This window comes from Methylosinus sp. is20ea, assembly GCF_059718135.1.
The window spans coordinates 737372-1636267 of the sequence record NZ_AP046088.1 but is presented as its reverse complement, the minus strand read 5'-3'; the positions used below and the strand labels follow the sequence as shown (position 1 = coordinate 1636267).

Annotated in this window: 824 protein-coding genes, 6 tRNA genes, 2 other RNA genes and 2 pseudogenes (2 of these 834 only partly in view); 382 read left to right on the top strand and 452 right to left on the bottom strand. The window is 66.1% G+C overall.

Going from position 1 to position 898896, the window contains the following annotated elements; genetic code table 11:
* The 10 genes from AC6IY7_RS07445 to AC6IY7_RS07400 form a co-directional block, all read right to left on the bottom strand.
* Positions 1 to 1039: the 5' portion of a tetratricopeptide repeat protein gene (locus tag AC6IY7_RS07445; RefSeq protein WP_497782426.1), read on the bottom strand. The gene continues 305 nt to the left of window position 1, outside the view; the window shows 1039 of its 1344 coding nt (coding positions 1-1039); its start codon is at positions 1037 to 1039; the stop codon falls past the left edge of the window.
* Positions 1040 to 1308: 269 nt separating this feature from the next.
* On the bottom strand, positions 1309 to 3945 hold the full coding sequence (gene tssH, locus AC6IY7_RS07440) for a type VI secretion system ATPase TssH (protein WP_497782425.1): 2637 nt from the start codon (positions 3943 to 3945) through the stop codon (positions 1309 to 1311).
* Positions 3942 to 5171: a type VI secretion system baseplate subunit TssG gene (gene tssG, locus AC6IY7_RS07435; protein ID WP_497782424.1), complete on the bottom strand. Its 1230-nt coding sequence runs from the start codon at positions 5169 to 5171 to the stop codon at positions 3942 to 3944. The genes tssH and tssG overlap by 4 nt, the downstream gene beginning before the upstream one ends.
* On the bottom strand, positions 5168 to 7135 hold the full coding sequence (tssF, locus tag AC6IY7_RS07430) for a type VI secretion system baseplate subunit TssF (protein ID WP_497782423.1): 1968 nt from the start codon (positions 7133 to 7135) through the stop codon (positions 5168 to 5170). Before tssF ends, tssG begins: the two co-directional genes overlap by 4 nt.
* Before the next feature lie 3 nt (positions 7136 to 7138).
* A complete protein-coding gene (locus AC6IY7_RS07425) occupies positions 7139 to 7714 on the bottom strand; it encodes a type VI secretion system baseplate subunit TssE (RefSeq protein WP_497782422.1) in 576 nt (191 codons plus the stop codon).
* Positions 7715 to 7817: 103 nt separating this feature from the next.
* Complete coding sequence (locus AC6IY7_RS07420) at positions 7818 to 8300, bottom strand: Hcp family type VI secretion system effector (protein ID WP_497782421.1); 483 nt, start codon at positions 8298 to 8300, stop codon at positions 7818 to 7820.
* A gap of 71 nt (positions 8301 to 8371) precedes the next feature.
* Entirely contained in the window at positions 8372 to 9880 is a 1509-nt protein-coding gene (gene tssC, locus AC6IY7_RS07415) for a type VI secretion system contractile sheath large subunit (protein ID WP_497782420.1), read from the bottom strand.
* A gap of 12 nt (positions 9881 to 9892) precedes the next feature.
* Positions 9893 to 10432 carry a type VI secretion system contractile sheath small subunit gene (gene tssB / locus AC6IY7_RS07410; RefSeq protein ID WP_497782419.1) on the bottom strand — a complete coding sequence of 180 codons (540 nt, stop codon included), beginning with the start codon at positions 10430 to 10432 and terminating at the stop codon, positions 9893 to 9895.
* A gap of 180 nt (positions 10433 to 10612) precedes the next feature.
* A complete protein-coding gene (locus AC6IY7_RS07405; RefSeq protein WP_497782418.1) occupies positions 10613 to 12160 on the bottom strand; it encodes a type VI secretion system protein TssA in 1548 nt (515 codons plus the stop codon).
* 6 nt (positions 12161 to 12166) lie between these two features.
* A complete protein-coding gene (locus AC6IY7_RS07400) occupies positions 12167 to 12709 on the bottom strand; it encodes an OmpA family protein (RefSeq protein WP_497782417.1) in 543 nt (180 codons plus the stop codon).
* A 108-nt stretch (positions 12710 to 12817) separates the two neighbouring features.
* Here AC6IY7_RS07400 and AC6IY7_RS07395 point away from each other — a divergent pair, with 108 nt between their 5' ends.
* The 13 genes from AC6IY7_RS07395 to AC6IY7_RS07335 all read left to right on the top strand — a co-directional run bounded on the left by AC6IY7_RS07395 (position 12818) and on the right by AC6IY7_RS07335 (position 33540).
* Positions 12818 to 14650 carry a type VI secretion system Vgr family protein gene (locus tag AC6IY7_RS07395; protein ID WP_497782416.1) on the top strand — a complete coding sequence of 611 codons (1833 nt, stop codon included), beginning with the start codon at positions 12818 to 12820 and terminating at the stop codon, positions 14648 to 14650.
* A gap of 11 nt (positions 14651 to 14661) precedes the next feature.
* Positions 14662 to 15228, top strand: a complete 567-nt coding sequence (locus AC6IY7_RS07390) for a DUF6931 family protein (protein ID WP_497782415.1) — start codon at positions 14662 to 14664, stop codon at positions 15226 to 15228.
* Between the two features lie 46 nt (positions 15229 to 15274).
* Positions 15275 to 16678, top strand: coding sequence for a type VI secretion system-associated FHA domain protein TagH (gene tagH / locus AC6IY7_RS07385; protein ID WP_497782414.1), 1404 nt, complete (start codon positions 15275 to 15277; stop codon positions 16676 to 16678).
* 18 nt (positions 16679 to 16696) lie between these two features.
* Positions 16697 to 18037, top strand: coding sequence for a type VI secretion system baseplate subunit TssK (tssK, locus tag AC6IY7_RS07380; protein WP_497782413.1), 1341 nt, complete (start codon positions 16697 to 16699; stop codon positions 18035 to 18037).
* Positions 18034 to 19548 carry a type IVB secretion system protein IcmH/DotU gene (icmH, locus tag AC6IY7_RS07375; protein ID WP_497782412.1) on the top strand — a complete coding sequence of 505 codons (1515 nt, stop codon included), beginning with the start codon at positions 18034 to 18036 and terminating at the stop codon, positions 19546 to 19548. Before tssK ends, icmH begins: the two co-directional genes overlap by 4 nt.
* A gap of 12 nt (positions 19549 to 19560) precedes the next feature.
* Positions 19561 to 23112, top strand: a complete 3552-nt coding sequence (gene tssM / locus AC6IY7_RS07370) for a type VI secretion system membrane subunit TssM (protein ID WP_497782411.1) — start codon at positions 19561 to 19563, stop codon at positions 23110 to 23112.
* Between the two features lie 11 nt (positions 23113 to 23123).
* Complete coding sequence (tagF, locus tag AC6IY7_RS07365) at positions 23124 to 23825, top strand: type VI secretion system-associated protein TagF (RefSeq protein ID WP_497782410.1); 702 nt, start codon at positions 23124 to 23126, stop codon at positions 23823 to 23825.
* Positions 23822 to 24616 carry a PP2C family protein-serine/threonine phosphatase gene (locus AC6IY7_RS07360; protein ID WP_497782409.1) on the top strand — a complete coding sequence of 265 codons (795 nt, stop codon included), beginning with the start codon at positions 23822 to 23824 and terminating at the stop codon, positions 24614 to 24616. Before tagF ends, AC6IY7_RS07360 begins: the two co-directional genes overlap by 4 nt.
* Before the next feature lie 91 nt (positions 24617 to 24707).
* Positions 24708 to 26525, top strand: coding sequence for a serine/threonine-protein kinase (locus AC6IY7_RS07355; protein ID WP_497782408.1), 1818 nt, complete (start codon positions 24708 to 24710; stop codon positions 26523 to 26525).
* A gap of 673 nt (positions 26526 to 27198) precedes the next feature.
* Positions 27199 to 28959 (top strand): NHL repeat-containing protein, encoded by a 1761-nt coding sequence (locus AC6IY7_RS07350; RefSeq protein WP_497782407.1) that lies wholly within the window; start codon positions 27199 to 27201, stop codon positions 28957 to 28959.
* Positions 28960 to 28966: 7 nt separating this feature from the next.
* Positions 28967 to 30367, top strand: coding sequence for a hypothetical protein (locus AC6IY7_RS07345; protein WP_497782406.1), 1401 nt, complete (start codon positions 28967 to 28969; stop codon positions 30365 to 30367).
* A complete protein-coding gene (locus tag AC6IY7_RS07340) occupies positions 30367 to 30588 on the top strand; it encodes a hypothetical protein (RefSeq protein WP_497782405.1) in 222 nt (73 codons plus the stop codon). Before AC6IY7_RS07345 ends, AC6IY7_RS07340 begins: the two co-directional genes overlap by 1 nt.
* 141 nt (positions 30589 to 30729) lie before the next feature.
* A complete protein-coding gene (locus AC6IY7_RS07335; RefSeq protein WP_497782404.1) occupies positions 30730 to 33540 on the top strand; it encodes a caspase family protein in 2811 nt (936 codons plus the stop codon).
* Positions 33541 to 33558: 18 nt separating this feature from the next.
* Here AC6IY7_RS07335 and AC6IY7_RS07330 read toward each other — a convergent pair whose 3' ends face one another.
* A complete protein-coding gene (locus AC6IY7_RS07330; RefSeq protein ID WP_497782403.1) occupies positions 33559 to 35025 on the bottom strand; it encodes a methyltransferase regulatory domain-containing protein in 1467 nt (488 codons plus the stop codon).
* Between the two features lie 205 nt (positions 35026 to 35230).
* A complete protein-coding gene (locus AC6IY7_RS07325) occupies positions 35231 to 36865 on the bottom strand; it encodes an FMN-binding glutamate synthase family protein (RefSeq protein WP_497782402.1) in 1635 nt (544 codons plus the stop codon).
* 403 nt (positions 36866 to 37268) lie between these two features.
* Here AC6IY7_RS07325 and AC6IY7_RS07320 point away from each other — a divergent pair, with 403 nt between their 5' ends.
* The gene (locus tag AC6IY7_RS07320; RefSeq protein WP_497782401.1) at positions 37269 to 38900 is read left to right on the top strand and encodes a caspase family protein; all 1632 of its coding nucleotides are present in this window, start codon (positions 37269 to 37271) and stop codon (positions 38898 to 38900) included.
* A gap of 10 nt (positions 38901 to 38910) precedes the next feature.
* Positions 38911 to 39558: a DUF4384 domain-containing protein gene (locus tag AC6IY7_RS07315; protein WP_497782400.1), complete on the top strand. Its 648-nt coding sequence runs from the start codon at positions 38911 to 38913 to the stop codon at positions 39556 to 39558.
* Between the two features lie 33 nt (positions 39559 to 39591).
* On the opposite strand, the gene AC6IY7_RS07310 is transcribed toward AC6IY7_RS07315, so the two are convergent.
* Complete coding sequence (locus AC6IY7_RS07310) at positions 39592 to 40089, bottom strand: PAAR domain-containing protein (RefSeq protein WP_497782399.1); 498 nt, start codon at positions 40087 to 40089, stop codon at positions 39592 to 39594.
* Between the two features lie 162 nt (positions 40090 to 40251).
* Between AC6IY7_RS07310 and AC6IY7_RS07305 the strand changes: the two genes are divergently transcribed.
* Together AC6IY7_RS07305 and AC6IY7_RS07300 are read left to right on the top strand one after the other, a co-directional pair.
* Entirely contained in the window at positions 40252 to 41385 is a 1134-nt protein-coding gene (locus AC6IY7_RS07305; protein ID WP_497782398.1) for a DUF4424 family protein, read from the top strand.
* A 228-nt stretch (positions 41386 to 41613) separates the two neighbouring features.
* Entirely contained in the window at positions 41614 to 42018 is a 405-nt protein-coding gene (locus AC6IY7_RS07300; RefSeq protein ID WP_497782397.1) for a hypothetical protein, read from the top strand.
* A 137-nt stretch (positions 42019 to 42155) separates the two neighbouring features.
* On the opposite strand, the gene AC6IY7_RS07295 is transcribed toward AC6IY7_RS07300, so the two are convergent.
* Positions 42156 to 44009 carry an alkaline phosphatase family protein gene (locus AC6IY7_RS07295; RefSeq protein ID WP_497782396.1) on the bottom strand — a complete coding sequence of 618 codons (1854 nt, stop codon included), beginning with the start codon at positions 44007 to 44009 and terminating at the stop codon, positions 42156 to 42158.
* A gap of 401 nt (positions 44010 to 44410) precedes the next feature.
* Here AC6IY7_RS07295 and AC6IY7_RS07290 point away from each other — a divergent pair, with 401 nt between their 5' ends.
* Together AC6IY7_RS07290 and AC6IY7_RS07285 are read left to right on the top strand one after the other, a co-directional pair.
* Positions 44411 to 45223 (top strand): amino acid kinase family protein, encoded by an 813-nt coding sequence (locus AC6IY7_RS07290; protein ID WP_497782804.1) that lies wholly within the window; start codon positions 44411 to 44413, stop codon positions 45221 to 45223.
* Positions 45224 to 45232: 9 nt separating this feature from the next.
* A complete protein-coding gene (locus tag AC6IY7_RS07285; RefSeq protein ID WP_497782395.1) occupies positions 45233 to 46066 on the top strand; it encodes an amino acid kinase family protein in 834 nt (277 codons plus the stop codon).
* 465 nt (positions 46067 to 46531) lie between these two features.
* On the opposite strand, the gene AC6IY7_RS07280 is transcribed toward AC6IY7_RS07285, so the two are convergent.
* The 3 genes from AC6IY7_RS07280 to AC6IY7_RS07270 form a co-directional block, all read right to left on the bottom strand.
* The gene (locus AC6IY7_RS07280) at positions 46532 to 46939 is read right to left on the bottom strand and encodes a hypothetical protein (protein WP_497782394.1); all 408 of its coding nucleotides are present in this window, start codon (positions 46937 to 46939) and stop codon (positions 46532 to 46534) included.
* A gap of 152 nt (positions 46940 to 47091) precedes the next feature.
* The gene (locus tag AC6IY7_RS07275; RefSeq protein ID WP_497782393.1) at positions 47092 to 48537 is read right to left on the bottom strand and encodes an MDR family MFS transporter; all 1446 of its coding nucleotides are present in this window, start codon (positions 48535 to 48537) and stop codon (positions 47092 to 47094) included.
* Complete coding sequence (locus tag AC6IY7_RS07270; RefSeq protein ID WP_497782802.1) at positions 48534 to 49679, bottom strand: cobalt-precorrin-5B (C(1))-methyltransferase; 1146 nt, start codon at positions 49677 to 49679, stop codon at positions 48534 to 48536. Before AC6IY7_RS07270 ends, AC6IY7_RS07275 begins: the two co-directional genes overlap by 4 nt.
* A 95-nt stretch (positions 49680 to 49774) precedes the next feature.
* On the opposite strand from AC6IY7_RS07270, the gene AC6IY7_RS07265 reads away from it, so the two are divergent.
* The 5 genes from AC6IY7_RS07265 (at position 49775) to AC6IY7_RS07245 (ending at position 53343) form a co-directional block, all read left to right on the top strand.
* Positions 49775 to 50326 carry a YbhB/YbcL family Raf kinase inhibitor-like protein gene (locus tag AC6IY7_RS07265; protein ID WP_497782392.1) on the top strand — a complete coding sequence of 184 codons (552 nt, stop codon included), beginning with the start codon at positions 49775 to 49777 and terminating at the stop codon, positions 50324 to 50326.
* A 3-nt stretch (positions 50327 to 50329) separates the two neighbouring features.
* A complete protein-coding gene (gene cbiB / locus AC6IY7_RS07260) occupies positions 50330 to 51307 on the top strand; it encodes an adenosylcobinamide-phosphate synthase CbiB (RefSeq protein ID WP_497782391.1) in 978 nt (325 codons plus the stop codon).
* 165 nt (positions 51308 to 51472) lie between these two features.
* Complete coding sequence (locus AC6IY7_RS07255) at positions 51473 to 52750, top strand: polyhydroxyalkanoate depolymerase (RefSeq protein ID WP_497782390.1); 1278 nt, start codon at positions 51473 to 51475, stop codon at positions 52748 to 52750.
* Between the two features lie 33 nt (positions 52751 to 52783).
* Positions 52784 to 53059 carry a type II toxin-antitoxin system ParD family antitoxin gene (locus AC6IY7_RS07250; protein ID WP_497782389.1) on the top strand — a complete coding sequence of 92 codons (276 nt, stop codon included), beginning with the start codon at positions 52784 to 52786 and terminating at the stop codon, positions 53057 to 53059.
* Complete coding sequence (locus tag AC6IY7_RS07245) at positions 53056 to 53343, top strand: type II toxin-antitoxin system RelE/ParE family toxin (protein ID WP_497782388.1); 288 nt, start codon at positions 53056 to 53058, stop codon at positions 53341 to 53343. The genes AC6IY7_RS07250 and AC6IY7_RS07245 overlap by 4 nt, the downstream gene beginning before the upstream one ends.
* Positions 53344 to 53359: 16 nt before the next feature.
* Here AC6IY7_RS07245 and AC6IY7_RS07240 read toward each other — a convergent pair whose 3' ends face one another.
* On the bottom strand, positions 53360 to 54406 hold the full coding sequence (locus AC6IY7_RS07240) for a WcbI family polysaccharide biosynthesis putative acetyltransferase (RefSeq protein WP_497782387.1): 1047 nt from the start codon (positions 54404 to 54406) through the stop codon (positions 53360 to 53362).
* Between the two features lie 216 nt (positions 54407 to 54622).
* Between AC6IY7_RS07240 and AC6IY7_RS07235 the strand changes: the two genes are divergently transcribed.
* From AC6IY7_RS07235 to AC6IY7_RS07225, 3 genes are all read left to right on the top strand, one after another.
* A complete protein-coding gene (locus AC6IY7_RS07235; protein WP_497782386.1) occupies positions 54623 to 55684 on the top strand; it encodes a GSCFA domain-containing protein in 1062 nt (353 codons plus the stop codon).
* A 165-nt stretch (positions 55685 to 55849) separates the two neighbouring features.
* Positions 55850 to 56278: a DUF1772 domain-containing protein gene (locus AC6IY7_RS07230; protein ID WP_497782385.1), complete on the top strand. Its 429-nt coding sequence runs from the start codon at positions 55850 to 55852 to the stop codon at positions 56276 to 56278.
* A gap of 83 nt (positions 56279 to 56361) precedes the next feature.
* On the top strand, positions 56362 to 56814 hold the full coding sequence (locus AC6IY7_RS07225) for a DUF2147 domain-containing protein (RefSeq protein WP_497782384.1): 453 nt from the start codon (positions 56362 to 56364) through the stop codon (positions 56812 to 56814).
* A gap of 108 nt (positions 56815 to 56922) precedes the next feature.
* On the opposite strand, the gene AC6IY7_RS07220 is transcribed toward AC6IY7_RS07225, so the two are convergent.
* The 3 genes from AC6IY7_RS07220 to AC6IY7_RS07210 all read right to left on the bottom strand — a co-directional run bounded on the left by AC6IY7_RS07220 (position 56923) and on the right by AC6IY7_RS07210 (position 60444).
* Positions 56923 to 58863, bottom strand: a complete 1941-nt coding sequence (locus AC6IY7_RS07220; protein WP_497782383.1) for an acyltransferase family protein — start codon at positions 58861 to 58863, stop codon at positions 56923 to 56925.
* A gap of 185 nt (positions 58864 to 59048) precedes the next feature.
* Positions 59049 to 59930 (bottom strand): anti-sigma factor family protein, encoded by an 882-nt coding sequence (locus AC6IY7_RS07215; protein WP_497782382.1) that lies wholly within the window; start codon positions 59928 to 59930, stop codon positions 59049 to 59051.
* 13 nt (positions 59931 to 59943) lie between these two features.
* Positions 59944 to 60444: a sigma factor-like helix-turn-helix DNA-binding protein gene (locus AC6IY7_RS07210; RefSeq protein ID WP_497782381.1), complete on the bottom strand. Its 501-nt coding sequence runs from the start codon at positions 60442 to 60444 to the stop codon at positions 59944 to 59946.
* Positions 60445 to 60750: 306 nt separating this feature from the next.
* Between AC6IY7_RS07210 and fabI the strand changes: the two genes are divergently transcribed.
* From fabI to AC6IY7_RS07195, 3 genes are all read left to right on the top strand, one after another.
* The gene (gene fabI / locus AC6IY7_RS07205; RefSeq protein WP_497782380.1) at positions 60751 to 61629 is read left to right on the top strand and encodes an enoyl-ACP reductase FabI; all 879 of its coding nucleotides are present in this window, start codon (positions 60751 to 60753) and stop codon (positions 61627 to 61629) included.
* Positions 61630 to 62022: 393 nt separating this feature from the next.
* On the top strand, positions 62023 to 62304 hold the full coding sequence (locus AC6IY7_RS07200) for a type II toxin-antitoxin system RelB/DinJ family antitoxin (protein ID WP_497782379.1): 282 nt from the start codon (positions 62023 to 62025) through the stop codon (positions 62302 to 62304).
* Positions 62273 to 62608: a type II toxin-antitoxin system YafQ family toxin gene (locus AC6IY7_RS07195; RefSeq protein ID WP_497782378.1), complete on the top strand. Its 336-nt coding sequence runs from the start codon at positions 62273 to 62275 to the stop codon at positions 62606 to 62608. Before AC6IY7_RS07200 ends, AC6IY7_RS07195 begins: the two co-directional genes overlap by 32 nt.
* 71 nt (positions 62609 to 62679) lie before the next feature.
* Here AC6IY7_RS07195 and AC6IY7_RS07190 read toward each other — a convergent pair whose 3' ends face one another.
* On the bottom strand, positions 62680 to 64290 hold the full coding sequence (locus AC6IY7_RS07190) for a L,D-transpeptidase family protein (protein ID WP_497782377.1): 1611 nt from the start codon (positions 64288 to 64290) through the stop codon (positions 62680 to 62682).
* A gap of 345 nt (positions 64291 to 64635) precedes the next feature.
* Here AC6IY7_RS07190 and AC6IY7_RS07185 point away from each other — a divergent pair, with 345 nt between their 5' ends.
* The 5 genes from AC6IY7_RS07185 (at position 64636) to AC6IY7_RS07165 (ending at position 68551) form a co-directional block, all read left to right on the top strand.
* Positions 64636 to 65727: a linear amide C-N hydrolase gene (locus AC6IY7_RS07185; RefSeq protein WP_497782801.1), complete on the top strand. Its 1092-nt coding sequence runs from the start codon at positions 64636 to 64638 to the stop codon at positions 65725 to 65727.
* A 194-nt stretch (positions 65728 to 65921) separates the two neighbouring features.
* Positions 65922 to 66006: transfer RNA gene (locus AC6IY7_RS07180), tRNA-Leu, on the top strand.
* Positions 66007 to 66347: 341 nt separating this feature from the next.
* Positions 66348 to 67097: a class I SAM-dependent methyltransferase gene (locus AC6IY7_RS07175; protein ID WP_497782376.1), complete on the top strand. Its 750-nt coding sequence runs from the start codon at positions 66348 to 66350 to the stop codon at positions 67095 to 67097.
* Between the two features lie 49 nt (positions 67098 to 67146).
* On the top strand, positions 67147 to 68214 hold the full coding sequence (locus tag AC6IY7_RS07170) for an SGNH/GDSL hydrolase family protein (protein ID WP_497782375.1): 1068 nt from the start codon (positions 67147 to 67149) through the stop codon (positions 68212 to 68214).
* Positions 68215 to 68323: 109 nt separating this feature from the next.
* Complete coding sequence (locus tag AC6IY7_RS07165) at positions 68324 to 68551, top strand: hypothetical protein (RefSeq protein WP_497782374.1); 228 nt, start codon at positions 68324 to 68326, stop codon at positions 68549 to 68551.
* 7 nt (positions 68552 to 68558) lie between these two features.
* Here the strand turns inward: AC6IY7_RS07165 and AC6IY7_RS07160 are convergent, their stop codons facing one another.
* The gene (locus tag AC6IY7_RS07160) at positions 68559 to 68960 is read right to left on the bottom strand and encodes an Hpt domain-containing protein (protein ID WP_497782373.1); all 402 of its coding nucleotides are present in this window, start codon (positions 68958 to 68960) and stop codon (positions 68559 to 68561) included.
* 374 nt (positions 68961 to 69334) lie between these two features.
* On the opposite strand from AC6IY7_RS07160, the gene AC6IY7_RS07155 reads away from it, so the two are divergent.
* Both AC6IY7_RS07155 and AC6IY7_RS07150 read left to right on the top strand, forming a co-directional pair.
* On the top strand, positions 69335 to 77401 hold the full coding sequence (locus AC6IY7_RS07155; protein ID WP_497782372.1) for an apolipoprotein A-IV repeat region-like domain-containing protein: 8067 nt from the start codon (positions 69335 to 69337) through the stop codon (positions 77399 to 77401).
* A 330-nt stretch (positions 77402 to 77731) separates the two neighbouring features.
* Complete coding sequence (locus AC6IY7_RS07150) at positions 77732 to 78739, top strand: TorF family putative porin (protein ID WP_497782371.1); 1008 nt, start codon at positions 77732 to 77734, stop codon at positions 78737 to 78739.
* Positions 78740 to 78810: 71 nt separating this feature from the next.
* Here the strand turns inward: AC6IY7_RS07150 and AC6IY7_RS07145 are convergent, their stop codons facing one another.
* The 3 genes from AC6IY7_RS07145 to AC6IY7_RS07135 all read right to left on the bottom strand — a co-directional run bounded on the left by AC6IY7_RS07145 (position 78811) and on the right by AC6IY7_RS07135 (position 83253).
* Positions 78811 to 79743, bottom strand: a complete 933-nt coding sequence (locus AC6IY7_RS07145) for an RgsD C-terminal domain-containing protein (protein WP_497782370.1) — start codon at positions 79741 to 79743, stop codon at positions 78811 to 78813.
* A gap of 173 nt (positions 79744 to 79916) precedes the next feature.
* On the bottom strand, positions 79917 to 82412 hold the full coding sequence (locus tag AC6IY7_RS07140) for a YfhO family protein (RefSeq protein ID WP_497782369.1): 2496 nt from the start codon (positions 82410 to 82412) through the stop codon (positions 79917 to 79919).
* A 145-nt stretch (positions 82413 to 82557) separates the two neighbouring features.
* On the bottom strand, positions 82558 to 83253 hold the full coding sequence (locus tag AC6IY7_RS07135) for an aldolase/citrate lyase family protein (protein ID WP_497782368.1): 696 nt from the start codon (positions 83251 to 83253) through the stop codon (positions 82558 to 82560).
* A 213-nt stretch (positions 83254 to 83466) separates the two neighbouring features.
* Between AC6IY7_RS07135 and AC6IY7_RS07130 the strand changes: the two genes are divergently transcribed.
* A complete protein-coding gene (locus AC6IY7_RS07130; protein WP_497782367.1) occupies positions 83467 to 84663 on the top strand; it encodes a DUF2336 domain-containing protein in 1197 nt (398 codons plus the stop codon).
* Positions 84664 to 84731: 68 nt separating this feature from the next.
* Here the strand turns inward: AC6IY7_RS07130 and AC6IY7_RS07125 are convergent, their stop codons facing one another.
* The gene (locus tag AC6IY7_RS07125) at positions 84732 to 85523 is read right to left on the bottom strand and encodes an NAD kinase (protein ID WP_497782366.1); all 792 of its coding nucleotides are present in this window, start codon (positions 85521 to 85523) and stop codon (positions 84732 to 84734) included.
* Positions 85524 to 85681: 158 nt separating this feature from the next.
* On the bottom strand, positions 85682 to 87307 hold the full coding sequence (locus AC6IY7_RS07120) for an inorganic phosphate transporter (RefSeq protein WP_497782365.1): 1626 nt from the start codon (positions 87305 to 87307) through the stop codon (positions 85682 to 85684).
* A gap of 319 nt (positions 87308 to 87626) precedes the next feature.
* On the opposite strand from AC6IY7_RS07120, the gene AC6IY7_RS07115 reads away from it, so the two are divergent.
* From AC6IY7_RS07115 to AC6IY7_RS07105, 3 genes are read left to right on the top strand one after another with little or no spacing between them, the layout of a single operon-like run.
* Positions 87627 to 89021 (top strand): putative sulfate exporter family transporter, encoded by a 1395-nt coding sequence (locus tag AC6IY7_RS07115; RefSeq protein WP_497782364.1) that lies wholly within the window; start codon positions 87627 to 87629, stop codon positions 89019 to 89021.
* An 18-nt stretch (positions 89022 to 89039) separates the two neighbouring features.
* A complete protein-coding gene (locus AC6IY7_RS07110; RefSeq protein WP_497782363.1) occupies positions 89040 to 89189 on the top strand; it encodes a hypothetical protein in 150 nt (49 codons plus the stop codon).
* A 33-nt stretch (positions 89190 to 89222) separates the two neighbouring features.
* Complete coding sequence (locus tag AC6IY7_RS07105) at positions 89223 to 89456, top strand: hypothetical protein (protein WP_497782362.1); 234 nt, start codon at positions 89223 to 89225, stop codon at positions 89454 to 89456.
* Between the two features lie 118 nt (positions 89457 to 89574).
* On the opposite strand, the gene AC6IY7_RS07100 is transcribed toward AC6IY7_RS07105, so the two are convergent.
* Entirely contained in the window at positions 89575 to 90879 is a 1305-nt protein-coding gene (locus AC6IY7_RS07100; protein ID WP_497782361.1) for a UDP-glucose dehydrogenase family protein, read from the bottom strand.
* 111 nt (positions 90880 to 90990) lie between these two features.
* The gene (locus AC6IY7_RS07095) at positions 90991 to 93270 is read right to left on the bottom strand and encodes an NADP-dependent malic enzyme (RefSeq protein ID WP_497782360.1); all 2280 of its coding nucleotides are present in this window, start codon (positions 93268 to 93270) and stop codon (positions 90991 to 90993) included.
* 213 nt (positions 93271 to 93483) lie between these two features.
* Between AC6IY7_RS07095 and AC6IY7_RS07090 the strand changes: the two genes are divergently transcribed.
* The 3 genes from AC6IY7_RS07090 (at position 93484) to mutS (ending at position 98661) form a co-directional block, all read left to right on the top strand.
* Entirely contained in the window at positions 93484 to 94404 is a 921-nt protein-coding gene (locus AC6IY7_RS07090; RefSeq protein ID WP_497782359.1) for a glucosamine inositolphosphorylceramide transferase family protein, read from the top strand.
* Positions 94405 to 94460: 56 nt separating this feature from the next.
* Positions 94461 to 95297 (top strand): GNAT family N-acetyltransferase, encoded by an 837-nt coding sequence (locus AC6IY7_RS07085; protein ID WP_497782800.1) that lies wholly within the window; start codon positions 94461 to 94463, stop codon positions 95295 to 95297.
* 724 nt (positions 95298 to 96021) lie between these two features.
* On the top strand, positions 96022 to 98661 hold the full coding sequence (mutS, locus tag AC6IY7_RS07080; RefSeq protein ID WP_497782799.1) for a DNA mismatch repair protein MutS: 2640 nt from the start codon (positions 96022 to 96024) through the stop codon (positions 98659 to 98661).
* 94 nt (positions 98662 to 98755) lie between these two features.
* Here the strand turns inward: mutS and AC6IY7_RS07075 are convergent, their stop codons facing one another.
* Both AC6IY7_RS07075 and AC6IY7_RS07070 read right to left on the bottom strand, forming a co-directional pair.
* Positions 98756 to 99043 (bottom strand): hypothetical protein, encoded by a 288-nt coding sequence (locus tag AC6IY7_RS07075; protein ID WP_497782358.1) that lies wholly within the window; start codon positions 99041 to 99043, stop codon positions 98756 to 98758.
* Between the two features lie 111 nt (positions 99044 to 99154).
* On the bottom strand, positions 99155 to 99433 hold the full coding sequence (locus AC6IY7_RS07070) for a TonB-dependent receptor plug domain-containing protein (protein WP_497782357.1): 279 nt from the start codon (positions 99431 to 99433) through the stop codon (positions 99155 to 99157).
* A 511-nt stretch (positions 99434 to 99944) separates the two neighbouring features.
* Here AC6IY7_RS07070 and AC6IY7_RS07065 point away from each other — a divergent pair.
* Both AC6IY7_RS07065 and AC6IY7_RS07060 read left to right on the top strand, forming a co-directional pair.
* On the top strand, positions 99945 to 101726 hold the full coding sequence (locus tag AC6IY7_RS07065) for an acyl-CoA dehydrogenase family protein (RefSeq protein WP_497782356.1): 1782 nt from the start codon (positions 99945 to 99947) through the stop codon (positions 101724 to 101726).
* 23 nt (positions 101727 to 101749) lie between these two features.
* On the top strand, positions 101750 to 102571 hold the full coding sequence (locus AC6IY7_RS07060) for an enoyl-CoA hydratase-related protein (RefSeq protein WP_497782355.1): 822 nt from the start codon (positions 101750 to 101752) through the stop codon (positions 102569 to 102571).
* Here the strand turns inward: AC6IY7_RS07060 and AC6IY7_RS07055 are convergent.
* Positions 102547 to 103041, bottom strand: a complete 495-nt coding sequence (locus AC6IY7_RS07055; protein WP_497782354.1) for a hypothetical protein — start codon at positions 103039 to 103041, stop codon at positions 102547 to 102549. The genes AC6IY7_RS07060 and AC6IY7_RS07055 overlap by 25 nt on opposite strands.
* A 140-nt stretch (positions 103042 to 103181) precedes the next feature.
* Here AC6IY7_RS07055 and AC6IY7_RS07050 point away from each other — a divergent pair, with 140 nt between their 5' ends.
* Together AC6IY7_RS07050 and AC6IY7_RS07045 are read left to right on the top strand one after the other, a co-directional pair.
* A complete protein-coding gene (locus tag AC6IY7_RS07050; RefSeq protein WP_497782353.1) occupies positions 103182 to 103889 on the top strand; it encodes an SOS response-associated peptidase in 708 nt (235 codons plus the stop codon).
* 112 nt (positions 103890 to 104001) lie between these two features.
* On the top strand, positions 104002 to 104946 hold the full coding sequence (locus tag AC6IY7_RS07045) for a peptidoglycan-binding domain-containing protein (RefSeq protein ID WP_497782352.1): 945 nt from the start codon (positions 104002 to 104004) through the stop codon (positions 104944 to 104946).
* A gap of 299 nt (positions 104947 to 105245) precedes the next feature.
* Here AC6IY7_RS07045 and AC6IY7_RS07040 read toward each other — a convergent pair whose 3' ends face one another.
* Both AC6IY7_RS07040 and AC6IY7_RS07035 read right to left on the bottom strand, forming a co-directional pair.
* On the bottom strand, positions 105246 to 107060 hold the full coding sequence (locus tag AC6IY7_RS07040) for an aminopeptidase P family protein (RefSeq protein WP_497782351.1): 1815 nt from the start codon (positions 107058 to 107060) through the stop codon (positions 105246 to 105248).
* A gap of 98 nt (positions 107061 to 107158) precedes the next feature.
* Positions 107159 to 107668: a GNAT family N-acetyltransferase gene (locus tag AC6IY7_RS07035; RefSeq protein ID WP_497782350.1), complete on the bottom strand. Its 510-nt coding sequence runs from the start codon at positions 107666 to 107668 to the stop codon at positions 107159 to 107161.
* Between the two features lie 106 nt (positions 107669 to 107774).
* On the opposite strand from AC6IY7_RS07035, the gene AC6IY7_RS07030 reads away from it, so the two are divergent.
* Complete coding sequence (locus AC6IY7_RS07030; RefSeq protein WP_497782349.1) at positions 107775 to 108002, top strand: hypothetical protein; 228 nt, start codon at positions 107775 to 107777, stop codon at positions 108000 to 108002.
* 159 nt (positions 108003 to 108161) lie between these two features.
* Here AC6IY7_RS07030 and AC6IY7_RS07025 read toward each other — a convergent pair whose 3' ends face one another.
* Both AC6IY7_RS07025 and AC6IY7_RS07020 read right to left on the bottom strand, forming a co-directional pair.
* Complete coding sequence (locus AC6IY7_RS07025; protein WP_497782348.1) at positions 108162 to 109112, bottom strand: 50S ribosomal protein L11 methyltransferase; 951 nt, start codon at positions 109110 to 109112, stop codon at positions 108162 to 108164.
* A 188-nt stretch (positions 109113 to 109300) separates the two neighbouring features.
* On the bottom strand, positions 109301 to 109540 hold the full coding sequence (locus AC6IY7_RS07020) for an FmdB family zinc ribbon protein (protein ID WP_497782798.1): 240 nt from the start codon (positions 109538 to 109540) through the stop codon (positions 109301 to 109303).
* Between the two features lie 173 nt (positions 109541 to 109713).
* Here AC6IY7_RS07020 and AC6IY7_RS07015 point away from each other — a divergent pair, with 173 nt between their 5' ends.
* Positions 109714 to 110937 carry a GNAT family N-acetyltransferase gene (locus AC6IY7_RS07015; RefSeq protein ID WP_497782347.1) on the top strand — a complete coding sequence of 408 codons (1224 nt, stop codon included), beginning with the start codon at positions 109714 to 109716 and terminating at the stop codon, positions 110935 to 110937.
* Between the two features lie 21 nt (positions 110938 to 110958).
* Here the strand turns inward: AC6IY7_RS07015 and AC6IY7_RS07010 are convergent, their stop codons facing one another.
* Entirely contained in the window at positions 110959 to 111126 is a 168-nt protein-coding gene (locus tag AC6IY7_RS07010) for a hypothetical protein (RefSeq protein ID WP_497782346.1), read from the bottom strand.
* Between the two features lie 209 nt (positions 111127 to 111335).
* On the opposite strand from AC6IY7_RS07010, the gene AC6IY7_RS07005 reads away from it, so the two are divergent.
* Positions 111336 to 111650, top strand: a complete 315-nt coding sequence (locus tag AC6IY7_RS07005; RefSeq protein ID WP_497782345.1) for a hypothetical protein — start codon at positions 111336 to 111338, stop codon at positions 111648 to 111650.
* A 137-nt stretch (positions 111651 to 111787) separates the two neighbouring features.
* Here AC6IY7_RS07005 and truA read toward each other — a convergent pair whose 3' ends face one another.
* From truA to def, 3 genes are read right to left on the bottom strand one after another with little or no spacing between them, the layout of a single operon-like run.
* Positions 111788 to 112591: a tRNA pseudouridine(38-40) synthase TruA gene (gene truA / locus AC6IY7_RS07000; protein WP_497782344.1), complete on the bottom strand. Its 804-nt coding sequence runs from the start codon at positions 112589 to 112591 to the stop codon at positions 111788 to 111790.
* 2 nt (positions 112592 to 112593) lie between these two features.
* Positions 112594 to 113523, bottom strand: coding sequence for a methionyl-tRNA formyltransferase (gene fmt, locus AC6IY7_RS06995; protein WP_497782797.1), 930 nt, complete (start codon positions 113521 to 113523; stop codon positions 112594 to 112596).
* An 8-nt stretch (positions 113524 to 113531) separates the two neighbouring features.
* On the bottom strand, positions 113532 to 114068 hold the full coding sequence (gene def / locus AC6IY7_RS06990) for a peptide deformylase (protein WP_497782343.1): 537 nt from the start codon (positions 114066 to 114068) through the stop codon (positions 113532 to 113534).
* A gap of 326 nt (positions 114069 to 114394) precedes the next feature.
* On the opposite strand from def, the gene AC6IY7_RS06985 reads away from it, so the two are divergent.
* From AC6IY7_RS06985 to AC6IY7_RS06975, 3 genes are all read left to right on the top strand, one after another.
* Positions 114395 to 114955: a LemA family protein gene (locus AC6IY7_RS06985; RefSeq protein ID WP_497782342.1), complete on the top strand. Its 561-nt coding sequence runs from the start codon at positions 114395 to 114397 to the stop codon at positions 114953 to 114955.
* Between the two features lie 74 nt (positions 114956 to 115029).
* Complete coding sequence (locus AC6IY7_RS06980) at positions 115030 to 115497, top strand: endonuclease domain-containing protein (protein WP_497782341.1); 468 nt, start codon at positions 115030 to 115032, stop codon at positions 115495 to 115497.
* Between the two features lie 4 nt (positions 115498 to 115501).
* Positions 115502 to 116617, top strand: a complete 1116-nt coding sequence (locus AC6IY7_RS06975; protein ID WP_497782340.1) for a M48 family metallopeptidase — start codon at positions 115502 to 115504, stop codon at positions 116615 to 116617.
* Between the two features lie 41 nt (positions 116618 to 116658).
* Here AC6IY7_RS06975 and AC6IY7_RS06970 read toward each other — a convergent pair whose 3' ends face one another.
* Genes AC6IY7_RS06970 through AC6IY7_RS06960 form a run of 3 tightly spaced genes read right to left on the bottom strand, consistent with a single transcriptional unit; the run spans position 116659 to position 119090 of the window.
* Positions 116659 to 117525 carry an alpha/beta hydrolase gene (locus AC6IY7_RS06970; RefSeq protein WP_497782339.1) on the bottom strand — a complete coding sequence of 289 codons (867 nt, stop codon included), beginning with the start codon at positions 117523 to 117525 and terminating at the stop codon, positions 116659 to 116661.
* Between the two features lie 6 nt (positions 117526 to 117531).
* A complete protein-coding gene (locus AC6IY7_RS06965; RefSeq protein ID WP_497782338.1) occupies positions 117532 to 118449 on the bottom strand; it encodes a tetratricopeptide repeat protein in 918 nt (305 codons plus the stop codon).
* A complete protein-coding gene (locus tag AC6IY7_RS06960) occupies positions 118446 to 119090 on the bottom strand; it encodes a thiamine phosphate synthase (protein ID WP_497782337.1) in 645 nt (214 codons plus the stop codon). The genes AC6IY7_RS06965 and AC6IY7_RS06960 overlap by 4 nt, the downstream gene beginning before the upstream one ends.
* Before the next feature lie 123 nt (positions 119091 to 119213).
* On the opposite strand from AC6IY7_RS06960, the gene AC6IY7_RS06955 reads away from it, so the two are divergent.
* Positions 119214 to 119900: a response regulator gene (locus AC6IY7_RS06955; protein WP_497782336.1), complete on the top strand. Its 687-nt coding sequence runs from the start codon at positions 119214 to 119216 to the stop codon at positions 119898 to 119900.
* Positions 119901 to 119910: 10 nt separating this feature from the next.
* On the opposite strand, the gene AC6IY7_RS06950 is transcribed toward AC6IY7_RS06955, so the two are convergent.
* Positions 119911 to 120174, bottom strand: coding sequence for a hypothetical protein (locus tag AC6IY7_RS06950; RefSeq protein ID WP_497782335.1), 264 nt, complete (start codon positions 120172 to 120174; stop codon positions 119911 to 119913).
* 112 nt (positions 120175 to 120286) lie between these two features.
* On the bottom strand, positions 120287 to 120583 hold the full coding sequence (locus tag AC6IY7_RS06945) for a hypothetical protein (RefSeq protein WP_497782334.1): 297 nt from the start codon (positions 120581 to 120583) through the stop codon (positions 120287 to 120289).
* Positions 120584 to 120879: 296 nt separating this feature from the next.
* Here AC6IY7_RS06945 and AC6IY7_RS06940 point away from each other — a divergent pair, with 296 nt between their 5' ends.
* On the top strand, positions 120880 to 121266 hold the full coding sequence (locus tag AC6IY7_RS06940) for a hypothetical protein (protein ID WP_497782333.1): 387 nt from the start codon (positions 120880 to 120882) through the stop codon (positions 121264 to 121266).
* Between the two features lie 12 nt (positions 121267 to 121278).
* Here AC6IY7_RS06940 and AC6IY7_RS06935 read toward each other — a convergent pair whose 3' ends face one another.
* The 12 genes from AC6IY7_RS06935 to cydP all read right to left on the bottom strand — a co-directional run bounded on the left by AC6IY7_RS06935 (position 121279) and on the right by cydP (position 130205).
* Positions 121279 to 121605, bottom strand: a complete 327-nt coding sequence (locus tag AC6IY7_RS06935; RefSeq protein ID WP_497782332.1) for a hypothetical protein — start codon at positions 121603 to 121605, stop codon at positions 121279 to 121281.
* A 7-nt stretch (positions 121606 to 121612) separates the two neighbouring features.
* Positions 121613 to 123049 carry a Do family serine endopeptidase gene (locus tag AC6IY7_RS06930; RefSeq protein ID WP_497782331.1) on the bottom strand — a complete coding sequence of 479 codons (1437 nt, stop codon included), beginning with the start codon at positions 123047 to 123049 and terminating at the stop codon, positions 121613 to 121615.
* A 92-nt stretch (positions 123050 to 123141) separates the two neighbouring features.
* Entirely contained in the window at positions 123142 to 123819 is a 678-nt protein-coding gene (locus AC6IY7_RS06925; protein ID WP_497782330.1) for a polyamine aminopropyltransferase, read from the bottom strand.
* Positions 123816 to 124229, bottom strand: a complete 414-nt coding sequence (locus tag AC6IY7_RS06920; protein WP_497782329.1) for a DUF4260 domain-containing protein — start codon at positions 124227 to 124229, stop codon at positions 123816 to 123818. Before AC6IY7_RS06920 ends, AC6IY7_RS06925 begins: the two co-directional genes overlap by 4 nt.
* Before the next feature lie 4 nt (positions 124230 to 124233).
* Positions 124234 to 124647: a 50S ribosomal protein L17 gene (gene rplQ / locus AC6IY7_RS06915; protein ID WP_497782328.1), complete on the bottom strand. Its 414-nt coding sequence runs from the start codon at positions 124645 to 124647 to the stop codon at positions 124234 to 124236.
* Positions 124648 to 124765: 118 nt separating this feature from the next.
* Positions 124766 to 125785 carry a DNA-directed RNA polymerase subunit alpha gene (locus AC6IY7_RS06910; RefSeq protein ID WP_196407793.1) on the bottom strand — a complete coding sequence of 340 codons (1020 nt, stop codon included), beginning with the start codon at positions 125783 to 125785 and terminating at the stop codon, positions 124766 to 124768.
* Positions 125786 to 125872: 87 nt separating this feature from the next.
* Complete coding sequence (gene rpsK, locus AC6IY7_RS06905) at positions 125873 to 126262, bottom strand: 30S ribosomal protein S11 (protein WP_018267194.1); 390 nt, start codon at positions 126260 to 126262, stop codon at positions 125873 to 125875.
* A gap of 126 nt (positions 126263 to 126388) precedes the next feature.
* On the bottom strand, positions 126389 to 126757 hold the full coding sequence (gene rpsM, locus AC6IY7_RS06900) for a 30S ribosomal protein S13 (RefSeq protein WP_497782327.1): 369 nt from the start codon (positions 126755 to 126757) through the stop codon (positions 126389 to 126391).
* Between the two features lie 198 nt (positions 126758 to 126955).
* The gene (gene cydX / locus AC6IY7_RS06895) at positions 126956 to 127057 is read right to left on the bottom strand and encodes a cytochrome bd-I oxidase subunit CydX (protein WP_196407791.1); all 102 of its coding nucleotides are present in this window, start codon (positions 127055 to 127057) and stop codon (positions 126956 to 126958) included.
* Between the two features lie 54 nt (positions 127058 to 127111).
* Positions 127112 to 128251: a cytochrome d ubiquinol oxidase subunit II gene (gene cydB / locus AC6IY7_RS06890; protein ID WP_497782326.1), complete on the bottom strand. Its 1140-nt coding sequence runs from the start codon at positions 128249 to 128251 to the stop codon at positions 127112 to 127114.
* A 199-nt stretch (positions 128252 to 128450) separates the two neighbouring features.
* On the bottom strand, positions 128451 to 130013 hold the full coding sequence (locus tag AC6IY7_RS06885; protein WP_497782796.1) for a cytochrome ubiquinol oxidase subunit I: 1563 nt from the start codon (positions 130011 to 130013) through the stop codon (positions 128451 to 128453).
* 21 nt (positions 130014 to 130034) lie between these two features.
* Complete coding sequence (gene cydP / locus AC6IY7_RS06880; protein ID WP_497782325.1) at positions 130035 to 130205, bottom strand: cytochrome oxidase putative small subunit CydP; 171 nt, start codon at positions 130203 to 130205, stop codon at positions 130035 to 130037.
* 310 nt (positions 130206 to 130515) lie between these two features.
* Here cydP and AC6IY7_RS06875 point away from each other — a divergent pair.
* A tRNA-Asp gene (locus AC6IY7_RS06875) sits at positions 130516 to 130592 on the top strand.
* 181 nt (positions 130593 to 130773) lie between these two features.
* Positions 130774 to 131046, top strand: a complete 273-nt coding sequence (locus AC6IY7_RS06870) for a DUF1640 domain-containing protein (protein WP_497782324.1) — start codon at positions 130774 to 130776, stop codon at positions 131044 to 131046.
* A gap of 20 nt (positions 131047 to 131066) precedes the next feature.
* Here the strand turns inward: AC6IY7_RS06870 and AC6IY7_RS06865 are convergent, their stop codons facing one another.
* From AC6IY7_RS06865 to AC6IY7_RS06850, 4 genes are read right to left on the bottom strand one after another with little or no spacing between them, the layout of a single operon-like run.
* Positions 131067 to 131921, bottom strand: coding sequence for an alpha/beta hydrolase family protein (locus AC6IY7_RS06865; protein ID WP_497782323.1), 855 nt, complete (start codon positions 131919 to 131921; stop codon positions 131067 to 131069).
* 4 nt (positions 131922 to 131925) lie between these two features.
* A complete protein-coding gene (locus tag AC6IY7_RS06860) occupies positions 131926 to 133077 on the bottom strand; it encodes a fatty acid desaturase family protein (RefSeq protein ID WP_497782322.1) in 1152 nt (383 codons plus the stop codon).
* A gap of 28 nt (positions 133078 to 133105) precedes the next feature.
* Entirely contained in the window at positions 133106 to 134365 is a 1260-nt protein-coding gene (locus AC6IY7_RS06855; RefSeq protein WP_497782321.1) for a class I SAM-dependent methyltransferase, read from the bottom strand.
* On the bottom strand, positions 134358 to 134504 hold the full coding sequence (locus tag AC6IY7_RS06850; protein ID WP_497782320.1) for a hypothetical protein: 147 nt from the start codon (positions 134502 to 134504) through the stop codon (positions 134358 to 134360). The genes AC6IY7_RS06855 and AC6IY7_RS06850 overlap by 8 nt, the downstream gene beginning before the upstream one ends.
* A gap of 284 nt (positions 134505 to 134788) precedes the next feature.
* Here AC6IY7_RS06850 and AC6IY7_RS06845 point away from each other — a divergent pair, with 284 nt between their 5' ends.
* Positions 134789 to 135715, top strand: a complete 927-nt coding sequence (locus AC6IY7_RS06845; RefSeq protein WP_497782319.1) for an alpha/beta fold hydrolase — start codon at positions 134789 to 134791, stop codon at positions 135713 to 135715.
* 177 nt (positions 135716 to 135892) lie between these two features.
* Here the strand turns inward: AC6IY7_RS06845 and AC6IY7_RS06840 are convergent, their stop codons facing one another.
* The 4 genes from AC6IY7_RS06840 to AC6IY7_RS06825 all read right to left on the bottom strand — a co-directional run bounded on the left by AC6IY7_RS06840 (position 135893) and on the right by AC6IY7_RS06825 (position 140701).
* A complete protein-coding gene (locus tag AC6IY7_RS06840; RefSeq protein ID WP_497782318.1) occupies positions 135893 to 137716 on the bottom strand; it encodes a patatin-like phospholipase family protein in 1824 nt (607 codons plus the stop codon).
* A 108-nt stretch (positions 137717 to 137824) separates the two neighbouring features.
* Complete coding sequence (locus tag AC6IY7_RS06835) at positions 137825 to 138712, bottom strand: aldo/keto reductase family protein (protein ID WP_497782317.1); 888 nt, start codon at positions 138710 to 138712, stop codon at positions 137825 to 137827.
* Positions 138713 to 138731: 19 nt separating this feature from the next.
* Positions 138732 to 139883 carry an FIST signal transduction protein gene (locus tag AC6IY7_RS06830; protein ID WP_497782316.1) on the bottom strand — a complete coding sequence of 384 codons (1152 nt, stop codon included), beginning with the start codon at positions 139881 to 139883 and terminating at the stop codon, positions 138732 to 138734.
* Positions 139884 to 140011: 128 nt separating this feature from the next.
* Positions 140012 to 140701 (bottom strand): Crp/Fnr family transcriptional regulator, encoded by a 690-nt coding sequence (locus AC6IY7_RS06825; protein WP_497782315.1) that lies wholly within the window; start codon positions 140699 to 140701, stop codon positions 140012 to 140014.
* 49 nt (positions 140702 to 140750) lie between these two features.
* Here AC6IY7_RS06825 and AC6IY7_RS06820 point away from each other — a divergent pair, with 49 nt between their 5' ends.
* Positions 140751 to 142466 (top strand): adenylate/guanylate cyclase domain-containing protein, encoded by a 1716-nt coding sequence (locus AC6IY7_RS06820; RefSeq protein WP_497782314.1) that lies wholly within the window; start codon positions 140751 to 140753, stop codon positions 142464 to 142466.
* A 40-nt stretch (positions 142467 to 142506) separates the two neighbouring features.
* Here the strand turns inward: AC6IY7_RS06820 and AC6IY7_RS06815 are convergent, their stop codons facing one another.
* Complete coding sequence (locus tag AC6IY7_RS06815; RefSeq protein ID WP_497782313.1) at positions 142507 to 142668, bottom strand: hypothetical protein; 162 nt, start codon at positions 142666 to 142668, stop codon at positions 142507 to 142509.
* A gap of 260 nt (positions 142669 to 142928) precedes the next feature.
* Between AC6IY7_RS06815 and AC6IY7_RS06810 the strand changes: the two genes are divergently transcribed.
* Positions 142929 to 144188 (top strand): NupC/NupG family nucleoside CNT transporter, encoded by a 1260-nt coding sequence (locus AC6IY7_RS06810; protein WP_497782312.1) that lies wholly within the window; start codon positions 142929 to 142931, stop codon positions 144186 to 144188.
* Positions 144189 to 144206: 18 nt separating this feature from the next.
* Here the strand turns inward: AC6IY7_RS06810 and AC6IY7_RS06805 are convergent, their stop codons facing one another.
* Both AC6IY7_RS06805 and AC6IY7_RS06800 read right to left on the bottom strand, forming a co-directional pair.
* On the bottom strand, positions 144207 to 144479 hold the full coding sequence (locus AC6IY7_RS06805) for a hypothetical protein (protein WP_497782311.1): 273 nt from the start codon (positions 144477 to 144479) through the stop codon (positions 144207 to 144209).
* Positions 144480 to 144521: 42 nt separating this feature from the next.
* Entirely contained in the window at positions 144522 to 144887 is a 366-nt protein-coding gene (locus tag AC6IY7_RS06800; protein ID WP_497782310.1) for a PepSY domain-containing protein, read from the bottom strand.
* Here AC6IY7_RS06800 and AC6IY7_RS06795 point away from each other — a divergent pair.
* The 20 genes and pseudogenes from AC6IY7_RS06795 to AC6IY7_RS06700 all read left to right on the top strand — a co-directional run.
* Positions 144872 to 145143, top strand: a pseudogene (locus AC6IY7_RS06795) (efflux RND transporter permease subunit); the annotation flags it as partial. The gene AC6IY7_RS06800 and the pseudogene AC6IY7_RS06795 sit on opposite strands and share 16 nt — an antisense overlap.
* Before the next feature lie 465 nt (positions 145144 to 145608).
* Positions 145609 to 147489: a phage tail sheath family protein gene (locus tag AC6IY7_RS06790; protein WP_497782309.1), complete on the top strand. Its 1881-nt coding sequence runs from the start codon at positions 145609 to 145611 to the stop codon at positions 147487 to 147489.
* Positions 147490 to 147505: 16 nt separating this feature from the next.
* Positions 147506 to 148024 (top strand): phage tail protein, encoded by a 519-nt coding sequence (locus AC6IY7_RS06785; RefSeq protein ID WP_497782308.1) that lies wholly within the window; start codon positions 147506 to 147508, stop codon positions 148022 to 148024.
* A 19-nt stretch (positions 148025 to 148043) separates the two neighbouring features.
* Positions 148044 to 148778: a hypothetical protein gene (locus tag AC6IY7_RS06780; protein ID WP_497782307.1), complete on the top strand. Its 735-nt coding sequence runs from the start codon at positions 148044 to 148046 to the stop codon at positions 148776 to 148778.
* The gene (locus tag AC6IY7_RS06775) at positions 148775 to 149569 is read left to right on the top strand and encodes a hypothetical protein (RefSeq protein WP_497782306.1); all 795 of its coding nucleotides are present in this window, start codon (positions 148775 to 148777) and stop codon (positions 149567 to 149569) included. The genes AC6IY7_RS06780 and AC6IY7_RS06775 overlap by 4 nt, the downstream gene beginning before the upstream one ends.
* Before the next feature lie 2 nt (positions 149570 to 149571).
* Entirely contained in the window at positions 149572 to 150738 is a 1167-nt protein-coding gene (locus AC6IY7_RS06770) for a Pvc16 family protein (RefSeq protein WP_497782305.1), read from the top strand.
* On the top strand, positions 150735 to 152837 hold the full coding sequence (locus AC6IY7_RS06765) for an AAA family ATPase (protein WP_497782304.1): 2103 nt from the start codon (positions 150735 to 150737) through the stop codon (positions 152835 to 152837). Before AC6IY7_RS06770 ends, AC6IY7_RS06765 begins: the two co-directional genes overlap by 4 nt.
* A complete protein-coding gene (locus AC6IY7_RS06760) occupies positions 152834 to 153088 on the top strand; it encodes a hypothetical protein (RefSeq protein ID WP_497782303.1) in 255 nt (84 codons plus the stop codon). The genes AC6IY7_RS06765 and AC6IY7_RS06760 overlap by 4 nt, the downstream gene beginning before the upstream one ends.
* The gene (locus AC6IY7_RS06755) at positions 153085 to 153753 is read left to right on the top strand and encodes a hypothetical protein (RefSeq protein ID WP_497782302.1); all 669 of its coding nucleotides are present in this window, start codon (positions 153085 to 153087) and stop codon (positions 153751 to 153753) included. Before AC6IY7_RS06760 ends, AC6IY7_RS06755 begins: the two co-directional genes overlap by 4 nt.
* 13 nt (positions 153754 to 153766) lie before the next feature.
* Complete coding sequence (locus AC6IY7_RS06750; RefSeq protein WP_497782301.1) at positions 153767 to 154039, top strand: hypothetical protein; 273 nt, start codon at positions 153767 to 153769, stop codon at positions 154037 to 154039.
* A gap of 4 nt (positions 154040 to 154043) precedes the next feature.
* Positions 154044 to 155189: a hypothetical protein gene (locus AC6IY7_RS06745; protein ID WP_497782300.1), complete on the top strand. Its 1146-nt coding sequence runs from the start codon at positions 154044 to 154046 to the stop codon at positions 155187 to 155189.
* Positions 155190 to 155191: 2 nt separating this feature from the next.
* A complete protein-coding gene (locus AC6IY7_RS06740) occupies positions 155192 to 155785 on the top strand; it encodes a phage baseplate assembly protein V (protein ID WP_497782299.1) in 594 nt (197 codons plus the stop codon).
* On the top strand, positions 155782 to 156108 hold the full coding sequence (locus AC6IY7_RS06735) for a hypothetical protein (protein ID WP_497782298.1): 327 nt from the start codon (positions 155782 to 155784) through the stop codon (positions 156106 to 156108). Before AC6IY7_RS06740 ends, AC6IY7_RS06735 begins: the two co-directional genes overlap by 4 nt.
* A gap of 16 nt (positions 156109 to 156124) precedes the next feature.
* Positions 156125 to 156511 (top strand): GPW/gp25 family protein, encoded by a 387-nt coding sequence (locus AC6IY7_RS06730; protein ID WP_497782297.1) that lies wholly within the window; start codon positions 156125 to 156127, stop codon positions 156509 to 156511.
* A gap of 8 nt (positions 156512 to 156519) precedes the next feature.
* Positions 156520 to 159060: a baseplate J/gp47 family protein gene (locus tag AC6IY7_RS06725; protein WP_497782296.1), complete on the top strand. Its 2541-nt coding sequence runs from the start codon at positions 156520 to 156522 to the stop codon at positions 159058 to 159060.
* 10 nt (positions 159061 to 159070) lie between these two features.
* Complete coding sequence (locus AC6IY7_RS06720; RefSeq protein WP_497782295.1) at positions 159071 to 161728, top strand: baseplate J/gp47 family protein; 2658 nt, start codon at positions 159071 to 159073, stop codon at positions 161726 to 161728.
* Entirely contained in the window at positions 161725 to 164049 is a 2325-nt protein-coding gene (locus AC6IY7_RS06715; protein WP_497782294.1) for a phage tail protein, read from the top strand. The genes AC6IY7_RS06720 and AC6IY7_RS06715 overlap by 4 nt, the downstream gene beginning before the upstream one ends.
* Before the next feature lie 13 nt (positions 164050 to 164062).
* Positions 164063 to 168664 carry a hypothetical protein gene (locus tag AC6IY7_RS06710; RefSeq protein WP_497782293.1) on the top strand — a complete coding sequence of 1534 codons (4602 nt, stop codon included), beginning with the start codon at positions 164063 to 164065 and terminating at the stop codon, positions 168662 to 168664.
* A 32-nt stretch (positions 168665 to 168696) separates the two neighbouring features.
* Positions 168697 to 169941: an eCIS core domain-containing protein gene (locus tag AC6IY7_RS06705; protein ID WP_497782292.1), complete on the top strand. Its 1245-nt coding sequence runs from the start codon at positions 168697 to 168699 to the stop codon at positions 169939 to 169941.
* 250 nt (positions 169942 to 170191) lie between these two features.
* The gene (locus AC6IY7_RS06700) at positions 170192 to 171583 is read left to right on the top strand and encodes a sensor histidine kinase (RefSeq protein ID WP_497782291.1); all 1392 of its coding nucleotides are present in this window, start codon (positions 170192 to 170194) and stop codon (positions 171581 to 171583) included.
* Positions 171584 to 172174: 591 nt separating this feature from the next.
* Here the strand turns inward: AC6IY7_RS06700 and AC6IY7_RS06695 are convergent.
* Positions 172175 to 173455, bottom strand: a complete 1281-nt coding sequence (locus AC6IY7_RS06695; RefSeq protein ID WP_497782290.1) for a M16 family metallopeptidase — start codon at positions 173453 to 173455, stop codon at positions 172175 to 172177.
* A 17-nt stretch (positions 173456 to 173472) separates the two neighbouring features.
* Entirely contained in the window at positions 173473 to 174864 is a 1392-nt protein-coding gene (locus tag AC6IY7_RS06690) for a M16 family metallopeptidase (protein WP_497782289.1), read from the bottom strand.
* A gap of 401 nt (positions 174865 to 175265) precedes the next feature.
* Between AC6IY7_RS06690 and AC6IY7_RS06685 the strand changes: the two genes are divergently transcribed.
* Entirely contained in the window at positions 175266 to 176006 is a 741-nt protein-coding gene (locus AC6IY7_RS06685) for a carbonic anhydrase (RefSeq protein ID WP_497782288.1), read from the top strand.
* 24 nt (positions 176007 to 176030) lie between these two features.
* Here the strand turns inward: AC6IY7_RS06685 and AC6IY7_RS06680 are convergent, their stop codons facing one another.
* From AC6IY7_RS06680 to AC6IY7_RS06645, 8 genes are all read right to left on the bottom strand, one after another.
* On the bottom strand, positions 176031 to 176651 hold the full coding sequence (locus AC6IY7_RS06680; protein ID WP_497782287.1) for a hypothetical protein: 621 nt from the start codon (positions 176649 to 176651) through the stop codon (positions 176031 to 176033).
* Between the two features lie 134 nt (positions 176652 to 176785).
* On the bottom strand, positions 176786 to 177343 hold the full coding sequence (gene lspA / locus AC6IY7_RS06675; RefSeq protein WP_497782286.1) for a signal peptidase II: 558 nt from the start codon (positions 177341 to 177343) through the stop codon (positions 176786 to 176788).
* A 15-nt stretch (positions 177344 to 177358) separates the two neighbouring features.
* Positions 177359 to 178654 (bottom strand): TldD/PmbA family protein, encoded by a 1296-nt coding sequence (locus AC6IY7_RS06670; RefSeq protein WP_497782285.1) that lies wholly within the window; start codon positions 178652 to 178654, stop codon positions 177359 to 177361.
* Entirely contained in the window at positions 178651 to 180027 is a 1377-nt protein-coding gene (locus tag AC6IY7_RS06665) for a TldD/PmbA family protein (protein ID WP_497782284.1), read from the bottom strand. Before AC6IY7_RS06665 ends, AC6IY7_RS06670 begins: the two co-directional genes overlap by 4 nt.
* A 326-nt stretch (positions 180028 to 180353) precedes the next feature.
* A complete protein-coding gene (locus AC6IY7_RS06660) occupies positions 180354 to 184121 on the bottom strand; it encodes a translocation/assembly module TamB domain-containing protein (RefSeq protein WP_497782283.1) in 3768 nt (1255 codons plus the stop codon).
* On the bottom strand, positions 184121 to 186058 hold the full coding sequence (locus AC6IY7_RS06655) for an autotransporter assembly complex protein TamA (RefSeq protein WP_497782282.1): 1938 nt from the start codon (positions 186056 to 186058) through the stop codon (positions 184121 to 184123). Before AC6IY7_RS06655 ends, AC6IY7_RS06660 begins: the two co-directional genes overlap by 1 nt.
* A gap of 217 nt (positions 186059 to 186275) precedes the next feature.
* A complete protein-coding gene (locus AC6IY7_RS06650) occupies positions 186276 to 187079 on the bottom strand; it encodes an ABC transporter ATP-binding protein (protein ID WP_497782281.1) in 804 nt (267 codons plus the stop codon).
* On the bottom strand, positions 187072 to 188037 hold the full coding sequence (locus AC6IY7_RS06645; RefSeq protein WP_497782795.1) for a FecCD family ABC transporter permease: 966 nt from the start codon (positions 188035 to 188037) through the stop codon (positions 187072 to 187074). The genes AC6IY7_RS06650 and AC6IY7_RS06645 overlap by 8 nt, the downstream gene beginning before the upstream one ends.
* Before the next feature lie 417 nt (positions 188038 to 188454).
* Between AC6IY7_RS06645 and AC6IY7_RS06640 the strand changes: the two genes are divergently transcribed.
* Both AC6IY7_RS06640 and AC6IY7_RS06635 read left to right on the top strand, forming a co-directional pair.
* The gene (locus AC6IY7_RS06640) at positions 188455 to 189045 is read left to right on the top strand and encodes a hypothetical protein (RefSeq protein WP_497782280.1); all 591 of its coding nucleotides are present in this window, start codon (positions 188455 to 188457) and stop codon (positions 189043 to 189045) included.
* Between the two features lies 1 nt (position 189046).
* Positions 189047 to 190171, top strand: coding sequence for a TroA family protein (locus AC6IY7_RS06635; protein WP_497782279.1), 1125 nt, complete (start codon positions 189047 to 189049; stop codon positions 190169 to 190171).
* A 157-nt stretch (positions 190172 to 190328) separates the two neighbouring features.
* On the opposite strand, the gene AC6IY7_RS06630 is transcribed toward AC6IY7_RS06635, so the two are convergent.
* The 6 genes from AC6IY7_RS06630 to AC6IY7_RS06605 all read right to left on the bottom strand — a co-directional run bounded on the left by AC6IY7_RS06630 (position 190329) and on the right by AC6IY7_RS06605 (position 197185).
* Entirely contained in the window at positions 190329 to 192665 is a 2337-nt protein-coding gene (locus AC6IY7_RS06630) for a TonB-dependent receptor (protein ID WP_497782278.1), read from the bottom strand.
* Between the two features lie 170 nt (positions 192666 to 192835).
* Positions 192836 to 193543, bottom strand: coding sequence for a hypothetical protein (locus AC6IY7_RS06625; protein ID WP_497782277.1), 708 nt, complete (start codon positions 193541 to 193543; stop codon positions 192836 to 192838).
* On the bottom strand, positions 193543 to 194274 hold the full coding sequence (locus tag AC6IY7_RS06620) for a hypothetical protein (RefSeq protein WP_497782276.1): 732 nt from the start codon (positions 194272 to 194274) through the stop codon (positions 193543 to 193545). The genes AC6IY7_RS06625 and AC6IY7_RS06620 overlap by 1 nt, the downstream gene beginning before the upstream one ends.
* Entirely contained in the window at positions 194275 to 195087 is an 813-nt protein-coding gene (locus tag AC6IY7_RS06615) for an ABC transporter ATP-binding protein (protein ID WP_497782275.1), read from the bottom strand.
* Positions 195088 to 195124: 37 nt separating this feature from the next.
* The gene (locus tag AC6IY7_RS06610) at positions 195125 to 196123 is read right to left on the bottom strand and encodes a FecCD family ABC transporter permease (RefSeq protein ID WP_497782274.1); all 999 of its coding nucleotides are present in this window, start codon (positions 196121 to 196123) and stop codon (positions 195125 to 195127) included.
* A 12-nt stretch (positions 196124 to 196135) separates the two neighbouring features.
* Positions 196136 to 197185 (bottom strand): ABC transporter substrate-binding protein, encoded by a 1050-nt coding sequence (locus AC6IY7_RS06605; RefSeq protein WP_497782273.1) that lies wholly within the window; start codon positions 197183 to 197185, stop codon positions 196136 to 196138.
* A 377-nt stretch (positions 197186 to 197562) separates the two neighbouring features.
* On the opposite strand from AC6IY7_RS06605, the gene fdhF reads away from it, so the two are divergent.
* From fdhF to AC6IY7_RS06580, 5 genes are all read left to right on the top strand, one after another.
* On the top strand, positions 197563 to 200436 hold the full coding sequence (fdhF, locus tag AC6IY7_RS06600) for a formate dehydrogenase subunit alpha (protein ID WP_497782272.1): 2874 nt from the start codon (positions 197563 to 197565) through the stop codon (positions 200434 to 200436).
* Positions 200437 to 201082: 646 nt separating this feature from the next.
* Positions 201083 to 202594, top strand: a complete 1512-nt coding sequence (locus AC6IY7_RS06595) for a sugar transferase (protein ID WP_497782271.1) — start codon at positions 201083 to 201085, stop codon at positions 202592 to 202594.
* Between the two features lie 28 nt (positions 202595 to 202622).
* On the top strand, positions 202623 to 202880 hold the full coding sequence (locus tag AC6IY7_RS06590) for a hypothetical protein (RefSeq protein ID WP_497782270.1): 258 nt from the start codon (positions 202623 to 202625) through the stop codon (positions 202878 to 202880).
* Complete coding sequence (locus AC6IY7_RS06585) at positions 202870 to 203889, top strand: enoyl-CoA hydratase/isomerase family protein (protein WP_497782269.1); 1020 nt, start codon at positions 202870 to 202872, stop codon at positions 203887 to 203889. Before AC6IY7_RS06590 ends, AC6IY7_RS06585 begins: the two co-directional genes overlap by 11 nt.
* Positions 203890 to 203983: 94 nt before the next feature.
* On the top strand, positions 203984 to 204841 hold the full coding sequence (locus AC6IY7_RS06580) for a nitroreductase family protein (protein ID WP_497782268.1): 858 nt from the start codon (positions 203984 to 203986) through the stop codon (positions 204839 to 204841).
* 11 nt (positions 204842 to 204852) lie between these two features.
* On the opposite strand, the gene AC6IY7_RS06575 is transcribed toward AC6IY7_RS06580, so the two are convergent.
* From AC6IY7_RS06575 to AC6IY7_RS06550, 6 genes are all read right to left on the bottom strand, one after another.
* Positions 204853 to 205677: an ABC transporter permease gene (locus AC6IY7_RS06575; RefSeq protein ID WP_497782267.1), complete on the bottom strand. Its 825-nt coding sequence runs from the start codon at positions 205675 to 205677 to the stop codon at positions 204853 to 204855.
* Complete coding sequence (locus AC6IY7_RS06570) at positions 205674 to 206426, bottom strand: ABC transporter ATP-binding protein (protein ID WP_497782266.1); 753 nt, start codon at positions 206424 to 206426, stop codon at positions 205674 to 205676. Before AC6IY7_RS06570 ends, AC6IY7_RS06575 begins: the two co-directional genes overlap by 4 nt.
* Positions 206423 to 207430 (bottom strand): YVTN family beta-propeller repeat protein, encoded by a 1008-nt coding sequence (locus AC6IY7_RS06565; RefSeq protein ID WP_497782265.1) that lies wholly within the window; start codon positions 207428 to 207430, stop codon positions 206423 to 206425. The genes AC6IY7_RS06570 and AC6IY7_RS06565 overlap by 4 nt, the downstream gene beginning before the upstream one ends.
* Positions 207431 to 207504: 74 nt before the next feature.
* Positions 207505 to 208689: an ABC transporter substrate-binding protein gene (locus AC6IY7_RS06560; protein ID WP_497782264.1), complete on the bottom strand. Its 1185-nt coding sequence runs from the start codon at positions 208687 to 208689 to the stop codon at positions 207505 to 207507.
* A gap of 28 nt (positions 208690 to 208717) precedes the next feature.
* On the bottom strand, positions 208718 to 209122 hold the full coding sequence (gene lanM, locus AC6IY7_RS06555; RefSeq protein WP_497782263.1) for a lanmodulin LanM: 405 nt from the start codon (positions 209120 to 209122) through the stop codon (positions 208718 to 208720).
* A 116-nt stretch (positions 209123 to 209238) separates the two neighbouring features.
* The gene (locus tag AC6IY7_RS06550; RefSeq protein ID WP_497782262.1) at positions 209239 to 210627 is read right to left on the bottom strand and encodes an ATP-binding protein; all 1389 of its coding nucleotides are present in this window, start codon (positions 210625 to 210627) and stop codon (positions 209239 to 209241) included.
* Positions 210628 to 210731: 104 nt separating this feature from the next.
* Between AC6IY7_RS06550 and AC6IY7_RS06545 the strand changes: the two genes are divergently transcribed.
* Positions 210732 to 211364: a response regulator transcription factor gene (locus tag AC6IY7_RS06545; protein ID WP_497782261.1), complete on the top strand. Its 633-nt coding sequence runs from the start codon at positions 210732 to 210734 to the stop codon at positions 211362 to 211364.
* A gap of 218 nt (positions 211365 to 211582) precedes the next feature.
* On the opposite strand, the gene AC6IY7_RS06540 is transcribed toward AC6IY7_RS06545, so the two are convergent.
* Positions 211583 to 212203 (bottom strand): response regulator transcription factor, encoded by a 621-nt coding sequence (locus tag AC6IY7_RS06540; RefSeq protein ID WP_497782260.1) that lies wholly within the window; start codon positions 212201 to 212203, stop codon positions 211583 to 211585.
* A 112-nt stretch (positions 212204 to 212315) separates the two neighbouring features.
* Here AC6IY7_RS06540 and AC6IY7_RS06535 point away from each other — a divergent pair, with 112 nt between their 5' ends.
* Both AC6IY7_RS06535 and hemA read left to right on the top strand, forming a co-directional pair.
* Complete coding sequence (locus tag AC6IY7_RS06535) at positions 212316 to 213647, top strand: histidine kinase (RefSeq protein WP_497782259.1); 1332 nt, start codon at positions 212316 to 212318, stop codon at positions 213645 to 213647.
* A 230-nt stretch (positions 213648 to 213877) separates the two neighbouring features.
* A complete protein-coding gene (gene hemA / locus AC6IY7_RS06530; RefSeq protein WP_497782258.1) occupies positions 213878 to 215164 on the top strand; it encodes a 5-aminolevulinate synthase in 1287 nt (428 codons plus the stop codon).
* Between the two features lie 220 nt (positions 215165 to 215384).
* On the opposite strand, the gene purC is transcribed toward hemA, so the two are convergent.
* A complete protein-coding gene (purC, locus tag AC6IY7_RS06525) occupies positions 215385 to 216179 on the bottom strand; it encodes a phosphoribosylaminoimidazolesuccinocarboxamide synthase (RefSeq protein WP_018267133.1) in 795 nt (264 codons plus the stop codon).
* Between the two features lie 302 nt (positions 216180 to 216481).
* On the opposite strand from purC, the gene AC6IY7_RS06520 reads away from it, so the two are divergent.
* The 3 genes from AC6IY7_RS06520 (at position 216482) to AC6IY7_RS06510 (ending at position 218203) form a co-directional block, all read left to right on the top strand.
* Positions 216482 to 216799, top strand: coding sequence for a DUF1476 domain-containing protein (locus AC6IY7_RS06520; RefSeq protein ID WP_497782257.1), 318 nt, complete (start codon positions 216482 to 216484; stop codon positions 216797 to 216799).
* A 59-nt stretch (positions 216800 to 216858) separates the two neighbouring features.
* Positions 216859 to 217854 carry a tyrosine recombinase XerC gene (locus AC6IY7_RS06515; protein ID WP_497782256.1) on the top strand — a complete coding sequence of 332 codons (996 nt, stop codon included), beginning with the start codon at positions 216859 to 216861 and terminating at the stop codon, positions 217852 to 217854.
* Between the two features lie 214 nt (positions 217855 to 218068).
* Positions 218069 to 218203 (top strand): hypothetical protein, encoded by a 135-nt coding sequence (locus tag AC6IY7_RS06510; protein ID WP_497782255.1) that lies wholly within the window; start codon positions 218069 to 218071, stop codon positions 218201 to 218203.
* A gap of 85 nt (positions 218204 to 218288) precedes the next feature.
* On the opposite strand, the gene AC6IY7_RS06505 is transcribed toward AC6IY7_RS06510, so the two are convergent.
* Positions 218289 to 218858 carry a hypothetical protein gene (locus AC6IY7_RS06505; RefSeq protein ID WP_497782254.1) on the bottom strand — a complete coding sequence of 190 codons (570 nt, stop codon included), beginning with the start codon at positions 218856 to 218858 and terminating at the stop codon, positions 218289 to 218291.
* Between the two features lie 154 nt (positions 218859 to 219012).
* On the opposite strand from AC6IY7_RS06505, the gene AC6IY7_RS06500 reads away from it, so the two are divergent.
* Both AC6IY7_RS06500 and AC6IY7_RS06495 read left to right on the top strand, forming a co-directional pair.
* Positions 219013 to 219504, top strand: a complete 492-nt coding sequence (locus AC6IY7_RS06500) for a GlcG/HbpS family heme-binding protein (protein ID WP_497782253.1) — start codon at positions 219013 to 219015, stop codon at positions 219502 to 219504.
* A 182-nt stretch (positions 219505 to 219686) separates the two neighbouring features.
* A complete protein-coding gene (locus AC6IY7_RS06495) occupies positions 219687 to 219956 on the top strand; it encodes an usg protein (protein WP_196407738.1) in 270 nt (89 codons plus the stop codon).
* Between the two features lie 91 nt (positions 219957 to 220047).
* Here the strand turns inward: AC6IY7_RS06495 and lpdA are convergent, their stop codons facing one another.
* Positions 220048 to 221460, bottom strand: a complete 1413-nt coding sequence (gene lpdA, locus AC6IY7_RS06490; protein ID WP_497782252.1) for a dihydrolipoyl dehydrogenase — start codon at positions 221458 to 221460, stop codon at positions 220048 to 220050.
* 152 nt (positions 221461 to 221612) lie between these two features.
* The gene (locus tag AC6IY7_RS06485) at positions 221613 to 222821 is read right to left on the bottom strand and encodes a glycosyltransferase family 4 protein (RefSeq protein WP_497782251.1); all 1209 of its coding nucleotides are present in this window, start codon (positions 222819 to 222821) and stop codon (positions 221613 to 221615) included.
* A 180-nt stretch (positions 222822 to 223001) separates the two neighbouring features.
* Here AC6IY7_RS06485 and AC6IY7_RS06480 point away from each other — a divergent pair, with 180 nt between their 5' ends.
* The 12 genes from AC6IY7_RS06480 to AC6IY7_RS06425 all read left to right on the top strand — a co-directional run bounded on the left by AC6IY7_RS06480 (position 223002) and on the right by AC6IY7_RS06425 (position 238250).
* Positions 223002 to 223799 (top strand): alpha/beta hydrolase, encoded by a 798-nt coding sequence (locus AC6IY7_RS06480; protein WP_497782250.1) that lies wholly within the window; start codon positions 223002 to 223004, stop codon positions 223797 to 223799.
* A 343-nt stretch (positions 223800 to 224142) separates the two neighbouring features.
* Entirely contained in the window at positions 224143 to 224931 is a 789-nt protein-coding gene (bcsS, locus tag AC6IY7_RS06475) for a cellulose biosynthesis protein BcsS (protein ID WP_497782249.1), read from the top strand.
* 59 nt (positions 224932 to 224990) lie between these two features.
* Complete coding sequence (bcsA, locus tag AC6IY7_RS06470) at positions 224991 to 227315, top strand: UDP-forming cellulose synthase catalytic subunit (RefSeq protein ID WP_497782248.1); 2325 nt, start codon at positions 224991 to 224993, stop codon at positions 227313 to 227315.
* A gap of 61 nt (positions 227316 to 227376) precedes the next feature.
* On the top strand, positions 227377 to 230046 hold the full coding sequence (locus AC6IY7_RS06465; RefSeq protein WP_497782247.1) for a cellulose biosynthesis cyclic di-GMP-binding regulatory protein BcsB: 2670 nt from the start codon (positions 227377 to 227379) through the stop codon (positions 230044 to 230046).
* Positions 230043 to 231179 carry a family 8 glycosyl hydrolase gene (locus AC6IY7_RS06460; protein ID WP_497782246.1) on the top strand — a complete coding sequence of 379 codons (1137 nt, stop codon included), beginning with the start codon at positions 230043 to 230045 and terminating at the stop codon, positions 231177 to 231179. The genes AC6IY7_RS06465 and AC6IY7_RS06460 overlap by 4 nt, the downstream gene beginning before the upstream one ends.
* Entirely contained in the window at positions 231164 to 233269 is a 2106-nt protein-coding gene (locus AC6IY7_RS06455) for a hypothetical protein (protein WP_497782245.1), read from the top strand. Before AC6IY7_RS06460 ends, AC6IY7_RS06455 begins: the two co-directional genes overlap by 16 nt.
* 19 nt (positions 233270 to 233288) lie before the next feature.
* Positions 233289 to 234263, top strand: a complete 975-nt coding sequence (bcsN, locus tag AC6IY7_RS06450; RefSeq protein ID WP_497782244.1) for a cellulose biosynthesis protein BcsN — start codon at positions 233289 to 233291, stop codon at positions 234261 to 234263.
* Positions 234264 to 234388: 125 nt separating this feature from the next.
* A complete protein-coding gene (metX, locus tag AC6IY7_RS06445) occupies positions 234389 to 235561 on the top strand; it encodes a homoserine O-acetyltransferase MetX (protein ID WP_497782794.1) in 1173 nt (390 codons plus the stop codon).
* Positions 235558 to 236259, top strand: coding sequence for a methionine biosynthesis protein MetW (gene metW / locus AC6IY7_RS06440; RefSeq protein WP_497782243.1), 702 nt, complete (start codon positions 235558 to 235560; stop codon positions 236257 to 236259). Before metX ends, metW begins: the two co-directional genes overlap by 4 nt.
* 313 nt (positions 236260 to 236572) lie before the next feature.
* Complete coding sequence (locus tag AC6IY7_RS06435; protein ID WP_497782242.1) at positions 236573 to 237274, top strand: Crp/Fnr family transcriptional regulator; 702 nt, start codon at positions 236573 to 236575, stop codon at positions 237272 to 237274.
* Between the two features lie 95 nt (positions 237275 to 237369).
* The gene (locus AC6IY7_RS06430; protein WP_497782241.1) at positions 237370 to 237849 is read left to right on the top strand and encodes a hypothetical protein; all 480 of its coding nucleotides are present in this window, start codon (positions 237370 to 237372) and stop codon (positions 237847 to 237849) included.
* 17 nt (positions 237850 to 237866) lie between these two features.
* Complete coding sequence (locus AC6IY7_RS06425; RefSeq protein WP_497782240.1) at positions 237867 to 238250, top strand: DUF1636 family protein; 384 nt, start codon at positions 237867 to 237869, stop codon at positions 238248 to 238250.
* Positions 238251 to 238328: 78 nt separating this feature from the next.
* Here AC6IY7_RS06425 and ppa read toward each other — a convergent pair whose 3' ends face one another.
* The 4 genes from ppa to AC6IY7_RS06405 form a co-directional block, all read right to left on the bottom strand.
* A complete protein-coding gene (ppa, locus tag AC6IY7_RS06420; protein WP_497782239.1) occupies positions 238329 to 238862 on the bottom strand; it encodes an inorganic diphosphatase in 534 nt (177 codons plus the stop codon).
* 24 nt (positions 238863 to 238886) lie between these two features.
* Positions 238887 to 239408, bottom strand: a complete 522-nt coding sequence (locus AC6IY7_RS06415) for a GNAT family N-acetyltransferase (RefSeq protein WP_497782238.1) — start codon at positions 239406 to 239408, stop codon at positions 238887 to 238889.
* Between the two features lie 117 nt (positions 239409 to 239525).
* The gene (gene uppP / locus AC6IY7_RS06410) at positions 239526 to 240398 is read right to left on the bottom strand and encodes an undecaprenyl-diphosphatase UppP (protein ID WP_497782237.1); all 873 of its coding nucleotides are present in this window, start codon (positions 240396 to 240398) and stop codon (positions 239526 to 239528) included.
* Positions 240399 to 240648: 250 nt separating this feature from the next.
* On the bottom strand, positions 240649 to 241638 hold the full coding sequence (locus AC6IY7_RS06405; RefSeq protein WP_497782236.1) for an NAD-dependent epimerase/dehydratase family protein: 990 nt from the start codon (positions 241636 to 241638) through the stop codon (positions 240649 to 240651).
* 208 nt (positions 241639 to 241846) lie between these two features.
* On the opposite strand from AC6IY7_RS06405, the gene ettA reads away from it, so the two are divergent.
* Positions 241847 to 243499, top strand: a complete 1653-nt coding sequence (ettA, locus tag AC6IY7_RS06400) for an energy-dependent translational throttle protein EttA (RefSeq protein ID WP_497782235.1) — start codon at positions 241847 to 241849, stop codon at positions 243497 to 243499.
* A gap of 350 nt (positions 243500 to 243849) precedes the next feature.
* Here the strand turns inward: ettA and AC6IY7_RS06395 are convergent, their stop codons facing one another.
* The gene (locus AC6IY7_RS06395) at positions 243850 to 244824 is read right to left on the bottom strand and encodes a LysR family transcriptional regulator (protein ID WP_497782234.1); all 975 of its coding nucleotides are present in this window, start codon (positions 244822 to 244824) and stop codon (positions 243850 to 243852) included.
* A gap of 207 nt (positions 244825 to 245031) precedes the next feature.
* On the opposite strand from AC6IY7_RS06395, the gene amoC (AC6IY7_RS06390) reads away from it, so the two are divergent.
* The 6 genes from amoC (AC6IY7_RS06390) (at position 245032) to AC6IY7_RS06365 (ending at position 248823) form a co-directional block, all read left to right on the top strand.
* A complete protein-coding gene (amoC, locus tag AC6IY7_RS06390; protein WP_497782233.1) occupies positions 245032 to 245808 on the top strand; it encodes a bacterial ammonia monooxygenase, subunit AmoC in 777 nt (258 codons plus the stop codon).
* A gap of 415 nt (positions 245809 to 246223) precedes the next feature.
* Complete coding sequence (locus AC6IY7_RS06385) at positions 246224 to 246559, top strand: AtpZ/AtpI family protein (RefSeq protein ID WP_497782232.1); 336 nt, start codon at positions 246224 to 246226, stop codon at positions 246557 to 246559.
* 66 nt (positions 246560 to 246625) lie between these two features.
* On the top strand, positions 246626 to 247366 hold the full coding sequence (locus AC6IY7_RS06380) for a F0F1 ATP synthase subunit A (RefSeq protein WP_497782231.1): 741 nt from the start codon (positions 246626 to 246628) through the stop codon (positions 247364 to 247366).
* A gap of 52 nt (positions 247367 to 247418) precedes the next feature.
* Positions 247419 to 247646, top strand: a complete 228-nt coding sequence (locus AC6IY7_RS06375) for a F0F1 ATP synthase subunit C (protein ID WP_159728953.1) — start codon at positions 247419 to 247421, stop codon at positions 247644 to 247646.
* A gap of 77 nt (positions 247647 to 247723) precedes the next feature.
* Entirely contained in the window at positions 247724 to 248332 is a 609-nt protein-coding gene (locus AC6IY7_RS06370) for a F0F1 ATP synthase subunit B family protein (RefSeq protein ID WP_497782230.1), read from the top strand.
* 14 nt (positions 248333 to 248346) lie between these two features.
* Positions 248347 to 248823 carry a F0F1 ATP synthase subunit B family protein gene (locus tag AC6IY7_RS06365; protein WP_497782229.1) on the top strand — a complete coding sequence of 159 codons (477 nt, stop codon included), beginning with the start codon at positions 248347 to 248349 and terminating at the stop codon, positions 248821 to 248823.
* Between the two features lie 206 nt (positions 248824 to 249029).
* Here the strand turns inward: AC6IY7_RS06365 and AC6IY7_RS06360 are convergent, their stop codons facing one another.
* Both AC6IY7_RS06360 and AC6IY7_RS06355 read right to left on the bottom strand, forming a co-directional pair.
* Positions 249030 to 249668: a GNAT family N-acetyltransferase gene (locus AC6IY7_RS06360; protein WP_497782228.1), complete on the bottom strand. Its 639-nt coding sequence runs from the start codon at positions 249666 to 249668 to the stop codon at positions 249030 to 249032.
* A gap of 119 nt (positions 249669 to 249787) precedes the next feature.
* Positions 249788 to 250930 carry a type III PLP-dependent enzyme gene (locus tag AC6IY7_RS06355; RefSeq protein WP_497782227.1) on the bottom strand — a complete coding sequence of 381 codons (1143 nt, stop codon included), beginning with the start codon at positions 250928 to 250930 and terminating at the stop codon, positions 249788 to 249790.
* A 761-nt stretch (positions 250931 to 251691) separates the two neighbouring features.
* Here AC6IY7_RS06355 and AC6IY7_RS06350 point away from each other — a divergent pair.
* Complete coding sequence (locus AC6IY7_RS06350; RefSeq protein WP_497782226.1) at positions 251692 to 253254, top strand: OpgD/OpgG family glucan biosynthesis protein; 1563 nt, start codon at positions 251692 to 251694, stop codon at positions 253252 to 253254.
* Positions 253255 to 253334: 80 nt separating this feature from the next.
* On the opposite strand, the gene dinB is transcribed toward AC6IY7_RS06350, so the two are convergent.
* Entirely contained in the window at positions 253335 to 254408 is a 1074-nt protein-coding gene (gene dinB, locus AC6IY7_RS06345) for a DNA polymerase IV (protein ID WP_497782225.1), read from the bottom strand.
* Between the two features lie 211 nt (positions 254409 to 254619).
* Here dinB and AC6IY7_RS06340 point away from each other — a divergent pair, with 211 nt between their 5' ends.
* The 3 genes from AC6IY7_RS06340 to AC6IY7_RS06330 all read left to right on the top strand — a co-directional run bounded on the left by AC6IY7_RS06340 (position 254620) and on the right by AC6IY7_RS06330 (position 259239).
* Positions 254620 to 256848, top strand: coding sequence for a sensor domain-containing diguanylate cyclase (locus AC6IY7_RS06340; RefSeq protein WP_497782224.1), 2229 nt, complete (start codon positions 254620 to 254622; stop codon positions 256846 to 256848).
* A gap of 136 nt (positions 256849 to 256984) precedes the next feature.
* Positions 256985 to 257746, top strand: a complete 762-nt coding sequence (locus AC6IY7_RS06335; protein ID WP_497782223.1) for an ATP-binding cassette domain-containing protein — start codon at positions 256985 to 256987, stop codon at positions 257744 to 257746.
* On the top strand, positions 257743 to 259239 hold the full coding sequence (locus tag AC6IY7_RS06330; RefSeq protein WP_497782222.1) for an ABC transporter permease/substrate-binding protein: 1497 nt from the start codon (positions 257743 to 257745) through the stop codon (positions 259237 to 259239). The genes AC6IY7_RS06335 and AC6IY7_RS06330 overlap by 4 nt, the downstream gene beginning before the upstream one ends.
* Positions 259240 to 259469: 230 nt before the next feature.
* On the opposite strand, the gene era is transcribed toward AC6IY7_RS06330, so the two are convergent.
* From era to rpoZ, 7 genes are all read right to left on the bottom strand, one after another.
* Positions 259470 to 260369 carry a GTPase Era gene (gene era / locus AC6IY7_RS06325; protein ID WP_497782221.1) on the bottom strand — a complete coding sequence of 300 codons (900 nt, stop codon included), beginning with the start codon at positions 260367 to 260369 and terminating at the stop codon, positions 259470 to 259472.
* Between the two features lie 181 nt (positions 260370 to 260550).
* On the bottom strand, positions 260551 to 261252 hold the full coding sequence (gene rnc / locus AC6IY7_RS06320) for a ribonuclease III (RefSeq protein ID WP_497782220.1): 702 nt from the start codon (positions 261250 to 261252) through the stop codon (positions 260551 to 260553).
* Between the two features lie 26 nt (positions 261253 to 261278).
* The gene (lepB, locus tag AC6IY7_RS06315; protein WP_497782219.1) at positions 261279 to 262070 is read right to left on the bottom strand and encodes a signal peptidase I; all 792 of its coding nucleotides are present in this window, start codon (positions 262068 to 262070) and stop codon (positions 261279 to 261281) included.
* Positions 262071 to 262193: 123 nt separating this feature from the next.
* A complete protein-coding gene (acpS, locus tag AC6IY7_RS06310) occupies positions 262194 to 262589 on the bottom strand; it encodes a holo-ACP synthase (protein ID WP_497782218.1) in 396 nt (131 codons plus the stop codon).
* Positions 262586 to 263338, bottom strand: coding sequence for a pyridoxine 5'-phosphate synthase (locus tag AC6IY7_RS06305; RefSeq protein WP_497782217.1), 753 nt, complete (start codon positions 263336 to 263338; stop codon positions 262586 to 262588). The genes acpS and AC6IY7_RS06305 overlap by 4 nt, the downstream gene beginning before the upstream one ends.
* A 28-nt stretch (positions 263339 to 263366) precedes the next feature.
* The gene (locus AC6IY7_RS06300) at positions 263367 to 265577 is read right to left on the bottom strand and encodes a RelA/SpoT family protein (RefSeq protein ID WP_497782216.1); all 2211 of its coding nucleotides are present in this window, start codon (positions 265575 to 265577) and stop codon (positions 263367 to 263369) included.
* A 197-nt stretch (positions 265578 to 265774) separates the two neighbouring features.
* On the bottom strand, positions 265775 to 266161 hold the full coding sequence (gene rpoZ, locus AC6IY7_RS06295; RefSeq protein WP_497782215.1) for a DNA-directed RNA polymerase subunit omega: 387 nt from the start codon (positions 266159 to 266161) through the stop codon (positions 265775 to 265777).
* A 460-nt stretch (positions 266162 to 266621) separates the two neighbouring features.
* Here rpoZ and AC6IY7_RS06290 point away from each other — a divergent pair, with 460 nt between their 5' ends.
* Together AC6IY7_RS06290 and AC6IY7_RS06285 are read left to right on the top strand one after the other, a co-directional pair.
* Positions 266622 to 267236 (top strand): LabA-like NYN domain-containing protein, encoded by a 615-nt coding sequence (locus AC6IY7_RS06290; RefSeq protein WP_036293925.1) that lies wholly within the window; start codon positions 266622 to 266624, stop codon positions 267234 to 267236.
* Positions 267223 to 267912, top strand: a complete 690-nt coding sequence (locus AC6IY7_RS06285) for a uracil-DNA glycosylase (RefSeq protein WP_497782793.1) — start codon at positions 267223 to 267225, stop codon at positions 267910 to 267912. The genes AC6IY7_RS06290 and AC6IY7_RS06285 overlap by 14 nt, the downstream gene beginning before the upstream one ends.
* Positions 267913 to 267923: 11 nt before the next feature.
* Here AC6IY7_RS06285 and smpB read toward each other — a convergent pair whose 3' ends face one another.
* Both smpB and dapA read right to left on the bottom strand, forming a co-directional pair.
* Positions 267924 to 268400: an SsrA-binding protein SmpB gene (gene smpB / locus AC6IY7_RS06280; RefSeq protein WP_497782214.1), complete on the bottom strand. Its 477-nt coding sequence runs from the start codon at positions 268398 to 268400 to the stop codon at positions 267924 to 267926.
* Positions 268401 to 268423: 23 nt separating this feature from the next.
* A complete protein-coding gene (dapA, locus tag AC6IY7_RS06275) occupies positions 268424 to 269317 on the bottom strand; it encodes a 4-hydroxy-tetrahydrodipicolinate synthase (RefSeq protein ID WP_497782213.1) in 894 nt (297 codons plus the stop codon).
* A 315-nt stretch (positions 269318 to 269632) separates the two neighbouring features.
* Between dapA and AC6IY7_RS06270 the strand changes: the two genes are divergently transcribed.
* The 9 genes from AC6IY7_RS06270 to AC6IY7_RS06230 all read left to right on the top strand — a co-directional run bounded on the left by AC6IY7_RS06270 (position 269633) and on the right by AC6IY7_RS06230 (position 282141).
* Positions 269633 to 271912: a lytic transglycosylase domain-containing protein gene (locus AC6IY7_RS06270; protein ID WP_497782212.1), complete on the top strand. Its 2280-nt coding sequence runs from the start codon at positions 269633 to 269635 to the stop codon at positions 271910 to 271912.
* Between the two features lie 83 nt (positions 271913 to 271995).
* Entirely contained in the window at positions 271996 to 272298 is a 303-nt protein-coding gene (locus AC6IY7_RS06265) for a hypothetical protein (protein ID WP_497782211.1), read from the top strand.
* Between the two features lie 245 nt (positions 272299 to 272543).
* Positions 272544 to 275651: an isoleucine--tRNA ligase gene (gene ileS, locus AC6IY7_RS06260; protein WP_497782210.1), complete on the top strand. Its 3108-nt coding sequence runs from the start codon at positions 272544 to 272546 to the stop codon at positions 275649 to 275651.
* Between the two features lie 234 nt (positions 275652 to 275885).
* Entirely contained in the window at positions 275886 to 277325 is a 1440-nt protein-coding gene (locus AC6IY7_RS06255; RefSeq protein ID WP_497782209.1) for a lipopolysaccharide biosynthesis protein, read from the top strand.
* Positions 277326 to 277388: 63 nt separating this feature from the next.
* Positions 277389 to 278093: a rhomboid family intramembrane serine protease gene (locus AC6IY7_RS06250; RefSeq protein ID WP_497782208.1), complete on the top strand. Its 705-nt coding sequence runs from the start codon at positions 277389 to 277391 to the stop codon at positions 278091 to 278093.
* 16 nt (positions 278094 to 278109) lie between these two features.
* A complete protein-coding gene (locus AC6IY7_RS06245; protein WP_497782207.1) occupies positions 278110 to 278883 on the top strand; it encodes a hypothetical protein in 774 nt (257 codons plus the stop codon).
* A 305-nt stretch (positions 278884 to 279188) separates the two neighbouring features.
* Positions 279189 to 279935, top strand: a complete 747-nt coding sequence (locus tag AC6IY7_RS06240) for an electron transfer flavoprotein subunit beta/FixA family protein (protein WP_497782206.1) — start codon at positions 279189 to 279191, stop codon at positions 279933 to 279935.
* On the top strand, positions 279936 to 280880 hold the full coding sequence (locus AC6IY7_RS06235; protein ID WP_497782205.1) for an electron transfer flavoprotein subunit alpha/FixB family protein: 945 nt from the start codon (positions 279936 to 279938) through the stop codon (positions 280878 to 280880).
* 379 nt (positions 280881 to 281259) lie between these two features.
* Positions 281260 to 282141, top strand: coding sequence for a 3-hydroxybutyryl-CoA dehydrogenase (locus AC6IY7_RS06230; protein ID WP_497782204.1), 882 nt, complete (start codon positions 281260 to 281262; stop codon positions 282139 to 282141).
* Positions 282142 to 282355: 214 nt separating this feature from the next.
* Here AC6IY7_RS06230 and msrQ read toward each other — a convergent pair whose 3' ends face one another.
* From msrQ to AC6IY7_RS06210, 4 genes are all read right to left on the bottom strand, one after another.
* Positions 282356 to 282982, bottom strand: a complete 627-nt coding sequence (gene msrQ / locus AC6IY7_RS06225) for a protein-methionine-sulfoxide reductase heme-binding subunit MsrQ (protein WP_497782203.1) — start codon at positions 282980 to 282982, stop codon at positions 282356 to 282358.
* A complete protein-coding gene (gene msrP / locus AC6IY7_RS06220) occupies positions 282982 to 283917 on the bottom strand; it encodes a protein-methionine-sulfoxide reductase catalytic subunit MsrP (RefSeq protein WP_497782202.1) in 936 nt (311 codons plus the stop codon). Before msrP ends, msrQ begins: the two co-directional genes overlap by 1 nt.
* A gap of 102 nt (positions 283918 to 284019) precedes the next feature.
* Positions 284020 to 284910: an RNA polymerase sigma factor RpoH gene (gene rpoH / locus AC6IY7_RS06215; RefSeq protein ID WP_497782201.1), complete on the bottom strand. Its 891-nt coding sequence runs from the start codon at positions 284908 to 284910 to the stop codon at positions 284020 to 284022.
* 231 nt (positions 284911 to 285141) lie between these two features.
* Positions 285142 to 286131 carry a zinc-dependent alcohol dehydrogenase family protein gene (locus AC6IY7_RS06210; protein ID WP_497782200.1) on the bottom strand — a complete coding sequence of 330 codons (990 nt, stop codon included), beginning with the start codon at positions 286129 to 286131 and terminating at the stop codon, positions 285142 to 285144.
* Between the two features lie 99 nt (positions 286132 to 286230).
* Between AC6IY7_RS06210 and AC6IY7_RS06205 the strand changes: the two genes are divergently transcribed.
* Positions 286231 to 287091 carry a LysR family transcriptional regulator gene (locus AC6IY7_RS06205; protein ID WP_497782199.1) on the top strand — a complete coding sequence of 287 codons (861 nt, stop codon included), beginning with the start codon at positions 286231 to 286233 and terminating at the stop codon, positions 287089 to 287091.
* A 4-nt stretch (positions 287092 to 287095) separates the two neighbouring features.
* On the opposite strand, the gene AC6IY7_RS06200 is transcribed toward AC6IY7_RS06205, so the two are convergent.
* The gene (locus AC6IY7_RS06200) at positions 287096 to 287515 is read right to left on the bottom strand and encodes a DUF2267 domain-containing protein (RefSeq protein ID WP_497782198.1); all 420 of its coding nucleotides are present in this window, start codon (positions 287513 to 287515) and stop codon (positions 287096 to 287098) included.
* 17 nt (positions 287516 to 287532) lie between these two features.
* On the bottom strand, positions 287533 to 288513 hold the full coding sequence (locus tag AC6IY7_RS06195) for an RluA family pseudouridine synthase (RefSeq protein WP_497782792.1): 981 nt from the start codon (positions 288511 to 288513) through the stop codon (positions 287533 to 287535).
* Between the two features lie 153 nt (positions 288514 to 288666).
* Between AC6IY7_RS06195 and AC6IY7_RS06190 the strand changes: the two genes are divergently transcribed.
* The 4 genes from AC6IY7_RS06190 (at position 288667) to tolR (ending at position 292117) form a co-directional block, all read left to right on the top strand.
* Complete coding sequence (locus AC6IY7_RS06190; protein WP_497782791.1) at positions 288667 to 289902, top strand: BaiN/RdsA family NAD(P)/FAD-dependent oxidoreductase; 1236 nt, start codon at positions 288667 to 288669, stop codon at positions 289900 to 289902.
* A 193-nt stretch (positions 289903 to 290095) separates the two neighbouring features.
* A complete protein-coding gene (locus AC6IY7_RS06185) occupies positions 290096 to 290821 on the top strand; it encodes an energy transducer TonB (RefSeq protein WP_497782197.1) in 726 nt (241 codons plus the stop codon).
* Between the two features lie 122 nt (positions 290822 to 290943).
* Positions 290944 to 291687: a MotA/TolQ/ExbB proton channel family protein gene (locus tag AC6IY7_RS06180; protein WP_497782196.1), complete on the top strand. Its 744-nt coding sequence runs from the start codon at positions 290944 to 290946 to the stop codon at positions 291685 to 291687.
* Positions 291668 to 292117 (top strand): protein TolR, encoded by a 450-nt coding sequence (gene tolR / locus AC6IY7_RS06175; RefSeq protein WP_497782195.1) that lies wholly within the window; start codon positions 291668 to 291670, stop codon positions 292115 to 292117. Before AC6IY7_RS06180 ends, tolR begins: the two co-directional genes overlap by 20 nt.
* A gap of 274 nt (positions 292118 to 292391) precedes the next feature.
* Here tolR and recR read toward each other — a convergent pair whose 3' ends face one another.
* The 6 genes from recR to AC6IY7_RS06145 form a co-directional block, all read right to left on the bottom strand.
* Positions 292392 to 292997 carry a recombination mediator RecR gene (recR, locus tag AC6IY7_RS06170; protein WP_497782194.1) on the bottom strand — a complete coding sequence of 202 codons (606 nt, stop codon included), beginning with the start codon at positions 292995 to 292997 and terminating at the stop codon, positions 292392 to 292394.
* Positions 292998 to 293075: 78 nt separating this feature from the next.
* Positions 293076 to 293399 carry a YbaB/EbfC family nucleoid-associated protein gene (locus AC6IY7_RS06165; RefSeq protein ID WP_497782193.1) on the bottom strand — a complete coding sequence of 108 codons (324 nt, stop codon included), beginning with the start codon at positions 293397 to 293399 and terminating at the stop codon, positions 293076 to 293078.
* A 26-nt stretch (positions 293400 to 293425) separates the two neighbouring features.
* Positions 293426 to 295258, bottom strand: a complete 1833-nt coding sequence (locus tag AC6IY7_RS06160) for a DNA polymerase III subunit gamma/tau (RefSeq protein WP_497782192.1) — start codon at positions 295256 to 295258, stop codon at positions 293426 to 293428.
* Positions 295259 to 295314: 56 nt separating this feature from the next.
* An RNA gene (ffs, locus tag AC6IY7_RS06155) (signal recognition particle sRNA small type) lies at positions 295315 to 295412 on the bottom strand.
* 253 nt (positions 295413 to 295665) lie between these two features.
* Positions 295666 to 296094 (bottom strand): phasin family protein, encoded by a 429-nt coding sequence (locus tag AC6IY7_RS06150; protein WP_497782191.1) that lies wholly within the window; start codon positions 296092 to 296094, stop codon positions 295666 to 295668.
* A gap of 146 nt (positions 296095 to 296240) precedes the next feature.
* Entirely contained in the window at positions 296241 to 298187 is a 1947-nt protein-coding gene (locus AC6IY7_RS06145) for a potassium transporter Kup (RefSeq protein ID WP_497782190.1), read from the bottom strand.
* A 482-nt stretch (positions 298188 to 298669) separates the two neighbouring features.
* Here AC6IY7_RS06145 and AC6IY7_RS06140 point away from each other — a divergent pair, with 482 nt between their 5' ends.
* From AC6IY7_RS06140 to AC6IY7_RS06120, 5 genes are all read left to right on the top strand, one after another.
* Positions 298670 to 299836 carry a glycosyltransferase gene (locus AC6IY7_RS06140; RefSeq protein ID WP_497782189.1) on the top strand — a complete coding sequence of 389 codons (1167 nt, stop codon included), beginning with the start codon at positions 298670 to 298672 and terminating at the stop codon, positions 299834 to 299836.
* Positions 299837 to 299893: 57 nt separating this feature from the next.
* A complete protein-coding gene (hpnC, locus tag AC6IY7_RS06135) occupies positions 299894 to 300772 on the top strand; it encodes a squalene synthase HpnC (RefSeq protein WP_497782188.1) in 879 nt (292 codons plus the stop codon).
* The gene (gene hpnD / locus AC6IY7_RS06130; RefSeq protein WP_497782187.1) at positions 300769 to 301632 is read left to right on the top strand and encodes a presqualene diphosphate synthase HpnD; all 864 of its coding nucleotides are present in this window, start codon (positions 300769 to 300771) and stop codon (positions 301630 to 301632) included. Before hpnC ends, hpnD begins: the two co-directional genes overlap by 4 nt.
* Complete coding sequence (hpnE, locus tag AC6IY7_RS06125; RefSeq protein WP_497782186.1) at positions 301629 to 302873, top strand: hydroxysqualene dehydroxylase HpnE; 1245 nt, start codon at positions 301629 to 301631, stop codon at positions 302871 to 302873. Before hpnD ends, hpnE begins: the two co-directional genes overlap by 4 nt.
* A 115-nt stretch (positions 302874 to 302988) precedes the next feature.
* Positions 302989 to 303489, top strand: a complete 501-nt coding sequence (locus AC6IY7_RS06120) for a hypothetical protein (protein WP_497782185.1) — start codon at positions 302989 to 302991, stop codon at positions 303487 to 303489.
* A 17-nt stretch (positions 303490 to 303506) separates the two neighbouring features.
* Here AC6IY7_RS06120 and phoB read toward each other — a convergent pair whose 3' ends face one another.
* From phoB to AC6IY7_RS06065, 11 genes are all read right to left on the bottom strand, one after another.
* Entirely contained in the window at positions 303507 to 304250 is a 744-nt protein-coding gene (gene phoB, locus AC6IY7_RS06115) for a phosphate regulon transcriptional regulator PhoB (protein ID WP_497782184.1), read from the bottom strand.
* Positions 304247 to 304972 carry a phosphate signaling complex protein PhoU gene (gene phoU, locus AC6IY7_RS06110; RefSeq protein ID WP_497782183.1) on the bottom strand — a complete coding sequence of 242 codons (726 nt, stop codon included), beginning with the start codon at positions 304970 to 304972 and terminating at the stop codon, positions 304247 to 304249. The genes phoB and phoU overlap by 4 nt, the downstream gene beginning before the upstream one ends.
* A gap of 29 nt (positions 304973 to 305001) precedes the next feature.
* Positions 305002 to 305787 carry a phosphate ABC transporter ATP-binding protein PstB gene (gene pstB / locus AC6IY7_RS06105; RefSeq protein WP_497782182.1) on the bottom strand — a complete coding sequence of 262 codons (786 nt, stop codon included), beginning with the start codon at positions 305785 to 305787 and terminating at the stop codon, positions 305002 to 305004.
* The gene (gene pstA / locus AC6IY7_RS06100; protein ID WP_497782181.1) at positions 305784 to 306623 is read right to left on the bottom strand and encodes a phosphate ABC transporter permease PstA; all 840 of its coding nucleotides are present in this window, start codon (positions 306621 to 306623) and stop codon (positions 305784 to 305786) included. The genes pstB and pstA overlap by 4 nt, the downstream gene beginning before the upstream one ends.
* 3 nt (positions 306624 to 306626) lie before the next feature.
* Positions 306627 to 307547, bottom strand: coding sequence for a phosphate ABC transporter permease subunit PstC (pstC, locus tag AC6IY7_RS06095; RefSeq protein WP_497782790.1), 921 nt, complete (start codon positions 307545 to 307547; stop codon positions 306627 to 306629).
* Between the two features lie 333 nt (positions 307548 to 307880).
* A complete protein-coding gene (gene pstS / locus AC6IY7_RS06090; RefSeq protein WP_497782180.1) occupies positions 307881 to 308933 on the bottom strand; it encodes a phosphate ABC transporter substrate-binding protein PstS in 1053 nt (350 codons plus the stop codon).
* Between the two features lie 158 nt (positions 308934 to 309091).
* Positions 309092 to 310150: an ATP-binding protein gene (locus tag AC6IY7_RS06085; RefSeq protein WP_497782179.1), complete on the bottom strand. Its 1059-nt coding sequence runs from the start codon at positions 310148 to 310150 to the stop codon at positions 309092 to 309094.
* A 118-nt stretch (positions 310151 to 310268) separates the two neighbouring features.
* Entirely contained in the window at positions 310269 to 311465 is a 1197-nt protein-coding gene (locus AC6IY7_RS06080) for a lysylphosphatidylglycerol synthase domain-containing protein (protein ID WP_497782178.1), read from the bottom strand.
* A gap of 165 nt (positions 311466 to 311630) precedes the next feature.
* Positions 311631 to 313223, bottom strand: a complete 1593-nt coding sequence (locus tag AC6IY7_RS06075; RefSeq protein ID WP_497782177.1) for a Y-family DNA polymerase — start codon at positions 313221 to 313223, stop codon at positions 311631 to 311633.
* Positions 313135 to 313950, bottom strand: a complete 816-nt coding sequence (locus tag AC6IY7_RS06070; protein ID WP_497782176.1) for an ImuA family protein — start codon at positions 313948 to 313950, stop codon at positions 313135 to 313137. Before AC6IY7_RS06070 ends, AC6IY7_RS06075 begins: the two co-directional genes overlap by 89 nt.
* Before the next feature lie 178 nt (positions 313951 to 314128).
* Positions 314129 to 314686, bottom strand: a complete 558-nt coding sequence (locus tag AC6IY7_RS06065) for a GNAT family N-acetyltransferase (RefSeq protein WP_497782175.1) — start codon at positions 314684 to 314686, stop codon at positions 314129 to 314131.
* A gap of 62 nt (positions 314687 to 314748) precedes the next feature.
* Between AC6IY7_RS06065 and AC6IY7_RS06060 the strand changes: the two genes are divergently transcribed.
* Positions 314749 to 315306, top strand: a complete 558-nt coding sequence (locus AC6IY7_RS06060; RefSeq protein WP_497782174.1) for a helix-turn-helix domain-containing protein — start codon at positions 314749 to 314751, stop codon at positions 315304 to 315306.
* Between the two features lie 177 nt (positions 315307 to 315483).
* Here the strand turns inward: AC6IY7_RS06060 and AC6IY7_RS06055 are convergent, their stop codons facing one another.
* The gene (locus AC6IY7_RS06055; RefSeq protein WP_018267040.1) at positions 315484 to 315672 is read right to left on the bottom strand and encodes a 4Fe-4S dicluster domain-containing protein; all 189 of its coding nucleotides are present in this window, start codon (positions 315670 to 315672) and stop codon (positions 315484 to 315486) included.
* 287 nt (positions 315673 to 315959) lie between these two features.
* Between AC6IY7_RS06055 and AC6IY7_RS06050 the strand changes: the two genes are divergently transcribed.
* Positions 315960 to 317255 (top strand): O-acetylhomoserine aminocarboxypropyltransferase/cysteine synthase family protein, encoded by a 1296-nt coding sequence (locus AC6IY7_RS06050; RefSeq protein WP_497782173.1) that lies wholly within the window; start codon positions 315960 to 315962, stop codon positions 317253 to 317255.
* A gap of 332 nt (positions 317256 to 317587) precedes the next feature.
* Here the strand turns inward: AC6IY7_RS06050 and smc are convergent, their stop codons facing one another.
* A complete protein-coding gene (gene smc / locus AC6IY7_RS06045; protein WP_497782172.1) occupies positions 317588 to 321046 on the bottom strand; it encodes a chromosome segregation protein SMC in 3459 nt (1152 codons plus the stop codon).
* A gap of 240 nt (positions 321047 to 321286) precedes the next feature.
* The gene (locus tag AC6IY7_RS06040) at positions 321287 to 323044 is read right to left on the bottom strand and encodes a glucan ABC transporter ATP-binding protein/ permease (RefSeq protein WP_497782171.1); all 1758 of its coding nucleotides are present in this window, start codon (positions 323042 to 323044) and stop codon (positions 321287 to 321289) included.
* 273 nt (positions 323045 to 323317) lie between these two features.
* Between AC6IY7_RS06040 and AC6IY7_RS06035 the strand changes: the two genes are divergently transcribed.
* The 3 genes from AC6IY7_RS06035 to AC6IY7_RS06025 all read left to right on the top strand — a co-directional run bounded on the left by AC6IY7_RS06035 (position 323318) and on the right by AC6IY7_RS06025 (position 324300).
* Positions 323318 to 323527: a cold-shock protein gene (locus AC6IY7_RS06035; RefSeq protein WP_497782170.1), complete on the top strand. Its 210-nt coding sequence runs from the start codon at positions 323318 to 323320 to the stop codon at positions 323525 to 323527.
* Between the two features lie 144 nt (positions 323528 to 323671).
* On the top strand, positions 323672 to 323911 hold the full coding sequence (locus tag AC6IY7_RS06030; protein WP_331935592.1) for a hypothetical protein: 240 nt from the start codon (positions 323672 to 323674) through the stop codon (positions 323909 to 323911).
* 116 nt (positions 323912 to 324027) lie between these two features.
* Positions 324028 to 324300, top strand: a complete 273-nt coding sequence (locus AC6IY7_RS06025) for a hypothetical protein (protein ID WP_497782169.1) — start codon at positions 324028 to 324030, stop codon at positions 324298 to 324300.
* Positions 324301 to 324616: 316 nt separating this feature from the next.
* Here the strand turns inward: AC6IY7_RS06025 and AC6IY7_RS06020 are convergent.
* Positions 324617 to 324765: pseudogene (locus AC6IY7_RS06020) on the bottom strand (transposase); the annotation flags it as partial.
* Between the two features lie 109 nt (positions 324766 to 324874).
* On the opposite strand from AC6IY7_RS06020, the gene AC6IY7_RS06015 reads away from it, so the two are divergent.
* Complete coding sequence (locus tag AC6IY7_RS06015; RefSeq protein WP_497782168.1) at positions 324875 to 326641, top strand: hypothetical protein; 1767 nt, start codon at positions 324875 to 324877, stop codon at positions 326639 to 326641.
* Positions 326642 to 326698: 57 nt separating this feature from the next.
* A complete protein-coding gene (gene lipB, locus AC6IY7_RS06010) occupies positions 326699 to 327427 on the top strand; it encodes a lipoyl(octanoyl) transferase LipB (protein ID WP_497782167.1) in 729 nt (242 codons plus the stop codon).
* A 9-nt stretch (positions 327428 to 327436) separates the two neighbouring features.
* Here lipB and AC6IY7_RS06005 read toward each other — a convergent pair whose 3' ends face one another.
* From AC6IY7_RS06005 to cutA, 4 genes are all read right to left on the bottom strand, one after another.
* The gene (locus tag AC6IY7_RS06005) at positions 327437 to 327934 is read right to left on the bottom strand and encodes an RNA pyrophosphohydrolase (RefSeq protein ID WP_497782166.1); all 498 of its coding nucleotides are present in this window, start codon (positions 327932 to 327934) and stop codon (positions 327437 to 327439) included.
* On the bottom strand, positions 327931 to 329124 hold the full coding sequence (locus AC6IY7_RS06000) for a divergent polysaccharide deacetylase family protein (protein ID WP_497782165.1): 1194 nt from the start codon (positions 329122 to 329124) through the stop codon (positions 327931 to 327933). Before AC6IY7_RS06000 ends, AC6IY7_RS06005 begins: the two co-directional genes overlap by 4 nt.
* A 95-nt stretch (positions 329125 to 329219) precedes the next feature.
* Positions 329220 to 334829 carry a beta strand repeat-containing protein gene (locus AC6IY7_RS05995; protein ID WP_497782164.1) on the bottom strand — a complete coding sequence of 1870 codons (5610 nt, stop codon included), beginning with the start codon at positions 334827 to 334829 and terminating at the stop codon, positions 329220 to 329222.
* 113 nt (positions 334830 to 334942) lie between these two features.
* Complete coding sequence (cutA, locus tag AC6IY7_RS05990) at positions 334943 to 335287, bottom strand: divalent cation tolerance protein CutA (protein ID WP_497782163.1); 345 nt, start codon at positions 335285 to 335287, stop codon at positions 334943 to 334945.
* A 122-nt stretch (positions 335288 to 335409) separates the two neighbouring features.
* Between cutA and AC6IY7_RS05985 the strand changes: the two genes are divergently transcribed.
* The 6 genes from AC6IY7_RS05985 to AC6IY7_RS05960 all read left to right on the top strand — a co-directional run bounded on the left by AC6IY7_RS05985 (position 335410) and on the right by AC6IY7_RS05960 (position 339510).
* Entirely contained in the window at positions 335410 to 335742 is a 333-nt protein-coding gene (locus tag AC6IY7_RS05985) for a monooxygenase system ferredoxin subunit (RefSeq protein ID WP_196407652.1), read from the top strand.
* A gap of 228 nt (positions 335743 to 335970) precedes the next feature.
* The gene (locus AC6IY7_RS05980; RefSeq protein WP_497782162.1) at positions 335971 to 336642 is read left to right on the top strand and encodes a hypothetical protein; all 672 of its coding nucleotides are present in this window, start codon (positions 335971 to 335973) and stop codon (positions 336640 to 336642) included.
* 269 nt (positions 336643 to 336911) lie between these two features.
* Complete coding sequence (lepA, locus tag AC6IY7_RS05975) at positions 336912 to 338717, top strand: translation elongation factor 4 (RefSeq protein ID WP_497782161.1); 1806 nt, start codon at positions 336912 to 336914, stop codon at positions 338715 to 338717.
* A gap of 57 nt (positions 338718 to 338774) precedes the next feature.
* Positions 338775 to 339065, top strand: coding sequence for a type II toxin-antitoxin system HicA family toxin (locus AC6IY7_RS05970; RefSeq protein ID WP_497782160.1), 291 nt, complete (start codon positions 338775 to 338777; stop codon positions 339063 to 339065).
* Complete coding sequence (locus tag AC6IY7_RS05965; protein WP_497782159.1) at positions 339005 to 339259, top strand: type II toxin-antitoxin system Phd/YefM family antitoxin; 255 nt, start codon at positions 339005 to 339007, stop codon at positions 339257 to 339259. The genes AC6IY7_RS05970 and AC6IY7_RS05965 overlap by 61 nt, the downstream gene beginning before the upstream one ends.
* On the top strand, positions 339256 to 339510 hold the full coding sequence (locus tag AC6IY7_RS05960; protein WP_497782158.1) for a Txe/YoeB family addiction module toxin: 255 nt from the start codon (positions 339256 to 339258) through the stop codon (positions 339508 to 339510). The genes AC6IY7_RS05965 and AC6IY7_RS05960 overlap by 4 nt, the downstream gene beginning before the upstream one ends.
* 112 nt (positions 339511 to 339622) lie before the next feature.
* On the opposite strand, the gene AC6IY7_RS05955 is transcribed toward AC6IY7_RS05960, so the two are convergent.
* The 3 genes from AC6IY7_RS05955 to AC6IY7_RS05945 form a co-directional block, all read right to left on the bottom strand.
* On the bottom strand, positions 339623 to 340414 hold the full coding sequence (locus AC6IY7_RS05955; protein WP_497782157.1) for an HvfC/BufC family peptide modification chaperone: 792 nt from the start codon (positions 340412 to 340414) through the stop codon (positions 339623 to 339625).
* The gene (gene bufB / locus AC6IY7_RS05950; protein ID WP_497782156.1) at positions 340411 to 341256 is read right to left on the bottom strand and encodes an MNIO family bufferin maturase; all 846 of its coding nucleotides are present in this window, start codon (positions 341254 to 341256) and stop codon (positions 340411 to 340413) included. The genes AC6IY7_RS05955 and bufB overlap by 4 nt, the downstream gene beginning before the upstream one ends.
* A gap of 86 nt (positions 341257 to 341342) precedes the next feature.
* Positions 341343 to 341573, bottom strand: a complete 231-nt coding sequence (locus AC6IY7_RS05945) for a hypothetical protein (protein WP_497782155.1) — start codon at positions 341571 to 341573, stop codon at positions 341343 to 341345.
* 219 nt (positions 341574 to 341792) lie between these two features.
* On the opposite strand from AC6IY7_RS05945, the gene AC6IY7_RS05940 reads away from it, so the two are divergent.
* The gene (locus tag AC6IY7_RS05940; protein WP_497782154.1) at positions 341793 to 342245 is read left to right on the top strand and encodes a hypothetical protein; all 453 of its coding nucleotides are present in this window, start codon (positions 341793 to 341795) and stop codon (positions 342243 to 342245) included.
* A 113-nt stretch (positions 342246 to 342358) separates the two neighbouring features.
* Here the strand turns inward: AC6IY7_RS05940 and AC6IY7_RS05935 are convergent, their stop codons facing one another.
* From AC6IY7_RS05935 to moaA, 3 genes are all read right to left on the bottom strand, one after another.
* Positions 342359 to 343234, bottom strand: coding sequence for an NAD(P)-dependent oxidoreductase (locus AC6IY7_RS05935; RefSeq protein ID WP_497782153.1), 876 nt, complete (start codon positions 343232 to 343234; stop codon positions 342359 to 342361).
* Positions 343235 to 343298: 64 nt separating this feature from the next.
* Positions 343299 to 344084 (bottom strand): transporter substrate-binding domain-containing protein, encoded by a 786-nt coding sequence (locus tag AC6IY7_RS05930; RefSeq protein WP_497782152.1) that lies wholly within the window; start codon positions 344082 to 344084, stop codon positions 343299 to 343301.
* Entirely contained in the window at positions 344081 to 345121 is a 1041-nt protein-coding gene (moaA, locus tag AC6IY7_RS05925) for a GTP 3',8-cyclase MoaA (protein ID WP_497782151.1), read from the bottom strand. The genes AC6IY7_RS05930 and moaA overlap by 4 nt, the downstream gene beginning before the upstream one ends.
* 142 nt (positions 345122 to 345263) lie before the next feature.
* On the opposite strand from moaA, the gene AC6IY7_RS05920 reads away from it, so the two are divergent.
* Positions 345264 to 345641 carry a gamma-butyrobetaine hydroxylase family protein gene (locus tag AC6IY7_RS05920; protein ID WP_497782150.1) on the top strand — a complete coding sequence of 126 codons (378 nt, stop codon included), beginning with the start codon at positions 345264 to 345266 and terminating at the stop codon, positions 345639 to 345641.
* Positions 345642 to 345729: 88 nt separating this feature from the next.
* On the opposite strand, the gene AC6IY7_RS05915 is transcribed toward AC6IY7_RS05920, so the two are convergent.
* The 3 genes from AC6IY7_RS05915 to AC6IY7_RS05905 all read right to left on the bottom strand — a co-directional run bounded on the left by AC6IY7_RS05915 (position 345730) and on the right by AC6IY7_RS05905 (position 348869).
* Positions 345730 to 346308, bottom strand: a complete 579-nt coding sequence (locus AC6IY7_RS05915; RefSeq protein WP_497782149.1) for a L,D-transpeptidase — start codon at positions 346306 to 346308, stop codon at positions 345730 to 345732.
* Positions 346309 to 346542: 234 nt separating this feature from the next.
* Positions 346543 to 346956, bottom strand: coding sequence for a Ros/MucR family transcriptional regulator (locus AC6IY7_RS05910; protein ID WP_497782148.1), 414 nt, complete (start codon positions 346954 to 346956; stop codon positions 346543 to 346545).
* 383 nt (positions 346957 to 347339) lie between these two features.
* Positions 347340 to 348869, bottom strand: a complete 1530-nt coding sequence (locus AC6IY7_RS05905; protein ID WP_497782147.1) for an FAD-dependent oxidoreductase — start codon at positions 348867 to 348869, stop codon at positions 347340 to 347342.
* A gap of 224 nt (positions 348870 to 349093) precedes the next feature.
* On the opposite strand from AC6IY7_RS05905, the gene AC6IY7_RS05900 reads away from it, so the two are divergent.
* Positions 349094 to 349582: a CDP-archaeol synthase gene (locus tag AC6IY7_RS05900; protein ID WP_497782146.1), complete on the top strand. Its 489-nt coding sequence runs from the start codon at positions 349094 to 349096 to the stop codon at positions 349580 to 349582.
* A 111-nt stretch (positions 349583 to 349693) separates the two neighbouring features.
* Positions 349694 to 350572, top strand: coding sequence for a c-type cytochrome (locus tag AC6IY7_RS05895; protein WP_497782145.1), 879 nt, complete (start codon positions 349694 to 349696; stop codon positions 350570 to 350572).
* Here AC6IY7_RS05895 and AC6IY7_RS05890 read toward each other — a convergent pair.
* Positions 350569 to 351393, bottom strand: coding sequence for a trypsin-like serine peptidase (locus tag AC6IY7_RS05890; RefSeq protein ID WP_497782144.1), 825 nt, complete (start codon positions 351391 to 351393; stop codon positions 350569 to 350571). The genes AC6IY7_RS05895 and AC6IY7_RS05890 overlap by 4 nt on opposite strands.
* Positions 351394 to 351570: 177 nt before the next feature.
* Positions 351571 to 352530 (bottom strand): metallophosphoesterase, encoded by a 960-nt coding sequence (locus tag AC6IY7_RS05885; RefSeq protein ID WP_497782143.1) that lies wholly within the window; start codon positions 352528 to 352530, stop codon positions 351571 to 351573.
* Positions 352531 to 352777: 247 nt separating this feature from the next.
* On the opposite strand from AC6IY7_RS05885, the gene AC6IY7_RS05880 reads away from it, so the two are divergent.
* Together AC6IY7_RS05880 and AC6IY7_RS05875 are read left to right on the top strand one after the other, a co-directional pair.
* Positions 352778 to 353299, top strand: coding sequence for an Hsp20/alpha crystallin family protein (locus tag AC6IY7_RS05880; RefSeq protein WP_497782142.1), 522 nt, complete (start codon positions 352778 to 352780; stop codon positions 353297 to 353299).
* A gap of 10 nt (positions 353300 to 353309) precedes the next feature.
* A complete protein-coding gene (locus AC6IY7_RS05875) occupies positions 353310 to 354311 on the top strand; it encodes an endonuclease/exonuclease/phosphatase family protein (protein WP_497782141.1) in 1002 nt (333 codons plus the stop codon).
* A 22-nt stretch (positions 354312 to 354333) separates the two neighbouring features.
* On the opposite strand, the gene AC6IY7_RS05870 is transcribed toward AC6IY7_RS05875, so the two are convergent.
* Both AC6IY7_RS05870 and AC6IY7_RS05865 read right to left on the bottom strand, forming a co-directional pair.
* The gene (locus AC6IY7_RS05870) at positions 354334 to 354735 is read right to left on the bottom strand and encodes a DUF3775 domain-containing protein (protein ID WP_497782140.1); all 402 of its coding nucleotides are present in this window, start codon (positions 354733 to 354735) and stop codon (positions 354334 to 354336) included.
* 3 nt (positions 354736 to 354738) lie between these two features.
* Positions 354739 to 355350 (bottom strand): nicotinamidase, encoded by a 612-nt coding sequence (locus AC6IY7_RS05865; RefSeq protein WP_497782139.1) that lies wholly within the window; start codon positions 355348 to 355350, stop codon positions 354739 to 354741.
* A 26-nt stretch (positions 355351 to 355376) separates the two neighbouring features.
* Here AC6IY7_RS05865 and AC6IY7_RS05860 point away from each other — a divergent pair, with 26 nt between their 5' ends.
* Positions 355377 to 356411 (top strand): hypothetical protein, encoded by a 1035-nt coding sequence (locus AC6IY7_RS05860; protein WP_497782138.1) that lies wholly within the window; start codon positions 355377 to 355379, stop codon positions 356409 to 356411.
* Here the strand turns inward: AC6IY7_RS05860 and AC6IY7_RS05855 are convergent.
* Genes AC6IY7_RS05855 through AC6IY7_RS05845 form a run of 3 tightly spaced genes read right to left on the bottom strand, consistent with a single transcriptional unit; the run spans position 356395 to position 359967 of the window.
* The gene (locus AC6IY7_RS05855) at positions 356395 to 357771 is read right to left on the bottom strand and encodes a nicotinate phosphoribosyltransferase (protein WP_497782137.1); all 1377 of its coding nucleotides are present in this window, start codon (positions 357769 to 357771) and stop codon (positions 356395 to 356397) included. The two genes, AC6IY7_RS05860 and AC6IY7_RS05855, sit on opposite strands and share 17 nt — an antisense overlap.
* The gene (locus AC6IY7_RS05850) at positions 357768 to 359285 is read right to left on the bottom strand and encodes a ribose-phosphate diphosphokinase (RefSeq protein ID WP_497782136.1); all 1518 of its coding nucleotides are present in this window, start codon (positions 359283 to 359285) and stop codon (positions 357768 to 357770) included. The genes AC6IY7_RS05855 and AC6IY7_RS05850 overlap by 4 nt, the downstream gene beginning before the upstream one ends.
* A gap of 31 nt (positions 359286 to 359316) precedes the next feature.
* Positions 359317 to 359967: a dienelactone hydrolase family protein gene (locus tag AC6IY7_RS05845; protein WP_497782135.1), complete on the bottom strand. Its 651-nt coding sequence runs from the start codon at positions 359965 to 359967 to the stop codon at positions 359317 to 359319.
* Positions 359968 to 360098: 131 nt separating this feature from the next.
* Here AC6IY7_RS05845 and AC6IY7_RS05840 point away from each other — a divergent pair, with 131 nt between their 5' ends.
* The 4 genes from AC6IY7_RS05840 to AC6IY7_RS05825 all read left to right on the top strand — a co-directional run bounded on the left by AC6IY7_RS05840 (position 360099) and on the right by AC6IY7_RS05825 (position 363047).
* A complete protein-coding gene (locus AC6IY7_RS05840) occupies positions 360099 to 360665 on the top strand; it encodes a cold shock domain-containing protein (protein WP_497782134.1) in 567 nt (188 codons plus the stop codon).
* A 90-nt stretch (positions 360666 to 360755) separates the two neighbouring features.
* Entirely contained in the window at positions 360756 to 361403 is a 648-nt protein-coding gene (locus AC6IY7_RS05835) for a phosphoribosyltransferase (protein ID WP_497782789.1), read from the top strand.
* Positions 361404 to 361416: 13 nt separating this feature from the next.
* Positions 361417 to 362532 carry an alanine dehydrogenase gene (gene ald / locus AC6IY7_RS05830; RefSeq protein ID WP_497782133.1) on the top strand — a complete coding sequence of 372 codons (1116 nt, stop codon included), beginning with the start codon at positions 361417 to 361419 and terminating at the stop codon, positions 362530 to 362532.
* A gap of 53 nt (positions 362533 to 362585) precedes the next feature.
* On the top strand, positions 362586 to 363047 hold the full coding sequence (locus AC6IY7_RS05825) for a YbhB/YbcL family Raf kinase inhibitor-like protein (RefSeq protein WP_497782132.1): 462 nt from the start codon (positions 362586 to 362588) through the stop codon (positions 363045 to 363047).
* A 40-nt stretch (positions 363048 to 363087) separates the two neighbouring features.
* Here the strand turns inward: AC6IY7_RS05825 and AC6IY7_RS05820 are convergent, their stop codons facing one another.
* The 7 genes from AC6IY7_RS05820 to AC6IY7_RS05790 form a co-directional block, all read right to left on the bottom strand.
* Entirely contained in the window at positions 363088 to 363672 is a 585-nt protein-coding gene (locus AC6IY7_RS05820) for an LptA/OstA family protein (protein WP_497782131.1), read from the bottom strand.
* Entirely contained in the window at positions 363669 to 364382 is a 714-nt protein-coding gene (gene lptC / locus AC6IY7_RS05815) for an LPS export ABC transporter periplasmic protein LptC (protein WP_497782130.1), read from the bottom strand. Before lptC ends, AC6IY7_RS05820 begins: the two co-directional genes overlap by 4 nt.
* 83 nt (positions 364383 to 364465) lie before the next feature.
* On the bottom strand, positions 364466 to 365080 hold the full coding sequence (locus tag AC6IY7_RS05810; RefSeq protein WP_497782129.1) for a ribonuclease D: 615 nt from the start codon (positions 365078 to 365080) through the stop codon (positions 364466 to 364468).
* 184 nt (positions 365081 to 365264) lie between these two features.
* Positions 365265 to 365654 carry a helix-turn-helix domain-containing protein gene (locus tag AC6IY7_RS05805; RefSeq protein ID WP_497782128.1) on the bottom strand — a complete coding sequence of 130 codons (390 nt, stop codon included), beginning with the start codon at positions 365652 to 365654 and terminating at the stop codon, positions 365265 to 365267.
* Between the two features lie 5 nt (positions 365655 to 365659).
* Positions 365660 to 365911 (bottom strand): type II toxin-antitoxin system RelE family toxin, encoded by a 252-nt coding sequence (locus AC6IY7_RS05800; protein ID WP_497782127.1) that lies wholly within the window; start codon positions 365909 to 365911, stop codon positions 365660 to 365662.
* Between the two features lie 58 nt (positions 365912 to 365969).
* On the bottom strand, positions 365970 to 366443 hold the full coding sequence (locus AC6IY7_RS05795; protein ID WP_497782126.1) for a CYTH domain-containing protein: 474 nt from the start codon (positions 366441 to 366443) through the stop codon (positions 365970 to 365972).
* 16 nt (positions 366444 to 366459) lie between these two features.
* Complete coding sequence (locus AC6IY7_RS05790; RefSeq protein WP_497782125.1) at positions 366460 to 367053, bottom strand: hypothetical protein; 594 nt, start codon at positions 367051 to 367053, stop codon at positions 366460 to 366462.
* A 268-nt stretch (positions 367054 to 367321) separates the two neighbouring features.
* Between AC6IY7_RS05790 and AC6IY7_RS05785 the strand changes: the two genes are divergently transcribed.
* Entirely contained in the window at positions 367322 to 369547 is a 2226-nt protein-coding gene (locus AC6IY7_RS05785) for a tetratricopeptide repeat protein (protein WP_497782124.1), read from the top strand.
* A 107-nt stretch (positions 369548 to 369654) separates the two neighbouring features.
* A complete protein-coding gene (gene ftsH, locus AC6IY7_RS05780) occupies positions 369655 to 371544 on the top strand; it encodes an ATP-dependent zinc metalloprotease FtsH (protein WP_497782123.1) in 1890 nt (629 codons plus the stop codon).
* Here the strand turns inward: ftsH and AC6IY7_RS05775 are convergent.
* Complete coding sequence (locus AC6IY7_RS05775; RefSeq protein ID WP_497782122.1) at positions 371514 to 371795, bottom strand: HigA family addiction module antitoxin; 282 nt, start codon at positions 371793 to 371795, stop codon at positions 371514 to 371516. The two genes, ftsH and AC6IY7_RS05775, sit on opposite strands and share 31 nt — an antisense overlap.
* 254 nt (positions 371796 to 372049) lie before the next feature.
* On the opposite strand from AC6IY7_RS05775, the gene AC6IY7_RS05770 reads away from it, so the two are divergent.
* Positions 372050 to 372247 (top strand): type II toxin-antitoxin system HicA family toxin, encoded by a 198-nt coding sequence (locus tag AC6IY7_RS05770; RefSeq protein WP_497782121.1) that lies wholly within the window; start codon positions 372050 to 372052, stop codon positions 372245 to 372247.
* On the opposite strand, the gene AC6IY7_RS05765 is transcribed toward AC6IY7_RS05770, so the two are convergent.
* From AC6IY7_RS05765 to AC6IY7_RS05755, 3 genes are all read right to left on the bottom strand, one after another.
* A complete protein-coding gene (locus AC6IY7_RS05765) occupies positions 372248 to 372544 on the bottom strand; it encodes a type II toxin-antitoxin system HicB family antitoxin (protein WP_497782120.1) in 297 nt (98 codons plus the stop codon).
* 124 nt (positions 372545 to 372668) lie between these two features.
* Entirely contained in the window at positions 372669 to 373781 is a 1113-nt protein-coding gene (gene leuB, locus AC6IY7_RS05760) for a 3-isopropylmalate dehydrogenase (RefSeq protein WP_497782119.1), read from the bottom strand.
* Between the two features lie 52 nt (positions 373782 to 373833).
* Positions 373834 to 373959: a hypothetical protein gene (locus AC6IY7_RS05755; RefSeq protein WP_497782118.1), complete on the bottom strand. Its 126-nt coding sequence runs from the start codon at positions 373957 to 373959 to the stop codon at positions 373834 to 373836.
* 176 nt (positions 373960 to 374135) lie between these two features.
* On the opposite strand from AC6IY7_RS05755, the gene AC6IY7_RS05750 reads away from it, so the two are divergent.
* The 3 genes from AC6IY7_RS05750 (at position 374136) to pyrG (ending at position 377018) form a co-directional block, all read left to right on the top strand.
* A complete protein-coding gene (locus AC6IY7_RS05750) occupies positions 374136 to 374603 on the top strand; it encodes a hypothetical protein (protein WP_497782117.1) in 468 nt (155 codons plus the stop codon).
* Between the two features lie 116 nt (positions 374604 to 374719).
* The gene (gene secG / locus AC6IY7_RS05745) at positions 374720 to 375265 is read left to right on the top strand and encodes a preprotein translocase subunit SecG (protein ID WP_497782116.1); all 546 of its coding nucleotides are present in this window, start codon (positions 374720 to 374722) and stop codon (positions 375263 to 375265) included.
* Positions 375266 to 375389: 124 nt separating this feature from the next.
* The gene (gene pyrG / locus AC6IY7_RS05740) at positions 375390 to 377018 is read left to right on the top strand and encodes a CTP synthase (RefSeq protein ID WP_497782115.1); all 1629 of its coding nucleotides are present in this window, start codon (positions 375390 to 375392) and stop codon (positions 377016 to 377018) included.
* Between the two features lie 92 nt (positions 377019 to 377110).
* On the opposite strand, the gene AC6IY7_RS05735 is transcribed toward pyrG, so the two are convergent.
* The gene (locus AC6IY7_RS05735) at positions 377111 to 377623 is read right to left on the bottom strand and encodes a hypothetical protein (protein ID WP_497782114.1); all 513 of its coding nucleotides are present in this window, start codon (positions 377621 to 377623) and stop codon (positions 377111 to 377113) included.
* A gap of 208 nt (positions 377624 to 377831) precedes the next feature.
* Here AC6IY7_RS05735 and AC6IY7_RS05730 point away from each other — a divergent pair, with 208 nt between their 5' ends.
* Both AC6IY7_RS05730 and AC6IY7_RS05725 read left to right on the top strand, forming a co-directional pair.
* Positions 377832 to 379238 carry a sensor histidine kinase gene (locus AC6IY7_RS05730; protein WP_497782113.1) on the top strand — a complete coding sequence of 469 codons (1407 nt, stop codon included), beginning with the start codon at positions 377832 to 377834 and terminating at the stop codon, positions 379236 to 379238.
* Entirely contained in the window at positions 379235 to 379888 is a 654-nt protein-coding gene (locus AC6IY7_RS05725; RefSeq protein WP_497782112.1) for a response regulator, read from the top strand. Before AC6IY7_RS05730 ends, AC6IY7_RS05725 begins: the two co-directional genes overlap by 4 nt.
* 91 nt (positions 379889 to 379979) lie before the next feature.
* On the opposite strand, the gene AC6IY7_RS05720 is transcribed toward AC6IY7_RS05725, so the two are convergent.
* Both AC6IY7_RS05720 and AC6IY7_RS05715 read right to left on the bottom strand, forming a co-directional pair.
* On the bottom strand, positions 379980 to 380636 hold the full coding sequence (locus tag AC6IY7_RS05720; protein WP_497782111.1) for a DsbA family protein: 657 nt from the start codon (positions 380634 to 380636) through the stop codon (positions 379980 to 379982).
* Positions 380637 to 380925: 289 nt separating this feature from the next.
* Positions 380926 to 381573: a uracil-DNA glycosylase family protein gene (locus tag AC6IY7_RS05715; protein ID WP_497782110.1), complete on the bottom strand. Its 648-nt coding sequence runs from the start codon at positions 381571 to 381573 to the stop codon at positions 380926 to 380928.
* Between the two features lie 207 nt (positions 381574 to 381780).
* Between AC6IY7_RS05715 and AC6IY7_RS05710 the strand changes: the two genes are divergently transcribed.
* A complete protein-coding gene (locus tag AC6IY7_RS05710; RefSeq protein ID WP_497782109.1) occupies positions 381781 to 383334 on the top strand; it encodes a sensor histidine kinase in 1554 nt (517 codons plus the stop codon).
* Positions 383335 to 383405: 71 nt separating this feature from the next.
* Positions 383406 to 384125 (top strand): 7-cyano-7-deazaguanine synthase QueC, encoded by a 720-nt coding sequence (gene queC, locus AC6IY7_RS05705; protein WP_497782108.1) that lies wholly within the window; start codon positions 383406 to 383408, stop codon positions 384123 to 384125.
* A gap of 60 nt (positions 384126 to 384185) precedes the next feature.
* Here the strand turns inward: queC and AC6IY7_RS05700 are convergent, their stop codons facing one another.
* From AC6IY7_RS05700 to AC6IY7_RS05690, 3 genes are read right to left on the bottom strand one after another with little or no spacing between them, the layout of a single operon-like run.
* Complete coding sequence (locus AC6IY7_RS05700) at positions 384186 to 384527, bottom strand: DUF1491 family protein (protein ID WP_497782107.1); 342 nt, start codon at positions 384525 to 384527, stop codon at positions 384186 to 384188.
* Between the two features lie 45 nt (positions 384528 to 384572).
* A complete protein-coding gene (locus tag AC6IY7_RS05695) occupies positions 384573 to 385295 on the bottom strand; it encodes a peptidoglycan-binding domain-containing protein (protein WP_497782106.1) in 723 nt (240 codons plus the stop codon).
* Positions 385288 to 387084 (bottom strand): sensor histidine kinase, encoded by a 1797-nt coding sequence (locus AC6IY7_RS05690; RefSeq protein ID WP_497782105.1) that lies wholly within the window; start codon positions 387082 to 387084, stop codon positions 385288 to 385290. The genes AC6IY7_RS05695 and AC6IY7_RS05690 overlap by 8 nt, the downstream gene beginning before the upstream one ends.
* A gap of 290 nt (positions 387085 to 387374) precedes the next feature.
* Between AC6IY7_RS05690 and AC6IY7_RS05685 the strand changes: the two genes are divergently transcribed.
* From AC6IY7_RS05685 to AC6IY7_RS05665, 5 genes are all read left to right on the top strand, one after another.
* Positions 387375 to 387725, top strand: a complete 351-nt coding sequence (locus tag AC6IY7_RS05685; protein WP_497782104.1) for a hypothetical protein — start codon at positions 387375 to 387377, stop codon at positions 387723 to 387725.
* A gap of 81 nt (positions 387726 to 387806) precedes the next feature.
* On the top strand, positions 387807 to 388229 hold the full coding sequence (locus tag AC6IY7_RS05680) for a SufE family protein (protein WP_497782788.1): 423 nt from the start codon (positions 387807 to 387809) through the stop codon (positions 388227 to 388229).
* Positions 388230 to 388427: 198 nt separating this feature from the next.
* A complete protein-coding gene (locus tag AC6IY7_RS05675; protein ID WP_497782103.1) occupies positions 388428 to 389414 on the top strand; it encodes an ABC transporter substrate-binding protein in 987 nt (328 codons plus the stop codon).
* A complete protein-coding gene (locus AC6IY7_RS05670) occupies positions 389411 to 390166 on the top strand; it encodes an ABC transporter permease (protein WP_497782102.1) in 756 nt (251 codons plus the stop codon). Before AC6IY7_RS05675 ends, AC6IY7_RS05670 begins: the two co-directional genes overlap by 4 nt.
* Entirely contained in the window at positions 390117 to 390854 is a 738-nt protein-coding gene (locus AC6IY7_RS05665; RefSeq protein ID WP_497782101.1) for an ABC transporter ATP-binding protein, read from the top strand. Before AC6IY7_RS05670 ends, AC6IY7_RS05665 begins: the two co-directional genes overlap by 50 nt.
* A gap of 203 nt (positions 390855 to 391057) precedes the next feature.
* On the opposite strand, the gene AC6IY7_RS05660 is transcribed toward AC6IY7_RS05665, so the two are convergent.
* The 5 genes from AC6IY7_RS05660 to dapD all read right to left on the bottom strand — a co-directional run bounded on the left by AC6IY7_RS05660 (position 391058) and on the right by dapD (position 395309).
* Positions 391058 to 391606, bottom strand: coding sequence for an RBBP9/YdeN family alpha/beta hydrolase (locus AC6IY7_RS05660; protein ID WP_497782100.1), 549 nt, complete (start codon positions 391604 to 391606; stop codon positions 391058 to 391060).
* A gap of 110 nt (positions 391607 to 391716) precedes the next feature.
* On the bottom strand, positions 391717 to 393417 hold the full coding sequence (locus tag AC6IY7_RS05655; protein ID WP_497782099.1) for a lysine--tRNA ligase: 1701 nt from the start codon (positions 393415 to 393417) through the stop codon (positions 391717 to 391719).
* An 84-nt stretch (positions 393418 to 393501) separates the two neighbouring features.
* The gene (locus tag AC6IY7_RS05650) at positions 393502 to 393864 is read right to left on the bottom strand and encodes a GIY-YIG nuclease family protein (RefSeq protein ID WP_497782098.1); all 363 of its coding nucleotides are present in this window, start codon (positions 393862 to 393864) and stop codon (positions 393502 to 393504) included.
* A gap of 108 nt (positions 393865 to 393972) precedes the next feature.
* Entirely contained in the window at positions 393973 to 394452 is a 480-nt protein-coding gene (locus AC6IY7_RS05645) for a hypothetical protein (protein ID WP_497782097.1), read from the bottom strand.
* Positions 394452 to 395309: a 2,3,4,5-tetrahydropyridine-2,6-dicarboxylate N-succinyltransferase gene (gene dapD, locus AC6IY7_RS05640; RefSeq protein ID WP_497782096.1), complete on the bottom strand. Its 858-nt coding sequence runs from the start codon at positions 395307 to 395309 to the stop codon at positions 394452 to 394454. Before dapD ends, AC6IY7_RS05645 begins: the two co-directional genes overlap by 1 nt.
* Positions 395310 to 395568: 259 nt before the next feature.
* Between dapD and AC6IY7_RS05635 the strand changes: the two genes are divergently transcribed.
* Positions 395569 to 396240, top strand: a complete 672-nt coding sequence (locus tag AC6IY7_RS05635; protein WP_497782095.1) for a pentapeptide repeat-containing protein — start codon at positions 395569 to 395571, stop codon at positions 396238 to 396240.
* Here the strand turns inward: AC6IY7_RS05635 and AC6IY7_RS05630 are convergent.
* The 9 genes from AC6IY7_RS05630 to rpmH all read right to left on the bottom strand — a co-directional run bounded on the left by AC6IY7_RS05630 (position 396237) and on the right by rpmH (position 405595).
* Positions 396237 to 397766, bottom strand: a complete 1530-nt coding sequence (locus AC6IY7_RS05630) for a PepSY domain-containing protein (protein WP_497782094.1) — start codon at positions 397764 to 397766, stop codon at positions 396237 to 396239. The two genes, AC6IY7_RS05635 and AC6IY7_RS05630, sit on opposite strands and share 4 nt — an antisense overlap.
* Positions 397767 to 397778: 12 nt before the next feature.
* On the bottom strand, positions 397779 to 400052 hold the full coding sequence (locus AC6IY7_RS05625) for a TonB-dependent receptor (RefSeq protein ID WP_497782093.1): 2274 nt from the start codon (positions 400050 to 400052) through the stop codon (positions 397779 to 397781).
* Positions 400053 to 400136: 84 nt separating this feature from the next.
* Entirely contained in the window at positions 400137 to 400514 is a 378-nt protein-coding gene (locus AC6IY7_RS05620) for a hypothetical protein (protein ID WP_497782092.1), read from the bottom strand.
* Between the two features lie 142 nt (positions 400515 to 400656).
* Entirely contained in the window at positions 400657 to 401382 is a 726-nt protein-coding gene (locus AC6IY7_RS05615) for a pyrimidine 5'-nucleotidase (RefSeq protein WP_497782091.1), read from the bottom strand.
* A gap of 98 nt (positions 401383 to 401480) precedes the next feature.
* Entirely contained in the window at positions 401481 to 402365 is an 885-nt protein-coding gene (gene argB / locus AC6IY7_RS05610; RefSeq protein ID WP_497782090.1) for an acetylglutamate kinase, read from the bottom strand.
* A 58-nt stretch (positions 402366 to 402423) separates the two neighbouring features.
* On the bottom strand, positions 402424 to 403086 hold the full coding sequence (gene yihA / locus AC6IY7_RS05605) for a ribosome biogenesis GTP-binding protein YihA/YsxC (protein ID WP_497782089.1): 663 nt from the start codon (positions 403084 to 403086) through the stop codon (positions 402424 to 402426).
* A gap of 76 nt (positions 403087 to 403162) precedes the next feature.
* On the bottom strand, positions 403163 to 405004 hold the full coding sequence (gene yidC / locus AC6IY7_RS05600) for a membrane protein insertase YidC (RefSeq protein ID WP_497782088.1): 1842 nt from the start codon (positions 405002 to 405004) through the stop codon (positions 403163 to 403165).
* The gene (rnpA, locus tag AC6IY7_RS05595) at positions 405001 to 405423 is read right to left on the bottom strand and encodes a ribonuclease P protein component (protein ID WP_497782087.1); all 423 of its coding nucleotides are present in this window, start codon (positions 405421 to 405423) and stop codon (positions 405001 to 405003) included. Before rnpA ends, yidC begins: the two co-directional genes overlap by 4 nt.
* A gap of 37 nt (positions 405424 to 405460) precedes the next feature.
* Positions 405461 to 405595 carry a 50S ribosomal protein L34 gene (rpmH, locus tag AC6IY7_RS05590; RefSeq protein ID WP_024878470.1) on the bottom strand — a complete coding sequence of 45 codons (135 nt, stop codon included), beginning with the start codon at positions 405593 to 405595 and terminating at the stop codon, positions 405461 to 405463.
* A gap of 613 nt (positions 405596 to 406208) precedes the next feature.
* Here rpmH and ctrA point away from each other — a divergent pair.
* Positions 406209 to 406910 carry a response regulator transcription factor CtrA gene (ctrA, locus tag AC6IY7_RS05585; protein ID WP_196407590.1) on the top strand — a complete coding sequence of 234 codons (702 nt, stop codon included), beginning with the start codon at positions 406209 to 406211 and terminating at the stop codon, positions 406908 to 406910.
* 118 nt (positions 406911 to 407028) lie between these two features.
* Here the strand turns inward: ctrA and AC6IY7_RS05580 are convergent, their stop codons facing one another.
* From AC6IY7_RS05580 to AC6IY7_RS05535, 10 genes are all read right to left on the bottom strand, one after another.
* On the bottom strand, positions 407029 to 407943 hold the full coding sequence (locus AC6IY7_RS05580) for a CheR family methyltransferase (RefSeq protein ID WP_497782086.1): 915 nt from the start codon (positions 407941 to 407943) through the stop codon (positions 407029 to 407031).
* Between the two features lie 56 nt (positions 407944 to 407999).
* The gene (locus tag AC6IY7_RS05575) at positions 408000 to 408365 is read right to left on the bottom strand and encodes a response regulator (RefSeq protein WP_497782085.1); all 366 of its coding nucleotides are present in this window, start codon (positions 408363 to 408365) and stop codon (positions 408000 to 408002) included.
* The gene (locus AC6IY7_RS05570) at positions 408362 to 408898 is read right to left on the bottom strand and encodes a chemotaxis protein CheW (RefSeq protein WP_497782084.1); all 537 of its coding nucleotides are present in this window, start codon (positions 408896 to 408898) and stop codon (positions 408362 to 408364) included. The genes AC6IY7_RS05575 and AC6IY7_RS05570 overlap by 4 nt, the downstream gene beginning before the upstream one ends.
* Positions 408895 to 411522 carry a hybrid sensor histidine kinase/response regulator gene (locus tag AC6IY7_RS05565; protein WP_497782083.1) on the bottom strand — a complete coding sequence of 876 codons (2628 nt, stop codon included), beginning with the start codon at positions 411520 to 411522 and terminating at the stop codon, positions 408895 to 408897. The genes AC6IY7_RS05570 and AC6IY7_RS05565 overlap by 4 nt, the downstream gene beginning before the upstream one ends.
* Positions 411523 to 411626: 104 nt before the next feature.
* Complete coding sequence (chpT, locus tag AC6IY7_RS05560) at positions 411627 to 412328, bottom strand: histidine phosphotransferase ChpT (protein WP_497782082.1); 702 nt, start codon at positions 412326 to 412328, stop codon at positions 411627 to 411629.
* Between the two features lie 171 nt (positions 412329 to 412499).
* A complete protein-coding gene (locus AC6IY7_RS05555) occupies positions 412500 to 414629 on the bottom strand; it encodes a TonB-dependent receptor plug domain-containing protein (protein ID WP_497782081.1) in 2130 nt (709 codons plus the stop codon).
* A gap of 382 nt (positions 414630 to 415011) precedes the next feature.
* A complete protein-coding gene (locus tag AC6IY7_RS05550) occupies positions 415012 to 416331 on the bottom strand; it encodes a di-heme oxidoreductase family protein (RefSeq protein ID WP_497782080.1) in 1320 nt (439 codons plus the stop codon).
* Entirely contained in the window at positions 416328 to 417710 is a 1383-nt protein-coding gene (locus AC6IY7_RS05545; RefSeq protein WP_497782079.1) for an ABC transporter substrate-binding protein, read from the bottom strand. The genes AC6IY7_RS05550 and AC6IY7_RS05545 overlap by 4 nt, the downstream gene beginning before the upstream one ends.
* Positions 417711 to 417783: 73 nt before the next feature.
* Positions 417784 to 418575: a TOBE domain-containing protein gene (locus AC6IY7_RS05540; protein WP_497782078.1), complete on the bottom strand. Its 792-nt coding sequence runs from the start codon at positions 418573 to 418575 to the stop codon at positions 417784 to 417786.
* A 74-nt stretch (positions 418576 to 418649) separates the two neighbouring features.
* The gene (locus AC6IY7_RS05535) at positions 418650 to 419555 is read right to left on the bottom strand and encodes an N-acetylmuramic acid 6-phosphate etherase (protein WP_497782077.1); all 906 of its coding nucleotides are present in this window, start codon (positions 419553 to 419555) and stop codon (positions 418650 to 418652) included.
* A 154-nt stretch (positions 419556 to 419709) separates the two neighbouring features.
* Here AC6IY7_RS05535 and AC6IY7_RS05530 point away from each other — a divergent pair, with 154 nt between their 5' ends.
* Positions 419710 to 420741: an SIS domain-containing protein gene (locus tag AC6IY7_RS05530; protein ID WP_497782076.1), complete on the top strand. Its 1032-nt coding sequence runs from the start codon at positions 419710 to 419712 to the stop codon at positions 420739 to 420741.
* A gap of 17 nt (positions 420742 to 420758) precedes the next feature.
* Positions 420759 to 421898: an N-acetylglucosamine-6-phosphate deacetylase gene (nagA, locus tag AC6IY7_RS05525; protein ID WP_497782075.1), complete on the top strand. Its 1140-nt coding sequence runs from the start codon at positions 420759 to 420761 to the stop codon at positions 421896 to 421898.
* Between the two features lie 52 nt (positions 421899 to 421950).
* Here the strand turns inward: nagA and AC6IY7_RS05520 are convergent, their stop codons facing one another.
* Positions 421951 to 422961 carry a glycoside hydrolase family 3 N-terminal domain-containing protein gene (locus tag AC6IY7_RS05520; protein ID WP_497782074.1) on the bottom strand — a complete coding sequence of 337 codons (1011 nt, stop codon included), beginning with the start codon at positions 422959 to 422961 and terminating at the stop codon, positions 421951 to 421953.
* A 132-nt stretch (positions 422962 to 423093) separates the two neighbouring features.
* On the opposite strand from AC6IY7_RS05520, the gene AC6IY7_RS05515 reads away from it, so the two are divergent.
* Positions 423094 to 424026, top strand: coding sequence for a DMT family transporter (locus tag AC6IY7_RS05515; protein ID WP_497782073.1), 933 nt, complete (start codon positions 423094 to 423096; stop codon positions 424024 to 424026).
* 3 nt (positions 424027 to 424029) lie between these two features.
* On the opposite strand, the gene AC6IY7_RS05510 is transcribed toward AC6IY7_RS05515, so the two are convergent.
* Positions 424030 to 425640 (bottom strand): hypothetical protein, encoded by a 1611-nt coding sequence (locus AC6IY7_RS05510; RefSeq protein WP_497782072.1) that lies wholly within the window; start codon positions 425638 to 425640, stop codon positions 424030 to 424032.
* Between the two features lie 160 nt (positions 425641 to 425800).
* Between AC6IY7_RS05510 and AC6IY7_RS05505 the strand changes: the two genes are divergently transcribed.
* Positions 425801 to 426007 carry a DUF3008 family protein gene (locus AC6IY7_RS05505; RefSeq protein ID WP_497782071.1) on the top strand — a complete coding sequence of 69 codons (207 nt, stop codon included), beginning with the start codon at positions 425801 to 425803 and terminating at the stop codon, positions 426005 to 426007.
* A 22-nt stretch (positions 426008 to 426029) separates the two neighbouring features.
* A complete protein-coding gene (locus tag AC6IY7_RS05500; RefSeq protein ID WP_497782070.1) occupies positions 426030 to 426431 on the top strand; it encodes a four-helix bundle copper-binding protein in 402 nt (133 codons plus the stop codon).
* A gap of 220 nt (positions 426432 to 426651) precedes the next feature.
* Here the strand turns inward: AC6IY7_RS05500 and AC6IY7_RS05495 are convergent, their stop codons facing one another.
* Entirely contained in the window at positions 426652 to 427293 is a 642-nt protein-coding gene (locus tag AC6IY7_RS05495) for a TetR/AcrR family transcriptional regulator (RefSeq protein WP_497782069.1), read from the bottom strand.
* 170 nt (positions 427294 to 427463) lie between these two features.
* On the opposite strand from AC6IY7_RS05495, the gene AC6IY7_RS05490 reads away from it, so the two are divergent.
* The 3 genes from AC6IY7_RS05490 to AC6IY7_RS05480 are packed head-to-tail and all read left to right on the top strand — an operon-like array spanning position 427464 to position 433431.
* Complete coding sequence (locus AC6IY7_RS05490) at positions 427464 to 429125, top strand: efflux transporter outer membrane subunit (RefSeq protein WP_497782068.1); 1662 nt, start codon at positions 427464 to 427466, stop codon at positions 429123 to 429125.
* On the top strand, positions 429115 to 430296 hold the full coding sequence (locus AC6IY7_RS05485; protein WP_497782067.1) for an efflux RND transporter periplasmic adaptor subunit: 1182 nt from the start codon (positions 429115 to 429117) through the stop codon (positions 430294 to 430296). Before AC6IY7_RS05490 ends, AC6IY7_RS05485 begins: the two co-directional genes overlap by 11 nt.
* 15 nt (positions 430297 to 430311) lie before the next feature.
* A complete protein-coding gene (locus AC6IY7_RS05480) occupies positions 430312 to 433431 on the top strand; it encodes an efflux RND transporter permease subunit (RefSeq protein WP_497782066.1) in 3120 nt (1039 codons plus the stop codon).
* Positions 433432 to 433492: 61 nt separating this feature from the next.
* Here AC6IY7_RS05480 and AC6IY7_RS05475 read toward each other — a convergent pair whose 3' ends face one another.
* The 22 genes from AC6IY7_RS05475 to AC6IY7_RS05370 form a co-directional block, all read right to left on the bottom strand.
* Entirely contained in the window at positions 433493 to 434884 is a 1392-nt protein-coding gene (locus AC6IY7_RS05475; RefSeq protein WP_497782065.1) for a sensor histidine kinase, read from the bottom strand.
* Positions 434871 to 436373 (bottom strand): sigma-54-dependent transcriptional regulator, encoded by a 1503-nt coding sequence (locus AC6IY7_RS05470; RefSeq protein WP_497782064.1) that lies wholly within the window; start codon positions 436371 to 436373, stop codon positions 434871 to 434873. The genes AC6IY7_RS05475 and AC6IY7_RS05470 overlap by 14 nt, the downstream gene beginning before the upstream one ends.
* 13 nt (positions 436374 to 436386) lie before the next feature.
* A complete protein-coding gene (gene hypE, locus AC6IY7_RS05465) occupies positions 436387 to 437436 on the bottom strand; it encodes a hydrogenase expression/formation protein HypE (RefSeq protein ID WP_497782063.1) in 1050 nt (349 codons plus the stop codon).
* Entirely contained in the window at positions 437433 to 438575 is a 1143-nt protein-coding gene (gene hypD, locus AC6IY7_RS05460) for a hydrogenase formation protein HypD (RefSeq protein WP_497782062.1), read from the bottom strand. Before hypD ends, hypE begins: the two co-directional genes overlap by 4 nt.
* Entirely contained in the window at positions 438572 to 438802 is a 231-nt protein-coding gene (locus tag AC6IY7_RS05455) for a HypC/HybG/HupF family hydrogenase formation chaperone (RefSeq protein WP_497782061.1), read from the bottom strand. Before AC6IY7_RS05455 ends, hypD begins: the two co-directional genes overlap by 4 nt.
* Positions 438803 to 438807: 5 nt before the next feature.
* On the bottom strand, positions 438808 to 441099 hold the full coding sequence (hypF, locus tag AC6IY7_RS05450) for a carbamoyltransferase HypF (RefSeq protein ID WP_497782060.1): 2292 nt from the start codon (positions 441097 to 441099) through the stop codon (positions 438808 to 438810).
* A 13-nt stretch (positions 441100 to 441112) separates the two neighbouring features.
* Entirely contained in the window at positions 441113 to 442081 is a 969-nt protein-coding gene (gene hypB, locus AC6IY7_RS05445) for a hydrogenase nickel incorporation protein HypB (RefSeq protein WP_497782059.1), read from the bottom strand.
* Positions 442081 to 442422, bottom strand: a complete 342-nt coding sequence (hypA, locus tag AC6IY7_RS05440; RefSeq protein WP_497782058.1) for a hydrogenase maturation nickel metallochaperone HypA — start codon at positions 442420 to 442422, stop codon at positions 442081 to 442083. Before hypA ends, hypB begins: the two co-directional genes overlap by 1 nt.
* Positions 442415 to 443482: a nickel-dependent hydrogenase large subunit gene (locus AC6IY7_RS05435; protein WP_497782057.1), complete on the bottom strand. Its 1068-nt coding sequence runs from the start codon at positions 443480 to 443482 to the stop codon at positions 442415 to 442417. The genes hypA and AC6IY7_RS05435 overlap by 8 nt, the downstream gene beginning before the upstream one ends.
* Positions 443479 to 443988, bottom strand: coding sequence for a [NiFe]-hydrogenase assembly chaperone HybE (gene hybE, locus AC6IY7_RS05430; RefSeq protein ID WP_497782056.1), 510 nt, complete (start codon positions 443986 to 443988; stop codon positions 443479 to 443481). The genes AC6IY7_RS05435 and hybE overlap by 4 nt, the downstream gene beginning before the upstream one ends.
* Complete coding sequence (locus tag AC6IY7_RS05425; protein WP_497782055.1) at positions 443976 to 444173, bottom strand: rubredoxin; 198 nt, start codon at positions 444171 to 444173, stop codon at positions 443976 to 443978. Before AC6IY7_RS05425 ends, hybE begins: the two co-directional genes overlap by 13 nt.
* On the bottom strand, positions 444170 to 445024 hold the full coding sequence (locus AC6IY7_RS05420) for a hydrogenase expression/formation protein (RefSeq protein ID WP_497782054.1): 855 nt from the start codon (positions 445022 to 445024) through the stop codon (positions 444170 to 444172). The genes AC6IY7_RS05425 and AC6IY7_RS05420 overlap by 4 nt, the downstream gene beginning before the upstream one ends.
* A complete protein-coding gene (locus AC6IY7_RS05415) occupies positions 445021 to 445485 on the bottom strand; it encodes a thioredoxin domain-containing protein (RefSeq protein WP_497782053.1) in 465 nt (154 codons plus the stop codon). Before AC6IY7_RS05415 ends, AC6IY7_RS05420 begins: the two co-directional genes overlap by 4 nt.
* Before the next feature lie 182 nt (positions 445486 to 445667).
* Entirely contained in the window at positions 445668 to 445961 is a 294-nt protein-coding gene (locus tag AC6IY7_RS05410) for a HypC/HybG/HupF family hydrogenase formation chaperone (protein ID WP_497782052.1), read from the bottom strand.
* Between the two features lie 13 nt (positions 445962 to 445974).
* Complete coding sequence (locus AC6IY7_RS05405) at positions 445975 to 446241, bottom strand: hypothetical protein (protein ID WP_497782051.1); 267 nt, start codon at positions 446239 to 446241, stop codon at positions 445975 to 445977.
* Positions 446238 to 446819: a HyaD/HybD family hydrogenase maturation endopeptidase gene (locus tag AC6IY7_RS05400; RefSeq protein WP_497782050.1), complete on the bottom strand. Its 582-nt coding sequence runs from the start codon at positions 446817 to 446819 to the stop codon at positions 446238 to 446240. Before AC6IY7_RS05400 ends, AC6IY7_RS05405 begins: the two co-directional genes overlap by 4 nt.
* 74 nt (positions 446820 to 446893) lie before the next feature.
* On the bottom strand, positions 446894 to 447619 hold the full coding sequence (gene cybH, locus AC6IY7_RS05395) for a Ni/Fe-hydrogenase, b-type cytochrome subunit (RefSeq protein WP_497782049.1): 726 nt from the start codon (positions 447617 to 447619) through the stop codon (positions 446894 to 446896).
* Between the two features lie 12 nt (positions 447620 to 447631).
* Complete coding sequence (locus AC6IY7_RS05390) at positions 447632 to 449422, bottom strand: nickel-dependent hydrogenase large subunit (protein WP_497782048.1); 1791 nt, start codon at positions 449420 to 449422, stop codon at positions 447632 to 447634.
* A gap of 205 nt (positions 449423 to 449627) precedes the next feature.
* Positions 449628 to 450701, bottom strand: coding sequence for a hydrogenase small subunit (locus AC6IY7_RS05385; RefSeq protein ID WP_497782047.1), 1074 nt, complete (start codon positions 450699 to 450701; stop codon positions 449628 to 449630).
* Between the two features lie 191 nt (positions 450702 to 450892).
* A complete protein-coding gene (locus AC6IY7_RS05380) occupies positions 450893 to 452338 on the bottom strand; it encodes a nickel-dependent hydrogenase large subunit (protein ID WP_497782046.1) in 1446 nt (481 codons plus the stop codon).
* Entirely contained in the window at positions 452335 to 453351 is a 1017-nt protein-coding gene (locus AC6IY7_RS05375) for an NADH-quinone oxidoreductase subunit B family protein (RefSeq protein ID WP_497782045.1), read from the bottom strand. The genes AC6IY7_RS05380 and AC6IY7_RS05375 overlap by 4 nt, the downstream gene beginning before the upstream one ends.
* Before the next feature lie 43 nt (positions 453352 to 453394).
* Positions 453395 to 455683, bottom strand: coding sequence for a carbohydrate porin (locus AC6IY7_RS05370; RefSeq protein ID WP_497782044.1), 2289 nt, complete (start codon positions 455681 to 455683; stop codon positions 453395 to 453397).
* Between the two features lie 979 nt (positions 455684 to 456662).
* Between AC6IY7_RS05370 and AC6IY7_RS05365 the strand changes: the two genes are divergently transcribed.
* From AC6IY7_RS05365 to AC6IY7_RS05340, 6 genes are all read left to right on the top strand, one after another.
* Positions 456663 to 458078: a circularly permuted type 2 ATP-grasp protein gene (locus tag AC6IY7_RS05365; protein ID WP_497782787.1), complete on the top strand. Its 1416-nt coding sequence runs from the start codon at positions 456663 to 456665 to the stop codon at positions 458076 to 458078.
* A gap of 105 nt (positions 458079 to 458183) precedes the next feature.
* Positions 458184 to 459125, top strand: a complete 942-nt coding sequence (locus AC6IY7_RS05360) for an alpha-E domain-containing protein (RefSeq protein WP_497782043.1) — start codon at positions 458184 to 458186, stop codon at positions 459123 to 459125.
* 123 nt (positions 459126 to 459248) lie between these two features.
* Positions 459249 to 460070, top strand: coding sequence for a transglutaminase family protein (locus AC6IY7_RS05355; RefSeq protein WP_497782042.1), 822 nt, complete (start codon positions 459249 to 459251; stop codon positions 460068 to 460070).
* A 150-nt stretch (positions 460071 to 460220) separates the two neighbouring features.
* Positions 460221 to 460305, top strand: a tRNA-Tyr gene (locus tag AC6IY7_RS05350).
* Positions 460306 to 460362: 57 nt separating this feature from the next.
* Positions 460363 to 461127, top strand: coding sequence for a hypothetical protein (locus AC6IY7_RS05345; protein ID WP_497782041.1), 765 nt, complete (start codon positions 460363 to 460365; stop codon positions 461125 to 461127).
* Complete coding sequence (locus AC6IY7_RS05340) at positions 461124 to 461543, top strand: PIN-like domain-containing protein (RefSeq protein WP_497782040.1); 420 nt, start codon at positions 461124 to 461126, stop codon at positions 461541 to 461543. The genes AC6IY7_RS05345 and AC6IY7_RS05340 overlap by 4 nt, the downstream gene beginning before the upstream one ends.
* 20 nt (positions 461544 to 461563) lie before the next feature.
* Here AC6IY7_RS05340 and AC6IY7_RS05335 read toward each other — a convergent pair whose 3' ends face one another.
* Positions 461564 to 464044, bottom strand: a complete 2481-nt coding sequence (locus tag AC6IY7_RS05335; protein WP_497782039.1) for a putative bifunctional diguanylate cyclase/phosphodiesterase — start codon at positions 464042 to 464044, stop codon at positions 461564 to 461566.
* Between the two features lie 272 nt (positions 464045 to 464316).
* Between AC6IY7_RS05335 and cobT (AC6IY7_RS05330) the strand changes: the two genes are divergently transcribed.
* The gene (cobT, locus tag AC6IY7_RS05330; protein ID WP_497782038.1) at positions 464317 to 466230 is read left to right on the top strand and encodes a cobaltochelatase subunit CobT; all 1914 of its coding nucleotides are present in this window, start codon (positions 464317 to 464319) and stop codon (positions 466228 to 466230) included.
* Between the two features lie 581 nt (positions 466231 to 466811).
* Here cobT (AC6IY7_RS05330) and rpmB read toward each other — a convergent pair.
* Positions 466812 to 467105 carry a 50S ribosomal protein L28 gene (gene rpmB, locus AC6IY7_RS05325; protein ID WP_497782037.1) on the bottom strand — a complete coding sequence of 98 codons (294 nt, stop codon included), beginning with the start codon at positions 467103 to 467105 and terminating at the stop codon, positions 466812 to 466814.
* Positions 467106 to 467284: 179 nt separating this feature from the next.
* Positions 467285 to 467692, bottom strand: a complete 408-nt coding sequence (locus tag AC6IY7_RS05320; RefSeq protein WP_497782036.1) for a nuclear transport factor 2 family protein — start codon at positions 467690 to 467692, stop codon at positions 467285 to 467287.
* Between the two features lie 154 nt (positions 467693 to 467846).
* Between AC6IY7_RS05320 and AC6IY7_RS05315 the strand changes: the two genes are divergently transcribed.
* The 4 genes from AC6IY7_RS05315 to AC6IY7_RS05300 all read left to right on the top strand — a co-directional run bounded on the left by AC6IY7_RS05315 (position 467847) and on the right by AC6IY7_RS05300 (position 471157).
* Positions 467847 to 468137, top strand: a complete 291-nt coding sequence (locus tag AC6IY7_RS05315; protein ID WP_497782035.1) for a hypothetical protein — start codon at positions 467847 to 467849, stop codon at positions 468135 to 468137.
* A gap of 244 nt (positions 468138 to 468381) precedes the next feature.
* The gene (locus AC6IY7_RS05310; protein ID WP_497782034.1) at positions 468382 to 469272 is read left to right on the top strand and encodes an NAD(P)-dependent methylenetetrahydromethanopterin dehydrogenase; all 891 of its coding nucleotides are present in this window, start codon (positions 468382 to 468384) and stop codon (positions 469270 to 469272) included.
* 168 nt (positions 469273 to 469440) lie between these two features.
* Entirely contained in the window at positions 469441 to 469950 is a 510-nt protein-coding gene (gene fae / locus AC6IY7_RS05305) for a formaldehyde-activating enzyme (RefSeq protein ID WP_497782033.1), read from the top strand.
* Positions 469951 to 470113: 163 nt separating this feature from the next.
* Positions 470114 to 471157, top strand: coding sequence for a hydantoinase/oxoprolinase family protein (locus tag AC6IY7_RS05300; protein ID WP_497782032.1), 1044 nt, complete (start codon positions 470114 to 470116; stop codon positions 471155 to 471157).
* Between the two features lie 125 nt (positions 471158 to 471282).
* Here the strand turns inward: AC6IY7_RS05300 and AC6IY7_RS05295 are convergent, their stop codons facing one another.
* From AC6IY7_RS05295 to AC6IY7_RS05265, 7 genes are all read right to left on the bottom strand, one after another.
* Positions 471283 to 472872 (bottom strand): ATP-binding protein, encoded by a 1590-nt coding sequence (locus AC6IY7_RS05295; RefSeq protein ID WP_497782031.1) that lies wholly within the window; start codon positions 472870 to 472872, stop codon positions 471283 to 471285.
* A gap of 215 nt (positions 472873 to 473087) precedes the next feature.
* The gene (locus AC6IY7_RS05290; protein ID WP_497782030.1) at positions 473088 to 473654 is read right to left on the bottom strand and encodes a DUF4337 family protein; all 567 of its coding nucleotides are present in this window, start codon (positions 473652 to 473654) and stop codon (positions 473088 to 473090) included.
* Positions 473655 to 473741: 87 nt separating this feature from the next.
* On the bottom strand, positions 473742 to 474311 hold the full coding sequence (locus AC6IY7_RS05285) for a DUF447 domain-containing protein (RefSeq protein WP_497782029.1): 570 nt from the start codon (positions 474309 to 474311) through the stop codon (positions 473742 to 473744).
* 115 nt (positions 474312 to 474426) lie between these two features.
* Positions 474427 to 475824 carry a DUF6513 domain-containing protein gene (locus AC6IY7_RS05280; protein WP_497782028.1) on the bottom strand — a complete coding sequence of 466 codons (1398 nt, stop codon included), beginning with the start codon at positions 475822 to 475824 and terminating at the stop codon, positions 474427 to 474429.
* The gene (locus tag AC6IY7_RS05275) at positions 475817 to 476386 is read right to left on the bottom strand and encodes a flavoprotein (RefSeq protein ID WP_497782027.1); all 570 of its coding nucleotides are present in this window, start codon (positions 476384 to 476386) and stop codon (positions 475817 to 475819) included. The genes AC6IY7_RS05280 and AC6IY7_RS05275 overlap by 8 nt, the downstream gene beginning before the upstream one ends.
* Positions 476383 to 477225, bottom strand: a complete 843-nt coding sequence (locus AC6IY7_RS05270) for an aspartate kinase (RefSeq protein ID WP_497782026.1) — start codon at positions 477223 to 477225, stop codon at positions 476383 to 476385. The genes AC6IY7_RS05275 and AC6IY7_RS05270 overlap by 4 nt, the downstream gene beginning before the upstream one ends.
* On the bottom strand, positions 477203 to 478384 hold the full coding sequence (locus AC6IY7_RS05265) for a (5-formylfuran-3-yl)methyl phosphate synthase (RefSeq protein ID WP_497782025.1): 1182 nt from the start codon (positions 478382 to 478384) through the stop codon (positions 477203 to 477205). Before AC6IY7_RS05265 ends, AC6IY7_RS05270 begins: the two co-directional genes overlap by 23 nt.
* A 162-nt stretch (positions 478385 to 478546) precedes the next feature.
* On the opposite strand from AC6IY7_RS05265, the gene AC6IY7_RS05260 reads away from it, so the two are divergent.
* On the top strand, positions 478547 to 479230 hold the full coding sequence (locus AC6IY7_RS05260) for a type 1 glutamine amidotransferase domain-containing protein (RefSeq protein WP_497782024.1): 684 nt from the start codon (positions 478547 to 478549) through the stop codon (positions 479228 to 479230).
* Position 479231: 1 nt separating this feature from the next.
* On the opposite strand, the gene AC6IY7_RS05255 is transcribed toward AC6IY7_RS05260, so the two are convergent.
* The 7 genes from AC6IY7_RS05255 to AC6IY7_RS05225 all read right to left on the bottom strand — a co-directional run bounded on the left by AC6IY7_RS05255 (position 479232) and on the right by AC6IY7_RS05225 (position 484989).
* Positions 479232 to 480539: a bifunctional folylpolyglutamate synthase/dihydrofolate synthase gene (locus tag AC6IY7_RS05255; RefSeq protein ID WP_497782023.1), complete on the bottom strand. Its 1308-nt coding sequence runs from the start codon at positions 480537 to 480539 to the stop codon at positions 479232 to 479234.
* Positions 480540 to 480556: 17 nt separating this feature from the next.
* Entirely contained in the window at positions 480557 to 481417 is an 861-nt protein-coding gene (accD, locus tag AC6IY7_RS05250) for an acetyl-CoA carboxylase, carboxyltransferase subunit beta (RefSeq protein ID WP_497782022.1), read from the bottom strand.
* On the bottom strand, positions 481414 to 482325 hold the full coding sequence (gene trpA / locus AC6IY7_RS05245) for a tryptophan synthase subunit alpha (RefSeq protein ID WP_497782021.1): 912 nt from the start codon (positions 482323 to 482325) through the stop codon (positions 481414 to 481416). The genes accD and trpA overlap by 4 nt, the downstream gene beginning before the upstream one ends.
* 53 nt (positions 482326 to 482378) lie before the next feature.
* A complete protein-coding gene (locus AC6IY7_RS05240) occupies positions 482379 to 482711 on the bottom strand; it encodes a type II toxin-antitoxin system PemK/MazF family toxin (RefSeq protein ID WP_142863866.1) in 333 nt (110 codons plus the stop codon).
* Positions 482711 to 482962 (bottom strand): AbrB/MazE/SpoVT family DNA-binding domain-containing protein, encoded by a 252-nt coding sequence (locus tag AC6IY7_RS05235; protein ID WP_497782020.1) that lies wholly within the window; start codon positions 482960 to 482962, stop codon positions 482711 to 482713. The genes AC6IY7_RS05240 and AC6IY7_RS05235 overlap by 1 nt, the downstream gene beginning before the upstream one ends.
* A 58-nt stretch (positions 482963 to 483020) precedes the next feature.
* Entirely contained in the window at positions 483021 to 484268 is a 1248-nt protein-coding gene (trpB, locus tag AC6IY7_RS05230) for a tryptophan synthase subunit beta (protein ID WP_497782019.1), read from the bottom strand.
* Positions 484269 to 484341: 73 nt separating this feature from the next.
* A complete protein-coding gene (locus AC6IY7_RS05225) occupies positions 484342 to 484989 on the bottom strand; it encodes a phosphoribosylanthranilate isomerase (protein ID WP_497782018.1) in 648 nt (215 codons plus the stop codon).
* A 227-nt stretch (positions 484990 to 485216) separates the two neighbouring features.
* Between AC6IY7_RS05225 and hpnH the strand changes: the two genes are divergently transcribed.
* Positions 485217 to 486368 (top strand): adenosyl-hopene transferase HpnH, encoded by a 1152-nt coding sequence (hpnH, locus tag AC6IY7_RS05220; protein WP_497782017.1) that lies wholly within the window; start codon positions 485217 to 485219, stop codon positions 486366 to 486368.
* On the opposite strand, the gene AC6IY7_RS05215 is transcribed toward hpnH, so the two are convergent.
* From AC6IY7_RS05215 to AC6IY7_RS05200, 4 genes are all read right to left on the bottom strand, one after another.
* The gene (locus tag AC6IY7_RS05215; protein WP_497782016.1) at positions 486309 to 487019 is read right to left on the bottom strand and encodes a phosphorylase; all 711 of its coding nucleotides are present in this window, start codon (positions 487017 to 487019) and stop codon (positions 486309 to 486311) included. The two genes, hpnH and AC6IY7_RS05215, sit on opposite strands and share 60 nt — an antisense overlap.
* Positions 487020 to 487026: 7 nt before the next feature.
* Positions 487027 to 488985 carry a squalene--hopene cyclase gene (gene shc, locus AC6IY7_RS05210; protein WP_497782015.1) on the bottom strand — a complete coding sequence of 653 codons (1959 nt, stop codon included), beginning with the start codon at positions 488983 to 488985 and terminating at the stop codon, positions 487027 to 487029.
* Positions 488986 to 489052: 67 nt separating this feature from the next.
* Positions 489053 to 489355: a helix-turn-helix domain-containing protein gene (locus tag AC6IY7_RS05205; RefSeq protein WP_497782014.1), complete on the bottom strand. Its 303-nt coding sequence runs from the start codon at positions 489353 to 489355 to the stop codon at positions 489053 to 489055.
* Positions 489356 to 489367: 12 nt separating this feature from the next.
* A complete protein-coding gene (locus tag AC6IY7_RS05200; RefSeq protein ID WP_497782013.1) occupies positions 489368 to 489499 on the bottom strand; it encodes a hypothetical protein in 132 nt (43 codons plus the stop codon).
* 207 nt (positions 489500 to 489706) lie between these two features.
* On the opposite strand from AC6IY7_RS05200, the gene AC6IY7_RS05195 reads away from it, so the two are divergent.
* From AC6IY7_RS05195 to AC6IY7_RS05185, 3 genes are all read left to right on the top strand, one after another.
* Complete coding sequence (locus tag AC6IY7_RS05195) at positions 489707 to 490078, top strand: Rieske (2Fe-2S) protein (RefSeq protein ID WP_497782012.1); 372 nt, start codon at positions 489707 to 489709, stop codon at positions 490076 to 490078.
* A 92-nt stretch (positions 490079 to 490170) separates the two neighbouring features.
* Complete coding sequence (locus tag AC6IY7_RS05190) at positions 490171 to 490923, top strand: hypothetical protein (protein WP_497782011.1); 753 nt, start codon at positions 490171 to 490173, stop codon at positions 490921 to 490923.
* A gap of 98 nt (positions 490924 to 491021) precedes the next feature.
* Positions 491022 to 491897: a translation factor GTPase family protein gene (locus AC6IY7_RS05185; protein ID WP_497782010.1), complete on the top strand. Its 876-nt coding sequence runs from the start codon at positions 491022 to 491024 to the stop codon at positions 491895 to 491897.
* A gap of 45 nt (positions 491898 to 491942) precedes the next feature.
* Here AC6IY7_RS05185 and rpsD read toward each other — a convergent pair whose 3' ends face one another.
* The 3 genes from rpsD to AC6IY7_RS05170 form a co-directional block, all read right to left on the bottom strand.
* Complete coding sequence (gene rpsD / locus AC6IY7_RS05180; protein WP_024878548.1) at positions 491943 to 492560, bottom strand: 30S ribosomal protein S4; 618 nt, start codon at positions 492558 to 492560, stop codon at positions 491943 to 491945.
* A 316-nt stretch (positions 492561 to 492876) separates the two neighbouring features.
* Entirely contained in the window at positions 492877 to 493248 is a 372-nt protein-coding gene (locus AC6IY7_RS05175; protein WP_497782009.1) for a hypothetical protein, read from the bottom strand.
* Positions 493249 to 493388: 140 nt separating this feature from the next.
* Positions 493389 to 494240 (bottom strand): hypothetical protein, encoded by an 852-nt coding sequence (locus AC6IY7_RS05170; RefSeq protein ID WP_497782008.1) that lies wholly within the window; start codon positions 494238 to 494240, stop codon positions 493389 to 493391.
* A gap of 306 nt (positions 494241 to 494546) precedes the next feature.
* Between AC6IY7_RS05170 and AC6IY7_RS05165 the strand changes: the two genes are divergently transcribed.
* Positions 494547 to 494852, top strand: a complete 306-nt coding sequence (locus AC6IY7_RS05165) for a hypothetical protein (RefSeq protein WP_497782007.1) — start codon at positions 494547 to 494549, stop codon at positions 494850 to 494852.
* A 10-nt stretch (positions 494853 to 494862) separates the two neighbouring features.
* Here AC6IY7_RS05165 and AC6IY7_RS05160 read toward each other — a convergent pair whose 3' ends face one another.
* Positions 494863 to 495108, bottom strand: coding sequence for a hypothetical protein (locus AC6IY7_RS05160; protein ID WP_497782006.1), 246 nt, complete (start codon positions 495106 to 495108; stop codon positions 494863 to 494865).
* A 224-nt stretch (positions 495109 to 495332) separates the two neighbouring features.
* Here AC6IY7_RS05160 and AC6IY7_RS05155 point away from each other — a divergent pair, with 224 nt between their 5' ends.
* The 3 genes from AC6IY7_RS05155 (at position 495333) to AC6IY7_RS05145 (ending at position 500358) form a co-directional block, all read left to right on the top strand.
* Positions 495333 to 495809: a MarR family winged helix-turn-helix transcriptional regulator gene (locus AC6IY7_RS05155; protein ID WP_497782005.1), complete on the top strand. Its 477-nt coding sequence runs from the start codon at positions 495333 to 495335 to the stop codon at positions 495807 to 495809.
* An 86-nt stretch (positions 495810 to 495895) separates the two neighbouring features.
* Positions 495896 to 499084: an efflux RND transporter permease subunit gene (locus tag AC6IY7_RS05150; protein ID WP_497782004.1), complete on the top strand. Its 3189-nt coding sequence runs from the start codon at positions 495896 to 495898 to the stop codon at positions 499082 to 499084.
* Entirely contained in the window at positions 499081 to 500358 is a 1278-nt protein-coding gene (locus AC6IY7_RS05145) for an efflux RND transporter periplasmic adaptor subunit (RefSeq protein ID WP_497782003.1), read from the top strand. The genes AC6IY7_RS05150 and AC6IY7_RS05145 overlap by 4 nt, the downstream gene beginning before the upstream one ends.
* A 66-nt stretch (positions 500359 to 500424) precedes the next feature.
* Here the strand turns inward: AC6IY7_RS05145 and AC6IY7_RS05140 are convergent, their stop codons facing one another.
* From AC6IY7_RS05140 to AC6IY7_RS05115, 6 genes are all read right to left on the bottom strand, one after another.
* Positions 500425 to 500673, bottom strand: coding sequence for an exodeoxyribonuclease VII small subunit (locus AC6IY7_RS05140; protein WP_497782002.1), 249 nt, complete (start codon positions 500671 to 500673; stop codon positions 500425 to 500427).
* A gap of 52 nt (positions 500674 to 500725) precedes the next feature.
* Positions 500726 to 502081 (bottom strand): cytochrome P450, encoded by a 1356-nt coding sequence (locus tag AC6IY7_RS05135; RefSeq protein WP_497782001.1) that lies wholly within the window; start codon positions 502079 to 502081, stop codon positions 500726 to 500728.
* Between the two features lie 22 nt (positions 502082 to 502103).
* Entirely contained in the window at positions 502104 to 503735 is a 1632-nt protein-coding gene (locus AC6IY7_RS05130; protein WP_497782000.1) for a Dyp-type peroxidase, read from the bottom strand.
* A 9-nt stretch (positions 503736 to 503744) separates the two neighbouring features.
* Complete coding sequence (locus tag AC6IY7_RS05125; protein ID WP_497781999.1) at positions 503745 to 504728, bottom strand: hypothetical protein; 984 nt, start codon at positions 504726 to 504728, stop codon at positions 503745 to 503747.
* Positions 504729 to 504770: 42 nt separating this feature from the next.
* On the bottom strand, positions 504771 to 505436 hold the full coding sequence (locus AC6IY7_RS05120) for a hypothetical protein (RefSeq protein WP_497781998.1): 666 nt from the start codon (positions 505434 to 505436) through the stop codon (positions 504771 to 504773).
* Positions 505437 to 505538: 102 nt separating this feature from the next.
* Entirely contained in the window at positions 505539 to 506942 is a 1404-nt protein-coding gene (locus AC6IY7_RS05115) for a cation diffusion facilitator family transporter (protein ID WP_497781997.1), read from the bottom strand.
* A gap of 169 nt (positions 506943 to 507111) precedes the next feature.
* Between AC6IY7_RS05115 and AC6IY7_RS05110 the strand changes: the two genes are divergently transcribed.
* Positions 507112 to 507651, top strand: a complete 540-nt coding sequence (locus AC6IY7_RS05110) for a TlpA family protein disulfide reductase (protein ID WP_497781996.1) — start codon at positions 507112 to 507114, stop codon at positions 507649 to 507651.
* A 4-nt stretch (positions 507652 to 507655) separates the two neighbouring features.
* Here AC6IY7_RS05110 and AC6IY7_RS05105 read toward each other — a convergent pair whose 3' ends face one another.
* The 15 genes from AC6IY7_RS05105 to AC6IY7_RS05035 all read right to left on the bottom strand — a co-directional run bounded on the left by AC6IY7_RS05105 (position 507656) and on the right by AC6IY7_RS05035 (position 523580).
* Positions 507656 to 508234 carry a cob(I)yrinic acid a,c-diamide adenosyltransferase gene (locus tag AC6IY7_RS05105; protein ID WP_497781995.1) on the bottom strand — a complete coding sequence of 193 codons (579 nt, stop codon included), beginning with the start codon at positions 508232 to 508234 and terminating at the stop codon, positions 507656 to 507658.
* Between the two features lie 44 nt (positions 508235 to 508278).
* Positions 508279 to 508470 (bottom strand): twin transmembrane helix small protein, encoded by a 192-nt coding sequence (locus AC6IY7_RS05100; protein WP_497781994.1) that lies wholly within the window; start codon positions 508468 to 508470, stop codon positions 508279 to 508281.
* Positions 508471 to 508648: 178 nt separating this feature from the next.
* The gene (locus AC6IY7_RS05095) at positions 508649 to 510370 is read right to left on the bottom strand and encodes a hypothetical protein (protein ID WP_497781993.1); all 1722 of its coding nucleotides are present in this window, start codon (positions 510368 to 510370) and stop codon (positions 508649 to 508651) included.
* A gap of 244 nt (positions 510371 to 510614) precedes the next feature.
* Entirely contained in the window at positions 510615 to 513086 is a 2472-nt protein-coding gene (locus tag AC6IY7_RS05090) for a TIGR02302 family protein (RefSeq protein WP_497781992.1), read from the bottom strand.
* 127 nt (positions 513087 to 513213) lie between these two features.
* Positions 513214 to 514389, bottom strand: coding sequence for an MFS transporter (locus AC6IY7_RS05085; RefSeq protein ID WP_497781991.1), 1176 nt, complete (start codon positions 514387 to 514389; stop codon positions 513214 to 513216).
* Positions 514386 to 514544, bottom strand: a complete 159-nt coding sequence (gene ccoS, locus AC6IY7_RS05080) for a cbb3-type cytochrome oxidase assembly protein CcoS (RefSeq protein ID WP_497781990.1) — start codon at positions 514542 to 514544, stop codon at positions 514386 to 514388. Before ccoS ends, AC6IY7_RS05085 begins: the two co-directional genes overlap by 4 nt.
* The gene (locus AC6IY7_RS05075; RefSeq protein ID WP_497781989.1) at positions 514541 to 516751 is read right to left on the bottom strand and encodes a heavy metal translocating P-type ATPase; all 2211 of its coding nucleotides are present in this window, start codon (positions 516749 to 516751) and stop codon (positions 514541 to 514543) included. The genes ccoS and AC6IY7_RS05075 overlap by 4 nt, the downstream gene beginning before the upstream one ends.
* Positions 516752 to 516760: 9 nt before the next feature.
* Positions 516761 to 517267, bottom strand: coding sequence for a FixH family protein (locus tag AC6IY7_RS05070; RefSeq protein ID WP_497781988.1), 507 nt, complete (start codon positions 517265 to 517267; stop codon positions 516761 to 516763).
* Positions 517268 to 517277: 10 nt separating this feature from the next.
* Positions 517278 to 518726 (bottom strand): cytochrome c oxidase accessory protein CcoG, encoded by a 1449-nt coding sequence (gene ccoG, locus AC6IY7_RS05065; protein ID WP_497781987.1) that lies wholly within the window; start codon positions 518724 to 518726, stop codon positions 517278 to 517280.
* Between the two features lie 11 nt (positions 518727 to 518737).
* Entirely contained in the window at positions 518738 to 519625 is an 888-nt protein-coding gene (gene ccoP, locus AC6IY7_RS05060; RefSeq protein WP_497781986.1) for a cytochrome-c oxidase, cbb3-type subunit III, read from the bottom strand.
* A gap of 4 nt (positions 519626 to 519629) precedes the next feature.
* Positions 519630 to 519782, bottom strand: a complete 153-nt coding sequence (locus AC6IY7_RS05055) for a cbb3-type cytochrome c oxidase subunit 3 (protein ID WP_497781985.1) — start codon at positions 519780 to 519782, stop codon at positions 519630 to 519632.
* 3 nt (positions 519783 to 519785) lie between these two features.
* Entirely contained in the window at positions 519786 to 520544 is a 759-nt protein-coding gene (ccoO, locus tag AC6IY7_RS05050; protein WP_497781983.1) for a cytochrome-c oxidase, cbb3-type subunit II, read from the bottom strand.
* Between the two features lie 13 nt (positions 520545 to 520557).
* Positions 520558 to 522213, bottom strand: a complete 1656-nt coding sequence (gene ccoN, locus AC6IY7_RS05045; RefSeq protein WP_497781981.1) for a cytochrome-c oxidase, cbb3-type subunit I — start codon at positions 522211 to 522213, stop codon at positions 520558 to 520560.
* Between the two features lie 344 nt (positions 522214 to 522557).
* Entirely contained in the window at positions 522558 to 523028 is a 471-nt protein-coding gene (locus tag AC6IY7_RS05040; protein ID WP_497781979.1) for an SH3 domain-containing protein, read from the bottom strand.
* Between the two features lie 162 nt (positions 523029 to 523190).
* A complete protein-coding gene (locus AC6IY7_RS05035; protein WP_497781978.1) occupies positions 523191 to 523580 on the bottom strand; it encodes an SH3 domain-containing protein in 390 nt (129 codons plus the stop codon).
* A 386-nt stretch (positions 523581 to 523966) separates the two neighbouring features.
* On the opposite strand from AC6IY7_RS05035, the gene AC6IY7_RS05030 reads away from it, so the two are divergent.
* The 4 genes from AC6IY7_RS05030 (at position 523967) to AC6IY7_RS05015 (ending at position 538762) form a co-directional block, all read left to right on the top strand.
* Positions 523967 to 529123, top strand: coding sequence for a hypothetical protein (locus tag AC6IY7_RS05030; RefSeq protein WP_497781977.1), 5157 nt, complete (start codon positions 523967 to 523969; stop codon positions 529121 to 529123).
* A gap of 206 nt (positions 529124 to 529329) precedes the next feature.
* On the top strand, positions 529330 to 535176 hold the full coding sequence (locus AC6IY7_RS05025) for an alpha-2-macroglobulin (protein ID WP_497781975.1): 5847 nt from the start codon (positions 529330 to 529332) through the stop codon (positions 535174 to 535176).
* A 203-nt stretch (positions 535177 to 535379) separates the two neighbouring features.
* Positions 535380 to 537524 carry a transglycosylase domain-containing protein gene (locus AC6IY7_RS05020; protein ID WP_497781973.1) on the top strand — a complete coding sequence of 715 codons (2145 nt, stop codon included), beginning with the start codon at positions 535380 to 535382 and terminating at the stop codon, positions 537522 to 537524.
* Between the two features lie 119 nt (positions 537525 to 537643).
* Positions 537644 to 538762 carry a Rieske 2Fe-2S domain-containing protein gene (locus tag AC6IY7_RS05015; protein WP_497781971.1) on the top strand — a complete coding sequence of 373 codons (1119 nt, stop codon included), beginning with the start codon at positions 537644 to 537646 and terminating at the stop codon, positions 538760 to 538762.
* 93 nt (positions 538763 to 538855) lie between these two features.
* Here the strand turns inward: AC6IY7_RS05015 and AC6IY7_RS05010 are convergent, their stop codons facing one another.
* The 6 genes from AC6IY7_RS05010 to AC6IY7_RS04985 form a co-directional block, all read right to left on the bottom strand.
* Complete coding sequence (locus tag AC6IY7_RS05010) at positions 538856 to 539866, bottom strand: hypothetical protein (RefSeq protein WP_497781969.1); 1011 nt, start codon at positions 539864 to 539866, stop codon at positions 538856 to 538858.
* A 130-nt stretch (positions 539867 to 539996) separates the two neighbouring features.
* Positions 539997 to 541055 (bottom strand): lipocalin-like domain-containing protein, encoded by a 1059-nt coding sequence (locus tag AC6IY7_RS05005; RefSeq protein ID WP_497781968.1) that lies wholly within the window; start codon positions 541053 to 541055, stop codon positions 539997 to 539999.
* Complete coding sequence (locus AC6IY7_RS05000) at positions 541045 to 543525, bottom strand: ABC transporter permease (RefSeq protein ID WP_497781966.1); 2481 nt, start codon at positions 543523 to 543525, stop codon at positions 541045 to 541047. The genes AC6IY7_RS05005 and AC6IY7_RS05000 overlap by 11 nt, the downstream gene beginning before the upstream one ends.
* Complete coding sequence (locus AC6IY7_RS04995) at positions 543522 to 544181, bottom strand: ABC transporter ATP-binding protein (protein WP_497782786.1); 660 nt, start codon at positions 544179 to 544181, stop codon at positions 543522 to 543524. The genes AC6IY7_RS05000 and AC6IY7_RS04995 overlap by 4 nt, the downstream gene beginning before the upstream one ends.
* Positions 544182 to 544245: 64 nt before the next feature.
* On the bottom strand, positions 544246 to 545241 hold the full coding sequence (locus tag AC6IY7_RS04990) for a cell envelope integrity TolA family protein (RefSeq protein ID WP_497781965.1): 996 nt from the start codon (positions 545239 to 545241) through the stop codon (positions 544246 to 544248).
* A gap of 287 nt (positions 545242 to 545528) precedes the next feature.
* A complete protein-coding gene (locus AC6IY7_RS04985; protein WP_497781963.1) occupies positions 545529 to 546029 on the bottom strand; it encodes a winged helix-turn-helix transcriptional regulator in 501 nt (166 codons plus the stop codon).
* 80 nt (positions 546030 to 546109) lie between these two features.
* Here AC6IY7_RS04985 and AC6IY7_RS04980 point away from each other — a divergent pair, with 80 nt between their 5' ends.
* Complete coding sequence (locus AC6IY7_RS04980; RefSeq protein WP_497781961.1) at positions 546110 to 546616, top strand: PaaI family thioesterase; 507 nt, start codon at positions 546110 to 546112, stop codon at positions 546614 to 546616.
* A 31-nt stretch (positions 546617 to 546647) separates the two neighbouring features.
* Here the strand turns inward: AC6IY7_RS04980 and AC6IY7_RS04975 are convergent, their stop codons facing one another.
* The 9 genes from AC6IY7_RS04975 to AC6IY7_RS04935 all read right to left on the bottom strand — a co-directional run bounded on the left by AC6IY7_RS04975 (position 546648) and on the right by AC6IY7_RS04935 (position 555140).
* Positions 546648 to 547742 (bottom strand): hypothetical protein, encoded by a 1095-nt coding sequence (locus tag AC6IY7_RS04975; RefSeq protein ID WP_497781959.1) that lies wholly within the window; start codon positions 547740 to 547742, stop codon positions 546648 to 546650.
* Positions 547743 to 547932: 190 nt separating this feature from the next.
* A complete protein-coding gene (locus AC6IY7_RS04970) occupies positions 547933 to 548742 on the bottom strand; it encodes a class I SAM-dependent methyltransferase (protein WP_497781957.1) in 810 nt (269 codons plus the stop codon).
* A 94-nt stretch (positions 548743 to 548836) separates the two neighbouring features.
* Entirely contained in the window at positions 548837 to 550111 is a 1275-nt protein-coding gene (gene purD, locus AC6IY7_RS04965; protein WP_497781956.1) for a phosphoribosylamine--glycine ligase, read from the bottom strand.
* 66 nt (positions 550112 to 550177) lie between these two features.
* Complete coding sequence (kdpC, locus tag AC6IY7_RS04960) at positions 550178 to 550795, bottom strand: potassium-transporting ATPase subunit KdpC (RefSeq protein ID WP_497781955.1); 618 nt, start codon at positions 550793 to 550795, stop codon at positions 550178 to 550180.
* A gap of 11 nt (positions 550796 to 550806) precedes the next feature.
* Positions 550807 to 552918 (bottom strand): potassium-transporting ATPase subunit KdpB, encoded by a 2112-nt coding sequence (kdpB, locus tag AC6IY7_RS04955; protein WP_497781953.1) that lies wholly within the window; start codon positions 552916 to 552918, stop codon positions 550807 to 550809.
* A 14-nt stretch (positions 552919 to 552932) separates the two neighbouring features.
* On the bottom strand, positions 552933 to 554642 hold the full coding sequence (gene kdpA, locus AC6IY7_RS04950; RefSeq protein ID WP_497781951.1) for a potassium-transporting ATPase subunit KdpA: 1710 nt from the start codon (positions 554640 to 554642) through the stop codon (positions 552933 to 552935).
* A 34-nt stretch (positions 554643 to 554676) separates the two neighbouring features.
* Positions 554677 to 554763: a K(+)-transporting ATPase subunit F gene (kdpF, locus tag AC6IY7_RS04945; RefSeq protein WP_497782785.1), complete on the bottom strand. Its 87-nt coding sequence runs from the start codon at positions 554761 to 554763 to the stop codon at positions 554677 to 554679.
* A gap of 12 nt (positions 554764 to 554775) precedes the next feature.
* On the bottom strand, positions 554776 to 554910 hold the full coding sequence (locus tag AC6IY7_RS04940) for a hypothetical protein (protein ID WP_497781950.1): 135 nt from the start codon (positions 554908 to 554910) through the stop codon (positions 554776 to 554778).
* Positions 554907 to 555140, bottom strand: a complete 234-nt coding sequence (locus AC6IY7_RS04935; protein ID WP_497781949.1) for a hypothetical protein — start codon at positions 555138 to 555140, stop codon at positions 554907 to 554909. Before AC6IY7_RS04935 ends, AC6IY7_RS04940 begins: the two co-directional genes overlap by 4 nt.
* Positions 555141 to 555339: 199 nt before the next feature.
* Between AC6IY7_RS04935 and AC6IY7_RS04930 the strand changes: the two genes are divergently transcribed.
* From AC6IY7_RS04930 to AC6IY7_RS04920, 3 genes are all read left to right on the top strand, one after another.
* Positions 555340 to 558042, top strand: coding sequence for a DUF4118 domain-containing protein (locus AC6IY7_RS04930; protein WP_497781948.1), 2703 nt, complete (start codon positions 555340 to 555342; stop codon positions 558040 to 558042).
* 161 nt (positions 558043 to 558203) lie between these two features.
* Positions 558204 to 558530 carry a hypothetical protein gene (locus AC6IY7_RS04925; RefSeq protein ID WP_497781946.1) on the top strand — a complete coding sequence of 109 codons (327 nt, stop codon included), beginning with the start codon at positions 558204 to 558206 and terminating at the stop codon, positions 558528 to 558530.
* Between the two features lie 176 nt (positions 558531 to 558706).
* Entirely contained in the window at positions 558707 to 559027 is a 321-nt protein-coding gene (locus AC6IY7_RS04920; protein WP_497781945.1) for a hypothetical protein, read from the top strand.
* Positions 559028 to 559046: 19 nt separating this feature from the next.
* Here AC6IY7_RS04920 and AC6IY7_RS04915 read toward each other — a convergent pair whose 3' ends face one another.
* From AC6IY7_RS04915 to nth, 4 genes are all read right to left on the bottom strand, one after another.
* Positions 559047 to 560279, bottom strand: coding sequence for a hypothetical protein (locus tag AC6IY7_RS04915; protein WP_497781944.1), 1233 nt, complete (start codon positions 560277 to 560279; stop codon positions 559047 to 559049).
* Between the two features lie 119 nt (positions 560280 to 560398).
* Positions 560399 to 561511, bottom strand: coding sequence for a tRNA epoxyqueuosine(34) reductase QueG (gene queG / locus AC6IY7_RS04910; protein WP_497782784.1), 1113 nt, complete (start codon positions 561509 to 561511; stop codon positions 560399 to 560401).
* Positions 561512 to 561525: 14 nt separating this feature from the next.
* Positions 561526 to 562218: a glutathione S-transferase family protein gene (locus tag AC6IY7_RS04905; protein WP_497781942.1), complete on the bottom strand. Its 693-nt coding sequence runs from the start codon at positions 562216 to 562218 to the stop codon at positions 561526 to 561528.
* Positions 562219 to 562683: 465 nt separating this feature from the next.
* Entirely contained in the window at positions 562684 to 563373 is a 690-nt protein-coding gene (gene nth / locus AC6IY7_RS04900; RefSeq protein ID WP_497781940.1) for an endonuclease III, read from the bottom strand.
* Positions 563374 to 563417: 44 nt separating this feature from the next.
* Between nth and AC6IY7_RS04895 the strand changes: the two genes are divergently transcribed.
* Genes AC6IY7_RS04895 through AC6IY7_RS04885 form a run of 3 tightly spaced genes read left to right on the top strand, consistent with a single transcriptional unit; the run spans position 563418 to position 565248 of the window.
* A complete protein-coding gene (locus AC6IY7_RS04895; RefSeq protein WP_497781939.1) occupies positions 563418 to 563930 on the top strand; it encodes a DUF2244 domain-containing protein in 513 nt (170 codons plus the stop codon).
* A 47-nt stretch (positions 563931 to 563977) separates the two neighbouring features.
* A complete protein-coding gene (locus AC6IY7_RS04890) occupies positions 563978 to 564955 on the top strand; it encodes a methylated-DNA--[protein]-cysteine S-methyltransferase (RefSeq protein ID WP_497781938.1) in 978 nt (325 codons plus the stop codon).
* A complete protein-coding gene (locus tag AC6IY7_RS04885; protein ID WP_497781937.1) occupies positions 564952 to 565248 on the top strand; it encodes a DUF1640 domain-containing protein in 297 nt (98 codons plus the stop codon). Before AC6IY7_RS04890 ends, AC6IY7_RS04885 begins: the two co-directional genes overlap by 4 nt.
* A 10-nt stretch (positions 565249 to 565258) precedes the next feature.
* On the opposite strand, the gene AC6IY7_RS04880 is transcribed toward AC6IY7_RS04885, so the two are convergent.
* A complete protein-coding gene (locus tag AC6IY7_RS04880; protein ID WP_497781936.1) occupies positions 565259 to 565912 on the bottom strand; it encodes a DedA family protein in 654 nt (217 codons plus the stop codon).
* Positions 565913 to 566003: 91 nt separating this feature from the next.
* Positions 566004 to 566513: a hypothetical protein gene (locus AC6IY7_RS04875; RefSeq protein WP_497781934.1), complete on the bottom strand. Its 510-nt coding sequence runs from the start codon at positions 566511 to 566513 to the stop codon at positions 566004 to 566006.
* A 324-nt stretch (positions 566514 to 566837) separates the two neighbouring features.
* Between AC6IY7_RS04875 and AC6IY7_RS04870 the strand changes: the two genes are divergently transcribed.
* The gene (locus tag AC6IY7_RS04870) at positions 566838 to 567125 is read left to right on the top strand and encodes a hypothetical protein (protein ID WP_497781932.1); all 288 of its coding nucleotides are present in this window, start codon (positions 566838 to 566840) and stop codon (positions 567123 to 567125) included.
* A gap of 79 nt (positions 567126 to 567204) precedes the next feature.
* On the opposite strand, the gene AC6IY7_RS04865 is transcribed toward AC6IY7_RS04870, so the two are convergent.
* The 9 genes from AC6IY7_RS04865 to AC6IY7_RS04825 form a co-directional block, all read right to left on the bottom strand.
* Complete coding sequence (locus AC6IY7_RS04865; protein ID WP_497781931.1) at positions 567205 to 567645, bottom strand: VOC family protein; 441 nt, start codon at positions 567643 to 567645, stop codon at positions 567205 to 567207.
* A gap of 141 nt (positions 567646 to 567786) precedes the next feature.
* A complete protein-coding gene (locus AC6IY7_RS04860; RefSeq protein ID WP_497781930.1) occupies positions 567787 to 567981 on the bottom strand; it encodes a hypothetical protein in 195 nt (64 codons plus the stop codon).
* 234 nt (positions 567982 to 568215) lie between these two features.
* Positions 568216 to 569112: a radical SAM protein gene (locus AC6IY7_RS04855; RefSeq protein ID WP_497781928.1), complete on the bottom strand. Its 897-nt coding sequence runs from the start codon at positions 569110 to 569112 to the stop codon at positions 568216 to 568218.
* 56 nt (positions 569113 to 569168) lie between these two features.
* The gene (locus AC6IY7_RS04850; RefSeq protein WP_497781927.1) at positions 569169 to 570023 is read right to left on the bottom strand and encodes an energy transducer TonB; all 855 of its coding nucleotides are present in this window, start codon (positions 570021 to 570023) and stop codon (positions 569169 to 569171) included.
* Complete coding sequence (locus AC6IY7_RS04845) at positions 570020 to 570469, bottom strand: ExbD/TolR family protein (RefSeq protein ID WP_497781925.1); 450 nt, start codon at positions 570467 to 570469, stop codon at positions 570020 to 570022. The genes AC6IY7_RS04850 and AC6IY7_RS04845 overlap by 4 nt, the downstream gene beginning before the upstream one ends.
* Complete coding sequence (locus tag AC6IY7_RS04840; protein ID WP_497781923.1) at positions 570470 to 571117, bottom strand: MotA/TolQ/ExbB proton channel family protein; 648 nt, start codon at positions 571115 to 571117, stop codon at positions 570470 to 570472.
* A 137-nt stretch (positions 571118 to 571254) separates the two neighbouring features.
* Positions 571255 to 573720, bottom strand: coding sequence for a TonB-dependent receptor (locus AC6IY7_RS04835; RefSeq protein ID WP_497781922.1), 2466 nt, complete (start codon positions 573718 to 573720; stop codon positions 571255 to 571257).
* 112 nt (positions 573721 to 573832) lie between these two features.
* Complete coding sequence (locus AC6IY7_RS04830) at positions 573833 to 575938, bottom strand: diguanylate cyclase (protein ID WP_497781920.1); 2106 nt, start codon at positions 575936 to 575938, stop codon at positions 573833 to 573835.
* A 226-nt stretch (positions 575939 to 576164) separates the two neighbouring features.
* The gene (locus AC6IY7_RS04825) at positions 576165 to 578024 is read right to left on the bottom strand and encodes a putative bifunctional diguanylate cyclase/phosphodiesterase (protein ID WP_497781919.1); all 1860 of its coding nucleotides are present in this window, start codon (positions 578022 to 578024) and stop codon (positions 576165 to 576167) included.
* 478 nt (positions 578025 to 578502) lie between these two features.
* On the opposite strand from AC6IY7_RS04825, the gene AC6IY7_RS04820 reads away from it, so the two are divergent.
* The gene (locus tag AC6IY7_RS04820; protein ID WP_497781918.1) at positions 578503 to 579015 is read left to right on the top strand and encodes a hypothetical protein; all 513 of its coding nucleotides are present in this window, start codon (positions 578503 to 578505) and stop codon (positions 579013 to 579015) included.
* A 46-nt stretch (positions 579016 to 579061) separates the two neighbouring features.
* On the opposite strand, the gene AC6IY7_RS04815 is transcribed toward AC6IY7_RS04820, so the two are convergent.
* Both AC6IY7_RS04815 and AC6IY7_RS04810 read right to left on the bottom strand, forming a co-directional pair.
* The gene (locus AC6IY7_RS04815) at positions 579062 to 579445 is read right to left on the bottom strand and encodes a cell division protein ZapA (RefSeq protein ID WP_497781916.1); all 384 of its coding nucleotides are present in this window, start codon (positions 579443 to 579445) and stop codon (positions 579062 to 579064) included.
* Positions 579446 to 579454: 9 nt separating this feature from the next.
* Positions 579455 to 579748, bottom strand: coding sequence for a DUF4164 family protein (locus tag AC6IY7_RS04810; RefSeq protein WP_497781915.1), 294 nt, complete (start codon positions 579746 to 579748; stop codon positions 579455 to 579457).
* 366 nt (positions 579749 to 580114) lie between these two features.
* Between AC6IY7_RS04810 and gap the strand changes: the two genes are divergently transcribed.
* Together gap and AC6IY7_RS04800 are read left to right on the top strand one after the other, a co-directional pair.
* Positions 580115 to 581122 (top strand): type I glyceraldehyde-3-phosphate dehydrogenase, encoded by a 1008-nt coding sequence (gene gap, locus AC6IY7_RS04805; RefSeq protein ID WP_497781914.1) that lies wholly within the window; start codon positions 580115 to 580117, stop codon positions 581120 to 581122.
* A 36-nt stretch (positions 581123 to 581158) separates the two neighbouring features.
* Positions 581159 to 582352, top strand: a complete 1194-nt coding sequence (locus AC6IY7_RS04800) for a phosphoglycerate kinase (protein WP_497781913.1) — start codon at positions 581159 to 581161, stop codon at positions 582350 to 582352.
* Positions 582353 to 582365: 13 nt separating this feature from the next.
* Here AC6IY7_RS04800 and AC6IY7_RS04795 read toward each other — a convergent pair whose 3' ends face one another.
* The 9 genes from AC6IY7_RS04795 to AC6IY7_RS04755 all read right to left on the bottom strand — a co-directional run bounded on the left by AC6IY7_RS04795 (position 582366) and on the right by AC6IY7_RS04755 (position 594785).
* Positions 582366 to 585050 carry a molybdopterin-dependent oxidoreductase gene (locus AC6IY7_RS04795; RefSeq protein ID WP_497781912.1) on the bottom strand — a complete coding sequence of 895 codons (2685 nt, stop codon included), beginning with the start codon at positions 585048 to 585050 and terminating at the stop codon, positions 582366 to 582368.
* A complete protein-coding gene (locus AC6IY7_RS04790) occupies positions 585050 to 586675 on the bottom strand; it encodes a sulfite reductase subunit alpha (RefSeq protein WP_497782783.1) in 1626 nt (541 codons plus the stop codon). The genes AC6IY7_RS04795 and AC6IY7_RS04790 overlap by 1 nt, the downstream gene beginning before the upstream one ends.
* Complete coding sequence (locus AC6IY7_RS04785) at positions 586675 to 588426, bottom strand: NirA family protein (protein ID WP_497782782.1); 1752 nt, start codon at positions 588424 to 588426, stop codon at positions 586675 to 586677. Before AC6IY7_RS04785 ends, AC6IY7_RS04790 begins: the two co-directional genes overlap by 1 nt.
* A 2-nt stretch (positions 588427 to 588428) precedes the next feature.
* The gene (locus AC6IY7_RS04780) at positions 588429 to 589643 is read right to left on the bottom strand and encodes an NAD(P)/FAD-dependent oxidoreductase (protein ID WP_497781911.1); all 1215 of its coding nucleotides are present in this window, start codon (positions 589641 to 589643) and stop codon (positions 588429 to 588431) included.
* A gap of 12 nt (positions 589644 to 589655) precedes the next feature.
* Entirely contained in the window at positions 589656 to 590447 is a 792-nt protein-coding gene (locus tag AC6IY7_RS04775; protein ID WP_497781910.1) for an ABC transporter ATP-binding protein, read from the bottom strand.
* A 13-nt stretch (positions 590448 to 590460) separates the two neighbouring features.
* The gene (gene ntrB, locus AC6IY7_RS04770) at positions 590461 to 591357 is read right to left on the bottom strand and encodes a nitrate ABC transporter permease (protein ID WP_497781909.1); all 897 of its coding nucleotides are present in this window, start codon (positions 591355 to 591357) and stop codon (positions 590461 to 590463) included.
* A 14-nt stretch (positions 591358 to 591371) separates the two neighbouring features.
* Positions 591372 to 592667 (bottom strand): CmpA/NrtA family ABC transporter substrate-binding protein, encoded by a 1296-nt coding sequence (locus AC6IY7_RS04765; protein ID WP_497781907.1) that lies wholly within the window; start codon positions 592665 to 592667, stop codon positions 591372 to 591374.
* Positions 592668 to 593046: 379 nt separating this feature from the next.
* On the bottom strand, positions 593047 to 594216 hold the full coding sequence (locus AC6IY7_RS04760; RefSeq protein WP_497781905.1) for a CmpA/NrtA family ABC transporter substrate-binding protein: 1170 nt from the start codon (positions 594214 to 594216) through the stop codon (positions 593047 to 593049).
* Complete coding sequence (locus AC6IY7_RS04755) at positions 594213 to 594785, bottom strand: ANTAR domain-containing response regulator (protein WP_497781904.1); 573 nt, start codon at positions 594783 to 594785, stop codon at positions 594213 to 594215. The genes AC6IY7_RS04760 and AC6IY7_RS04755 overlap by 4 nt, the downstream gene beginning before the upstream one ends.
* A 634-nt stretch (positions 594786 to 595419) precedes the next feature.
* Between AC6IY7_RS04755 and AC6IY7_RS04750 the strand changes: the two genes are divergently transcribed.
* Positions 595420 to 595719 carry a DUF6156 family protein gene (locus tag AC6IY7_RS04750; RefSeq protein ID WP_196407444.1) on the top strand — a complete coding sequence of 100 codons (300 nt, stop codon included), beginning with the start codon at positions 595420 to 595422 and terminating at the stop codon, positions 595717 to 595719.
* Positions 595720 to 596019: 300 nt separating this feature from the next.
* Here AC6IY7_RS04750 and purB read toward each other — a convergent pair whose 3' ends face one another.
* Positions 596020 to 597327 (bottom strand): adenylosuccinate lyase, encoded by a 1308-nt coding sequence (gene purB, locus AC6IY7_RS04745; RefSeq protein WP_497781903.1) that lies wholly within the window; start codon positions 597325 to 597327, stop codon positions 596020 to 596022.
* 452 nt (positions 597328 to 597779) lie between these two features.
* On the opposite strand from purB, the gene AC6IY7_RS04740 reads away from it, so the two are divergent.
* Positions 597780 to 599030 (top strand): FAD-binding oxidoreductase, encoded by a 1251-nt coding sequence (locus AC6IY7_RS04740; protein WP_497781902.1) that lies wholly within the window; start codon positions 597780 to 597782, stop codon positions 599028 to 599030.
* Positions 599031 to 599169: 139 nt separating this feature from the next.
* Positions 599170 to 599490 (top strand): hypothetical protein, encoded by a 321-nt coding sequence (locus tag AC6IY7_RS04735; protein ID WP_497781901.1) that lies wholly within the window; start codon positions 599170 to 599172, stop codon positions 599488 to 599490.
* A gap of 93 nt (positions 599491 to 599583) precedes the next feature.
* Here the strand turns inward: AC6IY7_RS04735 and AC6IY7_RS04730 are convergent, their stop codons facing one another.
* The gene (locus tag AC6IY7_RS04730; RefSeq protein WP_497781900.1) at positions 599584 to 600099 is read right to left on the bottom strand and encodes a DUF721 domain-containing protein; all 516 of its coding nucleotides are present in this window, start codon (positions 600097 to 600099) and stop codon (positions 599584 to 599586) included.
* 50 nt (positions 600100 to 600149) lie between these two features.
* Between AC6IY7_RS04730 and mutY the strand changes: the two genes are divergently transcribed.
* Complete coding sequence (gene mutY / locus AC6IY7_RS04725; protein ID WP_497781899.1) at positions 600150 to 601247, top strand: A/G-specific adenine glycosylase; 1098 nt, start codon at positions 600150 to 600152, stop codon at positions 601245 to 601247.
* A gap of 22 nt (positions 601248 to 601269) precedes the next feature.
* Positions 601270 to 601533, top strand: a complete 264-nt coding sequence (locus AC6IY7_RS04720; RefSeq protein WP_497781898.1) for an Imm74 family immunity protein — start codon at positions 601270 to 601272, stop codon at positions 601531 to 601533.
* Positions 601534 to 601806: 273 nt separating this feature from the next.
* On the opposite strand, the gene AC6IY7_RS04715 is transcribed toward AC6IY7_RS04720, so the two are convergent.
* Positions 601807 to 601880, bottom strand: a tRNA-Gln gene (locus tag AC6IY7_RS04715).
* A gap of 280 nt (positions 601881 to 602160) precedes the next feature.
* Between AC6IY7_RS04715 and AC6IY7_RS04710 the strand changes: the two genes are divergently transcribed.
* A complete protein-coding gene (locus AC6IY7_RS04710; RefSeq protein ID WP_497782781.1) occupies positions 602161 to 603282 on the top strand; it encodes a Ppx/GppA phosphatase family protein in 1122 nt (373 codons plus the stop codon).
* Positions 603283 to 603388: 106 nt separating this feature from the next.
* Here AC6IY7_RS04710 and AC6IY7_RS04705 read toward each other — a convergent pair whose 3' ends face one another.
* The 3 genes from AC6IY7_RS04705 to AC6IY7_RS04695 form a co-directional block, all read right to left on the bottom strand.
* Positions 603389 to 605059, bottom strand: coding sequence for a porin (locus tag AC6IY7_RS04705; protein WP_497781897.1), 1671 nt, complete (start codon positions 605057 to 605059; stop codon positions 603389 to 603391).
* A 240-nt stretch (positions 605060 to 605299) separates the two neighbouring features.
* A complete protein-coding gene (locus AC6IY7_RS04700) occupies positions 605300 to 606961 on the bottom strand; it encodes an OprO/OprP family phosphate-selective porin (protein ID WP_497781896.1) in 1662 nt (553 codons plus the stop codon).
* Positions 606962 to 607187: 226 nt separating this feature from the next.
* A complete protein-coding gene (locus AC6IY7_RS04695) occupies positions 607188 to 608849 on the bottom strand; it encodes an OprO/OprP family phosphate-selective porin (RefSeq protein WP_497781895.1) in 1662 nt (553 codons plus the stop codon).
* A 635-nt stretch (positions 608850 to 609484) separates the two neighbouring features.
* Between AC6IY7_RS04695 and AC6IY7_RS04690 the strand changes: the two genes are divergently transcribed.
* From AC6IY7_RS04690 to AC6IY7_RS04680, 3 genes are all read left to right on the top strand, one after another.
* Positions 609485 to 611143, top strand: a complete 1659-nt coding sequence (locus AC6IY7_RS04690) for an OprO/OprP family phosphate-selective porin (protein WP_497781894.1) — start codon at positions 609485 to 609487, stop codon at positions 611141 to 611143.
* Between the two features lie 188 nt (positions 611144 to 611331).
* Entirely contained in the window at positions 611332 to 612981 is a 1650-nt protein-coding gene (locus tag AC6IY7_RS04685; protein ID WP_497781893.1) for an OprO/OprP family phosphate-selective porin, read from the top strand.
* 145 nt (positions 612982 to 613126) lie between these two features.
* Complete coding sequence (locus AC6IY7_RS04680; RefSeq protein ID WP_497781892.1) at positions 613127 to 613354, top strand: DUF2093 domain-containing protein; 228 nt, start codon at positions 613127 to 613129, stop codon at positions 613352 to 613354.
* A gap of 45 nt (positions 613355 to 613399) precedes the next feature.
* Here AC6IY7_RS04680 and lpxK read toward each other — a convergent pair whose 3' ends face one another.
* From lpxK to AC6IY7_RS04660, 4 genes are all read right to left on the bottom strand, one after another.
* Positions 613400 to 614428 carry a tetraacyldisaccharide 4'-kinase gene (gene lpxK / locus AC6IY7_RS04675; protein WP_497781891.1) on the bottom strand — a complete coding sequence of 343 codons (1029 nt, stop codon included), beginning with the start codon at positions 614426 to 614428 and terminating at the stop codon, positions 613400 to 613402.
* A 21-nt stretch (positions 614429 to 614449) separates the two neighbouring features.
* Positions 614450 to 615727 carry a 3-deoxy-D-manno-octulosonic acid transferase gene (locus AC6IY7_RS04670; RefSeq protein ID WP_497781889.1) on the bottom strand — a complete coding sequence of 426 codons (1278 nt, stop codon included), beginning with the start codon at positions 615725 to 615727 and terminating at the stop codon, positions 614450 to 614452.
* Positions 615728 to 615860: 133 nt separating this feature from the next.
* Entirely contained in the window at positions 615861 to 616109 is a 249-nt protein-coding gene (locus AC6IY7_RS04665) for a DUF4170 domain-containing protein (RefSeq protein WP_497781888.1), read from the bottom strand.
* Positions 616106 to 616954 (bottom strand): 3'(2'),5'-bisphosphate nucleotidase CysQ, encoded by an 849-nt coding sequence (locus tag AC6IY7_RS04660; protein WP_497781887.1) that lies wholly within the window; start codon positions 616952 to 616954, stop codon positions 616106 to 616108. The genes AC6IY7_RS04665 and AC6IY7_RS04660 overlap by 4 nt, the downstream gene beginning before the upstream one ends.
* Before the next feature lie 242 nt (positions 616955 to 617196).
* On the opposite strand from AC6IY7_RS04660, the gene AC6IY7_RS04655 reads away from it, so the two are divergent.
* On the top strand, positions 617197 to 617730 hold the full coding sequence (locus AC6IY7_RS04655; RefSeq protein ID WP_497781886.1) for a DUF6101 family protein: 534 nt from the start codon (positions 617197 to 617199) through the stop codon (positions 617728 to 617730).
* Here the strand turns inward: AC6IY7_RS04655 and ubiA are convergent.
* Entirely contained in the window at positions 617721 to 618674 is a 954-nt protein-coding gene (gene ubiA / locus AC6IY7_RS04650) for a 4-hydroxybenzoate octaprenyltransferase (RefSeq protein WP_497781885.1), read from the bottom strand. The genes AC6IY7_RS04655 and ubiA overlap by 10 nt on opposite strands.
* Positions 618671 to 619087 carry a hypothetical protein gene (locus AC6IY7_RS04645; RefSeq protein WP_497781884.1) on the bottom strand — a complete coding sequence of 139 codons (417 nt, stop codon included), beginning with the start codon at positions 619085 to 619087 and terminating at the stop codon, positions 618671 to 618673. The genes ubiA and AC6IY7_RS04645 overlap by 4 nt, the downstream gene beginning before the upstream one ends.
* A gap of 196 nt (positions 619088 to 619283) precedes the next feature.
* On the opposite strand from AC6IY7_RS04645, the gene AC6IY7_RS04640 reads away from it, so the two are divergent.
* Positions 619284 to 620030 (top strand): 16S rRNA (uracil(1498)-N(3))-methyltransferase, encoded by a 747-nt coding sequence (locus AC6IY7_RS04640; RefSeq protein WP_497781883.1) that lies wholly within the window; start codon positions 619284 to 619286, stop codon positions 620028 to 620030.
* A gap of 197 nt (positions 620031 to 620227) precedes the next feature.
* Complete coding sequence (locus tag AC6IY7_RS04635) at positions 620228 to 620542, top strand: hypothetical protein (protein ID WP_497781882.1); 315 nt, start codon at positions 620228 to 620230, stop codon at positions 620540 to 620542.
* Positions 620543 to 620583: 41 nt separating this feature from the next.
* Here the strand turns inward: AC6IY7_RS04635 and AC6IY7_RS04630 are convergent, their stop codons facing one another.
* Positions 620584 to 621957 carry a glutamate--cysteine ligase gene (locus tag AC6IY7_RS04630; RefSeq protein ID WP_497781881.1) on the bottom strand — a complete coding sequence of 458 codons (1374 nt, stop codon included), beginning with the start codon at positions 621955 to 621957 and terminating at the stop codon, positions 620584 to 620586.
* Positions 621958 to 622350: 393 nt separating this feature from the next.
* Here AC6IY7_RS04630 and AC6IY7_RS04625 point away from each other — a divergent pair, with 393 nt between their 5' ends.
* Positions 622351 to 622518: a Flp family type IVb pilin gene (locus tag AC6IY7_RS04625; RefSeq protein WP_497781880.1), complete on the top strand. Its 168-nt coding sequence runs from the start codon at positions 622351 to 622353 to the stop codon at positions 622516 to 622518.
* A 9-nt stretch (positions 622519 to 622527) separates the two neighbouring features.
* Here the strand turns inward: AC6IY7_RS04625 and AC6IY7_RS04620 are convergent, their stop codons facing one another.
* Entirely contained in the window at positions 622528 to 623217 is a 690-nt protein-coding gene (locus tag AC6IY7_RS04620) for a DUF937 domain-containing protein (RefSeq protein ID WP_497781879.1), read from the bottom strand.
* Positions 623218 to 623407: 190 nt separating this feature from the next.
* Between AC6IY7_RS04620 and ispH the strand changes: the two genes are divergently transcribed.
* From ispH to rnhA, 3 genes are read left to right on the top strand one after another with little or no spacing between them, the layout of a single operon-like run.
* The gene (gene ispH / locus AC6IY7_RS04615) at positions 623408 to 624379 is read left to right on the top strand and encodes a 4-hydroxy-3-methylbut-2-enyl diphosphate reductase (protein WP_497781877.1); all 972 of its coding nucleotides are present in this window, start codon (positions 623408 to 623410) and stop codon (positions 624377 to 624379) included.
* 48 nt (positions 624380 to 624427) lie between these two features.
* Positions 624428 to 625393, top strand: a complete 966-nt coding sequence (gene thrB / locus AC6IY7_RS04610) for a homoserine kinase (protein ID WP_497781876.1) — start codon at positions 624428 to 624430, stop codon at positions 625391 to 625393.
* Positions 625390 to 625845 (top strand): ribonuclease HI, encoded by a 456-nt coding sequence (gene rnhA, locus AC6IY7_RS04605; RefSeq protein WP_497781875.1) that lies wholly within the window; start codon positions 625390 to 625392, stop codon positions 625843 to 625845. Before thrB ends, rnhA begins: the two co-directional genes overlap by 4 nt.
* A gap of 186 nt (positions 625846 to 626031) precedes the next feature.
* Here the strand turns inward: rnhA and AC6IY7_RS04600 are convergent, their stop codons facing one another.
* Entirely contained in the window at positions 626032 to 626886 is an 855-nt protein-coding gene (locus AC6IY7_RS04600) for a protein-disulfide reductase DsbD domain-containing protein (RefSeq protein ID WP_497781873.1), read from the bottom strand.
* A 263-nt stretch (positions 626887 to 627149) separates the two neighbouring features.
* Between AC6IY7_RS04600 and AC6IY7_RS04595 the strand changes: the two genes are divergently transcribed.
* Positions 627150 to 627707: a YqgE/AlgH family protein gene (locus AC6IY7_RS04595; RefSeq protein ID WP_497782780.1), complete on the top strand. Its 558-nt coding sequence runs from the start codon at positions 627150 to 627152 to the stop codon at positions 627705 to 627707.
* Positions 627708 to 627711: 4 nt separating this feature from the next.
* Here the strand turns inward: AC6IY7_RS04595 and AC6IY7_RS04590 are convergent, their stop codons facing one another.
* Genes AC6IY7_RS04590 through AC6IY7_RS04555 form a run of 8 tightly spaced genes read right to left on the bottom strand, consistent with a single transcriptional unit; the run spans position 627712 to position 634843 of the window.
* Entirely contained in the window at positions 627712 to 629154 is a 1443-nt protein-coding gene (locus AC6IY7_RS04590) for an outer membrane protein (protein WP_497781872.1), read from the bottom strand.
* A 51-nt stretch (positions 629155 to 629205) separates the two neighbouring features.
* On the bottom strand, positions 629206 to 630510 hold the full coding sequence (locus AC6IY7_RS04585; RefSeq protein WP_497781871.1) for a glycosyltransferase family 2 protein: 1305 nt from the start codon (positions 630508 to 630510) through the stop codon (positions 629206 to 629208).
* A gap of 6 nt (positions 630511 to 630516) precedes the next feature.
* Complete coding sequence (locus AC6IY7_RS04580; protein WP_497781870.1) at positions 630517 to 631698, bottom strand: glycosyltransferase; 1182 nt, start codon at positions 631696 to 631698, stop codon at positions 630517 to 630519.
* Positions 631695 to 632492 (bottom strand): SDR family NAD(P)-dependent oxidoreductase, encoded by a 798-nt coding sequence (locus AC6IY7_RS04575; protein WP_497781868.1) that lies wholly within the window; start codon positions 632490 to 632492, stop codon positions 631695 to 631697. Before AC6IY7_RS04575 ends, AC6IY7_RS04580 begins: the two co-directional genes overlap by 4 nt.
* The gene (locus tag AC6IY7_RS04570; RefSeq protein WP_497781867.1) at positions 632489 to 632908 is read right to left on the bottom strand and encodes a MaoC family dehydratase; all 420 of its coding nucleotides are present in this window, start codon (positions 632906 to 632908) and stop codon (positions 632489 to 632491) included. The genes AC6IY7_RS04575 and AC6IY7_RS04570 overlap by 4 nt, the downstream gene beginning before the upstream one ends.
* The gene (locus tag AC6IY7_RS04565) at positions 632905 to 633321 is read right to left on the bottom strand and encodes a hypothetical protein (RefSeq protein ID WP_497781866.1); all 417 of its coding nucleotides are present in this window, start codon (positions 633319 to 633321) and stop codon (positions 632905 to 632907) included. The genes AC6IY7_RS04570 and AC6IY7_RS04565 overlap by 4 nt, the downstream gene beginning before the upstream one ends.
* Positions 633322 to 634566 carry a beta-ketoacyl-[acyl-carrier-protein] synthase family protein gene (locus AC6IY7_RS04560; RefSeq protein ID WP_497781864.1) on the bottom strand — a complete coding sequence of 415 codons (1245 nt, stop codon included), beginning with the start codon at positions 634564 to 634566 and terminating at the stop codon, positions 633322 to 633324.
* 1 nt (position 634567) lies between these two features.
* A complete protein-coding gene (locus AC6IY7_RS04555) occupies positions 634568 to 634843 on the bottom strand; it encodes an acyl carrier protein (RefSeq protein ID WP_497781863.1) in 276 nt (91 codons plus the stop codon).
* Positions 634844 to 635034: 191 nt separating this feature from the next.
* Here AC6IY7_RS04555 and AC6IY7_RS04550 point away from each other — a divergent pair, with 191 nt between their 5' ends.
* From AC6IY7_RS04550 to AC6IY7_RS04540, 3 genes are all read left to right on the top strand, one after another.
* Positions 635035 to 636891: a methylmalonyl-CoA mutase family protein gene (locus tag AC6IY7_RS04550; protein WP_497781861.1), complete on the top strand. Its 1857-nt coding sequence runs from the start codon at positions 635035 to 635037 to the stop codon at positions 636889 to 636891.
* Positions 636891 to 637319, top strand: coding sequence for a hypothetical protein (locus AC6IY7_RS04545; protein ID WP_497781860.1), 429 nt, complete (start codon positions 636891 to 636893; stop codon positions 637317 to 637319). Before AC6IY7_RS04550 ends, AC6IY7_RS04545 begins: the two co-directional genes overlap by 1 nt.
* A gap of 151 nt (positions 637320 to 637470) precedes the next feature.
* Complete coding sequence (locus AC6IY7_RS04540) at positions 637471 to 640140, top strand: class I SAM-dependent methyltransferase (RefSeq protein ID WP_497781859.1); 2670 nt, start codon at positions 637471 to 637473, stop codon at positions 640138 to 640140.
* A 203-nt stretch (positions 640141 to 640343) separates the two neighbouring features.
* Here AC6IY7_RS04540 and AC6IY7_RS04535 read toward each other — a convergent pair whose 3' ends face one another.
* Positions 640344 to 641666 carry a L,D-transpeptidase family protein gene (locus tag AC6IY7_RS04535; RefSeq protein WP_497781857.1) on the bottom strand — a complete coding sequence of 441 codons (1323 nt, stop codon included), beginning with the start codon at positions 641664 to 641666 and terminating at the stop codon, positions 640344 to 640346.
* A 259-nt stretch (positions 641667 to 641925) separates the two neighbouring features.
* Between AC6IY7_RS04535 and AC6IY7_RS04530 the strand changes: the two genes are divergently transcribed.
* The 5 genes from AC6IY7_RS04530 (at position 641926) to AC6IY7_RS04510 (ending at position 647031) form a co-directional block, all read left to right on the top strand.
* Positions 641926 to 642444 (top strand): sigma-70 family RNA polymerase sigma factor, encoded by a 519-nt coding sequence (locus AC6IY7_RS04530; protein WP_497782779.1) that lies wholly within the window; start codon positions 641926 to 641928, stop codon positions 642442 to 642444.
* Entirely contained in the window at positions 642441 to 643079 is a 639-nt protein-coding gene (locus AC6IY7_RS04525; protein ID WP_497781856.1) for an NrsF family protein, read from the top strand. The genes AC6IY7_RS04530 and AC6IY7_RS04525 overlap by 4 nt, the downstream gene beginning before the upstream one ends.
* Positions 643073 to 643813 (top strand): TlyA family RNA methyltransferase, encoded by a 741-nt coding sequence (locus tag AC6IY7_RS04520; protein WP_497781855.1) that lies wholly within the window; start codon positions 643073 to 643075, stop codon positions 643811 to 643813. Before AC6IY7_RS04525 ends, AC6IY7_RS04520 begins: the two co-directional genes overlap by 7 nt.
* On the top strand, positions 643810 to 645078 hold the full coding sequence (locus tag AC6IY7_RS04515) for a class I SAM-dependent RNA methyltransferase (RefSeq protein ID WP_497781854.1): 1269 nt from the start codon (positions 643810 to 643812) through the stop codon (positions 645076 to 645078). Before AC6IY7_RS04520 ends, AC6IY7_RS04515 begins: the two co-directional genes overlap by 4 nt.
* Positions 645079 to 645696: 618 nt before the next feature.
* On the top strand, positions 645697 to 647031 hold the full coding sequence (locus AC6IY7_RS04510) for an FAD-binding oxidoreductase (RefSeq protein ID WP_497781853.1): 1335 nt from the start codon (positions 645697 to 645699) through the stop codon (positions 647029 to 647031).
* Here the strand turns inward: AC6IY7_RS04510 and AC6IY7_RS04505 are convergent.
* Together AC6IY7_RS04505 and AC6IY7_RS04500 are read right to left on the bottom strand one after the other, a co-directional pair.
* A complete protein-coding gene (locus AC6IY7_RS04505) occupies positions 647009 to 647671 on the bottom strand; it encodes a hypothetical protein (RefSeq protein ID WP_497781852.1) in 663 nt (220 codons plus the stop codon). The genes AC6IY7_RS04510 and AC6IY7_RS04505 overlap by 23 nt on opposite strands.
* Positions 647672 to 647867: 196 nt before the next feature.
* Positions 647868 to 648401, bottom strand: coding sequence for an invasion associated locus B family protein (locus AC6IY7_RS04500; protein WP_497781851.1), 534 nt, complete (start codon positions 648399 to 648401; stop codon positions 647868 to 647870).
* Positions 648402 to 648746: 345 nt separating this feature from the next.
* On the opposite strand from AC6IY7_RS04500, the gene coxB reads away from it, so the two are divergent.
* From coxB to AC6IY7_RS04445, 11 genes are all read left to right on the top strand, one after another.
* Positions 648747 to 649625 carry a cytochrome c oxidase subunit II gene (gene coxB / locus AC6IY7_RS04495; RefSeq protein WP_497781850.1) on the top strand — a complete coding sequence of 293 codons (879 nt, stop codon included), beginning with the start codon at positions 648747 to 648749 and terminating at the stop codon, positions 649623 to 649625.
* Between the two features lie 54 nt (positions 649626 to 649679).
* The gene (gene ctaD / locus AC6IY7_RS04490) at positions 649680 to 651347 is read left to right on the top strand and encodes a cytochrome c oxidase subunit I (RefSeq protein WP_497781849.1); all 1668 of its coding nucleotides are present in this window, start codon (positions 649680 to 649682) and stop codon (positions 651345 to 651347) included.
* Positions 651348 to 651450: 103 nt separating this feature from the next.
* A complete protein-coding gene (locus tag AC6IY7_RS04485) occupies positions 651451 to 652389 on the top strand; it encodes a heme o synthase (RefSeq protein ID WP_497781848.1) in 939 nt (312 codons plus the stop codon).
* A gap of 12 nt (positions 652390 to 652401) precedes the next feature.
* On the top strand, positions 652402 to 652587 hold the full coding sequence (locus tag AC6IY7_RS04480; RefSeq protein ID WP_497781847.1) for a cytochrome c oxidase system small membrane protein: 186 nt from the start codon (positions 652402 to 652404) through the stop codon (positions 652585 to 652587).
* A gap of 7 nt (positions 652588 to 652594) precedes the next feature.
* A complete protein-coding gene (locus tag AC6IY7_RS04475; protein WP_497781846.1) occupies positions 652595 to 653185 on the top strand; it encodes a cytochrome c oxidase assembly protein in 591 nt (196 codons plus the stop codon).
* A gap of 125 nt (positions 653186 to 653310) precedes the next feature.
* Positions 653311 to 654174 carry a cytochrome c oxidase subunit 3 gene (locus AC6IY7_RS04470; protein WP_497781845.1) on the top strand — a complete coding sequence of 288 codons (864 nt, stop codon included), beginning with the start codon at positions 653311 to 653313 and terminating at the stop codon, positions 654172 to 654174.
* Between the two features lie 105 nt (positions 654175 to 654279).
* Positions 654280 to 654660 (top strand): DUF983 domain-containing protein, encoded by a 381-nt coding sequence (locus AC6IY7_RS04465; RefSeq protein WP_497781843.1) that lies wholly within the window; start codon positions 654280 to 654282, stop codon positions 654658 to 654660.
* Entirely contained in the window at positions 654650 to 655378 is a 729-nt protein-coding gene (locus AC6IY7_RS04460) for an SURF1 family protein (RefSeq protein WP_497781841.1), read from the top strand. The genes AC6IY7_RS04465 and AC6IY7_RS04460 overlap by 11 nt, the downstream gene beginning before the upstream one ends.
* Before the next feature lie 105 nt (positions 655379 to 655483).
* A complete protein-coding gene (gene thrC, locus AC6IY7_RS04455; RefSeq protein WP_497781840.1) occupies positions 655484 to 656896 on the top strand; it encodes a threonine synthase in 1413 nt (470 codons plus the stop codon).
* Between the two features lie 10 nt (positions 656897 to 656906).
* On the top strand, positions 656907 to 657506 hold the full coding sequence (locus tag AC6IY7_RS04450) for a GNAT family N-acetyltransferase (protein WP_497781839.1): 600 nt from the start codon (positions 656907 to 656909) through the stop codon (positions 657504 to 657506).
* A gap of 154 nt (positions 657507 to 657660) precedes the next feature.
* Positions 657661 to 658440 (top strand): WecB/TagA/CpsF family glycosyltransferase, encoded by a 780-nt coding sequence (locus AC6IY7_RS04445; protein WP_497781838.1) that lies wholly within the window; start codon positions 657661 to 657663, stop codon positions 658438 to 658440.
* A gap of 325 nt (positions 658441 to 658765) precedes the next feature.
* Here AC6IY7_RS04445 and hisG read toward each other — a convergent pair whose 3' ends face one another.
* From hisG to AC6IY7_RS04415, 6 genes are all read right to left on the bottom strand, one after another.
* Positions 658766 to 659743, bottom strand: coding sequence for an ATP phosphoribosyltransferase (hisG, locus tag AC6IY7_RS04440; RefSeq protein ID WP_497781836.1), 978 nt, complete (start codon positions 659741 to 659743; stop codon positions 658766 to 658768).
* On the bottom strand, positions 659740 to 660879 hold the full coding sequence (locus tag AC6IY7_RS04435) for an ATP phosphoribosyltransferase regulatory subunit (RefSeq protein ID WP_497781835.1): 1140 nt from the start codon (positions 660877 to 660879) through the stop codon (positions 659740 to 659742). The genes hisG and AC6IY7_RS04435 overlap by 4 nt, the downstream gene beginning before the upstream one ends.
* A gap of 93 nt (positions 660880 to 660972) precedes the next feature.
* Positions 660973 to 661542 carry a hypothetical protein gene (locus tag AC6IY7_RS04430; RefSeq protein ID WP_497781834.1) on the bottom strand — a complete coding sequence of 190 codons (570 nt, stop codon included), beginning with the start codon at positions 661540 to 661542 and terminating at the stop codon, positions 660973 to 660975.
* Between the two features lie 226 nt (positions 661543 to 661768).
* Positions 661769 to 663913: a polyribonucleotide nucleotidyltransferase gene (gene pnp, locus AC6IY7_RS04425; protein ID WP_497781833.1), complete on the bottom strand. Its 2145-nt coding sequence runs from the start codon at positions 663911 to 663913 to the stop codon at positions 661769 to 661771.
* Positions 663914 to 664291: 378 nt separating this feature from the next.
* A complete protein-coding gene (gene rpsO / locus AC6IY7_RS04420; protein WP_497781832.1) occupies positions 664292 to 664561 on the bottom strand; it encodes a 30S ribosomal protein S15 in 270 nt (89 codons plus the stop codon).
* 359 nt (positions 664562 to 664920) lie between these two features.
* A complete protein-coding gene (locus AC6IY7_RS04415; protein ID WP_497781831.1) occupies positions 664921 to 666696 on the bottom strand; it encodes a symporter-like protein in 1776 nt (591 codons plus the stop codon).
* A 130-nt stretch (positions 666697 to 666826) separates the two neighbouring features.
* On the opposite strand from AC6IY7_RS04415, the gene glpE reads away from it, so the two are divergent.
* The gene (gene glpE, locus AC6IY7_RS04410; protein ID WP_497781830.1) at positions 666827 to 667624 is read left to right on the top strand and encodes a thiosulfate sulfurtransferase GlpE; all 798 of its coding nucleotides are present in this window, start codon (positions 666827 to 666829) and stop codon (positions 667622 to 667624) included.
* Between the two features lie 15 nt (positions 667625 to 667639).
* On the opposite strand, the gene cobT (AC6IY7_RS04405) is transcribed toward glpE, so the two are convergent.
* The 3 genes from cobT (AC6IY7_RS04405) to AC6IY7_RS04395 all read right to left on the bottom strand — a co-directional run bounded on the left by cobT (AC6IY7_RS04405) (position 667640) and on the right by AC6IY7_RS04395 (position 670518).
* Entirely contained in the window at positions 667640 to 668659 is a 1020-nt protein-coding gene (cobT, locus tag AC6IY7_RS04405; protein ID WP_497781829.1) for a nicotinate-nucleotide--dimethylbenzimidazole phosphoribosyltransferase, read from the bottom strand.
* Between the two features lie 378 nt (positions 668660 to 669037).
* Complete coding sequence (locus AC6IY7_RS04400; RefSeq protein WP_497781828.1) at positions 669038 to 669973, bottom strand: S1 family serine peptidase; 936 nt, start codon at positions 669971 to 669973, stop codon at positions 669038 to 669040.
* Between the two features lie 143 nt (positions 669974 to 670116).
* Complete coding sequence (locus tag AC6IY7_RS04395; protein WP_497781827.1) at positions 670117 to 670518, bottom strand: GFA family protein; 402 nt, start codon at positions 670516 to 670518, stop codon at positions 670117 to 670119.
* 388 nt (positions 670519 to 670906) lie between these two features.
* On the opposite strand from AC6IY7_RS04395, the gene AC6IY7_RS04390 reads away from it, so the two are divergent.
* Positions 670907 to 671536, top strand: coding sequence for a PadR family transcriptional regulator (locus AC6IY7_RS04390; RefSeq protein WP_497781825.1), 630 nt, complete (start codon positions 670907 to 670909; stop codon positions 671534 to 671536).
* A 56-nt stretch (positions 671537 to 671592) separates the two neighbouring features.
* On the opposite strand, the gene glmS is transcribed toward AC6IY7_RS04390, so the two are convergent.
* Positions 671593 to 673419: a glutamine--fructose-6-phosphate transaminase (isomerizing) gene (gene glmS / locus AC6IY7_RS04385; RefSeq protein ID WP_497781824.1), complete on the bottom strand. Its 1827-nt coding sequence runs from the start codon at positions 673417 to 673419 to the stop codon at positions 671593 to 671595.
* Positions 673420 to 673740: 321 nt separating this feature from the next.
* Positions 673741 to 675099, bottom strand: a complete 1359-nt coding sequence (gene glmU, locus AC6IY7_RS04380) for a bifunctional UDP-N-acetylglucosamine diphosphorylase/glucosamine-1-phosphate N-acetyltransferase GlmU (protein WP_497781823.1) — start codon at positions 675097 to 675099, stop codon at positions 673741 to 673743.
* Between the two features lie 264 nt (positions 675100 to 675363).
* Between glmU and AC6IY7_RS04375 the strand changes: the two genes are divergently transcribed.
* Positions 675364 to 676899, top strand: a complete 1536-nt coding sequence (locus tag AC6IY7_RS04375) for an OpgD/OpgG family glucan biosynthesis protein (protein ID WP_497781822.1) — start codon at positions 675364 to 675366, stop codon at positions 676897 to 676899.
* On the top strand, positions 676887 to 679127 hold the full coding sequence (mdoH, locus tag AC6IY7_RS04370) for a glucans biosynthesis glucosyltransferase MdoH (protein ID WP_497781821.1): 2241 nt from the start codon (positions 676887 to 676889) through the stop codon (positions 679125 to 679127). Before AC6IY7_RS04375 ends, mdoH begins: the two co-directional genes overlap by 13 nt.
* Before the next feature lie 90 nt (positions 679128 to 679217).
* Here mdoH and AC6IY7_RS04365 read toward each other — a convergent pair whose 3' ends face one another.
* The gene (locus AC6IY7_RS04365; protein ID WP_497781820.1) at positions 679218 to 680462 is read right to left on the bottom strand and encodes a glycosyltransferase family 4 protein; all 1245 of its coding nucleotides are present in this window, start codon (positions 680460 to 680462) and stop codon (positions 679218 to 679220) included.
* Positions 680463 to 681083: 621 nt separating this feature from the next.
* Here AC6IY7_RS04365 and AC6IY7_RS04360 point away from each other — a divergent pair.
* Positions 681084 to 681542 (top strand): FKBP-type peptidyl-prolyl cis-trans isomerase, encoded by a 459-nt coding sequence (locus AC6IY7_RS04360; protein WP_497781818.1) that lies wholly within the window; start codon positions 681084 to 681086, stop codon positions 681540 to 681542.
* Positions 681543 to 681653: 111 nt separating this feature from the next.
* On the opposite strand, the gene ahpF is transcribed toward AC6IY7_RS04360, so the two are convergent.
* Together ahpF and ahpC are read right to left on the bottom strand one after the other, a co-directional pair.
* Entirely contained in the window at positions 681654 to 683207 is a 1554-nt protein-coding gene (gene ahpF, locus AC6IY7_RS04355) for an alkyl hydroperoxide reductase subunit F (protein WP_497781817.1), read from the bottom strand.
* A 352-nt stretch (positions 683208 to 683559) separates the two neighbouring features.
* A complete protein-coding gene (gene ahpC / locus AC6IY7_RS04350; RefSeq protein WP_497781816.1) occupies positions 683560 to 684123 on the bottom strand; it encodes an alkyl hydroperoxide reductase subunit C in 564 nt (187 codons plus the stop codon).
* Positions 684124 to 684269: 146 nt separating this feature from the next.
* On the opposite strand from ahpC, the gene AC6IY7_RS04345 reads away from it, so the two are divergent.
* A complete protein-coding gene (locus AC6IY7_RS04345) occupies positions 684270 to 685256 on the top strand; it encodes a hydrogen peroxide-inducible genes activator (RefSeq protein ID WP_497781815.1) in 987 nt (328 codons plus the stop codon).
* Between the two features lie 70 nt (positions 685257 to 685326).
* On the opposite strand, the gene AC6IY7_RS04340 is transcribed toward AC6IY7_RS04345, so the two are convergent.
* The 4 genes from AC6IY7_RS04340 to AC6IY7_RS04325 all read right to left on the bottom strand — a co-directional run bounded on the left by AC6IY7_RS04340 (position 685327) and on the right by AC6IY7_RS04325 (position 689235).
* A complete protein-coding gene (locus AC6IY7_RS04340) occupies positions 685327 to 686319 on the bottom strand; it encodes a threonine ammonia-lyase (protein ID WP_497781814.1) in 993 nt (330 codons plus the stop codon).
* Between the two features lies 1 nt (position 686320).
* Positions 686321 to 687115: an enoyl-CoA hydratase gene (locus tag AC6IY7_RS04335; RefSeq protein WP_497781812.1), complete on the bottom strand. Its 795-nt coding sequence runs from the start codon at positions 687113 to 687115 to the stop codon at positions 686321 to 686323.
* Positions 687112 to 688503, bottom strand: coding sequence for a DUF2252 domain-containing protein (locus AC6IY7_RS04330; RefSeq protein ID WP_497781811.1), 1392 nt, complete (start codon positions 688501 to 688503; stop codon positions 687112 to 687114). Before AC6IY7_RS04330 ends, AC6IY7_RS04335 begins: the two co-directional genes overlap by 4 nt.
* A gap of 117 nt (positions 688504 to 688620) precedes the next feature.
* Positions 688621 to 689235 carry a hypothetical protein gene (locus tag AC6IY7_RS04325; RefSeq protein ID WP_497781810.1) on the bottom strand — a complete coding sequence of 205 codons (615 nt, stop codon included), beginning with the start codon at positions 689233 to 689235 and terminating at the stop codon, positions 688621 to 688623.
* 145 nt (positions 689236 to 689380) lie between these two features.
* Here AC6IY7_RS04325 and AC6IY7_RS04320 point away from each other — a divergent pair, with 145 nt between their 5' ends.
* The 3 genes from AC6IY7_RS04320 (at position 689381) to AC6IY7_RS04310 (ending at position 691072) form a co-directional block, all read left to right on the top strand.
* On the top strand, positions 689381 to 689836 hold the full coding sequence (locus AC6IY7_RS04320) for a MarR family winged helix-turn-helix transcriptional regulator (RefSeq protein ID WP_497781809.1): 456 nt from the start codon (positions 689381 to 689383) through the stop codon (positions 689834 to 689836).
* 77 nt (positions 689837 to 689913) lie between these two features.
* Positions 689914 to 690318: a DUF1398 domain-containing protein gene (locus AC6IY7_RS04315; protein WP_497781808.1), complete on the top strand. Its 405-nt coding sequence runs from the start codon at positions 689914 to 689916 to the stop codon at positions 690316 to 690318.
* Positions 690319 to 690358: 40 nt separating this feature from the next.
* Positions 690359 to 691072: a HisA/HisF-related TIM barrel protein gene (locus AC6IY7_RS04310; RefSeq protein ID WP_497781807.1), complete on the top strand. Its 714-nt coding sequence runs from the start codon at positions 690359 to 690361 to the stop codon at positions 691070 to 691072.
* 59 nt (positions 691073 to 691131) lie between these two features.
* Here the strand turns inward: AC6IY7_RS04310 and fae (AC6IY7_RS04305) are convergent, their stop codons facing one another.
* The 5 genes from fae (AC6IY7_RS04305) to mch form a co-directional block, all read right to left on the bottom strand.
* Entirely contained in the window at positions 691132 to 691698 is a 567-nt protein-coding gene (gene fae / locus AC6IY7_RS04305; protein WP_497781805.1) for a formaldehyde-activating enzyme, read from the bottom strand.
* A 258-nt stretch (positions 691699 to 691956) separates the two neighbouring features.
* On the bottom strand, positions 691957 to 692466 hold the full coding sequence (fae, locus tag AC6IY7_RS04300; protein WP_018266692.1) for a formaldehyde-activating enzyme: 510 nt from the start codon (positions 692464 to 692466) through the stop codon (positions 691957 to 691959).
* 138 nt (positions 692467 to 692604) lie between these two features.
* The gene (locus AC6IY7_RS04295) at positions 692605 to 693474 is read right to left on the bottom strand and encodes a triphosphoribosyl-dephospho-CoA synthase (protein WP_497781803.1); all 870 of its coding nucleotides are present in this window, start codon (positions 693472 to 693474) and stop codon (positions 692605 to 692607) included.
* Positions 693467 to 694402, bottom strand: a complete 936-nt coding sequence (locus AC6IY7_RS04290) for a RimK family alpha-L-glutamate ligase (RefSeq protein ID WP_497781802.1) — start codon at positions 694400 to 694402, stop codon at positions 693467 to 693469. Before AC6IY7_RS04290 ends, AC6IY7_RS04295 begins: the two co-directional genes overlap by 8 nt.
* A complete protein-coding gene (mch, locus tag AC6IY7_RS04285) occupies positions 694395 to 695372 on the bottom strand; it encodes a methenyltetrahydromethanopterin cyclohydrolase (protein WP_497781800.1) in 978 nt (325 codons plus the stop codon). The genes AC6IY7_RS04290 and mch overlap by 8 nt, the downstream gene beginning before the upstream one ends.
* A 210-nt stretch (positions 695373 to 695582) precedes the next feature.
* Here mch and AC6IY7_RS04280 point away from each other — a divergent pair, with 210 nt between their 5' ends.
* Positions 695583 to 695777, top strand: a complete 195-nt coding sequence (locus tag AC6IY7_RS04280; protein WP_497781799.1) for a hypothetical protein — start codon at positions 695583 to 695585, stop codon at positions 695775 to 695777.
* Between the two features lie 121 nt (positions 695778 to 695898).
* On the opposite strand, the gene AC6IY7_RS04275 is transcribed toward AC6IY7_RS04280, so the two are convergent.
* Entirely contained in the window at positions 695899 to 696516 is a 618-nt protein-coding gene (locus AC6IY7_RS04275) for an FMN-dependent NADH-azoreductase (protein WP_497781798.1), read from the bottom strand.
* A 92-nt stretch (positions 696517 to 696608) separates the two neighbouring features.
* Between AC6IY7_RS04275 and AC6IY7_RS04270 the strand changes: the two genes are divergently transcribed.
* A complete protein-coding gene (locus AC6IY7_RS04270) occupies positions 696609 to 696986 on the top strand; it encodes a winged helix-turn-helix transcriptional regulator (protein ID WP_497781796.1) in 378 nt (125 codons plus the stop codon).
* Between the two features lie 475 nt (positions 696987 to 697461).
* Complete coding sequence (locus AC6IY7_RS04265) at positions 697462 to 699750, top strand: hypothetical protein (RefSeq protein ID WP_497781794.1); 2289 nt, start codon at positions 697462 to 697464, stop codon at positions 699748 to 699750.
* Between the two features lie 30 nt (positions 699751 to 699780).
* Here AC6IY7_RS04265 and hemH read toward each other — a convergent pair whose 3' ends face one another.
* The 4 genes from hemH to AC6IY7_RS04245 all read right to left on the bottom strand — a co-directional run bounded on the left by hemH (position 699781) and on the right by AC6IY7_RS04245 (position 702487).
* Positions 699781 to 700785: a ferrochelatase gene (gene hemH / locus AC6IY7_RS04260; RefSeq protein ID WP_497781792.1), complete on the bottom strand. Its 1005-nt coding sequence runs from the start codon at positions 700783 to 700785 to the stop codon at positions 699781 to 699783.
* Positions 700782 to 701597, bottom strand: a complete 816-nt coding sequence (gene panB / locus AC6IY7_RS04255) for a 3-methyl-2-oxobutanoate hydroxymethyltransferase (protein ID WP_497781790.1) — start codon at positions 701595 to 701597, stop codon at positions 700782 to 700784. The genes hemH and panB overlap by 4 nt, the downstream gene beginning before the upstream one ends.
* 109 nt (positions 701598 to 701706) lie before the next feature.
* Positions 701707 to 701832, bottom strand: a complete 126-nt coding sequence (locus AC6IY7_RS04250) for a hypothetical protein (protein ID WP_497781788.1) — start codon at positions 701830 to 701832, stop codon at positions 701707 to 701709.
* Positions 701833 to 701914: 82 nt separating this feature from the next.
* Positions 701915 to 702487 (bottom strand): L,D-transpeptidase, encoded by a 573-nt coding sequence (locus tag AC6IY7_RS04245; protein WP_497781786.1) that lies wholly within the window; start codon positions 702485 to 702487, stop codon positions 701915 to 701917.
* Between the two features lie 298 nt (positions 702488 to 702785).
* Between AC6IY7_RS04245 and rpsF the strand changes: the two genes are divergently transcribed.
* From rpsF to AC6IY7_RS04225, 4 genes are all read left to right on the top strand, one after another.
* A complete protein-coding gene (rpsF, locus tag AC6IY7_RS04240) occupies positions 702786 to 703253 on the top strand; it encodes a 30S ribosomal protein S6 (protein ID WP_497781784.1) in 468 nt (155 codons plus the stop codon).
* Positions 703253 to 703489: a 30S ribosomal protein S18 gene (rpsR, locus tag AC6IY7_RS04235; RefSeq protein WP_018266677.1), complete on the top strand. Its 237-nt coding sequence runs from the start codon at positions 703253 to 703255 to the stop codon at positions 703487 to 703489. Before rpsF ends, rpsR begins: the two co-directional genes overlap by 1 nt.
* A gap of 166 nt (positions 703490 to 703655) precedes the next feature.
* Positions 703656 to 704054 (top strand): hypothetical protein, encoded by a 399-nt coding sequence (locus AC6IY7_RS04230; protein WP_497781781.1) that lies wholly within the window; start codon positions 703656 to 703658, stop codon positions 704052 to 704054.
* A gap of 226 nt (positions 704055 to 704280) precedes the next feature.
* The gene (locus tag AC6IY7_RS04225) at positions 704281 to 705348 is read left to right on the top strand and encodes a sensor histidine kinase (protein WP_497781779.1); all 1068 of its coding nucleotides are present in this window, start codon (positions 704281 to 704283) and stop codon (positions 705346 to 705348) included.
* Positions 705349 to 705354: 6 nt separating this feature from the next.
* Here the strand turns inward: AC6IY7_RS04225 and AC6IY7_RS04220 are convergent, their stop codons facing one another.
* Together AC6IY7_RS04220 and AC6IY7_RS04215 are read right to left on the bottom strand one after the other, a co-directional pair.
* Positions 705355 to 706221, bottom strand: a complete 867-nt coding sequence (locus tag AC6IY7_RS04220; protein WP_497781777.1) for an ATP-binding protein — start codon at positions 706219 to 706221, stop codon at positions 705355 to 705357.
* A 272-nt stretch (positions 706222 to 706493) separates the two neighbouring features.
* The gene (locus AC6IY7_RS04215; protein WP_497781775.1) at positions 706494 to 710714 is read right to left on the bottom strand and encodes a hypothetical protein; all 4221 of its coding nucleotides are present in this window, start codon (positions 710712 to 710714) and stop codon (positions 706494 to 706496) included.
* Between the two features lie 407 nt (positions 710715 to 711121).
* On the opposite strand from AC6IY7_RS04215, the gene AC6IY7_RS04210 reads away from it, so the two are divergent.
* The 8 genes from AC6IY7_RS04210 (at position 711122) to AC6IY7_RS04175 (ending at position 721329) form a co-directional block, all read left to right on the top strand.
* Entirely contained in the window at positions 711122 to 712915 is a 1794-nt protein-coding gene (locus tag AC6IY7_RS04210; protein WP_497781774.1) for an acyl-CoA dehydrogenase C-terminal domain-containing protein, read from the top strand.
* A gap of 92 nt (positions 712916 to 713007) precedes the next feature.
* Positions 713008 to 714216, top strand: coding sequence for an acetyl-CoA C-acetyltransferase (locus tag AC6IY7_RS04205; RefSeq protein WP_497781773.1), 1209 nt, complete (start codon positions 713008 to 713010; stop codon positions 714214 to 714216).
* Positions 714217 to 714241: 25 nt separating this feature from the next.
* Complete coding sequence (locus tag AC6IY7_RS04200) at positions 714242 to 716449, top strand: 3-hydroxyacyl-CoA dehydrogenase NAD-binding domain-containing protein (protein WP_497781771.1); 2208 nt, start codon at positions 714242 to 714244, stop codon at positions 716447 to 716449.
* Positions 716449 to 717495: an aldo/keto reductase gene (locus AC6IY7_RS04195; RefSeq protein ID WP_497781770.1), complete on the top strand. Its 1047-nt coding sequence runs from the start codon at positions 716449 to 716451 to the stop codon at positions 717493 to 717495. The genes AC6IY7_RS04200 and AC6IY7_RS04195 overlap by 1 nt, the downstream gene beginning before the upstream one ends.
* Positions 717496 to 717671: 176 nt before the next feature.
* Complete coding sequence (gene lgt, locus AC6IY7_RS04190) at positions 717672 to 718493, top strand: prolipoprotein diacylglyceryl transferase (protein WP_497781768.1); 822 nt, start codon at positions 717672 to 717674, stop codon at positions 718491 to 718493.
* On the top strand, positions 718490 to 719572 hold the full coding sequence (locus AC6IY7_RS04185; protein ID WP_497781767.1) for a class I SAM-dependent methyltransferase: 1083 nt from the start codon (positions 718490 to 718492) through the stop codon (positions 719570 to 719572). Before lgt ends, AC6IY7_RS04185 begins: the two co-directional genes overlap by 4 nt.
* Positions 719569 to 720366: a peptidoglycan editing factor PgeF gene (gene pgeF, locus AC6IY7_RS04180; RefSeq protein ID WP_497781766.1), complete on the top strand. Its 798-nt coding sequence runs from the start codon at positions 719569 to 719571 to the stop codon at positions 720364 to 720366. Before AC6IY7_RS04185 ends, pgeF begins: the two co-directional genes overlap by 4 nt.
* 219 nt (positions 720367 to 720585) lie before the next feature.
* The gene (locus AC6IY7_RS04175) at positions 720586 to 721329 is read left to right on the top strand and encodes a hypothetical protein (protein WP_497781765.1); all 744 of its coding nucleotides are present in this window, start codon (positions 720586 to 720588) and stop codon (positions 721327 to 721329) included.
* Between the two features lie 19 nt (positions 721330 to 721348).
* On the opposite strand, the gene carA is transcribed toward AC6IY7_RS04175, so the two are convergent.
* Positions 721349 to 722539, bottom strand: a complete 1191-nt coding sequence (gene carA, locus AC6IY7_RS04170) for a glutamine-hydrolyzing carbamoyl-phosphate synthase small subunit (protein WP_497781763.1) — start codon at positions 722537 to 722539, stop codon at positions 721349 to 721351.
* 91 nt (positions 722540 to 722630) lie between these two features.
* Here carA and AC6IY7_RS04165 point away from each other — a divergent pair, with 91 nt between their 5' ends.
* Complete coding sequence (locus AC6IY7_RS04165) at positions 722631 to 723080, top strand: GatB/YqeY domain-containing protein (RefSeq protein ID WP_497781762.1); 450 nt, start codon at positions 722631 to 722633, stop codon at positions 723078 to 723080.
* A gap of 203 nt (positions 723081 to 723283) precedes the next feature.
* On the opposite strand, the gene metH is transcribed toward AC6IY7_RS04165, so the two are convergent.
* From metH to AC6IY7_RS04150, 3 genes are read right to left on the bottom strand one after another with little or no spacing between them, the layout of a single operon-like run.
* The gene (metH, locus tag AC6IY7_RS04160; RefSeq protein WP_497781761.1) at positions 723284 to 727006 is read right to left on the bottom strand and encodes a methionine synthase; all 3723 of its coding nucleotides are present in this window, start codon (positions 727004 to 727006) and stop codon (positions 723284 to 723286) included.
* Entirely contained in the window at positions 727003 to 727899 is an 897-nt protein-coding gene (gene metF / locus AC6IY7_RS04155; RefSeq protein ID WP_497781759.1) for a methylenetetrahydrofolate reductase [NAD(P)H], read from the bottom strand. The genes metH and metF overlap by 4 nt, the downstream gene beginning before the upstream one ends.
* A complete protein-coding gene (locus AC6IY7_RS04150; protein ID WP_497781757.1) occupies positions 727899 to 728912 on the bottom strand; it encodes an ArsR/SmtB family transcription factor in 1014 nt (337 codons plus the stop codon). The genes metF and AC6IY7_RS04150 overlap by 1 nt, the downstream gene beginning before the upstream one ends.
* Before the next feature lie 143 nt (positions 728913 to 729055).
* Here AC6IY7_RS04150 and AC6IY7_RS04145 point away from each other — a divergent pair, with 143 nt between their 5' ends.
* Positions 729056 to 729394 (top strand): hypothetical protein, encoded by a 339-nt coding sequence (locus tag AC6IY7_RS04145; RefSeq protein ID WP_497781756.1) that lies wholly within the window; start codon positions 729056 to 729058, stop codon positions 729392 to 729394.
* A gap of 114 nt (positions 729395 to 729508) precedes the next feature.
* Here the strand turns inward: AC6IY7_RS04145 and AC6IY7_RS04140 are convergent, their stop codons facing one another.
* Positions 729509 to 731131, bottom strand: a complete 1623-nt coding sequence (locus AC6IY7_RS04140; protein WP_497781754.1) for a hypothetical protein — start codon at positions 731129 to 731131, stop codon at positions 729509 to 729511.
* A gap of 502 nt (positions 731132 to 731633) precedes the next feature.
* Here AC6IY7_RS04140 and AC6IY7_RS04135 point away from each other — a divergent pair.
* From AC6IY7_RS04135 to AC6IY7_RS04125, 3 genes are read left to right on the top strand one after another with little or no spacing between them, the layout of a single operon-like run.
* Positions 731634 to 734969: a transglutaminase family protein gene (locus tag AC6IY7_RS04135; RefSeq protein ID WP_497781753.1), complete on the top strand. Its 3336-nt coding sequence runs from the start codon at positions 731634 to 731636 to the stop codon at positions 734967 to 734969.
* Positions 734959 to 737478, top strand: a complete 2520-nt coding sequence (locus tag AC6IY7_RS04130; protein WP_497781752.1) for a circularly permuted type 2 ATP-grasp protein — start codon at positions 734959 to 734961, stop codon at positions 737476 to 737478. The genes AC6IY7_RS04135 and AC6IY7_RS04130 overlap by 11 nt, the downstream gene beginning before the upstream one ends.
* Positions 737475 to 738362, top strand: coding sequence for a transglutaminase family protein (locus tag AC6IY7_RS04125; RefSeq protein WP_497781751.1), 888 nt, complete (start codon positions 737475 to 737477; stop codon positions 738360 to 738362). The genes AC6IY7_RS04130 and AC6IY7_RS04125 overlap by 4 nt, the downstream gene beginning before the upstream one ends.
* Here AC6IY7_RS04125 and AC6IY7_RS04120 read toward each other — a convergent pair.
* Positions 738337 to 738867, bottom strand: coding sequence for a restriction endonuclease (locus AC6IY7_RS04120; RefSeq protein WP_497781750.1), 531 nt, complete (start codon positions 738865 to 738867; stop codon positions 738337 to 738339). The two genes, AC6IY7_RS04125 and AC6IY7_RS04120, sit on opposite strands and share 26 nt — an antisense overlap.
* 367 nt (positions 738868 to 739234) lie before the next feature.
* On the opposite strand from AC6IY7_RS04120, the gene AC6IY7_RS04115 reads away from it, so the two are divergent.
* Positions 739235 to 740224: a bifunctional riboflavin kinase/FAD synthetase gene (locus tag AC6IY7_RS04115; RefSeq protein ID WP_497781748.1), complete on the top strand. Its 990-nt coding sequence runs from the start codon at positions 739235 to 739237 to the stop codon at positions 740222 to 740224.
* Positions 740225 to 740330: 106 nt separating this feature from the next.
* Here AC6IY7_RS04115 and AC6IY7_RS04110 read toward each other — a convergent pair whose 3' ends face one another.
* Both AC6IY7_RS04110 and AC6IY7_RS04105 read right to left on the bottom strand, forming a co-directional pair.
* Positions 740331 to 740618 (bottom strand): hypothetical protein, encoded by a 288-nt coding sequence (locus tag AC6IY7_RS04110; protein WP_497782778.1) that lies wholly within the window; start codon positions 740616 to 740618, stop codon positions 740331 to 740333.
* 69 nt (positions 740619 to 740687) lie between these two features.
* Positions 740688 to 741026, bottom strand: a complete 339-nt coding sequence (locus AC6IY7_RS04105) for a hypothetical protein (RefSeq protein ID WP_497781746.1) — start codon at positions 741024 to 741026, stop codon at positions 740688 to 740690.
* A 240-nt stretch (positions 741027 to 741266) separates the two neighbouring features.
* On the opposite strand from AC6IY7_RS04105, the gene AC6IY7_RS04100 reads away from it, so the two are divergent.
* The 3 genes from AC6IY7_RS04100 to AC6IY7_RS04090 all read left to right on the top strand — a co-directional run bounded on the left by AC6IY7_RS04100 (position 741267) and on the right by AC6IY7_RS04090 (position 743247).
* Positions 741267 to 741611 carry a DUF952 domain-containing protein gene (locus tag AC6IY7_RS04100; protein ID WP_497781745.1) on the top strand — a complete coding sequence of 115 codons (345 nt, stop codon included), beginning with the start codon at positions 741267 to 741269 and terminating at the stop codon, positions 741609 to 741611.
* Positions 741608 to 742669, top strand: coding sequence for a quinone-dependent dihydroorotate dehydrogenase (locus AC6IY7_RS04095; RefSeq protein ID WP_497781744.1), 1062 nt, complete (start codon positions 741608 to 741610; stop codon positions 742667 to 742669). The genes AC6IY7_RS04100 and AC6IY7_RS04095 overlap by 4 nt, the downstream gene beginning before the upstream one ends.
* Before the next feature lie 149 nt (positions 742670 to 742818).
* Entirely contained in the window at positions 742819 to 743247 is a 429-nt protein-coding gene (locus AC6IY7_RS04090; protein ID WP_497781742.1) for a DUF1810 domain-containing protein, read from the top strand.
* Here the strand turns inward: AC6IY7_RS04090 and AC6IY7_RS04085 are convergent.
* Positions 743241 to 744278, bottom strand: a complete 1038-nt coding sequence (locus AC6IY7_RS04085) for an AMP-dependent synthetase (protein ID WP_497781740.1) — start codon at positions 744276 to 744278, stop codon at positions 743241 to 743243. The genes AC6IY7_RS04090 and AC6IY7_RS04085 overlap by 7 nt on opposite strands.
* Positions 744275 to 746095, bottom strand: coding sequence for an extracellular solute-binding protein (locus tag AC6IY7_RS04080; protein WP_497781739.1), 1821 nt, complete (start codon positions 746093 to 746095; stop codon positions 744275 to 744277). The genes AC6IY7_RS04085 and AC6IY7_RS04080 overlap by 4 nt, the downstream gene beginning before the upstream one ends.
* Positions 746096 to 746405: 310 nt before the next feature.
* On the opposite strand from AC6IY7_RS04080, the gene AC6IY7_RS04075 reads away from it, so the two are divergent.
* Positions 746406 to 747125, top strand: coding sequence for an invasion associated locus B family protein (locus AC6IY7_RS04075; protein WP_497781738.1), 720 nt, complete (start codon positions 746406 to 746408; stop codon positions 747123 to 747125).
* A gap of 60 nt (positions 747126 to 747185) precedes the next feature.
* On the opposite strand, the gene hspQ is transcribed toward AC6IY7_RS04075, so the two are convergent.
* Complete coding sequence (hspQ, locus tag AC6IY7_RS04070; RefSeq protein ID WP_497781737.1) at positions 747186 to 747518, bottom strand: heat shock protein HspQ; 333 nt, start codon at positions 747516 to 747518, stop codon at positions 747186 to 747188.
* A 105-nt stretch (positions 747519 to 747623) separates the two neighbouring features.
* Positions 747624 to 748667 carry an HpcH/HpaI aldolase/citrate lyase family protein gene (locus AC6IY7_RS04065; protein ID WP_497781736.1) on the bottom strand — a complete coding sequence of 348 codons (1044 nt, stop codon included), beginning with the start codon at positions 748665 to 748667 and terminating at the stop codon, positions 747624 to 747626.
* 527 nt (positions 748668 to 749194) lie between these two features.
* Here AC6IY7_RS04065 and rpsL point away from each other — a divergent pair.
* The 27 genes from rpsL to AC6IY7_RS03930 all read left to right on the top strand — a co-directional run bounded on the left by rpsL (position 749195) and on the right by AC6IY7_RS03930 (position 765571).
* Positions 749195 to 749566, top strand: a complete 372-nt coding sequence (gene rpsL / locus AC6IY7_RS04060; protein ID WP_003610013.1) for a 30S ribosomal protein S12 — start codon at positions 749195 to 749197, stop codon at positions 749564 to 749566.
* Between the two features lie 12 nt (positions 749567 to 749578).
* Positions 749579 to 750049, top strand: coding sequence for a 30S ribosomal protein S7 (gene rpsG / locus AC6IY7_RS04055; RefSeq protein ID WP_497781735.1), 471 nt, complete (start codon positions 749579 to 749581; stop codon positions 750047 to 750049).
* A gap of 35 nt (positions 750050 to 750084) precedes the next feature.
* Positions 750085 to 752160, top strand: a complete 2076-nt coding sequence (fusA, locus tag AC6IY7_RS04050; RefSeq protein ID WP_497781734.1) for an elongation factor G — start codon at positions 750085 to 750087, stop codon at positions 752158 to 752160.
* A gap of 43 nt (positions 752161 to 752203) precedes the next feature.
* Positions 752204 to 753394: an elongation factor Tu gene (gene tuf, locus AC6IY7_RS04045; RefSeq protein WP_497780675.1), complete on the top strand. Its 1191-nt coding sequence runs from the start codon at positions 752204 to 752206 to the stop codon at positions 753392 to 753394.
* A 111-nt stretch (positions 753395 to 753505) separates the two neighbouring features.
* Positions 753506 to 753814, top strand: a complete 309-nt coding sequence (gene rpsJ / locus AC6IY7_RS04040) for a 30S ribosomal protein S10 (RefSeq protein WP_003613511.1) — start codon at positions 753506 to 753508, stop codon at positions 753812 to 753814.
* 62 nt (positions 753815 to 753876) lie between these two features.
* Entirely contained in the window at positions 753877 to 754590 is a 714-nt protein-coding gene (gene rplC / locus AC6IY7_RS04035; protein ID WP_497781733.1) for a 50S ribosomal protein L3, read from the top strand.
* Between the two features lie 6 nt (positions 754591 to 754596).
* Positions 754597 to 755217, top strand: a complete 621-nt coding sequence (gene rplD / locus AC6IY7_RS04030) for a 50S ribosomal protein L4 (RefSeq protein ID WP_497782777.1) — start codon at positions 754597 to 754599, stop codon at positions 755215 to 755217.
* Positions 755214 to 755510, top strand: coding sequence for a 50S ribosomal protein L23 (locus tag AC6IY7_RS04025; RefSeq protein ID WP_331937096.1), 297 nt, complete (start codon positions 755214 to 755216; stop codon positions 755508 to 755510). Before rplD ends, AC6IY7_RS04025 begins: the two co-directional genes overlap by 4 nt.
* A 21-nt stretch (positions 755511 to 755531) precedes the next feature.
* Complete coding sequence (rplB, locus tag AC6IY7_RS04020) at positions 755532 to 756371, top strand: 50S ribosomal protein L2 (protein WP_497781732.1); 840 nt, start codon at positions 755532 to 755534, stop codon at positions 756369 to 756371.
* A 3-nt stretch (positions 756372 to 756374) separates the two neighbouring features.
* Positions 756375 to 756653 (top strand): 30S ribosomal protein S19, encoded by a 279-nt coding sequence (gene rpsS / locus AC6IY7_RS04015; RefSeq protein WP_497781730.1) that lies wholly within the window; start codon positions 756375 to 756377, stop codon positions 756651 to 756653.
* A 4-nt stretch (positions 756654 to 756657) separates the two neighbouring features.
* Positions 756658 to 757044, top strand: coding sequence for a 50S ribosomal protein L22 (rplV, locus tag AC6IY7_RS04010; RefSeq protein WP_018266635.1), 387 nt, complete (start codon positions 756658 to 756660; stop codon positions 757042 to 757044).
* Between the two features lie 12 nt (positions 757045 to 757056).
* Complete coding sequence (rpsC, locus tag AC6IY7_RS04005; protein WP_024881006.1) at positions 757057 to 757800, top strand: 30S ribosomal protein S3; 744 nt, start codon at positions 757057 to 757059, stop codon at positions 757798 to 757800.
* Between the two features lie 18 nt (positions 757801 to 757818).
* The gene (gene rplP, locus AC6IY7_RS04000; protein WP_018266633.1) at positions 757819 to 758232 is read left to right on the top strand and encodes a 50S ribosomal protein L16; all 414 of its coding nucleotides are present in this window, start codon (positions 757819 to 757821) and stop codon (positions 758230 to 758232) included.
* An 11-nt stretch (positions 758233 to 758243) separates the two neighbouring features.
* On the top strand, positions 758244 to 758459 hold the full coding sequence (gene rpmC, locus AC6IY7_RS03995; RefSeq protein WP_108918351.1) for a 50S ribosomal protein L29: 216 nt from the start codon (positions 758244 to 758246) through the stop codon (positions 758457 to 758459).
* A 10-nt stretch (positions 758460 to 758469) separates the two neighbouring features.
* Positions 758470 to 758712, top strand: coding sequence for a 30S ribosomal protein S17 (gene rpsQ, locus AC6IY7_RS03990; RefSeq protein ID WP_196407307.1), 243 nt, complete (start codon positions 758470 to 758472; stop codon positions 758710 to 758712).
* A gap of 89 nt (positions 758713 to 758801) precedes the next feature.
* Positions 758802 to 759170 carry a 50S ribosomal protein L14 gene (gene rplN / locus AC6IY7_RS03985; RefSeq protein WP_018266630.1) on the top strand — a complete coding sequence of 123 codons (369 nt, stop codon included), beginning with the start codon at positions 758802 to 758804 and terminating at the stop codon, positions 759168 to 759170.
* Positions 759170 to 759487, top strand: coding sequence for a 50S ribosomal protein L24 (gene rplX / locus AC6IY7_RS03980; RefSeq protein ID WP_497781728.1), 318 nt, complete (start codon positions 759170 to 759172; stop codon positions 759485 to 759487). Before rplN ends, rplX begins: the two co-directional genes overlap by 1 nt.
* A complete protein-coding gene (gene rplE, locus AC6IY7_RS03975) occupies positions 759480 to 760178 on the top strand; it encodes a 50S ribosomal protein L5 (protein ID WP_497781727.1) in 699 nt (232 codons plus the stop codon). Before rplX ends, rplE begins: the two co-directional genes overlap by 8 nt.
* Before the next feature lie 41 nt (positions 760179 to 760219).
* Positions 760220 to 760525, top strand: coding sequence for a 30S ribosomal protein S14 (rpsN, locus tag AC6IY7_RS03970; protein WP_497781726.1), 306 nt, complete (start codon positions 760220 to 760222; stop codon positions 760523 to 760525).
* A gap of 13 nt (positions 760526 to 760538) precedes the next feature.
* Complete coding sequence (rpsH, locus tag AC6IY7_RS03965) at positions 760539 to 760937, top strand: 30S ribosomal protein S8 (RefSeq protein WP_196407304.1); 399 nt, start codon at positions 760539 to 760541, stop codon at positions 760935 to 760937.
* Positions 760938 to 760972: 35 nt separating this feature from the next.
* Positions 760973 to 761506, top strand: a complete 534-nt coding sequence (gene rplF / locus AC6IY7_RS03960) for a 50S ribosomal protein L6 (protein ID WP_497781725.1) — start codon at positions 760973 to 760975, stop codon at positions 761504 to 761506.
* 11 nt (positions 761507 to 761517) lie between these two features.
* Positions 761518 to 761880 carry a 50S ribosomal protein L18 gene (rplR, locus tag AC6IY7_RS03955; protein ID WP_497781723.1) on the top strand — a complete coding sequence of 121 codons (363 nt, stop codon included), beginning with the start codon at positions 761518 to 761520 and terminating at the stop codon, positions 761878 to 761880.
* Between the two features lie 191 nt (positions 761881 to 762071).
* Positions 762072 to 762644: a 30S ribosomal protein S5 gene (gene rpsE, locus AC6IY7_RS03950; RefSeq protein WP_018266623.1), complete on the top strand. Its 573-nt coding sequence runs from the start codon at positions 762072 to 762074 to the stop codon at positions 762642 to 762644.
* A 14-nt stretch (positions 762645 to 762658) separates the two neighbouring features.
* Positions 762659 to 762847 carry a 50S ribosomal protein L30 gene (gene rpmD / locus AC6IY7_RS03945; RefSeq protein ID WP_497781722.1) on the top strand — a complete coding sequence of 63 codons (189 nt, stop codon included), beginning with the start codon at positions 762659 to 762661 and terminating at the stop codon, positions 762845 to 762847.
* Between the two features lie 14 nt (positions 762848 to 762861).
* The gene (gene rplO / locus AC6IY7_RS03940; RefSeq protein ID WP_497782776.1) at positions 762862 to 763344 is read left to right on the top strand and encodes a 50S ribosomal protein L15; all 483 of its coding nucleotides are present in this window, start codon (positions 762862 to 762864) and stop codon (positions 763342 to 763344) included.
* Positions 763345 to 763658: 314 nt separating this feature from the next.
* Positions 763659 to 764993, top strand: coding sequence for a preprotein translocase subunit SecY (gene secY / locus AC6IY7_RS03935; RefSeq protein WP_497781721.1), 1335 nt, complete (start codon positions 763659 to 763661; stop codon positions 764991 to 764993).
* Complete coding sequence (locus tag AC6IY7_RS03930) at positions 764990 to 765571, top strand: adenylate kinase (protein ID WP_497781720.1); 582 nt, start codon at positions 764990 to 764992, stop codon at positions 765569 to 765571. The genes secY and AC6IY7_RS03930 overlap by 4 nt, the downstream gene beginning before the upstream one ends.
* A gap of 274 nt (positions 765572 to 765845) precedes the next feature.
* Here the strand turns inward: AC6IY7_RS03930 and AC6IY7_RS03925 are convergent, their stop codons facing one another.
* Positions 765846 to 767144 (bottom strand): metallophosphoesterase family protein, encoded by a 1299-nt coding sequence (locus AC6IY7_RS03925; RefSeq protein WP_497781719.1) that lies wholly within the window; start codon positions 767142 to 767144, stop codon positions 765846 to 765848.
* A gap of 119 nt (positions 767145 to 767263) precedes the next feature.
* On the opposite strand from AC6IY7_RS03925, the gene AC6IY7_RS03920 reads away from it, so the two are divergent.
* Positions 767264 to 767554: a YMGG-like glycine zipper-containing protein gene (locus AC6IY7_RS03920; protein WP_497781718.1), complete on the top strand. Its 291-nt coding sequence runs from the start codon at positions 767264 to 767266 to the stop codon at positions 767552 to 767554.
* A gap of 65 nt (positions 767555 to 767619) precedes the next feature.
* Here the strand turns inward: AC6IY7_RS03920 and AC6IY7_RS03915 are convergent, their stop codons facing one another.
* Entirely contained in the window at positions 767620 to 768324 is a 705-nt protein-coding gene (locus AC6IY7_RS03915) for an acid phosphatase (protein ID WP_497781717.1), read from the bottom strand.
* 134 nt (positions 768325 to 768458) lie between these two features.
* Complete coding sequence (locus AC6IY7_RS03910; RefSeq protein ID WP_497781716.1) at positions 768459 to 769337, bottom strand: AraC family transcriptional regulator; 879 nt, start codon at positions 769335 to 769337, stop codon at positions 768459 to 768461.
* A 236-nt stretch (positions 769338 to 769573) separates the two neighbouring features.
* Here AC6IY7_RS03910 and AC6IY7_RS03905 point away from each other — a divergent pair, with 236 nt between their 5' ends.
* Entirely contained in the window at positions 769574 to 770329 is a 756-nt protein-coding gene (locus AC6IY7_RS03905; protein WP_497781715.1) for a haloacid dehalogenase type II, read from the top strand.
* Positions 770330 to 770341: 12 nt separating this feature from the next.
* Here the strand turns inward: AC6IY7_RS03905 and AC6IY7_RS03900 are convergent, their stop codons facing one another.
* Positions 770342 to 771310 carry a beta-ribofuranosylaminobenzene 5'-phosphate synthase family protein gene (locus tag AC6IY7_RS03900; RefSeq protein WP_497781713.1) on the bottom strand — a complete coding sequence of 323 codons (969 nt, stop codon included), beginning with the start codon at positions 771308 to 771310 and terminating at the stop codon, positions 770342 to 770344.
* A 226-nt stretch (positions 771311 to 771536) separates the two neighbouring features.
* Between AC6IY7_RS03900 and AC6IY7_RS03895 the strand changes: the two genes are divergently transcribed.
* From AC6IY7_RS03895 to AC6IY7_RS03840, 12 genes are all read left to right on the top strand, one after another.
* The gene (locus AC6IY7_RS03895) at positions 771537 to 771911 is read left to right on the top strand and encodes a 4a-hydroxytetrahydrobiopterin dehydratase (RefSeq protein ID WP_497781712.1); all 375 of its coding nucleotides are present in this window, start codon (positions 771537 to 771539) and stop codon (positions 771909 to 771911) included.
* 94 nt (positions 771912 to 772005) lie between these two features.
* The gene (folP, locus tag AC6IY7_RS03890) at positions 772006 to 772782 is read left to right on the top strand and encodes a dihydropteroate synthase (protein ID WP_497782775.1); all 777 of its coding nucleotides are present in this window, start codon (positions 772006 to 772008) and stop codon (positions 772780 to 772782) included.
* Positions 772779 to 773288, top strand: coding sequence for a 2-amino-4-hydroxy-6-hydroxymethyldihydropteridine diphosphokinase (folK, locus tag AC6IY7_RS03885; RefSeq protein WP_497781711.1), 510 nt, complete (start codon positions 772779 to 772781; stop codon positions 773286 to 773288). The genes folP and folK overlap by 4 nt, the downstream gene beginning before the upstream one ends.
* A 570-nt stretch (positions 773289 to 773858) precedes the next feature.
* Entirely contained in the window at positions 773859 to 774629 is a 771-nt protein-coding gene (amoC, locus tag AC6IY7_RS03880; RefSeq protein ID WP_497780824.1) for a bacterial ammonia monooxygenase, subunit AmoC, read from the top strand.
* A gap of 260 nt (positions 774630 to 774889) precedes the next feature.
* On the top strand, positions 774890 to 775648 hold the full coding sequence (amoA, locus tag AC6IY7_RS03875; protein ID WP_497780823.1) for a bacterial ammonia monooxygenase, subunit AmoA: 759 nt from the start codon (positions 774890 to 774892) through the stop codon (positions 775646 to 775648).
* A 161-nt stretch (positions 775649 to 775809) separates the two neighbouring features.
* Complete coding sequence (gene amoB / locus AC6IY7_RS03870; RefSeq protein ID WP_497780822.1) at positions 775810 to 777105, top strand: bacterial ammonia monooxygenase, subunit AmoB; 1296 nt, start codon at positions 775810 to 775812, stop codon at positions 777103 to 777105.
* 180 nt (positions 777106 to 777285) lie between these two features.
* A complete protein-coding gene (locus AC6IY7_RS03865) occupies positions 777286 to 777864 on the top strand; it encodes a hypothetical protein (protein WP_497781710.1) in 579 nt (192 codons plus the stop codon).
* A 140-nt stretch (positions 777865 to 778004) separates the two neighbouring features.
* Positions 778005 to 779033 (top strand): sulfate ABC transporter substrate-binding protein, encoded by a 1029-nt coding sequence (locus tag AC6IY7_RS03860; protein WP_497781709.1) that lies wholly within the window; start codon positions 778005 to 778007, stop codon positions 779031 to 779033.
* Positions 779034 to 779048: 15 nt separating this feature from the next.
* Positions 779049 to 779915, top strand: coding sequence for a sulfate ABC transporter permease subunit CysT (gene cysT / locus AC6IY7_RS03855; RefSeq protein ID WP_497781708.1), 867 nt, complete (start codon positions 779049 to 779051; stop codon positions 779913 to 779915).
* Positions 779916 to 779946: 31 nt separating this feature from the next.
* Positions 779947 to 780825 (top strand): sulfate ABC transporter permease subunit CysW, encoded by an 879-nt coding sequence (gene cysW / locus AC6IY7_RS03850; protein WP_497781707.1) that lies wholly within the window; start codon positions 779947 to 779949, stop codon positions 780823 to 780825.
* Between the two features lie 13 nt (positions 780826 to 780838).
* The gene (locus AC6IY7_RS03845; RefSeq protein ID WP_497782774.1) at positions 780839 to 781921 is read left to right on the top strand and encodes a sulfate/molybdate ABC transporter ATP-binding protein; all 1083 of its coding nucleotides are present in this window, start codon (positions 780839 to 780841) and stop codon (positions 781919 to 781921) included.
* Between the two features lie 21 nt (positions 781922 to 781942).
* A complete protein-coding gene (locus tag AC6IY7_RS03840) occupies positions 781943 to 782314 on the top strand; it encodes a VOC family protein (protein WP_497781706.1) in 372 nt (123 codons plus the stop codon).
* Positions 782315 to 782372: 58 nt separating this feature from the next.
* Here the strand turns inward: AC6IY7_RS03840 and AC6IY7_RS03835 are convergent, their stop codons facing one another.
* Positions 782373 to 783002 (bottom strand): hypothetical protein, encoded by a 630-nt coding sequence (locus tag AC6IY7_RS03835; RefSeq protein WP_497781705.1) that lies wholly within the window; start codon positions 783000 to 783002, stop codon positions 782373 to 782375.
* A 196-nt stretch (positions 783003 to 783198) separates the two neighbouring features.
* Here AC6IY7_RS03835 and AC6IY7_RS03830 point away from each other — a divergent pair, with 196 nt between their 5' ends.
* Positions 783199 to 784557, top strand: a complete 1359-nt coding sequence (locus AC6IY7_RS03830; protein WP_497781704.1) for an O-linked N-acetylglucosamine transferase, SPINDLY family protein — start codon at positions 783199 to 783201, stop codon at positions 784555 to 784557.
* Between the two features lie 192 nt (positions 784558 to 784749).
* On the opposite strand, the gene AC6IY7_RS03825 is transcribed toward AC6IY7_RS03830, so the two are convergent.
* The 8 genes from AC6IY7_RS03825 to rimP form a co-directional block, all read right to left on the bottom strand.
* Complete coding sequence (locus tag AC6IY7_RS03825; RefSeq protein ID WP_497781703.1) at positions 784750 to 786183, bottom strand: homospermidine synthase; 1434 nt, start codon at positions 786181 to 786183, stop codon at positions 784750 to 784752.
* A 291-nt stretch (positions 786184 to 786474) separates the two neighbouring features.
* On the bottom strand, positions 786475 to 787290 hold the full coding sequence (gene murI / locus AC6IY7_RS03820) for a glutamate racemase (protein WP_497781702.1): 816 nt from the start codon (positions 787288 to 787290) through the stop codon (positions 786475 to 786477).
* A gap of 482 nt (positions 787291 to 787772) precedes the next feature.
* A complete protein-coding gene (truB, locus tag AC6IY7_RS03815; RefSeq protein WP_497781701.1) occupies positions 787773 to 788672 on the bottom strand; it encodes a tRNA pseudouridine(55) synthase TruB in 900 nt (299 codons plus the stop codon).
* Positions 788669 to 789097: a 30S ribosome-binding factor RbfA gene (rbfA, locus tag AC6IY7_RS03810; RefSeq protein ID WP_497781700.1), complete on the bottom strand. Its 429-nt coding sequence runs from the start codon at positions 789095 to 789097 to the stop codon at positions 788669 to 788671. The genes truB and rbfA overlap by 4 nt, the downstream gene beginning before the upstream one ends.
* Before the next feature lie 119 nt (positions 789098 to 789216).
* Positions 789217 to 791916: a translation initiation factor IF-2 gene (gene infB / locus AC6IY7_RS03805; protein ID WP_497781699.1), complete on the bottom strand. Its 2700-nt coding sequence runs from the start codon at positions 791914 to 791916 to the stop codon at positions 789217 to 789219.
* Positions 791909 to 792625: an RNA-binding protein gene (locus AC6IY7_RS03800; protein WP_497782773.1), complete on the bottom strand. Its 717-nt coding sequence runs from the start codon at positions 792623 to 792625 to the stop codon at positions 791909 to 791911. Before AC6IY7_RS03800 ends, infB begins: the two co-directional genes overlap by 8 nt.
* Before the next feature lie 20 nt (positions 792626 to 792645).
* The gene (gene nusA, locus AC6IY7_RS03795) at positions 792646 to 794334 is read right to left on the bottom strand and encodes a transcription termination factor NusA (RefSeq protein WP_497781698.1); all 1689 of its coding nucleotides are present in this window, start codon (positions 794332 to 794334) and stop codon (positions 792646 to 792648) included.
* 33 nt (positions 794335 to 794367) lie between these two features.
* The gene (gene rimP, locus AC6IY7_RS03790; protein WP_497781697.1) at positions 794368 to 795156 is read right to left on the bottom strand and encodes a ribosome maturation factor RimP; all 789 of its coding nucleotides are present in this window, start codon (positions 795154 to 795156) and stop codon (positions 794368 to 794370) included.
* Positions 795157 to 795479: 323 nt separating this feature from the next.
* On the opposite strand from rimP, the gene AC6IY7_RS03785 reads away from it, so the two are divergent.
* Positions 795480 to 796778, top strand: a complete 1299-nt coding sequence (locus tag AC6IY7_RS03785; RefSeq protein WP_497781696.1) for a DUF1835 domain-containing protein — start codon at positions 795480 to 795482, stop codon at positions 796776 to 796778.
* 4 nt (positions 796779 to 796782) lie between these two features.
* Here the strand turns inward: AC6IY7_RS03785 and mutT are convergent, their stop codons facing one another.
* The 12 genes from mutT to AC6IY7_RS03725 form a co-directional block, all read right to left on the bottom strand.
* On the bottom strand, positions 796783 to 797184 hold the full coding sequence (mutT, locus tag AC6IY7_RS03780) for an 8-oxo-dGTP diphosphatase MutT (RefSeq protein WP_497781694.1): 402 nt from the start codon (positions 797182 to 797184) through the stop codon (positions 796783 to 796785).
* A gap of 12 nt (positions 797185 to 797196) precedes the next feature.
* A complete protein-coding gene (locus AC6IY7_RS03775) occupies positions 797197 to 797709 on the bottom strand; it encodes a carboxypeptidase regulatory-like domain-containing protein (RefSeq protein ID WP_497781693.1) in 513 nt (170 codons plus the stop codon).
* 75 nt (positions 797710 to 797784) lie between these two features.
* On the bottom strand, positions 797785 to 798180 hold the full coding sequence (locus AC6IY7_RS03770) for a hypothetical protein (RefSeq protein ID WP_497781692.1): 396 nt from the start codon (positions 798178 to 798180) through the stop codon (positions 797785 to 797787).
* An 85-nt stretch (positions 798181 to 798265) separates the two neighbouring features.
* On the bottom strand, positions 798266 to 798964 hold the full coding sequence (locus tag AC6IY7_RS03765) for an HAD family hydrolase (protein WP_497781691.1): 699 nt from the start codon (positions 798962 to 798964) through the stop codon (positions 798266 to 798268).
* Between the two features lie 148 nt (positions 798965 to 799112).
* Positions 799113 to 800360 (bottom strand): bifunctional glutamate N-acetyltransferase/amino-acid acetyltransferase ArgJ, encoded by a 1248-nt coding sequence (gene argJ, locus AC6IY7_RS03760; protein ID WP_497781690.1) that lies wholly within the window; start codon positions 800358 to 800360, stop codon positions 799113 to 799115.
* Positions 800361 to 800488: 128 nt separating this feature from the next.
* Entirely contained in the window at positions 800489 to 801373 is an 885-nt protein-coding gene (locus AC6IY7_RS03755; protein ID WP_497781689.1) for a peptidylprolyl isomerase, read from the bottom strand.
* A 161-nt stretch (positions 801374 to 801534) separates the two neighbouring features.
* Positions 801535 to 804471, bottom strand: coding sequence for a bifunctional [glutamine synthetase] adenylyltransferase/[glutamine synthetase]-adenylyl-L-tyrosine phosphorylase (locus AC6IY7_RS03750; RefSeq protein ID WP_497781688.1), 2937 nt, complete (start codon positions 804469 to 804471; stop codon positions 801535 to 801537).
* Positions 804472 to 804612: 141 nt separating this feature from the next.
* The gene (locus AC6IY7_RS03745) at positions 804613 to 805203 is read right to left on the bottom strand and encodes a 5-formyltetrahydrofolate cyclo-ligase (RefSeq protein ID WP_497781687.1); all 591 of its coding nucleotides are present in this window, start codon (positions 805201 to 805203) and stop codon (positions 804613 to 804615) included.
* 30 nt (positions 805204 to 805233) lie between these two features.
* Positions 805234 to 805390: non-coding RNA, 6S RNA (gene ssrS / locus AC6IY7_RS03740), on the bottom strand.
* Between the two features lie 84 nt (positions 805391 to 805474).
* On the bottom strand, positions 805475 to 806215 hold the full coding sequence (locus AC6IY7_RS03735) for a class I SAM-dependent methyltransferase (RefSeq protein ID WP_497781686.1): 741 nt from the start codon (positions 806213 to 806215) through the stop codon (positions 805475 to 805477).
* Positions 806212 to 807444 carry a tRNA 2-thiouridine(34) synthase MnmA gene (mnmA, locus tag AC6IY7_RS03730; RefSeq protein WP_497781685.1) on the bottom strand — a complete coding sequence of 411 codons (1233 nt, stop codon included), beginning with the start codon at positions 807442 to 807444 and terminating at the stop codon, positions 806212 to 806214. Before mnmA ends, AC6IY7_RS03735 begins: the two co-directional genes overlap by 4 nt.
* A gap of 182 nt (positions 807445 to 807626) precedes the next feature.
* Entirely contained in the window at positions 807627 to 808343 is a 717-nt protein-coding gene (locus AC6IY7_RS03725; RefSeq protein WP_497781684.1) for a GNAT family N-acetyltransferase, read from the bottom strand.
* A gap of 167 nt (positions 808344 to 808510) precedes the next feature.
* Between AC6IY7_RS03725 and AC6IY7_RS03720 the strand changes: the two genes are divergently transcribed.
* The 3 genes from AC6IY7_RS03720 to AC6IY7_RS03710 all read left to right on the top strand — a co-directional run bounded on the left by AC6IY7_RS03720 (position 808511) and on the right by AC6IY7_RS03710 (position 811325).
* The gene (locus AC6IY7_RS03720) at positions 808511 to 808723 is read left to right on the top strand and encodes a hypothetical protein (RefSeq protein ID WP_497781683.1); all 213 of its coding nucleotides are present in this window, start codon (positions 808511 to 808513) and stop codon (positions 808721 to 808723) included.
* 123 nt (positions 808724 to 808846) lie between these two features.
* Positions 808847 to 809788, top strand: a complete 942-nt coding sequence (locus AC6IY7_RS03715; RefSeq protein ID WP_497781681.1) for a ribose-phosphate pyrophosphokinase — start codon at positions 808847 to 808849, stop codon at positions 809786 to 809788.
* A gap of 28 nt (positions 809789 to 809816) precedes the next feature.
* Positions 809817 to 811325, top strand: coding sequence for an acetate--CoA ligase (locus AC6IY7_RS03710; protein WP_497781679.1), 1509 nt, complete (start codon positions 809817 to 809819; stop codon positions 811323 to 811325).
* 236 nt (positions 811326 to 811561) lie between these two features.
* Here the strand turns inward: AC6IY7_RS03710 and AC6IY7_RS03705 are convergent, their stop codons facing one another.
* The 3 genes from AC6IY7_RS03705 to hemN all read right to left on the bottom strand — a co-directional run bounded on the left by AC6IY7_RS03705 (position 811562) and on the right by hemN (position 814476).
* Positions 811562 to 812056: a bactofilin family protein gene (locus AC6IY7_RS03705; RefSeq protein WP_497781678.1), complete on the bottom strand. Its 495-nt coding sequence runs from the start codon at positions 812054 to 812056 to the stop codon at positions 811562 to 811564.
* Between the two features lie 42 nt (positions 812057 to 812098).
* Entirely contained in the window at positions 812099 to 812839 is a 741-nt protein-coding gene (locus AC6IY7_RS03700; protein WP_497781677.1) for a P-loop NTPase family protein, read from the bottom strand.
* A 290-nt stretch (positions 812840 to 813129) separates the two neighbouring features.
* The gene (hemN, locus tag AC6IY7_RS03695; RefSeq protein ID WP_497781675.1) at positions 813130 to 814476 is read right to left on the bottom strand and encodes an oxygen-independent coproporphyrinogen III oxidase; all 1347 of its coding nucleotides are present in this window, start codon (positions 814474 to 814476) and stop codon (positions 813130 to 813132) included.
* Between the two features lie 207 nt (positions 814477 to 814683).
* Between hemN and AC6IY7_RS03690 the strand changes: the two genes are divergently transcribed.
* Positions 814684 to 816483 carry a methyl-accepting chemotaxis protein gene (locus tag AC6IY7_RS03690; RefSeq protein ID WP_497781674.1) on the top strand — a complete coding sequence of 600 codons (1800 nt, stop codon included), beginning with the start codon at positions 814684 to 814686 and terminating at the stop codon, positions 816481 to 816483.
* A gap of 131 nt (positions 816484 to 816614) precedes the next feature.
* Positions 816615 to 816995 (top strand): AprI/Inh family metalloprotease inhibitor, encoded by a 381-nt coding sequence (locus AC6IY7_RS03685; RefSeq protein ID WP_497781673.1) that lies wholly within the window; start codon positions 816615 to 816617, stop codon positions 816993 to 816995.
* Positions 816996 to 817141: 146 nt separating this feature from the next.
* Here AC6IY7_RS03685 and AC6IY7_RS03680 read toward each other — a convergent pair whose 3' ends face one another.
* The 3 genes from AC6IY7_RS03680 to AC6IY7_RS03670 form a co-directional block, all read right to left on the bottom strand.
* Positions 817142 to 817528, bottom strand: coding sequence for a hypothetical protein (locus AC6IY7_RS03680; protein WP_497781671.1), 387 nt, complete (start codon positions 817526 to 817528; stop codon positions 817142 to 817144).
* A 141-nt stretch (positions 817529 to 817669) separates the two neighbouring features.
* Entirely contained in the window at positions 817670 to 818401 is a 732-nt protein-coding gene (locus AC6IY7_RS03675; RefSeq protein WP_497781670.1) for an arginyltransferase, read from the bottom strand.
* Between the two features lie 120 nt (positions 818402 to 818521).
* Positions 818522 to 818986 carry an RDD family protein gene (locus AC6IY7_RS03670; protein WP_497781669.1) on the bottom strand — a complete coding sequence of 155 codons (465 nt, stop codon included), beginning with the start codon at positions 818984 to 818986 and terminating at the stop codon, positions 818522 to 818524.
* A 258-nt stretch (positions 818987 to 819244) separates the two neighbouring features.
* On the opposite strand from AC6IY7_RS03670, the gene AC6IY7_RS03665 reads away from it, so the two are divergent.
* Together AC6IY7_RS03665 and AC6IY7_RS03660 are read left to right on the top strand one after the other, a co-directional pair.
* Positions 819245 to 819505, top strand: coding sequence for a DUF2312 domain-containing protein (locus AC6IY7_RS03665; RefSeq protein ID WP_497782772.1), 261 nt, complete (start codon positions 819245 to 819247; stop codon positions 819503 to 819505).
* 139 nt (positions 819506 to 819644) lie between these two features.
* Entirely contained in the window at positions 819645 to 821288 is a 1644-nt protein-coding gene (locus tag AC6IY7_RS03660; protein WP_497781668.1) for an outer membrane beta-barrel protein, read from the top strand.
* Here AC6IY7_RS03660 and AC6IY7_RS03655 read toward each other — a convergent pair.
* Positions 821260 to 822513 carry an O-antigen ligase family protein gene (locus tag AC6IY7_RS03655; protein WP_497781667.1) on the bottom strand — a complete coding sequence of 418 codons (1254 nt, stop codon included), beginning with the start codon at positions 822511 to 822513 and terminating at the stop codon, positions 821260 to 821262. The genes AC6IY7_RS03660 and AC6IY7_RS03655 overlap by 29 nt on opposite strands.
* A gap of 314 nt (positions 822514 to 822827) precedes the next feature.
* Here AC6IY7_RS03655 and mgtA point away from each other — a divergent pair, with 314 nt between their 5' ends.
* The gene (gene mgtA, locus AC6IY7_RS03650; protein WP_497781666.1) at positions 822828 to 825437 is read left to right on the top strand and encodes a magnesium-translocating P-type ATPase; all 2610 of its coding nucleotides are present in this window, start codon (positions 822828 to 822830) and stop codon (positions 825435 to 825437) included.
* 226 nt (positions 825438 to 825663) lie between these two features.
* On the top strand, positions 825664 to 827208 hold the full coding sequence (locus AC6IY7_RS03645; RefSeq protein WP_497781665.1) for a bifunctional aminoglycoside phosphotransferase/ATP-binding protein: 1545 nt from the start codon (positions 825664 to 825666) through the stop codon (positions 827206 to 827208).
* Positions 827209 to 827285: 77 nt separating this feature from the next.
* Here the strand turns inward: AC6IY7_RS03645 and AC6IY7_RS03640 are convergent, their stop codons facing one another.
* Together AC6IY7_RS03640 and AC6IY7_RS03635 are read right to left on the bottom strand one after the other, a co-directional pair.
* Complete coding sequence (locus AC6IY7_RS03640) at positions 827286 to 828269, bottom strand: zinc-dependent alcohol dehydrogenase family protein (RefSeq protein WP_497782771.1); 984 nt, start codon at positions 828267 to 828269, stop codon at positions 827286 to 827288.
* Positions 828270 to 828280: 11 nt separating this feature from the next.
* Positions 828281 to 828742 carry a GNAT family N-acetyltransferase gene (locus tag AC6IY7_RS03635; protein ID WP_497781664.1) on the bottom strand — a complete coding sequence of 154 codons (462 nt, stop codon included), beginning with the start codon at positions 828740 to 828742 and terminating at the stop codon, positions 828281 to 828283.
* Between AC6IY7_RS03635 and AC6IY7_RS03630 the strand changes: the two genes are divergently transcribed.
* Positions 828741 to 829736 (top strand): polysaccharide deacetylase family protein, encoded by a 996-nt coding sequence (locus AC6IY7_RS03630; RefSeq protein WP_497781662.1) that lies wholly within the window; start codon positions 828741 to 828743, stop codon positions 829734 to 829736. The genes AC6IY7_RS03635 and AC6IY7_RS03630 overlap by 2 nt on opposite strands.
* A gap of 14 nt (positions 829737 to 829750) precedes the next feature.
* On the opposite strand, the gene AC6IY7_RS03625 is transcribed toward AC6IY7_RS03630, so the two are convergent.
* Positions 829751 to 830050, bottom strand: coding sequence for a type II toxin-antitoxin system RelE/ParE family toxin (locus AC6IY7_RS03625; RefSeq protein WP_497781661.1), 300 nt, complete (start codon positions 830048 to 830050; stop codon positions 829751 to 829753).
* 6 nt (positions 830051 to 830056) lie between these two features.
* Entirely contained in the window at positions 830057 to 830323 is a 267-nt protein-coding gene (locus tag AC6IY7_RS03620) for a type II toxin-antitoxin system ParD family antitoxin (RefSeq protein WP_497781660.1), read from the bottom strand.
* A 616-nt stretch (positions 830324 to 830939) separates the two neighbouring features.
* Here AC6IY7_RS03620 and secA point away from each other — a divergent pair.
* From secA to AC6IY7_RS03575, 9 genes are all read left to right on the top strand, one after another.
* A complete protein-coding gene (gene secA, locus AC6IY7_RS03615; RefSeq protein WP_497781659.1) occupies positions 830940 to 833753 on the top strand; it encodes a preprotein translocase subunit SecA in 2814 nt (937 codons plus the stop codon).
* Between the two features lie 76 nt (positions 833754 to 833829).
* Entirely contained in the window at positions 833830 to 835050 is a 1221-nt protein-coding gene (locus AC6IY7_RS03610; RefSeq protein WP_497781658.1) for a 6-phosphofructokinase, read from the top strand.
* Between the two features lie 313 nt (positions 835051 to 835363).
* Positions 835364 to 836629 carry an ATP-dependent Clp protease ATP-binding subunit ClpX gene (gene clpX, locus AC6IY7_RS03605; RefSeq protein WP_159728472.1) on the top strand — a complete coding sequence of 422 codons (1266 nt, stop codon included), beginning with the start codon at positions 835364 to 835366 and terminating at the stop codon, positions 836627 to 836629.
* Positions 836630 to 836934: 305 nt separating this feature from the next.
* Positions 836935 to 839361 (top strand): endopeptidase La, encoded by a 2427-nt coding sequence (gene lon, locus AC6IY7_RS03600; RefSeq protein WP_497781656.1) that lies wholly within the window; start codon positions 836935 to 836937, stop codon positions 839359 to 839361.
* Between the two features lie 288 nt (positions 839362 to 839649).
* A complete protein-coding gene (locus AC6IY7_RS03595) occupies positions 839650 to 839934 on the top strand; it encodes an HU family DNA-binding protein (protein ID WP_497781655.1) in 285 nt (94 codons plus the stop codon).
* Positions 839935 to 840114: 180 nt separating this feature from the next.
* A tRNA-Val gene (locus AC6IY7_RS03590) sits at positions 840115 to 840190 on the top strand.
* A 112-nt stretch (positions 840191 to 840302) separates the two neighbouring features.
* Positions 840303 to 840959: a COG3904 family protein gene (locus tag AC6IY7_RS03585; protein WP_497781654.1), complete on the top strand. Its 657-nt coding sequence runs from the start codon at positions 840303 to 840305 to the stop codon at positions 840957 to 840959.
* Between the two features lie 58 nt (positions 840960 to 841017).
* Positions 841018 to 842553: an acyl-CoA carboxylase subunit beta gene (locus AC6IY7_RS03580; protein ID WP_497781653.1), complete on the top strand. Its 1536-nt coding sequence runs from the start codon at positions 841018 to 841020 to the stop codon at positions 842551 to 842553.
* 485 nt (positions 842554 to 843038) lie between these two features.
* The gene (locus AC6IY7_RS03575) at positions 843039 to 843389 is read left to right on the top strand and encodes a RidA family protein (protein WP_497781652.1); all 351 of its coding nucleotides are present in this window, start codon (positions 843039 to 843041) and stop codon (positions 843387 to 843389) included.
* A 140-nt stretch (positions 843390 to 843529) separates the two neighbouring features.
* Here the strand turns inward: AC6IY7_RS03575 and AC6IY7_RS03570 are convergent, their stop codons facing one another.
* On the bottom strand, positions 843530 to 844300 hold the full coding sequence (locus tag AC6IY7_RS03570) for a HesA/MoeB/ThiF family protein (protein ID WP_497781651.1): 771 nt from the start codon (positions 844298 to 844300) through the stop codon (positions 843530 to 843532).
* Between the two features lie 205 nt (positions 844301 to 844505).
* Between AC6IY7_RS03570 and AC6IY7_RS03565 the strand changes: the two genes are divergently transcribed.
* Positions 844506 to 845369 (top strand): hypothetical protein, encoded by an 864-nt coding sequence (locus AC6IY7_RS03565; RefSeq protein ID WP_497781650.1) that lies wholly within the window; start codon positions 844506 to 844508, stop codon positions 845367 to 845369.
* Here AC6IY7_RS03565 and AC6IY7_RS03560 read toward each other — a convergent pair.
* Both AC6IY7_RS03560 and AC6IY7_RS03555 read right to left on the bottom strand, forming a co-directional pair.
* Positions 845319 to 846413, bottom strand: a complete 1095-nt coding sequence (locus AC6IY7_RS03560; protein ID WP_497781649.1) for a glycosyltransferase family 4 protein — start codon at positions 846411 to 846413, stop codon at positions 845319 to 845321. The two genes, AC6IY7_RS03565 and AC6IY7_RS03560, sit on opposite strands and share 51 nt — an antisense overlap.
* Complete coding sequence (locus tag AC6IY7_RS03555; RefSeq protein WP_497781647.1) at positions 846413 to 847258, bottom strand: UDP-2,3-diacylglucosamine diphosphatase; 846 nt, start codon at positions 847256 to 847258, stop codon at positions 846413 to 846415. Before AC6IY7_RS03555 ends, AC6IY7_RS03560 begins: the two co-directional genes overlap by 1 nt.
* A gap of 165 nt (positions 847259 to 847423) precedes the next feature.
* Between AC6IY7_RS03555 and AC6IY7_RS03550 the strand changes: the two genes are divergently transcribed.
* Together AC6IY7_RS03550 and AC6IY7_RS03545 are read left to right on the top strand one after the other, a co-directional pair.
* Positions 847424 to 848041: a helix-turn-helix domain-containing protein gene (locus tag AC6IY7_RS03550; RefSeq protein WP_497781646.1), complete on the top strand. Its 618-nt coding sequence runs from the start codon at positions 847424 to 847426 to the stop codon at positions 848039 to 848041.
* Between the two features lie 4 nt (positions 848042 to 848045).
* Positions 848046 to 849299, top strand: coding sequence for an MFS transporter (locus AC6IY7_RS03545; RefSeq protein ID WP_497781645.1), 1254 nt, complete (start codon positions 848046 to 848048; stop codon positions 849297 to 849299).
* 129 nt (positions 849300 to 849428) lie between these two features.
* On the opposite strand, the gene bfr is transcribed toward AC6IY7_RS03545, so the two are convergent.
* Positions 849429 to 849905, bottom strand: coding sequence for a bacterioferritin (bfr, locus tag AC6IY7_RS03540; protein ID WP_497781644.1), 477 nt, complete (start codon positions 849903 to 849905; stop codon positions 849429 to 849431).
* 34 nt (positions 849906 to 849939) lie between these two features.
* Positions 849940 to 850176, bottom strand: a complete 237-nt coding sequence (locus AC6IY7_RS03535) for a (2Fe-2S)-binding protein (protein WP_497781643.1) — start codon at positions 850174 to 850176, stop codon at positions 849940 to 849942.
* 297 nt (positions 850177 to 850473) lie between these two features.
* Between AC6IY7_RS03535 and AC6IY7_RS03530 the strand changes: the two genes are divergently transcribed.
* Together AC6IY7_RS03530 and AC6IY7_RS03525 are read left to right on the top strand one after the other, a co-directional pair.
* Positions 850474 to 851358, top strand: coding sequence for an alpha/beta fold hydrolase (locus AC6IY7_RS03530; protein WP_497781642.1), 885 nt, complete (start codon positions 850474 to 850476; stop codon positions 851356 to 851358).
* On the top strand, positions 851355 to 852212 hold the full coding sequence (locus tag AC6IY7_RS03525; protein ID WP_497781641.1) for a patatin-like phospholipase family protein: 858 nt from the start codon (positions 851355 to 851357) through the stop codon (positions 852210 to 852212). The genes AC6IY7_RS03530 and AC6IY7_RS03525 overlap by 4 nt, the downstream gene beginning before the upstream one ends.
* Here the strand turns inward: AC6IY7_RS03525 and AC6IY7_RS03520 are convergent.
* Positions 852197 to 852637, bottom strand: coding sequence for a nucleoside deaminase (locus tag AC6IY7_RS03520; protein ID WP_497781640.1), 441 nt, complete (start codon positions 852635 to 852637; stop codon positions 852197 to 852199). The two genes, AC6IY7_RS03525 and AC6IY7_RS03520, sit on opposite strands and share 16 nt — an antisense overlap.
* Positions 852638 to 852875: 238 nt before the next feature.
* Here AC6IY7_RS03520 and AC6IY7_RS03515 point away from each other — a divergent pair, with 238 nt between their 5' ends.
* Positions 852876 to 853262: a type II toxin-antitoxin system RelE/ParE family toxin gene (locus AC6IY7_RS03515; RefSeq protein WP_497781639.1), complete on the top strand. Its 387-nt coding sequence runs from the start codon at positions 852876 to 852878 to the stop codon at positions 853260 to 853262.
* Positions 853240 to 853587 (top strand): helix-turn-helix domain-containing protein, encoded by a 348-nt coding sequence (locus tag AC6IY7_RS03510; RefSeq protein ID WP_497781638.1) that lies wholly within the window; start codon positions 853240 to 853242, stop codon positions 853585 to 853587. Before AC6IY7_RS03515 ends, AC6IY7_RS03510 begins: the two co-directional genes overlap by 23 nt.
* Before the next feature lie 41 nt (positions 853588 to 853628).
* On the opposite strand, the gene AC6IY7_RS03505 is transcribed toward AC6IY7_RS03510, so the two are convergent.
* On the bottom strand, positions 853629 to 854930 hold the full coding sequence (locus AC6IY7_RS03505) for a UDP-N-acetylglucosamine 1-carboxyvinyltransferase (RefSeq protein ID WP_497781637.1): 1302 nt from the start codon (positions 854928 to 854930) through the stop codon (positions 853629 to 853631).
* Positions 854931 to 855112: 182 nt separating this feature from the next.
* On the opposite strand from AC6IY7_RS03505, the gene AC6IY7_RS03500 reads away from it, so the two are divergent.
* From AC6IY7_RS03500 to AC6IY7_RS03490, 3 genes are all read left to right on the top strand, one after another.
* On the top strand, positions 855113 to 857437 hold the full coding sequence (locus tag AC6IY7_RS03500; RefSeq protein ID WP_497781635.1) for a pseudouridine synthase: 2325 nt from the start codon (positions 855113 to 855115) through the stop codon (positions 857435 to 857437).
* Positions 857438 to 857440: 3 nt separating this feature from the next.
* Positions 857441 to 857995: a 16S rRNA (guanine(966)-N(2))-methyltransferase RsmD gene (rsmD, locus tag AC6IY7_RS03495; RefSeq protein WP_497781634.1), complete on the top strand. Its 555-nt coding sequence runs from the start codon at positions 857441 to 857443 to the stop codon at positions 857993 to 857995.
* A 248-nt stretch (positions 857996 to 858243) separates the two neighbouring features.
* Positions 858244 to 858456, top strand: a complete 213-nt coding sequence (locus tag AC6IY7_RS03490; RefSeq protein ID WP_497781633.1) for a hypothetical protein — start codon at positions 858244 to 858246, stop codon at positions 858454 to 858456.
* A 28-nt stretch (positions 858457 to 858484) separates the two neighbouring features.
* Here AC6IY7_RS03490 and AC6IY7_RS03485 read toward each other — a convergent pair whose 3' ends face one another.
* From AC6IY7_RS03485 to AC6IY7_RS03465, 5 genes are all read right to left on the bottom strand, one after another.
* The gene (locus AC6IY7_RS03485; protein WP_497781632.1) at positions 858485 to 859102 is read right to left on the bottom strand and encodes a DUF1134 domain-containing protein; all 618 of its coding nucleotides are present in this window, start codon (positions 859100 to 859102) and stop codon (positions 858485 to 858487) included.
* A 118-nt stretch (positions 859103 to 859220) separates the two neighbouring features.
* Entirely contained in the window at positions 859221 to 860045 is an 825-nt protein-coding gene (cysQ, locus tag AC6IY7_RS03480; RefSeq protein ID WP_497781631.1) for a 3'(2'),5'-bisphosphate nucleotidase CysQ, read from the bottom strand.
* A gap of 3 nt (positions 860046 to 860048) precedes the next feature.
* On the bottom strand, positions 860049 to 860336 hold the full coding sequence (locus AC6IY7_RS03475; RefSeq protein WP_497781630.1) for an acylphosphatase: 288 nt from the start codon (positions 860334 to 860336) through the stop codon (positions 860049 to 860051).
* The gene (gene panC / locus AC6IY7_RS03470; RefSeq protein ID WP_497781629.1) at positions 860333 to 861202 is read right to left on the bottom strand and encodes a pantoate--beta-alanine ligase; all 870 of its coding nucleotides are present in this window, start codon (positions 861200 to 861202) and stop codon (positions 860333 to 860335) included. Before panC ends, AC6IY7_RS03475 begins: the two co-directional genes overlap by 4 nt.
* Positions 861199 to 861648, bottom strand: coding sequence for a gamma-glutamylcyclotransferase family protein (locus AC6IY7_RS03465; RefSeq protein WP_497781628.1), 450 nt, complete (start codon positions 861646 to 861648; stop codon positions 861199 to 861201). The genes panC and AC6IY7_RS03465 overlap by 4 nt, the downstream gene beginning before the upstream one ends.
* 484 nt (positions 861649 to 862132) lie before the next feature.
* On the opposite strand from AC6IY7_RS03465, the gene AC6IY7_RS03460 reads away from it, so the two are divergent.
* Positions 862133 to 862222: transfer RNA gene (locus AC6IY7_RS03460), tRNA-Ser, on the top strand.
* A gap of 144 nt (positions 862223 to 862366) precedes the next feature.
* On the opposite strand, the gene AC6IY7_RS03455 is transcribed toward AC6IY7_RS03460, so the two are convergent.
* A complete protein-coding gene (locus tag AC6IY7_RS03455) occupies positions 862367 to 862918 on the bottom strand; it encodes a hypothetical protein (protein WP_497781627.1) in 552 nt (183 codons plus the stop codon).
* Positions 862919 to 863472: 554 nt separating this feature from the next.
* Here AC6IY7_RS03455 and AC6IY7_RS03450 point away from each other — a divergent pair.
* Positions 863473 to 864951, top strand: a complete 1479-nt coding sequence (locus AC6IY7_RS03450; RefSeq protein WP_497781626.1) for a hypothetical protein — start codon at positions 863473 to 863475, stop codon at positions 864949 to 864951.
* A gap of 50 nt (positions 864952 to 865001) precedes the next feature.
* On the opposite strand, the gene AC6IY7_RS03445 is transcribed toward AC6IY7_RS03450, so the two are convergent.
* A complete protein-coding gene (locus tag AC6IY7_RS03445; RefSeq protein WP_497781625.1) occupies positions 865002 to 865163 on the bottom strand; it encodes a hypothetical protein in 162 nt (53 codons plus the stop codon).
* Positions 865164 to 865387: 224 nt separating this feature from the next.
* On the opposite strand from AC6IY7_RS03445, the gene AC6IY7_RS03440 reads away from it, so the two are divergent.
* Positions 865388 to 865717 carry a hypothetical protein gene (locus AC6IY7_RS03440; RefSeq protein ID WP_497781624.1) on the top strand — a complete coding sequence of 110 codons (330 nt, stop codon included), beginning with the start codon at positions 865388 to 865390 and terminating at the stop codon, positions 865715 to 865717.
* A 26-nt stretch (positions 865718 to 865743) separates the two neighbouring features.
* Here the strand turns inward: AC6IY7_RS03440 and AC6IY7_RS03435 are convergent, their stop codons facing one another.
* The 15 genes from AC6IY7_RS03435 to AC6IY7_RS03365 form a co-directional block, all read right to left on the bottom strand.
* Positions 865744 to 866082, bottom strand: a complete 339-nt coding sequence (locus AC6IY7_RS03435) for a hypothetical protein (RefSeq protein WP_497781623.1) — start codon at positions 866080 to 866082, stop codon at positions 865744 to 865746.
* Between the two features lie 90 nt (positions 866083 to 866172).
* Complete coding sequence (locus AC6IY7_RS03430) at positions 866173 to 866475, bottom strand: hypothetical protein (protein WP_497781622.1); 303 nt, start codon at positions 866473 to 866475, stop codon at positions 866173 to 866175.
* Between the two features lie 180 nt (positions 866476 to 866655).
* Positions 866656 to 866775 (bottom strand): hypothetical protein, encoded by a 120-nt coding sequence (locus AC6IY7_RS03425; RefSeq protein ID WP_497782770.1) that lies wholly within the window; start codon positions 866773 to 866775, stop codon positions 866656 to 866658.
* A gap of 715 nt (positions 866776 to 867490) precedes the next feature.
* Positions 867491 to 870061 (bottom strand): hypothetical protein, encoded by a 2571-nt coding sequence (locus AC6IY7_RS03420; protein ID WP_497781621.1) that lies wholly within the window; start codon positions 870059 to 870061, stop codon positions 867491 to 867493.
* 324 nt (positions 870062 to 870385) lie between these two features.
* Positions 870386 to 871300, bottom strand: coding sequence for a hypothetical protein (locus AC6IY7_RS03415; RefSeq protein ID WP_497781620.1), 915 nt, complete (start codon positions 871298 to 871300; stop codon positions 870386 to 870388).
* Complete coding sequence (locus AC6IY7_RS03410) at positions 871215 to 872855, bottom strand: hypothetical protein (RefSeq protein ID WP_497781619.1); 1641 nt, start codon at positions 872853 to 872855, stop codon at positions 871215 to 871217. Before AC6IY7_RS03410 ends, AC6IY7_RS03415 begins: the two co-directional genes overlap by 86 nt.
* Complete coding sequence (locus AC6IY7_RS03405; RefSeq protein WP_497781618.1) at positions 872800 to 873900, bottom strand: hypothetical protein; 1101 nt, start codon at positions 873898 to 873900, stop codon at positions 872800 to 872802. Before AC6IY7_RS03405 ends, AC6IY7_RS03410 begins: the two co-directional genes overlap by 56 nt.
* Positions 873887 to 874447, bottom strand: a complete 561-nt coding sequence (locus tag AC6IY7_RS03400; protein WP_497781617.1) for a terminase small subunit — start codon at positions 874445 to 874447, stop codon at positions 873887 to 873889. Before AC6IY7_RS03400 ends, AC6IY7_RS03405 begins: the two co-directional genes overlap by 14 nt.
* A gap of 207 nt (positions 874448 to 874654) precedes the next feature.
* Positions 874655 to 876907, bottom strand: a complete 2253-nt coding sequence (locus AC6IY7_RS03395) for an AAA family ATPase (protein WP_497781616.1) — start codon at positions 876905 to 876907, stop codon at positions 874655 to 874657.
* Positions 876908 to 876918: 11 nt separating this feature from the next.
* On the bottom strand, positions 876919 to 877254 hold the full coding sequence (locus tag AC6IY7_RS03390) for a hypothetical protein (RefSeq protein ID WP_497781615.1): 336 nt from the start codon (positions 877252 to 877254) through the stop codon (positions 876919 to 876921).
* A gap of 65 nt (positions 877255 to 877319) precedes the next feature.
* Positions 877320 to 877550 (bottom strand): helix-turn-helix domain-containing protein, encoded by a 231-nt coding sequence (locus tag AC6IY7_RS03385; RefSeq protein ID WP_497782769.1) that lies wholly within the window; start codon positions 877548 to 877550, stop codon positions 877320 to 877322.
* Between the two features lie 136 nt (positions 877551 to 877686).
* Positions 877687 to 878583, bottom strand: coding sequence for a hypothetical protein (locus AC6IY7_RS03380; protein WP_497781614.1), 897 nt, complete (start codon positions 878581 to 878583; stop codon positions 877687 to 877689).
* A gap of 100 nt (positions 878584 to 878683) precedes the next feature.
* Positions 878684 to 878947: a pyocin activator PrtN family protein gene (locus AC6IY7_RS03375; protein WP_497781613.1), complete on the bottom strand. Its 264-nt coding sequence runs from the start codon at positions 878945 to 878947 to the stop codon at positions 878684 to 878686.
* The gene (locus AC6IY7_RS03370; RefSeq protein ID WP_497781612.1) at positions 878944 to 879315 is read right to left on the bottom strand and encodes a hypothetical protein; all 372 of its coding nucleotides are present in this window, start codon (positions 879313 to 879315) and stop codon (positions 878944 to 878946) included. The genes AC6IY7_RS03375 and AC6IY7_RS03370 overlap by 4 nt, the downstream gene beginning before the upstream one ends.
* A 71-nt stretch (positions 879316 to 879386) precedes the next feature.
* The gene (locus AC6IY7_RS03365) at positions 879387 to 880619 is read right to left on the bottom strand and encodes a tyrosine-type recombinase/integrase (RefSeq protein WP_497781611.1); all 1233 of its coding nucleotides are present in this window, start codon (positions 880617 to 880619) and stop codon (positions 879387 to 879389) included.
* A gap of 125 nt (positions 880620 to 880744) precedes the next feature.
* Here AC6IY7_RS03365 and AC6IY7_RS03360 point away from each other — a divergent pair, with 125 nt between their 5' ends.
* Positions 880745 to 881962 (top strand): hypothetical protein, encoded by a 1218-nt coding sequence (locus tag AC6IY7_RS03360; protein ID WP_497781610.1) that lies wholly within the window; start codon positions 880745 to 880747, stop codon positions 881960 to 881962.
* Between the two features lie 25 nt (positions 881963 to 881987).
* Here AC6IY7_RS03360 and AC6IY7_RS03355 read toward each other — a convergent pair whose 3' ends face one another.
* On the bottom strand, positions 881988 to 882959 hold the full coding sequence (locus AC6IY7_RS03355) for a GlxA family transcriptional regulator (RefSeq protein ID WP_497782768.1): 972 nt from the start codon (positions 882957 to 882959) through the stop codon (positions 881988 to 881990).
* Between the two features lie 97 nt (positions 882960 to 883056).
* Here AC6IY7_RS03355 and AC6IY7_RS03350 point away from each other — a divergent pair, with 97 nt between their 5' ends.
* The 5 genes from AC6IY7_RS03350 (at position 883057) to AC6IY7_RS03330 (ending at position 889388) form a co-directional block, all read left to right on the top strand.
* Positions 883057 to 883725: a DJ-1/PfpI family protein gene (locus AC6IY7_RS03350; protein WP_497781609.1), complete on the top strand. Its 669-nt coding sequence runs from the start codon at positions 883057 to 883059 to the stop codon at positions 883723 to 883725.
* A 142-nt stretch (positions 883726 to 883867) separates the two neighbouring features.
* On the top strand, positions 883868 to 884482 hold the full coding sequence (locus AC6IY7_RS03345; RefSeq protein ID WP_497781608.1) for a 2OG-Fe(II) oxygenase: 615 nt from the start codon (positions 883868 to 883870) through the stop codon (positions 884480 to 884482).
* A 231-nt stretch (positions 884483 to 884713) separates the two neighbouring features.
* Positions 884714 to 885994, top strand: a complete 1281-nt coding sequence (locus tag AC6IY7_RS03340) for a T6SS phospholipase effector Tle1-like catalytic domain-containing protein (protein ID WP_497781607.1) — start codon at positions 884714 to 884716, stop codon at positions 885992 to 885994.
* Between the two features lie 132 nt (positions 885995 to 886126).
* A complete protein-coding gene (parE, locus tag AC6IY7_RS03335; protein WP_497781606.1) occupies positions 886127 to 888145 on the top strand; it encodes a DNA topoisomerase IV subunit B in 2019 nt (672 codons plus the stop codon).
* 220 nt (positions 888146 to 888365) lie between these two features.
* Positions 888366 to 889388: a sensor histidine kinase gene (locus AC6IY7_RS03330; RefSeq protein WP_497781605.1), complete on the top strand. Its 1023-nt coding sequence runs from the start codon at positions 888366 to 888368 to the stop codon at positions 889386 to 889388.
* 184 nt (positions 889389 to 889572) lie between these two features.
* Here AC6IY7_RS03330 and dapE read toward each other — a convergent pair whose 3' ends face one another.
* Both dapE and AC6IY7_RS03320 read right to left on the bottom strand, forming a co-directional pair.
* Positions 889573 to 890730, bottom strand: coding sequence for a succinyl-diaminopimelate desuccinylase (gene dapE, locus AC6IY7_RS03325; protein ID WP_497781603.1), 1158 nt, complete (start codon positions 890728 to 890730; stop codon positions 889573 to 889575).
* An 84-nt stretch (positions 890731 to 890814) separates the two neighbouring features.
* Positions 890815 to 891720, bottom strand: coding sequence for a methyltransferase domain-containing protein (locus tag AC6IY7_RS03320; protein ID WP_497781602.1), 906 nt, complete (start codon positions 891718 to 891720; stop codon positions 890815 to 890817).
* A 173-nt stretch (positions 891721 to 891893) separates the two neighbouring features.
* On the opposite strand from AC6IY7_RS03320, the gene AC6IY7_RS03315 reads away from it, so the two are divergent.
* Positions 891894 to 892139 (top strand): hypothetical protein, encoded by a 246-nt coding sequence (locus AC6IY7_RS03315; RefSeq protein WP_497781601.1) that lies wholly within the window; start codon positions 891894 to 891896, stop codon positions 892137 to 892139.
* Positions 892140 to 892289: 150 nt separating this feature from the next.
* On the opposite strand, the gene AC6IY7_RS03310 is transcribed toward AC6IY7_RS03315, so the two are convergent.
* Positions 892290 to 892925 carry an HdeD family acid-resistance protein gene (locus tag AC6IY7_RS03310; RefSeq protein ID WP_497781600.1) on the bottom strand — a complete coding sequence of 212 codons (636 nt, stop codon included), beginning with the start codon at positions 892923 to 892925 and terminating at the stop codon, positions 892290 to 892292.
* Between the two features lie 273 nt (positions 892926 to 893198).
* Between AC6IY7_RS03310 and AC6IY7_RS03305 the strand changes: the two genes are divergently transcribed.
* Positions 893199 to 895142 (top strand): putative bifunctional diguanylate cyclase/phosphodiesterase, encoded by a 1944-nt coding sequence (locus AC6IY7_RS03305; RefSeq protein ID WP_497781599.1) that lies wholly within the window; start codon positions 893199 to 893201, stop codon positions 895140 to 895142.
* A gap of 64 nt (positions 895143 to 895206) precedes the next feature.
* Here the strand turns inward: AC6IY7_RS03305 and AC6IY7_RS03300 are convergent, their stop codons facing one another.
* Positions 895207 to 895587: a hypothetical protein gene (locus AC6IY7_RS03300; protein ID WP_497781598.1), complete on the bottom strand. Its 381-nt coding sequence runs from the start codon at positions 895585 to 895587 to the stop codon at positions 895207 to 895209.
* Positions 895588 to 895653: 66 nt separating this feature from the next.
* On the opposite strand from AC6IY7_RS03300, the gene AC6IY7_RS03295 reads away from it, so the two are divergent.
* Entirely contained in the window at positions 895654 to 896667 is a 1014-nt protein-coding gene (locus tag AC6IY7_RS03295) for a WD40 repeat domain-containing protein (RefSeq protein WP_497781596.1), read from the top strand.
* A gap of 121 nt (positions 896668 to 896788) precedes the next feature.
* The gene (thiD, locus tag AC6IY7_RS03290) at positions 896789 to 897598 is read left to right on the top strand and encodes a bifunctional hydroxymethylpyrimidine kinase/phosphomethylpyrimidine kinase (protein WP_497781595.1); all 810 of its coding nucleotides are present in this window, start codon (positions 896789 to 896791) and stop codon (positions 897596 to 897598) included.
* Between the two features lie 13 nt (positions 897599 to 897611).
* On the opposite strand, the gene AC6IY7_RS03285 is transcribed toward thiD, so the two are convergent.
* Complete coding sequence (locus tag AC6IY7_RS03285; protein WP_497781594.1) at positions 897612 to 898046, bottom strand: RrF2 family transcriptional regulator; 435 nt, start codon at positions 898044 to 898046, stop codon at positions 897612 to 897614.
* A 498-nt stretch (positions 898047 to 898544) separates the two neighbouring features.
* Here AC6IY7_RS03285 and AC6IY7_RS03280 point away from each other — a divergent pair, with 498 nt between their 5' ends.
* Positions 898545 to 898896 carry the beginning of a histidine phosphatase family protein gene (locus tag AC6IY7_RS03280; protein WP_497781593.1) on the top strand. It continues 743 nt past the right edge of the window, so the window shows 352 of its 1095 coding nt (coding positions 1-352); the start codon lies at positions 898545 to 898547; its stop codon lies beyond the right edge, outside the window.

The window sequence follows — 898896 nt, the reverse complement described above, 5'->3', positions numbered from 1 at the left end:
GGTCCGACGCCTGCGCCGCGACATAGGCCGCTGCGCGCGAGAAGGCGCCGCGCCCTTCCAGTCGCACATTGTCGAAAATGCGCAGGCTGACGCCGAGCGAGCCGGTGAACACGTCGCCGCTCGCGATCGTCGCCACCGTTTGCGTATCGCTTCCGGGCGCGGAGCCCGAATTGACCCAGAGCCGCGTCCATTCGAAACCGGGCTCGAGCGTGAGCCGGTTCCCGAACGTCTGGCGCAGGCCGACGCCGGCGCCGCCGGTGTTGAGATAATTCAGATTGCCGACGAGCGAAGCGGAGCCGGCGACATAGGGCTTCACCGTGAGGCCGGGCGCGATCTCCGGCAGCGCGAAGCGGGGTCCGACCGAGAGCGAGAACAAGGCGACATTATATTGCGACAGCGAGAATTGCTGCGTCGCATAGGCCATCCCGCGCGTTTCGAGCATGTCGCCGCGCTGAGTCTGGAAATCATAATCATGCGCGATCTGCGCCTGCTCGAATGTGTTGGCGTCGGACTGGCGGCCCGTCACGCCGCCGAACGACTGCACGCCGCCGACGTCGAAGAGGCCGCTCGACGGAAGATAGGCGGCGTTGGATTGCGTCCGCACGCCGATTTGCAGGCTTCCCGAGAATCGGCTGGCCTGCGTCTGTCTCTCTATATCGGGAAGCTGCGCCTCGATCTGCGCTTTTTGCGCGGGATCGAGATCGGACGATTTCAACGCCGCGCGAAGATTGGACACGGCGCTCTGCGCGGCGCCGATCCGCGCATAGAGAAACCCGAGCTCCTTGCGCGCCAGGCCGAGGCCGGGATTGTACATGAGCAAACGCTCGAGCGCGCCGATCGCGGCTTCGTCATGCAGCTCGGTCGCGAGCCGAATATAGGTGAAAGTCTGCTCGTAATCGGTCGGATGCGTGCGGACATGAGCCGCCAGACGCTCCAATTCGGATTGCGGCGCCGGGGGCTCCGATTGTGCGAACGCGGTGGCCTTCCCGAGCAGGACGCAAGCCAGCAGAGCCAATGCGCTGATTTGTCTGTCTCTCACGAACTCTCGTCCCTGACGCGCACGTCTCACTGATGGCTGTTATGTGTTCAAATAGTTTCTCAATTGCGTCGATTTTAGGGCAACGGAGTCTCGATCCCGACCTGGAGCGTTGTCGGGCGTGGCGCGGATTCGTCGGATCGCATTCGAGAGCGACGCGGACCGAATTTAAGCGCGCGGCCGACGTTTTGCGCCGAGAAATGCGCTCCCACGCCATTGGAGGGAAAACTTCCTCGCCCGACAAAATGCCTGCCGGGCGAATCCGACGACGCTCACCCCCACTCATATCCGAAGGCGCCGTCCGCCACCGTCACCCGCGCCTCGCGCAATTCCTCCTTCGCCAGCGAGCGTTTCAAAAATTCGCGCGAGAGCGAGGGCAGCAGCGTGTTGGTGATGATGTTGTCGATGATGCGCCCGCCCGAATCCGGATCATTGCATTGCGCGACGATGTGATCGACCACGGCGTCGTCATAGACGAAAGCCGCCTTGTGATTCTCCTCGATGCGCTTGCCGATGCGATTCAATTGCAGCCGCACTATGCCGGACAGCATATCCGGCGACAGCGGGAAATAGGGAATGACGACGATGCGCCCGAGCAGCGCCGGCGGAAACACGCGTTGCAGCTCCGGCCGCAGCGCGGCGGCGAGCGCTTCGGGATCGTCGTGATAAGCGGGATCGGCGCCGAGCTCCATGATGAGATCGGTGCCGACATTGGAAGTGAGGATGATAAGCGTGTTCTTGAAGTCGATGCGCCGCCCCGAACCATCTTCCATTTGTCCCTTGTCGAAGACTTGGAAGAAAATCTCATGCACGTCGGGATGCGCTTTCTCGATCTCGTCGAGCAGCACGACGCTGTAAGGCTTGCGCCGCACGGCCTCGGTGAGCCGGCCGCCCTCGCCATAACCGACATAGCCGGGAGGCGCGCCCTTCAGCGTCGAGACGGTGTGCGCCTCCTGAAACTCCGACATGTTGATGGTAATGATATTCTGCTCGCCGCCATAGATGGCTTCGGCGAGCGCCAGCGCCGTCTCGGTCTTGCCGACGCCGGACGGGCCGCACAGCATGAAGACGCCGATCGGCTTATTGGGATTGTCGAGCCGCGCGCGATTGGTCTCGATGCGCTTGGAGATCATCGCGAGACCATGGCTCTGGCCGACGACGCGCTTGTTCAATATCTCCGGCAGGCGGAGGATGTTCTCGATCTCATCCTTGACCATGCGCCCGACCGGAATGCCGGTCCAATCGGAGACGACGGCGGCCACCGCCTGCTCGTCGACATGAGGATAAATAGCGCGCGTCTCGGGATCGAGCGCGGACAATGCGCCGAGCTTTTCCCCGAGCTTGGCGCGCTCGCTCTCCTGCGCGTCTTCATCCGGCGTCTGGGCGAGAATCTCGCGCAGCGACCGCACCTCGTCGACGATGGATTTCTCTTGGCTCCAAGCGCTCTCGAGCAGGCCGAGCCTGTCCTTCGCCGCCGCTATCGCATCGTCGATCTCATTCACCCGCGCGCGCGTGTCCGCGCCGAGATCGCGATCGGCGAGCAGCGACGCCTTCTCCTGCGTGAGATGGTCGATCTCGACGCGCTTGTCGGCGATGGCGGCGGGCGTCGTCGATTGGCTGATGGCGACGCGGGCGCTCGCCGTGTCGAGCAGGCTCACCGCCTTGTCCGGCAATTGCCGCGCCGGAATATAGCGCTGCGATAATGTGACGGCGGCGGTGACGGCGGCGTCGGAGATGCGCACGCCATGGTGCTTTTCCATCGGCGCGAGAATGCCGCGCAGCATTGCGGCGGCGCGCGCGGCGTCCGGCTCGTCGATCTGGATCGGCTGGAAGCGCCGCGTCAGCGCCGGGTCCTTCTCGAAATATTGCCGATATTCGCTCCAGGTGGTCGCGGCTATGGTGCGCAGCGTTCCGCGCGCGAGCGCCGGCTTCAGCAGATTGGCGGCGTCGCCCGTGCCGGCGGCGCCGCCGGCGCCGATCAGCGTATGCGCCTCGTCGATGAAGAGAATGATCGGCTTGGGCGATTTCTGCACTTCGTCGATGACGGAGCGCAGCCGTTGCTCGAACTCGCCCTTCATCGAGGCGCCGGCCTGCAGCAGCCCGACATCGAGCGCGCGCAGAGTGACGCCGCGCAAGGGCGGCGGCACGTCGCCGGAGACGATCGCCTGCGCGAAACCTTCCACAACCGCCGTCTTGCCGACGCCCGCCTCGCCGGTGAGAATCGGATTATTCTGCCGGCGGCGCATCAGCACATCGACGATTTTTCTTATCTCCTCGTCGCGGCCCAATATGCGGTCCATTTCGCCGGAGCGCGCTCGCGCGGTCAAATCCTGCGAGAAGCGATCGAGCGCAGTCTGGCCGCGCGTCTCGCCCGCGGCGCCGCCGCCGTTCGCCGGCGCGAGGCCGCTGCCGTCGATGGGGCGCAGATTCTCCTCGTCCGAGCGCGAGAGAATCTTCTTGTGCTCGTCGAGCAGCGCATCGACGGCGATCTTGCCGAATTCGCGCGAGACCGCGAGCAGCGCAGTGCGCAGCCTTTCGGTCTTCAGCACGCCGACGAGCACATGGCCGGTGCGAATCTGCGCCTCGGCGAAGAAGAGCGTGGAATAGTGCCAGCCGCGGTCGAGCGCCTCGATCACCGCGCCGGAATAATAGGGCGTCTCGGTCTGGCTCGGCGTCAGGCCATCGATGGCGCGCTCCACATCGATGAGCAGCTTGGCGCGATCGAGATTGAAATGATCGGCGACGATATCGACGTCGGAGCCGGTCTTCTCGAGCATGTGCAGCAGCCAATGGGCGAGCTCCACATAGCGATTGCCGAGGCTTTTCGCTTGGCGATGCGCTTTGGCGATCGTCTCGAATCCGACGAGATTGAGCTTGCCGGTGACTGTCTCGAGTCCAATGTCGGTCATGATTTGATCGCCTCCGCCTCGCGTCTGGCTGTTTCGCGCTCGCGCCTTTTGCGCTCCGCCGGTTGGAAGCGCGCGTCGGCTCGATAGCCGTCTTTCTTCGATGCGCCCTCGTCGACGAGCCAGCTCGTCCAGCCGAGACGCGCGCCGCCGGCCGGCCCCGCGGCGGAGCCGGATGTGAGCCGGATCGGCTCGACGCAGCGCGCCGGCACGGCGAGCTCGACATCCCAATCGAGCTCGTCGCCGACATAGAAGAACAAAATATCGACCAGCCGGTCGCAATCGTCGCCGATCGGCAGGAACTTCCGATATTGCGCCATATCGGCGACGAACAGGCGGATGCGGATCTTGTCCTGCACGCTGAACGACGCAGCGCCGACGAGAAAATCCGTTCCGAGCGTGCTGTTGCGTCCGCCGAGGATGGAGCGCTCCGTCTCGTCGAATTCGAGCCATGAGCCGATGAACTCGTCGATTTCGGTCTCGACGCGAAGCATGCCGCGGATCGCCTGCCGCAGGCGCGAGGCGGATTTGACTTGGCAGCCGAGCAGTCCCGCATAGAGCCCGACGCCTTCCGGTATGAAGGTCTCGCGACGCTCGCCGCCATGCTTTGCCGGCGTGGTCTCGAAAGCTCGCGTGGTGTCGAAGGCTTGCGAGCCGACGCCGACCATGGAGGTCACATAGGCGCCGAAGCGATCATATTCCGGTCGGTCGGCCTGCACGATGGGACGCGAATCGGCCCAAACGCGGAAGAACAATTGGATGAAGCGATTGTTGAAGAGATCGAGGAAATGGACGAAGGACGGATCCTCGGCCTGCACGAAGGCGTAGGCTTCTTCCGTCAAATGATAGGGCAGCGGCCCCTGCGGGCCGAGCAGGCCGAGAAAGGCCGAGACGATATGCACGCGATCCGCCGGCGTCTCCGCTCGCGCGAGCCTCTCGGCGGGAGGAAGCGGCCTGTTCCAGCGCGGCGTGATCTCGCGCAGCGTCGATCCGGGAAAGGCCATCCAGGCCTCCTGGCCGAAGGAGACCGCGACCTCTTTCGCGAATTCCTCCGTGCGCAGGCGCACGACCTCGTCGCGCCGTGTGGCGCTGTCGCCGATGCGCGGGCGCGGATGCGCGAAGACGCTGTCGCCGTCGAGCCGCTCGCCGAGGCTGCGCTCGACGCGGCGCATCATGTCGAGAAAGTCGAAGCGCCAGGGCTCGCGCTTCATTCTTTCGAAATAGCTCAAAGCGCCCTCCGCGCGCCGAGCCGCGCCGGCCAACGCATGATCTCGCCGCGCTCATTCGTTCGCAGGACGAGCTGCGTGAAATGGTTGAAGGCGGCGTATTCGCAATAGAAGCGGTCGAGAATCGCGCCGAGCAGAAAAGCGCCGGTTCCCTCGAAGGCCTTCTCGTCCAGAGTGACGGTGACCTCCGTGCCGCGCGCCGGACCGACGCCGCCGCCGCAACGAATGCGCCTGACCACCGGCCGGCTCTCCACCGACAGCACGCCGCGCACGCGCCTTTCGCCGGCGGCGTCATTGGGCTCGGTGAAGGTCGTCAATATTTCGCGCAGCGCGCGCGCATTGTCGCCCGCCTCGCGTTCGGTGAGGCCGAGATGGTTGAGGCTCAGCATATTGATGAGCCGCCAGGAGACGGTTCCCGTATGCGAGGTCTCGGCGCGGCGTCGCTGATAGGAGACGATGGGCTCGCCGGGTCGCGTCGGGCCGGCGACGCAGACGAGATCGAGCTCGACATCGTCGGTGAGACGAAAATCCACGCGGTTCTGCCCGATCGGCAAATGCTCGGGCAAATGCCGGTTCGAGCACAAGGCGCGCACGCTCAACTCGATGACGCCGGCGGTCTCCTCCGACAAGGAGCCGGTGTCGCTCAGCGAGATGAAGAGATCCGTGCCGAAATAATCGCCTGCCGGCCCATAGCGCTTCTCCTCGATGGTTCGCCGGCGCGGCGCGCGACGAATCGTGTATTGCAACGCATTCTTCTCGCGCAGATCGGTCGAGGAGGCGTAGAGCGGCCGCACCGGGCGCTTCTCGGCGCTGCCGGGAAAATGCGCGAAGACGTCGACGAGCCGATGCGGCTCATAATCGAGATAGCGGCTCTTGTCGGGAACGATGTGATATTCGTGCTGATTGGCTTTGATGGAAACGCGGTCGGTCGCCATCTCGAAGAGATTGACCGCCGGCGCCGCATAGAGCGCGAACATGTCCTTCTGCACGCTGGCGGCGAGCGCGGTGTTGACCTCGTCGAAGCCGAAGACGATGTCGATCACGCGTGCGGGCAGGCGGCTCGTCACTTTCGCGCGGTCGAGCGCGAGCTCGAAGCCCAGGAACTTTCGCGAGAACATGAAATATTCATGCAGCAGGTCGAAGCCGCGGAAGATGCGGTCGTCGCGCGGCAGCAGCGATTCCTCTTCGTCCATGCCGAGCTGGCGGAGACAATCCTTCGGCGCCTCGATCACCGTCGCGTCGTTGTTGGCGTCGACATAGCGGAACCACACGCCCGTGCAATGGCCGAAGATCTGCTCGTAGATCGCATTGGCGTGCGCCTCCGCGCCGGCGAGATAGAAGGGCAGCTCGGTCGCCTTATTGTCGCTGAACAATGACCAGGGCTGGGGAGGCGCGGCCTTCTCGCGCGCGTCATCGGCGGGTTCCGACGTCGCGGCGACGACGAGCGTGATGCGCATGCCCGCGATCGTCTCGCGACGCACATTGATCTTGAGCGGCTGCAGTGCGGCGGCGCTCGTGTAATATTCCGCGGATTTTATGTAGAAGGGCCAGAGCCGGATCGGCGCGGTCAGCGTATAGCGGCAGGCGATCTCCTTATCGGCCTCGACATAGGTCGCGTCGATCTGCGAGCCGCGCGGGAACAAGCGCCCATCTGCGAGCGCCGAGTCGCCATATTGCGGCAGCGCTTTCACCAGCAGGGCGGAGGGCGTCGGCGCGAGATAATGCGGAACCAGCTGCTCCAGGAGATTATTGGCGAATTCCGGAAACTCGTGCTTGATCTTCAATTGCACGCGCGCCGCCAGAAAGGCCGCGCCTTCCAAGAGGCCGGCGGCCATCGGATCGGCGCGGTCGCGGATGAGCCCGCCGAGGCGTTTGGCGATCTCGGGATATTCTTCCGCGAATTCGGCGGCGTGCTCATAGAAGAGATCGAGCTCGCGATTATAGAGATCGAGAAATTCGCGGTTCATCGATCAGCGCCGCGTGAAATGCAGCTTGCCCGTCGTTTCCTCGAATTTGGCGACGAATTCGATCGGGACGTTCAGCGGTTGGCAGAGGAGATGACCGTCGACGATATAGCGGATCTCTTGAAGCGCCTCGGGCGAGCGGTCGCGCGTCACGCGCACGGTTCCGGGAATGAGGCGCGGCTCATATTGCTTCAGCACGGCGATGATCTCGCCGTCGAGATCGCGGGCCTCCAATTCGTCCATCGTGCGATTGGCGAGATCGGGGAAGCCGTAATTGAGAATGGAGCCGCGCACGCGCGGAAAGGATTCGAGATCGACGGTCGAATCCATCGCGACATGATTCATCAGCGCGGCGACGTCGTGCTCGACCTCGGTCTTCAGCTCCTGCTCGTTGATCGGGGCGCGCTGCGGCCGCGTCTTGCGCTCCGGCTCCGGCGCTGCGCCGTCGCGGGCGAGAGCCTGCCGCCGCGCCGTCTCGCGCGCCTGCTCGCGGCGGTCGCGATGCGCGGCGCGAAACACATGCATGAGGGGCGGGCTGAGCCGGTCGGCCGGCTGGACGCTTGTCGTCGACGCGAAGGTCATGGAGCTTTTCCCGCGCGGCGTCCCGGATCGGCGCGCCGACCGGCGCGCAAAGCGCTGTGCGGTCGGCGGCCTCGTCGCGCGACGGCCGCCGACACGTCATCCATCAGAACGACTTGTTTTCCTTCACATCGTAACCGCCGCTGATGCTCGGGTCGAGCGAGCCGTCGGCCTTTTGCGGGCTGTATTCGAGCTTCACCTTGGTGAAGTTGAGCGTGAAGCTCTCCGTCGGCACCGCGCCGCTGTGGCCGTCGCTGTGGAAGGAGGTGATGAACACGTCGTTGAGCGTGATCTTGAGATATTCCTGCTGGCCGCCGCCGGCTTTGCGGACGGTGATCAGCGTCTCCTCGAAATGCTTTCCTTCGGCGGCGAATTTCAGCAGATTGGGCGAGGATTTGTCGACCGATTTGGTGAAATGGAGATCCTGGAAATCCGCCTTGCCGGCGCCGGCGCCGCCGCCGTGAGACGACGTGCCCTGATTGGTCACGCCGAATCCATAGCTCATGATCTCGATCTCGCCCTTGTGCTTGGAGTCGGTGGACTCGCCTTCGACCTTGGGGCTGAACTTGATGAAAATATCGGTAGCCATTGTCTATATCCTTATGATCCGGTTCGAATGATCGATGCGTGAAACCGCGAAAGGCGTTCCTCGCATCGTCCCTATTTGATCGGGAGACGAGACACGAGGCGCATTCCGATATTCATGCCTTCGAGTTGATAATGTGGCCGCAACTCGAATGTCGCGGAATAATATCCTGGATTTTCCTCATTCGGGACGATGGTGATCTTCGCGCCGGCGAGAGGCTTCTTGCGTTTGACCTCGTCGGACGAATTGGTCGGGTCGCCGTCGACATATTGGACGATCCAATTCTGCAACCATCTCTGCAGCTCCTCCTTCTCCTTGGTGGAGCCAATCTTATCGCGCACCATGACCTTCAAATAATGTGCGAAGCGACACACTGCGAACATATAGGGGAGCCGCGCCGCCAGATTGCTGGAGGCGGTGGCGTCCGGATCATTGTTGTATTCCTTGGGGCGCGCCAGCGATTGCGCGCCGATGAACACCGCGCGGTCGGTGTTCTTGCGGTGGATGAGCGGCATCAGGCCCGCTTTGGCCAGCTCCGCCTCGCGGCGGTCGCTGATGGCGATCTCCGTCGGGCATTTCAGATCGACGCCGCCATCGTCGGTCGGGAAAGTATGGGTCGGCAGATCCTCGACCTCGCCGCCCGATTCGACGCCGCGAATGCGCGAGCACCAGCCGTGCTCCTTGAAGGCGCGGGTGATGTTCGCCGCCATCGCATAGGCGGAATTCATCCAGGCGTAATTCTCGCCCTTGTGGCCGTCGGTGTCCTCCTCGAAGCCGAACTCCTCGACCGGCTCGGACGCGGCTCCATAGGGCAGACGCGCCAGCACGCGCGGCAGCGTCAGGCCGAGATATTTGGCGTCTTCCGAATCGCGCAGGCTCTTCCAGGCCGCATATTCCGGCGTGTCGAACACTTTGCCGATGTCGCGCGGATTGGACAGCTCGTTCCAGCTGTCCATGCGCATCAGGCTCGGATCGGCGGCGGAGATGAAGGGCGCATGGGCGGCCGCCGCGATCTTGCAGAGATCACGCAGCAGCTGCACATCGGTCGGATGATGGCTGAAATAATAGTCGCCGACGAGCGCGCCATAGGGCTGGCCGCCGAGCTGTCCATATTCCTCTTCATAGACTTTCTTGAAGAGCTCGCTCTGGTCCCATTTGGCCTTGGGATAATCTTTGAGGTGCTGATAGAGCTCGGTCTTGGAGATGTTCAGCACGCGGATTTTCAGCGTGGCGTCGGTCTCCGAGCTATAGACGAGGTGATGCAGCCCCCGCCAAGCGCTCTCGATCTTCTGGAACTCCTCGGCGTGGATGATCTCGTTGAGCTGCGCCGTCAGCTTCTCGTCGATCGAGGCGATCAGCCGCTCGATCGTGTCGAGCACATCGTCCTTGATCACGGCGTCCGTGTTGGACAAGGCCTGATCGACGAAGATGGAGATGGCGTCCTGGACGCGGGCGTTCTGCTCCCGCGCCGCAGATTCTTCTTTCGGCGGCTTGAAGCTCTGCTTCAGCGATTGGAGAAATTCGTCGAGTTCGCCGCCGGTCGCGGAGACGGCGGCTTCGGTCTGGGAGAGCTCTGTCGTCATTTCGCGCCTCGATTATTTGTCGCCGGAATGCGTCGCGGCGAGAAATTCCTTCAACGCCTCCATCTTCTGCGGGTCTTTCAGCAGAGTCCGCAATTGCTGGTTGGCGGCGTCCTTGCCGTCCATATAGACGCGCAGATTGGCGAGCTTCTGCCGCGCTTCGAGCAGCTCGGCGAGAATCGGCACCTGCTTGGCGACGGCGGCGGGACTGAAATCGGCCATGCTCTTGAAATCGAGCTTCACGCTCAATTTCTCGCCCGATTGCTCGGTCAGTTTGTTTTCGACATGGAAGCTGACGCCCGGCCGAACGCCGTGCTCCGAGCTCATGCGCTCGTCGAAATTGTCCATGTCGAATTCGACGAACTTGCGGCTCGCCGCCGTTCCCTTGTCGAAGTCTTCCTTGCCGTGCCCGGGCGAATTGCCGGACAGATCGGCCAGCACGCCCATCACGAACGGAAGCTCGACCTTCTCATCGGCGGTCGGATCGACATATTCGATTTGGACTCGCGGGGGCCGATTGCGCGCGATGAACTTTTGCCCACTCATCTTCGCCATGTACAATAATCCCAGTTAAGCGACTTCATCAATTCGCGATAGAGAAACCGAGCGTTCGTGTTCTGTCAAGCCATTGGACAGGGCGCGTTCGCTCTCGCGCGTCGCGCGATCGTCGGAGCTTTCTTCGGACCGCGTTGAATCGAGGCACGGTCGAGCCGCCTCATGGCGATTTTACGACGATCAATAGGCATTCTCGCGTTCGAACACGGCTCCGAGCACCGCTATGAAGTCCTTGTCGGCGAGCGCGCGCGCGCGATCGATCAGGCAGGGAATGGGGCTCGACGGCTCGGCGAGACGAAAATAGCGCGCGATATCGTCGAGCAGCAGCAAGGCCTGCGCGCGCGTCGTCGCCGCAAAGCTCGGCGCGGCGGCTTCGTATTCCTCGATCTCCTCGTATTCGATTTCCTCGAGCTCGGGCTCCGCGACGACGAGCGGCGCGGGCGCCTCGACCGGCGGCGGATCGGCTCCGATCGTCTCCTCGGGGCTCGCGTCCGCCGGCGCGATCGCTTCCTCCGCGATCGGCGTCTCGTCTTCGATCGGCGCCTCCACGATCGGCTCCCGCGCTTCGATCGGCGCGGGCCGCTCCACGCGGCGGCGCGTCTTGCGCGGCGTTTGGCGCTCGTCGAAATATTCCGCGCGGGTCGGCGTCATCTCGCCGAGCGGCGCGACGGCGAGCTTGAAGGGTTGCTCGCCGCCGATCGCGAATTGCGCATAGGCGTGCCGATCGGGCAGCAGGGCGGCGAGCACCTCGATGAATGTCCTGCCTTGCAGTCCGATCGCCTGCGCGACGAGCGGGAGCGCGGGATTGGAGGGCTCGTAGAGGCAGAAATAGTCTTTCGCCGCCTCCAGCGCGCGACGCGCGTGAGCGGCGCAGGCGATGGCCCCGCGCGGGGCGTCGAGGCCGCTCTCGCCCTCCTCTCCCTCTTGCGGCTCGGGGGCGGTCGGGTCGGGAAAGGCGAGCGAGAAGAAGGCCAGCACGCCGCCGACGACCTTCAGCAACTGGCCGAATTCCGGCGTTTCCGCGCCGCTCGTGTGCTCGGCGAAGCGCGCGCGAATCGTCTTCAGCGCCGCTTCGAGACGCCGAAAGCTCGCGCGCGTCGCGCCGACGGTTTCCTCGCCGGCGTCGGCGAGGGCGCGCGCGATCTGCTCTTGCGTCATCGCCGCTATGCGGCCGCCGGCGGGCTTCTCGGAGCCCTCGCCGCCTTCGGTCGCTTTCTCCTGCTCGGCGAGCACGGTGGAGCGGTAGGCGATATTGCCCTTGCGGCGATCGGAGTGGAGGGTGACGAATTGCAGCGAGATCGTCACGACAGAGGCGTCGAGCTCGTCGAGAATATCGGCGCGCGCCTTCACCGAGCCGTCGCGGGGCCGCGGATGCACCGCCTCCCAATGGCGCTCCAGCAGCGTCGCCATGGCTGCGACCGTGTCGACGAACTCGTCGAGGTTGCGCTTGAGTATCGCTAGACGCCCCAGAAAAACCATGAGGCGCAGATCGCGTGTGCGCTTCATCACATCGGCGAGCATCGCCGGAATATATTCTGTGGCCTCTCGGAATTCATTGGCGGTCGGATCGAAGGGTCGACCGTCGGTAAAGAAGGTGTCGGGAAGTTGAAACGGCGCGAAGGCGAAGAAATTCATGAAGGCGGCGTCGCCGCTCTCGTCGAGATCGGGGCCGCAGGGGTCCGTTTCCGTGACCGGCGACGACAACAGCGCGGGATCGACGATCGCCATGGCCGCTCAATCCGCCGCGCGCGTTTCGACGCGGCGATTGGCCGGATCGAGCGGATCATTCACCTTCGGCCGCGTCTTTCCATAGCCCTGCGCGTCGAGGCGGGCCGGATCGACGCCCGCCGAAACCAGATAGTTGCGCACCGACTCGGCGCGTCTTTGCGAGAGGCGCCGATTCATCTCGTCGCGCCCGCGCCCGTCAGTGTGCCCATCGACGTGGAAACGCCGCGCGGCGAGCGCGGGATCGCGCAGCGCCTTGGCGAATTCGTCCAAATTCTTGCGCGCGCCGGCGGTCAGCCGTTCGGAGCCGAGCTCGAATGTCACTTCGAGGTCGAAGGCCTCGTCCTGCGCGGCTTTCGGCGCATCGGCGCCGCAATCCGTCGCTGCGCCGATGCAGATGGATCGCGCCGCGCCGAAGGAGGGCTCGGAAGCGAAACGCCGAACGATATCCGTTGCGGAATAGGCCGGCGCGTCATCGGCTCGGCACTTTGTCCACGAGAGGGACGCGGCAGCGAGCGACAGAAGCAATGCGAGATGAGCCTTGCGTCGCAATATGTCGTCCCCATCACAAAAATACCTCTCGACACTATTTTTGCCGTTACGTATCGTCAAGGGCTTGCCCGTTTGGCTTTCTAGGTTGTTTCGAGATTCGGACACACGATGGCTGATTTTTTGAGTCAGGAAGGCCGCATCGCGGTCCTGTCCACTCCTTTGGGAAAGGACAGACTGGCGATCACGGCGTTGGACGCGACCGAAGGGTTGAGCGAGCTCTTCGAGTTTCGAGTCGAGGCCGTGAGCGTCGACGGGAACATCGATTTCGATCAATTGCTCGGGCGCGAATGCACTGTCGCCTTCACGCTGCTCGACCGGCCGAAGCGCTTTTTCAGCGGGATCGTGGCGGAGGCGCAGGCGATCGGCTCCTATGAGGACCTCTTCGTCTATCGTTTCGTTCTGCGGCCGGCCTTCTGGCTGCTGACGCGCGCCACCAATTGCCGGATCTTTCATCGCAAGACGGCGATGACGATCGTCACCGACGTGCTCGGCGAGCGCAATGTCTCGATCGAGGATGCGACCAAGCGCAGCTATCCCGAGCTCGACTATTGCGTGCAATATCGAGAGACGGATTTCGATTTCGTCTCGCGTCTCATGGAGCAGCACGGAATCTATTACTACTTCAAGCATTCGGACGGCGCGCACAAGCTCGTTTTGGCGGATTCGCGCTCGTCGCACGAGCCGATCGCGGGCGGGGCCTCCATCGCCTTCGCCAATGCGCTCGCCGGACTGACGCAACAGGAGCAGGGGCTGTTCTCCTGGTCGTCGGAGCGCCGTTTCCGCACCGGCAAGATCGAATTGCGGGACTATGCGTTTCGCGAGCCGGGCGCCAATCTCAAGACCAACGCCCAGGGCTCCGAGCGCTACGCGAAGGCGACGACCTACGAATATTACGACTATCCCGGCAAATATGAGAAGACGAGCGACGGCCGGCTCTATGCGGACGCCCGGCTGGAGGCCGAGCAGGCGATCGACTATCGCCGCTACGGCTCGGGCCAGGCCGCCAATCTCTTTCCCGGCGGGCTCGCCGCGCTCGGCCGCCATCCGACGCAGGCGGAGAACAAGCAATATCTCGTCATCCGCTGCTCGCATCATTTCGCCGACGAGGCGTTTCGCTCCTCCGGCGTCGTCGATGGGCAGCCCTATCACGGCAATTACGAGCTGCAGCCGGCGGACCGCGTTTTCCGCGCGCCCATCGTGACGCCGCGGCCGCTCGTCCATGGGCCGCAGACCGCCAAGGTGGTCGCGCGCGGCAAGGACGCCGACAGCGAGGAGATCGACACCGATCCCGACGGCCACGGGATGATCAAGGTGCGCTTCCATTGGGACCGCGAGGACAAGCGCTCCTGCTGGATGCGCGTCGCGCAGCTCTGGTCCGGACCCGGCTGGGGCGCGCAATTCATTCCGCGCATCGGCATGGAGGTGGTCGTCGAATTTCTCGAGGGCGATCCCGACAAGCCCATCGTCGTCGGCGCCGTTTATAATGGCGGCAATAAATTCCCCTACAAGCTGCCGGAAAACAACACGCAGTCGGGGATCAAATCCGATTCCTCGAAGGGCCATGGCGGCTACAATGAATTCATGTTCGAGGACAAGAAGAGCTCCGAGAAGATCCGCATGCACGCCGAGAAGGATCATCAGGTGGTGATCCGCAATTCGCAGACCGTCGAGATCGGCGAGGCTTTCTCGGGCGGCGGCGCCTCGCGCAAGACGACTCTGAAGCAGGGCGGCGACGAGCTGACGCTGCAATCGGGCTCGCGCGCGACGACGATTCATGGCGGCAAGGATGCGACGACCGTCGATCAGAGCATAAAGATCGAATCGCTCGGCGACACCATCACGCTGCAAACGGGCGCGAGCTCGATCAAGCTCACGCCGAGCAAGATCGAGATCAGCTCGACGATCATCGCTTTGTCGGCGACCAAGATCGACTTGAACTGAAGGGGGCGTTTTTGACCGCGTCGAGCAAGATCCGCTTCGCCACGGTGCGAGACCTCTACGCCGCCTTTCCCACTGCGGAGGTCGACGTCGGGGTGGAGAGCTGCGACGAGCCCTCCGCCGCTTTCGTCTCCCGCTTGACGAAAGAGGGAGAGCGGCGCGCGGCTCTGTCCTATTGCGCCTATCTGCTCGCACGGCGCGAGGCGGTGTGGTGGGCCGCGCGCTGCGTGCGCCAGACCGCACCGGACGACGCCGTCTCGCTGCGCTGCCTGCAGGCGGCGGACGAATGGGTCACGGAGCCGAGCGAGGCGCGGCGGCGACGCGCGCTCGACGAGGCGACGCAGGCGCGAAAATCGCTCGCGGCGGCCTGGGTCGCCCAGGCGGCGGGATGGTCGGGAGGCAATGTCTCGTCCAATCCGGCCCAGTTTATCGAGCCGCCGCCGCAGGCGACGGCGCAGGCGGCGCGCGGCGCCGTGCTGATCGCTGTCGGCGCGCTGTCGGCCGATCGCCGCGACGCCGCGCAGGTCGAATGGATCGAGGCGGCGCTGCGCTGCGCCGTCGGCGATATCGGCCGGTCGTGAGGCTGCGAGGCGCGGGCGAGTCGCGCGCGGGGGGAGCCATCGGGGAATGCGCCTGACATTGACCATCGAGAATTTCAGCCGGCGGCCGGACGGCGGCCCGCTGACCTATGTCGCGGAGGGCCGCCGCAGCGTCGACATCGGCCGCAATCAGCATCTCGACTGGTGCCTGCCGGACGAAAACCATTTCATCTCGGGACGCCATTGCGAGATCGCCCCGCGCGACGGCTGCTATTATCTCACCGACGTCTCGATGAACGGGACTTTCGTCAATCATCCCGAAACGCGCGTCCAGTCCCCCTATCGGCTGCGCGACGGCGATCGCCTCTATATCGGCGAATATGTGGTCGTCGTGCATGTGGAGGGCGACGCGCCCGCGCTCGAGACCGCTGCGGTCTCGGCGACGCCGCCGGCGCCGTCCTATGATGATTTCTGGAGCTCTTCGGAGCCGGCGCCGCCGCCGATTGATCCGCGATCGCTCGATCCGCGTCGACTCGATCCGACGCCGCATGTCGATTGGATCGATCATGTCGCCGACGCGCCGACGCCGATGACGCCGACGCCGCGGCGCCCGTCCACGGAGCCCGCGGGCGAACCGGCTTCGATTTGGGGCCTCGCGCCTGCGCCGCCCGAGGCCGCTCCGCTCGTCGCGCCTGCGCCGCCCGCCTCCGACGATATATGGGGCGCGTCGCCGCCTCCTTCCGCGCCGCCGATGCGTGAGACAATGTCCACGCCGGTGGTGGACTGGGCGCCGCCTCCTCCTTCGGCGCCTCCCGCCCCGCCATCGATCGCCGTCGCGCCCGCTCCGCCGCCGCGCGTCGCTGTCGTGCCGCCGGCGCCCGCTCCCGCCGCGCCGGGGGTGGACGGCGCCTATTCCGAGTTTCTGGCGAGCTTTGCGCGCGCGCTCGGATTGCCGGAGCAGCCTTTCGCGGGCGCGACGCCGGCGCAATTGGGCGAGCAGCTCGGCGCGCTGACGCGCCTCATCGCCGAGGAGACGCGGCAATTGCTACGCGCCCGCGCCGAGGCCAAGCGGCTCACGCGCAGCGCCAGCCATACGATCATCGAGGCGCAGGGCAACAACCCGCTGAAATTCGCGCCGACGACGGAAGAGGCGCTGCGCATCGTCCTCGGGGCGCCGCGGCCGGGCTATCTCTCCGCCGGTCCCGCCTTCGCCCAGGCCTTCGTCGATGTGAAGGCGCATGAGCTGCGCACCTACGCCGCCATGCAGGAGGCGGTGCGCATGTTGAGCGACAGTCTCGATCCGGCGAGCCTCGAGAAAGCGCAGGGCAAGGATTCAGGCATCGCCTCGCTCGTCGGCTCGCGCAAGGCGCGCCTCTGGGACCGCTATGTCGAGCGCTGGACGGCGATGAGCCCGCGCTCCGGCGACAAGCTCGCCGACGCCTTCATGCGCAATTTCGCCGACTGCTACGACCGGGCCGACGCCCGGAAATAAAAATAACAGGGGGAGCAAATGTCTTGGCGCAGCAAGGTCGTGTGGAGCGAAGGATTGTTCCTGCGCCCGCACCACTTCCAGCAGGGCGACCGCTATCTCGAATGGGCGACGACGGCCCGCACGCGCCATCTCGCGCCCTTCTCCTGGGGCTTCTCCCGCCTCGACATCGACCATGGCCTCGCGCAGCGCGGCAAATTCGGGCTCGAGGCCGCCTGGGGCGTGATGCAGGACGGCACGCCCTTCCAGCTCGAGGGCAAGGAGGAATTGCCCGAGCCTCTGCCGATCGACGACAAGATCGCCAATCGCATCGTCTGGCTCGCCTTTCCCGAGGCCTCGCCCAACACGCGCGAGGTGGCGCGGCGCGACAGCGTCTCGGCCAGCCGCTATTTCCACGCCTCCGAGACTTTCATCGACTCCACTTCCGAGCTGCGCAGCGAGGAGGAGATAGAGGTCGCGCATCCGCGGATGGAGCTGCATCTCGAGAGCGAGCGCAAGCGCGGCTACAACAACCTCCCCGTCGCGCGCATCGTGAAGCTCGAGAATGGCGCGATCCTGCTCGATCCGGAATTCGCGCCCACAGTGCTCGTCTGCCGCGCGCATGACGTCGTCGTCGGCTGGCTCAATCGCGTCATCGGCTGGATCGAGAACAAGCTCGACGCCATCGCCCGCTACGCCGCCGATCCCACCGCCGGCGGCGGCCTCCAAAATCGCGATTATCTGCTGCTGCAGACGCTCAATCGCGCGATACCGGCGCTCCAGCATTTCGAGCATACGGCCAATCATCTGCATCCCGAGCGGCTCTATGTGTTTCTCGTCTCGCTCGCCGGGGAGCTCGCCACCTTCTGCGCCAGCGACCGCCGCGCGCCGAGCTATCGCGCCTACGATCACGACAATCTGAAGAGCACTTTCGAGCCGGTGCTGCGCGATCTGCAGGACTTCCTCAGCAAGGACGCCGATCATCGCGCCATTCGCCTCGAGCTGCAGCAGCTCGCGCCCAACGCGTTCAAATCGCCGATCAAGGATCGCTCGCTGTTCCAGAACGCCTCCTTCTATCTCGAGGTCGCCTCGCGTCGCCCGCTCACCGAGATTCAGATGCAGTTTCCCAATCTGCTGAAGATCGGTCCCGACACGCGCATGAACGAGATCGTGCATTACAATCTCCCCGGCGTGCCGATCGTGCATCGGCCTTCGCCGCCGCCGCAGATTCGGCTACTCGGCGACCATGTGTATTTCTACATCGACAAGAAGAGTCCGCTCTGGGCCGATTTCAGCGTCGCCGCCGCGATCGGCCTGCATTTCTCCGGCGATTGGCCGGACCTCGAGCTCGAGCTCTGGGCCATTCGGGAGGATAAGAGATGAGCGACAAGGACAATCCTTTCGGTCCTCCGGGCGGCGACCGCACCGTGTTCCAGCCCAATCCCGGCGGACGCCGTCCGCCTCCGCGCCCCGCTGCGCCGCCCCCGCCCGCTCCGCCGACGCCCGGCTACACGCCGCAGACGGCGCCCGCCTATGCGCCGCAGCCCGATTTCGGCGCGCCGCGCCCGGCCGAGCATCCTTACGGCCAATTCGCGCCCTCGCCTTTCGAGACCGCGAGCGCGCCACGCGCGCCGGCGCCCGACGCCTGGGTGACGGGACGCGGGCAGCAGCAGGCGGCCGCGCCCTTGCAGCGCGCCGAGGATTTGGATTTCGACGCGCTCGTCGCGCAGCATCCCAATCCCATATTGCGCGCCGCCGGCCCGCTGCTGCATCTGCTGGGGCGGCTGCGCGTCGCCGCGCTCAGCGCCGATCTCGAGAGCCTGCTCGAGCAGGTCGCCGCCGCCGTCGCCTTTTTCGACAAGGATATTCGCAGCGCCGGCGTCACGCCGGAGCAGGCCAATGTCGCCAAATATCTCATTTGCTCGACGGCCGACGACATCGTCCAGAACATACCGACCGACGATCGCCATTTGTGGACGCGCTACAGCATGACCTCGCGCTTCTTCGGCGAGCGTCTCGGCGGCGTGAATTTCTTCAAGCAGCTCGAATGGCTGCAGCGCGATCCGGGCGCCAATTTCGACGTGCTGGAATTGCAGCATGTCTGCCTCGCGCTCGGCTTTCAAGGCCAATATCGCGCCGCCGAGGGCGGCCCCAATCAGCTGCAATATATCCAGCGCAATCTCTATGAGCTGCTGCGCCGCGTGCGGCCGAAGCAAGTGCTCGATCTCTCGCCGCGCTGGAAGGGCCAGGCGCTGCCGCTCGGCCGCAAAGGCTTCGTTTTGCCCGTATGGGCGACCGCCGCAGTGGCGGCGCTCTTGCTCTTCGGCGTCTTCATCGGCCTGCGCGCAAAGCTCGGCGGAATCGGCGAATCCGTCGCCGCAGAGATCGAGACGCTTCACCCTTCCACCAAGATCGCGCTGCAGGAGCGGCTCAATCTGCCGCGCGTGGAGCCGCCGCCGAAACCTTCCGTGCAATGCAAGCGCATCGGCGAGCAAGTGGGCGACGGCGTGAGCGTCACCTGCAATGGCAAATGGGTGCAGATCAAAGTCGGCGACGCGGTTCTGTTCCAATCCGGCAAGGCGGCGGTGCTGCCGCAATTCTCGCCCATCGCCGAGCGCATCGCGCGCGCCATAGACGGCGAGACCGGGCCGATCAAAGTGATCGGCCACACCGACAATCAACCTTTGAGCCCGCTCAATCCCTTCCGCGACAATCAGCGTCTGTCCGAGGAGCGCGCGCGCGCCGTCGCTTCGCTGTTGCGGCCGCTGCTCAAGGATGCGTCGCGCGTCACCGAGGCCGGCCGCGGCCCATCCGAGCCGATCGCCGACAACGCCAATGAAGCCGGACGGCGCCTCAATCGGCGCGTCGAAGTGCTGATCAGCCGCATAGACTGAGGATTTTTCCCAATGTCCGACAAGTCCGGCGTCAAGGGCGACATCGTCCGCATCATTCTGCTCGGCCTCGGCCTCGCGTCGATCTCGAGCATCGTCTATCTCGCCGGGCCCTTCATCGCCTTCGGCGGCTGGCGCCCGCTCGAGAATGAGATCGTCCGCGAGATCGTCATCGTCGTCATCATCGCGCTCGCGGCCTCGGTCGCCGGCTTCGCCTTCTGGCGGCGGCGCAAGAACGCCAAATCCTTGGCCGATGGCGTCGCCGACGCGGCGGCCGACGAGGACGATTCCATCGTGCTCGGCGAGCGCATGAAGGACGCGCTCGCCACTTTGAAGAAATCCGCCAATGGCGGCGCCACCTATCTCTATGATCTGCCCTGGTATGTGATCATCGGCCCACCCGGCGCCGGCAAGACGACCGCGCTGGTCAATTCGGGCCTGCGTTTTCCACTGTCCGGCGGCGCGACGCCGGAGGCGGTCGCCGGCGCCGGCGGCACGCGCTATTGCGACTGGTGGTTCGCAGAGGACGCCGTCTTCATCGACACGGCGGGCCGCTACACGACGCAGGATTCGGATGCGACGCTCGACAAGCGCAGCTGGTTCTCCTTCCTCGATCTCATGAAGAAGCACCGCCCGCGCCAGCCCATCAATGGCGTGCTGGTGGCGATCAGCATTCAGGATTTGTTGCTGATGCCGCGCGAGGAGCGCGCCGCCCATGCGCGCGCCATTCGCGCCCGCCTCTTGGAGCTGCACGAGCGCCTGAAGGTGGATTTTCCAGTTTACGCCGTCTTCACCAAGGCCGATCTCGTCGCCGGCTTCACCGAATTTTTCGCCAATCTCGACAATGACAAATTGCAGAGCGTCTTCGGCGCGACTTTCCAGACCGCCGACAAGAAGCTCAATCTGGTCGCCGATATTCCGCGCGAGTTCGACGCACTGATCGAGCGCTTGAATCAGAACATGCTCGACCGCCTGCAGGAGGAGCCCAATCCCGCCAATCGCGCGGCGCTCTATGGCTTCCCCGCGCAAATGGCGGCGCTCAAGCGCCCGGTGCATGATTTCCTCAACGCGATCTTCGAGCCGACGCGCTATCACTCCAACGCCAATCTGCGCGGCTTCTATTTCACCTCCGGCACGCAGGAGGGCACGCCGATCGATCAGCTCATCAATGCGCTGGTCAAGAATTTCGGCGCGCGCGACGTCGGCGGGATCGGCTTCCGGGGTTTGGGCAAGAGCTTCTTCCTCTATGATCTCGTGGAGAAGGTCGTCATCGGCGAGGCCGCTTGGGTGTCGACCGATCTGCGCGCGGTGCGGCGCGCCTTTTTCCTGAAGACCGCGGCCTTCGCGTTCGTCGCGCTCATCAGCGCGGGCGCCTGCTTCGCGATGTGGAGGAGTTATGCCGCCAATGCCGAATTGACCGCGACCGCGCAGACGCTGGCGCGCGAATATGCGGCGGACGCCGCCTATCCGCTGACGCGGCAAATGATCGTCGAGGATCGCGACTACGGCAAGATTCTCGGCCTGTTGCAGAAGCTGCGCGACGCGCCGACGGGCTACGCCCATCGCAACGATCCCGAAACCTTCTTCGAAGGTCTGGGGCTCGGCCAGCGGCCACGGCTCGTCGCGGCGTCGACGGCCTCCTATCGCCTCGCGCTCGAGCGTCTGTTGCGGCCGCGTCTCCTGTTCCGCCTCGAGGAATTGCTCGAGGAGCATCGCGACGATCCGGGCTTCATCTATGAGGCGCTGAAGGTCTATCTGATGCTCGGCCATGCGCGCACGCCCGTCGATCGCGAGGTGATTCTCGCATGGGAGCGGCGCGACTGGCGCGACAATCTCTTCCGCGGTCCCTTGGCCGACAACGCCAAGGCGCTGGAGCAGCATCTCGACGCCATGCTCGAGCTCGACAATGGCGAGCTGCTCGTCCATCCCAATCAGACGCTCATCGACGAGAGCCAAAAGACGCTCGCGCGCTTGAAGCTCTCCGAGCGCGCCTATGAGCTGCTGAAATCGGAAGCGCGCACGCTCGACATCGCCGATTGGACCGCGCCCGGCGCCGGCGGTCTTCTCTTCGATCAATTGTTCGAGGAGGCGAGCGGCAAGGATCTCGACACGATCCGCGTGCCCGGCTTCTACACTTACGAGGGTTTCCGGCGCGCCTTTCTGCGCGGACTTCCCGGCATCTCCGATCGCGTGCGCAATGAGCGCTGGGTGCTGGGCCGCCCCGGCGAGGAGGAGACGCTCGGCGATCAATATCGCGCGCTCGGCAATGATCTGCTGGCGCTCTACGGCCGCGATTTCGACGCCGCCTGGCGCGGCGCGCTCTCCCGGCTGAAGATGAAGCGCCTCAACGCCGACAAGCCGCAATATAAGGCGCTCGGCGCCGCGACCGCCTCCAACTCGCCCTTGAAGGCGCTGTTCGAATCTGTCGTCGAGGAGACCTCTCTCACCAAGGAGCGCAAGCTGCGCAAGGAGGCGCCGGCCAAGGAAGGCGCCGCCGCGCCGCAGATCGCTTTGAGCGATCTCTTCCCCGGTCGCGGCGACCGTCCGCCGGGCGAGGAGATCGAGAAGCGCTTCGTCCCCTTCCAGATCTGGCTCGACGGCTCGGGACCGCGCAAGCCGATCGACGAGCTGCTCGCCGAGCTGAACGACATAAAGGACAATCTCGTCGTCGGCGCCACTCTGCCGGAGAATTCGCCGCAGGCGAATGCGGCGCTCGCCATGCAGCTCAAAAAATTCCGCGGCACGGCGGATCGGCTGCCCGAGCCCTTCCGCCCCATGCTGACCGGCGCGGCAGGTGATTTCGATCGCGCCGTGCTCGATTCGGAATTGATCCGGCTGACCGGCGCCTTTCGCGAGCAGGTCGCGACCTCCTGCCAGCAATTGACGCCCGGGCGCTATCCTTTCGTCAAAGGCGCGGCCAGCGAGATCGGCCTCGCCGAATTCGGCCGGCTGTTCGGGCCGAATGGGATACTCGACAGCTTCTTCAAACAGTCGCTCGCCAAATATGTCGACACGGCGAAGACGCCCTGGAGCTTCCGGCCGGAATATCCGTTGACCGCGCGCCTTTCGGCGGCCAGCCTGCGCGAGTTCCAGCGCGCCGCGCAGATACGCGACGCCTTCTTCCCGTCGGGCGGCAACATGCCCAATCTCGCGCTCACCGTCTTTCCGCCGCCGCTCAGCGGCGCGGGCCGCACGGCGAAATTCGAGGTGAACGGCCAGGAGGCGACTTCCGTCGCCGGAACCTCGGTGACGCCGCGCGCGATCCAATGGCCCGGCGCCGGCGGCGGCCGCGCGGCGGTGAGCCTCGCCACCGAACTCGCGCCGAGCCAGACCGCCGCGGCGGACGGCTCGGCGCCGGCGGCGGCGCCCATAGTGCTCGAGCGTTTCGGCGGCTGGGCGCTGTTCCGCCTGCTCGACGCCGCCGGCCGCTCCTATGCCGGCGAGCGGTTGAATGCGACCTTCTCGCTCGGCAAGCAGACGCTGAGCTTCGGCTTCCAGGCGGGCTCCACATTGAAGCCGCTCACCCTGCCGGCGCTGACGGAGTTCCACTGCCCGACGCAATTGTGAGGGACGAAAGGATGCGGCGCGGATTGTTCGGCAAGTTGCAGGCCAAGCGCGATTTCGTGTCCCAGGGCGCGCCGCGCGGCTTTCTGTCCGCTTTCGAGCCCTGGATTCAGGGCGGCGTCGCCTCCAGCCGGGCGCAGCTCGGCGCCGATTGGCAGGCCGCCTATCTCACCGCGCCCATCTGGCGCTTCTGGCTCGGGCCGCAGCTCTGCGCCGGCGCGACGGCGATCGGCGCCTTCATGCCCTCCATGGATGGCGTCGGCCGCTATTTTCCGCTCAGCGTCGCAATGTTCGCCGAGGAGGGCGAGAGTCTGCCGCCGCCGGAGGCGGATCCGCAGGAGGGCTGGTTCGCGGCGATAGAGGATTTCCTGCTCTCGACGCTGGAGCCGGGCCTCGCCTTCGAAGCGTCGCTCGAAGCGTTGGAGGCGTTGCCGGCGCCGGTGCCCGGCCTCGCGGAGACGCGCCTGCTGACGCCGGCCGCCGCCGCGGCGCGCGTCGGCGAGGCGGGTTTCGGCGAGGCTTGCCGCCTCGCGCGCGAGGCGCTCGCCCGCGCCCGCGCGGTCGCCGACCAGAGCTTCTGGTGGACGCAGGGCGGCGAGGGTTTTGCGCGCGTCGCGCTGGCGTCGACCGGCCTGCCCGATCCGGCGATCTTCTCCGCCATGATCACCGGCCGCTTCGCGCTCGAAGCGCCCGCCGGCGAGGCGCGAGCGCCATGACCGACATTCGCCCCATGCGCGCCTTCGCGCTCTCCGACAAGGGCAGGGTGCGCGCGGAGAATGAGGATAATTTCCTGTCCAAGCCGCAGACCGGCCTTTTCGCGGTGGCGGACGGCATGGGCGGCCATGCGGCGGGCGCGACGGCGAGCGCGGTGGTCGTCGACAGCCTCAGCCGCGTCGCCCCGCAGGGCGTGGCGGCGGAGCTACGCCGCCAATGCGAGGCGGCCTTGCAAGGCGCGCATCGCGATATCCAGCGCCAGGCGGCACTGCGCGGCGTCGCGACAATGGGATCGACAATCGTCATGCTGCTGACCTTCGACCGCTATTACGCCTGTCTGTGGGCCGGCGACAGCCGCGCCTATCTGCTGCGCGGCGGCGATATCCTGCAGATCACCATCGATCACACCGAGGCCGAGCAGCTGCTCGCCGATGGCGTGCTCACCCCGGAGGAGGCGCGCAACTGGCCGCGCCGCAATGTCATCACCCGCGCGGTCGGTGCCGGCGAGACGCTGGCGCTCGATTTCGTCAATGGCGAGCTGTTCGAGGGCGACATGTTCGTGCTCTGCTCGGACGGGCTCACCGGCCATCTCTCGGCGGCGGAGATCGCCGGCCTCGCCAGCGGCCGCGCGCCGGAGGAGGCCTGCCGCGCGCTGATCGATCTGGCGCTGGCGCGCGGCGGAACCGACAATGTCACCGTGCTCGTCGCCGCCTATCGGCAGCAGCAGGAGCGGCAGCCGACCCGCTTGCGTCCGGCGCGCGAGGAGTCCAGAGAGACGACGAGGCCGCGTTGAAGAAATTCGCGCGGACGATCTATCATTCATTCTCATGCGTACGGTTCGCCGCGCCAGATCGTATGAGACTGGGATTTTATAGAGCGATACAATGTCTTACCCGCCGGATGTCCATTCGATCCACGGCGCCCTGCCACCCGGCACGCGGCTCAACGCCAATTACGAGATCGACGCCTTTCTGAAGGCGGGCGGCATGGGCGATGTCTATCGCGGCCACGAGATAGAGACCGGCGACACGGTCGCCATAAAGCTCATTCGCGACCAGCTCGCCGGCGACGAGGCCGTGCTGGCCATGTTCCGCAATGAGGCGCTGGCGCTGCGCCGTATCCATCACGAAGCGATCGTGCGCTATTTCGGCTTCACTCTGGAGCCGCAGCTCCGCCGGCACTATCTCGCCATGGAGTTCGTCGAGGGCCAGCCGCTCTCCGACCTCTTGGACCGCGGCCCGCTGCCGGCGCCGCAGGTTCTGGCGCTGATGCGCCGCATCGCCGCCGGCCTGCAGGCCGCGCATGAGCAGAATGTCGTCCATCGCGACGTCTCGCCGGACAATATCATCGTGCCGGAGACCGGCATCGCCCGCTCGCGCATCATCGATTTCGGCATAGCGCGTTCGCTGCGGGTCGGCGACAGCACGGTGATCGGCTCTGGATTCGCCGGCAAATACAAATATGTCTCGCCGGAGCAGCTCGGCCTCTTCGGCGGCGATGTGCGCGCGGCCTCCGATATCTACAGTCTCGGCCTCGTGCTCGCGGCCTGCCTCCTCGGCAAGCCGCTGCCGATGGATGGCACGCAGGTGGAGGTGATCGAGCGCCGCCGCGTTCTTCCCGATCTCTCGGCGATCGATCCGATGATGCGGCCGATCATCGCCGCAATGCTGCAACCGGACCCCGAGGCGCGGCCGCGCAGCATGGCCGAGCTCGCCGCCTGGGCGCCCGACGCCGACGAGCGCGGCTCCACCGTCTTCGCGCCGCGTGGGCCGCGCGCGACATCTCCCACGCCCGCCCCGGTTCCGCCGCCGATTCCGGTCCCGATCGAATCGGCTCCTCTCGCGCCGCCGAAACCCGTCTCGCCGCCGAAGGCGGAAAAGCCGCGGCGTGTCGGCGTTCTCGTCGGCTCTCTCCTCGGCGTCGTCGCGCTCGCCGCCGCGGGCTTCGGCGGCTGGCGCTATCTTCATCACGATGCGCCGGCGACGACGACCGAAGTCCAGACCACCACGACGACGGACGTCTCCGCCGCCGAACCGCCGCCGCCCCTCGTCGATCCGCCGCAAAAGCCCGCCGAGACGCGGCCCGATCCTTTCGTGCGCCTGCGCGAATACGCCCGTGATTTCGACGGCGGCGATTGTTTTCTGGCCGTCGTCGGCGAGATTTCCGCCGGCGAGGCGCAGATCGAGGGCTATGGCCGCGGCCGCGAGCCCTTCGACGCGCTCGACAAATCCTTCCGGGACGCCATGGGCGTTCCGGCTGCGATCGGCGTGCGCAAAGTGACGGCGCCGCAATGTCCGGCGCTCGGCTTCGCCAAGAAATTCATGGGCGTGCGCGAGCCGCCGCGTTTCGATGTCGCGCGCACGCAATTGCAGCGCAGCGGCGACAAGCTCGAGGGCGCTATCGAGACGCGCGCCGAACATGTGCGTTTTCTCATAGTCGACGACGACGGACTGGTGAATGATCTCACCGCTCGGCTCGGACAGGAGCCGGGGCGGCGCGACTTCGCCATGGAGCTGCGCGCGACCCGGCCCGGTCCGGTGCTGCTGGTGGCGATCGTCGGCGCGACGCCCATCTCCATCGCCAGCGCGGCCCGCGCGGCGACGGCTAGGGACGTGTTCGCAAAGCTCGCCGAGGAGCTCGCCGATGCGTCGCCGCCGCCCGCGGTGGCGCTGAAATATGTGTCGCTGGTCTCGGGGCGCTGAGCGCCGCCGGGACGAGCGAAGGATAGGCCCGAGATTTTTTTGCCTCGGAGTTTGGAATTTGCATTTTCCGGCGCCGCGCCGGGCGGAGGATCTCATGACGCGATCGATGATAGGGATTTTCGATCGATCGTTTCGCGCGGCCCTCGCCGCCTTCTTTCTCCCCGCGAGCGGGGAGACGGTGAGGATGAGGGGCCGGGGCGTTTTCCGCTGCGCTTCACGCTCCGAGCCACTCACCCTTTCTCTCTCCCCGCGGGCGGGGAGAGGGGGACATGCGCCGGCCGATCGGTCGTGCGACGAACATTCCTCGAAGAGGCGTTTTCACCTCTCCCTCGCCCCCGCGACGTCATGGCCGGGCTTGTCCCGGCCATCCACGCCAGGACGCCGAGGCGTCTCGAAAGCTTGGCGTGACGCCGAAGCTCCGGTGGGGCGTCCGCCGTGTGACGGATCCGTCGATAGCGGGCGCTTTCCTTTGGTTTCTCAGCTGCTTGGCGTGGATGGCCGGGACAAGCCCGGCTATGACGGCTGCAGCGTTTCGCGATGTGCGAATCCGATAGCCCTCGAGGGGGGAGGTCGAGCGCCGCAGGCGATTGGGTGGGGGCGTCTTTGCCGAGTCTTTGCCGTGCGACCCCACCCCGGATGGCTTCGCCATCCGCCCCTCCCCCTGAAGGGGAGGGTGATCACGCCCCTTCTGGCCTTGGCGACGCTCGCTCTGCTGCACGGAAGCGCGCTCGCGGAGGATGCGCTCGTCCGCAGCTTCCGCCAGGGCGGTGACGTCGCTTCCGTCGGCGTGGTCGAGGCCGGCGCGGATACGGAGATCGAGGGCCCGCAGGCGATCTATTCCGGCGCGGAAGGCGAGATCTATCTGCTCGACCAGGTGAATGGCCGCGTGCTGCGCTTCGATCCGCGCAAGCCCGCCGAGGCGACCCGCTCGCTCGAATTGCCGGGCGACCTGCGGCCGACCGACATCGTCGTCGCCAAGGACACGATCTATGTGTGGGACGAAGGTCCGCGCGCCTTGCAGGCGACGGGGCCGGAGGATGCGCAGACGCGCAGCCTCGCGGTGACGCGCTCGGTCGCCGCGCCGGACGAGGCGACGCTCTCCGCCTTCGCGCAGACCGGCTCGCAGGAGATCGGCGACGATGCGGGGGGCGCCCGCGGGCTCACCGACGGCAAGCCCATGCGGTCGCGCCAGACGATCGCCTCGCATGGCCGCGGGCAGGTGGTCGCCGATGTGAACGCGCTCGACAAAAAGGGCGTCTCCATCTCCCTTCAGATCAAGGATGGCGCGGCGCTCGCCAGACTGAAAATGCAGGTGCGCAGCCGCATCGGCTCGGTGGAGCTGCTGGACATCGACCAGCGCGGCCGCATTTTCGTGCTCGGCGAGAATGTGCCGACCGACGCGACCGACCAGCCCTCGACCTTCGTCGCGCGCTACGCCTCCAATGGCGCGCTCGAGGGCGTCTATGAGCTGCCGCTCGACAAGCAAATGGCGCTGTCGCGACGCTTCGTCACCGTCTCGGCGGAGGGCGACGTCTATTTCCTGCGCACGCGCAAGGGCTCGGTCGATCTGCTCGGCGTCGGCTTCCGCCCGATGAAGAATGGGCAGGTCATCGATCTCGCGCCGCCCGCTCCGGCGATTCCCTCTTATGCGCTGACCGATTTCGGCAAGCGCAAGGGGGCCACGGCGGCGATGCGTCCGCTCGATCGCGCCCAGGTCATCCAGACTGCGCTGCAATTCGCCAATGTGCGCTGGCGCGTCAATGCGGGCGCCTATGGGCCCGATCCCGACCGCGGCTGCAGCGGCTTCGCGCGCATAAGGCGACCCGGCTATCTGCACGGCAAGATGGGGCAGGAGGTGGTGGGCATTCCCTATTGCTGGGGCTGCCATGGCGCGCTGCCGCGCATAGCGGCGGAGATCGGCGCCGGCCGTCTCGCCGGCAATGTCTGCACCCGCAATGATCCGCGTCCGGATGTCGCCGGCGTCGATTGCTCGGCCTTCGTCAGCGCCTCCTGGGGCCTCGCGACGCATTTCACGACAATGGCCATTCCGGCGATCTCGCGCGAATTGAGCAATCCTTGGGACCTTCTGCCCGGCGACGCGCTCAACAAGCCGGGCTCGCATGTGATGCTGTTCGTGCGCTTCACGCCCGATCGCCGCGCCGAGGTGATCGAATCCTCGACCGGCGGCTGCAATGGCAAAGTGTGCCGTAACATCTATCCGCTCGGCTCGCTGCTGGCGCGCGGCTATCGCCCGGTGCGCTTCCGCGGCCTCGCCAATGACATGAGCGCGCCGACGCCGGTCGCCGCCGTCGCCACCGCGACGCCCATGGGCAAGACCAAACCGGAGACTGGGCCGGAGGCTCTCGACCAGAACGGCGCCGAGACGCCCGCGCACGCCAAGCCGAAAGGCGCCGCCAGGACGCAGGCGCGGTGAGCGCGACATGATCCTGCGGCTGCGAGCCGGCGCGGAGACGCTGATCCTCGGTCCGCGCGCGGCGTTCGCATCCTTCGCGGCGCGCGCCGGCGGCGCCTTGGCGAGCGAATATGAGGTGCGCCGCCGGCTGCGCATCGCGCTCGCCGATCCCGAGGGCGCCGACGCCTTGCGCCGCGCCTTCGGGCGCTGGCGGGAGGAGGGCGCGCGCATTCGCGAGGCGGACGATCGCGCTCTGATCGACCGCATCGCGCGGATGAGCCGCAATGGGACGCTCGCGGCCTTCGTCGTCGCGGATCGCTCCGAGCGGCTCGCCGGCATGGGCCTGAAAGAGCGCATCGCGACGACGCTGAGGCTCGTCCCCAACCATCTGACCGGAGCGACGAAGCAGGAATTCGCCGCGCTCGTCGAGCCGAAGGCGCTCGCGACCACTGTCGAGGTGCTGGCGGTCTGGGCGGTCTCCCATGCTTTCGGGGCGGGAGAGGCGATCGACGCCGTGCTTCTCGCCGTCGGGCTCTATTTCGGCGGCCCGCAGCTGTGGCGAGGTCTCCAGGCGCTGTTCCATGCGCTCGAGCTGATGGGGACGGCGTCGAGCCGCGCGCAGCTCGATGAAGCGGCGTCGATTTTCGCCGATGGCGTGGCCAAGCTCGGCGTCGTCGTGCTGATCGCCGCGCTCACCCATGGCGCCGCGAAGAAAGCCGGGCGCTGGACGGAAAAAAAGCTGAGCCTGCGCAACACGCCGCCGGAGAAGGCGCCGAAGCCGGAGAGATATGAGTCGAAGCCGAGCAAGCCGACGGCCGACGAGCCGAAGCTGCTGCAGCCCGGACTGACCGAGCAGCTCGGCCGCATGTATGAGAAGGCGCCGGCCGCAAAGGCGGAGATCGACGCCATCGCCGCGGAAATCGCCGAGAAGACCGGCGGCTCTGTCGCGCAGGCGCCGCTCAAGGACGCGGCCCGCGCGCGCGCCAAGATCATCGAGGACTATCAAGGAGATGCAACGCGCATCAAGGATATTGCGCGCAATACGATCGTCGTCGAGAAAGAGAATTTCGACGCTGCGGTGGCGCTGCTGAAGGAGAAGGGCGCCAAATGCAAAGTCATCGACGCGGAATCCAATGCGCTCGGTTACAGCGGCGCCAATACGGTGTTGAAGACAGAATCGGGGATCATGGCGGAGATACAAGTCAATACGCCCGAAATGATCTACGCCAAGGAGACGCCCGAGATCGCAAGGCGGATTTTGGGCGAGGACAAATATGCGGAAATCGCCAACGCCGCGAAAATGGAAGGCGGGCGCGGGCATGTCCTGTATGAGGAATACCGCGTTCTGTCGAGCGGCGACGCGAGAGCCGCAGAAATAGAGGCCGAGAGCAGAGCCTATTACGACGCTATTCGGCGAGGAGGAAAGTGATGGGGCTTTCGAAAGCGGATTTTCGCGACCGCGACATCTATGTCGACTATCCGTTCGAGGATGTCATGTTTCGATTCGATCACAAGACGAACGGCTTCTATCAGAAATTCTACGGCGCCGCGCAGGAGGCGGTCGTGCCGCAGGACAATAAGCTGCTCACCGACGCCATTCTCTATGGAGAGGAGATCGACGCCGGCGTCTATAGAGCGGGGAAAAAATGATCCGCGCGCCGGCCGAGATGTGCGCCAACTCACATCGCCGCCGTTCCCTCCTCTGATATTCGTTGCGACGATGAGAAGCGGGATGGTAGCGTGCGCCGATTGGGTCGCTGCCATTTCATCCGACCACGGCGTTCGACGAAAATGACAACCTATTGGAGATCATTCGTCTTTGCCTTCGCGAGCCTCGTTCTCGCGGCCGTCGTCGCGTCTCCCGCCTGCGCCGAGCGGCGCGTCGCTCTCGTGCTCGGCAACGCCGAATATGACCATATCGCCCGGCTCAAAAATCCGGTCAATGACGCCAGGGACGTCGCCGAGACGTTGGCGAAGGATCTCGGCTTCGAGGTGATCTCGCTCGTCAACGCCCGCAAGGACCAGCTCGACGGCGCGCTCGCCGATTTCTCGCGCAAGGCCGCCGGCGCCGATGTCGCTCTGTTCTATTACGCCGGCCATGGCGTTCAGAACGAGGGCAAGAATTATCTCCTGCCCACCGACATCGCCGTGAAGGACGTCGCCGACGTCGAGTTCAAGGCGCTGGACATGGACCGCGTGCGCCTCGCGCTCTCCAAATCCGCCGGCGTCAACATTCTCATCCTCGACGCCTGCCGCAACAATCCGTTCGACAGTCTCCTCACCGCCTCACGCTCGATGGACGGCGGCATGCTGCCGCGCGGGCTCGAGCGGATGAGCGTCGCAGTGAACAAGGGCGCCAAGGGCATTCTCGTCGCCTATGCCGCCGCGCCGCATGAGGTGGCGCTGGACGGCGCCGGTCGCAACAGCCCCTTCGCCGAGGCGCTGCTCAAGAATCTGAAAGCGCCGGAGGTGGAGATTCGCCGCCTGTTCAATCTCGTCAGCGACGATGTCGCGCGCACGACCAAGGGCAGGCAGTCGCCGGAAATCTCCAGCCGCATCTATGGCGATTTCTATTTCCTGAGCCCGGACGAGATGGCCGAGCGCGCGTGGCAGAAGGCCTCCAAGACGCAGGACCCCGCCGATTTCCGGGCCGTTCTCACGCTCTATCCGACCTCGCCCCGCGCCCGCGACGCGCAGCTGCGGCTCGATCTCTTCGAGAGCGTGCAGCGCTGCAACGCCGAGCAGAAGGAGCTGGACGCGATCGGCCCCAATGATCTTCCGCGCCTGCGCGCCGCCGCCGGGCGCTTCTCCTGCGACGCCGCGCGCAAGGGCGCCGAAGCGCTCGTCGCCAAGGCCGAGGAGAAAGAGCGTCGCGAGCTGGCGAGCTGCGAGGCCGACAATAAATCCCTCGGCGCGCTGCGCGAGGACGACCTCGCCGGCCTGCGCGCCGCCGCTGCGAGAATGACCTGCCCCGACGCGCGTCGGCGCGCCGGCGATCGCGTCGCTTCTCTCGAGGAGAAGGAGCGTCGCGAGCGGGACATCTGCAACGCCGATCTCGCATCGCTGCGCTCCGTCGCGCGGGACGATCTTCCGGGCCTGCGCGCAGTCGCCGGACGGCTGGCCTGCCGCGCGGCGATCGAGGAGGCGAGGCCCCTCGTGGCGGCGCTGGAGGCCAAAGAGCGTCGCGAGCGCGAGACCTGCGAGGCCGAGCGCAAGGCTTTCGCCGCCGTCGATCCGAGCGATCTTCCCGGCATGCGCGCCGCCGTCGGCCGCATGACTTGCGCCGCCGCGCTGGAAGGCGCGCGTTTCGTGCTCGCGCGTCTCGAGGAGAAAGAGCGCCGCGAGCGCGATATTTGCGACGCCGATCGCAAGGCGCTGGGCGCCGCCGGCGTGAGCGATGTCGCCGCGCTGAAATCCGCCGCCGCCAAAATGCGCTGCGAGGCGGTGCGCAACGACGCCAATCTTCGGGTCGCCGAGCTGGAGAGCAAGGCGATCCGCGTCGAAGGGCAGAGCTGCGACGCCGAGCGCAAATCCGTCGCCGGAATGGGCGGCGACCTCGCCCGGCTGCGCGCCGCTTCGCTCGGCATGAAATGCGACGCCGCGCGCGAGGACGCCAAAGCCCGCCTCGCCAAGCTCGAGGAGCAGGAGACGCTGGCGCGCCAGACCTGCGACGCCGAGCGCAAGTCGCTGCAGTCCAAGGCCGACGATCTCATCGCTCTGCGCGCCGCCGTGCTGGCGACGACCTGCGAGGATGCGCGCAAGGACGGCAAGGCGCTGGCGGCCGAGCTCGAGAAGAAGCAGCGCCTCGCCAAGGAGAGCTGCGACGCCGATCGCAAGGCCTCGGAGGCGAAATCCGGCGATCTCGCCGGCCTGCGCGCCGCTCTCGACGGCATGAGCTGCGACGCGGCCCGCGTCGAGACCCGCCGCAAGATCGCCGAGCTGGAAGGCGCCTGCGCCGCCGATCGCAAGAGCGTCGCCGACGTCGATGCGACGAGCTTCGACGCGCAGCAGAAATTGGGCGCGCTGCGCGGCCGCAAATTCTCCTGCGCCGATGCGCGCGGCGATCTCGACAAGGCCGTCGCCGCCGTCGAGATGCGCGTGCGCGCGGCGCAGACGCAATTGAAGACGCTCGGCTGCTATGCGGCCGCCGCCAATGGCAAGCTCGACGAGCCGACCAAGGCCGCCGTCGCCGCTTATGCGAGCAAGAAGGGCGAAGCCGCGCCGAGCCGGCTGACGGATGAATTCGTCGCCGGGCTGCAGGGCCAGACCGAGACCGTCTGCGTGCAGCAGTCCGCGCCTGTCGCCGCCAAGCCCGTGGAAGCGCCCGTCAAGGACGCGAGCCGGGAAGAGGCCGCTCCGACCAGCAAGCCGGCCAAGCACAATGCTCGTCGCCATGACGAGGAGGACGAGCGGCCGGCGCGGAGCAGCAAGCGCCATCAGATCGTGGAGCCGGTCGCCCCGCGTCACATGCGCGAGCGGGCCCCGGTCGAGCGGCCGGCGCAGATCGCCCGTCCGGCGCGTGCGGCCCCGCCGGTCCAGGCCGCTGCGCCCGCCCCGGTGGCGGCGAAGCCCCTCTCCTGGTCGCATAATCCGGGCTTCTGAAACCGCGCCGCCGAGCGCTCAGTCGGCGGGACTGCGGGTCAGCCCCCAGAGCGCGAAGGTCGCCAGCGCCGCCTCCACTTTCGCGCGCGTGTCGCCCGTCCCCGACGCGCTCCCGGCCATTGCGTCGACGAGCGCGTCGATCGTCCGCGTTCCATCGAGAAGCGCGAGAAAGCGGCGCGTGTCGTCGCCTTCCAGCGACACTTGCGAATGCCGATAGCTCGTCACCGAGCCGAGGCCGAGCCGCGCCTGGGCGCGCGCCAGCGGATTGGCGAAAGGCGTTTCGCCGGCGTCGCGGCCGACAGGAAAAGGCTCCGTCGCCAGCCGCGCCATATTGCCGGCGTAGAGCCGCAGCAACGCCGCCCGCGCCGGCGCCTCGGCGGCGATCTCGTCTATGGCGAGCGCGCGCGGATAGGCCGCGCCGAGCCGCCGCATGGCCGCGGCGAAAGCCGGATCGCGCGTCGAGACCTCGCCGCGGCCCGCGGTCTTGAAGGCGAATTCGCCTTCGCCGACGCTGGCGTCGACGAAAGGCTCGAGCGGCGCCTCGAGATAGAGGCCGGAGAGACGCTCCGGCGCAAAGCGTCGCTCCAGCGGAGCGCCGGCGCGGCAGAACAGGCTGCGGCGAAAAAAGCGCGTCTCGACGAAATCGAGCGTCTGCTCATAGGCGATCTGATCGCCGCCGGTTAGCGGCAGCGCCTTGCTCCACAGCTCGCTGTCCCACAGCGCATGGGCGACGAGCGAGGGATCATTGTCGCAAAGATAATCGAGCCCCTGCGCGCGCGCCTTCCCGACGACGTCGGAGAAGAGCTGCGGATCATAGATTTCGCCGAGCTCGTCATGAAAGATGAGCCCGTCCGGCCGGCCGAGCCAATCGCGCGCCTCGAGCTCCAGCGCCTTGCGAAAGGCGTTGTCGCTCGTCGACCATTGCTCGGCGTAGAAGGCCGCCGACGCGCGCGCCGCGGCGATCTTGCGCTCCGGCTCCTCTATTCCGGCGACGGCGGAAAGCAGCAGGTCGCGCACGCCCTGACGCAGGCGGCATCCCGGCAGCGCATTATAGCTGATCATGGCGACGCCGCGCGGCGACAGCAGCCGGCCGCACAACGCCAGCAGCGCGTCTTGCACAGTCTTCGGCGCCCAGGCGTAGACGCCATGCGCGATGATATAATCGAAGGAGCCCGCCGGCGCGTCGAAATCGCGCAGATCGGCGCATTCGAGCCGCAGATTGCCGACGCGAGCCGCGGCGATCAGCTCGCGGCCTGCGGCGACGGCGCGCTCGGAGAGATCGACGCCGACGAATTGCGAATGCGGCGCGCCGATCGCCATGCTCGCGAGATTGACGCCGTCGCCGGCGCCGATCTCGAGCACGTTGCAGTCCTGGAAGGGCGCGGCGGCGCGCCCCATCAATTGCGCGAGAGCGCCGAGCTGCGTCGGATGCGTCCAATGGCGGACGGCGTAAGGATAGTCTTGCTCGTCATAGACATTGCTCATGGGAATGCGCTCGCAATAATGGCGTCGGCCCGCGACCTATCGATCTTCGATCTATGCCGCCGATCCTCGATGAATTCCCGCGCTCTGGCAAGGCGCGCCGCTCAGGCGGCAGGGCTCCGAATCCAAATTGACAAAACCCAAGCAGCCGCGTCATGGCAGCGACAAGTGCGGCCATGATGCTTGAAACCCTGATCGAGCAGGCGCGTCAGGCCGTCACGAGCTGCGCGGGCCGAAAAGTGTCGGCGCGCGCGCGGCGCCATGCGGCGGCGAAGCGCGCGTCTATGTCGCCGGCGAGAAAAGCGCCCGGCGCCGGCGCCGGATAGAGATCGGCGAAGCTCGCCGCTTCATGAGGGGAGATGCGGCGGCAGAAATGCTCGGGCGCGAATTGGCTCGGATGATCGAGGCCCGCCGCGGCGGCGAGCTCGGCGAGGGCGATGAGCGTCGCGCGATGGAAATTGCGCACGCGCTCCGCCTTGTCCGAGACCACCAGCGCGCGGGCGCGCGAAGAATCTTGCGTGGCGACGCCGGTCGGACAGCGATCCGTATGGCAGGACAGAGATTGAATGCAGCCGAGCGCGAACATGAAGCCGCGCCCGCTATTGCACCAATCCGCGCCGAGCGCGAGAGCGCGCGCCATGTCGAAGCCGGTGGCGATCTTGCCGGCGGCGCCGATGCGGATCGTCTCGCGCAGGCCGACGCCGATCAGAGCGTGATGAACGAAAACGAGGCCGTCGCGCATCGGCATGCCGATGTGATCCATGAATTCGAGCGGCGCCGAGCCCGTCCCGCCCTCCTTGCCGTCGACGACGATGAAATCGGGATGCAGGCCCGTCTCCAGCATCGCCTTGCAGATGGCGAGGAACTCCCAGGGCTGGCCGACACAGAGCTTGAAGCCGACCGGCTTGCCGCCGGAGAGCGCGCGCAGCCGCGCCAGAAATTGCAGCAATTCGATCGGCGTCGAAAAGGCCGAATGCGCCGCCGGCGACACGCAATCCTCGCCCATGGGCACGCCGCGAATGCGCGCGATCTCCGCGCTCACTTTCGCGGCCGGCAGCACGCCGCCATGGCCGGGCTTGGCGCCCTGGCTCAATTTCACCTCGATCATCTTGATCTGATCGCTCGCGGCGATAGCGGCGAATGTCTCGGGGTCGAAAGCGCCCGCGCGCGTGCGGCAGCCGAAATAGCCGGAGGCGATCTGCCAGACGATGTCGCCGCCGCTCTCCTGATGATAGGGGCTGAAGCCGCCTTCGCCCGTGTCCTGCGCGAACTCGCCCTTGCGCGCGCCGAGATTGAGCGCGCGTATGGCGTTGCGGCTCAAGGCGCCGAAGCTCATCGCCGAAACATTCAGCAGCGAGATGTCATAAGGGAGCGCGCAGCTCGCGGCGCCGACGCGCGTGCGGAAATGCTCATGCGAGACGGGCTGCGTCGCGATCGAGTGACGCAGCCATTCGAAGCCTTCCTCATAGACGTCGATCTCCGTGCCGAAAGGTCGCTTGTCTATGTTCATCTTGGCGCGCTGATAGACGATGGCGCGTTTGTCGCGGCTGAACGGACGGCCGTCCTTATTGTCCTCGAAGAAATATTGCCGCAGCTCCGGCCTTATGTCCTCGAGCAGAAAACGCAGATGCGCGGAGATGGGATAGGCGCGCAATATCGCATGCTCGCGCTGAAAGAGATCATGCGCTCCGATCAGGCAGAGGGCGCCGAAGGCGAGCGTCGCGAGGAAGAAGAGGCTCGACCAATCGCCCTTCGCCGCGATGGCGCAGGCGAGAAAGCCGGCGACGCTGAGGGTGAGCGCGACGAAGCGCGGCGTGAAGGGGAGAATGAGCAGGCGCAGCATGGTCGAATTCTCCTCCGGGAATATGACAGGCGCGCCGCGCCTCGGCGGCTTTTCCGGGGCGGCCGGGCGAATGCGTCGAGAGTTTTCATATCCGATGTCTTTTTGCAACGATCACGCTCGGTCCTCGAGGGCTCCGAACTCGCGTTGACGAGCGGCCGTCTTTCAATCGTCATGGCCGCGACAAGCGCGGGCAAGACGCGGCTGCATAGGATTTGCTAACCTGGATTGGGAGCCCTGGCGGGCTCCTGCGCGGCTTGCGGGCGCTGCACGGCGAATGATAGTCTCGCCTCGCTTGTTCGGGCCTTTTCGTCATTCGAGATCTGTCGCGCGCATGATCGCTTTTCCTGTTCTTTCGGCGGCTTTTCCGCGGCGCGTCCGCGCGGCGCTCGCGATTTCATGCGCAATGCTCGCTCTTCCTGCTTTCGCTGTCGCGCAGGAGACGCGCGCCATCGTCATCGGCGTCGATCGCTATGAGCATGCGCCGCCTCTGCGCGGCGCCGTGGCGGATGCGCGCGATCTCGAGGCTGTTCTGCGCGGGCGCGGCGCGCGCGATGTCGTGACGCTCATCGACGAGGCTGCGGAGCGCGCCGCCATATTGCGTGCGCTCGACGCGATGCTCGCGCGGACGCAGAAAGGCGACACGATCTTCTTGACCATCGCCGGCTATGGCGCGCTGGAGCCGCGACAGGAAAAAGGCGCGCAGACTGACGAAGCCGTCTTCCCGCTGCCGAAATTCGATCCGCAGGACAAGCGCAAGAGCGGCGAGAAAATCCTGCGCGCGGAGCTCGATCGCTATATCGAATCTTTCGAGAAGAAAGGCGCGCGGGTCGTCCTCGTCGTCGACGCCTCCTTCGGCGGCGGCCTCGCTCGCGCGGTCGATCCGCGCGCGCAGCGGCTCGTCTATCGCTCGCTGAGCGATCGGCCGCTTCCCGATCGGCTCGCGCTCGTCGCGCCGCGCGATTTTACGCGCTCGGTGGTCCTCGCCGCGGCCGACGCGCAATCGAAGGCGCCCGAGGTGGACATTCCCGGCGCCGGCTTTCGCGGCGCGCTGAGCTATTGCGTGGCGCGCGCGCTCGAGGGCGTGGCCGACGCCGATGGCGATGGGCGCGTCACGACGCAAGAGCTCATCGCCTATGTGCGGCAATTCACCTATCAGCTCAGCGACCAGCGGCAGAACATCGTCGCCCTTCATCCGCGCGGGCTCGACGCGTCGAAGGATGTGATCGCGCAGCTCGCGGCGCCGCTCGGCCGCGGCGTCGGCGTGCAGGCGGTCGGCGCGCCGCCGGGCGGCGAGGAGGAGGACGCCGCTCCGGGCGGCAGGCTGACGATCACCCCGCTGACGCCCAAATCCATGGCGATCGGGCCGGGCCAGAGCCTGCCGCCGGCAAAGCCCGCCGCTTTGCCGCCGCGGCCCAAGGAGCCGATCCGCGTGGCCGTGCGGGGCGCCGCGGCGGAGCGCGGAATGGGAGCGGGCGCGCATGCGCCTTTCGTCCTGGTCGGCGCCGATGCGGCGGCCGATATCGTCTGGGACGCGGCGAGTCGCGACGCGCTCGCTGGCGGCGACGTGCTCGCGCATAATGTCGACGCGCATGAGCTCGACGTTCTCATCGACCGCGCGGCGACGGTGCGCTGGCTGAAGCTCGTCGCCGGCAAAGGGCCGCTGCCGATGCGCGTCTCGCCGGAGGGGCTGCATCGCAAGGGCCAGCGCGTCGAGATCGTCATCGGCGGGGTGGCCGGCCGCAATCTCCTGCTGTTCGACCTCACCGGCGACGGCGTGCTGCAATTGCTCTATCCGCTGCCCACGGACCCGCCCGTCGTGCAATCGTCGGAGTACCGGCTGACGGTCGTCGCGGGCGAGCCCTTCGGCGCCGATCAGATCGTCGCCATCGCCTCGACGCGGGCCATGCCGCAACTCGAGACGGCGCTGCGCCAGCTCGATCGCTTGCGCGATCCCGCCAAGGTCGTCGACATTATCTCGCAATTCGCCAATGGCGACGCGCAGCTCGGCGCCGTCGGCATTTTCACGACCCGCTGAGGAGGGAGCGATGCGGCGTCTTTGTCTCGGCTTGCTCTGCTGCGTTTCCGGCGCCGTCCTCGCCGAGCCGCAGGACGCGACCCGCTCGGTGCGCATTCTCGACGAGGCGCCCGCGGAGGCGCCGGCTCCGCAGACGCCAGCGCCGGCGATTCCGAAGCCGCCGGGCAAAGGCGCCGGCTCTGGCGTGCGGATCGAGGTGCTGCCGCAGGAGGAATTCGCGCTCGGCGCGCCGATGAGCTTTCGCGTGACGGCGGAGAAATCCGGCTATGTCATTCTGGTCGATGTCGACGCGCAGGGAAGGCTGGCGCAGATCTTTCCCAATATGGTGACGCTGGCCGATCCCGCGGGCGTCGACGAGAAAGCCAATTTCCTGAAAGCCGGCCAGTCGATGACGCTGCCGGAGGCGGGCGGCAAGGCGGCCTATCGCTTCGTCGCCTCGCCGCCGACGGGCGTCGGCATGGTGGTCGCGATATTGAGCGACACGCCGTTGCAGATCGTCGATCTGCCGGATGTGCCGGCGGCGCTCGCCGGCCAGGCGGAGGCGGTCGATTTCGTGAAGGATTCGACGCGCATGCTGCAGATTCTGCCGGCCGAGGGCGAGCGTCCGACGCGCGCGCCCAAATGGTCCTTCGCGACGAAATTCTACGGGATCAAGTGACGCGCGAGTGGGGCCTTCCGGCTCTTTCGAACGTTAGCCGCCGATGAACACGGTCGGCAGGCCCATGGTGATCTTGTTCGGCGGGCCGACGGCCTCGACGATCGTGTCGCCCTGCCGGCAGGCGGGCAGGCCGTTGATGAAGACGCTGGTGGAGCCGTCCACCACCACGCCCGGCCCATGCGGCGGAATCGGCAGAGGCGTCGCGCAGATGTGAATGTCGGCGCCGCCGGCCGCCCCGCTGATCATCGATCCCATGCTGGCCGCCGCCGCGGCTTTGGTCGCCTCCTCGGCGGCTTTGGCGGCGGGCGCGCCCGGCGTGCCGGCGGCGGCGAGCGTCGCCGCCTCCGCGACCTGGATCGTCGTGTCGGAAACCGATTTCGCGGATTGGATCGCCGCCGCGGCCGCGCCGCCGACGCCGCGCCAGGCCGGCAATTGGCCGATGAACACATTGAAGCTGCCGGGGCCGGGCGTCAGCACCGGCGGCAGAGGATGCGCCACGGGATCGGTCACGCGCGCCGCAGGCCGGCCCATATGTCTCCTCCTCCGATGATCTCGAACAACGACTGTCAGCCTATTGCATAAGCCATCGAGGTCAACCGCGCTGTGCGCGCGCCCATATCGCTTTCGCGCGGGAGACGATATTCTCGCCGCCATTGCAGGCGTCGCGCGACGCGCAACGAAAGGCGGCTTTCGATGAGTCTTCTCTTCCCCTGGAGCGCCCGTTTGGCGGCGGCGGTTCTGGCGCTCGGCTTTTGTGGGGCGCGGGCGGAGGAAACGCTTCAGGAGCTCGTCCATCGCGGGCCGGAACTCGCCGGGCTGGAGGCGACCGGGCTGATCGTCGAGACGATGGAGCTCGCGCTCGGGCCGCAGAACAGCTCGCTCAAATATCGGATCGTCAATCCGACGGCGGCGCCGGTGCGAGCCACTGTGACCTTCCCGCTTCCCGAGATCGATTTTTCCGATCCCGATGCGGCATGGTCCATTCCGGGCGCGGACCCGGTGAATTATGTCGGCCTCGCCGCGACCATCGATCAAAAGCCGGCCCCGCTCTCCGTCTCGCAGAGCGCCGTCGTCGAGGGCAAGGATGTGACCGCGGCGCTGCGGCGCAGCGGCCTGCCGCTCGTTCCGGTCGGCCTGTTTCACGACAAGCTCGCCGGCCTGACCGCGGATGCCCGCGCGCGCCTCGTCAAGGACGGGCTCATCGGCGAGAATGGGACCGATCCGGCGGGAAACCCCATATATTCGCCGCGCTGGTCGGTTCGTGGCGCGGCGTCGCGGGCGCTGGAGCTCGCGCCCGGGCAAGCCGTCCTCGTGGACTATCGTTTTCGCTCTAGCCTTGGTCTCGCGCGCGACAGCGTGCTGCGCGAGCCGCTGCGCTCCTCCAAGGAGCTCGCATCGGAGGTGGAGCGCCGCCGCGCCGATTATTGCCTCGATCGCAGCTTTCTGGCGGGCGTCGACAAGATCGTCTCCACGGCCGCGGCGCGTCGCGCGGCGACGCAGGAGGCCGTCATTCCCGCCGCGGAGGGCGCCGCGCCGGAGGCCGCCGCGACCGACGCCGCGAAAAAACAGCCGGCGATCCGTATGTTCCCGGAGGCCAATGTCGCCGAGCTGCAGGAGCGCCGCATCTCCTTCGATCTCGGGGCCGGCGCGCCGACGGCGCCGGTGCGCCAGTTCCGCCTCGTCGTGGACAAGGGAAAGCCGACCCGCCTCGTGAGCTTCTGTCTCGTCGATCTGAAGAAAATCTCCCCCACCGCCTTCGAGATGCGGGCCGCCGATTTTCGCCCCACGGGCGTGCTGCGCGTGCTCCTCCTCGGCCCGAAGGACTGAGCGGGGCGGCCCGTGCTGGCCAAGACCCCGTGCTGGCCAAGACCGCCCAAATCGTCTACTGTGCCGGGCATCGAGAGTGTGAACGCTTTTGCGAGAGCGTGAACGCTTTTGAAAGAGCTTTGGCGTCGTAATATCGGCGCGGATTTCAGCGCGTGTGGTTTATCGGATTTCGACGGCCGGGGCGGGGAACGCCCGAGGCGACGACTTCAACGACGAAAGGATGAGGCCATGCGGCTTGCTGCGGCGATCTTCGCCACTTGCTGTTCTTTTTCCGCGCTGGCGCTCGAATCGCCCGCCGCGACGCCCGCGGACATGACCCTTGCCCCCGCCGCCGTCGCCCAGCTCGATGTCGGCGCTTCCGAGCCCGTCGGCCCGGTCGTCGAGACCGCTCCGCTTCCTCCCATCGTGGAGCGCACGCTCGTCACGCGGCCGACGCCCGTCGCCCACCACAAGATTCGCCATATCGTCCGGCGGCCGGGCGCGCTCGCGCATCATTCGTATCCGCCGCGCCGCCGCATCGAGGCGCGCACGCCGATCCTTCCGACGCCGGTGGCGGAGGCGCTGCGTCCCGCGCCGCGGCGTTGCGAAGTAATCACCTGCCCCCGTTTCGTGCTGGTGGGCGTCGGCTTCTGAGCACAGACGCGGTTTCCCTCGTCGACTGACACGGCCGCGCCCCGAGAGGCGCGGCCTTTTTCATTTTGCTCGCGAGAACGAATGAAAAAAGGCCGCATCCCTCGGATGCGGCCTTGTTCTCGCGCTTCGCTTTCGCGTCAGCGATCGCGGTGGTGATGATCGTGATCGTGATCGTGATCGTCGTCGTCATCGCGATCGTGATCGGAGAAGACGAAGAGATTCACGAGATCGCCGATCGCCGGCCGATTGGCGGGAATATAGGGATTCTCGTGCGAGGGGATCGGGTTCGGCAGATTGTCGCGGCTCAGATGCGAGACCGTCGGCAGCTTCCAGTTCCGCTCGATGAATTTCAGCAGCGAGACATGGTCGTAATAAGTGTGGTCGACATAGCCCTTCTTGGCGTAGGGCGAGACCACGACGAGCGGAATGCGCGTGCCGTCGCCGAAGAAGTCGACCGGCTGAATATAGCCCGAGTCGTAATAGCCGCCGCCTTCGTCCGTGGTGATGAAGATCGCGGTCGAGCCCCACTCCGAGGAGCCCTGCACGCGCGCGATCACCGTCTTCAGGAACTGCTCATAGAGATGGCTGGTCGAATCCGCCGGATGCGCGGCGAAGGCCTCGAAGGGACGCACGAAGGACACGGCGGGCAGCGTTCCGTCGGTCAGATCCTTCAGGAAGGCGCCGTAGTTCTGCAGCTTGGCGTATTCGCCCGTCGTCATCACCTGGAGATAGCCGGTGAGCGGATCGCAAATGCCGCAATAGGAGTGGAACGGCTGGCCGCCCGAAACGGGGAAGTTCACGCCGTCGACCGAATTGGCGAAGACGGTCGGATCGTCGCCGCGGTCGGCGCTGTAATATTTCCACGACACGCCATGCGCCTTCAGCACGTCGACGATGGTCGAGGCCTTCTGCGGCGGCAGGGTGAATTGCGTCGCGCCGAGCGTGCGCGTCGACGACGGCGTCTGGTTCCAATACATGTTGTAGTTGTTGACGAGATAATAATGTCCCGGCGCGCATTTGCGCTCATAGGCTCCATGGCTGCGCAGCTGCTGATCCACTGCCGCGACGCCCGGCTGCGACAGATCGTGGCAGTTGACATAGGAGCCGCCGCCATAACCGTCCTGCGTATAATAATTATTCGTGCCGCTGACCGGATCGGGGTTTTCGATCTGATTGGTCGGAGGCGTCGCCAGCGAGCCGTCGAGGCTCGTCGGATCGGTGTAGAAGGCCGCATGGCCGGTGACGAGCGCCTGGAAATTGGCGCCCGTGCCGCCCATTACCGCCTGATGATAATTGTCGCTGATCGCGAAGCTGTCGGCGAGCGATTTGAAATAGGGCGCGTCGCCGGTCTGCGCGACGCCGTGCGAATCCGTATAGGCGTTCATATTGAAGAAGCCCATGGAGATCGCGCCCTCCTTGGGATCGAAGCCGGCGGGCGGATTGCCGTTGGAGCCCGTGCCGATCGTCTTCTCGACCCAGACGAATTTGTCGAGCTTGCCGCCGTCCCACTGCTGCCACATCTGGAAGAAGCGATGCACGGGATCGCCGGTATAGGCGGCGTAGGGCACATATTTGCTGATCTGATAGGGCCCATTGGGCAGATCGGTCGGGAAGCGCGTATCCGGAACGCCCTGGGGCACGCCCGCCGCATAAGTGGTGTAGGGCTGCGGCAGCGTGGCGTAGGCGCCGGTCGAAGGCGTCACGACGTCATAATGATAGAGATCGGAGCCGATGTTCTGCGCGGCCTTGGCGAAATGCGCGCCCGGCGCGCCGTCGGCCTGGATGATGCCCTTGCTCAGCAGATTGTCGACGCTCTGGCCGGCGACAGGCTGATAGCCGCCGAACAGATTGTCGAAGGTGCGGTTCTCGCCGACGATGATGACGACATGCTTGATCGGCGTGCGCGTCGCCGGATCGGCATTCGCGGTCGCGATCGCCGTGAGCGCCGTCGTCGCGAGGCAAGCGGTTTTCAAAAGCAAACGAATTTTCATGGTCGCCCTCGAGTTCGTAAAGATAAAGAACCTCGACCTAATGCGGCGGAGTCTCGCTCGTTGCGAGCGTCGCCGTGAGCGAAGCTAGGGACGCCCGATCTCAGCGTGATGGCGGCCGAATGAAGCTCTCGTGACCACGACGAATCCCTCGCTCTCGTGGCGCGCCGATGCGACAGGGCGCGCGCCTGTGTCGCATCCTTGACGACGCCGATCGCGCGACTAGCTGAAGCGATTGAATTGCGCGTTTCTCGCTGTTTTTTCCGGCCGAGTGAAAGAAGCGCATTTTTGGCGCGCGTTTGCGTCGAACGCGCGCCGTTTTCGCATATTGCGAGCGAGTCCCACGAGTTGTACGCAGACCAACGACCACGGATCGATCAGGCGAAATGACGAAAGGCGTCCTAATGGCCAATACGACAGCGGAGCTCGAGGCGCTCCTCATGCAGCGATCGTTGACCGACGCGGATCTTCTCGCCGCGACGGAGACGGCGAGCGACTTTCGCATTCTGCCGGATGCGACGGTGATCAAGATCGGCGGCCAGAGCGTCATCGATCGCGGCCGCGCGGCGGTCTATCCGCTGGTGGAGGAGATCGTCGCCGCGCGCAAGCTCCACAAGATGCTGATCGGCACGGGCGCGGGCACGCGGGCGCGGCACCTCTACTCCATCGCGGCGGGGCTCGGCCTGCCGGCGGGCGTGCTGTCGCAGCTCGGCGCCTCGGTCGCCGATCAGAACGCCGCCATGCTGGGGCAGCTTCTCGCCAAGCACGGCATCTCCGCGGTGGACGGCGCCGGGCTTTCGGCGGTGCCGCTCTATCTCGCCGAGGTGAACGCCGTCGTGTTCAGCGGCATGCCGCCTTATAATTTGTGGATGCGTCCCGCGGCCGAGGGCGTCATTCCGCCCTATCGCACCGACGCCGGCTGCTTCCTCGTCGCCGAGCAATTCGGCTGCAAGGCGATGATCTTCGTCAAGGACGAGCAGGGCCTGTTCACCGCCAATCCCAAGACCGACAAAAGCGCGAAATTCATCCCGAAGATTTCCATCGATGAGATGAAGGCCAAGGGGCTGCATGATTCGATCCTCGAATTTCCGCTGCTCGATCTCATGAAATCGGCGCGTCATATCCGCGAGGTGCAGGTCGTCAACGGCCTCGTCCCCGGCAATCTGACCCGCGCTCTGGCCGGCGAGCATGTCGGCACCATCATCACCGCGAGCTGAGATTTCATCATGACCAAGACCGACAGCATCAAGCACGTCGCCTCGCCGCTCGCGCGCCAGACTCTGCTGGACGGCGCGCTCACGCGTCCCGTCGCCGGCCGTCGCCCGATCCGCCTCCTGCCCTGGCTGCAGGTGGTGAAGATCGGCGGCCGCTCCATCATGGATCGCGGCGCCGAGGCGATCCTTCCGATCGTCGACGAGATCCGCAAGCTCCTGCCCGAGCATCGTCTGCTCATTCTCACCGGCGCCGGCGTGCGCGCCCGCCATGTCTATGGCGTCGGCCTCGATCTCGGCCTGCCGGTGGGCTCGCTGGCGCCATTGGCGGCGAGCGAGGCCGGGCAGAACGGCCATATGCTGGCTTCGCTGCTCGCGCCGGAGGGCGTCTCCTACGTCGAGCATCCGACGATCGCCACGCAGCTGGCGATTCATCTGACCGCGACCCGCGCGGTGGTGGGCAGCGCCTTTCCGCCCTATCACCACCATGAGTTTCCCGGCTCGCGCATTCCGCCGCATCGGGGCGACACGGGCGCCTTTCTGCTCGCCGACGCCTATGGCGCCGCCGGCCTCACCATCGTCGAGGATGTGGACGGCGTCTACACGGCCGATCCCAAGGCTCCCGGCGGCGAGAAGGCGCAGCTCATCCGCGAGACGAGCGCCGCCGAGCTCGCCGAGCAGAAGGGCCCGCTGCCCTTCGATCGCGCAATGCTGGAGGTGATGGCGACGGCGCGGCATATCGAGCGCGTGCAGATCGTCAATGGGCTCGTTCCGGGCCGGCTCACCGCGGCGCTGCGCGGCGAGCATGTGGGCACGCTCGTGCATACGGGCGCGCAGCGGAACAGCTGAGAAGAACAGCGGCCGAGGGGCGCGGAGGCGCCTTTCGGCCTTTTGCCCGAGCCGCGCCGAGTGGGCGCTTATGAACGTACGAAGAAGGTAGTGTCGAGCATCTGCGAGGCGACGTCGCTATTCCGACGGAATGGAACGCGCTCCGACTCTCGTCGCGCTGCGACCGATCCGTCCATTGAGCTCGCGACATACGCATGACGGGTAAGAGACGAACGGCGGTTTTCGCGGCTGCGTTCACTGTCGGGCTGTGAGAGAGGCCAGAACGATCGGGTGAAGGTTTCCTCATCCTGAGGAGCCCGCGCAGCGGGCGTCTCGAAGGACGAGGAAGCCTTCATGCGCCGCCTTCTGGACTCGCCATCGTGCTTCGAGACGGCTCCTGCGGAGCCTCCTCAGCATGAGGGCGAGGGTGGCTGCCCTTCACCCGATTGCCCTATGAGAGCGGCCCTTATGAGTTGCATCGAGTGTTTAGGCGAGCCATGTCAGTTTGGCATCGTGAGCTGCGACATAGATAAATGCATTCCAGGCCCTGACGAATATCCAGCTGACAAAGCAGCCCACGGGCGCGGAAGGTAATGCCGGAGATGGCGGCGTGGCAAGCGTCTCGACCGCGCCGATGTCGATCACGACTTCGCCTTTAGCGTCATACGGGTAGCCAGTGCATGGCGGCTCGCAGACCCAAAAAAACAAACCTGACAGAGACACTTCTGCTTGCTTGTATGCTTCACGATCAGCAGCCGAGGACGCATCGCCGTCGGCCATCCAGATTTCAAGTGAAAGCTCCACCTTGCGGTTTACATAGTCAATCGTGACGACCTTCAACACTGAGTCGTGAAATCCGTTCGGTAGCGAAGCAGCAAGGTCATCAAGGGTCATAGCTGTAAGTCTGCCACAGGGCAGCAAAGCCGCACAGGGCTATTTTAATTGCCCGTGAACTCTTTGAACGGCCGCCAGGCGCCCTGATTTTCAATGGATAGCGGCGGCAAAAGTCGTCCAGCGCGTTCAGGCTCAAAAAGCGCAACTCCCCCTCACCCCTCCCCGTGCAAATTCCTCTCCTCCATCCGCGCGAGGAAGACGAAGCATACGGCGATGAAGATCGCGCCCACCAGAAACGCCGTGCGGAACGTCTCGCGCAGCGCTTCGACATCGGCGCCCGTGGCCGCTTCCGCCGCCAGCGCATTATGGCCGTCGCCGATGACGATCGCGCCGAAGACCGCGACGATCAGCGCGGCGCCGAGCTGCCGGAAGAATTGCATCACCGCCGTCGCCGTGCCGAGATTATGCCCCGGCGCCGCGCTCTGCACGCAGACCGTCGTCACCGGCAGCATGGTTCCGACGCCGAGCCCGACGATCGCGAGCAGCGCGTCCAGCGCGGCGAGCGGCAGATCGGCGAGAAATTGCCGCGCCGCGAGCAGCGAGACGAAGGCCAAAGCGAGGGCGGCGAGCGGCGCCGCTTTGTAGTGGCGCACGCGGCTCAGCAGTCGGCCGGAGATCGTCGCGCCCGTCACCGTCGCCACGGTGAGCGGGATCAGCGCGAGGCCGGACTGGTCGGCCGTGAGGCGCAGCGCGCCCTCGAAATAGATCGGCATGAACATGGTCAGCGCGACGAAAGTGCCGAGGCCGAAGCCGCCGGAGAGAATGGCGTTGCGAATGACGCCGTCGGCGAGCACGGCGAGCGGGATGAGCGGCTCCTCGGCCGTCTTGGTGCGCCAGGCGAAGATCGCCCAGCCGATGAGCGCCGTGGCGAACAGGCTCAGAACCGGCGCCGAGCCCCAGGGATAGCGCACGCCGCCCCATGAGAGCGCCAGCAGCGAGGCGACCGAGGCGGTGACGAGCAGCGCCGCGCCGGAAAGATCGACGCGATGCGGATGGCGGCGCAGCGGCAGCCGCGCCAGCTTGAAATAAGTCATGAAGAAAGCGGCGAGGCCGAGCGGCACATTGATCCAGAAGATCAGCGACCAATGCAGATATTCGGCGAAGACGCCGCCGAGGATCGGCCCGCCGACGCTGGCGCCGGCGAAGACGACCGAAAAATAGGTGAGCGCGCGGCCGCGCTCGCGCACGCTGACGAGATCGGCGACGATGGTCTGCGCCAGAGCGATGAGCCCGCCGCCGCCCATGCCCTGCACGGCGCGTGCGATCGCGAGCGTGGTGATGTTCGGCGACAATGCGCAGGCGATGGAGCCCAGCACGAAAGTGAAAATTCCGATGAGCAGCATCACGCGCACGCCATGGATATCGGCGAGCTTGCCATAGAGCGGCGTCACCGCGGTGGCGGCGACGAGATAGGCGGTGACGATCCACGGCAGATGCGCGAAATCGCCGAGGTCCTGGCCGATCGTCGGCAGAGCGGTGGCGACGATCGTCTGGTCGAGCGCCGAGAGCAGCATGGCGAGGCCGAGCCCCACCATGATCATCAGAATTTCGCCTCTGCTCAGATCGGCGCGGGAAAATCCCGTGGCGGGCTTGTTCACTCGGTTTCGTCCTCTGCACGAATCGCCGGCCGGAAGCAGGAGCGCGCGAGTATGGCGCCGTCGCGACCGACGACGATGATCTCGAGCTCCGTCGCGCGATTGCCGAGAGCGCGGGCGGCGGTATCGAAGGCTCGTCGCGCGATCGGGGAAGCAAGGTCCAGTCCTGCCGCGCTCGCGATGGCCAGCGCCTCGAGCGCGCTATTGGCGTTTCGAATCGCCGCGCCCGTCGCCTCGTCTGCGCCCGCCGCGCGGGCTGTCGCCGCGAGATCGCCGAGATCGACCGAGGAGCGGCCGGAATGGAGATCGAGCCGCCCTTGCGCGAGCTTGGTCAGCTTGGCGAAGCCGCCGGCGATCGTCACCCGCGGAACCGTGTGGGTGCGCAAATATTTGAGCAGCCCGCCGGCGAAATCGCCCATCTCGATCAGCGCCTCCTCCTTCAGACCGTAGAGCTTGCGCACGGCCTCTTCCGAGGTGGAGCCGGTGGAGCCGGCGATATGGTCGAGGCCGCAGGCGAGGGCGACATCGATCCCGCGATGGATGGTGTCGATCCAGGCGGAGCAGGAATAGGGCACGACGATTCCCGTCGTGCCGAGAATGGAGAGCCCGCCGATGATGCCGAGCCTCCCGTTGAGCGTCGAGCGGGCGAGCTCCTCGCCCCGATCGACGGAGATTTCGACTGTCGCGTCCGGCGTCACGCCCAGTTCCGCCGCGGCCTCCTCGATCGTCTGCCGCATCATGGCGCGGGGGACGGGGTTGATGGCCGGCTCGCCCGGCGGCAGCGGCAGGCCGGGGCGCGTCACCATGCCGACGCCGGGCCCGGCCGCAAAGCCGACGCCCGTCCCCGGCGGCGCGCGGCGCACTCGGGCGCGGATCAGCGCGCCATGGGTGACGTCGGGATCATCGCCCGCGTCCTTCACCACGCCGGCCTCGGCATAGTCTTCACCGCGCGTAAAATTCGCCAGAGCGAAGGCGACGCGCGTCCCGCCCGGCAGGCCGATCTCCACCGGATCGGGCGGGTCGCGGCCGGAGACGAGCGCGGCGAAGGCCGCCCGCGTCGCCGCCGTGGCGCAGGCGCCCGTGGTCCAGCCGCGGCGCAGCGGCGGCTTTTTCGGCGTGTCCGGGCTTTGCGACGCGTCTGTCATGGGCGACACATAAACCGCATTCTCTCCTCGCGACACTGCGCGCGAGTTGGACTAGAAGAAGCCTCCTCATCGAAGGAGCGAGACAGGGAGCCGAAATGACGCGCAATCTTCTCAATTCCCGGATTTTCCTCGCGCCGGCGGAGGCCGCGGGCGGCGGTTTTTCGCTCACGAGCCCCGATATCGCCGAGGGCGCGGCCATCGACCGCAAATTCGTTTTCAACGGCTTCGGCGGGACGGGCGACAATGTCTCGCCGGAGCTGCGCTGGAGCGAGCCGCCCGCCGGAACCAAGAGCTTCGCGCTCTTTTGCCATGATCCCGATGCGCCGACCGGCGGCGCGGGCTTTTGGCATTGGCTGGTCATCGATATCCCCGCCGACGCGCGCGGGCTGAAGCAGGGCGCGGGAACGCCGGACGGCGCCGGCTTGCCTTCGGGCGCAAAGCAAATTCGCAGCGATTACGGCTTTGTCCATTGGGGCGGCCCGTGTCCGCCGGTCGGCGATCCGCCGCATCGCTATGTCTTCACAATCTATGCGCTCGGCGTCGAGAAGGTGGAGGCGCCCGATGGCGCGACGGCCTCGCTGGTCGGCTTCATCGTCAATCAGAACGTCCTCGCCAAGGCGAGCCTCACCGGCCTCTTCGGCCGCTGAATTTTGCTCGACGCCCTTGCGGATCATCTCGCGCTGGCCGCGCTCGGTCTTTCGATCGAGGCGGCGATCGGCTATCCGCAATGGCTCTTTTCCGCCATCGGCCATCCGGTCACCTGGATCGGCGCGCTGATCGCATGGCTCGATCGCCGCCTCAATCGCGACGGCGCGCCGCCTCTTCTGCGCCGTCTCGTGGGCGTCGGCGCGATTCTCGTGATCGTCTCGATCGCGCTGGCCGTAGGCGTGCTGTTGCAGCGGGCCTGTCTCGCTTTGCCTTTCGGCATCGTTCCGCTCGCTGTGCTGACGTCGAGCCTCTATGCGCAGCGCAGCCTCTATTCGCATGTGAGGGATGTGGCGGATGCGCTCGACCAATCGCTGGAGCGCGGCCGCGCCAGCGTGGGAAAAATCGTCGGCCGTGATGTGTCGCGTCTCGACGAGGCGGGCGTGAGCCGGGCGGCGATCGAAAGTCTGGCCGAGAATTTCTCGGACGGGGTGATCGGCCCCGCCCTCGCCACGGCCTTGTTCGGCCTGCCCGGAGCGCTCATATACAAGGCCTCTAATACGGCCGACAGCATGATAGGCCATAGGACGATGCGATATGAAGCGTTCGGTTGGGCGAGCGCCCGGCTGGACGATCTCCTCAATCTCTCGGCGGCGCGCCTCTCCGCGCTATTCGTCGCGGCAGGCGCCGCGATGACGGGAGCCTCCTTCCGGGCCGCGCTCTCGACCTGCAGCCGCGACGCGCGCGCGCATGCCTCGCCCAACGCCGGCTGGCCGGAGGCGGCGATGGCCGGCGCGCTGGGGCTGCGCCTCGGCGGGCCGCGCGCCTATGGATCGCATGAGGTCGACGGCGCCTGGCTCGGCTCGGGGCGCGCCGAAGCGACGCCGGCCGATATTCGGCGCGCTTTGCGGATTTTCCGATGCGCTGCGGCGACGGCAATCTGCGTTTTCGCGGGCGTCGCTCTAGCACTGCTCAGTAAATAGGCGATTTAGCTGGTCCTTAGGCGTAAGGAGTGAAAAATTTTCGGCGCCTCGCGTAAAACAACATCAGATTTCATTTCCCGTGACATTGACTATGCTATAATTTCTTTTTTGTGCGCTGCAACAAAGCTCGAATGAGCTGCGACGCATGAATAGGAGCGCGGAGAGATGGATCGGTTGTCGTACCAGTTCTATGAGATGATGCATCTGGCGTTCGCCCCGGCGCGGGCGATGTCGGACGCCACGCTCACGACCTTCAAGAACCCGTTCAATCCCTTCTCGCACACATCCGTAGGGCGCAGCGTCGCAGCGGCGGCCGAATTGTTCGAGCGCATGACGCGTCGCTATGGCAAGCCCGTCTTCGGCCTTCCCGAGACGCTGATCGACGGCGTCGCGACGCCCATTATCGAGGAGGTCGTCTGGGAGCGCCCCTTCTGCCGGCTGCTGCATTTCCGCCGCGCTTTTGTGGGAGCCGCGCTCCATGGCGTCGAGCCTCGCCAGTCCAAGCTGCTGATCGTCGCGCCAATGTCCGGCCATTACGCCACGCTGCTGCGCGGCACGGTCGAGGCTTTTCTGCCGAGCCATGACGTCTACATCACCGATTGGAGCGACGCCCGCGCGGTGCCGACCGAGAAAGGCGTCTTCGGCCTCGACGATTATGTCGATTATCTCGTCGACGCTCTGCGCCTCTTGTCGAAGCGCGACGACGGCGTGCCGCTGCATACGCTCGGCGTCTGTCAGGCGTCGGTGCCGCTGATCTGCGCCGTCGCGGCGCTGGATGGCGAGGGCGGCGTAGACGCGCCCGAATCCATGGTGCTGATGGGCGGCCCCATCGATCCGCGCCGCAGCCCGACGGCGGTCAATCGCCTCGCGGTGGAGCGCGGCGTCGACTGGTTCCATCGCAATTGCATCCATAGCGTGCCCTTTCCCCATGCGGGCCTCGGGCGCAAGGTCTATCCGGGCTTTCTGCAGCTCTCGGGCTTCATGGCGATGAATCTCGAGAAGCATGTCGCCGCCCATTTCGACATGTTCAACCATCTCGTCGAGGGCGACGGCGATTCGGCCGAGAAGCATCGCGATTTCTACGACGAATATCTCGCCGTCATGGACCTCGCGGGGGAGTTCTATCTCGAGACGGTCGAGAAAGTGTTCATCCGCCACGAGATTCCGCAGGGCCTGCTGCGCCATCGCGGCGAGATCATCGATCTTGCGGCGGTCCAGCGCACCGCGCTGATGACGGTGGAAGGCGAGAAGGACGACATCTCCGGCGTCGGCCAGACTTACGCCGCGCAAGAGCTGTGCATGAACATTCCCGAGGCCCGCAAGCAGCATTATCTGCAAGAGGGCGTCGGCCATTACGGCGTGTTCAACGGTTCGCGCTTTCGCCGCGACATCGTCCCGCGCATCCGCGATTTCTTCACGCGGGTGGAGACGAGGCCGTCCTGAACGAAGCGAGAGCGAATTATCGAGGGGCGTGAAATGGCCGATCTCAGAGAGATCAGCGTCACTCTTTCTTCGGAGGCGGTCGCCACGATCGAGGAAGCGATCGAAGCCGGAGAATATGCTTCGGCGAGCGAAGTGGTGCGCGACGCGCTGCGGGATTGGCGAGAGCGCCGCGCCTTGGTCTCGCTCAGTCCCGAGGAATTGCGCCAATTATGGCGGGAGGGGCTGGAGAGTGGCGAGCCCGTCGAAGCGCGGCCGGTCTTCGAACGGCTGCTCGACAAGTTTCGCAATATGGCTTCCGGCGGACGGTGACGCGCCTTCTCGTCAAGCCGCGCGCCGCCCTCGATCTCGAGCAGATCGGCGAAGTGATCGCATCGCATAGCCCGGCGGCCGCGCTGAGAGTCCTCACGCGGCTTCAGAAGGCCTCCGAACTATTGTCCGAACGGCCGAAGCTCGGCATGGCTCGACCGGACATCGCGCCGAATCTTCGCTATTTTCCTGCCGGGACCTATTTGATCCTCTATCGCGAGATCGAGGACGGCGTCGAAATCGTCCGCTATGTCCACGGGCGCCGAAAGTTGCAGGATCTGATCTGATCCACGCTCCGGCGCACTATGCCGGCAACAGCCCCTTGCGCAAATTCTCCCCCGCCAGCGTGATGATGCGACCGACGGCGGCGGGATCGGCGAGCCAGGCCTCTATGCGCGGATGGGTGAGCTGCGCCGGCGTGCAGCGGCGATAGACCTTGTAGCACTCGGAAAGATAGTACGGCAGCGTGACGAACTCGCCGACCTCGCTCGAGAGATGATAATTCTCGAGCTTGAAAGTGTAGCTGCCCTGCACGCCATACCATTCGCCGATCGGCGGATAGATGGGAAAAATCTCCGCGCGTCCGAGATCGTCGATCGCATAATAGTCGATGTTGATCGCCGGCGTCGGCAGGCCGACGCGCGCAAAGAGCTTCTTGGCGAGATCGAAGAGCACGAAGGGCTTGGGGTGCACGAGCGAATACATGAACACGCCGCGCCGCGACCAATTGGCGATCTCGGGCGAGAGGTCCATATCATATTTGCTCTTGCTCGCCTCGACCAGCTCCGTCACCGCATCGTTCCACACGTCGAAATAGCCGAGCGCCTCATAGACATTGCGGTTGAACAGCGCATGCGCCTCCTCGACCGAGAGGCCGCGGCGGAAGGCGAAGACGGCGAGCGCCGAATGATAGGGGCCGACCGGGCCGATCGTCGGCGCATGGCCGCGCGTCGCGTCGAGCAGGTAGACGAGATCGGGATGAAAGGCGGCGAAGGTGATCGCCGGAAACATGATCACTCTGTCGAGCAGCGCGCACAGCTCCGCCGAGCCGCCGCCGCGCACATGCCCGGGCAGAAACTCATGGCTGAACACATAGTCGTAAGTGGCGAGCGTTTTCGCCAGCAGCTTCATATCGGCGAGCGTCTTGCCGATCGCCGAGAAATGCGAGACGCGCGCGCTCGGATCGAGCAGCTTCATCGCATAGGCGACGCCGAAAGCCTGGCAATTGCCGATGACGGCGACGCTCGGCCCGGTGAGGCGCGGGCCCTTCGAATAGAAGGGCGCGAGCCGCGGCGCCACGAGGTGATTGTACCAGGAGCGGATGATCTGTCGGTCGATCTGAGACAACATGCGCGCGTGATGCCGTTGTGTCGCGGCCCGAAATCAAGTCGGCGCCGTAGGATGACAAGCGCCCGGTCGCCGTCTATGCTCCCGGACGCATCGATGAGGCCGCCGCATTCATCCCGATCCGGCGCGCCGTTCTCGCCTTTGCGAAGGCGGACCGCGCGTCTTCGATGAACCGGCTCGACGAGCCCTGCGGCCGGCGGCTTTCCAGGAGACCGACAATTGGCGGAACATCCCTATAGCTCCCTACCCGACCATCGCTTCTGGCGCAAGGCGGTGACGCAGACGCCGCCCTTCGCGATCGACCCCATTCTCTCCACGCCGTTCAAAATCTCTCTGAAAGACAGAGTGGCGACCGGCGGGAGCTGTTTCGCGCAAGAAATCGCTCAGAAACTAAAGGCGAGCGGCTACCACTATTATCTCGCCGAGCAGCCGCCGGAGGGCATGTCCGCCGCCGAGGCGGAGCGGCGCAATTATTCGATGTATTCCTGCCGCTACGGCAATCTCTACACCACGACGGCGCTGCTCCAGCTGTTCGACCGCGCCTATGGCGCCTTCAAGCCCGAGCTCGTGCATTGGGTGCGGCAGGAGGACGGCCGCATCGTCGATCCGTTCCGCCCGAGCATAGAGCCGGACGGCTATGAGTCGATCGACGACATGCTGGCCGAGCGCGAGCGGCATTTTGCCGCCGTGCGCAAAATGTTCGAGACGCTCGACGTCTTCGTCTTCACTTTCGGCCATACCGAATCCTGGCGCTGCCATGACGGCGCGGTGCTGCAGCAGGCGCCGGGCGTCGCCGGCGGCGTCTGGGACCCGTCGGTCTTCGCCTTCCACAATATGACAGTGTCGGAGGTGGTGCGCGACTTCCTCGCCTCCGTCGATCGCATCCGTTCCGTCAATGCGAATGCGCGCATCATTCTCACCGTCTCGCCGGTCGGCATCATCGCCACCTATGAGGATCGCCATGTGCTCGAGGCCAATTCGGCGATCAAGGCGATTTTGCGCGCCGCGGCCGACGAGGTGGTGCGGGCGCGGCCCAACATCGCCTATTTCCCGTCTTATGACGTCGCCACGGCGCCGCCCAATGTCGCGCGTTTCTACCGGGAGGATGTGCGGCGCATAAATTCCTTCGGCATCGGCCAGACGATGCGCCTGTTCTTCGACCATTTCACCGAGCGCGAGACGCAGACGGCCAAGATCGAGCCGCTGAAATTCGACGTGGCGGCGGAGGCGGAGAGCAATTCCCGCATCGTCTGCGACGAAGAGGCGATCGAAACCGCCTGACCCGCACGAGCTCCGACCACGAGCTCCGACTTGGCGGCGCGGATCGCGAAACGATCCGCGCTCCCTGAGGAGACGAGCGGATGGGCCGTGAAAGCGAGGTCCTTCGTTTTCTGAAACTAGAGCTTATATATCAACCGTCGCAGTTCGAACGGAGAATGACGCCTCATGGTCACGGGCTCGCTCGCTCTCGCCGCCGCCGGCGCCTTCACGGGGGCGTCTCTCTACGTCAATCTGGTCGAGCAGCCCGCGCGGCTGAAGCTCGACGACAAAGCGCTCGTCGAGGAATGGGAGACCTCGGACCATCGCGGATTCGCGCTGCTCGCCGGGCTCTCGCTCGCTTCGGCGATTCTCGGCTTCATCGACTACAAGACCTCGGACGATTCGCGCTGGCTCGCCGGCGCGGCGACGATCATCGCCGCTTGGCCCTTCATGTTCTACGCGGTGGCGCCGCTCAATAACCGCATTCTCGCGCTGATCGGCGCCGAGGACCGCGCCGATGCGCGCAAGGCGATCGTGCTCTGGGGCGCTCTGGAGCAGGCGCTCACCGCGCTCGGCGCGCTGGCGGTGGCCCTCTTCGTCTTCGCGAGCGGCTGAGATGGCGAGCGGCTGAGACGGCGGCCGAAGATTCGACAAGATGATCGTCGATCCTCCTTCTCCAATGCAGAAGGAGGATCGACATGACGCGCTCTTTCGCCCTCGATGTTCTCGCGCCATCGGCCTGCGCGCTTCTGGCGGCGGCGACGCTGGCCTCGGGCCCGGCCGCCGGCGCCTCGTCCAATGATCCGCGCGGCGTCTGGCTGCGGCCGGAAGGCGGCGTGCAGTTCAGCTTCTATGATTGCGAGGCCGGCAAGCTCTGCGCCAAGGTCGTCGCCGCGCAAAACGCCGAGGATCGCTCATCCATCGGCGCGGTGATCCTGCGCGGCGCCAGGCAGACCGGGCCCAATGAATGGGCCGGACAGCTCTTCAATGTCGAGGACGGCAAGACCTATGACGGCTTCATCACCGTCAAGAGCCCGACGCGATTGACGCTGAAAGGGTGCCTCTGGGGCATGCTGTGCAGCGATGAGACCTGGACGCGCGTCTCCGCGCCGCCGGCCGCGCACGCCATGGTCGACGCCGATCTGCGTTAGCGTTTCCAGCCGAAGTGGACGCCGGTTCGGCGTTGGAAACGCGTCGAAATAAAAGCCGAGAGTCTTTTTCGTGTTTCATGAAACAGGGAAAGACTCTCGGTCTTCGCGTCAAATCTCGTTGGAATAGACGCGGATCGATTTGATCTCGAAGCGTGCCGGCATCGCGCTCTTGTCGATGGGTCCGCCCCAGGAGCCGCCGAGCGCGAGATTGATGCGAATGCGCATCGGCTTTCGCAGCGGATCGTCGGGACCGCGCGGCGTCACGGCGAGCACTTGCCGGCCGTCGATCGAGACGGCGATGATCTCGGCGCTCCAATCCAGCCGATAGCGGTGCCATTGCGTGGAGAGCGCCGGCACATTGGTCTCGGCCGACCAATTGGTCAGCTCCTCCAGCGTCGGCCCGGCATGGACGCTGGTGAAGGCGATGTCGGGCTGCTTGCCGACCGCCTCCAGAATGTCGATCTCGCGATAGGGCGCGCCATCCTCGCCGCCGAGCATCCAGATCGCCGGCCAGGTGCCGGCGCCTTTCGGCGCGCGCGCGACGATCTCGACGGAGCCATAGCGCATGGAGCGCCGCGACACGATGCTGCCGGAGGTGAATTCGGCGCAGAGCGTCGAGCGCGTCCAATCGCTGGAGGCGCGGTCGTAGCGCGGGTTCACGACGCCTTCCGCGCGGCCTTCCAGCACCAGCGCGCCATTGGCGACGAAGACATTCGACTGCCGATAATATTGCTCCTCACGATTGCGGATGAGGCCGATCTCATAGGACCAGAAATTCTCGTCCAGCGCGGCGGCGCGCGAAAAATCCTCCTCATGGACGAGACGGGTGGCCGCGGGCGCCGCGCGCTTCGTCTCGGCGGCGAGGCTTTTGCCGGCGAAAGCGAAGGCCGTGACGCCGAGCGCGCAGAACAGCAGCGCAGCCGCGTCCGCGCGCCGGTCGAGGCGCGTCGAGACGAGAGGGAGCGAGGGCGCGGCGGCGACAGCGGCTCGTCGCGGCGCGCGCCGCAGCAGGCGGCGACGCAGAAAGGCGAGCAAGGGCTTTTCGATGAAGAGATGGGTGAGAACGCCCGCGGCGATGGAGAGCGACAGCGTGGAGACGACCGCGGCCATGCCGATGAGCGGCTGATCGACCGGAAGATGCAGCGCCCGCGCCGCGACGCGCGCGAGCGTCAACACCAGCGGATGCGCGAGATAGATCGAATAGGAGGCGTCGCCGAGCAGCATCAGCATGGGCGAGCGCGGCAGCCGCCCATGCGCCTCGTTCGACAGCAGGCCGAGCAGAAGCGCAGCCGAGGCGATCCCCGTCTGGACGCGCGTGAAATCATCGGCGTCGAACATCACGACGATGACGAAGCTTCCGCCGCCGATGAGCATGGCCGCATAGCGCGGCGCGATCTTCGCCATTTTCTTCTGCAGGAAGAGATAGCCGACCGCCGCGCCGATGACGAATTCGAGGATGATCGGATTGCAATAGATATGCGGAAAGGGATCGACCGGCAGAAAGGCGAGATAATAGGCCGCCGCCGCCGAGAACAGAAAAGCCAGCGTCACCAGCCGCAGGCGGATGGACGGAAGGACGAGCAGCGCCGCGAAGACGATGTAGAAATAGATCTCGTAATTGAGCGTCCATCCCAGCTTGAAAAAGGGCGTGTAATTGCTTTCGAGCGGATTGAAGTGGGGGATGAACAGCAGCGACAGCGCGACATGGTCGAATGTCACGAGATTATGCAGCATGGCCGCCGGCCAGACGAGGCAGACGGCGAGGATCGCGAGCGTGAACAGCCAGTAGAGCGGCGCGACGCGGATGAGACGGCGCGCCAAAAATTCGCCCGGCGTGGTCGGCCGCTGCGCGGTGACGACCATCATGATGAAGCCGCTGATCACGAAGAACAGATCGACTCCGGCCGCGCCGAAGGCGCGCGGCGTCGGCCAGTAGAATTGCTCGGTGTAGACTCCGGTATGGCTGAAGACGACGAGAATCGCCGCGGCCGCCCGCAAATATTGGACGGCGCGGATTTCCTCGCTCCCGTTCACGCTGCTGTCGGACAACGCCGCTCCTTTCGACACATTTCGACGTCGCGGCCGCGGGGGCCACGGATATGCTGTGCCAATCGGGGACGCCCCCGACGGCTCGTGCGATCGGTTGAAGGAAACATGCCAAGCGGCCGGAGCGGAATCTGGACCGCGAGTCTTCAGGCTCGCTTCATCTGCGCGCCGCGAGCGGGATCGACGCGTCAGCGAATCGCTTGCGCGGCGGCGCTCTCGGCCGCGGCCTGCGCCGTTTCGGCGGCGAGCGGGCCGATGAGGATGAAGGCGAAGCCCGCCGCCCGCCACTCCACCGCGGCGAGGCCGGGCGCGGTCTTGGGCGGGGCGGCCGAAGGATGCTCGCCGCCGGCGCGCTCGAAATAGAGAGCGGCGCGCGCGCCGCCGCCGGAGGATTGGTAGATCAACAGCCCGGCCGGGGCGAGAACGCCCGGAATCAGCCGGCCGCCGATGAGCTCGAGGCCGGCTCCGGTCAGATCGGGCAGGCGTCCGAAGCCGGCGCGCTCGCCGAGCCAGAGCGAGAGCTCGCCTTTGCGGTCGGCGCCGATCTCCACCGGCCGCGCATCCTGCGCGAAGGTCTGATAGGCGAGCTGGGCGTGGGCGACGAGGCCCGGCGGCTCGATGATCACACGCTGCGCGGGGGCGGGCGGCGAGGCGGGGCCGGTGAAGGCGAGCAGCGCCGCTCCCGCCACCACGGCGCCGGCGAGCAGCGTCAGCAGCGACATGACGATGGCCGGCCGGCGCGGGAGCTTGCGGCTCGTGTCCGACCGCCGCATGGCCCGCAGCGAAGCGCCCTTGCTGGGGCTGAAGCGCGCCCAATTGACGCCGGAGCCGAAGCTGCGGGTGAGGCTCGTCACCGAGGCGGTCCGCAGCCCGGCGGGCACGGGCTCCTTCACCGTCTGCGCGAAGGCCGCGCGCAGCGCCGCATTCTGACGCCGCCAGCCCTCGACCAGCGCGGCGTCCTCGGCGTGGCTGTGCAGATGGTCCTCTATGCGCCGGCGATTTTCGGCGTCGAGCTCGCCGTCGACGAAAGCGTGCAGCTCGGATTCGTCGACATGCTCGCGGGGGCTCATCTTCGCCGGCTCGCTATTTCACGACGCGCAAATGCGGCCCGGGCCGTCGGCCGGCTTCGGCCCCCGGCGAGGGGTGGCGGTCCAGCGCGGTCAGCGCCGAGCGGGCGCGCATCAGCCGCATCAGCGCCACCGGACGATCGGTGCGGGTGATGCGCGCGACCTCGTCGTAAGTGAATCCCTCGAGCACGACGAGCAGAAGCGTCTCTCTCTCCTCGAAGGGAAGATCGGCGAGCCGATGCATGATCGCCGGCTGGCGCAGCGAGGGTCGGTGCGGCGCGGCGGCGCGCAGCCGACGTTGCGCGGCGTGGGTCAGAGTGGCGTAGAGGTCGACGCGCAGGTCGAGCACGGCGCCGGGGGAATCTTGTCTCGATTCGTCGGCCGTGGTCTGCAGCGCGCTCTGGACGAGCTCGTCGGCGAGATCATTGACCGCGCCGGAAAGCAGCGCGCGGGCGTAGCGACGCAGGCCCGGCGTGAGCCTTTCCAAGGTCTCGTCGAAATCCTCCGCCTGTCCCATCGCTCGGCCCGTCTCGCGCGGCCCTTACGCCTCGTCCGCGCGGCGCTGGTTCTGTTTCTTCCCGGACGGATATTATGCCAGTCCGGCGCGATTGACTATCTCCGCGCCCTGAGATTTATGTGTTTTTGTATGTCGGGCCGCATGCGCGGCCGGAGACGCCTCCGGTCGGTCGGACCGCTCCAAATACCCAGCTCGCGCGCCAAGCTCACGCGAAAGCCGCGCGCGTTTTGCGCAGCCCTCCAACGGCGTTGCCGACAGGCGGCGGAACCCCGCCTCTCGATCGCAGATTTATGGACCTTTGCTCCCATGTCGCAACCGGAACCGACGTCGAACGGCAATATTTTCAGCGGCGTTCTCGCCGGCAAGCGTGGCCTCGTGCTGGGCGTCGCCAATAACAAGTCGATCGCCTGGGGCATCGCCAAGGCCGCGGCCGACGCCGGCGCGCAGCTCGCCCTCACCTTCCAGGTCGAGGCGCTGGAAAAGCGCGTTCGCCCGCTCGCCGCGGAGATCGGCGCGACGGTGGTCGGCCGCTGCGACGTCTCCGAGCCGGAGACGATCGACGCCGTCTTCGCCGAGGTCGAGAAGATGTGGGGCAGAATCGACTTCGTCGTCCATTGCCTCGCCTTCTCGGACAAGGATCAGCTCGACGGCCGCTATGTCGACACGACGGCGGAGAATTTCACGCAATCGCTGCTGATCTCCTGCTTCTCCTTCACGGCGGTCGCCCAGCGCGCCGAGAAGCTGATGACCGAGGGCGGCTCGCTGCTCACGCTCACTTATTACGGCGCCGAGAAATGGATGCCGCATTACAATGTGATGGGCGTCGCCAAGGCCGCGCTGGAGGCGTCGGTGCGCTATCTCGCCGCCGATCTCGGCGAGAAGAATATTCGTGTCAACGCCATTTCCGCCGGGCCGATCAAGACTTTGGCGGCGTCGGGCATCGGCGACTTCCGCTATATTCTGCGCTGGAACGAATATAATGCGCCGCTGCGCCGCGTGGTGACGATCGAGGAAGTGGGCGAGACGGCGGTCTATCTGCTCTCGCCCATGGCGCGCGGCGTCACCGGCGAGGTGCTGCATGTCGACGCCGGCTATCATGTGGTGGGCATGATGAATCCGGGCGCCGCGCCGAAAATGGCCTCGCTGCTGGCCCTGCTGCCGCAGCATACGACCGAGACGAAATAGTCTTCATTCGGTAACGGCCGTCGTTCCCGACGCGCGCGAAATCGCGCGTTCGGGAATGCGCAGGCTATGCGCGAAAGCCTCGAGTCGTGGCGCGGGAGTCCCCGCAGGGCTGCGAATCCAGGTTGACAAACCCTACACAGCCACGTCATGCCCGCGCTTGTCGCGGGCATCCACGCCAGGACATTGCAACACGCGGGGAGACGAAGCGGCGTTGTGCCGCTCATGTTCTCAGCTTTCCGTGTCGTCGCGGCGTGGATGGCCGCGACGAGCGCGGCCATGACGCTGCAACACGTCTGCTCGTTAACCCGAATTCGGAGCCCAGGGAATTCCCCCACGCCAGTTGATAACGTATCTCAATTGAGATACGTTATCGGGCGAATAGGGGGTAGACACATGGCTGCGCGCACTTCCATGCTGCATGTCCGAGTGGACGATGAAACCAAGGCGCAAGCGACGGCTGCGCTCAGCGCCATGGGCTTGTCCGTCTCCGACGCCGTGCGGCTGTTCTTGCGTCGAGTCGTGGCGGAGCAAGCCTTCCCGCTGGAACTCAAGGCGCCCAACGCCGAAACGCGTTCCGCCATGGCGGAGGCCGAAGAAATAGCCCGGACTCGCCGCGGCCGCTTCGCCACCGCCGGCGAATTGTTTGCCGATCTTGAAAAAGTCCGCGGCGAGTAAGAGAGCGCAACTGCCTCGCGCGGCAGATTATGCAAAGTCGTTCCGGAAAGATTGGGAACGACTGTCGCGCTCCGGTCGGTTCGATATGAACCGGCTCAAAGAGGCCATGTTGCTGCTGATCGCCAATAGCGCCCCACTCGGACCGGAGTGGCGCGACCATCCGTTGAAAGGCGAATGGAAGGGCTACCGAGAATGCCACATCGGTGGCGATTTCCTGCTGGCCCATAAGGTGGACGATAGCGACGAGGCCGGCCTCGTCGTGTTCATTCGCGCCGGCGCGCATGCCGACCTTTTCGACGAGTAGCCGGTCGCGTCCTCGGCGCGTCCACTGATGCTCCATAATTTAGCGTCGCGAAACGCTCGAGGAGCCGCCCCTCAGCGGAACTTCACCGTGAGATCGGTGCCGACGGCGCCGGTCTCCGAGCTCGGCCCCTGATCGGAGACGATGATCGAGCCGCCGAGCCAAAGACGGTCGGCGATCTTCTGGCGCACCTCCTCGGAGAGCTCGATGCGATCCAGAGCGTCGGCGGCGCTGGAGGCGGGGCCCATGGGCGCTGCGCTGCGCTCCTCCACCATGCCCTTCTTTTTATGGGTGGCGCGCGCCTCCGCGATGCGCGGCGGCATGGAGAGAGCCGACCATTTGAGCGCGCCGTCCTCGCCCGTCGCCGTGGCGATATAGAGATGCGAGCCGAGCGGGCGCTCCGGCTCGCGGATCGTCGCCGGCGCCTCGAAGATCGGCGTCAGCCCCTGGCGCACATAGATGCGCTGATTCTTCTTGCTCACCAGAATGGAGATCGGCGCGGTCCGCAATTGCGCGTCCTTATCCGCCTTGGCCGCGGCGGCCGAGGCTTCCGCCGCCTCGCGGGAGCGGCGCGCGGCGTCGACAAATTCGGCGTCGCTCGCATTGTAGGCGGTCCTGGCCGCCTCGAGCCGCGTCTTGGCTTCGGCGAGGGTGGCGTCGGCCTTCGTCCTCGCCGCTTCGGCCGGGCTCGCGCCATCGTTGGTGGGCAGTTCCGGCTTTGCGGTCGCGACATCCTGCCGCTTGGCGGCGGCGCTCTCCGCCGCCTTGGCGGCGGTTTCGGCCTTGGCGCGTGCGACGACCTCGGCCGCTTCGGCGGATTTCAGCTCGGCCGAGGCGCGCGCTGCCTCCTGCCGCTTGGCGTTCAGCGCGAGCGAGGCTTCGGTCGCCGCTTTGGAGGCGGCCGCCGCATCGGCCGCGGCCTTGGTTTTCAGCTGCTCGGCGTAGCGCCGCGGATTGAGCAGCGGAGCGGAGCCGCCATCGGCGAAGCCGTCGCGCAGCCCCGTATCGGCGAGCGTCGCCGCCGAGGCCTCCGTGGGCGAGCGCATCAGCGGCGCGGGCAGCGCCGGATGCGAGATTTCCGTCGGCGAGAGATCATAGGGCGCGATGACGACGCGCTCGCCGATGCGCGTCATGCCCCAGAGCTTCTGCGCGAAGGCGCCCGGCAGGCGGATGCAGCCGTGCGAGGCCGGATGGCCGGTCACATGGCCCGTGTGCATGGCGACGCCGGACCAGGTGACGCGCTGCATGAAGGGCATGGGCGCGCCGGAATAGAGATTGGAGCGGTGGAAGCGCTCGCGGCCGAGAATGGTGAACATGCCCTCCGGCGTCGGATGGCCGGGCACGCCGGTGGAGATCGTCGAGCGGTCGACGAGGCCATTGTGATTATAGATGGAGATGTGCTGGCCGCCGAGCGACACCACGGCGAAGAGCGGCCGGGCGAGGCTCACAGTCTCGCTCGGCTTGGCGTCGGCGGCGGATTTTGCCCGCTTGCCATGCCCCTTGCGCGGCGCCCTCGGGGCGTCGGCGTCGGAAGCGGAATAGCCCAGCGCCGCGGCGGGCCTCGCCTCCAGAACGACGACGGCGGCGGCGAGGACGGCGGCGGCGGAGACGCCGGCGGTGCAGACCGCGGAAAAGGCGCGAACGCAGACCCTGCGGCTGCGCGCTACAGCAGCGACTTCCGACATGACGCGAAAACTCCCGACACACACGAACACGTTGCTCGACCAGATAACGCTCCCATCCGATCTGGACAGAGCGTCACCCTCGCCTGCATTGCTCTTATTGGTTAACGATCGGCTGACATCTATGCGCCGGCGCACTTTACGAAGAATTGCATCGCTTTTTCCGCGTTCGCGCCACAATGCCTCGAGGCCGTTCGCGTCTTTGGTCCGCCCCGCGTGCGCCGCCCCCGGATCGAGCCTTATTTGTCGATGTGGATTCTTCGGAAGCGGAAAATCCCGGGAGAGCATGATTCTGGAAGAGCGGGATTCGGGGAGAGGAAAATCGTGGCGACCTCGTTTCGTAACGCGCTGGGGCGGCTGGCGGCGCTGCCGCTGGCTCTCGCGCTCGCGCTCGCGCCGGCCGGGGCCTGTACGAGCTTTCTGCTGAAGGCCGCCGACGGCTCGCCCGTCTATGGCCGCACATTGGAGTTCGGCTTTCCGCTCGAATCGGAGGCGATCGTCATTCCGCGCCATTACGCCGCGCGGGCGACGGGGCCGGAGGGCAAGCCCAGTTGGGGCTGGAAGTCCCGCTATGCGATCGCCGGGCTCAACGCCTTCGGCCTGCCGGTCGTCGTCGACGGGCTGAACGAAAAAGGCCTCGCCGGCGGCATTCTCTATTTTCCGGGCTTCGCCGGCTATGCCGATCCCGCGACCGCCGATCCCAATTCCGCCGATTACCGCCATGCGCTCGCGCCCTGGGATTTCCTCACCTGGGCGCTGGGCAATTTCGCCAGCGTCGCCGAGCTGCGCGCCGCGCTCGACACGATCGCCATCGTCGATCTCGTCCAGCCGACGCTCGGCATCACGCCGCCCTTCCACTATGCGCTGCACGACGCCAGCGGCGCCTCGCTCGTCGTCGAGCCGATCGGCGGCCGGCTGAAGGTCTATGACAATCCGCTCGGCGTGATGACCAACGCCCCGTCCTTCGACTGGCATATGACCAATCTGCGCAATTATGTGAAGCTCTCGCCGGTCGACGCTCCGCCGCTGAAAATCGCCGGCGAGTCATTCGCCCCGCTCGGCGCGGGCTCCGGCCTGCTCGGCGTTCCCGGCGATCCGACCCCGCCCTCGCGCTTCGTGCGCGCGGTGGGCCTCACCCTCTCCGCCGAGCCGCAGAAGAACGCCGCCGAGACGGTGCGCCTCGCCGAGCATATTCTCAATAATTTCGACATTCCGATGGGGCTGGTGCGCGTTTCGCCGCAGGAGACGTCGCGCTTCGAATACACGCAATGGTCGTCGATCGCCGATCTCTCCGGGCGTGTCTATTATGTGAAGAGCTATGATAATCAATCGCTGCGCAGCATCGATCTGACGAAGCTCGAGCTCGAAGGCCGCAGCGTGCGGGCGGCCCCGCTGCGACCTTCCTCGAGGGCGGCTCCGGTCGAATTTCCCCGACATTGAGGCCCGGCCGGCGTTCGTCGCTGCGTCGGCGAACGCCGGCTAAAAGATTTCCGAGAAAGCCGGATTTATCGAAAAACCGATCCCCGCTTTTTGTAAAATCCGGCCCGGGACGTCGAGAACGCCTTGTCACGGGTGAGGCTTTTTGTTAGACGGGCCGCCTGCCGGAGCTTCGGTCTCGATCGAGGCGCCCCGGAGCGGTCGTGGCGGAATTGGTAGACGCGCTAGCTTGAGGTGCTAGTTGGGCAACCAGTGGAGGTTCGAGTCCTCTCGACCGCACCAAGTCTCGAGGCCTCGAGGCTCCTTATCGGTCGGCTATCGGCGCGGCGCTCGGCCGCGGATCGACGTCGGCGAAAGCCTCCCCCCCCCCGATCGGAAGACCAGCGCTGTCGTCGCCCCATCTGGTCCGAGCCGGATGGAAAATGCGCCCGGCCGGCAAAGATCGGGACGAATTCCCGCGTCCGCCGCAGCTTCTATTGTAGAACCTCGAGCGTCGACGCCGAATGAGAGAAGCGGCGGTCGGTCGATAGAGAGCATGGAATCGAAAAATGTCGGGTCGCGTATTCAATTGGGACAGGTTCGCGAAAATTTTTCAGCGAAAGGAGCCGACATTCGATCGTTACGTGGACGCGCTTCCGACGCATCAGAACGCCATAGACGCGATCGAAGGTTGGAGCACCGCTTTTCCCGAGGCCTATAATGTGAAGGCCGGCATTGTTCCGACCTTTTATGACGCGCGAATCTTCTGGGCCATCGAATGTTTCGGCTCGCTCGAGGGTCGCGAGGTGCTGGAGCTCGGCCCGCTCGAGGCCGGCCACACCTATATGCTGGAGAGCGCCGGCGCGGTGGTCGACGCGGTGGAGGCAAATCAGCTCGCCTTCATGCGCTGCCTCGTCGCCAAGGAAATCTTCCGCTTGCAGAAGGCGCGCTTCTGGCTCGGCGATTTCGTCAAATGGCTGGAGCATACCGACAAGAGCTATGATCTGATCGTCGCCTCCGGCGTGCTGTATCATCAGCACGATCCTCTGCGCCTGCTCGAGCTCATCGCGCAGCGCGCCTCGGCGGTGTTCATCTGGACGCATGTCGTGTCGGATGCGATGCCGCTCTCCGATCCGCGGCGCAGCGTCATGTCGAATCTTCCCGAGGAGCATTCCTTTCACGGCGTCACCGTGCGGGCCTATCCCAGAAGCTATATCAAGGCGGAGGCCAATCCGGCCTTTTGCGGCGGCATGCGCGACGATCATCGTTGGCTCGACAAGGACGATCTGCTCGCGGCGCTGCGGGCGCTCGGCTTCGACGATATTCGCACCACCCATGACGATCCGGACCATTTCTTCGGGCCGGCCATATCGATCTTCGCGCGCAAATCATAGTGGTCTGCCTCACGCGAGCCGATAGCAAGAGGCGGGGCGGGAAGGCGATATGAGAGTGCTGCTGCTCGGCGGCTCCAACGCCGGCGTCTATTTCGGCTGGGCCTCCCAATTGAAGGGGCTCATGTCGGAACATGAGATCACCAATATGTTTCTCGGCGCCGTCGGCTCGCTCTATGGCCTCGCGCGCCTTCAGGAGGCGGAGCGGCGCGAGCAGGCGCCGCCCGATCTCGTCGTTTTCGAATATGCGCTCAACGACATTATCCTGCTCGATGCGGGCTTTGCGACCACGGCCCTGGTTCACGACGCGCTCGCCAGCGTCGCGCAGCATTGCGCGGAGCGCGGCGTCCCGCTGCTTTTCTTGTGTCTTCGTCCGCGTCCGACCGGACGCGCGCGCATCTACTCCTGCGTGAGGCGCATCGAGCGCGTCTATCACGGCGTCGCGAAAGCGCATGGAATGGCGCGCTGCGTGACGCTGGAGACGATCTTCGGCGGCGAGCGTTCCGAGGATTTCGTGGACGCCCATCATCTGACTTCCGAGGCGTCGCTGCGCTGCGCGCAAGTGGTGGCGAAGATCATTTCCCGCGGCGAAATCCCGGTTCCGAGGGCCAGCCGGTTGCACACGCCCATGTTCGATTATGTTCCGGCGACGGCGGCCGAGCCGCAGGGCCGCTGCCGCAGCCTGGACATCACAGCGACGGTTTTCTCCGGGACTTTTCTCGAGATCGCCCGGCCCGGCTCCAGCCGCTGGCCCGGCCGCGGCCGGCTCGCCGGGCTGATGCTGCGCTCGACGGAGACGAGCGGGATATTTCGCATCGCGGCCGGCGGGCGGGCCTTCGCCCGGACGGCGCAATCGAGCATGCGCGAGATCGTGCCCAATCTCATCCTTCTGCATTATTGCCGGTGGCGGCCCTGGGCGGAATTCGATCTCGAGGTCGCAATGCCCGACGAAGAGAGCGCCCTGGCCGGCCTGCCTCAGGACAAGGCGCTGCTGCCGGCGGAGCCGCAGGCGCCCTTCTCCGAGCAGACGCTGCAGATCGCCGGAGTCATGTTCTGGCGTCCGTCCTTCTGGCGGCGCTGGCTGGGGTTTTTCCTGCTCCGTTTCAGCCGCTGGCAGTAGAGCTCTCGCTAGACCAGGGGCTTCTAGGGGCCTCGGCCAAGCGGCGACCACAATTGGACGGCAGTGTCCGCCGCGCTGACGCGTTGAACCAGAGAGGGTCCTGCCATTCATGTCCGACGAGACGAGTGATCACACGGTCGATCTGAGCGACCCTTCCGAATATGAGGACATCGTCTCTCAGCGCGCCATCGCCTTCTGCCACCTCGCAAAAGTCGCCGATTCCGTCCGCGACGAGCAGGTCAAGGAGCAGTGCCTCATCATGCTGCGCAAGCTCAACGCCAGCATAAGGGCGCCCTCGACCGCCGAAGTGCGCTCGATCGATGGCGGACAGATCTGACGCGAGCTCAGCGACGCTCGAGCCGGGCGAAGACTGCTTGCCGGGCGAAGATCGCTTGACGCGCCTCGGCGAGGCGCGCCTCGAGCCGAGCCTGCGAGTCTCGAGCTCCCGTGTCTCGAGCCTCGGCCAGGGCGGATTCATAGTCTTCTGCCGCATCGCCGAGCGCGAAGGCGCCGATGGCGCGCGCCGCGCCTTTGAGCGTGTGGACGAGATCGAGTCGCGCCTTGTCGGAGGCGGCCGCCGCCAGCTTTCCGCAAAATTCCGCCGCCTGGGCGTCGAACAGCTCCAGGAGCTCGGCTTCGAGCGCAACGTCGCCCATCGTCTGCCGCGAAAGATAGGCCCAGTCGATCGCCGGTTCTCCCGCTTCGGGCGCCGCTTTCTCGGCTCGAGGGTTCTCACCATCCGTCATTCTACGTCTCCGATCCGCGCCTGCGGGAAAAGCCGCGCTTTTCCTGTGGATTGCGCCCCACCCGCGCGAGCGGCGCCGGCGATTGCGCTCGCGGCGCCGAATCGGGCGTCGTATTCTCATTCGAATCAATTCTATGTAAGCATTGCTCGCGGTTTCCGGCCCAGCTCCAGATGGCCCGTTTCGTTCCGCTCGAGGTTGAACGCGAAGCATCTTCCTCCAGTCGCGTTAACGACGATTTCGATTGCCGGCGAGGCCCGGTTTCATTTGCGCGCCGACGGCGGTAATATTTGGTTAATCTTTTCTGCTCGATGTGAACGGCAAAGTAAGGTGAGCGGCGTCATAAAGCGGAACCATGACCGCTCGGAGAGGTGACGATGGCGAAATCGGGCAAGCCCCAGGACGCGGCTATCGCTGCGCTGTCGGCGGTCGAAGAGGCGTTGAATCTGGGCGTGGAGCCCGCCGCCGAGGCCGTGACGGAAGCGGGTGAGAAAGCCGCGTCGCCGGCCGATGCGGGCGCCAAGCCTGCCGATAAGGCCGAAGGCAAGGGTCAGGCCAAGACGGCCCCGGGCTTCAACTTCAGCCTGCCCTCGTCACGTCGACAAGATGCGCGCGAGAGCGCTCGGGAGAGCGCCCGTCCGGCCGAGGGCTCCGCCTCGCCGCCGGCCCGTGGCGCCGCCGCCAAGCCGCCCGTCGCCCCGGCCGGCGCGCCGGCCAATGACGATCGGCAGACGATCGGCGAGCTGCGCGCGGCGCTGCAGGTGCGTCCCAACACCGCCATTCTCGGCTACACGTTCCTGTCCATCGCCGCCTGGGCGATGCTGTGGACCTTGTTCGTGTATTTCAACCAGGGCGAGATTCTCGATCGCGAGAACGGCTCCTTCCTCGCGCCCAAGCCGGTGCTGACGCTGCTCGCTCTTTTGGCGCCGATCGTTTTCATCTTCGTGACCGGCGTGATGGCGCGGCGCGCCCATGAGATGAAGCAGGTCGCCAATTCCATGGCCGAGGTGGCGATCCGCCTCATCGAGCCGGAGACCATCGCCACCGAGCAGATGGTGACGCTCTCGCAGGCAATCCGCCGCGAAGCCGCGTCCATGGGCGACGGCATAGAGCGCGCGCTGGCGCGGGCCAGCGAGCTCGAGATCATCGTGCGCACCGAGGTCTCCAATCTCGAGCGCTCCTATTCCGAGAACGAGCGCCGCATTCGCGTGCTCATCGACGAGCTGACGCGCGAGCGCGAGGCGATTCTCGTCAACGCCGACAACGCCCGCACGGCGCTGCTCGGCGCGCGCGAGTCGCTGTCGGCGGAGCTGCAAACGAGCTCCTCCCATCTCGCCGAGACGGTGAGCGAGGCCGGCGGCCGCGTGACCGCCGCGCTCGGCTCCAAGGGCGAGGAGATTCGTCTGGCGCTGGAGCGCGTCGGCGACGGCTTCAACTCCACGCTCTCGACGCGCGGGGAAGACATGGTGCAGCGCCTCTCCGTCGCCGGGGAGACGATCGCCGCCAGCCTCAATCTGGCCTCCGAGGAGGTCACCCGCCGCTTCTCCGACGGCATAGCCGAGGCGGACCGCCGTCTGCTGGAGCGCGGCGAAGCGCTCGCGGGCGATTTCGAGTCGCGCGGCGTCTCCGTCGTCGAGCGGCTCGACTCCATCGGCGGCCATCTCGTCCAGGCGGTCGGCGACCGCGGCGACAGTTTCGTCGATCGTCTCGCCGAGACCAGCGGGCGCGTCGACGAGGCGATCGAGACGCATGGCGGCGCCATCGAGCGCTCGCTGCTGATCGCCTCCGAAAATCTCGCCGCCCAGCTCGCCGACAAGGTGGCGGCGACGGAATCGGCCTTCCAGACCGCCGGCGACCGCGTCGCCGAGCTGCTCGAGGAAACGCGCGAGCGCGCCCGCGGCGAGCTCGAGGCGCATGGGACGGGCCTGCACGAGCGTTTCGCGCAGACTCTGGCCGAAAGCGCCGGCGCTTTCACCGAGCAAGCCGACGCTCTGCACGAGCGTTTCGCCGCCGTCGCCGGAGAGGCGATCGCGGCCATCGCTTCGCATGGCGACCGCGTCACCGAGACGCTGGCCGATCGGCTCGGCGCCTTCGAGGAGACGGTGATCGTCCATGGCGGCGAGATCGCGACGCGTTTCGCGGAGCAGAGCGAGCAGATCAGCGCAGTGTTAACGCAGGGTGTCGCGGAATTCGAGCAGAGCGTCGCTCGGCGCAGCGCCGAGGCGACGGCGCATCTCGCCGAAGAAGGCGCGCGTCTCGGTCAAACGGTGGCGGAGGGCCTCGCAGCCTTCGAGGAGCGCGTGACGGGCCACAGCGAAGAGGTCGCGGCGCGTTTGTCGACGCAGGGCGAGGAGATCGGCGCGGCGGTGGCCGCGGGTCTCTCGGCCTTCGAGGAGCGCGTGACCGGCCACAGCGAGGAGGCGACGGCGCGTCTCTCGGCGCAGGGCGAGACGATCGGCGCGACAGTGGCCGCCGGCCTCGCGGTCTTCGAGGAGCGTGTCGCGGGCCGCAGCGAGGAAGTGGCGGCGCGCCTCGTGCTGCATGGCGACGCCATCGGCTCGGCGGTGACGGAAGGTCTGGCGGCCTTCGAGGATCGCGTCCTCGGCCACAGCGAAGAGGTGGCGACGCGTCTCTCGGCGCAGGGCGAGGAGATCGGCGCGGCGGTGGCCGCTGGCCTCGCGGCTTTCGAGGAGCGTGTCGCGGGCCGCAGCGAAGAGGCGGCGACGCGACTTTCGACGCAGGGCGAGACGATCGGTTCCGCCGTGGCCGCGGGTCTCGCAGCCTTCGAGGAGCGCGTCACCGGCCACAGCGAGGAAGTGGCGGCGCGCCTCGTGCTGCATGGCGACGCGATCGGCTCGGCGGTGGCGGAAGGTCTGGCGGCCTTCGAGGATCGCGTCCTCGGCCACAGCGAAGAGGTGGCGACGCGTCTCTCGACGCAGGGCGAGGACATCGGCGCGGCAGTGGCCGCGGGCCTCGCGGCTTTCGAGGAGCGTGTCGCGGGCCGCAGCGAAGAGGCGGCGACGCGACTTTCGACGCAGGGCGAGACGATCGGTTCCGCCGTGGCTGCGGGTCTCGCGGCCTTCGAGGAGCGTGTCACCGGCCACAGCGAGGATGTGGCGGCGCGTCTCGTGCTGCATGGCGATGCGATCGGCTCGGCGGTGGCGGAAGGTCTGGCGGCTTTCGAGGAGCGCGTCATCGGCCACAGCGAGGATGTCGCCATTCGCCTCGTGTCGCATGGCGACACGATCGGCGCCGCCGTCACCGAGGGTCTGGCGGCCTTCGAGGAGCGGGTCGCCGGCCAGAGCGAGGATGTCGCGGCCCGGCTCGCGGCCCATGCGGACGCCATTGGGACGGCGGTCGCCGAAGGTTTCGCCTCTTTCGAGGAGCGCGTCGCCGGACAGGGCGTCGCGGCGGCCGAGCGCCTCATCGAGGAAGGCGCGCGCATCGGCCTGTCGGTTTCGGAGGGCGTCGCGGCTTTCGAGGCGCGCGTCATCGGCCACAGCGAGGTGGTGGCGGATCGTCTCGTCGCCCATGGCGACGCCATCGGCGCGGCGGTTTCGGAAGGCCTCGCGGCCTTCGAGGAGCGGGTGACCGGCCATAGCGCCGAAGTGACGGATCGTCTCGTCGCCCATGCGGATGCGATCGGCTCCACTGTGTCCGAGAGCCTCGCCGCTTTCGAGGAGCGCGTGGTCGGCCAGGGCGAGCAGGCGGCGGAACGCCTCGTCGCTCATGGCGATTCGATCGGCGTCGCCGTGGCCGAGGGCCTCGCCGCCTTCGAGTCGCGCATCGTCGGACATGGCGAGGATGTGGCGCAGCGCCTCGTCGCGCATGGCGACACGATCGGCGGCATCGTCACCGAAGGACTCGCCAAATTCGAGACGCGCGTGCTCGGCCAGAGCGACGAGGCCGCGGCGCGGCTCTCCGCCCATGGCGAAGCGCTGGGCCTCGCCGTGGCGGAAGGCATCGCCGCCTTTGAGGATCGCCTCGCGCAGCAGCACGAGGCGACATTGTCGAGCCTCGAGGAGCAGAGCGAGCGCGCGACAGCGGCCGTCGCCGGCGGGCTCGAGGCCTTCCGCGAGCAGGTCGTCCAGCAGAGCGAGGAGACCGCGTCTCGGTTCCTGCAGCAGGGCGAGCGGGTCGGCGCGGCCATTGCCGAAGGGCTCGCCTCTTTCGAGGAGCGCATCGCCGGCCGCAGCGACGAGACCGTGCTGCGGCTCGTCGAGCGTGGCGACGAGATCGGCGCCTTTCTGTCGCAGGGGCTCGCGGCCTTCGAGGAGACCGTCGTGCGCCATGGCGACGAGGTCGCGACGCGCGTCACCGAGCAGTCGGACCGCATCGCCTCGGTGCTGTCCGAGCGGCTCACCGCTTTCGAGGATCAGGTCGCGCGGCAGAGCGGCGACGTCGTCGCCCGCGTCACCGAGCAGGCCGAATGGGTCGATGGCGTGCTGGTCAATCGGCTGGACGCGCTGGAGGAAGCCACGGCGCAAGTGTCGCGCACGCTGGAGGAGACGCAGAGCCGCGCCGAGACGGCCTTCGCCGTCGGCGGCGCCGAGCTGCGCGCCGGCCTCACCCAGGGCGTCGCCGAAGTCGCGACGACGCTCGCCGAGCAATCGGCGTCGCTGCAGCAGCGTTTCGCCGCCACGGCGAGCGAGGCGGCTCTCGCCATCGCCACCCAGGGCGAACGCATAGAGGAGGCGCTCGCCTTCCGCATCGCCGCTTTCGAGGCGATGGCGATCGACCAGGGCGGCGCGCTGGTGGCCGCGCTCGCCGCGAGCGGCGACGGGCTTTCGCGCGACGTCGGCGAGCAGCTGGCGGCTTTCGACGAGACCTTGCGCACGCATAGCGGCCTGCTCGCCGCGCAGATCGGCGAGCATTCGCAGCAGCTCGCGGCGGAGCTCTCCGACCGTCTGGCGGCGGTCGACTCGGCCATCGTCAACGAGGGCGCCGCATTGGTGGCGGCGATCGCCGCAAACGGCGAGGGTTTTACGCGCGACGTCGGCGAGCAGCTGGCGGCATTCGACGAGGCGCTGCGCAATCGCGGCGGCGAGCTCACGGCGCAGATCGGCGAGCATTCGCAGCAGCTCGCGGCGGAGCTCTCCGATCGTCTGGCGGCGGTCGATTCGACCATCGTCAACGAGGGCGCGGCTCTGGTGGCGGCGCTCGCCGCCAATGGCGAGGGTTTTACGCGCGACGTGGGCGAGCAGCTGGCGGCATTCGACGAGGCGCTGCGCAATCGCGGCGGCGAGCTCACGGCGCAGATCGGCGAGCATTCGCAGCAGCTCGCGGCGGAGCTCTCCGACCGCATGGCGGCGGTCGACTCGACCATCGTCAACGAAGGCGCCGCGCTGGTGGCGGCGCTCGCCGCCAATGGCGAGGGCTTCAGCCGCGACGTCGGCGAGCAGCTCGCGGCTTTCGACGAGGCGCTGCGCAATCGCGGCAATCTGCTCGCCGCGCAGATTGGCGAACATTCCGAGCAGCTCGCCGCGGCGCTCGCCGAGCGGCTTGCGGCGGTCGACACGACGATCATCGATCAGGGCGGCGCGCTGGTCGCGGCGCTGGCGGCGAGCGGCGACGGCGTCGCGCGCGGCGTCGAGGATCAGCTCGCGGCCTTCGACGAAAGGCTGCGCTATCACGGCGGCGAGCTCGCGGCGCAGATCGGCGAACGCTCGCAGCAGCTCGCGGCGGCGCTCGCCGAGGGGCTGTCGGCGGTGGATACGTCGATCGTCGATCGGGGCGGCGCGCTGGTCGCGGCGCTGGCGGCGAGCGGCGACGGCGTCACGCGCGGCGTCGAGGATCAGCTCGCGGCTTTCGACGAGCGGCTGCGCCATCAGGGCGGCCAGATCGCCGCGCAGATCGGCGAACATGCGCAGCAGCTCGCGACGACTTTGGCGGAGCGTCTGGCGGCGGTCGATTCGGCCATCGTCCAGGAGGGTGGCGCGCTGGCCGATCGTCTGGCGGAGCGCGCCGACGAGATCGCGGCGCGCATCGGCGATCAATCGCAGCGCCTGTCGGAGGATGTCGGCGAGCGGCTCGCGGCCATCGACAAGACGATTTCCGGCGACGGCACGGCGCTGGTCGAATTGCTCGGCGCCCGCGCCGAGGAGATCGCCGCGGTCATGTCCTCGAAGATCGAGAGCTTCGAGACCGTGTCCAACGCCCGCACGCGTCAGGCCGCCGACCGCATCGACGCGCTCGTCGGCCGCGTCGATTCCGGGCTCGAATCGGCGGGCAAGGCGTTCCAGGACACGCTCGCCCGCCACGCCGTCGAAGTGGCGCGCGCGATGGGCGAGGGCGGCCGCGAGGTCATTCGCTCGCTCGACGAGAAGGTCAAGGATATCGATGCGGTGCTGCTCGCCCGCTCGACCCAGCTCACCGAGACGCTCTCCTCCAAGGCGGAGGAGATCAACGCCACGCTCGGCGGCCGCGCGGAAGAGATCGCCGGCACGCTGGACGGCCGCATCGGCGTCTTCGAGAACAATGTCGTCGGCCGCCTGGACGCGGTCTCCGGCGAGATCGGCGAACGCAGCCGCGTCGTCGTCGAGACGATCAACGCCCGCATCGAGGAGATCAACGCGACGCTGGCCTCGGCGCGGCGCGATCTCGACACTACGCTGCACGCCCGCACCGGCGATCTCGGCCAGGCGCTCACCGAGCGCGTCGGCGAGATCAGCTCGACGCTCGAGCAGCGGCTCACCCAGATCCACGCCACGCTCGGCGACCGCGGCGGCGAGGTGACGCGTGAGCTCGCCAATGTCGGCGAGCTGGTGGCCCATGCGATCGAGAGCCGCGGCTCGACCATCGTGCAGCATCTCGGCGAGAAGCGCGTCGAGCTGGCGGCGGCGATCGACCAGTCCACTCAGGAACTCAAGCAGGCGCTCACCGACGGCGCCGAAGGCTCCGTGCGGGCGCTGCTCGACGTCAATGAGAAGCTGCGCTCCGAGCTGCCCGAGGTGCTCGATCGGCTCGGCGCGACCAATTCCTCGCTGCAGACGATCATTTCGGCGGCCGGCGGCAATCTCGCCAATCTCGACAGAGAGCTCGGCGGCAAGCTGCGCGAGTTCCAGGGCGCGATCGAGACGGTCGGACAACATATCGCGCAGATCGGCGAAGTGTCGGGCGGCGTGATGCGCGACGCCGGCTCGGTCGTCGGCGCGATGGAGACGCATCAGCAGAGCCTGACGCAGAGCGCCGAGCGGCTGGCGCAGAGCCAGTCCGAGCTGGACGCCGCGCTCGATGCGCGCCGCCGCTCGCTGGAGAGCCTGGTGCTGCTCGTCGAGGACAAGCGCAAGGACTTCGAGGAGACCGTCGCCGCCTTCTCCGGCCTCGTCGAGGAGAATTTCCGCCGCGTCGAGCAGCGCGCTCGCGATGTCGGCGGCTTCATCGCCCAGGCGACGACCGAGACGGCCGAGCTCGTCGACGAGCGTTTCGGCGCCGTGCGCGAGGCCGCGTCGCGGGAGCGCGAGGAGACCGCCGCGGCGCTGCGTTCGGCCTATGAGCAGGCCAATGACGAGCTGGCGGATATTTTCGGCCGGGCGACGGAGAAATTCGCCGCCGCCGCGACCGAGATCCGCGGCATGTCGTTGCAGATCCAGAGCGAGCTCGAGCAGACGCGCGCCGAAGTGCGTCGCGGCGCCACCGAATTGCCGCGCGAGACGGCCGAGCAGGCCGCCGCGCTGCGCCGCGTGGTCGGCGAGCAGGTGAAGGCGCTCAACGAGCTGACCGACATCGTCGCGCGCTCGGGCCGCGCCTATGACATAGCGGAGCCCGCCCCCGCGCCGGCCGCTCCGCCGCGCCGCAGCTTCGAGGCCCCGCCGCCGGCCGCCGCCGCGCCGGCTCCGCCGCCCCCCGCGCCGCCGGTCGCTCCCCCCGCGCCGCGCGCGCCCGAGCCGAGCTGGACGAGCCGCGCCCCGCGGGAGGAGCCGCAACGCGTCGTGCGGCCGATGCAGCCTCCGCCGCCGCCCCCGCCGCCGGCTCCCCCGGGGCGGACGCCGGCCGCCGCCACCGAGGACGGCTGGCTCACCGATCTATTGGCGCGCGCCTCGCGAGACGAAGCGCCCGCCGCGCCCGCGCCGCGCGCCAACACCACGGCCGGCCGAGCCAAGGCGGCCGGCGCGCTGGACAATCTCACGCTCGATATCGCCCGCATGGTCGACCATGGCGCGGTGAGCGAATTCTGGGATCGCTTCCAGCGCGGCGAGAAAGGCAAGTTCAGCCGTCGGCTCTACACGGCCCAGGGCCAGCAGACCTATGAGGAGATCCGCCGTCGCTACCGCGTCGATCCGGACTTCCACGCCACCGTCGATCATTATGTCCAGGAGTTCGAGCGGCTCGTCGCCGAGACCAGCCGCAATGATCGCGAGGGCGCGCTGACGCGCGGCTATCTCGTCTCCGACGCCGGCAAGGTCTACACCATGCTCGGTCACGCGGCGGGCCGTTTCGAATGACGCTCCCCCGCCCTCGGCGCCGAAAAAACCGGCGCCGAGGGCGAGCCATAGCGCCGTGATCGGTATCTCGTAATCCGTAATCCATGTCTGGTTTCGGCTTGGTCGCTCCACGGCCCGCGCCGCCATGGCTTATCTCGTGTCAAATCGACAAAATTTGTCGGCTTCCGTACGCAAATGTGACATTTTCGCCACTCCTGTACCAGAAAACGCGTCGAAATCCCGAATCTGCTCGAGACGTACGCATTTGCTTCCCTGTTCCGCTTGAGTGCCTACGGGCTTTGTCGCAACAATTGCGACGAGGTTGATTCCAGTATCGGGGAGCCTAAGACTATGAAATCCGCTCTGTTTGCCGGCGTCGCCGCGCTCGCGCTCTTCGCGCCCGCCGCCTATGCCGCCGAAGAAAAGAAGCCTGAAGAGAAGCCGCTGATCGCTTGGCCGGAGCCGAATCTCGACGTCCTCGACGCCGGCTTCGACTACGCCTATGGCGCGAAATTCATGTCGGACTACATTGTCCGCGGCATTTCCAACAGCGCCCACCGCCCGGCCGGCAGCGTCTATGAGGAGCTGCGCTACGGCTGGTTCTACACGGGCCTCGCCGCAACCAATGTGACGCTGCCCACGAGCCCGCTCGCCGAGATCGACATCACCGCCGGCATCCGCCCCGTCTGGGGTCCGCTGACGCTGGACTTCGGCGCGATCTACTACGCCTATCCGAGCAACCACCAGCAGTGGTTCATCGGCGGCGCGATCCCGGTCACGACCTTCAAGAACTCTTACACCGCCCTGCCTACCACGGCTTTCGACCCGAGCTATGTCGAGATCTACTTCAAGCCGAGCTGGGCGGTGAACGACTATCTGACGCTCGGCGGCCAGGTCGCCTATGATCCGAACTGGAACAATTATAGCGCCCACGCGCTCTATTCCGAGATCAACGCCAAGGTCGTCCCCTTCGCCAACACCGATTATTCGGGGCTGTCGCTCTCGGGCGCCTTCGGCCATTACTACATCGGCAATTCGAGCCCGGCCTATGGCGGCAGCTATATCGATCCGGACTACGCCTTCCTGGCGACCGGCATTCTGGGCACCAAGGGCTTCAAATTCGCCAGCTACAACACTTGGAACGTCGGCGCGTCCTATAATTGGAACGTGGTGACGCTCGACCTGCGCTACTACGACTCCAATCTGACCCGCGCGGGCTGCTTCCTCAACACCTCCGACCCGGCGGGCAATTTCGTGGCCTCGGTGAACACCATCACCGGCCAGAGCTCGTCGAGCTGGTGCGGCGCGCGCTTCGTCGCCTCGCTGTCCATCGACTTCAGCTCGGCGACCTTCAAGTAAGGCCGTCGAACTCTTTCGACTTCATCCTTCGAGAAACGGACCCGTGGCCACGCGGGTCCGTTTTTTGTCCGTCATTGCGTGAGGATTTCGACGTCGCGATCCTGGGTCGAGGTCACTTTGAACGTCGTCTGGAAGGTCTTGCCTTCGCGGCGGGCGATGGCGACATATTCGCCCTCGGCCAGCACCAGCGACGGAAAGGCGCCGATCAATTCGCGGATCACGTCGCCGCCCGGGGTCAGCACGGAGAAGGAGGTGTTGGCCAGCGCCTCGCCGCCCGGCGCCTTGACCAGCTTCAGCGTCATCGTCGCGGCGCGGTGCCGCAGAGTGGCCTCGATGATTTTGCCGGCCGGCACGCGCAGATCGGCGGTGACGACGGAATTGGTCGTGTTGTTGTCGCCCTGCGATCCCTGGCTCGCGTCGAGCAGCGTCGAGACGACGTGATAGGCGCCCTCGGGCAGGCAGACGATCTCGCCCGATCTGGCGTTGGCGAGCACCAGCTTCGCCTCGGAATTTCCCCGCTCCGGCACATAGATGGAGATCGCCAGACGCTGCGCCGGAAGCTGCGCGTCGCCGAGCGTGTCGACGAGCTTCAGCCCGCCGGCGTTCAGCACCAGCTTCTCGCTGACATTGAGCCCGTCGATGACGACGCGCCGCGTCGCCCCGGCGAGGCCGAAGGCGGCGTGGACGATATAGACGCCATCCGGCAATGGCCGGGAGAAGCTCGCCTCGCGCGATTCCGCGACCAGCTTGCGGGCGCCGTCCGGCTGCGCGGCGTCCTCGAAAATCCGCCAGACGAGGCCGCTGCGGATCGCGCCCGCATCATTTGGCGTCAGCACTGCGGAGAGGCGCAACGTGGAGCCGGCGACCGGCTTTTCCTCTTCCACGGGGGCGGCGGCGGGCTTGGCCGCGCGGCTCTTCTGCTGGGCGGGCGGGGCGGTCTGCGCCGCGGCGCAGCCGGCTCCGGCGACGAGGATCGCAAAGGTGACGAGGATTTGTGACTTCATGCGCCGCATCAGAGGGGCGGGCGCGAACGCCCGAATTTCGAGGATCTGGAGTCTTTCCCTGTTTCATGGAAACAGGGAAAGACTCCAGACTTTTGTTTTGACGCGTTTCCGACGCCGAACCGGCGTCTGCTTCGGCTGGAAACGCTCTATTCTCACGTCCGCCGTCCGCCCTGTCACTCCTCCCGATGGTCGAGCAGAGTGGAGGCGGCGGAGGCGAGATTGGCGAGGGAAAACGGCCGAAATAGGAATTCGACCCGGTGGCGCCCCTTCGTCGTCGGCACGCCGCGGAACAGAATATTGGCTTTGACGATCGGCGCCGGCGCGCCGTCCACGAGCGCTTCCCAGCCCGGATAATAGAGATCGTGGAGCACGAGCAGCCCGTCCCGATCCGATTCGACATCGACGAGAATGCGCTCGCTCTCATAGGAGACGATCGTCGCTCTGGCCTCCGCTCCGCCGGCTCGCGCGGGATCGGCCAAAGCGGGATCGGCAAGTGCGGGATCAGCAAGCGCGGGATCGAGCCGCGGCAAATCCGCCTGATCGACGAGCGCCGCGCGCGTCCCGTCGAAATCGGGAATGTCGTCCTCGGCGATGGCGGCGTCGGAATCGACGCCGGCGATCTGCGTGGCGAAATAGGCGCGCGGCGCGGCGCGGCCGAGCTTGTAGACATAGATCTGGTCGGAGACGAAGATCGGCAGAGCATTGGGGCGCGGCATATGCCGCGGCATGCGCGCCAGCGGGCGGCCGAGCACGAGATAATCGAGGCCGAGCAAGCGCGCGAGCTTGCATCTATAGCCGCGGAACGTGCCGGGATAATGCCGCAGATTGGGATCGACGGCATTGTCGCCCGGCCCCACGGCCCGCTCATAATCGGCGATGCGCAGGGGATTGTAGCCGAGCGTGTCCTCGAGGCCGAGAATCATGGAGGCGTTCTGCCAGCCGCCCGGCAGGCCGAGAATTTCGACGCGCGGGCGTTCGCCCTTGGCGGCGCGCTCGGAAATGTCCTTGCGCAGGGCCGCTATGGCGCCGCGTTCCTGAGGCGAGGCCTCGTCGAGGATGGAATAGCGCGTCGCCGGCTCGGCGTTCAGCGGATCGGCGGCGTTGCGCCACAAGAGCTCGCCGGCCGTCGCGGCGACGAGGAGGATGGCGACGATCCCGCGCTTGTCGAATCTATCGCCGATGGCGAGCGTCGCCGCCACCGCGCCCGCCGTCGCCAGCGCCGCCGCCACGGCGACCAGCGCCTCCTTGCCATGGCCATTGGCGAAGGAGAAGCCGAGCCCGCCGATGATGAGCGCGAGCGTGACGCCCACCGCCGCGGCGGAAAGGCCATGGGCGAGCGCGCGCGGCATTTTCTGAAAGGGCCGCGGCGCGCCGTGAGCGACATAGCGATGCAGAAGATAGGCGGCGCTGAGCGCGAAGCCGGCGTTGAGCACGAAGGCGGCGTCGGCCGGCCGGCGATAGAGCGACACGCCGGGGAAGAAATCGTAGATCGGCGCGAACAGCGGCGTCCAGCGGCCGAGCGTGTAGATCAGCGCGGCGGCGAGCATGTAATGGACGAAGCGCATCTCCTTGGCGAAGATGCGCCCGCCCGCGAGCCCGTGCCAGAAGCCCAGAACGACGGGCGCGGCGCCGATGAAGAGATAGTCTATGGCGCGATCGGTCCAGTCCGGCGCGACCATGGTGTCATAGCCAGGGCCCCAATAATCATAGCTCTTGTCGAGCGAGCCGAATATGTCCGGCGCGAGCAGAGTGGCGAGATTGACCGGCGCGAGCGAGCCGGCCGCCGCGACCCCGAAGGCGATGCCCGGCCGGTTGGAGGTCGCCAGAAATTGCAGGGTGAGCAGCACCGGCGCGGCGAGAATCGCCCCGCCCGTCGCCGCGGCGGCCAGCAGAGCCGGCGAGCGGCCGAGCAGATAGTCGAGCGGCCGGCGCGAGACGGCGGCGGCGTAGAGCACGCGGGCGATGAGCACGAGGCAGAAGAGATAGGCGACCTGATCGCGTCCCAGCGCCATCAGGCTGGCGAGAATTCCGAAGCCGACGCCATAGAGAAGGCGCGGGCGCTCCAGCATGATTTCCAGCGTCAGCAGCGCGAGCGGGAAGAAGCTGTAGGAGATGATCATCCCCGTATGCTGAAGGCGCGAGGCGGCGACCCCGCCCAGCATGAAGATCAGCCCGGCGAGCACGGAGGCCGATGGGATGAAGCCGCGCCGCGCGCAGAGCCCCAATACGCCCGCGCCGCCCATCAGCAGATGCGCGAGCACGAAGAGATCGAATTGCTGCATCGTCGCCGCGGGCCGCAGCAGCGCGAAGAGAAAGAATGTGGGCGTGAAGATCAGCGATTGCGGATCGGCGACGGAGGGGTGGCCGGCGAAATGATAGGGATTCCAGAGCGGCACCTCGCCCCGGCCCAGCGCCTCGCCGAGGAAGCGGAACATGGGATAGAAATGGTTCTTCGAGTCCCAGGGCACCACCGCGCCGCTGGCGATCCAGAGGCCCGCCGCGAGCGCCATGAAAAGGGAGATGGCGCCGAAGGCGGCCAGCGCGTCGCGGCGCGTCCAGACATGGGCGTGGGCGCCGTCGGGTCCGGCGAGCGCCCGTCGCGTCTCGACGAGCGCGAGCGGGGTTTCCTCGGCGGCCAATGCGCCGAGCGGGCGGTCGCTGATGGACATGTTCGAACCTGTCTCGACTGTCGCGAGCCGCCCTTCGGCGCGCGCCCGCTGGCGGCGCCGCGCGACGGCCGCTCGCCATATGCGCGGGACGCCTAAATTGATTTCGTCTTCATGAACTCATGATGAACGTTTGGGCGCCGCCTGTTTATAGCGCAGGCCGCGCCGCGGCGAAAGTCTGGTTTATCGGTGGGATTTGTGCGCCATCCAGGGCCAGCTTGGCCGCAAAGCCGTCGCGCCTTGCGGCCCGACATTCCGCGAGAAAGCCGGGTGCGTCGGCGAGATCGGCGAAAGGCAGGTCTATGGCCGCGACGCCCGCCGCGGCGGCGCCCAGCAGCAGGCCCGCGCGCGCCATAGCGAAGGGCGATGCGGGGCTCGTCGATGCGAGGCTCTCCGGCTCCGCCCCCAGCGCCCGGCGCAGCGGCTCGACATCGAAGGCGAGCGCCTCGAGGCGCGCGGAGGCGCCGCCATAGTCGCCGAGCGCGAAAATCGCGGCCGGAGTCTGCGTCGCCAGAGCGATGATGCGCGTGGCGCCGTCCGGGCGGCCGCATTCGGCCTCCTGCACGGCGAGCTTGGCGGCGAGATGCTGCACGCTCGCCCCGCCGCAGGCCTTGGGCAGAAAGACGCCATCCGCGCCCGCCGCGACGACGGCCGCGAGATCGGCGTCGATCGCCGCGCTGGCGAGCGGCGCGACGCGCGCATAGAGGCGCAGTCCCGGCGGGCGCGGCAGCCGCAGCAGCGCGGCGGATGGGTCGCCGAGATCGAGGACGAGCGCGTCGGCGCCGCTCGCGAGAGCGGCGGCGAAGGCCGCCTCGCCTGGCGCGAGGAGAAGAAACGACCGCATCTTCGACACATCCGCCATTCGCCGCCGTGATCTTAAGCGGGCATTTACCATAAATCGCGATTCTGCCCAGGATCGCGTCAAGTCCGGTCGAGCACTTAGAGCGCTTCCAGCCGAAGTGGACGCCGGTTCGGCGTTGGAAACGCGTAAAAAACAAAAGCACAGAGTCTTTTCATGGAAACATGAAAAGACTCCAGGGCGGAGCCCAGAGCGCCGATGATCGTGAGAAATTTTCTGCAATGGGCGCAAACCGCGCCGACGGCCCTCAGAGTGGAAGGCGCTGGCGCTCTGGCGCGCGCCTATCTGGTGAGCGATCTCGACGCGGCGATGAAGCGCGAGGCGGAGACGGCGCTCGCGGTTCTGCTCGACGATCCCTCGCCGCTGGTGCGCCGCGCGATGGCCAAGGTCTTCGCCGGCGCGCCCAATGCGCCGCATTGCATCGTCTCGGCGCTGGCCAATGATCAATCGGACATAGCGGCGATGGTGCTGTCGCGCTCGCCGCTGCTCAGCGAGAGCGAGCTGATCGATTGCGCGGCGGTCGGCGACGTCTTCTCGCAGAGCGCCATAGCGCTGCGCGCCCATGTGCCGACCGGCCTCGCCTCGGCGATCGCCGAGATCGGCGCCTGCGAGGCGTTGATCTCGCTCGCCGTCAATCCGGGCGCCGAGCTGCCGGCCTTCGCCATGCGCCGCATGATCGAGCGCTTCGGCGACGATGCGCAATTGCGCGAGGCGCTGCTCGCCCGGCCTTTCCTGCCGGCGGCGGTGCGCGTCGATCTCGTCGAGGCGACGGCGGAATGCCTCGCCTCCTTCGTGCTGGATCGCGATTGGCTGTCGCCCGAGCGCACCCGCCGCATCATGCAGGAGGCGCGCGACAAGGCCAATATCGTCATCGCCGCCTCGGCCGACGATTCCGAGGGCCGCCGAGGCGTGCGCATGTTGGTCGGCCATTTGCGCCGCAAGGCGCGGCTGACGCCGAGCCTCGCGCTGCGGGCGCTGCTCTCCGGCAATCGCGCACTGTTCGAGGCGACGCTGGCCGAATTGTCGGGCCTCGACGAGGACAAGGTCGCGGGGCTCACGCGCGATTTCGACGGCGCGGGTTTTGCGGCGCTCTATGCGCGGGCGGGGATGCCGGCAAATCTTCTGCCGGCCTATCGCGCCGCGCTGGAGGCGCAGCGGGCCTTTGGTTATGCGGGAGCGCCGTCCGGCGCGCGTCTGTCGCTCGCCATGGTGCAGCGCGTGCTGACCTCCTGCGACGGGATCAATGGCGGCGAGCTCGATCGGCTGATGGCGCTGCTGCGCCGCTTCGAGGCCGAGGCGCTGCGCGAGGACGCGCGCGAGGCGGCCGCGGCGCTCACCAGCGAGCCGCTCGTCGATATGGCGGCGCTGGAAGCGCAACTGCTCGTGGCGGCGTGAGGGGGCGGCCCTCTACGATGCGAGCCTTAGAGGCTCGCTCCATGTCCACAGGCTCAGTCCACAGGCTCTCAATAGCCGAATTGCTCGCGCAATATGCGTTCTTCGAGCGAATGTCCGGCGTCGTGCAGCAGCATGAGATCGGTCCCGTGATCCATCTCGATATCGACCTGTAGCGCGTCGCGGAATTCATCGTGATCGGCGACGACGGAGACGGGGCGCTTCTCCGCCTCCAGCACTTCCAGCCGCACTTTGGCGACGTCCGGCAGCAGCGCGCCGCGCCAGCGCCGTGGGCGGAAGGCGGAGATGGGCGTCAGCGCCATCAGCGGCGCGTCGAGCGGCAGAATAGGGCCGTTGGCCGAGAGATTATAGGCGGTGGAGCCGGCCGGCGTCGCCACCAGCACGCCATCGGTGATGAGCTCTGGCAGGCGCTCCTTGCCATTCACCAATATGCGCAGCTTGGCGATCTGCGAGCTCTGACGCAGCAGCGAGACTTCATTGATCGCATGGGCGGCGAATTCGTCGCCATGCGTGTTGACGGCGCGCATCAGCAGCGGATGGATGATCGAGGGCTTGGATTCGGCGATGCGCTTGCGCAGCCCGCTCTCGCGATATTCATTCATCAGAAAGCCGACGGAGCCGCGGTTCATTCCGTAGATCGGCTTGCCGGCGCCCATGAAGCGATGCAGCGTGCGCAGCATCAGCCCGTCGCCGCCGAGCGCGACGATGCAATCGGCCTCCTCGGGCGGAACCTCGCCATATTTGGCGACGAGCCGCGTCCGCGCCTCATCGGCCTCCGGCGTGCCGGAGGACAGAAAGGCGAGTCTCTTGAGATGATTCGGCGTTTCGCCGGACGCGGACATGGATCGACCTGGCTCGGCGGGGCCGCGCTCGCGGCGGCGGGGGCCGAACTCCATACACCCGGCGAAGTCGGAAGGAAACGGGCGCGGGCCTCATGGTTTTCCGCTCCTCCCTGCGACGCTCCTCCCGGCGACGTATGGCCGGGAGGAGCGGCGTTTCGTCACATGATCTGGCGCAGCAGGAAGTAGAGCGACGCCGACAGCGTGATGGCGGCGGGAAGCGTGAGCACCCAGGCCATCAGCAGCTTCTGGATCGTCGCCATTTGCACGCCGGCGCCGTTCGCCGCCATCGTGCCGGCGACGCCCGAGGAGAGCACATGCGTGGTCGAGACCGGCAGGCCGTACATGTCGGCGGCGGCGATCGTGCCCATGGCGACGAGCTCCGCGGAGGCGCCCTGGCCATAGGTGAGATGCTGCTTGCCAATCTTCTCGCCGACGGTGACGACGATGCGCTTCCAGCCGATCATGGTGCCGAGGCCGAGCGCGATGGCGACGGCGATCTTCACCCATAGCGGGATGAATTTCGTCGCCTGATCGATCTGCTCCTTATAGTCCTTCAGCACTTTCTTGTCGGAGTCGGTCAGTTCCGCCGCCTTGTCCTTGGCGAGGAAGCGCAGCGCCTCCGACACGAGATAAATGTCGTTACGCGTGTTGCCCACCGCGGCGAAGGGGATTTTCGCGATCGAGCCATAACCCTCGATCTGCTGGGAGATGTCGCGGATCAGCACGGCGAGCGAGGGATAGGTGCCCTCGTTGATCTGATGCTGGGCGACATAATTGGTCACCGCCGGGCGCGGATCGCCGAGGACATTATAGCCCGCGGCCTTGGTTTCGACGACCTTCGAGGCCGCATGGGAAGCGGTCGAGAAGCTCGCCAGATGGCTCGCCGGCAGCGCGCGGTTCAGCGCATAAGAGGTGGGCACCGTGCCGATGAGGATCAGCATGATGAGGCCCATGCCCTTCTGGCCATCGTTGGAGCCGTGCGCGAAGGAGACGCCGGTGCAGGTCAGCACCAGCAGGCTGCGAATCCACCACGGGGGAGCCGCCTGGCCCTTGGGCTCGCTATAGAGCTCGGGCTTGCGCACGAGGAATTTCAGCGCCAGCAGCAGCAGCGCCGCGGAGACGAAGCCGACGACCGGCGACGCCAGCAGCGCATAGCCGATGTCGGTGGCCTTGCCCCAATCGACGCCGGAGGTTCCATCACGACCGCGCATGAGGGCGTTGGCGATGCCGACGCCGATGATCGAGCCGATCAGCGTGTGCGAGGAGGAGGCCGGCAGGCCGAGCCACCAGGTGCCGAGGTTCCACATGATCGCCGCGATGAGCAGAGCGAACACCATGGCGAAACCGGCTTGCGAGCCGACCTGCAGAATGAGCTCCACGGGCAGCAGCGAGACGATGCCGAAGGCGACCGCGCCAGTCGAGAACAGCACGCCGAGGAAATTGAAGAAGCCCGACCACACGACGGCGATCGGCGCCGGCATGGAGTGGGTGTAGATCACCGTCGCCACGGCGTTGGCCGTGTCGTGGAAGCCGTTCACGAATTCGAAGCCGAGCGCGATGAGCAGCGCGACGCCGAGCAGGATGAAGGGGAGATAATTGGTGACCGGCGCGCCGGACTCCTGAATATCCTTGTAGATGCTCCAGGCCGTGAAGGCGAGACCGAGCGCGACGATCGCGAGGAAGACGAGAATCGCGCGTATGTCGAGTGGGTGATCGAGCTTGGGCTTCGGACTATGCGCGTCGGCGCCCGACGGCAGTTCGACGCTCGAGGCAACGGATGTCATTCGTTTCTCCCGCAACTGAAAGGCGAGAATATTCAACAATTGGAGGCGACAGCCGTGTGACGCCCACGCTTGTCGCCGGCCCTGAGCAGAAATTCATCGTCCGGTCCGCGCCCGGGAGCGAGTTCATCCTCCCGGGCGATGTTCTTTCAAAAGAACATTCCATTTGACATAACGAACGATTCCCATGAGCCTATAGGCTCCGAAAGAGGCGCGCGGCGCGTCCCGCGGAAATTTCGATATGGGTGCGGAAATGTCGGACATTGCATTGTCTTCCGCCGAAAAGCGGCCATTTCGTCTGACCGAGGACGGATCATCCGTCGTGGTCGGTCTCCTTTTCTTCGCCTTGGCGCTCGCCGGCGTCGCCGGTCTCGATCTGCTCGGTTGGGCGGCGACGACCTCCGTCTGGGTCGATCCCGCAAAGGCGCTCTCGGCAGTGTCGAAGAGCTATGCGGAACTCAATGGCGCGTTCGCTCTGGTCGCGACCTTTTTCGCTCTGCTCGCCACTTTGAGCGCGGCGGTCTGGGCGACGGGCGGCGATGTGAAACGTTTCGCGCTCGCCTTCGTCATCGTCTTCGTCATCGCCTATGCGAGCTGGTTCATCGGCTCCTACGCGCATCTCGCGGCGGTGACGCCGGCCGATTACGCCAAATTCGGCATAGATTGGTCGCTGAAGCTCACCAATGAGGGCGGCTTCGTCGTCGCTCTGCTCGCCGGCCTCGTCATCGCCAATTTGTTTCCGAAATTCGCCGAATGGCTGAAGGAGGCGATCAGGCCGGAACTCTATATCAAGATCGCCATCGTCATTCTCGGCGGCTTCGTCGCGGCGACGGCTGCCAGCAAGCTGACGCTCGCGTCGTCGCTGCTGCTGCGCGGCGTCGCGGCGATCATCGAGGCCTATCTCATCTATTGGGCGGTGGTTTATTTCGTCGCGCGCAAATATTTCGGCTTCTCGCGCGAATGGGCGGCGCCGCTCGCCTCGGGAATCTCGATCTGCGGCGTCTCGGCGGCGATCGCGACCGGCGGCGCCATTCGCGCGCGGCCGCAGATTCCGGTCATCGTCTCCTCGCTCGTGGTCATTTTCGCGGTGGTGGAAGTGCTGGTCCTTCCCTTCTTCGCGCAGACTTTCCTCTCGCATGAGCCGCTCGTCGCGGCGGCCTGGCTCGGCCTCGCGGTGAAGACCGATGGCGCCGCCATCGCCGCCGGCGGCATAGCCGAAGGGCTGCTGCTCTCCCAGGCCGCGGCCGAGGGCGTGAAATACGAGGCCGGCTGGATTCTCTCGACGACGACGACGGTGAAAGTCTTCATCGACGTGTTCATCGGCATATGGGCCTTCGTGCTCGCCTATATTTGGACCAATCACATCGATCGCGAGAAGGGCGAGCGCGCCAAGCTCTCCGAGATCTGGGAGCGCTTTCCGAAATTCATCCTCGGATTCATTGTCACTTTCGCTATCGTTCTCGCCTTGGCGCTCGGCGGCGGGCTCACGCAGCGACTGACGCCGGCGCTCGCCGAGGCCAACACCTTCCGCGTCATCTTCTTCATCCTTACCTTCTTCTCGATCGGCGTGCTCTCGAACTTCCGCAAGCTGTGGGATGACGGCGTCGCGCGCTTGGCCGCGGTCTATCTCGTGAGCCTGTTCGGTTTCGTGATCTGGGTGGGACTGCTCATTTCCTGGATTTTCTTCGCGGGCGTGAAACCGCCGCTGGCCGGCTGATCGAGAGGAGGAGCTATCATGACCGAACCGACGATCGAGGACGAAGCCGCGCAGCGCTTCAACGAACCGCTGCTGCCGATCGAAAAGAAACTGATCGGCTGGAGTCTCGGAATCGGCGTCGCGGCGCTCGTCGCCCTCGCCGCGCTCAATCACTTCGTTCCGCTCTGAGCGGATTCCACGCCTGAGAAGAGGAGGCCGAAAATGTCAGACGCCTATATCATCGAGCTCGGCGAGGAAGCGGTCGGCGTAATCGCCCGCGACGCCAACGGCTATCGCTTCTATGCGGCGAAACAATCGTTCCGCCCGCTGGAAGGACGTCTGTTCCATTCGGCCGAAAATGCGCGCAATGCGGCGCTCGAATTGCGCCGCGAAGCGCCGCCGATGCTCTCGGCGTTGACATCTCTCGGCCTTTCCGAGCGGCGCGGTCGCGCGTGATCCGCGCTTTGCGGAGTGAAATCGCAGCCGCGTTTTGGAGTCCCGGTCGGGCCTTCGGCCCGACCGGGAACGACAAGGGTTTTCGTCGCGAGGGTTTTCGTCGCGAGGAGCGCGGCGACTATTCGCGGCCGACGCTCAGATAGGTGAAGCCGCGTTTGCGAATGTCGGCGGCGCGATAAATGTTGCGCAGATCGACGATCACCGGCGTCTTCAGCAGCGATTTGACGCGGTCGAAGTCGAGCGCGCGGAACGCGTCCCATTCGGTGACGATGACCAGAGCGTCGGCGCCTTCCGCCGTCGCATAGGGGTCGTCGCAGAAGGTCACTTCCGGCATCAGCGGCTTCGCCTGGCTCATGCTCTCGGGATCATAGGCGTAGACCTTGGCGCCGTCGCCGGCGAGCGAGGCCACGATGGCGAGCGAAGGCGCGTCGCGCATGTCATCGGTGTTGGGCTTGAAGGCGAGGCCGAGCAGGCCGATCTTCTTGCCGCGCACCGAGCCGCCCAGCGCCGCGATCACCTTGCGGGCCATGGCGCGCTTGCGCGAATCATTCACCGCGACGACCGTCTCGACGATGCGCAGCGGCGCGCTGTAATCTTGGCCGGTCTTCAGCAGAGCGAGCGTGTCCTTGGGGAAGCAGGAGCCGCCATAGCCCGGCCCCGCGTGCAAAAATTTGCCGCCGATGCGCTTGTCGAGGCCGATGCCGCGCGCGACGTCCTGAACATCGGCGCCGACCTTCTCGCAGAGATCGGCGATCTCGTTGATGAAGGTGATCTTGGTGGCGAGAAAAGCGTTGGCCGCATATTTGGTGAGCTCGGAGGTGCGGCGGCCGACGAAGACCAGCGGCGGCTCGTTGAGGCTGAGCGGCCGATAGATTTCCGCCATCACCTCGCGCGCGCGCTCGTCCTCTATGCCGATGACGACGCGGTCGGGACGCTTGAAATCCTCGATCGCCGCGCCTTCGCGCAGAAACTCCGGATTGGAGACGACGGCGAAATCCGCTTTCGGGTTGGCCTCGCGGATGAGGCGCTCGACCTCGTCGCCCGTGCCGACCGGAACGGTGGACTTGTTGACGATGACGGTGAAGCGGTCCAGCGCCCGGCCGATCGTCTCGGCGGCGGCGTAGACATAGGAGAGGTCCGCATGGCCGTCGCCGCGGCGCGAGGGCGTGCCCACCGCGATGAAGACGGCGTCGGCGCCGCGCACGGCGGGGCCGAGATCGGTGGTGAAGAACAGGCGATTTTGTCGCACATTGGTGGCCACGAGCTCGTCGAGGCCGGGCTCGTAGATGGGGATTTCGCCGCGCAGCAGCCGCTCGATCTTGGAAGCGTCGCTGTCGACGCAGGTCACGACATGGCCGAAATCGGCGAAGCAGGCGCCGGATACGAGGCCGACATAGCCCGATCCAATCATCGTAATGTTCATCGTCTCTGGTCTCTCGTTCGGTCCAAAGGATTGTCAATGCAACGAATTTATTTCGTCGCCATGACAAAATCGCAGTTCCGGGCGTCGGTGTCGCCCGCGGGTCGGCCGGTTCTAACCCCCGACCCCGAAGGCGGCCAAAGCGGCCATATTGACGATATCGGCGTCGGTCGCGCCCAATTGAACGATTTGGATCGGCTTGTCGAGCCCGACGATCAATGGACCCAGCACCGTCGCCCCGCCCAGCTCCTGCAGCATTTTGGTGGAGATGGACGCCGAGTGAAAGGCCGGCATGATCAGCACATTGGCGGTGTCGCTGAGGCGCGAGAACGGGTAGGCCGCCATGGCATGTCGGCTGAGCGCCACGTCGGCCGCCATCTCGCCCTCATATTCGAAATCGACGCGCCGCGAATCGAGCACGCGCACCGCGTCATGGACGCGGGCCGTGCGCTCGCCCGGCGGATAGCCGAAGGTCGAGAAGGCCAGCATGGCGACGCGCGGCTCGAGGCCGATGCGCCGCGCGACGCCCGCCGCCTCGATCGCTATGTCGGCGAGATCGGCGGCCTCGGGCATTTCGGTGATCGCGGTGTCGGCGACGACGACGATGCGCCCATGCGCCAGCACCAGCGAGGCGCCGATGAGCCTGTGCCCGGGCTTCTGATCGACGACATGGCGCACATCCTCCAGCGCATTGGAGAAATTGCGGGTGACGCCGGTCACCATCGCGTCGGCGTCGCCCTGCGCCACCATGGCCGCGGCGAAATGATTGCGGTCGGTGTTGATGAGGCGCTGACAGTCGCGGAACAGAAAGCCCTTGCGCTGCAGGCGCTCGAACAGAAATTGCGCATAGACGCCATTGCGCGAGGAGAGCTTGGCGTTATGCACCTCGATCTGATCGCCGAGCTCCAATCCGGCGTTGCGCGCCGTTTCCGCCACGCGCTCCTCGCGGCCGACGAGGATCGGCCGCCCCAGCCCCTGCGCGACAAAGGAGAGCGCGGCGCGAATGACCTGCTCCTCCTCGCCCTCGGCGAAGACGACGCGCTTGGGATCGCGCCGCACGCGATCATAGATCGTATGCATGAGGCCGGCGATCGGATCGCGCCGCGCCGAGAGCTCGGCGCGATAGGCGTTCATATCGACGATGGGATGCCGCGCGACGCCGGAATCCATCGCCGCCCGCGCCACCGCCGGCGGCACGATGGAAATGAGCCGCGGATCGAAGGGCGCGGGGATGAGATAGTCGCGGCCGAAACGCGGTCGTGCGCCCTGATAGGCGTTGGCGACCTCATCCGGCACATCCTCGCGCGCGAGCTCGGCGAGGGCTTGCGCTGCGGCGATCTTCATTTCCATATTGATGGTCTTGGCGCGCACGTCGAGCGCGCCGCGGAAGATGTAAGGGAAGCCGAGGACATTGTTGATCTGGTTCGGATAGTCCGAGCGCCCCGTGGCGACGATGGCGTCCGGCCGCGCGGCGAGCGCTTCCTCCGGCGTGATCTCGGGGTCTGGATTCGCCATTGCGAAAATGATCGGATCGGGCGCCATCGTCTTCAGCATATCGGGCGTCAGCGCGCCTTTCACGGAGAGGCCGAAGAAAATGTCGGCGCCGTCCAGCGCCTCGGCGAGGGTGCGCGCGCTGGTGTCGACCGCATGCGCGCTCTTCCACTGATTCATGCCTTCGACGCGGCCGCGATAGACGACGCCCTTGGTGTCGCAGAGCGTGACATTCTGCGCCGCGAAGCCCATGGCCTTGGCGAGATCGAGACAGGCGATGCCCGCGGCTCCCGCGCCATTGCAGACGAGCCGCGTGTCCTTGATGTCGCGGCCGGTGAGATGCAGCGCGTTGAGCAGGCCCGCGGTGGAGATGATCGCCGTGCCGTGCTGATCATCGTGGAAGACGGGAATGTCCATCAATTCGCGCAGGCGCTCCTCGATGATGAAACATTCCGGCGCTTTGATATCCTCGAGATTTATGCCGCCGAAGGAGGGGCCGAGATAGCGCACGGCGGCGATGAAGGCCTCGACCTCCTGCGTGTCGATCTCGAGGTCGATGGAGTCGATATCGGCGAAGCGCTTGAACAGCGTCGCCTTGCCTTCCATCACCGGCTTGGCGGCGAGGGCGCCGAGATTGCCGAGGCCGAGGACGGCCGTGCCATTGGTGATGACGGCGACGAGATTGCCTTTGACTGTGTAGTCATAGGCCAGCGAGGGGTCGGCGGCGATCGCCAGCACGGGGGCGGCGACGCCGGGCGAATAGGCGAGCGACAGATCGCGCTGCGTCGCCATGGGTTTGGTGGGCACGACGGCAATTTTGCCGGGGCGACCGCGTGAGTGGTAGAGCAGAGCCTCCTTGTCGGTGAAGACAGGACGTTCGCGTTTTTGAGGCATGTCGGCCATGTCCTTGTTCTTCCTCCTCCGAGTTGTCGGGGATCCTGACAATGTTTCGGTTCGAATTGCGGCGGCTTCGCGTCGGATTTCGGATGAACGCGACCTCGCAATCGATCCCAGTGGCTGGCCGTGAGGCGTGTGGGATGCCCCGCACTGGATTTTGCCAGAATGAGATGGCATATTGTTTAATTGATTGTATATATATACGAAAAGGGTTTTCGCATGATCGCTTCTGGATTTCTGGAACGTTTATTCAAGAAGCGTGCATTGTGGACCATCGCTTTGTATATTATCGACAATAAAAGAGACATTTTTGGATTAGATAAACTCGAGCCGTTCGCATTCGTTGGCGAGCGAGGCGTCAGAGTGTCGAGAAAATATCAATCGACTGTCGCAGACCCGTTTCTATTCGATCATGAAGGCAAGGTATATCTTTTTTATGAAGTAAAAACTGATTTCGATATTGGAGAAATACATGCGAAATCAATTGATTCTGAGGGCCATGTCGCAGATTATGGTTCGATTATAAAAGAAGATTTTCATATGTCGTATCCTCAGGTGTTCGATCATGGCGGTCGAATTTGGATGATTCCCGAAACGGCGGCCAGCGGCAAGGTATGGCTATATGGTTGCAACAAATTTCCAGACAAATGGGAACGAAAGCAAATATTAATCGACGAAGAAATCGTTGACGCTTCTGTCATAATAAATAATGATGGTATTTACCTTCTCGGCACCGACAGGGCTGGTTCTTTAAGACTATTTCATGCAGGCGACCTCAATGAATGCTTTGTAGATACCGGAGTCGTCGTCACGAATGACAAGAGTATTTCGAGAAACGCCGGGCGTCCATTGTCGATCGACGGAAATTTGTATCGCTTCGCTCAAAACTGTAAAAACGCATATGGTGAATGTATACATGTTCTCAACATAGAAAAAATAGATAAAAAAGAATTTTCAGAGGAGCTTGTCGTTGATGGATTGTTTAAAAATAAGCCTGAATGGATGGCGCTTGGATACCATCATATAAGCTTAGCGCCTATCAATGACAAATACATCGTTGCCATAGATGGAATGAGGCCGGATAAATTTATAAATACTATGACACTCGCTTATTTTAAGCTGTTCGGAGCAAATTCATGAACGATATTTCATTTCGAGAAATTTTTATCGAAGACGAATTGTGCTTACAAGAGCGTATATCTGTATTAATCTCAGAGGAGCTTGGTGGGAAGCGTGATTTTGATACTATAAAACGCGCCATTAATTACGAGTCAGGGGGCACAAAAATTGTTGGTGCGTTTCATAGAGATGAGTTAGTAAGCATAAATATTTTTATCGGCATGGAGTTCTATTTTAATGACACGATCGTGCTTGGATATCAATCCGCATTCAGCGCTACGAGCGGAGCGCACCGAGGGAAAGGCTTCTGGCCGAAGCTTATGAATTTTAGTGACATGTATCTCTCGGATCATGGCGCCTCTTTTATATTTGGATATCCTAATAATGTTTCATACCCTATTTTTGTAAAAAAACTCGGATTCACGTCAATTAATATGTATAAATTCAAGATATTATGCCTGCCTATGTCGGGGCGCTTCAATTTTGATATCGAGAGGGCAAGTAAAATTAAAAATAATTCAAAAGGCGTTTTGCGACCGAGCTCCGCCAAAAATATCTCATGGAAGCGGCAGGCAAATGATATTGATGTCATAGAGACCTATTCATTCAAAGAATCTTTAGCCTGGGGAAAAAAACGAACTACGAACATTCGTGGAATAAAATTTAAGTTCTTAGATATTGGCGGTATCGATCTTAGAAATCCAGAAGATATTCAAAGTCTAATAGAGTTATCTGCAAAATCATCAGGTGTAAAATTCGTGTATATGTCTGTCAACGAGGAAAACGAGTGCTTTCCATTTTTTAGATTGCGACATTCCGGATTTTCTCCAGTAATTATAAAATCACTCACTGCTTCTTTAGATCCCGCCGATTACCGGCTGAATTTTTTCGGGGGTATGTGCGATACCTATTAGAGCGCTTTCTGCTCGCACGGAATCGTTCGAGCGATCAGAATTTACTCTATAGCGTTTCCAGCCGAAGCGGACGCCGGTTCGGCGCCGGAAACGCGTCAAAAAGAAACAGGGAAAGACTCTCGGGTCAGGACCCAACCGCTTATGGAAAACCGCTTCTCGCCATTTTTCGATCGCAACCGGAACGGCGTCGCGCGAATGTTCCTCCGCCGGAAGGATGTCCACCGCGTCGCGACCAGATACGATCGCAACGCCGCGAACGTCCTCGCCACCATTTGCATCGTCGTCATCGTCGGCTATTGGTTATGAGTCCGGCCCCTGGTTTCCACTTTCTCTTCACCGAAAAGCGCGCCATTTTGCGCCTCGCACGTCAATAGAGAGAAGCGGACACTATGATGAACGCGATCTATTGGGACCCTCTGATTCCCAATGCTGGAAGAACAATTAGACTGGTTTGCGAGGCGTCCTGGAGACCGAGGCGGGGCCGGCTCGACGGCGGCAGATTCGACTTTGGGATCATGCCGCGGAGGTTCCGCGGCGTCGACGAAGGCTGTGCGCGGTGAAACTCGTCGTCGGCGAGGCGCGCGAGGAGCTGCTGGCCGTCTTTCGACGAAGACCCATGCCCATGGCGCTTTGAGCTTCTCGGCCTTTATGTCTATGTGAGCGCGAAGACGCGAACAGCGCCGAGGACGAGACTTTGCAGCCGCCGCCCGCCCGCCCCACGCCGATGATGGCGCAATATATAGAGATCAAATCGGCCAATCCCGATTGCCTGCTCTTCTATCGCATGGGCGATTTCTACGAGCTGTTCTTCGAGGACGCCGAGACCGCCTCGCGCGCGCTCGGCATCATGCTGACGAAGCGCGGCAAGCACCTCGGCGAAGACATTCCCATGTGCGGCGTGCCGGTGGAGCGCGCCGATGATTATCTGCAAAAGCTCATCTCGCTCGGCCATCGAGTCGCCGTCTGCGAGCAGATGGAGAACCCCGCCGAAGCGCGCAAGCGCGGCAATAAATCCGTCGTCAAACGCGACGTCGTGCGTCTCGTCACGCCCGGCACTATCACCGAGGAGCAGCTTCTCGATCCCGGCCGTCCCAATGCTTTCGTCGCGCTGGCGCGGCTGCGCGCGGGCGACGGAGGCTGGCGCTACGGCCTCGCCTGCGTCGATATCTCGACCGGCGCCTTCGATGTCGCCGAGGTCGGCGAGGCGGAACTCGTGGGCGAATTGGCGCGGCTCGAGCCGCGCGAGATCGTCGCAGTCGAGGCGCTCTGCGCCGATGCGGGGCTCACCTCGCAGCTCGCCCATCTCGACGCGCCACTGACGCCGTTCGGCCGCGACGCCGGCGGCGGCGAGAGCGCGGCGCGGCGGCTCAAGGATTTCTTCGCCGTCGCGACGCTCGAGGGATTCGGCGCGCTCGGCGAGGCGGAGATCGCGGCGGCGGCCGCGGCCATCCTCTATGTCGAGCGCACGCAAAAGGGAAAACGTCCGGCGCTGCGGCGGCCCTCGAGCCTGCGCCGCAGCGCGACGCTGGAGATAGACGCGGCGACGCGCGTGAACCTCGAGTTGACGCGCACGCTGAAGGGCGAGCGCGACGGCTCGCTGCTGGCGACGATCGACATGACCGCGACGCCCGCCGGCGCGCGCCTGCTCGCCGAGCGCATCGCCGCGCCTGCGACAGAGCCGGCGCTGATCGCGCAGCGGCTCGACGCCGTCTCCTTCTTCGTCACGGAGCCGGAGCTGCGCGCGCGGCTGCGCGCCATTCTCGCCCGCGCGCCGGATGTGGCGCGGGCGCTCTCGCGTCTGTCGCTCCAGCGCGGGGGCCCACGCGATCTCGGCAATATTCGCGCGGCGCTCGTCGCGGCGCGGGAGATCGTCGCTCTCTTTTCCACACGCGAGGCGGCGGCGCTGGTCGCGCAGGAGATCGCCGAGCTCGCCGTCTGCGACGGCGAATTGGAGCACGCCATAGCAGCGCGGCTCGCGGCCGATCCGCCGCTCGACAAGCGCGCCGGAAATTTCATCGCGCCAGGCTTCGACGCCGAGCTGGACGAGGCGCGCGCGCTGCGCGACGAGAGCCGCCGCGTCATCGCCTCACTGCAGCAGCGCTATGTCGAGCTGGCCGAGACCAAGCAGCTCAAGATCAAGCACAATAATTTTCTCGGCTTCTTCATCGAGGTTCCGCAGGCGCAGGGCGAGAAGCTGCTGCGTCCGCCTTTCGACACTGTGTTCACCCATCGCCAGACAATGCAGGACGCCATGCGCTTCTCGACGCGCGATCTGGCGGAGCTGGAGGCGAAGATCGCCTCCGCCGCCGATCGCGCGCAGGAGCGCGAGCTGGCGCTGTTCGAGGAATTGGCGGGCGCGGTTCTCGCGCGCGCGCAAGAGCTGCAAAGATTGGCGCAAGCATTCGCCGCGCTCGATGTCTTCGCGGCGCTCGGCGCGCTGGCGGCAAAGCGCGATTGGACGCGCCCGCATGTCGATTCCTCGCTCGATTTCGAGATCGTCGGCGGGCGTCATCCCGTCGTCGAGGCGTCGCTGGAAGCGCAGGGAAAACTCTTCGCGGCCAATGATTGCGATCTCGGCGACGCGCGCGCGGGCAAGATCGCCGTCGTCACCGGGCCGAACATGGCCGGCAAATCCACCTATCTGCGGCAGAATGCGCTCATCGCCATTCTCGCTCAGGCGGGCTCTTTCGTTCCGGCGAGGAGCGCGCGGCTCGGCGCCGTCGATCGCTTGTTCTCGCGCGTCGGCGCGGCGGATGATCTGGCGCGCGGGCGCTCCACCTTCATGGTGGAGATGGTGGAGACGGCGGCCATATTGAATTGCGCCGGCCCGCGCTCGCTGGTCATTCTCGACGAGATCGGGCGCGGCACGGCGACATTCGACGGGCTCTCCATCGCCTGGGCGACGATCGAGCATCTGCACGAGGTCAATCGCGCGCGCGCGCTGTTCGCGACGCATTTCCACGAGCTGACGCAATTGACGAAGCGCATGGGACGGCTCGTCAATCTCACCATGAAGGTGAAGGACCACGCCGGCGAGGTGGTGTTTCTGCACGAGGTGGCGAAGGGCGCGGCCGATCGCTCCTATGGCGTGCATGTCGCCGAGCTCGCGGGGCTTCCGGCGAGCGTGGTGGCGCGGGCGCATGCGATTCTCGCGGAGCTGGAGGCCGCGGATCGGCGCGTGCCGGTGACCAGGCTCATCGACGATCTGCCGCTCTTCGCGCATGTCGCGGCTCATATCACGACCTGCGCGCCGCCGAAGGACGAATTGCGTGAGGCGTTGGCGGCGATCGATCCCGACGCGCTCACGCCGCGAGAGGCGCTCGCCGCGCTCTATGAGCTGAAGGCGAAGGCCGGCGGGCGCTGAGCGCGCGTCTCGTGGTCTGCTTCATCGAAGCTGAAGGGAGACATGCGTTTCCAACGCCGAATCGGCGCCCGCTTCCGCCGGAGTCGCTCTAGTCTCACGCATAGGCGGCGTAGGCGGCGTTCGCCTGCGACGTGGTCGAGGCGCTGTCGAGCTTCGCGCCGCCGAGCGTGAGATCGCGCAGGCTGGCGAGCAGCGCGTCGATCTGGGCGTAAGGGTCCTGCCCCGTTCCCGTGTCGGTTTCCGAAGCGTCGACATCCGCGGCGCGGGGGGCGGCCTGCGTGTTCTGCGTATTGCTCGCGGCGACCTCGGGAGACGTCGGCCGCCGCTCGACGCTCGATACTGCGGGGACGTTGTAAGAGAGGCTGGAAAGGGCCAGTGACAAGACCATGCTCCCGTCTGTCGGTTTTTCGAGACGAGAAACGTCTTAGACGACGGGATTTAACGTCCGTAGCGGAAGGTCTACGCAATTTTACCTATTCGTGGCCTCGCGCCGTCAGCGGCCGATCACCTGCACGCCGGGCGCAAAGCGCAGCGCCTCGCCCACCGTGGTCGCCTGAATGTCGTCCATGAATTTGCGCGACACGATGGTCACGTTGCCGGGGACGTCCATCACATGGCGTTTCTCGCCGCCGGGGGTGGTGACATAGGGGACGTAATAGCCGTCTTCCGCGGGTGGGGCGGGGGCGCGTTTCGCCTTTTGAGACGAGGCGGCGAGCGCGGTCGTCGAGATCAGCGCCAAAGCGACGCCGGCCAGAATTCGAACAAGGCGCATGATGATTTCTCCTCGCGGTCGTTCGAGACGCTCGCGCATTTCTATCATGAACGCCGGACTCTCCGAAGAGCTCTGCCGCACGGAGGATCGCTTTGCGCCGCCGGTCCGCTCCCCGGTCGCGCCCGACAGGCGATGGCCGTCATTGTCGGTTTGGCTCGCCTGGAAAAAATTATGGCTCGGGCGACGCGTCGGCGCGATCGTGTCGCGAGTGGCGGGGCTCGGCCACAGGTCGCGGCGACGCGGCCCGAGCTCCAATGGGTGCTCGACGAGCGATCTCGCGCCGTCGAGGCGGAGGCCGGGCGCGCCGAAAGCGAGCTTGCGTGAGCGCTGGTCTCGGATCCGCTCTCCCGCGAACCGGCGCGGCGCCGCTCAGGGCCGCGGTCGTCTCTCGGCGGATCGGGCGACGCAGGCGCCGAGCCGGCGGGCCGAAACGCGTCCTTCGTCGTCGCGTCGGTGGAATAGCGCTGCGGCGGCGCTAGAATGAGAAAGCGATTCTTTTTGGAGCCCCCTCATGCCCTATCGCGCGCCTCTCGACGATCTGCTCTTCGCCATGCGGCGGGCGGCGGGCGAGGCGGCGTTCGCGCCGGGCGGGCTCTATGCCGATCTCGATGCGGCCACCGCCGCCGCGACGCTCGGGGAGGCGGCCAAATTCGCCGAGAGCGCGCTGCTGCCGCTCGACCCGATCGGCGACCGCGCCGCCGTGACGTTCTCGGCCGGCGCGGTGGCGACCGCGCCGGGCTGGCGCGAGGCCTATGCGCTCTGGGTCGAGGGCGGCTGGAACGCGCTCGCCGCGCCGCCCGAGCATGGCGGCATGGGCTTGCCGCTGCTGCTCGCCGCCGCCTGCACGGAGATATGGAACGCCGCCAATATCTCTTTCGCGCTGTGCCCGCTGCTCGGCCAGGGCGCGATAGAGGCGATGGAGTTCCATGCGAGCGAGGCGCTGAAATCCGCCTATCTGCCGAAGATGATCTCCGGCGAATGGACGGCGACGATGAATCTCACCGAGCCGCAGGCCGGCTCCGATCTCGCCCATTTGCGCATGCGCGCCGAGCGCGCCGGCGACGGCTCCTATCGTCTGTTCGGGCAGAAGATCTTCATCACCTATGGCGAGCACGATCTTTCCGAGAATATCGTCCATATGGTGCTGGCGCGGCTTCCCGACGCGCCCGCCGGCACGCGCGGAATTTCCCTGTTTCTGGCGCCGAAATTCCTGCCGGGGCCGGACGGCGGTCCCGGCGCGCGCAATGATGTCCGCTGCGTCGGCGTCGAGCATAAGCTCGGCGTCCATGGCTCGCCGACCTGCACAATGTCCTATGGCGAGGCCGGCGGCGCGGTCGCATTTCTCGTCGGCGCCGAGAATGAGGGGCTCGCCTGCATGTTCACCATGATGAACAATGCGCGGCTCTCGGTCGGGCTGCAGGGCGTCGGCCTCGCCGAGCGGGCGACGCAGACGGCGCTCGCCTATGCCCGCGAGCGCCGCCAGGGCCGCTCCGCTCGGCGCGATCCGGCGCCGATCGTCGAGCATCCAGACGTCGCCCGCATGTTGATGACGATGAAGGCGAAGACCGCCGCGGCGCGGGCGATCTGCTATCTCACGGCGGCGGCGATGGATCGCGCCCGGCGGCTCGAGGGCGCGGCGGCCGCGGCGGCGCAGGAGCGCGCCGGCCTGCTGACGCCGCTCGCCAAGGCCTATTCCACCGATATAGGAGTCGAGGTCGCCTCGCTCGGCGTGCAGGTCCATGGCGGCATGGGCTTCATAGAGGAGACCGGCGCCGCGCGATTGCTGCGCGATGTGCGCATCACGCCCATCTATGAGGGGACCAACGGCATTCAGGCCATCGATCTCGTCACCCGCAAGCTGCGCCTCTCCAAAGGCGCGGCCATGTGGCGGGAGATCGACGACATGCGCGACGACATAGACGCGCTGGCCGCGAGCAATGAGGCCGTCTTCGTCAATATCGCGCATCGCGCCGCGGCGGCGGTCGACGCGCTCGAGCGGGCGACCGATTTTCTGTCCGCCGCCGTCGATCCGCGTGGGCCGGAGGCGCTCGCCGGAGCGACGCCCTATCTGCGGCTGTTCGCGCTCGCGCGCGGCGTCACTCTGCTCGGAGCGGGCGCGCTCGCCTCGCATCGCGCGGCCGCCGCCGAGCCGGCGACGCAAAACAGAATCGTCACGGCGCGTTTCTTCGCCGATAATATCGCCGTGGCGGCGGAGGGGCTGGAGCGCGCCGTCGTCGACGGCGGCGAGTCCATCATCGCCGGACTGGCGCTGCTGTCGTCCGGCGGGGATTGAAACCAGCGGCGGAGCCCCGAGAGATGAAAGAGACGTTCATGCAGAATCGCGAGCCGAATCGCGAGATCGTCGTGCGCCGGGACGGTCCCGTCATGCGGATCGTCATCGATCGGCCAGCCAAGCGCAATGCGCTCGACAAGCCCATGTACGAGGCGATGATCGCCGCCTTCGCCCAGGCCGATGCGGATGAGGATATTCGCGCGATCGTGCTCGCCAGCTCGGGCGACGATTTCACTGCCGGCAACGACCTCGAGGATTTCCGGCGTCCGCTGGACAATCTGCAGGAGTTCCCGGCGCTGCGTTTCGTCCGCGCGCTGGCGGCGCTGCAGACGCCCATCGTCGCCGCCGTCGTCGGCGACGCGGTCGGCGTCGGCGTGACCATGCTGTTCCATTGCGATCTCGTCTACGCCTCGCATGGCGCGCGCTTCAAAATGCCTTTCGTCGATCTCGGCGTCATTCCGGAGGCGGCCTCGACGCTGCTGATCCCGCAGCGCATCGGCCTCGTGAAAGCGACCGAATTCATGCTGCTGTGCGAGAGCTTCGGGGCCAGCGAGGCGCTGCGCCTCGGCGTCGTCAACGCCGTCGCCGGCTTCGACGAGGTGGAGGGGATGGCGGTCGACGCGGCCCGTCGGCTCGCCGCCAAGCCGCGCGCCGCCCTCGCCGCGACGCGGCGGCTGCTGCGGGGCGATGCGGCGGCCGTCGCCGCGCGGCTCGAGGAGGAGGCGGCGCTATTCGCGGCGGCGCTGACGATGCGGGAGACGCGCGCCCGGCTCGAGGCTTTTTTCGCGGGCGTGAAGGAGAGCGAGAGCGGCTCGCTGATTCAGTCGTCGGACAATCGGGCGTAGTTCACCAGACGCGACGCCTTCAGCAATATGGCGCGCATTTTTTCGCCGGCGCGCGCGCAGGTCCCGGCGAGGCGGTCGAAATTCTGCGGAGCGCCGGAGCGATATTGCAGGCGAACCGCGGCGACGCTGGCGACGGCGATCGTGTCGAGCTCGGCGACATAGGCTTCGAAGCGGCGCTTGAAGTCCGGGCTCACCCTTTCATAGGCGGCGAGCGCGGAGTGCCGGCCGGGAAGCTGCGATCGCTCGAAATATTCCTTATAGGTCACCGGGCGCCAGGCCAGCAGATCGTCGATGAGCTCGGGCATGTGCGGGAGCTGCTCCAGCATCATGACGAGCTCGTTGAACAGATTGAGATAGTCATTGGCCAGTCCGGAGACCGGACTGATCAGCGGCTTGGTCGAGGAAAAAGGATTCGGCGCCCGATTGCCGTCGACTTGATCGAGCGTTGCGAATTGCGCGTCAGCCGTCATAGGAAATCCCGATATGTTGGGTTCCACTATGGGCGCCAATTGATAAGAATCTCTTTCCGCGTCTCATCGGCGATCGCGGGAATGTGCGGGATTTCCGCGGCTTCGCGGCGCCGAGAGAAGAGGAGGATCATAAGCGGATCATGTGCGGGAGATACGCCATCACCCTGCCGCCGCAGGCGGCGCGCGATTATTTCGGCTATGTCGACCAGCCGAATTTTCCGCCGCGCTACAATGTGGCGCCGACCCAGCCCGTCCCCATCGTGCGGCAGGAGCGCGATCCGCGCGGCGGCGAGGCGCGGCGGTTCCAGCTCGTCCGCTGGGGCTTTCTGCCCGGCTTCGTGAAAGATCCGGCGCGCTTTCCGCTCATTATCAACGCCCGCGCCGAGGGCGCGCCGGAAAAGCCCAGCTTTCGCGCCGCGATGAAGCGGCGCCGCTGTCTCTTCATCGCCGACGCTTATTACGAGTGGCGACGCGAGGGGGGTAAGTCCCGCGCGCGGGCGAGCCGGCCCTATCTCTTCCGCCACGCCGACGCCACGCCGCTGGCGCTCGCCGGCCTCTATGAGACATGGATCGGCAGCGACGGCAGCGAGCTCGACACCGCCTGCATCCTCACCGTCTCCGCCAATGGCGCGACGGTCGCCGTTCACGATCGCATGCCGGCGATTCTCGCGCCGAAGGATTTCGATCTCTGGTTGAGCCTCGACGAATATGCAGCCGAGGCGGCATGGCGCCTGCTCGTCTCGGCGCCCGACGACGCGCTCGAATTTTTCGAGATCGGCGCGGACGTCAATAAGGCGGCCAATGACGGACCCTGGATTCAACAGCCTCGCGCCGACCTGCTCGCCTGAGCGACCCAGAGGGCGACGCGGGCGAAAAACGCCTTGGCGGCTCGCCGGCGGGTGATATGACTCTCGGCCGTCGCTCGTTTCGACGTGAGATTTTCTCGAAGGGAGTTTTGGAATGCGTATAGGCATGCGCGCCGCCGCTGCGGCGCTCGCGATCGTTCTGACTTCGTCCGTCGGCTCGGCGAGTCTGGCCGGCCCCTATAATCCGGTTACGCATGCGGCGCAGTCGAAACTCGCCGCGCAGGGCTTCGATCCGGGAACGCTCGACGGCGTTGTCGGGGCGAAGACGACGGCGGCGATCACCGGCTTCCAGCAGAAATCGGGCCTGCCGCAGAATGGCGCGCTCGATCCCGCGACGCTCGATAAGCTCGGGGTCGGCGTCTCGACGTCGAAGCCGGTCGCTGATTGGATCGCTGTTCCGACCCAGGAGGAGATCGACAAGCTCGTCGCCGCCAAGAATAGTCCGGCCCAGCCCTACAGCAATTATGCGCCCAACGCCGCGGGCGCGGGCCTGTCGCTGCCGGGCGCGGCGATCCTCGCGGCGATGAACCAGAGCGCCGACATTTACGGCAGCCGCCGCGCCGGCGAGCCCAAGCACACGGATCAAGGCTATCAATATACGGCCGATTGCCTGAAGACGAATTACTCGCCGACCGACTGGTCGGACATTGCGATTCATTATTATTGCCAGATGTCGAAGCCGCGCGCCTGCTACACTTATGCGCTTTCCGGCAAGTCGACGCCCGCGGGATTCAAATATCAGCGTCCGGCCGCCTATCGAGGCTGCGCGGCGGGCAGACTGAAGGAGGCCGCCGATTTCGTTGCCTTCGTGCCGAAGACGCAGTCGCTGATCTTCCAATATGTGATGTTCGGCCAGACGCACGCTTTCGATCACGAGCAGGAGCAGACGATCATCAACGCCTTCTACGGCGTCAAAAATCCCGCCGACAAGGCCGAATGCAACGCCAAGCGCCCCCGCCGCACCGAGGATCCGAACGACGGCACGCATTGCCTCGTGAGCAAGATCCTATTGCCGCGCCTCGCCGGCAAGGGCGATTGAGGCATGGCGGGAGGCGGGCGAAGGCCCCCTCCCTCACCCTCCCCCGCTACGCGGGAGAGGGGGCGGCAAACGCTTCGCGAAATCCCGATGAAACGCGGAATCTTCTCCCTCTCCCGCGAAGCGGGGGAGGGCTGGGGAGGGGGCCTTTCGCGACGACTAGAGTCTTTCCCTGTTTCATGGAAACAGGGAAAGACTCTATGCTTTTGTTTTGACGCGTTTCCAACGCCGAACCGGCGTCCACTTCGGCTGGAACCGCTATAGCCGCCCGCACGCCAACTATCGGAACGCCGCGCCCTGCGTCACAGCCGTCGCGTCGCCTGCGTGAGCCATTTGCGCGTCTTGGCGTCGAGATGCGGCGACAATTCCGCCCGCACCCGCGCGTGATAGGCGTTGAGCCAGCGCGTCTCCTCGAGGCTCAAGAGCTTCGGCTCGACGAGCGCGAGATCGAAGGGCGCGAGGGTGAGTGTCTCGAAGCCGAGCATCTCGCGCTCGGCGCCTTCGATCTCGCGCTTCTCCACCACGATCAGATTCTCGAGGCGAATGCCATATTCGCCGGCGCGATAATAGCCCGGCTCGTCGGAGAGGATCATGCCCGGCTGCAAGGGCGTCGAGCCGAGCTTCGAGATGCGCTGCGGCCCCTCGTGCACAGAGAGATAGGCGCCGACGCCATGGCCTGTGCCATGGTCGAAGTCGAGCCCCGCCTCCCACAGGCTGCGGCGCGCGAAAGCGTCGAGCTGCGCGCCGCTGACGCCGACCGGAAACACCGCGCGGGCGACGCCGATATGGCCCTGCAGCACGCGCGTGAAATGCTCGCGCAATTGCTTCGACGGCCGGCCGACGCCGATGGTGCGCGTCACATCCGTGGTGCCGTCGAGATATTGCGCGCCGGAATCGACGAGATAGCAGCCGCGCGCAATGCGCAGATCGCTCGCCTCGGTCACGCGGTAATGCGGAATGGCGGCGTGCGGGCCGAAGGCGGAGATGGTCGGAAAGGAGAGATCGCGCAGCTCGCCATTCTCGCGGCGGAAGGTCTCCAGCGCCTGAGCGGCGGAGATCTCCGTGAGTCTGCCTTTGGGCGCGGTCTCGGCGAACCAGGCGAGGAAGCGCGTCAGCGCGACGCCGTCGCGTAAATGCGCGGCGCGCGCGCCATCCAGCTCTATGTCGTTCTTGACCGCCTTCAGCAGCGCGATCGGGTCCTCGCCGAGCTTTTGGCGTCCGCCCGCCGCGCGGAAGAGCTCGACGAGCTTCGCCGGCGCGGTCGCCGAATCGAACAAAATCGTCATTCCCCGCGCGCCGGCGGCGGAGAGATCGTCGACGACCTCCGCCGCCTCGCCTATGTCGGCGAGGCCCTCGAGGCTGGCCCGCGTCTTTGCCGAGAGCTTTGCGGGATCGACATAGAGAAGCGGCCGGCCCTCCTTCGGCAGAAGCGCGAAGCCGAGCGCGATGGGCGTATGCGCGACATCGGCGCCGCGCAAATTGAAGAGCCAGGCCAGCGCATGCGGATCGGAGACGAGCAGCGCATCGGCCTCGCCCAGCGCCTTGCGCACGCGCGCGATCTTGGTCTTGGCGGCGACGCCCGCGAGCCGCGGCGGATAGAGCGAGATGGCGCCGCAGGGCGGCTCGGGGCGGTCGCTCCACACCGCATCGATCGGGTTGTCGTCGAGCGCGACCAGCGTGACGCCCTTGGCCTCCAGCGCCTTGGCGTAACGCTCGATCTGCGCCGGCGTATGCACCCAAGGATCGTAGCCGATGCGCGCGCCTGCCTTCGCCTTTTCGGCGAGCCAGCGCGCGGGTGACGTCTGCGCTATGTCGAAGACGGCGACGCGCTTCGTGTCGACCTGCTCGGGCGCCTGCAGCGTATAGCGGCCGTCGACGAAGAGCGCCGCTCTGTCGGCGAGCACGACGACGACGCCGGCCGAGCCGGTGAAGCCGGTGAGCCAGGCGAGGCGCTCCGCCGATTTCGGCACATATTCGTTCTGATGCTCGTCGGCGCGGGGCGCGATGAAGCCATCGACTTTACGGCGCGCGAGCTCTGCGCGCAGGGCCGCGAGGCGCTCCGCGCTGTCCTGCGCGCTGGCGTCGTCGGCGAAGCTCTGGAATCTGCTCTCGAACATATCTCGAACCTATGCCCTTCCCCGCTGTGCGGCAATATGGCGGCCAGAGCATGTTCCTTAAAAAGCGCGAAGCGGTTTTCGGAAAAGAACATGCGAATTCAAATAGCGCTGGAGGCGAGCCGCAACGCCATCAGCGCTTCGTCGAGATAGAGGCCGTCCGCGGTCTTCACGGACGCGGGCTCGACTCCATAGATTATAAACCCCCAACGCTCGTAGAAACGCAGCGCTCTCACATTGTCGCGCATCACGGTCAGCGTGACGATCTCGTACGCGCCGCGCGCATGCTCCATCAGCGCGGCCATCAGCGCGTCGGCGCCGCCTTCGCCTCTGTGTCGCTCGCGCAGATACATTCCCCACAGCAGCGCTTTGTGCTTCGTCTTTGCGCCGGCGAAACCCGCGAGCCCTGCGACGCCGACCAGCGTCGCGCCCTCGAAGGCGCCGACGACGAAATCGCGCGCCAGCCGCGCCGCGACCTCCTGCGTCGCAAGATGCGCCTCGTCCTCCGGCGCGAAGCGGAACTCGCGCTCGTGCAGGCGGAATCCCTCTTGCCGCAGAGCGTGGAACTCCGCCGCATCGGCGGGCGTGAGCCGGCGAATCGTCAGCGCCATGGTCGCGGTTTCGTCCTCTCGAGTCGGGCTTCGCGAAGCAAGGCGCGCGCCGATTTCGGATCGAAACGGCTTTCGGCGGCTCGCGGCGCGCGCTAGATTAGCGGCGATGACCAAACTTCTCGACGAGGCCGTCGCGGCTGCGCGCAATCTCCCGGCGGCTATGCAGGACGATCTCGCGCGCGTCATCATAGCGCGCGCCGGAGGCGAGCCCGCTCTCATTCGATTGAGCGCGGAAGAAGAAGCGTCTTTCGACGCCTCTTTCGCCGAGGCGGAGCGCGGCGAATTTGCGACCGAGGAGCAAATCCGCGCCATTTGGTCGAAGCACGGGCTGTGACGCTGCGTTTCACGCTTCGCGCCGCGGCCGAGCTCGAGCGTGTTCTCGTCTAAATCGACAAGCATTTTCCGCCAAGCCGGGCAACGCGGAAATCATCGTCCACGGCGTTCGCCACGGCGCGCATGACCCCGGTTCCATGCCGATGTGACGTCGTCCTTCTCAGTCGTCGTCTTCGTCGTCGTCGAGCAAACGCCAATCCGGCCGCGCTGCGGCGCCGCCGCTGCGCAGCAGCAGCGTCGCCCAGCCGTCGATGTCGCGGCGCTTCGCCAGCGTGAAACCCTGGGCGCGATAGGCCGAGAGCACGCCCGCCACATCGCGCGCCAGCAGGCCCGAGAGCACGAGCTCGGCCCCCGGAGCGGCGACTGCAGCGATCTTGGGCGCGAGCAGGCGCAAGGGCTTGGCGAGAATATTGGCGAAGATCAGATCATATCGCCCCGGCGCGAGCGCGGGATGGCGCACGCCCACGGCGACGACCGGCCGCACCAGTCCGCCGACGCCGTTGAAGCGGGCGTTGACCCCCGCGGTCTCCACCGCGACAGGATCGATATCGCCGCAGGCGATCGGCTGGCGCAGCAGGCGCGCGGCGGCGATGGCGAGCACGCCGGTGCCGGTTCCGACATCGAGCACATTTTGCGGGCGCCGCTGCTTGCAAATTTCAGCGAGCGTCAACAGGCAGCCGAGCGTGGTGCCATGATGCCCAGTGCCGAAGGCGAGCGCCGCCTCTATCTCAATGCCTATGTCGCTCGCGCCCACACGGCCGCGGTCGTGCGAGCCATGGACGAGGAAGCGGCCGGCGCGCACGGGCCGCAGCCCCTCGAGCGAGGCGCCGACCCAATCCTTCTGCGAAATCTCGAAAAAGCGCGCCGAGGCGGCGGCTTCGGCGCCCGCCGCGGCCTCGATCAGCGCGCGGATCTGCGCCTCGTCCGGCGGATCGCCGAAATAGACCTCGACGGCCCAGCTTTTTTCGTCCGGTTCCTCGAAAGCCGTGGCCGCGGTCTCGGCGGGATCGAAGGTCTCGACGATGAGATCGGCGATGGCGCGCGCGGTTTTTTCGTCGGAGACGAGGCGCAAGCCGTGGCTCGCGCCATTGGGGGGAAGTCCTTCCAGCATAGGCGCGCTTAGCACGCCCGCGCCGCGCCGTCACCCGGCGCGCGCTTCGACGCGCCAACAGGCTGCGGAAAAGCGCGCCTCGCGCACCTCGACATGAGGGTCGTACGCCTGTTTCGCGGCCTCGTCGATTTGCGCGCGCGTCTCCTCGTTGGCGAGACGCCGCGCGCGAAGACGCCGAAGGCGCGCTGTCAGCCCTTCGGCTTGGCTTGAATTTCCTGCTTGCTGAAATTGGAGAGATCGCCCTCTGCAGCGGCCGCCCTGCGCCAGGATTTGGCGATGGCCGGATATTTGATCTCGACGCAGATCTTGGCGACTCGCTGCTGCAATTTCTCGCTGCCGCAGGACGGGCAGACCGGCGTGTCCGAACCGCGGACCAGCAGTTCGCACTCCGCATGACAATCTTCGCATTCATAGGAGTAGAGCGGCATGCTGTTCCTCTCGTCCATTCCTCTCGTCGGCGGGCCGCTCAGGCGGCGCCTATTTTTAAAGCAATAACTGTGCCGGCGCGACGTGACCACCGCCGCGGCGCCGGCGAAAAATCCGATTGGAACGCCTTTCGCTACGCATAGAGTGTGAAGCTCTCTCCAAAACCGCGGGCGCCATGTCTTCCGATCATTCGACGTCCTCCACTCGTCTGACGGCCCGTTTCATCCCCTCGCTCGAGCAGGTCGACGCGGCGGCCTGGGACGCGCTCGCCAATCCTTGCGGGCTCACGGCCGAGGAGGCCGGCGGCGAGCGCTTCAATCCCTTCATCTCAAGCGCCTTTCTGCTGGCGCTCGAGCAGTCGAGATCGGTCGGCGCGCGCACCGGCTGGACGCCGCTCTACACGATTTTGGAGGACGCCGAGGGCAGGCTCGTCGCCGCCGCGCCCTCTTATGTGAAGACGCACAGCATGGGCGAATATGTCTTCGATTTCGGCTGGGCGCAGGCCTATGAGAACGCCGGCGGGCGCTATTATCCCAAGGTGCAGGTCGCGGTTCCCTTCACGCCGGCGACGGGGCGGCGTCTGCTCGTTGCCCGCGACGCGCCGGAGGGCGCGCTGCCCGGGCTCGTCCATGCGTTGCGCGCGCTGCGCCAGGCGGCGGAGGCCTCCTCCATCCATGTCACCTTCGCGACAGAGGGCGAGGTCGGGGCGCTGGCGGCCGAGGGCTTCGCGCCCCGCGCCGGCGAGCAATTCCATTTCTTCAACGAGAACTATCGCGATTTCGACGATTTTCTCGCCGCGCTCTCCTCGCGCAAGCGCAAGACGATCAAGCGCGAGCGGCGCGACGCGCTGGGCGACGATCTCGCGATCGACGTCCTCACCGGCGCCGACATAAAGCCCGCGCATTGGGACAAATTCTTCGCTTTCTATATGGACACGGGCGCGCGCAAATGGGGCCGGCCCTATCTGACGCGCGACTTTTTCGACCGCATCGGCGCGACGATGGCCGAGCGCATTCTCCTGGTCATGGCGCGGCGGGACGGGGACCATATCGCCGGGGCGATCAATTTTCTGGGCGACGACGCGATCTACGGCCGCAATTGGGGCGCGCTCGAGGAGCGGCCCTTTCTGCATTTCGAGGTCTGCTATTATCAGGCGATCGAATACGCCATCCGCCATGGATACAAGCGCGTGGAGGCCGGCGCCCAGGGCGAGCACAAGCTCGCGCGCGGCTATCGGCCCGTCGCCACACATTCGGCGCATGATTTCGCCGATCCCAGGCTGCGGACCGCGATCGTCGAATTTCTGTCGCGCGAGAAAGTGGCGGTCGACGAATCCATCGCCGATTACGAGGCGAGCCTGCCCTTCCGCCGCGCCGAGGCCGGCGGGGACGATCACTGACGGCTTTGCGGCGCGAGGGGATCAGGGCGAATCGGGCGACGGCCGCTTCTTCGGCTCCGGCCGGCTCCCGTCCTCGCGCGGCGATTGCGCGTTCGACTTGCGCCGGCGCAGATTGGCTTTGAGCGCGGCCGCCAGCGCCGTGGCGTTCTTCTTGGCCGGAGCGGGGGGCTTCTTGCCGTTTTCGGTCATTTCGGGGCTCTGATCGGCGACGCCGTCATGCGGCTCTGGGTCGGGAGCGGGCGCTCGAGCGCTTTCCGATCGAGCGGAATCGTTCGATCGATCAGAATTCGCTCCAACGAACGAAAACTAGAGCGCTCTAGGCGGCACGAAACTTGCTGACTTTTTCTGCGCGGCCCGGGGGTGGCCGCGAGTTCAATCCAGCACGAGTGGCGACGACGATGCAAACGACTTTCATCAGAAATACCGACGATGGCCACAAAGTCGAAGTCGTTGGTCCTTATGTCTGCGTCGACGGAAAGCCGGTCGCCGACCGGGTCGTCGAGGTCAAGGACCATCCCAATCGCTTTGCGATCCTGCACACGCTTCCCAATGCCGCCTTCATGGCCGGCCCGGTCGTTCTGACCGCCGAGGAGGCTTCGGTCGTGCGTGGCGCGCTGCTGATGGCCAAGCCCTCGCCGACCGATCCGGTCGCGATCAACGAGCAGCTCCGCCATGCGGTCAACGCCCGCAACCGCGAGTCCGGCATCGAGTAATCGCTTCGAATTACGGGCGCAGGCCCCCTCCCCCGCTATCGCGGGAGAGGGGGCAGATTCGGCGCTTCATCGAAGCTTCGCGAGACGTCGCAGACCCCCTCTCCCGCGATAGCGGGGGAGGGAGGGGGCGTCGGGGCTCAATAATCGACGGCGACGAGATAGAGCCCATGCGGCGGGGCGACCTGCCCGCAGCGGGTTCGGTCCTTTGCCTCGAGGGCGGCGCGCAGATCGTCGGCGCTCCATCGGCCGGAGCCGACATGCTCCAGCGAGCCGGCGAGCGAGCGCACCTGATTATGCAGGAATGAGCGCGCGCAGGTGACGATCTCTATGATGTCGTCCATGCGCCGCACGTCGAGCCGCTCCAGCGTTCGCACCGGCGAATTGGCCTGACATTCCGTCGAGCGAAAGGTCGTGAAGTCGTGGCGGCCGACGAGCGCCTGCGCGGCCTCGTGCATCGCCTCCGCATCGATGCGGCGCTTCACATGCCAGGCGCGGCCGCGTTGCAGCGTCAGCGGCGCGCGGCGATTGTCGATCACATAGCGATAATGCCGGCGGATCGCCGAGAAGCGCGCCTCGAAACTCTGCGCGACGCGGCGAGTCTCCAGCACGGCGATCGGGTCGGGCCGCAAATGGGCGTTGAGCGCATCGCGCAGCCGGTCCTCGCGCCAGTCGCGCGTCAGATCGACGTGGCCGACCTGTCCCAGCGCATGCACGCCGGCGTCGGTGCGCCCGGCCCCATGCACGACGCGCCGCTCGCCATGCTCGAGCGCCGCGACCGCCTCCTCGAGCCGCTGCTGCACGGAGGCGCCATTGGCCTGCCGCTGCCAGCCGACGAAGGGCGAGCCGTCATATTCGATGGTCAGCGCGTAGCGGTAGGCGGCGCGCCCTTCGCCCTCCGCTTCGGGGGGAGGCGAAGAGCCCGCCTCGAATGTGGTCGCCATTTTTACGTCGCCAGAGTCATGCCGGGGGCGAGCGGTCGGCCGCGCAAAAAATCGGCGATCGCCATCGGCGCCTTGCCGCCGCGCTGCACCTCCACCAGCCGCAGCGCGCCCTCGCCGCAGGCGACGAGTCCCTTGTCGTCGAGCGCCGCGCCGGGCGCGCCCGCGCCTGCTTCGAGCTTCGTGCGCAGCACTTTCACGCGCTCGAGCCCATGGCCGAGATCGCTCTCGAAAAAGGCGCCGGGAAAGGGTGAGAGGCCGCGCACGAGATTGTGAATCTCGTGCGCCGGGCGGCGCCAATCGATGCGGCTCTCGCTCTTGTCGATCTTCTGCGCGTAAGTGACGCCCGCCTCGGCCTGCGGCGCGAAGGAGAGCGCGCCGGCCGCGAGATCGCGCAGCGATCTCGTCATCAGCTCGGCGCCCGCGGCGGCGAGCGCGTCGTGCAACTCGCCCGTCGTCATATCCTCGCCGATCGAAACGCGCGCGGTCGCGGCGACGGGGCCGGTGTCGAGGCCTGCCTCCATTTTCATCACCATCACGCCGGTCTCGGCGTCGCCGGCCATGACCGCGCGCTGGATCGGCGCCGCGCCGCGCCAGCGCGGCAGCAGCGAACCGTGCAGATTGAGGCAGCCCAAACGCGGCGCATCCAGCGCCGCCTGCGGCAGAATGAGCCCATAGGCCGCGACCACCGCCACATCGGCGCCGAGCGCGGCGAAAGCGCGGATCGTCTCCTCGCTCTTGAAGCTCTTGGGCGTGAAGACGGGAATCGACAGTTTTTCGGCCAGCCGATGCACGGGCGAGAGCTTCAGCTCCATGCCGCGGCCGGCCGGCGCCGGCGCGCGCGTGTAGACCGCCACGACCTCGTGACCCTCGGCGACGATTTTCTCGAGCAGCGGCGCGGCGAAATCGGGCGTGCCCATGAAGACGACGCGCATGCTCCCGATCACGCCTCGACCTTATCCGTGACGGGAGCGGCGCGGGCGGCGGCCTTAGCGAATTTCTTCACCACGCGGTCGCGCTTCAGCCGCGAGAGATGGTCGATGAACAGCCCGCCCTCGAGGTGGTCGATCTCGTGCTGGAGCACGGTGGCGAGCAATCCGTCGGCCTCGATCTCCTGCGTCGCGCCGGCGCGGTCGAGATAGCGCACGCGCACGCGCGCCGGGCGCTGCACATCCTCGAAATAATCGGGAACGGAGAGGCAGCCCTCCTGATAGACGAAGAGCTCCTCGGACGCCCAGACGATCTGAGGATTGATGACGAACAACGGATTCTTCGGCTCGTCGCCGCGCGTGGCGTCGGCGACGACGATGCGCTTGGGAACCGCGATCTGGATCGCCGCGAGGCCGACGCCGGGGGCTTCGTACATGGTCTCGAGCATATCGTCGAGCAGCTGCTGGAGCTCGCCGTCGAAGGTCGTGACGGGGTCGGAAACGAGCCGCAGCCGCGGATCGGGCAGGGTGATGATGGGACGAATGGCCATTTGCTTGCTTTCGCGCCTGGACTTTCTGGCGGTCTCGACCGTCGAGATAGGGATGCGCCCGGTCTCCGTCAAATGGACGCCGGCGCGGGTTTGATGCAGATTATATTCCGCTTCCGCGCGCAATGTAAGAGATCGGGGGTCGCGACAGGATGGTCGGCCGAAGCTTTCCTCACCCTGAGGAGGGCGAGGGGCGTTGTTTCTCGATGGTCGCTTGCTTCCCCGCAGGCGGGGCTGTGCGCCGGCGCACTTTCGCGCGTCGTGAAAGCCGGCTACGACTTCGGCCGTCCGCCGTTGGCGCGCGACGCGAAAAATCGTGGAGCCCGATCATGACCGCTCTCATCCTTCTCGGCGTATTGGTTCTCGCCGTCCTCTGGCTCGTCGGCTCCTACAACGGCCTGGTGACGCTGCGGCAGCGCTGCCGCCAGGCGTTCTCGGACATAGACGTCCAGCTCAAGCAGCGTCACGACCTCATCCCCAATCTGGTGGAGACGGTGAAGGGCTACGCCGCCCATGAGCGCGGCACGCTCGAGGAAGTGGTCGCCGCCCGCAACAAGGCGGTGGCCGCGCAGGGCCCGCAGGCGCAGGGCGCCGCCGAGAGCGCGCTCAATGGCGTGCTCGGCCGGCTCTTCGCCCTCGCCGAGCATTATCCGGATCTCAAAGCCAATCAGAACTTCCAGCAGCTGCAGAGCGAATTGTCCGACGTGGAGAACAAGATCGCGGCGTCGCGGCGTTTCTTCAACAACGCCTCGGCCGAATACAACGCCGCCCGCGAGAGCGTCCCGGCGGCGTTCTATGCGGCGTCATTCGGCTTCTCGCCGCAGGAGTTCTTCAATCTCGAGGAAGGCGAGCGCAAAGCCGTCCAGGAGACTCCCAAGGTCCAATTCTAAAGGGAAGTTTTCTCCTTCTCCCCTCGCGGGAGAAGGTGGCCCCGCGCAGCGGGGTCGGATGAGGGGGCGCCGCGATGACAATCCCGCAAGAGGTGATGCTGCGTCTGGCGCGCGAGCAGCGCGCCGACGCCGTGAACGCTGAGGCGATAATGTGGCGCGCCCTGCGTGGACGCCGTCTCGGCGGTTTCAAATTCCGCCGTCAGGTTCCCATCGGCCGCTACATCGTCGATTTCGTTTGTTTCGAGGCGCGGCTGATCGTGGAGATCGATGGGCCGTCCCATGACGCGGATTTGCAGCACAAGCGGGATGTAGCTCGCGATCAATGGCTCGAGCAGCAAGGCTTTCGCATCATGCGCCTCCCGAATGATCTCGTGATCGGCTCGCCTGAATTGGCGACGCAGCGCATCACGCGCGCCTTGCGAGATTGCGCGGCTCCCCCCTCATCCGACCCGGCCAAAGCCCGTCGCTCGACGGGCGTCCTCACGGACGCCCTATGGCCGGGCCACCTTCTCCCGCAAGGGGAGAAGGGGAAAACGCGTTAGCCCCATGTTTCACGCCTACGGCCTCTACACCCATATTCAGGCGAACCGGCTGCGCTCGCTGCTGCTGCTCGCGGGATTCGTCATGCTGCTGCTGGCGCTGATGTTCGCTGTCGCGCTTCTCTATGAGGCGGCGCAGGATGGAACGCTGCCGCAGATCACGGCGCGCGCGCTGCGTGATCTCGAGCATGGCTGGCCGATCGCCTTCGCCGCGGCCGGGCTGTGGTTCGTGATCGCCTATTTCTTCCATCAAAAGCTCATCGACGCCGCCACCGGCGCCGCCGATGTCGCGCGCGAGGACGCCCCGCGCCTCTATAATCTGCTCGAGAATCTCTGCATCTCGCGCGGCATTCCCATGCCCTCGCTGAAGATTATCGAGGATGGCGCGCTCAACGCCTATGCCTCCGGCGTGAGGGAGGCCCATTACGCCGTCACCGTCACGCGCGGCCTAATGGAGACGCTGGACGATGTCGAGATCGAGGCCGTGCTCGGCCATGAGCTGACCCATATTCGCAATCGCGACGTTCAGCTCATGGTGGTCGCCGCCATTTTCGCGGGGATATTCGCTTTCGTCGGCGATCTCGTCTTCCGCAATTGGGGCTTCCGCTTTTCGCCCAAGCGCGCGACCGAGGAGGGGCGCGATCGCGGCGGGGCGAGCGGCGCGGGAATCGCCATCGTCATCGCTCTGGCGATCATCGCATTGAGCTGGGGGCTCTCTGTGCTGATCCGCTTCGCCATCTCGCGCTCGCGCGAATTTCTCGCCGACGCCGGCTCGGTGGAGCTCACCAAAAATCCGGATGCGATGATCTCGGCGCTGCGCAAGATCGAGGCGAACGCCATCATTCCCGACATGCCCTCGCGCATGGGCGCTTTTTTCATCGAGAGCCCGGCGCGCAAGGCGCGCGCTCTATTCTCGACGCATCCTTCCGTCGATGATCGCGTCGCGGCGCTGGTGCGCTATGCGGGCGGCCGCGACATGCCGAAGCTGGAGCCGCCGCCGGCGCCGATCGAGGATCATGGACCGTGGGAGGCCGCGCCGGCCCCGCCGCCAGGCGCGCCCGGCTTTCTGCCGAGCGACGGCCGCAGCCCGCTCGATCCGCCGTCGCATGGGCCCTGGGGTTAGAGGCCTCTGTTTCGAACCGGCGTCCACTTCGGTTGGAAAGGCTAGCCTGTCGCGAAGCGGGCCAGAAACTCGGCCGCCTCCCGCAGTGATCGGCGCGCCTCGGGCATGAAGGCGGCGCCCAATTGCCAGCCATGCGGCACGACCGGGAAAATCGTCAATTCGACGGGTGTTCCCGCCGCCGTGGCGCGCTCGGCGAGGCGGCGCGAATCGTCGAGCAGCAGCTCGTCCTCGCCCACATGGATGAGAAGCGGCGGCAGGCCGGAGAGATCGTCGAACAGCGGCGAGGCGTCCTTGTCTCGGACGCTCGCCTCGCCGAGATATTGCCGCGCGGCGAGCCGCAGCGCGCGCCGCGTGAAGATCGGGTCCTTCCCCTCATTGGCGCGCGCCGAGGCGCCGCCGGCGGAAAGATCGGTCCAGGGCGAGAACAGCGCCGCGGCGCGCGGGAGCGGCAGGCCGCGCGCGCGCAGCCGCAGCATCAGCGACAAGGCGAGGCCGCCGCCGGCCGAATCTCCGGCGATCACCAGCGGGCCGCGCGCGGCGAGACCTTCATAGGCGGCCGCCACATCGTCGAGCGCGGCGGGAAATCGGTGTTCCTGCGCCAGCCGATAGGTGGGGGTGAAAACGTCGAAGCCGGCCTTTGCGAAATAGCGCGCGGTCGATCGGTAGAGGCGCGGCGCGCCGGCCATGAAGGCCCCGCCATGCAGATAGAGCAGCGTCGCCTCGGCCGATCGCGCCCGGATCCACTCGCCGGGAATTTCGGGGTCGGCCTCGGCGGCGCCGGCCGGCGGCCAGGGCCAGCGCAGATTCAGCGCCTGCGCCGCCGCCTCGCCGCCCGCCTCGCCGTTGACGCGCGGGCGCAAATAGCGGCGCAGATAGGCGCGCGCAAGACGCGCCGAAAGGCTCGCCATGGCGCCCTATTTCGCAGCCGCTGGAGGAGGGGGCGTCGCGGGCTTTTCAGCTGCGGTCTTTTCCGCCGGCGGGATCGTCGCTTCCAGCAGCGCGTCGAGCTTGTCGTCGAAGAGCCCGGAGGCCTTGGCGCGGCTGTTCCAGAGCATGGCCTCGGAATGGTTCTTCTCGACGCCGAGCCCTTCGGCCAGCAATCGCGCCAGCCGGTTCTGCGCCACGACATTGCCGGCCGCGGCCGCCTGCCGCAGCAGCTTCACCGCATGGGTCCGGTCGCGGGCGACGCCGGCGCCGTTGAATTCCATAATGGCGAATTCGACCATGGCCGCCGTATGGCCCGCCTCGGAGCCCTTGCGGAGCCATTTCGCCGCCTCGGCCGGATCGGCGGCAACGCCGCGCCCATTCTTGTAGAGCAGCGCCAGCGCATAGGCGGCGTCGGAATCGTCGAGCAGCGCGGCGCGGCGGAAATAGGCGATGGCGCGGGCGAAATCGGGCTCCTTGCCGTCATTCTCGAGCGCGATCTCGCCGAGCAGCTCGAGCGCCGCCGGATGGTCCTGCGCCTTCTCGAGATAGGCGCGGGCGAGCGCATGATCCTTCAGCGTGTCGCGGCCGGTGAGCGCCGCTGCGCCGAAGAAATAGGCCGCGTCCCTGCCGCCGGCGTCGGCGGCGCGGCGGAACCATTGCATCGCCTTGGCCCGGTCGGGCGCGACGCCCTGCCCGTCGAGATAGAGCCGGCCGATCAAGGTCAGAGCGGCGGCGTCCTTCGGGTTGGCGGCGAGGCGCTTCTCGGCCTCGCCCCTGGCCGCGACATAATCGCCGCGCTGATAGGCGCCGAAGGCGAGATCGGGCCCCGGCGGCGTCGGCTCGGCGGCGACGGCCGCGCCGGCGAGCAGGCAGAGCGCGAGCGCGAGGCGAAGCCGCGTTGTCATCGCGCCGCCTCCGCCGCGAGCCGCGCGGCGTCGCGAACGGCTTCGGCGGGGCCGCGCGGATCGTCCCAGACCGCCTCGGCCAGAAGGACGAATTCGGCGCCCGCCGCCGAGAGCGGGCCGATTTCCGCGAGGCTGTGCGCCCAGGCGACGCAGGGCGTGTTGAAAATCTCCGCCCACCAGGCGACGCGCTCCGCGGTCCAATCGAGCGTAAGCGGCTCGCCCTCTTCGCCGATATCGCCGAAGAGGAGATAATCCGCGCCCGCCTCGCCGGCGCGCATCGCCTCGTCCCGCGTGGCGAGGCCGCCGACGCCGACGATGAAATCCGGCGAAAGCCGCTTTATCGCCGCGGCGAGACGTTTGTCGTCGAAGGCAAGATGCAGCCCGTCTGCGCCGCAACGCGACACGAACTCCGGCTCGCCCTCGATCAGCAGAGCGACGCCGGCGGGCTGGGCTATGCCGGCGACGGCGCGGATGGCGCGCTCGGCCACCGGCGGCGGCATAGTCTCGAGGCGCAGCAGCAGGCTGGCGACCTCGGCGGCTGCGAGCGCGGCCGCGAGGCGCAGCAGAAAGGGCTCGACCTCGGCGAGGCGCGGCGTCGCGAGGTAGAGGCGGGCGAAATCTTCGGGCAGATCTTCCGACATGGGCTCTTCTTCTACGATTCGGCGGCGGCCGATTCAATTCGGCGCGAATCCGCGCCGTTGTATGGCGCCGCGAAGCGGATTATGCGACTGCGCAGGTAGGAACGGCATGAGCGGCGGAACGGCATGAGCGGCCCTCGCATATTGATCGTCGACGACGAGCCGCAAATGCTGCGCGTGCTGCGGCCGGCGCTGGCGGCGAGCGGCTATGAGACGCTCGAGGCCGCGACCGGGCGCGAGGCGCTGAAGGCGATCGCCGCAAGAGCGCCGGATGCGGTCCTGCTCGATCTCGGCCTGCCGGATATGGACGGCAAGGAGGTTCTCCGCCAGGCGCGGGCCTTCTCGCAGGCGCCGATCCTGATTCTTTCGGCGCGCGATCGCGAGGCCGAGAAGATCGCCGCGCTCGACGCCGGCGCCGACGACTATGTGGAAAAACCCTTTTCGATCGGCGAATTATTGGCGCGGCTGCGGGCGGCGCTGCGCCATGGGGCGAAAGGCGCGGCCGAGACGGGCGAGATCGAGAGCGGCGGATTGCGCGTCGATCTTTCGCGGCGGCTGGTGACCAAGAACGGCGTGGCCGTGAAGCTGACGCCCAAGGAATATGAGCTGCTGGCGACGCTCGCGCGTCACGCGGACCGCCTGCTCACCCATCGCCAGATTCTGACGGCGGTCTGGGGGCCGGCGCATGGCGAGGACACGCAATATTTGCGGGTCTTCATCGGCCAGCTGCGCGCCAAGATCGAGGAGGACGCCGCGGCGCCCGCGATCATTCTGACGGAGCCGGGGGTCGGCTATCGTTTCGTGAGGCTGTGACGGCGCGCGTTCAGCGCGCCTTGCGGCAGACGATTCGGATCGCCTGTCCGGTCGCGAGACCCTCGCTCGACTCGACCGGGACGAAGCGGCAGCGGCCCTCGGCGTGCTCGGCGACGGCGAAAACGGCCGACTCGGCGACAGGCGCGGCGCTGCGTGAAAGAAGCGCCTTGCCGCCCGCCAGAGCGACGGTCGCGCCCAGAATGACGAAAGCGATTTTGATCGCGGAGGCGGTCTCGACGGGGCGCGAAGCGAATTCGGAAACGGCGAAGGTCATTGGTCTCTTCCTTTAAAAGCTCGTGTCGCGGGCGGCGCCCTGCGAATGATGCGAGTCTTAAGGGAGCGGCGCGCCCCTGTTTGTGCGCGGGGGCACAGAGGGAGCCGGCCGATCAATAGGCTTTGCGGCAGACCCAGCGGGTGACCTGGCCGCGCACGCCATAACCCTCGTCGATCTCGACGTTGACGCGGCGGCAGACGCTCTGCGTGGCTTCGGCGCCGGCGAAAGTCGCGGGCTCGGCGATGGCGGCGACAGCCTCGGTCGGGGCGAGTGGGGCGGCGACGCTCTGCGCCATGAAGGCCTTGGCGCCGGCGAGCGCGACGGTCGCTCCGAGAAGGACGAACGCCATGCGCATGGCGGCGGCGGTCTGGACAGGGCGCGAAGCGAATTCGGTAACGGCGAAAGTCATTGTCTCTACTCCCCCAGCGTCCGGGCTTCATGCCCGGCCAACGATGCTGTTTCTAAGGGAGCGGCGCCCACGTGTTTGTGCTTAGGCGCACAGGGCCGCGAAGGAGGTGATTTCGACCTCGGCCACTCGGAGCCCTGGCGCGAAGGCGGCGATATTGACTTGGCGATCGCCGGCTGCTTCCCTTTCATCGTTCTTTTCGATGACGGGCTCGTTGTTCAAAGATGAAATGCGCGAAAATCTTAGCGATTTGCGTCGCTTTGTCGGCGCCGGCCACATCTGCGGCCGGAGAGGAGATCATGGTTCTCGGCCCGCGTCAGTTCGAAGCGGACCGCAGCGGCGCGGGAGCCGTGCTCTGCGCTTGGTCGATCTATCTTTCGGTCCAGAATTATATGAGGTCCTGCGGCGTGGCCCGGAGCCCGGCGGATGACGCGATCGACGAAGCGATTGTCGCGATCGACGACTTCGTTCTCGCCAATTCCTCGCTCCATCCGACGCGCGCGGCGCTCGAAGCTTTCAAGCGCCGCGTCGCGGAATCGGATGCGAGGCGCAAATCCGGCGATCGGACGATCTGCGAAAACCGCGATCTCGAGCATTTGCGCGGCGTCGCGCCGCAGGCGTTGCGCGAATCGGTGAAAAAGTTGCTCGCCGTCCCGCGCGAGCCGGTCATGAATCCCTGCCTCTGAGCGTCAGAAAAATCAGCGGCTGTCGGACGGCGGGATCGGATCGCCTGCGCCCCAGACCGGCGAGCGATCGCCGTCGAAAGGCGCGAGATTGAGACAATACCGGGCGATGATAGCGCCATCGCCCTGAATGACGACATGTTTGATGGAATGCACCGTATATCGCCGGGGGGCCTCGGCCGAGCCCGAAGGATCGTTCGGGTCGAGGCGCGGCCAGCCTTCGTCGTCGAAGCGCTCTCCGACCGAGACGGTCGGAAAGGGGCTCGCCGCATGGAAGATCGCGACCGGACGATGCTCGCCCGATATGTCGCAGAGCTCCAACCGATATTCGATACGGTCCATGCTCTCGTCAGCCGCCGACCACCGTGGTGATCACCTGCCCCTCGCGGGCGAGCGTGATCTTCCAATAATAATGGCGGTTGATCGTCGCCCGCTCGAGGTCGCGCGTCGTGGCGATCTTCTCGTCATTGATCACCAGAATCACATCGCCTTTCTGTAGGTTCAGCTGCGCGGCGACCGATTGCGGGTCGATCTCCGCCACGACGACGCCATTGGCCGCGCCCTGCACGGAGAATTCCTCGAGCACGGCGGGCGAGATGTTGACGACGGTCGCGCCGGCGAAAGGCGAGGGGCCCTTCACCTTGACCGCATCGCGCGCGGGAATCTCTGGAGCGGCCGCGAGCTTCAGAGGCACGGCGATGGTCTTGCCGGAGCGCAGCACGCCCAGCGTCGCCTGCCCGCCGAGCGGCTTGGTGGCGAGGCGATAGCCGACCGCCTCCGGATCATCGGCAGATTGGCCGTCGACGGAGACGATGACGTCGCCGCGCTTCAAGCCGGCGTCGAGCGCCGGGCCCTTGGGATAGAGATCGGCGATCAGCGCGCCGGCCGGGCGCTCCAGCCCCAGGCCGTCGGAAATCTCCTTGGAGAGATTCTGCAGCGTCGCCCCCAGCCAGGGGCGCTTGACTTGCTTGCCGCCGCCCTTGGCCGCCGCCACGACGATCTTGACCATATTGACGGGGATCGCGAAGCCGATGCCGACCGAGCCGCCGGATTTGGAGAAGATCGCCGAGTTGATGCCGACGACGCGCCCGCTCATATCCACCAGCGGCCCGCCGGAATTGCCGGGATTGATGGAGGCGTCGGTCTGGATGAAGAAGCCGTAATCGGAAATGCCGACCTGCGTGCGCGCCAGCGCCGAGACGATGCCCTGCGTCACCGTCTGGCCGACGCCGAAGGGATTGCCGATGGCGAGCGCGAGATCGCCGACCTCGAGCGCATCCGAATCGCCGAGCTCCATCGTCGGATAATTGGCGGTCTCGGTCAGCTTCAGAACGGCGAGATCGGTGCGCGGGTCGCGCAGCAGGATTTTCGCCGGTATCTCGCGCTTGTCGGAAAGGGAGACCTTCACGTCGGTCATGCCCTCGATGACGTGATTATTGGTGACGACGAGGCCCGAGGCGTCCACGATGACGCCGGAGCCGAGCGATTGCGCGGTCGGCCCGCGCGGGCCGCCGCCGCCCTCGCCGAAGAAGCGGCGGAAGATCGGATCGTCGAAAAAGGGATTGGCGGGCCGCTGCTCGACGCGCGTCGCAAAGACATTCACCACGGCGGGCGCCGCCTTTTTGACAATGGGCGCGAAGGACAAGACGACATCGGCGCGCGATTGCGGCAGCGCGCGCTCCGCCTGGGGCGCCAGCGCGACCTGCGCGCGCGCGGCGGGCGCCGCGGCGGCGACGAGCGCGAGAAGGGTGAGAGCCGCAATGAATTGGCGCCGAAGAAAAAGCATCGCTCGTCCTCTGGAGGTGAGATTCGTTTGGGCATATTAGCCCGAAAAGCGTCAGACTCGTGGAATTCGCATGGGCGCGTAGGGGTGGCCGTTCAATCCCGCGCTCGGGCCAGATAGATGGTGTGGCGCGGATCGCCGGCGCCGCCGCGCGCGGCGACCTCGCTCGCCCGGAAGGAGAAGCGAGTCTCCTCGAGACGTTCCTCGAAGCGCGGCGAGGGATCGGCCGACCAGACCGCGAGCACGCCCGCGGCGGCGAGCGCGCGCCGCATCTTGCGCAGGCCGCGCGCCGAGAACAGCGCCGAGTTGATGTCGCAGAGCACCGCCTCCGGCCCATTGTCGATGTCGAGGAGGATGGCGTCATAGGCGCCCTCGGCGGCCTCCATCACAGCGGCGACATCGGCTTGGCGCAGCGCGACGCGGACGTCCTCGAGCGGGCGGCCGGCGAGCGGCGCCAGCGGACCGCGGTTCCAGGCGATGATCTCGGGAAGCAGCTCGGCCACGGTGATGCGCGCGTCCTTCGGCGCGGCGTCGAGCGCGGCGCGCAGCGTGAAGCCCATGCCGAGTCCGCCGATCAGAATGCGCGGCGCTTCGGGGCGGGTCTCCTCGAGCGCGAGCCGCGCCAGCGCCTCCTCGGAGCGATGGGCGCGGTTGGACATGAGATCATAGCCGTTGCAGCGGATCTCGAAGATTCCGCCGCGCTGGCGCAGCAGCAGCTCGTCGCCCGCCGCGGTGCGCGCGCGGGCGAGCTCGTCCCAGGGCTCGAGGATCATTTCGCCGCGTCCGACGCCGGCGGACGCCCGACGCGGCCGAGGTGAGTGTCGCCGAAGGCGGTTCCATATTTCAGGCCGAAGCCGAGCATTCGGTCGAGGCCGATATGCGAAAGATGGATGAGCGCGATGGAGATCATCAGCCCCTGGCCGAGATAGACGCCGGCGCCGAGCACGGCGAAGGGGATGATCGTCGTATGGGCGGTATTATAGGCGATGGCGCCGATGCGCGGGCCGGCGAGATAGAAGGCCATCGACAGATCGGGAAAAAGGAACAGCCAGGCGAGAAGGCGCCAATCCGCGCCGAGGCCGAAATAAGCGAAAAGGGCGGCCGCCATCAGCGCCGCCCCCTCGAGCCTCAATAGAATTTTCGGCCAACCGAGAACGCTTCCGCTCGCGGGGCTGGAGAGCATCGGCTTACGCCGCCTCTTCCTGAGTCTGGACGGGGCCGGAATCCTGGCCCTTGGCGTCCACGTCGCGGTCGACGAATTCGATGACGGCGAGCGGGGCGTTGTCGCCGTAGCGGAAGCCCGCCTTCAGCACGCGCGTGTAGCCGCCGTTGCGCTCCTTGTAGCGCGGGCCGAGCACGTCGAAGAGCTTTCTGACGAGATCGACGTCCTTCAAGCGGGAGATGGCCTGACGGCGCGCATGCAGATCGCCGCGCTTGCCGAGCGTCACCAGCTTCTCGACCACCGGGCGAAGATCCTTCGCCTTGGGGAGGGTGGTGACGATCTGCTCATGCTTGATGAGCGCCTGGGCGAGATTGGCGAACATCGCCTTGCGATGCTCATGGGTGCGGCCGAAGCGGCGCTTCTTGTTACGATGATACATTGTGGCGGTCTCCGTTTTTCTGCGGCCGCCGTGCCAAGGAACGGCCGTCGTGATGAGCGAGTAGGGAGTAGCGAGTAGAAAATTCTATTCGCTACTCGCTATTTCGCTATTCGCTCGCTCAATAATGCTCTTCGAATCTCTTGGCGAGATCGTCGATGTTCTCCGGCGGCCAGCCGGGCACTTCCATGCCCAGGTGCAGGCCCATTTGCGCCAGCACTTCCTTGATCTCGTTCAAGGACTTGCGGCCGAAGTTCGGCGTGCGGAGCATTTCCGCCTCCGACTTCTGGATCAGATCGCCGATATAGACGATATTGTCGTTCTTCAGGCAGTTGGCCGAGCGCACCGAGAGCTCGAGCTCGTCCACCTTCTTCAGCAGCGCCGGGTTGAAGGCGAGCTGCGGGATGGACGGAGCGGCCTCCTCGCGGCGCGGCTCCTCGAAATTCACGAAGACCGAGAGCTGGTCCTGCAGAATGCGCGCCGCATAGGCGAGCGAATCCTCCGGCGAGATGGCGCCATTGGTCTCGATCGTCAGCGTCAGCTTGTCCTTGTCGAGCTCCTGGCCCTCGCGGGTGTTCTCGACGCGATAGCTCACCTTCTTGACCGGCGAATAGAGGCTGTCGATCGGGATGAGGCCGATCGGCGCATCCTCGGCGCGGTTGCGGTCGGCCGGGACATAGCCCTTGCCGGTCGCGATGGTGAATTCGACGCGGAACTCGGCGCCCTCGTCCAGCGTGCAGATGACGAGATCGGGATTGAGGATCTGCAGATCGCCGGAGGTCTGGATGTCGCCCGCGGTGACGGGCCCCGGACCCAGCTTCTTCAGCGTCAGGCGCTTCACGCCCTCGCCAGCGTATTTGATCGCGATGTCCTTGATGTTGAGGACGATGTCGGTCACGTCCTCACGCACGCCGGGGATCGACGAGAATTCGTGCAGCACGCCGTCGATGTGGATGGAGGTGATCGCCGCGCCCTGCAGGGAGGAGAGCAGGATGCGACGCAGCGCATTGCCGAGCGTCAGGCCGAAGCCGCGCTCGAGCGGCGAAGCCACGGCGACGGCGATGCGGCGCGGATCGTCGCCCGCCGTCACCTCGAGCTTGCTGGGCTTGATGAGTTCCTGCCAGTTCTTCTGGATGCTCACTGTGGCGCCTTTCCTTCAGCTCTCGGCCGGGTTCCGCGCGCCCGGCGCGAGACCCCGTCGCAATTCGTCCCGATGAAATAGGTCTCGTCAGACGCGGCGGCGCTTGCGCGGGCGGCAGCCATTGTGCGGAATGGGCGTCACGTCGCGAATCGAGGTTACGGTGAAGCCCGCGGCCTGCAGCGCGCGCAGCGCCGATTCACGGCCGGAGCCCGGCCCGGAGACCTCGACCTCGAGGGTGCGCACGCCATGCTCGCCCGCCTTGCGGGCCGCGTCCTCGGCGGCCATCTGCGCGGCGTAGGGCGTCGATTTGCGCGAGCCCTTGAAGCCCATCGTGCCCGCCGACGACCAGGACACGGTGTTGCCCTGCGCGTCGGTAATGGTGATCATCGTATTGTTGAACGTCGAATTCACATGCGCGACGCCGGAAACGATGTTCTTGCGCTCCCTACGGCGAACGCGGGTGGTCTCTTTGGCCATGGTCTCTTTCTCGTCCTTCGAACGCGCCCGTAATGCCGGGCGCTAGGGCTCGATGCGGGCGGAAGCAATCCTCGCTCCCTGCCCAGGTGATCGTCGCGAAGCGCTTCGCGACACGTAAGACGGAGCTTACTTCTTCTTGCCGGCGATCGGCTTCGCCTTGCCCTTGCGGGTGCGGGCGTTGGTGTGCGTGCGCTGGCCGCGGACGGGAAGCTGGCGGCGATGGCGCAGGCCGCGATAGCAGCCGAGGTCCATCAGACGCTTGATGTTGATCGCCACCTCGCGGCGCAGGTCGCCTTCGACCAGATAATCGCGGTCGATCGTCTCGCGGATCTGCAGCACTTCGGCGTCGGTCAGCTGGGCGACGCGGCGCTCCGGCGGGATGTTCACCTTCTCCACGATCTCCTGAGCGTTCTTCGCTCCGATTCCGTGGATATACTGCAGGGCGATCACGACGCGCTTGTTGGTCGGAATGTTGACGCCGGCGATACGGGCCATCTTCTCGTCTCTCCATTTGGGGCGAACGGGCGTTCGCCGCTGTCTGCGCCCGCGTCCGGTGGAGGCCGGCCCATGCGGGCTTTTTATACGACGACGGCTCCGTTCCCGCTGAGGAACGGAGCGCGTTGCCGAAGTGGTGAAGGTGGGGTTCCTAGGCGAAAGCCGTCGACCCGTCAAGGCGCCCATGCCGGCGGTCGATCACTTTTCCTCGCTATATTCCTCGAGCTCCAGCCACATGGCGTTGATGACGCCGAAAGCGCAGGCGAGGCCGACGCCGAGAATCCAGGAAAAATACCACATGGCGATCTCCTTTGCGCGATAGGGGAAATTGCGTGCCGATACGGGAAGCTGCGGTCAGTAGGGAAATTCGTCCTTGTCGGCGACGCCCGTCTCCGTCACCGGCCCGCGCAGCGCGTGATAGATCCAGGCCGTATAGGCGAGCACGATGGGCAGGAAGACGATGACCACCGCCAGCATCAGCGTCAATGTGCGCTGGCTCGAGGAAGCGTCCCATAGGGTGAGGCTGTGGTTGGGGTCGAGCGAGGAGGGGAGCAGGAAGGGAAACAGCGTGAAGCCCGCCGTGGCGACGACCCCGGCCGTCGCCAGGCTGGAGCCGATGAAAGCGACGAGCGGCGCCGAGAGGGCGAGGGCCAGCACGGCGACCAGCACGCCGAAATAGGCGGCGGCGGGCGCGGCCAGCGTCCACGGCCGGGCCTCATAGGCGGCCCGCCAGGCGCCCGCCTCATGCGCGACGGTCTTGCCGAGTGGATTGGACGGGCCGGCGGGATCGACCGCGCTGGTCAGCACATAGCCGTCGATATTCTCCGATCCCCAATAGCCGGCATAGGTGAAGGCGGCCAGCAGCACGATCGCCGCGAGCCAGCCGGCGAGCTTGGCGTGAAAGGCGACCGGGCCTTCCGTCTTGCCGGCGAGCCATGTCGCCCCTTGCAGCGTGATCATGGCGAGGCTGACGAGGCCGGCGAGCAGAGCGAAGGGGCTGAGCAGGCCGAAGAGATTGCCCTCATAGACGACGTTCAGCTGATCGTCGAAGCGGAAGGGGGCGCCGAGCAACACATTGCCGAAGGCGACCCCGAACAGAAGCGCCGGGACGAAGCCGGAGACGAAGAAGATCCAGTCCCAGGCGCGCCGCCAGCCGAGCGTCTCGACCTTGCTGCGATAGGTGATCGCGACCGGCCGCAGAATGAGGCCGAGCAGCACGAGGAACATCGCCAGATAGAAGCCGGAGAAGGAGACGGCGTAGAGCGCCGGAAAGGCGGCGAAGATCGCGCCGCCGCCGAGGATCAGCCAGACCTGATTGCCTTCCCACACCGGGCCGATGGCGTTGAGCGTCTGCCGGCGCTCGGCGTCGGTGCGGGCGACGAAGGGATGCAGCACGGCGGCGCCGAGGTCGAAGCCGTCGAATATCGCAAATCCGATGAGCAGCGTTCCGAGCAGGGCCCACCAGACCAGCCGCAGGATTCCATAATCGATCATGTCGAAATCTCCTCGATGAGGATTTCATGCCGGGACGATGGGAAGCCGGCGCCGACCATCCCCGCTCGAAGGCCCCCTCCCCGACCCTCCCCCGCGACGCGGGAGAGGGGGGCGGCGACGTTTCGCGAAGCTTCGATGAAGCGCCGAACTGCTCCCTCTCCCGCGAAGCGGGGGAGGGTCGGGGAGGGGGCCAGACGCGTCACGCGACGAGGAAGGGCCGCTCCGGCGCATCTTGCGGGAAGCTTTCGATCGTCGGGCCGAGCCGGATATATTTGAGCATGAGCCACACTTCGACGATCGCCAGCGCGGTGTAGAACAGCACGAAGCCGCCGAGACTGAGCAGAACATTATAGGCCGGCACATTGGAGGCGCCGAGGAAGGTCGGCAGCACGCTGTCGATGATCCAGGGCTGGCGGCCATATTCGGCGACGATCCAGCCGAGCTCGGCGGCGATCCACGGCAGCGGCAGGCTGTAGAAGGCGAGCTTCAGCAGCCAGGGATTTTGTCTCAGGCGCCGGCGGCTCGCCACCAAGAAGGCCGCGGCGAACAGGAAGATGAAATAAAAGCCCAGCGCCACCATGATGCGGAACGACCAGAACAGCACCGGCACATTGGGGATGGTGGTGAGCGCCGCCTCATGGACCTGCGCGTCGGTGGCGTTCTCTATGTCGGGCCGGATCTGCTTCAGCAGCAGCGAATGGCCGAGGTCCTTGAAGGCCGGCTCGAGCTCGGCGGGGATGGGCGCGCTCGGCCCGTCGGGACGCGCGGCGAGCCATTCATAGGCCGGCATTCCGGCGCGGATGCGCGTCTCCGATTTGGCGACGAGCGATTTTATGCCCTCCACCGGCGTATCCAGCGAGCGCGTCGCGATGAGGCCGAGGAGGTAAGGCGCCTCGAGCTTCAAATGCGTCGTCTGCTCCTTCACGTCCGGAATTCCGAATATGGTGAAGGAGGCCGGCGGCGGCTCCGTCTCCCACATGGCCTCGATCGCCGCGATCTTCATTTTCTGGTTGAAGCTCGCCGTATAGCCGCTCTCGTCGCCGAGCACGACGACGGAGAGCGCCGAGGCGAGGCCGAAGCTCGCCGCCACGTTGGCGGAGCGCCGTGCGATCTCGCGATGCTGGCGGTCAAAGAGCAGATAATAGGCCGAGATGGAGAGCACGAACATCGCGCCGGTCACATAGCCGGCGCTGACGGTGTGCACGAATTTCGACTGCGCGACGGGGTTGAAGAACACTTCCGTGAAGGAGGTGAGCTCCATGCGCAAGGTCTGCGGATTGAACTGCGCCCCGACCGGATTGAGCATCCAGCTGTTGGCGATGAGAATCCACAGCGCCGAGAAATTGGCGCCGAGCGCGACGAGCCAGGTGACGGCGAGATGCGCCACCTTGCTCAGCCGGTTCCAGCCGAAGAAGAACAGGCCGACGAAAGAGGCCTCGAGGAAGAAGGCCATCAGCCCTTCGATCGCCAGCGGCGCGCCGAAAATATCGCCGACATAATGGGAGTAGTAGGACCAGTTGGTTCCGAACTGGAACTCCATGGTGATGCCGGTGGCGACGCCCATCGCGAAATTAATGCCGAACAGCACGCCCCAGAATTTGACCGCATCGCGCCAGATGGTGCGGCCAGTCATCACGAAGACGCTCTCCATTATGGCGAGGATGAGCGACAGGCCGAGCGTCAACGGCACGAAGAGGAAGTGATAGAGGGCGGTCAACGCGAATTGCAGTCTTGAAAGCGTCACCACGTCGAGCTCGAACATCATGCGCTCCTGAAAGAGGAATCAGCCCCGGTCCCGCGCAAACAGCTTTTCCGCGACGGCGGCCGGCGAGATCTGCGGCCGCTTGGAGGCGTCGAAGCACAGGAAGTAGAGCAGGGCGAGGGCCGCGGTCTTGAGAGCGAGGATAGCGGCGATCTCTCGCCAGAGCCGATGCGTCGCCGGAATGGCCGACATGAGCGTCCCCCCGCCCGAAGCGCCGGGCCTGCGGGGACACTAGCCCCTAACGGCTTCGGCTTCATGACCGAGAAAGTCCTGACGGCCCGTACGTGATCGCCGAAGGCCCCGGTCACGCTATATGGAGCACAGAGCGGGGCCGATTCGAAAGGCTCGAATGGCCGCTGCGCGGTTTTGTCGCCGCGGCCGGCGGGCGGGAAACCGCGGGGAGCGGGGCCTCGGCCGAGTCTCTAGCCAAGTTTCTTGACTTTGGCCGGCGTGTGCCTTATTCGGCGCCTCTCGCTAGCGCGATGCGTTGCGCAGTGCTTGCGGGGGAGTAGCTCAGTTGGTTAGAGCGCCGGCCTGTCACGCCGGAGGTCGCGGGTTCGAGCCCCGTCTCTCTCGCCAGATAAATCAGTCGTTTGCATCGCTTTGACGCCTCGTTTTCAGAGGACTGCGTCCGGCTGCTGGTCTGAAATTCACGATTTCGTTCCACTTGCGCCCGTTCCCGCGGACGGCGTCGTCGGCGCGCATGACTGGACGCGAAAGCGGAGCCACGCCATATTGAGGGCGTCCAAAGGGAAATGCCGTGACAGCCGTCGCCTTCGACACTCTGAAGAAGCTCGAGGCCGCAGGCGTGGCCAAGGCGACCGCGGAGGCGTTCGCAGAAGCGACGGGCCAGGAACTCGTCACCAAATCCGATCTCGCCGCCAGCAAAGCGGAGCTGAAAGCCGACATTGCCGCGGTTCGGGCGGAGCTTCGCGAAGTCGAGCTGCGCATGACGGTGAAGCTCGGAGGGCTGATCGTCGCCGCGGTCGGCGTCCTCCTCGCCGTGATCCGCTATTTGCCGGCCGGACATTGACGCAGCGCGCCGCGCGCCGCTCAGCTCTCCATCAACCAGCGCGCGCAATCGTCCCAATAGGGGCGGCCGGGGTCGCGGAAAAAACCGAAATGCCCGATCGCTTTCGCCTCGGGGCGAATCGCCATGGGCTCGATTCTGGCGCGCCGGTAGCGACGCATCAGCGCGTCGACCGCCGGTTTCGGCGCCATCCAATCGTCCTCGATGGCCAAGGCCCGAATCGCTCCCGTGAAGCCCTCGAAACATCCCGGAAAAGGCCGCCCCGCCGCGTCGACGAAATAGTCCGGGCTGCGGCACCAGCGCGCCCATTCGAGCGCCGCCTCCTTCGGCAGGTCTTCGCCGAGCCCGAGGCGCGCCGCCGGAAAATAGCCGAGCAGAGCGGCCGGGATCGGCAAGAGCGCGTTCCAGAGCAGCCAGAGCGCATATTTGCGCGGCGCCGGCCATAGCCGCCAATCGCCGATCTGCGTGCTGATCGCCAGCATGGCGCGAATGCGATGATTATTCTCGGCGAGCCCGACCATCTGGCCGCCGACGCTATGGGCGACGACGCGCAAGGGCGCATCGGGCGCCAGCGCGAGCGCGTGATCCAGAGCGCCGGCGAGATCCTGCTCGCCCCAGGCGCGCAGGCCGCCGTGCGGCGTTCCGAATTGGCGCGAGGCGCCGACGCCGCGATAATCGAAAGTGAGAACCGCGGCGCCGCGCGCGGCGAGAAAGCGCGCGAGGCGCTCGTAGAATTTCTGCTTCACAGCGATCGCGCCGGCGATGACGACGACGGGCCCTTCGCCGCCGGGCGGCGAAAACAGCGTCGCCGCGAGAGACGCTCCGTCTCTCGCGGCGATGGTCACCGAACTCACATTGCCGTCGCCGGCGTGGCTCATGCGCTCATGCTTTCCCCATCGCCGTCTCGCCAGTCGGCTCGGCGAGCGGCGCCTCGGCTTCGCGGTGGATTCTGCTCTGCTGCTGATAATGAGCGGCGAGCGGCAGGTTTTCAACCGCGGGGAACTCCTCCTCGATCTTCTTCGGCTCGAAGAGGGTGACGACGGATTTCCAGGTGGCGATCCCCCAGCCTTGCGAGCGATAGGGATAGCCGTGCTCCTCGCAGAACCGGCGCAGCATGGGCGCGAGCTGCGGATAGTGACGCGGGCTGATCCAGGGGAAGAGGTGATGCTCGATCTGGAAATCGACGCCGCCGCACAGCAGCCGGCCGATCGGACCCGTCTCGAAATTCACCGCGGTCGCCGTCTGCAGCATCAGATAATTGTCGCGCGTCGCATCCTTCGTCACCTGGATCGCTTCTTCCGGATAATGCGCCGGAGCGAAGAGGGCGAACATGACATAAGACATCATGAACATCTGCACGACGAAGAACAGCGCGACATTGGCGAAGCCGAAAATAGCGATCGGGATGACGATCCACACGATCCAATGTCCGATCATGCAGGAAAGATCGATCCAGCTCTGCCGGTTGCGGCGCTCGTCGTCCTTCAGCTCGCGGATGAGGAAGCGCCAGCCCTTGAAGGCGACCCCGAAAGAATTGCCGAGCAGAACGATGGGGAAGAAATAGCCCTGATGCTCGAACCACCATCGGACGAGGCCGCTGGCCTTCTTCAGATCGCGGTCGTTGAGCGTGAACACCGGCGCCAGATCGGCGTCGTCGTCCACGCCGATCACGTTCGGATTGGGATGATGCACGACGACATGCTTATGACGCCAGTAATTGCCCGACACTCCGAGAAAGAACGGAAAGTCGAAATACATGATGAACTCATTGACCCATGGCGTGTTGCTGATCGCATGATGCGAGGCGGTGTGGCCATTGGTCGACATGCCCATGCAGCCATAGGCGACGAGGATCATGCCGATCGCCTTGACGATGAGCATGTCCGAGACGATGACGAGCGAGACGCCCGTCGCCGTCAAGGCGATGAACAGCAGCCATTCGGCAATGCCGATCGCCGTCAGCTTGCGGCCGTATCCTGCGCGACGGACCTGTTCCCGCAGACGCGCGAAATCCTGATTTGCTTCCCTAGACATATGCACCCCCGAAAAACGAAAATTCGTCTCAGACGCGCTGCAGGCGATACGGCGCGTGAAAATCCTTGGTGAAGAGGAGCTGATAGAGCGCCTGGTCTCCCGCCATCGCAGAAGCGACGCCGCAGCTGAGGTAATATTCCCACATGCGCTTGAAGACCGTGTCGTAGCGCACAGGATCGAGCGTTCCGCAATTGGCGCGGAAGGCCTCCAGCCAGCGGCGCAGGGTCACGGCGTAATGGCGCGCCATATTCTCGACGTCGAGAATGGCGAGGCTGTTGTTCTCGAGCTCCGTCGTCATGGCCGAGAGTTTCGGCGTGTCGGAGCCGGGGAAGACATATTTCTGGATGAAGGGATCGTGGCGATTGATCGCCGTGTTGCAGCCGATGACATGCACGAGGCCGCGGCCCGTCGGCGCGAGCAGACGCTCGATGGCGCCGAAATAGGCCGAATAATCTTTGGCCCGCACATGCTCCAGCATGCCGACGCTGACGATGCGGTCGAAGGAGCCTTCGATCTCGCGATAATCGCCGAGGATGAAGCGGACGCGATCGGAGACGCCGTATTTCTCGGCGTTTTCCTGCGCGCGCGCATGATGCGCGACGCTATTGGTGACGCCGACGCCGCGCGCGCCGAAATTCAGCGCAGCGTGAATCAGCATGCCGCCCTTGCCGCAGCCGATATCGAGCAGCGACTGGCCCGGCTCGATCTCGAGCTTGCGGCAAATGCGATCGAGCTTGCGCTGCTGCAGCAGATCGGCGTCATCGTCCTGCGAATGCGCATAGCCGCAGGAATAGACCTGGTAGCGGTCGAGCAGAAAAGCGTCGAACACGTCTTCGCCGATGTCGTAATGACGGCGGACATTGGTCGCAGGGCTCGAGAGGCGATTGCTCGCGAGCATGCCGGCATAGCGGAAGAGGAAGCTCCAATCGGAGCGCAGCTTCTTATGCAGGCCGGCGCGGCACAGCATGGTGAGGCAATCGACGAGGCGGCCGTCCTCGACCTCGAAATCCTGCGCCATGAAGGCTTCGCCCATGCCGAGATTGCCGAAGGCGAGCACGCGGCTGAAGAAATCCTCGCGCAGGACGCGCAGCACGATCGGCGCCTCGTCGCCGGCGCCGAAGCGATGATCGACGCCATTGTAGCGCACGATCAGCGTTCCGCGATGGAGATGACGCGACAGCATTTCGAAGAAAGCGTCTTTCGGCCGACGCGCTCCCAGCATCTGCGCGATGGAAATTTGTCCGCGCGACGTCTTCGCGTCGAAATCATGCGCGGTGTGTTCAGGCATCAATCTCGCATTCGTCATTCTGACTCTCCAAATGATGTTGCGCGCTTCCAAAAAGAATTTCCGCGCTCACTCGCGCCGGAAACGACACGCGAAACCTTTCGCGCACCTGCGCCATCTGCGCTGCGCCCTTGTTCTTCATGCCGTTCGCCTTGCTGCGCGGAGACGCTGCACGACAACATTGTGACAATATTTGTCACATTATTTCTGCATGTTGACAAGCTGCTCAGCTTGCGCTCGCATTCCATTCGTCGTTTCTTGTGGGCGACGTCCGGCTCGAGCCTGTCCCGAAGTGTTAGAGAGGAGCCGGATGAAATTGTGTGCGCCGCCACACAGGGCGCGTCGGTGCGCCCGCTCTATAGAAATCCGGCGCGAGCGCGATTGCCGCGCGCATCGATTTCAAAGGGCGGCGAGGAGACGGAAAAAATGGACGCAATCGAAATGTCGCGCTGGTTGTGGGCGGATCGGCGCGCGCGCGCCGCTCGCAGCGAGGCGGGGCCCACGCTCAATGGCGCGACCGGCCGTTTCATCGAGACGCGCGGCGCGACCTTGCGCACGCTCATCGCGCCGCAAAAGAGCGGCGCTGGAGATAAAACCCTGGTGATCGTGCCCGATCCGCCCAATGTCATCGAGCAATATCTGCCGATCATCGACGAAATGTCGAACCACGCGCGCGTCATTTGCGTGGAGACGCCCGGCTTCGGCCAGTCCTTCGTGAAATCGGGCTTTCGCTTCGACGTCCCGAGCTATTGCGAGGTCTTCGACGAATTCTTCGCGCAGCTCGACATAAGAGACGCTGTGCTGGACATGGCCTGTCTCGGCGGCTTCGCCGGAGTGGCCTTCTCGGCGGCGCGGCCGGATCGCGTGCGCCATTTGATGCTGCAACAGACCGTGTCGATCTCGCAGGCGCAGAAATGGGCGGCGGGAACCGATCGCATGAATTTGATTCGGCGGCCCTATGTCGGGCAGATGTTCATGCGCGCGCTCGATCACGTGGTGACGCGCCATTGGTATAAGGTCGCCCTGCCGCCGGCGACCGCGGCTCTCGCGCCGAGGCTCGCCGAGGAGGCGATCGCCGGCCTCGATCGCGGCGGCTGCTTTTGCCTCTGCAACGCCTATCAGGCCTTGATGGCGACGCCGGAGAAGCCCTATGTCGCAAGTCCGCGCAAGGTGACGATCGTCTGGGGCGACAGCGATCCGACGCATAATCTCGTGGCGACGATCGGGGATTCGCTGAAGGCGTTTCTGCCGGAGGCGGAATTCGTGCTCTTCGAGAATTGCGGGCATTTTCCCATGCTGGAAAATCCGCAGCGCTATCTGCCCATGCTGCGCGCGGCGCTGGACGCAGCGTGAGGCGGTTGCTTTCCCCCTCTCCCCGCGAGCGGGGTGAGGGCCGGGGTGTGGGGCTCGGGGCGTTGGTCAGACGCCGAAAATGCTCCAGGCCCCTCATCCTCACCTTCTCCCCGCGAGCGGGGAGAAGGAAGGCGGCGAGCGCCGCGTGACGCGATCACCCTGAGGAGGCTCGCGCGTTCAGCTCGGCTGCGACAGGCGGCGCATCTCGGCGAGGGCGGGATTTCCTTCCGCCTCCAGCCGCGCGATCGTCTCCAGGCCCCATTTATAGGAAAATTCCGCGACCTCGCGGTGCTTGTCCCAGGTCATGAAGCTCGCGCCGGGACAGACGGGCGGCTGCACGGTGAGGTCGAACGCGCCGGCGAACTCCGGCTTCTCGCGAATATTGCTGAACACCGCCTGTTGAATGACGCTGGCGAGCGAGGGGCAATCGGGCAAAGGCTTGCGGCGCAGCGGATTGAGCATGGACGCCAGCAATTCATTGCGGCCGGGCAGCGATCGATAGTCGAAATCATAGAGCCGCGGGTCGGAGTTTCGCAGATCGACGACCACATTGGGGCCGTTCTTCAGCGAATGCATCGGCGCGATCGGCGCATTGTCGGAGACCGCGCCGTCGACGAGCATATGCCCGTCCTCGTCGAAGAAGGGCGGCAGCACGCCAGGGATGGCGCAGGAGGCGCGGACCGCCTGCCATGTCGGGCCGGAGCGAATGACGCGCATGGAATAGGTGGAGAGATCGGTCGCTATGGCGAAGCTCGGGCGCCACAAATCCTCGAAAGCGATGGCGCCGTAGGACTTCGCCAAGGCCGCCTCCAGAATGGTGTGGTCGAGCAGCCCGAACTTCGGCAGAGTGAGGCGCTTCAGCGCGGCGTCCTGCACGAAGATTTCGTGAATGGCGGCCTCCACCTCCTCCGGGCTTTTCAATTGCGCGAAGGCCACCGCCATGCCGGAGCCGATGCTGCTGCCGCCGAAAATATCGAAGACGACGCCCGCCTCCTGAAAGGCTTTGACGATTCCGATATGGGCGAGGCCGAGCGCGCCGCCGGCGCCGGCGACGAAGCCGATCGCCTGGCCGGTGAGAAAGCGGGCGAAGCAATCGAAATCCGCGCCGGAATCCAGGGCGATGTGATGCAGCATGAAGACTTCGCGCTCGCGCAGCCAGGGCGCCGAAGGATCGGCGTCCTGCGTCCGATGCGGACAGAGCTTGACGATACGCCGATGACTCGCGGGAAAGAGCGTGAAGGCGAAATTCTCGATCGGATTGAGCGCCTGCGACCCGCCATTCACGGCCATGATCAGCAGATCGGCCGAATGCAGGACTGCGCGGGTCCATTCGTTCAATTCGCCGTCGGCGACGCAGACGACGAAATCATTCTCCTGCTCCAGCGCGCCGAGCCAATCCGCGACGGCGTAGCGATCGTAGTCGCTGTTCGAAAAATGCGCGCGGGCGTCGGCGGAATCGCGCACGCAGCCGCGCGCGCGCGCGTTGATCGCCCGCAGCAGGCGCGCGCTGAAGCCGTCCGGAATGGACCCGCCGCCCGCGGCGATCAGCGCGATCACGCGCACGCGGCTGCTCTGGCGGAAATTGCGCCGGGTGATCTCGCCGAGCCGGGCGAGGCGCTTGGCCAGCGAGCGGGTGACGGCGCGCTGCATATCGGGGAATTGCGCGACGAGCGCGTCGAATTGCGCGCGGTCGATCTCCAGAACCTCGGAATCGCGCATGGCGATCACGCTGGTGCTGCGCGGCTCGTCGGTGAAGAAGCCCATTTCGCCGATGAGCTGGTCCTTGCCGATCTCGGCGACGATCTCGCCATTGGCGGCGTTGGTCACGCCGAACTGGCCGAAATTGACGATATAGAGCGTCTCCGACGGAGCGCCTCTCTCGATCAGCGCCTCGCCGCGCGCGATTCGGCGAATCCGCACGCCGGCCTTGATCTTGTTGCGATCCTCATCGTCGAGGTCCTGCCAGAAGCTCTGATCTTCCGGTACGAGCGTCTTCGCCATGGAAATGCGTTGGCCCCGGTGCGGTTCGTCGCGCCCCGCCGCGCGACCAAGCGGGGCGCATGATCATCGGCCGGGCGCGAGAATGCAAGGGCGGTTTCTAGCGACCGCTCACGCCGGCGCGACTTCCAGCAGCGCGTCGAGGACCGCGCATTGCTCCTCGCGCAGGCGAAAGTCGAAAATCGCCAAATCCTGGCGCATGTGATCTTCCGAGGACGTGCCGGTCAGGCACAGAATGTCCCGCTGGGTCAGAAAGCGGAAGAACAGCTGGGCCGGGCTTCGCCGATATTCGTCGGCCAGAGCGACGAGCTCCGGCCTCGCCAAAAGCTCCGGATTGGCGGTCAGGGTCCAAAAGCTCTCATAGAGAACGCCGTGGTCCCGGCAGAAGGCGCGCAGCTCCCGATCATAGGAGGTCTTGGCGTAGAAGCGATTCTGGATCACGGCGGGCTTGATCCTCGCATTCGTCCACAGGGTCTCCAGCCGGGACGGCTCATAGCAATTGCTGACGCCCAATTGGCGCACGCCGCCTTGCTCCTGGAGGGCCTCCATCGCCCGCCACGCCTCCAGAGTGTCGCTGTCCTTAGGATAGGGGGAGTGGAGGACCAATCCGTCGAGATGATCGACGCCCAGATTGCGCAGAGACACCTGAAACGACTGCCGCACCTGCTCCGCTATGGGGGCTTCGGCGTCATAGGGGATGTTCTCGGGGTCTTGCCCGCCGAAGGGTGTGAATTTGGTCTGTAGATAGAGGTCCGAGCGCGCGAGGCCTGCGCCGAGCGCCGCGGCCAGCCCTTCGCCCACTCCGGCCTCATTGTAATGCTTGGGCTGGCAGGCGGTGTCGATCCCCCGAAAGCCCGCGCGCAGAGCCAGCTCCACCAGAGACGCGGTGCGCTCCTTCTTCCAGGCCGTGCCATAGATGATGCGGGGCATGACCACCCCTTGGGCGGAGACGATTTTGCTCGGATCGTCTCGTCTCGGCTCCGCCGGCTCTGGCGTCATTTTGGCGCTGTCCTCGTCGTCAGGCTCCGGCGAAAACCGTCAGCACCCCAGTATAGCCGTAGAGATGATGCCGGGCGATCTCCCCGCCGGCGAAAAAGCCGATCAGCGGCGTCGTCCCGCCCAGCGCCTGATGAACCATGCGGAATTCCGCATTGGGCTCGCCGAAATGCGGTCCGCCGCGTCCCGAGCAGCTGATATAGAGGGCGCCCCTCATGCCGCCGGCGGCCTCCGCCTGGGCGCGCACCTCCGCGACGATGCGCAGCAGATCATGCTTGGCCGCCTCCGCATTGCGCTTGCAGAAGGCGAGCCGCATGCCGGCCTCGAGCTGCTCGGCGATCATCAGCAGCCCGCCCTTGCGGCCGACCCCGACGATATGGCGCACTTCCGTATTCGTGCCGAATTGCCCCGGCCGGGCGGAGACATCCTCGCCGGTGGCGACGAGCCCGGCCAGAGTCTGGGCCAGCTCCTGGCGCAGCTCCACGTCGCCGACGTCGGGCGAGAGGCCGATATCCTCGAACACGCAGTCGAGGGCGCGTTTCTCGTCGAGAGTCACGAGATAATTGCCTTGCGCGCGCGTGACCGTGCGCAGCGGCCCGATCGGCTGGCAGCCCTGGGTGACGCGTGAGAACACTGTCGCCTGCGGGCCGAAGGCCACGCCGGAAAGGCCGCCCGGCAGAACCTCGTCCGCAAAGCACAGCGCCTGATTGCGCGCCGAGGACAGGCCGCCGAACAAATAGCCAGTGGTGAGCTTCGCGCTCGCGGCTTCGAGCTTGGCCTGCAGATCGGGGGTTCCGCCGCTGGCGTGGACCAGAGCCGTGAAAGGCTCGAAGCCCTTTGCGGCGCCTTCCAGCCGCTCGGGAGCGGAAAACAGCTCGAAGGAGCCGGCGGGCAGGTCCGCCAGCATGATCGCGATGCCCGGCGCGTCGAAATATTCCACCGCCTCGGCGCCGACGCCGACCCCGACCGTTCCCACCCAATGGACGCCGGGCAAATGCTCGCGCAGCGCGGATATGATGCTTCCCGCCGCCTGGGTGTGATGGTCGGTGACATAGCACCAGCCGAGATTGGGCGCGGGAGCGTCCCCCCGCTGGCGCTCGGCCTGCTCGAGGCAGGAGGCCAGGGCGCTTTTCCAATCGGCGTCGCCGGCATGGGCGTAAATGAACTTGCTCATCGTCTCGTCCTCAGAACCGACGACATCCCATTCCGACGTCGCTGAGCGGTTAGCAACGAGCGTGCCGCGCGACGCCGGGCCCGCTCTCGGGCCGGGGAAGGGGGCTTCCCGCGACGTCGAGGAGGCTTCTACCGCGCGCCCTCGACGGAGGCCGACAGCTCGGCGAGATCGAGCAAAACGAAGGCGCCGCGGCGGCGTTCGAGCAGGCCCGCCCGCTCCATCCGGTTCAGCTCGCGTGTGACCGCCTCGCGATGCGTGCTGACGCGCGCGGCGATCTCCGCATGCGTCGGGACGGGCGAGATCACGCCGCGATTCTCGCCGCCGGCGTCGCTGCGCGCCAGCCGCAGCAATTCCGCATGAATGCGCCCACGCACGTCGAGATTGGTGAATTCATTGACGCGCGTCGTGAGACGGCGCACCTCGGACGTCAGCGTCTCGAGCACTTTGTCGCAGACATTCGGATAGCGATGAATGACCTCGCGGAACGTGGTGGGGCTCATGCGGGCGATGATCGTATCGGTTATCGCATGGATCGCCGCCGAGCGCGGCTTGCCGTCGAGCGCGGAGAGCTCGCCGAAGAACTCGCCCTCCTTGATGACGCGCAGCATCAGATCCTTGCCGGCGACGCTCTGGATCGACACGCGCACGTCGCCATAGGCCACGAAATAAATATCGGCGCTGTCGTCCTTATAATTGAGTATGCACTCCTTCTCCTGCGCGCGGCGCCACACGCAACGCGCGTCGAGCTGCGCGATCTCCGCCTCGGGCAGCGAGCGAAACAAACTAACGCGTGCAAGAGTCTGGTTTTTCCGTATCATGCGCCGCGTTCCTGAAAATTCGCCATTCTACCGTTCCGAAGGATGATCCATGTCGGTTTCGAGTGTCAACTTCGATCTCGAGCGCAAGACGCGGCTCATCACCGGCCTCATACTCTTCACTTATGCGACCTGCCATTTCATCTCTCACGCGACCGGGCTGCTCTTTCTCGACAACCTCCAGGCGATCGGCCACGACGTCATTCTCGTTCCCTGGCGCACGAGCTTCGGCGTCGTCCTGCTGCTGACATGCTTCACGATTCATATGTCGCTCGGCCTTTATGCGCTCTATCGCCGACGGCATTTGCGCATGCCGGCGATAGAGGCCTGGCAGCTCTGTCTCGGCCTCACCATTCCGCTGCTGCTCGCGCCCCATGTCACCGACACGCGCGTCGCCGTGCTCGCCTTCGGATTGGAGGATTCCTACTTTCGCATCCTCTATCACTTTTGGATCACCGATCCGACGATCGGCCTGCCGCGGCAATTTCTGCTGATGGTGTTCATCTGGACGCATGGCTGCATCGGCATTCACATGTGGCTGCGCTATCGCGACTGGTATCGGCGGCGTCAGACGCTGTTTCTGCTGCTGGCCCTCGCCGTGCCGGCGCTCGCCATCGCCGGCCTGCTCAACTCCGGTTGGGAGCTCATTCTGCGCGCCTATATGGACGAGAGCGTCATCGAGGCGCATGGGCCGCCGGCGAAGGGCTCGCCGCATGCGCAGGTTCCGGCGATGCTCGCCGCGATCATCCTCGATCTGCAGGTCGGCTATCTCGTGCTTCTCGCGGCCGTTCTGCTGCTGCGCACCCTTCGCAATCTTCGCGAACGTCTGTTCGACACGGTGCGCATCGATTATCGCGACGGGCGCAGCGTCCGCGCGCCCGTCGGCTTTTCCGTGCTGGAGGCCAGCCGCTTCGAGGGCATTCCGCACGCCTCCGTCTGCGGAGGGCGCGCGCGCTGCTCCACCTGCCGCATTCGCGTGCTCTATGGCGAGGCGGATCTGCCGCCGCCGAGCCCCGCGGAGCTCGCGACATTGCGGCGCATCGGCGCGCCGGAGGGCGTGCGCCTCGCCTGTCAGACGCGGCCGTGCTGCGATCTCGGCGTCTATCCCATGCTGCCGGCGGACAGCCCGCTCGACGGCTTGCGCGTGCTGCTCGATCAGGGCCGCGAGATTTTCGTGACGGCGATGTTCGTCGATCTGCGCGATTCGACCAAGCTCGCCGCCAACCGCCTTCCCTATGACGCGATCTATATCGTCGACGCCTATATTCGCGCGACGACAAACGCCATTTTGGCGGAGGGCGGACATGTGACGAGCGTCGCCGGCGACGGCGTCATGAGCCTGTTTCGTCTCGATGGCGACGCCGGCGAGGGCGCCCGCGCCGCATTGCGCGCGGCGCGGGGCGTCTGGCGCGCGATCCGGCGCGTCAGCCGCGAATTCGCTCATGATCTCGACGCGCCGCTCGCCTTCGGCGTCGGATTGCACAGCGGTCTCTCCATCGTCGGGGCGGTCGGCTCCTCGGATCGGCAGTCGCTGCAATTTCTCGGCGACACCGGCAATATAGCCGCGCGCCTCGAGGCGTTGACGAAGGAGATGAATTGCGTGGCGCTCGTCTCCGCGCAGACCTGCGCCGCCGCGGAGCTGCGGCCGCCGCACGCCGTCGTCGAGGCGCCGATCCGCGGCCGTGACGAATCGCTGCCCGCCTTTCCGTTTCAGCGGCTCGGCGATTTCGAGCGCTGGCTGGCGAGCGGCGAGCGGGCCGCGGTCTGATCCCCGACCTGCGTCGGCCTGGCGACGCAGGTCGGCGCGATCAATAGGTTTCCGGGCAAGCGACCTCTGTTCCGTCGGCGTTCGCGCAGGTGCAGCCGCCGAGCGACAGCGCCGCGGCGCTAAGAGCGAGGCCCAAAATCAGCGTGAGGGCTTTCGCGCGCAGATTCGTCAAAAATCGAAAAGCGGAAAGGTCGAGTTTCATTGTCGTTCCCCCTATTGGTCGGATGAAGTCGTCGTGTTCGCCGGGCGTCGCCGACGTCGCTGTTCTCGCCCGGAGCGCGGCTCGAAGATGTGGCGAAAGCCACGAGTCACGGCGATGCGTCGGTCGACGGCCTGCTCCCCGCGCCTGGACCCCGAATTTGCATCGCTCTGGCGCGCCGGACGAGCGCATAGGGCCTCGTCCGGCAAAATCGGGCTGTCGCCGAGATATGCTCGGCGAAGCCCTCGGAGATCCAAGGCGCCATGGCGGATATCGCTCGATCGCTGCTCGCTTTCCTCTGCTTCCTTCTCCTCGCCTTCGCGGTCAGCGACGATCGGCGGCGCATTCCCTGGCGCGTCGTGCTCGGCGGACTGGCGCTGCAATTGGCCGTGGCGCTGGTCCTCGCGCATTTTCCGCCGGCCAGACAGGCGGTGATGCTCGCCAATGACGCCGCCAACGCGCTCCAGACGGCGACCGAGGCGGGGTCGGGCTTCGTTTTCGGCTATCTCGGCGGCGGCCCGACGCCCTTCGAGGAGAAGACGCCGGGCGCCGGCTTCATTCTCGCCTTCAGGGCGCTGCCCATGGTGCTGACCGTATCGGCGCTGGCCTCGCTGCTCTTCTATTGGGGCGTCTTGCAGCGTATCGCCGGCGGCTTCGCCTTTTTATTGCGGCGCTCCATGGGCCTTTCCGGCGCGCTGGCGCTCGGCGCGGCGGTTCACATCTTCGTCGGCATGATCGAGGCGCCGCTGCTGATCCGCCCCTATCTCGCGCGCATGCAGCGCGGCGAGCTGTTCGCGCTGATGAGCTGCGGAATGGCCGGCGTCGCCGGCACGGTCATGGTCATTTATGCGGGTTTCGTCGCGCCCTTCCTGCCGGACGCGCTCGGCCATATCCTCATCGCCTCGGTGATCGCGACGCCGGCGGCGATCGCCGTCGCCGCGGTGATGTCGCCCTGGGACATCTATAAAGACAATTCCGAAGCGCAACTCGCCGTCGAAAATCCGCCGACTGGGGCGTTCGACGCCATCGTCAAGGGCGTCGCCGACGGCGTCGGGCCGCTGGTCGGCATCATCAGCGTGCTGCTGACGACGATCGCGCTGGTGACGCTGGTCAATATGGCGCTCGCGCATCTGCCGCAGATCGGCGGCGAGACGCCGAGCCTGCAGCTCGCTTTCGCCTATGCCTTCCGTCCGGTCGTCTGGCTGATCGGCGTCCCCTGGAGCGAGACGCCAGCGGCCGCTTTGCTGATGGCGACGAAGACGGTGGTCAATGAATTCGTCGCCTATCGCGATATGAGCGCGCTAGGCGCCGAGGCGCTGTCGCCGCGGAGCCGGCTGATCCTCACCTATGCGCTGTGCGGCTTCGCCAATTTCGGCAGCATGGGCATTCTCGTCGGCGGGCTGAATGTGATGCTGCCGGGCCGGCGCGCGGAGGTCACGCGTCTCGGCCTGCGCTCCATTCTGTCCGGCACGCTCGCCACCTGCATGAGCGCCACAGTCGCCGGGCTGCTCTTCGGCGGCTGAGGAAGGCGGCGGCCGCCGTCAGAAGCAGCCCTGGGCCTTCAGCTGCACGAGCCAGGCGCCGCATTCCGATCCGCCGCGGCGATGCTCGCGCGGGCCGCGGCCCCATTCGTCCTCATATTCGTGATGGCGCCGCTCCCTGCCGCGCTCACGACGCACGCATTCGTTGTAATTATTCTGCATCGCGAGACACAGCGGCACATTGGGCCCGGCCCAGGCCGCTTTCGGGGCGAAGCCGCCCGAAAGCGAGAGGACCGCCGCCAGAATCAGGGAGAGAAGAGAGACGCGCGTCATTCCTCGAAACCTTTCTGTTGGAGGCAAGTCTAACAGATTCGGTCACGCCGAAACAGCGCGGCGGCGGCGCTGCTGCCGCCAGCGGATGAAGCCGGTGACATAGAGAAAGGCGGGCGCGAGGCCGGCGAGGACGATGACGGCCTGGCCGCCGACGCCGAAGGCCTCGCCCGAATGGAGCGGCGGCAGCCATTCGAGGAGGCGCTCGCCGGCGCTGAAGGCGCTGCGATCCTCGGTGAAGAGAATCTGTCCGCTGAACTGGTCGATCGTCACCCTATTGCGGCCATTGGCGTGATTGGGCTCCTCCGACGCGCGCATGGAGACGACATAGACGCCCTTCTCATTCGTGTTCCAGTGGTCTTGCCGCCTTCGGAAAATATGATCGTTACGTGTATACACGCGACGCCGCATTGCTCGCCGCCAAGGAGCGCTTCCGTCCCATTCTGATGACGATTCTCGCGGCCATGTTCGGCGCTTGCCGCTCGCTTTCGCCGCCGGCATAGGCGCGGATCTGCGCCCGCCGCTCGGCATCACCATCGTCGGCGGCCTGCTGCTCAGCCAGATTCTCACGCTCTACACGACGCCGGTGATCTATCTGCTGATGAGCAAGGCGCGCATGCCGCGCCGCAGCGCCGCCCTTCCCGGCGCGCTGACGCCGTCACGATAGAACAACGCCATTCTCGTCGGCGCGGCGACGCTTTCGCCGGCCGCCTGCGCGCATGGAAATTCGCTCAGCGAACGATCCGCGTCTCACCCTCATGCATCGAAATGTCGCGAAGCGAAACTATGCTCTGCGCGTGATGGCGAATGATTGCGACGTGATTCTTCTTGACCTCGTGAAGCAAGGGTGAGACCTTTCTAAAAGTTGAGTGAAACGGAGTTCATAGACGTTTTTCAAAGGGCGACGCGAGGGCGCGCCCTGTCATCGGCCGAGTCGGGGCATGGGCTCGCGACTCTTCGCATGTGAAACAAAATCGAAACGCGGCCGACGCCGATTGCGCCGGCGTATAGCGTCATGTCTGTCGCCGATTTGCGGAGACGAGACGGCGATGACGCTCATGCTGGTTTTTCTATGCGCCACGGCTCGCCGAGGGCGCACGCCGATGTCGTGTGTTCGAAGGAGGCGATTTCGATGGCGCAGCTTTCTTATCCGGGCGTTTATATTGTCGAGAAATCCAGCGGCGTGCATACGATCGCGGGCGTCGCCACATCGATCGCCGCCTTCGTCGGCTTCACGCGCAAGGGCGAGCCCGACCGCGCGATCTCCATCACCAGCTTCTCGGATTTCGAGCGTCTCTATGGCGGGCTCGATCGCGACAGCCCGGCGTCCTACGCCGTGCGGCAGTTCTTCCTCAATGGCGGCTCGCTCGCCTATGTCGTGCGCGTCGCGACAGGCTTTGCGACGACCGGCTGGACGCTTTCCGACGTCGCGCCCGCGCCCGTTCTCGACATAAGAGCGGCCAGTCCCGGGCGCTGGGGCAATGATCTTCGCGTCAGCGTGCAGACGACGGGCGTGCGCAATGCGGATGCGGATTTCAATCTCGTCGTGCGGCAATTGCAGAGCGACGGCGTCACGCTCGTCGATGTCGAGACGCATCGCAATCTGAGTCTCGACTCCAGATCGTCGCAATATGTCGAGTCGGTGGTCGATAACGCCTCCGCCTATATTCGCGTGAAGCGTCGCGCCGGGCTCGCCTTCGCGCAGGCGGGCGCGGCGGTGAGCGGGGCGCCGACATTCCCGCTCAATCCGAGCGACACAACGATCGGCGGCGTCGTCGACGGGGTGACGCCTTTTCTGCTCGCGCTCGCAGGCGCGCCCTTCGCCGATATCGCTGCGCTCGTCACCGCGGCGACGGCGGCGATCGCCGCCGTGCCCGGCCTTTCGGCGCTTCTCGCCGCTTCGGATTCGGGCGCCGACGGCGCGGCCGGAACCGGCCATTTGAAGCTCGCATCGCTGACGGCGGGCGAATCCTCGAGCGTGGTGATCGCCGGCGGCGCCTTCGGCGGCCTCGCCGCGAGCGTGAGGCTCGGCCTCGCCAATGGAGGGCGCGAATTCACCGGCGCCGCGGCGCATCGTCCGGCCGCCGTCGCCAATGTCGCGCCGTCGACGGCCGGCGTCGACGGCTCCAAGGGCGGCCCGACCGATCTCATCGGCAATGAGAGCGCCAAGACCGGCATTTATGCGCTGCTCGATGTCGATCTCTTCAATCTTCTGCTGCTTCCCGAGACCTTCGACATGACGGCGGGCCAGGAGCTCGCGGTGATCGCCGCGGGCGTCGCGCTCTGCGAGAAGCGGCGCGCCTTCTACATCGTGGACGCGCCCTCCAATCGCACGCTGGCCAATATCGGAAGCTGGGGCGCGACGACGTCGCGTAACGCCGCGAGCTATTTTCCGCCGCTGCGCATACAGGACCCACTCGATGGGCTGCGTCCGCGCGCCATGGCGCCGTCGGGCACGCTCGCCGGCGTCTATGCGCGCACCGATGCGCAGCGCGGCGTGTGGAAGGCGCCGGCCGGCGTCGAGGCGACATTGAACGGCGTGCTCGATCTCACACTGCCGATCAATGATACGGAGAACGGCCAGATCAATCCGCTCGGCGTCAATGTGCTGCGCAATTTCCCGGTCTATGGCCGCGTCGCCTGGGGCGCGCGCACCATGCGCGGCGCCGATGCGCAGGCCGACGAATATAAATATATTCCCATTCGCCGCCTCGCGCTGTTCCTCGAGGAGAGCCTCTATCGCGGCACGCAATGGATCGTCTTCGAGCCGAATGACGAACCCTTATGGGCGCAGATCAGGCTCAATCTCAATGCTTTCATGAATGGGCTGTTCCGCCAGGGCGCCTTTCAGGGGACGACGCCCGCCGACGCCTATTTCGTGAAGTGCGACAAGGAGACCACGACGCAGGCGGATCGCAATCTCGGCGTCGTGAACATCGTCGTGGGTTTCGCGCCGCTGAAGCCGGCCGAATTCGTCGTGATCACCATACAGCAGATCGCCGGCGATCTGTGACGAGGGGGATTCGGACATGGCGCAGTTCACCGTCAACACTCACCGCTTCGACCCCTATAAAAACTTCAAGTTCCGCGTGAAATGGGACGGCCGCTATGTGCTCGGCGTGAGCAAGGTGGGCGCGCTGAAGCGCAGCACCGAGGTCGTCGAGTTCCGCGAGGGCGGCGATCCCTCCACCTCGCGCAAATCGCCGGGCCGCACGAAATACGAGGCGATAACGCTGGAGCGCGGCGTCACCCATGATCTCGAATTCGAGGCCTGGGCGAATAAGGTCTGGCATGTGAACGCCGGCTTGGGCGCGGAAGCGAGCCTGAAGGACTTTCGCAAGGACCTCATCATCGAGGTCTATAATGAGGCGGGCCAATTGGCGCTCGCCTATAAGGTGTTCCGCGCCTGGGTGTCGGAATATCAGGCGCTGCCGGATCTCGACGCCAACGCCAATGCGATCGCCATTCAGACGATCAAATTGGAGAATGAGGGCTGGGAACGCGATTCCGTCGTCGTCGAGCCGAGCGAACCCTCGCTCGCCGGCTGACGCGAGAAAGGCCGCCGACATGGATGTCACGGCGACGATGGCGATGCGCGAAGCCTTTGGCGCGGCGAGCGATCTCGATCTCGATTTCGCCGCTCCGCGTCCACGGCTCGTCGCGGCTCTGCTCGCCGGCTCTGGCGATGCGGAGGCCTGGCGCCGGCGCCCGGTGGGAGAGCGTATCGTCGCTCTCTTGCGTTTCTGTCGGGCGCATCTCGAGACGAATGAATTGGAGCTCGCCGCGCGCTGCGGGAGCGCCGAATGCGGCGAGACGTTCGGCTTTGCGCTTCCGATCGACGAATTGGCGGCTCTGCCGGCGCTGCGGGAGCCTTTTCGCGTGACCTTGCCGGAGGGACGCGCGGTGACGCTGCGCGCTCCGCTCGGCGTCGATCTCGAGCGCTGGCGCGCGGCGCGTCCCGCCTCGCGCGAAGAGGCGGCGCGCATCATGCTCGCCGATCTCGTCGTCGAAGGCCGCGCGGAGCCGCAGGATGAAGCGGCGATCGCCGAGGCGATGAGCGCCGCCGATCCGCTGACGGCGCTGACGGTCGCCGCGGCCTGTCCGGCCTGCGGCCGCGAGCAGAGCGTGGCGGTCGATATCGAGGGTCTCGCGCTCGCGCATTTCGCGCGGCGCCGGCAGACGCTGCTTCGCGATATCCATCGGCTCGCTGCGCATTACGGTTGGACGGAGGCGCACTGTCTCGCCGTGCCGCCGGCCCGCCGCGCCGCCTATCTGGCGTTGATCGAAGGAGAGGCGCCATGAGCCTCTATTTCGACGGCTTGATGCGATCGAGCGGCCTACCTCTGGGCGAGGCTCCGGTCGTCGGCCCGCTCGCTCGTCGCCCGGAGCCTCTCGCGCTCGAGGAGGCTTTGCCGGAACAGCCGGCGGCCCGCCCCGTTCCGGTGATCCCGTCCGCGGCGCCCTCGCCGCGCGGATGGATCGAAGCGCCGCCCGCGGACGTCTCGCATCCGATCGCGGCCACGACGAGGCCCGTCTCGGCCGCGGCGGCGGCGCCGGTCGCGGGTGCCGCGGCGGCTCTGTCGCCCTCCGTCATCACGCCATTGGCGGAGCCCGCCGTCGCGATGTCGGCGGAGGCGGGCATAGTGGCGCCGGCCCTCGCTCCCACCCTCTCGCAGGAGCATGTGCTGCAGAGCGTCATGCGCTGGATCGCCGCCGTCCCCGACGAGCGAGACGCAGAGGTCGAGGAAGCGCCCTCGCGCGCTCACGCGCCATCGCCCCTAGCGTCGGCGGCGCCCGCCAAAGCCCTCGTCTTCGCCGCCAGCCCGCCCGCGCCCGACGCCGAGGCCGGTCTCGATCGGCCTGTTTCGGCGTATGAAATCACCGCAGTCGAGCCGGCGATCCCGGCCCTCGCTTTCGCCGAGGCGCCGCGGCCGCCGCGCGCGGGCTTCGAGCTGTCGATCGGCGCCATTCATATCGAGATCGAAGCGCCTCCGCCGCCCGCTCTTCGCGTCGCCGAGCGCGCGCCGGCTCCCGCCCCGCGTCCGGCGCCGGAGCGCAGCGGGCTCTGGCGTCGCTCCTTGCGTGGGTTCTGACCATGGCGCTCGCGGACTCCGGCAGAGCGATCGGCGCGGCGACGAGGCTGTTGCGCGACCATCTGGTCCGACGCGGCTTCGACGTTTCGGTCGGCCGTCCGGAGGAGGCGGCGGCGACCGACGCCAACGACAAGCTCAATCTCTTCCTCTATGAGGTCGCGCTCGACGCCTCCATGCGCAATCTCTCGACGCGGCCCGGCGATCCGCCGCCGCTCTGGTTCGCGCTGCGCTATCTCATCACCGCCTTCGACGCGGGCGAGCGCAGCGATTCGGCCGCAGCCCATGAGCTGCTCGGCCGCGGCGCCTCGGCGCTCGCCGAGCTCGCCTTTCTGCGCCTCGACCCGTCCGTCGATCCGCTGGTGCGGCTCGCGCTCGAGAATAATCCCGAGCCGATAAAGCTCAGCTTCGACGAGGCCAGCGTCGAGCTCTTGTCGAAGATCATGCAGGGGAGCGAGGAGCATTATCGGCTCTCGCTGGCCTTTCAGCTGCGGCCGATCATGATCGTCCCGCCCGTGACGCCGCGCGGAACGCTGCTCGTCGGCGTCGATTATACGACGACTCCGCGCAGGATCATCGGGCCGGACGGCGTGAAGATCGAGACGCTTCCCTCGCTCGGCCCGGCGCTGTCGAGCGTGGAGCCGGATCGTTTCGAGGCCGGCGCGCTCATCACGTTGCGCGGCGACGATCTGCTCGGCGCCGATCTCGAGGTCGTGCTCGGCGATGTGGCGCTCGCCATTCTCGAGCGCGCGCCCGATCGCATCGTCGCGCGCGTCGAGGGCAGCCCCGGAACGCCCATCGCCGATGGCGCCGCGCTCTCGGCCGGCGAGCTGCCGCTCACCATCCGCAAGCGCTTGTCGCCGACGCGCGCGCGCAGCAGCAACATGCTCATCACGCGCCTGTCGCCGAGCGTCGGCGGCGCCTCCGTCGTCGCCGGAACGCTGACGATCACGGGCCTGCTGCTCGGAACGGAAGCGGATGACGTCTCCGTGCTGCTCTATCGGCCGGACGATGGCGCGACACTGCGCGTCTTCGAGGCGCCGGTCTCGGCCGCAGATCAAAAGAGCCTGGCCATCGCCAACGCCGCCGTGGGAACGCCGGCCGGGACCTATCGCGTCATCTTGCGCGTAAACGGTCAGCAGGCGCTGGCGAGCCCGACGGTGACGCTATGAATGCGGCCTCGCTCCGCGACGTCGCCGAGCCGGTCGGCTTCACGCCGGGACTGCGCGGCCGCGACCTCTGCGCGCGCTATTGGATGAGCCAGGTGACGCTCCGACTGCGGCGCGAAATCTGCTGGCTCTGGCGCCGCGCGCCGCAGGAGGAGCGCGTCGACGCGCTGCCGCCGCGTGTCGAGCGCTCGCTCGCCGCGCTCGATCTGCTGCGCTATGAGCGCGACAAGCGCCGTTTCTTCGGCGAAGATCCGACCGCCCGCTTTCTCACCGAGCGCATCGAAGCCGCCCCCGCGCCGATGGAGGCGCCGGCGCGGGGCTCCTTCGGCTGGGCGGCGGAACGGCTCGCCCTCGCGCCGGCGGAGCGCTTCCTGCTGGCGCTCGCTCTGCTGCCGGCGGTCGATGGCGCCGCGGGGCCAGTGCTCGCCGCCTGTCTCGACGATCCGGCCCGCACGGCGCCCACTCTCGCGCTGGCGCAGCGCCTATGGGACGAGCCCGAGGCGCTGCTCGCTTGTCTCGATCCGGCGCATCGCTTGTTCGCGCACGGACTCCTCGCGGCGAATGCGCAGGTGGGCGCGGTGGAATGGGACCGCCCGCTCGGCGTCCCGGCGCTGGTCGCGCGCGAGCTGCTGGCGCCGGGCGAGGACGCGCCGGGCCTGCGCATCGTCGCGCCGGAGCCGCTTCCCGCCGGCCTCGCCCCGGGCGCGCGGGCGCGGGTCACGGCGGCGCTCGCCGGCGACCGGCGGACGCTGGTCCCGCTCTACGGCGCGCCGGGCGCCGCGCTCGCCGGCGCCGCCGCCGCATTGGCGCGCGACGCCGGCGCGACTCTGGCGCGACCGGATGTCGCCCTGACGCGCGACGATCTCGCCCAGGCGATGACGACGGCGTGGCTGCGCGGCCATGCGCTCTATGTCGACGCCGGCCTGCTCTCCGACCCCGCGCACGAGACGCTCGCGCCGCCGCCGCTCCCAGCGCTGCCGCTGGCCATGCTGATCGGCGTCGCGCGTCGCGACACGCTGCGCAGCCTCGCGGATGCGACGCCGCCGATCGAAATTCCCGCACTCTCCTACGACGAGCGCCTCGCCGCCTGGCGCGCGGCGATCGACGATCCCGCGCTCGCGCCCAGCCTGCCGGAGACGGCGCGCCGCTTCCGCTACGAGCGGCCGGCCATCGCCCGCGTCGGCGCGGAGCTCGCGCGGCTCGGCCACGCTGGGCGCGAGCGCGACCTCTTCGAGGCGGCGCGCGCCGATCTCGATCTCGGCGGATTGGCGCAGAAAGTCCCGCCGCGCTTCTCGCGCAAGGAGCTGATGCTCGCGCCGGCGCGCGAGCGGCAGATCGACGAGATCGTGCGGGCGATGCGCAATCTCACCCGCGCCCATCACGAATGGGGAACCGCCCGCGCCTGGAGCGAGAGCGGCCTCGCCGTGCTGTTTTCCGGGCCGCCCGGCTGCGGCAAGACGATGGCGGCCGAAGTCATCGCGGCGGAGTCGTCGCTGCCGCTCTATCGCATCGATCTGTCGCAGGTCGTCGACAAATATATCGGCGAGACCGAGAAGAATCTGCGTCGATTGTTCGACGCCGCGGACGCCGCCGACATCGTGCTCTTCTTCGACGAGGCGGATGCGCTGTTCGGCAAGCGCAGCGAAGTGAAGGATTCGCACGATCGCTACGCCAATCTCGAGATCGGCTATCTGCTCGAGCGCATGGAGCGTTTCAAGGGCCTCGCCATTCTCGCCACCAATCGCCGCAAGGATCTGGACGAGGCCTTTTTGCGACGCCTGCGCTTCGTCGTCGAGTTCACGCAGCCCGCCGCCGAGGAGCGGCTGCGCATATGGCGCGCGGTCATTCCGGACGGCGTCGATGCGAGCGGGCTCGATCTCGAATTTCTGGCGCAGCGCTTTCCGCTGGCGGGCGGGCACATACGCTCGATCGTCTTTCAGGCGTTGCTGCAATGCGCCGAGCCCGGCGCGGCCAAGGCGCTCGACATGCCGGCGGTGATCCGCGCCGTGCAACGCGAATACGACAAGCTCGAGCGCGCTAGCAGCCTGGAGCAATATGGCCCCTACGCCGCTCTGGCGGCTGCGGAGAGGACGCAGAAATGACGCGCCGCGTGACGATCGATCGGCTGGAGCTGAAACTCCGCGGCGTCGCGCCGCGGACCGCGGAAGCGGCCGCGCGTCTGCTCGGCGGCGAGATCGCGCGCGCTCTGCGCGAGGCCGGCGTCGAGGGACGCGGCGCGATCGGCGGGCTCGACGCCGGACGCATCGATACGCCGCCGCGCGCCGACGCCGCGACTCTGGCGCAGCAGATCGGCGCGCGCATCGCGAGGCGGATCGGGGAGGGGCGGTCATGACGCGGCTGCGCGGCGCGCTCGTCGAATATGGGGCCGGCCTCGTCGGGCCGATCCCCAATGTGGTGATTTTCCAGTTCAATCCCGAGCAATTGTCGCGCTCGCTGGAGATACCGCAGCGCCCTACCGGCCCGACGCGCCGCGAGCAGACGCAGGCCGGCGAGAAGACATTCGAGCGCATCACGCTGAAGGCGCAATTTTCCGCCGCCGATATGCTGGCCGAAGGCAAAGCGCTCGCCGAGCTCTTCGGCATAGGCCCACAGCTCGCCGCGCTCGAGAAAATGGCGCAGCCCAGCGGCGCGCTCGCGGGGCTGATCGGCGCCGCGATCGACGCCATAGGCGCCGCGCTCGGCGGCGGCGACGACGACGCTCCGGCGCAACCCATACCGCGCGAAAAATATCCGCGCATTTTGTTCATCTGGGGTCTCACCCGCGTGCTGCCGGTGACGATCGATCAATTGAGCATCTCCGAGATCCAGCATGATTCCGCGCTCAATCCGCTGCGCGCGGAAGTCGACATTACGATGAGCGTCATCTCCGTCGACCAGTGCTCCGACGACACGCTCGCCAAGGGCGCGCTGGATTTCTCGACAATGGCCAAGGAGGCGCAGGCGATCGCCAATCTCGCCAACACGGCCGACCAGATCGTCGAGCTCATTCCGCTCTGAAGGAGTCTTGCGCATGTTCCTCCCCAATTCGCGCTACGCCGCCGTCGCGACGGTGGAGACCACGGCCTCGACGGGCGAGAGAATCGTCGCGCTGAAATTGCGTCGCCTCGCGGCGGCGGTCGGCGAGCCGCATGTCGTCGCGGGCGGCGACCGGCTCGATCTCATCGCGCAATCGGTCAATGGCGACGCCACGCAATTCTGGCATGTCGCCGACGCCAACGCCGCGCTCGACGCGAGCACGCTCGTCGCGACCGTCGGCGACACGCTGCTCGTTCCGAAGGGCTGAGGCGATGAGCGAGCCGCGCTTTCGAGTCTGGTTCGGCGATACGGCCGCCTCGGCCGATGTGTTGCGGCGCATAGAGCGCATAGAGGTCGTCCAGGAAATGGACGCCATATGGGAGGCGCGCATCGAGATGGCGCTCTGCCTCGACGAGAAAGGCGTGTGGCTGCATTGGCCGGGCGCGACGAGCGAGCCTTTCTCGCGCATTCGCGTCGAGATCGACATAGGCGACGGGCGCTTCGTTCCGCTCATCGACGGACCGCTCGTCTCCATCGACGGCGCGCTCGACGCCGAGCCCGGCCGCAGCGTCGCGTCCATGATCGTGCGCGACGACAGCGCCTTTCTCGATCGCGACGAAGATGTGGAGCCGCCTTTCGAGCATCGCAGCGACAGCGATATAGCGGAGGAATTGTTCCGCCGCTTCGCGCAGATTCGCGATACGCGCGTCGAGCGCACACAGGCGACGCCGCAAACGACGACGCGGCGCGGCACAGTGCTGCAATTCCTGCGCACGCTGGCGAGTCGCAACGACCGTCACGCCTATGTGCTGCCCGGCGCGACGCCCGGCGCCGCCATCGGCTGCTTCCTCGCCGATCCCGCCGGCCCCGAGGATCTGCCGCCGCTGCGGCTGCTCGGCGCGGATCGCAATCTCGCCGACGCGCGCATCGTCGAAAATCCGCATGGCGCCGAACGCACCGCCGCGCGCGTGCTGAGTCTGGATGATCGCGGCGTCGTCACTTTCGAGACCAGCGCCGCCGATCTCGGGCTGATGCGCGATCTTCCGGCGCGTCCGGTCGATCTGACGCCGCGCCGCCTGCTGCCGCCCGCCGACAATCTGCGCGCCGATCCGAGCGCCGCGGCGAGCGGGCGGGCGCGCCGCGCCGGCTATGTCTACACGCTGACCAGCGAGCTCGCGCCGGGCTGCTATGGCGCCGTGCTCGCGCCCTATCGAAAGCTGCGCGTCGACGCCGGCGCGACGCCCTATAGCGGCGCCTATCTGCTCACGCGCGTGACGCATCGCATCACGCCATCCGTCTATTCGCAGCACATTGAAGCCAAGACCGACTCGCTCACCCGCGTCTCGGGCGCGCAGGTCGCCGAGGCCGCGGGCGGCGCATTGCAGCTGTCCGTTTCCGCCAGCGTGGAGATTTTCTGACGATGTCCGATCTCATGATGTCCGATCTCATGGAGCAGACGCTCGAGCGCCTCGTCGAACGCGCCGGGACCAGCTTTTATGGCAAATATCGCGGGACCGTCACCGATGTCGACGATCCCGACAATCGCGGCCGCATCCGCGCCAGCGTCCCCGCCATTCTCGGCGATCATCCCTGCGGCTGGGCCATGCCCGCCGCGCCTTTCGCCGGCGACGGCCATGGATTCCTCATGCTGCCGAAAATCGACTCCGGCGTGTGGATCGAGTTCGAAGCCGGTCAATTGGACAATCCCATTTGGAGCGGCGGCTGGTGGGGCGCGGGCGAGCGTCCGCAGCCGGAGGGCGAGAAACTGCGCGTCATCGTCTCGGAGGCGGGCCATAAAATCGTCTTCGACGACGAGGGGCGCGAATTGCGCATCGTCCATGGCGACGGGGCGGAGATCAAAATGACGTCCGACGCGATCACGCTTTCCGTCGGCGGCTGCGCGATCGAGATCGGCGCGACGAAAATCTCCATCAACAATGGCATGATCGAAATCGGCCTCGGCGGCGTCGGCCTCGTCAAAGGCGCCATGGCTTTCGGAGTTCCGCCGACATGATCCCGCTTCTCACAACCACGAGCGTCGTGGCCTGCCCGCATGGCGGCCAGGCGCTGCTCGCCACCTCCAACACCGAGGCGATGGTCGACGGCGCCTATGCGCTGCTGCTCACCGACGAGCATCCGATCATCGGTTGCCCCTTCGCGCCGGTCGCGCCATCGCCCTGCGTCAAAATTCGATGGATCACCGGCGCGACGATGACATCGCTGCGTGGCGTTCCCTTCCTACTGCAGACGAGCGTCGGCCTCTGCCTCAACGCCGCGGAGGCGCCGCAGGGGCCGGCGCTGGTGCTGCAGACGCAACGCCGCGCCATGGGCGTGTGACGGAGAGGAAACGGATATGGCTCTGTCGAACGGCCGTCATCTCGCCTTCCCCTTCCGCATCGGACCGGACGGCCGCACGGCGGCGCCCGCGGACGACACCGCGCAATTGCGCGACGAAGTGCTGCAATTGCTGCTGACCAGCCCCGGCGAGCGGCTGTTTCAGCCGGAGATCGGCGGCGGCGTGCGCAAGCTCGTTTTCGAGCCGGCCTCGGAGACGCTTCGCGGCGTCGTCAATGCGCGCATCGCCAATGCGCTGGCGCGCTGGCTCGGCCATCGGCTGACGGTGCAGCAGATCGAGGTGAGATGGGACAGCGCCGGCGCGACGCTGGAGGTCGACATCGGTTATCGCGCCGCCGGCAGCCCGGATGTGCGCGTGCTGCGCTTCCAGCGCAGCGCGTCATAGGAGGCGGCATGGGCGCGATCAACTCTTTCGATATGATCGACGACCGCGCCGACGCGCTGGCCGCTGCGGGGCTCGACGGCCTGCGCCTCGCTCTGGTGTCGCTGCCGGCGGGGCCCTCGCCCGATCACGCCGACATAGAGCTGCATTTCTACACCGGCCTGCATCTGCCGGCGATCCTCGCCTTCATCGGCGCCGACGCCGCGCGCGCGCGGCAGACGTTCCGCATCAGCGGCGGGTCGCGCATTCTCGCCGGCGCGCTCGCGGGCCAGACGCAGACCGTCGCCGTCTCCACCATAGACGCGCGCCGATTGTCGCTGCGCGTCGCGCCGGTCGGCGATTATTCGACCTATCGCATGGCGCTCGTTTGGGATGCGAGCGCGATCGATCCTTTCTTCGCCGAGATCGGCTTCAAATTCCGGCCCGGCTGCTTCACCAACGACTGCGCGCCGAAATTGCCCGGCCGTCCGGCCGCGCCCGGCCCGGACATCGACTATCTCGCGCGCGATTTCGATTCCTTCCGTCATACGCTGATGGTCGCCATGGCGGCGCGCGTTCCCGGATGGAAGAGCACGAGCGAGGTCGATCTCGATCAGACTCTCATCAGCCTGCTGGCGGCGACGGGCGACGAGCTCGCCGATCATCAGGACCGCGTGATGGCGGAGGCGACGCTGGCCACGGCGCGCAAGCGCGTGTCGCTCGCCCGCCATGCCCGCCTCGTCGATTATCACATAGACGAGGGCCAGCAGGCGAGCGCATGGCTGTGCCTCGATGTGGCCGGAGGCGTCGCGCCTTTCTCGCTCGGCGATCAGGAGCTCGTCGCCTATACGGGCGCCGATCCGACGCTCGCGGACACGGTGTTCTTCGCCAGCCGGCAGGGGCGTCTGCCGGCGGAACAGCGGCAGCGTCTCGATCCGGCGCTAAATCGCCTGCGTTTGCACACATGGCGCGACGCGCGTCCGGCGCTGGCGGCGGGAAGCGTCGAGGCGGATATCGCGCCCTTCGGCGGCCTCGTTTCGCAGGCGGATGCGGATGCGCTGCGCGATCTCGTGCGCAATGGCCTGTGGCGCGAGATGATCGTCGCCGAGGTGTTGAATCCGCTGACCGGCGGTGGCGCCGGCGCGCGGCGCGCCAAGCGGCAATTGCTGCGCTTTCTCGCGGGCGAGGCGGCGGCGCAAACAGTGTTCGATCCGGTGGCCGCGACCTGGCTCGTGCGTGTGAGATGGCGCGACGAGGATGCGCTGCGCGCCGATTACAGCTTCACCACCTTCTGCCCTGGTCCGCCGCCAAAGCGCGTGACCGATGTGTCGATCTTCTACGGCAATGCGCTGCCGGTTCACGAAGGCCGGCCGATGACGGCGCATTTCTACGAGCCGGCGAGCGCATTGCCCTCGGACAGCCAGACGGAAAAGCACCTCTATTTCCAGCGGCGCGGGCGCCGGGCGGAGGATTGGGTGCTCGCGCCTCTGCCGGATGAGGGCCCGCTCGCTTATCTGCCGTCGCGGCCGGGCGCGGGGCCGGGCGAGGAGCCGTCGCGCTCGACGTTGCTCGTCGCCGTCGACGCACCCGGCGCGCCGCGCGAAATATGGCGCGAGGTGGAGACGCTCGTTCACAGCGACGACACGGTGGAGAACGGCTCCTGCTTCATGACGGAGATCGACGAGCGCGGCCGCGCGACGCTGCGCTTCGGCGACGGCGTGAATGGGCGATTGCTTCCGGATGCGGCGATCGTCCATGCGCAATATCAGATCGGCCGCGGCGCCGGCGGCAATATCGGCGCGGACCAGTTGCTCTCTTTCCTTCCGCTCACAGGCGCGCTCGGCGGCGCGGTGACGGGAATCGCCAATCCCTTCGACGTGACCGACGGACGCGATCCGGAGCCGGTCGAGCGCCTGCGCCGCTTCGCGCCCGAGGCGTTTCGCGCGCGGCAGGCGCGGGCGGTGACGCTCGCCGATTATGTCGCGCGCGTGGAGGAAGTTCCCGGCGTCTCGCGCGCCGTCGCCCGCTACGCCTGGACGGGAAGCTGGCGCACGGTGCGGATCGCGCTCGATCCGAAAGGCTTCGTGGCGATCGGCGACGAAGCGTCGGATGCGCTATGGGAGGCTCTGCGCCGCGCGGCGGCGGATCATCTCGAATCCGTGCGCCTCATCGGCGAGGACATGGAATTGCGGCCGCCGCGCTATGTCCCGCTCGACGTGAGCGTCGTCGTCTGCGCGCATCCCGACTATTGGCGCGAGGATCTGCGCTTCGTGCTCGAGCAGGAATTCTCCGACGGCTGGACGTCCGACGGGCGCCCCGGCTTCTTCCATCCCGATCAATGGACCTTCGGCCAGGCGCTGCATCGCGCCATGATCGAAGGCCGCATTCATCGCATCGCCGGCGTCGAGCATATCGTGCGCATCGTCATGAAGCGCTTCTCGGCGCCGCAGCCGGGCGCGCCGAACGGCGAGGTCCTGGAGCTCGCTTTCGACGAGACGCTGCTCGTCGCCAATGATCCCGACCATCTCGAGCGCGGCTTCATCCGCTTCGAGATGCAGGGCGGCGGCGGTTAGGGAGGCGCGCATGGTCTGCGATCCGCTCATCGACGATCCTTTCCGCTTCCCGCGGCCGATCGACAATCGGCCGGGCCTGCCGCGCATCGCCTATCGCATCGGCCGTTACGCCGATTTCGTCGAGGCGATGACGCGCGGGATCGACGCGGCGCCGGAGCTTTCCGCCTTCACCCATCGCGCGGCCGATGATCCGGCCATAGCGCTGCTGCAGGGCGCGGCGATCGTCTGCGACATATTGAGCTTCTATCAGGAGCATTACGCCAATGAGGCGTTTCTGCGCACGGCGGCGTGGCGGGAGAGCGTCGCCGGCCTCGTGCGGCTCACCGGCTATCGTCTCGCGCCGGGCCTCGGCGGACGCGCGACCCTCGCCATGGAGGCGCGCGGCGCGGCGCCGCTCGTCCTGCGGCAGGGCTTTCCGGTCAAGCTCGAATTGCAGGGCGCGAGCGCGCCCGCCGATTTCGAGACCGACGGAGAGCTGACGGTCTTTCCGCATCTCGGCCGGTTCGATCTCTATTCCCCGCGCCACTACGAGAGCGTCGTCGCGGAGAATGCGACGCGCTTCGAGATCGCCGCCGTCGACGGCGCCGCCGACAGCCGCAGCCTCGCCGCCTTCGAGGTGAAAGTCGGCGACAGATTGCTCTTGCAGCCGCCCGAGCCGTCCTATGCTTTCACCGGCTCGGCCGTCGTTCCGCAGCAGGAGCCGCAACTGGTCAAAGTGAAGAGCGTGAAGCATGTGCTCGACCGGCTGATCGTCGAAACGGATGCGCCGCTCGCGCAAGCCTTCGCGGCGCCGGCGACGGCCTATCGCATCGGCCGCTCCTTCCGCCATTTCGGCCATGACGCGCCGCCGCAGACGACATCGACGATCGTCGGCGGCTCCGGCAAGATCACCGGCTCCCGGCAGTCGGACACGGGCTTCGATCGCCATGTGAGCGCCGGCCATGTCTGCTCGCTGTCGAGCGCCTCTACACCTCTGCCCGCGACGCTCTGGCCGCTCGACCGGCCCGTCGATGATCTTGCGCCCGGCGCGCGCGTCATCGTCGAATGCCGCATCGGCGCCGATGTCGATGCGGCGCGCGTTCCGCTCTCGGTCACGCGCCGCATCGTCGCCGCGCATAAGGGCTCGCTCGGCTTCGGCAATCTGAATGGCGCGAGCGCAAAGCTCACATTGGACGCGCCGCTCATTCGCATCGACATGTCGCCGCGTCCCGTCTGCGACATACGCGATGTGAATATCTACGAAGTCACGAGCCCGCCGCTGACGATTCGTCCACTCTCCGCTCCGCCGACCGAGGCTTTCGTCGATGGAACGCGCGCGCTCTATTTTTATGGCGTGGCGGCGGAGGCGCGCGCGCTCGCGGGCCGGCGGCTGTTCCTCTCCCATGCCGACGGCCGCAGCGTCGTGCTCGTCAACACCAATGAGCCGGATGATTTTTCCGCCGCGCCCTCTGCGCCGCCGCGCCGCTGGGCGCTCTCCTTCGACCGCGCGCCCGCACCTTTCGGCCGCGCGGATTTCGACGATGAGACGCCCATTGTGACCGTCTTCGGCAATCTGGTCGACGCCTCGCAAGGCAAGAGCGAGCCGCAGGCCGTTCTCGGCAATGGCGACGCGCGGGCGATCTGGCAGACCTTCCCGCTGCCCAAGGCGCCATTGACCTATTTCCTCGCGTCCGATTCGACGCCGCCGCAGGCGCCGCAGCTCGATATTTTCGTCGGCGGCCGAGCGTGGACGCGCGTCGACAGCTTCTATGGCCATGGGCCGAAGGAGACGATCTATATTCTGCGCGAGGACGAAGAAGGCCGCAGCTTCGTGCAATTCGGCGACGGCGAGACGGGCGCGCGCCTGCCCTCCGGATTGAAGAATGTCATCGCCGCCTATCGCAGCGGCTCCGGCGCGCATGGCGCGATCGCGCCCGGCAAATCGCCGACGGCGCCCGAGCGTCCGCCCGGCTTCGACAAGGTCTCGCTCGTCGGCGTCGTGTCCGGCGGCGCCGATCCGGAGAGCGGCGACAAGGCGCGCGAGGCCGCGCCCGGCAAGGCGCAGAGCCTCGGGCGGCTGGTGAGCGTGCAGGACTACGAGACCGAGCTCTTGTCCATCCCCGGCGTCATCCGCGCCGCCGCCGCCTTCGATCTCCACGCCGGCGCCCCGGCCATGCTGCTGCGCGTGCTGGTGCAAGCCGGCCGCGAGGCGGAATTCGCCGCCATTCGCGACGCCATTCTCTCCGCCCATCGCAAACGCGGCGCGGATCGCTTTCCGCTCGTCGTGCGCCAGGCGCTGCCGCGCTTCGTCCATGTCGATCTGAATTACGCGCTCGATCCGAGCTATCGGCGCGCGGATGTCGAAGCGGGCCTGCGCGCCGCCTTCGGCCTCGCCGGCGATGCGGCGAACGAAGCCGCGGGACTTTTCGGCCTTCGCGCGCGAAAGCTCGGCGATCCCGAATATGCGAGCCGCATCGAGGGTCGCATGCAGACTGTCGCGGGCGTGCTCTGGTGCGCGATCGTCGGCCTCGGCCGCTTCGCCGCCGGCGTCGTCGATCCGGCGACGCTGCTGCTTCCGACGCATCGCCGCGCCGCCGCGCGGCTGCCCTGCGGCGCGCTCGAAATTCTGCGGCTCGATGCGCGCCATCTGACGCTGACGTCCGTCGCCGATGCAGGAGCGCGCGCATGAGCGAGGAAAAAACGAAGCTCTTCGACCGCCTGCCGGAAATCCATCGCACGCGCGATATGGAGCAGTCGCCGCCGGGGCAATTGCGCGCCTTTCTCGATGCGCTCGAAATTCCCTTCGATGCGCTGCAAGAGGCGATCGCGCAGCTCTATGAAGACCTCTTCATCGACACATGCGAGGATTGGGTCGTCCCCTATATCGGCGATCTGCTCGGCGTCTCACATCTCGACGGCGATCCGCGCACGCTACGCGCCGATGTCGCCGACACGATCGCCCTGCGTCGCCGCAAGGGAACGCTCGGCGCGATCGAGCGTCTCGCCGCCGATCTCACCTTCTGGTCGGCGCGCGCCGTCGAGATGCGCGAAGCTCTCGGCTGGACGCAGCACATGAATCATCAGCGTCCCGACGCCGGCGGCAGGCCGCCGCTCGCCGATCCCGCGCGCACCCGCTTCGCGCCGCCGCGCGGCGGCTTCGCCTCGATCCGCGATCCGGCCATGCTGGCGCTCATCGGCACGCCCTTCGATCCCTTCGCCTATGCCGCGGATGTGAAGCCGCCGCCAGCGGGGGCGCGTGCGGTGAATCTGCCCGATCTCGCCGTCTTTCTGTGGCGGCTCGCGGCCTATCGCCTGCCGCGCATTCTGCCGCTCGCCAAAGGCCGCGCCGATCGCGGCGCGCCGCCTTCCGGCGAGGCGCGCTTCGTGCTGCGCTTTGATCTGCATCAGCTCGATCAGCCCGTGCGTTTGTTCAACACCGGGCGGCCGGGCTTTCTGCGCGGCGATGGCGCGATCTCGCCGCTCACGCAGCCGGACGACGTCCCCGGTCCCATGCTCGACGCGCGGTTGACCAGCGGGGCGCCGGCCGGCCATCCAGAAGCCTATGCGCGCATCGATTTCTACGACGCTTCGACCGCTCCGCCCTCCGGCTTCGACATTGGCGATGTCGGGCTGCAATTGTTCATGCCCTCGACGCTCGCGGCGCTGCTGCCCGCCGGCTGGGCGTGGCGCTGGCGCGGCGACAATCTCTGCGCCTTCGAGACGGGTCTGCGCCGTCCCGTCGCCAGCGGCGAGATCGTCGTCGATCCCGACATAGGCCGTCTCCTCATCGGCCTCGACACGGCCGCGCAGGCCGACGCGCTGATGGCGCCGAACGGCGCCGGCTTCGTCTCGCGTATGTTCGCGGCTTTCGCCTATGGCGCGGTGGGGCCGGTCGGCGCGCATCCCGTCTCGCGCGGCGCCCTGGCGACGGCGGGCGCGGAGCTGCGCCGCGTCGGCGACATCGCCGGCGGGCTGACGCTGCAGGCGGCGCTCGCCGGCCTCGACAGCGCGACGACGCCGATCATCGTGCAGATCGAGGACAGCCTCACCCATGCGCTCGATCTCGCGGCCATCGCCGGAACCACGATCGACGGCGGCCTGTCCTTGCGTCTCGCGGGCTCGCTGACGATCCGCGCCGCCGACGGCCATCGGCCGATCCTGCGGCTGGCGACGCCGCTCGCCTTTCGTCCCGTGGCGGCGAGCGCGGCCGGGCTGGGCGATCCCGTGGTGCGGCTGGAAGGCCTCTATCTCGCGCCCGACGCCGCTTTTCCGGCGGGCGCGGCGCTGATCTCGCGCGCGGCCGTCGCGCGGCTGGAGGTCGCCGGCTGCACGCTCGCGCCCGGCGGCCATTCTCTGCGCAATGGCGCGCGCGCGCCGGCCCAAACGGCGTTGCGGCTCGCCAATGGCTATGGTTTCGCAAATCCCGCCGAGGAGGCCGCCTTCGCGCCGACGCCCGACATCATTCTCCAGCGCAGCATCGCCGGCGCGCTCGCCATCGACGATCGCTATCGGCTGGACATCGAGGATTCGATCGTCGACGCGGCCGGCGCCGCGACGCCGGCGATCGGCGCGGCCACAAATCCGGCGACGGGCTGGGGCGCGGCGCTCGCCTTCTCGGGCCTCACCTGTTTCGGCGCCGCGCGCGTTTCGTCCGTCGGCGGCTCGGGCGCGATCTTCACGGGGCGTTTCGAGGTCCTCGACAATCAGCATGGCTGCGTCAAATGGTCGGCCTTCGCCGGCGATCCGCTCGATCGCCCGCCGCCCAATCATTTTTGCGTGCGCGCCAGCGAGGCGCGCATCGTCTTCACGTCGCGGCGCTTCGGCGACGGCGCCTATGCGCAGCTCGCGCGCGAGACCGATCATCGCGTGCTGACGCTCGGCCCGCGCGACGACGCCATGGGCGCCTTCGGCTTTGCGCTCGAGGCGCATAAATTCGCCAATCTGACTATTCGTCTGCGTGAATTTATGCCCGCCGGCGTGCGGGCGCTCGTCGTCCCTGTGCTCGAGTGAAAAGGGAATTGCCGTGAAGGGTGACTTCTCCGTTCTCCATTTCGATCCGCTCGAAAACGAGCGTGGCGTCGCCGAGCCGCGCGACGGCGCATTGCGCAATATGGGCGCGGTGCTGTTCCAGCAGGGACGCGTCATGACCGACGCCGACCACACCGAAAGCGAGCTCTTGGATCTCGCCTGGCGCGAGCAGGCGGCGCGCGACATTATCGGCGCCGGCGTCTGCGCGGTTCCGGCGGAGGCGCCCGATTCTTTCAAAATCGTCTCGGCCAATGCGACCAGCGGGGAGACGATCGTCTCGCTGCTGCCGGGCCGCTGCTGGGCGGACGGACTGCTCACGCGCCTCGCCGGCGATGCGCCGAACCCGAGCGCGCCGGTGACGCGGCGCGCGACCTATCTCGGCCCGCCGATCGCGTCGCCCATGCCGACGACCGGCGAGATCGGCGACGGCGTGCGCGACGCCGTGGTGCTGGAAGTCCGCATCGATTCGCTGCACGCGTTTCAATATGCCGAGCGCCTGCTGGAGCCGGCGCTCGGCGGCCCCGACACCAGCGAGCGCGCCTTCCTCGACTGGCGGCTGCGGCTATTGCGGCTCGCGGACGGCGAGAGCTGCGCGACCATAGGAACAAAGCTGCGCGACGATCCCGCCACGAAAGGCCGGCTCGAGGTCACGCTCGCGCCAAAGGTCGCGATCGTCGGCGATTGCCCCGTCGTCGGCGGAGGCGGCTACACGGGCTTCGAGCATGCGCTCTATCGCATAGAGATCGCCGATGTGCGGCCGGGTGATCCGGCGCGATTCAAATGGAGCAGATGGAACGGCTCGCTCGTCGGCTCCGGCGTCTTCGACGCGACGGTCACGCCCCATCGCGTGACGATCGAGGCCGGCCGCGCGGCGATCGTCACTTGCGGCGAGACGGATTTCTACCTCGAGGCGCTGGCCTATGACGCGCTCGACGGCGGCTGGAGCGTGATCTACGCCGCGCGCGCGACATTGAACGCGGATCATGACATAGAGCTCGCGGCGCCGCCGCTCTTCGGCGCCTTTCCCGCGACGACCGACTCCGTCTTCTTCCGCCTGTGGAACGGCGTCGCCGACATCGCCTCCTTCACCGACGCCGCCGATCCGGTGGAGCTGCGCGACGGCGTGAGGCTCGCTTTCGACGCGCCGGCGCCGGGCAAATATCGGCCGGGCGATTATTGGACCTTCGATGTGCGCGCGGGCGAGATCGCCAATCCGCAGACGCTGATCGACCATGCGCCGCCGCAGGGCTCGGTGACGCATCGCGTCGCGCTCGCCGAGATCGAATGGACGGGCCGGCGCGACACGACGATCTCCGGCGCGATCGAGGATTGCCGCAAGCGCTTTCGTCCGCTCGTGAATCAGAAGCTCTGCTGCACGTTTCTCATCGGCGACGGCGTGACCAGCTTCGGCGATTTCAACTCGCTCGAGGAAGCGGCCGCGCATCTGCCGGCGACGGGCGGCGAATTATGCCTGCTGCCCGGCGCGCATCGCGCCAATCTTCGTCTCGAGGGCAAGCGCCATGTGAAGATTCACGGCTGCAAATGGCGCACGCTCGTGCTGCCGCGCGAGACTGCGCCGCAGGCGCCCATAGTGACCATCGTCGATTGTCTCGGCGTCGAGATCGAAGGGCTCGACCTCGTCACTTTCGACGGCGTCGCCGTGCTGGCGCAGAGCACGGGCGAGGGCGTCTGCGCCGATCTGCGCATTCACGACAATCGCATCTTCGCGCGCGCCAACGCCATTCGCGTCGAGGGGGCGCGCGAGCTCGTCATCGCCCGCAATCGGCTGCATCTGCTCGATACGACGGACGGGCTGGCGACGCTGTCGCTGCTCGCCGAGGATGCGCTCGTCGAGCGCAATGTGCTCGCGCTGCTGCCCTTCACGGAGCCGCCGCGCGGCGGCGGCGGCAATGATCCGCCCGGCGATCCCGCCGACCCCTGCGCCAGGACGCCGATGCTCTATCGCTATCCGGCGCAAGTGTTGAAATATGTCGTCGCCGCCTGGATTTTTCCCATCGCGCAGCTCGCGCCGAAGCAGCCTTATCGCGCCTTGGGCGGCGTCCATTTGCGGGCGGGCTGCGAGCGCGTGCGCCTCGTCGAGAATCGCATCGCCGGCGGCGCGGGCAATGGCGTGACGCTCGGCGGCGATCTCGATCCCGTCGTCACCACCGCCGACGCCGAGACCAAGGACGCGCCGACGATCAATGTGAATGAAACGGGCTATGTCGTCGCGCTGGCGCAGGACGAGTCGGGGCGTCCGATCACGGATGTCGACATATGGCTCGAAGGCGACGACACCGCCGCCGACCGCAGCGACGCGCGCGGCATGGTCGCCGTCAAGACTGCCCCCGGCCGGCGCCGCGTCGCCGCTTCGCCGCCCTATGAGGTGGCGCGCATCGCCGAGACGCGCGATTCGGGACGGCCGATGGAGGTGATCACGCTGACGACGAAAGCCTCGGTCGCGCGCGGGCTGCGGGGATTTCTGCACGAGATCGCCATAGAGGGGAACGATATTTCGGCGATGGGGCTCTCCGGCATAGGCTTCGCGACGCGCGCCGGCGCCAGGCTCGCGAGCAAGAAGCCCGTCATTCCCGCTAATGACCCCAAAGGCGCGTTGCTCGCCCAGATCGATCTCGCCATCGCCGAGCTCGCGGCGACGCCTCTGCTGCGCGCCAGCGATCCGGTGCGCGATCTCGTCATTCGCGGCAATCGCATCCACGGCAATCTGCGCAATCCTTTCACCGAGGCGATGCTCGCCGAGGCGCAGGACATCGGCCGCGGCGGCGTCTCGCTCGGCGTCGTCGACGCGCTCGTGCTCGCCGACAATCATATCGACGACAATGGGCCGGACGCCGCCGATCCGGTCTGCGGCGTTTTCGTCGGCTATGGGAATAATCTCGAGGTCACCGGCAATTCGCTCTCCGGCAATGGCGCGCCGTCCAGCGATTATGAGCGCAAGCGCCGCGCCGGGCTGCGCGGCGGAGTCTATGTGCGCTTCGCCGGCGCGCTCACCTCTTCGCTCTCGACCTCCTCGGGTCGCGAGGCGGCGTTGCGCGTGCTCGACAATCGCATCGATCAGCCGGCGGGCCGCGCGCTGACCGCTTTCGCCTTCGGTCCGGTCACTATCGCCGACAATCATTTCAACAGCATCTACACGGGCCTCTTCGGCTTCATCGACGCGGTGTTCGGCGTCATGCTGCTCGTCAATCTCGGCGGCGCGCATCGCCTGCTGGCGCGCCGCTTCCAGAATTATCTCGCGCGCGGCAAGGAGTTCGCCGGCGTCGCCGAACGCGCGCTGCCGGGCGGCGAGACGATCGTCGACGGCAATTATCTGCGGCTCGATCCGCTCAATCGTTCGATCGTCTCGCATGCCGTGCTGGCGCTGGACGATATCGGCTATGCGACCAACACCTCTTCCGTCTATCGCTCCGATCCGTTCTTCGCCAACGCCGTTCTCGTCGCGGACACGCTGCGGGCCACGGGCGCGCGTCTGCGCGAGGACGCCACGACGACGCTCTCCATGCTCAGCCAGGCGCTGCGCGCCAATGTGACGGCGCTGAACCAGGGCGATCATTGCATTATCGCGCGGCCCGGCGTCATTCTCGGCAATCCGCTGCCGACCGTCGCCGAGGGCAATCAGATCCTCGATCCGCGCATATGCGGCCGTCTCGCCGAGCCACAGGGCCTGCTCGCCTTCGCCATCTCCGTGCTGCGCGCGCAGGCGGAGGGGCTCGGCGGGACGCTCGACGAAAAGGCCTTCACCGGCGCCGAGATCGTCGGCCTCGGGCAGAGCGCCGTGGCCAAAGTGACCGCGACGATCGCGGCGGCGCAGACGGCCGCCATGCACGGCATGCAGACGGAGGCGGCGCGACTCGCCGAAATCCACGGCGCCGATTATCCGGCGGCGACGCTCTTGCGCGCGCGCGCCGAGGCCGGCCTCGCGCAAAAGCGGCTGATGACGCAGGGCGCCGAGGCGTTCGGCGTCGCGCCGGTCGTCGCGCCGGACGGCGGCGCGGCGATCTCGGGCCGTGTCGTGGACGATCGCGGGCTCGGCCTGCGCGATCTCACCGTGGAGCTCGTCCGCCGCGACGCCACGATCGCGGAGACGCTCGGCCGCACCGACGCCGCGGGCGTCTTCGTCGCGCGCTTCGAGAAGGATCAGGCGGCCATTCTGGCCCGCGAGCCGACGCTGTTCCTGCGCGTGCGCGACGCCAGGGGCGAGGAGCTGCTGCTCGACAAGGAGCAGATTCGCATCGCCGCCGACGCGGCCGCGCAATTGACGCTCGAGGTTCCGCTCGCGGTCGCGCCGCTCGCTGTCATTCAGACGGCGACGCCCATTTATACGCGAGCGAGCGGGGCGACGCAGGCCAATGCGCCGCCGACATCGGCGACCACGGCGCCGGCCGCCGGCGCGCGCACGCCGCTCGCCAAGCTCGACATTGACGCGGCGTCGCAGGAGCGGCTGCGCGTCGCGGGCGTCGCCGATGTCGAGTCGATCCTCGCGCTCGACCCCGCCAAGCTCGCCGACATCGTCGGCGGAAAGGCGCCGGCCGAGACGATCGTCGCACGGGCCAGGGCGCTGCTCGCGACGAGATGAGAGCGCCGACGTTCGGCAGGAAGGAGAGCAAAATGCATGCGAGGCTCAGCAAGACCACGCCGGACCGCGCCGCGGCGACCCGGCCCCGCGCGGCCGCGCGGCCGTCGCGCGGCGGGGAGTTGCTGCAACGCAAGAGCGGCTGCGCCTGCGGCGGCGGCTGCCCGCGTTGCCGAGCGGCGAGCGCCGGCTTGACGATCGGCGCGCCGAACGACCGCTATGAGCAGGAGGCCGATCGCGTGGCGGAGCGAGTCATGCGCGCGGAGAGCGTCGACGCCGCCGTGACGCCGGCGCCGTCCGAGCCGCAGCGCAAATGCGCCGCCTGCGATGCGCCGGGCGAATCTTCCTCGAGCGTGCAGGATGCGTTGCGCGCGCCCGGGCGCGCGCTTCCGACGAGCGCGCGCTCTTTCTTCGAGCCGCTGTTCGGCCGTGATTTCTCGAAGGTGAGGATTCATGCCGACGCGGCCGCGGCGCAGTCGGCGCGCGATATCGGCGCGCACGCCTATACGGTCGGGCGCGACGTCGTCTTCGCCGAAGGCCGTTTCGCGCCGGAGACGAGCGCAGGGCGGCGGCTGCTCGCCCATGAGCTCACCCATGTCGCGCAGCAGAGCGAGGGCGGCGAGAGACGCATTTCCCGAGAGCCGGAGGAGGAGCCGGCGTCGGAAACCCAGACCGAGACCGAAACCGATGCGCCGCGATCGCTGGAGGCGGCGCCGGGCGAGACGGCGACGGGCGAGACGTCGGCGGGGGAGACGGCGACGGAATTGGGCGAGAAGCCCGCCGCCGACGAGGCCGATCCCTGCTCCTATAAGGGAAAAGCCGTCAAGGATCGGGAAATCCATCTCAATCTCGCGATTCCCGCGGTGCGCGTGTTCCAGCGCGGCTCGTCCCACGTCCAATTCGACAATATCATCATCGGCCCGAACACGAGCCAGCTCGCGCGGCAGAACGGCTGGTGCCACATGTATCCGGTGCAGGGACATCAGCGTCTGACATCAAAAAAAGGGCTCGTCAATTTCGTCAATTATTGCGGAAACTTCGGGTTTCACAGCAATTTTTGGAACAAGGGCGGCGTGATCTCGCGCATTCCCGGAAGCCAGTCGCACGGCTGCGCGCGATTGCACGACGCCGACGCCAAATCGACCGCGAGCGATGAATCGAACAAGTTTTTCAATCTCGTGCAGGATGGCGATTGCGTGCGCCTGTATCATCGCGGCTTCTGGCGCACGCCGAGCTTCAAGCCCTGCAAATCAGACGGAGATTGCAGCCTCGACGAATGAGAGCGCTCGGGATGATCTTGAAATTCGCGCGTGAAATTTCGGTCGGGCGGCGTTCGCAAATTGCCGGCTCCGCATATGTTTTTCGCCGTCGATCGGGGTTTTTGAGATCAGCCGGTCGCGCGTGCTCGATGGACGGATTGCCAAAACAAATGTTCTGGGCCAGTCTTGCGCCCCCGCATTTGATGATTGTCGGAAAGCGCTTGTGCCGAGTACCAGGCTTTTTTGGGGGGTCGCAGGAGCGCCGCGCCGAATGAGCGCAACCGTCGTCGCCGGGCTCCGGGCCCTTTCCGCTCCCTATGCCCGATGCCGCGAATTCGCCGCGCGGAGACCTGTCGGATTCGGCGCGACGCTCGCGGCCTTCGGCGCGCTGGCGCGTTTCGGTCTGGAGGCGTCGTTCGGAGAGCAATTCTCTTCCGCGTCCTTCTATGTCGCCGCGCAATTCGCCGCTCTGGTCGGCGGCCTCGCAGCCGTGGTTTCGGCGGCGCTCGCCTCGGGGCTGCTCGCACGGTTTTTCTTCGAGCCATTCGACGCCGCCGCCTGGGTCGGTCTCGCCGTCGGGCTCGCTCTCGCCGTGCTGACGGCCGTGGTGATCGACGCGCTGCGCGCCCGTCCCCGCGACGAGACGCTCGCCGATCGCTTCGCAAGCGACGCAGCCTGTCTGCGCGCGCTATGGGAAGGCGGGCTGGTCGGCGCCTTCCGTTGGAGCAGCTGCGGCGCCGTCACCGACGCCAATGACGAATTTCTCCGAATGGTCGGTTATGGTCGCGACGATCTCGCCGCCGGCCGGATCGATTGGCGGGAGGCGGCGCGGCTCCGATCGCCCGGCGCGAGCGGCGCCGGCTTCGTCGAGACGGAGTTCGCGCGCAAGGACGGCGGGCGCACGCGGCTGCGCCTCCTCTTCGTCCCGCTCGACGAGAGATGCGCGCGCGGAGTCGCTTTCGCGCAGGGCCTCGACGACGCGCCGGAACCGTGCCGCCATGCGGAGCGACTGCGGGCGCTCGAACGCGAGGCCGTCGGCTTCGCTCACGATATCAATCAGCCGCTCACCGCGGCCACCGCCTATCTTCAGGCCGCGCGTCGCCAGGCGACGCTCGGCGGCGCGCCGCGATCGGAGGATCAGCTGGCCGCGATGGACCGCGCCGGCGCGCAATTATATCGCGCCGCGCGGCTCGTCGGCGAATGGCGCGAGCTTTTCGCTCACGACGATAACGAGATCGCGCTGCACGAGCTGATTCGCGACGCATGGGCGACCGTCCGCCGCGGCGCCGGAGAGACCGTTCACGTCGAGCTGCGCTTGGCGGCGGAGCGCGATCTCGTGATCGGCGATCGGTCGCAGATCGAGCAGGACTTGGTCGATCTCTTGCGCAGCGCCGTCGAGACGGCGAACGCCTCGCTCCACCCCGGGCTGATCCTCGCGACATCGACGAGCGGCGGGAAGATCGTCGTCGAAATCCGCGACGCGGGCGTCACGCCTCTGGCGTCGGCCGTGTCGCGGCGCGCCGAGGAGATCGCCGCGACGGAGCCGGCGACGTCGCGCGCCATCGTCGAGGGTCCTGGCGGCTGCGGCCGCTCGGAGGCGCGCGACGCCGGCCATGCGGCGTTCAAACTCGCTTTGCCTCTGGTCGTCGAGACCTGTGGATAGCGGGACTCACGCGGCGCAGTAGCTGGCGTGTCACAGCGAAATGAGCAAAATTATCGGCCCGCTGATGAAGCGGTAACGGAGGCGTAACCTATGGCTGCGTCCAAGCATTTCTCTGCCATTGCGCAAGCCAATGAAAGTAAAAGCGCTCGCAGGACAGGTTAGTATTAGTACCAAGCACTATCACTAAAAGTAATTCTCCTATAGTATAATTACTAGTGTTACCTGCGAGCCACAGGCGTCGTCTTTCTAGCGCAGACCTATATTAGGTTGTTTCCTTTACGATCGAGGCGGGCTAAAGAAGAGAAGTAGTCGATCGATAGTGGATAAATTATTCCCCGACGGAATTTGCAACGGCGCAGGGGTTCGGCGTCAGCCGAACCCCTTTTTTCATGACGATCCGTCGGGCGCCGCAGGTTGCGGCGCCCGTTTTCTTTTGCAGAAGATCGCTGAATTTCAGAGAAAAAGACCGCTGGCGCGCGGCCGCGGCGGTTTAGAGTGCTTCCAGCCTAGGTGGACGCCGGTTCGGCGTTGAAAGAGCGAGCCTCTAAGGCTCGCTCTTTCAAAACCCTTCAGTTCCGATGAAGCAGACCGCTAGAGTCCCTGCGGCCGCCCGGCGATCGACACCAGCAGCTCGCCATTGCCGAGCAGGCGTTTGGCCACGCGCCGCGCATCGTCGAGCGTCACCGCGTCGATCCGGCCATTGCGCTCGTCGAGATAGGAGGGCGAGAATCCGTCGAGCTGGAGATTGACCAACTGGCCGGCGATCTTCGTCGATGTGTCGAAGCGCAGCGCATAGGAGCCGGTCAGATATTTTTTCGCCTTGTCGAGCTCGTCCTCGCTCGGGCCCTCATTGGCGAGATCGGCGAATTGGCTCTGGATCACCTCCAGCGATTCGCGGGCGCGCTCGTTCTTCGTTGCCGCGCCGCCGACCAGCATGGCGCATTTGTCATATTCGTTGAGATGCGAATAGACCGAATAGGCGAGGCCGCGCTTCTCGCGCACCTCGTTGAAGAGCCGCGCCGTGAACACGCCGCCGCCGAGGATATGGTTGATGACCACGGCGCCGAAATAATCGGGATCATGGCGCTGCATGCCGGGTCGGCCGAAGCGGATCGCCGATTGCGGCACGTCGAGATCGATGATGCGGCGCTCGCCGAGCGCGTGAATGTCGATCTCGGCGACGGGGGTGAGACGGCTCTGCGCCGGCAGCGCGCCGAAGGTGGAGTCGAGCTTGGCGGCGAGCGTCGCCGCGTCTATGGCGCCGACGACGGCGATCTCGAGATCGCTGCGCGCCAGCAGGCGGGTCCGCAGCGCGTCGAGATCGTCGCGCGTCAGGCCGTCGAGGCTCTCCACGTCGCCGCGCGCCGGCCGGCCATAGGGATGGTCGGGGAAGGCGGCCTCGCGGAAGGCCCTGGCGACCATCGCGTCCGGATCATTGGCGTCGCGCTTCAGCCCGGCGGCGATCTGGCCGCGCACGCGGTCGATCGCCTGTTGCTCGAGCCGCGGCTCGCAGAGCGCGACGCGCAGCAGCTCGAAGGCCTCGTCGCTGTTGCGGGCGAGCGTCTGCATATGGCCGGAGATCGCGTCCCGGTCGCAGCCGAATCCGAGCCGAATCGCCAGATCCTCGACGGCGAGGTGGAAGGCGCGCGCGTCATAGGGACCGGCGCCCTCGTCGAGCAGTCCGGCGAGCAGAGTCGCGAGGCCGGCCTTGCCGGCCGGGTCCTGGGAGGCGCCGCCGCGCATGGCGAATTCGAGCGCGACGAGCGGAACGGCGTAGCTCTCGACGAGCCAGGCTTCGATCCCGCCGGGCGTGACGACGCGCTGAATGGTCTCGGCGCGGCTGCGGGCAGGCGCGATGGCGTGGGCTGTCATTGAAATTCGCTCCGATGTCAGGCGGCGAGCTCGGCTTCGTCTTCGCCTTCGAGGAAACCGGTGACGGCCCGGCGCTTCTGCAGCCATTTGCGGGCGGCGGCGGCTATGTCTTCGGCGCTCACCGCGTCGATGCGCTCCGGCCAGGCGGCGACGTCCTCGACCGCGAGGCCGGTGGCGAGCGATTCGCCATACCAGCGGGCGAGCGACACCTGGCTGTCCTGCGCATAGACCGCATCGGCGACGAGCCGGTTCTTGGCGCGCTTCAGATCGGCCTCGGCGATCTCGGCCGCGGCGAATTTGTCGAGCGCCGCGTCGATCGCGGCGTCGAGCTGCTCCAGCGAGACGCCGGGGCCGGGCGTGGCGAAGATCCAGAAGCGCGTGTCGTCCAGCGCCGAGCCCATGTAATAGGCGCCGGCGTTGACCGCGACCTTCTGCTCCACGACGAGCGAATCATAGAGCACGCTCGACGGCCCGCCGCCCAGCACATGGGCGAGAACCTCGAGCGTCTCGGCCGCGCCGGGCGCGCCGGTCGTATAGGAGGGCACGAGGAAGACGCGCTCATGCGTCGGCTGCTCGACCTTCTCGTCGGCGAGCGTCACCAGCCGATGGGCGCGCGGCTCCGGCTCGCGCGGGCGGCGGCGGCTCGGCGCGTCGTCGCTGGCGGGGATGCGGCCATAGGTCTTCTCGGCGAGGTCGCGCACCGTCTCGAAATCGACGTCGCCGGCGACGATGAGGATGGCGTTCTCGGGCGTGTAGAAGCGATGATAATAATGGAGCGCGTCCTCGCGGCCGAGCGTCTCGATCTCATGGCCCCAGCCGATGATCGGCGTTCCATAGGGATGGTGCGGGAACAGCGCCGCCTGCACCGCCTCGTCGAGCTGGGCGGAGGGGTCGTTCTCGGTGCGCATGCGGCGCTCCTCGAGCACCACCTCGCGCTCCGGCCCCACCACCTCGTCGGAGAGGACGAGATTGGTCATGCGGTCGGCCTCGAACTCCATCAGCGTGCCGAGATGCTCCTTGCCGATGCGCTGGAAATAGGCGGTGTAGTCATAGCTGGTGAAGGCGTTCTCCTGGCCGCCGAGCTCGGAGACGAGATTGGAGAACTCGCCCTGCGGATGGGCATGCGTGCCCTTGAACATCAGATGTTCGAGAAAATGCGCGATTCCCGACTTGCCGAGCGGGTCGTCGGCGGAGCCGTTGCGATACCAGATCATATGGGTGACGACCGGCGCGCGGCGGTCGGCGATGACGACGATCTCTAGCCCGTTGGCGAGGCGCGAATGGACGACTCCGGCGGCGGCGTTCTCGCTCTTGGCGGTTCCGGCGCGCGCGGCGTCGGTTTTGGCGGCGGCGGAGCTGGCGGCATGATCGGCCGCGATCGCCTCGGCCCCCGGCTGTGTCATCGGCATAATGATCTTTCCTCGCTATAGCGCGTTCGACCGCGTCCGGCGCCCGGGCGCGCGCCGGCCAAGAGAATTCGGCGCCAGTTCGTCCCCCGGGGTCTCGCCCGTACGCTTCGACGCGAGCATTCGATCTATATAAGCATGAAAGCGTGGCCTGTCAGGCGCCGCGAAAGCTCGGCCCAGGGCGCCCAGGGCTCCGAATCCCGGTTAACAGTTCCTACACAATCGTGTCATGGCCGCGCTTGCCGTCGACAAGCGCGGCCATGACGCTTGAAAGGTGTCGGCTCGTCAGCCCGAGTTCGGAGCCCTGCCTCGGCGCCTGGAGCGTTGCCGCGGCCGCGGCTCGCAGGCATTATCCAGCGATCCGAATCGTCGGCGCGAAACCCGAGCGCCGCATGGGGGATCGCATGGCTTTCACGAGACGTTCTTTTCTGGCCGGCCTCGCCGCCTGTCCGCTCTGCGCCGCGGCGGCGCGCTCCGAGAGCGCGCATTGGACCTATGACGATCCGCAGCATTGGGGCGCGCATGACGAGGCGGCCAAGGCCTGCTCGCTCGGCGCCGAGCAATCGCCGATCGACCTCACCGATGCGGTGAAGGCCGACGCTCGCCCGCCCAAGCTCGGCTGGAAGCCGCAAGCTTACGAGATCGTCAATAATGGCCATACGATCCAGGCCAACGCCGCCGCCGGGGGTGGCGTCGCCGAGCTCGACGGCCGCAAATTCGAGTTGAAGCAATTCCATTTCCACACGCCGAGCGAGCATGCCCTCGGCGGCAAGCGCACGGCCATGGAGGCGCATTTCGTCCATGCCGGCGACAATGGCGATCTATTGGTGGTCGGCGCTTTCCTCGTCGCGGGCCGGGCGAACAAGGCTTTTTCGGCGTTGATGGCCGCCGCGCCGAAGGAGGAGGGCAAGGCCGCGCTGAAGGCGCCTCTCGACGCCTCCGCTCTGCTGCCCAAGGGAAAGAAATTCTTTCGCTACGAGGGCTCGCTGACGACGCCGCCCTGCTCGGAAGTGGTGCATTGGAACGTCTTCGCCGAGCCTGTGGCCGTCGCCCAGGCCGACATAGACGCCTTCAAGACGCTGTTCCCGATGAACGCCCGCCCGCTGCAGCCGACGCATCGCCGCATCCTGCTGAGCGGCGGCTGAGGAGCGGGGTTCAGGCTCGGCGGCTCAGGAGCCGCCGAAAAGCTTGCCGATCATCCCCACGGGATTGGTCCAGCCGGGCTTTTCCTCTTCTTCCTTGGCGCCCTTGCCGCCCGCGACCTTCTGGCGATAGGCCTGCGGCGGCTCCGTCAGATAGGAGCGCGTCGAGGACTCGCCGGCGCCGCGGGTCTTGGTGGCGCTGGCGCCGGGCTCGTCGGCGTCGGTGGTGATCGTGCAATGGCCGTCCGAGGCCGTGACCAGACATTTGCGCGGGCCGTCGTGCTCGCCATTCTTCGAGCCGGCGACATTGGGATTTTCGTTGAGGCCGGGCTGGCGCGCCGGCGCCTGGGCGCCCTTGCGGCGCGCGATCTCCTGATCGACCGGCCAGGAGGCGGGGCGCTCGGTCTCCGCCTGCGGCGAGGGAAGCCCCTGACGATTGGGCGGCACGACGAGCTTGGGATGCTCGCGGAAGACGATCTTCTGATTTTCCTCGTCGTCGGAATAGACGCCAATGAAGCCGAGGACCGATGTGACCGTCGATTTGTCGTCATAGGCCGCGGCCGGCGCGACTCCCGCGCCGCCGAGAAGGACGAGCGCGAGCCCGCAACACGCCGGCGCCCGATGCAGAGAGGCTGTCGCCCGTTTCATCGCCCAGATCTCCTCCCATGGACGCGGCCCCCTTGCCGAAGCGCGCGCAATTCCCAGAGCCGCATTGTTACGGCCCGCTTATTGGCATTTTAGAGGCGCGCGGCCCTCCGGGCCAGCCGAAATCGACGCGAGATCTAGCTGGCCGCCGGGGTGGGCCGCGCGGCGCCGGCGCGAAAGCTCTCCAGCAGCAGCAGAACGACCCCGAGAAAAATCGCCGCATCGGCGACATTGAACACGTAATTGGCCAGCGGCCCCACCGGCAAGGCCGTGTGAAAGAAGAAGAAATCCGCCACCGCCCCGCGCGTGAGCCGGTCCGCGACATTGCCGAGCGCGCCGCCTACGACGAGGCCGAGCGCCGCCGCCGTCAGCCGTCTCGGGGCGCGCCACAGCCAATAGGCGAGGCAGCCGACGATCGACAGTTGGAACGCCACCAGCAGCGCGCGCGTCGCCTCGGTCTGCGAGGAGAGCAGAGAATAGGAGACCCCGAAATTCCACGACAGCACGAGGTCGAGAAAAGAGGTGAGGCGAATCGGCTGGCGCTGCCCGATGTCGAAGACATGCAGCATCCAGAATTTATGCGCTTGGTCGAGCGCCAGGGCGGCCGCCACCGCCGCGAGGCCGAAGGCGCGAGGGCTGGAAAATCCGGGGCCGGAAAACCAGGGGCGATAGACCAATAAACTCCCTCCAGCCATCGGCGGCGCCGGGCCTCATTTCGACGAAATGGTCACGCCCGAGGCGGCGACGAATGGATAGACGCAATCGCCGAAATTCACGACCTCTTTCGAGACAGCGTGGATATCTTGCAGCAATTGTTGGAAGTTCCCGCTCACCATGGTCTCGCTCGAGGCGTGTCTCACCTCGCCGTCCTCGATATAGAACGAGTTTTTGGCGATTCCAGAAAAATCCAGATTGTCATTGGGCGCGCCGCCCGAGAAGCGGGAGAACAGAATTCCGCGCTTCACCCCGGCGATCATATCGGCGAGGCTCGTCTCCCCCGGCCGCACGCGGCTGTTGCGCACGCCCGCCGTCTGCGCCATGCCGAGCTTGCGCGAGAAGAAATAACCGATGAGGAAATCCTTCAGCACGCCATCCTCTATGATCGGCAGATCGCGTGTCGGCACGCCGAAATCGTCGAAATCCGAACCCTCCGAGAAATCCGCGGAGCGCGGGGCGTTGTCGAGCGAGAACAATGGACTGGCGATGCGCTCGCCGCGCTTGTCCTTGAACGGCGAGGAGCCGGCGAGCAGCGCCGGGCCGGAGAGCGCGCCGGCGATGGAGGGCAGCAGCCCGGTGAGGCAATGCGGCGTGACGATCACATCGCCGACGAATTTTCCCGCGACAGGCCGGCGCTCCAGCGAGCGCTCGCATTCGGCCATCAGCCGCCCGACCCCGGCGGCGTCATAGAGCGAGGCGAAGGGCGAAAAAGCGCTCCCGCCCGCGGCGTTGAAAGATGTGGTGAGCGGCCCGTCCTTGGCCATGAACATGGCGCGATAACCGTGGCGGCCACGCCGCTCGCGCTGGCGCAGGCCGCCCGAATTGGCGAATTCGGTCTCCTGTTCCGTAAACGTATAGAGACTGTCGCGCAGCCGCAGCAGCGGATGGCGCGAGGGCAGGCTCTCCAGAAACTCATCGACCTGCGCGCGCATGGCGGCGCGATCCGGCTCGGTGGGGCCGTGATCGCCGGGCGGCAGCGAAGGCGCCTCGGCGATGTCGTTGGCGGGATCGGCGACGCCCGCTTCGGCCGCCGTGGCTGCGGCGGCGATCGCCGCCTCGACCTCCTCCGGCCGGCGGCCGTTGAGCGTTGCGCCGCCGCGCTTGCCGTCGCGAAACAGGGTGATCGTCGTCGTCTCATTCTCGGTGGAGCGGACAAGATCGACGCTGCGATGATCGAATTCGATCTCGAAATAGCGCGTGCGGCTGCTCAGCGCCTGCGCCGCAGTGGCGCCGGCCGCTTTCGCTCGCGCGAGAATCTGGTCGAGAAAATCATCCGAAGCGGCGCTCATCCGCGTCCTCCCAGAGTGACGCGGCATTTGATCGAAGGGCCGCCCATGCCGACGGCGATCGGCTGCTTCTTGCCGCACCAGCCGCCGCCCGCCGCCCAGCGGAAATCATCGCCGACATGGGTGACGCTCTTCAGCATGTCGAAGGCGACGCCGGAGATCGTCGTGTCGCGAATGGCGCGGCCGAGCTTGCCGTCGCGAATCTCATAGCCGCAATTGACGCCGAACATGAATTCGCTGGTGGCGTCCGCCTGGCCATTGGTGGAGCGCTTCAGATAATAGCCGCGCTCGATCGCACCGATCATGTCGGAGAGCTTGTCGTTTCCCTTGGCGATGAAGGTGTTGCGCATGCGCACCAGCGGCTCGTCCTGGAAGGAGAAGGCGCGCGCGTTGCCGGCGGGCTCCGCGTCCAGCATTTGCGCGGTGCGTTTATTGTGCAGAAAGTTTTTCAGCACGCCATTCTCGATGATGGCGACGTCGCGGCAGGGCGTGCCTTCGTCATCGACATGAATGGCGAAGGAGGATTTGCCATCCGGCCCGCGTCCGCCATAATCGCCGAGCGTGATCTTCTCGCTCGCCACCAGCTCGCCGAGATGATCGCCGGCGACCGAGCCCGCGAGCACGAGATCGGCCTCGCAAGTATGGCCGATCGCCTCATGGGCGAGAATGCCGGCGAGCGCTGCGTCGAGCACGACATCGTGATCGCCGGCCTCGCATTGGCCGCCCTCGGCCTTGCGCCGCAAATTCTCGTGCAGCTCCTCGAGCCAGGGCGCGAGCGTCGCCTCGTCGAAGGATTGATCCTCGATCTCGCCGAAGCCGCCGAGAATGTCATAGAGCTCGACGATTCCGTCATTGGCGGCGACGCTCATCGAGACGACGAGCGCCGCGCGCGGCACGAAGGAATAGGTCGCGGCGCCGTCGCTATTGGCGAGAATCTTCTCGCTCGCATGGCTGGACAGAGCGATATCGACATTGACGAGGCCCGGATAACGCGCGCGGATCGCCTCGTCGAGCCGCCGCACAATGTCGACGCGCTGCTCTGCCGAGAGCGGCGCGCGCTTGCTGCGATAATCATAGCTTCCGCTTCCGGCGGCGGTGGAGAGCGCGCCGCTCGCGGCGTGACCGCCGGCGAATTCGGCATTGTCCTTGGCGGTGGCGATGACGGCGGAAAGGCTCGTCTCGTCATCGGCCGGCGCGGCGGCGAAGCCGAAGGCGCCGTTGCGATAGAGCCGCGCCGAGACGCCGCTGTCGCGCGAGCGTCCATTGGCGAGCAGCACGCCTTTGCGCATCATGATGCGGGAGGAATGATTGGCGTGCCAGCGTAATTCCCCATAGGCGGGCAATTGCGCCGCGCGCGCGACGAGCCGGTCGAGCATATTCGCGGCCTTTCGGGTGAAATGAGCTTCTGGCGGCAATATAGCGGAACGAGTCGGTGAGCGAAATGACGACCTATCGGCCGCCGCGGCGATCGAGTGAAGTTCTCCTCATCCTGAGGAGGGCCCGAAGGGCCCGTCTCGAAGGACGAGGAGAGCTTCATGCGCCGCCTCGGAAATCGCCCTCGGAAATCGCCCTCGAAAGACCGCGCGTGACGCGCTTCCCTCTCCTTCGTCCTTCGAGACGGCCTCTGCGAGGCCTCCTCAGGATGAAGGAGAGGAAGGCGCTTCGTCGATACGCCGCGTGTCGGCGAGCGATTGCGGCGCCGTCAATATTCCCATTCGACGCCGACGCCGAGCGAGGATTTGCCGTCGACCTTGGTTTCGCCCTTCACGCGGACATTCTTGGTGACGTCCACGCCGACGCTGACGGCGGTCTGCTCCGGCTTGGCGCCTGTGCGCACGCCGACGCTGATATTGTCGGAAATATAGCGCGAGGCGCCGACTGTCGGCCCGCTGGAGCCGCCGGCCTCGAGATCGAGCGAATCGACGCCGAGCGCCTTGCGCATTTTCTCGAATGCGTCGACGCCGGTTCCGGCGCCGGAGAATTGCGCCAGAGCGGTGGCGAGCTGCACCGCCTGAAAGGCCGACAGCGAGCCCGACGCTTTGGCGAAGAGCAGGCGCGAGAGAACCTCGTCCTGCGGCAGCTCCGGCGAGGAGGAGAAGGTGAAGCTCGGCAGCGAGGCCGGCCCGGAGACGCCGATTTTCGCGGTGACGTCGCTGGCCGTCGTCTCGGCGGTGAAATCGAGCTGCGGCGTCAATCCGCCGGCGAAGGTCAATTTGCCGCGCGTGATGTCGATGCGCTGCGTCAGCAATTGCAGCTTGCCGCGGCGCAGATCGAAAGCGCCGTTGACGACGGGCTTTTGAACCGCGCCGCTCAGTTTCAATTCGCCGCCGAATTCCGCGTCTATGCCGCGGCCGCGCACGAAAATGCGATTGGGCGCGGCGATGGTGAGGTCGATCGCCGCGTCGAAGGGCGAACGCTTGGCCGCGCGCGCTTTCTCCTTGGCTTCCAGCGCCAACATTTGCTTGGCGAAATCGCGCGGCGAAATATGGACCGCGCCGCGCGGCGCCTGGAAGGAGGCGGGCAGCCGATCGGGAACATTCACCTCCATCGTCGTCAGCGTCACGCGGCCGGAGACTTTCGGCGAACGTGCGAGCGGGCCGCCTATGTCGAGGTCGAGATCGGCGGTGGCGGAGACGAGATCGCTGCTGACGAGCTGCGCATTTTTGGCCTTGATGCGAATGGCGCCGGGCATTCCGGCTTGCGGCTCGATGGCGATCTGGCCGGTCGCGGCGATCTGCCCGCCATTCTTGGTGAGCGCGGTCAATCGCGTGATCGCGATCTCGCGGCCATGTCCGTCGAGCTTGGCGTCTATATGGTCGAGATAGACGCCGTTCAGCGGATCGGAGAAGGAGCCGTTGGCGAGCGTGACGCCGCCCTCGATCGCCGGCGCCGAGACGGAGCCGGCGATGCGCAGATCGACATTGGCCTTGCCGCGCAGGCTCTGGCCATTGGTGGCGAGCGCCGTGTCGGCGAGCTTGGCGTCGGCCTCGCCTTTGACCTTCAGATCGAGCGCGCCGGTTGTGTCGATCGGCGCCGAGCCCGTGATGGCGAAACGCCCGCCGGAGCCGAGCGCAATGTCGGCGTCGAGGCTGGTGCGCGCGCCGGCGAGCGCTCCATGCGCGGCGAGATCCAGCGGCGGCAGGCCATTGCTGCGCAATTGCGGCGCGGAGAGCTTGGCGATCTTTAGCTTCCAATCGCCGTTCGGCGCTTTCTTGTCGCCGGTGATGCGCGCTTCCGCGTCCAGCGCGCCGTCGAGCGAGAGGCTCGCATCGGCGATGGAAGCGATGGAGAGCGGAATGGCGCGGGCTCTCGCGGTGAGATCGAGCCGCTCGCCGATCGTTCCGTCTATGTCGAGCCGGCCGGCGCCGAGCGCGAGAGCGATTCCTTTCAGCTCCACGACGCCGGCGCCCAGCGTGACGCTCGCCGGGCCGGTCAGGGCGATGCGCTTGCCGGCGCGTTGCGCGGACAGCGATTGAATGTCGAGCCGCGTCCGCTCGCCCGGCGTCAGCGTGGAGCGGCTGGCGATTGCGAAACCTTCCGCATCGACGGAGAGGTCGAGAGAGGTGGCGGCGCCGGCGGGCGCGGCGAGAAGGCGCGCCTTGGAAATCACCTTGCCGGCGATGCGCGCCGATTCCACCGCGACGCTTCCATCGAGCGCGGGACGGCGGCGCAGATCATGGCCGGAGAGTTTCGCGCTCAGCCTTTCGATGGCGGCGTCGGCGGCGCGAATGCGCGTCCCCTGCGCTTCGATCGTCACATTCTGCGCGCCCTGCTCCGCGTCGAGGGATATGTCCGCCTGCAGCGCGCCGGAGAGCTTGCGCAGGGCCAGCGCCGAGAGATCGTCGAGATCGGGCGCGGCGAGCGAGAGGCGCCCGCTGGCGAGGCCTTGCGCATCGAGCATGACGGCGCCGTGGAGCGTCGCGCGGCCGATCGCGAGATCGAGATTGTCGAGCCTCCAGCCGGCCTCCTTGCGCGCGTTCAATTTTCCGCGCGCCGGGGCGCCGTCAATGGCGCCGTCCAGCGTCGCGGTCGCGACGAGCGCGCCGGTGAGATCGCGCGCGGAGCCATAGAGCGCGAGCTTTTGGATCGCATGGCCGTCGAGGCGGGCGTCTTCGAGCCGCGCGTCGAAATCGGCGTTCGGCCTGTCGGCCGAGCCCATCGCCTTCACGGAGATTTCGGCGCGGCCGGAGAGCCGCGGATCGGCCGGGCGCAGATCGGCGATGTCGATCTTCGCGCCGACGTCGAGGGCTTCGCGCATCGCCGCGCCGTCGATCTTGGCGGAGAGATGTTCGCCGCGCAGCGACAGGCCTTCGAAGCGCAGACCGCCGCCGGGAAGCGAGGCGACCGCGCCGCCGAGCGCGAGGCGGCGGCCGAGCAGTCTTTCGAGCGCGGGCGCGCCGAGCGGCGGAGCGGCGAGCGTTCCGCTCAGCGTCGCGGTCATCCGCTCGTCTTTCGGAACGCCCTTCAGCGCTATGGCGAGATCGAGCGGGCGCGGCGCGTCGCTCGACGCCGTCGCGCTGCGGATGGCGATGTCGCCGGCAAGCGCGCCATCGTCGCGCAAACTCGCTGCGCCGGCGAGCTGCGTGGTCCCTTCGAAGAGCGCTGCGGCGGCGCCGGGCAGCAGCGGGGCGAGACGGCTCGCGAGATCGAATTCGAGCCGCCGCGCCGCGCCATTGCGCGTCAAATGGGCCCGGCCCTCGGCGCCGATCTTCTCGCCCGCTTTCGCGGCGAGATGGGCGGCGAAATCGTCGAGCCGTCCTTCGCCGGTCAAAGCGATATCGACAGGCGGCAGGCCGGGCAGCGCAGCGAGGCGGGCGATGGCGCCGCCCTCGGGCTCCTGCGCCGTGACGGAAAGGGCGATCTTGCCCCCGTCCGCCGCTATATCGGCTTTCGCGGCGATGGAGCCGGGCGCGTCCAGCCGGCGAATGTCCAAGGCGAGGCGCGCGCCATTGTCGAGCGCGGCGTCGCCGCTCGCGGTGAATTTCGCCGCGGCGCCGAGAACCGGCTCGGCGAGCGAGAGCGAATCCAGCGCCAGCCGGCCGAGGCGGATGCGCATGGGAAGATTCGGGAGCGCAAAGCCGCCGCCGCTCTTGGACGTTTCCGCCGCCGCCGCCGCGCGCGCGGGCGCCGGACGGCGCGCTATGTCGATCGCGCCTATGGCGAGCGTCTCGACATCGACACGCAGAGAGAAGAGCGCGGAGGGCGACCAGTCGATGGCGATCCGGTCGATCTTCGCAAAGACGCCGTCCCGATCGGCGATGGAAATGTCGCGCAGCAGCGGATGCGCCGACAAAGGGTCCTCGAAGGCGCCGATGTCGATTTTCAGATCGGGCGAGGAGGCGGCGCGCGAGACGAGATCGGCGAGGACGCTCTTGCCCTCGCGCGCCTGCATGCGCAGCGCGAGCGCGCCCGCGACGCCGAGCAGCAGCAGAGCGCCGAAGGCATAAGCGAGAATGCGGCGAAAGCGCATCAGAACGACTCCCCGACGCCGATGAAGATCGCGAATTTGTTCTCGCCGGGACGCCGGCCGAGCGGCGTCGCCACATCGAGGCGGACGGGGCCGATCCCTGTGTAATAGCGCAGGCCTATGCCGACAGAAGAACGCATGGACGACTGGAAGTCGGGAAATGGCGCGGAGAAGGCCGAGCCGATATCGTAGAAGGGAACCACGCCGATCTCGCGCGTCACTTTTATGCGCGCCTCGGCCGAGCCCTCGAGCAGGCTGCGTCCGCCGACCGGAAAGCCGAGGCCGGCGTCCGGGCTCAGCGAGCGATAGCGATAGCCGCGCACCGAGCCGCCGCCGCCGGCGAAGAAGCGATGGCTCGCTGGAATATCCGCTATGCTCGCGCCGACGATCGAGCCCGCGGCCATGCGGCCGGCGAGCACATACCAGCCGTCCTCGTCCAGCGCCTGATAGAAGGAGATCTGCGTCTTCGATTGCACCATGCCGACGCTGTCGCCGAAGGCTTTCACATAGGGCGTGACATTGGCGACGGCGCGAAAGCCGCTGGTCGGCGCGAGAAGATCATTGGTTCCGTCGTAACTGGCCGAGAGCGGGACGCCGAGCAGCGAATAGTCGTGCGGGCCGAAGGCGTCGAATGTGTGCCCGCGCTCGAATTCGAGGCCTGCCTGCACAGAGGCGGAATCGCTGAAGCGATGGCGGATCGCGGCGGAGGCGGCGCCGTAATAGGCCCAGTAATAATCGGTCTTCTCGCGCACGACGCCGGCGTCGAGGAGCAGATCGTCGCGCGAGCCGAACAGCGCCGGCTTCACGAAGCTCGCCTTGGCGCGGCCGATGACGTCGTCGAGGCGAATGGAGGAGAGGCCGTGATAGGTCGCCGAGCTGCCGAAGGGCGCGAGGCCGCCCTCGACATCGAAACGCAGCCTTTCGGCGCCGCCGAAGAGATTGCGGTCGGTCCAATAGGCGCGCAGGCCCGGCCCGTCGACATTGGAGAAAAAGGCGTCCGCGCCCACCGCATGGCGCTTGCGCTCGCTTGTCTGCACGAAGATCGGCAGATCGCCATTGGCGTCGAGCTTTTCGCCGTCCTCGACCTTCACCGAGCCGACGGCCTCCAGCCGGCCGACGGATTTGCGCAGATCGGCGAGCTTCTGCGGACTATAGGGCTCGCCCTGTTCCAGATAGATGAAGGAGCGAAGCACCTCCGGGTCTATGCCGGGCGAGCCGCTCGCCGTCACCTTGCCGATTCCCGCGCGCGGGCCGGGGTCGATCGTCACGACCACATCCATCGCCGTTTCGGGATGCAGAATGGTCGGCTTCGCCGCGACGACCTTGGCGAGCGGATAGGAATTGGCGCGCAGCGCGTCGATCCAGGCGGTCTGCATGGATTGCAGGGCGGCGGCGCGCGCCGGCTCATCCTTGTCGCGCTCCAGCGATTTTTTGGAGAGCAGCGCTTCGTCGAGCGGCTTGCCGCTGCGGGCGTCGAGAAGCGCGACATTGCGCAAATGGAACAGCGGGCCGGGCACGATCTCTATGCGGATCGGCGCGAGCGCCTGGCCGCGCAGCCGCTCGGCCGCGGCCGCCGCGACATCGGCGCCATGCCCGTCCGGGCGCACCGGCACGCCGACGATCGTCGCCTTTATCTCCGCGTCATAATAGCCGCTCGCCCACAGCGCCTCGGCGAGGCGCGGGAAATCGGCGACGACGCGCCGCGCGAGGCCTGCGCCGGTGGGCGGCGCCTGCAGGCGCAGCCGCCATGTGTTGGAGACGTCCTGGAGATTGCGGGCGAGGCCCTCCGCCTCGTCGAGGCCGGCGAATTCGATTGTGTAGGGCAGGGCGTCGCGGCTCGGCTCGGGCGTCTCCTCGGCGGAGCCGAAGAGGCCGAACAGATCGAACGCGCGGGCGGGAGTGGCCGCATCCTGCCCGCAGCACGCCAGGAGCGCAGTCATGCCCGCGAGTCGCACGCCAAGGAGTCGCACGCGCAGGAATCGTACGTCCAGGAAACGCACGCTCAGGAAACGCTTCACATATTTCACTTCGACAACGACCCGAGCCAAGGATGCCCGCACCATAAGCGGAGCCCTGCAAGCGGTCCATCGCGTTAAGCTTAACGATACAACCTATGGTTAAGGATATCTTACTCTTCTCGGGCGTGTGACGTTCGCGTCACACCGCTCTCTCGATCCCAGGCTCGCGGGCCGCCTGCCGCCGCGCGGGAGCGAGCACCGGAGCGATCGTCTCGAGGTTTCGCCCCTCATGGTCGAAGGCGAGGCGCTTCAGTGGCGCGCCATAGAGCGCGCGCAGATTCTCCTCGGTCAGCAGCGCATTCGCCGGGCCGACGAGATAATCGCCGTGGCCGCGCATCAGCAGCACATCGTCGGCGACGGCCAGCGCATGATGGGGATGATGCGTCGTCATCACCACTGTCAGGCCGTCGTCGCGCGTCAGCGCGGCGATGCGCTCCAGCACCAGCGCCTGATTCTCGAGATCGAGCGCCGAGGTCGGCTCGTCGAGCACGAGAATATCGGCCTCGGCGACGAGCGCGCGTGCGAAAATGACGAGCTGGCGCTGGCCGCCGGAGAGCGCGTGGAACGGGCGCTCGGCGTAAGCGGCCATGCCGAAGCGGTCGAGCGCCGCCAGCGCCGCCTCCTCATCCGCGCGCGAGGGCTGCGCGAACAGGCCGATTTTGCGCGCGCGTCCCATCAGCGCCATGTCGAGCACAGTATAGTCGAAGCTCACCTCGAAGAGCTGTGGCACGAAGGCCACGCGCCCTTTCACCTCGAGGGCGCCCTCGCAGGGCTTCAGCGCGCCGATGACGAGATGCAGCAGAGTGGTCTTGCCGCGCCCATTGGGGCCGAGCAGAGCGAACACGCCGCCGCGCGCGATCTCCGCCTCGCAATGGCGCAGCGCCCAGACCTCCGGCGAATAGAAAAAGCCGAGATCGCGAAGAGAAATGGCTGTTTCACTCACGCATCCAGCCTTTCGATTGCGTCTTCCAGAACAGGAACGCGAAGATCGGCGCGCCCACCGCGCTCGTCAGCAGGCCGATCGGAATCTCCTGCTCGGTGAGGCTGCGCGCGATATCGTCCATGGCGAGGAGATAGAGGCCGCCGAGCGCCGCCGCCGTCGGCAACAGGCGCGTATGCTCCGGCCCGACCAGCATGCGCGCGAGATGCGGCACGATGAGCCCGACCCAGCCGACGCCGCCGGAGACGGAGACCTGCGCCGCAACAATCAGCGCGACGAGTCCCATCAGCCCCCAGCGCAGAGCGTCGACATCGAGGCCGAGCGCCTTTGCGTCGGTCTCGCCGAGCGAGAGGAGATTTATGCGCCAGCGCAGCGCCAGCAGCATCGTCCCTGCGAAAAGCGTCACGCCGGCGACGATCGCCACTTTCTCATAGGTCGCGCCGGCGAAGCTGCCGAGCAGCCAATAGACGATGGAGGGCAGCTTCACCATCGGATCGGCGAGCGTCTGCAATAGACCGACCAGCGAGCCGCAGAAGCCGCCGATGATGACGCCCGAGAGCACGAGAGCGAGCGCGCCGCCGCGTCCCGCGAGCCGGGCCAGCGCGAAAGCGGCGGCAAGCGCGGCGAGACCGGAGCCGAAGGCGAGGCCGACGACGCCGAGCGGCGGCCAGGAGAGCATGATCGCCGCGACGCCGCCGAGCGACGCGCCGGAGGAGACGCCGGCGATCTCCGGCCCGACGAGCGGATTGCGAAAGACGCCCTGCATGGCCGCGCCCGACATCGCGAGCCCTATGCCGCAGAGCGTGACGAGAAGAATGCGCGGCATGCGCACGATCTCGACCACGACCCAGGGCGCGTTCTCATAGTCGCCGACGGCGTTGATCGGGAAAGTGGTGAAGACGATATGCGCCACCTGCGCGAAGGGAACGGGATAGCGCCCCAGCGTCAGCGAGAACAGCATCAGCAGAAACAGCAGGGCATAGAGCAGGATCGGAAGGCTCTCGATGAAGGGCCTGCGAGCCGGTCCCGAATCGACTCCGACGGCGAAAGCCAATGTCTCCCTCCCTCATCCGCGTTATGCAGGTGAGATATATTGCATGGGCTCGCTACGGTGCAAAAGCCGATTCTTGTGGCGCCGATGGCGTTTTCTTCTGTTTTGACGGCCTTTTGCGGTCCGAATGCGAGCGTGGCGACAGCGGGCGCGACGCGCCGGACGCACGCGCATCTCAGCAAAGGGCCCGCTCTCTCCCGGTTTTGCGAGCAAAGCGCCTCGTCGGAAAGCGGAACAGCAATTATTTGTTTCTGGACAAATGATTATCCGATTGCAAACAAATAAAAAAACGTTGACAGCGCCGCGTCTCGCTCACTCGATCTCATCATGTCGACGCTCGAGGTCGTGGGCGCGCTCGGCATGGCGCTCGGCGTGCGCCTCTTCGTCGCCGCGAGCACGCTCGCCGATCTGCCTGCGCTGAATGATCGCCTGGATCGTCTGCCGCAAAATCCGAGCGGCTGGCGCTATCTCTGCCCGTTCTTCTATTTCGGCTGGGGCGTGCGGCATGAAGACGAGCGCGTCGACGAGACGACGCGCTCGGCGCGTGGCGCGCTTCTCTGCCCCGAGGGACGATGCGCGAGGAGCTGGCGATCCGAGCGCGAATGGATCGAGCGCATTCGGTCGGGGACAGCGGAGCCGCGCGAAGTCGATCTCGTCATCAATGTCGACGACGACAATATCGATGCGCTCGAGAGCATGAGCTGCGAGGCGATCGGCGCCGACTACCGCGCGCGCACGTGCGCCGCCTATGCCGCTATTCCCTCGCTCGCGGAATTATGCGATCGCTATGGCTGTCGCGACGGGACGAAAATCTATCCGCTCGAGCGCGGCATAGAGATGAAATGGCTCGATCGCCACCTCTTGGAGCATCCGACCGATTTCGAACGCCAGCTCACCCATCTGCAAATGGGAAATTAGAATGCGCCATTCGCGATCGAGAGGCCGTGACGGCCGCGTGCAAAACGCCGGCTTCGCCGTCGCTTGCGGGCTCGCTCTCGTCATCGGACTGCTCGCGCCGAAGGTCCGGCCGAAAGCCACGAGCGCTTCGACGACGCCCTATGTCGACATGCTCGGCCGCGCGCATGATTTTTCCGCGCCGCCGCGCCGCATGGTCTTCACGGCCAATATTCTGCCGGCCTATCTCTCGTCGACGCAGAGCCTCGACGCAGTGGTCGGCGCGAGCGAGCTCGGCCGGTCGTCGATGAGCTCGGGCCGTCTCGATCGAATATTTCCGCAGGTGAATCGGCTCGCCCGGGTCGGCGGCTTCGACATTCCGAATTTCGAAGAGACGATGAAGCTGTCGCCGGACGCCGTGCTCGGCTGGGCGATGCAGCTGCGCCTGTTCGAAAATTCGGCCTTCGATTTCGTCGGCTTCCAGATCGGCTTTCCGCTCATGCCGACCGAAATCCTTCTCTGGCGTAAATTGGTCGAGTTTTGCGGTGATTCGACGATCGTCGGCCCCACTCTCACGCGTTATGACGCCGATATGGCGGCGATCGTGGCGAGCCTGCGCGATGTCGAGCAGCCGGTGAGCATCCTCGCGGTCGTGGCCAATTCCACGAAAAGCTGGGTCGGGGGATCGAAATATTATCTCAATGAGCGGCTCGATCTCGCGCGCGGCGTCAATGTCGCGCGCGTCGGCGCGGCGACCGCGACGTTCTCGCTCGAGCAGCTCGCGCTCTTCGATCCGGACGTCATTTTGCTGCAAGCCTTTCCGTCGCCGCTCGAGCCGAGCGTTTTCCTCGACGATCCCGCCTGGCGGCTGCTCCGCGCGGTTCGCGCCGGCAGAGTCTATCGCATGCCGGATTTTCCGCTCTTCCTCGCTCCGGTGTTCGATCCGCTGCTGGTGCGATGGCTGGCCGAGGTCCTGCACCCGCGCGTCGACGCGGGCGATATGCGCGCCGCGCTGCGCCGCGCCTATCGAGACACATTTCACTATGAGCTCGACGATCGGGACATTGACGAGCTGATCGCCGTCGAGGCCAATCGACGCTCCTTCGGCTATCGCCGCTTCGAATCGGAGCGGCGCGCTTCCGCAAAGTGAAGAGGCCGCGAAGGGCTTTCGGCCTTTTTTCAGAGCGTTTCCAGTCGAAGTGGACGCCGGTTCGGCGTTGGAAACGCGTCAAAAGCAAAAGCTCTCGCTTTCTTTCATTGGAGCGAATTCTGATCGATCGAACGATTCCGTTCGATCGGAAAGCGCTCTAGAATTTGAATCCGACCTTCGCCAGCACGGTGCGCGGCGCGCCGGGGAAGTAGATGCCATTGCTCGACGTCTGCTGATAATAGCCGCTGCTGATCTGGCCGATATAGGCGGTGTCGAACATATTCATGCAGGTGACGCTGGCGGTGATCGTTCCCCAGTCGATCTTGTGCTCATATTTCACGGTGAGATCGAATGTCGAATAGCCGGCCAGCGGCTGATAGCCGGATGTGTCGCCGGCGCGCGAGCCGACGATGTGCAACACCGGCGTGATGGTGAATTGCTCTATGCGCAGATCGCCGCCGATCGTCGAAACAAAATAGGGCACATCCGGCAATTGCTTGCCCTTCACGCGCGTCGAATAATAGATCGTCGATGAGGCGCCGGGCAGGATCGGCAGGTCTTCGACGAATTCGGCGCGCTGATAGCCGAGCGAAGCGAAGAGATCGACGCTTTCGAGCGGCGAATAGCGCACGACCGCCTGCGCGCCGTAATTCTGGCTCTCGCCGACATTCGCGCCATATTGCGTGCCGACGCCCGGATCATAGGAAACGAGCTTATTATGGTTGCGCGAGTAATAGACCGTCGGCTCCACATAGCCGGAGCCATAGGCGCCGGAGAAGGACCAGCGCAGGCCGAGATCGAGCAGAGTCGAGGTTTCCGGCTTGATCGAGCGCCACAGCTGATCGGCGGTGATGCCCTTGGCGAGGAAGGTCGCCGCATTCTGCTGGAACACAGGCCACGCGTCATAGCCCGGCCCGCCATAGCCGCCGCCGCCGCTGAATTTCAGCAATAGATCGTCGGTCAGCCGATAGCTGAGCGCGCCAAAGGGCAGGAAGGTGCCGATGGTGAAGGGCGACACGCTGCGATTGGCGATGACGCCCTGGGACAGCGACAGCGCCGTGTCATAGGAGACATCGCCTATGCCGGTCGTATTATAGGCGTCTATGCCGGCCATGCGCTCCCAAATATAGCGCGCGCCGGCCTCCACATGCAGCGGTCCGAAATCATGGCTCGCGAGGCCATAGGCGGAATCGAATGTGTGCGACGCGGTCTGCTTGGAGAGGATCGCCCAGCTCGGGCTGGTGAGGCCGCCGCCCGCATTGGGGGCGAAGGTCTCCCAGGCCGTCGGCGGTCCGGGAAGATTCTGCACGCCATGCCAGAAGCCGAGCTTGGCGTCCGTGTCCAGCACGCGCGTCTGCAGCTCGCTCACCACGCCCCACATATCGTGGTCGATGATCCATTTGCGGATGCGGCCATTGGCCTGTCCGTCGAGATAATAGCCGTCCTCGCGGAAATAATAGGGCTTGACCGTCAAGTGCGTCGTCTCGTCGACCTTGACGGTGATCTCGGAGAGCGCCGTCCAGGAATCGAAATGCTGCAGATTATAGCCGTAGTAATTGACCTGGGAGGCCGTCGTCGGACCCGGATAGGCCGCGAAATCGAAGCGGCGGTAGGCGCCGAGATTGCTCGCCTGCTGGTAATTGAGGCCGGCGTAGCTGTGCTCGTCGAAGCTGCTCTTGGCGACGAAGAGTTTCGCCTCCAGCCAGTCGACGGGCTTGGTGTCTATGCCGACGGCGAAACCCGATTTGCCCTGCGGGTCCTTGCCGGAGCCGCGCCATTTGTCGGCGTCGGTGAATGAGCCGGAGACGAAAGCCTTGGTCGTGCCGTTCAAAATCTCGCCCGTGTCGATGCGGGCGAAAGTGCGCAGAAAGGAGAAGGAGCCGACGCTCTGCGAAATTTCGCCGCCGAATTTCTCCGCGGGCCAGCGCAGGCGGCTGTCGAAATTGCCGCCGACGGTGAAATAGGAGTTCACATCGGAGGGCATGGGGCCCTGACGCAGCACGATCTTGCTCAGATTTTCATTGTCGATGAGCCAGGTGGCGCCGGGGCCGGGATTGATGCCGGAGAGCGGCAGCCCCTCCACCGTGCCGATGCTGTTGCCATGCTGGCTGACCTCGCCGCGGATGCGAATTCCCTTATTGCCGCCCGGCATATTGGCGAGGCCATAAGGATCGATCGCCGGCGCGTCGACGGAGGGCAGCCAGGAGACGCCGCGAATGGGATTGGAGCCGCCGCCGCCGCTGGCGAGATCGAGCCCGCGGGCGTCCGCGGCATAGGCGGTGGAGCTATCGGACGCCGAGCCGATGACGCCGCTGTCGGGCTTTTTCTTCGGCGCGGCCGGCTCCGCCCCGATGGAGATTTCCGGCAGAGGCGTGAAGGTCTCGGCGATCGCGCTATCGGCGACGGCGAGCAATGCGACGAAAGACGCGCCGCCGAGGAGAAGGGAGGAGCCGCGTCGAGAGGAGCCGCGTCTCTTGCGCGCAAACATCGTCATGTCGTCAGCCTTTCGCCGTCCCGGGCCGACGCCCCGCTCGGCCGCCGCTCGATTCGTGATGTAAGCCAGTTACCTAAATAGACGCGCTTCAGGCGGCAAGTCTATTCTGACGGCAAATCGACGCATATCACGTCACAACTCGTGATATAGAAGGCATGTAATCGTCGCGATCAGCGAAATTTCTTCGCCGTCTCGACGCTCGCCGTCGTCCACATTCCTTCGCCGATGCGGCGCAAAGGCAGGACGGCGCGCCCGGCGACGAGCCGGGGCCGCAGCCAGCCATGCGTGTCGACCCAATCTTCGGGCGCCGGCGCCTGGGCGTCCGTCTCCAGGGAGACGAGAAACATGCCCTGCGCCCTGAGCTCGCGAGCCTGCACGGCGCGCTCGAAACGGCGCAGGCCGCCGAATTCGACCCAGCGGCCCGACCATCCGCGCGCCGTCAGCCCCACTGCGGCGGCCGCGCCGACGAGGCCGCGGCGCGCGCGCAAGCCGGTCGCGCGCAGCCCGATGAGCGAGGGCTCGATCTCGTCGCCGCGGATTTCGCGACGGCTCGCCTCGCGGCCGAAGTCGATCAGCCGTTCCGCCTCTTCGCCCACGACGACGACGCCGGGGGCGCTCGATGGCGCGGCATGCGCTTCGACATAGGCGGCGGCGAGCTGGAAGAGAGCGTCGAGCGCGTCCGTTCGCTCGGTCTCGACGACGAGGCAGGAGGCCTTGTTGTTCGTCGTCGCCGCGACGCCGGAAAACAGCATATGGCCGACCGAGCCGATGAAGCGCGCCTCGCCGTCCAGCGTGTCGCCGAATTCGCGCGCCAGCCGCGCCGTGCTCGCCGCCCAGCCGGCCCCGTCGGTGTCGTCTATGCCGATGAGAATGCGCATCAGTCGGCGACCTCCGCATCGCGCGGCCGCTTGCCGAGGGCGATGAGACGTCCGTCCTTCTCCTCGACCGGCGCGACGGCGCGCCCGCCCCACAGCCGCGGCGACAGCCAGCCGCCGGTATGGATCAGCGCTCGCGGGTCGAGCTCGCGGGCGTGCTTGTCGATCGCCACCGCCTCTATGCCGGCTTCCGCGAGCGCCGCGACGGAGATCGGATCGGGGAGGCGGCGCAGCCGGCCATATTCCAAGAATCGGCCGGACCAGCCATAGGCGGAGAGGCCGACCGCCGCCAGCGCGCCGATGATTCCGTCATTCGTGCCGCCGAGTCCGAGTAGCTCCACTCCGGCGCGCGCGGCGACCGTTCTCGCATGATCCTGTGTCTCGATTTCATGCGTGCAGGAGAGGCCGAACTCGATCACTTCGGAGAGGTCGTCGCTGTCCCGCGCGACGCAGAGGCCGGGGTCGGAGCCCTCGCTGGCGAGCTCGGCGATATGCGCGATCGCGCGGGCGGTGAGCGCGGGGATCAGCGCTGCATCCTCTATCTCCACCACGGCGCAGGCCGGGCTGTTGTGGGAGGTGAAGGGAATGCGCGGATCGATCAGCAATTGATGCCGCAGCGCGCCCCAGAGCCGCGCGCCCTCGGGAAGCTTGCGCTCGAACATCCGCACCAGCCGCCCGGTGCCGATCTTCGCGCCGGCGACGTCGGTGTCGTCGAAACCCATATAGAGCTTCATCTATCGGGCCTCGCTGTCTTGTCGCGCGACGATGGGCGCGAGCCGCCGGGCGCCGAAAGGATCATCGAAGACCTCCACCTCGACGCCATAGAGGCGCCGCATCCGCTCCGCCGTCACCACTTGCTGCGGCGGCCCGTCGGCCTCTATGCGGCCCTCGTGCAGAATAGCGATGCGCGTCGCGATCTGCATCGCATGTTCGGGATGATGTGTGCTGACCAGCACGCCATGTCCCTCGGCGCAAAGATCGGACAAATGCCGCATCAGGCGCAGCTGATAGCCATAGTCGAGGCCCGTCGCCGGCTCGTCCATCACCAAGAGGCGCGCGCCTTGCGCCAGCGCGCGGGCGATGAGGGTGAGCTGCCGCTCGCCGCCGGAAATCTCCGTATAGGGGCGGTCGATCAGCCGCTCTATGCCGAGCCGCGCGATGATGGATTCGACAATCTCGCGATCTTCCGCGCGGGGCGCGCGCAAAAGCCCTGTCTCCGGCAGACGGCCGAGCATGACCACCTCGCGCACCGTATAGGGAAAGGGCGTGACATGGCCCTGCGGCACATAGGCGACGCGCCTGGCGATCTCACGCCGCGAAAAGGAGGAGAGCGGCGCGCCGTCGAGCCGCACTTCGCCGCGCTTCGCCGAGAGAAAGCCGAGCAGCAGGCGGAACAAAGTGCTTTTTCCGGCGCCATTGGCGCCGAGCAGGGCGAGAATTTCCCCGGCGCCGAAGCCGAGCGTCACGCCCCCCAGCACGCTTCGTTTTCCGCGCGAAAAATGCAGGTCGAGGCCTTGGAGCTGGGTTCGAGGAGAGGGTTCTCTCACGGCGCGCTTCCTCTCCGGCGCTCCATCGCCGCCCGCCTCACGCCCAGGCCCTCCGCGCCCGGCCGAGGACGAGGATGAAGACCGGAATGCCGAGCAATTCGGTGACGACGCCGATCGGAATCTCCGCGCGGGTGATGTTTCGCGCCACACAATCGGCGGCGATGAGGAAGCTCGCGCCGAGCAGGGCGCTCGCCGGCAGCAGCTTGCTGTTGGTCGGCCCGATGGCGAGCCGCGCCACATGCGGCACGACCAGCCCCACCCAGCCGATCATGCCGGCGAGTGAGACCGAGAGCGAGGAGACCAGAGTTGCCGTGGCGATGACGCCATAGCGCGTCGCATGCACCGGCACGCCGAGCGAGCGCGCCTCGTCGTCGCCCATGGAGAGCGCGTCGAGCGCCCGGCCGGCGAGCGTCAGCGCGCCGACGCCCAAGAGGATCGCCGGCGCCGCGGCCTTCAGCTGCTTCAGATCGACGGCGCCGAGGCTCCCCATCATCCAATAGACGATCGCCGGCAGTTGGTCATAAGGATCGGCGGCATATTTCACGAGCGACAGCGCCGAGGCGAAAAGCGCGCCGGAGATCATGCCGCCGAGCACCAGCGTGACCATGGAGGCGGCGCCGAAGAGATTGGCGATGAGAACACCGACGCCGACGGCGACGAGCCCCATGGCGAAGGCGGAGATTTGCACGGTGAGAATATCGCCGGAGAGCAGAATGCCGAGCGCCGCGCCGAAGCCGGCCCCTCCCAGCACGCCGAGAATGCCCGGCGACACCAGCGGATTGCGGAACACCGCCTGAAACGACGCGCCCGAGGCCGAGAGCGCCGCGCCGATGAGCCCCGCCGCCAGCACGCGCGGCAGGCGGATCTCGACGATGAGATTGCGCAGCAGATCGAAACGCTCCGGCGGCAGATCGACGAGGCCGAGGCAGGCGCCGAGAAAGCCGAGAATATCGCTCGGCGCGAGCGGATAGCGCCCGACCGACAAGGCGACGAGAACGACCGCGAGCAGGAGGAATGGCAGGAGGGCGAGGCGCATCGAACGAGCCGCTCACTCCATGATGCGTGAGAAATCGGCGTCGGAAATATCGACGCCGAGGAAGAGCCGGTAGAATTTCTTCGTCTCGGCCTTCACATCGAGCGGAAAGCGCGCCGGATAGAAGAGATTGGCGAGCCATTGAACGCCGAGCGCGCGCATATAGCTCGGCGGGCGATCGAGCCAGTTGAAGGGCGCATGGGGCACGTCCACGATGCGGCCATTCTTCACCGCCTCCACATTGCGCCAGAGCTCGCTGCCCTTGGCCAGCGCGACGAAACCCTTGTTTTGCGTCAGTATCAGCGAAGGCTTCAGCGCGACGATCTGCTCGACGCTGATCTTCTCCATGCCGACATGCGAGGTCTGCTTGCAATGATAGATATTGTCGCCGCCGGCGATGAGGATCGGCTCGGTGTGGAAGCTCTTGTCGCAATCGGTCGCGAGCCCGTCCGGCGATTCGGCGTAATAGACGCGCAGCCTCTCGGCCGGCGGAATATCGGCGGCAGCCTTGCGCACGCGGGCCAGCGCGTCGCGAATATAGGCGGCCATCTCATTCGCCTGCGCCTCGCGGCCGAACACGCGGCCGAGAAAGGCGAAGGCCTCCGCGTAATCGTCGAGCGTGTCGAGCTTCAGGAAAATCACCGGAACTTTGATCTTGGCGAAGCTCGCCTCGACCTGTGTCTTCTCCTGATAGAAGCCGAGCCAGGCGATCACGAGATCCGGGCGCATCGCCGCGATCTCTTCGAGATTGAGCTGGCGGCCCATGCCCGCATTGCTGCCGAGGACGGGCAGATCGAGCGCCTCCTTGCGATAGAGGGATTTCTCGTCGCCGCGCATCGGCACATTGATGCCGATGAGCCGCTCCGGCGCTATGGCGTAGAGCGTCACCGCGACCGGAGGCGCCGCGCCGAAAACGCGGCGAGGGTCGGCCGGGATGACGATTTTGCGGCCGGCCATGTCGGTGATCTCGCGCGTCTCCGCGCGCGCGGGTCCAGCGCCGAGCGCGAGCAGCGCCAGCAGGGCGCAGAGGAAGCGGTTCCGGGCGAAGCGATGCGTCGAGGGCATGGACGAGGCCTTTCGACCTTCGGCGATGGCGGGAAGACGCAGACGATATGTATGCATCTTATATAGATAGCGACCATAGAGACCGAAGGCTGCGCCGCGCAAGGCCAAATTCTAGCCTCGGCTATCCTTTTCGACGCGGCGCGGCTGTTCGGCAGATCGGCGGAAAAGAGCGAGCCTGGGCTATCCTCTTTCGTATCGATATATTCGGCACATATGTTTCTGAACGGCGGCGGCCATTCCCGCGTATCGGCGGCGTCCTGACGAGATTATAGGCTTCGCCTATCGATCGACGATTTGCAGATATTGACAAAACCTCGCCGCCATTCGTTATGTAAACAAACTACAGTCATTCCTTCCGGCCCGCGGGGACCAGAAACATGAGCCTCATCAAGGAAATCGACTATGGCACGCCGGCTTCCCGCTCGGAAAAGGAAGTCACTCTGACGATCGACGGAACGGAAATCACCGTCCCCGAGGGCACGTCGATCATGCGCGCGGCGATGCAGATCGGCGTCGAGATCCCCAAGCTCTGCGCCTCGGACAATCTCCACTCTTTCGGCTCCTGTCGCCTCTGCCTCATCGAGATCGAGGGGCGCGGCAATCTCTCCGCCTCCTGCACGACGCCGGTCATGCCGGGCATTGCAGTGAAGACCTATTCGCCGCGGCTCGACACCATCCGCCGCGGCATAATGGAGCTCTATATCTCCGATCACCCTCTCGATTGCTTGACTTGCGCCGCCAATGGCGATTGCGAGTTGCAGTCCATGGCCGGCGCGGTGAGCCTGCGCGAGGTGCGTTATGGCGGCGGCCGCAACCATGTGAAGGCCCGCCTCGAAGGGCGCCGCAACGAGGATTGGAAGCCCAAGGACAAATCCAATCCTTATTTCACCTATGATCCCGCCAAATGCATCGTCTGCAATCGCTGCGTGCGCGCCTGCCAAGAAGTGCAGGGCGCCTTCGCGCTGACGATCGAAGGCCGCGGCTTCGACAGCCGTGTCTCGCCCGGCGCCGGCGAGGCCTTCATGGAATCCGAATGCGTCTCCTGCGGCGCCTGTGTGCAGGCCTGCCCCACGGCGACTCTCACCGAGAATTCCGTCGTGGCCATCGGCCAGCCGGAGCATTCCGCCGTCACCACTTGCGCCTATTGCGGCGTCGGCTGCGCCTTCAAGGCGGAGATGCGCGGCGAGGAGATCGTGCGCATGGTGCCGTGGAAGGACGGCAAGGCCAATCACGGCCATAGTTGCATCAAGGGCCGTTTCGCCTATGGCTATGCGCTACATCGCGACCGCGTGACCAGCCCGATGATCCGCGAGAAGATCACCGACCCTTGGCGCGAAGTGTCCTGGGAGGAGGCGATCTCCCACGCCGCCTCCGAGTTCAAGCGCATTCAGGCGAAATACGGCCGGCTCGCGGTGGGCGGCATCACCTCCTCGCGCTGCACCAGCGAGGAGACCTTCCTCGTGCAAAAGCTCATTCGTAGCGGCTTCGGCAATAATAATGTCGACACTTGCGCGCGCGTCTGCCATTCGCCGACGGGCTACGGCCTCAGCCAAGCCTTCGGCACCTCCGCCGGCACGCAGGATTTCGACTCGGTCGCCGAGGCCGATGTCATTCTCATCATCGGCTGCAATCCGACCGATGCGCATCCGGTCGTCGGCTCGCAGATCAAGCGGCGTATTCGCGAGGGCGCCAAGCTCATCGTCGTCGATCCGCGCCGCACGGAACTGGTGCGCTCGCCCCACATCAGCGCGGCCTTCCATCTTCCGCTGCGGCCGGGCACCAATGTCGCCATCGTCACCGCGCTCGCCCATGTAGTGGTGAAAGAGGGGCTCGTGAACGAGGCCTTCGTGCGCGAGCGTTGCGATTGGGACGAATATTTGGAATGGGCCGCCTTCGTCGGCGAGGAGAGCAACAGCCCCGAGGCGGTGGAGAAGTTCACCGGCGTTCCGGCGCATCTCGTGCGTGGCGCGGCGCGTCTCTACGCCACTGGCGGCAACGCCACCATTTATTACGGCCTCGGCGTCACCGAGCACAGCCAGGGCTCGACCACTGTGATGGCCATAGCCAATCTCGCAATGGCGACCGGCAATCTCGGTCGCCCCGGCGTCGGCGTGAACCCTCTGCGCGGGCAGAACAATGTGCAGGGCTCCTGCGACATGGGCTCCTTCCCGCATGAGTTCCCCGGCTATCGCCATGTCTCCGACGACAATGTGCGCAAGCTGTTCGAGGAGGCCTGGGGCGTGCCGCTGGACGGCGAGCCGGGCCTGCGCATTCCCAATATGTTCGACGCCGCCGTCGATGGCGTGTTCAAGGGCCTCTATGTGCAGGGCGAGGATATTCTGCAATCGGACCCGGACATCAAGCATGTCTCCGCCGGTCTCGGCGCGCTGGAGTGTCTCGTGGTGCAGGATCTCTTCCTCAATGAGACGGCCAATTACGCGCATGTCTTTTTGCCCGGCGCGAGCTTCCTCGAGAAGGACGGCGTCTTCATCAACGCCGAGCGGCGCATTCAGCGCGTGCGCCGCGTGATGAGCCCCAAGGCGCGCTACGCGGATTGGGAGGCGACGCAGCTCTTCGCCAATGCGCTCGGCTGCAATTGGAGCTACACGCATCCGAGCGAGATCATGGACGAGATCGCCAAGCTCACGCCCTCCTTCGCCCATGTCTCCTACGCCAAGCTCGACGAGGTGGGCTCGGTGCAATGGCCCTGCAATGATCTGTCGCCGGAAGGCATGCCGATCATGCACATCGACAAATTCGCGCGCGGCAAGGGCAAGTTCGTCATCACCGAATATGTGCCGACGGAGGAGCGTACCGGGCCGCGCTTCCCGCTGCTGCTGACTACGGGGCGCATACTCTCCCAATATAATGTCGGCGCGCAGACCCGCCGCACCGAGAACAGCCAATGGCATCCCGAGGATGTGCTGGAGCTCCATCCGCATGACGCCGAGGTGCGCGGCGTGCGCGAGGGCGATTGGGTGCGCGTGCAGAGCCGCGCCGGCGAGACGACGCTGCATGCCAAGATCACCGATCGCGTCGCGCCCGGCGTCGTCTACACGACCTTTCACCATCCTCTGTGCCAGACCAATGTCGTCACCACCGACAATTCCGATTGGGCGACCAATTGCCCGGAATATAAGGTGACGGCGGTGCAGGTCTCGCCTTCCAACGGTCCTACCGAATGGCAGGAGCGCTATCGCGAAATGTCGGAGAAGAGCCGACAGATCGTCGCCGTCGAGGAGGCGCGCTAGCGCGCTTCCAGCCGAATTGGACGCCGGTTCGGCGTTGGAAACGCGTCGAAACAAACGCCTGGAGTCTTTCCATGTTTCATTGAAACACGGAAAGACTCCAGTGGTCTGCTTCATCGGAACTGAAGGGTTTTAGAAAGAGCGAGCCTTTAGGCTCGCTTCTCGAGACACGTCAATTCATCTGACGCAGACCACTTGTGCGTGTTTCGATCGAGCGAACAGCGGCGATTGCGCGCTTCGCCGAGGGTCCGGCGACTTATCCACAAATTAGCCCCGTGCGGCGACGCACGCCTTCGCGCCGGCCGCTTTTGCGGCTCAGGCCGCGCTGCGTATCTCGTCGATCATCATGGCGCGCTTTGCGATTCGATCGCTCGTCCGATGATCTCTCCCGCTCCGCGCGTCCCCCCGTCGCGGCTTCGCGAGAGCGCGTTATGACGCCGTCGCGACCGCGTTCCGTCACGCGCGTCCGTCATTGGACTTAGACGCCAGCCCGGAGTGACTTTTCGTAAAATGCGGGCCAGTTTCCGGTTGCGATCGGAGAATTTGCGCCATGCGATTGGCTTCGCCTGCATCGAGAGACCGAATTCGTTTTCGAATCGAGGCCGCCGATCTTCTGTCTGCGATCGCTGCGCCTTTTGTCGCTCTCGCATTGCGTGATCCCGTCTTGCTCGATCCTGGCGCGTTTCCTTCGGACATTCCGGCGTCCTATCAATACGCCTTCATCTCGACCGGTTGCGCCGTCCTCATGATGCTGTGCTTCCGGCTGAGCGATCGCATGGGGCAGTTCTTCTCCGTGCGCGACGCCTTCGCCGTCTGCGGCGCCTCGGCGGGCGCCGTCGCTTCCAGCGCCGCGATTCTCTTCGCTCTCACGCGCTTCGAGGGCGTGCCGCGCTCGACCCCGCTGATCTACGGGCTCGTGCTGAGCGCCTCGATGATCGCGATACGCATGGCGACGCGCCTGCTTCACAAGGATCTCGGGCGCAAGCACGGGCTCGACTCCCGGGCGAGCGAGGCCGATCTGCGACGCGTCATCGTGGTCGGCGTCGATCGCTTCGCCTCGGCCGCGATCAAATTGACCGATTACCTGCGGCCCCGCAAAACGCAGATCGTCGCCGCGCTCGATGCGAGGCCGTATCTCGTCGGTCGAAAGATCGCCGGCGTCTCGATCGTCGGCGATCCTTTGGACATCGGCTCGATCATCGACGAATATGCGGTCCATGGCGTCTATGTCGATGAGGTTTGGCTCGTCGAAGACAGGACGCTTCTGGCCCCCGGGCTGCTCGGGCAGCTCGGCGCGCAATGCGCGGCGCGCGGCGTGGCGATCGTCGGCATAACGGAAGCCTTGAATTTCATCGCTTCGCCGCCGACCTCCTCGGTCGCGGGCGCGGTGATCGACGCGGCGGAAAAATTCGAGGCGCCCGACTACTTCAAGTCGAAGCGTCTGATCGATCTATGCGCGGCGAGCCTTTTGAGCGTCGCGACTCTCCCTCTCGCGCTCTGCGTCGCCTATGTTGTCTTTCTCGATGTCGGCGCGCCTGTGCTGTTCTGGCAGCAACGAATCGGGAAGAACGGCAAGAAATTCCTGCTCTACAAATTCCGCACCTATCGCGCTCCCTTCGACGAGAACGGCCGGCCGGCGCCGGAGGACCAGCGTCTCTCGAGAGTCGGACGCATCATCCGCGCGACCCGCCTCGACGAGCTTCCGCAGCTCTATAATGTGATCGTCGGTCACATGTCGCTCATTGGTCCGCGGCCCCTATTGCCGCACGATCAACCCGATGATCCGGGCCCGCGTCTCAGCGTGCGTCCGGGCCTCACCGGATGGGCGCAGATCAATGGCGGAACAGTCGTTTCGCCGGAGGAAAAAAACGCGCTCGATCTCTGGTACATCAGGCACGCCGGCCTGAGGCTCGATCTCGAGATCGTCATCGGCACGCTGCTGGTGGCTCTGGCGGGGGAAAAGCTGAACGGTCACGCCGTCGACCTCGCGGTCCGCTGGTATCGAGACGAATTCGACGCGGCTGGACGCGAAGCTGCGCGAGGCGATGAAGCGCCGCGCGACCGTCATCGGCGCGAAGGAGCCTCCGACCAGACCGCTCGGCGTCGGAAGCTCGGCGCCGTGCAAATCGATTACCCATATCGCGCGGTCGAACCCGGTTGAGTCGATCGTCCGACGAATTTTGGACGATATGGGCTTGCTGCATGGCGCGAAACGATCGCGCGACGGATGGCGAGGCCGATCCGCAGCATTCCATCTGTTCTTCATCCGATCGAGCGTCATCGGCCACATTTTTTCTCTGGGTCGTCGAACCGGGCTTTGCGCCGTCACGGGCAGGATTTTGACGCGCGCTGCGCGTGGCGCGCGGGTCGCCATTGCTCCGCTTATTCAGTCGGCGCTCGAAGCGAGCAAGAGATTTCACGAGCAGGAGATTTCAGATGCAGCATGACGTCAATTTTCAGGACGAGGCGAAGCGCGCATTGCTCGGGCTCGTCGATGTCACAGGCTTGCGCTACAGGGCCGGCGACGGGACGCTTCGCATAACGATATCGGACCCGCCCAATCACAATGCTCTGACCCGGGCGGCGATGGACAGTCTCTATGAAACGCTTTGCCGCTTTCGCGAGCTGCCTTTCGATCGGCTGACGCTCGAGTTCGATACGGCGTCCGGCTCGGTCGCCTGCGCCGGTCTCAATCTGAAGGATTTCGAAGCGGCGGCGCGGCAATTGCGCTCCGGGGAGGATTTGCTGGGGACGGACAGCTATTTCGTTCGAGCGGTCTCTGCTCTGCGCAGATTGAGCCGCATCATTCCCACATCGGCTTTCGTCGACGGACATCTCGTCGGCGCGGGCGTCGAGCTGGCTCTGAGCTGCCGTGAGGTCGCCTGCATGCGATCGGACAGCAAAATTCTGCTGCCGCATCTGCGGATCGGCGTTCCCTATCATACGTCCGGGCTCTGCCATATGGCCGGCGTCATCGGATGGGACGTGATGTCGCGAGCGATGGTGACGGATGCGATTCCGGTGCTTCTGGCTCAGGTCCTCGCCGATCGCGGGAGGATCGAAAGCTTGTCGCCGGCCGAGCGCATCGCCGACGCGAAAATCGCGCTCGATCGCATGGCCGCCGTCTTTCAGGGCCGGGCGGCGCAAATCGGCGACGCGTTTTTCGCCGTGGAGGATCGTACCGGCAAGACCCGAAACATCGCCGAAGCGCATCTGATCCAGATCATGTCGCATCTATTCTTCGGCGACGACATGGATGCGCTGCCGCTGGCGTTGCAGGAGATCATCGATGCGCCGCGCGTGCGCGCATCGTCAGGCGCGGACAGCCGGCTGGCCGAATCGCTCGCGGCTCATCGCAAAAAGCCGAAGCGTCTCAACCATCATTTCTCGAAAGCTATCGACGCTTCCGAGGAGCCGGGCGATTTTGATCGCATCCTGTCCACCACACCGAATTAACGGCTGCCGACCCGCGCATCGGAGCGCGATGCGCGGCGGCTTTATGCGAACCAGCGATAGTCAGCGGCGTCTGCCGGAATGCAGGAGCAACCGCATGGAAAAGATAGGCCTCGAACAAGGATTGCGCGAGCGGAGAGCCGTCAGGCATTACAGCGACGCGCCTGTCGACGACGATCTGCTCGCGGAGGTTATCGAGCTCGCGTCATGGGCTCCTTCGCCAGGCAATACTCAGGGCTGGAAAGTGATCGCGCTCGGCGATGAAGCCTCGAAGGATGTGATCGCGCGCTTCGAGCTGGCGGGATGGGAATCGGTCTTTCCCGTGCTGGAGCAGGTGCTCCGCAACGACGCCGCCGAGCGCTCGGCCATCGCGCCGGACGGCGATGCGGATGATAGGAGGCCGGCGACCGCGGATGAATGGAGCCGGCGCGTGATCTCCATGTATCAGCGGCATTTCGAGGTGAAAGGCGCGCCGAGGCTGCTGTTCGTCTATCACACCGTCGACCGAAGGAGATACGCGAATCTCGTGCGTCTGTCGCTGTCGGCGCTGATACGACGCGCAATTCGAAAGCCTTCGCCTCTCGAAGGGTTGCGCTGCTTGTTTTCGTCGCTGCGAAACGTGCCTGTGCTCGTGCGCGTGAATGCGTTGACGCGAACATTCGGTCTGGCCAATTTCACTTACGCCCTCACTCTCGCCGCCGCCTCGCGTGGCCTGGCGACTTGCATTCAATCCAACTATCTCAACGTTCAACACGATCTTCGGCATTATCTCGGCCTGGGCGCCGATGTCGATATCGTCGCCTCCCTATTGATCGGCTATCAGGCGGCCGACGCCCTGCCGGCGCCGGAGATGTTCCGCACGCGCAAGCCGGTCGCGGTCGATTGGATCGATGTCACTCCCGGCTTCGTGGCGCCGTCGCGACGCGACGAGAAGATCTGTGAAACTGTCGAGTGAGGCGGGGCGGCTCAGCCGCCCTTGCGCGTCAGCATGCCCTTGGCCGGATCATAGGCGATGAGCGCGCCGGCGGAGAAGAACGTCGTGTAGCCGGCGACGGCGGCGAGCGAGTCCCAGGAGATTTTCTCATAAAAGGCGAAGCGGATCAGCTCCACCGCATGGGTGAAGGGATTGACGAGGCAAATCCAGTAGAGGACGGGGCTCGACTCCTGCACGCGCCACAGAGGATAGAGCGCGGAAGAGGCGAAAAACATAGGGAAGATAACGAAATTCATCACGCCGGCGAAATTCTCGAGCTGCTTGATCGCCGAGGAGAGCAGCATGCCGAGCGCGCCGAACATCAGCCCCGCGAGGACGAGCGCCGGCAGCACGGTGAGATAGCCGAGCGGCGTCGGCGGCTCGATCTCCCAGAAATAGGCGATGATCAGATAGGCGTAGACCTGCAATATCGACACGGCGACGCCGGCGAAGAGCTTTGCGCCGAGCAGGAACCAGCGCGGGAAGGGCGAGACCAGCAGCGTGCGCATATTGCCCATCTCCCGGTCATAGACCATGGAGAGCGAGGATTGCATGCCGTTGAAGAGCTGGATCATCGCCATCAGGCCGGGCGTGATATAGACATCATAGAGCACATAGGTCTCATAGGGCGGGATGATGGAGACGCCGAGCACCTGGCGAAAGCCCGCCGCGAAGATGAAGAGCCACACCAGCGGGCGCACCAGAGCGGAGACGAAGCGCTCGCGCTGATGCAGAAAGCGCAGCGCCTCGCGCCAGACAACGCCGGCGAGGCAAATGGCGTATTGGCGCGCGGTGAAGCCGCTCGTCTCGCTGGTCATGCCGCGTCTCGCGCCTTCGCGCCGGTCAGGCGCTCGAAGGCGGCACCGATAGTCTGCGCGCCGGTCGCGGCCATTATGCTCGCTGCTGTGTCGGCCGCCAGCACCTTGCCCTGATGCAGCACGACGACATCATTGGTCGGCTCCACCTCGTCGATGAGATGCGTCGTCCACAGCACGGCGAGGTTTCGCTCGGCGACGAGCGCGCGCACCTGCGCGAGAATATCGGCGCGCGCCTTTATGTCGAGGCCGACGGTCGGTTCGTCGAGCAGCAGCAGAAGCGGCTCATGCAGCAGCGCGCGCAAAATTTCGACGCGGCGCATCTGTCCGCCGGAGAGATCGCGCGCCTTGTCCTTGGCGCGATCGGCGAGGCCGGAACGCTCCAGCGCCGCCTCGCCGCGACGCTTCGCCTCGGCGGGGCCGATGCCGTGCAGCGCGGCGTGATAGACGAAATTCTGCATCACGCTCAATTCGAGATCGAGCGTGCGCGCCTGGAAGACGACGCCGAGCCGGCGCAGCGCCTCGCCGCTCTCGCGCGCGACATCATGGCCGAAGATCTCGATCTTTCCCTCGCGCGCGGCGTAGAGGCGGGTGATCAGCGAGAAGAGCGTGCTCTTGCCCGCGCCATTGAGGCCGAGCAGCACGGTGAAGCTTCCCGCCGCGACGGAAAAGCTCACATCGTCGAGAGCGCGCCGCGCGCCATAGGAATGGCCGATATGCGCGATGTCGAGAGCGGGCGGCTCGACGCTCATTTCGTCGCGACCGCTATGCCCCAGGGGAAGGCGCCGACAGGAATGGACTTCAGCACCTTCAGGCTGGCGACGTCGATGATGGAGACGTCATTGGAGACGCCATTGGCGGTCAGGAGATATTTCTCGTCCGGCGTGAAGGCGAGATGCCAGACGCGCTGGCCGACGAGCAGATATTTCTCGATTTTCTTCGTCGCCGTGTCGATGACGGCGACGCGATTGGCCGGGCCGAGCGCGACGAAAGCGCGCTTGCCGTCGCCGGTGAAGGAGACGCCGATCGGCTGGATCGCCTCCTTGGAGAGGCCCGGAATCTCGAAGCGGATTTTCTGCGTCACCTTATGGCTCTGCGGATCGATGACGGCGACGGTGCCGCCGATCTCCGACGACACCCACAGCTCGGAGGCGTCCGGCTTGAAGGCGGCGAAGCGCGGGCGCGCGTCGACGAGCACATTGGCGATGATCTGCTTCGTCTGCGTGTCGATGAGATGCGCCATATTGGTGGTCTCGGACGTATTGACGAGAATGCGTCCGTCCGGGCTCACCGCCATGCCTTCCGGCTCGACGCCGACAGGCACGTCGCCGATCTGTCGCTTCGACTTGGTGTCGATCAATGTGACGAGATTGTCGTTCTCGTTGGACACATAGATGGTCTTGCCGTCCGGGCTCAATATCATCAGCTCGGGATCGGGACCGGAGGGCAGATTGCCGGTGATCTTCAGCGTCTTGGTGTCGAGCACTTGAATCGTGTCGTCGTCGCCGGCGCAGATATAGAGCTCGGAATTGTCCTTGGAGATTTCGACGCCGCGCGGCCGGCGCCCGACCTTCACGGTCTTGATCGCCTCCATCTTCTCAGTGTCGATGATGGTGATGCTGTTGCCCTTCTCATTGCTGACATAGGCGGTGAAGGCCTGCGCCGGAGCAGCGAGGAGAAGAGCCGCGACCGCAGCCGAGCAGAACACGCGCTCGGATGAGGGGGAGCCGCAGCGCTGTCCTGAACGGGCCCTCATCCGACCCGGCTGCGCCGGGCCACCTTCTCCCGTAAACGGGAGAAGGAGTCGCGCACGGAGATTTTTGATCATCGTCATTGCAGCCTGCATTTGGTTTCGGGCTTGTCGACGCCCAATGTGTCGAGCTCGGAGGTCTGGTGCAGGAAGCCCTCCTGCGGCGACACCGAAACAATCATGCGGCCGTCGCCGAGCAGAATAGGCTGACGCAGCTGCCGATTCCAGGGCCGCAGCGACAGACGCACGCCCTTGAACGCCGCAATGGTGAAATCCGAGCCGAGGAGAAAGTCGCGCAGCGCCTTCGGATCGGCGGAGCCGGAGCGCGTCGCCGCCTCGCCGATCATGCGCGCGGCGATCCAGGCCTGATGATCGCGGGCGTTCATGCCGCGATGGAACTGCTTGCGGAAACGATTTTGCAGCTGCACCGCGCCCCATTGCTCGTGCGAGGCGTCCCAGCTCGTCGGCGCGAGGCCGGCCGAGCCCGCCACCGGCCGGGGATCGAAACTGCGATAGGGCAGATAATTGGCGAACACATCGCTCTCATCGGCGGCGATCAACACGTCATAGCTCGCGCCCTGCGTCAGCGGCGGGATCAGCCGCTGCGTCTGCACGCTGCCCGAATCGGAGCGGCGCCCGCCCTCCGTGTCCACATAGATGCGCTCGTCGACGATCTTCGCGCCGAATTTCTTGGCGCTGGCGCGATAGGCCTTGGCGAGAAGCTCGTCCTGAGGATGCGAGCCCTTGACGAGGAGCCAGCGGCGCCATTGCTTCCAGACGAGATATTGCGCGAGCCCGTCGGTCAGCATGGAGCGCGTCGGCGCGACATGGACGACATTGGCGCGGCAATCCTCCTCACGCAGCGAATCATCGGTCGCGCTCACATTGAAGAGCAGCGCATCGCGCGATTTCAGCGCGTCGGCGACGCGGAGAAGATCGGCGGCGGGAAGATCGACGAGAATAGCGATCGCGCCGTCGTCGACGAGCTTTTGCGCGGCGGCGACTGCGTCTTCGTCGCTCGCGAGCTTCGTGTCGACGGCCTCATAGCTCTGGCCGGTGAAGCGTCCGGTCGTATTGTCGTCGGCGACGCCGATCAGCGCGCCGGCGAGCGTGTCGTCCTCGGCCGGCAGATCGAGGATCGACAGGGTCTCGCTCGAATGCGGCTGGCGCAGCACGCCGAATTTCACCCGCAGCGGCTCGGCCGCGGCGGGAAGGATAGAGAGCAGAGCGGCGATCGCAACGCCGATGACGCAACTCTTCATCATGACGTGTGACGGCCGCTCCTTCCTTAGCTCAGCGAATCAGCTTCAGCAGCGCCTTGCCCGCCTTGGATTTCAGCTCCTTGGCGTCGAGCGTGCCTTCGTCGTCCTTGTCCGCCGCTTTGAACAGCTTGGCGACGAGGGCGAGATATTCCTCTTTCGTGAGCGTTTTGTCATCGTCCGGATCGGCGGCGGCGAATTCTTTCTTGCCGATGCGCGCGCCGATCTCCTTGCGGTCGACGGTGCCGTCATTGTCCTTCTCGAGCTTGTCGAAGACGGCCGCGGCGGCCTTGCTCACCTCGGCGAGATCGAGCGTGCCGTCATTGTCCGTGTCGAAGCTCTTGATCGGCGAGGGCGCGGCGAAAACAGGTTGCGCGACAATGGCGGACGCGAGGCTCAGTCCCGCGCCGAGGGCGATCACATGAAATTTAGAAATCATATCTTGCCTCCTTTTCTCGTTCAGCATCGTGCAGAGTCGGCAAACCAACTGTCCGATTCTCCCAATATAGGCGGAGGCGGCCGATCGCACAAAGCGCGCGGGCGAGCGCGGCTCCGCTACAGATCGTCGCCCTCCCGCTCCTCGACCTCGGGTAGGGGCAGCAGGACCTCTATCCGCGTCCCGCCGTCCGGCCGGGGCTCCATGCGCATGAGGCCGCCGAGCGCATGGACGCGCTCGCTCATGCCGATGAGGCCGAGGCCGAATCTGTGCTCCTCCGGCAGCCCGACGCCATCGTCCTCCACGACGACGCGCAGCGCTTCGGTCCCGCCGGCTTCGGCGAGCTCCGGCGGCGCCTCGACGAATTCGAGCCGCGCCTCGGCGTTGGCGGCGCGAGAGTGCCGGAAAATATTGGTGAGCGCCTCCTGCACGACGCGATAGGCGGTGAGCGCGATCTTCTCGTCGAGGCAGAAGAGATCATGGGCGATGCGCAGCGAAAGCCGCACATCGGCGCGGCTGCCGGTCCAGGAGGCGACGAGGCCGCGCAACGCCGTCTCCAGGCCGAGCTCGCTCATGGGCGGCGGACGTAGCCGCTCCAGCATGCGGCGCAGCAGCGTCTGCAGCGCCTGTCCGGCGGCGTCGATATTGGCGCAGGTCCGCCGCAGCAGATCGTGATCGGGAAAATTGCCCGAAGTGGAGGCGGCGAGCGTCGCCGCGCCGGCGCGGATGGAGAAGAGGCAGGGGCCGGCCTCGTCATGCAGATCGCGCGCTATGTCGCGGCGCTCGGAGTCCTGCACGGCGAACAGTCGGTCGATGAGCGAGTGATTCTCGTCCTGCACGCGGTCGAGCGTCGCGGCGAGCGAGTTGAGCTTATGCGAGATATGCTGGAATTCCGAGGCGCCGCGCAGATCGAGACGCACCTCCTTCTCGCCCGCCTCGAGCCGCGCCAATCCGCGTCCGAGCGAGTCGAAAGGCGAGAGCGTGCGGCGCAGCAGCTCGAGCACCAGAGCCAGCATCAGCAAAGTGACGGCGAGGCTGATCGCGCCGAGCCACAGAAGGTCGGACCAGATTTCGGCGAGCTCGTCGACCGGATTGGAGATGATGGCGATATTGCCATATTGCACGTCGCCGATGCGCGCCGGGATGATGTCGACCTTGGGCGCGGGCGCGACGAGGCTCACGAACCAATCGGGCACGCCGGTCTGCATTTCGGCGCGCAATTTCGAGTCGAAGCTCGGCGCAATGTCGTCATTGGGCAGGATCTCGATCTCGATGTGGCGCAGATTGCGCAGATTCTCGAAGAGCCGCCGCAGCGATGGAATAGGGTCCCTGGTCTCCTGCAGGCTGGCGAGCGCCGTCTCGACGAGCTCATGCGACAAATGCTCTATGCTGTCCGCCTCGGCGCGCACGCGCGGTCCGGCATGGCCGATCATGATGGCCACATTGACCGCCAGCATGGCGGTGAGCACGACGGCGATGAGCCAGCCGAGCCGGGCCTTCAACGACATGGTTCGCTCCCGTTTTGGTCCTGCGCCGGCGCGCCGGCCGGTGATTGACAAACAAGATTTTGTCTTCCCATAGTAATCTTGCTCCAGAACAGTGGCTATGCCCGATGCGCGTGCTGATCGTCGACGACCATCCCATGGTGATTGCCGGATGCCGCGGCATGTTGTCCGGCCAATCGGACATAGAAGTGCTGGAGGCGCGCGACGCCGACGCCGCGCTGGAAGCGCATGCCTCAGCGCAGCCGGACGTCATCGTGCTCGACATCAATCTGCCGGGGCTTTCGGGTTTCGAGCTGCTGCGCCGTATGCTCAAGCGCAAGCCGGACACGAAGGCGATCGTCTTCACCATGAATGACGATCCGGTCTTCGCCGCGCGCTCCATCGAGCATGGCGCCAAGGGCTATCTCGCCAAGAGCGAGGACCCGGCGCTGTTCGTGAAGGCGGTGCGCATGGTCGCCGCCGGCGAGCGCTATCTCTCCAATCAAGTGGCGCAGAAGCTCGCTTTTTTCGATCAAAAATACGGCGCCAATCCGCTCGAGGGCCTCAACGGCCGCGAGCTGGAGATTTTGCGCCTGCTCGCCGAGGGCAAGGGCATGGCGGAGATCGCGCATATCATGCGCGTGTCCTACAAGACAGTGGCGAACAGCTGCTCGCTGCTGAAGCGCAAGCTCGGCGCCCGCTCGCGCGCGGATTTGATCCGCATCGCCGTCGAGAACAGACTGGCCAAGGAATTGGTCTGACTCTCCGTGCGCGCTCCTTCTCCCGCTCGCGGGAGAAGGTGACCCTCGCGTCAGCGAGGGTCGGATGAGGGCGCCGCGTGTTCAGAATGTCGATTATGCTCGGGAAATTTCGGACGTCACGCTCGGGACATTTTAGAAAGCGAGCGCGTTCGAGCCCTCATCCGTCGCGCATTCGCGCGACACCTTCTCCCGCGAGCGGGAGAAGGAAGAAACGCCCCTCACGCCAACCGCTGCTCGATCGCGATGCGCACCAGATCCATCGGCGTGCGCGCGCCGAGCTTGCGCTTCAGCAGCGAGCATGTGTTGGCGATCGTCTTGTAGGAGACATGCACCGCATCGGCGATCTCGGTCATGCTCGAGCCCTTGCCGAGCATGCGCAATATCTCCAGCTCGCGCGTGCTCAGCTCCGCCAGAGGATTGGCGAGCGCCGCGGTCTTGTCGAAGGCGAGGCGATTGGCGAGCCGCGGCATCAGGAACACGCCGCCGGCGGCGACCTCGCGCACGGCTCTCAGCAGCAGAAAAGGATCGTCGTTCTTCGTCACATAGCCGCGCGCGCCGGCCTCGATCGCCCGCGCGGCGAAGATCGGATCGTCATTCATGGAAAAAATGACGATGCGCGCCTCGGCGTCGTGACGCAGCATGCGGCGCGTCAGCTCGAAGCCCGAGGCGCCGGGGAGGTTGATGTCCACGACGGAGACGTCCGGCCGCCATTCGACGAAAATGGCGAGCGCCGCTTCGGCGTCGCCGGCGTCGCGCGCTTCTATGTCGCCCTCGCCGGAGAGCATGGAAGCGCAGCCGGAGACGATGATCGGATGATCGTCGACGATCAGGACACGCATCTCATCGCTCGTGACGCCTCGTTTTCAGGACGCTTCGTTGCAAAGCGCCGGAACGGATTGACCGGGCGCTACCCTTACGTAAAGTCGCCGCGCATTGCAAAGGCGGGTCCCCATGCTGAAAGGATTGTCGTTGCGCGCCCGGCTGCTGGCGCTGCTCGGCGCGACGCTCGCGGCCGGCCTCGCTCTCGGCGTCGGGCTCTTGATGCTGCACGCCGCCTCGCGCGTGCGCGCCGAATCGGAGAGCACCGCCCGCCTCGCCCGCGAATTCGTGGCGACGACGCTGGCCAGCGTCGAGGAGAGCGATGATCCTCTTCCCGCTCTGCGCGGCCGCCTCGCCGATGTCGAGCGGCTGCGGCACATTCACATTTTCATGGCGGGCTCGGATGAGGAGAGGGCGCTGGCCGGGGGTGGCCGGCGCGCGCCCTCCTGGTTCGCGGCGCTGGTGGCCGGCCCGCCCAGCGTGACGCGCATCGCCCTCGATGGCCGCGGCCGCCTGCGCGGGGGGCTGGCGCTCGCCGCCGATCCCGGCGACGAGATCGACGAGATCTGGGAGGAGGTCGGCATGCTGGCGCTGGGCGCCGCGGCCCTGGCGCTGGCCGGCTTCGGCGTCGTGTCGGTCGTCGTCGCGCGCGCGCTCGCGCCCGTCTCGACGCTGGTCGAGGCGCTGCAGCGGCTCGAGCGCGGCGACCGCAGCGTGCGCATGGTCGCCGGCGACGCGCCGGAATTCGTCGCCATCGCCAGCGGAGTCGATGCGCTGGCGGAGACGCTCGCGCGCTTCGACGCGGAAAATCGCGCGCTGGTCGAGCGCATCATCCATGTCCAGGACGAGGAGCGGCGCGACATCGCCCGCGATCTGCATGACGAGATCGGCCCTTTTCTCTTCAGCATCCGCGCCGGGCTCGGCGCGCTGGCCCGCAAGCTCGAGGGCGCGCGTCGGGAAGATTGCCTGACTATCGACGGGCAGCTCGGCGCGCTGCAGCAGGTCAATCGGCGCATTCTCGGACGCTTGCGGCCGGCGGCTCTGGACGAGATGGGCCTCGACGGCGCGCTGCAGGCGCTCGCCCAGGGCTGGCGCGATCTCGATCCGAAGGTCGCCGTCGGGCTGCATGTCGCGGAGGCGGGGAAGCCGCTCGACGAGTCGATCGCGCTCACCGCCTATCGCATCGTCCAGGAAGGCCTGACCAATGTGTTCCGCCATGCGAGCGCCTCGCAGGTCGATGTGACGGTGGAGCGCATTTTTTCGGGCGGCAAAAGCGAATTGCGCGTCGCCGTGCGCGACGACGGCGCCGGCGTCGCGAATGGCGTGCGCGAAGGCATCGGCTTGCGCGGCATGAGCGAACGCGTCGCCGCGCTCGGCGGCCGGCTGACATTCGACTCCGCATCTCCGCGCGGCGCGCTGCTCGAGGCGAGATTGCCGCTCGAGACTTTGTGCGATGCAAAATAGATTTTGGTCCCGAAACGGGAAATTCTTTCACGCTCACGCTCGCGGAGAGAAAAGGATTCATGGCCTTTTCATGACTTCGTCTCGGCGCGACGATCTGCCTCTCGCCAAGCCTCTTCAGATGGTTTATGTAGCAAAACGCACAAAGCGGGAGCAGCGCGGTCAGAGCGCGCGGCGATCTCGCGAGGGGCGAAGCGTATCCGTCCCCCTATCGCGGCATAAAGGGTCGTCACATGGACTATCGGCGCTTTTTCGAGACGGCAGTCACTCGTCTCCAGGAGGAACGTCGGTACCGGGTCTTCGCCCATCTCGAACGCTGCGTCGAAACGTTCCCACAAGCGGTCTGGCATCGCGACGACGGTTCCACCCGCGATGTGACGGTGTGGTGCTCCAATGATTATCTCGGCATGGGTCAGCACCCGGAGGTGATCGCCGCAATGGTGGAGACCGCTTCGCGCGTCGGCGCCGGCGCCGGCGGCACGCGCAACATCTCCGGCACCAGCCATGCGATCGTGGAGCTCGAGAGCGAGCTCGCCGACCTCCACGGAAAGGAGGCCGCGCTCGTCTTCACTTCCGGCTGGATCTCCAATCTCGCGGCCATTTCGACGATCGCCGATCTCTTGCCCGATTGCGTCATTCTCTCCGACGCCTCCAACCACAATTCCATGATCGAGGGCGTCAGGCGCTCGCGCGCCGAGCGCAAGATCTTCCGCCACAATGATCTCGCCCATCTCGAGGAGCTGCTCGTCGAGGCCGGAAATCGGCCCAAACTCATCGTCTTCGAGAGCCTCTATTCGATGAATGGCAATATCGCCCCGGTCGCCGAGATCGCCGCGCTCGCCGAGCGTCATGGCGCAATGACCTATATCGACGAGGTCCACGCCGTCGGCATGTATGGCGCGCGCGGCGGCGGCATCTGCGAGCGCGAGGGCGTGATGCATCGCATCGACGTCATCGAGGGCACGCTGGCCAAGGGCTTCGGCACGCTGGGCGGCTATGTGGCGGGCGACCGCGTCGTGATCGACGCCATTCGCAGCTATGCGGCCTCCTTCATCTTCACCACCGCCCTGCCGCCGGCCGTGGCCGCCGCGGCGACGGCCGCCGTTCGCGTGTTGAAGACACGCTCCGATCTGCGCGCCGCCCATCAGCGCGCCTCGCATATCACCAAACATGCGTTGGCCGCGGCCGGCCTGCCGGTGCTGGAGAATGGCTCGCATATCGTGCCGGTGATGGTGCGCGAAGCCGAGCTGTGCAAGGCGGCGAGCGACATGCTGCTCGAGCGCCACGACATCTACATTCAGCCGATCAACTATCCGACCGTCGCGCGCGGATCGGAGCGTCTGCGCATCACGCCGACGCCGCGCCATACGCCGGAGCATATCGTCGCTCTGGTCGAGGCGGTGGTCGATGTGTGGCACACGCTGGGCATCCCCTTCGTGGAGCCGCCACAGCATCTGCATGTCGATGTGGAGAGCCGCGAGCGCTGTACCTATCCCGAGATCAAGCTCGCCGCGCAGTGAGCGGCCGTGACTCGGATAGATCGAGATTCAGGAAGGCGCGCGTTTCCTTCTCCCGCCTGCGGGAGAAGGTGGCCCCGCGAAGCGGGGTCGGATGAGGGCGCCTGACGATTTCCGGGAAAGATTCGGCCTCGCGCGGCGCGAGCCCTCATCCGACCCTCGCTGACGCGAGGGCCACCTTCTCCCACGAGTGGGAGAAGGATTCGCGCCGAATGATTCCGCTTTACTGCACCAGCTTGGGCTGGCTCGGGCGGGGCGTTTCGTTCTCTTGCAGAATGCCGAGACGGCGCGCCACTTCCGTATAGGCCTCGACGAGGCCGCCCATGTCGCGGCGGAAGCGGTCCTTGTCCAGCTTGTCGTTGGACTTGATGTCCCACAGCCGGCAGGAGTCGGGAGAAATCTCGTCGGCGACGACGATGCGCATCATGTCGCCTTCCCACAGCCGCCCGCACTCCATCTTGAAGTCGACGAGGCGGATGCCGACGCCGAGGAAGAGGCCGGAGAGGAAATCATTGACGCGAATGGCCAAGGCCATGATGTCGTCGATCTCCTGCGGGCTCGCCCAGCCGAAGGCGGTGATGTGCTCTTCCGAGACCATCGGGTCGTCGAGCGCGTCGTTCTTGTAGTAGAATTCGATGATGGAGCGGGGCAGCTGCGTGCCTTCCTCCATGCCGAGGCGCTTGGACAGCGAGCCGGCTGCGACATTGCGCACCACGATCTCGAGCGGAACGATCTCGACCTCGCGAATCAGCTGCTCGCGCATGTTCAACCTGCGGATGAAATGCGTCGGCACGCCAATGTCGTTGAGGTGCTGGAAGACGAATTCCGAGATGCGATTGTTGAGGACGCCCTTCCCGTCGATGACTTCGTGCTTCTTGGCGTTGAACGCGGTGGCGTCGTCCTTGAAATGCTGGATCAACGTCCCGGGCTCCGGGCCCTCATAGAGGACCTTGGCCTTGCCTTCGTAGATGCGGCGGCGGCGATTCATCGGGATCAACCGGGGCTTGAGAAAATCCATTGACGGGCCCGTGGCTCCTCGGTTCGGCTCCGGAAACGACCGCCGCCCCGACCAGAGCGCGAGCTCGGGAGAAGGGACGTCCGTCCGAAGCGGCGTTCGCAATAGCCGCGGATGGAACCGGGTCCTATCCTGTTCCAGCGGCCGTTACAACCCGCGACGCCAGACTAACCGAATCGAGGGGCGGACACAACTTGACTGAAATTCTCGTTAATTGCGTGAACGTCATTGGATTTTAGATCGAATCGCCTACATCCAGAAATGGGCCTGATCAGCGCGGGCCGACAAAGCATCCGAGGGTTGCCATGAGCACATTCGACAACCGGGAAGAATCATTCGAGAAGCGCTATGTCCATGAGCAGGAGCTCCAGTTCCGCGCCGAGGCGCGGCGAAACAAGCTTTTCGGCCTTTGGGCCGCGGAAAAACTCGGCAAAACAGGCCCGGAGGCCGAGGCCTACGCCGAGGCGCTGGTGACGGCCGAGGCCTCCGCCAATGCGGACGAGTTGGTCTTATCCAAAGTGAGGGCCGATTTCACCGCCGCCGGCGTCGACCAGTCCGACCATCAGCTTCGCCGCACCCTCGACGAATTGCTGGAAAAAGCGAAGGCCGAGGCGAAGGGCTGAGCCTCGCGGGCGGGCCTGCTTTACCCTTCCTTTATCCGCGGGCGTCACCACTTATCGCCATGCGCGATTCCCCAAGAGCCGCAACCAAGCGATCGGGCGCCGCCTTTTTGGCGGCGCCCGATGTCGTGGCGGAGGCCGGAGCCTGGCTCGACCATCTCGCCGGCGAGCGGCGCGCCTCCCGCCACACGCTCGACGCCTATGCGCGCGACGCGCGGTTTTTCCTGGGCTTTCTCGCCGAGAATCGCGGCGCCCCGGCCGACGCCGCCACATTGAGCGCGCTCACTCCCGCCGACATACGCGCCTTCATGGCGCGCCGCCGCGCGGAGGGGCTCGAGAATCGCTCGCTGCTGCGGGCGCTGGCCGCCGTGCGCTCACTCATGCGTTTCCTCGAGAAAAAGGGCCTCGCCAAGACCGATGTCTTCGGCGCCGTCCGCGCGCCCAAAAAGCCGCACAGCCTGCCCAAGGCGCTGAGCGTCGCCGACGCCCGCGACCTCACCGACGCCAGGACCCGCGCCGGCGAAGCGCGCGAGCCCTGGATCCTCGCCCGCGACGCCGCCGCTCTGGCGCTGCTCTATGGCGCGGGATTGCGCATTTCCGAGGCGCTGTCGATCAAGCGCGACCGCGCGCCGATCGGCGCCGTCGATCGCGTCTCCATCACCGGCAAGGGTGGCAAGACCCGCGTCGTTCCGGTCATCGAGCCGGTTCGCCGCGCGCTGGAGGAATATATCGCGCTGTGCCCCTATCACCTCGGCGGCGGCCCTTTGTTCGTCGGCGCGCGAGGCGGCCCGCTCTCACCGCGCATATTGCAGCTCGCCGTGGAGCGCATGCGCGGCGCGCTGGGCCTGCCGGCGAGCGCCACGCCCCATGCGCTGCGCCATTCCTTCGCGACGCATCTGCTCGGCCGCGGCGGCGATCTGCGCAGCATACAGGAGCTGCTCGGCCACGCCTCGCTCTCGACGACGCAGATCTATGCCGCGGTCGATAAGACGCGGCTGCTCGAGGCCTGGCGCTCGGCGCATCCGCGCGGCGCCCGCGGTCCCGCCAAATCGATTTGATTTTGCTTAGAATTCAATCGATCTCGTCAAGCGCTCCGTCGCCGAAATATTGATTTCCGACGAGGTCTCGCTTTTTCTTTTTTCCGCCCTTCCTTCCTTGCGAGCCTGCCGGTTTTCTCGCTTCGTGCGATCGCGCACGCACGTGATTTTCCGGCTCAGGCAGGTTGACGGCGTCCGTTGCGGGGACGGGCGCCGGCGATCGGTGGAGGGGAAAATGGGTCAGACGCCGAGGCTGTCGCTGCTCGGAGCGGTTCTCGTCATGGCTTTCGCCTATGGCATATGGATCATCGTCACCTCGGGACAGGCGGCTTCGGCCGACGCCTGCCTCGGCTATGCGCTCTGCCGCTAGCGTTTCCAGCCGAAGTGGACGCCGGTTCGGCGTCGGAAACGCGGCGACATGAAAAGACTCTGAGCGGCGGAGCGGACGGCCCTCGTCAGGCCGCGCCGCGGCGGCGCACGAGGGCGCGCAACAGGGCGAGCTTGCGCAGGAACAGCGAGCGGCCTTCCTCGCCCAGAGCGCGGGAAAGTCGCGCCTTCACGAAATCCTTCGCCTCGCGAATCCGTTGCTTGAACGGCTCGACGCGCGCATGCGCCCAGCGGCTCACGCGCAGCGTGGTCTCATAGAGCTTCGCGAACCAGCCGATCTGCAGCAGTTTTTCGCGGCTCGCGTCGAAGAGGAAGGATGTGACGCCGAGCGCCAGCGTCTTGGCGGCGAGGATCACCGAGATCCCGGCGATCACATGGCCATGCGCTATGGCCGCGACCGCGAGCAGCTTCAACGGAAAAATCGTGATCGCCGGCAGGGCGAAGACGGCGAGCGTCGCCATCGGCGAAAGGTCGGCGATGAAGCCGCGCAGCCGCGTCTCCAGCTCCTTCAGCCCGAGCGCGCTCGCCAGCCGGACGAGCGCGATTTTCACATTGTCCCACAGCCAGCTCTCGACGAGGAAGAGTATCGCCAGCGTGAACCAGAAGGCGCGAATGAGGCGCCGGCCGAATGCTTCCATTTGGTGTCTCGTAACCTCTCGCAGCCGCCGCAGGAGTCGATCACTCTCCCGCCACGAAAGCAAGCGGCGCCGCCCAATCGCGCGGCGCGCGCCTTGACGAAAGCCGAAGCGCATATTCTAATATAGTAGTTCTATAGACAATGGAGACAAACAAATGCGCTTCGTCATGGCCGCCGCCGCGCTCGGCGCCCTCTTCCTCTCCGTCCCTGCGGCCTTTTCGGCGGAGGGCGACACCAAAGGCGTGAAGCAGAAGTTTTCACTCACACTGGACGGCGCCAAGAAAGCGGCCGCCGCCGCCGAGGCGGAGGCTCTCAAGAACGGCTGGAATGTCGTGATCGCCATCGTCGACGACGGCGGCAATCTTCTCTATCTCCAGCGCCTCGACGGCACGCAGGCCTCGTCGTCCGAGACCGCCACGCGCAAGGCCCGCACCTCGGCGCTGTTCAAGCGGCCGACCAAGGCGCTCGAGGACGCTGTCGCCGGCGGCCGCGTCGCGCTGCTGAGCCTGCCCAATGTCACCCCGCTCGAGGGCGGCGTCCCGCTCGTCTATAAGGGCGAGATCATCGGCGCGATCGGCGTTTCCGGCGCTACGTCGCAGCAGGACGCGCAGGTCGCCAAGATCGGCGCCGACACACTCGTGCAGTAAGGCGGATTACTCGAGGAACAACGTCCGCGCTCCCCGATGTTCGGAGCGCGGACGCCACAGCGATCAGCACTCACTCGCTTCTGCTGCTAGCATATTGTTTTTAAAAGTTTATTCGGCATTCTCCTTGCATCTTGATCGCAGTCGAACCTATCGTTCTCACGCGATCGAAGAGGAGGCGTCGAATGGCGTCGCGCGAATTTCGCCGCATGCTGGAAGGCTATGGGCTGACGACGGCAAATATTTTCTACCGTCTGCCCGATCATCCCGCGATCATGCAGTCCTACATCTGGCAGGACTACGATCTGCAGCCCGAATTTCCGCAATTGCGCAAATTCCTGGATTTCTGGCAGAGGAGTCTCGATGGGCGGCTCCACTCGGTGCAAGTGGCGCATAGCGGCCTCATTCGCCCGGCGGAAATCTCGCTGGTGGGCGAGGAGTTCCGTCTGCACTGAGATTCGCAGCTCGAATCCTTCTCCCACAAGTGGGAGAAGGGGACGCGAACTTTTTTTAGCCGAAGCAGGCGCCGCGAGGGGCGCTGGCCGCTCACAAATGGATCGAGCGCTTGGCGACGCCGAGCGCCGCTTCCTTGATCGCCTCCGACAAGGTCGGATGCGCGTGACAGGTGCGGGCCAGATCCTCGGCCGCGCCGGAGAACTCCATCAGCACGCCGCCCTCGGCGATCAATTCGCCGGCGTCCGAGCCCAGAATATGCACGCCGATCACGCGGTCGGTGGCGGCGTCGGCCAGCACTTTGACGAAACCCTCCGTCTGCCGATTGGCGCGCGCGCGGCCATTGGCCGAGAAGGGGAATTTGCCGACATTATAGGCGACGCCCGCCGATTTCGCCTCCTCCTCGGTCATGCCGACCCAGGCGACCTCGGGCATCGTATAGACCACAGAGGGAATGACCCCGTAATTCACATGCCCCGCCTGGCCGGCGAGGATTTCCGCCACGGCGACGCCCTCCTCCTCGGCCTTATGGGCCAGCATGGCGCCGCGCACCACATCGCCGATGGCGAAAATTCCCGGCACATTCGTGCGGAAATGCTCGTCGATGACGACGCGCCCGCGCTCGGTGGCGACGGCGGTCTCCTCGAGGCCGAGGCCCGCCGTATAGGGAATGCGGCCGGTGGCGATCAGCACGGCGTCCGCGACGATCGGGGTGCCGCCGCCGCCCTTGGTGGAGGCGTAGGCGACCGAGACGCCCTCCGCGGTCTTCTCGATCTTGGTGACCTTGGCGGCGAGATGGAAGGCGAAGCCCTGCTTCTCCAGAATCTTCTGGAAGCGCGTCGCGATCTCGGCGTCGGCGCCCGGCAATATGCGGTCGAGATATTCGATGACCGTCACCTGCGCGCCGAGCCGGCGCCAGACCGAGCCCAGCTCGAGGCCGATGACGCCGGCGCCGACGACGACGAGATGCTTGGGCGCGGAGTCGAGCTCGAGCGCCCCGGTCGAAGAGAGAATCGTCTTCTCGTCGAAGGCGATCTCCTTGCCGTCCACGTCGCGCAGCGGCGCGACCGCCGAGCCCGTCGCGATCACGATATTTTGTGTTTCGAGAATCTGCGTCCCGCCATTCTCGTCGGTCACCTCGACGCGTCCGGCGCCGAGAATGCGGCCGACGCCATGATATGAATCGATCTTGTTCTTCTTGAACAGAAAGGCGACGCCGCCGACATTGGCGGCGACCGTATCGGCCTTGTGCTTCATCATCGTCTTCAGATCGAGGCGCGGCGGATCGACGATCACGCCGAGATCGGCGAGGCCATGGGCCGCCTCGTCGAACATATGCGAGGCGTGCAGCAGCGCCTTGGAGGGGATGCAGCCGACATTGCCGCAAGTGCCGCCATGGGTGGCGCGCTTCTCGACGACGGCGGTCTTGAGGCCGAGCTGCGCGGCCCGGATCGCGCAGACATAGCCGCCCGGCCCCGTGCCGATGACGATGAGATCATAAGCCATCCGCCAACTCCCTTTGTCGCACCGCGATCGATCGCCAGATATCTTTTATCGAAGGAGAATATCCGCTTCGCAGGGCGAAGGTCGAAACATTTCTTTCGCATCTGCTCGAGAGCCGCGCGTCGTGGGCCTGCCACGGGCGCGTCATGGGCGCGTCATGGGCCTGCCGAGAGCAGACGCTCATAGGCGTCGAGCGTCGCGCCGCACATGCGCTCGACGGAAAAATGCGTCTGCACATGCAGCCGCGCGCGGTTCGTCAACCCCTCCCGCGCGGAGGGGCGCAGCTCCAGCGCCTCGCGAATCGCGCGCGCCAGCGCGGCCGCATCGCCGGCCGGAGCGCGCCAGCCGGTCGCATCCGCGGCGTCGACCTGCGGCGAGGCGAGCACGGTCTCCACGGCGGCGCCGAGATCGGAGACGATCACCGGCGCGCCCATCGCCTGCGCCTCTATGGCGATGCGGCCGAAGGCTTCCGGCGTCGTCGAGGGCGCGACGGCGACGGCGGCGGCGAGATAGGCGGCCGGCATATCGGCGCAATAGCCGGGCGTGCGCACGATTCCCGCGAGACCGGCGCGCGCGATATGGGCATCGACATTGGCGCGAAAGGCCGCATTGGGCGCGTCGCCGACGCAGACGAAGCGCACATCGCAGAGACCCTCGCCGACGAGTTGCTTCGCCGCCTCGACGAGCACGAGATGGCCCTTGCGCGCCGAGAGCCGCGCCGGCAGCAGCACGACTCGCTCATGCCGCGCGACGCCCCAGGAGGCGCGCACGCGCTCGACGCGCGCCGGTTCGACGGCGGAGGGCGAGAAGGCGCGCAGATCGAGCCCGCGCGCGATCACGACGATGCGCCGCTCGGCCTGCGGATAGAGCGCGGCGACATGGCAGGCGGTGAAATGCGAATTGGCGATGACGAGATCGCCCGCCGCCATGATCGAATTATAGCGCTGCTTGATGGGCGAGGCGCCGCCATAGATGCTGTGGAAAGTGGTGACGAAACGCGCGCCCGCTCGGCGTGCGGCGTAATGGCCGACCCAGGCGCAGGCCCGCGAGCGCGCATGGACGATATCCACCACCTCCTCGCGCAAGATGCGCGCGAGGCGGAAGGAGTTCAGCGCCATCGACAGCGGATTCTTCGTCGCGGCGGGGAAAGGCAGCCAGACCCCGCCCTTGGCCTGCAGCTCGCTGACCATGCGGCCGCCCTCGGAGGCGACGAGCGCGCGCGCGCCGGCCAAATGCAACGCCTCGGCGATGTCGATCGTCGCGCGTTCGGCGCCGCCGGACTGGAGATCGGGCACGATCTGCAAAATCGTCCGACCCGCGAGCGGGCGGCTGGTCGAGGGGAAGCCGTGGAAATTCTCTAGCATGGAGCCGATCTGCCCAGTAAACGAGATCGTCGTCGTGGTCGAGAGGCGAGGGGGCCTTCTTCGCCTCAGAAATGGGCCGGCAATATGGCCCCTTTGGTCCGCAGATCGGACCATGTTATTGAGCAGCCGAGAAATTTTTATTCATTGGAGCGTCGGCGCGCCCGCGCCGCGGAGGAGTGGATGGCTGTGGACGGCGTCGAGGAGGGATTGAGCTTCGTCGATCTCGCCCTCGCGGGGCAGGAGCCCTGGCGCATCGCCCGCCGCTTTCGCGCCGCGCGCGGGCCGGGGGCGGAGCGCCCCGGCGTCATGTTGCTCGGCGGCTTCAAATCCGACATGCTGGGCGCCAAGGCCTCGCATCTCGACGCCTGGGCGGAACGTGAGGGGCGCGCTTTCCTGCGTTTCGATTATTCCGGCCATGGCGAATCGAGCGGACGCTTCGAGGATGGAACGATCGGCGATTGGCTCGCGCAGAGCCTCGCCGTCTTCGACGCTTCGACGCGCGGCCCGCAGATTCTCGTCGGCAGCTCGATGGGCGGCTGGCTCGCTCTGCTGATGGCGCGCCGCCTCGCCGAAACTGGCCGCCGCTTGCACGGCCTCGTGCTGATCGCGCCCGCCGTCGATTTCACGCAAGAGCTTTTGTGGAAGAACGCCGACGAAAACATTCGCCGCGCGATTCTCGAAGAGGGCGCATGGCTGCGCCCCTCGCCCTATGCGCCGGAGCCGACGCCGATCACGCGCAGGCTCATCGAGGAAGGACGCGCGCATCTCATGCTCGGCGACCTCATTCGCGTCGACGCGCCCGTGCATATATTGCAGGGGATGCGCGACGAGGACGTGCCCTATCGCCATGCGCTGCGGCTCATGGATTGCCTGGCGAGCGATCCCGTCGTGCTGACGCTGGTGATGGAAGGCGACCATCGCCTCTCGCGCGACGCGGACCTCGACCATCTCACGGCCACGATCGAGGCGCTCGGCTAGAGCGCTTTCCGATCGAACGGAATCGTTCGATCGATCAGAATTCGCTCCAACGAAAGAAAGCTAGACCACTATCCGATCCAATCGGATCGGATAGTGGTCTAAGTCGCGCTCCAGCTCCGCCGCAGCAATGCTCGAAGCTTTGCAGTACCGTGTGTTAGGCATAACGGCTGCTTTCCGAAGCGCTAAAGGATTCAATAAAGATTGTCCCATTAACCTCCATTCTTAAGGAAGCGCCATGTCAGGCGCTCTTGATCGAGAGACGCGAATGCTATCGCGGATAGTCCCGCGCGCGTCACCTGATCGGGCCTGGGAATGAAGAGTCATGATGCTCTCGAAAAAGGCTATGCCGCTGGTATTGTGCGCGGCAATGTGGTCGACGGCGCGCGCCGCCGACTGGTATACGGGCGCTCCCGCAGAGGAGACGCCGCCCCCTCCTGCTACGCCTCAGCCGACCGTCTCCATCGATCTTTCTGTCGATGGCACGTCGCGCAGCTCCATCGCCGGCGCCGCCATCGGCAAGATCGCGCCTTTCGGCTCGCTCGCGGAGAGCGGCCCGCGCATTCGCGTCTCGACCGTCATCGGCAAATACGCCTATGACGCGAGCGATCTTCCCGTCTTCATCCCCGTCGGCGCGGCTTTCATTCCGAGCAATTCCGGCTATGGGCGCGTGCATGGAACGCTCGAGGACGGCTCCTTCATGGTCGGCTACGAGGTCGTCACCAATCAGGGCGGCGTCGCTGTCTATGTCGGCCCGGATGTGATGAATCACAGCCTGTCGCCTTTCGATCCGGGGAATCAGGTGCGCGGCGTTTCCGTCGGCGCCAAGGTCGGAGTCGAGGCCTTCACGCGGCCGACCGACTCCACCATGCTGGCGCTCATCGCCTATTATTCGACGGTTCACAATTCTTACTACACGCGGCTGAAATTCGGCGTCGAGCTCGCCGATTATGTCTATGTCGGCCCGGAGGCGCTGGCGCTCGGCGATGATTATTTCGCGCAATGGCGCGTCGGCGCGCATGTCACCGGATTGAAATTCGGCGCGCTGCAGATCGGCGTCTCCAGCGGCTATCTGCGCGATCGCGTGCGCGGCAGCGGCGCCTATGGAATTCTCGACACGCATATCGCTTTCTGATTCCACGGCCGATTTTTCCGGCCGGCCAGTTTCATTCGTCCTTTATCGAAGGCGTCGCCATGTCGACCTTGCGCTTTCTCGCTTTTCTCCTGTTCGGCGCCGTCGCCGTCGCTCTCGCCACGCAGCCGGTCAGCGTGCAGGCGCAGCTCGTCACCAGTCTCGCCGTCATCTTCCTGCTCGCGGCGCTGTGGAAATTCGCGCGCGGCCCGGAATCGCGCCAGCTGTTCATCGCGCTCGCGCTGTTCGTGGTGCTGCGCTATGTCTATTGGCGCGTCACCTCCACTCTGCCGCCGCTCTCCGATCCGGTCGGCCTCACCTGCGGCTCCATATTGCTCGCCGCCGAGCTCTATTGCGTGGCGATGCTGTTCCTCACGCTCGTCGTCAACGCCGAGCCGCTGACGCGCGAGCCGGCGCCGCAGATCGAGGACGAGGCGCTGCCGGTCGTCGACGTGCTGGTGCCGAGCTATGACGAGGACGCCGCCATTCTCGCGACGACTCTCGCGGCGGCGAAATCCATGGATTATCCCGCCGATCGTCTGAATGTCTTCCTGCTCGACGACGGCGGCACGGATCAAAAATGCGCGCATCCCGATCCGCAGATCGCCGAGCGCGCCCGCGCGCGCCGCGCCGCTCTGCAAGAGCTCTGCGATGCGCTCGGCTGCTATTATCTCACGAGAGAGCGTAACGAGCACGCCAAGGCCGGCAATCTCAACGCCGCGCTCGAGCATGTCTGCGGCGATATCGTCGTCGTGCTGGACGCCGATCACGCGCCCTTCCGCTCCTTCCTGCGCGAGACGATCGGCTATTTCTTCGAGGATGATCGGCTCTTTCTGGTGCAGACGCCGCATGTCTTCCTCAATCCCGATCCGATCGAGCAGAATCTGCGCACCTTCCGCCGCATGCCCTCCGAGAACGAGATGTTCTATGGCGTCACGCAGCGTGGGCTCGACAAATGGAACGCCGCCTTCTTCTGCGGCTCGGCTGCGCTGCTGCGCCGCGCCGCGCTGGATGAGGCCGGCGGCTTCTCCGGCGTCTCCGTCACCGAGGATTGCGAGACGGCGCTGGAGCTGCATGCGCGCGGCTGGACCAGCGTCTATGTCGACAAGCCGCTCGTCGCTGGATTGCAGCCGGAGACTTTCGCCGCCTTCATCGGCCAGCGCGTGCGCTGGTGTCAGGGCATGCTGCAAATCTTCCTGCTGCGCAATCCGCTGCTGAAGCACGGCCTCGAGCCCTTGCAGCGGCTCGGCTATCTGTCGAGCATGAGCTTCTGGTTCTTTCCCTTCCCGCGTCTCGTCTTCATGCTGGCGCCGCTCGCCTTCATCCTCTTCGACGTGAAGATCTTCGTCTCCAACATAGAAGAGGCGATCGCCTATACCGCGACCTATGTCGTCGTGAATGCGATGCTGCAGAATTATCTCTTCGGCAAGGTGCGCTGGCCCTGGGTGTCGGAACTCTATGAATATTGCCAGGGCGTGTTCCTGTCCAAGGCGATCGTCTCGGTCTTTCTGCGGCCGCGCAGCCCGTCCTTCGAGGTGACCGCCAAAGGCTCGGCGCCGACGCAGGATCGCCTCTCCGAATTCGCCTGGCCCTTCTTCGCCATCTATGGATTGCTCGCGCTCGCCGCCGTCGTCGCCGTCTATCGTTGCGTCGCCGAGCCGGGCGTGCGCCAGCTGATGTTCTTCGTCGGCCTGTGGAACATGTTCAATCTCGTCACCGCCGGCGTCGCGCTCGGCGCCGTGGCGGAGCGTCGCCGTCGCGAGACGCATCCCCATCTTGCCGTAGAGCGTCGCGGGGCGCTGACTCTCGGCGAGGCGCATATTCGCGTCGCCATAGAGGAGGTCTCGGCCGGCGGCTGCCGCCTGCGCGCCGCGACAGACGCCGACGCCGAGGCGCTCGCCGCCGCGAAGCTCTCGGAGGGGCGTCTCTTCATCGACTCCTGCGTCGACGCCGCGCGCCGCCCGAGCCTCGCCGCGCGCATCGTGAGCGTCGCGCCGGACGGACGCCGCGCCGTCGCCTTCGCGCTTTCGCAGCCGCAGGATTATCTCGCGCTCGCCGATCTCATGTATGGCGACGCCTCCGCGCTCGAGCGCTTCCTCGCCGCGCGCCGCAAGCACAAGGGCATTGTCGCCGGCACGGTGCAGTTTCTCTGGTGGGGCGCGATCGAGCCTTTGCGCGCCTTCGCCTATCTGCGCCCGCGCGCCGGCGATCCCTCGCTGCGCGAGCCGCCGCCCTTCGCCGATCTCTCCACCCTCATCGGCCGTCGCCAGCCGCGTCTGCGAGCGCCGGCGCAGGAAAGAGTCCCGGCGCAGGAAAGCAGTTCGACGCAGGAGAGAAGGCCGCCCGCCATAGAGCGCAAGCGCTCCTCCACCGATGAGAAAATCTGATCCTCTCGCTCGCAAGACATTCTCGAAAAACAAGACATTCTCGAAAAAAATGAGTGCCAAGATGCAGTTCCGAGTCCTCGCCGCTCTGCTCGCGACCACGACGGCGCTGACGCCGATCGCGGCCTTTGCCCAGGCGATCTTCACGACGGCGCCGCAAGAGCAGCTGTTCCGTTTGAAATTCGACAGGCCGAGGCCGTCCGTCTCCGGCCTCCAGCCGATCGTCCCCGCGCATTTCGCCGCACGCGCGCCGTCTCGCGAGGTCGCCGCCGTCGAGATTCCCGCGACGCCCGCCGCCGTCCCGGCGCACGCGCCATCGCCTGCGCCCGTAGCGGCTCCTCCACTGGCGCCGCGGCCGCCCATCGCCGGCGCGATGCTGCGGCATCTCACCAATAATATTCAGGGCTATCGCCTCGCCGGCGAGATCGGCGCCTCGGAATGGCCGATCTATGTCACCGAGGCGCAGGCGTCGCGTCGGCTGCAATTTCGCGTCGGCTATCTCGCCGCCGTGTCGGTGATGCCGGAAGCCTCGGCGCTGACGCTGACGATCAATGATCAGACGATCGGCGACACGCCGATCCGCGCGGTGCAGGAGGTCGAGACCATCGTCTTCGACATTCCGCCGGGCGTGATGCGGCCGGGCTTCAACTCGGTGCGGCTCTCGACGAGCCAGCGCCATCGCGTCGATTGCTCGCTCGAGGCCACTTACGAATTGTGGACGCAGATCGATCCGACCGAGACGGGCCTCGTGCTGCCGGAGGACGACGCCGGAGTCGCCAGCCTCGCCGATCTCGGCGCGCTGCCGCCGGACGAGCAGGGCGCGCTGCCGATCCGCGCCGTGCTCGGCGCCAATGCGCGCCCCTTCGAGATCGAGCGCATGTTGCGCGCGGCGCAGGCGATCTCGCTGGCCGGGCGTTTCGAGCAGCCCGTCGTCGACGCGGGCCCCGCGGCCGGCGGGCGCTATGGCGCCAATCTCTTCGTCGGCGCGGTCGCCGAGCTCGCCGGCAGAGTCGATCTCTCGCGCGCCGGCCCGATCGACGAGCCGCGCGCTTTCGTGCTGCCGGCGGCGCCCGGACGGCGCGCCAGCATCGTCGTGACGGGCGCGACCTCGGCGCAGGTCGACGAGGCGATCCGCCGCCTGCTCGTCTCGCCGGCGCCCAAGGGCTCGCCGCAGGGATTGCGCGCCACCGCCGCTTTTCCCGGCTATCGGCTCGATGGCGGCCGCAAGGTGAAGCTGCGCGATCTCGGCGTCGCCAGCGAGGAGTTCACCGGCCATCTCTATCGCGCCGCCTTCAACATCGTCATGCCGCCGGATTTCTATGCGGCGGATTACGGCAATGCGCTGCTGCGCCTCGCCGGCGGCTATGCGGCCGGGCTCGACTCCAATGCGCAGATCGTCGTCAAGGTCGACGAGCGCACGGCGGTCAGCCTCAATCTCTTGAAAGCCTCGGGCGAGGTGTTCCGCGACAATCCGCTGCCGCTGCCGCTCGGCTTTCTCAAGCCAGGCCTCAATCGCATCGAGATCGAGGCGCATGTGCCGACGAGCCAGGACGCCGATTGCGATCCGCTCGCCTCGCTGCGCGCGGCCAAGCGCTTCCTGTTCCTCGACGAGACGGAGATCGAGCTGCCGCCGATCGCGCGCATCGCGCGAATGCCCGATCTGGCGGTGACGGCGAGTGGCGGTTTCCCTTACGCCGGCTCCAAAGGGCGGCCGAAGCTCTATATGCCCTCGCTCGATTCCGACGCGGTCGGCGCGGCGGCGACGATCGTCGCGCATTTCGCCATCGCCGCCGGCAAGCCGATCGATTTCGAGATCGTCGATACGCCGCCGGGCGAGGGCCAGGGGCCGACGCTCGCCGTGGCGCCGCTCGATTCGTTCGACGCCGCGCTGCTGCAGCGTCTCGACATGCCGGCGGACATGCTGCGCGAGGCCTGGGGTCCGCATCTGACCGCCGATCGCCGCAAGGCCTCGGAGAAGCGTCTCTCGCAGCTCGAGATCGCCGCGCGCAATCGCTTCGTGTTGCAGCGCAATTTCCCCATGGCCTGCTACGCGCCGCGCATGATGCTCGACAAGACGATCACCGCCCAGGCCATGCCCGCGACCGCGGCGCCGGCCGGCGAGCCGGAGCGCCTCGATTTCGCGCCCGTCGGCTCGGTGCGGCGAAGCATAGAGCGCGGCGAGGGCGAGCAGGATCTGCTCGAGGCCTGGCGCGACGATCTGCGCCGCGAGGGGCGCTGGGGCTATGGCGTCGTCGAGCGGCTGCGCGTCGCGGGCGCCTGGAGCGCCGCGCGCGTCGCCGATGCGGCGCAATGGTTGCGCGCCGGCTTCGAGGCGGAGGCGGCCGACCGCGCCGCCACGCAGCACGCCTCGCTGGCGATGAGCCAGACGATCACCGGCGACACGGCCAAGGACGTCTGGACCATCGTCACCGCGCCCAACGCCGCGACGCTGGCGGAAGCCTCCGCCTGTCTCGTCGATCCGCGCGTCACGCGCCGCGTGCAGGGCCAGCTGGCCATGCTCGACATGACCAATGCTTCCATTGCGGCGACCGCGGCCGACAGTCCGCGCTTCATCGTCACGCGTCCGCTTTCTTTCGGCAATCTCAGGCTCATCGCCGCCGGCTGGATGTCGCTGCATCCCGGCGTCTATGTCGGCCTCGCCATTCTCGCCGCGGCGCTCTTCGCCGCTTCGACGCGCTGGCTGACGCGCAATATCGGAAGGAGCTCGCGATGAGAATTCTGTCCCTCGCGGCCCTCGCCGCTCTCGGCCTCGCGGTCGCCTCGGCGCCGACGGCGCCGCGCGCGGAGCCTCTCGCCGAGATCGCCGCGGCGATCGGCGTCCCGCTCTCGCTCGACGCGCATAAGATGAAGCTCGGCGGCGCGCTCAAGGCGCCCGACGCCTGGACAGCCTATAAGAAGCGCTTCATCGCCGAGCAGGGCCGCGTCATCGACACGGCCAATGATCAGGTCAGCCATAGCGAGGGGCAGGGCTACGCCATGCTGCTCGCCGTCGCCGCCAATGATCGCGCAACCTTCGATCGCCTATGGGGCTGGACGCGCGCCAATCTCATGGTGCGCAACGACGAGCTCGTCGCCTGGCGCTTCGATCCGCAGCATCGACCCGCCGTCGGCGATATGAACAATGCTTCGGACGGCGATCTGCTGATCGCTTGGGCGCTGGCGGAAGCGGCCGATCATTGGGACGATCTGCCTTATCGCATGGCGGGGCGGCGCATCGCCGTGGAGCTGTCGCGCAAAGTGGTGCTGTTCAAGACGAAGATCGGCGCGCTGCTGCTGCCGGCGGTCGCCGGCTTCAACGCCTCGGACCGCTCCGACGGACCGGTGGTCAATCTCTCCTATTACGTCTTCCCGGCCTTTGCGCGGCTGGACAGCGTCGCGCCGGAGGTGGATTGGGCGGGCCTCACTCAGACGGGCCTCGATCTGCTCGAGGCGACGCGGCCGACGCCGCAGGCCCTGCCCGCCGATTGGGTCGCGCTCGAAGGCTGGCGGGCGCGGCCGGCCGAAGGCTTCGCGCCGGAGTTCGCCTATAACGCCGTGCGCATCCCGCTCTATCTCGCCTGGGCGGGCGTCGGCGAGCGCGCCCAATACGCGCCTTTCCTCGCCTGGGCGCAGCGCGCCAAGGCGGCGCCGCCGATCGTCGACGTCTTGACCGGCAATGACGTCGGCCAGTTCGGCGGGGCGGGCATCGCCTCGATCGCCGCGCTGGTCGGCTGCGTCGTCGACGGCGCCAAGCTGCCCGCAGACTTCGCCGCTCCCAAGGCCGATGAAGACTATTACCCCGCCACTCTGCATCTGTTGGCGCTGCTCGCGGCGCAAATGAGGTATCCGTCGTGTCTCACCAATTGAGAGCCCTCCTCGTCGCGGCCTGCGCCGTCTCTCTCTCGGCGGTCCCTTTCGCGCTCCGCGCTCAAGGCGCCGCGCCGCAATCCATCCTCGTCGCGCCGGCCCGCGCCGACGCTCCATCCGCCGAGCGCGAGAAGCCCGACGATCTCGCTCTGCGCTATTACGCGGCGCTCGATCAGCGCGCGCGCGTTCGCGCCGAATTCTCGCGGCTGCGCCGTCTCTATCCCAATTTCGAGCCGCCGGCCGATCTCTACGGTCCGCGCCGCGGCGACATAGACGAGGCGGGGCTTTGGGAGCTCTTCTCGGCCGACAAGCTCGACGAATTGCACGAGACGATCGCGGCGCGCCGCAAGGACATGCCCGGCTGGCGCCCCTCCGAGGATCTGTTGCGCAAGCTCGAGCAAAAGGAGCAGCGCAATACGATCTTCGCCTTCTGGCGCGAGGGGCGCTGGCTCGACATCGCCTCCTTCGCGCGCGACAGCCGCTATTTCGCGGCCAACGCCGATGTCGAGGCGCAATGGGCGATCGCCGAGGCCTTCGCGCGCACCGGCCAGATCAATGAGGCCGCCGACGTCTATAAGGCGATCTTCGCCTCCAACGAGGACAAGCATCTGCGCCTCGCCACCATGCAGAAGGCGATGGCCACGCTGCATATGAGCGATGTCGAGGCGCTGCTCGTCGAGGCGCGCAAGACCTCCAAAGGGCCGGATGACGAATTCGTCCCCGTCGCCATAGACATCACCCGCGCGCGCATCGTCGCCGTGCTGCGCGACGAGCGCAAGGACGAGATTTCCGCCGACGAGCTGCAGCGCTTCGAGAGCTTCGCCAGACTGACGCGCGCGCCGCAGCAGCTCGGCCTCGTCGCCTGGCTGCAATATAAGCGCCGCGATTTCCGCGCCGCGCTCGAATCCTTCAAGGCGGCGATCGAGAATGGCGGCGACGCGATGATCGCGCATGGCCTCGCCCATACGCTGCGCGCGCTCGATCTGCGGCGCGAGGCGGAGGAGGTCTCCTACGCCTGGCGCGCGCCGCTGGTGAACAATGGCATCCTTTTTCTCGACCTGCTCGAGCGCGATCTCACGCAGGAGACGCCGGCCTATGTCGAGCCGGCGCGGCTCGCCCGCTATGCGGCGGTGACGATCGAATCGGCCTCGGGCGAGGGCGCGCAGGGCCTCGGCTGGTACGCCTATAATTCCTGCCAGTTCGACGTCGCGCGTTTCTGGTTCGAGCGCGCGGTCGCCTGGTTCCCGAAAGAGGCGACCGTCTATGGCTATGTGCTGACGCTCAAGCGCTTGCGCAAGGACAAGGAGGCGCTGGAGCTCATCAACCGCTATGACGGCCTGTTTCCGAAGGTCGTCGAGCTGTTGTTCGCGGATGATTATTATCATCCGCCCTTCCCTTGCGACTCGCGCGTCGCCGCCAAGGCGCATGGGCCGGCGGTGAAAATGGCCGGCTATATCGTCCCGGGGCCGGCGGGCCCGGCGCTCGCGGCGGAGCGCGATCGGCTACGCGTCGAGGTCGAGAAGAAGGAGACGACGACGCCGGACGCCGCCAAGCTGGCCGCGCAGACGCAGGATCGCGACCGCGTGCTGAAAGCTGTGCGCGGCAAATTCCCGATCGCCGTCACGGCGGAAAATCCGCTGCGCTTCGCGCCTTTGTCCTCGGTCGTCGCCGCGCGCTCGGCCTTCGCGCCGCCGGCGCCGATCGCGGTCGCCGCGCCCGTCGGCCTGCGGCCGGAGCCGGCGCCCGGCAAGGCGCCGCTGGTGGCGCGGCGCGTGCCGGGCGTCGGCCCGATGCCGTCCGAGCGCTATGGGTTCATTCTCTCGCCGGGTTGGAACGCCGTCGATCTCGCGACTTGGCCGCCGGCCTCCGAGCAGGTCGCGCCGCTCGGCACGCAATGGGCCAATCAGGAGGCCGATCCGGCCTGGATCGGCCAGCAGAAGGCCGACGCCGCCACCAAGCTCTCGGCCAGCGCGGCCGAGCATGTCGCGACCGCCATGGCGCCCCGCAACCGTTACGGCGCCGCGCCGCCGCCGCCGGACCTCGCCGCTATGCTCTCCCTCCCGTCGGCCAAGCAGAGCCAGACCCGTTGATCCTTTCGGAGATTGCGTCATGAGACATTTTTCGAGACATTCGCCGCCGCTGCTGATTTTGGCGCTCGGCCTCTCCGCCTGCTCGACCATGCCGACGCGCGGCGTTCTCGCCGTCGATCCGACGCCGACCGGCGCCACCGCCGGCCCGCCGGCGGCGCAGGGCGTCGAGGCGCGCAGCGGCGCCGCCTCCATTCTGGCGCTGCCCGCCGAGGCGCGCGTGCGCGGCGGCCTCGAGGAGCGCCGCTACGCCAATGGCTGGCGCCAGAGCGTCGCGCTCGACCGCGCTTTGATGGGCAAGGGCTGGAACGAGCTGACGATCGACATGCGCGTGGCCCCGGCGGGGAGCGGCCGCGAGGGCGAGATCCCGATGGGCAGGCCGACCGAGGAGGGGGTGCGTCAGGAGCTGGCGATGCGCTTCCCGACGACGCGCATGCGTATCCTCGCCAAGCCGCTGCGCAATGAGCTCGGCCCCTTCGGCCTCGCTGTGGGGCCGGGGCCGGAAGGGACGCGCTGCGCCTTCGCCTGGCAATGGGTCGACGATCTGCGCGCCGTCGCCCGCCCCGAGGCCGCCGCCACGACGATCGTCCGCGGCGACGAGATCCCGGCCTCGATCCGGTTGCGCCTGTGCCGCAAGGGCGTCGCCGAGCAGCAGCTCGCCGATTGGTTCTCGCGGCTGCGCGCCACCGAGGCCGCCAATGTGGAGCGCGTCGTCGAAGCCGCGCGCAACGGCGTCGACGCTCCGGCCCCGACGCCCGCCGCCGGCGACCGGCTCGCGGCGCCGGGAACGGTGGCGAGCATCGCCGCTCCGACGAAGCGGCCGTTCGCCCATAAGGTCAGGGCGCGGCCCGCCCATCGCCACGAGGAGACGACGACCGAGGTTCGTCGCTATAGCGAGCCGGCGAGGCCCATAGAGGCCCGCGCGGCCTCGGTCCGCCTCGATCCGGCGCTGCCGCCCCAGGCGTTCGCCGGGCCGCCCAAGCCAACGGCGCGGTGAGGGTCGATCGCCCAGGACCCTGACGCCCGAGGCCTTGACACTCTCCCCTCGGCCGTCGATGCTGCCGAACAAAATGTTCGGCATATCGAACAGGAGAGAAGAATTTGGCCAATGCGCTTCCTGCCATAGAGACGTTGTCCTCTTCGGACCCGCTCAATGGGCGCATCGTCGAGTTCCCGCTGGACCAGCCGCTCCTCACCGACGGAGGCGGCTGCGTCGCGCCTTTGACGATCGCCTATCAGACCTATGGCGAATTGAACGCCCAGCGCTCCAACGCCATTTTGCTATGCCATGCGCTGACCGGCGACCAGCACGCCGCCAATGTGCATCCGCTGACCGGCAAGCCGGGCTGGTGGGATGTGATGGTCGGTCCCGGCAAGCCCTTCGACACGGAGCGATTTTTCATCGTCAGCTCCAATGTCGTCGGCGGTTGCCTCGGCACATCGGGTCCGTCCTCGATCAATCCCGCGACCGGCCGCGCCTATGGGCTCGATTTTCCGGTCGTCACCATTCACGACATGGTGCGCGCCCAGGCGATGCTGATCGATCATCTGGGCATAGACACGCTGTTCTGCGTCGCCGGCGGCTCGATGGGCGGCATGCAGGTTCTGCAATGGGCGGCGAGTTATCCCGAGCGCGTGTTCTCGGCCATGCCGATCGCCACCGCGCCCAAGCATTCGTCGCAGAATATCGCGTTTCACGAGGTCGGCCGTCAGGCGGTGATGGCCGATCCCGACTGGCGCGGCGGGCGCTATCTCGAATATGGGATAAGGCCGGAGAAAGGCCTCGCCGTCGCGCGCATGGCCGCGCATATCACCTATCTCTCGGAGCCGGCGCTGCAACGCAAATTCGGCCGCAAGCTGCAGGACCGCGCCGCGCCCACCTTCTCCTTCGACGCCGATTTCCAGATCGAGAATTATCTGCGTCATCAGGGCATGGCCTTCGTCGACCGTTTCGACGCCAATTCCTATCTCTATGTCACGCGCGCCTGCGATTACTTCGATCTCGCGGCCGATTACGGCGGCTCGCTGGCGCAGGCGTTCAAGGGAACCAAGACGCGTTTTTGCGTCGTCTCCTTCAACACCGATTGGCTCTATCCGACCTCCGCCTCGCGCGCCATCATGCATGCGCTCAACGCCGGCGGCGCCTCGGTCTCCTTCGTCGAGATCGACAGCGACAAGGGCCATGACGCGTTTCTCGTCTATGAGCCGGATTTCATCGCGACGACGCGCGGCTTTCTCGAAGCCGCCGCGGCGGCGCGCGGCCTGCCGCGGGTCTCGGGAGGTTCGAGCCGATGAACGCCCCCTCCTTTCCGCAGAGCGAGCAGGCGCGTCCGCAGAGCGCGCAGGCGCGCTCGGTCCGCCTCGATCTCGCCGCCGTCGCGGCGATGGTCGCGCCCGGCAGCCGCGTGCTCGACGTCGGCTGCGGCGATGGCGCGCTGCTGCAATTGCTGGCCGAGACCAAGCAGGTCGACGGACGCGGCGTGGAATTGTCGCAGCGCGGCGTCAATGATTGCGTCGCCAAGGGCCTGTCGGTCATTCAAGGCGACGCCGACACCGATCTGCGCGACTATCCGACCGACGGATTCGACTATGTGATTCTCTCGCAGACCTTGCAGGCGACGCATCACCCGCGGCAGGTGCTCGTCGACATGCTGCGCATCGGCCGGCGGGCGATCGTGTCCTTCCCCAATTTCGGCCATTGGAAAGTGCGCCTGTCGCTGCTGGCCAAAGGCCGCATGCCGCAGACCACCACTCTGGCGCACGCCTGGTACGACACGCCCAACATACATCTCTGCACGATCAGGGATTTCGTCGATCTCGTGGAAGCGCTGGGGGCGCATATAGAGCGCGGCGCCGCGCTCGATCACGCTGGCGCGCCGATCCGCGTGAACGCGCCCTGGTGGGTGTGGAACCTGTTCGGCGCGCAGGCGATCTTCCTGCTCGAGCGCGATCCGCCGAAAAAAATATCGTCTTTTGCTGCGAAAAATACTTAGGCGATTGAATTCGGCGGCGCTCGGCGGCTGCGTAATACTGCGGAGGCGACGAGCGCGCATTCGCCGCCGCGCCGCCGCGAGATTTACGAAAGATATGGAAATTCAAGGCCGAGCGCTGCTTTTCGCCTGCGCTCGAGCGTGTCTTAGACGCGCCTCGTGCGACCTCCTGTCCGGGAGCGACGGCTTTCCCAAGGGGAAGCTTCGCGATAGATTGCCCGCAATGACCGACGGACACGCGCCGATTTGCGCAAAAATCGTCGGCGACCGCGGGAGCGCGCTAATGTTGGAGCCGCCGTCTCTTCGGGACGTGCCGATGTTCGCGACTGTCGATGCGCAGTCGATGCAACGGTTGACGCGCGACGCGAAATTAGAACAATTCGAAGATGGACAGACGATTTTTCGTCAGGGCGATCGCGCGCTCTATGTGGCGATCGTGCTCGACGGCTTCGTGAAATTGACGCGCACCGCCTCCTGCGGCGACGAGACTCTCATCAATATCTGCAATATCGGCGAAAGCCTCTACGAGGCGCTGACGCCGGACGGCGAGAGCTATCGCATCGGCGCGGAAGCGGTCGGACATGCGCATGTGATGAAGCTGTCCGCGCCGCGATTTCGTTACATGCTGCGCGAATCTCCCTCGCTCGCGATGGCGGTGATCGAAGAGGCGTCGCGCAAATTGAACGGGCTCATCGGCGAGATCGAATCGCTCAAGGGGCAGACCGCCGAGCAGCGGCTCGCGCGTTTCCTCTTGTCGCTGTGCCCGCCGAACGCCGAATCCTGCTGCCTGCGGCTGCCCTATGACAAGCGGCTCATCGCCGCGCGGCTCGGCGTGAAGCAGGAGACGCTGTCGCGCGCTTTCGCCAAGCTGCGTGAGATCGGCGTGCGCACGGAGACGCGGGACGTCACCATCGAGAATGTCGCGCGCCTCTCCAGCGAATGCTGCGGCGGCGAGCGCGAGCCCGGTCTGCCCTCCGAGCGCCGCGATCTGATCGAGAGCCGCGGCGCGCTCGCCTGAGCCTCCAGCCGCCCGCGCGCTCGCCTTAATTTCGGCCTCGCATGACGCGATTCTCCGCCGCTCGCGCGCGACGCGCGGACGAAGGGGAATTACGCATGAAACGGATTTTTTCGACGGCCATTTTCATTCTCGCGGCCAATGGCGCCGCGCTCGCCGGCGCCACGACGGATGGAGCCGGCGCATTGTCCCTGGCGGCGCTGGCCGGCAAGCATTCGCCGGCGGTCAAGCCGGCCGAGAAGGCGGCGCTCGCCAAGCTCGCCGACGGCCATGCCACGATCCCTTTCCCCAAGGGCAAGACCATCGAGGTCGTCGTCGATGCGATCAGCTGCCGTTCGAGCAATGTGGACATCACGCAGCACGCATGCGAATTGACCTTCGGCGAGAAGAAGGCGCAAGTCGCCGGCCGCCTCGCCCATGAGATATTCGCGACGCTGCTCGAGGTCGGCGTTCCGCCGGACGGCGCCGCCGGAACGATTTATGCTGCGGTCTCGGCTCTCGACTGCACGGTCGATCCGGGCGAGATCGCGCAAAAGGCCGGCGGCGGTGCGCAGTGCAAATACGAGCCGCCGAAGTGAGCGGCCGAGGAGGTCAGTTGAGCCAGCCGGAAACGACGGTCCAGACAACAGTTTATGTGTGCACTGTTTGCCGCGGCAAGGACGATCCCGAAGCGCGTCCCGGCCAGGCGCTGCTGGAGGCGTTCGACGCGCGTCTGACCCCGGAGGATCGCGCGATCGTCGCGGCCGAGCCGGTGGAATGTCTCGGCGTCTGCTCGCGCCCCTGCACAGTCGCCATCGCCGCGCGCGGCAAATGGACCTATGTGCTGGGCGATTTCGACAATGCTGTCCATGTCGACGATCTCGTCGAAGCGGCGCGTCGCTATACGGCCTCGGAGAATGGCCTCGTGCCGAAGAAGGATCGGCCCGAGGCCATGCGCAAGGGCGTCGTGTCGCGCACGCCGCCGGCGCCGAGGGGGTGAGTGAGTAGCGAATAGCGAGATAGCGAATAGCGAGTAGCAAAAACTATTCGCTACTCGCTACTCGCTACTCGCTGTCTTCTACTCGCCCTTCTTCGCGCGCTCGATCGCCTCATTGATGATCTTGCGCGCCGCCTCGGCGTCGCCCCAGCCGGCCGCCTCGACCCATTTGCCGGGCTCGAGGTCCTTGTAATGGGCGAAGAAATGCTCGATCTGCCGCGTCGTGATCTCGGGCAGATCGGTGTAGGTCTGCACCTTGTCGTAGCGCTTGGTCAGCTTGGGCGCCGGCACGGCGATGATCTTCTCGTCGCCGCCGGCCTCGTCGCGCATATAGAGGACGCCGATCGGGCGCACCGCGATGAGCGCGCCGGGCGCGATCGGCCGCGTATTGGCGACCAGCACATCGCAGGGGTCGCCATCCTCCGACAGAGTGTGGGGAATGAAGCCGTAATTGCCGGGATAGCGCATGGACGTATAGAGGAAACGGTCGACGACGAGTGTTCCCGAGGCTTTGTCCAGCTCATATTTGATCGGCTCGCCGCCGAGCGGCACCTCGATCACGACATTGACTTCGAATGGAGGATTGGCGCCGATTTCAATGGCGTCGAGACGCATTTCATAACTCCTGGAGGGGGTAGTTCAGCGGACTGGCGCGGAGACGAATCCGAAGGCGACGCGCGTCAGCATGTCGTCGCCGAAGCGCTCTTCCGCGCGGCGTATGGTCAGGCCGCCGAGCCGGCGATAGAAGGCGAGCGCCTTGTCATTGTCGGCCAAGGCCCAGACCACGGTGGAGAGATAGCCGTGCTCGGCGAGCTCCTGCCTGGCGGCGTTGAACAGGCGTCGGCCGAAGCCGAGGCCCTGATATTCCGGCAGCAGGTATATCTCGAAAATCTCGCCCGAGTAAGGCATGGAGGGGACGCGATTGCGTCCATAGGTGACATAGCCGACGACTTCCCGTCCGAATTCCAGGACGAGAATGCCGCTGCCGCGCACGATCGCCCGCGCCCACCATTGCGGCCCGCGACGCGCGATCATGCGCTCGAGCTCGCCGCCCGGAATGACGCCGCGATAGGCGTCCCGCCAGGAGGCGTCGTGCACATGGGTGATCGCCTCGGCGTCGCCGGGTCCAGCGTGGCGAATGAGGGTGGCGGTCTCGACCATGGCCCCGATGTTAGGTCTCGAGGGCCTGTTTGGGCAAGAGCCGGGCGCCGACAAAGCGAACAAAAATAAAAGATCGCGGCGCCGAAACGGGGAGATCGGCGCCTGCCCCCTTTGGCCTCAAGACAATAGGCCGGTGGTCCAGCCGACGAGCAGAACCACGCCGATGAAGGCGCGGTAGGCGACGAAGGGCCAAGTCGAGAATCGCTCCAGAAAGCGCATCAGCCCCCAGATCGCGGCGAAGGCCGAAATGGAGGCGACCACGAGGCCGACGGCCAGCACCGACCAGCCATGCGCGTCGAGTTGCGCCTTATGCAATTCGTAGAGCTCTTTCAGGCCGGCGAGGGTGATCGCCGGCAGGCCGAGCAGGAAGGAGAATTGCGCCGCCTGCTCGCGCTTGAGGTCCAAGAACAGCGCCGCGGTCAAGGTCGAGCCGGAGCGCGAGACGCCCGGCACCAGCGCGCCCACCTGGGCGAAGCCGACGACCAGCGCGTCCTTCAGGCTCACATGCTCCAGCGTGCGGGAGTGGTTGCAATAGAGCTCGGCGATGGCGAGCAGCGCCGCCATGACGAGGCAGGAGATGCCGATGACCGGCAGGGTCCGCAGCGGCGAGCCGCAGGCGTTGAGCACGCCCGAGAGCGCGATTCCGGCGAGGCCGATCGGTATCGTCGCGAGGACGATCCAGACGACGAAGCGGAAATACCAGTCGCTGAAATCGCGCCTGGCGAGGGCGCGAACGGAGCCGAAGGCGATCTCGCGAATATCCTTCCAGAAATAGCTGACCACCGCAGCGAGCGCGGCGAGCTGCATGGCGGCCGAGAAGGCCGAGCCGGGGTCCTTCCAGCCGAGCAGCGCCGGCACGATGCGCATATGGGCGGTGGAGGAGATGGGGAGGAGCTCGGTGATGCCCTGCACGACGCCGAGCGCCGCCACTTTCGCATAGCCGAGCTCGACGAAGCCGGTGTCGAGACCTGAAGTGCAAGCCAAGGCCATGAAGCGCTCTCCGAAACGAGGCCCGCGGCCGCGCCCTCGGGGCGAATCGCCCCCCGCGCGGCGGTTATGGCCTTGTCTCAGACAGATGGTTAACGATCAACCTAGGACGCGAGCGAGCCGTCGAAAGAAGTCGCTCTCGGCCTCTGTGCGGCCGAGCGCCAGGGCTCGCCCGGCGCGTCGGCGTTGCGTCACAGGATTTCGGCGGGCGCCGGCCGCGGGCTCGTCGTCGCTCGCGCGGGGTCCGGCCCGATCACCGGCCGTAATAATCGCGATACCAGTCGACAAAGGCCGAGACGCCGTCCTCGACCGAAGTCTGCGGCCGATAGGAGGTGAGGCGCTCCAGCAGCGAGCAATCGGCGAAAGTGCGGGGCGCGTCGCCCTTCTGCATGTCGAGATAATTGCGGATCGCCGTCTTGCCCAGCTTGCGTTCGATCGCCTCGACGAAATCGAGTAGCCCCACAGGCTCGCCGCGCCCGATATTGACGATGCGGAAGGGAGCCACCGGCGAGACGGAGTCATCGGCGCCGATCTCCGGCGCGCGGTCCAGCAGGCGCGAGATCGCCTCGACGAGATCGCCGACATAGGTGAAATCACGCTGCATCTTGCCGTGATTGTAGATGTCGATCGGCTGCCCCTTCTCGATCGCGTCGACGAATTTGAACAGCGCCATATCCGGCCGGCCCCAGGGGCCGTAGACGGTGAAGAAGCGGAACATGGTCGTCGGAATGCGCCACAGATGCGCATAGGAATGCGCCATCGCCTCATTGGCTTTTTTCGTCGCCGCATAGAGCGTCAGCGGAAAATCGGCGCGCTCGCTCTCGAGGAAGGGAACATTCTGATTGCCGCCATAGACGGAGCTGGTCGAGGCCATCAGCAGATGGCGAACCGCGCGGGCGCGGGCGATCTCCAGCACATTGAAGCCGCCGACGAGATTGGCGTCGACATAGGCGCGCGGATTCTCGAGGCTGTAGCGAACGCCCGCCTGCGCGGCCAGATGGACGATGATCTCGGGCTCCGCCGTCTCCACCGCGCGGGTCAGCGCCGCCATATCCTCGAGCATGGCGATATGGGCGCGAAAGCCGGGAAAACGCGCGAGCTCGGCGTGGCGCGCCTGTTTCAGCGTCACGTCGTAATAGGGGGTCAGGCCGTCATAGCCGTCGACCTCGTAGCCGAGCTCGAGCAGGCGCTTTGCGAGATGGAAGCCGATGAAACCGGCCGTGCCGGTCACGAAGACGCGCATGCGACCGCTCCTGGAGCGCTTTCCGATAATCGTTCGATCGATCGGATCGGATAGCGCTCCTAGCGGGGGCGCGAGCCGTCCCGCCCCCTCTTGCGGAAAAGGCGCGCCGCTGTCAACTTTCGCGGCCTGACGAAACGCTTTTCACTTGGCCGCAAAAGGCGCTAAACATCGCGCCGAGCCTTTTATCCTCGAGCGGAACCGATCACCCATGGCGCGGCAGTTCATCTATCATATGAAGGGTCTGACCAAGACCTATCCGGGCGGCAAGAAGGTCCTCGACAACGTCCACCTCTCCTTCTACCCGGACGCGAAGATCGGCGTGCTCGGCGTCAACGGCGCCGGCAAATCGACGCTGCTTCGCATCATGGCCGGCATGGACAAGGAGTACACCGGCGAGGGCTTCGTCGCCGAGGGCGCCCGTGTCGGCTATCTGCCGCAGGAGCCGCAGCTCGATCCCGAGCTCGACGTGCGCGGCAATGTGATGCTCGGCGTCGCCGATAAGAAGGCCGTGCTCGACCGCTACAATGATCTCGCGGTGAATTACTCCGACGAGACCGCCGACGAGATGACCCGCCTGCAGGACGAGATCGAGGCCAAGGGCCTCTGGGATCTCGACAGCCAGGTCGATCAGGCCATGGAGGCGCTCGGCTGCGCGGCCGACGACGCCGACGTCGCCAAGCTCTCGGGCGGCGAGCGGCGCCGCGTGGCGCTCTGCCGCCTGCTGCTCGAGCAGCCGGAGATGCTGCTGCTCGACGAGCCGACCAACCATCTCGACGCCGAGACGGTGAACTGGCTCGAGGGCCATTTGCGCAATTATCCGGGCGCGATACTGATCGTCACCCATGACCGCTACTTCCTGGACAATGTGACGGGCTGGATTCTCGAGCTCGATCGCGGCCGCGGCATTCCCTACGAGGGCAATTACTCGACCTGGCTGAGGCAGAAGCAGAAGCGCCTCGCCCAGGAGAGCAGCGAGGACAAGGCCCGCCAGCGCGCCCTCGAGATGGAGAGCGAGTGGATCGCCTCCTCGCCCAAGGCGCGGCAGGCCAAGTCCAAGGCGCGCATTCAGCGCTATGAGGATCTCGTCGCCAAGCAGAACGAGAAGGCGCCGACGACCGCGCAGATCGTCATTCCGGTGGCCGAGCGCCTCGGCGACAATGTCATCGCCTTCGATCATTTGTCGAAGGGCTTCGCCGATCGTCTCCTGATCGACGATCTCTCCTTCAAGCTGCCGCCGGGCGGCATCGTCGGCGTGATCGGCCCGAACGGCGCCGGCAAGACGACCTTGTTCCGCATGATCACCGGCCAGGAGACGCCGGACAATGGCTCCATCACCGTCGGCGAGAGCGTGCAGCTCGGCTATGTCGATCAGTCGCGCGACGCGCTCGACGACAAGAAGACCGTCTGGGAAGAGATTTCCGCCGGCAATGACATCATCTATCTCGGCAAGCGCGAGATCAATTCGCGCGCCTATTGCGGCGCCTTCAACTTCAAGGGCTCCGATCAGCAGAAGAAGGTCGGCGGCCTCTCGGGCGGCGAGCGCAACCGCGTGCATCTCGCCAAAATATTGAAGCAGGGCGCCAATGTTCTGCTGCTCGACGAGCCGACCAATGATCTCGACGTCGACACGCTGCGCGCGCTGGAAGAGGCGCTCGACGATTTCGCCGGCTGCGCCGTGGTGATCTCGCATGATCGCTTCTTCCTCGACCGCATAGCGACGCATATTCTCGCCTTCGAGGGCGAGTCCCACGTCGAATGGTTCGAGGGCAATTTCGCCGATTACGAGGAGGACAAGAAGCGTCGCCTCGGCCTCGACAGCGTGGTTCCGCATCGGCTGAAATATAAGAAATTCTCGCGCTGAGCAGGGCGCGCCGCGCCCCCTCCCCGGCCCTCTCCCACGCAGCGGGCTATCGAACGCACATATCCTCGCCCCCACGACGTCTTGGCCGGGCTTGTCCCGGCCATCCACGCCAACACGCCGCGGCTTCTCGGATGGTTGGCGTGATGTCGAAGTTCCGGCGACCTCTCCGGGCCCTGCCACAAACCCGCCCGACGCAAGCCGAAATCCGTCTATTTCCTCAAATTTCTCAGCTGCTTGGCGTGGGTGGCCGGGACAAGCCCGGCCATGACGGCCGCTGGGTGTGAATCCGATAGCGCAAAGAGGGAGAGGGTGCGGGAGGGGGCTTTTCCGAATGTCCGAAGCGTGTGATCTCACGCCGGCTCTCGGCCCTTCGCCCGCGCCGGCCGCGGCGCTTCCTCGACCGGCGGCTCCACGACGCCACGGCAAATCTCGACGATCTCCCGCCGCAGCCAGGCGTGCGCCGGCTCGCGGTCTTGCAGCGAGTGCCAGACCATCAGCAGATCATAGGTCGGGAACTCGATCGGTATCTCCAAAATCTTTAGCGGCGCCAGACGCACGAAATGCTCGGCGATGCGCAGCGGCAGCGAGAAGACGAGATCGGTGCTCGCCAATATCCACGGCGCGGAGAGAAAATTCGGCACGACCAGCGCGACCTTGCGCGCGAGGCCGCGCTGCTCCAGCCAATCGTCGATGATCCCGGTGCCGGCCTCGCGGCGCGACATCAGCATATGCTTGGCCGCGACGAATTGCTCGAGGGTCGGCTCGTCGCTCGGAAAATCCGGATGGTCCGAACGCACCAGCGAGACGATGCGGTCGGTGTAGAGCCGCTCGCGCCGCACATAGGGCGTCGAATCCAAAATCACATCGAAGCCGATGACGAGATCGACATCGCCGGCGTCGGCCGCCTCGCGCAGCGAGCCCGACGTCTGCACGAGATGAATCTCCACATTGGGCGCCTGGCGGCTCACCGATTTCATCAGCGGCGGCAGCAGGCAGAATTCGACATAATCATTCGTCGCAATGGTGAAGCGCCGCTGCGTCGTCGCCGGCGAAAACGCTTTCGAGCCGCGGATCACCTGCTCGACCTCGTTCAATATCGCCGCGACCGGCTCGACGAGGGCGAGGGCGCGCTGGGTCGGCTTCATGCCCTGCGGCGTCTTCACCAGCACCGGATCATCGAGCTGCTGCCGCAAGCGTTGCAGCACATGGCTCATCGCCGATTGGGTGATGAACATCTTCTGCGCCGCGCGCGACACATTGCGCTCCTCCATCAAAAAATCGAAGGCGACGAGAAGATTGAGATCGAAGTTCCGCAGCTCGGTCATATGTCCGCCCTTCGTCCCTCGCGCGCCCCTCGCGCGAAACGAGGATCGCGCCTGAAGATGACGCCAGAACGGCGCCCGCCACGCCACTGAATTTTTTAGATAGTGCGATGAAAACAATGCATTTTACGTGAAGTCGAGACGGACCTTACCTCTCCTGACGGCCGCGCGGAAGAGCGCGCGGACGCAAGACGAAAAAAGGAGAGAAACATGAGCCTCACGACGGAGACGGCCGGCAAGGCCGGCGTCGCAGACGACACGGATGTGATCGTCGATATGAAGCCGTTCTGGATCGGCGCCGCGGCGCTCTGCACATTCTACCTGATCGTGCGCATTTATGAGCAGATTTTCGGCTGGCGCGCCGGCCTCGATTCCTTCGCGCCGGAGTTCCAGACCTATTGGCTGTCGATCCTGTGGACCGAGATCCCGCTGGAGCTCGTCGCCGGCCTTGGCCTCGCCGGCTATTTGTGGAAGACGCGCACCCGCGACATGTCCGCGGTGACGCCGCGGCAGGAATTCCGCGCGCTCGTCGACAATCTCAAATGGCTGACGATCTACGCCATCGCCATCTATTGGGGCGCGAGCTTCTTCACCGAGCAGGACGGCACCTGGCATATGACGGTGATCCGCGACACCGATTTCACCCCGTCGCATATCATCGAATTCTACATGAGCTATCCGATCTACTCGATCATGGCGGTGGGCGCCTTTTTTCACGCCAAGACGCGCATCCCCTATTTCGCCAAGGGCTATTCGCTGGCCTATCTGATCGTCGCGGTCGGCCCCTTCATGATCATTCCCAATGTCGGCCTCAATGAATGGGGCCACACCTTCTGGTTCATGGAGGAGCTCTTCGTCGCGCCGCTGCATTGGGGATTCGTCTTCTTCGGCTGGATGGCGCTCGGCGTGTTCGGCGTCGTGCTGCAGCTCTTGATGCGCATCAAGGCGCTGCTCGGCGAGGATGGCGTGAAGGCGATCATCGACTGACGCGCCCTCCCGCGCCTGCTCCTCTGGCGGCTGGCGCGGGGCGGCTTGCCGGCTCCGTCATGCTCCCGGGGACCCGTGAAAGCGAGCCGTCCATCGCGACGCCCGAAGGGGCGAGCGAGGGGCGGCTTTCGCGCGTCGCCGCCGTCGCGGCATCTCGCAACCGCGAAAACGAGACTGCGCAAGAATTGGACAATCGTGAAAAACCCCTGGTTTTCCGTGCGATTCGCGGCGGCGGCTGCGGCTTGACACGAATGGACGCCGCCCATATGTTGCGCGCGGCTCGAACGACTTGGCCGCCCGGCCCATATCGCGTCGCGTCGAAATCCCTTCCGTCGCCCCTGTCCGGGCGTTTCTTCGGCGATCATCTATGCTGCTCGCGCGCGCTTCATGAGCTTTTGCGCGAGGGGGAGAGCCGATGAAAACGGACAAGAACGAGAGCGACGACGAGCTGCGCGCGAGGCTGGAGAGGCTCCAGGCCGCGCTCGGCAAGCAGGAAGCGGAGCGACGCGCCGAGACAGACGGGGGTTTGCCGGTCGGCGGGTCGTTCGGAAAGGCGTTGAGCGCGGGCTTCACCGTGCTGTCCGAATTCGTGGCGGCGATCCTCGTCGGCGCGCTGATCGGCTGGCAGGCGGATCTCTGGTTGGGCGCCAAGCCGTGGCTGCTGATCCTGTTCCTGGGGCTCGGCGTCGCCGCGGGCTTCTACAATGTGTTTCGCTTCGCCGCGTCGAAAAACGCGCGAGGCGGCGGATGAAACGGGCGGCCCGACTTCCTCGGCGCCGCGGAGATGAAGGGCCGGGCGCGCCGTCCGGATCGAGCGATGAATCCTATCGAGCAGTTCGAGCTCCAACGCATTGCGCCTTACTTCATCAACGGCGTCGACGTCTCCTTCACCAATTCCGCGCTCTATATGCTGCTCGCGGCGTCGGGAGCCATAATCCTCACCCTGTTCACGACGTCCAAGCGCGCGCTGGTGCCGGGACGCGGGCAGGCGCTCGCCGAAGTTCTCTATGAGTTCGTCGCCAATACGGTGCGCCAGACGGCGGGCAAGGAAGGGATGCGCTTCTTCCCCTTCGTCTTCACGCTGTTCACCTTCATTCTGGTGTCGAATCTGATCGGCCTCGTCCCCTACACCTTCTCGCTGTCGAGCCAGATCGTCGTCACTTTCGCCTTCGCGGCCTTCGTCATCACACTGGTGATCCTCTACGGGCTCTATCGCAACGGCCTCGGCTTTCTGAAGCTGTTCGTGCCGCATGGCGTTCCGGCGCCGGTGCTGGTCGTGCTGATCCCGATCGAGATCATCTCCTTCCTTTCGCGCCCGGTGTCGCTCTCCGTTCGTCTCTTCGCGAACATCCTCGCCGGCCACATCACGCTCGCCGTCTTCGGCGGCTTCGTGGTGATGCTGCTCGGCGCCGGCGCCTGGGCCGCGCTCGCGCCCATTCCGATCCTCGCGGTCGTGGCGATGTATGCGCTGGAGCTGCTGGTCAATTGTCTTCAGGCGTTCGTCTTCGCCGTCCTCACTTGCGTCTATCTCAATGACGCGATCCACCCGGGCCACTGATAAACATCCAACAATAAATAGTCGCCCACATAGCTAAGAGCAGGAGTTACCTATGGCTGATGCTTCCTCCTTCCAACTGATCGGCGCGGGCCTCGCCGCGATCGGCACGGGCGCCGCCGCTATCGGCGTTGGTCTGATCTTCGGCAATTTCGTCAATGGCGCGCTGCGCAATCCGTCGGCCGCGGCCGGCCAGTTCACCAACGCCATCATCGGCGCGGCGCTCGCCGAAGGCCTCGGCATCTTCGCGTTTCTGATCGCGATCCTGCTCTATCTGAAGTGATCCGTTTCGAAGGCCCGGGCCAAAGCGCTCCGGGCCTTCGTCGCATTTGAGCGCACTCGAGAGGTTTCGGAGCCGTCATGGCGAATATCGTTCTCGCCGCCGCCGAGGAAGCGGTGCCGCACGCCGCGCAAGGCGCGACGCATGAGTCCGCGGGCCATGGGACCGTCGAGCACGGGACGGAGCACCGCGGCGGGGGCGACTTTCCGCCCTTCGACACGAATAATTTCGTACCGCAGCTCGTCTGGCTGGCGCTGATCTTCGGCGTCCTCTACGTCCTCATGTCGCGCATCGCGCTGCCGCGCATCGGCTCGATCCTGAGCGAGCGCGAGAGCCGCATCGAGAGCGACCTCTTCGCCTCTCGCGAGCTGCAGGGGAAGGCGCAGGCCGCCGCCGCCGAGCATGACGAGACGCTGCGCGCCACCAAGGCGCAGGCGCAGGAGATCGGCCGCGCCGCGCAGCAGCAGGCCGCCGCCGAGACGGCCTCGCGTCGCGCGGCGGAGGAAGCCGCCTTCGCCAAGAAGGTCGCGGAGGCCGAGGCGCAGATCCTCGCCGCCAAATCCGAGGCGCTGTCGCATGTCGAGCAGATCGCCACCGAGGCGGCCGGCTCCATCCTCGAGAAGCTGACCGGCGCCCGCCTCGCCGCTGAGACGCTGCAGAGCGAATTCCGCACCATCAAGGCGAGCTGAGCAGGGGATTGGCCATGCATTACGACGCGGAACTTTTCGTCGCCATCGGCTTCGGCATTTTCCTCTGCGTGCTCCTCTATGTGGGCGCGCATAAGAAGCTCGGCGCCGCGCTCGACGCGCGTGTGAATCGGATCAAGGGCGAGCTGGCCGAGGCCGAGCGCCTGCGCAGCGAGGCGGAGAGCCTGCTCGCCTCCTTCGAGAAGAAGCGTGAGGACGCCGAGACCGAGGCCAAGGCGATCGTCGCCCAGGCCAAGAGCGAGGCCGAGCTGCTGGCCGCCGAGGCGCGCCAGCGCCTCGAGGATTATGTGACCCGCCGCACCAAGCAGGTCGAGGACAAGATCGCCCAGGCCGAGGCGCAGGCCGCCGCCGAAGTGCGCGCCAGCGCCGCCGACGCCGCCGTGAAGGTCGCCGAGGCCGTGCTGCGCAAGGGCGTCGCCGGAACCGATTTCGTCTCCGCCGGCATTGCGGATGTGAAGTCGCTGGCGCACTGACGCATCGCTTCATCGACGGACAAAACAAAAGGCCCGAAGTCATGCGACTTCGGGCCTTTTGTTTTGTCGGCCCCTCGTCGCCATTGGGAGGAGCGTAGCGACGAAGCGATCCAGCAGCGCTCGTGCGCCTCCGGATCGCTTCGCTCCGCCCGAGATGACGGGAGGGGCTTTCGGTCTTGTCGAATCAGTGGCGAAAGGGCTTCGCGTCAGGCCGCGCGCGCCAGCACCGGGGAAGTGGAGCGGAGCGCCTTCGACGCGCGCGCGCCGGCGCCCGAGATGCGGCCCTGCGCGCCCTCGAGCGCGCCCTTCGAAAGCTCGAGGCCGAGGAAACGCTCACGCTCCACCGGCCCCGGCATGATCAGCGCATCCGTGAAGCGCCGCTCGAAGCCGAAGCGCGCATAATAGGGCGCGTCGCCGACCAGCAGCACCGCGCGATGATTGCGGGCCGCGGCGCGGCAGAGGCCTTCCTCGATCATGGCGGCGCCGAGCCCCAGCGAACGATAGTCGCGCGCGACCGCCAGCGGACCGAGCAGCAGCGCCGGACGGCCCGCCCCCGCGAAGATCGGCCACAGGCGCATGGTCGCCACGACGCGATCCTCGTCCTTGGCGACGAGCGCGAGGCCGCGCGCCGGCATGCGCCCTTCACGAAGACGCTCGCAGGTCTTCAGAAAGCGCGCCGGGCCGAAGGAGGCGTCGAGCAACGCTTCGCGCGCCGCGACATCATCCGGCGATTCGTCGAGGATATCGAAGGCCGGACCGCGAGCCTTCAGGCTCGCCGCCGCAATCTCGGGAGCGAGCGCGAAGGCTCGCGGCGCAGGCTGATGACAAGAGAATTCAAAGGCCATCTCTTCCCCCATTCGAGGACGGACGACCCTCGCGCCTGGCGCGCATGAGCGCGCCCGCCGAACGGGACTGTGACGATAGGGCGGATCGAAATGCGAGGGGGAGCCCCCTCACAGGCGCGTCAGATGACGAAGGATTCGAGCGGCGGGAAGCCGTTGAAGCCCACCGACGAATAGGTCGTCGTATAGGCGCCCGTCCCCTCGATCAGCACTTTCGAGCCGATCTCCAGGCTGATGGGAAGGAGGTAGGGCTCCTTCTCATACAGCACGTCGACCGAATCGCAGCTCGGCCCGGCGATGACGCAAGGCGCGGTCGCGGAGCCGTCCGCCTGGGTGCGGATCGGATAGCGAATCATCTCGTCGGTCGTCTCGGCGAGGCCATTGAATTTGCCGATGTCGAGATAGACCCAGCGGACCTCGTCCTCCTGCGACTTCTTCGACACCAGCACGACCTCGGCCTCGATCACGCCGGCGTTGCCGACCATGCCGCGGCCGGGCTCGATGATCGTCTCGGGAATGCGATTGCCGAAATGCTTCGACAGCGCCCGGAAGATCGCTTGCCCATAGGCCTTCACGGCCGGCACATTCTTGAGATAGCGGGTCGGAAATCCGCCGCCGAGATTGACCATCTGCAGCTGAATGCCGCGCTCGGCGAGATCGCGGAAGATCGCCGAGGCGGATTTCAGCGCGCCGTCCCACATGTTCGGATTGCCCTGCTGCGAGCCGACATGGAAGGAGACGCCATAGGCGGAAAGCCCCAGCGAAAAGGCGTGCTCGAGGACGCGCGGCGCCATCTCCGGCGCGCAGCCGAATTTGCGCGACAGCGGCCATTCGGCGCCGCTGCCGTCGCAGAGAATGCGGCAGAAGACCTTGGAGCCGGGCGCGGAGCGGGCGATCTTCTCGACCTCCGCCTCGCAATCGACCGCGAAGAGGCGCACGCCTAGCGCATAGGCGCGGGCGATGTCACGCTCCTTCTTGATCGTATTGCCGAAGCTCACGCGATCGGGTGACGCGCCGGCGGCGAGCGCCTGCTCGATCTCCACCACCGAGGCGGTGTCGAAGCAGGAGCCGAGCGTGGCGAGAAGCGACAGCACCTCCGGCGCCGGATTGGCCTTCACCGCATAGAACACGCGCGTGTCCGGCAGCGCCTTGGCGAAGCTCGTGTAATTGTCGCGCACGACCTCGAGGTCGACGACGAGGCAGGGACCCGCGTCACGTCCGGCGCGACGGCGGGCCTCCAAAAATTCGCGAATACGATCGGTCATTTGCGGCATCCCCAACGAAGTCGCGGCGCGAAAGCCGCGGAGTGGCCAAGGGCTTCGATCGGACGCAGACCGCCGTTTGCGCAGGCGCGGTGGAGGCGCGCTGCACATCGACACGACTGCGTTCCATGACCGTCACGGCTCCGCTGGAGGCGAAGCGCGAGACGGTCGGGTGATGCGCCGTCGGCTAGACGAGGCGCGGACGCGCATGTCCAGACGGACATGGAATCCGAGTCGAATAGCCATCGCTTGGAAGGGGATTTATCCCTTTCCGCACGCCCGGCAAGAAAGACAAGCCTCTTCGGTACGCCGACCTTTGGAGGGTCGACAGAGACGAAAAAGCCCGGTCCGTCGTTGCTTTAAGTCGCGATCCCTCGCTCAGGCGAGGTTCGCCGGTTTCGCCTCCGGCTGCCGGTTTTATTCCGATGGTTGACCGGCCTCTTGTCCGGATCCCCATCGACCGACACACGACCACAGGCACGTGCGAAAGTGGGCGAGAACGTAAATACGCGCTTTCGCCGGCTCTGCAAGGGCTTTTTCGCCATGCCGCGCATTTTGTCGCCATTGCGCCCATTTTGCGCGCCGTGACGGGAGAGGGGCGGGCGTCTTGCGGGCGGCGGCAAAGCCGGATAGGCAGAAGCACGGACGGGGCCGGCGGCGGCGGGCCGCGCGCCGAGGCCGGGTCCGGCGTCCCCAAGAACGCCCGATTCGTCTGCGATCCGAAGACGGGCTCCGCCCGTCGCATTTTCCGGAAACCGACTGAAATGATCGACATCACACGCCGCCGGCTCCTCGGCGCGATGGTCGCGGCGGGCGCGCAGGCCGCGCCGCTCGGACGCGCCGTGGCGCAGTCCATCCAAAACGGGCTAGGGCCGCGATTCGGGCTCGAGGATGTGGCGCGCCGCGCCCGCGACCTCGCCGGCGCGCCGTTCGAGGCGGCGCCGCCGCAGCTGCCGGAGGAATTGGCGAAGCTCGACTTCGACTCCTATCGCGACCTCCGCTTCCGTCCCGAAAAGGCGCTGTTCTCCAACATCCCCGGCTCCTTCCGCCTGCACGCCTTCCATCTGGGATTTCTCTACAAGCGTCCGGTGACGGTGAACACGATCCGTGACGGCATACCGACGCCCATTCCCTATTCGGCGTCGCTGTTCGACTCGGGCCGCAACAAATTCGAGAAGACGCTGCCGATCAACATCGGCTTCGCCGGCTTCCGCCTGCATTTCCCGCTCAACGACCCGCATGTTCACGACGAGGTGATCTCCTTCCTCGGCGCGAGCTATTTCCGCTTTCTCGGCCGCGGCCAGCGCTATGGCCTCTCGGCGCGCGCGCTCTGCGTCGACTGCGGCGACAATACGGAAGTCTTCCCCTTCTTCCGCGAATTCTGGATCGAGACGCCGCAGCCGGGGAGCAATCGCATCACCATCTATGCGCTGCTCGACGGCGAGGCGGCGACGGGCGCCTATCGCTTCGATCTCACGACCGGGCAGGAGAGCACGATCGATGTGCAGGCGACCTTGTTCCCGCGTCGCAAGGCGAAATTCGGCCTCGCGCCGCTCACCTCCATGTATCTCACCGGCGAGAACGACCGCCGCATGCGCGACGGCTTCCGCACCGAGCTGCATGATTCGGACGGCCTGCTCGTCTATGGCGAGTCGAAGGAATGGCTCTGGCGTCCGCTCGCCAACGCGCCCATCGCGCGGCTCACCTCCTTCTCCGATTCCAATATTCGCGGCTTCGGGCTCATGCAGCGCGACCGCAATTTCGAGACCTATCAGGACATAGATCTCGCCTATGAGCGCCGGCCGAGCTATTTCATCGAGCCGCAGAACGCCTGGGGCGAGGGGGCGGTCGAGCTGCTCGAGCTGCCGACGCTCGACGAGACCAACGACAATATCGTCGCCGCCTGGGTCGGCGCGCAGCCGCCGGAAATCGGCAAGCCCTACTCCTACGCCTATCGCATCACCTCGCTGCTCGATCTGCCGCGCCTCTCGCCCAATGGCCGCGCGGCGAATACTTTCGAGACGGGCGCGCGCGCGCTCGGCTCCGGCGAGCCGATGACGCCCGGCGCGCATCGCTTCATCGTCGATTTCGCCGGCGGCGAGCTGCCCTTCTACGCCAATGACCCCTCGCAGGTGGAGGTCGTCGCCTCGGCGGCGAATGGCGTCGTCATCCGCTCGAGCGTCGCCGCCAATCCGCATATAGACGGCATACGCGTGATGTTCGACGTCGTCGTGAAATCCGGACAGACGGCGGATATTCGCGCCTTCCTCAAGGCCGGCTCGCAGACTTTGACCGAGACCTGGACCTATCCCTGGACCGCGCCGTGAGGGCGAATAGGGAGTAGCGAATAGGGAGTAGGGAGTAGGGAGTAGGGCGTCTATTCGCTACTCGCTACTCGCTACTCGCCTCACACGGCGAGGCTGAGCTGCGGATCGGCGCTCGCATCCGCGGGAGCGAGCGAGGAGAGCGTGACGCCGAGCAGGCGCACGCCCTTCGGCGAGGGAAACAGCGGATGCAGCAAGGCGCGCGCCGCCGCCTCCAGCGCGGCGCGGGAGGCGATCGGCGCCGCGCAGGTGCTGCGGCGCGTGATCTGCTGAAAATCCGCATATTTGACTTTGAGCGTCACCGTGCGCCCGCTGATGCGCGCGCTCTCGCAATGCGAGGAGACGCGCGCGGCGATGGGCGCGAGCGCGGCGACGGCCTCGTCGAGCGCGAAGAGATCGTGGGCGAAAGTGACCTCGGCGCCGATCGATTTGCGAATGCGGTCCGGCCGCACCGGGCGCTCGTCGACGCCGCGCGCAATTCCATAATAATAGCTCCCCGATTTGCCGAAGTGTTTCTGCAGAAAGGGCAGCGTCTTGCCGCGCAGATCGAGCCCGGTCTCTATGCCGAGCGCGTTCATCTTCTTCGTCGTCGCCGGCCCGACGCCATGGAATTTGCCGATCGGCAGAGCGGCGACGAAATCGGCGCCCATATTCGGCGTGACGACGAAGAGCCCGTCCGGCTTGTTCTGATCCGAGGCGAGCTTCGCCAGAAATTTATTATAGGAGACGCCGGCCGAGGCGGTCAGCTGCGTCTCCTCGCGAATGCGCGCTCTGATCTCTTCCGCTATGCGCGTCGCCGAGGCGATGCGCTTGCGATTTTCGGTGACGTCGAGATAGGCCTCGTCGAGCGAGAGCGGCTCGACCAGCGGCGTATAGTCGAAGAAGATCGCGCGAATTCGCCGCGAAACGTCGCGATAGACGTCGAAGCGCGGCGGAACGAAGACGAGATCGGGACAGCGACGTATGGCGGTGACGGAGGGCATGGCCGAGCGCACGCCGAAGGCGCGCGCCTCATAGCTCGCCGCCACCACGACGCCGCGCTCGCGCGGCGAGCCGACCGCGACGGGCCGGCCGCGCAATCGCGGATCGTCGCGCTGCTCCACCGACGCATAGAAAGCGTCCATGTCGACGTGGATGATCTTGCGTTGCGACGCCATGTTGCGATTGCGGCGAGTTGCGAGCGGCGCCCTAGCGAGAGAGGCGTCGAGCGGAATGTCTCGGGACCGCAGAGTCTCACGTCGATCCGCCGGATTCAATAACGAGGCGCCGCCTCCGTCGTCCGCCGAGCCTTGACGATCCCGCCGCCTCGCCAATCTGTCCACAATGGCGCGCGCCCGCGCGTCGCATGGGAGCGTCGGCGCGAGCAAAATGCGGGAGACCTTATCGGCGATTTTCGAGGCGCAGCTCGATTTCATTTTCTTTTTCTATGGCTTGGCCTTTCTGCTGCTCGGCGCGATCTGCTTCGCCGTGGCCGGAGACGGCCCGCGCCGCGCGGGCTGGGTCACGCTCGGCCTGTTCGGCTATGCGCATGGCGCGGTCGAATGGCTCGATCTGCTCGCGCTCATCACCGGCGACGGCTTCGCTTTCGCGCTTGCGCGCAAAGCGTTGATGACCATCTCTTTTCTCCTATTGCTCGAATTCGGACGATCGGCGGCGGCAGGGCTCGGCGGCGGCGGGATCGGCCGATGGATCCACATTCCGCTCGCGCTCATCGTCGCCGCGGTCGCAGCCATCGCCGGCCCCGCCTCGGCCGCGGCGGTCGCGCGCTATCTGATCGGCTTTCCCGCCGCTCTCGGCGCGGCTCTCGTCTTCGTCGCCGGCGCCCGCGTGCTCACGCCCGTCGCGCGCCGCTACGCCTATCTCGCCGCCGCCGGCTTCGCGCTCTACGCCTTTTGCGCCGGGCTCGTCGTCGCGCCGGCGCCGTTCTGGCCGGCGAACGCGCTCAACAAAGACAGTTTCGCGGCGGCGACCGGCGTTCCGATCCAGCTGCTGCGCGGCCTGCTCGCCTGCGCCATCGCGTTTTCGGTGTGGTCTATCCGCCAGCATCAGCTGGCGCTCGAGCTCTCGTCCCGCCGCTTCGCCGATTATCTGCGCCGGCAGTTCGTCTGGACAGCGGCGGCTCTGGCGGCGATTTTGCTCTGCGGCTGGGCGCTCACCGATTTTCTCGGCGTGATCTATCAGCGCAATATTCAGACGGAGACGCGCAGCGATCTCGATCTGCTCGCCAGCCGCTTCGTCGGCGAGACCGTCGCGCTCTCCGCGATGACGACGACGCTCGCCGGCGCGCCCTCGGTGCGGCCGGCGCCCGGCGGCGAGGCGCCGCGAGCCGATGACGCGGCTCGCGCGGCTCTACAGCTTCATGTCGACGCCTCCGGCGCGGCGACGGGGCTGCTGCTCGACGCATCCGGCCGCGTCGTCCTCGCCGCCGCCGCCTCGGGCGAAAAGACGCCGATCGACGACGATCATGCGGCGCGGCCCCCGTTTCGCGAGGCGATCGGCGGCGTCGCGAGCCGCTGCCTGATCTATGACGCCTCCGATCGCGACGTCATCTTTCATGCGAGCGCTCCCATTCGCGACGCCGGCGGGGGCGTCGTCGGCGTCGCCGTCCTCGCCAAGCCGCTTCTCGCCCTGCGCGCCGATCTGCGCCGCTTCGACCGGCGCTATTTTCTTCTCGACGCCGATGGCGTGGTGGCGATGACCAATCGCGACGCCGATATGTCGCGGCCCATGTGGCCGCTCTCGCCAGAGCGGCTGCGCGACGCCGAGCGCCGCTATGGCGCGCTCGACGATCGGCCTCTGCTCGATCATGAGCTGGCCGAATCCAATTGGGTCGCGCTCGAGGGCGAGCAGGGCTATATCCGCCGCCGCTTCATCGACACGGGCGGCTGGTCGGTGGCGATCGCGACGCCGACGCGCGAGATTTTCGCCTCGCGCGTGCTCGGCATCATCGTCACTCTGCTGGTGACGATGATGACGCTGATCTATCTCATCGGCCAGGAGCGCCGGCTGCAGGACGGCATACAGATGGAGAAGCGCCTGCGCCTGCAGGAGCTGGCGCGCGATCTCGGCCAGCAGGCGGTCACCGATCGGCTCACCGGCCTCTTCAACCGGCTGAAATTCGATCAGGCGCTGGCGAGCGAGATGCTGCGCGCGCAGCGCTATGGCGCGCCGCTCTCGCTCGTGCTCTTCGACGTCGACAATTTCAAATCCATCAATGACGCCTATGGGCATCAGATCGGCGACCGCGCGCTCGTCGCCCTCGCCGAGGCGACGGCCGGGCTCGTGCGCGGCTCGGATATTCTGGCGCGCTGGGGCGGCGAGGAATTCGCGCTGCTGACCCCGGGGACCGACGGGGCCGCGGCGCTGCGCACGGCCGAGAAATTGCGCGCCGCCATAGAGGCGCTCGACCTCGAAGGACTCGGCGGCGTCGAAGGACTCGGCGTCACTTGCAGCTTCGGCGTCACGCAATTCTCGCAGGACGACAGCGCCGAGGATTTCGTCGGCCGCGCCGATGAGGCGCTCTATCTCGCCAAGATCCGCGGCCGCAATCGCGTCGAGATGGTCTCGCGCTCGCCGGCCTCGGGCGGCCGGGCGTGAACGATCTCAGCCGACCGTCTGGAAAGCGAGCATGAACGTCGCCGGCGTCTCCTCCGCCACCTCGGCGTCTTCCTCTTGGAACCTCGGCCGCCTGCGCCAGTTGAGAGGCGTTAGCCCTCGACGCCGCGGCGCGGTCATGATCCGATTGGAGCACGTCAGCAAAATCTTCGGCGGCGCGCGCGTCGTCGACGACGTCACGCTGACGATAGAGCCCGCGCGCACGACGGCGCTGATCGGCCCGTCCGGCTCCGGCAAATCCACGCTGCTTTCCATGATCGTCGGCCTCGAGACGCCGGATGACGGCGAGATCGAGGTCGCGAGCCATTTGCTGACGCCGCTCTCGGCGGAGAAGCTCAGGCGGCTGATGGGCTATGTCATTCAGGACGGCGGCCTCTTCCCGCATCTTTCCGCGCGCCGCAACATAGAGCTGATGGCATGCGAGATGGGCTGGCCCGCGGAACGCCGCGCGGCGCGGCTCGAGGAGCTGCTTCGCCTCACGCGCTTTCCGGCAGAGGCGCAGGATCGTTACCCGGCCGAGCTCTCCGGCGGCCAGAAGCAACGCGTGGCGCTGATGCGCGCGCTCATGCTCGATCCGGAAATATTGCTGATGGACGAGCCCTTGGGCGCGCTCGATCCGCTGATCCGCGCCGATCTGCAGGATGATCTCGCCGATATTTTCGCGCGACTCGCAAAGACCGTCGTCATCGTCACCCATGATCTCGCCGAGGCCGGATTCTTCGCCGAACGAATCGTTCTGATGAATCACGGCCGCATCGTGCAGCAGGGACGCTTCGCCGATTTCGTCGAGCGTCCGGCGGAGGAATTCGTCACGCGCTTCGTGCGCGCCAGCGCGCGGCGTCTCGCCGATCTTCCGCTCCCGCCGGATGGCGCGCGATGACGCGCGTTCTGCGCATCATGCTCGCGCTGCTTTTTCTTTCCGCCTGCGTGCGCGATGCGGAAACGGGCGTGCGCATAGGCTCCAAGACTTTCACCGAATCGGTCATTCTCTCCGATATCGTCGCCGATCTCGTCGCGGCCTCGGGCGCGCGCGCGATCCGCCGACCGGCGCTCGGCGGCACGCGGCTCGTCTGGAATGCGCTGCTCTCCGGCGAGATCGACGCCTATCCCGAATATACCGGCACGTTGCGGCAGGAGATTCTCGCCGAGCTGCGGCTTTCCAACGATCGCGAGATCGCGGATGCGCTGGGCGAGCTCGGGCTGCGCATGAGCCTGCCGCTCGGCTTCGGCAATGGCTATGCGCTCGGCATGCGGCGCGACAAGGCCGAGGCGCTCGGCGTCAGGACGATCTCCGATCTCGCGCAGCATCCCTCGCTCGTCTTCGGCTTGAGCGAGGAATTGCTCGCCCGCGCCGACGGCTGGCCGGCGCTGCGCGCGGCCTATGGGCTTTCCGACGAGGAGGTCCGCGGGCTCGATCACGACATCGCCTATAAGGGGCTTCTCGACGGCGCCATCGATGTCGTCGATCTCTACACCACCGATCCGCAAGTCGCCGACGGCCGCATTCTCGTGCTCGCCGACGACCGCAAGCTCTTTTCGGAAAATCGCGCCATTCTGCTCTATCGTGCCGATCTCGAGCAGCGCGCGCCGAAAGCGGTCGCCGCCATGCTGCGGCTCGAGGGGCGGATAGACGCGGCCCGAATGATCGCGATGAATGTCGCGGTGAAGACCGGCCTGCGAAGCGAGCGCGAGGCGGCGGCGAATTTCGTTTCCGCGCAATTCGGCGTCGAGGCGCCGGCGCCGTCGCAGGGGCTCGTCGAGCGCGTGCTGAGGCGCACGCAGGAGCATCTCTTTCTGGTCGGCGTCTCGCTGGCCGCGGCGATCCTCGTCGCTGTGCCGCTCGGCGTGGCGGCCGCCAAGCGGCCGGCGCTCGGCCATGCGATTCTCGGCGTCGCCAGCGTGCTGCAGACCATTCCGTCGCTGGCGCTGCTCGTTTTCATGATTCCGCTGCTGGGCATTGGCGCGCCGCCGGCGATCGCCGCGCTCTTCCTCTACAGCCTGCTGCCGATCGTGCGGAATGTCGCGACCGGCCTCGCGAGCATTCCGCGCGCCATCGGCGATTCGGCGATCGCCATCGGGCTGACGCCCTGGCGCCGGCTGCTGCTCGTCGAATTGCCCATGGCTTCGCCGGCCATTCTCGCGGGGCTGAAGACGGCGGCGGTCATCAATGTCGGCACGGCGACGCTGGGCGCGCTCATCGGCGCTGGCGGCTATGGCCAGCCGATCTTCACCGGCGTGCGCCTCGATAATTTCGCGTTGATCCTCGAGGGAGCGATACCGGCGGCGCTCATGGCGCTCGCCGCTCAGGGGCTGTTCGATGCGATCGAGCCGTGGGTGGTGCCGCGGGGGTTGCGGTTGAAGGCGAGCGGGTGATCTTTTCGCGCAACGCCGGCCGTTCCTTCTCCCGCCTGCGGGAGAAGGTGGCCCTCGCGCAAGCGAGGGTCGGATGAGGGCGCGTCGTAATTTTGCGCGCGCTATGGCGCGAAGCTTTCTAAACTCTCTGGAGCGGCGAGACCCCTCATCCGACCTCGCTTCGCGAGGCCACCTTCTCCCGCAAGGGGAGAAGGGGTCGCGCGTAACTTAAAAAGGGGCCAAAGTCGGCATCACTCCTTCGGAAAATCCAGCCGCATCTCGCGGTAGCGTTCGGGGTCGTCGGCCCAGTTCTCGCGCACCTTCACGAACAAGAAGAGATGCACCTTCTGCTCGGCGGCTTCCGCGATCTCGCGGCGCGCGGCCTGGCCGATCGCCTTGATCGTGCGGCCGCCTTCGCCGATGACGATCTTCTTCTGCCCGTCGCGGGTGACATAGATCGTCTGCTCTATGCGCGCCGAGCCGTCCTTCTGATTTTCCCAGGATTCCGTCTCGACAGTGGACTGATACGGCAATTCGTCATGCAGCCGCTCGAAGATTTTTTCGCGCGTGATCTCGGCGGCGAGAATCCGCAAGGGCGCGTCGGAGAGCTGGTCTTCCGGATAGAGCCAGGGAGAGGGCTGCATCAGCGCGCCGAGCTTGGCCTTCAGATCGGCGACGCCGTCGCCATTGAGCGCCGAGATCATATAGGTCTCGATGAAATCCGCCTTCGCCGTGAGCGCGGCCGTGAGCGCCAGCAGCGAGTCGCGCGGCACCAGATCGATCTTGTTGAGCGCCAGAATTTTCGGCGCGGAGAGCGCGGCGAGCTTGGCGACGATCTCCTCCACCTCGGCGACGAGGCCGCGGCGCGCGTCGACGAGCAGCACGATCGCGTCGGCGTCGCCGGCGCCGGCGATGGCGCTCGCCACCATGGCGCGGTCGAGCCGGCGCTTGGGCGCGAAAATGCCGGGCGTGTCGACCAATATGATCTGCGCTTCCCCTTCGAGCGCTATGCCGCGCACGAGGGCGCGGGTCGTCTGCGCCTTGCGCGAGACGATCGACACTTTGGCGCCGACGAGCTGGTTCAGCAGCGTCGACTTGCCGGCGTTGGGCGCGCCGACCAGAGCGACGAAGCCGCAGCTTGTTTCTGTCACGAATATGCGCCTTTCGATGCGAGGCAGAAGCTTTTGTCAAAACCAGCGCCCTCACCCTGAGGAGCCGGCGAAGCCGGCGTCTCGAAGGGGCCGGACCGCGCGCGCTGGAGCATCCTTCGAGGCTTTTTGCGGTCCGCAAAAAGCGCCTCAGAATGAGGGGATCGGAGTTGCATGCGGTTCATCAGCCGTCTTCCCGCTCTATGCCTTCGCGATCGAGAAAGGCCTGGGCGGCGGATTGCTCGGCGGCGCGCTTGGAGGCGCCGGCGCCTTCCGCTGCGACAAAACCTTCCACATCGACCGCCACCTCGAAGAAGGGCGCGTGATCCGGCCCGCTGCGCGCGGCGAGGCGGTAGCGCGGCGTCGCCAGCCGGCGCGCCTGCGCCCATTCCTGCAGCGCGGTCTTGGCGTCGCGGAGCCTTCGCCCCGGCGCGAGCATGCGTTCGACGAAGGCCGCGCGCACCACGGCCTCGGCCGCATGCGGACCGCCGTCGAGATAGACCGCGCCGATGATCGCCTCGCACATATCGCCCAATATGGCGCGTTTCTTCCGCCCGCCCGTCTGCGCCTCGCCGTCGCCGAGCCGCATGAAGGGGCCGACGCCCCAGCGCTCGGCGACTTCGGCGCAGGATTCCTTGCGGACGAGATCGGCGAGCCGCCGCGACAATTCGCCCTCGCTCTCCTGCGGGAAATTCTCATAGAGCATATGGGCGACGACGACGCCGAGCACACGATCGCCGAGAAACTCCAGCCGCTCATAGGAGTCCGGCCGCGCCGCGGAGGCGCTGACATGGGTCAGCGCATGCTCCAGCAGGCGACGGTTGACGAAGCCATGGCCGACGCTCGCCTCGAGCGCGGCGAGGTCCTCCCGAGCGAGAGCTCCCATTTCCGTCCGCTTTATGCCGAGCGGCGTCAATGCGCGGGCTTGAACAGCCGATCCCACCTGACCGTCCATGGCCAGCGCCAGAAGGCCAGAGCATATTCGTCTTTCTGCACCGAGAAGAAGATGATCTCGGCGCGGCCCACGAGATTTTCGAAGGGCACATAGCCGACGCCGCCTTCTTCCTGCGCGAAGCGCGAGTCGGTCGAATTGTCGCGATTGTCGCCCATCATGAAATAATTGTTCGGCGGCACCACGAAGAGCTCGGTGTTGTCCTTATAGCCGTGGTCGCCCTCGATCTCGATGATCGTATGGGCGACGCCGCCGGGCAGCGTCTCGGTATAGGTCGGCACCTCCGCCTCGCGTCCGTCGCGGCCCTCGTGCTTCTCCTTGGGCTTGACCGCGCGCGGCACGATCTCGCCATTGATATAGAGCCGTCCCTCGATCATCTGGATGCGGTCGCCGGGCAGGCCGATGACGCGCTTGATGTAATCGGTCTCATTGTCGCGCGGCAGCTTGAACACCACCACATCGCCGCGCTTGGGCTGCGAGCCGAGCACGCGGCCGGAGAAGAGATCGGCCCGCCAGTCGAGATAAGGCACGGAGGGCAGCGAATAATTCGAATAGCCGTAAGCGTATTTCGAGACGAATACATAATCGCCGATCAGCAATGTCGGGATCATCGAGCCCGAGGGAATGTTGAAGGGCTGAAACAGCAGCGTGCGAATGACGAGCGCAATGACCAGCGCCTGGACGATCACCTTGATCGTCTCGAGCAAACCACCTTCGTCGCGCCGTTCGGCGACCGAGACGTTCCTGCTCAAACCGCGTCACTCCCTTTTGGCCGAAGCCGCGTTCGGTCGTCTTGGATCAATTTGCGAGCGAGCCTGAAGGCTCGCGGTCGCCGGGCTGCGGACCGCGAGCCTTCAGGCTCGTCTGCTCGTCTATCACGTCAGCGCCTCTATGAGAACCTGGGCCTGCGCGAGCGGATATTCGTCGGTCAATGTGAGGTGAATGATGACTTTCACGCCTTCCGGCGCGATCTCGGCCAGCCGCGCGGCGGCGGCGCCGGTCAGCTCGACCGTGGGCTTGCCCGAGGGCAGATTCACCACCCCCATGGTTTTCCAGGTGATTCCATCGCTCATGCCGGTGCCGAGCGCCTTGGCGCAGGCCTCTTTGGCGGCGAAACGCTTGGCGTAGGAGGCCGCGCGGGCGGCGCGGCCTTCCGATTTCTCGCGTTCTATATCGGTGAAGCAGCGGCGGATGAAACGCTCGCCATAGCGCTCGAGCGCCTGCTCGATGCGGCGTATGTCGCAGAGATCGCTGCCGAAGCCGATGATCATGCGGCGCCCGCGCCCTCGTCGATCGCGCGGCGCATCATGCGGATCGATTCGGCGAGGCCGACGAACACCGCCTCGCCGATGAGGAAATGGCCGATGTTCAATTCGACGATCTGCGGCAGAGCGGCGATGCGCCGCGCCGTCGCATAGTCGAGCCCATGGCCGGCGTGGCACTCGAGCCCGCGCTCCGCCGTATGGGCCGCGGCGGCGACGATGCGGGCGAACTCGCGCTCTGCGGCCTCATAGTCTCCCACTTCGACGGCGTGGCACCATGCGCCTGTATGCAGCTCGACGACCGGCGCGCGAATAGAGTCGGCGGCGTCGATCGCCTCGGCGCCCGGCTCGATGAACAGAGAGACGCGAATGCCGGCCCGGTTCAACTCGTCGACGAAGGGGACGAGATGGTTATGGCCGCCGATGACGTCGAGCCCGCCCTCCGTGGTGCGCTCCGTGCGACGTTCGGGCACGAGGCAGACGGCGTGCGGCTTCGTCTTCAGCGCGATATCGAGCATTTGCTCGGTCGCGGCCATCTCGAAATTCAGCGGTTTGGAGATCTCGGCCTTGAGGCGCGCCATATCCTCGTCGCGAATATGGCGGCGATCCTCGCGCAAATGCGCCGTTATGCCGTCGGCGCCGGCCTCGATCGCGAGCAGAGCGGCGCGCACGGGATCGGGCCCCTGGCCTCCGCGGGCGTTACGTATCGTCGCGACGTGATCGACATTCACGCCGAGGCGGATGCGGCGAGCATTCATCTTTCCTCACCTCGAGCCTTGTTTGGCCTCACCCAATCACGCGCTCGACCTTGCTGACCAGAGCGCTGGCCCGCAGCCGGGCGACGATGTCGTTCAAATGCTTCAGATCGACGACTTCGAGATCGAATCGCATCTCACGAAAGTCGGGAGAATGAATGGCGAAGGCGACATTGTCGATATTGGCTCCCGTCTCGCCGATCAGCGTCGCCAGCCCGCCGAGCGTTCCCGGCTCGTTGATCGCCGTCACCACGAGCCGGGCCGGAAACAGCTCCCGGCTCTCCGGATCGATGTCCCAGCGCACGTCGAGCCAGCGGTCGGGCTGATCGTCGAAGGCGGTGAGCGCCGGCGATTGAATCGGATAGATGGTGATGCCCTCGCCCGGCGTCAGTATGCCGACGATGCGGTCGCCCGGCACGGCGCCGCCCTCCGGCGCGAAGCGCACCGGCACGTCGCCGCGCAGGCCGCGGATCGGAATGGCGCTCGCCTGATCGGCGACGCCCGGCGCCTTGAACACCACATTGACATTGGACTTCATGCCGAACCAGCCGGCCTCGCCCGGCTCGAGCCGCATCTGTTGCGCGGGCTTGCGCTCCTCGCTGAAGTCCGGATAGACGGATTTCACCACATCGCCCGAATAGATCTCGCCGCGGCCGACGGCGGCGAACGCATCCTCCAGCGAGGCGCGGGCGAGCCGTGGCAGCGCGGCCTTGAGCTTCTCGTCCGAGACCGCTCGGCCGGCGCGCTCGAAGGCGCGGGTCACGATCTGCCGACCGAGACCGGCATATTGCATGCGCACGGCCTCACGCGTCGCGCGGCGAATGGCGGAGCGCGCCTTGCCGGTGACGACGAGCGACTCCCAGGCCGCCGGCGGCACATGGCCCTCGGCGCGGATGATCTCCACCTCGTCGCCATTCTGCAATTGCGACAGAACCGGGGCGATGCGTCCGTTGATCTTGGCGCCGACCGCGGAGTCGCCGACGCGCGTATGCACCGCATAGGCGAAATCGATCGGCGTCGCGCCGCGCGGCAAGGCGATGAGGCCGCCCTTCGGCGTGAAGCAGAACACCTGGTCCTGGAACAATTCGAGCCGCGTATGCTCCAGAAACTCTTCCGGACTGTCTCCATGGGCGAGCAGCTCCAGCGTATCCTGCAGCCATTTGAAGGCGCGGCTCTCCTTGGCGAGATCCTCTTTGCCCTCGATGCTCGACGAATCCTTGTAGAGCGCATGGGCGGCGATGCCGAAACGCGCGATCTCGTGCATGGCGGCGGTGCGGATCTGCAATTCCACGCGCTGATGGCCGGGGCCGATCACAGTGGTGTGGAGAGAGCGATAATCATTCTGCTTGGGCGTCGAAATATAGTCCTTGAAGCGCCCGGGAACGCTCGGCCATTTGGTGTGCACGATGCCGAGGGCGCGATAGCAATCCTCGACATCGTCGACGATGATGCGAAAGCCGAATATGTCGGAGAGCTGCTCGAAGGCGATCGATTTGCGCTCCATCTTGCGCCAGACGGAGAAGGGCGTCTTCTGCCGCCCGGTGACCGCCGCATGAATGCCGCGATCGGCGAACTCCTGCGTCAGCTCCTTCTCGATCTTCTTGATGATGCGGCCGTTCTTGGCGCGCAGATCGTGCAGGCGCGATTCGATCGCCTGATAGGCCTCCGGCGTCAGATGGCGGAAGGCGAGGCCCTCCAGCTCCTCGCGCAGCCGCTGCATGCCCATGCGGCCGGCGAGCGGCGCGTAGATGTCGAGCGTCTCCTGCGCGATGCGCGCGCGCTTTTCCGGCGGCACGAAATGCAGCGTGCGCATATTGTGCAGCCGATCCGCGAGCTTGACCAGAAGCACGCGCACATCCTCGGCGACGGCGAGCAGCAGCTTGCGGAAATTCTCGCCCTGAGCGGCTTTTTTGGAAACGAGGTCGAGCTTCTCGATCTTGGTCAGCCCGTCGACCAGCTTGCCGATCTGCGGCCCGAACAGGCGATTGATCTCGTCGAGCGTGGAGCTCGTGTCCTCGACCGTGTCATGCAGCACGGCGGCGACGATGGTGGCGTCGTCGAGCTTGAGGTCGGTGAGGATGGCCGCCACTTCGAGCGGATGGGAGAAATAAGGGTCGCCGGAGGCGCGGGTCTGCTGCCCATGCGCCTTCATGGCGTAGACATAGGCCCGGTTCAGCAGATCCTCGTCGACCTGCGGGTTGTATTTGCGCACCCGCTCGACGAGTTCATATTGGCGCATCATCGGCGTCGACCAACGATCTGGTTGCGCGGATCGTCGGGGGCGTCGCGGAACTCACGGGGAAGATCGGACGGGAGACGGCGCGAGGGCCCGAAGCCGGCCGACGGCCGCATTCGCGCCGGATTGTAGAGCACCTCGCGGCCGGCCTCTAGCGATTTCGGCGGCCGCCCCTCGCGGGGGCGGCGCGACTTGCCGGCGAATTACTCGCCTTCGTCCTCGACCTCGGCCGGCGGCACCAGACCTTCGAGGCCGCGGAGGAGATCCTCCTCCGTCATGCGGTCGAATTGCGCGTCGCCGCCGTCGGAATCCGGCGCGGCGGCGGCGAGCGCGGGCACGGTCTCGGTCTCGGGCTCGTCGACCTCGACATGGCGCTGCAGCGAATGGATGAAGTCTTCCTTGAGATCGTCCGGCGACAGCGCGGTCTCGGCGATCTCGCGAAGCGCGACGACGGGATTCTTGTCCTTGTCGCGCTCCACCAGGATCGACTGGCCGGAGGAGATCAGCCGCGCGCGATGCGCCGCGAGGAGAACCAGATCGAAGCGGTTCTCGATCTTGTCGATGCAGTCTTCGACGGTGACGCGCGCCATGTCGTGCGGACTCCTCTAGCTTTCGAGCGAGCCGCCTGCTACACCAATTCCTTGCCGCTGGCAATGCGCGGCCGCTGGCAATGCGTGCGATGGGACGCCGCTCGCCCGAGAGCCGAAGGCCGCGCCCGATCACGCCGACGGTAGGCCAAGATCTGTTGCTGTAGTATTTCTGAGACGGATTTTTCGCCTACCCCCCTTGACGACCGTCGATACATGGTCGATTTACGACCTTAACGAAGGGCGTGACTGTAATGTGACCAAGGCTGTTCGCGGATGGCGCGCCTGTTTGCGACGCGTACGCTAGAGGCGACGTGGCGCGGGCGGAAGCGACGGCGCGCGCGAAGAGCGTCACTGTAGACGCGAAGAGCGTCACTGTAGAGATGCGTGCTGCCAGTAGGGTCGACAGCGCGTTCGGCAAGCGGCGGCCCCTCGATTACTGGACCCGACAAGCGAGACCTAGATGGCAGACCCGGAACGAATTGCCTTATTCATTGATGGCGCCAACCTCTATGCGACAGCCAAATCGCTCGGTTTCGACATCGACTATAAGCGGCTGCTGCGCGAGTTCCAGGGCAAGGGCCGGCTGATTCGCGCCTTCTATTACACGGCGCTGATCGAGGATCAGGAATATTCGTCGATCCGTCCGCTGATCGATTGGCTCGACTACAATGGCTACGCCGTCGTGACCAAGCCGACCAAAGAGTTCGTCGATTCGCTCGGCCGCCGCAAGGTCAAGGGCAATATGGACATAGAGCTCGCCGTCGACGCGATGGAGATGGCGGAGCATATCGACCATATGGTGCTGTTCTCCGGCGACGGCGACTTCCGCTCGCTGGTCGAGGCGGTGCAGCGCAAGGGCGTGCGCGTCTCGGTGATCTCGACGATCACCACCCAGCCGCCGATGATCGCCGACGAACTTCGCCGTCAGGCCGACGAATTCGTCGATCTCATCCATCTCGTCGGCAAGATCGGCCGCGATCCGGGCGAGCGCGCCGAGCGCATGCAGCGCTTCCAGGAGCGCCGGCCGCAGCCGGTGACGCCGGGCGGCGCGCCCGACGACGATCACGAGGCTTGATCGGCCATCGAAAACAGCTATTTGCGCGGACGAGCCCGGCCATGATTGCCCGCTCTGTCCGCGCCTCGTCGTTTATCGGCGTGAGCTGCGGGAGAGCCATCCCGATTGGCATAATGCGCCCGTCGCCGATTTCGGGCCTCTCGATGCGCGTCTGCTGGTGGTCGGCCTCGCGCCGGGACGCATGGGCGCCAATCGCACCAGCCGCCCTTTCACCGGCGATGACGCGGGCCGTCTCCTCTACGCCACTCTCGCGGAATTCGGCTTTTCGAGCGGCGTCTATGACGCCCGCGCCGACGATGGCGTCGCCCTCGTCGATTGCCGCATCACCAATGTCCTGCGCTGCGTTCCGCCCGGCAATAAGCCGCTCCCGGCCGAGCTTTCGGCCTGCCGCCCCTTCTTCGTCGCGACGCTCCGCCACCTGAAACGGCCGCGACTTATCGTCGCACTCGGCCGCATCGCCCATGAGGGCGTGCTGCGCGGCTTGGCGCTGAAGCCCGGCGGATTCCCCTTCGCCCATGGGCGCGAGCATGAGATCGCCGCCAATACTACGACGTCGTCGATTATTCTTATCGACAGCTATCATTGCTCGCGGCTCAACACGAACACGGGCGCGCTGACGCCGCAAATGTTTCGGGCGATCTTCGCGCGGGCGCGGGAGATTTTGAACGAGAGCTGATCCCGCGCGCCTCAGCCGCGGTCGCGCAGCAGCCGGCTCTTCTCGCGACCCCAATCGCGCTTCTTCTCGACCTCGCGCTTGTCGTGCAGCTTCTTGCCGCGCCCCAGCGCGATCTGCAGCTTGGCGCGGCCGCGCTCGTTGAAATAGAGCTTCATCGGCACGATGGTCATGCCCTCGCGCTCGACGCCCTGCGCCAGCTTGGCGAGCTCGCGCTGCTTCAACAGCAGCTTGCGCAGCCTTTTGGGCTCGTGATTGAAGCGATTGCCGGAGAGATATTGGGGGATAGTGGCGTTGACGAGCCACGCCTCGCCCTTGCGGTCGACATGGGCATAGCTCTCGGCGATGGTCGCCTTGCCGGTGCGCAGCGACTTCACCTCCGTGCCCGTCAGCGACAGGCCGGCCTCGAAGGTCTCGCCGATCTCATAATCATAGCGTGCGCGCCGATTGTCGGCGACGACCTTGAAATTGGGGTTTTCCTTCTCGGCCACGGTTTTGAGGTCCTGCGTTCGGCTCAGGCGTCCAGCACGCCCGCCGAGACGAGGGCGTCGCGAATCGCCTTCTTCGTCGGCTCGGAGGAGGGAACGAGCGGCAGGCGGACCTCTTCCCGCGCGCGGCCGAGCAGCGAGAGGCCGTATTTGGCCCCGGTCACGCCGGCCTCGAGGAAAATCGCCTGCTGCAGCGCGGTGAGGCGGTCCTGCAGCGCCAGCGCCGTCTTGAAATCCCCGGCGAGCGCGGCGGTCTGCAGATCGGCGCAGAGCCTCGGCGCGACATTGGAGACGACGGAGATGACGCCGATCGCGCCGACGGCGACGCTCGCCAGAGCGAGAATGTCGTCGCCGGAGAATTGCACGAACTCCGGCCCGATGGCGGCGCGCTGCTGGAGAATGCGGCCGACATTGCCGGTCGCGTCCTTGACGCCGACGATGGTCTTCAGCTCGGCGAGCCGGGCGAGCGTGGCGACGCTCATATCGACCACCGAGCGCGGCGGGATGTTGTAGACGATGATCGGAATGGAGATCGCCTCCGCCACAGCGGCGAAATGCTGGTAGAGGCCTTCCTGATTCGGCTTATTGTAATAGGGCGTGACGACGAGCACGCCGTCGGCGCCCGCCTCCTGCGCATGGCGGGCGAGCTCGACCGCCTCGCGCGTGTTGTTGGAGCCCGCGCCGGCGATGACGGGGACGCGGCCGGCGGCCTGCCGGATCACGGTCTCGACGACGGCGCGGTGCTCTTCATGGCTCAAAGTCGGGCTCTCGCCCGTCGTGCCCACGGGAACCAGGCCCTGCGTCCCGCTCTCGATCTGCCAGTCGACGAGCGCGCGCAGAGCCGCGTGGTCGACCGCGCCATCGGCGAAAGGCGTGACCAGAGCCGTGTAAGATCCTCGGAAGACTGCCTTGTCGTTCATATGCCGTCGCTTTCGCTGCGCCACGCGGGCGCCGTAATCGCCGCGCTTACTGACTGGGACTGGTACGGAGAATTTATCGGCCTTTCCCCCGCGGCGGCCGATCCGCTTCGGAGCTCGGCGCCTGTCATAGCCTCTGGGCGTTTAGGTGAAAAGGGTTCGCGACCTCCCTGCGAGCGGAATCGCCGAATAGCTCGAGCGACGGGTCGACGCGGAGAAGAAAATTCGAAAATCCCGAGGCTTATCGATTTGGTTGACAGTTCCGCAACGAAATGACCGCAGGCTGGATGACGTTGTGTGTCCGGGAGCGTGAGGCTGATGACGAATCGCAAGAGGGGCGCCGCGCGCCTCGTTCTTCTCGTCGCCGCCCTGGGCGTGGCGGCGGCTCTCTATCCGGCGACGCAGCGCCGCATCCCCGACCGCGACAGCGATGATCCGCCGGCCCCGGCCGCCGCCTCTTCGCCGCAGGAGCCCTCTTCGCCACAGGAGTCCTGGCGGCCGCGCGATTCGGCGCGTGAGGCGCTGCATGATTTTCTCGGTCCCGGCGACGGCGCCGCCCCGCCGGACCCGCGCGCGGCGAGCATGCTGCGCCGGCCGGCGGCGGGCGACGCCGCCTCCAAGCTGCTCTCCTACGCCCCGGCCGATGGCGGGCTCGATTTCGACGCGCAGGCGCCGCAGCCGCCGGAGGCGGCGGTTCTGCTCGGCCCGGATTACGAGGCTTTCGGCCGCGCGCTCGCCGCCTTCAAATCCGGCGATTTCGCCGCCGGCGATCAGGCGCTCGTCGGCGTCGAGGCGCCGCTCGCCCGCGCCGCCGCGCAATGGGCCGGCCTGCGCCAGCATCCGCGCGAGGCCGGTTTCGCGCGGCTGTCGAAATTCCTCGCCGAGCATCCGAGCTGGCCGGCCTCCGCCTGGCTGCGCCAGCGCGTCGAGGAGGCGCTCTATGGCGACAAGCACCCCGATCGGCTGATCGTCGATTATTTCGCCGAGCGGCCGCCCAAGACGCCGGCCGGCCGGCTGGCGCTCGCCCGCGTCATGGCGCGCCGCGGCGAGCCGCTGGAGGTCGCGGCGCTGATCAAGCCCATGTGGCGCGAGGATGATTTCAACGAGCCGCTGGAGCAGGCGGCGAAGAAGGAATTCGCCGACTATCTCGACGCCGCCGATCACAAATATCGCGCCGACCGGCTGCTCTACGCCGAGAAGATCGGGCCCGCCCTGCGTATTGCCGCCCATGCCGGCAAGGATACGCTCGATCTCGCCCGCGCCCGCGCGCTGGCGATCAATGAGAGCGCTTCGGAAAAGACGTTCTCCGCTCTGCCGGCCGAAGCGCAGAAGGACCCCGGCCTCCTGTTCGCGCGCATTCATATGCTGCGCCATCAAAAGAAGCTCGTGGAGGCGGCGGCGCTGCTGCGCACGGCGCCGCGCGATCCGCGCCTCATCGTCGATGGCGACGCCTGGTGGGTGGAGCGGCGGCTCATCTCCCGCAAGCTGATGGATATCGGCCAATTCGCGCAGGCCTATGAGCTCTGCGCGCAGCATTCGGCGCGCTCGCTCTCCTATCGCGTCGAAGCGGAGTTCCACGCCGGCTGGATCGCGCTGCGTTTCCTGAGCGATCCCGCCAAGGCGCAGCGCCATTTCGAGGAGATCGCCCGCATCGCCGAGACGCCGATCCAGAAATCGCGCGGCGCCTATTGGCTCGCCCGCGCCGAGGAGGCGGCCGGCGCGGCGGAGGCGGCGCGCGCGTCCTATGAGAACGCCGCGCTGCAATCGACGACCTTCTATGGCCAGCTCGCCCGCGCCAAGCTCGGCGCTTTCGACTCGCCGCTGCGCCCGACGCCCGAGCCCGCCCGCGGCGACGCCCGCGACGAATCGGTGCGCGCGGTGGAGCTGTTCTTCGCCGCCGGCGAGAAGGAGATCGCCGCGCAGCTCGCCGCCGACGCCGCCAGGATATTGGTCGGCGAGGCGCAGCTCTCGGCGCTGGCCGATGTGGCGCAGCGCCGCCGCGAGGCGAAGATTTCGCTCACCCTCGGCAAGCTCGCCTCCTATCGCGGCATCGCCATAGACGATGCGGCTTTTCCGTCTTTCGGCATTCCCACTTTCGCGGCGCTGCCTCGTTCGGCCTCGCGAGCGATCGTCTACGCCATAGCGCGGCAGGAGAGCGCCTTCGATCCCAAGGCGGTCTCCAGCGCCGGCGCCATGGGGCTGATGCAGATGATCGCCTCCACCGCGCGCCACACCGCGCAGCAGACGGGCGTCGTCGGCTTCGATCTGAAGCGCATGCTCGACGAGCCGGCCTTCAATGCGCGGCTCGGCGCGGCGCATCTCGGCATGCTGCTCGACGAGCACAAGGGCTCCTACATACTCGCCTTCGCCGCCTATAACGCCGGCGGAAAGAGGGTGAAGGAGTGGATCGACGCCTATGGCGATCCGCGCAAGACGGAGGTCGATCCGATCGATTGGGTGGAGCGCATTCCGATCAGCGAGACACGCAATTATGTGCAGCGGGTGATCGAGAATCTGACCGTCTATCGCGCCCGCTTCGGCGACCGCGAGACGCGCGCGCCGCAGGGCGATCTGTGGCGGATGCACGCGGCGAATTGAGGGGCGGCGATTTCGCCTCTCGCTTCATTGGCGCGGGCGCGGCGAGCCCTTATATTGAAGCCGCCACAGACTGGAGACGTCCCGTGTCGCAGAAGCACGATATCGACAGACCGGCCGAGATCGAGATCCTCCCGCCCGATCGCGAGAGCGGACCGCGCCTGCGCTCGCGCGCGCGCATTTGGATCGGCGGGACCGAGGGCGTGAAGGTCATCAAGGTCGGGCCCATCGGCGCCGCCCTGCTGACGCTCGCCGGCGCGGTGGCGCTGGCGATGGGCCTCATCTTCTTCGCCAGCGCTTTTCTGGTGCTGCTGCCCGTCGCTCTGGTGATCGGCGCGATCGCCTATCTGACCGGCGCCGCGGGCAATCCCTTCCGCCGCATTCCCTGACCGCGGATCGGCCGCGCCCGGCGTCCAGATTCCGGGCTTTGCGGAGGCGGCCGGCGCTGGTAGATAGGGCCATGGTCCTGCGCCGCAGCATTCGAATTATTTGCCCGGCCCGCGCTCGAGCCTGAGAGGTTCGCGCGGCGACCGGGTTCTCGCGCCTCGTTCGGCGCCCCTTCCGCCTGTTTTCCCTCGAGTTTCGCGCTCCGCCCATCCGAGGCGCCGCCGCGACCGCAATGGTTTCCGACGAGATGAACGACAAAACCCGAGACAAAGGCCGCGACGACAAAGGCCCCGATTTCTCCAAGAGCCTCTATCTGCCGCAGACGGATTTTCCGATGCGCGCCGGCTTGCCGCAGCGCGAGCCGGAAATCCTCGCGCGCTGGGAGGAGATCGGCCTCTACGCCAAGCTGCGCGCGGCCGCCGAGGGACGGCCGAAATTCGTGCTGCATGACGGCCCGCCCTACGCCAATGGCAATATCCATATCGGCCATGCGCTGAACAAGATCCTCAAGGATCTCGTCACCCGCAGCCGGCAAATGGCCGGCAAGGACAGCAATTACGTCCCCGGCTGGGACTGCCACGGCCTGCCGATCGAATGGAAGATCGAGGAGGAGAATTACCGCTCCAAGGGCAAGAAGAAGCCGGATTTCGCCGATCCGGCGGCGATCGTCGCCTTCCGCCAGGAGTGCCGCGCCTATGCGGGGCATTGGCTCTCCGTGCAGCGCGAGGAGTTCAAGCGCCTCGGCGTCACCGGCGACTGGGCCAATCCCTACGCCACGATGAATTTCCCCGCCGAGGCGCATATCGCCCGCGAGCTGATGAAATTCGCCGAGAATGGGCTGCTGTACCGCGGATCGAAGCCGGTGATGTGGAGCGTCGTCGAGAAGACCGCGCTCGCCGAGGCGGAGGTGGAGTACGAGGATCATGTCAGCGACACGGTGCATGTCGCCTTTCCGGTGAAGGACGGGCCGGGCGCCGTCGTCATCTGGACGACGACTCCCTGGACGCTGCCGGGCAATCGCGCCATCTCTTATTCGCACAAGATCGCCTATGGCCTCTATCGCGTGACCGCGGCTCCCGAGAATAATTGGGCGAAGGTCGGCGCGACCTATGTGCTCGCCGACAAGCTCGGCGAAGATGTATTCAAAGCGGCGAAGGTGGAAGGCTTCGAGCGTTTGCGCGACGTTCCGGCGCAGGAGCTGTCGAGCTTTGTCGCGTCGCATCCGCTCAGCGCTTTGGGCTATGATTTCAAAGTGCCCCTCCTCGACGGCGACCATGTCACCGACGACACCGGAACGGGCTTCGTCCATACGGCGCCCGGCCATGGCCGCGAGGACTTCGATATTTGGATGGCGAGCGGGCGTATGCTCGCCGAGCGCGGCATCGATGCGCGCATTCCTTATACGGTCGACGCCGACGGCTTCTATACCGATGAAGCGCCGGGCTTTCCCGGCAAGCGCGTGCTCACCGAGAAGGGCGACAAGGGCGACGCCAATGAGGCGGTGATTCAAGCGCTGGTCGCGGCGGGCAATCTCGTCGCGCGCGGGCGGCTGAAGCATCAATATCCGCATTCGTGGCGGTCGAAGAAGCCGGTCATCTTCCGCAACACGCCGCAATGGTTCATCGCGCTCGACAAGAAATTCTCTCATTCGAACCCTCACCCTGAGGAGGCGCGAAGCGCCGTCTCGAAGGGCGAGGGGGCGCCCCGCGGCCCATCCTTCGAGACGCCGGCTGCGCCGGCTCCTCAGGATGAGGGGTTGGGGTCGACACGAGATGAGGGGGCTGGCGGGAATGCGCCCACCTTGCGCGATATCGCGCTCGATGAAATCTCCCGCACGCAATGGGTTCCCGCCGCCGGCGAGAATCGCATTCGCGGCATGATCGCCAATCGTCCCGATTGGGTGGTCTCGCGTCAGCGCGCCTGGGGCGTGCCGATCGCCGTCTTCGTGAAGAAGGGCGGCCACGACATTCTCGTCGATGCGCGCGTCAACGCCCGCATCGTGGACGCCTTCGAGAAGGAGGGCGCCGACGCCTGGTACGAGGAAGGCGCGGCGACGCGTTTCCTTTCGCCCGACTACGACCCTGCCGATTACGAGAAGATCGACGATGTTCTCGATGTGTGGTTCGACTCGGGCTCGACGCATTCCTTCACGCTCGAGGACCCGGCGCATTTCCCCGGCCTCGCTGGCATCAAACGCAAGCGCGACGGCGGCGCCGACGAGGTGCTCTATCTCGAGGGCTCGGATCAGCATCGCGGCTGGTTCCATTCCTCGCTGCTGGAATCCTGCGGCACGCGCGGCCGCGCGCCCTATGACATCGTGCTGACGCATGGCTTCACGCTCGACGAGCACGGCCATAAAATGTCGAAGTCGAAAGGCAATGTCGTCGCGCCGCAAAAGGTCATCGCCGACGCCGGCGCCGACATATTGCGCCTGTGGGTGGCGAGCGTCGATTACAGCGACGATCAGCGCATCGGGCCGGAAATCCTCAAAAGCGTCACCGATAATTACCGCAAGCTGCGCAACACCATCCGCTGGATGCTCGGCACGCTCGCGCATTATCGCACCGAGGAGCGCGTCGCCTATGCCGATCTGCCGGAGCTGGAACGCCTCGTGCTGCATCGTCTGTCGGAGCTCGGCGAGGAGGTCGCTGCGGCCTATGCGGAGTTCGATTACAAGAAGGTCGTCGCGCTGCTGACGCCCTTCCTGACCAGCGATCTCTCGGCCTTCTATTTCGACATTCGCAAGGACGCGCTCTATTGCGATCCGCCGTCGAGCGTGAAGCGCAAGGCGGCGCTGACCGTGGTGGAGGAAGTGTTCCGCGCGGTGACTTTGTGGCTCGCGCCCATCCTCGCCTTCACGGCGGAGGAATCGTGGCTGTCGCGCTACGCCGACGCCGTCTCCGTGCATCTCGAGACGTTCGTCGATTTACCGGCCGGCTGGCGCGACGAGGCGCTCGCTGCGAAGTGGGAAAAGCTGCGCGCGCTTCGCTCCGTCGTCACCGGGGCGCTGGAGATCGAGCGCGCGCAAAAGCGCATCGGCTCCTCGCTCGAGGCGGCGCCGCTCGTTCATGTGGCGGACGCCGATCTGCGCGCGGCGCTGGAGGGCGTGGACTTCGCCGAAATCTGCATCGTGTCGGATATAGCGATCGATGCGGGCGAGGGGCCGGCTGATGCGTTCCGTCTTCCCGAGGTCGTCGGCGTGGCGGTGGTTCCGCGGCGGGCGGAGGGCGTCAAATGCGCGCGCTCCTGGAGATATTTCGATCCCGCGACGGCCGAGCCAGACTTCCCCGGCGTCACCCCCCGCGACGCGCAAGCGCTGCGGGAGCTGACGGCGGCGGGCAAATGGTCGGCGTAAGGGTTTCTTCGTCCCTGGGTCGCTAGCCTCGATCTGCGTGCGCGCTCCTTCTCCCACTCGTGGGAGAAGGTGGCCTCGCGAAGCGAGGTCGGATGAGGGTCCGCGCCGCGCACTGATCCGCCAGTTCGAGTAGCTGCCGTCGCCCTCATCCGACCCGGCTACGCCGGGCCACCTTCTCCCGCAGAGCGGGAGAAGGGATCGCGCACCTAGAGTTCGCTCGGGAGACGTCGTAAATTGAAGGTTCTCGCCGCCTTCCTCGCCAACACAGTCGCAAACTTCCTCATCGGCCTGCTCGTGGCGAAATTCCTCGGGCCGGAGGAATATGGCCGTTTCGCGCTGGCTTTCGCGATCGGCGTCGTCATTCAGACGGGCGCTTTCGATTGGATGCGCCTCTCGGCGACGCGCTTTTATTCGACGCGCGTGCGCGAGGCCGAGCCGGCCATACGCTCGACGCTCGATTTCGCCTATCTCGCGACCACGGCGGCGCTCATCCTCTGCGGCGGCCTCTTCCTCTTCGTCGCGTCGCCCTTCGCGCTCGGCGACACTCTCATCGCGCTGGCGCTGGCGACGGCGGCGATCAATGGGCTCTTCGACTATTCCACCGCGCTGCTGCGCGCGCGCTTCGAGGACAAAAGCTATAGCCGCGTCGTTCTCGCCAAGAATATTCTGGCCCTCGCGCTCACCGGCGGCGGCGCCTTTATTTTCCACTCGGCGGGAATGGCGATCGCCGGCAGCCTCGCCAGCCTGTTCGGCGCCGTGCTCACCGCGCGCGCCTCGCTGACGGACCCCGGCGCCTCGCCGCGCGGCGCGCGCATGGCGACGGCGCGCACGCTCGTCGCCTATAGCGCGCCCATCGTCGCGGCGAACATGCTCTATCAATCGGTGCCGCTGGCGGCGCGGGCGCTCGTCACCGCCTATTACGGCTTCGCCGAGACGGGGCAGTTCTCGCTCGCCTATGATCTCGGCATTCGCGCCATTTTCGCCATGGGCTCGGCGCTGGATGTGCTGCTGTTCCAGATCGCCGTCGCCGCCCATGAGCGGCATGGGGCGCAGAAGGGCAAGGAGCAGATCGCCCGCAATATGACGATCGTCGCCGCCTTCCTGCTGCCCGCCTGCGCCGGCATCTGGCTGACCATGCCCTCGATCGAGGCGCTGATCGTGCCGGCGCAATTTCGCGGGCCCTTCGGCCATTATCTCGATCTTCTGCTGCCCGGCCTCTTCGCCATGGGGCTGATTCAATTCGCGGTCAATCCGGTGTTCCAGATCGAGAAGAAGACCGCCCCGCTCATCGGCGCGGCCTCGGTCGCGGTGGTCTCGGGCCTCGTCCTCGCCTTTCTCATCCCGCGCGGCGCGGACGCCTCCAGCCTGGCGCTCGCCCAATGCGGCGCCTATGTGGCGGCGCTCGTCGCGCTGGTTCTCTTCGCCGCGCGCACCTCGCCGCAATGGCCGCGCGGGCGCGATATATTCGGCGCGCTGGCGGCGACGGGGGCGATGGTTCTGGCGCTGCGTCCGCTCGCCGGCCTCGAGCCCGGAATTCTCGCCCTGCTCCTGCAGGTGGGCGTCGGCGGCGCGGTCTATTGCGCAGCGGTTCTCGCCTTGGACATCGCCGGGCTGCGCGGCCTCGCCCTCTCCTGGGCGGGCCCCATATTGGCCAGAGCTCGGGCCGCGCTATAAACTCCTGGCCGAGCGAGTATCGCTCGGGCGATAAAGGGCGGCGGCCGGGGGAGAATAATCGCGATGGTGCTGCCGCTTCACGACGACGCGCCGCTCAAATATGTGCGGCGGCCCTATGTCAATTGGGCGCTCATCGCGATCAATATCATCGTCTTCGTCGCCGTGTTCAGCGAATTCTTCGGCGATCCGCTCACCGTGGTGCGCGGCTTCGGCCTCATACCGGCGGTGCTGTTCGGCCGCGCCGAGCTCGCCCCCTGGATCGTCACCCCCGGACCCGAGTGGACGCTGCTGACCAGCCTCTTTTTCCATTCCGGGCTCGGCCATCTGGCGGGAAACATGATTTTTCTCTATGTCTTCGGCGATAATGTCGAGGACGCCATGGGGTCCGCCGGCTATCTGCTCTTCTATCTGCTCTGCGGCGTCTCGGCCGCCATGCTGTTCGCTGTGGGCGCGCCGCTCACCCTTACGCCGCTCGTCGGCGCCTCGGGCGCGATCTCCGGCGTCTGCGCCGCCTTCATCCTGCTCTATCCGCGCTCGACCATCTTCGGCCTCGTCGCCGGCATCATCCCGATCCATGCGCCGGCCTCGCTCTTCGTCGGCACCTGGATTCTCTTTCAGCTATTCAACGCCTTGACCGACGATCAGGGCCAGGTCGGCTGGTGGGCCCATATCGGCGGCATTCTGGCGGGCCTCATTCTGACGCCGCTGTTCAAGCGGCGCGACGTGCGCTGGTTCGGCCCGCGACCCTTCGAGGGGCCGTGGGGGTGACGCCGGGACGCTCGTCATGATGACCCGGCCGACCCTCATATTGATGACCGCGACCGTCGATCCCGGCGATTATGCGGCCGATATCGCGCGCCGCGACCTGGAGGTCAGAAAGGCCGACTATCGCGACGCATTGCGATTTTTCATGAGCCTGGAGGACCCGCGTATCTCGGGAGTCGTGTTCTGCGAGAATTCCGGCGCCGATCTCTCCTTCCTGGAGGCGGATGCGCTGCGCCGCGAAACGCAGCGGCCGCTCGAGATCATCGGCTTTTGCGGCAATCATCGGCCGAGCGGCCTTCATTACGGCTATTCGGAGCTCGGAATCGTCGATCACGCCTGCCGGAGCAGCCGATTGCTCGCCCGAGGCGACCGCTTTTTCAAAGTGACCGGCCGGCTGACCTTCGAGCGGATTTCCGCGCTGATGGATCATCTGCCCGATGACTGCCGCTTCGGCGCCGATTTCCGCCGCGCCTATTCCAGAGAGGGCGGGGCGCCGATGCGGGCGCGCACCGAATTAATGTTCTTTCGCAAGGATTTCTATCTCGAGCATATTTTCGAGCGGCGCGGCGTCATGATCGAGCCGCCCCTCGTCTTCGAAGAATTCGTCGTGCGAGTGATTTTGCCTCTCCGCAGCCGGGGGGGCGAGGGCGGCCTGATGCTGCGATGGCCGATCGAATGCGGAGCCTCCGGCTACGCCGCCGGCGACAATTCCGACTATGATTCCGGCCCTGTTCGCGCAAAACGCCGGATTCGCGCCCTCGCGCGCCGGGTGATCCCATGGCTCTGGATTTGATCGGCCAGTGTCCCGGCGACGGCTCGGGCTCCGATCGAGCGGGCCGAAGGGGAGCTTCGGCGGGAACCGCGCGGGCGGGCGCGAGTGTGGGCGGGCGAGTATGGGCGGGCGCGAGTGTGGGTTTGACAGGGCGGCGAGCCGACGTTACCAGAACGGCTTCCGAGCATTCCGCGCAGGCCTCGCGCCGCGCGGCGCTAATTCGTTCTCGACGCGGCGCTCGAAAAAGCCGATCGGGGCCATTCGGCCAAAGGGCGCGATTTTTCGAAACAATCGAGACGAAGGTCAATCTCGCCGGGAGTTGCGCGATGAAGGTTCTCGTGCCCGTGAAACGGGTGGTCGACTATAATGTCAAGATCAGGGTCAAGCCGGACGGTTCGGGCGTCGACGTCGCCAATGTGAAATTTTCGATGAATCCTTTCGACGAGATCGCCGTCGAGGAGGCTATTCGCTTGAGAGAGGCCGGCAAGGCGACGGAAGTCGTGCTCGTCACCATCGGCCCGGCCAAGGCGGACGAGACTTTGCGGTCCGGCATGGCCATCGGCGCCGACCGCGGCATTCACGTCAAGACCGACGAGCTGGTCGAGCCGCTGGCGGTCGCCAAGATTCTCGCCAAGATCGTCGCCGAGGAGGCTCCTGGCCTCGTCATTCTCGGCAAGCAGGCGATCGACGACGACAGCAATCAGACCGGCCAGATGCTCGCCGCTCTGCTCGGCTGGGGCCAGGGCACTTTCGCCTCCAAGGTGGAGATCGGCGACGGCTCCGTGGATGTGACGCGCGAGGTCGACGGCGGCCTGCAGACGGTAACGCTGAAGCTGCCGGCCGTGGTGACGACGGATCTGCGCCTCAACGAGCCGCGCTACGCCAGCCTGCCGAATATCATCAAGGCGAAGAAGAAAGAGGTCGCGGCCAAGACCCCGGCCGATTACGGCGTCGACATCACGCCGCGCCTCGAAGTGTTGAAGACGGCCGAGCCGCCAGCCCGCAAGGCCGGCATAAAGGTCGGCTCGGTGCCCGAATTGCTGGAAAAGCTCAAGACTGCGGGAGTTCTGTAAATGACGGCGCTCATCGTCGCGGAAGTCACGGAATCCGCGCTCGCCCCCTCCACCGCCAAGGCGCTGACGGCGGCGCTGCAGATCGGCGGCGGCGTTCATATTCTCGTCGCGGGCGAAAACGTCGGCCCGGCGGCCGAGGCCGCGGCCAAGCTCTCGGGCGTCGAGAAAGTGCTGGTCGCCGACAATGCGGCCTATGGCCATCATCTGGCCGAGCCGCTGGCGGCGCTGATCGTCGGCCTCGCCGGCCCCTATGACGCGATCCTCGCGCCTTCGACCTCCAACTCGAAGAATGTGCTGCCGCGCGTCGCCGCTCTGCTCGATGTGGCGCAGGTGTCGGACGTCATCAAGATTATCTCCGCCGACACGTTCGAGCGGCCGATCTACGCCGGCAACGCCATTCAGACCGTGCGGTCCAAGGACGCCAAAAAGGTCATCACCGTGCGCACCGCCTCCTTCACGGCGACGGGCGAGGGCGGCTCGGCGGCGATCGAGGCGATCGGCGCCGGCTCCGATCCGGCGGTGTCGAGCTTCAAGAGCGAGGCGCTGGCCAAATCCGAGCGGCCGGAGCTGACGGCGGCCAAGATCATCGTCTCGGGCGGCCGCGGCCTCGCCAGCGCGGAGAATTTCAAGGAATATATCGAGCCTGTCGCGACCCGCCTCGGCGCGGCAATCGGCGCCTCGCGCGCGGCGGTCGACGCCGGCTACGCCCCCAACGATCTGCAGGTCGGCCAGACCGGCAAGGTGGTGGCGCCGGACCTCTATGTCGCCATCGGCATATCGGGCGCGATCCAGCATCTGGCCGGCATGAAGGACTCCAAGGTCATCGTGGCGATCAACAAGGACGAGGAGGCGCCGATCTTCCAGGTCGCCGATTATGGCCTGGTGGCGGATCTCTTCCCGAGCTTGAAGGAGCTCGACGCGGAGCTGGCCAAGGCCGGCCGCTGAGGTGTGGCTCGGCTTTCGCGGCCCTTGCCGAGGGAGCCACAAAGCCGTCATGGCCGGGCTCGTCCCGGCCATCCACGCCTGAGCGCTGCTGATTGTTGCAGAATTGCGCGTGGCGCCACAGTCGCGGCGAAAGTCTTCATGACCTCGCTCCGCGACGACGCCCGCAAATGCGAAAATCGAGAAATCCGCAGATCGCCGGCGCTTTCGGGCGATGTCTCCGTCGCTCGGCGTGGAAGGCCGGGACGAGCCCGGCCATGACGGCCTCGGCGGCTTTCGAAGCGTGGTTTCGCTGCGGTGCGAAACGGCGGTTTTCACAAAGGCCGAACGCGCGCTATACTGAATTGGAAGCGCTCCGCTTCTCGCTGGTGGTGTTCGAAAGATGGGCTCTGAAATTCGCAAGATCGGCATTGTCGGCGCCGGGCAGATGGGCAAGGGCATCGCTCAGGTCTGCGCGGTCGCGGGTTTCGATGTGGCGCTCAACGACCTGTCGGAGAGCCGCATCACCGCCGGCATAGACGATATAACGGCGCATCTCGGCAAGGCCGTGGAGCGCGGCCAGTTCGACGAGGAGGCCCGCAAGGCCGCCGTCGCGCGCATCCGGCCGGCCAAGGATTACGCCGATTTCGCGGATAGCGACCTCGTCATCGAGGCCGCCACCGAGAATGAGGAGGTCAAGCGCGGCATCCTCACCGAGCTCGGCCCCAAGCTGCGCCCCGGGGCCTTCATCGGCACCAACACCTCCTCCATCTCCATCACCCGCCTCGCCGCGGTGACGGGGCGGCCGGAGCAGTTCATCGGCATTCATTTCATGAATCCGGTGCCGAAGATGCAGCTGGTCGAGGTGATTCGCGGCATCGCCACCGAGGACAAGACCTTCGAGGCGGCCAAGCAGTTCATCGGCGAGCTCGGCAAGACAGTCACGGTGTCGGAGGATTTTCCGGCCTTCATCGTCAATCGCATTCTGCTGCCGATGATCAATGAGGCGATCTACACGCTCTATGAGGGCGTGGGCTCGGTGGAGGCGATCGACACCGCCATGCGGCTCGGCGCCAATCATCCGATGGGCCCGCTGCAGCTCGCCGATTTCATCGGGCTCGACGTGTGCCTCTCGGTGATGCAGGTGCTGCACGAGGGGCTCGCCGATTCGAAATATCGGCCCTGTCCGCTGCTGGTGAAATATGTCGAGGCCGGCTGGCTCGGCCGCAAGACGCAGCGCGGCTTCTACGATTATCGCAGCGGCACGCCGGTCCCGACGCGCTGAGGATAAGCGGCGAGGCGACGCCTCAGGGATCCGAACCCAAGTAGATACAACCACGTCATGCCCGCGCTCGTCGCGGGCATCCACGCCGAGACATTGCGACGTGCTTGGAGAAGAGGCGGCGCGGTTCCGCTCATATTTTAAGCTTTCCGAGGCGTCGCGGCGTGGATGGCCGCGAGCGCGGCCATGACGCTGGAAACATCGCGACGCCGACCGATCAGGACGCCGGTGCGGTTCGCCTGCGGCGCGGCGCCGCTGGAATCGCCCGCACGGCCAATAGCGCGAATGTCGCGGCGGCGTAGAGCAGGGGCTCCGCCGGCCAGGATTTCACGATCAGCAGAAAATGCGCCGCCGCCAACAAAGCGGCGACATAGACGAGCCGATGCAGCCGCGCCCAGGCCTTAGCCCCGAGGCGACGAATCGCGGCGTTATTGGAGGTCGCGGCCAGCGGGACGAGGATGACAAAAGCCGCCATGCCGATCGTCACATAAGGCCGCTTCAAAATGTCGCGGCCTATGGCCGGCCAGTCGAAGCCATGGTCGAGCGCGACATAGGCGGCAAGATGCAGCGCCGCATAATAGAAGGCGAGCAGCCCCAGCGCGCGGCGATAGCGCAAGAGATCGACGCCCGCCGCGCGGCGCAGCGGCGAGATCGCGAGGCAGAGCAGCAGAAAGCGCAGCGACCAGAGCCCGAGCTCCTGCTCCAGCGCCTTGATCGGCTCCGGCCCCAGCCGATCCATGACGCCGAGAGAAAAGGTCCAGACCGCCGGGACGAAGCCGATGACATAGACCGCGAGCTTGGGAACGCGCCAATGCGCCGGCAGGGAAACGAACGTGGCGCGCATCAAAAATACCGCTCGAGGTCCATGCCGCCATAGAGCGAGGCGACCTGATCCGCATAGCCATTGTACATCAGCGTCGGCCGCCGTTTGGCGAAGAGGCCGCCCTCGCCGATCCGCCGCTCCGTCGCCTGGCTCCAGCGCGGATGGTCGACATTGGGATTGACGTTGGAATAGAAGCCGTATTCGCGCGGATTTTGAATGTTCCAGGAGGTCTTGGGCTGCGTCTCCGAGAATGAGATGCGCACGATCGATTTGATGCCCTTGAAGCCATATTTCCACGGAACGACGAGCCGCAGCGGCGCGCCATTCTGGTTCGGCAGCGTCTCGCCATAGAGGCCGATGGCGAGAATGGCGAGCGGATGCAGCGCCTCGTCGAGCCGCAGCCCCTCGACATAGGGCCAAGGCAGAAGCTGCAGCAGGCCTTTCTGGCCGGGCATCTCCTCCGGCCGCACCAGAGTCTCGAAGGCGACATATTTGGCGGAGCCCAGAGGCTGGGCGCGCTTCACGATCTCGGAGAGCTGCACGCCGATCCAGGGAATGACCATGGACCAGCCCTCGACGCAGCGCATGCGATAGACGCGCTCCTCGAGCGCGAGCGGCTTGATGAGGTCCTCGAGAAGGTAGTCGGCGGGCTCGGCGACGAGACCGTCGATCCGCACCTTCCAGGGCGTGGTGGTCAGCGTGTGGGCGTTGTCGGCGGGGTCGCTCTTGCGGCCGCCGAACTCGTAGAAATTATTATAGGCGAGCACATCCGTCCGCGGCGTCTTCGGCTCGTGGGTCGAGAAGCGGCTCTCGGCGGCCGCGAGCGGCTTCGCCTGCGCCGCGCCTGCGAACGCCATGGCCGCGCCGAAGCCGGCGAGAAACTCGCGCCGTCGCAGATAGACGGAGCGCGGCGTGATCTCGGATGGGGCGATATCGGGCGAATGACGGATCAGCATTTGCGCCTCGGGCAAAAAGAAAGAGCGGCCGGCCCGAATGGACCCGCCGCTCCTATTTCGTGAGCCGGCGCGAGAGCGTTACGGCCGCTCCCGGCTTCGGCGTCAGAGCGAGGCCGCGGGCAGCGCCTCGAGCCGCGCAATGCCGGCGCGCACCGCGGACTGCACCTTCTCGAAGGCGCGGACCTCGATCTGCCGCACGCGCTCGCGGGAGACGCCGAACTCCTCCGACAAATCCTCGAGCGTGACGGGATCGTCGGAGAGGCGGCGCGCCTCGAAGATGCGGCGCTCGCGCGGATTGAGAACCGTCAGCGCGCCACGCAGCGCGTCGAGCCGATTATTGCTCTCCTCCTGACGCAGGAGCAAATGCTCTTGATCGGTGGAAGTATCGTCGACGAGCCAATCCTGCCATTCGCCTTCGCCCTCCTCGCGCAGGGGCGCGTTCAGCGAGGCGTCGCCGGCCATGCGGCGATTCATCTCGATGACATCCTGCTTCGAGACGCCGAGACGGGTGGCGATATTCTCGACATGCTCGGGCGTGAGATCGCCCTCCTCGAAGGCCGAGATGCGGCTCTTGGCCTTGCGGAGATTGAAGAACAGCTTCTTCTGGCTCGCCGTGGTGCCCATTTTCACGAGCGACCATGAGCGCAATATGTATTCCTGGATCGAGGCGCGGATCCACCACATGGCGTAGGTGGCCAGCCGAAAGCCGCGGTCCGGCTCGAAGCGCTTGACGGCCTGCATGAGGCCGACATTGCCCTCCGACACGATCTCGCCGATCGGCAGTCCGTAGCCGCGATAGCCCATGGCGATCTTGGCGACGAGCCGAAGGTGGGACGTGACGAGCTTCTGCGCGGCTTTCGGGTCCTCGTGCTCGCGCCAGCGCTTTGCGAGCATATATTCTTCCTGCGGCTCCAGCATGGGGAACCGGCGGATCTCGGCGAGGTACCGCGCGAGGCCGCTTTCACCGGAGACGATGGGCAGGGCGTTCGCCATTTTCACCTCCTGACGGGCCCCCGAATACGGCGAGCCCGTAATGCGCGACCGCAAGCGCCGGCCGCAACGCCTCAATATAGACCGATCCGAGCATGGCCGAAAGATGGCTCGGCGCTAAGTGCCAAATGACGGCCGGGTTAAATTTCTGTAATGTGCGTAGGGGCTTCGGCAATTCGCATTCGCCCAACTAGGGCGGCGCGCGCGCTCGTCACGCGCATCGCCTGCGCCCGATCAGACCGTTACGACGATCTTGCCGACCTGCTCATTCGACTCGAGATAGCGATGCGCTTCGACGATTCTCTCGAGCGGAAAGCTGCGCGCGATGATCGGCCGAAGGCGCCCCGCCGCCAGTCCGTCGAGCACGAAGCGGACTCCGCGCTCGCGCTTTTGCGGATCGCGCGTCACCGAAAACAAGGTGTAGCCGCGCAGCGTGAGCTGCTTGCGAATGGCCGCGAACAAGGGAAAAGGCGTCGGCGCGCCGGACAGCGCGCCATAGAGGAAGATGGTTCCACCGATCGCAGCCGCTTCCGCGAGCGCTTCGACGCCGGGCCCGCCGATCGGATCGAAGAGAAGACGCGCGCCTTCGCCTTCGGTGATGCGCTGCGTCTTTTCAATGAGGTCTTCGCTTTGCGTCACGACGACATGGCGCGCGCCGGCTTTCTCCAACGCCTCGCGCTTGGCCTTGGTGCGGGTGACGGCGATCGGCGTCGCGCCGGCGGCGTTCACGATCTGAATAGCGGCGAGGCCGACGCTGCTCGAAGCCGCGGTGACGATGACCGTGTCGCCGGGCGCGACGCCACCGATCTCGACCAGCGCGCCATAGGCGGTGAGATATTGCATCCAGATCGCGGCCGCCTCGCTCCAGGAGAGTGAGCCCGGATGCTTCACCACCGCATGAGCGGGGACGATGGCGGCGTCGCCATAGACGCCATACTCCGTCATCGAGAAAGCCGGCATGGTGCTCACGGCGTCGCCGATGGAAAAGCCCGTCACGCCTTCGCCGATCGCCTCGATCTCGCCCGAGGCCTCATAGCCGAGCCGCGAAGGCAGGCTCGCCGTTTCGATATAGGCGCCCGAGCGGAACATGGATTCGGCGCGATTGAGGCCGATCGCCCGGACGCGCAGGCGAATCTCGCCGGCTTTCGGGGCTCCGAGCGCCATTTCGTCGATCTGCAGAACATCCGGGCCGCCGAGACGATGAAAGCGAACGATGCGCGACATTTGCGGGTCTCCTCATTGGAAATATCGGTCGATCCTAGCGTTGGGCGAACGGTGCGAAAATTCCGCGATCGCTCACAGGAAACGTGCGATAATTCGCCGATGGATTGGGAAGACCTGCGCTTTTTTCTGGTTCTGTCGCGCTGCGGCTCGCTGTCGGCGGCCGCGCGCGAGCTCGGCGTCGATCATGCGACGGTCGGCCGGCGCATCGCCGCTCTGGAGGCGTCGCTGGGGCTGCGGCTGATCGACCGCCTGCCGCGCAGCCGGCCGCTCACGGAGGACGGCGCCGCCATCGCCGCGGCGGCCGAGCGCATGGAGGCGCTGGCCGAGGAAGTGCTGCGGCGCTCGCGCGGGGCCTCGCTGACCCTGTCGGGCGCCGTGCGCGTCAGCCTTCCGCCGGTTCTGGCGACGCTCTGCGTCGCGCCGCGGATCGAGACGCTGCGCCGGCTCCATCCGCAGTTGAAGCTCGTGCTGCTCGCCTCGCCGACCTTTGCGGCGCTCGAGCGCGGCGAGGCCGATATAGCGATCCGCATGAGCCGGCCGGAGGAGCCGGACGCCGTCGCGCGGCGGGTCGGAGCCATGCGATTTCGTCTCTACGCCAGCCAGGATTTGGCGGCGCGGCCGGCGGAGCAATGGGAGTTCGTCGGCTTCGACGAATCGCTCGGCCATCTGGGGCAGCAGCTCTGGCTGCGCAAGGTCGCGGGCGCGAGGCGGATCGTCTTCGAGGCCAATGATCTCTTCGCCCAGCAGGCCGCCGCTCGCGCCGGAGCGGGCGCGGCGGTTCTGCCGAGCTTCATGGGCGACGAGGACGCGGCTCTCGTGAGCCTGCCGATCGAGCCCGAGCCGCCGAAACGGGATCTGTGGCTGATCGCCTATCCTGATCTGCGCCGCTCGCCCGCGGTGCGCGCCGTCATGGATTTTCTGGCCGAATGCATCGGCGCCGAGCCGCGTCTGCGGCCTTGAATCGTCAGCCGCGCCAGAAGTCCGCGGCTCCGGGGGGAAGCGTCGCCAGAAGGCGATCGAATTCCGCTCCGTCGAGGCAGGCGCGCAGGGCGTAGGCGACATCTGCGATGGCGCTGTCGGGCGAGAAATTATGGTCCAGCCGCAGCGACCTGACCTCCTCGAGCAGAGCCGATCGGGACGAAAAGGCGCGCGGCTCCTCCTGCGTGTCCCAATCGGCGACGAATATCGCCCGCAACACGGGCGGAAGCACGCCGGCGAAGCGGATCGCATCGCGCATCTCGAGGCGGCGGCGGAATGTCAGCAGGACGCTCTGGGCTGTCGTATAGGCCTGGTTGCGCGTCGTCAGGCCCGAGCGCTCGATGACGAGTCGCAAGAAGCGTTCGAACTCCTCCGACGCGTGCTGATAGTCCATCGGAATGGGCATGGCCGTCTCCGCCCCGTTCAATTTCCTACGAGCGCTTTCTGCAGAGCGGCGAGGTCGGCCGGCAGCTCGCTCTCGAACATCAGCTCTTCGCGCGTCACCGGATGCGTGAAGCCGAGCGTCGCCGCATGCAGCGCCTGCCTCCCCAGCGCCTCGACGGCGGCGCGGGCGGCGGACGAGAGCAGAGCGGTCTTGGTCTTGAAGCCGGCGCCATAGGTCGCGTCGCCGATCAGCGGATGGCCGATATGCGCCATATGCACGCGAATCTGATGCGTGCGGCCGGTCTCCAGCCGGCAGGCGACGAGCGAGGCGGGTCCGAGATGCTCGACCAGCTCCCAATGCGTCACCGCCTCGCGGCCGCGCTCCTGCGGCACGACGGCCATTTTCTCGCGCTGGGTCGAGTGGCGGCCGATGGGCGCCTCGATCACGCCATGGCCGCGCTCCGGCGCGCCCCAGACGAAGGCGAGATATTCGCGCACCAGATGCAGCTTGCGGCCGTGATCCTCGAACAGGCGTGAGAGCCCTTTGTGCGCGGCGTCGGTCTTGGCGACGACGAGCAGGCCGGAGGTGTCCTTGTCGATGCGATGCACGATGCCGGGCTTTTTGACGCCGCCAATGCCGGAGAGGCTGGCGCCGCAATGGGCGATGAGGGCGTTCACCAGCGTCCCGGTCTCATGGCCATGGGCGGGATGCACGACGAGGCCGGCCGGCTTGTCGACGACGAGCAGATGCGCATCCTCGAACACGACAGTCAGCGGAATATTTTCCGCCTGCGGCTCGGCGGGCTCGGGCGGCGGCACGGCGAGCGCGATGGCGTCGCCGGCGGCGAGGCGACGGCTGGCGTCGCGCACGGTCGCGGCGCCGATGGCGAGCCGTCCGTCCTCGATCAGCGCCTTGAGCCGCGTGCGGGAAAGATGCGCGGCGACGAGCTCCGGCCGCTCGGCGAGGAAACGGTCCAGCCGCGAGCCCGCCGCCTCGGGCGGAACCTCGAAGGAGAACATGAGGTCCTCGTCCTCGTCGATAAGCTCGCTCGCGTCGATCAGCTCTCTTTTGTCGATCTCCGGGGCCGGGGCGTGCTCGCGCATAAATTTCCTTCTCATGCTGTCGGCGTGCTAACCAGCGCGCCTGTCCTCGATCCGCATCGGAGCCGCGCCATCCCGCCCGCCCCTCGCTCGCCGAGCTGCGCCATCGTCGGCGGCGGGCCGGCCGGCCTCTTCGCCGCGGACCTGCTCTCGCGCCAGGGCGCGAGCGTGACCGTCTATGAGCGCAAGCCGAGCGTCGCCCGCAAATTTTTGATGGCGGGGCGCGGCGGCCTCAATATCACGCATAGCGAGCCGCTCGATAAATTTGTCGCCCGCTATGGCGCGGCGGCCGAGCCTCTGGCGGCGATCATCGGCGCTTTTCCGCCCGAGCGGCTGCGCGCCTTTTGCGCCGAATTCGGCGAGGAGACTTTCGTCGGCTCGAGCGGGCGCGTCTTTCCCAAGAGCTTCAAAACCTCGCCCCTGTTGCGCGGGCTGCTCGCACGCCTCGCCGCAAATGGCGTCCGCATCGAGACGCGCTGTCGTTTCGACGGCTTTTCGGAGAGCGGCGAATTGCTGATCGCCGATGCGAGCGGCGCGCGGCGCATCATTTCCGCCGACGCCACCATATTGGCGCTCGGCGGCGCCTCCTGGCCGCGGCTCGGCGCCGATGGCGGCTGGGTCGATCTGCTCGCGGCGAAGGGCGTCGCGATCGAGCCGCTCGCGCCCGCCAATTGCGCGGCGATCGTCGAATGGCCGGAAGGATTCGCCGACGCCTTCGAAGGCGCGGCGCTGAAGACGATCGCCTTGCGCCTCGGCGAGGAGCGCGTCTTCGGCGACATCGTCGTCACGCGGAGCGGCCTCGAAGGCGGCCCGGTCTATGCGCTCTCTTCTGGCCTCAGACGCAAAGTCGCGCGCGAGGGCGCCGCGACTCTGCATATCGATCTGCGTCCGAGCAGCCCGGTCGAGGCGCTGGCGCAAAAGCTCGCGCGTCCGCGCGCAAAGCAATCGCTCGCGACCTTTCTGCGCAAGACGCTGCGGCTGTCGAAACAGGAAATCGCTCTGCTGCGCCTCTCCGCGCCTCTGCCGGACGATCCCGGCGCGCTCGCGTCGCGCGTGAAAAATCTGCCCATCGCGGTGGTCGCCACGGCGGGGCTCGAGCGCGCGATTTCCAGCGCCGGCGGCGTGCGTTTCGACCAGCTCGACGATGATCTGATGCTGAAGACGCTGCCCGGCGTCTTCGTCGCCGGCGAGATGCTGGATTTCGACGCGCCGACCGGCGGCTATCTGCTGCAGGCGGCTTTTTCGAGCGGCTTTATGGCGGCCCGCGGCGCGTCGCGGCGACTCGGCCTCGGGGACTGTCTCGCCTGACCGGGCGGGGACTGCCTCGCCGGAACGGGAATGGACGACCTCTCTAAATCGGTCGGCGCAGCACATTGGTCCTTCTGGGCCGAGCTTCCAGGCGAAATTCCCCCAATCGCTAAAAGCCGCAATTAAACCCATTGCGTCTATAGGAATTATAATCTTTAATAGAGAATAATGTTTCGCACGAGGGGGTCATTCCATGACGGCTGCGGCTGCAGAGGCGCTCATTGGCGCGCAGGAACCGATCGCGACGACGGGGGAATTCCGCAACACTCAATCTCTCCTGCTGCCCGGCGGCGGCCGCCCGAATTATCCGGTGCGCCTCGCCGCCGTACTCGCCTATGCGTTGCTTCTCACGGCCGCGGTGAATCTCTCCCTGCCGCATACGGAGCCGACCGTCGAGGAGCCACTAGAGTTGGTCGTCGTTCCCAATCCGGCGGTCGACCAGCCGCCGCCGGAGGAGATTCCGCAACCCGAGGAGCTCGACGACACGCCGCCGCCGCCCGAGGCGATCGAGCCTGTCGCCCCGATCGAGCCGCCGAAGCCGCCGGCGCCCAAGCCCGTTCCCAAAGTGGTGGAGAAGAAGCCGCCGACGCCGCGTCCCGCCGTGGCGCGCACCGACGCCGCTCCGACGCAGAGCGCCAACGCCAACGCCAATGCGCAGCAATCCATCGCGGCCAATCAATTCTTGTCCTGCATGCAGCGTTCGGCGAGAAGCGCCGCGCCCGACTCGCCCATTCCCAAGCACGGCCGCGTCGCCTATCGCGCGACCTTCGGCGCCAATGGCGGGATGACCGGCTTCAGCATCGTGTCCTCCTCCGGCAATCCCACGCTCGACGCCATAGCGACGCGCGTCGGCTCGCGCTGCGGATCGCTGCCGGCGATCGGACGCGTCTTCGCGATCAGCGGCGGCGTCGTCTTCTAGAGTCTTGACGCGTTTCCAACGCCGAACCGGCATCCACTTCGGCTGGAAACGCTCTAGCGAAATTCGCGGCGACGCGCCTCGCCGCATCCTGTCTCTCTGGTCGACAAAGGACGAAAACCAAGATGAGTGATCCAGCAATCGGCGCGGCTTCGGCCGCGGTCGCCCACGCCCTCTCACCGGTCGAGCTGTTTGTGCAGGCGGATTCGATCGTCAAGACCGTCATCATCCTGCTGCTGCTCGCCTCGGCCTGGGGTTGGGGCGTGATCGCCGAGAAGCTCATTCGCCTGTCGCTGTTGCATCGCCGCGCCAGCGCGCTCATCGAGAGCGTCCAGAGCGATCTTCCGGTGACGGAAGTGGCGCCCGCCTTCCTCGCCGCGCCGGCGAGCGATCCGCTGGCGCAGGTCTACAAGGCCGCGGTGGAGGAATATCAGCGCTCCTCCGATCTCGTCGCCAGCGAGTCGCAGCGCGACGCTCTGCAGGAGCGCATCCATCGCGTCTCCGTGCTGGCGAGCGCCTCGGCCCTCGATCAGCTCCAGCAGCGTCTGCCGGCGCTCGCCACCATCGGCGCCGTCGCGCCCTTCGTCGGCCTGTTCGGCACGGTCTGGGGCATTATGAACTCCTTCCAGGGCATCGCCGCCTCCAACAATACGAGCCTCGCCGTGGTCGCGCCGGGCATCGCCGAGGCGCTGTTCGCGACGGCGCTCGGCCTCGTGGCCGCTATTCCGGCCGTCATTTTCTACAACCGCATCAGCGGCGACATCGGGGCCTATGGCAAGCGCCTGACCGCCTTCATCGGCGTCTTCGAGGTCGAGCTGTCCCGTCATCTGTCGCGCAAGGGAGAGCGTCATGGCCTTCGCGTTGCGTAAGCACGATTCGGAATTCGATTCTCAGCCGATCGCCGACATCAATGTCACGCCGCTCGTCGATGTGATGCTCGTCCTGCTCATCGTCTTCATGGTCGCCGCGCCGCTGATGACGTCGGGCATTCCCGTCGATCTGCCCAAGGTGCAAGCCAAGCAGCTCAACGACCAGAAGCCGCCGATCGTCGTCAGCGTCGACGCCGGGGGCGGGTTCTTCGTCGACAAGCGCGAGGTGCCGGCCGACGGATTGCTCGCCGCACTGAGCGACGGCAGCGACAACAATAAGGATCGCCGCATCCATGTGCGCGCCGACAAAGCCGTGCCCTATGGGCGCGTCGTCGAAGCCATGGGCGCGATCAATTCAGCCGGCTACTCGAAAGTGGCGCTGGTCTCCGAGGCGCCGACCGGCGGAGCGAAACCCGCTTCGGCGCCGTGATACGAACCCCCGTTCGCTCCGCTCGCGGCGATCGGATTCACACATTGCGAAACGCTGCAGCCGTCATGGCCGGGCTTGTCCCAGCCATGACGGCGCGGGGGCGAGGATGCGTGCAACGCTGACCTAATTCGAGCCTGCCCCGACTTTTACCATCCTCGACGCTTTTGCATCCTCGACTTGGCCCGACTACGGGTCGTCGGCGCAACACCTCCCCAGGCGCGCCGGCGACCCGGTTTTTCTTTGCGGGCGAGATGCGAGGCTCGTTCGCTTCTTTTCAGAACGCCGTGCGGCGCTCGAGCGCCGCGGCGAGCGTGCCTTCGTCGAGATAATCGAGCTCGCCGCCGACGGGCACGCCATGGGCGAGGCGCGTCGTCTTGACGCCGAGCGGCGCCAGAAGATCGGCGAGATAATGCGCCGTCGTCTGGCCGTCGACAGTGGCGTTCACCGCTATGATCGCCTCGCGCACGCCGCCGTCGGCGATGCGCTGCACCAGATTCGCGATGTTCAGCTCGTTCGGCCCGACGCCGTCGAGCGGCGACAGCACGCCGCCGAGCACATGATAGCGCGCGGCGAGCAGGCCGGCGCGCTCCAGCGCCCAGAGATCGGCCACCGTCTCGACGATGACCAGAATGCCGGCGTCGCGCCGCTCGTCGCGACAGATCGCGCAAGGATCGCTGGTGTCGATATTGCCGCAGGTCTTGCAGGTGAGAATGCGCTCATGGGCGACGCGCATGGCTTCGCCGAGCGGGCCCAGCAATTCCTCGCGCTTGCGGATGAGATGCAGCACGGCGCGTCGCGCCGAACGCGGCCCGAGGCCGGGCAGCCGCGCCAGCAATTGCACGAGGCGCTCGATCTCGGGTCCGGCGATGCGTTCGGCCAATGGGGAAAGCCTGGTGAGTGGCGAATAGCGAGTAGCGAGTAGCGAATAGGTCTACTCGCTATTCGCTACTCGCTCCAATCAGAACGGCAGCTTCAGCCCCGGCGGCAATTGCAGCCCGCCGGTCACCGCCTTCATCTTCTCGGCGAGCGTCTCCTCCGCCTTGGCGCGCGCCTGCGCATGGGCGGTGACGATCAGATCCTCGACAATATCGCTCTCCTCCGGCTTCAGCAGGCTCGGATCGATCGCGACGCGCTGCAGCGCGCCCTTGGCGGTCATCGTTACTTTCACCAGCCCGCCGCCGGCCTCGCCTTCGACGAGAGTCTGGTCGAGCTCGCCCTGCAGCTCGGCCATTTTCGATTGCATGGCTTGCGCCTGCTTCATCAGTCCCATGAAGTCGAGCATGTTTTAACTCCTCGCGCGTCGACGCCTCACGCGTCGTCCGGCTCCTCGTCGTCATAAGCCAATTCGGCGCCGGCCGTCGCGACCTGCTCCGTCTCCTTGCCGCGCACGGCGACGATCTCCGCGCCGGGAAACCGCGCCAATATGCTGGCGACGAGCGGATCGGCCTCGATCCCGGAGCGCTTCTCGCTCTCGCGGGCCTCGGCCTCCTCGCGCAGCGTCGGCGCGCCGCCGGAGGCGAGCGCCACCAGCCAGCGCGTCCCGGTCCAGTCCTGCAGCTTCTGCATCAAGAGCTGCGGAAGCCGCGTCGAGCCGCCCGGCGCGAGCTCGAACTCGATGCGCCCCTGCTCGAAGCGCACGAGGCGCACTTCCGATTCGAGCGCGATCTTCAATTGTATGTCGCGCTTCTCGCTCGCCAGGGCCACGAGGGCGCGGAAATCGGCGATTTTCACGCCCGGCGGGGGCGGGGAGAGGTCCGGCTCGCGGCGCGGGGCGGCCGCCGCGCGCGGCGCGCCGGCGGACGGCGCCGCCCGAGGGACCGGCGCCAGAGCAACGGGAGGCCGCTCGGCGGGAGCAGCCGCCGGAGCCGCGCCCGGCGCGGGACGGGGCGCCCCGCTTTGGCCGAAGCCGAGCCGCCGCAGCGCCTCCTCCGGCGAGGGCATGTCGGCGGCGTGGGTGAGGCGCACCAGCACCATATCGGCGCTGGCGAGCGGCCGCGGCGAGCCGCGCAGCTCATCGACGCCCTTCATCAGAATTTGCCAGGCGCGGGTCAGCACGGAGATGGACAGCGTTCCCGCCGCCGCGGCGCCGCGGCGGCGCTCCTCCTCGGTCAGCGCCGTGGATTGCCCGGCGTCGGGCGCGAGCTTCAGCCGCGTGACGAGATGGGTGAATTCGGCGAGCTCCAGCAGCACCTGCGCCGGATCGGCGCCGCCGTCATATTGATCTTGCAGCAGAGCGAGCGCCGTGGCGATGTCGCCCTTCATCGCCGCCTCGAAGAGATCGATGACGCGCGATTTGTCGGCGACGCCGAGCATCAGCCGCAGATCCTGCGCGGCAATCGCGCCGCCGCCCGCGGCGCCATGGGCGATGGCCTGATCGAGCAGCGACAGCGCGTCGCGCGCCGAGCCCTCGGCGGCGCGGGCGACCATGGCCAGCGCCTCGTCCTCGATCGTCACGCCCTCGAGATCGCAGATCTTGCGCAAATGCGCCGCGAGCAGGCCGGCGTCTATGCGGCGCAGATCGAAGCGCTGGCAGCGCGAGCGCACGGTGACGGGAACCTTGTCGATCTCCGTCGTCGCGAAGATGAATTTCACATGCTCCGGCGGCTCTTCCAGCGTCTTCAGCAGGCCGTTGAAGGCGGCCTTGGAGAGCATGTGCACTTCGTCGATGATATAGACTTTGACGCGCGCCATCACCGGGCGATAGCGGGCGTTCTCGATGATCTCGCGAATGTCGTCGATGCCGGTGTGCGAGGCGGCGTCCATCTCCAGCACATCGGGATGGCGCGAATCGATGATCGCCTGACAATGCGCGCCGAGCGCGCTCATATGGATCGTCGGGCGGTCCACGGCGGGGCGGCCGCCCTCGGCGGGCAGCTCGTAATTGAAGGCGCGGGCGAGGATGCGGGCGGTCGTCGTCTTGCCGACGCCGCGCACGCCGGTCAGCAGATAGGCCTGATGGATGCGGTTCAGCTCGAAGGCGTTCTCGAGCGTGCGCACCATCGGCTCCTGGCCGATGAGGTCGGCGAAGCCGGAGGGGCGATATTTGCGCGCCAGCACGCGATAGACGGCCTGCCCGTCGCGCTTGCCTTGCGGCTCGGCGGGAAACAGGGCGTCGGATGGCGCAGAATGCTCGTCGTCCATCTCGTCGCCCGGAGGAAGGTCCGCCCTTTGGTTAGCGCCGGGGCGGCGGCGCGAAAAGTGGGAGGCTGGACGAAGACCCGCCCGGAACTCGTTAGGGCTGCTTCCTTCCGGACCTGACCCGGTTGGCGAGTGGAGCGTCCACCGCCAACCTCCCGCGCCCTATGTGGCAAAACTCGCGCGCCGGCGCAAGGGCGAGATCGCAGGGTCGCTGAAGGCCGAGGCCGAGGCGCGCGACTCCTTCTCCCCTCGTGGGAGAAGGTGGCCCTCGCGTCAGCGAGGGTCGGATGAGGGGGCGCCGCGCTGCAAAAAACTCTATCCCGAGAACCGCGGCAGCCCTCATCCGACCCCGCTTCGCGGGGCCACCTTCTCCCGCAAGGGGAGAAGGGGCGCAGCGTCCTGTTTTCCGCCTAATTCTGCTTGTCCGCGTCCCGCGCCTTGGCGGCCAATTTCTCGGTCTGCTCGCCAATGTCGGCGACGATTTTGCTGGTCGCCTCGGTCGCGGCCTTCGTCGCCTGCTCGCTCGCCGTCTGGGCGGAGACGAAAGCCTCCTTGGCGAGATTGGAGCACAGCTCGCCGACGCGCGTCGCGCGGGCGAAAAAATCGCCATAGGCGTTGCGGTAGAATTCCGACTGCAATTGCACGATGTCGTCGATCTTCTGCACGCGCAGCAGCTTGTCGAAATAGGCGCGGCCATTGTCGAGCGACGCCTTGGAATAATCGGTCGCCTCCGCCGCGATCGCGCGCAGGCCCTTGGCCGTCGAGCTGCTCGCCGTGTTGAAGGCGTCGAGCTGATGTTTGCCGAGATCGCGAAACTCGTCGAAATTCAGATTGGCCATAGGACATCCTCCCGCCGGTCGCCGCACGGGGGAAGGCGGCGCCCTCCGACGCTACGCGCGCGACTTCGCTCGCGAACGAGATTTTCGGGAATGAGCGCCCGAAGGGAAATAAGGGAAACCACGTAGACCTGCGCTCGCGCCCGCGCTCAGATCGTGAGCTGAGCGCCGAGCTCGACCACGCGATCGGTCGGGATGGAGAAGAAGTCGGTGGCGTTGGCCGATTGCTTGGTCAGAGCGACATAGAGCCGGTCCTGCCAGGCCGGCATTTCCGAGGCCGGGCTCTCCTTGATCGAGCGCCGGCCGAGGAAGAAAGAGGTGGTCATAATGTCGTATTTGACGCCCGCCTTGCGCATGGCGGCGAGCGCCGCCGGCACGCGCGGACTTTCCATATAGCCGTAATGCAGCGTCGCACGGGTGAAGTCGTGCGACAGTTTCTCGATCTCGAAGCGCTTTTCCGGCGGCACGCGCGGCGTGTCCTCCGTGTTCACGCAAATGACCAGCACGCGCTCGTGCAGCACCTTATTGTGCTTGAGATTGTGCAGCAGCGCGGTGGGCGCGACATTGGGGTCGCTGGTCAAGAAGATCGCCGTGCCCGGCACGCGCGTCGGCTTGGATTTTTCCAGCATGGCGATGAGATCGCTGATCGGGATCGAATCGCGATGTGTCTTCTCGGCGAGCAGCGCGGTGCCGCGCACCCAGGTCCACATCACCACCATGGAGCAGCCGCCGAGCAGCAGCGGCGCCCAGCCGCCCTCGACCACTTTCATCAGATTGGCGGCGAGGAAGGCGAGATCGACCACGAGAAAGGCGAGGATGAACAGCGCCGCCGCCCATAGCGGCCAGCGCCATTTGCGCCACACCACGATGAAGGCGAGCGCTGTCGTCGTCACCATCGTGCCGGTGACGGCGATGCCATAGGCCGAGGCCAGCGCGCTCGAGCTCTTGAATGTGGTGACCAGCACCAGCACGCCGATCAGCAGCAGCCGATTGACGCGGCCGATATAGATCTGCCCCTCCTGCGTCGCGGAGGTATGGGTGATCTCGAGACGCGGCAGCAGGCCGAGCTGAATCGCCTGGCGCACGATCGAGAAGGCGCCGGTGATGACCGCCTGGCTGGCGATGACCGTCGCCAGCGTCGAGAGGATGACGAGCGGCAGCAGCGCCCAGTCCGGGGCGAGCAGGAAGAAGGGGTTCTCGATCGCCTTGGGATCGGCGAGGATCAGCGCGCCCTGGCCGAGATAATTGAGGAACAAGGCCGGCAGCACGAAGAATATCCAGGCGATCTGGATCGGCGCGCGGCCGAAATGGCCCATATCGGCGTAGAGCGCCTCCGCGCCGGTGACGACGAGGAAGACCGAGCCGAGCACGGCGAAGCCGATCCAGCCGTGATGCATCAGGAAGACGAAGCCGCGGCGCGGATCGAAGGCGTGCAAGACCTGCGGCGCGTCGCCGATATGCGCGGCGCCGAGCACCGCCATTACGACGAAGAAGATCGCCATCACCGGGCCGAACAGCGCGGCGACGCGGGCCGTGCCATGGCTCTGGCCCCAGAACAGCGAGACGAGAATCGCCACCGTGATGGGGAAGACGAATTCGCCGAATTTCGGATTGACGATCTCGAGGCCCTCGACCGCCGAGAGCACGGAGATCGCCGGGGTGATGATGGCGTCGCCCGAGAACAGCGCCGCGCCGGCGACGCCGAGCAGGAAGACCGGCGTCGCACGCCGCCCCAGCGCATTCTGCGCCAGCGCCATCAGCGAGAGAATGCCGCCCTCGCCGCGATTGTCGGCGCGCATCAGGAAGAACACATATTTCGCCGTGACCGTGAAGATCAGCGCGAAAATGAGCAGCGAGATCGTCCCGATGACGACATCCTCGCCGAGGCCGCCCGATTTGGCGTGGGCGAGCGACTCGCGCAGCGCATAGAGCGGGCTGGTGCCGATGTCGCCATAGACGACGCCGATCGAGCCGACGATGAGCGCCGCCATATTCGGCGCGCGCTCCGCATGGGCGGCCGGCGGCGGTGTCGCCGGACCTTCCGTGTCGCATCGAGAGGAAGAGCCCGCCGCGTCACGCGCCACTTTGGGATCCATGAAAATTTCCTCGAAAGACACCGGATGCGCGGCGCGCCGATCGGTCCTCGCTACGCTCGGGCCCGACCGCGCCGGCGCGGCGATATACGCCTGTTCCAGATAGAAGAGAAGCCGTCGCAGTCATTTCCGGGGAAAATCGCGTCGTCGCCGGGACTTGGAGCCGCGTCTCCCGACGCGCTCGCCGCCCGACCAATCAGGCGAAGGTGAGAGAAGGCGCGCCACCCGCCCCTTCAGGGGGAGGGTCGGCGGCGAAGCCGTCCGGGGCGGGGATTACCGAGGAAGACTCGGCGGAATCACCCCCTCCCGAACGCCTTCGGCGCTCGACCTCCCCCAACGAGGGGGAGGTGGAAACGCCTCTCATCCGGCGCCTCGTCTCATTCACCCGATCACTCTGCGCCCGCTGGCCTCGCGGCCGCGGCGATGCTATGGCCGAGCCTCCGTCACATCGTCCCGGGCGCTCCCCGCGACGCGAGCGCGAGAAGATGGTCGCGATTGTCCTCGGAGGCGCCGGCCTCGTCATATGGCTCTATCTGCTCATCGGCCACGGCGGCTTCTGGCGCCTCGCCGAGCATGACCGCCGTTTCGCCCCCGCGGGCGCGGCCGTTCCGCCGGGAACGCGCGTCGTCGCCGTCATTCCCGCGCGCGACGAGGCCGATGTCGTCGCGGCGGCGCTGCGCTCGCTGTTCCGCCAGCAATTCTCCGGGCGGCTCGAGATCGTGCTCGTCGACGACGAGAGCTCCGACGGCACGGCGGAGGTCGCGCGCGCCTGCGCCGGCGAGGAAGGGGCGCAGGATCGGCTCACCGTGCTCCAGGGCCGCCCCGAGCAGGGCTGGACCGGCAAGCTCGCGGCCATGGACCGCGGCTTCGCCCATGTCCTCTCCTGCGGCGCGCGCTCCTGCGGCGTCTCGCCCGATTTCGTGCTGTTCTGCGACGCCGACATCGCCTTTGCGCCCGGCCTCGTCGAGCGTCTCGTCGCCGGCGCGGCGGCGCGGGGAACCGTGCTCGCCTCGCTCATGGTCAAGCTGCGCTGCGAGAGCCTCGCCGAGCGCTGGTTCGTGCCGGCTTTCGTTTTTTTCTTCCAGATGCTCTATCCGTTCTCGCGCGTGAATGATCCCAAAAGCCCGGTCGCGGCGGCGGCGGGCGGGGTGATGCTGGTCCGCCCCGCGGCGCTCGAGGAGGCCGGCGGGCTGCAGCAGATCCGCGGCGCGCTGATCGACGATTGCGCGCTCGGCAAGCTCTTGAAGAAGCAGGGGCCGATATGGCTCGGCCTCACCGACGACGCCTTCAGCCTGCGGCCCTATCCGCATTTGCGCGACATAGAGCAGATGGTCACGCGCTCGGCCTATGCGCAATTGCGCTATTCGCCTTGGCGGCTCGCCGGCGCGGTGGCTGGAATGGTCGTCGTCTATCTGGCGCCGCCCATACTCGCCTTCACGGCGCCGGAGCCGGCCGCCTATCTCGCCCTCGTCGCCTATTTCCTGATGGCGCAGTCCTATATGCCGTCTCTGCGATTCTACGGACGCAATCGGCTCGGCGCCTTCGCCTTGCCCGCGGTCGCCGCCTGCTATACGTGGTTCACCATACTGTCCGCCTGGCGGCATGGACGCGGGCGCGGCGGCGCCTGGAAGGGCCGCTATCAGGCCCCCTGACACGAGCAGGCCCGTAGACACGAGCAGGCCTGTAGACACGAGGATGAGCGAGTTCACATGAGCGACATCGCCGCCGCCGGATCGGGGAAGGGCCATAAGGACGAGAATTTTCCCGTCGCCTCTCTCTTCGCGCCGCGCCACCGCGCGGCCGTGCTGGCCTTTTACGATTTCGTGCGCGCGGCGGACGATATCTCCGACCATATGACGCTCCCGGGCGAGCAGAAGATCGCCATGCTGGACCGCATGGAGGCGGCGTTGCTGGGCGCGGGCGAGGATATTCCCGTCGCAGCCAAGCTCCGCGCGGAACTCGACGCCCGCGGCCTCGAGCCCCGCCATGCGCAGGATCTGCTGATCGCCTTCCGCCGCGACGTGACGCAATTGCGCTATCGCGATTGGGACGATCTCATCGACTACTGCCGCTATTCGGCGATGCCGGTCGGCCGCTTCGTGCTCGACGTCCATGGCGAGGATCGCGCGACGTGCTGGGGGCCGAATGACGCGCTCTGCGCAGCGTTGCAGATCATCAATCACCTTCAGGACTGCGCGAAGGATTATCGCGGCCTCGATCGCGTCTATCTGCCGCAGGATGCGCTCGCCGCCCATGGCACGAGCGTCGAGATGCTGTCCGCCGAGCGCGCCTCGCCGCAGCTCGCCGCAAGCTTGCGCGCGCTGGCCGAGCGCACGCAGGAGCTGCTGAGAGAGAGCGCGCCATTCGCCGATCTCATCGCCGATACGCGGCTCGCCATGGAAGTGGGCGCGATTCAGCGCCTCGCCGAGACGCTGACGGCGCGCCTTCTCGTCGCCGATCCGTTGAGCGAGAAAGTTCACGCCGCCAAGGGCGCGTTCCTGCGCACGGCGCTCGTCGGGGCCGGAACGGTGCTGTTGCGCCGGTTGCTGTGGCCGCGCGCCGCCTCCGCCGCGAGCGTCGCGCGATGAGCATGGAGACGATCGCTCCCGAGGCGCCGCGGGTCGCCGCGAAAAGCTCCTTCTATCTCGCCATGCGCATCCTCGAGCCCGAGCGGCGCGACGCCATGTATGCGATCTACGGCTTCTGCCGCGCCGTCGACGACATAGCGGACGAAGAGGGCGACCGCGCCCTTCGCCTTTCCCAGCTCGATGATTGGCGGCGCGATCTCGACGCGCTCTACGCCGGCCGCACGCATCAGCGTTGCGCCGATCTGGCGCGGCCGGTGCGCCGCTTCGGTCTCGAGCGCGGCGATTTCGAGGCGGTCATCGATGGCATGGCCATGGATGTGGTCGAGGATATTCGCGCGCCGGAATGGGATCGGCTCGACCTCTATTGCGATCATGTCGCGAGCGCCGTGGGGCGGCTCTCCGTGCGCGTTTTCGGCCTCGCCGACGAGGCGGATAGCGCCCGCGGCGCGCTGCCGACCAAAGCGCGCATGCTCGCCTATCACATGGGCCGCGCCTTGCAGCTCACCAATATTCTGCGCGATCTCGACGAGGACGAGGCGCGTGGGCGCCTCTATCTGCCCCGCGAGGCGCTGGAGGCGGCCGGCGTCACGAATTTCGCGCGTGGCGCGGTGTTGACGCATCCGGGCCTGCCTGATGTCTGCGCGGCGGTGGCCGAGCGCGCGCGCAAGCATTATGCGGAATCGGAGCTTCTCATGCGCGTCTCGCCGCAGCGCGCGGTGAAGGCGCCTTATCTGATGGCGACAGCCTATCGCTCCGTTCTCGATCGTCTGGTGGCGCGCGGCTTTGCGCCGCCGCGCGAGCCCGTCTCCGCCTCGCGGACGAAAGTCCTGCTGGCCCTGCTCAGATTCGCGCTGACGTGACCGGAACCACGCATATTGTCGGCGCGGGTCTCGCCGGCCTCTCCTGCGCCATTCGCCTGACCGACGAGGGCCGCGGCGTCGCGCTCTATGAAGCCGCGCGCATGGCGGGCGGGCGCTGCCGCTCCTATTATGATTCCAGCCTCGATCTCACCATAGACAATGGCAATCATCTTCTGCTCTCCGGCAATGCCGCCGCGCTGGATTATGCGCGACGCATCGGCTCGGTCGGCGAGTTGGTGGGGCCGAAGGAGTGCGCCTTCGATTTTCTCGACACGCGCGACGGAACGCGCTGGCGCATGAGGCCCAATTCCTCGCGCCTGCCCTGGTGGATTTTCGTGCGCGATCGCCGCGTCCCCGGCACGTCGCCCGGCGATTATCTCGGCGCGATCGGCATTCTCCTTGCCAAAAAGGGCGCGACGATCGGCGAGGCGATGAATTGCTCCGGCGCGCTCTATGAGCGGCTGTGGGGTCCGGTTCTGCTCTCCGCGCTCAATACGGAGCCGCGCGAGTCCTCCGCCGCTCTCGCCGCCGCCGTGCTGCGCGAGACGCTCGCCGCCGGCGGCGCCGCCTGTCGTCCGCTGGTCGCGCGGCGCGGGCTCGGGACAGCTTTCATCGAGCCGGCGCTGACGAGGCTCGCCGCGCGTGGCGCCGGTCCGCGTTTCGCTGCACGGCTGAGGGGAATCGAGTTTGCCGATGAGCGCGCCGTGGCGCTCGATTTCGGCGATGAGAAAATCGCGCTCGGCGAGAATGATCGGGTCGCGCTCGCGGTTCCGCCCTGGGCGGCGCAGGAGCTGCTGCCGGGGCTCGTGGCGCCGGATGATTTCCGCGGCATCGTCAATGCGCATTTCAAGATCGCGCCGCCGCCCGGCCAGCCGGCGCTGCTCGGCATGATCGGCTCGCTCACCGAATGGCTGTTCGCTTTCGAGGACCGCCTCTCGGTGACGATCAGCGGCGCCGATCGGCTGATAGACGAGCCGCGCGAGAGCCTCGCCGAGCGCATATGGGCCGAGGTCGCCGCCGCCACCGGCCTGCCGGCCGCGCTGCCGCAATGGCAGATCGTGAAGGAGAAGCGCGCCACCTTCGCCGCGACGCCGGCGCAGCAGGAGCGCCGCCCCGGCGCTGTGACGCGCTGGCGCAATCTCTTCCTCGCCGGCGATTGGACCGCGACGGGCCTGCCGGCGACGATCGAAGGGGCGATAAGGTCGGGTTATCGCGCAGCGGAGCTGGCGGGGCGCTCGTAGAAGGGCTTCCGTGTCCCGGCCTTTGGCGCGCAGCGATGCCGGGTGCGCGAGGAGCTTTTCACCTCATTCAATTGACGCGTATTCAACATGTCATTGATTAAAAGGAGACTCAACGATGGAGCTCGTTGAACGCAGACTCGCGGAAATTCACATTTGTTTGGCGCGCGAGAAGGCGCTTCACCTGTTTGCGTTTGCGAGTTCTGTTTTTCCGAGCGAATGGTCAAAACCGTATATTGAACAAATAATCATTGAGGTTTTTGAGTTCGCTTTCCATGCGCGAAGGGTCAATGAGCTTTGTGGACTTTACGGCACAAAATTTCCAAGTGCAGGACGACTGCTGATTGAGCTTTCGGAGCATCCGGAAGGAGTTTTGGAGGAAAATTATTGGGATGCCCTCAACTACTTGGTTCATACCCGTCGTTTTATTTTCGGAAATGTTCACCACGATCATAGAAGAGTTTTTTTAGACAACGATACGAACCTCTGCCCCACATATCTGCGCATTACGACGGATAGGAAAGAGGAAAAACTCATCAGCATATTTGGGATCGTAGAGTGCTTCCTGTCGACTGCGATACCTGAGATAAAGAAGAGATTTCCGGAACTTCAATTCTGACGGCCTTTGGGAAGAGCCTAGCTCCTCCCAAAGGTCTCGTCGAAGGAATAGCCGGTGCCGCGCACGGTGCGGATCGGGTCTTTCTCGCGGCCGCGGATGATCGCCTTGCGCAGACGCCCGACATGCACGTCGACGGTGCGCTCGTCGATCTCCGCCGAGAGCCCCCACACGCTGTCCAGCAATTGCGCGCGCGAGAAGACGCGGCCGGGCTTTTCCATCAGATATTCGAGCAGGCGGAATTCCGTCGGCCCGAGATGAATCTCGCGCCCGCCGCGCTTCACGCGCCGCGTCTCGCGGTCGAGGTCTATGTCGCCGGCGACGAGCCGCGTCGCCACGCGCTCCGGCCGCGCGCGGCGCAGCAGAGCGTGAACGCGCGCCATCAGCTCCGGCGTCGAGAAGGGCTTCACCACATAATCATCGGCCCCGACGGAGAGGCCGCGCACCCGCTCGTTCTCGTCGCCGCGCGCGGTGAGCATGATGATCGGCATGGTGCGCGTGTCGTCGCGGGCGCGCAGCCGCCGGCAGATCTCCAGCCCCGAGACGCCGGGCAGCATCCAGTCGAGAATGACGAGATCGGGCACGGATTCGGCGAGGCGGATTTCCGCCTCGTCGCCGCGCTCCACATGCTCGACCTGGAAGCCCTCGGATTCGAGATTATAGGCGAGCAGCAGCGCGAGCGCCGCCTCGTCCTCGACGACGAGAATGCGCGGCGCGCGGTCGTGCGGCGCATCGCGCGGCGTTGCGACGCGTATCTCGTTCATTGCGTGGGCTCATCCGTTGCCGCGCTGGCGCCGAGGATCGTCGACTTTCCCTTCGGACGGTCGGTCGGCATCGCCTCGCCAGTGACGAGATAGACGATCGTTTCGGCGATATTGGTCGTATGATCGCCGATGCGCTCTATGTTCTTCGAGCAGAACAGCAGATGCGTGCAGAAGGAGATGTTGCGCGGGTCCTCCATCATGAAGGTCAGGAGATCGCGGAACACCGAATCTTCGAGCGCGTCGAGCTCGCTGTCGTTCGTCCAGACGGCGCGGGCGCGTTCGACATCGCGCTGGGCGTAGGCGTCGAGCACGTCCTTCAATTGCATGGCCGCCACTTCGGCCATGGTCTTCAGCCCGATGATGGCGCGGGGCACGCGCGCCTCGGAGAGGATTTTCACCGTGCGCTTGGCGATGCTCTTGGCGAGATCGCCGACGCGCTCGAGATCGGCGGCGATGCGCATCGCGGCGATGCATTCGCGCAGATCGATGGCCAGCGGCTGCCGCCGCGCGATGGTGAGGATGGCGTTCTCCTCTATCTCGCGCTGCAGCGCGTCGAGGCGCTGATCGGTGGCGACGACGCGATGGGCGAGCTCAATGTCGAAATTGGCGAGCGCATCCATGGCTTCGGCGAGCATTTTTTCGGCGATGCCCCCCATCTCGGCGATTCGGCGGCCGAGCACTTCGAGGTCGCGGTCATAGGAGCTGACGATATGTTCGCTCATGTCTCATATTCCTCGTGCGCGTAGCGCGCTCAGCCGAAGCGGCCGGTGATATAGTCCTGCGTCTTTTTGTTCTGCGGCGCGGTGAACAGATTGTTCGTCTCGCCGAATTCGACGAGATCGCCGAGATACATGAAGGCGGTGAAATCGGAGACGCGCGCCGCCTGCTGCATATTGTGGGTGACGATGGCGATCGTGTAGCGCTCCGACAATTCGTCGATGAGCTCCTCGATCTTCGCCGTCGAGATCGGGTCCAGCGCCGAGCAGGGCTCGTCGAACAGGATCACCTCCGGCTGAATGGCGACGGTGCGGGCGATGCACAGGCGCTGCTGCTGGCCGCCCGAGAGGCCGAGGCCGCTCGTATTCAGCTTGTCGCGCACCTCGTCCCACAACGCCGCGCCACGCAGCGCCGCCTCGACGCGCCCGTCGAGCTCGCTGCGCGAGAGCTTCTCGTAGAGGCGTATGCCGAAGGCGATATTGTCGTAGATCGACATGGGGAAGGGCGTCGGCTTCTGAAACACCATGCCGACGCGCGAGCGCAGCAGGTTGAGGTCGATGCGCGAATCCAGAATATTCTCGCCGTCGAGCAGCACCTCGCCCTCGGCGCGCTGCCGCGGATAGAGGTCGTACATGCGGTTCAATATGCGCAGCAGAGTCGATTTGCCGCAGCCAGACGGGCCGATGAAGGCCGTCACCTTATTGGTGTAGAGCGGCAGCGAGATCGATTTCAGCGCGCGCGACTGGCCGTAATAAAAGTCCAGATCACGAACCGAGACCTTGGTTGGAATAGTGGCTTCGACAACCGGCATGGCGGTCATTGTTGTTTTCCCTGGCTGCTGAGCGCACGCGCGGTGATGGAGAGCAGAAGGACGGCGATGGTGACGAGCAGAGCGCCGGTCCAGGCGAGCTGCTGCCAATCCTTGTAGGGCGAGAGCGCGAATTGGAAGATGACGACGGGCAGGCTGGAGACCGGCGCATTGAGATCCGTGCTCCAGAACTGATTGTTCAGCGAGGTGAACAGCAGGGGCGCGGTCTCGCCGGAGACGCGCGCGATGGCCAGCAGCACGCCGGTGATGATGCCCGATTTCGCCGCGCGATAGGCGACGCGCAGCAGCATATGCGAGCGCGGCAGGCCGAGCGCCGCCGCCGCCTCGCGCAGCGGGCTCGGCACCAGCAGCAGCATGTCCTCCGTGGTGCGCACCACGACGGGCACGACCAGCACGGCGAGCGCCAGAGCGCCGGCGATGCCGGAGAAATGCCCGACCTGCGCCACCACCACCGTATAGACGAAGAGGCCGATGACGATGGAGGGCGCGCTGAGCAGAATGTCGTTGATGAAGCGCACGACCATGCTGAGCTTCGAATAGCGGCCATATTCGGCCATATAGGTGCCGGCGAGCATTCCGAGCGGCGTGCCGAGCAGCACGCCGATCGTCGTCATCACCAGCGAGCCGGCGATGGCGTTGAGCAGGCCGCCGGTGGAGCCGGGCGGCGGCGTCATCTCGGTGAAGACGGCCGGCGTGAGGCCGCGCGCGCCCTCATAGATCAGCGCGCCGAGGATCAGCACCAGCCAAGCGAGGCCGAAGACCGTGCCGGTCCAGCACAGCGTCGTGGCGAGCGCGTTGGTGCGGCGGCGGGAGGCGGAGATGGACAAGGGTCAGGCTCCCGATTTCTGCTCGATGCGCATCAGCATGAAGCGCGCCGCCGCCAGCACGAAGAAGGTGATGACGAAGAGGATGAGGCCGAGCTCGATCAGCGCGGAGGTGTAGAGATCGCCGACCGCCTCGGTGAATTCATTGGCGATCGTCGCCGAGATGGTCGTGCCGGGCGCGAGCAGCGAGCTCGACACCTTATGCGCGTTGCCGATGACGAAGGTCACGGCCATCGTCTCGCCGAGCGCGCGGCCGAGGCCGAGCATCACGCCGCCGATGACGCCGACGCGCGTATAGGGGATCACCACATAGCGCATGACTTCCCAGGTCGTGCAGCCTATGCCCGAGGCCGCCTCCTTCAGCATCGGCGGCACGGTGTCGAACACGTCCCGCGAGATGGAGGTGATGAAGGGCAGCACCATGATCGCCAGGATGAAGCCCGCCGTCAGCATGCCGATGCCATAGGGCGGGCCGGCGAACAGGTTCGACAGCACGGGAATGTCGCCGGTGAGGGAGATCAGCGCCGGCTGCACATGCTGCTGCAGGAAGGGCGCGAGCACGAACAGGCCCCAAATGCCGTAGATGATCGACGGAATGCCGGCGAGCAGCTCTATGGCGACGCCGATCGGGCGGCGCAGCGCATGGGGGCAGAGCTCGGTGAGGAAAATGGCGATGCCGAGCCCGAGCGGCACGGCGATGATCATGGCGATGGCCGATGTCACCACAGTTCCGTAGATGGGCGCGACCGCGCCGAATTTCTCGGTGACCGGATTCCAGGACTCGGTCGTCAGAAAACCGAAGCCGAAGGCCTTGATGGCCGGCAGCGAGCCATAGATCAGCGAGAAGATCACGCCGCCGAGGATCAGCAGCACGAGAATCGCCGAGGCGCGCGTCAGATTGTGGAAGAAGAAGTCGAACAGGGCCATGCGGCCGAGAACTTTCCCGCGGTCGACTTCGGCGGCGCGGGGCTGCGCTTCTACGATTGCTAGGTCCGACACGCTATTGTCTCTCGTTTGGCGGGTGAAGCCGGCTTCCATCGCGCGCTCCCGAAGGCGGATTTTTCATCTGAGGTCATAGCGCAGGTCTTTGGTGAACTCACTGCGCCGTGGGGGCGCCGCGTCGAAAGGAAGCGGGCGGAGTTCGTCCTCGGGCGGTCGTTTCGCGGCATTTAGCCATCCGTGGCTCTCATGCGTCTCGCGTCGAGGGGCGCCGGCGAAATATTCCATCGGGAATTTCGCCGGCGCGTATCGACGATGCGCTTAGTTGATCGACGCCAGCGGCTTGCCGCTCGCATCCTTCACATTGGCGGTCCAGCTCTTCTTGATCAGAGTCACGACATTGGCCGGCAGCGGGATATAGTCGAGCTCCTCGGCCGCCTTATTCCCCTTGGCGAAGGCCCAGCTGAAGAATTTCAGCGCCTCGCCGGCCGCGGCCGTGTCCTGCGGCGCCTTGGGCAGCAGGATGAAGGTGGCGGCGGTGATCGGCCAGGACTGCGCGCCCGGCTGGTCGGTGAGGATCTGATAGAAGCCCGGCGCGTTGGCCCAATCGGCGTTGGAGGCCGCGGCCTGGAAGGTCGGCGTCGTCGGGGCGACGGTCTTGCCGTCCTTGTTGACGAGCTTGGTGAAGTTCAGCTTGTTCTGCTTGGCATAGGCGTATTCGACATAGCCGATGGCGCCCTTGGTGTTGGCGACATTGTTGGCGACGCCCTCATTGCCCTTGGCGCCGATGCCGACCGGCCATTCGACCGAGGCGTTCTCGCCGACCTTGGACTTCCAGTCCGCGCTGACCTTGGACAAATAATTGGTGAAGTTGAAGGTGGTGCCCGATCCGTCCGAACGATGCACGACGGCGATCGCGGCCGACGGCAGCTTGGCCTTCGGGTTCAGCTTCTTGATCGCGGCGTCGTCCCAGCTCTTGATCTCGCCGAGGAAGATGGCGCCGAGCGTCTTGCCGTCGAGGACGAGATCGCCGGAGGCGACGCCATCCAGATTGATGACCGGCACGATGCCGCCGATCACCTGCGGCCATTGGGTGAGGCCGGCGGCCTCCAGCTCCTCGGCCTTCAGCGGCTGGTCGGAGGCGCCGAAAGTGACCGTGCGGGCCTTGATCTGCTTGATGCCGCCGCCGGAGCCGATCGACTGATAATTGAGGCCGTTGCCGGTCTCTTTCTTATAGGTGTCCGCCCATTTGGCGTAGATCGGATAGGGGAAGGTGGCGCCGGCGCCGGAGATATCGATCGCGAAGGCGGCGCCGGCCGTCGCCACGGCCAGGCTCGTCGCCAGTGCGACTCGATGAAGAACTTTGGAGATCATGTTCGGTCTCTTTCGAACTCGAGGTTCACTGTGTCGGCGCGCGTTCAGCGCCCCAGCGACGCGCACCCTAGAGCCGCGCGACGAGGGTTTTACGACAGTCGAGTGACTGTCACATGACAAATCATCTAATTGAATATATTAGCTAATTTAACGCATCGTCAGGCATTCTCGGCTTTTTCCGGGTCGATCAAGGGCAGAAACACCCGAAATGTGGCGCCTTTCCCCGGCGCGGAATCTATGGCGAGACGGCCGCGGTGGCGAGCCACGATGTGCTTGACAATGGCCAGGCCGAGGCCGGTGCCGCCCTTGGCCCGGCTCTTGCCGGCGTCGACGCGATAGAAGCGCTCGGTGAGGCGCGGCAGATGTTCGGGCGGGATGCCGGGGCCGTGGTCGCGCACCGAGAAGACGGCGGAGGCGCCGAGCGGGGAGAGCGAGATCTCGACCGGCCCGGCCCCGTATTTGATGGCGTTCTCGATGAGATTTTCGGCGACGCGGGCGAGCTCGTCGCGGTCGCCGGGGGCGACGACCTGCCCGACGATGTCGAGCTTCAGCTCTATGCCGCCATCCTCCGCCATGGGCGCGAGCGTGTCGACGATATGGGCGACCAGAATGCCGAGATCGACCGGCGTGTCCGGGCGCAGATGCAGATGCTGCTCGATGCGCGAGAGCGAGAGCAGATCGTCGACGAGCCGCGACATGCGCTGCGCCTGGTCGCGCATGATGGAGAGGAAGCGGTCGCGCGCCTTGGCGTCATCGTGGGCGGGGCCGAGCAGCGTCTCCACGAAGCCGAGCAGCGAGGCGAGCGGCGTGCGCAGCTCATGGCTGGCGTTGGCGACGAAGTCGACGCGCATGCGCTCGACGCGCCGCGATTCGGTCAAGTCGCGCAGGCTCACCACGGCGGCGTTCTCATAGCCTTCGAGGCGCAGCGGCGCGATATGCACCTCGAACCAGCATTCCACCGGCAGGCGCTCGAGCCAGATGACCTTTTCCGGCTGGGCGCCGCGCAGCACGCGATCCAGCGCGTCGAGCACATCGGGCGAGCGCAGGCTGCGCGCCAGCGGGTCATTGGGGCGCAGGGACGGCAGCACGGAGCGCGCCGAGCGATTGGCGGCGACGATGCGCGCCTCCGAATCGATGACGAAGACCGCCTCCGGCAGCGCGTCGATGACCAGGCCGAGCAGAGCTTCGCCCTGATAGCGTCTGCGTAGATCGGGCATGGTCCCCTCGGTCGGAGTTAAACGCGGTCGAAAGCGAGCCTGAGGGCTCGCGGTCCGGGGCGCGCATTGGACCGCGAGCCTTCAGGCTCGCATCGGAAACGAGTGGTTGGAAGCCGGATCACTCTCTCGCCTCCAATATACGCGCGATCGTCTCGCGCAGGCTGTTCCAGCGCCGCGAGCCTTCGTCCGCCCCGAGAAGCGCGAGCGCGAATATGAAGGGCAGGAAATAATAGATGACGCGGAACAGCAGCAGCGAGGCGAGCAGGCTCTCCTGCGAATGGGAGGGCAGCGCGTTCAGCATCGTCGCCTCGAAAACGCCAATGCCGCCCGGCGCATGGCTGATGACGCCGAGAATGCAGGCGAAGACATAGACGGAGACGAAAGTCGCGAAGTCGAGATTCACATCCTGCGGCAAGATTGCATAGAGCGCGGCCGCCGCGCAGCAGAGATCGGCGACGCCGAGCATCGTCTGGCCGACGGTGGGCGCGAGCCCCGGCAGCTCGAAGAAATGCCCGCGCAGCCGCACACGGCGCGGGCGCAGCGAGACCCACACGACATAATAGCCGACGCCGGCGCAGATCATGAGGCCGAGCGCGAAATTGAGAAAGGCCGGCAATTTGTCGATCGCGCCGATCTCGCCGGCGCGCGCCATGAGGCCGACGCCGACGACCGAGGTCATGCCGAGCCAGAAGGTCACGCCCGCGATGACGGTGATATTGGCGACCTGCACGGCGGTGACGCCGACGCGCGCATAGATCCAATAGCGGACCGCGGCGGCGGTGACGACCGGAAAGCCGAGATTGAAGGAGAAGGCGTAGCTCGCGAAAGAGGCGAGCGCGGCGACGCGATAGCGCACGCGCAGCCGCAATTGGCGCAGCGCCAGCGCGTCATAGCCGGTGAGCGCGACGTAAGAGAGCGCGGTGAGCAGCAAAGCGGCGAAAATCTGCTCCGCGCTCATCGCCGCTATGGCGGCGCGGACGTCGGAGAATTTGACGCTCGAGATCGCGCTCGCCAGAGCAAAGCCCGCCAGCGCGAAGACGGCGAGGCTGGCGATTCCGCCGAGCGCCTTGCCGAGGCTCGGCGCGATATAGCGGCGGGCCGTCGAAAGGAGATCGAGGCCGGCTGCGCCCTGGTCCGGATTCGGCTTTTCGTCGGTGGGCGCGGCGACGCCCGTCTCGGTGAGATCGCTGTCTGGCCGCTTCAATTTCTCTTTTTCCTCGAGGCGTCTTCGAAAATGCGCAGAATAAGCCTCTTCGATACGACGTCGGGCGGCGGAGTTCAAAGGCGACCGACGGGCCTCGCGGCGTCCGTTCATAGGATTTTCGGGTCCCTGTTGCACGCGCCTTCCAGGCGCTCGCCCCTCGAAGGGGCGGCGGACGCTCGTTCACCGGAACGTCGAAAGAAAACGTCGCGGGGAAAGCATGGTTCGGTTTCGCCCCGAAGCGTGACAATAAGATGACGCGCCGGCGGGAACAGGCCATCAGAACAGGCCATGCACGAACCAGCGCGGCTGCGCGCTCTCGCGGCCGAGCAGTCCCTCGCGAAACAGCCAGAAACGGCAGCCTTCGCGGTCCTCCACGTAGAAATAGTCGCGGGTCGCGGCGTCCGCGGGCGCGCTCCACCATTGCGGCGCGATGCGCTCTGGCCCCTCATATGTCGCGAGCTCGTGCAGGAGCCGCCGCCAGCGAAAGCGCAGCGGAGGCCCGTCGGGCGTGAGCGCCACGGCCTCGATCGGCTCCGGCCGCTCGAACAGCCGCGAAGGCCGCGCCGGCGCGCCGCCTTCGCGGAGATGAGTGGGCGCCGCGGCCGCTTCCATCGCCGCGGCGGGGGCGGGGGCGGAGGCTGGTCGAAGCGCCACGGCGAGCTCTGGAATATGCGAGGCCTGCGGATAGACTCGCAGCACGCGACGGGGGCCGAGCCGCGCGCCGAGCCGGTCGACGAGATCGTCGAGGCTCGCGCGGCTTTCCTCTTCCCGACCGGCCAGATCGATTTTTCCGAGCCCGAGATATTCCTGCGGCGCGTCGCACAGCTCGACCCGCGCCGCGCCGAGCCGCAGCACGTCATAGCCATAGCCGGTGTCGAGCCCTTCCTCCGCCAGCACGGCGAGGCGCTCGCGCAGCAGCAGGGCGATCGTCTCGGGGTCGCGCAGCGGCCGGCTGGTCCCCGTCTCTATATGCGCGACCGCGCCGTCGACGCGGTAGAAGACCGCTTCGAGCTCCCGCGCGCCGACGCCATGGCGCTCGAGCAGCAGGCACAACTCGCGGGCGAGGCCGGCCAGCGTGCGCTCTATGTCCTCCTGCCGCGTGAGCCCCTCGGGAAAGCGGCGCTCGGCCATGAAATCCGGGGCCTCGAAGCGCGGCGAGATCGGCTCGCGACTGCGGCAGGCGATGGCGTCGAGCTGCGCCATGGCCTTTGTCCCGAGTCTTGCTGCGAGCGGCGCGCGCGGCCGCGCCAGCAGGTCGCCCAGGCTGCGCAGCCCGGCGCGGTCGAGCCTGTGGCGCGCCGTCTCGTCGAGAGCGAGCGCGGCGACGGGCAAGCGCGCGGCGATCGCCTCCAGCTCCGCCTGCGTCGCCCCCTCCGGCACATGGCGCAGGCGGGAGAAGCGCGCCAGCGCCCGCGCCAGCGCCGGGCCGGGCGCGATCGCCCCTCGGGCCGCGAAACCCTGGGCGGCGAGGCGGCGCTCGACCTCCGCCAGCAGCGCGGTCTCGCCGCCGAAGAGATGCGCCGCGCCGGTGACATCCATGAGGAGTCCGTCCGGCGGATCGGTCGCGGCGAGCGGCGTGAAGCGGCGGCACCAATCGGCGATCCGCCCGAGCAGATCGGCGTCGGCTCGGGGGTCGGCTTCCGCCAGCCGCAGAGCGGGGCGCATGGCGCGGGCGTCGGCGACCGTCATGCCGGGGACGAGCCCGGCCGCCTCGGCGCGCGCGTCGACGACGGTCAGCCGCTCGGCGCCGCCGAGCTTGGCCCAGACGGCGAAGGGCGCCTCAGGCGAGGGCGCGTTTTTGCGCGCGAGCCGGTCGGTCGGAAGGCGCGGCAGAAACAGGGCGAGGCAACGTATGGAAAGGCGCCCCATGGAACTCGGCCTCCTCATGGTCGAAGACGATGTCGCGCCATGCCTGCGGGTCGAAGGCGCCGACGATGCCGCGCGCCTTGACGACGCGCAGGCGAAAAGCGGGCGGGCCGGGCAGGGGCCGCGGCGCGCCCTCGGCCCGCGGCGGCGGCGCGCAGGCGGCGATCTCGAAGCGCGTCTCGGCGGCGCTGGCGAGTCTTTGCGCGGCGCCGGCCGCGCGTGGCAGCAGCAGCAGGCCGGCGCTCCCGTTGCGGCGGGCGGCGAGGGCCAGCCGCCGCGAGGCGGTGAGGTCGTAGGCGCCGGCCTCGGCCCAGCTCTCGGCCCAGCTCTCGGCGATGACGACGGCGGCGCCGCTTTTCAGCGCCTCCTCCATGGCCCAGAGCGTCTCGCGCGGGCGGCGGGTGCGCGCCAGCACCAGCCGCTCCGGCGGCAGGCCCGCCGCCTGCAGGCCGCGCCCATAGGGCAGGCCGAGCTCGCGCGCCGCCATATCCTCGGCGATCCAGACGATCCCGCCCTGCGGTCGCAGGCGCAAACGGCGCAGCGCGAGGGCGAAGGCGAAGCCGGCCGCCGCCGCCGCGTCGGTCGGCCGCGCCGGCAGCGCCTCGCTGAGGCCGCCGCCGCGGCCGGGATCGAACAGGCGCGACAGCCCGTCGTCCCGCAGGCTCGGCGTCGGAACGGCCGTGGGCGCCGCGCCGCCCGCCGTCTCCAGCGCGGCGATCCGACGACGCAAAAAAACAATGCGTTCCGATGAGCCGCTGCGCGACATCGGGTCCCCGATCTCCAGAGTGTTGCCTATTTGTTCTCAGACTGACTCCGCTGTGGGGGAGAGTCAAGCGGGGGTGTTTCCAGTTTCTCCCGATGGGCCGACCGGGAATAGCGGCCGGGGCTCGGCGGGGTCGCGCGTCCCGCTATCCGAAGTCCCGCTCGTCGAGCGCCAGCCGGGGAAAGGGCGTGAGCGGCTTTTCGGGCGTGTGATCGGAAAGCGTCATGCCCATGGACAGCACGTCGCGCCATGCCTCGAATTTGAATCCGACCTCGCGATAGACGCCGATCTCTCTCATCCCCAATGAGCGATGGAGGCCGATGCTGGCCTCGTTCGGCAGAGTGATCATGGCGAACAGACCATGGACGCCCTGGCGCTTCAAAAGCCCGAAAAGCATTTCATAGAGTCGTCTCGCGATGCGCTTCCGATGGTAATCGGGGTGGAGATAGACGGTCGCCTCGGCGGACCAGTCATAGGCCGCCCGGCCGCTGTATCGGCCCGCATAGACATAGCCCGCGATCCTTTCGCCATCCTCCGCGACGAGCCAAGGATACATCGCCATGCAGGCCTCTATGCGCCGCGACATTTCTTCCGTGTCGGGAGGCGTGGTCTCGAAGGAGACCGCCGTTTCGCGCACATAGGGCGCGTAGATGGACGCTATGGCGGCGGCGTCCTCCGGGCGGGCGGGTCTGATCGTCGGCATTGTGAAACGCCTCGGCTTGATCGGTCATGTCGTCAACTATATAATACGATATGTCCAATATAATGGAAAGTGTCGATCGAGCTCTCGCCAACCGCGTCCGCGAAGAACGAGAGGGCCGCCGCTGGTCGCTCGCGGAGCTCGCGGCGCGTTCCAGCGTCTCCAAGGCGATGCTGAGCAAGATCGAACGCGTCGAAGCGAGCCCGACGGCGAATACTCTGGCCCGGGTCGCCGCGGCCTTCGGCCTGACGCTGGCCGAATTGCTGAATTTCGAGCGGGCGGCGCCTCCTGCGCGTCTGCTGCGCGCCGACGGCCAGCCGATCTGGCGCGACCCGGAGACGGATTACCTGCGCAGGCAGATTTTCGTCGATCCGGGAGTGGATTTCGAATTGGTCGAGATCACTTTGCCGGCCGGCCGGAGCGTATTCTTCCCGGCGAGCGCCTATAAGGACCGCCGGCATGTCGTCTGGATTTTGGAGGGAGAGCTGCGTCTGCGGGAGGGCGACGAAGACCATCTCCTGTCCGTCGGCGACCGCCTTCGATTCGGCGAGCCGCAGGACGTGACCTATCTGAACGCCGCTTCCGAGCCGTGCCGTTATCTCGTGGCGGTCCTGCGGAGATAGGAGGCTTCGCCGAATGGCGAGAGCGTCACTCGATGGGCCGGGCCGTTCGCAATGCGGCGCTGAAGGCGGTGGCGCGCTAGCGTGCCAAGCCGCAGAAAATAAACACGCTTCCGCCTCTCCCCGGGGAAATTCCGCCGGGGAGGGCTGCTCGCGTCGACGAATGTGTCGCGTCTGGCGTCACGCAGGGACGCAAGTGTCGGGAACCGGACAAACCTCGGCGCAATGCGGAGACTCGCCGTCGCATTCCGTGCACTTCTTGGGGTCGATGATATAGGTGTCGCCCTTCATGCGAATGGCGGCGGTGGGACAGTCGAACTCACAAGCTCCGCAAACCGTGCATTGCGAAGCGATGATCTTCAAGGCCATTATGCTCTCCCCGATTGTGCTGGGGCGCGGCTCCCGTGGAAAGGCGCCGCGCGTCTCGACGCGACAGATGGGGGTAAGCAAGAATCGTTTCAATTTACCCGCGGCGGGTGCGGGCCGCTTCCGCTCGCGGCGGATCGTCGCGCCGACGCAGGGCGGCGACGGTTCGAAACCCCACATTGCTCGTAGACTAATAATCCGGTTTAATCCGCCGAGAATCTGCGCCCCGAGAATGCGTGAATGCGCGCCCCACGAACGCGCCGATGCGCGATAAAAGAACGAGGACGGAAATGCCTGTCGACACCAAGCATCCCGAGACCCTGGCCCTCCACGCCGGCTGGCGTTCCGATCCGGCGACCGGCGCCGTCGCGCCGCCCATCTATCAGACGACCTCCTATCAGTTCCGCGATTCGCAGCATGCGGCCGATCTCTTCGCGCTGAAGGAGCTCGGCAATATCTACACGCGCATCGGCAATCCGACGACCTCCATCCTCGAGGAGCGTCTCGCCGCGCTCGAGGGCGGCGTCGCGGCGCTCGCTCTTTCCTCGGGACAGGCGGCTTCGGCCTTTGCGCTGCAGAATCTGGCGCGCGCCGGCGACAATGTCGTCGCCTCCACCGATCTCTATGGCGGCACCTGGAATCTCTTCGCCAACACGCTGAAGGACCAGGGCCTCGAGGTGCGCTTCGTCGATCCGAGCGATCCGGAGAATTTTCGACGCGCCACCGATGATCGCACGCGCGCCTATTACGCCGAGACTCTGCCCAATCCCAAGCTCACCGTCTTCCCCATTGCGGAAGTGGCGGCGATCGGCCGCGAATATGGCATTCCGCTCATCGCCGACAACACCGCGGCGCCGCTATTGGTGAAGCCGCTCGAGCATGGCGCGGCGATCGTCGTCTATTCGACGACCAAATATATCGGCGGCCATGGCACGTCGATCGGCGGCGCCATCATCGACGGCGGTAATTGCGATTGGGAGAAATTTCCCGAGCGTCAGCCTGCGCTCAACACGCCGGATGCGAGCTATCACGGCGCGGTCTGGGTGGAGGCGGTCAAGCCTCTCGGCCCCGTCGCCTATATCATCAAGGCGCGCACGACATTGCTGCGCGATCTCGGCTCAGCGCCTTCGCCCTTCAATTCTTTCCTCACGCTGCAGGGCGTCGAGACGCTGCCGCTGCGCATCGAGCGGCATGTCGCCAATGCGCAGGCGGTCGCGGATTTTCTTTCGACGCGCTTCGAGGTCACGAAAGTCATTCATCCCTCGCGCCAGAGCGGCGCGGAGCGCGAGCGCGCCGACAAATATCTGAAGGGCAAATATGGCGCGCTGGTCGGTTTCGAGCTCGCCGGCGGCCTCGAGGCGGGGCGCAATTTCATCGATGCGCTGAAGCTCTTCTATCATGTCGCCAATATCGGCGATGCGCGCAGCCTCGCCATTCATCCGGCGACGACGACGCATTCGCAGCTGTCGCCGGAAGCGCAGCTCGCGACCGGCGTGACGCCCGGCTATGTGCGCCTCGCCATCGGCATAGAGCATATCGACGATATTCTCGCCGATCTGGATCAGGCGCTGAAGGCGGCGAGCTGACGCGCGGGAAATTGTGAAAGAGGGCGTGGAATCGCCCCCTCCCCGGCCCTCCCGCGAATAGCGCTATCGGATTCACACATCGCGAGACATCGGCCGTCATGGCCGGGCTTGTCCCGGCCATCCACGCCAAGCAGATGGAGAAGCCAAAGGAAAGCGCCCGCCATCGACGGATTCGTCCCCCGGCTGGCGCCGCCTGAGCTGCGGCGTCACGCCAAACTTCTATGACGCCGCGGCGCACGTTGGCGTGGATGGCCGGGACAAGCCCGGCCAGGACGTCGTGGGGACGAGGAGGATATGTGCGTTCGATAGGGGGGAGAGGGCCTCCCGCGTCCTCAGACCGCCTGCGCGTATCTCTCGGCCTGCTCGAGATCGACGGAGACGAGCTGCGAAATGCCGCGCTCGGCCTGGGTCACACCGAACAGACGATCCATGCGCGCCATCGTGATGGGATTATGCGTGATGGCGACGAAACGCGTGTCGGTCTTCTTGCGCATGTCCTCGAGCAGATCGCAGAAGCGCTCGACATTGTAATCGTCGAGCGGCGCGTCCACCTCGTCGAGCACGCAGATCGGCGACGGATTGGTGAGGAAGACCGCGAAGATCAGCGACATTGCGGTCAGCGCCTGCTCGCCGCCGGAGAGCAGCGTCATCGTCTGCGGCTTCTTGCCCGGCGGGCGCGCGAGAATGTCGAGGCCGGCCTCCAGCGGATCGTCACTCTCGATGAGCTGCAATTCCGCCGTGCCGCCGCCGAACAGCAGGCTGAACAAATCCTTGAAATGCGCGTTCACCTGCTCGAAGGCGACGAGCAGGCGCTCGCGGCCTTCCTTGTTGAGGCTGGCGATGGCGCCGCGCAATTTCTTGATCGCCTCGGCGAGATCCTCGCGCTCGGCGATCATCTTGTCGCGCTGCGTCTCGATCTCGCCGAGCTCCTCCTCGGCGCGCAGATTCACCGCGCCCAATCTTTCGCGATCCGTCTTCAGCCCTTCCAGCTTGCGCTCTATGTCGGGGATGGAGGGCAGCTGCGTCTCCTCGCCGGTGACGCCGGCGAGCTCGGCGAGCGAATGGTCCTCGCTCTCCAATTCCATGGCGATGGCGTGCTCGACGTCGGCCGAGCGGCGGCGCGCGGCTTCGAGCTGCGCCTCGCCGCGGGCTTTCTCCTCGCGCGCGGCGCTCATCGCCTCCAGCGCCATGCGGGCGGCGCGATCGGATTCCGCCTGCGCGGTCTCGCCTGTGGCGCGCGCATCGGCGGCGGCGCGGCGGGCGGCCTCCGCCTCCTCGATCGCCGAGAGAAGATTGCGGCGCTGAAGCAGGAAAGTCTCGGGCGAATCGGCGATGCGCTCCTGCTCCTCGCGCGAATCCTCGAGCCGGCGCTCCAATTCCGATATGCGGTCCTGCGCGCGGTCGCGTCGCTCCATCCAGGAGGCGTTCTCGCGCAGGATCGCCGATTTGCGCGCGGCGCGCGTCTCGGCCTGATGGCGCAGCGAGGTCAGCGCGGCGCGCGCTTCGCCGGCCTGGGCGCGCTCGGCGGCGGCGCGGGAACGCACATTCTCCACCGCGCCGGCGAGCGAGGCGGGCTCGTCCAGAGCGTCCAGCGCATGGGCGGCGCTCTCGCGCTTCATCGCCGCCTCGTCGCGATTGGCGAGGATTTGCGCCTTGGCCTCCTCGAGCGCCGAAAGACGCTGGGCGATCTGGCCGAGCCGGCGCTCGGCCACGACATGGCGCTCGCGCGCTTCCTCGAGCGCTGCGCGGGAGCGGCGTTGCCCCTCGCGGGCGGCGCTTTCGGCGAGGGCGGCGGCGCGGGCCTGCTCCTGCGCCGTCTGCGCCTCGTCGGCGAGCGCGTCGGCGGCCTCGCGCGCCGCGGCGGCCTCGAGACGCAGGTCGGCGAGGCGGTTCTTCTCGGCCAAACGGCGGGCGGCCGGCGTCGGCGCCTCGGCGGCCTGGGTGAATCCGTCCCAGCGCCAGAGGTCGCCCTCCTTGGAGACGAGGCGCTGGCCGGGCTTCAGCATCGTGCGCAATGCTGCGCCCTCGCTGCGCAGCACGACGCCGATCTGCGCGAGGCGCCGGGCCAGCGCCGGCGGCGCCTGCACCATCTCGGCGAGCGTGCGCACGCCCGGCGGCAGAGCGGGGTCGTCGGCGCCGGAGGTGAGCGCCCAATGGGCCGGGGCGGAGGGCTCGATGGAGGCGTCGAGATCGTCGCCGAGCGCGGCGCCGAGCGCGGTCTCATAGCCCTTTTCGACGCTGACGCTCTCGACGATCGGCGCCCAGAGATCGCCGCCGCCCGATTCGAGCAGCTTTTCCAGCGTGCGCGCCTCGGTCTCGAGACGTCCGGCGCGCTTCTCGGCCTCGGCCAGCGGCTGGCGCGACAGGCTCTCCGCCTCGCGCGCCTCGATCGCCGCTTCCTCGGCCATCAGCGCGGTCTCGTCGGCCTCGCGGGCGGCTTCGCTGGCCATTTCCAGCGATTCGGCGAGGCGCTCCACCTCCTCCACCGCGCCGCCCTGGCCGGCGATCAGCGCGAATTCCGTCTCGACGCGGGTCAGCTCGGCCTCGAAGCGGGAGACGCGCTGCGTCTCCTCGCGCAGCGCCGCCTCCAGCGCGCCGCGCTTGGCGTTGACGCCGGCCAGCGATTGCTGCGCCTCGGAGAGCTCGGCCTCGGTGCGGGCGAGCGCCTCCTCGATTTCGGCGAGACGCTCGCGCGCTTCCGTTTCGCGCTCGGCGCCGATGGCGTCCTGCTCGGCCAGCTCGCCGCGCTCGTCCTCGAGCCGCTGCGTCACCTCGGCGGCGTCGTCGATCAGCGCGCGCTCGCGCTCGACGTCTCGCGCGAATTGCTCGGCGTGGCGGGTCAGCTCGGCGATGCGCTCCTTGGCGCGCTTCTCCTCGCCGTCCAGCGCGTCGCGGGCGACGATCAGCCTATGCAGCGTGGCGCCGGCCTCGGCCTCCTTGTCGCGCAGCTTGGGCAGCTCGAAGGCGGCGATCGCCTGCAATCGCGCGGCCTCGGCCTGCTGCAACGTGCGCGCCTCGACGAGCTTCGTATCCTCTTCCAGCTTGCGTTCGGCGAGCTTCAGCTGCTCGCTCGCCTGCCGATGCGCGATAAACGCCGCGAGCGCCTCGTTCTTGCGGATTTCCGCCGCGACGGCGCGATAGCGCTGCGCCTGCCGGGCCTGGCGGCGCAGGCTCTCGGTCTGGCCGTCGACCTGTTTCAACACATCCTCGAGGCGGGTGAGATTATCGGCGGCCGCGGTCAGCCGCAGCTCGGCCTCGTGCCGGCGGGAGTGGAGACCGGCGACGCCGGCGGCGTCCTCCAAAATGCGGCGGCGCGCCTGCGGCTTGGCCGAGATGATCTCGCCGATCTGCCCCTGGCGCACCAGCGCCGGCGAGCGCGCGCCGGTGGCGGCGTCGGCGAAGAGCAGCTGCACATCCTTGGCGCGCACCTCGCGGCCATTGATCCTATAGGTAGAGCCCGCCTCGCGCTCGATGCGGCGGGTGACTTCCAAGGTCTCGGCGTCGTTGAAGGCGGCGGGGGCGGTGCGGGAGCTATTGTCCAGCACGAGGCCGACCTCGGCGACATTGCGGGCCGGGCGCGAGCCGCCGCCGGAGAAGATGACGTCGTCCATCCCCGAGCCGCGCATGTTTTTGTAGGAACTCTCGCCCATGACCCAGCGCAGGGCCTCGACGAGATTGGACTTGCCGCAGCCATTCGGCCCGACGACTCCGGTCAGGCCCGGTTCGATCAGGAAATCTGTGGCCTCGCAGAAGCTCTTGAAGCCGAGAAGTCGGAGCCGCTGGAATTTCATGGGGCAAGAGCGCCACAAAATAGCGGGGAAGGCAAGAACGGGGGCGCGATATGTTGTGGAGGCGGGGCCTCCCGGCGAGCGATCGGGTGAAGGTTTCCTCATCCTGAGGAGCGGCCGCAGGCCGCGTCTCGAAGGACGAGGAAACCATCAGCGCCGCCTTCTGGAGCTCGCCCTCGTGCTTCGAGACGGCCGCTTCGCGGCCTCCTCAGCATGAGGGCGAGGGTGGGGAGAGGGAGGCGATCACGCCCCCGCGGTGATGAACTGCGCCTTCGCGAGCTCGGCGAACAGCCCGCCTTTGGCCACCAGTCCGTCGAAGGTCCCGCTCTCGACGATCGCGCCGCGATCCAGCACCAGAATGCGGTCCGCATGGCGCACTGTCGCCAGACGATGGGCGATGATGAAAGTGGTGCGGCCCGCGGTCGCCGCCTCCAGCGCCTTCTGCAATTGCCGTTCGGTGGTGGCGTCCAGCGCGCTGGTCGCCTCGTCGAAAATCATGATCGGCGGGTCTTTCAGCAGCGCGCGGGCGATGGAGAGACGCTGCCGCTCGCCGCCCGACAGCGTGCGGCCGCGCTCGCCCACCAAAGTCGAAAGCCCGTCGCTCTGGCGCGCCACGAGATCGCGCGCCTGCGCCAGCTCCACGGCGCGGGCGATCTCTTCTTCGTTCGCATCCGGCTTGCCGACGCGCAGATTTTCCTCGATCGAGCGCGCGAACAGCATGGGCTCCTGAAACACCACGCCGATGTTGCGGCGAAGCGAGGTCAGCGTCATGTCGCGAATGTCGATTCCGTCGATCGTCACCCGGCCCTGCGCCGGATCGAAGACGCGATGCAACAGGCCGAGCGTCGTCGATTTGCCGGAGCCCGTCGCGCCGACCAGCGCGATGGTCTCACCCGGCCGCGCCGAGAAGGAGACGTCGCGCAGCGCCAGCCGCTCGCCGCCATAGGAGAAGCTCACATTTTCGAAGGCGACGGCGCCTTCGAGCCGGCCCATGTCGCGCGCATCCTGGCGATCGGCGACCGTCGGGCGCGTGTCGAGGATGGAGAAGAATTCGGCGATCTTGGGCGCGAGCAGAAACAGCACGTTGAGAAAGCCGACCATTTGCTCGAGCCGCCCGATGAGCATTGTGGCGAAGCTCATGAAGGCGACGATCTCGCCGATGGAGGCGAGGCCCTGCAGATGCAGCCATGCGCCGAGCAGGAAGATGACGAGCAAAGTGAGCGTCGCCGAGGCGCGGCTCGCCACCGCCGCCAGCGCCCACCAGGAGAGCACCGGAATTTGCGCGGCGAGCAATTCGTCGATGATGCGGCGCAGCGCGCTGGTCTCGCTCTGCACGCGCGTAAAACTCTGCACCACGGCGATATTGCCGAGCGCGTCGGACGCGCGCTCGGCGAGCGAGGAGTGATGTCCCTCCACTTTGCTCTGCAACTCCTGCGTCCGGCGCAGGACGAATGAGGTGAGCGCGCCGAATATCGTGACCAGCGCGATGAGCGGCAGGGCGAGCCGCCAATTGACGAAGAGCGTCGCCGGCAGCAGCACGAAGAGCGCGACGAAAGAGGCGCAATTCTCGCGGAAGAAGGAGAGCCACAGCCCCGCCATTCCGGAGGCGCCCTCGAGCATCACCTTCAGCAGCCGGCCGGAATGCGCGCCGGCGTGAAAGCTCGACGGCAGATCGAGGACATGCTCGAAATAGGCGGCCATCACCGCGAGCCGGCTCCTATGCGCGAGCCGGTCGGCGTGCAGCGCCACCAGCACGGAGGCCGCGATGGAAAAGAGGCCGAAGCCGGACCAGGCCGCGAGCAGCGGCGCGAGATCGCTCCAGGCGAGCGTCTGCCCGGCCGCCTGCGCCTTGGTGAGCACGTCGATGACGCGGCCGAACAGCATGGGCTCGGCGAATTGCGCGATGGCCACGGCGAGATTGGCGGCGACGAGGATCGCCGCGAGGCGCTTTTCGGGCTTCAGCTGCGCCAGGACGCGGAGATAGACGACGAGGACGGACATGAGGGAACTAAATGGGAGAGGCGATAGCGCCGTCTACAGCGGGCGCGGCGGGCAGGCAAGGCGAGGCGGAGGCTTTGCGGGATTTTCCGCGGCCACGCTTGTATTGTGGGTCCATACGCACCAAATAACCTCTAATCGAGTTTCGGCCGGACGAATCCTGCTTTCGCGTCCCTTTGGCGCCCCGGGCAATATGACTTCCTCTCCAGAACATCGATCATGTGTGGCGTCGCGTCTCGCGAACGCCCAATCACTCGTTCTTCGAAAGGACCAGTCATGCAGAACGGCACCGTAAAATGGTTCAACGCCCAAAAGGGCTTCGGCTTCATTCAGCCGGAGGCCGGTGGGGCCGATGTCTTCGTTCATATCAGCGCGGTCGAGCGCGCGGGCCTGCCCGGCTTGGCCGAAGGCCAGAAGCTCTCCTATCAGATCGTCGTCGACTCGCGCAGCGGCAAATCTTCGGCCGATCAGCTGGCCGCCGCCTGATCCTTCTGGCGATCGGGCCCCGCTCGCCGACCGCGGATGTACCGGCGGCGAGCGCGGGGCCCTGTCCCCGATAGAGGCGCGTCGTTCCTTCGGGATCGGCGCGTCGCACTCCATTTGAAACGGCCGACTCCGAAAGGGCCGACAATGAGCGCGCATTCGAATGAGCTCTCCCGCCATCAGCGGCTTCGCAAAGAGGCGCCGACGCATAAGTTTCGTCTCGGCGCGCAAATCTATCACCGGATCGGGGCGAGGTCGGAAAAGGAAACTTTTCGGATCACGCGCCTGCTGCCGGACAGCGGGGCGGGATTCCAATATGTCATCAAAGGAGACCGGGACGGTCTCGAACGTGTCGTGACGGAAGCGGGAATGGAATTCGCCTGGTAATTTCTCGCTCTAAATAAGGTTGCGCGTTGCTCGCGTCGTCTCGTCCACATGCGCCGCAGCGCGGAGCCGTGATCGAATTTCGCGCCGAATAGCGTGGACGATAGGGAGAGAAAGCGATGAGCGAGTTCGATTACGCGATGGAAGCGGGGCTGTTCTCGTCCAAAATTTTCGCCAAGCGGACGAGATCCTACCAGAACTCCATCGAATTCCGGCGTTTCGCCCAAGCCGCGGAGGCGATTCGCTACGTCGTTGAGGACATGCCTCCCGCTCTGCTGGGCAGTTGCTCGCTCGAGGTGGCGGAGACGACCTATACGGGCGCGGCCATTCGCGGACTTTACGAGAGCGCGGAATTTCCGCTGCCGCGGCGGGAAGGGTCTGCGAAAAAATAGCGGCGACGCGATGGGGGGCTTGCGGCTCTTCCTCGCCGCTGCGGGCAGTGAATGATGACGTTGATCCAGCGCTTGTCGTCGCGCTCTGCCCCGCGTTCGATCGGCAGGAATGGCGCGATCTTTCAGCGCGACTCATCGGCGCCCTCTCGGGAGCCGATGAGTTACATCGCGTTGTTCATGCCACCATGGGTCTCGACTCTGAGCCCAACGGCCGTCCGCCCCGAATGCAGGGGCTCGATGGGCGGAAAATGAGAGCAGGCCGGCGCGACGGAGCAGGCCGTCTCGCGGCGCTGAACGGGGAACGCGCATCAGCGTCCACTTCGCGCAAATGCGCCGTGCGCTTCGGGCGCCCTTTCTCGCAGGCGGGGTCAATGGCGCGAACAGCGCCTACCCGTCGTCGGTCAGATCGCTCGGATAACGCAATTTGCTAAGGTCGAAGCGACCCCGATTTTCGTTGCTCCCCATTGCGACCTCCGGCAGAATCAGGTCGCTCTGATAAACTTGCACCCCCCTCATCCGACCCAATCTCCTCGCGGATAGGCTTTAAGTGCCGCCTTGCAAAATGGAGGTCTATATGCTCGAAAATATTCGATTGGTAATTTGGGATCTAGATGACACCTTCTGGCGCGGGACAGTTTCGGAAGGTAGATATGAATATGTTCAAGACCACCATGAAATAATTGTACAATTGGCCAGCCGTGGCATAATTAGTTCGATATGCTCGCGCAATAACAAAGACGAAGTCGAAGGCATCCTGAAGGGTCGGGGCATTTGGGACTTTTTTGTTTTCCCCTCGATGGATTGGAGCGCGATCGGCGGGCGTATCAAAGCGATCGTCGAGGCATCCCAATTGCGCCCTGCCACCATTCTGTTCATTGACGACGACCCGATGAACCTTGCCGAGGCCGAAAGATGGGCGCCGGGCATTCAGGTGGCCGATCCATCAATAATTTCGAGCATTTCCACATCGCCACTATTCCAGGGTAAGGATGATAGTTCATTATCTCGCCTCGAGAAATACAAAATTCTCGAGAAAAGAGCAAAAGATAAAAATACTGCATCCGACATGAGAGATTTTTTATGTAAAAGTGGAATAAGAGTCATTATCGATCACGACATCGAGAATAATATCGATCTAGCAATAGACTTAATAAACGATACTGATCGTCTGAATTTTACAAAGAGGCGCCTCCACGAGGATCGGGATGCCGCAAAGAAAGAGTTGCGTAACCTCATCGGGGGCCATTGGATTCAGTCTGGGCTAATTCGTGTTGTAGATAATTATGGCGATTATGGCTTTATCGGTATTTATGTGCATCGGACGGACATAGAAGGACCATCATCGCTTTTACATTACTGTTTTTCTTGTCTTGCATTGGGTATGCAGGTGGAGACTTGGCTATATCAACGGCTCCGGCGGCCCTACATAGAGATTCAGGGAGACGTATTGACTGATATCACAGATTCAAGTGCTGAAATTGACTGGATACAGCAGCAGGACGGGGTGGAGTCGAACTATATAAATGGTAATGAAATTAGAGATAAGACAAACATAAGATTTTTTGTGAGAGGCGGGTGCGAAACACAGGTAGTCGCACATTATCTCGGTCTCATCGCAGATAATATTGTAACAGAATTCACGACAATCCGAGATGGAATGCACATTCGCTGCGACTCTTCACAAATGCTAAGGATATCAGTAAAAGGGCCAACCGACCTTGAGCTTGAGAGTCTAAAATCTCTCGGCTATACGGAGGCTGATTTCAATACGGCGCTCAAGAAAGGCAACGGAGACTCGGAGGTATGGTTGTTCTCCATGGCGGCCGACATTCTATTTATGAACTATAGACATCGGACGCTCGGCTTCAGAGTTCCGCTCGGCGGGCCTATTGGCGAACGGGACCTCACCAAATGCGATCTACATCAGGTGAGCGAACGCCTTGGGACGCACCCGTTTGTTTCGGCGATTGCCGAAGTGCAGAAAAACTACGATTTTGATGACTTGACATCTGCCGAAGCGTTCTGCGAGGCGATGGGGAGTGCTCTGAAAGAACTACCTAAGGGGTCGCGCGCGTTTATCCTCGCGCCATCAGAGTATGTCCTCACGCTCGACGGAACGCTGCAGAACCTTACCAACATTGCGGACTTCAATCGCGAAATCGCGATTCGCCTAAAGAGCTTCGATGGCGTTTCGCTGCTGCCCATGGACGGTTACGTGCATAGTGACGAAGAGCGGGTTGTCTGTGACCCGATTCACTTTGCACGCCAAGTGTATTTCCGCATATTCGAAGACGTGCGCGATAGAACGATCAATGGACGCCAACCGACGGCATCGTCTTGACGGCGCTCGGATTCATCGTCCTAATTTGAGATGATGCTTCGCCGGGCTACCTGAACCATGATCACTCCGCTCCATCGCGACGATTGCGCCGTCTCTCTGCTTCCGCGGCCCGGCTCGCCAGCGGTGGAATGGGTCGTCGCCTCCGGGCTCGTTCCCTATGAAGCGGCCGTTGCGCAGATGGAGGCCTTGGTCGAGCGCATCGCCGACGGGGCTGCGGCCGAGCGCGTCTGGCTCATCGAGCACCCGCCCGTCTACACCGCCGGAACCTCGGCCAAGGAGGCCGATCTCCTGGAGGCGCGCTTTCCCGTGCATCGCACAGGACGCGGCGGGCAATTCACCTATCACGGCCCCGGTCAGCGCGTCGCCTATGTGATGCTGGACTTGACGCGCCGCAAACGCGATTTGCGCGCCTATGTGTCGGCGCTGGAGGCCTGGCTCATCACAACGCTCGCCGCGTTCGGCGTCGTCGGCGAGCGGCGCGAAGATCGCGTCGGTGTATGGACGCGCCGTCCGGACAAGCAAGCGGGACTTCTCGGCGAGCCGGCCGAGGACAAGATCGCGGCGATCGGCGTGCGCGTGCGGCGCTGGACGACCTTCCATGGTCTGGCGCTCAATGTCGCGCCCGATCTCACGCATTTTTCCGGCATAGCGCCCTGCGGCGTGCGTGAGGCGCATCTCAGCGTCACCAGCCTCGCCGATCTCGGCAAGGGTTCGGATATGGCGGCTGTCGACGCCGCGCTGCGCCGCGCCTTCGAGCCCATTTTCGGCGCGACGATCGCGCTCTGAGCCGGGGCCTCAGCTTCCGGCGAGATGCGCGAAATCGCGCACCACACACTCATAGACCTCGCGCTTGAACGGCACGATCAGCTCGGGCAGCAGCGCCGCCCGCTCCCAGCGCCAGGAGTCGAATTCCGGCTCGTGGCGGCCGCCGTCCGGGCGCTCTATGTCGATCTCCGCCTCATCGCCCTCGAAGCGAAACGCGAACCATTTCTGCGTCTGGCCGCGATATTTGCCTTTCCAGCGCTTCGTCGCCGTGGGCGGCAGATCATAGCTGTACCAATCCTGCGCCTCTCCGAGCACGGTGACGCTGGTCACATTCGTCTCCTCGCGCAATTCGCGCAGCGCCGCGGCGAGCGGCTCCTCGCCCTCGTCTATGCCGCCTTGCGGCATCTGCCATTCATGGTCGATCACGTCCGGATCGGCGCGCTTGGCGAAGCGCCGGCCGAGAAAGACGAGCCCCTGCCGGTTGAGCAGCATGACGCCGGCGCAGGGTCTGTAGATCGCGTCGCTCATTTCCATTGTCCGGCTCGCGCCTCTTTGTCCTCGACCCGCGACACGAGCGCGCTCAGCGGGACGAGCGCTATTCCCTTGCGCTCCAGCTCGCGCGCGAAACGCGCGAGCCGCGTCATCGCGGCCGGCAGCGCGCCGGCGACGAGGATCGCCTGGCCGTTGCGGCGGGCGAGCGCCTCGATCTGCGTCAAGGCCTTCTCCACCGCCTCGCCCGAGGCGCCCGCCTCGATCGCCACATCCGCGCGCGCCGCCGTCAGAGCGACGCGCGGCGCGAGCGACGAGACGAGCGAACGCGGCGAGGTGCCGTCGTCGAGATAGAGCAGTCCGCGCCCGGCGATGTCGGTCAGCGTGGGCGTGAGCGCCGTCTCGTCGGCGGTGAATTGCGCGCCGAGGAAATTCACAATGCCGATATAGCCGGAAAAGCGGCTCATCAGCCAGCGCAGATCCTCGAGCCCGGCGCCGCGCGTCGTCAGCAGCGTATGCGGCCCGGGATTTTCACGCGGATAATCATAGGGCTCCATTGGCGCTTGCAGCAAAATCTCATGGCCGCGCTCGCGCGCTCTCGTCGCGACGCTCTCGGGATCGGCGCCATAGGGCGCGAGCGCCAGCGTGACCGCGCCGGGCAATTCGTCGATCGCGCTCGCCGAAAGCCGCGCATCGAGCCCGACGCCGCCGACGACCAGCGCGATGCGCGGCGCGCCGGCGGGCAGACGCGCGCTGATCGTCGCGGGACGCGCATAGACTTCCATCGGCTTCGCGCCATCGGCGCCGATCTTGGGCAGCCGGCCCTTCTCGACGAGCCTTTTGTCCGGCGCGGGCGCCAGCGCCGCATGCTGTTCGTCGAGCCTTATGATGAGCGCGCCCGGCGGCTCGCCGCCGCCGCCGCGCGTGACCTTCACGCCCGAGCGGCGCTCTATGTCGGCGATCTCATCCGCGCGCTTGTCGGGCTCGGCGACGGAGGCATGTTCCGCCGGGGCGCTCGCCGGCGCCGGCGGCTCGACGATCTCTATGCGCGCAATGGCGACGGGCTGGCCGGCGTGAGGATCGCGCGTCGCCAGCGAAAGCGCCGCGAGACATGCGCCGCCGAGCAGCGCGGCCGTGAAGATCGTTGCGGCCCGTCCGCGCGCGCGCGGCGCCCGACGCGGCTCCCGCGGCTCGCTCGAGCCCAGCGGCTCGTTCAATTCGTCGGTCATGGCCCGCGCGCGGCTCCCTTTTGCGAACGCGCGAATCGCGGCGCGTTTCGATCATTGTGAAATGGCGTCGCCCCGCCGTCGAGCGGCGCGTCGCCTCACGAGACGGCCTGCGCCAGCGCCGCCTGCTGCTCGGTGGTCATGCCGGCGATCTGCTGCGTGGTGAAGGCGGCGATCTGATTGCCGTTCAACGCCAACAGCTCCGTCGTCGTCAACGCCGCGATGGCGGTTGCGGTCAGCGCGCCGACCTGCGTCGTCGTGAGGCCGGTGAGCTGGCGCGCGTTGAAGGCGGAGATGACGGAGCCGTCGAGATTGGCGAGCTGCTGCGTCGTGAGCGCGGCGATCTGCGTCGAGGTCAGCGCGTTGAATTGCGTCGCGGAGAGCGCGCCGAGCTCGGTGGTGGTGAGATTGACGACCTGCGTCGTCGCCAGCGCGGAGATCTGCGCGGTGGTGAGCGCGCCGACCTGCGTCGTCGTCAATGCGCGCAATTGCGGACGCAGCAGGCCGCCGAGCTGCGCATCGGTCAGCGCCGCGATTTCCGTCGTGGTCACGGCCTGCATTTGCGACGTCGTCAGCGCCGCGAATTGCGTGGCTTGCAGCCCCGAGAATTGCGTCGTCGTCAGGCTGGCGATCTGCGCGGCAGAGAGGCCGGAGATTCCATCCGAGGAGACGGCGCCGATCTGCGCCGCGTCGAATGCGGCGAGCTGCGTCGTGGTGAGCGAGGCGGCTTGCGACGCGGTCAGCCCGCCGAGCTCGGTCGCGGAGAGCAGTCCGATCAGCGTCGAGGTGAGGCTCGAGAACTGTGTCGAGGTCAGCGCCGCAATGGCGGAGGCCGAGAGACTTGAAAATTGCGTCGAGGTGAGCGAAGCGATCTCTGTGGTGCTGAGGCCGGCGACCGCGGTCGGCGACAGGGCGGCGATCTGATCCGCCGAGAGCGCCGCCGATTGCGTGTCCGCCAGCGCGGCGATCTGCGTCTGGCTCAGGCCGGCGACGCCGGTCGTCGAGAGATAGGATATTTGCGCCGCGCTCAACGCCGTGAGCCGATCCGTGCCCAGCGAGGCGACTTGCGTCGAGGTCAATCCATAGATTTCCAGCGGGGTGAGCGTCTTCAGCTGCGTGGTGGTGAGGGCGGAAAATTGCGTGGCGGAGAGCGCGCCGATCTCCGTCGAGGTGAAGCTCTGTAATTGCGTCGTGGTGAGCGCGGCGAGCTCCGTCGTCGTCAGTCCGCCGACGCCGGTCGTCGACAGAGCCGCGATCTGTGCGGCCGTCAGCGCCGAAAATTGCGTCGCGGCGAGGCCGCCGACCTGCGTCTGCGTCAATCCGCCGACGCCGGTCGTCGAGAGCGAGGCGATCTGCGTCGCATTCAGCAAGCCGAGCTGCGTCGCCGTGAGCGCCGCCACTTGCGTCGCGGCGAGGCCGCCGATCTGCGTGCCGGTGAGCAGGCCGATCTGCGCCGAGGTGAGCGCCAGCACCTGCGTCGTCGTCAGCGCCGCCATTCCGGTCGAGGAGAAGCTGCGGAACTGCGTCGTCGTCAGCGCGCCGATTTCGTCGCTGCTCAGCCCTGCGATCGCTGTCGTGGAGAGAGCGGCGATCTGCGTCGAGGTGACGCTGGCGAGCTGCGTCGTCGTCAGCAGTCCGATCTGCGCGGCGGTGAGGCCGCCGATCGCCGTGCTGGTCAGATATTTGATCGCCGTCGTCGAGAGCGCGCCGAGCCGCGTCGAATCGAGCTGCGATATTTCGGTGGAGGTCAGGCCGCGCGCCTGCGTCGCGGTGAGCGCGCCGACTTGCGTCGTGCTCAGCGACGCGAGCTGCGCGCTGGTCAGCGCCGCGATCTGCGTCGCTGCCAGCGCGCCGAATTGCGTCGCGTTCAGCGCCTGCAACTGCGTCGTCGTCAGCCCACTGACCGCCGAAGTGGAGAGCGCGGCGATCTGCGTGGCGGCGAGCGCGTCGAATTGCGTGGCGGCGAGCGCCGTCGCCTGCGTCTGCGTGAGGCCCTGCAGCTCGATCGTGGTGAGGGCCGCGATCTGCGTCGTCGCCAGCGCGGCGAGCTCGGTGGTGGTCAGCGCGCCGACGAGCGCCGCGGTGAGGCCGCGCAGCTGCGTCGTGGTCAGCGCCTGCAATTCGGTGAGCGTCAGTCCGGCGATCGCGGTGGTCGACAATCCAGAGAGCTGCGTCGAGGTCAGACGCGCCAGCTGATCGAGGCCGAAGGCGGAAATCTGCGTCGCGCTGAGCGCGCCGGTCTGCGTCGTCGTCAGCGCGCCGATCTGCGTCGTGCTGAGCGCGGCGATCTCGGTGGCGGTGAGCGCTGCGACCGCAGTGGTGGTGAGCGCTGCGATCTGCGTGCCTGCGAGCGCGCCGAGCTGCGTCGTCGACAGCGCCGCCGCTTGCGCGTCGGTGAGGCCGGAGAGCTCGGTCGTCGTCATGGCGGCGAGCTGCGTCGTCGTGAGCGCGCCCAATTGGCCGAGCGTCAGCGCGCCGAGCTGACGGCTGGTGAAGCCGCGCAGCTGAGTCGTGGCGAGCGCGCCGATGACGCTGGTCGAGAGGCTCGCGACAGCGTCCGAGGAGAGGCCCGCGATCTGCGTCGCGGCGAGAGCGGCGATCTGCGTCGCGGTCAAGGCCGCGAGCTGCGTGTCGACGAGCACGCTCATCTGCGCCGTGGTGAGAGCGGCGAGCTGCGTCGTGGTGAGCGAGGCGATATCGCTCGTCGACAATCCGCCGACGCCCGTCGTCGACAGAGCGGCGAGCTGCGACTTCTGCAAGGCCGCGAGCTGCGTGACGGAGAAAGCGGCGATCTGCGCATCCGACATGGCGCGCATCTGCGTCGAAGTGAGCGCGGCGACCTGCGTCGTCGCCAAAGCGGCGACATCGGCCGTCGACATGGAGGCGACCGCCGTGGTGGCGAGCGCGGCGATCTGCGTCGTGACCAGCGTCGCCAGCTGCGTCGTCGTCAGCGCCGCGATCTGCGCCGCGCCGAGGCCCGACATTGCGGCGGCCGAGAGCGCGCCGATCTGCGTCGCGCTCAGCGCCGCGATCTGCGCGTCGGACAGCACAGCGGTCAGCAGCGCGCCGATCGCGCCGATCTGCGTCGTCGTCAGAGCGGCGACGGCGGTGGAGGTGAGCGCGCCGAAGCCGCTTGTCGAGAGCGCGGCGACCTGCGTCGAGGTGAGCGCGCCGAGCTGCGCGGCCGAGAGCGCGCCGACCTGCGTGTCGGCGAGCGCCTTGACCTGAGTCGAGGTCATGGCGGCGACCTGCGTCGTCGACAGCTCGGCGATCTGGCTCTGCCACAAGCCGCCGATCGCGACGGCCGAGAGCGCGGCGATCTGCGTCGTCGCGAGCGTGTCGATCTGCGTGAGCGTGAGCGCGGCGAGCTGCGTCGAGGTCAGCGCGGCCGTGTCGATTGTCGTCAAGGCGCCGAGCTGCGTCGTGCTCAATGTCGCGATCTGCCAATCGGCGAGCGCGCGCGTCTGCGCGGCCGTCAGCGCGCCGATCTGCGTGGTGGCGAGCGCGGCGATCTGCGCGCTGGTGAGGCCGGTGACGGCCGTCGAGGTGAGCGCGGCGATCTGCGTCGTGGCGAAGGCCGAAAGCTGCGTCGTCGTCAGCGCGGCGACCTGCGTGTCGGCGAGCCCGGCGAAGGCGCGCGTGGGCATGGCGGAAAATTGCGCAGCGCTCAGCGCCGCGATCTGGGTGGTCTCGAGCGAGTTGAGCTCGGTCGCGTTGAGACCGGCGAGCTGCGTCGTCGTCAGCCCGGCGATCTGCGTCGCGCCGAAGGCGTCGAATTGCGTCGTCGTCAGCGCGGCGATCTGCGCCGAGGTGATCGCGGAGAGCTGGCTGGTGGAGAGATTGGCGAAAGCGGCGGAGCCGAGGCCGGCGATTTGCGCGGCGGAGAGCTGCGAGATCGTCAGCGCTTGAATCTCGCTCGTCGTCATATCGTCGAGCTGCGTGGTCGTGAGCCCGCGCGCCTGCGTCGAGGTAAGCGCCGAGAGCTGCGTCAGCGTCAGCCTGTCGATGGTGTCGGCGGAAAGCCCGGCGATCTGCGACGAGGCGAGGGCGGCGGCCTGCGTCGTCGTGAGGCTCTGCAGCTCGGTCGTGGTCAGCAGATTGAGGAAAGTGGTGGAGAGCGCCGACATTTGCGTCGAGGCGAGCGCGGCGACCTGCGTGCTGCTCAATCGTCCGTCGCTGGTCGAGACGAGCGCGGCGACTTGCGCGGCGGTGAGATTGCCGATCGCGAGCGACTGGATCGCCGTCGTCGTCATCGCGGCGAGCTGCGTCGTCGTCAGGCCGCGCGCCTGCGTCGTGGCGAGCGCGGAAAGCTGCGTCGTCGTCAGATTGTCGACCTGCGTCGTCGTCATGCCGGCGATCTGCGCGGCGGTGAGCCAATTGACCTGCGTCGTCGTCAGGCTCGCGACGAGCGTCGCGGGCAAAGCGTTCAGCAGCGTCGTCGTCAGCGCGCGAATCTGCGTCGAGGAGAGAGCTGAAAATTGCGTGGAGGAGAGATCGCCGAAAGTGGTCGCATCCATCGCGGAAAATTGCGCGGCCGAGAATTCGGCGACGTCGAGAGATTGCAGCCCCGTCGTCGAGAGATCGGCGAGCTGCGTCGCCGTCAGTCCGCGCGTCTGCGTCGTCGTGAGCGCGACGAGGCGCGTCGTCGTCAGATTGGCGAGGGTCGTATCGGAGAGGCCGGCGATCTGCGCGGCGGAGAGGCCCGCGAATTGCGTCGCGGTGAGCGCGCCGAGGCGCGTCGTCGAAAGGGCGTTGAGCGTCGTCGTGGACAGAGCGGCGATCTGCGTCGACGCCAGCGCCGCGACTTGCGTATCCGACAGATTTGCGAAAGCGGCGCCGAGTCCGGCGAGCTGCGCATTGGACAGATTGCCGACCGAGAGCGCCTGGATCTCGGTCGAGGTCATCGCCGTGAGCTGGGTCGTGGCGAGGCCGCGCGTCTGCGTCAATGACAGCGAGGCGAGCTGCGTCGTGGTGAATTCGCCGAGGTCGGTCGTCGTCAACGCCGCGATCTGCGTCGCGGCGACGCCGGCGATCTGCGACGTCGTCAGCGCCTGAACCGCCGTCTGCGAGAGGCTGTCGAAGGCCGTCGTCGTCAGCGAGCCGATCTGCGTCGACGAGAGCGAGGAGAGCTGCGCCGTGGTGAGATTGCCGACGTCGGTCTCGTTCAGCGCTCGCGCTTGCGCTGCGCTCAGATTGCTCACCTGGAGCGCGATGATCTGATCGAGGCTCAGCGCGTCGAGCTGGGTCGCGGTGAGGCCGCGCACCTGAGTCGAGGAGAGGCTGGCGATCTGCGTTGTCGTGAAGCGTGAGAGCTCGGTCGTCGACAGAGTCGCGATCTGCGCGGCGGTCAGCGCCTGCAGGCGCGTCGTCGTCAGGCTGCCGATCTCGGTGGTGTCGAGCGCATCGAGCTCGGTGCTGGTGAGCGCCGAGAGCTGCGTCGTGGTGAAGGATTCGAAGTCGCTCGAGGCGAGCGACTGAAATTGCGACAGATCGAGTCCGGCGATGGCCGATTTCGACAGGGACGCGACCTGCGTCGTTACCAGCGCCTGCAGCGTGGTCGTCTGCAGAGAGTTGATCTGCGTGGCCGTCAGCACGGCGACCTGTGTCGTGTCGAAAGCCTCTATGTCGGAGGTTTCGAGCTGACTCATGATGGTCGTCGGGAGACGGGCGATCTGTGCGGTCGTGAGCGACGAGTAGATCGACGTCATGACAGGCCCCGCTCCGCGCTTGCTTTCCCGAGCCGGCGGACGCGCGGCGGCGCGGCGGCGGCCAGCGTGACGATCTTTGCCTGTCGTGGCTTGCGTGAAGCTGGGCGGGGCCTTCAGCGGCCGGCGGCGTCGCGCGTCGTGGCGCGCGCGGCCCAGTCGAGATAGGTGGGATCGCCGGCGGAAACGTCGAGGCGCAGGATTTCCGGAACCTCATAAGAATGCGCGGCGCGAATGGCGGCGGCGAGTGCGTCGTAATCGGCGGCGCGGGCCTTCGACTGCACGAGGAACTCCGGCTCCGCGCGGGTCTCGCCGTCCCACACGTAGAAGCTGCGGATCGGGAAAATCTGGACGCAGGCGGCGAGCTTGGCGGCGAGAAGGGCGCGGGCGATCCGCTCGGCGCCCGCCTCGCTGTCGATCGTCGTCTGGACGACGCAGAATTTCGGCTCTTTTCCGCTCACGGCGGGACTATGGGCGCGCCCCGGGGCGAAATCAACGCGGCCGGCGGGCGGCTCGGCGCTTTTCTTGCTGGGGCTTCGCGAGCGGCGGCGGAGCGCCGGCCGACATCCGGAGAGCTGAGGACATGTTCACCAGGGTCTGCAAGGAAGACACGGTTTTCGAAGGCGAAATGCGGCTCGTCATCGCCGATTCCCATGTCATCATCCTGGCTTGGGCCTTCGGCGGGGAGATCAAGGCCTTCCAGGGCGTGTGCCCGCACACCAATGCGCCGCTGGAGACCGCCGATTTCGACGGGGAGGTCTTGACCTGCCCGCTCCATAATTGGACATGGGATCTGCGCACCGGCGATCCGATCCATCCCCAGGAAAGCCGGCTCGCCGAATATCCGGTCAAGATCGAGGACGGCGTCATCTATCTCGACACGGATGGCGTCACGCCCCTCCTGGCCGAGCGCTGAGCGCGGCGGCGGGGGCTCGATCGGCCTCGTATTCGTCCCGAACGAGGTGAGTTCACAAGCGGTTGATCTCATTGCGCCGAGCGCTAGGTGCGGTTCGGCGCGCGCAGATCGACGAGATCGGCCGTGAGCGGGCGCGAACATATGGAGACGATTCTGCTTTTGCCGAATCGTCAAAATTCTTTATGTTCCGCGCCGGATGCGTCTCTAGGCCACGAAGAGAGGTAGGAGATGAACCTGTCCGAACAGCCCCCCGTCCCCGAGGAGGCGTCGAACGGCGTCGAAGCCGCGAGCCTGGACGCGCAACTCGAGGCGATCAAGGCGGAGCGCGATCGTCACGCCTCCGACAAGATCGAGCTCATCACCAAGGCGAGCGCTCTGTCGAAAGAGCTCGACGCCGCGCATGCGCAGCTCACCGCCGCGGCGGAGGAGAAGGACAAGGCGGTCTCGGCCGTCGTCGCCGAACGCGACGGCGCGTCCGCGCATCGCGATCGGCTGAGCGCCGAGCTCGACGCTCTGCGCGTGGAGCTCGGCTCCGCCCATGGCGCGAAGGAGAAGGCCGCCGCGCTCGCCGCGCAGGCGGGTTCCGAGATCGCCTATCTGAAGGAGAGGCTCGCCGCCGCCGGCTCGCCCGACCCGCTCGTCGTATTCGCCGATTACGCGCGCGAGAAGACGATTGCCGCCGTGGCCTGGACGCGCGCCAAAATCCCCGAGGGTCATGCGGCGCTGCCCTGGTTCGACCGTTTCATCGAGGCGGCGACGACCGTCGGCAGGCTGACCGGGAGCTTTTTGCGCTGGCTCGCCCCGCGCATCGTCGAGGCCTATGCCTGGGCGAAGCCCCGCGTATTGGAGCTCTACGCCAAGGCGAAGAGCGAGATCGAGACGCGCTTGAAGCAGAGCTGATCGCTTCCCTCCAACGCATTTCGGAAGGCGCGCGCCCCCCGGGGCGCGCGCCGTTTTCATGAGAGGAAGACCTCGTTTCATGAGAGGGAGACCTCGCGCGAGCCGGGGGCCGCCCAATCTCCGCAGGAGCGCAGGCGCGCGGGCGACGGGAAAACCCGGACCATGGCGGCGTCTCATGTCTGGTGGAGCGCGGGCGGGGAGGGAGCAGAGCGCGGCCGCTCCCGTCAAATCCGCTTCCCTTCCCACCCCGGCGCTGCTATCCCCGCCGCATGACGACGCGCAAAATCGACAATATCCGCAATTTCTCCATCGTCGCGCATATCGACCACGGCAAATCCACGCTCGCCGATCGGCTGATCCAGGCGACGGGGACCGTCGCCGCGCGCGATATGGTCGAGCAGGTGCTCGATTCGATGGATATCGAGCGCGAGCGCGGCATCACCATCAAGGCGCAGACGGTGCGCCTCGACTATAAGGCCGCGGACGGCAAGGATTACGTCCTGAACCTCATGGACACGCCCGGCCATGTCGACTTCGCCTATGAGGTCTCGCGCTCGCTGAAGGCCTGCGAAGGCTCGCTGCTCGTCGTCGACGCCAGCCAGGGCGTCGAGGCGCAGACGCTCGCCAATGTCTATCAGGCGCTCGACGCCGGTCACGAGATCGTGCCGGTTCTCAATAAGATCGACCTGCCGGCGGCCGAGCCCGACCGCATCCGGCAACAGATCGAGGACGTCATCGGCCTCGACGCCTCCAACGCCGTGCTCATTTCCGCCAAGACCGGCATCGGCATTCCCGATGTGCTGGAGGCGATTGTCACCCGCCTGCCGCCGCCCCAGGGCGATGAGGGGGCGCCGCTCAAGGCCATGCTCGTCGATTCTTGGTATGACGCCTATCTCGGCGTCGTCGTGCTGGTGCGCGTCATCGACGGGCGGATGCGCAAGGGGCAGAAGATTCTCATGATGGGCACAAACGCCCATTACGAGGTCGACAAGATCGGCGTGTTCAAGCCGAAGATGCAGGATGTCGCCTCGCTCGGTCCGGGCGAGGTCGGCTTCATCACCGCGCAGATCAAGCAGGTCGCCGATACACGCGTCGGCGACACCATCACCGAGGACAAGAAGCAATGCGACGCGCCGCTGCCGGGCTTCAAGCCGGCGCAGCCGGTGGTGTTCTGCGGCCTCTTCCCGGTGGACGCCGCGGATTTCGAGGATTTGCGCGCCGCCATCGGCAAGCTGCGCCTCAATGACGCGAGCTTTTCCTACGAGATGGAGACCTCCGCCGCGCTCGGCTTCGGCTTCCGCTGCGGCTTTCTGGGGCTGCTGCATCTCGAGATCATTCAGGAGCGCCTACGCCGCGAGTTCGATCTCGATCTCATCGCGACGGCGCCTTCGGTCGTCTATAAGCTCAAGCTGACCAATGGCGAGGAGATCGAGCTGCACAATCCGGCCGACATGCCGGATGTGGTGAAGATCGACGAAATCCTCGAGCCCTGGATCCGCGCAACGATCATGACGCCGGACGATTATCTCGGCGCCGTGCTGAAGCTCTGTCAGGATCGGCGCGGCGTGCAGGCCGATCTCAATTATGTCGGCAAGCGCGCCATGGCGGTCTATGACCTGCCGCTCAACGAAGTGGTGTTCGATTTCTACGATCGCTTGAAGTCGATCTCCAAGGGCTACGCCAGCTTCGATTATCACATCACCGATTATCGCGTCGGCGATCTCGTCAAGATGAGCATTCTGGTGAACGCCGAGCCGGTGGACGCGCTCTCCATGCTGGTGCATCGCACGCGCGCCGATTCGCGCGGCCGGCAAATGTGCGAGAAGCTCAAGGAGCTGATCCCGCCGCATATGTTCCAAGTGCCGATTCAGGCGGCGATCGGCGGCAAGATCATCGCCCGCGAGACGGTGCGCGCCTTCCGCAAGGATGTGACGGCCAAGTGCTATGGCGGCGACGCGACCCGCAAGCGCAAGCTTCTCGAGAAGCAGAAGGAAGGCAAGAAGAAGATGCGCCAGTTCGGCCGCGTGGAGATTCCGCAGGAGGCGTTTATCGCGGCGCTGAAGATGGAGGATTGAGGCGCGATCACGCGCCCTATCTTGGGAAGAGTCCGTCAACCTGCTACAATTCGTCCTATGCTGAAAACCTTGGCCTATCCTCTCACCATCTTTCAGCGGCAAAAGGGCAGTCATGCGACCTTTCGCCATCCAGAAACCAAACGCACGACCGTCGTGCCTCCATGGTGGCGACGTGAAGCGGCCGCTTCTGAAAATGATCCTTATTCAGGCCGGGCTGACGGAAGACGACTTTTCGAAATTGTTGTGAGGGGCTTGCGGCGGTACGCAATCACGTACATGCTCCCCCCATGCGCACCACCTCATACAGTGATCTTCGCAAGAATCTCGCGGCCACGCTCGACCGCGTGACCGAGGATCACGAGCCCGTGGTCATCACCCGTGACCGCGGCAAGCCGGCCGCCGTGCTCATCTCTCTCGAAGATTTCGCCTCCTATGAGGAGACCGCGCATCTCTCGAGGAGCCCGCGCAACGCCGAGCGTTTGCGTGCGGCGATCGACGAGCTCGACGCCGGCGAGGGCAAAGAGCGCAAGCTCTCGGAATGAAGCGCGTCTTCGCGGAGCAGGCCTGGGACGACTACCTCTATTGGCAGGCGCAGGACGCAAAAATTCTCGAACGGCTGAACGCGCTCATCAGGGAATGCCAGCGCACGCCATTTGCGGGCGCGGGAAAGCCGGAGCCTCTACGCGGCGATCTGCGCGGCTGGTGGTCCCGGCGCATCACGCTCGAGCATAGGCTCGTCTATCGCGTCGAGGGCGAGAGCCTGCTCATCGCGCAGTGCAGATATCATTATTGAAGTCGGGCGAGTTCCGTTTTCCGGGCGTGAAGCTGCATTGGCCCTCATCCGACCCTCGCTGACGCGAGGGCCGCCTTCTCCCGGAACGGGAGAAGGATTTCGCGCCGAGCGTTCACTCCTCCTCGCGCACCTCCGCGCCCACCACCAGCCCTTCCTGGAACCAGCCGGCGAGCATTTGCGCGAGACGCTCGGGCGAGGCGTCGTCCAAATCGCGGAAGGCCGCCATCTGGCAGATGTCGCCGAAAGCGTGGCCCTCCATAGCCAACGACAGCGCCAGAAATTCGTCCGCCTCCAATTCGCAATGCACGGAGTCGAGATCGGCCCGCCACACAGCGGCATGGCCTCGCCCCTCGTCGCGCGGAGGCAGCTCCTGCTGCTCCATCGCCGCCTCATGCGTCGCGATCGTGCCGGCCTCGAGCTCCAGCAGAATGAGGCTCGGGTGAAAGGCGAAGGAGAGGCGTGGCCATTGTTCCGGCGTGAAGGCGCCGAGCGCGTCGATCGCCAGCGGCTCGGCGTCGGGCGCATCGAAAGCGTCGGTGAGCGCGCGCTCGAACATTGCGAGGTCGATCGCCCGCGCATTGTCGCGCCACTCGGCGCTCTCACGCAGAAAATCGGGAAGCCGCGTCGTGTACCAGCGGGCGTTGCGCTGGCGCGAGGGCTGCGCGGCGATATAGGCGTCGGCGAGCGCGTCGAAGGCCTCCTCGCCGATGAGCGCGCGCAGCGCGGGAAAGTCGGCGGCGAGGAATTCCGCGAGCCGCGCGCGATAGGCGTTCACATAGACGCCGAACAAAGTGGTGCGATCGGCCTGGCCCGAATTCTTGACCGATTCGAGAATGCGCGCGCCATCCTCCGCGCCCGCGAGCACGCCGGTCTGGAACATCGCCTGCAGATCGGCGAGCTTCATGCCGCGCTCCGCGCGCCTTCGGCGTCTATGCGCGCGGCGATCTCGCGCATATGGCCGAGCTCGGTCAGCAATTCGTCGAAGGGCGGAAAATTATCGTCGCGCTCGATCATCGTGGAGACGTCGCCGAAGCGCCGCCGCGCGCGCTCATAGAGCGCCCACACCTCGTCGCAGACCGGCTGGTCGTGCGTGTCGATGCGATGCGTGCCATTGTCCGTATGGCCGGCCATATGGAATTGCGCGACGCGCTCCGGATCGATGGCGTCGATGAATTCATTCGGATCGAAGCCGTGATTGAAGCCGGAGACGAAGACATTATTGACGTCGAGCAGCAGCAGGCAGTCGGCGCGGCGCGCGAGCTCGTCGACGAAAGCCCATTCGCTCATCTCGGATTCGCGAAAGGCGACATAAGTGGAAGCGTTCTCGACGACGAGCCGGCGGCCGAGGAAATCCTGCACGCGCATCACGCGCTCGGCGACATGGGCGAGCGCTTCCTGCGTATAGGGAATGGGCAGCAGATCATGCAGCGTGACGCCATGCACGCCGGTCCAGGCGAGATGGTCGGAGACAAAGGCGGGCTCTATGCGCTCGGCGAGAGCTTTCAACGCGCGCAGATAGTCGAAATCGAGCGGATCGGTCGAGGCGAGCGACATTGCGACGCCATGCATGACGATCGGATAATCGGCGCGCACGCGCTCCAGCATGGCGGTCGGGCGGCCGCCGCCGATCATGTAATTTTCCGAGATGATCTCGAACCAGTCGACGGCCGGGCGCGTCGCGAGAATTTCGTCGTAATAGATCGGTCTCAGTCCGAGGCCATGTCCCAACGGGGCGGGTCTGCTCATCTCTCGCGCTCCACCTCTTGCTTCGCGTCGCCCCCGCCGCGAGAATCGATCGCGTCGAGAACGGCGCGATCGACAGCTTCGATCCCTCAACGGCCGTGGCACGAGCCCTTGGCGCCGCAAGACGCCTTATGTCCCTTATTGTGCTTGCAGACGCCCTTTTTGGTCATGCACTTCGTCTTGCCGCCGCACTGACCTTTTTCCATATTGCAGACGTGTTTGGAATGCTTGGCGGAGGCCTGCGTCGAAACGCCGCCGGCGAGCGCCAGAGCGATCGCCGCCGCGGCGATGGTCGAGCCCGAAACGATCTTGGTTTTCATTTTTCTTCTCCCATTTTCGCTCTCCGCCCGCAGGCGAAAAGCGCAACCTGGGCCTCCCCAGGCCCGTCGCGACCATAACACTCGCGGAATGATTTGAAAGGCTGCATCCTTTTCCGTTTCGCCCGCCGTTGCGGGCGTGGTTGACAGTTCAGCTGCAGCTTTCCATTCTTCCTTTCGCCGCCCGGCGGGGACGGAGATGGTCGAGTGAGGAGATTGGTTATGTCGCATGGTGGAAAAATCATTTTGATCGGCGCGGCTTTCGCCTGCGGCTTTACGGCGCTTCTCGCCTCGCCCGCGCAGCCCCGCGCCCAGGAGGAGCCGCTCTACGAGCCGCTCGTCGATCGCGACGCCCGCGGCTTCAAGGAGCCGAAATACGCCAAGGATCTCGCCTTCTGCCGCAATCGCGCTCTGCCGCAGGAGCGCGCGGCGCGCGCCGGCGCGAGCCAGGCGGCGGGCGGCGCCGCTCTGGCGACAGCCGGCAATATCGCCCGCTACGTGCCCGTGCCGGGCTGGGGCGCGGCGCAAGGCCTGTGGGCGGGCGGCAGCGCGGCGGAGGCCGTCGGCTCGGCCGCGGCCGGCCAAGGCGCGATGACGGCGGAGCAGGCGATGCAGGACTATGTTCTCGTCGTCAACGCCTGTCTCGAGCGCCGCGGCTATCTGCTGCTGCGCTAGAGCGTTTCCAGCCGAGGACACTGGTTCGGCGTTGGAAACGCGTTGAAACAAAAGCCGAGAGTCTTTCCCTGTTTCAATGAAACACGGAAAGACTCTCGTGCGATCCGAACGCTCTATTTGCGCAGCCTCGCGATGAGGCTCGACGTGTCCCAGCGTCGGCCTCCCATGCCCTCCACTTCCGCATAGAATTGGTCGACCAGCGCGGCGACCGGCAGGCTCGCGCCATTGCGGCGGGCCTCGGCGAAACAGATGCCGAGGTCCTTGCGCATCCATTCGACGGCGAAGCCGAAATCATAGTCGCCGGCGAGCATGGTCTTGTGGCGGTTCTCCATCTGCCAGGATTGCGCCGCGCCATTCTTGATGAGGTCGACGACCGCCGCGCCGTCGAGCCCGGCGCGGGTCGCGAAATCCAGCGCCTCGGCGAGGCCCTGCACGAGGCCGGCGATGCAGATCTGATTGACCATTTTGGTGAGCTGGCCGGCCCCCGGCGGCCCCATCAGCCGGCAGGCGCGCGCATAGGCCGCGACGACCGGCTCGGCGCGCGCGAAATCCGCCGCGTCGCCGCCGCACATCACCGTCAGCGCGCCATTCTCCGCGCCCGACTGCCCGCCGGAGACCGGCGCGTCGAGAAAGCCGAAGCCGCCCGCCCTCGCGCGCGCATGGAGCTCGCGCGCGACCTCCGCCGAGGCGGTGGTGTGATCGACGAAGACGGCGCCGGCTTTCAGCGAATGGAAGGCGCCGTCCGCGCCGATGGTGACCTGGCGCAGATCATCGTCATTGCCGACGCAGGCGAAGACGAAATCGGCGCCCTCGGCGGCGCGGCGCGGCGTCGGCGCGCTCTTGGCGGAAAATTGCGCCGCGAAACGCTCGGCCTTCTCGGCGGTGCGGTTGTAGACGACGACCTCGTGTCCGCCGCGCGCGACGAGATGGCCGGCCATCGGATAGCCCATCACGCCCAATCCGATGAAGGCGACTTTGAGATCGGTCATAGCTCGGTCCTCTGCGGGTGAATCGCTCGGCGGGGAAAGCAAGGCCGAGGCCGGCGGCCCGACGCTAGCGTATGTCGAAATCGAAATATTTGGCGCGGATCGTTCGATAGCTCCCGTCGGCGACGATCGCCTCGATCGCCGCGTCGATCGCGCGCTTTAGCGCGGCGTCGCCCTTGCGCAAGCCTATGCCGAAACCGCCGCCGAAATAGGCGGCGTCCTGCGGCAGATCGGCGACGATGCGGCAGCAGCGCCCCTCTTTGCGCTCGCGCAGAAAATCGACGGCGGCGAGCTTGTCCTCGGCGACCACGTCGACGCGGCCTTCGGCGAGGTCCAGCATGGCCGCTTCGAGCGTGGCGTAGCGCTGGATTTCGCTCTCCTTGAATTTGTCCTCCGCATAGGCTTGCTGCGGCCCGTCGGCGACGACGCCGATGCGCGCGCCCTGCATCGCCTTCGGCTCGGCGCTGGCGAGCGCCGACTGCCGCTGCGCGATCAGCGCAGACGGCCTATGCGCATAGGGCTTGGAGAAGTCGATTTTGCGCAGCCGCTCCTCATCGATCTCCATGGCGGAGACGACGAGGTTGTATTGCCGGTTCTCGAGGCCGGAGACGAGGCTCTCCCACTCCTGGGTGACGAAGACGCAATCGGCGTCGATCCGCCGGCAGATCTCGCGCGTCAGATCGATCTCGAAACCGGCGAGCTGATTATTGGCGTCGAGATAGTTGAAGGGCGGCCGCGCGCCTTCGCTGGCGACGCGCAGGCGCAAGGGTTCGGCGGCGGCCGGAGCGAGAAGGAGGGCGAAGGTCGCCGCGGCGGCGGCGAGGCGCCGGATCATCGCGAGGCGCCGGATCATCCCCCGGTCGTGCTCATATGCCGCGCGACGGCCGGCGCTCGCGTGGCGCGGTCGATGATGAAATCATGCCCCTTGGGCTTGCGGGCGATCGCCTCGTCTATGGCCGCATGGAGCGAGGCGTCGCTGGCGTCGGCGCGCAGCGGCGCGCGCAGATCGGCGGCGTCCTCCTGGCCGAGGCACATGAACAGAGTGCCGGTGCAGGTGACGCGCACGCGATTGCAGGATTCGCAGAAATTATGCGAGAGCGGCGTGATGAAGCCGACGCGCCCGCCGGTCTCGGCGACGCGCATATAGCGGGCCGGGCCGCCGCTGCGATAGTCGATCTCCTCGAGCGTGAAGCGCTCGGCGAGCCGGTCGCGCACATGGGTGAGCGGGATGTATTGATCGACGCGCTCGCCGCCGTCGATCTCGCCGAGCGGCATCACCTCGATGAAGGTCATATCCATGCCGCGCTCATGGGCGAAGCGCGTCAGCGTGACGAACTCGTCCTCGTTCACATCCTTCAGCGCAACGGCGTTGAGCTTCACCTCGAGGCCGGCGCGCAGCGCCGCATCGACGCCCGCCAGCACGCGCTCATGGTCGCCGGTGCGCGTCAATTGTCGGAAACGCTCCGCATCGAGCGTATCGAGCGAGACATTGACGCGCTTGACGCCGCAATCGGCGAGCGCCGCAGCGAAGCGCTCGAGCTGCGAGCCATTGGTGGTCAGCGTCAGCTCCTCGAGCCGGCCGGAGACGAGATGGCGCGAGAGGCGCTCGAACAGCGAGAGAATATCGCGCCGCATCAAGGGCTCGCCGCCGGTGATGCGCAGCTTGCGCGTGCCGCGCTCGACGAAGGCCGTGCACAGCCGGTCGAGCTCCTCGAGCGTCAGCAGATCGCGGCGGGGCAAAAATTGCATGTGCTCGGACATGCAGTAGACGCAGCGGAAATCGCAACGATCCGTCACCGAGACGCGCAGGTAGGAAATGGCCCGTCCGAACGGGTCGAGGAGCGGCGCGGGGGCCGTCGGATCATAGGCGATTTTCGGATGCGGATTCATACAGTCGACCGTTTGCGGCGTCCCGTCCGGCGTATAGGGTCCCGAGAGGGTTCAGCCTATATATTGACGGAATGGCCGCGCGTGAAGCCCCAAGAGACGAGCGAAGAGGGGTGGCGGGCGACGAGCGGATCGGGAGAGGGAAATGGCCGACGCGGATATTTGGCCGAGCGAGATACGCCTCATGGACGAGGGGCGGAAGCTCAGGGTGAGCTTCGAGAATGGGGCGAGCTATGATCTTTCGGCCGAGCATCTGAGGGTGCGCAGCCCCTCGGCCGAGGTGCAGGGCCATTCGCCGGAGGAGCGCAAGACCGTGGGCGGCAAGCGCAATGTGGCCATAATCGGCGTGGCGCCGGTCGGCCATTACGCCGTGCGGCTCGATTTCGACGATCTGCACAACACCGGCATCTACACCTGGCCCTATCTCCATGAGCTCGGCGTCGGCGGCGAGGCGGATTTCAACGCCTATCTCGGCGAGCTCGCCGAAAAGGGCCTGGATCGCGATCGTCCAGGCGAACGATAAACGGGCGAACGATAGGCTGGCGAACGATAAAAAAAGCGCGCCGAGCCCGTTTCGGGCGCTCGGCGCGCGTTTTTCGGGTGGTCGAGGATCAGCGCGTCACGATGACCCGCGCGCCGACGCGCACGCGCTCATAGAGATCGACGACATCCTCATTGGTCATGCGGATGCAGCCGGAGGACACCGCCTGGCCGATGGTCTCGGGCTCGTTGGAGCCGTGGATGCGGTAGAGCGAGCCGCCGAGATACATGGCGCGCGCGCCGAGCGGATTGGTGAGCCCGCCCTGCATGTGGCGCGGCAGGTCGGGACGGCGGCGCAGCATTTGCGGCGGCGGGGTCCAGGCCGGCCATTCGCGCTTGCTGGAGACAAAGCGCGTGCCGGTCCATTCGAAGCCGGGCCGGCCGACGCCGACGCCATAGCGGATCGCCTGATTATTGCCGAGCACGTAATAGAGCCGGCGTTCATTGGTCGAGACGATGATGGTGCCGGGCGAATAGCCGCCCGGATAGGACACGATCTCGCGAGCGACGGCGGTCGCCTGCGGCCGGACGTCGACCGGCTGTCCACGCGGACTCAAATCGAACAATCCGGCCAAGCCCCCTGTTTCGTACGCAGACCCGGCCGAGCAACTCATGAATAAAATGCACAGAGCAACTGCGATACGCCGCATGAGCTTCCCCCATTCGCATCAGTGACAACAATCGAGCGGCCGCGGTCGCTGGAGCGACCGCGTTGCGAAGCCGGATGTCTGGTCCGGCGTCGTTTCCTCGCACGCCTTCGCTCGATGCGAAAGCGCGCGGAATGATCATTAAAAAATTTTCGACGCGACGAAGCGGCTGCGGTGCGGCCGGCGGCCTAGGGGCGCGCCGGGCTCACGGCGCGCGCGCTTCGCGGATCGTCGAGGTCAGCGGGCGGCGCCGCGGCGGCGACGCTGCTGGCCGAGGCCCATTTGCTTGGCGAGCGTGGAGCGCGCCTTGGCGTAATTGGGGGCGACCATCGGATAATCGGCCGCGAGACCCCACTTCTCGCGGTATTCTTCCGGCGAGAGACCATATTGCGTGCGCAAATGGCGCTTGAGGGACTTGAACTTCTTGCCATCCTCCAAGCAGATGATGAAATCGTTGGTCACCGACTTGCGCACCGAAATGGCGGGCTTAGGCGCTTCGACCGGCTCGACGGCCACGCCGGAGCCGACACGCATGAGCGCGCCATAGACTTCGTTGATGAGACCCGGAAGATCGCCGGCCGGAACCGAATTGTTGCTCACATAGGCGGAAACGATGTCTGCCGCGAGTTCGATGTTGTTGGACGATGTCATCTCTTCACTCTTCACTTTCTCGTTTCGGCGCCGGAATTCCTTACGGGGCGGCGCGGCCGAAGGGGCGGAGCTCGGCATATTCGGGGGCGAGCAAGTCTGCGCCGTATCGGCCGCAAAAACATTGTCGGGTATACATCAATGCTCTACCCCCCGCAACTAAATCGTAACGAAGTTCCACTAAATCTGGGCATAAATATTTGCTGCGACTGCTACGTAGAACTACGGGCCGAAATCGAGCGGCCGCCGACGCCTGTGTTTGACTTGGGCCGCCCGGGGGCCGGCGACGACATGAAAGGAACTGGCCGCCGATCGGCAGAAGAACGCGCCGAACTCATGCCTCCTTTCGAAGTGGAATGCAGCGTCCGCGCGCAGACTATGCTCGCTCAACCGCTGGTCGACGCTTCGAACTCCACTTCGGCGCGCAGATTGTCCAGGTCGCGGCCGATCGTCGCCACAGCCATTCTGTGATCGCGGCAGAAATAGGTCACGGCGCAATCTTTTTTCTCGAGGCTGCCGGCGATCTCGATGCGATCCCAGGCGCGGGCGTGTCCCACATAAGAAATCGTCATGTCGTAATGCCGGCTCCAGAAGAAGGGCTGCGCCTCGAAACGCTCCTTCGCGCCGAGAATGTTGCGCGCCGCCGTCTGGCCCTGGCGCTCGGCGGTGACGAAATGCTCGATCCTGATCCGCTCGCCGCTGTGGCGATCCGGCCAGCGGGCTATGTCGCCGGCGGCGAAGACGCCGGGCGCGCTGGTTTCCAGATATTCGTCGACGAGCACGCCGCGATCCATCGCGAGCCCGGCTTCCCAGGCGAGTGTCGAGAGCGGGCGAACGCCGATGCCGACGACGACGAGATCGGCGCCGACCGTCGTTCCGCTCACGAGCGCGACATGATCCTCGCCGATCGAGGCGACGCTCTCGCCGAGATGGAAGACGACGCCATGCGCCTCATGCTCCGCGCGCACGAGCCGTCCGATGTCTTCGCCCAGCGTTTTCTGCATGGGCGTCGCGTCGGGCGCGATGACATGGACCTCGAGTCCGCGCTCGCGCAGCGCGGCCGCCGCCTCGAGGCCGATGAAGCTCGCCCCGATCACCGCGACGCGCGACGCGCGCGCTGCGGCGGCGATGATCGCGCGGCTATCGGCGAGGCTGCGCAGATAATGGACATGCAGGAGGTCGGCGCCCGGAATTTGGAGGCGAACCGGCTCTGCGCCTGTCGCCAGCAGAAGCGCGTCATAGCGCAGCGGCTCGCCATGCTCGAGGCAGACGAGGCGCGCGCCGGGATCGATGGCGCGCACGCGCGTTGCGAGCAGCAGCTCGATGCGCCGATCCTCGTAATAGTCGCGCGGCCGTAGCGGCAGCCACTCCTCCGGCGCCGAGCCCGCGAGATAGTCCTTCGACAGATTGGGCCGGTCATAGGGCGCGGCGGCGTCGGCGCTGACGAGGATGAGCGAGCCTAAATAGCCGGCTTCCCGCAGCTGATGGACCGCGGCGAGGCCGGCCGCGCCGCCGCCGATGACGATGACGCGTCCGAGCGTCGGCGGAACGCTCGCGCGCTCGCGCCGGGCGGGATCGATCTTGTCTGTCGCGAACAGAAGATCGCCGCGCCTTTCCGTGCGCCAGCAGGGGATGGGATCGAGCGCCGGCGCCCGCAGCGCCCGTCCGTCGCGCAGGCTGAAGCAGGCGTGGTGCCAGGGACAACGGATCGTGTCGGCGACGACGAGGCCTTCGCCGAGCGGGCCCTGATAATGGGTGCAGAAGGCGCCGATCGCGAAGAATTCGTCGCCGTGGCGGATCAGCAGCGCCGGCTCGGCGCCGACACGGCCGGCAAGGACGGCGCCGTCGGCCATATCGGCGAAAGTGACGCCGAGCGAGAAATCGGGGCCCTCGGCCGCCGTTGCGTCCTCGCCCATGATTCGCCTCGAAGGATTCCTGAACGCGCCGCGCCGGGCGCAGCAAATTATCTAGATCGACGCGCTGGCGCCGACAAGGCCAGGACGCGCGAAACCTCTCCGCCGCGCTCGCCGGCGCCGCGCGGACAATGCGCGCGGACAATGAAAGAGCGGACGACGAAAAAGCGTCCCCTATATGGCGAAGGAGCCATGAGCCCTGGCGTGACGGGCGAGGATGCGACGCCATGGATGGAGCCCAGATCTTCCGACTGCTGTTTCTGCTGATCGTCGCCAATGGCGCACCCATTCTGGGCAAGCGGCTGCTCGGCGCGGCCTTCGCCCGCCCGGTCGACGGCGGCGCGCGCTTTCTCGACGGACGGCCGCTGCTGGGCGAGTCGAAAACCTGGCGCGGGCTGGTTCTCGCCATCCTCGCCGCCGCGCTCTGCGCGCCGCTCGTCGGGCTGCCGGCTTCGCTCGGCGCGCGGCTCGGGGCCTTTGCGATGGCGGGCGATCTCTTCTCGAGCTTCGTCAAGCGCCGGCTGGGCCTCGCCGCCAGCAGCCGCGCGCCCGGCCTCGATCAGATTCCCGAAGCGCTGGTTCCGCTTCTCGCCGTCGCCGCCCCTGCGGCGCTCGGCGCGGCGGAAATCGTCATCGTCACGGCGCTGTTCTTTTTCGGCTCGCAAGCGCTCTCGCGGCTGATGTTCGACCTGCGCGTGCGCGAGCGCCCATTTTGAGGTCGCGCGTCCGGCGGGACAAATCGGCTATGGATTCGAGACTTTTTTGCAATGAAGCGCGCGAGGGCGCCGCCTATGGTGGCGCAGAATTCTCGACCTATCGGATAGACTGTGTCCAGCGCCTCTGCTTCATCCCGCCGCCCGCTGCGGCTCGCCCTTCTGCCGCTCTGCCTCACCTTCGCCGCGCCGGCGGCGGCCGCGGATTTGGAGTGCGGCCGCTATCTCGTCGAGGCGCTGACCGCCTGCGACAATTGCCACACGCCGCGCGGCCCCGAGGGCTATCTGCGCGACAAGCGCTTCTCCGGCGGCTCGCAGACCTTCAATGGCGCAAATTACAGCGTGCGCGGGCCGAATATCTCGTCGGACGCCGCGACGGGAATAGGGGCGTGGAGCGACGACCGGCTGACGGCGGCGATCGCCGCCGGCGTCGGGCCCGAGGGACGGCTCGCGCCGGCCATGCCGTCCGAATATTACCGCATACTGACTGCGCGCGATCTCGAGGCGGTCATCGCCTTTCTGCGCGCGGCGCCGCCGGTCGAGGCCGTGCGGCCCGTCCAGCGCCGCGACGGCGAGCAGATCGCCGAGACCTTCCCCGGCGCCGAGGCCCCATTCGAGGAGAAGGATCTCGCCGATCCGCTGCGACGCGGCTTTTATGTCGCGACGCTGGCGCGCTGCATGGAATGCCACAGCGGCGAGACCAATGGCGCGCTCGACCATAAAGAGAAGCTCGGCGCCGGCGGCAAGCTGTTCCGCACGCCGGCGGGAACGACGGTCGGCGCCAATATCACGCCGCATGAGACGGCGGGGATCGGCGCCTGGAGCGCCGATGAGATCAAGGCCGCCATCACCAAGGGCGTCGGCCGCGACGGCAGGCCGCTGAAGCCGACCATGGCCAATCTGTCGAAGGCGCATTTCTCGAAAATGACGCCCGAAGATTTGGACGCGCTCGTCGCCTGGCTGCGCGCCATCCCGCCGCGCGAGGGGCGCTAGCGCGCGTCCGCCCGAAGATTCTGCCGTATGGCGTCCAGCAATTCGCCCTCGAACAGCAGCGCCATGCCGAAATGGCGCTCCATGTCGAAATCGCGGCGCGAATTCATGTCGAGCGAGGCGCTGTGCATGGCGATGAGCCGTCCGTCATCGCCGAAAATCCCCGAGCCCGAGCCGCCATAGCCATCGTTGCAATCATGCCGCGCGCGGCGGATGCCGTCCTCCGTGGGCGCGTCGATCTGCCGGATCTGGCAGTCCTCTATGCTCGTCGCACGGCGGAAATTGGAGTGGCCGGCCGGCGACACCATCACGACGCGCAGGCTCGCGACGCCCGTCGGCAGCGCCGGCCCGTCGGGGATCGGCTGCGGCGCTATGTCGGCGTCGACGCGGTCGCGCAGACGCGCCAGCGCCCAATCATCGGTGATGTTCAGCGCCTTGGCGTCGCGTGCGAAGCCGAAGCGCAGGCTCTCCGGCTCGAAAGCGTATTCCTTTTCGCCGATGCCGAACGTGCAATCGTCGATGGGATGCGTCGGCCGCAGCTTGCGGTCGACGAAATTATGCGCGTTGAGGACGACGAGGCCGCGGTCGCCGATCAGCCAGGCCGCGGCGGCGCGCTCCGGGACGCCTTCCTCCGTGCGGCACATCAGCACGCCGGCCCCCGGATAGCGGCGAAAATCCTCCTCCGCCATGAAGCGCCGCCCCTCGCGCGGGTAGAGCGCCGCCAAGGCCACGGCGGCGCTGGCCGCGAGAAGCAGGAGCGAGCCGATCGCCGTCCGGAAGCCTCGAACGCCCGCGCCCGCCCGTCGCTCGCCGCTTCGCATCATCCGCCCTTTCCTTCACGCCGCCGTCATAGTCTAGAGTCTTTCCCTGTTTCATGGAAACAGGGAAAGACTCTATGCTTTTGTTTTGACGCGTTTCCAACGCCGAACCGGCGTCCACTTCGGCTGGAAACGCTATAGGGGGTCGCGAAGCTCGGCCAGATGCGCGGCCGATTTCGGCCATCACCCCGCCAGCAGCCGATGCAGAGTGATCTCCGGCGGGCAGTTGAAACGCACCGGCAGCACGGAGGAGCCCGCGCCGACCGAGGTGTAGCCCTGCATGTCGTGATAGCGCCAGGCGCCGGCGCCGAAAGCGCGCGGCAGCACCGAGTCGAGCGTGAGCGCGAAGCCGCCGGGCAGGCAGATCTGCCCGCCATGCGTATGGCCGGCGAGCAGCGCGTCGAAGCCGGCATGCGCCGCCTGACGAAAAATCTCCGGCGTATGCGAGAGGAGAATTGAGAATTCGCCTTGGGGAATCCCTTCGCCGGCTTTCGCTATATTGTCGACCCGGAAGTAATGCGCGTCGTCGACGCCGGCGACATGGATGCGCGCGCCCTCGCGAAGGATCGTCTCGCATTCATTGAGCAGCACGCGCATTCCCATCTGCTCGAGGCGCGGCGTCATCAATATCGTGTCGTGATTGCCGAGCACGGCGAGGATCGGCGCGCGCAAGACATCGCGCAGCGCGGCCATGCCGGCGAGCGCCGCCTCATGCGGCCCATGCGTCGCGCCGCGATAATCGCCGGTCAGCACGCAGAGATCGTATGACAGTTCCGCAATGAGCGCGCGCATGCGCGCCATCGCCTGGGGACACATGTCGACATGCAGATCGCTCAAGTGGAGAATGGTGAAACCGTCGAAGGCGCGCGGCAGCCGGGCGCTGACGATGCGGTTCTCGCGCAGCACGACCCTCTCGGCATTGGCGAGACCGCGGCGGTAGAGCCCCATGGCGACGAGCGCGGCGCGGATCAGCAGCGGCGAGGCGGCGAGATTTTCCGGATGGAAGAAATTGAGCCCCTGGCCGAAGATCTGCGCCTCATGGTCGCGCTCTATGCCGAGCCGCTGGCGCGCATGCAGCCGCCCGAGCCGCGCCTCGAGCGCGCGCATGATGTCGTCTTCGGTCATCGTCGGTTCGTTCGACATGTCGCAGCGCTCCGCCCATGATCATATAAACGGCTGCGACAATTTGCCTATGCGTGCTCGCGCTGTGAAACGCTTTCGCTTTCGATCGCCTTTCCAGCGGGTTCCGCCGCATCGCGCGCTTCCGGCGGCGTCGCGGGCCAAACGCGCCCGATTGCTTTTTCACTCGGCGCTCCTACGTCACAGGCGTCGTGCGAGCGCGGCGCATGCGCCGCGCCGGTCGCCGGGACACGGATATCAGGAGGCGAAAATGGCGGAAGCGCAGACCCGAGTTCCCGTGAAAGAATCGAAGGAGACCTTGCCGAACTATGGCTTGTTCGACTGGCATCCTCTGGAGACGCTGCGGCGGCAGATCGATCGCCTGTTCGAGGACGCGCCGTTCCAAAAGGGCGCGACGCCCGATCTCGAGCCCTTCGGCCGCTTCGCTGTCGGCTGGGCGGCGACGCCCGCGGTCGATCTCGTCGAGAAGGACAAGGAATATCAGATCACCGCCGAGCTTCCCGGCATAGACGAGAAGAATGTCGAGGTGAAGCTCTCCAATGGCTCGCTCATCATCAGCGGCGAGAAGAAGGAGCAGCGCGAGGAGAAGGACAAGGGCTATTTCCTCTCCGAGCGCCGCTATGGCTCCTTCCGTCGCGCCTTCCGCGTGCCGGAGAATGTCGAGGCCGACAAGATCGACGCAACATTCACCAAAGGCGTGCTGACCGTGCGTCTGCCGAAATCGGCGCAGGCGCAGAAGGCCGAGAAGAGCATCGACATCAAGGCCGCGTGACGCGGCTTTCATGAGCTTCCCTCTCCCGTTTGGTTCGGGAGAGGGCGCGCGCGACGGGTTTTCTCGAATGGCGGGCCGATTTCGCCTCGCGACTTTCAACATAGAGAATTTGGACTGGTCGCCATCGGCGCAGGACGAATTCGCGCGGCGGCTCGCCGTGCTGCGTCCGCAGCTCGCCGCGATCGACGCCGATATTCTCTGCCTTCAGGAAGTCGACGCGCAGCACGAGACGGCGCATGCGCCGCGCCGCTTCGTCGCGCTCGATCGCCTCGTCGAAGGCGGCAGCTATGCGCATTTCTTCCGCGCCGCCACGCTGCGCCCGGGCGGCGACGCGCCGGCCGACATTCACAATCTTGCGATCCTCTCGCGCTGGCCCATCGTCGAGCGCCGCCAGCTCTATCACGACATCGTCCCGCCCTGGCGCTGGACGCCGCCCACGGAAAAAGGCGCGTCCGCGCAGCCGATCGACGTCGCTTTCGATCGCCCCATTCTCTATGCGCGCATTGCTCTTCCCGAAGGCGCGCCGTTGCATGTGTTGAATCTGCATTTGCGCGCGCCGCGCGCCGTGCCTCTACCCGGCGAGAGCAAATCGAGCCGCGCTTACGCGGAAGGACAATGGCTCGCCGCGCAAAAGCGCGAGGGGCAGGCGCTCGAGGCGCGGCTCTTCGTTGACCGGCTGTTCGACGCAGAGCGCGAGCCGCTGATCGCCGTCTGCGGCGATTTCAACAGTGAAGCCTATGACGCGCCGGCGCGCATATTATGGGGCGCGGATGACCCATGCGGGCCGCGCGGCCTGGCTTCGCTCGCGACGCGCGTCGAAGAGGGGACGCGCTTCACCGTAATTCACGCCGGCAGAAAGACGCTCATCGATCAGATTATGGCCTCGCCCGCGCTCGCGGCGCGATGCGAGGCGGCGACGATCATGAACCAAGGCCTCGCCGACGAGGCGACGGCGCCGGACCCGATCCTCGGCTCCCTGCATGCGCCGCTCGTCGCGACATTCCGCTCATGACGAGAGTCTTTTCCTGGAAACGCTATTGGCGATCGTCCTCGAAGCCTTCGCAGCTCTCGTCGAATTCGTCGAGCCCCGCCTCGAGATAGCTCGCGAGCAACGGAATGCCGATGAGATATTTCGACGTCGGGCCCTTGTGCCGCTCCTTCGCCTGAATGACGGCGGAATCCCAATCCTCGGCGGTGAAATCGCCGCGCCCCACCCAGACCAGCGCCACCAGCTCCGCCTGCTCGTCTTCATCCATCGCATCGATGAATTCGACGAGCTCGCGCCGATTTGGCGACCAGCCTTCTTCGGTGAGCACGCTCACGAATTTGTCATCCGAAGGATTGGAGGCGTCGGGCCGCATTCCTTCGTCCTCGGCCTCCAGCTCTCGCGCTTTGACGATGACGAAACAAACTTTGTCGGTATTGATCTCTGGCATGGCTCACGTCCTCGCGATGTGATCGACATCATATGGGGAGCAGGAGGGCTCGATCACCCTCACCCCCGCGGCGCGCATGTCCGCGCGCGCGTTTTCTCCGCCCTCGGGCGTGACCGGACGCGTGGCCGCGCGCAACACATGCGTCTCGAAGCCGAGACGCGCGGCGTCGATCGCGCTCGCCTTGACGCAGAAATCCTCGGCGAGCCCGACGACGAAAACGCGATCTATGGCGCGACGGCGCAGCTCCTCGGCGAGGCTCGTGCTGTCGAAATCGGAATATTGCTCGCGCTCCGCGCGCTTGGCCTTGGAGACGAACAGCGCGCCGGGCGGAAGACGCAGGGCCGGATGAAACTCGGCGCCTCTGGTGCCGCGCACGCAATGCTGCGGCCAATCGCCGCCCTGCGCGGCAAAGCTCATATGGTCCGGCGGATGCCAGTCGCGCGAGACCACGATCTGCGTTCCGGATCGGCGCGCTTCGTCGATGAGATCATTGACGACCGGAAGAATCTCCTCGGCGCGCGGAACCGCGAGCTTTCCGCCTGCGAAAAAGTCGAGCTGCAGATCGACGATCAGCACAGCGTCGGTCGAGCGCAGCCCTATCTTATTTCTCGTCATCGCGACCTCCTCCAACGAAGCCGCACATGCCTCCGGAGCGCAACAAAGCAACGTCCGATCGCCCGTCGCACGCCGACGAGCTGGAGCGTCTCGTCGAGCCTTCGGCCTATCCGCATGCGCCCGCGCGCGTCGATGTCGTCGAGACACATATGTCGCATGTGTTCATCGCGGGAGACCGCGTCTATAAAATGAAGAAGCCTGTGCGCTTCGCTTTCCTCGATTTCTCGACGCCCGGCGCGCGCGAGGCCGACTGCCGCGCCGAGCTGCGCCTCAACCGAAGGCTCGCGCCGGAGGTCTATCTCGATGTGGTTCCGCTGACGTTCGCGGATGGAGAATTGTCGATCGGCGGAAAGGGCGAGATCGTCGACTGGCTCGTCGAGATGAAGCGTCTGCCCGCCGAGCTCACGCTCGATCGGCTGCTCGCCGAAGGAAATCTCGATGCGCGACGGATCGAGGCGCTCGCCGCGCGGCTCGGCGCTTTCTACGCGAGCGCCGCGCGCTCCGCCATTTCCGCGCAGGATTATGTCGCGCGCTTCTTTCGTGAACAGGCGGAAAATCGCCGCGTCATCGCGATGCGTGATTTCGCGCTCGACCATCGCCATGCGCAGGCCTTGCTCGATCGCCTCGAGCGGCGGCTCGTCGCGCAGACGCCGGCGCTCGAGACGCGCGTGCGCGACGGGCGCATCGTCGACGGACATGGCGACTTGAGACCCGAGCATATCTGCTTCGGCGAGCCGCTGGCGATTTTCGATTGTCTCGAATTCAACGATGAGTTGCGCCAGGTCGATCCTTTCGACGAGCTCGCCTTTCTCGCTCTCGAATGCGAATTGCTCGGCGCGCCGCAGACCGGCGCGGCGATCGTCGCCGCCACCGCGCGGCGTCTCGGCGAGGCGCCGCCGCCCGCGCTGTTCGCGCTCTATGGCGCCTGCCGCGCGGTTCTGCGCGCGCGTCTTTGTCTCGCTCATCTGCTCGACCCCGCGCCGCGTCGGCGCGAAAAATGGGAGCCGCTCGCGCGCCATTATCTCTCGCTCGCGCGAGAGCGCCTCACGAACATCGGCTGAGGCGCGGCCGTGTCGCCGGCGGCCGCGCCTCGCGCGCGAGAGACGCCTCCACTTTGCGCTCATAGTCCGCGAGCCCTACGCTGATCGTCACCGGATAGGGCGAGGCGCAGGGCGCGAGGCTCCGCACATCGGCGGGCAGCGCCGCCATCGCCGCGCGCGCATGGTCGCGAATGTCGGGAAGGCTCGGGCGCCGCTCCATGATTTCGCCGTCGCGCATCACGGGCTCGAGCAGCGGCACGCCGGAATAGCGCTCCTCCTCGCGCGCGATCACGTCGCGCACGGCGACGCCGTCGTGGAATTGACGGAAGATCTGCTTGCGGCCGGGCAGAGTGCGCTTGCCGGGGGAGAGCTTCATGCGTCCCTCGCCGGCGAATTCGACGAGCTTATAGGCGATGTCGAGCGCCGGCGCGTCGGTCGAGGCCGCCATTTCCGTGCCGACGCCGAATGTGTCGATCGGCGCGCCGGAAGATGCGAGATGATCGATACGCGCTTCGTCGAGGCCGCCGCTGGCGACGATCTCGACCCGAGCGAGGCCGCCTTCGTCCAACAGGCGCCGCGCTTGCCGCGCAAGCGCGTCGAGATCGCCGGAGTCGAGCCTGATCGCATGGACGTCGAAATCCGCGCCCATCTCATGCGCCAGCGCGACGACTTTGCGCACGCCTTCCAGCGCGTCATAAGTGTCGACGAGCAGCGTCGTGCGCGGAAAGATGCGGGCATAGGCTTCGAGGGCGTCGGCTTCGCAAGGGCAGGCCTCGACGAAGCTGTGCGCCATCGTGCCGGCGACGGGAATGTCATGCGCGCGGCCGGCGGCGAGATCGGAGGTCGCGGCGACGCCGGCGATATAAAAGGCGCGCGCGCCTTTCACCGCGGCGTCGAAGCCCTGCGCGCGCCGCGCGCCGAAATCGACGATCGCGCGGCCGCGCGCGGCGAAGACCATGCGCGCCGCCTTGGAGGCGAGGATCGTCTGCAGGCCGATCTGATTGAGGATCAGCGTCTCGACGATCTGCGCCTCGCCGATCGGCGCGGTGACTTCGAGAATGGACTCATTGGCGAAGAAGGGCGTGCCCTCCGGCAGAGCGCGAATGTCGCCGGTGAAGCGAAAATGCGCGAGCCAATTGAGGAAGTCCTCGGGGAAGGAGCCGAGCGAGGACAGATAGCGCAAATCCTCCTCGTCATAGCGAAGCGCCGTCAGCTCCTTCAGCACATCGGCGAGGCCGCAGGCGATGAGGAAATTGCGCGCTTGCGGCAGGCGGCGCACGAAGAGGCCGAAGGTGGCGCGGCGCTCGGCCACGCCGAGCTCGAAATAGGCGCGCAGCATGGCGATCTCATAGAGATCGACGAAAAGGGCGGATGCGGTCATGGGGCGCCTCTCGGGCCAGTCTCGAGCAATTCGTCGATGGAGCCGCCGCTGGCGAGACGCGCGATCGCCTCGGCGAGCAGCGTCTCGACGCCGAGCGTGACGAGGCGTCCGCGCAGACGCTGCGTGATCGCCTCGCTCGAGGCGACCGTGTCGGTGACGATGATCTCCTCGATCGGCGCCTCGCGCAGCGTCGCTTCGGCGTCGCGCGCGAAGAGGCCATGCGTCGCGGCGAGGAATATGCGCGTCGCGCCATGCGCGCGGCAGGCGCGCGCGGCGCGCGCCATCGTGCCGCCGCTGCTGATGAGATCGTCGAGAATGACGACGGCGCGGCCATCCACATCGCCAGCGAAGATTTCGCCGGTGATCTCGCCCATGCTGCGATGCTTGTCCATGAAACCCTTGGCCACCGGCCGCGCGAGAATCGTCTCGAGGCGCTGGCGAAACAGCTCGGCGCGCTTCTCGCCGCCGAGATCGGGCGAGACGACGGCGACCGGATCGGCGCCGAGCCGATGCGCGAGATAGCGCGCGAACAAAGCCTGCGCGTCGAGCGCGACGCTCTCTATGCGAAAGGCGTTCTCGAAAGCCGCGACATTATGCGCGTCGATCGTGACAATGCGATGCGCGCCGACGCTCTCGAGCAATTGCGCGACATAGCGCGTCGCGACAGGGTCCAGCGGCTTGGTGCGGCGATCCTTGCGCGCATAGCAGAGATAGGGCGCGACGGCGGTGACGCGCGCCGCGCCGGCGTCGCGCAAGGCGCCGATGAAGAAGAGCAGGCGAATGAGCTTGTCGGCGCCGCTGTCGCCCGCCTCGCCCGCGAGGCTGGAGATCACATAGACATCCTTGCCGCGCACGCCGACGAGCGGCCGGACCTTGCGCTCATCGTCCTCGAAGCGCCGCTCCTCATGCGGCGCGAGCGCGAGGCCCAATTCGCGCGCGACGCGTTCGCCGAGCGCGCGGCTGGAGCCGAGCGCGAACAAGACGATATGCTCGTCGCCCTGCGGCGGAGCTTCGCGCGCCGGCGCCGGCGTTTCGAAGCGCTGAATGTTCATCGCGCCGAGCACGGCGCCGAGAGCGCCGTCGGCGAGCGCCAGCGGCGCGGCGAGAAGCTCGACGCCGGCGCGGTCGCGGCCCTTTTCGACGAGGGTGAACTCGACGAGCGCCGGCTCGCCGATGCGCAGGGCTTCGTCGAAGAGGCGGCGCAGCCGCACGGCGCCGCGGCGGTTCGGCGCTTCGCTCAAGCGCGCGCCCTCCGCTACGGCGCCGAGCAGAGGGGCGAGGGCCTTGGCGCCGATGACGATCTCATAATCGCGCGCCTCCGGCACGGCGCGAAAGGCGAAGCCGGAATGACGAAGATCGGCGACGACGTCGGCGAAAGTGGGCGCGACGCCGCGGCGCGTCGTCCGCCAATGGTCGAGCGCATGCTTCGTCTCGGCGCCGATCGGCTGCGGCGCGAGATCGAGGCGCTCGAAGAGACGTTTCAGATAAGGTCGGGTCTCGGCCAGGGTCGTCATGAGCGCCTCTTTGCGGACGCGGGGCCCGCGTTCAGCTCCGGTCGCGTCGCGCCAGCTTCTCGGCGAACCATGCCGCCGCCAGCTCGACGACCTGCTCGAGAGCGCCCGGCTCCTCGAATAAATGTGTCGCTCCAGCCACGATGTCGAGGCGCGCGTCGGCGAGACGTCTCGCCGCCATGCGATTGAGATTAAGAACGTCGAAATCGAGGCCGCCGACGATGAGCAATGTCGGCGCGCGCACATGGTCGAGCGCGTCGCCGGCGAGATCGGGCCGGCCGCCGCGCGAGACGATCGTTCGCACATTTTGCGGCCGCTCCGCCGCCGCGACGAGAGCGGCGGCCGCGCCCGTGCTCGCGCCGAAGAGGCCGATGCTCAAATGGCCGATCGTCGGCTCGGCCGCGGCCCAGTCGATCGCCTCGACGACGCGCTCGGCGAGCAGCGGAATGTCGAAGACATTGCGGCGCTCCTGCGCTTCGTCGTCGGTCAGAAGGTCCATGAGCAATGTCGCGAGGCGCCGCTCGCGCAGCGCGGCGGCGACGCGGCCATTGCGCGGGCTGAATCGCGAGGAACCCGCGCCATGCGCGAAGATCACCAGTCCGCGCGCGGTCCGCGGAACGGCGAGCGCGCCGCAAAGGTGGCTCGGTCCGACGGCGACCTCCGATTCTGCGACTGGCGTCGTCATGGCTCGTCCTTCGGCTGGTCCTTTGCTCGTCGCCGCGCGCCCGCGATTCGCCCGTCGACACGCCCTATCTATCTATCGCGCCGTCGGACGATCGAGGGTGAAATTCGCGTCACATGAACGGAGGCTCCATCATGCAGACGACGCCGGAAATCGACTTTCAGGGCATGGAGGCTTCGCCGCAGGCGCAGGCGCGCATCTCGCGCCATATAGACGAGCTCGAGACGCGCTTCGGCCGCGTCACCGCCTGCCGCGTCGTCGTCAAGGCGCCGAGCGCGCGCCATCAGAGCGGCGGGCAATATGAGATCAATATTCGCCTCGCTCTGCCGGATGGGCGCGAGGCGGTCGTCGAGCGCACGCCGCCGGAGGACGAGCGCTATCAGGATTTCGACTTCGCGCTCAATGACGCGTTCAAGCGCGTGCGGCGGCGGCTGCAGGATCAGGTCCACCGCCTCGAGGGACATGTGAAGCAACATGCGGAGCCCGCGATCGGCGTGGTGCGGCGGCTGATGCGCGAGGACGGCTATGGATTCCTCGAAGGCGAGGATGGGCTCGAACTCTATTTTCACCGCAATAGCGTCGAAGGCGCGGGGTTCGCGGCGCTCGAGAGCGGCGATCGCGTGCGCTATGTGCCTGAAAGCGGGGAGAAAGGCCCGCAGGCGAGCGCGGTGCGGCCGCTCGGCGAGCGGGCCCCGTCGTGAGCGCCGTCCCTCGCATTCGCGCGGCGTCCGCCTATATCGAAAGCGTCGTGCATCCGCGCCGGAGCAGGATCGCCATGTTTCGTGACTGTCATGCCGTTTCGTGACCGAGACGACGCCGGTCGCCGTCTCGCCGAGGCGCTGGTCGCGCATGTCGGCGAGGCGGCGGTCGTCTATGCGCTGCCGCGGGGCGGCGTTCCCGTCGCCGCGCATATCGCCGAGCTGTTGAGCGCGCCGCTCGATCTCGTGCTGGTGCGCAAGATCGGCGTGCCCTACCAGCCCGAGCTCGCCATGGGCGCGCTGGCCGACGGCGGCGCTCCGATCATCGTCCGCAACGAGGATGTGATCGAGGCGGCGGAGGTGAGGGAGTCCGTCTTCCAGGCCGTCTGCGCGCGCGAGCGGGCGGAGATCGAGCGGCGGCGCGAGCTCTATCTCGGCGGCAGGGCGCGGCCCGATCCCGCCGGCAAGCTCGCCATTGTGGTGGACGATGGCGTCGCCACCGGCGCGACGACGCGCGCGGCGCTGCGCGCCGTCAGAGCGCTGCGTCCGGCAAAGCTCGTCCTCGCTGTTCCAGTCGCGCCGACCGACGCGCTCGAGCTGTTGCGCCATGAGGCCGATGAGGTCGTCTGCCTCGAGCATTATCGCGACTTTGGCGCGATCGGCTTTTTCTACGAGAATTTTCGCCAGATCGACGACGAGGAGGTGATCATCATCCTCGATCGCTTCTCGCCGCGATCGTGACCGGAGGCTCCCGATGCGCGTCGGCGCGCCAAGCGAAGTCAAGGACAACGAGTTTCGTGTCGGGCTGACGCCGGCCGGCGTCTATGAGCTCGTGCAGCGCGGCCATTTCGTGATGGTGCAGAGCGGCGCTGGCGTCGGCGCGGGGCTTTCCGACGGCGATTATCGAACCGCGGGCGCGGCGATCGTCGAAGGGCCGGACGAGATTTATTCCTCCGCCGAGCTCGTCGTGAAGGTGAAGGAGCCGCGGCCGCAGGAACGCGAGCGATTGCGGCCGGGCCAGATCCTCTTCGCCTATCTGCATCTCGCCGCCGATCGCGCGCAGGCGCTGGAGCTGATGCGCTCCGGCGCGATCTGCATCGCTTATGAGACGGTGTCCTCGCCCTTCGGCGGCCTTCCGCTGCTCGCGCCAATGTCGGAGATCGCCGGGCGTCTCGCGCCGCAGGCGGGCGCGCGATGCCTGGAAAAATCCATGGGCGGGCGCGGCGTGCTGCTCTCCGGCGCGCCGGGCGTGCCTCCGGCCGAGGTGGTGATCCTCGGCGCGGGAACGGTGGGGACGCAGGCGGCGATGATCGCGCTCGGCATGGGCGCGAGCGTCATCGTCGCCGATCGCGGCGCCGAGCCGCTGCGCCGCCTTTCCGCGCGCTTCGGCAGCGCGGTGCGCACGATCTTCTCGACTCCGACAGCGATCGCCGAGCTTCTCCGCCGCGCCGATCTCGTCATCGGCGCCGCGCTGGTTCCGGGGGCCGCGGCGCCCAAGCTCATCAGCCGCGGCATGCTCGCCGGCATGAAGCCGGGCGCGGTCATCGTCGATGTGGCGATCGATCAGGGCGGCTGCTGCGAGACCTCGCGGCCGACGACGCATTCCGATCCCGCCTATGTCGTCGACGGCGTCGTGCATTATTGCGTGACCAATATGCCGGGCGCGGTGCCGCGCACCTCCACTTTCGCTCTCGCCAGCGCGACGCTGCCTTTCGTGCTGGCGCTCGCCGACAAAGGGCTCGGCGCTCTGCGCGACGATCCGCATCTTTTAGCCGGCCTCACGGTGGCGCGCGGCGAGATCGTCAACGCATCCGTCGCTACGGCGCTTGGCCTCGCTTTCGCGCCCGCGGAGAAGTTCTCGAAAGTCTGAAGTTCTCGAAAATCTGAAGCTCGAAAATCTGAAGCTCGATGAGGAGCGTCACGATGCGGCTGCAATCGCCAGCCTTCGCCAATGGCGAGGAGATTCCCCGCAAATACACCTGCGATGGCGCCAATGTCTCGCCGCCGCTGCGCTGGAGCGAGGCGCCCTCGCATACGAAGAGCTTCGTCCTGCTCTGCGACGATCCGGACGCGCCGGCGGGCGTCTGGCGTCACTGGGCGGTCTATGATCTCTCCCGCGACGCCACCGGGCTGCCGGAAGGCGCAGGACGGCCGGGGCCGCAACGCGGCTTCTTGCAGGGGATCAATGATTTCGGCGGCTCGGGCTATGGCGGGCCGTGCCCGCCGCCGCGCCATGGCGTGCATCGCTATCGCTTTCGCCTGATGGCGCTCTCGACCTCCACGCTTCCCGTCTCGCGCAAGGAGCCGAGCTGTCTCGAGGTGGAGCGCGCCGCGAGCGAGGTCTTGTTCGAAGAGGCGATCCTCGTCGGGACTTACAAGCGTTGAGCGATTTTTCGCAAGCGTTGAGCGACCTTTCGCGCGGCGCTCAATCGGCGCGGCGCTCTGTGGTCGGAGCCGGCTCTTTTTTCTCTTTCTTCTCGCCCTTGGCCTCGCCGGGCGTGAAGACGCTGCGCACGCGCTGGCCGGGCTTCTCGAGCACGGTCGCCTGGCCGGTGGCGGTGTCGTAGATGAGCTTCTCGCCCTTCACGACGCTGTCGCCCTGGATCAGGGTCACATTGCCGGTGAGATAGACCTTGTTCTCGCTGCGGTCGTAGCTGCCGCGGTCGCCGGTCCCGATCTGATCCTTGGAGACCAGCGTCACCGGCCCTTCGGCGTCTATGTGGCGGACGCGGTCGCTGCCGCCATTGCCGTCCTGACCCTGCTGAGCCTTGTCCAGAAAGAGGATGAGGCGCGAGGCCTTCAGCGTCGAGGGGCCGTTCACGACGACGACGCTGCCCGAATAGACGAGCTTCTGCTCCTTGTCGAAATAATCGAGTTTGCCCGCGTCTATGTCGACCGGGTCCTTGGCGCTGGCGCCGGGGAGGATGCCGCCGGAGCGCCCTTTGGCGGCGACCGGCGCCGCGGCCACAAGCGCGGCCATGGCGAGGGGCAGGAAATGAATGAGCTTCATGGAGACGATCCTTCCGCCGCGCCGTCGTCCTCGTCGCCGGGCAGCGTCGTATGCACCGCGCCAGAAAAAGTCGCGCGCCGCTCGTTCTGCGAGAACTCCACCGAATTCGAGGTCACGACCGATTTGTCCAGCGTCAGCCTGGTGGGCTGGTCCGAGGTGACGAGATTGCCGCGAAAATCGATCACGGCCGCCTCGCTGCGCAGGTCGTAATGCTTGCCGTCGAAGATGCGGGCGCCGCCGGAGAGGTTGGCGCGGTCGTTCTTGGCGTCATAGAGGCCTTTTTCCGCCGTCAGCACGACATTGGACTCGTTGTCGCTCTGGAAATGCACCTCGAGCTGCTCGAGCTCGAACACATCGGGCTTGGCGATATCCTGTATGCCGGTGCGCGCGCGCAGCTCATAGGGGCGGCCATCCTTGCGATAGCCGACGAGCTTGGGGCTTTCTATGGTGATGCGCGTGCCCTGCGTGGCGATGCGCGAGAAGCGCAGATCGGCCGGCAGAAAGCGCAGCGAATGGAAGGCGACGCCCACGGCCACGGCGGCGAGAATGGCGCCGCTGCCCCACAGTAGCCAGCGCCTCAGCCGGGCGACGCGCAGCGAATGGCGCCGCGCCTGCGGAATGGCGTCGCGTCGCGGCGCGATGAAGGAGGCGAGCCGATCGCGTCTATCGGTCGGCGGAAAGGCGTCGTTCATCCCATTCCTGCTCGCCATTCCTGCTCGCCATCCCTGCGCGAGAACGCCCGCGAGACAACGCCGGCCGCATGGCGAATTCGAGGCGTCACGAATTCGAGCCGTCATTCATGCGAGAAAATATCGGTCTCCGGCCAGCCCGCGAGATCGAGGCGGGCGCGCGTCGGCAGAAAGTCGAAGCAGCGGGCGGCGAGATCGGCGCGACCCTCGCGGGCGAGCATGACGTCGAGCTTCTCGCGCAGCGCGTGGAGATAGAGCACGTCCGAGGCCGCATAGGCGAGCTGCGCGTCCGAGAGCGTCGCCGCGCCCCAGTCTGAGGATTGCTGCTGCTTGGAGATTTCCACGGCGAGCAATTCGCGCACGAGATCCTTGAGCCCGTGGCGGTCGGTATAGGTGCGGATGAGCTTGGAGGCGATCTTGGTGCAATAGACGGGCTCCGCCATCACGCCGAAGGTCTTGGCCATGACGGCGATGTCGAAACGCGCGAAATGGAACAGCTTCAGCACTTTCGGATCGGCGAGCAGGCGCGTGAGATTGGGGGCCTGCGTCTGCCCGGGCGCGATGCGAACGAGATCGGCGTCGCCGTTCCCGCCCGAGAGCTGGACGAGGCAGAGCCGATCGCGATGCGGATTGAGGCCGAGCGTTTCCGTATCGATGGCGACGACGGGGCCGAGATCGGCGCCGTCCGGCAGATCGCCCGAATGCACGCGGATGGTCATGGGGGTGTGATTCGCTTTCTCGAGAGCCTTCTCATGTTTCATGGAAAACATGAACAGGCTCTATGTTTTTGTTTTGACGTGTTTCCAACGCCGAACCGGCGGCCACTTCGGCTGGAAACGCTCCAGGGACAGCGACCTTTAGCCGATTTCCGGGGGCTTTGTCGAAAGGAGGGCGCGGACCGCCTCAGGACGTGAGCCATGCGGGATCGACTTGCAGCGCCTCGGCGATGAGAGCGAGCGTTTCCGGCGTTCCCTTGCGGCGGCCGGATTCGAGATCGCTGATGTAGCCTTGTCCGAGATCGGCGTCATGCGCGAGTTGCAACTGCGTCATGTCGCGCCAATTGCGCAGCGCCTTCAAGAGACTGTCGCCGCGCAGCAGAGCGGCGCTCACCTCCGGCGGAAGGCGCTCGTCGCGCCCGGCCGCGAGTTCCGCCTTGCGCTCGTCATAGATTGCGATGTCCGCCGCATCCTCTTCCGCCTCGGCTGCGGCGGCGACGAGGGCGTCATAATCGGCGCGGGGAATGACGACCAACTCCTCGCCCGCCGGCGTCGTGATGATTTGAATTTTCGGCATGGACGTCAATTTCTCCGGTAAGTCGCCATCTCACGCTTGCCGATATGGATGGCGAGGATCGTCGCTCCATCATCGTCGAAAATCACGCGATACCGCCCGATACGCATGCGAAAGCCGTCGCGGCCCGCGAGATTCTTCACGTCGCCGAGTCCAGTCGTCGCATAGATCGCCAGAGCTTCGGTTACGGCTGTTCTCGCATCCTCGGGAAGGCCATCCAGTTCCTTGGCGGCCTTGTGCGTGAGGATGATCAGCTTCATGAGAGCGATAATATCGCTCTAACCGCTCAAATCGGCAAGCGATAATATCGCAGACCCTCTACGGCGCATCCCAATAGCCGAACGGCCGCTTCGACAATTCCGAGTTGAAATAGCGGGGATCGCCCGAGACTTCGCGGCCGAGCCAGCCGGGGCGGTCGAAAGGCTCCTCTTCCGACCCCAACTCGATCTCGGCGATGATGAGCCCGTCATTCTCGCCCTGGAACACGTCGACGGTCCAAATATGGCCGCCGCACACCTCCTCATAGCGCGTCTTCTCGATGAGCGGGCGCTCGCATAGGCGGTCGAGCATGATCTCCGCATCCTCGACCGGAATGGGATATTCGAATTCCGAGCGGGTGACGTTGGAGGTGCGTCCCTTGATCGTCAGAAAAGCGGCGCCGCCGGCGATGCGCACCCGCACCACGCGATCCTCGACGCGCGAGAGATAGCCCTGGCGAAAGGCCACGCCATCGTTGCGCGGCCGCCACAGCTCGCGCGTCACCAGAAACTTCCGCTCGATCTCCACGCCCATTCCATCCTCCTCGCGATCAGCTCGCCAAAGCTGCGGCGCGTTCGACGCCTTTGGGAAAATTCACATTGAGCCGCGGATCGGCGTCGAGCGCGCGCAGCGCTTGCGTGAGGCGCCGCTCGTCCTCGCTCTCCAGCGCGACGCTCTCCATCGGCGCGGCGCCGATCTGCAGTCGCACGAATTCCGCCGCGCAATCGTGAAAGGAAAAGCGCAGGCGCGACTTTCGCACGGCCACGGGGCGCAGGGCGGGGCAGGGCGCGACGATCTCCTCGAGAAAGCGCGCCTCGTCGTAGCTGGCGTGACCCGGACCGTTCAGCGGCAGCGCCAAGGCCGCGGCGGCGGCGGCGAGGCGTTCCGCCGACAGCGGGAAAGCCGAGCAAAAGGCCGGCGCCCATAATTCGAGGCCGTCGTCGACGCGCAGCAGGCGCTTGACCTCGAGCGCCTGGTCGCGAATCTTCGCCGAATGCGGCGTCAGCGCGTTGAGCAGATAGATTTCGTCGCTGCGGCGCGGCAGGCTCGTCGGCGAGCCGAGCTTGGCCTCCAGCGCCGCGAGATCGGCGCCGAAGATGCGCCATTCCCATCGCGGCGTCGCATTCGGCTCGAGCGCGCCCATTGGACCTCACACTCTCACGGCGAGCGCCGCCGGCGGAATGACTACCGGGGCTTGCGTCGGACGGCGCCTTATGGCGCGACGAAAAGCGTCTTCGCCTCGCGCCGTCGCCAATGACATGTAGCGCGGCGGCGGCCGAAGAGGATGCGTATTCGTTCGCCTTTCAGAAACACGGCGAACAAGCTGGCGCAATATCTGGGTCCGAGATAGAGCACAGTCGACGACCCGGCCCGATTCGGGCGCGGCCGACGCGGGACCATTCGCGACGCTCATGACCGATGTTACGCCGGACTCCGCCTTTCGAGAGGCGCGCGCACGCCATGAGGCGGGCGCGATCGACGAAGCGGCTGCGCTCTATCGCGGCGTTCTCGCATCCTATCCACGGCACGCCGACAGCTTGCATTTGCTCGGCCTGCTCGAGGTCGAGCGCGGCGCGGCGCAGACGGGGCTCGAATTGATCGGCGAGGCGATGTCGATCGCGCCCGGTCAGGCGATTCATCACAACAGCCGCGCGCTCGCGTTTCGCGCGCTCGGGCGCCTCGACGAGGCGGTGGAGGATTATCGCGCCGCAGTGGCGCTGCGTCCCGGCTCCGGCGAGCTGCGCTGCAATCTCGCGATCGCGCTGACCGAGCTCGGCCGCAGCGCGGAGGCGGCGGCGCATTATGCGACAGCCGCCGAATGCGCGCCGGACCGGCCGGAAATCTGGTACAATCTCGCCAATGCGCTGGCCGAGATCGGGCCCGCCGCGCAGGCTGAGGCGGCCTTTTTGCGCGCCATAGAGCTGGAGCCGCGGCTGGTCGAGGCGCAAGCCAATTTCGGCCGTTGGCTGATGCGCCGCGGACGCTGGAGCGACGCCGCGGCGCGCCTCACCATCGCGGTGCGGCTCGCCCCGGGAAGCGCCGCCTATTGGAACAATCTCGCCGTCGTGCTGCAGGAGCTCGGCCGTCATTCCGAGGCGATCGTCTGCTATGAGAGCGCGCTCGCGCTGGAGCCCAATCGCGCCGACGCGCATTACAATCTCGGTTGCCTGCTGCATGTCAGGGGACGCACGGATGACGCCGTCGCCCGTCATCTCGCGGCGATCGCGGCCGATCCGCGGCACGGCGGCGCGCGTATCGCGCTCTGCATGGCGGAGCTGCCGATCCTCTATGACACGCAGGACGAGATCGCGCTGCGCCGCGCGCGCTACGCGCGAGCGCTCGAAAATCTCGCCGATTCTTCGCAGGATGCGGAAATCGCGGCCGCGCTGGCGCCGGCGATCGGCGCGACGCAGCCCTTCTTCCTGCCCTATCAGGGCGAGGACGATCGCCGATTGCAGACGCGCTACGGCGAATTCGCCTGCCGCGTTCTGGCGCAGACGCGTCCCGCCGTCCCGCTGGCCGCGCCGCCGGCGGCCGGCGAGCGCATAAGAATCGGCATAGTGAGCGGCTTCTTCTGCCGCCACACGGTGTTCCGCCTCTTTCTCGAGAGCTGGATCACGCGGCTCGATCGCGCGCGCTTCGAGGTGACCGGCTTCCATACGGGCAAGACGCAGGACGCCGACACGATTCGCTCCGCGCAATGTTGCGAGCATTTTCCGCTCGAGCCTTCGACGCCGGAGGGCTGGCGCGAGGCCATCGTCGCCGCGGCTCCGCATGTGCTGCTCTATCCCGAGGTCGGCATGGACCCCGTGTCCGGCTGGCTGGCGGCGCAGCGCCTCGCTCCGATCCAATGCATGGCCTGGGGCCAGCCGGAGACGAGCGGAATGCCGACGATAGACTTTTTCTTGTCGAGCGAGCTGATGGAGCCGGAAGGCGCCGCGCGCTTCTATACGGAGCGGCTGGCGCCGATGCCCAATCTCGGCCTGCACTACACGGCGGAGACGCTCGCCCTGCAGCCGCTCGACCGCACGCTCTTGGGCGCCGAGCCCAATGTCCCGATCTTCTTCTCGGGACAGGCGCTCTACAAATATCTGCCCTGCTACGATGTCGTCTTCCCGCGCATCGCCGCCATGCTGGGGCCCTGCAAATTTCTCTTCATCGCCTTCGCCAAGAGCGAGGAGGTGACGGCGGTGTTTCGCGCGCGGCTGCAGCGGGTCTTCGCGGCGGCCGGGCTTTCCGCCGAGGATCATTGCGTGATCCTGCCGCAAATGCCGCAGGAGCTGTTCATCGCGGCCGCCGCCGCCTCCGACGTCATTCTCGACACGCCCGGCTGGTCGGGCGGCCGCTCGACGCTCGATCTGCTCGGCGCCGACCGCCCCATTGTGACGCTGCCGGGCGACTTCATGCGCGGGCGCCATACGGCCGCGATTCTGCGCCGCATCGGCTGCGAGGAGACGATCGCCGCCTCGCTGGACCATTATGTCGAGATCGCCGTGCGCCTGGGGCGCGACCGCGCCGCGCGCGCGGCGCTCGCCGGCTACGTCGCCGCGAACAAGCACAGAGCCTTCGAGGACATGGATTATATTCACGCGCTCGAGGAATTTCTGGAGGCGGCGGCGCGCAGCCGGCCGGTCTGAGGTCTCGGCCGTTTCTCGGATTGGATAAGCTCGCGGCGGCGCCTATATTTGAACGGCCGCGGCGCGCAAGCGTCGGCGCATGACCTCCCGCGACGACGAGGGCCGCCATGGAGAAGCCGACGAAAGACAAGGCTTGGTCTTTCAATATCGCCTATTTTCTTCTGGCCCTCGTCGGCGTTCTCGTCCTGCAGCAGATGTGGACGGTCTACCGGCAGACCGAGGTCGTTCCCTATAGCGAGTTCCAGGCCCTCTTGCGTGACAGCAAGATCGCCTCGGTCGAGGTCGGGAGCGACATATTGCGCGCCACGCTGAAGGAGCCCATGTCGGACGGGCGCAAGCAGCTCGTCGCGGTGCGCGTGCCGACCGATGTCGCCGCCGAGCTCGAGGCGGCCAAGGTCAAATATTCCGGAATCGTCGAAAACACATGGGTCTCGACGCTGCTCTCCTGGGTCTTGCCGATCGCTTTGTTCTTCCTCGTCTGGAGCTTTTTGTCGCGCCGCATGACGCAGGGCTTGGGCTCGGTCATGCAGATCGGCCAGAGCCGCGCCAAAATCTTCGTCGAGACGGATGTGAAGGTCGGCTTCGCCGATGTCGCCGGCGTCGACGAGGCCAAGGAGGAATTGCAGGAGATCGTCGCCTTTCTGAAGGACCCCAAGACCTATGGGCGCCTCGGCGCGCGCATCCCCAAAGGCATTCTTCTCGTCGGCCCGCCCGGCACCGGCAAGACTTTGCTCGCCCGCGCGGTGGCGGGCGAGGCGGGCGTGCCCTTCTTCTCCATCACCGGCTCGGAATTCGTGGAGATGTTCGTCGGCGTCGGCGCCGCGCGGGTGCGCGATCTCTTCGCGCAAGCGCGCGCTTCCGCGCCCTGCATCATCTTCATCGACGAATTGGATGCGCTCGGCCGCGCGCGCGGCATCTCGGGCCTTTCCGGCGGCCATGACGAGAAGGAGCAGACGCTCAATCAATTGCTCGCCGAATTGGACGGTTTCGATCCCTCCTCCGGCGTCGTGCTGCTCGCCGCCACCAATCGGCCCGAGGTGCTCGATCCGGCGCTGCTGCGCGCCGGCCGCTTCGACCGGCAGATCTCCGTCGATCGGCCGGACAAGATCGGCCGCGTCGCGATACTGAAAGTGCATCTGAAGAAGATCACGCTCGGCGCCGATGTCGACCCGAGCGAGATCGCGGCGATGACGCCGGGCTTCACCGGCGCCGATCTCGCCAATCTCGTCAATGAGGCGGCGACTCTGGCGACGCGCCGGCGCGCGGCCTCGGTGACGCTGGACGATTTCACCTCGGCGATCGAGCGTGTGATCGCCGGGCCGGAGAAACGCAATCGGCTGCTGCATCCGCGCGAGCGGCGCATCGTCGCCTATCACGAGATGGGCCATGCGATCGTCGCCATGGCGCTGCCGGATATGGACCCGATCAAGAAAGTCTCGATCATTCCGCGCGGCATGGGCGCGCTCGGCTATACGATGCAAATGCCGACCGAGGACCGCTATCTGATGACGCGCACGGAGCTGATAAACCGCATGACGGTTCTGCTCGGCGGCCGCGCGGCGGAGATGAATGTGTTCCACGAGGCGACCACCGGCGCCGCCGACGATCTTCAGCGCGCCACCGAAATGGCCCGGTCGATGGCGACGCGCTATGGCATGGAGCCCTCGGTCGGGCAGGCCTCCTATATCGCCGAGCGGCCGCGCTATCTCGACATCGGCGATCTCGGCCAGCGCTCGCAGGCGAGCGAGGAGACGAGCGCGCGCATCGACCGCGCCGTGCGGGAACTGGTGGACGACGCCTTCTTGCGCGCGACCGGGATTTTGAAGGCGTGCGCGAGCATTCATGAGGAGACGGCGAAGCGGCTGCTCGATGCGGAGACGTTCACGGAAGAGGAGCTGGAGCCGATAAGGGATGAGGTGAAGGCGCGAATGGGCGCCGACGCGTCGGCGTCAGTCGACGGAGACGGTCAGGCCGCGCGCGTCGGCAGGCCGGAATAATCGTTCTCGGCCTCGGCCTTCGATAGATCGCGGGCCGCCTGCAGATTGAGCCAGAAGCGCGGGTCGGTTCCAAAATAGCGGCCGAGCCGGATGGCCGTGTCCGCCGAGACGTCGCGGCGTCCACGCATGATGTCGCTGATCCGATTGCCCGGCACGCCCAGCGTTTCTGCGAGCGCGCGGGCGGAAAGGCCGAGGGGCTTCATGAACTCCTCGGCGAGGATCTCGCCCGGATGGGACTTGATTCTGATCATCTGAGGTTTTCTCCTGCGTCGATCTCGCCCCAATCCGATTCGCGCGCGGTAGTGCATGGCTCATTATCAATTGCGCAGGATGAAGATTGACGAAAGGGAACGTAACATTTCATGCGCAAAGTGCATAAGCTAGTGATATTGCTTTGTAATGAATATAGCGGCCGATGACGAATCGCGCTCGGAGGTTCTTTTTTCGGGCGGCGCAATTGACAAAGGCTGGTCAGTCGTATGCTCCAGAACCTACTGGAGATGTCATGATGCTCACCAACAGCCGCGATATCATCCGCCGCCTGGAGCGTGAAGGCTGGCGGCTGGTGCGCATCAATGGATCGCATCATCACTTTGCGAAGGACGGCCGACGCAATCTCGTGACGGTTCCGCATCCTAGGTCCGATATTCCGTTCGGCACGGCGCGGAATATCTACAAGCAGGCTGGCTGGGCAAAGGAGTAATCAGGCCGCCTGCTGCGTCGATCGGGCGTGCGGCGGCGGCAGGGCTATGATGAGAACGGCGTCGGCGAAGCTCTCCGCCCATTCCGGGTCGCCCTTTATCTCGGACAAATCGCGGGTCGGCGGGATCGGAAGGCCTTCCTCGATCATCCCCTCGGTCCAGCCTTCCAACGCCTCCGTCGCCATGGCGAACAGATCATCGAGCTCGTCGGCGGCCGAGAAGCAGCCGGGCGCGTCGGGAAAGCTCACGCCATAGGCGCTGTCGCCTTCCTGATGGATGATGGCGATATAGGGTTTCATGCGACGCTCATTCTCATAGACGAGCAATCATAGCGCATTTCATTCATATTGCCATGAGGGACGAGGCGAGCGGCGCGGCCGACGCCCGACGGCTCCGCGAACGAAGCCGTCGCGCTCGGATCGCTCACCCCAGCGTCTTCTTCAGCTCGGCCAGAATCGCATCGCCCATCTGGCTCGTCGAGACGGGCTTGTCGTTCGGCCCGGCGATATCGGCGGTGCGCAGGCCGGCGGCCAGCACATCGGCGATCGCTCTGTCGATCGCATCGGCGACCGGGATTAGCGCGAAGGAATAGCGCAGCGCCATCACCAAAGAGCCGATCATGGCGATCGGATTGGCGAGCGCCTTGCCGGCGATGTCCGGCGCGGAGCCGTGGCACGGCTCATAGAGCGCCTTGCGCTTGCCGGTCGCCGCGTCTTCCCCGCCGAGCGAGGCGGAGGGCAGCATGCCGAGCGAGCCGGTCAGCATGGAGGCGACGTCCGACAGAAGATCGCCGAAGAGATTGTCGGTGACGATGACGTCGAACTGCTTGGGCCGGCGCACCAGCTGCATGCCGAGCGCATCGGCGAGCATATGCTCGAGCTGCACGTCGGCATATTCGCGGGCGTGCAGGGCGGTCACCACCTCGCGCCACAAGAGGCCGGATTTCATCACATTGGCCTTCTCGGACGATGTGACCTTGTTGGAGCGCTTGCGGGCGAGCTCGAAGGCGATGCGGGCGATGCGCTCGATCTCATAGGTCTCATAGACCTGCGTGTCGACGCCGCGCTTCTGGCCATTGCCGAGATCGGTGATCTCCTTGGGCTCGCCGAAATAGACGCCGCCGGTCAATTCGCGCACGATCATAATGTCGAGGCCGTCGACGAGATCGGGCTTGAGCGAGGAGGCGTCCACCAGCGCCGGATAGCAGATGGCGGGCCGCAGATTGGCGAAGAGGCCCAAATCCTTGCGCAGGCGCAGCAGGCCCGCCTCCGGGCGCACGTCATAAGGAACGCCGTCCCATTTCGGCCCGCCGACGGCGGCGAGCAGCACGGCGTCGGCGCTCTTGGCGAGGGCCATGTCGGATTCGCTGATCGCCTGGCCGTGGGCGTCATAGGCGGAGCCGCCGACGAGGCCCTTCTCCGTCTCGAAAGAGGCGACGCCGGCCGCGCTCAGAAAGGCGATGAGCTTCTCGGCCTCGGCCATGATTTCCGGGCCGATGCCGTCGCCGGGCAACAGAAGAAGCTTGTAGGCGGCCATGAAATCCTCTCTCTATGACTGATTCTGTGAGGCCTCGCCGACGAATGCCCGCTCAGACACTCTCGAGAAGCAGGATTTTGTCGAAAAAGCCGGTTCCTACTTTTTCGAAATCCTGCTCAGGGTTCGCGCCGTCAATAAGGCGCGCGCCGCCGCAAGGCAACAAGGTGGCAAAATCCATCGTGATGCGACAATCTGTCCGAATCGGCGCGCTTGCCGGGAGCGCGGCGGCCGTGCAGCCTGTGATCGGAGCCCCATAAGGAGCCCGCTTCGCGTCCCTCGTGCTTCGTGGCGCCCAACCATGATGCACGAATGTCGCGACGGATAAAAAACGACAAAAAAGAGGAGACGCGTTTCATGTCGAAATCGAAGATCGTCGCGGCCGCTTTGCTCGTGACCGCGCTCACCGCCGGCCGCGCCGAGGCCTTCTGCCTGTTCTCCTGCGATCCGACCGCCGACAACGCCCGCTCGGTGTTCGAGAACAGGCTGAAAAAGAAGTTCGATCCGGACGTCAAGGTGGTCAAATTCGAGGTGTCGCGCTTCTGGCAGCTGGACGTCGAGGGCGCCGGCCACAAAGCCGTCGAATTCTATTTCACCGGCACGGCGGAATTCCCCAAGGGCGCCAATCTCGACTGCAAGCCGGACGAGGCCGGGGCGGTCAAGGACGGCTGCTCGGCCAGCAAATATTATTCGACGACCGTCTCCAATCAGGAGATCAAGGGCCGCCAATATATCGAGCCCGGCGCCTCGATCGAGTTCAAGGACGAGACGCGCTTCGATCAGGCTCCCGGCGGCTGGAAAGGCCAGGACGGCAATTCCTACTGACCCGACATCGCGTCCGCCCCTTCCCTAGGCCCGCGCAATTGGTGTAGAAGGCCCGCGACAAGAAAATGCGCGGGCCGCGGGGCGGGCGGGACCGAAGCGCCGGGAGACAGCGGTTCATGCAGCAGGTTATCATCGTCATCCACCTGATGGTGGTGGTCGCTCTCGTCGTGCTGATTCTCTATCAGAAGTCGGAGGGCGGCGCGCTCGGCATCGGCGGCGGCGGCGGCCTGTTCACGGGCCGCGGCCAGGCCAACGCCATCACCCGCGCCACCGGAATTCTCGGCGCGATCTTCTTCTTGACGAGCATCGCGCTCACCGTTCTCCCGGCCTGGGAGCGCGGCAGCGAGGGGGTCGATCCCGGCAAGCTGGAGCTCAAGGAGCTGCCGCCGGCCGGCGCGCCGGCGACGGCGCCGGGCGCCGCCGCTCCGGCCCCCGCGGAGAAGAAAGAGAGCATCTTCGACCAGCTGCAGCGCGCCCAGCAGCAGCGCCAGGGCGCGACGCCGCCGGCCGCCGAGCAGCCGGCCGTCCCGGCCGAGGCCGCTCCCGCGACTCCGCCGGCGGCCGAAGGCGCGAAAGAGCCCGAAGTGAAGGCGCCTGAAGTGAAGGCGCTGGAGTGGAAAGCTCCCGCGGGCGCCGACACGGCTCCGGCCGAGCGGAAATAAGGCGCAGGCGGCCGAAAGGCCGCCTCCCGCAGCTTCGGCGCGAGAGAACGCGCCGGTGGAATTCCGCCGGCCGACGAAAAAAGTCTTTTCCGAATCGATCCCGAGGCGATAAGCGTAAGGCCCCATGGCGCGGTACATCTTCATCACCGGCGGTGTGGTCTCCTCACTCGGCAAGGGCTTGGCGTCGGCGGTGCTCGGAGCATTGCTTCAGGCGCGCGGCTACACCGTGAGGCTACGCAAGCTCGATCCCTATCTCAACGTCGATCCGGGGACGATGAGTCCCTATCAGCACGGCGAGGTCTTCGTGACCGACGACGGCGCCGAGACGGATCTCGACCTCGGCCATTATGAGCGCTTCACCGGGCGTCCTGCCTGCCGGCGCGACAATGTGACGACCGGGCGCATCTATCAGGACATCATCGCCAAGGAGCGGCGCGGCGACTATCTCGGCGCGACGATCCAGGTCATCCCCCATGTCACCAACGCCATCAAGGACTTCGTCCTCGAGGGCAATGACCATGTCGATTTCGCGCTGATCGAGATCGGCGGCACCGTCGGCGACATAGAGGGCCAGCCCTTCTTCGAGGCGATTCGCCAGCTCGGAAACGAGCTGCCGGAGAAGCACTGCATCTATATCCATCTGACGCTGCTGCCCTTCATCCCCAGCGCCGGCGAGTTGAAGACCAAGCCGACGCAGCATTCGGTGAAGGAGCTACGCTCGATCGGCATTCAGCCCGATATTCTGCTCTGCCGCACCGACCGCGAGATCCCGCGCGAGGAGCGCCGCAAGCTCGGCCTCTTCTGTAATGTCCGCGAGAGCGCGGTGATCGAGGCGCGCGACGCCGCCCATATCTATGACGTGCCGCGCGCCTATCACGCGGCCGGGCTCGACGCGCAGGTGCTCGCCGCCTTCGGCATAGACCCGGCGCCCAAGCCCGATATGAGCCGCTGGAATGCGGTGACGCAGCGCGTCAACAATCCCGAGGGCGAGGTGACGATCGCCGTCGTCGGCAAATATACAGGCATGAAGGACGCCTATAAGAGCCTCATCGAGGCGCTCGCGCATGGCGGCATCGCCAATCGCGTGAAGGTCCATCTCGACTGGATCGAATCGGAAGTGTTCGAGAGTTCCGATCCGGCGGCGCATCTCGAGCATGTGCACGGCATTCTCGTGCCCGGCGGCTTCGGCCAGCGCGGCGCGGAGGGCAAGATTCTCGCGGCGCGCTTCGCCCGCGAGCGCAAGGTCCCCTATTTCGGCATTTGCTTCGGCATGCAGATGGCGGTCATAGAGGCGGCGCGCGCGCTCGCCGGCATAGAGAAAGCCAATTCGACCGAATTCGGCCCCTGCGAGGAGCCCGTCGTCGGCCTGATGACCGAATGGCTGCGCGGCAATGCGCTGGAGCAGCGCTCTGTGAGCGGCGACCTCGGCGGCACCATGCGGCTCGGCGCCTATCCCGCGCATTTGAAGCCCGGCTCGCGCATCGCCTCCATCTATGGACGCTGCGATATCTCGGAGCGCCACCGCCATCGCTATGAGGTGAACGACGCCTATCGCGAGCGGCTGGAGGCGCACGGCCTCTCCTTCGCCGGCTCCTCGCCGGATGGCGTGCTGCCGGAGACGGTCGAGATTCCCGACCATCCCTGGTTCATCGGCGTGCAATATCACCCGGAGCTGAAGTCGCGGCCCTTCGAGCCGCATCCGCTGTTCGCCAGCTTCATCGAGGCGGCGAAGGCGCAGAGCCGGCTGGTGTGATCTCGCGTAGGCAAGAGCGAGCCTCTAAGGCTCGCGGTCCAAGGAACGCTTTGGACCGCGAGCCTTAGAGGCTCGCTTTGTCGCACTTGGGATTACTCCGCTCGCTCGAGGCTCCGAGCGATCGTCGGCGCCGCCGCCGCTTCGCCGGCGCGCCACGCCGCTCGCGCGGCGAGGAAGCCTGCCGCCAGAAACCCCACAGTCGTCAGAGTAAAGCTCACGGCCGCGATCAGCGGAAAATGCGGCTCGACCGGCGCAATCGTCGCCGGATCGATCTTCGGCGTCAGCGCCCGCAGCGCGAAGGAGAGCGGATTGTTGAAGGCGCCGAAGCAGCTCGCGGCGATCACCCAGAGCGGCGGCCGAATCGCATATTGGCGAAACAGCAGCGCGAACAAAAACAGGAACTGCGCCATCATCAGATAGTCGATATGGGCGCGGATGAGATCGTCGCGCCGGGCGATCGCTCTGGCGAGCGCGCCGTCGGGAAAGAACAAGCTCACGCCCAAGATCCAGGCGATCGCGAGCGCGATTCCCAGCAGCAGCGCCGCAAAGCCGAGAAGAAAAGCGGTTCGCGACGGCAGGCGCGCGCCGATTGCATTGGGTTTCATCGTCCGATCTCCGAAAGGGCCCGCATCGGGCCGAGGCGCGATCCTGCCCGCTTCCGGCTTTCGACCAAAGGGCGCGCGGGCCTGCGCCGCGCCGGGCATTTTGCCCGATCTCGCCGGGCGAAGGCGGCAGGCGAGACGGATCGCATTGGCCTCTCAGGCGATTCCTGCTTTACTCGGCGGTGCTGGGACGGGCCGGGAGCAGACCGCGATGCAATTGATCATGCGCCTCATCATGCGGCTCGTCGCCATTGTGGCGCTGTGTCTCGCGCTCACCATCGGCTGGGTGATGAACGACGCCAATCGCGCCATCCGCTCCGAGACGCAGGCCTCGGCCGAGCGCGTCGCGCATGAGCTCGAGAACCTTTTCTGGCGCGAGATTCTGTGGCGCGGCAGCATGCGGCGCGACAACATATTGCCCATTCCCAATTGGGAATCGTTGGCCACTTTGAAGCTGGTCTCCCCCGGCGTCTGCATCACGGTCGCGCCGGGCTCCGAGGCGCCGCGCGTGCTGTGCAGCCAGATGGATGGCGTCGGCGTCGAGGCGCCGCAATGGTTCGCCCGCGCCTTCGATCTTCTGTTCGGCGCGCCGGCGCCCATTTCCCGGCCGCTCACCGTGCGCCAGCCGGAGACCGGCTCCGTTGTCGCGCGCGCCGATTCGGCAGCGGCCGTGCGTCAGGCCTGGCGCGAGATCTCCATCGTCGCCGGCGTCGCCGCCTCCATGGCGGTCGGCGTCTGCCTGCTCGCCGCGCTGGCCATTTTCCATGCGCTGGCGCCGACGCAGACGATTGTCGACGGGCTGCGCCGGCTCGAGAACGGCAATTATCGCCACCGCATCAAATCCTTCACCAGCAGCGAGTTCGGCCTCATCGCCCGCGCCGCCAATGATCTCGCCGAGCGGCTGGCGCAGACGACGGCCGAGCGCGTCGCCCTGACGAAACGTCTGTTCGAGGTGCAGGAGGAGGAGCGCCGGGCTCTGGCGCGCGATCTCCACGACGAATTCGGCCAATGCCTCACTGCCACCTCCGCCTTCGCCGCGGCGATCGAGGCGGGGGCCGTGGACCGGCCCGATCTCGCCGCCGACGCCCGCTCGATCGGCAAGGTGGCGCGGCGCATGACGATGACCTTGCGCGAGGCGCTGGCGCGGCTGCGCTCGCAGGACCTCGAGGAGCTGGGCCTCGAGGCCTGTCTGGTGCAGCTCGTCGCCGGCTGGAACGCGCAGACGGCGCCCCGCGCGGTCGTGCATCTCGATCTGATGGGCGATCTCGCCGGCGTGCCGCCCGCGGTCTCGACCAGCGTCTTCCGCATCGCCCAGGAGTGCCTCACCAACGCCATGCGCCATGGGCGGCCGAGCGAGGTGTTTCTGCGGGTGGAGCGGCTCGCCTCCAATGACGGCTTCGTCGCCCTCACCGTGGAGGACGACGGCGAGGGCGATCCGACGCGCATCGACTTTTCCGCCGGCCATGGCCTGCTCGGAATGCGCGAGCGCGTCTCGGCTTTCGGCGGCAGCCTCTCGATCGGCCGCGCCGGGCGCGGCGTCTGCGTCGCGGCGCGCATACCGCTGGCGCCCGCCAATTGCAACGCCGGCGGCCTCGGCCTGTTCGGGCGGGCGGCGTGAGCGGCGTCTGCGTCCTGCTCGTCGACGATCATCCGATCGTGCGCGAGGGCTATCGCCGCCTGTTCGAGCGCCAGCCGGGCTTTCGCGTCGTCGGCGAGGCCGACAGCGCGGCCTCGGCCTATCAGGCCTATCGCAAATTCTCGCCGGACGTCGTGGTGATGGATTTGCAGCTCGCCGGCGGCGCCGGCGGGCTGGAGGCGGTGCGCCACATCAGGCAATGGGACAAGCGCGCGCGCATTCTCGTCGTCACCATGCATGATGCGGCGGCCTATGCGCTGAAGGCCTTCGAGGCCGGCGCCAGCGGTTTCGTCACCAAGGGCGGCGAGGCGGCGGAGTTGGTTCGCGCCGTGGAGACGGTCGCCCGCGGCGGCCGCGCGCTCGGCGACGACATAGCGCGGGAGATCGCGGCGGAGCGCCTCGCCGAGGGCCGCTCGCCGCTCGACGATCTCGGCCCGCGCGAGACGGAAATTCTACGCCTCGTCGCGTCCGGCGCCACGACGGAAGAGATCGCCGGGGCGCTCCACCTCAGCGCCAAGACGGTGCAGAATTATCATTATCAGATCAAATCGAAGGTCGGCGCGCGCACCGACGCGCATCTGGTCTGGCTCGCCATCGGCGCCGGGCTCGTCGGCGCCGAGAAATCGCTGTGATCGGAAAGCGAGCCTGAAGTCTCGCGGTCCAAGGGCGGGATCGGACCGCGAGCCTCGAGGCTCGCCCGGCGCAGTCTTGCGCAGATGGGCTTTACGACTTCGTCTTCTCGGTCAGAATTTTCTCGAGGTCGGCCTCGGGAATCTCGCCGCTGTATCTGTCGCCATTGATGAAGAAGGTCGGCGTCGAATTAATGCCGAATTTCTCCGCCGCGCGGTCGCGCACCTTGCTCACATTCTCGAAGAGCTGCTGATCCTTCAGCGTCGCCTCGAACTTCTCCTGTCCGACGCCGGTCTGCTTCAGCACATTGGCGAGGCCGTCGAGCGGCTTGTCGACGAAGGCCCAGTTCTTCTGCTGGGCGAACAGGAGATCGACGACCGCGTCGCGCTTGTCGCCGGCGTTGCGCGCCAGCATGAAGGCCGCCGTCGCCAGCGGGTCGAGCGGGAACTCGCGCAGAATGAACTTCACCTTGCCCGTGTCGATGAAGTTCTTCTTCAGCGTCGGAAACACGTCCTTGTGGAAGGCGGCGCAATGGCTGCAGGTCATGGAGGCGTATTCGACGATGGTGATGGGCGCGTCGGCCTTGCCCTCGACGATATCGGGCAGAGCATTGGGCCCCATCAGCTCCTCGACCGGCACTTTTCCGCTCGGCGCCTTCTGGGCGAAGGCGGGCGCGGCGAAGGCGAGGACGGCGGAAGCCGCCGCGGCGAGCGCGGCGCGACGGGAGAAACGAAGGTCGAGGCTTTGCATGGACGCTCCATAGGGTCGCGAAACGGGCGGACCATAGAGCATTTTCCCGTCGCGGGGAATCGGATGAGAGAGAGGTTTCAGGCCGGTCGGGCGAAGGTTTCCTCATCCTGAGGAGCCCGCATAGCGGGCGTCTCGAAGGACGAGGAAACCGTCTGCGCCGCCTTCTGGAGCTCGCCCCCGTGCTTTTAAGACGGCTCCTTCGGAGCCTCCTCGGCATGAGGGCGAGGGTGATTGCCCTTCACCGGAGCGCTATGAGAGAGCTTTCCGGCGCCGAAGACGCGGCCCCTGATCATGGCTGCGCAAGCCGCTCCACCTCCGCCCGCACCACCGGCAAAAGCTCCTCCGCGAACCAGGGATTGCGTTTCAGCCAGCCCGTATTGCGCCAGGAGGGATGCGGCAGCGGGATGATCTTCGGCGAAAGCGCCGAAAATTCCCGCCAGCGGCCGACCGTCTCGGCGACGCTCGCGCTGGGCGCCAGAGCCACGCCGAGACGGCGCAGATGATAGGCCTGCGCATATTTGCCGACGGCGAGAATCGTCTCCACCTGCGGCAGAGCCGCAAACAGCGGGTCATGCCAATGCGGCGCGCATTCGCGGCGCGGCGGCCGGTCGCCGCCCTGCGCGTCATAGCCGGGAAAGCAGAAGCTCATGGCCGCGACGCCGATGCGGGAGACGTCGTAGAAAGTCTCGCGGTCGACGCCCATCCACGCGCGTAGCCGGTCGCCGGACGGGTCGTCGAAGGGAAGCCCCGAGCGATGCACGCGCATTCCGGGCGCCTGGCCGGCGATCAGCAGCCGCGCTCGCGGCGAAACCCGCACCACCGGGCGCGGCTCATGCGGGAGCGGCGCGCCCTCCGGCCGCTCGACGCAGATGCGGCAGGCGCCAATGCCGGAAACGAGCGCGGCGAGAGCGGCTTCGCTCGCGGTGGAAAAGGTCACTTTTGCGCTCCCTTACGGGATTGATCCATAGAATTCGACAAATGTCGTGAGTCCCCCGTTAACGTTTCCGCCCCATTATCAGTGACGCTCGACCTGACGCCTAGATTGCAGAGACGATTTTCGGCTTCTGGTAAGGGTCGTGACGGCGTTTCCCGTGTGGGGCCGTCGTTCGCATGCGAACATCGTTGCTTTCGGGTTCAGCGTATCATGAATGACATAACCGCCGAGATGATCGAGCGCGGCCGGGGCAAGGACCCGCGCGTCGTCGCCGAGCGTCGCCGTCGCAGCGCCAAGGTGCGCGAGGCGCGCGAACGACTCACCACCTCGGACACCGGCCATCGCGGCTGCGACGTCGGCCTGTTGCGCGCCTACGCCTCCGCGCGAATCCATTCCGCCATTCCCGCGACCGCGCTCATCGCCATGGTGGCGACGCTCACCCGCTATTGGATGGAGGGCGAGGTCGACATCATCTGGACCGTGCTCGCCTTCTCGAGCCTGCTGCTCTGCTACGGCCTCGCCAAAAAGCTCGAGCGCCTCGCGGACGACGAGATCAATGTCGTCGGCTGGCGCAGCAAATTCGTCGTCGCGGAATTTCTGCACGGCCTCGTCTGGGCGGCGATGGCGCTGCTGCTGCTGCAGGCGAGCGACCCCAACGCCAAGGCTTTCGTCACCGCCATGCTGATGCTGGCGGCGGCCTTCAACACGATGGTCACGGCGACGATCCCCTTCGCCGTCTATGCGACGATCACGCCCATCTCGCTCGCCATCGTCGCCTGCCTGCGCATAGACGGCGTCGAGGATACGAGCCTCTCTCTGCTGGCGCTGGTCGGCGCGGCGCAGGTCTTTTTCGTGGTGCTCGCCAAGCGCTTCCATCATGTGACGCGCGAGAGTCTGTTCTTCCGTATCGAGAAGGACGATCTCATCGGCGAGCTCGAGCAGGCCAAGGCCAATTCCGACGAGGCGCGCCGCCGCGCGGAGGAGGCCAATCTCGCCAAATCGCGCTTCCTCGCCACGATGAGCCACGAGCTGCGCACGCCGCTCAACGCCATTCTCGGCTTCTCGGAAGTGCTGAAGAACGAGCTGTTCGGCGTCCATGCGGTGGCTGCGTACAAGGATTATTCCAACGACATTCACTGCAGCGGCCAGCATCTGCTGATGCTGATCAACGAAATCCTCGATCTCTCGCGCGTCGAGGCCGGCCGTTACGAGCTGAAGGAGGAGAGCGTCTCGCTCGCCGGCGTCATCGAGGACTGCCGCCATCTCCTGACCATTCGTGCGCAAAAGCGCGGCATAGAGATGATCGAGGTCAAGGAGCCGGATCTCCCGCGTATCTGGGCGGATGAGCGGGCGGTGCGGCAGATCATGCTCAATCTCCTGACCAACGCCATCAAATTCACGCCGCAGGGCGGGCAGGTGACGCTGAAGATCGGCTGGACCAGCGCCGGCGGCCAATATGTTGCGATCAAGGACACGGGTCCGGGCATTCCCGAGGAGGAGATCGCCGTCGTCATGTCCTCCTTCGGCCGCGGCACGCTGGCGCAGAAGAATGCGGAGGAGGGCACCGGCCTCGGCCTGCCCATCGTCAAGGGCCTCGTCGACCTGCATGGCGGAATGTTCAAGCTGAAGTCGAGGGTGCGCGAGGGCACGGAGGCGATCGTCGTCTTCCCGCCGGAGCGTGTGATGAACGCGCTGCCGAAATTCGAAGAAGAGGAGGAGACGTCGCATTATGTCGGCGAGCGGCGGCGGAATGCGGCGGCGTGAGGGGGACGCTGGCGGGGGCGCTCGGAAAAGCGATATAATCTGCGATCCGTCTCTTCCTTCGGCGTCCGTGAATGACCGACACGATTTCCCCTAGCGCTGCCGACGCCGCCCTCGTCCTCTTCTCTGGCGGACAGGATTCCGCCACCTGTCTCGCCTTCGCGCTCTCGCGTTTTGCGCGCGTCGAGACGGTGGGCTTCGATTACGGGCAGCGCCATCGCATCGAGCTCGCGCAGCGCGGGAAAATCCGAGAGGGGCTGGCGCGCATCTCGCCGCTCTGGGGCGAGCGGCTCGGCGAGGACCACACCATTTCCATCGAGGCGCTGGGCGCCATGTCCGACACGGCGCTCACGCGCGAGGCGGAGATCGCCTTCGACGCCTGCGGCCTGCCCAACACTTTCGTGCCGGGGCGCAATATTCTCTTTCTCACTTTCGCGGCGGCGCTCGCCTATCGGCGCGGGATCGGCCATCTCGTCGGCGGTATGTGCGAGACGGATTATTCCGGCTATCCCGATTGCCGCGACGCGACAATTCGCGCGGTCGAGACGGCTTTGACGCTCGGCATGGATCGGCCGCTCGAGATCGACACGCCGCTGATGTGGATCGACAAGGCCGCGACCTGGAAGCTCGCCGAGAAATTGGGCGGCGAGCCCTTGGTGCGGCTGATCGTCGAGGAGAGCCACACCTGCTATCTCGGCGAGCGCGGGACGCGCTTCGACTGGGGCTATGGCTGCGGCGAATGTCCGGCTTGCCGCCTGCGCGCCGCCGGCTGGGAGAAATATCGCGCGGCTTAGAGCAGGTTCCCGAAAAGTGCGAAGCGGTTTTCGGAAAAGAACCCGCGAACTCGAATAGCTCTAGGCCGCGAGATCGACGAAGCTTCTTCCGTCGCGATCCTCGATCTCGACCAGCCAGAGATCGGAATCGAAGGCGATCTCCTTGCGCGCACGCTCCTCGGCCTCGAGCGGCGTCACCCATTCCTCCGCATGCAGCCGGGCGAAGAGGCGATCGACGCCGTCGGGAAGGTCGAAGCTCTGCGGCGCCGGCCCGAGCAGCGCGGCGCGGCCATCCAGCCTATCGATCTTGACGAAGATCGAGCCGGCCTCCTCGGAGCCGCGACGGCGCAGCATGGCGACGGCGCCGGCCGTTTCGACGCGGCGGATCAGAGCGGAGATGAAAAAGTCGGAACGTAGACGCATGAATTCTTTTCAGCCGTTCGAAGCGGTCCGCGCAAGCGCTTTCGGTCAATGCGCGGCGAGGCTCGCATTCCCCTGCAGCTTGCGCAGCAGCTTTTGCGTCACCTCTCCGGTGACGGGGAGGTGGTTGTCGCGCTCGAATTTCTCGATCGCCTGCTTGGTCGCGCCGCCCATCTTGCCGTCGGCATGCAGCGCAAAGCCGAGCTTGGCGAGAGCGCGCTGCGCGGTCAGCACATTCTTGTCGGCGTCCTCGGCCTTCGGCGTCTCCTTATGCGGCCCCTTGCCGAGCAGCGCGCCGATCGCGTCGCGCTTCTCGGCGTGCGCGGGCTCTGGGTTGGCCGCCGCGGTCTTGGCCGTCACGGGCTTGGCCGCCGCGAGCTTGGCCATGACCGCGGCAAGCGGGGCGGGCGCGGGCTGCGCCGCTTGGAGCTGCGCCGCTTGGGGCTGGGCCGGCGTCGCCGCGGCTTGTGGGCGCGCGGGCGGCAGCGGCGCTTGCGTCTCGACCTCGGGGCGCGGCGCTGGCGCGAAGGAGCGGAACAGCGGCGCCGGATGGCGCCCGTCCTGGAAGTAGAGCGCGTTCAAGGGCACGCCGATCGCGGTCGCGCCGGCGAGGCAGAGGAAGACGATTCCGCGCCGACGTCCGCCGAACAGCTTCGTCAGCGCGCCTTTTTTGGCCTTGGCCTTGCCGCCGCGGCCGCGCCGCTGCGTCTCGCCGCGATCCTCGTCGCGGAGCAGGAAATCGTGATTGGTGGCGGCGAGGGCTTCACGCAATTTTCTTCACCCTGTCTTCGGCGGCCTCGAGCTCGTCGGCGGGACGAATGACGCCGCGGCGGGCGATCGTCTCGATCCTGGCGAGAGCGGGGGCCTTGTTCTGAAAGGGACGGCAATCGAGCGGCAGGCGCACGGTGACGCTGGTGCCGCAGCGCGGCGCGCTCTCGACGGCGATGGTTCCGCCATGCAGGCCGACGAGGCCGCGCACCACGGAGAGGCCGAGGCCGGTGCCCTCATAGGCGCGATCATGACAGGCGCTGGCCTGGAAGAAAGGATCGCCGAGCCGGCCGAGATCAGAGGCGGAAATGCCGATGCCGCTGTCGCTGACCGCGAGGGCGAGGCAATTGCCGTCGGGATAGAGGCGGATGCGCACGCGGCCATTGGCCGGCGTGAACTTCACCGCATTGGAGAGGAGGTTGATGATGATCTGCTTGCAGGCGCGCTTGTCGCCGACGATCTCCTCGAGCCGGTCGGGATAATCGCGCGTCATCGTCACATGGCCCTGCTCGGCCTTGAGCTGCATCATGCTCACGCATTGCTCGACGAGCTCGGGCAGGGAGAAGGGCTCGGGCGAAATCTGCATCGATCCCGATTCGATCTTCGACATGTCGAGGATGGTGTTGACGACAGCGAGCAGATGCTGGCCCGAATTGCGAATGATCTCGGCATATTCGCGGCGCTTGGCCGGATCGACCGGCGCGAGCTGCTCGCTCGCCAGCATTTCCGAGAAGCCGATGATGGCGTTGAGCGGCGTGCGCAGCTCATGGCTGACATTGGCGAGGAAGCGCGTCTTGCTGGCGGCGGCCATCTCGCTCTCGCGGCGCGCCGCCTCGATCGTCTCGGCGGCGTGGCGCTCGGAGGTCACATCGCGCAGAATGCAGACGACGCAAGCCGAGTGGGCGTCCTCGGCGGCCTCCACCAGGCTGCTGCGCGCCTCGAAGAAGTGGAACACCGGCTCGTTGAACTCGCCGATCTCGTTGCGCGCATGGCCGATGCGCAGCCGCAGCGTCGCCCGCATCGACTCGCGGGTGGCGATGGCGTCGGAGACGAGCTTGAGAAAGGCCGGCCGATCGGCGACATGGACGCGCTGAAAAAAGCCGCGCCCCATCAATTCGCGCGCGTCGAGCCCATAGGCCTTGGCCGCGTCGCCGACGACGGAGGAGACCGCGCCGCCCTCGTCGAAGCCGATGACGAGATCGCCGGCCGCCTCGGAGACGAGCCGCAGATCGCGGGCGTTGCGCGCCTCCGCGCGCGCGCGGACCGTCTCGACCCGGGCGGCGCCGCGGGCGAGCAGAACGACATAGAGGACGAGCGGCGTCGCGAGCAGCGTCTCGAAAAAGCCGCCGCCGGCGGCCGCGGTCAAAGCGGCGGCGGCGAGCACGGCGAGCGACGCCGATGCGACCGCCGAGACCAGCGCGAGGTCGCAGGCGAAGGTCGCCTCGATGAGGGCCAGCGCTCCGAAAGGCGCCGCCGCGCCGGCGTGGTCGCCGGTGAAGAGGCAGGCCGCCGCGAGCGCGAGCCAGCCGAAGGCGGCGATGGATTGCGCGGTTTTCAGATCGTCGAGGCGCAGCAGAGCGACGACCGACAGCAATGGCAATTGCGCCAGCGCGAAGATCGCGCTCTCACTGAGCGTCGGCGCGCCATTGACGACGATCCACAGCGGCGCGGCGATGAGCACGCCGGCGGAAAGGATCAGATGCGACAGAAGGAAGGCTTCGCGCCGCGCGCGCTCCATCGAATCGACCGCGCGTCCGGATTGCGCCAGACGCTCGACCCATTCGCTCGACATAGCCGCCCAAGGCGCCGTTGGCTTACGCAAAATCACGCTCCCGATTGCGGACAATGTGACAAACCGGTCTTAAGTGACTGCTAAACCGACCACAGAAATGGAAGAAATCCGTTTTGGCGCGGCGCCGAAAGCGGCTTATGGTTTGCGACTTCTTAGCTCTGCGGCCGCGTTTGCGCCTGCGGCGCGCGCGCATCTTCGCCAGCGGCCGCATTTACGAAGCGGTAAGGCGCGGGGGCGATCGTTTGTCTCGCGCACGGCGGGGGGCTCGTCGGCGAAGCGAGGCGGCGTCCGTGGGATTTCTCTTCAAGACATTGTTTTTTTTGAGCGTCGTTTTTCTCGTCATCATGCGTGACGCGGAGCAGCGTCCCGCGCCGCGCGAGCGTGCCGCGGCGGCGCGCGCTTCCGCGACAGCTCCGGCCAAGTCGCAAGCCGCATCCGCCAAGCCCGAGCCCTCGCCGGTCGCGGCGGCGCGCGGCGTCCTCTCCGAGCTCGCCGACGAGGCCGTCGGCAAAATCACCGCCGTCGCGCGCGACCATTGTCTGGCGCATCCTATGGAATGCCTGCAGGCCGCGGAGAAAATCGGCCGGGCGACGGCGGTCGAGCCGCCGCGGCGGCCCGCCGGCCTCGGCGCGGCGCCGTGATTGCATCGCTGCCGGCGATTGCGCCAAAACGGACAGTGGCCATATAACTGTCGGTAGGCGTCTCCAGTGGGCGAGCGGACAATGGTGATAGACGAGATCATCGGCAATTTCGAAATGCTCGACGAGTGGGAGGATCGATATCGATATCTCATCGAGCTCGGCCGCACTCTGGAGCCTTTGCCGGACGAAGCCCACACCGAGGAGAACAAGGTGCGCGGCTGCGCGAGCCAGGTCTGGCTCGAGAGCAAGGTGATTCGGGAGGGCCGCGGCGCGCCGATTCTGTCGCTGCGCGGCGACAGCGACGCGCATATCGTTCGCGGCCTGGTGGCGCTGATCCTGGCGCTCTATTCCGGCCGGCCGGCGGACGAGATCGCCGGCCTCGACGCCATGCCGATCTTCACCGAGCTCGGCCTCGCCCAGCATCTGACGCCCCAGCGCACCAATGGCGTTCGCTCCATGGTCGAGCGCATCAAGAACGAGGCTCGCGCCGCTCTGGCGGCGTGACGCGCGGGCCCCCACCCCAACCCTCCCCCGCCATGCGGGAGAGAGAGCGGACTCGGCCTTTCGTTCAGAATTTCGCGCGACGCCGATCGTTTGCGTCCCCCTCTCCTGCGCAGCGGGGGAGGGTCGGGGAGGGGGCCTTCCCGGCGATTTGTGCTATCCTGCCTCGTGAGGAAATGAACGAATGAGGCGGGACTCATTTTGCGACCGATCTTCCAGAAACTCCTCCTTTCGGCGCTGATCGCGCTTGTCGCCGTCGCGCCTGCGCGGGCGGCCGATCGTCTGCGTCTCGCGCTGCAAAAGACCGGCTCCGGCGTCTGGGAGATCGCCGTCATCACCGCTTTCGGCCTGGATAAGCAAGCCGGGCTCGAGCTCGCCGTGACCGAGCTCGCCAATACCGACGCCGCCAAGATCGCCATTCAGAGCAGTTCGGCCGATATCGTCGTCTCCGACTGGCTGTGGGTCGCTCGCCAGCGCGCCGAGGGCGCGACGCTCACCTTCTATCCGCATTCGACCGCCATAGGCGCGCTCATGGCGCGGGATCGTTCGGTACGGAACATCGCCGATCTCGCGGGGAAGAAAATCGGCGTCGCCGGCGGGCCGCTCGACAAGAGCTGGCTGATGCTGCGCGCCTATGCGCAGCGCTCTGGGATCGATCTCGAGAAGGCGGCGACGATCGTCTATGGCGCGCCGCCGCTGATCGCCGAAAAGGCCGCCGAGGGCGAGCTCGACGCCGCGCTCGAATTCTGGAATTTCGCCGCCGATCTCGAGGCGCGCGGGCTCTCTCGCGTCCTTGATCTTCGCCGAGTGGAGACGGCGCTCGGCGCCAAGGGCGCGCCCGTCGTCACCGGCTATGTGTTCGACGAGGGCTTCGCCGCGAAGAACGCCGAGGCGCTGACGCGCTTCTTCGCCATGATCGACAAGGCCAGACATTTGATCGCGACCTCCGACGCCGCCTGGCGCGTCGCCCTGCAGCGCATTACGACCAAGGACCCTGCCGTGCTCGCGCTCTACCGCAAGAGCTATGCGGAAGGCATTCCCGCCCGCAGCGTCGCGGAGGAGCGGGTGGATGCGGCCACGCTCTACGCCACTCTCGCCGAGATCGGCGGCCCGGCGCTGGTCGGTCGCGCGAAGGCATTGCCCGCAGGAACCTTCTACGAGGCCGCCCCGGCGAGCGCGGCGCGGTGATTCGTCTTTTCTCGCTGCTGCTGCTGCTGGCGCTCTGGCAGGGCGCGGCGCTTTTCGCCGATCCACGCCGCCTGCCGGGGCCCGTCCCCGTTTTCGAGGCGATGGCGCATGAGGCCGAAACCGGCGCTCTGTTCACCAATCTCGGCGCGACGCTCGCGCGCGTCGCGGCCTCCTTTCTGCTGGCCATGAGTCTGGGCGCCGCGCTCGGCTACGCCATGGGCCGGCGGCGGGCGCTGGATCGGCTGTTCGATCCCTGGCTGGTCATTCTCCTCAATCTGCCGGCGCTGGTGGTCATTGTGCTGGCCTATCTGTGGGCCGGCCTCACTGAGGCCGCCGCCATCGGCGCGGTGGCGCTGAACAAGCTGCCCAACGCCATTGTCGTGATGCGCGAAGGCGCCCGCGCGCTCGACCACGAGCTGGACGAGATGGCCGAGGTCTTCCGCCTGCGCCCGGCGGCGCGGTTGCGGCATATCGTCCTGCCGCAGCTCGCGCCCTATATCGCCGCGGCGACGCGCTCGGGGCTCTCGTTGGTGTGGAAGATCGTGCTGGTGGTGGAGCTGATCGGCCGCTCCAATGGCGTCGGCTTCGAGATCAATATGGCGTTTCAGCTTTTCGACGTGCGTTTGCTGCTCGCCTATGCGATTCCCTTCGTCCTGCTGATGCTCGCCGTCGAAACTCTCCTGGTGCAGCCCTTTGAACGACATGTCTCGCGATGGCGCCGCCGCCCTGCTCGAGGTCAGGGTCTCGCATAAGGACTATCTCTCCGGCGGCGGCCGGCCGCAGCGCGCGCTCGAAAATCTCGGCTTCTCTCTCCCCGTCGGCCGCGCCGGCGCGGTCGTCGGTCCGTCGGGCTGCGGCAAGACGACATTGCTGCGCATCATCGCCGGGCTCGACACGGAATTTTCCGGCGAGGTGACGCTTCCCGCCGGCGGGCGGCTCGGCATGGTGTTTCAGGAGCCGCGCCTTTTGCCCTGGCGCAGCGTCGTCGACAATCTGCGCATCGCCGCGCCGCAGGCGAGCGAGGAGGCGCTCGCCGCGCTGATCGCCGCGCTCGAGCTCGAGGAGCATGCGCAGCATTTTCCCGGCGAATTATCGCTCGGTCTCGCGCGCCGCGTCGCGCTCGCGCGGGCGCTGGCGATCGAGCCGGATCTGCTGCTGCTGGACGAGCCTTTCGTCTCGCTCGACGATGCGCTGGCGCGCGATCTGCGCGCGCGCATCGCCGCGCTCATCGACGAGCGTCATGTGACGACGCTGATCGTCACCCATGATCTGCGCGAGGCGATCGAGCTCGCCGATGTGATTTTTCTTCTGTCGCCGCGCCCGGCGCGCGTCGGCGCGACGCTCGATGTGGCGACGCCGCGCCGGCTGATGACGAGAGAGGCCGCCGATGCGCTGGAGGCGCGGGCGCGCAAGGAGATAGAGGCGATGCGCGGGAGGTGAGGCCCCCTCCCCAGCCCTTGCGCTATCGGCTTTACACATAGCGAGACACTGCGGCCATGACGTCGTGGGGGCGAGGTGGATGCGCGCATCCGATAGCCCGCTGCGCGCGAGAGGGGTAGGTTTCGCGCTTCATCGAAGTTTCGCGCAACAATTGCCGCCTTCCCTCTCCCGCGAAAGCGGGGGAGGGTGAGGGAGGGGGCGCGCTACAACTTCGATAGAAAGGCCGCAAAACGCAGCGAGCCTTCCGGCCAAGGCCCATGGCCGCTATCGGCGTTGATGTGCCCGGCTGCGCCGGCGTCGACCAGTTCCGCCCCTATGTCCTGCGCCAATGCGCGCGAGAAGCCGGCCTCCGCATAAGGGTCGTCCGAGCTGGCGACGAGAAGCGCGGGAAAGCGCAGCCGCTGGCGCGGAATGGGGAGAAAGGCGCGATCGATCGCGGTCAGCTCTCCGATCGCCTGCTCCGATGGCGGCGCGACGAGAAAGGCGCCGGCGATGTTCTTGCCCCCACGCGCGGCGAGATGCAGCGCCGCTATGCCGCCGAGCGAATGCGTGACCAGCACCACGGGGCGCGTCGCCGCGGCGATCTCGCGGTCTATGGTCTCGATCCATTCGGGAAAGCGCGGCGCGTCGAAATCCGCCTGCGCCACGCAGCGCGCGGTGGAGAGCTTCTTCGCCCAGCGCGTCTGCCAGTGCTCGAGGCCGGAGCCGCCGAGCCCTGGCAGGATCAGAATATCCGCATCCGCTGCGCGCATGTTTCCTCCGACAATTCCACTCCCTCATCCTGAGGCGCTTTTTGCGGAACGCAAAAAGCCTCGAAGGATGCTCCAGAGGGCGACCCTTCGAGACGGCCCTGCGGGCCTCCTCAGGGTGAGGGGGCTGTGCTCGAGACGCCGAGCAATTCCTCGTTCAGCGCTTTGGCGATGAGGCCGCGCGTCTCGTCAACGCCGAAGAGCGCGACGAAGGAGCCGAAGCGCGGGCCGCGGCTCTCGCCGAGCAGAACCTCATAGAGCATGTTGAAGAAATCATTCGACACGCCCGGCCGTTCCGGCGTCGCGCCTTTCGCCTTCAAATCCTGATATCGCGGCACGGCGCGCGCGACATCATAGAGCGCGGTCTGAATATCCTCGGCGCTGGCGTCCTTCGGCAGCGAGGCGAGTGTCTGCGACAAAGTCGTCAGCACGCCGCGCTCCGCTTCGTCGGCGGCGCGATATTTTTTCGCCGGCCGCACGAAATCGCGGAAATAGGCGACCGCATAGCCGACGAGCTTATCCAGACGCGGATGATTCTGCGGCGACACATTCGGCGCATAGCGTCGCAGAAAGCCCCACAGCACCGAGGAATCCTCGGCATTGGCGACGGTCGCGAGATTGAGCAGCATGGAGAAGGAGATCGTTGTTCCTTTGGCGTCGCCGTCATGGGCGAGCGTCTCCGGCGCCGGCGGCGCGCCGAAATGAATGTGCCACGCCGGATTGCCGAGCCGCTCCTTCCACGCCTGTCGCTGATAGGCCTCGAGGAAGGAGAGGTAATCATCGACATTGCGCGGAATGACGTCGAAATAGAGCTTCTTGGCCGCGCTCGGCTTTTGAAACATGAATTGCGCGAGGCTCTCGGGGCTGGCGTAGGTCAGCCACTCCTCGATGGTGAGGCCATTGCCCTTGGACTTGGAAATCTTCTGGCCCTTCTCGTCGAGGAAGAGCTCGTAATTGAAACCCTCCGGCGGACGGCCGCCGAGCGCGCGCACGATCGCCGAGGACAACTTCACCGAGTCGATGAGGTCCTTGCCGGCCATTTCGTAATCGACGGAGAGCGCATACCAGCGCATCGCCCAATCGGGCTTCCATTGCAGCTTGCAGTGGCCGCCGGTGACGGGCGTGACGAAGGCTTCGCCGCTCTCGGGATCGCGCCAGGAGATCGTCCCCGCCGCCGCATCGATGGAATCGAGCGGAACCTGCATGACGATTCCCGTATGCGGGTGAACCGGCAGGAAGGGGGAATATGTCGCCGCGCGCTCCTCGCGGAACGTCGGCAGCATGATCTTCATCACCTCCTCATAGCGCGCCAGCATATGCAGCAGCGCCGCGTCGAAACGGCCGGAGGTGTAATATTCCGTCGAGGAGGCGAATTCATATTTGAAACCGAAGGCGTCGAGAAAGGCGCGCAGCCGCGCGTTGTTGTGCGCGCCGAAGCTCTCATGCGTGCCGAACGGGTCCGGCACCTTGGTCAGCGGCTTGCCGAGATGGGCGCGGACCAGCTCCTTATTGGGGATGTTGTCGGGCACTTTGCGCAGCCCGTCCATATCGTCCGAGAAGGCGAGCAGGCGCGTCTCGATCTTTCCCTCGGTCAGCACCTCGAAGGCGTGGCGCACCATGGAGGTGCGCGCCACCTCGCCGAAAGTGCCGATATGCGGCAGGCCGGAGGGGCCATAGCCGGTCTCGAACAGCACTTTGGTCTGGCCGGTCTCGGCCACGCGTTTGACGAGCTTGCGCGCCTCTTCGAACGGCCAGGCCGGCGAGACGCGGGCGGCTTCGAGGAGATCGGCGGGCAAGGGCTCGGACGTGGGCATGATGCGGCTTTTGTTGCGGTTGCGAAGAGGGGCGCACACTATGGGCGCCGGGCGGAGGCGTCAACGCGTGGGGCGGCGCGGGGCCTATCGATCGCGCAATCTTCCAGTCCCCTCACCCTGAGGAGCCTGCGCAGCAGGCGTCTCGAAGGGCGAGGGGCCGCCACAATCCCGACGTTCCGTCTTCCCGCGGCGAGCGGCCAAACCAGGAAGGGCGTCGAGATCGCCGCGCGTCAGCGCTTCCTTCTTGGCCCGGCTCCAGCCCTTGATCCGCCGTTCTGTCGCGATGGCTTCCGTCAGCCGCTCGAAATGCGCCGACCAGAGAAGGCGAACCGGCCGGCGCGTCGCCGTGAACCCTTCATGGATTCCCTGATTGTGCTCGCTGACGCGTTCGTCGACGTCTTTGCGTGTCAGGCCAGTGTAATAGGCGCCGTCGGCACAGAGCAGCATGTAGACGGTCGCCCCTTCGATCGGCATCGCAGCCCACGTGCTTCGAGACGGCCGCTTCGCGGCCTCCTCAGCATGAGGGTTGCTTATTGTTGCTGCAAGGTGAAACCGTCACTTCCCGCCCTCTCTCACCCCCAGCTCATACCCCGTCCACAGCGCGATCGCCGCGAGCGCGACGTCGACGAGCGCCACTGGCCAATAGGGCATCACCTCAGCGACGCGCGGCTGCAGCCAGTGCGTCGCGCCCGCCACCAGAAGGGCGAAGGGAAGCAGGCCGGCGAAGACGAGCGGCGCCGGACGGCCCAGCGCGCGGAAGCGCTTGGCCGAGAGGTTGACGAAGCTCACCGCGATCAGCAGCACGGCGAGCGAATAGAACGCGAGATAGGCGTAGGCGACCACCGTCTGCCAGACGAAGAACGGGTCCTTCGACAGATCGTGATCCGTATAGGGGAAGAGCGCCAGCCAGATCAGCGTCAGCGGGACGAGGACCGCCAGCAGGCCCGCGACGCCGCAGCGCCAGCCGGCGCGGTCGAGGCTTCCCTCCTCGGTGCGATAGAGGAAGCTCAAGCGCTCGCGCGAGGGCAGCTCCATCAGTCCCTCAGCAGCTCGTTGATCGCCGTCTTGCCGCGCGTCTGCGCGTCCACCGTCTTGACGATGACGGCGCAATAGAGCGACGGGCCGGCCGAGCCGTCCGGCAGCGGCTTGCCCGGCAGATTGCCCGACACCACGACCGAATAGGGCGGCACATAGCCGATGTGGATCTGGCCGGTGGCGCGGTCGATCACCTTGGTCGAGGCGCCGATGAACACGCCCATGGAAATCACCGAGCCCTGGCCGACGACGACGCCCTCGACGATCTCCGAGCGCGCGCCGATGAAGCAATCGTCCTCGATGATGGTGGGACCGGCCTGCAGCGGCTCCAGCACGCCGCCAATGCCGACGCCGCCGGAAAGATGCACATTCTTGCCGATCTGCGCGCAGGAGCCGACCGTGGCCCAAGTGTCGACCATGGTCCCCGCGTCCACATAGGCGCCGAGATTGACGAAGGAGGGCATGAGTATGACGCCCGGCGCGACAAAGGCCGAGTGGCGCACGATCGCGCCCGGCACGGAGCGAAAGCCCGCGGCCTTATGCTCGGCCGCGCTCCAGCCGGCGAATTTGGAGGGGACTTTGTCCCACCAGCTCGCGCCGCCCGGCCCGCCCTCGATCACGCTCATATCGTTGAGGCGGAAGGAGAGAAGCACAGCCTTCTTCAGCCATTGATTGACCTTCCAGGAGCCGGCTCCGGTCGCGCCCTCGATCTTCTCGGCGACGCGCAGCTTGCCCGAATCGAGCAGACGCAGCGCGCTCTCGACCGCGTGGCGAATGTCGCCCTGCGTGGAGGCGTCGATATTGGCCCTGTCTTCGAAGGCGGTGGTGATGAGGTTCTCGAGACCAGTGTGCGGCATGAAATCGTCTAGCTCCGAGACGGCGCGGGCAGGCGGCCCGTGGGAAGGGTCAGGGCTATAGGCGGCAAGGCCGCCGCCCTGTCAATCGCGGAAATAGGGGCCGATCGCCGCGCCGGCGGCGGGACGTCTTTCCCGCCCGCGGCGCATTCTTTCCCGCGGCCGCGGGGGCGTGGCGGGGGTAGGGTCCGCCGCCGTCGCCACAGAAGCGACGCAGAGCGAGGGAGCCTTCATCATGTCCTCGGCCCGAGCGAGACGCCTCTTGGCCGCCGTCCTCCTGATTCTCGCGCCGCTGACGGCGGCGGCGGCGGACCGAAGCCGCGCCGATATAGAGAGACTGATCGCCGCCTCCGCCGGAGGGTCGGCAGCGCTCACCGATCTCGACCTTTCCGGCCTCGATCTCTCCGGCCTCGATCTGCGGCGCGCCGATCTCTTCGCCACGCGGCTCGCCGGGGCGAAGCTCGTCGGCGCGCGGCTTGGCGAGGCCAATCTCACCCGCGCCGATCTGCGCGAGGCGAATCTGTCGGGCGCCGATCTTTCGGGCGCGATCCTCTATGCCGCCATTCTCGACGAGGCGGATTTTTCCGGCGCCGATCTGACCCGCGCCCGCATCATCGGCGGCGGCCGCGGCGCGCGCTTCGTGAAGGCGAGACTAGTGGAGGCCGATCTCGGCGCCGATCCCGCCAATCAGGGCATGGTCCCGGTGCGCGCCGATCTCTCCGCCGCGATCTTCGACGGCGCCGATCTGACCGGCGCCAATCTCACCCATGCGGTTTTGACCTCGGCGCGCTTTTCCGGCGCCAGCCTGCGCAATGCGCGGCTCGATCACGCCAAGCTCGGCGACGCCGATCTCTCCGGCGCCGACATCGCCGGCGCGAGCTTCCACGGCGCCGATCTCGATGGCGCGCGGCTGCCGGCGGGCGTCGCGCGTTAGGCCCTGCGCGGGACCGCCAGAGCGGGCGCCCTGCGCTCGCCGAGCTTGCGTTTCAGCCGTCGCCAGCCGATGACGATTCCGGTGACGCTGAGCGCAAAGCCCGCGCCATTGAGCGCCAACATGAGCGCGTCCCACAAAGGCCGCGCCGCGAGCAGCGCCGGCGCGTCCCAGCTGTGCAGAAAGGCGAACAGCCAGCGGCTCGTGCGGCGCCCGGAATCGAGCTTGCCGAGCACGGCGCCTGTATGCGGGTCGATATGCGCCCAGGTTCCGGCGTCGTCGTTGAATTCCAAGCGCAGCACAGGGAGGCGTTTGTCGACGTCGCCATGCATCGTGTGCGGCGCGCGTGCGAAATAATAGAAGTCATAAGTCTCCATCACCCTCGCCGCCGTGACTTTCGCGCCGGGGACGAGCCGCGCGCCGAGCCGCTTCAATTCCTCGAGCGGCAGCATGAATGCGGGCGCAGCGTCGGCCTCTGCACGCAAGATTCGCGTCGCGCCGCCGGCGCCGAAGCCGACATAATAGCCGGCGCCGTCGATGACGCGCAGCTCGAGCTCGCGCGCCGAGAATCCATCATCGGCGAATTTTGTCAGCGCTTCGGCGATGGAAAGACGGAAGCGCTCGGGCGCGAGCGCGCCGCCATAATAGGCTTTGGCGTCGAAGGCCGATTTCGTCTCGAAGATTTTCCAAGGGTTCATCGACATCATGCCGCTGAACACGAAAGTGACCGCCGTCGCGCCGCCGATGAGGCCGACGATATGGTGCCATTTCATCATGCCTTCGCGATAGGGCGTGCGCGCGCCGGTCTTATAGGGCGCGCGAAAGCGCCAGCGCATCACTCCGACAGCGAGGCCGGTGACGGCGAGCACGGTTCCGATGAGCGAGGAATAGACGACGATATCGTGCCAATAGGCCTCGAACCAGCCGCCACGGAGCGGATAGAGCCAATGGATCCAGGCGCCGGCCCAGTTCCAGAGGCGCTCCGTCCGCGTCGCGTCGCGGACCACTTCTCCGGTGATGGAGGAGACATAGAGCAAGGTGGACTCCGCATCGGACATGTAGACGAGATGCAATGGGCGCAGACCGTCGAGCGCCTTGGAATGCGTCCATTGATCCTCGTCGACGATGCCGTCATAGCGCGCCTCGCCGCCGAGGAAGGCGCGCGCCGAAGCGACGGCGTCGTCCTCGAAGATGCTGGTCACACGCGCGCCGTCGCCCGCGCGAATGGCGGTCCATTTCGGCGCGCCCTCGCGCGCGCGGCGCGCGACGATGAAAGTCGACGCGCCGGCGATGCTGGTGAGGCGGACGGATTGCGGCGCGCCGCTCTCTCCCGCAGCGTCGAAAGCGCGGGAAAGAGCGACGCAGCAGCGCGCCGGATCGAGCGGCGGCAGCGCCGCCAGCCGCTCCGATGGCAGCAGCTTCGGATAGCCGACATACATCATGACGACGCCCGAGAAGAACCACATGGCCATGAAGAGACAGAGCCCGATCCCGAGCCAGCGATGAGCGAGATAGAGATATCTCTTCATGTCAGCCTCCCTTTAAAAGGTCATCTTCAGCGACAATTCGACCGTGCGCGGCTGGCCGAGCCGCAACAGCGGCGTCGAGCCGCCCCATTCCGCATAGGCCGCGTCGGTGACGTTCTTCACCATGGCGGTCAGCTTGGCATTGGGCATTATGCGCCAGGAGAGGCCCATGTCGAAGACCGTATAGGCCGGCATGCGCATGGTGTTGGCGTTGTCCGCGAAACGATCGCCGACGAAGCGCGTCGCGAAGGTCGCCTGCCAATCGGGCAGGAAATCCCAAGTGATCCAGCCATTGGCGATCCAGCGCGCCATATTGGTCGGCCGATTGCCCGCGCGCGACACGCGCACAGTGGCGCCGGCGATCGTCGCCGCCTCCTCGAAGGTCTCGAATTTTGGATTGATCCAGGCGGCGTTGCCCTGCACGCTGAGATTATCCAGCAGCTGCACGCCGACATTGGCTTCTATGCCGTTCGACGATTGCTTGCCGACATTGATGACATTGTTCGGGTTGGCGGGATCGGAAGTCGTGAGATTGTTGCGCTCGATGAAATAGCCCGCGAGAGTCGCCGAGCCTTTGCCGTTCCAGAAATCGAGCTTCGTTCCCGCCTCGATCTGCCAGCCGGTGGTGAGATCGAAATTGCGCACGCCGCCGGCGTTGTTGGTGAGCAGAATGCCGGACGGCGGATCGGCCGCCGTGCTGTAGGAGACATAGACATTGGCCTCCTTGGTCACATCGTACATCAGCGCGGCGCGCCAGGTGATCGGCTCATAGCCCTTGCCGAAATAGGCCGGATCGCCGAAAGGATTGGACGCGCTCGGCGCGGTCGGAACGCGAAAGTTGAAGCGCTCGAGGCTGATCTTCTCCCAGCGCAGCCCGGTGACGAGATGCAGCCGCTCGGTCAGCGACAGGCGATTCTCGGCGAAGAGCGCGAGCGTGTAGAGCTTGCTGCGCGCGCCGCCCACATAGCTCGTCGCCGATGGATTGTCCTGATAGAGCTTATAGGCCTGATAGCCGTAAGGGTCGACGGAATCGACGATCTGGCTCGATGATTCGAGGCTCGGATTGCGGGTCTGCTCGTTGACCGAATAATCAATGCCGGCGATCGTCTTCGATTTGACGCCGAAGATTGTCGTCTCATTCGTCGCCTCCAGCCGGTCGCCGATGAGGCTCTGAATATGGCGCGTCGCCAGCGACGAGCTGCGATCGAGCAGCGTGTTCGTCGCATTGTAGCGATAGGATTCGACGTCCTGATATTGCCGGTCGGCGCGATAGAGATAGAAGGTGTTTTTGAAACTCGTCTCTTCGTCGAGCTTGTATTCCGCAATGTCGCGCGCCCACAGCACCTGCTGGTCGAAGACCGGCTTCAGGCTGTTGTAGTTCTTGAAGCGCACGCCGGGATCGAATTTGAGATCGAGCGCCGGCAGGCCGAAGGTTCCCCAGGCGATCGTGCCCGCGCCGCCGAGCGGACGCGGAACCGGCGTGCCCCAATAGGCGTCGCGCTGCTCGCTCTGAAACTCCACCGCGACCGTGTTGGAGAGGCCGGGCGCGATATCGGTCAGCCAGGAAATGGAGCCGGCGCCGGAATTGTGATTGGAATCCTCGACCCAGCCCTGCGAGCCTTTGTAGCTCAGATCGAATTGCAGCCAATTATTCTCGTCGAGCTGCTTGTTGAAGCCATAGGAGGCGCGGCGATTGAACCACATGCCGCCCATCAGCAGCGCCTCGTTGCGCTCCTCGCCGCGCGTGGCGACCTTGCTGACGTAATTCACCGCGCCGCCGACGGCGCCCTGGCCGTAGAGATAGGAGGAGGCGCCGCCGAGAAGCTCGATGCGGTCGTAGAGCCAGCTGTCGACGGGGCGGCCGGCGATGGCGTCATATTGCACGGTGATGCCGTTGAACATCTGTGTCACCGACGACGCGCCGAAGCCGCGCAGGCTGATCGAGCCGGCCGAGCCCGGCGGATCAGAGGCGATGACGCCGGGCATGCGCTGAATGACTTCCTGAGTCGTCTGCGCGCCGCGCGCCTCGATCGTCGCGCGATCGACGATGGAGACGGAGGAGGGCGTCTCGCGCGGCGTCAGGCCGAGGCGGCTGCCGGTCTGCGAGGTGACATCGAGCTGCAGCTTGCCATTCGGTGGTTGCAATTTCCCGCGCGAGGGACCGGCGGCGGGGCGCTGCTCGCCGGAAATGTCGATCGTCGGCAGCGTTTCCTGCGCGACGGCGGATGAGAAGGCGACGAAGGATAATGCGCCGGCGGATGCGCCGCGCATGAGAATATTGCGAAACATGGTGAGGACTCCTGCCGCGACGCGTCTGACGCGCGCGCGATTCCGAGAAAGATGAGCGGACCGAAGACCGCGATTCGTTTCGGATCAGGAGAGAGCGGGCGGGGCGCGCGACGACCAGCTGCTGGCCCAGCCTATAGGCGTGGTGGGATCGGCGACGTCGGCGCTATGCGGCGGAAGGCTCGAATGCGGATCGGGCGGCGGTGAAAGGACGACGACGCACCAGAGGGCCGCGAGGGTCAGCGCCGCGCCGCGCGCGCCGAGCGCGCAGAACATGCATTGTTCGCAGGACGAGTGGCCGCCATGCGGAAGCTCGGCGTCGTTCCGCCCGCTGCAGAACTCGGGCGCGGTCGTCTGAATTTCGCTCCAGCCGGCGGCGGCGCGCGTCTGTTCCGCGAGCGTCGGACCAGCGGCGACGATGAAACCCTGCAGCGCGAGAAAGCAGGCGAGCGCGCGCGCGATCATGCTCGCTCCGAAACGCCTATGTGCTCTCGCCCGCATCATGGGGTATTCAAGAGAGACTGCGCTCTACAGTCAAGGCGGCGGTAGAAAGAAGCCTATACCGTTGCCAAAATGTTACAATCCGATCGACAGCGGATCGACTGTCTCACTTTGTCGCGATCAGCCCTTCCAAAAACCCCGCGAGATCATTGGTCGCGAAATCCACATGCGGCTCGCGTCCATGGGCGATCTCCCAGGACTCGCGCTTCTCCTCATGGCCGGCTTCCGGCGTCACCAGCACGGTCGTCATGCCGCGCGCATGTGGAAAGATCAGATTGCGCGCTATGTCCTCGAACAGCGCCGAACGCTTCGGCTCTACGCCATGGCGCTCGAAGAAGCGCTCATAGGCGCCCTCATGCGGCTTGGCGATGAAATCGGCCGCGACGATATCGAAGACATCCTCGAAAATATGATCTATGGCGAGCTGCTTCGCCGTGTCGAGCGCATGCTCGCGCGAGCCATTGGTGAGGATGAGCTTACGGCCCGGCAGCGCCGCGATCGCCGCCGCCAGCGAATGATTCGGCAGCAGCGACGAGCGGTCGACGTCATGGACGAATTTCAAAAAGGTTTCGGCGTCGACGCCATGCTCGGTCATCAGCCCGCGCAGCGTCGTGCCATATTGCTTGTAATAATGCTTCTGCAACGCGCGCGACGACATTCCGTCGAGCCCGAACAGGCGGATCATGAACAAAGTGATCCGATGATCGATCTTCGGCCAGAGATCAGACGACGCCGGATAGAGCGTGTTGTCGAGATCGAAGACCCATGTGTCGACATGGGCGAAGCGATTGGCGATGGTCAGCAGGCGCGGCTGATCGGCGGGCTCTGTCATCGCGCGCGCCGCCTCGTCATCGCGCGCGGAGCGACGCGATCGGGGCCGCGGCGCGGCTCCCAGATCGCTTCGTCGCCACGCTCTTCGCTGTCAATCCGTCACCTCGTGATCAGCGTGCCCGCGCCATGATCGGTCAGCAGCTCGATCAGCACGGCGTGCGGCAGCTTGCCGTCGAGGATCACGACGCCCTCGACGCCGCGCTCGATCGCATACATGCAGGTCTCGACCTTGGGGATCATGCCGCCGGTGATGGTTCCGTCGGCGACGAGGCCCGGAATATCGGAGACTTTCAGCTCCTTGATGAGCTGCTTGTTCTTGTCGAGCACGCCGGGAACGTCGGTGAGGAACAGAAGGCGCTTGGCGCCGAGCGCGCCGGCGATGGCGCCGGCGAAAGTGTCGGCGTTGATGTTGTAGGTCTCGCTGTCGAGGCCCTGCGCGACGGGCGCGAGCACGGGGATCAGCTCGCGGCCGAGCAGCTGATCGAGCACTGTGGTGTCGACCTTGGACACCTCGCCGACGAAGCCGAGATCGATCGCCTTGCCGTCCTCGTGATTGGGGCGCGAGAGCTTCTCGGCCGTCACCATGCGGCCATCCTTGCCGCAGAGGCCGATGGCGCGGCCGCCCTCGGAATTGATGAAGCCGACGATCTGCTTGTTGATATAGCCGGCGAGCACCATCTCGACGATTTCCATCGTCGCCTTGTCGGTGACGCGCAGCCCATCGGCGAATTCGGATTTTATGCCGAGCTTGCCGAGCATGGCGCCGATCTGCGGGCCGCCGCCATGCACAACGACGGGGTTCACGCCCGATTGCTCGAGCAGCACCATGTCGCGGGAGAAGTCGCGCGCGACCGTGTCGTCGCCCATGGCGTGGCCGCCATATTTCACCACGACGGTCGCCTCGTCATAGCGCAGCATATGCGGCAGCGCCTGCATCAGAATACGGGCTTGCTGGAGCGCGTTGTCGGCCGAGTCCTCGGTCATGGGTCCGCCTCTGCTGGGATGAAGCTCGGCCCTGTTAGAAAGGACGAGGCTGCAATATTCAAGCGTTTCGTTCGGCCAGCAGCCGCGCGATCCCGGCTCGAAGCTCAGCGACGCCATCGCCCGTGCGGGAGGAGGTGACGGCGAGGCGCGGGAAGGCGGCCGGGCGCTTGGCCAGCGCGGCCTCCACGGCGGCGACGGCGGCCTCGCGCTCGGAGACTTTCAGCTCGTCGTGCTTGGTCAGCACGATCTGATAGGAGACGGCGGCGCGGTCGAGCAAATCGAACATCTGCTCGTCGAGATCCTTCACGCCGCGGCGGCTGTCGATGAGCACGAAGACGCGGATCAGCGAGGCGCGGCCGCGCAGAAACTCCTCCATCAACCGCGTCCAATTGGCGATCTTCTCTTTGCCGACGGCGGCGTAGCCATAGCCGGGCATGTCGACGAGACGCAGCGGCTCCTCGCCCGGCGCGGCGCCCAGCGCGAAGAAATTGAGCTGCTGCGTGCGCCCCGGCGTGTTGGAGACGCGCGCCAGCGCCTTGCGCCCGGTGAGGGCGTTGAGAAGCGAGGATTTGCCGACATTGGAGCGGCCGGCGAAGGCGATCTCCGGCGGCCCGATCGGCGGCAGATCGCCGGATTTCGCGCTGGCGAATATAAAATCGCACGGGCCGGCGAAGAGCAGCCGGCCCGGCTCGATGAAGTCCTCGTCGCTGGCTTCGGTCAAAGCGCGATCCCGGAGTGGGCTCGCGGCGTGGTCACGCGCCGCGAGGTCACTTGCCGCGAGGTCACTTGCCGCGTGGTCATGTGGGCTTTTTGAAGGAGAATGTCTTCTTCATATTGTCCCACAGCTCGAACTTCACGCCCGCGCGCTTCATGATGATCCATTGCTGGGTGACCGAGAGCACATTGTTCCAGGTCCAGTAGATCACGAGGCCGGAGGCGAAGCTGCCGAGCGAGAAAGTGAAGATCACCGGCATCCAGGCGAAAGCCATTTTCTGGATTTCGTCGGTCGGCTCCGGATTCATCTTCATCTGCGCCCACATGGAGACGCCCATGATGAGCGGCCAGACGCCGAGCCACAGAAACGAGCCGAAGACCGGAATCTGAGTCGGGTCGAAGGGGATGAGCCCGAAGAGGTTGAAGATATTGGTCGGGTCCGGCGCCGAGAGGTCCTTGATCCAGCCATAGAAGGGCGCGTGGCGCATCTCGATGGTGATGACCAGCACCTTATAGAGCGAGAAGAACACCGGAATCTGCAGCAGAGCGGGCAGGCAGCCGCCGGCCGGATTGACCTTCTCGCGGCGGAACAGCTCCATCTGCTCGCGGCTCATCGCCTGCTTGTCGCTGCCGTATTTTTCTTTCAGCGCCGCGATCTTGGGCTGAATTTCCTTCATCTTGGCCACCGCCAGATAGCTCTTGTTGGCGAGCGGCAGGAAGGCGATCTTGACGAGCACGGTGACAGCGAGAATGGCGAGGCCGAAATTGCCGAGCACATGGAACAGGCTGTCGATGATGCGGAACATCGGCCGGGTGAGGAAGTAGAACCATCCCCAATCGATGAGTCGGTCGAACAGCTTGATGCCCTGGCCCTCATAGGCGTCGAGCGTGTCGACGACCTTGGCGCCGGCGAAAATGCGCGAGGCGACCGAGCCGGAGGCGCCCGGCGCGACGGTCAGCGGCGCCTCGACCGTATCGGCCTGATAGGCCTTGGTCGTTCCGGCGCCCGAGGCCGAGAAGCGCGCCACCAGCGTCCTGTCCTGCTGCGGCACCAGCACGGCGGCCCAATATTTCTCCGTGAAGCCGAGCCAGCCGCCCGTCGCCTCGAAGGATTTGGCGCCATGCGGCTCTTTCTCGATCTTCTCGAATTTCAGCTCCTGCAGGCCGGCCTCGCCGAGCACGCCGACGAAGCCCTCGTGCAGCGCGGCGTAGCCGGCGCTCTGCAGCGCGCCGATGCGCGACACGCGCAGATAGGGATAGACGGTCACGGCGCCCTGGCCGTGATTCTCGACGCTGTCCGCGACCGAGAACATATATTGGTCGTCGACCGAGATCTGGCGCTTGAAGACGAGGCCCTGGCCATTGTCGAAGGAGAGCGTCACCGGCTGGCCGGGAGCGAGCGAATCGTGGTCGGCGCTCCACAGCGTCTCGCTCGTCGGCAGGGCCGGCGGGGCCGAATCCTTGTCGGAGGCGAGGAAGCCCGATTCGGCGTAATAGGGTTGCGGCGCGCCCTCCGGGGAGAGCAGCACGATGATCGGGCTCTTTGGGTCGACCGTCTCGTGGTAGTTTTTCAGCGAGACGTCGTCGATGCGCCCGCCCTTCAGCGAGATCGAGCCGGAGATGGAGGGCGTGTCGATGGAGACGCGCTTGCTCTCGGCGAGCGCGGCCTCGCGCGTCTTCTGCGCGGGCTTGGCCGTTGCGACGACCTGCTGCGGCTGCGTCTGCCGGGCGGCCGCGGGCGGGGCCTGATTGGCGGCGGGCTGCGCTGCCGGCTTGGGCTGCGCGCCGGGTTTCGGCTGCTGCGCGAGCTGCGCCTCTTTCTGCTGCCGGTCCAGCTTGGGGAAGGCGTAGAAATAATCCCAGCCGGCGATCAGCAGCATCGACAGGCCGGCCGCGATGAGGACATTCTTCGTATACTCGTTCATGACGCCTGCGGCCTGTCTTTCGAGTTGCGATGGTGGCGCCGGGGCTTGTCGCCGGGCCCGAGCTTCGTCAGTCCGTCCACGATCTGCGCCGTCAATTCCGGAAAGGGCGCCGTCAATGCGTCGGGCCGGGCGACGAAGACATAATCATAGCCCTGGAGACCGGACGCGCCGCTGAGCCGCAGCGCCTCCTTGAGGCGGCGCCGAATGCGATTGCGGCCGACGGCGCCGGCGGTCTTTTTCGTCACGGTGAAGCCGAAGCGCGGCGCATCCGTATCGCCGCCTTCTCGCGCCGCCGCCTGCAGCTTGAAGGCGCGCGCGCCGCGGCTCAGCCCGCTCGCGGCGGCGCGCAGGAACTCACGCCGTTTCCGCAAGCGCTGCGGCTTCGTCTTCCTGGTCGCGGCGGGATTTTTCTCGCTCATGCCTCCCGCCCTCGTCTGGCCGAGAAGCCGGCGAAAATCAGGCGGACAGGCGCTTGCGTCCGCGGGCGCGGCGCGCCGCGAGGACATTGCGGCCGCCGACGGTCGCCATGCGGGCGCGAAATCCATGGCGGCGCTTGCGCACCAATTTGCTGGGTTGATAAGTTCGCTTCACTTGGGGTCTCCGCTCGCTCAGGTCGCCGATTCGAGAGCCGTTCTCGCTTGCGCCGACGGCTCGTCATCGGCCGGCCGCCGCCACGGCCCTCGATCTTTCGTTCAGGTCTCGTCGGGCGTTTCATCGCCCCGCGGCCGCCTCGTTCCGCCTTTTTTGCGGGCGCACAAGCCCCCGCACGAAACGCGTCTTTTCCGACGCCGCGCGGGCATATAGGAGAAAGCCCGCGCATAAGTCAATCGCGAGTCGATCGCGCGGCGCAGCGTGATCGGCGGGCGGGCGCGGCAGGGCTTTCGCGAAGCTTTCGCCGCGGAGTTTGCGTAGCGCCGCGCGGCTTCGCAGCGGGGCGAGCGGCTTGTATAAACGATGACGCCGGTCGATTCGTCCCCCTCGAGAGACGCTGTTCCCGGCTCGCCGCGGCCCTTAGCCGTCGACGATTAAGGTTCTGGTTTGCCGCCGGGCCGAAGGTCAGGGTTTGTTAACCATTACCGCTTAGCGTTTCGACAAATAGATATAGATCTTGGCGGGCGGCCGACGAAGCGCGGCGCATCGTCGACGCTCGGGCGGCGCGACGGCGTCCGGGGGAAGATTTGGTGGAGCTGGGTGGGGACCGAAAATGCGCGTTTTACTGATAGAGGATGACAGCGCGACCGCTCAAAGCATCGAGCTCATGCTCAAATCCGAGAATTTCAACGTCTATACGACGGACCTCGGCGAAGAGGGCATAGATCTCGGAAAGCTCTACGATTACGACATCATCCTGCTCGATTTGAATCTGCCCGACATGTCCGGCTACGAGGTGCTGCGCACCTTGCGCGTCGCCAAGGTCAAGACGCCGATTCTGATCCTGTCCGGCCTCGCCGGCATAGAGGACAAGGTGAAGGGTCTGGGCTTCGGCGCTGACGATTATCTGACGAAACCCTTCCACAAGGACGAGCTGGTGGCGCGCATTCACGCCATTGTTCGCCGCTCGAAGGGCCACGCCCAATCGGTCATCACGACCGGCGACCTCGTCGTCAATCTGGACCAGAAGACGGTGGAGGTCTCGGGCGCGCGCGTGCATCTGACCGGCAAGGAATATCAGATGCTCGAGCTGCTCTCGCTGCGCAAGGGCACGACGCTCACCAAGGAGATGTTCCTCAATCATCTCTATGGCGGGATGGACGAGCCGGAGCTCAAGATCATCGACGTGTTCATCTGCAAGCTGCGCAAGAAGCTCGCCAACGCCAGCGACGGCCGCAACTACATCGAGACGGTATGGGGCCGCGGCTATGTGCTGCGCGAGCCGAGCGAGGCGGACGAGCGCATCACCGCCTGAGGCGGACAGCGCGAGACCAGCGACATCTCATGCGAAGGGGCCCGATTCGGGCCCCTTCGCATGTCGTCGGTCTCGCGTCTTCTGGTCGAGGGCCGCATCGGGCGCGCCCCTTTGTTCCTCACGCGCCGTTCGCCATACGCCGTCGCGGCGCGGAGCGGCGCGGCAGAATTCGGCAATCCCCGGAGGCGGAGGGCGCGAAGCGCTCGTCGAATTCCATCGTCTCCGCCGCTCCGCCGATCAGAAAGCCGTTTTCCGCGAGGACGCCGAAGAGGCGCGCCAGCACATCGCGCTTCACCTCGGGCTCGAAATACATGAGCACATTGCGGCAAAAGATCACGTCGAACGGCCCGGCGTCGCGAAGCTCGTCGAGCAGATTGACCTTGGCGAAGGCGACGCGCGCCCGCAGCGCGTCGCAGACGCGCCAATTTCCCTTATAGGGTTGGAGATGGCGCAGCAGTCGCGCGGCGGTGAGGCCGCGCTGCGCCTCGAACTGGCTATAGACGCCGCGGCGCGCCGTCGCGAGAGCGGCCTCGGAAATATCCGTCGCCGATATTTCGACAGTCCAATCCTCGAGGTCCAGCTCCGATTCCTCCAGCGCCATGGCGATGGAATAGGGCTCCTGACCGGTCGAGCAGGCGGCCGACCAGATGCGCAGGCGGCGCGTCTGCGCCCGCCGCGCCATGAGATCGGGCAGCCATTCCTGCTTCAGCTTCTCGAAGGGGACGCGGTCGCGGAAAAAGGACGTCTCATGATTCGTCATCGCGTCGACGACGCGCTGCAGCAGCGCCTCGTCCTCGCGCCTTTCGATGAGGCGCATGAGCTCGGCGAGATCGAGACAACCATGCGCGCGCATGATCGGCTCGAGCCGGCTCTGGGCGAAATAGAGCTTGTCCGCGTCGAGCGAGATTCCGGCGAGCGAGCCGATCAGGCGGCGCAGCCGCGCGAAGGCGAGGCTCATCGCCGGCCCCCCCGCGGCGGCCGTCACGCGCGCCGCGCCGGATCGAAAATGGCGAGCCGTCGCTGTTTTCCGCATTGCGCCGTCGCTCGAAAGAGCGCCCCTCGCTGCCGCCGCCGCCGCCGGCGCGCGTTTCAGATGACGCCTATGTCCTGGAGCTTGGAGCGCACGACATGCTGGTCGAACGGCTTCATGATATATTCGTCGGCGCCGGCGTCCATCGCCTGCGCGATATAGCTCGCCTCGTTCTCTGTGGTGCAGAACACCACTTTCGGCCCGGCGCCGCCCGGCATCTTGCGCAGCGCGCGCAGGAATTCGAAGCCGTCCATCTCCGGCATGTTCCAGTCGAGCAGGATCGCATCCGGCATCGCCAGCTCGCAGGCGACGAGCGCCTTGCGGCCGTTCTCCGCCTCCACTGTGGCGAACTGCATCCCTTCGAGAATGCGGCGTGCGACCTTCCGAATGACCGCGGAATCGTCCACGACCAGAATCTGCTTCATATGTCTCCTCCTCGGGGTGCGTCTCTCATATGTCCGCCGCTCTCGCCCGTTCTCGACAGGCGCCTCAGCAGCGCGGCGATGTCGAGGATCGGCAGGAAGTCGTCCTCGAGGCGGTAGCAGGCGTTGGTGGTCTCGACGAATTGCTGTTTGACATGGGTCGGGCAGGCGATGAGGTCGTCTTCGTCGCAGGTGACGACGTCGCCGGTCTCGTCGATGAGCAGCGCATAGCGTTCGCCATTGTGCTCGATGCAGACGGCGAGCGTCGAATCGGGGCGTCCGCCGTCGTCGATCTCGAGGCAGCGGTCGAGCCGCAGCGCTGTGACGATGCGGCCGCGCAGATTGGCGAGGCCGGCGATCTCGCGCGGGGCGAGCGGAACCGGCGTCACCTGGTCGATATGGAAGATCGTCTTCACGCATTCGACCGGCAGGCCGAAGGTCTGCCCGCGCACCTTTATAGTGAAGTTGCGCGTCTGCTGCTTCGGCGCTTCGCCTTGCCGGCGCCGGCCGTTCGCGTCGCGTTGCGGCTGCGTCATGCGGCGAGCTCCGACATGATGCGCAATTCGAGATCGCGCGGCGCGGTGTCCGCCTTGTCGAGCAGGCGGCCGACGCATTCGATCAGCGCGCGCCGATCGAATTTGCCGGTGACGGCGGCTATGCCGCAGGCCTTGGCGGCGGCGAGCACGCTGGGCGCGGCCTGGGCGGCGAGCGCCACCACCGGCAGCTCGGCGAGGCCCGGCAGCGCATGCAGCGCGCGCGCGAAATTATAGCCGTCCATCTCCGGCATATCCGTATCCGTCACCACCACTTCGACGGAGAGCCCCTTGCGCAGGAAGGACAGAGCCTCCGGCGCCGAGGCCGCGGTCGTCACGTCATAGCCCGCGGAGCCGAGGATCGGCGCCAGCATGTCGCGGAAGAAGGCCTTGTCGTCGACGAGCAGAATGCGGTGCCGCTTGTTGACGCCGCGCGCCAAAGCGGCGGGGCAGGCGATGCGCATGAAATAAGTGGCGTCGAGGAATTCGACGATCTCGCCGCCGAGCTGGATCGAGCCGAGGATATGCGGCGAGTTGCTCTCCCTCTGCAGGTCGAGAATTTCGTCGGTGACGTCGACGATGTCCTCGATCAGCAGGCCCATGGACTGACCCGCCCCCGACAGCACGAGAATCGGGCAGGAGGGCCGGTCGAGCGACATGTCCGCGGTCGCCGGAATGATCGGCAGCAGGCTGTCGCGATAGGCCATGACGAAGGCCCCGTCCGAGGCGATCAGCCGCTCGCGCGGCACGTCCTCTATGCGCAGCACGAGCGACAGAGGCAGCGCCTTCAGCGGGCCCGGGCCCGCTTTGACGAGAATGATGCGGGTCTTCTCCGCGCGCGGGACGAAGACTTCCGGCGTCGCCGCTTCGGCGGGCCACTCGGCGAGCCGCTGCATCCCGGCGTGCTCGAGCAGCGCCGCAGGATCGAGAATGAGCACCACCGACCCGTCGCCGAGGATCGTCTGGCCCGAGAAGACGCCGAGACGCGCCACCGCGCTCACCAGCGGCTCGATGACCACCTCCTGCACATCGGCGATCATCTCGACCAAAAGGCCGAAACGCGCGCTGCCGACGCGCAGCACGACGACGAAGCCGTCGCGCGTCTCCTCCTCCTCCGACGCCGCCGGGCGGCCGAGGCCGAGCGTCGCGGCGAGGTCGAGCAGCGGCAGCACGTCATTGCGCAAGCGCAGCACAGGAGCGGCGTGAATATATTGGATCATGTGCTCGAAACCGCGGCCGACGCCGACCAGCTCGACGACGGTCATCTGCGGTATGGCGAAGCGCGAGCCGTTGCTCGACAGAATCAGCGCCGGCGTGATGGCGAGCGTCAGCGGAATGCGCAGCGCCACGGCGGCGCCCTTGCCATAGCGCGAGGTCAGCGAGACGGAGCCGCCGATCGACTGGATGTTCTCGCGCACCACATCCATGCCGACGCCGCGGCCGGACACTTTGGTGACGCCGTCCGCGGTCGAGAAGCCCGGCGCGAAGACGAATTCGAACAGCTCGCTGTCGGTGAATTTGGAAATATCGGGCTCGGAGAGAAGCCCGACGGCCATGGCTTTGGCGTGGATGCGCGCGACATCGAGCCCGCGGCCGTCGTCGGCGATGTCGATGATGATCTGGCCGGCGTCATAGGCCGCGCGCACGGTGATGACGCCCGTCTCGTTCTTGCCGAGGCGGGCGCGCTCGGCGGGCGGCTCGATTCCGTGATCGGCGCAATTGCGGATGATATGGGTCAGCGGCGCGCGAATGAGCTCGATCACCTGCCGGTCGAGCTCCGTGTCGGAGCCTTCCGTCGTGACGACGATCTTCTTGCCGAGATCATGGGCGAGATCGCGCACCTGCCGCGGCAGCGTCGAGAACAGCCGTCCGACCGGCTGCATGCGCGCGCTCATCACCGCATCCTGCAGGTCGCTGGTGATGTTGGAGAGCGTCTGCACCGTGCTGGTCATGGCCTCGTCGCCGCCGCCCCCGGCGCCCGACAATTCGAGCAGCCGATTGCGGGTGGAGACGAGCTCGGAGACGATGCCCATCAGCCGATCGAGCACATTGACCGAGACGCGCACCGTTTCGCCGATATGGGCGACGCCGGCGGGATTGGCCTCGCCCGGCGCCGGCTGGGCGGCGCGCGAGGCGGACGCAGCCGCGAGCGGGGCGGCGATGTCCGTTTCCGCGACATCGGCGGGCTGCGGCTCGGCCTCGCCGAGGCGGGCGCGGCGCGTCGCCTCCTCCAGAGCGATGACGAGCTCCCCGTCGTCGCCCGGAGGCTCGTCCTCTGAGCGGCCCATTTCGGCGAGAATATCCTTCAGCCGGTCCACGGCGGCGAAGATCAACGTGACATGCGAGGCGCTCATCGGCGCGCCGTCGCGCAGCGCGCCGATGAGCGCCTCGGTCGAATGAGTCAGCCGGCCGACGCGCGGCAGCTTCAGAAAACCGCTGGTGCCTTTGATCGTGTGGATATGCCGGAACAGGCTGGCGATGAGCGACTGATCGCCGGGGTCCTTCTCGAGACAGACGAGCTCCATCGTCGCCGAGTCGATGTGCTCGGCGGTCTCGACGAGGAAATCATTGAGGAGCTCGTCCATGGCGTCGTTAATCTCGGGCCGCTCGCGCGGCGTCGACGCCATTCTTGACGCATTCTGGTTAAGAGAACCGAAATTCCCGCGCTCGAGGTCGGGCCGCCGCGATGATCATCGGGAAAATTCTCTCGGAATCGGAGCGCTTCTTCCCCTCAGGCCCCGATCGCCGTCTGCGCTTCGATTTCCTGCGCTTCGATCTTCTGCGCCACGGGCGCTGCGGCCGGCCGGGCCGTGATCGTCACATGTTCCGGCTGGGCGGAGATCGCGACATCGAGCTCGCTCGCCTGCGCGACGAGGCCGGCGTAATAGGCCTGAATGGAGCGCGCGTCGACGATGTCCTCCGGCTCGCCGGCCAGCAGCCCCGGAATCGCCGCGGCGATGCGGGCGTTGACGCCTTTGGCGTCGATGGTGAAGGCGATCTCGTCGCCGGAGCCGGTCGAAGCGACGGAGATCACGCCGCCGCGCGGAATCGCCGCATCGGCGATCAGGCAGAGATTGAGCAGCAGCTTCACCTTGTTCTTCGACATCAGCACGCGCGGCACGCTCCATTCGAGCTTGGTGCGCTCGTCGGCGAGCAGCTGGCGCGTCACATGCTCGGCGTCGCCGGTGTCGATCTCGGCGCCCTTGGAGCCTGCGGCGCCGAAGGCGAGCCGGCAGAATTGCAGCCGTGCGGAGGCTTCCGCCGCGCTCGATTTGATGAGCGCCAGCGCATGGCCGCGCATCTCGGCGTCCTTCTCCTCTTCGAGCACCTCGAGCCCGTTGACGATCGCGCCGACCGGCGAGATCACGTCATGGCAGACACGGGAGGAGAGCAGCGCGGCGAGATCGAGGGAGTCGAGCGCGAATTTGGTCATGAGGCCATCCGAAGGAGCCGCCGGCGCGCCGCGAGGCGGCTCCGGCCGAAGCGAGAACGTCGGCAAAACGAATCACCAGCGTCCCTTTGCCCCATTGGTAGCCGCGACGGGCCCGCTTGCAAAGCGTCGCCGAGGGACGCCGCATGGGGAGCGGCGTCCCTCGAGAAAGCCTCAGAACGTCGCCTTGGCGCTCAAAAAGAAGCTCCGCCCCGCCTCCGGATAGCCGTCGGTGAAGGTGTAGGCGGTGTCGAACATATTGCGCACGCCGCCTTCGAGCTTCAGATTCGGGTGAATCTGATATTCCGCCGTGAAATTGGTCATGAAATAGGCGCCGGTTCGATAATAGATCGTCCCCGCCGTGTTCGAGGTCCAGCGATTGCCGGCCATTTCGATATTGGGCGTCAGCGTCAGCCCCTCGAGCGGCCGCCATCCGGCATAGAGGAACATTTTGCCGTCCGGCACGCCCGTCGGCTGGAAGTTGAGGATATAGGGAGCGTAGACCGAGCGGCGCATCAAGGTGAGATTGCCGCCGAGCGAGAGCTCGTCCGCGACGCGATAATCGACCGAGATCTCGCCGCCCCAGAAGCTGGCGTCGCCGACATTCTGGCTCTGCGTGACGCCGGAGCCATAGGCGGGCGCCGGCACGGATTGGATCAGATTGCGCACGATGGAGTGGAAGGCGTCCAATTGAATGCGGCTGCCCGGCGCGAATTCGCTCGCCCAGCCGAGATCGAAATTGATCGCGCGCTCGGGCATGAGGCCCGCATTGGAGGTGGCGCCGCCGAAACGCGAGCTGAAACGCTCGAAGATGGTCGGGAAGCGCTCGCGGTCGGAGACGTTGAAATAAACCTTGTCGGTGTCGCTGTAGCGCCAGATCGCCGCGCCTTGGAAGTTGGGCGCCTGCGTGTCCCTCAGCCGATAGCCGATGACGCCCGAGCCGAAGACGAAATCCTCCGCCTTGCGCAAATGCCGCCAGTCATAGGCGAAGCCGCCGACGAGGTCGATGTCCTTGGTCGGATGATAGGTGTTCTCGAGCGCGATCGAATACGTGTCTTCCTGCGTGTAGACGAGAGGCTGAGTGTAGCAGATCACATTGATCACGCAGCCCGCCGAATTATTGGCGACATTCAAGCCATAATATTCCTGCCAGGTGGCGTGCTGGTCGAAGCGATAATGGCCTGCGACTTTCAGCGTGTCGACCTCGCCGAAGTCATGCCCGGCCTCTATGTCGCCGCCGAGCGCATAGTCCTGATAATAGCTGCGGAAGGCTTTGGCGCTCGACTGATAGGCGAGGAAAGGGTCGTTGTAGGAGAAGAGGTCGTTGTCGAACTTGCTCCAATAGGCTTTGGTCTTCACATAGGACGAATCGCCGATCTTGGTGTTCGACAGGAAATAGAGATTCTGCACGCGCCAATAGGGCCAGCGCCAGTATCGCTGGCTGGAGAGGCCGTCGGTGATGTGGAAGGGCGCGCCCTTCTTGCCGTCCTGACGGATGAAGCTCAGCGAATATTCGTCGGTGGCGTTGGGCGTCACGCCGGCCTTGGCGTTGAGGCTCCAATCATAGGTCGCCGAATTGCCGCGGAAGCCGTCGCCCTGATTATTGGTCGGCGTGTAGCTCTCCGGCAGCATCCAGCCGCGCAGATCGCGCCAGGCGCCGCTGACCTGCAGATAATAATTCTCCTGCTTGGTTCCGAGCAGGCCATAGGTCTTTATGCCCTCATAGCTGCCGTCGCGGCCGAATTCGAGGCCGGTGCGCACCTCGCCCTCTATCTCCTTCGTCGGCTTGCGCGAGACGAGATTGATCTGGCCGCCCATGCCGCCCGGCCCGTCGAGCACGGAGACATAGCCCTTGGCGATCTGCACGGAGGCGACGTCCGGCGTCAGGAAGCGCGCGAAATCGAGACGATTATCGGCCGGCAGATAGACGCGCACGCCATCGACGGTGAGCGGAACCTGCCAGCGGTCGAAGCCGCGCACATAGATGTTCTGCTCATTGCGCGTGCCGCCGGTCGAGTTGCTGACGACGCCGGCGGCGAGATTGACGGCGCGGTCGAGCGAATCGCGCTGGAAGGTCTCGTTCTGGCGATTGCTGATCGTGACGCCGCCATAGGAATCCGTCTGCTGCGCCGGCGCCGGGGCGTCGTCCTTCTTCTTCTCGGGCGGCGCGCTCTTGCGTTCCGCGCCGACGTGAATCTCGCCGAGATCGAAAGGTTGCGGCTGCTCTGCGGCGAGCGCCGCGGCGCTTCCCATCAGCGCGGCGACGCTGGCGGCGCCCAAGGGCGCGAGTTTGCTGGATTTCATGGTTCTTCCCCCGATTACCCACATTGTCCCGACGCCCCCTCCCCAGCTCTCCCCCGCTTCGCGGGAGAGGGGGCAGATTCCGTGCTTCATCGAAATTTCGCGATGCGCCGGCCGTCTCCCTCTCCCGCAAAGCGGGCTATCGAATGCCCGCATCGTCCTCCTCCCCGCGACGTCATGGCCGGGCTTGTCCCGGCCATCCACGCCAACACGCCGAGGCGTCTCGAGAAGTTCGGCGTGACGCCGAAGCTCCGGCGGAGCCCGACATGGGATGAAATCCGTCGATGGCGGGCGCTTTCCTTTAGTTTCTCAGCTGCTTGGCGTGGATGGCCGGGACAAGCCCGGCCATGACGGCCGCAGCGTCTCGTGATGTGGGCGGTCGCCATTAGAGCGACCCTAAAAATGCGAGCAGCGCCTCGCGCTCCGCGCGAGTCAGGCCGCGAAACCGCTGCGCCGCGGACTCCGCTTCTCCGGCGTGCCAGAGGATCGCCTCCGCGACGCTGCGGGCGCGGCCGTCATGGAGGAAATCCGCGGGCGTTCCATAGCGGCCGGCGAGGCCGAGGCCCCATAGCGGCGGCGTGCGCCAGTCGCGCGGACCGGCCTCGAAATCCTCGCGCCCGTCGGCGAGGCCTTCGCCCATGTCGTGCAGCAGAAGATCGCTGTAGGGATGAATCTCTGTCCCGCTGAGCCAGGGTGCGAAACCAACCGGGCCGAGCTTCATCGTCTCGCGATGGCAGGCGGCGCAGCCGATGTCGTGGAACAGCGCCTCGCCGCGTGTGACGCGCGCGTCGTCGAGATTGCGCCGGGCCGGCACGGCGACGCCGCGCATATAGGCGAGCGAGGCTTCGAGCCGCGCATAGGAGAGCTCGATCTGCGATCCCGCCGCGGCGCGGCATTCCTTCTCGACCTCGGTGCAATTGGGCTCTGGGAAGAGATAGGAGGAGATGCCGATGTCCTCGGCGAAGGCGTTGGCGATCTGCTGGCGCAGATCGGGCTGATTGGCCTTGAGGCCGAAGCGGCCGAGCGCCATGCGGCCGGCCGCCATGTCATAGACATGGTTGGGCCGGCCGCGGCTCTGGCCCACCGCATAGCTCGCTATCTCCGCGTCCGGCACGGCCTCGAGCAGGCCGAGGCCGAAGACCGGCGGCGCATTGCGCAGCGAAATCCGTACATTGTCGCCGAGCGGCCCATAGGCGAGATCGCGAAAGGAGAGGCGCGGGCGGCGCAAGGAGACGGTCTCGCCATCGGCGAGACGCGTCTCGATCTCGTCGAATTCGACGATCGCGCGGCCCTCGCCGGCGACGCCCGGATTGCCCTCCGGATTGAGCTGCCCGCCATAGGCCGGATGGGGCAAAGGGCCGCCATGGGCGTCGCGGCCGGGAAGGCCGAGCCGCACCACCATGGCGCGGGCGATCCCATTCTCCGGGTCCGGCGCCGGGCCGCGACCATTCTTCACATGGCAGGCGATGCAGGACAGCCGATTATAGAGCGGGCCGAGCCCGGTGATCTCGCTCTGGTCCTGCGAGGGGCCGATCACCCAGGCCTGGCGGAACAGCGCGCTTCCCTGCCGAAAGGCGCGCAAAAAGCTCTCGTCCAGCCCGGCGAGCGGCCGGGAGAAGGCGTCGCCATCGAGCTTGGCGTTTTCATAGGGCGCGCCGGCGGACAGAAAGATCAGCGCCAATGGAAGGAGAAGCCGCCGCCTCACAGGCGCTGCTCGGCGGAAGCGACGAGGCTCAGCGCCTCGGCTCGGGCCGATGAAGTTTCTGCACGCCAACGGGCGGCGAGGTCGCCGTCCTTCAACTCGCGGCTGGAAAAGCGATCGAGAAAAGCGGAATCATTCGCTTGCGCCACGGAAACGGGCGTGAAGCCGGCGAGCCGGCGCGCCTTGGCGACGGCGGCGCTTCCGGTGGCGTCGGGGGCGGCGGCGAGCCGCGTCTCGGCGGCGTGAATGGCGCGCCACAGGCGCTGCGTCTCGGCGTGGCGCTCGGCGATGGCGAGATCGAACAGCACGCTGACGAGGCCCGGCCGACGGCGGCCGATCTCGGCGTCATAAGGGTAGAAGGTTCCCGGCGGCAGAGCGAAGGGGTCGACGACCGCCGCCGGCTTGTCGGCATAGGAGTCGGGCCGCGCCGGATGACGGCTGCTGTCGGCCTCCATCATCAGCTTCTGGCCCTTGGTCGAAAGCGTGAAATCGACGAATGCCCTGGCCGCATCGAAACGGCGCGTCGCCGCCGTGATGGCGATATGGGCCGGCAGAAAGGCGGTCTTCTCAGGATAGACGAAGGCGATGGATTCGCCATTGGCCAGCGCGTTGAAGGCGAAGAAATCGATCGTCAGGCCGAGCGCCGCGCGCCCTTCCTTGACCGTCGCGGTCGGGCCGGCGCCGGAGCCGAGCAGCTCCGCGCCGCCGGCGATCTCGCCGAGCAGCGCCCAGCCGCGCTCCCAGCCCTCCGATTGCAGGATGATGTCGTAGAGCGCCGGGGAGAAGCCGACCTTGGCGGGAATCGGCATGACGATGCGCCCGGCATAGGCGGGGGAGGCGAGGTCGCTCCAGCTCTTGGGCGGCTTCAGCCCATCGCGCGCGAGCGCCGCAGGGTCCACGACGATTCCATAGCCGGCGACGTCATAGGCCTCGAACAGCCCATTCGGGTCCGACAGGATTTGCCCGCCGAGCCGGCCCGGCAGCGCCGCCCGGTCGACCGAGAATTTCTGGAAAGCGCCGCGGTCGCGCAATATAGGGAAGTTTCCGAGAGCGGGGGCCCAATAGACGTCGGCGCCGCCCTGGTCCTTCTCGCTCAGCAGGGCGAGCGCGTCGCGCGACTGCTTCCAGACGAATTGGACGTGAACGCCCGGATGGAGCTTCTCGAACTCGGATTCGTAACGCGTCGTCAGCTCTTCCGGGAAGCTGGTGACGACGACGAGGCGCTCATCCGCCGCCCGCGCGGGCCTGCCGAGCAGGGCGACGCCGAGCGCAGAAGGGATGGCCGCGACGACGCTGCGGCGGCTGGGGCGGAGGGTGATCCGATTCGTTATGTTGCAGTGATACATAATGAAAACATAAAAGCGCCGCCGCGGCCGTGTCAATCGACACGAGCGCTCATTTTCTCGGCGGGAGGCCCGCCGATTGATCGTTCTTCAAGCAATATGGAATTCGAGGTCAGTCGACCGCGAGAATGACGTCGGTCGGGCTGAAGCTCGCGACGGCGCGCTCGCCTTCGGCGATACCGAGGTCTTCCGCCGTCTGGCGCGGGACGACGGCGTGCATCGTCTTGCCCGCGCCTATGTCGAGCAGCACCTCGCTATTGCGCTCCGCGTCGATTCGTCGCCGCACCACGCCCGCGAATTGATTGCGCGTCCCGGCCGGGACATGATCGACCGGCGTGAGATGGACGAAGGAGGATTTGATCAGCGCCAGCGTCTTGCGCCCCGGCTCGAGGCCGAGCTCGACCGCCGAATCATTTGTGACGATGGCGTGAATGATGGTCTCCGGCGAGACGCGCAGCGTCACCTCGACGTCGACCGGCCATTTCTTCACCGACACGACTTCCGTCTGGAATACATTGCGCGCCGAAATTTTGACGCCCACGCTCCAGAGCAGAAAATCGTCCTGATCCTCGAGCCCCTCCTCGGCGATGAGCGAGGAGATGCGCGACATCCGCTCCTCCAGCCGGTGGAAGGTGGCGATGAGCCGACGGCCCTCCGGCGTCACCTCGGCGCCGCCGCCCGAGCGGCCGCCGGCCTTGGTGACGAAGGCGGGGTTGGGCAGCAGATTATTGATGGCGTTCACCGCGTCCCAGGCGGTCTTGTAGCTGAAGCCGACGACCTTTGCGGCCTTGGTGATGCTGCCGTATTCCGCCACGGCCTCCAGCAGCTTGATGCGGTCTCGCCCGACGAGAAAGCGCCCTTCGCGGCGCAGAGCCAGCAGCGCGTCGATCTTGTTGACTGTCATGCTCTCGCGATTCCTCTTTGGCGAGTATTTATACGTCAGGGTGACGAAGACGCATTAAAAATCGGGCCCGCCGGTTAGAAAGATCGAGATTGCGTCCCGGCGGCGAGCGCCTCCACCGCGCGGCGCAAATGCCCGCGCGAGCAGTCGAGCGCCGCCTGCGCCTCGCCGAGCCCATGGCCCTCCAGCAGAAGATAGGCCAGTTTGACGCTGCCGTCTGCGCGCGCGAGCGCCGCGTCGATCTCGGCGCTCGCGCGGCCGGTGAGCCGCGCGAGGATGCGCTCGCTGCGCCGCACGAGCTTTTTGTTGGAGGCCTGCACGTCCACCATCAGCCCCTCATAGACTCTGCCCTGCAGAATCATCACCAGCGACGACAGCATCAGCAGCGCGATGCGTTGCGCCGTGCCGGCCTTCATCCGCGTCGAGCCGGCGATCGCTTCCGATCCCGTGTCGAGAAACACCGCATGTTCCGCCTGCGTGAGCAGCGGCGCGTCGCGATTATTGGCGACGCCGATCGTCAGCGCGCCGCGTCGCCCCGCTTCGCGCAGGCAGGCGAGGGTGAAAGGAGTCGTGCCGCTCGCGGCGACGGCGATGACGACATCGGCCTCGCCGATCGCGTGGCGGCGCATCAGCTCGGCGCCGAGGCCCGACTCGTCCTCCGCGCCTTCGACGGCTTTCAGCAGCGCGTCGTCGCCGCCCGCCATCAGCAGCAGCAGCCGTTCCTGCGGCCAGCTGAAGGTCGGCGTCAGCTCGGCGCCGTCCTGCACGGCGAGCCGGCCGGAGGTTCCGGCGCCGACATAGACGATGCGTCCGCCGCGCGCCAAGCGCTGCACGACGGCGAGCGCCGCCGCCTCCATCGCAGGGCGTGCCGCGCGAACGGCGGCGACGGCGGCGAATTGTCCTTCGATCATCGCGTCGAGAATCTCGCGCGGCTCCCATGCGTCGATCGTCGTGTAGCGTGGGCTCGGACGTTCCGTTTCCATTTACGCGCCTCCTCGTCGCTAGAGTTCGGCCCTCGCGGCGAAAATCGCAAGCGAGGACGCAGCCGCGTAAGGGATTTCGCGCTCGCTCGCAGCGCGCTCTTGTGACATAAGGGCGCGGGCGGGGGGCGACGATAGAGCTGCAGCAGAGCCGCCGATGATCAAGCATGACAATCAAATGGCGATCGAAGCGCGCGAGGCGCCCCATGCGGTCGCGCGGCAGCAGGAGCAGATCGCAGCGCGTCTCGCGCCGCTCGTCGCGCGCCTGCGCAATGTGTCTCCCCGCGTCGTCGTCACTTGCGCGCGCGGCAGCTCCGCTCACGCGGCCGCATTCGCCAAGCATCTCATCGAGCGCGGCCTCGGCCTGCCGGTCGCCGCCGCCGCGCCGAATATAACGAGCGTCTATGGCGGCGCGCTGCGGCTCGACGGCCAGTTTTTCCTGGCGATCTCGCAATCTGGCGGCAGCAATGATCTCATCGAGCAGGCCGCCGCCGCGCGCCGCAGCGGCGCCGTCACCGCTTGCCTCGTCAATGAGACCGAGAGCGATCTCGCCGCGCAATGCGAATTCGTCCTGCCCATGGCGGCGGGGCCGGAATTCGCCGTGCCGGCGACGAAGACTTTCATCGCCTCTCTCGCCGCGCTGGCGCGTCTCGTCGCGCTATGGTCGCAGGATCGCGCGCTCGATGACGCGTTGGCGCGCCTGCCGGAGCGGCTCGCGCGCGCGGCCGAGCTCGACTGGTCGCGATTGGTCGACGCTTTTTCGCGCGCCGAGAGTCTCGTGGCCATAGGGCGCGGACCGACGCTCGCCATTGCGCGCGAAGCGGCGTTGAAGCTGAAGGAAACCGCCAATCTCCACGCTGAAGCGTTCAGCTCGGCGGAATTCATGCATGGGCCCGTGTCGCTCGTCTCGCCGCTCTATCCGATTTTAATGTTCACGCCGACCGACGAGGCGGCGATCGGCATGCGACGCCTCGCCGATGATCTGCGCGGCAAAGGCGCGGCGCTGTTCACCACCGATCGCGAGGATGAGACGCGCAGCCGCCTGCCGACGCTCGCGCCGGATCATCCCGAGACGGATGCGATCTGCCTCATTCAGAGCTTCTATGCGATGGCGGCGCAGCTCGCCGCGGCGCGCGGCGTCGACGTCGATCGCCCGCGGCATTTGCAGAAGGTGACGCGCACGCGATGAGCGAGGAGCAGCGCCGAATGATCGCCGCCGATGTCGTCTTCGACGGCGAGTCGGCGCATCGCGACTGCGCCGTGGTGATCGAGGGCGAAGACATCGTCTCGCTCATTCTGCGCCGCGAGATTCCGCGCGGCGCGAGCGTCGTCGAGCTGCCGAAGGGCGTCTGGCTCGCGCCGGGCTTCATCGACATTCAGGTGAATGGCGGCGGCGATATTCTGTTCAACGACGAGCCGACGCCGGAGGCGATCGCGACGATTCTTCACGCGCATCGCAAATTCGGCACGACCTCGCTGCTGCCGACGCTCATCACCGATACGGATGAGAAAATGATCGCGGCCAAGAGCGCCGTGACGAAGATCATGCCGCAGGCGCCCGGCGTGCTCGGCGTGCATTTCGAAGGGCCGTTCATCTCGCGGGAGCGGCTCGGCGTGCATCGCGCCGATCTTTGCCGCGCGCCGGAGCCGCATCATATCGAATTGCTCGCGCCGCCGCCGGGGGGCGTCTCGCTCGTCACGCTCGCGCCGGAGGAGGCGCCGCCGGGCTTTGTTTCAGAGCTCGTCGCTGGCGGCTGCAAGCTCGCGCTCGGCCATTCCATGGCGAATTATGCGCAGACGCGCGCGGCGATGAGCGAGGGGCTGACCGGCTTCACCCATCTCTTCAACGCCATGCGTCCGCTCGCCAGCCGCGAGCCGGGGCCGATCGCCGCCGCGCTCGAATCTCCGTCCGCCTATTATGGCCTCATCGTCGATGGCGAGCATGTCGATCCGGCCATGCTGCGTCTCGCTCTGCGCGCCGGCCTCGGCCATCCCATGCTCGTCACCGACGCCATGCCGCCGGTCGGCGGAAGCGCCAAGGCGTTCGTGCTACAGGGCCGCGAGATTTTCGTGGAGGACGGGCGCTGCGTGACGGCGGATGGAACGCTCGCCGGCGCGGCGCTGGATATGGCGAGCGCCGTGCGCAATTGTGTCTCGCTGCTCGATGTCCCGCTCGAGCGCGCGCTCGTTTTCGCCTCGACCAATCCGGCGAATTTTCTCGGACTTGGAAAGAGGCTCGGCCGGCTCGTCGCCGGCTATCGCGCCGATATGACGGCCTTCGATCCACAGAGCATTCGCATCGTCGCGACCTGGGTCGCGGGCGAGCGCTCCGCCGAGGAGTGGTGACGCGCGTGATGCGAGCCTTAGAGGCTCGCATTCGATCCGCATGCGCTTCGCGTCACGCCTTCAGGCGCCGGATGCGCTCGATCGCGGCGTGCGCTTTGTCGCACATCGTCGCGTCCTTTTCGCAGGCTTCGAGCAGAGCCTGCGCATAGCGCGCGGCGTCTTCCTGCTCGTCCTTCATATTATTGCCGATGAGGATGAAATCTGCGCCGGCGCGCAAGGCGCGCAGCGAGGCTTCGCCCGTCGTCATCAGCTTCTGCACGCCCTGCATCTGCAGATCGTCGGTCAATATGACGGCGTCCGGCGCCCATTCGCGCAATTTGCGCACGGCGACGGCGGAGAGACAGCAGGGCGTGTCCTTCTCCCATTGATTCACCACGCCATGGCTGAACAGAACCATGGGCACGCGCGGCGCCAGCGTCTCGAAGATCTTTACTTGCGTGTCGGTGAGGCAGTCGGAAAGATCCATCACATGATCATGCGGATTGACCTTGGCGCCGCCGGTGCCGGGAAAATGCTTGAGGCAGAGCTTCACGCCTGTCGAGCGGGCGACCTCGACGAGCGCCGCGACGCAATCTTCGACGATCTGCGGATCGGCGGAAAAGCTGCGCTGCGCCGAGCCTATGTCGGGACTGTCGGGATCGATGTCGAGATCGACGACGGGCGCGAGATCGGCGTCTATGCCGAGATCGCGCAATTCGAGATAGGCGGGCCGCAGGATCTCCAGCCGTTCGATCGCCGTCAGCCGGCCGAATTGGCGCGCGCTCGGCAGCGGGCGGAAGCCGCGCTCCTCCTTCAGTCGGCGCACCTTGCCGCCCTCCTGATCGATGAAGATCAGCGGGCGCGAGGGAAGCGCATGGATCTCTGCGCAGAGCGCCTTCACCTGAGCCGGATCGAAGATATTGCGCTCATATTTGCGGTCGATGCAGTCGTAGTCGAAGAGGATGACGCCGCCGAGGCCATGGTCGCGCGCGAAATCGTGCATCCAGGGCGGAACATGCGGCGTGCGGAAGCCGAGCAGGAAGAGCTCGCCAATGGGCAGAGAGGTCGACAGGGACGAAGACATTGGCGTGAGATGGCGCGGCGCGCGGCGCGGTCAAACGCAGCCGCGGCGAAATTGCGGCGAAGAGGAGAAGCTCGCGCTTTCGTCCGCGCTCGATTATGAGTGGCGAAGTTTCGAGTGGCGAAGGGATGACTGATGAGCGAGGGGATCGTCGAAGGCGCTCCGCAGACGACGCGATACGCTACGGGGGCGGTGTTCGGCGTCAGCGCCGTCATCGTCTGGGCGACATGGATCGCGGTCACGCGGCTCGGCGTGACGACCACGCTCTCGGTCTATGATCTCACAATGCTGCGCTTCGGCGCGGCGGGCGTGCTGCTGTTTCCCGTCGTGCTGCGCAAGGGCCTCGCGCTCGAGCGGCTCGGCCCGCTGCGGCTCCTCATTCTCGTCTGCAGCGCCGGCGCGCCTTATGTGCTCGTCGCCGCGAGCGGCCTCAAGCTCGCGCCGGTCGCTCATGCGGGGGCGCTGCTGCCGGGCTCCATGCCGCTCTTCGTCGCGCTGCTCTCCTGGCTTTTGACCAGAGAGCGCTTCACCGCGAGCCGCTTGATCGGCTATGCGCTCATCGCTTTGGGCGGCGCGACGATCGCAGGGCCCGGCGCCTTGTCGCTCGGCGAGACGCAGATCGGCCATATTCTGCTTTTGAGCGCGGCCTTCATCTGGGCCGGCTATGCGATCGTGCTGCGCGCCTCCGGGCTCGATTCTCTGCATGCGGCGGCGCTGGTCTCGACCGGCTCGCTCATTCTCTATGGGCCGCTCTATCTCGCTTTTCACGGCCTGCATGGGATGGACGCGCCATTGCGCGACATTGTGATCCAGACCTTGTTCCAGGGCGTGATGGTCTCGATCGTCGCACTGTTTCTCTTTGGCAAGGGCATAGAGATTCTCGGCGCTTCGGCCGGCGCGGCCTTCTCGGCTCTGGTGCCGCCCATGGCGGCGCTGATCGCCATTCCGATCCTCGGGGAAATCCCTTCGCTCATCGAGCAGGCGGCGCTTCTCGCCGTCTCGCTCGGCGTCTATCTCGCGAGCGGCGGCAAGCTGCCGGGCGCGTGGCGGCGCGTTCGGCGCGGCTGAGAGTCAGTCCTTCTTCACCAATCCGGCGGCGACCGCGCCGAGCACGCCCGCCGCGAACCAGGCGAAAGCGATCTCGGCCCACATCACGCGGCGGACGCCGAGTCCCGTGTCGCTCCATTGGAAGGACGAATAGTGGATATGGCCATCGGCGCCGGTCGTCGCGCCCGTCGGCTCGATCACGACGGGCGCCCATTCCTTGCGTTGCTGCAGATCGACGAAGGGAAAGAGCAGATCGGCGGAGAAGCTCAGCGCCGAAAAGCCGTAGCTCTTCGCCGGTCCGGCGTAGCATCCGGGCTTCGTCTCCGTGGCGTGGGGATCGCAGTCCAGCGCGGCGACAGGGTTTTGCAGAACGGTCTTCGCCGGGGCGATCGCGCCATTTTCGAAGGCGTGCTGATAGACGCCGGCGCATGACAGCCACACGCCCAATATGACGACGAGCGCGCCGCCGGGACGATAGCCATAGCCCAACAGGCCCCCGAACAAGAGGTGCGGGAGCCGGAGAAATTTGCCGATCTTGCCGGCGCGGCGCAGCCGCGTCTGCTTCTCGATGGCGATGCGGCGCGCATCCTCGGGGCGCCCCATCTCGCGCAGCACTTTGATGACCTGCTCCCAGGGCTGCGGGCGGAAGTCGGCGGCGAGATGCCGCTCGATCTGATGGACGAGAATATTCCTGCGATTCTTGAAGTCTGTCGGCGTGTCCGAGAAGCGCCGAAAGACGAGGCCGTCGAGCATGAGATTGGGCGTCGGCGGCTCACCGTCGCGCGGGTGGCGCAGCGTCAGCCGTCCGATATCCGTCTCGTCCTGGAGCTTGTCGATCGTGGCGCCCCGCAGATCGAGCTTGCCGACGACCCAATAGACGCCGCGCAGAGCGAGCGTGTCGGCGATCTCCGCGCCGGCGAAATTGAGGGCGTCGCGACGGTCGTCGTCGTTCTCGGCGGGCTCTTCGGACGCATAAAAATTCCCATTGTTGCAATAGACCGATCCGCCGATCTTCGAGCCGGTCAGGAACACGCCGCCGCGCGCGGTGAAAGGTCGTTTGTGCGGGTCGGTCGGTTCGTTGACGCCGGAGAGGAAGCAATCGGCGAGCTTCGCCCGAAATATCTCCAGCGCATTGCCTTTCGGATTGATGAAGGCGCCGCCGCTGCAGTCGAGCGCGCCGCCGATCTCCGCTCCCGAGAGCACGACGACGCCTTCGCTCAGAAAGCCGTTGGCGAGCGTGAGCACGCCGCGCACCTTCACGAGCTCGCCATCGAGGCCCGCGATGCGGCTGCCTCTCAGGCTGAGCGTCAGAAGGCTCGCGTCGCTGATGTCCACCTTGCCGGCGATCCAGCAATTTTCGAGCTCGATCGGCCATTTGACGTCGCTGGCGGAGAGGTCGAGATCGCCGACGATATAGGCTCCGCGCAGACGCACGCCTTTATGGGTCGGCTTGCGTCGCTCGTCGCCGCCGCGGATGAGAAAGGACAGGAATTCCGCACGAATGCAGTCGTCGTCGGCCGGAGCCGCGGAGGAGGGGCGCTCGGAGAGCTCGTCGCGATGATCGCCGCTGAGGCATTGCGAGAGGAGGAGCCGCTCCCGACGCCTCAAAGCGGCGTCGTCTGAAATCTGAAACATCGCGTAGACCCGAGATCGTCAAAAAAATGCGACGCCATTCTTAGCGCCGCATAGCCGGACGGCCAAGCGGATTCTGGCGCTTTGCCGGGACGGGCCGCCGGAACGACTCGGCGCGTGCGGAGTTATCCGTCGCCGTCGAAGATCACGATGGGAGAAGGCGATGCCCGCGAAATCGAAGGCTCAGCAAATGGCCGCCGGCGCTGCGCTCGCGGCCAAGCGCGGCGAGATTCCAAAGAGCGCGCTCGAGGGAGCCTCGCGCTCGATGCTCGAATCGATGACCGAGAAGCAGCTCGAAGAATTCGCCGCGACGAAGCGCAAGGGCAAGCCCGAGCACGTCACTAAGCCCGAGCGCGCCGCAAAGCCCTGAACAAAATCCGGAAGGACGTCTCATGCATGTCGAAGCCATAATCGCCAGCCATCCGCAGACGCGCGGCCGCGCCGACGCCGCGCTCGTCGAATGCGTCACCGCCTGTTTCGATTGCGCTCAGGCCTGCGCCGCTTGCGCCGACGCCTGCCTCTGCGAGGAGAATGTCGCCGAGCTCCGCCGCTGCATCAGGCTCGATCAGGATTGCGCGGACCTATGCCTGGCGACGGGCGCCATCGCCTCGCGTCGCAGCGCGACGGATGAGACGGCGATGCGCGCCGTTCTGCAGGCCTGCGTCGATATGTGTCGCGCCTGCGAGAAAGAATGCCGCCGCCACGCCAAGCATCACGAGCACTGCCGCATCTGCGCGGAAGTCTGCAAGGAATGCGAAGGCGCCTGCCGTCGCGCCATGGGCCCGGCGCATTAGAGCGTTTCCAGCCGAAGTGGACGCCGGTTCGGCGTTGGAAACGCGTCAAAACGAAAGACTCTAGCGACGGTGGGAGGTCCCCTCCCTCACACTCCCGCTATCGCGGGAGAGGGCGGCGAACCTTGCGCGAAATCTCGACGACGCGAGGAATCTTCCCCCTCTCCCGCGAAGCGGGGGAGGGTTGGGGGGGAGGGTTGGGGAGGGGGCGTTGCGCCCCGCCTCAGACGTCCGTCCCATAGGCCTTCAAAAATACCGCGAGGCCGGACTCCATCACCCGCTCATATTCGGCTTCGCTGCGCAACTCCAATCCCAGCGCGACGCGCATGGGCAGGTCCGAGACGGTGAGATGCAGCAATTGCTCCGCCGCCATATGGGCGTCGTCGAAGGCGAGCAGCTCTCTCGCCTTCGCCTCGTCGAGAGAGGCGGCGACGAAGTCGAGGACATTCTTCTTACCGCTGTTGAAATAGAGGTGGCAGAGCTCCGGGTAGCGCCAACGCTCGCTCGAAACGGCTTGAAAAAAGGCGGACCATTCCTTGGTCAAGAAACGCGCGACGAAATGCGCGCACAGCTCGCGCAGCGCCTGCTCGGCTCCGAGATCGAAATCGGGCGCGGGCACGGCGGCGCATTTCTGGCTGCATTCGATCTCGATGAGATTGCGAAACAGCGTCTCTTTGCTCGGGAAATAGGCGTAGAGCGTCGCCTTCGACACACCCGCCGCCCGCGCGATCGCGTCCATGGACGTCTCAGCGAAGCCCTGCTCCAGAAATTGCGTCCGCGCCGCCGAGAGGATCTGACATTCCTTTCGGTTCGGGACATGGTCCGCGGCCGGCTCCGTCGTCGGCGTGTCCACTTCTTCGGTCATATCGTTCGGTCCACCCGCGTCATCCTAGTTCCTCCGCCCGCTGCGGGTCTTGTTCTCAGCCTTCGCGCCCCGAATCCATCCCCGGGAAAAACTGAACCGTTCAGTTTTAGCATTGACACTCGGCCCTTGCATTAATATTAAAACTGAACGGTTCAGTTTTCGAGAGGGTCATGCCGAAATTTTCGCGAAGCCGCGTCCTCCAAGCGAAAACTGCGCCTTGTCGGGGACGTGGGCGGACCGCCGCGCGCGGCGCAGCCACGCTCGCCGCCGCCACAATTGCGGCATTGGGGCTTTCCGCTTGCGCGGTCGGGCCGGATTTCGTTCCGCCTCCGGGGCCGGCGGGGGCCGGCTATGGCAAGATCGGAGCCTCCACCCTATCCGCGGCGGCCGCCGGCGGCTCCGCGCAGCGTTTCGCCCAGGGCCGCGATGTGCCCGGCGAATGGTGGAAGCTGTTCCGCTCCAAGCAGATATCGGCGCTGGTCGCCGAGGCGGTGGCGAATCATCCCGACATATCGGCGGCCGAGGCGGCGCTGCGGCAGGCGCGCGAGATGATCGAAGCCGATTCGGCCACCTTCCTGCCGCAGGCGACGCTCGGCGACAGCTTTACGCGCCAGCAGGTGACGACAGCGCAATACGGCAGTCTCGCCTCCTCGAGCTCGTCGTCGTCCTCTTCCTCCAGCTCGGCCTCGACCTTCGTCTACGGGCTGCACAACGCCAATGTCTCGGTCTCCTTCGCGCCGGACGTCTTCGGCAAGTCCTGGCGCACTTTGGAGAGCGACACGGCCGCCGCCGAGCAGAAGCGCTTCCAGCTCGAGGCGACCTATCTGGCGCTGACCGCCAATGTCGTCACCGCGGCGATCACCGACGCCTCCTACGCCTCGCAGATCAAGGTGACGCGCGATCTCATCGCCGCCTATCGCCAGCAGCTCGATCTCCTGGAAAAGCGCTTCGAGCTCGGCGCCGTCAGCCAGGCCGACGTGCTCTCCGAGCGCGCGCAGCTGGCGCAGGCGCAGGCGACGTTGCCGCCGCTCGAGAAGGCGCGCGCGCAGACGCGCAATCTGCTGATGGCCTATCTCGGCCGTTTCCCCAACGCCGACAAAGGCGAGGCGGTCGATCTCTCCGGCCTGCGCCTGCCCGGCGAATTGCCGGTCAGCCTGCCCTCGACGCTGGTGCGCCAGCGGCCGGATATTCTCGCCTCCGAGAATCAGCTGCATCAGGCGAGCGCGGAGATCGGCGTGGCGACGGCGAATATGCTGCCGCAATTCTCGCTCAGCGCGACAGGCGGCGCTCAGGCGACGAATTTCACGACGCTCTTCTCGCCGCAGACATTGGTCTACACGCTCGCCGCGCAAGCCTCGGCCAAGGCCTTCGACGCCGGCTCGCTGTTCCACACGCGCGAGGCGAAGGTCGCCGCCTTCGAGCAAGCGGCGTCGCAATATCGCTCCACGGTCATCTCCGCCTTCCAGAATGTCGCCGACTCTCTGCAGGCGGTGAAGTTCGACGCCGGCACTTTGCGCGCGCAGGTCGCGGCGGAGAAGGCGGCGGCCGAGAGCCTCGAGATCGCCCGCGCGCAATATCGCGCCGGCTCGACGACCTATTCGATCGTGCTCAACGCCGAGCAGACTCTGCTCAATGCCCGTCTCGCCCGCGTGAAGGCGCAGGCGGCGCGCTTCGCCGATACGGCGGCGCTGCTGCAATCGCTCGGCGGCGGCTGGTGGAACCGCATCGACGAGACGCCGGCCTCGCAGGCCAAGCCCACAGATATAATCGCTACATCGCCGATCGCCGCGGCGATCAGAGCCCAGGCGGAGGACGCTCGAGATGGTCGCTAGAACTTTGCTGCAGGATCGTTTTGGACCATTGGCGAAGCCGATGGCGATCATGCTCGCGATCGTCGCTCTCGTCTTTGGCGGACTCTATGGCTTCAACGCCTTCCGCAATGTGATGATCAAGGGCTTCCTCGCCTCCCTGGCCAATCCGCCGCAGACCGTGTCGGCGACGACGGCGGCCTATCAGGAATGGCGGCCGAAGCTCACCGCCGTGGGCACGTTCCGCGCCGTCAACGGCGCCGATCTCGCGCTCGAGGCGTCGGGCATTGTCGAGAAGATTCACTTCCAATCCGGCCAGGAAGTGACGGAAGGCCAGCTCCTGCTCGAATTGCGCAAGGACACCGATCTCGCCAAGCTCGCCTCGCAAAAGGCGGCCGCCGAGCTCGCCGGCATAAATCTGCGCCGCGATCAGGCGCAATTGAAGATTCACGCCGCGAGCCAGGCGACCGTCGACACCGATCTCGCCAATCTCAAGAGCGCGGAGGCGGAAGTCGCGCAGCAGGAGGCGGTCATCGCGCAGAAGACATTGCGCGCGCCCTTCACCGGGCGTCTCGGCATTCGCGCCGTCGATCTCGGCCAATATATCGGGGCCGGCGCCGTCATCGTGACGCTGCAGGCGCTCGATCCGATCTATCTCGATTTCACTCTGCCGCAGCAGGCGCTGAACGGCATAGAGGTCGGCCAGTCGATCGGCGCGAGCGTCGACGCCTTCGCCGGACAGCCCTTCACCGGCAAGATCGTCGCGATCAACTCCAAGGTCGATCAGGCGAGCCGTAATGTGCAGGTGCGCGCCAGCCTCGCCAACGCCGACCGCAAGCTCAAGCCGGGCATGTTCGCCGCGATCGACATAGTGACCGGAAAGCCCGAGCGCCTGATCACTCTGCCGCAGACCGCGATCGTCTATGCGCCTTTCGGCAATTCCGTGTTTCTCGTGCAGAAGAGCGGAGCGGAAGGCGGCAAGGGCGCGCCGGCGGGCTCCGGCCTCGTCGCGCAGCAGACTTTCGTGCGCCTCGGCGCGACGCGCGGCGACGAGGTCGCAGTGCTGGAAGGCGTCGCGGAAGGCGCGAGCGTCGTCACCGCCGGACAAGTGAAGCTCAGAAACGGCGCGCCGCTGAATATTTCCGACACGCCGCAGCCGCCGGTCGACGCCAATCCCAAGCCCGTGGATCAGTGAACGGAGACCTCGACAATGCGTTTCACCGACATTTTCGTGCGTCGCCCGGTGCTCGCCTCGGTGGTGAGCCTCTTGATCCTGGTGCTGGGCCTGCGCTCGCTCTTCACTCTGCCGACGCTGCAATATCCGCGCACGCAGAACGCCGTGGTCACGGTGACGACCTCCTACTTCGGCGCCGATCCGGCGACCGTCGCCGGCTTCGTCACCACGCCGCTGGAGAACGCCATCGCGCAGGCGAATGGCATCGACTATCTCTCCTCGACGAGCCAGGTCGGCACGAGCACGATCACCGCCAATCTGCGGCTCAACTATGATTCCGGCAAGGCGCTGACCGAGATCAGCACCAAGATCGACTCGGTGCTCAATCAGCTGCCCAACGCCGTGCAGCGGCCGATCATCACGGTGAAGATCGGCCAGACGACCGACGCCATGTATATCGGCTTCAATAGCGATATTCTGACGTCGAGCCAGGTCACCGATTATCTGATCCGCGTCGTGCAGCCGCGCCTGCAATCCGTGCCCGGCGTGCAGACGGCCGAGCTCATCGGCGGCAAGACTTTCGCCCTGAGGGCATGGCTCGATCCGGTCAAGCTCGCCGCCTATGGCCTCACCGCGAGCGAGCTCAGCGCCGCGCTGCAGGGCAATGACTATATCGCGGGTCTCGGCTCGACGAAGGGCGAGATGGTGCAGGTGACGCTCACCGCGGCGACCTCGATGCACTCGCTCGAGGAGTTCCGCAATCTCGTCGTCAAGCAGGTGAACGGCGCCAATGTGAAGCTGCGCGACGTCGCCAATGTGACGCTCGGCTCCGAGGATTACGAATCCTCGGTGGCGTTCAACGGCAAGAAGGCCGTCTATATCGGCATACTCGTCGCGCCCAACGCCAATCTCCTCGACGTCGTCAAAGGCGTCAAGGAGGCCTATCCGGACATTCTGAAATCACTGCCGCAGGGGCTGAACAGCGACATCGTCTATGACACGACCGATTTCGTGAACAGCTCGATCGACGAGGTGATCCACACGCTGATCGAGGCGATTCTCATCGTCACCGGCGTCGTGTTCATGTTCCTCGGCTCTTGGCGCTCGGTGGTGATTCCGATCGTCGCGATTCCGCTGTCGCTCATCGGCACATTCACCATTCTGCTGGCGCTCGGCTTCTCGATCAATCTGCTGACGCTGCTGGCGCTCGTGCTGGCGATCGGCCTCGTCGTCGACGACGCCATCATCGTCGTCGAGAACGTCAATCGCCATCTCGCCGAAGGCCTGAAGCCATTCGACGCCGCTCTGCAGGCGGCGCGCGAGCTCGCCGGGCCGATCATCGCCATGACCATCGTGCTGATCGCCGTCTATGTGCCGATCGGCTTTCAGGGCGGTCTCACCGGCGCGCTCTTCGTCGAATTCGCCTTCACTCTGGCGGGAGCCGTGACGGTCTCCGCCGTCATCGCGCTGACGCTGTCGCCGGTGAGCTGCGCGCTGGTGTTGAAAGCGCCGCAGCCCGGCCATGAGACGTTGGAGACGAAAATCGTCGAATTCATCGACGCCAAGATGGAATGGGTCAAGGATCGCTATCACCATTTGTTGGAGCGCTCCCTGCATTTCGTGCCGGTGACGCTCACTTTCGGCGTCCTCGTGCTGGTGAGCATCTATTGGCTCTATTCCAATTCGAAGAACGAGCTCGCGCCCAATGAGGATCAGGGCGTCGTCTTCGCGCAATCGACCTCCGCGCCCAACGCCACGCTGCAACAGAAGCTCTACTATGGCGATCAGGTGTATAAGACCTTCGCCAAGCATCCGGAGATGACGAGCTCCTTCCAGATCGTCACGCCCGGCCTTATCTTCGGCGGCGTCGTCCTCACGGCGGCCGACAAGCGCAAGATCAGCGCCGAGCAGCTTCAGCAGACGCTCCAGCAGGAGCTCGCGCAGGCGGTGCCGGGACAGCGTCTCGTCACCTTCCAGCCGCAGCCGCTGCCGGGCTCGAATGGTCTGCCGATTCAATTCGTGGTGCAGAGCACCGACACATTCGAGAAGATCAACGGCATTTCCCGCGACGTCCTGTCCAAGGCGCTGGCGACGGGCAAGTTCATGTTTCTCGACACCGATCTGAAGATCGACCAGCCGCAGATGTCGCTCGTCATCGATCGAGAGAAGACGGCGCAGCTCGGTCTCAGAATGGTCGACGTCGGCGGCGCGCTCACCACGGGATTGAGCGGCGGCTACACGCAATATTTCGGTTTGGACGGGCGCTCGTACAAGGTCATTCCGCAGATGGCGCAGCAGTTCCGGCTCAATCCGGATCAGATCTTGAATTATTACATCAAGACTGCCGACGGCTCTTCCGTGCCGCTGTCGACGGTGGCGAGGTTCGAGACCCAGGTCGTTCCGGAATCGCTCAATCACTTCCAGCAGATCAACTCCTTCACCATCTCCGGAGTGGCTGCGCCGGGCGTCATCGCCGGCGAGGCGCTGGAGACATTGAAGGAGGTCGCCGCGCAGACGCTGCCGCCGTCCTACACGATCGACTACGCCGGCGCGTCGCGACAGTTCGTGCAGGAGTCGAGCGGATTCGCGACGACCTTCGGCTTCGCGCTGATCATCATCTTCCTGGCGCTCTCGGCGCAATTCGAGAGCTTCCGCGATCCGCTCATCATTCTCGTCTCCGTGCCCATGTCGATCGCCGGCGCGCTCGTCTTCATCATGTTGGGCTTCGGCGGCGCGAGCATCAACATCTACACGCAAGTGGGTCTGGTGACGCTGATGGGCCTCATCAGCAAGCATGGCATTCTCATCGTCGAATTCGCCAATGAGCAGCAGCACCTCGGCAAGACGAAATATGAGGCGATTCTCGAGGCGACCTCGATTCGCCTTCGCCCGATCCTGATGACGACGGCGGCGATGGTGCTCGGCGTCGTGCCGCTGATCACGGCGAGCGGCGCAGGCGCGGCCTCGCGTTACAATATGGGCCTCGTCATCGCCTCGGGCCTCTCGATCGGCACGTTGTTCACGCTGTTCGTGCTGCCGGCGGTTTATCTGGTGCTCGCCGCCGACCATTCGAAGATGCGTGAAGCGAGCGCTGTCGATTTCGATGACGAGCATGACGCTCGCGCCAAGAAGACGATTCGCGTCGTCGCCTCGTGAGGCGACGACAAATGCGAGCCGAAGACTCGCGGCCCTCCGCCCCCCTTCGGGCCGCGGGTCTTCAGGTTCGCAGGTCGCGCGTCTCGGCTTCCGCCGCGCGCGGCAGCCGCAGCGTGAAACGTGCGCCGCCTTCGGGCGGCGTGTCGTATTCGATCGAGCCGCCATGCTCATGGGCGATCGAATAGCTGATCCATAATCCGAGCCCCGTGCCTTCGCCGACCGCCTTGGTGGTGAAGAAGGGCTCGAAGATACGGCTGCGCAGCGCCTCCGGCACGCCTTTGCCATTGTCCTCGACGATCACGATCGCGCAATCGCCTTCGCCACGCGCGGTGATGGAGACGATCGGCTGCTTCGCCTCGCGCACGGCGTCGAGCGCATTGTCGATGAGATTGACCAGCACCGAATGAATCTGTCCACTCTGGCCGGAGGCGTAGAGCTCGGGCTCGAGATCGGCGACGATGCGCGCTTTGGCCTTCTTGCTACGCGAGGCCCATTGCGCGGCGGTCTCCACCACTTTCGACAATGAAACCGCCTCGCGCGGCGCCTTTGTGCTGAAGGAGAGGCGGCGCAAATTCTTGACGATCTCGCTGATGCGCACAGCGCCTTCCAGCGTGCCGTCGATCAGCGGCTCGAGGTCGGCGAGAATGGCGTCTATGCCGCTCGCACGGCGCAGCTTCTCACGCTCCTTCGCGCTCGCGCCCGCATGGATCGCCTCGAGATAGGCGGCGATCGCCTTGCGATAGCGGTCGAGCGTATGAATATTGCCATAGACGAAGCTGATCGGATTATTGAGCTCATGCGCGACGCCGGCGACGAGCCGGCCGAGGCTCGCCATCTTCTCCTGCTCGACGAGGCGCGATTGCGCCTGCTGCAGATCGACATGGGCGCGATGCAGCGCCTCATAGGCGCGGCGCAATTCGCCGATCGGCCGGCCGGTGAAAACGGCGCCGGCGCGCCGTCCGTCCGAGTCGAACAGAGGCGAGCAATTGATCGCCATCAGATCGGAAGGGCCGTTGCGGGTGCGAAAGCGCAATTCGGCGCTGGTCGGATCGCGCGCCTGACCGGCGACGATGGCGGCGGCGCGCGCTACGTCCTCCTCGACGAAGAGCGCGGCGACGGAAGCGCCTTTCAGCTCGGCCTCGCCACGGCCGGCGAGCTCCTCGAAAGCGGGATTGACCTGCAATATCGCGCCGCGCTCGTCGCAGACGACCAGCACGTCGGAGACGGAAGCGATGACGCTCTGAATGAAATTGCGCGCGGCCTCGAGCTCGCCGTTCTTGCGCTCGAGATCGGCCTCATAGCCGATGAGGTCCGCATAGACCTCGTCCATCTTCTTGATGACCTCGAGCCAGACCGACTCGCCGCCCTCCGACAGCGCGATCTCCTCCTTGCCGGCGACCAGCGCGATGAGATCGCCATGCTTGGCGTAGGATTTGACGTCAGCTTTCGTCATCGACGACGCGCGAGATGTCATAGCGGGCGATCTTGCTGCGCAATCCGACGCGCGACAGACCGAGCTCGTCGGCGACATGGCTGATATTGCGTCCATTGCGCTCGAGCGATTCCTTGATCAGCGCGCATTCCAGCATCTCGACGCGCTCCTTGAGCGTGAAGCGGCCCTGCTGCTCCTCGGGCGTCGTCGCAATGCGGCCGTGATCCGCGATCGCCGCCGACAAGAGCCCGGGCGGAAGATTGGCGTCGCCGTCGCTCAGCACCACCATGCGCTGGATCTCATTGTGCAACTCGCGCACGTTTCCGGGCCAAGCATAGCGCTCCATCAGCCGCAGCGTCTCCGGCTCGAAGCCGGGCACGCGGCGATTGAAGGTCTGGTTCACGCTGACGAGTATGCGCGCCGCTATGATGGCGATGTCGCAGCGCCGCTCGCCGAGCGTCGGCAGATGGATCGGAAATGTGGCGAGGCGATAATAGAGGTCGCGGCGAAAACGCCCCGCCTCCACATCGGCGACGATGTTGCGATTGGTGGCGGCGATGACGCGAACGTCGACGCGCCGCGGCCGTTGCGCGCCGAGCGGACGAATCTCGCCCTCCTGCAGCACGCGCAGCAGCTTCACTTGAAAGGAGGGAGAGGTGTCGCCGATCTCGTCCAGAAAGATCGAGCCGCCATCGGCGACCTCGAACAGGCCGACGCGATCCTGATAGGCGCCGGTGAATGCGCCCTTCTTGCAGCCGAACAATTCGCTCTCGAGCAATTCGTCCGGCAGCGCGCCGCAATTTTCGACGACGAAAGTCTTCTCGCCGCGCGCCGAGCCATGATGAATGGCGCGCGCGAGCAGCTCCTTGCCGGTGCCGGATGCGCCGGTGATCAGCACGGAAATATCATATTCCGCCGCGCGGCGGGCGAGCGCGATCGCCGCGCGCATCGGGCTCTCCGGCGCATGGACGATGCGGCCGAACTCGAACATGCTCCGCTCCGCGCGTCGCCTGTCGCTGGCGAGACGCTGCAGCCGTTCGTTCGAGGGCTTGGCCTCGAGCGGCGGGGCCGCGCCGCCCTCCTTCTGGCAAGCGTAGAGCTGCGCCGCCGCGCGCACCGATTGCACGAGCCGGTCCGGGTCCCAGGGCTTGGTCACATATTGGAAAATGCCGGCTTCGTTGACGCCGGCGATAATGTCTTCCGCATCCGTATAGCCGGAGATGATCATGCGCACAGGCTCCGGCCAATTCTCGCGCACGCGCGTCAAAAATTCGACGCCGCTCTCGCCCGGCATGCGCTGGTCGCAGAGAATGACCTGAACGAGATCGCCGGCGAGCACCGCCTCCGCCTCGGCGGCGTTGCTCGCGCAGACGATCTGAAACTCGCCGCCGAGCACGCGGCGCAGCGATTCGAGCGAGCGCTTCTCGTCGTCGACGATCAGCACTGTCGCTCCGCTGGCGATCGGCGTCGCCTCGCCCTCCATTTCGCTGCGGTCCTCGCGCTTGTTCATCTCGACGCCTCACTCAGCAGATGCGGGGCAATTGCTCGCCGGAGAGCCAGTCGATGACGCGTCCGCCGCCGAAAGCGGTCGTCATCTGCACGAAACAATGCTCATCGGCGACGATCTCGCCGATGCGCGCCGCCTGCGCGCCCAGCGGATGCGCGCGCATCGCCGCGAGCAGCGCATCCGCGGCCTCGCGCGCGACAATGGCGAGCAGCTTGCCCTCATTGGCGACATGCAGCGGATCGAGCCCCAGCAATTCGCAGGCGGCGGCGACCTGCGGCGCCACGGGAATGGCCCTCTCCTCTATGCGCACGCCGACGCGCGACTGATGCGCGATCTCGTTGAGCGTCGCCGCGACGCCGCCGCGTGTCGGATCGCGCATCAGGCGAATGGCGGCGCCGGCCGTCTCCACCATCGACGCGACGAGCTCGTGCAGCGCGGCCGTGTCGGACAGCACCTGCGTCTCGAAGGAGAGATTCTCGCGCTTCGACATCACCGCGACGCCATGATCGCCGATGGAGCCCGAGAGCAGCACGACATCGCCCGGCCGCGCCTTGTCGCCGGAGAGCTCGAGCCCCGCCGGAACAATGCCGACGCAGGTCGTCGAGATGAAGACGCCATCGGCTTTGCCGCGCTCGACCACTTTGGTGTCGCCGGTGACGATGGCGACGCCCGCCGCGCGCGACGCCTCGCCCATGCTCTGCGCGATTCGCTTCAGCTCGGCGAGCGGAAAGCCTTCCTCGATGATGAAGCTCGCCGACATATGCAGCGGCCGCGCGCCCGCCATGGCGATATCGTTGATCGTGCCATGCACGGCGAGCTTGCCTATGTCGCCGCCGGGGAAAAACAGCGGCGAGACGACATAACCGTCCGTCGTCATCGCCATGCGCCCGGCCGGAATGTCGAAGATCGCCTGGTCATTGCCGGCGGAGAGCCATGCATTGTCGAAGGCCGCATGAAAAATCTCTCCGATGAGCCGCGCCATGGCGCGGCCGCCCGAGCCATGCGAGAGCTCGACGCGGCCATTGCGGAGATCGAGCTTGCGGCCGAGGGGCTCGTGCTTGTTCATGACGCTATCCGCGCTTCGCTTCGCCGGGTTTCATATTGCCGGAATCTTCCATAAGCCCAATAGGCTGCGCAAGAGCCTTCCGAAGACACCATGCAGGAGCCCATCGGCGTCTCCGGCGTGCAGGCGACGCCGAATAGTTTGCAGTCCTGCGGACGTTTCTGGCCGCGCAATATCGCGCCGCATTCGCAGGCCGGATTGTCGCGCGCCGGTTGCGTCACCATCGAAAAACGCTTTTCGGCGTCGAACTCGGCGTAAGCTTCGCGCAGCTTTAGCGCGCTCTGCGGAATCTCGCCGAGGCCGCGCCATTCGAAAGACTCACGCAGCTCGAAAATCTCCGCCATCTCGTCGATCGCCTTGGCGTTTCCAGTCTCCGTCACGGCGCGGCGATATTGATTCTCGATCTCGCAGCGACCCTCGTCGATCTGCCGCACCAGCATCAAAATAGCCTGGAGCACATCGAGCGGCTCGAAGCCGGCGATGACGACCGGCTTGCGATAGTCGGTCGCAAAACGCCGATAGGGCGCCGAGCCGATGACGGTCGAGACATGCGCCGGGCCGACGAAACCCTCGATCTCGACGCCATCCTTCGTGTCGAGAATGGCCTGCATCGCCGCGGGCGTCAGCACGTGATTGCAGAAGATGGAGAAGTTGGCGAGGCGCTTCTTCTGCGCGAGGCGAATGGCGAGCGCGGTCGGCGGCGTCGTGGTCTCGAAGCCGATGGCGAAGAAGACGACTTGCCGCTCCGGCTCCTTCTCGGCGATGGCGATGGCGTCGAGCGTCGAATAGACCATGCGAATATCGGCGCCGTCGGCTTTGGCCTTCATCAGGCTGGAGCCGCCGGAGGCCGGCACGCGCATCAGATCGGCATAGGTGCAGAGCGTGACCTCTTTGCGCGCGGCGAGGCGGATGGCGTCGTCTATGCGCCCCATCGGCAGCACGCAGACGGGGCAGCCCGGGCCATGAATGAGGCGGATATTCTGTGGCAGCAGATCTTCTATGCCATAGCGCGAGATCGCATGCGTATGGCCGCCGCAGAACTCCATCAAGCGATATTGGCGATCGCCCTGCGTCTCTTCCTTTATCCGCCGCGCGATGGCGCGGGCGAGCTCGCCGTCGCGATATTCGTCGACATGCTTCATGGCGCAGCTCCGAGCTCGGCGGCCTCGCGCAGCAGAGCGAGCGTCGCCATCGCCTCGTCCTCGTCGATCTTGGCGAGCGCATAGCCGACATGCAGCACGACATAATCGCCGATCGTCAGATCGTCGACCAGCGCTATCGAAACGATCTTGCCGACGCCATCGACGCTGACACGCGCCATTTGATCGGGCAGCAGCTCCTCCACGCGGGCGGGTATGGCGAGACACATGAGCTTCAGGCCTTTCTCTGTCGCGCGATATGGGCTTGTCCCAGCGAGAGTCCGCCGTCATTCGTCGGCGCCTTGCGCGCGAGCAGCGCTTCGATCCCCAATTCGCCGAGGCGCGCGACGAGGCCTTCGGCGAGAATTCTGTTCATCATGCAGCCGCCGCCGAGCGCGACGCGGCTCTCGTTTCGTGCGCGCGCGGCGTCGCCGATCCATTGCGCGAGCGCTTCGATCAGCGTTCCGTGAAACAGCTCGGAGCCTTGCGTTGCGGAAAGGCCGCGCTTCAGCAGCGCGGCGAAGAGCTTCGTCAAGTCGAGAACGCCAGCCTCGCTCGTGTAGCCATTGGCGAGCGCGCGCGGGCTCGCGCACAGAGCCTCGAGCTCCATCGCCGCCTGCCCCTCATATTGCTGATCCCGTCGCAGGCCGAGCAGCGCCGCGGCGGCGTCGAACATGCGGCCGAGACTCGTCGTTCGCGCGACATTGGGCGCGCTCGCCAGCATGGCGACCTTGCCGGCGAGCTCGACGCCGGGAAATCGATCGAAGACGTCTCCGCAGCGATCCTGCGCGGCCAGCGCGGCGACGCCCATGCGCCAGGGCTCGCGCGCGGCGCGGTCGCCGCCGGGCAGCGGCAGAGGCGCGAGATGGCCGAGCCGGCGCCAATGGCCTGCGTCCAGCAGCATCAGCTCGCCGCCCCAGGCGCCGCCGTCGTCGCCATAGCCATAGCCGTCGAGCGCTGCGCCGAGGATCGGGCCGACGAGTCCATGCTCGGCGGTGATAGCGGCGATATGGGCGGCATGATGTTGCACGCGCAGGATCGGAAGCCCCGTCTCCTCCGCATAGCGCGTCGAGGCGAGATCGGGATGAAGATCGCAGGCGACGATCTGCGGCTTCACCTCGAGAACATCGAGCATGCGCGCGATGGTCTCGCGATAGAAATCGATGGTCGCGCGATCGTCGAGCGAGCCGATATGGGTCGAGACGAAGGCTTCGCGTCCGCGCGTGACGGTGATGGTGGTTTTGAGATGCGCGCCGAGCGCCAGAGTGTCAGGCCCGTCTTCCGCGAGCGCGATCGGCTCCGGCACGAAGCCGCGCGCGCGACGCAGAAAGGCGGGCGCGCCGGCGATGATGGACATCACGCTGTCGTCGGCGCGGGCGACGATGGCGCGATCATGGCCGATGATGAGATCGGCGATGGAGGCGAGCTTCTCGCATGCCAGCGCGTCGTCGACGATCAGCGGCTCGCCGCTCGGATTGGCGCTGGTCGCGACGAGCGCGAGATCCCGCGCGTCCGCGCCGGCGGCGACATGGAAGAGAAGGTGATGCAGCGGCGCATAGGGCAGCAGCAGGCCGATGCGCGACAGGCCGGGCGCGACCGAGGGCGCGAAATCGTCGCGCTTTTCCACGACGACGATCGGCCGCGCGATCGATCGCAGCAGGCGCAGCTCTTCTGCGCCGAACTGGCCGGCGCGCATCGCGGAGGCCGCATCGGCGACCATCACGGCGAAAGGCTTGGCGTCGCGGCCCTTGCGGCGGCGCAGCTCCGCGACGGCCGTCTCGTTGCGCGCGTCGCAGAGAAGATGAAAGCCGCCGATTCCTTTGAGCGCGACAATGCGGCCGCTCTGGATCGCTGTGACGATCTCCTGGACGATGGCGGCGTGATGCGAGCCTGAAGGCTCGCGGTCCATTGCGGCGTCTGGACCGCGAGCCTTCAGGCTCGCCTCTTCCGGCCACAAACGGATGAGTCGCGGCCCGCATTTCGGGCAGGCGATCGGCTGCGCGTGAAAGCGCCGGTTCGTCGGATCGGCATAGTCGCGCGCGCAATCCCCGCACATTGCGAAAGGCGCCATGGAGGTCTGCGCGCGATCATAGGGCAGGCGCCGCGTCAGCGTGTAGCGCGGCCCGCAATGCGTGCAATTGACGAAAGGATAGAGATAAAACCGACTCCGCGGATCGAAGAGATCCTCGAGGCAATCGTCGCAGACGGCGGCGTCGGGCGTGATGCGCGTTCGCGTGCGGCCGTCGCGGCTCGGCTCGATCGAGAATGTCGCGTCGCGCCGCAGCGCTATGGTCTCGCATTCGAGACTGTCGATGCGCGCGAGCGGCGGCGGTTCGCGCCGCAGCGCCGCGACGAAATCCTCGACGCGCGCGCCTTCCACTTCCATCAGCACGCCTTGCGAATCATTGCGCACGAAGCCGCCGAGCGCATAGCGATCCGCGAGCGAATGCACGAAAGGCCGGAAGCCGACGCCCTGCACGGCGCCGGTCACGCGCAGCCTCAGCCTCGTCGCCTCGCTCGACGGCATGCGTCTGCTCTCCTCACTTGGCCGCGGCGGTCTGCGCGTGTCTCGACGCCAGCCGCGCGGCGCGCGCCTCGATCCAGGCATAGAAGGCCGCCATGCCATCGCCGGTGCGCGCCGAGACGACCAATGTCTGCAGGTCTGGATTGACCTTCAGCGCATTGGCGAGGCAGCGCCCGACGTCGAACTCCACATGCGGCAGCAGATCGGATTTGTTCAGCAGCATCAGATCGGAGGCGGCGAACATTTCCGGATATTTGAGCGGCTTGTCCTCGCCCTCCGTCACCGAGAGCACGACGACCTTATGCGCCTCGCCGAGATCGAAGGCGGCCGGGCAGACGAGATTGCCGACATTCTCGATGAAGAGCAGCGAGGAGGGCGCCACCGGCAGCTCGGTCAGCGCATGCGAGACCATATGCGCGTCGAGATGGCAGCCCTTGCCGGTGTTGATTTGCAAGGCCGGAACGCCGGTCGCGCGAATGCGCTCGGCGTCGTTCGACGTCTGCTGATCGCCTTCGATGACGGAGATCGGGAAACGATCCTTCAGATCCGAGATGGCGCGCACGAGCAGCTGCGTTTTACCCGAGCCGGGGCTCGAGACGAAGTTGAGCGCGAACACGCCCGATTGCGCGAACCGCACCCGATTCTCGCGGGCGTGATCGTTGTTCTTGGAGAGAATGTCGCGCTCTATGCGAACGATGCGCTCCTGGCTGAGGCCAGGCACATGCACGCCCGCGGGACCGGAGCCATAATCGTGACGATGGCCGTGATCGTCATGCGCATGGTCATGGCGGTGATCATGCGCGTGAGAATCATGCGCGTGAGAATGGTCGTGATCGTGCGGATGTGGGTGATCATGATGATGATCGTGATCATGGTGGTGATCGTGGTCATGACCGTGGTCGTGAGCGTGGCCATGCGCATGATCGTGGTTGTGCTCTGGTTTTCCTTCGATGCTGGAAGTTCCGCAGCCGCAGACCGTGCACATTAGTCGACCTCCAATTCCTGCACCCGCATATCCTCGCCACCCGTGACCTGGACGTGATATCGGCCGCATTCCGGGCAAGGACCAAATCTTTCTTCGACGGCGACCGTCTTCGCGCAATCGAGGCACCAGCCTTCGCCGGGAATCCGCAAAATGTCGAGTCGCGCGCCTTCGACGATTCCGCCTCGCGCCACCGCCTCGAAGCAGAAGCGGATCGCCTCCGGCTCCACATGGCTCAGCGCGCCGATCTCGAGCCGCACCACGCGCACGCGGGAAAAACCCTGCTTGCGGCTCTCTTCCTCGATAATCTCGATGATGCTCTCGGTCAGCGCCATCTCATGCATGGGCGGCCTCCCGGACCTCGATGCGAAAGGCGACGCAGGGGTCGAACAGGCCGGCGAGCCTCGTGATCGTCTTCGCCGCTCCCGCGCGCGGTATCCGCGCGCCGAGCAGAGCGGCGACGAAAGGGCCGGCGGGATGAAAATTCCATTCGGTCGGCGCAACGATCGCATAGTCTTCGATCCTGTCGTCCGGGGTGAGCCGCGCCCAATGATATAGGTCTCCGCGCGATGTTTCGACGGCGCAATAGGCTTCGCGCGCGGCGATAGCGGCGCTGCGGGACATATCTTCCGCGCGGCCCGATTCGAGCCGCTCCAACAATTGCGCGAGATCGATCATGCGGGCGCGAAAGCGCGCGCAGAGCGCGCCGCGCGACAATTCGGTCTCGCGCCAATGGCGCGCGAAGGCGCCTGTTTCCGGCGCCCGGCCGGCGATGCTCGGCGCGGCGGCGAAGCTTTCCCCTTGCGCTCTAATCCCTTCGAGCACGGAGGCGTCGTCCTGCGGACGCAGCGCGTCGGGCGCGGTCGCGGCGATGACGGGGCCGCGCTCCAGCTCTCGCCACAATCCGCCGAAGGGCGTGGCCGCGGGGGCGGCGCTCGCCGGATCGCGCGGCAGTCCGAGCGTCGCCGTCTCGGCGCGCAGCCGCGCGACGAGCCCGCGGCGGTCGGCGGAGCCTCCGGCGGCGAGCTCGCGCGTCAGCGCCAGAATCTCCCGCAAGGCCGCGGGCGGAACCGCGTCTTCCGCCATGGTCGCCAGCGCCCGCAATGTCTCGGCGAGGCGCTCGCAATCGAGCGCGACGAGATTTAGCGGCGCGGCGTCGGGCTTCGTTCCGCGCGCCGCGGCGAGGGCGCAGGAGGCCGCGAAAGCATGCGAGAGTCCGCACAAGGAGAAGAGACGTCCGGCGAGCGGCGGAATTTCGGCGGCCGGGCGGCCCAGGAATAAGCGCGTGAGACGCATGGGCCGGCTCGATCGCACGCGCACCGAGCAGACGCGATCGTCGGCGAGCTCGGCGATGATGGAGATCGCGCCCGGCCCGAGCCCTCCGAGATCGGTCTGGACATTCATGGCGCGGCCTCGTCGTCGGCGTGACGCCGGCCTCCGAACAGCGCGCGCCGATCGAGCGCGCTCGCGGGCTCCGGCTCGCGCTTGGGCGCCTCGTTCAGCGCCGGATCGAGCAGAGCGTCGAGCGCCGCTCGCGCCGCGGTCTGCGCCGCCTCGTGATCGGCGAAATCATCCATGGGCGAGAACAAGGAGCAAGCGGCGATTCGCCCGAAGCCGGCGATCTCGCTCACATTGAAATCGACGTCGCCGGCGGGAAAGCGCAGCTTCAGCGTCGCGGGATCGGGAAAGGGCGCTTCTGCGTCCTCGCGCGGCGCGGTGACGACGAGATTGGCGAACCAGGGCGTGACCATCACGCCGAGCGCATAAGGGCCGAAGTCGCGAAAGCCGATCGCCTCCACCTCGAGCGCCTCATTGCAGACGCCGGAATCGCGCATCGTCGTCTCATGGACGCGGCGATAGAAATCCGCGAGCGTCTCGCCTCTCGCAGCGGCGTCGCTCAAGTGTCGCACCTCAAGAATTTCTCGCGTGGCGCGTCGCATTCGGGGCAGCGCCAGTCGGCGGGAAGATCGGCGAAGGCGACGCCGGGCGGCACCTGCCAGACGGGATCGCCCTCGGCCGGGTCATAGACGCGCCAGCAGACGCCGCATTCCATGCGGGCGTCGGGCGCGATGTCGGGAGGGGCTTCGTCGCTCATGTGAAATAGGCCTCGTGAATCTCGCGCAGACGCTCGGCCGAATCGTGGAAGTCCTCATCGGCGGCGCAGGCCGCGGCGGGCGTGTCGCCGATCTCCAGAGTGTCGAGGATGATCGTGCCCATGGCGTTGAAGAATTGCACCGACCACACATTGCGCGCGCCGGTCGCGGTGATCTTGGCGGAGCCATAGCCGCGCGAGATCAGCTGCACCGGGCCATTGCCCAGCGTCTGCTGCAAATGCTCCATGTCGATCTCCGACACGGGCAGCAGCGAGAAATTGATGACATGCGAGGGATCGCCGGGCGCGTGCCCGCGCATGCGCGCGTCGATCTCGGCGAGCATGGGCATGACATTCATCGCGCCTTCGGGCTCCGCGCCGATCGCGATCCGCTCCGCGGTGATGGCGGCGGCGCGTTCGACGACATGGGGGATGGCGGCGATCTCGATATAGTCGGCCGTGAGCCGTCCTTCGGCGTCGCCGAAGCGCACGCGCCACAGGCCCGCCATGGAGGCCTCTTGAATCTGCGCGGTGACGCCGTCGGGAAGGGCGGCGACGCCGCTCACCTCGCCCGCGCCGAGGACCTGGGCGAGCAATGCGCGCTCTTTCTCCTCGTAATCGGTGATGTCGAACAGAACGCCGGGCGCGTCGGCGCGCTGCGCCTGGAGGGCGTCGGCGAGCTGCGGCAGCAGCGCGGCCGTACGTGGGCATTCGGCGACGGACTGCTCGCCGCTCGCCGTCGCCAGAAAGGCGATGACGCTGCGCTTGGCCTCCGCCTCGGCGTCATAGCCGATCGGCATCACCGTCATCGCATCGTCGGAGCCTTCCGGCGAGATCCAGAATCCGGCTTTCATGAGCTCGTTTCCCCTTCCGTGCGAGAACTCGTTTCCCCTGCCGTGAAGGTGATGCGCACGCGCGGCTCCTTCGCGGGCGGCGTCTGCAATTGCAGCAGCGCGTCGATCCGCGAACGATATTCCGCCCAGTCATAGACTTTCGGCAGCACGCCGAGCGTGTCGCGCCCATAGGTGACGACGAGGCTCGGATAGACGCAGACGCTGAAGCGCGCCTCCAGCGCCTTCTCGGCGGCGGGCGCGACAATAGCGCCGCGCAGCCTTCCGGCGAAGGCTTCGATCAACTGTGGAAAGATGATCGCCACATCATGGGTCTCGCTGCGCTGCTGCGGATCGCCGCCGAAGAAGAGCAGCGTATGCGCGGCTCGTCCTTGCGACGGCGCGAGAAAGGCGTCGATATTGGTCTCGTCCAGCAGAGCGACGCCGGTCTTCTCGCTCAGCGCCAGCTGCAACGACCCGGACATCCGATCCTCCCTTTTTGTTTTGTTTTCGCTAGAGGCCGCAATCGGCATGCCATGGGCGGCGCGCCGCTGGCGCCAAGCTAGACGACTGAGTCGAAAGAAGGTTTCCAGATGCAGTCAGCGCATCGGCGCGGACGGGCCGGAAAGTTACTTTCCATTTTGCGGCGGAGCTTTCCAGCGACTGTCTATTTTCTCAGAAATTCCGGCAGCTGTGGCTCGCGGTCGAGGAGATCGGCGAAGAGGTGATCGACATTCTCGCCGGCGAGGGCTTTTTCCACCGCGTCGAGCGCGTCATCGATCTGCGCGGCCTCGAGCGGGTCCAGGACGCGGACGGCCGAGTCGATATGCACCAGCACTTTCGTCCCGGCGGGCTGCGCGCCGACGAGCGCCATGGACACGGGACGTCGCTCGCCCCGTCGCTCGCACAGCGCTCCGAAGGCGTCGCCTTCGATCACCATCATGGGAAAGCCGATGCACATGGGTCGCGGCCCCTCAACGCCGAGACGATGCGCGCCGAGACGACGTGCGCCGAGACGACATGCGCCAAGACGACATGCGCCAAGGCTTGAACCAATAGGCGGTGGCGACGACCATCGCGCCCCAGGCCAGCGACATGGCCATGGTCAGGAGATGGTCCGGCTCGGTGAAGGCGTGGACGATGTCATAGGCGAGATCGTCCGGATGCAGGCCGGGATGCGCCATCGCCGTCGCCGGAAGCAGCCAGGCGGCGGCCAAGGCCGCGAATCGGATTGCTTTCATGGTCTCGTCTCCTCATCGGCGGCGCCGAGGCGCCTCTCATAAGCATTTTGGTCGAGGTCATGCGCCAGCAGACGCGGGGGCGTCTCCGCGCTTCCGGCTCGCGGGCGGAGCTCGACGCCCCATTCTACGAGCGTTTCGACCGCCGCGGCCAGCGCCGGCTCGATCGCGGCGGCGACCGGCGCCGTCAGCGGGCCGCCCCAGTCCTCGAGGTCCTGCGGCTGGCAGCCGATCAGCGCGAGGCGCGAGGGATAGCGGCCGAGCAGATCGGCCGCGGAGAGCACCTCCTGGAAGCCGGTCTGATGCAGGCTCATCTTCTTCGCGCCCATGAAGCGCGGCACTTCTGCGTCGCGCACGATGCGCAAGGTCGCGGGCTCGAGCCCGTAATCGATGGCGTCGAAGACGAGGAGCTGGTCGCAGGCCTCGACGAATTGCACCAGATAGAGCCCCTGTGTGCCGCCGTCGAGGATGGTGACGTCGCCGCTCGTCTCATAGCGCGCATGGAACTCCTCCACCGCGCGCACGCCGAAGCCTTCATCGGCCCAGAGAATATTGCCTATGCCGAGAATGAGAGTGCGCATCGCGTCTCCTCAGTCACTTCTCACCGCCATAGCGGCGAAGCGGCGTCGAGCCGCGTCGCCGCCACGCAATGGCGTCACTTGTCGGCTTCGTCGCGGAACACGCGCTCGCCGGAGATCATCGAGGAGATGAGGCTCTGGCGGGAGACGATGTCCTCGCGGACGGCAGTGTAGATGTGGATGATGACGAAGAGCACGACGCCCCACATGGCGAGATGATGCCAAGTGTGGACATCCTGGCTGTTCGGCCAGATCGCGAACACCCAGCCGAACAGCTTGTATTGCCAGCTGTCGCGGCCGGCGCCCTCGGAGTAGAGCGCGAAGCCCGTCACCACCAGAAAGGCCAGGTTGAGCATGAAGAGATGCATCACCAGATGGCCGAGCGGATTATGGCCGATGTATTTCTTCGGCTGCTTCACCAGGAAGGAATACCAGCCCGCCTCATAGAGCACGCCCGATAGCCATTGGCGGTCCCACACCGGCAGATAGAAAATCTGCTTGGCGTGCTCATTGCCGACAAAGGCCCAATAGATGCGCAGCAGCAGCGCCACGGTGAGCACATAGCCGGCCGAGAAATGGGCGAAGCGAATATAGCCCATCAGGAATTGCGAGCTCGCTTCGCCGGGCGTCGAAGGCAATGGCGAGGCGATGAAATAGCCCGTCGTCGCCAGCACGACGATCGCCGCCGCATTGATCCAGTGCCAGAGCCGCACCGGCGCCTCATAGACATAGACGCTCTGCAGCTCGGCGGCTTTTTCGCCGTGAGCGTCGAGCACGCCATGGATTTGCGTCGCCTCGGTCATGACCTCGCCTCCTCAGCGAACCGTGACTTGTGTCATCTCCTGCCCGTCCTCGCTCATCACATGAGTCGAGCAGGCGAGGCAGGGGTCGAAGGAATGGATCGTGCGCAGAATCTCGAGCGGCTTCTGTGGATCGGCGAGCGGCGTGTCCATCAGCGAGGCCTCGAAGGCGCCGATATTGCCCTTGGGATCGCGCGGGCTGCCGTTCCATGTGGTCGGCACGACGCACTGGTAATTCTCGATCTTGCCGTCCTTCACCTTGATCCAATGGGCGAGCGCGCCGCGCGGCGCCTCGGTGAAGCCGAAGCCCTTGGCCTCCTTCGGCCAGGCCTGCGGGTTCCATTTGTCGATATTGGCGGTGGAGGAATCGCCGGCCTTGATGTTGGCGATCAGCTTGTTCTGGAAATGCTCCATCTTGCGCACGGCCCATTGCGCTTCCAGCGCGCGCGCCGCCGTGCGGCCGAGCGTCGAGAACAGCGCCGTCACCGGCACGCCGAGCTTCCTCAGGAACTCGTCGGTCGGCTCCTTGAACTCCGCCTTGCCCTGGGCGTAGCCGACGATATAGCGCGCCAGCGGCCCCACCTCGACGGCGTTGCCGCGCCAGCGCGGCGCCTTGATCCAGGAATATTTGCCGGCTTCGTCCAGCTCCTGAATATTGGTCGGCGTGCCCTTGGCGGCCGGGCCGAGCTTGTAATTGGGCTCGGTGATGCCGTCCCAGGGATGCAGCCCTTTGGATTCGTCCGGATATTTGTACCAGGAATGGGTGACGAACTCCTGGATCTGCTCCGGATCGGTGTGATCGACGGGGAAAATCTCTTTCAGATTGCCGTTGAGGATCACGCCGCGCGGCAGGCCGAGATTGCCGGGGGAAAAGTCGTTGGCGTGCTCGGGAATATCGCCATAGGCCATGACATTCTTGCCCGAGAGGCCGCCGCCATAGAGCCAGTCCTTGTAGAAGGAGCCGATCGCCAGCACATCCGGCACATAGACCTTCTCGACGAATTCGATCGACTGCTGAATGATCGAGGTGACGTCGTTGAGGCGCTCCATATTGATCGCGCCGACCGCGCCATTGCCGTCGACATTGATGGCGCAGGGCACGCCGCCGACGAGCCAGTTGGGATGCGGATTCTTGCCGCCGAAGATCGTCTGGACCTTCACGATCTCCTTCTGGAAATCGAGCGCCTCGAGATAATGCGCGACCGCCATCAGATTGGCCTCGGGCGGCAGCTTATAAGCGGCATGGCCCCAATAGCCGTTCTTGAACGGGCCGAGCTGTCCCGATTCGACGAATTTCCTCAGACGAATTTGCAGATCCTTGAAATAGCCGGGCGAGGAGAGCGGCCAATCGGAGATGGACTGCGCCAGCGCCGAGGTCGCCTTGGGATCGGCGGAGAGCGCCGAGACCACATCGACCCAATCGAGCGCATGCAGATGATAGAAATGCACGAGATGATCGTGCACCTGCAGCGCCAGCTGCATCATATTGCGGATGGAGTTGGCGTTCTCGGGAATGTTGATGCCGAGCGCGTTCTCCACCGCGCGCACCGAGGTGAGCGCATGCGTGCCGGTGCAGACGCCGCAGATGCGCTGTGTGAAGGCCCAAGCGTCGCGCGGATCGCGGCCTTTGAGAATGACCTCGATGCCGCGCCACATGGTGCCGGTCGAGACCGCGTTGCGGATCACATTGTTCTTGTCGACATTGACCTCGACGCGCAGATGACCCTCGATGCGCGTGACCGGATCGACGACGATGCGCTTGCCGGAATTGTCGAGATTGAAGCCGTTCGGCGTCTGAATGCCCATGATCGCGTTTCCTCGGCGGCGTTTGCTTCTTGTGTTCAGGGTATTGGGCGAAGGCTCCCTCATCCTGAGGAGCGGCCGTAGGCCGCGTCTCGAAGGACGAGGAAGCCGTCACGCGCGCCCTCTGGAGCTCTCGCCCTCGTGCTTTTAAGACGGCTCCTGCGGAGCCTCCTCAGCATGAGGGCGAGGGGGCGCGCGCTTTTGCTCCTCACCCTTCGTGCTTGGTCGTGATGCGCTTTACCGCGGTGACGCCCGCATGGACGGCGACGGCGCCGCCGACGACGGCCGCGGCCGCGAGGCCCACTTCGTCGGCGTTATGCTCTATGCCGAATTGCTGGATCTTCGTCAGCCGGTCGTAGAAGGAGCCCTTGTCCCAGAAATCCTCCTCCGAGCAGCCGATGCAGCCATGGCCGGATTGGATGGGGAAGGAGACGCCGCCGTTCCAGCGCACGGTGGAGCAGGCGTTATAGGTGGTCGGACCCTTGCAGCCCATTTTGTAGAGGCAATGGCCCTTGCGCGCCGCCTCGTCGTCCCATTCCTCGACGAATTGGCCGGCGTCGAAATGCGGGCGGCGATAGCATTTGTCGTGGATGCGCTGCGAGTAGAACATTTTCGGCCGGCCCTGCCGGTCGAGCTCCGGCAGTCTGCCGAAAGTGGTGATGAAGGTGACGACGCCGGTCATCACCTCGGCGATGGGCGGGCAGCCCGGAACCTTGATGATCGGCTTGTCCTTGATGACCTTGTCGATCGGCGTCGCCTGCGTCGGATTGGGCTTGGCCGCCTGCACGCAGCCCCAGGAGGCGCAGGCGCCCCAGGCGATGATCGCCATGGCGTCCTCGGCCATCCATTTCAGCTTCTCGACGAAGGGCTTGCCGCCGTCGATGCAGAACATGCCGCCCTCATTCAGCGGCGGATTGCCCTCGACGGCCAGAATATACTGGCCCTTGTACTTTTCCTTCGTCTCCTCGAGGATCGCCTCGGCCTGATGTCCGGCCGCCGCCATGATCGTGTCGTCATAGTCGAGCGAGATCATCGACAGCACGACGTCTTTTGCCAGCGGATGCGCCGAGCGGATGAAGCTCTCGGAGCAGCAGGTGCATTCGAGCCCATGCATCCAGATCACCGGAATGCGCGGCTTGGTCTCCAGCGCCTGCGCCATTTGCGTCGCCGCAGTCTGACCGAGGCCGAGGCTCGCCGCGGTGAGCGAGCAGAATTTGGTGAAGCTGCGGCGCGTGACGCCCTGACGGCGAATGACGTCGTAGAAGGTTTCGATGGCGGCCATTTCCTTCCCCACCCTTGTGCAATGCGGCATTCGCGCGAAGGCGCCGCTTGGGGAAAGAACGGCAAGATGCGGGCCAGCGCGGGGGTAAGGAGAATCTTTCCAGGCTGTCAGGCGATTGCCGAAAATCTCTTCGCTCGCGGAGGGCGCTACAAGGAGAAGCGGCTTTCCAGTCGCGGAAAGAGTCTAGACAGTCAATGCGCCGTGCAGACCATGCAGGGGTCGAAGGAGCGCACGATATGCTGCACTGCGACATTGGTCGCGCCGTCTTCGCCCACGCAAAGGCCCGCCAGCGCCTGCTCCAATGGGCCGGGAATGCCGGCGGCGTCGCGCGGCGAGAAATTCCAGGTCGTCGGCGCGATGATCTGATAGCGCGCGATCTGGCCGTCGCGGAACGTCGCCCAATGGCCGAGCGTCCCGCGCGCCGCCTCGACGAATCCGACGAAGGCTCCGTCGGCGAGCGGCGCGTCGGCGACGCAATAGGGCTCGCTCGGCGCCAGCGCGCGGGTCCAATCCTCCATCGCCTCGGTGAGCAGCGCGATCTCCAGGACGCGCGCGACGATGCGGGCGAGGACTGTGGAGCCGCCGCCGCGCGCCAGCAGATCGCGGATCAGCGGATTGCCGGCGACCGCCTGACGCGCCAGCGCGCCCACCTCCACCGCGCGGCCCTCGAGCCGCGGCGCCTTGGCGAAACTATAGGCCCCCTCGCGGTGAATGTCGGGAAGCGTGTCGGAAAGGGCGGGATCGGCGGCGGTGTCGCGCATATAGGCGTGCGAGACATCCTCCTGGATATGATCTAGCGGCGGCTCGCGCAGCCCGCCCGTTTTCGTGTCGAGGAGGCCGGCGGCGAAGCGATGGCCGTCTGTGCCGAGATAGGCGCCGGCCGAGAGCAGCAGGCCGGGGCCGCGTCCCATCTCCTCGAGGCGTAGATCGCGCGCGATGCGCAGAAAGGCGGAAAAATCGCCGGCGGCGCTTTCGGCGAAGCGACCGAGCTCTTCGACGGTGGACAGGGCGGTCACGGCCTCCAGCGGCGCGGCGAAGAGCGTGCGCTCGAGAAAGCCGCGAAAATCCGCGAGCAGGGCGCGCAGCCGCATCTCATCGCCCAGCGCCAGCGCCCGCGTCACGCCGCCGGCGCGGAAGGCGAGGCTGTGCGGCCATTTGCCGGCGATCAGCCCCATTGTCTCGAGCAGGCGCGCGCGCGCCGGCAGCGCCTCGCGCAGCGCCGCGCCGGAGACGGCCTTGAAGCGCGCCTCCGCGGCGCTATGCCAGGGCCGGCCGGCATAGGCGGCGCGGGCGAAATCCGGCATGAAGAACACGTAGAAATGCGTCAGATGATCGGCGATATTTTCCGCCGCATGGGCGATATTGGTGGCGAGCAGGCCATTGGACGCGGGCGCGAGGCCCTCGGCCGCGCGCAGCACCGCGGCCGCCGCCAGAGATTGCGAGACCGAGCATATGCCGCAGATGCGCGGGGCGATCGCCAGCGCGTCGGCGGCCGGGCGGCCGAGCAGCAATTGCTCGAAGCCGCGATAGAGCGAGGCCGAGACGCGCGCCTCGCGCACCACGCCATTCTCGACGTCGAGCGTCACCTCGAGATCGCCCTCGACGCGATTGAACGGCCCGACGACGATGCGGCTCATGGCTTCTTCTTTTCAACGCCCGGCGTCGGCGCCTGGGCGACGCGGTCGCTGCGGGCGTTCTCGCGCACGCGCTTGGGCGTCGCCGATTTGGAGAGGGCGGCGAGCGCGACGAACCAGGCCTTGGGCATGTCGAGCGGCAGGCCGACCGGAATGCCGCCGATCTTGGGCGTGCGATGGAAGCCGCGCGTCGCCTCGAAGCCCGGCGAGGTGCAGGCGATGCAGGTCGAGCCCGCCTGCGTGCAGGAGCCGCCGCCGTTCCAGGCGCGCTGATTGCAGTCGCCGACCGCCTGCGTCGCCTTGCAGCCCAAATGCTCCATCAGGCAGCCGCGCTCGGAGAAATCCTCGGCGCTGGCCTTGAACTCGTAGAATTCATTGCGGCTGCAGCCGTGATGGGCGAGATGGTCGGCGAAAATGCGCGGCCGGCCGTAATCATCCATATCGGCCTGCGTGAAACGGCCGAGCGAGAGCGCCAGCAGCGTCTCCATGATCCAGCCTGGATGCGGCGCGCAGCCGGAGACATTGACGACCGGCAGCCCTTTGACCGAGCGATAATCCGGCCCCAGCGCCCCGCCCATATCGACGCCGGAATATTGCAGCCCGCTGGCGTCGGTGGGGTCTGGCGCGCCGGCCGGAACGCCGCCGAAAGCGGCGCAGCTTCCCACCGCCACGCAATAATCGGCGCGCGGCGCCAGAGCGCGAGCCCAATCCAGCATGCTGCGTCCGGTGCCGGAGAGCTTGTTGAAGAGACCCGTGCCCTCCGGGCCATGGAGGATAGAGCCTTCTATGCAGAGCGCGCCGAGCCTCTCCTCGCCGCGCTCGACGCGGGCGAGAATGGCGCGGGCTTCCTCGCCCGTCTCCTCGCTGACGCTCGGATGCCAGAGAAGGCGAATGCCGAAGCCGCGCAGCTCCTCGAACCAGCCGGAAGCGCCGCGCTCCAGCGCCGCCATGGTGCAGCCGCCGCAGCTGCCGGCCTGCAGCCAGAGCAGAGTGAAATCGTCGCGCGCCTTCGTCATCTCGCGCCGATTGTAGAACAATCGGCGAGGACGCCCAAATCTTTCAAAATTGCGCGTGCAGCCGCAGGCCGAAAATATTGATCGGCCCGCGCGCGGCATTATGCGCGGGATTGCCGATGAGCTGATAGTCGAGCGTCAGCTCCACCCCGTCGCGCACATTGTATTTGTAATAGGTCTCCAGCACTTTTTCGCCAGCGTAGGAGATCGCGCCGTCGCCGATATAGACGCTGGTTCCGCCGAGCCCGAAATAGCTCACGCGCGGGCCGGCGAGACCGGAGAACACTGTGGCGCCGCCGATCTCGTCCTTGTCGCGGCCCCAGAGCGCGCCCGATGCGGTGAAGCCTGTCGAGAGCGAGCGGTCTATGTCGGTGTAGTCGACCGTCTCGAAGCGTCCGTCGCACATGCTGGCGCGCAGGAAGAAGCCGACCTCCTTGGAGAGTTGCTGCTGCACATTGATGCCGCCGCCGACCTTGACATTGCGCTTGCGCACCCAGGGATTGTTCACATCCGGCGGAAAATTGCCGGTCAGGAAGGCGAAGTTCACAATGTCCTGCACCTTGGCGAGATTGCCATTGTCGCCATAGGCCAGAAATTTGATCACGCCCGGCTGATCGAAGAGGTCGTAGCGCGCCTCGAATTCGACGACGCCCATGAATTGGCGGCCGATCTGTGGCTCGATGTAAGGACCGTTCGGAATTTCCGAGAGCTGGAACAAGCCGCCGCGCGCGCTCCACCAATCTTGCTTCCACTCCAGCGCGGCGCCATAGGTGTAGCCCCAGGAATCGGCGGCGTAGTCGAAGGCGCCGAGCGTGTTCACGCCGAAATTCAGGAAGCCCGTCGTCGGATCATGGGCGTATTTATTGTCGTCGAAAATATCCGGCACGCCGAACTTGCCGATGGTCAGGATCAGCCGATCCTTGGCGACCTTGCCCGAGAGCTGGTTCTGCGTCGATTCCAGCACTTCGTTGAAGGAGCCCGTGTCGGGATCGTCGACTTTCTCGCCGCCATTGAGCCCGATGATCTGGCGCAGGAAATAGCGCTGGAAGCGCATATAGGGCGCGGCGCGTCCCACTTTCGCGACGGCGCCGTTCACATAAGAGGCGGCGCCGACGGAATTGGCGAGGCCATAGCCCAGGTCGACCTCGGGATTGAGATAGACGGCGGCGCCCTGCCACAGCCGCAGGCCCATGAAGAGATTGCTGGTCGAGCCGGCGTCGGCGAGCCCTTTGGGCGGGAAGCTGTGCGAGCCGGAATAGAGCGCGGGGTATTTGGGATAGCCCTGCAGGACCGCGGTCGTCTGGCCGTGAAAGCTGTAGATCTCGCCATCGTTCTTCGACTTGTCGTCCTTGTCGTCCTTTTTATCCTTTTTTTCCTTGTCTTTGCCCTTCTTCTTATCTTTGCCCTTCTTCTTCTTGTCGTCGTCCTTGCCCGCGTCGCCGTCCTCACGCTCGCCGTTCGAGCCGCCGTTGCTCGCGTCGGACTTTTTGTCCTCGTCGCTCTTGCCTTCGTCGCTCTTGCCCTGCTCGTCGTCCGTGCGCGCTTCCTCCTGCGGATCGAAACGATAATTCAGGCCGAGACGCAGAACATGCGCCTCGCTGCGCTGGCGCGCGGCGAATTGGAACGAGAAATTATTGTCGTAGACGCGGTTCTGCAATTGCTGGTTCAGATAGAGATATTCGAGCCGCGCCGACAAATGGTCGTCGAGCGCATGCTCGACGCCGGCGCCGACGGCGTATTTCATGCGCGAGGATTTCGAGACCGGCGCGAAGAAGAGGCCGAGCGGCCCCGCGTCATAGAAGACGAGATTGGACGCGCCGCGCCCGCCGCCGGCCACGACGCCGCCGCTGGCGAAAACCAGCGTGCGGTCGAAGGCGTAGCCGAGCCGGGCGCGAATGCTGGCGAAATAATCGCCGTTCTCGTCCGAGGTGAGCCCATAGGCCGTGATCCCGAGCGGCCGATAGGCGGCGGGCGCCGGAAAGAGTCCGGTGGAGGCGCGGCGCAGGCCGAGAAAGTTCAGATCGGTCTCGAGCCCATAGACCCAGGGGCCATGCTGCCAGTCATAGCCGATCTGCGCGCCGAAGCTCGCCCCGGTGCGATCGCGATTCGGCGCGGCGAGATCGAAGGCGCGGCTGGTGAAGCCGCTGCCCGCTTCCAGCGTTCCGCCGCTCGCTATGGGCAGGCCGCCGCCGGCGTTCAATCCGATATGGAGCCCTGCCCAGGTGAAGGCGGGCGGGACATTGGGGTTCGACGGCTTGTCGGCGGCCGCCGACCGGCTCGCGCAGGAGGTCGCGAGGGTCAGCGCCACCAGAGTGGCGAGGCAATTTGGCTTCATCGGCTCGTGGTCGGTCTCTTACGTGATTCGCATTCTGGCAGAGTTTCTTGTCGCACGCGCGAAAGGAGAAAACGTACGAGCCGGATCGTTACAGTTCAGCGGCATGAAACTTTGATGACGCGGGTGGGCCGCGTCAGATGGATCGACGTGTCTCGAGAAGCAAGCCTCTAAGGCTCGCTTCTCGAAACGACGGCCATCCGCTGTTGCTCCGCATTCCCGATCGCTCGCTTCGCGCGCGCCGGGAATGATGCGCATCGTGTCGGGCCGATGGCGTCGCGCGCCGTGAGGCGCGCGACGAGAGGGGCGGGCGTCGCCGGCGACTCTGCGCCTCCTCGTCCTCGCCGCGGCCGACGTCTTCGGCGACCGGGGCCCAGACGCAGACGGGCCGGCGGGAGGCGGGGTCGATCGTCCAGGCGGCGGCGGGCCTGCGGCGTCCGATGACGCGCAGATCCCGAAGGTCCGCCGGCGCGGCGACCGCGACGATTGCGCCGCCGCGACGCGCCGAGCGCGTGCGGAGGGACGGATAGGGGCGGGGGAAAATGATCATCGCTCTCGTCCTTCTGGCCGTTGTCGCGGCCGAAGGCGTGAGCGGCGAACGCGCCTCAGGCTCGGGCGACGCCTCTCACGCGGTCCTCGCGGCCGCGGGTTTTTGTCGAGTGAGGCGCGGCGCATGCAGACGAAGCTGCAGCGACGGCGCCGAGGCTGGTACTGCCCATGAGTCCTTCGCAAGGGTGGATGAGTCGTGCGACCGAAAATCGCGCCGACGGTTTTGCTTCTGATCTGCGGCGCATGGCTTGTCAACGATTATCGGATTAGAAGACAGAATGAGCGGGACGAGCTGTCGGCGACGCTTTCGTCATTTGGCTCGCTTCTTGCCACGCCTTGCAGCAAAGGCGCACCGTCCAGCGCGAGCGGTCGTTCGCCGAGAACCCCGAGGGAGAGCGAGAACGTGCTTTCGAAGGTGGCGCAATTCGACGAAATGGGCGGCGTCGACGGGCTGATCCGCCTGCCATACGAAAAGCTTTCCAAATGGCTGGCTTCGGTCGAGCCGGAGTTTCTGGCCTCGCGCCGGGCGCAGGCCGAATTGCTGTTTCGGCGCATCGGCATCACCTTCGCCGTCTACGGCTCGCAGGAGGCGACCGAGCGGCTCATCCCCTTCGACATTCTGCCGCGCATCATCGCCCGCGCCGAATGGGCTCAGCTCGAGAAGGGCCTGATTCAACGTGTGAAGGCGTTGAACCTGTTCCTGGCCGATCTCTATGGTCCCGGCGAAATATTGAAAGCGGGCGTCGTTCCGTCCGAGCTCGTCTATCGCAATCCCGCCTTCCGGCCGGAGATGGCGGGGCGCCGCGTGCCGCATGATATTTTCGTGCATATCGCCGGCATCGACATCATCCGCACCGACGATGAAGGCTTCTTCGTGCTGGAGGACAACGCCCGCACGCCGTCGGGCGTCTCCTATATGCTGGAGAATCGCGAAGTGATGATGCGGCTGCTGCCGGATCTCTTCGCGCTCCACCGCGTCGCGCCGATCGAGAATTATCCCGATCAGCTGCTCGCCACGCTGCGCTCCGCCGCGCCGCGCGGGGCGGGGGCCGATCCGGTCAGCGTGCTGCTGACGCCAGGCCAATATAATTCAGCCTTTTATGAGCATTCTTTTTTGGCCGACAAGCTCGGGATCGAGCTGGTCGAGGGGCGCGATCTCTTCGTCAAGGACGATGTCGTCTTCATGCGCACCACGGAGGGGCCGCGCCGCGTCGATGTGATCTACCGCCGCCTCGACGACGACTTCCTCGATCCGCTCGCTTTCCGCCCCGATTCGGCCCTGGGCGTCGCCGGTCTGATGGGCGCCTATCATGCAGGCAATGTGACGCTCGCCAATGCAGTCGGCACGGGCGTGGCCGATGACAAGGCGATCTACACCTATATGCCGGAGGTGATTCGCTTCTATCTCGGCGAGGAGCCGCTGCTGAAGAACGTGCCGACTTGGCGCTGTCGCGAGAAGGACGCTCTCGCCTATGTCCTCGCCCATCTCGACGAGCTGGTGGTGAAGGAGGTCAATGGCTCCGGCGGCTATGGCATGCTCGTCGGTCCGCATGCGACGCGGGCGCAGATCGAGGAATTCGCCAAGAAGCTCGCCGATAATCCCACCAATTTCATCGCCCAGCCGACGCTCGCCCTCTCCACCTGCCCGGTGTCGGTGGCGAGCGGCGTCGCGCCCCGCCATGTCGATCTGCGGCCTTTCGTGCTCTATGGTCCCAATGGCGCGAGCGTGGTGCCGGGCGGCTTGACGCGCGTCGCCATGACGGAGAATTCTCTCGTCGTGAATTCCAGTCAGGGCGGCGGAACCAAGGACACATGGATCATCGACGACGCGCCGCTCGCGCGCGCGTGACGAATTCGAAAGACGAGAGCGCTTTCCGATCGAACGGAATCGTTCGATCGATCAGAATTCGCTCCAACGAAAGACTAGAGCCGCGCGCCGAAACGACGGGATCTCATGCTCTCACGCACCGCCGACAACCTCTTCTGGCTGGCCCGATATATGGAGCGCGCGGATTTCCTCGCGCGGATACTGCAGGCGTCGAGACGCCTCGCCACGCTGCCGCGGGCCTATGGCGGCGTGGAGACCGAATGGGAGAGCGCGCTGCTCTCCTCCGGCGCCGCGCCCGCCTTTCACGCGGCGGGGCTGACGGTCGACGAGGCCAATGTCACGCAATTTCTGGCCTTCTCGCCGGATAATCCGAGCTCGATCCGCAATTGCATCGAGCTCGCCCGCGTCAACGCCCGCGCGGTGCGCACGGCGCTCACCGTGGAGATGTGGGAGGCGATCAACGGCGCCTTCCTCGAGCTCAGGGCCTTCGAGCAGGCGAGCCGCTCCGCCGAGGAGGTGACGCGCTTTCTCGATTTCGTGAAGCAGGTGTCGGCGGCTTACGACGGCGGCGCGCATCGGACAATGTTGCGCAACGACGCCTATTGGTTCTCGCGCATCGGCCTCTATCTCGAGCGCGCCGACAATACCGCGCGCCTGCTCGACGTGAAATATCACGTGCTGCTCCCGGAGACGGAGGCGGTCGGCGGCTCGCTCGACTATTTCCAATGGACGGCGATCCTGCGCGCCGTCTCCGCGCATACGGCCTATCATTGGGTCTATCGCGACAGTCTGAAGCCCTGGCTGGTCGCCGATCTCTTGATCCTGCGGCCGGAAATGCCGCGCTCGCTGATCGCCTGCTATGAGAGCGTGGTGCAGAACCTCGACCGTCTCGGCAAATCGCATGGCAAGCACGGGCCGGCGCAGCGTCATGCGCGGACCGTGCTCGGCCAGCTCGAGCACGCCACGATCGAAAGCGTGTTCCACAATGGGTTGCACGACTTCATCCAGGAATTCCTCGCCGATAATCATCGGCTCGGGGCCCTGGTCTCGGAGCAGTATCTTTTCTGAGCGGGCGGTCGTTGCGTCGCCGACGAACCCCGCTTAGACTCTTTCGAAAGAGCAGGCTTTCGAAATCCTGCTCGGAATGGCGCTCGTCGGAGCGACGCCTCGAAGCTCCTTGCGCGGTACGAGATGCATATAAGAGTCAGGCGCGAGACGATCTATCGTTATGCCGAGCCCGCCAAAGCGGCGATTCAGAAGCTGGCGCTGACGCCTCGCAATTACGATGGTCAGCATGTTCTCGACTGGCGGATCGACGTCGATCGCGACTGCCGCCTGCGCGCCTTCGAGGACGCCTTCGGCAATGTCGTGCACAATATCTACGTCGAGGGGCCGCTCGAGGCGCTGACGACCGTGGTCGAGGGCGCGGTCGAGACCTTCGACACGGCCGGCGTGGCCCGTGGCGCGATCGAGCGTTTTCCCCCGGAGCTCTATCTGCGCGAGACGCCGCTGACCGAGGCCGATCTGGCGATCGACGACTTCGCGGCCGAGGCGACCGCGCGCCCCTCCGATGCGCTGTCGAAGCTGCACGATCTGGTCGGCGCGCTGCATGAGGCGCTGGTCGTCCAAGAGGAGCCCACGAGCGGCGCCGTGGCGGCGGCCGATGTGTTCGCGCGCCGACGCGGCGCGGCGCAGGATTTGGCGCATGTCTTCATTGCCTGCGCGCGCAGCCTCGAAATCCCCTCGCGCTATGTCTCCGGCTACGCCCTGCGCGCCGACGCCGGCGCCGCCGTCCACGCCTGGGCGGAGAGCCATATAACGGGGCTCGGCTGGGTCGGCTTCGACGCGACGACGGGCGCCTCGCCCGACGAGACCTATGTGCGCGTCGCCGTCGCGCTCGACTATTTGGGGGCGGCGCCCATCCGCGCCGCGCGCACCGGCGGCGGCGTGGAGACGGCGGAAGTCAAGGTGAGCGTCGCCCGCGCGCAGAGCCAGTTCCAGAGCCAGTCCTGAGCCGGCGGGGGGCGGCGACGGCCTCGGTCATCTCGGGGTCATTTTCGGGTTGACAGCGGGCGAGCAAATTCCCCATATGCGCCCTGCTTCACCGGCCCTCTCGCAGGGCCGTCGCTCGCGGGACCTTTTCTCAGGGGCCGTCGAGAAGCTGGGGGAATGTCCCGAGCGGCAAAGGGGGCGGACTGTAAATCCGCTGGCTATGCCTTCGTAGGTTCGAGTCCTACTTCCCCCACCATTTTCCCTTCGCGCCCACGCCTGTTCGGCGGAGAAAGACCCGTGTGACAGCGTGGCCGTGGCCAAGCTCGCGAGAACTCTATTGACAGCTGGCCCTGGCGCTGAATCAATAACGGTGCGGGAGGCTGGCATGGACGAGCTGATTGGCGTGGGGCTCTATACCCCTGCGGAAGCGGGCCGCCTTCTCAATGTCGCTCCCGGAAAGATAACTCGCTGGCTTCGTGGCCATCGCTCGGGCGAGCAGACTTACCAGCCGCTCTGGAAACCTCAGATCGATCTCGACGACGGTCGAGTTTATCTTGGATTTCGGGATCTCATGGAAGCGCGCGTCGCCGATAAATTCATCGGCTACGGTGTTTCGCCTCAACGCGTCGGGGTCGCCATTCGGCTCGCGCGAGAGATCATCGGCGATGAGCGGCCGCTTTCGACAGATCGGTTTCGGACGGACGGACGCGATATCTTTCTGCGAGTCGTCGAAAAAGACGAGCAGGGCGAAGAACGCGAGCGGCTCTTGAATTTGTTTCGCCGTCAATACGAGTTCAAGCAGATCATCGATCCACTCTTGAAGACTATCGACTTCGATGAGAGAGGAAGCCCCGTGCAGTGGTGGCCGGCCGGTCGCCGAGCCAATATAATCGTCGATCCTGCCCGATCCTTCGGTCAACCGATCGATTCCTCGACCAGCGTTCCGACGGCGGTTCTGGCTGCCGCGGCGCGGCAGGAAGGGATCGAGACTGCGGCAAAGGCCTATGACGTGCCGCTGGCTTCCATAAGGCGAGCCGCCGAATTCGAGGCCGAGCTCACGCGGCGGCTGGCCGCGTGAAAGTCTTGTTCGACAATTGCACCGCTCCGGTGATGGCGTCGACTTTGGACGGTTTCATAACCTCATTCGGCCATCGAGCGTTTCATATCAAAGACGTGCCAGGGCTCCCCAAGGGTCGTCATTCCGATGACATCGAATGGATCGACCACTTGCGGGCGCAGCCTGAAATCTGGGTGTTCGTGTCGGGCGACGGGCGTATACTGAGAAACAGGGCCGAACGCGCCGCTTTGCGCGCGGCGGGACTGCATGGCTTCGTGCTCGCTCCGGCGTATCAGAAGACCGCGTTGAACCAGGTCGCCGCCACCATTGTTTGGAAATGGCCCGAAATCGAGAAGGTGATCGACCTGATCGCACCGCCTTCGATACATGAAATTCCCATCGGCAAGAGCGTCAAGCTTCGATCCCTGCCGCTTTAGGGCCGCGATGGCCCGGGAGGTCACGCCGCGCTCACCGCCTCCGCCCATTGCTCGCCGCTATCCGCCAGCATGCGCCGCAGCTCCGCCGCCGGCGCCGGGCGACTGAATAGGAAGCCCTGCATCTGCGTGCAGCCCTCCTCGCGCAGGCGCGCCAATTGCTCGCGCGTCTCGACGCCCTCGGCCACGGTCGCGACGCCGAGGCACTGCCCGATCCCCGCCACCGCGCGCACGATCGCCCCGCATTCGTGATTCTCCGGCAGCTCCTTCACGAAGGAGCGATCGATCTTGATCTTGTCGAAGGGGAAGGAGCGCAGATAGCTCAGGCTCGAATAGCCGGTGCCGAAGTCATCCATCGATATGCACACGCCGAGACTGCGCAATTGGTGCAGCACCGCGAGATTGGCGTGATTTTCGGCGAGCAGCACCGATTCGGTGATCTCGAGCTCGAGCCGCTGCGGCGCGAGCCCGCTCGCCGCCAGCGCCGACAGAACCGATTGCACCAGCGCGCGCGAGCGAAATTGCGCAGGAGAGAGATTGACGCAGACGCCGATCGGCTCCGGCCAATTCGCCGCCTCGCGACAGGCCTCGCGCAGCACCCATTCGCCGATCGGCATGATGAGGCCGGTCTCCTCGGCGAGGGGGATGAAATCAATGGGCGGAACCGAGCCGCGGGCGGGATGGAACCAGCGCAGCAGCGCCTCGGCGGCGACGATGCGGTTGGATTCTATGTCGATGAGCGGCTGGTAATAGATCTGGAACTCGCCAGCGATGAGCGCATGGCGCAGATCCGCCTCCAGCGTGCGCCGAACGAGGATGGAGGCGGCCATCTCCGGCTTGAAGAAACGGTGCAGGCCACGCCCGTCGGCCTTGGCGCGATAGAGCGCGATGTCGGCGTTCTTGAGCAGAATATCGGCGTCGTCGCTGTCGGCGGGCGCGACCGATATGCCGACGCTCGCGCCGACGCCCACCGCATGGCCGTCGATCTCATAGGCGACGCTCACCTCGCTCACGATGCGCTCGGCGAGGCGGTCGGCCTCGGCGCCGCCGGCGCCGAATTGGACGATGGCGAATTCGTCGCCGCCGACGCGCGCCACCATATCCCCCGGCGCGAGAGTCTCGCGCAGGCGTTCGGCGACGGCGATCAGCAGCCGGTCGCCGATCGGATGGCCGAAGGCGTCGTTCACATCCTTGAAGCCGTCGAGATCGAGATAGAGCACCGAAAGGCGCTCCTCGGCGCTCTCGAGGCGCAGCAGGCCTTCCGTCAGCCGCGCGCGGAACAGCACGCGATTGGCCAATCCCGTCAGCGGATCGTGATGGGCGAGATGGGCGATGCGGGCCGCCTGCTCGCGCTGCTCGGTGACGTCGACGATGGCGAGCAATATCGCCGGACGATCGTCGAAAATAATCTCGCGCGCGTAATTCTGCACCTTTATGGCGCGTCCGTCCGCCGTGCGATTCGCCCAGATGCGGTCGGTCGGACGCCGGCTCGCCGGATTCTCATGCGCGATCGTCACCGCCGGCCATTCCTCCTCCGCATAGAGGTCGAACAGCGTCGAAGCGAGAAAGCGCTCGCGCTCATAGCCGTAATGGGCGACGGCCGCGTCATTGACGGCGATGATCCGCAGGCTCCGCGGATCATGCACCCACATGGGCATGGGATTGCTCTCGAACAGCAGGCGGAAGGAGGCCTCGCGCGCCTTGAGCGGGGTGATGTCGGTGAGCGTCAGCCCGACGAGATCGCCCATGGGCGCGGCGGCGAGCCGCAGATGCCGCTCGCCCTCCGCCGAGCGATGAGCGACCTCGAATGTGTCGTGGATCGCCGAATGGAAAATGGCCGAGAGCCGCTCGAAAGCGCCATTGGTCATCCACGCCGGGACGATCTCGCTGAGGCGCCGCCATTGCAGATCGCGCTCTGCGCCGCCGAAGAGGCGGCTCGCGCTGGCGTTGAGGCTCACAATGTCGAAATCGACGATGCGCCTTCCAGCGTAGACGGCGGCGAATGTCGCCAGCCCGTCGTCGGTGGCGCGATAGATCGCGTCGACGAGATCATATTTCGAGGCGCGCTCGCGCGCGAACACCAGATAGAGCGCGACGCCCCAATGGCTCGACAGCGGGAAGACGACGATCTCGCAGGTCCGCACCATTCCGTCGCGAATGCTGCGCGCGACCGTCGCCGTCGGCGCGGCGCGCGCGCGCGCCGCCTCGAGCGCGTCGCCGATGGCGTCGCGGTAATTGCGTTCGAGCCCGGCGAGCCGCAGGCCGCGCAGCGACGCGCCCAGCCAGGCCTCGAAGGCGCCGCCGCCATAGAGAAACTCGAAGGCGCCGTCGTCCCCGCGCTCCGCCAGCGCCACATCATCGGCGAGGCGCCCGAGGCTGCCGAGCGCGATCTGCTCATAGGGCGGCAAGCCGCCGGCCGGAGCTTCGACCTGCCATTTGAAACAAAGCTCGTCCACATCGCGAAATTCGGTGACGACGCCATATTGGGAGGCGATCTTATACATGGCTCGGCTCAGCTCCGCAGGCCTTCGGCGCGCGAGAAATTGACCTGAAGCTTTGAAAAAACAGTAAAATTTTCAACAGCTTAGATGAAAATTACGTCACCAGATCGTCATAAATCATACCAACATATTGATATAGCGTTAGAAAATAGTCATTCGCTTGGTTCGTCACGCGATTTCGTCTTCCGCGATTTTCATAACTCGCGATCCGACATAGGTTATAAAGGCTCGCTCGCCCGGAGGCGGGCGAACGAGCGAATATCGAACGGACTCCCATGTCATCCAATCGCAAAGCAGCCACGCCGAAGGAGGCCCCGCAGGAGCCGTTCAAGCGCGCCGTCGCCGGCGCGATGCGCGCCATGGCGAAACGCGCGGAGCTGGAAGTATCCTTTTCGCCGGAGCGCGCCGCGCTGCTCGGCGCCGACGACAAGGCCAAGGCGCGCCTGCCGGAGCCGCCGCGCAAGCTCACCGCCCATGACGCCGCCATCGTGCGCGGCCATGCCGATTCGATCGCTTTGCGCCTCGCCTGCCATGACGATGCGATCCATCGCCGCGTGCAGCCGCAGTCTTCCGACGCCCGCGCCGCCTTTGACGCGCTCGAGCAGGCGCGCGTCGAATCGATCGGCTCCCGCCGCATGGACGGCGTCGCCGCCAATATCGGCGCCATGCTCGACGATCGCTATCAGCGCGCCCGCTTCTCCGATATCGACTCCCGTGAGGACGCGCCGCTCGAGGACGCTCTGGCGCTCATCGCCCGCCAGCGCCTCACCGGGCTCGCGCCGCCGCCGCACGGCCAGAAGGTCGTCGATCTCTGGCGGCCCTGGATCGAGGAGCGCGCCGGCGCCGATCTCGACAAGCTCGTCGGCGCGCTGGAGAATCAGCGCGGCTTCGCGCAGCTCGCGCATCGACTGCTCGCGGCTCTCGAGCTCGAGGGCGAGAGCGCCGGCGGCGAGGAGGACGCCGACGAGCCGAGCGAGGACCAGCCGCAAAATCCCGACGAGGCCGAGGGCGAGGAGACCGAGGAGGAGAAGCAGTCCGGCTCCTCCGAGATGGACACCGCCACCGCCTCCGAAGAAGCGCTCGAGAAGGGCGAGAGCGAAGCCGCCGAAATTCTCGACAGCGAGATGCTGGAGGAGATCGAATCCGGCGACGTCGACGAGGCGATGGAGACGCGCCGCCCGCAGGTCTCCTCGGCCGATCGCTCCGGCGGCGAATACAGGGCCTATACGAGCCGCTTCGACGAGACGGTGAAGGCGGAGGATTTGTGCGACGCCGAGGAGCTGGATCGTCTGCGCTCCTATCTCGACAAGCAGCTCTCGCATCTCTCCTCTGTCGTGGGCCGGCTCGCCAATCGCCTGCAGCGCCGTCTGATGGCGCAGCAGAACCGCGCCTGGGAGTTCGACCTCGAGGAGGGCATGCTCGATCCCGCGCGCCTGCCGCGCGTCGTCATCGACCCGCAGCAGCCGCTCTCCTTCAAACGCGAGAAGGACACGAATTTCCGCGATACGGTGGTGACGCTGCTGCTCGACAATTCGGGCTCCATGCGCGGCCGGCCGATCACAGTGGCGGCGACCTGCGCCGATATTCTCGCCCGCACGCTGGAGCGCTGCGGCGTGAAGGTGGAGATTTTGGGCTTCACCACCAAGGCCTGGAAGGGCGGCCAGTCGCGCGAGACCTGGATCGCCGACGGCAAGCGGCCCAATCCCGGCCGCCTCAACGACATACGCCACATCATCTACAAGGCCGCCGACGCGCCCTGGCGGCGCGCGCGCCGCAATCTCGGCCTGATGATGCGCGAGGGCCTGCTCAAGGAGAATATCGACGGGGAGGCGCTCGATTGGGCGCATCGCCGCCTGATGGCGCGGCAGGAGCAGCGCCGCATTCTGATGATGATCTCCGACGGCGCCCCGGTCGACGATTCCACGCTCTCGGTCAATCCCGGCAATTATCTCGAGCGCCATTTGCGGCATGTCATTCAGGAGATCGAGACGAAATCGCCGGTCGAGCTGATCGCCATCGGCATCGGCCATGACGTCACGCGCTATTATCGGCGCGCGGTGACGATCGTCGACGCCGAGGAGCTCGGCGGCGCGATGACGGAGAAGCTCGCCGAGCTGTTCAGCGAGAATGACGCGCCCGCGCCGCAGCGCGCGGCGCCGCGTCCGCGGGTCCTCGCGACGACCTCTTGAGGGATTCACCGGAATGGTGAGTAAGTTTAAATCGAATTAATTTCGCAACCAGCGCTCAACCGCGCCGAAACGAGAGTCGGCGGGGGAACCTTCAGGGCGGCTGTTGCATTAATATTTCGGCGCGACCGTCTTGTGCGCGTTCGAGTGACGATCGGACGTCCGAGCGATCGGCCCGTCCGGGAGTGACGAGGGAGTTGCGTATGATTTCCTTTGGCAAAGTTCGAAATGCGGGATTGCCCGCGGCGTCTCACGAGCCGCTCGACGTCCAGAGGGTTCTCTGCGTCGCCGCGATCTTCTCGCTGGCCTCCCTTCCCCTGCTGCTCAGCGTAGCTTTGTCGATCTGGGGCTGACACGTCGCCCAGAGCGATTGTCGGCGCGCGTCTGGGGGCGCGCGTCGGCAAGGGCGGCAAAACGGGCAAGACCCCGCGCTCGCTTCGGGCGCGGGGTCTATTTTTTCAAATGGTGACGCAAAAAGGGAGCGAGCCTGAAGGCTCGCGGACCGACGCGGCCTCTGGAAGCGCGGCCTCTGGACCGCGAGCTTCAGGCTCGCATATCAGAAGCGCTCGCCCGGAGCCCTTTTGTCAGGCGCTCGCGGTGGCGAGCTTCTTGACGATCTCGCGCTTCAACGCGCGGACGTCGTCCGAGAGCTCGGTGTCGCGCGCCTTGACGAGGAAGGCGTCCAGCCCGCCGCGATGCTCGACCGAGCGGAGCGCCGCCGCCGAGACGCGCAGCCGCACCGAGCGCGCGAGCGAATCCGAGGCCAGCGTCACATTGACCAGATTGGGCAGAAAGCGGGTGCGGGTCTTGTGATTGGAGTGGCTGACGAGATTGCCCGTCTGCACGCCTTTGCCGGTCAGTTCGCAACGGCGGGACATGGTCTTTTCCTTTCGATCGGCGCAGAGCGCGGGAGCCCGCGCCATTCGATGGCCGTATGACATGAAATTCGCACAAAGGCTCCACGCCCCGGGAGGCGAGCCCTTGGTTGGGCGATCTTATAGAGGCGCCGGCGCCAGAAGGTCAACAGGGGATGTCGCCTCCCTCGCGCTTTCCCCGCTCAGTGCAGCGAGCGGGGCGGGGGCTGTTGCTGCGGGGGCGGCTCGCTCTGGACCATCAGCGGGCTCGCCTGATGATGCACCAGCCGCCAGGCTCCATCGATGAGGCGAAAGCAATTGGTGGCGACCAGCGCCGCCTGACCGACCATTTCTATGCAGACGATGCGTCCGTCGGCGCCGCAGATCAGCGCGCGCTCGCTGCGGCGAAGAACGGGGTCTTGCATAGGGTTGCGCAGAATGTCGCGAAACGAGGCGAGCACCTGCTCGCGACCGAAGAGCGGCGGCCATCCCGGATGGATGCAGCAGATTTCGTCATCGCCCCAGATCGCCGCCATCCCATCCAGATCGGCGGCGACGAAGGCCCGATAATAGGCGGCGTTGGCCGCGAGAAGAGACGCCTCGTCAGACATGGGCGGCGAGAATGCGCCGAGGTCGAGCCGAAGGCAATGGGATAGACGGAAAACTCGGCGAAAGCCGCCGCGTCTCGCGACCCTTGACGTCGCCGGGCGCCGCCCGATTTCCCTTCATCGGGACCGCATCGGCGGCCCGGCAGGGGGAAGGTCCATGAAAATCGGCGGCTTCGCGAACGTCTGCCTCACTGGCGGGCCCCTCACCGCCGCGTTCCTCACCGCCGCGTTCTTGGCCGTCGCGTTTTTGGCCGCCGCCCCCGCTCAGGCGAAGCGGTCGAGCCACCGTCCGGCCTATGCGCCGCCGCCGCTCGCCGCTCCCGTCTATGGCGCGCCGGCTGCTCCGGCCGCGCCGGTCCGCTCCGGCCCGGTCTGGGGCGCCGACGGCTATCGCTTCGATCCGCCGGCGGGAGCCGCCCCCCTCGCGCCTTCGCCCTACGGCTACTGAGACCCCCTCGCCGCTCCGCCTTTCGTTGTCCGGCGCTTTCGTTGTCCAGCGCTGAGGACAATAGGCTGGACATTCGCCCCGTTCTGCGGTCTATGCGTCTCGCCATTCGAGACCGGGGCTCCGCCCGCGCCCGCCGTCCCGGTATCGCTCATCCGAAAGCTTCTCTAAGCTCGGGCGTCACCCAGGCGCTGCGCGTTCGCGCGCCGGAACGCTGAAGAACGGACAGAAAGGTTAGGAATTTCCCATGGCCGCCAAATCGATCCTTCATATGTTGAGCACGCTGAAGCATATGAGCCCGTTCGACGTCAACATGGCGCTCGACGCGGGCTTCGACGCGGCGATTTCCTACACGAATGTCACTCTGGACGAGGTGCCCGCGCTGGTGCAGGACGCGATGTTCTCCCGCGCGCCGTCCGCCGCTCTGCGCACCGGCATCTTCTTCGCCGGCCGCGACGCCATTCTCGCGCTCGACATGCTGGACGCCGCCCAGAAGGCGCTGCTGAAGCCTTTCGAGATTTCGCTCTTCGCCGACCCCTATGGCTCCTTCACAACGGCCGGCGCCATGGTCGCCTTCGTGGAGAAGGTGCTGCGCGACAAGAAGGGCCGCGAGCTGAAGGGGGCGAAGGTCGTCGTCTATGGCGCGACCGGCGTCGTCGGCTTCTCCTCCGCCGTCATCGCGGCGCTCGAGGGCGCCGATGTGACCATCGTCGGCTATAGCGGCCTCGAGCGCGTCTCCGCGCAGGCGCAGGAGATCGAGACCCGATTCGGCGTGAAGGTGAAGCCGGCCGATGGCAGCAAGCCCGAGCAGGTGCGCGAGCTCCTCATCGAGCACGAGATCGCGCTCTGCGCGGCGCGCGCCGGCGTGCAGGTGCTCTCCAAGGACGATCTCGCGGCGGCCAAGTCGCTGCTCATCGCCGCCGACGTCAACGCCGTGCCGCCGCTCGGCGTCGAAGGCGTCAAGCTGCATGACAAGGGCGTCGAGCTTCCCTCCGGCGCGCTCGGCATCGGCGCGCTCGCGATCGGCGACATCAAATACGGGACGGAGGCCGGCCTCTTCAAGCAGATGACCACCTCCGACAAGCCTCTGTGCCTCGACTTCCGTCACGCCTTCGCGCTGGCGCGCAGCCTCCTCTGAGTAGCGCGCAGGACGGTCTCGTCCCGACGGTTTCGTCCCGAGGGTTCGTTCCCCGACTTGCCGCTGTCACCCGAAAATGATTGATGACGGCGGCGCGTCTTCGACAGCGCGACGCCCGAGAACGGCTCGGAGTATCCGAAGCGACATGTCGATAAGAAAGAAGAGAAAATGGCCCTCATCAACAAGCTCCTGATCGGCGAGTCGCTCGTCGGCGAAGGCAATGAAGTCGCCCACATCGACCTCCTGATCGGACCGCGCGGCAGCGCGGCCGAGACCGCTTTCGCCAATGCGCTCGTCAACAACAAGGACGGCTTCACCACGCTGCTCGCCGTCGTCGCGCCGAACCTGCTGGCCAAGCCGAACACGATCCTCTTCAACAAGGTCACCATCAAGAACGCCAAGCAGGCCGTTCAGATGTTCGGACCGGCTCAGGCCGGCGTCGCCAAGGCCGTCGCCGACTCCGTCGCCGAGGGCGTGATCCCGCTCGCCGAGGCCGATGACGTGTTCATCGCGGTCGGCGTGTTCATCCATTGGGAAGCCAACGACGACAAGAAGATCCAGGAATATAACTATCAGGCCACGAAGGAAGCCATCGCGCGCGCCGTCAAGGGCGAGCCGAAGGCCGCCGAGGTCGTCGCCAAGCGCAACGACGTCAAGCATCCTTTCGGCGCGAACTGACGGCTTCGTCCGAGGCTCGAGGATCATCGGGGGAGCCGTTCGCGGCTCCCCTTCGTTTTTAGAGCCTTTTCATGTTTCATGGAAACATGAAAAGGCTCTATGCTCTTGTTTTGACGCGTTTCCAACGCCGAACCGGCGTCCACTTCGGCTGGAAACGCTCTGAATGAGGTCGCGTGTGACGAGCGTCATCGGCTTCGACATAGGCGGCGCGCATCTGAAAGCCGCGCGCGCCTGCGACGGCCGGATCGTCGAGGTCCTGCTGCTGCCGTGCAATCCGCATTATGGCGTCGCGCGGCTCGAGGGAGCGATAGAGGAGGCGGTCGCCCGCCTCGCCGCGGCCGAGCGTGTCGCCGTCACCCGTTTCGCCGTCACCATGACGGCCGAGCTTTCCGACGCCTTCGAGACGCGCGCCGCCGGCGTCGCGACGATCGCCTCCGCCGTCGCGCGGCGCACGAAAGGCGCCGAGACGCTGTTCTATGCGGGCGAGGCCGGCTTCCTTCCCTTCGCCGAGGTCGGCGCCGCCGCGCAGGCGATCGCCTCCGCCAATTGGCGGGCGAGCGCGGAGCTCGTGGCGCGGCGCATTCCCGAGGCGCTCTTCGTCGATATGGGCTCGACGACGACCGATCTCGTCCCCATCGCCGGCGGCCGTGTGAGCGCTCTGGGCGGCGGCGACGCCGAACGGCTCGCTAATGGCGAGCTGGTCTATACGGGGGCGTCGCGCGGCGATCCGCTCGCCGGCGTGCCGCTGGCGCCGGTCGCGGGCCGCTGGACGTCGCCGGCGCGCGAAAATTTCGCGACCATGGCGGATGTGCGCCGCGTCCTCGGCGAGATCGCCGACGCCGAGCCGACCGCCGACGGGCGCGGCACGAGCGTCGCCGAATCGATCGCCCGTCTCGCGCGCCTCGCCGGCCGCGACGCCGCCGCGGCCTCGCCCGCGCAATGGCGCGCCTTCGCGGCTTTCCTCGCGCGCGCGCAGATGCGGTCGATCGAGGATCAGATCGCGCTGCTGCGCTCGCGCGGCGCCGTGACGGAGGACGCGCCCATCGTCGGAGCCGGCGTCGGCCGGACGCTCGTCGCGCGACTGGCGCTCTCGGAGGGTCGCGCCTATCACGACGTTTCCGAGCTCATCGATGCGCTTCCGGAGGTCGCGCAGGCCGCCGCCGATTGCGCGCCGGCCAGCGCGGTCGCTCTGCTCGCGCTGCGATAGCCTCGCTGGTCGCCGGCTTTCGAAGAGCGAGCCTCTAAGGCTCGCTTCTCGAGACATGTCAAATCAACTGACGCGCGACACTCGCGTTTCCAGCCGAACCGGCGTCCACTGCGGCTGGAAACGGCCTATTGGGCGGCGGCGGTCCGCGCCAGCAGGGCGCGCACTCGCGCGGCCAGCTCGTCGAGCGTGAAGGGCTTGCGCAGCACTTCTATGTTCGATGCGAGATCGAGGCTGTCGAGCGATTTGCCCGCATAGCCGGTGATGAGAAGGATCGGAAGATCGGGCCGCGCGGCGCGGGCGGCTTCCGCGAGCTGGCGTCCGCTGACGCCCGGCAGGCCGACATCCGTGACCAGCAGGCGCAAGCTCTCGCCCGATTCGAGCACCTTCAGTCCCTCGGTTCCGTCATCGGCCTCTATGACGTCGCAGCCCATCTCCTCGAGCGTGTCGGCGATCTGGAGGCGCACCTCCAACTGATCCTCGACGAGCAGGGTTTTTCCGCATGGCGCGGCGGCGCATTCCTCGCTCGGCTCGGCGAGCGCGACGGCGCTCGCCGGCTCCGCGGCGACGGTCGGCTGATCGCATCCCGGCAGATAGATGCGCACGCTCGTTCCTTTTCCCGGCGCGCTGTCGATGCGCACGAAGCCGCCCGATTGTTTGGCGAAGCCGTAGATCTGCGACAGGCCGAGGCCGGTGCCGCGCCCGGTCGGCTTGGTCGTGAAGAAGGGCTCGAAGACATGCGCCAGCACGTCGCGGCTCATGCCGGAGCCATTGTCCTTCACCGCGATCTCGACATAGTCGCCGGGCGCTATGTCCGGGTCGGAGGGATCGGCGGCGAGCCGGCGATCGGCCGTCGCGATCTCGAGCACGCCGCCGGCCGGCATGGCGTCGCGCGCATTGATCGCGAGATTGAGCAGCGCGCTCTCGAGCTGCGACGGGTCGCAGACGACATTGCGCCGGCAGCGTCCCAGCCGCAGGTCGAGATCGATTCCGGCGCCGAGCGTGCGCCGCAGCAGATCCTCGAGGCCGACGACGAGCTTGTCCGGCTCGATGACGCGCGGCAGCAGCGTCTGCCGGCGGGAGAAGGACAAGAGCCGATCGATGAGATTGGAGGCGGAGCTCGTCGCTTTGCGTATCGCCGTGACGGCGGGGCCGATCTCCTCGGCGTGGCCGCGCGCCAATTGGCGCTCGATCACGCCGAGCGATCCGGTGACGATTTGCAGCACATTGTTGAAGTCATGCGCTATGCCGCCGGTCAGCTGGCCGATCGCCTCCAGCTTCTGCGAATGGACCAGCCGCTCCTCGCTCTCACGCAGAGCGGCGTTGGCCTTTTGCAACTGCTCGGGCGAGGGAAGCGCGAGAAACCTCGGCAGCCACCACCACAGAGCGACCGATGTGCCGAGAGAGGCGATCGCCGTCGCCGCTTTGACGAGTCCCTGCACGCCATAGATTGGCTTCCACAGCGTGACGACATCGAGCCAATGGGTGGCGCCGCAGAGCAGGATGAAAGCGGCGAACAGCCACAGCAAGGGTCGGAAGACGAGGTCCGCGCGTCTCTGCCCGATGATGACCAGCGCCAGCGGGATGGAGAAATAGGCCAGCGCGATCAAGCCGTCGGAGATCGCGAAGAGCCAGATGAGGCCCGGCTCCCAGAGGAGGCAGAAACCATGCGGCGTGAGGCTGTCGACGCCGAAGAGCCATTCGCTCAATGCAGACATTGGAGGCACTCCACCATAGGACAGATTGCGATGGAGGCCGAAAAAGCAACCCACACGCAGGCGGCGGCGAATCCATCCCGGGCCGGCCCGGCGCGCAAAAAAAATGAGACAAGTCTCCAAAATTGCGAACGAAAACTCGGCAATGCGCGGATTTTGGGCGGGCTTCGGCCGGGCGGCCGCGTCGCTGCGCCGCGAGCCCGGCCGTTCGGAGGCGTTCAGATATAGGCGTAGCCGGCCAGGACGACGCCCGAGGCGGCCAGAGCGAGGCCGGAATACCACGGCCATCTGGCGCCGCGGGTGATGATCGCGATCGTCGCTATGGCGATCGCCGCATGCACCAGCGTCACCGCCACCGTCAAAATGTGATGGCGATGCTCGTGATGCTCGGCTTCGTGCAAATGCTCCTCGACGCGATGCTCGAGACCCTCGGCCTCGGTCTTGATCGCTCTGCTCTCGTCGTCATAGCGCTTGGCTTCGCGGCCGAGCGGCTCGGCCAGCGGGCCGCCCTGCCGGGCCGCGACCTCGTTCACGCTCTTCTTGATGCTCTTGGCCTGGAAGAAGGCCCATTGGTCGCTGGCCTTGCTCTGGCTGAGCGCCGCGGCGTTCTGCGCGCCGAGCGTGGCCGCCGTCTCGATCGTCTCCAGGCTGCCGATGGTCGCGGCGACGACGGCGAATACGGCGATCGTCATCGAGACCTGTATCATGAAGGGCGAGCCTTCATGCGCGACATGCTCGGCATGTTCCGCGTGCTCGAGATGCTCTGTCGTCATTGCTTCGGACATGGTCCATCCTTCGTGAAAATTTGTGTCGAAATTTAATCGAGCGCGCCGCCGGCGCGCCGCGCCGTTCCGCCCCGAGGGGCGAATCGGTCATTCCGACTGCGTTTGAAGATAAGCCTCGATCTTGGCCGTCACCAGCTCCCACGCCTCGCGCTCGGCGGCTCCGGCCGTCTTGTCGATCGCGATCTGGAGATAGGCCAGTTCTGTGTCGATTTTTTCTCGGGGCAGCATGCCGAGCCGCGTCGCGAGGATCGCGGCCTCGACGACCGCCGACTGGGCGCGGTTGAACCCCAAAAACGGCTTGTGGGAGACGATTTTTCTAATACGGCAGAAGAATCGCGGGCGCTGCTGATCGGGCTCGTTGCGCGCCACTTCCAGCTCGGCGTGCGAGAGGGCCGCGGAGAGGCGCGGCGCCGGCCAGCCGGGGACGGCCTCCATCGGCCAGTCGCTCCTGCCGCAGACGCAGCCGGCGAAGATGCGCACATCGTCGATGAAGCTCGCCGTGGCGAAAGGCGCGGCCTCGAGATTGGTGAGCGTCGTCGAGGGGCGGAAGGGCGAGATGACCCAGAACGCGTCCTGCTCGATCAGCCCCAGAGGCGCGATATGCGTCTGGCCATTGGTCCCGACCGTGGTGACGATGCATTCGCGGATCATCGGCATCGGCTGCTCCTCTCTAGAGTGTTTTCGAGCGAAGTGGGAACCGGTTCGCGTGAAGAAAACACGACCGAACAAGGAGATCTAGAGTCATTCCGGTTCAATCTGAACCGGAATGACTCTAGGGCTCGCGCGCCTTGCGCAGCGTATGGCCGGCTTCACGCTGGCGCGTCTCATCCTCTCGCGATCTATCCAAAGCGCAGCCGAAGTCCAGAGGCTCGTCCTGCCGATAGCGCTTACCCAGACGAAAAGCGATTTCCGCCTTCATGAGTTCCGCGCCGAGATAGAAGGCGTGCGCGCCGTCCTTCTCGACGCCGAGCTCTGGAAAGAGCGACATGGCGTCCTGCGCGACGCGGTGGAAGCCGCGCGCATAGATGTGAATCCCGTCCTCGGCGACTTCGATGCGGAAATTCTCGTCGCGCAGCTCGCGCGCGAGCTCGGCGATCTCGTCGGGCGTCGCGGCATAGGGCCGCTTGTCGTGGATTTGCAGCAGCGCGTCGCTATAGCCTTTGGGCAGAGCGCGATCGGCGCGGGCGGCGAACAGCATGCGCCGCGCGGCGTCATGTTCCTGCACGGTGCGGCGCGTGTGCGGGCTCACTTGCACGGTGAGCAGATGGCGAATGTCGAGCTCTGAGCACAGACCCAGCAGCACAGCGGTGACGCCCGAGGAATCGGCGTCGGTCAATTCGGTGAGATTGCCCGTGCCCATCATCATCTCGGCCTGCGGCTCGCGGCGCCGCGTCTCCACATAGCGCTCGATGGAGGCGGCGAGGCCGAAGTGAATGGGATCGAGGATCGGATCGAGAATAAAGGAGATTCCGCGCTTTTCCGCGATGCGCGCGGCGCGCTGCAGCGAATCGAGATCGCCATGCGGATTGGGCACGAGAATGGGAACGAGCGGCGAATGATCGGGAAGGATCGAAAGGCTGTGCTCGTCGAGGCTGAGCAGATGATCGGCCCCTGCGCGCGCGCCGCGCTCCAATTCCTCGTGCTTCGCCGAATCGAGGCTGACGGAAAAGCCGCGCTCTTTGAGCGCGACGATCGTCTCCTCCATATGCGGAAAGGGCGTGTCCGGCAGGCAGCCGAGATCGATGACGTCGGCGCCGGCCTCCTTCAGCATGGTGGCGCGCGCGACGACCTCCTCGATGCTCATGATGGAGGCGTCGACGATCTCGGCGAAGATGCGCATGTCGTGGCGCGTCAGATCGGCCTTGGCGCCGCGCTTGCCGAAGAAGGCCGGAAGATCGGCGATCTCCTCCGGCCCGCGCTCGAAAGGCGCGCCGAAAGCTTGCCCCAGAGCGGCGAGATCGGCGCGGCAACGGCCGGGCAATATGACGCGATCCGCCTCCAGCGGGCGCGGCAGGCGGCGCAGGATGATCTCCTGCGTCATCAGCGCCGCGACCTTCACGCCTATATCGTGAATGCGCCAGTTCCTCGCCTCGTCTCCGAAGCCCGCCAGCATGCGCTCGAGGCGCGGCAGAGCGAGATGGCCGGTGAGGAACAGCAGGCGCTCAGACATTCCCGATCGGCTCCCGAGCGGCGAGCTCGCGGCGCCGGCGCTCGACGGCCTCGTGCAGCGCGGCGAGGCTCTCGGCGACTTGCGTCGATTCGAAGGATTTGAGCTTGTCGGTGTTCTCGAGATCGATGCGGCGCGGATAGACCATCACCTTGCGGTCGGGCGCCTGAGTCTCCAGCTCCGGCGCGGTGTCGCAGGCGAAGACGACCGTCGGCACGCGGCATTTGCCGGCCTGGGCGAACACATTGGTCGCGAGATTGTCGGAGATGCCATAGACGAATTTGGCGACCGTGTTGGAGGTCGCCGGCGCGACGATCAGCGTGTGATAATAGCTGTGATAGAAGCCGCCGACCGGAACCGAGCTCGCCGTCGTGTCGCGGAACACGCGGACATGATCGGGCATGTCGTCGAGGCGGTGCTTATACATGCGGATCACTTCCGCGGCCGCCTTGCTGACGAAGAGGTCGACATGGTCGAGCGAGCGGATGATGTCGAGACATTCGGTGAAGAAATGCCCCGAGCCGGTGAGCGCCCATCCCCACCGCGGCGTGACCACCTTTTTCATGATGCGATGCTTTGCTCTCTGGTGAAATCGACGGAGGCTCCGGGAATGGCGCCGCGCGCGAAACTTTCGTCCGCCGCGCGCAACGCTGCAGGGCCGGCGATGAAGACGTCGAGCTCTCGCGCATAATGCGCGAAGCAGGGATCGACGATGGACTGCGCCGCGTCGCTGACGGCTCCCTCATCCTGAGGAGGGCCCGAAGGGCCCGTCTCGAAGGACGAGGGAGCCGTCAGCGACGCCCCCCGATCCGGCGTGCTTCGAGACGCGGCCTGCGGCCGCTCCTCGGCATGAGGGAGGGTGTGGATGCCCCCACCCTCCCCTCCAGGGGGAGGTGGAAACGCGCGCAAATCGACGCTCTTTATCAGCAGCAGAGCGCTTGCTCCCGCTTCGCGCGCATACCAGGCCGCGAGACTGTCGGACGTCATGTCCCAGCTCTGTGGAATCTGGGGAGCGGCGCGCGTCATCGCAACCGGGCGCCAGATCGCCGCGGCGCCGCGCCGATGCGCCGCCTCGGCCTCCTGCGGCGTCGAGACGGGGACGAGCTGCGGCTCGAGGTCGCAAAGCGCGCGCCCATATTGCTCCATCGCCATGATCGCCATCTCATGCGCGGCGTCGTCGGAAAAGCGCAGCGTTTCCTGCGCGCGGCGCACGGCGTCGGCGAAGGGGCCGCCGCCGGGGACGATCGTCAGAGGGCCGGCGTAGCGCAGCAGCGCAGCGAGCCATTGGCGCAGCGCGGGCGAGGCCGAGAGGCTCCCGCCGAGCTTGGCGACCAGATGGCGCGCTTCAGCACTTCTGCGCGTCTCAGCTCTTGTGCGTGCTTCAGCTCTTGGGCTCGGCGGCATCGGGGAGGCCCGGAAAGAGGTGATGAACCTTGGCGGTCTCCGCCTGGCGCTCGCGGCGGATGCGCACGCCGACCGCGCCCGGCGCGACGTCGAGCTTCTCCACCTGCACATTCACGCCTTGCACGCGCTCGTGCCGCAGCACCAGCTCGGCGAGGCGCTCGGCGATCGTCTCCACCATCTCTATATGGCCGGAGGCGAGGATCATTTTGATCGCATCCATGATGACGTCATAGGAGAAGACATTGCGCATGTCGTCGCCGCCGGCGGAAACGCGCGTCACATCCACATCGACATTGAAGCGCACGCGCTGCGTGCGGCCGCGCTCGAAATCATAGGCGCCGATCTCGACCGGAATGACGAGGTCGCGCACGAATATGTGATCGATCTCGCGGCTGCGCTCGCGGCTCTCGAGATAGCCGCGTCCGACGACGAGCGACCAGTCGACATTGGCGGCGAGCCGCACGCTTTTCGTGTCTGAGCGCGTCGGGCCGCCGGGGATGAGGTCGCGAATCAGCGCGACGGCCTGCGCGTCGATCGCGTTTCTGCGGTCATGGCCCGCGCAGAGCGCGCCGCGGAAGCCGATCACCTCGGCGCCCGTCACCAGCAGGCGCGGCACGTCCGGCGCCTCCAGCGAGCCGGCGAGGCCCGCCTCGAGGCCGAGCGCATGGCAGCGCTCGACGAAGGCGGACAGCGCGCCAATGTCGAAATGCTCGAGCAGCCGGCCCTTGCCCTTATGCGCCGTGTCGAGCAGCGCGCCGGCGAAACCGGCGCAGGCGAGGCGCGGCAGCAGCTCGAGATCCGGCCCGAGATCGGCGAAGAGGACGGCGACCAGCCGCACGCGCTGCGCGAGAGGCGCCAGCGCCTCGATCAGCGCCTCGGCGTCGGGCGTGGCGGGCAGAGCGAATTTCACGAAAGCGACGCCGAGCGCGGCCGTCTCCTCGATGGCGCGTCGCGCCAGCTCGGGGTCGTGCGAGAGTTCGACGACGGCGCTGACTGGACGCCGTCCGCCGACGGCTGCGACGATCGCGGAGATTTCGGCCGAGGGCAGGGCGCCCAGCGCGCCGCGGGAGGCGTCCTTGCAGTCGATGACGTCCGCCCCGCCGGCCAGAACGATCTCGGCCTCGGCCACGCAGGCGACGCTCGTCAACATCAGGGTCATTCACTTCGCTCCGTCCACGCGAGACGCTTCTTGCGCGCTTGTGGAGCAAATTTTCCCCGAATCCAAGTAGGCTCGAGCGCGCGCCCCCTCATCGGGACGGGCGCCGGCCGAGGGGGCGCGCCATTTCTCCGCCACGGCAAGCGCGCGAACAGGGAGAAATCTATGAAAATCCTCATCGTCCTCACCTCGCACGATCGGCTCGGCGACACCGGCCGCAAGACCGGCTTCTGGCTGGAGGAGCTCGCCGCGCCCTATTACGTCCTCCAGGACGCCGGGGCGGAGGTCGTTCTGGCCTCGCCCGCCGGCGGGCGGCCTCCGCTGGACCCCAAGAGCAACGAGCCGGACTTCCAGACCGATCTCACCCGCAGATTCGAGGCGGATGCGGCGGCCGAGGCGCGGCTCGCCGATACGGCGCGTCTCGACAGCCTTCGCGAGGCCGATTTCGACTCGGTCTTCTACCCCGGCGGCCATGGGCCTTTGTGGGATCTCGCCGAGGACGCGCATTCGATCGCGCTGATCCGATCCTTCGTCGCGGCGGGCAAGCCCGTCGCCCTCGTCTGCCACGCCCCGGGCGTGCTGCGCCATGTCGTCGGCGCGGACGGCGAGCCGCTGGTCGCGGGCAAAAATGTGACCGGCTTCGCCAATAGCGAGGAGGAGGCCGTCGGCCTCACCAATATCGTTCCCTTCCTGGTCGAGGACGAGCTGCGGGCGAAGGGCGGGCTGTTCTCCAAGGGCCCCGATTGGGCGCCTCATATCGTTCGGGACGGCCTGCTGATCACGGGGCAAAATCCCGCCTCCTCGGGCCCGGCGGCCCGCAGGCTGCTGGAGGCGCTCGCCGGGGCGTGAGCTATTCGATCACCGAGCCGTTGAGCGCCAGCACGCCGGCGGCGAGATAGAGCGAGCCGGCGATCAATATGCGCGGCGGAGCCTCGTAGCTTCGCTGCGAGACGAGCGCCAGCGCCTCTTCGACGCTGCCCGCGGCGGCGGCGCGCATGCCCTCGGCGCAGGCGAGGGCGGCGATCTCTTGCGGAGGCCAGCTCTTGTGCTCGCCCTCCACCGGCACGGCGACGACCTCGCGGGCGAGGCCGACGAAATGTTTTATCAGCGCGCGCACGTCCTTCGTCACCTGCGCGCCGCAGACGAAGACCAGCGGCCGCGCGTTCTTCTCCTCGAATTCGGCCATGGCCTCGGCGAGCACGCGGCCGCCGTCGTCATTGTGACCGCCGTCGAGCCAGACCTCCGAGCCCGGCGGAACCAGCTCCGCCACCCGTCCGCGCGAGAGCAATTGCAGCCGCGCCGGCCATTCGGCGCGGGTGAGGCCGGCCTCTATATGCTCGGGCCGGATTTCGGGCGCCACGGCGCGCAGCGCGGCGATGGCGCCGGCGGCGTTGGCCTGCTGATGGCGGCCGGGCAGGCGCGGCAATGGCAGGTCCAAGAGGCCGCGCTCGTCCTCATAGACGAAACGCCCATTCTCCTCGCGAATGTGAAAATCCTCGCCGGCGATCGAGAGAGGGGCGCCGAGGCGCCGGGCCTCGCGCTCCAACACGTCGCGGGCGCCGTCCTGCTGTTGAAAGCCGATGATCGCCGGCGCGCCGCGCTTGAAAATGCCGGCTTTCTCATAGGCGATCTTCTCGATCGTATCGCCCAGAAATTCCGTGTGGTCGTGCGAGATGGAGGTGACGATCGTCGCCTTGGGACGCTCGATCACATTGGTCGAATCATAGCGTCCGCCGAGGCCGGTCTCCAGCAGCAGCCAATCGGCCGGCTCCTCGGCGAAGAGCGCGAAGGCGGCGACGGTGGTGATCTCGAAGAAGGTCACCGGCCGCTGGCCATTGGCGCGCTCGCATTCTTCCAGCGCGCGCTTCAGCCGCTCGTCGTCGACGAGGCGGCCGGCGAGGCGAATGCGCTCGTTGAAGCGCAGCAGATGCGGCGAAGTGTAGACATGCGCGCGCAGCCCGGCCGCCTCCAGCATGGCGCGCAGAAAGGCGAGCGTCGAGCCTTTGCCATTGGTGCCGGCGACATGGATGATCGGCGGCAGGCGTCGCTCGGGATGGCCCATTTCGGCCATGAGTCTCTCGGTCCGTCCGAGCGACAGATCGATCTTCTTGGGGTGGAGGTCGAGCAAGCGCGACAGAATCGCGTCGTGCTGATCCATGATGCGCTTTCGCTCCTTCAGGCCGCGCGGCGCGGCGCCTTGGTCAGCAGCGCGCAGAGCCGCGCCAGCGTCTCGCGCATCTCCTGGCGCGGCACGACCATGTCGACCATGCCATGATCCTTGAGATATTCCGCGCGTTGAAATCCTTCCGGCAGCTTCTCGCGGATCGTCTGCTCGATGACGCGCGCGCCGGCGAAGCCGATGATCGCGCCGGGCTCGGCGATGTGGATATCGCCCAGCATGGCGTAGGAGGCGGTGACGCCGCCGGTCGTCGGATTGGTGAGCACGACGATATAGGGCAGGCGCGCCTCGCGCAGCCGGCGCACGGCGATGGTCGTGCGCGGCATCTGCATCAGCGAGAACATGCCTTCCTGCATGCGCGCGCCGCCGGAGGCGGTGAAGATGATGAAGGGCGTGCGCTTCTCTATAGCGTGGCTCATGCCGGCGATGATCGCCTCGCCCGCGGCCATGCCGAGCGAGCCGCCCATGAACTCGAAATCCTGCACCGCCACGGTGACGAGCGCGCCCTCGAGCTTGCCATAGGCGATGGTCAGCGCATCGATATGGCCGGTCTTCAGCCGATATTCCTTGATCTTGTCGACATAGCGCTTGATGTCGCGGAATTTCAAGGGGTCGCTCGGCACGTCCGGCGTCGGGATCAGCTCATGCGCGCCCTCGTCGAAGAGGCTGGCGAGCCGCGCCTCGACGGGGATGCGCATGTGATAGCCGGAGCCCGGCACGACATAGAGATTGTCCTCTATGTCCTTGTGGAACACGAGCTGGCCGCTCTCCGGGCATTTGACCCAGGCGTTCTCGGGCGCCTCGCGCTTGATGAGGGCTTTGATCTTGGGCGGAACGACGTTGGAATACCAATTCATGACCAGAGCCTCGCGAGCGCTCCCAAGGCCGCTTTCAGCGAGAAGGGCTCTTCCTTCTTCGCGGCTTGCGCCCGCGCGCTGCGCACGCCGCGGGAAAGTTCGGCGACGAGCGAGGCGACCGCCTCGACCGTCTGTGGGCCGGCGTGTTTCTCAACGTCGAGCGATTTCGCCAGAGCGTCGACCAGCGCCGTGCCCACCACGACGCCATCGGCATATTTTGCGATCGCGGCGGCGTTCTCCGCCGTTTTGACGCCGAAGCCGACGGCGATCGGCAGAGGCGTGCTCCGCTTGATGCGCGCGACCGCCTCCGACACGCCGGAATAATCCGAGAGCGCCGCGCCGGTGATTCCGGTGAGCGAGACATAATAGACGAAGCCGCTCGTATTTTCGAGCACTTTGGGCAGGCGCTTATCGTCCGTCGTCGGCGTCGCCAGCCGGATGAAGCTCAGCCCCGCCGCCCGCGCCGGCAGGCACAGCTCGGCATCCTCCTCCGCCGGAAGATCGACGATGATGAGCCCGTCGACGCCGGCCGCCTTCGCCTCCTCGAGGAAGGCGGCGACGCCATGGACATAGACGGGGTTGTAATAGCCCATCAGCACGAGCGGCGTCGCCTGATCCACGGCGCGGAAGGCGCGGACCAGCTCGAGCGTCTTGTTCAGCGTGGTCCCGGCCTTCAGCGCCCGCAGTCCGGCCGCCTGGATGGAGGGGCCATCCGCCATCGGGTCGGTGAAGGGCATGCCGAGCTCGATGAGGTCGGCGCCGGCCTTGGGCAGGCTCTTGACGATCTCGAGCGAGGTCTCGAGGTCCGGGTCGCCGGCCATGACGAAGGTCACGAGGGCGGCGCGGCCCTCGGCGCGCAGGGCTTCGAAGCGGGCGTCGATGCGTGTGGTCTTGGCGGCGGATGTCATGGCGGCAGGCGATAGCATAGGGGAGGGCGAAGGGGAATGGCGGGGTGGGGGCGTCACTCCAGCAATGTCGAGAGCCGGGCGATCACCTCATTGACGATATAGTCGGGAGCGCTCTCGAGCTTGCGGGCGCCGCGGGCGCGAAGATCTAGCGTCCGCGCCTGATCGCAGCGGACGACGCCATCGGTCGAAAGGCCGCTTCCGGTGAGCGGAACCGTGAAGCCGGTTGCACGAGCGAAACCGCCTCCGCCGGTGATCGGCACACAAAGCGGCGCCCCCGTGTGCCGGTTGAAGCGGCTCGCCGAAACGATCATCACGCAGCGGCGGCCTTTTTGCTCACGGCCTTCGGTCGGATCGAGATCGACGAGGTAGATGTCGCCTCGATCCATCAGAGAAGTTCGCGGCCGACGGGCCGCGAATTCATCCAAGCTTCGTCCTTCTCGGAGACAGAGGGGGCCTCTTCGGATAAAAGCTCGTCGAGGGAATAGCGGCGCTGAGGTTGCGGCTCGACGATCAGGCGGCCGGCCTCGATCGAAAGGCCGACGGTCGATTCGGCCGCAAGCTCGAGCGCGCTGAGCATGGCGGGCGGAACCGCCACCATGATCGAGCCGCCGACTTTTCGTAGCTTGGCAGTCTGCATCGTCGTTACCCTTTCAGGTTATATAAAAATATAACCCTAGCCGGCCTCGCCGGCAAGCTCACATCCCGCCCAAATGCTCCGCCACGGCGAAAATATCCTTGTCGCCGCGTCCGCACAGATTCATCACCATCAGATGATCCTGCGGCTTCTGCGGCGCCAGCTCCATGACTTTGGCCAGCGCATGGGAGGGCTCCAGCGCCGGGATGATGCCCTCGAGCTTGGAGCAGAGCTGGAAGGCGGCGAGCGCCTCCTTGTCGGTGGCCGAGAGATAAGTCACGCGGCCGATGTCGCGCAGCCAGGAATGCTCCGGCCCTATGCCCGGATAATCGAGGCCGGCGGAGATCGAATGGCCTTCGAGAATCTGGCCGTCGTCGTCCATCAGCAGATAGGTGCGGTTGCCGTGCAGCACGCCCGGCCGTCCGCCGGCCAGCGAGGCGGCATGGCCATTCTCGACGTCGAGCCCATGGCCGGCGGCCTCGACCCCGTAAATCTCCACCGAGGCGTCGTCGAGGAAAGGATGGAACAGGCCGATGGCGTTGGAGCCGCCGCCGATGCAGGCGACCAGCGAATCGGGAAGCCTCCCTTCGGCCTCGAACATCTGCTCCTTCGCCTCATTGCCGATCACCGATTGGAAATCGCGCACCATGGCGGGGTAGGGATGCGGGCCGGCGGCGGTGCCGATGCAATAGAAAGTGTCGGAGACATTGGTCACCCAGTCGCGCAGCGCCTCGTTCATCGCGTCTTTCAGCGTGCGCGCGCCGGATTGCACCGGGCGGACCTCGGCGCCCAGCATCTTCATGCGGAAGACATTGGGCTTTTGCCGCTCGACATCGACTGCGCCCATATAGACGACGCAATCGAGGCCGAAGCGCGCGCAGGCGGTGGCGGTGGCGACGCCATGCTGGCCGGCGCCGGTCTCGGCGATGATGCGCTTCTTGCCCATGCGGCGGGCGAGCAGGATCTGGCCGAGCACATTGTTGATCTTATGCGCGCCGGTGTGGTTCAGCTCGTCGCGCTTGAAATAGATTTTGGCGCCGCCCTCGCCGCCGACGGCCGCCGTGAGGCCGCGTAAATATTCGGTCATGCGCTCGGCGTAATAGAGCGGGCTCGGCCGGCCGACATAATGCTTGAGAAGGCTGTCCAGCTCGGCCTGGAAGAAGGGGTCGGCCTTGGCCTCCCCATAGGCGCGTTCGAGGTCGAGAATGAGCGGCATCAAGGTCTCGGCGACGAAGCGGCCGCCGAACAGGCCGAAGCGGCCGTTCTCGTCCGGGCCGTTGCGGAAGGAATTGGGGGTCTGCTCGTTCACTGTCGGTCCTCCTCGCCTCGGCTTCGGCGCTCTATTAGACCCTCCGCCACGCCGATGAAAGCGTCGCGGATCGTCAGACGGATGCGCCGCGCGCCGCCGCGACGAAAGCCGCGATCTTCGCCTCGTCCTTGACGCCGCGGGCGCTCTCGACCCCGGACGATACATCCACCGCGGGCGCGCCGGTGCGTCGCAGCGCCTCCGCCACATTGGCGGGGTCGAGGCCGCCGGAGAGCATCCAGTCGCCGCCGCTATAGCCGCGCAGCAGCTCCCAATCGAAGACGGCTCCGCCGCCGCCGGGGATCGCGGCGCCCGGCGCCGGCTTGGCGTCGAAAAGCAGAATGTCGGCGGCCTCCCGAAAGGCCGAGGCGCGCGCGATATCGGCCGCGTCGGCGACGCCGATCGCCTTGACGATGGGCAGGCGGAAGCGCGCCTTCACGGCGGCGACGCGCTCTCGCGTCTCCTTCCCATGCAATTGCAGCAGGTCCGGCGCGAGCGCGGCGATGATGGCGTCGAGCGCGGAATCGTCGGCGTCGACGCAGAGCGCGACCTTGGCGATGCGCCCCTGCGCCGCTCGCCCGAGCGCGCGCGCCGTCTCGAGCGAGACATGCCGCGGGCTCTTCTCGAAGAAGACGAAGCCGGCCATATCCGCGCCGGCGGCGATCGTCGCCTCGAGCGTCGGCAGGGTAGACAAGCCGCAGATTTTGACGATCACGCCGGGCAAACTTCCCTCTCGCTGTTTCCGTTTTCGGGCCGTGACCCTATCATGACCGGGCTCGGGCCCGAAAAACGCCATATCCTCGAGGCGAGGTCGCGGGCGAGCGCCGCCGGTTTGCGCAGTCGAGCTTTCGTGTTAGACGAAACGTTCCGACGCTGTGTTCACGCGCGTCGAAGCCGGGCGGCCACCGCGTCGCTTTGTCGAAGAGCCGGTCCCGAGAAGGAACAGCTTTCTTGTCCATTCCGCTTCGCTACATCATGTCGATCGGCGGCTATATTCTCCGCCAGCATCTCGCCGGCCGGAAACGCTATCCGCTGGTGCTGATGCTCGAGCCGCTGTTTCGCTGCAATCTCGCCTGCGCGGGCTGCGGCAAGATCGACTATCCGGACCATATTCTCGACAAGCGCCTCTCGGCCGAGGCTTGCCTCGCCTCGGTGGATGAGTGCGGCGCGCCGGTCGTCGTGATTGCGGGCGGCGAGCCGCTGCTGCACAAGGAGCTGCCGCAGATCGTCGAAGGCATAATGGCGCGCAAGAAATTCGCCATCGTCTGCACCAATGCGCTGCTGCTCGCCAAAAAGATCGATCAGTATAAGCCGAGCCCTTATTTCACCTGGTCGATCCATCTCGACGGCGACGAGGAGATGCACGACCGCGCCGTGAGCCAGAAGGGCGTCTACAAGCGCGCCGTCGAGGCGATCGCGCTGGCGAAATCCAAGGGCTTCCGCGTCACCATCAACAGCACCTTCTTCCAGGACGCCGATCCCGCCCGCGTCGCGGATTTCTTCGACGAGGCGAAGCGCCTCGGCATAGACGGGATGACGGTGTCGCCGGGCTACGCCTATGAGCGCGCGCCCAATCAGGAGCATTTCCTCAATCGCGCGCGCACCAAGGAGCTGTTCCGCGACGTGCTGCGGCGCGGGCGCGGCGGAAGGGCCTGGGCCTTCGTGCAGTCGGGCCTGTTCCTCGACTTTCTGGCCGGCAATCAGACCTATCATTGCACGCCCTGGGGCAATCCGGCGCGCACCGTCTTCGGCTGGCAGCGCCCCTGCTATCTCCTGGGCGAGGGCTATGTCCCGACCTTCAAGCAGCTGATGGAAGAGACCGACTGGGATTCCTACGGCGTCGGCAATTACGAGAAATGCGCCGATTGCATGGTCCATTGCGGCTTCGAGGCGACCGCCGTGAAGGACGCCGTCGCGCGTCCGTGGAAGGCGGCGCTGGTGGCTCTGCGCGGCGTGCGGACGGAAGGCGATTTCGCGCCCGACATCTCGCTCGAGAAGCAGCGGCCGGCGCAATATGTCTTCGACGAGAATATCGCGACTCTGTCAGAGCTCCGAGAGGCCGAGGCTAAGGAGCGGGCCAAGAAGACGTCCACAGCGGCCTAAGGTCGCCGACGACTTGCGGAAATCCAGACCGGCGAGGATCAGATCGCCGATCTGGCGCGGCTCGCGGGCGAGATCGCGAAACACCGCGCGGAAATCGACGCCGCCGTCCGGCGTGACGGCGGAGGTGGCGAGGGGCGGCAGCGCCCGCGCCGCCGGATCATTGACCACGCGCACCACGGCCAGCGGCAGGCGCCGCCGTTCGGCGAATTCCGCGGCGATATGCGTCTCCATATCGACGACTGCGGCGCCGGTCCTCGTTCGCAGCGCAGCTTTGGCCTTGGGGTCGAGCACAGGCGCCTCGACGCCGGCGATGACGCCCGAGACGATCTTGCCGCCCGAGGCGCCGAGACCTTCGCTCAAAATGGCCGAGAGCTCGGCGCTCGTCTCATAGCGCTTGCCCTCGGCGACGACGGCCGAGCCGATGACGACGTCGCCGGGCCGCAGCGCCGGGTCCAGCCCGCCCGCTATGCCGAAGCTGACGACGCCGGCGAGCGCGAAGCCCTGCGTGCGCTCGAGCGCGGCGCGCAGGCCCTCTGTGTCGGCGCCGCTGCAAATCGGCACCAGACCTTCGCCCTCGGCGCAGGCGCGCTCGCTGAGCAGCCCCGTGATGATGAGGAAGCGCGGGGGCTCCACCTCATCCGGGCCGTCCAAGCGGCGTCTAAAGTCCGGTCTGGACAATTTTGCTGTTGCCCCTCTCGAGGTTGCGGTAGCGCGCGAGCGCCCAGAGCGGGAAGAATTTCGCGTAGCCGTGATAGCGCAGATAGAAGACCCGGGGGAAGCCCGTGGCGGTGAAGCGCTCCTCTTTCCACAAACCGTCCGCGCCCTGATTGGCCTGCAGATAGGCGACGCCGCGGGCGACCGCCGGATGGCCGACCTCGCCCGCCGCCATCAGCGCGAGCACGCCCCAGGCCGTCTGCGAGGCGGTGCTCGGAGCTTTCGCATAGCCCCGATAGTCGAGCTTGTAGCTGTCGCCGTCCTCTCCCCAGCCGCCATCCTCATTCTGGATCGCGACGAGCCAGTCGACGGCGCGGCGCATGGCGCGATGCTCCGGTTTCAGCCCCGCCGCATTCAGCGCGCAGAGCGTCGACCAGGTTCCGTATATATAGTTCATCCCCCAGCGGCCAAACCAGCTTCCGTCCGGCTCCTGCTCGGCGAGCAGATAATCGACGCCGGTCTTCAGGCTCGGGCTCGTCTCCATCTTGTCGCCGAGTTGGGCGAGCATGGAGACGCAGCGCGCCGAGACGTCGGCGGTCGGCGGATCGAGCAGCGCGCCGTGGTCGGCGAAGGGGATGTGGTTGAGATAATAATATTCATTGTCGGCGTCGAAGGCGCCCCAGCCGCCATTCTTGCTCTGCAGCCCCTCGACCCATTCGCGCGCGCGGGCGATGCGCTCGTCATAGGGGCGGTCGGAGCGTCCGCCGCAGGAGCGGTCCATGGCGGTCACGACGACGGCGGTGTCGTCGACATCGGGATAATAGGCGTTGGCGTATTGGAAGGCCCAGCCGCCGGGACGCACATTCGGCCGCTGCACGGCCCAGTCCCCCTTCACCTCCAGCTCTTGCAGTGGCGCGAGCCAGTCGAGTCCGGCGCGCGCGCGCGCTTCCGCCTCCGCGCCGCCGACTTCGAGCAGCGTATGGCAGGCGAGCGCCGTGTCCCACACCGGCGAGACGCAGGGCTGGCAATAGGCCTCGTCCTCCTTGATCACCAGCAGACGCTCGATCGATTCGCGCGCCAGTCTCACTCGCTCGCCGTCGGCGGGGACACCGAGCACGTCATACATCAGCAGGCTGTTGACCATGGCCGGGAAGATGGCCCCCAAACCATCGACGCCGTTCAGCCGCTCGGTCACGAAGGTTTCCGCCGCGCGAATCGCGCGCTTGCGCGGACCCTTTGGAAAATAAGGCTCGGCGGCGCGCAGCGCTCTGTCGATCGCGCCGAAGAGGGCGATCAGCGCGGGATGTTGATGCGCGCCCTTGGGCCATTCCTTCACCTCCTCGGGCGGCGTCGTGAACAGCTCGCCGATATGCACGCCGAGCCGGTTCACGGCCTGCGGCTTCAGAGTCTGCAGCACCAGCAAGGGCACGAGGACGGTGCGGCCCCAATAGGAGATCTTGTCGATGTGGAAGGGAAACCATTTCGGCAGCAGCATGATCTCCACCGGCATGGCCGGCACGCCGCGCCAGGGAATCTCGCGGTAGAGCGCCAGCAGCGCGCGCGTGAACACATTGCTGCGCGCCGCGCCGCCATGGGCGAGGATCGTCTCGCGCGCGCGCCTCATATGCGGCGCCTCTATGTCGTCGCCGATCATCTTCAGCGCAAAATAGGCCTTCACGCTGGCGCTCATATCGAAGCCGCCCTCGTGGAAAAGAGGCCAGCCGCCATGCGCGCCCTGAATGCGGCGCAGATAGGCTGCGATCTTGCCTTCGAGCGCAGGGTCGATCGGCTCGTCGCGGAAATGGCGCATCAGCACATATTCCGCCGGGATCGTGGCGTCCGCCTCCAGCTCGAAGCACCAATGGCCGTCGCCTCGGGCGAGCGCCTGCAGCGCGGTCGAAGCGCGCGCTATGCTGTCGTCGAGCGGTTCCGGCGTCTCGATCGCAAGGGCGGTCGCGGTCATCTCTTCGCGCTCCTTCGCATCGACAGTCCTTTCGTCTTTCTCGATTTCACAGAATGGGCTCCAGGCGTCACAGACGCGCGACGCGCAGCGCCGGCGCCTCCGAGCCGCTCGGCGGCTTGACGACGATCTCGACGTCTTGACCCAGCGCCACCAGAAAACGCAGCAGCCGCTCGACCGAGAATTGGCGGAAATCGCCGCGCAGCATTTTGGACACGTCCGGCTGCTTGACCCCGAACAGGCCGGCGGCCTCGACCTGCTTCAAGCCGCGCTCCTTCATCAGCCGGCCGATCTTGCCGATGAGCTGCGCTTTGAGCGCATTTTCAGCGCGCGAGCCGGCGGCGGATTCATCTATCGCCTCGAGACCGTTCATTGTTCTGCTTCCTCAGCGCAGCACGATGAAGGTCGCGAGCTGGAAAAAATAGACGAGCGCGAGCATCCATCGAATATGCCGCAGGTGACGCTCGATCCTCTCGAATGTCGCGTCGCAACGCAGGTCGAGCGACGAGTTTGTCATGTGACGTCTCCGCCTTCTGGTCGTTGAACTCGGCTCCATGCGAGGGGGCGCTGCACGCTCGATCCCACTCTTTCGAAACCGGTTGGTATAGTGATCTAACCATATCGTCAAGCGTCGGATCAGGCTGGCTCATCGCTTGCTACCCGATTTCACGGGTCCGCTCCGGGTCGCACGGAGCGTGGATGTTTGTTCGAAAGGGGTCAGCCCATGGACGATCTGTTTGTGATTTGTCGCACAGGCCACATAGAGGACGGTCAAGCCACCGGCTTCGTCCTGATGCGCGCCTATGAGAATGGCGACAGCAATCCGTGGCCGATCCTCATCACCCGCAAGGGCAACAACTTCTACGGTTTCGAGAATTCCTGCCCGCACGAGCAGATGCGTCTCGACACTTCACCCGGCAATTTCCTCGACGAGTCGGGCAATTTCCTCGAATGCGGGCAGCATCGCTCCCAATTCGACCTCGACACCGGCCATTGCTTCATCGGCCCGTGCCAGGGCGGAAAGCTGACGCCTCTGTCGCTCGTGATCGACGATGGCGACGTCTGCATCACCGGCGTGCTGCTGGCGGACGAATGAAGACGGGCGCCGCGCCCGAGAGAGGGGCTCGGGAAGCGAGCGCCCAAGCATAGACCTGGGACTGCGAAGACTGGGGACAGGAAGGATAACCCATGACGGACATGGCGGAACTGCAAAAGCGCAAGCAGCCTCTCAATTTGGCGATCGTCTATGTCGATCCCGACGCCTTCATCGCCAATTATATGGGCTGGCTGGAGATCACGACCTTTATCACGGCGCTGCGCGCCGGCGATGTGACGGTTCCCGCCGACGGCGTCACGCCCAAGCTCACGGACCAGCAATTGAAGGCCGCCACGGCGGTCACTTACGGCGGCGACGCGCTATTCGCCTTCTTCATGACCGCGGCGCTCAAGGGCGACAAGGCGGCGGCCGACAAGGTCGAGGCCGCCCTCGTCGAGAGCATGGGCAAGGATTTCCCCGGCGCCACCTCGCTGTGGAGCTTCCGCACGCCGATGGATCCGCCGATCAGCCTCGAGGATCATGTCGGCGCCGCCGGCAAGAAGCTGCTGCTCGGCGACATTCCGCCGCCGCCGCTGCGCGCCAAGGAGAATTGGAACACCGGCATTCGCTTCTTCGAGCAGGCGCGCAAATCCAATTTCGTCCATGAGATCATGTATCCGCTGGCCCTGTGGAGCCGCGAGCGCTGGACGGACACATTGGAGAAGGGCATCTCCTTCCTCACCCATATCGAGGACAATGTGCCCGTGCTGCGCGAAGTGCTCGAGGAAAAGCGCAATGATCAGGCATTCGTCGCCAATCTGCTGCTGAAATTGGCGCCCGCCATCGATCAAGAGCTCACCGAGGATATGGAGGGCTTCCTGCGCTCCCTGGCGCGCCGCAACTGAGTGAGCTCGAGCGCGGCGTATGTCGTCCCGTCATACGCCGCGGCTAGCCTCGCCCGCTTCCGATTCGCCGCCGGCGACGGGAGAAGTGGGAGGCCGTTATGAATAATTCGCCGCTGCTCGTCTCGGTGACGATCGCGCCCAAGCTCGAACGCGATTGGGAGGAGCTCGTCGAAGCGCTCGCGCGCCTGTCCGCCGGCGCGCCCGGACTGCGCGTCTCCGATCTCGATGTGATCGGCGGCGCGCAGGCGCTGCTCGAAGCGGCGAGCGAGGAGCGGCTGAGAGAAATCGTCGCGCGCTTCCAAGAATTGTCGCCCGTCGAGGCGATCATCGGGCCGCCGCGCGTCGCCTATCGCGAGCGCCTGTCGCGACGCCAGGAAATCGACTTCACCCATAAGCGGCCCGGCCAATACGCCCGTGTGAAGCTCATTTTCGATACGGATGGCGCGGGTGGCGAGATTTTCGAAAATCGCGCGCCGGAGAAATCCATTCCGGCGGAATTCGTCGATGGCGTGGAGCGCGGCGTCGTCTCCGTCGTCGAGAACGGCGTCCTGCTCGGTTGTCCGGTCGTGGAGCTGAAGGCGGCGCTGGTGGACGGCGCCGGCCATGGCTCCGATTCATCCGTGCTGGCGTTCGAGATCGCGGCGCGCGCCGCGACGCGCGAGGCGCTCGCGAGAAGCAGCGAATTGCTCGAGCCGATCATGAGCGTCGAGACTGTGGCGCCCGATGATGTCGCGGAAGCGGTGATCGAGGATTTGCGCGGCCGACGCGCGGAGGCTCTGAAATCCGAGCATGGCGATGAAACCACGCGAATCGCGGCGACTGCGCCGCTCGCGGAATTGCTCGGCTATGGCGAGGCGCTCAGCAGCCTGACCAAAGGGCGCGCCAGCTATAATTTGCGCTTCAGCCATTATGCGCCGACGGATGACGCGCCGTTCCGGCCCGCGGCAGCCGCGCGGCCCAGCGCCGCGGCCTGACAATGAGGATACGCCGGCCCGAAAGCTGCGGGCCGGCGAACTCGATCAGCGCGAGTAGAACTCGATGACCAGATTCGGCTCCATCTGCACCGGATAGGGCACTTCGGAGGGCAGCGGAACGCGCGAGAGCTTGGCCGTCATCTTCTGATGATCGACCTCGTAATATTCCGGCACGTCGCGCTCGGCGAGGCCGACCGCCTCGAGGACGATGAGGATCTGCCTGGAGCTCTCCTTCACCTCGACGACGTCGCCCGGCTTCACCAGATAGGACGGAATGTTCACGCGGCGGCCATTCACTTTGATGTGGCCGTGATTGATGAACTGGCGCGAGGCGAAGACTGTCGGCACGAATTTGGCGCGATAGACCACGGCGTCGAGACGGCGCTCGAGCAGGCCGATCAGATTGTCTCCCGAGTCGCCCTTCAGCCGGATGGCCTCCGCATAATATTTGCGGAACTGCTTCTCGGAGATATTGCCGTAATAGCCCTTGAGCTTCTGCTTGGCCTTGAGCTGCGTGCCGAAGTCGGAGGGCTTGCCCTTGCGGCGCTGGCCGTGCTGGCCGGGGCCGTATTCGCGACGGTTCACCGGGCTCTTCGGGCGGCCCCAGATATTCTGTCCCAGACGGCGGTCGATTTTATATTTGGCTTCGGCGCGTTTCGTCACTTGCCGGCGTCCTTTTCTGTGGCTGCCTCGCAAAGCGCGACAACAACGGGACGTCGCGCCCGGCCCCTGTCGAGGCGAGCGTCGCCGAACCACGTTCCCGCGCTGCGAGGCATTGCCTCTAGCGTCAAAAGAACGCGCCCTCCTCTGCCGGAAAACCGGCCGACAGGTCGTTCCAGGAACGGCCACGGGTGCGGGCCGGCGAAGGTCTCCCCGCGCCGGACCGTGGGTGAATATCCGCGTGAGCGGGGGAAGTCAAGAAAAAGGCCGGCTCGCGAAGCGCGGGCCGGCCGGTGTCGGCTGAGCCGAGAGGCGGGGCTCAGGGCCACCAGATCGGCGCGATGCCGTCGCGATAGGGCAGCACCTCGAAGCGGCGGCGGTTCGGCAGCGTCTCCTGCATGAACCAGCTGCGCTGATTGTCCTCGACCGGCTGATAGGCGAAATAGGTCGCCTCCACCATGTAGCGATTGGTCGAGCCGACCGGCACGACCGGGCCCGGATCGAGCCAGCTGCGGCGCGGAACGACGAGCGGCTGACGCACATAGGGGATGGGGCCGGTCGCCACGACGATCGGCGTCGCATAGACGGGATGGCGATGCGCGACGCGATGAGTCTTGGCGAGCGCCTCGCCCGCCGTCGCGCAGGCGAGGAGGCAGGCGAGACCGGCCGACAAACTGACGAAATGACGCATCCTCATCTCCTGATTCCAACAATCGACGCGATCATAACCAATCACGCCGCCTGGCGATACGGGCCGCCGCGCGGCGCGCCTCACGAAAGCTGAAAGCGATCCGGCGAATGCGCCGGGCCGCCCCTAAGCAGCGCGCCGCTTCAATGGCGCGTCGCGCGTTTTTTGGGCGCCTGCTTGGCGGGGTCCGCCTCGCCGACGGGGGCGGCGGCGAGGCAGCCCGACCCTTCGACCTTGGGGCCAGATCCTTCGACCTTGGGGAAGGAGCGGGCCAGCGCCTTGTTCTCGCCGGAGGGCTGATAATAGACGCGGTCGAGCAGGCAGCCCAGGGCGCGGCGGTCCATCGGCTTTGCGCCGGCGCCGCAGGCGATGCCGGCGACCTCCATCGAAAGGCTCGCGTTCACCAGCCGCACGGCGAGGCAGGAGCGCTCGCCCGCCGCGGCGGCGGCGACGCCGCCTTCGCGCATCGACAATTTGATCTCGGCGGCCTCGAAGGCTCCGGCGCGAGTCACCAGCGGCGTCGGCTGGCCGATGCGGACGACGCCGAGGCCGGCCTGGGCGGCGTGGCGCGCCACATCGAGGAAGAAGTCGGAATTGCCGAGCTTCTCGCCGGCGGGCTGTAGAATATCGAGCCGCAGATAGGGCCTGCCGGTGTCGAAGGCGCCGAAGGCGTGCGTCTCCTGGCGGCCGCCCGAGGGAAGCGCCGGATCGAAGGATATCTTCGGCTCCCTGTCGATCTCCGGCGCCTCGAGCCGGAAAGCGGCGATGCGCTCGGGAGCGACGACAGCCGCGGGGGCCGATTTGACGAGGGCCGGCGGCGCGGCGGCGACGCTCGTCGTCGCCTCCTGCGGCGCGCGGACGAAGGCGAGCGATCCCGCCAGCACGAGGAGCGCCGCGACGCCCATCAGCGAGGCGGCGAGATTGCCGAGCGGGCGCGCCCGTAGCGGGCCGCCCGAGACATAGGGGAGGTCATCGCCGGAAACCGACAAACTCATAACGCAACTCCAACGGCCCGACGTCACGCGGGCTTTACAATCCCGATCGGGCCGATGCGTCCCGAGGTCGAGGTAATCTGCCCATGACCATTAGCGTTAAGCGTAAATATTCCGTTGAAAATGGCGCAGTTCGCGCTCGCTCGCCCGCGCGGCGATCTGCTCGGGGCCTCGGAGGCGCGGCCTCGCGGCGCCTGCCGCGAGGTCTAGACAAATTTCGGACAAGAAACTCCATGAAAGAGAAGCGGTCGGTTCCGACTATCTGCGCGACATACCGTCGCTCTGATCCTGCAACGTCGAGGAAATGGAATGAAGATTCTCGCAACGGCGGCCATCGCGACTTTGATCTCTTTTCCCGCCTGCGCCGAAAAGGTCGCGGTCGGCTGCCAGCTTGTGGCACAATACAGCGAAGATCAAGTCGGTTATCTTCTGAGCGAGGCCCGTTCGGTCATCGGCGATCAGGAAACCAATCGCATCTACGGCCATTACGTCAGCCTGCGCAGCGCCTGCCAATATGACGGCGCCGCCACCCGCGTGGTGAATTTCCCGCCGGCCTTGCGCGATCTGCTCGCTCAGAACGGCATCGACATCCGCCGCTTCGCGCGGCGGCTCTGAGACGCCCTCGTCAGTGACGGCGGCCGCGCTTGCGGGCGGCCGCGGCCCCCTGAATCTGCGCCTTGCAGGCCCGGCTGAGCCCGCCGAAATTGGCCTTCAGGCAGCTCTCCACCGCCGCCGCGTCGGGCACATAGCGCTCGCAGAATTTATAGGCGTCGTCGGTGCAGGCCGTGCGCTGGCGGGCGGTTCCATGCGGCGCCGCCTCGGCCGAAGCCGCGCAGACCAGCAAGAATGCGCATCCCAAGAGCAGCCTCATCCTCAGTCCTCCCTTTATGCGTTCCGCGCCGATGTGGCGCGAAATTGCCACAATCAAGTTAGGCGCGGCGCGCTGCGCGGCAATCGGCCGATGCAATCATCCTAAATAGGGCCCGAAATCCGCGTCGCGGACGCGATCCGGCTCGGACGGGGGCTTGAAATCGGCCCGGCGCATCTATTTAATAAGCACACTTATCAAAAGCACCGCTATAGAAAGCATGCATAATGCCTTCGCCGCCGCCGACGACTTTCTGCTTCCTGTTGCATGATGCGGCGCGGCTGATGCGCAAGCGCTTCGAGCAGAACGCCCGCGAATTGGGCCTGACGCGCGCGCAGACGCAGGCACTGGCCTATCTGTCGCGCAATGAGGGCGTCAGCCAGTGCGTGCTCGCCGAAATGCTCGATCTGGAGCCGATCACGCTCGGCCGCACGATCGACCGGCTGCAGGCCCTCGGCCTCGTCGAGCGGCGACCGCATGAGACCGACCGGCGCGTCTGGCTGCTGTTTCTGACCGATGCGGCCTGGCCCGTCGTCGAGGCCATCGCTCCCATCTCCGAGGCGACGCGCCAGGAGGCGCTCGCCGGCGTCAGCGACGAGGATCGGGCGGCGTTGATGCGCGTGCTGGAGACGGCGCGCGCCAATCTTCTCGAGAAGATGAGCTGTTCCGCGAAGAAGGCGAAGGCGAGGAGCGCGACCGGCTGAGCGGCTGAGCGGCGGCGATCGTAGGAACAAGGGCGAGAGCGATGCGGACGGCGGCGCCCGCACCCGAGTGAGAGTGGAAGACGGCCATGGAACTCGTCAAATATGCGCTCAAGTTTCGGCTGACGTTCTACGTCCTGGCCATTTTGATGACCTTCCTCGGCGGGGCGGCGATCGTCTCGACGCCCAAGGACGTATTTCCCAACGTCGATATTCCGGTCGTGACGGTCATCTGGACCTATACGGGCCTCTCCACCGCCGAGATGGAGAGCCGCGTCACCACTTACGCCGAGCTCTCCACGAGCAACAACGTCAACGGCATTCGCAATTTGGAGAGCCAGACGCTGCAAGGCGTCGCGGTGATGAAAATCTATTTCCAGCCTGATGTGAACATAGAGCTCGCCATCGCGCAGGTCGTCTCGGCGATGAATTCCATCCGCGCCTTGATGCCGCCCGGCATCAATCCGCCGACGGTGGTGCGCTATTCGGCCTCGCAAGTGCCGGTCATTCAGCTCGCTCTCTCCAGCAAGAGCCTGAGCGAGCAGCAGCTCTACGACATGGGTCTCTATCGCGTGCGCCAGCAACTGACCACGACGCCCGGCGTGACGCTGCCGACGCCCTGGGGCGGCAAGCAGCGCCAAATCATGGTCGATCTCGACACGGCGACGCTGCAGGCGCGCGGCCTGACGCCGCTCGATATCGTCAACGCCATCACCGCCGGCAATCTGGTGGTGCCTTCGGGCCTGGTGAAATTCGGCGATCTGCAATATGTCGTGCGCCTCAACTCGACGCCCGACGCGCTATCGACGCTCAACAGCATTCCGATCCGCGTGGCCGATGGCGCGCCGCTGTTGATCCGCGACGTGGCGCAAGTGCGCGACGGCAGCCCGCCGCAGCAGAATATCGTGCGCGTCGACGGCTCGCGCGCCGTGCTGCTGACCATATTGAAGAATGGCAACGCCTCGACGCTCAATGTGGTCGAGAATGTGAAGGCCGGCATCGCCAAGCTGCGCGAGGCGATCCCCAAGGACACGAATATCGCCGAATTGTTCGATCAGTCGGTCTTCGTCTCCAACGCCATATCGGACGTGCTGCACGAGGGCGTCATCGCCGCCGGCCTCACGGCGCTGATGATCCTCCTGTTCCTCGGCTCCTGGCGCTCGACGCTGATCGTCATCATCTCCATTCCGCTGTCGATCCTGACCTCGCTCGCCGTGCTCAGCGCGCTCGGCCACACGATCAACATCATGACGCTCGGCGGCATGGCGCTCGCGGTGGGCATATTGGTGGACGACGCCACTGTGGCGATCGAGAACACCTATCGCCTGTTCGAGGAGGGCAAGGAGTTTCGCCATGCGGTGGCGGAGGGCGCCGCCGGCATCGCCAAGCCCGCGCTGATCTCGACGCTCGCGATCTGCGCGGCCTTCGTCTCGGTGCTCTTCCTCACCGACGCCGCGCGCTTTCTCTTCGTGCCGCAGGCGCTCGCCGTCGTCTTCGCCATGCTCACCTCTTATTTCCTGTCGCGAACGCTGGTGCCCATATTGATGGACCAGCTGCTCATCCACGAGCATCACGCGACCCGCGAGCGCGAGAGCGATGCGCGGGGCCGTGGATTTGCCGGGATATTGACGCGCATCCAGCTCGGCTTCGAACATGGCTTCGAGAAGATGCGCGGCCAATATGCGCTGCTGCTGGGGGCCGTGTTGCGCCACAAGGGGCGCACGCTCGCCTTCGTCGCCGGCGTCTTCGTCTTCGGCGCCTTTTTGTTCGCGTCGGTCGGCGAGGATTATTATCCGCAGATCGACGCCGGCCAGATGACGCTGCATGTGCGCGGCCGCTCCGGCCTTCGCATAGAGGAGGCGGAGCGTCTCTTCCAAAAGGTCGAGGATGCGATCCGCGAGGTGATCCCGCCGCATGATCTGGCTCTGCTCATCGACAATATCGGCCTGCCGCAGATCACCTATAATTACGCTTTCTCGGACGGCACGACGGTCGGCTACAATGACGGGCAGATCATGGTCTCGCTCGCCCATGGGCATGCGCCGACGGCCGTCTATATGCGGCGGCTGCGCGAGATCCTGCCGCAGCGCTTCCCCGATTCGGTCTTCTATTTCCAGCCGGCCGACATCGTCACGCAGATCCTGAACTTCGGCCTTCCCGCGCCGATCGCGGTGCGCATCGTCGGCCGCGACGCGCCCGGCAATAAGATCATCGTGCGCAAGCTCTTGGATCGCGTCAAAGAGGTGCGCGGCGTCGTCGACGCGCATATTCATCAGATTCTCGACGCGCCGGAGTTTTTCGTCGACATAGATCGCTGGAAGGGCCAGCAGCTCGGCGTCAGCGTCCAGCAGATCGCCAATAATGTGAATATATCGCTCTCCTCCTCCTTCCAGGTGACGCCCAATTTCTGGTCGGACCCGGTCACGGGCATTCCCTATCAGGTGGCGGTGCAGACGCCGGAATATCGCATCGCCTCGCTCAACGCCTTCGCCAACACGCCGGTCTCCGATCTGACCGGCGCCGCCTCGGCGCAGGTCGATCTCTTGACCAATGTCGCGCAATGGACGCGCGGCGTGGAGCAGACCGTCGCCACCCATTCCAACACGCAGCCGACCTATGACGTCTACGCCAATGTTCAGGATCGCGATCTCGGCGGCGTCGAGCGAGACTTGCGCAAGGCGATCGCGGAGATCGAGCCGGAGTTGAAGCCCGGCAACTACATCGTCATCCGCGGCCAGATCGAGAGCAAGAACCAGGCGTTCGCGCGCATCGGCCTCGGCCTCGTCGCGTCCATGGTGTTCGTCTATCTGCTGATGGTGGTGAACTTCCAGAGCTGGGGCGATCCTTTCGTCGTCATTCTCGCTCTGCCGATCGCCTTCTGCGGCATCGTCTTCGCGCTCTTCGTGACCGGCACGACCTTCTCCATTCCGTCGCTGATGGGCGCCATCATGTCGGTCGGCGTCGCCTCGGCCAATTCCATCCTGCTCGTCACCTTCGCGCGCGAGCATCGCGAGGCGACCGGCGTCTCCGCCGAGGAGGCGGCGATCGAGGCCGGGATGACGCGCATTCGGCCCGTCATCATGACGGCGGCGGCGATGTTCGTCGGCCTTCTGCCGATGTCGCTCGCGCTCGGCGACGGCGCCGAGCAGAACGCCGCGCTGGCGCGCGCGGTGATGGGCGGCATCGCCTTCGGCACCTGTTCGACCTTGCTCTTCGTGCCCTTCCTCTACTCGATTCTGCGGCGCGCGGATGTGAAGCCTCTGAGGGATTATCTATGACCGAGATGTCGCAGCCGCAGGGACGCGGATTCGCTTCGACTGGAGTGGGCGTGCGCGAGGCGCCGCCGCCGCGTCTGAGAAAGCTGCCTTTCCTCATTCTGCTCGCTCTGCTCGCCATCGTGCTGCTGATCGGCATGCGCCGCCATGCGGCGCAGGAGCATGACGCGCAGGTCTTTCAGCAGGAGCAGGCCAATGCGCCGCTCAGCCTGCGCGCCACCAAAGTCACCAAAATCGCCGGCCCCGTGCATATAGAGCTGCCCGGCCAGACGCTCGCCTGGGAGCAGGCGCGTCTCTTCGCGCGCGCGACGGGCTATATCGCCGAGCGCCGCGTCGATATCGGCAGCAAGGTGAAGCAGGGCGATCTTCTGGTCCGCATTTCCGCGCCCGATCTCGACCAGCAATATGCGCAGGCGCAGGCGCAGCTCGCGCTCAACAAGGCGCAGCTGCTGCAATCCAAGGCGCAGGTGGAGCAGACCAAGGCCAATCTGAACCTCGCCAAGCTGACCTTCGGCCGCAGCTCGCAGCTCGTCAAAAACAATTACGAGAGCAAGCAGAACAACGACATCAACGCCGCCAATGTCGAGACGCAGACGGCCAATCTCCAATCGGCGCAGGCGGGCGTCGAGGTGGCGCAAGCCAATATCGCCGCCGCGCAGGCCAATGTCGATCGGCTGAAGCAGCTCGTCGGCTTCAAGGATGTGACGGCGCCGTTCAAGGGCGTGGTGACGGCGCGCAACATAGAGGTCGGCGATCTCGTCAGCGCCGACGCCAATAGCGGCACGCCGCTCTTCTCCATGGCGCGCGACGATATTCTGCGTGTGCAGGTCTCGGTGCCGCAGTCGGAGGCGGCGGGCCTCGTCGACGGGCTCGAGTCCAAGGTGGTGGCGCCGGAAATGCCGGGCAAGGTCTTCAAGGGGCGCATCGCGCGCAACGCCAACTCGCTCGCCTCGGCCTCGCGCACGCTGCTCACCGAGGTCGACGTGCCCAATCCGACCGGCGAATTGCGGCCGGGAATGTTCGTGCGCGTGGTGCTGGAACTTCCGCGGCCGCGGCCGCTCGTCAATGTGCCGGCGCAGGCGCTGCTCTTCGGGGCGGACGGGCCGCGCGTCGCGGTGATCGACAAGGACGATGTCGTGCGTGTCGCCAAGATCGTCATCGCCCGTGACTTCGGCACGAATGTCGATGTGGAGCAGGGTCTCACGGGCGACGAGACCGTCGCCATCGACCCGCCCGTCGATATTCGCGACGGCCGCAAGGTGTCGATCCGCAAGTGAGGCGCTCTCGAGCGAGCCCTGCAGGCTCGCGATCCGACGAGAGTGCGGAAAGCTGGGAAAAGGCTCTCACTCCACGTCGAGCGGCGCGGTTCCCTTGGCCGCGCCGTCGGCGCCGAGCGTGATCTTCTCTATGCGGGCCTCGGCCTCGCGCAGCAGCGTGTCGCAGCGCTTCTTCAGCGCCTCGCCGCGCTCATAGAGCTTCACCGAATCGTCGAGCGAGACGCTGGCTTTCTCGAGCTTGCCGACGATCTCCTCGAGCTCCTGGATCGCCTTTTCGAAGGGCAGCGCGTCTATATCGGAATTGGCGTCGGACAATGGGTTTCCCTTCGGCTCGAGGCGGCGCCGCCGGGAGAGCTGCGGCGGGGGCTCAGTCGCTTTCTACCACGAAATGCTGCGGGAAGGGGGTGCCGCCGCCATCGATTTGGCCGGCCGAGCCGGCCGCGCGGCGCAGCTTAGGCCGCGCCAGCACGGGGAGCAGAATGGCCGGAATCACCGCGCGATTGATATAGGCGCCGAAGCAGGTGTGCAGGCCGTAGCCCCACAAAATATACTCGCCCCAGGGACGATCGACGCGGAACTCGTTCGGCCTCTCGATCTTCAGCGGATCGAACATGGCCGAGAGATTGGCGGCCAGCACCATGGCGCCTTCCGGAATTTTGCGGGCGCGGAAGGTGTTGGCGGCGATCACCGTCGTGCGATTGGCGCGGCGATAGATGACGGGATTGACCGGATTGAAGCGCAGCGCCTCGAAGAGATAGGCGCCGAGCAGCGCCTCGTCGCCGGCCTGCGCCGCCGCCTGCGCGCCGGCCAGCGCCTCGGGCCGGTCGAGCAATTGGTCGAGCGCCTGCACAGAGGCTTTGGAAATGGTCGGGATCGCGCCGATGACGAGGCCGATGAGATTATTACGAATGGCGAGATCGTCGAATTCCGGCGCGCCCTTCTGCAGCTCCAGCGCGCGGCCGAGCACATCGTCCTTCTTCTCGCCGCTCGCCTTGCGCGCGACAATGGCCGCGTCAATGGCCGCGCGCAGATTCGCGGCCGCCATCAGCGCCCTGGTCTCGATCGCCGGATCGCCCTTCAGATCGACGAACAGCCACCAGAACAGATTGGTCGCCCATTGGATGGCGTCCGCCTCGGCCTGCGCCGACACGCCGAAATAATCGGCGACTATGGCGGAAGGGACGCGCAGCGTCAGCTCCTGCGGCACGTCTATGCGCGTCGGAAAGGCGCTCGCATAGGCCTCGGCGCGGGCGCGGGCGAGCGGCGTCACCACCGCCTCGACGTCGTCGCGGCGCATGGCCAGCTTCATCAGCGATGTGTCGTGCTGATATTGCGCCGTATTCTGCATGCCGAGGAAGAAATTGGGGCCCCCAGTGATGGCGCGCATCTTCGGCTCGTAGACGACGGCGAAATCCTCCTCGCGGTCGAGCACCTCGATCACATCCGAGGCGCGCAAGACGAAGGCCGTGCCATTGTTCTCATAGCTGGTGATCAGCTGCTTGCTGATCACGAAATTGGGCAGCACGGCGCGGAAGACGGCGGATATTTTGATCAGCGAGCTCGGCAGAGTGAGCGCGCCGACCAGACGCTCCTTCAGCGTTCCCTTGCCAGTGGCGAGCGCGCGCGCCGTCACCGCGATCAGGGAAAAGAAGGCGACGACCGCGTCGATGAGCGTCAGCGCATAGGCGCGCAGAGCGGCGAAGATGGTCTTCAACAAGGTCATTGTCTTCTTCCTGCTCGCGGGCTCAGGTCGGATCGACCGTGCCCATGCCGATCATGCGCAGAGCGGTGAGGCTCGGCACGAAGAAATATTCGCCGCCGCGCGTCTCCACGAATTGCGGCAGGCCATCGGCGATGTAAGGCGGCTTGCCCGACGCCGGGTCGGACGGCACCACGAATTTCGCCTTGGGCCCATTGCGATCGCGCGCATAATCGTCCGGCGTGTCGGCGCCCTGCGAATGATTGCCGACGATCGGGCAGGTGTCATTGCCCGCGCGCGCGTCGACGCCGTAATGAATCCATTGCTGCTGCACGAATTCGAACTGGCGCGCCAAGCTCGAGCAGACGACGAGCATGACGATGCCATGCTCGTCGGCGTCCGTCGTGTCGGGGCCGGAGGAGCCATAGGGCAGGCCGCGACGCAGGATGCGGCGGCGATTGTTGAGCACGGAGCCCGCCGCCTGCTTGGGCTGGCCGGCCGCGAGCCATGGGTCGAGCGCGTCACGCGTGTTGACGCGGCGCGAATGCGAGGTCATCGGGCAGGCGCCGCCGTCGGGATCGTCGCGATAGGTGAAGTCGACGAGCTCGCGCTGGCGTTCGGCGGAACCTTCCGGATATTGCTCGTTGAACGCCTGCCAGGCGGCGAAATCCTTCGCCTTGACGAGCGGCACGCCGTCCGACCAGCGGCCGGCCATTTTGGCGACCAGAGTCTCGCGCGCCACATTCACATCGTCGAGACCGCGGACGGCGGCGAATTTCTCGGCCTGATCGTCGATGAATTTGCGCCAGGAGGCGACATTCTCGTGCAATTTGCGATAGGCGAGGAAAGTGCCGTTGCGGCTGAAGGCGAGCGGCATGGCGGAGCCCGGAATCTCCTGCGCTTCGTCCGGATAGCCGAGCAGGAATTCACCGGCCGCCAGCGCGCGCCAGACGCCATTGCCGTCGACTGCGCCTTGGCCGATCGCCGCCGCCTGTTCCTCGGCGGCGGGATATTGCCCCTCGAACACCGGATCGCTGATGCCGTCGGAGAAGCCGAAATGCTCCTTCGGCGTCGGCCGGCCCTGCGCGTCGAACAGGGCGGTGAGGTCCTGATAGAGCGGCTGGTTCGTATGGTCCGGCGGATTATGGCCGCCGACCACGCTCACATGATGTTGCGCCGCGAGGGCGACGATCGCCTCCGTCGCGGCGTCGAGATCGGCGAGGCTCGCCGTATAGTGCTGATTGAGAACGATGAGGATGTGGACCGCTTTCTCCGGCGTCGCCGGCTGCCAGACCTTGTCCCATTTCGACTGCCATTTCGGGCCGGAGAAATCGTCGCCGAGCATGCGCGCGCGCTTGGCCATGCCGTCGATGAATTCGTCTGGCAAGCCGCGCAGCGTGCGCGTCGGCACGGCGAGCGCGAGCAGGCCATAGAAGGTGAAGGCGATATTGACCGCGATCGCCGGCGGCTTGGACGCGTCGTTGGCGTCGTTGCTCTGCAGCGCCGAAGTGACGCGCGGAAGCAGCTGCGTCACGAAGTGACGGCCGTTGGCGGCGGGAGTCGTTTCCGCGTCGCCGCCGATGGTCAGCAATATGGTGCGGCCCTTGAAATAACCCTGCCTGGGATAGGCTTCGAGAATATTGCCCTGAATATCCGCGAGGTCGAGAACGACTGACATTTTCCGCCCCTAGATTCCGATGGCCCCGGCCTTTTGCGTCGGCTCTGCGACGTCGTCCGGCTTGTTGGCGTCGATGAAAGATTTGAAAGAGTCGTAGAGGCGCTGCGCCGAGGCGTCGTCCTCGGCCGCCGCGTCGAATTGCCGGTCGATGGCGAAGCGCGTGAATTCGCGACGCAGATAGAGCGCCTTCAGAACCTCCGGCAGAGTGGAGTTCGGCGCCGCGGGGAAGGGTTTCTTGCCGAAGTCGAGGATATAGTAATAGATCGAGAAGCCGGCGCCCGCGACGCCCGCGAGCAGCGCGATCAGCGCGCCGAGGACGCCCTGCAGGAAATTCGGCAGCAGCCAGAAATAGACGAGCAGAGCGACGACCGCCAAAATCCCCAACGCCGTGAGGCCGAGCTTTTGCAGCGACACGTTCGGCAACTGGTCCGCCGGCACGCCGTCGAGCCAATAATCGTGGAACGGCATCGTCGTCTCGATCTGGCAGTCGGCGATATATTTGGAAAAGCTCGCGGCGTCGGTGACGCGGGCCTCGAAGCCGAGGCAATATTTGAAGACCTCCTTCAGCTCGGCTTCCGACCGCGTCCACAGCTCGCGAAGATAAGTGTCGCGTTCGGAGTCGGCGCCGCTCGCCGCGTCGAAATCCGAGGAGAAGAACAGGAAGGGACAGGAGAGGTGATCTTGCGGCTGCGCGATCACCGGATTGAGCATGTCCTTGTATTTCTGGTCGATCGACAGCGCCGGGCCGGCCGCGACGAGCAGCGTGTTGGGCTGCTCGCGCCCATTATAGGCGATGTCGTCGATGACGACGAAACGGGCGAAATGATTGCGCGGGCTGCGTGTGAAGGGGCTGTGCTCGCCGCGCGGCAGCAGCGAGAGCCGCTTGCGCAGCGCATGCACGGGCGAGGTCGGGACGCCGTCATCGGTGATCGGCGTCGTGCCGATCGGAATGAGCGCCGTGAGGAAATAGGCTCCGCTATCGAAGGTCGGCATGACGGCCTCTTGAATCGAGAATTCTGTCGTCGAGCTTAGGTGTCAGCGGGGCGCCGCTGCGAGTCCGCCGGCGAAGCCCAGATAGTCGTCGCGGTTGATCTCGGCGTTTTCGGTGTCATTGCTGGCGACCGGCGCATGGCCTTGGTAGCCGAGATCGTTCTGCACCGCGACGAGCTGGCGCACATAGAGCTCGCGGAACTGCTGCGGCGTCGCGGAGGCGTGGCTCTGGGCGAGCGTGAGCAGCGCGCGCCGCACGCGCAGCGCCGCTTTGACGTCGGGCTGGGCGGCGCCGGGAACGGAATTGTAATAATAATTCGTGTCGATCTGATTGGCGCGAATGTAATTCTTGAACGGCGTGATCGGCACGGAATGCGGATATTTCGTGCTCGTGAACCAGAGCAGGTCGAGGCCGTTGGGCAGGCCGTCGGCGAAGGCGTCGATATATTGATCCCAGGTGCCGTTGAAATTGCTGCAGAACAGCAGATAGTCGTTGGAAAGCTTCTGCTTGCCCTGGCCGAGATCGGGCCATTGGTCGCGCTTGACGATGGCCCAGCGCGCGAAATGGATGAAGGAGAGGCCGAGCAGTCCGCCGAGGGAGGTCGGAATCGACCGGGAAATCATGAAGCTGAATCGATTGAACCACGTCCGCCACGGCTTCATCGGCGTAATGACGTTCATTCCATAGGTTTTGCCCGTGACGTTCGACATGATCGCGGCCTCGAAAAATTCATTCCATTATTCCGGGATACGGATAACGGTATTCGCCCCAAAAGACAATATGCCGCGCCCGCGCGAAAGCCCTCTGCGCGGTCACGAATGGTCGTTTATTTCCGCATGTCCCGCAATTCGCAGGATGTTCGGAAATTCGCCGCGCATCGCGCGCTCCACTTCGTCGACGGCGGCGTGAGTGAGGTCGACGGAGAGCTCCGGATCGACGCAGCAATGATAATTGACGACGAGTCCCTCCGCCGTCTCGCGCGCGCGGACATCGTGGATATGGGTGATCTTTCCGCCCGCTTCGGCGTGACGCGCGAGCGCGTCGGCGATGGCGCGGCGCGCTTGCGGCTCGGCGTCCTGGCCGGTCAGCAGCTGCGGCTCGGAGGGCTCTATATGCGTGTCGATCTCGACCGCTTCGCCGAACTCCTCGCGGATCGCCTGCTCGAGGTCGGAGGCGATCGCATGCGCGCGTCCATGCGTCATGCCGCCGTCGAGCTCGAGATCGAGCGTGATGGAGAGGCGCTCGCCGACCAATTGCGCGATGACGTGATGCACCTGTATGCGGCGCCGGGCGGCGACGAGCAGGATGCGCTCGAGCACTGTCTCGTCGTCGACCGCGATCGGATGTGTGGCGAGCGCGATCTGCGCGCCGGGGATGGCGCGCGTGATCGCGGCGTTGGCCTCTTCCTTGATGCGGGCGGCGCGCTCCAGCGGCAGCGTCCGCGCGACGCCGATGACCGCCTCGCCCATCACCTTCGGTCCGGCGGTGCGCAGACGCAGGCTCTCCACCGCGATGACGCCGGGCGAGGCGCGCAATATCTCCTGGATCTGCGGCACCAGCTCCTGCGGCGCGGCGTCGAGCAGCGTCGCCACCGTGCGGCGGCCGAGCCTGTAGCCGGCGACGGCGATGAAGAGGGCGACGCCGAAGGCCGCCAGCGCGTCGCCCTGCGCGAAGCCGGCGCGCGTGGCGGCGAGGCCGAGGATCACCAGCGCAGAGGAGACGAGATCGCTGGAGAAATGCAGCGCGTCGGCGGCGAGCGCGTCGCTCTGCGTCTCCTCGGCGACGGCGCCGAGCCGCCGCGCGCGCACGAAATCGACGACGATGGAGAGCGCGAGCACGGCGAAGACGGGCCAGCCGGCGTCGATCTCGACATCCGGCTCGCCGAGCCGTTGCGTGGCTTGGCCCGCGATGACGAGCGCGAGGCCGAAGAGGAATCCGGTCTCGATCAGCGCGGCGAGCGATTCGACCTTGCCATGGCCATAATGGTGCTTCTCGTCGGCCGGCTTCTCGGCCTGGCGCACGGCGACATAAGTGAGCACTGTGGCGGCGACGTCGGCGGCCGAATGGCCGGCCTCCGAGATCAGCGCCAGCGAGCCGGAGGCGAGGCCCGCGGCGAGTTTGGCCAGCGTCAGCACGGCGCTGGCGGCGATCGAGGCCTTTGCGGCCGCGGCCTTGCGGGCCGCCTGGTCGGTGGAGAGGTCGGCTGATTCGGACATGGAGGCCGGTCGGTTGGTCGGCGGCGTCCCCGCGCGCCGCTCGTCCAAGCCTTAACAACACAATGCGACAGGAGCAATCGGCTCGCCGCGGCGGCCGCGCCCGCAACGCTCGCCTCCGCGGCCGATTTCCGCTATGTGTTGGAAAAGAGCGGCAGAACCAGGAGAGGTCATGCGCGCGAGGATGAGACATGCGCTGTTCGCCGCCTGCGCCGCGGCGCTATTCGCCGGGCAACTGTCTCGGGGGTCCTCCGCCCGGGCTCAGGCCGCTTCGGCGCAGACCGCTTCGGCTCACGAGATCGCGCCCTTCCAGCGCGGCTCTTTCGACAGCATCCGCAAGGCTCATGCGGGCCGTCCGCTCATCGTGCATTTCTGGTCGGTGACCTGCGCGATCTGCGTCGCCGAGCTCGCCGATTGGGGCAGGCTCGCGCGCGAGACGCCGGGCGTCGATTTCGTCTTCGTCAACGCCGATCCCGAGAGCGACCGCCGTCGCGCCGAGGCCCGCATGGAGAAGGCGGGGCTGCGGCAGGCCGCCAATTTCGCCTTCGCCGATCGTTTCGTCGAGCGGCTCTATTTCGAGGTCGACCGCCATTGGCAGGGCGAAATGCCCTTCACGGCTCTGGTGGCGGCCAATGGCGGGACGCAGACGGTGATCGGCGCGCTGGACGATATGAAGCTCGCGAGCTGGCTCGAGGGCAAGGCGAAGCGCTGAGCCGTCAGCGCGTCGCGCCCGGCGTCCACAGCACGTCGCCGGCCTTGCCGTTGGCGTAGCGCGCGGCGACGAAGAGGAAATCCGAGAGGCGATTGACATAGCGCAGCGCCGTGGCGCCGACGGCCTCGTCCGGCGCCTCGGCGAGCGCCACCATCACGCGCTCGGCGCGGCGGCTCACCGTGCGGGCGAGATGGAGATGCGCGGCGGCCGGCGTTCCGCCCGGCAGCACGAAGGATTTGAGCGGCGCGAGGTCGGCGTTGAGCTCGTCGATCTCGCGCTCCAGCCGATCGACCTGCGACTGCACGATGGCGAGGCTGGTCTCCGGCAGCGTCTCGCCGGGCTTGAGCGGCGTCGCCAATTCCGCGCCGAGGTCGAAGAGGTCGTTCTGTATGCGCGCCAGCATGGCGTCGAGCGCGGCGTCGGAGGCCGTGACGAGGCGCGCGAGGCCAATGGTCGCATTGGTCTCGTCCACGGCGCCATAGGCCTCGACGCGCAGATCGTCCTTGCGCCGGCGCTCGCCGCCGACGAGGGAAGTGGCGCCGGCGTCGCCGCCGCGCGTGTAGATTTTGTCGAGACGGACCATCGGCGGCTCTTCCAGTGGCGGTTCTTCGAGTGACGGCGGCGCCTCTAATGACGAAAGGCGAGGATCGCCAGGATCAGCAGCAGGGCGCAAAATTGCAAGCCCACGCGCCAGCGCATGAGCTTTTGCGAGAGATTGCCATCGCCGCCGCGCAGCACATTGCCGAGGCCGAGCACGACGACCAAGGCGACGGCGACGACCGCGCCCATGACGGCGATGTTGGACCAACTGGACATCATGGGGCCGCTCCTCCCGGAGGCGCTCGCTCTATTGCGGTTTCATGACTAATGGAGCGTGGGGCGATGGGCAAGCGGGGAAGGGGGCGCGGTGAATTTCCGTCGTGACCCGATGCGGACCTTCCCAAGGCGCTTGCGCCGATAGGCATCGAGCCACGCACCAATAAAGCTCCACAAACGCTTAGCTGGGCGCCGTCCCCGCCGGTAGTAAAATTGCCTGCCAGTCGATCGCAGCCGGACAATCGTCTGACTCAGTGGACACCTCAAAGCTCCGCAGGCCTGCGTGCTTAGGGCAAATTTCAACAGCAAAGGCTATAAGTTCCTGCGCACGGGTTGATTGCCCCGCTATTCGGTTTTGCTCCGCCAGTAGCAATGTGTAAGCTGCTTCGAGTACCGGTCCAAGCTTCAATGTGTTGGCGTGGTGGCGCTCACGGAAGTAACGCTCGTGAAGCTCTTCCATTTCCGGCAACGTCCAGCCGGGATATTGACCCGTGACCAAATGCGCTGCCAGACTTATGATTGAAGGCGCGTCAAAATCACTTTTGTAGGTCTCGATAAGATTCGGGTAGCCCGCGCTACGGGAATCCTCGGGTGCGAAGGCGTTGAAGAGAAAATAAAGGGCCAGCATGGGTAAGCGCTGGGCCGGTTTTGCCAAACTTGGCACGAGAGCTTCAACCTTCTCCAGCACAGGCCGGACGTCCGTTATCTTTGCTGACGGCTCCAATAAGAGCCCGACAACCTGTCCGATGAAAGCAGCGAGATATTGCTGCGCGGTGGTTGTATCGAAACCTTGAGGATTGCTAATCCAATAGTTGGATGCCAGCTGCATGGTCAGTTTCCCCGGCAAATCCTTTCTCCAGTCGAACTCTTCCGATTCCGTTTTCGGCGCTCGCGCCACAAATGTCTTGATCACGTGACGTGCCACACGGGCCAGACCGGCAAATGTCAAGGTCGGCTGTCCATCGATCATTATCGTCTCATGGAAACCATCAATCCCGACGAGTAGGCTCGGAATATCCTTGAGATGATGCACGTAGCTTGAGCGGATCGAATAAGCCTGCCGGAGCGCAATTGAAAGATCAGGGCGACTGATGGCGTTGACAGCACTCTCTGCCTCCTCACGGAAGAAGCTCGGCCCCACGCGGGCAAGGGCAAACTCGCGGAATCGTTGTGCAATGGCCACATGCTCGTTGGCGAGGACAGCAGCCCGGACTTTGTCTGCGGTGGCTTCGGGGGCCCCTTCAAGTGCTTCGTCAATACGTCGCCGCTTGTTCTGATCGTAATCGTCCCACACAGGCTCAAAGCTATCGAATTTCTGCGCTAGGGATTCTATCGACATAACGAAGAGCGCATAGGCCAGATTCACGTCGTCCGAGATACGATGAGCGCCGATGACATAGCGCCGAATAGCCCGCATCGCTCCTTCATAGCTTTTGCGGTCCAGCGCCATGAGGTCGACCACAAAACGTTGGAGGTGGTCGGCATCTCCCGACTGCGCGTTCACGGCATCGTCAAACATTCGAGGAATGTATTTTTGAGGCACTAAGTCTGCGCCAAGACTAGGCCGCTCATTCGCCACTAGGCGGCATGCAAGTTCGATATCGGTCGTGCAAGTGATGTTCAGGGTGAAGGAAACGATGGCTGCAAAATCATTGATCAGCGTGTCGCCGCCTGTTGCGATCAATTCGCCGGGATACGGCCCACCTCGCAGCCTCTCGATGCGTTCAATGATTTCACAGGTAAGCACTCCAAGTCCATGTATACCAACGACAGATTGGAGCGAGCCTACTTGGGTTTCGATTCTCTCGTCCCGCAAAGTCCGGTAGTTAGTGTAATATATCGCACGCCTCGGCGTTTCATACGCTTCGTGATCGAAGAATTTTCCGGTGCTGATCTGCAGCATTGTGGAGATGTTCCCAGGGATTAGTTCTGACTAAGCCGAAGTGACTAACGTGGCTTGGGAAACTCGCATTTCAATAGCTCAAAGGCTTTGATTAGCAGGTCAGGGAGCCTTGCCGAAGGTCCGCTCATGGCGCAACCAAGGCACTACGGGCGATCCTCCCCTTCCCTATCGGGAGGCCACAGGTCGCATGCCTTCCGAGCGCCCGCTGCGCTCGAAGTCCCCTTCTACGCGCAACGCAAACCCCTCACCGCCGCAACAGCCGCTCGAAATAATCCAGCTCCTCGGCCGGGCGCTCTGGCTGGCCGAGGCGGCGGCGCAACTCCTCCTGCACGCGGCGGGCGCGCACCGCCGGCGGCAGGCCCAGCGGGTCATAGCGGGCGCCGGCCTCTTGGCCGCGCTGGCGTCCTGTCGGGCGGCCGAGCGGATCGGCGCCCTCGCCGGGGCGCATTCCGGCGCGGCGGCCGGCCCGGCCCGCCTGGCCTTCGCCTTCCTCCCCTTCGCCCTGCATGCGCGAGGCGAGCTGGTCCGCGCCGCGTCGCAGCGCTTGTAGCGCGCGGCCCTGCGCGTCCACCGCGCGGCCGGCTCCCTCGCCGCCGGGGCCGAGCGCCTTTTCGGCCTCCTTCATCGCCTTGTCGGCGTCGGCGAGATCGGGCGAGGCCTCGCCGGAGCGGCGCAGCCGGTCCTGCTCGCGCTCCAGCCGATCGCGCAGCGCCTTCTGCCGCGCCCGCGTCTCGTCGGAGGCGGAGGACTGGCCCTTGCCGCCGCGCTGCTGGCCGCCGCCCTGCTGGCTCCCACCCTGCTGGCCGCGATTGGTCTCGTCGCGCAATTGCTGCTCCTCGCGCGTGAGCTTGTCGATCTCCTCCAGCGCGCGCGACATTTCCCGCGCGCGGGGGTCGGCGCGGCCGGCCTGCGCCGGGCGCAGATTCTCGAGCACGTCCTGCAGATCGTCGAGCAGCCTTTGCGCCTCTGCAAAATCCCCGGCGCGCTCGGCCTTCTCGATCTCGCTCAGCATGGATTGCAGATCGTCCTCGGTCAGCACGCGCTGATCACCCGGCTCCGGCCCGGAGCGCTCGGCGTTCTTGCCGTTCTTCTGGCCGAGGCCGTTCAGGAAATTCTCCAGCGCCGCGCGCATGTCCTGCGTCAGCTTGGCGATCTCCTCCTCGCTGGCGCCGCGCGCCAGCGCCTCGCGCAGCTCTCTCTGCGCCGCGCGCAGATCGCGCTCGGCCTGCGAGACGTCGCCCTCCTCGAGCGAGAGCGCCATGGCCCAGAGGAGATCGGCGACCTCGCGCAGATCGGCGTCGTCGCGCGCCGACGCCAGCCGGCTCTTGGCGGCGTCGAGGCCGAGGAAGATGGACGAGGGCGTCTCGAACAGCGCCGCGCCCAGCGACAGCGCCTCGAGCGCCGTCAGCACGCGGGCGTGACGATCCGGGTCGAGCGCCAGATTGCGGCGCTGCTCGGCGAGGGCGCGGGCGAACGGCTTGGCGAAGCGCCGCTCCGGCAAAGTGACGTCGAGCGGCGTGGAGAAGCCCTCATTGCCGCCTTCGTCATGGGCGACCAGCGTCAGCGCGACGCGCGCCCCGGCCCAGGGGTGATCGGAGAAGTCGAGCGTCGCCTTGGTCTCGCCGAGGCCGCCGCGCGTCGGCGGCACGGGCAGAGCGAGCCGCGGCGGCGGATAGAGCGAGCGGCTCGGCCGGGCGCCCGCGGGCAGAGCCGCCACCGCCTCCGCCGAGACGACGCCGTAATCATCGTCGGTGCGCAAGCCGAGCGTCATGGTGCCGCGCGCGTTGTTGCGCGGCGGCTGCGTGATCTCGATCGTCGGCGCGCGGTCTGGGATCGCCTGAATGCGGAACTCTCCGGCTCCGCGCAGCGCCAGCGCGGCGTCGCCGGTGAGCCTGAAGCGCTCCTCGGCCTCGCCGCTCGCCTGCCGCTGCTTGCCGCCCTCGATCGGCGCGAGGCCGCCGCTCGCCGTCGCCGCGCCGCGCGCGCCGAAGCTGCGCACGACGAGAATGGCGTTGACCGGAACCGACACCTGCGCCCAGGGCCCCTCGGCCTTTTGCGGCAGCACGATGGGCGGACGGCCGGTATAGGCGGGCGGATCGAACCAGGCGTCGACCCGCGCGCCGGAAGCGGAGGCGGGACCGCTCTCCCAGTCGAAGGCCGAGAACAGCCGCGCCTCGCGATCCGGTCCGGCGACGAAAGCCGCGGCCACGGCGGCGACCAGCGCCGCGGCGCGCAGGGCGAAGGGATCACGCTGCGGCAGGCCGGGGTCCGGCGGCGCCACCTCGAGCGCTGCGAGCTTTCGCTCGAGCCGGCTGCGATGCAGCGCCCAGAGCGTGCGCGTCGCGGGATCGGGCGCCTCGCCGGCGAGCGTGTCCTCGAGCGAGGCCGCCGGCCGATGCCGCGCGCCGGGGGCCGCGTCGAGCCGCGCCAGAGCGTCCCGCCGCCGCGGCGCCCGCGCGAGCAGCCCGCGTCCGACGATCCACAGCGCCGCGAGAGCGAAGCCGCCGACGCCGAGCGCGCGGCCCGTCGCGCCGATCTCCAGCCAGAGGCCAAAAAAGGAGACCGCGAGAAAACAGAGGAGGAGAGTGGCGAGCCCAGCGGCGACGCGCGACAGCCTCTCCATGGCGAGTGCCGCCAAGGAGCGCCGCACCAGCCGCTCCAGCATCGGCGAGACGTCGTCTCGGCCATTGCCCTGTCTCTTGCGCCAGAAGCTCATTTTTTCGGTTCCTCGCGGGGCATCTAGCGCGCGAGCGCTCGGGCGCAGCCTCGCCCGGAGGGAGAGTCTACGCCGTTTCCCGCAGATTGCGAAAATCTTGCGGCGAAATCAGGTCAGAAGGCCCAGGTCAGAAGGCCAATGCGCCGGCCGCCGCCGCGCCCAGCAGGCAGAGGTCGTGCAGCGCCAGCGCCGCGCGGGAGAGCGCTCCCTTCTCGCGGGCGAGCGGTCCCGTCTCATGCAGCAGGCGCAGCGCGCCTATATTGGCGAGGGACCAGGATGCGCCGATCGCCGCCATCGCCGCCGCGAGCAGGGCCGGCGAGGCCGAAAGGCGGAGCAGGACGAAAGCTCCCCCGAGCAGGACGAGCCCGGCGCAAAGGCTCGGCAGCGGCGGGAAGACAGCGGGCCAGCGCGCGACCAGCGCGGCCGGGCCATACATGGCCAGGAGATGCCAGGCCATCGCCCCGCCGACGAAGCTCTGCGCGGCTCCGCATAAAGCGAGCGACAGCGGCCCGCGCAACATGGCCGCCGCCATCACCGCCCAAGCCGCGGCGCAGGCGATCGTCAGCAGAGCGAAACGCAAGCTGAAGGGGTAAGTCCTCCTTCGAGACGCCGCCCGCGACGGCTCCTCGGCGTGCGAGCGTCCTTCACCCCATCGTCCTAGGTCTTCGTTCATCTCTGCGAAACCATGCGGCAGACGCACCGCCAGAGCGAGCGCGAGCGCCTGCAGCAGCGCCGCGCAGAGCAATGTCGCCGCCCCGCCGCCCGCGATCTCCGTCAGAAAGACGACGGGCGGCGCCGCCAAAGCCGCTAGCGCGCCGCCGGCCAGCACGCCCACCCCGCCGCTGGTCGCGGAGCCCAGCGCTGCAATATGGCGATAGAAGAGGCCGAAGCCCTGCGCGAGCCCGAGCCATAGCGCGGCGAGGCAGAGCGCCGGAAAATGTCCATGCGTCATCGCGAATGCGCCGACCAAGCCACCAGCGACGCCGAGGCTGGCGCCGAGCGCGAAGGCGGCGCGGCGGCCGAAACTATCGACGAGCAGCGCCGCCGGAAAAGACGCGAGCGCCGCGCCGACGAGCAACAGCGCGAGCGGCCAGCCGATGCGCTCGGCGCTGGGCGCGATGAGCCGCGCGGCCTCCGGCAATTGCGAGAGAACCAGCGCCTGCGCCAGCACGGAAAGGCCGAAGCCGAGCGCCAGTCGCCGCGTCGCGGACGTCTCGGAAACGCCATCGCGCACGCCCATGCGTGGGCAGACGCAGAGCGTCTCGCTCGGACGCGCGATCAGCGGATCGAATTCGAGACTCATGACTGCGCGTCCTTCAGATCATCGTCGGAGAGCGCGCGCGCGGCGGCGCCTTCGAGATCTTCATATTGACCCGTGTTCAGCGACCACACGAAAGCCGCGAGGCCGAGCGCGCCGAGCAGCAGAGCGAGCGGAACGAGAAACAGAAGGACAGTCATGCGGCGGCCTCTCTCTGCTGCGTCGGCGGCGTCGACGTCTCGCGCTTCGTCTCGCCGCCCGCGCGCAAAGCGTTGAGCGTGACGATGAGCGACGAGCTCGACATTGCGATGGCGGCGATGAGCGGCGTCAGCAGTCCCGCCATGGCCAGCGGCGCGGCGATCATGTTGTAGAGAAGCGAGAGCGCGAGATTCTGGCGCATCAGCGCGCGCGCCCGTCGCGCCGCGTCGATCGTCGTCACAATGGGCGCGAGGCCTTCGCCGAGGAAGACGGCGTCGGCCGCCGCCTGCGCGATCTCCGCAGCGTCGATCGGCGACAGCGACACATGCGCGGCGGCGAGCGCCGGCGCATCATTGATCCCATCGCCGATCATCAGCACTTTGCGCCCCTGCGCGCGCAGCGCCTCGAGACGCGCCACCTTATCGGCAGGCTTCATCGCGCCGCGCCACTCCGCGACGCCGAGCATGCGCGCCACAGCCTCCGCCGGCGCCACGCGATCGCCGGACAATATGATGACGCGCAAGCCGCGATCCGCGAGCGCTTCTATTGTCTCGCGCGCGTCGCGACGCAAGCTCTGCTGTACGATGAGCGCCGCGGTGCGCTCGCCATGGCGGAAGGCGATGACGGATGCCTCCCCGCGCGCCGCACAGTCGCGCTCTAGCCCGCAAAAGCGCGCATCGCCGAGACGCGCCTCGACGCCGTCGACAATGGCCACGACGCCCGAGCCTTGCTCCTCGCGCGCGCCCTCGATCACCGCGGCGCGCGGAAATTCGCATGCGACCGCGCGAGCGAGCGGATGGCGGCTCGAATGAGCGAGCCGCGCGGCGAGCGCGAGCAAGGCCGGCTCGATCTCCTGCGCATTGACGACGCGCGGCTCCGGCGTCGTCAGCGTGCCGGTCTTGTCAAAAACGACCGTGTCGATCTCGGCGAGGCGCTCCAGCGCATCCGCGGAGTTGAGCAGCACGCCGGCGCGAAACAGCGCGCCGCTCGCCGCCACCTGCACAGCCGGCACGGCCAGCGCCAGCGCGCAGGGGCAGGTGACGATGAGCACGGCGATCGCGGTCGCCAGCGCATCATGCAGCGAGGCGCCGGCCGCGAGCCAGGCGAGCGCCGTGCAGAGCGCGGCGAGATGCACGAGCGGCGCATAGAGGCGCGAGACCCGATCGGCGAGACGCATATAGCGCGAGCGCGCCGCCGTCGCCTTGTCCACGAGCCGCTCGATCTCGTCGATGAGCGAGCCGCCGGCCGCGGCTTCGACTTTTATCGTCAGCGCGCCGTCGAAATCCATGGCGCCCGCATAGACGGCGTCGCCCGCGGCGACTTTTCGCCGGCGCGTCTCGCCGGTGACGACGCTTTCGTCGAGGCTCGCTTCGCCGCTGACGACGACGCCATCCGCAGGGATGCGCTCGCCCGGCCGCGCCAGCACGAGATCGCCCGGCGCGAGCGCCGCGAGCGGAACATAGCTCTGCGCGCCGTCCACGCCGAGGCGGAGGGCGACAGGCGCGCGCAGAGCGGCGAGATTGGCGGCGACGGCGCGCGTCTTGCGGCGCATGGCGTGATCGAGATAGCGCGCGAGCAGCAGGAAGGCGAGCAGCATCGTCGCCGAATCGAAATAGGCGTGCGGCGCGTGGGTAAGCGTCTCATAGACCGACATCGCCAGCGACAGCAGCACGCCGAGCGCGATCGGCACATCGACATTCAGGCGCCGTGCGCGCAGCGCGGCGAAAGCGCTGGTAAAGAAGGGCTGGCCGGCGAAGGCGGCGGCCGGCAGAGCGATGAGCGCGGAGACGCCATGGAAGAAGTCGCGCGTCGACGCGTCCATGTCGCCGCCGAGCCAGACGGCCTCGGAGAGCAGCATCACATTCACGCTGGCGAAAGCGGCGACGGCGAGGCAGCGCAGCAGGCGCCGCGATGTCTCGCGCTCCTCCTGCTCGCGGCTCTCGCGCTCGAAAGGCCGCGCCGCATAGCCCATGCGCCGCAGCCGCTCCGCCACGGCGGCGAAGTCGAATGTCGGCGCCGTCCACTCGAGCGACAGGCGGCGATCGGCGTAATTGACGCGCGCCGCGATGATGTCGGGAAGGGCTTTCAGCGCCGCCTCTATCTCGAAAATGCAGGCGGCGCAGGTCATGCCGTCCAGCGCCAGCTCGAGGCGCCGCGCGCCGTCCGGGCCCTGTGTCGCCAATGCGGAAAAATCGACGTCCATCGTCATTGCGAAAGCTCAATCGATGCGGATGCGGCTCTTGGAGCGGAACATCTCGCGGCCGTCGCGCGAGGCGATCAGCACGAGATCGCGCCAGCCAGACTCGATGGCGATCGGCGCCTCGTAGCGGCCGGGCGCGGTCTCGGCGAGATCGACAGCGACATCCTTGCGGCCGTCGACCGGCGCGCGGATTTCCGCGGCGAGCTTCAGCCCCTTCAGCGCGCCATTGCGATCGCGCAGTGTGACGGAGACGAGATTCTCCCACCCGCCGCGGCGCAGAATCGTCGCTTCGACCTTCCAGTCGCGCGCGCTCTGCTCGCGCGCGCCGGCGATGTCGAGATTATAGGCGAGGCCTTTCTCATAGGCGCGGCTGGTGTCCTCGCCGCGGAAGGTGGAGACGGCGGCATAGACCATCACGGCGTTGACCGTGGCGACGACGCCGAAAAAGAAGACGAGCAGCGCGAGAACTTCCGCGCCGCCGAGGCGGCGCTGCGGCGGCGAGCGCATGAGATGGGTCTGCGACATGGGCTTCTCCTCACGGTATGACGAAAACGTCTCTCATCGTGACCGACGCGCCGCTCTCCACATCCTCGGAGGTGAAGAGGATCGGCGTCTGTCCTTTGGCCCTATGGCCGCCGCGCAGAGTGACGAGCGCGCGCGCCTCGCGCGTCTGATCCGGGCCGACGCCGACGATCATGCGGCCCTGCGCGTCCGGCTCGACGCCGACGATCTCCACTTCGACGCCGTCGATCCCGCTCGTCTCCAGCAGGAAGCGGCGCGGCTCGCCGCTCATATTGGCGAAGCGGATCGTATAGGCGTTGCGAATGCTGCCGTCTTTGAGTGTGACGGCGAGCGGATTGCGATCGTGCAGCACCGAGAGGCGCGAATCGTCGCGCGTCGCGAGCTTTGCCGACATGAGCCCGCCGATCGCCAGAATGAGGGCCGCATAGATGATGGTGCGGGCGCGCAGCGGCTTGTAGATCGGCGCCTCGCCCTTGCGTCGGCGCTCGCAATTCATCTGCGTGTCATAGGCGATGAGCCGCGGCGAGCGGCCGATCTTCGTCATGACAGCATCGCAAGCGTCTATGCACAGGCCGCATTGCACGCAGCCGAGCGAGGCGCCGTTGCGAATATCGACTCCCGTCGGGCAGACGGCGACGCATTGCCCGCAATCGACGCAATCGCCGGCCGGCGCGCCGGCGAGGCGCAGCGCGCTCGCCTGCTTCAGTGACATGCGCGGCTCGCCGCGGTCGTCGCGATAGGTGACGTTCAGCGCATATTCGTCGGTGAGGGCGGCCTGTATGCGCGGCCAGGGGCACATATAGAGGCAGATCTGCTCGCGCATATGGCCGGCGAGCATGTAAGTGGTGAAGGTGAGAATGCCGATCCAAATATAGGCCTCGGAAATTCCCGGCTGGAAGGTCGCGAGCGCATAGACGAGCGTCGGCGCATCGGCGAAATAGAGCACCCAGGCGCCGCCGGTCCACCAGGCGATGGTGAGCCATAGCGCATGTTTGGCGATCTTCTCGCGCCAGATTTTTGCCGTGCGCGGTCCAGCGTCCTTGCGGGCGCGCTCGCGCGCGTCGCCTTCTATCCAGCGCTCCGCGGCGAGGTAGAGATCGGTCCACACGGTCTGCGGACAGAGATAGCCGCACCACACGCGCCCGGCCAGCGCGTTCATCAGAAACAGAATGAGCGCGGCGAGGATCAGCAGGCCGGTGAGGTAATAGACCTCCTGCGGCCAGATCTCGATGAAGAAGAAATAGAAGCGCCGATGCGGGAAATCGACGAGCACCGCTTGGGCAGGCGCATCTGGGCCGCGATCCCAGCGCACGAAAGGCAGGAGGTAATAGACCGCCAGAGTGAAGGCGAGCAGCCCCCATTTGATGCGGCGGAACTTTCCCTCCACGTCTTTCGGATAGATCGCCTTGCGCGGCGCATAGAGCGAGCCGCTCTTCGCCTTGCCCATTTCGGCGCTCGTCATTTTCCTCTCCCTCACTCGCCGCCGCCGAGCGTATGCACATAGATGGCGAGCGCCTTGATCGTCGGCTCGTCGAGGCGATCCTTCCACGCCGGCATCACGCCGCCGCCGCCATTGGCGATGCGGCTTGCGATCGTCTCCTTATCCGATCCGAACAGCCAGAGAGCGTCGGTGAGATTGGGCGCGCCCATGTCGCGATTGCCCTTGCCGTCGACGCCATGGCAGACCGAGCAATTGTCGTCGAAGAGCCTCGCGCCCTGCGGCGTCGCCTTGCCGCCGGGCAGCTTCGCCATCGCGCGCACTTGATCGGCGACGATGGAGATTTGCGTGGCGTCGAGCATTCCGTCGCGGCCGAAGGCGGGCATGGTCTCGGTGCGCGTCTCCTTGTCGGCGTCCCAGCGCACGCCATGCTCTATGGTGCGGCGAATGTCGGAGAGCTTGCCGCCCCACAGCCAATCATCGTCATTGAGATTGGGATAGCCCTTCGCGCCTTGCGCGCCGGCGCCATGGCAGCCGGCGCAATTATTGGCGAAGGCCGCCGCGCCCAATGCGCGCACGGCGCTGAGCAATTGCGGCCGCGCCTCGATCTCCTCGAGCGGCGCATTGGCGAGCTGCTCCAGCACCGGGCCACGAATCTCGGTCAGCTGCTCGATGTCGCGCGCGACCGAAGCGCGCGAATGCCAGCCGAGCAATCCCTGCGTTCCGCCGGAAAGCGTCGGCAGCGCCGGATAGGCCAGAAAATAGCCGATCGACCATAGGATCGTCGCATAGAAGGTGACGACCCACCAGCGCGGCAGCGGCGTGTCGAGCTCTTCGATGCCGTCCCATTCATGGCCGGTGGTCTTTGTCTTGGTGTGCGGATCGATGCGGACCGCGTCGCTTTCAGCTTGTCGCGTCGACATGTCTTCAATCCTCCCGCAATGGCGTCTCGGCCGCCCGTCGGAATTTTTCGCGATTGGACGGCCACAGCGCATAGGCCAGGACTCCGGCGAACAGCAGAACGAAGAAGAAAAGGCCCGAACTCGCCGAAATCTCTCGCCACGATTCGTAAGTGGTCATGGCTCACCTCACATTCACTGCGGCTTTGTCGTCATAGAGCTTGAAATTCACCGAGACGCCGAGATGCTGCAGATAGGCGATCAGAGCATCCTCCTCGGTGATCCCGTTCTTGGCCGCCTGGTCGTAGACGAGCGCGTTGGGATAGCGTCGACGCAGCGCCTCGGCGCCCGGATCGTCCGGCGCGCTCTGCGCGGAAAGATCGGCCACGGCGTTGTCGATCTGCGCATCCGTATAGGGCACGCCGACGAGACGCAGCGTTTTCATCTGCTCTACGATATGCGCGGAGTCGAGCGGCGTCTGCGCGAGGAAGGGATAGCCCGGCATGATCGAAGTGGGGACGACGGAGCGCGGATCGCGCAAATGGTCGCGGTGCCAATCATTGGAATAGCGGCCGCCGACGCGCGCGAGATCGGGGCCGTTGCGCTTGGAGCCCCATTGGAACGGATGGTCATACATGCTCTCGGCCGCGAGCGAATAATGGCCGTAGCGCTCCACCTCGTCGCGCAAGGGGCGGATCATCTGCGAATGGCAGGTGTAGCAGCCTTCGCGCACATAGATGTTGTAGCCGGAAAGCTCGAGCGGCGAATAGGGCCGCACGCCCTCCACCTTCTCGATCGTGTTGTGGAGATAGAAGAGCGGCACGATCTCGATGATTCCGCCGATCGAGACGAGCAGCAGGATCGCCAGCAGAAGCAGGATCGAATTGGTCTCGAGCCGCTTCTGCAAGCCGCCGGTGGGCTCATTGCGCGCAATGTCGGACATGTCTCTCCTCCTCTTATTGCGCGGCCACGGGAATGGACGAGAACTCGGCGGCGCGGTCCGCCGACGGCGAGCGAATAGTCTTGTAGATGTTGTAGACCATGATCAGCGCGCCGATGAGGAAGAGGCCGCCGCCAGCCGCGCGGATCACATATTCTGGATGCAGCGCGTCGGTGGTCTCGATGAAGGAATATTCCAAGAATCCCTGCGGCGTATACGCGCGCCACATCAGTCCTTGCATGATGCCCGCCACCCACATCGCCGAAATGTAGAAGACGATGCCGATCGTCGCGATCCAGAAGTGCCAGTCGACGAGCTTCAGCGAATAGAGCGGCCGCGCGAACACCCAGGGAATGAGGCAATAGAGCGCGCCGAAGGAGACGAAGCCGACCCAGCCGAGGCTTCCCGAATGCACATGGCCTATGCCCCAATCGGTGTAATGCGAGAGCGCATTCACCGCTTTGACCGACATCAGCGGGCCCTCGAATGTCGACATTCCGTAGAAGGCGACGGAGACGACGAGCATGCGCAGCACAGGGTCGGTGCGCAGGCGGTCCCAGGCGCCGGACAATGTCATGAGGCCGTTGATCATGCCGCCCCAGGAGGGCATCCACAGCATGATCGAGAAGGTCATGCCGAGCGTCTGCGCCCAATCGGGCAGAGCGGTGTAGTGCAGATGATGCGGCCCGGCCCAGATGTAGAGGAAGATCAACGCCCAGAAATGGACGATGGAGAGGCGATAGGAATAGATCGGCCGCTCGGCGCGCTTGGGCACGAAATAATACATTATGCCGAGAAAGCCGGCAGTGAGGAAGAAGCCGACGGCGTTATGGCCATACCACCATTGGATCATCGCATCCTGCACGCCGGACCAGACGATCACTGATTTCGGCGAGAAGATCGAGATCGGAATCTCGGTGTTGTTGCCGAGCACCAGCACCGCGACCGTCACGATGAAGGCGAGATAGAACCAATTGGCGACATAGATGTGCGGCTCCTCGCGCTTGGCCAATGTCGCGAGAAAGACGATGAGATAGACGACCCAGACCACGACGAGCCAGAGGATCGCATACCATTCCGGCTCGGCGTATTCGTGCCCGCGGGTGACGCCGAGCAAATAGCCGGTGCCGGCGATGAGGATGAAGAAATTATAGCCGAGCACGACGAACCAGGGCGCGAGATCGCCGGCGAGCCGCGTGCGGCAGGTGCGTTGCACGACATAGAAAGACGTCGCGAGCAGCACATTGCCGCCGAAGGCGAAGATCACCGCCGATGTGTGCAACGGCCTCAGCCGCCCGAAATTGATCCAGGGCAGATCGAGATTGAAGGCCGGGAATGCGAGCTCCAGCGCGATATAGAGACCGACCGCGAAACCGGCGACGCCCCAGAATAATGCGGCGAGCGCGGTAAAGCGGATCGGGCCGTAATTATAATTCGGGCGTCCGTCGATGAGGCGCGGTGGCGGCTCCGCCTCACGCAGTTCGAAGCGCTTCAATAGCGCGAAGACTGCGACGATCGAGCCGACCGCGAACAGCGCGGCGTGGAACGCATAGGCCGGCGTATGCGCGCGCGAGGCGATGAAGCCGGCGAGCGTGGCGAAGGCGATGAAGAGAAGCGTTAACACGGCCTCGGGAAGTGTGACGGATTTTGCGGGAGCGTCGGTCGGCGCCATGGGAGGGATCCTCACAGACTGGCGGGAAGACTGCGTGCGCGTTTCGCGCCGCGCCGCATGTCTTTCGTCTTTGATCACGAGGAAGAGTCTATCGCTCTCACGGCGATGCGATTTGATATCGATCAAGAAAAGCGGCGCGCGCCCCGCGCTGCGCACAAATGTCACAGGCGAATGAAATCGAGGCGTTATTTTCCGCGGAATTCTGGGACTTTGGGAAGCGGGCGCCGCAACGCGCGAACGTCAAAAAACGAGACGCGCGCTTATTTGTCGCAAGGCGAAGCGTAAGGCGCGCGCGAAAATTCCGAATGCGAGATCGCGCAGTCGTAGCGATGATTTTCTCTGTGTCAGAACCAGCCGAAGCCCGGCCGCCAGGTCGCGTTGCGATACCAGGGCACATGTCCGCCGGGAAAACCGTAGCGCCATTGCGTGGCGCCGGTTCCCTCATATTCCCACGGGCCCGTGTACCAGGGGCCGGCGGAAACATAAGGATCATAGAGCGGCGGAATGTCGCGCCGCCATACATAGGCGCCGAGCGGCGGCAGGATCGGCGTCTCCACGGGACGCGCCGCTATATAGGCGAGCGCTTCTCGCGCGACATAGCCGTCCGCGCCCGCATAGGCGACGCGGCACCAAGCGGAGCGGCACGGGCCGACCTCGACGACAGCGAGAGCTGGAATGGCGAGAAGGGGCGTGAAATTCAGGCCAGGGCCGGAGCGCAGATTGACGATCTCGCCGACCTTGGCCGGCCGCGCGCCGGCCTGCGAGTCGGCAAAGAGCGCGATGGCGAAGAGGAAAAGAATGAAAGAAGAGCGCATGGGGCCTCGCTCGAAACGAAATTTCGAATAGATTCGACGAAAAATTCTATCATCGAAACGCCTACCATCGAAACGTCGATCACAGAAGCGAGAAGGCCGCATAGCGGTCGGCGCGCGGAAGCGTTTTCCGCGCGCCTGGATCGTTTGGCGTTCGCCCTTCGATCACTCGAAGATGCGCAGCGGAGCCGTGATGAGGCCGACCGGCGCGGCCACGGGCGTGATCGCGACCGCGGGAACCGGCGCGACAACGGCCACCGGAGCCGGGGCGACGACAACCGAGGTGACGACCGGCGCGATGACCACGGGCCGGGCGAGCAGCGTATTGGCGATGAAGCCGATCTTGCCTGCGTAGAACACACGCGACCAGCCGCCGATATGCCCATGCACCTCGACCACCGTCTGCGGCGGAATGGCGAGAATGGGCAGGAAGCCGACGCCCGGACCCGAGCGGAAGGCCGCGAGATCGGTGACGACGCGGGGGAAGGCCGCAGCGGAGCCGACCGAGCCGAGCAGCGCGGCGACGGCGAGGACGGATGCGATTTTCGATTTCATTCAAGACCTCCGTAATAGGCATGCCGTTCGGCAATCATGATGCCTCACGTCGGCGCAAGTAGCGCGCGGCCCGGCGCCCGACACGGGCGCGGCGCAAATTCACTTCTTCTCGAGGTTAACGGCGACGCGCGCGATCTCTTAGCGAAACGTCACATTCCGATCGCATTGTGCGCGAGCGCACGGCGGCGCCTCGAAAAAGCGCGTTTCCTCGGGCCCATCGAACGCAAGCCGCGAGAACAAGTCCGGTTCGACTCCGAGTCCTGCTCGACTCCCGAGTCCTGCTCGACTCCGGGTCCTGCTCGACTCCGGGTCCTGCTCGACTCGAAGAGAAGCGGCGGCGTAAGCTCGAGCGTGGCGCCTTTCGGCGCATCGCAGCGGAGGGTGTCATGTTGCGCATGATCGGGGCCTTGCTTCTGAAGATCGCGACCGCTTTCGCCATTTCCTGCCTGTCGCTCGGCGCATTCGTCTCTTATGCGGCGTCGGAGCCGGCTCCTTCCGCCAAGGCGCGCGTCGAGCAGCGTGCGGCCCCCGGCCGATTTTCGGCGAGCGAACTTCCGGCCGATCGCGACGGCGTCTCGCTTTTGACGATTCCGGCGCCCGGCCGCTACGCGATTTCCGCGCATAGCGCCTCGGGCGTGGCCATTGGGTTCGTCGATATGATCTCCGGCCCCGGCGAGACGTCCGGCGCCGCGGGCCAGCGCGACGGCCGTCTCGATCTGCTGCTCGACGCCGGCGTCTATAGACTGCGTGTCTTCGGCGCGAAGGGCGCGGCCGGCAAGGCGCGCCTCGCAGCGGAGGCTTTCCAGGAGCAGGGCGCGCGGGAGGCGCTCACGGGGGCCAAGACATTTTCCGCCGAGCTCGGCGATCTCGCCCAGCGCAGCTATTCGCTCGAGGTCGGGCCCTCGGGCCGCATCGCCGTCGAGGCGCTGGGCCGCGGCTTGCGCGATCTGCGTCTGTGGAAGGCGAGCGGAGAAATCGTCGATCTCGTCCCCGCGCGCGCGACTGTCGAGACGAAACCCGGCCGCTCGATGACGCGGTTGCGGCTGGAGGGCGCGGCCGAGCCCGGCCGCTATGTCGTGACCGCCTATGGCGGCGAGCCGATCGTCTGGCCGGAGGGCGGCGGCGCGCAGCCCTTTCTGCTGCGTCTCCTCGAGCCGGCCTCGCTCGCCGCGGGCGTCGCGAATGGGGTCATCGGCCCTTTCGGCTCGGCGCGTTTCGAGGCGCCGGCGAGTTCTGACACATTCCGCCTGGAGCTGCCCAAGCCCATCGCCGCCCGTCTCGAGGCGCGGCGCGGGGAGGGCGGCTCGGTTTCTTCCGCCGCCATGGACAAGACCAGCCGCGAGCCGGTCGTCGTCGTCTCGCTCGGCGGCGACGGCAAGACTTCGGGGCGGATAGAGGTGTCCGGCCTCGAGGGGCAGGCTTTCTCCTTGCGCGCCTTGCGCCGGGCGAGCCGCGCGCCGATCGAATCCGAAGGGCCCAATCTCGTCGCCTTGGACGTGGCCGGCGAGGGCGCCGACGAAGTCCCGGCGACCGCGCTGCTCGCGCGCACGGAGAATGGCAAGACGCGCGTTCTCGCCGCCGATCTGCCGAAACTGGGGGGCGGCCGCGCCTATCGCGGTCGTTTCAATCTGCGCGGCCCGACGACTCTGCTGTTTGAGGCCACCGACAGCGGGCCAGTGGCGATCAATGTGAAAGGGCCGCGGGTCCGCGCCGTCATCGAGCCCGCCTTCGGCGCCTTCGCGCCACGCGCCGATGGGCGCCTGCCGAGCCGCTACGATCTTCAGGCCGGCTTCTATGTTCTGTCCCTCGAGCCGTTCGAGGGCGCCGTCGGCATTGTCGATCTGACGCTCGGCCCTCCTGGCCTCACGCCCGATCTTCCGCCGTCGCCGCCGGCTCGCGCGGTGATCTCCTTCGGCGAGCAGAAGCTCGACAGGGCGGGCTCTTATTTCATTCTCGCCAATGTCGCGCCGGGGCTTCTCACTGGGCCCCGCGTGATCGCTCTGCCGGCCGATCTCGAGAAAGGCGCGGCGCCTTTGTGGCGGCCCGCCTCGACGGAATATCTGCTGCCGGTCCGCACGCCGCGCGGCGGCAAGATTCTCGTCGTCGACGACAAGGGCGCGAGCGCGCCCGCCGTGATCGCCGAGGAGAAAAGCGAGAACGACAATCGCTTCGCGACCATCCGCCTCCCGGCGCGAGCGGAGCCGGGGGCGCTCGCCCTCGTCTATTCGCGCGACGTCGAGCCGGCGGCGGCTTCCGAGGCGGCGACGGAGCGCCCGCCGGCGGCGATCTCCGCGGCCAGGCCCGCCTGGTTCGATCTCTCCCGCGACGAGACGCGGGAGTTTCGTTTCGATGTTTCAGAGGGTGGGCTCTATCGCGTCGAGACGCTGGGGCGGCTGCAGACGCGGCTCGCGCTCGGCGCCGCTGTCGCGCCGCGTCTCGGCGAGGGCGAGGACAATGGCCCCGGCCATAATGCGCTGGTGACGAGCTATTTGCGCGCCGGCGCCTATCGCGCCGCCGTCACCGCGCGCGAATCCTCGGGCCATCTCGGCCTTTCGGTGAAGAGCGTGGCCATGGCGACGACGGCGCCCATCGTCGGCGAAGGCGCCGCGCGCGCGGCGCTCGACGGCGGCCGCGGCGCCATCGTGCCGATCGACATTCCCGAGGACGGACTCTATCGGCTCGATCTCACCGGCCTCGGCAAGGAGTGGCGCGCGCGGCTGGAGGAAGCCGATGGCTGGCCGCTCACGACGCCCGGCCCGCTCACGCGCCTCGCGCGCCGCTTCGAGAAGGGCTCCTATCGCCTCGTCGTGCTGCCGGAGGATGTCGAGGGCCGCTTCGTCGCGCGCCTGCGCAAAATCGCGACGCCGGCGCCGCTCGAGGGCCATGGCCCGCATGCGCTGCCCTTCGACGCGCCGCAGAAGCTGCAATGGCGCGAGCCCGTCGCCAAGGGCGCGCCGCGCGATCCGGATGTGTGGAGCTTCGCGCTCGCCGGAGAGTCGGATGTCGAGCTCGACATAGGCGACGGCATGGTCGCGGAGATTTTCGACGAGGCGCGCAGAAGCGTCGGCAAATTCGCCGCTGGCCGAAAATTTTCCGCCAGGCTCTCCGCCGGCGCCTATCGCCTCGAGGCGCGCAGCCTCGCCCATGACGATCGGCTCGATTACCGCATCTCGCTCGCCTCGAAGCAATTGCAGCCGGGCGCGCCGCGCTTCGTCGAATTGCCGGCGACTCTGCCCTTCGCCATAGCGCGCGATGGCGTCGTCGATATTGCGAGCTTCGGCGATAAGGAGCTGATCGGCGCGCTCGAGGACGAGACTGGCGCCGTGATCGAGCGGCTCGAGGGACGCGCGGAGGATTGGAACGTCTCGCTCTCGCGCCGCCTGCCCGCGGGCGCCTATCGTCTGCGGCTCGACGAGTTGAAGGGCGCGCCGCAGGCCGCGCGCGAATCGGAGGAGCAGAACGCCGAAGGCGAAGGCGAGAGCGCCGCTGCGGAAGGCGAGCCGGCCGTCGAAGAATCGGATGAGGCCGCCGAGCCGGAGGGTGTCGAGATTCGGCTTTCGCTTCCGGCGTCGGCGCCCGCCGACGAGCTGACGCTCACGGGCGTGAAAACGGTTTCCGGCGCCGGCGCGCATCAGCTCGCTCTCCCGACGGCGCAGGATGGGCGGTTGATGGTCGTCGCCGCGCAATCGACGCGCGAGACGGCGCTGTCGATCGAGAGGCGCGCGGCCGACGGGCGTTGGCGCGTCATCGGGCGCGAGCGCGGGCTTTCCCCTGTCGCCGCATGGCCGGCGGAGAGCGGCGAATGGCGCGCCGTGGCCTGGACCATCGGCGGCGCCGATGCGCCCGTCACGCTCGCTGCGCGCAGCCTCGCGCGCTCGCAGCGCGGTTTCGGCGACATAGCTCTGGAGCCGGAGCCGATCGAAGGGCTCGCGACGAAAATCTGCGTCGGCCTCGTCGCGGCGCCGTCTTCCGCCCTCGTCACCATCGGCGCGGCGCCGGCTTCGCTCGCTGCGGGCTCCACGCCGGGACATTTGCTCGCACAGACGGCGGCCGGCGCGCTGGCGCCGCAATCGGAGAGATTGTGGCTGCTCGCGCAGGGCGATTGCGCGGCCAAGGCGCGCGTCGCCGCCTTCGCGCCGAACGGCGCCGAAATTCCGCTCATTCTCGGCGAAGGCGAACGAGCCATTCTGCCTTTCGCGCCGCCGCCCACGGGCAAGGCGCGGCTTTGGCTCGCGCGCTCGGCCTTCGGCCAGCCGGGCGTCTCGGCCGGCCGCGGCTTCGCTGTCGCGTCGGGCGCGGCGCTGGCGCTCGCTGGCAAGGAGCCGCCGCGTCTATGGAACGCCGGCAGCGACGAGCCGCTGCGCCTCACAGCGCAGGCGATCGATGTCGCTCTCGCCGCGCCCATCCGGGCCGGCGCGCTGTTTTCCGGCGTCATCCCGCCCTTCTCCGCCCAGCCTGTCGCCTTCGACGGCGCCGGCGCGCTGTCGCTCGATCTCGCCAGCGGCCTCGCCGCCATCTCCGCGCCGGAGGAGGCGCGCCGCTTCGCGGCTTTCGCCGACGCCGCTCCGCTCTCGCGTCGTTTCGAGGGCGCCCGCGCGCTCTGGCTCGTCAATCTCACCGATAAGCCCGCCCCGGCGCGCGTCGCTTTGTCGTTCGAGCGCTATGAGCCGCTCGTGGCGGGCAAGGCCGTCAAACGCTTCTTCGGCGCCGCCGGGGAGACGTCTCAACTCGTCGAGGCGCAGCCCGGCGATCGGCTCGTCACAGCCGGCGGCGAGGCGGTCTTCGTCGGCGCCGATGGGCGCGTGCTGCGCGGCCGCTCGCTTCTGCTCGGCGGGCCCGGCGAGGTCACGATCACCCATGCGCCGGGCCTCGTCGCCGCCTGGCTCGAGCGCGCCGGCAAATCGCCCTGGCCCGCAGCCGCGCCGCGCGATGTGACGGCGCCTTTCGCCGCGACGCTCAATGGCGAGGCGCAGGCTTTCGCGCTCGATGTGAGCGCGCCCGTCGTCCTCGACATTCGCGCGAGCGCGCCGGCCATCGTCGCCGTCACCCAGAATGGCGCGCGCGCGGTCGAGACCTTCCCCTCCGGCGTGGAGCTGCATCGCTATGCGGCGCCCGGCCGCGCGCTCGTCGAGATCTATTCGCCGCATGACGGCGCGCTGTCGGGAACGCTGACGATTGCGACGACGCCGGTCATCCCCGTGACGGACGGCGTCAATGATCTCGTCGCGCTCGCGCCGGCGGGCGGCGCGCTCTTCTCCTTCGAGGTGACGAAGGCCGGCGAGATCGGCCTCGGCCTGCGCGCAGAGCCGGACCGCGCCGAGCTGCGCCTCTTCGACGCCGCCGGCAAGACGCTCGGCGAAGGCGCCGCGCAAATCCTTCGCCTCGAGCCCGGCCGCTATTTCGTCGAGGCGCGCGCGCCCGCCGACGCGCCGGCGACGACATTGCGCCTCGCGCTGCGCGGCCTCGCCCCGCCGCCCTCCGGCCCGCCGCCGGAGGTCGTCGCGGAATTTCTGGAGAAGGCCGGAAGAAAGAGCGGCAGATGACGCCGCTCCGCTCTCTGTGCTTCCGTCGATCGACAAAGGCCAAAAATCCCATTCGAGGCGCGGCGATGAAACGCTTCCGAGCTTTGTTCCACATTCCATCCGTCGTCATCGCGAGCGACGCGAAGCGATCCAGAACCCTGCGGCCCCTCTATCGCTTCGTCGCTGCGCTCTTCGCGATGACGCCCGCACATTGCAAAGGAATTCGGATGCGCTCGCCGTTCGCGCTGCTGCTGCTCGCTTGTCTCTTCCTCTCCGCGCCGCTGCGCGCCGAGCCGCAGTCCTTCGATCAATTGCGCCGCGCCGATGGGGCGCGAATCGTGCCGGATAAATTTCTGCGCAGCTTCGACCCCATCACCGTCTTCTTCGAGCGCGACGTCGGCCCCAAGGCCGGCGGGCCGGAAGACGCGCATGAGAAATTCGTGAAGCTCACGGGCGAGCCGGCCGGCGAATGGCGCTGGATCGGCGCGCGCGCGTTGCAATTTCGTCCCGCTGAGCCATGGAAGCCGCTGCAGCGCGTCGAGATCGACGCCGGCGCCGCCGCGACGCGGCTCGTCGCGCTGCTGCCGACGCCCTCCTCGACGACTCCCACGCAAAGCGCCGATCCGATCTCCGATCTCGAGCAGATCACGCTCACTTTTCCCGAGCCTGTCGACATCGCCGCGCTCGCGCGCCTGCTGACGATCGAATTGCGTCCGGCGCCTGGAATCTCGCCGCTCGGCGGGCAGCTTCTGACGGCGAAGGATTACGACATTCGCCCGCTGGAGCGCGCCGATCGCAACGCCGCGCAGAGCGTCGCCATACGTTTGCGCGAGACGATCCGCGACGGACGCGTCGCGATATTGCGTTTGAAGCTCGCCGACGAACCCGGCCTAGACGACGAGATTTTCGAATTGCGCGCGCGCTCCGCCGCGCCTTTTTCCGTCACCGAGGCGAGCTGCGGCCGCGGCTGGAGCGACGACAAGCAAGATGGCGTGCTGCGCTGCGCCTTCGGCTATGCCGTCGCGCCGTCGTCGACCTCTTCTTCCGAGGGAGAGGAAGACTCCGCGCCGGTCTCCAATTATCAGCCGGCCAATCGTCGTCGGCTGACGCTGACCTTCAGCGAGCAGCCGGACGAGATCGACATTCTCCGCGCGCGAGAGGCGCTGCGCATCTCGCCGCCGGTCGATGATCTCTCCGTCGAGATCGACCGCAAGCGGCTCAATATCTATGGCAAGTTTCTCTCCGATCGCGTCTATGAGCTCGCGCTCGCGCCCGCCGCGCTTCGCGACATCAGAAAGCGCGCGCTCGCCTCGCGCTTCTCGCAGCGCTTCGCTTTCGACCGCGACAGGCCGGCGCTCGCATGGGACGCCGCGCAGGGAATCGTCGAGCGTTTCGGCCCGCAATTGCTGCCGCTGCGCGGACGCGGCTATGACCGCGCCGATATTCGCATTCACGCGATCGATCCGCTGGCGCGCGACTTCTGGCCTTTTCCCAAGAGCGGCGTCGAGACGGACGATTCCGCCGCGCCGCCGCTGCCCGGCAATGAGCCCGCGCATTGGGGCGAGACGGACGCGCCGGAGGCCTCGGCGATCGTCGAGCGCATAAAATCCTTGGGCTCGCCCGCCGTCTCGGCGCTTCTCGATCTGCCGATCCGCCGCAACGGCGCCGATGCGAAATTCGGCCTCGATCTTTCCAATGAATTCGCCAAGATCGCCGGCGCCGGACAGGCGGGGACCTATCTCATCGGCCTGCGCGCCGTGGACGAGAAGAAGCGCCACTGGCTGCGCGCGCAAGTGACCGATCTCTCGCTCAGCGCGATAGAGGAGCGCGCGCGCGTGCGCTTCGCCGTCACCTCTCTCTCGACCGCGCAGCCGGCAGCCGGGGCGGAGGTACGGCTCGAGGGTGTGAAGGGCGATAAATTCGTCACGCTCGCGCGCGGGATCACCGACAGTTCCGGCTTTTTCGCCTATGATCCCGGCAAGCGCGCGGAAGCGGATGTGCGCCGCATCGTCGTGACCAAGGGGCTCGACACGCTCGTGATCGACGCCAATGACGGTCCTTCCGAATATGCGCGCGAGAATTGGACGAAGCCCGACGGCGCCTGGCTCGCCTGGACCGCCAATCCTGGAGAGCCACGCAAAGACGAGCCGCGCACGCTCTGCCATGTCTTCGCCGAGCGGCCGATCTACCGGCCCGAGGAGCCGGTGCACATCAAAGGTTTCGTGCGCTCCTATCGCGACGGCGCGCTGGCCATCGCCAAAGCCGGCGGAACGCTCGTCGTCTCCGGGCCCGGCAGTCAGGAATGGCGCATTCCGGTGAAGCTCGACGCGGCGGGAAGCTTCTATCACAAATTCGACGCGCAGACGCCGGCGACCGGCGATTATGCGCTGCGCTTCGAGCCCGACGGCGCGAAGCAAAAAGAGAAGAAGGACGAGAAGAGCGAGGACGCCGACGCGCCGAATGAGAACGCGCAAGCCGAGGGCGACACGCAGACTGTTTCCTGCGGACAGTTTCCGTTCAAGAAGGAGGCCTATCGCCTGCCGACTTTCGAGGTCGTGCTGAACGCGCCACAGATCGTGCCGCTCGACGGCGAGTTCAATGTCGATCTCGTCGCGCGCTATTTCGCCGGCGGGCTCGTCTCCGAGCGGCCGGTGAAATGGCGCGCCGTGCAATTCCCGCATGTCTTCCAGCCGCCGGGGCGCGAGGGCTTTCTGTTCTCGACCGACGCGCGCTTTTCGGGCGAGAGCAAGTTCAAATCCTCGCCCGTGCTGGAGCGCGACGCGCGCACCGACGCCGGCGGCGCTTCGCGCATGACCTTCGACACGACGATCGAGCCGACCGCGCAGCCGCGCCGCTATTCGATCGAGGCGACCGTCACGGGCGACGATGGGCTGGAAGTGCGCAATGTGCAGAATGTGATCGCCGTGCCGCCTTTCGTGCTCGGTGTGAAGCTTCCGCGCTATGTCGAGCGGCCCGGCGTGGTGACGCCGGAATTCCTCGCGCTCGACGGCAAGGGCGAGGCGGTGGACGGCCTGCCCGTTACTCTGCGCTTCATCAAGCGCAATTGGACGTCGACGCTGCAAGCGTCGGACTTCGCGCAGGGCGCGGCGAAATATGTGACGCAGGTGATCGAGGACACGATCCTGGAGCGCAAGCTGACGAGCGCCAAGGAGGCGCAGAAGATCGAGCTGGAGGCGCGCGACGCCGGCGTCTATGTCGTGCAGCTCGAGGCCTATGACCGCATCGGCCGGCGCCAGCAGGTGAGCGTCGATTTCTTCGTCGGCGGCAATACGCCGGTCACTTTCCAGCGTCCGCCCGCTTCCACCGCGACGATCACGACCGACAAGCCATCCTATGCGCCGGGCGAGACGGCGACGCTCATCGTCCAATCGCCGTTCCAGAACGCCAGGGCGCTCGCGATCGTCGAGCAGCCGAATGGCGTGTTCGAATATCAGTTCATCGACATCGCCAATGGCTTCGGGCGTTACACGCTCAACCTTCGCAAGGAGCAGACTCCCAAGCTCGCCGTGCATTTCCTCGTCATGCGCGGGCGCCTGAAGGATAGCGCGCCGGCGCCGGCCTCCAATATCGACCAAGGCAAGCCGGTGACGATCGCCGCGACGAAATGGATCGAGGTGACGCCGGTCAAGAATATCGTGACGGCGAAGCTCGACTATCCCGCCAAGGCGCGTCCGGGGCAGGAGGTGGAGGTCACGCTGCGCTTGTCGGATGATCTCGGCAAGCCGCTCGCCGGCGAAGCGACATTCTGGATGGTCGATCAGGCGGTGCTGTCGCTCGCCAAGGAGCGGCCGCTCGATCCGCTGCCGGATTTCATCGTCGAGCGCGAGACCAGGCTCGCCGCGCGCGACACGCGCAATCTCGCCTTCGGCAAGATTCCGCTGGAGGAGATTCCCGGCGGCGACGCCGGCCTCGACGAATGGGGCGCGGAGACCAATGTCAGCGTGCGCAAGAATTTCACGCCCGTGCCGATCTATCTGCCGAGCGTGAAAGTGGGGCCCGACGGCGTCGCGAAGATAAAGGTGAAGCTGCCCGATACGCTCACCGTGTTCAAGCTGCGCGCCAAAGCGGTGAGCGGCGCGGATCGTTTCGGCTATGCGACGGGCGAGATGCTCATTCGTCAGGAGCTTGTCGCGCAGCCGCTGCTGCCGCGCTTCCTGCGCCCCGGCGATACGCTCGACGTGTCCGTGCTCGCGCGCGTCGTCGAAGGGCCCGGCGGCGGCGGCAGAGCGTCGATCGCGGCAGAGGGGCTGACGCTGGCGAGCAATGCGCCGCAGGTTTTCAGCTGGATCGCGAACAGACCGGCGCGCATAGATGTCGCCGCGAGCGTGCCGGAGCCGGCGCCCGGCAAGGAGAGCGTGACGCTGAATTTCCGCGTGGAGCGCGACGCCGATCATGCGCGCGACGCAGTGGAGATCGAACTGCCGATCCGGCCCGATCGTCTTCCGGTGTGGCGTTATGAGATCGTCGAGATCGCGCCGGGCGAGACGAAAACGCTCGCCGGCGCCTCCGACGAGGCGCGGCCGGGCTCCTTCCGCCGCGATGTGACGCTCGCCGGCGATCCGGCGCTGGTGAAGCTCGTCGCGGGGCTGAATGCGCTCGTCGAATATCCCTATGGCTGCACGGAGCAACGCCTCTCGCTCGCGCGCTCGGCGCTGGCGCTGAAGAATTTCACGCCCATCCTCTCGGCGGCGGGGCTGGAGAGCCGCCTTTCCGGCGATGTGCGCAACACGATTCGCGCGATCGATCAATCGGTCGACGCCGATGGTCTCGTCGCCTTCTGGCCGCGGTCGCGCGGAAATGTGTCGCTCACCGCCTGGGCCTATTCCTTCCTCGCCAGCGCCGAGCGGGCCGGCGAGCCGATCGACAAGCCGCTCGCCGATCGCCTCGCCAATGTGTTGAAACTGTCGCTGCGCTCGGATTATCCGCGCCTGCTCTCCGGTGAGGAATTGCGCGAGCGCGTCGAGGCGCTGATCGCGCTCGCCGAAGGCGGCAAGCTCGATGAGTCTTATGTGGCCGAGCTCTCGCGCCACGCCGATTTCATGCCGAACGCCAGCGTGGCGGAGCTGACCCGCGCCGCCGCGCGCGCGCAATCGGGCGATCGGCGCATTGTCGACGCGCTGCTCGATTCGCTGTGGAGCCGCGTGAAAATTCTCTCGCGCAATGGCGCGCAATATTATGCGGGGCAGGCGGCCGATGGCGGCAATCCGGTGATCCTGCCTTCAGAGACGCGCGCGCTCGCGGAGATGCTGCGCGCAGTCGCTGTCGCTTCGCCGTCGGACCCGCGCGCGGGCCTGCTGCGTGACGCGCTGCTGCGGTTGGGCGAGGGCGACGGCTGGGGCTCGACCAACGCCACCGCCGCGGCGATCGATGCGCTGGCGGAAGTCTGGCGGCGCCCGCAATCGCCCTTGGGTATCGCGCTTTCGCAGGAAGGCGCCGCGCCGGAGACGCTGACCCTCGACGCCAATAATCCGGTTTTGCGCAAGACGAGCGAGGCGCCTTCGGCGCTGACCATCGCCAATCGCGGATCGGCGCCGATCGTCGCGCTGGTCGAGACGCGCTATGAGCCGAAAGAGAGCGGCGCCAAGGCCGCGCCGGTGAGCGAAGGCTTCGCGCTGACGCGGGAGATATCGCGTGTGGGCAAGGCGGATGCGCCGCTGGAAAAAGTCGCGGCGGCGAATGGCGTCGTGAAGCTCGCTGTCGGCGATGTGATCGAGGAGACGGCGGAGCTCGTCAATCCGCAGGATCGTACCCATGTGGCGATCTCGCTGCCATTGCCGGCGGGCTTCGAGCCTTTGAATCCCAATCTCGCGACATCGCCCGCCGAGGCGCAGCCGTCGAGCGCGCCGACGCTCGCGCCGACCAGCGTCTCCTTCGGCGACGATCGCGTGTTCTATGCGTATGACTCCTTGCCCAAGGGCAGCTATCGCTTCGCCTTCCGCGCCAAGGCGCAGACGGCGGGCGCATTCACCGAGCCGCCGGGCGTCGTCGAGACGATGTATAAGAAGGGATTGCAGGCGCAGAGCGCGGGCAAGCGCGTGGAAATCGCGAAGTGAAGAAGGTTCGCGACCTCCTTCTCCCGCTTGGCGGGAGAAGGCAGCCCTCGCGTCAGCGAGGGTCGGATGAGGGGGCTGGCGGTTTCGAGGACCCTCATCCGTCGCGCATTCGCGCGACACCTTCTCCCGCGAGCGGGAGAAGGAGGGGGGCCGCTCTTTTCCTATTTTTCTTCATCATTGTCGGGCTCGTTCCTTTCGCGTTCTTGATTCACGCTGCCCTTTCGCGCGCTGTTCTCACCGCGCCGCGGGCAACGCCCATCGTCTATGATCGCAATGGCGTCTTTCTCACGCAGATCGGCGCGCATGACGCCGCGCGGATCGATTACGGCTATTGGCCGCTGCGCGAGATTCCGCCGCGCGTCGCGCTGGCGACACTCGCGCTCGAGGATCGCCGCTTCGCCGCGCATTCGGGTGTCGATGCGCGCGCCGTGCTGCGCGCGGCCTGGCGCAATCTCACCCGGCGCGGCCGCCGCGAGGGCGCCTCCACCATCGCCATGCAGATCGCGCGCATGCAGACTCCCGCGCCACGCGGGCTCTCGGCCAAGATCATGGAAGCGGCGACGGCGGTCGCGCTCGTCGCGCGGCATGGCCATGACGCCGTTCTCGCGCATTATCTGCGGCTCGCGCCCTATGGCAATGGCAGCCATGGAATCGCCCATGCCGCGCGCTTTTATTTCGACAAGCCGGTCGAGGATCTCTCGCTCGCCGAGATCGCTCTGCTCGCCGCGGTTCCGCAATCGCCGGGCCGCATGAATCTCTTTCGTGAGAGCGGGCTCGTTCTGGCTCGCGCGCGCGCCGCTCGCGCATTGAATTATCTCGCGTGCGAAAATCTCGTCGAGCGGGCGCAGATCGCGCTCGCGACAAAGCAGCTCGTGACGCTGCGGCCCATCGGCGCGGCGCGGCGGCCGGAGGCGCTGCATCTCTCGCTGCGCTATGAAAGGCTCGCGCGTGAAGGGCTTGTGGCGGCGGCTTTTCCGCATGATCCGCGCATCGCCGCCACCATCGATCTTTCGCTGCAGGAGAAGCTCGCGCAGCTCGCGCGGCGCTATCTCTCGCTCTGGCGTTCCGCCGGCGCGCGGCAGGTCGCGCTGATGGTGGTGGAGCGCGGCACGGGCGCCGTGCTCGCCGATATCGGCTCTTCCGACTATCGCGACCAGCGCGACGGCGCGATCGATTTCACGCGCGCGCTGCGCTCGCCCGGCTCGACGCTGAAGCCTTTCGTCTATGCGCTCGCTTTCGAGCGCGGCGCGCTCGAGGCGACGGATGTCGTCGCCGATGTTCCGGAAGGCGCATCCGGCGTCAACAACGCCGATGGCGTCTTCCTCGGTCCCATGCTGCCGCGTCAGGCGCTCGCCAATTCGCGCAATGTGCCGGCTGCCAATCTCATGCGCCGCGTCGGGCTCGACGCCAATTTCCAATTTCTGCACGATCTCGGCCTGCACGACCTCGAGGCGCCGGCGGAATCCTTCGGCCTCTCCATGGCGATCGGCGCGCTGCCGACGCGGCTCGAGCATTTGATGCGCGCCTATGGCGCGCTGGCCGAGGATGGCGTGCTGTCCGATCTCGTCTTCGCCAAAGAGCAGAAACGGCGCCGCTCCATTCGCGTGATGTCGAGCGACACGGCGCGGCTCGTCACCTCCATGCTCGCCGATCCGCTGGCGCGCCTGCCGAGCTTCCCGCGCTATGGGCCGCTCGAATATCCGTTCGCGGCGGCGGTGAAGACCGGCACGTCGCAATCCTTTCGCGACGCCTGGACCATCGCCTTTTCGCGCAAGGCCATTGTCGGCGTATGGATCGGCCGCGGCGACGCCGGGCCGATGAACCGGCTGAGCGGCGCCTCTTCCAGCGCGCGGCTCGCGCATGCGGCGCTGACGCTCGTCCATGGCGCGAAGCCCGGCGAGATCGAGCAGGACGCGTTTCCGCCGCCGCAGGGCCGCGTTCCGGTGGAGATGTGCCTTTCCGGCGGACGCAGCGATGGAGGCTGCGGCGAGACTCTGGTCGAATGGGTGAAGCCGGGCGGAGCGCCGCCGATGCGCGTCGCGATCGGCGGGACGGCGCGGCCGGCGCCGCTCGACGCCACAGTGGAGCTCGCCGTGACGACGCCCGAGCATCAAACGCATATATGGCGCAATCCAGAGCAGCCTGCGGCGCTGAACCGTCTCGCTCTGCGCGCTTCGGCGCCTGCCTCGGTGGAGCAGATTCTCTGGGTCGTGGACGGCAAGCCGTTTCTGCTGGCGGAGGCCGACAAGCCCGTCTACTGGCCCATGCAGCCGGGAACGCATCATATTCAGGCGCGTCTTCCGCTGCGGCCCGGCGCCTCGCGCGTCGTGGAGGTGACGATCGAGTAAGGTGGGCCGCCTCCACCTTTTCTTGACAATGGATCAGATATTTACCCGGGCCTGGTTTTTCATTAAGAGCCGAGCGGCGCGACCCTAGGGCGCGAGATCCTGCGGTGATGGAATCGGGTATGGGTGACGAATTTGCCACTTTGGCGGAGCGCGAGTCCGGGGCCGCGCTGCGTCGGGACATACGCAAGACCGCGCTGGACCACAATTTCTGGTATCCGGTCGCCCGCAGCGACGAAGTGCGGGCAGGCAAGACGCATTCCTGCTCTTTCGCCGGCGAGCCCATCGTGCTGGCGCGCGGGCGGCAGGGCGTCGTCTTCGCGCTCGAGGATCGTTGCGCGCATCGGCAGGTGCCGCTGAGCGCCGGCGTCGTCGAGGAGGACCGGATACGTTGCGGCTATCATGGCTGGGCCTATGATGCGAGCGGCGCCTGCGTCTCTCTGCCCTATGCGGCGGACTGCAGCCGCGCGGCGCCCGGCGTGCGCAGCTATCCGTGCCGGGAGGCCTATGGCCTCGTCTTCGTGTTTCCCGGCGATCCTGCGCGCGCGCCGCTGGCGTCCTTCCCGAATATTCCTTCGGCCACGGACCAACGCTACAAGATCCGTTATCTGAACCGCCGCGCTCATTGCCACTATAGTTTCATGCACGAGAATCTGATGGATATGAACCATCAATTCCTGCATCGCAGGCTGATGGGCGGGGTGAAGACCTATTTTCTCGGCAGTCGCAGGGGCGATGGCTGGGCCGAGGCGACCTATAGCTTCCGGCGCGTCAGCGGTCGGCAGCCGTTCGGCGAGAATTTCATTCTCAATCGCGGAAAATGGCGCTTCAAGCGCGCGCCCTTGTCGCCGGAGGCGCTGGCCGCGCCGCCGGGCGACCGAATGGTGATCCGCACCGACTATCCGTATCAGACGCTGAAATTCTGGACCGCCGGCGCGAGCGAGCCGGCGCTCGATCTGTGGAATTGCTATATTCCGGTCGATCGCGCGCAGAAGATCAATCACACATTCGGCATGATCATGATCAAGCGGCCGTCGAAGCGTCCGTTTCTGCTCGATCTGTTCTGGCCCGCCATCGTCTGGTTCACCAATGGCATTTTCGCGGAAGATCGGTGGATCTGCGAATTGGAGCAGGCGGCCTTCGACACGCAGGGCGAAGATCGCAATCAGGAGATTTTTCCGGCGATCCTCAACCTGCGCGGCGTGCTCCTCGACAATGGCCTGCCGCTCGAGCGCGAATAGCGCATGCGGCTTCGGCTGGAAACACTCGCTTGGCGAGCGCGAAAGTGACGCGGTCTATTTCGTTGCAATCCGCGATTGGAAGCGTCCGCGCCTTCACGAGCGCAGCGGCAGATGCGACAGGCGGAAAAACGCCGAGAAGAGCTTCACCATCAGGCCGACGAAGCCGGAGCCGCCATAAAAGCCGTCCTTGTTGAGCTGCACATAGACATAGGCGGGCCGATCGGAGTGGTTGGTCAATTCGCAGACGAGGAAGCCCTCGCGCGCGCGCATCGATTCGAACAATATGCGCGTCGCATCGGCGAATTCGCGCAGCCGCGTCCGCACGGGCTTGGCGGGGGAGACAGAGGCGGGGACGTCGCCGCGCCGCGTCGGCGGCGCCGGGTCTTCGTCGTTCGGATGGCATTGGCTCGTCGGGCGCAGCTTGGAGTCGATATTCTCCGTCGCGGCTATGACATTGCCGAGCGCGAAATCGCGGCTCTCGCCGGGCGCGAGCCGCTCGCACCAGACCATAGTGCGGCCGGACAGGCACAGGATCGCCTGTCGCGCCGCGCTCTCCAGCTCCTCCGTGCGATAGACGTAAGGCGCGCGCGCCCAGCTCATGGTCGCGGCGTCGCAAGGCGTCGAGCGTATCGCCACCTCGGCCGAGGAGCAGAGATAGGACGGCTGCAAAAACTTCAGCGCCGGCGCGCCTTCGCGCGCGAGCTCGGCGAGATCGATCTTCTCGACGACATTGCCGTCGCCGGCGGAGAGGAGAATCTGCCGCTGCTCGCCGAGCGTGGTGACGCGGTTCAGCCGCACATCGCCGCCGCCGCAGAAAATCTGCAGAAAGGCGCTCCCTTCATTGACGAAGAAGGACCTGTGCGGAATCTGGTGCGGGCTCTGGCGCGGGATCGTCTTGACGCCCGGCCAGCGGCAGACGGAGCGATTGGGCCGATCGAAGAATGCGGTGTTCGGCCCCAATGTGACGACGAGCCCCTCCTGTCCCTCGAGCAGGCGAAAATCGCTCTCGCCCTCGTCGAGGCTCAGACGGTCGCGGCTGAAGAAAGGATTGCGCGTGAAGGTGCGCAGACCGAGATCGAGGAAAAATGTCGGCGACAGATACATGCGAAAAATCCCCTTGGCGAGCGCCGCCGGGCGGCGCCGGCGAGAGCGTTGCGTCAGAAGAAAGCAACCCGACTATGGATAGAGCCGATGACATTCGGATCAAGCTTCGGCGGCGAAAAAAGGCCGCGCTTCAGTATCCGGTCATTTCGAGATAGCCCTCGCCGCGCTGCGAGCCGGCGAAGGAGATCGGCCCTTCGAAATAGCCGACGCCCGTGCCCATGAAGCTCTGCGAATTGAGCGGCTTCGCGTCTATGTCGAGGCGCAGGCTCTTCACCTGCACGCGCCAGCGCGTCGGTAGCAGGCGGCCGGAGACGAGGCTCTGCTCGAGCGGCTCGAGGAAAATATCGTCGCGCGCGAGTGTCTTTGTCATGCCATCCGCGGCGATGAAGCTTCCCGATAGGAAGGGAAGCGTCTTGTCGCTGCGCAGGCGAAACAGCATCAGCCGCGCGCCGCTGTCGAGATGCAGCGAGAACCAGTCCCAGCCTTTCTGATCCGCCGCGAGCGGACGGCTGCTCCATTCATGATCCATCCAGGCGCGGCCCGTGACCTTGCGCTCGACGCCGTCGATCGCGAGCGCGCCTTCGACGGAGAAGAAGGGCTGGCTGTAGTAATAGGAGGCCTGTCCACTCTCGGATTTGCGACTGTAGCCGGCTTCGCCATGCAAAGCGAGCGGCTTCTCGGCGGACAGCGCGAGGGAATAGCGAAAGCGCGGCGCGACAGCGGTGATTTCGCCGCCGGAGAGATTCGGCTCTTTCGCGGAAAAGGACCAATTGTCGATAAAGGCGCGGAATGGCGCGGCCTCGACGCCCGCCTGTCCGACGCCGCCGCGCGCGCGCGTCTCGGCGAAGAGATGAAGCGTGTCCGTCGTCACGGCGGCGTGCGCGACAAAGGCTTGCGGATCGTCCCAGCCTTCGCCCTCGTGCGGCGCGCGCGCATGGCGGAACAAGGTCCATTGCGCGCCATAGGCGCGGCCGGATTCGTCTCTCAGATTGGCGGTGAGATACCACCATTCGATCCGGAATTGCGGATGCGCGCCATGATCGCGCGGAAAGACGAGGGCCTGGCCCGGCGTGGGTTCGGCGAAGCCTCGAGCGTCATCGCCGAGGCCGGCGAAGCCGGCCGCGCATGTGGGCGAAGGGGCGCATAGCGCCAGCGCGAGAAGCAGAGCGCGCAGAGGCTCAGCGTTCATTGGCGAAGACCGCGAGCAGCGAGGCCGGCGCGACGCGCGCGAGGCGACGTATGGGCATGAGCGAGGCGAGCGCCGCAGTAAGCAGCGCGAGAGCGAAAACCTCGAGCCATTGCGACGGAAAGAGGTGAAAGGGCAATCGCCAGCCGAAGGCGCGCACATTGACGACAGCGACGAGGTCATAGGCGAGGGCGAGGCCGAGCGGCACGGAGACGAGCGCCGTCGCCGCCGCGAACAGCGTGACGCGCGCGAACTCGAACCAGGAGAGGCTGCGCCGCGAGACGCCGACCGCCCAGAGCGGCGCGAGCTGCGCGACGCGTGCGGCGGCGAGAGTGGTGAGGCTCGCAAACAGCGCAATGGCCGAGACGACGAGCGTCAGCGCGTCGAGCGCGGCGGTGATTGCGAAAGTGCGCTCGAATATCGTCGTCGAGCGTTGCTTCAGCGCAGCCTGATCGATGATGCGCGCGACGCCGGCGCCGAACTGCGTCTGCAATGCGAGCATGATGTCGGGCGCGTCCTCGGGCCGCGCGCGCAGCATATAGTCCAGCCGGCGCGCGTCCGGCCAGCGCGCCGAGAGCGCAGCGTGATCGACGCGCATCTGGCCCTTGGCGGCGCCGTAATCGGGATAGATTCCGACGATCTCGACGCGCCAATTTCCTGTCGGCGTCGCTATGTCGAGATAGGAGCCGAGCGCGAGGCGAAGACGCCGCGCGAGCTGCTCGCTGACCAGCGCGCCATCGCCGCGCGCGACGCCGCCCCAAGCGTCGGCGCGCGCGTCGAGCAGCGGGAAATGCGCGCCGAAGGTTTCGTGCGGCGGCGCGCCGACCAGCTCGACGGGCCAAGAACTTGCGACGGACGAGGAGCGCAAAGTCGTTCTCGCCTTGCACAGCGGCAGAACGGCGGCGACGTCCTTGCGCGCGGCGAGCCATGTCTCGATTGCGCGCGCCTGCGTCTCGCTCGACGCCTCGAAATAGATTTCGGCGACGAGGCGCTGGTCGAGCCATTGCGCGAATGTGCGACGAAAACCCTCGACCATCGAGCCGACGCCGATATTGGTGGAGAGCGCGAGCAGCAGCGCCATCAGCGCCAGCGAGAGGCCAGGAAGCTGCTGCAGCGCATCGGCGAAGAACCATTTGGCGAGCGGGCCGCGCGCGCGCGTCTCACCGAGCCGCAGCACAGCGGCGAGCGGCAGCGGCAATGCGAGCGCCGCGCCGAGCAGCAATCCCGCCATGGAGATAAAACCCGCCTCGAGCCCGTCGCCGAACAGCAGCGCCGCCGCCGCGCCGGCGAGCGCCAGAGCGGCGAGCGCCCCCTGGCGGAGCAGCCAATGCCGCTGCGCCTCGCGCCAGGCGAAGGGCTGCGCAATGGCGAGCACGGGCAGGCGTAGCGTCTTGACGAGGCCGCTCGCCGCGGCGATCGTCGCGCCGATGAGCGCCATGCCGATGCCGGACGCCCACCAAGAGGGCGCGAGGCCGAGCGCGCCATCGAGCTCGGCGCCATAGAGGCCCTCGAGGCTCGCGGCCATGTCCGGCAGCAGAGCGGCGGCGATGAGATAGCCGCCGACCATTCCCGCCGCGCCGGCGAGAAGGGCGAGCAGCATCAGCTCCGCGACCAGCGCGCCGGTCAATGCGCGCAGCGATACGCCGATCGCGCGCAAAGTGCGGATGATCGGCAGGCGCTGCTCGAAGGCGAGGCCGAAAGAGGCGTGCGCGATGAAGAGCCCCACCACATAGGCCAGCAGGCCGAAAGCGGTGAGATTGAGATGGAAGCTGTCGGTGAGCTTGGCGAGCTCCGGCGCCTCATCCGCCTCGACGTGGCGCAAGGCCTCGCCGCCGAGACTTTCCAATGATGGCGCATCCGGCGCAGCGTCTTCGGCGAGCAGGAGGCGCGACAGGCGCCCTGGTCGATGCAGCAGGCGTTGCGCGACGCCTATGTCGACGACGATCATCCCCGGCGCGAGATCTTTCTCGATCGCGAGCGGCGGCAGAAGGTCCGCGTCGCCGAGCGCCGGCGTCGCGCCCTCTGTGAGCGCGAGCGCGCGCAATGTCTGCGGCGCGACCAGCGCGCGGCCGGGCGGCCCGAGGAAATCATTCAGACCCTCGCCCTCCGGCATTTTGTCGCTGGAGATTTTGGGCAGCGTCAGCGGCTCGACGCCGAGCAGGCGATAGGCCTTGTCGCCGAGGCGGATCGTTCCCTCGATCACGGGCGAGACCTTCCAGCCCGCGCGCCGCAGAGCGACGAAAATATCCTGCGAAAAAAAGCCGCCGCTCGCCGCGACGAGGCTCGGCGAGGCGCCGACGCCGAGCGCGCCGGCCGCGCGGTCATAGCTGCTGCGCGCCTGATCATTCAGCGCCGCGACGCCGCTCCACAGAGCCGTGGCCACAGCGAGTCCGACGAAGAGCGCGGCGAATTGGCCCGGGCGCCGCCGCCAATGGCTGGCCAATGTGGCGAGCGCATAGAGGAATTGTCTCACGGCTCGACCAGCCTTCCGGCCGCGAGCGTGGCGCGGCGGCCCAGCCGACCGGCGAGGCGCGCGCTATGAGTGACCATCAGCACCGCCGCGCCCGCCGTGGCGGCGAGCTCGAGCAGCAGATCGAGCACGGCGTCGCCGGTGGCTTCGTCCAGATTGCCGGTCGGCTCGTCGGCGAGCAGCAGTCGCGGGCGCGGCGCCAGCGCGCGGCCGACGGCGACACGCTGCTGCTGGCCGCCCGACAATTGCTCGGGATAGCGGTCGAGCAGCGCCGCAAGGCCGAGGCGATCGGCGAGCGCGTCGCGCCAGTCGCGATCGTGACGCCCGGCGAGCCGCGCCTGCAGAGAAAGATTATCGCCGACAGTGAGGCTCGGCACGAGATTGAACTGCTGGAACACGACGCCGAGCGTCTTGCGGCGCAGCGCGGCGCGGCCGTCGTCGTCGAGCTTCGTCACCTCTATGTCGTCGACGCGGATGGCGCCGCCATCGGCATGATCGAGCCCGGCGACGAGATGCAGCAGCGTGCTCTTGCCGCTGCCCGACTCGCCCATCAGCGCGAGACTCTCGCCGGCGCCGAGCGCGAGGTCGACGTCGCGCAGCACGGGCAGCGGGCCCTGCGGCCCGGGATAGGATTTGGAAAGGCCCGTCACGCGCAGCAGCGGCGGTTGCGCTCCTGGCTCTGTCGCGTCACGCGCCTGCGCCGACACTACGCTCAAAACGACCTCATTTCGGATCGAAGTGGAACTGGATTCCGCGTGGATGGCCATAGGGCGGCGCGGGAAAAGGCGCCGCGCGGCGCACGGCGGAGAGCGCGGCATTGTCGAGATCGGGAAAGCCGCTCGATCGATAGACCGCCTGATGGGTGAGATGTCCCCCCTCGTCGATGAAGAACACCACGACGCCGTGATTGGGCGTCGTCTTGTTGCGCAGCGACGGCGGCACATTCATATGCCGCATGATGAGGCCGAACAGCACCGAGAGATAAGTGGTCTTCGCCGTGCCGCCGCTCACCGGCGCAGTCTTGGAGGAGCCGCCGAGCTTGAAGTCCGGCAGCGGCTCCAGCGAGGCGAGCTGATCGGCGATGGATTTCGGCTTGGGCTCCGGCGAGGCCTTGATCTCGACCTCGCCCTGCTTGTCGTCGAGCCGCGCCTCCAATTGCGGCTGCGCTTGCTCGACGATCTCGGCGTCGGCCTTGTCCTCCTCGGCCTTGGGCGTCGCGGGCTCGGGCTTCGCCGCAGCGGCCTGCTGCTTTTGCGGGTCGGCTTTCTCGGGCGCGGGCTTGGCGGCGTGCTGCTCATTGGGCGGCTCGCGGCGGGCGGATTTGGTCTCCTGATCCGGCGCCTCGCGATCGACCTTCTCCTGATTGGGCGCGCGCGGCGCGTCGAAGGCTGGCTTCTCGTCGTCGACGAGCTTTTGTGGCGGCGGGGGCTTCTGCTTCTGCTTCTCCTCGGGCTTGGGCTGCTCCTTCTCGGGCTCCGGCTCGGGCTGCGGCTGTTCCTGCGGCGGCGGCTGCGGCGCCTCGGCGACCACCTCCAGCGGAATTTCCTGTTCCTGCGTCGGAATTTCGTTCGACAGCAGCAATTGCTCGAGCAGAAAAGCGGCCAGAAGGACAACATGAACCAGCGCCGACAGAATAATGGGCGCGAGTCGGCGCTTCGCGGGCGCCTCGCTCTCGGGCGGCGTTGTCAGACGTTCGGCCGGGTCCGCTCTCAAGCTCATGTCAGCAGCGACATTCGAACGCCGCATTGCGGAAAAACGACGGCGAGAGCTGTGCGTTCGATCGCACCCGGATGGACGCGCGGCCCGCCCCCGTTCCGCGAGATGTTCCGGCGGCGCCGGGCGCGACGATGGAAAAATTGCGCGTCATCGAGCCGGCGATCCACAAGAGACGAGAGAGCATTCACACGAAACCGGCCGAAGGTTCAACCCCCGTTCGAGCCGTTCGGCCGTTCCGCCGCGCCTGATTCGCTGCGCTGCAGCGACGATAGCCGGCGCCGGAGGGCCCGTCATCTCCGGGGTATTTCCGGTGCATTTGCGGCGAAACGGCGGCGGACCCTCTCATCGGCGCCCGGCCCGGGCTCGATCCGCACCTCGTCCGGCGCGAGCCCTCCGCCGCCGGCTCCGATCACGCGCAGCGCGGCGATCTCCTCGCCGGTGGCCTGCTCCACCAGGCGCAGCGGCGGGCCCGCCGTCGCCGCCCAGCGATCGCCCCATTGCATCAGCGCGACCAGAATCGGGAATAGGTCGCGGCCTTTCTCGGTCAGGCGATAGTCGCGCGGATTGCCGCGGCCCGGAACATCGACGCGCTCCATCACGCCGCAGGCGACGAGCTTGGACAGCCTGTCGCTCAGCACGTTTTTGGCGACGCCGAGATTGCGCTCGAATTCGCCGAAGCGCCGCGTCCCGCAAAAGGCCTCGCGGATGATCAGCAGCGTCCACCACTCGCCGACAATCTCCAGCGCACGGGCCACGGAACAGGTCTGAGAGGGGAATTGGTCGTTTCTCATGGCGCCCGCCGGATCGATTTGGTCTCTTGACGAAACTAAATATATGACGCAGTTTGGCATGGCCAGAGGGGAGCAGCCTCATGTCCGAGGAAAAGCCGTCCGAAAAGCCGTCCTATGTCGCCGGCGCCTTGCCGCTCGAGAGCCTGCGATCGATGAGCGGATTGGACGTCGTCAGAGCCATGGGCGAGGGCGCGCTGCCTGTTCCGCCTCTGATGCTCTATTTCGGCTTCCGTCCGGTCGAAATCGAGAGCGGGCGCGTCGTCTTCACGGCGACGCCGGACGAGCGGCATTATAATCCGCTCGGAACGGTTCACGGCGGCTATGTCGCCGCGCTGCTCGATTCGACGATGAGCTGCGCCGTGCATACGACTCTGCCGCCCGGCCAGCTCTATACAACGCTCGAGTTCAAGGTGAATTTCACCCGCGCGATCTCCGCGGCCGCCGAGATTCGCGCCGAGGGGAAAGTGCTGCACCAGGGCCGCAGCGTCGCGACGGCGGAAGCGCGGCTCTATGATGCGCGCCAGCGGCTGCTCGCCCATGCGACGACGACCTGCATGATCTTCGCCGCCCGTGCGCCGAGCGCGTAGCGGGCCCGCGACTGCCGCCCGTGCGCGGCGATCAAGGCTGATGGCGATGCTCATATTCCCGGATCGGATTGAACTTGGGCCGATTTTCGGGAAGCAGCGACAAATCGCGATAAAAGCTACGCTGGCCGCTCTTGAAGCGCGTGATGAGAGCGTCCGGAGACGTGCTCGTCTTGCCGGGGTTGTCGTAGAACGCGTCCGGGTTCGTCATGACGTCCCAGTTCTTGGGCGGGGCCGCGATCACATAGAACATCGGCTCGCCATTCACCTCTATTTTGGTCGGTCGGCCGCCGGGGCCGTCATAGGCTCCGCGCAGAGGCGCGCCTTTTTCGGACAGATAGAGGTTGGTCAGCATGGTGGCGAGATATTCTTCCTCGTTTCCATAGCCGCCGCCTCCCTCGACCGGGAGCCGCGTCTGCAGGCCGCGCAACTCCCGCGTCACATGGATGAGCTCATGAAACAGCACTTCGTCTGCTCGCGCTCCAGCGAAGGAGGAGTCTTTCGCCAGCCAATCCGCGGGCGAATAGTAGAGCAGCACATCGGCGCCCCTGCCTGTGCCGACGCCGCCGGCGGGCTCGTTGTCGTCGCCACGAATCGGCGCGCCTCTCGCGTAGGAATCCGCATCATTGCTGCGCAAGCCGTCGCTCACATATCCGAGGTTGGTCTTAGGAGAAATCGGCCGCGGCGTCGCGTTGAGCGGGCCGGGCAGCAGCACATGCGCCCAATGGTCGTGCGGCATGATCGAAACGGAGCGACGCTTATTGGCGGCGATCTCTCCGAGCAGAGCCTGCCCGGTCTTGCCGCCCCGGATCGGCGCGAATGCTTCGGCGACATCCTGCTGATATTTATGCGCCGCAAATCGGTATTCGTGAACGACTTGCGGGAATGGACGCTGGCGGACGGCCGTGCGTCTGAAATGCGGTTGCGACGAAGCGAGGAACCGTGAGGGACCGGGTTGGCTGTAAGTGGCGAGCCAATCCGGCAAAGAGTAATAGGTAATAAAAATATTGGGATAATTCTTGTCGAGCGGCGTCGCGGCGGCGCGCAGCAGCTCCCGCGCCATGCCCGGTTGCGCGCTTTTCTGCACGAAATCGGCGGCTTCGCCATAATCCCAGCTGTCGTCGCTCATGACTTGGCTCCTTACGATATTCCGATCGACATGCGCCGCAGCGGGGGACTTTTCGATCGTTGAAATGGCGTTCGGGCAAATTTCGTCATTCTCGCCGAATGGCGTTGCTCATCGGAGCATTCCGGCTTCACCATGGCGATAATAGGGCCGACGCTCGATCGCGCTCTTTCGGCTTCGCCGCGGCCTCTCGTCAGGCGAAGGTCACGCGCGTGATCGCGGGCACGCGCTCGCGCCAGAAAGCGAAGCGCGAGAGCCATCGAAACACGAGCCCGCGCCAGCCGCGATAGAATCGGTAATCCAATATCTCCACCGTCTCGATCGCCGCCCAGCTTCGCATCGTCGGCTCGATCTCGCTGCGGTCGATTCCCCAGGGCATGGGCGGAATGGTGAAATTCGGCGTGAGCCTATGGCCTTTCAGCGTCGCTTTCGAGAGCCAGCGCGGAACATGGTCGAACAGCAGAAGCGCTTTCGGAAAGCGCAGCGCCATATCGTGCAGGAGCGACGCGGTCTCCTCGGGCGGAAGATACATGAACAGGCCCTGCGCCGTGATGAAGACGGCGCGCCCGGGCGGAACCTCGTCGAACCAGCGGCGGTCGAGCGCGCTCAGCGCGACATGGCGATGGCGCTCGTCCGGCTTTATGAAGCGCTCGCGTATGGCGATCGATTCCGGCAGATCCACCGTGATCCACAGCGCTCGGCCATTGTCGGCGATGCGAAAGCGGTGCGTCTCCAGACCTTCGCCGAGATTGACGATCACGCCGTCCGGATGCGCAGTCAAAAAGGCGCGTATCTCAGCGTCGAAGACGACTGCGCGGCTGGCGTGCGAGGGCTGCGCCTTGCCGAAGCTCGCTTCATAATCATAATCGAGCGCGCGATAGATTTCGACGAGCTTTCGATCCTGCAGCAGGCCGTCCTCGCGCAACGCTTCGCCGGCGCGATTGTGCAGCGTCCACAACATGGTCTCCGGCACGCCGGTGAGATTGGGCGCGATCTTGTCCATGCGGCCTCCTCATGCAGAGCGCTCTCGCTCTCGAGCGTTTCCAGCGGAAGTGGACGCCGGTTCGGCGTTGGAAACGCGTCAAATCAAACAGACTCTATGTCTCGCGCTCCATCGCGCGCCAGCCTATGTCGCGGCGACAAAAGCCTTGCGGCCAGTCGATCGCATCGACGCCGCGATAGGCGAGCGCCTGCGCCGCGCGAACCGTGTCGCCGAGCGCGGTGACATTGAGCACGCGCCCGCCCGCGGCGAGGAGCTTGTCGCCATCCCGCCGCGTGCCGGCGTGAGTGACGACGACGCCCGCTATTGCGCCGGCGCGCGCGAGGCCCTTTATTTCCGTGCCGATCAGCGGCGTTCCCGGATAGCCATTCGCCGCCAGCACGACAGTGAGCGCGGTCTGCGGCGAGAATCGCAGCGGCGTCTGCGGCAGCGCTCCCGTCGCCGCGGCGAGCATCAGCGCGAGCAGATCGTCCTCGAGGCGCGGCAGCATGACCTGCGTTTCCGGATCGCCGAAGCGCACATTGAACTCGATGAGCTTCGGGCCGTCCTTCGTCAGCATCAGCCCGACGAAGAGCACGCCTTGAAAGGGCGCGCCCATCTCGCGCATGGCGCGCAGCGTCGGCGCGACGATCTCCGCCATCACGCGCGCTTCGATCTCGGCGGTGAAGCAGGGCGCCGGCGAATAGGCGCCCATGCCGCCGGTGTTCGGCCCCGTGTCGCCGTCGCCCGCGCGCTTGTGATCCTGCGCCGAGGCGAAAGGCAGCGCGCGCGTCCCGTCGCAGAGCACGAAGAAGGAGGCCTCCTCGCCCTCGAGCTTTTCTTCGATCACCACTTCCGCGCCCGATTTGCCGAAGGCGCCGGAGAACATGGATTCGACGGCGCGCTCGGCCTCCTCGAGCGTCTCGGCGACGACGACGCCCTTGCCGGCGGCGAGGCCGTCGGCCTTCACCACGATCGGCGCGCCCCTCTCGCGCAAATAGGCGCGCGCTTTCTGCTCATCGTCGAAGCGCTCGTAATCGGCGGTCGGAATATGATTCGCGCGGCAGAGGTCCTTGACGAAACCCTTCGAGCCTTCGAGCCGCGCGGCGGCCGCGGACGGGCCGAACACAGCGACGCCCGTCTCGCGCAGAGAATCGGCGAGGCCTTCGACGAGCGGCTGCTCGGGTCCGATCACGACGAGCCCTATGTCCTTTTCCGCGCAGAAATGCGCGACGGTCGCATAATCCGAAACATCGAGACGAACGATCTCCGCGACCTCCGCCATGCCCGGATTGCCGGGCGCGGCGTAGAGCCGCGAGAGAAGCGCGCTTTTCGAGAGAGCCCGGGCGATCGCATGTTCGCGGCCGCCGGAGCCGATGAGGAGGACATTCATCGCATGATCCGGATAGGGTGACGTCGCTCCTTCATTAGGGCTTCGCGCCTCCGGACGGAAGAGGGCTCACCGCGACGCCTGCGCTCGCGCGAGCGTGTCCAGCGCCAGATTGAGCGCGAGCACATTGACCCGCGGCTCGCCGATGAAGCCCATGAACCGCGGCTCGACATGCGTCTCGACCAGCGCGCGCACACGCGCCTCCGGCAGGCCGCGCGCCGCGGCCACGGCAGCGGCTTGCGCCAGCGCGAAGCGCGGCGAGATATGCGGATCGAGACCCGAGGCGGAGGTCGTCACCGCGTCGGCGGCGACGACATCTATGCGTCCCGCCGCAAATTCCGCCTCTATCGCGGCGTCGACGCGATCGACGAGCTTTTTCGAGGTCGGGCCGAGATTGGAGCCGCCGGAATTCGCCGCATTGTAAGGCGCGTCGATCGTCTTGCTCGCATCATTGGGGTCCGGCGCCGTCGTCGCCGAAGGGCGACCGTGGAAATAGCGGTCGGACGCGAAGCTCTGGCCGATCAGCGAAGAGCCGACGACGACGCCCTCGCGTTCGAGGAGGCTGCCGTTCGCCCGTTCCGGAAAGGCGAGCTGCGCTATGCCGGTGATCGCCAGAGGATAGGCGAGGCCGGTGAGAAGGGTGAAGAGGGCGATCATCACGATCGCCGGACGAATATGCGACGTCATGGGAAGTTTCCTCACGCGAGATGCAGAGCGGTGACGATGAGATCGATGATCTTTATGCCGATGAAGGGGACGATGACGCCGCCGAGACCATAGATCAGTAGGTTTCGCCGCAGCAGCGCCGCGGCGCCGACCGGCCGATAGGCGACGCCCTTCAGCGCGAGCGGAATGAGCGTGATGATGATCAGCGCGTTGAACACCACCGCTGAGAGGATCGCCGATTGCGGCGAGGCGAGCTTCATCACATTGAGCGCGCCGAGCTCTGGATAGGTCACGACGAACAGCGCCGGGATGATGGCGAAATATTTGGCGACGTCATTGGCGATGGAGAAGGTCGTCAATGAGCCGCGCGTCATCAAGAGCTGCTTGCCGATGGCGACGATCTCGATGAGCTTGGTCGGATCGCTGTCGAGATCGACCATATTGCCGGCTTCGCGCGCCGCCTGCGTGCCGGTCTGCATGGCGACGCCGACATCGGCCTGCGCCAGCGCCGGCGCGTCATTGGTGCCGTCGCCGCACATTGCGATGAGTCGGCCGCCCTGCTGCTCCTTGCGAATATAGGTGAGCTTGTCCTCGGGCGTCGCCTGGGCGATGAAATCATCGACGCCGGCCTCCGAGGCGATGGCCGCCGCGGTGACGGGATTGTCGCCCGTGACCATCACCGTCTTTATGCCCATGGCGCGCAGCGCGGCGAAGCGCGCCTTTATGTCGGGCTTGATGATGTCCTTCAAATGCACGACGCCGAGCAGTCTTCCATTCTCGCTGACGGCGAGCGGCGTGCCGCCGGCGCGCGAGATGCGTTCCACTGCGCGGGTGAAATCCTCGGGCGCGCGAAGCGTCGAATGTCCCGCGCGCTCCAGAATTTCCGCGACGGCGCCGCTCATGCGCGCGGCCGCGGGGGCGTCGCGCTCGCTGCGCGCATCGGTCTGCGCGAGTATGGCGTCGACGGCGCCTTTGCGCAGCGAGCGGCCCGGTAGATCGACGCCGGACATGCGCGTATGCGCGGTGAAGGGCACGACGCGCGCGTCGCTGCCGAGCTCCGGCGCCGCGAGGCCGTAGCGGCTCAGCGCCAGCGCGACGATGGAGCGGCCCTCCGGCGTCTCATCGGCGAGCGACGCCAGCAGCGTCGCCTCGGCCAGCTCGTGCTCGCCGACGCCGCCGACGGCGATGAATTCATCCGCCATGCGATTGCCGAAGGTGATGGTTCCGGTCTTGTCGAGCAGCAGCGTGTCGACATCGCCGGCCGCCTCCACCGCGCGTCCCGATGTGGCGATGACATTGAAGCGGATGAGCCGATCCATGCCGGCGATGCCGATCGCCGACAACAGGCCGCCGATCGTCGTCGGAATGAGGCAGACGAGCAGCGCCGCGAGCACAGTGAGCGACAGCATGGTTCCCGAATAGCTCGCGAGCGGCCACAGCGTCACGCAGACGATGAGGAAGATGATCGTCAGCCCCGACAAAAGAATGGAGAGAGCGAGCTCGTTCGGCGTCTTCTGCCGCTCGGCGCCTTCGACGAGCGCGATCATGCGGTCGATGAAGGTCGAGCCCGGCGCCGCGGTGATCTTCACCTCGATCCAATCGGAGAGCACGCTCGTGCCGCCGGTGACTGCCGAGCGGTCGCCGCCGGCCTCGCGAATGACCGGCGCGGATTCGCCGGTGATGGCGGATTCGTTGACCGAGGCGACGCCTGCGATCACCTCGCCGTCGCCGGGGACGAGATCGCCCGCCTCGACGAGGACGACATCGCCGATTCGCAGATCGAGCGCCGAGACCGTCTCGATGGCGCCGCCTCTGCGTAGCCTCGCCTTGGCGTCGCTGCGCGTGCGGCGCAGCGCGTCGGCTTGCGCCTTGCCGCGCCCTTCGGCGACCGCTTCCGCGAAATTGGCGAACAGCACGGTGAACCACAGCCAGGCGGCGATCTGACCGGAGAACAGCGTGTCGCCGTCCGTCGCGACGAGATCGCGGAGGAAGAGAATCGTCACCACGGCGGAGACGACTTCCGTGACGAAGATCACGGGATTGCGCGCCAGCTTGCGCGGATCGAGCTTGCGGAAAGCGTCGATCGCGGCGCGGCGCAGAATGGCCCGATCGAACAGGCCAGGAGCGGAGACTTTGGAAGACATTGCGCGAACTCCGTTCAGAACAGCTTGCCGGCCTGCAGCTGGAAATGCTCGACGATGGGGCCGAGCGCCAGCGCAGGGAAATATTGCAGCAGATAGAGGATGACGATGACGCCGATCAGCAATCCGACGAATAGCGGACCATGCGTCGGGAAGGCGCCGATCGACGCCGGCGCCCGTTTCTTCTGCGCGAGCGCGCCGGCGATGGCGAGCACCGGAATCACATAGGCGAAGCGGCCGAAGGCCATGGCGAGGCCGAGCGTCGTATTGTACCAGAGCGTGTTGCCGGAGAGCCCCGCGAAGGCCGAGCCATTATTGTCGGTCGTCGAGGCGAAGGCGTAGAGGATCTCCGAGAGCCCGTGCGGACCGGCGTTGTTGAGGCTGTCGAGGCCGGTCTTCACCAGAACGGAGGCCGCCGAAAAGCCGAGCACGCAGAGCGGATAGACGAGCACGGCGAGCATGGCGAGCTTCATCTCGCGCGTCTCGATCTTCTTGCCGAGATATTCCGGCGTGCGGCCGACCATGAGGCCGGCGACGAAGACGGCGATGACGACGAGAACGAGGAAGCCGTAGAGTCCCGCGCCGACGCCGCCGGGCGCGATCGAGCCCATCAGCATGTTGAACAGCGGCACGAGTCCGCCGAGCGGCATGAAGGAATCATGCATGGAATTGACCGCGCCCGTGCTGGTGCCGGTCGTCGCCGCGGCGAAGAGCGCGCTGGTGGCGACGCCGAAGCGCACTTCCTTGCCTTCCATATTGCCGGGCGACGAATCGACGCCGATCTCGGTGAGCAGCGGATTGCCGCCGGCCTCCGCCCAATAGGCGACGACGACGCCGGCGACGAGCACGATCATCATGGTGATCGCGATGGCGCGGCCTTGGCGCATATCGCCGACGACGCGCCCGAAAGCGAAGGCGAGCGAGAAGGGAATGACGAGCAGCGCGAAAATCTCGAGCGAATTGGTGATGGCGTCGGGACTCTCGAATGGATGCGCGGAATTGGCGTTGAAGAAGCCGCCGCCATTGGTTCCAAGCTCCTTGATCGCCTCCTGGCTGGCGACCGGGCCGATCGAGATGATCTGCTTGGCGCCCTCGAGCGTCGTCGCCTCGAGCGAGCCGAGAAGCGTCTGCGGAACGCCGAGCGCGACGAGGACGAGCGCGAAGACGATGGACAGCGGCAGCAGCACATAGAGCGTGGAGCGCGTGATATCGACCCAGAAATTGCCGACCGTCGGCGACTCTGCGCGCGCAAAGCCGCGCGCCAGCGCGAAAGCCATGGCGAGGCCGGTTGCCGCGGAGACGAAATTATGCACGGTGAGCCCGAGCATTTGCGTCAGATGGCTCATCGTCGTCTCGCCGGCGTAATTCTGCCAATTGGTGTTGGTGACGAAGCTGATCGACGTGTTGAAGGCGAGATCGGGCGGAACCGGATCGAAGCCCTGCGGATCCAGCGGCAGCAGATGCTGGAATCGCTGCAGCGCATAGAGCGAGACGAAGCCGGCGACGCTGAAGACGAGCATGGCGATCGCATAGGAGAGCCAGCTCTGCTCGCGCGCCGGATCGACGCCCGACAATTTGTAGAAAAGCCTCTCGACCGGCGCGAGGATCGGCGAGAGAAAATTGCGCTGGCCGGAGAGCACGCGCGCGACATAGGCGCCGAGTGGAACGGCTGCGGCCAGCACGGCTGCGAGCACGATCGCGATTTGCGCCAGACCGATGGCGTTCATTTTGTGGTCCTTTGGCAAAAGTCGGACGATGCCGTCAGAACTTTTCGGGATGAAGAAGCGTGTAGACGAGATAGGCGCCGAGCAAGACGGCGACGCCCAAGCCGAGCGTGGGTTCGAACATCGACTTGTCCTTTCACAATCTTCCGCAGAAACGCGCATAGGCTCCCATCAGCGCGAAGAAGATGGCGCTGAGGCAAAGATAGACGAGGTCGAGCATGGACTGGCTCCGTATCGATGATGTGTCGGAGATGAATGAGCTCACGCTCACGCGAATTTTCGGTCCTGCGACGCTCCGGCTCGACGCAGCTCCGCGTATCGCGCTTTCAGCAGGCGGCGACGGCGCAAAAGCAGAATGAGGGCTCCCGCGCGCGTCACTTTTGGTCTGTCGAGCTCGGCCTTCGCCTTTCGGTCCCAGGCCGTTCGATAGATGCGCCAAGCCGCGGCATAGGCCGCGACGAGCGACAGGACGGCGATCGCCGCGCTGATGATTTGGAACATTCTCGCGTCTCCTGAAGGGTCGACGGCCGCAACATGCGCCGCGGAGCCGTAAAGGAGCCATTCGCGATTCGACGGTTCGTATAAGGGCCTCATAAAGATCGGGCGGAATCGGGGATATTTCGCGCTCGCGCGCTTGCGCGGCCGGCGCGGCTCGAGCATTTTGTTTCGTCGGACCACGAGCGTTGCGAGAGCGTGAACAATGGCGGAGGCGGGAAACGATTTCGAACGCCGACCGAACCCGGATGCGCTTCTCGCGCTCGCGGATCGCGAGAAGCGCGGCAAGCTGCGCGTCTTTCTCGGCGCCGCGCCGGGCGTCGGCAAGACCTACGCCATGCTGGCCCGCGCCCGCGCGCTGAAGACCGACGGCGCCGATGTCGTCATCGGCCTCGTCGAGACGCATGGGCGTCGCGAGACGGAAGCGCTGGCGGAAGGGCTGGAGACGCTGCCGCGGCGCAAAATCGATTATCGCGGCCGCATGCTCGAGGAATTCGACGTCGACGCCGCGCTCGCGCGCCATCCGGCGCTCATCGTCGTCGACGAGCTCGCGCACAGCAATGCGCCGGACAGCCGCCACCCCAAGCGTTGGCAGGATGTCGAGGAGCTGCTCGACGCGGGCGTGGATGTCTGGACCGCGCTCAATATTCAGCATCTCGAAAGTCTCGCCGACGTCGTCTCGCGCATCACCGGCGTCGCCGTGCGCGAGACGGTTCCCGATCGCGTGCTGCAGGATGCGGCCGAGGTCGTGCTCGTCGATGTGACGCCGGACGAGCTGCTGCAGCGCTTGGAAGAGGGCAAGGTCTATGTGCCCGACATGGCGCGCCGCGCCGTGCAGCATTTCTTCACGCCGCGCAATCTCACGGCGCTGCGCGAGCTGGCGCTGCGCCGCACGGCCGAGCGCGTCGACGATCAAATGGTCGACTATCTGCGGCAGAATGCGATCGAAGGCCCTTGGGCGACCTCCGAACGCCTGCTCGTCTGCGTCGGCGGCGACAGTCTGGCGGAGCCCGTCGTGCGCGCCGGCGCGCGCCTCGCGACGGGGCTCAATGCGCAATGGATCGCATTGCATGTCGAGCGCATCGGCGAGGAGGAGCAGGACGCCGAGCGCGCCCGGCGTATCGACGAGGCGCTGCGACTCGCCGAGCGTCTCGGCGGAGAGGTCGAGCGCATCGCCGGGCGCGATCTCGCCGGCGAGGCGCTGCGTTTCGCGCGGCGCGAGAACATCACGCAGATCGTTGTCGGCCGCAGCCACGCGGGGCTGCTGGCGCGGCTGCGGCGCAAATCATTGACCGACGAGATCGTGCGGCGCTCCGACGATATCGCCGTGCAAGTGATCACCGAAGGCCGCGAGAAAGCCGCGGAGGAGACGCGCCGCGCGCCGGCGCATTCGCCGCATCGCGAATTCTGGCGCGGCGTCGGCGCGACGCTGGCCTCGGTCGCTTTCGCCACTCTCATCGCCTGGCCGCTCGACATGTGGCTGCGTCTTCCCAATCTCGGGATGATCTTTCTGGCTTCGGTCGTGTTCTGCGCGCTCGCGGCCGGCGTGTGGTCCGCGGTGGCGGCGTCGATCCTCTCATTCCTCGCTTTCGATTTCTTCTTCGTCGATCCGCGCTACGAGCTCACCATTTCGCAGCCGCACGAGTTTCTGTCGCTGCTCGTCTATAGCTTCGTCGCCATAGTGACGGGCACGCTCGCCGGCCGCGTGCGCGAGCAATCGCGCGCCATGCGCGCGCGGGCGGAGGCGGCGCAATCCTTGTTCGAATTCTCGCGCAAGCTGTCGAGCGCCGCCTCGCTCGACGAGGTTCTATGGGCCGCCGCGGTGCATGCGCAAAAGGCGCTCGACGCCAAATGCGTCGTTCTGCTCGTGCCGGAGGAGGGCGAGTTGACGCTCTCCGCCGCCTGGCCGCCCATCGATCAATTGGACGCCAAGGAGGCCGGCGCCGCGCGCTGGGCCTATGAGCGCGCCGAGCCCGCGGGACTGCGCAGCGGCACTCTGCCCAACATACGTTTCGAGTTTCGCCCGCTGGCGACGACGCGCGGCGTCGTCGCCGTGATCGGCCTCGAGCCGAAGAATGCGGAGGAGGCGCTCTCCGCGCAGAGCGAGAGAATGCTGACCGCCATTCTCGAGCAGACGGCGATCGCCGTCGATCGCTCGCTGCTCGTCGGCGAATCGGTGCGCGCCGCCGCGCTCGAGGAGAATGAGAAGCTGCGCACGACGCTTCTCGCCTCGCTGTCCCATGATCTGCGCACGCCGCTGGCCTCCATCACCGGCGCCGTCACCAGCCTGCGTCAGCTCGGCGAGCGGCTCGCCGATACGGATCGGGTCGATCTCCTCGCCTCGATCGAGGAGGAGGCGGCGCGTTTGTCGCGCTTCGTCGTCAATCTTCTGGACATGTCGCGCATCGAATCGGGCGCGCTCGCGCCGCGCCGCGAACTCGTCGACGTGGGCGAGGCGGCGCGCGCGGCGGTCGAGCGCAGCCGGAAAGAATTTCCGCAGTTGAAGGTCTCGATGAGCCTCGCGCCGGACTTGCCGGCGATTCGCGGCGACTCTGGCCTGCTCGGGCAGATTTTGTTCAACCTGCTCGACAATGCGAATAAATACGGGGGCGGCGCGGCCTCCGTCTATGCGCGGCGCGACGGCGCCGATCTGCTGCTCACCGTGACCGACGAGGGGCCGGGCGTGAAGCCGGGCGATCTCGAGCGCATTTTCGAGAAATTCTATCGCGGCGGGCGCGTCGACGGCCGCAAAGCCGGCACCGGCCTCGGCCTCTCCATCTGCCGCGGGCTCGTCGAGGCGATGGGCGGAACCATTGTCGCGCAGAGCCCGGCGATTCGTCGCAAGGGCACACGCATCGTGCTGCGTTTTCCCATTCCGGAGCAGCCGCGCGCCGCCGCTGTGGCGTGAACGCATCGCTCGGCGAAAATCGCGCGAGCGTGAACGTCGCGGCCACGTTTTCGCCGTTCATTTACGTTTTCTGGCTTTCATCGACGCGCTCGGCGCGCGCAGAGGGTGCGACTCGGGGACAAGCCGTCCGAGCGAAGCCCCGGGGGGTCATGGAGAAAGTCATGAAGGAGATTTCGGCACGGAAAATCGCGAGCGTCTTCGTCGCGCTCGGGCTCGGCGTCGCGCCGATCATGACGGCCGCGCCGGCCGCCGCGGGCGATCCGGGCGCGGCCATTGCGGCCGGCATCGGCGGTTTCGCGCTCGGCGCGCTCGCCGGCAGCGCGGGGCGTCCGGTTCCGCCGCCGCCGCCCTATTATGGCGCGCCCGCCTATTATCCGGCCCCCGTCTATGAAGCGCCGCCGCCCTATCGCTGCTGGCGCGAGCGTCGCCCCGTGTTCGACGAATATGGCGTCGTCGTCGGCTATCGTCCGACTCGCGTCTGCGAGTGAGGCCGGGGCGAGGCGCCGTCCTCGCCCTTTGCCCTCTTCCTTGGCCCTCGCCCCTTCGGATTCTACGGTCCCTGCAACCCTGACCGACGTCGCCGCGTTACAGCCCATGAGAGGCGCGGCCGACGCTTCGGGGAGAGGCGTTCGCTCCCGTCGGCCTTCGCCGGGAGCGTCGCATCATGGCCGTATCGCGTAAGCCCTCCTCGACCCGCAATTCGCGCATTCTCGTCGGCGTGACCCTCGCCGCCTGCCTCGGCGCGTCGCTCGCCGCCACGCCGTCGCTCGGCGCGCGCTCCGACGCCCCCATCCTCGCGGCTCCGATCGAACGCGTCGCCTTCGGCGACAGCGCGACGGCGCTGCGGCCTTTCGGCTCCGGGCCGGCCATATTGGTCGGCCGCGCCTATGGCGCCGATGACGAGGATTGCGTGCTGGCCGTCTCGCGAGTCGAGGGCTCGGACGGCGAGGTCAGCGTGGCGCGAGGCATCGTGTGTCCGCAGTGAGGCGAGATCCGCCGAGCCTTCAGCGCACGGCGATGCGGCCCATGCCCCAATTGGGCTCGACGCGCGGACGGCGCGTGCGGAACTGACCCTTCAGCACCAGAGCGAAGGCGATGGCGTCGAGGCCGGCGAGCGTCAGCCACCAGAGCTGCTCGGCCGCCGGACCCAGCACGCAGATCGTCAGCCCCGTCGCCAATCCGCCGAGCAGGAAGGGCGCGAGCACCGGCCGCGTCCGCCCGATGATATAAAAGGCGCGGGCGACGATCGCCGCGAGGCCGAGCGCGCCGAGAATTCCGAGATCGAACCACACCTGGAACAACAGGCTGCGCGGCGTGTCCGGGTAGAGATAATGGCCGGCGACGCCGAACACGGCGGCGCCGAAGCCATGGCCGATGAGCAGCCGCGGCCCGTCATTGGCGATGATCCGGCCCCAGCTCTCGAGCGGCGCCGCGAAGGCGGGCAGGCGCTCGGGCGCGGCGAAATGCAGGAGCATAGGCGCCAGCGGCGCGAGCAGGATCAAGGCCGCCGAGGAAATCGCCAGAATCGAGCCGGCGCGCCGCGCCTTGCCGAAGGACAGCGCCAGCACCAGAGCGCCGGCGATGAGCGCCGGCAGAGCGTTGGGCGCGCGCGCCAGCAGGCAGGCTGCGACGCTGACGAGAGCGACGACGGCGGCGGACACCCAGCGGCCACGCAGCGCCAGCGCGCCGAGCGCCGGCCAGATCGCCAGCGCCAGGCCGAGGCCGGCGCGCTGCAAGGCGTTGCTGTCGAGATCGACGGGCTGATCGCCGCCGCCCGCCGAGAGAAAAGCGACGGCGGCGAGCGCCGCGGCGGCGGCGCCGGTGCCGATCGGCAGAAGATTGAGATTGGAGGTTTTTGTGCGCGCCGGCAGCAGCGCGCAGGCGGCGGCGACCAGCGCCAAGGTCGCGGCGCTCTTGGCGTAGCGCTCGGCCGGGCCGGCGCCGAAGGGCGTCCAGGCGAGCGACAGTCCCGTCCAGCCGACGAAGAAGAAGGCGGCCAAAGCCGTCGGCGTCAGCGCCAGCACGGCGATCTCCCGCAAGCGCCGCGTCCCCGGCGCGAGGCTGGCGGAGAGCAGCAGCAGAGCGGCGCCGATGGGCAGCAGAATATAGATCGTCTGCCGCGTCAGGATCGGCGCGAGCTGCGAGATGATGAACAGCAGCATGATGCTGAGACGCGCGAGAAGGCGCGCCGCCTCGGCGGCCGGATCATCGATTGTGCGTCGCGAAACATTGGACATGGCGGCGGCGTTCGGCGTGAGGCGCGAGCCCGAGGGGCGGCGCGGAGAACTCTACTGTTTGCGGTTTGGCGAATCCATGGACGCGCCGGCGTTGCGCCGCGGCAATCTGCGCCGCGACGTCACTTTTTCGAGAGGTGTGTCTCTTTTGCCCACTCCTCACGTACGGCGGCGTCGTCCTCTCGCGGGAGGGCTTTCCCGGCGAGAGCGGCGAAATCTCCCGGGGGCAGGAGGCGCGCCAGCGCCCAGACCGCCGCGCCGCGCGCCAGCGGTGAGGGATCGCCGAGCAGCGGCTCGACCGCAGAGGCGAGCGCTGGAATTTTCGAATTGCCGATCGCGATCGCCACATTGCGGCGAAAGCGGGCGTGGCCGAGCCGCTTGACCGGCGTTCCCGCGAACATTGCGCGAAAGCCCGGATCGTCGAGGGCGGCGAGATCGGCGAGGGCGGGCTCGGCCAGCTCCTCGCGCAGAGTGAGCTTGGCGTCGCGTGTCGCTTGCGCGAATTTGTTCCAGGGGCAGACGGCGAGACAATCGTCGCAGCCGAACACGCGATTGCCGATCGCATCTCGAAACTCGCGCGGAATCTGGCCCTTGTGCTCGATGGTGAGATAGGCGACGCAGCGCCGCGCATCGAGCCGATAGGGCGCCGGAAAGGCCTTGGTCGGGCAAATGTCGAGGCATTTGCGGCAGGAGCCGCAATGGTCCTGTTCCGGCGCGTCCGGCGCGAGCGAAAGATCGGTGAAGATCGCGCCGAGCAGCAGCCAGGAGCCGAAGCGCCGCGAGACGAGATTGGTGTGCTTGCCCTGCCAGCCGAGCCCGGCGGCCTCGGCCAGCGGCTTCTCCATCACCGGCGCCGTGTCGACGAAGACCTTGACCTCGCCGCCGCCCGCTTGCGCCAGCAGAAAGCCGGCGAGCTGCTTCAGCCGGCCTTTGATGACCTCGTGATAATCGCGCCGGCGCGCGTAGAGCGAGATCGCGCCGCGATCGGGCTTCGCCAGAATCGCCAGCGGATCGCCTTCCGCGCCATAATCGACGCCGAGCATGACGATGGAGCGGGCCTGCGGCCACAGCGCCACGGGCGAAGCGCGGCGATCGGCGGTCTCCTCCATCCAGCCCATATCGCCATGGGCGCCGGCGGCGAGCCATTCGGCGAGACGCTTGCCGGCCTTCGCCGGAGCGCTGGCGGTCGTGATGGCGCAGAGATCGAAGCCGAGTTCGGCCGCGCGGGCGCGCAGGGCCTCCTCGAGGGTCAGAAGTCCAGCTCGGCGTAGACCGGTCCCGGCGTCATGCCCGGCGCGCGATCGGCCAGCAGGGGACGGAAGGCCGGCCGCGACTTGATGCGCTGATACCAGTGCTTGACCGTCTCGTCTTCGTCCCATGGCACGTCGCCCAGATAGTCGACGCAGGAGAGATGGGCCGCCGCCGCGAAATCCGCATAGGTCAGGGATTCGCCCGCCAGCCAGCGCCGCGCCTCGGTCAGATAGCCGATATAGCGGATATGGGGACGCAGATTGGCGCGCGCGACCCGCAGCAGGTCCATGTCCGGCGCGCCGCCGCCGATCTCGGGAGCGAGGAAGCGCTTGTAGACTTTCTCCGTGACCAGATAATTCGTCACCTCGTCGAAGAATTTGACATTGAACCAATCGATCAGCCGGCGCGTCTCGACGCGCTCGCGCAGCCCGCGCGGCATCAGCCGCAGGCCGGTGAAATCGCTCGGCAGGCAATCCTCGAGATATTCGACGATGACGCTCGCCCCCGGAATCACGCTGCCGTCGTCGTCGACGAGCAGCGGCGTCCGGCCGGCGGGGTCGAGCGTCAGAAACTCGCGCCGCCGTTCCGCCGCTCTCTCCTCGATCAGCGTCGTCTCGATTCCATATTCGGCGAGAATCAGCCGCACGAAGCGGGAATGGGGGCAGAGCGGATGATGATAAAGAGTGGGCATGGAGCCGGGAGGTGACGGCGAAACGCCGGAAACTGGGACTGGCCGCACGCGAGCGGAGCTGTCCGTATAAGTCGGCGCGCGCGGCGCGACAAGCGCGGAGATCGGGCGCCGCAGGCTTCAGGATTCGCTTCAATTGTCTGAAAATAATACGCTTATTGCCGACCGGCTCGGGCGCCTGCGAAACCGGCCGCGACCCGCCTTTTTTATGGGCTGCGTTAATGAATGGTTTCTGATTCGTGGCGGGCGCGCGCGCTGCGCGAGGGGCGGAGACTTCGAAGCGCATGACCCCTCCCTCTCTTCGGCTGGCCTATGGCTTCGGTTTAGCGGGAGAGCGGGCCGGCGTTCGTGCGCCGCCGCACATTCCGGGCGCTTTCGCGCTGATAGGCTCGCGCGGCCTGCGCCGCCTTCCGTCGCGTCGCATGCGGGGAGAGGGGAATATTCGTGGCGGTTTCGGCGCCCCGGCCGTCAGATCGTCTTGCCCTCGAAGCGGCAGAGATCGGCGAGGATGCAGCGCTCGCATTCCGGCCGGCGCGCCTTGCACACATAGCGCCCGTGCAGGATCAGCCAGTGATGCGCGTGGAGCTTGAAGCGCTCGGGCACGATTTTCTCGAGGCCTTCCTCCACCTGCTCGACGGTCTTGCCCTTGAAGAGCGGCAGCCGGTTGGAGACGCGGAAAATATGCGTGTCCACCGCGATCACCGGCACGTGAAAGGCGATGTTGAGCACGACATTGGCCGTCTTGCGGCCGACGCCCGGCAGCGCCTGCAGCGCCTCGCGATCACAGGGAACCTTGCCGCCGTGCTTCTCGATCAGCTGCGCGCAGAGGGCGATGACGTTCTTCGCCTTGGTGGGATAGAGGCCGATCGTCTTGATGTAGCCGCGGAGCCCTTCGACGCCGAGCGCGAGCATCTTCTGCGGCGTGTCGGCGACTTGGAACAAAGCGCGCGTCGCCTTGTTGACGCCGACGTCGGTGGCCTGCGCGGACAGCACCACGGCGACGAGCAGGGTGAAGATATTCACATGCTCGAGCTCGCCTTTGGGATGCGGATCGGCCGCCTCGAGACGCGCGAAAATCTCCTCGATGCGGGCGGCCTCGCGGCTGCGCGGCGATGCGGGGCGCCGCGCCTTGGCGAGCGGGCTCTTTTCGTTCGGCATAAAGGCGTTATAACTCGACAAACCGGAGAACGAAAGGCGGCGGCGTGACGGCGAGCGCTTCTTCGGCGGACGCCATTGCGGCGGAAGCCATTTATCAGACGCGGCTCATCCCGCATCGCTCGATGACGCCGCGACAGGCGCATGTGTTCATCCTGCTGTTCGGCGCGGGAACATGCGTGCTGTCGGTTCCCTTCTATATTCTCGGCGCCTGGCCGGTGGTCGGCTTCATGGGGCTGGACGTGCTGGCGCTCTATGTCGCGCTCCGTGTGAGCTTCCGCTCCGCCAGGGCGTTCGAGAGCCTTTGCCTCACCCCCTTCGAGCTCGTCATCGTCAAGAAGAGCGCCTATGGCCTGCGGCAGGAGCGGCGCTTCGACACTTATTGGCTGCGGCTCGAGACGGAGGAGGACGAGGAGTTCGGCATGCAGCGCGTGCTCATCGTCTCGCGCGGCGAGCGTGTCGAGATCGGCGCGTTTCTCGCGCCGGAGCAGAAGGCGGCGCTCGCCGAGGAGCTTTCCCGCGCGTTGGCGACGGCCAAGCGCGGGCCGGTCTATTCCTGATGCGTTTTCGGGTGGCGGCGCCCGCCCGCCCGCGCCATGATGCGCCCATGACGCTGCGCTCCGACAATCCTCTCGCGACAATCCCTCCTCTCGCCGAAGCACGGCCGCAGGAGGATTATGCGAAAGTCGCGGAGACGATCCGCTTCATCGGCGAGAATTGGCGCCGGCAGCCCTCGGTCGAGGACATGGCGGCCGCGGCAGGCCTTTCCGAGGCGCATTTGCGCGCCTTGTTCCGGCGCTGGGCGGGACTCTCGCCCAAGGCCTTCCTCGAGGCGCTGACTTTGCGCCATGCGCGCGCGCTGCTCGGCGGCGAGACGAGCCTGCTCGACGCCTCTCTCTCGCTCGGTCTTTCGGGGCCCTCGCGCCTGCATGATCTCTTCGTGACCCATGAGGCGCTGACGCCGGGCGAGTTCAAGCGCGGCGGCGAGGGGCTGGAGATGCGCTACGGCTTCCACCCTTCGCCTTTCGGCGAAGCGATATTGGTCGCGACGGAGCGCGGTCTCGCCGGGCTCGGCTTCGTCGACGGCGCGCGCGCGGAGGCGTTCGACGATCTTTGCCGCCGTTGGCCGAAGGCGCGATTTTCGCTCGATGGCGCGGCGACCGCAGATTTCGCGCGGCGCGCCTTCGATCCGGCGGAATGGCGGCCAGAGCGGCCCTTGCGCCTCGTGCTGATCGGCTCGGAGTTCGACGTTTCCGTCTGGGAGGCGCTGCTCGACATCGACATGGGCCGGGCGACCACTTACGGGGCGATCGCGCGGCGGCTCGGCAAGCCCGGAGCCGCGCGGGCGGTGGGCGCATCTGTCGGGCGCAACCCCGTTTCCTTCGTCGTGCCCTGCCATCGCGTGCTCGGGGCGAGCGGCGCGCTCACCGGCTACCATTGGGGGCTGACGCGCAAGCAGGCGATCATCGGCTGGGAGGCGGGGCGTTTCGGGCGCGCTCTGGCTGCGCCGAGGGATCCTATAGAACTGGATGCAAAGGCCCAGCCGCGCCATATTGCTGGCGTATCCGATCAGGACCCATCATGAGCGCCGCCGTCGCATTCGATACTTTGAAATTCGTGGAGAAGCTCGAGGCCGCCGGCGTCCCGCACGCCCAGGCGACCGCCGAAGCTTTCGCCGAGGCGACGAGCCAGGAGCTGGCGACCAAGGCCGATCTTGCCGTCGTCGAGTCGAAGATCGAAAAGGCCGAGCTGCGCCTCGAGGCGAAGATCGAGGCCACGAAAGCCGAGATCATCAAATGGCTGTTCGGAACGATCGGCTTTCAGACGCTCGTCATTCTCGGAGCCGTGATAGCGCTCGCTCGGCTCGCGCATAGTTGAGGTCCGCGCGTCACGGCGGGCGATGATCGATGCGTTCGAAATGCGCCTCGGCCTCCTTCGTCAGCCGCTCCTCGTGGATTTTCCAATAGCGCCACAGCAGGAAGGCGCCGATGACGGCGCCGGCGAGGCCGAGCCAGCCGATGGGGCCGGCGACGCGATTGATGGCGGCGCCGAACACATAGCCGCCGAGGCCGAAGACCAGCGACCAGCATATGCCGCCGGCGGCGTTGTAGAACAGGAATTTGAGCGGATCGAAGCGATTGGCGCCGGCGAGCACGGCCGCTAATATGCGCAAAAGCGCGATGAAGCGGCCGAAGAAGACGATGGCGCCGCCCCAGCGCATGAAGAGATACTGCCCCAGCCGCAATTGCGGCGGCCCGACGCCGATATGGGAGCCATAGCGCATCAGCAGCTTCACGCCGAACTCGCGCCCGATCCAGAAGCCGATATTGTCGCCGAGGATCGCGCCCGCCGCCGCGGCCGCTATGACGAGTCCTATGTCCATATTGCCGGAATGGCCGGCATAGATCGCCGCGCCGACGAGCGTCGTCTCGCCGGGGAGGGGAATGCCCGAGCTCTCGAGCGCGACGATGAAGAATATGGCCCAATAGCCATAGGTCGTCAGAATCGAGACAATCGTCGCTTCGTTTATCAATTCTGACATGCGCGGCCCCCGATGCGACATAGGGGCGGCATTGTCACTGCCGGACGGGCCCCGGGCAAGAGGCGCGAAACCAACTGGCGCGAGACCGCCGTCAGCGCGCGTCGGGACGTGCGGCGCGCTGGAGGCGGGCGGCTCCGTCGAAGGAGAGGCCGCCGTCGCGCCGAACGAAGGGCAGTCCAAAGCCCTTCACATCGTCAGCGAATTGCGCGCCGCCCTCCAAGGCCTTTTCGACGACCCTGCGCAGCCCGCTCAATATCGGCTGATCGGAGCCGATCATCTCGCGGGCGAGCTGGGCGCGCTCCGCCTCATCGGCGCGCAGCGCGAAATCGCGCACCACCACGGCCACGAAGCGTCCTTCGCTGACTCCCTTCTCCAGCGCCACGGCGCGGACTCTCTCGGCGAAAACGCCTCCGATGCAGCATGTCGCGGCCTGCGCGACCTGGTCGTTCGAGCATGAATGGATCAGATCGGTGACGAGCATGACCTTCTCTCCGTCCTGCGAACGAAACTCTCCTGTTCCATCGAAATGCATCTTCGGAATTCCCGTATTCTTCGTGCGGCTTCCGCGCGTCGCCGTGTCGGCTTCCGTTCCTCGCAACATGGCTCCCCCACCAACACGCAAAAGCCGGACCAGATTTTTCAAAGTCTTTCCCCGCATTCTCACCTACCGTTATATCGTCACAAAACTGGACTTCATTTGAATCTATTGGGTCGCTCCGGCGTCCCCGCAGGACGCCGCGTAAGCAAAACGTCGTAGAAGTGAAAAGGTTTCATCGCGCTCCCCACCGCGCTCCCGGCCGCACGCGAGGGCGCGGCGGCGGCGATGGCCTTGCCGGCCGTCGAAGCGGCGCGATTTCTGATGGAGAGCCATTGCGGATAGGGCGCGTTCCGCGCCGGTCGCGGCGGCTGTTATGGAGGAATGTCGATGGAACGTCGCGCTTTCATGAAATTTTTCGTCGCTGGCGCGGCGGCGGTCCTCGCCGCCGGTCCCTCGCTGGCGCTCACCTCGGTCGCGCCGCTCGACGCCCCGCGGGCGCCGGAGCCGGCTCCCGAGGCCGCTGTGGCGACCGAAGCCGACCTCGAGCAAGCGAAGGTCGAAAAGACCTATTGGTATTACCGCCGCCGCGTCTGGCGGCCGCGCTGGCGTCGCCGCTTCTACCGGCGCTACTATCGGCCGCGCTACTGGCGCCGCCGCCGCCGCTATTATTACTGAGCGCGCGCCCGAGCAGGCGTTGGTCGCTCGGTCGACGAACGCCTGCCGGGAGTCGCCCGATCGAAATCCCGCTCGGCGCTCACCAGGCGCCGGTGTTCGGCATGGAGCTCCAGGGCTCGGCCGGGGGCAGCGGCGCGCCCTTCTGCAACAGCTCGATCGAGATCTGATCGGGCGAGCGGACGAAGGCCATAAAGCCGTCCCGCGGCGGACGGTTGATGGTGACGCCCGCCGCCTGCAGGCGCGCGCAGACTGCATAAATGTCGTCGACGGCGAAGGCGAGATGGCCGAAATTGCGGCCGCCCGCATAATCATGCTCGTCCCAATTATAGGTGAGCTCGACGAGCGGCGCGCCCGCGCCCTTCGCCTGCGGAAGATCGTCCGGCGCGGCGAGATAGACGAGCGTGTAGCGGCCCTTCTCGCTCTCGGTGCGGCGCACCTCGACGAGGCCGAGCTTGCCGCAGAAGAAGTCCAGCGAGCGGTCGAGATCGCCGACGCGGATCATGGTGTGGAGAAATTGCATGTTTGCGCGCCTTTGGTGCGGTGGGAGGAGGCGAGCATAGCCTCCCCGCCGCTCCGACGCACGCGCCGATCGACGACCGAGAGTCTTTTGTCTCGACGCGTTTCCGACGCCGAACCGGCGTCCGCTTTGGCTGCAAACGCTCTATTGATGGGGCGGAATCTTCAGCGCCGTCTCGAGCGCGATGATCATCGGAATGATGGCTTCCTTCTCCTGCTCGGTCGTCCCGAATTCGACGGATTTCAGCCTTTGCTCGACCTCGTGAATGGTCAATAGGCGTCGCTCCAGGACGATCAAGAGCTCTTTCGCGATCTGCGGCTCGAGCTCGATCTTGATCATGCGCGCATCTTTCCCTTTCGACTAGAGTCTTTCCGTGTTTCATTGAAACACGGAAAGACTCTAGGCTTTTGTTTTGACGCGTTTCCAACGCCGAACCGGTGTCCACTTCGGCTGGAAACGCTCTAATGGTCGACGCGCCGCGCCGAGGGCTTTCGCGTCTCGATTCTGGTCGACCGAGCGTATCATGACCGCGATCGTCGGGGGACGCTGTGCGCCAGCGCATATTGCGAAGCTTCAGAGACCGCGCGCCCAGGCCGGCCGCAGCGGCGCCGCCTCCGGCGCGGCGATGGCGGCGCGCAATTGCTCGAGCAGGCGCGGCTTGTCGGCGCCGAGCGTGCCGCGCAGCACCAGCCAATTGGAGGCATGGTCGCTGCGGAAGACGGTTCGCTTCAATTCCAGCCGCGAGAGGAAAATTTCCATCTCGCGCAGCAGGCCGGGCACGTCGAGCGGTGCGAAATCGGGGAATTTGTCGCGAAACCGCGCTTCGCCCGCGGGGAAGCTGACGACCAGCGTGGCCAGGAACTCCGGCTGGGCGGCGTTGATCAGAGCGGCGGAATGGGCGGCGTGCGCTTCGCTCAACGATGCCCCGCCGAGCCCGTTGAGGATCATCACCGAGCGCTTGACGCCGGCCGCGCCGAGCTTCTCCAGCGCCTCTTGCGTCGAGGCGAAGGTCTCGCCCTTGTCGACCCGCACGAGCACGTCGTCATCGCCCGATTCCGCGCCCACATAGACGAGCGACAGGCCGAGCTCGGCGAGTTCGCGCAGCTCCGCGACGGATTTGCGGCTCACATTGCGCGGCAGGCAATAGCTCGACACGCGGCGCACGCCCGGCAGCTCGCGGCGGATCGCCTCGAGAATGGCTGCGAGACGGCGCGTCGACAAGGTCATGGCGTCGCCATCCGCCAGAAACACGCGCGCCACCAAGGCGCCGTAGATTTCGCCGCAGCGCTTTATGCTCTCCATCACCTCCGCTTCGTCGCGGGGACGGAAGCGCTTCTGCGGCGCGGTGTACATTTCGCAGAAGGCGCAGCGGTTCCACGAGCAGCCGTCGGTCACCGGGAGGATCAGCGATTCCGCTTCGCTCGGCGGGCGAAAGACGGGCTCGACATAGCGGATGGGGGCGTCGGTCATCGCGCAAGTCTAACCCGATGCGGGCCAAACGGAAATATGCTCTCCGCCCCGCCGCCTCAATGGCGAATGTCGAATTTGATCGTCGTGCGGCCATAGAAGCGGCCGGCGGGCGGCGGCGGCGCGATGGTCGCGTCGACCATGGCCAGCGCCGCTCGGTCGAGCGCCTCGTCGCCGGCGGATTTGGCGATTTTCCGTTCGACCATATGTCCGTCGGAGCCGACGGTGAAGACGACGATCGCATCGCCCTTCGAGCCGCCGCGCCGCGCCTGCGGCGGATAGAACATATGCTTCTGAATCTCGGCCAGAACCTTGGCGCCGTAGCGGGCTCGCGTCGCGCCGCTCTGCGTCTTGCGCCCGTCGGTGACGCCGATTTGATCGGCCGAGGAGGAGGAGGCCTCCGAGGCTTCCGCCGCCGCTGTCGCCTGCCGCTGGACCTTGCCCTCGGCGGCGATCGGCTCGACGGGCGTCCGCTCGCTCGCCTTCTCGCGATCGGGACGCTGGTCGAGCGTCGGCTTCGGCTCGTCGTCACGCGGCTTGGCGAGCGGCATGGTGAGCGCGTCGGGCGCCTGAATCTTCGCCTCGGCGAGAGCGAGCGGCGTCGGCGCGTCGGGGGCGGGCGCTTTCGGCGCTTCCGCCATTTGCGCCTCTGCGGCGTCCTGGGCGACCGTGCTGTCGTCGGCGTGGGAGAGCTCGTCGGGGGCGGTGTCGGCGTTCGCCTGCTGCGCCGCCTCGCCGTCCTGAACGTAGGAGACTTCGAAACTGTCGGAGGTCGCGCTCGGCGGCTCCGCCGCGGTCAGCGCCAGAACGCCGAAGGCCGCGAGATGGACGAGGAGCGGCGCCCCGCCCGCCACCGGCCGCAGCCAGCGCGGCCGCAATTGCGGATAGTCTCCGGCCTCGAAGGCGGCGTTCATTTCACGATTCCTTTGTCGGCCGCCTTCGCGCCTTTCGCCTGCATCGACAGGATCGCGATATGGGTCATGCCGTTCGAGGACAGCGCATCCATCAGCGCGACGAGATCGCCGAGCGAGGATTCCTTGTCGCCGCGCAGATGGATGACATGGGAGAGATCGCCGCCGATCTTGGCGCGCACCGCCTCGACGACGCGGTCGAGCGAGATTTCATCGGGACCGAGCATCAGCCTGCCGCCCTTGGCGACGGTGATGACGACGGGCTCTTTCGGATTGACCGGCTTGGCGGCGCGCGCCTGCGGCAAATCGACCTTCATGCCTTGCGCCATCATCGGCGCAGTGACCATGAAGATGATGAGCAGCACCAGCATCACATCGACCAGCGGCGTGACATTGATATCGGACAAGGGCTGGAAGCCGCCCGAGCCGCGTTTGGCGGAGAAGGCCATTCAGGCGGCCTCCGCCATCTTGCGTCCGTGCTCGCCCTCGACGCCGCCGACGAGCGTGATGGCGTGCTCCTCGACATGGTCGCTGAGCGCCTCGCCCGTATGGGCGAGCGTGCCGCCGATGCGGTTGAAGCCGATCGCCGCCGGAATGGCGGCGGCGAGGCCGAAGGCGGTGGCGGCGAGCGCCTCGGCTATGCCCGGCGCGACGACGGCGAGGCTGGTGTCCTGCGAGTCGGCGATGCCGACGAAGCTCGTCATAATGCCCCATACAGTGCCGAACAGGCCGACGAAGGGCGCGACCGAGGAGATGACGGCGAGATTGGGCAGGCCGGCCTCGGTGGCGACGAGCAGCTTGCGGGCGGCGCGGCCGGTGGTCTCGACGATGCGGGAGCGGCGCTCGCCGACGCTCTCGCCGGGGACCATGACGCGCGCGGCGCGCGCCGCCTCCGCCATCACCGGCGCCAGCAGCGGCGAGGGCCGGCCATGTTGCGCCTCGTCGATCGCCTTGCGTAGCCGGCTCGTCAGCACGGCGACTTCTATGATGATCGCCCAGCACCAGAGCGAGGCGGCGCCGAGCGCGATCATGACGATCTTGCCGACGATCCCCGCCTGCATGAATAGCGCGATGGGCGAAATCGATATGGCTTCCATTGAGCTTGATCCTTCGGGCGGCCGGGCTCGCATGTTTCGGCCGCGTCTCTCGGGGCTTCGCATGGCGCCCGTTTACGACGCTTTGATTACGAAATGCCCGGCGACCTGCGCCGCCGGGCGGATTCTGTCGAATAGCCTCAGAAATCGATCTTCAGGCCGCCGTAGAGCAGCCGCCCCGCCTGGAAGGAGTAGGTCAGCTTGGTGTTGGCGACGGAGAGCAAGCCGGTCGGATCGCCCGCGATGGCGGTGACGGAGCGATTGTCGGCGATATTGTTGACGCCGAATTTCACCTCGATCTTATTGTCGTAGCCCCAGTCCTTCAGCCATTGACCGCGCGCGCCGACGACGAGATCGGTCGAAGCGTAGGAGGGAATGTAGTTGAGCGTCGGATTGGTGAGGCCGGCGGCGTAGATCGACGCGAAGGAACGCTGGCCGACGGCGCCCCATTGATCGCCGACCTGCTTGTGCAGCAGCGAGCCGAAGAAGCGTCCATCGTCATAGACGACGCCGCCGACCGCCGTGTAGCGCGGCGCGGCGCCGACATAGAGTCCGGTATATTGCCCCTCGAGGAAGCGGGCGTCGGAGATCGAGCCATTCGCCGTGAGAGCGAGACCATCCATCAGCTGATAGGTCAGCTCCATCTCGACGCCGCGATAGCGCGCGGTTCCGCCGTTCTGGTAATTCTGCGTCTTGTCGGCATTGGTGATGACGATCGGGAAGTTGTTCGCGGTGATCTGATAGACGGCGATGTCCGCGGCGAGCTTCTCGGTCTTGTAGACGGCGCCGAGCTGGAAGTTCGTCGTCGTCTGCGGCTGTATGTTGTTGGCGTCCGGGTTGACGACATAATAGGCCGACACTGTCGGCACCAGGAAGCCGCGCGACGCCTGGCCGTAGACCGCGAGCTCGGGCAGCACCTTGTAGCGCACGGAGAGGAAGGGAAGGCCGGCGCGATAGGTGTGCTCGTAATAGAGCGGCGTGAGCGTCGTCTGATTGATGCGCGCCGTCTGATTGCGGGTGAAGGATATGAATTTATAGCCGGGCGTGATCGAGAGACCTTCGATCGGCTTCCACTCATATTCGATCCAGGGCTGCGCATTCTGATAATGCGAGCCGAGATCGAGCTTGTAGGAGGCTTGATATTGGGCGATCGATGTGGCGATCGGCGGGAAGTCGACGCCATTGGTGTAGTCCGTGTAGAACTGGCGGCGCCAATTGTCGCCGCGCTCCCACCAGACGCCGCTGCGCAGCTGGCCGCTCGCATAGCCTGCGACGACATCGTATTTGGCGTCGAACAAATTGCCCCAGGCGCGATAATTATTGATCTGGAGGAAGCCGATGACGTCCTGCTTCGGCAGATTGAGGCCGGTGGCCTTGGGCTGAACGCCGAAGAGCGAGGACCCCTCGACCGTCTGATCGGCGGAGTTGCGTTGCCACCAAGGATACCAATAGGAATAGGTGTAGGATTTATTGTTGAATTGGATGCCGAAATAATCCCACTTCAGATTGATATATTCCATGTCCGTCTGCTTCTCGGACACGTTATTGCCGAAATATTGCTGCGTCGTCGGATCAGAGCCGACGGCGCTGTAATGAGAGCCGGCGGAATAATATTGCGGATAGGTGATGCTGGTGACGTTACGATAATGCTCGCGGCTGTAATTGCCGAACAAAGTCACATTGACGAGGCCGAAATCGCGATCGGCTTTGATGAGCCAGCCATTCTGCTCGACCGTGCCATATTGTTGCGCGCCGGCCGTGTCGGAATGCGAATATTGCAGCAGAGCGCGCACGCCCGTCGTCTTGTCGAGACCGGTCTGCAAGGTCTCCGTCGTCACGAATGTGCTGTAGCTGCCATAGGAGTTCTCGACGCTGCCGCCGAATTTGTCGGAGAGCTCGAGCGAGCGCAGACCGAGCGTGCCGCCGAAGGTCGCATAGCCCGCCTGCGAGGCCGGGCCGGGCCCGCGATCGACAGTCGCGCCGCCGATGAAGCCGCTCGGAAAATAGGAGGCCGAGTGGTGCGAGGGGTTGTTCTCGTCGCCGAAGGGGATGCCGTCGAAGGTGACGTTGTACTGGCCGTCGGAGAAGCCGCGCCAGCCGCCCTTATTGGTGTCGCCGATGAGGCCGTTGTTGGCCGTGGCGACGGCGCCGGGCGTATATTTGATGATCTCGTTCAGATCCGCGCTCGGCTGGATCATGTCGCGGATGACTTTGTCGCTGACGATCGAGGTCGGCTCGATGGCGTCGAGCGGGGCCTGCGAGGGAGCGAGCGCGGGAGCGGAGCCGGGCGGCGCCTTGGAGCCGACGGCGTTGGAGGCGAAGACCGGGATCTGCGACGCGGCGGGAGCGGCGACGACGGGCGCCGCAGCGGCGACTCGGGCCGCTCCGCGGGAGCCGCCCGCCGTTCCGCTGGTCGTGCGTGCGGCCGCGGCGGCGCGTGGCGCGCGGGCGTGGGCGGTTTTCGCCTTTTTGGGTTTCGCTTGGCGCGAAACCACCGTCAGAGCGCCGATGTCGGTCTGCGCCAGCGCTTCGAGCGGCGCGCCGCCCGCGATGACGACACCGATCGCGAGCGTCGACGCCCGCGCAGTCCAGATGTTTTTCGACATGTCCCCTAACCCGAGCTCTAGCCTGTGAACCATGGCCGTGCGGTTAGAGTCCGGAATCGACGTTTCGCGGACGGTTTCGTGACAGCTTGAGCAAAAGATCGACGTGCGACATTTATGTCGCACCGCCGTCCTTTGGTCCCGTCCCATCCGCTTCGGAGAAGATGCGATATTGGTTTCTGCCGCTCGCCTTGGCGTGATAGAGCGCGCGGTCGGCGCGCGCCAGCATCGGATCGGGCCCCTCCGTCTTAGAGGCGAACGGGGCGACGCCGACGCTGACAGTGGCGAGCAGCTCGCCGCCGGGCAGAGTGTAGGGAGTGGCCGCGAGCGCGCAGATTTTCGCCGCCATGGCGGCTGCGCTCGCTTCATCGCGCGCCTTGGATTGGAGAATTGCGAATTCGTCGCCGCCGAGCCGTGCGACGACGTCGCCGGCGCGGCAATGTCCTTTCAGCCGCGCGGCGAGCGCCTCCAGCAGAGCGTCGCCGCTCGCATGGCCGAGCCGGTCATTGACCTCCTTGAAGTGGTCGACGTCGATATAGAGGAGCGCGAAGGCCTCGCCGCCGGCCTCGGCGAGCGCGAAGGCGCGGCGCAGCGCGTCGATGAAGCTTCGCCGATTGGCGAGGCCGGTCAGAGCGTCGGTCTGCGCGAGCAGCGCGATCTGGTCGGCGACCTCCTTGCGCTCGGTCACATCGAGCGCCACGCCTTCGATCAGCTGAGATCGCCCCGAGCGGTCACGCGCGGCGTAGCGGGCGTCGAGCCAGCGATAGCCGCCGTCGCGTCGACGAAAGCGGAATTCGACCATGCCGCCGCGCCTGCCGTCCGCCGCCGCGCGCGCCAGCGACGCGCCGACCTTGTCGAGATCGTCCGGATGAACGCAATCGGCGAGGCTGCTCGCGGGGTCGGTCAGCTCCCAAGGGTCGTAGCCGAACAGCGCGATGTTGTGGGAAACATAGACGAGACGCGGCTTGCGGCCCTCCATGCGCAGACGGAACAGCAGCGTCGGGCTGCGCTCGACCACCTCATTGGCGTCGCGGAGCCGGTCGACATAGCGCTGACGCGCGACCGAGCCGCCGATGATGTCGCCGAGTATGCGCAGCGCGTCGATCTCTGCGGCCTTCCACTGGCGCTCGGTCCGGCAGTCTTCGACCTCGACCCATCCCCATGAGGCGCCGTCGACGACGATGGGCGCGAACAGAACGGAGCGCGCGCCGGCCCGCTCGAGAAAGGCCTTGGCGGGGCCGGGGTCGAGCGCCTGCGTCGTCGCCGTCACCGGCCGGCGCTCGGACAGAGCGGCGAGCAGCGGATCGGATAAAAACGCGCTGCGCGTCCTGTCGGTTTCGAAAAACGTCGCGTCCAGCGTGATCGCAGATTCGGGGCGCTGCCAGAAATGGAGCAGGGACGGGGGGCCGGTCAGCGCCGAGCCGGACTCGAAGACGAGAATGCGGTCGGCGCCGATCGCCGCTCCGACGGATTCGAGCAGATCGGGAATGGCCGCCGCGCTCGGGGCCGCGGTGGTCAGCTCGGTGGCCGCGGTCGAAACGGCGTGAAGCAGCGCGTTGCGCTGATGAAGCGCCGCCGACAGCGCTTCCTGCTCGTGCCTGCGCCGCGACACCGACGTCAGCCAGCCATTGGCGCGCAGGCCGAGGATGATCAGCACGGCGGTGAAGGCCGAGAGCAGCGCCCCCATCGCCGCGGCGGTCGGCTCCCCGCGCGCGAAAAGCGCGATGATCGGCGGCAGCACATCCGGCGCGATGAAGCCGAACATCGCCGGCAGATAAGACGAATTGGTCATGACCGCGCCGGCCGCCATGCCGCCGGCGGCGAAGACGACGAAGGCGTGATAGCCGGCGTCGGGCGTCAGCCACAGGACCGAGGAAGCGATCCCCCACAGGCAGCCGGTGAGCGTCGAGCCGACCGCCCACAGCGACAGGAAGCGCCGCACCGCGTCCGGGGACGCCTCCGCGGCGCGAAAACGGCGGGCGTGCATGACGCGCGCCGCCACCACTATGACGAAGGCGAGAAGCCAGGCGGCGATTTGCGCGTGGGAGTAGAAATCGCGGAAAACGCCGGCGACGATTGCGGCGTTCACCGCATTGAAGACGAGAACGGACTGTCCTTCGGCGAGCATTTGCGCCTGATCCGCCCGGATCGAGGCGTCGAGGGCCTCCGGCTCGACGATTTCCGGCTCCTCGGAACGCGAACCGCGCCCATTACCACCCATAATTCGAACTCCGACGCGCCGCCGACAGAGGAAACGCGACTTTTTGCCGAACTGTCCCGGAAAGCTCTTCAGGAGCAACGGAAATGTCTCTCCGTCGCCGTTCTCGTCGGAATATAGCGCGCTCGTCCGCGGAGTCCGCTTCGTCGCCGCGCGCGCTATGTCGCGCGGGTTTTTTGCTCGAAAGACCCGAACCGGCTCTTTTATAAAACCCGCCCGGCGCCCCCGATCATGCGAGCGACGACGGCGGACGCGCGCCGCCGCCGATTGTTTCGGCGCCGTCGAGGAAAGCGCTCAGCGGTCGCGGCGGGCTGATGACGAAGCCCTGAACCTCGTCGCAGCCGAACTGGCCCAGCATGCGCAGCTGCGTGTCGGTCTCGACGCCCTCCGCCGTCGTCGTTATCCCGAGCTCGTGCGCGAGCGCGATGATCGTCTTCACGATCGTCGCGGCGCGCGGACTGCTCTGCGCCTCCTGGGCCAGGGGCCTGCCGATCTTGATGCGATTCACCGGAAGAGCGTGAAGATGCGCGAGGGCCGAGCCGCCGACGCCGAAATCGTCGAGCGCGATGGAGACGCCCTGCGCCCGTATCGCGGTCAGACAGTCCAGAATGTCCGCATTGTCGGCGAGCCGGACCGATCCCGCGATCTCGATCTCCAGCCGGCTCGGGTCCAATCTCGAGGCGGCGAGGGCCGCGGCGACATCGCTTGCGAAGCCGGTCTTCTCCAATTGGACTTGGGCGACATTGACGCTGACGCGCGTGTCTGGCGGCAGGGCGGCCGCGGAGGCGCAAGCCTCGTTCAATATCCAGGCGCCGATCTCGTATAGGAGGCCGGCCTTCGTCGCGACGGGAAGGAAGTCCTCCGGCGTCCGCAGGCCATCGCGCGGATGTCGCCATCGCAGCAGCGCCTCATAGCCGCAGACGCGCGTGACGCCGAGCGCGACGATGGGTTGAAAATGCAGCTCGAACTCGCCGGCGGCGACGGCCTGCTTGAGATCCTGCCAGATTCGTCGATTGGCCGCGATGCGCGACTCGATTTCGGGATCGAAGAAGCGAAAATGGCCACGGCCGCTCGACTTGGCTTCGTAGAGAGCGAAATCCGCCTTGCGCATCAGCGTGCGCAGATCATAGCCGTCCTTCGGCGCTCGCGCGATGCCGACGCTGACCCCGACCGTCGCCATCGCCTCCTCGAGGTCGAAAGGGGCGGCCATCGCCTCCATCAGTCGCGCGGCGAAGCCGACGACATCCGCGGGCGAGGCGGCATGCGACTGAACCACGGCGAATTCGTCGCCGCCGATGCGAGCGACGATGTCGCCCTTGTTTACGATGGCGACGATGCGCTCGGCGACGGATTTGAGCAGAATGTCGCCGGCTCGATGCCCGAGCGTGTCGTTGATCTCCTTGAAATTGTCGAGGTCGACGCAGTGGATGGCCGCGCCGAAGCCATTGGCGACCGCGGCGGCGATCGCGGTCTCGCCATCCTGCTCCATCGAGGCGCGATTGGCGACGCCGGTGACGGGGTCGAAATAGGCGAGCCGATGGATGCGCTCTTTGCGCTCCTCCTGTTCCAGCGCGATGGCGCACAAATGCACGCAGGTCTCGACGATCGTGCGGTCGAGCGGGCTCGCTCCCCGGCAGGACGGATAATAAAAAGCGAAAGTGCCGACCACGCGATCGTCCGACGCGCGAATGGGAGAGGACCAGCAGGCGCGCAGCCCGAGCGGAAGGGCGAAGGCGCGAAAGTCGGCCCAGCGGGGATCGTGCTCTATGTCGGTGACCTCGACCGGCTCGCCGAAATAGGCGGCGGCGCCGCAGGAGCCGGCGTCCGGCCCCATGCGCATGCCGTCGAGCGACATCGAATAATGATCCGGCAGGCTCGGACCGGCGAGCGGATGCAGCCGCCCCTCGCGGTCGACGGTCAGGACGGAGCAGATGACCGCGGGCGCGAGCCGCTCGGCGCGCCGACACAGCTCGTTCATCGTCTCGCGCAAGGGCTTGCCGCGCGCCAGGCTCTCGAGCACGCTGTGTTGAAGCGCTCGAAGACCCTGCGTCGTGACGTTCGAGCAATTCTCACAGTCGAGTTCGAGCATTTGGCCTCACCCTTGAAGCAATCTTATCCTTTTTCGTCGCATCTCGACCGTATCTATGAGACTCGAGCGCAATCTCCTTCGATAATTCAGCGTCGACGATGGTTACGGGAATGAAAATAATGCGCCGACGTCGTCGGGTCGACCGTCACGCAAAGCATCCGCTTCGGCCGAGTGGCATTATCGCATGTCCGCGCCCTGAAGTGTAGCGCAGAGCTAGAGCGCAATATTTTGTCGCTCGATCAATAAGATCGCCGATGTTTCGGGAGCCCGCGCCGGCTCCGCTCGCGCTCGCGAAAAAAGAGCGGGCGCGAGCGGCGGGGCGCTTCCGCTTTCGGGCGCGGGATCGCGAGGCGGGGATCGCCAGGCTTGCCTTGGCTGCGTCATTGGCTCAGTCTTGCGCAGCCGCGGGCGGCGGCAGGCCCTGAGCAGACGGGGCGCGCCGTCACGAGACAACGACCCGTCGGCATGGGAGAGAAACATGTCGAAATTCGCCACACTGGCGCTCGCCGTAATGATCTCGGCGCCCTTCGCCGCCGCTCCGGCGCGAGCGGTGGAGATCAGCCCCTTTTTCCCGCTGCCCAATTCCTTCGACGTCAAGGGCCCGATCAAGGACGGTGTGCTCGCGCAGCAGATCTCCTGGCTGGAGGACGGCATCGCCGCGATCGAGAAAGCCCGCGCCGGGACCACCGCCCCGGACAAGCTCGCCGAGCTCGACGCGCAGCTCGCCGCGGCGGTCAAGGAGCGCGATATATTGAAGGCCGACGCGGGCGGGCGCGATGTCGAGCTCGCGCGGAAGAATCTCGTCGTCACCAATATCAACCGCTGGATCAATGCGCTCGCCCGCAAGGCGACCGAGCAGCTCAAGATCGCCATCCTCAAGGATGGGGCGGAGCGCGACGCGGCGGAGCGCCGGCACATTCAATTGTCCCAGCAGGCCGACGACCTCGAGAAGGTCAAGCACGAACCCGCCTTCGAGGCGTGGGGACGCTAAAGATCCGGGGGCGCTAAGATCCGGGGACGCTGAAGATCCGGGGCGGTCAGAGACTAGAGGGCGTTTCGCCGCCGCCGGACTGCAGCTCGTGGGAGAGGCGCTCCACCCGCGTCGTCGCATCCTCGAGCACGGCGGCGATCTTCTCTGCGAGAGCGGCTTCGGCCTCTCTCGCCGCGGCCTCTTTCTCGCGCAGGGCCGCGAGCTCCGCCTGCGCGGCCTCCAGCTTGCGCGTCGCGACCCAGGCCTCGTCGGCGAGGGTGAGCGCCGCCATCACGGTGATGCGCTGCTCGCCGACGTCGCCGAATCCCTCGCGCAATGACAGGATCTTGTCCTCGACGAGCTTGGCGAGCTCGTCGAGATGGGCTTCCTCGCCATCCTCGCAGGCCATGCGATAGGTCCGGCCTGCGATCGTCACCACCACATGGGCCATTCGCCGCCTCTAGGTCTGCGTCCGGTCGTCGTCGCCGAGCACGGCGCGAATGCCGAGGCTCGTGCGGTCGAGCCGGGTCAGCACCTCGTCGCGCGTCTTTTCCAGCGCGCTGTTCTGGGCGAGGGCGGCGTCGAGCTCGAGACCCAGCCGGCTGCGGTCGTCCTGCATGACGGCGAGCTCCTCCTCGAGATCGGCGTGCGACAGCTCGGCCTCGATGCGGCGCGTCACAGTCTCCTCCAGCCGCTCCAGCGCGGCCGCGAGCCGTTGCAGCGCGTCGTCGAGCCTATGAGGGACCTGCGTCATATGGAAACCGGACCGATCACGATTAGATTCACTCCATACGAGATGGGTTTACCCCGTACGAATCGTCTTCTCCTAGCATGAATCGCGCAAATCCCAATCCGCGCGGCGGATGCTGCGCCGGAACGCTTTTCGCCGGACGGCGTCGTTCGAGCGATCCGAATTCGCTCCAAACGAAAAACCGGCCGAGAGGCGACCGGCGGCCGCGTTGACAGGGGGGCGCGACCTGTTATCAAGCCGCTCATTCGAGCAGGCGCTCGCCGCCGGAATAGGCGCCCAACCGGCGGCAAAATGGGCAAAGCCCCGATAAGGGGCGATTTGCCGGCCGCGCGAGGCCCGCCCGGGAAGCAGACGAGAAGGAGCACCGCTATGGCCGTGAGAGTGGCGATCAACGGGTTCGGACGCATCGGACGCAATATTCTTCGCTATATCGTCGAGACCGGCCGCACCGACCTCGAGGTGGTGACGATCAACGATCTCGGCTCGGTCGAGACCAACGCCCATCTCCTGCGCTTCGATTCCGTGCATGGGCGTTTTCCGCGCGAGGTGAAGGTCGACGGCGATTCGATCGATGTGGGCTTCGGGCCGATCAAGGTCACGGCGATCCGCAATCCGGCCGAGCTGCCCTATGAGGCGTTCGGCGTCGACATAGCGCTCGAATGCACGGGGCTCTTCACGGCTCGCGACAAGGCGAAAGCGCTGCTCGACGCCGGCGCCAAGCGCGTGCTGGTCTCCGCCCCCTCCGAGGGAGCCGACATCACCGTCGTCTATGGCGTCAATCAGGACAAGATCACGAGAGACGATCTCGTCGTCTCCAACGCCTCCTGCACCACCAATTGCCTCGCCCCCGTCGCCAAAGTGCTGAATGAGGCGGTCGGCATAGAGCGCGGCTTCATGACGACGATCCACTCCTACACGGGCGACCAGCCGACGCTGGACACGTTCCACAAGGACCTCTACCGCGGCCGCGCCGCGGCGCTGTCCATGATCCCGACATCGACCGGCGCGGCCAAGGCGGTCGGCCTCGTGCTGCCGGAGCTGAAAGGCAAGCTCGACGGCGCCGCGATCCGCGTGCCGACGCCCAATGTCTCGGCTGTCGATCTCAAATTCGTGCCGGGGCGCAAGACGAGCAAGGAGGAGATCAACGCCGCCATCATCGCCGCCGCCGACGGGCCGCTGAAGGGCGTTCTCGGCTACACCGACGACAAGAATGTCTCGATCGATTTCAACCACGACCCGCGCTCATCCGTGTTTCATCTCGACCAGACCAAGGTGATCGAGGGCGAGCTCGTGCGCATCCTGTCCTGGTACGACAATGAATGGGGCTTCTCCGGCCGCATGACCGATGTCGCGGCGACGATCGGAAAGCTCATCTGACGAATTCGTTTTTCCTCGTTCATCGGGAAACCAGTCATGCCGTCATTCGACACGCTCGATTCCGCCGATCTCGAGGGCAAGCGCGTTCTGTTGCGCGTGGACCTCAATGTGCCGACCGAGAATGGCGTCGTCACCGACAAGACGCGCATAGAGCGCGTGTTGCCGACGATCGAGGAGATTTCGAAAAAGGGCGGCAAGGTGATCCTTCTCGCCCATTTCGGCCGCCCCAAGGGCGAGCGCAAGGATGAGGATTCGCTCCGTCCCGTTGTCGCCGCGATCGAGGAGACCGCCAAGCGCAAGATCGCCTTCGCCGAGGATTGCGTCGGCGATGTCGCGCTCGCGGCCATAGCGCAGATGAAGAATGGCGACATTCTGCTGCTCGAGAACACGCGTTTCCACAAGGGCGAGGAGAAGAACGATCCCGCCTTCGCCGCCGCGCTCGCCGCGCTTGGCGACGTCTATGTGAACGACGCCTTCTCCGCCGCGCATCGCGCTCACGCCTCGACGGAAGCGCTCGCGCATCTTCTGCCGGCCTATGCCGGCCGCACCATGCAGGCGGAGCTGCAGGCGCTCTCCGAGGCGCTGGAGCATCCGGCGCATCCGGTCATGGCGATCGTCGGCGGTGCGAAAATCTCCACCAAATTGGAGCTGCTCGGCAATCTGATCCGCAAGGTCGACAGTCTCGTCATCGGCGGCGGCATGGCCAATACTTTCCTCGCCGCGCAGGGCAAGCCCGTCGGCAAATCGCTCTGCGAGCATGATCTGCTCGACAAGGCGCGCGCCATTCTCACCGAGGCGCAAACATCGAAATGCGAGATCGTGCTGCCGATCGACGCGACGGTGGCGCAGAAATTCGCGGCCCATGCGCCTTCGCATATCGTCGCGATCGAGCATGTCGGCGAGAGCGACATGATCCTCGACGTCGGGCCGAAGAGCATCGCGCATATAGAGAGCCTGCTCGCAAAGAGCAAAACGTTGGTCTGGAACGGCCCACTCGGCGCTTTCGAGCTGCCGCCTTTCGACGAAGGCACAAACGCCGTCGCGCAGACGGCGGCGCGGCTGACGGTCGAAGGAAAGCTGCTCTCCGTCGCCGGTGGCGGCGATACGGTCGCGGCGCTCAATCAGGCCCATGTCGCGCAGGAGTTCAGCTATCTCTCGACCGCGGGCGGCGCCTTTCTCGAATGGCTCGAGGGCAAGGAGCTGCCGGGCGTCGCCGCGCTGCTGAAATAACGCGGCCTCCGATCTATTCCTCGCAGCACGCGCGCGCCGCCGCGATGGCGCGTTTCAATTCTGGAATGCAGGAGCCGCAATTCGTGCCAGCGCGCAGCTTCGCGCCGATCTCGGCGACGCTGCGCGCGCCTTGCGTGATCGCGCGGTCGATCGTCTTGGCGCCGACCCCGAAACAGGCGCAGACGATCGCGCCGTCCTCCTGCGCCCCATCGGCCGCGCATCCCGACAGCAGCGCCTTGCGCTGCTCGATGGTGAGCCGCTCTTTCTCGAATAGCGCGCTCGCCACGTCGAAGGCGGCGCGCATGTCCTGCCTGCCGACGAAGAGGCACAGATCGACGCGCTGCTCGCGAAAGCGCGCGGCGCGATAGACGCCGCGCGCCTCATCGAGATAATCCGCCGCATCTGCGCCGCCGCCGAGCGAGGCCACATAGTCCCGCCACAGGCCGAGAGCGGCGTCCGAAGCGAACACAAGGCCATGGCCGTCGACGAGCGCGACCTTGGTTCCGAGCGCGGCGAATGCCGGCCGAAGCGGCGCGCGCGAGAGCAGGAAGCCGCGCGATTTGAACGCGACCGCGTCTATGCGCGCCGGCGTCGCCTTCGCCTCCGGCTGTCCCGAATGCGGATCGGTGATCGCCGCGACGAGCGCGCCGACGCGCGCGAAGGACGATGTCTCGTCGCTCCAATGAATCGGCGCGAACAATTGCCCGCGTCGTTGCCGATCGGTGACGACGAGCATGAGCACACATTCGCCATAGCGCGTCGAAACGCGCGCGAAGCCGCCGTCGACGAGGCCGAGCGGAGCGGCGTCGGCCGGGTGAATCTCGACGAAGGGAAAGGGCGAATGTCGCGCGAGGCGCGGGCTTTTCCCCGTGCGCGTCATCGTGTGCCATTGGTCGCGAATGCGCCCCGTGTTGAGGCGAAAGGGAAAGGCCGCGGTGGTCGCGGTTTTCAACGCGGGACGCTCCGGCGCCACGAAGCGCGCCTTGCCGTCGGCGGTGAAATAACCGCCATCGTCGAAGAAGCGCTCGCGTCCTTTCATCTCGCCGGCGCGGATCGGCCAGAACGTCGGGGGCAGCGCATCGAAGGCTTCGTCGGAGAGCTCCGCGAGTCCGCCTATGTCGAAGCTGCGCGCGCCGTCATTCTCGAAAGCCGAGAGCGCCGCATGCTCGCGAAACACATCCGCCGCCGAGCGAAACCGGAAGGCGTCGCCGAAGCCCATGCGCGATGCGACATCGCCGACGATGCGCCAATCCGGCTGCGCCTCGCCTGGCGAAGGCAGAAAGGCGCGCTGGCGCGAGATGCGCCGCTCCGAATTGGTGACTGTTCCGGATTTCTCGCCCCAGGCCTGCGCCGGCAACAGCACATGCGCGCCGGCGGCGATCGTGTCGTTCGACAGCACATTGTCCGAGACGATGAAGAGATCGAGCTTTGCGAGCGCGGCGCGCGCTTCGTCCGCCTGCGGAAGCGAGACCGCGGGATTTGTTCCCATCACCCACAGCGCTTTGATCTCGCCGCGCGCGATGGCCTCGAACATCTGCACGGCCTTGAAACCTTCGCGCGTCGCAATGCGCGGCGCGTTCCAGAAGCGCCGCACGCGATCGACCTCGGCGTCGGAAAAGCCCATATGCGCCGCGAGCTGATTGGCGAGGCCGCCGACCTCGCGCCCGCCCATGGCGTTGGGCTGCCCGGTCAGCGAGAAAGGCGCGGCGCCCGGCGCGCCGATGCGCCCGGTCGCGAGATGACAATGAATGATCGCGTCGACCTTGTCGGTACCCTGCGCCGATTGATTGACGCCTTGCGAAAAAGCGGTGACGACCTTCGGCGTCGCGGCGAAGAGCTCGAAGAAGGTCGCGACATCCACCTCGCGCAGGCCGGCGGCGGCGGCCGTCGCGGCGATGGTCGGCGCGATCTCGCGCGCGGCAGCGAGCGCTTCCGTGAAGCCCTCGGTGTGACGCGCGATGTAATCGTCGCAAGTCGCGCCATTGGCGACGAGATGCGCGAGCAGGCCGCAAAACAGCGCGACATCGCCGCCGGGCGTGATCGGCAGAAACAGATCGGCTTCTTCAGCTGTCGCGGTGCGACGCGGATCGATGACGACGAGCTTCGCGCCGCGCTCCTGCTTGTTGCGCAAAATGCGCTGGAACAAGATCGGATGACACCAGGCCGCATTGGAGCCGACGAGCACGATGAGATCGGCGCAGTCGAGATCCTCATAGCATCCCGGCACGACATCGGCGCCGAAGGCGCGTTTGTGTCCGGCGACTGTCGAGGCCATGCAGAGCCGCGAGTTCGTGTCGACATTGGGCGAGCCGATGAAGCCCTTGATGAGCTTGTTGGCCGCGTAATAATCCTCGGTCAGCAATTGGCCGGAGAGATAGAAGGCGACAGCCTGCGGCCCATGCGCGTCGATCACGCGCTGAAATCCTCGCGCGACATGGCCGAGCGCTTCGTCCCAGCTCGCGCGACGCAGTTCTGCGCCGGAACGGATCATCGGATGCAGCAATCGTTCTTCGAGCGACAGCGTTTCCTGCAAGGCCGAGCCTTTGGAGCACAGCCGTCCGAAACTCGCCGGATGCTCCGGGTCGCCGGCGACGATCGCGCCGCCGCGCCCGTCCGGCGTCGCCAGCACGCCGCAGCCGACGCCGCAATAAGGACAGGCGGTCGCGACGGAAACGCTGCTCGGATCGACTCTCTGCATCAATAGACGTCCTGTCGATAGCGGCCGCTCTTCTTCAGTTCCGCGACGAAGGCGACGGCTTCGTCTGTGGCGCGCGCGCCATATTGCGCGACAATGTCGACGAGCGCGCGCTCGACATCCTTGGCCATGCGCTTGGCGTCGCCGCAGACATAGATATGCGCGCCCTCGGCGATCCAGGCGAAGAGATCGCGGCCGACCTCGCGCATGCGATCCTGCACATAGAATTTCTCGGCGCCGTCGCGCGACCAGGCGAGCGACAGGCGCGTGAGCAGGCCGGATGATTTCATCGCGTTGAGCTCATCCGCATAGAAGAAATCGCAATCGCTGCGCTGATGGCCGAAGAACAGCCAATTGCGGCCGCGCGCGCCGATCGCCGCGCGCTCCTGCAGAAAGGCGCGGAATGGCGCGACGCCCGTGCCGGGGCCGATCATGATGATCGGCGTGTCCGGATCTTGCGGCAGCGAGAAGCCGTGCGACGCCTGCACATAGACTTTCGCCGGCGCGCCGATGTCGATGCGTTCGGCGAGAAAGGTCGAGGCGACGCCATAGCGTTTGCGCTTGCCGATCACATAGCGCACGGCGTCCACTGTCAGCGACACGCATCCCGGCGCCGTCTTCGGCGAGGAGGAGATGGAATAGAGACGCGGCTGCAAGGGCTCGAGCGCCTCGACGAAGGCTTCCGCATGTGGCCGCACGCCCGGAAATTTCATCAGCGCCGCCAGCACGTCGAGATCGGCCGCGTCCTTGTCCGGGTCTTCGCCCTGCGCCAGCGTGCGCGCCTTGGCGCGGGTCTCGCCGCCGGTGAGGAAGGAGATGAGCTCGAAGAGACGATCCGGCGCGGGCGACAGCGCGCAATCATCGCGCAAGGCCTCGCGCAGGCTCTTGCCTTTCACCGGCGCGAGCGGCGAGGCGCCGATCATGGCGATGATCTGATCGACAAGGCCGAGATCATTCTGCGCGAGCACGCCGAGCGAATCGCCGACAGCGTAGTCGAGTCCGCTGCATGAGAGATCGAATTCGATATGCCAGGTTTCTTTTTCAGATGCGGGCTTGTTCAGTCGCCGCCGCGACAAGAAGAGCGCGTCGACCGGATTGTCGCGCGAGCAGCCTGGCGCGGACGCCGGATGCGAGCCTGAAGGCTCGCGCTCCAGTTCCGGCTCTGGACTGCGAGCCTTCAGGCTCGCATTCTCGGCGGATGGCGGGGCGCCGAGTTCTTCCGCGAGCGTCTTCAACATGCGCGCGGTTTCCTTGCCGCCCGGCGCGCAGAGATTGAGCCGCTGCTCCTTGCGCGCGAACAGCGCTTGCGCATAATTGTGGCAATCATAGCCGCATTGGCCGCAGTCCTGCTGCGCCATGGCGGCCATCATGCGCCGTTGCAGCGGACGCCCTTGCGCGAGCGTCATGCGCTCCTGCAATTGCAGCGTCTGGTCATGCCAGGGCGCGGCGCCATCGTCGCCATCGCCGGCGATCGCCGCATTCTCGGCGGGCGACAGAGCCACGACGCCGGCGTCGTCCATCGACATGAGTCCGGCGAAGAATCCATTGAGCCAAGCGCGCTGCTCCTCGGAGAAGGGCGCGGAAGGCGGGATGAGCTCGAGCCTCTGCGGCTGCGTGATCTTGGTCATCATTCGGCCTCCGCGATCAGTCGCTTCAATGCGTCCGTGTCGTGACGCCGCGTGAAGGCGGAAAAGCTCTCCTCGGCCATCGCGCGATGCGCGAGATAGGCGCGCAATAGGCTCTCGACTTTTGCGGGCGCGTCGCTCGCCGCGACATTCTCGAATAATTCGCGAGCGATCGCGCCTTGCGCGCCAAAGCCGCCGCCGACGACAATGTGATAGCCTTCGACCGTGTCGCCCTCGTCATTGATCGCGACGCGCGCGCCGACGAGGCCGATGTCGCCGATGTAATGCTGCGCGCAGGAGTGACGGCAGCCGGTCAAATGTATGTTGAGCGGCGTATCGATTGCGACTCTCGCCTCGCAATGGGCGGCGATCTCGTCTGCGTGCCTCTTCGTGTCGGAGGCGGCGAAGCGGCAGCCGACATTGCCGGTGCAGGCGACGAGGCCGGCGCGGATCGGCGACGCCTTGGTCGAAAGGCCGATCGCTTCGATCTGCGCGAGCGCTTCGTCGACGCGCGCGTCGGAAACGCCGGAGATCAGCAGATTCTGCCAGACGGTCAGCCGTATGTCGCCGTCGCCATAGGCGCGCGCGATCTCGGCGAGGCCGCGAGCCTCCTCGCTGGTCAGTCGACCGAGCTTCAACGCCACGCCGAGCCAGTTTTTCTGCGCCTGCTTTTGCGCGTGAACGCCGATATGCGCGAGCCTGTCGAAATCGGGCCGCGGAGCGATCGCTTCGGCGGGCTCGCGCAGCAGGGCGTGGCCGAGCTTTGCTTCGACGAGCGTCAGGAAATCGTCGAGACCGAGCCGATCGAGCACATATTTCAATCGCGCCTGCGCGCGATTGGTGCGATCGCCGGTCTCGATGAAGACGCGCAAAATGGCGTCTGCGACGTCAACGGTCTCGTCGGGCGGAACGATGACGCCGGTGTCGCGCGCGAGATCTTTGTGGCCTGTGATTCCGCCGAGCGCGAGACGGAAATAGACGCCCGGCTGGAGGCCGTGACCTTCGACGATCTCGATCGCCTGAAAGGCGACGTCATTGGTGTCCTCGAGCACGGCGATGCGGCCGCCGCCGTCATAGGCGATGTTGAATTTGCGCGGCAGGCCGGAGAGCGAACGGTCGTTGAGAATATGAAAATGCAGCGCCCGCGCCAGCGGACGCGTGTCGATGAGCTCCTGGCGGTCGATCCCGGCGGTCGGCGTTCCGGTGATGTTGCGAATATTGTCGGCGCCGGCGCCGCGCGTCCACAGACCGAGGCCCTGCACGCCTTCGATCATCGCGACGGCGTGCTTCGGCTCGATCTCGCGAATTTGGAGATTAGCGCGCGTGGTGACATGCAGATAGCCGCCGCCGTGACGATCGGCGAGATCTGCGAGGCCGGCGAATTGCCAATGCGTGAGAACGCCATTCGGAATCCGCAGGCGACACATATAGGAGGTTTGCGTCGGCGCGACATAGAACAGCCCATGATAGCGCCAGCGGAAATTATCGGCGGGCTTCGGCGGCTCATTACCCTTCGCCTGAGCGACGAGGCGCGTATAGGCGTCGAAAGGATGCTCCTCGCGCTTGATCTTTTCTTGATCATTGAGCTTGCCGCCGCGCGCGACGGCGCGATCCTGCGCCTCGAAATGAAGGGCGTCCGGGCCGATCGGCGTTTCTTTCGTCGGCGCAGGACGGCGCATGGCGCGCGACGCCTGAAAGCCGGAGGCGAAGCCTTCGAGATAGCGCTTTTGCTTGGCTGTGAAATCGCCCGCCATGGTCACGCGGCCTTTCTTTCGTAGAGCGCGCGGCCGAAGATCAGCGCGTCGCGCCATTGCGTGATGTCGGCGCGCGAGCGAATGAGCTCCAGGCACCATAGGGCGGAGCTTGTGTCGCCGATGAGCACGGCGCCGATGAGGCGGCCGTCTTCGATGACGAGCTTTTTATAGAGGCCGAGGCCCGAGTCCCGCCAGGAGATCGTCTCGCCGCCATCGCTCCCTAAAAATTCGCCGGCGGAAAAGACGCCGACGCCGGAGACTTTCAGATTGGTGGAGACGACGCTCCCCTCATAGGAGTCGTTCTCGCCGCTAAGGCGCGCGGCGAGAACGCGCGCCTGCTCATAGGCGGGCTCGACGAGGCCGTAGCAGACGCCTCTGTGCTGCGCGCATTCGCCGAGCGCGAAGACGTCGTCGATATTCGTCGCCATGTGATCGTTCACGACGATCCCTCTCTGCGTCTCGACGCCGGCGTCTCGCGCGAGCTCCTTATTGGGCGCGATTCCGGCCGCGAAGACGAGGGCGTCCGCCTCGATGCGGCGGCCGTCGGCGAATTCCACGCCGCGAACATGCTCCTCGCCGATTATGCGAATGGCGTTCGCCTCCAGCAGCACGTCAATTCCCTTATTCTCGATCTGCTGCTTCAGCAGCGCGGCCGCCGAGGCGTCGAGCTGTCGCTCCATCAGCCGATCGGTGACATGGGCGAGCGTGACGGCGGCGCCGGATTTGGCGAGACCATGAGCGGCTTCGAGACCGAGGAGGCCGCCGCCGATGACGACGATCCTTTTGCGCTGCGCGGCCAAGCGCTTCAGCGCATCGACGTCGGCGCCGTCGCGAAACACGCAAACGCCGGGAAGATCGGCGCCGGGCAGGGCGAGACGCAGCGCGCGGGAGCCGGTGGCGAAGACGAGTTTGGAAAAGCCGATGCTCTCGCCGTTCTCGAGCGACACGCGCTTCGCCCCTATGTCGATCGCGCGCGCCTTGTGGCCAAAGAGAAGCGTGACGCCGCGGTCGCGCCACCAGCTCGCAGGCCTCAGCTCTAGATCGGCCATCTCGGAGTCGCCGGCGAGCACGGAGGAAAGCAGCACGCGATTATAGGCGAGGCGCGGCTCCTCGCCGATGACGGCGATGGCGTAGCGGCCGAGCGCGCGCTTCGACAATTCGTCGACGAGGCGCGCGGCCGCCATGCCATTGCCGATGATGACGAGGGGCTCGCTCATCGTCGGTTCGCCTCACGCCGCTTCGACATAATGATGACGCTCATAGAGGAATTGCAGCACGCGGCGCCGACAGTCGAGATAGACGGGATCGGCGGCGAGCTGCAGCCGGTTGCGCGGGCGCGGCAGCGCGACGTCGAGCGTCTCGCCGATCGTGGCGCAAGGGCCATTGGTCATCATCACGATGCGGTCGGAGAGCAGCACGGCCTCGTCGACATCATGGGTGATCATCATCACTGTATTGCCGAGCGTGCGGTGCAGCTCCATCACGCGATCTTGCAGATGCGCGCGGGTGAGCGCGTCGAGCGCGCCGAAAGGCTCGTCGAGCAGCAGCACCTTGGGCTCCATGGCGAGCGCGCGGGCGATGCCGACGCGCTGCTTCATACCGCCGGAAATCTCGCTCGGACGCTTGTCCTTGGCATGCGTCATCTGCACGAGCTCGAGATTGCGCATCGTCCAATCATGACGTTCGGCGCGGCTCTTCTTTCCCGCGAAGACCTTGTCGACGCCGAGGCGCACATTGTCATAGACGGAGAGCCAGGGCAGCAGCGAATGATTCTGGAACACGACGGCGCGATCCGGCCCAGGCGTGTCGACCTGACGATTTTCCAGCACGACGCCGCCGGCGCTGGCGCTCACGAGGCCGGCGACGATATTGAGCAGAGTGGATTTGCCGCAGCCGGAATGGCCGATGATCGAGACATATTGTCCCTTCTCGACCGAGAGGTCGACAGCCTCGAGCACTTTTGTCGCGCGGGCGCCGCTCGTGAAAGTCTTGTCGATGTGATCGATACGAAGATAGCTCATGGAAGCGTCTTTCTCAGGAGGCTTGCGCGCCGCGCGTGGCGATGGAGCCGATGGCGGCGACGATGCGGTCGAGCACGAAGCCGGTCACGCCGATATAGGCGAGCGCCACGAATATGTCGGGCAGACGCGAGGAGTTCCATGCGTCCCAGATGAAGAAGCCGATGCCGACGCCGCCGGTCAGCATCTCCGCCGCGACAATGGCGAGCCAGGAGAGGCCGACGCCGATGCGAAGGCCGGTGAAGATGTAGGGCGCCGCGGACGGAATCATGATCTTCCAGAAGAACTCGAATTGATTGAGCCGCAGCACGGCGGCGACATTGCGATAGTCCTGCGGAATATTGCGCACGCCGACAGCGGTGTTGATGATGATCGGCCAGATGGAGGTGATGAAGATCACGAAGATCGCGGATGGATAGCCGTCGCGAAAAGCGGCGAGCGAGATCGGCAGCCAGGCGAGCGGCGGCACGGTGCGCAGAATCTGAAACAGCGGATCGAGGCCGCGCATCGCCCAACGCGATTGTCCGACGATCACGCCGAGCAGAACGCCGGCGACGCTGGCGAGTCCGAAGCCGATCGCGACGCGCTGCAACGATGTGAGCACGCGCCAGCCGAGGCCGATATCCTGCGGCCCCGCGATGAAGAAGGGATGCAGGATGAGATCATTCGCCTCGCTCCAAATGCGCGCGGGCGAGGGCAAGGACGAACTCGGCTTGATGCAGATGAGCTGCCACAGGCCGAGCAGGATCGCGAGCACGATGATCGGCGGCAGGACTGCCGCGAAGAAGGCGCGTATCCGCGCGCCATGTCTTTCGATGAGCGGAACGCGCCGCCGCGCATAGAGCTCGTCGATCGAACGATCGTCGCCTGGCGTCGCGTCGACGAGATCGTTCTTGGTGATTTGCATCGTCATTTCGGCCTCTTCGGTCAAACCTGCGCGCGCTTGATGGATAGGCTCTTCAGATAGGCTTGTGGATTTTCCGGATCGAAGACCTTGCCGTCGAAGAAGGTCTCCTTGCCGCGCGACGTCGACGACGGGATCTCTTTCGCCGGGACATTGATCGACTTCGCCGCCTCGCGCCAAATGTCTTCGCGATTCACCTTGTCGACGAGCGCTTTGATATTGGTCGTCGGCTCCAGCTTGCCCCAGCGAATGTCCTCGGTGACGAACCAGGCGTCATGGCTCTTGAACGGATAGGAGGCGGCGTCGCGCCAGAATTTCATGAACTGCTTCGTGTTCTTCTCGATGCGGCCATTGCCGTAATTGAGATCGCCTTTCAAACGGCCGACGATGTCGGCGACGGGCACGTTGAACCATTGGCGCTTGCCGACGATTTCGGCGAGCTCGGCCTTGTTCTCCATTTTGTCGCACCATTGCTGCGCTTCCAGCACAGCGGCGGTGAGCGCGCGTGCGGCGCGCGGATTCTTGTCCACCCAATCGGCGCGCAGGCCGAGCGCTTTTTCCGGATGTTTCGCCCAGATCTCGCCGGTCGCGCAGGCGGTGTAGCCAATGCCCTGATTGGCGAGCTGCTCGTTCCACGGCTCGCCGACGCAAAAGGCGTCCATATTGCCGACCTTCATATTGGCGACCATCTGCGGCGGCGGCACGACGATGGTCGAGACATCCTTGTCGGGATCGATGCCGGCGGCGGCGAGCCAATAGCGGAGCCACAAATCATGCGTGCCGCCGGGGAAGGTCATAGCGACTTTCACCTCCTTGCCTTCGGCTTTCTTTCTGGCGAAGGCCTCGCGCAGCGCGGAGGCGTTGGTCGTGATCTTCAGATCCTTATATTCATTGGCGACGGAAATGCCCTGCGCGTCGAGATTGAGGCGCGCGAGTATGTACATCGGCGTCGGCATATTGTTCTGCGTCACTCTGCCGGTGGAGATGAGATAGGGCATGGGCGTCAGAATATGCGCGCCGTCTATGCCATTGGCGGCGCCGCCGAGTACGAGATTGTCGCGCGTCGCGCCCCAGGACGCTTGCTTCGTCACCTCGACGTCGGGCATTCCATGCTTGGCGAAGAGGCCTTTTTCCTTCGCGATGATCAGCGGCGCGGCGTCGATGAGCGCGATATAGCCGAGGATGGCTTTCGTCGTTTCGGGTCCCGCGCCTTCGGCGAAGGCGCCGCCGGGAAAAGCCGCGCGTATCGCGGCGAAACTCGCGGCGGCGCCGGCCGCGCCGGCCGCGCCGCGCAGCAGCGCGCGACGATCGAACGCCATCGGCGATAGTCTCTTCGCTTCGCTCGCTTCGTCTGTCATGGTCACCGTCGTCCTCTTTGCGCTCGGAGCGCATCGGTTAGGGCGAGTCGGCGCCGTCTTCTCGTCGACGGCGCGAAACGCAAAAAAGCCGCTTCCCGGGAGGAGTGCGCAGATGGCGCGATCTCCTCGGGACAGCGGCGTTGCTGGTTCGTCCGTCGTTGGACTGAGAGTGATGCGCAGGGCGCATCGTCGTGAACCTATGTGCAAGCGGCGCGCCAAACGGCGAAAGTGCCTATAGACAATGAAAATCAATGAGCTATCAGAAAGCCGCGTCGGCGCGGGGCGATGCGCGAGCCGGCGCCTTGCACAATGCGCGGGCGCCATATCGACAAAAAACAGGCTATGCGCGGCGGATCGGGAAGGCCGACAGATAGGCGCCGATGTCGCGATCGTCGAAGACCGGCCCCGAGAAGGCGCCGATCGCATCGCCGGTTGGCGGCGTCGGCGCGGTGGCGGAGGGCAGCGCGGCGTCGAAGAGATCGGCGCGAAACACGTTTTTCGCCGCGTCGAGATGCGCGGGTGAAACCGGCGCCTGTCCCCAGCGGGCCATTTGCGCATAGAGCCATGCGGCCTGTGTCGGATCGGGCCGCTCGGCGCCTTCCTGGCCGAGCAGGAGATAGCGCGCATTCTCGCGCGTCGCGCCGTCCGGCGTCACTTTGAGACGGCCTTGCAGCGTCCGCAAAATCACCTGGGCGTCGACGCCGACGCGATCCGGCCGCGCGAGAATGGCGGCGACTTCATGCGGATCGGCCTCGGCGACGAAGCGCGCGGCGCGATGCAGGGCGCGCAGCAGCGCGGCGACGACATTCGGGTGCTCCAGCGCGAAGCGCTCGCGCATGGCGAGCGACTTTTCCGCGCAGCGTGAGAATAGCTCGACCGAAAAATGCAGAATATGTCCGACGCCGAGATCAACGGCGACCGAATTCCATGGCGCGCCGACGCAAAAGCCGTCGACATGGCCCTGCGCGAGACTGCCGACCATATAGGGCGGCGGCAGCACGACGAGCCGCACATCCTCGTCCGGATCGACGCCGCCGGCCGCCATCCAATAGCGCAATTGATAATTATGTCCCGAGAAGGGGAAGGTCATGCCGAAGGTCAGCGGCTCCGTCTGCGCAGCCTTGCGATCGGCGACGACGCGCGCCAGCGCTCTGGCGGTGGCGCGCGGATCGTGCGCGTCGCCGTCGAGGCGCGCATTCATCGCCGCGTGCAGCGAAGGCGATACGGTGATGGCGTTGCCATTCATGGCGAGATTATAGGGAGCGACGATCGGCGTCTTCACATGGCCGACGCCGAGGCTCGAGGCGACGGCGATGGGCGCCAGAAGATGCGCGGCGTCGAACATGCCGATATTGAGCTTGTCGCGCACATTGGACCAGGAGACTTCCTGCACGAGCTCGACGTCGAGTCCCTCCTGTGCGGCAAAACCCTTGTCGACGGCGACGAAGAGCGATGCGGCGTCGGCGAGCGGAATGAAGCCGATGCGTAAATGTTCGCGCTCCGCGGTCATTTGAACAGCTCCGAGGCGGTGATGATCGCCTGGGCGATCTCGAAAATCTTCTTCTTCTCGCGCATCGCCGTGCTGCGCATCAGCCGATAGGCGTCCTCTTCGCTGAGCTTCTTCGCCTTCATCAGCAGGCCTTTGGCGCGGTCGATCGTCTTGCGCTCCTCTATCTCCGATTTGGCGCGCGCCAATTCGTCCTGCAGATGCGAGAAGGCGTTGAAACGCGATATGCACAGATCGAGGATCGATTTGATGCGCTCTTTCTTCAGCCCATCGACGATATAGGCGGAGACGCCGGCGTCGACCGAGGCCTGAATGGAGGCGGTGTCGCTCTGATCGACGAACATGGCGACGGGCCGACGCACGGCGCGGCTCACCTGGAACATCTGCTCCAATATGTCGCGGCTCGGATTGGCGAGATCGATGAGGATGACGTCGGGGTCGATCGCATAGATGCGCGCGAGCAGGCTGCGCATTTCGCCGATGCGCTCGACATTGGTGAAGCCGGCCTCGCGCAATCCGTCCTCGAGGATCGCCGCCCGCACGGGACTCTCATCGACGATGACGATTTTCAAATCGACGCCTCCGCGACGCTGCGCCGCAGGCAGGCGCTAGCGAATATGCGGACGAATTTCAAATGATTTCGGCGCTGGGCCAGGGAGCGTGGACCTCGTAGCGGAGCCGACGAGAGAAGGCCCCGCAGCGCTGAGGCTGGCGGGGCCGCTTGGCTTTCGCAGAATGCGAAATGTCCGGAAAGATCCAGATTCGGAGTTACGGGAGGCGTCGCGCTTGGCCTTCGCGTTCTGCCGCCCGTCGGGATGTCACGAATGTCGGCGCTCGAGGAAATCAGCGCTCGATTTCTCCGCCGCGCCATCGACCTCGGCTGAGGTCAGAGGGTGTGACCCGGTGGCGTCATGCTCCTCTCGCATGTATCGCTCGACTTAGGCCTGCGCGCGTTGCCACGCCGGCCCGCTTATCGCGCTCTCATCCCTCGAGGTCCCGCTCGATCTGTCCGCCTCGGGCCGGCGTATTCGCCGCGGCCCTCGGCTTCTGTGACGCGATGATGAAATGGTGATCTCGATTCTCGGATTCGTCAAGCGACAAATCCGTCGCAGCGAGGCGGTTTTCTTTTTCTGCGCATCGCGCTAGGCCATGGCTCCGACGAGGCCGGCCGGGCGAGCGCGGGACGGCCCGCGGGGAGAAAAACGCATGAGCACGGAAGCCGAGGATTATCGCTATTTTCTGACCTACAGCGGCGTGGGGCTGCCGCTCAATCTGATGTCGCAGCTCGACCCCAATGATCTCAACAACCGCAACACTTATTTCCGCGCGCGCTTCGATGGCGAGGAGCGGCTGCTCGTCTGCGAGAAGCTCGTCTATGGCGAGGTGGAGCTGAGCCACACTTACGAATATCGCGCCGAGGGCGGCCTCGCCCGCGCGCTCATCGTGATGGGCGAGGACGAGACCGAGGTTCTGTTCGACGAGAACGGCAAACAGACGATGGCGTGAGGGAGGGGCTCCGAACTCGAGTTAACGAGCAGACATGTTTCAAGCGCCATGTTTCAAGCGTCATGGCCGCGCTTGTCGCGGCCATCCACGCCGTGACGACGCGGAAAGCTAAGAATATGAGCGGAACATCGCCGCCCCTTCTCGCCCGTGTGTCGCAAGGTCTCGGCGTGGATGCCCGCGACGAGCGCGGGCATGACGCTGTTGTGTAGGAACTCGTCGACCTGGATACGGAGCCCTGTGGCGTGAGGGCCGGGCAAATGAGCCGAATTGAATGCGAGCTTTCAGGCAATCATCGTCACATCACGCCTTGCCGAACACGCGATCGAAGATCGTGTCGACATGCTTGAAGTGATAGGCGATGTCGAATAATTCATCGAGCTCCGCGGGCGAGAGCTTCGCGCTCACTTCGGCGTCGGCGCCGAGCAGCGTGCGGAACTCGCCCTCGCCGCGCCACACCGGCATGGCGTTGCGCTGCACCAGCGCATAGGCGTCCTCGCGCGAGACGCCCTTTTGCGTCAGCGCCAGCAGCACGCGCTGCGAATGCACGAGCCCGCCGAGGCGGTCGAGATTCTTCTGCATATTTTCGGGATAGATCATGAGCTGATCGATGACGCTGGTCATTCGCGCCAGCGCGAAGTCCAGCGTCACTGTCGCGTCGGGTCCGATATTGCGCTCGACGGAGGAGTGCGAAATATCGCGCTCATGCCACAGCGCGACATTCTCCAGCGCCGGCGTCACCATGCCGCGCACGAGGCGCGCGAGGCCGGTGAGATTTTCCGTGAGCACGGGATTGCGCTTATGCGGCATTGCGGAGGAGCCCTTCTGCCCGGCCGAGAAATATTCCTCCGCCTCCAGCACCTCCGTGCGCTGCAAATGGCGAATCTCGATCGCCAGCCGCTCCACGGATGACGCCACGACGCCGAGCGTCGCGAAAAAGGCCGCATGGCGGTCGCGCGGAATGACTTGCGTCGAGACGGGCTCCACCGCGAGGCCGAGCTGCTTGGCCACATGCTCCTCGACGCGCGGATCGACATTGGCGAAAGTGCCGACGGCGCCGGAGATGGCGCAGGTCGCGACCTCCTTGCGCGCGGCGACGAGGCGCTCGCGCGAACGTGTGAACTCGGCATAGGCCTGCGTGAGCTTCAGGCCGAAGGTGGTCGGCTCGGCGTGAATGCCATGGGAGCGGCCGATCGTCGGCGTATATTTATGCTCCAGCGCGCGGCGCTTTATCGCGCCGAGCAATCCATCGACATCGGCGATCAGAAGATCGGCGGCGCGCGCCAATTGCACGGCGAGACAGGTGTCGAGCACGTCGGAGCTGGTCATGCCCTGATGCACGAAGCGCGAATCCGGGCCGATGAACTCGCCGAGATGGGTGAGGAAGGCGATGACGTCATGCTTGGTCACGCGCTCGATCTCGTCGATGCGGGCGACGTCGAAAGTGACGAAATCGGCCTTGTCCCAGATCGCCTTGGCGCTCTCCTTGGGGATGACGCCGATCTCGGCGAGCGCGTCGCAGGCATAGGCCTCGATCTCGAACCAGATGCGAAAGCGCGTCTGCGGCTCCCAAATCTTCGTCATCTCGGGGCGGGAATAGCGGGGGATCATGGGCTCTCTATCCTTGGAGCCGCCGGGGCGCGGCAGGAGAAAGGCTCGTTTAAGCCTTTCGAATGGCCGAGTGAAGGGGCGCGCTCTTCCTTCTCCCGCTCGCGGGAGAAGGTGGCCCTCGCGTCAGCGAGGGTCGGATGAGGGCCCGTCGAACTCCCTTTTTCGATGGCGGCGGTGCTGTATCTGTATTCTCATGACGCGATCTGCCCCGATGCAGCCACTTTAATAAAGAGGTTTTGCGAAGCGCTGCCGCAGGTGCGACACATATAGGACACGAAGGGCCCTCATCCGACCCGGCTGCGCCGGGCCACCTTCTCCCGCGGGCGGGAGAAGGAGTCTCCCCGTTGGCTCGCTGGCCGCAATATTGCTGCGGATGAACCGACGCCTGCGCTGGCGTTCGCCCGCCCGCGCCGCCATATTCCGCTTCAGAATGCGTTTGCCCGGAGGACCTTATGCAGCAGACCGCCGATGTCGCCGTGCTGGGCGCGGGAATGGTCGGAGTGTCGGCCGCCCTGCATCTGCAGGCGCGCGGGCGCGAGGTGGTCCTCGTCGACCGCCATGGCGCGGCCGGGCTCGAGACCAGCTTCGGCAATGCCGGGCTCATCGAGCGCGCCTCCATCTTTCCCTATCTCTTTCCGCGCGATTTCGGCGATCTCATCCGCTATGCGCTCAATCTCTCGCCGCAGGCGCATTATCACTTCTCCGCGCTGCCCAGCGTCGCGCCCTGGCTGTGGCGCTATTTCCGCGAGAGCGCGCCGGAGCGCGCCAAGCGTCACGCGCTGGACGCGCTGCCGCTGGTCGAGCGCTGCCTCGAGGAGCATGACGCGCTGATCCAGCTCTCGGGCGCGGGCGACATCGTGCGCCGTACCGGCTGGATCAAGCTCTATCGCAGCGAGAAGAGCCTCGCCAAAGGCGTCGTCGACGCCGCCCGTCTGCGCGATTTCTCGCTGCGCGTCGAGGAGCTGGACGCCGCCGGCCTCTCGGCGCTGGAGCCCGACATAGCGCCGGTCGTCGGCGCCGTGCATTTTCGCGACACCGCCTCGGTCGCCGATCCTTGCGCTGTGGCGCAGGCCTATGCCGCGCTGTTCCAGCGCCGCGGCGGGCGTTTCCTCGCCGGCGACGTGCGCGCCCTCGAGCAGACGCGCGACGGACATTGGAGCGTGCCGACTCACGATGGCGCGCTGATCGTCCGCGACATCGTCGTCGCGCTCGGCCCCTGGTCGGACCAGATCTTCCGCCCGCTCGGCTATGATCTGCCTTTCGCGGTCAAGCGCGGCTATCACATGCATTACGCAGCGGCGGAGGGCGCGCGGCTCTTCCATCCGGTGCTCGACGCCGACAATGGCTACGTATTGGCGCCGATGACGCGCGGCGTGCGCCTCACCACCGGCGCCGAATTCGCCCGCCGCGACGCGCCGCCGACGCCCGTGCAGGTGGATAAGGACGAGATCCTCGCTCGCACGCTCTTCCCCCTCGCGGAGCGGCTCGACCCCAAGCCCTGGATGGGCTGCCGGCCCTGCTTCCCGGACATGCTGCCGATCATCGGCAAGGCGCCGCGCCATCAGGGGCTCTGGTTCGACTTCGGCCATCAGCATCATGGCTTCACGCTGGGGCCGGTGAGTGGCAGGCTGCTCGCCGAGATGATGACGGGCGAGGCGCCCTTCACCGATCCGGCCCCCTACGCAGTCGAGCGATTTCGATAAATTCGCTGCGGAATTTTCCCGCCGGATGAGCGACCATAGGCGCAGTGATTCGCCCGTGCGTCGATGATCATTGCCGCCTATTTTTTTCAAAGTGTCCGCGTCCGATGCGGGCGACCCGATCTTTTCAGCGGAGACGACTATGAAGCTCTCGGCATTTTTTCTCGGCGCGGCGCTCGCGCCTTTTCTCCTGCGACCCGCGGCGGCCGTCGAGGTCGCCGTCATCTATGAAGGATTTCCGGGCTATGCCGGCTGCAAGGAGCGCGCCGACATGCAGCGCGTCATCGAGCTCGCCGAGCAATATGACCTCGAGGCGGCGCGCGAGATCATCCGTCGCGGCTTGAAGAGCAAGGATTGCCGCGTGCTCGGCGGCGATATCGTCGTCGAGCTCATCCCGCCCTTCAGCCGGCTGGTCAAAGTCCATATGAGGGGCGATCCGGACGCTTATTGGATCATCCAATAGAATGTTTCCGGCGCGGTTCGGCGTTGGCAACGCGTCAAAACAGAAGCCTGGCGTCTTTCCTTGTTTCCATGAAACACGGAAAAACTCCAGGCGTCACGGCGCAGGCTTGGCCAGCGCGCGTTCGCCCAGAGCGACCAGCGCGGCCCTCAGCCTCTCGTCGGCGACCCCTTCGGTCACGGCCTCCGCCTGTCGTCGCGCGGCGAGGTCGACGGGCGGCTTCGTCGGCCGCGCCCGGCGGGGGAGCAGCGGCTCCTGCTTCATCGTCACCTTGGCGATGCAGCGCCAGCCGAGATGCGTGTTCACGCGCTCGATGATGGCGGCGCTCATATGCTGAATGTCGAGGCCAAAGCCCGGCTCGACGCGCAGCGCCAGCGTCGCCGGCTCGTCTTTCTTCTCGGCCGGGCGATTCTTGGCGCGCGGCGGCCATTGCAGCTTCATCGGCTCGCATATGGCCGCGACGCGCGCGCCGACGATCGCCTCCCAGCGCAGCAGCAGCGACGACTCGCTGAAGCCCTGGCGCGCGGCCAGCGGGTCGAGCGCCTTGTCGACGAATTCGCCGAGCGAGCGCGATTGCCTGGATTTCGAGCGCCCCGTGGCTGGTCCGGCCATGCTCTCTCCTTGCGCGATCGCATCCGATCTCGTTATGGACAGGTTAGCCCATGCCGAGAGCGTCCGCCAACTCATCCGCCGAAACGTCGCCGCGTCCCGAACCGCGCGCGCGGCTCGCCGAGGTGCTGGCCTGGTACGACCGTCGCCGGCGCGATCTGCCTTGGCGCGCCGGGCCGGGCGAGCGCGCCGACCCTTACGCCGTCTGGCTGTCGGAGATCATGCTGCAGCAGACGACGGTGGAGGCCGTCAAACCCTATTTTCACGCTTTTCTCGCGCGCTGGCCGAGCGTCGCGGCGCTGGCCGCCGCCCCGCTCGACGAGGTGATGAAGGCCTGGGCCGGCCTCGGCTATTACGCCCGCGCCCGCAATCTGCACGCCTGCGCGCAGCAGGTGGCCGTCGAGCGCCAGGGAATTTTCCCGCGGGACGAGGCCGAGCTTCTCTGCCTGCCCGGTGTCGGCCCCTATACGGCGGCGGCCGTCGCCGCCATCGCCTTCGATGCGCCGACCGTCGCGGTGGACGGCAATGTCGAGCGCGTCGTCGCCCGGCTTTTCGCCATCGACAGGCCGCTGCGCGAGGCCAAGCGCGAATTGCGCGAGAAGGCGCAGACGCTGCTTCCGCCCGCCCGTACGGGCGATTTTACCCAGGCGCTGATGGATCTCGGCGCGACGGTCTGCACACCGCGCGGGCCGCGCTGCGATCTCTGCCCCTTCGCTCCCGCCTGCGCGGCGGCGCGGCGCGGCGAGACGGAGCGTTTCCCCGTCAAGGCGCCGAGACTGGAGAAGCCCTTGCGGCGCGGCGCCGCCTTCGTGCTGACGAGCGGCGGCGCGGCATTGCTGCGCACGCGGCCGGCGCGCGGCTTGCTCGGCGGCATGAGCGAATTTCCCTCGACGCCCTTCCGCGTCGATTTCGACCCCTCACGGGCAGGCGCACATGCGCCTGTCGCGGCGCGCTGGCGGGCGCTGCCGGGCGAGGTCGAGCATGTGTTCACGCATTTTTCGCTGCGGCTCACAATATTCGCCGCGACGCTTCCGGCGCCGCCGCCCCATATCGAGAACGGCCGCTGGATTCCGCTCTCGCGCCTTTCCGAGGAGGGGCTTCCGACCTTGATGCGAAAAGTGGCCGTCAGGGCCGGATTGATTGTAGAGTGAGCGCGAAAGCGGGAGCATCGGCATGGCGCGGCGCAATGCGATCCAGATCGAGATGACGGAAGGGGCGATCCGCGTCCTCTCCGGCGGCCATGTGCTGACGATCGCCAATTCTGTCCCGCCGCCGGACGCCGACGAGGACACGGATTTCTTCATCCGCCTCGACGACATCGACCATTGGGATGCGCCCGACGAGGAGATCGTCATCGACATCGTCGAGCTGCAAGCGATTTTGGAGGCGATAGAGGAGGAGCTCGAACGCCACGGGCTCAGCGTGACGTTCGAGTGAGCGTCGGAACTCCACCCGCAGCGAGCCGAGGAAAGTGCGGGGCGCGCCGGTCAGAATCGCGGCGTTCGCCGAGGAGCCGTCGCAGGGGGCGGGGCATAGGTCGCAATGATAGCGGTGGCTCGCCGGCGCTCGATCGCTGTCATGCGCGATGTTTCTCAGAATTGCGCGGCCGCGGCGAGCGACGCTCCGCAGTCGGCGCGCGCCGCACGGTGACATGTCGGTGACATATCCGGCGCTCGCAAGTGACATCATATTTTAAATCATTGATTTTATTGGCTGGGGGACCTGGATTCGAACCAAGATTAACGGAGTCAGAGTCCGCTGTTCTACCGTTGAACTATCCCCCAACGGCGCGCATGCGAAGCGGCGCGTCGCGCTGATCTAAAGAGAGGGCTCGTCCCTGTCAACATGATCGCTGCGCTTGAAGCCCGCGTCGAGGCCCCTCTCCACAATGTCGAAGCTCACGCTCGGAAAACGCGCTCCTTGGCATTCCCGCCGGCCTTGCTACACTTCCCCCGATCGGCCATGAGAGTCGCCGTTCGAAACAAAGACCGGCGGCGCGGCGGCGCAAAGGGAAAAGGCCGGTCGGGAGGCGGGTTGAAAAAACCGGAACATTGGGGCGGGGCCCTGGGCGGCGGCGAGGCGGCGCGCGCAGGCGCCGGGACGCGCGCGTCCGACGACGGATCGAGCGATCCCGCCCGCCCGTGCGCCGACGGCTCGCCGAAACATGCGCAAAGCGCCCGCGGCCTCCCGGCCGAGCGTCGCGACGATCATGTCTACGCCGCGCTCGATCTCGGCACCAATAATTGTCGGCTGCTGATCGCGCGGCCCGAGCAGCGCTCGCGGCGCAAGACCGACATGCTGCGCATCGTCGACGCCTTCTCGCGCATCGTGCGGCTCGGCGAGGGCATGGGCGCGTCCCAGCGCATTTGCGAGCCGGCGATCGAGCGCACGCTCGACGCCCTCGACGTCTGCCGCGAGAAAATGAGCGCCCGCGGCGTCTCCCGCGCCCGGCTCATCGCCACCCAGGCCTGCCGCGCCGCCGAGAACGGCGCCGCATTCGTCGAGCGCGTGCGCGAGCGCACCGGCCTGCTGCTCGAGGTCATCGACCGCGAGACCGAGGCGCGCCTGGCCGCTCGCGGCTGCGGCTCGCTCGCCGACCCGCGCGCGGAGAGCATATTGCTGTTCGACATAGGCGGCGGCTCCACCGAGCTCGTCTGGCTGACGCGCGACGCGCGCGGCTGTCAATTGCGCCATTGGACCTCGCTCGAGCTCGGCGTCGTCTCGCTCGCGGAGCGATTCGGCGGCAAGAGCGTCAGCGCCGCGGTTTATGAGACGATGATCGCGCGCGCCTTCGAGGCGCTCGCCTCCTTCGCCGAGCGCACGGCGGCGGAGCGGCGCTGCGAGCGTTTCCATCTGCTCGGCACCTCCGGCACGGTGACGACGCTCGCCGGCGTGCATCTCGGCCTCGAGCGCTACGACCGCTGGCGCGTCGACGGGCTGTGGCTCTCCGACGAGGACGCCACGCGCGCGATCGATTCTCTGCGCGCCATGGATTTCGACCAGCGCGCCGCCAATGGCTGCATCGGCCCGCAGCGCGCCGATCTCGTGCTCGCCGGCTGCGCGATCTTCGAGGCCATACGCCGCGTCTTTCCAGCTTCGCGCACGCGCATCGCCGATCGCGGCCTGCGCGAGGGCATGCTGCTGGAGATGATGGAAGCCGACGGCGTCTTCGCGCGCGAGAGCTAGGGTCTTTCCGGTTCAGATTGAACCGGAAAGACCCTAGATTCCCATATTCTGTCGTGTTTTCTTCACGCGAGCCGGTTCCCACCTCGCTCGAAAACACTTTAACGCGTCAGAACGAGCGTTGCAGGCGCACACGGCCCTCCACAGTGGCGTTGGCGCCCTTGAAGGACGGCAGGCCGACCGACCAGAGCGCAATGTCCGGCGCGAGCCCCACCGGCCGGCTGTGATGATTGTCGCGCAGATACATCAGCTCGCCGCCGAGATCGAAATTCTTGATCGGCGTCCAAACGAGATTGGAGCCCACCCGATATTCCGTCGTGTTGACCGCGCCGACGCCGCCGCCGAAATCCGCTATCGCGCTGCGGCTGTAGTAGAGCTCCATCAAGGAGCCGAAGAAGCCGGAGGAGAGCGTCGGCGTCCAATAATGCTTGAACGCCGCCAGCGCCACCCAGCCCAGCGATTTGTCGCAATGGACGGCGGCGGTCCAAATGCAGTCGAAGCTCAGGAACTCCCAGCCATTGCTGGCTTTGATCCCGCCATTGCCATAGCCGTAGAAAGCGTTGCCATTCACGGGGCCGCCGTTGAAGCTAAGATTATTGCCCATCAGATAGCCGACGGCGCCGCGGGCGTAGGTTCCTTGCAGCCATAATTTGTCGCCCTCGGGGAAAATATCGGGGGCGAATTTGTCGAGATTGAATTGCCAGCCGATCTGGGCGGCGTAGCCATAGTCCTCCTGCGAGGCGGCGGGGATGGCGGTGCCGAGCGGCAGGCCGGTGACGGGCGTCGCCACAGTGGCGTTGCGGGAATAGGTGGAGGTGCGCAGCTGATGCGCCGCTCCGGAGATCTGCACCGCGCCCCAGGGCTGGTCGATGCGGAAGGCGGTGACGATCTCGGGGATTTGCACGCCGTCCGGCACGCCGGTGAAGCGCGTGCCCCAGGCCGCAGCGGCGGCGTCCGCCGCCGCGCCCGTGAGGCCATAGACCGCGGCGATGTAATTATAGGCGCCGATCGTCGAGCCGATGAAGCCGCGCCGCGAGACATTGTCCTCCAGGGAAAAGGAGAGCGAGACGCCGTCTCGGAAGCTATAGGTGTAGGCCAGCGCGCCGACAGTGGCGTTGGAGCCGCGCAGCGCCTCCCAATCGATGATGTCCGTGTAGAAATCGAAGAAGGACTGCACGCGGCCGGCGGTCAGGCCGCCGAATTGCAGAAAAGCCTTGTTGAGGATCGTCGTCTCGCGCGCCGTGGTCCGGAACACATTGCCGTTGGAGAAATTGGCCGCGCCGAAATATTGCGAGCCGCTGATCGAGCCGGTCGCCGCGCTGCTGTCCGAGCCGAACCAGGATTCGAGCCGCACGAAGGCGCGCATCGTGCCGTAATCGGTCGGCGCGCGGGCGTCCATCTCCAGCCGGCCAATGCCGACGAAGCCGCTATTGTCGCCGCTGCGCGCATTGGAATAGCCGAGATTGGGCACATGGCCCGGAATGCCGAGCGGATTTGTGTTGACGCTCGGGCCGAAGGCGAAAGGATTGTCGGTCGCGATGATGTTGCGCGACATGCGATAGGAGGTGCTCCATGACCGCCATTCGGCGACGGCCGCGCCGCCGATGCGCAGGCAGGTATTGTTGCCCGGAATATAGAAAAAGGCCGACCCATATTGATCGCAGATGCGGACATATTCGACCGGCGCGGCTTGACGCTTCGGGAGTTCTTCGGCGCGCCCCGCGGCGACGCCTTGCGTGACTGTCGCAACGACGACAGAAATGCGGGTGATATTGGACATATTCGGAATCCGTCGAAGCAACGATCAATCGAATTACGTGTTTACGCTTAGGTAAATGTATCGATTACCGACGCTTCGCCGAATCGGCGACAGGAACGTCTTAAGTTATTATTAAATTTTCCGCATGGCGGAAATATCCGCAGCCGGATCGCGCAGCGCGAAAATGCGACGGCCGCCCGAAAGGGGGCGGCCGCGCGACTTGGGAGCGTTGTGTAGAACGCTTCGACCCGAAGGTCCTTCTCACCAAAAGATCTGGGCTCTTGCGAGGAAGAGACTCGGATGCTCGCCGTTGAGATAGGGGCGGTCGGAGGGGGCGATCAGCGTCAGCGTCTTGGTCCAATTGGCCTGGAAGCGCACGCCTTTGACCGGATACCAGTTCAGCGCGACGGTGAGATTGTCCTGCCGCCCGCCGAGCGTCGCCGTGCTGGCCAGCGCCTTCTGCGCGGCGTTGCCGGCGGCGGTCGCCGCATAGACGAAGCTTCCGTCGACGAGCCCGCCATTGTTGAGATTGAGCTCACTGTAGCGCGCCGCCAGCTCGAAGGCGCCATAGCCGCCCTTGTTCAGCGGATTCTTGATCTGCACGTCGCCGAAGCTGCCGGGCGTGTTGAAGTCCTTGTCATAGCCCTTGTAGGTGGCCGCGCGGGATTCGCCGGTCAGGAACACGGAGCCGAAGACGTAATAGCCGCTATAGCGCAGGCTGGTTCCGCCGCCATTGCCGAAGATGAGCGCATTGGTGAAGTCGCGCTCATATTGGGCGGCGATATATTCGGCCTGCAGCGAGACCGGGCCATAGGCGGCGGCGGCCTCGAAGCCGTAATTATAGGAATATTTCAGGCAGCTCGAGCGCCGCGCGAAGGGGGCGATGAGCTGGCCGGCCCCGGTTGTCGCGATGTTGAGGCTGGCCGCCGAGGCGCCGCAGGAGAGGTCCTGCGCCGCGGAGACGCGGGTGAGCGCGCCGCCGCCGCCGAGCACGTCGGTCTCCTCGCGCTCGGGCGATTGGCCGGGGCGCAGATTGGCGGCGTCGGTCGCCGCGGTGGTGTTGTTCGGCTTGTGATATTTGAAGGAGCCGCCGAGATGGAGGAGCTTGTCCTCTTCCACGATCGGCGCATAGACGCCGCGCACAGCCGCATCCCAATATTGGGCCTCGCTCGTGGGCGGCGCGGTCGCGGTGTCCTGCGGGCTGGTCGAGAACACGCCGGCCTTGATGTTCCACTGCTTGTCGCCGACGGCGACCGCGGCGCCGGTATGGCGGCTCGGCGAGAGGACGGAGGGCAGAGAGCGCTCGATGAAGGTGAAATATTTCGACGATTCGGTCGATTCGAGGCTGAAGGGCTCGCGGAAATTGCCGATCTGAATGGTGACCGGCTGCGAGCTGATCTCCGGCGGCAGGAATTTGTCGCGATAGGCGAAATAGAAATCGCGAATGCCGGCGACGCCGGCGCCGGTGAAGTCGTATTGGAGCTTGTAGAACCAGTTCTTGAAGGCCTTGCCCTCGACCTCGAGGCGGGCGCGGCGGAAGCCGACATTGGAGCGCGAGATGGTGTCGGCGGAGGAAGCGAAGCCGCCGTCGGCCTGTATGTGCCCGCCGAGCTTGAAGTTGAAGTCCTGATCCTCGGTCTCGACGAACAGGCCGTTGCGGAAGGAGACGAACACCGGCGGCGGCGCGCTGGTTCCCGGCGCGCCCTTGGCGGAGTTGAGCGCGTTCTTGACCTGGGCGTGATCCTTGGCCTGCTGCGTGACCTTGGCCTCGAGCCGCTTGAGCTCCGCCTTCAGCGCCTTGATCTCGCTCGCCGTATCCGCCAGCGCCGAGGCGGGAACGCCCAGCAGCCCGCAAAATGCGACGAGCGCCACGCCGCCCGAGAGGCGCGCGGCCAAGCCGCGGGTGTCGCCGTGTTCCTTCATGATCGTCCCCATATGAATGGCTCAGTAAAATTCCTTAATCATAGACTATAGGGAATGACTAGAGAGATAGCGCGAGCGTGGCGGCGGTCCTCGCCAATTCCCGCGCTTCTGTGGCGGAAATGTCACGTTATAAATATCCGTTTCATAACGGAAAAAGGCCGCCCGTGAGGGCGGCCTCTTCTCGATCGAAACGTCTCGCCGGGCCTGCGAAGGCCGGCGTCTTCGCTCACCAGAAAACCTGGGCGCGAGCGAGGAAGGTGCTTGGATGCTGGCCATTGAGATAGGGCTTGTCGGACGGAGCGACGAGCGTCATGGCGCGCGTCCAGTTGGCCTGGAAGCGAACGCCCTTCACCGGATACCAGTTGAGCGCCAGAGTGAGGTTCTCCTCGCGGCCGCCGAGCGTCGCCGTGCTCGCGAGCGCCTTGTCGGCGGCGCCGCCGGCCACCGCCGCCCAATAGGCGTAGGGACCGCTGACGAGACCGCCATTGTTGAGGTTCAACTCGCTGTAGCGCGCGGCGAATTCCCACGCGCCGAGGCCGCCCTTGCTGAGCGGATTGAGGATCACGACGTCGCTGAAGGTGCCCGGCGTGTTCCAGTCCTTGTCGTAGCCCTTATAGGAGGCCGCGCGGGACTCGCCAGTCAGGAACACCGAGCCCTGGACATAATAGCCGCTGTAATTGAGGCTCGATCCGCCATTGTTGCCGAGCGCCAAGGCCGTCCCCGCATCACGCTCGTAATGAGCGCCGGAATATTCGCCTTGGACCGAGAACGGCCCATAAGCGGCCGCCACTTCGAAATTATAGTTGAAGCTGTATTTCAGACAGCTGTTCTGCAGATAGCCGGGCGTCCACAGCAGGGCGACGCCGGCCGCCGATTTATAGACCGGGCTGCAGGTGAGCGCCTGAGCCGCGGGCACGACGACATAGCGGTTGTTGAGAATGTCGGTCTCGTCGCGCGAGCCGGTGCCCGGCAGCAGATTGTTCGGGTCCTGGGCCGCGGTCGAGTCGTTCGGCTTATGAAACATGAACGAGCCGCCGAAATGCAGCAGCTTGTCCTCCTCGACGATCGGCGCATAGGTGGCGCGCGTCGTCAGGTCCCAATATTGATGGCCGGTGACGGCGGGCGCCTGCGCGGTGTCCTGTCCGAAGCTCGTCGAGAACACGCCCGCCTGCACGCTCCACTGCTTGTCGCCGAGGCCGATCTTGGCGCCGACATGGCGATCCGGAGCCAGGGCGCCGGGAAGCGCGCGCTCGATGAAGGTGATGTGCTTGGACGAGTTCAGCGTTTCCAGGCTGAAGGGCTCGTACTGGCTGCCGACCTGGAAGGTGACCGGCTGCTTGGTGATCGACTCCGGCAGCAGCGTGTCGCGATAGGCGACGAACGCGTCCCGAATGCCGGTCACGCCGGTGCCGGTGAAGTCGTATTGGAACTTGTAATACCAGTTCTTATAGGCCTTGCCCTCGACCTCGAGGCGGGCGCGGCGGAAGCCGACATTGCTGCGGGCGCCGGAGGCGGAGGGATAGCTGGTGAAGCCGCCGTCGGCCTGGATGCGGCCGCCGATCTTGAAGTCGAAGCTCTTGTCCTCGGTCTCGACATAGAGGCCGTTGCGGAAGCTGATGAACACCGGCGGCGGGGCGTTGCCGCCAGGCGCGCCCTTGGCGGAATTCAGCGCGTTCTTGACCTGATGGGTCGCCTTGGCCTGCTCGTCGAGCTTGTGCTCGAGCCGCTTCAGCTCGGCCTTCAGCGCCTTGATCTCGCTCGACGTGTCGGCGACGGCCGCCGTGGGCGCGCCGAACGCGCCGAGGAGGGCGATGGCGGCCACGCCTCCCAGCAGCTTCGAAGGCGTCGCGCCTCTCGCGATCGTCTGAACGTTCGGTACCTGTGTCATGTCGGTCAGCCTCTAGCCTTGAATTGATTACCGCTACGGCAGCGCTAGAGGCGTTACGTGACACAATCATCACAAAAAGGAAGGGCGGCGATTTGTGACGGCGCTTTCTACGTAAGGTGTTGCCCAAATGCCACGCGGGCGGGGCGCGCGTTTGCCCGTAAGTTCGAGATAAGCCTTTTAGATTATTGGTATTTTTTGCCGTCGCGCGGGCTTCGGCGATGGCGATCCGATCGCTCGGGCGCGGTGAGGGCGGGGCCGCAATATCGTCGCGCCTCATATTCTGCGCGCCTCCAATCGTGGCCGATCGGCAACACTTACGTGAAAAACCTTACGTGGCGGCGACTCGGGCCTTGCGCTGACGGCCAATCGAAATGTAAGACAATTACATGTGATGTATCCAAAGAACATTTCGCCTGTCGAAGCTCGTCGGATGAGCGGAGTTGGCGAGAATTTAGGCGTCATTTGTCGATGAATAGGCAAATGGCGTAATTGTCGAGCGCTTCGCGTGTCCGCTTCGGACCCGGGAGACTTGTCGTCGATGCGAGATGTTCATTCGATCGAATGAAACCCCGCCCGTCGAACAGAAATCCGGACCGTTCACGCCGCGCGCCGAACGACGAGCGCAGGGGGCTTTGATGAAAGAACAGAAAATCGGGTCGAAAATGGCGCGGCGGCTCTCGGGCGGCGTGGCGCTCGCCGCATTCTGCGGGCTGCTGGGCGCTCCGGCGTCTGCGCTGGCCGATACGGCGAGTGAGATCAAGGCGCTGAAGGCGGAGCTCAAGCGGCTCGAGGCCAAGGTCGCCGATCAGGCCAAGACCAATGTCCAGGTCAAGAATGCGCTGAACTCCGCCAAGACCCTGCCCGGGCTCGTCGCCCCGCCGCCGGTGTTCGTCAGCTTCCGCAACGGCCTCTTCGTCGAGACCGAGGACAAGGCGTTCAGCTTCAAGATCGGCGGCCGCATGCAGATCGACGGCGGCTTCGCCAGCTCGGCCGACACAATGTCGCGCAGCAATGTCGGCTTCCGCCGCGCGCAGATCTGGATCGAAGGCAAGGCCTACAAAGACTGGTACTACCGGTTCCAGTATGATTTCACCAACGCCGGCGTGACCGGCATACGCGACGCCTATGTGGGCTATCGCGCCAAATTGCTGCCGGAATCGATCACGACACAGCCCGTCACCTTCCAGGTCGGCAATTTCTTCGAGCCGTTCAGCCTGGAGACGAACAGCTCGACGAGCAACATCACCTTCCTCGAACGCGCCATGCCGACCGTCCTGGCGCCGAGCCGCCATACGGGCGCGGCCGTCACCATCGGCGACAAGATTTGGACCGTGAAGACCGGCATCTTCTCCACCTCGCCGCAGGACACTGCGGTCGCTCCGCCCACTGGCGGCGCGCAATATTGGGACGCGGCGGTGCGCGCCACCTATGCGCCCATTCAGGAAGAGGACAAGCTGCTGCATCTCGGCTCGTCCTTCCGCTATCACAAGCCAGAGGACACGACGGCCGCCACCGATTCGGCCTTCCTTCGGCCGGGCGCCGGCACGGAGCGCGAGGAGGCGGATGTTCTGGGCGGCAGCGGAACCTGGACGCGCGTGTCCGCGGCTCAGGATTTGACTTGCGCCGCCTCCGGCAGCTTGGCGACGACCGCGACCGGCCTCGGTCTCTTGTCCGCGCCTTTCATTCTGAAGAACGGCTGCTTGAAATACGCCTATAGCTACGGCTTCGAAGCCGCCGCCAGCTATGGCCCCGTCTCGCTGCAGGGCGAATATATCGCCACGCGATACGAGCGCGATCCGGTCAACGGCTTCCTGCTCGGCAATGGCGGCGGCTCCAGCCTCCAATACAGCGGCTATTACGTCCAGGGGTCGTGGTTCCTGACCGGCGAATCGCGCGCCGCCGTCTACGGTAGCTACGACAAGAACTTTTTCACGCCCGGCACTTTCGGCCCGATCCAGATCAAGGATCCCGTCAACAAGGGCGGCTGGGGCGCCTGGGAGCTCGCGGCGCGCTACAGCGAGATCAATCTCAATAATGGCGGCCTCGTCGACGGCAACTATGTCTATGCGGCGACGGCGGCCGGCACGGCGGCTCAGAAAGCGCTCGCCAGCACGGCGACGCTCGGCGGCCGTCAGGACAATCTGACGATCGGCTTGAACTGGTATCCGGTCAACGGCTTCCGCCTGCAGGCCAATTGGACGAAGGCGCTGACGATGGTCGCGCCCTCCGACCGCCCCTATCTCAACGGCGAGCATCCGAGCTTCTTCCTCGCCCGCGCCAACGTCTTCTGGTGAGACGCCGCAAAGGCGTTGGATCAATCATCGATGGCCGCCCCTCAGGGGCGGCCATTCGCATTTTCGGCCGACCTTTCCTCCCCCGCGTTCCTCCCCCCGCGTTCCTTCGCGGCGTTCCTTGGCCGCGAGCCTCGCTCGAGCCAACCGTGCTCAGTGTGGCGATCTGGCTTCTACCGAGGAGGGCGCAAGTGTCGGAATCTCGTGCATGGCGCAAAGGCGTCGCAGTCGCGGCTCTCGTCGCGGCGCTGGGTGAGCCCGGTCTCGCTCTCGCGGATACAGCGAGCGAGATAAAAGCGCTGAAAGCCGAGCTGAAGCGCCTCGAGACCAAGCTCGACGCTCAGTCCAAGGCGACGCACGAGGCGACAAAGCATTTGAATGCGGCGAAATCCGCGCCGGCCGCCAATGCGCCGCCGCCCGTCTTCGTCAGCTTCAGAAACGGCCTCTTCGTCGAGAGCGAGGACAAGAGCTTCGATTTCAAGATCGGCGGCCGCATCCATGCCGATGGCGGCTTCGCCAGCTCCGCAGACACGATCCGCCGCAGCAACGCCGGCTTTCGCCGCGCCGAGCTCGAGGTCGCCGGCCGCGCTTACGGCAATTGGATCTATCGCTTCCAATATGATTTCGCCACCGCCGCCGGCGGCGTCGCCGGCATCCGCGACGCCTATCTCGCCTATCGCGCGAAATTCCTGCCCGAATGGATCAGCGCGCAGCCGGTCTCCCTGCAGATCGGCAATTTCCACGAGCCCTTCGGCCGGGAGGTTCTCGACGGCGACAAGCATATGACCTTCATGGAGCGCAGCCTCACCGCCAATCTCGGCCCGGCCCGCCACATAGGCGCGGCCGTCGGCCTCGGCGACGAGAGCTGGGCGCTGAAGGGCGGCATTTTCTCGACCAGCCCGCAGGATGCGGCAAGCGCTCCGCCCCCCGGCGGCGCGCAATATTGGGACGCTTCGGCGCGCGCCATCTATGCGCCCATCCACGAGGTCGACGCGCTGCTCCATCTCGGCGCGGCCTTCGTCTATCACCGGCCCAATAGCTCGACCGGCGCCACCGACGCCACCAATCTCACCCCCGGCGCCTCCGCCTTCGAGCGGGAGCTCACCGGAATTCTGGGCGCGGGCGGCGCGACGGTGCGCGTTCCGGCGGCGCAGGACCTCTCCTGCGCGGCCTCGGCGGCGACGCTCAATGTCGCGACGACCGGCGCCGGCCAGCTCGTCGCGCCCTTCGTGCAGCGGCCGAGCTGCCTGAAATATTCCTACAATTACGGCTTCGAGGCCGCCGCCGCCTATGGCCCGGTCTCCGTCGAGGCGGAATATGTCGGCGCGCAATATCAGCGGGACGCGCTGCTCGCCTTTCTCTACGCCAATGGCGGCGGGTCGCAGCTGCATTACAGCGCCTATCATGTCGCCGCCGCGCTGTTCCTCACCGGCGAATCGCGCGCCGCCTCTTATGACGGCTATGACAAGAATTGGAGCTCGCCCGGCACCTACAGCGATGTGAAGATCAAAAATCCGCTGGACAAGGGCGGCTATGGCGCCTTCGAGGTCGCCGCGCGCTATGAGGGGATCGATCTGAACAATGGCGGCCTCGTCCCCGCCGCCTTCGTCTATCTGGCGACGGCCGCGGGCTCGGCCGCGCAAAAGGCGATCGCCAATACGGCGACGCTCGGCGGGCGGCAGGAAAATCTGACCGTGGCGCTGAACTGGTATCCGGTGCGCGGCGTGCGCTTCCAGGCCAATTGGACGCGCGCGATGACGCTGATCGCGCCCTCCGATCGCGCCTTTCTCAATGGCGACCACCCGAGCCTTTTCCTCGCCCGGGCGCAGGTGTTCTGGTGAGTTTCGAGCCGGAAAGCGGACGAGGGCTCGGCCATTGGCGTGAATTCGGCCTTGCCAATTGCGTCTCTCCTATTGAAAATCCGGTATGACCTCGTTTATTTCGTCGGTGCGCCGCTTCACTGAGCGCGCGAGACGCAGGATTCGTATGAACCGGTTCGAACGACAGCCGCAGGCCGCGGTCGAGGCCGAGGTCGAATATCGCGACGGCGACTTCCGCATTCGCCGCCCGGGCGCCTTTGTGCGCTGCGCGGTGACCGGAGAGCCCATTCCGCTGGAAGAGCTCCGCTATTGGAACGTCGACCTGCAGGAGGCCTATTCGAGCCCCGAGGCGAAGCTCGTCCGCATCGGCGTGACCTTCCCGAAGAAGTCCTAGAGCGTTTCCAGCCGAAGTGGACACCGGTTCGGCGTTGGAAACGCGTCAAAACAAAAGCCGAGAGTCTTTCCGTGTCACGGAAAGACTCTCGTTTCGCGCGACGGCGCGGCGCAAAAGATCGCGCAACGCATCCGCTGGCTCGAAGACGAGCGCGATCGGCAGCGCCGCGATGCGAGAGCGCATCGCCGGCGGGAGACGCACCGCGTCTTTTTCCGTCGTGACCAGACCAGCGCCGAGGCGTGTCGCCTCGCGCTCCAGCGCCGCGATCTCGCGCTCCGCATAGACATGATGATCGGCGAAGCTTTTTCGGCCGACGATCTCGACGCCCGTCGCCTCCAGCGTCGCGAAAAACCTCTCGGGCCGCGCGATCCCCGCAAAGGCCAGCGCCCGCTCGCCGGGACGCGCGCAGGGGAGGGGCGCGATGCGGGCGCGCAGAATGGTTTTTCCGGCCGCCTGCGCTCGCTCGGCGACCGCCTCTCCGGCCGCGCCCTCTCCGACGAGGACGATCGCGTCCACTGTGGCGAGCTGGCGCGTCATGGGCGCGCGCAACGGGCCGGCGGGCGGGCATAGCCCATTGCCGGCGCCATAGGCGCCGTCGACGACCGCCAGAGCGACATCGGGCTCGAGCCGCCGGCTCTGCAATCCATCGTCGAGGACCAGCGCCGTCGCCCCGAGCGCTCGCGCGAGCTTCGCGCCGGCGGCGCGATCGACGCCGACGATGGTCGGCGCGCGCCGCGCCAGCAACAGCGCTTCGTCTCCGACGTCGCAAGCCGAATGGATTTGCGGATCGACGAGGAAGGGCGCGCTGCGGGCGTTTCGGCGGCCATGGCCGCGGGTGAGAAAGCAGGGCCGCTCGCCCGTTTCCGCGAGCAGCGACGCAAGGGCGAGCGCCGCCGGCGTCTTGCCGTCGCCGCCGAGCGTCAGCCCGCCGACGACGATCGTGGGCAGATCGGCGCGCGCGCCCGGCCGCGCCATTCGCGCCGCGGCCACGGCCCCATAGATCGCGCCGAGCGGCGCCAGCGCTCGCGCGAGCGGCGAGGCCGGCGCGCGTCGCCAGAACTCAGGCGCGCGCATCTTCGACGCGGCGACGCGGCGTCATCGCTGCTCGAGCGCCGATTGCGCGAGATAGGGCTCGATCGCCGCCATTATGCTCTGCGAGGCGCCGCCGAGCTTCTTCACCACCTCGGCCCCGGCGCGCCCCATCTTGCGCATGCGGGACGGGTCGGAGAGCAGAAATTGCAGCGCGCGCGCCAGCGATTCGGCGTCGGTCACGCGGGCGGCGGCGCGGGCGGCGGCGAGCTCGGCGTAAATATCCGCGAAATTCTCGACATGCGGCCCATGTAGGATGGCGCAGCCGAGCTTGGCCGGCTCGATCGGATTATGGCCGCCCTCGGCGGTGAGCGATTTGCCGGTGAACACGACGCTGACGGCGCGCAAAAACAGGCCGAGTTCGCCGACCGTGTCGGCGACATAGATCTGCGCGCCGCGGCGCGGCTCGCCGTCGCGCGAGCGCAGGTCGACCTCGAGCCCGCGCGCGCGGGCGAGAGCGGCGATCTCCGCGCCGCGCTCGGGCTTGCGCGGGACGATGATGGTCAGCAGCGACGGAACCTCGGCGGCGAGCGAAAGATGCGCGTCTATGGCGATCTCTTCTTCGCCGGCATGGGTGGAGATCGCCGCCCACACCGGCCGGGCGCCCACCGCGCCGTTGAATTCGGCGAGCTTGCCGGCGCCGACGGGGGGCGGCGGCACGTCGAATTTCAGATTGCCGCAAACGCGCACGCGCGGCGCGCCGAGGCCGAGATAGCGCGCCGCGCTCTCGGCGTTCTGCGCGAGGCAGAGGTCGATCTCGCCGAACAATATGCGCGCGCCGCCAGGCAGGCGCCGCCAGCGCGCGGCGGAGCGGCGCGAGATGGTGGCGTTGACCAGGATGAGCGGCAGCCGCCGCGCATGGATCGCGCGGATCATATTGGGCCACAGCTCCGACTCGGCGAAGAGCACGATGTCCGGGCGCCAATGCTCGAGGAATCGCTCGACGAATTGCGGCGCGTCGAGCGGCAGAAATTGATGCGCGGCGCCGGCCGGAAGCCGCGCCCGCAGCACTTTGGCGGAAGAGACCGTGCCCGTGGTGACGAGAACCTCGACGCCGCGCTGGATGAAGCGCTCGACCAGCGGCAGCAGCGCGAGACTCTCGCCGAGGCTCGCGCCATGCAGCCAGACGAGCCGGCCGGCGGGACGCTCGAGGCCGGGAAGGCCCATGCGTTCGCCGCGACGCTCGGGGTCTTCCTTGCCCTGCTTCGCGCGCCAGCCCAGCACTGCGCCGGCGAGAGGCGTCAAACCGATGGTCAGCAACCGATAGATCGTCAGGACCGGCATCGACGCCCCGGTGAAACTCGCCAATATCGCGGCGGCCGATTTTACGGCGCGCCGGCCTCGAATGAACGCGCGGATCGCGGCGTCCCGGCCCGCGGGGCAGACGATCGGCCGCGCCGAGCTCTAGGACTTTAGCTCAATTTGCGTCGGGATCGAGGAGGCTGTGCAGCTGCACGACGAAATAGCGCATATGGGCGTTGTCGACCGTCGCATGCGCTTTCGCCTTCCAGGCGGCGAGCGCGGCGTCATTGTCGGGATAGATGCCGACGATGTCGAGTTTCGACGGATCGCGGAAGGCGATGCCCTGCGGGTCGACGAGCTCGCCCCCGAAAACGAGATGAAGCGCCTGTTTCGCGCCGTCGCCCAATGTCGTCGTTTCGCTCATATGACGCCCTTCGAAACGGCTCGCGCCAGCGCGAGACTCTCCGGAAAGATGGCTCGAGGCGCGGCGACCAGCATGTCGCGCCGCAGCTGCGGACGATTGTAGCGCAAGGGAACGCCCTCGAGCTCGGACAAAACGCCGCCCGCCTCGGTGAGTATCACATCGGCCGCGGCTATGTCCCAGTCTTTCGAATCCGCGGAGGCGATGGTCAGATCATTGCGGCCGGAGGCGACGTCGGCGACGCGCAGGGCGAGCGAGGGCGTGCGATCCTGAATCGCGAATTTATAGTCCGAGCCGGCGAAGCGGGCGGCGAGGCCGCGCGGCGCCTCCAGCCGGGCGCCCGTCAGAACGGAGCGATCAGTGACGCGAATCGGCGCGCCATTGAGCGCCGCGCCATGGCCGGCGGCGGCGGCGAAGGTCCATTCGAGCGCCGGCGCATGAATGACGCCGAGCGCCGGCCGTCCCGCGTCGATGAGCGCGATCGACACGGCCCAGCGCGCGTCGCCGCGCAAAAAGGCCTGCGTCCCGTCGATCGGATCGACGACGAGGAGACGCGGGCGAAGGAGGCGCTCTCTATTGTCGGCGGTTTCCTCGGAGAGCCAGCCGGCGTCCGGGAACAGAGCGAGCGCGGCCTCCTGCAGGAAACGGTCGACGGCCATGTCGGCCTCGGTCACCGGAGAGCCGCCGTCCTTGTAGGAGATGGCCGCGCTCGTCCTCTCGCCCGGCCGGAAGAAGGCCATGGCGATCTCGCCGGCGCGCCGCGCGACGGCTTCGAGCAGCGGCAACTGAGCCGCGACGTCGATTGGCGCGAAGGCTGTTGGCGCGAGGTCTGTCGGATTGTCGGCCATTGAGAACAGTCGTTAAGCGAGCCGGGCCCCTCCCGCAAGGCGCCTTTTTTCGGCGAATTGCCGCGAATTTCGACGATCATATTTGCTCACTGCTAACCCAAAGCCGCTGAATCGTTCGAAAAGGCAATGGTTTACGCGGGATTCACCAGCCTTGTTAGCGAGCTTTGGCCGAGCCGGCGCTCAACATGCGGCCCATGAAACGAGAAACGAAACGCCAAGAGCATTTTTCGAGGAGCGAGCGCATGTTCGAGACCGGCGCCATGGCTGAGACGCAGCTTCAATTTGCCGTCCAGCGCGATCGGCGCGCCGATGGCGGCCAGCGCCAGGTGCGCGTCGGTCGCAGCGACATTCTGATCTCGCGGCGCCTCGGCGGAATGTCCATGCTCATCAGCGTGCCGGTGCGCGCCTATCGCGGCGTCGCGCTGGATGTCGAGCCGAGCGTCGACGGCGGCGCGTCCTATCGCCTGTCGCTCGCCCATAATGATCCCGATCTCGACATCGTTCTCACCGAGACGGCGGATGGCGGCGCGATCTCGGCGGACTGGAAATATTGGGCGTCCTATCTCGATCTGCCGCGCCTCGCCGCCCGCGACGGGGAGTTCGAGACGGTCGATCCGCGCCTCGGCGGCGTCGCTCTGCGCGAGACGATCGCCCGCCGCAAGAATACGACGGTCGCGCTGCGCCGTCCGCGCTTCTGCGCGCGCCGCAAAGAGGGGAATGACGCGCTGACGGCGACGATCCACCGCGAGGAGCGCGAGATCGTCTGCTACGAATAGGCGCGGATCGCGGCCTGCGCCGCGAGGCCGGCGAAGAGTAGCAGGCCGGCGTCGCGATTGGAGCGGAACAACATCAGCGCGACCTCGGGCGAGGCGGCGTCGCTGGTGCGATAGACCTGCCAGGAAAGATGCGCCGCATAGGCGGCGAGGCCGATCTGCGCCGCTCCGCCGACATCGGCCGCAAGCAGCGCGAATTCGGCGAAAGCGACGGAAGCCAGATAGAGCGCGCCGACGGCGAGGCGCACATGCGCGCCGAACAGCAGAGCCGTCGAGCGCACCCCGGCGATGGCGTCGTCGCGCTTGTCCTGCAGCGCATAGATGGTGTCGAAGCCGATCGTCCACAGGATCGCCGAAGCGTAGAGGAAGAGCGCCGGCCATTCGAGCCGGCCGGTCAGCGCCGTCCAGCCGAGCAGCGCGCCATAGGCGAAGGCGAGTCCTAGAACCGCCTGCGGCCAGGAGGTGAAGCGCTTGGCGAAAGGATAGATCAGCACGATCAGCGGCGAAGCGAAGCCGAGCGCGATGGTGGCGCCGTTGAAGGACAGCAGAACGCCGAGGCCGACGAGACATTGCAGCACGAGAAACACGATCGCCGCGCGCAAGGAGACGCGTCCGCTGGCGAGCGGGCGAAGCCGCGTGCGCTCCACCTTGGCGTCGATCTCGCGGTCGACGATGTCATTATAGGTCGAGCCGGCGCCGCGCATGGAGACCGCGCCGATGAAGAAAAGCAGGAGATGCAACACATGCGGCGGGCCGCCCAGCGCCGCCGAGGCGAGCGCGCTGCCCTGCCAGCAGGGAAGCAGCAGCAGCCACCAGCCGATCGGCCGATCGAGGCGGGCGAGCTGCACAAAAGGGCGAAGCGGCTCGGGAGCGAGGCGCCAGAGCGGGTGGTCGGCGACGGCGTCGGGCAGTCGCGGCTCGTCCCGGGGCCGTTCCGCGGCGCTCACAATGGGCCGGAGGGGAGCTTCTGCGCCTGCGGGCCGATGCCGGCGGCCTGTTCTTCCTGCATCTTCTTGGCTTTGGCGGCGACGGCGCAGGCTTGGGCGGCGAAAGTCTGCGTCTTGCTGCGCGCCTGCTTGAAGCCATCGACCATATTTTCGGGAATGTTGCACCATTCCTTGTTCTTATCGATATAGGCGGCCATCTCCGTCTCTATGGAGACGAGCTTGCGCGCCACCGGACAGGCGGCGACCGGGTCCATCTTGCCCTTGGACGCCTTGCCGATATTGTTGAGCGTCTGAATCTGCGACATGCGCCGCTGCGAGAGCTTCTGGAAGTCCTCCTGGCAGGATTGGGCGGCGGCCGTCTCCGCCCCCGCCAGCGCGAGAAGAAGTCCCAAAATCGGCGCGCCGGCGCTCATGCGCGCAATTCCGCGCTGTTTCCGCGCGTTCCCGCTCTCTGTCTGCGCGTTCCGGCTTGTGGCCGTCATGGCGGCGATCCCCTTCATGGTTTAAGAGGTCTTAGCAAGAGACTTGCGCCCGTTGCAAGCATCCGGCAGTTTCGCGGACAAAGCGGCGGCTTGATGGCGCCCCGCCCCTCATCCCCCGGGAAAGCTCGTGTCACGCTATGATTTTTCCGCGCAGCGCCTCTTCGTCGAGGCGCGTCTCGAGGCCGGCGCGCGTATCGTCCCGGATGCCGATCGGCTCAATTATCTGTTGAATGTGCTGCGGCTGCGCGAGGGCGATGCGGTTTTGCTGTTCAACGGGCGCGACGGCGAGTGGCGGGCCAATCTCGAGGAGGTGGCGCGGCGCAAGGCGATTCTCGTCGCGGCGGAGCGCCTGCGCGAGCAGACGGCGAGCGCCGATCTGCATTATTGCTTCGCGCCGCTCAAGCACGCTCGGCTCGACTATATGGCCCAGAAGGCGACCGAAATGGGCGTCTCGCGCCTCGCTCCCGTGATCACCCGCCGCACCCAGGCGCGTCGCGTCAATCTGGAGCGCCTCGCCGCCAATGTGGCGGAGGCGGCGGAGCAATGCGGCGTGCTCAGCGTGCCCGAGGTCGTCGAGGAGGTCTCTCTCGACGCGCATCTCGCGGCGCGGCCGGCGGGGCGGCTGCTCGTGTTCTGCGACGAGGACGCCGAGGTCGCCGATCCGATCGCCGCCTTGCGCGGGGCGCCGGAGCATGAGGGCGTCGATGTGCTGGTCGGGCCGGAGGGCGGCTTCGATTCCGCCGAGCGGGAGGCGATTCTCGGGGCCGCGCCGCTCATCGCGCGTCTTTCGCTCGGCCCGCGCATCCTGCGCGCCGACACCGCCGCCGTCGCGGCTCTGACGCTCGTGCAGGCGGTTCTGGGCGATTGGCGTTGACGGGAGCGCGACGCGACACGATCCTGCCACGATTATTCGCCTGTATGGCGCCTTAAGTGGTCGCCGTCGCGTGACCTCTCGCGTCGAAGCGTGTGAAGTAACGAGTTGGTAAACATCAGGCGGCAACATCGAGAAGGGGCGCGACATCGCGTCGGCTTCGGTGTTGCGATGCGAGAAACTTCGAGGCTCATCTGCGAATGACAGTTTTCACCGCCGAACCGTTCGGGCTCGACGTCCGCCGTGTTCTCGCTTGTCTTTGCCTGTGCGCCGCAATGAGCGCGCCGGCGGCGCAGGCGCAGACGACGGGCTCCGTTCCCTCCGGCGGGCGCTGCTCTCGTTTCGGCGAGGGCTTCGTCCCGGTCTCCGGCTCCGACAATTGCGTGCGTCTCGGCGGCCATGTGCGCGCCGGCGGCCCGGCCTGGTCGCAGTACGGCATGTCTCAGGACGGCATGCGGCCGATCGGCCATTCCTATGTGCGCGCGCCGGGAGCGCCCGGCCTCTACGCGCGCTGAACGCCGCCCGCGCGGGTTTTCGGCGCGGGCGGCGCTCTTTATTACAACAGACAATCCGTAAAGGCCGGATCGACCGAGCGGCCCCAGCGGCCGTGATAGGCCTCGAGCCGCTGCTGCGCCAGCGTGCGGCCGCTCTCGGCGATCTCCTCCAGCGGCGCGAGATAGATGGTCTCGTCGCGCCCCTGCGCGTCGCGCTGCGCCCGTCGGGCGAGACCGCCGCGGGCGAGCGCCAGCATGTCGCGGGCGATGTCGAGCGCCCGGCGCCCGCGAATGCGCGCCTCCAGCGCGAGGCGCGGAACATCGGCGCGCAGAGTCTCGCGCTCCTCCGCGCTCCAACCCTCGAACAGCGCCAGAGCGCCGTCCAGCGCCGCGCGATCATAGAAGAGTCCGACGAAAAGCGCCGGCAGCGCGGTCATATGCGAGCGCGGTCCGCCATCGGCGCCGCGCATCTCGAGATAGCGCTTCAGCCGCGCCTCCGGGAAGATCGCGCCGAGATGATTGGCCCAGTCCGACATTGTCGCGCGCTCGCCGGGCAGAGCGGCGAGCTTGCCGTCCAGAAGGTCGCGGAAGCTCGCGCCGGCGACGTCGTGATAGACCTCGCCACGCTTGACGAAATAGAGCGGCACATCCAGCGCATAATCCACATAGCGCTCGAAGCCCATGCCCGGCTCGAAGGCGAAGGGCAGCATGCCGGTGCGGTCGGCGTCGGTGTCGAGCCAGATCTGCGAGCGCTGTGACAGAAAGCCCGTCGGCTCGCCGTCGATGAAGGGCGAATTGGCGAAAAGCGCGGTGACGATCGGCTGCAGAGCGAGGCCGACGCGCAGCTTGTCGACCATGTCCTTCTCGGAGGTGAAGTCGAGATTGACCTGAATGGTCGCCGTGCGGAACATCATGTCGAGGCCGAGCGAGCCGACCTTCGGCATATAGGCGGCCATGATGCCATAGCGCTGCTTGGGCATGGCGGGCGTCTCGGCGCGCCGCCATTTCGGGCTCGCGCCGAGATCGAGAAAGGAGACGCCGAACCGCCGGGCGACGGGCTCCAGCGCGGCGAAATGGACGTCGAGCTCGGCCTTTGTGTCATGGACGGTGGGCAGCGGCGCGCCGGACAATTCGAATTGGCCGCCGGGCTCCAGCGACACGGCCCCGAGGGCATGCGGGTCATAGAGGCCGATGATCGCCCCGCGATCGGTGATCGGCTCCCAGCCGAGCGTCGCGCCCAGCCCGTCGAGCAGATCCTTGATCCCGCCTGCCGGGGACTCGTAGGGGACAGGCGCGTGGCTCGCGCCGAAAAACGGGATTTTCTCGTGCTCCGTGCCGACGTTGAGATCGTCGGGCGTCTTTATTCCAGCCTCGAACCACTCCACGAGCGCATTGCGCGACGTGATCGGCGTCGTATCGTTTACGTCGCGAGCCATCAGCAACTTTCAGTGAGGACCGGCGCAGCGGTCCATATAGGTCGATATCCCTTCCGGCGGGCGCGAAAGGGCGGGCGCGAACGACAGCGCTTCCGGCGTCGGCGCCGAAGCAATATGCGTTCCGGCTGCTGAATTGGCCGAAAAGCCGCCCGCTTGCAAGACCACCCGCATGCACGAGCATCCGCTTGCAAGACCGCCCCGCGCAAGACTGTCTCGCGCAAGACCGCCCGCGCCAGACCGCCCCGCCGACCTCGACGCCACGGTGGAGGGCGACTTAACCCTTTCGAGACGAATTATGCTTATCTTTCGGTTACCGTCGCGGTCGCGTCTTTGTCGCGAGGGCGCGACGAGGCGACGCCCATCCGGGGCCGGACCGCTCGAGGAATTTGACCCATGCCGAACAGCCTGCGCCGATTTCTCGTGGATGAAAGCGGAGCGACGGTCCTCGAATATGCGATGATCGGCTTCTTTCTCTCGATCGTGATCCTGGCGGCGACGCGCATTATCGGCACCAAACTCTCGGCCGCCTATTATCTGCCCGTCGCCAATAATCTGACCTGAGTCTCGCGGTCAGCTTTTCGCCGAGGCGAAAATCCGTCCCAGCAATTCGTCGAGGTCCGCCTGCTGCTCGGCGTTGGCCGGAGGCGTGAGCGTTTTGCGGATCTGCTCCAGCGCATCCTCCAGCGCTTCGGCGGCCGGCTCCGGCTGCGGCGCGGGCTGTGGGGCCGGCGCGCCGCCGAAGAGGCTTTTCAGCCATCCGAGCAGGCCGCCGCCGGAGGGCGCCGGGGACGCCGGCGCGGGCGGTTCCGCCGGCTGGCCGATGGCGGCGCCGACGCCCTGGCGCTCCAGCGTCGAGCCGAGGCCGCCGGCCGCGACGGAGACGAGAATCGGCAGCAGGCGCTGCAGCACATCGGCGCGCAGGCCGCTCTCGCGGGCGGCGAGCTGCGAGACCTCGCCGGCGGCCGAGGCGGAGCCGAAGAGATGCGCGACAATGGCGTCGCCGCCTTCGACGCTCGCTTGCGAATGGGCCTCATCGGCGCTTTCGAAGGCGGCGCGATGGGCCTGGTCGTTGGCGGCGTCGATGACCGGGCGCAACGCCCCCGGCTCATCGGCCGCCTTGCGCAGCGCCGCGACCAGCGCCGGCAGCAGCGCCTCGACGGCCGCTCGCGTCTGCCACGATGCGAGACCGAAGCGAGCAGAGAGATTTTCGATGATCTGGCCGCCTTGGGCGGACTGTATTATATCGACGATATTCGACACATTCGCCTCCGTCCCCTCTGGGCCGCGAGACACTCCGGCAGTTGCGCGGCCAGTCTTCGTCAATTGTCTGTCTAGCAGATTTTCGGAACGGCCGCGAGCGAGCGGACCCTCGGCTTGACACCTATCCCCACGCGGGACATCACAGCGCGGCGCGCTTCGGCCGCCCCCTTCGATAGAGAGGCGCTAGAGGATGAATATTCAGCATCGCCCGTCGCCAAAGCCGCCGTTGAAGATCCTGCTCTGCTCGCCGAGGGGCTTTTGCGCCGGCGTCGTGCGGGCGATCGACGCGGTGGAGCGGGCGCTCGCCAAATTCGGGCCGCCCGTCTATGTGCGCCACGAGATCGTGCATAATCGCTATGTGGTCGAGGCGTTGAAGGCCAAGGGCGCGATCTTCGTCGAGGAGCTCGAGGAAGTGCCGGACACGGCGGCGCCGGTGATCTTCTCCGCCCATGGCGTCGCCAAATCCGTGTCGGCGCAAGCCGCCTCGCGCAATCTGCTCGCCATAGACGCCACTTGCCCGCTGGTGACCAAGGTCCATCGCGAGGCGGAGATTCATCACAAGCGCGGGCGAAAAGTGCTGCTGGTCGGCCATTCCGGCCATCCCGAGGTGGTCGGCACCATGGGCCAGCTGCCGCCGGGCGCGGTGGTGCTCGTCGAATCGGTCGCGGCGGTGGCGGAGCTGCGGCTCGAGGATGTGGCCGATCTCGCCTATGTGACGCAGACCACTCTGTCGCTCGACGATTCGCAGGAGATCGTCAGCGCGCTGACGCGGCGTTTCCCGCAGATCGTCGGTCCGCACAAGGAGGACATCTGCTATGCGACCACCAATCGCCAGGCGGCGGTCAAGCAGGTCGCGCCGCAGGTCGATGCAGTGATCGTCGTCGGCTCGCCCAACTCGTCCAATTCGCAGCGTCTTCGCGAGGTGGCGGAGCGCGCCGGCGCGCCGGCGCAGCTCGTCCAGGGCCGCAGCGAGATCGATTGGCGCATGTTCACCGGCATCGCTTCGCTCGGCATCAGCGCCGGCGCCTCGGCTCCCGAGGTGCTCGTCGAGGAGATCATGGAGGCTTTCGCCGAGCGTTACGAAATCTCCGTCGAGACCGTGTCCGCCGCGCTGGAGGATGTCGCCTTCCCGCTGCCCAAGGAGTTGCGCGCACACGCCTGACGCGCGCCGGACGACTTTTGCCGCCTCCCTCCAACCCGCGCGGAACTCATGGCCGTCTACACGGATGTCGACGACGAGGAGCTGATCGCCTTTCTCGCCGGCTATGACCTCGGCGCGCTCTTGTCCTGCAAGGGCATCGCCGAAGGGGTCGAGAACTCCAATTATTTCCTGCACACGAGCGCCGGCAGCTTCATCCTCACCCTCTATGAGAAGCGCGTCGCCGAGGCGGACCTGCCCTTCTTCCTCGGGCTGATGGAGCATCTTGCCGCCAAGGGATTGACCTGTCCCCAGCCGGTGCGCGATCGCGCCGGCGCGGCGCTCGGACGGCTGGCGGGCCGGCCGGCGGCGATCGTCACCTTTCTCGACGGCTATTCCATCCATCATCCGGAGCCCGCCCATTGCGCGCGGCTCGGCGAGGCGCTGGCGCAATTGCATCTCGCCGGCGCCGATTTCCCGCTGCGCCGCGGCAACTCTCTCTCGGTCGGCGGCTGGCGGCCGCTCTACGCGCCTTTTTCCGCGCGCGCCGGCGAGGTGGCCGAGGATTTGGGCGCGATCGTCGCCACGGAGCTGGAGGCGCTGGAACGCGATTGGCCGCGCGGCCTCCCCGAGGGCGTCATCCACGCCGATCTCTTTCCGGACAATGTGTTCTTTCTCGGCGACCGCGTCTCCGGCCTCATCGACTTCTATTTCGCCTGCGTCGATTCGCTGGCCTATGATCTCGCCATCTGCCTCAACGCCTGGTGCTTCGACGCCGCCGGGACCTATGACGCCGCCAAGGGCGCGGCGCTGCTCGATTCCTATTCCCGCGCGCGTCCGCTGTCGGCGGCGGAAATCGAGGCCTTTCCGCTGCTCACCCGCGGCGCGGCGCTGCGCTTCCTGCTGACGCGCTTCGTCGATTGGCTGGACGTGCCGCCCGGCGCCTTGGTGCGGCCGAAAGACCCGCGCGAATATCTCGCGCGCCTGCGCTTCCACCGGACGATCCGCGCCGCCAGCGACTATGGCCTTCGCGCGTGAGCGGGCGCGTCGCCATTTGGACCGACGGCGCCTGCTCGGGCAATCCGGGGCCGGGAGGCTGGGGCGCGATATTGCGCTTCGGCGAGCGCGAGAAGGAGATTTGCGGCGGTGAGGCGGCGACCACCAACAACCGCATGGAGCTCACCGCGGCGATCGAGGCGCTCGAGGCGCTGACGCGCCCCTGCGTCGTCGATCTGCACACCGATTCGCAATATATGCGCGACGGGATCACCTCCTGGATGAAGGGCTGGAAGGCGCGCGGCTGGAAGACGGCCGACCGCAAGCCGGTCAAGAATATCGATCTGTGGACCCGGCTCGATGCGGCGACGGAGCGCCATGAGGTGGCGTGGCATTGGGTGCGCGGTCACGCCGGCGACGAGATGAACGAGCGCGCCGACGCCCTCGCCCGCAAAGGCATGGCGCCGTTTCAGTCGAAAGTGAAATCGCGATGAGCGGGGCGCCGCCCCCTTGTCGAATGAGACTCTAAATACCACTTTCATCGAAGCAGAGCTCTTCTTCTACTCCGGGCGCGGTCCAGGCCGCGCCCTTTTTATTGTGCCCGAAGACTCTATTTTATTGTGCCCGAAGACTCTATGTTTTTGTTTTGACGCGCTTCCAACGCCGAGTTGGGAAGCGCTCTAATCCAGCGTCAGCGGCAGCTCTATTCCGCCGCTCTCGGTGCGGATCGTCGCGCGGGCTTCAATGGCGCCCTGCTGCTTGCCTTCGCCGAGCTTCAGCTCGAAGCCGCCCTGACCATCGGGCGCGCTGTCGATGATGAACGGCTCCGGCGCCTCGACGAAGACATCCGCCGCGCGGCCGGGTCCGAGATAGCGCAGCCGCCAGGCGCCCACGCCCGCGCGCGCCACCTCGACGAAGCGCTTCGCCTCGCCGGCGCCGATCGGGCGCGGCGCCAGCGTCTCCGCCTCCGCGAGCTTCGCCGCGAAGGGCGAGGCTCCCGCCATCGGCAGAGCGAGAGAGAGCTTCGCCTTGACCGGCAGGCAGATTTGCGCGCAGGCGGCATAGTCCAGCGCGAGCTTCAGCACGACGGGCTTCGCCGGCTCCTTGGGCGTGACGCGCAGCGGAAAAATGAGGCTCTCGTCATAGCCCGCGACCGTCATCCCGGCCTCGACAATGTGTTTGGGCGCCGGATAGAGCATCTCCACGGCGGCGACATTCTCGGAAGCGGAGAAATCGAAAACCGGCGGCGCGCCGGAGTCGCCGGGACTGCGCCAATAGGTCACTGTCCCCGGATCGAGCGCGATTTCGAGGCCGAGCCGATAGACGCCGCCGCTCGGCGCGCCCGCCGAGAGGAGACGCGCCGCCGAATGGGCGCCGCGGGCGGCAGCGGAGGCGAAGTCCGCGTCCTGCGCCAGCGCGCCGGCCGGCCAAGCGAGCAGAGACGACGCAACGAGCAGAGACGGCGAAACGAGCAGAGATGGGGAAACGAGCAGAGCCACGGCGAGCGCGGCCGCTGTCGGATTTGCGATATTCATGGGTCCTCGGGACGCCCCCGCGCCGGTTTTTCCGTCGTCGAACGGCGCTTGTTATGACTGGGCGCCGAGCGTAGTATGACCCTATGAGCCCGGTCGGCAAGAAACAAGGCCTCGAGAATTCGGCCGTCCGCGCAGCCTCGCGATCGAGGGGCTCGCGGTCGGCAGGCTCGCGCTCCGCCGCGCCGATCATCCGGGACCCCGAGGCGGGACAGGACCGGGACGCGGGCTCCAAACCCTCTGGACGGCGCTATCTCGACGGGCAGATGCTCGTCGCCATGCCCGGCATGGTCGACCAGCGATTCGCCCGCTCTGTCATCTATCTCTGCGCCCATTCCGAGGACGGCGCCATGGGCATCGTCGTCAACCAGCCCTCGCAGGTCCGCGATTTCCCCGATCTTCTGGTGCAGCTGCAGATCATCGCGCCGCAGGAGCGCATCAGCCTGCCCAAGGAGACCGAGACCATTCAAGTGCTGCAGGGCGGCCCGGTGCAGACCGACCGCGGCTTCGTGCTGCATTCCTCGGATTTCTTCATCGACAATTCGACCCTGCCGATCGACGACGGCGTGTCCTTGACCGCGACGATTGACATTCTGCGCGCCATCGCCGCCGGCGAGGGGCCCAATCAGGCGCTGCTGGCGCTGGGCTACGCCGGCTGGGACCCCGGCCAACTCGAGAACGAGATCCAGCACAATGGCTGGCTCAACTGCCCGGCTGATCCCGCCATTCTCTTCGACAGCGATCTCGAGTCGAAATATGCGCGCGCGCTGCGCCTCATCGGCATCGATCTCGCGCGTTTGTCATCGGCCGCCGGCCACGCGTGAACGGCTAATTCCCCTCTTTTGCTTCCGGCGCGTCGAGCCCGAAACGATAGGCGAGCGCGAGCCGTATCGTCTCCTCCTTCAGGCGGATGCGATAGAGATTGCCGTCGAAGCTCGACGAGGCGAAGGCGATCTCGCCGAGGCGGCCATGGCGATACTCCAGGCGGCCGCTCCAGTGATCGGCGAGCGCATATTCGATCCCGCCGCCGATGGTCCAGCCGGTCTGCGCCCGATCGAAGGGCTCGCCCATCGTGGTCGCCGAGATGTCGGCGACGGCGAGGCCGCCGGTGGCATAGAATAGGTTGCGGTCGCGAGCGAGGCCGATGCGCCCGCGCAAGGAGGCGCGCGCGTCATTGCGGAACCGCTCGCCCGCGCGCGATCCGAAGGTCGCGCCGGAGACGCTTCCCGCCTCCACATCGGTCTCGACGCCGAGTACCGCGAAGCCGAACTGCGCGTCATAGCCGGTGAAGCCGCCGAGCGTCGCTCCGCGCGATCCGCTCGGCGCGTCCGGCGTCGCGGAATAGTCGACGACGAGCGTTTCTCTCGTGCGGCGAAAGAGACCGCCGAGCGAAAGTCCGGCGTGAAATCCCGACCAGTCGACGGCCGCGGAAGAGCGCGGCGTTTCGCTCGCGCTTTTCGAAGCCTCTTCGCCATCGGTGACCTGAAAGCCGAGGTACCAGGAGAATTGATCGGTCTCCTTCGGACGCGTCAGGGCGCGACCGAGCGACGCCAGCAAATGAAAGCGGGAGGAGAGATCGTAGATCGCGCCGACGTTGAAGCCCGTCGTCGAAGCAGCCCCGACCTCGCTGGGCGTCTGGTGAAATATTTCGGCGCCGAGCGTCAGCCGCTCATCGATCTTGCGAGTCAGCGCCCAGCCGAGAAAGCCGAAGTTCCGCGCGCCGGGGCCGGGATTGATCCAATAGCCGCCGCCGCCGAAGGTCGACCAGTCGCCGAAATCCTTCTGCAGCCAGACGGGGAGGAAGATTCGGGCGCGGCCGCCGCCGAGCCCGCGCGCCGCGTCTCCCGTCGGCGTTTCGATCAGCGGATAAAAAGCCGCGGATGGCGCAGCGCCGTCCTTGTCCTGCTCGAGGAAGCGATATTTGACGCCGAGCTCGACATCGCCGGCGCCCCAGAACAGATCGCCGCCGCCCGGCCGCCGGAAGGCCATGCCGGGCTGCGCATGGAATTGCACATTCGGCAGCACGCCGAAATTGCAGTCGCATGCCGGCGCGACGCCGCTCGCCTCGCCGCCGGCGCGCGCGCCTTGCGAGAAGACGTAGAATTCATAATGGCCGTAATCGACCGGCTCGGGATCGTCGGTCAGGAATGGCGGCCCGGCCTTCGCGGGGGAGAAGGCGAAGGGAAAGCTCGCGATCAGCGCGAATGCGAGCCGCCGTCTCGCCTCGCCGCGAAATCGGGCGCAGCGCCCTTCGATTCGTTTCACCTTCACGCGACGCACGCCTTTCGCACGTCCGGGGACTGCGACAGTCCCCGGGCCGCCTCACTCCGCTTCTTGAATTGTCGGCGTCGCAGTCGCCGCCGTCACTTCCGTCTTGGGCGTGCGCTTGAAGGTGGATTTGCGGCCGCGCATCGTCTGCAGGATTTTCGCGCCATTGGAGAAGGCGAGATAGATCATCAGCGGCGGCACCGAGACCATGGTTTTCACATAATCGCCGAGCGCGCCGCGCTTCAGCGCCAGATAGGGCAGAAGCGTGAAGCCGAGCACGACGACCAGTGTCTCGAGGAAGATGAACTCCAGCACCGGCAGATAGGGCGTCAGCGAGCCGCGCAGGATCACGCCGAGCAGCAGGGCGATGAGGCCGATCGCCGCCGTCGGGAAGAAGATCTGATGCACGATGAGCACGATCGCCGCGACGCGGCGGGTCAATGACCAGGGCGCGTTCCACAGCGGCAGCACGGTCTTCTGCGCCACTTGCACGAAGCCGTTGGACCAGCGGCGCTGCTGGCGGCGATAGTCGCGCAGCCCCTCCGGCACCTGGCCGGGAATGGGCGGCTCGGAAACGAATATGCCATGCCAGCCGCCGAGCGCCGCGCGCACGGTGAGGTCCAAATCTTCGCAGAGCGAGTAATCGGACCAGCCGCCGACGGCCTCGATCGTCTGGCGGCGCCAGATGCCGCCGGTGCCGTTGAATTGGAACAGCCAGCCGGCGAGCGCGCGCGTGCGCTGCTCGACCAGGAAATGGCCGTCCTGCACGAGACCTTGCGCGCGCGTCAGCCAATTCTTGCGATAATTGGAGAATTCGCAGCGCGATTGCACGAAGCCGGCGCGATCGTCCTTCACCAGCAGCGGCACGGTGCGGCGCAGCCAATCGGCCGGCGGGCGGAAATCGGCGTCCAGCATGGCGACGAAGGGCGCGTCGAAGAGCTTCAGCCCCTCGGCGCAGGCGCCGGCCTTGAAGCCGGAGCGATCGGCGCGGCGCACATGATGAATGTCGACGCCTTTGGCGCGCAGCTCGACCGCCACCGCCTCGGCGCGCTGGGGCGTCTCGTCGGTCGAATCGTCGAGCAATTGAATGTGCAGCCGGTCCTTGGGCCAATCGAGCTCCGCGACGCAGCGCAGCGCCTGCTCTGTCACCTCGGCCTCGTTGAACACGGGGATCTGCAGCAGCACATGCGGCAGCTCCTCCTCGGGCAGGACGACGGGCTCGGGATCGCGCGCGCCGCGCAATTGATCGAAGAGGAAGCGGGCGATGATGGCGACGAAGCCCGCGCCGATCAAAATCATGATCAGCGCCGCAGCGAGCCAGACGCTATCGACGAGAAACTGCAGAAGAGCGAGGATCAAGCGGTTTTATCCTTCTTCCTTCGCGACCTGCCGCTCCGTCGCGGCGGCCGTCTCGCCGCTGGAGCGCGTGTCGATCGTCGTCCTGGCCCAGACGACCTTGGTGGCCGTCCAGGCGTGCAGCCACACTGCGAACATCAACGCCTCGCGCGAGAGAAAAATCACCGGCGCGGCCCAAGATACCTTCCACCCCTTGGCGATGGAAAGCAGCGTCTCCGAGCTTAGCCACAAAGCAAAAGTGACGGTCAAGGCCGCCATGGGCGTCACGCCGACGAGCGGGGACGCGATCGCCGCCGCCGCGAAGGCCGGCAGCGCCTGGCAGAAGGGCTCGGCCAGGAAGGACAGGATCTCGTCGTCGCGGCGCACGACGCTCCAGCGCAATTGCCGATTATAGATATCGACGAGATTGCGCTCACCGAGCTCCTGGCGCACCAGCCGATGCGAGAAGACGGTGCGAAGCTTGATGCGGCCCAGCGCCTTGGCGGTGGCGTTGTCCTCGCCGACCGTATGCGCGATCGCTGCGAAGCCGCCGGCGCGCAGAAAATCGCTGCGGCGAAACAGCATGATCTTGCCGACGCCGAAGCCGCCGCCGAGCGCGGAGGCGGCGAACAACATGCGCTGATGCGGGCCGTTGAGAATGCCCGCCTCGACATGGGCGGCGAAATTCTCCGGCCGCGCGGCATAGGGAATAGCGCAAACCATGCCGACGCCGGGCTTCAAATGCCGCATCGTCTCGGAAAGATCGTCAGGCTCCAGAATGACATTGGAGTCCTTCATGAAGATCACATCGTTATGCGCTGCGTTGAAGGGCGCGAACAGATTGTCGACCTTGGGACTGGCGGCGAAACGCGCGGTGGAATGGAGGATGCGCGATTCGATCGCCGGATGGCGCGCGAAAATGTCGCGCATGGCCGAAACCGCGGGGGACTCCACCTCCGTCGCCGAGGCGAGCGCCTCGAATTGTGGATAATTCTGCGCGAGCGCCGATTCCTGCGCGCGCGCGAAGCCCTGGTCGAGCATTTTCACCGGCAGGACGAGCGAGACGGGCGGCTGCTCGGAGCTGGTCCCGCGCCGCGCGATGAGCCAGGGATGCACGAGCGCCGCGAATATCGAGAGCAGCAGCAGCAAGGCGGAGCAGGCCCAGAAGACAGCCGATAGAACGACGAGCCAAAACAGGACGCTGTCGATCACGGCTCCTCCCGCTCATGGGTCTGAGGCACGGCCACTTCGAAGCGCCGCATGACCGAATCGACGGCGTGGGGCGGCAGCATCGCAAACAGCTTCATCGCATAATAGACGAACAGCGGAAAGGCGATCACCGCGGCGCGTTTGTCGAGACCGCGCATGATGATCTCCGCCGCCTTCTCGTCGCTGACCTTTCCCGCCTGCCACGCCTTCAGCCTGTCCGTCATCGGCGTCGCCACGAAGCCCGGAACGATCAGGCTCACATGGACCCCATGCGGCCTGAGCGCGCCGCGCAGCGAATCGGCGTAGAGGTGAACCGCCGCCTTGCTGGCGCAATAGGCGGGAGAATAGGGCAGGCCGCGCAGCCCGGCCATGGAGCCGACGACGGCGATCTGGCCGCTTCGGCGCGCCGTCATCGCCTCTATGGCCGGCTCGACCGTGTTGAACACGCCGAGCACATTGATCGACAGCGTCCCGCGCACCGCCTCCGGGTCCTCGGCGATCTGGCCGGGGGAGAGGCCGGTGGAGACGCCGGCGTTGGCGATGACGAGATCGAGCGGATCGCGCGCATCCGCCTCGGCGATGCGCGTCGCCATGGCGCGGCGGTCGCGCACATCGGCGATGGTCACATCGGTTTGCGCGCCCTTGGCCCGGCATTGGGCGGCGACCGCCTCCAGCCGCGCCGCGTCGCGGCCGAACAGAGCGAGGCTCCGCCCCTCCTGCGCATAGCGCAGCGCCAGCGCGCGGCCGATGCCGCTCGACGCGCCGGTGACGAGAATGCGCCGCGCCCCGCGCTTCACGGGCGGAACTTTCGCGGCAGGGTCATCAGCGCCTCGCCGACGATCGCCGGCGCGCGCGCTTCGCCATAGGCCAGAAGTCTCAAGAACACTCCCTCCTCGGGGGATGAGCGCAGCACGCGGCCGGACAGAGTGACCGGCTCGCCGCGCAGCACCGGCTGCACGAATTTGCCGGCGAGCCGGGCCAGAAACAAATCGCGCCGCCAGGCGGAGAGCAGAGGCTCGAAGGCGGCGAGCAGCTTCATGCCATGGACGGGCGGCGCGGGAAAGCCGATCGCGCGGGCGAGATCATCGTCGAGATGCAAACGGTTGGCGTCGCCGGAGGCCGCGGCGTAGGCCTCCAGCGCCGCGGAATCGAAGGGGCCGATCCGCCAATCCGGCAGGCGTTCGCCGACGGCAGGCAGGCGCGCGCCGCTCACGGAGCCCCCGCCACGCCGGTCGGGCGGGGGAAGATGCGCAAAAGCGTCTCGGCGTGCAGGCGGGTCTCGCCCGCGAGCGTCGCGAGGCTGGCGTTGACGGAAAGCCGCGGCGGCTCCGCCTCGCGGCGCACCGACACGGTCAAGTCATAGCTCTCGCCGACGCGCAGCGGCGCGAAATAATGGAAGCTCTGCGATTCCTGCACCGGCACCAGATCCTCGCCGGCGAGAAAATCGCGGATCGCGGAGGCGATCTCATCGGCGGCCAGCCATACCGCCGGAAAAGCGACGGGCACGATCTTTTCCGGCGTGTCGGGAAAGCCGATCTCGCGGCGATAGCGGATGACGCGCTCTTCATCGGCGCAGACGCGCAGCGGGCCGATGCGCGTCTCTGCGCTTTCGGGCTCTGCGGCCATTCACGCCCCTCCCGCGAGCGCGCGCACGATCAGCACGGCGTTGATGCCGCCGAAGGCGAAGGAGTTCGACATGGCCGTGCGGATCTCGATCGGCCGCGCCACATTGGGGATGGCGTCGATCGGGCAGCGCGGGTCGAAATCGAGGAAATTGATCGTCGGCGGCGCGATCTGCTCCTGCAGCGCGCGGATCGTCAGCGCCAGCTCGAGCCCGGCGCTAGCGCCCAGAGCGTGGCCGTGGATCGGCTTGGTCGAGGAAACCGGCAGATGCGCCGCGCGCTCGCCGAACACGCGGCCGATGGCGGCCGCCTCGGTGATGTCGTTGGCGTGGGTCGCCGTGCCATGGGCGTTGAGATAGTCGATCGCCCCCGCCTCGAGGCCGGCGTCGGCGAGCGCCGCCTGCATCGCGCCGGTCATTCCGTCGAGATCGGGCCGCACGAAATCCTTGGCGTCGCTCGTCGTGCCATAGCCGGCGAGCTCGCAGAGCGGTTCATGGCCGCGCTTTTGGGCCGATTCCAGCGTCTCCAGCACGAAGACCGCGGCGCCTTCGCCGAGCGTCATGCCATTGCGGCCCGTGGAGAAAGGGCGGCAGAAGTCGGGCGTCATCACGCGCAGCCCTTCCCAGGCGCGGATCGTGCCATTGATGACGCAGGCCTCGGCGCCGCCGACAATGGCGCGATCCATGAGGCCGAAGCGGATCATCTGCGCGGCGAGCCCCACCGCCTGGCTCGCCGAGGAGCAGGCGCTGCCGAGCGCGAAAGTCGGGCCATTGGCGGAATAGCGCATGCCGAGCGTCGTCGGCGCGGCGCTCGGAATGAGGCGCGGCACGCTGAACGGATCGGGCCTTATGCGCTCCTGGTAGTAATGGCGCAGGCCATTGTCGATCGTCGTCATCCCGCCGATGCCGGAGCCGACGATGACGCCGACGCGGGGGCCCGACAGCTCCTCGCGCGCAAAACCCGCCTGGGCGACGGCCTCGTCGGCCGCCACCAGCGTGAATTGCGTGAAGGGATCGCAAAAGGTGAGAAGCGCCTTCTCGAGATATTTGGCGGGGTCGAAATCGGGAACCTGCGCCGCGATCCGGATGCGCCCGTCGTACGGATATTCGGTCACGAGGGGCCGGACTTGCGAGATTCCGTCCCGGGCCGCGGTCCACAGGGCGGCGGCGCCGACGCCTGCCGCCGAAACCGTCCCCATCCCCGCAATCACCACCCGACGCTCGCCGACGCCCCCGGACGAAGCGGCCATATTATTGTTTCTCTCTCTCTCTCGACACATAGTCCGCGATGGCGTCGATCAGACCCTCGACATTCTTGGCGTCCTGCAGCGCGCCATCCATCGGGATATAGACGTTGAACTTTTCCTCGAGCGCGGTGAGGATCATGACGATATCGACCGATTTCAGGCCGAGGCTCTCGATCGTCGCGTCGGGCGTGACCTTGGTGCGGTCGATCATCCCCTCCGACGCGATGACCTCGACGATCTCTTCGACGAGCTTGGCCTTTTCCTGCGGATCTTCAGCCACGTCCACCTCCGTTCAGGGTCATTCAGCCAGTCGGGCCGCCTCCCGAGGGCGGGCGGCGCAGCGTTCTCGTTAAGGCGCCGCGCCGTGAAAATAAAGCCCGGCGCGGACGAAGGCTGCGGATATGGGTGGCGGCAGGGCCCGCTTCATGCAAGAAGACGCCCGCAACCCCGTCATTTGTTCGAGGCTCGCTCATGAGTTTGCAAGACGCGCCGCTGGCCGGCGTTTTTCCACCGGGAAACGAGGAGGGCTGGCGTAAAATCGTCGATCGCGCGCTCAAAGGCGCGTCCTTCGACCGGCTGACATCCAAGACTTACGACGGCGTCGCCATCGCGCCGCTCTATCCGCGCGCCATTGCGCCGGGCCCGCGGGCGCTTCGCGCCGCGCCCGGCCGCTGGTCCATTCTGGCGCGCGTCGATCTTTCCGATCCGCATGCGGCCAACGCCCTGGCTCTCGCTGATCTCGAGGGCGGCGCCGACGGATTGCACATCGTCTTCGCCGGCGCGCAGGGCGCCTATGGGACGGGCCTTTGCGACGACAGCGAGGACGCGATCGCCCATGTCTTCGCCAATATTCGCTTCGACTACGGAATTCCCGCGCTGGTCGAATTTTCGCCGCGCGCGCCGCGGGCCGTGGACGCGCTGCTGCGCCTCGTCGACCGCGCGCATATAGAGCCGAGCATCACGCGCCTCTCCTTCGGCCTCGATCCGCTCGGCGCGCAGGCGCTGCACGGCTTTGCGGCCGCCCCCTGGGGGGAGGAGAGCAAGTCCTTCGCGACGCGCGCCAAGAGCCTCGCTGCGGCCGGCTATCGTTTCGGGACTGTCGCCGCCGACGCGCGCTCGGTTCATGCGGCCGGCGGAACCGAGGCGCAGGAGCTCGGCTTCGCGCTCGCCGCCGCGCTCGCCTATCTGCGTGCGCTGGAGGCGGGCGGCCTGCCGCTCGACGAGGCGCGTTCGCTGCTCGTCTTCCGCCTCGCCGCGGACGCCGACGAATTCGTCACCATTGCGAAGTTCCGCGCCTTGCGACGCCTGTTCGCCCGCGTCGAGGAGGCCTGCGGCCTCGCGCCCGCGCCGATCTATGTCCACGCCGAGACCGCCTGGCGCATGGTCACGCGGCGCGATCCCTGGACCAATCTGCTGCGCGCGACGCTGGCGTCTTTCGGCGCGGCGATCGGCGGCGCCGACGCAATCACTGTTCTGCCGTTCACGCAGGCGGTCGGCGCTCCGGATGATTTCGCCCGCCGCCTCGCCCGCGACACGCAGCTCGTGCTGCAGGACGAATCTCACATCTATGCCGTCGACGATCCGGCGAGCGGCTCCGGCGGCATAGAGGCGCTGACCGAGGCGCTCTGCGAGCGCGGCTGGGAGGAGTTCCAGCGCCTCGAGGAGGAGGGCGGCCTCGCGGCGGCGTTGGAGAAGGGCTCGTTCCAGGGCCGCGTCGCCGAGATCGCCGGCAAGCGCGCGCAGAATGTCGCGCGCGCGCGCGACAAGATCACCGGCTGCAACGCTTTTCCGGACATTGGCGAAGCGCCGGTCGCGGCGCTCGCGCCTTTCGACGCCGCGCTCCTCGAGGCGCCGGCGCCTGCGGGCGCATCGAAATCGCCGCCCTTGCGGCCGCGCCGTCTCGCCGAGCCCTTCGAGACTCTGCGCGACCGCTCCGACGCCGCGCTCGCCGAAAAGGGTGCGCGGCCGCGCGTTTTCCTCGCCAATCTGGGCGCTGTGGCGGCCTTCACGGCGCGGGCGAATTTCGCCAAGAATTTCTTCGAGGCGGGCGGCCTCGAGGCGGTGTTCGGCGAAGAAGGCGCGGATATCGCCGCGGCGTTCCGCGCGAGCGGCGCGAAACTCGCCTGCGTCTGCTCGTCCGACGCGATCTATGCGGAAAAGGCGGAGCAAGCGGCGCGCGATCTCGCGGCGGCCGGGGCGCGCGTCTATCTCGCCGGGCGACCGGGAGAGCTCGAGACGGCGTTGCGCGCGGCCGGCGTAGCAGAGTTTATTTACGCTGGCGGAGATATGTTCGACACGCTGCAGCGGGCGTTCGAGGAGGCCGGGTGATGCGGGGCTTGGGAATTTTCTTGGTTGGTTCGATGATGTCGATCGGGATCGCGCAGGCCGCGCAGCGCGAGGCGACGGGCGCCGCGCCGGAGGCCGGCCGCTATGACGGCGGCTGGGTTTTCGAGGCGCGCACGACGGTCGGCTCCTGTCCCGGGCTGCTGCCCGACCAAATCGAGATTCGCGGCGATCTTCTCGTCGGCACGCAGTCGGGAGCGGCGGCGCTCGCGGCGGGGCGCATGGCGCATTGGGGCTATGTGGAGGGCGATGGCGCGATCATGACGCGCTTCACCTCGCAGGGCGGCCAAGTGGCGCGCGCCCATGGCAATCTGCGCGGCAATTCCGGCCAGGGCGCCTGGTCCTCCTCGACCGACAAATGCGGCGGCACATGGCGCGCCCATCGCGGCGGCGCCGAGCGCGCGGGGCGCTGACCCCACGGCGGCATTCCGCCGCACGCATGAGCAATGCCCTCGGTCGGCCGCTTCCAGAACCGTATCGCGCCGTCGCGCCCTTTGCTGGACAGCACAGGCTTCGACATGTGATAAGCGGGCAGCGCTTACGTTTTCGGAGCAGTGGTGCCTCATGCCCAAGATTATCGACTGCGTCATTGGTTTCAATGAAATCGACATGCTCATGGTGCGGGTCGCCGAACTGACGAATGTCGTCGATTCGTTTGTCGTCGTGGAGTCGACCAAGACGCATACCGGAGCGAGCAAGCCGATATTGCTCGGCGAGGCGGTTTCTGAGCTTCGGCAGGCGGGCTACGATATTATTCATTACGTGATCGACGACATGCCCGGCGCCTTCGGCAGCGCGTGGGAGTTGGGGTGGATTGTCGAAAACTTGCAGAGAAACTGCATTCTGCGCCCTCTCTCATTGATGGGCCTCGCCGACGACGACATCATCATGGTGTCGGATATCGACGAAATACCGCGTCCCGAATGCGTCGCGGAGCTGCCGGGCGTGCTTTCGGAGGCGCGCATCGCCATTTTCGAAATGATGATGAAGAAGTATTTCGTGAATAATAATTCCGATTGTCACTATAACAACACGCCTTGGCTCGGGACAGTGGCGTGTCGATATGGTTTGTTGAAGGGAATCATGCCGCAAGGAGCGCGGCTCGGCGACCCGATCAGTCCGCGCAGCGCGTGCATAAGCACCGGCTATGCGCGGGCGCTGTATCCCTATGAGCGCCGAGTGCCGAATGGCGGATGGCATTTTTCCAGCATGGGCGGCCTGGAGGCGCTCGCGTTGAAAATGCAGTCGATCGTGGAGCGCACACGCTCCAATGCCGACACGGTCGCGAAGCCGACGAGATTTGGAAAGCACAATCACCGCCATTTCCGCGAGGCGAACGCCGACGTCATCTCGAAATTCTTGACCGACTACACGCCCGAGCTGACGCATGTGCGTTCGCCCACTTTGAAGGACGTCGCCGATCTCGACATTCCGGACGTCTTGAAAAAATCCCCGCGTCAATTCGACTTTCTGTTCTACTTCGCGGAAGCCGTCGACGATGCGATGATCGCAGCGGACGAATTGCCTCCGATCGAGCAACTGCCGTTTCCGGGACCGCTGAGGAATCATTCGCGGAACGCCGTCGAGAGGCTCTCTTCGCATATGCATCTCGCGGGCAAGAATGTGCTGCTCGTCGGCTATTCCGAGGCCCAGGCGCAGGCGTTGATGGCGCAGGAAAGCATCGGTTCGGCAAAGCGTCTTGCTCTATGGGAAGACCATATCGACGCCTATGGAACGGGGTTCCCCGTCATCATTGGCGACATCTGCGGCAGGACGTCATTCGACGACGACACGTTCGACGCGGTTATTTTCATGTCCGTATGGGAGCATCTGTACGACATAGAGAGCGCATGCCGAGAAGCCGCGCGCATCACGAAAAACGGCGGCGTCGTCTTTTCCGAATTCGGGCCGGTGTGGACAGGAGCGATCGGCCATCATCTCTATCGCGACGGCGGCAATCCGGCGCTGGACTTCACGCTGCGTCAGCTTCCGAGCCATATGCATCTGCTCTATGATCGCGAAACGATCGCCCGATATCTCTCGGATCGACGCGGCATTCACAGCTATCATGCCGAACTGGCGGTCGAGGCCATTTTCGACTCCGACAATATCAATCGCGCGCCCGCATCGGCCTATTTCGACGCTGTGCGCAATTTGCGGCCGATCGTGACAGAGAATTACCTGTCGCCGGTGCGGCTGGATATTCTTCGACATCTGCGTGCGCGCTGGCCGCGATACGACCGATTTGAAATGGATGGCGGCGCTTGGCTCTTTGCTGTCGACAAGGCGGGCGACGGCATGGAGAGAGCCGAAGGATCTGTGACGTCGGTCGACGTAGCCCGCGCCGACGGCGCCGCGGCGACGACTCCCGTCACAAGAGAGACAGGCGATCGAAAGATGAGTGAAAACGTTTATGATTTGAAGCCGGTGCGGACGCTCCACGCGCTAGAGGCCGATCGCTGGCTCGGTCGTCCGGGCTGTGCATTCTGGTGCGAATGGGATCATCAAGGCGAGACTCCGAGGAGCTTCTCCTGGATCGTCGAAGACCTCGAGCGCCAAAACTGGCCGCGCTTCATCAAGCCGGGCAGCACGATCGTCGACGTCGGCGGCCATTCCGGCGACACGGCCGTTCCAATGGGCTTGTTCGTCTATGACCGGGTCAACAACCGGCAGGGCAAGGTCATCGTCGTCGAGCCCAATCCCGAAGTTCTGAAAGTGATGACCATCAATCTCGCGATGAATGCGCATATCGCCGACTTCAAGATCATGCCTTGCGCGATCACCGAGCAGGATGTCGACGAGATCGAGCTGTCCGATCACGGCAATGCGCATTGCAATGGCGGCGTCATCGAGAACACGCATTATTCGGAGGAGTGCACGGGCAAGATCGCAGCCGCCTCCGTCAACCGCTACAAGGCGCGCGGCGTGACTCTGCTGACGCTTCTGAGAGAATGCGGCGTCGAGGATTTCTCGACCGTCTCTTTTATCAAGACGGATTGCGAAGGCTACGACAAGGAAATCCTTCGCGGCAGCGCCGAGTTTATCCGCGCTTACCAACCGGCTCTGTTCGTGGAGTGGTTCGCCTGGTTCTCACCCGCGGACGATGCGGATCTGTTCAAGACCGTCGAAGAGCTCGGCTATGTCGCCTATGATCCGGCGACCTTGGAAAAGGCGACATTGGACCATCGGATCTCTGATATTTTATGCCTGCCGAAGGGCAGGGCGCCGGCATAGCAAACCTCACTACGCCCCCTGGCTCGCGGCGCTATGGCTCCGTGAGCGGGCCGGCGCGCACGGGGAAAGGCTGTGCGATCGGCTCCGGCTTACCGCGCCTGCGTCAACCGGCAGGGGCCGCCGCCGTAGCGAGCGCTCACGGCCGCGACGCAAAGCTCTATCGGGCTTAAGATTGACGGCCCGGCCCCGTTCGCGGTCGCCGCTCAATTCTCTTCTTCGCCGAACACCGGCAGCATTTGCGACCCGCGCGACGCCTGTCGCGACGCCACCGGCGTCGGCGCGGGGGCCGACTGTTGCGGGACGGAGGCTGTCATGCCGAGCCCGTCGCGCTGATAAATATCCTCGCGGAACTGCATCACCCCCTCCGGCGTCGCCCAGGCGGTGACATAGACCCAATAGACCGGCACGGCAGGCGTGATCTTCACGTCGATGCGCTCGCCGGAGCGGATCGCCTCGTCGATATGGTCGCGGTCCCAGCCGGGCGTCTCCTTCAGGAGCCAGGCGACATAGTCGCGCACATTCTGCAGGCGGATGCAGCCGGAGGAGACGAAGCGGAAATCGTCGCCGAAAATGCCCTTGGCCGGCGTGTCGTGCATATAGACGCCGTAAGGATTGGCGATGTCGATGCGCACCACGCCGAGCGAGTTGAAGTCGCCGCCCGTGTCCTGGCGGAACTTGTAGTTCAGCGCCTCGAGCGAGTTCCAGTTGATCTGCTGCGGAGGGAGCTCGACGCCCTCCTTATTGTAGACGCGGATGTGATTGTCCGAGAGATAGTTGGAGTCCGCCTGCATCTTCGGGATCAGATCCTTGCGGATGACGGAGGCGGGCACGGTCCAGAACGGGTTGAAATTGACCTGGATCGCCTTGGTCTGCATCACCGGAGACTGGCGGTCGATCTTGCCGACCCCTGCGGTGTGATGGGTGACGACAGAGCCGTTCTCCACTGTCTCCACAGTGGCGGCGGGGATATTCGCCGTCACATAGCGATTGCCCAGATCGCGCGAGAAGCTGCGCAGGCGCACGAGATTGGTCTCGAGCTGGCGCAGACGCAGCTCGGCGGACACGTTGAGCGCGGCGAAGGTCTGCTGCGCGACGACGCCGGTGGCGTTGACGCCGTGACGCGCCTGGAAGCGCCGCACCGCGGCTTCCACGTAAGAGTCGAAGACGGGGCTCGCGCCCGCCTCGGCGCCGATGTCGCCGGAGACGATGAGGCGGCGGCGCAGCGCCGAGACGGCCGGGCCGTTGGAGCCGAGGCGCAGCTGCTGGCCGGCCGGCACCATGGGCCAGCCGCCGCGCGCGACAATGTCCTGCAGCTGCGTGATGGCGGCCTCGGTCGCGGCGACCGTCTGCGCGGAGAGGATGGGGGTCGTCGAGCGCGAGACGGTGAGCCGCGGATCGGCGTCATAGCGCTGCGCCCATTCGGCCTGACCGTCATAGGCGTCGCCCGCGGCGATCGCCGTCGGCGCCGAGCCGCAGGCCAATACGAGAGCGCCCAGCGAAAAGACGGACTTCGAAAACCTACGCACAGGGAAGCTCCAATCCGACTGCGCCCTCGTCGAGGGCGAGGCCGCGGTCGCGCGGCGCATCGATAGATTTGCGATTCTTTCGTTAAGAAGGCGCGAATAGTCCGGCGTTTTTGTGACGCGCTGCGAAAATCACCAGGACACACTCGACGCCGACACTCGACGCCGACCCGGCGCATGACGTAACGAGAAGGCGCTTTTTCACGAATGACAAGGTGGACGTTTGGGAGCGCGAGACGCCGAGGAGGAATGGGCCGTGCTGATGCGCGCCGCGATAGCGGGCGATTCGGGCGCCTATAAGCGGCTGCTGCTGTCGCTGACGCCGGCGCTGCGCGGCGTCGCGCGGCGCGATTGCGCGCGCCTCGGCCTCGATGTCGGCGAGGCCGAGGATGTGGTGCAGGAAACGCTGCTCGCCGTCCATTTGAAGCGCGACACCTGGGACATGGACCGGCCGATCGGCCCCTGGATCATGACCATAGCGCGCAACAAGCTCATCGACGCCCGCCGCCGGCGCGGCGCCAAGACGCCGCTGCCGATCGACGACGCATTCGATCTCGCGGCGCCCGAGGCGGCGGACGACGGGCTCGACCGGCAGGACGTCGATCGTCTGCTCGGCGCGCTCGGCGAACGCCAGCGCGATCTGGTGCGTTTCTTGTCTATCGACGGCCATTCGGTGAAGGAGGCCGCAGAGCGACACGGCATGAGCGAGGGCGCCGTCCGCGTGGCCCTGCATCGGGCGATCAAGACTCTGGCGGCGCTCTATCGGAAAGGCGAGAAATGAGAACGGAAGAGCTGATCGGCGCGCTCGTCGCGGACCATTCGCCGTCGCGTTTTCGCTTCGCGCGGATTTTCGCTCTGTCGCTCGCGGCCGCCGCCCTCGTCGCCGGCTTCGTGCTGTTCGCCTCGGTCGGCGTCCGGCCCGATCTCGGCGCGGCAATTCAGAACCTGCGCTTTCTCGCGAAATTCGCCGTGACGTTCAGCCTGTTCGCCGCCGGGGTCGGCCTGTTGCGGCGTCTCGCCACGCCGGGCGCGCCGGTCGGCTATTGGCGATTCGCGCCGCTTCTGGCGCTGCTCGTGCTGCTCGTCGCCGTGGTCCTCGAGCTTTTCGCCGCGCCCGCGTCGAGCTGGGGCGCCCGCCTCGTCGGGCTCAATGCGCGCGCCTGCCTGCTGCTCATTCCGTTCATCGCGATCGGCCCGTTGGCGATTCTGCTGCTCGCGCTGCGGCGCGGCGCGCCCAGCCGTCCGGCGCTCGCGGGCGCCGTCGCCGGCCTCGTCGCCGGCGCGCTGGCCGCGAGCTTCTATGCGACCCATTGCCAGGACGACAGTCCGCTCTTCGTCGCCGTCTGGTATTCGCTGGCGATCGGCGGGGTGGCGCTCGCCGGCTCGGCGCTCGGCTCGCGCCTGCTGCGATGGTGAGCCCGCGCGAGCCGCTTCGCGTCGATGTTGCGCTGTGCGAGCGCGGCCTGTTCGAGAGCCGCGCCAAGGCGCGCGAAGCCATTCTCGCCGGCCTCGTCGCGGTCGACGGCCGCAGGATCGCCAAGCCCTCGCAGCTCGTTCCGCCGGACGCCGAGATCGTCGCGCAGGCGCCCTATCCTTACGTATCGCGCGGCGGCGTGAAGCTCGCCCATGCGCTCGAGGCTTTCGCCGTCGACGCCAAAGACCGCTATTGCCTCGACATCGGCGCCTCGACGGGCGGCTTCACCGACGCTCTGCTGCGCGCTGGCGCGCGCCATGTCGTCGCGGTGGACGTCGGCCATGATCAATTGCACCAGAGATTGCGCGCCGATCCGCGCGTGACCTCACTCGAAGGCCTCGACGCGCGCGCGCTCGCGGCGGCGCATCTTAATGAAGCTCCGTCGCTGATCGTCGTCGATGCGAGCTTCATCTCGCTCGCTCTCGTTCTGCCGCCCGTTCTGCCGCTCGCGGCCGTGGGGGCGGAGCTCGTCGCGCTGCTCAAGCCGCAGTTCGAGGCGGGCCGCAAAGCGGGCAAGAAGGGCGTCGTGCGCGACGAGGCCGTCCATGCCCAAGTCTGCGCGCGCGTCTCAGTGGAGGTCGAGACGCTCCGCTGGCGCGTTCTCGGCGTCATCGCGTCGCCGATCGCGGGCGGCGACGGAAATCGCGAATTTCTTCTCCATGCAAGGCGGATGTGATGCGGCGGCTCGTGATCGAACGTTTGGGGCATCGCGGCGAGGGCGTCGCCCGCGCCGAAGAGGGGCTCGTCTTCGTGCCCTTCGCTCTGCCGGGCGAGACCGTGCTCGTCGAGGCGGAGGGCGAGCGCGCGCGTCTCGTGGATATCCTCGAGCCTTCGCCGGATCGCATCGAGCCCTTCTGCCCGCAGTATGGAATCTGCGGCGGTTGCGCAGTGCAGACTCTGACCGAGCCCGCCTATGCGCGCTGGAAGCGCAGCCTCGCCGAGACGGCGCTGCGCAACGCCGGCCTCGATTGGCCGGTCGAGCTGCTCGTCGACGCCCATGGCGCCGGGCGTCGGCGCGTGACCTTCCATGCGCGCTATGAGAAGGGCGTGGCGCGCGTGGGCTTCATGCGCGCGCGCTCGCATGATCTCGTCGAGATCGACGCCTGCCCGCTGCTCGAGCAGGACCTCGCCGGCGCCCCCGCCGCGGCGCGCGCTCTGGCGCAGGCGCTCGCCGGGCGCGGCAAGCCGCTCGACATCGCCGTGACGGCGACGACGGGCGGGCTCGATATCGACATTCGCGGCGCCGGCGAGCTCGAGGAGCGCGAGATGCTGGCGCTGCTCGAGCTCGCCGAAAACCTCGATCTCGCGCGTCTCGCCAATCACGGACGGCTGGTGACGCTGCGCCTCCCGCCCGGGGTGATGGTCGGGAAGACGCAAGTTTTTCCGCCGCCCGGCGCCTTTCTTCAGGCGACAGCCGAGGGCGAGGCGGCCATCGCCCGCCTCGTCGCGCGGGGCGTCGGCGAGAAGTCCAAGAGAATCGCCGATCTCTTCTGCGGCGTCGGCGCCTTCGCGCTGCGGCTCGCGGCGTCCGCACAAGTGACCGCCATCGATGCAGATGTGGCGGCGGTGGAGGCGCTCGACCGCGCCGCCCGCACGGCGAGGGGGCTGCGGCCGATCTCGGCGCAGGCGCGCGATCTCTTCCGCCGTCCGCTCGACGCTCAGGAGCTGAGCCGTTTCGACGCCGTCGTCTTTGATCCGCCGCGCGTCGGCGCCATGGCGCAGGCGCAGGCGCTCGCGGCTTCGACCGTGCGCCGCGTGGTCGCCGTCTCCTGCGATCCGCAGAGCTTCGCCCGCGACGCCGCAATTCTGAGCAAAGGCGGATATGGCGCGAAATTCATCACACCGGTCGATCAATTTCGGCATTCGCCTCATCTCGAGGTCGTCGCTCTCTTCGAGCGGGCGGCCGAGGCCGCGCCGCGCCGACGGCTATTGTCGCGCTAGCGAAAAGCAAAAGGCGGCCCCCTCCCTCACGACGTGGGAGAGGGGCGGCAGCCATTGCACAAACATTTGATAACACGCGGAATCTTCCCCATCTCCCGCGCAGCGGGGGAGGGCTGGGGAAGGGGCTTTCGCCGGCCCGGCGCTTTCGTCGGCGCGCTTTTTCTACGTATGTCCACCTATGGCGCAATGGCCCGGGAAACCTAGATTCCCGCGATGAGATTCATGTGGCAACGAACGGATTTCAGAAAGCATTTCGGGACTGAGCGGGGGATTTGTCTTGCCAGCCCGGCCGAGTTGGGCATAGGATTTGCGTCCATGTCCAGCGTGGGGAGCCGGCTCCTTGTGAGTCCGCGCTCGAATCTGGAAGGAGATGGTCACATGAATGCGCTTCTCGCCGCAACATTGTGCAGTATCGTCCTCGGCGGACTTCCTGTCGCCGCCGCCGCTTATGTGCGGGTCCGCCGCTCTGATGAAGCGCGTCGTCGTCGCCATTGGTGACCTTCGAATCTAAGGTGATCGTCTCTGACCGCCGTCGAAAAAGGACGCGATGACACGGCGCTGCTCGATCGCCTGAGCGCGGTCGTCGGAGCTGCCGGCGTCATCGTCGATCCTCAGGATATGGCGGTCTATCTGCGCGAGCCGCGCGACTCCTTTCATGGCCGCGCTCTCTGCGTCGTCAAGCCGCGCAGCGCCCGCGAGGTCGCTTCCGTTCTCGCCCTCTGCGACGCGGCCGGCGTCGGCGTCGTTCCGCAAGGCGGCAACACCGGGCTCGTCGGCGGCCAGACGCCCGATGATAGCGGCGCGCAGATCGTGCTGTCGCTGCAAAAGCTCGACAAAATCCGCGAGATCGATCCCGCCTCCGACACGATGACGGTCGAAGCCGGCGTCATTCTCGCCAACGCCCAGGCCGCGGCGGAGGAAGCGGGCCGCTATTTCCCACTCTCGCTCGGCGCCGAAGGCAGCTGCACGATCGGCGGCAATCTCGCGACCAACGCCGGCGGCGTGCATGTGATCGCCTATGGCGCGACGCGCGATCTCGCGCTCGGGCTCGAGGTGGCGCTGGCCGACGGGCGGCTGCTGTCGGGTCTCTCCAAGCTGCGCAAGGACAATACGGGCTATGACCTCGCCCATTTGTTCATCGGCTCGGAGGGCACGCTCGGAATCATCACCGCCGCCACGCTGAAGCTATTTCCGCTGCCGCGGTCACGCGCGACGGCTTTTGTCGGCCTCGCCGATCCGCGCGCGGCGCTGTCGCTGCTGGGGCTCGCCAAGGCGCGCGCCGGTTCGGCGCTCGTCGCCTTCGAATTGATTCCGCGCATCGGCGTCGAATTCGTGCTGCGGCATATCAGCGGCGCGCGAGATCCGCTCGCCGGCGCGCATGAATGGTATGTGCTGATCGAGCTCGCTTCGCCCGCCGAGAGCGGCGTCGAGGAACTGCTGACCGAATTGCTGGGCGAGGCGCTAGAGCAGGGGATCGCCGAGGACGCCGCGCTCGCCGCGACGCTCGAGCAGCGCGCCGGCCTCTGGAAGCTGCGCGAGACGCTGCCGGAGGCGCAAAAGCCCGAGGGCGTCTCGATCAAGCACGACGTCTCCGTGCCGCTCGAATCGATTCCCGCATTTCTCGAGGAGGCGAGCGCCCTCGTCACGGCGCATGCGCCGGGCGCGCGGCCGACGCCCTTCGGCCATATGGGCGACGGCAATATCCACTACAATATCTCGCAGCCCGAGGGCGCCGACCGCGCCGCCTTCCTCGCCCGCCGCGAGGAGATCAATGAGATCGTGCACGGGCTGGTGACGAAATATGCGGGCTCGGTCTCCGCCGAGCATGGCGTCGGAGTGCTGAAGCGCGATCTGTTGCGCAAGGTGAAGGACCCGGTGGCGCTCGAGCTGATGCGCGCGATCAAATCGGCGCTCGACCCCAATGGCATCCTCAATCCGGGGAAGCTTCTGTAGGCGTGCGAGCTTCTGTTGGCGTGCGGGCTTGGCGCTTGCGGCGCTTTTGCGCCGGCGCCGATTTGTCGGCGGCTCCGCCTTCGAAGCCCACGAGAATCTCGTAATCATCGGCCGCCTGCGCGCCGAGATAGGGGACCGACAAAGGCTCCGAGATCACGCGGAACTCGCCGCGCGCGGCGCCGGCGGGAACGCTCGCCGAGACATGATAGCTCTTGGAGGCGAGGATCGATTCGTCCTTCTGCCGCCGCGCGGCGATCTTCAGCGTGCCCGAGAAGGAGCCCGGCTGGCCGGTGGGGCCGAGCACGGCCGCTCCCTCCACGCCGACCTTGATCAGAATCTGATCGCCCGAGACCGAGCATTCGCGCGCGAGATGCAGGAGCGAGAGCTGATAGCGGACCGAGGAATTATCCGCGCCCGGCGGCACGCGCAGAGTGGCGGCGCCGGTGTCGACGAGAATCTCGGGACAATCGACCGCGGAGCCCGGCGCAGCCTGCGCGGGCCTGTCGGATTTCTGCGGCGCCTTCTCGCCGCCGCCGAAGACCGAGAAGGGATTGGGAATGTCGAATGCGCGGGCTCCGCCCGCCGCGAGCCCCGCCGTAAGCGCGGAAATCGAGAGAATCGCGAAAAAGCGCGGCATCATCCGTCCCGTGTCCATCGGCCTTTCACCCTTTGCTCGGCCGGCCCCCTCCCCAACCCTCCCCCGCTGCGCGGGAGAGGGAGCAGATTCGGCGCGTCATCCGAGGTTCGTGTCGCGCCCGCCGCCCCCTCGCCCGCGTAGCGGGGGAGGGTGAGGGAGGGGGCGCGCTCCACCCTTGTCGACGCACGCCTTACCGCCATCACGGCAGTTTGGCGAATCCCTCCTTGAAGCCGGCCAGCGACAGCGGCAGGCCGACGCCCTCGTCCGGGGTCAGATAGATGACGAAAGTCGCCGTCTTGCCATTCTTGAGCTGATCGACGAGCGCATCGTCCATGACGACATCGGCGACGCAGCCGGAGGGCAGGCAGCGCACGAAGCCGGTGTCGCCGATGCGGGTCTTGTCGATGGTGAGGCCGAGGCCTTTGATCAGAAGCACATTGAGCGGCGCGATGACGCGCAGCAGCCGGCTCTTGCCGTCGCTGGTCTTCAAGACGACGACGACCAGATTGACATTGGCCTTGTCCTCCGCCGCCACGCTCTGAATCAGAGCGCATTGCTCGGCGGCGGCGCCGGCCGGGGTCTCGCAGCGAATCTCCCAGTCGCCAAATTTGGACTTGACCGCGCCCTGCGCCGTGGCGGGCGACGCCGCCGCCCATGCTGCGACTGCGAAAAACAGCCCCGCGACCACATGTCGCAACCTCGCGAGCCGGTGAACGGCGGCGTGCGGCCTCATTTTCGCTCCATGTTTTCTTCGATGCGGATTCCAATGGCCCTTACGATCGAAACCGGGCCAAAACGGGGCGTTACGAATAATCGCGAAGACGAGGCTCTGCGTAGCAAATGGCCGCCCGCTGTCAAGCGGAAGGGCGCCGACGCTGTAATTTTGCGCATGGAGAGGTGGCGCGACTTTTTGTCAGGCAGACTGTGGCGCCGCAGCGATTGCGCGGCGCCGCCGTTTGTGGTTGAACCCGCGTGGGAATACCTGACGGGCCGGATTTGTGGCGGGTTCGGCTCGATCAAAACAACCGGATAACAGAATCATAACGACCTTGTTCCTGAGGTCCGAGAGGCGATCTTCATGCTCATCGGCAGACGACCCACATTCCGCCGCGCGGCCTTGACGGCCGGCGCCTTATCTTCCCTCCTCCTGCTCGCGGGCGTCGCAAGCGCGGAGGTGTTGGGCCAGCCCACTCCGGGAGGTCTCGGCCTTCCGGCGACGGTGACGGAAGTCGGCGCCGAGACGCAGTTTTTCTACAATGTGATTCTGCTGCCCATCATCAGCTTCATCGGTCTCTTCGTTCTCGGCCTTCTCATTTATGTCTGCTGGCGGTTCAATGAGCACGCCAATCCCGTTCCCTCCAAGCTGACCCATCACACCGGCCTCGAGATCGTCTGGACGCTGGTCCCGGTGCTCATTCTGGTGTTCATCGCCATTCCGTCCTTCCGTCTGCTGGCCCATCAGATGGAGATCCCCGAGCCGAAGGTGACGATCAAGGTCACCGGCAATCAATGGTACTGGTCCTACGCCTATCCGGAGGATCAGGGCGGCGGCTTCTCCTTCGATCAATTCCTGAAGCCCGAAGCGGAGCTGAAGCCCGAAAATGGCGATGTCCGCTTGCTCTCGGTCGACAATGAGGCCGTGGTGCCGGTCGGCGAGGTGATCAAGCTGCAGGTGATCGCCTCCGATGTGATCCACTCCTACACCATTCCGGCCTTCACCATCCGCATCGACGCGGTGCCCGGCCGTCTCAACGAGACTTGGTTCAAGGCCGAGAAGGAAGGTCTCTTCTACGGCCAGTGCTCGAAGATCTGCGGCAAGGATCATGCGTTCATGCCGGCCGCCATCCGCGTCGTCTCCAAGGAGAAATACGCCGAATGGCTGGTCGAGGCGAAGAAGAAATTCGCCAAGGCCGACGACGGGCGCGTGCGCGTCGCCGTCGAGCGCGACGCGCGCTGACCAGTTTCCGAGCCGAACCGAACACAACCCGAGCATTCTCCGAGGATCACGACCATGGACGCCATCTCGACCGAGGCGGGGGCCCACCACGACCATCCCACCGGCCTGCGCCGCTTTCTCTTCTCGACCAATCACAAAGACATCGGCACGCTCTATCTGATCCTCGCCGTCATCGGCGGCCTCATCGGCTTTCTGATGTCCTTGGCGATTCGCGCCGAGCTCGCCCATCCGGGCATTTCGGTCTTCCCGGGCATTTCCGCTCTGCTGCACGGGACCGATCCGACCAATATCGACGCCGCCAAGAACCTCTATAATGTGTTCATCACCGCCCATGGCGTGCTGATGATCTTCTTCTTCGTCATGCCGGCGCTGATGGGCGGCTTCGCCAATTGGTTCGTGCCGATCATGATCGGCGCGCCGGACATGGCCTTCCCGCGCCTCAACAACATCTCCTTCTGGCTGCTCGCCGTGGCGCTGGTGCTGGTGGTGCTGTCGACCTTCGCGGAGGGCGCTCCCGGCTCGCTCGGCTTCGGCGGCGGCTGGGTGTTCTATCCGCCTTTGTCGTCCAACACGGGGCATCCCGGGCCGGCGATGGATTATGTGATCTTGTCGCTGCATCTGGCCGGCGCCTCGTCGATCCTCGGCTCGATCAACTTCATCACCACCATCTTCAACATGCGCGCGCCGGGCATGACGCTGCACAAAATGCCGCTGTTCGCCTGGGGCATGCTGGTCACCGCCTTCCTGCTGGTGCTGACGCTGCCCGTGCTCGCCGGCGCCATCACCATGCTGCTGACGGACCGCAACTTCGGCACCACCTTCTATGATCCGGCCGGCGGCGGCGATCCGATCCTGTTCCAGCATCTGTTCTGGTTCTTCGGCCATCCGGAAGTCTATGTGCTGATCCTGCCGGCCTTCGGCATCATCAGCCACATCGTCTCCACCTTCTCGCGCAAGCCCGTGTTCGGCTATCTCGGCATGGCCTATGCCATGGTGTCGATCGGCTTCCTCGGCTGCATCGTGTGGGCGCACCACATGTATACGGTCGGCCTGTCGCTCAACGCGCAGCGCTATTTCGTCTTCGCCACAATGGTCATCGCGGTGCCGACCGGCATCAAGATCTTCTCCTGGATCGCGACCATGTGGGGCGGCTCGATCTCCTTCCGCGCGCCGATGTGGTGGGCGATCGGCTTCATCTTCGTGTTCACCCTCGGCGGCGTCACCGGCGTCGTGCTGGCGAACGCCTCGGCCGACCGTCAGCTGCACGAGACCTATTACGTCGTCGCCCACTTCCACTACACCATGTCGCTCGGCGCGGTGTTCGGAGTCTTCGCGGGCTTCTACTACTGGTTCCCGAAGATGACGGGCTACATGTATAACGAGACGCTGTCGAAGCTGCACTTCGTCACGCTGTTCATCGGCATCAATCTCGTCTTCTTCCCGCAGCACTTCCTCGGCCTCGCCGGCATGCCGCGCCGCTACATCGACTATCCGGACGCGTTCGCGCTGTGGAACTATTGGTCGTCGGTCGGCGCCGCCATCGCCGCGGTCAGCGTGCTGGTGTTCTTCTACACGGTCGCTGAGGCCTTCCTGCGCAAGCGTGAGGCGGGCAATAATCCGTGGGGCGTCGGCGCCACGACGCTCGAGTGGACGCTGCCTTCGCCGCCGCCCTTCCATCAGTTCGAGACCCTGCCGCGCATCACCGGCTCGGGCCATCACTGACGGGCATTGGTCGGGCCGCGGCGGCGAGCTGCCGCGGCCCGACCAAACCAATGATCCGATCTTCTCGAGGAACTCCGGAACGAGAACGAGCGCGAGAACGAGAATGAGCGACGCCTCCTTCATCATCGACGACGCTTCGGCCCCGCGCGCGCCTGTCGCCGCCCCCGGCGATTATTTCGCCCTGCTGAAGCCGCGTGTGATGTCGCTCGTCGTGTTCACGGCGCTGGCCGGCATTCTGCTGGCGCCCGCCGCGCCGCATCCCTTCCTCGCCTTCGCCTCGCTGCTCGCCATCGCTGTCGGCGCGGGCGCGTCGGGCGCGCTCAACATGTGGTATGACGCCGATATCGACGCTCTGATGACGCGCACGCGCCGCCGTCCGATTCCCTCCGGCCGGCTCGACCGCCAGGAGGCGCTCGCCTTCGGCCTCTTCCTCTCCATCATGGCGGTGTTCACGCTCGGCCTCGTCGCCAATTGGCTGGCGGCGGCGCTGCTCGCCTTCACCATCTTCTTCTATGTTGTCGTCTATACGATGTGGCTGAAGCGCTCGACGCCGATGAACATCGTCATCGGCGGCGCGGCCGGCGCGCTGCCGCCCGTCGTCGGCTTCGCCGCGGCGACCGGCTCCGTTGATCTCTCCAGCATCGTGCTGTTCGCCATCATCTTCATGTGGACGCCGCCGCATTTCTGGGCGCTGGCGCTGGTCAAGCGCGAGGAATATGGCCGCGCCGGCATTCCCATGCTGCCCAATGTGCTTGGCGAAACGCGCACCCGCATCGAGATCCTCGCCTATTCCATCGCGCTCGCGCCCATCGGCGTCGCGCCCTATCTCCTGGGTTTCGCCTCGCCGGTCTATGGCGTCGTCTCGCTGCTGCTTGGCGCGGCGCTGATCGCCGGCGCCGTCGAGGTCTATCTGCGCCGGGACGGCGAGAAGGCGCGCCGCGCGGCGATGCGCCTCTTCTTCTTCTCCATCGTCTATTTGTCGCTATTGTTCATGGTTCTGGTGGTCGAGAGGCTTCTTTTCCTCTCGTCCTGGCTCGCTTGAGCGGAGGAATTCATGGCGATCGATCGACCCGAAGACACATCCGAGCGGCAAGAGGGCGTCGTCCTCACGCCGGAGCAAGCGAAAAGCCGCCGCGCCCGCAACATAGCGATCGGCGTCGCCGTGGCGCTGTTCGTGGCGCTCTTCTATTTCGTCACCATAGTGAAGCTCGGCGGCAATGTCGTGCCGCGGGCGGGGTGAGATCGGCATGAGCGAGGATCACACGAAGAAACAGAGCGGAGGCCGCGCCGGCAAGGGCGCGGGGCTGCTGATCGGCGGTTCCGTGGCCATGCTGATTCTGTCCTTCGCCTCCGTGCCGCTCTATCGCGCCTTCTGCTCGGCGACCGGCTTCGGCGGCACGACGCAGGTCGCCAAGGTCGCGCCCGCCAAGCCCGGCGAGCGGCGGCTCGGCGTGCGTTTCGACGCCAATGTCGCGCGCGATCTGCCCTGGCGCTTCGAGCCGGAGACGCCTCGCATCGTGGTGCGCACCGGCGAGACGGCGACGATCTATTACAAGGTCGTCAATCTCTCCGATCGGGAGACGAGCGGCGTCGCCGCCTATAATGTCAGCCCGGACCAGGCGGGCGCCTATTTCGACAAGCTGGCCTGCTTCTGCTTCTCGGAGCAGAAGCTCGCGCCGCATGAGAGCGCCGAATGGCCGGTGGTGTTCTTTCTCGATCCGGCGCTCGAGAAAGACGAGACGATGAACCGGGTCGAGGAGATCACTCTGTCCTATTCGTTCTTCGCCACCAAGAAGCCCAAGGAGGCGGCGAGCGAGCCGGCGAAGCCCAAGTCTTGAGAAAAGAAGTCCTGAGAAAAGCGAGAATGCGACGGGGGGCGTCCGCGGCGGGACGAACCATCCCGAGCGAATGGAGCCCAGTGAACGAGACCGGCCCGGCCGGCGAAATCTCGAGGATAATGAACATGTCGGACGGACACGCGAAACCAAGTCACGATTATCATCTCGTCGATCCGAGCCCGTGGCCGCTCGTCGGCGCGCTCGCCGCGCTGTTCACCGCGATCGGGGCCATTTATTGGATGAAGGGCCTGCCGCTGCTCGGCATAAAGATCGGCGGCCCGGTGCTGTTCAGCGCCGGCTTCGCCACCATCCTCTTCACAATGTGGTCCTGGTGGGGCGACATCATCCGCGAGGCCGAGCACGAGGGCCATCATACGGCGGTGGTGCAGCTGCATCACCGCTATGGCGTGATCCTCTTCATCCTCTCCGAGGTGATGTTCTTCGTCGCCTGGTTCTGGGCCTTCTTCAATTCGGCGATCTTCCCCGCCGATCCGCAGATGGTCGCGCGCACCGAGCTGTTCCAGGGCGTGTGGCCGCCGCATGGGATAGAGGTGCTCAATCCCTGGCATCTGCCGCTGCTCAACACGGTGATCCTGCTGACCTCCGGCGCGACGCTCACCTATGCGCATCACGGCCTGCTGCACAATGATCGCGGCGTGCTGAAGAAGGGCCTGATCGCCACCATCGCGCTCGGCCTGATCTTCACCTGCGTCCAGGCCTATGAATACGCCCATGCGCCCTTCGCCTTCAAAGGCTCGATCTATGGCTCGACCTTCTTCATGGCGACCGGCTTCCACGGCTTCCATGTGATCGTCGGCTCGATCTTCCTCATCGTCTGCCTGGCGCGCACCTATGCCGGCCAGTTCAAGCCCGAGCAGCATCTCGGATTCGAGTTCGCCGCGTGGTATTGGCATTTCGTCGACGTCGTCTGGCTGTTCCTGTTCGCCTCCATCTATGTGTGGGGCAACTGGGGCGGCGCGATGGAGTGAGCGGGCGCGCCCATTTCGGCTTCTGAGAGAAGCGCCGGCGGGAACGTCGGCGCTTCTCTTGTTCTATCAGGCGTCGCGCCCTCTGCCCGCGACGGAAAGGAACCTATGTCCGCCGACGAACACCCCTCCGTCTCACCCTATGTCGCCGGCCTGCTCGGCCGCTGCCCACGTTGCGGCAAGGGGCATGTCTTCCGCGGCTTCCTGGAGATCGCGCCCGCCTGCGAGGTCTGCGGGCTCGATCTCGCCTTCGCCGATTCGGGCGATGGGCCGGCGGTCTTCGTGATGACCATCGCCGGCTTCATCGTCGTCGGCGCGGCGCTCTATGTCGAGGTCGCCTATTCCCCGCCCTATTGGGTGCATGGGCTGATCTTCCTGCCGCTGACGGTCATCGTCTGCGCCGGCCTGCTGCGGCCGGCCAAGAGCCTGCTGATCGCGCTGCAATATTTCAACAAGGCGGAGGAGGGGCGCCGCGCCGATGAGAACTGAGGCGCGCGCGCTTCTCGGACCGGCGCTGTTCACCGCGGCGATGGTGGCGCTGCTCGCCGGGCTCGGCGTCTGGCAGTTGCGCCGCCTCGTCTGGAAGGAGGCGCTGATCGCTCATGTGGAGACGCGCGCGACGGGCGCGCCGGTCGAGGCGCCGCCGCGCGGCCAATGGGCGGCCCTCGCGCCGAATGACTACGACTTCCTCCATGCGCGCGTCTCCGGCCATTTCGACCTTTCGCGCGAGGCGCTGATCTTCTCTGCCCCGCCATCGGGCGCGGGCGTGGAGCCGGGCTATCGCGTGATCGCGCCCTTCCTGCTCGACGCGGGCGGCGCCGTGCTCGTCGATCGCGGCTTTCTGCCGCTCTCGCTGCGCGCGGATGAGACGCGCAAACGCGAGCCCTCCGGCGATGTGACGCTCACCGGCCTGCTGCGCGGCCCGCAGGCGCGCAATTTGTTCACGCCCGCCGATTCGCCGCAGCAGGGGCTGTTCTACACGAGCGATCCGCGGTCTCTCGCCGCCTATCTGCAACTCTCCGACGCTGCGCCTTTCATGCTGGAGCTCGATCCCGCCGCGCCGGCGCGCGGCCTGCCGCGCGTCTATGATCACAATATCGAGCTCGCCAATAATCACCTTTCCTACGCCATCACCTGGTTTTCGCTGGCCGCGGCGGTGGCCGGCGGCTTCGCTTTCTACGCCGCGGGGCGGCTGAAGCAGCGCTGACGCGGCCATTCGCGCCTCTGAGCTTCTTTCGCCGCGACAACTCGCGACGACTTTCGGCGCCTTCGGACTTTCCCGGCGCCGGGTCGGCGGGTTAGAAGAGACGCCGTGCGCTACATTTCCACACGCGGCGAAGCTCCCGCGCTCGCCTTCGAAGACGTCCTCCTCGCCGGCCTCGCCTCCGACGGCGGCCTCTATGCGCCCGTCTCCTATCCGGGGCTGGCGCGCGGCGACATCGCTTCTCTCGCCGGCCTTCCCTATGAGGAGGCGAGCGCGCGCATCATCGCGCCTTTCCTCGGCGAGGCCTTCACCGGCGAGGCGCTGCGCGCGCTGACGCATGGCGCCTATTCCGGCTTCCGCCACAGCGCCGTCGCGCCGCTCACGCAGATCGCCGAAAATCTCTTCGTCCTCGAGCTGTTCCACGGGCCGACGCTGGCGTTCAAGGACGTCGCCATGCAATTGCTCGGGCGCATGATGGACGAGGTCCTCGCCCGCCGCGATCTGCGCGCGACAATCGTCGGCGCCACCTCCGGCGACACGGGCGCGGCGGCGATCGAGGCCTTCGCCGGCCTGGAGCGCGTCGACGTCTTCATCCTCTATCCGCATGAGCGCGTCTCCGACGTGCAGCGCCGGCAGATGACGACGGTCGCGGCCGATAATATCCACACCATCGCGCTCCGAGGCTCTTTCGACGATGCGCAATCGATTCTGAAATCCTTCTTCCGCGACGCCCGCTTTCGCGAGAGCGTCGGCCTCGCCGGGGTCAATTCGATCAATTGGGCGCGCGTCGTCGCGCAGACGGCCTATTACTTCACCAGCGCCGTCGCGCTCGGCGCGCCGCATCGCGCGGTGAGCTTTGCCGTGCCCACCGGCAATTTCGGCGATGTGCTGGCGGGCTATGTGGCCAAGCGCATGGGCCTGCCCGTCGGCAAGCTCGTCATCGGCACCAACGCCAATGACATTCTCGCGCGCACGCTGGCGACCGGGCGTTATGAATTGCGCGAGGTGACGCCGACGCAATCGCCGTCGATGGACATTCAGATCTCCTCCAATTTCGAGCGTCTGCTGTTCGACGCCTATGGCCGCGACGCCGCGCAAATTCGCGGGCTGATGGGCGCGCTGGAGCAGTCGAAGGGCTTTACCGTCGCCCCCGCGCCGCTCGACGCCATTCGCGCGGAGTTCGAGGCGAGCGCCGCCTATGAGGCCGACACGACGGAAGAGATCGCCCGCACCTATCGCGAGACCGGCTATATTCTCGATCCCCATGCGGCGACCGGCGTTCACGCGGCGCGAAAGCGCCTCGCCTTGGACCCGTCGACCCCCATCGTGTCGCTGGCCACCGCCCATCCGGCCAAATTCCCGGATGCGGTGGAGCGCGCGATCGGCGTGCGGCCGCCGCTGCCGGACCATCTCGCGCATATTCTGACCGCGCCGGAGCGCTTCACCGTGCTCGACAATGATGCGGCGAAGGTCGCGGCCTTCATCTCCGAACGCGCCCGCGCGGCGCGCGCGACGGCGTGAGACGGCGGCCATGGCGCTCTTCGGTCTCGTCCCCGCCTATCGCGACCTGCCGCTGCGCGGCGAGGGCGTCTATCTGCGTGGCTCGGAGATGCGCGATTTCGTCGCCTGGGCTTCGCTCAGGGAACGCAGCCGCGCTTTTCTGACGCCCTGGGAGCCGACTTGGCCGTCCGATGATCTGACCCGCGGCAGCTTCCGCTATCGCGTGCGCCGCCACGCCGAGGAGATGGCCCGCGACGAGGCCTATTCCTTTTTCGTCTTCCGCGAGGCGGATGATGTTCTGGTCGGCGGGCTGACGCTCGGCCATGTGCGGCGCGGCGTGTCCCAGGCGGCGACACTCGGCTATTGGATGGGCGAGCCCTATGCCGGCAAGGGTTATATGTCCCGCGCCGTGCGGGCGGCGCTCGACTATGCCTTCAACCGCCAGCGCCTGCATCGCATAGAGGCGGCCTGCCTGCCGTCCAACGCCGCCTCCATCCGCCTCCTCGAGCGCAATGGCTTCAAGCAGGAGGGTTTCGCCCGGGCCTATCTCAACATCAACGGCCAGTGGCGCGACCATCTCCTCTTCGCGCGGCTCGACAGCGACCCATCGCCGACCCGCCGGCCGGTCTGAGCGGCGGCTCCCGATCGCTCACATCCTCGCCGCGTTTCGAATCCGCACAGCCGAGCCCCGATTCTCTCTGGCACACATCTCTCAGCCTATCCTTCGACATTGCCATCCGCGTTTCGAAACGGGACGGCAAGGCGCAAAAAAGGGTAGCGTATTCATGTCGTTCCAGTGTAACCAGGCGTTCCAGGGCATCGAGGAGGTCATCGTCGGCGGCGCGCGCATCGCGCGTCTCGATCTCGCCGAGACCGCGCGGCTGATGATCGAGGCGGCAGGCCGCCCCGCGCGAGAGAGCGGGCCCCTTTATCTCACCTCCGTCAATGGCGAGGTGCTGGCGCGTCGCCGCGCCAGCCACGATTTCGCCGAGCTCGTCGATCGGGCCGATCTCATCAGCGCCGACGGCCAGCCGCTCGTCTTCGCCTCCCGTCTCCTCGGCGCGCGGGCGCTGCCGGAGCGCGTGGCGACCACCGATCTCTACCCGCTCGTCGCCGAAATGGCCGAGCGCGAGGGCGTCACCTTCTACCTCTATGGCGCATCGGAAGAGGTCAATCGCGCGACTTACGAGATCACCAAGCGCCGCTTTCCAGGCCTGCGCATCGTCGGCCGCTCGCATGGCTATCTCACCGGCGAGGAGCTGGAGCGCAAGATCGACGAGATCGACGAGCTGGCGCCGGATATCGTCTGGCTCGCGCTCGGCGTGCCGCGCGAGCAGGAATTCGTGCGTAGATGGGGTGATCGCCTTCGAAACGTCAAAGTGATCAAGACATCTGGGGGCCTGTTCGATTTTCTGGCCGGCGCCAAGAAGCGCGCCCCGATGTGGATGCAGAGGGCGGGCCTCGAATGGGCGTTCCGTCTTCGGCTCGAGCCGCGCCGGCTGTTCTTGCGCTATGTGACGACGAATCCGATCGCCTTCCTGTTGCTATTGCGACACACGCATTGACCGTCCTCGCACATCCGCCGGCGCGTCGAAGCCGGCGGGCGTCCGAAGCCGCAATGTAACGAGTTCGGCTTTCGGGTCCCCGGCGCGTCGCGCCACTCCGCCAGCGCCGGGGACGAAGCCGATTATCGACGATTTCTCAGAATGGGAAAAGCGAGCCCGATTGGGCCGCAAATTCAATCCCCTCATCCTGAGGCGCTTTTTGCGGAACGCAAAAAGCCTCGAAGGATGCTCCAGCAGGCGGCGCTTCGACGACCCTTCGAGACGCCGGCTGTGCCGGCTCCTCAGGGTGAGGGGCTGGAGTTGCGTCGAATCAGGCTAAGTTCGGTCAAATCCGCCCTTGCAGCCGGCTCCACAGCGCGTTTTCCGCGCTGAACACATAGTCGAGCCGCGCGCTGGTCACCGTCCGCGCGCCTCTGGCGATCAGCCAATCGGCGAATTGCGGCGCCGAATCCGCCGGGGCCGAGAAGGTCGCGAAGCCGTTCTCGCCGCGCTCGCGCAGGCCCGCAGAGAATTTCTCCTCCGCCTCGGCGAGCAGCGCATCGTCCAGCGCGGGCAGGCGCGCGCGGATCTCGCGCGTCGTGCGCGCCAGCTCCTCGGCCGCTATGCGCGAGAGGATGATTCGCGCCGCCTCCCGCGCCCGCGCCGTCCAGGGCGCGGCGAGCGAGGCGACGAGATTGGCCTGCGAGCGCAGGATCACGCCATCGTCCAGCGTCTTCAGCGCATTGGCGGCGAGCGTCGCGCCTGTGGTGGTGATGTCGACGATGAGATCGGCCGAGCCCGCCGCCGGCGCGCCTTCCGTGGCGCCGGAGCTCTCGACGATGCGATAATCGCCCACCGCATGCTCGGCGAAGAAGCGGCGCGTCGTGTGCACATATTTGGTGGCGACGCGCAGGCCGCGGCCATGGCGGGCGCGAAAGCCCGCCGACACATCGGCGAGATCGGCCATGGTGCGCACATCGATCCAGGCCTGCGGAACGGCGACCACCACATTGGCCTTGCCGAAGCCGAGCGGCGCCAAAATCTCCACCTTGCTCTCGGCGTCGGGAATCGTCTCGCGCACGAGGTCTTCTCCGGTCACGCCGAGATGCACGTCGCCGCTGGCGAGCCGCGCGGTGATCTCGGAGGCTGAGAGAAAGGCCGCCTCGGCGTCCTCGACTCCGGCGAGCTGGCCGCGATAGTCGCGCGCCCCGCGCCCCTGCGTCACCTCTATGCCGGCGCGGGCGAAGAAGGCGTTGGCGTTCTCCTGCAGCCGCCCCTTGGAGGGAACGGCGACGATCAGCCTGTCGGTCGTCGTTGCCGTCATGCCGCGCATCCTTTGCGCGCCGTGAGGCGATCGACCCATATGGCCGCGCCGACGGCGGGTATGTCCTGTCTCGCGCCCAGCGTCTTCAGCAGGCGGTCGTAGCGGCCGCCGCCGATGAGCGGCGGACCGGCGGCCTGCGAACGCGCCTCGAAGACGAAGCCCGAATAATAATCGAGCCGTCGCGCGAAGCTGGCCGAGAAGCGCACGCGCTCCAGATCGACCCCGCGCGCGGCGAGAAAGCCCGAGCGCGTGTCGAGCGAATCGAGCGCCGCGGAAAGATCGAGCGAGGCGTCGGCCGCGAGCTTGCGCAGCGCCGCGGAGGCTTCGTCGATCTGTCCCTGGACGGCGAAGAAAGCGTCGACCAGCGCATGGGTCTCGGCGCTCACCGCGGTCCCGCCGGCGAGAGCGGCCTGATCGAGGAAACGCTCGGCGATCTCGCCGGCGCTGCGGCCGCCGACCGGCGATATGCCGGCGATGGAGAGCAGATCCTCGACGAGCGCGCGCGCCTCTTTGGCGTCCACTTTCTCGAGCGCCGCGAGCACGCCGGCGTGCTCCTTGCCATTAGCGGGCGGGGCGAAAATCTCGGCGAGGGATTCGCCGCGCGCATGTCCCGTCTCGAGGCGCCGGCGCCAGGCGGGCGGCAGATCGAGCCGGTCCAGAAAGGTCGAGACGAGGCCGGCGTCGCCGGTCTCCACATCGAGCGCGCCGCCGCCCACATTCGCGGCGGCCTCGAGCGCGGCGGCGAGGATTTCGGCGTCGGCGGCCTCGCGATCGTCGCGGCCGAAGCTCTCGAGCCCGGCCTGAAGCAGTTCGCCGCTCCCCTCCTCGCCCTCGGCGGGGAAGCGGAACACGGCGCCGCCATAGGCGAAGCTGGCGGGCGCGGCGGCCGCGGGCGAGGCGAGATAGGCGAGGCAGACGGGGATGGTGAATTCCGGCCGCAGGCAGACATCGGCCCCGGCGGCGTCGCTGGTCAGATAGAGGCGGCCGCGGAAATCCTCGCCCGAGCGATCGAGGAAGACGCCGGCCGGCTGCAGGATTTTCGGCTCGCAGCGGGCAAAGCCCGCGCGCTGAAACGACGCCAATATCGCGCCGAGAGCGTCGCCGCTCGAAAAATCGGTTTTCGCCGCCTCGTTCACGCCTCTGTCCCTCTTTTGCGGCCCTTCCTTAGCAAGGGCGGAGGACATTCGCATCCGCTTTCCGGAGGGAGAGTGAACGAAGCGCGGGCGCAGTCAGAACTTGCACTCTTTCGGCAGCTTCTCGTCCGACCAGTCGGCGAGCGGAATCATCTGCGCCTTGATCTCTATTTTCTTGCCGTTGCGCGTTCCCTTGCCGGCGAGGAAATTGAGATCGCAGCTTCCGCCGGCGTTGGGGTCGAGCGTGTCGCGCGCGGTATAGGTGAGGCCGGCGACGGTGAGCGCGCCACTGCGGCGCACCACTGTCAGTGTCTGGCTCCAGCGGTCGCGGCCGACCGAGTCATTCTCGGATTTGATCAGCAGCGAGCCCTTGTCGTTCACCGCGAGCGAGGGGCGCGTTCCGGCCATGGCGCCGGTCCAGGCGGCGTTCTTCTTCACGAAGGCCGGCTTGGCGCCCGCGCCGAGCGCGTTTCGATCGAGGCCGAGATAGACATAGAGATCGGCGCCGTCGTCGAGATTGTCGACGAGCAGGGCGAGATCATAGCCGCCGCCATCGGAAAGATAGAGCGTCGTCGCCGAGAGCACGCGCTCGAGGCCGGGCGTCTGGGCGAGAGCGGGGAAGGAGGCGAGGACAAGGGCGGCGAGAAAGGCGGGATGGAAACGCATTCGAAAAAGCTCCTACGAAACGCATCGCGAGGCGCCCTCATCCGACCCGGCTTTGCCGGGCCACCTTCTCCCGTAAACGGGAGAAGGAGTCGCGCGTCGAGACCGTCGTCTCAGGTCCGACATTCTAGAACCAAGGGGCGCTTCCTTCTCCCGCTCGCGGGAGAAGGTGGCCCTCGCGTCAGCGAGGGTCGGATGAGGGCCCGCCCGGCGAGCCCCATCTGTCGTGTCACTCGCCGGCGTTGGCGGCCTCGGCCTTTTCCTTGGCCTCGAGGTCCTCGCCGGTCTGCTGATCGACGACGCGCATGGAGAGGCGCACCTTGCCGCGATCGTCGAAGCCGAGCAGCTTCACCTTCACCTTGTCGCCTTCCTTCACGACGTCGGTCGTCTTGTTCACGCGCTGCTTGGAGAGCTGCGAAATGTGGACGAGGCCGTCCTTGGCGCCGAAGAAATTGACGAAGGCGCCGAAATCGGCGGTCTTCACGACGGTTCCCTCATAGATCAGGCCGACCTCCGGATCGGAGGCGATCGACTTGATCCAATTGATCGCCGCCTTGATGGAGTTGCCGTCCGAGGAGGCGACCTTCACCGTGCCGTCGTCTTCGATATTGATCTTGGCGCCGGTCTTCTCGACGATCTCGCGAATGACCTTGCCGCCGGTGCCGATCACTTCGCGGATCTTGTCGGTGGCGATCTTCAGCGTCTCGATGCGCGGCGCGAACTCGCCGAGCTCGGCGCGCGAGGTGGTGAGCGCCTTGGCCATCTCGCCGAGGATGTGCAGGCGGCCGTCGCGCGCCTGGGCGAGGGCGACGCGCATGATCTCTTCGGTGATGCCGGCGATTTTGATGTCCATCTGCAGCGAGGTGACGCCTTCCGACGTGCCCGCCACTTTGAAGTCCATGTCGCCGAGATGATCCTCGTCGCCGAGAATGTCGGACAGAACCGCGAAGCGCTCACCCTCGAGGATGAGGCCCATGGCGATGCCCGCCGTCGGCTTCTTCAGCGGCACGCCGGCGTCCATCAGCGCCAGCGAGGAGCCGCACACCGTCGCCATCGACGAGGAGCCGTTGGATTCGGTGATCTCCGAGACGACGCGCAGCGTATAGGGGAATTCGGCGGTGGCCGGCAGCATCGGGCGGATGGCGCGCCAGGCGAGCTTGCCATGGCCGATCTCGCGGCGGCCGGGGGAGCCCATGCGGCCGGTCTCGCCGACGGAGTAGGGAGGGAAGTTGTAGTGGAGCAGGAAGCGCTCCTTATAGGTCCCCTCGAGCGAGTCGACGAATTGCTCGTCCTCGCCCGTGCCCAGCGTCGCGACGACCAGCGCCTGCGTCTCGCCGCGGGTGAACAGCGCCGAGCCATGCGCGCGCGGCAGCACGCCCACCTCGGCGACGATCGGGCGCACCGTCTTCACGTCGCGGCCGTCGATGCGGATTCCGTCGTCGAGAATGTTCCAGCGCACCACCTTGGCCTGCAGATCGTGGAAGGCCTCGGCGACATGCTCCTTGGAGAATTTCGCCTCGCCGCCCTCGGGGAACAGCGTGGCGGTGACTTTCGCCTTCACCGCGTCGACGGCGGCGTAGCGATTCTGCTTCACGGTGATCTTATAGGCCTGACGCAGCTCGGCCTCGGCGATCGCCGAAACCGCCGTCGCGACCTCGGATTTGTCGGCGAGGTCGAGATCGCGCGGGTCCTTGGCGGCGCGCTCGGCCAGACGGATGATCGCGTCGATGATCGGCTGGAAGCCGCGATGGCCGGTCATCACGGCCGCGAGCATGACGTCCTCGGAGAGCTCCTGCGCCTCCGATTCGACCATCAGCACCGCGTCCGACGTGCCGGCGACGACGAGATCGAGCGCCGAGAGCTTCATCTCCTCGATCGTCGGATTGAGCTTGATCTGGCCGTTGATATAGCCGACGCGCGCCGCGCCGACCGGGCCCATGAAGGGAATGCCCGAGAGCGTCAGCGCCGCCGAGGCGGCCACCAGAGCCAGAATGTCCGGGTCATTCTCGAGATCGTGGCTGAGCACGGTCACGATGACCTGCGTGTCATTGCGATAGCCGTCGGGGAAGAGCGGGCGGATCGGGCGGTCGATGAGGCGGGAGACCAGCGTCTCGCGCTCGCTCGGGCGGCCTTCGCGCTTGAAATAGCCGCCCGGAATGCGGCCGGCGGCGAAGGCTTTCTCCTGGTAGTTGACGGTCAGCGGGAAGAAGTCCTGGCCGGGCTTGGGCGCCTTGGCCGAGACGACGGTCGCGAGCACGGTGGTCTCGCCCCAGCTGGCGAACACGGCGCCGTCGGCCTGGCGGGCGATCTTGCCCGTCTCGAGCACCAGCGTGCGACCCGCCCAGTCGAGCTCTTCGCGATGGATCTGGAACATGTCTTTCGTCTTTCTCTCATGACGCGCCTCATCGCGCGTCGTTGCGGGCGAGGCGTCATGGGCAAGACGGCGAGAGGCTGCGGGGCGGGGATTTTCGAGACGCGAAGCCGCGAACGCTTCGAAATATCCTCGCCGCAGCGTCCGGCGATCCTGCCATGACGATCCTGCCGAGGGTACGGCGGCGCGGCCCTATGCCGCCCGCCGAACGATGGGGAAGGGCCGCCCTTTCGCGCATCCCTTCCGGCAATGAAGCGGCCGACGAATCGGTCGGCCGAACTCTCTTTTCATACGCGAAATCGCGGCGGACCGCGATCTCGCTTTCTCTCGGCCTCTCTCGAGGCGCGTCCCGCGGGTGGGCGTGAGCTCAGCGGCGCAGGCTCAGCGGCGAATGCCGAGACGCTCGATGATCGAGCGGTAGCGCGGCTCATCTCTCGACTTCACATAATCGAGCAGCTGACGGCGCTGCGACACGAGCTTCAAGAGACCGCGACGCGAATGATTGTCCTTCACATGGGTCTTGAAATGCCCGGTCAGATTGGTGATGCGCTCGGTGAGGATCGCCACCTGCACCTCGGGCGAGCCGGTGTCTTCCGGCTTGGTCGCATATTCCTTGATGAGCGCCTGCTTGCGCTCTGCCGTGATCGACATCGGTAAAGTCCTTTTCTGATCGGTGGTTGGTCCGCAGGCTGCGGCCGGGGCCGGGATGTCGTCCAGCGAGGGTCGCCGCGAGCGGAGCCGCCCGGGCAAACCCGAGCGCGCGAGGGGCTTATAGCAGAAAAGGGGGGGAAGGATAGGGGCGCGGCTCCCGGCCGCAGGGCAATCGGGTGAAGGGCAGCCACCCTCGCCCTCATGCTGAGGAGGCGGCGCAGCCGCCGTCTCGAAGCACGAGGGCGAGCTCCAGAGGCGGCGCATGAAGGTTTCCTCGTCCTTCGAGACGCCCGCTGCGCGGGCTCCCCAGGATGAGGAAACCTTCACCCGATCGCCCGGCTCCCGGCCGAGCGCGGCGTTCACACGCCCTTGTCCTCGCGCAGCACATTCCCGTCGCCGCGCAAGATCGCCTCGACAAAACCGCGCGATTCCGGCGTCTCCTGCGAAAAGGCCTGCGCCGAGAAGCCGCCGGCGAGCGGCCCCGCGATCGCGCCGCAGAGGCCCGCCCAGGCGAGCTGCTCGACATCCGGCGGCGCCGAATCGAAGACCAGCGTCGCCGCCATTGTCGCGAGGCCGGCCAATTGGCCGATCATCGCGTCCCGGTCCTGAGCGCGCGCGAACAGCGCGAGGCCGACGAGCGGAACCAAACCCGCCGCCGACAGAGCGAGCGCTATGCCGACCAGAGTGCGGGCGTCTATGGCGTTGGCCGCGCTCGTCGCCGAGCCGATCGCCGTGACGCCGACCAGCGCCAGCCGCGTGATCGCGAGGCGGCGGCTCGTCAGGGCGGATTCGGCGCGCAGCCGATAGAGCGCGTCATGGCCGACGGCGGCGGCGCAGGCGTGCAGGCTGGCGCTCGCCAGCGCGAGGCCCGCGGCGATGATTCCGGAGGCGAGCAGGCCGGTGAGCGCGGCCCCGAGCTTGGCCAATTGCGGCAATCCGCCGATGAGATATTCGGCGCGCACGGAAATATCCTCGGAGCGCAGCGGCGCGGCCGGCGGCAGCTTGCGGGCGAGGCAGGCCGCGCGCGCCTGCGCCGGACCGTCGACCTTCGCGCCGCAGATCTGCACGAGCCCGCGGGAGCTCGCCGAATAGATCGACTCCGGCAGCCGCTCCGGCGTCTGGCCGACCGCGATATTGGAGACGATCAGCGCCGAGGAGGCGACCGTCGCCGTGATCAGCGCCGCCGCCGTCAGCGTCCAGAACATCGCCGCGACGCCGGCCCGGCGCGCCGCCGCCGCGTCTCGGGTCGCCACGGCGGGGGTGAGGGCCGGCGCCAGCGTCGCCAGGCCGAGCGCGAGGCCGAGCGCGGTGGTGATCTCGAGAGGGATAGGCGCCGGCCGGGCGAGGCGCCAGCTCTCGATGATGCGGGCCGCCTCGCTCCAGGCGGCCTGGTCGCCGACCAGCGGCAAGGGAGTCGGAAAACCCTCGAGCATCAGAGCGATCTGCGGCAGGGCGAAGCCGGCGATCAGCACGCCGGCCGCCGCGCAGGCGCTCCACAGCACGCCGCCGACGCCGCCGGGTCCGGCGATCAGCAGGATCGCCGCGCCGATGAAAAAGGCCGCGAAAGGCCGTCCCGCGCCGGTGAAGCCGACCAGCGCATCCACCGCCGTCTGATAGCCGGCCAGCGCGACGATCGCCGAGGTGAGCGCGGCCACGCCGATCATGCCGAGCCGCGGCTCCATGCGGGAAAAGCGCGCCGCCAGCAGGTCCGACAGCGAGAAGGCCCCGGTCTTGCGCAGCATCGGACCCGTCGCTGCGCCGATGAGCGCGACCCCCAGCAGCAGGCCGAGCGTCACGCCGAGCGGCGAGCCGGCGCCGGTGAGCCGCGCCGCGAAAGGCGCCGCGAGGCCGGCGACCAGCGCCGCCTGCGCGAAGCCGGCATAGGCGGCCGGCGCCGCGCGTCCCGCGGCGTAATAGAAGGACACGCGCATCGAATGCAGCAGAAAGCCGAGCGCGGCCAGAGCGACGACGGTGAAATAGGGCGACACCAGCGCCACCAGCCGCTCCGGCGCGCCGACGCGGTCGAGCAGAGCGACGAGTCCATAGGCCGTGGCGAAAGTCGCAATGGCCAGCACGATGCGGCCGTCGAGCCGCGCCCGGTCCTCGAAATTCTCCTCCGCCGCCGAATCCCGCATGGCTCGCCTCCTCACGGAAGCCTAGCCGAGCGAGGCGCTGAAAACCAGCGCGCGCTCCCTGAGAGGCGGCTCGGCGGCTGTTGGCCCCGACTTCGCATGTCCCGCGGCGATCGAAAGGGAGAGATGCGGCATGCAGCAGGCGAGTTTTCGCAGGATCGACGTCACCGCGGCGCGAGGGATCATCGGCCGGGGGCGAGCGCTCGTCATAGATGTGCGCGATCCAGACGCTTTCGCGCGCGGCCATATAGACGGGGCCGAGCTCGCGACGCGGGAGAATATCTCCTCCTTCGTCACGCTGACGCCGAAGGACCGTCCGGTCGTCTTCTGCTGCTATCACGGCAATTCCAGCCAGGCCTACGCCAAATACTTCGCCGAGCAGGGTTTTTCCGACGTCTACAGTCTCGACGGCGGCTATGAGGCCTGGGCGCTGGCCGAGCGGACCGCGCCGGCGCCCGTCGCGCCGAGCCCGGCGCTGGAAGCCTTTCTCGCCCAGCATGGCTTTTCGCCGGGCGACGCCAATGGCCGCAACAAGGACAATGTGACGCCGCTGATGGTCGCCGCGCGCCTCGCCCCGCCGGCGCTGGTCGCCGAGCTGATCGCCGCCGGCGCCGATATTCATGCGACCAATGTCGACGGCAATCAGGCGCTCTGGCTCGCCTGCGTCGGCGAGATCGAGGAGAATATCGCGCTGCTGGTCCGCGCCGGGATCGACATTCAGCACATTAATGTGAATGGCGCGACGCCGCTGATGTTCGCCGCCTCCTCGGGCCGCGCCCGGGCGGTGACGCAATTGATCGCGGCCGGCGCCGATCCCTCATTCGAGACCGATCTCGGCCTCACCGCGCTCGACATGGCCTCGACCAAGGGATGCCTCGATCTGATGCGCGCGGAGGTGAAGCGCCGCAAGGCCGCGGCGACGGCTTCGTGAGGTTCACGCGTCCGATCACGCGTCCTTGCCGCTGACGCCGGCGCTCGAGAAGGTGGCCATGCCGCTGTGGCAGGCGAGCGCCGCCTTGACGAGGCCGATCGCCAGCGCCGCGCCTGAGCCCTCGCCGAGCCGCATGCCGAGATCGAGCAGCGGCTTTTTGCCGAGCCGCTCCAGCACGTCTCTATGCGCGCCCTCCGCCGACACATGGCCGGCGAGGCAATGGGCGATCGCGTCCGCATCCATGGCGTGCAGCAGCGCCGCCGCGGCGCAGGCGACATAGCCGTCGAGCAGCACGGGGATGCGATTGCGCCGCGCGGCGAGAATAGCGCCCATCATGCCGGCGATCTCACGGCCGCCGAGCCGGCGCAAAATTTCCAGCGGATCGGACAAATGTCCGGCGTGGAAGGCCAGCGCCGCGTCGATGACGGCGTTCTTGCGGGAAAGGCCCGCGTCGTCGAGGCCGGTTCCGCGTCCGGTCCAACGGCTCGCGGGGCCGCCATAGAGCGCGGCGTAGATCGCCGCCGCCGAGCTGGTGTTGCCTATGCCCATCTCGCCCGGCGCGAGCAGGTCGATCCCGCCGTCCACCGCCTCCATGCCATAGAGCAGCGTGCCCGCGGCCTCGCGCTCCTCCATCGCGGGGGCTTGCGTGAAGTCGCGCGTCGGATGGTCGAGCGCCAGCTCGAAGACTTTGAGGCCGACGCCCTGGGCCTTGCAGATTTGATTGATGGCCGCGCCGCCGGCGGTGAAATTATCGAGCATCTGCCGCGTCACGGCGGCGGGAAAGGCGGAGACGCCCTTGGCCACGACGCCATGATTGCCCGCGAAGACGGCGACGAGCGGCCGCTCGATCGCAGGCGGGGCGCGGCCCTGCCAGGCGGCGAGCCATTCGACGATCTCCTCCAGCCGCCCGAGCGCCCCCGGCGGCTTGGTGAGCTCGGCGTCGCGCCGCCGCACGGCGTCGACGCTGTCGCGGCAGGGGGCGGGGAGGTCAGCGAGGAGAAGGCGGATGTCGTCGAAGGGGGAGGGTGCGCTCATGCGGCGTGGGTGGCGCATGGCGGGGGCGGGAGTCAAGCGGGGGAGGGGTGGCGGGGCGATCGGGCGAAGCAGCGGGCGTCTCGAAGGACGAGGAAACCTTCATGCGGCGTCTACTGGAGTTCGCCCTCGTGCTTCGAGACGGCGGCTTCGTCGCCTTCTCAGCATGAGGGCGAGGGTGATTGCTCTTCACCCGTTTGTCCAGAGGGCGGCGCTCTGGTCTGTAGTTGCGATATGCGCGATAGTTTCACGGTCACGAACGGCGAGGTCGCGCCAGCAGGGACATTCGCGGCAGCGAGTTGTAATAGCCGCTTCCAACCCGAAGCGGCTATTCGACCTCTCGCTGAGGGCCCATTAACAGACATCGGATACGTGGGAATCCTAAGAGGACACACTTTCATTGGCACGGCGGTCAAAAAACAGGGCTTCAACGGCACCGACCTTCCATACTCGACCTAGCGACAGCTCGTATTCTTCTTGCGTAACGCCATCCCGACCGGCGTACACACCAATAAGATATGGCTGGGCTTCTTCGATCGAGACCCTAACACCATCCTCTGAATGAAACTCATCGCCGGGCTTGGCAAGACAAACCACGGGCGAACCTGACATCCCCGACTTTGTGAGACCGTCGATGTAGAATAAATTATTGTACTCCGTCCCTGCCAACGAAACTGTGCCCTGCGGCTCAGACGCGATCGAGGCGCGCTTCCAAATAGGGAAGACGCCAGTGTTAGCAATGCCGCGCGGGTAACCTAACACAAATACTTCGCTACCGATCGTCGGATAGATCGATCGTAGGTCGTCGGGGCTGAACGATTCGGATTTCTCGCGAGCAAGTCCCTTGCGAAGGGTAACGCGTCCGCCCAAGATGTGACGCAGTGACGCTTTGCCTTCCTTCAATTCCGGCACGAGGTCCGTGAGATCTATAATTGCATAATCATTCTGCAATTGGCATTTTCGGTCGTCGCGCCAGATTGGCGCGTCGCCGGAAAACAAGCTGATTTGCAATGGCTTAAAAAACAGTTCTTCATTGTATTTGCTACCAGCTTTGATTTTTCGTGATATAGTCACGTGGCACTCAATTCGATTGGGTATCGCGCCAGTATTCATTAGGCACGCCCCTGTTGCAGCATTGAACCCGCTGAGCACGTGCCAGTTTGTTACCAACGCAAATTTCTGCCCATACCGCATTACAAACGCGGTCGCCGTGCTAAGCCGTATGTCATTAAAAAATATCTCAACTCTAGTGGTCGTGTAGCTGAGTGGATGGCCGGGCCAAAACTCCACTTGTTTCACGCTTGCGTCGTCATCCATGACACCGGCCTCGCCCCAAGTCGTAGGAGAACCACAGGGCTATATCCGCTTAGCGATGGTCGGCAAGCTCCTTAATGTCCGTCTTGGGTCACGAACGGAAACTCAAACCGCAACTCCACTGCGCACACCGCGCCCACCGCCCCCTAAAACCACAAATCCCGCACACATCGCCCATCCCCCGGCAGATCGTCGAATGTCTCCAGCCCGTCGAAATGATCGATCGCCAGATCGGCCACCTCTTCCGGCGGCGCGAGGCGGAGATTGACCGCTATGCGGCGGCGGCCGTCCGCGTCGAGGCGCAGGCCGCGCCAGCACAGCACGCAGCCGCAGGTCGGACAAAAACGGATTTCGAGAGCGGGCGCGGCCACGCCGATGCACGTGTAGGCGCGGGTCTCGCCGAAAATGCGAATCCGCTCGCCTTCGTAATCATAGGCCCATAGCGCGCCATAGCGGCGGCAGAGTGTGCAATTGCAGGCGGTGGCCGAGCCGGGATCGCCCTCGAGCGTCCAATGGGCGGCGCCGCAGTGACAAGAACCTTTCAGCATTGGGCCCTGTCGGCGCAATCCGAAGGGGAGTGTGGCGAGAGGTTTCGCATTGTCAATTCGCGCGATGACGGCCCCGGGGCTAATCCAGCTTAACAATTCCTATGCAACCGCGTCATGCCCGCGCTCGTCGCGGGCGCCTACGCCGAGACGTTGCGGCACGCGGGGAGAAGGGACGCCGATATTCCGCTCGTGCTTTAGCTTTCAGGGTCGTCGCGGCGTGGATGGCCGCGACGAGCGCGGCCATGACGCTGGATAGATGTCTGCTCGTTAAGCCGAGTTCGGAGCCCTCATGACGGCACAGCGATTTGCCTCGAATTTCGCGCGGGGCGCTTGACTCGACTGTTATAAGATATATCTTAGATGCGTCTAAACGATAGGAGACATATTTATGAACCATCGACACAGGCACTGGGGTCCGGGCGAGCATCCGGCGTTCGAGCAGATGCGCGGCATGCGCGGCGGAAACGACGAATCCTTCGGCGATCGCGGACGCGGGCGTCGCGGTTTCGGTCTCGGCGGTTTCGGTCCCGGCGAAGGCGAGCGCGGCGGCGGCCGCGGGCGGCGACGCATGTTCGAGGGCGGCGAGCTGCGTCTCGTCATTCTGCTGCTGCTCGAGAGCGAGCCTCGGCACGGCTATGACATTATTCGCGAGATCGAGACGCGCACCGGCGGCGCCTATGCGCCGAGCCCCGGCATCGTCTACCCGACGCTGACCCTGCTCGAGGAGCTGGGGCAAGTCGCGGTGCAGGCGACGGAAGGCGCCAAGAAGCTCTATGCGATCACGCCGGCGGGCTCCGCCCATCTGACGGAAAATCGCAAGGAGGCGGAGGCGGCGCTCGCCCGCTTCGAGGCGCTGCGATCGAAGAGCGCATCGGTGGACGCCGGGCCCGTCTTCCGGGCGATGGGCAATCTGAAGACCGTGCTGGCGCAAAGGCTCGGCGGCGAGGCCGACAAGGAGCTGCTGTTCCAGGTCGCCGATCTCATCGACGAGGCGGCGCGCAAGATCGAGCGGCTGTGACGGCGTCGCGAGCCTTTCGGCTCGCGGCCCGAAGCGAAGTCACTCCCGGTGACGCTTCACTCCACCGTCACGCTCTTCGCCAGATTGCGCGGCTGGTCGACATCCTTCCCCATGAACACCGCCACATGATAGGCGAGCAATTGCACGGGAACCGCATAGACCAGCGGCGCGAAGGCGCCGCTCATGTCGGGCAGCTCGATGAAGCCGGCGAGCTCTGCCGCCGCCGCTTGGCGCGCCGCCGCCGAGCCGATGAGGATGAGATGACCGCCGCGCGCGGCGACCTCCTGTAGATTGGAGACGGTCTTTTCCAGCGTCGCGTCCGGCGGCGCGAGAACGATCACCGGCATGGCGTAATCGATCAGCGCGATCGGCCCGTGCTTCAGCTCGCCGGCGGCGTATCCCTCCGCGTGAATATAGGACAGCTCCTTCAGCTTCAGCGCGCCTTCCAGCGCCAGCGGAAAGGCGCCGCCACGGCCGAGATACAAAACGCTCGACGCCCGCGCCACATCGCGGGCGACCGGCTCGATCAGCGCCTCGCGGGCGAGCGCGCCGGCCATCTGGCCCGGCGTCGCGGCCAGTTCGCGCACGAGGCGTTTCTCATCCGCCTCGCTCAGCACGCCGCGGGCGCGGCCGAGCGCTATGGCGAGGCAGGCGAAAACGGCGAGCTGGCAAGTGAAGGCCTTGGTCGAGGCGACGCCGATCTCCGGGCCGGCGAGCGTCGGCGCGATCGTGTCGCTCTCGCGCGCGATCGTCGAGGTCTCGACATTGACGATGGAGAGAATGTGCTGGCCCTGCTCCTTGGCGTAGCGCAGCGCGGCGAGCGTGTCGGCCGTCTCGCCCGATTGCGAGACCAGGATCATCAGCCCGTTCTCGGCCAGCGGCGCCTCGCGATAGCGGAACTCCGAGGCGATATCGATGTCGACCGCGAGCCGCGCATAGCGCTCGATCCAATAGCGCGCGATGAGCCCGGCGTAATAGGCCGTGCCGCAGGCGGAGATGGTGACGCGCGAGAGCTTTTTGGGGTCGAAGGGCAGAGCGAAGGGCAGGCGCACCTCGCCGGCGGAGAGATCGAGATAATGCGACAGCGTGCGGCCGACGACCTCGGGCTGCTCGTGAATCTCCTTGGCCATGAAATGGCGGTAGTTTCCCTTGTCGACGAGGAAGGAGCCCGGCTGCAGAGGCTGGCGGCGGCGCTCCGCCTCTTTTCCGGCGGCGTCGTAGAAAGTGATCGCGGCGCGCGTCAGCACGACATGGTCGCCCTCCTCGAGATAGGCGATCTGACGCGCGAAAGGCGCGAGCGCCAGAGCGTCGGAGCCGAGATAGACGCCGTCCTCGCCCCAGCCGGCGGCGAGCGGCGCGCCGCGGCGCGCGCCGATCAGCAGATCCTCCTCCCCCTCGAAGAGGAAGGCGAGCGCGAAAGCGCCATCGAGCCGCGCCAGCGCGGCGGCCACGGCCTCGCGCGGCGCGGCGCCTTTGCCGCGCTCCTCGGCGACGAGATGGGCGACGACTTCCGAATCGGTCTCGGTGGCGAAGACATGGCCCTTGGCGGTCAGCTCCTCGCGCAATTCGCGGAAATTCTCGATGATGCCGTTGTGGACCACGGCGAGCCCGCCGCTCGTATGCGGATGGGCGTTGGTCTCTGTCGGGCGGCCATGCGTCGCCCAGCGCGTATGGCCGATGCCGCTCGTCCCCAGCAGAGGCGAGGCGACGAGCTTCTCCTCGAGATTGCGCAGCTTGCCGCTGGCGCGAAGGCGCGTGAGCTTGCCTTTCTCGAGCGTGGCGATTCCGGCCGAGTCATAGCCGCGATATTCGAGCCGCTTCAGCGCCTCGACGAGAGAGGGCGCGACCGGCTCGCGTCCGAGAATGCCGACGATGCCGCACATGGAAATGTCTCCTCGGTCGAAGCGCCACGGTGCGAGCAGATTAGCCCGTTTCCGTTACGATTATCCTAGACAGAGCATTAGGGCATTTCTCGGAGCCGGCGAGGAGCACGAGCGGCTCCTTCTCCCGCCTGCGGGAGAAGGTGGCCCCGCCATAGGGCGTCCTCGAGGACGCCCGTCGCGAGCGACGAGCTTTGGCGGGGTCGGATGAGGGGCGCGGCGGTTTTCGGTTTCGATCGAGATTCTTTCAGAATGTGGACGTCGGACGGACCCTCATCCGACCTCGCTTCGCGAGGCCACCTTCTCCCACGAGTGGGAGAAGGATCACGCGCCGGATTTTTTCGCCTTTTGGACGCGGCGGAAGCTCTCCGCCCAGCCGGCTTTCTCCATCTGGCGGCCGCGGGCCACGGCGAGAGCGTTGGCCGAGACATCCTTGGTGACGACCGAGCCGGAGCCGACATAGGCGCCGTCGCCGATCGTCACCGGGGCGACCAGCGCCGAATTGGAGCCGATGAAGGCGTTCTCGCCGATAATCGTGCGATATTTGAAGAAACCGTCGTAATTGCAGGTGATGACGCCGGCGCCGATGTTGGAATGCGCGCCGACGGAAGCGTCGCCGATATAGGTCAGATGATTGACCTTGGCGCCGACCCCTATGTCGGCGCCCTTGATCTCGACGAAATTGCCCACCTTGGCCTCCGCCGCCAGCCGCGCTCCCGGCCGCAGCCGCCCATAGGGGCCGACCGAGGCGCGCTCGCCCACCACCGCCCCCTCGAGATGGGAATAGGCGTGGATCGTCGCGCCATCGGTGATCTCGACGCCGGGGCCGATGACGACGCCGGGCTCGATCGTCACATCGCGGCCGATCTTCGTGTCATAGGAGAGGAACACGGTCTGCGGCGCGATCAGCGTCGCGCCGCCCAGCATGGCCGCGCGGCGCAGGCGCTCCTGGGCGACGGATTCGGCGCGGGCGAGCTGGATACGGTCGTTGACGCCGAGAACTTCCTCCTCCGCGGCGAGCACGAGTCGCGTTCCCAGCCCCGCCGCGGCGGCGCGGGCGACGATATCGGTGAGATAAAATTCTTTCTGGGCGTTGGCGGCGCCGATCCCGTCCAGCAGCTCGAGCGCCTTTGTCCCGGCGATGGCCATCAAGCCGGCGTTGCAAAGCCGGCCGCCGCGCTCGGCCTCGCTCGCGTCCTTCTCCTCGCGAATGGCGAGGGGGCGGCCCTCCGCGTCGCAGATTATGCGGCCATAGCCGAAGGGGTCGGCGGCCTCGAAGGCGAGCACGGCGACGGCCGCGCCCTCGGCCAGCGCCGCGCGCAGCGCCGCGATCGTCTCGGCGCGCACCAGCGGCGTGTCGGCGAAGAGCACGACGATATCGTCCACGCCCGAGGCGAAGGCGGACCGGGCCGCCAGAACGGCATGGGCTGTGCCGAGCTGCTTGTCCTGAACGAAGCTCTGCGCCTCGGGTCGCTGGCGGCGCGCTTCGGCGGCGACGTCGTCCCTACCGGCGCCGATGACGACGGCGATCTCGTCGAGAGCCGCCGCCGCGGCCAGCACATGGCCGAGCATGGACCGCCCCGCGACCGCGTGGAGGACCTTGGGGCGGCGCGATTTCATGCGCGTGCCCTCGCCGGCGGCCAGCACCACGGCGAGGGAGCGTCGGTCTCGAGCTTGCTGCATCTTGCTGCGCGGCCTTCGATCAGGGGGCGGGGAGGAGGCCTGGCGGCCGCCGCCCCGCGCCGTTTTCCTCTCGTTCATATTTGTCTTGGCAGATTCGCGGGCGGGCGGGCAAGCTCTCCTCCACTGCGGCGCCTCGACGCGCGCTGTCCGCCGCGCAACCAAAAAAGAAAGATTCGCGTTCCGAACATCGTCCTTTCAGGTATATCCGATAGACAAGTCCGCCGCTTCTCCCACTCGCTCGTCAGTCACGGGTCCCGGTCCCGCATGCTCGTACGCAGAGACCTGTTGAAAGCCACTTTGACCGCGCTCGCCGCCGGCGTCTCCGGCAGCCGCGCCCTCGCTCAATCGGCTCCGCCGGCCCCGCCGCCGGGGCCCGCTCTATTCGGCCGGGAGGTGGTGATCGAGCTCGCCCGCGCGCTCGCCAAGCGCCCCTTCGCCGCGCCCGGCGCGGAATTGCGCGAGCCCTTCGCCAATCTCACCTATGAGCAATATGTCGGCATAAAGACCCGGCCCGGCGCGGCCATTTGGAGCGGCGAGAATCGCGGCTTCTCGGTCGAGCCGCTGCATAGGGGGTTCATCTTCGGCGCGCCGGTCGAGCTTTATGTCGTCGAGGACAAGGTCGCCAGACGCATCGGCTATGATCCGGCGAAATTCGACTATGGCGCTCTGAAAGTCGGCGACAAATTGCCGGATGTCGGCTTCTCGGGATTTCGCGTGCTCTCTCCGCACGGCGGCGGCCCGGACACGGAGCTCGCCCTGTTCCAGGGCGCGAGCTTCTATCGCGCGCTCGCCCGCGGCCAGACGCTCGGCGTCACCGCCCGCGGCCTCTCCATCCGCACCGCCGATCCGCGCGGCGAGGAGTTCCCCGTCTTCCGCAGCTTCTGGATCGAGAAGCCGACGCTCGCCGACAATGCGCTGGTCATTCACGCTCTGCTCGATTCGCAGAGCGTGACGGGAGCCTATCTGTTCACGCTGCGGCCGGGCGAGGCGACGATCATCGACGCCGAATTCACGCTGTTCCCGCGCGTGGCGATCGATCATCTGGGGCTCGGCGGAGCAGCGGCGGCCTCGCTGTTCACGCCGCTCGACCATCGCCGCTCCGACGATCCGCGGCCGAACGTCGCCGAGACCAACGGCCTGCAGATGCTGACCGGCAAGGACGAATGGCTGTGGCGTCCGGTCTCCAACCGCGACACGCTGCAAATCTCGGCCTTCGTCGACGCCAATCCGAAAGGCTTCGGATTTTTGACGCGCGACCGTGACATAGAGACCTATCAGGACGACATACAGCATTGGGAGCTGCGTCCCTCGCTCTGGGTGGAGCCGATCGGCGATTGGGGCGAGGGCTCGGTGCAGCTCGTCGAGATCCCCTCCGAATCGGAGGTGAACGCCAATATCGTCGCCTATTGGCGGCCCAAGCAGCCGCTCGCCGCCGGCAAGGAGGCGACCTTCGCCTATCGGCAGTTCTGGTGCTGGAGCCCGCCCGCGCGCCCGCCCTTCGCCGTCGCCGTCGCGGCTTTCGGCGGTCGCGCGCCGACGCCGAAACTGCGCCGTTTTATCGTCCAGTTTGCCGGCGACAATCTGGGCGATCCGCAACGAGTCGCCAATCTGAGGCCCGCCTTGACGACATCTCCGGGATCGGCGACGAACATTCGTATCTATCCCAATCCGAAGGCCAAGACATGCCGCGTCGTCTTCGACGTCGATCCTGTCGGCGAGACCTTCTGCGAGCTGCGCCTCGTCCTCCAATCGGGCGACGAGCCGATCAGCGAAACCTGGCTCTATAGATGGACGGTGTAGCTCTCTCTCTCGTCGAACCCGATTTGCCGGACGCCGTCGCGCCGACGCCGCCCGTCGATCCCGCCGCCGCGCCGCCCATGCCGGCCGAGCGCCGGCTCGACATGCCGACGCAATCCTTCTGGCGCTACAAAGCGAAGGATCGTCGCCGGCTCGTGGCGCCGCAGCTCTGGCGCACGCCCTGGATCTCGCGTTTCGTCACCTTCGGCGGCGGACTCGCGCTCACCGCCTATGGCGGGCACGAGATGTATCGCGTCATCGACGTCGGCGGCGTCACCACGCTGAAATGGGCGCTGCTCGCGCTCTTCGTCTTGAACTTCTCCTGGATCGCGCTCTCCTTCGCCAGCGCTGTCGTCGGATTTGTCGCGCTGCTCTTCGCGCGCCGGCCGCCGCCGCTGCCGGAGACGCTCGCCGCGCGCACCGCAGTGGTGATGCCGATCTACAATGAGGCGCCGAGCCGCGTGTTCGGCGCTTTGCAGGCCATATTGCAGGATGTGGAGGCGACCGGCCTCGGCGCGCATTTCGACTGGTTCTTCCTCTCCGACACCACAAATCCCGACATATGGGTCGCCGAGGAACGCGCCTTCGCCGCCATGCGCCGCCGGCTCGGGCCGGACGCGCGCGTCTATTATCGCCGCCGCGAGAAGAACACGAGCCGCAAGGCCGGCAATATCGCTGATTTCGTCACCCGCTGGGGCGGCGCCTATGAGCATATGGTGGTGCTCGACGCCGACAGCCTGATGGCCGGCGACACGATCATTCGCCTCGCCGCGGCGATGGAGGCCGACGCCGACGCCGGCATCATCCAGACGCTGCCGCTCATCATCAATCGCAACACGCTATTCGCGCGCGTGCAGCAATTCGCGGCGCGCATCTATGGTCCCGTCATCGCCGCCGGCCTCGCGCAATGGATGGGGCGCGACGGCAATTATTGGGGCCATAACGCGATCATTCGCACGCAGGCTTTCGCGCATCACTGCGGCCTGCCCGATCTCAAGGGCCGTCCCCCCTTCGGCGGGCATATTCTCAGCCATGATTTCGTCGAGGCGGCGCTGATCCGCCGCGCCGGCTACGCCGTCTATATGATGCCGACGCTCGGCGGCTCTTTCGAGGAGAGCCCGCCCTCGCTGATCGATCTGTCGATCCGCGATCGCCGCTGGTGCCAGGGCAATCTGCAGCATTCGCGCATATTGGGCGCGCGCGGCTTCCATTGGGCGACGCGGCAGCATTTCCTCACCGGAATCTTCGGCTATCTCACCTCGCCGCTGTGGCTCTGCCAGCTGCTGGTCGGCATCGCGCTCGTCTTTCAGGCGAGCTATTTCCGGCCGGAATATTTCACCGCCAAATTCACGCTCTTCCCGGTCTGGCCGCGCTTCGACGCGGAGCGTTCGCTGGCGCTGTTCGCGCTCACCATGGCCATTCTGCTCGCGCCGAAATTCATGGGACTGATTCTCGCCATGGTCGACCGCGAGACGCGGCGCGGCTCCGGCGGCGTCGTCATGCTGCTGGCCTCGACCTTGTTCGAGGTGCTGATGTCGGCGCTGCTCGCGCCGATCATGATGCTGATCCAGACGGGCCACGTCTTTCATATTTTGTTCGGCTTCGACACCGGCTGGGACCCGCAGCGGCGCGACGACGGCTCGGTTCCCTTCAACGCCATCGTGCGCCGCCATCAATGGCATGTGGCGCTCGGCGCGTTGACCTTGGTCGCGGGCCTGATGATCTCGCCCTCGCTCGTCGCCTGGATGTCGCCGACGATCGCCGGCCTCATATTGGCGATCGGCATTTCCTACATTACCGGCCAGCGCTGGCTCGGCCTCGTCTTCCGCCGCGCCGGCGTGCTGGTGACGCCGGAGGAGACGACGACGCCCAAGATCGCGCGCAAGGGACGCGCGCTGCATCGGCTGCTGGCGCGCGCCGGGCAGGACGAGGAGAACTGCCTGCTGGCGATTCACGGCGACCCCGAGCTGCGCGCGCTGCATGAGGCCTGGCTGCCGGCGCGCCCGCCGCGCAAGCGCGGAGTGGTCTCCGCCGATCGCGCCATGGCGGAGGCCAAGCTCGCCGACGCCTTCTCGCTCGAGGATGCGGTGGAATGGCTCGATCGTCGCGAGCGGCTCGTCGTGCTCGGCGACCGCGCGCTGCTCGGCATGGTGGCGCGCCTACCGCGCCGCGCCGAAAAAGAGGCCGAGGCCGCGGCGGAAGAGGCCGACGCGCCGCGGCTGGCGAGCTGAGCCGTCCGACGTCATGCGCGCGATCGTCTCGCAGGCGAAGAAGAGCGAGCCTTAGAGGCTCGCATCGCAATCACCGACCCGGAAACCTCGTCAGGCGGCGATGCGCTCGCGCTGCATGATCTCGCCATAGACGCCGAGAATGCGCTCGATATGGCGCTCGAGCGTCGGCGGATCGCGCCAATAGGCGGCGTGAGCGCCCGCCGACAGATGCGCGACCAGCGCATCGTCCTTCATCCGCGTCAGCGCGCCGGCGAGCGATTCGACATTGGCGCTTTCGAACCAGAGGCCGGTCTCGCCATTGGTCACTTCCTCGCGTCCGGCGCAGACGTCGGAGACGACGACGGGCGTTCCCATCGCCTTCGCCTCCATCACGGTGAGCGGCTGGCCCTCGTACCACAGCGAGGGGAAGACCAGCGCCCGCGCCGCGCGCATATGCGCCCGCGCCTGGGCCGGCGGAAGCCAGCCGAGAAAGCGCGCCTGCGGAAAGCGCGCGCGCAATTCTCCGGCGATCGGCCCGTCGCCGATGAAGACCGGCGTGACCCCGGCGCGCGCCGCCGCCTCGGCGAAGACGAAGGCGCCCTTTTCCGGCGACAGGCGGCCGACGAAGATGAAATCGCCGGAGGCGGGATCGCTCTTCGGCCCGAGGTCTTCCGCATCGACCGGATTGGAGACGCGATGCAGCCGCACGCCCTTGGGCAGATAGGGCCCGATGATCTCCTCCTGATAGTCGGAGATGCAGACGTAATCGGCGAACAGCTCCGAGAATTTGGCGTGATCGCGCGCATAGGTGAGGCGGGCGCTGCGCCAGATCTTGCGCGGATAATTGACCGCGTCGCAGGCCGTCGCCCAGCAGGCCGCCGAGAGCGGCTCGAGCCGACAGAGCTCGTGCTTTTGATAATTGTAGAAGCCGCCATTGGGGCAGAACAGGAAATATTCGTGCAGCGTGTAGACGCGCGGCAGGCCGGAGGCGCGGATCGGCCGGGCGATGGCCGGCGACAGCGCCTTGGCCCAGCCATGCACATGCACGATGGTCTCGTCCTTCGGCAGGCGGGCCAAGAGCTCGCCCAGCGCCTTGGCCGCGCGCAGATTCCATGTGCCCTGCAAGGCGGCGGCGACGCGCGAGGGATTGCCGAGCAGATCGTGCTGGCCGAGGCAGACGACCTCGATCCCGGCCGCGGCGAGCCGCTCGTCCACCGGCGCGGCGGCGGCGAAGACGATGGGGCGCGCGCCATGGGCGGCGAGCCCCAGCGCGCTCTCGATCGCCACTTTGGCCTGGCCGCCGGTCACGGAGGCATGGTCGACGCAGATGACGACAGTGGGCGCGAAGGCGGCCATGGGGACTCCGGAGAAAAGACTCGGGCGCGACCTTAAGCGCTGCGCCTTAAGCCCTCGTAAGCATCCCCCGCTCCCCTCTATCATAGCCGGGGCGAGGGGGAAAAATTCTGCTGCGGCCACATTCTCGCCGCCTCCGTCTCGGTCTTTGCTGCGCGGTCATGGCGGCTCTCTTCGCGCCTCCGTCTGTCTTTCGTCGCGGCGCGGCCGCGATCGTCGCCGCCTGTCGTCGCGGCGCGCCTCGCATGGGCGCGCGTCGCCGAGCGCGAAAGCGCATCTCGAGAACATGATGTGGCGGTTGCTTTTGTGCGCTCGAAAGTTTGATGCGGCAAAGCCCGCCCGTCACTGTGAGTGGAGCGAAGCAATCCAGAGACGAAGGGCGCTCTCGCTTGCTTTACGGCTCACGCTTCTCGCAAAGACCGAGAAGCGAACGGTCGCCGCGTCGTCAAGGGCGGCGCGAGCAGGAGTTCCGATCGTTCGTGCGTAGTGCGAATTGGAGGGCGCCACGGCATTTTGTAGTGGACGGCGGACGTGTTGACACCTGTGCGCCTCGCTGGCAGACAGAGTCGCGCCGCCGACGAGAGCGCAGCCCGTTGGCCGCGCTCTAATCCTCGAGGACCCGACATGCGCGCCGCTTTCCGTGTTTCCGCTCTGCCCGCTCTCGCCGTTTTCGTTCTCGCCGCTGCGCCCTTGTCCGGGCCCGCGCGCGCGCAAAGCCCCGCGACGACCACGACCGCCACCGGCATCAAGATTACCGACACCAAGGTCGGGACCGGCGCCGGCGCGGAGCCGGGACAGATGCTGAAGATGCATTACACGGGCTGGCTGTTTCAGAACGGCGCCAAGGGCAAGAAGTTCGACAGCTCGCTCGACCATGGCCAGCCCTTCGAGTTTCGCCTTTCCGCCGGCCAGGTGATTCCCGGCTGGGATCAGGGCATTCTCGGCATGAAGGTCGGCGGCAAGCGCACGCTGGTCATTCCGCCCGAGCTTGGCTATGGCGCGCGCGGCGCCGGCGGCGTCATTCCGCCCAACGCCACGCTCATTTTCGATGTCGAGCTGCTCGAGATCAAAGGCCAGATCTGAGCGGCGCGCCTCGGCGTCACTGCGAGCGGAGCGAAGCAACCCAGAGACGAGGGGCGCTCTGGATTGCTTCGCGGCTCACGCTTCTCGCAAAGATCGAGAAGCGAACTCGCATCACATTCGCACCAGATGATCGAAGGCCGACAGCGCCGCCGTCGCGCCTTCGCCCATGGCGATGACGATCTGCTTATAGGGAACCGTCGTCGCGTCGCCGGCGGCGAAAACGCCCGGCGCCGATGTGTGGCAACGGCGGTCGATCTCGATCTCCTTATAGCGCGTGAGCGTCACCGCGCCGTCGAGCCATTCGGTGTTCGGCAGCAGGCCGATCTGCACGAACACGCCTTCCAATTCGACAGTGCGCGTCGCCTCGCTCTCGCGGTCGCGATAGACGAGACCCGTCACCTTGGCGCCGTCGCCGAGAATCTCCGTTGTCTGCGCCGAGACGAGAATCGTCACATTGGGCAGCGAGCGCAGCTTCTCCTGCAAGATTCCGTCGGCGCGCAGCCGGCCGTCGAATTCGAGCAAGGTGACATGCGAGGCGAGGCCGGCGAGATCGATCGCCGCCTCGACGCCGGAATTGCCGCCGCCGATCACCGCCACGCGCTTGCCCTTGAACAGCGGCCCGTCGCAATGCGGGCAATAGGCGACGCCTTTCGTCATATATTCCGTCTCGCCCGGCACATTGATGCGCCGCCAGCGCGCGCCCGGCGCCAGAATGATCGTCTTCGATTTCAGCGAGGCGCCATTGGCGAGCTTCAGCTCCGCGAGCCCGCCGGCTTCCGTCGCTGGAACCAGCGCGGAGGCGATCTGGCCGTTCATCACATCGACGGAATATTCCGCGACGTGACGTTCCAGCGCCGCCGCCATATGCGGGCCTTCGGTGTGCGGAACGGAGATGAAATTCTCGATCCCCGCCGTGTCCTGCACCTGACCGCCGAAACGCTCGGCGACAATGCCGGTGCGCACGCCCTTGCGCGCGGCGTAGATCGCCGCCGCCGCGCCCGCCGGTCCGCCGCCGACCACCAGCACGTCGAAGGGCTCCTTGGCGGAAATGGACGCGGCCTTCTTCTCGCCGGCGCCGGCGTCGAGCTTGTCGAGAATCTGCTCCAGCGTCGCGCGGCCATGCTGGAAGGGCTCGCCGTTCAGATAGACGGCGGGCACGGCCATTATGCCGCGCTCCTCCACTTCCTTGGGGAACAGGCCGCCGTCGATCGCGACATGGCGCACGCGCGGATTGAGCGCCGCCATCGTGTCGAGTGCCTGCACCACCTCGGGGCAGTTCTGACAGGTGAGCGAGAAATAGGTCTCGAAGCGATACTCGCCGTCGAGCGCCTTTATGCGCGCGAGACTGTCCTCGTCCTCCTTCGGCGGATGGCCGCCGACATGCAGCAGCGCCAGCACGAAGGAGTTGAACTCGTGGCCGCCCGGAATGGCGGCGAAGCGCAGGCCGATATCGGCGCCGTCGCGTGCGATCGCGAAAGAGGGACGGCGCGAATCATCGTCGCTGCGCACATAGGAGATATTGTCCGAGACGCTCGCGACCTCCTGCAGCAGCTCGGCGAGCTCTGTGGATTTCTCGCTGTCGTCGAGCGAGGCGCGGAGCGTGATGGGCGTGACGATGCGCGCGAAATAGGCCTGCAACTGGGTTTTCAGAGCGGCGTCCAGCATCTTCGACTCCCGATCTTCGAACGTCGCGCGTTACGCGCGCCGCTCTCGTGATGTTCGAGTTCGCATGTTCTCGGGAACATGCTCTTTGCAACAACAGTTCCCTCGTCCTGAGGAGCCCGCACCGATCTCGGGTTTACCCGAGATCGGAATGATAATGCTCAAGTCGGGCAAGCCCGACTTGAGTGCGGGGGTCTCGAAGGACGCATCGTTTCGCGTTCTGGAGCATCCTTCGAGGCCTTTTGCGTTCCGCAAAAAGCGCCTCAGGATGAGGTGGTGGAATTTTCGATGGCCTCGAGGCGCCCCCGGCCGGCGAGCCGGCCGGGGGCGTGATGCGAAATCAGATCTTGCCAAATCAGATCTTGCCGACGAGGTCGAGCGAGGGAGCGAGCGTCTTCTGACCCTCTTCCCACTTGGCCGGGCAGACCTCGCCCGGATGCGCCGCGACATACTGCGCCGCCTTGATCTTGCGCAGCAGCTCGAGCGCATTGCGGCCGACGCCGCCGGCGTTGATTTCGACGATCTGAATCTTGCCGTCCGGATCGATGACGAACGTGCCGCGGTCGGCAAGGCCGGCCTCCTCGATCAGCACGTCGAAATTGCGGCTCAGCGTCAGCGTCGGATCGCCGACCAGCGGATATTCGATCTTGCTGATCGCCGGCGAGGTGTCGTGCCACGCCTTATGCGCGAAATGCGTGTCGGTGGAGACGCCGTAGATCTCGACGCCGACCGCCTTGAAGGCGGCGTAGTTGGTGGCGAGGTCCTCGAGCTCGGTCGGGCAGACGAAGGTGAAGTCGGCCGGATAGAAGAAAAACACCGACCACTTGCCCTTGAGCGTGGCCTCGGTGACGTCGACGAATTTGCCGGCGTGGAAGGCGGTCGCCTTGAACGGCTTGATCTCGGAGCCGATGAGAGACATTCGTTTTCTCCTTGCTGGTGGAGCGCGTCGGAGGCGGATGGTCCGCGCGCGTCTGGGGAAGACGCGCGGAACCTAATGGGGTTTCATCATCGATAAAAGCGAAAAAAACAGGCTTTAATAATCGGATTTAGCGATATATATGGCGTATGGCGGTTTTGCCCACACTCCGGCAACTGCGTTTTCTGGTCGCCGTCGTCGACGAGCGCCATTTCGGCCGCGCGGCCGAGGCCTGCCTCGTCGGCCAATCGACGCTCAGCGCCGGAATATTGGAGCTGGAGCAATTGCTCGGCGTGCGCCTCTTCGAGCGCACCAAGCGCAAGGTCTCGCCGACGCCGGTCGGCCGCGAATTGGCCGAGCGAGCGCGCACTCTGCTGCGCGAGGCGCAGGATATCGTCGAGCTCGCCCGCGCCGCCCAGGCGCCCATGTCCGGGCCTTTGCGGCTCGGCGTCATTCCGACGATCGGTCCGTTTCTGTTTCCGCGCGTGCTGCCGCGGCTGCGCTCCGCCTTTCCGGAATTGAAGCTCTATCTGCGCGAGGAGCAGAGCGAGCCTCTGCTGGCGCGTCTCGACGCCGGCGAATTGGACGCGGCCGTGCTGGCGCTGCCCTATCCTTCGCGCGGAATGGAGGCGATCGACATAGGCGTCGATCCTTTCGTCGTCGTCTGCCCGCCGGGGCACAGGCTCAGTCGCCTGTCGGCGGTCGGCCATGACGACATGGCGGCCGAGGATCTGCTGCTGCTGGAGGAGGGCCATTGCCTGCGCGATCACGCGCTCGCCGCCTGCGCGCTGGAGGGCGCGCGCCGCAATGTCGCCTTTCAGGGCACGAGCCTCTACACGCTCGCGCAAATGGTGGCCAATGGGCTCGGCGTGACGCTGCTGCCGCAAATGGCGCTCGACGCCGGAATATTGCGCGGGCTCGATCTCGTCGTGCGGCCGCTGGCGGGCGAGGCGCCCTTCCGCCGCATCGGCCTCGTCTTTCGCGCCTCCTCGGCGCGCAAGGAGACATTCCGCCGCCTCGCGCGCGCGCTCGAAGGGTTTTTGGCGGAGGCGGCGATGGAGGAGAAAGCGAAAGTCTCTGCGACGCCTGCGCGTGGCGAGCGGAAGAGCGCTGCTGGCCCGCGTCGTCGTCAGTGATGTGTCGCGACGCCCCCTCCCCGACCCTCCCCTGCTCTCGCGGGAGAGGGTCGGGGAGGGGGCGCTCGCCTCAGCTCGAATGCTGCGACCCTTCGAGAATCGCCGCGAAATCTTTCCGATCGACATTGCCGCCGGAAGCGATGACGACCACGGTCTTTCCGGCGAAGCGCGCGCGCTCGATCAGCGCGCAGGCGAGCGCCGCCGCGCCGCCGGGCTCCAGCACGATGCGGAAATGCTCGGCGGCGACGCGCATCGCGGCTTCGACTTGCGCATCTGTCGCCGCGAGCCCTTGCGCGCCACAGGCGAGCAGAATCGGCAGAGTGTGACGGCCGGGCGTCGGCGCGAGCAGAGCGTCGCAGATCGAGCCGGTGAGCGCGGCGTTTGCCTGCGCGGCGCCGCTCTCGAGCGAGCGGCGCATGTCGTCGAAGCCCGCCGGCTCCGCCGTGAACATCAGCGGCGCGCGCTCGAAGAGTTGCAAGGTCAGCGCAATGCCGGAGGCGAGGCCGCCGCCGCTGCAGGAGGCGATGATCGCATCCGGCGCAATGTCCTTCGCGCGCGTCTGCGCGAATATCTCGAGGCCGATGGTTCCCTGTCCGGCGATGGTGCGCGGATCGTCGTAAGGGTGAATGAAGCGCAGCCCGTCCTGCTCGGCGAGGCGGCGCGTCATCGCGTCGCGATCATTGCTCAGCCGATCATAGAATTCGACGCGCGCGCCCAGCGCCTTTGTGCGCTCGAGCTTTACGCGGGGCGCGTCGCGCGGCATCACGATCGTCGCGGAAACGCCCATCGCGCGCGCGGCGAAGGCGACGGCCTGCGCATGATTGCCGGAGGAGACGGCAATGATTCCGCGGCGCCGCTCCTCCTCCGTCAATTGCAATATTTGATTGAAGGCGCCGCGCAGCTTGAAGGCGCCGATCGGCTGCAGATTTTCCGCCTTCACCAAAAGGCGAAAGCCGATCTCTTCGTCGAGCAGCGGCGCCGTGAGCAATGGCGTCGCCTCCACATGCGGAGCGATGCGCGCCGCTGCGGCTTCGACATCGGCGAGATTGAGCGGTGCGCTCATGTCATTTCCCTGTAAATTTCGGCTCGCGCTTCTCGAGAAACGCCTTGCGGCCTTCCGCATAGTCGGCGCTGTCGAAACAGCCCGCGGTGAGCCGCTCGCATTCCTCCGCCGAGAGCGCATGCGGCAATCCCGCGGCGCGTCTTATCGCGGCCTTGGCCGCGCGCAGAGTGAGCGGCGCATTGGCGGCGACGCCTTTTGCGATGTTGATGATCGCCGCGTCGAATCCCTCTTTCGCCAACACGCGCGAGACGAAGCCCGCGGCGCGCGCCTCCTCGGCGTCGATGCGTCGCGCGGTGAAGAACAGGTCCATCGCCGTCTGCGGACCGACGGCGGCGACGACATAGCTCATGGCTTCCGGCGGATAGCCGACGCCGAGCCGTCCCGCCGGAATGCCGAACACCGCGCCGTCCGCCGCTATGCGCAGATCGCAGGCCGCCGCGAGCCCCATGCCGCCGCCCATGCAATAGCCGGCGATCGCCGCGATGACCGGCTTGCCCAGCCGCGACAGCGCGTCGAAGGCTTCGACATTGGCCTGCTCATAGGCGCGTCCGCCCTCGGCCGTCGCGCGCAGGGTGGAGAACTCCGAAATATCGGCGCCGGAGCAAAAGGGGAGATTCGGCGCGCCGGTCAGCACGACGACGCGCACGGTCTCGTCCGCGTCGAGAGAAGCGAGCAGCGAAGGCAAAGCGCGCCACATGGAGAAGTCGAAGGCGTTGCGACGCTCGGCATTGTCGATGAGGATGCGCGCGACGCCTTCCGCAATGACGGCGTGCAGCTTCGATGTCGAATCATTCATCGGCCTTTGTCGCTCCCTTGGGATTCGTCTTTCGCCCTGGCGCACCAGGCGAGGAATTCGGCGTGATCGCATGTGTTGCGCGCGGCATAGAGCATGGCGAAGGAGGCCATGGCGTCGTCGAAACAAGCGCTCTTGCCCATATAGCCGCAGATGATGGCGGGATCGGCCGAACGCGCATGGGCGCGCGCCAGCACGCGGCCGCAGAGCGCGGCGTAATCGTCGAGCGCATGCTCCTCGAAGAGCTCCGCGACCGAGCCCAGGCGTCGGTTCTTCAAATGGCGCACATAGAAATAACGGCCCGTGGTCTCGTCCTTCGTCCAGCCGAGGAAGAGATCGGTCGAGGCCTGCATCACGCGCTGGCCATAGACGACGCGCTTGCCCTGCTCCTCATTCCATTGCGCCGCGGCCTCCGGCGCGAGCCTCGCCAGCACGGAGGGGCGCGCCTCCTTCAGCTGCAGGAACAAAGGCTCGTCATCGGCGGTGGCGAAGAGGCCGATCGCGCAAAATGTGCCGACGCTGCCGACGCCGACGACCTTGAACGCCGTATCCGTCAGCTCATAGCGGCGCAAAAGCGCGACCACTTCCGGATTGAGCGTCGCGCCGCAGCCCGCGAACATGGCGGGTATGTCGAAACGCGTCGCGACGCCGCCGCCATTGCCGACATGATAGATGAGCGGCGGGCGCTCCTCTATGCGCAGGCCCATGGGCGTCGATTCGAGATGCGGGAAATTCTCGTCCTCGCGGTCGGGCCGCGTCGCCGCGACGAGGCCGCGCAATTTGCGCGCGAGGCGCTCGTGCAATCCGTCGGCGATATGCGCGAGATCGATGCGGTCGCGCCACGCCTTCAGCGGCGAGAGGCGGGAGAGGCCGCGCATATGCTGGCGATAGGCGCGCGCGGCGAGCTCGGCGGCGTGGCGCGCGCGCTTGTCGGAACGGCCCGCGTCCAGAGCGGCGACGGCGAAGCTCGCGCAGAGGCGCCGCAGATCGACGGTGAAGTCGATATTGGGCAAGGTCTCGTCGAAGTCGTTTATGTCGAAGAGCACATTGCCTTCCGACGACACGAGCGCGCCGAAATTCATCAAATGGCAGTCGCCGCAAGATTGCGCGGAAAGGCCCGGCGTCGGCAGAGCGGCGAGGTCCTCCGCCATGATCGCCGCCGCGCCGCGCAAAAATGCGAAGGGCGAATGCGCCATTCGCTCATAGCGAATGGGCAGCAGCGAGGCGACGCGCCCCTCGTCTGTCGCGGCGAGAATGGCGGTCGGGTCGCGCACCGCGGGCGAGAAATCCGCGAGGCTCTCGCGCGGCACGAAGCGCCGCCGCTCCTTGCCCGCGGCGTAGCGCTCGGCGAAAACGCGATGGCGCGAAGACGCGGCTCTATGATCCTGCATCGCAATTCTCCGCGGCGTGAGTTCTTCGAACGAAATTTCCGGGGCGACGCGCTCTAGCTTTCTTTCGTCGGAGCGAATTCTGATCGATCGAACGAGTCCGTTCGATCGGAAAGCGCTCTAATCGATCGCCGCCTCGATCACGCGCGCCAGAGCGCCGAGCCTCTGCTCGATGAGCGCCGGCGTCTCACAGACATAGGATAGCGCATGGCGCCGCTCATCGAAGACGCGCAGGTCCCATTGCAGCGCCTCGCTGGCGTCCTTGAGCTTTTGCGCATCCTGCGCAGGCTTGTCCTGCTCGGCCCGCATCGCCTGGCTTTCTTCGCGCAGTCTCTCGGCGAGCAGCTTCTGCTTCGCGCCATAGCGGTCGAGCCCGGCCAGCACCTCGCGGCGCTCGGCCTCGAGCGTGTCGTAGACGCCGGCGAACAGCGCCGTCAGCCGTTCCTTGCGCTTGTCGCCAGCGGCCGCGGCGAAATCCGTCACCAGCTTTTGCGCCGTCTCCATCGGCGTGCGCCGCGCGCTGATGCGGGCGACGAGATCGTCGAGCGCGGCGTCCTCGCGCCAGGCTCTGGCGCCGTCGAGCGAGGGGCCGGTCCAGACGCCGGCGACGGCCACGCTCTGCACCTTCACCTGCCGGCAGGGCCAATCGCTCTGTCCCGCCGCTTGCGGCTGCGCATGCGCAGCGCCGACGCAGCAAAGAGCGAGAGCCAGAACGGCGGAGACGGAACGCTTCATGGGGGACGATCTACGGCTGTGAGCGATGCGCTTCGTTTACGCCTTTTTGCGGCGCGCCGCAAAGGAGCGCGAAACGTCGCGAATCTAGTTGACTAGGTAACCATCCCGATTTAGTTTCCTGGGAAATCATATGGGGCGCTCGCTCGTGTCTTCTCGCATCCCCCGGCTCACCGACCATCTCGGCTTCTGGCTGCGGCAAGTTTCAAATCATGTGTCGCATGGCTTTGCGCGAAAGCTCGCCGACAAGGATGTCACTGTCGCCGAGTGGGGCCTGATGCGCATGCTGTACGGCAGGGAGCCGAGCGCTCCGAGCCGGTTGGCGAATGAGATGGGACTGACGCGCGGGGCGATCACCAAGCTCGCCGACCGCCTGATCGCCAAGGCGCTCGTCATTCGCGAAGCCAGCAAGAATGACGGACGAGCGCAAACGCTGAAGCTCACGGCCAAAGGAGCCAAATTCGTGCCCGAGCTGGCGGCGCTCGCCGACAAAAACGAGATCGAGTGCTTCGCGCATCTCTCCGATGACGACCGACGGACGCTCCAGCGCATTCTCGGCGAGACCGTGGCGCGACACGGCCTCACCAAAATGCCTCTCGACTAGTAGAGTCTTTTGTTTCGACGCGTTTCCAACGCCGAACGGGCTCTAGACGCTTGCCCCCCTCGAGCGAAGGAGAGGTCATGAACACGCTGCTATCCGAAATCGCCAAAAACTGTCTGCGCGCCGCCGAAAGCGACAGCATGACCTTTCCCGAGATCGTGGGAAAGCTGATGCATGCAGGGTTCGAGAGCTATGCGATCGACTTCCGCCGCGCGACGGCGACCTATTATTCGCCCGATGGCGACAGCATCGTCCTCCCGACTCATCGTCATCGCACGCCGATCGCCGCCTCGCTGGACGCCGCCGCCGTGCGGGCGGCGATCGGGGAGGCCCAGCAATCGGCTCCCGGCTACACATATCTGGGCTTCTGCGAAAAGGTCATGGCCGGCGGCTGCTGTGGCTATGTCGTGTCCTTCTCCGGTCGTCGCGCCGTCTATTTCGGGCGCACCGCCGAGACTCATGTCGAATGTTTCCCGCAGCGTTGAGCATCGCCCGCCGGCGGGCGATGCTCTATAAGGCGCGCCCATGCGGATCATTCCGGTCATCGATCTGAAGGGCGGCCATGTCGTGCGCGCCTTTCGCGGCGAGCGCGCCTCCTATGCGCCGATCGTCACGCCGCTCGCAGCCGGCAGCGCGCCGGAGGCGGTCGTCGCCGGCTTTCTACGCCTCCATGATTTCGATACGATCTATGTCGCCGATCTCGACGCCATAGAGCGGCGCGGCGATCACGGCGCGGCGATCGATGCGTTGGCGCAGAGTTTTCCGCAAATCTGTTTCTGGGTCGACAATGGCGCCGAAAGCGAGCCTGAAGGCTCGCGGTCCGATGCGGCGCCTGGACCGCGAGCTTTCAGGCTCGCCAATCTCTTTCCCGTCATCGGCAGCGAAAGTCTCGTGCCGCATGTCGCCCCCGATCTCTCGCGTGAGGCGCGCGCCATTCTCTCGCTCGATTTTCGCGGCGACGCTTTTCTCGGGCCGGCGCGCCTGCTCGAGTGTCCGCAATTCTGGCCGCCGCGCGTGATCGCCATGGCTCTGGCGCGCGTCGGCGCTTTCCTCGGGCCGGACCTCGCGCTTTTGTCCTCGCTGGCGCGTCGCGCGCAGGGCAGGGAGCTCTACGCCGCCGGCGGATTGCGCGACGCGCGCGATCTCGAGCCGCTCGCGCGCATCGGCGTCGCCGGCGTGCTCGTCGCCTCGGCGCTGCATGACGGGCGGCTGTCGCGAGACGATCTTCGCAGCGCGTAAAAAGAAAGAGGAGCCGCAGTCGGCGGCTCCTCTTTGATCGACAGAAATATGTCTGCGCCTCAGTCGGCGGCGGCGAAGGGGTGCTTCGCGGTCACGCGCTCGGAGAGCACCTTGGAGGCGCTGGGATCGCCCTTCAGCGCGCGGGCGATGGCTTCCTTCGTGGCGCGATAGTTGAAGTCCTGGATCTTCTGGTCGTCATTGGCTTCCCAATGAATGAACACGCCGACCGAAATGAAGAGGTCTTCAGCCTGCTCGATCGGGATGATCCCCTCGGCGACGCTGTCGGCGACGGCCTTGGCGACGCCATATTGCGCCGGGCCGAACATCTGCACGGCCTGCTTGGCGTTCTTGATCGTCACCTTGTTGAAGAGGATCGTATAGGGTTTCACCAGAAGGTTCGGCGCGACGACGGCGAGAAGCGTCGTGAAGCCGTCCTTGTTGTTGACGAGCGCATTGGCGAAAGCCGTCTCGGCCGAGCTGCCGCGCGGCCCGATCAGCAGATCGATGTGCGCGACCTCATTGCCCTCGCCGACGAGTGATTCGCCGACCAGAAGTTTCGGCGTGGAGGAGCCGGCGCCGGCCTTCGGAAAGAGGGCGCCCAGAATCTTATCCAGTATCGAAGCCATATTCGATTTCCTTTCGGTCTGTTCGTCACGCCTTGGCGGCGTTGTTCTCGGCCTGCGCGAGGCCCCCCAATCTCGCTGCAACTTCCGTCAGGAAGCCGACTGGTGACGCGCCGACCGCGGATCGATTCGCTTCAATTCGAGTCGACGAAGAGGAGCCGCGGACGGCTCCTCGAAAATCCGGCGACGGGGCGCCGCATCGCAGCGAGGCGACGACGCGCGCGAGGCGCGCCGACGCTCGCCGGCCGAACGAGCGTGAGCTCAGTTCGCGCCGAAAGGATGCTTGACGTCGTTGCGCTTGGCGACGACCTCGGCGGCCTTCGGCTCGCCCTTGACGGCGCGCGCGATGGCTTCCTTCGTGGCCTGATAGTTGTACTCCTGGATCTTCTTGTCGTCGTTGGCTTCCCAATGGATGAACACGCCGACCGAGATGAACAGGTCATCGGCCTCGGCGAGCGGGATCACGCCTTCGGCGACGGAGTCGGCGACGGCCTTGGCGACGCCGGCCTGAGCCGGTCCGAACATCTGAACGGCCTGCTTGGCGTTCTTGATGGTGACCTTGTTGAAGAGGATCGTGTTCGGCTTGGCCAGCAGATTCGGCGCGACGACGGCGAGCAGCGTGGTGAAGCCGTCCTTGTTGTTGACGAGCGCATTGGCGAAGGCGGTCTCGGCCGCGCTGCCGCGCGGTCCGATCAGGAGGTCGATGTGGGCGACTTCATTGCCTTCGCCGACGAGCGACTCGCCGACCAGGAGCTTGTTGATCAGGGCCATGTTTCTTCCTTTCGATAAACTCGACTTGTCGCCCACGCGGCTGCCGGCGCGGGCGCCTCCCTCTGTCTCTCCGGCGTCAGGCCGAAATGCGGCCGAGCCGGTCGAGCCGGTCGCGAGACCATCTCGCGCGGCGCGAACTCAACCATTTTTGTGGACGTTCGGCAAGATGGCGAGGAGATAATCGACAAAAAGCGCGGCGACCGTCAGGTCCGCGCAGGCGCCCGGATTATAGCCGCTTTTTTTGAGAGAATGATCCAGTTCCAGAGCGATGCGGAACATGGAGTCTCTGTCGTCGACGGCGTCCAGAAGAGAAGCCGCTTCTTGAAAGCGCGTCAAGGTCTCGAGAGCGACTTTTTCGCCGAATTTCCGCTGGATATGCGTGTCGGGAAAATGTCGTGCGTAAGTCATGAACAGATGAAGCGTCGTCGTTTCCCTATCGTGGCCGCGCGCTCTCGAGCGGAGAATCGCCGTGCGGCCGATTCCGAAAATCTCGGAAAAGCCATTGGCGTATTGCCTTGCGACGAGGTCGCGATCGGCGGCGAGCGCCATCGCTTCCCGCAAGGAGATCCGCGCCGGCTCGGCCACATCATGCTGCGGCGCGGCGCCGAGACCGGCGGGCGAGGCCCGCAAAATCGCGCGAAAGGCGAGATCGGCGTCGGCCGAATCGAGCGCGTCCAGCGTTGTCGCGAGCTTTTCGGCGAACTCGCCGTCACCCTCCTGCAATGCGGCATGGGCGAGCGGCGCGCAGAGCAGGACGATGCCGAGATTGGTGTTGCAGCCGACGCGCGTCCAGGTCGCTTCCACCGCGTCGAGGATGCGGGCGCCGACGCGCGCGCCGGGCGCGCTGAGATGCGGCGCGGCGGCTTCGGCGCTGGCGACGAAGTCCTGCGCCTCCATGCCATGGCCCGGCGCATATATATGGACATTGCCGGGCTTGGGCGCGGCGAGCTCGTCCTCGCAGGCGGCGATGAAGGCGCGCGCGATTTGTTCCGAAAGGGACTCAGCCATGGGCGCGGCGCGCGGCGGCGCCGATCGCCGCCAAAATGTCGCCGGCGACGCGCTCGGCGATCTGGAAAGGGGTCACGCTCTGCAGCCCGCTCCAGCCGGCCATGCTGTTGACCTCGAGCACCATGGGCAGGCCATCCGCGCCGCTGATGATGTCGACGCCGGCGAAATCGGCGCCCAGCGCGGCGGTCGCGCGCAGCGCCAATTCGCGCTCGCGCGCGGTCGGCTCGCAGGGCGTCGGCTGCGCGCCCTGGCGCACATTGGTGATCCAGCGCCGCGAACGCCGCCGCATCGCGCCGATGATCTCGCCATGGGAAACGAGAATGCGCATATCCTCGTACCACACGTCCCGCGGCGGGACGAAGCGCTGGAGATAGAAGACGCCGCGCGCTTCCTCCTCCGTCGGCAGATCTTCCTCGCGCCGGATGAGCTTCAGCCCCCAGCCCTGCGCGCCGAACAGCGGCTTCAGCACCAGCGGCCCCAGCCCGCATTCGCTGCGGATGATGCGCAGCGCCTCGCCGCGCGAGCCGGTCACGAAGGTCGCGGGCGTCGGAATGCGCGCGGCGGCGAGCAGAAAGCTCGCCGCGGATTTGTCGGTGCAACGCTCGATCGAGCGCGCGCTGTTGACGAGCGGCACGCCGAGCGCGTTTAACGCATGCAGCACGCCGAGCCGCAGGGTGATCGTCTCCAGCGAGCCGTCGCCGATCGCGCGCACGACGGCCGCGTCCGGCAGCGCGCCGTGAAAACCCGGAATCGCCAGGTGCTGCGGCCGCGTCGTGTCGATCTTGCACGCGCCGAGGCGCACGGGAATGGCCCGCGCGCCGTGACGCGCGAAGCCTTTCGCCAATCGCTCGACATGCCAGTCGAGTTCGTCGGTGAAGATCGCGATGCGCGGCGCGCCCTCGCGAGGGCGCGCCAGAGGCTCAGCCAAAAGAGGCGTCGAGCAGTTTTTCGTCGATGGCTCCGCCACGGAATGTCTCGCCGGTCTCGACCGCCGTCACGATCGCCTCGGCAGGCGAGAACAGGCTCGGGTCGATCTTGTAGAAGTCGCCCTTATACGCCTTGAAAATTTCCGCGAAAGGCTGTCCGTAGTCGCGCGAGGTGGAGCTCGGCAGTTTTTCGGCCAGCTCTTTCGCCGCCGCCGCCGGCCCGCGCACGAAGAGATGGGCGCGGCCGGAGTAGATGATCGCGTCATTGGTGCGGCCCATGGCCGTGACGAAATCGGGGTGGGGCGGCGAGAGCGGCGCGGTGGCCACGCCGTCGACGATATGCTCGAGCGGGAATTTCAGCTCATGCGCCTTGTGCAGCGCCACCTCGAGCACGCGGCCGACGACCTGCACGCTGCCGGCGAGGCTCTGGGTCGGCGCATAGACGAAGGCGAGCTTCTCGGGCGAGACGCCACAATCATTGGCGACCTTGGCGACGACCGCCTCCGGCGGCGGCGCGCCGGCCTCGAGCACGATGGTCGCGCGATCGGCGGAGTCCTTATAAGGCAGCTCCTGGAACAGCGCCTCCTTGCGCGCCAGCGAGCGGCCGGGGCCGGAGCCGAGCGCGAAGAATTTCTCGTGGGCAAGGCTCCAGCCGGCATATTGGCTGGCGAGGCAGGCGACGACCGGGTCATTGCTGGAGACGGTCAGCCAGAAAGGCCAGTTCTTCTGGCCCGGCGCCGGCGAGAGCGAGACCTTGCCCAATCCGCCGAGGCAGATTTCGGTCAGCAGCAGGCCTGCGTCTATGCCGCCCGCGACCTTGGCGCCGGCGTCGATCAGCAGCTCTCCGAGGCTTCCGCGCGAAACGGCGAGGCGATAGCGCTCCGCTCCCGCGACGAGCCGGTCGACGATCTCACCCGCCAGCGCATTGACGCTCGCCGTGGCGCGCCCGCTCGTATCCAATGTCCCTGTCACGTCTTTTGTCCTCGCTTGGGACCGGCTCCCCGCGCCGGCCGAAATTGCGGCGCGACTTTACTAAGCTTTCGTCCCGGACGAAAGCCGCGCCGGGCGAATCGGCCTGTCACTCCTCCGTCAAGAGACTCTCACGAGAGCATTACACGCCGCTGCTAGAGGAGAAGGCGTGATGCGGCGTCGAGGGCGACTCTTTTCTCGAGGAGAAGCGCAATGGCCGACAATATCGCGGAAAAGTCCGGCGAGGCCGGCAAGAAAGACAGCAACACAGGCAAGCTGATCGTCGGCGGTCTCGCGGCGGTCATCGGCGGGGTGGTGGGTTATGGCCTCCTGGGCGGCCCGGCCATCATCGCGAGCGCAGTGGTTTTCGGTTTGATCGGAGCGGCGCTGGGCTCCGTGTTCGATTGAACGCGTCGGTTGCGTGTGGCGTCGCGCGTCGCTGCAGTTTCGGCGGTCGAGTAAATTATAGAACGTAGCAATTTTTCCCCTTGGCTCGCGGCCCCGCGTCTCTCCGCGGGGCCGCTTTTTTTCATGCGGCCGCGAGCGCGGCTATGTCGCGGCGGGCGGAGGCGAGCGCCGCGTTCTTCTGCGCCTCGCCGAGGCCGACGCCCTCGGCGCGGACGAAGGCGAAATCGGTGACGCCGAGATTGCCGAAAGTCGTGCGCAGATAGGCTTCCTGATGGTCCTGCTCCGACCGCGCGGAATCCGTGGCGTAGAGGCTGCCGCGCGTCGAGACGACGATGATGCGCTTGCCGGCGACGAGCCCCTGAAGGCCTGTTTGCGTATAGGCGAAGGTCTTGCCGGGAACGACGAGATGGTCGATCCAGCCGCGCAATTGCGTCGGTATCGAGAAATTATACATTGGCGCGCCGATGACGACGATGTCGGCGGCGAGAAACTCCTCCAGAATCGCGCGGGCGGTGGCGAGATCGGCCCTCAACGCCGCATCCTCCGGCTCCGCGCCGGCGCCGCGAGCGAAGAAGAGAGCGCTGGAGAGGATCGGTGGCGCCACGGCGGCGACGTCGCGATAGGCGACCTTGAGCGCGGGGATGTCGCCGCGCAGCTTCTCCACCAGCTCGGCGGTGAGGCGGCGGCTCAGCGATTTCTCTCCCATAATGCTCGAATCGATGTGCAAAAGGCGGGTCATCCGGCTCGCTCCTGGTATAAAGAGGTAACTTAGGCTACAATGCCTCCTGTCGTCGCGGCGCGCAAGGAGGCACATTTTTGGAACGGGGTCACATGCATGTTCCCGCCCAATGCGGGCGCATTGCGGCCATTCTGTCGCGGATCGGCGACAAATGGACGGTGCTGGTCGTCGAATCGCTCGGGAACGGGCCTCTGCGGTTCAACGAGCTGCGGCGCCGCATCGGCGGCATCTCGCAACGTATGCTGACACTGACGCTGCGCGCGGCCGAGCGCGACGGCTTCGTGACGCGCACCGTCTTTCCGACTATCCCGCCCCGCGTCGATTACGAGCTGACGCCGCTCGGCCGCTCTTTGCGCGAGCCGCTGCATCGGCTCGGCGACTGGGCGCTCGAGAATGTCGAGACGATCGAGGACTCGCGACGCCGTTTCGACGCCGTGGCGGAAAAGCAGGCCGCTGCGCCACGGCCGTAGCGCGCGGTCGGCGCGTGAAGGCGAACGCATTTCGGAGGGGCGTTTCCATACCGCCCCTGCGACGTCATGGCCGGGCTTGTCCCGGCCCATCCACGCCGGGACGCCGAGGCGTCTTGAAAGTTTGGCGTGACGCCGAAGCTCCGGTGGGGCGCCCGCCACGGGATGAATCCATTGACAGCGGGCGCTTTCCTTCGGTTTCTCAGCTGCTTGGCGTGGATGGCCGGGACAAGCCCGGCCAGGACGGCTGTAGCGTTTCGCGATGTCTGCCGCCGAATGCGCTCGGGAGGGGGTGACGCCCCAAGTCTCGGGCTCTGGACCCCACCCCGTCCGGCTATCGCCGGCCGACCCTCCCCCTGATGGGGAGGGCGGATGCGTCGCTGGATTGCCCTATCGAGCGCGGCCCCTTCGTCCTTTGCGCTTTTGAAAAAATCATGCGCAATGCAGGGCGAGTGAGATTCGTCGGAGTGAGCCGAGAGTGACCGAGCGTCCGCAGACCAAAGTTTCCTATGGCGCCGCGGCGCTCGTCTTTCTGGCCGCTTCCGTGGTTCTCGCCTTTCCTTGGGCGTCGGGCCGGGTCACCGTTCCCTGGGACGCCAAGGCGCATTTCCAGCCGCAATTCGCCTTTCTCGCGCATGCGCTGCATTCGGGCCAATCGCCCTTCTGGACGCCCAATGTCTTCGCCGGCTCGCCGCAGGTGGCCGATCCGCAATCGCTGATCTTCTCGCCCTTCTTCCTGATCGCCGCCTGGCTCGTTCCCGAGCCTTCCTTCGCGCTCGAGGACGGCATCGTCTTCGCGATGCTGGCGATGGGCGGCCTCGCCTTCATCGCCTATTTCCGCGACCGCAAATTCTCGGCGGAGGGCGCGCTGCTCTGCGCGCTGGCTTTCGCCTTCGGCGGCTCGGCCGCCTGGCGCATTCAGCATACGGGGCAGGTGATGAGCCTCGCCTGGTTCCCGGTGACTTTGTTCCTGCTCGCCCGCGCGCTCGATCGTCGCTCGGCGCAATGGGGCGCCTATGCGGGCGTCGCCGCGGCCTTCCTCGTACTCGGCCGCGATCAGGTCGCTTTTCTCGAAGTGCTCGTTCTCTCGGCCTACGCCGTCTTTCGCGTCTTCTCGGACGATGCGAAGATTTCCACCGCTGTCGCGCCGCTCGCGGCCGGCGCGGCCTGCGGCGTCGCCATCATCATCGTTCCGCTCTTGCTGACGATGGAGCTGGCGTCGCAATCCAATCGGCCCGCCATCGATCTCGAGGGCGCGTTACGCGGCTCGCTGCATCCGGCGGCGCTGCTCACTTTCGTGTCGGCCAATCTCTTCGGCACGGATGGTCCGCTCGCGAATTTCTGGGGTCCGCCGGCGGCGGTCTTCGGCTCGCCGGATCTCTTCCTCGCGCGCAACATGTGCGACGTCTATATAGGCGCGCTGCCGCTGGTCTCGCTCATCGCCCTGACGCGCCACGGTCTGCCATCCAATCGCGAGGTCAGCTTCTTCGCCGCCGCGGCGCTGGCGCTGCTGCTCTATGCGCTCGGCCGCTTCACGCCGGCCTTCGCGCTGATGTTCCATATTCCGGGCGTCGATCTCTTCCGCCGCCCGGCCGACGCCACTTTCCCGCTCTGCGCCGTGCTCGCCATTCTCGCCGGCTTCGGGCTCAATGTCGTGGCCAATGCGCCGAGCAGGCCGCCGCTGCGCTTTCTCGCGTCGGCGCTGGCCGCGCTTTTCGCGCTCGCCATTGCGCTCGCCTGGAGCAAGGATCGTCTTTCCGCCGCCCTCGCGCCGCTCGCCGAGAGCGCCGCCTTCGTGGCGCTGGCCTTTCTCGTCATCGCCTTCGCGCCGTGGCTCGCGGCGCGTCGCTATGCGCTGCTCGCCGCCGTCGGCGCGACGATGACGCTCGATCTCGCCGTCAACAACGGCCCCAATGAATCGACGGCGCTGCCGCCGCAACAATTCGAAGTGCTGCGCGCCGATACGCGAAACGACACCATCGCTCTGCTGCGCGCGCGTCTCGCCGCGACGGCGGCGCCGGATCGGCGCGACCGCGTCGAGCTCGCCGGCATCGATTTCCACTGGCCCAACGCCTCGCTGGTCCATGGCTTCGATCAGGAGTTCGGCTATAATCCGGTGCGGCTGCGCCTGCTCGAGGATGCGACCGGCGCGGGCGATCATCTCGCTGTGCCCGAGCAGCGCGTCTTCTCCAAGCTCTATCCCTCCTATCGCTCGACGCTCGCCGATCTCTTGGGACTGCGTTTCATCGCGACCGGCGTTCCGATCGAGGAGATCGACAAGAATTTGCAGCCGGGCGATCTCGAACTCATCGCGCGCACCAAGGACGCTTACGTCTATGAGAATAAGCGCGCGCTGCCACGCGTGCTGCTCGCGACCTGCGCCTCGCGCGTCGATTTCGCGCAGATGATCGAGGATGGCGTCTGGCCCGATCTCGATTATCGCGCCAGCGTGCTGCTGGAGGAGCCGCCCGTCTGCCGCCATTCGCGGCCGGAGGAGGGCGAGGCGAGCGGCGCGCGCATCCGCTCCTATGCGAATACGGAAGTGGTGATCGACGCCGATGTTCCGCAGGGCGGCGGCTATGTGGTGCTGAACGATATATTCCATCCGTCCTGGTCGGCGCAGATCGACGGCGAGCCGGCGGAAATTCTACGCGCCAATGTGATGTTCCGCGCCGTCGCCGCGCCGCAGGGCAAGCATGAGGTGCGCTTCGTCTTCCGGCCTTTCGACGCGCTGTGGCGGCGGCTGACGGGGAGATATGGACAGTAGGCCGTAGACAATGCGCAGTCTGAGCGGTGCCTATTGCTCAAAGCCGATTGCCCACCCCGAAAGCTCCCGCCGCGCGATCGTCTCCAGCGCGCGCAGACCGTCTTCGCTGTCGTTGAGGCAATCGAGCCGCGCGAATTTTTCGCCGCCGGCTGTCAAATAAGAATGGCGCAGCTCGACGCCGATCTCCTCCAATGTCTCGAGACAGTCGGAGACGAAGCCCGGCGTCAGCACGGCGACGCGCTTGACGCCGCTCCGCGCCAGCTCTTGCAGAACATTCGTCGTATAGGGCCCGGTCCATTGCGTGCGGCCGAAACGTGATTGAAAGGCGAGTCGCAGATGCTCGGCCGACATGCCCAGCTTCGCGCGCAAAAGGTCGAGTGTCGCCTCGCAATGGCGGCGGTAGGGATCGCCGCGGTCGATCTGCGCCTGTGGCAGTCCATGGAAAGACGCGATCAGAATCTCGGGCGCAAAATCCAGCGCCGCGAGCTGCGCGCGTGTCGAATCCGCGAGCGCGTCTATATAGGCGGCGTCGTCGTAGAAGGGCGGAACGATGCGCAATGTCGGCTGCTCGCGCAGACGCGCCAGCGCGTGCGCCGCATCGTCGAAGACGGAGGCCGTCGTCGAGGCCGCATATTGCGGATAGAGCGGGAACAGCAGGATGCGCTCGCAGCCCTTTGCGCGTAGCGCGTCGATCTTCTCGCCGATGGAAGGCCCGGCGTAGCGCATGGCGAAATCGACGATGACGCCCGTATCTGTGAAGCGGGCGTCGAGCTTTTCCGCCTGCGCGCGCGTGATCGTCTTCAACGGACCTTCGTCGCGCTCGACATTCCAGACCGAGCGATAGGCGCGCGCCGAGCGGCGCGGACGAAAGCTCAGCACGAAGGTCTCGAGAATGGGGCGCCACAGCACGGGCGGCAGATCGACGACGCGGCGATCCGACAGGAACTCGCGCAAATAGCGGCGCACCGACCAATAATCGGCGCCCTGCGGCGTGCCGAGATTGACGAGCAGAAGGCCGATTCGAGACGCGCTCATGCGACGCTTTTCTCGAAGGCCGCGAGTTCCGCCGCCTCCAGGGAGAAGCCGTTCTCCGCGGCCGGGAAGCGCCCCTCGCGCACGTCGCGCGCGTAAGCCGCGACGGCCTCGCGCAACGCTTCGCCGAGCTCCACATAGCGGCGATTATGCTTGAAGTCGCGCGCGCCGAGCGCAGCGAGATCGTGCACGACCAGCACTTGCGCGTCGCATTCGGCGCCGGCGCCGATGCCGATCGTCGGCGCGCGCAGGCGTTTCGTGATCTTTGCCGCGAGTTCGCGCGGGATCAGCTCGAGAACGAGAAAATCGGCGCCCGCCGCGTCCAGCGCCAGCGCGTCGGCGAGCAGCTTGGCGGCCGCTTCGGCCGTCTTGCCCTGGCGGCGCTTGCCCTCCTGATGCTGCGACTCGAGCCCGATGTGGCAGCACACCTCATAGCCTTCGCGCTTCAGCGCGCGCACGATGTCCGGCCGCGCGCCTTCGAATTTCACGCAATCGGCGCCGGCCTGCGCGAGCCGCGAGGCGCTGGCGAGCGCCTGCGCCTCGGTCTCATAGGTCGCGAAGGGAAGATCGCCGATGAGATAGACGCTCGGCGCGCCGCGGCGCACGGCGGCGATGTGATGCGCCATATCAGCGAGCGTCACCTCGCGCTCGCTGGCGTAGCCCAGCACATTGGTGCCGACGCTGTCGCCGACCATGACGATATCGACGCCCGCCTCGACCTCGATCCGCGCCGTCGGCGCGTCATAGGCGGTCAGCACGACGAATTTCTCGCCGCGCTGCTTCATGTTCAGGAATTCGGCCGCACGCGACGACATTCGCTCACCCGCGTCTCGCTTCTTGTCGTCGCCTCGTCGTCGCGGTTCGATTCACCTCGAAGACGAGCGAGGACACAGAAGACGCCCCGCCTATAGCCCAAATTCCCGCTCAGCGCGAGCAGGCGTGCGGCAGCAGCGGCAGGCGAATGTCCTGCAGCTCGTGGGTGCATTTGTCGCAGCCCGCGAGCAGCGCATAAGCGGCGACGAGGCTCGCCAGAATGCAGAACTTGCGCATGACCGTTTTCCTCGAAACTCCAAAGAACGCCGCCTCTACGATTTAAGGACGCGAAGTTAATAGCGCGAGAAGATCCGTCCTGTCATTTCAGCACGACCACGCGGGTTCCGACCTTCACCCGATCATAGAGATCGACGACGTCGCGATTGGTCATGCGGATGCAGCCGGAGGAGACCGCCTCGCCTATGGTGTCGCCCTCATTGGAGCCGTGAATGCGATAATCGCTGGAGCCGAGATAGAGCGCGCGGGCGCCCAAGGGATTTTCCTGGCCGCCCTCCATATGGCGCGGCAGGTCGGGCCGGCGCTTCAGCATGGCGGCGGGCGGACGCCAATCGGGCCATTCCTTCTTGGCGGTGATCGTCTTCACGCCGGACCAGGTGAAGCCCTCGCGGCCGACGCCGACGCCATATTCGATCGCTCGGGTAGGGCCGAGCACATAGTACAGCCGCCGCTCCTTGGTGGAGACGACGATCGTGCCCTTTTTATATTGGGGATGGCTCCAGACGACGGTCTGGCTGGGGATGGATTGCAGGTGGAAATTATTGACGAAATCGGCGACCGGGCCGCGATCCAGGAAATTGGCGGCCTGCGCCTCTCCGGCGAGCGCGAGACCGAAAACGAGAGCGCAAGCCGAGCGCGCCTTTGTCCAGACCATTCTTCACAGCCTCCCTGCCGTTGACGTCCGCGCCGGTTGTCGGGAGGAAATGCGGCCGAAATGGGAAGGAGCCGACGCCTTGTCGACAGTCGGCTTGCATCCTGCGCCCGCCCCGCTATAAAGCGCGCTTCGCGACGCTTCCGGCCGGAGGCTGAACGGAAGGCTTCGGCTTTGTCCGAGGCAGGGTTCGCCCGTCTTCCAGTGTCTCCGCCTTCGAACTTCCCGATCGAGCCTTTCCCATGAGGCTCGAAGGGCTCTGCGCCGAGAGCGGCTCGCGACAATGAGGAAAGGCAAGAGAATGGCTCTCTACGAGCATATCTATCTTGCGCGTCAGGACGTCTCGCCCCAGCAGGTCGAAGCGCTGACGACGCAGTTCAAGGGCATCATCGCCTCGCTCGGCGGGAAGGTGTCCAAGACCGAATATTGGGGCGTGAAGTCCCTCGCCTATCGGATCAAGAAGAACCGCAAGGCGCATTTCACCCTTCTCAACATCGACGCCCCGCCGGCGGCTCTGGCCGAGGTCGAGCGTCAGGAAGGGCTGAGCGAGGATATTCTGCGCTTCATCACCCTGCGCGTCGAGGCGCTGGAGGAAGGCCCGTCCGCGCAGCTTCGCAAGCGTGACGACGATGATCGCGGCGACCGCCGCGGCCCCGGCGGCCCGCGCCCCGATCGTGGCGATAGAGGCGATAGAGGAGATAGAGGCGACCGGGGTGATCGTCGTCCCCCGCGCCGTGACGAACCCCGCGCCGAAGGAGAGACATTCTGATGAGCGCCGCAGCCCGCCGCCCCTTCTTCCGTCGTCGCAAGTCTTGCCCCTTCTCCGGCGCCAACGCCCCGAAGATCGACTATAAGGACACGCGTCTGCTCTCGCGCTACATCTCCGAGCGCGGCAAGATCGTGCCCTCGCGCATCACGGCCGTCTCGGCCAAGAAGCAGCGCGAGCTGGCCCAGGCCATCAAGCGCGCCCGCTTCCTCGGCCTTCTGCCTTACGTGATCCGCTGAGCTTTTCGGATCGGAATTTCGAACGGCCGCGCCTCGGGCGCGGCCGTTTTTTTGCGCGTCGGGCAATCATCCCGATATGATCCGGGAGGATGCCCCGAGCGAAAGCGGGACATTCGCGCGATAACGACTCCTCCATCGTCCAATCGACAGCGAGGAGAATTCGAACGTGGAAATCCTGCTCATCGGCTCGGCGGCCTGCATGACGGCTCTGATCACGACCGCCTGGCTCATGACCTTGGCCAAATGGTTTCCGGTCGCCGGGCTCGACACTCTCGTCATCGACTATAAGACGATGATCCGCGCCCATATCGATTACGCGATGATGGCGGGCTTCGGCGTCGCATTCTATGGCTCCGGCGTGGAGCTTCCGATCGTCGCCTGCTGGTGCGTCGCGGTCGGCGGCTTCACCAATCCGACCGTCTTCACCATCGCCGCTTTCGATCCCGATTTCTGGAACAAGGCGATCTGGAAAATCTACACGGCGGCGACCTTTGTCGTGACCTCCGTCGGATTCCTGTGGATCGCCTACGCCTTCGTCGCTCATGCGCTGAGACATTGGGCGTGATCGCGTTCCTGTCAGAATTGAATCGAATTTTCTTAGAATTTCACCCACAATATCCTGCATAGCCAAAGTCTTCGTGAGGATTTGCGCCGCCAGGCGTCAATTTCTTCTTTACCTCGGCGGGGCCTCGGGCCAGTATCCGCGGAGGGAGACTGCGTCCGGCGAGACGAGAGCTCGACAATGCGCGCGGAAAAACCGTGCTGCAGCCGGACGTGACGAAGGAGAGAGAATGCCGGAGGCCGCGACGGCCGACGACTGGCGTCGACTCGTGTTCGACGAGACAGTCGCGGGGCTCGTGCTCATCGACCAGCTCGGCTCTATCACCGGCGCCAATGCCTGGGCCCGCCGCATGTTCGGCTTCGAGGCCGCGGCGGAGATCGTCGGCTTGCCCATTTCCCGGTTGTTGCCGGAGCCGCCGCCTCCGGACGCCGGCTTCGGCCTCGGCCTCGAGGGCGTGCGGCGCGACGGCGTGCGTTTCCCGATCGACGCGCGCTTCACCATGATCGAGCGTGACGGGGAGACGATCATTCTGGCGACATTGGTCGATCTCCGCGGAACGAGCGCCGAGGAGGCGGCGCTCGTCGCGCACGCGCAGGAACTCGAGCGCGTCAATGAGCGGCTCGCGCGTTTCGCCTTCGTCGCCTCGCAGGACCTTCAAGAGCCGCTGCGCAAGATCGCCGTTTTCGGCGATCTGATGGAGGAGGCGATCCTGCGCGGCGACAATGACGAGATCGCCCACGCCAACGCCGTCATGCGCCTTTCCGCGCTGCGCGCCCGCGCGCTGGTGCAGGATATCCTGTCCTTCTCGCGCATCGCGAATGACGAGCTCGAGCTCGCGTCGCTCGATCTGCGCGCGGCAATCGAGCTTTCGCTCGCCGCTCTGTCGCCGACGATCGCCGAGACCAAAGCGCAGGTGGAGATCGATCTGCCCGCCGTCGCGATCGAGGCCGACGCCACGCAATTCCAGCGGCTGATGCAGAATATTCTCGCCAACGCCATCAAATACCGAAAGCCCGGCCGGCCGGCGACGATCGACATAAAGGGCTTTCGCGACGAGACCTCGCTCTGCCTCGCCATCGCCGACGAAGGGATCGGCTTCGAAGCGCAATATGCGCAGAATATCTTCGAGCCGCTGAAGCAATTGCACAGCAAGGTGGACTATCCGGGCTCGGGCGTCGGCCTCGCCATCTGCAAGGCGATCGCCGATCGCCATGGCTGGCGCCTCAGCGTCGAGGCGCAGCCCGGCGTCGGCGCGACCTTTTTCATCGTTCTGCCGGTGCGCGACGCGCTCTCGTAAGCCGTTTCAGCCGTCGAGCCGCTTGCCGAGCCGCCCGGCGAGGTCCTGCACATATTGCCACGCCACGCGCCCCGAGCGGGCGCCGCGTGTGATGGACCATTCGAGCGCCTCGCGCTCGATCGTCTCCTTCGCCGCGTCGAGCCCGTGATGGCGCGCATAGCCGAACACCATGGCGAGATAATCGTCCTGCGCGCAATTGTGGAAGCCGAGCCATAGACCGAAGCGATCGGAGAGCGAGACCTTCTCCTCCACCGCCTCACCGGGGTTGATGGCGGAGGAGCGCTCGTTCTCCATCATGTCGCGCGGCAGCAGATGGCGGCGATTGGAGGTGGCGTAGAACAGCGCATTGCGCGGCCGCCCCTCGACGCCGCCCTCGAGCGCGGATTTCAGCGATTTATAGCTCGTCTCCGCGCCGTCGAAGGAGAGATCGTCGCAAAACAGCAGAAAGCCGAACGGCTTTTCGCGCAATGTCGCGAGCAGGCCGGGCAGGCTCTCTATGTCCTCGCGATGGATTTCGACGAGCTTCAACGGACGGGCGTTCTGCGCCTCGCGCGCGATCGCGGCGTGGACTGCTTTGACGAGCGAGGATTTGCCCATGCCGCGCGCGCCCCACAGCAGCGCGTTGTTGGCCGGCAGGCCGCGGGCGAAGCGGCGCGTGTTGTCGAGGAGCTGGTCGCGCTGTCGGGCGATCCCCTCGAGCAGCGCGAGATCGACGCGATTGACCTCGGCGACGGGCGAGAATTCGCCGCGCGCGGCGCGCCAGACGAAGGCCTCGGCGCCGGCGAAATCGGGCGCGCGCGGCGGCGGCGGGGCGAGCCGCTCGAGCGCGGCGGCGATACGCTCGAGAAGGGCGAGTTTATCCTTGTCCGACATGGGGGCTCCTCGGCCGCGGGCGTCGCGCGGACCGAGGGGCTTATAGCAAAAACCGCGTCGCGGCGCTCATGCCCTGGCGTTCGCGGAAGGGCGTCGGCGGAAAGAAGCAGAAATGACCGACGAGATCCTGATTTGTCTGCCGAGACGCCAAATGCGAACTCGCATATGTCGTCGTCAGCGGGTTGACGCCCGCGCTCGTCGAGAGCGGCTGGCGCGAGGCGTCGAATTTCGTCCGGCTGTCGCCGCGCCGACACAGGGCATTTTTTGACCTTTTAGAGCGCGGAGACTTTCGGCTTGCCGGCGGGTTTGGTTTCCGGCTTGGTCTCCGGCTTGCCGGGGGCTCTGGCGTTCTCCCAGCCGCCGGGCGGGGGCGGCGCGTCATTAGCGGCGCTGTCCGGCTGCTTCGGGCGGAAGCCGTCGACGAGCGCTTTGGCGGTCGCGAGGTCCTTCGAGTCGAGGCGCGCGCGCACTTCGTCGCGCTTCTTGCCGGCGTCCTCGTCGCCTTGCGCGGCGGCGGCCGAGAACCACAGATAGGACTGCGTCAGACTCTGCGGAACGCCGAGCCCGCGGGCGCAGAGAATGGCCAGATTGAACTGGCTGTCGCGCACGCCATATTCGGCCGCCTTGCGGAACCATTGCGCCGCCTGGTCATAGTCCGGCTTGCCGTCGCCGCCGCCGGCGAAGAGCACGGCGAGATTATGCATCGCGCGGGCGTTGCCGGCGTCGGCGGCGCGCTTGTACCAGGAGAGCGCCTGCCCATAGTCGCGGTCGACGCCCATGCCCTTCTCATAGATGGAGCCGAGCCGATATTGGGCCGGAGCGAGCCCCTTGTTGGCGGCCTTCTCGAACCATTGGAAGGCGATTTTCGGATCGCGCGGCGCGCCGCCGCGGCCTTCCGAGTAGCGCAGGCCGAGCTCATATTGCGCATTGGCGTCGCCGGTCGCGGCGATCTCCTTGATCGTCGCGAGCACATCCTGCCGCGGCGTCGCGGGAGGCGTCGCCGCGGGCGTTGCGATCGCGCCGACCGGCATGGGATCGACCGGCATGGGACCAACCGTCTGGGAGCCGAAACGGCCGGGGGCCGGAGCCTGCGGATTGGGAGAGAAGGCGCCGACGCCGGAAGCGCCGGGCGTGAACGCCGGAACGCCGAGCGATCGCGGCGCGGTCGGGGCGAGGGCGGGCGCTCTGGGCGGCGTCGCCGCGGAGACGGCGGCGGGCGGCGCGGCATTGGTCTCGGCGGCGCCTCCCTCCTTGGCGGCCGGCTCGGCGGCGTTGGCGGAGGCCTCGGACGCCGGCTTCTCGGCGGCGGCCGTCGCCTCTTCCGGCTCCGCCTGAACGGCCGAGGCCTGCGGCGCCGGAGAGTCGAGCGTCACGCGGGCGATCTGATAGGCGCCATAGAGCAGGACCAGCACGCCGACGCCGAGCAGCAGCGGACGGCGGCGCGACTGCAGCGCCGCGCCGACGGCGTTCATGCCGCCGCCGCTCGCGGCGACGCGCTCGGGCTCCGGTTTCGCAGCGCGCTCGGCGGCGATTTTTTTCGCGGCCTTGCTGCCCTGCGCCGCGGCGGCCTGGGCGTCGACCGCGGCCTGCTGGGCGGCGCGGCGCGCGGCCGCGATGAAATCCTGCTGCACCGAGCCGCCGCGCTCGTCCTCGCGGACGACCGTCGGCTCGCGGCGCGGACGGCGGTCGCCCGGCTCCAGCAGAATATCCTCGACGTCGCCGACCGGCGCCGCCGATTTCACGCGCGCGGCGCGGCGCGGATCGGCGCCGTCCTTGGCGCGCGGCGGCTCCGCTGCGGCGGGCTTGACCTTGCGCAGATCGGTGAGCTCGTCCTCGAACATGGAGAGGCGTTCGACGACGCGCTGCAAGGTCTCGTGGACAGCGGCGAGCGTCTGATTGGTGCGATGGCCGGCCTCGTCCTGGAAATTGCGGAGCTCGGCGAGCTCCTTTTCCAGCGCGTCCTGCAGGCCGCCCTGCGCGGTCGCGTCGCGCAGCGCATCCTGCGCCGCCTCGCGCGCGGCGATCTCGGCGACGCGCACCGTCGTGCTGCGCGTCTCCTCGACCTTGGTCGCCAGCGCGCCGAGCGCGCGCTCGATCGCGACAAAGGAATCGCCGTTCATGTCGGAGCGGTCGAGCCGTTCCGCGAGGCGGCCGATCTGCTGCTCGAGCGCGGTGAAGGTCGTGCGGTCGGCTTCCGGATCGAGCGCCGCGTCCATCTTGTGCGCGAGCTGTCCGACGAGCTCCGCCAATTGCAGATTGGCGTCGTCGGCGCGCCGGCGCGCGGTCGAATCGATGCGCGCGGCGAGCTCGGCGTGGACATGGTCGATGCGCTCGGCGAGCGCGCGCATCTGGTCCGCGCCCGCGGATTTCTGCGCGCTCGCGGCGACCGGCTGCAGCCGCTGCTCGAGCTTCTCGATCTTGCGGCCGAGCTCGTCGAAGCCGGGATGAACGATCTTGGCCTCGGACGCCGCGTCGATCTTCTCGGCGAGCGAGGTGAAGAGACGTTCGAACTGATTGGGATCGAGACCGGCGCCGCTGCGCTCCTTGCGCTTCATATCGGACCGCAGCTCGTCCATGTTCTTGGCGATCTCGCGCAATTGCTCCGCTTCGGCGGATCGCTGCGCTTTCGCCGCGGCGGGCTGGAGCCGCTGCTCGAGCTTCTCGATCTTGCGGCCGAGCTCGTCGACGGGAAGGACGATCTTGGCTTCGGCGGCCGCGTCGATCTTCTTGGCGAAAGAGGCGAAGAGCTGCTCGACCTGATCGACGTCGACGCCCGAGCCGCTGCGCTCTATGCGCGCGGCGAGCGATTTGTGCACCTGATCGATGCGCTCGTTGATCTCGTCGAAGCGCTTGCCGCCGCCCGTTTTCGTCGTGATGTTGTCGAGCTTGGCCGCGAAATATTCGAGCCGGCGCTCGAGCGCGGCGAAGGAGCCGCCGATCTCGGTCGAGACGATCGAGCGAATGCCGTGGATGAGCTCGCCCACATCCTTGGCCGTGGCGACATTGGCTCCGGCGGCGCTCAGCTCGTCGACCTGCGTCGTCAGCGCGGCGATGCCGGCCTCGAGCTTCTCGATCGGCAATGGGCGACGCGAGACCGCCTTGAGCAGCTCGTGTATCTCGCGCGTCTCGCCGGCGATCTCGTCGAGCGCGGCGCGATCGGCGCCGCCGTCGGCGTGATGCTCGGCGAGCTTGTCGCCGAGCGTGCGCACTTCCTCATAGAGAACGGCGACGATGCGGCTCGGATCGAGCTCGCGCAAGATCGAGCGCAGATCGGCGGCGAGCCGCTCGACCGGCGCCAGCACCATATCTTCGACGCCATAGAGGCGCTGCGCCTCGACGCGCTCGGTGAGCTCGCGCAGGGCGGTCTCGACGGCGGCGACGGAGGCGCGCGGCGCGAGATCGACGAGCGCGCGGGAGAGCCCCTCGAGATCGCAGCGCAACAGATCGATCTGGGCGACGACGGCGGCCTGCTGCTCGCCCTGGACGTTTTGCTCGGCGCGGGACGCGGCGAGCTGCCGCGAGAGCGCTTCGATCGATTCGGCGAGGCCGTCGAAGATGGCCGGCCGCGCTTCGATGGCCGATCTGGCGTAGGCGAGCTCGCCGTCATGGCCTCCGGCCTGCTCCTCGAGCGCGCGCTGGCGTTCGGTGATCTCGGCGACGGCGTCCGCGAGAGGCCGCCGCGTCGCGGTCCGGCGCTCGCGCTCGGGCTGTCTGTCGCGTTCTTGCTGCCTTTCCCGTTCTTGGGGTCTTTCCCGTTCGGGCTGTCTTTCGCGTTCCTGCTGCCGCTGCGCGGCGATGCGGCGTTCTTCGGCTTCTTCCTCGAGCCTCGCTGCTATGTCGGCGAGCCGCTGGTCGAGCGCGCCGAGCGCGCCCTCGAACTCATAGGCGCGATCGTCGCTCGACAGGCTGTCGATGCGCGCCTCGAGCCGCGCCAGCGCATTGCGGATCGGCTTGACGCCCTCGTCCGAGCGAGTGGCGATTCGCTCCTCGATCCGCCCGAGCCGCTCCATCACGGCGCCGATATCGTCGCCGAGGCGGGCCCGGCTCGAATGATTGCGGTCGATCAGCTTGGCGAGGCCCGAAAGGGCGTTCGCCGTCTTGCGCTCGCTCTCGGCGGAACGCCGTTCGAAGAGGGCGACGGCGTCGTCGACGATGGCTTTGGCGTCGACCTCGCCGCGGCCACGCAGCGGCGCCGGAGCGAAATCATCGTCCGGCTCGTCGTCGCGCATGTCGCGCCTCGGCGAGGCGTCGCGCCGCAGACGGCCGCGATCCGTGCGTCCGTAGATTCGCGAGCGCAGAGCGCGCCGGCGGGCCGGAGCGGTCGGCTCGTCGTCATCATCGGCGGAAGCGCGCTCGTCGATAATTGCTTTTTCTTGGATCACATCGTCGAGCCAATCGGAAAGGCTCTTGCCCGATCGTCGCGCCGCGGCGCGTGCGACGTCGCGGGTTTCGTGATGTATACCCTTGAAGCTGAAGGGAAATGCCTCTGTCATCGGATATCCGGCGGGCTCGACCCGTGCAGGCGTGAGGAAACTGGACGAGCGACGACTCGAGGCGCGAATCGCGCCGGAACGCTGTGACGGCGGGAGGCGTCGTCGCGAGGGACTTTCCTTCGAACGAGGTTAATAAATGGTTAATCCTTGTGCGGGGCCGACCGGCGCGCGGCCTATTGCGCGAGACGGTCCGGCTCTCTACCTATTGCTGCGCAGAGCGCGTTCGCCGAACCGTGATTCATACGTCGAATGAAGGACTTGCCCTCCCGCGCCGGAATTTGGCCGGGTTGCGATTTCGTAACCATGAGGAGCGCATAGTCCGCATTCGGTCGTCCGATGACCGGGTAAACGCCTATATCGAAAGAATACCTAGCAAAAACAAATGATCCACGCAGGGAGAGCCGCTCATGCCGATCTACAAAGCCCCCGTGGACGACACCTTGTTTCTGTTGAACGACGTTTTGCATCTCGAGCGTTACGGCAATCTGAACGGCTTTTCCGATGTCGCGCCGGATGTGCTCGCCCAGATCATCGGCGAGGCGGGGAAAATCTGCGAGGAGCGGCTGCAGCCCTTGAACCGCAGCGGCGATGAGGAGGGGTGCCGTCTCGACGCTTCGGGCGATGTCGCGACGCCCGCGGGCTTCAAGGAGGCCTATCGCGAGTTCGTCGCCGGCGGCTGGGTCGGCTTGGCGGTTCCGCCCGAATATGACGGACAAGGCCTGCCTTATACGTTGGCCGTGGTGATGAATGAATTCGCCTCGGCCGCCAATATGGCGTTTGCGATGTATCCGGGCCTCACGCAAGGTGCGCTGGCCGCGCTGCTGCGCCATGGCGACGAGGAGCAGAAGCGGCTCTACGCCCCGCCGATGGCGGCCGGCCGCTGGACCGGCACGATGAATCTGACGGAGCCGCAATGCGGCACCGATCTCGGCCTGCTCACCTCGAGGGCGGTTCCGCGCGCGGACGGCGCTTATTCCATCACCGGACAGAAGATCTTCATTTCCGCCGGCGAGCATGATCTCGCCGAAAACATCATTCATCTCGTGCTCGCGCGCATCGAAGGCGCGCCGGCAGGGGTGAAGGGAATCTCGCTCTTCATCGTGCCGAAATTCGAGGTGGCGCCGGATGGCTCGCTCGGCCCGCGCAATGCGGTGCGCTGCGGCGCGCTCGAGCATAAGATGGGCATTCACGGCAACGCCACATGCGTGATGAATTATGACGGCGCCAGGGGCTTTCTCGTCGGCGAGCCCAATCGGGGCCTCAATGCGATGTTCGTGATGATGAACGAGGCGCGGCTCGGCGTCGCCGTGCAAGGTCTCGCGCAATCGGAGGTCGCCTATCAGAATGCGGCGGCCTACGCCAAGGAGCGTCTGCAGGGCCGCGCGCTCACCGGCGCGAAGAACGCCAGCGGCGGCGCCGATCCCATCATCGTGCATCCGGATATTCGGCGCGGCCTCATGGAGATGAAGGCCTTCAACGAGGCGGCGCGCGGCCTCGCCCTCGCCGCCGCGCTGGACAGCGATGTCGCGCATCGGTCCGAGGACGCCGCGGCGCGTCAGGCGGCGGAGGACCGGCTCGGCCTGCTGACGCCGGTGCTCAAGGGCGTGCTGACCGATCTCGGCTTCGAGAATGCCGTGAAGGCGCAGCAGATCTGGGGCGGCCACGGCTACATAGACGAGAATGGCGTCGAGCAATTCGTGCGCGACGCCCGCATCACCATGATCTATGAGGGCGCCAATGGCATTCAGGCGCTCGATCTCGTCGGCCGCAAGCTGCCCAAGGACAATGGCCGCGCGGCCATGGCCTATTTCGCCGAGGTGAATGAATTCACGAGCCGCGAGAGCGCCGACGAGCAGATGAAGCCCTATGTGGAGCCGCTGAAGGCGGCGCTCGGCGATTTGCAAAAGGCCACGATCTGGCTGATGCAGAATGCGCTCGCCAAGCCCGACAATGGCGCCGGCGCATCTTATGATTACATGCATCTCTTCGGTCGCGTGGCGCTCGGCTACATATGGGCGCGCATCGCCCGCGCTTCGCTCGACAAGAAGAAGGAGAGCGCCAGCGACGGCGCCTGGCTCGACGCCAAGCTGACGACGGGCAGATTCTACATGGAGAAGATGCTGCCCGAGACGGGCTTTCGTCTCGCGCGGATAACGGCGGGCGTCGATACGACGATGAGCCTGCCGGCGGAGATGTTTTGATGAAGCGAATAGCGAATAGGGAGTAGCGAATAGAGAGAGACGAGCTATCCGCTACTCCCCATTCGCTATTCGCCCAGCAACGGAGTTGCTTCATGCCCGAAGCCTATATCTACGACGCCGTGCGCACGCCGCGCGGGCGCGGCAAGCCGGACGGCTCGCTGCATGAGGTGTCGAGCCTCGGCCTCGCCGTCACCGCTCTTTCCGCGCTGAAGGAGAGGAACAATCTCGATGGCGCGCCGGTCGACGATGTGATCCTCGGCTGCGTCGATCCGGTCGGCGAGGCCGGCGGCGACATCGCCCGCGCCGCGGCGATCTCCGCCGGCTATGGCTATGAGGTTCCCGGCGTGCAGATCAATCGCTTCTGCGCCTCGGGTCTCGACTCGGTGAATTTCGCCGCTGCGCAGATCATGTCCGGCCAGCACGAGCTGACCATCGGCGGCGGCGTCGAGAGCATGAGCCGCGTCGGCATCGGCGCCTCGGGCGGCGCCTGGCCGGTCGATCCGACGATCGCCATTCCCTCTTACTTCATGCCGCAGGGCGTCTCCGCCGATCTCATCGCGACGAAATACGGCTTCTCGCGCGACGATGTCGACGCTTACGCCGTGCAGTCGCAGCAGCGCGCCGCGCGCGCCTGGGAGGAGAAGCGCTTTTCGAAATCCATCGCGCCGGTGAAGGACGTCAACGGCCTCACCATTCTGGATCGCGACGAGCATATGCGGCCGCAGACCGATATGCAGTCGCTCGCCGCGCTCAAGCCGTCCTTCGCTTTTTTTGCCGAGCAGGCGGGCTTCGACGCCGTGGCCATACAGGCGCATCCCGATGTCGAGAAATTGACCCATGTGCATCATGCCGGCAATTCGTCGGGCATTGTCGACGGCGCCGCTGCGGTTCTGCTCGGCTCGCGCGAAGCGGGCGAACGGCATGGGCTGAAGCCTCGCGCCCGCGTGCGCGCTTTCGCCAATATCGGCTCCGAGCCGGCGCTCATGCTCACCGGCCCGGTGGATGTGACGAAGAAGCTGCTCGCCAAGGCCGGCATGAGCCTTTCCGACATCGACCTCATAGAGGTGAACGAGGCTTTCGCCGCCGTGGTGCTGCGCTTCATGCAGGCTTTCGACCTCGACGCTTCGAAGGTGAATGTGAATGGCGGCGCCATAGCGCTCGGCCATCCGCTCGGCGCCACGGGCGCGATGCTGGTGGGCGCGGCGCTCGACGAATTGGAGCGCAGCGGCAAGTCCACGGCGCTGGTGACGCTCTGCATCGGCGCGGGAATGGGAACCGCGACGATCATCGAGCGCGTGTGAATTTCAAGCCTGCGGGAGCGACCCGATGAACCTCGTCAATTTCCGTTTCGAGACCGGCGCCGACGGCGTCGCTCTGCTCACCTGGGACAGCCCCGACCGCTCGATGAATGTCATCACCTTCGAGGTGATGGACGAGCTGGAAAAAGTCATCGACGAGGTGGCGAGCAATCCTGAGATCAAGGGCTGCGTGATCGCATCGGGCAAGCCCGCCTTCTCCGGCGGCGCCGATCTCTCCATGCTGCAGAAGAGCGCTGTGGAATACGCCAAAGCCGTGCGCGAGCAGGGCGAAGAGGCTGCGATGAAGCAGTTCTTCGAAGGCGCGCGCAGACTGTCGCTGCTCTATCGCAAGCTCGAGACCAATGGCAAACCCTTCGCCATCGCCATTCACGGCGCTTGTCTCGGCGGCGCTTTCGAGCTGGCGCTCGCGTGCCATTATCGCGTGCTCTCCGACTCGGACAAAACCAAGGTCGGCCTGCCGGAAATCAAGGTCGGCCTCTTCCCCGGCGCCGGCGGCACGCAGCGCATCGCGCGGCTGATGCAGACCGGCGACGCTCTGCAATTGCTGTTCAAGGGCGAGCAGCTGAAGCCCGCCAAAGCCAAGGCGGCCGGACTCGTTCACGAGCTCGCGCCGGAGAATGAGATCGTCGAACGCGCGCGCGTGTGGATCGTCGATGGCGGCAAGGGCAAGGCGCCTTGGGACGTCGAAGGCTTCAAGCCGCCGTCGGGCCGCGTGTTCTCGCCGGGCGGCATGATGGTGTGGCCCGCCGCCAACGCCATCTACCGCCGCGAGACCTTCGATAATTATCCGGCCGCCAAGGCCATATTGCACAGCGTGTTCGAGGGGCTGCAATTGCCCTTCGATCTCGGCCTGCGCGTCGAGGCGCGCTGGTTCGCGCATATTCTGCGCTCCAAACAAGCGGCGGCGATGATCCGCTCGCTGTTTCTCTCCAAGAATGAGCTGGAGAAGGGCGCGCATCGACCCAAGGAAATTCCGCCGGCGAAATTCGCCAGGATCGGCGTGCTCGGCGCCGGCTTCATGGGCGCGGGCGTCGCTTATGTCAGCGCGCTCGCCGGCATAGAGGTGGTGCTGATCGATCGCGATCAGGAGAGCGCCGACAAGGGCAAGGCCGTCATCGACAAGCTCATCTCCGGCCAGGTGTCACGCGGCCGCGCCACCGCCGCCGATAAGGAGGCGCTGCTTTCGCGCATCACCGCGACGCCGGATTATGAGAAGCTCGCCGGCGCCGATCTCATCGTCGAGGCCGTGTTCGAGGAGCGCGGCGTGAAGGCGGAAGTGACGAAGAAGGCGCAAGCGATCGTCGGTCCCGATGTGATCTTCGCCTCCAACACCTCTACTCTGCCGATCAGCTCGCTGGCCGAGACGTCCCTGAAGCCGGAGAATTTCGTCGGCATTCATTTCTTCTCGCCGGTCGAGAAAATGCTGCTCGTGGAAGTGATACGCGGCAAGAAGACGAATGACCGCGCCGTGGCGACGGCGCTCGATTTCGTGCGCGTCTTGAAGAAGACGCCGATTGTCGTCAACGACACGCGCGGTTTCTACGCCAATCGCTGCGTGCTGAATTTCGTGCGCGAAGGGCACATAATGCTCACCGAAGGCGTGCCGCCGGCGATGATCGAGACCGCCGCGCGCATGGCCGGAATGCCGGTCGGCCCGCTCTCGCTCAATGACGAGATCGCGCTCGATCTCGCCTGGAAGATTCATCTCGCGACCAAGAAGGATCTCGGCGCAGCCGCCGTCGATCCGACGCAGGAGCGCGTGCTGCATTTCATGGTGGAGCAGGAAGGGCGACTCGGCCGCAAGAACGGCAAGGGTTTCTACGATTATCCGGCGAGTGGCAAGAAGAGCCTGTGGCCGGGCCTCTCGGCGCTCGCCGATCAGAAGCTCGACCCCGACGCAATAGATGTCGAGGAGCTGAAGCAGCGCTGCCTCGTCGTGCAGGCGGTGGAGGCGGCGCGCGTCTTGTTCGAGGGTGTCGTCACCGATCCGCGCGAGGCGGATGTCGGCTCCATTCTCGGCTTCGGCTTCGCGCCTTTCACCGGCGGCACTTTGTCTTACATCGACGGCGTCGGAACCGCGGCCTTCGTCGCCATCTGCGACGAGCTCACGCAGAAATATGGCGAGCGCTTCACAGCGCCCGCCGAGCTGCGCGAGATGGCGAAGAAGGGCGAGAGCTTCTACGGCAAATATGGCGCGCAGGCGAAGGCGGCGTGATGCGATACAATCAGCTCGGCCGCACGGGCCTTTTCGTCTCGGAAATCTGCCTCGGCGCGATGACGTTCGGCGAGGCGGGCGGCGCTGGCATCTGGGGCGCGATCGCCGATGTCGATCAGCAGGCGGCGACGCGCATCGTCGAGCGCGCTTTTGCGGCCGGCGTCAATTTCATCGACACGGCCGATGTCTATTCCTTCGGCCGCTCGGAGAAAATGGTGGGGCAGGCGCTCGTCGATCTCGGCGTGAAGCGCAAGGATGTCGTCATCGCCACCAAATTCTATGGCGAGACCGGCGCCGGCCCCAATGATCGCGGCGCCTCGCGCGGGCACATAATGGACAGCGTCGAGGCGAGCCTCGAGCGCTTGCAGACCGATCATATCGATCTCTATCAAATTCACGGCAATGATTCGGTGATGCCGATCGAGGAGACATTGCGCGCGCTGGACGATCTCGTCTCGCGCGGGCTGGTGCGTTACATCGGCCTCTCCAATTGGCAGGCGTGGCGCATCGCCAAGGCGCTCGGCGTCTCGGAGCGGCTGGGCTTTGCGCGCTACGAGACGGTGCAGGCCTATTATTCCATCGCCGGCCGCGATCTCGAGCGTGAGATCGTCCCGCTGCTCGCGGAGGAAAAGCTCGGCCTCATGGTGTGGTCGCCGCTCGCCGGCGGATTGCTCTCGGGCAAATATGGCCCAGGCGCGCCGGAGGATGCACAAGGACGTCGCGTCGCTTTCGATTTTCCGCCGGTCGACAGGGATCGCGCCTGGGCTTGTGTCGCCGCAATGCGCGAGATCGGCGCGACGCATGGCGCGAGCGTGGCCGAGGTCGCGCTCGCCTATGTGCTCGCCAAGCCCTTCGTGACCAGCGTCATCATCGGCGCGCGTCGCATCGATCAGCTCGAGCAGAATCTCGCCGCGGCGAAGTTGACGCTGGGCGCCGAGGAACTCGCAAAGCTCGATGCGGTGAGCGCGCTCGCGGCGGAATATCCAGGATGGATGCTGGAGCGTCAGGGCGCCTTTCGTCGTCCGGGACCCTTCGAGGCGAAATGACCCGGCGCGCCGCGGTCGTGACAGGCCAGCAATCGCGCGCTAGACCGGTTTCGGGTCCTGATCGATCGGAAACCGGACAAATTTTCTGGTCGGAGCGAATTCTGAGCGCGCGAGCGATTCCGTTCGAGCAAAAAGCGCACTAATCTCGCGGCCATCGGATGCAACCACGAGTCGTCATGCCTTTCCTCGCGCTCCCCTTTCCGATGATCGACCCGGTTCTCCTCGAGATCGGACCTCTGCCCATCCGCTGGTATGCGCTGGCCTATATCGCCGGGCTCGCGCTCGGCTGGCTCTATGCGCGCCGGCTCGTGTCGTGCGAGCATCTTTGGGGAAAGACCGCTCATCCCTCGGCCGAGCGCCTCGACGATCTGCTCGTCTATGTCGCGCTCGGCGTCATCATCGGCGGACGCCTCGGCCATGTGCTCTTCTATGAGCGCGCCTTCTACTTCGCGCATCCGGAAGAGATCATCAAAACCTGGAAAGGCGGCATGGCCTTTCACGGGGGGCTCATCGGCGCGATCGTCGGCATGACGCTGTTCGCCTGGCGCGAGAAGATTTTCGCGCTCACTATCAGCGATATTTGCGCGACCGTCGCGCCGATCGGCATTTTCTTCGGCCGCCTCGCCAATTTCATCAAGCCGGAGATGTGGGGCCGCGAGAGCGATGTTCCCTGGGCCATGGTGTTTCCCGGCGCCGGCGACGCGCCACGCCACCCGAGCCAGCTCTATGAGGCGGGGCTCGAGGGCGTCGCGCTCTATATTCTGCTCGCCATCGCCGCGCAGCGCGGCGCGCTGAAGCGGCCGGGCCTCGCCACGGGCCTGTTCGGCGCGGGTTACGGCGTCGCGCGTATCGTCAGCGAGTTTTTCCGCGAGCCCGATCCGCTCTCGGAAGCGCTGGACAATGGCCTCACCATGGGAATGGCGCTGTCGGCGCCGATGATCCTCGTCGGCGCCGCGCTCATCGCCTATGCGCTGCGCCCGCAAAGAGTCGAAGCATGAGCGCATTGCGCGACGACATTATCGAGCTCATCGCGCAGGAAGGGCCGATCACGCTCGAGCATTACATGTCGCTCGCCCTGTCGCATCCGACCAAGGGCTATTACATGACGCGCGATCCTTTCGGCGCGGGCGGCGATTTCATCACCGCGCCGGAGATCAGCCAAATGTTCGGCGAGCTCATTGGCCTCTTCGCGCAGGAGGCTTGGCGCGCGGCGGGCGCGCCTTCGCCGACTCGTCTCGTCGAGCTCGGGCCGGGACGCGGCACGTTGATGGCCGATGCGCTGCGCGTCGCGCGCATCGCGCCGGATTTTCTCGTCGCGATCGACGCGCATCTCGTCGAGACGAGCCCCGTGCTCGAGGCGCGGCAGCGGCAGACGCTCGCCGCGGCGCCGACGCCCGTCTCCTGGAGCGCGGATGTCGCGCGCGTTCCGGAGGGGCCGGCGATCATCATCGCCAATGAGTTTTTCGACGCGCTGCCGGTGCGCCATTTCGTGCAGACCGAGCGCGGCTGGAGCGAGCGGCTCGTCGGCCTGGACGAGAGCGGCGCGCTCGCCTTCGGCGTCGGCGAGCGTATCGAGTCCGATCTCACCGTCGCCGCGCCGGAGGGTTCGGTCATAGAGATCGGCGCGATCGGCGCGCGCATCATGCGCGACATCGCCGCGCGTCTCGTCGCGCAGGGCGGCGCGCTGCTCGTCATCGACTATGGCTATATGCAGACGGCGCTGGGCGAGACATTGCAGGCCGTGGCGCGCCACGCCTATGTCGATCCACTGGAGGCGCCGGGCGACGCCGATCTCACCACCCATGTCGATTTCGCCGCGCTGGCGCGCGCCGCGACGGCCGCCGGCGCGAAAGTGCAGGGGCCGGTGACGCAGGGCGCCTTTCTGCGACAGCTCGGCGTCGTCGAGCGCGCCGAAGCTTTGAAGAAGCGCGCGACCACAGAGCAGCGCGCCGAGATCGACATTGCGCTCGCGCGTCTCATCGGCGCCGGCGATCCCAAGCGCGATATGGGCGAATTGTTCAAGGTCATCGCCGTGACGCATCCAGACATGCCGCTTCTGCCAGGGTTTTTCCAATGAGTGACGGGCTCGCAGCGCTGGGCGCCGGCAATCTCGCGCTGCCGGGCGTGCGCCACGCGTTTTTCACGCGCGCGGGCGGCGTGTCGGAGGGCGTCTATGCGTCGCTCAACGGCGGGGTGGGCTCCAGCGATGATTCCGCGCGCGTCGCCGAGAATCGCGCGCGCATGGCGCGGCGTCTGGGCGCAGAGGCGCATCGTCTGCTCGTGCCCTATCAAATTCATTCGCGCGACGCGCTTTACGTCGCCGCGCCTTGGGCGGAGGCCGAGCGGCCGCGCTGCGACGGGCTCGTCACCGATGTCGAAGGGCTGGCGCTCGGCGTCACCGGCGCCGATTGCGGCATGCTGCTCTTCGCCGACGCAAGCGCCGGCGTCATCGGCGCCTGCCATGCGGGATGGAAGGGCGCGCTCACCGGCATGATCGAGGCGACGATCGCGGTGATGGAGACGCGCGGCGCGCATCGCGCCGATATTCATGTCGCGCTCGGCCCGGCGATCGGCCGCGAGAGCTACGAGGTGGGCGCGGAATTCGTCGAGCGGTTTTTGGCCGAGGAAGCGGGCTTCGCGCGTTTCTTCACGCCTTCGACGCGCGAGGGGCATTCCATGTTCGATCTGCCCGCTTTCGTCACGCGGCGCGTCGAGGCGACGAATGTCGCCTCCTTCGAGAATTTGCGCATCGACACTTACGCCGATGAGACGCGCTGCTTCAGCTATCGCCGCAGCGTGCATCGCAAGGAGCCGGATTATGGGCGGCTGGTGTCGGCGATCGCGATCGGGTCGTCATTGCGAGGAGCCTAGCGACGAAGCAATCCCCAGTAGCCGTCCCGCGACTCCGGATCGCTTCGCTCGCAATGACGTCGGCTCGATATGGTTGTAAACTGCATTTTCGGCCTCCGCGTATCGGGAGATTAGATTATGTCGATTTGGGCTAAGCTGATCGGACGCATTTTTCCGGCTCGGGCGGCGGCCTCGTCCGAAGCGATTTTCTCGAAGCGGAATGCTACGGCGCTCTCGCTCTTGTCGAGCGAGACGAACAAGCAATTCGTGCGCGAATCGCTGCGGCGGCTCGAGGCGGCCGGCCTGCGAATACGCCCCGATCTCGATCGAGAGCTGATCGTCACTCGGTTCATGGCGAGTTTCGCCGACTTCTACGATGGCGACGAATTCACGAATTATATTTCCGGCGAGGCGAGAGACGGAACCAACGCGTTCGACCTTCTGATGCTGTGGTCTCTGGCCGGCGAAACAGCTGCGTTCGATGGCTTCGACGATATAGACGACATATTGCCGCGCCTATCGAGCTTGGACGACGAGCAGCTGAGCGATCTGCTCGAAGCACATAGCTTTTCGATTTTCGAAAACGCAATGGAGATTTGCATCGTCGACGAGCACGCGCCCGGAGAATATTTGCCGCAGCATGTGGGCGAGCTCGAATCCTTGGCGTGCGGCGATTTCGTCGTTCAGTCGGTGACGGAATCACATCGACGAGATCGGCTCATCGGCCATGTCGTTCTGGCGGACGGACATTCCGGCACCGTCGAAATCAGCGATGAGAAACGGCCCGATCTCACGCCTTTTTTCGAAGCCATGAATGCTCTCGTGGCGCATTTGCGCAAGGGCCGCTTCGTGGTCGCGCTGTCGGACAATGGGGAAGCTCTCATTGCGGTCTATTTGCGTCCGCATGAGGAGCCCGCCTTTCGCGACTGGGCCGAACGGCAATATTGCGCGGGCGGCCCGTTCCCCGTCGATTGGTTCGAGTGAGTCCGGCTCGGCGCGCGGCTCACGCCCGCGCCTTCTCCATCATATCGACGAAGCGCGCGAAGAGATAATGGCTGTCCTGCGGGCCGGGCGAGGCCTCGGGATGGTGCTGCACCGAGAAGGCCGGGCGGTCGGCGAGCGCGATGCCGCAATTGGAGCCGTCGAACAGCGAGCGATGCGTCTCGACGACATTGGCCGGCAGGCTGTCGCGATCCACGGCGAAGCCGTGGTTCATCGAGACGATCTCAACCTTGCCGGTGGTGAAATCCTTCACCGGATGATTGGCGCCGTGATGGCCTTGCGGCATTTTCTGCGTCTTGGCGCCGACGGCGAGCGCCATCATCTGATGGCCGAGGCAAATGCCGAAAGTCGGCACCTTCTGCGCCAAGAGCTCGCGAATGGTGGGCACGGCGTATTTGCCGGTCTCGGCCGGATCGCCCGGCCCGTTGGAGAGGAACACGCCATCCGGCGCGAGCGCGAGAATGTCCTTCGCGCTGGTCGTGGCCGGCACGACGATCACCTCGCAGCCGGCCTCCGCCAATAGGCGCAGAATGTTGCGCTTGACGCCATAGTCCACGGCGACGACGCGGAATTTGATCCCGTCGCGCTTGCCATAGCCGGAGGCCTGCCGCCAGACGGTCTCGTCCCAATCATAGCGCGCGGGCGCGGTGACAGAGGGCACGAGGTCCATGCCGTCTATGCCCGGCCAGGCAGCCGCTTCGGCGCGCAGCGCGGAAAGATCGAAGACGCCGTCCGGCGCATAGGCGATGACGGCGTTGGGCATGCCCTTCTCGCGGATCAGCGTCGTCAGCGCGCGCGTGTCCATGCCGCAGAGGCCGATGATCCCGCGCGCGGCGAGCCATTCGCCGAGCGGCCGCAGCGCCCGATAGTTGGACGGATCGCCCGAGGGCGCCGCCACGATGACGCCGCGCGCGCCGGCCCGGTTCTGGAGATCGACGGTCTCGACATCCTCGTCATTGACGCCGACATTGCCGATATGGGGAAAGGTGAAGGTGACGATCTGCCCGGCGTAGGATGGATCAGTGAGGATTTCCTGATAGCCGGTCATGGCTGTGTTGAAGCAGACCTCGCCGACGGCCGAGCCGACGGCGCCGAAGCCGAAGCCGAAAATCGCCTCGCCGCTGGCGAGAACCAGAACCCCCGTGTGGACCGGAACCGTCCACCCCGTCGCTTCGTCTTGATCCGGGCTCATCCGCGCTCTATGCCTCACCCTCATCCGCCGGCGCGCCGCCATCGCGGCGCCCGCCTTCCCCTAGAACATTTCACTGCGAAGTGGAAATACAATGCGCGAACGTTTCACGGCCGACCTCAAGACGGCGATGAAGAGTGGCGAAAAGCAGAAGGTCGAGACGATCCGCATGATCACCGCGGGGCTCAAGGATCGCGACATAGAGGCGCGCGCCACCGGCAAGACGCTCGGCGACGACGATATTCTCGCTCTGCTGCAGAAAATGGTGAAGAGCCGTCAGGAATCGGTGGAAATCTACGAGAAGGGCGGCCGTCCCGAGCTCGCCGAGAAGGAGCGCGCCGAGATCGCGGTGATCGCCGCCTATCTGCCGCAGCAGCTCGGCGAGGCCGAGGTCGCCGAGGCGATAACGGCGGCCATCGCCGAGACGGGCGCCGCCTCGATCAAGGATATGGGCAAGGTCGTAGCCGCGCTCAAGGCGAAATATACGGGTCGCATCGATTTCGGCAAGGCCAGCGCCGCGGTCAAGGCGGCGCTCGGCGGCTAGGGGCGCTGCCTTCCTTCTCCCGCAGGGCGGGAGAAGGTGGCCCTCGCGTCAGCGAGGGTCGGATGAGGGCCGGCCCGCTCGGGAGGAATGACCGAACGCCGATGATGACGAGGCGCCGCGAGAGGTCGAGGGGCCCTCATCCGACCTCGCTTCGCGAGGCCACCTTCTCCCGCAAGCGGGAGAAGGGAGAACGTCGAGTCGCCTCACTCCGCCGGCTCGACGACGCGCGTCTCATAGTTGAGCACGGGCGCGAGCCAGCGCTCGATCTCGGCGACGGCGACGCCCTTGCGCGCCGCGTAATCCTCGACCTGATCGCGCTCCACTTTGGCGACGCCGAAATAATGCGCCTGCGGATGCGCGAAATAGAGTCCGCTCACCGATGACGCCGGCGTCATGGCGTAGCTCTCCGTGAGCGCCACGCCGGTGCGCTTCGTCGCTTCCAGCAGATCGAAGATCGTCGCCTTCTCCGTATGGTCGGGCTGCGCCGGATAGCCCGGCGCCGGGCGAATGCCGCGATAATCCTCGGCGAGGAGTTGATCCGGCGTGTGCGTCTCATCCGCCGCATAGCCCCAGAACTCGCGGCGCACGCGCTGATGCATGCGCTCGGCGAAGGCCTCAGCCAGACGATCGGCGAGCGCCTTCACCATGATCGCGCCATAGTCGTCATTGGCGCGCGCGAAGCGCTCGGAAATCTTCGCCTCCTGCGCGCCGGCGGTGACGACGAAAGCGCCGATGTAATCGGCTCTGCCGGAGCCTTCCGGCGCGACGAAATCGGACAGCGCCACATTGGGCTTGCCGTCGCGGCGCGTGAGCTGCTGGCGTAGCGTATGCAGCGTCGCCAGCCGTTCGACGCGGCCCTCGCCGGTGTAGAGCGCTATGTCGTCGCCGACCGCATTGGCGGGCCAGAAGCCGATGACGGCCTTGGGATTGAACCAGCGCTCCTCGAGGATGCGCGCCAGCATCGCCTGCGCATCCTCGAACAATTGCCGCGCCGCCGGCCCGCGCTCGGGGTCGTCGAGCAGCGCCGGATAGCGGCCCTTGAGCTCCCATGTCTGGAAGAAGGGCGTCCAATCGATATAGGGAACGAGCTCCGCCACATCGTAGGAGGCGAAGACGCGCGCGCCGATAAAGCTCGGCTTCGGCGGCTCATATGCGCTCCAATCGATCTTCAGCGCATTGGCGCGCGTGGAAGCGAGTGAGACGCGCTGCTTGTCGATCTGCGCGCGCGCATGAGCCTCTGCGACCTTCTCATATTCCTCGCGCGTCTTGGCGACATAGGTCTCGCGCGTCGTCAGCGACAGCAGCGCCTGCGCGACGCCCACCGCGCGGGAGGCGTCGGTCACATAGACGGCCTGGCCCGCCACATAATTGGGGCTGATCTTCACCGCCGTATGCACGCGGCTCGTCGTCGCGCCGCCGATGAGCAGCGGCACCGAAAAACCTTCGCGCTCCAGCTCGGAGGCGACGAAGCACATTTCGTCGAGCGAGGGCGTGATGAGGCCGGAGAGGCCGATGATATCGACCTGCTCGCGCTTCGCCGTTTCGAGAATCTTGGCGGTCGGCACCATCACGCCGAGATCGATGATCTCGAAATTATTGCAGCCGAGCACGACGCCGACGATGTTCTTGCCGATGTCGTGGACGTCGCCCTTCACCGTCGCGAGAAGAATCTTGCCGGCGGTGGAGCGCTGCTCTTTATTCTCCTCCATGTAGGGCAGGAGATGCGCGACGGCCTGCTTCATCACGCGCGCCGATTTCACCACTTGCGGCAGGAACATCTTGCCCTGGCCGAAGAGGTCGCCGACGACATTCATGCCGGCCATCAGCGGGCCTTCGATGACGTCGAGCGGGCGCTTGGACGCGAGCCGCGCTTCCTCCACATCCTGCTCGACATAATCGGCGACGCCATTGACCAGCGCATATTCGAGACGTTTCTCGACGCTCGCCTCGCGCCACGCGGCGTCCTTCTCCGCCGCCTTGGCGCCGGCGCCCTTGAAGCGCTCGGCGATCTCGACCAGGCGCTCGGTGGCGTCCGGCCGGCGATTGCGCACCACATCCTCGCAGGCTTCGCGCAGCTGCGGATCGATCTTCTCATAGACCGCGAGCTGGCCGGCGTTGACGATGCCCATATCCATCCCCGCCGCAATGGCGTGATAGAGGAAGACGGAGTGCATCGCCTCGCGCACCGGCTCATTGCCGCGGAAGGAGAAGGAGAGGTTCGACACGCCGCCCGACACATGGGCGTGCGGCAGAGTCGTCTTGATCGCGCGCGCCGCGTCGATGAAGTCGACGCCGTAATTGCAATGTTCTTCGATACCCGTCGCGACCGCGAAAATATTGGGATCGAAGATGATGTCCTGCGGCGGAAAGCCGACTTGCTCCACGAGGATCTTATAGGCGCGGCCGGAGATCTCCACCTTGCGCGCGAAAGTGTCGGCCTGTCCGGCTTCGTCGAAGGCCATGACGACGACGGCGGCGCCATAGCGGCGCACCTTGGTCGCCGCCTCGATGAATTTCTCCTCGCCTTCCTTCAGCGAGATGGAGTTGACGACGCCCTTGCCCTGCAGACATTGCAGGCCGGCTTCGATCACCTCGAATTTCGACGAATCGGCCATCACCGGCACGCGCGCGATATCGGGCTCGGCGGCGAGCAGATTGAGGAACTCGACCATCGCCTTTTTCGAATCGAGCAGGCCCTCGTCCATATTGATGTCGATGACCTGCGCGCCATTGGCCACTTGATCGCGCGCCACATCCAGCGCCGCGGCGTAATCGCCGGCGGTGATGAGCTTGCGGAATTTGGCCGAGCCCGTGACATTGGTGCGCTCGCCGACATTGACGAAGGGAATGTCCTTGGTCAGCGTGAAAGGCTCGAGGCCGGCGAGGCGCAGCAGCGGTGCGATTTCCGGAATCTTGCGCGGCGCGACGCCTTTCATGGCGCCGGCGATGGCGGCGATATGCGGCGGCGTCGTGCCGCAGCAGCCGCCGACCACATTGACGAGGCCGGACTTGGCGAATTCGCCGACCAGCTCGGCCATATATTCCGGGCTCTCGTCATAGAGGCCGAACTCGTTCGGCAGGCCGGCGTTGGGGAAGGCGCAGATTCGCGTGTCGGCGATGCGCGCGACCTCGGCGATATGTTGGCGCATCTCGCGCGCGCCGAGCGCGCAATTGAAGCCGATGGAGAAAGGCTTCGCATGTTGAATCGAGTTCCAGAAGGCCGCCGCCGTCTGGCCGGAGAGCGTGCGGCCGGAGAGATCGGTGATGGTGCCGGAGATCATCACCGGAAAGCGCGTGCCGACCTTCTCGAAAGCATCCTCCACCGCATAGATCGCCGCTTTGGCGTTCAGCGTGTCGAAGATCGTCTCGATCAGCAGAATATCGGCGCCGCCCTCCAACAGGCCGAGCGCCTCCTCGAGATAGGCGGCGCGCAGATCGTCGAAAGTGACGGCGCGAAAGCCGGGATTCGACACGTCCGGCGAGATCGACGCGGTGCGATTGGTCGGGCCCATGGAGCCGGCGACGAAGCGCGGCACGCCGGTCTCGCGCGCCACTTCGTCGGCCGCGGCGCGGGCGAGGCGTGCGCCTTCGTAATTGAGCTCATAGACGATATGCTCGAGGCCGTAATCGGCCTGCGCGATGGTGGTGCAGGAGAATGTGTTGGTCTCGATGATGTCTGCGCCGGCTTCGAGATAGGCGCGATGAATCGCCTTGATCGCGGCCGGCTGCGTCAGCGTCAGCAGGTCATTGTCGCCACGCAGATCTTTTCCGTGATCCTCGAAGCGCTCGCCGCGAAAATCGGCCTCGGTGAATTTGTGGCGCTGGATCATCGTGCCCATGGCGCCGTCGAGCACGAGAATGCGCTCGCTCGCCGCCTTCTCCAGCGCCGCGAGAATCTTCGGTCCGTGGTTCTTGTCGAAACTCATGCTGCGACTTTCTCGGTGACGGGGCGCACGCCCAGAAGATGGCAGATCGCGAAGACGAGATCGGCGCGATTGTTTGTGTAGAAATGGAATTCCTTCACGCCGCCTTCGGCGAGGCCGAGCACCTGCTCGGCGGCGACAGCGGCGGCGATGAGCCGGCGCGTCACCGGATCGTCGTCCAATCCATCGAAGCGATGCGCGAGCCAGTCGGGCACGCTCGCGCCGGCCTTGCGCGCGAAATTGGCGGTCTGCTTGAAGTTCTGCACCGGCATGATGCCGGGCACGATCGGGATCGTGATTCCTCTGGCGCGCGCCTTGTCGAGAAAGCGGAAATAGACGTCGTTCTCGAAGAAGAATTGCGTGATGGCGCGCGTCGCGCCGGCGTCGATCTTGGCCTCGAGCGCGTCGAGATCGTCCTCGATCGTGCGGCTCTCGGGATGGCCTTCCGGATAGGTGGAGACGGAAATCTCGAAATCGCCGATCGCGCGAATGCCGCGCACCAGCTCGGTGGAGCTGCGATAGCCTAGCGGATGCGGCTCGAATGTCGTGCCGACGCCGGTCGGCGGATCGCCGCGCAACGCCACGATATGACGCACGCCGGCGTCCCGATAGCCGCGCACGATCTCGTCGATCTCGCCGCGCGAGGCGGAGACGCAGGTCAGATGTGCGGCCGGCAATATGTCGGTCTCGGCGACGAGGCGGGCGACGATATTATGCGTGCGCTCGCGCGTGGAGCCGCCGGCTCCATAGGTGACGGAGACGAATTTGGGCTTCAAAGGCGCGAGGCGCGCGATCGAGTCCCAGAGCTGAATCTCCATCTCCGGAGTCTTCGGCGGGAAGAACTCATAGGAGATATCGAAATGGCCCGTCGGCCACAGGCTGCGATTGTCGGACATCAGGCGGTCTCAAAGCTCGCTCGGGGAAGGGGATCGGCGATGACGCGCGGATCGCGCGCCAGCCACAGGGAAACGGTGAGCTTCCCGCCGTCGTCGGCGGAAGGCGCGAGGTCGTGGTGACGCAGCGCCTCGAGCCCCGCCTGCTCGAGCAGCGCGGCGACCTCCTGCTGCGCGAAGCCGAGGCGTCGATGCGCGTGCTCGTCGCGCAAAGTCTCCTCGCGATGCGGCGCGAAATCGACGACCAGCATTCGGCCGCCGGGCGCGAGCGTGCGCGCCGCCTCGCGCAGCGCGCGGCCGGGATCGTCGAGATAATGCAGAACCTGATGCACGATGACGAGATCGCAGCTATTGCGCTCTATGGGGAGCGCATACATGTCGCCTTGGCGCAGCTGCACATTGCGCGCGCCGGCTTTCTCCAGCCGCCCGCGGGCGACGGCGAGCATGGCGGAGGAGAGATCGACGCCGACGGCCTGCTCCGCCTGCGGCGCGAACAGCTCCAGCATGCGGCCGGTGCCGGCGCCGAGATCGAGCAGCCGGCGCAGCGGCTTCTCGCCCACCGCGTCGCGAATGGCGGCCTCGACCTGCGCCTCTGGCACATGCAGCGAGCGTATGGCGTCCCATTCGCGCGCATGCTCGGCGAAATAGCGGGCGGCGTTTTCGGCGCGGGCCTGCCGCACCTCGGCGAGCCGGGCGCGGTCGCCGGCGATGCGCGGATCGAGCGGATCGAGCCAGGAGACGACGCTGCGGGCGATCTCGCCCGGCGCGTCGGCGGCGGCCAGACGGAAGAAGGCCCAGGCGCCCTCGCGGCGCCGCTCGATGAGGCCCGCCTCGACGAGCAGCTTCAAATGGCGTGAGACGCGCGGCTGCGACTGGCCGAGAATGGCGACGGCCTCGCTCACCGTGAGCTCCGTCTCCGCGAGCAGGCCGAGGAGACGCAGCCGCGTCTCCTCGCCGGCCGCATTGAGGGCGGCGAGCGCGGGTTCGAGCAAAAGGGGGCGTCTGGAGTTGGTCATTTGGTGTTCGTCGGGAGCTTCGCTGACTAGATATAAAGATATCTATATACGTCGTCTCAACGGAAATCAAGACGCGTCACGCGGTTCCGCGACGCTGGATTTCGAGAGCGCCGGCTATAGTTGAGACAGCGTTGGCGGTGTGCATGTGGCGGCGTCTCGGACAAACCTCTCGGAGCTCGGCGCCGCTTCCCGACGCCGCTTATGTCGAGCTGGTCGACATGGTCGCCCGCCCGGTCATGCCGGTGGCGTTCATGGGCGTCGCTCTGGCCTGCGTCGGCCTGCTGCTTGCCGCGAGGAAACAGGATCTCGCGCTCCTCGTGCTGACGCTCGCCGGCGTCGCGGTCGATATAGCGAGCATTTTCCTCGTTCTCGCCTATCAGCGGCGGGCGGCGCAGGCGACGATCCTCGCCGATGAGGCGCGGGTCTGGGAGCGCCGCTACGCCATCGGCCGGCCCGCGCCGACGCCGCGCGCTACAGCATGAAGCGCGGCGGGCGGGGCGGCGTCGCCTTCTGGCGGGAGGAGCAGCTGCCGCCGCCCTCGGCCGCCGACGCCTCCTGAGCCTTTCGATAAAAAGCGCCGCCGCGCTCGCGGCCGGTCACGCCTGCGGCGAGAGATGCTCCAGCCGCAGATAGGCGAGTTCCGCGCTCCCTCCGAAAGCGTAGATCCGGAACTCGATATTCTCGGTTTCCTGATCCAGATGGAACTCGACCGCTCCATCCTCGGGCCATTCGAGCGGCTCGACGAGATAGACGCCGCCGATATTCGAGGCGACGTCGAACGCCGCGCCGCGGTAGACGAAAGCGGAACCGTCGAGCTTCAGGAATTGCAGGCGCCATCGGCCGGGGGGCAGCGTGATATAGGGTCCCCAGACCGACAATGGCCGCATCGACGGATCGGCCTGCGGCTTGAAGAAGACGACGATTTCCTGATTGCTGTCCAAGATCGGCCGGGCGTGCTTCGTGTCGTATTGCAGATCCGTCGGATCGAGGATCCGAACCGTTTTTCCCGAGATTTGCTCGAAGGCCTGCCGCAAACGTCCGGCGCGGGTGTGCGCCGGCGTCAGGGGTTGCAGAGAAAAAGCCGTCGCCTCTCCGGATTTGTCGGCCCAAAGCTCGCGGAAGCGACATCCTTCTTTTTCGCTTCCCGCGGGGTGAAAGAAAAAGGAGCGGCGCCAATCATTGGGCGCCGCTTTCGTGGCGGGGATATAGTTGAAGTCGAGCGGCAGGGGGAACAGCGGTATGCCGAGCGACAGCCGTCGGATGTTGAGAAAACCTTGCTCGAATTGCGGATGTCCCCACAAGACTTCCTCACGCAGCGCGCGAAGCAGCGATAGATTGCTCCTCGACATGACGAGCACGCCGCTGTTGAAATACTCCTGTGGAGTCAAGACGCCGTCGGCGCCATAGACATGATTCAATATTCCGCACCAATCCTCGCGTGGGAACAAGTGGCCCTCGACGAAAGCGCCGAGGCTCGCCTCCGGCGTGATTTCGAAGAGGTCGGGCGCTCCGGGCCGGATCAGCACATCGGCGTCGAGCAGCAGCGTCCGATCATAGCCCTCTGCGACGTCCAGCGCCGCAGATTTCAGCCGATGCGGCGGCAGCGTCGACGATTGGCCGACGACCGCGAAATCGGCTCCCACGAAGGCGGCATAGGCTTCCGCGAAGTGGCGCGTGATCTCGAACTCGCGCTCGGCGCGCTTTCCATTCACCGGAACGATGACGACGCGGCGCTCTTCGGCGCGCCGACTCGGGCGGCGCGGCAGCGGCCGTGGGCGCAGCACCAACATCTGGTCGCCTTCATGAAGCGTCTCGAACAGCGCGCGCGCTGGCGCATAGCGTGAACGTCGCCAGTCGTGCATGATCACGATGCCGCCCTCGACGACGACTTGCGCCGCGGTGAGCGCGCATTCCGCCCGCCGCCTTCCGTCCACGAAGGCGACATCGAATTCCATGTGAATGAAGAACGGATAGGAGGAATAGGAGGGAGGCTGATCCTCCTGGGAGAAAGACGGGCCCTGGAGGTCGAGACGCCGAAAATGCAGGAAGCTATAGAAGGGAAGACCTTCGGCTACGGAATTCAGATAGTCGGCGTTGTCGTCTATGCTCAGAACGAGGGGATTGGGCTTTTCTCGAGCAATCTCGCATAATATCTTGGTCGTCTCTCCGCTGCCCCACTCGAGGAAACGTGACGCGTTCGGCGCAAATTCCTGGATCACGCTGCGAAACTCGTTGGCGTAAGAGTCTCCATACCGCCCGGTTATCTCATCGAAAATGGTCAATATATCCCCCCGACCTTTTTTTGGTTCTTTGCGACCGGTTCTACCGACGACCTCGGGACCAGCCGCCAGCGACGGGCGGCCCCTTCGCCTCGCGGAGAGAAATACATTTTGATGGACCGCGCAGCAAGAAGCCCGCTTCCTTCACGCTGCGCCGCCGGCGAAAGCGGCGCCGCGAAACGGTGACGCGAAGCGGTGAGGCGAGGTTGTCTCCTGTTTCGAAAGACGCTTCGAGCCATGTCCCGCGGCCATAGCGCAGCCGGGCTCGGAGCCAGCCTCAGGCGCCGAAATGGTCGGCGCCCGCCGCCCCGGCGGCGCGCGTCATGCGGCAATTTCCGGCAAAGAGCCGCAGTTTCCCGCAAGCGCGATTGACACGCCGCCGAGCGCGTAAGCTAATCGCCCGTCGCCCCTTTTCCGGCGTCGCTCCGAGGCGAAGCAGCTCGTGTCGATCAAGGTCGCGCTCCACCATCTCACCCATTACAAATATGATCGGCCGGTCGCGCTCGGGCCGCAGGTCGTCCGGCTGCGGCCCGCGCCCCATTGCCGCACACGCGTGCCGAGCTATTCCCTCAAGATCGCGCCGGCCAATCATTTCATCAATTGGCAGCAGGACCCGCACGGCAATTGGCTGGCGCGCCTCGTCTTTCCGGAGAAGGCGGAGGAGTTCCGCATCGAGGTCGACCTCCATGCCGAGATCGCCGTCTACAATCCCTTCGACTTTTTCGTCGAGCCCTATGCGGAAACCTTCCCCTTCGCCTATCCGGAGGAGCTGCGGACCGAGCTCGCCTCCTGCCTCGAGGTGGAGCCGCTCGGGCCGCTGACCAAGGCGTTCGTCGACAGCGTGCGCCCGTCGCAGGCGATGGCGATCGTTCCCTTTCTCGTCGCTCTCAACGCCAGGCTGCAGCGCGACATTCGCTATGTCCTCCGCATGGAGCCCGGCGTGCAGACGCCGGACGAGACGCTCGCGGCAGGCGCCGGCTCCTGCCGCGATTCGGCTTGGCTGCTCGTGCAGATATTCCGCAGCCTCGGCCTCGCGGCGCGTTTCGTCTCCGGCTATCTCATCCAATTGAAAGCGGACGTCGATCCGATCGAGGGTCCCAAGGGAACCGATCACGATTTCACCGATCTGCACGCCTGGGCCGAGGTCTATATCCCCGGCGCCGGCTGGATCGGCCTCGACGCCACCTCGGGCCTCTTCTGCGGCGAGGGCCATCTGCCGCTGTGCAGCGCGCCGCATTATCGCTCGGCGGCGCCGCTCTCCGGCCTCGTCGAGCCGGCCGAGGTCCAGTTCGGCTTCGAGATGTGGGTGCAGCGCATTCGCGAGGCGCCGCGCATCACCGCGCCTTTCTCGGACGAAGCCTGGGCGCGTCTCGACGCGCTCGGCGAGAAGGTCGACCAGGATTTGCGGGCGCAAGACGTGCGCCTCACCATGGGCGGCGAGCCGACCTTCGTCTCCATCGATGATTTCCAAGCGCCGGAATGGACGATCGCCGCCGTCGGCCCCACCAAGAAGGCGCGCGCCGACGATCTCGTGCGCCGCCTGCAGCAACGCTTCGCCAGAGGCGGCTTCCTGCATTACGGGCAGGGCAAATGGTATCCGGGCGAGAGCCTGCCGCGCTGGGCCTTCGCGATCTATTGGCGCAAGGACGGCAAGCCGGTCTGGCGCGACCCCGAGCTCGCCGCCCGCATCGGCGCGTCCTCGGCGCCGACGACGCAGCAGAGCGAGGCGTTCACCGTCGATCTCGCCGAGCGGCTCGGTCTCGAGCGGGGCTATGTGATCCCGGCCTATGAGGACCCCTCGCACTGGCTGCTGAAGGAGGGCGCGCTGCCCATCAATGTCGATCCGCTCGATTCGAAGATCGACGACGCCGAGGAGCGCGTCCGCATGTTGCGCGCCTTCGAGCGCGGCTTGGCCAATCCGGTGGGCTATGTTCTGCCGGTGCAGCGCTGGAACGCGCGCGCCGACCGGCGTCGCTGGGTCTCGGAGCGCTGGCCTTTGCGCCGCGGACGGCTCTTTCTGGCGCCGGGCGATTCGCCGATCGGCCTGCGCCTGCCGATCGGCTCGCTGCCCTGGGTGCCGCCGAGCGCCTATCCCTATTCCTATCCGCCGGACCCGACCGAGCCGCGCGATCCACTTCCGGACCCCGCCTATTTCCGGCAGATCTACGAAAGCCGGGCGCTGCAGAACGGCCAGGAGCTCCAGAAACGTCAGGAGCTCCAGAACCGTCAGCAGCCGAGCGAGCAGCTCATCGTCGAGGGCGCGGTGCGCACGGCGCTCGCCATCGAGCCGCGCGACGGCGCGCTCTGCGTCTTCATGCCGCCGGTCGAAACGCTCGAGGGCTATCTCGAGCTGTTGACGGCGGTGGAGACGACGGCGAAGGCGATGGACCTTCCGATCCATATCGAGGGCTATCCGCCGCCCGTCGATCCGCGCCTCGAGGTCATCAAGGTGACGCCCGATCCCGGCGTCATCGAGGTGAACATCCATCCGGGCGACACATGGCGCGACGCCGTGGCGACGACGACCGGCCTCTATGAGGATGCGCGGCAGTCGCGGCTCACCGCCGACAAATTCCTCATCGACGGGCGCCAGACCGGCTCGGGCGGCGGCAATCATGTCGTGCTCGGCGGCCGGACGCCCTTCGATTCGCCCTTCCTGCGCCGTCCGGACATATTGAAGAGCCTCGTGCTCTATTGGCAGCGCCATCCCGCGCTCTCCTATTTCTTCTCGGGCCTCTTCATCGGTCCGACCAGCCAGGCGCCGCGCGTCGACGAGGCGCGTCACGACGCGCTCTACGAGCTGGAGATCGCCATCTCCAATGTGCCGCCGGCGGGCGAAACGAATTTCCCGCCCTGGCTCGTCGATCGGCTGTTCCGCAATCTGCTCGTGGACGTCACCGGCAACACGCATCGCGCCGAAATCTGCATCGACAAGCTCTATTCGCCGGATGGGCCGACCGGCCGGCTCGGCCTCGTCGAGTTCCGCAGCTTCGAGATGCCGCCCGACGCGCGCATGAGCCTCGCGCAGCAATTGCTGCTGCGCGCGCTCGTCGCTTGGTTCTGGCGCGAGCCGCAGAGCGGCGGCTTCGTGCGCTGGGGCACGGCGCTGCATGACCGCTTCATGCTGCCGCATTTCATCTGGCGCGATTTCCTCGATGTGCTGGCCGATCTTCAGGGCGCCGGCTACGCCTTCGAGCCGGAATGGTTCGAGGCGCAGAAGGAATTCCGCTGCCCGCTCGCCGGCCGCGTCGAGCATGGCGGAGTGGAGCTGGAAATCCGGCAGGCGCTGGAGCCCTGGAATGTGCTGGGCGAGGAAGGCGTCGCCGGCGGCACCGCGCGTTTCGTCGATTCCTCGGTGGAGCGCGTCGAGGTGAAGGCCAAGGGCTTCGTCCCCGGTCGGCATGTCATCGCCTGCAACGGCCGCCGTGTGCCCATGACCAGCGCCGGCGCCTCGGGCGAGGCGGTCGCGGGCGTGCGCTTCAAGGCCTGGCAGCCGCCCTCCGGTATGCACCCGACCATCCCCGATCATGCGCCTCTGACCTTCGACGTCATCGACAGCTGGAGCGAGCGCTCGCTCGGCGGCTGCGTCTATCACACGGCGCATCCGGGCGGTCGCAGCTACGACACTTTTCCGGTAAACTCGCATGAGGCGGAGGCTCGCAGGCTGTCGCGGTTCCAGGATCACGGCCATACGCCCGGCAGGGTGAGGCCGCCGCGCGAGGAGCCGGCGGGAGAGTTCCCGCTGACTTTGGACCTGCGGAGGAGTTGTGCCGGCTGAGCGGTTTATCGATGCGAGCACGGGAGAAGCGGCGCGTCGAGTCGCCTCCTGGATCGCCCGCTATGCGCCGCTGGAGGGCGTGCCGGACGAGCTCGTCGGGCCGGACGGGCGCGTGCGCGCCCATTGGGCGAGCCTGCTCGACACGCTCGGGGGCCTCAGCCGCGAGGACATAGACGATCGCTTCGCCGCCGCCGGACGCCGAATCAGGGACATGGGCGTCTCCTATCGCGTGCTCGGCGAGACCAAGGAGCGCACCTGGCCGTTGAGCCGGCTGCCACTGCTGCTGCCGCAGGCCGAATGGCGGGAGATCGCCGCAGGCGTCGCCCAGCGCGCCGAATTGCTCGACATGGTGCTGCGCGACTCCTATGGCGAGCAGCGCCTCGTCAAGGAAGGGGCGATGCCGGCGGCGGTCGTCGCCGGCTCGCCCGATTATGTCCGCGCCATGAGCGGCGCGACTCCGCCCGGCGGCCGCTGGCTGCGCTTCTACGCCGCCGAGATCGGCCGCGGCCCGGACGGGCGCTGGTGGGTGCTGGGCGATCGCGCCCAGGCGCCGTCGGGCGCCGGCTATTCGCTGGAGAATCGGCTGGTGATGGCGCGGACCTTCCCGCGCCTCTATCGCGACATGAAGGTCGAGCGCCTCGCGCCCTTCTTCCGCGATTTCCGCGCCGCCCTCGCCAAGGCCGCGCAGCAGAAGGACCCGCGCATCTGCCTGCTGACGCCGGGCCCGTTCAGCGAATCCTATTCCGAGCAGGTGAGCCTCGCGCGCTATCTCGGCTTTCTGCTGGTCGAGGGCGCCGATCTCGTCACCAGCGAGCGCAAGCTGCATGTGCGCACCATCGCCGGGCTGAAGCGCGTCGATGTGGTGTGGCGCCGGGTCGACGCCGATTGGTGCGATCCGTTGGAATTGAACGCCGCCTCGCATCTCGGCGTGCCGGGCCTGCTCGACACGATCCGCGAGGGCAATGTCACCATCGCCAATATGCCGGGCGCAGGCCTCATCGAATCGCGCGCGCTGCTCTCCTTCCTGCCGGCCATCGCCCGCCGCCTGCTCGGCGAGGATTTGCGCCTCGCCAATATCGCCACCTGGTGGTGCGGCCAGGACGAGGCCCGCGACGCCGTGCTCGCCTCGCTGGAGGACCGCGCCGTCGCGCCCGCCTTTGGCGAGCAGCTCGCCGGCTTTCCCGGCCGCCGCGTGGCGCTGGGCGCCGAATTCGACGCCGCCGAGCGCGAAAGGCTCGTCCAGGCGATGGGCGCGCGGGGCATGGATTATGTCGGCCAGGAGGTCGTGCAGCTCTCCACTACGCCGGTCTGGAAGGATGGCGCGCTGGTTCCGCGCCCTTTTGCGCTGCGCGTCTTCGCCGCCGCCACGGCCGATGGCTGGCGCGTGATGCCGGGCGGCTTCTGCCGCGTGTCGGATCGTCTCGACGTGCGCGCCATCTCCATGGGGGCGGGCGCGCAATCGGCCGATGTCTGGGTGCTCGGCGACCGGCCGACCGATAATTCGACGCTGCTGCCGACGAGCGACGACATAGAGATCGTCCGCATGGTCGGCGATCTGCCGAGCCGCGCCGCCGACAATCTGTTCTGGATGGGCCGCTATTTCGAGCGGGCCGAGGCGACGCTGCGGCTGGTGCGCTCTCTGTGCAATCGCCTGACCGAGGCGGATGCGCCCAATTACAGCGGCCGCCAGCCGATCGAGCGGCTGGAGCGGCTGCTGCTCGCCTGGGGGGCCGCGCCGACGCGCGACCCGCGGCTCTCGGCGGCCGAGCTCGCCCTGGCGGCGGCCGGCGGAACCGAGACGGCGGGCTCGGCCCTCTCCATCGCCCGCGCGGCCAAGCACGCCGCCTCCATCGTCCGCGAGCGGCTGTCGCAGGATATTTGGCATCTCGTGCGCCTGCTGGAGGCGCGCCTCGACGATTTCTCGCAAGGCCCAGCCTCGGAGCCGGAGGTTCTGGAGGGCGTCGAGCAATCGCTGCATGTGCTGGCGGCGCTCTCCGGCCTCATCGACGAGAATTTCAATCGCGTCGCCGGCTGGTGCTTCCTCGATCTCGGCAAGCGCGTCGAGCGGGCGATCAACGCCTGCCGCTTCTCCCGCCAATTCGCCGACGAGGGCGCGACGATCGACAGTCTCGACACTCTGCTCGAGCTGATCGATTCGCAGATCACCTATCGCTCGCGCTATCTCGCCGGCGCCGCTCTCGCGCCCGTGCTCGATATGGCGGCGCTCGATCCCTACAATCCCCGCTCCGTGGGCTTTCAAGTGGCCAAGATCGTGGAGCATCTCTCCTCTCTGCCGACCCTGCGCCACGACGGCCTGCTGGAGGCGCCGCGGCGTCTCGCGGTGAAATTGCGCGCCGAGATCGAGGTGGCGAACGCCGCCGAGCTCGACGCCGCCAAAATCTTCGCCATAGAGCAGCGCTTGATGAGCCTTGCGGATGCGCTCGCCGCCCGCTACTTCCTGCAGGGCTCCAATGCGGCGCATTTCGAAGAGCCGATCCGGTTAGCGTGATCTACGACATCACCCATGTGACGACCTATAGCTACGAGGCGCCCGTCGCCGCGGCGCGCTGCGCTTTGCGCCTTTTGCCGCGCGACGACGCCGGCCAGCGCGTCGTCTTCGGCCGCATCGATGTGACGCCCGCCCCGCGCGAGTGGCGTGAGCGCGTCGATTTCTACGGCAATCGCGTCGCCGAGGCGCAGATCGACGCGCCCCATGTGAAGCTCGGCATTGCGATGAGCGCGCGTGTGCGCGTCGAGCGCGCCGCCCCGCCGCAGGAGGCGCGGACGCCGCCTTGGGAGGTCGTGCGCGCGCAGGCGCTGGAGACGCCGTCGCTCGGCCCCGACGCGCCGGCGCATTTCGTGTTTCCGAGCCGCCTCGCGCCGCTCTACGAGCCCGCGACCGCCTATGCCCGCGAGAGCTTTCCGCCGGGGCGTCCCATGCTCGCCGGCGCGGCGGAGCTGATGCGGCGGATCAAAGCCGATTTCGTCTATGATCCCAACGCCACCCATGTCGCCATGCCGCTGGCGCGGGCCTTCGACAAGCGCAGCGGCGTCTGCCAGGATTTCACCCACATCATGATCGCCGCCCTGCGCGGGCTCGGCCTGCCGGCGGCCTATGTCAGCGGCTATATCCGCACCATTCCGGCGCCGGGCGCGGTGAAGCTCGAGGGCGCCGACGCCTCGCACGCCTGGATTTCGGTCTGGTGCGGGCGCGAGCTCGGCTGGCTCGGCGTCGATCCGACCAACGCCATTCTCGCGCTCGACGATCATATCGTCATCGCGCAGGGCCGTGACTATGCCGATGTCTCGCCGATCGACGGCGTCATTTTCGCCGCAGGAAAGCAGAAGCTCGATGTGAGCGTGAGCGTCAAGCCGATAGAAGAGGCCGCCTGAGCAGCCGGTCGATCTTGGTCAGCTCCGAATGATGCAGCAGCAGCACCTCATTGGAGGCGGCGAGCTGCGCCGCGCTGGCCGTATAGCCCTTGGCGGCGACGACGATTCCGCGCTCGGCCTCCTCATGGGCGATGGCGGCGACGATCTCCTGCACGGCCCTGTTGCCCACCGGCTTCGAATATTTCTTGCACTGGACGACGATCCGCCGCTTGCGCTTTTCCGCGACGATATCGACGCCCTGATCGCCGCTCAGCCGCGTGACCCGCGCGCTCCAGCGCGCCTCGCGCAGCAGCGCCGCGCAGAAATGCTCATAATCCTCCGGGCTCATCGCCTCGCTATATTGCGGAAAGGCGATCTCCTCATAGGCCAGCACGGCGAGATGCAGCACGCCGACAAAAGCGAGCGCCATCGCGCCGGCGCCGGCGACATGCGGCCAGAGCCAGCCCGCGGCGGCGGTGAAGACGATGATGAAGGCGAGGCATCGTCTCTTTCTGCTGCGCGTCATCGCTGTCGAGATCGCCTTTCGCCCGGCCGAAAGGTGCGGCGCCGCTATGCAAGGGGACAAAGGTTAATTTGCCGCGAAGAGGGGGCTCTTGCGGTTCCGAGACGATCAGGGTGAAGACGCCCTCATCCTGAGGAGCCCGCGAAGCGGGCGTCTCGAAGGACGCGGGCAGCTTCTTGCGCCGTCTACTGGAGCTCCCCCTCGCGCTTCGAGACGGCTCCTGCGGAGCCTCCTCAGCATGAGGGGGAGGATTCCTCGGCTGACAGAGGGAGAGTGCGCGGCTCTCTCCACACGCCTCTGCGACCCTCTCGCTCTGGACATGGCGCGTCATCCGAACCAAAGTGAGCCGGCTCCTGCACCGCACAAAGCCTTGGACGCCGCCTTGTCTTCCGCGCATCCCTTCATCGTCGCCCGCGATCCGCTCGCCCCGCCGCCGGGGCTCGAGGGGGCCGTCGTCGCCATCGGCAATTTCGACGGGCTGCACCGCGGCCATCGCGGCGTCATCGCCCATGCGCAGGCGCTGGCGCAGCGGCTCGGAAAGCCCTGCGCGCTGCTCACTTTCGAGCCGCATCCGGCCGATTGCTTCGCCGGCAAATCGATCATCTTCCGGCTGACCCCGCCCGACGCCAAGGCCGCGCTGCTCGCCCGCCTCGGCCTGGACGGAATGGTGATCCTCACCTTCGACACGGATTTCGCCGCGCGTCCGCCGCGCGAGTTCACCGAGGAGATTCTCCGCAAGCGGCTCGGCGTCTCGGCGGCGGTGGCGGGCTATGATTTCTGCTTCGGGGCCAAGCGCGCCGGCAATCCCGAATTTTTGCGCGCCGAGGGCGAGCGCTTGGGCTTCATCGTCGAGATCGTGCCGCGAATCACGCAGGACGAGGCCGGCAGCCTCGAGGCGGTCTCCTCCACCGCGACGCGCGAGGCGCTCGCCGCCGGCGATGTCGTGCTGGCGACGAAGCTGCTCGGCCATCCCTATTTCGTCGAGGGCGTCGTGACCCGAGGCCGCCAGCTCGGCCGCACGCTGGGCTTTCCGACCGCCAATATCGCGCTCGATCCTTCGAGCAAGCTGCGCCACGGCATTTACGCGGTGACGCTGGAGGCGGACGGCGTGGTGCGGGAGGGCGTCGCCAATTTCGGTCGTCGGCCGACTGTCGAAGCGGAGGGCGCGCCGCTGCTCGAGGTCTTCATCTTCGATTTCGACGGCGATTTCTATGACAAGACGGTGGAGGTCGCCTTCATCGGCTTCATTCGCGGCGAGGCGAAATTCCCCTCGCTCGACGCGCTCACCGCGCAAATGCGCGCGGACGCGGCGAAGGCGCGGGAGCTTCTGGCCTCGAGACATACAGTCCCCTCATCCTGAGGCGCTTTTTGCGCAGCAAAAAGCCTCGAAGGATGCTCCAGAAGGCGACCGCTCCGACCCTTCGAGACGCCGGCTTCGCCGGCTCCTCAGGGTGAGGGGCTGGTCCTTATCGCCCCAGCAGAGCGGCGAGAATCGTCTCGAATTCTTGCCCGAGCGGGCCGGTCGCGGGCGGCTTGCCAGCGCGCGCGTACCAATAGGCGGCGTTGCCGAGATCGCCTTCCGCCCGATGCAGAAACGCATGGACCCACATGGCGTCCGCCTCGCCGGATGTATCGACGCATTTATGCGCGCCGTCCCAATCGCCTTTGGCGTTCTTCCACAGCGCGAGCAGCGGCGGCGAGAGGGGCGGGGGCGTCGCGGCGGCGAGGGAGGCGTGGAATTGGGCGGGAGTCATGGGGGTGAAGATAGGCGCGAAGCGGGCGGAGCGCATCTTTCATCGCGGCGGCGGATCGGCTCCACAGAATCAAGCAGAGCTCGAAAGCCAAATGAGCGCCGCGAGATTCGCCAGCGCCGTTCCGGCGGGACCGAAGGTCTTCATCCGATCTTCGATCGTCACACCTATAGCGGCGTCGCACGCCTGAACGATGATCATGGCGCAAGCGGTAGCCGCGAGCCAAGGCGTCGAGCCTGTGACGAAGGGAACCAGGCTCACCAGCGCCAAAGCGACGCTTCTCGCGCAGGCATAGAGCGCCGCGACGCGGACATCAGCGGCGGCGGTGAAAGTCGCGGCGATGGAAAATCCGAGGCTTATCATGGCGCTGATGGTAGTGATCGACGCGCAGAGAAGAAATGGAAGGGTCATTCTCAATGGCCTTTGTTCGATAAAGTAATCCAGCGCGGCGCGCGGCGCATCGGCTGTCGAGAGGTGGAGCGAAATTCTAGACACTCGCATATGATGATTTGGCTACGCCGATTCTCGACGGGCGTCTCCTTCTCCCACTCGTGGGAGAAGGAGACGCCCTCGGGTCCGCTTCGGCTCACAAGCCGAAATTCGAGAGCGTCCCCTATCAGACAGAGGCCGACGCCTGCTATCTCTCCCCTCATGACTCTCATCTACAAGCTCCTCCCCGTTTCCCTCTGGCGCGAGGCCGAGGCGGCGGGCGTTTTTGCCGGCGCCGGGATCGATCTTGCCGACGGCTACATCCATTTCTCGACCCGCGCGCAGGTCGAGGAGACGGCGGCGCGTTATTTCAACGGCGTCGCCGATCTTCTGCTCGTCGCCGTGGAGGCCGAGCCTCTGGGCGATGCGCTGAAATGGGAGCCCTCGCGTGGCGGCGATCTCTTCCCGCACCTCTATGGAACGCTGCCCGTCGAGCGCGTCGCCAAAGTCGTGGCCCCGCCGATGCGCGCGGACGGCGGCCATGATTTTGCGGGGCTCCTCGAATGATCGAGGTCTTCTTCGGCGATCTCGCCACCGCGCTGTTCCGCCGCCTGCCGCCGGAGACGGCGCATCAGGCGACGATCGCCGCCTTGCAGCTGATGCCGGCGCCGCGGCCGCCGCGCGATGATCCGCGCCTTGCTGTGCGCGCCTTTGGCCTCGATTTTCCCAATCCGATCGGCCTCGCCGCCGGCTTCGACAAAAATGCCGAGGTTCCCGACGCCATGCTGGCCATGGGCTTCGGCTTTGCCGAGGTCGGCACGCTGACCCCGCGGCCGCAGGCCGGCAACGCCCGTCCGCGCGTGTTTCGGCTCGCCGAGGATCGCGGAATCGTCAATCGCTATGGCTTCAACAATGTCGGCCATACGCTCGCCTATGAGCGGCTGCTGGCGCGGCGCTCGCGTGGCGGAATCGTCGGCGTGAACATCGGCGCCAATAAGGACGCCGCCGACCGCATCGCCGATTATGAGCGCGGAATCGCGGCCTTCTCAGAGCTGGCGAGCTATTTTGTCGTCAATGTCTCCTCGCCCAACACGCCGGGCCTGCGCGATCTGCAGGAGAAGACCGCGCTCTCCGAGCTGTTGGCGCGGGTGCTCTCGGCGCGCGAGCGGGCCAGGCGCCGGCGGCCCGTATTGTTGAAGATCGCGCCGGATTTGTCGCTGGAGCAACTCGACGACGTGGTGAGCGTCGCGCGCTCGCGCGAGATCGACGGAATGATCGTCTCCAACACGACGCTGGCGCGGCCGGAGACGCTGGCCTCGCCTTTCGCGAAAGAGGCGGGCGGGCTCTCGGGCGCGCCGCTCTTCGATCTCTCGACGAAAATGCTCGCCGAGACGTTTCTGCGCGTCGAGGGGCAGTTTCCGCTGATCGGCGTCGGCGGAATCGATTCGGCGGCGGCGGCGCTCGCCAAGATCGAGGCCGGGGCGAGCCTGGTGCAGCTCTATAGCGCGCTCGTCTATGAGGGGCCGGGGCTGGTGGGGCGCATCAAGAGCGGGATCGTCGAGGCGCTGGAGCGCGAAGGCGTCGCTCTGGCGGCGCTCGTCGGACGGCGTGCGCGCGCGAAATAGCGGGAATGCCCTCACCCTCCCCCGCTATCGCGGGAGAGGGGACTGTGGGCGTTTCGCGAAATTTCGATGAGGGGCCGAATCTGCTCCCTCTCCCGCGATAGCGGGGGAGGGGTGGGGAGGGGGTCTTCCCGCGCCTACGGAGATGAATCATGTCCGAGGACGATCCCTTCGATCTACACCGTTTCATCGAGGCGCAGGCTCCCGTCATAGAGGCGGCGATGGCGGAGCTTGCCGCTGGGCGCAAGCGAACGCATTGGATGTGGTTCGTCTTTCCGCAGATCGAGGGGCTGGGCTCCAGCGCTATGGCGATGCGCTATGCGATCCGCTCGGCGGCGGAAGCGCGCGCTTTTCTCGCACGTGAGGTCTTGGGCGAGAGGCTGCGCGCCTGCACGCGTCTGGTTCTCGCCGGGGAGCGTCCGCTTACCGAGATTTTTGGCGCGCCGGACGATCTCAAATTCAAATCCTCGATGACGCTCTTCGCCGAAGCGGCGCCGCAGGAAACGTTGTTCGCGGAAGCGATCACGCGCTGCTGCGGCGGCGCGCGGGACGCGGCGACCTTGCGCCGCCTCGCTCAATAGCCGGCGCGGCCGATCGGTCCTCGCGCGGGAGCGCGGATGGCGCCGTCGGCGCCGATCTCGACGATCGGACAGGAATAGGGATGCGAGGGCTCGAAGGCGGCCGCCTCCTCGCCGGCGCGATGGACGGCGATGCAGGCGAGCAGCGCGCCGCTCGTCAGCAGGCCGGCGGCGTCGAGATCGGCCATCACCGCGCGCGGCGCGACGAGCCGCGCCGGGCCGAGCGCGTCGAGCGCCGCGAGAAAAGCGGCGCCGTCGAAGGGCGCGAGAAAATGCAGCGCGGCGCCGGAGAGCAGCGCGGCGAGCGGCCCCGCGACGAGCCCGCCGATCGAGCCCGGCGAGACCAGCGACAGCAGCGGCGCCGAGCCATTGACATGCGCCTTGGCGATGAGGCCGAGGCTCGCGGAAATGAGCCCCGCCTGCTCGTGGAATTGCGGCGCGCCATATTGATCGAGCGCGCCGATGAGCACTTTCTTGCTCGGGGCGGCCCGCGTCGCGGTGGGCGAATCATTCTCGCTGTGCGAGCGGGGGCCGAAGTCGACGGCGCCGTCGATCGTCCCGGGGCCGAGCGAGCCGATGAGCCGCACCGAGGGCGCCTGAGAGGCGACGCCGAAGACCAGCTCCTCGAGGCTCTCGCCGCCGATCGAGGTCGGCGCGACGATTGCGGCGGCGGCCACGGCGCGGGCGCCCGCGGCCAGCGCCCCGAGGGAGAGGCCGAGCGGCGCCGCCACGGGCTCGAGGCCGGCCGAGATGATTCCGATGAGCGCGACCAGCGTCGCGGTGGTCGGCGCGGCGAAGAGAAGGATGCGCTCGCCGGGCTGGAAGTCGAAGCCGCGCAGATCGGCGCGAAAGGCGGCGACGCGGCGGTCGAGCTCGGCGTGGTCGATCTCGGCGCCTGTCGACGCGTCGCCGGCGGCGATGCGCGCCGGGCGCAATCGGGCGGCGCCGGCGATCAGCGCGTCGAGGCCGAACATGGTCAGCGGATGGGCGCGCGCGAGCGCGCCGTCGCGGCGGCCGCTGTCTGCGAGTGTCAAGGCTCCGTCCTCCACCAGGTCTCGAGCGTGGCGCCAAACAAGGGAGAGTAGCGGGGCAAGGTCGACGGCCTCGCGATTTTCGTCGAATGAGCGATCCATTGCGTCGAGGAGTGATAGAGCGGCACGATATAGAAACCGGATAGCAGCGCGCGGTCGTAGGCGCGCACGGCGGCGACGAAATCCTCGCGCCCGCGGGCGGACAGCAGCGCCCTTATGAGCGCGTCGATCGCCGGAGAGGAGGCTCCTGCGAGATTATAGGAGCCTTCTTGCGCGGCGCTTGCGGAGCCCCAGCGCATGCGCTGCTCATTGCCGGGCGAGGCCGAGGCGGTCCAGGTCCCGAACATCACGTCGAACTCGAACTTCTGGCGGCGGCGCTGATATTGCACCTCGTCGACGAGACGCACGCTCGCCGTCACGCCGATGCGCTGCAGCGAGGAGGCGAAGAACAGCGCGAGCCGCTCCTGATCGCGATTGGCGACCATGATCTCGAAGGAGAGCGGAACGCCGTCTTTCGCGAGTTGATTGTCGACGAGCTTGTAGCCCGCCTCGCCGAGCAGCTCCAGCGCGCGGCGGGCGGGCTCGCGATCGCGGCCGCTGCCGTCATGGACGGGCGGGCGCCAGCGACCTTCCAGAATATCCTCGCGCACTGCGCCGGGGAAGGGGGCGAGCAGCGCGCGCTCCGCCTCGCTGGCCGGGCGGTCGGTGGAGGCGAGCTCGGATTCGTCGAAGAAGCTCTTGGTGCGCGTGTAGAGGCCCGAATAGAGATTGGCGTTGATCCATTCGAAATCGAACATCAGGCCCAGCGCCTCGCGCAGCCGGGGGTCAAGGAACATCGGCCGCCGCGTGTTGAAGACGAAGCCTTCCATGCCCTTGGGGCCGGGGCTCGGCAGAGTCTCCACGGCGATGCGGCCGTCGCGCACGGCCGGGAAGTCGTAGCCGCTCGCCCAGCGCGTCGTGTTGGACTCCTCGCGATAATCGACGACGCCGGCCTTGAAGGCCTCGAACAGCGAATTGGCGTCGCGGAAATAATTCACGTCGATCTGATCGAAATTATAGAGGCCGCGCTGCATGGGCAGGTCTTTGCCCCAATAGGTCGGATCGCGCTTCAGCACCAGCCGCGCGCCGGGCTCCACCTCCTCGACGACATAGGGGCCGGAGCCGAGCGGCGGCTTCAGCGTGGCGTCGGTGAAATGCTCGACATCGGTCGCGTGCTTGGGCAGCACGGGCAGAAAGCCGAGGATGAGCGGCAGCTCGCGATCATTGGCGCCGGTCAGATCGAAGCTGATCGTCTGCGCATCCGGCGTCTCGACGCGCTTCACCAGCCCATAGGCGCTGCGCTGCTGCGGGCGGCCTTTGGCCTTGAGCAGCTCGAAGGAGAACAGCACATCCGCCGAGGTGAGCGGCGCGCCATCCGAGAAGCGGGCGCGCGGATCGAGATGGAAGGTCACATGCTCGCGCGAATCATCGACCTCGATCGAGCGCGCGAGGACGCCATAGACGGTGAAGGGCTCGTCGAGCGAGCGCGCCATCAAGCGCTGAATGACATTGCCCTCGAGCCCCTGCGCCGTGGAGCCGGCCTTCAGGTTGAAGGGATTGAGGCTATCGAAGGCGCCCTGCAGGCCGATTCGCAGCCGTCCGCCCTGTTTCGCCTGTGGATCGGCATAGGGAAGATGGTCGAAATCGGGCGCCAAGGCCGGCTCGCCATGCATGGCGAGGCCGTGACTCGGGGCGGCGATGGCGGTCGCGCCTTGCGCCCCTGCGAAGAACAAGGGGAAAAGCGTGGCGAGAACTATGGCGCGAATCGCTCGAATCGTCATGGGCAGACCATATTCCAGGGCGAGAGGATCGGGACAAGACGTCTCCGACGGACTCGGGGTATTTCCATATCTTCTTGGAAATACGAGGGCTGCGCAGGCTTGGGCGTCTCGTCCCCCCGCGCTGCGCGGTTTCGCTCGCGCCTCGAGGCGCCCGCTGGAATTCGGCGCGTCGATTTTGTATGAGGCTAACCGTCTACCTTTCGCCCCGTCCCAGGGCGAAGACCGAGGACGGGGAGTTAAGAGGCTCTTTCCTCGCGCGAATGACGCCCCGTGCGCCCACTCGATCGTGCACTACTCGAAAGGACGACTTATGCCAATGCAATTTCCGCGGATCTTCGCTGCGGTTCTGACGGGGATCCTCCTCGTTTCGACGGGGGCGGCGCAAGCCCAGCAAAAGCCGGCTCCCCGGCCGGCCGCCCCGGCTCCTGCGCCCGCTCCCGCGCAGCCGGCTCCGGCGCAACAGCAGGCGCCTCAGGGACCGATCAAGGCCGATCTCGTCCCCGTGCAGCCGGAATGGACCAAGGTCTGCGGCGCGGATCAGCAGTCGAAGAAGGAAATCTGCTATACGACGCGCGATTTCGGCGCTCAGGCCGATCAGCCTCTGCTGGCGCTCGCGGTCTATGATCCCAAGGGCGACGACAGCAAGATCATCCGTTTGCTGTTGCCGCCGGGCCTGCTGCTGAAGCCCGGCTTCCGCTTCGCGGTCGGCGCGGGCGCGCTGGAAGCCGGCGAGTTCGAGATCTGCTTCCCCAATGGCTGCTTCGCTCAGGCCAAGGTCAAGGCGGCGCTCATCGACCAGATGAAGAAGGCCGACAAGATGACGATCGTCGTCAAGAACCAGGTCAACAACGAGGTGACCTTCCTCCTGCCGCTGTCGGGCTTCGGCAAGTCCTATGACGGTCCGCCCGTCGACCCCAAGGTGCTCGAGGAGCAGCAGAAGAAGCTCCAGGACGAGCTGCAGAAGAAGGCCGACGAGGAGCGCAAGAAGCTCGAGAGCCAGCAGAAGCCGGCCGCTCCCGCTGGAAAATAAAGTCTGTGTTCCGCGGACTTCTTCTCCGGTCGGGGAGGGGTCCGCGGAGTGACGCTGTCTTCAGTGCCGCTTGACCGATTTCACGCGATAGAAGCCGTCGGACGAGCGCTCGAAGGTCTCCTCGACCTGCGGGTGGCGAACCGGATCGCCGGAATTGTCGGGCACGAGATTCTGCTCGGAGACATAGGCGACATATTCGGTCTCCGAATTCTCGGCGAAGAGATGGTAGAAGGGCTGGTCCTTGCGCGGCCGGACTTCCTCCGGAATGGACAGCCACCATTCTTCCGTATTGGCGAATTCGGGGTCGACGTCGTAGATCACGCCGCGAAACGGATAGCGGCGGTGCTTGACGACCTGCCCGATCGCGAATTTGGCGCTACATTCTCTCGTCATATCGATCGACGCCGTTGTTACGCTGCACACCGTCCGAAACGGTAGCGCAGCGCCGCTGCTCGCGTCAACGCCGGCGCGCGGGCGGCGGACCGCCCGCGCGAGGGCTCAAAAACCATAGATCGCCGCATAGTCCGGATCATTGGCGGCGACCTGGCGCGCGAGATCCACGACGACCTTGCATTGCTTCCAGGTGGCGTCGTCCTGCATGCGGCCGTCGATCATCACCGCGCCCGTGCCGTCGGGCATCGCTTCCAGCACGCGGCGCGCGAAGGCGACTTCCGCCGGATCGGGCGAGAACACGCGCTTGGCGATGGCGATCTGCGTCGGATGCAGCGACCAGGCGCCCGCGCAGCCGAGCAGGAAGGCGTTGCGGAACTGCGATTCGCAGGCCGGCGAATCGGAGAAATCGCCGAAGGGGCCGTAGAAGGCCTTGATCCCCGCCGAGGCGCAGGCGTCGACCATTTTGGCGATGGTGTAATGCCACAAATCCTGCTGATAGGACGGGCGCAGGCCCTGGCCCGGATCGGCGTCGGCGAGGACACGATAGTCCGGATGGCCGCCGCCCACGCGCGTGGTCTTCATCGCGCGCGAGGCCGCGAGATCGGCCGGGCCGAGGCTGATGCCATGCATGCGCGGGCTCGCCGCGGCGATGGCGTCGACATTCTTCACGCCCTCCGCGGTCTCCAGAATGGCGTGGATGAGAATGGGCTTGGTCACGCCATTGTGCGCCTCGAGCTGGGCCAATAGCTGATCGAGATAATGAATGTCCCAGGGCCCCTCGACCTTGGGCAGCATGACGACATCGAGCTTATTGCCGACGGCGGCGACGATCTCGATGAGATCGTCGAGAATCCAGGGCGAGTTCAGCGAATTGATGCGCGTCCACAGGCCCGTCGAGCCGAATTCGGTCGATCTCGCCATCTCGATGAAGCCTTTGCGGGCGGCTTCCTTGGCGTCGGCGGGAATGGCGTCCTCGAGATTGCCGAGCACCACATCCACTTGCTTGACGAGTTCCGGCACTTTGGCGCGCAGCTTTTCGAGATGCGGCGGGACGAAATGAATCATCCGCTCCACCTTGACCGGCAGCTCGCGCAAAGGCGCCGGCGCGCCAATGGCGAGCGGGCGGTAGAATTGGTTCGGGAGTTTCATCGTGCGGCTCTTTCTCGTAAGGATCGCGCAGCGATAGCCGGTCTTTTCGGCGGAGGGAAGAGACGCCCCATCTCGACCCGCGCCGAACCGCGGCCGCGTCGATCACACACGAGGCGGAAGAGGGCGCGCGCAAACGCGACCTTCGCCCTATTCCAGGCAAAGACTAATTTTCTTCGAGATGACACAATCTGCGCTTGACGCGGGGAAAAGGCGACATTAGGTTCCGCCCACTTTCGACAGGCCGTAAGTTCATGTCGTCGCAAGCGCCGCGCTCGCGATCCTTCGAACTTATACGCTGTCGGCCTCACCTGAGACTGCCACGCAGTTGGTAATCATGGGGCGCGCGAGCGCCCGACAGGAAGGCACGACCCCGGATTCGGGGTCCTCTGCATGAGGAGCGCCTTGGGCCGGAGGGCCGAGGGCGCTCGGTTCGCTTGCGTTCTAGGGAACGCGAGCGAGTGTTCGATTATTCGCCAATTCGCCGAGCGCTCGAGGATGGCGCGAGGATCTGGAGCGAAGGACCTGGAATGCCGACGATCAGCCAGTTGATCCGCAAGCCGCGGCAACCGAAGACCTACCGCGAGAAGTCCCGCCATCTCGGGGCCTGCCCCCAGAAGCGCGGCGTCTGCACGCGCGTCTATACGACGACGCCGAAGAAGCCGAACTCGGCTCTCCGCAAGGTCGCGAAGGTGCGCCTGACCAATGGCTTCGAGGTCATCGGCTATATTCCCGGCGAGGGCCACAATCTGCAGGAGCACTCGGTGGTCATGATCCGCGGCGGCCGCGTGAAGGACCTTCCGGGCGTCCGCTATCACATTCTGCGCGGCGTGCTCGACACGCAGGGCGTCAAGGACCGTAAGCAGCGCCGTTCGAAATACGGCGCGAAGCGTCCGAAGTAAGGAGCGAGAGCCATGTCGCGTCGCCATCGCGCCGAGAAGCGGGAAATCATCGAGGACGCCAAGTTCGGCGATTCCGTCGTGACCAAATTCATGAACTCCATCATGTATGACGGCAAGAAGTCGGTCGCCGAGGCGATCGTCTACGGCGCCTTCGACGTGATCGAGGGCAAAGCCAAGAGCGATCCGCTGCAGGTCTTCAAGCAGGCGCTCGAAAATGTCGCTCCGGCGATCGAGGTGCGCTCGCGGCGCGTCGGCGGCGCCACCTATCAGGTGCCGGTCGAGGTCCGCAACGAGCGTCGTCAGGCGCTGGCGATCCGCTGGATCATCACGGCGGCGCGCGCCCGCAACGACAAGACGATGGTCGATCGTCTTTCGGCGGAGCTGCTCGACGCCTCCAACAACCGCGGCAATGCGGTGAAGAAGCGCGAGGACACGCACCGCATGGCGGAAGCGAACCGCGCCTTCTCGCACTATCGCTGGTAACCCTTTTCGTCGCCCTCTGATCGAGGACATCTCAAATGCCCCGTAGCCATCCCATCGAAGACTATCGCAACTTCGGCATCATGGCCCACATCGACGCGGGCAAGACGACGACGACCGAGCGCATTCTCTATTACTCCGGCAAGAGCCATAAGATCGGCGAGGTGCATGAAGGCGCCGCGACGATGGATTGGATGGAGCAGGAGCAAGAGCGCGGCATCACCATCACCTCCGCCGCGACGACGACCTTCTGGAACGGCAAGCGCCTGAACATCATCGACACGCCCGGCCACGTCGACTTCACCATCGAGGTCGAGCGTTCGCTGCGCGTGCTCGACGGCGCCGTCTGCGTTCTCGATGGCAATCAGGGCGTCGAGCCGCAGACCGAGACCGTGTGGCGTCAGGCCGACAAATATGCGGTTCCGCGCGTCGTCTTCGTCAATAAGATGGACAAGATCGGCGCCGATTTCTACCGCTGCGTCGACGACATCGTCACCAAGGTCGGCGGCAAGCCGGTCTGCCTGCAATTGCCGATCGGCTCCGAGAATCTGTTCAAGGGCATCATCGACCTCGTCCGCATGAAGGCGGTTGTGTGGGACGACGAGGGGCTCGGCGCGAAATATCACGACGAAGAGATTCCGGCCGATCTCGTCGAGAAGGCGAAGGAATATCGCACCACGCTGATCGAGGCGGCGGTCGAGCTCGACGACGACGCCATGGCGGCCTATCTCGACGGCCAGGAGCCGAGCGAGGAGACGCTGAAGCGCCTCGTCCGCAAGGCTGTGCGTTATACCGCCTTCCATCCGGTGTTCTGCGGCTCTGCCTTCAAGAACAAGGGCGTGCAGCCGCTGCTCGACGCGGTCGTCGATTATCTGCCGTCGCCGATCGATCGCGAGGCGATCAAGGGCGTCGATATGAACACCGGCGCCGAGCTGACCCGCAATCCGTCCGACAGCGAGCCTTTCTCCATGCTCGCCTTCAAGATCATGGACGATCCCTTCGTCGGCACCATCACCTTCTGCCGCGTCTATTCCGGCAAGATCGACTCGGGCACGACCGTGCTCAACTCGACCAAGGACAAGAAAGAGCGCGTCGGCCGTATGCTGCTGATGCACGCCAACAACCGCGAGGACATCAAGGAGGCCTTTGCGGGCGACATCGTCGCTCTCGCCGGCCTCAAGGAGACCCGCACCGGCGACACGCTCTGCGACATGCTGAAGCCGGCGATTCTGGAGCGCATGGAGTTCCCGGAGCCGGTCATCGAGATCGCCATCGAGCCGAAGTCGAAGGCCGATCAGGAGAAGCTCGGCATCGCGCTCCAGAAGCTCGCCGCAGAGGATCCGTCCTTCCGCGTCTCGACCGATCAGGAGAGCGGCCAGACCATTCTGAAGGGAATGGGCGAGCTGCATCTCGACATCAAGGTCGATATTCTGAAGCGCACCTATAAGGTCGACGCCAATATCGGCGCGCCGCAGGTCGCCTATCGCGAGCGGCTGACGAAGCGCGTCGAGATCGACTACACGCATAAGAAGCAGACCGGCGGCACCGGCCAGTTCGCCCGTGTCATCATTATTTTCGAGCCGAACGAAGCCGGCGCCGGCAATGTCTTCGAGTCGAAGATCGTCGGCGGCTCGGTGCCGAAGGAATATATCCCCGGCGTCGAGAAGGGCATCAACAGCGTGATGGGGTCCGGCATTCTCGCGGGCTTCCCTGTCGTCGATGTCAAGGCGACGCTGATCGACGGCGGCTTCCACGATGTCGATTCGTCGGTGCTCGCCTTCGAGATCGCCTCGCGCGCGGCGTTCCGCGACGCGCTGCAGAAGGGCGGCTCGGTGCTGCTCGAGCCGATCATGAAGGTCGAGGTGGTGACGCCCGAGGAATATACGGGCTCGGTCATCGGCGACATCAACTCGCGGCGCGGGCAGATCCAGGGTCAGGACATGCGCGGCAATGCGGTGGTCGTCGACGCGATGGTGCCGCTCGCCAACATGTTCGGCTATGTCAATCAGCTGCGTTCCTTCACCCAGGGACGCGCGAACTACACGATGCAATTCGACCACTACGACCAGGTCCCCGAGGCGGAGTCGAAGAAGGTTCAGGCCAAATACGCCTGATCGTCGCGAACGTCCCGGAATAAGTCTCTAAAGGAGTGTGGCCATGGCCAAGGAAAAATTCTCACGCACGAAGCCGCATTGCAACATCGGCACGATCGGTCACGTGGACCATGGCAAGACGTCGCTGACGGCGGCGATCACCAAGGTTCTGGCCGAGAGCGGCGGCGCGACCTTCACGGCCTATGACCAGATCGACAAGGCCCCGGAAGAGCGCGCTCGCGGCATCACCATCTCGACGGCCCACGTCGAATATGAGACCGCCAATCGCCATTACGCGCATGTCGACTGCCCCGGCCACGCCGATTATGTGAAGAACATGATCACCGGCGCCGCGCAGATGGACGGCGCCATTCTGGTCGTCTCCGCCGCCGACGGCCCGATGCCGCAGACGCGCGAGCATATTCTGCTCGCCCGCCAGGTCGGCGTGCCGGCGCTCGTCGTGTTCCTGAACAAGGTCGACATGGTCGACGATCCGGAGCTGCTCGAGCTGGTCGAGCTCGAAGTGCGCGAGCTGCTGTCGAAGTATGAATTCCCCGGCGACGATATTCCGATCACCAAGGGCTCGGCCCTGGCGGCGCTCGAGAACAAGACGCCCGAGATCGGCCATGACGCGATCCTGAAGCTGATGCAGACGGTCGACGAATATATTCCGCAGCCGGAGCGTCCGAAGGATCAGCCCTTCCTGATGCCGGTCGAGGACGTGTTCTCGATCTCGGGCCGCGGCACGGTGGTGACGGGCCGCGTCGAGCGCGGCGTGGTCAAGGTCGGCGAGGAAGTCGAGGTCGTCGGCATCCGCCCGACGATCAAGACGACGGTGACGGGCGTCGAAATGTTCCGCAAGCTGCTCGATCAGGGCGAGGCGGGCGACAATATCGGCGCGCTGCTGCGCGGCACGAAGCGCGAGGACGTGGAGCGCGGCCAGGTGCTGGCCAAGCCCGGCACGGTGAAGCCGCACACCAAGTTCAAGGCGGAAGCCTATATTCTGACGAAGGAGGAGGGCGGCCGTCATACGCCGTTCTTCACCAACTATCGTCCGCAGTTCTACTTCCGCACGACCGATGTGACCGGCATTGTGACGCTTCCCGAGGGCGTCGAGATGGTGATGCCGGGCGATAATGTGACGATGGAGGTGAACCTCATCGTTCCGATCGCCATGGAAGAGAAGCTGCGCTTCGCCATCCGCGAAGGCGGCCGCACCGTCGGCGCCGGCGTCGTCGCCTCGATCATCGAATAAGAGAAATCTGGACCGCGGGGCGGCGCGCCTCGCATTCGAGAAACGGACTGCGAGCCTCGACGGCGCGCAGTCCAGAGCGCGCCGCAGTCGCGGTCCAAGAGGAAGACGCTGATGAACGGACAGAATATCCGGATTCGCCTCAAGGCGTTCGATCACCGGATTCTCGACACGTCGACGAAGGAGATCGTCTCCACCGCCAAGCGCACGGGCGCTCAGGTGCGTGGTCCGATTCCGCTGCCGACCAAGATCGAGAAGTTCACGGTGAACCGCTCGCCGCATATCGACAAGAAATCGCGCGAGCAGTTCGAGATCAGGACGCATAAGCGCGTGCTCGATATCGTCGATCCGACCCCGCAGACGGTGGACGCGCTGATGAAGCTCGATCTCGCCGCTGGCGTCGACGTCGAAATCAAGCTGTAAGAAGAGAAATGAACCGGGCGCCTCTCGCCGCAAGAGCGATGCGCCTTTCGAAGGAAGAGATCATGCGGTCTGGCGTCATCGCGCAAAAGGTCGGAATGACCCGCGTCTTCACCGAAGCGGGCGAGCATGTGCCGGTCACGGTGCTGAAGCTCGACGGCTGCCAAGTCGTCGCCCATCGGACCAAGGAGCAGAACGGCTACACGGCCGTGCAGCTCGGCATCGGCCACGCCAAGGTGAAGAATGTCTCCAAGGCCGAGCGCGGCCGTTTCGCCGTCGCCAAGGTCGAGCCGAAGCTGAAGCTGGCCGAGTTCCGCGTCGAGGAGACGGAGCTGCTTCCCGTCGGCGCCGAGATCACGGCCGATCATTTCGTTGTCGGCCAATTCGTCGACGTGACGGGCACGACGATCGGCAAGGGCTTCGCCGGCCCGATGAAGCGCTGGAACTTCGGCGGTCTGCGCGCCACTCACGGCGTGTCGTTGTCGCATCGTTCGCATGGTTCGACCGGCGGCCGTCAGGATCCGGGCAAGACCTTCAAGAACAAGAAAATGGCCGGCCATATGGGCGTCGACCGCGTGACCACGCAGAATTTGCGGGTCGTGCTGACGGACGTCGAGCGCGGCCTGCTGCTGGTGGAGGGCTCGGTGCCCGGACATGCCGGCGGTTGGATTTTTGTGCGCGACGCGGTGAAGCGGGCGCTGCCGACGGAAGCGCCGCAGCCCGGCAAATATCGTCTGGCGGAAGCCCCCGCCGCGCAAGAAGACAAGAAGGAGGACTGAGCCGTGGTGCAGATCAGCGTCACGTCGTACGACGGCCAGGATGCCGGCTCGATCGAGCTGGCGGACGAGATTTTCGGGCTCGAGCCGCGACAGGATCTCATCTTCCGCATGATCCGCTGGCAGCTCGCCAAGCGGCGGGCGGGCACGCATGCGGTGAAGAACCGCGCGGACATCGCCCGCACCGGCAAGAAGCTGCATAAGCAGAAGGGCACGGGCGGCGCCCGTCACGGATCGCGGCGCGCGCCGCAATTCATCGGCGGCGGCCGCGCCTTCGGCCCGGTGGTGCGCAGTCATGAGCACGAGCTGCCCAAGAAGGTGCGTGTTCTCGCTCTGAAGCATGCGCTTTCGGCGAAGGCCAAGGACGGCTCCATCATCGTCTGGGAGAGCGCCGCGCTCTCCGAGCCGAAGACCAAGCTGCTGAAGGCCGGTTTCGACAAGACCGGGCTTTGCAGCGCGCTCATCATCGACGGCGCGGAGCCGCAGGCGAATTTCGCGCTCGCGGCGCGCAATCTGCCGAGGATCGACGTGCTGCCGGTTCAGGGCGTCAATGTCTACGACATTCTGCGCCGTGAGAAGCTGGTGCTGACCCGCGCCGCGATCGATGCGCTGGAGGCGCGCCTGAAATGAGCAAGGATGTGCGCCATTACGACGTGATCGTCTCGCCGGTCATCACCGAGAAGGCGACGATCGCCTCGGAGCAGAACAAGGTGGTCTTCAATGTCGCTCGGACCGCCACCAAGCCGCAGATCAAGGCGGCGGTGGAAGGTCTGTTCGATGTGAAGGTCGAAGCGGTCAACACGCTGCTGCGCAAGGGCAAGGTGCGCGCCTTCCGGGGCGTGCGCGGCCGGCAGTCGGATGTGAAGAAGGCGGTCGTCACCCTGGCCGAAGGCCATAAGATCGACGTGACGACGGGACTCTAAGGCAGGCTCGAGGACAAAACCATGGCGCTGAAGACATTCAAGCCGGTCACGCCGAGCCTTCGCCAGCTCGTCATCGTCGACCGCAGCGATCTCCACAAGGGCAAGCCCGTCAAGACTCTCACCGAGGGCAAGACGTCCAAGGGCGGCCGCAACAACAACGGCCGCATCACCGTGCGCTTTCGTGGCGGCGGCCATAAGCAGGCCTATCGCATCGTCGACTTCAAGCGTCGCAAGCTCGATGTCGCCGCCAAGGTGGAGCGGATCGAATATGATCCGAACCGCACCGCCTTCATCGCGCTCATTCGTTATGCCGATGGCGAGCTCTCCTATATTCTCGCGCCGCAGCGTCTCTCGGTCGGCGACGAGGTGGTGTCGGGCGCCCAGGTCGATGTGAAGCCGGGCAACGCCATGCCGATCGGCAATATTCCGGTCGGCACGATCGTCCACAATGTCGAGATGAAGATCGGCAAGGGCGGCGCGATCGCGCGCTCGGCGGGCAATTATGCGCAGATCGTCGGCCGCGACCAGGGCTATGTGATCCTTCGCCTGAACTCCGGCGAGCAGCGTCTCGTTCACGGCCAGTGCTTCGCGACGATCGGCGCGGTGTCGAATCCGGACCACATGAACATCTCGCTCGGCAAGGCGGGTCGTTCGCGCTGGCTCGGCCGTCGCCCGCACAATCGCGGCGTCACCATGAACCCGGTCGACCATCCGCACGGCGGCGGCGAGGGCCGCACCTCGGGCGGTCGTCACCCGGTCACGCCGTGGGGCAAGCCGACCAAGGGCAAGAAGACCCGCACGAACAAGAAGACCGACAAATTCATCGTGTCCTCGCGGCACGCCAAGAAGAAGAAGGGCTGATCCATGGCTCGCTCGATCTGGAAGGGCCCGTTCGTCGACGGTTTTCTGCTGAAGAAGGCGGAGACCGCACGCGCCTCGGGACGCAGTGACATCATCAAGATCTGGAGCCGTCGCTCCACCATTCTGCCGCAGTTCGTCGGACTGACCTTCGGCGTGCACAATGGCCACAAACACGTGCCGGTGGCTGTCAGCGAAGACATGATCGGGCACAAGTTCGGCGAATTCTCTCCGACCCGCACCTTCCATGGTCACGCGGCGGACAAGAAGTCGAAGAGGGGCTGATCGAATGTCCAAGCCGAGCAATCCGCGCGCGCTGGCCGACAATGAGGCGAAAGCCGTCGCCAACACGCTGCGCGTCTCCCCGCAGAAGCTCAATCTTCTCGCCCAGCTCATCCGCGGCAAGAAGGTCGATCGCGCGCTCGCCGATCTCGAATTCTCGAGGAAGCGCATCGCTCACGAGGTGAAGAAGACCTTGGAGAGCGCCATCGCCAACGCCGAGAACAATCACGGTCTCGACGTCGACGATCTGATCGTCGCGCAGGCTTTCGTGGGCAAATCGCTGGTCATGCGGCGCTTCGCGGCGCGGGCGCGCGGTCGCTCCAGCCGGATCGAGAAGCCCTTCGCGAATCTGACGATCATCGTCCGCGAAGTCGAAACGCCGGCGAAAGCCTAAAGGGAGCCTACGATGGGTCAGAAGGTCAATCCGATCGGGCTGCGCCTCGGCGTCAACCGCACCTGGGACTCGCGCTGGTTCGCGAGCAAGGGCGAATACGCCAAGCTTCTGCACGAGGATCTCGCCATTCGCGCAGCGGTGGCGAAGAATCTCAAGCAGGCGGCGGTGTCGCGCATCATCATCGAGCGTCCGCACAAGAAGTGCCGCGTGACGATCCACTCGGCGCGTCCGGGCGTCGTCATCGGCAAGAAGGGCGCGGACATCGACAAGATTCGCAAGCTGGTCGGCAAGCTCACCGGCAGCGAAGTGGTGATCAATATCGTCGAGGTGCGCAAGCCCGAGGTCGAGGCCACGCTGGTCGCCGATTCGATCGCTCAGCAGCTCGAGCGCCGCGTCGCTTTCCGCCGCGCCATGAAGCGCGCGGTGCAGTCGGCGATCCGTCTCGGCGCGCAGGGCATTCGCATCAATTGCTCGGGCCGTCTCGGCGGCGCCGAGATTGCGCGCCTCGAATGGTATCGCGAGGGCCGCGTGCCGCTGCATACGCTACGCGCCGATGTCGATTATGGCGTCGCCACCGCGCATACCGCCTATGGCGCATGCGGCATCAAGGTCTGGATCTTCAAGGGCGAGATCCTCGAGCATGATCCGATGGCGCAGGACAAGCGTCTGGCCGAGCAGGCGGCCGGCGGCGGAGAGCGCGAACACCATGGCGAGCGTCGTCGTCGCGAGCCGCGCGAACCCCGCGACGCGGCCTAATTTCGAGAGTTCGACATCATGTTGCAACCCAAACGCACCAGGTTCCGCAAGGCCTTCAAAGGCCGTATTCACGGAAACGCCAAAGGCGGCTTTTCGCTGAACTTCGGGCAGTTCGGCCTCAAGGCCCTCGAGCCGGAGCGCATCACAGCGCGCCAGATCGAGGCGGCTCGCCGCGCCATGACGCGCCATATGAAGCGCGCCGGCCGCGTGTGGATCCGCATCTTCCCCGATGTGCCGGTCTCCAAGAAGCCGACCGAAGTGCGCATGGGTAAAGGCAAGGGCGCGCCGGAGCTCTGGGCCGTGCGCGTCGCGCCGGGCCGTATCATGTTCGAGGTCGACGGCGTGTCCGGCGAGCTCGCGCGCGAGGCTCTGACGCTCGCCGCCGCGAAGCTGCCGATCAAGACGCGCTTCATCGAGCGCATCGCCGAGTGAGGATTGGGATCATGAGCACGAACAAGCAACGCGTCTCCGATCTTCGCGCGCTCTCTCTCGATCTGCTGGACGAGGAAGTGCTGAAGCTGAAGAAAGAGCAGTTCAATCTTCGCTTCCAGCGCGCCACCGGGCAGCTCGAGAACACCGCGCGCGTGCGCGTCGTTCGCCGCGACATCGCCCGCGCCAAATCCATCGCCGCGCAGAAGCGCGCTGAACAACAGAGTTGAGAGAGCGCCAATGCCGAAGCGAATTCTTCAGGGCGTCGTCGTCAGCGACAAGCAGAACAAGACCGTGGTGGTGAAGGTGGAGCGCCGCTTCACCCATCCGCTGTTCAAGAAGACCGTGCGTCGCACCAAGAACTATCACGCGCATGACGAAGCGCAGACGTTCAAGGTCGGCGACGAGGTGACGATCGAAGAGACGGCGCCGATCTCACGGCTGAAGCGCTGGCGTGTGGTCGAAGCCGACGGCAAGGCGTAAAGCCTCGAAAAGACGAGACGTAGTGGAATGGTTTTCTCGGGCGAAGTCGGGGAACCGAAACCAGACCGAGACGAAGGGCGGGATAAGCCATGATACAGATGCAGACAAACCTCGATGTCGCCGATAATTCGGGCGCCCGCCGCGTCATGTGCATCAAGGTGCTGGGCGGCTCCAAGCGCAAATACGCCGGGGTCGGCGACATTATCGTCGTCTCGATCAAAGAGGCGATTCCGCGCGGTCGCGTGAAGAAGGGCGACGTGCTGAAGGCGGTCGTGGTCCGCACCGCCAAGGACATCAAGCGCGCCGATGGTTCGGTGATCCGCTTCGATTCCAATGCCGCGGTTCTGATCAACAATCAGAAAGAGCCGATCGGCACGCGTATCTTCGGACCCGTGCCGCGCGAGCTGCGCGCCAAGAACCATATGAAGATCATTTCGCTCGCGCCGGAGGTGCTGTGATGGCCGCGAAAATCAAGAAAGGCGACAAGGTCGTCGTTCTCGCCGGTCGCGACAAGGGCCGCACGGGTCAGGTGATGCAGGTGCTGCCGACGGAAGGTCGCGCCGTGGTCGAGGGAGTCAATCTTGTCAAGCGCCACCAGCGCCAGACGCGCTCGCAAGAGGCCGGCATCATCACCAAGGCGGCGGCGCTCGACCTCTCCAATCTGGCGGTCGCCGATCCCAAGGACGGCAAGCCGACGCGCGTCGGATTCAAGATTCTCGATGACGGCCGCAAGGTCCGCATCGCCAAGCGTTCCGGAGAACAGATCGATGGCTGAGGAAAAGAAGCCGAAAGCCGCCAAGGCTCCGAAGGCGGAAGGCGAGGCCAACAAGAAGGCCACGAAGTCGAAGGCCGCTCCGAAGTCCGCCTCCGTGGACGAGGGCGAGGGGCGCTCCTCCGGGCCCAAGTCGCTTCCCGACGGGCCCTATGAGGTGCGGCTGAAAAAGCACTATGAGGAAGTGGTTCGCGCCAAGCTCATGGAAGAGTTCGGCTATAAGAACGCTTTCGAAGTGCCGGCGATCGAGAAGATCGTCCTGAACATGGGCGTCGGCGAAGCGGTCAACGACACCAAGAAAGTGACCGCGGCTGCGGCCGATCTCAGCCTCATCGCCGGGCAGAAGCCGGTGGTGACGCGGGCCCGCAAGGCGATCTCGACCTTCAAGGTGCGCGAGAACATGCCGATCGGCGCCAAGGTCACGCTGCGTAAGACGCGCATGTATGAATTTCTGGACCGCCTGATCACGATCGCGCTGCCGCGCGTTCGCGATTTCCGCGGCCTGAACCCGAAGTCCTTCGACGGACGCGGCTCCTACGCCCTCGGCATCAAGGAGCATATCGTGTTTCCCGAGATCGACTATGACAAGGCCGAGTCGATCCTCGGCATGGACGTGATCGTCGTGACCACGGCCAAGACCGACGATGAGGCGCGTGCGCTCCTGCGCGCGTTCAATTTCCCGTTCCGGCAGTGAGACGGAAGAAGTCTCAAACGCGGAAACCGAAGGCGTAGAACATGGCCAAAAAGAGTTCGATCGAGACCAACAAGCGCCGGGCGAAGCTCGCCAAGGCCTATGCCGGCCGCAGGGCGCGGCTGAAGGCGAAGGCGAATGACGAGGCGTCGACGGCGGAAGAGCGGTTCGAGGCGCGCCTCAAGCTCGCCGAGCTGCCGCGCAATTCCGCCGCGATTCGCTTTCGCAACCGCTGCGAGGTCTCGGGGCGTCCGCGCGCTTTCTACCGCAAGCTGAAGCTGTCGCGCATCGCGCTGCGCGAGCTCGGCTCGCGCGGTCTCATCCCCGGTCTCGTCAAGTCCAGCTGGTAAGGGAGCAGAGCACATGTCGATCAGCGATCCGTTGGGCGATCTGCTCACCCGCATCCGCAATGCGCAGATGCGCCGCAAGGACAAGGTCTCGACGCCGGGCTCGCGCCTGCGCGCCCATGTTCTGGACGTGCTGAAGGAAGAAGGCTACATCCGTGGCTATACGACCACGGATTTCGGCAATGGCCGCACGGAGTTCGAGGTCGAGCTGAAATATTTCGACGGCGACCCGGTCATCAAGCAGATCGAGCGCGTCTCGCGTCCGGGCCGGCGCGTCTATGCGGGCGTCGACAAGACCCCGCGCGTGGCCAACGGCCTCGGCATCACCATCGTGTCGACGCCAAAGGGCGTCATGGCCGATCACAAGGCCCGCGAGAATAATGTCGGCGGCGAGGTGCTGGCGAAGGTCTTCTGACCTGCGCCCGAAAGATTTGGGATAGGACTTCAACCATGTCTCGTATCGGCAAGAAGCCCGTCATCGTGCCGGCCGGCGTGACCGCCAAAGTCGACGGTCAGCTCGTCCAGGTGAAGGGCGCGAAGGGCGAGCTGCAGTTCCGGGTTCCCGACGATGTCGCGGTGACCCAGGAAGGCAACGCGATCAAGGTCGACCCGCGCTCCAACAGCAAGCGCGCCCGCGCGCTCTGGGGCACATCGCGCGCTCAGGTCAATAATCTCGTCGTCGGCGTGACCGCCGGCTTCGAAAAGAAGCTCGAAATCAGCGGCGTCGGTTATCGCGCCGCGATCGCCGGCAAGAATCTGCAGCTCGCGCTCGGCTATTCGCACGACGTGAACTATCCGATTCCGGCCGGGATCGCGATCGTGACGCCCAAGCCGACGGAGATCACCATCACCGGCGTCGACAAGCGCCAGGTAGGACAGGTCGCCGCCGAGATCCGTGCGTTGCGCGGCCCCGAGCCCTATAAGGGCAAGGGCGTGAAATACGCGAATGAGTTCATCTTCCGCAAGGAAGGCAAGAAGAAGTAAGGACGCCAGCCATGGCAAAGGACGTAGATGCAGTCGCCCGCCGCAAGGCGCGGGTCCGTCGCAGCATTCGCGCGCGCGCCTATGGCCGGCCGCGTCTGTCTGTGTTCCGCTCCTCGGAGCAGATTTATGCGCAGATCATCGACGACGAGAATGGAGTGACCATCGTGTCGGCCTCCACTCTCGAAAAGGCCAATCGCGAGACGCTGAAGACGGGCGCCAATAAGGAAGCGGCGCATATCGTCGGCAAGCAGCTCGCCGAGCGCGCGGTCGCCAAGGGCGTCACGGAAGTGGTGTTCGACCGCGGCGCCTATATTTATCACGGCCGCGTGCAGGCGCTGGCCGAGGGCGCCCGCGAGGGCGGCCTGCAGTTCTAAAATCCTTCTCCCGCGCGCGGGAGAAGGTGTCGCCGCGAAGCGGTGACGGATGAGGGCCGTTGCGACTTGGTCGGAAAATGGGCAAGGGCCCTCACCCGACCTCGCTTCGCGAGGCCACCCTCTCCCGCGCGCGGGAGAGGGGAAAACCCCAAGCGAGCGGCGATATTGCCGCGTAAGTGACGGAAGAGAAAATGGCTCGTGAACCAGAAGGCGGCCGCGGCCGCGACCGGGATCGGGACGACCGCGACAATGAGTTCGTGGACCGCCTCGTCCATATCAACCGTGTCGCCAAAGTGGTGAAGGGCGGCCGGCGCTTCGGCTTCGCCGCGCTCGTCGTGGTCGGCGACCAGAAGGGCCGCGTCGGCTATGGCCATGGCAAGGCGCGTGAAGTGCCGGAGGCGATCCGCAAGGCGACGGAAGCCGCCAAGCGCGCGCTGATCCGCGTGCCGCTGCGCGAGGGCCGCACGCTGCATCACGACGTCAACGGCCGCCATGGCGCGGGCCGCGTCGTGCTGCGCGCCGCGCCTCCCGGCACCGGCATCATCGCCGGCGGCCCGATGCGCGCCGTGTTCGAGACGCTCGGGGTTCACGACGTCGTGGCCAAGAGCCAGGGCTCGTCCAATCCCTACAACATGATTCGCGCGACGTTCGACGCGCTCGAGCGCGAGGATTCGCCGCGCTCGGTGGCGGCGCGCCGTTCTCTCAAGGTTTCCGCGCTTCAGGCGCGCCGTCAGGGCGCCGAAGCCGAAGCCGTCGACGCCTGAGAGGAGGGCTTGCGATGAGCGATAAGAAGATTACCGTCGAACAGACCGGCAGCGCGACCGGCCGTCCGGAGCGTCAGCGTAGGACGCTGACGGGCCTCGGCCTCACCCGCATCGGTCGTCGGCGCACTCTCGAGGACACGCCCGCGGTGCGCGGGATGATCGCGAAAGTCGCGCATCTCGTCAAAATCGTCGACGAGAAGTGAGGGCCGGAACAATGGTGAAGCTCAACGACCTCTCCGACAATCCCGGCGCAAGCAAGAATCGCATGCGTGTCGGCCGCGGCATCGGCTCCGGCAAGGGCAAGACCGCGGGACGCGGTGTGAAGGGCCAGAAGGCCCGCACCGGCGTCGCCGTGAAAGGCTTCGAAGGCGGCCAGATGCCTTTGCATCGCCGTCTGCCGAAGCGCGGATTCTACAATCCGTTCTCGACCGACTATAATGAGGTCAATCTCGGCCGCATTCAGCAGGCGGTGGAAGCGGGCAAGCTCGACGCCGCCGCGCCGGTCACCCTCGAGGCGCTGATCGCCGCCGGCGTCGTGGCCAAGCCGCGCGACGGCGTGAAGATTCTCGGCAATGGCAAGCTCGAGGCGAAGCTCGCCTTCGAGGTCGCGGCCGCGTCGAAATCGGCCGTGGCCGCGATCGAGAGCGCTGGCGGTTCGATCAAGCTGCTGGTCGCGGCGGAGGAGCCGGCCTCGGCCTGACGCCGACGCCCGTTTCGCCTCGCGAAGACCGGACGATCATTCGAGGCGGCCTATTTTTGCCGCCTCGAAGTTAGTCGTATCGACCAAAAAACTGGCGATCCGCCCATCCGTCGTGATACGGAGTCGCCTGTGCGAGCCGGCGAGAAGAGGCTAGACTTTTTTTTCGCCGACATCGTGCGATAGACATGCGCCGGGTCCGGCCCCTTCGACAGGGCTTGGCCGAAATCGGAGCGCGGCGTCGCGGCGGGCAGCGCTGCGTCGCTTCGACGCTCGCTTAAAAAAACCGCGCGGCGCGCGACGAGGGAGCCTCGCCCATGGCATCGGCAGCCGAACAGCTTGCGGCCAACGTCAATTTCTCCGCTTTCGGCAAGGCGGATGAGCTCAAGAAACGCATCTGGTTCACGCTCGGCGCGCTGATCGTCTATCGCCTCGGCACTTATGTGCCGCTGCCGGGCATCGACCCGGACGCCTTCGCCAAGAGCTTCTTCGGCCAATCGAAGGGCGTGCTCGAGCTGTTCAACATGTTCGCCGGCGGCGCCGTTCAGCGCAGCGCGATCTTCGCGTTGAACATCATGCCCTATATTTCCGCCTCCATCATCATTCAGCTGCTGACCACGGTCATACCGTCGCTCGAGCAGGTGAAGAAGGAAGGCGAGCAGGGCCGCAAGGTCCTCAACCAATATACGCGTTATCTCACCGTCATTCTGGCGACGTTCCAGGCCTACGGCATGGCGATCGGCCTCGAGGGCCAGCAAGGCGTCGTCACCGAGCCGGGGCTGTTCTTCCGCCTGACGACCGTCTGCACGCTCGTCGGCGGCACCATGTTCCTGATGTGGCTCGGCGAGCAGATCACCTCGCGCGGCATCGGCAATGGCTCCTCGCTGATTATTTTCGCGGGCATTGTCGCGGCCTTCCCGGCGGCGATCCTCAGCACTCTCGAGCTCGGCAAGCAGGGCGCGATCTCGACCGGCGTCATCCTCGGCGTGATCGCCATGTCCTTCTTCGTCATCGCCTTCATCGTCTATATGGAGCGAGCGCAGAGGCGATTGCTCATCACCTATCCCAAACGACAGCACGGCAATCGCGTCTATGAGGGGCAGACGTCCTTCCTGCCGCTCAAGCTCAACACCTCCGGCGTCATTCCGCCGATCTTCGCCTCCTCGCTGCTGCTGCTGCCGACGACGATCGCCAATTTCTACCAGACGCAGGGCACGGACAATATTTTCGCGACCATCTCCGCCTATTTCGGGCATGGACGGCCGCTCTACATGCTGTCCTATGTGGGGCTGATCGTGTTCTTCGCCTTCTTCTATACGGCGATCGTCTTCAATCCGACGGAGACCGCCGATAATCTGAAGAAGCATGGCGGCTTCATTCCGGGCATACGCCCTGGCGAGCGCACGGCGAAATTCATCGACGATGTGCTGATGCGCATCACCGTGCTCGGCGCCGCCTATCTGGCGATCATCTGCCTTCTGCCGGAGATGCTGATCTCCTACGCCAATCTGCCCTTCTATTTCGGCGGCACCTCGCTGCTCATCGTGGTGAGCGTGACGATGGATACGGTTGCGCAGATCCACGGCCATCTCCAGGCCCATCAATATGAGGGCCTGATCCGCAAGACGAAACTGCGCGGGCGACGCAAATGAGGCTGGTGCTGCTCGGACCGCCGGGCGCGGGCAAGGGCACGCAATCGGCTCGGCTCGTCGCGAAATATGCGATCCCTCAGCTTTCGACCGGCGACATGCTGCGCGCCGCCGTCGAGGCGAGGACTCCGATCGGCCTCGAGGCCAAGGAGATCATGGATCGCGGCGCGCTGGTGCCGGATGCGGTGGTGGTCGGCATCATCGGCCAACGCATCAAGCAGAAGGACGCCGAGGGCGGCTTCATCCTCGACGGCTTTCCGCGCACGGTCGCGCAGGCGCGCGCGCTCGATGAGCTGCTCGATCGCGAAGGGTTGCGGCTCGACGCCGTCATAGAGCTCGGCGTCGACGAGAACGCTCTCCTCGCGCGCATGCAGAATAGAGTCGACGAGACGCGCGCCCGCGGGGGCGATGTTCGCGCCGACGACAATCCGCAGGCGTTCAAGACGCGGCTCGAAGCCTATCGCAGCCAGACGGCGCCGGTGTCGGATTATTACGCCGGCAAGGGCGAGCTGAAGCTGGTGGACGGCATGGCGCCGGTCGACGCCGTCAGCGCGGCGATCGAGCAGGCGCTGACACGCTGAGCGCGCGGGAGCCTTCGGGTTCTCGGCGTCGAATGAGACGCGCGAGCCGCGACGGTTTCTGGGTAGCTCGAACGGATGCGAGCCTGAAGGCTCGCGGTCCGACGCGCACTCTGGACCGCGAGCCTTCAGGCTCGCTCGATATTCGCTAGAGCCTTTCCGTGTTTCAATGAAATACGGAAAGGCTCTATGCTTTTGTTCTGACCCGTTTCCAACGCCGAACCGGTATCCCCTTCGGCTGGAAACGCTCTGGTGAACGCTGCGCGCGGATACGGCGTCACTCGCAATCTATCTTGCGTCCGCGCAAATGGCAGCGCAGCAGCGGCGCCGCATGTGCGTCATAATTGGTGACGATCCACTCGCCCTCGCCGCGCTCGAAGGTCGCGAAGCCGAAAGTGGCGGCGACCCCGCGGCCACGCTCGACCGTCGCTTCGCCGATCGTCGCTCCGTCGAAATTGGCGGGAATGTTCGGGTCCATTGCCGTGCCGCCGACGCCGACGACGAATTGCGCTGGCCGATCTTCGCGATAGCTCATCGCCTCGAATGCGTGCAGATGGCCCGACAGGATCGCCTGAACGCCGCTCGGCAGGCCGTCATGCGCGGCGGCGGCGAGCGTCTCGTTCACGCCGAGCCTCTCTCCCTTCTTGGACTGGAAGAGCGAAAATATCGGCTTGTGGAACGCATACCAGACCGGTCCGGGGATATCCTTCGCCACCGCCAGCTGCTTGCGCAAAAAGGCGGCCTGCTCGCCGACGACAGTGCGCTCCTCCGCCTCGGTCGTGTCGAGGACGAAGAGCTTCGGATTGTCGAGATCGACCAGATAGGCCTCCTCCCGCTCGATGCATCGCCCGTCCTCGGAGGGTGGAACGGGTGAGAGGGCGCGAGTCCAGCCGTTGCCGGCGCGCGCGCAGATTTCATGATTGCCGCGCACGAGCACCAAGGGCGCGGCGCCGAGCAGGGCGGCGGCGGGCTCGAAGAAATCGGCTTTCCAGGTCTCCCAATTGTCGCCATGCGGCGAGCCGGCGCAGCCCTTCACGCCCGCCGGGCAGGCGTTTTCGCGATAGTGATAGTCGCCGACATGGACGACGAGATCCGGCGCGAGTTCGGCGGCCATATCCGCGGTGAGGCGGAACGGCCAGGCGCGGATCGAGTTGCAGTCCTGCAAGAACATGCCCTTGAGCCGGCAGCCCGTGTCGCCGAACACCAGAATCCTGTCGACGCGAGCGGGCGGCGGCGCGAGCGGCGAGCCGTCGATGGCGACGCTCTTCGCGCCTTTTGGAACATTCACGGCGCAAATGGTGACGGGAAAACCGTCTCCCGGCTGCGCGCGCGGCGTCATGAGGACGGCGCTGCCGTCGATCTCGGCCGTCGGACAGGAGGCGTTCTGCGTGATCGCGCGCGCCTGCCAGCCTTCGGCCGTCGCCTGCAGCCAGCGATAGGAATCGCCGGCGCGCGCCGGACCGACGAATGAGACCGCGACGAGCAGCAGCAAGGCGAACGCCCTTGCGCGAAACTCTCCTCTGTCATTCGCGTCGAAAGCGTGGGATTTGTAGGGCGTTGCGTCGACAGGGGTCATCTTTTCGCCGGTTTCGGAAAGTTGTCTCGGGCTCGGCCGCTGCGAAATGCGGGCCGCATCGACGAAATCGCCGTCGGCCAGGCGCGTCGCATGGGCTCACACGGAGGGAGGGACACTCCATGAAGAAGATTTTTGTTCTGGCGGCGGCGTTGGCCATGGCCGCGCCGCTCGCCGCCTGCAATACGCCCGGTGAGCGCGCCGCGGGCGGCGCCTTGATCGGCGGCGCGGGCGGAGCGGCGATCGGCGCCGCGGCCTCCGGCGGCCGCGCCGGCGGCACTTTGGCGGGGGCGGCGATCGGCGCTGCGACCGGCGCCGTCGTCGGAGCGGCTACGGCGCCGCCGCAGCAATGCGCCCGCTGGGGTTGGGATTACTACGGCAATCGCGTCTGCGTCGCCTATTATAATTACTGAACGAGAGCGGACGCGGAGCCCTTGGCTTCGCGTCCGCTGCTTTTTCTCTCGGCTGCCCCGCCGCATCAATCGGCGCGGGCGAGACCGAGCGCGCTGCGCAGCTCGGCACGGGCGGCGGCCGCCGCTTTTCGATAGTCCGGATCGAGCTCCGTGATCGCATGCACCGCATAGGCGATCAGCCGCGCCGCGGCCACGTCGGTCGGGAAATGCACGCCGCAGACGAGACGATTATGGGCGTAATCATCGGCGCGCGCGAGAATGTCGTCGCGTCGCTCCGGCGCGAGATCGATCAGCGCCAGACCCATCAGATAGCCGACCGTCGTATGGCCGCTCGGATAGGAATCGTCCTTCGTCTTGGTCTTGCACACCGGATGCAGCGTCTTGTCGACATTATACGGCCGGATGCGGTGGAAGGCCTCCTTGGCGGCGCCCGTATTGGCCGATTCATCCGCCTTCAGCCGCGCGCCCAGCGCGTCGACGGCCGGCAAATTCTCCTTGGTGAATTTGTCGCCGAAGACGGTCTTGAACAGGAAGATCGTCTGGTTGTCGTCGTCCGCTTTGGCGCGCGCGACCTGCTCGGCGGTGCGCGCATCCTCGATGCGATGCAGCTCGGCGAGCTCGGCGTCGTTCGTCGCGGAATGCGGCGCGGGCGGCGTGGCGAGTATTTCGAGAGGATGGCTCTGCTCCGGCGTGACGAAGCCCGCGTCGCGCGCGGCGGCGGGCGCGCAGAGCAGAGCGAAAACCAAGAACGTCGCGGCTGTCTTCTTCATTTATTGGGATCCCGGCGGCCGTCGTTCGATATCTCGCGCGGTCCCCGGGCCGCCCGGCCGCGCGCTCGGGGTAAAGCTTTCTAGCCGAAATTCGATGTCGGCGCGATGACCGGCTCGTCGCTTTCCGCCGGCGATTATTCGATCGGCAGGAACAGATCGGTGATCGTCTCATGCTCGGGGACATCGGGAAAGAAGCTGATCCGCTGACAGAATAGCGGAAAATCGCGGGCCTCCTCGCCGCTCGACGGCAGCCAGTCGCGATAGAGGAACAGCGCCGCCTGCTCCAGATTTTCGCTGGAGCCGATGACTCGCAAAACGGCGCAGCGTCCTCCCGGAATCACGCCGGCGGCGACGCCCTGCGCATTGGTTTCGATCGGACGATTGGCGCCGGCGCAGAGGTCGAGACGGAACGCGTCGGGCGGCGTCGTGCGCGGGTCGCAAGGGAAGATCGTATAGGTCGCGGCGATATCGCGCCCGAGCCCTGCGGCTCTGCGCCAATCGATGAAGCGCCGCACGGTCTCATAGACGAGCGCCGGGTCGCCTCTATGGGTCAGAATGGCGACCTGCGTCGCCGGAAACTCCCGCACGGCCACATCATTCGGCGAATAGATCATGTTTGCGCTCCTGGCTTTGTCGAGCGGCTGCAAGGCCGCGAGCCATTGCTCCCAATCGGGAGATTTGCGGAAGGCCGACGGCGTTTGCCCGACGCAATCACGAAACGCCCGGGCGAAAGCGTCCGGCGCCTCATAGCCGGCGTCCATGGCGATCTCGATCACCTTGGCGTCGTCGCGAAACGCCAGCCGATAGGACGCGCGCTTCATGCGGGCGAATTGGACATAGCGATGCGCCGAGAGGCCGAAAGTCGCGCTGAACTGCCGGTGGAAGTGGTGCTTCGAGAAAGCCGCCACGCCGCTGAGAGCCGTAAGGTCCAGATCCTCGTCGAGATGCCGGTCGATATGATCCAGCACGCGTCGCATTCGGGTCTGGTATTTCTCGAGCGCCGCTTTCGTCATCGCTTCCTCCGTGGCGCTTTCATGTAAGCCGTCGGGTCGGCGGCGCGCTCGACCGATCTTGCTCTCTCGCGGGCCCCCTTGAAAATTTCTCGCCGACCCGATGAAACACGGGAAAGGCCGCCGTCGAACCTCGACAGCGCGGCGCATAGAGCGCTTCCAGCCGAAGCAGACGCCGGTTCGGCGTCGGAAGCGCGTCAAAGCAAGAGACTCTAGGCCGCGCTAGCGGAGAAGCCGTCATGAAATTGACCAGAGTGTTTTTCTTCCTCCTCTTCAGTGTCGCGCCTTTGGGGCTCGCCCGGGCGGAGGGGCCGCCGACGCCGCGCTTCAAGGCGGTGGCTTTCGACTATTTCGTGCTCTTCGACGCCAATTCGGTGATTCCGGCGGTCGAGGCGGCCTATCCGGGCAAGGGCGCGGAATTCGCCAAGCTTTGGCGCGCCAAGCAGTTCGAATATTGCTTCCTGCGCTCGCTCACCGGCCGACACGCGGATTTTTTCGAGGTGACGGGCGATGCGCTCGCCTATGCGGCCGAAGCGATGAAGCTCGATCTTCCGCCGGAAAAGCGCGAGCGCCTGCTGAACGCCTATCTGACGCTCACCCCCTGGCCGGATACGCTGGATGCGCTGCGCCGGCTGAAAGCCGCCGGCGTGCGCGTCATCACCCTGGCGAATTTCAGCGGCCGAATGCTGCAGGCCAATGCCGAGCGCGCCGGCCTCACCGGCTATTTCGAGGAATTGCTGAGCACGGAGGTCAATAAGACCTATAAGCCCGATCCCAAGGCCTATGCGCTCGGAATGGCGCGGCTGAAGCTCGCCAAGGAGGAGATTCTCTTCGCGGCTTTCGGCAGTTGGGACGCCTATGGGGCCAAGGCCTTCGGCTATCCGACCATTTGGGTGAACCGTTTCGGCCTGCCGGCCGAAAAGCTCGGCGTCGCGCCCGACAAAATCGCCCCGGATATGAAAGGCCTGCTGGAGTTCGTCCTCGGACGCTCGTGAGAGCGGCGGGGCTCAGGCGATGTCGGCGTAGACCGCGTCGATGCGCGCGCCCCGGTCCGAGCCGGCGACGACGGCGAGCGACAAGCCGTTTCGCTCGGCCGCGTCGCGCACGCGCGCCTCGAGGCGTCGGGCCTCCGCTTCATTGGGCGTGAAGGCGAAGCCGGTCGGTCCCCAGGAGGTCTGTCCGACTCCGGTCGCGCCGGCCTCCGCCAGCCGGGCCAGCAGATTTTCGACGGCCGCGCTGGTGAAGCGTCTCCCGCCCTGCGCCGGCGCGAAATAATCCCCGACGATCGCCTGAATCGCCGTGACGGCGCCGCCGAAAGCGGCGAAATCTGCTTCCGCCGCCGCCGGCAGCGCCTGCATCAGCACGAGCCGGCACAATTTCCCGGCGTCCGCCTCCGAGAAGGGCGGCAATTCGGCGAAGGCCTTGCGCTCCGCGGCGCCGTGGAGGCCGATCGCAGCGGGATCGGACACGAGAAGAATGCGCCAATCCTCCGGGAAGGCGAGGCGGGAGAGGACGGGCGGCGTCGTGGTGTCGGCGCCGCGGCCGCCGTCCACGACGAGGCCGCCGCGCGTGAACAGCCCGGCGCCGAGGCCGGAGCGCGCCCCCCGTTGCAGCAGAGCGGCGTCCGCCTCCACATGCTGCGGCAGATCCTCGATGCGGCGCAGCGCGGCGGCGATCGCCAGCGCGAGCTGCGTGCCGGAGCCGAGGCCCGAATGCGGCGGGATCGCCTGATCGATCGTCAGCCTATAGCGCTTGCCGGGCGCGAGCGCCGCGACGGCGTTCTCCAGCAGCGCGCGGGCGCGCTCGGCGTCCGGGCCCGTGGCCTCCATCGTTTCGGCCGGCCGCAGCGTGAGTCGCGTCGTCGGAGCGTCGATGGAGAGGCCGAGCCCGCCGAATTTGCGGCCGAGCGCGCCATTCATGTCCAGGAAGCCGAGATGCAGTCTCGCCGCGGCGACGACGCTCACGCTGATCGGCATGGAGCCTCATTTTCGGACTTTGTGCGGAATATCCGCTATATCTCGCTTCCCGGCGCGGTTTCACGCCGTCGTCGACGGGCCTCGCGCGCAATCGACTAGGCCGAGTAAGGCGCCGCGCGTGCGAAGGCAAGGGCTCGTCTGGAGAAGCAAGGGCCCGTCGGGAGAAGAAGGGCTCGTCTGGGGATCAGGAGCTCGTCCGGGAAGACGAGCGAGAGAGGGGGACGCCATGGCCGCCGAGGAGCGCGTGTATTCGCAAGAGGAGATCGCCGCCCGCCTCGCCGCCGAGCTGCCGCACTGGCGGTTCGAGAACGGCTGGATTCGTCGCAAATTCAAGACCCATGGCTGGAAGGGCACGTTGATGGTCGTCAATACGGTCGGCCATCTCGCCGAGGCCGCTTGGCACCATCCGGACATCGCCGCCTCCTACGCTTTTGTCGAGGTGAAGCTGATGACGCATACGGCCAAGGGCGTGACCGACAAGGATTTCGAGCTCGCGCGCAAGATCGAGGAGGTCGTCTCCTGGCGGCCGGGCAAGGAGGGCGGCGCGCTCGAGGGAACGCCCGAGACCGACCAGCGCTTCGCCTATATCAAATACGACTGACCGAAATTTCTACCCCTTGGAGACGAGAGTGACGACGACTCGAGAGACGTCGCGCGAGCGGTTCTTTTCGCTCGTCGAGACGCGGCCGGTCATCATGGGCATCGTCAATGTGACGCCCGATTCCTTTTCCGACGGCGGCCGCTTCTTCGCGCCCGAGGCCGCTCTGGCCCAGGCGAGGAAGCTCGCCGCCGACGGCGCCGATATCGTCGACGTCGGCGCCGAATCGACGCGGCCGGGCCACACGCCCCTCACCGCCGAAGAAGAATGGACACGGCTCGCGCCGTTGCTGGACGCGCTTGTCTCGCAATGTGGCGTCCCGGTCTCTATCGACACCTATAAAGCGCAGACGGCCCGCCGCGCGCTCGCCGCGGGCGTCGCGATCGTCAATGATATCTGGGGCCTGCACCGCGATCCCGATATGGCCCCGGCGATCGCCGAGGCGGGCGCCGGCGTCGTCGCCATGCATAATCGCGCCGAAATCGCGCCGGAAATCGACATCGTCTCGGACATGCTCGGCTTTTTCGAGCGCTCTCTGGAGATCGCCGCGGCGGCGGGCGTGCCGGAGTCTCGCGTGATTCTCGATCCCGGCGTCGGCTTCGGCAAGACGCGCGAGCAGGATTTCGCGGCCCTGCGAGCCGTGCCCGAGCTGCTGCGATTCGGGCGGCCCGTGCTGATCGGCGTGTCGCGAAAGCGCCTCTTCGGAGCGCTGCTCGGCGCGGAGGTGGATGCGCGCCTCATCGCCACTGTGGCGGCGAATCTCATCGCGGCGATGGAGGGCGCGCGGATCTTCCGCGTCCATGACGCGGCCGAGCACAAAGCGGCCTTCGCCGTGCTCGACACTCTGACAACAAAGGGACAAAGACGATCATGACGATGGCTGAGACACGCGTCGGCTTCGGCTTCGGCAGCAATCTCGGGGATAGGCCGGCCAATATAAGACGGGCGGTCGCGCTCGTCGCGGAGCGCCGGATCGCCCGCCTCGACGCCGTCTCGCGCATCTACCGGACGCCGCCCTGGGGCGATCTCGACCAGGGCGATTTCGCCAACGCCTGCGCGCTCGGCTGGACTAGCCTCTCTCCCTATGAGCTGCTGGCGGCGGTCAAGACGATAGAGGCGGATATGGGCCGCACTCCGACGCGACGCTGGGGACCGCGGCTCATCGACGTCGATATTCTGTTTCTCGGCGATCACACATTGGATGACCCAGAGCTCACTCTGCCGCATAAGGAGCTGTTCTCGCGGGCCTTCGTGCTGAAGCCGCTGGCCGAGATCGGAGCCGATCTGACGCTCGACGGCATGTCGATCGCACGCGCCGCCGCCGAAGGCGCCGCGGATGGGATCGGAATCTGGGAGGAAAAGTCCACCGACGCCCGATGAGCTATGACGCCACAGCCTGAAAGGGTAGTCATATGGCCCATATGGGCGGGGAGTGGAAAGCGCCGTGAGAAATTCTAATAACTATATGAAATTACGTAATATATAAATTGATCGAAGTTCTCTATCAATGTGCTTATGGGTGGGTAGTATGATTGCTTAGGGGAAGGCGACCCCGCCCTAAAAAGTTTCCAATACCCGTCAATAGATTGCCATATACTACCCCATTGGATATTGTCATTACGAGGCGGAACGGAAATGGTTGCGGCTCGCCGAACGGGGGCGTTTCGGATGTTTTGGTCGCTGGGAGGCGTCGGACGTCCGGGGTTTTCGTTTCGCGCGGCGATTTCGAAAGAATTCGTCTCCGAGCAAACAAGAAGAAAGCCTTCGGTCGATCCTTTCGAAAGGATTGGCGCGGGGGTGAGAACGGGAGGTCGGGACAGCGCTTCGTCCGATGCGAGGAAGCGCCTGCTTTGACAATCAACCGCGGAGACGAAGGCGCGTGCCGAGCAGGGAGGCGGGACGCGGCGAAATCGCTTCGAGAATCCCTGGGAGCACTTAGGAGGAATTGAGATGAGCGTTACGACAGAGACATCGGCCGGCGCAGCCGCCGGCTCAGATGCCATCGTGGACCTGAAGACCATGTGGATCGGCATCGCCGTCCTCAACATTTTCTACCTGTTCATCCGTATCTACGAGCAGATCTTCGGCTGGCGCGCGGGTCTCGACTCGTTCGCTCCGGAGTTCCAGACGTATTGGCTGACGATGCTGTGGACGGAAATTCCGCTGGAGCTCGTCGCCGGTCTCGGCCTCGCCGGCTATCTGTGGAAGACCCGCGACCGCAATGTCGACGCGGTGACTCCGCGTGAGGAGCTTCGTCGTCACGTCGTGCTGCTGCAGTGGCTGACCGTTTACGCGGTCGCGATCTACTGGGGCGCGAGCTTCTTCACGGAGCAGGACGGCACTTGGCACATGACGGTGATTCGCGACACGGACTTCACGCCGTCGCACATCATCGAGTTCTATCTGAGCTATCCGATCTACTCGATCATGGGCGTGGGCTCGTTCTTCTACGCCAAGACCCGCATCCCTTACTTCGCTCACGGCTATTCGCTGGCGTTCCTGATCGTGGCCATCGGCCCGTTCATGATCATCCCGAATGTCGGCCTGAACGAGTGGGGCCACACCTTCTGGTTCATGGAAGAGCTGTTCGTCGCTCCGCTGCATTGGGGCTTCGTGTTCTTCGGCTGGATGGCGCTGGGCGTGTTCGGCGTGGTCCTGCAGATCCTGGGCAATGTGAAGCGCCTGCTGGGCAAGGACGGCGTCGAGGCGCTGATCGGCTGATAGCGGCCTGAGCTCTGGCCGCCCGCGTCTCGACGCGGACGGCCGCCTCTGGCGACTGAATTTTCCGAATGCTCCCGGGACGAAGGCTTCGTCCGGACAGCCGCACGCCGGCGGTTCGGACGGGGTTTCGGCGAGGAGTGGAAAAGAGCCCGCCGGAGAGAGGCGTATTTCAAAGGACAATCCGGCGCGAGAGAGCCGGAGACAGGTCTCGAGACGCCGGCGCAAAGACGTCGGGCGGACAGACACCAAGGAGAAGAGTGATGTCTACATCGAAGAGCGGGGGGGCTATCGGGCCTTTCCATTCCGTCGCGGAAGCGGCGGGATGCGTCAAGACGTCCGATTGGCTGATTCTGACGCTGCTGTTTCTGGCAGTGCTGGGCGGCTATCACATTCACTTCATGCTGACGGCGGGCGACTGGGACTTCTGGGTCGACTGGAAAGACCGTCGTATGTGGCCGACGGTCATCCCGATCCTGGGCGTGACCTTCGCGGCTGCGTCGCAGGCGTTCCTGTGGGAGAACTTCAAGCTCCCGTTCGGCGCGACCTTCGCGGTTCTGGGCCTTCTGATCGGCGAGTGGATCAACCGCTATGTGAACTTCTGGGGCTGGACCTACTTCCCGATCAGCCTGGTGTTCCCGTCGGCTCTGATCGTTCCGGCTCTGTGGCTGGACATCATCCTGCTGCTGTCTGGCAGCTATGTGATCACGGCCGTTGTCGGCGCTCTGGGCTGGGGCCTGCTGTTCTACCCGAACAACTGGCCGGCGATCGCCGCCTTCCACCAGGCGACCGAGCAGCATGGTCAGCTGATGTCTCTGGCCGATCTGATCGGCCTCCACTTCGTCCGCACCTCGATGCCGGAATACATCCGCATGGTCGAGCGCGGCACGCTGCGCACCTTCGGTAAGGACGTCGTGCCGGTGGCCGCGTTCTTCTCGGGCTTCGTGTCGATGCTCGTGTACTTCCTGTGGTGGTTCGTCGGCAAGTGGTACTCCACCACGAAGGTGATCAGCAAGATCTGATCGACCGCAAGGTCGTGGATCACGAGATCCCTCACGCGAGGAGGGGCGGCTGCGAAGGGCTCCTGCAAGAGAGTCCGGGACCGAGCCGCTCCCGACAAGGACGACAGCGGACGACCGGCCCGCAGGGCCGGTCCGCGAAGAGAAACTTGGGAGGTTGTTCCATGAAACTGTTGGAGAGAATGGCCGTGCTGGCGACCGGACGGGTCGCTCGGCTCTTCGGCCTGGGCATGGCGGCTGCGGTCGCTGCGACAATGGGCTCCGTCGCTCCGGCGTCGGCGCATGGCGAGAAGTCGCAGCAGGCGTTCCTGCGCATGCGCACGCTGAACTGGTATGACGTGAAGTGGTCGAAGACCTCGCTGAACGTCAACGAGTCGATGGTGCTTTCGGGCAAGGTGCACGTGTTCTCGGCTTGGCCGCAGGCCGTCGCGAACCCGAAGTCGTCGTTCCTGAACGCCGGCGAGCCGGGTCCGGTTCTGGTTCGCACGGCTCAGTTCATCGGCGAGCAGTTCGCTCCGCGCTCGGTTTCGCTCGAGGTCGGCAAGGACTATGCGTTCCAGATCGATCTGAAGGCGCGCCGCGCGGGCCGTTGGCACGTTCATGCGCAGATCAACGTCGAAGGCGGCGGCCCGATCATCGGACCCGGCCAGTGGATCGAGATCAAGGGCGACATGGCGGACTTCCGCGACCCTGTCACGCTGCTGGACGGCACGACCGTGGACCTCGAGACCTACGGCATCGACCGCATCTACGCTTGGCACTTCCCGTGGATGATCGCTGGCGCCGCCTGGATCCTCTACTGGTTCTTCAAGAAGGGCATCATCGCTTCCTACCTGCGCATCAGCGAAGGCAAGGACGAGGAGCAGATCGGTGACGACGACCGCCGCGTCGGCGCTATCGTTCTCGCTGTGACGATCCTGGCGACGATCATCGGCTACGCCGTGACGAACAGCACCTTCCCGCGCACGATCCCGCTTCAGGCCGGCTTGCAGAAGCCGCTGACGCCGATCGTCGAGGAAGGCACGGCTGGCGTGGGCACCAAGGTTGTTCTCGCCGACCTCAAGGGCGGCGTCTACAAGGTCCCGGGCCGCGAGCTGACGATCCAGGTCAAGATCACCAACAAGACGGACGAGCCGCTGAAGCTCGGCGAATATACGGCTGCCGGCCTTCGCTTCCTGAACCCCGACGTGTTCACGACGAAGCCCGAGTTCCCGGACTATTTGCTGGCCGACCGCGGTCTGTCGACGGATCCGACGCCGATCGCGCCGGGCGAGACGAAGACGATCGAGGTGAAGATTCAGGACGCGCGCTGGGATATCGAGCGTCTCTCGGATCTGGCCTATGACACGGACAGCCAGATCGGCGGTCTGCTGATGTTCTTCGGCCCGTCGGGCAAGCGCTACGCCACCGAGATCGGCGGCCCGGTCATTCCGAAGTTCGTCGCCGGCGACATGCCCTGATCGAACCCATGCTCTGATCGAACCTCGGATAGAGGCTGAAACATTCGCCGGCCGGGCCTCGCGCCCGGCCGGTTTCTTTTTGTGAGGGCCTTGGTCTCATCGTTCCGGCGCTTCTTGCAACGAAAGCGAGAGCGGATTAAGTCCAATCGAGACCTCTCGGCGCTCATCGGGGGAAAGAGCATGTCGAGCCGCCGTTTTTTTCAATCGCTCTTGCTGGCTTCGCTCATCGCGACGAGCGCGGCGTCGATCGCATCGGCGCGCGGCGATCTGCTCCCCGACAAAGACAGCTGCGTGCTCAAGATCGGCCCGGAGCTCATGTATTTCGCCGGCTATCAGCCCGGAGACCCGCAGCAGCGCAAATTCTGCGAGGACGCCCCGCAATTGGGGGAGACGATCTTCGTTTTCGATTATGCGGCGCCCGAGCTGCGCGAGATGAAGGCCGGCTTCCGCATCCTGCGCCAGACCGACGACGGCGAAGATCCTGTCGACATAGAGGCCGCGACCACTGCGTCGCTGGCGCCGCAGATCTATCCCAAAGGGACGTTTTCTTTCGCGCATGTCTTCACTCAGCCGGGCGAATTCGTCGGCGAGGTCACCGTCGACGGCGCCGCCGGGGAGCATTGGAAGGCGCGCTTTCCCTTTTCCGTGGGCAAGCGTCGTATCGAGATCAGCCCTTATTACCTGATCGCCGCCGCGGGCTTCCTCGCCTTGTTTCTGTTCATCTCCAGCCGGACGCATGCCAGCGGCTCGCGGCGCTGATCGATCCGAGCGTCGCGCTACGATCCTCTCGAAAAACCATGAAAACGACGCTCTGTGAGCGAGCGCCCCCGTTTACAGCCAGGTCGAAATATATTAGTCCATAAAATGACTGAATTTATAGACCATACAAGGAGACCAGAATGCGGAGCGTTTCAATCTCGCGGCGCCGCCTCGGCGCGGCCATCGCTTTCGCCGCCAGCATGTCGATCCTCGTCGATGCGACGGCGCAGGCGGCGACGGCGCTGCTCAATGTCTCCTATGATCCGACGCGCGAGCTCTATAAGGCGATCAATCCCGCATTCATTGCCGATTGGAAGGCGAAGACCGGCGAGACCATCGAGATCCAGGCGTCCCACGCCGGCTCCGGCGCGCAGGCGCGCGCGGTGATCGACGGCCTTTCCGCCGATGTCGTGACGCTGGCGCTCGCCGCCGACATCGACGCGATCGTGAACAAGACCGGCAAGATCGCGCCCGACTGGCAGAAGAAGCTGCCGAACAACGCCTCGCCCTATACGTCGACGATCGTCTTCCTGGTCCGCAAGGGCAATCCGAAGAAAATCAAGAATTGGGACGATCTGGCCAAGCCCGGCGTCTCGGTGGTCACGCCCAATCCCAAGACCTCGGGCGGCGCGCGCTGGAACTATCTCGGCGCCTGGGGCTACGGCCTCAAGAAGTTCAATGGCGACGAGGCGAAGACGAAGGAGTTCGTCAAGGCGATCTACAAGAATGCGCCCGTGCTCGACACTGGCGCGCGCGGCTCCACGATCACCTTCGCCCAGCGTGGTCTCGGCGACGTGCTGATCGCCTGGGAGAATGAGGCCTTCCTCGCCTTCGAGGAGTTCGGCAAGGACAAATTCGAGATCATCGTGCCCTCGACCTCCATCCTCGCCGAGCCGCCGGTCGCCGTCGTCGACGGCAATGTCGATCCCAAAGGCACGCGCAAGGCGGCGGAGGCCTATCTGAACTTCCTCTACACGCCGACCGCGCAGGCGATCATCGCCAAGAATTATTATCGTCCCGCGCATCCGGAATTCGCCGCTAAGGACGATCTGAAGCGCTTGCCCAAGCTCGAGCTCTTCACCGTCGATCAGGTTTTCGGCGGATGGACGAAAGCGCAGAAGACCCACTTCGCCGACGGCGGCGTCTTCGACGATATTCAAAAGCAATAAAGCTCGGGATCTCTCATGAGCGCCTCCGCGCCCACCGCGAAAAGAAAGGCTCGGAGCTTCACGGCTCCGAGCGTCATTCCCGGATTCGGGCCGACGTTCGGCTTCACCATCTTCTATCTGAGCCTCGTCGTCCTGTTTCCGCTGTCGCTGCTGATCATCCGCGCCTCGGCGCTCGGCTTCTCCGGGCTCGTTGGAATCGCCCTCGAGCCGCGCGTGGCGGCGGCCTTGCGCACCAGCTTCTTCATCTCCTTCGCCGCGGCCGCGATCGATGTGGTCTTCGGCCTCGTCACCGCCTGGGTGCTCACGCGCTATGAGTTTCCGGGCCGCCGCTTTCTCGACGCCATCGTCGATCTGCCTTTCGCGCTGCCGACGGCGGTCGCCGGCATCGCGCTCGCGGCGCTCTATGCGCCCAATGGCTGGCTCGGCGAGCCGCTCGCCGATTACGACATAAAGATCGCCTTCACGCGCTGGGGCATTCTGGTCGCTCTGGTGTTCGTCGGCCTGCCTTTCGTCGTGCGCACGGTGCAGCCGCTGCTCGCCGAGATCGACGCCGAGCTCGAGGAGGCGTCGGCGACGCTCGGCGCGCACCGCGCGCAGACGATTTGGCGCGTCCTGCTGCCGCCGATTCTGCCGGCGCTGCTCACCGGCTTCGCGCTGGCTTTCGCGCGCAGCGTCGGCGAATATGGCTCGGTGATCTTCATCGCCGGCAATCTCGCCTATATTTCGGAAATCGCGCCCTTGCTGATCATCGTCAAGCTGGAGCAGTTCGACTATGCCGGGGCCACTGGCATTGCGACGATCATGCTGGCGATCTCATTCTCCGTGCTGCTCGCGATCAATCTGATCCAGGCGTGGAGTCAGAGGAGGTTCGGCCATGTCTGAGGCGATCAATAAATGTCTGAGGCGATCATAAATGTCTGAGGCGATCGCTCCCGCGATTTCCATTGCCGCGCCGCGCCGCGTGACAGAGGAGGCTCCGCTCACGCGCTATGTGCTGATCGGCGTCGCCGTGGGCTTTCTCGGCCTGTTCCTGCTGCTGCCGCTCGCCGTCGTCTTCACCGAGGCTCTCGCCAAGGGCGCCGGCGCCTTTTTCGCGACCTTCGACGAGCCGGATGCGCGCGCAGCGATCCGCCTCACTCTGGTCGTCGCGGCGGTCGTCGTGCCGCTCAATGCGCTCTTCGGCCTCTGCGCGGCCTGGTCGATCGCGAAATTCTCCTTTCCGGGCAAGAGCGTGCTGATCACGCTCATCGATCTGCCCTTCTCGGTCTCGCCGGTCGTTTCGGGCCTCGTCTATGTGCTCGTCTTCGGCTCGCAGGGACTTTTCGGGCCGTTTTTGTCCGCGCATGGAATTCAGGTGGTCTTCGCCATTCCGGGCATTGTTCTTGCGACGATCTTCGTCACTTTCCCCTTTGTCGCGCGCGAGCTGATCCCGCTCATGCAGGAGCAGGGGACAGTGGAGGAGGAGGCGGCGCTGACGCTCGGGGCGAGCGGCTTCCGCACTTTTCTCACAGTGACCTTGCCCAACATCAAATGGGGCCTGCTCTATGGCGTGCTCCTCGCCAACGCCCGCGCCATGGGCGAGTTCGGCGCGGTGTCGGTCGTCTCGGGCCATATTCGCGGCCTGACCAACACGATACCTCTCCAGGTGGAGATCCTCTACAATGAGTATAACATCGTCTCGGCGTTTGCCCTCGCCTCCCTCCTGGCTGGGCTGGCTCTCGTCACTCTTGGATTCAAGACGCTTCTCGAATGGCGCTTCGCCGGTCAAATCGCCGGCAGACGCCGTCACTGACGGCGCGCCGCATCTGTATGGCGTCGAGATCCGGATCGAGGGCGTCGAGAAGGATTTCGGCGATTATCCGGCGCTGCGCGACGTCAATCTGACGATCGGACGCGGCGAGCTGGTCGCGTTGCTCGGGCCGTCGGGCTCGGGCAAGACGACGCTGCTGCGCGCTATCGCCGGCCTTTCCAATCCCGAACGCGGCCGCATTCTCTTCGACGGCGAGGACGCCACGACGCTGTCGGTGCAGGAGCGGCGCGTCGGCTTCGTGTTCCAGAATTATGCGCTGTTCAAGCATCTGACCGTCGCCGGCAATATCGCCTATGGGCTGAAGGTGCGCCCGCGCCGCTCGCGTCCGTCCCGCGCGGAGATCGCCGAGCGCGCGCGAAAGCTGCTCGAATTCGTGCAGCTCGACGGGCTCGGCGCGCGCTATCCGGCGCAGCTCTCCGGCGGCCAGCGGCAGCGCGTGGCGCTCGCCCGCGCGCTCGCCATCGAGCCGCGCGTGCTGCTGCTGGACGAGCCTTTCGGCGCGCTCGACGCGCGCGTGCGCAAGGATTTGCGCCGCTGGCTGCGCGATGTGCATCGCCAGACCGGCCTCACCACCGTCTTCGTGACGCATGACCAGGACGAGGCGATGGAGCTCGCCGATCGCGTCGTGGTGCTGGACAAGGGCCGCATCGAGCAGATCGGCACGCCGGACGAGCTCTATGACCGGCCGGCTTCGCCCTTCGTGCTCTCCTTCGTCGGCGAGGCGCTGGCGCTGCCGGTGCAGGTCGCCGACGGCAAGGTGATCTTCCAGGGCAAGGAGCTGCACGTCTCCTCGGAAAATCTGCGCAACGGACCGGCGCGCGTCTATTTCCGTCCCGCCGATATCGCTCTGCATGGCGGCCAGATCGGCGCGCTCGAGGGTCGCGTCGAGTCGGTGCGGCGCACGGCCGCCGGCCTGCGCGCTTCGATCTCCATTCCCGGCTACGACCAGACCGTCGAGGTCGACACGGATGACCGCGAGGGCGCGAAGCTCGGCAGCAGCGTGCCGCTGTCGCTGAACAATGTGCGGATTTTCTCGACCGCGGCCGAGGAGACGCTCGGCGACGGCGCGGGGATTTGAATCGGGCCCGGCGGTCAAACGATGATCAGCCATCTGTCGATCGGCGTGTCCGATCTCGGGCAGGCAGTGGAGTTTTATGACGCCGTCCTCGCTGCGCTCGGCTATGTGCGGCTCTACACCGGATCCAGGTCGGTCGGCTATGGGACGCCGGATGGGCGCGAGCCTTTCGCTCTGAAGCAACGCTCGGCGTCCGACATAGGCGTCGACGCGGGCTTTCATCTGGCTTTCGTCGCGCCGACTCCCGAGGCCGTTCGCGCTTTCCACACCGAAGCGCTCGCGCGCGGCGCGCAGGACGACGGAGCGCCCGGTCCGCGGCCGCGCTATGGGCCGAGCTACTATGCTGCATTCGTGATCGACCTCGACGGACACAAGCTCGAAGCCGTATACGAGTAGCTTCGCGGGGTGGCCGGCGCTCGACTCTGCCGCTGAAGCGCCGGACGGCGGCGAAGGCTCAGAGAACAGCGGACGAGAGGGATGTGATCGCCTTCTTATCAGCGAGCCATTCGGCGAACTGCTTCACCCCGCCGACGCCGTCCTCGACGACGGCCTCATAGACATATGCGCTCGGAATCCTGTTTTCCGACGATCCGGATTTCATCGCCGCCAACGCCTGTTTGATGATCAGTATCGTCTTCCGGCGGTCGTCGTCGAGACGCGGCGGGAGCGTCTGCAAGTGGCGCAGGTCTGGTTGCCGTTCGGGCCGATCCACCGCCCATATATCGAGAGTCCAGTCGATTCCGTCGCCGGCGCGCGCCGACACTCCGAGATACAGGCCGTCCGGATAGCTTGCCGGATCGGCGTTCCACGCGCCGCTGTCGTTTCTGAAGCGGACGGAAACCACATAGCGATCCATCGACATGAGTTCGGCTCCAGCGCGAATGAAGGCCTCGCGCGCCTCGCCGGATAGGCTTTCGCAAACCACGGTGATGTCGATGTCTCGGCGAACCATCAGGCCGAGAGCGTAACTGCCGACCCCGATCGGTTTGCCGACGCGGCTCAGTAAACCGTCCAGATCGAGGAGCTCGACGATCTGGTCGGCTTCCTGCTGCAGAAGCCTTTGAGTCCTCAGAACATCGTCCATTTCGACGCCCCATATGTCGAAAGCGCATCTCGGATCGAACTTTCATAAAATAAAAGCAGAGGAGTCGCCATGCGGCTCCGCTTATACCCGAGAGCGCCGAGAAATGGCGCGGCGATTGCTTCGGTCCGATGTCTGATCCAGAAGGCGACATGCGCCCTCATGCCCAGGCGAAGGCACTTCGACCCGGGAGACGGCGATGCGATTCTCCGGACGCAGCCGCAGCATGTGCGAATGGGACGATTTCGCAGAGGATGCGAAAGCGCTCGACGATCTTCTCGAGGCGGACGGCTCCGGCGCATTGTCGCCCTTTCTTCTCCTTTCGCAGCCCGGCGTCGGCGCGACGGATCAGCGGCGCTGCTCCGAGCTGTGGACGCGCGATCGGCGCGCGGCGTCCGCGACGCAGCGGCGCTCGCTCGACTTCCGCTTCCGCGCCTTGGACGGGCGCAAGATCAAGCTCGGCTATCTCTCCAATGATTTCCACGACCATGCGACGGCGCTGCTGCTGATCGAGACGCTCGAGGCGCATGATCGCGAGCGCTTCTCGGTCAACGCCTATTCCTATGGGGCGGATGACGGGAAGGCGATGCGCCGCCGCCTCGTCGGCGCCTTCGACTCCTTCGTCGACATCAAGGCGCTCTCCGATGGCGACGCCGCGCGCGCGATCCATCGCGACGAGGTGGACATACTCATCGATCTCAAGGGCTTCACCGCCAATGCGCGCACTGGCATCCTCATGCTGCGTCCGGCGCCCGTGCAGGTGAATTATCTCGGCTATCCCGGCACGCTCGGCGCGGAGCTCTGCGACTACATCATCACCGACGATTATGTGACGCCCCTCGCATCCGCCGCCGATTATTCGGAATCATTCGCCTATATGCCGCACAGCTATCAGCCGCGCGGCCGCGCCGGGGCGATCGGGCTGAAGCCCGCGCGCAAGGCCATGGGGCTGCCGGAGCAGGGCGTCGTCTTCTGCTGCTTCAACCAGGCCTATAAATTCACCCCGGAGATGTTCGATGTCTGGTGCCGGCTGCTGGACGCCGCGCCCGGCAGCGTCCTGTGGCTGCTCGCCGCGCCTATGGCGGAGGGCAATCTGCGCAATGAGGCGTGGCAGCGGGGCGTGAACGCGAATCGTCTCGTCTTCGCGCCGGATATGGCGCAGGGCGAGCATCTCGCCAGACTTCAGCTCGCCGATCTCGTCCTCGACACGGCGCCTTACAACGCCCATACGACGGCGAGCGACGCGCTGTGGGCTGGCGCGCCGATGATCACCTGCAGCGGCTCGACCTTTCCGTCGCGTGTCGCGGGGAGCCTGCTGCGCGCGGTCGGCATGCCCGAGCTCATCACCGACGATCTCGGCGGCTATTTCGATCTCGCGAGCGGCCTCGCCGCGGATCCGGGCCGGTTGGCGAGAACGAGGGCCAAGCTCGCCGGCAATCGCGCCGGGGCGGCGCTGTTCGATGTGGACGGCTATACGCGCGATCTCGAGGGGCTCTATCAGACGATGTGGCGGCGCCATGCGGCGGGCCTGCCGCCGGCGGCCATTCTGGCGGGGTAGCGCGACGATGGGCGCGTTTCCTTCTCCCACAAGGGAGAAGGCGGCTTTCGCGTCAGCGAGGGTCGGATGAGGGACCGACCAGTGACAGATATCGAATACATGTCTCGAGCGACCGCGAACCGCGGCCGCCCTCATCCGACCCGACTTCGTCGCGCCACCTTCTCCCGCGTGCGGGAGAAGGTGGCGCGCTGATCAACGCACCAGTATATTCTTGAACTGCCACGGGTCCTCGAGATCGATGTCCTCGGGGAAGAGGCCCGGACGGCCGTCGAGCGGCGTCCAATCCGTGTAGACGCCCTCCACCGGGCCCAGATAGGGCGTCTGCACCTCGAGGCAGCGGCGGAAATCCACCTCATCGGCCTCGACGATGCCGGCGGTGGGATTTTCCAGCGCCCACACCATGCCCGCGAGCGCGGCCGAGCTCACCTGCAGGCCGGTGGCGTTCTGATAGGGCGCGAGCTCGCGCGTCTCCTCGATGGAGAGCCGCGACCCATACCAATAGGCGTTCTTGGCGTGGCCGTAGAGCAGCACGCCCAGCTCGTCTATGCCGTCGACGATCTCATTCTCGTCGAGAATCGTCCAGCTCGACTGCATCTTGCCGGCGCGGCCGAACATTTCATGCAGCGAGAGAACCGCGTCATCGGCCGGATGATAGGCGTAATGGCAGGTCGGCCGATAAACGACCGAGCCGGCGCCGTCGCGCACCGTCAGAAAATCGGCGATCGAGATCGATTCGTTATGCGTGACGAGGAAGCCATATTGCGGCCCCGGCGTCGGCGTCCAGCTGCGCACGCGCGTGTTGGCGCCCGGCGACTTCAGATAGATCGCCGCGCCGCAGCCGGAGGAATGCGTGCCGGCGATCTCCGGCAGCGATTTCTCATGCGTGCCCCAGCCGAGCTCGGCCGGCTGCTGGCCTTCCGAGACGAAGCCCTCCACCGACCAGGTGTTGACGAAGACGTCGCGCGGCTTGGGGCTCTTGGCGCGCTGCGTGTCGCGCTCGGCGATGTGAATGCCCTTGACGCCGAGCTTTTGCGCCAGCGCGCCCCAGTCGGCGCGGGTCTTGGGCTCCTCGATGGAGAGGCCGGTGTCGGCGGCGATGTTCAGCAGCGCCTGCTTGACGAACCAGGACACCATGCCCGGATTGGCGCCGCAGCAGGAGACGGCGGTCGGCCCGCCGGGATTGCGGCGACGCTCCTCGAGCACGGTCTCGCGCAGCGCGTAATTGGTGCGCGCCTCATTGCCGAGGCTGGAGTCGAAGTAGAAGCCGGTCCAGGGCTCGACGACGGTGTCGACATAGAGGCAGCCCAGCTCGCGGGCGAGCTTCATAATGTCGAGCGAGGAGGTGTCGACCGAGAGATTGACGACGAAGCCCTGTCCCTCGCCCTTGGTGAGCAGGGGGGTGAGCAGCTCGCGGTAATTGTCCTTGGTGAGCGCCGCCTTCTGGAAGGCAATGCCGCGAATATCCAACATTTCGCGATGCGTATCGACGGGGTCGATGACGGTGAAACGGCTCTTGTCATAGTCGAAATGGCGCTCGATGAGCGGCAAGATGCCACGTCCGATGGAGCCGAAGCCGATCAGTACGATCGGGCCGGTAATCTTCGCATGGACGGGCCAATCTGCCATTTCGCTCACCTCTTGGAGTTCGAGAATTTATTGTGCGGCGCGTTACAGCAAGAGCGGCCGACATAATCAAGGAAAAACGGGGGCGGGGCTGCAATCGGGCGGCAGGGCGCGCTCCTTCTCCCGCTCTGCGGAAGAATGTGGCCCTCGCCATAGGGCGTTCGAAAGGACGCCCGTCGCAAGCGCCCGGCTTTGGCGAGGGTCGGATGAGGGTTCGGGCAACCGCGGCGAGCCCTCATCCGTGGCGCATTCGCGCGACGCCTTCTCCCGGAGCGGGAGGAGGGGCGCGCATGATCATTCTGGCTTATCGTCGAGGGAAAATCCCAATCGCGTCAGAGCCGTCGCCAGCGCCGGCTCGGCGCGCGCGCCGCTGGTGAAGATCGCGCGGGGCGCCGGCGCGGCCGCCTCTTTGTCCGGGCCGAAGCGCTCCGCCAGCAGCCGGTCGGCCTGACGGGCGATGGCAGGGGCGGGGTCGATCCATTCGACCGGCCATGGTGAAAGGCGCCGGAAAAAATCCAGCAGCAGCGGATAATGCGTGCAGGCGAGCACGACGACATCCGTCCGCGCCGCGTCGCGCGTGACGAAGCAGGGCGCGATCTCGCGGGCGATCTCCTCCTCTGGAACAGCGGCGCCGCGCATGAAATCCTCGGCGAGCGGGGCGAGGCGCGTCGAGCCGATCAGCGTCACCGCGCAATCTTCCGCGAAGCTGGCGATGAGCGCGCGTGTGTAATCGCGCGCCACAGTGCCGGGCGTCGCCAGCACGGAGACGAGGCGCGAGCGCGAACGCTCGGCGGCGGGCTTTATCGCCGGCACCGTGCCGACGAAGGGAAGCTGCGGCCAGCGCGCCCGCAAAGGGGGAAGCGCGCGCGTGGAGGCCGTGTTGCAGGCGATGACGACGAGATCCGGCGCCAGCTCGGCGACGAGTCGCTCCATCACCTCCATGACGCGCGCGACGAGCGCCGCCTCGGAGAGCGGACCATAGGGGAAGCCGGCGTCATCGGCGCAATAGAGCAAAGCGGCGTGCGGGCGCAGCTTCGCCACCTCGGCGAAGACGGTGAGCCCGCCGAGCCCGGAGTCGAAGACGAGGATTTTGGGGGCAGGGGGCGTCATGAGAGCGGTCTGCGAGATTCGGCGTGTGACATGCCCCCTCCCCGACCCTCCCCCGCTTTGCGGGCTATCGAATGCACACGTCGCGAGACCCTGCGGCCGTCCTGGCCGGGCTCGTCCCGGCCATCCACGCCAAGCCGCTGAGAAATTTTTGGAAAGCGCCCGCTATCGACGGATTTCAGCTCGCGTCGGGCGGCTTTGTGGCGGGGCCCGGTAGAGGTCGCCGGAACTTCGACATCACGCTGACCTTCCGAGGAGCCTCGGCGTGTCGGCGTGGATGGCCGGGACGAGCCCGGCCATGACGTTGGTGGGGGCGAGGATGTGTGCATTCGATAGCGCTTTGCGGAGAGGGGGCGCCAGCGATCGGCGTTTCACAGTGTCGTGACGCCCCCGAATCGGCTCCCTCTCCCGCGAAGCGGGGGAGGGACGGGGAGGGGGCCTCTCCACGAATAGAAACCTGTTCGCCCGCGAAGATCAACCTCGCGTCAAAACGGCAGGTTGAACACGCGCGAGGGCTCGAGCGCGCCTTCCACCACCTCGCCGAAGGCGACCGGGACGCCGCCGCAGGACGCATAGACGATTCCGCCGGCGGGCGCGTCGCGGCCGCGCAGGATCACCGAGCCACCGCGACGCAGGCGCGCCGCCGTGTCGCGGTCGACGACGATGCAGGGCAGCTCCGTGAGGCCCGCTTCGACGGAGAGCAGAGCATTGGCCGCCTCGCCGCCCTCGATCTCGTCGAGGGTGAAGCTGTCCTCCTCGAGGAAGGGGCCGACGCGCGTGCGGCGCAGCGCGCTCACATGACCGAAACAGCCGATGAGCCGGCCGAGATCGCGCGCGATGGAGCGCACATAGGCGCCCTTGCCGCATTCCATGACGAGCCTGGTCTCATCCTCTGTCGCATCGACGATGGAGAGGCGATGGATCGTGACGGGCCGGGCCTTCAGCTCCACCGTCTCGCCCTCGCGCGCGAGATCATAGGCGCGCTCTCCGGCGATCTTGATCGCCGAATATTGCGGCGGCACCTGCATGATGTCGCCGAGGAAGCGCGGCAGCAGCGCCTCGATCTCGGCGATGGTCGGCCGCTCCGCGCTCTCGCGCACAGCCTTGCCGTCGGCGTCGTCGGTGTCGGTCTCGACGCCCCAGCGCACAGTGAAGCTATAGGCCTTTTCGCCGTCCTGCACGAAGGGCACGGTCTTGGTCGCCTCGCCGAAAGCGACCGGCAAAATGCCGGAGGCGAGCGGGTCCAGCGTGCCGGCATGGCCGGCCTTCTTGCCATTGTAGATGCGCTTTAAACGCGAGACCGCATGCGTCGAGGTCATGCCGACAGGCTTGTCGAGCACGACCCAACCGTCGACGACGGCGCGGGTCGATTTTCTTCCATTCATTGCGGGGCGCCGTTCTCTTCTTCTGTGTCGGGCTGCTCGAGGTCGCGGCGCACGCGCTCGGAGTTCAACAGCGCGTCGATGCGCGCGACATTGTCGAAACTGTCGTCGATGCGGAAACGCACCTCCGGGGCGAATTTGAGATTGACGCTATGGGCGATCTCGCCGCGCAGGAATTTCTTGTGCCGATCGAAGGCGCGCAGCACCTCGGCCTCGTCCTTGCCGCCGAGCGGCATGACGAAGACGGTGGCGAGCTTCAAATCGGGGCTCATCGCCACGCGCGAGACGGTGACGACATGCTGCTCGAGCACGGGGTCGACGATCTCGTTGCGCGCGAGCATCTGGGCGATCTGATGGCGGATGAGCTCGGCGACGCGCAGCATGCGTTGCGACGGCTCCGCCCCATGGGCGTGATGGGTTCTGGACATGAATATTCGCGCTGCTCGCGCGCTCCCGACGTTGCGCGGCCGTCACTCGCCAATGCGGTCGAGGACGGCGGCGCGCCGAAGGCCTGATGAAAGTTCGATGGAGATCGTCGCGGCGCGCGTCACAGCGTCCGCTTGATCTCCTCGACGCGATAGCACTCGATGACGTCGCCGGCGCGCATGTCTTGATAGTTCTCGAAAGCCATGCCGCACTCCTGTCCGGACTGCACTTCCTTGACCTCGTCCTTGAAGCGCTTGAGCGTCGACAGCTTGCCTTCGTGGACGACGACATTGTCGCGGATGAGACGCACATTGGCGCCGCGCTCCACCGAGCCGTCGGTCACGCGGCAACCCGCCACCTTGCCGACCTTGGAAATGTCGAACACCTCGAGAATCTGCGCATTGCCCAGCATGGTCTCGCGCAGCGTCGGCGCCAGAAGGCCGGACATCGCCGCCTTCACATCGTCCACGAGATTGTAGATGATGTTGTAGTAGCGGATTTCAATGCCGCCGCGCTCGGACGCCTCGCGCGCTTCCTTATGGGCGCGCACGTTGAAGCCGATGACCACCGCATTCGACGCTTCGCCGAGCGCTATGTCGGATTCGGAAATGCCGCCGACGCCCGCATGGACGATGCGCGCGCCGACCTCGTCGGTGCCGAGCTTGTCGAGCGCTGCGACGATCGCCTCCACAGAGCCCTGCACGTCGCCCTTGATGACGAGCGGAAACTCCTTGCGGCCGGCGGTCTTCAGCTGGCTCATCATATCGGTGAGCGAGGTGCGGGCGCCGCCTCCGCGCGCGGCGAGCTTCTCGCGCCGCTGACGCTCGCGATATTCGGTGATCTCTCTCGCGCGGGCTTCTGTCTCCACCACGGCGACGCGGTCGCCGGCTTCCGGCGTGCCGGAGAAGCCGAGGATCTCGACCGGGAAGGACGGGCCGGCGGTCTGCACGACGACGCCTTTGTCGTCGAGCAGCGCGCGCACGCGGCCCCATTGCGAGCCGGCGACGATGATGTCGCCGACCTCTAGCGTGCCGCGCTGCACCAGCACGGTGGCGACCGGGCCGCGGCCCTTGTCGAGCCGCGCCTCGATCACCGTGCCTTCGGCCGAGCGCTCTGGATTGGCCTTGAGGTCGAGCACTTCCGACTGAAGAGTGATGGCGTCGAGCAGTTTGTCGAGATTGAGCTTCTCCTTGGCGGAGACCTCCACCTCGAGCGTGTCGCCGCCGAAGGTCTCGGTCTGCACCTCGTGCTGCAGCAGCTCGGTGCGCACGCGCTCGGGCTTGGCGTCGGGTTTGTCGATCTTGTTGATCGCGACGATGATCGGAACCTGCGCCGCCTTGGCGTGATGGATCGCCTCGATCGTCTGCGGCATGACGCCGTCATCCGCCGCTACCACCAGGATCACGATATCGGTGACCTTGGCGCCGCGCGCGCGCATGGCGGTGAAGGCCGCGTGGCCGGGGGTGTCGATGAAGGTGATCGCCGCGCCATTGGGCGCCTTCACCTGATAGGCGCCGATATGCTGCGTGATGCCGCCGGCCTCGCCGGACACGACATTGGCGTGGCGGATCGCGTCGAGCAGCGAGGTCTTGCCGTGATCGACATGGCCCATGATGGTGACGACCGGCGGCCGCGACTCGAGCTCGCCCTCGGCGTCGGGCTCGTCGAACAGGCCCTCCTCGACGTCCGACTCGGCGACGCGCTTGACCGCATGGCCGAGCTCTTCGGCGACGAGCTGCGCCGTATCGGCGTCGATGGTGTCGGTGATCTTGTGCAGTGCGCCCTGCTTCATCAGCAGGCGAATCACGTCGACGCCGCGCTCCGACATGCGGTTGGCGAGCTCCTGGATGGTGATCGTCTCCGGGAGGATGACCTCGCGGGTGATCTTCTCCTTCTGCTCGGCCTGGCCGAAGGATTTGAGGCGTTGTGTGCGGCGGCGGAAGGCGGCGACGGAGCGTGTGCGCTCTTCCTGCTCGGACGTCGCGGTGGAGACGGTGAGGCGGCCGCGATCTTTCTGCGCGCCGCCGCGCGAGGGCGTCGGACGGGGCGGAGGCGGCGGCGCCTTGACGGCGATGACGCCGGCGGGACGACGCACGACGCGCTTCTCGGCCTCTTCCGTGGTGGTGGCCGTGGTCGTGGCGGCGCGGGGCTGCTCGGCTCCGGCGACGGGCGCGGGGCGCGGCTGCGCCGAACGCTGAATGGCGGGAGCCGCGGCGTGCGGCTCCGGAGCGCCGCCTCCGGCGAGACGGCGGCGCGCTTCCTCTTCCGAGCGGCGCTTCGACTCGGCGTCGCGGGCGAGGCGCTCCTCCTCCTCGCGCTTGCGGGCTTCGGCGGCGGCGCGCTCCTCGCGCTCGCGCTCCTCGCGCTCGGCTCTCGCCTTGGCGTCGGCCACCGCGCGGCGACGGTCTTCCTCCTCGCGCGTGCGGGCGTCGACGAGAGCGCGGGCGCGGGCCTCGCGCTCATCGTCGGTCAGCGCGCGCAGCACGACGCCGGCGCCGCGCTTTTGCTGCGGCGGACGCGGGGTCTCGGCGCGCGGCGGCGGGGCGGCCGGAGCGGCGGCGACGGGCGCGGGCGGAGCCGCCGGAGCCGGGGCTGCTGGCGCGGGCGGGGTTGCAGGAGCCGGAGCTGCGGGCTTGGTCTCGACATGGCCCGGCGCGCGACGCTTCACTTTCTCGACCACGACGACCTTGGAGCGGCCGTGGGAGAAGCTCTGGCGCACCATTCCGCCATGCTCGGTCGGACGCTGCTTCAGATGCAACGTCTTCGACGGCGTGACGGTCAGCGTCTTGTCGCCGCTGTTCTCGGTCTCGGTCTCACTCATCCAGTTTCCGATCCTCGGGCTGCGCCTGTTCTGTTACGTCGTTCAGCGGGCCGAGCTCGTTGGTCTGCTCGCTGTCGTGGTTTTTCGCGTCGCCGGATGCGCTCTCGCCTCTATAGGCGGCGAGGCGGCGGCAGCGCGCCAAAAAGGCCTGCGTCGGTCCGCCCGGCGCGAGGGCTGCATGTATCACATTTGTGCGGCCCAAAGCCAAATCCAATTGAAGAGAATCGAACAGAGAGATCGCCTCCGTCGCCCTCTCGCCGCGTCCGCGCGCCGTCGCCGCGCGACGCGCCGCCTGGGCGAGCTTTCGCCGTCCCTCCGCCGAGCCGTCCCGCGCCTCCAGCAGAGCCGCGACGGCGCCTTTTTCCAACGCCTCGCAGACCTTGCCGAAGCCGGCCACCACCGCGCCGGCCTTATTGGCCATGGCCAGCGATTGCAGGCAATCGGCCGCGAGCAGCCGGTCGACGTCGGCCGGCAGCGACGGAGAGGCGGAGACCTTGGCCTTCAATTGACGAGAGAAGGCCTGCTTCTTCACCGCTTCGGCCACCACCTCGGCGCGCGCCGTCACCCAGGCGCCGCGGCCCGGCAGGCGCGACCTTATGTCCGGCGTGAGGACGCCGTCCGGAGCGCGCACGAAACGGATCATCGCCTCCGGCGCTTCGCGCCGGCGCGTGACGATGCAGGTCCGCTCGCTCGCCTCGGCCTCTCTCATATTTTCGCCGTCCCGTTTCGTCACTGCGTTTCGGTCTGCTCCGTAGCCTCGGTCTGTTCTGTGGCCTCGGTCTGTTCTGTGGCCTGGGGCTGCTTCGCGGCCTCTGGCTGTTCTGTGGCCTGGGGCTCGCCGGCCTCCTCATCCGCCTCGGGCTCGGGAGCCGGAGCCTCGATCCAGCCGACGCGCACGCGGGCGTCCATGATCATCGCCTCCGCCTCTTCGCGGGACATGTCGAGCCCGTCGAGGAAGCCGGTCTGCTTGATCGTCTCGCCGTCCTTCTTCTCCGTCCAGCCGACGAGATCGTCCGGCACGCAGCCGGCGAGGTCCTCGATCGACTTCACGTCATTTTCGCCGAGCTTGACCAGCATCGCCGTGGTGACGCCGTCGAGCTCCTTCAGCTCGTCGAGCACGCCGAGCTCGACGCGGCGCGCCTCGTTCTCCGCCTCGACTCTTTCCAGATAGTTGCGGGCGCGATTTTGAATCTCGGCGGCCGTATCCTCGTCGAAGCCCTCGATCGTCGCCAGCTCGCCGAGATCGACGAAGGCGAGCTCCTCGACCGATTGGAACCCTTCCGAGGCGAGCAGGCGGCCGACGACCTCGTCGACGTCGATGGCGTTCATGAACACTTTGGTGCGCTCGATGAACTCTCTCTGGCGGCGCTCCGATTCCTCGGCTTCGGTCAATATGTCGATGTCCCAGCCGGTGAGCTGGGAGGCGAGACGCACATTCTGGCCGCGCCGGCCGATGGCCAGCGAGAGCTGATCGTCCGGCACCACCACCTCGATGCGCGCGGTGTCCTCGTCGAGCACGACCTTCACCACCTCGGCCGGCTGCAGCGCATTGACGATGAAGGTCGCGGCGTCCGCCGACCAGGGGATGATGTCGATGCGCTCGCCCTGCAATTCGCCGACGACGGCCTGCACGCGCGAGCCGCGCATGCCGACGCAGGCGCCGACGGGATCGATGGACGAATCGCGCGACACCACGGCGATCTTGGCGCGCGAGCCCGGATCGCGGGCGACCGATTTCACCTCGATGACCCCGTCATAGATCTCCGGCACTTCCTGGCGGAACAGTTTCGCCATGAACTGCGGATGCGTGCGGGAGAGGAAAATCTGCGGACCGCGCTGCTCGCGGCGCACGTCATAGACATAGGCGCGCACGCGGTCGCCGGGACGGAAGGTCTCGCGCGGGATCATCTCGTCGCGGCGGATGATCGCCTCGCCGCGGCCCAGATCGACGATGACATTGCCATATTCGACGCGCTTCACCATGCCGTTGACGATCTCGCCGATACGGTCCTTGAATTCTTCGTATTGGCGGTCGCGCTCGGCCTCGCGCACCTTCTGCACGATGATCTGCTTGGCCGATTGCGCGGCGATGCGGCCGAAGTCGAAAGGCGGCAGCGTTTCGGAGATCCAGTCGCCGACCTGCGCCGCCGGATTGCGCTTGCGCGCATCCTCGATGGAAATCTGCGTCGCGTCATTATCGACGAGATCGACGACGAGCAGCAGGCGCGAGAAGCGCACTTCGCCGCTTTTCGGATTGATCTCGGCGCGGACCTCGGTCTCCTGGCCATAGCGCGAGCGCGCGGCCTTTTGCAGAGCGTCCTCCATGGAGGCGATGACGATCGAGCGGTCGATCGATTTCTCGCGCGCGACCGCATCGGCGATCTGCAGGATTTCCAACCTGTTGGCGCTGACGGCCATATCTTGCTCCCAAAAACATCGGCTCACGCGGTTTCAGCGCGGGCCGGGTCCGCTGCTTTTTTTCTTGAAACCCGTCTGCACGCCGGCCGGAACCAGCGGCTTCGCCTTATTGGCTTTCGCCGCGGCGAAACGGCCGGGCCCGCGGCGGGGCCTCTCCTCTTCCTGCGGCGCAGCCTCTTCCTCGCCCGCAGTCTCGCCCTCGCTCGCGGTCTCGTCCTCGAGCTGCGCCTTGCTGGCCCGCAGCGCCTCGCGGATCAGCGCGTCGGTCAGCATCAGCTTGGCCTCGTCGAGATCGCGCAGCGGCATATGCACGGTTTTTTCTTCGTCCGGCGGGGCGTCGATGCGCTCGAGCGTCACCACGGCGTCGCGGCCGTCGCCCTCGACGCAGAGAATATTGCCCCGAAAACGCTTGCGGCCAGTTTCGAGCGGCTGCGTCAGCTCGATCTTCGCCTCATGGCCGATCGCGCGCCGAAAATCCGAGACGCGGACCAGCGGACGATCGATGCCGGGCGAGGAAATCTCCAGCCGATAGGCGTCGGGGATCACGTCCTCGACGTCGAACTCGGGCGAGAGCGCCTGGCTCGCGGCCTCGCAATCGTCGATCGTCATGGTTCCGTCGGGCCGTTCCGCCATGATCTGCAGCGTCATGCCGCTCTGCGCGAAAATGCGCGCGCGCACGAGGCGAAAGCCGAGCTGCGCCAGCACGGGCTGGGCGATATGGGCGATGCGCGCCGCGACGCCCGTCTCGCCGCAAAGACGCGGCTCATCGAGCGGGGAGGGCGCCTCGGCGCCGGCGACGGGCGTTTCTGCCAAGCGGCACATCCTGGTTTGCGAGGGTCTCTGGCCGGTGCAAACAAAAAAGAGCGGGTCCCGGCCGGGCCCCACTCTCAAGCAGCGATCATCCGGAAATGATCGTTATGAGATAGAACGAGGCGCTTATACACCTCGGGCGGGGTGGAGGCAAGGGAAAGGCGACGCGCCGTTCTTGACGGTCTCGCGGTCTTTTGTTTGACTGGCGACACGGCTCGATCGGAGCCCCCGTGTCCGCGGAAAGGGCTGCGCCCGCGCTCATCGTCCAAAGTGGCGCTTCGACATTCGCCCTTTCCTGTCTGATCGGCGGACGCAGACTTGGAGGAGGGGGTTCCATGTCCAGCGAACCGCGGGCCGCGCGGGCGGTCGTCCGCTTTTCTTCGCCGTTCCGGCTCAATCTCGAACAACAGCGAAAACGCGCCAAAGAGCTGCACGCGGGGCTGTGCGCCGGCGACTTGCAATCCCTCGAGCGATTTCGCCTCCATCATCCTGCGGCCGCGCAATCGCGGAACGCTCGGCTGAGCGACGCGCAGCTCGTCGTCGCGCGCGAGCTCGGCCTCGCGAGCTGGCCGAAGCTCAAGGCGCATATAGAGGCGATGGACCGCAGCTGGCGCGGCATATCGCAGGGCGAGGCGGCGCCCGATCGCGCCATGCCGACGTTGCATCTGCGCTGCGGCCACGACATAGAGGCGAGCTTGCGCGACGCCGGCTTCGTCGGCGATTTTCTGGAATATTCCGATCCGCTATGTCAGGGTCCGGTGCTCGACCGGGCGGATTGGCTCGACGAACGCGCGGCTTTTCTCGCGGAGAGCTACGGGGCCGGCGTTGGTCGAAGCGAAGCGCAGATCGCGGAAGAGCTCGCCGTCGCGGAGGCGCGTTTGCAGGCGGCCGCGTCTCGCTATGAGCGCGTCGTTCTCTGGCTCGAGCACGATCCTTATGATCAGCTCATTCTCGCGCGCTGTCTCGCGCAATTCGCCGAGACGCCTCCGCCGCGGCTCGATCTGATCTCGCTCGAGCGCTACCCCGGCGCCATTCGCTTCATCGGCCTGGGGCAGTTGCCGCCCGAGGCGCTGCGCCTCCTCTGGGAGACGCGCGCGCCCATCGCCGAGGCGGCGCTGCTCGCCGGTCGCGACGTCTGGTCAATGCTGCGCGCCCCCGACCCGCGCCCGCTCGCCGCATTCGTCCGCGCGGGCGAGCCGGCTCTGCCGCAGCTCGCGCGCGCCGTTCGGCGCCATTGTCAGGAATTTCCCTCGACCGAAGATGGGCTGAGCCTGACGCAACGCCTCATTCTCGAGCTTCTGGCGGAGCATCCGCACAAGGTCGGCGAGGCCTATGCGCGTTTGTTGATGGAGCGCGAGCCGCTCCCCTGGCTCACCGATCTGATGATTCACTCCATTGTGGAGGAGATGAAGCGAGTGGCGGAGCCGGCTTTCACGAGCGCGTTCGAGGGCGAGGATCGCAATTGGCCCAAGGAGCGTCTCACCATCACGCCGCTCGGGCGCGCGATTCTGGCGGGGCGGAGAGATTGGATGTCGCTGCGGCCGCCACCGCGATGGCTCGGCGGCGTCTCGATCGCCGGCGCGCCGCCTTGCTGGCGTTGGAGCGACCGCCGATCCGAATTCGCGCTCTGCTGAGCGTTCACCCCAGCAGCGCGACCAGAGGCGCGATCAGCGGCGCGTCGGCCGGCGGCATTCGCGCCGCGTCCAGCGCGCTCGGCCGCGCCCATGCCAGCGCCTGCCCCTCCCGCGCGTGCGGCTCGCCGCGCCAGCGCCGGCAGAGATAGAGCGGCATCAGCAGATGAAACGCCTCATAGGCATGGCTGGCGAAGGTCAGCGGCGCGAGGTCGGCCGTCGCCACCTCTATGCCCAGCTCCTCGGCGAGCTCGCGCGCCAGCGCCTGTTCCGGCCGCTCGCCGGGGTCGAGCTTGCCGCCGGGAAATTCCCAAAGCCCGGCGAGCTGCTTGCCGGGCGGGCGCTGGGCGATCAGCACGCGGCCCTCTGTATCGACGAGCGCCGCGGCGACCACGAGAAGCAGTGACAAGCGGCGTTCCCCTCAATTGCCGGAGAGCACGACCTCGACCGGATCGGTCTCCTTGCCGGTGATCGTGACCTCGTCGTACATCGCGCCGCCATCGCTGAGCAAGCCGCCCTTCGGAACCCAAGTGACTTGCGTCGTCACGAAATAGCGGCCCGGCGCGACCTTGTCGAAGGTGAAGCGGCCGGTCGCGCCCGCCTTGGTCGTGCGCGTGAAGGCCGCATATTCGGCCTCCTGCGTCGGCGTCGGCATGAACAGGGCGGCGATGAATTTGCGCTTGCCGTAGAATTGCGCGATGCGCGCCTGCGCATAGGCGGTCGCGGGAATGAGCCGCACCACCTCGCCGGCGGCGTAGCGCACATTCACCTTGCCCTGCTGGTCGCGCAGAAAGGCCTGGCCCTCGATCGTCGCCTTGCCCTCCTGCTTGATGAAGGCGGCCTCCGTCGGATCGAAGCGCATGTCGGGCGCGGCGCTGTTGCAGGCGGAGAAGGCGAGCGGCGCGAGGGCGGCGCAGACGGCGAGAAAACGCATGAAACGGCCTCGGAAACGCGAGATGAGCGGCCAATGTCGCCGCTCCGCCGACCGAAGGCAAGGCTCGAGCTCGTCTTAAGGTTTCTTCTCCGGCGGCGAGAGAAAGGCGGCTGCGCAGCTCGTCTCCTTGCGCCAATCGACGACATTGGTCCGCTTGTCGTAGCAATTGCGCTTGGTGATCGCCTCCTCGCAATCGGCGCCGCCCATGAATTGGTAGGTGACGCAGGCGCCGACGGCGGGCGGCTCGTTCTTGTCCTTGGCGGCGGCCTCTTTTTTCTCGGCGCCCTTCTTCTCGCCCTTCTTCGTGCCGCCTTTCTTTTTCGCGTCCTTCTTTTTCTCGGACTTTTTGGCGCGGCCGTCGGGCGCGCTCTTCTCCACGACGACGCCGGAGACGGCCGCGAATTCGCGCGCCTCCTCATAGGCTCCGGCGCAGGCCGAGAGCGACAGCGAAAGCGCAAACAAGACAACCACGAAAAAAGGGCGCCGCCGGATCATTCTCGTCTCCGTCGCGCGATGAGCGAATCGTTATGTAGACTAGAAACCGAAGCGAATTTCGTCAGCGCGCAAAAGCCCCTAAGGGCCGCTGCGCGCTCGCCTGCGCGCGCAGCATGTCGAGCACGTCGCGCAGGCTCGCGACGACGGCGAGGCAGAGCGCGCGCTCCTCCGAGGAGGGCTGCAATATGTCCGGCGCCAATATCGTCATCGCGCCGGAGGCGGCGGCCGAGCGCAGGCCGGTGGGCGAATCCTCGAGCGCGAGGCAGCGCGGCGTTTCCTTGCCCAGCGCCCGCGCGGCGCGCAAATAGGATTCGGGATGCGGCTTGCCGCGCGTGACGTCATCGCGCGTCACCAGAACGGAGAAATGCGAGAGCAGGCCGCAACGGCTCAGATGGTGCTCCGCCGTCGGCCGCCGCGAGGAGGTGGCGATGGCGAGCGGAATATTCATCGCGGTGAGATAATCGACGAGCTCGCGCGCGCCGTCCTTGAGCGGCACGCCGGCGCGCGAGGCGCGGGCGACAAAGGCGCCGCAGGCCTCTATGCAGGCGTCGAGCGGGAAATCGGCGCCGAACCGCTCGATCATCATGATCTCGCAATCCTGCATGGGCTTGCCGATCATGCGATGGCAGAAGTCTTCGGTGATTTGGGCGCCGACGGCGCGCCCGGCCGCGATCCAGGCGTCGACATAGAGCCGCTCTGTGTCGAGGAGCGTGCCGTCCATATCGAAGAGGACCGCCTCTACAGTATGGGGGAAAACCATTTGTCCGCTTCCTCGCCGCCGCCCGAGCCGAGGCGAGTAGAAGCCGATTCACGAAACGCTGCGATGACGAACAGGTCACGAGCGCATGTCAGAGGGCGCGCTTCCTCCTCCCGCAGGCGGGAGAAGGAGTCGCGCACGAAGGAAATGATCAGCTGCGATAGTCGCCGTTGATGGCGACATATTCCTTCGTCAGATCGCAGGTCCAGACGCGCGCGGCGCCGGAGCCGAGGCCGATGTCGACATGAATGGCGATCTCGTCGCGCTTCATGATCTGCGAGACTTCCGCCTCATCGTAATCGGGATCGCGCAGGCCCTTGTGCGCGACGCGAATGTCGCCGAACCAAATGGCCAGCTTGTCGCGATCGGCGGCCTCGCCGGACTTGCCCACCGCCATCACCACGCGGCCCCAATTGGCGTCCTCGCCGGCCACCGCCGTCTTCACCAGTGGCGAATTGGCGATGGAGAGGGCGATGCGCTTGGCCGCCTTGGCGCTCTCGGCGCCGATCACTGTCACCTCGACGAATTTGCGCGCGCCTTCGCCGTCCTTCACCACTTGATGGGCGAGATCGAGCAGCACCTCGTCCAGAGCGCGGCGGAAATCCTCGAGACGGCGGTCGCTCGCCTTCTCGATCACCGGAGCGCCGCGCTCCGCCGCCGCGCCTGTGGCGAAGAGCAGCAGAGTGTCCGACGTCGAGGTGTCGCTGTCGACGGTGATCGCGTTGAACGAGCCCTGCACGGATTTCGACAAGAGGCTCTGCAGAACCTCGGCGTCGATCGGCGCGTCGGTGAAGACGAAGGAGAGCATGGTCGCCATATCGGGCGCGATCATGCCGGCGCCCTTGGCGATTCCGGCGATGCGCACCTCGACGTCGCCGAGCGTCGCGACGCGCGTCGAGAGCTTGGGATAGGTGTCGGTGGTCATGATCGCCGAGGCCGACTCGCGCCAGGCGTCGCCCCGCGCGTCGGCGGCGAGCTTGCCCAGCACGGGCTCGAATTTCGTGGCGTCCAGCGGCTCGCCGATGACGCCGGTCGAGGCGAGGAACACCTGCTTCTCGGGAACGCCGGCGGCGGCGGCGACGAGCTTGGCGGAGAGCTTCGCCGCCTCCTTGCCGTTCTTGCCGGTGAAGGCGTTGGCGTTGCCGGAATTGACGAGCAGCGCCCGCGCCTTGCCACTGTCGAGCCGGGCCCGGCACCAATCGACGGGAGCGGAGGGGCATTTGGAGCGGGTGAACACGCCGGCGACCTGCGTCCCCTCGTCGAAGAGGGCGAGCATGACGTCGGTGCGTCCGGCGTAGCGTATGCCGGCCTGCGCCACGGCGAAGCGGACGCCATCGATCGGCGGAATATCGGGATAGGTCTTGGGGGCGAGCGGCGAAACGGGTGCGGCCTTGGCCATGGGGCGAATTTGTCCTGAAATCGCGGGTGCGAAGGGGCAAGCGAGTGGCGAGCAGTGAGTTTGCGGCCGGCCGGGCGGCCGCCCGCCTGCACGCCACTCACTACTGTCCACTCACTACCGACTCATGACTATTTCTTTTTCTCGGTGGGCTTGGCCTCGGCGGGCTTGTCGCCCGGCTTGGCCTCGGCCGGCGGGGCCTCGGTGCGCTCGATCTTGGCGCCCTGGCGCAGCTCGACGATGAGGTCGGACTGGGCCTTCTGCGCCACATAGCGGGAAACCTGGTCGCGCACCTGGTCGAGCGGCGGGAAGACTTTCGGGCGCTTCTCGTCCAGCTTGATGACATGCCAGCCGAATTGCGTCTTCACCGGATCGGAGATCTGGCCCGGCTCCAACTTGAAGGCGGCCTCGCCGAATTCCGGCACCATGCGGTCCTTGGTGAACCAGCCGAGATCGCCGCCCTGCGCGCCCGTGTCCTTGGAGAGCTCGGTGGCGACCTTGCCGAAATCCTCGCCGCCCTTCACGCGCTTTTGCGCGGCCTTGGCCTCGTCCTCGGTCGTCACCAGAATATGATGGGCGTGAATCTCGGTCTCGGGCTTCTGATTTTTGGCGGCCTCGTCATAGGTCTTCTTGACGGCGGCCTCGGTGGTGGCGTCCTTGGCGATCTTGCCGAGCAGAGCCTCCATCAGTGCCTTGTCGCGCAAATAGGCGAGCTTCTTGGCGAAATCCGGGGTCTCGCCGAGCTTGTCGCGCTGCGCTTTCTGCACCACGAGCTGCTCGTCGATGAGGAAATCGAGAATGTAATTCTCGCGCGCCTTGCCCTCCAATTGCCGTGGCAGACCCGCCCCGAGATCGTCGAGCGCGATTTTCACGTCGTCCTCGGTGATGTCGACGCCATTGACCTTGGCGAGGACCTTGGCCTGCGCCGAGGCCGCGCCCATCGCCAGCAGGGCGCAGACGCCGATCGCGGCGAGAACGCCCCGGCTGCCGAGACGCGTGGTCTTGAGGTGAGGCATGTTGCTCTCCAACAAAAGAGCGACAGGCGGGGAGGCCTGTCGCGACAGGGGGTCCACTAGAGCAAGTCCGCGCAAAGGGGAAACGGATTTTTTGGAACGCGCAGACGAAATCGGATCATCTCTAACGAATTCTTCAGCGAATTTGTAGGCTTCACCCCGCGTCACGCGCCGAGCAGGGAAACGAAGAGCGCGCGGGTGTTTGCTCGGGTCTCGGCGAGCAGGGCTTCGAGCTGTTTCATATCCGGCGATTCGCCCGCCCGCAACAGCAGCTCGACGAGGCCGCGCGGTGCGTCGGCCGGGTCGAAATCGGCGTCGATGGCGAGCCGCAGCAGCTGAATGAGGCCCTGGTAGAGCGAGACCGCCTGTGTGAGCGTCGTCGCCGCTTCGGCGTCGAGGAGACCGAGGGCGCACAGGCGTTCGAGCGCGACGCGCGTCGTCGCGGCGAGCGCGCCCGGATGCGCGGCCGCGTTACGAAGCTCCAGATATTGCGCGATGAATTCCACATCGACGAGGCCGCCCGGCGCCTGCTTCAAATCCCACGGGCTCTTGGCCGGCTTTTCCCGCTCGAGCCGGGCGCGCATGTCGCGCACATCGGCGGCGAGCTTTTCCGGGTCGCGCGGGCGCGTCAGAGCGGCGCGGATCGCGGTCTCGGCCTCGGCGGAAAAATCGCCGGGGCCGGCGACGACGCGCGCCCGTGTCAGCGCCATATGCTCCCAGGTCCAGGCCTCATGCGCGTGATAATCCTCGAAGGCGCGCAGGCTCACGGCGAGCGGCCCCTTGCTGCCCGAGGGACGCAGGCGGAAATCCACCTCATAGAGCAGGCCCTGCGCCATCGGCGCCGACAGCGCTGTGATGAGCCGCTGCGTGAGGCGCGCATAATAGGCCGCCGCGGCGAGCGGACGCGCGCCATCCGACTCGGCGTGCGGATCGGCGTCATAGAGCAGCATGAGATCGAGATCAGAGGCGGCGGTCATCTCGCGTCCGCCGAGCTTGCCGAGCGCGACGACGGCGGCGCGGCCTCCCTCTATGCGCCCATGGGCGCGGGCGAATTCCGCCTCGACGCGCGGCAGCAGCGCGGCGATGACGCATTCGGCGAGCCGAGCATAGGCGAGGCCCGCCTCCGCCACTGAGAGCGCCCCGGTCAAAATGCGCACGCCGACGAGAAATTTCTGCTCCTGGCCGAAGACGCGCGCGGCGTCGAGCGCCTCTTCATAGGAGCGCGTCTCGGCGAGGCTGCGATCGAAGGAGGCGGCGAGATCGGCCGCGCCCGGCAGCCGCTCGAAAAAGGCCGGCTCCAGCACGGCGTCGAGCACGCGCGGGCGGCGCGAGATCGTCGCGGCGAGCTTGGGCGCCGCGCCGGTGATCGCGGTCAGCAGCCCCAAGAGACGCGGATTGGAGACCAGCACCGAGAATAATTGCACGCCGGCGGGCAGGCCGGCGAGCAGCCTGTCGAAAGCGAGAAAGGCCTTGTCGGCGTTCTCCGTCGCGGCCAGCGCCTCGAGCAGCGCCGGCGTCAGCTCGGTCAGGCGTTCGCGCGCCTTGGTGGAGCGCGTCGCGGCATAGCGGCCGAAATGCCAGCCGCGAATGGTCTCCGTCACCGTCTTTGGATGCGCGAAGCCGAGGCCCGCGAGAGTCTCGAGCGTGCCGGGATCGTCCTCGCCGCCGGTGAAGACGAGATTGCCGGTCTGCGAGGAGAGCTGCGGCGCGCTCTCGAACAAATGCGAATAATGGCTCTGCACGATCTCCAGACGCGCGACCAGCGCGCGCGTGAACTCTTCGAGCGTGGCGAAGCCGGCCATGCGCGCGATGCGCAGCGCCTCTTTTTCGTCGCGCGGCAGAACATGTGTCTGCTTGTCGGCGACCATTTGGAGTCTGTGCTCGACGTCGCGCAGAAAGAGATAGGCGCGCCGAAGCTCGTCGCGCACGCGCGGCTCGATCCAGCCATTGGCGACGAGCGCGTCCAGCGTCTCCAATGTCGCGCGGCCGCGCAGCGCGGGATTGCGTCCGCCGGTGATGAGCTGCTGCGTCTGCGCGAAAAATTCGATCTCGCGAATGCCGCCGCGGCCGAGCTTCAAATCATGGCCGAGCGCGGCGATCTCGCCATGGCCCTTGAAGGCGTGAATCTGCCGCTTGATCGAATGCACGTCGGCGATGGCGGCGAAATCGAAATTCTTGCGCCAGACGAAAGGCGCGAGTTCTTTCAGAAACGCTTCGCCGGCAAGAATGTCGCCGGCGGCGGCGCGCGCCTTGATGAAAGCGGCGCGCTCCCAATTCTGGCCCATGCTCTCATAGTAGGAGAAAGCCGCCTCGAGCGGTATGGCGATGGGCGTCGCGCCGGGGTCTGGGCGTAGGCGCAGATCGACGCGGAACACATAGCCGTCCGGCGTGATGTCGGAGAGAATGCGCACCACGCGCTTCGTCATTTTGACGAAGAGATCGACGTCTTCGGCCGGCGCCGCGACACGTGCGCGCGAGCGGTCGAAAAGGACGATGAGGTCGATGTCGGAGGAGTAATTGAGCTCATAGGCGCCTTCCTTGCCCATGGCGAGGAAGATCCAGCCGCAGCCGCGTTCCGGCATGCGCTGATCATAGAGCTCGAGCTTGCCGGCGGTGGCGGCCTCGCGCAGCGTGAAGGCGATGGCCGCGGCGAGCGCGGCGTCGGCGAGGCGCGTGAGCGCTCGCGTCGCTTCTATCGTCTCCCATGCCTTGGAGAGATCGGCGAGCGCGACGAGCAGGGCGCCCTCCTGCTTGGCGCGGCGTAGCGCGCGCATCAGCTCCGCCTCTTCCGTGACGCCTTTCGCTGCGCCTTGCGTCGCCTCGACGAGACGGGCGAGGCTGGCGTCCGGATCGTCCTCGAGCAGGCGCGCGAGACGGGCGGGATCGCGGGCGGAAAGCTCGGTGAGATAGGGCGATGAGCCGAGGGCGCCCTCGAGCAGCGGGCGCGCCTTGTCATGCGCCGCGAGGACGGCGGCGAGCGCGCCATCGGCGTCGCGCTCCAGCACGCGCGTCAGCGCGGCCGCGGCCTGCACGGGATCGACGGGTTCTATGATGCGGAGGGAGCGAGTGAGGAGCGAGCGGGCGGAATTGGTCTGCGTCATTTTTTGTCCGTTGCCTGCGCGCAGCGACGCCTCTCAGAACAGAGCGCTTCCTTCTCCCGCCTGCGGGAGAAGGTGGCCCTCGCGTCAGCGAGGGTCGGATGAGGGCTCGAGACGCGGCTAACGCGGCGACGCAAACGCCCGTCACGAGAAAGCGATCAGCTCGCGCTCCGTCAGCAGGAAATCCAGCTTCTGATCATGCGGCTCGGTCGGCACCGTATCGGTCTCCTGGCAAGCGTAGGCGACGCCGATCGCGATGATGCGTTTCGTCGCCCGAAGCTGCGAGAGCGTTGCGTCATAGATGCCGCCGCCATAGCCGAGCCTGTAGCCCTTGCGGTCGAAGGCGGCGAGCGGCGAGAAGACGATGTCGGGATCGAAGGAGGGCTGCGTCTCGGGGGGCTCGGAGAGGCCGAAGGGGCCCTTCACCAGATCGTCGCCGGGCGTGAAGGCGCGGAAAATCAGCGGGCGCTTCACCGCCGTCATCACCGGCAGAGCCGTGGCGATCTTCGCGGCGGAAAGCGTCTCGATGAGCGGGCGTGTGTTCAGCTCGCTGCGAATCGGCCAATAGACCGAGACGACCTCCCCGGTCTCCTGCGCGCGCGGCGCGAATTGGCGCACCAGCGCCAGCGCGCGTTCGGCCACGGCGAGCGAGGCGGCGTGGGCCTCCTCATGGGAGACGAGGTCGCGGCGGGAGAGCGTCCGCCGGCGCAGTTCGGTCTTGGCGTCGACGGTCATTGGGCGTTTTGAGCGTTCGATATGTACAAGCGCGGGCCGCGTGAGCCGTGGGACATCGATCCCGGGAAACCTACAACGTAGGTGGGCGCCGTAGTGGCCGAGCCCACGGGCAAGGCCAGGGACAGCTCCCTTAGAGATCGATAAGGCCCCGGGGAATTAAAGTCCGTCACGCACCCCGCAGCGCCGCTCCGACAATGTAATCCCGACTGGGCGGGAACGCCAGAGGCAGGAATGTCGGCGTAGGGGATGGGGGCCGTCGAAAAGCGCCTCGTCACGCGTGCTCGAACGGCCGCCGGTGCTCGCGATAGGGCCGGCGCGCGTGCTCGCCCCAGCGCGCCAGACGCTCGATGCGCGTCAGCGTGAACAGGCCAAAGGGCGGCAGCACGCGGCGCTCGGTCAGCCGCATGTCGGGGCGCTGGTCGATCCAATCGCCGATGATCGACCAGGGGAATTGCGGCCGCCAGCCGAGCGTCGCGGAAAAGCTCTCGCCGATGAATTCCTCCAGCGCCGACATCGGCCAGTCCGGCGAGCTCACATGATTGACGAGCACGATCTCGCCGCCCGGCCGCACGACGCGGGCGAGCTCGTCCAGAGTCTCCTCCGGATCCGGCACGACGGTCAGCAGATAGGGCGCGACGACGCAGGCGAAGCTGGCGTCGCAGAAGGCGAGCCGGCTCGCGTCCATGCGGGCGAGGCCGGCGATATTTTTCAGCCCCTCGCGGGCGATGCGGGCGGAGGCCCGCTGCAGCATGGGCTCGGAGAGATCGACGCCGACGACCCGCGCTTTGTCGCGGAACATCGGAAGCTCGAGCCCGGTGCCGACGCCGACGTCCAATATGCGGCCGTCGGCGCGCGAGGCGATCGTCGCCACGGCGCGCCGTCCGGGGCCCAGCATATTGGAGAAGACCAGATCATAGACGGGCGCCCAGCGCGCATAGGCCGCCTCTATCGCCTGGCGGTCGAGGCCGCGCTCGAAGAGGTTGAAGCCGGAGACGCCGCGCGCATCGCTCATCCCGCGCTCCGATCGAGCTCGAGCGCGGACTCTGCAACGGCGGGTTCGGGCGCCTCCGTCTCCGCTTGGGCGATGAAGCCGCCGCCGAGCACGCGGCCGCGCTCGTCGCCGCGCTCGTAGAAGACGCAGGCCTGGCCCGGCGAGACGCCGAATTCGCCGGTCTCGAAGACGACCTCCGCGCCGCCGCCGGCAAGCGGCCGCAGCAGCGCCGGCGCCGGCGGACGGGTGGAGCGCACGCGCGCCGAGATCGGCAGGCCCTCCGCCGGCAGAGCGGCAAGATCGCCCGCGCCGATCCAATTCACATTGCGCAGAGCCACACGGCGCGTCTCCAGCGCCTCGCGCGGGCCGACGACGACCTGCGCCTTGGCGGCGTCGAGCCGCACGACGAAGAGCGGCTCCGCGGCGTGGCCGGCGACGGCGGCGCCGAGACCGAGGCCGCGGCGCTGGCCGATGGTGTAATGGATGACGCCGGCGTGGCGGCCGAGCACGCGTCCGTCCACATGGACGATGTCGCCGGGCACGGCGGCGCCGGGAGACAGGCGCTCGACGAGATCGGTGTAATGGCCGCTCGGCACGAAGCATATGTCCTGGCTGTCCGGCTTCTCGGCGACGTCGAGGGAGAAGCGCCGGGCGAACTCGCGCACGTCGGATTTCGCGTATTCGCCGAGCGGGAAGCGCAGCATGTCGAGCTGCGCGCGCGTCGTCGCGAAGAGGAAATAGCTCTGGTCTCGGGAGGCGTCGAAGGCGCGGTAGAGCGCGCGGCCGCCGAGATCGTCGGCGCGCGAGGCGATGTAATGACCGGTCGCCAGAGCGTCGGCGCCGAGATCCTTGGCGGTCTCGAACAAATCGACGAATTTCACGAATTGATTGCAGGCGACGCAGGGAACGGGCGTCTCGCCGCTGGCGTAGCTCTGCGCGAAAGTGTCGATGACCGTCTCGCGGAAGCGGGTCTCGTAGTCGAGCACATAATGCGGGATGCCGAGCCGCGCCGCCACCTGGCGGGCGTCGTGAATGTCCTGGCCGGCGCAGCAGGCGCCCTTCCGATGCGTCGCCTCGCCATGGTCGTAGAGCTGCAGCGTGACGCCGACGACGTCATAGCCCTCTTCTTTGAGCAGCGCGGCGACGACGCTGGAGTCGACGCCGCCCGACATCGCCACCACGACGCGCGTCTCCGCCGGCGGCTTGGGCAAATCGAGGCTGTTGAGGAGGCGAGCGCCGGCCGTCGTCATCGTCTGGGACCGTCCGAAGAGCGTTTCACGAGACCCGTGGGCGGGCGTCAATTCCGCTCGAACGGCTCGCAATTCATTGTAAACCATTATCTGTCCCGCGAGGCAATCCGCCCGTGCCGTTCTCTCCGCCCGAGCCGTTCTCGCCTCGAGCCGTTCTCGGGGCCCGCTGGAGGGCGCGCCCGTCATCCCCTATTTGCCGCGCGCCTTTGCCCGTTCAAGGCCGAGAGCGGCGTTTTCTGGCGCCCGGCGGCGTCGAAATTGCCAGGGTCGAGAAAAGCTTCGAACGCCGCTTTTCGCGCCGGCCATTCGCTGTCGAGCATCGAGAACCAGGCCGTGTCGCGATTGGCGCCTTTGACGATCATATGCTGGCGGAAGACGCCTTCGGGAGCAAAGCCGAGCCGAAGCGCCGCGGCCTTGGACGCCTCGTTTGCGGTGTCGCATTTCCAGACGTAGCGGCGGCAGCCGAGCGTCTCGAAGGCGTGGGCGGCGAACAGATATTGCGCCTCCGTCGCCGCGGCGGTGCGCTGCAACGCCGGAGAATAGAGCACAGAGCCTACTTCGACGGCGCGATTCGCCGGTTCGATGTTCAGATAGGCCTGAAAGCCCAGGGCGCGGTCGTCGCGATTATCGAGCACGGCGAAAAAGAGCGGATCGTCCGCGGCCGCCTTGCGCTCCATATCGGCGCGAAAGGCGGCCGCATTGGCGAAGGGGCCGACGAAAATATAGCGCCACAGCGCCTCGCGCTCGTCGCCATGCGTCGCCGCATAGAGATCGTCGATATGCGCCGGCGCGAGCGGGACGAGCGTCGTCAGCCGGCCGGAAAGGCGCAGGCGCGTCGGAAGCGCGAAGGGAGACGTGAGCGGAGCAGGCGCCGGCCGGGCCGGCGACGGTTGTGACATTTTTGTCTCATGGTCGGGAGGAATGCGACGCCCCCGCTCATACCCTATCGCAGTGGCATGGAACATGCCCTAGCTTCATCATCCGATAAGTCTCGACCGGCGTCCACGCCGGCGCGGGGGAGGAGCGGCGATCTCGAGGTTTCGAACTCCTGTGGGGAGAACTTTCGATGCTCTATTCCGTCATGATCCTCGTCTGCTCGCTCTCCGTCTCGCCGAGCGAATGCCGGCCCGAGACGGCGATCGACGTCGTTCTGGGCCCCAAAGTGGCAAGCCAGGCGCAATGCGGCTTTCTGGGGCAGGCCACGATCGCCCGCACGACGCTGGCTCCGCGCGAGGGCCTCGAATATCTCAAGATCGTGTGCCGCCGCGGCGAGGCGTGACCACGTCGAACCTGACCCGTCGAGCGGCCGAGCGCGCATGTGTCATATTCCTGCCGTATTGTCCCACGGCCGCATCGCTGCTAAGAGGCCGCCGTGTCACGTGGTGAGGGTCGAGGCGGTTCGATGGCGGCGATGAAAATTCTCGCAGGCAACTCCAATCGCGCGCTCGCCGAGGCGATCGCCGCCTATGTCGGCGTTCCATTGTGCCGGGCGCAGGTGCGGCGCTTCGCCGATATGGAGGTCTTTGTCGAGATCCAGGAGAATGTGCGCGGGCAGGACACTTTCGTCGTGCAGTCGACCTCGGCGCCGTCGAACGACCATTTGATGGAGCTGCTCATCATGATCGACGCGCTGCGCCGCGCGTCGGCGCGTCGCATCACCGCGGTCATCCCCTATTTCGGCTATGCTCGGCAGGACCGCAAAGGCACCTCGCGCACGCCGATCTCGGCCAAGCTCGTCGCCAATCTCATCACCAGGGCCGGCGCCGACCGCGTGCTGACCGTCGATCTCCATGCCGGGCAGATCCAGGGCTTCTTCGACATTCCGACCGACAATCTCTTCGCCGCTCCGGTCATGGTCGCCGACATCAAGTCGCATGCCAAGCTGCCCAATGCGATGGTGGTCTCGCCCGACACCGGCGGCGTGGTGCGCGCCCGCGCTCTGGCCAAGCGCATCGACGCGCCGCTCGCCATCGTCGACAAGCGCCGCGAGCGCGCCGGCGAGTCGGAGGTGATGAACATCATCGGCGACGTCTCGGGACGCAATTGCATTCTCGTCGACGACATCGTCGATTCCGGCGGCACTCTGTGCAATGCCGCGGAGGCGCTGCTCGCGGCGGGCGCGACCTCGGTCTCGGCCTATATCACTCATGGCGTGCTGTCGGGCGCGGCGGCCGAGCGCGTCGCCGCCTCCAAGCTGAAAGAGCTGGTGCTCACCGACACGATCGCGGCGACGTCCGCGGTGCAGGAGGCGCGCAACATTCGCTTCATCTCGATCGGCGCGCTGATCGGCGAGGCCATCGCCCGCACGGCGCGCGAGGAGAGCGTGTCGAGCCTGTTCGACTGACAGCGCGTTCTGAAGAGATTCGCGAGACATGATCGAACCCGTTCCAGCCCGTTTCAACCTCGCCCGCTATTGCATCGCCGATCACGCGCGCGCCCATCCCGACAAAACGGCGATCGTCATCGTCGGCGACGAGGGCGAGCAGAGCTGGAGCTATGCGGCGCTCGATCGCGACGTGCGCGCGCTGGCGGCGGGCTTTCGCGGCCTCGGCCTTTCGCCCGGCGCGCGGGTGATGATCCGCATGGGCAATGAGGCCGGCGCCGTCCTTTCTTATTTCGCCGCCATCGCCGCGGGCTATGTCGCGCTGCTCGCCTCCTCGCAGCTCACTTTCGAGGAGGCCGCTTTCCTGCGCGAAGATTGCGGCGCCGCCGCGTTGGCGCTCGGCCGCGATTTCGAGAGCGAAGCGCATGAGCGCGCGGGCGTCGCCGTCTTGCGCGGTGATGATCTCGCGCGTCTCGCGCAGGGAGCGCCGCTCGCGCATTACGCCGACACGGCCGCCGACGATCCCGCCTATCTCGTCTACACTTCCGGCACGACGAGCCGGCCCAAGGGCGTGCTGCACGCTCATCGCGCGGCCTGGGCGCGCCGGCCGATGTATTCGCATTGGCAGGGCCTCACATCGGCGGATGTGATGCTGCATGCGGGCGCGATGAATTGGACCTATACGCTCGGCGTCGGCGTCGTCGATCCGCTCGCCAATGGCGCTTGCGCCGTGCTCTACAATGGCCGGCCCGACCCTTCCGTCTGGCCGCGCCTCATCGCGCGTCATCGCGCGACGATCTTCGCCGCCGTGCCGGGCGTCTATCGGCAGATTCTCAAATACGGGGAGCTCGAGACGCATGATCTCTCGAGCCTGCGGCATGGACTCACCGCCGGCGCCGCTCTTTCGCCGAGCCTCTTCGAGGAATGGCGCGCGCGCGCGAAGACCGAGCTTTATGAAGCCTTCGGCATGAGCGAGATCTCGACCTTTATTTCCAGCGCGCCGACGGTCCCCGTGCGGCCGGGCTCGCCGGGGCGCCCGCAGCCGGGCCGCATCGTTGCGGTGCTGCCGCGTGAGGAGGGCATCGAGCCGCTCGGCCCCGGCGAGACGGGCGTGCTCGCCGTGCGTCGCGACGAGCCGGGCTTGATGCTGCGCTATTGGAACCGGCCGGAGGAAGAGAAAGAGGCGTTTCGCGGCGACTGGTTCGTCTCCGGCGATCTCGTCGAGTTCGACGCCGATGGCTATATGTGGCACCACGGCCGCGCCGATGAGGTGATGAACGCTCTCGGCTATCGCGTCTCGCCGGCGGAAGTGGAGAAGTGCCTGCTGGCGCATCCGCTCGTCGCCGATGCGGCGGTCGCGGAACGGCCCGGCCGCGACGATCAGACGATCATCAAAGCCTATGTGATTCTGCGCGACGGCGCGAGGTTGGGCGAGGAGGACATGCTCGCTCATTGCGCCGAGCATCTGGCGGCCTACAAACGACCGCGACAGATCGTCTTTCTCGATGGGCTGCCGCGCAATCGCAATGGAAAGCTGATGCGCGCGGCATTGCCCTAGAGTCTTTCCGCGTTTCCACTTCGGCTGGAAACGCTCGAGCGCCTCGCGTCAGATGATTTGACGTGTCTCGAGATGCGAGGCTGAAGGCTCGCTCTTTTAAAACCCTTCGGTTCCGATGAAGCGGACTACGAGCGCATGTTCCCGAAAAGCGCGCGGTGGTTTTCGGAAAAAACATGCAAATCACATAACTCGAGAGCGCATTCGGACAGCATGTGTCCGAATGCGCTCTGATCTCGTCAGGCCTTGCGACGATCGCGAAGCGCGCGCGACGAAATGCTGGTGATCGGCGCGGCCTCCGCATCGGCCTCATTGGAGGCGACGAGAGCGGGCTTCTCGAAATTCTTGAAGGAGGCCTTCTCTTCCTTCGCGTTCACCGGCTTGCGCTCGGAGCGGATTTCCGTCGATTCCGCCGTGCCGAACAGCACGCCGCCCTTCTCGACCTCGATCTCGCCATAGATCCACTTGCCCTCGACGCGCCCGGTCGAGCGGACGATGAGCAATTGCTTGATGGTGATGTCGGTGCCGATGCGGCCGTAGATGTCCGCGTCGGAAACGGAGATCATGCCATTGACGACGCCCGACGGGCCGACGATCAGTTGGCTGCAGGAAATCTCGCCGTCGACGGCGCCGTCGACGACGATCGTGTCCTGCGCTTTCACCGAACCCGTCAGCGACACGCCTTCGCCGATATAGACGACATTCTTTTCTTCGGGTCGAAAGTCCTTCGTCACAGTGGTCTCCTTTATGTTGCGCCGTTGACCGGCTTCTTGGAATTAGAAATTCTCGGCGGGCGGAGCGACGTAGTCGCGCAGTCCCGCGGCTTCGAAATTGGTCCATGAACGTTCGAGCCATGTGCGCACATAACCGCGGAGCACGAAGGAGCGCGGTCGATTTTCGCCATCGCGCGCGGGCTCGTCGAACACGAAAGAGGAAAAGGGCAGCCCGCTGAGCTCCACGGCTTCATAGGCGAGCGGATCGAGCCGCGGCACGATGATCTCGCGGCTGGCGTCGCTCTCGCCGAGATAGCGCTCCGAGAAGCGGGGGTTCTCTTGAAAGAAGTTGGAGGCGTTGATGAAATTCTTGACGACTCGGTATTCGCATTTGCTCTTGTAGGGTCCGGCCTCCTCGAGCTCGGAGAGCGAGGCGACGGACGCGCCGATGAGATGCAGCACCAGCACGCGCGCCTCGCCATGCGCCGCGGCGTCGAGCAGCCCGACATCCTCCATGAAGCGCAGCGTGCGCATGAGCTGTCCGGCCTTTATGTCGACGATGGTGACGGCGTTGTGCGCGGTGAGGCTTTCGACGAGACGGGCCTGATGGCGCACGTCTCTGATGTCGATGATCTCTGCGATATCGGGATAGAAGCGCTTCAGCGCGCCGGTCGGCGCCTGCGTGTCGTAGACGCGCACCGCGCGGTTCGCCATCTGCAGGAAGTCGATGAGCAGCCGCGTCACCGTCGTTTTGCCGACTCCGCCCTTGTCGGCTCCGACCAGAACGAGCGGCGATGCGAGCATTATCCTGATTCCTCGGAATGATCTGCGCAGCGCCGTTCGATCGACGAACTCGTGGACTCGACGCGACGCTTTACGATGAAAGTTGTGAGAATCGCCTAGGCGATAATACTTAGTTCATAATGAGACAATTCGAGTTTACGACCACTTTGTCAATGCCGCCTCGGGGCCGGATGAAATTGAGCCGGGGATAAGAAACACATCCGTAATATCACATGCGAGGGCGCAGAGTCGACATGTCTCGCATGTGTCCGCTCGTCGCTGTTTCGAGAGGCGGTCGACCGAAAGGCGACTTACACGGCGACAGAGTGCCTGGCGGCCTTCGCTTCGAGATAAGCGTCGAAGGCGGCTGCGGCGAGACGCGCGAAAGGACGGCCTCGCGGCGCGATCGTCAGGCGGCGTCCGTCGAGCGCGACGAGGCCTTCGTCGAGGAGCGTCGACAGACGCGGCACGGCGTCGTCGAACGCGTCCTCGCGAAAATCATGCGCCGCCGCGATCGCGCCGAAATCGACTGTAAAATCACACATCAAGCGTTCGATGACGGCGCCGCGCGCTTTGTCTTCCGCGGTGAAGGCGAGCCCGCGCGAGATGGGCAGACGCTCGGCCTCGACGGAGCGGCGCCAGTTCCCCGTGTCGCCGATATTGCCGATATAGCCTTGCGGCAGCCGGCCGATGGAGGAGACGCCGAGGCCGATGAGCGCATCGGCCTGGTCGGTCGTGTAGCCTTGGAAATTGCGATGCAATTCGCCATTGCGCGCGGCCTGCGCCATCGTGTCCTGCGGCCGCGCGAAATGATCGAGGCCGATCGCCTCGAAGCCTTCCGCCTCCAGCGTCGCGCGAACCGCCTCCGCCTGGGCGAGGCGCTCGTTCGCGCCGGCGAGCGCGGCCTGATCGATCAGCTTTTGATGCACGGCGAACCAGGGCACATGGGCGTAGCCGAAAACGGCGAGGCGGCTCGGCGAAAGGTCCGCGGCGAGCTTAGCGGTGCGGATCACATCCTCGACGCTCTGCTCCGGCAGGCCATACATCAGATCGAAATTGATCGCCTCGAGGCCCGCCGCGCGCAGCAGCGCGACGCAGCGCTCCACCACCTCATAGGGCTGCTCGCGGCCGGCGGCCTTCTGCACATGCGGATTGAAATCCTGCACGCCGAGCGAGACGCGATCGACCCCCGACGCGACCAGCGCGTCGGCGAGCGCGGCGTCGACGAGGCGCGGGTCGAGCTCGATCGCATGCTCGACGTCGCGGGCGATGTCGAACTGCTCGCCGAGCACATGCGCCACCTCGCGGAAGCGCGCGGGGCCGAGCATGCTCGGCGTGCCGCCGCCCCAATGAATGGAGCGCACATGGCGCGCCGGCGTCGAGGCGGCGACGAGCTCGATCTCGCGCAGCAGCGTCTCCTTATAGGAGGTGAGCGGCGCGTCCTGGCGCAGCGCCTTGGTGTGGCAGCCGCAATAGGTGCAGATCGCCGGGCAGAAGGGCACATGCAGATAGAGCGACAGATTGGCCCGCGGCGACAGCTCGGCCAGCCAGCGCGCGGCCTGCTCTGGCCCGACATCCGCCGAGAAATGCGGGGCGGTGGGATAGCTCGTGTAACGCGGCGCCGAACGTTCGGCGAGAGCGAGAGAGGCGCTGGTCATCTTGCCGGCTCCGATGGAGGAAGGCCGTGAACCCCGGCCTTTTGCTCGAGATTAGTCCATTGGGGCGCGAGGGGCAAAAGCGCAAGAGAATCGAGGCGCCGGGCGGGCGAATTGTCGCGTCGCCGCGCCGGAACAATGGCCGAGATAGAGCAATTGTTAACGAGCCCGGGTCAACTATTGGATTTAGCAGAACTTTTGGATGCCGCCATGAAAATCCTCGAAAAGCTGACCGCAAGCGCCGAAAACAAAGGCGTCCTCGAAGCGCTCGATCGCTCCCTCGCGATCATCGAATTCGATCCGCAGGGCAATGTGCTCGGCGCGAATGAGAACTTCTGCCGGCTCCTCGGCTATGAGCCGGCCGAGATCATCGGCCGTCATCACCGCACTTTCGTGGAGCCCGATTATGCGGCGAGCGCCGAATATGCGCAGTTCTGGGCCAAGCTGGGGCGCGGCGAGTTCGATGCGCGCGAATACAGGCGCATCGGCAAGGGCAGCAAGGAGGTCTGGATCCAGGCCTCCTACAACCCCGTGCTGAACTCCCGCGGCCAGGTCCGCAAAGTGGTGAAGGTTGCGGCGGACATCACCGCGCAAAAGCTCAAATCCTCGGAAAATCAAGGCAAGCTCGACGCCATCTCCCGCGTCCAGGGCGTCATCGAATTCCAGACGGATGGCGCGATCATCACCGCGAACGAGAATTTTCTCGAGGTCGTCGGCTATCGCCTGGACGAGATCCAAGGCCGCCACCATCGCATGTTCGTCGATCCCGCCTATGCCGATTCCGCGGATTATCGGGAGTTCTGGAGCCGGCTCAATCGCGGGGAGCATCTCGCCGAGGAGTTCCGGCGCATCGGCAAGGGCGGCAAGGAAGTTTGGCTCCAGGCCTCCTATAATCCGATTTTCGATCCGGACGGCCGCATCGTCAAAGTGGTCAAATTCGCCACTGATGTGACGCAACGCGTTCGCGTCGTGAAGGAAATCGGCGACGGCCTCCGCCAGCTCGCGGAAGGGGACCTTCTGCAGCGAATCGAAAAGCCGTTCATTCCCTCGCTCGACAAGCTGCGCACCGACTTCAACGCGGCGGTCGGCCGCCTCGAGGTCGCGATCGGGGCGGTGGTTCGCGGGGCGGAGGTCATTCGCGCCGCCTCGGGAGAGATCAGCGGCGCGGCCGATGAATTGGCCAAGCGCACCGAACAGCAGGCGGCGAGCCTCGAAGAGACCTCGGCCGCGGTCGAGGAGATCACGACCGGCATGAAGCAAACGGCGAAGGGCGCCGCCGAGGCGCATCGCATCGCCGCGCGCGCCAAGGCCGATGCGCAGAGCAGCGGCGAGGTCGTCTCCAAAGCGGTCGCGGCCATGAGCCGCATCGAGAAATCCTCCGCCGACATCGGGCAGATCACCGGGGCGATCGACGAAATCGCCTTCCAGACCAATCTTCTGGCGCTCAACGCCGGCGTCGAGGCGGCGCGGGCGGGCGAGGCCGGGCGGGGCTTCGCCGTCGTCGCTTCGGAAGTGCGCGCGCTGGCCCAGCGCTCCGCCGAGGCCGCGAAGGAGATCAAGGTCTTGATCTCCTCCTCGTCGTCGGAGGTCAGCGCGGGCGTGCAGCTGGTGACGCAGGCGGGCCAGACGCTCGCGCAGATCGTCGCGCAAGTCTCGCAGATCAACGAGGTCATCGCCGCTATCTCCAACAGCTCGACGGAACAATCCGCCTCGCTCCAGCAGGTGAATGTCGCTGTCGGTCAGATGGATCAGGACACGCAGAAGAATGCGGCGATGGTGGAGGAGACCACCGCCGCCAGCCATAATTTGCGCGAGGAGGCGGAAGCTCTCTCGGATTGCGTCGGCATATTCCAGGTGGGCGTCGGTCGTCGCGACGCCGGCGAGCATCGGCGCGTCACGACCCCGCCGCGGACGCCGCGGCCGGCCTCGAGGCCGCTCTCTCGCGGCGCGTCTTCGGCCGTGAGGAAGATCGCGGTCGCGCCTGTGGACGAGAGCTGGGAGGAGTTCTGAACGGCGCGCGCGGCAGGCCGATGAAATCGGAAAACGCGCGCGCGAGACTTTTTGGCGCTTCGAGGCTTGGTCGAGGGGCGCGCGCAGGGCAATATTCTTCCTCGATTCTCAACGCGTCCCCGGAGCCTTCCATGTCGCATTTTTTCCGCTCGGCGAAGCTTCCGGCCCTTATCGGCCTGACGCTCGTCGCCATCGAGGCCACGCCCGCAGTCGCGGCGCAGCCGGTCGTCGCCGGCCGCTATGCGATCCTGCGCGCCGGCGACAAGGACACGGGCTGCATGCTGACGCTGGACGACCGCGCCCGCGGTCCCGGCGGCTTTCGCGCCCAGCTGGCGCCGGCCTGCCGCGACCAGGGCGTCGTCATCTTCGATCCGGTGGGCTGGTCGCTCGAGCGCGGCCGTCTCTCGCTCACCGCCCGCAAGGGCCACAAGGCGCATTTCGACCAGGAGCCCGACGGGCTCTGGCGCCGCGATGGCAAGGAAGGCAAGGCGCTGTCGCTGCGGCGCCTGTGACGGAAAAAAGGCCTCCCGGAGGGGAGTCCGGGAGGCCCTGCACTCGCCGTCGCGCGAGAGGGGGCGGGGAGGCGGCGGCGGGCTTCGGCGCTCCTGGCTGACCAGACGCCGAATTCTTCAAATCAAAAAAATCAGTTGCAGACCAGTCAGTTGCAGACCTGCACGCGGCGATAGGCGACGACATTGCCCCAGCCGTCGACGACGGGCTGATTGGCCGGATAGCAGCCGCCATAGCCATAGCCATAGCCATTGCCGTAATAGGGCTGCGAGGCGGCGGCCGCGACCGCGCCGACCGCTAGAGCGCCGAGCACGCCCGCCGCGACGGGGGCGCCCCAGCCGTAACCGCGATGGCCATAGCCGCCATAGCCCCAACCGGGTCGGCCATAGCCGCCATGACCCCAGCCGCCGCCGTGACCCCAGCCGCCGTGATGGCCCCAGCCGTCGGCGCGAGCCGGCGTGGCGGCGCCCACAGTCGTCGCGGCGATGACGCCCGCGACCGCGATCGCGGCGATTTTCGTGATATTCGCGCCCATGGACGCTCTCCTTCGCTCATTCGGCCGCGCCCTGCGCCGGCCGGCAATTCCCGATGACGAAGGAAAGGTTAACCTCGCGAAGCTGAACGGCGGATGGCCGCTTCGTTCATCTGGCCTTCAGGAAAGCGGGCAAAAAACGAATCAGTCGACGCGCTTCCAGCCGTCCATGCCGAGCCGCTCCTGCGGCAGGAAGCGGGCTTTATAGGCCATTTTGCGGGAGCCATCGACCCAATAGCCGAGATAGAGATGCGGCAGCGCGGCGCGGCGCACCCGCTCCACGTGGTCGAGAATCATGAAGGCGCCGAGCGAGCGTTCGTCCAACGCCGGATCATAGAAGGAATAGACCATCGACAGGCCGTCGGCGAGAAAATCGGTCAGGCAGCAGGCGACGAGCCGGTCCGGCCCGCCATTGGGGCCGGGCAGCCGATATTCGATGAGCCGCGTCTCCACATGGCTGTCCTCGACCATCATCTGATAGTCGACCATGCTCATATCGGCCATGCCGCCGTCATTGTGCCGCGCGCCGACATAGGCGCGGAACAGCCCATATTGCTCGGTCACGGCATGGGGGCGGCGCGCCTCGGAGAACAGGTCGGCATTGCGCCGCGCCACCCGGCGCAAGCCTTTGGATTGCTGGAACTCTTCGACCTTCACGCGCACCGAGACGCAGGCCCGGCAAGTCTCGCAGGCCGGCCGATAGGCGATGGTCTGCGAGCGGCGGAAGCCCGATTGCGTCAAAGTGTCGTTGAGCGCCGGCGCGCGGCGGCCGATGAGATGGGTAAAGACCTTGCGCTCGTCGCGCCCGGGCAGATAGGGGCACGGCGCCGGCGAGGTGAGATAGAATTGCGGCGCGTCGCGGGGCTCTCTCGTCACGCTGGTCTCGTCCTGTCGCCGAATTCGATATACCGCACGCTCCGACGCCTTCCAGCGCGGGCAGACAGGGATATTAGAATCGACGCCCGCGCAGCGCCAAGAATTTTTCGCTTTGACGTCTCAATCGGCGCGCCTAAGCACGATCACATCCGCCAGAATGTCGTGCAGGCAGCGCTTGTCGGGGGTGATGAAGGTGACGAGCAGCAGAGGCGGAAACAGCCAGCTCACGTAAAAGAGCACGCCCTGGACGGCCGCATTGAGGAAAGGGGCGGGCGCGCCATCGGCGAGTCGGACCTCGAGGTCCATGGCGCGCATTCCCGGCGTCGCCCGCCGCCAGCCGGAGACGGTGAGGCCGTTGTAGAAAAAGGCGACGAGCGGAAACATCGGCGGCAGCAGCAGGGCCGAAAGGCCGAAGCTCAGCACCAGAAGCGCGAGCCACAGCGCCGCCGACAGCAGCGCAACCGCGATGAAATCGAGGCAGACGGCCAGCACGCGGCGCGTGCGCACCCCGACCAGCGCCTCTCGCGGCGGGAGCGGCCCCGGCGAGACCGGATAGGTGCGGCCGTCGCCGCCGGCTTCGTACATTTTCGTCGCGTCCTCTCTCGTCGATACCGCGGCAGATGTCGGCGGCGCGGGGGCGAGCGTCAAGCTCGGACGGGAGGAAAGCGGGGATTATTTCGTCTCGCGCTTGACGGCGCCGGTCGCGGCTTGTCATGCCTCCCCTCCGCCCTGGATGCGGGGCGCCGCGGTCCCCTCCAGAGCCCCCGAGCCTCAGAGTCCGAAGTTTCCCTCAGAGCCCTTTAGGAGAAGATCATGGCCAGCAACAGGGTTGCCGCCCGCGAGATGGAGGCCAGCGCCGGGATCGATCCGACCGGCGAGGTGAATGGCGGTCATTTGCGATCATTCGTCGAGCGGATCGAGCGGCTCGAGGAGGAAAAGCGCGCCATCGCCGACGACATCAAGGACGTCTATGGCGAGGCCAAGAGCACCGGCTTCGATCCCAAGATCATGCGCAAGATCATCTCTCTGCGCCGCCAGGACAAGCACAAGCGCGCCGAGGAGGAAGAGATTCTCGAGCTCTATATGGCCGCGCTCGGCGAGTGACCCGCCGGCCTGAGCCTCGACTGGTAAGCCTCCGTTAACCATAACTCCTTAACGCTCGACTCCATCGCGCCTGCTTCGACAGGGCGTCCGCGCGAGGGAACGAGTGGCTTCCGCCAGATCTCAGAGCCGCGCCGCGGCAATGACGTTGATCGCTTTGTCGCTGGCTGCGCCGGCGGCGATCGCCCCCTCGCGCCCGGCGCAGGGCCAGACGCTCTCGCCCTCTTCGCTCGACATCGCCCCGCTGCGCGATCTGCCCGCCGTGCCGCCCATTCCCGGCGCGGAGGCGGCGCCGCCCTTCGTCAATCAACCTTCGACCCAGGAGCGGCGGGGCGCTCCCGAAGTTTCCCCCGGAGCGCCCAATTACGGATTGCCGCGCGCGCGCGCGCGCCTGCCGAGGCCCAATCCGCCGCCGCCGCCCTTGAAGCCGCCGCCGCTCTCGCCGGCCCATCCGCTGCCGCCGCTCGAGGCCTATAAGACCTCGGTCCAGGCCAAGGAGAAGATCAGGCGTCAGGCCAGGCTGCGCATGCGCGGCTTCCGCGGCGCGCTCGATCTGCCGGCCGAGCGTCCGCCGCCGCCCAATGTCGCGCTGCCCGCGCAGATTCCGGCGAGGCCGAAGCCGATCGTCGACGCCAATCCCTATGCGCCGCTCGGCCTGGGCGTCGGCTCGCTGCGGCTCTACCCCTATGCCGAGCCGACCTACGGCTATGACACCAACCCCAATCGCGTGACCTCCGACGTCCAGGGCTCGAAATTCTTCCGCGTCGACGCGGGCCTCAGGCTGCGCTCGGAATGGATGCGCGACGAGGTGCAGGGCAATCTGCGGCTCGGCTATGTGGATTATTTCAGCGTCGACAACGCCGATCGGCCGGATGGCGTCGGCGATATCTTCTATCGCTGGGACGTCGCGCGCGACACGAAGGTGAAATTCGAAGGAAAGTTCACGCTCGACACGCAGCGGCCGGGCGCGCCGGGCCTCGTCACCAGCCTGCCCAATGTCGTCGTCGTCAATCGTCCGCTCATCGTCTCGCTCGGGACCGCCGTCGGCGTGACGCAGAGCTTCGGCCGACTCGACGCGACGATGCGCGGGACCTTCGACCGCTGGATCTTCCAGAACGCCAATTACAACGACGGCTCCTCGCTCAATCTGATGAGCACGAGCTATAGCGATCCCGGGCTCAATCCGCGCCTCGCCTATGAGCTCAATCCATCGACCAAGCCTTATGTCGAGGCGACGATCGACAAGCGCACGCATGACAGCTGGCTCGATCCTTACGGCTATGCGCGCGACAGCACGGGCGTCTCGGGACGTATCGGCACGACCTTCAAGATCACCGATCTCGTCAAGGGCGAGGCCTCGGGCGGCTATGCGCAACGCGACTATGCCGATCCGCGCCTGCCGCGCCTGCGCGGGCCGATCATCGACGCCGCCATCATCTATACGGCGACGCCGCTCACCACGATCACCTTGCGCGCCGGAACGACGCTCTCCGAGACGACGCTGCAGGCCGCGGCCGGCGTGCTCTCGCGCAATGTCACATTCGATGTGACGCATGCGATGTTCCGCAATTTCACCATCACCGCCACCGGCAGCTACCAGACCAACAATTACCAGGGCGCAAATACGTTCGAGCAGGTCGGCACGGCGGGCGTGAAGCTCGAATATAAGCTCACCCGCTCCATCTCGATCAAAGGCAGCTATTTCTGGCAGCGCCTCGTCAGCTCGACGGCCAATTCCAATTTCACCGCCAATGTCATCATGGGCGGGCTTCGCTTCGAGCCGTAGAAGCGTTGCGCTCGGCCCATTTCACGCGGCCGACCTCGAGGCCCCAGACGGCGCCGAGATAGATGAAGAAATAGCGCCAATGGTCGATGTCGATCTGCAGCGCCTGCAGGAAGAACACGAACATCGCCGACCAGATGAGCTGCCCATGCCGCAGATAGGGCGAGCGCGTCAGCGACAGGCGGAAGCCGACGAAGGTCGTCGTCAGCACGAGGCCGAGAAAGGCGAAGCCGCCGAGCCAGCCATTGGAGGCGAAGGCGTTGATGTAGCTGTTATGCGGCTCGAGCCCGAAGGTGAGGCGAAATCGCAGCGGCCCCATGCCGTTGGGCCGCTCCACCAGCATGGGCAGCGAGCGTTTCTGATTGCCGAAGCGGCCCGTCGGGCCTTCGTCATAATCCTGCGTCGCCGAGGCGCGCTTGTAGAAGAATTCGCGCACCGAGGGCTCGGTGAGCGCCGCGCCGACGCCCACCACGACGATTCCGACGACAGCGAGCGCCATGAAGCCGATGCGCATGCGCATCTTGCGCGAATCCGCCGTCGCCACCGACATGATCGTCATCAGCGCGATCGACACCACCGCCGCGCCCCAGGAGCCGCGCGAGAAGGAGGTGAACAGCGCCGCGCCGGAGAGCGCGAGGCCCGCGAGCGTCACCGGCCAATAGGCCCAGCGGCCGAGCAGCAGGCGCTGCACGAAATAGAGCACGCCCGGCACCATATAGGAGCCCAGAACATTGGGGTCCTTGAAGGGCGCCATGGCGCGGCCGTCGAGCGTCATCGTCATCGGATTGCCGAACAGGCCGGCCCAGGAGCCGACAGCGATCACCGCCGCCAGCATGCAGCTCGCCGCATAGCCGCTCATGCACAGATCGAAGCGCCTCGACGTGTTCTCCGAGAAGAACAGCATATAGAAGACGCCCGTCGTCGAGATGAACAGCGTATGCGTCATGAACTCGACGGGATCGGGCTCGTTCCAATAGGGAATGAGCGAGATGTAGCCGCCGAGCGCCCACAGCACGAGAAAGGCGACGCCCGGAAGAACGGCGCGATGAATGCGCACGCCGCCCAGAACCCAGACGATGAGCGTCAGCAGGATGAGCCCGTCATAGGGCGAAGGCTCGATGAACACCACCGAGCCGGAAAAGGAGGTGATCCAGAACAGCGCGTTGAGCAGCCGCGGATAGTTCAATGTCCAGCGGGGCTGCGGCGCCGCGGTCGCGGCCTCGGTCATCGCTTGTCCCATATCGGAACGGTCCAGGAGGTCGCGCGCCTTTGGGCGCGACGCGCGCGAGGTGAGGACGGCGCCTCCGGAATTTGCTAGCCTCGTCATGGTTAAGAAAGCGTGACCTTGGCTTGATAGAGCGCTTTCCGCTCGAACGATTCGGTTCGAGCGGTCAGAATTCGCTCCAAATGAGAAGCGAGAGCCTTTCTGATCCGATAGGGATCGGAAAGGCTCTCGCGAAGCGACATCATGCGCCCTTGCCGGTCCGCGATGAAACAGCTTCGCTTCTTTCACTCCCCGCCCGAATTGGGAATTTGCAAGAGATGAACCAACGATTTTCGGCGACGCGCCTCCTGCACGAGAAGCGGCTCGACGGCGCGCTGCTTCGCGCCGCGGAGGCCGAGGGCGAGGCGGTTCTCGCCTCTCTGCGCAGCTCGCGCGCGGGGCTCAGCGTGCGCGAGGCGGCGCATCGGCTGCGGCGCGTCGGGCTCAATCGCATCGCCCATGAGCGGCGCCCCAGCCTGCTGCGCGAGCTCGCCGGCAGGGCGAAGAATCCACTCAACGCGCTGCTGCTCGCCCTCGCCGTCGCCTCTTACGCGCTCGGCGATCTGCGCGCTTCGGTCGTCATCGCGGCGATGGTGGTGCTGAGCGTCGGCCTCGCCTTCTTCCAGGAGCATCGTTCCAACGAGGCCGCCGCGCGCTTGCAGGCCATGGTGCGCACGCACGCCTCCGTGCGCCGGCCGGGCGCGCATACGGCGGATAATTTCGTCGAGGAGCCGATCGAGCGGCTCGCGCCCGGCGACATCGTGCGCCTCTCCGCCGGCGACATGATCCCCGCCGATCTGCGCCTGCTGGAGGCCAAGGACCTTTTCGTCAATCAATCGGCGCTGACCGGCGAATCCATGCCGGTGGAGAAATTCGCGCATGCCGCCCCGGCGAGCGATCCTTTCGCCGCGCAAAATCTCGCGCTGATGGGCGCGAATGTGGTCAGCGGCTATGCGACCGCTATCGTCGTCGAGACGGGGCGGCGCACATGCCTCGGCGCGCTCGCCGACAAAATGGCCGGCGCGCGCGTCGAGACCAGCTTCGACAAGGGGCTGACGCGCTTCACTCTGCTGATGGTCTTCTTCATGGCGGTGATGGCGCCGGCGGTGTTCATCATCAATGGCGTCACCAAGGGCGACTGGCTGGAGGCGCTGCTCTTCGCCGTCTCCGTCGCCGTGGGCCTGACGCCCGAAATGCTGCCGATGATCGTCACCGTCAATCTCGCCAAGGGCGCGATCGCCATCGCCAGCAAGAAGGTGATCGTGAAGCGGCTCAACTCCATCCAGAATTTCGGCGCGATGGATGTGCTGTGCACCGACAAGACCGGCACGCTGACGCAGGACCGCATCATACTGAAGCGCCATCTCGACATATTCGGCGAGGAGGCGGATCGCGTTCTCGAATTCGCCTTTCTCAACAGCCATTTTCAATCGGGCTTGAAGAATCTGCTCGATCGCGCCGTGCTCGACCATCACGAATTGGCGACCGCGCTGCGTCCCGATCATGAATTCGAGAAGATCGACGAAATTCCCTTCGATTTCGAGCGGCGCCGCCTTTCCGTCGTCGTGCGCCGCGACGACGGTCCGCATCTGCTCATTTGCAAAGGCGCCGTGGAGGAGCTCTTCGCCATTTCGGCGCGCTATGAGACGGAGAAAGATTGCGGCGCGCTCGATCCGTCGCATCTCGAGGCGGCGCAGCGCGAGACCGAGGAGCTGAACGCGGATGGTTTCCGCGTCGTCGCCGTCGCCTATAAGGAGCTGCCGCCGGAGCAGACGAGCTTTTCCATCGCCGACGAGAGCGCGCTGACGCTGCTCGGCTATATCGCCTTTCTCGATCCGCCCAAGGAAAGCGCGGCGCCCGCCATAGCGGCGCTCGCCAAAGCCGGCGTCGCGGTGAAGATATTGACCGGCGACAATGACATTGTGACGCGCAAGATATGCAAGGATGTGGGGCTCGAGGTCGGGCGCATCGTGCTCGGGTCGCAGATCGAGACGATGAGCGAGGAGGATTTGTCGGCTCTCGCTTCGGAGACGAGCGTTTTCGCCAAGCTCTCGCCGCCGCAGAAGGCGCGCGTCATCGACGCGCTGCATCGCAAGGGCCACGTCGTCGGCTATCTCGGCGACGGCATCAATGACGGGCCGGCGCTGAAGGCGGCCGATGTCGGAATTTCGGTCGACACGGCCGTCGACGTCGCCAAGGAGACGGCCGATATCATCTTGCTCGAGAAGAGCCTCGCCGTGCTCGGCGAAGGCGTGCTCGAGGGCCGCAAAGTCTTCGCCAACATCACCAAATATATCAAGATGGGCGCGAGCTCGAACTTCGGCAATATGTTCAGCGTGCTCGGCGCGAGCGTGTTCCTGCCCTTTCTGCCGATGACGCCGATACAGGTGCTCACCAATAATCTGCTCTATGATTTTTCGCAGACGGCGATCCCGACCGACAATGTCGACAAGGAATATCTCGACCGGCCGCGCCGCTGGGACATAGACAACATCGCCAAATTCGTGCTTTTCATCGGGCCGATCAGCTCGATCTTCGATTATGCGACTTTCGCGCTGATGATCTACGCTTTCGGCGCTTGGACCGATCCGGCGCTGTTCCAGAGCGGCTGGTTCGTCGAATCGCTGCTGACGCAGACGCTGATCATCCACATCATCCGCACGGCGCGGATTCCCTTCATCGAGAGCCGTGCGAGCAATGCTCTGCTGCTGACGACTCTCGTCGTCTGCCTCATCGGCGCGGCGCTGCCCTTTTCGCCCATCGCCGGCGTCTTCGGCTTCACGCCGCTGCCGCTGCTCTATTGGCCGGCGATTTTCTCCTTCCTGATCTGCTACAGCGTGCTGGCGCATTTGGTGAAGAGCTGGTTCGTGAAGAAATGGGGGATGTGATGGAGGCGAAATCTTCGTGCGCGATTCCTTCTCCCGCCTGCGGGAGAAGGCAGCCCGACGAAGTCGGGTCGGATGAGGGCCCGCTGCGAATGACAGCGAAAGCGATGAAAGACCCGCATACGGTCGTGAGCCCTCATCCGACCCTCGCTGACGCGAGGGCCACCTTCTCCCACGAATGGGAGAAGGAATTGCGCGCATTCTGCGAGATTTCGGGAGCCCTCGGATCATGACATTCGGCGCGCAGGACGAGACCGTCCGCTTTCTCATGGCGCAGGGCGACGATGTGCGGACGATCGTCACGCATATCTCGATCGTCGTGCTGACCAAGGAGCGCGTCTATAAGCTCAAGCGCGATGTCGTCTTTCCCTATCTCGATTTTCATACGCCGCAGATACGCTCGGCGATGTGCGAGCGCGAATATGCGCTCAACCGCCGCACGGCGCCGCAGCTCTATCTCGCCGTGCGCCGGATCACGCGCGGGGACGATGGCGCGCTGTGTTTCGACGGCGATGGCGCGCTCGTCGACGCCGTCGTCGAGATGCGGCGCTTCGAGGAGGCAAACCTCCTCGACAATCTCGCCGTCGCCGGCCGCCTCTCGGCGCCGCTCGTCGAGCGTCTCGCCGAGCGCATCGCGCAATTTCACGATTGCGCTGAAGTGGTCGAGGGTCGCGGCGGCGCTGCGGTCATGGCCTCGCCGCTCGATCTCGGCGAGGCGAGCTCGCTCGCCAAATCGCCTGTCGTCTCGGCGCAGGAACGACGCGCGCTCGCCGATGAGCTGCGCGCGGCGGCGCAAAAGCATGACGCGTTGCTCGATCGCAGGCGCGACGCCAGCAAGGTGCGGCGCTGCCACGGCGATCTCACGCTGCGCAACATCTGCCTCGTCGACGGCGAGCCGACGCCATTCGATTGCATCGAATTCTCCGACGAGCTGGCGACGATCGACATTCTCTATGATCTCGCCTTTCTGCTCATGGATCTGCGCCGCCGCGGGCAGGACAAGCTTGCAGCGCTCGCGCTCAATCGCTATCTCGATGCGCGCGACGAGGCCGACGGCCTGCCGCTGCTGCCCTTCTTCATGGCGCTGCGCGCTGCGATTCGCGCCGACGTCGCCGCCGCGCGCGCGCTGGACGCGGACGCCGATCAGGCGGCGCTGAACGCGGAGACGCGCGATTATTTCGATCTCGCACGCACGCTGCTGCGACCAGCTGCGCCGCGCATCGTCGCGATCGGGGGCCTCAGCGGCTCCGGCAAGTCGAGCGTCGCGGCGGCGCTGGCGCCGCTGGCGGGCGCTGCGCCAGGGGCGCGAACGCTCAACAGCGATCGATTGCGCAAAACGCTCTTCGGCGTCGCGCCGACCTCGCCTCTGCCGCAGGAGGCATATACCGTCGCCGTCTCCGCCAAGGTCTATGAAGCGATGCAGAGCGAGGCGCTGCGCGCCGCCTCATTCGGCTGGTGCGTCATCGTCGACGCCGTCTATGCGCGTCAGAGCGAGCGCGACGCCCTAGAAGAGGCGGCGCGGCGCGCGGGCGTTCCCTTCGCGGGCTTTTGGCTCGACGCCGATGGGCCGGTTCGCGTTTCGCGCGTCGGCGCGCGCAAGGGCGACGTGTCGGATGCGACGCAGGAGATCGCGGCGCGGCAGCGCAATTATGATCTCGGCGAGATGCGATGGACGCATATCGACGCATCACGGGAGCTGGACGTGATCGCAGAGGATATAGCGGCGCGTTTGCCCCCTCCCCAACCCTCCCCCGCTGCGCGGGAGAGGGAGTAGGCGGCGCGCTTCATCGAGGATGAGCGAAACGCCGATCGTTGGCGTCTCCCTCTCCCGCGCAGCGGGGGAGGGGGCCTTCACGGAATCAGCACCGCTGCGCCCTGCAGCCGACCCTCGCGCAAATCCGCGAGCGCCTCATTCGCCGCAGTCAGCGGATAGCGCACGACATGCGTGTCGATTCCGATCTGCGGCGCGAGCGCGAGAAATTCGCGGGCGTCCTCGCGCGTGAGATTGGCGACCGAGACGAGCCGGCGCTCCTCCCACAGCAGCGAATAGGGGAAGGCGGGAATGTCGCTCATGTGAATGCCGCCGCAGACGACGATTCCGCCCTTGCGCACCGCTGCGAGCGCGCGTGGAACCAGCGCGCCGACGGGCGCGAAGATGATGGCGGCGTCGAGCTTTTCCGGCGGCGTCTCGTCGGAGCCGCCGGCCCAGACAGCGCCGAGCGAGAGCGCGAAATCGCGCGCCGCCACATCGCCGGGGCGCACGAAGGCGAAGATGCGCCGGCCTTGCGCCTGCGCGGCTTGCGCGATGATATGCGCCGCGGCGCCGAAGCCATAAATGCCGATATTGCGCGCATCGCCCGCCATCTTCAGCGAGCGCCAGCCGATCAGGCCTGCGCAGAGCAGCGGCGCCAGCGTCGCGGCGTCGCCTTCGCTCGGCAGCGGGAAGCAGTAAGAGGCGTCGGCGACCGTATGCGTGGCGTAGCCGCCGTCGCGCGTGTAGCCGGTGAAGAGCGGATCGTCGCAGAGATTTTCGCGGCCGCTGGAGCAATAGGGGCAGCAGCCGCAGGTGTGGCCGAGCCAGGGCACGCCGACACGCTCTCCGACAGCGAAGCCTGCGACGCCCGCTCCGATCGCCGCCACGCGGCCGACGATCTCATGGCCGGGGACGATCGGCAGCTTAGGATGCGCGAGCTCGCCGTCGACGACATGGAGATCGGTGCGGCAGACGCCGCAGGCCTCGACCTCAAGCAGCAATTCGCCGGCGTCGGCATGGGGCAGGGGGCGGCGCTCGGCCTCGAGCGGCGTGCCGGGCCGCCGCAGGACCATGGCGGTCATCTCGGCGGCGCTCATGCGGGGGCGAGCCTCTTGGAAAAGAACATGCGATTGTGGCCGGGCGGAAAATCGGCGATCTCGCCGAAGCGGGTAAAACCGAATCGCTCATAGAGCGCCGCGGCGCGGGGGTCGAAACTGTCGATATAGAGGCCGAGGCAGGAGCGCGAGAGCGCCTCGTCCTCGGCGCGTCGCAGCAGCGCGGTTCCGAGCCCCATGCCGCGACGCTCCAGCGAGACCCACAAATGCCTTATATAGAGCCAACGCCAGTGGAAGACGCCGTTGAGCCCGCCGATCAGCGCGCCCTTCTCGTCATGGGCGACGATGGAGAAGGGCGCCTCGTCGCGGGGGCGGAAGCGGGCGGCGATCTCGCCGCCGAGCGCCGCCGCGACGGCCGGACTCTCGCGGGCGAGGTCGTGGAAGACGACGGACAGCGTTTCCGCGGCAGGGGTTGTTTCGGGAGGAGTTTTCTCGGTCATGGATCATCCCCCGCGCAGGAGCGCGCCTCCGCGAAGGAGCGCGGCGCGTTTATTCTGGGCGCTCGCCGCTCTCGCCGCAATCGCGCCGCGCGCCGAGGCGCGCGAGGCGGCGCGGCGTCTCGCAGATTATCGGCCTGTCTTTCTCGAATGCCATGGACCCGCCGGCGAGACGCGCCTCGCCATTCGTCGCATGCGGCTCGATGGAGAGGCGGTCGCGCTGACGGTGGAGCCGGCGACGCTGGAGACGAGCCTCGAGGCGGAAAGCGCCTGGCGCTGCCGCGAGACGACAGAGGCCGAGCAGAAGGAGACGCGCTTCCTGCGCGCTTTGCGGCCGCGGCCGGGCGACCCCGACGAGCCGCGTCTCGCCGCCGTCGGGCGCAGCCTCTCGACCAGCGCCGGGCTCGGCCATGGGGCCGGGGCGGGCTCGTTTCTCACCGGCGATCTCTGCCCGAGCCGGAGGCCGCTGGATCGAGAATTTTTGCGCCGTCTCGCCGATGTCGTTCCGGGCGCGCCGCTGGCGCTCTCGGTCTCCGGCCTGTGGCTGGAGCGCCATGGGGCGGATTTCGATTGGCTGATGGATGAGGCTGCGAGCGGGACGCTGCGAATCGCCTGGGTCGGCCATTCCTACAGCCACCCTTATGTTCCGCGCCTCGCCGATGCGCAGAATTATCTCCTGCGGCCGGGCGTCGACATCGACGCCGAGGTCTTCCGGGTCGAGCGGCTGCTGATCGAGCGCGGCGCGACGCCCTCGGTGTTCTTCCGGTTCCCAGGTCTCGTCGCCGACGCCCGGCTGATGGAGGAGCTGCGGCTCCGGCATTTGATCGCGCTGGGCGCGGACGCCTGGCTGGTGCTGTCGCCGCCGCCACGGGACGGCTCGATCGTGCTTGTCCATCCCAATGGCAATGAGCCGGCGGGACTGCGGCTGTTCTCGAGACTCTTGGAGCAGGGCCGGCTGCCGCAGCCGTTCCGGCGGATCGAGGAGGCGCCGGAGTAAAGGACGCGATCCCTTCACCCTTCGGGAAACAAAAGCGGCTCATAATCCATAGCGCCGTGCAGCACATGGATCACATCGACCGTCTCTTGCCCGATCCGGTAGAAGATCAGATAGGAGCCATGGACTCGGCGGCGGATTCCGACGCGCTCGAAACGCGGCGCGAGGGGAAATCGCTTCGGCATGTCGCCGAGGCCCTCGCATGCCTCCCGGAGCTCCCGCACGCATGAGATGGCCCTCTGGGGACTTTCCTCGGCAATATGCTCGCCGATCCGCTCGAGGTCGACCTCGGCCTGCGCGGTCATGACGACGATCATAGGCCCTCAGCTTCGGCGTTCGGCTTCCGCCTTGGCCCTGAACTTGGCCTCCAGCCGGTCGAAGACGGCGCTCGCGGGCTCGACGCGCCCGGCCTCTGCGTCGGCAATGCCTCGGGCAATCGCGAGGTCCAGCGCGGCAAGGCGGGCTTCGCGCTCCTGGATGAGCCGCACCCCTTCCCGCAGAACCTCACTCTTCGAATTGTAGCGGCCGGACGCCACCAGCTCGGCGACGAACGCCTCCAGCTGGTTCCCCAAGTCCGCGCTGATGGCCATGACATCACCCTTCGACATCGCAAGTCGGTTATTGGAATTATGTCATGCGCCAATAACTGTTATCAAGCGAATCCCGACAACGAGCGTGGTCGAGACGTTTGAAATTGCCGGCTTGCCAGAATATCGACCCCAAAGAGCAGCTCCATCGGGTTTTCCCTCGGCCCCGGTTCCGCTCAAAAGCTCGAACCGTACCGGCCGCGCAGGGCTGCGCATCCAGGTCGACGACTCCTCTGCAGCCGCGTCATGGCCGCGCTCGTCGCGGCCATCCACGCCAGGACATCGCGACACGCGGGGAGAAGAGGCTGCGCCGTTCCGCTCATGTTCTTAGGCTTTCCGAGACGTCGCGGCGTGGATGGCCGCGACGAGCGCGGCCATGACGCTGCAAACATGTCTGCTCGTCAGCCCGATTCGGAGCCCTGGTTTCGCCGCGCCCTTACATTGACAAGGGTTCGGCCGCCTCTTATCTCTCGGCCGTCGCCGCGCCGCAGACGCGAGCGCGAGCGCACGGCCGCGCCCGCCGACCTTTCGAAAAGAAATTGGCAAATCGAAAGGAACATGTGCGAAAAGGCGGCCTCCGCCGGCTCCTCGCCGGAGGCTCATCTAGAAAGGTTTGCGCATGCTCGGCGCTCTCGCCAAAAAGATTTTCGGCTCGGCCAATGACCGCCGGCTCAAGACCTATCAGCCGAAGGTCAAGGCGATCAACGCTTTGGAGGCCGAGCTCGCTGCTTTGTCCGATGAGGCGCTGCGCGGGCGCACCGAGGAGTTCCGCGAACAGCTCGCGAACGGCAGGCGGCTGGACGATCTGCTCGTCCCGGCCTTCGCCACCGTCCGCGAGGCGGCCAAGCGCGTGCTCGGCCAGAGGCATTTCGATGTGCAGCTGATCGGCGGCATGGTCCTGCACGAGGGCGCCATCGCCGAGATGCGCACCGGCGAGGGCAAGACGCTGGTGGCGACGCTCGCCGTCTATCTCAACGCGCTGGCCGGCCGCGGCGTTCATGTCGTCACCGTCAACGACTATCTCGCCCGCCGCGACGCGGAATGGATGGGCCGGGTCTATCGCTTCCTCGGCCTCAGCGTCGGCGTCATCGTCCACGATATTTCGGACGAGGAGCGCGCCGACGCCTATCGCTGCGACATCACCTACGGCACCAATAACGAATTCGGCTTCGACTATCTGCGCGACAATATGAAATATGAGCTGGCGCAGATGGTGCAGCGCCCGCATGTCTACGCCATCGTCGACGAGGTGGATTCGATCCTCATCGACGAGGCGCGCACGCCGCTCATCATTTCCGGCCATTCGGACGACAAGTCCGATCTCTACAACGCCATCGACAAGCTCATCCCCAAGCTCGACAGGGAAGATTACGAGCTCGACGAGAAGCAGCGCACCGTCAATCTGACGGAGTCCGGCAATGAGCATATGGAGGAGCTGCTGTCGGAGGCCGGCGTGCTCGTCGACGGCGCGCTCTACGAGGCGCAGAACGTCACGCTCGTTCACCACGTCAATCAAGGCTTGCGCGCGCACAAGCTGTTCCAGCGCGATAAGGATTACATCGTCCGCAAGGGCGAGGTCGTCATCATCGACGAGTTCACCGGCCGCATGATGCCGGGCCGGCGCTATTCGGAAGGCCTGCATCAGGCGCTCGAGGCCAAGGAGCATCAGGCCGTTCAGCCCGAGAATGTCACGCTCGCCTCCATCACCTTCCAGAATTATTTCCGCCTCTATGAGAAGCTCGCCGGCATGACCGGCACGGCCTCGACGGAGGCCGAGGAGTTCGCCGAGATCTACAAGCTCGAGGTCTTGGAGATGCCGACGAATCGCCCGGTGCAGCGCATCGACGAGGACGACGAGGTCTATCGCACCGGACGCGAGAAGCTCGACGCCATCGCGCGCGAGATCGAGGAGGCGAACGCCAAGATGCAGCCGCTGCTCGTCGGCACGACCTCGATCGAGAAGTCCGAGCAGCTGGCGGAGTTCCTGCTCGCCAAAGGCTATAAGCAGATCGACTTCTCCGAGCCGACCAAGGCGCTCGGCAAGCTCTATGAGGCGGCGCGCAGCGGCCAGCCGTCGCGGCAGTTCGCCGTGCTCAACGCGCGCTTCCACGAGCAGGAGGCCTATATCGTCGCCGAGGCCGGCGTGCCCGGCGCGATCACCATCGCCACCAATATGGCCGGCCGCGGCACCGACATTCAGCTCGGCGGCAATATAGAGATGCGCGTCGCGCAGGAATATGCCGGGCTCGAGGGCGCGGCTCGCGAGGCGAAGGAGGCCGAGATTCGCGCCGAGATCGCCGATTTCAAGGAAAAGGCGCTCGCGGCCGGCGGCCTCTACATCATCGGCACGGAGCGTCACGAGAGCCGCCGCATCGACAATCAGCTGCGCGGCCGCTCTGGCCGTCAGGGCGATCCCGGCCGCTCGAAATTCTTCCTGTCGCTGCAGGACGATCTCATGCGCATCTTCGGCTCCGAGCGCATGGAGAGCATGCTGGTGAAGCTCGGCCTGCAGGACGGCGAGGCGATCGTCCATCCCTGGATCAACAAGGCGCTGGAGAAGGCGCAGCACAAGGTCGAGGCGCGCAACTTCGACATACGCAAGAACATCCTCAAATTCGACAATGTGATGAACGACCAGCGCAAGGTGATCTTCGAGCGCCGGCGCGAGATCATGGCGGAGGAGAGCGTCGAGGAGACGGTGAACGAGATGCGCGAGGATGTCGTCGCCGAGCTCGTCACGAAGCACATTCCGGCGAATGCCTATGCCGAGGCCTGGGACGTCGAAGGCCTCGCCGAGGCGGCGCGCACGCAGCTCAATCTCGATCTGCCGATCGAGGATTGGGCGAAGGAAGAGGGCATCGCCGACGAGGAGATCAAGGAACGTCTGCTCGTCGCGGCGAACCAGTCCTACGCCGAGCGCGTCGAGCGCAACACCGAGCAGCTCTCGCGCATGATCGAGAAGCAGGTGGTGCTGCAAGCGCTCGATCATCTGTGGCGCGATCATCTCGTCGTGCTCGACCATCTCCGCCAGGTGATCGGCTGGCGCGGTCTGGCGCAGCGCGATCCGCTCAACGAATATAAGTCCGAGGCGCTGGAGCTGTTCCGCAGCCTGATGACGCATTGGGACGAGACCGTCGTCTCGCAGCTGATGCGCGTCGAAGTGTCCTTCGAGGCGCCGCCGGTCCCGGCCGAGCTGCCGCCTATGGAATATGTGCATCCCGATCCGAACGCCGCCGGCGGCGGAGAGAGCGCGCTCGCCGAGCTCAACGCCCGCCTCGCCGCGGCGGATTTTTCATCGCAGGCGATCGGCGGCGGCGCAGAGGCGGCGCGCGATCCCGCCAATCCCGGGAGCTGGGGCAAGGTCGGCCGCAACGAGCCCTGTCCCTGCGGCTCGGGCAAGAAGTTCAAGCATTGCCACGGCGCATTGGTGTGAGCGAATAGCGAGCGGGGCTGAACTACTCGCTACTCGCTATTCGCCTTTGGAATCCTGCTGCTACCGGAGCCTCCTCGTGTCGAAGATCGATTTCTCCAAGGTCCTCATCGCGCAGGGCGGCGGGCCGACCGCCGTCATCAACCAGTCGCTCGTCGGCGCCGTGCTGGAGTCGCGCAAGTTCCGCTCGGTCGAGCGCGTCTATGGCGCCTATCATGGCGTGCGCGGCATTGTGAATGAGGATTTCGTCGATCTCACGCAGGAGACGACGCATAATCTCGAAATGGTCGCCTGCACGCCATCCTCCGCGCTCGGCTCGACGCGTGACAAGCCCGATCTCAAATATTGCCACCAGATTTTCGAGGTGCTGCGCGCGCATGAGATCGGCTGCTTCTTCTATATAGGCGGCAATGACAGCTCCGACACGGTGCGCATCGTCTCGGAGGAGGCCGGACGCGCCGACTATCCGCTGCGCGTCGTGCATATCCCCAAGACGATCGACAATGATCTGATGATCAACGACCACACGCCGGGCTTCCCATCGGCGGCGCGCTGGGTGGCGCAGGCCTTCGCCGGCGCCAATCTCGACAATTGGGCGCTGCCGGGCGTCTATATCGCCGTGGTGATGGGTCGCCATGCCGGCTTCCTCACAGCGGCTTCCGCGCTCGGCAAGAAATTCCCCGACGACGGCCCGCATCTCATCTATGTGCCCGAGCGCGTCTTCGACACCGAGCGCTTCCTCGCCGATGTGAAGGCGACTTTGGATAAATACGGACGCTGCGTCGTCGCCGTGTCGGAAGGGGTCTCCGACGAAAATCACACGCCGATCGCGGCCAAGCTCGCCGAGCAGGTGGAGAAGGACGCGCATGGCAATGTGCATCTGGGCGGCGGCGCTCTCGCCGATATGCTGACCGAGCTCGTCAAGACGAGGCTCGGCCTCAAGCGCGTGCGCGCCGACACTTTCGGCTATGTGCAGCGAAGCTTCGTCGGCTGCGTCTCGGATGTGGACCAGCGCGAGGCGCGCGAGGTCGGCGAGAAGGCGGTGCAGTTCGCGCTATGGGGCGATCGGGACGGCTCCGTGACGATTCACCGCACGGGGTTTTATTCGGTCGACTATCGGCTCTCGCCGCTCGGCGCGGTCGCCGGCAAGACCAAGGTGATGCCGGACGAGTTCCTGACCGCGGATGGCACGGATGTCACCGACGCCTTCCGGCTATATCTGCGTCCTCTGCTCGGCTCCGGACTGCCGGACGCTTACCGACTGCGGCTCAATCCTGTCGCCAAAATTCTGAAGGCATAATGTCGCAAACCCGTCGCACGACCAGCGACGTCCTGGGTCAAGGCCTTGATTTTCGCGAAATTTACTCTTTAGAAGGGGAGGCGCCCGGAAAAGGCGCTGGCCCTCTTCCCAAGGCGTGATTCTTGCTTGATTTATGTGCGGGCGTCGTGGTTGCATTGCGGGCCGGGACTTATAGACTGGCGTTCGCGGATGGGGCCGGGGACGAGGAGTGCGGCGGGCCGGGGCCTGCTTGCACATTTTGTTAGGCCCTCGCTGATATCGAGTGAGGTTGGTTCGATTCGCCACAGCGGGCCGATCGGTCAGGAGACGAGACATGAGCAAGGTCGGCAGCAGCGATTCGAAGAACACGCTCTACTGCTCATTTTGTGGCAAGAGTCAGCATGAGGTGCGCAAGCTCATCGCCGGCCCGACGGTCTTCATTTGCGACGAATGCGTCGAGCTCTGCATGGACATCATCCGCGAGGAGAACAAGTCCATCGTCAAGCAGCGCGACGGCATTCCGACGCCGCGCGAGATCTGCAAGGTTCTGGACGATTATGTGATCGGCCAGGCGCAGGCCAAGCGCGTGCTGTCGGTGGCCGTGCACAATCACTACAAGCGCCTCAATCACGCCGCCAAGCATGGCGACGTCGAGCTGGCCAAGTCCAACATATTGCTGATCGGCCCGACGGGCGTCGGCAAGACGATGCTGGCGCAGACGCTGGCGCGCATCCTCGATGTGCCCTTCACCATGGCCGACGCCACGACGCTGACCGAGGCGGGCTATGTCGGCGAGGATGTCGAGAACATCATCCTCAAGCTGCTGCAGGCCTCGGATTATAATGTCGAGCGTGCGCAACGCGGCATCGTCTATGTCGACGAGATCGACAAGATCTCGCGCAAATCCGACAATCCGTCGATCACCCGCGACGTGTCGGGCGAGGGCGTGCAGCAGGCGCTGCTGAAGATCATGGAAGGCACCATCGCCTCCGTGCCGCCGCAGGGCGGGCGCAAGCATCCGCAGCAGGAGTTCCTGCAGGTCGACACGACCAACATCCTCTTCATCTGCGGCGGCGCCTTCGCCGGCCTCGAGAAGATCATCTCTGCTCGCGGCCGCGGCACGTCGATCGGCTTCGGGGCCAATGTGCAGGCGCCGGACGAGCGCCGCACCGGCGACATCTTCCGCCATGTGCAGCCGGAGGATCTGCTGAAGTTCGGCCTCATCCCCGAATTCGTCGGCCGTCTGCCGGTGATCGCGACGCTCGAGGATTTGGACGAGGAGGCGTTGAAGCGCATCCTCACCGAGCCGAAGAACGCGCTGGTCAAGCAGTATCAGCGGCTGTTCGAGATGGAGAGCACCGAGCTCACCTTCCAGGACGAGGCGCTCTCCTCTGTCGCCCGCAAGGCGATCGAGCGCCACACCGGCGCGCGCGGCCTGCGCTCCATCATGGAGGGCATTCTGCTCGACACCATGTTCGAGCTGCCGGGCCTCGAGGGCGTCGAGCAGGTCGTCATCGGCCCCGAGGTCGTCGAGGGCAAGGCGCGTCCGCTCTATATTTACGCGGAGCGTAATGAGAAGAGCGGCGGCGCCAGCGCCTGACGCTTTTTTGGGCGCGGGAGCGCGACTCGATCGCCGCTCCCGCGCCGCTGACCTACATGCGTCTGTTTTTCCAGTATCTTGAATCGTTCTGCCGTTGGGCCCATTTGTTGCGTAATCGCCTTCGACGCCGTTCGTGCGCGAGCGGGTCTCTCGGAAGGCGGGACGTCCGCTCGAGCGTCGGGCCCGGAACTTGCAAGCGTTTTTTTAACGTCCGAAGGTCCCTTTAACGTCAGAAGCGTCCCTTTGCGTCAGAGCGTCGCCTCGCCCCGCTTCAGCGGGGAGCGAAACGGAACAGGAAAAAAGAAATGACGAACGAAAAGCGCAATTCCATCGTTCCCGGCGCGATCGAGAGTTATCCGGTTCTGCCGTTGCGCGACATAGTGGTCTTTCCTCATATGATCGTTCCGCTCTTCGTGGCGCGCGACAAGTCGATCCGCGCTCTGGAAGAGGTGACGAAATCCGAGCGGCTCATTCTGCTCGCGACGCAGAAGAACGCCGGCGACGATGATCCGGCTCCCGACGCGATCTATTCGATCGGCACGCTCGCTTCGGTTCTGCAGCTGCTGAAGCTTCCCGACGGCACGGTGAAAGTGCTGGTGGAGGGCGTCGGCCGCGCCAAGGTGCGCAACTATACGCGCGTCGACGAATATCACGAGGCGGACGCCGAGGCGCTCGGCGACGAGATCGACCAGCCCGTCGAGGTCGAGGCGCTCGGCCGCTCGGTCATCGCCGAATTCGATTCTTACGTGAAGCTCAACAAGAAGGTCTCGCCGGAGATCGCCGCAGCGGTCACGCAGATCGAGGATTTCTCCAAGCTCTCCGACACCGTCGCCTCGCATCTCTCGGTGAAGATCGCCGAGAAGCAGGATGTGCTGGAGACGATCTCCGTCGCCAAGCGTCTCGAGAAATGCCTCGCGCTGATGGAGAGCGAGATTTCCGTGCTGCAGGTGGAGAAGCGCATTCGCACGCGCGTCAAGCGCCAGATGGAGAAGACGCAGCGCGAGTATTATCTCAACGAGCAGATGAAGGCGATCCAGAAGGAGCTCGGCGACGAGGACGGCAAGGACGATCTCGCCGAGCTCGAGGAGCGCATCAAGAACACCAAGCTCTCCAAGGAGGCGCGCGACAAGGCGGTCGCCGAGTTCAAGAAGCTGCGTCAAATGTCGCCCATGTCCGCGGAAGCGACGGTGGTGCGCAATTATCTCGATTGGGTGCTGGCGCTGCCCTGGGGCAAGAAATCCAAGATCAAGCGCGATCTCGAGCAGGCGCAGGGCGTTCTCGACGCCGATCACTTCGGCCTCGAGAAGGTCAAGGAGCGCATCCTCGAATATCTCGCCGTGCAGAGCCGCGCCAATAAGCTGACCGGCCCGATCCTGTGCCTCGTCGGCCCGCCCGGCGTCGGCAAGACCTCGCTCGGCAAGTCGATCGCCAAGGCCACGGGCCGTGAGTTCGTGCGCATGTCGCTCGGCGGCGTGCGCGACGAGGCGGAGATCCGCGGCCATCGGCGCACCTATATCGGCTCCATGCCCGGCAAGATCATCCAGTCGATGCGCAAGGCCAAGACGTCCAATCCGCTCTTCCTGCTCGACGAGATCGACAAGATGGGCATGGACTTCCGCGGCGATCCGTCGTCCGCGCTGCTCGAGGTGCTCGATCCGGAGCAGAACGCCACTTTCGCGGATCACTATCTCGAGGTCGATTACGACCTGTCGAATGTCATGTTCGTGACGACGTCGAACACGCTGAACATCCCTGCGCCCTTGATGGACCGCATGGAGCTCATCCGCATCGCCGGCTACACGGAGGACGAGAAGGCCGAGATCGCGCGCGCGCATCTCATCCCGAACACGGTCAAGAAGCACGGCCTCGCCGCCGACGAATGGTCGATCGACGACGAGGCGCTGCTGACGCTGGTCCGCCGCTACACGCGCGAGGCCGGGGTGCGCAATCTCGAGCGTGAGCTCTCCAACCTCGCCCGCAAGGCGGTGAAGGAAATCCTGCTCTCCAAGGAGAAGGGCAAGAAGGTTCACGTCACCAACGACAACATCACCGATTATCTCGGCGTCCATAAATATCGCTACGGCGAGGCGGAGCTCGAGGATCAGGTGGGCGTCGTCACCGGCCTCGCCGTCACTGGCGTCGGCGGCGAGCTGCTGACGATCGAAGGCGTGATGATGCCCGGCAAGGGCAAGATGACGGTGACCGGCAATCTGCAGGAGGTGATGAAGGAGTCGATCTCCGCCGCCGCTTCCTATGTGCGCTCTCGCGCCGTCGATTTCGGCATAGAGCCGCCTTTGTTCGACCGTCGCGACATCCATGTGCATGTGCCGGAAGGCGCGACGCCTAAGGACGGTCCCTCGGCCGGCACGGCCATGGCGACGACGATCGTGTCGATCCTGACCGGCATTCCGGTGCGTCGCGACATCGCCATGACCGGCGAGATCACGCTGCGCGGCCGCGTGCTGCCGATCGGCGGCCTGAAGGAGAAGCTGCTCGCGGCGCTGCGCGGCGGCCTCAAGAAGGTGCTGATCCCGGAGGAGAACGCCAAGGATCTGGCGGAGATTCCGGACTCGGTGAAGAATGGCCTCGAGATCGTGCCATGCTCGCGCATGGACGAGGTGCTCGCCCATGCGCTCGTGCGTCAGCCGACGCCGATCGTCTGGGAGGAGCCCGCGCCTCCGATCGCCGCCAAGGTCGTCGAGGACGACGCGAGCGGCGTGCGCGCGCACTGAAGGCTTCGGCCCCTCGCCTCGCGGCTCTGTCGCGGGGGAGGGGCCGCCGCCCTCCGGGACCGAGCCGCGTAAAGCCCCGGTTTCCGCCTGTTTCCTTTGTCATCTCGCCCTCAGGCGCCCGGAACTCCAGGGATTCCGGCGTTGCGCTGTCTTCTAACCCTTGCTTTTGCTGACATTCCGGCACATCACTCACCTGTGCCGGGTCCCAGCGATTCGACGCCGCTCGATTTTCGGCGCTCAGCCCCGTGTCGACGACCGGCTCCCGGCGGAAGCAGAAGGGATGAGACCATGGTCAATAAATTGGAACTGGTCGAGCATGTCGCCGAGGCGACCGAGACCTCGAAGGCCGCCGCCGCCGCGGCGATCGACGCGGTGATCGACGGCATCACTTTGGCCCTCAAGAAGGGCGAAGAGGTGCGTCTGGTCGGTTTCGGCACCTTCTCCGTCAAGAAGCGCGCGGCAGGCAAGGGCCGTAATCCCGCGACCGGCGAAGAGATCAAGATTCCTGCTTCCAACAGCGCTCGTTTCAAGCCCGGCGCCACTCTCAAAGCGGCGCTCAACAAGGCCAAATAATCAGGCCGAGTAGGGCAGGCCCCGCCGCCCGGCTCCCTCCTTTCGACCGGAAGTCCAGTTCGCCGCCGGGGCGCGACCGTCGCCGGCGGCTTTGTCGTTTCTGTCGCCCCCGCGCGACTCGTCTTGCGTGAAGGGGGCGCCCTCCCGTAAACAATGCGGCGTCGATCCCGGTCGGCGCGCGGGCGGTTAGCTCAGTCGGTAGAGCGTCTCGTTTACACCGAGAGGGTCGGCGGTTCGAGCCCGTCACCGCCCACCAGGCCGCGATCGGGAGAGACCCGCGGGAGCGGCCTGTCGTCTGGCTGCGCAAAGGCGGCGCAGACGGGGCGGAAATTGGCCGCATATGAGGATAGAGACGCAGCGCCGAGAGCATGAGCCGAAATTTCGTCCTTCTCCTCGCTTTGTCCGCGCTTCTCGCGGCGCCTTCGGCCTGCGCCGCGGAGATGTCCTTCCGTCTCGCGACGACGGCGAACGCCCATTGCGCCGACCATTGCCCGCGCGTCATCGTCGCGGAGGGCGAGATCGTGGAGGACACGGCCGATGCTTTTGTGAGCTTTCTGCGCGATCAGGGACGCGAGACGGAGCTGCGGAGCATCGTGCTCCTCGACTCGCCCGGCGGCCGCGTGGTCGCCTCCATGCAACTCGGTCAGGCGCTGCGCCGGCTGGGCATGGCGGTCATCGTCGCGCGCGTGGAGTCGGAGACCGGCGCGCTCGTCTCGGGGCGCTGCTATTCCGCCTGCGTCTATGCGCTGATGGGCGGCCGCAGGCGGGTCATCCCGCGCCAGAGCCGCGTCGGCGTGCATCGCATGTTCAATTATGTCGACGGCGTCGATCCGATGAGCGGCGAAGCGCTGCGCGAGCGCCGCTACGACGACGGCGGGATGCGCCGCACCCTTCTGCGCTACAGCGCCTCCATGGGCGTGAGCCGCGATCTGATCGCGCTCGCCGAGCGCACCTCGCCCGATCGCGTCCATCTTCTCTCCGCCGCCGAGATCGCCCGCTGGCGCCTCGGCACGCCCAAGCTTTAGACGAGCCGCCGAGCGGGGAACTCGTCGGCGCAAACACTCAAGCAGGATTGGTCGTTCCATGAAACATATCATCGATGGTCTCGAGCAGCGGCGCGATTCGGCGCGTCTCGGCGGCGGCGTCAAGCGCATCGACGCGCAGCATGCGCGCGGCAAGCTCACGGCGCGCGAGCGTATCGAGCTTCTGCTCGACCACGGCTCCTTCGAGGAGTTCGACATGTTCGTCGCGCATCGCTGCGCCGATTTCGGCATGGACCAGGGCGAGAAAATCTCCGGCGACGGCGTCGTCACCGGCTGGGGCACGGTCAATGGCCGCGCCGTCTTCGTCTTCGCCAAGGACTTCACCGTCTTCGGCGGCTCTCTCTCGGAGACCCACGCCCAGAAAATCACCAAGCTGCAGGATATGGCGCTCAAGAACCGGGCGCCGATCATCGGCCTGTTCGACGCTGGCGGCGCGCGCATCCAGGAGGGCGTCGCGGCCCTCGGCGGCTATGGCGAGGTGTTCCAGCGCAATGTGATGGCCTCGGGCGTCATTCCGCAGATTTCCGTCATCATGGGACCCTGCGCCGGCGGCGACGTCTATTCGCCGGCCATGACCGACTTCATCTTCATGGTGCGCGACACGAGCTATATGTTCGTCACCGGCCCCGATGTCGTGAAGACCGTCACCAATGAGACGGTGACGGCCGAGGAGCTCGGCGGCGCCTCGGTGCACACCACCAAGAGTTCGATCGCCGACAAGGCTTTCGACAATGACGTCGAGGCGCTGCTGCAGATGCGCCGGCTCATCGACTTCCTGCCCTCCTCCAATAAGGAAGAGCCGCCGGAATGGCCGAGCTTCGACGAGGCCGAGCGGCTCGACGCCTCGCTCGACACTCTGGTCCCCGACAATCCCAACAAGCCCTATGATATCAAGGAGCTGATCGCGAAGATCGCCGATGAGGGCGATTTCTTCGAGATTCAGGAGACGCACGCCAGGAACATCGTCGTCGGCTTCGGCCGCATCGAGGGCCGCACGGTCGGCTTCGTCGCCAATCAGCCCATGGTGCTCGCCGGCGTGCTCGACATCGACGCCTCGAAGAAGGCGGCGCGATTCGTGCGCTTCTGCGATTGCTTCAATATTCCGATCGTCACTTTCGTCGACGTTCCGGGCTTCCTGCCGGGCACGGCGCAGGAATATGGCGGCCTCATCAAGCATGGCGCCAAGCTCCTCTTCGCCTATGCCGAGGCCACTGTGCCCAAGGTCACGCTCATCACCCGCAAAGCCTTCGGCGGCGCCTATGACGTCATGGCCTCCAAGCATTTGCGCGGCGACGTTAATTACGCCTGGCCCTCGGCCCAGATCGCCGTGATGGGCGCCAAGGGCGCGGTCGAGATCATCTTCCGCGCCGATATCGGCGACGCCGAGAAGATCGCCCAGCGCACCAAGGAATATGAGGATCGCTTCCTGTCGCCCTTCGTCGCCGCCGAGCGCGGCTATATCGACGAGGTGATCATGCCGAGCGCGACTCGTAAGCGCATCGCCCGCGCGCTCGCGCTGCTGCGCCACAAGGAATTGGAAAACCCCTGGAAAAAGCACGACAACATCCCGCTCTGACCTGCCCTTGCGGGCAGGGTGGCGCGTCGGCCCGATGGGCGGCCGACGCGCAGGTCGCCCAAGCGGAGAACAGCCTGCCCCGATGGCGGGCGCCTTCAGCACAATTTCATTCCAGCGGCGGGCTTTTTCGGATGACAAAACATTCAGCCTGTCATAATGTCCCCTTCGCCGAGCTGGCTAAAAACATTTGAGCGCAGAATGCGTTCTACCAATCGCTGGCTGAGGTCCAAGTCGGGGAGGACGCCGGAACTCTGCCCATCTGCGAGACGCTCCACACCAATTCTCGCGGATGGCGCCTATCGACGAGTCCGGTCAAAGGACGGGTACCAAAGAGTGGGGAGAGGCAAGGGCCGTCCCCGCTCTTTGTGTATGTAGAGCCATGATAGAGCTTTCCACTCGATAGATAGCCAGAGCCTATCAAGCGCGGCTCGCGCCGCCGCCGCGGCCCCCCGAACCCACATTCGCAACTCTCGGAGAATCGCAAAATGTCCATCAAGCGGATTGGCGCCGGCGCGCGCATGAGCAAGGCGGTCGTGCATGGCGGCGTGATCTATACGGCGGGCCAGGTCGCCGAAGCGGCCAAGGGTGGCCCGGTCGCCGATCAGACGCGCGAGATCCTCGGCCTCATCGACACGATTCTCCAGGAGGCCGGCAGTGAGAAAGCCAAGATTCTCTCGGCGACCATCTATCTCGCCGACATTGCGACCTTCGCCGAGATGAACAGCGTCTGGGACGTCTGGGTCGACAAGAGCAATCCGCCGGCCCGCGCGACGGTCGAGGCAAAGCTCGTTACGCCGGACTACAGGGTCGAGATCGCCGTCATCGCGGCGCTCTGAGCGAAATTTCATCGATAGGCCAATGACCTGTCGAAGATGCGAGCCAGAAGGCTCGCGGTCCGATGCGCGCCCAAGCCACGAACTTTGGACCGCGAGCCTTCAGGCTCGCTCTTGTCGGTCAGCGAAAGGCGAAGGGCGCATCAGGCGCCGGTCAGCGGATTGTCTGGATCATAGGCGTAGCGCAGCGTCTCGAAGCGCATCGAGCGGGCGTCCATCAGCAGCAGCCGCCCGACCAGCCCCTCGCCGAAGCCGACGATCTCGCGGATCACCTCGAGCGCCATCATCGCGCCGACCACGCCGGTCATCGCGCCGAGCACGCCGGCCTCCTCGCAGCTCGGCACGGCGCCCGGCGGCGGCGGCGCGGGGAAGAGACAGCGATAGGTCGGATTGGGCTTGCCCGCAGCGTCGGCCTCGAAGGGGCGTAGCGTCGTCAGCGAGGCGTCGAAGCCGCCGACGGCCGCGGTGACGAGCGGTTTCCTTTCATAGAAGCAGGCGTCGGAGACGAGATAGCGCGTCGCGAAATTATCGGAGCCGTCGGCGACGATGTCATAGGCGGCGATGAGCGCGCGCGCGTTGTGCTCCGTGAACCGCAGCGCATGTGGCTCGACATGCACATGCGGATTGAGCCGATGGATCGCCTCTTGCGCGCTGTCGACCTTCAGCCGGCCGACGGCGGTCGTCTGGTGAATCACCTGCCGCTGCAGATTGGAGAGCGAGACCTCGTCGTCATCGACGATTCCGAGCGCGCCGACGCCGGCCGCCGCGAGATATTGCAACAGCGGCGCGCCGAGCCCGCCCGCGCCGACGACCAGGACGCGCGCCTTCTTCAGCCGCTGCTGGCCGGGGCCGCCGACCTCGCGCAGCACGATATGGCGAGCATAACGCTCGATTTCGTCGGACGAGAGGCTCATGTCGTGTTTCCTGCGCCGAAGCTTGCGCGGCCGCTTGCACCGCGCTCGTCGCGATACTTATCATGATGCCACGAAAGGCCTAAGAGCCTCGCGCGGAAGCGTTCGCATGACGCGCGCGGAAGCGTTTTCGCGCTTGCATAAAACGGCGTCGCAGCCTTTGCTTGGATATGCGCGATTCGGCGCGTTTGTCCCGCAAGGACGGATCATGACTCTACCGGCTCCGCCCACCGGCCTCTACCCCGAAGACTATGAGAGAATCGAAGACGCGGTGATGGAGACCGTCCGCGGCCGATGGTTCCTGCTCGAGTTCGCGCGCCGTCAGCGCGCCCAAGAGACCGAGCGGCTCATCGTCGCCGTCGATCGGCTGGAGCGCGTCGCCGCGCGCGCGGAGGAGCAGGAGGCCGCCGCCGATTGGCGTCTGCCGCGCCGTCTCGTCGAACGCGCGCAGGAATTCGCGCAGACGCTGCGCGCCAGCGGCGTCGATGCGACGCTCTGCGCGCAAGCGGACGCGCTGGCGGAGCAATTCTCGCGGTTGCTCGACACGCCGGCGGCGGAGATGGAAGAGGCGCCGCGCGCGATCGCGGAAGCCGCGTCTGTCGAGATCGTCGCGGATCATGTCGAAATCACCGAGCCGTCCGCCGAGCCTTTCGGGATCGAGCCGGGCGTCGAGGTGGAGCCGATCGATGTCGGTCCGGTCGAGGCTCGAGTGGAGACGCTCGCAATCGATGCGGAGCCGGTCGAAGTCGCGCAAATCGAAATCGCGCAGGGCGAAGTCGCGCAAATCGAATTCGCGCAGGTCGCAGAGGAGCCCGAGCCGGCCGCGCAGCTCGAAGAGGAGCGCCCGACGATCGAGCGCCCTATGATCGAGCCCGTGGATGCGCCCGTCGTCGTCCGGGCGCCGGCGTCCAATGGAATCGTGTTCGAGGAATTCGTCGCCCGCGCGATCCGTCCAGACGAGATGGCGCCGCCGCCTCAGCCCGCGCCGCAGCGGCCTTTCGATCCGCGCCTCGTGGCGCTGTCACGGCTCGATCATCTCACCCTGAACGAAAAGCTTCGGCTGTTTGGCTGAGCCCGCTTTGCCGGCGGCGGCCTGAGCCGCCGCAGCTTCGACGCCGTTCTGATGGGCGAGCGCCACATTGCCGAGAAACTGCCGCGCGCTCGCCTCCCAGGTGAAGGTCAGCGCATGGGCGCGCGGAACGGCGCGCGCGATCTGCGTCGCCGCCAGACATGCCGCCTGCAGATCTTCGCTCAGCACGCCGGCGCCGCTCGCGCCCACGACATCGAGTGGACCCGCCACCGGAAAGGCCGCCACCGGCAGGCCGCAGGCCATGGCCTCGAGCAGCACCATCCCAAAAGTGTCGGTGCGGCTCGGGAAGACGAACACATCCGAGCTGGCGTAGAGCGTCGCCAGCTCCTCGCTCGTCTTCAAGCCGAGGAAGCGCGCCTGCGGATAGGCCGCCTCGAGCGCCGCCCGCGCCGGCCCGTCGCCGGCGACGAGCTTGGTGCCCGGCAGGTCGAGCGCGAGGAAGGCTTCGACATTCTTCTCCACGGCGAGCCGCCCGGCGTAGAGAAAGATCGGGCCCTCGACGCCGAGCTCGGTCGCCGCGCCCGGATGGAACAGCGCATGGTCGACGCCGCGCGACCAGCGCATCAGCCGGCGGAAACCCCGCGCGGAAAGCTCCTGCGCCAACGTCTGCGTCGAGACCATGGTCCCAGCGCCGCTATTGTGGAAGCGCCGCAGCAGCGCATAGGTCACGCAGACCGGCAGCCGCGTGCGCGCGTGAATATATTCGGGAAAGCGCGTGTGATAGCTCGTGGTGAAGCGCCGGCCCTGGCGCAGGCAGCAGGCGCGCGTCGCCAGCCCCACCGGCCCTTCGGTCGCGATATGGACATGGTCGTAGCCCTGCGCCAGACGCTTCGCCACAGCTCCCGCCGTGGCGAAGGCGAGCTGGATTTCCGGATAGGTCGGCATGGGAATGGAGGAGAAATCCTGAGGGGTCAGGAAATCGATCGACGCGCCGAGCGCGCTCGCCGCGCTCGCCATCGCCTCCAGGGAACGCACGACGCCGTTGACTTGCGGACGCCATGCGTCCGTCGCGATCAATATCCGCATCAGGCGGCGGCCCTCGCCTGAGTGAGGGCCTGCGGCTGCGCGGCGGCGGCCTCGGCCGCGGCCTCCTGTTCCTTGGCGGTCTTGTGCCAATAGATGATCTCGAAGCGGCCGTCGGCGTGCTCGGCGATCGCCGTGCAGCTCTCGACGAAATCGCCGGTGTTCACATAGAGCATGCCGTCGATCTGCCGGATCGTCGCGTGATGAATATGGCCGCAGACGACGCCGTCGACGCCGCGCCGCGCCGCTTCCGCCGCCAGCGTCTGCTCGAAATCGCCGATGAAATTCACGGCGTTCTTCACCTTCAGCTTGGCCCAGGCGGAGAAGGACCAATAGCCGACGCCGAACACGCGGCGCACGCGATTGGCCCAGGTGTTGGCGAAGAGCGCGGCCTCATAGGCCCAGTCGCCGAGAAAGGCGAGCCAGCGCGCATGGCGCACGACGATGTCGAACTGATCGCCATGAATGACGAGCATTTTCTTGCCGTCGGCGGTCTCGTGAATATCGGTCTCCGCGACCTCGACGCCGCCGAATTCCATGCCGGTATAGTCGCGGGCGAATTCGTCGTGATTGCCGGGCACATAGACGACGCGCGCGCCTTTGCGCGCCTTGCGCAGCAGCTTCTGCACGACGTCATTGTGCGCCTGCGGCCAATACCAGCCGCCCTTCAACCGCCAGCCGTCGACGATATCGCCGACGAGATAAAAGGTGTCGGCGTCGTGATGCTTCAGAAAGTCGAGCAGAAGCTCGGCCTGAAGCCCTCTGGTGCCGAGATGGAGATCCGACAGGAACAGCGTCCTGAAGCGCTTGGCGCTCTGCGAATCGGCCAATGAATCGATTGCGGTCATTTTGACGCGCCCGCCTCTTTTTGTGCCGCAGCGTCTCCTTCCCACCAGATTCGTGTTGCGTAACGATGACACCGGCCGCGACGACCGGCGCCATGGTGAAAATCCCGTTCGATATTTCGAACGAATTCGATTATCTATCCGATCGCAGCGGAGCGGAGCAGCGAGATGGGCGTGGAAGGCCGCGAGAAGCAGAAGATTCTGGAAGCGGGAGCGCTGGCTTTGTCCGGCCAGCTCGGCGCGACTGTCCAGCGTCTGCGCAAGGCCTATAATCTGTCGCTGTCGGAACTCTCCCAGCAGTCCGGCGTCGCCAAATCGATCATCAGCCAGATCGAGCGCAACGAGACCAATCCGACGCTCGCGACGATCTGGCGCCTCGCCCAGGCTCTCGATGTCTCCATCGAGCGTGTGCTGCAGACCACGGAGGACGAGCCTTTCCTCGAGAAGACCAGCCGAGCGGACACGCCGATTCTCGTCTCCGACGACGGCAAGTGCCGGCTCGAGATCATCGGCTGGATCAAGACCGTCGAATGGCTGCAATGTTATGAATTCTCCGCCGATCCGGGGGGAGTTCTGGAATCCGACGCGCATCAGCGCGGCTCTGTCGAGAGCCTGTCCTTGAGAGAGGGCGAGCTCGAGGTGGAGGTCGCCGGCGCAAAGGAGATCGTGCGCGCGGGCGAGACGCTGCGCTACCGCTGCGACCGCCCGCATGTGATCCGCAATCTCGGGCCGAGCGCCGCCCATGCGACCATGGTCTGCATTCTCAAAGCCGCCGCGATGGAGTGACCGTTTGACGAAAATTCAGAGCGGCGAGACGACGACCGGCCGCCACGCCGAGCTCAGGCTTTCACTGCTGCAGGCTTCCATTTACGCCATCGTCGGCGTCCAGCTGCCGTTCTTCTCCATCTGGCTCTCGGCGCGCGGGCTCGACGCTTTCGAGATCGCCGCCGTTCTCGCGGTGCAGCCGATCATCCGCATCGGCTCCATGCTCGTCGCCTCGCGCCGCGCCGATCGGCTCGGCGATCATGGCGCGCTGCTCGTCGGCTGCATGGCGGCCATGGCGGCGGCCTATGCGGTGATGGGTTGGTCGTCCGGCTTTTTCGCGCTGCTCGTCGCCGGAGCCATGGTCGCGCTGGCGCAGGGGCCGCTGGCGCCGCTCGCCGATGGCGTCACCTTCGGCGAGGCGCGCCGCCGCCGCGAGGCCGGCCTGCCGCAACTGCATTACTCTTGGGTGCGCGGCTGGGGCTCCATGTCGATCCTCGTTTTTCTCGCGGTGAGCGGCCCCGTCGCCGGCGCGCTCGCGGTCGAGGACATCGTCTGGCTGCTCACCGCGGTGGCCGCGTTCGCCTGCCTCGCCTGCATGGGCTCGCTGATCGGCTTCGGCTCCTCCTCTGTCCGGGCGGAGCGCCAGTCCATCGGCCGCATTGCGCGGCCGGAGCTGGTGGCGCTCGTCATCGTCGCCGCCGCCCTGGTGCAGAGCTCGCATTCGATGGTCAATACATTCGGCGCGCTACATTGGAAGGAGCAGGGCCACAGCGACAGTTTCGTCGCTTTCGCCTGGGTGGCCGCGCTCGCCACGGAGGTCGTCGTCTTTCTCATGGCCGCGCGCTGGTTCGGCGGCGAATCCAAGGCCGGCGCCTTTCTCCTCGTCGGCGCGATCGGCGCTGTGCTGCGCTGGCTCTTGATGTCGGCCGACCCCGGCCCGACGGGGATTTTCTGCGCTCAGGCGCTGCATGGCGCATCATGCGCCGCGGTGCAGATCGGCCCGGCCTATCTGCTCGCCGAGCTCGGCGGCAAGGAGCGTCTCGCGCAATCGCAAGCCTGGCTGGCCGCGGCGATCGCCGGCGGCAACAGCCTGTTCACTTTCCTGTCGGGGCCGCTCTATGCGCAGGCGGGAGAGCGCGCCTATCTGGCGATGGCGGCCGTCGCTTTCGTCGGCCTGCTGCTGTCTTGCGCGGTGGCGCAGCTCTGCGCGACGCGCCATGCGAGGACGAAAGCGGCGCGGGTGGATGCCCACGCCGAGCCCGAGCATTCGAGCGCCTGAGCGGGGCGCCGTCTCGAAGCGCGAGCTCCAGCGGGCGGCGCATGAAGCTTTCCTCCGCCCTTCGAGACGGGCGCTCTCACGAGGAGGAAAGCTTCACCGCCTTTCGCGGCGCGCCGAACGAGCCTCTCCTTACGAGAGGTCGCCGATGTGCTTTTGCGAGTAGAGCTGCACGCCGAGCTGCTTTATCAGCTCGAGCTGGGTCTCGAGGAAATCGATATGGCGCTCTTCGCTCTGCACCACTTCCTCGAACAGCAGCTTGCTGACGCGGTCGTTGATCGACAGCGCATAGGCCGCCGCCTCGAGATAGAGCGCGCGCGCGTCGATTTCCGTGGCGAGGTCGAGGCGGATGATCTCTTCGACCGACTGGCCGATGCGCAGAGGATCGAGGCTCTGCATGTTCGGAAAGCCTTCGAGGAAGAGGATGCGATGCACGAATTTATCGGCGTGCTCCATCTCCTCGATGGATTCGTGACGCCACTTCTTGCCGAGCTCCTTGAAGCCCCAATTGTCGAGGATGCGGTAATGCAGCCAATATTGATTGATCGCCGTCAGTTCGGCGCGGACGCCCCGATTGAGATATTCCAAGAGCTTCGCGTCACCGCGCATGGGTCCCCCTTCCGCCCGGTCCGAGCGGACCGGATCATGCAGCCAATTCGTCGGCGCGACAATTATCGCATTCGCCGGCTCCGCTGCAATGATCGGAAGGGATTGCCGCATGCTGATCGACGATCGCGCTGATGTTGCGCGCGCACCGGCCGCAGCGTGGTTCGCACCCCATATGCCGAAAGATCGCGCCGACGCTTGGTCGATCCGATCTTCCCCCGAGAGCTTCGCGGACTTGTCCGTCCGAGAGCACATTGCAAGAGCAGACGATCATCTCCGCACCTAGTTTGGAAGGGTTGTAAACTAGCTGTGATTTCAGTAGCTTATCGTACCGTTCCGGTTCTGGCTAGAGGCCTTTGTCGGTTTTCCGACATGGGCCCTCTAGGATCACGGAGCTAACGCAAATCGCGCGCCACGGCCCCACCGGCCGCGTCAGATTATTTGTTGTGGATAAAGAGCGCGGCAAGACCGGAGGCATGCTCGCGCCGGGCCCTTTTGAAAATCTTTCGAGCCGAGAAAGGCTTCAGACGAAAGTTCGCATTGTCCCTCGAAACTGAAGGGCAGGGATCCGATGTCCGACCTCGCAGATCTTTTTCCCGGCTTCGCCTCGCATTGGATCGATGCGCCCGCCGGCTCCGTCTTCGCTCGCTCCTCCGGCTCCGGGCCGCCGCTGCTGCTGTTGCACGGCTTCGGCGAGACCCATGTCGCCTGGGCCGGGATCGCGCCGCTTCTCGCCGAGCGCTTCTTCGTCGTGGCTATGGATCTGCGCGGCTATGGCTGGTCCTCCGCGCCGCCGAGCGAGAAGGGCGAGGCCTATACGAAGCGCGCGCAGGGCGATGACGTCATCGTCGTGATGGAGCAGCTCGGCCATGTGCGTTTCTCGCTGGTCGGACATGATCGCGGCGCGCGCGTCGGCTTCCGCTTTGCGCTCGACCATCCCGGACGGCTGGAGAAGCTCGCTCTGCTCGACATAGCGCCGCTCGAGGAATCGCTCGGCGACGCCGATTTGCGCCGCCTCGGCCGCGCGCGACTTTTGTCGCAGCCCGCGCCCAAGCCCGAGCAGCTCATCGGTCTCGATCCGAAAGGCTTCCTCGAGGATGCGCTGGCGAGCGGAACCAAGAGCGGAACGCTCGACGCCTTCGATCCGCGCGCGCTCGCTCATTATCGCGCGGCTTTCGACGAGCCCTCGCGCATTCATGCGTTCTGCGAGGATTTTCGCGCCGGCGCGGGGCCGGACCGCGAGCTCGCTCTCGCCGATCGCGCGGCAGGCAAAAAGATCATCGTGCCGACGCTCGCGCTCTGGGGCGCTGCGAGCTTTGACGGCCATGGCGCCGCGCTGCTCGCGCAATGGCGCGAATGGGCGAATGATCTTCGCGGCGTCGAGATCGACAGCGGCCATTATCTCGCCGAGGAGGCGCCGGAGGCGACGCTCGCCGCGCTGGACTCGTTTCTGTGAGCGAATTTCGCTTCAGCGTCGCCTTGGCGCTGGGCGGCGGCGGCGCGCGCGGCCTCGCCCATATCGCCGTGCTGGAGGCGCTGGACGAATTGGGCGTGCGCCCCTGCGCAATCGCCGGAACATCGATCGGCGCGATCGTCGGCGCCGCTTATGCGGCGGGATTTTCTGGCGCGGAGCTGCGCGCCCATGCGGAGAACATGTTCCGCAACCGTGTGCGTCTTGCGCGTCGGCTGCTGCGCTCGCGGGCGCGCCGCCGCGCGCGCACCTTCTCCGATTTCGCGCATCCCGCGCTCATCGATGCGGAGCGTTTCCTCGACGCATTCTGGCCGCAGGGCATGCCGGAGACTTTCGAGGAGCTGCAGATTCCCTTCACCGCCGTCGCGACGGATTTTCGCTTGCGCCGCGAGGCCGCGATCTCTTGCGGCCCGCTGCAGCCGGCCGTCGGCGGCTCCATGGCCATTCCGGGGCTGGTGCGGCCGGTCGTCTATGGCGACAGCTTTCTGATCGACGGCGGCCTCGTCAATCCGCTCCCCTATAATCATCTCGCCGGGCGCGCCGACATCGTGCTCGCCGTCGATGTCTCGGGAACGTCGAGCGGGCGCGCGCGCAATCGTCCGCCCTCGCCGATCGAGACGATCATCGTCGCCAGCCAGATCATGATGAACGCCATCAGCGAGCGCATGATCGAGGAGAACCCGCCCGATGTGCTGATCTCGCCCGCGGTCAATCAATATCTCGCGCTCGATCTGTTCAAGGCGAAGCGCATTTTCGAGGCGGGCGACGCCTGCCGCGCTCGCGTGTTCGAGGGATTGCAGACGGCGGCGGCGCGGCTCGAGCTTCAGCGCCGCGCCTGAAAAAAGGCGCGCAGCAATTCCGCCGCCTCGCTCTCGCGCAGGCCGCCATAGACATCTGGCGCATGATGGCAGGTCTTCAGCGAGAAAAAACGCGCGCCATGCTCGACGCCGCCGCCCTTGGGATCGTCGGCGGCGAAATAGAGCCGGCGAATACGCGCGAAGGAGATCGCCGCCGCGCACATGGCGCAGGGCTCGAGCGTGACATAGAGATCGCAATCGGTGAGACGCTCTGTCCCGAGCGCAGAGCAGGCGGCGCGAATGGCGAGCATTTCCGCGTGCGCCGTGGGGTCCTTGTCGCGCAGCGTGCGATTGCCCGCGACGGCGATGATTTCGCCATTGCGGGCTATGGCCGCGCCGACGGGGACCTCATTCGCCGCGAAAGCTTCGCGCGCGGCGTCGAAGGCGGCGGTGAGGGGATCGGTCATTCGCTCTGATTGCTTCGTCTCGCGCCAAGCCAGGCTCCTCATCCCCGAGGGGCGCCCATAGGGCGCGTCTCGACGGTCGAGCGCGCCGAATATCGAATACCGTTGCACGCGATTCAAGCGCCTGGACTCCGGCTTGTCGCAGCGCCGCAAGCCTCGAACATGGTCGCGCTCGATCAGCCGATCGTCTGCTTGAAACCATAGTTCTATGCGCTATAGTGCATAGAACTATGGGGATGTGGTGCGCGTCTTCAAAATCAGATGGTTTGCGAGGTTCGCGCGTAGCGAGCGGATCGACGACGAGAGCTTGAGCGAGGCGATCTTCCGCGCCGCGCGCGGCCTCATCGACGCTGATTTGGGCGGCGGCCTCATCAAGCAGCGTGTCGCCAGACGGGGCCGAGGACGTTCGGGCGGCTATCGCATGATCGTCGCCTTTCGCGTCGAGGAGCGCGCTGTTTTTCTATACGGCTTCGCCAAGAGCGAAAGGGAAAACATCGAGCCGGACGAATTGGAGGATTTGCGCCTCGTGGCGCGCGGATGGCTCGACGCGACATCGGAACGCATCGAGGCGGCTCTCGAGGACGGAGCAATTCAGGAGGTGCGACATGACGAAGAAAGCGACGCCTAGCGAGTCGTCGAGCCGTTTGCGTGACGCCATTCTCGAAACGGCGGGAGACATGCGCCGCCTCGGAATCATGGACGAGGCGAGCCATGCGAAGATCACCTTGCGTCAGTTGGACAAGGACTGCGCGCCCGCGCCCGCGCCGATCACGGGCGAGGAAATCCGCGACCTTCGCGAGAAGGCGCGGTTGAGCCAAGCGGTCTTCGCCCGCTATCTCAACCTTACGGTCGGCTATGTCTCGCAGCTCGAGCGCGGCGCAAAGCGGCCGAGCGGCCCAGCACTCGTTTTGCTCGACCTCATCCGCCGCAAGGGCATAGAAGCGATCTTCTAGTGGTCCGCCACTCGATTAACGGCTCGATGGGCGAGCCCGCCTCAATCCCCGCCGGTCCATTCCACCTCCGCGCCGAGCATGCGCAGATTCTCGACGAAGCGCGGATGCGCGCGCTTGATCGGCGTCGCGTTATGAATCACCGAGCGCCCTTCGATGCTCGCCGCCAGCATCAGCAGAGCGATGGCGACGCGGATGATATAGGGGCTCTCCACCTGCGCCGGGACCAGAGGCTTGCCGCCGAAGGCGATGAGCCGATGCGGGTCCGACAAGAACACATGCGCGCCGAATTTGGAGAGCTCGCCCGTCCAGCCCAGCGCGCCGTCATAGACCTTGTTCCAGAACATCACGCTGCCCTCGGCCTTGACGCCGAGCGCGATGAAGATCGGCAGAAGATCGACCGGCAGATAGGGCCAAGGCGCCGCCTCCACCTTCTGCAGCACATTGCGGGTGAAGGGCTCGGCGACTTTCAGCGGGCCATTGGCTTTGGTCTTGGACCAGCCGTCCTCATGGACGACATGCACGCCGAATTTCGCGAAAGTGCGATCGATCAGCGGAAACTGATCCGGCGCGGAATTCTTCACCTCGACCCCGCCGCCGGTGATCGCGCCGAGCGCGAGAAAGGTCGCGACCTCGTGGAAGTCTTCGGTCAGATGAAACTCGCCGCCCGAGAGGGAGTCGACGCCGTCCAGCGTGAGCTGCGATGTGCCGATTCCGGAGATGCGCGCGCCGAGCGTCTGCATGAAGGCGCAGAACTCCTGCACATGCGGCTCGGAGGCGGCGTTGGTGAGCTTCGACTGGCCGGTGGCGAGCGCCGCGCAGAGCACGAAATTCTCCGTCGTGGTGACGGAGGCGTAGTCGAGCCAGTGCCGCGTCGCGCGCAGCGGGCCGTCGGAGCGGATGACGAGCGAATCCTCGCTGCGCTCGATCGTCGCGCCGAAGGATTTCAGCACCTCGATATGCGGGTCGATCTCGCGCGCGCCGAGCGTGCAGCCCTTCACATCATCCTCTATGCGCGCGACGCCGAAGCGGGCGAGCAGCGGCGGCGCCAGCATGATGGACGAGCGCATCTCCGCCGGCAGGCGATGGATGGACGGATCGAAGCGCGTCTCCTCATGGCGCAGCTCGAGCAGGCCGGTCGCAAAATCCATCCGCACATCGCTGCCGAGCGTGCGGAACAATTCGAGGATCTTCTTGACGTCGGTGATCTCCGGCACGCCATGGATGCGCAGCGGGCGGCTGGTCAGCAGCGTGGCGCACAGAATGGGCAGCACGGCGTTCTTATTCGCGGAAGGGATGATCCTGCCGCTGAGCGGACGTCCGCCATGCACGATCAGATGAGCCATACCGCCTCCAGACGTCTGTTGCCTCTATGCGCCGAAATAGGGGAGGCCGGCCGCCTTTCGCGGGGCGGGGGCGCAGGTCCCTAGGGGATTTGAGGCCATAACTCGGATTCATGGCGAATGACGAGTGAAAAAGCGGCCACAGCGCCTTTCTCTTCCGCCCCGCGACCTGCTATCAGGGCGTGATGACCGACAAAAAGCCAGAAAGACCCGCCCGCCGTAAGGACGGCGGCGACCAGCCGCCGCGTCGCCGCGCTCCGGTGAAGCCCGCGCCCGACGATTCGGCCGCCAGCGCCTTCGAGGGCGAGCGCATCGCCAAGGTCATGGCGCGCGCCGGCGCCTGCTCGCGCCGCGACGCCGAGATCTGGGTCGCGGAAAGGCGCGTCTCCGTCAATGGACGCTTGCTGGACAGCCCGGCCTTCAATGTGCAGGAGGGCGACCGCATAGAGGTGGACGGCCAGCCGCTCGCCGAGCGCGAGCCGACGCGGCTGTTTCTGTTCCACAAGCCCGCCGGACTCGTCACCAGCGCCAAGGACCCGGAGGGGCGGGAGACCGTCTTCGGTTTCCTCGAGGAGCGCTTTCCCGATCTGCCGCGCTTGGTGAGCGTCGGGCGGCTCGACATCAATACCGAAGGCCTGCTGCTGCTCACCAATGACGGCGGCCTCGCGCGCACGCTCGAGCTTCCGGCGACGGGCTGGACGAGGCGCTACCGCGTGCGCGCCCATGGCGACGTCGATCAGGCGCAGCTCGACGAATTGAAGAAGGGCGTCACCGTCGACGATGTCGATTATGCGCCGATCGACGCCAGGCTCGACCGCGTGCAGGGGGCCAATGTCTGGATCTCCATGACGCTGCGCGAGGGTAAGAATCGCGAGATCAAGCGCGTGCTCGAGCATTTGGGGCTCGACGTCAATCGGCTGATCCGCATCTCCTTCGGCCCCTTCCAGCTCGGCGAGCTCGCGGAGGGCGTCGTCGAGGAGGTGAAGCTGAAGACCTTGCGCGAGCAGCTCGGCAAGGGGCTGGCCGATCTCGCTGGCGTGGATTTCTCCTCGCCGCGGCGCGAGACCGACGAGCCGCCGCATGTGGCGGCCGAGGAGGCGCGCCAGCGCGCCAAGACGCGCTCGCGCAAGCATGTCGACACGCTGCGCGCCGAGCGCGAGGAGACCCGCGGCAAGGGCCCGCGCGCGCGCATCGAGCGCGCTGCGACCAGCGACCGCAAGGGCCGCGCCGTGCCGGTGGAGAAGATCGTGCCGGTGCGCCGCGCCGAGGAGCCGGCGACGACGCGCAACGCCCGCCGCTTCCGCGCCGAGCGCAACGAGGGCGAGGCGGGTTTTACGGGCGAGCGTCGTCCGCCGCCACGCGCCGAGAGCGGGGAGGCGCCCAGCCGGCGCCGCTTCACGCCGGAGCGCCGCCCGCGACGCGACGATGAGGCGAGCTCCTTCGGAGGCGAGCGCGAGAGACGGCCGAACCGCTTCGAGGCGGGCGAAGGCCGGCCGACCGAGCGGCGCGCCCGCGCGCCCGAAGGCGGGGCGGAGCAGGGCCGCTCGGAAAGGACATCGCGTCCGCCGCGCCGGGACGGGGAGGGACGTCCTCCGCGTCGCGAAGGCGAGGGGCGTCCGCCGCGTCGTGAGGGGGCGGAGTCGCGTCCGCGCGCTAGCGCGGGCAAGGAGCGTTTCGATCGCGGCGAGCGTCGTGGAGCGAGCTTTGGCGCCAGCGAAGGGCCGCGTCGCGAGCGCGCGCCGCACCGTGAGGGCGAGGGGCGTCCGCCGCGCCGCGATGGGGCGGATTCGCGTCCACGCGCCGGCGCGGGCAAGGAGCGCTTCGATCGCGGCGAGCGTAGCGGGGCGAGCTTCAGCGCCGAAGGGCCGCGTCGCGAGCGGGCTCCGCGCCGAGAGGGCGAGGGGCGTCCGCCGCGTCGCGAAGGGGCGGATTCGCGTCCGCGCGCCGGCGCGGGCAAGGAGCGTTTCGATCGTGGCGAGCGTCGTGGAGCGAGCTTTGGCGCCGAAGGGCCGCGGCGCGAGCGTGCTCCGCGTCGTGAGGGCGAGGGGCGTCCGCCGCGTCGCGAGGGAACGGATTCTCGTCCGCGCAGCGGCGCGGGCAAGGAGCGCTTCGATCGCGGCGAGCGCAGCGGTGCGAGCTTCAGCGCCGAAGGGCCGCGCCGCGAGCGGGCTCCGCGCCGAGAGGGCGAGGGGCGTCCGCCGCGTCGCGAGGGCGCGGATTCGCGTCCGCGCGCCGGCGCGGGCAAGGAGCGTTTCGATCGTGGCGAGCGTCGCGGGGCGAGCGCCGCCGCCGCCGAAGGGCCGCGCCGCGAGCGTGCTCCGCGCCGTGAGGGCGAGGGGCGTCCGCCGCGCCGCGAGGGGGCGGATTCGCGCCCGCCGCGCAAGGATGGAGACGCTCGCCCGCCGCGTCGCGGGCCGCCGCGCGGCGGCGACAAACCGCGTAGCGGAGCCGGCGGCGCGGGCAAAGGCGCGCGCAAGCCGGGCGGCGGCGCGCCGCGCAAGCCGCGCTGAGCCATGCGCATCGTCGCCGGCGCCTTTCGCGGCCGCGCGCTGAAGGCGCCGCAATCGCAGGCGATCCGTCCCACTTCGGATCGCCTGCGCGAGTCGATATTCGACATTCTCGCCCATGCCTATGACGATCCGGTTCCGGGCGCGCGCATCGTCGATCTCTTCGCCGGCACGGGAGCGCTCGGCCTCGAGGCGCTGTCGCGCGGCGCCGGGAAAATCCTTTTCATCGACGAAGGTGCGGAGGCGCGCGCGCTGCTGCGCGCCAATGTCGAGGCGCTCGGCGTCGGCGGCGTGACGCGCGTCTTTCGCCGCGACGCGACCAAGCTCGGCCTCGCGCCGCCGGGCGAGTTATTCACCCTCGCTCTGCTCGATCCGCCCTATGGGCGCGATCTCGCCTCACGCGCGCTTCGCTCGCTCGTCGATGGCGGCTGGCTCGCCGGGGGCGCGCTGATCGTTGTCGAAGAGGCGGTGGACGCGCCGCTCTCCCTGCCCGAGGGAATCGTCGAGGCGGAGCGCCGCCGCTATGGCGACACGCAGATCGTCATCGCGCGGCGTTCATAAAAAAACTCAGGCTTTTTCGAAAGAAGCGTCGAGACATCTTTTCGTCGCATGAGCAGGGCGGCGTCGAGGACGCCTATGGAGGCGAAGGGAGAGCGCAGCAGATTCGCGCGGGCGTTCTTTCGCGATGACGCCGGGCAGGTGGCGATTTTGTTCGGCCTCGTCGGCTTCGCGATATTGACCGGCGTCGCTGGCAGCGTCGACCTCATGCGGCTTATCAGGCGCGGCAGAAATTATTCGAGACGGCGCTGATGGCTTGTCAATTCGCCTCGCGGCCGAGCGTCGTCTCCGTGGTGAGCGGGAGCGGCGTCGCCGCCTACAACACCAAGGTGAACGCCTATATCTCCAATGCGATCGGCGCGCAGAAGCTCGGTTTTGCGCTCGCCTTTTTCCCGAAGTCCATGACCTCTATGCTCGGGAGTCTGCTGACGTCGAGCTATACGGCTCTGCAGATGAAGTCCTGATGCGGCCTCTGATCAGAATGGATTCCGGTCAGAACGGATTCCAGGTCGCTTCGGGCGTGAATTTCAGATAGCCGAGATTGAGGCCGAGGCGCGCGCCGAGCCCGGCGCGAATGGGCGCGATGACGACGCCGTCGGCGGTGAGCTCGGTGAAGCCCAATCCGCCGACGAGATAGGCCGAGCCGGCGACGCCGCCGAAGCGCGTGTAGATGGCGTCGACCGAGGGCAGATTATAGATGAGCATCATGGTGCGGTCGCCGTCGGCGCCGGCGTCGAAGCCGAGCGAGGGGCCCTGCCAATAGACGCGCCGCTGGCCGGCGTTGCGCGTATACATGACGCCTTCGCCATAGCGCAGGCCGCCGACGAAGGCGCCCGATCCCTCCTGGCCGAGCACATAGGCGTTGGGTCGGCCCCAGCGCCGCGCCAATTGCTCGACGCCCTGCGCGAGATCGCGCGCGATCGCGCCGAAGAAGCGATGGCCGCTGCGCACCACCTCATCGCCGGACATCGGCTCGAGCCTTTGCTCCGGCCGTTCGCCATAGGCGGCGCGCGCCGGCGCGAGCGGCGACAGCGCGGCCGCCGTGGCGAGAGCGAGCATCTCTCTGCGGGTCGCGAGTGTCGGCCTTGGAATCGAATGGGCGGCGCGCATGACGATAGTCTCCGTTGCGGCGGATGCGAATCACGTCGCTGAAGTTTCGCTGCGATCGTGTCGCGCCTGTGGCGCCTGCGCGGCGCCTCTGCACGGAAGCGAGAATCTCGCCGTGACCTTAATAAAGTCTTGCGGCGGCGGGATCGCCGAAGGCGATGAATGCTCCGTTGCGATAGGCCTCGCCCGCCTTGCCATAGACGAGCGGGCGGCCCGAAGGGTCGACGACGCCGCCGCCGGCGGCGCGCAGCACGGCGTCGCCGGCCGCCGTGTCCCATTCCATCGTCGGGCCGAAGCGCGGATAGAGATCGGCGGCGCCCTCCGCCAGACGGCAGAATTTGATCGAGGAGCCGATGTCGCGCGTGGCGGCGACGCGATGCGTTTGCAGAAAGGCCTTTGTCGCCGCATCGAGATGGGAGCGGCTGACCAGCGCCGTCGGCCCTTCGGCAGGAAGCGCGCGCACGCGCAAGGGGCGCCAGGCTCGGCGTGGCGGCGCCGGCTGGCCGGGCTCCGCATCGGCGGCGAAGGCGCGCGCGCCGGCGAACCATAATTGCCCGAGCGCCGGGGCGTAGACCGCGCCGGCGCGCGGCGCCCCTGCGACGATGAGGCCGATATTGATGGTGAACTCGCCGCTGCGCGCCAGAAACTCGCGCGTGCCGTCGAGCGGATCGACGAGCAGGAAGGTCTCGGCGCGGGCGAAATCGGCGCCCGCGGCGGCGGCCTCCTCCGCGACGATGGGGACGCCCGGCATCAGCTCGGCGAGTCGCGGCGTGAGAAAGGCCTCGATCTTCTCATCCGCCTCGCAGACCGGGCTCGCGTCTTTTTTCGCGCGCGCGTCGATGGCAGGGGAGGCGAGAACCGCCATGGCGATCGCGCCGGCGCGCGTCGTCAGATCGGCGAAGGCCGCGGCGAGTGCGTCGAAATCCTCATCGCTGCGGAGCGGCATGGGTCAGAACTCCACATCGCCGCGCCGCTCGACGAGAGCGGCCTCGCTCGTCTCCTCGCGGCGAAGATCGTCGACGCGCGCGAAGGCCGGCCCGCGCCGCGCGGCTTCCACCAGCGCGTCGAGCGCGCCGCGCGGCCCGGCGGCGACGATCTCCACCGCGCCATCGTCGCAATTGCGCGCCCAGCCGGCGAGCGCGAGAACCCCGGCCTGGCGCGCGACAAAGGCGCGAAAGCCGACGCCCTGCACGCGTCCGCGCACGGTGATGCGGACAATGAGGCGCTCCGCGCTCATTGCGGCGCCGCCTCGACGGCGACATTGTCGATGAGCCGCGTCGCGCCGAGCTTTGCTGCGACCAGCAGGCGGATCGGCCCGTCCTGGCGGCGGGCGACGCGCGCCAGAGTCTCGGCGTGGCGCGCCTCGAGATAATCGATGAGGAAGCCCTTCGTCACGATCTGCTCGCGCGCCTCGCCCATCACATGGCCGATCGGCTCGCCCTCGCCGATGCGGCGCGCCGCCTCCCGCAGCGCGCGATAGAGCGCGGGGGCGACCAGCCGCTCCTCCTTGGCGAGATAGATATTGCGCGAGGACATTGCGAGGCCGTCGTGCTCGCGCAGCGTCGGCGCGCCGACGATCTCGGCGCGCAGATCGAGATCGCGCGCCAGGCGGCGAATGACCAGCAATTGCTGATAGTCCTTCTCGCCGAAGACGGCGACGTCGCAATCGGCCTGATTGAGCAGCTTGGCGACGACGAGCGCGACGCCGGCAAAATGCGTCGGCCGGAAACGATCCTCGAGATCGGCGACGGCCGGTCCGCTCACGGAGACGGAGGTGGCGAAGCCCGGCGGATAGATTTCCCCCACCGCCGGCGCGTAGCAGAGATCGGCGTCGACGCGGGCGAGCGTCTCGACATCGGCCGCGAGCGTGCGCGGATAGCGCTCGAAGTCCTCGCCCGCGGAAAATTGCGTGGGATTGACGAAGACCGAGACCAGAATGCGGCGGGCGCGCCGGCGCGCCTCCTCGACCAGCGAGAGATGGCCCTCGTGCAGCGCGCCCATGGTGGGAACGAAGCCGACGCGCTCGCCGCGCGCGCGCCATTGCGCGACGCGCTCGCGCAATTCGGCGAGCGTATGGACGGTCGGAACGGGGAAGGCGCTCATCTTCGGCTCATCCTCTGCTGCGCGGAGGGCGCGAAGCTCTCCAGAAAGGCGATATAGGCCGCCGCCAGGCCGAGCGCGCGCGCCGAGGCGACGATGTTCTCGACATAGCCCGGCGCCGGGGCGCCCGGGCGCGGCGCGGTTCCGACATAGACGAGCGCGCGCGCCGATCCCACGGGCGCGCGTAGCACGGGCTGCACGATCTTGCGGTAGAGCCCACGCCCCACCTCCTCGTAACGGTCGAGGGCCGCAACATCCGCCACGGCGAGATCGTAGAGCACGCCATGGACTTGCGCGCGCGCGTCCGGGACGACTGTGGCGAAGCCGGTCTCCATGATGGCGAAGCGATAGCGGGCGAGCCGGCCGAGGCCGAGCGGTCGCGACTTGGGGCAGCGGACGGCCATTGTGGCGACGTCCATATTGGCGCCATAGGCGAAATAGAGTGGCATGAGGTCTTCCCGAGATGCGGGCGAAGCTTAGCGCATCGCGCCGCGGCGAGCGAGGCGCCGGCGCGCTCGCGCCGAAGTCTCGCGCCGAAGTCTCGCGAAAACAAAAGAGCCCGGCCTTCGCCGGGCTCCCGAGTGAGAGCGGCCCCTGGGAATCAACCGCTCACCTGGGTTATTCTCAGCGTTGAATGCAGTTTTAGAAATGCGTCGAATCGACGCGACGGCCGGAAAGAGGGGCGGGGATGGAGGAATTCGAAGGGGGCTTTCTTCGTAACGCGGTAATCGGTCTCGTCCTCGCTCTGGCGGTTGCGATCGTCTATGTGTGGTTCCGCTAGAGCGTTTCCAGCCGAAGTGGACGCCGGTTCGGCGTTGGAAACGCGTCACAACAAAAGCCCGTGGCCACGGGCGGGGCAACCGCCTGTTGACGTGCGGCGAGAGAGAAGCGATAGGCAGGCGGCGCGCGGCGCCGGGCTGGCTCCTCGGGTTTGGAAGGGTGGCCGAGTGGTTTAAGGCAGCGGTCTTGAAAACCGCCGTGGGGGAAACTTCACCGTGGGTTCGAATCCCACCCCTTCCGCCAATGGCTATTTAAAATCAATAGTTTGTGAGCTATTTTCAAATTGGCCCCACTATAGGCCCCACTTTCGGCTTGAGATTGGATGAGACGCATTGAGGCATGACGCGTCGGTGTTCCTCCAGCCCTCCCTGATCGGCGAAGCGCCGATCAGTCTCGTCCCCGTCCCAGCTCCCATTTCGTCACCATTCGCCACGAGCAGCTACAGTAGCGCCGGTCGCAACCGGGGAACGGTAGATCGGGCGGCTCGGGTAGCGTGCGTCCCACCATCGCCGTGCCGGCGACGCACAGGCCAATGCCAGGAGCTGGTCCGATCTTCACACAAGCGAAGGAGCCCCTTCGCAAAAAGCGGAGATCACCGATCTTCTGAACGGCGTTGCGAGCGTTCGTCAGCGCTCGCGACACGGTGTCGTCGAAGTTCCGCACCGGTTCCTGCCTGCCGATCTCCGTCAGAGCCTCCCAAACCTCAGCGCTCAGGTGGCCGTCGCCATACCTTGGCAGGCGAAGGGCGACGCGCGATTCGATTGAGAGGCGAGTTCCACTCTCGCGGATAGAACGCCCATGATTTCGGTTGGCGTGTTCGACGACCGCCGACGCGAGCCAGTCCGCGCACTCTGGCCGGACGAAGCCGAGTGATGAAATCGCCTCCTCGACGAAGGGGCGCATTTCGACTTCTGCCATCCCATGACGAAAAATAGGCATGATTCCGCGAAAGCCCTCCGACGACAAGTCCACCACGACTGCGATTGGCCAGGACTACAACGTAGCTCGCTCGCTTCGTCGGCGCTATGTTCGGGACGCTCAAATCATCGCTGCCGCGACAAGGACCCCCTCGGATGCAGGTTGCGTCGTTACTGGCCAGATCAGATGACAATCACGCGTCCTTCGCGGGCGATGGTGTGCGGCTCGCTTTTGGCCGGCGGTGGGATGGTAGAATCATTCACATATCAGACGCTGAGCGTGGGAGCGCATGCGGTTGCACCTGTCCCGGCTGCGGCCGAAAGTTGGTCGCTCACAAGGGGCCGGAGGTCCAGCATCATTTTGCTCACGCTCCGTTATCGGACGAAGAAATAGCGAAAGGCGTTGCGCCGAGTTGCGTTCATGGCCGGATGACTGCGCTCCATGCCTACGCGCAACAATTGCTCAACGAGAAAAGATGCCTCGTTCTTCCTCCTGTCGAAACGAATATAGGATCAAGACAGAAGAAGCTCAGAGGCGCAGAGAGCCGGAGCTTCGATTCTGCGCTGTTGGAGAGAATGGATGGCGAGACAATTCCTGATGTGATACTCTTCCTCGGCCATCATCGAATGCACGTGGAGATATTCGTTACACATCGCTGTGGCCCGGAGAAAATCGCAAAACTCGTCGCCGCCGATATTTCCGCGATCGAAATTGATCTTTCAGGGCTTCCAAGAGATGTGCCCCTCGCCACCCTCGATGATGCGATCTTGAACTGCGCGCCTCGCCGCTGGCTTCACAATCGGCGCACGAAAGAGCTGAGACAAGAGCTGGAGGCGGAGATTGCCGCCGATGAGGCGAAGGTCAAAGAGCGGCGCGCGCGACAGGTCGAGCAATTGCGTCGGACATACGCAAAGTCACGGGAGGCTGCGCTGAGAGCGACACCGCTCGCCGTCTCCCAAATCAGTGACATGGCCGGACCAGGGCGCGAAGAAATCCTAAACGAAGCAACGGAAGGCGAAGGCTTCTTCTCGGTTCATCCGACCGCATGGAAGGCCGAGGTCATGAGGATGCTCTTGGAAGGCGTCTCGCCGTCCAGCGCTGCCCGTGAGTTCCGACATAGGAAGTGGATCAGCGCTAAGCTTCTCTCGACATGTCGTGACGATGACATGCTTCGAGAAGCGGGACTGCCGCTCGGCGTTGAAGGCGCAGTTCAGAACTTTCTACGTTTCCTCGCGCGCCAAGGGATCGCCGAGGACGAGGGGCGGCGCTGGACCCTTTCGCGAGAACACTCCGCGCAAATCAAGGTCGCTGAGCACAACCGTCGTCGGGCCGAAGAGGAGCGGCGGGCAAGAGAGCAGCGCCACAATGAGCTTTCTGAAATCGTGACGAGAATCGTCGAACTCGCCGAGCCCCACGAGGCCAGGGCCTTCGACTACGGGGCTTGGCTGTCCAGGCGAGGCGAAGAAGGACCGTCATTCGGCGACGTGGCGGATTTGGGCGCGCGCGAATGGCGAGAACTCGCGGTAGGGCTTCGTCAGACACTCCGCGTGCTCGAAGGCCGAGCAAAGCCACCCGCTCAGGATTTCGGCCTGCCAGTGCGCGATCTGCTCTCCACCCTGTATGTCGAGCATGTCGCTCAGTTGGAAGCGGAGCGGCGGACTGCGGAAGAAGCGGCGCGGATTGCGTCGGAAAGGCGAGTCGACACTATTGTTCGACGCTCAAGCGTTATTCGCGACCGTATCGAAAATTGGATCGACATTCCGAACGACCGCCTTGACGGGACGACCCCGCGTTATGTCGCAGCGCAGTCGGATGACGATTATCAAAGAGTGTCAAAATTGCTGGATCGCATGATCGACGATTTCCTCAAGAAAAAGCAGTGGGAAAACGAACTAGAGGCGAGAGCCACTATCCTCTTCCAGTCTCAGCAAAAAGCGCAACTCTTCATGAAGGCGCATGGTTTTAAGCTTCCAGGCAACGCGACGCCGATAGCTTATGTCTGCGATGAGAATACACTGAACGAATGCCTCGCGCTTATAAAGCGGCGAAAGTGAATTGTATGTTCGGGCGACGCTCGTGTCACGTCGCCCGACGATGGCAAAGCTCAGTGCCCGCCGTAATAATGACTTCCTTTCCCATGGCTGTTGTATCCGCCATAGCGATGACTGCCGCTCCGACCGCGCGCATCGGCGGTGTCGATGATCGCCGCAGAGACGGCGAGCGTGGCGATGGCGAGTGTCAGGTATTTCAGAATGGCAGATTTCATAATCGACTCCTGAAAGCGGTCGTCATGCGACCGGAATCGCGACTATAAGTTGCGGATGTCATGGCGTCGAGACTGCGAACGCCGATATAGCTCCGCGCATAATCCGACAGCCACAGCCAAGTTGCCGTTCTCCGTAGATGTAGTAAGCTCGTCGAGCCGCAAACGAAATTGAGCTGATGCTATTTCGTGCGTCAAATTTCGATCGCTATAATTTCGTGTGACCAATGAACCTTCAAAACTGGATCAATCAGGCGAGAAAGCACTGGAAGGAATTCCAGCCGACACGGTTCAAGGAACTGACGAAGGCCGGGACACTGGAGGCGGCGCTGGAAGACGCCGCCGAGCGGACGTATCAGGAAATGGACGAACTGGAGCAACAGGGCTTCAGGGAGCACGAAGCCTGGGAGATGGTGAGGGAACGATATCTGTTCCCGCCGGAAGAGGCCCGACTGAAAGCAAAGCAGGACAGAGAGCCTGTGGCGAGCGAGGCCGCGAGGCAGTTCAACCAGATCGCGCGGGAGAAGAGCCGACTGCTGAGGGGCGAGGAGGAGTAGAGGAAAGCCGGCTGGCCGTGATCACATCAAGGCTCACAGGGCGATATTCTCTGGAGTGCGGCAGCGATGAAAGGACCTACCGACATGTTTCCATCGCTGGCCTTAGCGCGCGTAGCGCCATCACATACCATCGCGACCATGCGATCTACATCGGCTCCGTCAGTTAGGCAAATTCCGTATTTTGTCTTCATCGGCGCAGTCAATAAAAGAGAATAAAAGCGTGCGGCTTCACCTGCCGATACGATCATCGCCCTCGCAATGGATGGGCTGCTTTTGCAAAGTCGACTCAGGGCGGCCACATCTGCCGCTTCGGCCCTGCCTAGCCACCAAAATGAGGCCGATAAGATGAAGAGAAACAGACGCATTGTCGCTCCGCTTGCCAAAGCCCCACGTTCATCGTCGCGGTCTGTAATGCCCCGCCGCGGCCCAATGATTGTCGCCCGGACACGGCCCACTCAGCGCCGTCCAGTCGCTCCGGTGTAGGGATTGTAGTTCCCGAGCGTCCCATAATTGTCGGACGTGGTGCCGTTCGGATTCGTCTGATGGTGTGGCGGAACATATGTGCCGTTGTTGTTGACGTAGCCGTTGACCGAATGGCTTTGGCTGTTCGATCCCGTCCCATAGCTCTGGGCGAAGACCGGGCCAGCGAACGCGATCATGACGAGCGACAAGAAAATGCGCTTCATATGGATTCCCCAAGCAAAAATCGCAACATCGCGCCGCGACATGAGCACGGCGTTATGCTCTTCTACCATCATTCTGCCGAGCTTGACCAGAGCCTTACAACCTATCTCGTCGCATGTCCGCTGCTCCGAGCGTCGAATGAACGATCGCTTCAAACGAAAGAGTGAAATTCCCGAACGACTGGCGCGGATCGGTCGAAAGCCTTTCGCAGAATAGCGCTAAGTCAGCCTTGGCGACTTGTCGCTTCACGCGCCTCAGCATATCTTGAACGCCGAAATAATCCTCGCCGCCGTCATATCGCCGCCCTTGGCCGCCTTCAGGACCGCTTCGACGACCTCCTTTGCGTCATCCTGCATGAGCTTTTCGGCGAGCAGGGTCGCCTTGGAGCGCGTGCCCTTTGGCTTGCCGGCCGGATTGCCGCTCTGGCCTTACTGGAACGGCTTTCCGCGCTGCTTTTTCCGATCTTTCGGGGTTGCTCACGACGGCGCACCTTATCTCTTAGCCACGGCATTCAGATATTGGGGCTGGTCGACACGGTCTAGCGCTTGGAGAAATCCTCCGATGATGGCAGATGTTCTCAGATACGCCGAGTGCATCTGTGATCTGTAAGCCATCCCGCAATGAGCCACGGGCGCGCTGTCGTGTTGCTCCCGAAGGATCGATCGAGCTCGCGAGCGCATCTATGATGCACGCGAGCGCTAATGCGAATTCATCACGCATCCGAGTTGCCTATTTGGTTTTGCAATGATCCGCGACTTTTGACGTCTGGGGCGAAGTCGCCCATGCATTATTCAGAAGATGGTTGGGCGCGTGTAGAGCGGGCGGCAGACGCCGCCCTTTCTCCTTTAATGTGCGGTCACGATACAACCCTTGCGGACTACTGCCGCCGCACCAAATATTTCGATCCGTCGGGATGCGTGCATTCCTGATAGGTCTCATCGATCGCACGCGGTCGGCGAAGGCCTTTTGCATCACGCTCGATCACAGTGCTCTGCATATGAACGATGACGCATGTGTCATCGGCGCTGGCCGGTAGGATGTTAAGCGCCGTCGCAGCGCATATAGCGATTGCTCTCATTTTTGTTATCCTCAGCAGTTGGACGCCACGACCATTCCATTCTTGATGGTTTCAGAACAGGTGCCACCACCGTTCTTTGGCCTTGTGATTGTCGTGTCGAGTGGCACGATGTTTCCAGTGCCACTCGACGTATTCGAAAAGACAGTTCCGGTTGCGCATCCAGGCGCAGCGATCACGCCGATCGTATTGTCATGCGCAGTGTCGCCGATGTGAACGATATGGTCGAAAATGAAAGATGGGTTCGTGCACCATGCGGAGTTCACGCCGTTGACCAGCACGTTGCTCGTTGATCCGATCAGTTCTATCGCGTTGTAGCCTGTCTTACCGCTCGACAGCATCTCCATGCCGGAGATCGTGCCACCGTTCACGTTTTTAAATCTAACAACAGTCGTAGCGTCATTCATCGAATGCGCGCCACTAATTACGATGCCGTCGATGCCGTTGCCGGCCGCAGACGCAGCGTCGGCTTCGAAATCGATAGCCGCGTTTGTTCGCGTGTATGCGGAGCCCCGAAGATAACCAGAGTCCACAATCACATTCTGAATGATGCTGCCAGCGCCGTAAGTGCGGCCAATGATGTGGGGGCCGTTCTCGACCAGTCCGGCACTTGGGACGCCGTCGTGCTGGTATCCGCGACGCACGAATATGTCTGACGACGCAGCTCCGCCAGAGATCGTTATGTTGATCCCCTTCATTGCGTGATAATCCATGAGCCTATTCAGGTTATAAGCTCCCACGCCCGTGCCGGCTACTGACGCTTCGATATGGAATGTTTCCGAACCGGGGCACGCGTCCAAGGGCCCGGCTTCGCACGGCGCACAATTCCAAATACCGACTTCAACGTCTCCGACAAAAGAGCCGGCGACGTCATGCGGCTTGGCATAGTAACACATGCTTCCCTCGACAGTTGAATAGGTTCCGATTTGGTCGAATTTCCACCGCTGCCCAGCACGATGGATGAGAGGCTTGGTAAAGTTGAACGTCTTGATGTTATTGAATAGATTATAATCCTGGGAAACAAAATCCTCCCCGGTGGTTTGGCCTATGCCTATCGCGCCTTCGACGGTGGCCCCACTGTTGTTCTGGAACTCCATGTCATGCACATGAAGAAATGCCGATATATCCCCTGGATCGGCCGACGTTGCCCCATGAAATTCGAACAGCACGTTTCCGCCGGAAAACGTCTCAGAAGCAATAAAGCGCACGCCTCCGAGCGAATCTGCACACCCACCCGTATCCAATGGAGCCCATGTGATCGGATAGAAATTCACGGGGCGTTGCAGCATATATAGACCGCAAGCAACTCGCACACCGAAGCGTGCGACACTGTCGGTATATGCACCTGCGCGATACGGACCGGCATATTTAACGCTGTCCGCGGCGGCCTGCAAAGCCGCTGAGAAATCGCCCCTCGGCCACCAATTTGCATATGGATAAGACAGCCCGCGCACCGTGCCTGCGCCCGTGAATATCGCATACGGGCCCGCGTCTATCTCCGCCTCGCTCGGGAACGTAAGCGTCTTCGTGCTCGCCACATTGATTGTCGCTCCTTGCTCGACAATCCAGCGAAACGCCCCCGAAAGCGTCAAGTCATTCGATACTGTGCATGCCGTCCCGCTCGTGAAGACAACAGTCCGCTGTGAAGACGAGGCCGCTGTCAACGCCGCATCATCGCAAGTCGACCCAAATGCCGCGACGCTGATAGCCCCGGCCACATTGCGCACGAAGGCATCGGTGGAAACCTTCGTCGAATTATCGGTCGTCGGCTGTGTCGTTGCTGTCACCCCATTCGGGATCGCCGACGAGGCTGCGGCTGCGCCCGCTGCGCCAGTGCCAATATAGATTTGCGAGGTCGTCGCAGAGGGAAGCGCGGTCGCGATATTTGCCGTTGTCGCCAGGGTTCCGTTTCCAGAAGGCAGCGCCAGCGTCCCTCCGCCCGTCGCCGGAGCCGCAAGCGCCGTCACGCCGCCAGCGGAGCCCGCAAAGAGGATAGAGCCCTGGACTGATCCAGCCTGTCCGAGCGTCAGGACACCGCCAGAGATGTTCAGATTAGGATTTCCGATTACGTTCGTTCCGGTCGAGTTGTAATAAGAGAGCTGCCCTGCCGTTCCAGCCCCTACCGTTCCGCCGCCACCGCCGGTGGTGCATGGTCCGGCATCTGGAGCTATATTCCCGCTACCATCAATCGTGGCGCAGCGCCCAGGCGTCAAAGGACCGTTCGCAGTCGCAAAGATCGTCGTATTGCCAGAGCGCGTGCCAACTCCGATCGCGCCGGTTCCGTTCCCGATGAGCGGACTATTCGCAGCAAATGAGGACGCGCCAGTGCCACCATTCGCAATGGCGAGTATTCCAGATATATCCTCCGCAGGGATCGAGTTCGATGCAGTTGACGTTGACGCACCGTTGGCTTTCATGTAGCCGGTCTGCGCTCCGAATATTGGCGCGGCGTCGAACTTTTGCTGCGGCACGAACGTCCAAGCTCGGTCCGTCGTGCAGTTAGAGTTGACGCACGCATCGCCAGCGATGGCAGCCGAAGCAAGGATGGTAGACGACAGCAGTGAGATTATAGAGCGCTTTTTCATAGGACGTGCCTCATGAGGGTTTTGAAACCCGCATCAGGCACTCTTGCGCCATCGCGTGTTTAGAAAATATCTGAGTTCATTTGTCATCGCAATAAAGCGATGGCATGAATTAGGTTCGGTTCGCCAAAAACCGATCTACCGCTTCCTGGAACCCCTTAGATGGCCGCTCGACGAGTCCGTGCTTCAAAGCTCGTTTCCGCCTCGCCCGCCGAATGATTTGAGATTGTGACATGCGGTGCTGGTCACGGATTTCGTGCCATCCACTTTTCGTCCTCGACAATTGGCGAGCGGGCCATAGCGATGCGCGCAGGTCCGCTTCTTCGTTCAGCGCCCATAAGCGTCCATTTCGTCGGCGCTCAGTCGGGAGACGGCGCGCTCGTAAGCCGCAGGGTCGGTCTCCGCGAGGCGATCGAGATAGGCGAAATCGGCCGCGTCCCGCGTGTGTTCGTCGTCGTGCGTGCGAAGCATATCGAGCGTGTGCTCATTCGATGCTGGCTCAAATATCGGCTCCGCCGCTCTCGATGGCTGGCGCTCGCCGGCGGCGGAGCCGAGATCTTGCTGGAAGAGGCGATACGCCTTTTCGAGCTGAGCGCGATCGGAAAGGCGGGCATTGGCAGGATCGCCCGTGACCGACTTCACATACATATCGAACACGTTCATCGCGCGCTCGCCCTTGTCGGCGATATGCTTTGCGGTCGTCGCCATGAAGCGCTCGACCTCGCCATACCATTGGTTTTCGATCGCCCGCTCATGGGCCTCGCGGCCGATATCCGCCTTCAGCCGCTCCCGCTCGATCTCTTGCCGCCTCTCGTTCACGGCTTCCAGGCCATTCGCATATTCGCGAGCGGTGATGTCGCCGTCTTCGAACCTCGCGACGAGCGTGTCGCGATCGGTTCGGATCGCAGTCAATCGGACAGAGACATCCCTCGGCCTCTCGATCGGCAGGATCGGGTCTGGGTCAACGCGAAGCTCGTCTTCGGTTGCGGAAGGCGTCGCGCTTCGCACCGCCTCCTCCGACGCTCCGTCGTCGTCGCTGGCGAGCGCCGCCAACTCCTCGGCGGTGAGTCCGCCCAAGGCGTGATTTTCTTCGGCTTTCGTGATCTCTGACATTGCCCTCGTCCTTGTGATATTTCTGAAGTTCGTCTTCCGGCGATCAACGACGCATATAGCTCTCGCGCGAGAGATAGGCGTCCACATCCTGCACGGTCCAATACGGTGGGAGACCATGCCGGCGCGCATATTCCGCCTGCGCCACTTCCTCGGGCGTCAACTCGCGAGGCGCGGGCGCGGGCGGTGACGAGGCGATCGGAAGAACCGCTGTGGCCGCTCGCGGTGTGGCCGGACCGCTCGCGGCGGCTGTCGCGCCCGCCATGATGCTCTTCGGCGTGACCTGCCCACTGGCCAGGGGCGATGCGCCGCCCGCATAGCCGGCGCGCATGGCGGGCTGACCGCCCGGCGTCGGAGCGGAGGAGGGCGCTTGCCCGCTAGGGGCGCTGAACAGCGGCACCGAACGGCCGGGCTGCATAATGCCACCGCCCTGTGTCCGCTGCCGGCCGATGGCCTGATCGACACGATCGGCTGCCGCCGCGATCGACTCCTCCGCCGTCATCGGAACGGCCTTTCCGTCCGAGCCGATCTTCGACAACATGCCGTTGTCGGCCATGTTCTTGCTCATGTCGAGAATGGCCTTGGTGTATTCCCTTGCGTCCATGCCGACGCCATCGGCGCGCTTCTCGGCGATCTTGCCGGCGATCTTGACCTGTTCGAGTTCAATTTGGTCGGAAAGCTTATTGCGCTCGCTCGCCCGCGCGGCCTTGGCGGCGCGCATCTGCGCGAGGTCCGCCTTGCCCTGTTCGAACGCTCGATCAGGCGCTGTCAGCGCGATGGCTGTGTCCATGAACTCGTCCGGGGCGTAGTCTTTCACATGATTGGTGCCGTTGACGTTATCCGAGTAGGTCACTCTCATGGCGGCGACATTGCCGCTATTGTCCTTGACGGGCTCGACTTTGAGGCCGTGACGATCCTGCGAGAGATAGCCGCCGTTTTGCGCCATGCTGTTGAAGTGCTTTGACGCAGCTTCATAGTCTCCCATGTGAAGCGCCTGCGTCATCCGACCGTAGTCATGAACGGCATTTTCGATATCTTTATTGTCGTTCCACTTCTGGAACGCATCGGCCGAAGCTGTGTCGCCGCGTTGGAGATAGCCCGCCACGATTTGTGGAACCATCTTCGTTCGATAGGCGTCCATGAACGAGCCGTGACGTTCCTCGAACATCTTATCGGCGTCGTCCCGGCTCGCGGCCTTCTCGCCATCGACCGTGTATGTGGGATTGCCGGCGTTGTCCTTGCCGACGATGATCGATTTCGCTTTGGATGCACCATATTCGCGCCGAACATCATCCGCCCCCGTGCGGAAAGTGTTCCGCATGTCGGCGGCGTCGTTGAGCGTGTCGAGCTTCGCCTTGCGCTCAGCGTCGAGGATCGGCGCGTTCGCCGCGCGATCCGCCTGGGAGCTATCGAAGCTCGATTGAGCAATTTTCATATCGAGCGCCGACCTGTCCGCCGCCCGCTTGTCTTGATTTTCAGCAATGGCGAGCTGCCGATCACGAATCTTTTGAAGCTGATCGGTTTGATCCCACTGACGCGCGGCGTTCAATCCGCCGGTCAGACCGCTGATGAAAGCGCCGATACCCATTCCCGTGCCAGACATGATAAAGTTTCCTTTGATTGAGACGCGATTACGCGGCGGTTCGCAATTCGCCTTCGTGACCAACTCGAATGACGACACGATCATTGACGCCTCGTGCCATAGCTGTTTGTCGAAGCTGATTGGCGACGGACGCCACGTCTTCGGCGCGCTGATCGCCAATGCCGACGACGACGATCTCGCGCCGGCCGACTTCGTCCAGCGAGTGGAGTGCGTCGCCCGGCTGGCGTGGCAGGACAAACCCGGCGGCTCGCCATTCGACCGCGATTGCCGGCGGGAGCGCTCCGCGATGGATCAGGATCGCCGCGCGTGATGTGATCGGCGTCTCCTTCGGGGCCTCGCGAACTGGCTGAACGGCGGGCAAGGCGCGCTGGAAGGCGGGCGCGGCCGGAACGACCTTGCCGGGCCGCACGGTCAGCGCGGCGCCATCCGGTAGCGTGATCGGGTGGAGGCTGAATTCTCGCGCCCACGACTCGCCCTGCGGCGGCGTCACGTCGATGCGGTCGGAGCCGACCTCGACGACAACGCTGCTCTCGCTGACCGGAGCGGCCGACAGCTCGCGCGCGACGACCAGAACCGCAAACCCGACGCTTTCGATGGCCTGAAGCGATAGCGTCAAAGCCGCATCCCTGGCGCGGTCGCCGATGAAATGCAGACCATCGAGGATCACGAGGCCGAGCTCGACGCCACGCTGCGGCTGCGCGAGCCAGCTCGCCAGCTCGCGCAGCCGCAGCGGCACGGCGGACAATGGCTCGCTGCCGCCGACTTCCGTGAAGGCGATCGGCAGGGGCGTCGTCACGCCACGAGCCAGAGCAGGGGCCGTGACGGCCCTGCGCAGTGTGTCGGCGCGCCCCTGACTCGTGACAATCGCGACGCCACTCGCCGCGCCACACGCGCGACCCATCCATCCGGCGAGGCTGGCGCGCGTGCTGTTCTCGCCGATCGGCCCGAGCCCGCACGTCGTCACGTCGCTGGCCAGAGCCGTTGCAAGATCAGCGATGATCGCGCCTTTCACCGTCTCGTCCTCGCCGACGAGGAAATGCAGTCCACATTTCGGAAACGTCTCGGCAAGAAGTGGCGTCGTCGGCATTTCGCCATACAGCTTCCAATTTTTCAGATTATGCGATTTCATCTTTGCCTCCTTGTATGACGACGGGAACGAATGTCCGCCCTTGCACTTGCTGAATCAGGATCGCGAGCGGGTTGTCGAACTTCACTCGAAGCCTGTCTTCGAACATGCCCAAATGCCGCATGACTTTTTCGATGGCTTCGATTTTGTTTACGAACTTGACCTTCTTCGTGTTGCCGATGACAACGCCGTCCTCGTTGCGGATTTCGGTCACTTCGAAGCCGGCGATGGCGCGCCGAACGTCTTCACGCATTTCGTATAACTGCTTCAGACCGCCGTCTTCGTTGAATGCTTCGCCGATGTCGAAGAACGCGAGACATGACAACTCTTGCAACACACGATCGGAAGTGATCTCCGTTCGCAATGATCTATCGGCGAGAGCGATTTCGATCGCTTTGGCGATGTCAGGTTTCGACAAGTTCTCTTCGCCGATCTGCCGTGCGGTTCGTTTCGAATAGCCCGCTCGAATGGCGGCCTGCGTCGCATTGAGGTCGATGAGATACTCCTCAACGAAGCGCTGCTGTCGCCGGGTCAATCCTTCGCGGGCCATGGCTCGCTCCTCTCGCGTTTCTTGCTGCGTGTCACAGAAAATGACGTTTTGTCAGTGAGTTATATCTGCCGGACACACCGGACAAGGCCGGACATTGTCCGGTGTGTCCGGCGTGTCTGCCGGACCGGACCGGACACAGGGACATAGGATATGTCCCGTGTGTCCGGGTCCGGGGCGCATGTCCGGGGTGATTGCTGTCTGGCAGGATCATTGAGCGCCCCCCTTGACCAGCCAGACGAGGAAGCGCCCGCCGACCTCGTAGGAGGCGATATGGCGGCGATCTCGCGCTTCATCCTCGCCGCGCTTGAAAGCCTTCTGGCGCGCCGACGCGATCTTTTTCTCGTCGTCGCCATCGGCAGGACGCGACCGATAGAATTCGCCTCGAACCTCTTCTCGATCGACGGCGCAAACCTCTGGCCCGTCCGATCCGAACGGGCGGACCTTTTTGCCCTTCTCACACAGCACGACGCGCAGCGCGTCGAGATAAGCCTTCGCATCGCGCGCCAGTGGTTTTGGCTTCGGTAATGTGATGACGCAGTCGGGCTCCGATCGGCGACCACATTCGACGTAACATGCGCCGAACGTCTCTCCGTCAGCATCCGAGCCAAGCTCGACGAAGCGTAGATCGAACGGCGCGACCCACCCCTCTTCACCTACACGGCTCTTCGTCAGGGCGATGCGCCGATTGCTGCACGCCCCCGTCGTCTGGTCTCGATCGGCGAGGACGCTGAGCACGGCATCACATCCCGCGCGCCATCCACTCGCCCCGCGCAGCCCGGTCTCGGCGGATTTTCCGAAGTGGTGAACGGGAATCACAACAACGTTGAGCGCATCGCTCATGCTCTTCATGGCGCGGATCGCCTTGGCGGCCTCGCTATTATCATTCTCGTCGCCGAGACTGAACGATGCGGCGAGGGTATCGCAGATGACCGCGCCGAGACGCGCGCGATGGGTTGTGCGGAAGCGGCGATCAACGGCGCGAAGACGAGCGATCATCGCCCTGACCTCGCGAGGGTCCGCTAAATTCGGCACCGCGCCGAGCCACGCGATCGGGAGGATTTCACCGAGCGCCTTATGATTCCGCGCTACGGCGACGCGGTTCGGTATCGTGCTCGCGCCTTCGGCGGCGAAGATCGCAACCCCGACACGCTCGGCGACCTTATAGCCAAAGAACGGCTCGCCGCTGGCGAGACTCACGGCGAGGTCCACTGCAATGAATGTCTTCCCTGCGCCGCTCTGTCCGCCGATGAAGCATATTCCGTCGAAGGGGACGAGCTTTTTTACGAGCATCGGCGGCGGCTCCGGCGACACGTCGCCGTCGAATATGAAGCCGTCGAGAGGATCAATTTCGGGGCGTTGGTCCAAAGCCGGATCGTTGGCGTCGTCCAGCGTCCGCCCGATCTCAGCAGCGAGCGCCGCGATCTCGGCTAGCTCGTCGCGCCAGCCGACGGCTTCCGGCGTCACGCCGAGCTTGTCGCACAGCCATTTCGCGCCAGCCGTCGCATCCTCGGCCCCGCCCCATTCCATCGCCATATCGATGGCCGTGCGCCGGCCCTGCTGCGGATCACCCATGTCGGCGACGCCGAAATCGACAATGCCATTCGGCGCGAGCGCGATGTCTTCCTGGAGCGGGCGGCCGAGCGACTTCGACGTGACCCTGAATGCGCCCGTTCCGGATTGCTGTTTGGCGCTCGGGAAGATCGCCGTCACCCAAAGATCGAGATTGGCGAGCGCGCGCTCATTCACGGCGCGGAAGAAGTTCTTGCCGTCCGCCGCAGGTTTCTCGGCGGCCCGGATCACCGCTGGCTTACGCTCCGGCGACGGCGGTGGGGCGAAGGTCGCGACGCGCGCGAGCAGCCGCTCGATCGTCTGCGGGGCAGGGCGGATGTCCTCCGGCGTCTCGTCGATGTGGTTGCCGGTGATCGTGAGGTAGCGCAGCGATCCGTAAATCTCGACGTGCGCCGGGTCGCATTTCGTAGCGCTCGCTACCTTCCCACGGGCCAGGAGGCGGATGCCTGTGCCGCTCGGGCTGACCTCGGCGTAGGTTTCCGCCAAATCGATGATATCGGCCGCCCATGGCTCCATCTCGCCGGTCTCGGCATTCCTGCAGGCGTCCAGATCGATGCCGGTGAGACCGTCGCCATCGGTGAAGACGAAGCCGACGCCAGCGAGGCGCGAGAAGCGCGTGCGCCAACACGCCTTCTCGTATGACGCCCATGTCTTCGGATCACCGTGGCTCCCGAAGCCACCTGTGTTCGGATCGACGGGGGGCTTCGTCGGCTTTTCCGCGCCCGGTCTCCAGAGATATTTCCACGAGACCCAGTGCGGTATCGCGCGCAGTTCGTCGAGTGCAGAGGTCGGCGGCGCGACGGAGAGACAGTCTCCGGCCGCAACAGCAGAAGGGAGATGCGCGCGCGGGTCGAACCAGTCGTCGTCGTTTGCGTGATGCTCGTCGAGCACGGCGGCCATCCTTACGACACGAGTTCGATGAGGGCGTCGAGAGCCACGTCCTCGGCATCATCGAGCGGCAGGCCGTATTCGTCGATCGCGAGGTAAAGTTCGGCAGCGATGCGCTCACGTTCATCAAATGAGAGACGTGACCATCTTCGATATTCAAAAGGCTCATCTTCATGGCCAGGATGATGGCCGCGCTCAAGCAATCGCAGACGGTTAAAGGTCTTGCTGAGCGTCGATTCGACTGCGCCTTGGCACTCATACAGTCGCGGCGTCTCGATGAAACTCTGGATGGCTCGCTCTCTGAAGAGCGCAGAGCGCTCTTGAAGAGAGTCGATCGATGTTGTATTCATGATGTGCCTGCATCTATTCGCGATTGTGAAACACCGCCGTCTGCCAACGGCGGTGTTTTCGTGTGTTAGGCGGCTTTCGCAGGCTCTTCGCCACGGGCAACGCGGTCGATCTCTGCAGCGGAAACGAATGTGCGTCCGCCGATCTTGACGAGGCGGATTTTGCCCTGCGCGGCCCAACGATAGATCGAAGCCCGCGAGACGTTGCCGAGCTTCGTGCAAGCCTCGTCAATGGGATAAATTTCGCGCTGAGGCGCGGATGTCGCCGATTCCGTGCGTGCGAACTGAAGGGTGGTCATAGTGTCGCCTTTCGCTATGAGCGGCGCACACTGTCGCGCCGCGTCACATGACGACACGTATAAATTCATATCGAATCAGGCTTGTCGAAATGTGCAAATGTGCAGATCGAAAATACCTGCACTTTCGATCGCGCACTTATCCCTGCCGGCCCGGCTTCCGACCTCCGGTCAAACTGTCGACGGCGGCTCGAATGTTGTCACGTCCATGGTATCCATTGAATTTTAAATATCGCTCTGCGTCTCTTTTGCCGAGAACCTTGCCGCCTCGCTTTGTGGCCTCCTCACTAAGAAGCTCCACGGCCCGCTGTATGCTGATCGGCTTCAGGGCTTGGCTTTCGGCGGGCGCTGCGCCATGCGCCGGCCATAGTGCTACCAACTGGTCACGCTCGGCTTCGAGACGCGACCAAATGACTTCGGCGCGGGTTTCGATCTTGTCGCTGCGCTCGCCGCCTTCCAACATCTGATCCCACGTCACCGCGCGGCGGTCGCCGAACGACACAAGGTCGGGAAAATCGCCGCAGAAGCTCGTAGCTTCAGGGATTTGCTCGCGCGAAACGCGCCCGCGCTGCTTTTCGCAATCCTCGCCAAAAAGAGGGAGATCGCCTTTTCGCAACGCGCGTATCAACTCGCTCGCGGCTCTTTCGAGTGCATCGTCGTCGCACTCCCCAGGCTGACCGGACAGCGCGATCCACCATGCGGCGGCCGACAGCGAGATAAAGTCTCGCCCCCACTCGGTCGTCAGGATGTTGGTCCATTGCGGCTCGTCGAGTGCTTGTAGACGGTCTTTATATTCGTCAGTCCCCGCAATTCGCGCGCCCGCCAGTCCGGCCAGACGATATTCCTCGCCGCGCCCAAATTCGCGGTCTATGGCGTCGATCACATCGCCGAGAACGCTGCCGCGTCGAAATTCGGCGTCGAATCGCTGGTCTATGCTCTTCCGTAACCTTTCATCTTCGGCAGTCCGCAGAGCCTTCGCCCATCGATCAAGACGCCTTTGTGAAGATGGCCGTAAAGGTTTGGCAGAAATCATCATCGCGCGCATCCGCGTGCATCGTGAGAAATCACAGGGAAACCGAGCGATGCGTTCTTGGCTTGTCGGCTGGCCGGCCTATCCCTGCGCGTTCGTATACGGATTAGCTGGTCAGCGCCTTCAGCTCTTTCGTCGCAGCCTCACGCCGAGCGTCGATCCAGTTCGCGAGGTCGTCGATATGAACTCCGCGCGCCGCCTTCTGGCTCGACGCTTCCATGCGGACAATTGGTATCTTGATTTCCCCTTTCGCCGCCTTCTCGATGAAATGGCGTGTAGTCAAATGCGAAAAGTAGTCCTTACAGACAAGCTCAAGCGGTATGATTGCCATAGCCCCGTATTGAGCCATAAGGATGAAGCGGGTGTTCATTGATTTCCACTCCCGCATAACGCGATGATTGCCGCAGCTTCGTCGATTAATAACTTCGCTTGCTCGCGCGCCGATCCGAGGACGTGACACTCGAATTCCTCGTCGAGCGCCATGGTGAGCTTGAATGCCTTTACCTTGGCTAGAAATTGGTCGGGGGTTTGCGCCGGGGTGGCGTTGATCAACGCGCGGACGGTCCAGAGGCTATCTAAGGTGCGCTCGAATTCATCCGCGGAACCTTCGGAATTCGGAATATCGTGTAACTCTTTGTCGATGCGCTCTAATTCGAGTACGAGAGCTTGAATTGACGGAATTTGTCCGATGTGGCTTACGGAATTTCCGTTTTGATGATATAGTTTTTCCGTAGTCATGGCGGAGAACCTCCTATTCTCTCCTTGGCGAAGACCGAACGAGACGTTGCCGCGTCTCGTTCGGTCGCTATTCAGGCGTCATTATTGACACCAGACCTCCTAAACTTCAAGATGTTCTTTGTTTTTGGCTCGCACCATGCCGCCCAAGCAGCCATGAGCGCGCGGCGCTTTTCCAGCGCATCGCTGCGCCGATATGCTTGTTCGGCCTTGTCGCCGACGACATGCGCGAGCGCCGCTTCGGCGACCTCACGCGGAAAATGGGTTTCGTTTCCGGCCCAATCGCGGAACGCTGATCGAAATCCGTGTACCGTGATGTCTTCGACCTTCATGCGGCGCAGCATCATTTCCATCGCCATGTTCGAAAGGGGGCGATTTGCCTTCCGTCCGGGGAACACGAAGTCTCCAGCCTTTCCCTCTTCGAGCGTTTTCACGATCGCCAAGGCGCGGTCCGATAACGGTATGCGATGCTCGCGTGCGGCCTTCATGCGCTTGGCCGGAACGGTCCAGACTTTTTTCTGTGTGTCGATCTCGCACCACTGCGCGCCGAGCGTTTCCCCCGAGCGCGTCGCGGTCAAAATGCAGAACTCCAGCGCCAGCGCCGCCACCGCGTCGCGACCGCGCAGGCTGGCCATAAACGCCGGCATGTCGGCGTAGGCCATTGCCGCGTGATGGCCGCGCGAGAGCTTCTGACGCTTCGGAAGAAGGTGAGACAAGTGGCCCCGCCATGCGGCGGGGTTCTCGCCGGAGCGCTGGCCCTGAGCTTTGGCGGCGTCGAGAACGGCCTCGATCCGACCGCGAAGGCGGGACGCGGTTTCCGGCTTTGCCGTCCACAAGGGTTTCAGCACGTCGAGCACTGCTGCGGTGTCGATTTCGTCGATCGGGCGTGACCGCAACGGCGCGGCATATTTGAGGAGCGTCATCTTCCATTGCGCGCGGTGCTTGTCGTTGCGCCACGCGCCCTCTTTGGCGGCGATGAGCGCATCAGCGACCTCCCCGAATGTCGGCTTGGCGGCGCGAACCTCCCGAGCTTGGTCTCGCGCCGCGATAGGGTCTCTGCCCTCTCTGGCAACGCGCTCGGCGTCATCGCGAGCCTTGCGGGCGTCGGCGAGCGAGACCGCAGGGAAGCCGCCGAGGCCCATTTCTCGACGTTTCCCGCCCCAGGGGAAGAGATAGAGCCAGCGCCGGCGCATGGCTGCGCCTTCGCCGTCGATGACCAGATAGAGCCCGCCGCCGTCCGAGTGCCGGCCCGGCTCTGTCAGCGCCGCCGCCTGCCGCGCCGTTAGCTTATTTCTCGCCCGAGCCATCGGCTCCACCCCACATGCGGCCCCACTATCGGCCCCACTTATGGACTGCGCTTATAAGCGATAGCGTGACTCATGGGAAGACGCCGTGAGACATCGAACCCAATATTTCGTTGGCTTATTGCGTCATGGTGGTTTTCGGTGAGACGCGATGGTGGGATAGTTCGGCGGACACCCCTTCCGCCAGAAGCTCACGCACCCGCGCGCTTGAATATTCGATCAGCGGCCATTTTCTTCTGTCAGCGATTTGGACTTCAATGACAATTGAACAACATAGTCGGGAGCGGCAAATCGAGCTTGGTCGGTCCATCGCGACTTGCCGCAAGATATATCTCGACGCACGGTTCTGGATTATTGCGCGGGATACGGCGTTGGGCGCTCGTACAGACCCGGCGGCCCAGAAACTTCTTCATCATCTGCGCCGGGGCGTCGCCGGAGGTCGCCTTATATGCCCGATTAGCGCAAGCATGTTCCTCGAGCTGATGAAGCAGTCCTACAGCCCAGGCCGCCGGATCGGCACCGCGCGGCTTATCGACGAGCTTAGCTTAGGCGCTACGATGGTTCCTTCGCAGATTGTCATGGGAACCGAAATCCATTCGTTCTTGTCGAAAGCCAAAGGAGGAGTTGGACTTTACCCCATGCAGGAGCTGATCTGGACTAAAGTCGCCTACGTCCTCGGCGATACCTATGCTTCGCCAGACCAGTTTCCTGCCGATGAAAAGCTGGCTATTCAAAAGGCTTTCTTTGACCACCTCTGGGGCTATTCACTGAGCGATTTATTGAAAACGATGGAAGATGACATACTATGGCGCGATGATTTTGAGGACCTAGCCAAGTATACGAACCAACAGAATGCCGAGCACAAAGATGAGCTTCGCAGCTTTGCTCACACATATGACGTTGAATTGAGGGGAGCTATCGAGCTGGCTGGAGACCTGGCGGCCGGTGTTATCCATGAGCTTGCTGAGAAGGAGGCTGGGCGTCAATTGCCAGTCACACCGCATCAGCGCGCAGCTTCTGTCAATATGTGCCGCAATCTACTCTACCATGCCTTCAAGCGGCCGGAGACCAAAGATGCGCTACGCTCTCTCCATATTGGCGCGTCCATTCACGCGGCCATGCGTTGGGATAAGAATCGGAAGTTCAAGTCCAATGACTATTACGACTTCGAGCATGCCGTCGCCGCACTGGGATACTGCGACACCTTCCTGACTGAAGGTCCGCTTCACGATTTAGTAACGCGGCGGAACGTCAATTTGGAAGCCGTGAACGGTTGCCGTGTATTTTCTGACGTCCAGGCGGCAGCCGATCATGTCAGGCAACTTTCCTCCCCTGCTGAACAATGAACAACCGCGCGCTCACCTCTTACCTTCATCCAAGCCGTGAGGCGGTGCGCTGGGCCGCACCTGTGTCGCGCCCCCCGCGCCGAAACGCCAGCGGCGGCTGGCCATAGACGCGCAGAAACGCCCGCCGCATCCGTTCCGGATCGCCGAAGCCGGCCTCCCGCGCGATGCGCTCGATCGCGCCGCCGCCGTCCTCCAGCTCGCCTTTCGCTTTGTCGAGGCGCAGGCGCTCGATCGCTTTGGCCGGCGTGACGCCGGTCGCGCGTAAGAAAGCGCGCGCGAAATTGCGCGGGCTCATCGCGGCCTGTTCCGCCAGCTCCTCCACCGTGAGGCGTTGCTGTAGCCGCTCGCCAGCCCAGCGCAGCAGCGTCGGGAATTTGTCCTGCCGGCTCTCCATTTCCAGCAATGCCGAGAATTGCGACTGGCCGCCCGGGCGCCGATGATAGACGACGAGCTGCCGCGCGACGGCGCGCGCGATCTCCTCGCCGAGATCGTCGCAGATCATCGCCAGCGCGAGATCTATGCCCGCAGTGATGCCGGCCGAGCTCCAGATCGGCCCGTCGCGCACGAAGATCAAATCCGGCTCCAGCCGAATTTTCGGAAATCGTCGCTGCAAATCGCGGCAGCGACTCCAATGAGTCGTCGCTCTGCGGCCGTCGAGCAGGCCCGCCGCCGCGAGCACATAGGCGCCCGAGCATACGCTCGCCGTGCGGCGGGCGCGGGCCGCCGTTCTCCGCACGAAAGCGAGAGTCGCCGCATCCGTTGCGGCGCCTCGTGCGCCCAGGCCGCCGGCGATGAGCAGCGTGTCGCAGCGCCGCGCCGCGGCGAAGCTCGCGGCGGCGATGGCGACGCCGGAAGACGAGCGCACCAGGCCGGGCGCTGCGGCGATCGTCCTTGTCGCATAGGCGCCGGGCGCGATGCGCGCGGCGATCTCGAAAGCGGCGATCGGCCCGGCGGCGTCCAGGATCTGGAAGTCGTCGAAGATCAGAAAGGCGACGATGCGCGGCGCCATGGCTTTGTCCGAAAAAGTGGGAAAACTGTCATTTCAGACAGAGCCTAGCGGCGTGATATTGTCATCGTCAACTCGGGAGGCTCACATGTCCGATCGGCCCTTTCGCATCGTGTTCGCGATTTTTCCGCGCCTCACCCAGCTCGATTTCACCGGCCCATTCGAGGTGCTGGCGCGATTGCCGGGCGCCGAGGTCGTCGTCGCCTCGCGCGAGGGCGGCGCCGTGACCTCCGACACGGGATTGGAATTCGGCTCGACGCGCGCGCTCGCGACAGTGGAGCATTGCGATCTCCTCTGCGTTCCCGGCGGCCCCGGCGTCGAGGCGGCTTCCGTCGATCGCGAATTTCTCGCCGAGATCGCCCGGCTCGCGCAAGGCGCGCGTTATGTGACCTCGGTCTGCAATGGCTCGCTTCTTCTGGGCGCCGCGGGTCTGCTGCGGGGCAAGCGCGCGGCCTGTCATTGGGCGTGGCGCGATCTTCTGCCATTGTTCGGCGCCGAGCCCGACGCCGCGCGCGTCGTGCGCGACGGGCGCGTGATCACCGGCGGCGGCGTGACCGCGGGAATAGATTTCGCATTGACGGTCGCGGCCGATATCGCCGGCGAGCGCGTCGCGCGCGCGATTCAACTGTCGATCGAATATGCGCCGGCGCCGCCCTTCGCCTCCGGCCGACCGGAGACGGCGGGTAAGGAGATCGTCGATGTCGTCGCGCCGCGTTTCGCCGAGCGAAAGGCGAGATTTGCGGCGACGCATGGCTGAGGTCGGCTCCGCCTTCCCCGAGGCGGAATTATATGCTCTATCCACGCCGTCGCCTGCGCGACGCCTCGCCTTCGCGCGTCGATCGCGTCGCGAAACGATGCGCGGGCGCCGATGATCTCGCCGCAATGGATCGTGTCGTCGAATGACTTCCGCGCCGATTCCGCATCTTTTGATCGACGGCTTCCTCGGCGAAGCGCGCATGCGCGAGCTCTTGGAATGGGCTCTCGCCCATGAAGGCGAGTTTCACGACTCGGGTTTCTATACGAGCAAGGAGGGCGCGCGCGTCGACAAATCAGTGCGCGACTGCAAGCATCTGCTCGAGCTCGGTTCGCTGCGCGCGACCTTTTCCGAATCCGTCGATGCGATCCTCGAGCAGCTGACGCGCGAATTGGCGGCGGGGCCGCTCGACGAGGCCAAAAAAGAAATCGAGATGGTCTGGAACGGCGACGGCGGCTTCTTCAAGCGCCATGCCGATGCGCCGCGACGGCCGGACGGGCATGACAGTGTGAGGGTTCTCACGCTCGTCTATTATTTTCACGCCTCGCCGAAGCAATTCGAAGGCGGCGCGTTGCGCGTGCATGCGCCGTCGCGGGGCGCGGGGTTCGTGGACATCGCCCCGCTCTGCGATCGGCTGGTCGCATTTCCATCCTTCTTTGTTCACGAGGTGTTGCCGACGCGCTGTGCGACAGCGCACTTCGTCGACGGTCGTTTTTCGATCAATTGCTGGCTCAGGCGGCCGCGCGTCGAGGCGGGGTGAGGGCTCGGGGTTCGGCGCGATCCGGCTGTCGACGCGCTCGCGCGCGATGTCGCCCTTGAGCTCGGCGGGCCATCCCTGGACTTTGCATTGCGCAATCCTTCTCCAACGTCTTGCGAAGCGCCGTCCTGGGACCAGATACAATCGCGCTGTCGAATGCGAAACGGGATCTGGGGCGAGGCGTAGCTCGTCAGCCGACGGAATGGAGAGGATCGAGAGAACCGGGAGGCGTCCGTGGGCAAGAACATCGTCATTTGCTGCGACGGAACGGGCAACGAATTCAGAGACGACTGCAACTCCAACGTGATCAAGCTGTTCAATGCGCTGAAGCTCGACGAATTCCAAGTCGGATATTATCGACCCGGAGTAGGGACGATGGGGTCGCCGATTGCGCGGACCAAGCTCGGAAAGCAGCTGTCTCGTTTGAGAGGACTCTTGTTCGGGGCCGAGTTTCTTTCCGGCGTGCAAGACGCCTATCGTTTTCTCATGAACGCTCATCAGCCGGGCGATCGGATCTATCTGTTCGGATTCAGCCGCGGCGCCTATGCCGTTCGGGCGCTGGCAGGCATATTGCGAATGTACGGCCTCCTCCGGCCCGGGAACGACGAGCTTATTCCCTACATTGCTCGCATGTTCGCCAGGGCGACCCGCGAGATGCGAGCGATCGATGTGGCGGACAATTTCAAATATGCGCTGTCGAAAGATTGCAGCGTTCATTTCGTAGGCATATGGGACACTGTTCGCTCGGTCGGGTGGATCTATAATCCGGTCGTGCTTCCTCTCACGGCGTGCAATCCGACCATCGTCAACGGTCGGCACGCGGTTTCGATCGACGAGCGCCGTTGCTTCTACACGCCGCACCTGTGGGGGGAGCCGCAGCCGGGCCAGAATATCAAGCAGGTCTGGTTCGCGGGCGTGCATTCGGATGTCGGCGGCAGCTATGCCGAGCGTCAGAGTGGGCTGTCGAAAATCGCTCTGGAGTGGATGCTGGTCGAGGCCGTGACCTTCGGCTTGAAAATCGAGCCGGAGCGGGCCGCGGTCGTTCTCGGCCAGGAGCGGAAGGCCCACGGCTTCATGCCGTTCCAAGTCAAACCCGATCCGGCCGCGGATCGCCACGAGTCCCTGCACGGCCTATGGTGGCTGCCTGAACTCCTCCCATGGCCCTTGCCCGAAGAAGCGCGGCCGCGGTTGCCGCCTTTCCACTTTCCCTTGGGCGGATGTCGCGCGATTCCGGATCATGCCGCGATCCATGAAAGCGTTTTCCATCCGATACGAAGAATTGCCTACGAGCGGCTCCCGAATTGGTTCCGAATCGAGCCGTATCGATTCTTGGACGAAGTGCTCGCGGCCAAACGAACCGAGACCGCCGGGGGCGGCCCGACCCCGCGCGCTCACACCCGACACGCCGTCACGCCGGATCGGATCTTCCCGTGGCGCGCTCGCCGTCCCGCGCATGGAGGGCGTCGGCGCGCGGTTCGCGCAGGAGCGTCGGAGTCGTCGCCAACGGCGCACTGACCGCGATCGGCCGCCCGGAGATCGCCGCGCGCGTGGAATTTCGAGATCGTGCCCGGGACGATAGCCATACTTCGAGTGGCGCCGGCGATCCACCCCTCGCGTTCGCCCCCCCGAATCGCTAAAATCCCCCGCATGGCCAAATCCGACGATCTTTTCGGCGGCGCTCAGCGCAAGCCAGCCGCCGCCGCTCCCGTCCCGCGGGCGCCCAAGGCGCCGGCGGAATATGACGCCGCCTCCATCGAGGTGCTGGAGGGGCTGGAGCCCGTCCGGCGACGGCCGAGCATGTATATCGGCGGCAAGGATGAAGCCGCCATGCACCACCTCTTCGCCGAGGTGCTGGACAACGCCATGGACGAGGCCGTCGCCGGCCACGCCACTTTCATCGAGGTCACGCTCGAGCCGGGCGGCTGGCTCACCGTGGTCGACAATGGCCGTGGCATTCCCGTCGGCCCGCATCCGAAATTCCCCAAGAAGTCGGCGCTCGAAGTGGTCATGACCGTGCTGCACGCCGGCGGCAAATTCGATTCGGGCGCCTATCAGACCTCCGGCGGCCTGCATGGCGTCGGCGTCTCCGTCGTCAATGCGCTGTCCGAGCGCGTCGAGGTGGAGGTGGCGACCGGCCAGCAGCTCTATCGACAGATTTTTTCGCGCGGGATTCCGCAAGGCAAGCTCGAGCAATTGGGTCGCATCGCCAATCGCCGCGGCACCAAGGTGCGCTTCAAGCCGGATGCGGAGATTTTCGGCCCCGCGACGCATTGGCGCCCGGCGCGGCTGTTTCGCATGTCGCGTTCCAAGGCCTATCTCTTCGGCGGCGTCGAAATCCGCTGGCGCTGCGCGCCGGAGCTGATCGAGCCGGGCTCCGAGGTTCCGGCGGAGGCCGTGCTGCGCTTTCCGGGGGGCCTGCGCGACTATCTCGCCCGCGAGACCGAGGGCAAGGAGCTCGTCGCCGATCAGCCCTTCGTCGGCAAGGTGGAGCGCGAGGGCGGCCATGGCTCGCTCGAATGGGCGATCGCCTGGTTCGCCAATGAGGACGGTTTTTCCCATTCCTATTGCAACACCATTCCGACGCCGGACGGCGGCACGCATGAGGCGGGATTCCGCCTCGCTCTGCTGCGCGGGCTGAAGGATCACGCCGAGCGCATCGGCCAGGCCAAGCGCGCCGCGCTTCTGACGGCCGAGGATCTGATGGGCCAGTCTGCGGCGATGATCTCCGTCTTCATTCGCGAGCCGGAATTCCAGGGCCAGAACAAGACGCGGCTGATGAATGTCGAAGCCTCGCGCCTCGTCGAAGGCCCGGTGCGCGACGCCTTCGATCATTGGCTCGCCGGCGCGCCCTCACAGGCGACCAGGCTGCTCGATTTCGCGGTGGAGCGCGCCGAGGAGCGCCTGCGCCGCCGCGCCGAGAAGGAGCAGGCGAGGAAATCCCCGACGCGCAAATTGCGCCTGCCCGGCAAGCTCGCCGATTGCACCAACACCTCGTCGCAGGGCTCGGAGATTTTCATCGTCGAGGGCGATTCGGCCGGCGGCTCGGCCAAAGCGGCGCGCGATCGCGCCAACCAGGCGATCTTGCCACTGCGCGGCAAGATATTGAACGTCGCTTCCGCCGGCCGCGAGAAGCTCGCGGCCAATCAGCAGCTCGCCGATCTGGTGCAGGCGCTCGGCTGCGGCGTCGGCGCGCATTATCGCGACGAGGAGCTGCGTTACGACAAGATCATCGTGATGACCGACGCCGATGTCGACGGCGCGCATATCGCCTCGCTGCTCATCACCTTCTTCTTTCGGCAAATGCCCAAGCTCATCGACGGCGGCCATCTCTATCTGGCCGTTCCGCCGCTCTACAAGCTGACGCAAGGCGCCAAGACCGTCTATGCGCGCGACGACGCGCATCGCGACGAGCTCGTCAAAAAAGTGTTGACCGGCAAGGGCAAGATCGAGACGAGCCGCTTCAAAGGCCTCGGCGAGATGATGCCGGCGCAGCTCAAGGAAACGACGATGGACGCCAGGAAGCGCACGCTGCTCAAGGTCGTGATCGCCGGCGAGGAGCGCGAGGAGACCGCCGATTGCGTCGAGCGGCTGATGGGCGCAAAGCCCGAGGCGCGTTTCGCCTTCATTCAAGAGCACGCCGCTTTCGCCACGGAATTGGATGTGTGACAGCCGGAACCGCGACGCCTGTCGACGCGTTTTCTTCGCGCGCTCGTCATTGCGAGCAGCGAAGCGACGCAGCGATCCGGAGGCCTCTCGGCGCTGGATCGCTTTGCTTCGCGCGCAATGACGGAAGGCGCTCGCCCGCCGGCGCAGGTTCGGTTATGCTTTCCGCCACTCGAAGCGGGCGGCGGGCGTCGAGAGGTCGATTTTGACGGACATCGACAGCATGAGCGAGGCGTCCGCGCCGGAGCGGCGGGACGATCGCGACGAGACTCTGGCGCTCGAGCGCATGCGTATGGCGCTCGACGCGAGCCTCACCGGAATCTGGGATTGGGATCTCGTCACCGGCGAGGTGCATCTCGACGCGCGCGTGCGCGCGCTCTGGGCGCTGCCGGACGACGCCCCCGGCAGTTTCGAGATTTTCCGCAATGCGTTGCATCCGGACGACAAGGCGCACACGCGCGAGGCCGTGCAGGCCGCGCTCGATCCCGGACAGCTCGGCGATTACGAGGCGGAATATCGCATTGTCGGCCAGACCGATGGCGTCGAGCGCTGGATCGCGGTGCGCGGCCGCACCTTCTTCGAAGGCGGGCGCGCGGCGCGCATCATCGGCACGGCGCGCGACATCACCGATCGCAAGCGGCGCGAGGACCATGTCCATGTGCTGCTGCGCGAGCTCGTGCATCGCTCCAAGAATCTGCTCGCCGTCGTGCAGGCCATGGCGCGGCAGACGGCGGCGGGCGCGCCGTCGCTGGAGGAATTCCAGCGCAAATTCGCCGCGCGGCTGCAGGCGCTCTCCATGGCGCATGATCTTCTGGTGTCGCAGGACTGGCGCGGCGCCTCGATGACGGAGCTGGCGCGCGCGCAATTGTCCTATTGCCTCGACGCCGGCTGCGTCGAGGAGCAGACGCGCGCCGGCGGCCCCGATCTGATGCTGAAGCCGGAGGCCGCGCAGAACATCGGCCTCGCTCTGCACGAGCTCTCCGTGAACGCGCTGACGCATGGCTCGCTGTCGCGGCCGGAGGGGCGCATAGAGCTGCGCTGGCGCGTCGAGGACGAGCGCTTTCTCGTCGAATGGCGCGAGTTCGGCGGCCCGGCGGCGCCGGAGTCGCCTCGCGAGGGCTTTGGCCATAAGGTGATCAAGCGCCTCGTCGCGCAGGCGCTCGGCGGCGAGGCGACGATCGGCTTTCCGCCCGATGGTTTCGAGTGGACGCTGGCCGTGCCGGCCGAGCAGGCGTTGGCGGGGTGACGGCGCGCTTCCCTTCTCCCACTTGTGGGAGAAGGTGGCCCTCGCGTCAGCGAGGGTCGGATGAGGGCCCTTCCCGCCGCAGCATTATTTGCATTTGAAGCGCTGCGAACCGCGGCGGCCCTCATCCGACCCGACTTCGTCGGGCCACCTTCTCCCGCATGCGGGAGAAGGGAGCGCCAGCCCCTCAGCGCGCGAAATACGTCTCGATGATGCGCTTATAGATCGCCGTCAGCCCGTCCACATCCTCGACGCGCGCATGCTCGTCGACGGCGTGGATCGACTCGTTGAGCAGGCCGAACTCCAGCACCGGACAATCGCGCGTGATGAAGCGCGCGTCCGAGGTTCCGCCGCTCGTCGAAAGGCCGGGACGGCGTCCCGTCATCTCCTCGATCGCGCCCGCGACCAGCGCGCTGAAATCGCCCGGCGCAGTGAGGAAGGGCAGCGAATTGCAAGGCAGAAACTCCACCTCCACTTTCGCGCCGGCGGCGGCCTCCGCGACGACGCGGCGGATTTCCGCCTGCAGCGTCTCCAGCGTCCACACATTGTTGAAGCGTATGTTGAAGCGCGCGCGCGCTTCGCCCGGAATCACATTGGCCGCCTGATTGCCGATGTCGATCGAGGTCACTTCGAGATTGGAGCGGTCGAAATGCTCCGTCCCATCGTCGAAGACATGCGTCGACAGCGCCGTCACGATGCGCGCGACGACGGGCGTGGGGTTTTCCGCGCGATGCGGATGGGCCGAGTGGCCCTGCTTGCCGCGCACCACCAGCCGCCCATTGAGCGAGCCGCGCCGGCCGATCTTGATCGTGTCGCCGAGCTCTTTGACATTGGTCGGCTCGCCGACGATGCAATGGTCGAAGACCTCGCCATGGGCCTTGGCCCAATCGAGCATTTTCACCGTGCCATTGACGGCGGGGCCTTCCTCGTCGCCGGTGATGAGGAAGGAGACGGCGCCCTGCGGGACGCCATGCTGCTTCACATAGTCGATCGCGGCGGCGGCGAAGGCGGCGATGCCGCCCTTCATATCGGAGGCGCCGCGGCCGAAAATCTTGCCGTCGGCGATCTCGCCGGAGAAGGGATCGAAGCGCCAGCGCGCCGGGTCGCCGCTCGGCACGACATCGGTGTGGCCGGCGAAGACGAGATGCGGCCGTCCCTCGCCGATCTTGGCGAAGAGATTGTCGATATCGGGCATGCCCTCTTCGCTGAAGACGAGCCGATGCGTCGTGAAGCCGGCCTCCTTCAGGCGCTGCTCGAGCACGCCGAGCGCGCCGGCGTCCGCCGGGGTGACGGAGGGGCAGCGAAGGAGATCGCGGGTGATGGCGAGCGCAGGGGAAAGGGTCATGTCTCGACAATTAGAAAAATCGGCCGCGTCGCGCAACCGTCACAGCGTTCGGCGTCATAGCCTTCGCCGTCACAGCCTTCGCCATCATGGCGCTCTTTTGCGTCCGGCGGCGTACACCAGAATATAGGCCGGCTCGATCGCGTTCCAAATATCGACATAGGCGCTCCCCATCATCGCCTCCGGCGGCACGATCAGGCAGCGATGCTTGTAGTCCGCGGCCTCCACGACGAGGCCGGCGTCCTCGAAGACGAGGCGCAGCGCCTCGCGGCTGAAGCGGAAGTAGTCGTGCGGATGGGCGTGGATGGGAAAGCACTGATGCGTGACGACATAGAATAGGCCGCCGGGAGCGAGGATGCGGGAGACTTCCCGGGCCGCGACCCAGGGCCGCTCCAAATGCTCGAACACCGCCGAGGCCACGAAACAGTCGAATTTGCCGCTCCACTCCGCCGGCAGCGCATGCAGATCGCCGACCACATCCACATCCGGGCCGGGGAACAGGTCGAGACGCACGTAATCCTGCGCGGGCACCCAGGGAAAGCGCGCCATGGAATGGGTCGAGACGCCCGGGAGCGCCTGCATCGTGCCGACCTCGAGGACGTTGCGGGGCCGTTGCTCCTGCAGCATCCGGTCGAAAACCGTATCGACGTCATTCTCCGGCTCGTAGCGCAATGGCGGCGCGACGACGATATTCGCGGAGGGTTTCGGATCGCGGCCCTGCGCCGCGCCCTTGCGAATATAATGCAGCAGCGGATTGACGCCCGCGGAGGCGACGTCCGGGTAACGTTCGAGATAGCCAGAGGTCGAGAAGGCCCAGCTCGGGTCCCGTCCCTCGCTCGCGCCATGGTCGAGAAAATGGCGGGCGGCGTCGACGCCGCCCGTGCGCAGGTCCGGATAACGATCCAGATACCAGTCTTTGTTGAAGAGCCGGGAGGTTTTGATCGTCGCGAGGTCGATGAGGCGCCGAAGGCCGTCTGCTTGTTTCTGAATCATCTCACACGGGGGGCGGTTGTAACGGAGCCGAATTATGACCGCCGGGCTCGGCCGATCAAGGTCTTTCCGAGGCGAGCGTCGGCGGCCGCCCTTGCGCGGCGGATGATGGCCCAATTGGCCCGAAAGCTGCTTGCCCGCGGCTACGGAGACCAATGTCCGAAAGGGAACAGGAAATGTCCGACGCGACCGGGGGCTATTTCATCGATTGGGACGGCAAGATGCGGCCCATCGACCAGCCCGGCAAAGGGCTGCGCTGCGAGGTGGATTTAAAGGCCAAATATGTGATGGTCTTCAATAAATATGGCGGCCTCGACCATGAATCGACCTGGTACGCCGATGAGGCGGCCGTCGCCAAGGCGGGTCTGAAAGTCGCTCACGCCGATCTCAGCGCGGCGATCAAGATCTCCTCGATCGACTAGAGCGTTTCCAACGCCGATTCGGCGTTGGAAGCTAGTTAAAACAAAGGACGAGAGCTTTTCAGGCTTCCGCGGGGGCGGGAAGGGGGCACGGGGCGCCTGTGGCTGCGGGCGCCCCGATTTCATTTTCAGGACTTCGAATCACGCGCCGAATCACGCGCCTTGCGGATGCGCCAGCGGCGGATGCTCGACATGGCGGGCGTGCAGGCGGAAGGCCAGAATGAGCTCCACCACGCCCAGCGCTATGGCGTAGATGCCGAGCCACCAGGTCAGCACCACCGCGCCGATGACCGGCGTCAGCAGCAGGAACAGGCCGAACACCACGGCGAGCAGGCCGCCGAGCGCCAGCCACCAGCGGCCGTGATCCTCCTTCAGATCCAGCGCCGAGCCAAAGGTGAGGCCGCCGCCGATGACCTCGCCGACGCCGAACACAAGCACGAAGACGAGGGCGGTGATGCCCGGCCAGAAGGCCGCGAAAGCGCCCGCCGCGATCTTCACCAGCCCGGCCAGGAAGAGAAACAGCCAGGCCTCGCCCTGACGCGCGGCGCGCACCGCGGCGAGGATCGTCGCTATGCCGTCGACGGCGGCGAAGATCGCGAAGACCAGCACCAGCGACAAAATCGTCACGCCGGGCTGGAAGACGGCGATCAGACCGAAAATGATCGCGGCGAGGCCGCGCAGGGCGATGGCCCACCAATTATGGGCGAGGGTCGCGTTTTTGGCCGCGAGCCTGTCCAGGTCGAAAGGGCCGCCGCGAAACGGATCGCCGGATACGCTGCTCGTGCTCATGCTTGGCTCCTCGGAACTTTCGGGTGTCACGAGGCGCGGCTCCTCGACGGGGGAGCCGGCCCCCCCATGACATTGGTCCGTTTCGCATTTCGTCCAGGCCTCCGCCCGACGCCGCGGCGTCGCAGCGTCGAGATGGGGAGAACTTCCCTCCTTTAACCAGTTTTCCACCGTTTTTTCCTAAGCTCTCCGGGCGGCCGTTTCTTGTTTTCCGCCTGACGAGCGCCTGAAAGGTCGTTGACCTTGAAGAAAAATCTCATTCGAAGACTTCGTTTCTTGCTGAGCGTTCCGACCGATGACGTGGAACTGATCCGCGCTCAGTTCCGGGCATTCGCGAGGCAGATCCCGCTGCTCTATTTTATCCTGGCGACCAACGCTCTCGCGGTGATGTTCACCTTCGCGAAATTCGGTCATCCCTGGCTCTCGCTCTATCCGCCGAGCGCGCTCTGCCTGCTCTGCCTCCTGCGCGGATTCGGCTGGTGGCGGATCGGCCGGACGCAGGTGTCGGACGAGATCGCCATCCGGCACATGCAGCGGACCAATAAGCTCGCCTTTTTCATCGCCGTGGCCTTCACCGCCTGGGGGCTGGCGCTCTTCGCCTATGGCGACGGCGACGCCTATGCGAAGGCGCAGATCGTCTTCTTCCTGGCCCTGACGATGATCAGCTGCAATTTCTGCCTGATGCATCTTCGCTCGGCGGCGTTGAACGTGACCTTCGTCGGCGTCGCGCCTTTCAGCCTGTTCTTCTTCTTCGCCGATGACGGGCATTTCCGCGCGGCGGCGGTCAATCTGGCGCTCGCCGCCATCGGCATGATCGCGATTTTGATGATCTATTACCGAGATTTCGCGCATCTCGTGGCGTCGCGTCGCTCGCTGCTCGAGAAGCAGGCGGAGACGCAGCGCCTGAGCGACGAGAATTCGCGGCTCGCCAATATCGACAGTTTGAGCGGTCTGCCCAATCGCCGCGCGCTGATGACGCATCTCGACGAGCGCTGCGGCCGCCAGGGCGCCGATGCGCTTCCCACGGCCGTGGTCTATATCGATCTCGACGGCTTCAAGGACGTCAACGACACTTACGGCCACGCCACGGGCGACCGGCTCATCGACATCGTCGCCAAGCAGTTCGTGCATGTTCTGCCGCGAGGGGCGATGCTCGCGCGCGTCGGCGGCGACGAATTCGCGGCGGTGATCTCGGCCCGGGAGGCGGAGCGCGCGGCGCGGGCCTTCGCGGCCCGCGCGCTCGCGGTTCTCGGGCGGCCGATCCGCATCGGCGACCGCGCGGTTCAGATCGGGGCGAGCGTCGGGATCTGCTGCACGGAGCCGGACGGCTGCGACGCGCAGGAGCTGTTTCGCCGCGCCGATATCGCGATGTATCACGTCAAGGCCAATGGCAAATCGGGGGTGAAGATCTATTCGCCCGATCTGGACCTCGAGCGCCAGCGGCAGCAGGACATAGAGGATCAGCTGCGGCGCGCGCTGCGGGCGGACGAGCTCGAGGTCGTCTATCAGCCGATCGTCGACGCCATCGAGAACCGGGTCGTCGCCGTCGAGGCGCTGCTGCGCTGGCCGCGCCGGCCGGAGGGCGAGCTGCCGCCCGACCAATTCGTTCCGGTCGCCGAGCGCAGCGGCCTCATCAACCAGCTCGGCCAGTTCGCGCTGCGGCGGGCCTGCGAGGAGTTTTTCGGCGTCGAGGCCATCAAGGTCGCCGTGAATGTGTCGCCCGCTCAGTTCCGCGATCCGGACTTCGAGCGCGCTGTCATGCGGATATTGATGGAGACGGGCTTTCCGGCCGCGCGCCTGGAGCTCGAGGTGACCGAGGGCTATCTGATCGATCATCCGCAGCGGGCGGCGGGGGTGATCTCCTTTCTGAAGACTCTCGGCGTCGCCGTCGCGCTAGATGATTTCGGCGCCGGCTACACCAGCATCGCCTATCTGCAGAAATACGGCTTCGACCGCATCAAGCTGGACAAATCGCTCGTCGATCGGGTGACCACCGACAAGGCGACGGGCGTTCTCGTCGCCGGCGCCGTTCATATGGCGAATGCGCTGGACATGGCGGTGACGGCCGAGGGCGTGGAGAGCGAGGAGCAGGCCTATGTGCTCGGCCTCGCCGGCTGTCAGCGCCTGCAGGGCTATCTGTTCGGCCGGCCCATGTCGCTCGGGGCCTTTCTCGCCAGCGCCGCCGCGGCGCCGTCGGATGCGGCGGTCTCGGCCGCGTGACGCCAGAATCGGGTGAAGCTCGCCTCATCCCGAGGAGCCGCCGACGGCGGCGTTTCGCGCCGGGTCACCGTCCGCGCTGATCCCAGGAGCCGCCCATCGTCTTGACGAGATGGACGTAGTCGAAAAGGTCGCTCAGCATGAAATGGCGGTTCTCGATGGTTTTCATATGGGCGACCGTGTGGGGGTCGCCGTCGAGATAGCGGGAGGCGGTCGTTCGGAACTGCTCAGGCAGGCTGAGATTGAAAGGAGAGGGCTGTGTGAGCATGCGGCAGATCTGATCGAAAAGCAGCCTGAACCGTTCGTCCTCGGGGTCCATGTAGACGTCCCCGAAATCCTCCTTGTAGCGGCCGAAAAGAGCAAGGTAATCGTCGCCGTCGGGCTTTTGCTGCATCGGGTTCGTCCATTCGCGTTCGATTCGCGAGCCGGCATGAAAGAACGGCGCCATCGCCGCGCAAATCCGTTATAGAGGAAAGGCCGCGCCGCCGCGGCCTTTCCCGAGGCGACCCGAATCGTGACTTTTGGCGCTCCTGCTTCTCTCACTTCCGCTTTCACGCCCTTCGACGCCGGCGCCGAGGTCGTCGCCGCCGCCTTCCTCGGCGACGCGCCCGTGCTGGCGCTCGCCGATGGGCGGCTCGCTCTTCCCGGGGAAGGGGCCGATGTCGCCCATCGGATCGCGCATCCGGACGGCGCCATATTGGTTGCGGCGAGCGACGGAAAACGGCTGATCACCGGAGGCGACGACGGGCTCGTCATCGCTTCCGACCTCGCTGGCCGGGAGGTCATCGCCGACGAGAAGGGCAAATGGATCGACGCCGTCGCCGCCCGCGCCGATGGGACGCTCGCCTGGTCGGTCGGCCGCGAGCTGCGCACGCGCTCGCCCAAGGGCGAGATTCGAACGCTCGCACTGCCGTCGACCTCGCGGGGAATCGCCTTTTTCCCCAAGGGCTATCGGCTCGCCATCGCCCATTACAACGGCGTCTCGCTGTGGTTTCCCAACGCCGGCGCGCCCGAGTTTCTGGAGTGGAAGGGGTCGCATCTCGACGCCGCCGTCTCGCCGGACGGCAAATTCGTCCTCACCTCCATGCAGGAGAATATGCTGCATGGCTGGCGCGTCTCCGACGGCAAGAATATGCGCATGGCCGGCTATCCGGCGAAGACGCGCTCGCTCTCCTGGTCGCATGACGGCAAATGGCTCGCCACCTCGGGCGCCGACGCCTGCATCGTCTGGCCCTTCCAATCCAAGGACGGGCCGATGGGCGAGCCGCCGCGCGAATGCGGCGTGCGGCCGGAGGTGAAGGTGACGCGCGTCGCTTTCCATCCCAGCGCGCTCGCTGTCGCCATCGGCTATGAGGACGGCATGGTGCTGCTCTGCCGCCTGACCGACGCCTCCGAGCTTCTGGTGCGCCGCCCGGACGAGGGCGCCCCCGCGCGCATCTCCGCGCTCTGCTGGGACGCGAAAGGAACGCGGCTCGCCGTCGGCGCCGAGAATGGCGCGGCCGGCGTGCTGACGCTGCCGACGAAATAGAGCGTTTCCAGCCGAAGTGGACGCCGGTTCGGCGTTGGAAACGCGTCAAAACAAAAGCCGAGCGTCCTTTTCGTGTTTCATTGAAACACGAAAAGGACGCTCGCGCGAGCGGGAGGCGCGAATGGCCGCCCATATTCCAAAGCTCCTGTCGATCGCCGGCTCCGATCCGAGCGGCGGCGCCGGCGTGCAGGGCGATCTCAAGACATTTTCGGCGCTCGGCTGCTATGGAATGGCCGCGATCACGGCTCTGACCGCGCAGAACACGCGTGGAGTGAGCCTCGTCCATGCGGTTCCGGCCTCGGTCGCAGCCGCGCAGATCGACGCCATTTTCGCCGATATCGAGGTGGATGCGGTCAAGATCGGCATGCTGGCCGAGCCCGCCATCGCCGAGGCGGTGGCCGATTGTCTCGCCCGCGCCGGTGCGACGCGCATCGTCTTCGATCCCGTCCTCGTCGCCACCAGCGGCGATTCTCTCTCCGCCGCCGGGCTGATCGAATCCGCGATCGCGCGCCTTTTTCCGCTCGCGGCCGTGGTCACGCCCAATCTGCCGGAGGCCGCCGCTCTGCTCGGCGCGAGCGAGGCCGTTGCTCCGCGAGAGATGGTCGAGCAGGGACGCGCGCTCGTCGCGCGCGGCGCGCGCGCCGTGCTGATGAAGGGCGGGCATCTTGCGGGCGAGCCGCTCGACATTCTGGTCGCGGGGGAGACGGTCCACGAACTCCACGGGCGCCGCGCGCCGACGAAAAATCTGCACGGCACGGGCTGCGCGCTCTCCTCCGCCATAGCGGCGCATCTCGCGCGCGGCGCGGAGCTGGTCCCGGCGATCCGCGCCGCCAAGGACTATCTGGAAGACGCTCTCGGCGCGGCGGATACGCTCGCGCTCGGCTCCGGCCGCGGGCCGCCACACCATTTCCATTCTCTGTGGAAGCAGTGAGCGCGGCGGCGGCTCAGCGCAGGATTTGCGCCGAGCGCCTTCCCCTGCCGCGCAGCGAGGCGATGCTGGTGCGGTCGAGGATCAGCGCCATGGCGTCGCGCACGTCGAGCATCAGATCGCGGATGGCGCAGGCGTCCTCGTCCGGGCAGTCGTTGCAGCGCTGATAGGCGGTGCGGCTGGCGCAGGCGATGGGGGCCAGCGGCCCGTCGAGAATGCGGATGATCTGGCCGACCGTGATCTTGTCGGCGGGACGGGCGAGATGATAGCCGCCGCCCTTGCCCTTCTTGCTGTTCAAAATGCCGGCGTTGCGCAATTCCAGCAGGATCGCGTCGAGGAATTTGCGCGGGATATTATTCTGCGACGCCATGTCGCCGGCGAGGCACTGCCCTTCGGCGCCGGCGAGATGGATCAGCGCCTTGAGCCCGTATTTCGCTTTGTTGGACAGCATCGGTTCGCAATCTCTCCCGTCCGCGCGCCGCTTCAGAGCGCGAGCCTCGCCTCGGGCAAGTCGGCAAACCCCATCGGCTGTCTTGCGATCCTCGCCTCGAACGGGGCGATGACGCGGCGGCGTGACGCGAAGGGAGCCCACCGAATCCGATGACGGCGAAGCGGATAGAATAGATATATTGACTATCACGCAAAAAGGAAAACGCCAGCATCGAATTCGCAGCGGCAGCGCGAGAATTCTGTCGTTCAAGGCGATCCGCCGCCCAGGCGTCGGCTCTGCTGGACGAACAGCTCACTAATTCACTAGAATACTATGATGATGGCGGGCGGCTGCGCGGCGCATCTGCGCCGACGCGGGCGCGGCCGGCAAATCGCAGCGCACAGGCCGGGGAAGTCGGGGACGCCGATAGGATTTGTCGCGCGCATTGTGCGGCGCACAGTCCCGCTGGACGGAACGGCTTTTCGTCGTTAGGACGTGCGGCTATCCCGGAGAATCGTCATGGCGCGTACGCGCATCTGTCTCGCACGGCACGGCGAAACCAATTGGAATCTCGAGCGGCGCGTTCAGGGGCAATTGAACATCCCCTTGAACGTCAGGGGAGTTGCGCAGGCGCAGGCGCTGGCGCGCGAGCTGTGCGCCGAGCGTTTCGACCGCATCTACAGCAGCGATTTGAGACGCGCCTTGCAGACCGTCACGCCGCTGGCGACGAGCCTTCGCCTGCCGATCGAGACGCGCGTCGCGCTGCGCGAGAAGGACGACGGCGCCTGGCAGGGCATGACCTTCGACGACGTCGACCGCACCTTTCCGAGCGAGCATGCGCGGCATCGCCAGCGCCAGGCGGATTTTCTCA

What these genes read in the sequence shown, in the direction of transcription:
- AC6IY7_RS04470 (WP_497781845.1), top strand. Translation starts at nt 653,311, where the DNA reads ATGTCGGACGGACACGCGAAACCAAGTCACGATTATCATCTCGTCGAT.
- msrP (WP_497782202.1), bottom strand. Translation starts at nt 283,917, where the DNA reads ATGCTGATCCGTCATTCGCCCGATATCGCCCCATCCGAGATCACGCCG.
- folK (WP_497781711.1), top strand. Translation starts at nt 772,779, where the DNA reads ATGACGATGGCTGAGACACGCGTCGGCTTCGGCTTCGGCAGCAATCTC.
- AC6IY7_RS05890 (WP_497782144.1), bottom strand. Translation starts at nt 351,393, where the DNA reads ATGATGCGAAGCGGCGAGCGACGGGCGGGCGCGGGCGTTCGAGGCTTC.
- AC6IY7_RS06385 (WP_497782232.1), top strand. Translation starts at nt 246,224, where the DNA reads ATGAAAACGGACAAGAACGAGAGCGACGACGAGCTGCGCGCGAGGCTG.
- AC6IY7_RS04870 (WP_497781932.1), top strand. Translation starts at nt 566,838, where the DNA reads ATGGAACGTCGCGCTTTCATGAAATTTTTCGTCGCTGGCGCGGCGGCG.
- AC6IY7_RS06200 (WP_497782198.1), bottom strand. Translation starts at nt 287,515, where the DNA reads ATGCCCATTCCGATGGACTATCAGCACGCGTCGGAGGAGTTCGAACGC.
- AC6IY7_RS03330 (WP_497781605.1), top strand. Translation starts at nt 888,366, where the DNA reads ATGAGCGAGGCGTCCGCGCCGGAGCGGCGGGACGATCGCGACGAGACT.
- AC6IY7_RS04330 (WP_497781811.1), bottom strand. Translation starts at nt 688,503, where the DNA reads ATGCAGGATCATAGAGCCGCGTCTTCGCGCCATCGCGTTTTCGCCGAG.
- AC6IY7_RS05285 (WP_497782029.1), bottom strand. Translation starts at nt 474,311, where the DNA reads ATGCCGATGATCCGCGAATGCATCGTCACCACGGTCGGGACCAATGGC.
- AC6IY7_RS04530 (WP_497782779.1), top strand. Translation starts at nt 641,926, where the DNA reads ATGCGCGCCGCGATAGCGGGCGATTCGGGCGCCTATAAGCGGCTGCTG.
- ntrB (WP_497781909.1), bottom strand. Translation starts at nt 591,357, where the DNA reads ATGACGATGCAAATCACCAAGAACGATCTCGTCGACGCGACGCCAGGC.
- secG (WP_497782116.1), top strand. Translation starts at nt 374,720, where the DNA reads ATGCAGCAGGTTATCATCGTCATCCACCTGATGGTGGTGGTCGCTCTC.
- AC6IY7_RS05630 (WP_497782094.1), bottom strand. Translation starts at nt 397,766, where the DNA reads ATGAAGAGATATCTCTATCTCGCTCATCGCTGGCTCGGGATCGGGCTC.
- AC6IY7_RS06015 (WP_497782168.1), top strand. Translation starts at nt 324,875, where the DNA reads ATGCTCGAAAATATTCGATTGGTAATTTGGGATCTAGATGACACCTTC.
- ctrA (WP_196407590.1), top strand. Translation starts at nt 406,209, where the DNA reads ATGCGCGTTTTACTGATAGAGGATGACAGCGCGACCGCTCAAAGCATC.
- AC6IY7_RS05625 (WP_497782093.1), bottom strand. Translation starts at nt 400,052, where the DNA reads ATGTTTCGCAATATTCTCATGCGCGGCGCATCCGCCGGCGCATTATCC.
- AC6IY7_RS06500 (WP_497782253.1), top strand. Translation starts at nt 219,013, where the DNA reads ATGCGCTTCGTCATGGCCGCCGCCGCGCTCGGCGCCCTCTTCCTCTCC.
- AC6IY7_RS03895 (WP_497781712.1), top strand. Translation starts at nt 771,537, where the DNA reads ATGGCCGCCGAGGAGCGCGTGTATTCGCAAGAGGAGATCGCCGCCCGC.
- AC6IY7_RS07150 (WP_497782371.1), top strand. Translation starts at nt 77,732, where the DNA reads ATGAAATCCGCTCTGTTTGCCGGCGTCGCCGCGCTCGCGCTCTTCGCG.
- AC6IY7_RS07335 (WP_497782404.1), top strand. Translation starts at nt 30,730, where the DNA reads ATGACAACCTATTGGAGATCATTCGTCTTTGCCTTCGCGAGCCTCGTT.
- AC6IY7_RS03465 (WP_497781628.1), bottom strand. Translation starts at nt 861,648, where the DNA reads ATGCCACTCTATTTCGCCTATGGCGCCAATATGGACGTCGCCACAATG.
- AC6IY7_RS05575 (WP_497782085.1), bottom strand. Translation starts at nt 408,365, where the DNA reads ATGAAGCAGATTCTGGTCGTGGACGATTCCGCGGTCATTCGGAAGGTC.
- ahpC (WP_497781816.1), bottom strand. Translation starts at nt 684,123, where the DNA reads ATGTCTCTCATCGGCTCCGAGATCAAGCCGTTCAAGGCGACCGCCTTC.
- AC6IY7_RS06570 (WP_497782266.1), bottom strand. Translation starts at nt 206,426, where the DNA reads ATGAGCGTCGAGCCGCCCGCTCTCGACATCGCGCATATCGGCCATTCC.
- AC6IY7_RS03360 (WP_497781610.1), top strand. Translation starts at nt 880,745, where the DNA reads ATGGTGGTTTTCGGTGAGACGCGATGGTGGGATAGTTCGGCGGACACC.
- AC6IY7_RS06235 (WP_497782205.1), top strand. Translation starts at nt 279,936, where the DNA reads ATGACGGCGCTCATCGTCGCGGAAGTCACGGAATCCGCGCTCGCCCCC.
- AC6IY7_RS05145 (WP_497782003.1), top strand. Translation starts at nt 499,081, where the DNA reads ATGACCGAGATGTCGCAGCCGCAGGGACGCGGATTCGCTTCGACTGGA.
- rpsN (WP_497781726.1), top strand. Translation starts at nt 760,220, where the DNA reads ATGGCCAAAAAGAGTTCGATCGAGACCAACAAGCGCCGGGCGAAGCTC.
- AC6IY7_RS05645 (WP_497782097.1), bottom strand. Translation starts at nt 394,452, where the DNA reads ATGGAGCTGCCCTCGCGCGAGCGCTTGAGCTTCCTCTATCGCACCGAG.
- AC6IY7_RS05540 (WP_497782078.1), bottom strand. Translation starts at nt 418,575, where the DNA reads ATGACAGTCAACAAGATCGACGCGCTGCTGGCTCTGCGCCGCGAAGGG.
- amoA (WP_497780823.1), top strand. Translation starts at nt 774,890, where the DNA reads ATGTCTACATCGAAGAGCGGGGGGGCTATCGGGCCTTTCCATTCCGTC.
- AC6IY7_RS07395 (WP_497782416.1), top strand. Translation starts at nt 12,818, where the DNA reads ATGGCTGATTTTTTGAGTCAGGAAGGCCGCATCGCGGTCCTGTCCACT.
- ftsH (WP_497782123.1), top strand. Translation starts at nt 369,655, where the DNA reads ATGGAGAAGCCGACGAAAGACAAGGCTTGGTCTTTCAATATCGCCTAT.
- tssM (WP_497782411.1), top strand. Translation starts at nt 19,561, where the DNA reads ATGTCCGACAAGTCCGGCGTCAAGGGCGACATCGTCCGCATCATTCTG.
- AC6IY7_RS05200 (WP_497782013.1), bottom strand. Translation starts at nt 489,499, where the DNA reads ATGACAAACTCGTCGCTCGACCTGCGTTGCGACGCGACATTCGAGAGG.
- AC6IY7_RS06610 (WP_497782274.1), bottom strand. Translation starts at nt 196,123, where the DNA reads ATGCGCCTCGCCCTCCTGCCATTCCTCCTGCTCGCGGTCGTTCTCGTC.
- AC6IY7_RS07265 (WP_497782392.1), top strand. Translation starts at nt 49,775, where the DNA reads ATGACGCGCAATCTTCTCAATTCCCGGATTTTCCTCGCGCCGGCGGAG.
- AC6IY7_RS06785 (WP_497782308.1), top strand. Translation starts at nt 147,506, where the DNA reads ATGGCGCAGTTCACCGTCAACACTCACCGCTTCGACCCCTATAAAAAC.
- AC6IY7_RS06510 (WP_497782255.1), top strand. Translation starts at nt 218,069, where the DNA reads ATGGGTCAGACGCCGAGGCTGTCGCTGCTCGGAGCGGTTCTCGTCATG.
- AC6IY7_RS03635 (WP_497781664.1), bottom strand. Translation starts at nt 828,742, where the DNA reads ATGACCGAGAAAACTCCTCCCGAAACAACCCCTGCCGCGGAAACGCTG.
- AC6IY7_RS07130 (WP_497782367.1), top strand. Translation starts at nt 83,467, where the DNA reads ATGATCGTGAGAAATTTTCTGCAATGGGCGCAAACCGCGCCGACGGCC.
- AC6IY7_RS05490 (WP_497782068.1), top strand. Translation starts at nt 427,464, where the DNA reads ATGCCGAAATTTTCGCGAAGCCGCGTCCTCCAAGCGAAAACTGCGCCT.
- AC6IY7_RS06750 (WP_497782301.1), top strand. Translation starts at nt 153,767, where the DNA reads ATGTTCCTCCCCAATTCGCGCTACGCCGCCGTCGCGACGGTGGAGACC.
- AC6IY7_RS06465 (WP_497782247.1), top strand. Translation starts at nt 227,377, where the DNA reads ATGCAGTTCCGAGTCCTCGCCGCTCTGCTCGCGACCACGACGGCGCTG.
- AC6IY7_RS06670 (WP_497782285.1), bottom strand. Translation starts at nt 178,654, where the DNA reads ATGAGCGCCGCTTCGGATGATTTTCTCGACCAGATTCTCGCGCGAGCG.
- fdhF (WP_497782272.1), top strand. Translation starts at nt 197,563, where the DNA reads ATGAGCCTCATCAAGGAAATCGACTATGGCACGCCGGCTTCCCGCTCG.
- AC6IY7_RS07240 (WP_497782387.1), bottom strand. Translation starts at nt 54,406, where the DNA reads ATGTTGTCTCAGATCGACCGACAGATCATCCGCTCCTGGTACAATCAC.
- AC6IY7_RS05175 (WP_497782009.1), bottom strand. Translation starts at nt 493,248, where the DNA reads ATGCGTCATTTCGTCAGTTTGTCGGCCGGTCTCGCCTGCCTCCTCGCC.
- AC6IY7_RS04545 (WP_497781860.1), top strand. Translation starts at nt 636,891, where the DNA reads ATGCGGGGCTTGGGAATTTTCTTGGTTGGTTCGATGATGTCGATCGGG.
- AC6IY7_RS06745 (WP_497782300.1), top strand. Translation starts at nt 154,044, where the DNA reads ATGAGCGAGCCGCGCTTTCGAGTCTGGTTCGGCGATACGGCCGCCTCG.
- panC (WP_497781629.1), bottom strand. Translation starts at nt 861,202, where the DNA reads ATGAGCGCCTTCCCCGTTCCGACCGTCCATACGCTCGCCGAATTGCGC.
- AC6IY7_RS07040 (WP_497782351.1), bottom strand. Translation starts at nt 107,060, where the DNA reads ATGTTCGAGAGCAGATTCCAGAGCTTCGCCGACGACGCCAGCGCGCAG.
- AC6IY7_RS05390 (WP_497782048.1), bottom strand. Translation starts at nt 449,422, where the DNA reads ATGGGCATTCAGACGCCGAACGGCTTCAATCTCGACAATTCCGGCAAG.
- AC6IY7_RS06965 (WP_497782338.1), bottom strand. Translation starts at nt 118,449, where the DNA reads ATGACAACGCGGCTTCGCCTCGCGCTCGCGCTCTGCCTGCTCGCCGGC.
- AC6IY7_RS04275 (WP_497781798.1), bottom strand. Translation starts at nt 696,516, where the DNA reads ATGACCCGCCTTTTGCACATCGATTCGAGCATTATGGGAGAGAAATCG.
- hspQ (WP_497781737.1), bottom strand. Translation starts at nt 747,518, where the DNA reads ATGACGAGAGAATGTAGCGCCAAATTCGCGATCGGGCAGGTCGTCAAG.
- lpxK (WP_497781891.1), bottom strand. Translation starts at nt 614,428, where the DNA reads ATGCGCGCGCCTGAGTTCTGGCGACGCGCGCCGGCCTCGCCGCTCGCG.
- AC6IY7_RS05090 (WP_497781992.1), bottom strand. Translation starts at nt 513,086, where the DNA reads ATGAGCTTCTGGCGCAAGAGACAGGGCAATGGCCGAGACGACGTCTCG.
- AC6IY7_RS05580 (WP_497782086.1), bottom strand. Translation starts at nt 407,943, where the DNA reads ATGCGGAAAACAGCGACGGCTCGCCATTTTCGATCCGGCGCGGCGCGC.
- AC6IY7_RS04195 (WP_497781770.1), top strand. Translation starts at nt 716,449, where the DNA reads ATGCGATACAATCAGCTCGGCCGCACGGGCCTTTTCGTCTCGGAAATC.
- AC6IY7_RS06460 (WP_497782246.1), top strand. Translation starts at nt 230,043, where the DNA reads ATGAGAATTCTGTCCCTCGCGGCCCTCGCCGCTCTCGGCCTCGCGGTC.
- AC6IY7_RS05795 (WP_497782126.1), bottom strand. Translation starts at nt 366,443, where the DNA reads ATGGGCGTGGAGATCGAGCGGAAGTTTCTGGTGACGCGCGAGCTGTGG.
- AC6IY7_RS05710 (WP_497782109.1), top strand. Translation starts at nt 381,781, where the DNA reads ATGAATGACATAACCGCCGAGATGATCGAGCGCGGCCGGGGCAAGGAC.
- AC6IY7_RS03930 (WP_497781720.1), top strand. Translation starts at nt 764,990, where the DNA reads ATGAGGCTGGTGCTGCTCGGACCGCCGGGCGCGGGCAAGGGCACGCAA.
- AC6IY7_RS06505 (WP_497782254.1), bottom strand. Translation starts at nt 218,858, where the DNA reads ATGGAAGCATTCGGCCGGCGCCTCATTCGCGCCTTCTGGTTCACGCTG.
- AC6IY7_RS06790 (WP_497782309.1), top strand. Translation starts at nt 145,609, where the DNA reads ATGGCGCAGCTTTCTTATCCGGGCGTTTATATTGTCGAGAAATCCAGC.
- smc (WP_497782172.1), bottom strand. Translation starts at nt 321,046, where the DNA reads ATGAAATTCCAGCGGCTCCGACTTCTCGGCTTCAAGAGCTTCTGCGAG.
- AC6IY7_RS03840 (WP_497781706.1), top strand. Translation starts at nt 781,943, where the DNA reads ATGATCAGCCATCTGTCGATCGGCGTGTCCGATCTCGGGCAGGCAGTG.
- pyrG (WP_497782115.1), top strand. Translation starts at nt 375,390, where the DNA reads ATGGCGCGGTACATCTTCATCACCGGCGGTGTGGTCTCCTCACTCGGC.
- cysT (WP_497781708.1), top strand. Translation starts at nt 779,049, where the DNA reads ATGAGCGCCTCCGCGCCCACCGCGAAAAGAAAGGCTCGGAGCTTCACG.
- AC6IY7_RS05165 (WP_497782007.1), top strand. Translation starts at nt 494,547, where the DNA reads ATGAAGATTCTCGCAACGGCGGCCATCGCGACTTTGATCTCTTTTCCC.
- AC6IY7_RS05110 (WP_497781996.1), top strand. Translation starts at nt 507,112, where the DNA reads ATGCGCGCGAGGATGAGACATGCGCTGTTCGCCGCCTGCGCCGCGGCG.
- rsmD (WP_497781634.1), top strand. Translation starts at nt 857,441, where the DNA reads ATGCGCATCGTCGCCGGCGCCTTTCGCGGCCGCGCGCTGAAGGCGCCG.
- AC6IY7_RS07295 (WP_497782396.1), bottom strand. Translation starts at nt 44,009, where the DNA reads ATGAAAATTCGTTTGCTTTTGAAAACCGCTTGCCTCGCGACGACGGCG.
- mgtA (WP_497781666.1), top strand. Translation starts at nt 822,828, where the DNA reads ATGAACCAACGATTTTCGGCGACGCGCCTCCTGCACGAGAAGCGGCTC.
- AC6IY7_RS04110 (WP_497782778.1), bottom strand. Translation starts at nt 740,618, where the DNA reads ATGACTCCCGCCCAATTCCACGCCTCCCTCGCCGCCGCGACGCCCCCG.
- AC6IY7_RS03300 (WP_497781598.1), bottom strand. Translation starts at nt 895,587, where the DNA reads ATGGCGCCGTTCTTTCATGCCGGCTCGCGAATCGAACGCGAATGGACG.
- AC6IY7_RS06065 (WP_497782175.1), bottom strand. Translation starts at nt 314,686, where the DNA reads ATGCCGACGATCAGACCCGCCCGCCCGGAGGACGCCGCCGCCATAGCG.
- cysQ (WP_497781631.1), bottom strand. Translation starts at nt 860,045, where the DNA reads ATGCCGCTCCGCAGCGATGAGGATTTCGACGCACTCGCCGCGGCCTTC.
- AC6IY7_RS07160 (WP_497782373.1), bottom strand. Translation starts at nt 68,960, where the DNA reads ATGACGGATGGTGAGAACCCTCGAGCCGAGAAAGCGGCGCCCGAAGCG.
- AC6IY7_RS06430 (WP_497782241.1), top strand. Translation starts at nt 237,370, where the DNA reads ATGAAACGGATTTTTTCGACGGCCATTTTCATTCTCGCGGCCAATGGC.
- ileS (WP_497782210.1), top strand. Translation starts at nt 272,544, where the DNA reads ATGAACGACAAAACCCGAGACAAAGGCCGCGACGACAAAGGCCCCGAT.
- ppa (WP_497782239.1), bottom strand. Translation starts at nt 238,862, where the DNA reads ATGCGTCTCGACGCCATTGAAATCGGCGCCAATCCTCCATTCGAAGTC.
- AC6IY7_RS07020 (WP_497782798.1), bottom strand. Translation starts at nt 109,540, where the DNA reads ATGCCGCTCTACTCCTATGAATGCGAAGATTGTCATGCGGAGTGCGAA.
- AC6IY7_RS07030 (WP_497782349.1), top strand. Translation starts at nt 107,775, where the DNA reads ATGACCAAACTTCTCGACGAGGCCGTCGCGGCTGCGCGCAATCTCCCG.
- AC6IY7_RS04025 (WP_331937096.1), top strand. Translation starts at nt 755,214, where the DNA reads ATGAGCAAGGATGTGCGCCATTACGACGTGATCGTCTCGCCGGTCATC.
- rpsO (WP_497781832.1), bottom strand. Translation starts at nt 664,561, where the DNA reads ATGTCGATCACGGCAGAGCGCAAGCAGGCGCTCATCAAGGAATATGCG.
- AC6IY7_RS06140 (WP_497782189.1), top strand. Translation starts at nt 298,670, where the DNA reads ATGGTCGCGATTGTCCTCGGAGGCGCCGGCCTCGTCATATGGCTCTAT.
- AC6IY7_RS04660 (WP_497781887.1), bottom strand. Translation starts at nt 616,954, where the DNA reads ATGGCCGACAATCCGACAGACCTCGCGCCAACAGCCTTCGCGCCAATC.
- AC6IY7_RS06365 (WP_497782229.1), top strand. Translation starts at nt 248,347, where the DNA reads ATGCATTACGACGCGGAACTTTTCGTCGCCATCGGCTTCGGCATTTTC.
- AC6IY7_RS06925 (WP_497782330.1), bottom strand. Translation starts at nt 123,819, where the DNA reads ATGATCCTCGAGCCCTGGGACGAGCTCGCCCGCGCGCGCACCGCGGCG.
- AC6IY7_RS03570 (WP_497781651.1), bottom strand. Translation starts at nt 844,300, where the DNA reads ATGAGCCTCTCGTCCGACGAAATCGAGCGTTATGCTCGCCATATCGTG.
- AC6IY7_RS05010 (WP_497781969.1), bottom strand. Translation starts at nt 539,866, where the DNA reads ATGTATCTGTCGCCGACATTTTTCCTCGATCTCGGTCTGCGCACCTTC.
- rplN (WP_018266630.1), top strand. Translation starts at nt 758,802, where the DNA reads ATGATACAGATGCAGACAAACCTCGATGTCGCCGATAATTCGGGCGCC.
- rplC (WP_497781733.1), top strand. Translation starts at nt 753,877, where the DNA reads ATGCGGTCTGGCGTCATCGCGCAAAAGGTCGGAATGACCCGCGTCTTC.
- AC6IY7_RS05030 (WP_497781977.1), top strand. Translation starts at nt 523,967, where the DNA reads ATGTTGCGCATGATCGGGGCCTTGCTTCTGAAGATCGCGACCGCTTTC.
- AC6IY7_RS06270 (WP_497782212.1), top strand. Translation starts at nt 269,633, where the DNA reads ATGACGAATCGCAAGAGGGGCGCCGCGCGCCTCGTTCTTCTCGTCGCC.
- pstB (WP_497782182.1), bottom strand. Translation starts at nt 305,787, where the DNA reads ATGACCGCCATGCCGGTTGTCGAAGCCACTATTCCAACCAAGGTCTCG.
- AC6IY7_RS03580 (WP_497781653.1), top strand. Translation starts at nt 841,018, where the DNA reads ATGAAACATATCATCGATGGTCTCGAGCAGCGGCGCGATTCGGCGCGT.
- amoC (WP_497782233.1), top strand. Translation starts at nt 245,032, where the DNA reads ATGAGCCTCACGACGGAGACGGCCGGCAAGGCCGGCGTCGCAGACGAC.
- AC6IY7_RS04920 (WP_497781945.1), top strand. Translation starts at nt 558,707, where the DNA reads ATGGCCGTATCGCGTAAGCCCTCCTCGACCCGCAATTCGCGCATTCTC.
- lgt (WP_497781768.1), top strand. Translation starts at nt 717,672, where the DNA reads ATGCCTTTCCTCGCGCTCCCCTTTCCGATGATCGACCCGGTTCTCCTC.
- AC6IY7_RS07225 (WP_497782384.1), top strand. Translation starts at nt 56,362, where the DNA reads ATGACGCGCTCTTTCGCCCTCGATGTTCTCGCGCCATCGGCCTGCGCG.
- AC6IY7_RS05370 (WP_497782044.1), bottom strand. Translation starts at nt 455,683, where the DNA reads ATGAAGCCAAATTGCCTCGCCACTCTGGTGGCGCTGACCCTCGCGACC.
- queC (WP_497782108.1), top strand. Translation starts at nt 383,406, where the DNA reads ATGACCGACACGATTTCCCCTAGCGCTGCCGACGCCGCCCTCGTCCTC.
- AC6IY7_RS05025 (WP_497781975.1), top strand. Translation starts at nt 529,330, where the DNA reads ATGCGCTCGCCGTTCGCGCTGCTGCTGCTCGCTTGTCTCTTCCTCTCC.
- AC6IY7_RS03500 (WP_497781635.1), top strand. Translation starts at nt 855,113, where the DNA reads ATGACCGACAAAAAGCCAGAAAGACCCGCCCGCCGTAAGGACGGCGGC.
- lpdA (WP_497782252.1), bottom strand. Translation starts at nt 221,460, where the DNA reads ATGGCTTATGATCTCATCGTCATCGGCACGGGGCCGGGCGGCTATGTC.
- AC6IY7_RS03835 (WP_497781705.1), bottom strand. Translation starts at nt 783,002, where the DNA reads ATGGACGATGTTCTGAGGACTCAAAGGCTTCTGCAGCAGGAAGCCGAC.
- AC6IY7_RS04215 (WP_497781775.1), bottom strand. Translation starts at nt 710,714, where the DNA reads ATGACAGAGGCATTTCCCTTCAGCTTCAAGGGTATACATCACGAAACC.
- AC6IY7_RS06185 (WP_497782197.1), top strand. Translation starts at nt 290,096, where the DNA reads ATGACGGCTGCGGCTGCAGAGGCGCTCATTGGCGCGCAGGAACCGATC.
- AC6IY7_RS06840 (WP_497782318.1), bottom strand. Translation starts at nt 137,716, where the DNA reads ATGGCGAAGACGCTCGTACCGGAAGATCAGAGCTTCTGGCAGGACCTC.
- nusA (WP_497781698.1), bottom strand. Translation starts at nt 794,334, where the DNA reads ATGGCCGTCAGCGCCAACAGGTTGGAAATCCTGCAGATCGCCGATGCG.
- AC6IY7_RS07330 (WP_497782403.1), bottom strand. Translation starts at nt 35,025, where the DNA reads ATGAGCAATGTCTATGACGAGCAAGACTATCCTTACGCCGTCCGCCAT.
- AC6IY7_RS04780 (WP_497781911.1), bottom strand. Translation starts at nt 589,643, where the DNA reads ATGAGCGAGCCCCTCGTCATCATCGGCAATGGCATGGCGGCCGCGCGC.
- AC6IY7_RS04875 (WP_497781934.1), bottom strand. Translation starts at nt 566,513, where the DNA reads ATGTTGCGAGGAACGGAAGCCGACACGGCGACGCGCGGAAGCCGCACG.
- argJ (WP_497781690.1), bottom strand. Translation starts at nt 800,360, where the DNA reads ATGGCCAAGGCCGCACCCGTTTCGCCGCTCGCCCCCAAGACCTATCCC.
- phoU (WP_497782183.1), bottom strand. Translation starts at nt 304,972, where the DNA reads ATGAGCGAACATATCGTCAGCTCCTATGACCGCGACCTCGAAGTGCTC.
- AC6IY7_RS07285 (WP_497782395.1), top strand. Translation starts at nt 45,233, where the DNA reads ATGACCAAGACCGACAGCATCAAGCACGTCGCCTCGCCGCTCGCGCGC.
- AC6IY7_RS04695 (WP_497781895.1), bottom strand. Translation starts at nt 608,849, where the DNA reads ATGACACAGGTACCGAACGTTCAGACGATCGCGAGAGGCGCGACGCCT.
- AC6IY7_RS06245 (WP_497782207.1), top strand. Translation starts at nt 278,110, where the DNA reads ATGATGACCCGGCCGACCCTCATATTGATGACCGCGACCGTCGATCCC.
- AC6IY7_RS03735 (WP_497781686.1), bottom strand. Translation starts at nt 806,215, where the DNA reads ATGAGCGATGCGCGCGGCGTCTCCGGCTTCAACCTCTTCGAGCGCGGC.
- AC6IY7_RS05945 (WP_497782155.1), bottom strand. Translation starts at nt 341,573, where the DNA reads ATGAAAACCAAGATCGTTTCGGGCTCGACCATCGCCGCGGCGGCGATC.
- glmU (WP_497781823.1), bottom strand. Translation starts at nt 675,099, where the DNA reads ATGCAGCAAGCTCGAGACCGACGCTCCCTCGCCGTGGTGCTGGCCGCC.
- tssB (WP_497782419.1), bottom strand. Translation starts at nt 10,432, where the DNA reads ATGGCGAAGATGAGTGGGCAAAAGTTCATCGCGCGCAATCGGCCCCCG.
- AC6IY7_RS07280 (WP_497782394.1), bottom strand. Translation starts at nt 46,939, where the DNA reads ATGACCCTTGATGACCTTGCTGCTTCGCTACCGAACGGATTTCACGAC.
- AC6IY7_RS03785 (WP_497781696.1), top strand. Translation starts at nt 795,480, where the DNA reads ATGTCCAGCGAACCGCGGGCCGCGCGGGCGGTCGTCCGCTTTTCTTCG.
- AC6IY7_RS07230 (WP_497782385.1), top strand. Translation starts at nt 55,850, where the DNA reads ATGGTCACGGGCTCGCTCGCTCTCGCCGCCGCCGGCGCCTTCACGGGG.
- AC6IY7_RS05315 (WP_497782035.1), top strand. Translation starts at nt 467,847, where the DNA reads ATGAAAATCGGCGGCTTCGCGAACGTCTGCCTCACTGGCGGGCCCCTC.
- AC6IY7_RS03595 (WP_497781655.1), top strand. Translation starts at nt 839,650, where the DNA reads ATGGTCAATAAATTGGAACTGGTCGAGCATGTCGCCGAGGCGACCGAG.
- AC6IY7_RS05320 (WP_497782036.1), bottom strand. Translation starts at nt 467,692, where the DNA reads ATGTCTGACGAGGCGTCTCTTCTCGCGGCCAACGCCGCCTATTATCGG.
- AC6IY7_RS06515 (WP_497782256.1), top strand. Translation starts at nt 216,859, where the DNA reads ATGCGCGATTCCCCAAGAGCCGCAACCAAGCGATCGGGCGCCGCCTTT.
- AC6IY7_RS04450 (WP_497781839.1), top strand. Translation starts at nt 656,907, where the DNA reads ATGGCGCTCTTCGGTCTCGTCCCCGCCTATCGCGACCTGCCGCTGCGC.
- AC6IY7_RS04360 (WP_497781818.1), top strand. Translation starts at nt 681,084, where the DNA reads ATGCGCGCCGCTTTCCGTGTTTCCGCTCTGCCCGCTCTCGCCGTTTTC.
- rnpA (WP_497782087.1), bottom strand. Translation starts at nt 405,423, where the DNA reads ATGAGCGAGAAAAATCCCGCCGCGACCAGGAAGACGAAGCCGCAGCGC.
- AC6IY7_RS03365 (WP_497781611.1), bottom strand. Translation starts at nt 880,619, where the DNA reads ATGGCTCGGGCGAGAAATAAGCTAACGGCGCGGCAGGCGGCGGCGCTG.
- AC6IY7_RS06360 (WP_497782228.1), bottom strand. Translation starts at nt 249,668, where the DNA reads ATGGCCTTTGAATTCTCTTGTCATCAGCCTGCGCCGCGAGCCTTCGCG.
- AC6IY7_RS07095 (WP_497782360.1), bottom strand. Translation starts at nt 93,270, where the DNA reads ATGGCCGACATGCCTCAAAAACGCGAACGTCCTGTCTTCACCGACAAG.
- rpsM (WP_497782327.1), bottom strand. Translation starts at nt 126,757, where the DNA reads ATGGCCCGTATCGCCGGCGTCAACATTCCGACCAACAAGCGCGTCGTG.
- ettA (WP_497782235.1), top strand. Translation starts at nt 241,847, where the DNA reads ATGGCGCGGCAGTTCATCTATCATATGAAGGGTCTGACCAAGACCTAT.
- cydP (WP_497782325.1), bottom strand. Translation starts at nt 130,205, where the DNA reads ATGTCGGCCATTCCGGCGACGCATCGGCTCTGGCGAGAGATCGCCGCT.
- AC6IY7_RS05155 (WP_497782005.1), top strand. Translation starts at nt 495,333, where the DNA reads ATGCCTTCGCCGCCGCCGACGACTTTCTGCTTCCTGTTGCATGATGCG.
- AC6IY7_RS04345 (WP_497781815.1), top strand. Translation starts at nt 684,270, where the DNA reads ATGGCGGTTTTGCCCACACTCCGGCAACTGCGTTTTCTGGTCGCCGTC.
- AC6IY7_RS03710 (WP_497781679.1), top strand. Translation starts at nt 809,817, where the DNA reads ATGATCGAACCCGTTCCAGCCCGTTTCAACCTCGCCCGCTATTGCATC.
- AC6IY7_RS04565 (WP_497781866.1), bottom strand. Translation starts at nt 633,321, where the DNA reads ATGGCCGCAGAGCCCGAAAGCGCAGAGACGCGCATCGGCCCGCTGCGC.
- AC6IY7_RS03430 (WP_497781622.1), bottom strand. Translation starts at nt 866,475, where the DNA reads ATGATGGTAGAAGAGCATAACGCCGTGCTCATGTCGCGGCGCGATGTT.
- AC6IY7_RS04800 (WP_497781913.1), top strand. Translation starts at nt 581,159, where the DNA reads ATGCCGTCATTCGACACGCTCGATTCCGCCGATCTCGAGGGCAAGCGC.
- AC6IY7_RS06715 (WP_497782294.1), top strand. Translation starts at nt 161,725, where the DNA reads ATGAGCGAGGAAAAAACGAAGCTCTTCGACCGCCTGCCGGAAATCCAT.
- truB (WP_497781701.1), bottom strand. Translation starts at nt 788,672, where the DNA reads ATGAATGGAAGAAAATCGACCCGCGCCGTCGTCGACGGTTGGGTCGTG.
- AC6IY7_RS06960 (WP_497782337.1), bottom strand. Translation starts at nt 119,090, where the DNA reads ATGTCGGAAGATCTGCCCGAAGATTTCGCCCGCCTCTACCTCGCGACG.
- AC6IY7_RS06855 (WP_497782321.1), bottom strand. Translation starts at nt 134,365, where the DNA reads ATGCCTGAACACACCGCGCATGATTTCGACGCGAAGACGTCGCGCGGA.
- AC6IY7_RS04120 (WP_497781750.1), bottom strand. Translation starts at nt 738,867, where the DNA reads ATGACGCGCAGCAGAAAGAGACGATGCCTCGCCTTCATCATCGTCTTC.
- AC6IY7_RS04860 (WP_497781930.1), bottom strand. Translation starts at nt 567,981, where the DNA reads ATGATCAAGATCGAGCTCGAGCCGCAGATCGCGAAAGAGCTCTTGATC.
- AC6IY7_RS05935 (WP_497782153.1), bottom strand. Translation starts at nt 343,234, where the DNA reads ATGACCGATCTCAAAGTCGCCTTCATCGGATTGGGCGTGATGGGCTAT.
- AC6IY7_RS05170 (WP_497782008.1), bottom strand. Translation starts at nt 494,240, where the DNA reads ATGAGTTTGTCGGTTTCCGGCGATGACCTCCCCTATGTCTCGGGCGGC.
- mutS (WP_497782799.1), top strand. Translation starts at nt 96,022, where the DNA reads ATGATGGCGCAATATATAGAGATCAAATCGGCCAATCCCGATTGCCTG.
- AC6IY7_RS05130 (WP_497782000.1), bottom strand. Translation starts at nt 503,735, where the DNA reads ATGTCAGTCGTTCTCGACCTCGCGGATATTCAGGGCAATATTCTCGAA.
- AC6IY7_RS06585 (WP_497782269.1), top strand. Translation starts at nt 202,870, where the DNA reads ATGCAGCATGACGTCAATTTTCAGGACGAGGCGAAGCGCGCATTGCTC.
- AC6IY7_RS06835 (WP_497782317.1), bottom strand. Translation starts at nt 138,712, where the DNA reads ATGACGCCAGAGCCGGCGGAGCCGAGACGAGACGATCCGAGCAAAATC.
- AC6IY7_RS04670 (WP_497781889.1), bottom strand. Translation starts at nt 615,727, where the DNA reads ATGCCGGTCCTGACGATCTATCGGTTGCTGACCATCGGTTTGACGCCT.
- AC6IY7_RS06955 (WP_497782336.1), top strand. Translation starts at nt 119,214, where the DNA reads ATGAGCGGCCCTCGCATATTGATCGTCGACGACGAGCCGCAAATGCTG.
- AC6IY7_RS05425 (WP_497782055.1), bottom strand. Translation starts at nt 444,173, where the DNA reads ATGAGCGACGAAGCCCCTCCCGACATCGCGCCCGACGCCCGCATGGAA.
- AC6IY7_RS04325 (WP_497781810.1), bottom strand. Translation starts at nt 689,235, where the DNA reads ATGAAGCGTTCCGTCTCCGCCGTTCTGGCTCTCGCTCTTTGCTGCGTC.
- AC6IY7_RS06645 (WP_497782795.1), bottom strand. Translation starts at nt 188,037, where the DNA reads ATGCTGTTCTCGCTGACGCTGGGGCGCTATCCCGTTCCCTTCGCGCAG.
- AC6IY7_RS05095 (WP_497781993.1), bottom strand. Translation starts at nt 510,370, where the DNA reads ATGCTGCAGATCAGCACCGGAAAATTCTTCGATCACGAAGCGTATGAA.
- AC6IY7_RS06725 (WP_497782296.1), top strand. Translation starts at nt 156,520, where the DNA reads ATGGGCGCGATCAACTCTTTCGATATGATCGACGACCGCGCCGACGCG.
- AC6IY7_RS06160 (WP_497782192.1), bottom strand. Translation starts at nt 295,258, where the DNA reads ATGGACGACGAGCATTCTGCGCCATCCGACGCCCTGTTTCCCGCCGAG.
- glpE (WP_497781830.1), top strand. Translation starts at nt 666,827, where the DNA reads ATGCAGCAGGCGAGTTTTCGCAGGATCGACGTCACCGCGGCGCGAGGG.
- truA (WP_497782344.1), bottom strand. Translation starts at nt 112,591, where the DNA reads ATGGCGACCACATTCGAGGCGGGCTCTTCGCCTCCCCCCGAAGCGGAG.
- AC6IY7_RS06815 (WP_497782313.1), bottom strand. Translation starts at nt 142,668, where the DNA reads ATGAAACTCGACCTTTCCGCTTTTCGATTTTTGACGAATCTGCGCGCG.
- AC6IY7_RS04430 (WP_497781834.1), bottom strand. Translation starts at nt 661,542, where the DNA reads ATGCGTTTCCATCCCGCCTTTCTCGCCGCCCTTGTCCTCGCCTCCTTC.
- AC6IY7_RS06085 (WP_497782179.1), bottom strand. Translation starts at nt 310,150, where the DNA reads ATGCCCGATCTACGCAGACGCTATCAGGGCGAAGCTCTGCTCGGCCTG.
- lon (WP_497781656.1), top strand. Translation starts at nt 836,935, where the DNA reads ATGACGAACGAAAAGCGCAATTCCATCGTTCCCGGCGCGATCGAGAGT.
- AC6IY7_RS06485 (WP_497782251.1), bottom strand. Translation starts at nt 222,821, where the DNA reads ATGCTAGAGAATTTCCACGGCTTCCCCTCGACCAGCCGCCCGCTCGCG.
- AC6IY7_RS06935 (WP_497782332.1), bottom strand. Translation starts at nt 121,605, where the DNA reads ATGGACCGTATCGAATATCGGTTGGAGCTCTGCGACATATCGGGCGAG.
- cobT (WP_497782038.1), top strand. Translation starts at nt 464,317, where the DNA reads ATGTCATCCAATCGCAAAGCAGCCACGCCGAAGGAGGCCCCGCAGGAG.
- AC6IY7_RS03660 (WP_497781668.1), top strand. Translation starts at nt 819,645, where the DNA reads ATGACGTTGATCGCTTTGTCGCTGGCTGCGCCGGCGGCGATCGCCCCC.
- rplX (WP_497781728.1), top strand. Translation starts at nt 759,170, where the DNA reads ATGGCCGCGAAAATCAAGAAAGGCGACAAGGTCGTCGTTCTCGCCGGT.
- AC6IY7_RS05750 (WP_497782117.1), top strand. Translation starts at nt 374,136, where the DNA reads ATGTCGAAATCGAAGATCGTCGCGGCCGCTTTGCTCGTGACCGCGCTC.
- AC6IY7_RS05970 (WP_497782160.1), top strand. Translation starts at nt 338,775, where the DNA reads ATGCTGAAAACCTTGGCCTATCCTCTCACCATCTTTCAGCGGCAAAAG.
- AC6IY7_RS04865 (WP_497781931.1), bottom strand. Translation starts at nt 567,645, where the DNA reads ATGCAATTTCTCCACACCATGATCCGCGTCGGCGATCTCGACCGCTCG.
- AC6IY7_RS05920 (WP_497782150.1), top strand. Translation starts at nt 345,264, where the DNA reads ATGGCCGACGCGGATATTTGGCCGAGCGAGATACGCCTCATGGACGAG.
- AC6IY7_RS06680 (WP_497782287.1), bottom strand. Translation starts at nt 176,651, where the DNA reads ATGAAACGGGCGACAGCCTCTCTGCATCGGGCGCCGGCGTGTTGCGGG.
- AC6IY7_RS05555 (WP_497782081.1), bottom strand. Translation starts at nt 414,629, where the DNA reads ATGAAATCCAGCAAACTCGCGCCCTTGGGCGCCGCCAGCGTCGCCGCG.
- rplE (WP_497781727.1), top strand. Translation starts at nt 759,480, where the DNA reads ATGGCTGAGGAAAAGAAGCCGAAAGCCGCCAAGGCTCCGAAGGCGGAA.
- AC6IY7_RS06660 (WP_497782283.1), bottom strand. Translation starts at nt 184,121, where the DNA reads ATGCGCTTTCGCCGCATTCTCGCTTATGCCTTCGGCGCTCTGCTGCTG.
- AC6IY7_RS03485 (WP_497781632.1), bottom strand. Translation starts at nt 859,102, where the DNA reads ATGCGCGCCGCCCATTCGATTCCAAGGCCGACACTCGCGACCCGCAGA.
- AC6IY7_RS04935 (WP_497781949.1), bottom strand. Translation starts at nt 555,140, where the DNA reads ATGTTCCAAATCATCAGCGCGGCGATCGCCGTCCTGTCGCTCGTCGCG.
- pstC (WP_497782790.1), bottom strand. Translation starts at nt 307,547, where the DNA reads ATGGCCCTGTTCGACTTCTTCTTCCACAATCTGACGCGCGCCTCGGCG.
- purB (WP_497781903.1), bottom strand. Translation starts at nt 597,327, where the DNA reads ATGATCCCCCGCTATTCCCGCCCCGAGATGACGAAGATTTGGGAGCCG.
- rplF (WP_497781725.1), top strand. Translation starts at nt 760,973, where the DNA reads ATGTCTCGTATCGGCAAGAAGCCCGTCATCGTGCCGGCCGGCGTGACC.
- AC6IY7_RS03575 (WP_497781652.1), top strand. Translation starts at nt 843,039, where the DNA reads ATGTCCATCAAGCGGATTGGCGCCGGCGCGCGCATGAGCAAGGCGGTC.
- AC6IY7_RS03405 (WP_497781618.1), bottom strand. Translation starts at nt 873,900, where the DNA reads ATGAAATCGCATAATCTGAAAAATTGGAAGCTGTATGGCGAAATGCCG.
- AC6IY7_RS04185 (WP_497781767.1), top strand. Translation starts at nt 718,490, where the DNA reads ATGAGCGCATTGCGCGACGACATTATCGAGCTCATCGCGCAGGAAGGG.
- AC6IY7_RS07200 (WP_497782379.1), top strand. Translation starts at nt 62,023, where the DNA reads ATGGCTGCGCGCACTTCCATGCTGCATGTCCGAGTGGACGATGAAACC.
- hypE (WP_497782063.1), bottom strand. Translation starts at nt 437,436, where the DNA reads ATGAACAAGCACGAGCCCCTCGGCCGCAAGCTCGATCTCCGCAATGGC.
- rpmC (WP_108918351.1), top strand. Translation starts at nt 758,244, where the DNA reads ATGAGCACGAACAAGCAACGCGTCTCCGATCTTCGCGCGCTCTCTCTC.
- AC6IY7_RS05720 (WP_497782111.1), bottom strand. Translation starts at nt 380,636, where the DNA reads ATGCAAAGCCTCGACCTTCGTTTCTCCCGTCGCGCCGCGCTCGCCGCG.
- AC6IY7_RS03775 (WP_497781693.1), bottom strand. Translation starts at nt 797,709, where the DNA reads ATGCGTTTTCTCGCCGTCTGCGCCGCCCTCGCGCCGCTCGCCTTCTCC.
- AC6IY7_RS07045 (WP_497782352.1), top strand. Translation starts at nt 104,002, where the DNA reads ATGCGTATAGGCATGCGCGCCGCCGCTGCGGCGCTCGCGATCGTTCTG.
- AC6IY7_RS06340 (WP_497782224.1), top strand. Translation starts at nt 254,620, where the DNA reads ATGCGGGAGACCTTATCGGCGATTTTCGAGGCGCAGCTCGATTTCATT.
- AC6IY7_RS03800 (WP_497782773.1), bottom strand. Translation starts at nt 792,625, where the DNA reads ATGAGAGAGGCCGAGGCGAGCGAGCGGACCTGCATCGTCACGCGCCGG.
- AC6IY7_RS05995 (WP_497782164.1), bottom strand. Translation starts at nt 334,829, where the DNA reads ATGACGTCGATCTACTCGTCGCTCACGACCGCACAGATCGCCCGTCTC.
- AC6IY7_RS07405 (WP_497782418.1), bottom strand. Translation starts at nt 12,160, where the DNA reads ATGGCGATCGTCGATCCCGCGCTGTTGTCGTCGCCGGTCACGGAAACG.
- acpS (WP_497782218.1), bottom strand. Translation starts at nt 262,589, where the DNA reads ATGATCATCGGCTTCGGCAGCGATCTCTGCGACATACGCCGCATCGAG.
- AC6IY7_RS06000 (WP_497782165.1), bottom strand. Translation starts at nt 329,124, where the DNA reads ATGACCGACGAATTGAACGAGCCGCTGGGCTCGAGCGAGCCGCGGGAG.
- AC6IY7_RS03555 (WP_497781647.1), bottom strand. Translation starts at nt 847,258, where the DNA reads ATGACCGCAATCGATTCATTGGCCGATTCGCAGAGCGCCAAGCGCTTC.
- AC6IY7_RS05960 (WP_497782158.1), top strand. Translation starts at nt 339,256, where the DNA reads ATGAAGCGCGTCTTCGCGGAGCAGGCCTGGGACGACTACCTCTATTGG.
- AC6IY7_RS03720 (WP_497781683.1), top strand. Translation starts at nt 808,511, where the DNA reads ATGCTCTATTCCGTCATGATCCTCGTCTGCTCGCTCTCCGTCTCGCCG.
- AC6IY7_RS07125 (WP_497782366.1), bottom strand. Translation starts at nt 85,523, where the DNA reads ATGTCCGCGTCCGGCGAAACGCCGAATCATCTCAAGAGACTCGCCTTT.
- AC6IY7_RS06540 (WP_497782260.1), bottom strand. Translation starts at nt 212,203, where the DNA reads ATGCGTGTCCTGATCGTCGACGATCATCCGATCATCGTCTCCGGCTGC.
- AC6IY7_RS03400 (WP_497781617.1), bottom strand. Translation starts at nt 874,447, where the DNA reads ATGGCCCGCGAAGGATTGACCCGGCGACAGCAGCGCTTCGTTGAGGAG.
- AC6IY7_RS05260 (WP_497782024.1), top strand. Translation starts at nt 478,547, where the DNA reads ATGAAAATCCTCATCGTCCTCACCTCGCACGATCGGCTCGGCGACACC.
- dapA (WP_497782213.1), bottom strand. Translation starts at nt 269,317, where the DNA reads ATGAACGACAAGGCAGTCTTCCGAGGATCTTACACGGCTCTGGTCACG.
- AC6IY7_RS03630 (WP_497781662.1), top strand. Translation starts at nt 828,741, where the DNA reads ATGGATCATCCCCCGCGCAGGAGCGCGCCTCCGCGAAGGAGCGCGGCG.
- AC6IY7_RS05255 (WP_497782023.1), bottom strand. Translation starts at nt 480,539, where the DNA reads ATGGATCAGCACGACGCGATTCTGTCGCGCTTGCTCGACCTCCACCCC.
- AC6IY7_RS03655 (WP_497781667.1), bottom strand. Translation starts at nt 822,513, where the DNA reads ATGACCGAGGCCGCGACCGCGGCGCCGCAGCCCCGCTGGACATTGAAC.
- AC6IY7_RS05985 (WP_196407652.1), top strand. Translation starts at nt 335,410, where the DNA reads ATGTTCACCAGGGTCTGCAAGGAAGACACGGTTTTCGAAGGCGAAATG.
- AC6IY7_RS07140 (WP_497782369.1), bottom strand. Translation starts at nt 82,412, where the DNA reads ATGTCCATCAGCGACCGCCCGCTCGGCGCATTGGCCGCCGAGGAAACC.
- AC6IY7_RS04810 (WP_497781915.1), bottom strand. Translation starts at nt 579,748, where the DNA reads ATGACGCAGGTCCCTCATAGGCTCGACGACGCGCTGCAACGGCTCGCG.
- AC6IY7_RS05615 (WP_497782091.1), bottom strand. Translation starts at nt 401,382, where the DNA reads ATGACAGAGCCCGCCGATCAGCCGCGCCTGCTGACCATCGCCAATCGC.
- AC6IY7_RS05470 (WP_497782064.1), bottom strand. Translation starts at nt 436,373, where the DNA reads ATGAACAAGCGCGAGGACCGCAGCGAAATGGAGGGCGAGGCGACGCCG.
- AC6IY7_RS03445 (WP_497781625.1), bottom strand. Translation starts at nt 865,163, where the DNA reads ATGAAATCTGCCATTCTGAAATACCTGACACTCGCCATCGCCACGCTC.
- AC6IY7_RS03510 (WP_497781638.1), top strand. Translation starts at nt 853,240, where the DNA reads ATGACGAAGAAAGCGACGCCTAGCGAGTCGTCGAGCCGTTTGCGTGAC.
- AC6IY7_RS05005 (WP_497781968.1), bottom strand. Translation starts at nt 541,055, where the DNA reads ATGAACGCTGAGCCTCTGCGCGCTCTGCTTCTCGCGCTGGCGCTATGC.
- bcsA (WP_497782248.1), top strand. Translation starts at nt 224,991, where the DNA reads ATGTCGACCTTGCGCTTTCTCGCTTTTCTCCTGTTCGGCGCCGTCGCC.
- rnc (WP_497782220.1), bottom strand. Translation starts at nt 261,252, where the DNA reads ATGGGAGCTCTCGCTCGGGAGGACCTCGCCGCGCTCGAGGCGAGCGTC.
- folP (WP_497782775.1), top strand. Translation starts at nt 772,006, where the DNA reads ATGGGCATCGTCAATGTGACGCCCGATTCCTTTTCCGACGGCGGCCGC.
- ccoS (WP_497781990.1), bottom strand. Translation starts at nt 514,544, where the DNA reads ATGACTGTCCTTCTGTTTCTCGTTCCGCTCGCTCTGCTGCTCGGCGCG.
- AC6IY7_RS07005 (WP_497782345.1), top strand. Translation starts at nt 111,336, where the DNA reads ATGCAAACGACTTTCATCAGAAATACCGACGATGGCCACAAAGTCGAA.
- AC6IY7_RS07120 (WP_497782365.1), bottom strand. Translation starts at nt 87,307, where the DNA reads ATGACATCCGTTGCCTCGAGCGTCGAACTGCCGTCGGGCGCCGACGCG.
- AC6IY7_RS05730 (WP_497782113.1), top strand. Translation starts at nt 377,832, where the DNA reads ATGCAATTGATCATGCGCCTCATCATGCGGCTCGTCGCCATTGTGGCG.
- AC6IY7_RS06865 (WP_497782323.1), bottom strand. Translation starts at nt 131,921, where the DNA reads ATGAGCCACGCCGGCGACGGCAATGTGAGTTCGGTGACCATCGCCGCG.
- AC6IY7_RS06250 (WP_497782208.1), top strand. Translation starts at nt 277,389, where the DNA reads ATGGTGCTGCCGCTTCACGACGACGCGCCGCTCAAATATGTGCGGCGG.
- hypD (WP_497782062.1), bottom strand. Translation starts at nt 438,575, where the DNA reads ATGAAGCATGTCGACGAATATCGCGACGGCGAGCTCGCCCGCGCCATC.
- AC6IY7_RS04970 (WP_497781957.1), bottom strand. Translation starts at nt 548,742, where the DNA reads ATGGACAAGATCGCGCCCAATCTCACCGGCGTGCCGGAGACCATGTTG.
- AC6IY7_RS06240 (WP_497782206.1), top strand. Translation starts at nt 279,189, where the DNA reads ATGAAGGTTCTCGTGCCCGTGAAACGGGTGGTCGACTATAATGTCAAG.
- AC6IY7_RS06055 (WP_018267040.1), bottom strand. Translation starts at nt 315,672, where the DNA reads ATGGCCTTGAAGATCATCGCTTCGCAATGCACGGTTTGCGGAGCTTGT.
- nth (WP_497781940.1), bottom strand. Translation starts at nt 563,373, where the DNA reads ATGCCGAACGAAAAGAGCCCGCTCGCCAAGGCGCGGCGCCCCGCATCG.
- clpX (WP_159728472.1), top strand. Translation starts at nt 835,364, where the DNA reads ATGAGCAAGGTCGGCAGCAGCGATTCGAAGAACACGCTCTACTGCTCA.
- AC6IY7_RS05195 (WP_497782012.1), top strand. Translation starts at nt 489,707, where the DNA reads ATGGACGATCTGTTTGTGATTTGTCGCACAGGCCACATAGAGGACGGT.
- leuB (WP_497782119.1), bottom strand. Translation starts at nt 373,781, where the DNA reads ATGGCCGCCTACAAGCTTCTTCTGTTGCCCGGCGACGGCATCGGCCCG.
- AC6IY7_RS07420 (WP_497782421.1), bottom strand. Translation starts at nt 8,300, where the DNA reads ATGGCTACCGATATTTTCATCAAGTTCAGCCCCAAGGTCGAAGGCGAG.
- AC6IY7_RS06165 (WP_497782193.1), bottom strand. Translation starts at nt 293,399, where the DNA reads ATGCTCGACTTCATGGGACTGATGAAGCAGGCGCAAGCCATGCAATCG.
- AC6IY7_RS06825 (WP_497782315.1), bottom strand. Translation starts at nt 140,701, where the DNA reads ATGATACGGAAAAACCAGACTCTTGCACGCGTTAGTTTGTTTCGCTCG.
- ald (WP_497782133.1), top strand. Translation starts at nt 361,417, where the DNA reads ATGCGCGTCGGCGCGCCAAGCGAAGTCAAGGACAACGAGTTTCGTGTC.
- AC6IY7_RS07425 (WP_497782422.1), bottom strand. Translation starts at nt 7,714, where the DNA reads ATGACCTTCGCGTCGACGACAAGCGTCCAGCCGGCCGACCGGCTCAGC.
- thrB (WP_497781876.1), top strand. Translation starts at nt 624,428, where the DNA reads ATGGCCGTCTACACGGATGTCGACGACGAGGAGCTGATCGCCTTTCTC.
- AC6IY7_RS05150 (WP_497782004.1), top strand. Translation starts at nt 495,896, where the DNA reads ATGGAACTCGTCAAATATGCGCTCAAGTTTCGGCTGACGTTCTACGTC.
- AC6IY7_RS04105 (WP_497781746.1), bottom strand. Translation starts at nt 741,026, where the DNA reads ATGACCCTTCCATTTCTTCTCTGCGCGTCGATCACTACCATCAGCGCC.
- AC6IY7_RS03380 (WP_497781614.1), bottom strand. Translation starts at nt 878,583, where the DNA reads ATGATGATTTCTGCCAAACCTTTACGGCCATCTTCACAAAGGCGTCTT.
- AC6IY7_RS04210 (WP_497781774.1), top strand. Translation starts at nt 711,122, where the DNA reads ATGCCGATCTACAAAGCCCCCGTGGACGACACCTTGTTTCTGTTGAAC.
- AC6IY7_RS04765 (WP_497781907.1), bottom strand. Translation starts at nt 592,667, where the DNA reads ATGGCGTTCGATCGTCGCGCGCTGCTGCGCGGCGCGGCCGGCGCGGCC.
- AC6IY7_RS04395 (WP_497781827.1), bottom strand. Translation starts at nt 670,518, where the DNA reads ATGCTGAAAGGTTCTTGTCACTGCGGCGCCGCCCATTGGACGCTCGAG.
- rpmB (WP_497782037.1), bottom strand. Translation starts at nt 467,105, where the DNA reads ATGTCCCGCCGTTGCGAACTGACCGGCAAAGGCGTGCAGACGGGCAAT.
- AC6IY7_RS04775 (WP_497781910.1), bottom strand. Translation starts at nt 590,447, where the DNA reads ATGAGCTATCTTCGTATCGATCACATCGACAAGACTTTCACGAGCGGC.
- AC6IY7_RS05910 (WP_497782148.1), bottom strand. Translation starts at nt 346,956, where the DNA reads ATGACATCGTCCAACAACATCGAACTCGCGGCAGACATCGTTTCCGCC.
- AC6IY7_RS05275 (WP_497782027.1), bottom strand. Translation starts at nt 476,386, where the DNA reads ATGAAAAAGGTGGTCACGCCGCGGTGGGGATGGGCGCTCACCGGCTCG.
- dapE (WP_497781603.1), bottom strand. Translation starts at nt 890,730, where the DNA reads ATGACCCTTTCCCCTGCGCTCGCCATCACCCGCGATCTCCTTCGCTGC.
- lepA (WP_497782161.1), top strand. Translation starts at nt 336,912, where the DNA reads ATGACGACGCGCAAAATCGACAATATCCGCAATTTCTCCATCGTCGCG.
- AC6IY7_RS07215 (WP_497782382.1), bottom strand. Translation starts at nt 59,930, where the DNA reads ATGAGCCCCCGCGAGCATGTCGACGAATCCGAGCTGCACGCTTTCGTC.
- AC6IY7_RS03745 (WP_497781687.1), bottom strand. Translation starts at nt 805,203, where the DNA reads ATGACCGTCGACGCCAAGACCGAACTGCGCCGGCGGACGCTCTCCCGC.
- AC6IY7_RS03415 (WP_497781620.1), bottom strand. Translation starts at nt 871,300, where the DNA reads ATGCGCGCCGGCATGGTCTCCCACCGTATTGGACCGTGCAGGATGTGG.
- AC6IY7_RS06980 (WP_497782341.1), top strand. Translation starts at nt 115,030, where the DNA reads ATGACAATCCCGCAAGAGGTGATGCTGCGTCTGGCGCGCGAGCAGCGC.
- AC6IY7_RS06735 (WP_497782298.1), top strand. Translation starts at nt 155,782, where the DNA reads ATGATCCCGCTTCTCACAACCACGAGCGTCGTGGCCTGCCCGCATGGC.
- AC6IY7_RS05805 (WP_497782128.1), bottom strand. Translation starts at nt 365,654, where the DNA reads ATGCCGAAAATTCAAATCATCACGACGCCGGCGGGCGAGGAGTTGGTC.
- AC6IY7_RS06780 (WP_497782307.1), top strand. Translation starts at nt 148,044, where the DNA reads ATGGATGTCACGGCGACGATGGCGATGCGCGAAGCCTTTGGCGCGGCG.
- AC6IY7_RS05655 (WP_497782099.1), bottom strand. Translation starts at nt 393,417, where the DNA reads ATGCCCACGTCCGAGCCCTTGCCCGCCGATCTCCTCGAAGCCGCCCGC.
- AC6IY7_RS07060 (WP_497782355.1), top strand. Translation starts at nt 101,750, where the DNA reads ATGAAAGAGACGTTCATGCAGAATCGCGAGCCGAATCGCGAGATCGTC.
- AC6IY7_RS06770 (WP_497782305.1), top strand. Translation starts at nt 149,572, where the DNA reads ATGGCGCTCGCGGACTCCGGCAGAGCGATCGGCGCGGCGACGAGGCTG.
- AC6IY7_RS07070 (WP_497782357.1), bottom strand. Translation starts at nt 99,433, where the DNA reads ATGCGCCTTGTTCGAATTCTGGCCGGCGTCGCTTTGGCGCTGATCTCG.
- pstS (WP_497782180.1), bottom strand. Translation starts at nt 308,933, where the DNA reads ATGATCTCCAAAGTTCTTCATCGAGTCGCACTGGCGACGAGCCTGGCC.
- AC6IY7_RS06495 (WP_196407738.1), top strand. Translation starts at nt 219,687, where the DNA reads ATGGCGTCGCGCGAATTTCGCCGCATGCTGGAAGGCTATGGGCTGACG.
- AC6IY7_RS06030 (WP_331935592.1), top strand. Translation starts at nt 323,672, where the DNA reads ATGAGCGCGCATTCGAATGAGCTCTCCCGCCATCAGCGGCTTCGCAAA.
- AC6IY7_RS05075 (WP_497781989.1), bottom strand. Translation starts at nt 516,751, where the DNA reads ATGACGATGGACGTCGATTTTTCCGCATTGGCGACACAGGGCCCGGAC.
- AC6IY7_RS06810 (WP_497782312.1), top strand. Translation starts at nt 142,929, where the DNA reads ATGGCGGATATCGCTCGATCGCTGCTCGCTTTCCTCTGCTTCCTTCTC.
- rpmD (WP_497781722.1), top strand. Translation starts at nt 762,659, where the DNA reads ATGAGCGATAAGAAGATTACCGTCGAACAGACCGGCAGCGCGACCGGC.
- AC6IY7_RS06640 (WP_497782280.1), top strand. Translation starts at nt 188,455, where the DNA reads ATGTCGACGCTCGAGGTCGTGGGCGCGCTCGGCATGGCGCTCGGCGTG.
- AC6IY7_RS06050 (WP_497782173.1), top strand. Translation starts at nt 315,960, where the DNA reads ATGCCTGTCGACACCAAGCATCCCGAGACCCTGGCCCTCCACGCCGGC.
- AC6IY7_RS06885 (WP_497782796.1), bottom strand. Translation starts at nt 130,013, where the DNA reads ATGTTCGAGCTCGACGTGGTGACGCTTTCAAGACTGCAATTCGCGTTG.
- AC6IY7_RS06060 (WP_497782174.1), top strand. Translation starts at nt 314,749, where the DNA reads ATGGAAAGTGTCGATCGAGCTCTCGCCAACCGCGTCCGCGAAGAACGA.
- AC6IY7_RS07155 (WP_497782372.1), top strand. Translation starts at nt 69,335, where the DNA reads ATGGCGAAATCGGGCAAGCCCCAGGACGCGGCTATCGCTGCGCTGTCG.
- AC6IY7_RS06375 (WP_159728953.1), top strand. Translation starts at nt 247,419, where the DNA reads ATGGCTGATGCTTCCTCCTTCCAACTGATCGGCGCGGGCCTCGCCGCG.
- shc (WP_497782015.1), bottom strand. Translation starts at nt 488,985, where the DNA reads ATGACCGCGACCGCCCTTGCGATCGAGACGCCGGAACCGCTCGACGAC.
- rpsC (WP_024881006.1), top strand. Translation starts at nt 757,057, where the DNA reads ATGGGTCAGAAGGTCAATCCGATCGGGCTGCGCCTCGGCGTCAACCGC.
- AC6IY7_RS07320 (WP_497782401.1), top strand. Translation starts at nt 37,269, where the DNA reads ATGCTCGCTCTTCCTGCTTTCGCTGTCGCGCAGGAGACGCGCGCCATC.
- AC6IY7_RS05400 (WP_497782050.1), bottom strand. Translation starts at nt 446,819, where the DNA reads ATGCGCACTCTCATTCTCGGCATAGGCAATATTCTCTGGGCCGATGAA.
- AC6IY7_RS03830 (WP_497781704.1), top strand. Translation starts at nt 783,199, where the DNA reads ATGCGATTCTCCGGACGCAGCCGCAGCATGTGCGAATGGGACGATTTC.
- AC6IY7_RS06370 (WP_497782230.1), top strand. Translation starts at nt 247,724, where the DNA reads ATGGCGAATATCGTTCTCGCCGCCGCCGAGGAAGCGGTGCCGCACGCC.
- AC6IY7_RS06655 (WP_497782282.1), bottom strand. Translation starts at nt 186,058, where the DNA reads ATGACTGCGCTCCTGGCGTGCTGCGGGCAGGATGCGGCCACTCCCGCC.
- AC6IY7_RS04635 (WP_497781882.1), top strand. Translation starts at nt 620,228, where the DNA reads ATGACAGTTTTCACCGCCGAACCGTTCGGGCTCGACGTCCGCCGTGTT.
- AC6IY7_RS06300 (WP_497782216.1), bottom strand. Translation starts at nt 265,577, where the DNA reads ATGATGCGCCAATATGAACTCGTCGAGCGGGTGCGCAAATACAACCCG.
- AC6IY7_RS07055 (WP_497782354.1), bottom strand. Translation starts at nt 103,041, where the DNA reads ATGACGGCTGACGCGCAATTCGCAACGCTCGATCAAGTCGACGGCAAT.
- AC6IY7_RS07310 (WP_497782399.1), bottom strand. Translation starts at nt 40,089, where the DNA reads ATGGGCCGGCCTGCGGCGCGCGTGACCGATCCCGTGGCGCATCCTCTG.
- fmt (WP_497782797.1), bottom strand. Translation starts at nt 113,523, where the DNA reads ATGCGCGTCGTCTTCATGGGCACGCCCGATTTCGCCGCGCCGCTGCTC.
- AC6IY7_RS06630 (WP_497782278.1), bottom strand. Translation starts at nt 192,665, where the DNA reads ATGACGATGTTTGCGCGCAAGAGACGCGGCTCCTCTCGACGCGGCTCC.
- hypA (WP_497782058.1), bottom strand. Translation starts at nt 442,422, where the DNA reads ATGCATGAGATGGCGCTGACCGAGAGCATCATCGAGATTATCGAGGAA.
- AC6IY7_RS07255 (WP_497782390.1), top strand. Translation starts at nt 51,473, where the DNA reads ATGGATCGGTTGTCGTACCAGTTCTATGAGATGATGCATCTGGCGTTC.
- AC6IY7_RS05105 (WP_497781995.1), bottom strand. Translation starts at nt 508,234, where the DNA reads ATGGTCCGTCTCGACAAAATCTACACGCGCGGCGGCGACGCCGGCGCC.
- tssH (WP_497782425.1), bottom strand. Translation starts at nt 3,945, where the DNA reads ATGACCGACATTGGACTCGAGACAGTCACCGGCAAGCTCAATCTCGTC.
- AC6IY7_RS05850 (WP_497782136.1), bottom strand. Translation starts at nt 359,285, where the DNA reads ATGACGACCCTGGCCGAGACCCGACCTTATCTGAAACGTCTCTTCGAG.
- AC6IY7_RS07035 (WP_497782350.1), bottom strand. Translation starts at nt 107,668, where the DNA reads ATGGCGCTGACGATTCGCCGGCTCACGCCCGCCGATGCGGCGGAGTTC.
- hypF (WP_497782060.1), bottom strand. Translation starts at nt 441,099, where the DNA reads ATGCCGTCGAGCGAGGCGACGAGGCTGAGGCTGCGCGTGACCGGCGCC.
- moaA (WP_497782151.1), bottom strand. Translation starts at nt 345,121, where the DNA reads ATGAATCCGCATCCGAAAATCGCCTATGATCCGACGGCCCCCGCGCCG.
- AC6IY7_RS05865 (WP_497782139.1), bottom strand. Translation starts at nt 355,350, where the DNA reads ATGACGAGAAATAAGATAGGGCTGCGCTCGACCGACGCTGTGCTGATC.
- AC6IY7_RS03645 (WP_497781665.1), top strand. Translation starts at nt 825,664, where the DNA reads ATGACATTCGGCGCGCAGGACGAGACCGTCCGCTTTCTCATGGCGCAG.
- AC6IY7_RS04095 (WP_497781744.1), top strand. Translation starts at nt 741,608, where the DNA reads ATGATCGAGGTCTTCTTCGGCGATCTCGCCACCGCGCTGTTCCGCCGC.
- AC6IY7_RS04460 (WP_497781841.1), top strand. Translation starts at nt 654,650, where the DNA reads ATGAGAACTGAGGCGCGCGCGCTTCTCGGACCGGCGCTGTTCACCGCG.
- AC6IY7_RS07345 (WP_497782406.1), top strand. Translation starts at nt 28,967, where the DNA reads ATGATCCTGCGGCTGCGAGCCGGCGCGGAGACGCTGATCCTCGGTCCG.
- AC6IY7_RS04835 (WP_497781922.1), bottom strand. Translation starts at nt 573,720, where the DNA reads ATGTCGAAAAACATCTGGACTGCGCGGGCGTCGACGCTCGCGATCGGT.
- rpsG (WP_497781735.1), top strand. Translation starts at nt 749,579, where the DNA reads ATGTCGCGTCGCCATCGCGCCGAGAAGCGGGAAATCATCGAGGACGCC.
- AC6IY7_RS03565 (WP_497781650.1), top strand. Translation starts at nt 844,506, where the DNA reads ATGACTCTACCGGCTCCGCCCACCGGCCTCTACCCCGAAGACTATGAG.
- AC6IY7_RS04065 (WP_497781736.1), bottom strand. Translation starts at nt 748,667, where the DNA reads ATGAAACTCCCGAACCAATTCTACCGCCCGCTCGCCATTGGCGCGCCG.
- AC6IY7_RS04740 (WP_497781902.1), top strand. Translation starts at nt 597,780, where the DNA reads ATGCAGCAGACCGCCGATGTCGCCGTGCTGGGCGCGGGAATGGTCGGA.
- ccoN (WP_497781981.1), bottom strand. Translation starts at nt 522,213, where the DNA reads ATGGCGCCGACCGACGCTCCCGCAAAATCCGTCACACTTCCCGAGGCC.
- AC6IY7_RS04825 (WP_497781919.1), bottom strand. Translation starts at nt 578,024, where the DNA reads ATGCTCGAACTCGACTGTGAGAATTGCTCGAACGTCACGACGCAGGGT.
- AC6IY7_RS04475 (WP_497781846.1), top strand. Translation starts at nt 652,595, where the DNA reads ATGAGCGAGGATCACACGAAGAAACAGAGCGGAGGCCGCGCCGGCAAG.
- AC6IY7_RS03450 (WP_497781626.1), top strand. Translation starts at nt 863,473, where the DNA reads ATGGATGGCGAGACAATTCCTGATGTGATACTCTTCCTCGGCCATCAT.
- AC6IY7_RS05310 (WP_497782034.1), top strand. Translation starts at nt 468,382, where the DNA reads ATGGCCGCCAAATCGATCCTTCATATGTTGAGCACGCTGAAGCATATG.
- AC6IY7_RS04905 (WP_497781942.1), bottom strand. Translation starts at nt 562,218, where the DNA reads ATGCCCACTCTTTATCATCATCCGCTCTGCCCCCATTCCCGCTTCGTG.
- AC6IY7_RS05650 (WP_497782098.1), bottom strand. Translation starts at nt 393,864, where the DNA reads ATGCTGCTCTGTGCCGACGGCGCCTATTACACTGGCCTGACACGCAAA.
- AC6IY7_RS06605 (WP_497782273.1), bottom strand. Translation starts at nt 197,185, where the DNA reads ATGCCCTCGACGCATCGCTTCGCCCGGAACCGCTTCCTCTGCGCCCTG.
- AC6IY7_RS03860 (WP_497781709.1), top strand. Translation starts at nt 778,005, where the DNA reads ATGCGGAGCGTTTCAATCTCGCGGCGCCGCCTCGGCGCGGCCATCGCT.
- amoB (WP_497780822.1), top strand. Translation starts at nt 775,810, where the DNA reads ATGAAACTGTTGGAGAGAATGGCCGTGCTGGCGACCGGACGGGTCGCT.
- AC6IY7_RS04365 (WP_497781820.1), bottom strand. Translation starts at nt 680,462, where the DNA reads ATGGCCGCCTTCGCGCCCACTGTCGTCATCTGCGTCGACCATGCCTCC.
- fae (WP_018266692.1), bottom strand. Translation starts at nt 692,466, where the DNA reads ATGGCCCTGATCAACAAGCTCCTGGTCGGCGAGTCGCTCGTCGGCGAA.
- AC6IY7_RS04980 (WP_497781961.1), top strand. Translation starts at nt 546,110, where the DNA reads ATGTCCGAGGAAAAGCCGTCCGAAAAGCCGTCCTATGTCGCCGGCGCC.
- AC6IY7_RS06330 (WP_497782222.1), top strand. Translation starts at nt 257,743, where the DNA reads ATGACGCGCGTTCTGCGCATCATGCTCGCGCTGCTTTTTCTTTCCGCC.
- kdpA (WP_497781951.1), bottom strand. Translation starts at nt 554,642, where the DNA reads ATGAACGCCATCGGTCTGGCGCAAATCGCGATCGTGCTCGCAGCCGTG.
- AC6IY7_RS04480 (WP_497781847.1), top strand. Translation starts at nt 652,402, where the DNA reads ATGGCGATCGATCGACCCGAAGACACATCCGAGCGGCAAGAGGGCGTC.
- AC6IY7_RS04465 (WP_497781843.1), top strand. Translation starts at nt 654,280, where the DNA reads ATGTCCGCCGACGAACACCCCTCCGTCTCACCCTATGTCGCCGGCCTG.
- AC6IY7_RS03435 (WP_497781623.1), bottom strand. Translation starts at nt 866,082, where the DNA reads ATGCGTCTGTTTCTCTTCATCTTATCGGCCTCATTTTGGTGGCTAGGC.
- AC6IY7_RS03715 (WP_497781681.1), top strand. Translation starts at nt 808,847, where the DNA reads ATGGCGGCGATGAAAATTCTCGCAGGCAACTCCAATCGCGCGCTCGCC.
- AC6IY7_RS06775 (WP_497782306.1), top strand. Translation starts at nt 148,775, where the DNA reads ATGAGCCTCTATTTCGACGGCTTGATGCGATCGAGCGGCCTACCTCTG.
- rpsJ (WP_003613511.1), top strand. Translation starts at nt 753,506, where the DNA reads ATGAACGGACAGAATATCCGGATTCGCCTCAAGGCGTTCGATCACCGG.
- purD (WP_497781956.1), bottom strand. Translation starts at nt 550,111, where the DNA reads ATGAATGTCCTCCTCATCGGCTCCGGCGGCCGCGAACATGCGATCGCC.
- bufB (WP_497782156.1), bottom strand. Translation starts at nt 341,256, where the DNA reads ATGAGCAGACCCGCCCCGTTGGGACATGGCCTCGGACTGAGACCGATC.
- AC6IY7_RS07145 (WP_497782370.1), bottom strand. Translation starts at nt 79,743, where the DNA reads ATGAAGTCACAAATCCTCGTCACCTTTGCGATCCTCGTCGCCGGAGCC.
- dinB (WP_497782225.1), bottom strand. Translation starts at nt 254,408, where the DNA reads ATGGCGTCGCAACGCAAGATCATCCACGTCGACATGGACGCTTTCTAT.
- hpnC (WP_497782188.1), top strand. Translation starts at nt 299,894, where the DNA reads ATGAGCGACATCGCCGCCGCCGGATCGGGGAAGGGCCATAAGGACGAG.
- AC6IY7_RS06545 (WP_497782261.1), top strand. Translation starts at nt 210,732, where the DNA reads ATGCGCGTGCTGATCGTCGACGACCATCCCATGGTGATTGCCGGATGC.
- AC6IY7_RS05930 (WP_497782152.1), bottom strand. Translation starts at nt 344,084, where the DNA reads ATGATCCGGCGCCTCGCGATGATCCGGCGCCTCGCCGCCGCCGCGGCG.
- AC6IY7_RS06035 (WP_497782170.1), top strand. Translation starts at nt 323,318, where the DNA reads ATGCAGAACGGCACCGTAAAATGGTTCAACGCCCAAAAGGGCTTCGGC.
- AC6IY7_RS07025 (WP_497782348.1), bottom strand. Translation starts at nt 109,112, where the DNA reads ATGCTGGAAGGACTTCCCCCCAATGGCGCGAGCCACGGCTTGCGCCTC.
- tagF (WP_497782410.1), top strand. Translation starts at nt 23,124, where the DNA reads ATGCGGCGCGGATTGTTCGGCAAGTTGCAGGCCAAGCGCGATTTCGTG.
- AC6IY7_RS04165 (WP_497781762.1), top strand. Translation starts at nt 722,631, where the DNA reads ATGCGCGAACGTTTCACGGCCGACCTCAAGACGGCGATGAAGAGTGGC.
- AC6IY7_RS04630 (WP_497781881.1), bottom strand. Translation starts at nt 621,957, where the DNA reads ATGGCTCGCGACGTAAACGATACGACGCCGATCACGTCGCGCAATGCG.
- AC6IY7_RS07290 (WP_497782804.1), top strand. Translation starts at nt 44,411, where the DNA reads ATGGCCAATACGACAGCGGAGCTCGAGGCGCTCCTCATGCAGCGATCG.
- metF (WP_497781759.1), bottom strand. Translation starts at nt 727,899, where the DNA reads ATGTCCGACAATCGCAGCCTGTGGCCGACGGGCCATTTCGATATCTCC.
- cybH (WP_497782049.1), bottom strand. Translation starts at nt 447,619, where the DNA reads ATGACCGAGGCGACGCAAATCCATGGCGTGCTCGACGCTCACGGCGAA.
- AC6IY7_RS03370 (WP_497781612.1), bottom strand. Translation starts at nt 879,315, where the DNA reads ATGACTACGGAAAAACTATATCATCAAAACGGAAATTCCGTAAGCCAC.
- AC6IY7_RS06700 (WP_497782291.1), top strand. Translation starts at nt 170,192, where the DNA reads ATGAGCGCAACCGTCGTCGCCGGGCTCCGGGCCCTTTCCGCTCCCTAT.
- fae (WP_497782033.1), top strand. Translation starts at nt 469,441, where the DNA reads ATGGCCCTCATCAACAAGCTCCTGATCGGCGAGTCGCTCGTCGGCGAA.
- AC6IY7_RS03865 (WP_497781710.1), top strand. Translation starts at nt 777,286, where the DNA reads ATGTCGAGCCGCCGTTTTTTTCAATCGCTCTTGCTGGCTTCGCTCATC.
- AC6IY7_RS05880 (WP_497782142.1), top strand. Translation starts at nt 352,778, where the DNA reads ATGGCGGAAGCGCAGACCCGAGTTCCCGTGAAAGAATCGAAGGAGACC.
- AC6IY7_RS05455 (WP_497782061.1), bottom strand. Translation starts at nt 438,802, where the DNA reads ATGTGTCTCGCCATACCCGCCCGCGTGGAGGAGCTGCTGCCCGATCAA.
- rpoH (WP_497782201.1), bottom strand. Translation starts at nt 284,910, where the DNA reads ATGGCGAACGCCCTGCCCATCGTCTCCGGTGAAAGCGGCCTCGCGCGG.
- AC6IY7_RS05495 (WP_497782069.1), bottom strand. Translation starts at nt 427,293, where the DNA reads ATGACCGAAGAAGTGGACACGCCGACGACGGAGCCGGCCGCGGACCAT.
- rplR (WP_497781723.1), top strand. Translation starts at nt 761,518, where the DNA reads ATGGCAAAGGACGTAGATGCAGTCGCCCGCCGCAAGGCGCGGGTCCGT.
- AC6IY7_RS06625 (WP_497782277.1), bottom strand. Translation starts at nt 193,543, where the DNA reads ATGCGCATTCTCATCGGCATAGACGACACCGACGGGGCCGGCTGGGCG.
- AC6IY7_RS04205 (WP_497781773.1), top strand. Translation starts at nt 713,008, where the DNA reads ATGCCCGAAGCCTATATCTACGACGCCGTGCGCACGCCGCGCGGGCGC.
- AC6IY7_RS04100 (WP_497781745.1), top strand. Translation starts at nt 741,267, where the DNA reads ATGACTCTCATCTACAAGCTCCTCCCCGTTTCCCTCTGGCGCGAGGCC.
- tagH (WP_497782414.1), top strand. Translation starts at nt 15,275, where the DNA reads ATGCGCCTGACATTGACCATCGAGAATTTCAGCCGGCGGCCGGACGGC.
- AC6IY7_RS05510 (WP_497782072.1), bottom strand. Translation starts at nt 425,640, where the DNA reads ATGTTTCAGATTTCAGACGACGCCGCTTTGAGGCGTCGGGAGCGGCTC.
- AC6IY7_RS05040 (WP_497781979.1), bottom strand. Translation starts at nt 523,028, where the DNA reads ATGCGCTCTTCTTTCATTCTTTTCCTCTTCGCCATCGCGCTCTTTGCC.
- AC6IY7_RS07355 (WP_497782408.1), top strand. Translation starts at nt 24,708, where the DNA reads ATGTCTTACCCGCCGGATGTCCATTCGATCCACGGCGCCCTGCCACCC.
- AC6IY7_RS06335 (WP_497782223.1), top strand. Translation starts at nt 256,985, where the DNA reads ATGATCCGATTGGAGCACGTCAGCAAAATCTTCGGCGGCGCGCGCGTC.
- mdoH (WP_497781821.1), top strand. Translation starts at nt 676,887, where the DNA reads ATGGACGGTGTAGCTCTCTCTCTCGTCGAACCCGATTTGCCGGACGCC.
- AC6IY7_RS03670 (WP_497781669.1), bottom strand. Translation starts at nt 818,986, where the DNA reads ATGTACGAAGCCGGCGGCGACGGCCGCACCTATCCGGTCTCGCCGGGG.
- AC6IY7_RS04730 (WP_497781900.1), bottom strand. Translation starts at nt 600,099, where the DNA reads ATGGCCGGACCAGCCACGGGGCGCTCGAAATCCAGGCAATCGCGCTCG.
- rplP (WP_018266633.1), top strand. Translation starts at nt 757,819, where the DNA reads ATGTTGCAACCCAAACGCACCAGGTTCCGCAAGGCCTTCAAAGGCCGT.
- hypB (WP_497782059.1), bottom strand. Translation starts at nt 442,081, where the DNA reads ATGTGCACGGTCTGCGGCTGCGGAACTTCCAGCATCGAAGGAAAACCA.
- AC6IY7_RS04845 (WP_497781925.1), bottom strand. Translation starts at nt 570,469, where the DNA reads ATGGCCTTCTCCGCCAAACGCGGCTCGGGCGGCTTCCAGCCCTTGTCC.
- AC6IY7_RS04315 (WP_497781808.1), top strand. Translation starts at nt 689,914, where the DNA reads ATGAACACGCTGCTATCCGAAATCGCCAAAAACTGTCTGCGCGCCGCC.
- msrQ (WP_497782203.1), bottom strand. Translation starts at nt 282,982, where the DNA reads ATGCGCGCCACGTTCGTTTCCCTGCCGGCGCATTGGCGCGTTCCCAAG.
- AC6IY7_RS04820 (WP_497781918.1), top strand. Translation starts at nt 578,503, where the DNA reads ATGTCGAAATTCGCCACACTGGCGCTCGCCGTAATGATCTCGGCGCCC.
- AC6IY7_RS06945 (WP_497782334.1), bottom strand. Translation starts at nt 120,583, where the DNA reads ATGACTTTCGCCGTTACCGAATTCGCTTCGCGCCCTGTCCAGACCGCC.
- AC6IY7_RS03505 (WP_497781637.1), bottom strand. Translation starts at nt 854,930, where the DNA reads ATGGCTCATCTGATCGTGCATGGCGGACGTCCGCTCAGCGGCAGGATC.
- AC6IY7_RS03550 (WP_497781646.1), top strand. Translation starts at nt 847,424, where the DNA reads ATGGGCGTGGAAGGCCGCGAGAAGCAGAAGATTCTGGAAGCGGGAGCG.
- AC6IY7_RS07210 (WP_497782381.1), bottom strand. Translation starts at nt 60,444, where the DNA reads ATGGGACAGGCGGAGGATTTCGACGAGACCTTGGAAAGGCTCACGCCG.
- AC6IY7_RS04760 (WP_497781905.1), bottom strand. Translation starts at nt 594,216, where the DNA reads ATGACCGCGGAGCGCGAACATTTACGCATCGGCTTCATTCCGCTCGCC.
- AC6IY7_RS07305 (WP_497782398.1), top strand. Translation starts at nt 40,252, where the DNA reads ATGAGTCTTCTCTTCCCCTGGAGCGCCCGTTTGGCGGCGGCGGTTCTG.
- AC6IY7_RS04720 (WP_497781898.1), top strand. Translation starts at nt 601,270, where the DNA reads ATGGCGCGGCGCAATGCGATCCAGATCGAGATGACGGAAGGGGCGATC.
- AC6IY7_RS06435 (WP_497782242.1), top strand. Translation starts at nt 236,573, where the DNA reads ATGTTCGCGACTGTCGATGCGCAGTCGATGCAACGGTTGACGCGCGAC.
- AC6IY7_RS06150 (WP_497782191.1), bottom strand. Translation starts at nt 296,094, where the DNA reads ATGGCCAATCTGAATTTCGACGAGTTTCGCGATCTCGGCAAACATCAG.
- AC6IY7_RS06205 (WP_497782199.1), top strand. Translation starts at nt 286,231, where the DNA reads ATGGATTGGGAAGACCTGCGCTTTTTTCTGGTTCTGTCGCGCTGCGGC.
- AC6IY7_RS04690 (WP_497781894.1), top strand. Translation starts at nt 609,485, where the DNA reads ATGAAAGAACAGAAAATCGGGTCGAAAATGGCGCGGCGGCTCTCGGGC.
- AC6IY7_RS04625 (WP_497781880.1), top strand. Translation starts at nt 622,351, where the DNA reads ATGCCGAACAGCCTGCGCCGATTTCTCGTGGATGAAAGCGGAGCGACG.
- AC6IY7_RS06590 (WP_497782270.1), top strand. Translation starts at nt 202,623, where the DNA reads ATGGGCTTGCTGCATGGCGCGAAACGATCGCGCGACGGATGGCGAGGC.
- AC6IY7_RS04850 (WP_497781927.1), bottom strand. Translation starts at nt 570,023, where the DNA reads ATGAACGCCGCCTTCGAGGCCGGAGACTATCCGCAATTGCGGCCGCGC.
- AC6IY7_RS03750 (WP_497781688.1), bottom strand. Translation starts at nt 804,471, where the DNA reads ATGACGCAGACCAATTCCGCCCGCTCGCTCCTCACTCGCTCCCTCCGC.
- AC6IY7_RS05100 (WP_497781994.1), bottom strand. Translation starts at nt 508,470, where the DNA reads ATGATGTCCAGTTGGTCCAACATCGCCGTCATGGGCGCGGTCGTCGCC.
- AC6IY7_RS05755 (WP_497782118.1), bottom strand. Translation starts at nt 373,959, where the DNA reads ATGGATTTTGCCACCTTGTTGCCTTGCGGCGGCGCGCGCCTTATTGAC.
- AC6IY7_RS05520 (WP_497782074.1), bottom strand. Translation starts at nt 422,961, where the DNA reads ATGTCTTCGTCCCTGTCGACCTCTCTGCCCATTGGCGAGCTCTTCCTG.
- ccoP (WP_497781986.1), bottom strand. Translation starts at nt 519,625, where the DNA reads ATGTCGACGCGACAAGCTGAAAGCGACGCGGTCCGCATCGATCCGCAC.
- AC6IY7_RS04250 (WP_497781788.1), bottom strand. Translation starts at nt 701,832, where the DNA reads ATGCGCAAGTTCTGCATTCTGGCGAGCCTCGTCGCCGCTTATGCGCTG.
- AC6IY7_RS05535 (WP_497782077.1), bottom strand. Translation starts at nt 419,555, where the DNA reads ATGGAAACGGAACGTCCGAGCCCACGCTACACGACGATCGACGCATGG.
- fusA (WP_497781734.1), top strand. Translation starts at nt 750,085, where the DNA reads ATGCCCCGTAGCCATCCCATCGAAGACTATCGCAACTTCGGCATCATG.
- AC6IY7_RS04925 (WP_497781946.1), top strand. Translation starts at nt 558,204, where the DNA reads ATGAAGGAGATTTCGGCACGGAAAATCGCGAGCGTCTTCGTCGCGCTC.
- fabI (WP_497782380.1), top strand. Translation starts at nt 60,751, where the DNA reads ATGTCGCAACCGGAACCGACGTCGAACGGCAATATTTTCAGCGGCGTT.
- AC6IY7_RS05265 (WP_497782025.1), bottom strand. Translation starts at nt 478,384, where the DNA reads ATGACCCTGATGTTGACGAGCGTCGCCTGCGTGGCCGAGGCCGAGATC.
- AC6IY7_RS05820 (WP_497782131.1), bottom strand. Translation starts at nt 363,672, where the DNA reads ATGAAGCTCATTCATTTCCTGCCCCTCGCCATGGCCGCGCTTGTGGCC.
- AC6IY7_RS05785 (WP_497782124.1), top strand. Translation starts at nt 367,322, where the DNA reads ATGACCGATGTTACGCCGGACTCCGCCTTTCGAGAGGCGCGCGCACGC.
- rbfA (WP_497781700.1), bottom strand. Translation starts at nt 789,097, where the DNA reads ATGTCCAGAACCCATCACGCCCATGGGGCGGAGCCGTCGCAACGCATG.
- AC6IY7_RS04220 (WP_497781777.1), bottom strand. Translation starts at nt 706,221, where the DNA reads ATGTCGGACAAGGATAAACTCGCCCTTCTCGAGCGTATCGCCGCCGCG.
- argB (WP_497782090.1), bottom strand. Translation starts at nt 402,365, where the DNA reads ATGACCGAGGACTCGGCCGACAACGCGCTCCAGCAAGCCCGTATTCTG.
- AC6IY7_RS05500 (WP_497782070.1), top strand. Translation starts at nt 426,030, where the DNA reads ATGCATGTCGAAGCCATAATCGCCAGCCATCCGCAGACGCGCGGCCGC.
- tolR (WP_497782195.1), top strand. Translation starts at nt 291,668, where the DNA reads ATGGCCTTCGCGTTGCGTAAGCACGATTCGGAATTCGATTCTCAGCCG.
- hemA (WP_497782258.1), top strand. Translation starts at nt 213,878, where the DNA reads ATGGACTATCGGCGCTTTTTCGAGACGGCAGTCACTCGTCTCCAGGAG.
- ccoG (WP_497781987.1), bottom strand. Translation starts at nt 518,726, where the DNA reads ATGACGAGCGCCGAAATGGGCAAGGCGAAGAGCGGCTCGCTCTATGCG.
- AC6IY7_RS06635 (WP_497782279.1), top strand. Translation starts at nt 189,047, where the DNA reads ATGCGCCATTCGCGATCGAGAGGCCGTGACGGCCGCGTGCAAAACGCC.
- def (WP_497782343.1), bottom strand. Translation starts at nt 114,068, where the DNA reads ATGGCCATTCGTCCCATCATCACCCTGCCCGATCCGCGGCTGCGGCTC.
- AC6IY7_RS05435 (WP_497782057.1), bottom strand. Translation starts at nt 443,482, where the DNA reads ATGAATGTCCAGACCGATCTCGGAGGGCTCGGGCCGGGCGCGATCTCC.
- cydB (WP_497782326.1), bottom strand. Translation starts at nt 128,251, where the DNA reads ATGATCGATTATGGAATCCTGCGGCTGGTCTGGTGGGCCCTGCTCGGA.
- AC6IY7_RS06075 (WP_497782177.1), bottom strand. Translation starts at nt 313,223, where the DNA reads ATGGGGCGCCTTTCCATACGTTGCCTCGCCCTGTTTCTGCCGCGCCTT.
- rpsE (WP_018266623.1), top strand. Translation starts at nt 762,072, where the DNA reads ATGGCTCGTGAACCAGAAGGCGGCCGCGGCCGCGACCGGGATCGGGAC.
- cysW (WP_497781707.1), top strand. Translation starts at nt 779,947, where the DNA reads ATGTCTGAGGCGATCGCTCCCGCGATTTCCATTGCCGCGCCGCGCCGC.
- amoC (WP_497780824.1), top strand. Translation starts at nt 773,859, where the DNA reads ATGAGCGTTACGACAGAGACATCGGCCGGCGCAGCCGCCGGCTCAGAT.
- AC6IY7_RS05475 (WP_497782065.1), bottom strand. Translation starts at nt 434,884, where the DNA reads ATGACGAAAGCTGACGTCAAATCCTACGCCAAGCATGGCGATCTCATC.
- AC6IY7_RS05355 (WP_497782042.1), top strand. Translation starts at nt 459,249, where the DNA reads ATGCATATAAGAGTCAGGCGCGAGACGATCTATCGTTATGCCGAGCCC.
- AC6IY7_RS06800 (WP_497782310.1), bottom strand. Translation starts at nt 144,887, where the DNA reads ATGCGGCGTCGCGTGTATACACGTAACGATCATATTTTCCGAAGGCGG.
- AC6IY7_RS04855 (WP_497781928.1), bottom strand. Translation starts at nt 569,112, where the DNA reads ATGACCGACGCCCCCATCCGCTATGTCGAGCCCGTCTTTCGCCCGCCG.
- AC6IY7_RS05915 (WP_497782149.1), bottom strand. Translation starts at nt 346,308, where the DNA reads ATGCGGCGTATCGCAGTTGCTCTGTGCATTTTATTCATGAGTTGCTCG.
- rplQ (WP_497782328.1), bottom strand. Translation starts at nt 124,647, where the DNA reads ATGTATCATCGTAACAAGAAGCGCCGCTTCGGCCGCACCCATGAGCAT.
- AC6IY7_RS05070 (WP_497781988.1), bottom strand. Translation starts at nt 517,267, where the DNA reads ATGTCGCAGACCCATCTCATGCGCTCGCCGCCGCAGCGCCGCCTCGGC.
- AC6IY7_RS04665 (WP_497781888.1), bottom strand. Translation starts at nt 616,109, where the DNA reads ATGAGCGAAACGACGACATTGGGCGACGGCGCGAAACAGGCGCTTCAT.
- AC6IY7_RS04225 (WP_497781779.1), top strand. Translation starts at nt 704,281, where the DNA reads ATGCCGGAGGCCGCGACGGCCGACGACTGGCGTCGACTCGTGTTCGAC.
- AC6IY7_RS06940 (WP_497782333.1), top strand. Translation starts at nt 120,880, where the DNA reads ATGGTTCTCGGCCCGCGTCAGTTCGAAGCGGACCGCAGCGGCGCGGGA.
- AC6IY7_RS06620 (WP_497782276.1), bottom strand. Translation starts at nt 194,274, where the DNA reads ATGAAGCTCTATATGGGTTTCGACGACACCGACGTCGCCGGCGCGAAG.
- rplB (WP_497781732.1), top strand. Translation starts at nt 755,532, where the DNA reads ATGGCGCTGAAGACATTCAAGCCGGTCACGCCGAGCCTTCGCCAGCTC.
- AC6IY7_RS06720 (WP_497782295.1), top strand. Translation starts at nt 159,071, where the DNA reads ATGGTCTGCGATCCGCTCATCGACGATCCTTTCCGCTTCCCGCGGCCG.
- AC6IY7_RS05365 (WP_497782787.1), top strand. Translation starts at nt 456,663, where the DNA reads ATGGGCGGCGTCGACGGGCTGATCCGCCTGCCATACGAAAAGCTTTCC.
- AC6IY7_RS05825 (WP_497782132.1), top strand. Translation starts at nt 362,586, where the DNA reads ATGCGGCTGCAATCGCCAGCCTTCGCCAATGGCGAGGAGATTCCCCGC.
- hisG (WP_497781836.1), bottom strand. Translation starts at nt 659,743, where the DNA reads ATGACGGCAACGACGACCGACAGGCTGATCGTCGCCGTTCCCTCCAAG.
- AC6IY7_RS06080 (WP_497782178.1), bottom strand. Translation starts at nt 311,465, where the DNA reads ATGAACGGACGCCGCGAGGCCCGTCGGTCGCCTTTGAACTCCGCCGCC.
- AC6IY7_RS04540 (WP_497781859.1), top strand. Translation starts at nt 637,471, where the DNA reads ATGCCCAAGATTATCGACTGCGTCATTGGTTTCAATGAAATCGACATG.
- AC6IY7_RS06920 (WP_497782329.1), bottom strand. Translation starts at nt 124,229, where the DNA reads ATGCTCTCCAGCCCCGCGAGCGGAAGCGTTCTCGGTTGGCCGAAAATT.
- hemN (WP_497781675.1), bottom strand. Translation starts at nt 814,476, where the DNA reads ATGACCAGCGCCTCTCTCGCTCTCGCCGAACGTTCGGCGCCGCGTTAC.
- AC6IY7_RS04735 (WP_497781901.1), top strand. Translation starts at nt 599,170, where the DNA reads ATGAAGCTCTCGGCATTTTTTCTCGGCGCGGCGCTCGCGCCTTTTCTC.
- AC6IY7_RS05660 (WP_497782100.1), bottom strand. Translation starts at nt 391,606, where the DNA reads ATGCGCGCAGCGGATGCGGATATTCTGATCCTGCCAGGGCTCGGCGGC.
- AC6IY7_RS06195 (WP_497782792.1), bottom strand. Translation starts at nt 288,513, where the DNA reads ATGTTCTCCTTCGAGGTTCCGCCCGAGGCGGCGGGCTCGCGGCTGGAC.
- AC6IY7_RS04785 (WP_497782782.1), bottom strand. Translation starts at nt 588,426, where the DNA reads ATGGCGGGCGATTTCACAGCCAAGCAAAAGCGCTATCTCGAAGGCTTC.
- AC6IY7_RS06230 (WP_497782204.1), top strand. Translation starts at nt 281,260, where the DNA reads ATGGGCTCTGAAATTCGCAAGATCGGCATTGTCGGCGCCGGGCAGATG.
- AC6IY7_RS04145 (WP_497781756.1), top strand. Translation starts at nt 729,056, where the DNA reads ATGTGGCGGCGTCTCGGACAAACCTCTCGGAGCTCGGCGCCGCTTCCC.
- AC6IY7_RS06820 (WP_497782314.1), top strand. Translation starts at nt 140,751, where the DNA reads ATGTCGGTTTCGAGTGTCAACTTCGATCTCGAGCGCAAGACGCGGCTC.
- mutY (WP_497781899.1), top strand. Translation starts at nt 600,150, where the DNA reads ATGCCGAGAGCGTCCGCCAACTCATCCGCCGAAACGTCGCCGCGTCCC.
- AC6IY7_RS05160 (WP_497782006.1), bottom strand. Translation starts at nt 495,108, where the DNA reads ATGAGGCTGCTCTTGGGATGCGCATTCTTGCTGGTCTGCGCGGCTTCG.
- AC6IY7_RS03310 (WP_497781600.1), bottom strand. Translation starts at nt 892,925, where the DNA reads ATGAGCACGAGCAGCGTATCCGGCGATCCGTTTCGCGGCGGCCCTTTC.
- AC6IY7_RS03520 (WP_497781640.1), bottom strand. Translation starts at nt 852,637, where the DNA reads ATGACCGATCCCCTCACCGCCGCCTTCGACGCCGCGCGCGAAGCTTTC.
- AC6IY7_RS06355 (WP_497782227.1), bottom strand. Translation starts at nt 250,930, where the DNA reads ATGACCGATCGTATTCGCGAATTTTTGGAGGCCCGCCGTCGCGCCGGA.
- AC6IY7_RS04245 (WP_497781786.1), bottom strand. Translation starts at nt 702,487, where the DNA reads ATGGTCTGGACAAAGGCGCGCTCGGCTTGCGCTCTCGTTTTCGGTCTC.
- AC6IY7_RS04075 (WP_497781738.1), top strand. Translation starts at nt 746,406, where the DNA reads ATGCCAATGCAATTTCCGCGGATCTTCGCTGCGGTTCTGACGGGGATC.
- AC6IY7_RS03900 (WP_497781713.1), bottom strand. Translation starts at nt 771,310, where the DNA reads ATGCCGATCAGCGTGAGCGTCGTCGCCGCGGCGAGACTGCATCTCGGC.
- coxB (WP_497781850.1), top strand. Translation starts at nt 648,747, where the DNA reads ATGCTCATCGGCAGACGACCCACATTCCGCCGCGCGGCCTTGACGGCC.
- AC6IY7_RS04700 (WP_497781896.1), bottom strand. Translation starts at nt 606,961, where the DNA reads ATGAAGGAACACGGCGACACCCGCGGCTTGGCCGCGCGCCTCTCGGGC.
- AC6IY7_RS06415 (WP_497782238.1), bottom strand. Translation starts at nt 239,408, where the DNA reads ATGGTCGAGACCGCCACCCTCATTCGCCACGCTGGACCCGGCGACGCC.
- AC6IY7_RS05135 (WP_497782001.1), bottom strand. Translation starts at nt 502,081, where the DNA reads ATGACCTTGTTGAAGACCATCTTCGCCGCTCTGCGCGCCTATGCGCTG.
- AC6IY7_RS04705 (WP_497781897.1), bottom strand. Translation starts at nt 605,059, where the DNA reads ATGTCCAATATCACCCGCATTTCTGTCGTCGTTGCGACAGTCACGCAA.
- AC6IY7_RS05480 (WP_497782066.1), top strand. Translation starts at nt 430,312, where the DNA reads ATGCGTTTCACCGACATTTTCGTGCGTCGCCCGGTGCTCGCCTCGGTG.
- AC6IY7_RS06520 (WP_497782257.1), top strand. Translation starts at nt 216,482, where the DNA reads ATGAGCACATTCGACAACCGGGAAGAATCATTCGAGAAGCGCTATGTC.
- AC6IY7_RS03390 (WP_497781615.1), bottom strand. Translation starts at nt 877,254, where the DNA reads ATGAATACAACATCGATCGACTCTCTTCAAGAGCGCTCTGCGCTCTTC.
- AC6IY7_RS07010 (WP_497782346.1), bottom strand. Translation starts at nt 111,126, where the DNA reads ATGACCGAAAACGGCAAGAAGCCCCCCGCTCCGGCCAAGAAGAACGCC.
- AC6IY7_RS03455 (WP_497781627.1), bottom strand. Translation starts at nt 862,918, where the DNA reads ATGCCTATTTTTCGTCATGGGATGGCAGAAGTCGAAATGCGCCCCTTC.
- AC6IY7_RS04485 (WP_497781848.1), top strand. Translation starts at nt 651,451, where the DNA reads ATGAGCGACGCCTCCTTCATCATCGACGACGCTTCGGCCCCGCGCGCG.
- bfr (WP_497781644.1), bottom strand. Translation starts at nt 849,905, where the DNA reads ATGCGCGGTGACGCGAAGCTCTTGGAATATCTCAATCGGGGCGTCCGC.
- AC6IY7_RS05690 (WP_497782105.1), bottom strand. Translation starts at nt 387,084, where the DNA reads ATGTCGAGCGAATGGGTCGAGCGTCTGGCGCAATCCGGACGCGCGGTC.
- AC6IY7_RS06145 (WP_497782190.1), bottom strand. Translation starts at nt 298,187, where the DNA reads ATGGATCCCAAAGTGGCGCGTGACGCGGCGGGCTCTTCCTCTCGATGC.
- AC6IY7_RS04595 (WP_497782780.1), top strand. Translation starts at nt 627,150, where the DNA reads ATGCTCGTCGCCATGCCCGGCATGGTCGACCAGCGATTCGCCCGCTCT.
- AC6IY7_RS03700 (WP_497781677.1), bottom strand. Translation starts at nt 812,839, where the DNA reads ATGCTCGCATCGCCGCTCGTTCTGGTCGGAGCCGACAAGGGCGGAGTC.
- AC6IY7_RS07315 (WP_497782400.1), top strand. Translation starts at nt 38,911, where the DNA reads ATGCGGCGTCTTTGTCTCGGCTTGCTCTGCTGCGTTTCCGGCGCCGTC.
- AC6IY7_RS05420 (WP_497782054.1), bottom strand. Translation starts at nt 445,024, where the DNA reads ATGAAAGCCGGATTCTGGATCTCGCCGGAAGGCTCCGACGATGCGATG.
- mnmA (WP_497781685.1), bottom strand. Translation starts at nt 807,444, where the DNA reads ATGACGACGGCCGGCGCTCGCCTCCTCAACAGCCTCGATTTGCCCAAG.
- panB (WP_497781790.1), bottom strand. Translation starts at nt 701,597, where the DNA reads ATGTCGTCGCGTGCGGCCGAATTCCTGAACATGAAGCAGCGCGGCGAG.
- AC6IY7_RS05620 (WP_497782092.1), bottom strand. Translation starts at nt 400,514, where the DNA reads ATGATCGCGCGCGCGCTCGCCTGCTTTCTCGCGCTGCAGGGTTTCATC.
- AC6IY7_RS06290 (WP_036293925.1), top strand. Translation starts at nt 266,622, where the DNA reads ATGGCAGACCCGGAACGAATTGCCTTATTCATTGATGGCGCCAACCTC.
- AC6IY7_RS04645 (WP_497781884.1), bottom strand. Translation starts at nt 619,087, where the DNA reads ATGAGCGCCGGCGCGCCGATTTTGGGACTTCTTCTCGCGCTGGCGGGG.
- AC6IY7_RS06985 (WP_497782342.1), top strand. Translation starts at nt 114,395, where the DNA reads ATGACCGCTCTCATCCTTCTCGGCGTATTGGTTCTCGCCGTCCTCTGG.
- AC6IY7_RS06305 (WP_497782217.1), bottom strand. Translation starts at nt 263,338, where the DNA reads ATGAATGCTCGCCGCATCCGCCTCGGCGTGAATGTCGATCACGTCGCG.
- AC6IY7_RS07110 (WP_497782363.1), top strand. Translation starts at nt 89,040, where the DNA reads ATGACCGAACCGACGATCGAGGACGAAGCCGCGCAGCGCTTCAACGAA.
- nagA (WP_497782075.1), top strand. Translation starts at nt 420,759, where the DNA reads ATGATCGCCGCCGATGTCGTCTTCGACGGCGAGTCGGCGCATCGCGAC.
- hemH (WP_497781792.1), bottom strand. Translation starts at nt 700,785, where the DNA reads ATGAGCGCGTCTCGAATCGGCCTTCTGCTCGTCAATCTCGGCACGCCG.
- AC6IY7_RS03725 (WP_497781684.1), bottom strand. Translation starts at nt 808,343, where the DNA reads ATGTCACAACCGTCGCCGGCCCGGCCGGCGCCTGCTCCGCTCACGTCT.
- AC6IY7_RS06480 (WP_497782250.1), top strand. Translation starts at nt 223,002, where the DNA reads ATGGCTGTGGACGGCGTCGAGGAGGGATTGAGCTTCGTCGATCTCGCC.
- AC6IY7_RS05810 (WP_497782129.1), bottom strand. Translation starts at nt 365,080, where the DNA reads ATGACCATCCGCGTGCATTCGGGCGATCTGCCGGACGGCGCCGATCTC.
- AC6IY7_RS06405 (WP_497782236.1), bottom strand. Translation starts at nt 241,638, where the DNA reads ATGCGCGTCTTCGTGACCGGCACGGCCGGTTTCATCGGCTTCCATCTC.
- lspA (WP_497782286.1), bottom strand. Translation starts at nt 177,343, where the DNA reads ATGGCTGGAGGGAGTTTATTGGTCTATCGCCCCTGGTTTTCCGGCCCC.
- AC6IY7_RS05900 (WP_497782146.1), top strand. Translation starts at nt 349,094, where the DNA reads ATGGATGGAGCCCAGATCTTCCGACTGCTGTTTCTGCTGATCGTCGCC.
- AC6IY7_RS06755 (WP_497782302.1), top strand. Translation starts at nt 153,085, where the DNA reads ATGACGCGGCTGCGCGGCGCGCTCGTCGAATATGGGGCCGGCCTCGTC.
- AC6IY7_RS06560 (WP_497782264.1), bottom strand. Translation starts at nt 208,689, where the DNA reads ATGATGAAGAGTTGCGTCATCGGCGTTGCGATCGCCGCTCTGCTCTCT.
- AC6IY7_RS06830 (WP_497782316.1), bottom strand. Translation starts at nt 139,883, where the DNA reads ATGAGCAAGTTCATTTACGCCCATGCCGGCGACGCCGATTGGAAAAGC.
- AC6IY7_RS07270 (WP_497782802.1), bottom strand. Translation starts at nt 49,679, where the DNA reads ATGACAGACGCGTCGCAAAGCCCGGACACGCCGAAAAAGCCGCCGCTG.
- metW (WP_497782243.1), top strand. Translation starts at nt 235,558, where the DNA reads ATGAACGCCCCCTCCTTTCCGCAGAGCGAGCAGGCGCGTCCGCAGAGC.
- AC6IY7_RS06690 (WP_497782289.1), bottom strand. Translation starts at nt 174,864, where the DNA reads ATGCCGATGACACAGCCGGGGGCCGAGGCGATCGCGGCCGATCATGCC.
- AC6IY7_RS03765 (WP_497781691.1), bottom strand. Translation starts at nt 798,964, where the DNA reads ATGGTTTTCCCCCATACTGTAGAGGCGGTCCTCTTCGATATGGACGGC.
- AC6IY7_RS04815 (WP_497781916.1), bottom strand. Translation starts at nt 579,445, where the DNA reads ATGGCCCATGTGGTGGTGACGATCGCAGGCCGGACCTATCGCATGGCC.
- AC6IY7_RS03320 (WP_497781602.1), bottom strand. Translation starts at nt 891,720, where the DNA reads ATGATTCAGAAACAAGCAGACGGCCTTCGGCGCCTCATCGACCTCGCG.
- AC6IY7_RS07340 (WP_497782405.1), top strand. Translation starts at nt 30,367, where the DNA reads ATGGGGCTTTCGAAAGCGGATTTTCGCGACCGCGACATCTATGTCGAC.
- AC6IY7_RS03350 (WP_497781609.1), top strand. Translation starts at nt 883,057, where the DNA reads ATGTCCGATCGGCCCTTTCGCATCGTGTTCGCGATTTTTCCGCGCCTC.
- AC6IY7_RS06970 (WP_497782339.1), bottom strand. Translation starts at nt 117,525, where the DNA reads ATGGCGAGCCTTTCGGCGCGTCTTGCGCGCGCCTATCTGCGCCGCTAT.
- AC6IY7_RS04680 (WP_497781892.1), top strand. Translation starts at nt 613,127, where the DNA reads ATGAACCGGTTCGAACGACAGCCGCAGGCCGCGGTCGAGGCCGAGGTC.
- AC6IY7_RS06025 (WP_497782169.1), top strand. Translation starts at nt 324,028, where the DNA reads ATGAGCGAGTTCGATTACGCGATGGAAGCGGGGCTGTTCTCGTCCAAA.
- AC6IY7_RS04200 (WP_497781771.1), top strand. Translation starts at nt 714,242, where the DNA reads ATGAACCTCGTCAATTTCCGTTTCGAGACCGGCGCCGACGGCGTCGCT.
- AC6IY7_RS04280 (WP_497781799.1), top strand. Translation starts at nt 695,583, where the DNA reads ATGGCCGACAATATCGCGGAAAAGTCCGGCGAGGCCGGCAAGAAAGAC.
- AC6IY7_RS07250 (WP_497782389.1), top strand. Translation starts at nt 52,784, where the DNA reads ATGGCCGATCTCAGAGAGATCAGCGTCACTCTTTCTTCGGAGGCGGTC.
- gap (WP_497781914.1), top strand. Translation starts at nt 580,115, where the DNA reads ATGGCCGTGAGAGTGGCGATCAACGGGTTCGGACGCATCGGACGCAAT.
- secY (WP_497781721.1), top strand. Translation starts at nt 763,659, where the DNA reads ATGGCATCGGCAGCCGAACAGCTTGCGGCCAACGTCAATTTCTCCGCT.
- rpsL (WP_003610013.1), top strand. Translation starts at nt 749,195, where the DNA reads ATGCCGACGATCAGCCAGTTGATCCGCAAGCCGCGGCAACCGAAGACC.
- AC6IY7_RS03825 (WP_497781703.1), bottom strand. Translation starts at nt 786,183, where the DNA reads ATGGCAGATTGGCCCGTCCATGCGAAGATTACCGGCCCGATCGTACTG.
- AC6IY7_RS07300 (WP_497782397.1), top strand. Translation starts at nt 41,614, where the DNA reads ATGCGGCTTGCTGCGGCGATCTTCGCCACTTGCTGTTCTTTTTCCGCG.
- rpsK (WP_018267194.1), bottom strand. Translation starts at nt 126,262, where the DNA reads ATGGCCAAAGAGACCACCCGCGTTCGCCGTAGGGAGCGCAAGAACATC.
- thiD (WP_497781595.1), top strand. Translation starts at nt 896,789, where the DNA reads ATGGCCGCCCATATTCCAAAGCTCCTGTCGATCGCCGGCTCCGATCCG.
- AC6IY7_RS05270 (WP_497782026.1), bottom strand. Translation starts at nt 477,225, where the DNA reads ATGCCGCCGAGCCCAAGAGCTGAAGCACGCACAAGAGCTGAGACGCGC.
- AC6IY7_RS03490 (WP_497781633.1), top strand. Translation starts at nt 858,244, where the DNA reads ATGGCTTGTCAATTCGCCTCGCGGCCGAGCGTCGTCTCCGTGGTGAGC.
- AC6IY7_RS03315 (WP_497781601.1), top strand. Translation starts at nt 891,894, where the DNA reads ATGTCCGACGCGACCGGGGGCTATTTCATCGATTGGGACGGCAAGATG.
- AC6IY7_RS05085 (WP_497781991.1), bottom strand. Translation starts at nt 514,389, where the DNA reads ATGAGTCTCGAATTCGATCCGCTGATCGCGCGTCCGAGCGAGACGCTC.
- tssK (WP_497782413.1), top strand. Translation starts at nt 16,697, where the DNA reads ATGTCTTGGCGCAGCAAGGTCGTGTGGAGCGAAGGATTGTTCCTGCGC.
- AC6IY7_RS03685 (WP_497781673.1), top strand. Translation starts at nt 816,615, where the DNA reads ATGTCGCATTTTTTCCGCTCGGCGAAGCTTCCGGCCCTTATCGGCCTG.
- AC6IY7_RS03915 (WP_497781717.1), bottom strand. Translation starts at nt 768,324, where the DNA reads ATGAAGAAGACAGCCGCGACGTTCTTGGTTTTCGCTCTGCTCTGCGCG.
- AC6IY7_RS03665 (WP_497782772.1), top strand. Translation starts at nt 819,245, where the DNA reads ATGGAGGCCAGCGCCGGGATCGATCCGACCGGCGAGGTGAATGGCGGT.
- AC6IY7_RS05485 (WP_497782067.1), top strand. Translation starts at nt 429,115, where the DNA reads ATGGTCGCTAGAACTTTGCTGCAGGATCGTTTTGGACCATTGGCGAAG.
- AC6IY7_RS03640 (WP_497782771.1), bottom strand. Translation starts at nt 828,269, where the DNA reads ATGACCGCCATGGTCCTGCGGCGGCCCGGCACGCCGCTCGAGGCCGAG.
- trpA (WP_497782021.1), bottom strand. Translation starts at nt 482,325, where the DNA reads ATGACATCCGCCGCCAAGACCACACGCATCGACGCCCGCTTCGAAGCC.
- AC6IY7_RS05800 (WP_497782127.1), bottom strand. Translation starts at nt 365,911, where the DNA reads ATGAAGCTGATCATCCTCACGCACAAGGCCGCCAAGGAACTGGATGGC.
- carA (WP_497781763.1), bottom strand. Translation starts at nt 722,539, where the DNA reads ATGAGCCCGGATCAAGACGAAGCGACGGGGTGGACGGTTCCGGTCCAC.
- hpnD (WP_497782187.1), top strand. Translation starts at nt 300,769, where the DNA reads ATGAGCATGGAGACGATCGCTCCCGAGGCGCCGCGGGTCGCCGCGAAA.
- AC6IY7_RS05530 (WP_497782076.1), top strand. Translation starts at nt 419,710, where the DNA reads ATGATCAAGCATGACAATCAAATGGCGATCGAAGCGCGCGAGGCGCCC.
- kdpC (WP_497781955.1), bottom strand. Translation starts at nt 550,795, where the DNA reads ATGACGTCGCATATTCGTCCGGCGATCGTGATGATCGCCCTCTTCACC.
- AC6IY7_RS03690 (WP_497781674.1), top strand. Translation starts at nt 814,684, where the DNA reads ATGAAAATCCTCGAAAAGCTGACCGCAAGCGCCGAAAACAAAGGCGTC.
- AC6IY7_RS05955 (WP_497782157.1), bottom strand. Translation starts at nt 340,414, where the DNA reads ATGAAGCTCGCCGATCTGCAGGCGATGTTCCAGACCGGCGTGCTCGCG.
- AC6IY7_RS07325 (WP_497782402.1), bottom strand. Translation starts at nt 36,865, where the DNA reads ATGCTGCGCCTGCTCATTCTCCCCTTCACGCCGCGCTTCGTCGCGCTC.
- AC6IY7_RS04150 (WP_497781757.1), bottom strand. Translation starts at nt 728,912, where the DNA reads ATGACCAACTCCAGACGCCCCCTTTTGCTCGAACCCGCGCTCGCCGCC.
- AC6IY7_RS05680 (WP_497782788.1), top strand. Translation starts at nt 387,807, where the DNA reads ATGGTGATAGACGAGATCATCGGCAATTTCGAAATGCTCGACGAGTGG.
- AC6IY7_RS06765 (WP_497782304.1), top strand. Translation starts at nt 150,735, where the DNA reads ATGAATGCGGCCTCGCTCCGCGACGTCGCCGAGCCGGTCGGCTTCACG.
- AC6IY7_RS05905 (WP_497782147.1), bottom strand. Translation starts at nt 348,869, where the DNA reads ATGGGCGAGGACGCAACGGCGGCCGAGGGCCCCGATTTCTCGCTCGGC.
- AC6IY7_RS06740 (WP_497782299.1), top strand. Translation starts at nt 155,192, where the DNA reads ATGTCCGATCTCATGATGTCCGATCTCATGGAGCAGACGCTCGAGCGC.
- AC6IY7_RS03680 (WP_497781671.1), bottom strand. Translation starts at nt 817,528, where the DNA reads ATGGGCGCGAATATCACGAAAATCGCCGCGATCGCGGTCGCGGGCGTC.
- AC6IY7_RS04390 (WP_497781825.1), top strand. Translation starts at nt 670,907, where the DNA reads ATGAACCATCGACACAGGCACTGGGGTCCGGGCGAGCATCCGGCGTTC.
- tssC (WP_497782420.1), bottom strand. Translation starts at nt 9,880, where the DNA reads ATGACGACAGAGCTCTCCCAGACCGAAGCCGCCGTCTCCGCGACCGGC.
- AC6IY7_RS04510 (WP_497781853.1), top strand. Translation starts at nt 645,697, where the DNA reads ATGGCGGTCTATCTGCGCGAGCCGCGCGACTCCTTTCATGGCCGCGCT.
- AC6IY7_RS06350 (WP_497782226.1), top strand. Translation starts at nt 251,692, where the DNA reads ATGATCGACATCACACGCCGCCGGCTCCTCGGCGCGATGGTCGCGGCG.
- AC6IY7_RS05845 (WP_497782135.1), bottom strand. Translation starts at nt 359,967, where the DNA reads ATGACGACGCCAGTCGCAGAATCGGAGGTCGCCGTCGGACCGAGCCAC.
- AC6IY7_RS05280 (WP_497782028.1), bottom strand. Translation starts at nt 475,824, where the DNA reads ATGTCTGAGCGCCTGCTGTTCCTCACCGGCCATCTCGCTCTGCCGCGC.
- AC6IY7_RS03535 (WP_497781643.1), bottom strand. Translation starts at nt 850,176, where the DNA reads ATGATCGTCTGCTCTTGCAATGTGCTCTCGGACGGACAAGTCCGCGAA.
- AC6IY7_RS06685 (WP_497782288.1), top strand. Translation starts at nt 175,266, where the DNA reads ATGGCTTTCACGAGACGTTCTTTTCTGGCCGGCCTCGCCGCCTGTCCG.
- AC6IY7_RS05940 (WP_497782154.1), top strand. Translation starts at nt 341,793, where the DNA reads ATGTCGCATGGTGGAAAAATCATTTTGATCGGCGCGGCTTTCGCCTGC.
- ispH (WP_497781877.1), top strand. Translation starts at nt 623,408, where the DNA reads ATGAATATTCAGCATCGCCCGTCGCCAAAGCCGCCGTTGAAGATCCTG.
- AC6IY7_RS04750 (WP_196407444.1), top strand. Translation starts at nt 595,420, where the DNA reads ATGAGCACGGAAGCCGAGGATTATCGCTATTTTCTGACCTACAGCGGC.
- AC6IY7_RS03920 (WP_497781718.1), top strand. Translation starts at nt 767,264, where the DNA reads ATGAAGAAGATTTTTGTTCTGGCGGCGGCGTTGGCCATGGCCGCGCCG.
- AC6IY7_RS04830 (WP_497781920.1), bottom strand. Translation starts at nt 575,938, where the DNA reads ATGGGTGGTAATGGGCGCGGTTCGCGTTCCGAGGAGCCGGAAATCGTC.
- AC6IY7_RS07360 (WP_497782409.1), top strand. Translation starts at nt 23,822, where the DNA reads ATGACCGACATTCGCCCCATGCGCGCCTTCGCGCTCTCCGACAAGGGC.
- AC6IY7_RS05190 (WP_497782011.1), top strand. Translation starts at nt 490,171, where the DNA reads ATGACGGACATGGCGGAACTGCAAAAGCGCAAGCAGCCTCTCAATTTG.
- AC6IY7_RS03385 (WP_497782769.1), bottom strand. Translation starts at nt 877,550, where the DNA reads ATGACCACCCTTCAGTTCGCACGCACGGAATCGGCGACATCCGCGCCT.
- AC6IY7_RS06665 (WP_497782284.1), bottom strand. Translation starts at nt 180,027, where the DNA reads ATGCTCGACCGGCTCGTCGCGCGCGCGGCGCAATTGCCCGCCTATGGG.
- rpsH (WP_196407304.1), top strand. Translation starts at nt 760,539, where the DNA reads ATGTCGATCAGCGATCCGTTGGGCGATCTGCTCACCCGCATCCGCAAT.
- AC6IY7_RS05290 (WP_497782030.1), bottom strand. Translation starts at nt 473,654, where the DNA reads ATGTCCGAAGCAATGACGACAGAGCATCTCGAGCACGCGGAACATGCC.
- AC6IY7_RS04790 (WP_497782783.1), bottom strand. Translation starts at nt 586,675, where the DNA reads ATGACCAAGATCACGCAGCCGCAGAGGCTCGAGCTCATCCCGCCTTCC.
- AC6IY7_RS05385 (WP_497782047.1), bottom strand. Translation starts at nt 450,701, where the DNA reads ATGGCCGCCATCGAAACCTTCTACGACGTCATTCGCCGTCAGGGCGTC.
- AC6IY7_RS05855 (WP_497782137.1), bottom strand. Translation starts at nt 357,771, where the DNA reads ATGACCGCATCCGCCCTTTTCGTCGATCTCTATGAGATCGCCATGCTG.
- AC6IY7_RS06950 (WP_497782335.1), bottom strand. Translation starts at nt 120,174, where the DNA reads ATGACCTTCGCCGTTTCCGAATTCGCTTCGCGCCCCGTCGAGACCGCC.
- AC6IY7_RS06705 (WP_497782292.1), top strand. Translation starts at nt 168,697, where the DNA reads ATGCATGCGAGGCTCAGCAAGACCACGCCGGACCGCGCCGCGGCGACC.
- AC6IY7_RS05055 (WP_497781985.1), bottom strand. Translation starts at nt 519,782, where the DNA reads ATGACCACTTACGAATCGTGGCGAGAGATTTCGGCGAGTTCGGGCCTT.
- AC6IY7_RS04335 (WP_497781812.1), bottom strand. Translation starts at nt 687,115, where the DNA reads ATGAATGATTCGACATCGAAGCTGCACGCCGTCATTGCGGAAGGCGTC.
- AC6IY7_RS05790 (WP_497782125.1), bottom strand. Translation starts at nt 367,053, where the DNA reads ATGGGCGCGCTCGAGCCGAATGCGACGCCGCGATGGGAATGGCGCATC.
- AC6IY7_RS05185 (WP_497782010.1), top strand. Translation starts at nt 491,022, where the DNA reads ATGAATAATTCGCCGCTGCTCGTCTCGGTGACGATCGCGCCCAAGCTC.
- ahpF (WP_497781817.1), bottom strand. Translation starts at nt 683,207, where the DNA reads ATGCTGGACGCCGCTCTGAAAACCCAGTTGCAGGCCTATTTCGCGCGC.
- AC6IY7_RS03420 (WP_497781621.1), bottom strand. Translation starts at nt 870,061, where the DNA reads ATGAAAAAGCGCTCTATAATCTCACTGCTGTCGTCTACCATCCTTGCT.
- AC6IY7_RS04600 (WP_497781873.1), bottom strand. Translation starts at nt 626,886, where the DNA reads ATGAATATCGCAAATCCGACAGCGGCCGCGCTCGCCGTGGCTCTGCTC.
- ctaD (WP_497781849.1), top strand. Translation starts at nt 649,680, where the DNA reads ATGGACGCCATCTCGACCGAGGCGGGGGCCCACCACGACCATCCCACC.
- AC6IY7_RS07165 (WP_497782374.1), top strand. Translation starts at nt 68,324, where the DNA reads ATGTCCGACGAGACGAGTGATCACACGGTCGATCTGAGCGACCCTTCC.
- kdpF (WP_497782785.1), bottom strand. Translation starts at nt 554,763, where the DNA reads ATGTTCGAACCCACGCTCGGCTTGGGCGTCGCCGTCTTGCTCGGCGCC.
- AC6IY7_RS03285 (WP_497781594.1), bottom strand. Translation starts at nt 898,046, where the DNA reads ATGCTGTCCAACAAAGCGAAATACGGGCTCAAGGCGCTGATCCATCTC.
- AC6IY7_RS06580 (WP_497782268.1), top strand. Translation starts at nt 203,984, where the DNA reads ATGGAAAAGATAGGCCTCGAACAAGGATTGCGCGAGCGGAGAGCCGTC.
- kdpB (WP_497781953.1), bottom strand. Translation starts at nt 552,918, where the DNA reads ATGTCTTCCAAAGTCTCCGCTCCTGGCCTGTTCGATCGGGCCATTCTG.
- AC6IY7_RS05980 (WP_497782162.1), top strand. Translation starts at nt 335,971, where the DNA reads ATGAACCTGTCCGAACAGCCCCCCGTCCCCGAGGAGGCGTCGAACGGC.
- AC6IY7_RS07090 (WP_497782359.1), top strand. Translation starts at nt 93,484, where the DNA reads ATGATCGCTTCTGGATTTCTGGAACGTTTATTCAAGAAGCGTGCATTG.
- AC6IY7_RS05770 (WP_497782121.1), top strand. Translation starts at nt 372,050, where the DNA reads ATGATGCTCACCAACAGCCGCGATATCATCCGCCGCCTGGAGCGTGAA.
- AC6IY7_RS05410 (WP_497782052.1), bottom strand. Translation starts at nt 445,961, where the DNA reads ATGTGCATCGGCTTTCCCATGATGGTGATCGAAGGCGACGCCTTCGGA.
- lipB (WP_497782167.1), top strand. Translation starts at nt 326,699, where the DNA reads ATGATCACTCCGCTCCATCGCGACGATTGCGCCGTCTCTCTGCTTCCG.
- AC6IY7_RS04880 (WP_497781936.1), bottom strand. Translation starts at nt 565,912, where the DNA reads ATGTCAGAATTGATAAACGAAGCGACGATTGTCTCGATTCTGACGACC.
- AC6IY7_RS05860 (WP_497782138.1), top strand. Translation starts at nt 355,377, where the DNA reads ATGCCTCCGGAGCGCAACAAAGCAACGTCCGATCGCCCGTCGCACGCC.
- AC6IY7_RS05015 (WP_497781971.1), top strand. Translation starts at nt 537,644, where the DNA reads ATGGGTGACGAATTTGCCACTTTGGCGGAGCGCGAGTCCGGGGCCGCG.
- AC6IY7_RS04295 (WP_497781803.1), bottom strand. Translation starts at nt 693,474, where the DNA reads ATGGCTGAGTCCCTTTCGGAACAAATCGCGCGCGCCTTCATCGCCGCC.
- AC6IY7_RS06005 (WP_497782166.1), bottom strand. Translation starts at nt 327,934, where the DNA reads ATGAGCGACGCGATCTACAGACCCTGCGCCGGCGTCATGCTGCTCAAC.
- secA (WP_497781659.1), top strand. Translation starts at nt 830,940, where the DNA reads ATGCTCGGCGCTCTCGCCAAAAAGATTTTCGGCTCGGCCAATGACCGC.
- AC6IY7_RS05765 (WP_497782120.1), bottom strand. Translation starts at nt 372,544, where the DNA reads ATGAAACCCTATATCGCCATCATCCATCAGGAAGGCGACAGCGCCTAT.
- AC6IY7_RS05375 (WP_497782045.1), bottom strand. Translation starts at nt 453,351, where the DNA reads ATGACGAAGGCGCGCGACGATTTCACTCTGCTCTGGCTGCAGGCCGGC.
- AC6IY7_RS06760 (WP_497782303.1), top strand. Translation starts at nt 152,834, where the DNA reads ATGACGCGCCGCGTGACGATCGATCGGCTGGAGCTGAAACTCCGCGGC.
- AC6IY7_RS04915 (WP_497781944.1), bottom strand. Translation starts at nt 560,279, where the DNA reads ATGTCCAATGTTTCGCGACGCACAATCGATGATCCGGCCGCCGAGGCG.
- AC6IY7_RS05735 (WP_497782114.1), bottom strand. Translation starts at nt 377,623, where the DNA reads ATGAAACCCAATGCAATCGGCGCGCGCCTGCCGTCGCGAACCGCTTTT.
- AC6IY7_RS05235 (WP_497782020.1), bottom strand. Translation starts at nt 482,962, where the DNA reads ATGCAGACTGCCAAGCTACGAAAAGTCGGCGGCTCGATCATGGTGGCG.
- tssF (WP_497782423.1), bottom strand. Translation starts at nt 7,135, where the DNA reads ATGAACCGCGAATTTCTCGATCTCTATAATCGCGAGCTCGATCTCTTC.
- fae (WP_497781805.1), bottom strand. Translation starts at nt 691,698, where the DNA reads ATGGCTTCGATACTGGATAAGATTCTGGGCGCCCTCTTTCCGAAGGCC.
- AC6IY7_RS04655 (WP_497781886.1), top strand. Translation starts at nt 617,197, where the DNA reads ATGTTCGAGACCGGCGCCATGGCTGAGACGCAGCTTCAATTTGCCGTC.
- bcsS (WP_497782249.1), top strand. Translation starts at nt 224,143, where the DNA reads ATGCCGCTGGTATTGTGCGCGGCAATGTGGTCGACGGCGCGCGCCGCC.
- cobT (WP_497781829.1), bottom strand. Translation starts at nt 668,659, where the DNA reads ATGAGCGCACCCTCCCCCTTCGACGACATCCGCCTTCTCCTCGCTGAC.
- AC6IY7_RS06805 (WP_497782311.1), bottom strand. Translation starts at nt 144,479, where the DNA reads ATGACGCGCGTCTCTCTTCTCTCCCTGATTCTGGCGGCGGTCCTCTCG.
- AC6IY7_RS06695 (WP_497782290.1), bottom strand. Translation starts at nt 173,455, where the DNA reads ATGACAGCCCACGCCATCGCGCCTGCCCGCAGCCGCGCCGAGACCATT.
- ccoO (WP_497781983.1), bottom strand. Translation starts at nt 520,544, where the DNA reads ATGTCCGACATTGCGCGCAATGAGCCCACCGGCGGCTTGCAGAAGCGG.
- pgeF (WP_497781766.1), top strand. Translation starts at nt 719,569, where the DNA reads ATGAGTGACGGGCTCGCAGCGCTGGGCGCCGGCAATCTCGCGCTGCCG.
- AC6IY7_RS04990 (WP_497781965.1), bottom strand. Translation starts at nt 545,241, where the DNA reads ATGAGCTTGAGAGCGGACCCGGCCGAACGTCTGACAACGCCGCCCGAG.
- AC6IY7_RS05665 (WP_497782101.1), top strand. Translation starts at nt 390,117, where the DNA reads ATGTCTCGCGATGGCGCCGCCGCCCTGCTCGAGGTCAGGGTCTCGCAT.
- AC6IY7_RS07170 (WP_497782375.1), top strand. Translation starts at nt 67,147, where the DNA reads ATGAGAGTGCTGCTGCTCGGCGGCTCCAACGCCGGCGTCTATTTCGGC.
- AC6IY7_RS06040 (WP_497782171.1), bottom strand. Translation starts at nt 323,044, where the DNA reads ATGTCCGTCCTCGTCGTCTATCTCCGCGTCCTGGCGCAGCTGAAGCCC.
- AC6IY7_RS03585 (WP_497781654.1), top strand. Translation starts at nt 840,303, where the DNA reads ATGAGCCGAAATTTCGTCCTTCTCCTCGCTTTGTCCGCGCTTCTCGCG.
- AC6IY7_RS05335 (WP_497782039.1), bottom strand. Translation starts at nt 464,044, where the DNA reads ATGTATAAGATCGCCTCCCAATATGGCGTCGTCACCGAATTTCGCGAT.
- AC6IY7_RS04340 (WP_497781814.1), bottom strand. Translation starts at nt 686,319, where the DNA reads ATGAGCGCACCGCTCAATCTCGCCGATGTCGAAGCCGCAGCGGCGCGC.
- AC6IY7_RS04445 (WP_497781838.1), top strand. Translation starts at nt 657,661, where the DNA reads ATGTCGTTCCAGTGTAACCAGGCGTTCCAGGGCATCGAGGAGGTCATC.
- AC6IY7_RS04795 (WP_497781912.1), bottom strand. Translation starts at nt 585,050, where the DNA reads ATGCAGAGAGTCGATCCGAGCAGCGTTTCCGTCGCGACCGCCTGTCCT.
- bcsN (WP_497782244.1), top strand. Translation starts at nt 233,289, where the DNA reads ATGAGACATTTTTCGAGACATTCGCCGCCGCTGCTGATTTTGGCGCTC.
- AC6IY7_RS05300 (WP_497782032.1), top strand. Translation starts at nt 470,114, where the DNA reads ATGAGGTCGCGTGTGACGAGCGTCATCGGCTTCGACATAGGCGGCGCG.
- icmH (WP_497782412.1), top strand. Translation starts at nt 18,034, where the DNA reads ATGAGCGACAAGGACAATCCTTTCGGTCCTCCGGGCGGCGACCGCACC.
- AC6IY7_RS05115 (WP_497781997.1), bottom strand. Translation starts at nt 506,942, where the DNA reads ATGTCCGAATCAGCCGACCTCTCCACCGACCAGGCGGCCCGCAAGGCC.
- AC6IY7_RS06845 (WP_497782319.1), top strand. Translation starts at nt 134,789, where the DNA reads ATGGACGCAATCGAAATGTCGCGCTGGTTGTGGGCGGATCGGCGCGCG.
- AC6IY7_RS06730 (WP_497782297.1), top strand. Translation starts at nt 156,125, where the DNA reads ATGGCTCTGTCGAACGGCCGTCATCTCGCCTTCCCCTTCCGCATCGGA.
- AC6IY7_RS04930 (WP_497781948.1), top strand. Translation starts at nt 555,340, where the DNA reads ATGGCGGAGGCGGGAAACGATTTCGAACGCCGACCGAACCCGGATGCG.
- AC6IY7_RS03410 (WP_497781619.1), bottom strand. Translation starts at nt 872,855, where the DNA reads ATGATCGTGTCGTCATTCGAGTTGGTCACGAAGGCGAATTGCGAACCG.
- AC6IY7_RS04500 (WP_497781851.1), bottom strand. Translation starts at nt 648,401, where the DNA reads ATGAGGCCGCACGCCGCCGTTCACCGGCTCGCGAGGTTGCGACATGTG.
- rpoZ (WP_497782215.1), bottom strand. Translation starts at nt 266,161, where the DNA reads ATGGCGCGCGTCACCGTCGAAGACTGCATCGACAAGATCGAGAACCGC.
- AC6IY7_RS05120 (WP_497781998.1), bottom strand. Translation starts at nt 505,436, where the DNA reads ATGTCGAACGTCACGGGCAAAACCTATGGAATGAACGTCATTACGCCG.
- rpsF (WP_497781784.1), top strand. Translation starts at nt 702,786, where the DNA reads ATGGCTCTCTACGAGCATATCTATCTTGCGCGTCAGGACGTCTCGCCC.
- AC6IY7_RS04890 (WP_497781938.1), top strand. Translation starts at nt 563,978, where the DNA reads ATGACGCTGCGCTCCGACAATCCTCTCGCGACAATCCCTCCTCTCGCC.
- AC6IY7_RS06550 (WP_497782262.1), bottom strand. Translation starts at nt 210,627, where the DNA reads ATGTCGTTGAAGGCCCGGCTCGGCTGGCTCATCGCCGTCGTGCTCACC.
- parE (WP_497781606.1), top strand. Translation starts at nt 886,127, where the DNA reads ATGGCCAAATCCGACGATCTTTTCGGCGGCGCTCAGCGCAAGCCAGCC.
- infB (WP_497781699.1), bottom strand. Translation starts at nt 791,916, where the DNA reads ATGAGTGAGACCGAGACCGAGAACAGCGGCGACAAGACGCTGACCGTC.
- AC6IY7_RS04525 (WP_497781856.1), top strand. Translation starts at nt 642,441, where the DNA reads ATGAGAACGGAAGAGCTGATCGGCGCGCTCGTCGCGGACCATTCGCCG.
- AC6IY7_RS05835 (WP_497782789.1), top strand. Translation starts at nt 360,756, where the DNA reads ATGCCGTTTCGTGACCGAGACGACGCCGGTCGCCGTCTCGCCGAGGCG.
- AC6IY7_RS06210 (WP_497782200.1), bottom strand. Translation starts at nt 286,131, where the DNA reads ATGTCGCGCATCGTTCGCTTTCATCGTCTCGGCGGCCCGGATGTTCTG.
- AC6IY7_RS05035 (WP_497781978.1), bottom strand. Translation starts at nt 523,580, where the DNA reads ATGAAATCGAAAATCGCATCCGTCCTCGCCGTCGCCGCGCTGCTCGGC.
- rpsQ (WP_196407307.1), top strand. Translation starts at nt 758,470, where the DNA reads ATGCCGAAGCGAATTCTTCAGGGCGTCGTCGTCAGCGACAAGCAGAAC.
- lanM (WP_497782263.1), bottom strand. Translation starts at nt 209,122, where the DNA reads ATGATTTCTAAATTTCATGTGATCGCCCTCGGCGCGGGACTGAGCCTC.
- AC6IY7_RS03620 (WP_497781660.1), bottom strand. Translation starts at nt 830,323, where the DNA reads ATGGCCATCAGCGCGGACTTGGGGAACCAGCTGGAGGCGTTCGTCGCC.
- AC6IY7_RS04550 (WP_497781861.1), top strand. Translation starts at nt 635,035, where the DNA reads ATGAGTTTGCAAGACGCGCCGCTGGCCGGCGTTTTTCCACCGGGAAAC.
- AC6IY7_RS03560 (WP_497781649.1), bottom strand. Translation starts at nt 846,413, where the DNA reads ATGCGGATATTGATCGCGACGGACGCATGGCGTCCGCAAGTCAACGGC.
- cydX (WP_196407791.1), bottom strand. Translation starts at nt 127,057, where the DNA reads ATGTGGTATTTTTCCTGGATTCTCGGCGTCGGCCTCGCCTGCGCTTTC.
- AC6IY7_RS06860 (WP_497782322.1), bottom strand. Translation starts at nt 133,077, where the DNA reads ATGTCTAGGGAAGCAAATCAGGATTTCGCGCGTCTGCGGGAACAGGTC.
- rpsS (WP_497781730.1), top strand. Translation starts at nt 756,375, where the DNA reads ATGGCTCGCTCGATCTGGAAGGGCCCGTTCGTCGACGGTTTTCTGCTG.
- AC6IY7_RS03625 (WP_497781661.1), bottom strand. Translation starts at nt 830,050, where the DNA reads ATGATCGTCGTCATGACCGCGCAGGCCGAGGTCGACCTCGAGCGGATC.
- AC6IY7_RS03475 (WP_497781630.1), bottom strand. Translation starts at nt 860,336, where the DNA reads ATGAGCGCGGAGCGCCTCATTGTCCGCATCACCGTGCGCGGACGCGTG.
- AC6IY7_RS04270 (WP_497781796.1), top strand. Translation starts at nt 696,609, where the DNA reads ATGCATGTTCCCGCCCAATGCGGGCGCATTGCGGCCATTCTGTCGCGG.
- AC6IY7_RS06180 (WP_497782196.1), top strand. Translation starts at nt 290,944, where the DNA reads ATGAGTGATCCAGCAATCGGCGCGGCTTCGGCCGCGGTCGCCCACGCC.
- AC6IY7_RS03530 (WP_497781642.1), top strand. Translation starts at nt 850,474, where the DNA reads ATGTCCGACCTCGCAGATCTTTTTCCCGGCTTCGCCTCGCATTGGATC.
- AC6IY7_RS03440 (WP_497781624.1), top strand. Translation starts at nt 865,388, where the DNA reads ATGAACCTTCAAAACTGGATCAATCAGGCGAGAAAGCACTGGAAGGAA.
- AC6IY7_RS05870 (WP_497782140.1), bottom strand. Translation starts at nt 354,735, where the DNA reads ATGCCAGAGATCAATACCGACAAAGTTTGTTTCGTCATCGTCAAAGCG.
- AC6IY7_RS05205 (WP_497782014.1), bottom strand. Translation starts at nt 489,355, where the DNA reads ATGAACGGTCTCGAGGCGATAGATGAATCCGCCGCCGGCTCGCGCGCT.
- AC6IY7_RS04400 (WP_497781828.1), bottom strand. Translation starts at nt 669,973, where the DNA reads ATGGATGACGACGCAAGCGTGAAACAAGTGGAGTTTTGGCCCGGCCAT.
- AC6IY7_RS05360 (WP_497782043.1), top strand. Translation starts at nt 458,184, where the DNA reads ATGCTCTCACGCACCGCCGACAACCTCTTCTGGCTGGCCCGATATATG.
- AC6IY7_RS05840 (WP_497782134.1), top strand. Translation starts at nt 360,099, where the DNA reads ATGCAGACGACGCCGGAAATCGACTTTCAGGGCATGGAGGCTTCGCCG.
- AC6IY7_RS06535 (WP_497782259.1), top strand. Translation starts at nt 212,316, where the DNA reads ATGCTGAAAGGATTGTCGTTGCGCGCCCGGCTGCTGGCGCTGCTCGGC.
- AC6IY7_RS04080 (WP_497781739.1), bottom strand. Translation starts at nt 746,095, where the DNA reads ATGACGATTCGAGCGATTCGCGCCATAGTTCTCGCCACGCTTTTCCCC.
- pnp (WP_497781833.1), bottom strand. Translation starts at nt 663,913, where the DNA reads ATGTTCCAGATCCATCGCGAAGAGCTCGACTGGGCGGGTCGCACGCTG.
- AC6IY7_RS05885 (WP_497782143.1), bottom strand. Translation starts at nt 352,530, where the DNA reads ATGTCGAACGAACCGACGATGACCGAAGACGACATCATGCGCGCGCTC.
- AC6IY7_RS06395 (WP_497782234.1), bottom strand. Translation starts at nt 244,824, where the DNA reads ATGACCGAGCTGCGGAACTTCGATCTCAATCTTCTCGTCGCCTTCGAT.
- glmS (WP_497781824.1), bottom strand. Translation starts at nt 673,419, where the DNA reads ATGTGCGGCATCGTCGGCATTCTCGGACGCGAGCCGGTCGCGCCCTCT.
- AC6IY7_RS05965 (WP_497782159.1), top strand. Translation starts at nt 339,005, where the DNA reads ATGCGCACCACCTCATACAGTGATCTTCGCAAGAATCTCGCGGCCACG.
- AC6IY7_RS07135 (WP_497782368.1), bottom strand. Translation starts at nt 83,253, where the DNA reads ATGCGGTCGTTTCTTCTCCTCGCGCCAGGCGAGGCGGCCTTCGCCGCC.
- AC6IY7_RS05515 (WP_497782073.1), top strand. Translation starts at nt 423,094, where the DNA reads ATGAGCGAGGGGATCGTCGAAGGCGCTCCGCAGACGACGCGATACGCT.
- AC6IY7_RS05775 (WP_497782122.1), bottom strand. Translation starts at nt 371,795, where the DNA reads ATGATCAGAATCAAGTCCCATCCGGGCGAGATCCTCGCCGAGGAGTTC.
- AC6IY7_RS03910 (WP_497781716.1), bottom strand. Translation starts at nt 769,337, where the DNA reads ATGACGAAAGCGGCGCTCGAGAAATACCAGACCCGAATGCGACGCGTG.
- AC6IY7_RS05405 (WP_497782051.1), bottom strand. Translation starts at nt 446,241, where the DNA reads ATGAAAGCAATCCGATTCGCGGCCTTGGCCGCCGCCTGGCTGCTTCCG.
- AC6IY7_RS06850 (WP_497782320.1), bottom strand. Translation starts at nt 134,504, where the DNA reads ATGAAGAACAAGGGCGCAGCGCAGATGGCGCAGGTGCGCGAAAGGTTT.
- AC6IY7_RS03755 (WP_497781689.1), bottom strand. Translation starts at nt 801,373, where the DNA reads ATGCCTCACCTCAAGACCACGCGTCTCGGCAGCCGGGGCGTTCTCGCC.
- yidC (WP_497782088.1), bottom strand. Translation starts at nt 405,004, where the DNA reads ATGAACGAGTATACGAAGAATGTCCTCATCGCGGCCGGCCTGTCGATG.
- AC6IY7_RS04375 (WP_497781822.1), top strand. Translation starts at nt 675,364, where the DNA reads ATGCTCGTACGCAGAGACCTGTTGAAAGCCACTTTGACCGCGCTCGCC.
- AC6IY7_RS04885 (WP_497781937.1), top strand. Translation starts at nt 564,952, where the DNA reads ATGAGCGCCGCCGTCGCATTCGATACTTTGAAATTCGTGGAGAAGCTC.
- AC6IY7_RS06975 (WP_497782340.1), top strand. Translation starts at nt 115,502, where the DNA reads ATGTTTCACGCCTACGGCCTCTACACCCATATTCAGGCGAACCGGCTG.
- lptC (WP_497782130.1), bottom strand. Translation starts at nt 364,382, where the DNA reads ATGGCGAGCAGGAATGGGATGAACGACGCCTTTCCGCCGACCGATAGA.
- accD (WP_497782022.1), bottom strand. Translation starts at nt 481,417, where the DNA reads ATGAATTGGTATTCCAACGTCGTTCCGCCCAAGATCAAAGCCCTCATC.
- tuf (WP_497780675.1), top strand. Translation starts at nt 752,204, where the DNA reads ATGGCCAAGGAAAAATTCTCACGCACGAAGCCGCATTGCAACATCGGC.
- rpsR (WP_018266677.1), top strand. Translation starts at nt 703,253, where the DNA reads ATGAGCGCCGCAGCCCGCCGCCCCTTCTTCCGTCGTCGCAAGTCTTGC.
- AC6IY7_RS04975 (WP_497781959.1), bottom strand. Translation starts at nt 547,742, where the DNA reads ATGAGCGACGACAGCTGGGATTATGGCGAAGCCGCCGATTTCGTGCAG.
- AC6IY7_RS04840 (WP_497781923.1), bottom strand. Translation starts at nt 571,117, where the DNA reads ATGGAAGCCATATCGATTTCGCCCATCGCGCTATTCATGCAGGCGGGG.
- AC6IY7_RS03925 (WP_497781719.1), bottom strand. Translation starts at nt 767,144, where the DNA reads ATGACCCCTGTCGACGCAACGCCCTACAAATCCCACGCTTTCGACGCG.
- rplV (WP_018266635.1), top strand. Translation starts at nt 756,658, where the DNA reads ATGTCCAAGCCGAGCAATCCGCGCGCGCTGGCCGACAATGAGGCGAAA.
- AC6IY7_RS05875 (WP_497782141.1), top strand. Translation starts at nt 353,310, where the DNA reads ATGAGCTTCCCTCTCCCGTTTGGTTCGGGAGAGGGCGCGCGCGACGGG.
- AC6IY7_RS05565 (WP_497782083.1), bottom strand. Translation starts at nt 411,522, where the DNA reads ATGGCGTCGACGCCGCGCGAGCGGCCCGAGATTAACGACGCCATGGAC.
- AC6IY7_RS05505 (WP_497782071.1), top strand. Translation starts at nt 425,801, where the DNA reads ATGCCCGCGAAATCGAAGGCTCAGCAAATGGCCGCCGGCGCTGCGCTC.
- uppP (WP_497782237.1), bottom strand. Translation starts at nt 240,398, where the DNA reads ATGGCCTTGGCTTGCACTTCAGGTCTCGACACCGGCTTCGTCGAGCTC.
- AC6IY7_RS04560 (WP_497781864.1), bottom strand. Translation starts at nt 634,566, where the DNA reads ATGGCCGCTTCGTCCGGGGGCGTCGGCGAGCGTCGGGTGGTGATTGCG.
- AC6IY7_RS06565 (WP_497782265.1), bottom strand. Translation starts at nt 207,430, where the DNA reads ATGAGGGCCCGTTCAGGACAGCGCTGCGGCTCCCCCTCATCCGAGCGC.
- AC6IY7_RS05240 (WP_142863866.1), bottom strand. Translation starts at nt 482,711, where the DNA reads ATGGATCGAGGCGACATCTACCTCGTCGATCTCGATCCGACCGAAGGC.
- purC (WP_018267133.1), bottom strand. Translation starts at nt 216,179, where the DNA reads ATGGATTTTCTCAAGCCCCGGTTGATCCCGATGAATCGCCGCCGCCGC.
- AC6IY7_RS05415 (WP_497782053.1), bottom strand. Translation starts at nt 445,485, where the DNA reads ATGTCCGGGTCGTTGCAGCTGGCGCTGAGCGAGAAGACCGGCGTCGCT.
- AC6IY7_RS07100 (WP_497782361.1), bottom strand. Translation starts at nt 90,879, where the DNA reads ATGAACATTACGATGATTGGATCGGGCTATGTCGGCCTCGTATCCGGC.
- AC6IY7_RS05570 (WP_497782084.1), bottom strand. Translation starts at nt 408,898, where the DNA reads ATGACGCAGCCGCAACGCGACGCGAACGGCCGGCGCCGGCAAGGCGAA.
- AC6IY7_RS05700 (WP_497782107.1), bottom strand. Translation starts at nt 384,527, where the DNA reads ATGCGTCTACGTTCCGACTTTTTCATCTCCGCTCTGATCCGCCGCGTC.
- AC6IY7_RS06380 (WP_497782231.1), top strand. Translation starts at nt 246,626, where the DNA reads ATGAATCCTATCGAGCAGTTCGAGCTCCAACGCATTGCGCCTTACTTC.
- AC6IY7_RS04505 (WP_497781852.1), bottom strand. Translation starts at nt 647,671, where the DNA reads ATGATGCCGCGCTTTTTCGCGATTCTCTCGATTTCCGCGCTTACGGCG.
- AC6IY7_RS05295 (WP_497782031.1), bottom strand. Translation starts at nt 472,872, where the DNA reads ATGTCTGCATTGAGCGAATGGCTCTTCGGCGTCGACAGCCTCACGCCG.
- AC6IY7_RS03905 (WP_497781715.1), top strand. Translation starts at nt 769,574, where the DNA reads ATGAAATTGACCAGAGTGTTTTTCTTCCTCCTCTTCAGTGTCGCGCCT.
- AC6IY7_RS06575 (WP_497782267.1), bottom strand. Translation starts at nt 205,677, where the DNA reads ATGACCAGCGAGACGAGCGGCTTCACCGCGCGCCAATACGCCATTTGC.
- AC6IY7_RS07065 (WP_497782356.1), top strand. Translation starts at nt 99,945, where the DNA reads ATGCCCTATCGCGCGCCTCTCGACGATCTGCTCTTCGCCATGCGGCGG.
- AC6IY7_RS07050 (WP_497782353.1), top strand. Translation starts at nt 103,182, where the DNA reads ATGTGCGGGAGATACGCCATCACCCTGCCGCCGCAGGCGGCGCGCGAT.
- AC6IY7_RS04415 (WP_497781831.1), bottom strand. Translation starts at nt 666,696, where the DNA reads ATGCGGGATTCGGCGGCGGAGGAGAATTTCGAGGACCGGGCGCGGCTC.
- AC6IY7_RS05380 (WP_497782046.1), bottom strand. Translation starts at nt 452,338, where the DNA reads ATGAGCCGCATCGTCGTCGGGCCGTTCAATCGCGTCGAGGGCGATCTC.
- phoB (WP_497782184.1), bottom strand. Translation starts at nt 304,250, where the DNA reads ATGAACGAGATACGCGTCGCAACGCCGCGCGATGCGCCGCACGACCGC.
- AC6IY7_RS04310 (WP_497781807.1), top strand. Translation starts at nt 690,359, where the DNA reads ATGCGGATCATTCCGGTCATCGATCTGAAGGGCGGCCATGTCGTGCGC.
- chpT (WP_497782082.1), bottom strand. Translation starts at nt 412,328, where the DNA reads ATGACCAAATTCGCGCTCGACTCCCTCGATCTCGCCGCGCTGCTCTCC.
- rimP (WP_497781697.1), bottom strand. Translation starts at nt 795,156, where the DNA reads ATGTGCCGCTTGGCAGAAACGCCCGTCGCCGGCGCCGAGGCGCCCTCC.
- AC6IY7_RS04520 (WP_497781855.1), top strand. Translation starts at nt 643,073, where the DNA reads ATGGTGAGCCCGCGCGAGCCGCTTCGCGTCGATGTTGCGCTGTGCGAG.
- dapD (WP_497782096.1), bottom strand. Translation starts at nt 395,309, where the DNA reads ATGCCGCACACTGGTCTCGAGAACCTCATCACCACCGCCTTCGAAGAC.
- AC6IY7_RS07105 (WP_497782362.1), top strand. Translation starts at nt 89,223, where the DNA reads ATGTCAGACGCCTATATCATCGAGCTCGGCGAGGAAGCGGTCGGCGTA.
- metH (WP_497781761.1), bottom strand. Translation starts at nt 727,006, where the DNA reads ATGAGTTTCGACAAGAACCACGGACCGAAGATTCTCGCGGCGCTGGAG.
- AC6IY7_RS04090 (WP_497781742.1), top strand. Translation starts at nt 742,819, where the DNA reads ATGTCCGAGGACGATCCCTTCGATCTACACCGTTTCATCGAGGCGCAG.
- AC6IY7_RS03345 (WP_497781608.1), top strand. Translation starts at nt 883,868, where the DNA reads ATGACTTCCGCGCCGATTCCGCATCTTTTGATCGACGGCTTCCTCGGC.
- AC6IY7_RS03375 (WP_497781613.1), bottom strand. Translation starts at nt 878,947, where the DNA reads ATGAACACCCGCTTCATCCTTATGGCTCAATACGGGGCTATGGCAATC.
- AC6IY7_RS06120 (WP_497782185.1), top strand. Translation starts at nt 302,989, where the DNA reads ATGGAGCTCGTTGAACGCAGACTCGCGGAAATTCACATTTGTTTGGCG.
- murI (WP_497781702.1), bottom strand. Translation starts at nt 787,290, where the DNA reads ATGACGCCCCCTGCCCCCAAAATCCTCGTCTTCGACTCCGGGCTCGGC.
- AC6IY7_RS05125 (WP_497781999.1), bottom strand. Translation starts at nt 504,728, where the DNA reads ATGCCGACCTTCGATAGCGGAGCCTATTTCCTCACGGCGCTCATTCCG.
- AC6IY7_RS07190 (WP_497782377.1), bottom strand. Translation starts at nt 64,290, where the DNA reads ATGTCGGAAGTCGCTGCTGTAGCGCGCAGCCGCAGGGTCTGCGTTCGC.
- AC6IY7_RS07015 (WP_497782347.1), top strand. Translation starts at nt 109,714, where the DNA reads ATGTCTTCCGATCATTCGACGTCCTCCACTCGTCTGACGGCCCGTTTC.
- AC6IY7_RS04985 (WP_497781963.1), bottom strand. Translation starts at nt 546,029, where the DNA reads ATGAGAAACGACCAATTCCCCTCTCAGACCTGTTCCGTGGCCCGTGCG.
- AC6IY7_RS06930 (WP_497782331.1), bottom strand. Translation starts at nt 123,049, where the DNA reads ATGCTTTTTCTTCGGCGCCAATTCATTGCGGCTCTCACCCTTCTCGCG.